Raw genomic sequence first — 667,987 nt, forward strand, 5'->3', positions numbered from 1 at the left:
GGGGAGGTTGCGGAGACGAGGGTGATGCGGTCGGTCCAGCCTGTCGCAGTGGTGGGGAGATCGGGGGAGCCATCGAAGGTGAGGAGGAGGGGGCGGGCGGGGCGGAGGAGTTCGGCGATTCGGGTTGGGCCGGTTTTGGTTTCGATGACGCTGTCCGGGAAGAAGTGGCCGGATAGGGGGTGGGTGTCGCCGACTTCGTAGCGGATGTCGGAGCCTGCCAGGAGGTGGGCGATGTGGGTGGTTACGGCCGGTAGGTGCATCAGTTCGCCGAAAAGGGTTCGGAGGGCGGTGATTTCCGGGCCGGGGGAGACCAGGGCGGCTTGGGAGAGGGTGTACATCATGACGCGGTCGGCGACCGGGTGGCGTTCGGATTCGTAGGTGTCGAGCAGGCCCTCGGGGGCCCAGCCGTGCACTTCGGCGGCCAGTTTCCAGCCGAGGTTGACGGTGTCCTGGAGGCCCAGGTTGAGGCCGGGGCCGCCCATGGCGGAGTGGACGTGGGCGGCGTCGCCGAGCAGGAAGATATTGCCACTGCGGTAGTGCTCGGCGACGCGGGTGTTCTGGCCGATGGTGCGGCGCAGGTTGTGGGGGCCGGGGCCGGTCGGCGGGGTGAGGGGGAGGGTGGTGCCGATGACGCGTTCGACGCTGTCCTGGAGTTCGGCCAAGGTCATGGGTGTCTCGTCGGAATACTGTTCGCCGCCTTCGAATTCGACGGTTCCGATGAGCGGCCGGTTCGGCTGGAGTTCGGCGTAGACGAAGATGCCGCGTTCGAGCCGATGGTGACCCAGGCCGAAGGTGCCCACGCCCGGGATCTCGATACGGCCGTCCCCGGTACGCATTCCGTCGGGGACGGTGACGTGGCCGGTGCGAGCGACGTGTCCGTCGGAGGTGACGCCGGGGAATTCGATGCCGGTTCGCTTGCGCACCAAGCTCTTTCCGCCATCGGCACCGACCAGGAAGCGGGCCGTCAGCCGGTAGACCCCGTCGGGCCCGGATACCGCGACCGTCACCCCGTCCGCGGTGGGCTCGATCTCGGTCAGCCCGTGTCCCCAGCGCAGCTCCACGCCGAGATCAACGGCGCGCTTGGTGAGGATCTCCACCATCTCCGGCTGCGGCTTGAGCACCAGGTGTACCGGATTCGGTTGCACCGCAGTGAGATCCAGCGGCATCCCGCCGAAGATATACCGCGGCACCGGAACCGGTGCGCCGGAGTTACCGCTGAACGACTCGTAGAGGCCGCGCATATCGAGTACCCGGGCGACCTGCCCGGCCAGTCCATTGGCTTTCGGCTCCAGGCTGGGCGCGGGTAGCCGGTCCAGCACGATCGGCCGGAGTCCGGCCAGGGCCAGTTCGCAGGCGAGCAGGAGTCCGTTCGGCCCGGCTCCGGCGATGACGATATCGGTGGTTGCGATGTTTTCGGGCATGGCAAATAAACCTCTTGTCAGCGAGGGTATTTCGGGATTACCGGCGCAGCGGCGTTGCTACGCCGGTGGTTCGGGCAGGCCCGCTTCGAGGGCCGCCAGCGCCTGCCGGAGCAGGTCGGTGACGGGGACGGGCGGGTCCGCGCGCACATAGGCTTCGAGTGCGGCGTGCTGTGCGGTGAGCATCATGCCCACCACCAGGCGCGGATACATGGAGCGTTCCGGATCGGTGCCGGTGCGGGCGGCGATGGCGGCGATCAGGTCGTCCTCCACGCCGCGCGACAGCATGGACCGCATCTCGGGCGCGGCGAGCAGTTTCTTCGACTCGTCGAGTTGCGCGCGGGTCGGGATACCCGCGTTCGGCGCGCCCACGTGTTCGAATTCGAGCGGCTCGACGAGTGCGGCCGTAATCGCTTGCCACAGTGGCGCATCCGCCGGGTAGGTAGCCAAGATCTCGACACCCCGCCGGACGCGGTCGAGCTGCCGGTAGGCGAGTGCGTCGTACTTACCGGTGAAGTAGTTGTTGAAGGTGCGGATGGAGACCCCGGCGCGCGCGGCGATGTCCTCGCGCGTCACGTTCTCCAACCCGAGTTCGAACATCAGCTGGAGGGCCGCGTCGCTCAAAGCCTTTCGGGTGTCGGCCTTCTTGCGTTCGCGGAGTCCGAGCTGCTGTTCTTCGGGCATGAACCCAGTATGCGCGAAACATGCCCAGCGGGCAATGTTTCCCGCTGGGCAATTTTCTGCCGAGGCGGCACCTATTCGGACAGCAGCTGCTCGACCACCCACTCCGCCGCATCGGGCTGCATCGGCAACGCGGCATGACTGGCCACTCCCGCACGGGGATACAGATCCTCGAACCAGTCGTTGACCACCCCCGGCTCCTCGATGAACGAAGCCACCCCCGGCGGCGTCAGCACCTGATCCCCGTGCGTGGCCAGCACCGAGTACGACACCCCTGGCACGGTGACCCCGTCCGCGAGCAGAGCAGTCGTCACCGTCGACCCCGCCAGGCAGTCGAGCGCACCCCGCACTCCGCGAAAGACGGTGTCACGCAACGGATTCGTAGCATCGTTCAACACGCCGGCCAGCCCCTCGGGCGACCCGGGCAGATCCAGCCCGCCGATCAGCGTGGCGGCCGTCGTCCCCTTGGTCACCGGCGCGAGATACACCGCGCGATCCACCGACGAGCCGCCGTGCAGGAACTTCAGGTAGTAGTTCGCGATCAGCGCCCCCGAGGAGTGCGCGACGATGTCGACCTTCTCGGCACCGGTCACCGCCCGCACCTTCGCCACGAAATCCCGCAGCTGTCCCGCGGACTCGACCACCGGCGCGGCCGCCTGCATCGGCCCGACGATCCCGTACCCGAAGATGAACGGGCAGCCCCCGATGCCCCGAATCCCACCCGTGATCCCCGCCATCTGCTTGTCCAGCGTCGCGCGAATATCCCCGACCGCCCCGAAACCCCCGAGAATCACCACGGGATTCGGCTGCTCCGGCTCGGGCGTGCAGTCCAGCGCGGGCTCGAGCGTCCCGGAACTGGGCTGATCGGCCCCCGGCGTGATCTCCGGCATCGCCGCCGCGGGTGCCGCACCCAGTAGGAGTAGCGCCGCCACCACCGCCGTCCCCGCCTGCACACGCCATCTTCGCCACTGTCTGCCCGCCGGTATCGCATTCGTCACCGAAATAGTTCGGACGCCGACGACGTTTGGACGACCGATTCAGCGTGTCGGCGGCGTGGCATACGCTCCGGTTGATTGGAAGGAGCGGGGTGTGAGCAAGCGTGGCTGGCTGTTGTTCCTGGGCATGGGTGTGATCTGGGGTGTCCCGTACGCCATGATCCGGGTCGCGGTCCGGGAATTCGATCCGGTGTTCGTGGCCTTCGGGCGCACCCTGCTCGGCGCACTGGTCTTGCTGCCGATCGCGCTGTACATGAAGGTGCTCGCTCCCGCGCTGCGGCAGTGGCGCTGGCTGCTGGTCTACACGCTGGTGGAGATCACCGGCCCGTGGCTGCTCATCGGCCACGCCGAAACCAAGCTGACCAGTTCGACGGTCGGCCTGCTCATCGCCGCGGTGCCGCTGATCGCGATCGTCCTCACCACTCGCATGGGCCACGAGCGCTTGGACATGCGCCGCATTCTCGGTCTGGTCATCGGCTTCGCCGGTGTCACCGCCCTGGTCGGCCTGGACATCGACGTCTCGAATCTGGGCGCGATGGCGGCCATCGGTGTCAGCGTCATCGGCTACGCGCTGGGCCCGATCATCATCGACCGCAAGCTGAAGGAACTGCCGCCGATCGGCGTGGTGACCGGTTCGCTGATCTTCGCCGCCGCCATCTACCTGCCGTTCGCGCTGTGGCGCATGCCTTCTCACTACACCGCCGCACCGACCTGGTCGGTGGTCGGCCTCGGCCTGATCTGCACCGCGCTGGCCTTCGTGGTCTTCTTCGCCCTCATCGGCGAGGTCGGCCCGTCGCGCGCCACCGTCATCACCTACATCAATCCGGCGGTGGCCCTGCTGATCGGCGTCTCGCTGCTGAACGAGCCGCTGACCGCGGGCATGGCGATCGGCTTCCCGCTGGTGATCATCGGCTCGATCGTGGGCACCGCGCGTACGAAGTCCGAGGCGAAGGAACCCGCCCCCGCCTAGTCCTGGTTGGCCTGGCTCTGATTCGCCTTGCGCTGCTTGCGGGTTCGCTCGCGCCGCTCGATGCGCGGATCGTCGGTGACGTCGTAGCGTTTGACGTACTCACCCAGGAACGCCTGCAGCGTGGCGGTGGCCGGAATGGCCAGCAGCGCCCCCACCGCCCCCAGCAGCGCGCCACCCACGATCACCGACAGCAGTGCGACAGCCGGATTCACGTCCACAGTCTTGGCCGTGATGCGCGGCTGCAGCACGTAGTCCTGGATCCACTGGTAGACCACCACGAAGATGACGATCCACACCGCGTCGATCGGCCGAATCGTCAAGGCCACCAGAATCGGCAGGGTCCCCGCGATATACGTCCCGATGGTCGGCACGAACGACGCCACCACGCCGAACCAGATCCCCAGCGCCAGTGCGTTCGGCAGCCCGAGCACCGCCAGGAAGGCCCAGTGCGCGACGGCCGAGATGACCGCCAGTAGCGCCCGCGAGTACAGGTACCCGCCGGTCTTGTCGATGGCCAGATCCCAAGCGTGCAGTACCGCACCCTGTTTCGTGGGCGGCAGCAGCGAACACAGCGCCCGCCGCAGCTTGGGCCCGTCGGCGGTCATATAGACGCTGAACAGTGCGATGGTCACGAACTTGGCCAGCCCGCCGAGCACCGTGCTCGACAGCCCCCACACATTGTTGGCGGCGCGTGCCGCGTACGAGCTGATGATGTCGGAGTCCTTGAACAGCCGATCCCGGAGCTGATCCAAGGTGAATTTCTGGTGGAAGGTGGAGTTGATCCAGGCGACCAGTTCGTCGATCAGCCGCGGCAGTTCGCTGACCACATTGGCGACCGTTTCGACCATGAGGACGCCGAGCGTGGCGAGGAAGCCTGCGGTGCAGGCGAAGACGACGATGAAAACGACCGCGGTGGCCAGTCCGCGATTGATGCCGCGCGCGGCCATCCCGTCCACCGCCGGTTCCATGGCCAGCGAGACGAAAAAGGCGACAGTCATCATGACAGCGATGCCGATGAGCTGGTGGGCAGCCCAATTGGCCAGTTCGAACAGTCCGACCAACGCCAGCGCGAGCACCATGGCACGGGGTAGCCAGGCCGGCATGTGAGCCCGGTCCGGTGCATCGCTGCTGCTGGGGTTGTCCGTCGCCTCGGTGTTCTGCTCGGCGGCAGGGTTGTCGGCGGCCACGGGGCCAGTCTCGTGCACGGTCGCGGGTTTCCCGGCGCGACGCACCGGCGTGTATGAAATGTACAAATCCGGTCGGTCTGTTCTTAATGAACGAAAAGAACCGAGAGTCATTCGCAGAGAAAGGTTTTGCCGCGATAGTGTGCAGGTATGTCGGTGGGCGGCCAAGATATGCGAGTGCGCACGAAATTCTCCAGCGAACTGATGGCGCTGACCGATGAGCTCGCGCATATGGCGAGACTGACGTACGAGGCATCCGAGCGGGCCGCGGCCGCGCTCATGGGCAGCGACCTGACGGCCGCCTACGAGGTGTTCGCGCTCGAGGAGAAGGTGGAGATCGAGCACGCCAAATGTGAGGACCGATCGGTCATCCTGCTGGCCCTGGAGGCCCCGGTCGCCCGCGACCTGCGCCATGTCGTGACCGCCATGCAGATCGCCGACGACCTGCTCGCGGTCAGCCGCGCGCTGAGCCGGGTGGCCGACGTGGTGGTGCGCCGGTACCCGAACCCGGCCGCCCCGCCGCACGTGATCGCTCTGCTGGCGGAATTCTCCGGCGCGGTCACCCATCTCATCGACAGTGCGGTGAGAGTCATTGCGGCACAGAACCCGCCGCGCGACCGGGTGCTGGTGCCGCGCGACGAGAACGTGGAGCGGCTCCGCGCGCAGTTGGTGGAGTTGGCCGCCGACGACAGCTGGGAACACGGCTCGGCGATGGCCATCGATATCGCGCTGCTGGCCTATCACTTCGAGCGCGGGGCCGACCACTGTGTCCGCATCGGGCGACTCATTCGGTTCTTCCACACGGGCATTCCGCTCTACGCACAAACGGAGGCGTAACCACCCCTTGTTGTGAGGGGCCCTATCCGCGGGAGTAAGCTGCCCGAATTGCTTCATGGCGAGGTCTTTTCGAGTAGCACCGCACATACGGACAGCCGAAATCCGACAAGGGCCCCAAACATGACCTATAGCTCTACCCAGACGAAGGTGGCAGCGCCGGTTCGGGTCGCGCCAGCCTCTGTCTCCGACAAGAATGCCGTCGTCACGGCCGAGAATTTCGCCGAAAGAACGCTCTCGCACCGCCAGATCATGACCATTTTGTCCGGCCTGCTGCTGGGCGTGTTCCTGGCGGCGCTGGACCAGAACATCGTCAGCGTCGCGATCGTGCGCATCGCCAACAGTCTGCACGGCTTCGACAAACAGGCGTGGGCCACCACGGCGTATCTCATCACAGCCACCATCAGCACGCCGCTCTACGGCAAGCTCGCCGACATCTACGGCCGAAAACCCCTCTATCTCATCGCCATCGGCGTCTTCGTGGTCGGCTCGGTGTGCTGCACCTTCGCCACCTCCATGTACCAGCTGGCGGGTTTCCGCGCGCTGCAGGGCGTGGGCGCGGGTGGGCTGATGTCGCTGGCCTTCACCATCATCGGCGATATCGTGCCGCCCCGCGAAAGAGTCCGGTACCAGGGCTATTTCATGATGGTCTTCGGCATCGCCACCGTGCTCGGGCCGGTGCTGGGCGGCTTCTTCTCCAATGCCGACCACATACTCCGACTCTCGGGCTGGCGCTGGGTGTTCCTGGTGAACGTGCCCATCGGCGTGCTGGCACTGCTGGTGGTCGGCAAGGTGCTCGACCTGCCGCAGCAGCGGCGCCGCCAGCGCACCGACTGGCTGGGCGCGATATCCCTTGCGGCGGCGACGATTCCGCTGCTGGTCATCGCCCAGCAGGGTCGCGAGTGGGGCTGGCATTCCCATCGCGCGTTGCTCTGCTACGGCATCGCCGCGGCCGGGCTGGTGGCGTTCCTGCTGGTGGAATTCCTGATGAAGGACGCCGCGCTGATTCCCCTGCGGCTGTTCCGAAATCCCACCTTCAGCATCACGATCCTCGGCGGCTTCATCGTAGGTGTCGCCATGTTCGGCGCGATCGTGCTGGTGCCGCTGTACTTCCAGGTGGTGCGCGGGTATTCGCCCACGCGCTCGGGGCTTTTCATGCTGCCGCTGGTGCTGGGCATCATGATCGGCTCCCAATTGTCCGGGCTCATCACCAAATTCACCGGCCGCTACAAAGCGCTGCCGGTGCTCGGGTCGCTGGTGATCGCCGCCGGGTCGGTGCTGTTCGCGCTCGTGCACTACGACAGTCCGCTGTGGCAGCCGCTGTTGTTCTGCGGCATCATCGGTTTCGGGCTCGGCGGCTGCATGCAGACGCTCATCATCGCGGCCCAGAACGCCGGTCCGCGCAGCGATATGGGCGTCTCCACCGCGGCGGCCACCTTCTTCCGGCAGATGGGCGGCACCCTCGGGGTCGCGGTCTTCCTGACCATCCTGTTCAACCTGTTGCCGCACAAGATCATCGCGGCCTTCGGCGGGCAGCTGCCGCCGGGCTTCGACGCCTCGCAACTGGGCAAGATCCAGAGCAATACCGGTGAGATCGCGGCGCTGCCGGACCAGCTGCGCGTCCCCATCCTGACCGGTTTCACCCATGCCATGGGCGGGGTCTTCTTCACCGCCGCCGCGGTGGCCGTGCTGGCGGCGCTGGTGCTGGCGTTCATGAAAGAGATTCCGCTGCAGGATGTTCCGACGCCGGTCGCCGAGGAGGCGATCGAGCCCGAACCCGAGCCGGAGCCGGAACCGGAGTTCCACATCGTCGAGCCGACCGGGCTGTCGGTGTCGGGCTGCGTGCACCGCGAGGACGGCCAATCGGTGCCCGACACCGTGCTCACCCTCATCGATCAACGCGGACGCCAGGTTTCGCGGGCGCTCGGCGAAAACGACGGCGGGTACCTGATCGGCGTGCCGCGTGCGGGCAGCTATGTACTGATCGTGTCGGCCTACGGCTACCAGCCCGCCGCGGTCACCCTCACCGTCGGCAGCCGCCCGCAGCAACTCGATGTGGCGCTGCTCGGCTCCGGCGAGGTGTCGGGGACCGTGCGGGCGGTGGGACGCGGTGCGCCGCTGCGCGATGCGACCGTCACCCTGACCGACACCTTCGGCGATGTGGTCGGCTCGGCCGTCACCACCGCGGACGGCGACTTCATCTGCCGCGGCGTGCTGGCGGGCACCTACACCCTGGTCGCGGTCGCCGACCACATGCGCCCGACCGCCGTCACGCTGACCGTGCCCGACAGCGGAATGCTGCGCCACGACCTCGAACTCGCCCCGCGCGCGGTGCTGGCCGGATCGGCGTGCAACGAGCGCGGCGACGTCATCCCCGACGCGCAGATCACCGTGCTGGACGAAGCGGGCGATCTGATCGCGGTCACCCGCACCGACGGCGACGGTCGCTATGTGGTGCCGGATCTGGCCGAGGGGCGCTACACCGTGATGGCGCGCGGGTATCCGGCGGCGTTCAGCCGGGTCACCGTGTCCGAAGGCGAGGTCGCCCACGACGTGCTGCTCGGCTACGAACGGGTGGAATCGGTCGACCGGGTATGAAGTGGTCCGCCGTCCAAGTCTGTTTTCGGTTTCGGGGAGCGGAGGCGGCGGGCAGCTGTTAGGTTTCCGCGTGAAAACAGTCCAGCATTCGGTATTGGGCTGGTTCAAGGGGAAGAACACAGATGAAGACCTCGCGCGTACTGCTGACCGCCGCCCTCGCCGCCGTCCTACCCGCCGCAGCCGCCCAGGCCGCCCCGGCGTCCTCGGATACCGGCGCCGTGAACGAATATGTGGCCCTCGGTGATTCGTGGGCGGCGGACGCCACCCTGAGCCAGCTGACCACCGCCTTCACGCCGCTGCCCTGCGTGCAGAGCGCCCACAACTACGCCAAACAGGTCGCCGCCGCGCTCAACGTGCCCACCTTCCGCGACGCCACCTGCGGCGGCGCCGTCACCGCGAACATGACCCAGCCGCAGCACACCGGACTGGGCGACAACGCACCCCAGTTCGACAGCCTGACCGAGAACACCGACCTGGTCACCCTCGAAATCGGCGGCAACGACGCCGGATTGGCCGCCGCGGTCACCGACTGCGTCACCCTCGATCCGGCCGCCACCCCCTGTCTCGACGAGATGGTCGTCGGCGGCGTGGACCGCATGTCGCAGCAGATCGCCGTGGCCGAGAACCGGGTCACCGCCACCATCGCCGGAATCCGCGAGCGCGCACCGCACGCCCGCATCCTGCTGCTGGACTACTTCGAGGGCATCGGCCTCGAAGGCGGCTGCTGGCCGGAGATCCCTATCTCCGACCCCGACGCGATCTGGTTGGGCCAGAAGCTGTTCGAACTGCACCAGATGGTCGCTCGGGTCGCCGATGGCACCGGCGTCGAGTTCGTCGACACCTACGACGGCAGCGCGGGCCACGACGCCTGCAAGCCCGTCGGCACCCGCTGGGTGGAGGGCCTGCTGCCGTTCTCGGGCAGTCCGGTGGGACTCGCGGTCCCGTTCCACCCCAACCAGCTCGGCGCGAACTACCAGGCCCGCAAGGTACTCGAAACCCTCGGCTCCTGAACGGCTAGCGCCGGGTGATCTCCACCCGGTTGTCGTGGAACACCGCGCCGCCGCCGAAGTCCGAATCCCGTTCGGCCACGGTCGCGTTCACCGTCGCGCCGCCGGTGTGCTTGGCCCACCGGCCCTTCGGCGTCGCCGCCACCCCGGGCCGCACCGCATCCGACACCTCCGCGATCGCCTCGAACGAGCCGCGCGCATTGCCGACCGTCACCGCGTCGCCGTCGGCGATGCCGCGCGCGGCCGCGTCGTCCGGGTGGAGGGTGACGCGGGGTTCGCCTGCCCGCCGCCGCAATTCGGGATTCGAACCGAAGGTGGTGTTGAGGAAGAAGTGCGAGGCGGCCGAGATGAGCACCAGGCCGTCACCGGAATCCGCGGGCGGGGTGTACCCGGCCAGCGGATCGTGCCCGGCCGCCGCCGCGCGCGGGGAGACGAACCGCAGCTTGTCCTTCGGCACCGGCTGCGGATCGATCTTGAGAAAGCCGTCGGCGCGCAACCGGTCGATGTCGTACTGCTTCAGCAGCTGATTCGCCAGCTCCTCATCGGAGTCGAACAGCGCCGGTTCGGTCATGCCCATGCGCTGCGCGAGGCGACGGAAAGTCTCGGTGGTGGGCAGGCATTCGCCCGGCGGTGCCACCGCCGGTTCGTTCCAGACCAGGTAGAGATTGCCGTACGCGGCGATCACGTCGAGATGCTCGGGCTGCATGGTCGCCGGCAGCACGATATCCGCGTAATCGACGGTGTCGGTCGGAAAGTGCTCCAGCACAACGGTGAACAGATCCTCGCGGGCCAGGCCCTCGATCACCTTGCGCTGATCCGGATTCGAGCCGACGGGATTGGCGGCGATCACGAACAACGCCTTGACCGGCGGCGCATCGGTGTCCAGCAGCGCTTCGCCCATCCGCGTCATCGACAGTGTCCGTACCGGATTCGGCAGCAGATCGAAGCGCACCAGCGCCGGGACGTCGAGCTGGAAGTGCCCGCTGGTCGAATAGTGCAGCCCGCCACCGGGAATCGCCCAGTCCCCGGTCACGCCCGGCAGGCACGCCAACGTACGCAACGCCATACCGCCGCCCGCATGCCGCTGAATGCCCTGTGAGGCACGGATGGCGGTCGGCCGAGTCCGGGCGATGCGCTCACCCAGCGCCACGATGTCGGCCACCGGCAACCCGGTGATCGCCGCGGTTCGTTCCGGCGTGTACTCCTCGATGCGGGAGCGGAATTCGTCCCAGCCCTCGGTATGCGCGGCCAAATAGTCACCGTCGTGCGCGCCCAGTGACACGATGACATGCATGAGTCCCAGCGCCAGCGCTGCATCGGTGCCCGGCAGCGGCGCGAGATGTTCGTCGCAGCGCTCGGCGGTGCGGGTGCGCACCGGATCGATGGCCACCGTGTACGCGCCGCTGTCCTGGATGAACTTCCAGACGTGATGCCCGGAGCTCATCGGATTGGTGCCCCACAGCAGGATCAGCTTCGAATGCGCCAGGTCCTCGGGATCCATGCCGCCCGCGGTGCCGAGGGTGTAGTTCAGCCCGGTGCTGCCCGCGATCGAGCAGATGGTCGGATCGTGCAGCGACGCACCCAGCGTGTTGAAGAAGCGCCGCCCGGAAAAGCCTTCCAGCCCTTGCAGGTACCCCAGGCTGCCGGTGCCGTGGAACGGCCAGATCGCCTCGCCGTCGAATTCGTCGACGATGCCGGTCAGCCGGGAAGCGATCTCGTCGAGCGCCTCGTCCCAGCTGATCCGCTCGAAACGGCCCTCGCCCTTGCGGCCGACGCGGCGCAGCGGATGGGTGATGCGCTCGGGGGAGTGCACCTGCTCGAGATACCGGTTCACCTTCACGCACAATGCGCCCCGGGTGACCGGATGGTCCTTGTTGCCGCGCAGGCCGACCGCCTTGCCGTCCTGCACGTCCACCACCCAGGAACAACCGTCCGGGCAATCGAGTGGGCATGCTCCCAAGACCTTCACCCATTCGATCGTAGGCAAGCGGCCGGTCGGGCGCGAAAGTCGAGCGTAGGGGCCCTTTTCTATCGCGACACGCCTACGTCGTCATGTGACGACACGCTGATGCACTGCGGTAGTCTCGGCCGGCGGACAATCAGCCGCAACAGGGTTGCGGGGGCGGAAGTGCGCGGTGGAATGGGAGCTTCATGATCACCCCCGGCCGAGGGCTCGTCGGTGTCGCCACGGGATGCGTGGCGCTGCTGACCGGCTGTGCGCACGGGAACGTCACCGATGCGGCCCACGCCAATCGATCCCATGCCGAGGCCGACGCCGAAACCGGTGAGATGCAGCGCAGCGCCTTCGTCACCGGGTGCGCGGGCACCGCGGCGGGCTGGGAGGCGACCGCGGTGGTGAGCAATCGGGATGTCGTCGAGCACCGGTATCTGGTGGTGATCAGTTTCATGACGCCGGAGTCCGCGGATCTGGAACGCACCCGCACCGAAGTGCTGGTCGCGCCGGGCGCCAACCAGGACTTCACCACCGAGACCCGGCTGGATCCGGTGACGCGTCCACAGACCGTCCGGTGTGTGCTGCGCGGGGTGGAGCAGCTCTGAGCGATGCTCCCGAATCGGGCATCGCGGGTTCGGCCGACGGCGAAAGTTGCGCGCGGACAGGGGCGGACGCTTAGGATCTCAGCGCCGGCCATGCTCGGTGGGCCGCACCAATCGGAATAGCTAAACGTTCACTGACCTGCGGGGCGGCGACGGTCAGCATTCGTCAGATGTGGATTTGTCGGTGCCATGGTGCATGCTCTTGGCACGCAGCTGTCCGCCCAGTCCGCCCGGAGTGCCCCATGTCGACCCGTACCAAGCCACAACCCTTGTCGGATACCGAGATTCGGCAGATCGCCGCGGAAATCGACGCGGGCAAGCCGCCGATGGTGTGGTTCACCGCGGCGGCGGTCGGCGTTCCGGAAGGTCGATCCGGCAAGGTGATGTCCCTCGGCGATCCGTCCGAAGGAGATTTCCTGCAGGTGAAGCCGACCGGCTCGAAGGACGTGCTGTCCTTCGGTCCCACCGAGGTGACCCTCACCAAACCCGGCCGCCAAGTGCAGCCCAAACCGGCCCCGCAGCCCAAACCGGCCAGTGCGTCATCGGCCGCGAAACCGATCAGGAAGGAATCCACCGTGACGATGCCCGCATCCGTGACGACGCCGGCCGCTCCGACCACCCCGGCCGCTACCGAGGCCCCCGCGGCCAAGCCCGAAACTTCGCAGCCCGCTGTGGAATCGGCGGCCGACGGCAAGGCGGCCAAGCCCGCCGCCTCGCGCCCGGCCCGCAACGCGGCCGCCGCCAGTGCCGCCAAGAAGCCCAAGCCCACCGAGGTGACGGTCACCCTCTCCGGCACCGCCGACGGCGAGTGGACCCTCGATGTGGTGAACGGCAAGAAGCGCACCATCAAGGGCCTGCCGGTCGCCAGTTCCGCTGTCGGCCAAGCCGCCAAGCTGCTGCACCCCGAATTCGCCGAGGTCGTGGAGTCCATCCACGAGGCCGTGCGCGTCGCGCAGGAGGCCAAGGTCCAGCAGCTGCAGGCCGAACTCGAGTCGGCCCGTCGGCTACTCGAAGACCTGGCCTGAGCGAGAGTAACCCACTCCGTTTCGAGCGCCCCCCGTCATTCCGGCGTGCTTTTGGCCGGAATCCACCACCGCTGCTGTGGATCCCGGCCAAGAACATGCCGGGATGACGGGGTTGGTCTCACACCGCGGATTCCCGCTGCCAGGTGAGCGGGCCCGATTCCGGCCGCCCCCGCCGCAGATCCTCGTGGAAGATGTAGCCGAGCGAGTATTCCTTGGCGTGATACATGGCCGAATCCGCCTCGCGCAGTAGCTCGTACACCGTGGTCTCGGTCTCCCGGGGCCGCGTGCAGGCGATGCCGATACTGGCCGCGATGCGCACCTCGGCCGCACTCAACTCGAACGGTTCCCCGAGCGTCGCCAAGAGTCGCTCGGCCAGCTGGCGGGCCTGCTGCTGCGCCAGCGGCGCCAGCACCACGAATTCGTCACCGCCGTACCGGGCCGCCGCGTCGTCGCGGCGAATGATCCGGCGGATGCGCGCCGCCGCATTGGCGATCAGCTCGTCGCCCACCGCGTGCCCGTAGTTGTCGTTGACCCGTTTGAACCCGTCCAGGTCGATGAACAGCAGCGCCAAAGGTTGTCCGGCCCAACGGTCCCGATTACGATGCAACGCCCGCAGCAGGGCGGCGCGGTTCAGCAGTCCGGTGAGCATGTCGTGGTCTGCCTGATACTGCGCGCGCCGCTCGCTGCGGGCGCTGCGTTCGATGGCGCGTTCGCTGCGTAGCAGCACGCCACCTAGTAGGAGCGCGAACAGCGAGGACACCACGACGCGGTCCAGGGTGTCGAGATTCGAGCCGACCACCGGCACCAGCGAGGCCACGATCATGACGATGGCGATCATCGACGCCCGCTGCCGGGACCGGTGCGGATGGATCTCCCGTGGCCCGCCGAGCACCACCATGCTCGGATGCAGCGCGGCCGCGCCGATCAGCGTGAAGCCCAGTTGCAGTGGCAGCAGCTGGATCTGGCGGCCGAATACCGCCGAACCGGCCGATTCCAGGTTGTAGGCCAAATCCCCGGCCAGGATGACCAGCATCGCCAGATGCACCAGCCGCAGCGAGGTCTCCGAGCGGGCCGAGGTGATCACCGAATGCACGATCACGGTGAGCAACATGGCGTCCACGATCGGATCCGCGACACAGGTGATGGTGCTCAGGTGGACATGGTGGGCCATGTGCAGCACCGGCGAGATCAGGAAGGTCCACGAAAGCAGCAGCGCGCCCAGGCCGATCAGCCCGGAGTCCAGCAGCAGATCGTGATCGGTGCTGTTCTGGCGCGGGCGCAACCACAGCACCGCGGCCACCCCGACACAGCAGTAGCCGCTGAGGGTGAACAGGTCGTCGAAGGGGTGCCGCTGGGATTCGGAGACGTGCCGCAGCGCGGTGCCGATGGCGAATTGCACAGCGGCCGCGGACAGTAGATACCAGGGCAGCGGATGCCGGGGGCGGTACTTGCGGACGCCCATGCCGATCATGGTGAGGCTCAGGGCAACCGAGGCGCACAGGGTGCCCAGGGCGACGGCTCGGGAATTGTCCACCAGGGGCAGACCGAGAATCAGGACGCCGCAGCCGAACAGGACGGTGCGCCAGCAGATTCTGTTGCGCCACCGGGGCGTGTCAATAGCAGACTGCTCGGCCGGTTGTGCGTCTGTTCCCACCAGCCCCCCTTATCCGAGCAGTACTCGAAAAGACACCGCCGATCATCGACCGAGTATGTTGCGGTACGAGCATAGGTCCCCGCGGAGCGGTGGCAGAGTGCCCGGTCGAGAAAGGCGCTGCCACTAATTGGGCAACCGAACCGATCATGACACGAAAGCCCCCGCTCCGGAGCGGAGTTCGGCGAACCCGCAGGACCGCTTTCCGCGTGACTCGCTATGCTCCCCGCGAATCGAACCGTTCGGCCCGAATGCCTTGCGTGAACTCGCGAATACCACCGTGAACAGGAGTCGACCGCTGGACGAGGATGGGCAGATGGCAACGAACGCCGGACGCTGGTGGGCTCCCGGCCGGGTGAATCTCATCGGCGAGCACACCGATTACAACGAGGGCTACGTGCTGCCCCTGGCCCTGCCGCTCGGCATGACCTGCACCGCGGTCGCGCGCCCGGATGGCCTGGTGCGCCTGCGATCCCGCCAGGTCCCGCGCGACGAGATCGACACCACGATCGCCGCGCTGGCCACCGGCGGCTGGTCCGAACTGCCGGGCTGGACACACTATCCGCTGGGCGTGATCCGGGAATTCGAACGTCGCGGCCACGGGGTCCCCGGGGTGGATCTCGCGCTCGACGCCACCGTGCCCGTCGGCGCGGGCCTGTCCTCCTCGGCGGCGCTGTCGTGCGCGGTCGCGATCGCGCTGCGGGATCTGTTCGCGCCCACCGTCACCGACGCCGAGATCATCGATATCGCGCGCACCGCCGAGAACGTCTACGTGGGCGTCCCCACCGGCATCCTCGACCAGTCCGCCGCCATGCTGTGCACCGCCGGGCACGTGCTGTTCCTCGACACCCGCACGGGCGCCGCCGAGCAGATCCCCTTCGATCTGGCATCGGGTGGTCTGTCACTGCTGGTGCTCGACACCGGGAGCCCGCACGACCTGCGCGACGGCGAGTACGCGCGACGCCGCGCCGAATGCGCCGCCGCGGCAGCCGAACTGGGCGTCGCGTCCCTGCGCGACCGCACCGATGCCGACGCCGCCGAGCGCCTCGCCGATCCGGTGCTGCGGCGACGCGCCCGCCACGTGATCACCGAAAACGCCCGGGTGCTGCAAATTGCCGAACAATTGCGCGCCGGTGTCGACCCGCGCGGCATCGGCCCGATCCTGACGGCCGGACACGCCTCGCTGCGTGACGATTTCGAGGTGTCGGCCCTGCCGTTGGATCTCGCCGTCGAGGCCGCGCTGGCGGCCGGTGCCTACGGCGCCCGCATGACCGGCGGCGGTTTCGGAGGCAGCGTCATCGCCCTGGTCGACCGTGATGGCGTGGATGGGGTGCGAACCGCGGTCCGGGAGGCGTTCGCGGCCAAGGGGTTCGACGCACCCCGCGACTTCACCGTCACGCCCGCCGCTGGCGCACATCGCCTCTGAGGCCGAAACAGCCTCGCCTCCAAGGCCGAAAGCGCCTGTCCTACACCGCCGCATCGATCAGCGCGACGGCCGCCCGGGTGCACAGCTCCCGTGCGGCCTCCGGCTCCAGCCCGCGCACATCGGTGAGCACGATGAACGCCTCCCAGCCGACGACCAGTGCAACCTGCGACACCAGAGCCTCGAAGGCACTGGGGGACAGCCGATCCCGTAGCGGTTCCAGCGCCCATTCGATCCAGCGAATGCGCCGGAAGCCACGCCGCGGCTGACCTTCCTCCGGCGGCGGCGCGTCGACGGTCAGCTTCACCAATCGCCTTCCCATCGGCAGGGATCGGCGAATGTCGGCGGTCAGCGCCGTCACCAGAATGCCGATACGCTCGCGCGGGTCGTCGCTGTCGGCCTGCTCGATCGCGGCATCGGCGTCCGCGCTGATCAGTCCCACCGTGGCGTCCAGCAGTAGCTGATCGAGGGTGGGGAAATGCAAATAGACGGTGCGGCGGGCGACCTCCGCGGCCTCCGCGATCTCGTTGATCGAGGGATGCGCGACGCCCTGCGCCAGCAATGTCATGGCGGCATCGACGATGGCCTTGCGGGTGCGCCGCCGCTGGGCGACCCGGCCCGGACCGCCGACCGACGGGGTTTCGTTCACGCGCTGCGACCCTTCCTCGATTCCGGTCTTGACACTGTTCTCACCGGGATTCACTATATCCACATGCACTAAATGCACAGCTGTGCATTTATCGAACGGGGGCCCTATTCATGAGTTGCGACACCCACGCCATGGTCGTGGTGCACCGCGCCTTCACCCGCGAATTCCGGCTGATCGGCGAAATCGCCGCGGTGACACCGGTATCCGATGCCGAACAGATCCGCCGGGTGGTGCGGCACGGCCGCGAGATGCTCACCGCGCTGCACCACCATCACCACTCCGAGGACGAATTGGTCTGGCCGCGGCTGCGTTCCGCGGGCGTGGACGCCGCCCTCATCGATGTCATGGAATCCCAGCACGGCGACATCTCCGCGGCCATGGACGCGCTGGATGCGGCGCTCACCGGCTGGGAGTCCGATCCGGGCTCGGGTGAAACGGTCAGCGTCGCCGCGGCCCGCCTGCACCTGGTGCTGAGTGAACACCTCCACGAGGAGGAGACCGCGGTGCTGCCGTTGGTGGCGAAAACCCTCACCGAACCCCAGTGGGCCGAGCTCGGTGAGCGCGGCATGGTCGCCCTCCCCAAGCGTCGGTCGCTGGTCTTCCTCTGCCACATTCTCGAGGAAGCCGATGCCACCGAGCGCGCCAACTTCTTCGCCGATATCCCGGGCCCGGTCCGGTTGCTCTACCGCTTCCTCGGCGCTCCGGCCCACGCCCGCGAAACCCGGGTCCTGCGCCGCGATCTCGACCCGTCATTGACGGAAAGGACAGCGTCATGACCTATCTCGTCGTGGACCAGCGGGTCGAGGACGTGACCCGCTGGCAGACCGCCTTCTCCGGTGGCGCGGAACGTCGCCGCGAGGCCGGTGGGGAACTGGTCATGGTCCTGACCGACCCGGCCGACCCCCAACGCCTGCTGGTCATCGTCGAATTCGACTCCCCGGACCGGGCCGCCGCCTGGCGCAGCCGCCCCGGCGTGGAACGCGAAATCGCCTCCGGCGGAGTCATTCCCGACTCGGTAACGGTCAGAATCCTCGACCGGCTACCGATTCCCACCGGAGCCATCCCGCCGAAATGACGGGGGGTGGGATGGCTCCGGCGGGCTGTTCGACTACTGCGCTGGATCTACCTCGCGGGGTTGATCGACGGCTGGCTGATCGTCGTGAAGTACTGGACCGCCGCGGCGATGGCGACCGGGGCGGTGACGAAGAGCTGGCCCGCGATCGTGCCGACGAAGCCGACCGCCGCCGCGCCGATCAGGCAGCCGGTCCCGGCCGCGCCCAGCAGCGGAACGAACAGGGCGGCAAGGATTCCGGCCGAACCCAGGGTGACCAGCCCCGCGGCGGAGATCCCGCCCAGCAGGCAGCCCAGCGCCGCGCCGCCGAGGCCACCGGCGAGCGTACCGATGGTCGCGCCCATGCTGATGGTGCTGCTCATCCGGTTCCAGGCCGCGACCTCACGGTCGTAGTCGCCCTTGAACGGCGCGCTGTTCTCGAACGGCAGCGCGACCGGCTGGTAGACCGCGTGCGCGGTGTCGATGCGCGGCGTGAGCGTGGCGACGCGATCGTGGATGTCGGCGGTGACGGGGAAGACGAAATCGTCGACCCGCACCGACAATTCGGTGCCCGCCAAGGTGGTCCCGTCCGCGGCCTTGATCTTGAACACGCCGTTGTCCACCACCAGTGCCCCGGCATCCGTGCGGATCACCAGGTCCCTCTCACCGGCGGTGGCGGTGTAGTGCACGCCCGGGTCGGACGGTGCGGGCGCGGCGTTCACGGTTCCGGCGGTGACCCCGAGCGCGGTGGTCACGAGGGCGGCGGACACGGCGAACTTGTTGAGCTTCATCAGGTTTGGCTTTCGTCGGTGCGGGTCAGGGTCCGCACGATGGACACGGTCAGTTACTCGACTGCCGACCGCGACAAGATGTGACAGCCCGGCGGCACGGCCCGGAGGCCGTGTCGCTCAGCTGTTTTCGAGAAGGGCGGTGTTCGCCCGGGAAGGGCTAGGCGCGAGCGCGCAGGCGGGCTCCCACACCCACCAGCACGTCGATCACCAGGAAGCCCAGCAGGGGAATGCCGATCATGGGCGCGAACCAGCCGATCACCAGCGCGGCGGCTGCCAACGGCACGAGCACGATCAGCGGAGTGTGCGCCAGTGCGCGGCGCGGCGCCCGGCCCGCGGCGAACGTGGCGTCCTTGGTCGGGCGGCGACGCCACCACATGAGGTAACCGCGCACGATCACCGTGCCGAGGCCCACCATGACGGCCAGCAGCAACAGCTGATTGACCAGCCCGAACATCAGGCCCATGTGGAACTGGATGCCCCAGTTGGTGAGCTTGGCCATCAGCGGCCACTGCGAGTACGGCAGCTTGTCGGTGACATTGCCGGTGGTGCCGTCCACCGCGATGGCATCGCGCGTGTACTGCCCGGGGCGGCGGACTTCCTGCGCCACGAAGGCGGTGCCGTCCTTGGCCGGAATGCTGATCTCCAGCGGCCCGGTCAGGCCGTTCGCCCGGGCGACGCCGTAGACGGTGTCGGTCAGCGCCGCCTTGTCGGCCGCTGGCATGGCCGCGGCCGCACCACCGCCGTGATGGTCGTGCTCACCACCGGCGGGCATGGCCGGACCGGTCGAGCCGGGCAGCGTGGTGCTCACCGCGGGCGTGGTCCAGCTCAGGGCCTGCCGCAGTTCGGTGACATTGTCACCCGCGTACTTCGACCAGGTCATGCCGGTGACCGACAGCAGCAGGAGCACCGGCAGGATCCAGACACCCACCACCGCATGCCAATTCAGCGTGCGGGCCCGGGGCCGGGAGCGATCCGGGCGCAGCAGCCAAGCGGCGGACCGCTTCTCGCGGCGCGCCCGCACCCGCCGATACCACAGCACCAGTCCGGCCAGCGCGATCAGCCACAGCCAGGAGGCCGCGATCTCGCTGTAGTAGCGGCCGACATCGCCGAGATGCAGGTTGATGTGCAGCTTGTCGATCCAGGTGCGCATCGGCAGCGCGCCCGAACTGCCGTAGACGACGCTGTCGCCCACCGGCCGCGCGGTCACCGGATCGACGAACACCGCGCGCCGCTCGGAATCACCCAGCGACGGATCGCTGAACAGCACCCGGGTGGTCTCACCGGCATTCTGGCCGGGGGCCACCGCGACCAGCGGCAGCTTCGACTCGACCGACACCGCCGCCGCGATCTGCTCCTTCAACGGCTTGGCCGGTCCGGTCGAATCGGTGCGCAGCAGTGCGCTGGAGGTGATGTTCTCCAGCGTCGGGGAGATCGCGTACAGCGCACCGGTGACGCAGGCGATCAGGATGAACGGGGCCACGAAGACGCCCGCGTAGAAGTGCAGTCGCAGCATGAGCGCCTGAAAGGCATTGCCCGCGCTGCGTTTCTGGTTGGCGGGGGACGTCGGCGTTTCCGTCGTCGGGGCAGGGGAGGGCGGCGGTGCCGAATCGACACCGCTGTCGGTCATTGTCACCAGCGGACTTTCGTGTTCGAGGAACACCCGGGGGACGCGGATACAGGGAATGGACGCATCGGGGCGGCGACTGTCACGACGAGCCATGACCCCCTCATGTGCGCACGGGCGACTGCCATCGCTCGTGCACCGCGGTCATGGATACGCCGGGACGCGCATGGCACCACCTCGACGGTCGGGTGCGTACGGCGAAGTCACACGGACGTCAGGTCCGTGTGCCCGGGTAAAGGAAAAGAGTTCAGCCTCGAACGAACGCGGGTGGCCCGCGGGTATGACAGGCGTCGGCCGCGAAGACCCGCAGCACGACCCGATCCCGATGCTCGATGGGCAGCCGCGGCGGCCCCACCTGCGCGGGCAGCGAAATGGGCACCGGCAGCGCCCAGGCCAGCACCGTGGTGCCGATCCGGTAGGCGGCCTCGGCGCCGAGAATGACTACGGCCGCGACGCAGGCGGCCGTGAGGTGCGCGGCCAGCATGGCCGGACTCCACATGGAGGCGTGGTGCATCCGCATGCTGTCGCCCGGCATGCTCATGCGGTGGCCCGGCGAGCCCCACATCATGCTGAAGTGGCCCAGCAGCTGCCCGGCGAGCAAGGCCGTCACCAGTCCGAGCGTGGTGGTGCGCAGCGACTTCACGCCCGCCACCGCCGCGCCCACCGCGGCCGAGGCGGCGATCAGCAGCATCAGCGGCCCGGACGCCAAGGGCTCGGCCCCCGAGATCCAGCCGTGCGCGGCGACCGCGAGCGCCCCCGACAGCGAACCGGCCGCCCCACCGCGCAATACCGCAGCATCGCTGCGTTTTTGCGCCGTAAAGCGGCCGACTCCGATGTTCACGCGCTGATAATAGCCACGCCTGTTTCGAAGAAGAATTCGTGCCCCGCGGTTAACCGGCGGGGCGCGAACACCTTTGGTGCGCGCACCCGATGCCGGTGGCTAGTTCTCCGTGACTTCCATCTCGATCAGCGGCTTGCGCAGCAGCTTGCCGGTGGCGTTGCGCGGCAGCTCGTCGAGGAAGATCACCTCGCGCGGCACCTTGTAGCGCGCCAGGTTCTCCTTCACGTAGTCCTTGATCTCCTGCACGTCGCGCTTGGATTCCGGGCCCGGAACCACGATGGCGCGCAGCCGCTTTCCGAAGTCGCGGTCCTCGACGCCGACGACCGCCGCCTCCAGGATGTCGTGGCGGTTGGACAGCAGGTTCTCGACCTCCTGCGGGAAGACGTTCTCGCCGCCGGAGATGATCATGTCGTCGTCGCGGCCGTCGATGAACAGCAGGCCGTCGGTGTCGAAGTGACCGACGTCTCCCGAGGACATCAAGCCCTCCACGTACTCCTTGGTGCGGCCGTCGGTGTACTGCTTGAACGAGTGCCCGTTCTCGATGAAGATCGTGCCGGTCACGTTCGGCGCGGTGATGCGCTTGCGGTTCTCGTCGAACAGCGCGATGCGGATGCCGACCGGCGGCTTGCCCGCGGTGGTCGGGGCCTTGCGCAGCTCCGGCGGGGTGGCCACGGTCATGACCGCGCACTCGGTGGAGCCGTACACGTTGTAGAGGGTCTCGCCGAAGTAGTCCAGGGTCCGGGTGACCACGTCCGGCGGGATCGCCGAACCGGCCGCGAAGATGACCCGCAGGGTCTCCTTCGGGCTGTACTTGGCGAGGGTCTCCTCCGGCAGATCCAGGATGCGCTGCAGCATGGTCGGCACCACGGTCAGGCCCTGCGCGCGGAAGTTCTGGATATTGGCCAGCGTGGTTTCGGGATCGAAACGGCGCTGCTGGAACACGACCCGGTTGCCCAGCGCCAGCGCCAGCGTGAACTGCGACAGGCCGGTGGCGTGGAAGATCGGGGCGGCCATCACCACGGTGCCGTTGCGCGGCAACGGAATCCGGTCCAGGAACTGCGCGGTGATGAAGGGGGAGACCTTGTCGCGCGGGGCGCCCTTGGGGGTGCCGGTGGTGCCGGAGGTCAGGATGACCATGCCGCCCGGCTTCTCCGGCGGGTTGACCGCGGCGGTCGACTGCCCGGCCGAGACCGACTCGATCGTCGGAATCGACGGATCCGCATTGTCTTTCGCGTCCACCCAGGTCAGGATGCGCGGGATGTCGGCCGGAATGGCCGACATCAGGTCGAAGAACTCGCTGTCGTGCAGCACCGCCTTGACCTTCTCGCGGGCGGCCACATCGGTGAACTGCGGCTTGGCGAAGCCGGTGTTCATCAGCACCGCGCGCACACCCAGCTTGCCCGCGGCGGCCAGGGCCAGCACCATGCCGCGGTGGTCGCGGCACAGCACGCCGATCACGTCGCCGGGGGCCAGGCCTTGCGCGGCCAGCCCGCGCGCGAAGGCGTTCGACATCTGGTCGAGCTGCTCGAAGGTCAGCTCCCCGCCCTCGTCCACAATGGCCGCGCTCTTGGCGTGCGTGTTCGCGCCGTGCACCACCGCACCCGCGAAGGGCCCGAACTTGAGCATGCTGATCGCCGATCGCGCCGCGATGTCCGGTCGCAGCGGATTGAACAGTCCCCCTCGAACCATGGCGTTGACGCTGAGCGCGGCATCGCCCGCCTTGCGTAGAACCGAGCCAGCCGATGGAAGGGCAAGTGACATGGGTACAACCTTCCGCGGTCGAGGGCCGGACGAGGCGGCCCGACGGACCGCAACATCGAGATCCAGTGCGGTGCTAACCCTAGCAAGCGCAGGCCGCAGCGGTGTGGCCGAGGTCTCCGTTACCAGCGGTAACGAATAGATGCCCCAGCTCGTGGCGGGGCTCGCAACGGGACGGCCGTGTCGTGAGCCGTCACGCGGACGGTTCGTACTCGACCAGGACTCGGCGCAGGAGTTTGCCCGTCGCGTTGCGGGGGAGGTCTTCGAGGAAGAAGACGTCGCGGGGAACCTTGTAGCGGGCGAGGTTGGCTTTGACGTAGGCCTTGATTTCGTCGGGGACGAGTTCGGCACCGGGTTCGGGGACGATGAAGGCGCGGAGGCGTTTGCCGAATTCGATGTCGTCGACGCCCACTACCGCGGCGTCGAAGATGTCGGGGCGTTCCAGGAGGAGGTTCTCGACCTCTTGTGGGAAGACGTTCTCGCCGCCGGAGACGATCATGTCGTCGTCGCGGCCGTCGACGAACAGCAGGCCGCGCTCGTCGAAGTGCCCGACGTCGCCGCTGGACATGTAGCCGTCGATGATCTGCTTGTTGCGGCCGTCGGTGTAGCCCTTGAACGGCGACCCGGAGCGAATGAAGATGCGGCCCTTCACGTTCTTGGCACGGATGCGCCGGCCGTCGTCATCGAAGAGGGCGACCTCGCAGGTGGTGGGGGCGCGGCCCGCGGTGCCGGGGGCGATGGCGAGATCCTCCGGGCGGGCCACCGTGGCGACCGCGCATTCGGTGGAGCCGTACAGGTTGTAGAGGACCGGCCCGAACACCTCGGCGGTGCGCACCGAGAGTTCCGGTGACAGCGCCGAGCCCGCGATCACGATCGCCTTCAGAGACGAGGTGTCGTACTTATCGCGAATCGTCTTGTCCAGCTCCACCATGCGATGCAGCATGGTCGGCACCGCCACCAGCATGTCGGCGCGGTGCTCGGCGATCAGGCGCAGCGTCCGCTCCGCGTCGAAGCGGCGCGCGGTCACCACCTTGTTGCCGAAAGCCACACCGGCGAGCCAGGTTCCGAACCCGGTGGAGTGGAAGATCGGCGAAACGATGACCATGGTCCCGCCCTGCGGGAAGTCGATGCGATCCACCATCTGCACGGTCGCCAGCGGACTGGTGTGATCGCGCGGCGCGCCCTTGGGCAGTCCGGTGGTACCGCTGGTCAGAATGATGAACCCGCCCGCCTTCTTGGGCGCGGGCAGTGGGGTTTTGGCGTTCGCGGCGATCAGTGCGTCCAGAGTCGTTACCCCCGAAGGGATCTCGGTGCCCTCGTCGACCCAGGTCAGCACCCGCGGCAACTCCGGCGGCAGCGCGTCGAGCAGTCCGATGAACTCGCTGTCGTGCAGCACCGCCCGCACGTTCTCCCGCTCACACACCTGCGCGAACTGTGGCTTCGCGAAACCCGTGTTCATCAGCGCCAATCGGGCGCCGAGCTTGCCGAGCGCGGCCATGGTGAGCAGCAGCCCGCGATGATCGCGTGACAGCACACCGACCACCGTGCCCGGCTTCACCCCGAGCCGCTGCAGCCCGCGCGCGAGCGCATCGGACTGCTCGTCGAGTTCCCGATAGGTGAGTTCCCCGTGCTCGTCGGCCACCGCGGGCCGGTCCGGCCACTTGCGCGCGGCCCGTCGCACCGCGGTCGCGGGTGGTCCGAAGACGCGGCCCTCCAAGGCGGTTCGCACCGTCTCCACCGGTTTGCGTGGATCGGTCAGCCCGAGCTCCCGCAGCCGCCGCAATCCCCGTACCGCCTCCGCGGTGTGCGCCACTCGCTGCTGCGCCATCTCCACGACCGAGGCCACGCCGACCACCTCCGAGTACCGAGCCGTCCGGCCCCACGGCCGGGTAGCGCCACCGTAACAGCGTGGTGTGACCCCTGTTACAGAAAATCGGTCACATAGGACATCGGTACTGATTCGAGAGATTCCCAGCCCCTGTTAACCTCACCGACGCCCGCAGGACATCCCGATCGCACAGGCTGCGGGTTCCAACCCCCAACCTGATGAGGTAACCCCATGGAACTGCTCGCCGTACTCGCCAACCTGGTCACCGCCATGAGCAGCGGAAGCGCCGCGCTCAACGCGCTGTAGGCAGTACTCGTAGGAACAGCCCGCCGAGGGGGTTCGGCGGGCTGTTCGCATTTCCGGGCGAGCTCAGTTCGCGTCGAACCCGGTGGTCAGGCCCAGGTGAGCAGTGGCATCCAGCTCGGCGGCGACGGTGGCCAGCTTGCCCCGGATGCCCCCGACGGCATCCGCGCCCAGCGCCAGGCGCAGCGGTGCGTTCGGCTGACCGACGACGGCCAGCACCGCCGCCGCAGCCTTGTCCGGATCACCCGTCTGCTGCTGGTCGGAGGCGGGCAGCCCCTCTCGGATGGCCCCGACCGTCTCCGCGTAATCCGGGATGGCCGAACCGACGGTGAGCGCGGCAGGGTTCGCGAAACCGGTACGGAACTCACCGGGTTCGACGATCAGCACCTGGATGCCCAGCGGATTCACCTCCGCCGCAAGCGCTTCGCTGGCCAACTCCAGCGCACCCTTGGCCGCGCTGTACGCGCCGACACCCGCGAACGACATGAACCCGCCCATACTGGTCAGCTGCACGATGGTGCCGCCGCGCCGTTCCCGCATCTGCGGCAGCACCAGCTGTGTCAGTCGCAGCGGCCCGAAGAACATGACCTCCATGGCGTCGCGCAGATCGGTCTCACTGATCTCCTCGATCGCGCCGAGGATCCCGTACCCGGCATTGTTGACCAGCACGTCGATCCGTCCGGCCTCCTTCACCGCCCGCTCGGCCGCCGCCGCGTCCCGCACATCCAGCGCCACCACGGTCACCCGATCCGGGTGCGCCGCAACCACATCCGCCATGCTCTCCGGCCGTCGCACCGCGGCCACCACCTCGTCGCCCGCGGCCAGCACGGCCTTGGTGAAGGCCGCCCCGAAACCGCTGTTGGCCCCGGTGATCAGCCAACGGCGGGTGTCCACTGCACTCATGCTCGATCCTTCTCGCTGTGCCCCGGCAGGTCCGAGGTCCCGTCATGAAGCTTGCCTCGTCGCGGCGTGACCCGGCATGGCCCAAAGGTGGAATATAGGAGGGTGACCGGAGCCCTCACCGACCCGAACCGACGGCCGCGGCCGCTGCCCGACGGCGAGCCGCTGAGCGTCGAAGACCATCGGCGCGTGATCGGCGTGCTCGAATCCGTGGACCGCGCAGCGGATCTCACCGAATTCCGGGAGCGCCTGCTGTTGGCGCTGCGCAGCTGGTTCGGATTCACCGGAGTCGCCGTGCTGCACGGGGATACGCTCGCCGCGGCCGTCCAGGACGGCTGCGGCATCCAGGGCGGCTACACCCCCGAATTCCTCGCCGACTACAGCGCCCACTGGATCGACGTGGATCCGCTGCGCGGTGAACCGGCCGGCGAATTGATGCGCAGCCGCGGCGTCATCCGGCTCAGCGAGGTCCCCGGCGGCACCCGCTTCCTCACGGATTTCCTGCGCCCCAACGGAATCAACGACAAGGCCGCGATGCTGGTGGACGGCGGACCCACCGGCGTCCTCTACGTCGGTATGGCCGTCGCCGACGCGCTGCGGGTCCCCGAGCGCGACTTGGCCGTCCTGCACGCCCTGCGCCGCCACCTGGCCCCGCTGGTGACCGACCAGCTCGCGCGAGACCGGGAACGCCGGGCCGCCACCGCCGATTGGCACCTGACACCACGCGAATGGGAGGTCGCCGACCTCGCCGCCCGCGGCCTCACCAACCGGCAGATCGCCGAGCGGCTGTTCATCGGCGTCGACACCGTGAAGAAGCACCTCAGCCGGGTACTGGCCGAAACCTCCTGCACCAGTCGCACCCAGCTCGCCGTCCGTTTCGCTGCCGCCTGAGCCGCGTCCGCCGCAAAATCAGAGGATGAGCGATCTCTTCGATTTCTCCGGCCGCTCCGTGTTCGTGGCCGGGGGTACCAGCGGCATCAATCTCGTTGTGGCTCAAGCGTTCGCGCGGGCGGGGGCATCGGTGGCGGTGCTCTCGCGAACGCCGGAGAAGGTGCGGGCGGCCGTCGACTCGCTGGGGGAGTGCGGGGTCACCGCCCTCGGCTTCGTCGCCGACGTCCGCGACTACGAGGCGGTCGCCGAGGGCATCGCCGCCACCTGCGCCGAACTCGGCGAACTCGATATCCTGATCTCCGGTGCGGCCGGGAACTTCCCCGCCGCAACGGAATCCATGTCACCGCGGGCCTTCGCCGCGGTCGTCGACATCGATCTCAAGGGCACGTTCAATGTGCTGCGTGCCGCCCGCGAGCATCTACGCACCCCGGGCGCGGCGGTCATCACTATCTCCGCGCCGCAGGCCAGCATCCCGATGACGTTGCAGGCCCACGCCTGCTCCGCCAAGGCCGGGGTGGACATGCTCACCAAGGTCGCGGCCCTGGAATGGGCGGCCGCCGGGATCCGCGTCAACGCCGTGGTGCCCGGCCCCATCGAGGACACCGAGGGCATGGCGCGGCTGGCGCCCACCCCCGAAATGGCCGAGCTGGTCGCGAAATCCGTTCCGCTGGGCCGCTACGGCACCGCGCAGGAGATCGCCGACTGCTGCCTGTGGCTGGCCTCGCCGCTGGCCTCCTACGTCAACGGCGCGATCATCCCCGTCGACGGCGGCTGGTCGCTCGGCGGCGCGTCGGAGGTGTTCACGGCCATGCGAAACCTGCTGTCGGACTGAGCCGTTCAGTGCCCGCCCGCGGCGATCTGCTTCGGATCGATGAAGGATTGCAGCGGTGACAGGTGCGTGTACGTATCGAGCAGCGCCCGCCCGAGCGTGGCATGCGCCTCGACGATGGGGTTGGTGGCCCCGTAATTGTCGGCGTCCGGCGATTGATCGGCGAAGAACGAGAACACCACCAGCGGCGCGCCGGCCGCGTCGAACATGATCCCGGTATCGTGCCGTTTGTCATCGGACGCACCGTGTTTGGTGGCGAAACGCGCCCGCTCGTCCGAGGACATGATGCGGCGCACCCCGTCGGTGTACCCGACCGAGGACCAGGTCATAATCCGCAGCACCGCCTGCGTCGACTCCTTCGACAGCAGCGTCCCCGACGCCAGCCGGTACAGCAGATCATTGTTCTCCCGGGGCGTGGTGTACCCCAAATAGAACCGGCTCTCACCCGGCACCGGCGTCACCCGGGTTTGCTTGAACCCCAGCCGATCCAGGGTGTCGTTGATCTGATCCCCGGACACGAACCGCGACATCAACCGCACCGCGGTGTTGTCGGACACCTGCAGCATGGTCGTCAGCAGATTCGCGACGGTCAGCTGATCCCCGAACGCCGCCTGATTCAAATACAGCCCACTGCCGTCGGCCACCATGTCCGCGTCCAGCGTGGTGGTGTCGGACATCTTCACCCGCCCGGCATCCACCTCGCTCATCAGCGCCGTCATCACCGCCAGCTTCTGCACACTGGCCCCCTCGATGACGAAGTCCGCATCCTCCTCCAGCACGGTCTCCGGCTTCCCCGAGCCCAAATCGCTGACCAGACAATGCCACCGCCCCCCGGCGAGTGCCGTGATCGCCCGATACTGCGCATCGAACGCCGGTCCGATCACCGGCACTCCCGCCCGCGCCCGCCCCGTCCCCATCAGCCCCCCGGCCGCAATAGCCCCGGCCCCCAATAGCATCCGCCTACTGAATCCACGCACCGCCGAAACCTAGCCGCGCAGATCACATTTCAGCAACCGCGGACCGGATAACCCCAGATCACCCTGCCGAGCCCGTCATGTTGCCGAGGATTGTCGCGCACGAGGCTCCGGCTGCGGGCGCGCAGACGAACGGACCCAGCAACAATGCCAGCAGTGACCCGAGTGCCGCGCCGCTGCCCGAGCTTGCAATGGGGGATATGAACACGTTCGCACTCCACTCGTCCGATTGCCGCCGTCGGCAATTCGTTGCACAGCCTAAATGGATTGCCGGCGTGCCGCGACGCGAGAGAATCCCGAGCTAGCGGGCCGGTTGAGGCTGGGGGATCTGCCAGGCTTCAGCCAGGCGGGAGTGGCGGAGTTGGGTTCCGCCGCCGAAGTATTCGCAGAACTTCATGATCAGCGGATCCCAGCCGCGGGGATCGACGTGAGCGGTGCCGGGCACGATCAAATCCTCGTCCACGTGGGCTCGCACGATCCGAACGGTGTGTGCGGTGACACTGCCGCCGTCATCGAAGGGCCGCGAGGACAACACTTTCCCTTCGAGCTGAATCGAGCACTCGGCAATCCGGGGTGGCCCGACGATCTCCGACGCCGCGGGCGTCAGTCCCGCCGCCCCGAACTTGTCGGGCTCATACCGATACCCCTTCTCCACCTTGTGCGGCGTCATCTCCGGTGAACCGCTCAACAACGCCAGTCGATCCACGGCCGACGCCAGCGCCGAGGACGGCAGATTCAGCACGCATTCCCGCTCCCGCAGCAGGTTCTGCGTGGTCTGCGATGCGGTATTCATCCCCAGCATGCATTGATCGCCCAGCCACCAGGCCGACGACATCGGCGCGATATTCGCGCTGCCGTCCGCATTCCGGCTGCTGATCAACACCACCGGAGTCCCGAAGTACAGAACCTTCAAATCAATCACTCGATGCATGGCATTCACCCTGCTGTGCCCGGTGATCTCGTGCTGGCAGGAATCGGACGCTGCGTCCCCGCGTTCAGCTCGGCCGCAGATTGTCCATGAGCAGGCCGAGGGCGAATTCGAAGCGCTGGTGCCCGGTGCCGGAAATCAGTTCGGCGGCATGGCGTTTGGTCTGCGGGTACTTGTCGGCGGGCAGGGAGCTGAAGCGGTCCAGCAGCTCCTCGTGGCTGAGCACCCATTCCTGATCGGAATTGCGGCGGCGCTGCTGGACCAGTGACTGTTCCAGCGCATAGGCGCTGACGTAGAGCGACAGCGCATCCCGCGCCCATCCGGCCGTCTTCGGTTCGATGCCGCCCGCGAGCAGGATCGCCAGGATTCCCTCACCCACCCGCAGCGTCTCCAGATTGGTGGACACCATGGCCAGTGCGGCGCGCGAGATGCCGGGGTATTTCAGGTACAGATCGCGGATCTGCGTGTACACCCCGAGCAGCTGGTCGCGCCAGGCGTCCGGATCCGGTTCCGGGAGTACGACTTCGGCGTACAGCCTGCCGATCAGCAGGTCATCGATGTCGTCCTTGTTGACGATGTGCGCGTACAGCGACGACGGGCCGGTGGCGAGCACGGCGGCGACCCGGCGAATGGTCAACGCGTCGTACCCCTCGGTGGCGACGACCTCCAGCGCTGCATCGGTGATCCGATCCACGGTGATCGGCTGCTTGCGCGGTGCGGCCGCGGCAGCCTCCGCCCCCGATTGGGCGTGACGAGCTGCGCGGCGTTGGCGTGGATCGGTCGGCATGACAGCCACCATACCTTGACACGAACTTAGTTCGTCCCGTAGAACTTAGATCGTCATAACGAACTAAGTTCGTGTCGATTTCTGGAGGTGCGTGATGCGAGTTTCCATCGTCGGAGCCGGTCTGGGCGGTCTGGCACTCGCCCAAGGTCTGCGCGATACCGGTGTCGAAGCCGAGGTATTCGAGCGTGACCCGGGCATCGTCGCCCGCTTCCAGGGCTACCGACTCGTCCTCAACCCGATCGGCTTCCAAGCGGTCCGCGACTGCCTGCCGACCCGCTGGCACCCGCTGCTCGACGAGATCGTCATGGACGCGACTGCCGAGCAACTGATCCTCGACCCGCAGCTCAACGAGATCGGCAAGCTCGGCGCGGGCCGCAGCGGCATCGTCGTCGACCGCCAGGTACTGCGGCACCTGCTGCTGACCGGCCTCACCATCCACACCGATGCCGCCCTCACCGACTACGACGTCCTGCCCGACGGCAAGGTCCAAGCCCACTTCACTCACCGCGCCCCGGTTGTCGGTGACCTGCTCGTCGGCGCGGATGGTGTCACCTCCGCGGTCCGCGGATTGCTCTCGCCCGAGACCACGCCTACCGACACCGGCGTCCGCTTCGTCATCGGCCGCACCCCCATCACCGACGAATTCGCTGTCCTCGCCAAGGCTTTCGGTTCGAAGATCGCCGGAGACGGCGTCAGCCTCCTGCTCGGCGCCATGCGCTTCCGCACCCCGCCCAAGCAGGCCGCCGAACAACTCGCCCCCGAAGTGACGCTCCCCGACATCGGCGACTACATCCGCTGGGCCATGATCCTGCCGCCGAACGGCTCGCTCGAGGACCTGACCGCCCAGGACGCCGTGCTGTCGCATATGCAAGGCTGGCACCCGGCCCTGCGTGCCCTGATCGAGCAGGCCGACCCCGACAACAGCACCCTGCTCTCCATTCGCGTCGTCAAGCCCGGGCAGCGCTGGACGTCAGGTCCGGTGACCCTGCTCGGCGACGCCATCCACGCCACCTCCCCGACCGGTGGCAACGGCGCCAACACCGCACTGCGTGACGCGGACCTGTTGCGCCGCAACCTGATCGACGCTCACGCGGGGCGCAAAACCCTGCTCACCGCAGTCTCCGACTACGAGCTGGAGATGTTCGAGTACGGTGCCGAGGCCGTGCGCAGCAGCCTCGAAAAGCTCCCCGCCTTCGCTCCCGAAGCCAAGCTTTCCTGACCCCTCCCGTTCGGCTAACGTCAGGTTGATATCTCAAATGGTCAATCTGGAATCTTAGTCATGAAGGGAGACCGCGTGACCACCGCTTTGATCATCGGCGACCTGCAACGGGGAATCACGGGCGGTTACCCGTTCGCCGCGGAAGTCGTGCCGCCGCTCACAGCGCTGCTCCCACGGGCTCGGGCTGCGGGCGTGCTGGTGGCGTTCGTGCACTTCGCTTTTCGCGGCAACGGGGCCGACCTGCCGCCGGGCAACGCGCTCTACCGAAGCTTCTACGACCTCGGGGACGACTTCCACGAGGGTTCGGCGGGCGTCGAGATCGATCTGCCGGTCGCCGCGGAGGATGTCGTCGTAATGAAGCGGCGGGCAAGCGCTTTCGCGGGCACAGATCTCGACCTGGTGTTGCGTGCCCGCGGTGTCGACAGGGTCGTGATCGCCGGGGTCGCGACCAGCGCCATGGTCGCCGCCACCTGCTACGACGCCTCGGATCGCGGCTATGCGGTGACGGTGCTGCGGGACGGCTGCGCCGACGGCGATCCGCAGATGCACGCGTTCTTCGTCGACACGGTATTCCCCAGCCGGGGTTTCGATGTCGTCTCCTGCGCGGAGTGGATTCAGTAGCGCGTCGGTAGTTCAGTGCGTCGGTAGTTCGATGGGCGCTCGGCTCACCGACGCGCTCCTCGACAGCACCTGCAGAATGTCGAGACGCACACGCTCGCAACGCTTGTGGGTGGCGTCGTAGGCGCCGTCGGCGTCACGCTCACGCAGCCGTTCCACGATCGCCTTCAATTCCCCGGGCGGGCTGGCGATATCGGGCGCGATCAAGGCGGCCATCCGCAGGATCCGTTCGAGCTCGTCGATCACATCGACCACCGCCTTCGCCAGGCGACCGTTACCACCGGCATTGGCGATGATGCCCTCGAACTCGATCCCCGCGCGCAGCGAATCCTCCAGTCCCGCTTCACCCGCCACGCGGGCGTAGGGCACCTCGGCCAACGCCGCCAGCCGGTCCAGCGCAGGCCCCGGGATCCCGTTCCGGGCCGCGGTGCGGGCGGCCTCGCTGGACAGCACCGACCGCAGCGCACACAGATCGTCGGTGTCCTGCAACGTCACCGGACTGACCACATAACCCGCCCGCGGCAGCGCGCTCACCAGACCGTCTCGTCGCAACCGTGCCAACGCCTCCCGGACCGGCGTCTTGCTGGTCTGCCCCTGCTGGGTGAGCGACGCTTCCGTGAAACTGCTGCCGGGCGGCAGCTTCAAATCGATGATCTGACGCCTGATCGCCCGGTAGGCCAGACCGGTGCGATCGAGCCCCGACTCGTCGCGGCCGACCATGAGCAGCGCTGGGATATGGGGCGTCCCCGCGATCACGCTGTGAATATCCGACACGCGGACAGTATGCCAGCGTGAACCATTGATATAGCAGCTGACCACAAGATGTTCGCCATAGAGATACCTAAGGTTGAAATTGATATCTCAGCATGCGAGGCTGGCCGCATGAGCCCACTCCCGACGGATCCACGCAATCACAGCGCCAACTCCCGTCTGCGGCACTCGATTCCAGTCGTCGTAGCCTTCGCCGCCGCAGGCGCCCTGCTGAACGCGCCAACCGCATCGGCCGAAATCGGCGCCCAGGTCCTGATCGCAGGCGGTGGCTTCAGCAACGGCTTCGGCACCGGCTGCACCTACCAGGTAATCGCCAACGGCACCGGCCCCTCCGGAATGACCTTCTACGACAACGGCACCCAATTCGCCACCACCGAAGGCAGCCCCACCCCGAAGACCCAAACCGCCAACTGGACCCCCACCACCCCCGGCCCCCACACCCTCCTCATCACCCAGGCCGACACCACCAAAACCATCGCCCTAACGGTCGGCACCGGCATCAACGCAGGCAGCTCCTGCCTGGTCATCTAAGGAGTTTTCGAATGTCCCCCCGCCGCGCGTCCTACGCCCTCACCTTGATCGCCGCAGCCACCCTCACCACCGCTGCCCCCGCGGTAGCCGCCCCCCTCCCGCTCGAACCACCCACCCCACCAACCGAGTCCGTCGCCGGCGGCCTGTGCAACATGGATCCACTGATCGGCCTGTGGTGCTTCGTCGCTGGCTTCTCGGCGTAGGCCGATGAAGATCTCGAAGTCGTAAGTCCATCCGCGGCGGTGGGGGCGACCGTCGACTACCAGTCGCGAGTGGCGATCAGTTCCTCCGCGTCGGCATCTGCGAACCCGTAGGCCGAGGCGATGAACCAGAAGTCTTCGCCGATCTCCTCCCGAGCAACCGTCTCGATCTCGCTCCCCGCCGCCTCGAACTCCGCCTCCAACAGGTTGAACTCCCCCGTCGCGGCCCACGTGAGCGCATACAGCCCCGCCAGATCCGAAGGCTTCTGGGCCTCGATCCGCTCGCACAGCCGCACCAGAATCGCAGCCCCCTTATCGAGCACACGATCAGGAAAGTACGCATCCGCATACAGAGGCTGCAGAAACCTACGTTCCGCCACGAGCCGGTTCGTGATCGTCATAACGCTCCATCCGTGGCAAGGCCCTGAACAACAAGAAACCGGTGCGGACCGTGGAGGTCCGCACCGGTTTCTCGTTGTATCAGAACCTACTTCAGCTTGTCGCTGGACAGGCCGAGGACTCGGCGGGCCACGATGAGCTGCTGGATCTGCTGGGTGCCTTCGAAGATGTCGAGGATCTTCGAGTCGCGGCCCCACTTTTCCAGGAGGGTGCGCTGGGAGTAGCCGGTGGCACCGGCCAACTCGACCGCCTTGAGGGTGACGTCCGTGCCCATGCGGCCGGCCTTGGCCTTGGACATGGAGGCCTCGAGGGAGTTGGGCTTCTTGTTGTCGGCCATCCAGGCGGCGCGGAGGGAGAGGAGGTAGGCCGACTCCCAGTCTGCTTCCAGGCGGAGGAATTCCGCGGCGGCGGCGTGCTGGTTGTTGGCGGGCTTGTCGTAGGAGATCTCGATGCCTGCGTCGGTCAGGACCGTACGCAGCTCCTCGAGGGCGGCGCGGCCTACGCCTACGGCCATGGCGGCGACGAGGGGGCGGGTGTTGTCGAACGTCTGCATGACGCCCGCGAAACCCTTCTCCACGTTGACTTCCGGGGAGCCGAGGATGTTGTCCTTCGGGATGCGGCAGTCCTCGAAGCGGATCTCCGCGGTGTCGGACGCCTTGATGCCGAGCTTGTGCTCGAGGCGGGACACGGTCAGGCCCTTGGCATCCCGCGGGACCACGAAGGACTTGATGGCGGCGCGACCCGCCGACTTGTCCACCGACGCCCACACCACGATGTGGGTGGCGCGCGAGCCCGCGGTCACGAAGATCTTGGTGCCGTTGAGGACCCACTCGTCACCGTCGAGGGTGGCGGTCGCGGTGACGGCCGCGGAGTCGGAGCCGAAGGACGGCTCGGTGATGGCCATGGCGGCCCACACCTTGCCGAAGCGCGACAGCTGCTCGTCGGTGGCGACCGCGGCGATGGCGGCGTTGCCGAGACCCTGGTAGGGGATCGACAGCATCAGGCCGACGTCGCCCCAGGAGGTCTCCAGCGCGTTCATCAGCGCGGACATGTTGCCGCCGTTGGTGTTACCCAGCAGCTCGGTGGCGTGCACGTCCTTCTTCTCGTCGTCGACCTGACGGCCGCCGGTGGCACCGGAAATCTGCTCGGTGCCGGAGTCGGACAGGCCCTCGACCATGGCGGCCATGGTGTCCAGCTCGACCGGGTACTCGTGCTCGGCCAGGTCGTACTTGCGCGAAGCCGGGCGGAAGATCTCCTGCGCGACCTGGTGCGCCTGGTTGGCACTGGCCCGCAGCTTCTTGGGGAGTTCGAGATTGATCATTGGTGTCTCCGTTAGGAAGTCGGGGCTAGATGAGGACGATGCCTTCGGCGACGCCGACGCCGCGCAGATCGCGGTACCAGCGCTCGACCGGGTGCTCCTTGGTGAAGCCGTGGCCGCCCAGCAGCTGCACGCCGTCGAGGCCGATCTGCATGCCCTTGTCGGTGGCCAGCTTCTTGGCCAGCGCCGCCTCGCGAGCGAACGACAGCCCCTGCTCCGCGCGTGACGCACCCCGCAGGGTCACGAGACGAAGACCATCCAGCTCGATCGCCATATTGGCGACCATGAACGCGACCGCCTGCCGGTGGGCGATCGGCTCACCGAACGCCTCGCGCTCCTTCACATACGGAATCACGTAGTCCAGCACGGCCTGACCGGTGCCGATAGCCAGCGAGGCCCAGCCCAGACGGGCCAGCCGCACGGCATCGGCGTACTCCTCGGCGCGCACCGCACCCTCGGAATCACCCAGCAGCGCGGTGGTCGGCACCGCGACATTGTTGAGCACCAGGCGACCCAGGCCCGCGGCCCGCATACCCATGCTCGGATCGGCCTCGACCGAGAGACCCGCGGTGTCGGACTCGACGATGAAGAAGGTGGGACGGCCATCCAGCTCGGCGGCGACCACGAACAGCTCGGCGTCACCGGCGGCCGGGACCAGGGTCTTCACACCGTTGAGGCGGAAACCGGAAGGCGAGCGAGTCGCCTTGGTCTGCAACGCGAACGGATCGAACAGCGCCTGCGGCTCGGAGATGACGACCGACGCCTGCGGCACGTTCTCACCCGCGAACGAACCCAGGTAGGTCTTCTGCTGCGCGTCGGAACCCCACTGCGACAGCGCGACCGCGACACCGCTCGGCGCCAGGATCGGCAGCGCCAGGCCCATGTCGCCGTGCGAAAGCGCCTCGGCCACCAGCGAATTGGTGACCGCGCCACGCTCGGACGCCGCACCCTCGAGCTCCTCGGGCACGTTGATGAGGGTCACACCCAGCTCGGCGGCGCGCTCGAGCAGATCGCGCGGAGCCTTGGCGGCATTGTCGGCCTCGTACGCGGCCGGGCGCAGGATCTCGGCGGCGAACTCGCGCACCGTCTCGACGATCATCTGCTGCTCGTCGGTCGGGGTGAGGTCGAAGTAGTCCTTCTTACGAGACTCGTTGGCGGGCAGCCGCTTCGGCGCGCCACCTCCGGCGACCTTCTCGAACGCGCGGGTCGCGGCACCGAGGGTGCGGAATCCGGTCTTGGTGCCCTCGTAGGTGAGGCGCTCGATCGGCTTGCGCAGCTTGTACTTCTCGGCGAGTTCGGACCCCGTGATGGTCGTCATGACCCGCATCGCCGCGCCCATCCAGTCGCGTTTGACCGGGTTCAGGCCAACGGCGGAGGTATCCCGCTTCGTTGCGGTGTCTCGAGTGCTCATAATCACCAGTTTTCTATCGAGGAGGTGGGTGATCCTGCCCAGCAATCTTACTCCTGAGTAAGACTATCTTACTTCAGAGTAAGAAGTGCCGTCCAGGCTTGTCGAATCGCCTGGTCAGCGCGGTGGTTCGAACTTACTCGCCGGTACCGTGCGGATCTAGTGAAACAAACTCGCTTCAGAAGGTCGCGAGCTGGGCTAGGGTGCAGGCGCATAACCCGCTCCTGATGAAGGTTGTACATATGAAGATTGCGCTCGGAACCGTCGGCTTCATTGCCGCCGGTCTGTTCCTCACTGCCCCGGCCGCCAACGCCGACGTGACGCTGCAGCCGATCGACGTCGGCATCACCGGCTCCGGCGCCGGCGTCACCGGGTCGGGCACCGGCTCCGGTGCCGGCGGCAGCAACTGCGGCAGCGGCCCGGCCGCCGAGCTCTCGCTCGGTTCCGCCGGTGTCGGCTCCTCCGTGGGTGGCCCGTACATCGACTTCGGCTCGGTGTGTGTCCCGCTGCTCGGCTGAGAAGTGAGGGCGTAGCCGACATCTGACGGCAAGCCAACGCCCCGGCGTCGGGACCGCAGCCCACGCCGGGTACACCCCGCACAACCGGTGGCCCGGCCGCCCCGGAAATGCGACCATTCGGGGGATGGAAAATCGGCCGGTTGCCCCCACGGGTGGTGAAACCTACTGGATAGCGGGGATTTTCGCGGCAGTCATGACCGCGCTCTCCGGCCGGTACGGGTACCACCGTGACGAACTCTATTTCTTGGCCGCGGGACGGCATCTGGATTGGGGATACGCCGATCAGCCGCCGCTGGTGCCATTGCTGGCCCGCGCGATGTCGGGCATCGACTCGAATTCCGTCATGTTGCTGCGAGTTCCGGCCACGCTGGCGGCGACCATCGTGGTGATCTGCGCGGGCTTCTACGCTCGCGAATTCGGTGGCGGGCGTAAGGCGCAGGCGATTTCGGCCGCGGCCGTGGCCTCCGCCGCACTCTTGGCCGGGGCCGGGCACACCCTCAGCACGGCGATAGTCGATCTGGCCGTCTGGTCGGTGCTGATGCTGCTCGTGCTGCGTTTGCTGCGCATGCCTTTCGAACCGCGTTGGTGGCTCGCGATCGGCGTGGTCGCCGGGATCGGCGTGCAGAACAAGGCCCTCATCGTGGTTCCGCTTGCCGCACTGGCGCTCTCGCTCCTGGTGACCGGGCCGCGTGAAGTGTTCGCCACCAGATACTTTCCGATGGCGCTGGGGATCGCGGCGGTGATCAGCGCGCCCTACATCGTGTGGCAGGCCCGCAACGGCTGGCCGCAGTGGGCGCTGAGCCGGGCCATCGCGGGCGGTTCCTCGGGCAGTTCGAATACCCGAATCCAGTTCGTGCTCCTGCAATTCGGGATGATCGGGCTGCTGGTGTTCCCGCTGTGGATCGCCGGCCTGTGGTGGCTGTGGCGATGCAAACGCGAGGGACGATCGCCGTACCGGGCCTTCACCCTGGCCTACGGGCTGCAGTACCTCGTCTACCTGATCATGGTCGGCAAGGCGTACTACCTCGGCGGAATGTATCCGCTACTGCTCGCGGCCGGGGCCGTCGCGGCCGAACCCTGGCTCGCCCGCGGTCGAATACGCACCGCCGCACTGGTTTCGGCCATCGTCGCCGACGCGGTGTTCTCGGTGCTGGTCTTCCTGCCAGCCCTGCCGATATCCGTGCTGCGCAACCCGTCGCCGGTGCTGGCCATCAACAAGGAGGCAGGGGAGACCGTCGGCTGGCCGCAGTTCACGGCCCGGATCGCCGATATCCGTGCGCATTCCGCGCCCGACGCCGACCTGCTCACCGCCAACTACGGCGAGGCGGGCGCGGTGGAGCAGTACGGCAGACCCCTAGGCCTGCCGACCCCGCACAGCGCGGACAACGCCTACTGGTGGTGGGGGCCGCCCGGCGGCACGCACCCCGTGATCGTCATCGGCATGACCGCCGACCAGGTCACCCGCTTCTGCCTCGACCCGGAACCCTTGGGCCGCATCGACAACGGCCGCGATATCCACAATATCGAGCAGGGCCGCGCGATCATCCTCTGCCGCACGCCCCGCCGTCCGTGGTCCGAGATGTGGCCCGCCATGCGGCATCTCGGCTGACTACTACGCCTGCAGCGCCGCCAGCACCTGATCCTGCAGATGCGAATTGGTCGCCACCGCGCTGCCGCCGTGCGGGCCCGGCTTACCGTCCAGCGCGGTGAAGGTGCCACCGGCCTCGCGGATCAGGATGTCCAGCGCCGCCATATCCCACAGGGAGAGTTCGGGTTCGGTGACGATGTCGACCGCGCCCTCGGCCAGCAGCGCGTAGCCGAAGAAGTCGCCGTAGCCACGGACGCGCCATACCTCGTCGGTGAGTGCGATGAGCTTGGCGCGGCGGCCGATCGCCCGCCAGCCCGACAGGCTGGAGATAGCCAGGCTGGCGGCACCCAGCTCGGCCACCGCGGACACCGAGATCGCGCGCGGCTCACCGCCTTCGAAGCTGCTCCACGCGCCCGCGCCGGAAGCGGCCCACCACCGCCGGGACAGGGCCGGAGCGCTCACCACGCCCACCACCGGAACGCCGTCCTCGAGCAGAGAGATGAGCGAGGCCCACACCGGCACCCCGCGCACGAAGTTCTTGGTCCCGTCGATGGGGTCGATCACCCACTGCCGACCCTGGAATTCGACATCCCCACCGAACTCCTCGCCGAGCACCAGATCCCCGGCCCGCTCGGTCGCGAGCAGCTCGCGCACGGTGCGCTCGACCGCGAGATCCGCATCCGAGACCGGCGTCAGATCCGGCTTGGAATCGATCTTCAAGTCGAGCGCGCCGAACCGCTCACGGGTAATAGCGTCGGCCGCGTCGGCCAGCCTCAGCGCAAGTTCCAGGTCAGCGGAGTAATCGGTCACGCGAGATCACGTTAGTCCTCCCCCGTTAACGCCCGGTGTCCCACCGACGCCTCAGGCGAGGACGGCTTGGTTGCGGGCGGTGGCCAGCGCGGTCGACCACCACTCGAGCTGATCCAGCAGGCGGGTGGCGAGCTGCTCGAATTCGGCAGGCTCCCGCAGCTCACCCGACTGGTCGAACAGCAGGAAGTAGCGCGGGAAGGAGACGTAGTCCTTCACCGTGTGGGCATTGAGTTCGTTGAAGATCGCGCGCAGGCCCTCGATGGCGAGCAGGCCGCCGGACTTGCCGCTGTAGCCGACGAAACCGATGCTCTTGCGATCCCACTGCGTGTAGTGCCAGTCGATGGCCGTCTTCAGCGACGCCGGGAAGCTGCGATTGATATCGGGCGTCACGACCACGAACGCGTCGGCGGCCGCCAGCCGCTGCGCCAATTCCTCGCCGTTGCCGGGGCGGATCGGGTTCGGCTCCATGAGCGGGGACACCGCGGGCAGCGCATGCGGCAGGTCGTAATCGGCCAGATCGACGACATCGATCTCGAACGCCCCGTGCCGCCGGGCCTGCTCGGCGATCCAGTTGGCCACCACCGGTCCGAAACGTCCTTCCCGGACGCTGCCGATGATCACCGCGAGGCGCAGGGGAGTGCTGGTCATGATGGGCTCCTTCGAGATTCGCCGCGGCCGGTCGGCCGCTCGAGATCAACTCTGCGAGCTGCCGCGATCGCTAGGGAGACCACGCTGAGAGTGGTAGTGGCAGGGACACCATAAGAACCGCGTCCGTTGCTAGCGTCGAATACGTGAGCGAGAACGAGCTGGGACTGTTCCTGCGGCTGCGCCGGGAGGCGGTCACCCCCGCCGAGGTGGGCCTTCCGACCGGGCCGCGTCGCCGCACACCCGGCCTGCGGCGTGCCGAATTGGCCACGCTCGCAGGGGTTTCGGTGGAATACCTGACCCGCCTCGAACAGGGCCGCGACCGGCATCCCTCCGCGCCCGTACTGATCGCGCTGGCTGATGCGCTGCGATTGACTCCCGCCCAGCGGGTACACCTGCTCAATTTCGCCAAGGCCGGGGATCCGAACTTCAACTGCCGCGGCGGTTCCGGACCCAACCGCCGCATCCGCCCGGCCGTGCAGGCCATGCTGGATCAGCTCGAGCCCGCGCCCGCGGCGGTCATGAACCGGCTCAGCGAGATCCTCGCGGTGACCGACGGCTACCGCGCGCTCTTCGGCCCGATCGGCCTGCTCGACGGTGGTCTGCCGGGCAGCTATGCCCGCTACGTGCTGTCTGACCCGCGCGCCCGCACCGCCTACCCGGACTGGGAACACAAGGCCGACAAGTGCGTTGCCCAGCTGAAGCAAGGCCCCGGCCGCGCCGACCCACATGTCAACGCACTCATCGAGGACCTGGCCGCCACCGTCGGCCCCGAATTCACCCACCGCCTCGACACCATCCCCGGCCTCCCCGACACCAACGGCGTCGGCCGCCTCGACCACCCGGAAGCCGGGTCGCTGCGCCTGGCCTACGAAACCCTGAACCTCTCGGCCGACGACGACCAGTTCCTCATGGTCTACCTCCCCGCCGACGACGCCACGGCCACCGCCCTCGACCGACTGGTCGGTCGCCGCCCCGGCGGTCTGCGCGCGGTCGCCGGGTGAACGATTGGAACGTGACAACTGATTTGTCGCCGACCGGGGTAACTCCTTGGGTACGTCCAAAATCGGTTCGTCTCCCGGCCGCCGGCACGGGTGCAGGAATTATTACGGCACTGAGCCGTCCGCTGAAGTCTCGGGGAGGCGGGGGAGTGTTTCAGCTAGTCGGGGCCTGCCGGTAGATTTGACGATCGTGCATCCTGACGTCTCCGCTGATCTGGCCGAACTCGACACGACTCTGAAGACCATCGAGTCCGTGCTCGACATCGAGGAGCTCGCTCGCCGCATCGATGAGCTGGAACAGCAGGCCGCGGACCCGGAGCTGTGGAACAACCAGGAGCACGCGCAAGCCGTGACCAGTGAGCTCTCGCACGCGCAGAGCGAACTGCGCCGGGTGCGCGATCTGCGGCAGCGGCTCGAGGATCTGCCGGTGCTCTACGAGCTCGCCGAGGCCGAGGAGGGCGCGGATCAAACCGCCGCCCTGGCCGACGCCGATGCCGAGCGCAAGAACCTGCACGCCGATGTCGAGGCCATGGAAGTCCGGACCCTGCTCTCGGGCGAGTACGACAAGCGTGAGGCGCTGGTCAATATTCGTTCCGGCGCGGGTGGCGTGGACGCCGCCGACTGGGCGCAGATGCTGATGCGCATGTACGTGCGCTGGGCGGAGAGCCACAAGTACTCGGTCGAGATCTACGACACCTCGTACGCGGAAGAGGCCGGCATCAAGTCGGCGACCTTCGCGGTGAAGTCGCCGTACGCGTACGGCACGCTATCCGTCGAAATGGGCACGCACCGACTGGTCCGTATCAGTCCGTTCGACAACCAGGGCCGCCGGCAGACCTCCTTCGCCGAGGTCGAGGTGCTGCCCGTGGTCGAGACCACCGACCACATCGAGATCCCCGAGGGCGAGATCCGCGTCGACGTCTACCGGTCCTCCGGTCCCGGCGGCCAGTCGGTCAACACCACCGACTCCGCGGTCCGCCTGACGCACATCCCGACCGGCATCGTCGTCACCTGTCAGAACGAGAAATCGCAGCTGCAGAACAAGATTTCGGCCATGCGCGTGCTGCAGGCCAAGCTGCTGGAACGCAAGCGGCAGGAAGAACGCGCCACCATGGACGCGCTCAAGACCAACGAGGGCGCGTCCTGGGGCAACCAGATGCGCTCCTACGTGCTGCACCCGTACCAGATGGTCAAGGATCTGCGCACGGGCTACGAGGTCAACAACCCCTCCGCCGTGCTCGACGGCGACATCGATGCTTTCATCGAATCCGGCATTCGCTGGCGCATGCGGGATCAAGCGACCAACTAGAGGTAGGGCATGAATCTTCTCGCCGCTGGCACGGGGGCCGATCTCGGGAACTGGCTCCGATCCAGCGGTCTCGAGATCGTGCTGTTGATCGTCGGCGCCATGCTGTTCAGCCGGGCCGCGACCTTTGTGCGCGACCGGATCACGCGTCGCATCGACGCCGAATTCCGCAGCAGTGATTCGCTGGTGCGCTCCGAGGCGGCCAAGCATCGGCATGCGCTGGCGCAGGTCATCACCTGGGTGGTGCTGTCGGTCGTCTACTTCCTGATCTCGCTGGAAGTATTGCGGCGCTTGGGATTCGAACTCGGCGGTCTGGTCGCTCCTGCGGCGGTGCTCGGCGCCGCGATCGGCTTCGGCGCGCAGCGGATAGTGCAGGATCTGCTCGCCGGATTCTTCCTGATCACCGAAAGGCAGTACGGCTTCGGCGATGTCGTGCGGATAGCCGTCACTGGAAACTCGACCGAGGCCGAGGGTACGGTCGAGGACGTCACGTTGCGCATCACGACTCTGCGTAGCGCCGACGGTGAAGTGATAACAGTCCCGAACGGTCAGATCGTGAAAGTGACCAACCTGTCGAAGGATTGGGCGCGCGCCGCCATCGACGTGCCCGTACCCGCCACCGCCGACATCAACAAGGTCAACGAGATCCTGCGGGACGTGGGGGCCAAGGCCTTCGCCGACCGCAAACTGAAAACCCTGCTGCTGGACGAGCCCAGCGTCATGGGTGTCGAAGATCTCACCGTGAATCAAATGAACATCAAGATGGTGGCCCGGACGCTCCCGGGCAAACAGTTCGAAGTCGGACGCGAGTTGCGGGTGCGGGTAGCCGCGGCGCTGCGCCGGGAGGGTTTGAGTGAGAACACGTAAGTCCACGGCGATCCTGATGGCCGTGTGGGTAGCAACGTTCGTGCTGTACATCTTCGTCAAGCCCGCAGAACACGAGTCCAAGACCGCTCCGGCGATCGTGAACACCATGCTCAGCAACTATCTGCCAAACACTCCGGAGCCACCGGCAAGGTGAGTTGACGTCCGCGCGGTGTGGTCGGCCACCGGCTCGCCGTGGCTACACTGGCTCCCCGTGATAACCCTGCGCAACGTCACCAAGTCTTATCAGACCTCGACGCGGCCAGCGCTGGACAACGTCTCCGTCGATATCGGAAAAGGCGAGTTCGTCTTCGTCATCGGGCCCTCGGGCTCGGGTAAGTCCACGTTCATGTCGCTGCTGCTCAAGGACGAAACACCGACCACCGGTGAAGTCTGGGTGGCCGACTTCCGCGTCGACAAGCTGCCCGGCCGCAAGGTCCCGCAGCTGCGTCAGCGCATGGGCTGCGTGTTCCAGGACTTCCGGCTGCTGCAGCAGAAGACCGTGGAACAGAATGTGGCGTTCGCGTTGGAAGTGATCGGCAAATCTCGAGCATTCATCAATCGCTCGGTGCCGGAAGCCCTCGACATGGTCGGGCTCGCTGGAAAGGCCGACCGGCTGCCCGGTGAACTCTCCGGCGGTGAACAGCAGCGCGTGGCCCTCGCCCGCGCCTTCGTGAACCGGCCGCTGGTGCTGCTGGCCGACGAACCGACCGGCAACCTCGACCCGGAGACGAGTGCGGACATCATGACTCTGCTCGAACGCATCAACCGCACCGGAACCACGGTGGTGATGGCCACCCACGACAACACCATCGTCGATGCCATGCGCCGGCGCGTGGTCGAACTCGATCGCGGGCGCATCGTGCGCGACGACGAGATGGGTGTTTACGGGGTGGGCCGGTAATGCGCGCGGGATTCCTTTTCAGCGAGGTCTTCACCGGCCTACGCCGCAATGTCACCATGACGCTGGCCATGATCCTCACCACCGCGGTCTCGCTGACCATGCTCGGCGGCGGGCTGTTGGCGGTGCGGATGGCCGACAAGATCCAGGACTACTACGTCCAGCGCGTCGAGATCCGGCTCTACCTCGACGATCAGACCTCGCGCACCGACCCGGACTGCACCGGGCAGCCGTGCGCGTCGCTGATGTCGGATCTCAAGAGCCACGCGGACGTGGCCAACGTGCAGTTCGTCAACAGCGCGGACGCGGTGAAGGAGGTCAAGGAGACCACCTTCAAGGATCAGCCCGGCCTCGCCGACGAGGTGAGCAAGGACGGCCTGCCCGCCTCGTTCCGAGTGAAGCTGACCGACGTCACCAAATACCGGTCCATCTATGACGATTTCTCCAAGCGGCCCGGTGTCACCACCGTGCTGAATGACATGGACATCGTCGACCGGCTCACCAGCTTCTTCGTCGGATTGCGCAATGCCGCCTTCGGTTTGGCGGCGCTGCAAGCACTGGCCGCCATCTTGCTGATCGCCAATATGGTGCAGGTGGCGGCGCTGGCCCGGAAGACCGAGGTCAGCATCATGCGACTGGTCGGCGCGACACGCTGGTACACCCAGTTGCCCTTCCTCCTGGAAGCGGTACTGGCGGCACTGGTGGGATCGGTTCTGGCCGTGGCGGGTTTGTTCGTCGCGCAACCACTGGTGATCAACCGCGCCCTCGGGTCACTCTTCAATGACCAGGTGCTGCCCCGCATCACGAGCGACGACATCGCTGCCGTTGCGATCATCGTCACACCCATCGGCATCGGATTCGCCGCTCTCGCCGCCTATGCCGCATTGCGGTACTACGTCCGCGAGTAAGGGTGCGAAGTTTCGCTGATACGTGCCAACGGGGTTCAAGCTGTCGGGCGTTATCCGTAGGATTGCGGCCGTGAGCGCGCCGGAGGTCGAGACCGTAATTGCCGGGAACCTGGATGACGCCGGAAATGATCCGGCGCACCAGGTTTTGCGAAAGACGTTCGGGTACGACAGTTTTCGCGGGCCGCAGCGGGAGATCGTCGAACAGGTGATCTCCGGCGGCGACGCGCTGGTGTTGATGCCGACCGGTGGCGGTAAGTCGCTGTGTTATCAGATTCCGGCGCTGGTGCGGCCGGGCGTGGGCGTGGTGGTCTCGCCGTTGATCGCGCTCATGCAGGATCAGGTGGATGCGCTGCAGGCCGTCGGTGTGCGGGCGGGCTTCCTGAACTCGACCCAGTTCCCCGACGAACGGCGCACGGTGGAAGCGCAATTCGTGGCGGGGGAGCTGGATGTGCTCTACCTCGCACCGGAACGGTTGCGGCTGGACTCCACCGCTCAGCTGCTGGATCGGGGCAAGATCTCGGTCTTCGCCATCGATGAGGCGCACTGTGTCTCGCAGTGGGGCCACGACTTCCGGCCCGACTATCTGAGCCTGTCCATGCTGCACGAGCGCTGGCCGGATGTGCCGCGCATCGCCTTGACCGCGACGGCCACCGAGGCCACCCGCAAGGAGATCGCCGAGCGGCTGGATCTCACCCGGGCCAAGCATTTCGTGGCCAGCTTCGACCGGCCCAATATCCAGTACCGGATCGAGGGTAAGAACCGGCCGGAACACCAACTGCTGTCGTTCATTCAGAACGAGCACGCCGGTGACGCGGGCATCGTGTACTGCCTGTCGCGCAATTCGGTGGAGAAGACCGCGGCGTTCCTGAGCGCCAATGGCGTCGAGGCGGTGCCGTATCACGCGGGGCTCGACAACCGGGTCCGTGCCACCAACCAGTCGCGGTTCTTGCGCGAGGACGGTCTGGTGGTGGTCGCGACCATCGCCTTCGGCATGGGCATCGACAAGCCGGATGTGCGCTTCGTCGCCCACCTGGACCTGCCCAAATCCGTTGAGGGCTACTACCAGGAGACCGGTCGCGCGGGCCGTGACGGGCAGCCGTCCACCGCCTGGATGGTCTACGGCCTCAGTGACGTTGTGCAGCAACGCAAGATGATCGACTCCTCCGACGGTGATGCCGCGCACCGCCGCCAGCTGCAACTGCACCTGGACGCCATGCTCGCGCTCTGCGAGACCGTCCAATGCCGCCGCGTCCAGCTGCTCGCCTACTTCGGCCAGCCGGGGGAGCGCTGCGGCAACTGCGATACCTGCCTGAACGCCCCCGAATCCTGGGACGGCACCGTGCCCGCCCAGAAGGTGCTCTCCACGATCCTGCGCCTGAAACGCGAACGCGGCCAGAGCTTCGGCGCGGGGCACATCGTCGACATCCTCATCGGCAAGCGCAACCCCAAGGTCGAACAGCACGCCCACCACGAGCTCAAGGTCTTCGGCATCGGCACCGAACTGCGCGATATCGAATGGCGCGGCGTCGTCCGTCAGTTGCTGGCCCAGGGCCTGCTGGCCGTGCACGGCGACTACGGCGTGCTCACCCTCACCGAAGCCAGCAATCAGGTCCTGTTCGAGAAGCGCGAAGTCATGCTCCGCCGCGAGCCCGAACGCGCCAAGGCCGCCCGAACCCCCAAGCCCGCCAAGGCTTCTCGCCTGGCCGCCGCGGACCTCAGCAAGTCCGACACGGACCTGTTCGAGAAGCTCCGCACCTGGCGCGGCGCCACCGCCAAGGAACAGGGCGTCCCCGCCTACGTCGTCTTCCACGACGCCACCCTGCGAGAGATCGCGACTCGCAAACCGGCGACCCTCGCCGACCTGGCCGGCATCTCCGGCATCGGCGAGAACAAGCGCGCCAAGTATGGCGAAGGCGTGCTGGAAGTAATCGCCGCCGCGGGCGGCTCGACCGGGACACCCGAAACCTCCACTCCCGCACCATCGGTCGCCCCGGCCAAGGCGGCGCGATCTGCGGCCAGTTCCCCGGCCTCGTCGAACTTCGCACCCGCGGACGACATCCCCTGGCCGGACGAGCTCCCCCCGGACTTCGACGACCTGCCGCCCGACTACCAGTAGGGCGGTCACCATCATGACTGCACGGATACCTCCGGGACACCGAAGCAACGCCGAAGGGATCACCTGTTGACCGTCGATATGTCGCAGGTTGCGGCCAAGATTCGCGTTCACCTGCGGGAGGCGGGGTTCCCTGACGAGGAGGCTGCGAATTCGTCGGTGCTTGCCGTCGCCGAGGAGGCGGGCGAGTTCGTGGGTGCCTATCGCCGCTGGTCCGGGAAGGCGCGCCGCACAGGGACATTCGACGAGATGAGCGCCGAGTTGGCGGATCTGGTCATTACCGCATGGATGGCTGCCGACGCGCTCGGCATCGATCTCGAAGCGGCGCTGTCCGACAAGCTGGCCGTGATCTTCGACCGTGGCTGGCGTGAGGCCGCACCCGAGAGCTGATCTCCGTGCCGGGCTTCGTGACCTCCCGCACGTCCATTAGCAGGCGATTTGGTTGCTGGCCGGCAGCACGATAAGCTTTCGGAGCTGCCGCGGTCCACGGATCGCAGCGAGCATCCTGGTCCCGTCGTCTAGCGGCCTAGGACGCCGCCCTCTCAAGGCGGTAGCGCGGGTTCAAATCCCGTCGGGACTACTTCGAAAGGCCCTTCAGTGAAAACTGAAGGGCCTTTTCGTATTTCGCCGCCGGTGTGCGTGCGGGGCGGAAAAACCATTGGCGCGCGCCCGGCCGGGTGGAACAAGGTGTGATCCGCCGCGGTTGAAGGTTGAGGTTCGGAGCATCCGTAAGCTGGTTGGGCACTCCGGGCAGCGACGGGACGATAAGAGGAGACATGAAGGAAAAGGGGCGCAAGGTCATCGCCAGCAACAAGAAGGCGAAGCACAACTACTCGATCATCGAGACCTACGAGGCCGGGGTGGCGCTGGTCGGCACCGAGGTGAAGAGCCTGCGTGAGGGTAAGGCCTCGCTGGTCGACGCCTACGCCTCCATCGATGACGGCGAGGTGTGGCTGCGCGGCCTGCACGTCCCCGAGTACGGGCACGGCACCTGGACCAACCATGCGCCCCGTCGCACCCGGAAGTTGCTGCTGCACCGCCGCGAGATCGACAAGCTGCTCGGCAAGACCAAGGAGTCGAGCCTCACCCTGGTCCCGCTGTCGATGTACTTCTCCGACGGCAAGGTCAAGGTCGAACTGGCCCTCGCCAGGGGTAAGCAGGACTACGACAAGCGCCAGGACCTGGCTCGACGCGATACCGAACGCGAGATCACCCGCGAACTCGGCCGTCGCATCAAGGGCATGCGGAGCTGATCGCGGGACGCCCCGGTCGCGGGCGCGTTAATGGAATGAACCAAGGATTGTTCGGTGTTAGGATGGGTAGCCCGGTGAGAGCCGGGAGTTCATCTGATTCAGTGAACACACTCGGGGCTGAACGGTTTCGACTGCGTACGTTGATTCAGGGGAAGCGTGTCGGTGCAGGCAGGAGACCACCGTATGAGCGTCGCTGCAACCTTATAAGCGCCGATTCCAATCAGCGCGACTACGCTCTCGCTGCCTAAGCAACGAAGCGTGTCTGTCAGCCCGGGTTCGCCCTCGACCCGGTCCCTGGCATCAGCTAGAGGGCTCTACTGTCCGGCGCGGTCGCGGCGTCGGGCGGGACATCAAACAGCGACTGGGATCGTCATCTCGGCTTGTTCGCGTGACCGAGAGATCCGAGCAGAGGCTTAGCGAACTGCACACGGAGAAGCCCTGAAGATGCGGCGGAGGACCCGGGTTCGATTCCCGGCAGCTCCACCGAAAGGCCCCCGACCTGATACCAGGTCGGGGGCCTTTTTTATGCCCGGATCAGCAGCTCGGTTGGAACGGGTAGCAAGCGTGGGGGCTTGGGATCGGAGATGGGGTGGTTGTCCCGCTGACGGCGGAAGTTGGTGCGTGGTGGGGGGTTTCGGAGGTTTCGGTGGTGTGGGAGCCGAGGAGGATGAGCAGGATGAGGATGCCGCCGCCGAAGAGGATGGGGAGGGTGAGGATTGCCAGGATCAGGTAGCGGACTCGGCGGCGGAAGCGGCGGCGGGGGCGGATGGGTGGGTGGGGTGGTGGGGTCATCGGGAGGCCTCGGTGAGTTGGGTGACCTCGGTGGGGGAGAGGGTTAGGGCGGCGGAGGTCAGGAGGGCGGGGAGTTGTTCGGGGGTGCGGGCGCTGGCGATGGGGGCGGCGATGGCGGGTTGGGATCGGAGCCAGGAGAGGGCTACCGAGGCGACTGGGACATCGTGGGTGGTGGCGATCTCGTCGAGGGCGGCCAGGACGCGGATGCCGCGGTCGTCGAGATAGCGGCGGGCACCGGCCGCGCGGGGGCTGGCGTCGGCAACGTCGGTTCTACCGGGGCGGTATTTGCCGGTTAGGAAGCCCATGGCGAGGCCGTAATACGGGAGTACTGCGAGGTTTTCGCGGACGCACAGGTCGGCTAGGTCGCCTTCGTAGATGGTGCGGTCCATCAGGTTGTACTGGGGCTGGACCACCTTGTAGCGGGCGAGGCCCTCGCGGTCGGAGATAGCCAGGGCCTCGGCTAGGCGCGGGGCGGTGTGTTGGGAGGCGCCCAGGTGGCGGACCTTGCCTGCGCGGACCAGTTCGTCGAAGGCGGTCAGGGTTTCGGCGAGGGGGACCTCTTGGTCGTCGTGGTGGGCGTAGTAGAGGTCGATGTGGTCGGTGCGTAGGCGGCGGAGGGAATCGTCTACGGCGGCGCGGATATTGGCGGCACTCAGGCCGGGGCGAGCGGGGGACTTGGCGACCTTGGTGGCGATGTGGATGGTGTCGCGGTTCCCGCGGGTGGACATCCAGTCGCCGAGGATGGTTTCGGATTCACCGCCGGAATGGCCGGGCACCCAGACGCTGTAGGCGTCGGCGGTGTCGATGAGGTTGCCGCCCGCGGCCGCGAAGGCGTCCAGCACGGCGAAGGATTGGTCCCGATCCGCGGTCCAGCCGAAAACGTTGCCGCCCAGGCAAAGCGGGTAGATGTCGAGATCGGTGGTGCCCAAGAGTGCCATCTCGTCAACCTAGCTCGCGGCGCGGCGGGAGTGCTCGTCGAGGCCGCGTGGCGAGCCGCACAAAATTGCGGATTATGAAAAATTGCAGAATCTGCTAAATTTTCGGCATGGCCTCGGAGCAGGGTGAGCCGGCGATCGGCTGGCGAGAACAGAAGAAGCTGCGGACGCTGCTGGAGCTGTGCACGGCCGCGCGGCGGCTGGCCGTCGAGCGCGGGCTCGATGCCATGAATGTCGATGATGTGGCGAAGGCGGCGGGGGTGTCGTCGCGGACGTTCTTCAACTACTACGAGACCAAGCTGGATGCGGTCATCGGGCCGGTGGGGGAGATCGGGACGCCCGCCTCGCGTGCGATTTTCATCGCGGGCGGGCCGACCGGCGTGCTCATCGACGACCTGACGGTGCTCTACGCCTCCGCCTACGAACCGGAAGACGAAGCGCGCGAGAATATTTCGCTCGTCACCCAGCTGATCAAGAGCGAGCCGCGGATTCTGGGTGGCTTCATCGCCGCCGGGGTGCGGCACGAGGCTGCGCTCACCGAACTGCTCGACGCCCGCAGCGGCGAGCCGACACCGCCCGAATTCGCCTCGCTCACCGCGGGACTCATGTCGGCCCTGACCACCCGGGCCGCCATGTCACTGGCCACCGACCCGAATCGTTCGCTGGCCGCCGCGCTGCGCGAGCAATCGGTCTTGGCCGCTCGGCTTTTCGATCGACCCGACGCAAGGAGAAGTGATGACCGCGACGACGACTGACCCGTCGCCCACCCCGATCGTCCTGACACAGAAGCGAATCTGGCTGATCTTCTCCGCGCTCATCGCGGGCATGTTCCTGGCCAGCCTCGACCAGACCATCGTGGGCACCGCCATGCCGACCATCGTGGGCGACCTAGGCGGCATCTCGAACATGGCCTGGACCGCGACCTCCTACCTGCTGGCCACCACCATCGTCATGCCGATCTACGGCAAGTTCGGCGACTTGTTCGGCCGCCGTTGGCTTTTCCTGTTCGCCATCGCGGTGTTCACGGCGGCCTCGGTGGGCGCGGCGCTGTCCACGAGTTTCTGGGAGTTCGTGGCCTTCCGCGGGCTGCAGGGTGTCGGCGGCGGTGGTCTGATGATCCTGGCGCAGGCCATCATCGCCGATGTGGTGCCCGCGAAGGACCGCGCCAAGTACATGGCCCCCATGGGCGCGATCTTCGGCATCACCTCGGTCGCGGGCCCGCTGCTCGGCGGCTTCTTCGCCGACTCGCTGAGCTGGCGCTGGTGCTTCTGGCTCAACGTGCCGTTCGGGTTGGCGGCCTTGGTGATCGCCTACAAGTCCCTGGCGATCCCGAGTCACCGGCCCAAGACCAAGCCGGATTACCTCGGCGTCGTGCTCATGTCGTCGGCGACGACGCTGCTGATCCTCATCACCGACTGGGGCGGCAAGCAGTACGCGTGGGGCTCGGCGGTGATCGTGTCCATGATCGCGGCGCTGGTCCTGGTGGTCGCGGCCTTCATCGCCGTCGAGGCTCGGGCCGACGAGCCGATGCTGCCGCTGTGGCTGTTCCGCAACCGCACCTTCGTGCTCACCTCGGCCATCGGCCTGGTGGTCGGTCTGGTCATGTTCGCGGCGCTCGGCTTCCTGCCGACCTACCTGCAGATGGCGACCGGCGCGACCGCCGCGGTGTCGGGACTGCTGTTGATTCCCATGATGATCGGCATGATGGCCACCCTCATCACCTCGATGAATGCCATCAACAAGACGGGCCGCTACCGCATCTATCCGCCGGTGGGCGCGCTCATCATGGTGGCCGCGATGCTGTGGCTGACCCGGCTCGACGCCCACACCTCGATGTGGGTGATCGGCGGCATGCTGTTCGCGGTCGGCGCGGGCCTGGGGTTGATCATGCAGATCATCGTGCTGGTCGTTCAGAACGCGGTGAGCCCCGACCAGATCGGCACGGCCACCAGCGCCAACAACTATTTCCGTGAAATGGGCGGCGCGATCGGTGTTTCGATCTTCGGCTCGATCTTCACCCACCGCCTGACCGACGGCCTCACCGACGCCTTCCGCGCGCATCCGCAGGAGGCGATGGCCGCCCACCTCGAACCCGGCAGCCTGGTGCCGACCGTGGTCAAGCACCTGCCCGAAGGTCTGCACGACGCCATCGTCGGGGCTTACGTGCACGCGCTGGTGCCGGGCTTCTGGTACCTGATCCCGGGTGCGTTGGTGGCTTTCGTGCTGGCACTGTTCATTCCGCAGCTGAAGCTGTCGGATCAGGCGGGCATGGTGGCCCGCGGCGAGGCCGTGCTCGAGGAAGAGCCCAGTCCCGCAGCATGACTCAACGACGAAGGCCCGGTCCAGCAGGACCGGGCCTTCGTCGATTTCAGTACCGGCTATCCGCCCGCGCGACGACGGAAGGTGCGCTTGCCGCCCGCCTGGGCGTGCGCGCCGCGGACCTTGCCGTCATTGTGGTAGCTGCCCGCGGAGGCGTGGCCATTCTTGCGTTCGAGGGCTTCCCGGAACTTGCGCTTGGTCGCCTCCTCCAGCGACTCGGTTGCTTCGCCCGCGAGTTGCTCGGCAGGGACTTCGTTTTCATCGGCCATGCACCCACCCTACGGTGTGCGGGAATGCTCGACTGCCGACTTTATTTTCGTGAGTGTCGCGTACATGCCGTCGGCCATCTCGACGTCGAAGTTGTCTTCACCGCCGAGAACGTGGTCGACGATGGTCCGGGAGATCCAGGTTGTTCCCTCCGGCGGGACCGTGCGGCGGTGGGTCAGCCGCGTGCCGGTGTCGGTCGGGGTGATCTCGAAGGACCAGACGCTGTTGTTGGTGAGGGTGCGGAAGGCGAGCTCGCGGTTGGGGGCGAACCGTTCGATGCGCGAGGCCGTCGGCCAGTATTTGCGGCCCTGGCGATTCATATTGACGGTGTGAGCGCCCTCCCGCAGGGTGCCCAATGGCCGCATCCATCGGCACTGTTCACTCCATTGAGGCATGCGCTGCAGGTCGGAGACGATGCTCCACACCTGTTCGGGCGCGGCGGCGATCTCGATGGTCGCGGACAGATTCTTCTTCGTCATGACGGTCTCCTCGGACCCGAAGTAATCGTTCGCTGATTCTAGTAATCAATTGCTGGCATGGTCAATGCATGTGATTGCACCCCTGGTGGGCCGGGTAATAATGTCCAGATGAGCGCACCTGCGACAGACAGAACCGGCGGTTCGACGCGGGAGCGGCTGATGCGATCGGCGCTGAAGCTGTTCGCGGACAAGGGGTTCGCGGGCACCACCGTCGGCGACATCGAGGGCGACGCCGGGCTGGCCGTGCGCGGCGGCGGCTTCTACCGGCACTTCCAGTCCAAGGAAGGCGTGCTCACCGCGGCCATCGACAATCAGATCCGTGAGATCGAGCAGGGGCAGGCGGCGGTCCTGGGCCTGCTTCCCCTGGGCGACCTGCGCTCGGAATTGACGCTGGTGTGCCGCTGGCTCCTGGGTGCGATCGAGAAGCAACGCGATCTGCTTCGCATCATCGAACGGGACGGTGACCGCTTCCCGGAACTGCGCGACCGCTGCCGCGTCCACCTCGTCGACGCCTCACACCTGGCCGCGGTGGCGTTCACGACCGGCTGGGCGACCGAGACCAGCCACCCGTCGAGTGACCCGGAAGCCTCCGCCGCCATCATGATCGGCGCGGTCTTCAACTACTGCCACACCCGCTGGACCTACGGGCAACCCCCGCTCGGCGTCGACGAGGACCGCTTCGTCACGTCGTGGGTGAACTACTGCTACGACCTCATGACCGGAACCAGCAGCGGCTAATTGGTGCGATTCGCGTAGTCGTGGGGGAGCTTGCCGGGCGGGCAGTCGATGACGGTGTCGTCGTCGGGGGAGCGGGTGGCGAGGTAGGTGATGCGGCCGGTGGAGGCGACCAGCGTTTGCGGGTAGGTCGGGCCTTTGTCGCGTTCGCTGACGATCTCCTGGAGGTTGTCCTCGTATCGGCCGAGAGTGCTTTCGGGGTAGTCGAGCATCCACTGCGGGTAGCAGATGGTGGTGTGGACGCGGCGTTCGCAGAGCCACGCGATGAGGACCGTGACCGTGCCGGTCGGCTCGACCCAGGCGATCTTGTACATATCGCCCTTGAGCTGGATCATCTTCGCCGCTTGGTCGGTGGACCAGCGGCCGAACATGGGGCCCATCAGGCAGCGGAACGCGACGGTCTGCGAATTGCGCACGTAGAGCTCGTATTTCCACCCGTTGTCGTAGGCGTAGATGAGGTGTTGCCCCACGATCCCCGACAGATCACCGGCCATCGCCGGTGCTGCAGCGGCATCCTCGGCGCTCATCGCAAACTCCTCTCGGCCGACCTGCGTCAAGACCCGGGTGTCGGAGCCAGCCTAGCCGCTGACCAGTTGTTTGCCGTGCAATGGCTGCCGACCGGTTCGAATGCTCAGGCGGGGATCTGAGGCTGACGGTCGGGGACCAGGAGGGCGGCCAGGGCCGAGCCGATGGTGATGGCGCCGTTCTTGTTCGGGTCCGCGGTGGGGCCGAGGGTGGCGTAGACCACGATCGTGGTGGCGGTCTTCGTGTCGTAGAGGGCGACGCCGTAGTAGCCGCCGTACGAGGGGTTCATGAACAGCCAATCACCGAGATGAGGCAGCCCGAAGGCGAAGTACTTCTGGTCGGTGAGCGGGCCGAGGCCCGCGGTGGAGGGGGCCATCATCTGCTGGAACTGCTTGGCGGAGAGCAGTTCTCCCTTGCCCAGCGCGCGCACCCAGCGGCCGACGTCAGTGACGGTGGAGTTCATATTGCCGCTGTGTATGAAAGCGGTGGGGTTCCAGTTGGTGGCGTCCTCGAAAACCTTGCGCTCGGTGGTGTAGCCGTGCAGGACCGGTTCGTCGATGCGCGCGGTCAGCACCACCTCGGAGTCGCGCATGCGCAGCGGATCCAGCACATATCGGCGGATCAGGTCACCGAGCGACGTGCCGGTGGCCTTCTGCAGCACCTCGCCGAGCACGACCAGATCACTGTGCGCGTACGCGAAGCTGGTGCCCGGGTCGAACAGCGGCGGGCGGGCATTGGCCAGGTCGAACAGTTCCTGGGCGGTCCAGGTGTGGAACGGGTTGTCGGTGAACCGTTTCAGGAAGTCCGGGTCGGTGACGTAGTCGGAAATCCCGGAGGTGCTGTCGGCCAGCATGCGCGGGGTGATGCGATCGGCGCGCGGGAAGTCCGGCAGCCACTTGTTGATGGTCTGATCCAGGCCCACCACGCCCTGCTCGTCCAGATGCCACAGCACGGTGGAGAGCATCGGTTCCATGGGCTGACCCACCCGTAGTCGCATGTCCGAGGTGGCGGGTACACCCAGCGGCGAGTCGCCGACCGCGCCGACCGCGAGCTGCTCGTCGCCGCGCCACACCCCGTACACCGCGGCGGTGAGATCGAGTTCGCTCAGCTTGGCGCGCACGATGTCGGTGATCTTGCCGGACTCGGGGGAGACCGGTGGCTTCGATTTCTGGTCTTTGTCCGATCCGCAGGCACCGAGGGTCACCATGAGCGCGATGGCCAGTGCCGCGCACACCCTTCGACGAGACGATTCGCGCATCACCGTGACTCCCTTGCCTAGGAAATCGGTTCTAACGGCGTCCGCCCAGCAATCTACTCGCCCATCATGCCGAGCGGTCTGATTCTCGGACTTCGCGCGGACCGGGCGTTTTGTATATTCGGCATGGGGCGGGTCGGATTTCGATGTGCCGGTAGAGCTTTGGGTGGAGGGGACATCGATGTCACCGGATAATCGTCGTCGACCGGATGTGTGGTCGCAGGACACGGATGTGTTCGAGCCGATCCGGGGCGATTACCGGCCGCCACGGCAGCGGTCGGGAGCCGGGCGGGCCGTGGCGCTCGGGGCGGTCACGGCGGTCGTCGCCGCGGCCGCGACGGTCGGCGGGCTGTACTTCGCGGGGATCATCGGCGGGAAGGACAAGCCCGGCGCGGTTGCGACGAGCGCGGCTCCGGCGCCGGTCGCTGGAGCGCCATCGACTAGTGCCGCGCCCGCGTCGGGGTACGTGCCGATCGTGGAGTTGAACTCGAAGGACAAGCAACCGGCGAAGCGGCAGCCGACTGCCGAGACCTGTTCCAAGACCGCGTATTCGACCGTGGATATGGAGGACTGCATGGATCGGCAGATCGAGGATGTCGACGCGCAGATCGACGTGGTGCAGAAGGCCAAGTTCGATCAGGCGAACGCCGCTGATCGGCAAGCGATACTCGACGACGACAGTGCGTGGCTGGCGGCCCGGCCCACCGTCTGCGGGGCCGAGCCACGCAGCGGCGGCACAATCGACGGGATCAATGCGGGTGCTTGCGCATTGGATATTTCGCAGGCTCGGCTGGACGCGGTCAAAGGGACCGATGTCGCTGCGGTGAAACTGCCCCTGCGCTCCCCGGGGCATGCAGTCGAGACGGGCACGTACACGACCCCGAAGGGCAGCCGTATCAGGGCGGTGGAGAGTTCCGAAGGGACGGTGGCTGCGATCGGATGCTGGACGGTCATCGGTGGCTACGCCGGATTCAGTATCAACACCGATCAGTTCACGTACAGCTCGACCTCGGGCTCCGTCACCGGCGTGTTCGCCGACCCGGACGATGCGAATGGGCACAAGGTCGGAACCGGTGAGTCGTACAGGTTCTGCCTGCGATATTCATCGGCTCACCCGGACAGCGACGGAGGGAGCCTGACTTATTCGCCTGGCTCCCCGGCCGCGTTGTGGTCGGTCAAGAATAAGTAGGTCGCCCGGTGCTGGCACGGACGCCGACGGCGAGAACGGCTGTACAGGTGAGGATTACAGCGCTGACCAGGTAGGCGGATTGGAAGCCCGCGGTCAGTGCTCGGGCGGGCGAATCGCCCGCCGCCGCGTGATGGTGCAGGGCGACCGTGCTCAGCACCCCGAGCCCCAGCGCGCCGCCGAGTTGCTGTGTGGTGGTGACGAATCCGGACGCGAGGCCGGTGATGTCGGCGTGGGTCTCACCGACCGCGGCCACGGTGATGGACACGAAGCCCAGGCCCATACCGAAACCGGCGGTGAGCATTCCGGGCAGCAGAGCAACGTAGCTGGATGTCTCCGAGACGCGGGCGAGCAGGTACATGCCCACCGCCCCGGATGCCATGGCCGCCACCAGGACCGGCCGCACCCCGAGCTTGGGGACCATTCCGGCGGCGGTCGCGAATCCGGCGATGACCAAGGCACAGAACGGAAGCCAGGCCACCCCGGTGCGCAGTGGGCTGAAGTGCAGGACCTGCTGCAGGAACAGGGTCAGGAAGAACAGCATCGACAGGATGGTCGAGCAGAACAGGACGTTGGCGAGATTGGCGACGGCTCGGTCGCGGTCGCGGAAGAAGGACAGCGGGATCATCGGCGACCGGGAACGCCCGGCGCGCACCAGGAATGCGGTCAGCAGGATCACGCCGAGCCCGGCGCGAGCCGCGGTGGCCGAGCCGCTGGAATGACCGCTGTCGATCAAAGCCAGGTCGAACGCCGCGATCGCCCCGGTGATCAGTGTCCCGCTCAGCCCGTCGAGACGACTGTCGGCCCGGTCCGGTCGGTGGTCGGGTAGCAGGCGCTGAACCAGCACCAGCGCCGCGATGGCCACCGGGACGTTGATCAGGAAACACCAACGCCATCCGGCGAATTCGGTGATCACACCGGACAGGACGACGCCGAGCGTCGCCGCCAGCCCGCCGAGCCCGGCTCAGATGCCCAGCGCGCGAGTGCGTTCGCGAGCTTCGGTGAACAGCCCCGCCACAATGCTGAGCGCCGCCGGGCTGGCCAACGCCCCGCCGATGCCCTGCGCCGCACGGCTCGCGATCAGCATGTCCGGGTTCTGTGCCAAGCCGGTCGCCAGCGACGCGACGCCGAAAACGCTGACGCCGATCAGGAACACGCGCTTGCCGCCGAACAGGTCCGCACTGCGTCCCCCGACCAACAGGAATCCGCCGAACAGCAGCAGATACGCATTGATGATCCAGGTCAGATCGCTTTCGGACATGTGCAGGTGCTGCTGAATGGTCGGCAGCGCGACATTCACGATGGTGTCGTCGAGGTTGAGCATCATCTGCACCGAGCAGAGCAGCCCCAGGGTGAGGTAGCGGATCGTGGTGGCGCGGCTCGCCACTGGTGGTGCGGTCGTCATGACTCTCCATTTATTGGTGGTGGACCACTAATAAATGAAGAGTGTGGGGCCGAAACTACTGGTGGTCAACCACTAATATCGAAGACGCAGGTAGAGTGACCGGGTGACCGATGCCCAGCGCCAGCCCACCACCGCCGAACTGGTCGATGTGCTGCAGCGCGCGGTCGCCCTGGTGCGAAATCACTTCGCGGCCAGCACGACCCGGCTCGGCGTGACGCCGGTGCAGGCCAAGGCGCTGGGTCAGCTCGCGGAACCGCTGACGCTCAAGGAACTCTCGGCGCGGCTGGGGGCGGACCTGTCGAACACCGCCACCTCCGTCGACCGGCTCGAATCACAGGGCCTGGTGCGCAAGCAGATTCACCCCACCGATCGCCGGGCTCGGGTGATCACCCTGACGGACTCCGGCGAGGCGCTGCGCGCACAGCTCGACGCGGAGGTCTTCGCCTCCGTTCCCGCGCTGGCCGTTCTGGATGACCGGCAACGCCGCGAGCTGTACGCGCTGCTGGAACTGGTTGTCACGCAATAGAACTGCGCACTCAGAGGGGTGGCAACTCCGCTGCCGGGGCGGGGCTGACGAACCCGTCGACCGCACCCACGGCCGCGCCGACCCCCGCACCGAGCGCCGCGAACGGGGCGGCGACCATGGCGTAGCCCAGCGCCGCACCGACGACCGGAACGACGACCAGCCCGATGGGGGCGAAGGGCAGTCCGGCGATCAGACCCGACACCACGCCGATGACCGCTCCGGTGCTCGCGATCGGGGCGGCGGCGGTGGCTCCGACGGCCCCGCCGACCGCGGCGTCACCGATCACCGTCTTGGCGATGTGGGTCGCGCGGGCGGGATCCAGCCCGGCCGCTTCGAGTGATTGCGTCAGCGCGGTTTCGGCCCCGGCGGCGGTCGCGTTGATCTGCTGGGTCTGCTCGGTCGTGAGCCAGAAGGGCTGGTCGAGTTGAACGGTGCCGATGTGGATCTGCGAATCCGGGATATCGGCGGCCGGTGGGGTGGCGGGGACCGGCGCCTCATCGGCCAGGGCGGGCGTGGTGCCGAGTAAGGCGAGTGTCACAGGCAGGGCCGCGGCGAGAGCGAACCTGGACACGCGGTGGGATACGGGACGAACCGGGCGGGTGGGCTGCTCTGTGCCCATAGGAAACCTCATTCCGAAACATCGATGCCTATCGCAGCTTGATTCGAAACGGGAGCCCGGCCGGATGTATGCAGAACCCGCCAATGTGGAAAGCGAATGTGGCCCAGGAACTTTCATTCCTGGGCCGCAACGGTTACTGGTGACCCATGCGCGGGCCGCGACCGCCGCCGCCACCCCAACCGCCACCGTGGTGGTGATGGCCGTGATGCATCATCACCAACATGCCCACGATGTAGAGCACCGCGAACACAACGAACAGCGCGCCGCCGATCCACAGCGAGAGGATCCCGAGATACCGGGCGCGATGGGAGGCGTGCCGCGCGCCGTCGCCGTCCCCTTCGCTCCACAGCGGGAAGACATTGAGGGCGTGGGTGAACGCCGAGAAGGACAGCGGCCAGAAGAACAGCAGGGAGGCCACGGCCCAACCGATATTGTTGGCCGGCCGCACCGGAGTCGGTGGCTGAGGGTTTGCGGGTGCTGCGGTGGCCGCGGGCAACTCGGTTGTTCGGGGCTCTTCGGGCGTAGCGGCGGGGTCCGGGGTCGTCATGGCGGATTCCTTTTCGAATTGCCTGGTCCGCGAGTTTTCGCGAGCTCTATGCGTCGATTACGCACCCGGTGTCTGGTAATCGACGGTGAACCGCCGGTGAGATAGCTGCGGGCTATCAGTGCAACCGCAGGGTTATCGGTGCTATTGCAGGTCGTCGGAAAGCGCCGCGGCCACCTCGGTGAGCAGCGGGGCGGCCCGCTCGACCAGCTCCTCGGTCATCCGGCCCACCGGACCGGACACCGAGATCGCCAGGCGGGCAGGGGCCTTGGGCACCGCGACGGCCACGCAGCGCACACCCATCTCCTGCTCGCCCTCGTCCATGGCGTACCCGGTCTGCGCGGCGACCGCCAGCTGCCGGGCGAACTCCTCCGGCTCGGTGATGGTGCTGTCGGTGTAGCGCGGCATTCCGGTGCGCGCCAGCAGCTCCCGGGTCAGATCCGGCGGCGATCCGGCCAGTATCGCCTTGCCCACGGCCGTGCAGTGGGGCAGCGCGCGGCGGCCCACCTCGGTGAACATGCGCATGGAGTGCCGCGACTGCACCTGCGCGACGTAGACGATCTGATCCCCGTCCAGCATCGCCATATTCGCGGACTCACCGAGCTCGTCGACCAGCCGCTGCAGATGCGGCCGTGCCAGCACCGACAGCATCTGCGAGGAGCTCTCGCCGAGCTTGATCAGCTTGGGCCCCAGCACATATTTGCGCGTCGGCTCCTGATGCAGATAGCCCAGGTCGACCAGGGTGCGCACCAGCCGATGAATGGTGGGCAGCGGTAGCCCCGACTGGTTGGCGAGCTGCGACAGCCCCATCATCCCGCCCTCGTCGGCCATGAGCTCGAGCAGACCGAAGGCGCGCTCGATCGATTGCACACCGCCGGTAGCGGCCTTGGGTCCCTTTGCTGCGGGCACTCCAAGTCCTCCTTCACTTTTCCGAATGCCGGAATAGTAGCCTGAGCCCCATGCGGCTACGCGCGGAGTTCACGACCGAACCGTTCCATGGCGAAGGGGAGGCGCCGCCGCATGCGCTGGCAGCCCTCGACCTCGCCGAATCGGCCGGTCTGGAATGCGATTTCGGTCCGCTCGGCACCTCGGTGGCCGGGACGGACGACAAACTACTGCCGGTGCTGGGCGAGATCATGGTCGCCGCCTTCGCCCACGGCGCGACGAGAGTGACGATGCAGGTCGAGACGGATGACTGAACGTTCGCCGGGCGAGGCGCACCCGGTGCTGGTGACCCTCGCCCCGATTCTGGAGAAGACCGGCGGCCGCCTGGTGGCCGCCGAAAAGGCCACGGCCGACGACATTCCCGTGGTCTGGGAGGGCGAGACCCTGGCCTGCGTGCGCTTCGGCGCGCCCGAACCCGACCCGCTCGGCGGCCTGGAGAAGATCCTGGAGGACGTGGCGGTGGAGCTGGGCGGTCCGCTGACCGGGCTACCGCGTGCCGACAAGCAGCGTGCCGTGCGATTGCTGGAAGAGCGAGGCGCGTTCACCTTTCGCAAGTCCGCGGAGACGGTCGCGGCGGCGCTGGGCGTCACCCGGTTCACGGTCTACAACTACCTGAACCGCGAACGGGCCTGAGCGGACCGGTACCGCCCCGGCCTCTCGCGCACTCGCGCGGACCAATCGGCCGACAGATATATATTCAACGGATTGTTGACCCTGCTTTGTGGCCCGTGCCACTGTTCTCGTCTAGCGGAATGACCCTTCCGCTGTCCGAGAGAGGTAGCGCCAATGGAGACGAGCCGTGAGGCTGAATCAGCACCCGGCCGACATCCCGTCGATGTCGTACCCCCGCCGTTCCAGCTTCTCGCAGGCGGTCTACAGCACATCGCGGCCATGGTCGCCGGCGTTGTCGCACCGCCGCTGATCGTCGGCGCGGCAGTCGGTTTGGGCACCCGCGACACGGTCATGCTGATCACCGCGAGCCTGTTCACCGCCGGTGTGGCCACGCTGCTGCAGTCGTTGGGCTGGTGGAAGTTCGGCGCGCGGCTGCCGCTGATCAACGGCGGCTCGTTCGCCGCGGTCGGCCCGATCCTGGCCATCGCCAAGGACGCTGCACCGGGCCGGGCGCTGCCGGTCATCTTCGGGGCCACGCTGGTGGCCGGGGCCATGGCGGTCTTCGCCGCACCGTATTTCTCACGGCTGCACCGGTTCTTCCCGCCGATCGTCGGCGGCACCGTCATCTCGCTCATCGGTCTGTCCCTGCTGCCGGTCGCGCTCGGCTGGATCAGCGGTGCGGGCGAAGGGGCCATGGGCGAGGCGCACGTGCCGTTGAAGAACCTGGCAGTCGCCGGGTTCTCGCTGGTGGTCGTGCTGCTGTGTCACCGCTTCCTGAAGGGCTTCGGCCGCCAGCTGGCCCTGCTGATCGGGCTCATCGCCGGTTCGCTGCTGGGTTGGCCACTGGGACTGCTGGATACGGGGCCGGTCCGCGGCGCCGCACTCGTCGGCTTCGTCCCGCCCTGGCACTTCGGTGCGCCCGAATTCCAGATCGGCGCGATCGTCTCGCTGTGCATCGTGATGCTCGTGGTGATGACCGAGAGCACCGCGACCATGATCGCGCTCGGCGAGATCGTGGACCGTCCCGCCGAACAACACCACATCGAGGGCGGCCTGCGCGCCGCCGGCATCGGCACCATGCTGGCCTCGGTCATGGGCGGATTCGCCTGCGGCGCTTTCGCGCAGAACGTCGGTCTGGTCGCGCTGACGAGGATGTACAGCCGCTTCGTCGTGGCCGTCAGCGGCGGGCTGCTGGTGCTGCTCGGTCTGTTCCCGGTGGCCAGCGCCGTGGTCGAGCTCGTCCCCAAGCCCGCGCTGGGCGGTACGGGACTGGTCCTGTTCGGCACGGTGGCGGCCAGCGGCATCCGCACACTCGCCAAGGCCGATCTGGGTGACCCCATCAACTCCCTCATCGTCGGCGTCTCGCTGTTCATCGGCATGACCCCGACCGTGGCCCCGTCCTTCTACGCCGGCCTGCCGGGCCCGTTCTCGATCATCCTGGCCTCGGGCATCAGTGCGGGCTGCGTGACAGCTCTTGTGCTCAACCAGCTGTTCAAGAACCGCAGCAACGTGCTGGCAACAGGAACGGCCACCCCTCAGAATCCGTGACCGGATCGGATGCGATGATCAGGGCGAACGGGTCGATCCAGGTCGCCCGTACGCCGCTGTCATCGTTCCAAAACTGTTGAAAAACCTGCTTGTGTAGCTCCCTGACCAGCAGTTTCCGTATATTTTCAACAAAATGTTGACGAACCTCTGTGGCCCGTGACACTCTTCTCAAGTAGCGGAATCACCCTTCCGTTATCCGAGAGAGGTAGCGCCAATGGTGACGTTGGTCGAATTCAATTCGACAGCGAGTGAAGAACTCTTGCCGGTCCTGCTGACCTGCTGTGAAGCCCCCAGCTGGGCGGACGGCGTGCTGGCGGCCCGGCCCTACGCCGATATCGACGGCGTGCTGGCCCGAGCGGACGAACTGGCCGGCAACCTGCCGGCCGACGAGGTCGACCGCGCACTGTCGGCACACCCCCGCATCGGCGATCGGGTCCAGGGCAGCGACACCCACTCCGCGTGGTCGCGTCAGGAACAGTCCGGCGTCAGCCAGGACGAATCCGTGGCCGCGCAGTTGCTGGAGGGCAACCTCGCTTACGAGAAGCGATTCGGCAGGGTCTTCCTGATCTGCGCCACCGGCCTCGCGGCCGAGCAGATTCTCGCCAGCCTGAACACGCGCCTCACCAACGATGACGCGACCGAGGCGGCCACCGTCGCCGAGGAACTCCGCAAGATCGCCGTTCTCCGACTGCGAAAGGTATTCGACGCGTGAGCACCATTACGACGCACATCCTCGACTCCGCGCTGGGCAAGCCCGCGGCCGGTGTCGAGGTGCGGCTCGAGCAGGTCACCCCGGTTGTCCGGGATGTGGCCGCGGGCAAGACCGATGACGACGGCCGGATCAAGGATCTCGGCCCCGAGGGTCTCGAGGCCGGTAGCTACCGCCTCACCTTCGACATCGAAAGCTATGCCGCCGCAACGAATCAGACGTATTTCTACCCGTCGGTCTCGATCACCTTCAAGGTCGCCGGGCAAGCGGGCGAGCACTACCACGTGCCCCTGCTGATGAGCCCCTTCGCCTATTCCACCTACCGAGGAAGCTGAACTCACATGGCAATCAAGCTGGGACAGAACCAGTACGGCAAGGCCGAGAACCGCGTCGTTCGGATCTACCGCGACACCCCGCGCCATCAGATCCGCGATCTGAACGTCTCGACCTCGCTGCGCGGTGAGTTCTCCGACGCCCACATCACCGGTGACCAGGCCGACGTGCTGCCCACCGACACCCAGAAGAACACCGCGTTCGCCTTCGCCAAGGAGAAGGGTGTGCACTCCATCGAGGAGTACGCCCTCACCCTCGCGGATCACTTCATCTCCCGGGCCCCCACCGCCACCGGTGCGCGCATCGAGGTCGAGGAGTACTCCTGGGATCGCCTCGAGGTCGACGGCCAGCCGCACGATCACTCGTTCGTGAAGTCCAACCAGGGCATCCGCACCACCGTGGCGAACGTCGACGGCGTCGGCCCGGATCGCGTGGCGCACATCGTATCCGGTGTGAAGGACCTGACCCTGCTCAAGACCACCGGGTCCGAGTTCCACGGCTTCTTCAAGGACAAGTACACCACCCTGCAGCCGACCAACGATCGCATCATGGCGACCTCGCTGGTGGCCCAGTGGCGCTACAACCACACCGATGTCGACTGGGACAAGTCCTACGACGCCATCCTCAAGGTGCTGCTGCGTCAGTTCGCCGTGGTGCACTCCTACGCGCTGCAGCAGACCCTCTACTCGATGGGTCGCGCTGTGCTGGAGCAGTTCACCGAGGTCGCGGAGATCAAGTTCTCGGCCCCGAACAAGCACCACTTCCTGGTGGACCTGAGCCCCTTCGCCCTGGAGAACCCGGGCGAGGTCTTCATTGCCGCCGACCGCCCGTACGGCCTCATCGAGGCCACCGTCGAGCGTGACGACGCGCGCGACGCCGGAAACGCCTGGACCGCCATCCCCGGTTTTTGCTGAGCGATTAGCTGAGTTAGTAGGAGGTGCGGCGATGGGCGATGACCATAGCCGCGTGCAAGTGACCGTCACTCGTCCAGAGGATCAGCGTTATTCGCTCTGGCAGTCACTGGTCTACGGAACTCAGCACATCCTGACGATGTACGGCGGTGTGATCGCACCGCCGCTCATCGTGGGAGGTGCGGCCGGACTCTCGGCGTCGGACATGGCACTGCTGGTGACAGCGGGCCTGTTCGTCTCCGGCTTGGCGACACTGCTCCAAACGCTCGGCATCGGGCCGGTCGGCTCCAGATTGCCGATCGTGCAGGGCATCTCGTTCATCAGCGTCTCGACGATGGTCACCATCGCCAGTGAGGGCGGTCTTCGGCCGGTCTTCGGCGCGATCATCGTCGCGGGCGTGATCGGCCTCGTCCTGTCCAGCTTCTTCGCGAAACTGGTCCGGTTCTTCCCCTCCGTGGTGACGGGAACGATCATCACGGTGATCGGACTCTCGTTGTTGCCCACCGCATTCCAGTGGGCGATGGGCAACAATGCCAAGGCCGCGGGCTACGGCTCGATGGGCAATATCGGCTTCGCGGGCCTGACCCTGGTCATCATCCTGGTGATCAGCCGCCTGTTCCAGGGCGCGATCTCACGGCTGTCGATCCTCATCGGCCTGGGGATCGGCACGGGCATCGCAGCGCTGTGCGGCCGTACCGACTTCTCCGGGGTCGGTCAGGCGAAAATCATTGCGCTGCCGCCGATCCTGCACTTCGGCAGTCCGACCTTCCAGGTCGGGGCGATCGTGTCGATGACCGTCGTGATCCTGGTGATCATGGTGGAAACCACCGCCGACGTGCTCGCGATCAGCGAGATCGTCGGTACCGAAGCCGATTCCAAGCGGGTGGCGGCCGGTCTGCGGGCCGACATGCTGTCCTCGACCGCGGCTCCGTTGTTCGGCAGCTTCCCGTGCAGCGCCTTCGCGCAGAACGTGGGGCTGGTCGCGCTCACCGGCATCAAGAGCCGATTCGTGGTCGCGACAGGCGGTGTCGTGCTGGCACTGCTGGGCCTGTTCCCCATCGTGGGGGCCGTGGTGGCCGGGATTCCGTATCCCGTCCTCGGCGGCGCGGGCATCGTGTTGTTCGGTTCGGTGGCGGCGAGCGGCATTCGCACGCTGGCGCGGGTCGACTTCACCGACAATCTGAATATGGTCCTGGTGGCCGTGTCCGTCGGGGTGGGTGTGATTCCCATTGCCGCACCGACATTTTGGGACAAGTTTCCGACCTCGGTCGGGGTGGTCATGCACTCCGGCATCTCGGCGACAGCCATCGCGGCGATCGTGTTGAACGTGGCGTTCAACGAGATCAAGCGTGGAAACAAGCCCGGCGCTTCGGTGTTCGCGGCGGCCGACGACGCGAAGGACGAACTGGGCGATCGTCTCGAGGACGACATCCGCCCCTCGTAGGTCCGCACAGTACTGGCTAGTAGCTCCCGGGACTCCTTGACGGGATTGTTCTGGGAGCATTAGCATTTTCATATCCCAGAAAAACATTTCCGCATTGCGGAAAATAGGGCAGAAGCTCGAAAGACGCTCTGCGGAAACGACTGGAGGGATTCCATGACTCACTCGCTCAACTACGCGGTCAACTGCTCGCTGCTGTTCACCGAGCTGCCGATCCTGGAGCGCGCCGCCGCTTCCAAGGCAGCGGGTTTCGACGCCATCGAGTTCTGGTGGCCGTTCGCCGAGGCCGTCCCGGCCGACAAGGACGTGGACGCGTTCGTGGCGTCCGTGCAGGACGCGGGCGTGCAGCTGATCGGGCTCAACTTCTTCGCCGGTGACATGCCGGGTGGCGACCGCGGCCTGGTGTCGTGGCCCGCGCGCGCCGCGGAGTTCAAGGACAACATCGACGTGACCGTCGGCATCGGTGAGCGCCTGGGCATCAAGGCTTTCAATGCCCTCTACGGCAACCGCGTGGACGACTCCACCCCGGAGGCCCAGGACGAGCTGGCCGTCGAGAACCTCTCCGCCGCCGCCGTGGCCGCCGCCCGCATCGGCGCGACCATCCTGGTGGAGCCGGTCTCCGGCGCTCCCCGCTACCCGCTGCTGACCGCCGCCGACTGCCTCGGCGTCATCGACAAGGTGCAGGCGCACTCCGGTGTATCGAACATCGGCCTGCTCGCTGACCTCTACCACCTCGCCGTGAACGGCGACGACGTGGACAAGGTCATCGCCGAGCACACCGCCCGCATCGCGCACGTGCAGATCGCCGACAACCCGGGCCGCAACGAGCCGGGCACCGGCTCGCTCCCGATCGACGAGCAGCTGACCGCCCTCGAGGCCAACGGCTACCGCGGTTTCGCCGCCCTCGAGTACAAGCCGTCCGGCGCCACCCTCGACAGCTTCGCGTGGCTGGCCAAGGATCGCCGGGCCGCGAAGTAGACCAAAAACTTAGACACACAACGACTTAGGAAAAAACAATGACCAATATCGCTTTCATCGGCCTCGGCATCATGGGCAGCCCGATGGCCGTGCACCTGCAGAACGCGGGCAACACGGTCAAGGGCTTCGACCTGAACCCGTCCAACGCGCAGAAGCTGGTCGACGCGGGCGGCCGCGCCGTCACCTCGATCGCCGACGCCGTGCGTGGCGCGGACGTCATCGCCGTGATGGTTCCGGACTCCCCGCACGTACAGGCCGTACTCGCCGGTGAGAAGGGCGTTTTCGAGACCGCCGAGCCCGGCGCGCTGATCATCGACTTCTCGTCCATCCGCCCGGATGTCACCCAGGATCTGGCCAAGCAGGCCGCCGAGCGTGGCTTCCGCCTGATCGACGCCCCGGTCTCCGGCGGCGAGCCGGGTGCGGTCAACGCCACCCTGTCGATCATGGTCGGTGGTTCGGCCGAGGACTTCGCCACCGCGAAGCCGTTCCTGGACACCGTCGGCAAGACCGTCGTGCACGTGGGCACCAATGGTGCGGGCCAGACCGTGAAGTCGGCCAACCAGCTCATCGTGGCCACCAACATCCAGGCGCTCGCGGAGGCCGTGGTCTTCCTCGAGGCCTACGGCGTCGACCTGGGCCCGGCCCTCGACGTGCTCGGTGGCGGCCTCGCCGGTTCGGCCGTGCTGAACCAGAAGCGCGACAAGATGGCCAACCGCGAGTTCGCCCCGGGCTTCCGGATCGACCTGCACCACAAGGACATGGGCATCTTCACCACCGCCGCCCGTGAGGCCGGACTGGTGACCCCCGCCGGCTCGCTGATCGCGCAGCTGGTTGCCTCGGCCCGCGCCAACGGCGACGGCCACCTGGACCACTCTGCACTGCTGCGCGGCGTCGAGCGCCTGAGCGGCAAGCTGGACAAGGAGAACTGACAACTATGGCACGCATGCGTACCGTCGACGCGGCGGTCCTGATCCTGGAAAAGGAAGGGGCCACACAGGCTTTCGGCCTGCCCGGCGCCGCGATCAACCCGTTCTACTCCGCCATGAAGAAGCACGGTGGCATCAAGCACGTGCTGGCCCGCCACGTCGAGGCCGCTTCGCACATGGCCGAGGGCTTCACCCGGGCCCAGCCCGGCAACATCGGCGTCTGCATCGGCACCTCGGGCCCCGCGGGCACCGACATGGTGACCGGTCTGTATGCCGCGGCTGCGGACTCGATTCCGATCCTGTGCATCACCGGCCAGGCTCCGGTGGCGAAGCTGCACAAGGAGGACTTCCAGGCCGTCGACATCGCGTCCATCGCGAAGCCGCTGGCCAAGTGGGCGCACACCGTGCTGGAGCCCGCGCAGGTCCCCGGCGCGTTCCAGAAGGCGTTCTGGCTGATGCGCGAAGGCCGTCCGGGCCCGGTGCTGCTGGACCTGCCGATCGACGTGCAGCTCGCCGAGATCGAGTTCGACATCGAGACCTACGAGCCGCTGCCGGTGCTGCGCCCCGCCGCCACCCCGGCGCAGGCCGCCAAGGTGCTGGCGATGCTGAACGAGGCCAAGCGTCCGCTGATCATCGCGGGCGGCGGCATCATCAACGCCGACGCCTCCGAACTGCTGGTGAAGTTCGCCGAGCTGACCGGTGTTCCGGTCGTCCCGACCCTGATGGGCTGGGGCACCATTGCCGACGATCACGAGCTGAACGCGGGCATGGTCGGTCTGCAGACCTCCCACATCTACGGCAACGAGTCGCTGCTGGCCGCGGACTTCGTGCTGGGCATCGGTAACCGGTGGGCCAACCGCCACACCGGCGCGCTGGATGTGTACACCAAGGACCGCAAGTTCGTGCACGTCGACATCGAGCCGACCCAGATCGGCCGCGTGTTCGCGCCCGACTACGGCGTCGTGTCCGATGCCGGTGCCGCGCTGGAGGCGTTCATCGCCGTCGCCGAGTCGCTGGACAAGGTCGGCTCGCTGAGCGACCACAGCCAGTGGGTCAAGGAGGTGCGTGCCAAGCGCGCCACCGGACAGCGCAAGACCCACTTCGACAACGTGCCGCTGAAGCCGGCGCGTGTGTACGAAGAGATGAACAAGGCGTTCGGCCCGGAAACCCGCTACGTGACCACCATCGGTCTGTCGCAGATCCAGGCGTCGCAGATGCTGCACGTGTACAAGCCGCGGCACTGGATCAACGCCGGTCAGGCCGGGCCGCTGGGCTGGACCCTGCCCGCCGCCCTGGGTGTGGCCACCGCCGTCAAGGACGAGCCCGTCGTGGCGCTGTCCGGTGACTACGACTTCCAGTTCCTGATCGAGGAATTGGCCGTCGGCGCGCAGTTCAACATCCCGTACATCCATGTGCTGGTGAACAACTCGTACCTGGGCCTGATCCGTCAGGCGCAGCGGGCGTTCGAGATGGACTACTACGTCCAGCTGGACTTCGAGAACATCAACTCGCCCGAGGTCAACGGCTACGGCGTGGACCACGTGAAGGTGGCAGAGGGCCTGGGCTGCAAGGCGATTCGCGTCTTCAACCCGGAGGACATCGGTCCGGCCTTCGAGAAGGCCAAGTCGCTGATGGCCGAGTACAAGGTGCCGGTCGTGGTCGAGTGCATTCTCGAGCGCGTCACCAACGTGTCCATGGGTGGCGCCGGGATCGACGCGATCACGGAGTTCGAGGAGCTGGCCTCCGTGTTCGCCGACGCCCCGACCGCAACCGTTCCGCTGGACTAAAAGGATTCCATTCATGGCTCGTGTGCTGATCGCCTCCGACAAATTCAAGGGCTCGCTGACCGCGGTGCAGGTCGGGGCTGCCGTGCGAGCCGGAATCCGGCGGGCACGTCCCGACGCCCAGGTGTCGGTCGTGCCCGTGGCGGATGGCGGTGACGGAACCGTCGCCGCCGCCCTCGCTGCCGGTTTCGACGCGGTTCCCTTGACCGCGTCGGGGCCGACGGGAGAACCGGTGCTGACCGCCTACGCCCGCCGAGAGGATCTCGCGGTCGTCGAGATGGCGGACGTGTCGGGCCTGGTGCGGCTGCCGGACGGCCTGCTGCGACCGATGACCGCCACCAGCCGGGGAACCGGCGAGGTGATCGCGTCGGCGGTCGCGGCGGGATGCCGCCGCATCGTGCTCGGCATCGGCGGCAGCGCCGGAACCGACGGTGGCGCAGGCATGTTGGAAGCGCTCGGCGCTCGCCTGCTGGACGCGGACGGGTATCCCGTCGGCGACGGCGGAGCGGCTCTCACCCGGGTGCACAGCATCGACCTGACCGCCCTGCGGGAGCGGATGGACGGCGTCGAGGTCATCGTGGCCTGCGATGTCGACAATCCGCTCACCGGTCCTTACGGGGCCGCTGCGGTTTACGGACCGCAGAAGGGCGCCGATCCGGCCCAGGTGGCCGAGCTGGATGCCGCTCTCGGGCAGTGGGCGCAGCGTCTGGCCGCGGAACTCGGGTCGGATCGGCGTGAGACGGCGGGCGCCGGCGCCGCGGGGGGTGTCGGATTCGCCGCGCTCGCGGTGCTGGGCGCCACCCTGCGGCCGGGCATCGAATTGATGCTGGAGCTGGTCGGTTTCGAGTCGCAGCTGGCCGGGGTGGATCTGGTGATCACCGGTGAGGGCAAGCTCGACGAGCAGACCCTGCACGGCAAGGCCCCGGCGGGCGTCGCTGCCGCGGCGGGTGCCGCGGGTGTGCCGGTGGTCGCGGTCTGCGGCCGCAACACCCTGTCCGAAGAGCGTTTGCACGGCGCGGGATTCGCGGCCGCGTATTCGCTCATCGAGATCGAGCCGGACGAGGCGCGCTGCCTGACCGCCGGAGCGATGTTGTTGCAGCAGCTCGGTTTTCGAGTTGCCGAAGACTATCTGCTGGTCGCCGAGCAGGCGGGAGGCGTTTCGTGAAACTGTTGCGAGTAGGCGCGAAGGGCTCCGAAAAGCCTGCCGCGCTAGATGATTCGGGTGTGCTGCGGGATCTGTCGGCGCTCGCCTCCGATATCGACGGTGCACTGCTGGGTGATCCCGCCGCGCTGGCGGCGATCACGCGGGCGCTGGCGTCCGGTGCGCTGCCGGAGCTGGAGCACACCGAGCGCATCGGCGCGCCGATTGCGCGGCCGGGCAAGGTGATCGGGGTCGGTCTCAACTACACCGATCACGCCGCTGCCATCGGCGCGGCCATCCCCGAACGACCGGTGGTGTTCCTCAAGCCGGGCACCACGGTGTCCGGGCCGTACGACGCCATCGAGATTCCGCGCGGCAGCCGCGCCACCGATCACGAGGTGGAGCTGGGTGTGGTGCTCGGGCAGCGACTGCGCGACTGCACCGATCCCGCCACCGCGCTGGGGGCGGTCGGCGGGTACGTCACCGCCAACGACGTCACCGAGCGCAATGGCATTGCAGGCGAACCGACCTGGGTGAAGGGCAAGTCCTACGACACTTTCACGCCGATCGGGCCGTGGCTGGTCACGCCGGACGAGGTCGACTCGCCGCAGTCGCTGTCGCTGCAACTGTGGGTGAACGGTGAACGGCGGCAGTCGGGTTCGACCGGGGACATGGTTTCCGGGGTCGGTGAACTGCTGGTGTACCTGAGCTCGCTGATGACGCTGGAACCCGGCGATCTGGTGCTGACCGGCACGCCTGCGGGCGTCGCCGTCAGCCGGCCGGAGCCGAAACCCTATCTGCGCGACGGCGATGTCATCGTCGTGGAGGTCGCGGGGCTGGGACGGCAACAGACATTGGCCACCGGCATGCGCGGGTGAGGATTCCCGAGACGGCGTGGTAGGCGCAGCTGGGGTGCCGGGTACGTCGCCGCGGGAGTATTCGAACGGCCCGGTCGCTGTGGAGACCGGGCCGTTCGTCCTGTGTCAGGACTTATTGCCGCCCAGGCTGAATCGCACGCCATTGGGATCGGCCACAGCGGCCATGCGGCCGTAGGGCGTGTCCTCCGCGGCGGCGATAATGCTGCCGCCCAGCTCGAGCACCTTGGCCACGCTGGCATCCACATCCTCGACACCGAAGTAGACGGTCCAGTAACCGGGCACACCCGGCGGCAGGAAGTTGGTCGAGTCCATCACGCCGCCCAGCATGGGGGTGGTGGAATGGATGGTGGTGTAGCGGAATTCGGGGGCATCGGAGATCGTGAACGGGTCCTGCCAGCCGTAGACCTCGCGGTAGAACTTCAACGCGTCGTCGTAGCTGCGGGTGTGCAGTTCGAACCAGGACGGGGCGCCGACGTGATCCTCCCAGTGCCCGCCGCCGACGGTGCCGCGCTGTTCGAAACCGGTCATGGTGCCGGACTCCCAGACACCGATGCCGACACCGCCGTTGTCGCCGAAGACCGCGAACTTGCCGAGATCGCCGACGGCCATCGGCGGGACCACGACCATGCCGCCGGACGCGGTCACCGCCTGCGCGGTCTTTTCAGCGTCGGTGCTGGCCAGGTAGATGGTCCACTGGTTGGGGCCGCCGTTGCCGTCGTTGACCATGCCGCCCGCCACGGCCTTGCCGTCCTTGCGGAAGGTGATGTAGTTGCCGAACTCCGGCGCGATATCGGCGGTCCAGCCGAACAACTCGCCGTAGAAGGCGATCGCGCCGTCGGTGTCGGTGGTGAACAGGTCGGTCCAGATCGGGTCGCCCGGCCGCACTGGGTAGGACATGTGTACTCCTCGGATCGGTGTCTTTCGGTCCCGGGAATGCAGACGGGGCGCGGCCCGGGAACTCATCGCACGAGCAGGGACCAGTTCAGGGCCCAGGCCAACCATACGAAGCCGGTACAGGCCAGGGCGGTAATGGCGAACCGGTGGGTTGCGGACAATTCGGCTCGGTGACGGATCGCGGTGACGGTGGTGACGGCCAGCAGGGCCACGGTCGCCGCGGCCAGTAGTTGCAGGGCGAGCCAGGGGAGGGGGCGGTGCAGGACGGTGGGGCCGAGCGAGTGCGCGCCGGTCGCGTAGATGGAAAGAAGATAGAGCACCGTGGCGAGAGTGGTGAGCAATCCGGTCGCGGCCAGCCAGCGGGGGGCTCGGCGGGCCCGCTGTGCGGTGCGTATTCCCTTGTTCGCGAACGAGATTCCCAGGTATCCGATGAAGGCTGCGACGATCAGTCCGAGAACGGCTGCCTGCAGGGCGGGGGAGGACCAGCGGTCTCGGCTCGGATCGTGGCTGTTCGTGGCCTGCGCCGGAGACGGGTCCGCCGAGGAGGCGGGTGGGGTTCCGGCGGCGACCTGACGCAGCCAGGAGCTCATGGTGTCGAGGTAGCCGGGGGCGAAATCGCCTGGCGGGATGGGGGATTCGTAGATTGGGCCGACGCGGTCGAAGCCGTTGGTGGTGGCGCGACCATTGTGCGAGCCGTCCAGGAATCTGATGGTCACGCTGGGATCCGCGGCCAGCGCCTCCCGCAGTACCGCCGCGCTCTCCGCCGGTGGTTCCTGCACATCCAGGCGTCCCCACAGTCCGAGGATGGGAATTCGCAGACGGTGCAGGGCGGGTAGTGGGTCGAAATCGGCGGCGGGGAACAGGCCGGCGGCATCGATGAGGCGAGCGGCCGGGCCGGATACGGTGGTGGCGAGGGGGCCGGAATCACCGTGATGGCGTAGTTGATTCGTCAGATTCCAGGTCTGGGTTCGTAGCGGGGTGAAGCCGGACGCGCCGAGGGTGATCAGGAATGCGACATCGGTCGAGCGTGCTGCGGCGAGGGGAGTCACCCAGCCGCCTTCGCTGAAACCCCACAGGCCGATCTGATTCGGTCGCACGCCGGGTGTTTCGCGGAGGACTCGGACGGCGGCGAGGGCATCGTCGGCCAGCAGGCCGAGGTCACGGTGGGTGAATGAGTAGCCGTCGGTGCGTTTGTCGTAGACGAGGGTGGTGATGCCCATCGCGGCGAAGGCTTCCGCCTCGCGTCGGTACTCCTGGCGGGGACCCGGGCCGGATCCGCCGACCAGGACGATGCCGGGAGTGTCGGAAGATGTTGTGGTGGCGTTGAATACGGTGCCGTGCAGGGTGAGGCCGTTGCCTCCGGTGAAGGTGACATCGTGTGAACCCGGGTCTGGTGTGGCCGACGCGGGGGACGCCGACATCGGTAGCAGAGCGAGAAGGATGACCAATAGGGAGAAGGGGAGTAGTGCCCGTCCGGCTCCGGCCTGGATCGACATCTCACATCTCCGGAAAGCTGAACATGCGTAGCAGGACGGCTTTTCGATCGTCGCCCGCCTCGTCCGCGCTCTTCTCATCCGTGCTCGCGCCGTAGCGTTTGACCAGCGCGATGTACTCCTCGAAGAACTCTTCGAACCGGGCCCGGTCGACGCGGATCGTGGACCGGGAGTAGGTGAAAGCATCTGCCCACGAGCCCATTTCGTCGGCATGTCGCTCGAAGTCCTCGTACATCTCCACGAGCTCGGCCAGATGCTGCCGTGCGATCTCCGCACTGGCCGTGCGCATTTCCTCGCTCTGGCCGCTGTACCTCGGAAACCTGCGATCCCGTGGCACCGCCCGCCACCACCGCTCCTTGCCGCTGGAGAGCTCGGGGACTTCCTCGACGAACCCGTACTTGGCCAACTGCCGCAGGTGATAGCTGGTCAGCCCGGTGTTCTCCCCGAGTTCCCGAGCCAGGCTGGTCGCATTGACCGGGCCGGCTCGCAGATGCTCCTCGATCCGCCGCCGCAAGGGATGTGCGAGCAGGCGTAGAACTGCCACGTCGGTGATGAACTCAGGTTCCGGCTGATCGGGCATATTTCAACGATAGCGATGCAAAGACTGTTTGCAAAGAGGCTTTGTATCTGAGATGCATTGTTAGCCAATGATTTACAGGCGTGTCCGTCTGATCATGCTGTCGTGTCGAGTTGTTCGAAACTATGATCGAATGTATGACTGATATCGCAGATGAGATGGCCATCGCGCGCGCGGTTGTCGCTCAGCTGCGTGACGTGCACTCGCAGATTGCTGCGCTGCAAGCCGAAGAGATCGCGCTGATGACAGCGCTCTACCACCTGCGCCGTGAACAGCAGCTCGACCTCGGGGTCAGCAACCTCAACGCCGGAGAAGACACCGCCACCGAAATCGGTATCGCGCTGAAGGTTTCGCAAGGCACCGCCGATGGGCTCATCGGGTTGGGCCTGGATCTGGAGAACCGCTGCACCGCCACCCGCGAAGCCTTCGCCGCGGGCCGCATCGACCTGGCTCAAACCCGTGCGATCACCAAGTCGCTGTCCAACGCCTCCGATGAGCTGCTCGCCGAGCTGGAGCCTTCCCTCGCTGCATACGCGGAAAAGGCCGAGCCGCAGCGTATCCGACGCACCGCCCGCCGCCGCCTGCTCGAAGCCGACCCCGCGGGTCAGGCGGCGCGCCGCAAGGCCGCCGAGGCCGACCGCTACGTCTCCATCACCGCCCACGACGACGGCACCGCCCTGCTCGACGGGGTCCTGCCCGCCGCCGGAGGCCAAACCCTCTACGAGCGCCTGCGCGAAATGGCGTCGACCCAGTGCTGCGGCAAGGACCCGCGCACCGTCGCCCAACGCCGCGCCGACGCCCTGGTCGCCCTCGCCGACGGCACCGGCCGTCTGATCTGCCAGTGCAACTCGGCCGAGTGCCCGCGCGCCGTCGTCGGTGAAGTCCCGGTCCCTCGCAAAGCCCTTGTCCAGGTAGGCGTCTCGGCCGAAACCCTGGCCGGTCTGCAAGACAACCCGGCCCTCCTGTCCGGCCTCGGCGCGATCGACCCCGCCCTGGCCCGCCAGATCGCCCGCCACGCCCGCTTCGAAATCATCACCGACACCCACCCCGCGACCACCAGCGGCCACCCCACCCCTAGCACTGCGACCGCCGTTGTTGCGGAAACCGGCTCCGCCGCCCCGACTGCTGCCACCACCCCAACCGTCGCCACCACCACTCCCTCGACCGCCACTCCCATTGCGGCAGCCCCTATCGCCATCAGCGCGACCACCAGCATTACGGCCGCCCCCAGCGTTGCGACCGCCGCTGGTGCGGAAACCGGCTTCGCCGCGGCAGGCACCACGCCCCGGCCCGCCCTCACCCGCCAGGCTGAAAACACCGACAGCACCAGTGAATTGCGCTACCGGCCCGGCGCTCGCACCGCACGGCAAGCTCGCGCTATCGACGGGATCTGCCGGGCGCCCGGCTGTCACATTCCGGCCGCTGCCAGCGATCTCGACCACCAAGACCGGTTCGACCACGCCAATCCGCAGGCCGGGGGTCACACCACCGAGGACAACCTCGGGGCACGCTGCCGTCGTCATCATCGGCTCAAGACACTTGCCGACAACCACACCAACGGGTGGGAGGTCCGCCACCACCCCGGCCGCGTGGTCGAATGGCGCACGCCCACCGGGGAATCGGTCACCACCGAGCCCGAAGGCAGCCAATACCTTTTCCCGACCACCGTCGTCCCGCCGGTCACCGCGGCCGGGGTGCCGGATGCGGAGCCGACGGGGTCGATCTTCGATCCGGGTGTCGCGGTCAACATCATGACCGAGTTGGTGCAGGTCTACACCACCCCGGCACAACGTCGCCAGCATGCACGCGCCCGCGCTTCGCGGCGGGCTGGGATCAACATGTGATTCGGCGGCTCGAGGTCAGGTAACTCGGGGGGAAGGCTACTTGCGTGACTGTGCTGCAACGGGATTGCGTCTCGGTGGGATGTACCGGAAGTGTGGTTGCGTCGCCTGCCCTACCGCACTTGAGCTGACGCGACCTCGGGAGCCGTGACCTCGCCTACCGGCGCACGGACTGCACGGATCACCTTTCAGAGACAAAACACGAAACGCGCTGTGGGTGGGGTTGGGTTTGGGGGTTGGCGGGTAGGTTTTTGGGGTTACTGAACTGTTGCTGAGTGGTTGTCCTAGTTTTGGAGGCTGCGTGAGTTCGGTTATTGATGATGCGGCGTTTACTTCGTTTCATAAGCGGTTGGCTGTGGCTTGTTCGGGTGGGCCGTTGTTGGATGGGTACATCCTGAGCATTGTGGGGACTGCGCTTATCGGGATGACCGCTGAGTTGGATTTGAGTACCGGGCAGATTCAGTTGATCGGGGCTTCGGCGCTGGTGGGGATGTTTGTGGGCGGGGCCTTGTTTGGGGTGTTGACGGACAAGGTGGGGCGGGAGGTTATGTATACGGCGGACTTGGTTGTTATGGGGGCCTGTTCGATTGCTTCGTTTTGGGCTGAATCGCTCTGGCTCATTGTGATTTTGCGGTTCGTTCTGGGGATGGCGGTGGCGGCGGACTATCCGATTGCTACGTCATTGCTTGGTGAGTGGTTGCCGGTGAAGCAGCGGGGGAAGTTGCTGGGGTTTCAGATTGTGGCTTGGTATGCGGGGTCGGTGTTGGCGTATGTGGTGGGGTATTTGCTGTTGACGTTCGGGGGGAACGGGAGTTGGCGATGGCAGTTGGCCAGTGGGGCGGTTCTCTGTGCGTTCTTCCTGGTGATTCGGCAGAGCACTGCACCGGAGTCGCCGCGGTGGTTGGCCCAGCATGGGAAGGCGGATCGGGCCGCCGAGATGATTCAGAAGTACTTGCATGTGCGGGTGGATCCGGCGTCGCTGGTGGAGTCGGATGAGCCGGTGCCGCATGGGTCGTTGCGGGAGTTGTTTCGGCCCGCCTATCGGAAGCGGACGTTGTTCTGTAGTGGGTTCTTTCTGTGCCAGGTGGCGGTGCTGTTCGCCATGCTGACGTTCGGGCCGCAGATTCTGGCGTCGTTCGGGATGCCTGCGGGGACGTGGATGGACACGCTCGGGACGGCGTTGATCAGCTTGGTGTTCCTGATCGGCTGTCTGCCTGCGATGCGGTTGATCGATACGGTCGGGCGTCGGCCGACGATCGTCTGGTGCTTCGGGCTGATGATCATTCCGGTGCTGTTCATCGGGGTCTGGCCTGCCATGCCGGCGGTGCTGGGCTTCGCCATGTTGTGCCTGTACGCGTTCTTCTGCGGTGGGCCGAACGTGCTGGACTGGACTTATCCGAATGAGTTGTTCCCCACCCACATTCGTGCCACGGCGGTCGGGTTCGCCACCTCGATCAGCCGGGTGGGGGCGGCGTTGGGGACGTATCTGCTGCCCTGGTCGCTTGATCATCTCGGGATGGGGCCGACTTTTCTCTTCGCGGCGGCGGTGACGGCCGTGGGCTTCCTGATCTGTGTGTGGGGTGCGCCGGAGACGAAGGGGCATCGGCTGGAATCGGCTGCGACGGTGACAACTGTCATGGCCGAGAGGTGATGGTTGGCAGATTTGGCGAGGTCCGCGCGTCCGTAGCGTCATTCCTGTAGCGATCAAACGATTACAGGAGTTCCGAAATGGCTGATCACACTCTCGCTGTGAACGCGCCGCAGGGGGCGGAGACTCGTCCGAATCTGTTGCGCATGTTGGCTCCGACCATCCGCGATATCGCGGTGCCGCTGGCCGCGTACTACGGGCTGCATGCGGCGGGGTATTCCGATTTTTCCGCGCTGCTGGCGGGTGCGGTGATCTCGGGGGTCATGGTGGTTGTCGAGGTGGTTCGGGCTCGGCGGGTGGATGCCATGTCGGCGCTCATCCTGGCGGGGTTCGTGTTCGGGATCGCCAGTTCAATGATCAGTGGTGACGCTCGCATGATGATCGTGCGAGATTCGCTGACCACGGGGGTTATCGGTATTGCGTTCGCGGTCAGCGCTCTGGTCGGCAAGCCGCTGACGTATGTGGCTGCGCGGAAGGCGTATTCGGGGTCGCCGCAGAAGCTGGCCGAGATGCAGTACAAGTTCGACAACATCCCCATGGTGCGGCGGACGCACAATCGGATCGCGGCCATGTGGGGTGTGGGGATGATCGGTGAGTCGGCGCTGCGGGTGGTGCTCGCCTACCAGTTGCCCATTCACACGATGGCCTGGCTGTCGAGTGTGTTGATGATCGGCGTGACCACGGTTTTGATGGTGATCACGGTGCGAACCATCAAGCGGGTCAGGCGATCTGAGGCTCAGTTGGAAGCGGGCTACGCTTCGGTGCATGAGTGAGGGTTCGGTTCCGCGCAGCACCTTGACCGGAACGGCTCGGGTCGAAGCGTTCAGCGACGGGGTGATGGCAATCGCCATCACCCTGTTGATTTTGAATATCCAAGTGCCGCCCCATCAACCGGGGCGGCTTTTGCCGGAGCTGTGGCATATCTGGCCGGTGTATCTGGCCTATCTGGCGTCGTTCATGACCATCGGTGTGGTGTGGATGAATCACCACACCTTCTTCGGGCGGTTGCGCAGCATCGATCATGTGTTGCGGTGGTGGAATCTCATGCTGCTGCTGGGGGTTTCGCTGGTGCCGTTTCCGACGATCGTGGTCGCGGACAATCTGGTGCACGGGACGCAGCGGGATGCGACGGTCGCGGTGGCGTTGTACGGGATCGTGGGGGTGATCATGACGATCCCGTGGGCTCCCATGTGGCGGCAGCTCGAGAAGCGGCCGGAGATGTTGAAGGCGGGGCTGGGGGCGGATTACGCACGGCGGGAGCGGTGGCGGGCTTGGCCGGGGATTCTCGTCTACGCGGTCACCATCGGGATCGGATTCTTGTCTCCGCTGGCGGCGTTGGTGCTGTATCTGCTGGTCTCGACCTTCTACGGGCTGAGCAACAAGGGGTGGACGTCGCCGACCGATCCGGATCCGGACGAAGAGTAGCCCTTGCGTATTTAAGCGATTGTGATTAACTCGGCCGGGTGGACACCATGAGCGCGGCCAACGGGCCCGTCACGCAGATCGCCTGGGTTGTCGAGGACATCGAGGCGGGGGAGAAGTTCCTCGGGCCGCTCCTCGGGGCTCGCAAGTGGATGCGGATGCCGGAGGTGCGGTTCGGGCCGGAGACCACCCGGTACCGGGGTGCGGCCGCGGACTTTACCGCGCATATCTCGCTGTCGTATGCCGGGGACATGCAGCTCGAGCTCATTCAGCCGGTGGCCGGGGAGTCCATCTACACCGAATTCCTCGAGCGTGGAGGCGCGGGGCTGCATCACATCTGCCTCGAACCCGCCGACTTCGATGCCGCGTTGAAAGATGCTGCGGCACAGGGGATCGACGTGGTGCAGCAGGGGGATATGGGCGGGCAGATGCGGTTCGCCTACCTGGACGGGGCCGCTTCGGGTGTGCCGTTCATCGAACTCGCGGAGATCGGGCCGAATATGCGGCTGTTCTTCGAGCAGATCAAGAAGGATGCGCAGTGAGCACAGAGATACCGGAAACCCTTGCCGCTGAATCGGTTACCGCCTGGTCCGATGAGGTCGACGTGGTTGTCGTCGGATTCGGGATCGCGGGTGGTTGTGCGGCGGTCGAGGCGGCCGCGCGTGGGGCGCGCGTGCTGGTGTTGGAACGGGCCGGGGTCGCGGGTGGGACCACGGCGCTGGCTGGCGGGCACTTCTATCTCGGTGGCGGGACCGCGGTGCAGGAGGCGACCGGACACCAGGATTCGGCCGAGGAGATGTACAAGTACCTGCTCTCGGTGTCGCGGGATCCCGAACCGGAGAAGATTCGCGCCTACTGCGACGGCAGTGTCGAGCACTTCGACTGGCTCGAGAGCCTCGGGTTCGAATTCGAGCGCAGCTACTACCCGGAGAAGGCCGTCATCCAGCCGGGCACCCAGGGGCTGATGTACACGGGGAACGAAAAGGTCTGGCCCTACCGGGATCAGGCGACACCCGCGCCGCGCGGGCACAAGGTGCCGGTGCCGGGGGATACCCAGGGCGCGGCCATGATCATCGAACTGCTGGTGAAGCGGGCCGCGGCGCTGGGGGTCGAGGTGCGGTACGAGACAGGGGTGACGCAGTTGATCACCGATGCCGACGGTGCGGTGGCCGGGGTGGGGTGGAAGAACCTCGGGAATACCGGTGCGGTGCGGGCGAAGTCGGTGGTGCTGGCCGCGGGCGGGTTCGTGATGAACTCGGGCATGGTGGCCGAGCATGTGCCGTGGCTGACCGAGAAGCCGTTCGTGCTCGGCACGCCGTTCGATGACGGGCTCGGGATTCGGCTCGGGGTTTCCGCGGGGGCGGCTACTCGCATGATGGATCAGGCGTTCGTGACCGCGCCGGTGTATCCGCCGTCGAAGCTGCTGACCGGAATCGTGGTGAACCGCAAGGGAGAACGGTTCGTCGCCGAGGACTCGTATCACGCGCGGACGTCCGCCTTCGTGCTCGATCAGCCGGGGGCGGTGGCGTATCTGATCGTGGATTCCGAGCATATGGAACGGCCGATGTTCCCGCTGGCGCCGTTCATCGACGGGTGGGAGACCGTCGAGGAGATGGCTGCCGCGCTCGGAATTCCTTATGACGCACTGCGATCCACGCTCGACGGGTACAACGAGAACGCGGCGCGCGGCGAGGATCCGGAATTCCACAAGGCGAGTGAGTGGCTCGAGCCGCAGGATCGCGGGCCGTGGGCGGCGTTCGATCTGACGCTGGGCAAGGCGCTCTACGCGGGGTTCACGCTGGGCGGTCTGCGCACCTCAGCCGACGGGGAAGTGCTGCGGGACAACGGATCACCGATTCCGGGGCTGTATGCGGCCGGTGCCACGGCATCGACGCTGGCCCAGGACGGCAAGGGCTACTCCAGCGGCACCCAGCTCGGGTCCGGGTCGTTCTTCGGCCGCCGGGCCGGGCGTCACGCGGCCAATCGCTCCAGCTGACGGATCAACTCCGAGGCGGTGACGGGGTCCAGGACTCCGAACGAGCCGCCTCGGAGTTCCACCGACACGATGGTCTGCAGCTCGGGCTCGTAGCGGTAGCCGCCTTCGATCCCGGGGGTGAGGCTGACCAGCAGCTCACGAGTCGGGCCGAATCGGCGCGATAGCTTGTCCTGCCCGATCTCCCATCCGAGTTCTTGCAGGGCGAAGACGCGATCCGTGCGGATCTGGCGATCGATGAAGCGGGACAGGCGATTCGACTCGGCCTCGTCCGGGGTCAGGGTGTAGACGCGGCGGTCGAGCTGCTCGAAAGGCTGGCGGAATCTGTTGTCGGCGAGGGTGTTCCGCCATGCCGGGAGCGAATCTCCGAGATGGATGGGGTGAGCCACGCCGAGTAGCGCGTCTGCCGGTAGTTCGACACGGGTGCCCGTCGCGTCCCGGAGGGTGTAGTCGGCGTCGATCCGGAAGGTGCCGGTCGCGGTGCCGTGGCGATCGAAGCTGGCCCAGACCAGCCATCTCGCCAACTGGCTCAGCGCCGGATCTTCGAGGACCAAGCGGCGATGTGCCGCTGCCCGCCAGCGCCGCCCGTCCACCATGGCGGCCTCGAAACGCCGGATCTGGTCGGTGGTCACGGATTTCGCGTCCGTTCGGGGTGGCTCGGCGTCGGTCGGCGTGGCCAGGCGGGTCTGTAACCGCCGGGTCAGGACATCGGCGTCCCTCGGGCTCTCTTCATTCGCTGCGACCAGGCGCAACCACGCCGTCATCCGGCCTGTCCGTGGGTCCGGACCTTCCACCTGGATCCCTCGGCGGGCTACTGCGACGGCGGTCGCGAACGCGTGCCCGTGCTCGACCATCCAGCTGTCGATGAACCGGTCGATGAACTCCCGCTCGCGCTGTGGACCGGTCCGATACGCGATAGCCGCGTGCTGAGCGATGGCGAAGGCGACCGCCGCGCCTTCCGGGGTACAGGGACCTTCGGGCGTGGCGACGTATTGCGCTGCGGCGTCGGCGAGTTCGTTCAAATCGTCCAGGCGTGCGGCCGCCAGCACGGTGGCCACGGTGTCGCGGTGGCGCCGCAGCAGCCTGCGCACCGCCGCGGTGGCGTGCGGGTCGGCCCAGCGCTCCTCGCTCATGGCTACGATCATGCCGTGCGCAAGATCGGGATGCGGGCCGCCGTGCTGGGATTCGCGGCGCTGCTGCTGGCCGCGTGCGGTGGGTCGACGGCCGCGAGCGATCCGTATCAGTGGCTCGAGGAGCTCAGCAGTCCGCGGGTGGATGCGTGGGTGGCGGCGGAGAACGCCAAGACGCTCGGGGTGTTGGAGCAGGATCCGTGGTATGCGGAGAATTTCGCGCAGGCCAAGGCGTTGGCGAATGCGGCGGATCGGCTGCCGGTGCCGGAGTTCCATCACGGGATGATCGGGAACTTTTGGCAGGACGCCGACCATCAGCGGGGGATCTGGCGGGAGACGACGGTCGCGGATTACGAATCGCCGCAGCCGAACTGGCGGACGGTGCTGGATCTGGACGCGCTGGCCCGGGACGAGGGCAAGAACTGGGTGTGGAAGGGGATGACCTGCGATCCGGTGACGCGCGAGCGGTGCCTGGTGCAGCTGTCGGAGGGCGGCGAGGACGCGGTCACCGTGCGGGAATTCGATATGGGGACCGGCAGGCTCGTGGACGGCGGGTTCAGGCTGGAGCGCGGCAAGCAGAACGTCACCTGGGTCGATACGGACACGCTGCTGGTGTCACGGGAGTGGCAGCCGGGGGAGAAGACGGCGTCCGGGTATCCGTACGTGTTGAAGCGGTTGCGGCGCGGGCAGAGTCTGGACCAGGCGGTCGAGGTCGCTCGCGGCCAGCAGAGCGATGGCCTGGCCACCGCCGCCGTGCTGCTCGACGGAGGCGACGGCAAGCGGCTGAATCTGGTTGTGCGGCGGCCGTCGTTCTACGAGGCGCAGGTGAGTCTGGTCGACGGGACGCGGGTCGCGCTGCCCGCCAAGTCCGAGTTGCAGGGGATGGTGGGGAATCGGGTTCTGGTCGCGCTGCAACAGGATTGGACGACCGGCGGGGCCACCTTCCGGTCGGGGTCGCTGGTTTCGCTGGATGCGGATCAGCTGACCGCGCACCCGGATGCGTTGCAGGCCACGCTCGTTTACGAACCCGGGCCGCAGGAGACCTTGCAGGGCGTCATGACGACGCGCGGTCATGTGCTGGTCACGTCGCTCTACGACGTGAAGGGGCGGGCCACCATCTACACCCCGCAGCCGACCGGTTGGACCTCCGCACCGATTACGTTGCCGGACAACGCCACCGTCTCCGGTATCGACGCCGATTCGCAGGGCGAGACGGCGTATCTCTCGGTCACCTCCATGCTGACCCCGACAACCTTCTGGCGTGTCGACGCCGCCACCGGGGCGCTGGCGCAGGTCAAAACCGCAGTGGCACGGTTCGATTCCTCGCACCTGACGATGGAGCAGTTGAAGGCCACCTCGGCTGACGGCACCCAGGTGCCCTACTTCATCGTGCATCCGGCGAACCTGGCCTACGACGGCAGCACACCGACGATCCTGTGGGGTTACGGCGGTTTCGCGACCTCGTCCACGCCCGGCTACAACGGGCAACTCGGCAAGACCTGGCTGGAACGCGGCGGGGCGTACGTCATCGCGAACATCCGGGGCGGCGGCGAGTACGGTCCGGCCTGGCACGATGCGGCGCTGAAGACGCACCGGCAGAAGGCCTATGACGATTTCGCGGCGGTCGCGAACGATCTCATCGCGCGCAAGATCACTTCGCCGCGGCGGCTGGGAATTCAGGGCGGCTCCAACGGCGGGTTGCTCATGGGTGTCGAGTTCACCCAGCATCCGGAGCTGTTCAGTGCCGTGGACATTCAGGTACCGCTGCTGGACATGCTGCGCTACGAGCAGATCGCGGCGGGCGCGTCGTGGGTGGGTGAATACGGCTCGGTGTCCAATCCGGACGAGCGGGCCTTCCTGGCATCAATTTCGCCCTATGCCCAACTGAAGCCGGGCGTGAAATATCCCGCGCCGCTGGTGTGGACCACGACCAAGGACGATCGCGTCGGGCCACAGCACGCCCGCAAGTTCGCCGCCCGGCTGGCCGAATTCGGCGATCCCTACCTGTTCTACGAGGCCACCCAGGGTGGCCACGGCGGCGGGGCGAACAACGACGAGAAGGCGCACACCAGCGCCCTCGAATACACCTACTTCATGCGACAGCTCATGTAACCGGCTAGGCGGGATCGCGACTGATGAGCGAGACAGCCATGGGGACCAGCACGTCCACCAGCTCGCCGACCGGTGGACGTGGGTCCGACAGCAGCCATTCGTGGGCGAGACCGTTGATCGCGCCGATCAGGGCACTGCCCGCGAGTTCCGCATTGCCGCGGATGGTGGCGTTGGATCCCGCCAACGGCCCGATGGCCAGGCGGATGGTGTCGACCCAGGCGTGGCGGCGGTCGCGGCGGTGTCGTTCCATCCCTTCGCTCACGCCGACCACCTCGACGAAGGCGACCTTCGCGCGAAACGGGTCCGCGCCGATGGAGTTCAGGAACGCGGTCAGCGCCTGGGTCACGGTGTCGGCGGGGTCCGGGTCGGGGCCCATGGTGCTCACCGCGGTCGCCAGGGCGAGCGCGGCCATGTCCTGGATCTGGTCGTACGCCGCGACCAGGACGTCCTCGCGGGTCTGGAACTCCTCGTAGAACTGGCGTTTGGAGAGTCCGGCGGCCGCGCAGACATCCGCCAGTGAACAGTTGGCGTAGCCGCGCTCACCGAAGATGTGGATGGCGGCGTCGAGGAAACGCTGCCGGCGTTCGGCTTTTCGTTCGGTCACGGCGCGTCCGCCGTACTGCCTGCCTTCGATCGTCACTGTCGTTTCTCGATTGCCACGCCCGAAAGGTTACGGGTGAATGCTTCACCTCGGCGTCGGGGACGCAATCGGGGCTCAGCGTCGCGGGCGCATCGGACTCAGCGTCGCGGGCGCAAACCGTCCATCATGTGGCCGACCATCTCGTCGAAGAGGCTGTCTGCCTCCTCGCCGGGAACCAGTCCGGAGCCGAGGATGGCGGCCAGCCCGTGCAGCGCGGCCACCGCGGACAGGCAGATGCGGCGCGGCTCGCCTGGCACCACCTCGCCACCGGCCTGCGCGTCGGCGACCATCTCGATCGGCACGGCGAAGGCGTGGGCCGCGGCCTCGCCGATGGCGACGCTGGGACTGTTCTTGCGCGCGAACATCAGGGCCAGCAGGGCCGGATTGTCGATGGCGAAACGCAGATAGGCGTGGGCCATGGCGCGCAGCCGCTCGGGGAAGGTGCCGGTGGCGGCGGCCTGCTCGAATCCGGCTGCCAGCCGGTCGAATCCGGCCACGGTCAGGGCGTCCAGCAGGGCCTGCTTGTCGCGGAAGTGGCGGCTCGGCGCGGCGTGGCTGACGCCGGTGTCGCGGGCGAGCTGGCGCAGCGACAGACCGTCCACGCCGACCGCGCCGAGGGTCTCCTCGGCGCGGCGCAGCAGTTCGGCGCGCAGGTCTCCGTGGTGGTAGGAACGCGCGCGCTCCGCCACGGTGCGGGCCTTGCGCTTGGCGATGGTCATGGTGAGAGCAGGATATCGGACACACTCGCCTATGTTGACGTTGACTACTTTGTTGTCGCTGCCTACATTCAGTCGCATGACGAAAGACGGTGCGCCCGTGACGGGCAAGGTCCCGCTGCGCGGCTGGTTCGCCCCCGCGCTGGTGCTGACCGTGCTCGCGGCCCTGATCGGCACCATGTACCTCGGCTACACCTCCGATCCGGAGAAGAACCTGCACGACTTCCCGATCGCCCTGGTCAATCAGGACGTGGGCGACGTGATGAACGGCAAGACCGTCAATGTCGGCGACCAGATCGCGGCCGCGCTGACCGAGAAGATCCCGGCCGACAAGATCGATCTGCGGGTGGTCGGCATCAACGAGGCCCGCCAGCAGTTGAGCAACGGCCAGATCTACGGCGCCATCATCATTCCCGGCGACTTCACCAAGCGTCTGTCCATTCTCGGCGCGGCCGCGGTGGTGCCCGGCGACATCGAGCGCCCGGTGATCACCGTGCAGACCAATCCGCGTGCGGGCACCTACGCCTCCTCGATCATGCAGCGGGTCAGCGACCGGGCCATGGCCACGGTCAATACGACCGTCGGTGCGCAGTTGACCGATCAGGTGAAGGCCGCGCTGGCACCGCACGACGGCGCGCCCGCCACCGAATTGAGCGGCGCCGCACGGTTGCAGCTGGCCCAGCCCATCGACGTGGTGGTCAGTCCGTATCGACCGCTGCCCGCCGGGACCGGGCAGGGGCTGTCGGCCTTCTTCTACACGCTGGTGCTGTTGTTCGCGGGCTTCAGCGGGGCCATGATCATCCACTCGATGATCGACAATGTGCTCGGTTACCTGCCCGCCGAATACGGTCCGTGGTTCCGTGCGCCCGAGCCGACCTCCATCAGCCGCTGGCGCACGTTGTTGATCAAGTGGACCATCGCCGCGCTCACCGCGCCGGTGCTCTCGGGCATGTTCATGGGCATCGCCCGGCTCTTCGGCATGCCGATCGATCAGCCGCTGCCGCTGTTCCTCTACGGCACGCTGGCCATCATCGCGGTCGCGATCACCGGGCTGTCGGTGCTGGCGGCGTTCGGGACCATGGGCCTGCTGATCAATATGATCGTGTTCGTGGTGCTGGGCCTGCCGTCCTCGTCGGGTTCGATTCCGGTCGAGGCGATTCCGCGCTGGATCGCGGCGCTGTCGAGCTTCGAGCCGATGCATCAGATCTATCTGTCGGTGCGGGCGATCCTGTTCTTCGACGGGCATCTGGAGGCGGGGTTGAGCACCGGGATCTGGATGACGTTGTTCGGGCTGGGATTCGGCCTGGCGCTGGGTGCTCTGGCCACCCATACCTACGACCTGCGGGGCCTGTATCGCCTGGGTATTCCGCACCGCGCGGAATCGGGCCACCCCCAGTGACTTTCGGCCCTGTTCGTTGTCGAGCTGTGACAGTGATACTGGCCCCGGGCACCGAATAACTCATCGCCGGGCGATGATTGTGGGGCGGTTCGATGGTGATGGCTTCGTCGCAGTTCGACCAGTTGACGGGACAGTTCCTGCGTGCCGTGCGGGATGCGGGCGGCGGACTGGTCGCCGTCTGTTCCGCCTGCGTGCGGGTGCTGCCGGTACGGCGGGCCGCCATCGTGCTGGAAGAGCGCGACGCGGGCATGCAACCCTGGTGCGCCAGTGACGAATTCGCCGAACGGGTGGAGCTCGCGCAGGCTACGGCGGGCGAGGGCCCCGCGGTCACGGCGGTGGCCGACGGGGTGCCGGTGGTGGTCTCGGAGTTGAGCGTGGACTGCGAGCACTGGCCGGGCTTCGCGGAGGCGCTGGCGGCGTCGCCGGGAGCGCTGCCGGGGTCGATGTTCGCGGTGCCGTTGCGGCTGGGGTCGATTCGGCTCGGGGCGGTGGATCTGTACCGGGACACCGTCGGCCGTCCGGGGCCGCGCCTGTTGTCGGCGGCGCTGCACATCGCCGATCTGGTGACCGCCAGCCTGGTGCTGGCCACCGGGGACGAGGCGCAGCAGTGGGCACAGCCCTTGTCCAGCAGATGGATTCACCAGGCGGCGGGCATGACCAGCGCGCAACTGGGCATCGATATCGCCGACGCCTATGCCCGCCTGCGTGGATACGCCTTCACGCACGGGCTTTCGCTGGTGGAGGTGGCGCGGCGGGTGGTGGAGCGCAGCATTCGGATCGAGGCGGAATGAGCGCAACTGTTCCGCGCCACCCCGCCGGGCCAATACCATGAGCTGAACGGCAAGAGCGGCACAGGAACTTACGTGGCGGGCGCGATGGCGCTCGCCGAGCGGGGTGATGGCGGTGTCCGACAGTGAGTTGCTGGTGGCGGTACTGGCGAGGTTCGCGCGGCTGCTACCGGCGGCACACGAACTGCCACGGATTCTGGACGAATTGATGCGCAGTGCCATCGATGTGCTGGAACCGGGTGGTGTGACGGTGGCGCTGTCCCCGCAATTACGAGGCGACCGGTCCGAATTCTTTGCCAGTATGCCCGAGGAACTGCTGGATCTCGAGGTCTGCCAGCGGGATTACGAACGCGGGCCGGGTGTGGTGGCGCACGCCTGCGGGGCCCCGGTGACCGTCACCGAGTTGGACAGCTACGGCGATCTCTGGCCGGAATACACGAGTCTGGCTGGGCAGCACCGGATTTCCTCGGTGGCCGCCATTCCCATGCGCCTCGACGAGACCGAAGCCGGTGTGCTGAGCTTGTATTCGCGCGCACCACGGACCTGGACCGGGAAGGATCTGTCGGTGGCCACCCTGCTGGCGGGCATGGCCACCGGGCATATCGTCACCGCGAATCTGGTGGCGCGCCACCGACGGGTGACCGAGCAGCTACAGCACGCGCTGTCCACCCGGATCGTGGTCGAGCAGGCCAAAGGCGTGATCGCGCACGCACATCACACCACGCCCGATGCGGCCTTCGAACTGATCCGCGCGCACGCTCGGCGCAACCGGGTGACCGTGCACGCGGTGGCCCAGGGGATAGTCGAACTGGGCCTGCATATTTGAGCCTCGGCGGGTTTCGCGGGATTGTATACGGTTAATTGGAACGCGTTTCGGTGCTGGCGAGCCGGGCGTAGCCTGGACTGTTGGCGGAATCGAAAGCCCCTGTCCCCGGCCGGTTTCCGTGCGCAGTATCGACCGTCCCAGTCCTCGACGGCTCGTATCGACATGTGTGCTCGATAACGTCGATCTGGGGGCGAACGTGAATTCCTCACGTCTATCGCAATCTGCCCATGCGGCCCGTAGCCGCAGAAGCAGCGAATTCGATCAACTCGTAGGCCGCATCGCGCAGGGTGACCGCGCTGCCTACGAAGAGCTCTACCGCCGGACCCGCGGGCTCATCTACACCCGCGTGCTGAACATCCTGTGCGACACCGGATATGCCGAAGAAACCTGTCACGAGGTCTATCTGCAGGTCTGGCGCAGCGCCGCCGGCTTCGACCCGACCCGCGGCAATGCGCTGACCTGGCTCACCACCCTGGCCCACCATCAGGCGGTGGATCGGGTGCGCCGCGAGTGCACCGCGGCCGGGCACGAACACCGTTGGGGGGTTTGCGATTACCGTCCTGCCACCGATGTGGTGGCCGAGGAGATCCTGCGGCGGCAGGAGGAGCGGGCCATCCGGCGCGGATTGGCCACGCTCACACCGTATCAGCGGGAATCGGTGGTGCTCGCCTTCTACGGCGGGCTCACCTACGCGCAGGTGGCCGCGCAGTTGGGGATCGGGCTGCCCGCGGTGAAGGCGCGTATCCGTTCCGGGTTGGCGCAGCTGAAACTGTCACTGGCGTAATGACTCTCAGTGCGCGGAGGTGGCCTTGAAGCCGCGCGGAACCAGAATCACCGTCAGCACCGCCACCGAGCCCACCATGGCGGTCGAGATCCAGGAGGTGGTGGTGAGCGCCGAATCGTAGGCGTGCTGGGCGATGCTGAGCACCTGCTGCCCGGTAGTGCCGCCGATCTTGTCGGCGACGTAGGCCGCACCGCCCACCGAGCCTTGCGCATCGGCCAGATCGTCGCCCTGCAGCGGTAATCCGGTCATGTGCGAGGTGAACAGGCGGCCGTGAATGCTGCCCAGCAGCGCCACGCCCAGACCGATGCCGAGCTCGTAATTGGTCTCCTCGACCGCGCCCGCCTGGCCCGCGCGTTCGGGCGGGACCGCGGACACCAGCACCGCGGCGGCCGTGGTGATCGCGATGCCGTCGCCGATGCCGAGGCAGACCAGGATGAACGCCACCAGCGGATAGGTGGTGTCGGGCACCGCGGCCAGCACCGCGAAACCCGTTGCCAGCGCGCCCAAGGCGAAACCCATGAGGGCGCGCACGCCCACGTGCTGCATGAGCCACGGGGTGGCCAGCGAGCCGAGCAGGGTCGCGATGGCGGCGGGCAGGGTGCGCACACCGGCCTGCGAGGGCGAGTAGCCGTGAATGTATTGCAGCCACAACGAGATCAGGAACAGGGCCGCGCCGATGGCGAGCATCGCCAGCAGGGTGGCCAGCGCCGCGGCAGTGAACGCGCGATTTTTGAACAGCCGCACGTCCAGCAGCGGGTCCGGCGAGCGCAACTGGCGATAGGCGAAGTACCCGAGCAGGACGAAAGCCGCGACCAGGATCACCAGGTCTATCAGCGCCGGATTGCCCTTGGCCACATGCTTGATGCCCCAGGCGAGGGCCACGACGCCGAGCACGGACGCCACCGCGCTGATCCAGTCCAGGCGGCCGTGGCCCGGCGCCCGGTACTCCGGGAGCAGCCACAGTCCGGCCGCGACCGTGATGATGACCACGGGCACGTTCAGCCAGAAGGCCGCCGACCAACCGAACGCCTCGACCAGATGGCCACCGACCAGCGGGCCGATGGCGGCACCCGCGCCCGCGACGGACGCCCAGATGCCGATGGCCAGGGTGCGTTCCTTGTCATCGGTGAAGATATTGCGGATCAGCGAGAGGGTGGACGGCATCACCATGGCGCCGCCGACGCCCAGCAGCGCGCGGCCCGCAATCAGCTGGGCGGGTGCGTGGGCGGTGGCGGCGACGATGGAGGCCAGGCCGAAAAGCACGAAGCCGGAGAGGAACAACCGCTTGCGACCGTAGCGGTCGCTGATCGCGCCGCAGGTGATGAGCAGGCCGCCGAGCACCAGGCCGTACAGGTCGACGATCCAAAGCTGTTCCATGGGACTGGGTTCCATGTGATCGATGAGCGACGGCAGCGCGACATTGAGGATCGTCGCGTCCATCGCCACCAGCAGCAGGCTCGCGCACAGCACGGCGAGCATGGCCCACCGGCTCGCCGGGGCGGATGCCATGAATGTCTCCTCTAGGCTTCGGTCGAGCTGCTGGCAACAACTCGGCTAAGCCTAGTGGAGACTCCCGGACCTACTTGTTCGCGTTCTGCTTGGCCAGCAGGTCGCGGATCTCGGTGAGCAGTTCCAGCTCGGTCGGATCGGCCTTCACCGCGGTGGGCTTGGCGAGCCGGTTCTGGAAGGTCTTCATCGGCAGGATGAGCACGAAGTAGAGGACCGCCGCCACGCAGACGAAGTTGATCGCGGCACTGATGATCGGGCCCAGCGCCACGAAGGTGGACGGCTTGTCGGCCAGCAACTGGAAGCCCAGACCGAATTCCTTGTTGCCGCCCAGGGTCGCGAGCAGCGGTTCGATCACACCCTTGGTCACCGAGGTGACGATGGCGGTGAAGGCGGTACCCATGACGACGGCCACCGCAAGATCGATGACATTGCCCCTCATCAGGAAGTCTTTGAAGCCTTTGAACATGACGCGGTGAATCCAATCCGAGACGTTTTCGTAATCTTCCGGATGGAAGTCTAAAGGGCCTCGAGGCGGAAAGTGCGCACCAACGCCACACACATCGCGAGCATGACGACACTGAACGGCAGGGCTATGAGAATCGCCACGGTCTGCAAGGTCGTCAAGGCTGTCGCGCCGGTGCCGCTGGCCACCAGCAACGCGACCGCTACCGCGCCTTGGGTGCATGTCCAGAAGGCCCGGCTCCAGGTCGGCGGCTCCGGATTGCCGCCCGAGGACAGCATGTTCACCACCAGCGCGCCGGAGTCGGCGGACGTGACGAAGAACAACACGATCACCAGCACGGCCAGGCCCGCGGTGACCGATCCACCCGGCAGCGTATTGAGCAGCGCGAACAGCGAACTGTCGCGATCGGGACCGTCCGGTCCGACCAGTCCACCGCCGCCGAGCATTTCGCGATGCAGGGCCGCGCCGCCGAAGACCTCGAACCAGACGAAGGTCAGCACCGTCGGCACCAGCAGCACGCCCGCCACGAACTCCCGCACGGTGCGGCCGCGCGAAATGCGCGCGATGAACACACCGACGAACGGGGCCCAGCTGATCCACCAGCCCCAGTAGAAGACCGTCCACTGCTGGGTCCACGCGGTGCCGGCCGGGCCCTCGGTCGCGCCGGTGTAGAGGCTGATCTTGGGCAGCGTCTGCAGGTACTGGCCGATGTTCTGCACCAGGTCGTTGACGATGAACAGGGTCGGACCGGCGATCAGCACGTAGAGCAGCAGCAGCCCGGCCACGCCCATGTTCGCCTGCGACAGCAGCTTGATGCCCTTGTCCACCCCGGTCGCCACCGACACCGTGGCCAGCGCGGTCACCACGACCACCAGCACCACCTGCAGGCCCTTGCCCGGTTCGTGCAGCCAGCCTTGGTAATTCAGCCCGGCCGAGATCTGCAGCACGCCCAGGCCCAGCGAGGTGGCCACGCCGAAGACCGTGCCGATCACCGCCACGATGTCGATGACATCGCCGCGCCAGCCGCGAATCCGGTCGCCGACAAGCGATTCCAGCGACCACCGGATCGACACCGGCCGGCCCTTGCGATGAATGGAGTACGCGATGGCCAGCCCGACCACCACGTAGATGGCCCACGGGTGGATGCCCCAGTGCAGAAACGTCTGCACCATGGCCGAATCCGCGCGCTGCGCGGGCGTCGAGCCGACGCCGGGCCGGGGATCCTCGTAGTGGAACAGCGGCTCGGCCACGCCCCAGAACACCAGGCCGATGCCCATGCCCGCCGCGAACAGCATGGAAAGCCAAGCGCCCAGCGAGTATTCGGCCTTCTCGCCGTCCTCACCGAGGGAGATATCGCCGAATCGGCCCAGCCCCAGCCAGATCGCGAACACCACGAACAGCGTGACGATCACGATGTAGTACCAGCCGAATCCGCCGATCACATTGTCCTGCAGGGCTTTCGCCTGCCGGGCGGCGGTGTCGCGGAAGATGATGGCGTAGAGGGTGAACGCGGTGACCACGATGGCGGCGGGCCAGAAGACCCGGGGCGCCACCGCCGCGCGGTGATGGACGGAAACCGATTCCGGGTCGGTCGACCCGGAATCGGTGCGTCCCACTACTTTCCCGTCCTGTTCTTCACGGCGGTGACGATCTCGTTCACTGCCGCCAGGACGTCCTGGGCGGCGTGGTCCAGATTGGCCCGCACCTGTTCCAGGGTGGATTGCAGATCTTCGGGAGTGATCTTGTCGGCGAATGCCTTCGCCATATCGGCGAGATCGGCGGCCGCGTTCTGGGCACGGTCGGCGAGTTCGGCGGCGGCGCCACTGGCCCGTTCGGCCAGTTGCCCGGCGGCGGCCTCGGCGCGGTCCCGCAGATCGGCGGCGGTGACCCCGAGATCGGTGGTCAGGTCGTCGGCGGTGGTGCGCAGGTCGTCGGCGAGACGTTCGGCGTTGGCGTCGAAGTCGTCATTCGTCGGCATCGTCGCTGGTCCCTTACTTCGATCCGCCGCCCAGTTTCTCCTTGATCTTGTCCATGAAGCCGCCGACCTTCTCCTTCATGTCCTCGCCCGCGTGCTGCATGTCGTCGCGCGCCTTGTCGGCTGCCTCGCGCGCTTTGTCGCTCATGTCCTGGGCAGCGGCCGTGGCCTGGTCACCGGCCTCGTTCATCTTGTCGCCGAAAGAAGACATCGGAACCTCCCTACGTTGGTCACGCTCGGGGCAGATGCAGCGATCTTTCAGCAACCGATACTAGTCCTGTTTCAGTTCTTCGGGTTCAGTTCACCGGGCCGAGTACGCGTTCGATGTAGGCGTTGGTGAACCGGCCCTTGGGGTCGAAACGGCGACGGACCTCGGCGAACTTCTCCCACTCCGGGTAGCGCTCACGCAGCGTGTCGGCGGTCTGGAAGTGTCGCTTGCCCCAGTGCGGGCGGCCGTTGTAGCGATCGAAAACCCGTTCGCAGGCACGGAAATACGGTTCGTAGTCCATGCCCTGGTACTGGTGCACCGCGATGTAGCAGGTCTCGCGGCCACCGGCGGGGGAGAGGAAGGCGTCGTCGGGGGCGACCCAGCGGACCTCGATCGGCATCGCCGTGTCGAAGTGCTTGGCCACCTCCTTGATCTCGCGGATCGCGTCGACCGAATGCTCGCGCGGCAGTGCGTATTCCATCTCGGTGAAGCGGAACAGCCGGGGGCTGGCGAAGACCCGGTAGGAGCGTTCGACCTGGCGGCGGTAGCTGCCCGCGTAGGCGGCGGCGCGCTGGATGGTGGGGATCAGGCTGGGGCGCCGGCGGGTCAGTCGGCACAGGGCGTCGAAGGTGTAGTTGGTCATCAGGATGTCGGAGAACCAGTCCACGGCTTTGCCGCGCGGTTGCTCCGGCAGGTCGACGGTGTTGTTGCGCTTGGTCATCGCGAGGGGGCTGTGCGCGAACATGTAGAACTCGAAGTGCTCGTTGCCGTCGACGTGGGTGTCCAGATCGGCGAGCACCTCCTCCACCGGCAGCGGCCGCTCCACGCCCTCGAGCACGAACGACGGCACCATCTGCAGGGTGACGGCGGTGACCACGCCGAGCGCGCCCACATTCACCCGCGCGGCGCGCCAGCCATCCGGATCGGTCTGCTCGTTGAGCTCGACGGTGCTGCCGTCGGCGAGCATGAGTTCCACCGATTGCAGTGCGGCGGAAAGGTTCTGGAGCTTGGAACCGGTCCCGTGGGTGCCGGTGGCCGTTGCGCCCGCGATCGACTGCACGTCGATGTCACCGAGGTTGGGGAAGGCCAGGCCCAGCGGGTGCAGCGCATTGCTGGCGGCGTTGAGCGTCAGACCGGCCTCGGCGCGGACCAGGCCGGTGGCGCGGTCCACGTGCAGGATGCGGTCGAGCTTGTTGAGGCGCATGAGCGTGCCGTCGGTGAGCACGGTCTCGGTGAAGGAATGCCCGGACCCCGCGACCCGGACGGTATGGCCTTTCGCCTCGGCTTGCGCCAGTACTGCCGCGACGTCCTCGGGCGAGCTGGGTTCGGCAATGGACGCCGGAGTACAGCTCTGATCTCCGGCCCAGTTCACCCAAGAGTTGGTCATGCGACCAACTCTAAACCGGGAGTGTGATGTCCGCTACCGTTTGCGCGGTGGGCACGCCGCGGCTTTCGCGCGTTCCACCTCGTCTTCGGTCAATGGGGGTTGAGTCAGCGGCATGCGCGGCACGCCGTCGCCGCGGACGCCATTGAGGATCAGCGCCATATAGCGCTCCCAGACGTCCGGATTGACCGGCCGGGCGAAGCCCGCGATGCCGTCGACCATGTTGACCATGGCGAAGAAATCGCCCGCCTCGACATCGGGCTGCAGCGCGCCGACGTCCTTGGCGCGCTGGATGACCGCCTGCATGCCGGGTCGAATGCGGTCCTTCATGACGCAGAAGCGGTCCATGCTGTCGTGTAGTTCGAGGATGACCTCGCCGAAACCGCGGTTGACCGCGATGTGCCGGCACGAGTACTCGAACAGATCGACCAGGCCCTGCCAGGGATCCGGGTGGTGCAGTGCCACATCCACGGCCCCGCCGAGTTCGGTGACCATCTGGTCGAAGACCTCGGAGATGAGCTCCTGCTTGTTGGCGAAGCGGCGGTAGACCGTGCCGACGCCGACGCCTGCCCGCTCGGCCACGTCGTCGAGGGTGACCTCGAGTCCGCGATCGGCGAACAGCTCGCGGGCGGCCGCGATGATGCGCTGTTGATTGCGGGCGGCGTCCGCGCGCAGACGCCGAGGTGGTGGCGCGGTGGTGACGGGATTCACAGGTTAATCCTAACAGTAATCGGGATTATCCGGAGGCAATGTCTCCGTTTGCCATGGTAGCTTGTATCGGTAAACGGAGATGGGTTCTCCGTTAATCCTAGGGGACGAGGAAAACACCATGACAACAGCTCTCGAGAAAGACGTGGCCGCCCCCACCGCGGCCGGGCGGCGTGGATCGCACGCCCTGCGCTGGTGGGTACTGGCCGTGCTGGGCGTCGCCCAGCTGATGGTCGTGCTGGACGCGACCGTCGTGAACATCGCACTTCCGCACGCCCAGGCCGACCTCGGATTCTCCAATGGGGACCGACAGTGGGTCATCACCGGGTACGCGCTCGCGTTCGGCAGCCTGCTGCTGCTGGGCGGCCGGCTCTCCGATCTCTTCGGTCGCCGGACCACCTTCATCGTCGGGCTGGTCGGCTTCGCGGCCGCCTCGGCCATCGGCGGTGCGGCCGGGAACTTCGAGATGCTGGTCGCGTCTCGTGTCGCGCAGGGTGTGTTCGCGGCGCTGCTCGCGCCCGCCGCGTTGTCGCTACTGACCGTGACCTTCACCGAACCTTCCGAGCGTGCAAAGGCTTTCGGTATCTTCGGCGCCATCGCGGGTGCCGGTGGCGCGCTGGGTCTGCTGCTGGGCGGCGCGCTCACCGAGTGGGCCTCGTGGCGCTGGGTGATGTACGTGAACCTGGTGTTCGCGGCCATCGCGCTGGTCGGCGCGGTCCTGTTGCTGGCCAAGCACACCGCCACCGAGCGGCCCAAGCTGGACCTGCCCGGCACGCTGGCCGTCACCGCCGCACTGTTCGGCATCGTGTACGGGTTCTCGCACGCCGAATCCGACGGCTGGACCAATGGCGTGACGCTGTTCTTCCTGATCGGCGGCGTGGTACTGCTGGGCGTGTTCGTGTGGCTGGAACAGCGGGTCGCGCATCCGCTGCTGCCGCTGCGTGTGGTGCTGGACAAGACCCGTGGCGCGTCCTACGTCACCGTGTTCACCATCGGCATCGGCATGTTCGCCATGTTCCTGTTCCTGACCTACTACATGCAGCAGCAGCTGGGGTACTCGCCGATCACCACCGGTGTGGCCTTCCTGCCGATGGTCGCGGGCATGATCGCCTCGTCCACCACGGTGCCCGCCTTGCTGATCCCGCGGGTGGGTCCGAAGGTGACCGTGGTGAGCGGATTCCTGCTCGCCACACTGGGAATGGCGCTGCTGACCCGCATCGGCGTGGACACCGGCTACGCCAGCCACATCCTGCCGAGCCTGATCCTGATGGGTCTGGGTCTGGGTATGGCGATGTCCACCGCGTTCTCCGGCGCGACCTCCGGCATCGACCACCAGGACGCCGGTGTCGCCTCGGCCATGGTGAACACCAGCCAGCAGGTGGGCGGCTCGATCGGTACCGCGCTGCTGAGCACGCTGGCCGCGACCGCGTTCAACAACTATGCGGCCGACCACGTTCCGCCGTCGCCGGCGGTGCTGGCGCAGGCCGCGGTGCACAGCTACACCACCACCTTCTGGTGGGCCGCCGCGATCTTCGTGGTCGGCGCGGTGGTCACCGGGGCGATCATGCCCAACAAGGTGCCGGTGCCCGCCGAAGGCGAACCCGTTCTGGTGCACTGAGTTTCAACTCCCCTCGGACAACGGAGTCCGAAATGAAAGCGGCCCCACTCCTTTCGGAGTGGGGCCGCTTCTGTTTCCGGCTTACCGCGATCAGCGGCAGTTGCTGGGCGGGGCCAGGCCCGCGAACCGGTCGGCGAGGTAGTTCATGGCGTTGATCGCGCCCGGGAAGATGGCGGTGCCGTGGTCGGCGCCCGGGATGACGTCGAACTGGACCGGGGTGCCCGCGGCGCAGTAGCGGCCCGCCGTGTACTGGGCCAGGTTCAGCGGTACCTGGTCGCTGCCGCCGTGCCATTCGTAGAGCGGCTGGCGGATGAGCTCGGGAATGATCTCGAGCGCGTTCTCGTGGAAGGTGCTGATCAGGGCCGGGTCGTTCTCGGCGCCGGCGTGGAAGACCTCGCTGATGTGGTGGTTCGCGCCGACCGAGATGATGTCGTCCACACAGGAATTGGCCATGCGGTCGCGCATCCAGAAACCGAACGGCGTGAGCGAATCGTCGAGCCGCATCTGGGCGGGGTATTCGCGTTCCATGCCCTCGGCCACGGCGAAGCCGAGACCGAACAGGGCCTGGGGTGAATCGCCCGCTTCGATCGCCAGTTTGCCCGGATTGACGGGAACGCCGCCCTCGGCGACGCCCACGATGGGTAGCTCGGGCGCGTAGTCCGGGGCGATCGCGGCCGCGAAGCCGGTGGCCATCGCGCCGCCGGAGTATCCGGCCAGGCCGACCGGCGAATCACCCAGTCCCGCCGGGGCGAAACGCTTGACCGCGCGGATGCCGTCCAGGGTGATCTGACCACCCATGCGGGCCGCGCCGTAGGCGCTGTCGGGGCCCAGGTGGTCGGGGACGGCGATGGCCCAGCCGCGGGCCAGCAGCGCCGGGAACGCGGCGGTTTCCTTCAGGCTGCCGTCGAACAGGGCGTGCGACGGAGCGCATTGCATGCCCAGGGAATTCACGAACGGCTGATACGACAGCAACGGTCGCGGCCCGGGGCCGGGGGTGATCAGGGTGGTGACGGCCGGGATGGCCGCACCCACGGAATTGGTGGAGCGGAAGAGGATCTGCCACACGGTCGCACCGGGCCACGGGCTCGGGACCTGTCGGACATTCAGGACATCGCCGTTCTGGGCGCCACCGAGATTCCCTGCGGCGTAGTAGAACCCGTCGGGATCGGCGAAGGGGTAGACGGCTCCGGCGTGTGCCGCGGGCGCGGCGGCCATGACGGCCACCAGTACCGTGGCGATACCGAAGCCTTGGACCAGCATCTTTCTGATCGACTGCCGCACCGCCAACTTGGGCTCCTCGAGGCCGATGGGACAACACCGGGCAAGCGGCACTATCCTCGCAGTTCCGGGCTGCTGTTCGGGCTCAGCAACACGCCGAACAGCAACTATTTAGCTAATTAGAAGAAGGAGGGGTGGTGGCAGCCAAGGCCGCGGGGATCGACGCGGACGTGCTCGGTGTCATCGCCCTGGGCGGGGCCCTCGGCGCCCTCGCGCGCTACGGCATGAGCCGACTGCTGCCGCAGCGCGGTTCGATTCCGTGGCAGACCTTGGCGGTCAACGTGATCGGGTGCTTCCTGATCGGGGTACTCATGGTGTGCATCACCGAGATCTGGGTGGCGCACCGGCTGCTGCGGCCCTTCCTGGGCGTCGGCATCCTCGGCGGATTCACCACCATGTCCACCTATGCCACCGAAGTTCGTGCACTGCTCGAATCGGGCCGAATCGGCTACGGAATCGGCTACCTCGGGGGGACCGTGGTGACAGGACTGCTGGCGGTCGTGCTCGGTGTTGGTGCGACGCGATCGATATCCGGAACGGCACGACGATTGGGGGCAGGCGATGAGTGAGACTTCTCGGCACTGGGTTCCGGCGTCACGACTGACGGTGCTGCTCGGCGAGGACGACCTGTATCGGCATCGACCCCGCTATCACGAGATCGTGCGGCGCGCCCGAGATGCCGGACTGGCCGGGGCGAGCGTCTGGCGCGGCATCGAGGGATACGGAGTGTCCTCCCATATTCACACCGCGCGCCTGCTCGATCTGGCCGAGCGGCTGCCGGTGCTGGTGATGATCATCGACGACACCGCGCGGCTGCGTGCCTTCGTGGAAAGCAATGCGGACCTGCTGGATTCGGTGACCGTGGCGCTCTCACCCGTCGAAGTCTTCGACGGAGTGCGGCGGTGACGGCGCTCCTGGTGAGCCTCGGCGCGATCCTCGGAGCACCGACCAGATATCTGGTGGATCGCGCTCTGGCCCATCGATTCGATAGTGTTCTCCCCCTGGGCACACTGGCGGTGAACGTGGGCGGTTCGGCGATCCTCGGCGCGTTGATCGGTGCGGGAGCAAATCATTGGCTCCTCGCCACCGTGGGAACGGGGTTCTGCGGTGCGCTGACCACGTTCAGTACGTTCGGATACGAAACGGTTCGATTGGCCGAGGAGGGCGCTTACAGCTATGCGGTGGCGAACGTCGTGATCGGCGTCGGCGCAAGCCTGTGCGCGGCCTACCTCGGTGCCTTCCTGGGGCAGTGGGTGTGGCCGTGATTCTCATGACCAGCCGGGCACAGGCGATACGGAAGGGAGGTGCGAGCATGGCCCACGATCGAGCCGGACGACCGGCGCGGGCCACGGACCTCGAAGATATCGCGCATTTGGTGACGTCCTACTACAGCCGGATTCCTGATCCGTCCGATCCGGCGCAGCTGGTGTCCTTCGGTACTTCCGGGCATCGTGGGTCCAGTCTGGACAATGCCTTCAACGAGGCGCACATTCTGGCCATCACCCAGGCGATCGTGGAATACCGTGCGTCGCGGGGGATTACCGGGCCGGTGTATCTGGCGCGGGATACGCACGCGCTGTCGGAGCCGGCCTGGACCACGGCGCTCGAGGTGCTGGCCGCCAATGACGTCACCGCCATCATCGATTCGCGTGACCGGTATACGCCCACACCGGCTTTGAGTCATGCGGTGCTGCGGCACAATCGGGGCGGGACCCGGCATCAGGCCGACGGCATCGTGGTGACGCCCTCGCACAATCCGCCGCGCGACGGCGGGTTCAAATACAATCCGCCACACGGTGGTCCGGCCGACACCATCGCCACCGACGCCATCGCCACCCGGGCGAACGAACTGTTGCGTACCGGGCTCGCCGATGTGCGGCGCACCTCGCTCGCGCACGCGCTGGCCACCAATGTGGAGCGCTACGACTATCTGGATCGCTACATCTCGGACCTACCCAATGTGCTGAATCTGGACGCCATTCGGGGCGCCGGGATTCGGCTGGGCGCGGACCCCATGGGCGGGGCTTCCGTGGATTACTGGGAGGAGATCGGGCAGCGCTACGACCTCGAGCTCGAGGTGGTGAACCCGTTCGTCGACCCGACCTGGCGGTTCATGACGCTGGACGCGGACGGGCGGATCCGGATGGATCCGTCCTCGCGGTACGCCATGGCCTCGCTGGTGGCGATTCGCGATGATTACGACATTTCGACCGGCAACGACGCCGACGCGGACCGGCACGGGATCGTGACTCCCGATGCGGGACTGATGAATCCGAACCACTACCTGGCGGTGGCGATCGAGTACATGATCGCCAATCGGATGGGATGGGACGCGCTGACCAAGATCGGCAAGACGGTGGTGACGTCCGGCATGATCGACCGCGTGGTCGGGGTGCTCGGGCGCGACGTGTACGAGGTACCGGTCGGTTTCAAGTGGTTCGTGCCCGGATTGTTCAGCGGCAGCCTGGCTTTCGGCGGTGAGGAATCCGCCGGTGCGTCCTTCCTTCGCATGGACGGCACCGTGTGGACCACCGACAAGGACGGCATCCTGCTCGCCCTGCTGGCCGCGGAGATCACCGCCGTCACCGGGCAGAGCCCGTCCACCCGCTACGCCGAACTCGAAAAACGCTACGGCTCACCCGCCTACACCCGCATCGATGCCGCCGCTACCGCGGAACAGAAGGCCCGCCTCGCGGCGTTGACGCCGGACATGATCACCGCCACCGAAATCGCCGGCGAACCCGTCACCGCCGTCCAGACCCGCGCCCGCGGCAACGGCGCGGCCCTCGGCGGCGTCAAGGTCACCACCGAAAACGCCTGGTTCGCCGCCCGGCCCTCGGGCACCGAGGACAAATACAAGATCTACGCGGAGTCCTTCCAGGGGCCGGAGCATCTGGCCCAGGTACAGGCGGCGGCCGAGGAAATCGTCGGACAAGCCCTGTCCGGTACCTCCGGTGAATGATCGCCCGGCCCTGGGCGCGCTGCTATCCAGGCCTAGTCTCACCTCGTCCTTCCGGCGTGCTTTTGGCCGGAATCCAACGCGGCCGGGTCGAGGCGGTGGATTCGGCCCTACGGCAAGGGGATCGGTGGGTCGTGGTGGGACGGGCGTTGTGTTGAGTGGTGTGACGTGGTGAATTGGGCGTGTTGTGGTGAGTGAGCAGGTGGATGGCGGGGCCGGGAAGCATCGGCTGCCGGTGGAGATTTGGGTGCTGGTGGGGTCGGCGTTCACGATCGCCATCGGGTTCGGGTTGGTCGCGCCTGCTTTGCCGCAGTTTGCGCGGAGTTTTCACGTGGGGGTGGCGGCGGCCTCGTTCATCGTGAGTGCGTTCGCATTGATGCGGTTGATCTTCGCGCCGATGGCGGGGCGGTTGTTGCAGAAGTTGGGGGAGCGGCCGGTTTATTTGACCGGGCTGCTGATCGTGGCGGTGTCGACGGGTGCTTGTGCGTTCGCGCAAAGCTATTGGCAGCTGCTGGTTTTGCGGTCGCTGGGTGGGATCGGGTCGACCATGTTCACGGTGTCCTCGCTGGGACTGGTCATCCGGATGTCGCCGCCTGCCGAGCGGGGGCGGGTGTCGGGGGTGTACTCGACCAGCTTCCTGATCGGGTCGATCAGCGGGCCGCTGGTGGGTGGTGCGCTGTCGTTCCTGGGGTTGCGGGCGCCGTTCGTCATCTACTGCGTGGCGCTGCTGATCGCCAGCTTGATCGTTTATGTGGCGCTGCGGAACTCGCCGCTGGCATTGCCGGAGACCAGCACGGGGACACCCGCGATGACCTTCCGTGAAGGCATCGCACAGCCTGCCTATCGCGCCGCCTTGTGGGCCAATTTCGGCAATGGCGCAGCCGTTTTCGGGGTTCGTATGGCGCTGGTGCCGTTGATCGTGGTCGAGGTGCTGAAGCAGGATGCGGCCTTGGCAGGCGTGGCCCTCACGGCTTTCGCACTGGGCAATGCCTCGGTGCTATTCCTCTCCGGCCGGTGGTCGGACACGCTGGGGCGCAAGCCGTTCCTGATCGCCGGAACCCTCGTCTGCGCGGTAGGCACGGCCGGAATCGGCCTCTCACCGACCCTGCCCTGGCTACTCGCCGCCTCGTGCGTAGCGGGCATCGGCTCCGGCATGTTCTCCCCGGCCCTGCAAGCATCCGTCGCCGACATAATCGGCCCCGGCCGCCGCGGCGGCCCCGTCCTCGCGGGCTATCAAATGTCCGCCGACCTGGGAACCTTCCTGGGCCCCTACGCGATCGGCATGCTCGCCGACCGCGTCTCCTACGGCGTCGCGCTGGGCGTCACCGCCATCCTGCTGGCCTCGGCCTCGGCAGTGTGGCTGCTGGCCCCGGAAACCCTCCGCCGCAAGGAACCCGCCACCACCGCTGCCTAGACGGTTTTGTGGGGCGGGGTGGGTGTCGCCGAGGCCGGGCGGTGGTGCAGAGTGTTGCGGGTGAGCAATCCGACTTCGAAGCACACGCCGCAGCCGGTTTCCAGCCGGACCACCTATGCGCTGGCCGGAGTGGCCCTGGTGGTGGTCGTGGCGATCGTGGGTGCCCTGTATCTGTGGAATCGTGGGAGCGCCGACACGGTGCGGAACGACGGGTACGGGCCGGTGCACGATCCGGGGGTGTCGGTGGCGCTGGATTCGGACGGGGCCATTGTGCTGGGGAAGCCGAATGTGGCGAAAACCGTTGAGATCTTCGAGGATCCGCTGTGCCCGGCGTGCGGGCACCTGGAGAAGATCTACGGGCAGGAGATCGCCCAGCAGGTGGATCTGGGGAAGATCGCGGTGCGATACCGGCTGGTCAACTTCCTGGATCGCGAATCCAAGAGCAAGGATTACTCGACGCGCGCGGTAGCCGCCAACGAGTGCGTCGCGCAAGCGGGCGACGGCCCGGTCTACGCCAAGTTCCACACGCTGCTGTTCACCACCGCGCAGCCGTCGGAGGGCGGATCCGACCACGACAACAAGGAACTGGCCGATATCGCCAAGCAGGCGGGCGCGGGCGACGACGTCGCCAAGTGCATCACCGCCGGCGACCGCGCCGACACCGGCCGCGCCCACGCCGACGCAGCCGTGAAGGCCCTCGACGCAGCCCTCGGCGGCCAGGCCGCCACCCCGTCGGTCTTCGTCAACGACAAGAAGATCGACTGGGGCAACAAGAACTGGGTGCAGGACGCCGCCAACTAGGCTGCGCGTCTCCTGAATTCAGGAGTCGAGGGCGGGGCGGCGTAGGCGGGCGGTGTAGTCGCCTGCGCGGCCCAGGGCGTCGTCGGCGGCGTCGAGTTCGATGAGGGCTTCCTCGAAAACCTCTGCGGCACCGGCGATGCAGTAGGCCGGGGAGGTCAGGGCGCCGATGCCGGGGGTGTCGAGGAGTAGACCGGAGTCGGGGAGGTCTCGGTAGGCGGCGTGGAGTTCGGCCAGGTCGGCTCGGAACTGTTGCAGCCGTTCTCGCAGCAGACGTCGCCGCTCGTCGAGTAGTGCTGGGTCGCGCAAGTCTGCCAGATGATCACTCATGCCTCCAGCATGCAGTGGCGCAGGGGAATTCGGGTGTTTCGGTGCGCCACTGCATGGTCGCTGGGTGGGGTGCGGCCCATCGGGGGAACGGAAGTTGAGCCGCACCCCGGGGAAGGAGCCGGGCTGGGTGCTCGGCTCCGTGGTCGGGGGAGGGGTCAGCGGGTGGCGGCTCGGGTGGGGGATTCGGGGATGTCGTTGTCGGGGGTGGTGCGCGACAGCTGGGGGTGGATGAGGACGTGGTTCTCCAGGGGGTAGGCCAGATCCGTGTTGAAAGCCCGTGTCGGCGTGGTGGTTTCGGTGAAGTCGGGGAGGATGCGCAGCGGGGCGGGGGAGAGGCGGGGCGGAGCGTCTATGTCCGTGTGGGGGAACAGATAGCGCGCGCCCTCGCGGACGGTTTCGTGGGGCTCACCGCTGGGGTCGATCCAGCGCATGCGGTCGGTGTCGGCGAGGTACACGCGCCAGGGGTGTTTTCCCTTGTCGGCCAGGGACTTCAGGCGATGGTGGTGGGTGCACAGGACCGCGCGGTAAGCGGTGCTCGGCTGCGGGATGGGCTGGCCGGGCATGGAATCGAACTGGACCAGTGAGGTTTCCGCGGCGGGCATGGTGCAGCCGGGGAAGCGACACAGCCCGTCCAGGGCGCGCACCTCGCGGGCAGGAGCGGCGGAGAAGGGGCGCACAGCAGTGATTTTCGTGGGCCTGGCCGGGATTTCGGGCGAGCCGGGAGCGGAGGTGAGGCGGCCGCGGTCGACGCCCGGCGTGGGTTCGCCCTCGTCGAGTGCGGTGGCGACGCGCTCGCGGGCCGCCAACGCACGTTCCCAGGGGGCCTTTGCCACGACGGGACGCGGAGTGCCGGTGAGTGTGCTCGATGCCTCGGGCGCGGGGGTTATCTCCGGTGGCTCCGGAGTCTCGGCGGGTGCCGGGGCAGGCTGTGTCGTTGCCGCCGTGGGCGTTTCGTGCGGGAAGTACTCCGGAATCACCTGGAACCGGGCATGTTCGGCCAGCGTCCGGGCGAGCGCGGCATCGACCGGACCGTAGCCGGACAGGAAAGCCGGGTCATCGCGCAGGCCGAGCAAGGTTTCGGCGGAGACCCCGACCTGGATGAGCGGGCGGCGCGGCGTGGCGGGGGTGTCGGCCTTCGGGCAGTCCAGGCCCTTGCCGCAATCGCAGTGCAGGCGACCCGAGCCGTCGGCGAGCGCGATGAGCGCGTCGGCTCGGCGCTGCGCCATGCTGCGCGGATCATCGTCGCAGACCTGCAGGCTCATTTCCCGCAGCCGCATGGCCAGGGCCTGCGCCCCGGCGGCGGGCAGCAGGCCGTCGAAAACCGCCATCCCGTCCTGTACCGCGCGAATGCGAATGTCGCGGTCCTGTTCGCGTTCGGTGCGGCGGCGAGTCTCCCCCTCGGGATCGAGCCGGGCCACCCAGCGCTGCGCGGTCTGACGTAATCGCGCCGGATCCGAACGCAGCGCGGCGTCGATCAGCTTGGGCTCCAACACTTCTCGCACCTCGCGCGCGAGCCCGCGCAGACTGTCCGCGATCACCTGCACGCGCGACAGATCGATCCGCCCGGCCGCGAATGCCAGCTTGGTCTGCGGTAGCGAATCCAGCGCGAGCCCGATATCGATCAGCGCCGCCGCCACCGCCTCGGACACGTGCACCGCCACCGCGACCTCCGCCGCGGCGAACTCCCCGGCACGCACCCCGCCCGCCCCCGGCGCGGCGTTCCCGGCCCGATGCCGGCGATACACCTCCCGCACCGCCGTGATCTCCGCCGCCTGTGCGAACGCCGCCGCCCCGTGTGCCCGCCGCAGCGCGTCGATCAGCTCCTCTTCGCCCATCGCCTCCACCTCTCGGCTATCGAACATGCGTTCGAGACTACCTCGAGAAGATCGCGGCCACCAGCCTCTACGCAGGCGATTTGGTTTGTTCGACGCGTGTCGTGTAACTTCGTTCAAGCAAGCGGGGCAACGCCCGGCTGGCACAGAAGTGAATACGGGGCTATGGCGCAGCTGGTAGCGCACCACACTGGCAGTGTGGGGGTCAGGGGTTCGAGTCCCCTTAGCTCCACCATCGTGTTATTGCACGAACCGACTCCTTTGGGGCTGGTACCGCGGAAGCGGTACCAGCCCCAAAGTCGTTTTCCGGGTTGGAGATCGGCGGGCGGCGGTTCCGTCAGTCGGTTGCCGTCGCGACCGGGGTCGGGCTTGTTTCCGTCGGCGCGGGGGACGGGTCCCGCAGGGTGCTCTGGGCAAGGTCGCGGTAGATGTCCGGGCGACGATTGCGCAGATAGAAGGCCGCGATCAGGCCCGCGGCCAGGGCGATCGGCAGCAGCCAGGGCGCGCTGGTGACGTAGCGGTTGCCGGTATTGGTGAACTCGCTGAAATGGGAGACGACCAGCACGAACGCGGCGGTGAGGCCGATCGCGCCGATCGACGAGGTCACGATGGCGAGCACCCCGGTGCGCATGCGGACGAAGAACGCCACGACCGCGGTGGCCGCCATGGCCTGCAGGATGATGATGCCCAGCGTGGCGAGGCTGGTCATGCTGGCGGTCAGCGTCAGATACGGGTCGAGGCCACCGACGGCGAACAATCCGACCACCACGGTGCAGACGGCGGTCACGGTCAGGCTGGCGACGTGCGGTGAGTTCCAGCGGGTGTGGATACGCCCGAGCGGAGCGGGCAGGACCTGTTCGCGGCCCAACACGAACAGGTAGCGGCTTGCCGAATTGTGCAGTGCGAGCATCGAAGCCAGGACGCTGGTGCACAGGAAGACGGCCATGAGGTCGCGCAGCGACGGCGATACGTACATCGCGGCCTGGTCGAACACGAGATTGCCGAGTCGTCGTGAGGCCTCGTCGTGGATACGGTCCGGTCCGGCCGCGCCGACGATGATCCACGCGGTGAGGACGTAGAAGACTCCGATGCTGATCACCGAGATCAGGGTCGCGCGTCCGACGGCCCGTTTCGGATCCTTGGTCTCCTCGCTGTAGAGCGCCGCGCCCTCGACCCCGATGAAATTGGTCAGCGCGAACATCAGGCCGACTCCGAAGGATCCGGCCAACGCCGCGTGCGGAGTGAAAGACGTTGCGGGCAGCGCAGCCGCGCCCTTGTGGGCGACCACTCCGAGATCGAATACCAGCAGCATGCTGAATTCCACCAGCATGAGCAGACCGAGTATGCGCGACGACAGTGTCAGCGATCGATAACCGAGAATGCCGACCGTGAGCAAGGCAATGGCACTCGGCCACTCCCAGGCGATGCGGACGCCTTCCGTATCGAGCACGATCTGCACGAAATAACCGAAGGCGCCCGCGAGACCGATCGCTGCGGCCACATACGACAGCACCGCGAGATACGCCGCGGCCATCGCCGGCGGCCGCCCGATGCCCCGGGCGATGTAGGTGAAGAACGCCCCGGTATTGACCACGTACTTGCTCATCGCGGCGTACCCGGTCGAGAAGCACAGCATCACGATGGTGCCGACCGCGAAAGCGGCCGGTAGGCCTGCCCCGTTGCCGTACAGCACCGCCAGTGGCGCGGTGCCGACGATCGCCGCCAAGGGCGCTGCCGCCGCTATCACCAGATAAACCACCCGGGCAACCGAGAGGGTTCCGCGTGGACTTTTCGAATCGGCCATTATTGCGTCAACCTTTTTCTGAAAGCAGGATCCGGGCGCGCCGAGACCCGCTCGGATCCAAAAACAAATGTGTCGAGAGAATCTAGAATGCATTCACGGTCATGGTGTTCACGACCGTTCTCGCAGTGAATTCGGCTACCCGGGAATGGATTTCGCGGCGTACCGGTTCGTGGAGCAGATCGTGGCCCGAGTTCTGGAATTCGTGGAACTCGATGCCGGGTGAGCGGGATGCCCAGGCGCGGACCGGGGCGAGGGGGGCGATTCGGTCGTCGGTGCCGTGCAGGAGCAGGGCCGGGACGGCGGGCGGCGGTAGTCGCATGATGATGTCGCGGGTCGGGGTGCCGGTGAGGGCCAGGCCCCGGACGTGGCGGACGGCGGGTTCGAAGGCGTGCATGGCCAGCAGTGCGACGCCGGCCCCGAGGGAATGGCCGGCCAACAGCAGTGGCGTGTTCGGGTGGGCGGCACGGGCCATGGTCAGGAAGATCTCGGCATTGGCGACGAGCTGCGGGAGCGGGGGCAGGATATCGGGTTCACCCTCGCTGAGCCCGTGTCCGGCGTGGTCGAGGCCCCAGACCTCGATGCCGCGGTGATTCATCGCCCGGCCGAAGCGGTGGTAGTCGGCGCTGCATTGGCCGAGGCCGTGCAGGAAGACCAGCACGGCGTCGACTTCGACTGTGGGACGCCATATTCGGTAGTTCATGAGGCCGCCGGCACCGTCGAAAAACACAGAAAATCCTTTCAGGAACCTCCTACTCCGGTGGTGGCGGTCTCGCCGAGGACGACACCGCACACGATCGCCATCAGCGCCCGGATCGCGCGGTCGCGGACCGGGATCGGATCGGGTGCGCTCGCGACGATCAGACCGGCTTCGGTGATCGCGCTGAGCAGGAGTTGAGCCAGAATCGGCACGTCGATATCGGGGAGTTGGCCGGTCTCGCGAGCGGCCTCCAGGAGCGGGACGATGAGGTCGAGACCGTGCCGGATCTCGAACTCGCGCCAGGCCTGGCGACCGAGCACCGCGGGCCCGTCGGAGAGTGCGACGCGCACCATCTCGGGCCGCTGGCAGATGTGCAGAAAGGCGGTGAGGGCGACCTCGATCGTGGCGACCGGGTCGTCCGGGTTGGGTGCGGCCGCGGTTGCCGCGCTGATTTCCGCGCTGTTCTCCTGTTCCATTTTCTCCAGTACCGCTATGAACAAGCCGCGCTTATCGCCGTACTGATATTGCAGCGCGCCTCGCGTCACCCCGGCGGCGGCGACGATCTGATCGGCGGAAACGGCGGCGAAGCCGTGTTCCGCGAAAAGATGTCGAGCCGCCGCCTCCAGGGCGAGTCTTGTGCTGAGCGAACGTTTTTCGTGGCTAGTGCGGCGGTCGGTCATGCGACCGAGTGAACTCCAGAATCATCCGGGTCAGCAACTCAGGCTGATCCTCGGGACTGGCCGTGTACGAGTCCTCGATCCATTGCAGCGTCGCGTCGGGCAGGTCCGCGACCAGTCGTTCGGGCAGTCGCGCCGGGAACAATTTGTCCTCGCGCGCCCAGGCGAGCAGGACCGGCACGTCGATCTTCGGGTACCGGGTGGCGGCCTCGAGGGTGTACCGGCGGTTGGCCGTCTTGAGGAATCGGCGCAGGTCGGCGCGGATGGCCGCCGAATTCCGGCTCGGCAGCAGGTAGGTGTCGACAATCTCGTAGGGCACCTTGTGTTTTGCCACCCAACCGAGCGCCACCGGCAGCGGATGCAGGGCGCGGATACGCAGCAGTTCGGTCAGCGGCCGGATCGAACCCGGGATCCGGGCCAGCGGCGGCAGCAGGCTGAACGGCGGCGGCAGGAATCGCTCGTAGCAGTCCACCGAGGCGAGCACGACCCGGCCGATCCGTTCGGTGCTGCGGCTGAGCATGATCTGGGCGATGGCGCCGCCGGTGTCGTTGGCCACCAACGTCACATCCTCGAGGTCGAGCTCCGCGAGGAACGCCGCCATCATGTCGGCCAGTCCGGTCGGCGTCAGGTCGGCGTCCGGCACCGGAATCGAATGCGCGCCCAGCGGCCAGTCCGGTGTCAGGCACCGGTATCCGGCCGCGGCGATGTCGGGGACCACCTTGCGCCACAGGTTGGCATTGACGAGCAGGCCGTGCACGAACACCACGGGTGCGCCGGATCCGTTCTCGTAGTAGCGAATTCGGCCGCCGGGCAGGTCGACTTCGTGCGCCTGACCTAGCGATGCGCTCAAGGGCATGGGTTCCTCCGAGGTCCTCTGTCTGTGAACGGTGCGATCGGTGAAGCTGCCATCAAGGGGGTGGAGCCGGGGTGCGCCGACCGGCGAACCGGCGCATCAACGGCTCGTCGAGCCGATGAAAGAGCAAGGCCGCGAAGGCCGTCGAGACCACCAGACTCAGTGTCGCGAAACCCAGCCAGCCCAGGGGGCCGAATTGCCGTCCGCCGATGAGGAATCGGGTGACGAGCACCATCACCGGGAACTGGATCAGATAGAAGGCGTACGAGATCTTTCCGAACCACACCATGGTGCCGGTGGAATTGAGTCCGCCGAGGCCCGCGCGATCCCGGGCGGCCAGGGTCGCCACCACCGCCACCATGGGACCGACCAGCAGCGCGGACATCTTGTAGTTCACCGGCACCACCCAGGTGGCCGCGTAGGCGAGCACCAGGGCGGTCAGTGGCCAGCGGATATTCGTCAGTCGCCAGCGGTCTTCCGCCACCAGCCGCCCGGCGAGCACCCCGAGGTAGAACTCCGGCAGCCGGGACAGCGGAAAGTAGTAGCTGAGCCAATACGATTGTGGCACCGGGATATCCGCCTGCCGGAACCACGCCTGGGAGGCGTGCAGTTCGTAGTACGGCGAATCGTCGCCGGGCACCAGGCGTGGCGCGAAGGCGTTCTCGATGCCCTTGGGCCCGGGCGTCCACAGGTAGTAGGCCGTATGCAGCAGCAGGATGAACACCAGCAGCCCGGCCAGCCACCACCACACCCGCGCACCGGTGATGCGCGCGATCAGTGGCAGTACCAGGGGAAAACTGAAGTAGAACAGGATCTCCGAGCACAGCGACCAGGCCGGCACGTTGAGCCCGCCGACCGTCGTCCACTGCGGCACCCAGGTGTGCACCAGCAGCAGATTCGGCACCCACACCACCGCGCGATGCAACGGCACCGACGCGGCGAGGATGAACACCGCGGCCGCCGCGAGATGCGTCGGGTAGATCTTCAGCACCCGCCGCCGATAGAACCGCCGCACCGAGCTGCCCGGGGTGAACGACCAGAAGATGATGAACCCGGACAGCACGAAGAAGAACGTGACGCCCGCCGCGCCGAGCTGCATCGGAATCAGTTGGTGCACCTGCCGGAACAGCTCGGACTTCTGGAACGGGTAGACCGGCAGGAACACCAGCGCGTGCAGGACGAACACCGCGAAGGCCGCCCACCAGCGCGCGCCGGTCAGTGACGGCAGCGCGGACCGCCGCTGCGCCGACGATTGTGGCGGCGCGGGAGTGCGCCGCTCGGTGATCTCGCCGGTCATCGTCAGCCCGCGATCATGTGCTGCAGCCCGGCGGCCACCACGGCGTCACCGCGGGGCGAGGGATGCACCGGCGTGCCCATGAGATCGCTGGCGGGGTCCAGGATTCCGGCCAGCCACGGTTCGGCCGTGCACATGCCGTGGCCCGCGGTGACGGCCCGGGAGTCGAAGAATTCGACGCCGAGCTGCTGCGCGCCCTCACGCTGCGCCGCGTCCACCCGATCCCACAGTTGGATGGCCGAGCCCGCCCGCGACTGCACGATCTGGCCGACGCCGAGCACATTGATGCACCACTGCTGTGCGCCGGGCGGATTCATCTCCGGGTAGCCGACGAAGATGATGCGCGCGTTCGGCGCGTAGTAGCGCACGTAGTCGACGACCGGCTTGACGCGCTGCACGTATTCGGCCGTGTTCACGCCCCGGTAGTCGGTGGCGCGACCCTCGGCGGCGGCCTCGGGCCCGCAGCCGCGGATCACGTCGAGCACGCAGTCGAGCAGGGTCTGGCGCAGCTTCACCTCGTTGTCGCCCCAGGAATCGTTCAGGCCGGTCTGAATCAGCACCGCCTTGGTGCGAGGGCCGAACGCGCCCGCGGCGTCGGCAGCGCGCGCCTCGTGTACGAGCGTGTACCCGGGTCCACTCACCAAAGACGCTCCGCGGCAGGACACATCGGCGAGATCGCCGCTGTCGCGCAGGCCCATGCCCTGGGCGAGCTGGGTGGGCCAGGAGGTGGGTCCGTGCGAACAGTCGGGCTGGGCGCCGGGCGCGGTGTTCTCCAGCGCGGCCGCGATATCGCCGTTGGCGGTGAAGGAATCACCCATCACCACCACGGATTTGCCGCCGTCGGCGGGGTCGGCCGCGGCGAGCGGCGCGGCCGCGGTGAGCAGGGCGGCGGTGAGAGCCGCCGCGCCCAGCACCGCGGGGTAGGTCGAGTTCATCATGTTCTTCCTTGTCGAAATGCCTGCCGGAGAGGGGATCCGGCCGATCAATAGCCCGCACGCGGTTCGAAGCCCGGATCGGGTAGGGAGGGCGGCGCGGGTTTGGTTTGTTGCGGAGCCGGATTCGGTTGCGGGGCGGGCTGTACCGGGGCGGCGGGTTGGGTGCGCGGCGCGGGCGCGGGGGTCTCCGGCACGGGCGCGGCGGCGGGGACCGTGGTCGGCGCGGGTGCCTCGGACGTCACGGGGGCCGGGGTGGTGGTCGGCGCGGGAGCGGTCGTAGTGGTCGGTGCGGCCGTGGTGGTGCTCGCCGTGGTCGTGGAGGTCGCCGGGCTGCTGGAATCCGCGCCGCCGCAGGCGGTGATGCCCGCCGCGATCGCGCAGCTCGCGGCCGCCGCCAGCGCGATGCGTACCGGGTGCGCGAGGATGGTGGACTTCGTCATGTCAACTCCTGCCGGGGGTTTCGAGCAGTTCGTCCAGACTCGGCATGCGGCTCGCGATCGGATCGCCGGTGAAGTCGCCGACCCAGCCGTCCTCGCGTTCGAAGAAGCGGATCGCACAGAATTCCGGGACCGTGCCCATGTCGAACCAGTGGGTGGTGCCGGCCGGCACCGAGATCAGGTCGCCCCGCTCGCAGACGACGGCGCAGACCCGGTCGCCCAGGTGCAGATAGAAGCAGCCGCGGCCCTCGATGAAGAAGCGCACCTCGTCCTCGGAGTGCCGGTGCTCGCGCAGGAACTTCTCGCGGGCCTCGACGGCCCGGGCGCGCCACTCGTCGTTGCCCGGGTCCGGGACCATGCGCACCACATCGACGAGCCGGTATCCGCCTGTCTCACACAGCTTGTCGATCTCGTCGCGGTAGGCGGTGAGGATCTGCCCGGTCTCGGCCGCGGCGGGCAGATCGCGGGTTTCCCACTGCGCGAGGGTGATTCCGAACGGCGCCAGGCGCTGCGCGATAACGATGGGGTCGGTGGTCCGCTCCACCATGGCGTCACGGTCGTCGTCCGCCATCACCTGAAGGATCGTCATGGCCGTACCTCCCGGGTCCGTAGGTGTAGTTCGCAGAGCATTTCCAGGCACTCCATCCGGTTGCGCGCCGTCTCCAGATCCGGGCCCCAGACCGTGGCGCCGTGGCGTCGGATGAGGATGGCGGGCACCGCATCCGGACGCAGCATCTCGCTCAGGTCGGCGGCGATCCGGGGCACGTCGTCGTGATTGGTGAGAATCGGAATCTCGAACGGGCCACCTCGATGCGGCCCGAAACCCTTGATGATCTCGAAGTCCTCGAAACGCACCGACCGCCCGTAGAACAGGCTCGCCACCGCCGTCGCGTGCGGTGGGTGCGCGTGCACCACCGCACCGCAGTCGGGCAGCGCGCGGTACAGCGCGGCGTGCAGGGAGGTCTCCGCCGAGGGACGAGGTCCCCGATCCGACACCGCCGCAGCGGTTTCGATATCGATGACCACGAGATCCCGGGCGGTCAGCGCACCCTTGCCCATGCCGCTGCCGGTGATCAGCGCGCGGCTCGGTGTTCCGGGCAGCCGGACCGAGAGATTGCCCGCCGTGCCGTCCATCCAGCCCCGCCGGTACAGGTCCCCGGCGACGCGTGGTAGACCGAAACCCAGTGCGGGCCACAGTGTTCTGCGTTCGGTGACTACGGCGGTGACCAGATCGCGCGGGGTGACGTCGAAGGCCGGATTGAAGGCGTCGGTGCCCTCCGGTGCGATCTGCCGCCCGGCGAGGGTGGTGACCTCGGCGGCGTCGCGCTCCTCGATCACGATTTCCCCACCGTCGCCGAGGGTTTCGTCGATGGTGGACTCCGGCGCGACGACCACGAACGGGATCCCGGCGCGCGCGGCGGCCAGCGCCAGCGGGTAGGTGCCGATCTTGTTGGCCACATCGCCGTGCGCGGTGATCCGGTCCGCCCCGACCAGTACGCCGTCGATCAGCCCGGCCGCGATGGCGGACGGTCCCGCGGAATCCACGCAGAGCCGATGCGGGATACCGGCTTCGGCGAGTTCCCAGGCGGTGAGCCGGGCGCCCTGCAACAGCGGACGGGTCTCACCGGCCAGCACGGATGCCAGCCGCCCGCGACCGGCGAGCTCGCGGATCGCGCCGAGCGCGGTGCCACCCGCAACGGTCGCCAGCCGCCCGGTATTGCAGTGCGTCAGGACCCGAAGCCGTTGCCCACCGGTCAGATTCAGCATCTCGTCGGCGGCCCGCTCGGCCATGGTCCGGTTGCTGTCCTCGTCCTCGGCCAGCAGTGCCAACGCCGCAGTGAGCACCGCCTCCGGTCCCTCGGCCAGGTGCGCCGACACCCGCCGCACGGCCCACGCCAGATTGACGGCGGTGGGCCGGGCGGCCGCGATGCGCCGGGCGTCGGCGCGGATCGCCTCGACATCGGTGCCGTGTACCCGGGCCGACAACGCCAGTGCCAGTGCGCCCGCCGCGCCGATCGCGGGTGCGCCGCGCACGGTCAGCGTGCGGATCGCCGCGATCACCTCGTCGACGGTGCGCAGCTCGACGATCCGGTACTCGCCGGGCAGGGCCCGCTGGTCGACGGCGTGGACGAGGCCGTCCACCCAGTCCAGTGAGCGCTCCATCAGCTGCCGACGGTGTAGATCTCGAACTGGTACACGAAGGCGTAGTCATCGTGATAGAGCTGGTCGCAGAGCTCGTCCTCGCGGTGCAGCAATCCCAGCAGCTCCGGTGCGGGGGTGTGGCGGGTCAGGAAGTTGCGGTAGCAGATTCGCGCGCCCGGCCGCGCGACCCGCACCACCTCCTTCACGAGGGTGGCGAACTGCTCGCGGTTGATGCAGCTGGTCACGTCCGAGAGCGAGAACTTGTCGATCGAGCCGTCCGGCAGCGCGCGCAAACGCTCCATCAGGTCGCCGTGCACGACGTTCACCTGGGTGGTGGCGGCCCGGATGGCCGCGACATTCTCGCGAAGCAGGTAGTGCGGCAGCACATCCCGGCGCGGGTAGCGGCCGTGGAACATGAACGACACCCAGTCGTTCTGCCCGGCGAGATGATGTTCGAAGGTGTGGTCGAGCCGTTCCAGTACGTAATCGCCGCAGGACTTCTCGTCGGTGACCACGTTGTAGGAGTCGTCGTTGAGCACGGCCTTGAGGGTGCGCTCGGTGAAGCCGTAGCGAATCATGCTGCGCCACAGCACGCCGTCGACCCGCTCACGGTAGATGCGGCGCTGGGTCTCGAGGTCGCCCGCGGCGAACAGGTCTCGCATGGCGCGGCCGTAGAGCAGGCGCATGGTCGGGGCGACCAGGCGCACGTAGAGCTGCTCGTGCCGACCGGCCTGGAGCACACCCTTCACGATCGCCTTGCGGTAGCGGGTGAAGTAGGCCACCGCGCCGGGCGAGAGGTGCTGACTCAGTTCCTCGAAAAGCCCCCAGCGATCGGTGGATTCGTCCACGCCGAGGAATGCGAGCAGGGTGTCGTAGTCGAAGTGCCGGATGGCCGCCAGCTTGAGCTCGAGCAGGTAGGTCTGCCCGGCCGAGCTGTCGATGGCGGTGACCGAGCGCGGGTTGTTCACGATCAGGCTCAGCGCTCGGCAACCGCTGCCGGTCACGGCGAGCACATCATCGTTCTCGGTAATGGTCAGCGCCCGCATCTCCGAGCGCGAGTCCTCGTCGCAGGTGCTGTAGAGCACCCAGCGGTCGGTGGTCTTTTCGATTGTTGTCACTGTCTTTTCACCCTTCGCGGACGGGCGCGGCTCAGGCCTGCGCGGCGTCCGTCAGATCGGTTTCGGTTTCGGGGGCGGTCGCGGGCGGCGGGGGCGGGGGCGGGGTGGACGGCAGCAGCGCGCCGGCGATGACCGCCGCGACCGCGCAGACTCCCGTCACCACCAGGCAGGAGATCTGGAAGCCGTGCAGGAACGCGTCCTGCACGGTGGAACGCAGGGTGTCGGCCTGCGCGGGATGGCCACCGGCGAACAGGACGGCAACCTGTTGCAGGGCCGCTCCGACCGAATCACGGGCGGCCGCAAGGATGTTCGCGGAGACTCCGGCGACGCTGCCGTCGGTCAGTTTGTCGGTGTAGAGCGAGTGGTGCACGCTGCCGACCACGGCGATGCCGAGCGCGCCGCCGAGCAGGCGGGTCGCGTCGTTCATGGCGGAACCGATTCCGGCCTTGGCGGCGGGCACCGCGCCCATGATCGACTCGGTGGCGGGGATGGCCACCGACCCGATGCCCAGGCCGATCACCAGCATTTGCAGGGCGATGATCGTGTAGTCGGATTCCACGTCGTCGAAGGAGAACCAGGCGTACGCGATTCCCATCAGGATCAGCCCGGTCGTGACCACCGCGCGGGTGCCCAGCTTGACCACCAGCTTGCCGCCGAGCACCGAGCCGATGATGATCGCCACCGCGACCGGGATCAGGCGCACACCGGCGCCCAGCGGGGTATAGGACTTCAGGAACTGGAAGTACTGCGTCACCAGGAAGGTGAAGCCGTTCAGCGTGAAGAACGTGATGGTGATGATGCCGCAGGCCGCGGAGAACCGCAGGTTGCCGAACAGCCGCACATCCAGCATCGGCTGGCGGGCGGTCAATTCGCGCCAGACCAGTCCGGCCAGCAGCAGGATCGCCGCGCCGAAGCCGAGCAGGGTGGCGGCCGAGGCCCAACCCCGTTCCGGCGCTTCGATAATGGTGTACACCAGTGCGCCGAGTCCGGCGGTGGACAGCACCAGGCCGGGCAGGTCGAGCCCGCGGCCCTCCTGATCCTTGGAGTCCGGCACCAGCAACGCGACCAGCACCAGGCACACCAGACCGACGGGCACCACGACGACGAACACACTGCCCCACCAGAAGTGGTCGAGCAGCAGGCCGCCGACGACGGGGCCGAGCACCACGCCGATACCGGAGACCGCGCCCCAGACGCCGATGGCGGCCGCGCGCTCCTTCCGTTCGACGAAGACGTTGGTCAGGATGGACAGTGTCGACGGGTAGATCATCGCCGCGCCCAGGCCCATCACCGTGCGGGCCGCGATCAACTGCCCGGTGCTGTCGCACAGTGCGCCGACCCCGGTCGCGATCGTGAACGTCGCCAGCCCGGCCAGCAGGATGCCGCGGCGGCCGAAGCGGTCCCCGAGGCTGCCCGCGACCAGCACCAGCGCCGCGAAGGTGAGGGCGTAGGCGTCGACGATCCACTGCAATCCGCTGGTGCTCGAACCCAATTCGCGCACCAGGCTGGGCAGCGCGAGATTGACGATCATCGCGTCCATGTAGATCGCGATGACGCAGAGGCAGAGGACCGCGAGGATCGGCCCCTTGGCGCGCGGTGAGGTGGTTGTCATATCGGTCGAACCCCTTCTTCGTCGGTGGCGCGCGGTGCGTTCTCGTTCGGCAGGGCAGGTGCGGTCAGCAGGGCGTTGGCCAGCAGTGCGGCCTGGAAGGACAGCGCGATGACGTCGTTGGTCACCAGTACCGCGCCGCGCGTCAGGTCGCCGAGGATGTGCAGGCCGGGCACGGGATGGCCTGCGGCATCGAGGGATTGGAAGCTCGACACGTCGATCCGCACCCCGCCGAGCGGGTGCGGGGTCAGCAGTTCCGCGTCGAGCAGGGCGGCCAGCATCGGCTGGGTCCGCAAGGCGGCGGCGTCGAGACCCGCACCGGTGGCATTGACCACCACGTCGGCGAATTCCGCGGTGCCGCCGAGGTTTACGGAGAAGCCGCTACCGGTGTGCTCGACGCCGCGCAGGCCGTCGCGCACCGTCAGCTGCCCGGAATCCATGGCGGACACCAGGCGTCGCGCGGTCTCGGGTGGAATGGGCGCGCCGTGCACCAGCAGCGGCGTGAGCCATTCGGCGAAGAACTCCGCCCGATCCGGTTCGATCAGCAGTTGCCAGGCGGGCAGCAGGGTGGGGGAGGCCCCGTTGACCACCTGCTGCCAGCCGCGTTCGGCACCGGCCTCGACCTCGGCCAGTTCCGCCGCCAACTGGTCGCGGGTGGTGGGCCCGTCGGGACGGGCCTGCGACCAGTCCGGCGGGGTGGCGGAGGCGGCCTCGATATCGGCCATCAGCGCCCGCCCGAAGTCGTGCAGTCGCAGGCTGCCCGCCGCGGCGGCCTGCCCCATGCACTGCTCGACATGCGGTGTGGGCGCGATCGTTTCCGGTCCGCGCAGCCGCGGCAGCCGACCGCTCCGCGAGGCCAGCAGCACCGGTCCGGTGTGGCCGCGCGCGGCCAGGGTGAGTGCGGTGTCGATGGCGGTGAGCCGGGTGCCGAGCACCGCGACCCGGGCATCGGCCGGTAGCGCCGGCAGTCGCCACGGATCGGTGAAATACCCGGGTGCATCGGCGATCTCGGGGAACAGGTCGCGCTGCGGCAGCATGCCGACGCAGACGACGACCCGATCCGTCTCGAACGCCTGTCCGCCGTCGCACTCCACCCGCCACCGCCGGTCGGTGCCCGCCCGGACCGCGGTCACCTCGTCGGTGACCACGTCGACCGTGACACCGGCCGCCGTGGCCTCCTTCACCGCCTGGTCGAACATGTCGCGCACGTAGCGTCCGAACCACAGCCGGGCGGGGAACTCCGCCACGGATTCGCCTGCCGCCGTGGCCTGTTCGGTGAGCCAGCGCTGGAACTCGTCCGGGTCGGCGAGGTTCAGGCTGGACTTCTCGGCGCGGGTGTTGATCAGATGCGTCCGCTCCGGAGTGCCGAACGGCAGCGTGGTCGCCGCCGGGTCACGGTCGATGACGACATAGCGCGATCCCGGTGGCAGGCTCGGCAGCAGCTGCCGGGCCAGCGCGGTGCCGGTGGGTCCGCGCCCGATCTGGACGATCGCGCTCCCGACGTCGATGGTCATGGCTGGTGAACCTCGAATCCTGTGCTACGGCGGTCGGTCAGGCGGTACGGGAGGCGCTCAGGCGACGATCAGCGGCTCGCCCGCCAGGAATCGATCCAGCGGTTCCGCGATGTTCGTGCGGGCGGGCGGGTGGAAGGCCAGCGCCCGGCACGCGGTGTACAGGTGCGCGCTACTGCCGGTCAGGAAGGCGATGCCGCCGAGCAGTTCGGTCGCCAGCGCGGAGGTGCGCTCGATGACCCGTTGGGTGGCGAAGCGCAGGTGCAGGGCGCGGGCCACGGTGTCGGGCTCGAAGGAGCCCTGGCCGATCTCGGTCGCCACGGCTTCGATGGCGGCCATGGCGGTTTCGAGGTCGCCGACCATGGTCATGCGCTCGGCGGCGGTGCCGCGACGGCCGTCGAGCACCCGCGCGACCAAGCCGCTGGCGATGCCGAGGTAACAGGCGGAGACCAGCACGCTGAAGGTCAGCCAGGCCGCGCCGAGTGCCTCGTTGAGGGAGTCGGTGGTGCCGAAGAAGGAGACCGAGTCATCGCCGACCTCGACATCGGTGAGGATCACCTCGTCGGTCTCCGAACCGGGGAAGACCGGGCTGTCGGTGAGCGTGCGCACCTCGATGCCGGGCGAGGCGGCCGGGATGACGACCAGGGCGAGCTGGTCCTCGTCTGCGCCGTCGGGGCGGAGCAGCACGCTGGCGGTGAGGATGTCCATGGACTTGGACAGGCTGCACGGCTTCTTGCTGCCGCTGATCTTCCAGCCGCCCTCGATGCGCTCACCGCGCAGCTTCGGGGTGATGACGCTCGCGCCCGGAATCCCCTCGGCGAAGGCCGAAGCCAGGTACAGCTTGCCGCCGGCGACCATGTCCAGCAGGGCCTCGGTGGCCGGGCCGGGCGGCATGGCGGCGACGGTGCACGAGTGCATGTTCACCGCGATGGCCAGCGACGGCGACCATGCGCCCAGCATGCGGTGCACCCGGGCCGCCTCCAGCAGGTCGGCGCCGCAGCCACCGCTCTGCTTGCCGATGAGCAGACCGGTGCCGCCCGCCTCACGGAACAGCGAAAGGCCGGGGCTGGCAGCCGATTCGAGCTGCTCCAGTGGCACATCGGCGATCGCGGCCGCGAGGCCGGGCAGGAAGCGCTCGGTGGTTTCGCGTTCGCGTTGCATGAATCGCATGCGGTAACTCCTGAACTGAATTCGTTTGGGGGACTTCGTCGAACAGATCAGACGACGAACAATTGATCGGCGAGCATCTCGTCGAGGCTCTTCTCGAAGGCGTGCGCCACCTGGTCCAGGTCCTCGCCGGTGTGCGCGGCGCTGATCAGGAAGCTGTGCAGCTCCGGCAGATACACCTGGTGCTTGCGCATGTAGTAGGCCAGCGCGATGGTGGCCTTGAAGTTGCTGCCCGCCATGCGTTCCCGGTACAGCCCCGCCTCGCGATGGCTGAAATTGAGCGAGAAGATGGAATTGCGGGCATTGATGCGGCAGGCGACATCGCGGGAGTCGGCGGCCTCGCGCAGCATGGTCGCGAGACGTTGCGTCTGCTGGTCGAGCGCGGTGTAGATCTCCTGGTTGTCGCGCAGATGCCGCAGCGCGCCGAGCCCGGCCGCGCAGGTCAGCGAATTGCCGCTGAGCGTGCCGCCCGCGAAAACCTTGTTCTCGTAGTCGAAGAACGGATCCTGCGAACTCTTGGCCATATCGACGAGCTCGGCCCGCCCGACCACCGCGCCGCAGGGCAGGCCACCACCGATCACCTTGCCCAGGGCGGTGAGGTCCGGATGGATATCGGCCATCACCTGGACACCGCCGTAGGCGACCCGGAAGCCGGAGACCACCTCGTCGAAGACCAGCGGGATGCCGAGTTCGGTGCACAGCCGCCGCAATTCGACCAGGAAGTCGTGGTGCAGGGCCACCACCGAGGTCGGCATGGGTTCCAGCACGACGCAGGCCAGCTCCGCGGCGTGCTCGCGCAGCCGGACCAGGCCCGGGATGTCGCCGTACTGCATGACCAGGGTGTTGGACACCGTGCCCGGGTCCACGCCCAGCGATCCGGCCACCGGCTCCGGCTGATCGCGATCACCGGAGAACCGGAACCACGAGCTGACCATGCCCTGATCGGAGAAGCCGTGATAGTGGCCCTCGAACTTGGCGACCATGTTCTTGCGGCGGTAGCCGCGGCACATCCGGATGGCGAACAGCACGGCCTCGGTGCCCGAATTGCACAGCAGCGCTTTGTCCGCGGCCGGGAAGGCATCCACCAGGAGTTCGGCGAGCTCGATCTCGGCGCGATTGCCGATGCCGTTGACCAGTCCACGGGCCGTGCCCTCGGCGATGGCGGCGTTGATCGCGGGATGGGCGTAGCCGAGCAGGTGCGGGCCGTAACCGCCGGACAGGTCGATGTACTCGTTGCCGTCGTAGTCGCGCACGCTGCCGCCGGACGCCTCGGCGACGAAGACCGGGAATCCGCTCGGGAAGAAGTAGCGGTCGATGTGCGTGGGTGCGACCAGACTGGAGCGGGCGCGGTCGCGCAGGGCGAGAGACGCGGGCATCTGGCGTTCGAAGTCGACGGCGAACCGCTTCTCGACCTCGGCGTTCATGTACGGCGAGTACCGGTCGGTGAACTTGCGCGCGTTGGCCCAGATATCGATGTCCTTGTCGATCTGGGTGGCGAAACCCTCGCAGGACAGGAAGACCAGCTCGACCTTCGTGAAGTTGGTCGTGTAGCGCGAATCATATTTGCGCAGTACGCCGTTCACGTCGTTGAAGTAGGAGATGGTGGACCACTGGCTGGAGCTGACGTCGAAGTGGTATCGCAGCACCTCGGCCATCTCCGCGTCGTAGGTGGCCCGTTCGCGCTCGAGCTTGTCACCGGCCACCACGAAGTAGCGGGTGAAGCGATCGATCGCGATATCCCATTCCTTGCGGGTGCAGGCGTAGTAGAACGACGACAGCCCCCACTTCTCGTCCTCGGTCAGCTCCACCGTGACGCCGTAGTCCAGCAGCACCAGTTTGCCGTCGGGGGTGAACAGCACATTGCCCGGATGTGGGTCGCCGTGGCAGACGCCGTGCATGTACAGCATGGTGTAGATGACGTCCTGGAGGCGCTGCGCGAGCCGGCTGTCCGGGAAATCGACCGTGTGCGCGAGCTTTCCGGGTATGCCGTCCATGAACTCCATGACCAGCATGCGGGAGGTGACCAGTTCCGGGATCACCGCGGGGACCAGCACATAGGGATGGGATTTGAAGTTCTTGTGGATCCGCTGCTGCTGACGGGCCTCGTAGGTCATATCGGCCTGCGGGCGCAGCAGCCGTGCCACCTCGGCGAAGCGGCCGGGCAGGCCCAGTTCCCGGACCTGCGGGGCGGCGCGATCGATCAGCTTCACCAAAGAGCCGATGGCCGTGAGGCTTTGGTCGATCTGCTCCGGCACGGTGTTCTTGACCAGCTTGACGGCGACCTTGCGCCCGTCGGGCAGCTCACCGATGTGCACCTGCGCGACCGAGGCGCTGGCAATGGGGGTGAGATCGATTGCCGCGAAGGTCTTTTCGAGCGGTCCGCCCAATTCGCGCTCCAGCGCGGCCCGGGACTGCTCCGGCGTCATGTGCGGAGTCTGATCCTGGAGCACGCGCAGGGTGTCCACCCAGGACGGCGGCAGCAGATCCGAACGGGTGGCGGCGATCTGGCCCATCTTGATGTAGATGGGCCCCATGCGCAGCAGGAATTGCAGGATGGAGTCGGCGCGCCGCTGTTCGGCGTCGATCTCCTTGTGCCGGATCGACGCCAGCGTGTATTCGGCCGCTCCCAGCGCGGTGTACGCGGTCGCCTTGGCCAGATGTCCGAACACTGAACCTCACCTGATCCGATCGATGTCAGAAGACGAAAGAGAAAGCGCCGAAAGACATTCCGGCACTGCCGACCCAGCCGACGGCCCGGTCGCCGGGCCGCACCAGGCCCTGTTCGAGCGCCGAGGCGATGGCCGCGGGCACCGACGCGGACACCACATTCCCGGTGCGGTCGAAGACGTGGTGGATGACCGAGCCCAGCCCGGCCTTGTCCGCCATGCCCTGCCAGTAGCGCTTGCTCGAGGCGTGGGTGAACAGGGCCTTCACCTCGTCGAGGGGCGGGTCGAGGCGTTCGAAGACCGCGTGCGCGTCGGCCGCGCCCTGCTCGTGCATCTCGAAGCCGAAGGAGGTGAAGAAGCCGACACCGTTCGCGGCCAGCTTGTCCGAGGGATCGCAGTAGCCCTCGTAGCCGTCGAGGGTCACATTGCACAGCGGCGCGAGATCGGGCCGGGACGCGAAACGAAACTCCCAGGGCTCGTTGTCCTCGGCCGTGAGCACGGTCGCGGTCGCGGCCTCGCCCAGGGTGTAGGCCGGGAAGGTCGACTCCAGCGCCTCGAGCCGGGGCATCGAGAACAGCTGCGGGAAGACCACACCGCCCAGCGCAGGTTGAATTCGGCGTTGACGATCAGCGCGTTGCGGAATTGCCCGGTGCGGAAAAGGGATTCGCTCACCTGCACGGCCCGCGTCCAGCTCATGCAGGCGTCCAGGATGTCGAAGCAGTGCGCGTTCGGCAGACCGATCGCGGCGGCGCTGTGGTACGCGCCGCCCGGTTCGATGAAGCCGCGGCCGATGCCGGTGTAGATCAGCAGATCGATGTCCTCGCGGCGCAATTCGGCCTGCTCCAGCGCCCGGTTCGCGGCCGTCCGCAGCAGGTCGATCGGGCGTTCACCGGCGTCGAGCCACTGCCGGGTGTCCGAGCCCGCGTACTTGAGGTAGTACTCCACCTTGCGCAGGGCGTCGTCCAGGTCGCCGTCGAAGCCGGCCACGCTGTGCTCGGCGATGAGGGTGGTGATATCGGCATTGCTGACCGTGCGCGAGGGCAGGCCCGCGACCGCGGATCGGATTCTCATCTCAGCGCGCTCCGACTGCCGGGTCGGCGGCCGGGGCGGGCTGCGCGGTCGCGGTGAGGTACCCGGCGATAGAGTCGGTCATCGCGGTGACAGATGCTGCGTCCCAGAGGTATTCGGGCGGGAAGCGCTTCCCCGACCAGGTCTCGAGGTGCTCGTGCAAGGTCATCTGGTCCAGCGACGCGAGACCGAGCTCGGCCAGCGACCGGGTGAGGTCGACCGGTCCGCCCTGCAGCTGCTTGGTGAGCCATTCCACCGTCGCCGCCAGTAGGCCCTGCTGCACCAGCGCGCGCATCGACGGCATGGCGGCGGCGGATTCACTGGTGGCGGTTGATGTTTCGAGGTCGGATGTTTCGAGCGACACGGTGGCCTCCCATCGGTAGACCTCGCGCAGCGCACCGGCGAGGAAGTCGGACTGGCAGCGCTGCCGGCGCAGCTTGCCGCTGGTCGTGCGGGGCACGGAGCCCGGCTCGATGAGCACGATCGCGCTCGGCGCGATGCCGTGCTGACGGACGATCGCGTCGTGAACGGTGGCGACCAGCTGCTCGGGGTCCCGGTCGGTGTCGCGGGGCTCGGCGGCCACCACCAGGCGCTCCTGCCCGTCGCGGTCGACCGAGAACGCGAGAACCGCTCCGGCACGCAGGGATTCGTCGCAGTTGACCACCGTCGCCTCGACGTCCTCGAGGTAGTAGTTGACGCCGTTGACGATCATCAGATTCTTGATGCGGCCGCAGATGTAGAGCTCGCCCTCGTGCACGAAACCGAGGTCGCCGGTGCGCAGATAGGTGCGATCGTCCGCGGCGCCGGTGATCCGGGCACGGAAGACGGGCTCGCTGTCCTCGGGGCGGTCCCAGTAGCCGGGCGCCACGATCGGGCCGCTCACCCAGATCTCACCGACCTCGCCCTCGGCCACCCGCTCACCGGATTCCGGTGTGACAATGGCGATTTCGGTGGGAAGCACCCCGGCTCCGCAACCGACCAGCTCGGTCGAGGCGGACATGCCGCCCGGCACCACCTTGCGCCGACTCAGCGATTCGTTGTCGAAGCGGGTCGAGACGAAGGGCGCGTGCGGGGTGCCGGAGGCGACCTTGAGCGTGGCCTCGGCCAGCCCGTAACCCGGCGTCAGCGCGGTGGTCCGCAGGCCGAACGGGACGAAGGTCTCCTGGAAGCGATCCAGGGTTGGCTTCCGGACCGGTTCCGCGCCATTGCTGATCAGCCGCCAGCTGCTCAGCTCGAGTTCGGCGCGCTGGGTCGGGGTCGTCTTCTCGACACACAGATCGAAGGCGAAATTCGGTGAGCCACTGTGGGTTCCGCGATAGGTGGAGACCGCGGACAGCCAGCGGAACGGCTCCTTGACGAAGGTGGACGGGGCCATCAGTACCGCGCTGATGCCGACGTACACCGGCATCAGCACACCGCTGACCTGTCCGAAGTCATGGAAGTGCGGCAGCCAGGAGACCACCGTGCTGTCGGTGTCCACGCCCCAGGTATCCACCAGTTCGGCGCACTGCTGCAGCATCATTCGATGCGTGATAATTACGCCCTTCGGGGTGGACGTGGACCCCGACGTGTATTGCAGGTAGGCGATATCGGAAGTGGATGGAGTGAATACCGAAAAAGTATCACGCAATTCCGAACTTGCATCGGAGGCGATTCGGGGCAGTGTCGCCGTATAGCTTTCGGCCGGGAACCCGCTCATTCCGGACAGGGCTTCCGCGGTGCTGACAACAATGCTCGATCGACTGTCGCGAGCGACCTCTTCGATATGCTCCAGCCGTGATCGCTGGGGTGGGAAGAGCGGTATTCCGATGACGCCGGCGTACAGGCAGGCATAGAACGAGATCACATAGTCGAGGCCCGGCGGATGCAGGAGCAGCGCACGGTCACCGGGAGAGACGGTGCAGCTCAGCTGGTGTGCGAGCACTCGAGCCCGGCGGTCGAGCTCCTGATAGGTGAGGGTGTCGGATTCCCGGCCCTCATCGTCGAGAAATACGAATGCGATCTCGTCGCCATTTTCTTTTACACGTGCATCGAGCAGTTCGATCCAATTATCGAACGGGGGCGTACACGGAATTGACGCTGATTTCTTCATTGACACAACTCGACCTCTGCATGTTCCACAATTAGCCGCGCTGAAAATTCTCCAGTGTGTCGGACTCTGGAAGATCTCCATCGGCCCCCCCGTTTTGGCCCTGGAGACTTCGCCACGGCTGCGTCTGCGACGACGGAGATGCAAAACCGGGGTTTGAAATCTGAAACCGACGTTAGACGAGGCGGATAGCGTCCGTCAACGAACGAATTTAAATTCGCTTGTATGACAATTGTGTTAACTGGGTCTCGGAAACCGACTCCGACCTGCAGCGATCAGGTAACTGAAACACCCTCGTATCAACCAGATTTGGCTATTGTTTACCTGGAAGACTGCCAGCCACAGGTGCTTCCGGCGTTACCGTCTGTGCCCATGTCCAACACTGATGTCACCGAGCTCGTCCTGATCCCCGCAGTCGAACTCGCACAACGGATTCGCAGTCGCAGGCTGTCGCCGGTCGAGCTCGTCGACGCGTACCTTGCCCGCATCGAGACCATGAATCCCCAGCTCAACGCCTATGTCGCCGTGCTCGCCGACCAGGCCCGCGCGGCCGCGAAGACCGCGGAACGGGAGGTGTGCGCCGGGCGGCTGCGCGGGCCGCTGCACGGCGTCCCGATCGCCGTCAAGGATCTGTTCGATGTGCTGGCGGGAGTGCCGAACACGTTCGGGGTCAAGGAGTTTGCCGCCTATGTGCCCGAGGAGACCGCACCGCACGTGGCGCGGCTCGAGGAGCTCGGCGCGATCATTCTCGGCAAGACCAACACCCCCGAGTTCGGGCACAAGGCCACCACCGATAACAGACTGTTCGGTCCTACCAGTACGCCCTGGGGCGCCGGGCACAATGCGGGCGGCTCCTCGGGCGGCAGCGCCGCCGCCGTCGCGGCCGGAATGTGTGCGCTGGCCCAGGGTTCCGATGGCGGCGGATCGGTCCGCATCCCCGCCGCGCTGTGCGGCGTGGTCGGACTCAAGCCCAGCTACGGCCTGCTCGCGGGGGTGGTGCGCCCCGACGCCTTCTTCACCTTCAATCCCTTCATGGGCAACGGCCCGCTGGCGCGTTCGGTGGAGGACTGCGTGCTCATGCTGGAGGCCATGGCCGGATTCGACCCGCGCGATCCGGGCAGCGTCCCCCTGCCGACCGCCTTCCGCGAGGCCGTCTTTCAGCCCGCCGAGGGTCTGCGCGTGGCCTACCTGCCCACCCTCGGCGGCTTCCCCGTCGCGCCGGACGTGCGCACCGTGATCGACGCCGCCGCCGATTCGCTGGCGTCGGCCGGGGTGCTGGTCGAACAGCCCGACTTCACCCTCCCCGCCGCACACGGCGAGATCACCGACCTCTGGCTGCGCTACACCGGTTCCGCCATGATCGGCCTCACCGAGACCTTCGGCGACGCGGGCCTGGATCTGCGCGCACTCTCCTGGGACAACCTGCCCCCGCAACTGCGCGACATGGCCGACCGCGCCCTCACCTTCGACATCGCCGCCACCCGCCGCGACCAGTTCCTGCGCACCGCCGTCTTCGACGCCCTCACCACGCTCTTCGATCGCTACGACGCCATCATCAGCCCCGTCACCGCCGTGGCGGGTGTCCCGAACGCCGCCGACGGCTGGACCGTCGGTCCCGCCTCCGTCGACGGCGAAACGGTCGACCCGGTCCTCGGCTGGTGCCTGACCCACCCCTTCAACTACACCGGCGGCCCGGCGATTTCGGTTCCCGCGGGCACCACGCCCGCCGGATTCCCGGTCGGCCTACAAATCGCGGCCCCCCGCTTCCGGGACAACACCGTCCTCACTCTCGCCGCAGCCTTCGAACGAATCAGCCCCTGGCACAACTCCTTCGACTTCTAGCACCGTCGACGATCGCTCGGCGGGCCGCGTTCGTCGCGACCCGCCGGGCCGCCATCAGGTTGGCTGGCCGTGGGCTTCCAGGTAGCGGGTGAGGGCCAGTTTGCCTTCGGTGATGATGGCGGGGTCGCCGGTTGGGTTGGCGCGGTAGGCCATTTCGAAGATTCGGTCGCCGAGTTCGACGGCGATCTGGAGGATGCGGCGGTCGGTGTCGGGTGGGAGTAGGCCGCTGCCGACCAGGCCCGCGTGGATGAGGTCGACCATGCGGTCGAGGTGGACCTGGGCGTCGGCGTTCAGGCCCGGGCTGCGGGTGCGGCCCTGGTAGTAGAGGACCACGAATTCGGGGTGTTCGAGGTAGTACGCGTTGTGGGTGTCGAGGAAGATGTCGACGGCCTTCGCGATGCTGTCCACCCGGACCGCGGCCAGTTCCTCGGCCATGCGGCGGTCGAGGAGTTCGATCTTGCCGCCGATCAGGGCTTCGAGAATGGCTTCGCGGTTGGCGAAGAACTGGTACAGGGTGGCGACGGAGACCTGCGCGCGTTCGGCGATCGCCGTGGTGGTGGCCGCCTCGACCCCGCCCTCTTCGACCAGCGCGAGCGCGGCCGCGTGGATCCTTTTCACCCGTTCGATGCTGCGGCTTTGCGTGGGTGTGCGCCGGGTTCGAGGGGCGTCGGTCATGGGAGCATCATGCCAGAACGTAAATGTGAATCAGTTTTACGTTATGGTGTCCGGACCGTCCGGGTATCGAAGGAGCATGTGCCATGGCCGACCGCGGTCGAACGCCTGCCATCACGGTCCACCACGCCGCCTGCAATCTCTGCGAGGCGATCTGCGGCATCACCGTGACCACGACCGATGGCGCGATCACCGACATCCGCGGGGATGCCGCGGATCCGCTCTCGCGAGGGCACGTGTGCCCGAAGTCGGTGTCGCTGGTCGATATTCAGCAGGATCCGGATCGGCTGCGGCACCCCATGCGCCGGATCGGGGAGCGCTGGGTGGAAATCGGCTGGGACGAAGCGATTTCCACCGTGGCCGAGAATCTGGTGCGGATCCGTCGCGAGCACGGGGGTGACGCCGTCGCGGTGTACTTCGGCAATCCGGCCGTGCACAGCCTGGGGGCGATGACACACGGCACCCTGTTCGGGTCGATGCTGCGCACCCGCAATCATTTCGCGGCGAGCTCGGTCGATCAGCTGCCGCATCACGTGGTGTCGTGGCTGCTGTACGGCCACCAGTTGCTGCTGCCCGAACCGGATCTGGACCGGACCAGCTTCCTGCTGATGTTCGGTGCGAATCCGGTCGCGTCCAACGGCAGCATGATGACGGCTCCGGGAATGTCGCGGCGGCTGGGGGAGATTCGGGAGCGGGGCGGCCGGGTGATCGTGGTGGATCCGCGCCGCACCGAGACCGCGGCGGTGGCCGACGAACACGTCTTCGTCGGGCCGGGCACCGATGCGGCGGTCCTGCTGGCCATGCTCAACGTGATCCTGAGCGACGGGATCGGCGAACTTCCCGACGGTGTGGCCGAAGCGGCCGAAATGCGTACGGCCGTAGCCGAATTCACCCCGGAGATCGCGAGTCGGGTCAGCGGTGTCCCGGCCGCGACGATCGTCCGGCTGGCCCGGGAGTTCGCCGCCGCCGACGGTGCCGCCTGCTACGGGCGGATCGGGGTGTCCACGCAGCGCTTCGGCACCCTGTGCCATTGGGCCATTCAGGTGCTGAACCTCGTGACCGGGAACCTCGGGCGTGCCGGTGGCACGCTGTTCACCGATCCGGCGGTGGACATGACGAAACTGGTCAGCCGTGGCGGTTTCGGCTCCCGCCGCAGTCGCGTGCGTGGATTGCGGCCCTTCGCCGGTGAGCTTCCGGTGGCCGTGCTGGCCGAGGAGATCACCACACCCGGCGAGGGGCAGGTGCGGGCGCTGGTCACCGTCAGCGGCAATCCGGTCTTGTCCACGCCGGGCGGGACCGGGCTGGAGGCGGGGCTGGCCGGGCTGGATTTCATGGTCGCGGTGGACTTCTACCTCAATGAGACCACCCGGCACGCCGACATCATCCTGCCGCCGACCCCGGCCCTCGAGCGCGATCACTACGACCTGATCTTCCGCGCGTTCGCGGTGCGGAACACGGCCAAGTACTCACCGGCGGTCCTGCCGAAACCGGAGGGGGCGCGCCATGATTGGGAGATCTTCCGGGATCTGGGCCTGGCCTATCAGCGACGGCTGGCCGGGTCGCGGCTGCGGTTCGTGCAATCGCTGACCTCCGCCAAGGGCATCGAAAACCAAGTCCGCCTGCGACTTTCGCCGCGGCGGCTGGTCGATCTGCTACTGCGGACCGGTCCGTACCGGCTGTCGGTCGGTAAGCTGCTGGCCGCGCCGTCCGGTCACGATATTGGCGCGCTGCGTACGGGATTCGCGCATCGCGTGCGCACGAAGGATCGCAAGATCCACCTGCTCCCGGAGCTGATCGCGACCGACCTCGAGCGTTTGGCCGCCGAACTGCGAGCAGACGAGACAGCGGATCCGGCGTTGCCGCTGCGGCTGATCGGCCGCAGGCACGTGCGCAGCAACAACTCCTGGGGCCACAACTCCGGGCGGCTGGTCGCCGGTAACCCGCGCCACCATCTGCTGATGCATCCGGAAGACGCTGCGCGGCTGGGCCTTCGCAACGGCCCCGCGCTGTTGCGTTCCGCCGTGGGTGCGATCCGGGTCGATATCGAGCAGACCCGCGACATCATCGAGGGCACCGTGAGCCTGCCGCACGGTTTCGGCCACGCCCGCACCGGCACCCGGCTCGGCATCGCCAACCGGCTGGCCGGGGCAAGCATCAACGACATCACCGACCCGACCGTGCTCGACAGTTCCGGCAATGCCGCGTTCTGCGGCCTCCCGGTCGCGGTCGAGTCGCTCCCGAAGGGGGAAATCTGATGCCCCACGTCATCACTCAGGCGTGCTGCAACGACGCCTCCTGCGTCGCGGTCTGCCCGGTCGGCTGCATTCGGCCCGGTCCCGACGAGCCCGGTTTCGCGACCACCGAGATGCTGTACATCGACCCGGCCACCTGCATCGACTGCGGTGTCTGCGTGCCCAGCTGCCCGGTCGGCGCCATCACCCGTGACTCCGCGCTGACCGGCGTCGACACCCGCTACCTCGAGATCAATGCCGCCCACTACGAACATGATCCGATCACCCAACAGCTGGGTGCGGTCGATCTCCCCACACCGGTGGTGGCCACCGGCACCGCGGGATTGCGGGTCGCCGTGGTCGGTTCCGGTCCGGCGGGCAGCTATGCCGCACAGGAGTTGCTGACCTATCCCGGCGTCGAGGTCACCATGTTCGATCGGCTGCCCACGCCGGGCGGTCTCATCCGCGCCGGGGTCGCGCCGGATCACCCATCCACCAAATCGGTTGCGGCAGTGTTCGAACCGATGCTGGCCGACCGGCGCTTCGCCCTGTACCTGGACGTGGAGATCGGTTCCCGGATCAGCCACGCCGAGCTGCTCGAGCACCACCACGCGGTCATCTACGCCTACGGCGCCGCCGGTGATCGCCATCTCGGGATTCCGGGCGAGGAACTGCCCGGGAGCGCGTCCGCGACCGAGTTCGTCAACTGGTACAACGGCCACCCCGATTACGCCGACCGCACCTTCGACCTGTCCGGAACGCGGGCGGTCGTCATCGGCAACGGCAATGTCGCACTCGATATCGCCCGCATCCTGGCCGCCGATCCGGACCGGCTGGCCCGCACCGATATGGCCGACCATGCGGTAGCGGCGTTGCGGGACAGCACTATCGAGGAAGTCGTGGTGCTGGGCAGGCGTGGTCCCGCCCAGGCCGCGTACACCACCCCCGAACTGCTCGCGCTGTCGGCGCTGCCCGGCATCGACGTGATCACCGATCCGGCCGAGGTCGCGCTCGATCCCGAGAGCCGCGCTCTGGTCGACGATCCGGCGAGCCCGGCGTCGCTGCGGCACAAGACTCGGCTCGCCGTCGAGTACGCCAGCCGCCCGGTCACTCCCGGCAACCGCCGGATCAGCCTGCGCTACTTGGCCGCGCCGGTCGAAATCCTCGGCGGCGACCGGGTGACCGGAATCCGGGTCGCCCGTAATCGGCTCGAGCGCAACGCATCCGGTGGGCTCGACGCCGTTCCGACCGGCACTCACGAGGACATTGCGGCCGGTCTGATTCTGCGGGCGGTCGGCTACCGGGGCGCCCCGATTCCGGGCCTGCCCTTTAACAGCGCGCGTGGGGTACTCCCCAATGACGCCGGGCGGGTCCATGATCCGAACACCTGCCGGCCGCTGACGGGGGTCTACGCGACCGGTTGGATCAAACGCGGACCGTCCGGTGTGATCGGCACCAACAAATCCTGTGCCCGGCAGACCGTGGCGGGGCTGCTCGCCGACCATGCCGCCGGGCTGCTGGCAGCACCCGGCGGTTCGGCCGAGCAGTTCACCGCTGTGCTGCGGGAGCGTGCACCCGGTTCGATCGATCTGACCGGTTGGCGCGCCATCGATTCCGCGGAAGTAGAACGCGGACTCGCGGTCGGCAAGCCCAGGGAGAAGATCACCAGCCTTGCCGACCTGCGCGCCACCGCTCGCCGCTGAGCCTCAGCCCGCGGCGTGGGTGGTGGCGGGGCGTAGGGAACCGACCGCGCGCTGGTAGTCGAGCGCCAACTCCTCCGAGACCGGGGTGAGGGTGGTCGGGTGCAGGAAGTCGCGGAGGTTGGTGCCGGTGCAGGCCGAATCCACATTGCGCGCGCCCCGGACCGCGGCCACGTCTCCGACGTGCACGGTGCGGAAGTCGATGGAGAAGCGGGTGACTCCGGAGGTGTTGGGCAGCGAGGAATGTAACTGGTTGCCGGAGAACATCATCAGGCCACCCGGTTCGGGGAGGACCGTGACGGCCGGTTCCAGATCGGCGGCGGGGTCGAGGATCTTGGGCTGAATGCGGGTGTCGGCGCCGACGTGGGTGGCGGCGTTGAAGCGGGAGGTGCGGTTCCACTCGTCGTAGTCGTAGCCGTCGGAGGAATTGCGGACCGGGGCGTCGAAGTAGCGGGGGTGGAAGCACATCGCGTTGTGCTCGGTCACCGGGAAGATCGGCAGCCACCAGTTGATCTGGTTGAACGGGGCCGAGTACCAGGTGTCGCGGTGGGCGTGGAAGACGTAGGAGATGCCGGTGGTCAGGTAGCCGTCGGAGGTCGAGGTACGCAGCCGGGGCACGTCGAAGTAGGTGTTCTCGTCGCAGCCCCGGGATTTCATCAGCTCGGCGACCAGTTGTTTGGAGCGCGGGTGGTGGATGAAGCGCGGCTTGAGTTCGGCGAGGATCTCCACCATCCGGGCCACCGGTAGTTCGTGTTGCGCCGTCTGGGGATCCAGGTCGCCGAACGCCTCGGTGATGAGGTCCCGGGCGAAGTCGGTGAGGGCGGTGGAGGTTTGGTCGGCGGGGTAGACACACACCGCTCCGCCGTAGAGAAGTTCACGCCGCCGATCGTCGGTCACCTGCGGCGCAGAGTACACAATTGTCATGACAAGTCCTGCAGCTCAATCGATTCGGGGAGCGGTGGCAGCGATGACAGGTCCCCCGGGTAGTCGCCATCGACCGTACCGGCACGAGGTATCGGCGTCGTGAATTTCGCCGAGCCACCCGAGCCACCACGCTGAATTCATCGTCCCGAAACGCCGGAGTGTGTCCAGGCGCAACAGGGGTTCTCGATGCTGTGCCCGAATTCCGTCGGATATGAGGTGCGTTTGTGAATCCGGGAGATACCGCATGGGTGCTGGCCAGCGCGGCGCTGGTCATGTTGATGACGCCGGGGCTGGCGTTCTTCTACGGCGGCATGGTGGGCGGCAAGAGCGTGCTGAACATGCTGATGATGAATTTCATCTGCCTAGGTGTCGTTTCGACGCTGTGGCTGCTGTACGGGTACAGCGAGGCGTTCGGTAATGACGCCTTCCAGGGGCTGGTGGGCGGGATGTCGCACACGCTGCTGCGGATGACGCAGGGGACGGTGTCCGGGCCGGCCGGGCATCAGATTCCGACCATGGCGTTCGTGATGTTCCAGTTGATGTTCGCGGTCATTACGACGGCGCTGATCAGCGGGGCGATCGCGGGGCGGACGCGATTCTGGGCGTGGCTGGCGTTCACGACATTGTGGGTGACGGTCGTGTATTTCCCGGTGGCGCATTGGGTTTTCAGTGCCACCGGATTCACCAATACCGACTCGTCGGGTAATTCCGCGGATGTGGGCGGCTGGATCGTCAACCGGCTCAAGGCTTTCGACTTCGCCGGTGGCACCGCGGTGCACATCAACGCGGGCGCGGCCGCGCTGGCGGTGGCGTTGGTGATCGGCAAGCGGCAGGGCTGGCCGCGTACCGTCTCGCGGCCGCACAATGTGCCGTTCACGCTGCTGGGAGCGTCACTGCTGTGGTTCGGGTGGTATGGGTTCAATGCCGGATCCGCTTTGACCGCAGGCGATCTCGCCGCGCTGGCGTTCACCAACACCACGATCGCGACGGGTGCGGCCTCGCTGGCGTGGATCATTGTCGAGCAGCTGCGCGACGGGAAGCCGACCACCCTCGGGGCGTCCTCGGGCGCGGTCGCCGGGCTGGTGGCCATCACGCCCGCCTGCGGTTTCGTGGGGACGGTGGGTGCGCTGGTGATCGGCATCGCCGCCGGGGTGTGCTGTGCGCTCGCGGTGAGCCTGAAATTCAGCTTCGGCTATGACGATTCGCTCGACGTGGTCGGCGTGCACCTGGTCGGCGGACTGGTGGGGACGCTGCTGATCGGGCTGTTCGCCGATGCCTCGGTGAATCCGGCGGGCGGCAACGGGCTGCTCTACGGCGGCGGCGTGACCCAATTGCTGCGGCAGGCCATCGCGGCGCTGGCGGTGATGGGGTATTCGTTCCTGGCCACACTGCTGCTGGCGTGGATCATTCACAAGCTGATCGGATTCCGCGTCGATCGTGAGGCGGAGGTGAACGGCATCGACGAGTCCGAGCACGCCGAATCCGCGTACGACGGCGCTTTCGCGGTCAGCGGTCCGGCTGCCACCCCGGTGCAGCCGCGCGTGCCCGCGATGCCGCAGCGGCGACAGCCGACCCCGCAGACCCGGCCCGCGCCGCGGCCCCGCGACCAGTATTGGTGATGCCGCGAACGCTCGATGATCAGCCGGCCTCGGAACCCTTGGGTTCCGGGGCCTTTTCGATGGCATCGCGGTCGTGCACCACGATGATCACCTCGGCCCGCTGCGGGGAGATCGAGCGCAGCCGATGCGGGGTATTGGCGTCGAAGTAGAGGCTGTCGCCCTCGTTCAGGGTCAGCACGGTGCCCGGGATGGAGACCTCGACCGCACCCTTGTGGACGAAGACGAATTCGTCGCCGTGATGTTCGGTGTGGTCGGCGACCGGTTCGGTGCTGGGCGTCACCACGAACGGCTGCATGGACTTGCCGACGATCTGGGTGGCCAGGGGCTGATAGTTCGCGGGCCCGGCCGAAGGCGGCGCGACGCGGTCGCTGCCGCGCTCGATCGCCATCAGCGCGCTGCGGTCGGGGTTGTCGGAGAACAGCTGGGCCACATCGGCTTCCAGCACGTGCGCGATGCGCAGTGCGACGGCGATGGACGGCGTGCTGAGGCCGCGTTCGATCTTGGAGAGGTAGCTCTTCGTCAGACCCGTGCGCTCGGCCAGGGCGTCCAGGGACAGGCCCGCCCGGCGGCGATGGGATCTCAGGAAGGCGGCCACGGTGTCTCCTCGCTTGCACGCGCGGGGTTGCGCGTGAGGAAACCTAGAGTATCTTGATGACACAAGGTGTCATATGGTGCACACGGTTTCTTGGAGGGAGTTCCGCTCTTGGCGACGACGATGAACCTGGGCAAGCCGGAATTGATGGCGGCCGCCGAACGCGCCATGCGCACGGAGATCCCGGCCGGGACCTGGACCGATCGGCAGAAGATCGCCCTGACCTGCCGCGCGCTGTCCGATGCCGGACACGATTCGGGACTGGCCGGGCAGATCTCGGCACGCGCGACCGCGCCCGGTACGTTCCTCACGCAGCGGCTGGGCCTGGGCTTCGACGAGATCACCGACGCGAACCTGCTGCTGGTCGACGAGGACCTGACCGTGCTCGAGGGCGGCGGTATGGCCAACCCGGCCAATCGCTTCCACAGCTGGATCTACCGTGCCCGGCCCGACGTCAACTGCATCGTGCACACCCATTCGCTGCATGTCGCGGCGCTGTCGATGCTCGAAGTGCCGCTGCAGGTCTCGCAGATGGATCTCGCGCCGCTCTACGACGACTGCGCCTTCCTGGCCGACTGGCCCGGCGTGCCGGTCGGCAACGAGGAGGGGGAGATCATCTCCGCGGCGCTGGGCGACAAGCGGGCCATTCTGCTCGCCCATCACGGGCAACTGGTCGTCGGTGCGACCATCGAGGAGGCGTGCTCGCTGGCGCATCTCATCGAGCGCGCCGCGCACCTGCAACTGCTCGCCATGGCGGCGGGCGAGATCAAGCCGCTGCCTCCACGTCTGGCGCAGGAAGCCCACGACTGGACGTTGCGGCCCAAACGTAGCGAGGCCAATTTCGCCTACTACGCGCGTCGGGTGCTCCGGCGTCATCCAGATGTGTTCGAGCTCGACAATTCGGAGTGAGCAATGCCTGCAACTGTTTCTGGAATCGTGGCCTACCCGGTGACGCCGTTCACGGCCGACGGGAACAAGATCGATACCGCCGCCCTGCACATCCTCATCGATCGGATGATCGACGCCGGGGTGGACGCCCTCGCCCCGCTCGGTAGCACAGGGGAGAGCGCCTACCTCGACGATGACGAATGGACCACCGTCGCAAGCGAATCCATCGAACGCGCCGCCGGGCGGGTGCCGACCGTGGTCGGGGTTTCCGAGGTCACCACGGCGGGCACCATCAAGCGGGCCCGGATTGCGGAGAGCCGTGGCGCGGACGCGATCATGGTGCTGCCCATCTCGTACTGGCGGCTCACGGAACGCGAACTGCGGCAGCACTTCACCGCCGTCGCCGAGTCGGTGGGCATCCCGGTGATGGCCTACAACAATCCGGGCACCACCGGCATCGACATGCCGCCGGAGTTCCTGGTCGAGTTGGTCACCGCGGTAGACAACATCACCATGATCAAGGAATCGACCGGCGATATCGGGCGCATGCACCGGATCGCCGAGTTGACCGGCGGGACGGTGCCGTTCTTCAACGGCAGTAATCCGCTGGCGCGCAAGGCCTTCCAGGCCGGGGCGGCCGGTTGGTGCACGGCGGCGCCGTGTCTGGTGCCCGAGCAGGTGGTGGCGTTCTGGAAGCTGCTGCTCGACAACGAGATCGAGCAGGCCGACCAGCTGTTCGCGCGGCTGGAACCGCTACTGCGGCTGCTGGTTTCGCGTCCGCTCCCTGCGACGGTGAAGGCGGGGCTGCGCTCGCTCGGTTTCGAGGCCGGTGATCCCCGGCCGCCGCTGTTGGCGCTGGAGGCCGCGGTCGTGGACGAACTGGAGATATTGATCGAGGCTGTGCGCGACTGATTTTTGATCAAGAATATCGAATATCCGCCGGTGTGAATTCCATTCACATGGGCGGATATTCGGCGTGTTCGTCGAGAATTGAATATTCTGTTTATCGGGTGAGATCCTATTAATCACTCCTTAACGGTGCGCAGCCCGCCGGAAATGCGATATCCCCACACTCATGGGTGTCAGAAATTCCGGGGGCGAATAAGGAAGCACCGCAATGAGTTACACAGAATTCGAACCGGCCGCCACCACCTCGACGACACCGCCCGCCACCGGACTGCGCAGCGGCGTACTCGGTTTCCCCGCGCTGCTGGCGCAGTCGGTGGCCCTGATCTCACCGACCATGACCGCCGCGCTCATCATCCCGCTGGCCTTCTCCTCGGCCGGTTCCGGCACCTGGATGGCCTACCTGTTCGGCACCGGGATGCTGCTGTTCGTGGCCTTCAACCTCAATCAGTTCGCCCGCCGCTCCACGTCTCCGGGCTCGATGTACGCCTATGTCGGGCGCGGCCTCGGACCGATCAGCGGGGTGCTGTCGGGCTGGGCGCTGCTGTGGTGTTATCTGTTCATCGGCATTGCCGGAATGACCGGGTTCACCATATTCAGCCGGGAAGTGCTGGGCCTGCTGGGAATTCACGCGAATATTCCGTCGGTCGTCTTCTTCGCGGTGCTCGGCGTCATCGCGTGGGCGCTGGCGGTGAAGGATGTCCGGCTGTCCTCGATGCTCACGCTGGTGCTCGAAGGCATTTCCGTGGTCTGCATTCTCGCGCTGGCCGTCGTGGTGGTGTTCGCGCACGGCATTCATATCGACACCGATCAGCTGTCGCTGCACGGGACTTCGGCGCGCGGCATGAGCCTGGCCGTGGTCGCCTGCATCTTCAGCCTGGTGGGTTTCGAGAGCGCGACCGCGATGGGCGGTGAGGCGCGAGATCCCTTGCGCAGCATCCCGCGAGCGGTGGTGTGGAGCCTGGTCATCGCCGGACTGTTCTTCGTGGTGATGAGCTACGTCGAGGTGTACGGCACCCGCGATTCCAGCGCCACCCTCGACACCCTGGCCATGCCGCTGAACACCCTCGCCGACCTCGACAATGTGGGCTTCTTCAAACTGCCCATCGACCTCGGCGCGATGATCAGCTTCTTCGCCCTGTCGCTGTCGTGCCTGAATGCCGGTGCGCGACTGCTCTATCCGATGGCTCGGCACTCGGTGTTCCCGGCGGCGCTGGGAAAGGTGCACGCTGCCAATGCGACTCCGTCGATCGCCCTCACCGCCTACATCCTGTTGATGATGGCGGTACCCGCGTTCTGGTCGGCGGGCACCGACACCCTCACCATCTTCAATGACGCGGGCACGCTGGCGGCCTTCGGCTTCCTGCTGGTCTACTTCATGGTCGTGGTGGCCGCGCCGGTGTACCTGCGCAAGCTCGGCGCACTCTCCCGCCGGGCCGTCGTGATCGCGGTGGCAGGCTTCGTGTTCCTCCTGGTCCCCGCCGTCGGCAGCTTCTACCCGCTGCCCCCGTGGCCGGTCGACCTGTTCCCCTACATCTTCCTGGCCTACCTGGTGATCGGCGGCGGTTGGCTCTGGCTGGCCGCCCGGCGGCGTCCCGGAATCCTGGCCGAGATCGAGTCCGACCTCGAATCTCCACGCTGACGCGGGTGGTTGACGACGGCACTGTCGGGGCGCATGGTGGGCCGATGGGCGATGACGTGCGGGCCGGACTGAAGTTCTCCAGTCTCGACAGTCCGTTGTTCGACGGGGCCGAGGCCACCAAGGGCGAGTTGATCGACTACCTCGAGGCGGTCGGGGAGCGGATGGTGCCGGTGCTGCGGGACCGGCCGCTGTCGGTGGTACGGGTGCGGCCGGGGCAAGAACCCTTCATGCAGAAGAACCTGCCCAAGTACACGCCGGAGTGGGTGCAGCGGGCCACGCTGTGGGCGGGCAGCTCGAAGCGGGAGATCTCCTACGCGGTGTGCGACGACGTGCGCACGCTGCTGTGGTTCGGCAATCAGCGGGCGGTCGAGTACCACGTGACCCTGCTGACGGCTGCGGGACTGGTCGACTATTCGGGCAGCCCAACGCATCTCGTGCTCGACATCGATCCCGCGCCCGAAGCCGGATTCGATCAGGTGGTCGGCGCGGCCGAGTTGATCCGCCGCGCGCTCGAGGCGGATGGGCTCGCCGGTGCGGTGAAAACCAGTGGCTCCAAAGGCGTTCACATCTTCGTGCCGGTCGTCGACGGCATCGACCTCGAGGACGCCGCGGCCGCCACCCGGGCCATTGCGGCCCGCGCCGAACGCCTGGATCCAGCCCTCGCCACCACGGCCTTCATTCGAGAAGACCGCGGCGGCAAGGTTTTCCTGGACTCCACCCGGGCCGGCGGCGCGACCGTGGTGGCCGCCTACAGTCCGCGCATCCGGCCGGGGGCGACGGTGTCGTTCCCGATCGCGTGGGCCGATCTTCCGCATATCGACCCGCGCGAGTTCACGATTCGCTCCGCCGTCAAGGAGCTCGGCGATCGAGACCCGTGGTCCGAGCTGATGCCCGCGCCCCAGGAATTGCCCGCCGACCTGATCGCCGAGGGGCACACCATTCCGGTCGCCCGCGTGCAGGCCATGCACGAGGGCAAACGCCGGGCGCGGGCCAAACGCGACGACTAGCCCTCACGTGTGCACCGGATGACGTAGGAAGAGTCGCTCATCCGCGTCGTACTCGTAGAGCTCGCCATAGCGCCCCCAGTCCACGGCGGTGCGCAGTTGCCGCCGCGCCGCATCCTGGGTGAAGTTGCGCCGCAACAGATCCAGGAAGAAGCCGTCGCGCATGCGCTGATTGTGCGCCCCGGCCAGCGCGTGATCGATGGCCGCGACCAGGGGTGCCTTGGCCCGCGCCACCCGCGCGAAAATGGCCTTGGCCGTGTCGATGTCGGCGTCGATGAACATCCGGCCGTCGACGGTGAGCTCCAGATCCCCGTCGGCGGCGGTGGCCAGGCCCAGCAGCCGCGCGGCGTCGACCAGCGGCATGATGTCGTCGAGTTCGAAGCGCAGCCCGCTGGCCAGATCGGGCAGATCCGCGCGCCCGCCGCTCATGGCGACCAGATCCAGCATGCCCGCGATGCCGTCCACGCTGGCATCGGGCAGCGGCCGATTGGTGGGGGTGGGTGTGACGGTCTCCCGATCGCCGTCGTAGGGGGAGTCGGTGAGCATCCGGTAGGCGTGGTCCACCAGGTTCTGGAACTGGGTGCTGCGCGGGTCGCGCGGCTGCTCCATGCCGATCTTGATCTCGCCCTTGATGCGTCCAGGATTGTTGTCCAGCACCAGGATTCGGTCGGCCAGCTGCACCGCCTCCTCGATATTGTGGGTGACCATCAGCATGGTCTTGGTGGGGAAGGCGGTCTCGTTCCACAGCCGCATGAGCTCGCCGCGCAGGTTCTCCGCGGTGAGTACGTCCAGCGCGGAGAACGGCTCGTCCATGAGCAGCACTTCCGGCCGCACCACCAGGGCGCGCGCGAACCCGACGCGTTGCCGCATGCCGCCGGAAAGCTCCTTGGGATAGGCGTTTTCGAAGCCGTCGAGCCCGATCATGTCGATGGCGTCGGTGACCCGCTCGTCGCGTTCGTAGGTCGGGATGCCCTGGGCACGCAGCCCGAGTTCGACGTTCTGCCGCACGGTCAGCCACGGCAGCAGCGCGAAGGTCTGAAACACCATGGCGGTGCCGGGATTCGGCTCGGTGATCTCGGTGTCGCGCAGCCGCGCCGTGCCCGCCGAGGGCTGCACCAGCCCGGCGATGATGCGCATGAGCGTGGACTTGCCGGAGCCGGATTTGCCCAGCAGCGCGACGATTTCGCCCTCGCGCAACTCCATGCGGACATCGGAGAGGACCGCCAGCTGCTCGCCGGAGGGGTTGGTGAAGTTCTTGGTGACGCGATCCACGGTGATGACGGGGGTGGACATGGCGTCCTCCTTTCTAGACGAGTGCGTAACGGGTTTCGGCGGTGCGCTGCAGGCGTCGCCAGACCACGCGGTTGATGGCCACCGTGACCACGCTCATGACGAGGGTGCCGAGCAGGACCTTGGCGAACTCGTCATTGCTGGTGGCATTGGTGATGTACGCGCCGAGCCCGAACGCCTCCAGGTGCGTGCCGCCGGAATCGACGACCTCGCCGACCAGGGTGGCGTTCCAGGCGCCGCCGAACGCGGTGATCGCGCCGACCACGTAGCCGGGGGCGATCGCGGGCAGGATCAACGACTTCCAGCGTTCCCGCCCGCGCACGCCCAGATCGTCCATGGCCTCGCGCAGATCGGTGGGAATCTGCCCGGCGGCCGCGATCACGTTGAACAGCACGTACCACTGCGCGCCCAGGGCCATCAGCACGGTGCCGCCGATATTGAGCGAGATGCCGGTGTAGGTCAGTCCCGCGACCACGAAGATGTAGAGGAACTGGGCCGGGAAGCTCGCCATGACCTGGACCACCGGCTGCGCGAACCGGCAGATGCGCGGATTCATCCCGATCCACACGCCGACCGGCACCCACACGATGGTGGAGAACACCAGCAGCACCGCCACCCGGCTGAGGCTGGCCAGACCCATCAGCGAGGCGGGCCCGAATTCGGCGAAACCGACTGTGCGCTCGAAGTATCGGGCCAGCGTCCACGCACCCCAGCCGAGGGCCGTGAACAGCACGGCGAAGAACACCACGTCCCCGGCCAGGCTGCCGCGCTTCGGCTCGAAGGGGGAGCGGGTGGCGCGCCCGAAGATCCGCATGCCGCGATCGACCGCCTCGCCGACCGGCCGCAGGCTCCCCGCGATCCGAGCGGGAATCGTGGTGCGGCGCAACAGATCCAGTACCAGGCTGCGCGGGGCCTGGGCGGCCTCGGTGTGCTCCACCCGGAACCGTTCCGACCAAGCCGTGAACGGTCGCCAGAACAGCACGTTCACCAGCACGATGGTCACGACCATGACGACCGCGCCGATCACGAGTTGACCGACCGCTGCCTGCGAGGTGGCGGCGGCGATGAACGAGCCCATGCCGGGCAGCGCCTGATCGTTGCCGGACACACTGATGATCTCCGAGGACGCCAGCATGAACCAGGCCCCGCCGAAGCTCATCATCCCGTTCCACACCATCGGGATCATGGCGGCCGGAATCTCGACCCGGGTCAGCCGCTGCCAGCGGGTCAGTCGCATCATGCGCGCCGATTCGTCCAGCTCGCGGGGCATATTGCGCAGGGCCTGGTAGTAGGCGAAGGTCATGTTCCAGGCCATCGCGGTGAAGATGGCGAAGACGCACGCCGCCTCCGCGCCGAGGTACGAGCCCGGGAACAGCGCGATGAACGCCGTCACCGTGATCGATACCAGCGCCAGCACCGGCACCGACTGCAGAATGTCGAGCAGCGGGATGAGCACCTTCTCCGCGCGCCGGGAGTGTGCGGCCCACTGGCCGACGACGAGCGTGAAGAGGATGGACGCGACCAGCCCGGCGAACATGCGCAGCGTGGTGCGGGCCGCGTAGTAGGGCAGGTTCGCGGGATCGGTGGAGACGGTGTCCGGGCTGTCACCGGGCAGCCACGGCACCGAGATGTCGCGAAAGAGCCTGACCACCAACACCGTCAGCACCACGCCCGCGGCCAGCAGCAGGTAGTCGGCGGGGCGCAGCCCGCGGCGGACCCGACGGGCCTCGGGAGTTGTCTTGGGGCTGTTGGGGATTGCGATTTCCAGAGTCATGACTGATTCCTCATTCAGCGGCGGGCGGCGCGTTCACGACATTGAAGAAGTGGATCGCCGACCCGATCAGCGCGGGCACGCCGATGAGCACGTTGAACACCACGACCCCCATGCCCGCGCGGATGACGGCCCCGGCCAGACAGCCGACGACCGCGCCCACCGGACCCGCCGCGACGGTGGTGAGCGCACCCGCGAACAGGCAGCCGAGCGGGCCACCGATGACCGCGCCCAGCAGCGTGGCCACCGCGACGGCCGCACCGATCTCGGTGTTGACGTGACCCATCGCATTGTTGAAGCGGTCCTCGGGGCTGTCGCCGTCGCTGATCGCGCGCAGGTCGAAATTTCGGACCGGCGCGGTGGCGGCCTGCTCGGTCTGGGCGCGCTCGTCGTCGGTGAGCGGCCGGGCGAGATCGGTGCGCGGCGCGAGAATGGCGGTGTTGCCGTTGATCCGGGCGTCGATCGGATACATGGAGCCCTGCTTGGCCAGCTGCAACGGGAGCGAAGTCACGACGATCCCGGCGGGGTCGAGGAGCTGCAGGCGGTCGTGCTCCACCCGCAGTGAGCCCGCGTCGGTGTGTAGTTGCACCGTGCGATCGACGATCGTGGCCCGGGCCTCGATGGCCGTGGGTTCGGCGTGCGCGGTGGCGTGCGTGGTCAGCAGGGCGACGCTGGTCAACGCGGCCAGCCCGGCGAACATACGAATTCTCATCAGGATGGTGTCCCCTCATCTGCCGCGGCCCGAGGGGTATTACGGGCAGCGGTGAATTCCGTCGCGCACGATCGTGCGGACGGCGTGATGCCAGTGGCGAAATTTCCGAATTCGATACGGAAAGAGGCATGCGAATATTGCGGAACCGCGCAGAATGCGGCACCGGAATATCGGTGGATTTACGTGCGTCGAGGCGACGCGACGTGGGTGTGCTTAGCGGCCCGCTCGCAGGCGGAGGGGCCGGTCCGGAGACTCCGGACTGTCAGAGGGCGTCATCTGGCTGCCCCGACCTCCTCAAACTGGTTGAACGCGATACGTCAGCGCACACGGGGAAGGTCGCCCGGCGAAACCGGAAAGGGACGAACACCCCTCTCGTCAGAGCTTCGGCACTGTGCGACGTATTCCGCTTTCGCGGGAAAGCCACTTTGGATAACCCCTTAATCCGGGGAAATCTGTCCTAACCTTGGGCGTCTCTCGACGTCGTCAGATCAGTGGCCTGTGTTCGTACAGGAGCCTCGCCTATCGAGGTGCGATTACGAACGTAGTTAATATCCTGTGAATTGTCAAAATTCATATTCTGCGGTGGCGCAGATCGCACGAGTCGTGGCGTTCGCCTACGCTGGTCGGCGTGATGAGAGCGGTGGGCGCGGCGGTGGGGATCGCCCTGATCGGGGTGGCCCTCGCGGGTTGCGGCGGCTCCTCGACCCAGCCGGCGGCGGCCACCACCACGAGTGCCGCGCCCAAAGCGGTAGCGCCGTCGCCGAATACGATCGGGCTCTGCGGTGGGGTGGAGGACGCCGAGGTCGGTCAGCGGACCGGGTTGAGCGATTTGCAGCGGGTATCGGTGAACCCCATGAGTTGCGTTTGGCAATCGCCGTCGAGCACCGGCCATACGGTGGTGTTTCACTGGTTCCGAGGCAGCTCATTGGAGGAGCGCCGCAGCCAGGTCACCTCGGGCAAGCCCAATACCCTTCAGGTCGGGGGCCGCTCGGGTATCTATTGGCAGGGCAGCCAGACGTGCGAGGTGGCGGTTGCCTTCGGTGACACCGATTTCATCGACTGGTCCGTGCAGGGCGGCATCCCCTGGGATGCCGCGAAGGAGCCCACCTGCCTGCCGTTGATCCTCCTGGCCGGTGACACGTTGAAGCAGGCGGGACAGGGCTGATGGCACGCTGGTATTCCCGAATCGCGGTGGCGGCGTTGCTGATCGCCACGGTGACCGGCTGCTCGCACGGCAGCAAGGAGGCCGAGGTGCGCCCGGCCACCGATCCGAATCTGCTGGCGGGCTGCGGTCCGCTGGAGGATCAGAAGCTGGCGAGCACGATCGGGGTCAGCGGTCTGAAGCGGTTGAGCGAGCCCACCATCTGCGATTGGACCGCGGTGAACGCGGGCGGTGGCGCCGTCGACCTGACCTATGCCTGGTTGCACGACGACACCCTGTCGCGCGAGGTGCAGATCGCGGGCCAATTCGGTTACCAGATCGAGCGTTTGGTCGTGCGGAACTTCGGCGGCATGTACTGGCGCGATCCGAAGGATCCGGGGAGTTGCGCGGTGACGGTGGCCGATACCGGGACCGTCACCTGGTGGGTGCACAACCGCGATCACACCGACCGGCCCGATCCCTGCTCGGCGGCGATGGCCCTCATGACCGCGGTGCTGTCCGTCGACGGCGTCTAGCGCTCCGCGTCTCGCTCGGCTCAGTGCTCCAGGAACGTGGCGACGATGTTCCAGAACATGCCCCGGTCCACGCTGTGGAAATCCCAGCTCTCGGTGAGGCTGTGGGTGGCGCTCACGATCGCCGGGATATCGAAGTCGTGCCGGGTGGCGGTGCCCTTGGCCTCCACGGCGGTGACGACGTAGGCGGTGGCGGTTTCTGCGGTGTGGGCCACGAGGAAGCTCCAATCGATTAAACCGGTCCGGGTGGGTGCTGCAACGCCGTGGCGAGCCTCGCGGCCGGCGCGTCATGGCGTTCCCGACCAGTCTTGTTTCCGGTTACGCCGCAGGGGAGTTCCGAAGACGCCAAACCGATCCGGGGCACGCCAACCTAGCTGTGTGGTTGCCGGAATACCGTACGGTAGGTGCGATTTCGGGTCTCGGGCGGGGTCGGATTCTCATGAATCATCGCGCTCCCGCCACCGGTTCACCGCCCGCCGCAGGCTCGCCGGATCCGCGTATCCGAGGAATTCCGCCTGCTGGGCGCGCGAAAGGTGTTCCGCCCGGCGCAATCTGCGGCGGCGGGCGCGATCGACCTCGCGCCGCCAGGTGGTGCCGGCGTCGGCCAGGCGCCGCTGCAATGATCTTGGTGATGTCAGCAGCCGCCGCGCTACCGACTCCAGCGTGGCCGGACCCTCCTCCAGCGCCGCATCGATCGCCTCGCCGAGTTGATCGAGCCAGCTCACCCCGAACTCGGGCGTGGTGGGCAGGGTGGCCGCGTAGGACAGCAGCACGGCCGTCAACTCCGGATCGGCCGACTTCATCGGCAGCGCCAGATCCGCCGCCCGCAGCGTCACGGTGTCGGCGGTGCAGCCGAAATCGATTGCGCGGGTGCCGAACAAGCTGACGAACCGGCTGTGATCCGCCGGTGCGGGCTGCCGAAAACTCACCTGCGACGGCACCACGGGGCAGCGGGTGGCCGCGCGACCCCGGCCCAGCACCAAGGCGAAACAGCACTGCACCAACAACTCTCGGCCGCGGCAGTCGTCCACCGCGGACCGTACCTCGTAGCGGACCTCGTGCTCGGTGCGCTCGGCGATCCGGAATTGGTAACTCGTTGTGAGACTGCCGGTATGGCGCGTGCATGCCTCCAGCGCCGAGCCCAAGGTGTCCGCCGACAGGAACAGGTACTCGAGCAGTCCGAACTCGCCGGGCGTGCTCTCTTCCGAGACCCGCAGCGCGATATCGGGATCGCCGGACTCCTGTTCGATCAGCTCCCACACCCGCAGGCAGTAGCGCGACGACACCCGGTCGCCCTCCCCGCCCTCACGCCAGGCGGGCACCCCCGCCAGCCGGGCGATGCGATCGGCGTCGAGCCCCGCTCGGGCGGCCCGCTCCAGCGCGAAGCGGGCCATGAGAATGCTGTCGTGACAATCGGATCGGCTGCTCACGACGACCCGTCACCACGCCGCATGCGGGCGCTCGCCAACTCCCGGTGCCAGCCGGTCCCCGCCGCCGCCAGCCGCCGCTGCAGCGTGCGCGCACTGGTGTTCAGGCGCCGGGCCATCTCGTTCAAGGTCACCGGGTTCGGCGCCAGCGCCTCGGGCCGCACCGAATCCAGCTCGGCGGCTACGAGATCGGCCCAGGCGCGGGCGGGCGGTTCGGGCAGGACGGTCGCCCGGGCGCCGCGGCGCAGCACCGCGGCCAATCCCGGATTCGCGCTGTGCTGCTGCCGGTCCAGGTCGGTGCGATGCAGCGTCAACGAATTGGCCTCGGCCCCGAATTCGATGGTGCCGGTGCCGAAGAACTCGAGGAACGGCGCATGGTGGCGTGGCGCGCGCTGGCGGAGAGTGATCGCCGCGGGCACGATGGCGGCCTGCGCGCCGAATCTGGCGCGGGCGGTGAGGAAGGCGAAGCTGGCCTGCGCCGCCAGTTCCGCACCGCGGCTGTCGGCGTCGGTCGCGGTGTCGGTGGTCAGGGTGAGGTGCCGGTCCGTCTCGGCCGCTACCTGCAGCCGCCGGGCACTGCTCATCCGCGAACCGAATTCCCCTGCGGCGCGTAATCCTTCGCCGACGGTCGTGGCGGTGGACAGCAGATAATCCGTCATCCCCAGTTCTCCCATTCCATATCGGCGGGCCGCCAGCAGTCCCACGTGGGACGAGCCCATGCGCCGCTCGAACAATTCCCACAGCCGCGGATAGCATTGGCCCGGAAGGCTTCCCGCCGGCCCGTCCAGCGCGCCGACCCCGACCCCGGCCGCCCGCGCCAACTCCAGCGGATCCACTCCCATCGCCCGCGCCCGCCGCAACACGAACCGGGCCAGCAGCGCACTGTCCGAGCCGGTCATAGTGCTTCTTTCCGCTGTGCGGCAGCAGGATCGGGGTGTTCCAGGTGGCGTTTGCGGGCGCGGTCGACCTCGAGACTCCAGGTGGTGCCGGATTCGGCGAGACGGCGTTGCAGGGTGCGGGGGCTGGTGTAGAGGCGGCGGGCGACCTCCTCGAGCAGCGGGTCGGAGGCGTCGAGCACCTCGGCCAGGGCGTCGGCCACCCGGTCGGGCCATTCGGTGGCGCGCGGGGGCGGCGGGGGGAGCGCGGCGGCGTGGCGGCGTAGCACGGCCGCCAGCATCGGGTCCGCGGTGATGTGGGGCAACTCGAGATCGGCGACGCGGTAGGTGACACTGTTGCGGGAGGCGCCGAATTCCAGATCGGCGGTGCCGAAGTAGTCGACGAAGGCGTCGTGGGAGCGCGGGGCCCGCTGCTGGAAGGTCATGCGCACGGGATCGATTCCGCGACCGGTCATCTGGCGGATGCGCGAGACCACCAGGCCCAGTCCGGACTGCACGCTCAGCTCCCGCCCCAGGCCCTCGGCATTGATCATGTGCAGATCGAAGGAGGACTCCCGCTCGGTCTGCACGCCCGGCTCGAAGCGGAAGTTGGTGCTCACCGCGCCGATGTAGGGGTTGATGGCCGAGAGCCCCTCGTGCAGCGTCTCGGCGGTCGAGATCAGATAGTCGAAGAGGCCGAACTCACCGAGCCGGTATTCCCCGAGCACCCGCAACGTCGCGTCCGGATCGCCGGTTTCGTGGGTGAGCAGCTCCCACAGCCGCGGATAGATGTTGCTGGCCACCCGCGCGGTGCCCGCGGCCGTCAGCCAGTCCGGCAGCCCGGCCTGGCGGGCCAGCCGCTGCGGATCGATACCTGCCCCGGCCGCGTGGCGCAGGACGAACCGGGGCAGCGAGACGGTATCGGAGGTGTGCATACGCCAATGGTGCGGGGAATTCCCGGCCGGAAACCGGGAATTCGCCGAACTGTGAGGCAGCCCGCTCGACCATGGTCATCGGGCGCGCAGGAAGGTTGCCGTCCGGTTGTCGGGCGCTCAGGCGCGGATGTACGAAGCCGCGATGCCCCAGAACCGTCGGGGATCCAGCGCCTGGAAATCCCATGTCTGCGTGAGGCTGTGCGTGGTGGTGACGATGCCGGGAATGTCGAAGTCCTCGCGGGTCGCCGTGCCCTTGGCCTCCAGGGCGGCGATGACGTAGGCGGTCGCGGTTTCCACGGTGTGGGACACGGGAGCTCCGATCTGTCGTAGTGGCATGGGGCGGTGCGGATTCAGCGGGTGGTGTCGCTCAGTACGTCCTCGTAGCGGTACTCGGTGGAGAGGGTTTCGCCGGCCGCGTGGGCCTGCTCCTCGCGGCGGCGCAGGTCGACGCGGCGGATCTTGCCGGAAATGGTCTTCGGTAGTTCCGTGAATTCCAGGCGACGGACCCGCAGGTACGGGGCCAGGTGATCGCGGGCGTATTCGAGGATGGCGCGGGCGGTTTCGCGGTTCGGTTCCCATCCTGCCGCCAGCGTGACGTACGCCTTGGGCACCGCGAGGCGCGTGTCGTCCGGCTGCGGCACCACGGCGGCTTCCACCACGGCCGGATGTTCGATGAGCACGCTCTCGAGTTCGAAGGGGGAGACCTTGTAGTCGGAGGATTTGAACACATCATCGGTGCGGCCGATGTAGGTGATGTAACCGTCCGAATCCCGCACGGCGACATCACCGGTGTGGTAATAGCCACCGTCCATCACCGCGGCATTGCGCTCCGGATCGCCGAGGTAGCCGGTCATCAGATTCACCGGCGCCGCAGCGAGATCCAGACAGATCTCACCCTCGTCGGCGAGCTGCCCGGTGATCGGATCCACCAGGACCACCGGCACCCCGGGCGCGGGGCGGCCCATGGAACCGGGCTTGAGCGGCTGGCCGGGCGTATTGCCCACCTGCAGCGTGGTTTCGGTCTGGCCGAAGCCGTCGCGGATGGTCAGGCCCCAGGCCTTCTCCACCTGGGCGATGACATCCGGGTTCAATGGCTCACCCGCGCCGAGGATTTCCCGCAGCCCGATCGGACGCTCGCCCAGATCGGCCTGAATCAGCATGCGCCACACCGTGGGTGGAGCGCAGAACGTGTTCACCTCGGCGCGGCGCAGTTGATCCAGGAGCGCGGCAGCGTCGAAACGCGCGTAGTTGTAGACGAATACGGTCGCCTCGGCCAGCCACGGCGCGAAGAAACAGCTCCAGGCGTGCTTGGCCCAGCCGGGCGCGCTGATGGCCAGGTGGACATCGCCGGGCCGGGAGCCGAGCCAGTACATGGTGCTCAAATGACCGACCGGGTAACTGATCTGGGAGTGCTGCACCATCTTCGGCTTGCTGGTGGTGCCGGAGGTGAAATAGACCAGCAGCGGATCGGTCACCTCGGTGCCGGGCCGGAACGGGCCCGTCGAGGCGACGGTCGCGGCGTCGGCGTAGTCGTGCCAGCCGGGGACGGACTCGCCCACCACGATGCGCGTGTAGTCGCCGGGCACCTCGTCGAACTTGGCCGTGTCGGCGTCGTTGGCGATCACGAAACGCGCTGTGGCACGCTCGATCCGGTCGCTCAGATCGGCCGGGCCCAGCGCCCCGGTGGTCGGCATGATGACCGCGCCCAGCTTGGCCACCGCCAGCATGGCCTCCCACAGCTGCACCTGATTGCCCAGCATGAGCATGACCCGATCGCCCTTGCCGACGCCCAGACCGGCCAGCCAGGTCGCCACCCGGTCCGAGCGCTGCGCCATCTCGGCGAAGCCGACCCGCTGCTCGGAGCCGTCCTGCTCGACGATCCACAGCGCGGGACGGTCGTTGTCGCGGGCGATGACGTCGAACCAGTCGGTGGCCCAGTTGAATTCGCCGGTCAGGTGCGGCCACTGGAAATCGCGCAGGGCGGCGTCGTAATCGGTGGCCGCGGATAGCAGCCCGTCGCGGGCGGCGCGGTAGGCGTCGGTGTTCGTCATGCGTCCTCCTCGATCAGCCGAGCGCCGATCTCGCGCATCTCGACCTTGCGGATCTTGCCGGTGACCGTCATCGGGAATTCCTCGACCAGGTGCACGTAGCGGGGGATCTTGTAGTGGGCCAGCTTGCCGGTGCAGTACTCGCGCAGGCTCTCCGCCGTCAAAGGTGTTGTACCCGGGCGCATCCGGATCCACGCCATCAATTCCTCGCCGTACTTGGCGTCGGGTACTCCGATCACCTGGGCGTCGAGGATGTCGGGGTGGGTGTAGAGGAATTCCTCGATCTCGCGCGGGTAGATGTTCTCCCCGCCGCGGATGACCATGTCCTTGATGCGGCCGGTGATGGCGACGTAGCCGTCGGCGTCCAGGGTGGCCAGGTCGCCGGTGTGCATCCAGCGCGCGGCATCGATGGCCTCGGCGGTCTTCTCCGGCTCGCCCCAGTAGCCGAGCATCACCGAATAGCCGCGTGTGCACAGCTCGCCGGCCTGTCCGCGCGGGACGGTCACCCCGGTCACCGGGTCCACGATCTTGATCTCCAGGTGCGGCCCGGCGCGGCCGACGGTGGCGGTGCGCTGGGTCAGCGAGTCGTCGGCGCGGGTCTGGGTGGAGACCGGGGAGGTCTCGGTCATGCCGTAGCAGATGCTCACCTCGCGCATGCCCATGCGATCGATGACCTGCTTCATCACCTCGACCGGGCACGGCGAACCGGCCATGATTCCGGTGCGCAGCGATGACAGGTCGTAGCTGTCGAATTCGGGATCGGCCAGCTCGGCGATGAACATGGTCGGCACCCCGTAGAGCGAGGTGCAGCGCTCGGCCGCGACGGTCTCCAGGGTGGCGCGCGGATCGAAGGCCGGTGCCGGAATCACCATGGCTGCACCGTGACTGGTGGCGGCCAGATTCCCCATCACCATGCCGAAGCAGTGGTAGAAGGGGACTGGAATGCAGATCTTGTCCTGCTCGGTGTAGCCGCACAGTTCCCCGACGAAGTAGCCGTTGTTGAGGATGTTGTGGTGGCTGAGCGTCGCGCCCTTGGGGAAACCGGTTGTGCCCGAGGTGTATTGGATATTGATCGGATCGTCGGTGGACAGCGCGGACTGCGCGGCGGTCAGCAGATCCGGGTCGGCGGCGCGACCGGTGGCGAACAGCTCGAGCCACTGCAGACTGTCCAGCAGCACGGCTTGTTCGAGTTCCGGGCACTCGGGCCGGACCTCGGTGATCATGGCCGCGTAATCGGAGGTCTTGAACGACGGGGCCGCCACCAGTAGGCGAATCCCGGCCTGGCGCAGCACATAGCGCAGCTCGTGCGAGCGATAGGCCGGATTGATATTGACCAGGATCGCGCCGATCTTGGCGGTCGCGTACTGGGTCAGCGTCCACTGCGGGCAGTTCGGGGCCCAGATGCCGACCCGGTCGCCCTTGCCGATCCCGGCCGCCAGCAGGCCCAGCGCCAGCGCGTCCACCTCGGCGGTGAACTCGCGGTAGGTCCAGCGGATGCCGGTGGTGTAGTCGACGAGCGCCTCCCGATCCGGATGCGCGGCCATCGTCCGATCCAGATTCGCGCCGATCGTGTCGCCCAGCAGGGGTGCGTCCCAGACCCCGAAGGCATAGCTCTCCGTGCTCTCACTCACACCAGTAGGATCTACGTCACACCCAGCCCCGACCACCCCCGAAAGGGGTTAGCCGATGACTCCGGACGGCGACGGCTTGCTCCGCCCGAGCGACGGGGACGCGCTGCGCGCTGAACTACGCTCGCTCGCCGCCCTGTCCAAGCTGCCGGTCGTCTTCGGCGGCGAGGTACACGCGGGCACGCTGGTGCTCAGCGAGTTCGTCGGCACCCGCACCAACGGCATGCGCGGACTTTCCGTCGCACCCAGTTCCGGACTGGGCGGCTCGGCGGTGGCCACCGGCAAGCCGCGCTCGGTAGCCGACTACCGCTCCGCCTCCACCATCACCCACCACTACGACGCGCCCGTCCTCGGGGAGGGACTGCGCGCGGTGGTGGCGGTACCGGTGGTCCTCAACGGCCAGGCCCGCGCGGTCCTCTACGTGGCCAACCGGGATTCCGGAGTGATCGGCGACCGCATCGCCGACGAAATGGTGCAGGCGGGCCGCCGCCTCGCCACCGAACTGGCCATCCGTGACGAGGTGGATCGGCGACTGCGGATGTCCTTCGCGCGGGAGGCCATGACGAGCGCCAACACTGTTGTCACCGAACAACTTCGGGATCTGCACGCGGAACTGCGGGGCATCACCCAGGTGGTATCGGACGCAGCGGCGCGCTCCCGCCTACGAGACGTGACAGAGAAACTCGCCCGCCTCGTATCGGGCGTCGCGGCTCCGGACGACGCGGTGACCCTCGCCCCTCGCGAACTGGACGTACTCGCCGTCATCGCCTTGGGATGCACGAATCTCGAAGCAGCGCAGCGTCTCTCGGTCCGCCCCGAAACGGTGAAGAGCTACCTGCGCAGCGCTATGACGAAACTCGGCGCCCACAACCGCCACGAGGCGGTCGTGCGAGCACGCCGCCTCGGACTATTGCCTTAGGAATTCGGGCCACCACGCCTCGGGGGCACGGCGGTCCGGCGGGGTTTGGGGCAGCCCCTGCGGCCCAATGCCTTTCGGGGCTGCCTCTTGGAATTTCGGGGTTTCAGGGGCTTGCCCCTGAGAGTTACGAGAGTTGTTTCAACTCTCAGTCCGCCACTAAGTGGCGGATTGTCTCTCCGCCCTTGGCGTGGTGGAGTCGACCGAATTTGCTGTCGAGCAGGTGAGCCATGCTGTCCGCGGCCCCGGTGTAGGCATCCTCGACGGTGGCGGCGCGGTGCGTGGTCGCTACCGGCGGCTGGCCTTTCGGCCGCGCTTCGAGGGTGCACTTCTTGTCTTCGGAACCGCCCTTGTGGCCGTTCACATCGGTGATGTGGGCTTCGACCCGGGTGAGGTGATCTGCGAATCGATCCAGTACCGAAGCGATGGTGTCCGTTGCTTCCTGGGCGATCGCGCCACCGCCGACATGCTTGTCGGCGAAGACCTGGATTTGCATGGCATCTCCAATCTCTCGGAATAGCCGAGAACTTGCTGACACCTCCGACATTACCTGTTCTTTACGGGTTTCGCCGGTCGGGAATGTCACCCTCGTTACCCATGTCATGAAAGGTAATGTGGCAAGCGAGCTTTGCGTGTGACGCGGTCCTACCTCGGGGTCGCCGTGAGTTCGCGGCCGGTGTCCTCGAGGTGATGCCCCGCGGCGCAACACAGGGTCGCGCGGACCGGTTCACCGCACTCGGTGTGAGTGATCGCCAACGGTGGTCCGTCGGGTCCGGCCAGATGTTTGTCACCCCACTGCATGAGCGCGGTCAGCACCGGCTGCAGTTCCCGTCCGGCCGAGGTGAGCCGATACTCCTGCCGGGTGCGCGCGCCCGGCTCCCGATAGTCGACGCGCTCGAGAATGCCGGTCTCGACCAGGGTGCGTAGTCGCCGCACCAGCACCGCGCGCGGCGCGCCGGTGGCGTCGGCGATGGCGTCGAAGCGCCGCACCCCGAGGAAAACCTCGCGCAGTGCCAGCAGCGACCATTGCTCGCCGATCAACTCCAGGGTGGCGGCCACCGAACAGTTCCGTGCCATGTGACACATTCTACCTAGGTTCGTAATCTGAACTCAGAGTGTTAGGGTGCTGGATATGACGACCATCGACGTGCCCGAGTCCTGGGGCGAAGCGCGCAGCAAAACCGTGCAGTGGTTCGACCCCAAGGTCGGACTGGAGGCCGCGGTCGGCAAGACCGGGCTGGAGTACCTCACCGCGATGATGAACGGGGAGATTCCGGGCGCGCCGATCGGCGGGCTGTTCAATATGCGGCCGGTCGAGGTTGCGCAGGGCGACGTCGTATTCACCTGCGCCCCTGACGAATCCATGTACAACCCGATCGGCATGGTGCACGGCGGCGTGGCCTGCACGCTGCTGGACTCGGTGGCGGGCTGCGCCGTGCACACCACGCTGCCCGCCGGGGTCGGCTACAGCTCGATCGAGATCAAGTTGAACTACCTGCGGCCCATCCACGCGCACACCGGTGAGATCCGCGCGCACGGCTGGGTCACCAAGCCGGGGCGACGTGTCGCTTTCGCCGAGGCCGATCTGCGCGATGCCGACGGGACGCTGCTGGCCACCGCCACCAGCGCCTGCCTGATCATGGGCGGCTAGTTTTTCTCAGCGGGTCGCGAGATCCAGCACGGTGAGGGCCAGGTGCTCGGCGGCCAGTGGGTGGCCCAGGGCCTTGGCGGCGGCGGAAACGGCTGCGCGGGAGTCGGATTCGGTGAGCAGCTCGGTCAGCGCGGTGCGCAGGTTGGCGACCGTGGCATCCGCGCCCACCAGCGCGCGGGCGGCATTGTTCTCGGCCAGGATGCGGGCATTGCGGATCTGCTCGCCGCCGACGGAATGCGGGTAGGGGATCAGCACCGAGGGCTTGCCGAGGGTGGTGAGCTCGGCGAGAGTGCCTGCGCCGGAACGGGATACCACCACATCGGTCAACGCCAGCACGTCGGGGAGTTCGGGTCCGATGAATTCGCGGACCAGGTAGCGGCCGCGCACCTCGTCGGGCAGGGTGGCTGCGCTGTCGCGGACCTGCTCGAAGGACAGTCGTCCGCACTGGTGAATCACGTTGGCCTGCAACAGCAGTTCGGGCAGCAGCTCCCGGATCAGATCGTTGATCTGCACCGCGCCCTGCGCTCCACCGGTGATGTAGACGGTCGGCAGGCCGGGGGTGTAGCCGTCCCACTCCAGCGCCTTGACCGCCGCGGCGGGATCACCCGTGGTCAGCGCGGGCCTGATCGGGTTGCCGGTGACCAGGGCCCGATCCCGAACCTTCGCGGGCAGCATGCCGATGGACGCCTCGGAACTGAGCGCGATCCGATCGGCCATGCGCGCGAGCAGCAGATTGGCCTTGCCGATGCCGGTGGTCTGCTCGTGAATGACCAGCGGCCGTCGGCGCAGTGCCGCGGCCATGCCGATGGGGGCACATACGTAGCCGCCGGTGCACAGCACGGCGTCGGGCCGGAACGCGCGCACAACCCCCTGAGCGGTGACGACGCTGATCGGAACCCGCAGCGCATCCCGCGCATTGTCCTTGTTGAGCATTTTGAGCGGATTGCGGTCGCGGCGAAGCTTTCCCGCCTTGATGCCGGTGAACTCGACGTCGTTCTCGGCCGCCACCCGCTGCTCGAGGCTGTCGGGCACGCCCACCCACAGCACCTCGGCGCTCGCCCCGGCCTCGGCCGCCAGATCCCGCAGCGCGCGCACGGCCGCCACCGCCGGATAGGTGTGCCCACCGGTGCCGCCACCGGCGACGATCACGCGGACCCGGCCACGGGCGGCCAGCCGCTGCAGGATCGGGTCGCGGTCGGCGGCGGGATTCGGCATGGACGATCCTCCTGGTGCGGATGGCGTGTGGACGGGCAGCGCCCAGGCTATCCCGGCGGGGGCCTCGAACGCCGGTCCGGGAGGTACCGGTCGGTCGGAGAAGATTGCGAGGTGTTGGCGAGACGGCACCGCGCCTCTACCATGGTTGTGACGCTGATCACGTTGTCGCAGTGAGAGTTCTGACGCGGCCCGTTCGACATATCGCCAGCAGCAGCGAATACCGTCACGTTCCCCCAGCGAGAGGGCCCCCGAGTTGAAGCCCTTCACCCTGCCCGATTTCTATACCCCACATCCCGCCCGGCTCAATCCGCACTACGAATACGCGCGCGTGCACTCCGCCGCCTGGGCGCAGCGGATGGGCATGCTCGGCGAGCGCGGGGTCGACGGCACACCCATCTGGGACGCCGAGAAATTGGACCGCATGGGCTACGCGCTGCTGTGCGCCTACACCCATCCGGACTGCGACGCCGAGACTTTGGCGCTGCTCACCGAGTGGTACATCTGGGTCTTCTACTTCGACGACTGGTTCCTCGCGCAATACAAGTCCACCGGCGATCGCGCCGCCGCCACCGGCTATCTGGGCAGGCTCGAACTGTTCATGGGCGAACCCGGTTGTCCCGCACCGGAACCCGAGACCCCCTCGGAGGCCGGGCTGGCCGACTGCTGGGCCCGCACTATTCCGGTCATGTCGGCGGGCTGGCGGGCGCGCATGCGCACCTCCACCCACAACCTCATGGTCGAATCCCTCTGGGAGCTGGACAATATCGCCCGCGACCGGGTGGCCAACCCCATCGAATACGTCGAGATGCGCCGCCGCGTGGGCGGTGCGCCCTGGTCGGCCAATCTGGTGGAGTTCGCCTGCGGCGCGGAGGTGCCCGACCGCCTCACCCGCGAGCGCCCGCTGCGGGTGCTGTGCGAAACCTTCTCCGACGCAGTGCATCTGCGCAACGACCTGTTCTCCTACGAGCGCGAGGTCCGCGTCGAGGGCGAGAACGCCAACCTGGTGCTGGTGCTGGAACGCTTCCTGGGCCTGCCCACCCAGGCCGCCGCCGAACTCACCAACGACATGCTTACCTCGCGCCTGGACCAGTTCGAGGACACCGCCGAGATCGAACTACCGCAACTGTTCGCCGAACGCGCGGCCACCCCGGCCGAGCAGCTCGCGGTGGTCCGCTACGCCACCGGCCTGCAGGACTGGCAGGCCGGGGGACACGAATGGCATCTGCGATCGAGTCGCTATATGAACAGCGGCGTCTCGCGCGGCCCGACCGGGCTCGGCACCGCCGCGGCCCGGCTCGCGCCCGGCCTGCGGGTGCGGCTCAATCAGCAGACGCCGCCGCCCCGCACGCCCGGACCGTTGCCGGTGCGGGGACTGCTGATGCCCTACGCGATCGCGGTCAATCCGCATGTCGCACTGGCTCGCGCGGACGTGCCGAACTGGGCGGCCCGGGTGGGACTGCTGGACCCGGTGGTGGGCTGGACGGCGGAATCGCTGGCCGCCGCCGACTTCGCCGCCCTCATGGCCATGGTCGATCCCGACGCCGAAGCCGCGGAACTGGTGTTGCGCACCCGCTGGTGCGCGTGGGGGACCTACGCCGATGATCTGGCCACCCGGGTGTTCCGCGCCGATCCGGCCGCCGCGCGAGTTCAGCTGCGGCGCTTGCCGCTTCAGCTGACCGATGCCGCACCGACGCCGGTCACCCCGCTCGAACTCGGGCTGTCGCAACTGTGGGCCGATGCCGCGGCCGGTCTCGACGACGACCGCCGGAATCGACTGCGCGCGGCCCTGATCGAGCTGTTCGAGGGCTGGGAATGCGTGCTGGACAACGAGCTTCGCGGACGGCTGCCGGATCCGGTCGACTATCTCGAACTGCGGCGGCTGACTTCGGGCGGCCCGCTGTTCCGCGCACTGGACACACCCGGCGCGCCCGATATCGAGTCCGGCCCCGATCTTTCCGGCCTCGACGACTCCAGTATCGTTCGGCAGCTGGAGAATTCGGCGCACGACTACGCGGCCTTGGTCAATGATCTCTACTCCTATCAAAGGGAGATCGAATTCGACGGCGAGTTGCACAATCTGGTGTATCTCACCCAGTCCTTCCTGGGATGCTCGCGCGAGCGGGCCGCCGATATCGTCGTCGATCTCGCCAATGAACGGCTGCGGCAATTCGAATTCATTGTGCGCGACCAGCTTCCCGGATTCTTCACCGATTACCGACTGCCCGAAACGGTGCGCGCCGCGACCGTCGACCATGTCGAACGGCTGCGTCACCATATGGCGGGAAATCTGCACTGGCACACGCTGACCGGTCGCTACACCGAGCCCGCCCTGCGGGCCGCGGTGCGCAAACCGGTGATCGGCGGCCCCCGGGGCGCCTTCGTCAGCGTGCTCGCCGATCGGGCGGGCCGGCGCTGAGAGCCGACCCGCCCACGAATCCGCAGCAGTTCACTGGAGGTTGCCATGAGTTCGTCGACAGCGGCCGATCCCGCGATCGGAACGCAGGACCGCGCGCGGCAACTGCTGAGCCGGGCCCGGCAACTGACCACACCGTTGATGCGGACCGCCGTCGACACGCTGCCCGCGGAACTGCGGCTGATGGCCGGATATCACCTGGGCTGGTGTGAGGCCGACGGCACCGTCGCCGCGGGCGCGACGGGAAAAGGCTTGCGGCCCGCGCTGGTGCTCGCCGCCGCGGCCGCCGTGGGCGGGCCACCGACGGCGGCCCTGCACGCGGCCGCCGCGGTCGAGATGGTGCACAACTTCACGGTGATCCACGACGAGGTCATGGACCGCGATGCCGTGCGCCGCGGTCGCCCGACGGTGTGGCGGCTGTGGGGCGCGGACGATGCGGTGCTGGTCGGGGACGCATTACACAGCCTGGCCATCTGGACGCTGGCCGAGGCGCCGGATGCCGCGCTGGCGGGCATCGCCCGGCTCGAGGACGCGGTCATCGAACTGTGCCTGGGGCAGCATCACGAATGCGCGCACGAGACCTGGGCCGTGGCCGGTCTGGACGCCTACTTGGAAACGCTGCGGCATCGGGCGGCCGTGCTGTTCGGCTGCGCGTGCGCGATGGGGGCGTTGTGCGCGGGCGCGCCGTCGGAGGTGGTTGCGGCGATGGATCGGTTCGGCCGCGAACTCGGCATCGCCGCGCAATTGAGCCTGGATCCACCGGCCGGGCGTGCCGCGGAACTGATCGCGCGGGCGGGTGGAAAGGCGTGGGCGCGAGCGGAATCCGCGCGCAGGCTGCGCGCCGCGGCAGGTTTGCTGGCAGGCCGGCCCGCGGAGGATCTGCTGACGCTGGCCGACGGCCTGGTGGGCGCTGCACACCGATAATCAAACTCGACCGGCCGGTTCATATTGCGCTGCAAACCTTTTCCCGGCCTCGAATGTCAAGCGAACTTAACCGGCGCCGGGCCGTGTAGCGGATCGCTTGCGCTGGTGATGCTCATTTCCGAGATCGGGCCCGCGGGCAGTGCCGTGCAATGCCATGGGACTTAAGTAATCGATTCACCGGAGACCATTGCTCCAAAACCGGTGGGCTGACACGATATCCCCCGCACGGCGAACCGGAACGAGGCGGTTCGACGTCGAAATATCAACCAGGCGTGCCACTTTCGCATTCGGATGTCTTCCGGCTGCGCAAACGCCTTTCTTCGCCATGCCTATTCCCAGGAGTTCACCATGACTACGGGAGCACTCGCCGGACCCGGCCGACCTGCAGCGGCCGAACCCTGGCGATTGCCGGCACTGGGCCACGAATCCGCCAGGGAATTGGTCCAGGAATTGGCACAGGCCGCGATCACCACGCGCACCGGGGTGCTGCGGGTGACCGGGGATCCGGGCGGGGACCTCCATGTCGTCCACGGGCTGGTGGTCACGGTGGATTCGCCCGGCGCGCCCGGGGTGCGCGCGTTGCTCGCGCGCCCCGGGCGCATCTGTACGGGGGTGGCCGACCTGCGCGTGGTCGCCACAATGGCCGCGGTGGACGGCTGTTTCGCCATCGCCTCGGGATGGATCGGCGACTGCTCGTGGCAGGACCTGCCGATCGATGCGACCGATCCCGAGGCGGTGAGCGGCCTCCCGGTGCCCGGCATCGAAGCCGGATGGCTGCTGCTGGAAACCGACCGGCGCCTGTGCGCGCTCGGCCACGGACGCGTTTCCCCGCACCGCAATCAACTACTGCTCACCGAACGCGGACGGGCACTGCTCAGCACGCCCGGCAACGGCCGCCGCCGCGAGATCCTGCTGTGGGCCAATGGCCGGCGCAGCTGCCGGGATATCGCGATGTTGTTGTGCCGCAGCCTGTATGCGGTCACCGTCGAGGTGGTTCGCATGCTCGACGACGACCTGCTCGCCATCGCACCGGTCATGGCCGAGGTACCGGCCGAGCAGATCGAGGCAACAGAACCGCCGCGCACCGGCCGCTCCCTGCTGCCCCGCCGCCGGCGCGGCGCCAGCGGCATCAACGACACGCTTCCGCCCCGCCTCCCCGTGCCCGTGCCGCGGGGCCAGCGTGCCCTCACGCCCAGAAGAACAGAGAGGACGCAATGAATACATCGAGCGGAGCCGGCTCACCCGGCAGCATGACCGACCGGGTGGCGACCCTGGTCAAGGTGCTGCGGTCGGAGGTGCCCGATTGCGTCGCCGCGGGCGCCATCGACATGTCCACCGGCATGCTGCTGGCGGTGGAGACCGTCGACAACCATCCGCAGGAGGTGCTCGACCTGCTGGCCGCGGCCACGCTGGAGCTGTTCCAGGGGCGGAATGTGGTGATGATCGAGAACATCTGGAAGGAGCGGCGCGGCATCCGGCTCGAGCGCCATTACTTCCAGGAGATCCTGGTCAACAGCGACAACCTCACTCACCTGTTCTGCCGCACCGAGAGCCGCGAGGACGTGGTGATCGTGGTGGTGTGCCGCAAGACGGTCAATGTCGGCATGCTCTTCGCACAGACCCGCCGTGTGCTCAAGGATGTCGGCAGGTTGTGACATCCGGCGGGGACGGGCCGTGGGCGCTGGAGGCCCACGGCCCGTTCGCCATTGATCGGGGGATCAGGGGATGCGGGCGACCCCGCCCCACATGCTGACCGCTTCGGGGCGCGGGTGCGGGCGATACTCCTCGGGCCGCCAGAGGGTGACCGCGGTGATACCGGGCGCTACCAATTCGAACCCGTCGAAGAACTTCGCGAACTCGGCCCCGGAGCGCAGCCGGAACGGAACGCCGCTGCGCTGATTGGCCTCTCGCGAGCGCGCCAGATCCTCTTCGTCGAGGTAGTCGCCGGTGGCATGCGACATGACCAGGAAACTGCCCGGTGCCAGCGGCTCGGTGAGCTGCCGGATCAGCTCGTAGGGGTGGTTGTCGTCGGTCATGAAGTGCATGACCGCCACCACCATCAGCGCGATCGGCTGGCTCAGATCCAGGGTGGCCAGCAGGTCGGGGTGGTTCAGGATGCGTTGCGGGTCGCGCAGATCCGCGTCCAGATAAGCGGTGCGGCCCTCGGGGGAGCTGTCGAGCAGGGTGCGGGCGTGCATCAGCACGATCGGATCGTTGTCCACGTAGACGATGCGCGATTGCGGCGCGATGCCCTGCGCGATCTCGTGCACATTGCCCGCGGTGGGCAGGCCGGTGCCGATATCGAGGAACTGGCGGATGCCCGCCTCGGCGGTCAGGTAGGCGGTGGCCCGCCGCAGGAAATTGCGGTTCTCCACCGCCGCCAGCTGGACCGTCGGGAAGGCTTCGGCCACCGCGTCGGCGGATTCGCGATCGGCGGCGAAGTTGTCCTTACCGCCCAGCCAGTAGTCGTACCGGCGGGCCGGGTGCGGCTTGCTGGTGTCGATGCGTGCGGCCGCGGGATCCGAGTTCACTACGCTCCCAATTCTTTTCGGCTACTGTCTCACAGTGTCAGCTCCAGTTGCGGACCGGTAGCGGCCAGGCCGCGCGACCGCTCCGCAGCCTTGCCGGAAGGTTCGTCATGCAGTTGCGCTACAGCCCATTCGATTTCGATGTCCATGCCGATCCGTACCCCCACTATGCCAGGTTGCGTAGCGAGGCCCCGGTATACCGCAATGCCGACGACGACTTCTGGGCCTTCTCGCGCCACGCCGACGTGCTCGCCGCCCTCCGCGACTCCGACCGTTTCTCCAGCCGCAACGGCCTGCGCATGGAACCCGCCTTCTGGGGACCGCAGGCCGAACGCTTCTTCTCCTTCGTCGCCATGGACCCGCCCAAGCACACCCGGCTGCGCGGCCTGGTGACGCGCGCGTTCACCGCGCACCGGGTGCAGTCGCTGCAGCCGCGGCTGCGCGAGATCGCGATCGGCCTGCTGGAACCGCTGCTGGAGCGCGGCAGCTTCGACCTGATGGCCGAATTCGCCGGGCCGTTCCCCACCGAGGTGATCTCGGAGCTGGTCGGGGTGCCCGAGGGTGATCGGGAAATGCTGCGCAAGCTCGGCATGGAGATCATGTACACCGACGAGGAGTCGACCGATCTGCGGCCCGAGGCCATGCAGGCGATCGGTGCGCTGGTTGGGTACTACACCGAACTGACCATCGAGCGGAGCAAGTCGCGGCAGGACGATCTGCTCTCCGGCCTGCTCGACGCCGCCGACGGCGATGACCGACTTACCCCCGAAGAGATCGTCGGGGTGTTGATCCTGCTCATCGGCGCGGGCATCGAAACCAGCATGCTCACCTTCGGCAATGCCTGGCACGCCGCGTGGCTGCACCCCGAACAGCGCCGCGCCGCGCTCGACGGACGCATCGACGACTGGATCGACGAGGCCATGCGCTGGGATCCGGCCACTCAGGCCCAGCTGCGCACCACGACCGAGGCGATCGAGCTGCACGGTGTCGCGATTCCCGCCGATGCCCGCATCCTGTTGCTCACCGGCGCGGCCAACCGCGATCCGGAGGTCTTCGCGAACCCGGACACCTTCGATCTGGATCGCGACACCTCCGCGTCGCTGGTCTTCGGCAGCGGCCGTCACCATTGCCTCGGCTCCAATCTGGCGCTGCTGGAACTGCGCACGGCATTGACCGAAATCGCTTCCCGGGTGGCCGATTTCGAGATCGATCCGGCGGGGCCGGTGCGCATTCACGCCTCCAACAACCGGGGTTTCGCCAGCCTGCCGACGACCGTCACCCGGCGCTGAGGTTCAGCGCAGCGAGGCGGGCAGGCGGTCGGTCACCAGGTGGGTTCGGGAGCGCAGGGTCAGGCAGATCGTGAGCCAGCAGGCTCCGATCAGCCAGCCCGCCAGAATGTCGGTCGGCCAGTGCACGCCCAGGTAGAGGCGGGACAGGCCGACCGCGACCACGAACACGGTGGCGAGGGCGATCAGCAGGACGCGGATGGCGCGACGCGTGATGCGCGCTAGCGCGACGGCCACCAGGATGCCGATCACCACGGTCGAGCCGAGCGCATGGCCGGACGGGTAGGAGTGATTGGTTTCCGTGACCAGATGGTCGATCACCGGCGGGCGGTCGCGTGCGATCAGCAGCTTGCCGAAATAGGTGAGCACTCCCGCGCCCGCGGCGGCCACCGCGACCAGCACCGCCTGATCCCAGTGCTTGCGCCAGGCCAGCAGCACGCACGCCACGATCGAGTAGACGGCGACCGTGACGGTGTCGCCCGCCGCGCTGATCGCCTTCGCGATCGGGGTCAGGGTGTCGGTGCGGTGATCGATGAACCATTGCAGCCAGGCCGAATCCGGCCCGGCCGGGCCGTTGTACCAGATCACCACGCAGGTCAGCACGAGAATCGCGGCCGTCAGCGCCAGCGCGACGAGCACGCCGGCGAGCATGCCCTCTTCGGGGTCTTCCGTTCCGGTGGTCGTGGGCGCTTCCTTCGATGCGGGTGGTGAGGACAGCATGCCATCGAGGTTGCCACGGTATCGCTGAGAGAACGTTGAGAGGCGGATTTACGAGGACGGCACGGCTGGGCACGCCGCCGGATCGGTGATCGGGCATGCTGGTGCCCGTGCGGGTGCTGGTGGTCGAGGACGAGGAGCGGCTGGCGCGGACGATTCAGCGCGGGCTCGAGCTCGAGGGGTTCGTGGTCCAACTGGCGCACACCGGGCCGGACGGATTGTGGGCGGCGAGCGAGGACGCCTTCGATGTGATCGTGCTCGACATCATGCTGCCGGGCCTCAGCGGCTACGAGGTGCTGCGCCGACTGCGCGCCCGCGACGTCACCACGCCGGTGCTCATGCTGACCGCCAAGGACGGCGACTACGAGCAGGCCGACGCGCTGGATCTCGGCGCGGACGACTATCTGACCAAACCCTTTTCGTTCGTGGTGCTCATCGCGCGCTTGCGGGCGCTGCTGCGCCGCCGCACCCCGCAGCAGCCCACCCTGCTCGCCGCCGGTGACCTGGTGCTCGATCCGGCCCGCCGCACGGTGCGCCGCGGTGACACTCTGCTCACGCTGACCCCGCGCGAGTTCGGACTGCTGGAATTCCTGCTGCGGCACCAGGGTTTGGCCCTCACCAAGTCCGAGATCCTGCGCAATGTGTGGGACGCCCACTACGACGGGCCGGAGAACGTGGTCGAGGTCTACGTCGGGTATCTGCGCAAGAAGATCGATGTGCCCTTCGGCCGCACCAGCATCGAGACGCTACGGGGTGTCGGCTACCGGATGATCGACGCCGGTGGGCAGGGCGATCACGAATCGGGCGCCACCCCACGGTGATTCGCCGATCGTGACCGAACCGCCGTGCGCGGCCACGATTTCCGCGACGATGGCCAGGCCCAGCCCGGAACCGCCGGTGGCGCGCGCCCGGTCCGCCTCGAGCCGCACGAAGCGGCCGAAGACCCGTTCGCGGTCGGCGGCCGGGATGCCGGGGCCGTCGTCGTCGACGATCAGCAGCGCGCCCGCTGTATCCCGCCGCACCGTGACCGCGACCGTGGAGCGGGTGTGCGCGGCGGCATTCTCGACGATATTGCGCAGCGCCCGTTCGAGTTTGGGCCGATCGCCCCGGATGCGCACCGCGTCGATCTCGGAGCGCACCGTAACTCCGCCGCGCATGCGCAGCGCCAGTACCTGTTCGGCGGCCACATCGTCGAGATCCACGTCGCCGCCGCGTACTTCGAGCCCGTTCTCGTCGGCGGCAGCCAACGTCAGCAGGTCGTCGATGAGCCGGCGCATGCGTTCGGTCTCGGGCAGCAGGGTGCCGTCGATGAGTTCGGCGTCCAGCGCTTCGGGCCGGTCGCGGGCCAATTCCAGGGCGGCGGTGACCACCGCGAGCGGGCTGCGCAATTCGTGCGAGGCGTCGCCGACGAAGCGCCGCTGGGCCTGATGCCCGGCCTCGACCCGGGCGAGCATGTCGTTCATGGTCTCGGCCAGCCGGGCGATCTCGTCGCGCGCCACCGGCACCGGCACCCGCTCCGACAGCCCGGCCGCGCCGATCCCGGCCACCCGGCGGCGGATCTCCTCCACCGACCGCAGCGATCGGCCCACCAGCAGATAGGTGGCCAGCGCGGCGGCCGCCACCACGATCGGGCCGCCCACGGTGACCAGCGCCGCAACCCGTTTCACCGCGCGTTCGGCGGGTTCGCTGTTACCGGCGACCAGGACGAGATAGTGGCCTGCGGGGGTGGTCACCGGCCGCGCGGCGACCCGCAGGTCCTCGTCGTAGGTCGCCACCGGACGGCGGCCGTTCTGCTGCTCGGTCACCTGCGCCGGATCCAGCAGCGGCGGCGCGTAGGTCGAATTCGATTCGCGGGCAATGCCGCCGCGGGCGTCGATCACCTGCACCACGGCGACCTGCCCGCTCACGTCGAACAGCGACCCGGGCAGCTCCGCGACGGAGTTGCGGGCCAGTTCGGCGGCGACGGCATCGGCGCGGGTGCCCGCGGCGGCGTCGATCTCGCGCAGCAGGGATCGGTTCAGCAGGCCGAGCATCGCCCCGGCCGCCAGCAGCAGCACCGCGCCCACGGTGAGCGCCGCGGCGATGGCCGAGCGAATCCGCAACCCCCAGTGCGAGGGACGCAACCAATCCGGGATCCGAGTCACGCCCCCATCATGGGCCACCGGGCTCACTCCTCGCGGCGCAGCAGGCCGCGATTGACCAGCCCGAGCACGTGGGAGACGGCGGCATCGATATCGGCCGGGGTGGTGGGCAGCGACCCGTCGAGCAGCAGGGCGGCCAGGCCGTGCACCGCCGACCAGGCGGCGGTGTCCGCGCCGGGGCGCAGGTCGGGATCCATGAGTCCGGCCGCGAGGGCCTCGTCGAGGACCTGCCCGAGGATGCGGTGCGGGTCGTCGGCCGGGTCGTCCGGCGCGTCCGGTGTGGTTGCCGATCGATTGCCGAACGCGGTGCGGAACAGGCCGGTTCGGGTGAGCGCGAAGTCGATGTAGGCGGTGCCGACTGCGTGCAACCGGCCGCGCGGATCGTCGATGCGGGCGAGCCGGTGCCGCATCCCGGCGGCGAGCTCGGCGCGGGCGTGGCGGGATACCTCGGCCAGCAACGCGTCGCGATCGGCGAAGTGCCGGTAGGCGGCCGAATGCGAGACCCCGGCGGTGCGGGCGACCTCGCGCAGGACCACGCAATCCGGTCCGCCCGCATCGGCCAGCGCCACGCCCGCCTCGATCAGCGCCGCGCGCAGGGCGCCGTGATGGTAGGGGCTCATGGCCTCAGCATCGCACGAAGATGTTGACGGCGGTCACATAGGTGCGCATACTCGAAGATGTAACCAGTGGTTACTTTCTGGTCGTGGCCCCGACCTCGAGCGAAAAGTGCTGACATGAACGACATCTCCCTCGATTCCCCCTACGCGTCGGGCACCTCGCGGCTCGATATCGAGAAGGCGCTGCGAGACGCCGGGCGCGACCCGGACCGGCTGCAACTCGCGGACCTCACCCTGGTGGAGGACTTCCACACCATGGGCCGGATCGCCACCGCCGCCCTGGCGGAGTTGACCGCGCTCACCCCGCAGACCCGGGTGCTCGACGCCGGGAGCGGTATCGGCGGCACCGCGCGCTTCCTCGCGGAGACCTACCGCTGTCCGGTGACCACAGTGGACCTGACCGCGGACTACTGCGAGACCGCGAGCTGGCTCAATGCCGCGGTCGGGTTGGACGGGCTGATCTCGGTGCGGCAGGGCAATGTCACCGAATTGCCGTTTGATGACCGGAGTTTCGACGTGGTCTTCAGCCAGCACGTGCAGATGAACATCGCCGACAAGGAGGCGCTCTACCGGGAGGCACACCGGGTGCTCGAAACCGGTGGGCGGCTTGCTCTCTGGGATATCACCGCGGGCGACGGCGTGCCCGACTTCCCGCTGCCCTGGGCGGACCGGCCGCAGCAGAGCCATCTGGTGGCGCCGGACGTGCTGCGCGGGGCCATTGAAGGTGCGGGATTCGCGATCGAGGTGTGGGAAGACCTCACCGAGCAGGCCGGCGCGATCATGCGGATGGTGCTGGCGGCACCGCCGAATCCTGTTGGGCTGCAAGCCTTCGTCGCCGATTTCCCGCGCAAGGTCGAGCACCTCGCGCAGGGGCTGGCCGACGGCAGGTTGCGGGCGGTGCGCTGCATCGCCCGGGCTTGATCGATACTGCCCGGGCTTGATCGACTACCGCGTTATCGCGCGCGGTGGGACCGGCGGCTGCGGCGGCGCGGTTCCGGGTGCAGCAGCGGGGCGATCGGCCCCGCATACCCGGACGCCACGAGTTCCACCATGGCGCTGAAGGTTTCGACGAAGCGGGTTGCGGTGGCGCGGTCGAAACGGGCGATCGGATACAGGAACGGCCCGGTGATGCCGGTCGGCGCGCCGGTGTGGTCGTAGTTCTCGGTGAGCCCGAATTCCAGATCGTGCTTGGCCCGGACGATGCCGGTCGGGAAGTCGGTGATGGCGATGCCGCCGGTGGCGGTCGTGGGCGGGGCGGCGTCGGCGCGCTGCAGGATGAGGGTGGCCTGGAACAGTGGGTGTGCCGGATCCTGCGGAAGACTGCGCAGCAGCCGGGGATTCGGGGTGTCCGGGTGTGCGAAGGCGGCCAGGGCGACCTTGCGGACCTGGTCGATGAGGTCGTTCATATCGGTCGCGCGGTCCAGCCGGATGCGCAGCAGGACATCGTCGGCGAGATTGCCGACCAGGTCCGCGAGCAGCGGGTCGTCGCGCCCGGAGACGGCGGTCGCGACGGTCACGTCCGGCGACTTGGCGAAGGCGGCGACACTCAGCGCGAAGGCGGTCTGCAACAGCATGAACAGGCTCGCGCCGCCGTGCCGGGCGCGCGCCAGCAGGGCCGCGTGCAGGGTCGGGTCGAAGCGGATCTGAATGAGATCGCCCGCGGCGTCCGGACGCTCGGAACCTGCTCTGTCGTAAGGCAGTTCGAGCGGGGTGGGGCGGCCGACGAGATTGTTGGCCCAGTAGCGCAGCTGGGTGCTGGCCCGGCTGCCGGGATCGTCGAACGCGCCCAGATACTCGTGCTTCCACAGCGTGTAGTCGATGTAGTCGACGGCCAGCGGGGTGAAGGCGGGGGCCCGGTGGGCGCTGCGGGCGAGGTAGGCGGTGACCAGGTCGCGCAGCAGCGGTTGCATGGATGCGCCGTCCAGCGAGATGTGGTGGATCACCAGGGCCAGCACCACATCCCGGCTGCCCAGCCGGAAGATGCGCGCCCGGATCGGCAGCTCGGAGGCGAGATCGAAAGCGCGGCCCGCGAATTCGGCGATGCGCTCGGTCACCTCGCCCGGGAAACTGTCGACGACCTCGACTTCCACCCGTGCCACATCGGCGTCCAGGACCATTTGGATGGGCCCGTCGGCGGTCGCGGGGTAGCAGGTGCGCAGCGGGGCGTGCCGTCGCACGACGTCGTCGATGGCGGCGCGCAGCGCGAGAGAATTCACCATGGAGCCGCGAATTCGAAACGCGCGAGCAACATTCCAGTCAGCGGACTGTCCGCAGGCCGCGGCGTGCCACATCCGTTCCTGCGCGGGCGCCAGCGGAACGCGTGGCGATCGAGGCATGCGCCGCAGTGGCGCGGGTTCCTCGACTATCCGCAGGAATTCTGTCGTATCAGCGGACTTCCGCCGTTGTAAAGGTCTTGTCCAGACAGCAATCGGCCCGACCATCGACGCCGCCCTCTCAGCATTCGAACGATGTTCACACCACCGCCCGAATAGCCCGGCAGCTCTGCGGAACGGCGATCCGGCCCACGGTAGCAACGGCATGGCAATTCCGCTTGCCGAGAAGTGAGACGCAGGTCACTCACATTATCTGCACGAGCGAAAGCCCAGGAAGTCAGGGGCATTCGATGGCTCGAGTAGGCCGCTGGCCCATAGTGGGCGAGTGTTCGGTCGAATATCCGAGTTGCCGAACAAGATCAGGGAGCTATCACTGCGGAGAAACGGGCAGAATTCCGCAGTAGCAGCTCCCTGATCATGAAATCTACCGTGCGACGGGGATTCCGGCGGACCAGATGCCGCGAATGGACTTCGTGGCGGTGATGTCGGCGAGCGGGTCGGCGTCCAGGAGCAGTAGATCGGCGCGCAGGCCGGGGGTGATCGCGCCGCGGTCGGTCAGGCCGAAGTGGCGGGCGGGCAGGGCGGTGGCGGCATTGAGGGCGTCCGCGGTCGAGAGCCCGGCGCTGACCAGGAGTTCCAGTTCGCGGTGCAGGCTCTCGCCGAAGGCGGGGTTGCAGGGGACGCCGGGGGAGGCGTTGGCGTCCGTGCCCGCCAGGATGGGGACGCCCGCGGCATGCAGCGCACCGACATTGGCGAGGGCGGCGGCGAAGGCCTCGGGGACGCCGTTCGCGGCGACCATGCCCTCCATCATGGTGAGGGTCGGGACGACGGCGCGGTCCTCGGCGGCGATCCGCTCGACATCGTGCGGTGGCAGCGGGAAGCCCGCGGGCACGTGCGTGATGATGTCCACGCCCGCGTCCAGTGCGGCCGCGTACGCGCCCGGCGAGGCGGCGTGCGCGACGACCAGCAGGTCGCGGGCATGGGCTTCCGCGACAACGGCTTTGGCGCTCGCCGCGTCGGGGCCGCCCTCACCGGGGGCCTCGAGGATGATCTTGATGTAGTCCGAGCCGCTCGAATGGCGTTGCGACACCATGGCTTCGGCCTGATCGGCGGACCGGATGATGACGGCGTCGCCGAGGAACTGGCCGTGCATGCCATCGGCCCCGGCGACGCACATGCCGGAGCTGCGAACATCGGTGCTGCCGACGGTATTGCGGAGTCCGGCCACGATGGCGGGATCACAGGTCATATCCAGCGCGGTGGTGACGCCGAAGGGCGCGAATCGGGACGGGGTCTCGGTGTCGGCGATGTGCACGTGGGCGTCGATGAAGCCCGGGACCAGGAACGCGCCGCCCGTGTCGAGGCGTTCGGCGCCGGTGTCGTCGGTGCCGAACACCGCGCCGTCGATGACGACCGTGGTCGGTTCGGTGAAGGTGCTGCCGTCGAAGACTCGGACATTGTCGAGAGCGGTCCGGCTGACCGCAGGGTTCGTAGAGGTCACCCGGACCAGCATCCTCCGATTCGTGACCGGCGACAGCACAACGGGATTCGTACGCCGCTTTCCGGCGGGTCAGCGCTTGCGCGGCAGCAGGCGACGCGAGACGTGCTCGGTCATGGCGTCGGCGAGCGGCGGCACCACCGGGACGGGCCGGGTCGGCGGCGGCGGAGCCGAGCGGGCGTCGGCGGAGATGCGGATGAGCAGCGCCAGGATGATGTAGTTGGCCAGCAGCGAGGAACCGCCGTAGGACATGAACGGGGTGGTGAGACCGGTCAGCGGAATCAGTTTGGTGACGCCGCCGACGACCACGAACAGCTGCCAGCCGATGGAGAATGCCAGTCCGCCACCGAGCAGTTTGCCGAACGCGTCGCGGGTGGTCAGCGCGGCGCTGAAGCCGCGGATGCACAGGATCAGGAACAGGGCCAGCACCGCGCCCAGGCCGATCAGGCCCAGCTCCTCGCCGATGGTGGAGATGATGAAGTCGGTCTTGGCGAACGGCACGTCCTGCGGCCGCCCGCTGCCCAGGCCGGTTCCGGCCAGCCCGCCGGTGCCCATGCCGAACAGGCCCTGCGAGATCTGGTATCCGGTCGTGTAATACGTGGCGAAGGGGTCCTTCCACACCTCGACGCGCACCCGCACGTGCCCGAACAGTTCGTAGGCGATGAACGCGCCGACCATGAAGAACAGCAGGCCGATGATGAGCCACGAGGCCCGCCCGGTGGCGATGTACATCATGGCCAGCACGGTCCCGAACACCAGCAGTGAGAAGCCCAGGTTCTTCTCGTACACGAGCACGATCACCGCGACGAAGGTGACCAGCAGCAGCGGGGCCAGGTCCCGCAGTCGCGGCATGGTCATGCCCAGGAATCGGGTGCCGGCATTGGTGAACAGTTCCCGGTTGGCGACCAGGAAGGCGGCCACGAAGATGATCAGCGCGACCTTGGCGAACTCACCGGGCTGAATCGAGAATCCGCTCAACAGGATCCAGCTCTTGCCGCCGTTGACCTCGCTGAAGCGCGACGGCAGCAGGGCGGGGATGAGCAGTGCGACCACCCCGGCCAGGCCCATGGTGTAGCCGTAGCGGGCGGGTTTGGTGTGGTCGGGGACGAACACCAGCACCAGCACGAACAGCAGCATGCCCAGGCCGGTCCAGATCAACTGGTGTGCCGAGTCCGAGGAGGGGATGGCCTTGCCCGCGTTCTTGGCGGTGACGGCCTCGGCGCGGTCGAGCCGGTCGATGAGGACCAGGCCGATGCCGTTGAGCAGCACCACGCACGGCAGCAGTACCGGGTCGGCGGTCGGCGCCCAGCGGCGCACGGCCAGATGGGAGGCCAGCACGAAGACCGTGAAAACGGCCAGCGCGCGCAGGCTCTCGCCGTCGAAGCCGTTGCCGGTGGCCGAGGTCATGGCCAGATACGCGAAGGCGGTCAGGGCCAGCGCGGCCACGCACAGGAGTAGTTCGGCATTGCGCGGAACACGCCCCTTCGACGTCGCCAGGGTGGGGCTGTGCCGAAATGCGCTCACACCGAACAGTATCGCGTGCGGTAGCGGATGAGGAGCCAAAGCAGGAGGGCTTCGGCTATGGCGGTGAACACGGTGAGGAACTGGCTGAAATAACTCGCCAGCACGTTCACCAAGGTCAACGAGATGATGCTGGACCAGATGCCCAGCCGGACGCCGATATCGGCGCGGCCGCGAATCCACGCCACCGCGGCTACCGCGCAACCGATGCCGACCAGGACTTCGGCGACCGCGGCGATCCCCAAGCCCACCAGGGCCTTCCAGCCGTGGTTCTGGGTGACGTCGAGGAAGTGGTTGACCGGGGTCCACGGCGAATGCCAGCCGGAGATCACGATGAGCGCCAGGGCCAGGCGCAGCAGGGTCCAGACGGCGTGGCCGATGAGGACGGTGATGAGCACGCCCGCCAGCACCCGGCGCGGCAGCAGCGCGTCCTCGGCGCGGACGTAGGCGTTGCGCAGCCGGGCGAAGCGGGACGGCACCGCGCGCTCGTGGGTGGTGCGCAGGTAGGTGCCGAGGGCGTCGGCCAGGGCAGCGGTGTCGGGGGTGAAGCCGCTGCGGTCGAGGTGATCGAGGCTGTCGAGCAGGGTGTTGCGCTGCTCGACGGTGATCGGAGCGCCCAGGTCCATGGCGACCTGTCCGGTGACATCGGCCAGGACCAGGGTGGGAGGGCGTTTTCGGTTGTGGGCGGCATAGCGGGCGACCAACACGATCAGCAGGAAGGCCAGATAGATGATGGGCGCGGCCAGCGGGAAGAAGTAGTCGTTGTCGGAAGTGATGAACTTGCCGACCTCGTCGATGAACAGGCCCAGCCCGACGCCCGACAGCGCCGCGGCCGTGTTGAGTGCCGCCCGGCCGGCGAACAGGAACATCACCAGACAGGCGATGACCAGCAGCAATCCGCCGAAGAGCGCGTGCGCGATGTGGTAGGTCTTGCCGCCGATCTTGGGATAGCCCGAGGCCATCAGATACAGCCGGGTGATCACCACCGTGAGGCCGAAGCAGACGGCCATCACCGTCACCAATCGGCCGGACCCGGGCCGCCACCTCATCGTTGCCATGCGCTCGCCGAACACGATCTCCACGGTGACACAGCGGCGGCGGTCGTGGGGATCGAACCGGATCAGGTGCCGGTTCGTTTCACCGGCATCGGCGTGCCGAGTAATCGGGGTCACGACGTGGCGAGCAATAGAGGTCACCATGGGTGTCGATCAGGTAGGACGCAGGGAGATCGTCGTCGCGGCGGGGGTGGTGATGGCGGCGGCCGCGTGCACGAGTCAACGCGCGGCCTCGCCACCAGCCGCCTCCACTTCCGCCGCGGTGGCCACCACGACCACGGCCGCACCGGCGACCACCACGACCGTGCCGCCCTCGACGTCGGATGCGCCGGTGGCGGAACCGGGTCCGGCTCCGCTGAGCGGCACCGTGCTGGCCGGTACCTCCCAGGTCCCCGTCGGTGGCGGGGTGATTCTCGGCGACACCGTGGTCACCCAGCCGAATGCCGGTAGCTTCCTGGCCTTTTCGACCGTCTGCCCGCATCAGGGCTGCGCGGTCAACGCCATCTCGGGCGGCGTGATCAGCTGTCCTTGCCACGGTAGCCAATTCGCGTTGGACGGCTCCCTGGTCCACGGTCCCGCCACCCGTGGCCTGGCCCAGCGTGAGGTGAATGTCCGTGACGGCCAACTGATCGCGGGCCCGGCGCCCGCCCCGCCGGTAGCCCCCGCCGCCGAACAACCGGCGGCCACCGAACCCGCACCGGCGACGGTCACCGAGGCAGGTGCCCCCGACAATGCCCTGGCCCGCACCGGCGACATCCCGGTCGGCGGCGGCGTCATCGTCGGCAATACCGTTGTGACGCAGCCGAACGCTGGCAACTACATCGGCCTGTCGGTGATCTGCACCCACCTGGGTTGCGCGGTGAACGACATCTCCGGCGGCACCATCAACTGCCCCTGCCACGGCAGCAAATTCAACCTCGACGGCTCGGTGGCCGCAGGCCCCGCCAGCCGCCCGCTGGACGGCCGCGACGTCAGTGTCCAAGGCGATTGGGTGGTTTCGGGCGCAGGCGACCCGAACGCCCCCATCCCGCCGCCGAAACCCTGGTGGTGCGAGATCATTCCGCCGGGCTGCCTGGGCTGCTGAGTCCCGAACTGCCTGCGCTGCCGAGTCTCAATACGGCTGAGCCGTGGATGACCAGCGGGGAGCGAGTTGGTCGGCGAGGGTGCGGGGGAAGGAGAGGCGGGTGGGGTCGCCGTCGGAGGTGTAGCGGGCGGTGGGGTTGGCGGCCAGCCAGTCGAGCCAATAGGTGGAATCGAAGGGAACCGCGGTGCGGCCGGAGCGGATTCGGGGGAGGGCGACCGGGTCCATCGCGGCGGCGAAGGGGGAGGGGGCCGGGTTCGCGCCGACCAGGAGGACCGCCTCGAAACCGTAGGCGGTGCCGTCCCAGGTGCCCGCGGTGGCGAGGGCATGGTCGGCGGGGTAGACGCCGAAGGGGAGGGCCATCGAGTGGAGGGGAGTACCGGGGACGGCGGCGGTGATGGCGCGGACGTTCTGGACCAGTTCGCGTTGCACGTCGGTGGCGTTGAGGCGGCCCAGGTTGGGGTGGGTGGCGGTGTGAGCGCCGATGTCGTAGCCGTGATGGACCAGCCAGGGTAGGGCGCGCGCGTCGTCGCCGAAGAGGTCGTTGTTGACGTAGAAGGTGGCGGTGGCGGCGAAATCCGGGTGGCGGGAATGGAATTGCTCGAGCAGGCCGACGGCGCAGTCGGGGGTGGGGTCGCCGGACGCGGTGAGGGTGAGCTGGGGGCGGGTGGAGTCGTCGAAGGTGAGGACCACCGGGTGGGTGCCCGCGGGGAGGTCGATCACGCCGGAGAGGTAGCGAGCGAGGGTGATCGGGCGGTAGCCCTCGGTATAGAGGCGATCGAGTTCGGCGCTGAATTTCGTTGGCGTCTGGTCGTATTCGCTGCCCGGTTCGGCCTCGATGCGGTGGTACATGAGGATGGGGATCTGGCCGAGTTCGTTCGCGGCGACCGTGGCCGGATCCGGTGGGCGCACGATCGGGGTCGGCGTGGTGGTCGGGGGTGGTGTGGTGGCGGTCGTCCCCCCGCACGCGGTGGCGGTCGCGCACAGCAGTGCCGCCGTGACCGTTCGCAGCGCCGCAGGGACCGTATGAAGCTGGGCCCACGCCTTCATTGCCGCAACGCTACGCGGGGACAACGGTTTTGAGTTGATCTCGGCGAAAGATGGTCGTCATCTCCGCGCTGGGGTAATAGTGATGCGCAACAGGCGTCTGTGGAAGTTGGTGTGTACGTTGCTCATGCGACTCCGGGCGATCCGTCGTCGGCGGCCCGCCCTGCTCGCGCTCGGTGCGGTGCTCGTCCTGATCCTCACCACGGTGATGTTCGTCTACGGTCGCAGCCGGCCGTCGGCCGCCACCGAGATTCGTCCGCCGCAGGTGGAACTGTCGCCGCTACCCGCCGCCACCTCCTACCGGGATCCGGTCACGGTGCGGGGCAAGGCGATCGGCGCGAAGACGGTCTCGGTGGGCGACCGGTCGGTACCGGTGGGCCCGGACGGAACCTTCGAGCTCACCCTCCCGCACGCTCCCCTCGACACCACCCTGGTGGCCGCCAACGCGGCGGGCGACAAGGCCACGGCCCCGGTGCAGGTGGGGGTCACCCTGCCGCGCATCCGGGCCGTCCACGTCACCGCCTACGCGTGGGCCTACGACCCCATGCGCGAGGCGGTGCTGGATCTCGCGCGCACCGGCCGCATCGATACCGTCCAACTCGATATCAAGGACGAGGACGGCGTCGTCGGCTACGACTCACAGGTGCCGCTGGCGCGCCAATCCGGTGCGGTCAACCCGATCTACGACGCGCCCGCCGCGCTGAAGCAGTTGCACGACATGGGTGTGAAGGTGGTGGGTCGCATCGTCGCCTTCCGCGACCCCACCCTCGCGAGCTGGGCCTGGCACAACGGGCACCCCGACTGGGTGATTCAGAATCCGGGCGGGCAGCCGTACTCCAGCGGCTACGGCGCGATCGCGTTCACCAACTTCGCGAGTCCCGAGATCCGTTCCTACAACCGGGATCTCGCGGTGGAGGCCGGGCACCTGGGCTTCGACGGCGTCATGTACGACTACATCCGCCGACCCGACGGCAACCTGGCGAGCATGCAGTTTCCCGGGCTGAGCGAGTCGCCGTCGGACTCGGTGGCGAACTTCCTGCGCGATATCGAGGCGCCGATCCACGAGGCCGGAGCCTCGCTGGGGGCGGCGGTCTTCGGGATCGCCGCCACCCGCCCGGACGAGATCGCCCAGGACATCCCGTCCATGGCCCACTATGTCGATTTCCTCGCGCCGATGCTGTACCCGTCGCATTGGCACGCGGGCGAATACGACGTGGCCAACCCGAACTCGCAGCCCTACGACATCATTTTCCGATCACTGCAGGACTTCCGGGCGCGCACCGAAGGCACTGCGGCGCAGATCATTCCATGGCTGCAGGACTTCAGCCTCGGCGTCTCCTACGGTGACGCGGAGGTGCGGGCGCAGATCGACGCCACCTATGCGGCGGGGTACAACGGGTTCTTCCTGTGGAATCCCGCGGTCAGCTATCACGGTGGGGCGCTCTCGCCCAGCTGAGTGGCGTCAGCGCCAGAACTGCCAGCCGCGGCGCGAATCCTGTTCTCCGGGAGCGAAATTCCCGGACGGAGTGGCGTCGATGATCAGCAGGGCGGCGATCGCCTGGGGGAGCTCCAGCCGGTTGCGTAGCCAGGGCCAGCCGCCGGTGAGGGCTTCGGCGAGTTCGGCCGGTGGCAGTTCGAGGGCCGCCAGCGCATCCAGGAGGGTCGGCGGGGACATGTCCCAGTGACGGGCGCAGGCGGTCACCAGGGCGGGCAGCTGATCGGGTGGCGTGACGGCCAGCAGGCGCCGCAGGATCGACCCGCCGTCGGAGGATCGGGCGCGCGACACCAGCCGGTCGAGCACGTACTCCGGATCGGAATTCAATGCGGCGGAAACGGTTTCGCGCGCGACATCGAAGTCGATCGGATCGTCGGGCGACCGCAGCAGCGCCGACAGGTCGGCCGGTGACCAGTCCTTCCCGTTCTTGCGCCCGAAGCCTTTGCGGGGCAGCCTGATTCCGCTACGCGGGGTCTCGTCGCGGGCCGGGGTGGCGTCCAGCACCACCAGGGTTTCGATCGATTCCGGCAGCTCCAGCGCCCGGCGCAGGTCGCGCCAGCCGGGACGCAGCGCCTCGGCCAGTTCGACAGGGTCGGAGCGGGTCAGGGTGAGCGCCCGCATCAGATCGGCGGCGTCCAGGGCCGGGTAGCGGGCGCATTCCGCGACCAGGGCGGGCAGGCGATCCGGCGGCGCGCAGGTCAGGATCTGTTCCAGCGCATACCGATCGCGTCCGTCGCAGGCGACATCCACCGCGACCTGGGCGACGATGCCGAGCTGGGAATACATGGCGGAGCGCAGCAGATGGCTGCTGGCCGTCGCGACACCCTGATCGTCGACTTCGGCTCGCAACGCCTTGTGCACCAGCGCGCGGTCCCGCGCGCCGAGGGCATGCTCGCGTAGCGCGCGGTGCCGGGTCAGGTATCCGGCAATGGCCCGGCGGCGCTTGGGGTTTCCGGTGACCCAGTCGGTGTGCAGGCGCGGCCACACCACGGCCGCGTCGGTAGCCGAGAGCTGCCCGTGCCCGCCTTCCAGTCGCCGCCGGGCGGCGTCGGCCACCACCTCGGTGAGATCGAAGCCGAGCTGGCGGGCCACCTCGACGGTGTGGGTGCGGTCGCGGGTGTCGTTCACAACGCGCTCGGTGAGGACCTTCTCGAAGGTCTTGCGCACGCCCGGGCGATGCTCCATGCGTGCGAGAGCCCTTGCCACACTCGGCCTTCCGATGGCGAGCTGGACGGCGCGGGTGGCGACCGTGCGGTCGTGGAACCAGTCCGGGTTCAGTTCGGGATCGGTGATCACCTCGGCCAGGTGGTCGTCGTCGAGTTCGTCGGGGCCGAGGGCGCGCAGGTGCAGGCGGTAGCACCACTGCCCGATTTCCTGTGGGGTGCTCAGAGTTTCGGGAAGGGCGACACCGGCGCGGCGGTGGCCGACTATCTGCTGGCCCAGCTGCACGAAGGGATCGGACTCGTCGCCGGGGTCGCCCGGGGTGACGATGCGGCGGCCGGCGGCTACCGGCGGGCGGCTGTCGCGGGTCACCGCGATGATCGCGCAGTCCGCGCTCGGTGTATCCGAGGTGCAGAAGGTCAAGTCGCGCAGGCTGTTTCGGGGAAGCATGCCGTAGAGGGCGCGCAGCATGGCCACCGCGTCCGTGCCGTGCTCGACCCGCAGTTCCACCGCGGGACCGCGACCGGACAGGTGCGCGAGGGTGTAGCCGAGCAGGGCGGGCAGCCACTCCAGCTCGGCGTAGGCGTCGGCGGCGGAGTCGAAACCGTTGTGCTCCGGCGGTTTCGGCAGCGGATCCCAGTGATCGGTGGGGTAGCCGGGCTCGTCGAGGGTGCTACGAAAGGCTCCGGAGTCGTACAGGCTCAAAGCCGTCGCACCGTCGAGCGTGCCGCGTTCCCCGGCGACCAGGTGCGCCACGCAGGTGCCGGGCCGGGCATTGGACGGCGTCTTCAGCGCCGCCACCGCCAGCCCCCGGACCAGGATGAATTCCAGCGCGAGCGCGTCCGGCGCGGCCGGTGACCCGTCCCAGCTGATCAGTGGCCCGAGCTCGCGGGTGGTGGAACCCAGTGCGGCGGGCCAGTTTCCGGAGCGCGCGACCACACCCACACCGGTGCCGGAGGATTCCAGCGTCACCACGGCCCAGCCGCACAGCAGCTGGGCGAAACCCGTCATCGGTCGGTCCGTAGGTGGTCGATGAGGTTGAGCATGTGGATGACCGGGTCGACGGCCGCGAACGGCTTGAACACCGGATAGGTGTTGTCGGCGCGCTTGCCGCAGCCGACGGCCGAGACCGGGAAGTAGCGGTTGTGCGGGAAGTGGATCGACAGGGTCGCGTCGACGGCCGGAAAGAGTTTCCGCACAAGTGATCTGGTGGCGTCGGAGCGATAGGCGATCTGGCCCGGCTGATACAGATTGCCCGCGCCGTTGAGGCTGTAGGGGCTGTCGGCCCAGTCCGGCGGCGGCGCGACGATACCGACCTCCGGCAGGCTGATCAGCGACAGCAGATCCGACTTCGCGACGATCGTCGAAACATGCAGGCGCGGTGGCTCGATCGGCAGTTCGAGCGGATAACTGTTGGCGGTGCGCCACAGCTTCGCGATCTGGTCGATCATCATCTTGGTGCGGCCCACGGTCTGCGAGTGCTCGACGTTGTTGCTGAGGCTCTCCTCGTTGGCCGGGCCCGCGTGCTCGCGCATCATCGCCAGGTACTGCTTGTTCAGGGTCGAGGGCACCACGAACCAGATGAAATCGGCGACGGCCAGGTGCGGGCTCACCTTGGCGGCGATCTCGGCGTCGGCGACATCCTCGCCCGCGACATCCACGAAGGCCAGGTTGACGGTGCGCCGGGTGGCCAGCGAGGTGAACTTGATGAGGATGGGCGTGCGCACCTGCCAGCCGCTCCAGGCGTGCGACTGGGTCTGGTTCTGCGTCTGCGGGGGGATCGGTGCGCGCGGTGGCTGCGGCGCGCCGAGCGGTCCGATGCCGTTCTCCTGCCGCTGCATCTGCGCGCCGACATACCCGCGCTTCTGGGTGTAGCCGATGGCCTGCCGGTTCATCAGCGTGTTCTCCAGCGCCGCCAGCAGTTTGGTGGATCGCCGGGACGGCACGATCGACCATTCCCGCGCCAGCATCGGATCGTTCATCACCGAATAGATCATGGACACGATGAGATGTGTCTTGGACGAGGCGGATTCGCCGACGAAGCCGATCACCGTGGTCGGGTGGTCGAGGATCTCCTCGTCGATCTCACACCCGTTGGGGCAGCGCCGATCCAGTCGCCGCGAATAGTCCGCGACACGGGTGGCGAAGGCGCCGTTGGGCTGGCGCAGCACCCAGATCCAGGAGCGGCGGGCGGAGTCGAATTTGAACTCCGCCAGGCAGTTCAGGCAGACGATTCGCACGGGGTTCCTCAGCGCAGCACGGTGTAGGTCAGCCACAGCAGCGTGACCAGGAGGCAGGCGCCGCCGACGCGGATCGCGATCCGCAACCAGTGCCAGGCGCGGGAGTTGGCGTAGACGTACCGCTCCCAGGCCAGACCGGCGCGCGGGTGTCTCACGGGATTGCTCATCGAATTCCTCACAGCTGATGGGCGATCGACACGATCAGCCAGGCGAGCAGGACGAAAACCAGCCAGCCCAGCACGATTCCGGTGGCGGCCGCGCCCAGCAGGACGCCGCCGATATAGCGGGGGTCGTCGCGGGTCAGGCCCTCGAGGACGCGCTGGCGGAAGACCAGGGCCGGGTGCACGAAGATGCCCCACAGGCCCGTCGCGGGCATCTCGACGCCGCCGTGTTCGGCGGGCGGACGCACGGGCGGGCCGGGCTGCAGGACGCTGGTGGGGTTGCGCACGGGCACGGTCGCGGGTTCCGCTGCGGGGCCGTGGATCTTGCGGGTGGTTTCCTCGGAGGGCTCGCGGGGTGGTTTGCTGCGGGTTTCCGTGTGCACGGCGTCGCGGAAGTAGTGCTGGAACTCCGCCGCGGAGCCGAAACGCAGTGCGGGATCCGGTGACAGCGCCTGATCCAGCACCGACCTGAGTTTCTGCGGCAGTTGCGCGGGCGCGTACACCGCCTCCAGCACCTCGGTGCACACCACCGCGAACGAGTACACGTCACTGAGATGCGTGAACCGGCCGTGCTCGAGATATTCGGGGGCCGAATAGTTCTGGGTGCCGACCACCTGGTGCGCGCGGGTCAGCCGCTGCATGTTCTCGCGCATCTCGATGGCGATCCCGAAATCGGCCAGCTTCGCGGTGCCGTCCCGGCAGATCATGATGTTCTCGGGCTTGATATCCCGATGCACCACCTGCTTGGAATGCGCGTACACTAGCCCGCTCAGCGCATCGGTGAGAATCCGCGCGACCCCCGGCAACCCCCAATTGTCCGGCGTCCGCATGAACTGCCGCAGATTCTCCCCGTGAATGAACTCCATCACCAGAAACGGTGACCGCAAACCATTCTCGGCAAAAACACCCGAATCATGCAGCATCACAATATTCGAGCAGTTCATCTGCGCCGCGATCCGCGCCTCCCGCTCGAACCGCTGCCAAGCCACCTGCTCGTCCTGCTCCCTGACCGCGAGACTCCCCGCGTCGAGCACCTTGACCGCAACCTGCCTGCGCAACTGCCGATCCCAAGCATCCCAAACCTCGGCCATCCCCCCTTTCCCGACCAGCCCCCTGAGCTCATACCGCCCATTGATCAGCGTCACCCGCGTGCGACCTTCCCCACGGAGCCGACCACCTCACCGGCAGCCCACCCCGGACGACAACGAATCACCCGCGAGTCTACGCGCGCCCCCGACCCCCCACCCCTCCATAATTCCCACCCCCACAACCCCTTCCACCCACCCCTCCCACCAGCCGATTTGCCCCCCACCCGGTCCCATGGTGTACCTTCTCCCAGTCGCCTTGGGAAACCAACGGCAACAATCCGGGGCTATGGCGCAGCTGGTAGCGCACCTCACTGGCAGTGAGGGGGTCAGGGGTTCGAATCCCCTTAGCTCCACTTGACTAGGCCCGGTCCACCAGGACCGGGCCTAACTCGTTCTCGTACCGCGCGGCCGCTCGATCCGTGGGTTGTGTGTCACCGCTTCGAACGTCGCTTCTTCTTACGTTCTCCTGACTTCGATCGGCGTTTCCCCTTCTTGTCACGCTCGAGATTGTGGAGCCAGCCGGAATGGCCCCCGCCGACCGTTGCAGTGAGCCCTGTACAAAGCCACACCATCGCGGGTGAGAAGTCGGGCCCGAGAAAATGGTGCAGGTCGTTGATCGTGAGGTCGGCGACCCGCTTGCCGAGATGATCCTCGAGGGTTTGGCAATCGTCGAGATTCCACAATGCGGTTGCTACGACGAGTGCGGGACCAGCGCGGTCGATACCGTCTAGGTGCTCGTGGATCCACTCGACTGCTTCTAGGATCTGTCTCTGGGAGATGCCGCCATCTCTGATGGACACAAGCCAGCCAAGCGGCACGGCAACCAAGAGGCTGACCAGCATCGAAATATCTACGTCCTCTTCCTCAGTTGAGACCAGCTGATCAATTAGGGATCGTGGTGTCTCAGGTCCGACCGATCCATCGATGAGCATCTGAATCAACTGTTGCAGCATTTCTGGCAAGAATTCTAGGATATTCCTTGAATCGAGATGTCGCTCTACAGCGTTGCTAAACGCCTCTTTCTCGCGCTTGGAGAAGTGGCCCTCATTCTCTTCTGTGACAATGTATCCGACCTCGCTCGCGGCCAGCGCGAATGCGCGGACGAGTGGGCTGTCCGTGCTTTCGGCGAGGCTTTGCCACATCTCGTCAACAATTATCGGATCCATGAATGAGGGCTCATCTGCGTCTGGATCGAAGAATATCGGTTCGTCCGGACTTGGGTCGCGGCCGAACTTCTGGCGGAATCTGTCGACCTGACTTTCCAGTAGATCTCTACTTTCATCGGTTAGCCCTACTCTATAGCCAGTTCGGGTACGTAGGCGTTGGTGTCCGAATTCAAGGGCTAAATGAATGAAGTCCGTACCTGGTTCGCCGTGCCATCGCAGGGATTGATAGTCGGGTATCTGGGTGAATTCTGGAATTGAGAAAAGGTGCCCCAATATGGTTAGTGTGTCCAATTCATGCATTGTCCCTGCAAGTACTGCGTCGACGATAGATGCTATTGGGGTGTTGTCCTCGAGGCCGAGTGCCCACGTGTACGCACGCTCGGAGAGCTCGTCGATCGGCTCCTCGTCAGACGCCGCCAAAGAAGCAAATAGGGCGATCAGTAGTAGCCGCCCGTCTTCGTGTACAGGCAGCCCGGAAGTCTCTAGTAGAAACAAGCCATCGCGAAGAAGCTCAGCGTAGGTGCCGTCCTGGTCGGTCGTACTATCCAGTCGGCTCAGAAAATCAATCGCTCGGGCCTGACCTTGTTCGGTAACTTCCCGTAGAGCGTTGTCTGTTTCCGGACCACCTCGCAGGAATCGGGATTGTGCGAGTAATACTCCGGGGCGGAGATGCTCTGGTATTTCAATGTCGTCGAGTCCACATGCCTGTAACTCCGCACACAATTCCAACAGGAGTGTTCCGTCGTCAACCGGACGTTCCAGCTCGATGCTGAGCGCGACCGCAGTCGCGATAAAGTGCTTGATGCCCGCCCATATGGGGGTTGTTTTTATCGCTCGCAACCAAGCGGTACGGGCATTTCCGAACTGGCCGGCACTCGTGAATTTCTTAGAGTATTCTGATCCTAGAACGATTAAATCCAGCGGATCGGTGTCTGAGTGCCAATCCGGTCCGTCGTCCTGGGATAGGGCGACGACGGCGAATCCCCAGGCATAAGCTCCGGCCAAACTCAACCTCGGTGGTGCATTGCTTTCCAAGAGCTGGGCAAGTGCGATTCCTCCTGGGGAGGTATTCAACCCGTTGGCTGGCAAGTTGCCTCCGCTCCTGGGTTTTCCGTCGCTAATGAGCTTCTTGGACTTGCCTTTTCGGGTACGGTTTGCTTTGCCCATGGCAATCCCTCATGTCGATACGGCTGTCGTCGGACGGTGCAGCACGTTATCGTATTGGCAACGGGGACAGGCGATGTCGAGCAAGTAAGAGTGCATGGAGGGCGTCGTGGCAGTGGGGGCCGACAAGAGCGATGGAGCGGGAAAGACTCACAACCAGATCCACGGTGGAGTTCACCACGCTCCGGTAATGCAGGTCGGTTACGTGAACGGCGATGTTGTCGTCAATGGGCCGGCGCTGGGTTCAGAGTACTTGATGGACCCCATGAATTGGCCCCTGATCAGGGAGTGGGATCCCCTGCATGCAGGTACGCTCCGTGCTCGACCAGGACCGGATGACAACGGTGTCCCACCGTATGTTCAGCGCGATGTCGATGAACGATTGCGGCTCAGGCTATCGAGCATGAGCGAGTCGGGTGGCATGATCTACCTGATCGGTAGCTCCGCCGCGGGCAAGACCAGGGCAGCGTACGAGGCGCTCAGAGCAGTACTGCCCGACCATCGCATCGCGACACCGGCAACCGGCGTTGATCTTCCCGTCATGCTGGACGCCATCGTGCGGTTCAGCGGAGGGTGTGTGTTGTGGCTCGATGACCTGGAGAAGTTTCTCGGACCCGGTGCTTTGGATCCCAACACACTGCGGGTGCTTCTCCAGCGCGGGGTATCGGTGGTTGGGACAATTCGGAAAGCACAGTTCGAACTCTTCGATCCCGGTCGTCGTCCCGGCTCAGGGTTGGGTGACGACAGATCGCTAGCCCAGCTCGCTCACGTCGGAGCACAAGTTCTCTCCATGTGTGAGTCGATCGAGCTGCCGCGGATTTGGAGTGACGACGAATTGGGACGAGCGGCGGCGCTGGATGACGAACGGATCTCGGAGGCAGTCGAGTGTCACGGGTACTACGGCGTGGCAGAGTATCTCGCAGCAGGTCCGGCAATCTGGTCGGAGTGGCGCCGTGCCGCAGACGTCGAGGGACAACCGCGAGGCGCCGCCCTGGTGTCAGCAGCTGTGGATCTTGCGAGAAGCGGTCTGCCAGGGCCGTATCCGCAGTCGCTAATTGTCGATCTGCATGCGAAATATTTGGAGCAACAAGGTGGGATGCTTCTCCGGCCGGAGTCGTTGAACGACGCGTTTGCGTGGGCTAGTAGGACCCGGTTTGGTGTTGCAAGTCCGCTATTGCCGTTTGAGGGCGAACGATGGCTCGCCTTCCCGTACCTTGCAGACAGGACTGATGAGCTTTCCACTGGGATGCCAATCAGGGATTTTGTGTGGGGGCGGGCGGCTGAGTGCGCTGAGACCGACATCGACTCGATGAGTGTGGCAGTCCGGGCGGCTGAGGCCGCAACTGCTGTGTCGCTTCGTGTGGCCGAGGAGATTTGGCAGACAAGAATTTCCAGTTCCTCTGCGCCGATTGCGACGATGGCCGCTTACAACCTCGGTGTGTTGCTGATGGAGACCGAACGCCCGGAAGCGGCGAGGAGCATGTTCCTACAGGCTGCAGAGAATGGCGAGCCCCGAGCAGCCTTCAATCTCAGCGTATTGCTGGTCCTGCCTGAAGAAGCGGCTGAGGCACGTGAGTGGTGTCGGATCGCCGCTGAAGCGGGGTATCCGGATGCATGTTTCGACCTGGGATTCAAGTTTGAAGCGGATGGCCAGCTGGCGGAAGCCGAGCATTGGTACCGCCGGGGAGCAGATTTGGGCGAGTACCGATCGGCGACCAATCTAGGCAATATCTTGACCAGCGCGGGGCGCACTGATGAAGCTCATAGTTGGTACGCCAAGGCGGATAGCCTTGGGGATAGTCGGGCAACATTCAATATTGGCTTGTTCCATCATGAGGCGGGTCGTTTCAGTGAGGCGGAGCATTGGTACCTGCTGGCGTTCGAACGCGGGTCCGCCGAGGCAGCCCTGAACTTGGGGGTGCTGTGGTCGGAGAATGGCGATCTTGTTGCGGCAGAGAAGTGGTTCCGCTTAGCTGCCGACAAAGGGCGGGCGGGAGCAATGTTCAACTTGGGGAATTTGTTGGCGAGCAGCGGGCGGCTCGAGGAAGCTCGCGCTTGCTACCTTCGTGGCGCGGATTCGAATCACCTGGAGTCGATCCGCGCGCTTGGACGCTCACTCTACGATGCCGAGCGGCCCGACGAGGCAGTGGTGTGGTTCGAACGTGCTGCGGCACTTGGCGATAGACTAGCCGCGGCCGTGCTCGGTGGACTCCTTACGGAACTCGGAAGGATTGACGATGCCATTGCTCCTTTGACGGTGGCGGCGGATGGAGGGCATATCGATTCCGCGTTCAATCTTGCCGTTATCTACCGCAACCGAGGAGACGTGGGCAACGCGCAACGTTGGTACCGCGAGGCCGCGGATGGCGGCGATGCCGAGGGCGCGGTCGGTCTCGCAGGAGTGCTGTTCGAGAATGGACGAGTCGCGTCGGCCATTTGGTGGATTGGACGTGCCAGGAAGCTCCGTGCCAATCACTCAGGGCCGCAACCGGTGTGATCGAGCATTCGGGCCGGCTATCGGAACGTGATGTTCCCGTGAACCTGACCGGCCTGGATGACGTTTCCACTGACTGTCCCCGATAACTCGTTGGTGACCGGGGACCGGTCATTGTCGGGGAGAGGTGTTTCACGCGGTGCCTCGATCTGAGCTGCTCGATCGACTCCGAGCCTGCGTTCCCACTCGCGGAAGCTCAGAGCAGTTTCGCCCGCCCATCGTGCCAAAACCGCGCCAACCGCGACCAGCCGATCCATGTCTCGAGGTAGCGAGGCGCCGGTCGACCACGAACTGATCGTCTGCGTGGGCACCCCGGACTGATCCGCAAGCTTTCGCTGAGAGATCTCCTGGCCGTGCGGGTTGTCCATCAGCGCGTAGTGAGTTGCCTGATCCCACAGCCGGGCTAGTTCGGACAATACGGTGGAGGTGACGTGAGGTCCCTGTGCAGGACGAAACGGACCGCTCATGTTCTTGCCCTTCGACGCCGAGTCGGATCCGACCAGGATCCTTGTGTATATCCCGCCAACCAGCAGGATAGCGGGGCGTATGAAGGTCGGATCCGATATCTGTTCTGTTGCAACGCACTTGGGCAGCACATTAGGGAGGTCGTTGCTGTGAACCGGGCCATTGTGCCGAAGATGCGAAGAGGTTTCCGTGATTCCCTGGGCCGGACTGTTTTTCCAGACTGCGGTGATTGGTGGTAGTGCTGGGGCGCTGTACGCCATAACCATTACCGTTGTCGCACTCATCGGCACATTGTCGGGTGATCGTCAGAGGCGAGGTGATGCACGTCGAGTCTTAGCGATCCTGCTAAGGCAGGTCGGCCGCTGAGACCGTGGACCTCGGCTCGGCCTCTCTGGCATGGTGACTAGCGTGCTGGCGGAGGGACGCTTAACAGGCGACATGTCGATGCTCGATGAGAAGAGCTATCGTGCGCTGCAGCCGATGAAGCTGGCTCATCAAATGTTTCGGCTATTTGCGCCAGGCTGGCTGAGCCGCTGCGACATCCTCGGCGTGATCGACATAGCCCCCGGCAGCTCCCACACCCGCTGATCGATGATGAACCCCAGACCCTACGCGGTAGTTGGTTGACTGGGCTCTGTCCTCGACCGTTCTTATTCGTTACTGCCGCATCCGACCACTCCCGATCGCACCCTCTACGGCTAGTTCGTTTGGGTCGGCGTCCAGGACGTGAGCGGTTTCTGACAGAGGGGCGGTCTCTGCCGTACGTCCCCAGGTGGCCAGCCCCCAGCTTGATGGTCCTGATGCCGCGCCTGCGCCATCATCGCGGTTTGGTCAACGCCTTCCGGACAAACGACTCCTCCGGCCAGAAGGTGTCCCCCAACGTCAGCTGATCGAACAGAACGCAGACGGTTCCGGGTTTGTCCTCGGAATCCCAGACAGCCGACACTGTCCGGCCCCGTTCGTTCCCATGGCGGCTCAGCCAGTAGATCCTGTCGCCCGGTCTGAGCTCGAATGCGCTGACCCTATGTCGGGCCGAGGTCATACGAGTACTCGGTTGTCCGACCCGCGCGTCGAAACCGTATTCCCAGGTCGGACGGGGGCAGCGCCAGATGATCCGGAACTGCTCGTCGATCGGCAGCGCGGGAAGGCCAACACGCACCTCTTTGACCAGGTAGAACGTGACGAGCCGGCGCGCCTTCTCCGACATCTCACGCCAGGATTTCGAGAGCGCCTCGGTATATGCGTCAGCATCCGACTCCAACTCCGTGGTAATGGCAGCCAGATCGTGGTCGGTCGCGGCTTCGGTACGGAGTACCTGGATCGACCGTGTCAATGAGTCGGGTTCGATCCGAAGATGGTGTTCAACTCGTCTGGCCACATAGATATGGCGTGCGTCAATGTTGGTGTGAAGAGGCGGATTATCGGCAGTTGGATTGCGAGCCCACTGAGCCGCGTCAAAACAGGCCGCCAGCCACTGCGCCTCGGCCTTACTCAGTATCTTGTCCGCCACTACGCACATGCCAGGAAGAAGGCCTGGTCGGCCATTGGGATGGAAGTGCTCGGGGCCGATGTGCTCCGGATACCAGTCGAGGTCACTGTGGAGCAGTGTCGCGAATCCCTCACCTCGGCGCTGCCAAAAGATCAAATCCTCGCCGAACACGTTCACGTGGTGCTGCACGATGTCCGAGGGGCCGAACTCAACGCCCGCCATCTCGCCCAACTGGGCCTGGATGATTCGGTTGCCCCGATAGCGGCTTAGATAGGCTCTGACTTCAGCGACGAAGTCCGCCATGGATTCGTCATCCAGCTTGCGCTCGGAGTCGACCGTGATCGTCTTGAGCACCTCAGCGTTGCGCCGCGCGAACAGCAGTTGCTTGGTGGCATTTGCCCAGTAGAGACCGTCGGTGTCCGGGTCATGCACAACGCAGAGTACTGGGATGTTGCCATCGGCCCAGGTGTTGCCGTGATCACCGATCGGTACGGTGTACCCGCCGACCTTGCGCCACGAACGGCCGCCCTTGACCTGGATCTTGACCAGGTCGCCGGTTACCTCACCGTCCGCAGTGAACGTGACGTGCTGGTCCTCGCCGAAGTCGTTCTGGCCATCGATCTCCTGAACGATGTGATTGTGTCGCTCCAGCAGTGTCCGCAGCGCGTTGACCGCAGCACGGCTGGGTCTACGAGCATCAGGCACCTTCGGCAAGAGACCCTCCGGAAATCGTGCGCGGTGGCCAGAGGATGGGTCCGCGACTGGCTGGGCGCGGTCAGAGAATAGCGGCTAGTGGTTCATTCCAGTACGCCAATCCTTCTGCTTGGCGGCGTAGCCCGCGGAAAGTCAGCAGGGACCGGCTGGGTCGTCTGTGGGTGTTTGCGGTCTCCTTGATCGCCATATCGCGCCGATCTCCCTGTCTACCTGGGGCTGTGGTCAGTGCGGAGGCCGAAAGCATTGTCAAATGTTATCAATGCCAGGGCTATCGAGATCGCGGACAGGATTGCCCCGGCGAGGTGGGGTGGACAGCCTGCGGGGGACGGGTGTGGTTGTGGCCGAGCGGAGTCGGAACGCCGCGTACAGCGCGCCGAGGCTGAGGGTCATGTAGATCGGGTGGGGTAGGAGGCCGGAGATACCGCCGATTGCTTCGGAAGCGGCGATTGGATGACTACAGCAGCCAGCGATGCATGGTTCTCCTCTCGAATCCGACTGCGCGACAGGACTAGTGCTGATCGATCAGGGTGGAAGGGGTGGCAGGCTCGGCGGAACGCCGGGCCTGATTTGTTTGTGCTGTAAGGGCTTTCGTCGACTCCGAGGGTGCCGTGTACGGCGGGATCTTGCCCGCGATCATGTTGCGGCCGGTGGTTATCGCTTGTCTCTCCCGTCGGAGAGGGCTTCTTGACACCCCCGATCGGTTCGATGCATGATTACTGCATCGCTACAGTGATACTGCACAAGTACACCGATACTGCATGAATAGAAGTCATTGCCCTGCCGCGCTCGGCGGGACCCATCACCTCACATCAGGACTGAACATGTTCTTCCAACCGAAACGCCTGCTGCGTGCCGGCCTGTTCGTGCTCGGCACGGCGGCCGTTTTCGGCGCCGCAGGGACCGTGACCGCGCCGGCGGTCCCGCCCAGTGCGGTGAACCTGAAGACGGACTGGGACGTATACCAGCGCCCATCCGGGACGACCGACAACCCACTCGGATTCCACGTCAAGGTCACCTGGCGTGAGACCAACGCGGCGAACACGATTGAATCGTTCAACGGAATGGCCAACACCCTGACCTACTACGGCGAAGTCACGGACGGCCTGATCGAGGGCCGCTCGATCAGGTTCACCATTCACTGGTCTGATGGGAAAACGGGCCTCTATCAGGGAAGTTGGTTCGACGACGGCTACCTGCGCGGCAATGCCCCGGAGGATGGGACCGATCGGAGCGCCGAGTGGTGGAGCCGATACGACAATTGGACCCTCACCCCGGCCCATTGACTCAGGGGTCGAGTCCCCTGCGCTCTGCTTACCAGATCCAGGCTCAGCGGAGACGCTGGGCCTGGATTGCTTTGCGCTGGAAGGGCTTTCGCTGATGTGCCGGAGTGTCGCGTGCGCCCGCTGTTACTGGCCGGGGCTGAGGGGTGGGGTGGGATCGGCTGGGGGACACCTTGATTCGCATCCTCGTCGAGGTAGTAGGCCCGCTCTGGAGCGGCATATCCGGCGCTGCTCCTCCGGCTGGGCGGCCAGGGCTTGCCGCACTACCTGTACGGCGTCTTCGACATTTGTCGCGACGATGGACAATTCGCGACCCGCCTCGCCCCGCGGGGTCACCTTGACCGAGACGTAGGTGCGTCGGGAGCGGATGACCTCGGGGAGCACTCTGATCGCGACCGCCGCCCAGGCCGCCAGCGTGATGATCGTGTCCACGGTGATCACCTCGCGGGAACCGCGGTCGCGGAGGCGAATTCGGTGGGGCACCGGCCGGTGACCGCGGCAGCCATGAGTGCAGCCGCCAGTGGGCTGTGCGCTGCGCGCAGGGTGCGATAGAGCGCGTCGGCGCGAGTCTGGGGACTGGTGTGGGGCGACGGCATCGTGCACCTCCGGTTGGTCTTGCTGCTGAAAGACCACGATGCCACCGGCTAACTATCGGTCGCCCTGGAAAAATCCGGATCTTGTCCACCCAAGTGGCGCTGTGACAGGAATTTTCAAGGTTGCACGACGTATTTTTGCCAACCCTTGTTATCGATCACCACAATGTGGCGATTGCGCAGGCAGACCAGACCCTGCTCCCGCAACTCCCGTACGGCGAGCCCGATGGCGTCGACCCTCGCTCCGACGAGGTTGCCCAATTCCTCGTAGTTGAGCCGAATGGTGATCTCCCACGCGGCGGACTCCGTCGTGCCGTCGTCACACCCATTCCCGTTCGGCCGCACCGTGGTTCGGCGGCCATGGGACTCCGCGAATTCGACGAGCAGACGGGCGAGCCGGGTGGTGACCGCGCAGTCTCCGAAATCCAGCCGCCGCTGATCCGCCCAGGTGAGCCGGTCTGCCATCGTGCGGCACAGCGTTTGCCACCCGTCCGGGTGCCGGTCGAGGAACCGCAGGAACTCTGTTCCCGGCATGCGATGCACGGTGGCGGCCGTGCAGATGGTGACCGTCGCGGAACGGCGGGAACTGGGTTCGAGCGCCGCGATCTCACCGATCACATCCCCGCTCACCCGAATCGCCAGCAGCTTCCCGTCCGCCCCGGTGATCTTCGCGCACGCCGACACCTCGGAGTTCCGCGACCGCAGCAGATACACGCTGCTGGCCGGATCTCCATACGGCGACAACACCTCTCCCGGCTGGAAGGGATGCTGCTTCCCGAGTGAGAGCAGATCCCGCCGCGACGCGGGACTCAACCGCTCCATGAAAGTGCGCTCCGGCCACGGCCAGTTATCCAGCCAGTCGCCCCGTGATTTAGTCATATTCCAACTCCGTGCCCTCGGAGAAGCCGCCCCCGAATCCTCCACGGTAGGCGTACACCTGCACGCGAGGATGAATTCCCGCATCACGATCTGAGACAGTTCGCCGCGAATCCCGTTGCCGCCCAGTGATCGAGCTCGCCTAGCCGTGCGGCCAACGGTGAGGATCGATCAGCCGGGGCTTGCGGCTATTGAGGGCCGGTGGTTTCGGTGGCTTTGCGGGCGGCGGATTGGAGCCAGGGGTCGATGGTGGGGTCTTGGGTCAGGTCGGTGCGGGCGGCCAGGGCGGTGGAGAGGTAGCGGTGGTGGACCGAGGCGGATTCGAAGCGGTGGGGGTCGCTCGTGCCCTGGGTGTTGACGTTGCTGCCTACGCCGGAGTTGGGGTGCCAGAAGACGAGGTTGCGTTGGAGGGTGCTGTCCAATGCGGTGGCGGCGGCCTGGGCGGTGGTCGCGTCGGGGAGGGGGAAGATTTCTACCGAGACCAGGACGGGTGGGGGACCGGCGGGGGTGGTTTCTTCCAGATAGACGCCGATCATCATGCCTTTGCAGCCGTGTTCGGCGAGCATTTCCACGACGGCGGAGCCGCCCGCGTGGCTGCAGTCGGGAGGTGTGTCGTTTTTCGGCGGGCCACCGCTCTGCAGGTCGAATCTGGCGCCCATGTCGTCGGTGAAGGTCGCGGGGAGCAGGGCGATGGAGGTGTACGGGGTGATGTCGGTGGTGTCGCTGTCGCGGAGGTCCTTCTTGGCGGTAGTGGTCGGAGCAGCGGTGGGGGTGGTGGGCCCGGATGAAGTGCCGCGCAGCTTGATTGCCGCGAAGCCACCGGCCAGCACGATTGCCGCAATCAAGACCGAGATGCCGATGGCGGCAGGTACTCGGCGATTCCGAGACGGCGTCGGTGGCAGCGGGCTGTTCACTGATTGTGTTGGTGCCATGGGGGATTGGGGATATCCAAGTGGTGCCCGATGATCGGGTCGGTCCGCCACGCGCTGGTGCAAAGCTTGTTCGGCCGCGTACGCGAGTTCGTTGCAGCTAGCGAATCGGTGCGCGGGATCCTTGGCCAGCGCGCGTGCGATGACATCGTCGAAAGCGCTTGGGAGATGCGGACTGTGGTGACTGGGCCGGGGGATAGCCCCGTTCAGATGCCCGTGCATCAACTGTGCCGCATTGCCTCCGCCGTAGGGCAGCACCCCCGTGAGCATGTGATACAGCGTGCAACCGAGCGAGTACACGTCGGCGCGGCGGTCGGTGACAACGTCGGGATCCAGTCGCTCCGGAGCCGAATACTGCAGGCTGGCAAGAACATCGCCGGTCTGGGTCAGGCCGAGATTGTCGTCGAAAGCCTTGGCGATCCCGAAATCGGTGAGGATCGCCCGCTCCCGGGTTCCGGTCGCGAGCAAGATATTGGCGGGTTTCACGTCACGATGCAGGATTCCGGCGTCGTTGGCGTGGTCGATGGCGTCCGCCGTCTCGGCGATGATCCGGACCGCACGCGCCGGGTCCATCGGCCGCCCGTGCGCCAGCTCCCGGGCGACATCGGTGCCGTCGATGAAGGCCATCGCGATCCATCGCTGATCGCCCTCCTCGCCGCGCGCGTAGATCGTGACGATATTCGGATGGTTCAGGCGCGCAACGGTATTCGCTTCCCGCTCGAACCGGCCGCGGAGCTCCTCGTTCCCGCTGGTGGATCGAGTCAGCAACTTCAACGCCACCAGCCGGGGCAGATCCCGATCGTGCGCGAGATATACCTCCCCCATGCCGCCCGCGCCCAACTGCCGGATAGTCCGGTAGCCCGCGAACACCTCCCCCGGCCGCAACATATCTCCCACCCCGGCGTCCTCTCAGCTCACGCTCCGCCGCCGACGATACGCGGGCCGGAGCAGAACCAACCAGCCGAAAAGGACCGATGGGCTTGCCTCACAACCGGTTTACCGCCACGGGTGAGGACGCGCGAGCCTAGGAGGGGTTGTAGTCGCAGTCGATGTAGATCTCGTCGGCGTCGGAGGAGACGAGGTCGTAGCCGGGGACGGTCGGGCAGGTCCAGTTGCCCGGGCCGCCGACCGCGTGCCCCGCGCAGGCCTCACCCGGAGTCTTGACGTGCTCGTCACCGGTGACCGGGTCGTACAGGCAAACCTGGTCGGGCACATCGGCGAGCGACTGACCGGCCGCCGGGACGGCGAAACCGGCGAGGCCGATGCCGGCAACCAATAACAGGGCAGCGCGGGTCCGAACGGTGAACGGCATAATCGTGCTCTTTTCGCTGATCAGGTCAGGGCGCAAGCACCCTAGCCCGACGGCGCTCCGGCAGCGACTGGACTCTCGACCAGGTTCGATCACGCCGCGCGCGATTCGAGGTCGGCTTCATGGCGAACCTCGACCTTACGGACTTCTCCATGGCCGGGCTGGTCGCGTGGTACTCGCTGATTCACATCCCCGACGACGAGATCGGTTGTGTCCTCGACCATTTCCACCGCGTGCTCCGACCGGGCGGACCGCTGTTGCTCGGATTCCATGTCGGAGCCGACTCGCAGTTGAAAACCCAAGGCTACGGCGGACATCCGATGCATCTGCAGGTTCATCGGCGTCAGCACAGCCGAATGCGTGAATGGCTCGACGATGCTGGATTCGCTGTCGAGGTGGATAGAACGCTGACTTCCGCCGAGAGTCCGCTCGGCGGAATCATTCTCGCGCGCCGTCAGCAGACCGGAATTTCGACGGATCCTTGCAGACTGGTGTGAAACAGGATGCAGACCAGATGATTCAAGGTCTGATAGGCGGATCCACTCGCCGACCCGCTGGTCCCTGCATCAACGGGCTGAACGCCGCCGACGGACTGCGCCTCACCGACCGGCGCCGCCTCGGCAGGTCCGGCCAGCACCGGCGCGCACAGCGCAGCTGACACGACTAAAGCTCCGATAATCTTCTTCGAATTCATCACAACCCCATAACTTCTCGAATCTGACGCAAGTCAGTATTCAATTCCCGCCCAACCGCCGACAGCCCTGACAGTCGGTGCCCCCGACCTTCGGGTTGGTCGGGATAGATGCTGCGGAAACGAAAAAGTCGGGCCCGGCTGGCAGCCGGGCCCGACTTCGAAGGGGATCGCTAGGCCGGTGTTCCAGGCAACAGTTGGTTGAGCAGTGCGGTCACGGGAGCCGTGAATTCGGCTGGGACAGCGTTGATCACCTCGGCTGGCACGGCAGCGGCCACTTCCGCTGGCACACCGACGGTGTCGAGCAATCCCTTCACCTCCGCCACCGCGGCCGTTTCGACCGGAGCCGGTGCAGCGATGATCTCCTCGACGATCGGCTTGCGCGCCACATCGCCCTGCAGGCGAAGAGTGTTGTAGGCGTTGACACCCGAGATGATGCCGACCGGCACGCCGATCGCGAGACTGCCGATCGTCCCACCCATCGCGCCGAGAATGGCCGCGCCGGTGAGGCATCCGCCCGCGAATCCGGTCGCCGTTCCGGCCAGTGCCGCCGAGAAGGTGCCCGCGGTGCCTGCGCCGATGCCACCGGCCAGGCAGCCGATGACCAGACCGGTCATGCCGCCGAGTAGACCGCCGACCGACACCGCCAGCCCGAACTGGGTACCCACCGCGCTGTAGGCGTCGTTGATGTCCTTCTGCCGCTGCACCGGGTCGGGTTGCGGCTTCGCCCCGGGCTGCCCGGGCTGCCCGGGCTGATCCGGTGCGGGCTGATCATCGACGAAACCGGTGATCGGCACGCTGGCCGGTGCCTTGCACACCGGGTCGGGCAGATCCGCCGCAGTCTTCGGCGCCTCGTCGCGCTGCGCGGCGGGCTGTGACCGGGTAGGCAGCGGCGAGATCGGCACCGTGCCCAGCGGGCAGGGAACGGCGGCGTTGGGCCACAACGCCATCGGCGAGCCGAGCGTCAGGGTATTGCCCATGACGTAGCGGCCCTGCGCGTCGAGCACCTGGAAGTTGTTGAGCAGCTGCAATTGCCGGTCACCGCCCGGCCCGGGCTGCAGTGGGTCGGGTCCGGTGCCGGGCGCCTGCACCAGCAGCGAACCGATCGGCGTGGTCAGGTAGCCGGACATGTCGGTCAGGTCGCCGGTGTAGACGACGCCCTGCATCACCCCGACCGTCACCCGCGAGAGGCCCTCGCGAACCGCCTGCTCGTGCGGCGTCAGATCCGCCAGGTTCCCCGGCTGCGGTGGCGGGATCTCGTTCCCGAACGGCACATGCCGCAGCGTGCTGCGATCCTCGCCGAGAATCAGGTTCCCGGCGTGATCACGCAGTTGATAGTGGTTGTTGCCGATCAGGCTGACTGCGACATCGGGACCGTAGATGGTCGAAAGCCGCCGGTATGCATTGCTGCGCAGGTAGACGTCACTGGTCAACGCCATATCGTTCTCACCGCACAGCGGGTCGCGGGGCGGGATGGGGGCCAGCGGATCGTCGGCGTCGGGCACCGGCGGACAGGTCAGCAGCAGCTGATCCGCGCCCGGGTCGTCGTCCGGGAACAAGCTCGTCTGCGGATCGGGCGCATCCACCGTGATCGGAGTCGCATGCGCGGAGACCGCGGTGACCACGACGGTCAGGGCGGCCAGGACCGTGCTCAGCGCGGCGGGGACGACTTTCATGGAACCTCGCAATCCGTGGGGCACGCGGAACGAACCGGGAAGAACTGCAGGTGAGAAAGATTTCGGCGTAAGGCTAACAAGCGGGGAGGGCGTTCCCCGGGAGCCGGACATCGACTGCGAGCCGACCCCGCGCAGCCCCCGCCAACCCCGCATTCGAGCCCGCGGCAGGTGCGGGTGCGCGCGTCGGCGCAAGCGCCGATAAAGTGTTCGCGGATGAGTTTTTCTACCGCTGTTGAAGTCCCGAAGTCGCTGGACCGCCGTTTTGGGCGGGTGATGTGGCTGGTTCCCGCATTCTGTGTGGCCGTGACCGCGCTGTGCCTGATGTTGCCGGTGTGGCCGTTCAAACAGATCACGGGTGGGTTCATTGACCTACAGGTGTACCGGCTCGGCGTGCAGACGCTGTGGCACGGCGGCGACATGTACGGCCAGCTGCCGCAGACCACCATCGGGATCGGGCTGCCGTTCATCTATCCACCGTTCGCCGCGCTGGTGTTGTCGCCGTTCGCGTTCCTGCCGTGGGATGCGGCCCGCTACGGGTTCTTCCTGACCTCGGTGGTCGCGCTCGCGTTCTCCTTCTATCTGGTGGCGCGCCGGGTGTGGCCGGGCGAGGACCGGCAGAAGCTGGCACTGTGGGTGACGGCCTGCGCCACACCGCTGGGTCTGCTGCTCGAGCCCGCGCATTCGACGCTGGATTTCGGGCAGGTCAATCTGCTGCTGATGGTGCTCGTGGTGGCCGACTGCCTCACCGAGAAGCCGAAGTGGCGGCGCGGCATGCTGCTCGGCATCGCGGCCGCGGTGAAGCTGACACCGGCCGCGTTCGTCCTCTACTTCCTCATTCGGCGCGACTACAAGGCCGCGGCGACCGCCGCGATCACCGGGGCCGTGGCGACCGCGATCGCCTTCGCGGTGATGCCGTTCGCATCGATGAAGTACTGGTTCGGCGGGATGGGCAATGTGTCCGGGCTCAGCGGCTCGGCCTTCCACACCAACCAGTCGATTCAGGCGGTGCTGGCCCGCTTCGACATCCACAAGCCGCTGCTCACCATCCTGTGGCTGATCCTCAGCGCCGCCCTGCTGGCCCTGGTGGTGCCCGCCATGCGCCGCGCCATCGACTTCCCGCCGCTGGCCCTGAGCATCAATGCCGTCTTCACCCTGCTGGTCTCGCCGATCTCCTGGTCGCACCACTGGATCTGGATCGCCCCCGCGGTCCTCGGCATGCTCGGCTACGCCACCCAACTACCCTGGCGTCGCGCCGCCGGCTGGTACCTGGTCACCGCGATCACCATCGCCATCTTCGTCTGGGGCCCCCAAAACTGGCTCCCCGACGGCGAACACCGCGAAACCCACTGGACCCCCTGGCAACACCTCATCGGCGACACCTACGTCTGGTTCAGCGTCCTCCTGGTAGCCCTCTTCCTCTACACCACCCGCCGCCCTCACCCCACCCGCAAACCCGAAGCCCTGACCTCCGCAGATCAGTAACCCGGAACCCCTCCCGCCGGATCAGCATGTGGTCCAAGCTGATTGGTGGGAGAACGATCGGGGGCGACGGTGCGAGTTGTCAATGCGAACCGTACGGGGATCGAGGACGCGGAAAAGCGAGTAATCGAGGCACTGCGGGCCTGGCGCGTACCGGGCATTGCCGTGTCCGGCATCCAGATCCCGGAAGCCGCCGCGCCGCCCTCGCAAGCGCATCTGCTTGTCGTACTCCCGTATTCAGCGGTGCTGATCGTCGCCTACCTTGTCCCGCGACGCGCGGGCGGCGCGTTTCGCTGTCCGGCACAGGGGGATTGGTCGCTGTCGAATCAGGAGGACGGTGGCCGGTACGTCATCGAGTTCGAGAATCCCTTGCCAGCGATTCGAACAGTTCTCGATGGATTGAGCGACGCGACCCAACGCACCACCGGTACCACGGCGCCGGTGAACGGCCGGGTGATCGTCGTGCCCTGGCCCAAGTTTCCGGTCTTTCTGGAGAAGGTTGGCTTCTCTACAGCCGGGCAACTGGACGTGCTGCTGTTCGATTCCGGCCTGTCCGAGCTGCGCGGCTGGGCCGACAGTCATGAACAGGATGAGCGGGTGTGGACCGTCGAGAAGGTGGCCTCTCTGCTCGGCGGGTACGGGTTCACCGCGGATAGCCGCGACCCGAATCGACGGGTCACGCCACAGGAACTGAGAAGGGTCGGATTCGATCCGGAGACTCAGATAATCGACCCCCCGAGGAAGAGGAATCGGCAGCTGAGGCTGGCGGCTGTGGTCGCTGCGGTGTGGCTCGGGGTGGCGGGAGTGGTGGGGCTGGCGCTTACGCCCGATCGGAGCACAGGGACCGGGCCGGTGACGGTCACGACGAGTGTGCCCGGGGTGACTACGTCGCCCGGGGCGCCGAAATAACGAATTCTCGTGATGTGGGGGTGGGGGGTTTATCGGGAGCATTAATGGCATGAGCAGCAAAGAGATTCGCCAGTCCAGCCTGACCGTTCTTGTTACCGGGGCTACCGGGGCCGTCGGTCGGCACCTTGTTACTACTCTTCTGGAGCGCGGCGTGGCCGTCCGCGCGTTGACCCGTAAGCCCGAGGACGCCGATCTGCCGGAGGCGGTCGAGGTCGTGGCGGGGGATATGGCCGATGCTTCGACGTTGGGGGCGCGGGTTTTCGAGGGCGTCGATCGGGCCTTCGTGTTTCCGGCTCGCGGGGTGGATGTGTTCATGGATGCGGCGGTTGCCGCTGGGGTGCAGCGGTTTACCGTGTTGTCGTCGCTGGCGGCGGCGATGGAGTTTCCGCGGGATCACGGGTCGGCGAGCCAGTTGCACCACAGTGCGATCGAGGCCGCTGTGACCGAGCGGACGCAGGGGTGGACGATTCTGCGGCCGGGGACCTTCGCCAATAATCTGCTGGAGTGGCGGTGGCAGATTCGGTCGGGGGCGCCGATTCGGGCGCCTTACCTGAAGTCGGCGCAGGCGCCGGTGCACGAGTTCGATGTGGCCGAGGCGGCGGCGGAGACGCTGTTGTCGGATGAGTTTGTCGGGCAGATCATTCCGATCACCGGGCCGCAGGCGGTGACCCGGGCCGAGCAGGTGGCCATCCTCGGTGCCGCGATCGAGCGGGAGATCGCGTTGAGCGAGATCACCGCCGACGAATTCCGTTCCGAGATGGGGCAATACATTCCGCAGCCGATCATGAAGATGCTGCTGGACTACTGGAGCGACACCGTGGTCACGCCCGATCGTGCCCGTCCCGTCACCCCGGTGACCGGTAAGCCCGGTCGCACGTTGGCCGAATGGGCGGCCGATCACCGCACCGACTTCATGATTGTCTGAGACAATCAGATCCAGCTAGTCGGCTAGGACGCTGATGTCGAGAGGACGCCCCATGACTGCTCCGATAACGCCCGCCACCGCATCGCTGCCGCCGGACGCGCGGTTCGATATCGGGCCGGAGCAGTACCCGGCGGTCCATCTCGACACCACCGTCGCCATTCCGATGTCGGACGGAGTGGTGTTGTGCGCGGACCTGACCCGGCCCGCGTACCGCCGGGCCGAGCCGGTGGCCGAGGCGTTTCCGGTGGTCGTGAACTTCACGCCCTACAACCGGCTGGGCAATCGGTACGCCGCGCGGGTCGCGGGCCTGGCCCGCCGTGCCGGGCGGGCGGTGAAAGGCTCGGATCGACGCCGCTTCACCGGCCGCGACATGCTGCACTCCCCGGCCGGTGGCGTCATGGACGTGTGGGCGACCAACCGGACCCTGGTGTCGCGCGGCTACGTGGATCTGGTGGTGGACGTGCGCGGCACCGGATCCTCCACCGGCACTTGGGATTTCTTCAGCCCGCGCGAGCATCTCGACTATGTCGAGGTGCTGCGTTGGGTGCGCGAACAGCCGTGGTGCGACGGTCATCTCGCGATCACCGGCATCTCCTACGGCGGCATCGCCGCCCTGATCGCGGCCGGTCAGCGACCGGAAGGCTTGGACGCTATCTTCGCGATCGTGGCCGGGGAGGACCCGGTCCGCGAACTCGGGCTCACCGGCGGCGTGCCGACCCCGGGCATGGCGTTGTGGCTGGCGGCGGTCGACGGCGCGAAATTTCTGCCGTCCCCGCGCGGCCTGATCCGCAACCGGCTCGTCGGGCAGTACCTGCGTGACCGCCGCGCCGATCCGTTCAGCGGGCTGGGTCTCGCCCGCGACATCGTCACCACCGACGGCCATCCCGACAGCTTCCTCAATGACCAATGGGCGCAACGACTCCCGGACTTCGAGCGGATCACCGCGGCCACCTGGATCCACGGCGGCTGGCACGACGTCTACAACCGTTCGAATTTCCGCATGTTCGACCGTCTGAGCCTCGACGGCGGCGCAAAGCAGGTGCTCGTCGACGACGGCTATCACCTGAGCATCGGCGCGGGCTTCGGTGAACCCGGCAATCCCGCCGGACTGGACGAGCTGCAATGCGCGTGGTTCGACAAGTGGTGCAAGGGAATCGACAACGGTGTCGACGGGTACGGCCCGGTCACCGTGCGCCGCCAGGGCGGTGGTGGCTGGATCTCGCGCCCGCGCTTCCCCGACCCGGCCGTGACCGTGCGGAAGCTCTACCTCAATCCCGAGCCGAGCGGTTCGGCCGCGCACGCGGGAACCGATGCGGCACTGAGTGATACGCCGCCGCAAGACCTGACCCGCCTGCCGTTGCCGACCGGCCGCGGCGCGTTCGCCTCCGGCAATACCGCGCTCATGACCATGGGCGTCACCACCGTGCTGGGTCGTCGTTTCGGCTCCGACGACCGGCGCGCCGAGGCCACCGCGGTCACCTTCACGACCCCGCCACTGGAACAGGATCTGGTGCTGTCGGGCCCGATGACGCTGCACCTGTGGGTGGAAACCGGTGGCACCGAGGCGTTCTGGTCGGTCACGGTCACCGATGTCGAACCCGACGGCCGTTCCGCGGCACTGACGCGTGGCGCGCTGCTGTCGTCGCTGCGCGCGATCGACGAGAAGAACAGCACCTACGTCGACGGTGAGCTGATCTTCCCGCTGCACACCCTGCGCGCCGACGCGGTGCTGCCGGTGACGCCGGGGGTGCCGTTCGAGATCGATATCGAGATCAATCCGACCGAGGCGGTGCTGCGCGCCGGTCACCGGTTGCGGGTGGCGGTCGCGCCCACCAGCTTCCCGCGGCACTTCCTGCCCCCGGCGCTGAAGCGAAAGATCAACGGCCAGACCATCATCGTGGATCCGGAGCATCCCGGTGAGCTGCGGTTCCTGTCGCCGACGCCGGTCGCGCCGCGCTGAAGCAGGCTCTTAAGAGAACGGGCCGGTCGGTACGTATTTGTCCGAATTGCGGGTACCGGTCCGGCCACCGAGGTGTACGGTCCGAGAGAACACATCTCCAGCCAACTGATCGTCGAACCTGCGGGTCGCGAATCGAGGGGAGCTAGGCGATGGCTGTTTCGAACACGCTCTTACGAGGCTTCACGGTGGCGATCTCGGCTGCCGCGGCCATGGTGGTGGGAGTCGGCCCGGCAACGGCCGAGCCCGGACCCGACGGCCACATGTACGGCTCGTACGCGGTGTCGGGCCGGTTGCCGGACGGGTCGTACTCGCTCGGTGTCGGGTGGAACTATCCGGATCAAGGCAGCGCCGACAGCCGCGCCCTGACCGAATGCGGCGACGGTAGCTGCGCCATCGCGCTGCAATTTCAAGATGGTTGCGGGGCAATAGCATTCAGGGGTAGCAGGTTCGCGGGCGGCACCGGGCCCACCGGTGACGACGCCACCCGCAACGCGGTGAACGCGGTCGGCCCGCCGTGGCCGTCCTCGATCAGCGCCGACGCCGTCAACCCGGCGCAGGTGTTCGGGCCGGACTGCAACGGGCAGTGAGCACCGGATTCCCCGGTCGCCGACTGTTCACCCGCCGACGCCGGGGATCTTGGTACGTTCGGAGATATGGCAACTCCATCCGCCGAGCAGGGCCGCCCCGCGTCCTTCCATGCCGAGCAGATCGATTCCGCCCAGGCCGCGCTGCTGGTCGGGATTCTGGATATGCAGGCCGAGCTGCCCGCCATTCGCCGCCTGCGCGCGTGGGCGCAGACGGCGCTGGCGCTGCGCCCGGGTGACCACGCCCTCGATATCGGCTCCGGAACCGGTTCGGAGGTCATCGAATTCGCCGATCGGGTGGGCTCCGAGGGGTCTGCCGTAGGCGTGGACCCGAATCCGGCCATGCTGACCATCGCCGGGGAGCGGGCCGCCGCGGCCGGTTCGGCCGCGCGATTCGTCGAGGGCAGCGCCTATCACCTGCCGTTCCCGGACGCCTCGATCGACGGCGTGCGCTGTGAGCGCGTCTACCAGCACCTCGACGATCCGGCCGCCGCCACCGCCGAGATCACCCGGGTGTTGCGTCCGGGCGGCCGCGTGGTTCTGATCGACTCGGACTGGTACACCGCCATCACCCATCCGGGCGATCCGGAGACCGTGCGCGCCATGCACGGCTGGCAGCTGTCGAACTCGCCGAACCCGGCGTCCGGCCGCACGCTGCGCGGCCTGCTCACCGCCGCGGGCTGCACCGTCGATGACATGGCCTCCGAAACCCTGCTGTGGAACCCCGAAACCGCTCGCCCCAGCTTCGAACACCTCGGTGGCGCAGCGGTAGCCGCAGGCGCGGTGACCCCCGAACAGTTCGACCGGCTGCTGCTCGACCTCGACGCGGGCATCGCCCGGGGCGACTACCACTTCTCGGTCACCATGTTCGCGGTCCTCGCGCACAAGAACTGAGCGTTGGCGGTTGCTCCGGCTCACCGGCCGTTCCAAGCTGGAATGGTGTTCGAGACAACCGACAATGTGCTGCTACCGCAGTCCGTGCTACGGCATGCCGTCGACGCGGGCCTGGACGCGCGGCGGCTCGCCCGCGAATCCGGGCTGCCCGGTTGGTCGTTGGGTGGCGGGGAGGAGTACCGCGTGCACAGCGCGGGGTATCTGCGCACCTGGGAGGTGGTGGAGCACGGGCTCGGCGATGCGGACGCCGCGCTGCGGATCGCCGAACGCTATGTGATCGGCCAGGTCGGATTGTACGACTATTTGTTCACCACCGCAGCCACTTTGGGCGAGGGCCTGGCACAGTGCGGGCCGTTCGTGGGGGCGATCAGCACCAACTTCTATTTCGAGCCCGGACCGGAGACCGAGGACGAGGTCAGCTTCGAGGTCACCATGATCAATGGTGACGGGCGGGGACGGGAGTTGGCCATGCAGTGGGCGCTGGCGGCGATCTTCATGCGGGCGCGGCTGGTCACGACGACGCCCGTGCGGCCCGCGCGGATCGCCTTCCGCCAGCGCGCGCCGCGCAACCTGGACCGGTTGATCGACGTATTCGGTACCACCGCCATCGATTTCGACGCACCGGTGGACGGCATCACGGTCCGCAAGGCGGATCTCGAGACCCCGCTGTCCACCGCCGACGCGCGGCTGGGCGCGATCCTGCGCGCGCACGCGGCCGCCACTCAGCCGGTGCCGCCGCAGCGCGCCACCACCTGGACCGATCATCTCGCCATCGCCATCTCCCTTGCGCTGGAAGATAATTCGGCTACGGTCGACCGGGTTGCGGCCCGGCTGTACATGAGTCGCCGCACCCTGCAGCGGCGGCTGTCCGAACACGGCACCACCTGGCGTGCCGAGCTCGAGCGGGCCCGGCGGCACCGGTTCGAGGTCGCCGCGGCCGCCGGTACCGCGAGCGGCGCGAACCAGGCGGCGCTGCTGGGCTACCGGGACCACCGCTCCGCCCGGCGGGCCGTGCGCCGCTGGACCGACTGACGCCCACTCGACGAAGTTGGCACGTTTTTGCCTTGCGGATGGCACATTTCGCCCTCCCTGCACGGCCGGGCAACCGTGAGACTTGCCGGACGGGGAATCGAATCGAATGGTGTGACGTCGAGCGAGGCACGTGTGGGACAGATAAGACTCCTTGGGACAGTGGGGATTTCGGCGGATTGTACGGTGCGGCGGGTGGGTGGACCGCGGGTGCGCACGCTGCTGGCGCTGCTCGCCCTGCAGCCGGGCCGGGTGATCGGATGCGACACCTTGATCTGCGGCATCTGGGGTGACACATGGCCCGCCGACCCGGCGAATGCCCTGCAGACCCTGGTGAAACGGGTGCGTGTGCTGCTCCCCGCGAATGCGGCAGTGGAGTCGGCCGCGGGCGGTTACCGGCTCCGGATCGAGTCCGACGACATCGACCTGCACCGCTTCACCCGCCTGATTGCGGTGGGCATCGAACAACTCGCGTCCGGCGCGCATGCCCGCGCCGCCGAAACCCTCGACGTCGCGCTGGCCCTCTGGCACGGCAGCCCGTTCACCGACCTGGCCGACAACGTCGACCTGTACTGGCACGCCGACCGCGTCAACCAGGTCCGCCTGGAGGCGATCGAGGCCCGCGCGGATGCCTACCTGGCCATCGGCCGCAGCCGCGATCTTCTCGACTCCCTGTCGTGGGAACTGCGCCACGACCCCCTGCGAGAATCCCTGGCGGCCAGACTGATCCATGCGCTCACCGCCTCCGGCCGACCCGCCCAGGCCCGAGAAGTCTTCGCCACCACCAGAAACCACCTGAACAACGAGCTGGGCGTCGGCCCGTCCTCCGAACTGCAAGCCGCGGCAGAGCAGATCGGCGCCATCGCACGGGTCGACCGAAAGGTGCAGCAGGCCGGTGACTTCGGTGCGGTGCGGCCCAGCGAGACATCCGCCCGTGCGGCTGGTGGTGCGGCGACGGGTGTCGACGGTGGTGTGGTGCCCGCGCGGTTGACCAGGCTGATCGGGCGAGAGCCCGAGTTGCGGCGGCTGGGGGCGATGTTGGATGGCAGCAGGCTGCTGACGCTCACCGGGGCGGGGGGGTGTCGGGAAGACGAGTCTTGCCTTCGAGGCGGCGAGCCGGCTGGCGGATCGGTGGGCGGGCGGGTGCCGCCTGATCGAGTTGGCGGCGGTCGCGGATGCGAAAACCGCTGTCGCGCATATTCGTGCGGAACTCGGGTTGGTGGGGGAGTACGCGCAGGTGTGTCCGGTGCATCGGCCGGCTGGGCTGGACAGTGGGCAGGTGCTGCTGCTTCTCGACAACTGTGAGCATGTGCTCGAGATCGCCGGGGCGGTGGCGGAATTGCTGCGCGGCTATTCGAATCTGACGGTGTTGGCGACCAGCCGGGAACCCCTGGGGATTCCCGGGGAGACGTTGTTCCCGGTCGCGCCGCTGGCCGCGCCCGCCGCCGATGCCGCGCCCGCGGAGGCGCTGGGATCGGCTGCGGTGCACCTGTTTCTGGATCGGGCGCGGGCCGTCCGGGCGGACTTCACCATGACCGGGGACAACTGCGCCACCATTGCCGCGATCTGCCGTCGGCTCGACGGGATTCCGCTGGCATTGGAGTTGGCGGCCGCCCGGGTTCATACCCTGACCCCGGCGCAGATCCTGGCCCGCCTCGACGACCGTTTCCGGCTGCTGTCGGGCAACCGGGCGGCGGCGGAGCGGCATCGCTCGCTGTATACGGCGATCGAGTGGAGCTGGGAGTCGCTCGGTGAGCCGGAACGCCGGATGGCGCAACGACTCTGGCTGTTTCCGGAGGGCGCGACCCTGGAGGCCGTGCAGGAACTGTGCCGTGGCGATGCGGCGGGCCCGCTGGGTGGACTCGTCAGCAAGTCCCTGGTCGAGTTCGACGGCCGCCGCTATCGCATGCTCGAGACGATCCACGCCTTCGTCGGCTCGACCCTGATGTCCCAGCGGTCCGTCGCCTGAGGCTTACCCGGGTTGCACCTGTGCCGTGTCACGGCGGTGAGCGTCTCCGGATTCGCTCTGACCGCCGCGGCGCGCCAGCGTGAACACCGCGGCGACGCAGGCGATCGCGACGGCGAAGCAGGCCAGGGTGTACCAGAGATTGCCGATCGGATCGCCGTGGCTGGTCACACCGTGCGTGGCGCCGAAGAAATCGGGCAGCGCGGTGGCCCACAGCACCGCCATCACGACGAGATAGAGCGCGCTGTAGCCGATCACGAAAACGTTGGTGTAGTGGGATTCGCCGTCTCCGCGCAGCCGCGACCACTGCCGGTACAGCACCGGAATCGCGACCACCGCCACCACGACCAATTCGAGCGCGTAGACGATGCCGCGCACCGTGGTCCCGGCCATGCCGAGCACGGTGGCGGGCAGCGGCAGGATGAAGGTGCCCAGCGAGGCCAGCAGCCCGATCACCACTGTGCGCCAGACCAATTCGAGCCCGGGCAATTGCTCGCCCGCGTCCGCGCGCCGCCCGACGAACCGATACACGCAGTACGCCAGCGACATCGGCCACAGCGCCGCGAACACCACCACGCTCGGCAGCGGCACCGAGTCGAACATGGGCTGGTTCAACGGGTTCGAGGTCGACCACTCCCACCAGCGCAGCTGCGGGCCGAGCTGATCGAAGATCTCGTAGAACGCGTGATGCACGAACCCGACGCAGGCCGCGCCCACGAGTGCCCCGTGGCTGCGGAAAACGCCCAGCATGCGCACGATCTCGTAGGCCAGCGTCGCCATGAACGGATAGATCGCCACGATGTAGAGCGGCAACCGACCCCACAGGAAGTCGACGGTGAACACGTTGTGCGCGAACATCGTGTCGACGTGACCCGAAATGCCGAAGGCCGCAGGGAAATACAGCGGCGGCTCGATGACGAACAGGTACGCGGTGGCGCCGAACCACAGCACCAGGTTGGTGGGATCACCCCGGCGCAGCCGCACGATGGCGAGGATCAGGGCGAGCACCGAGCCCAGGATCACCGTCGTCTCCAGCACCGGAAGCGTCCAGTTCTCCAGCGCGAAGGGGTTTCTCACCTCGACCAGCCCGCCCTCGGTCTCACAGGAGAAGCCGAGCGATTTCGCGAGTTGATCGAAGGTCGAGGCGCAATGGTCTGCCGCGGCGAGCAGGGTCTGGCTCATCAGTTCGCCTCCGCCCCGGTCGCGGTGTACCAGCGGGTGACGTCGTAGCCGTCGCGGTAGCGCTGGAACCACACGTCCGCCAGCGCGGGCGTCTGCTCGTGTGCGGGATTGTGTTTGGGCAGCTGGCTGCGAATGATGCCGCGCAATGCGACGAGCTGCTCGCCCAGCGGCAGATCGTCGAAGGCGCGCGGACCTGGGCCCGCGTCGGGAATCGCGAAGCGCGGCAGCACCTTACCCAGCAGCTGCTGGTAGCGGTAGGTGGCGAACATCGACATGGCATCGATCTTCCGCTCCTCCAGAGGCACATGCTTGTTGAACCCCGCGCAGGCAATCCGCATGATGCGCAGCACATGCCGGAAGATGGACGGCGCCACCCGCATCCGATACAGATCGCTGCCCACCAGCGAGTCGAAGATGATGAGCGCGGAACTGCGGTGCTCGACCTCCTCGACGAAATGCCAGATGAACAGCGACGCCACCCGATCGTCGCCGGGCCGGAACAGCGCCGCCTCGTTGTCGAGCATGAGCTTGAACACCGAGGTGAAGGTGGCCTCCAGATCCGCGGTGTAGGCGAGCCGGTACTTCAGCGGGGTCTCGGCGGTGAGCTTGTCGAATTCGGCGACCACCTCGTCGAGGGTTTCCTGCAATCCGGGGAAGGCGCGGATCAGGCCGCGCACGTGCTGGCGGTGGGCGGTCGAATGCTGCCCCTCCTGCCGCATGAACGCGTCGGCCTCCTCGGCCACCGCCGGATCGGTGAATTGCGGCTTGGCCTGCGTGATCATCTGCACGATCATCTTCTCGAATCCGATGGCCAGGAACGAGACCGCGTTGGCCATGCTCGAGAAGGCCGGGTTCTGGGGATTCCACAGGAACGGCACGTCGTGTTGTTCGAATGCGAAAGTCAGCTTCCGCACAATCAAATCGGTCATATCGGGCGATACCTCGTCTTCCGGCTCCGATGCCGCTGTGAACATACAAACATACAGTGACGTGTTCAAGTGTATGATTTGAAGATCCTGCTCAGCGGCCTGCCACGCCGGTCGACACGCGGGTGCGTGCTACGGTCGGGCCGTGGCACGAAGGCGCGGGTGGGGCGGCAGTCCGCCGGAGGACGATGCGGAGGCAACCCGTCGAATCGTCTCCGCCGCAGTCGAATTGATCGCGCGCACCGGCGCGGAGATCAGCATCGCCGATGTGGCGGAGTCGCTCGGGGTCATCCGGCAGACGGTCTACCGCTATTTCCCCAGCGCCGACGCGCTCATGCGGGCCTCGGCCATCGCCTCGGTGGACGGGTTCCTGGATCGGCTGGAAGCGCAGGTGCGCGGGCGCACCGATCCGGTCGAGGCCATGACCGAGGGCATCGTCTACACCCTGGCCGAGGTGCGCCGCACCCCGCATCTGGGGATTCTGCTGACCGCCACCTATTCCGCCGCCGATCCCACCGGGATCACCTCCGAGCAGGCGCAGGACTTCGGCATCACCATGATCAAGCGCTTCGACGTGGACTGGCGCGACTACGGCTACGACGACGAATCCCTGCGCGAGCTGGTCGAATTCCTGCTGCGGACCATGCAGTCGTTCTTCATCTCGCCGGGCAATCCGCCGCGCTCGGACGACGAGCTGCGGCGGTATCTGCGGCGCTGGATGGGCTCGGCCATCCTCGCCCAGTCGAACGCTGTGACGGGCACCTCCAAAGCAGGGGCATGAAGGTGTAGCCGCGTTTCACTAGGCTGACCAGTCGTGTCCGATTCCTCCCCAACGACGGTTTCGCGGTTCGGTGCAACGGTTTTCGTGCTCGCGCTCAGCGCCGCCACGGCGTTGACGCTGCTGTTCACCACCGTCGACCCCAGGCTCGAGAAGGCCGGAATCCTCGCGGGTGGGCTGGACGTGCACATCTACCGCGAGGGTGCTTGGCGGCTGCTGCACGGCCACTCGCTCTACGCCGAGGAGACCGTCGGCGGGCTGCTCTACACCTACACGCCGTTCTCCGCGATCGTCTTCATGCCGGGCCTGGCCGTGCCCGCCGCCTGGATCACGGATGCCTTCCTGCTGGTGAATGTCGTGGTGCTGTATGCCTGCGTGCTGCTGTGCTGGCGCATGCTCGGCTACCGGATCACCCCGCGCATCGCGGGTATCGCTGCGCTGCTGGCCATTACCTGTCTGTTCCTCGAGCCGGTGCGCACCACCCTGTTCTACGGGCAGATCAACCTGGTGCTGATGCTGTTGGTGCTCTGGGATTTCGCGCGGCCGGACGACTCGCGGGCACGGGGCATCGGCGTCGGGCTGGCCGCCGGAGTGAAACTCGTCCCGGCGTTCTTCATCGTGCAGTACCTGGCGCTGCGCCAGTGGCGGGCGGCCGCGACGGCGACCGCCGCATTAGCGGCCACGATCGCACTGGCGTGGATCGTCTCGCCCGGTGAATCCCGGCAGTACTGGTTCTCGACCTTCTTCCACGCCGACCGCATCGCACCCGAGACCGACCCGGCCAACCAATCGATCCGCGGTGTCCTCGCGCACCTGAGCGGGGGCTCGTCTCCGGTCTGGCTGTGGCTGATCCTCGCCGGAGCCGTCGCGATCGCGGGCCTGTGGCTCAGCGTCGCGCTGTACCGGCAGGACGAGCGTTTGCTGTCGGTGACGCTGGCCGGCATGACGGCGTGCGCGATATCACCGTTCTCCTGGGGGCATCACTGGGTGTGGTTCGTGCCACTGCTGGTTCACCTGGTACATCGAGCGCAGACCCGGCCGGGCTGGTGGATCGCGGCCGCGGCGCTGTTCGTCTCGGCCGGGGCGTGGACCTACCAGTGGACCCCGGACTTCGCGTCCGTGGGTGTCTTCGTCCTCCCCAAACCGTGGCACAGCGAGCCGATTCTCGAGAACGCCCACGTTCTGGTGTTCGCCTTCGCCGCGCTCTACGCCATGTGGACGATCCGGACTGTGGACCGGCGACCAGCTTACACCGCCCCGAGTATTAGGCTGCTGGACGGTAGCTGTACATAGGTGTCGGAGGGTTTGGTGAGATGCGGTGTCTTCGGACGAGCTGAAACTCCCCCTGCCGTCACTCGCGGATTACATCCACTTCCATCGCAAGCGGCTCGGCCTGACCCGGGAAGCCTTGGGACAGCGTGCCTTCCTCTCGGCGCGGACCATTCAGAAGCTCGAACGCGGTGAGCAGCACGGGCTCAGCGGACCCACCCAGGAAGCGCTCGGGCGCGCGCTCGGGCTCGCCACCGCGGCCGAGTTCCGGCATCTCGACGACCTGACCCGCGTCCATCTGCCGCGGCCGCCCATGCCCGAGGTGGTGCGGACCGAGGTGACCGCGGCCGAGCGGGCCATGCTCGACGACCTGATGCCGAGCCCGGCCGCCTACTGCAATTGGCGCTGGGATGTGATTGCCGCCAATGACGCCTACGAGCGGCTGTTTCCAGGTCGGGTCGGGTCGGGAAACGTGATGTTCTGGCTCTTCGGCCCGGTCGGGCGGCGGGTCATGGCGACCTGGCGCGACGAGGTCCCGAACGATGTCGCGCGCATGCGTGGCATCTGCGCACACCTGGGCAATCCGCCGGCCGCCACCGAGGTGCTGAGCGTCCTTCAGGACGATCCCGACTTCACCCGCCTGTGGCTCACCCGCAGCGTCGGTTTCGACCGCGGCGTCGAGGAGCCGCAGCACGTCCACACCGATGCGGGTCCGGTCAGTGTGACCATGCAGTTGCAGTCCTTCCCGCCGGGGCGCGATTTCCTGCATCTGTGCATCGGCGTCGTGCGCCCGTACTCGGGTCCACCCCTGGGAACAGACCCTATTTAGGGTCACCGGGTCGGCTTGTCCCGGTAGCAACTTGTCCGCTTTACTCATTTTCGGCCGGTGCGTGGCACGGGACAGTCCGCTCCGGCCCGCGGATGTGTAGGTATTCCTTCGTAATTCGGCGCACCCCAGGCCCCACAAGGGCCCTCTTCGGCGTGCGCTTTGCATGGACCACACAGCTCGGCCCGGCGATGCCGTGGAGGGGACAGCATCGCCGGGACATCCGTCCAGTCTTCGGCAACGAATAGAGGATCAACACAGGTGTCGGCTCAGCGAAGCGAACCGACTAGTGGGTCACCAATATTCATTGTCACGAAGGAGGAAGACGCATGATCCCGCACTTCATCGGTCACCTCATTTGCGCCGTGAACGACCTTCTCGCGAGGCTGCTCGTCCCGTAGCAGCCCGTCCCCGGAGCGGTCCGCCGCTCCGGGGACGGATCGATACCTCGGCTATCGAGTGCTACCGTCCCCCTGACAAGGAGGGCACATGGCACTGAAAGATGTTGTGGCACAGGTGGTGGGCAAGCTCAACGCCGGTATCGTCGCGCTGATCGAGGCTCCGGTGATCGGCCCGCTCATGGGCCGGGGGTTCGTCGTCATCACCTACACCGGGCGGCGCTCGGGCAAGACCTTCAGCACCCCCGTCAACTACACGCGCCGCGGCGACGAGATCGTGATCGGTGTCGCCATGCCGGACAAGAAGAGCTGGTGGCGCAACTTCCAAGGCGAAGGCGCCCCGATCTCCCTGCGCCTGAACGGCATCGACCGCGCCGGGCGTGCGGTCACGCACCGCGACGGCTCCACCGTCACCGTCCGGGTCGAGCTCGACGCCGCCTGAGGCAGAGCCCGCGCCGACCTCGGCCGGGCCTTCGTGTTGTATGGGATGGTGACCGCCGAAACCGATTCGCTGGGAGAAAGCCCGCCGCCGGTTGTGCGCCGTCGGAACCTGCTGTTGCGGTTGGCCCCGGGTGGCTGGCGCTGGGATGCCGGGTTGCGCACGGCCCTGGCGTTCGCGTTGCCCGCCGGATTGCTGGTCGCGTGCGATCGCTCGAGTTGGGCCCTGTTCGCCTGCTTCGGCGCTTTCGCGGTCATGTATGGCGAGGGGCGCGCGTATCGGGTTCGGTGGCAGGTGATCTCGATCGCGGGGGCAGCCCTGCTGGCGTGTGTGGCGCTGGGGATCGCGGCGGGCGCGGGTCTACGCGACTTCGCCCCGGTCTGGGTGATCGAGGTTGTATTGCTGCCGGTCATCGCGATGGTCGGCGCGTATGTGATCGATGCCGCGCCGGGCGTGATGTTCTTCTTGGTGGCCTGTTCGGGTGCGCTGGCGGCGGCGCACGCCGGGATCGCGGCGGACGGCATCCTGATCGCGACGGCCCTCGGTGTCGTGGGCTCGCTCGTGGTGTCGATGGCGGGGTGGCTGATTGCCCCGGAGCGGCCCACGCGGATGGCGGTTGCGCTGGCCGTGCGCAGCATCGACGACTATGCCGCGGCGCGGGAACAGGGGACGGCGACCGCGCCGCAACGGCATCGCGCGGCGGAAGCCCTGTGGAATGCGTGGGCGACGGTGTACGACGCCGGACTTTCCGATCGGGCCGAGACCGCACCGCTGGTGTCGGAGCTGCTCGTTGCGCATCGACGGCTGGCCGCGGCGGCCCCGAGTTCCGATGCCGACCCGCAGGGAATCCCTTTGGCGCGACCCACGATCCGGTATCGGTTGCGGCGTTCGCTGAACTCGGACTCGCATGCCACCGCCACCGCGCTGCGCGTCGCCACAGCCGGTGTGGTGGCGGGCGTCGTCGCCGGGGCGACCGGTTCCCAGCATCCGCACTGGGCGATTCTGACCGCGCTGATCATCCTGCAGGCCGGGCCGGATCGGGTGCACGGCGGTGTGCGGGCGTTGCAGCGGCTGTTCGGCACCGCGCTCGGTCTCGGTATGTTCGCGGCCCTGATCCAGTTGCAGCCCAGCGGATTCGCGCTGGTCGCCGTGCTCGCGGTGCTGCAGTTCGGGGTGGAGTTGTTCATCACCCGCAATTACGCGCTGGCGGCGATCTTCTTCACCCCGGTCGCCCTGATCGCGGGTGGGGCCGGGCTGGGCGGGCAGGCGATCGGCGCGGTTATGCGGGATCGGCTGGTGGAGACCGCGATCGGTGTCGTGGTGGCCCTGCTGACGCTGCGCTACGTGTTGCCGCACGCGCATCGGCGCACGCTGGGTTGGACCGATCAGCGGGTGCGCGGCGGTGCGCTCGCACTGCTGACGTGCCTGCGCACCGAGCCGGTGGACACGACCCCGGCCATGGTGCTGCGCCGGGACCTGCAGTTCGATCTGATCGGGGCCATGCGCAGCGGAATGGACTCCGCCCACAACGATCCCGAGTGGGCCGAGCGAGTCTGGCCCGCCCACATCGATCTGCTGCATTCGGGCTATGACCTGCTCGCGCACTGCCGGACGATCGCGCCGGGCGCACAGTTGCCCGGGATCGATCGGTGGGAGCGCGCCTTCGACCGACCTCTAGGGTGACGACATGGACATCTGCGTGTTTCTCTCGGCCGCCGACCTCCACGAGCGGTACACCGGGCCCGCCCGGGAATTCGCGGAACTGATCGGCAAGGGCGGGCACACGCTGGTGTGGGGCGGCTCCGACGTCGGCCTGATGAAGGCCGTCGCCGACGGGGTCGCGGACAGCGGCGGGCGGCTGATCGGCGTCTCGGTGGAATTCCTGCGCGGCAAGGCGCGGGTACAGGCCGACGAGATGATCATCGCCGCCGACCTCGCCGAGCGGAAGGCCAAGCTGCTCGAACGCGCCGACGCGGTGGTGGTCATGGTCGGCGGCACCGGCACCCTCGACGAGGCCACCGAGATCCTCGAGATGAAAAAGCATGGGATGCACCGCAAACCGGTGGTGCTGCTCAACACCGCCGGGTTCTACGACGGCCTGCTCGCCCAATTCGAGCGCATGGAAGCCGAAGGCTTCCTGCCCATCCCGCTGGCCGACCTGGTCCACTTCGCCAACCAGCCCGCCGAGGTTATGGCCTACCTCGAGGCCGCGGTCCGCAACAGTTGATCGCGCGACCATGCCGGGAACGGCTGTCTTCGGGAGCTGATTCGCATTGCCGCCCGGTGGTGTCCGTGCCAGCCTGGATGGCAGCGGGAAAGCCGCCGAGACGCGCCGCCAGTGCGTCCGGCCGGTGCGCGAGGAGGCAGTCGTGACGGCATTGCGGGTCACCGTCGATTTCACCGATCCGGGGCGGCGCTGTCTGGGAGTCGGCTGGTCGGTCGACAGCGCGCGGGATCGGGTATTCGAGTCCGCGCGAATCTTCTTGGTGGCCTTGGACGCCCGCCCGCACCGTACTTATCTGGGCCTGGTCGACTGGCGGGACCGTACCTCGATCCAGTTGCCCGAGGCGCTGCCCGCGGGTTCTTACGCCATCGATGTCGACGCCTACGGCAGCGCCAGTTGGGGTGACGGCCGTCTGGATGCCCGGGGCCGCAGCGTGGCGTTCACTGTCGAATCAGACACCGGTCAGCGTGGCGCGTGCGGGAGTTGACGGGGAGCGACGAAGTCGACCGGTCCGAGTAGGTCGGCAACGTGGGAGATCTGCCCGGCATGCCAGGGGATCAGCCGAGGATCCTGGATCTTTCCCGAAACCTTTGTGTACATGAGCAATTCGTTGCCGTACAGACTCCACTGCGGCACGGTTCCGGCGATGTGCGCGGCCACCAGCGACGGGCTGACCATGGCCTTGGCGTGGGCGGGATCCGCCGCGTCGATGCGGAAGCGAGCGTCGAAGAGGACATTGCCGGTCGCGGTGGGCTTGTCGCCGAACAGCGCGCGCCCGAACATCGACACCAGTCCCCGCCCTCGCACGGCCAGCGGCGGGTGCGGCCGATCCAACTGGGCCACCGCGACGATGTAGTGATGCGTATCGGTCTGCGTGGAATCCCCGCTGTGCGAGGTGGTCTGGTACGCGTACTCCGACACGCTCACCCAGCGCCCGCCCATGTGCCCGGTCACGGTCACCCCGATCCCGTGCCGGTTGTGTCCCGGCACCCGGCCGGTCCAGGCCGCGGACGCACGTTCCTGGAAGTGCCACCCGCAGGCCGCGGCCCACTCTCGGATCCGGGTCTTGCGGGCCCGCTCGGCACGGATCGTGATGGGTATCAACACGATCATCAAGACGATCGGGGTCCCCAGTATCAAGCCGATCATGAGCAGCATGCGGCCAGCTTTCGGGAGCAACCTTCCGGTTTGCTTAACGGAAAGTTGGGGGCGCGGTGTAACCCGGGTGCTTAGCTGTAGGAAGGGGGCGACGGACAGTCTCCACGGGCTCGAAAGGGGCTCTCCTCCATGAAGGTTCATCATCTGAACTGTGGCACCATGCGGCCTCCCTACGGCATGATGGTCGATCACGTGCTGCTCATCGAAACCGAGAACGGCCTGGTGCTCGTCGATACCGGTTTCGGTCTGCTCGATATCGCCGATCCGGCGGCGCGGGTCGGTCCGCAGCGCCGCGTCAGCCGTCCCGCGCTCGATCCCGCCGAGACCGCGGTGCACCAGATCCGTGCGCTCGGCCTGGATCCCGGCGATGTGCGCCATGTGATCGCCACCCACCTGGACTCCGATCACATGGGCGGGCTGGCCGACTTCCCGCACGCCACACTGCATCTGACCGCCGATGAGGCGCAGGGTGCGATGCACGCGCCCACTCGTCGGGAGCGTTCTCGCTTCCGTCCGGTGCAGTGGGCGCACGATCCCAAGATCGTCGAGTACCGGCCGGAGGGGGAGCGCTGGCGTGGTTTCGTCGCCCAGGAGCTGACCGATATCAGCCCCGGCATCGTGCTGATTCCGACGCCCGGTCACACCCGCGGCCATACCGCCGTCGCCGTCGATGCCGGGCACCGCTGGGTGTTGCACTGTGGTGACGCGTTCCTGCATCCGGGCCGGGTCGACGGCAAGTCCCAGGTCCCGAGGGTGCAGGCGCTGGTGGAGAACGTGCTCGCCCATGACCGCGATCTGATGCGGGACAACCATGCCCGGCTGGCGCATCTCTACCAGTCGAGCGGGCCGGATCTGCTGATCGTCTGTGCGCACGACCCGGGGATGTTCGAGCATGCGGTGGCTACCGCCGGGTAGCCCTTCCCTTGGAATTCAACATATTGTTGAATATGGGTCATGACCAGCTCGACCCGGATCCGCATCACCTGGCCCGCCAACCAGTTGACCGCCACCCTCAGCGACACTCCCACCACGAAGGCCCTCCTCGCCGCCCTGCCCATCTCCTCGAGTGCGAGCACCTGGGGCGAGGAGGTCTACTTCGAGACCGGCGTGAGCGTGCCGCGCGAATCCGACGCCCGTCAGGTGGTGGATCCGGGCACCGTCGCCTTCTGGACCGACGGTGATTCGCTGGCCCTGCCCTACGGCCCCACCCCGATCTCGCATGGCGACGAATGCCGCCTGGCCAGCCCCTGCAATATCCTCGGCAGCTTCGACGGCGACCCGCGTCTGCTCGCCACCGTCCGTCCCGGTGACCCCATTCGCGTCGAACTGGCCTGACCTTGTGTGCCGTTAGCTGTCTGGGCCGCAACCCCATTCGATGAGACCCGCTGACCCCCACCCGTTATGCTGCACGGCGTACCGCCGCGCCGGGAACAGGGGAGCGGGGGAGATTCGAGGGGAAGCGGCCGCTGTGGCCGCACAACGGAAGGTAAAACAGGATATGCGGGGAGGATGGGTCAAGCGGGGCCTCGTCGGCGTCGCGGTGGCCGCCATGCTGCCGTTCGGGGTGGTAGCCGGTCCGGCTGCGGCGGATACGAATCCGAATGCGTTCGACTTCTACGTCGATTCCAGCATGGGTTCGGTGAAGACGCGCATCGTGCGCGCCGCGGACGGCAACACCGACCGGGTGGTGTATCTGCTCGATGGTGAACGCGCACAGAACGATTACAACGGCTGGGAAATCCACACCAGCATTCCGGCCGCGCTGGCCAAGTTCAATATCAACGTGGTGATGCCGGTCGGCGGCGAGTCCAGTTTCTACCAGGACTGGGATGCCCCCAGCAGCTTCGGCGGCAGCAACCCCGACGCCTCGCTGTTCCCGAGCCGCGATTCCGGTTCGGCGATCGCCGGCTGGGACGAGACCTCCGGGAAGTCCTACACCTACCAGTGGGAAACCTTCCTGACCCAGAACCTGCGCAACGCGCTGCGGGATCGCTTGGGCTTCAGTGACTCTCGCAACGGCATCTTCGGGTTGTCCAGCGGCGGCAGCGCGGCACTCCTGTTCGCGGCCTACCATCCCGAGCAGTTCGACTACGCGGGTTCGCTCTCGGGCTACCTCTACATGTCCGCGCCCGGCATGCGCGACGCGCTGCGGCTGGCCCTGCTCGCCGCGGGCGGTTACAACATCGATTCCATGGCAGCCGCGGGCAGCGCGAAGTGGAATCGCATGGACCCCTACGGTTTCACCGACAAGTTGATCGCCAACAACACCCGCCTCTACATCGCCGCTGGTAGCGCCGTCCCGGCCCAACAGGACCTGTCCTCGTCGGACGCGGTGATCCAGGGCATGCCACTCGAGGGCATTGCGCTGGCCAACACCAAGGCCTTCCAGTCGAAGCTCCAAACCACCGGCTACGACAACGTCACCTACGACTTCCCGAGCATCGGCGTCCACAACTGGGGCAACTGGGAACAGGTCGCCAACCGCATGCTCCCGGACATCGCCCAGCACATCGGCAAGCCCCTGCCCCCCGGCGCGCAGCCCGCACCGCCCGCCGACGGCCCCGACGGCGCCCAGCCGCCCGGCGGCGGACCCGCTCCGCAGAACTGACGATATTCAACGAAAGATCCGCCGCGGCCCTACTTTCCGGGCAGCGGCGGATCCTTTTCTTCAGTGACCTCAGACCCGGTCGGGGAGACGTCTTCGTCGGGAATTTATTGCCGACCAGGCAGATTCATCCCATGTATGACGGTATTTGTTCTTGTTCCTGGTGCGTTCCACGGGAGTTGGTGGTTCGAGCCACTGGCCCGGCAGTTGCGGGAACGTGGTCATGAAGCGTATCCGGTGACATTGACCGGGCTCGGAGACCGAGCGCATCTGTCCGGTGCCGGGGTGAATCTCGACACGCACATCGCAGACGTGGTGAACGTGCTCGAGCGCAACGACCTCACCGATGTCGTCCTGGTCGGCCACAGTTCGGGCGGCATGTCGGTCACCGGCGCGGCCGACGCTGTCTCCCAACGGATTCGAGCCCTCGTATATCTGGATGCCTTCGTGCCCCGCGACGGAGATTCGGTCTGGAGCCTGAGCCCGCAGGAATGGCGCGATCGCTACCTGGCCGATGTCGCTGCCGACGGGTACTCGATGCAACCTCCGGCCTTCCTCACCGAAAACCGCGTCACCCCACAGCCATTGGCATCCATGCTGCAGCAAATCCGCCTCACAGGAGCCGTCGACAAGATCCCCCACAAGCACTACCTCTACATGACCGAATACCCCGACACCCCGTTCACCCAGTTCCACGACCGCCTGCGCGCCGACCCATCATGGACAGTCCACACCCGCCCCTTCGGTCACAACGCGATGGCCGAAATGCCCGACGAGGTACTCGAACTCGTACTACTTGCCGCCGAGTAACCCCAGCCCCCGCGGTATCCCGAGGACGCGTTCTTCGTCCACCACGAACACTGAATGTCCGAGCGGATCCGATTTACGACGTGAAAGTCGAAGGCGGACATGTTCATCGGCCGCGTGCCGCGGTGATGGGGAATGCTGGTGCTGTGAGCGACATATGGCGCGGCTGGGATCCGATGACTGCGGTTCCGCCCGAGTTCGACGACTTCGCCTACTACGGGGACAAGTGGGAGGACAGGCATTGGATGAATGTGCCTGGTCCCTTCTATACGGGACAGACTGACACCTGTTGGACCGGAAGGCGGCACGCGCCGCGGAACGTCCTTTACGGCGGCGAGTACTACAACGAGTTCGTCTATCGTCAGCCGAGGTCGCAGGCCGAGGCCGAAGGTCTGTTGGCGGCAGCCGGCGATGACCCCTTCGCCGGCTATGCCTGTGATGGGGATTCGCGCTGGACACCTGCGGCCGTTCGCGCCTGGTGGAGCTGTCGTGACAAGCTCGAAGAGCACCTGGCCGAGCTGCTCGCCGAGTACACCAAGGAAGGCGCTGACCTTCAGAATGCCGATGCGGCAGAAGGTGTTCGGGAATTCCTCGCCTATCTGGCCGCCGACCTCGAAGACGATCTTCGCGCGTATGTGTTCAGATTGGAGAACGGTCGATACCCGCTCGCTGACGATCCCCTGCCGAACTTGTAGCAGATGGTTTCGGATGCGGACAGCGTGCGTTGACTCTATGGCGGGATTCCGAGGTTCAGGCGGCGGCCATGGCGGCGCCGACTATGCCGGCGTCGTTGCGGAGGGTGGCGGGGACGATTTCGGCTCGGATGTTTTTGATCAGGGGGAGGAATTTGTCGGCTTTTTTGCTGACTCCGCCGCCGATGATGATCAGGTCGGGGGATAGGAGGGCTTCCATGTGTTCGAGGTAGTCCTGGACTCGGCCTGCCCATTTGCCCCAGCTGAGGTCGTGGAGTTCGCGAGCTTGTTCGGAGGCACGCTTTTCGGCGTCGTCGCCGTGGATCTGGATGTGGCCGAATTCGGTGTTGGCCACCAGTTTTCCGTCGGTGAACAGGGCGCTGCCGATGCCGGTGCCGAAGGTCAGCAGGAGTACGGTTCCCGGGACGCCCTTGCCGGCGCCGAAAGCCATCTCGGCGATTCCGGCGGCGTCGGCGTCGTTCAGTATCTCGACCGGCCCGCCGGCCGCCTTGCCCAGCAGCTCCCGCGCGTTCGTGCCGATCCAGGCGGAGTCGAGGTTCGCGGCCGTGCGGGTCACGCCGCCCGCGACCACGCCGGGGAAGGTGACGCCGATCGGGCCGGACCAGCTGAATGCGGCGACCAACTGGTGGATGACCTCTGCCACCGCATCAGGCGCCGCCGGATGTGGAGTATCGATCCTTTGACGCTCCGCTTGGAGTGTCCCGGTAGCCAAGTCGACGGGGGCGGCTTTGATGCCCGTGCCGCCGATATCGATTCCGAGGGCGTCCATAGCGTCAGCGTAACTGCCCGCGCACCCTCCCGTACTGATCCCCGCGGCACGGGTTCGCAGCCGAGGCCCTATCCGATCAGATGGTCCAGTTGATCGGGTAGCCGATGATGATCAGGCGTTCGCAATGGCCGCCGATCGATTCCATTTCGCCGCGGGCCATCACGGCCATCCCATACCGCCATCCCCACCATCTGCCCCCCAACAGGCCAACCCACTCTCCCAAATGCCGAGTGGCACATGGCGGAGGCTGAGTCAGACTAAGACCTCCAGGATGTACCACTCGGCGACTAGAACTGTTGTGGTGCGGAACCGGGCGCTCGAAAGCAGCCCGACGGTATGGCCGGGATCGATGGCCGCCTGCATGAGCGGAACCAGGGGCAGGATATGGCCGTAGGTCGGAGTCGCACTGAAGAGCAGTTTCGCGGATATCACTTTCGTACGGTCACGAGCCGATCCTCGCTGCTGCGCACGCTACCGTTGATCTGCCAATCTGGTTCCCGCCCTTCATCATTCCCGCCGAACCGCGGCTTCGTAGGCGGCGGTCAATTCGGCGAGTACTCCATCGGTGGGTGCCGGTGCTCGGTCCAGGTGAATGGTGCGCAGTTCAGCCATGAATCGGCCCCAGAGTGGAGGGCCGCCGTCGGCGAGCAGTTCTGCTCGCACGGTCAGTTCGGGGGTGGTGTCCAGCCATCGCGCCCCCCAGGCGCCGAGCTGGGCCAGGACGGGGACGAGCTGGATCGCGGCCTCCGTGAGGTGGTACTCGACCTTCTGCCGGTGGCTCGGGTCGTCGTCGCGGGTGAGCAAGCCCGCGCCGACGAGCTTGGTCAGGCGCGCGGCCAGGATATTGGAGGCGATGCCCTCCATGGATCCGGCGAGTAGCTCGCGAAAATGAGTGAAGCCGCCGAACATGATGTCGCGCAGCACGATCAGGCTCCACCGGTCGCCGAGCAGTTCGACGGTCATGTTGATCGGACAGCCGGACTTGCCGCGTGGAACCGGCAGCTTGCCATCGACAACTGGTTGCACCATGCGATCAGTCTAGGTACGTTCGTAACTGATTGCAGGTTGCAACCAGAAGGAGTGTCGATGACGCAGATGGTGCGGGTTCACAACTTCAATATCTCCAGCGACGGGTACGGATCCGGATCGGAGCCCAGCCTCGACCGACCCTTCGGCGATGCGGACCACACCGCGCTGTTCGCGTGGTCGGGCGCTACCGCGCACGCGCCCACCCGCACCGAACCCGGTGGCACCTACGGTCTCGACGACTACTGCACTCGCGAATGGCATCGCAATATCGGCGCGGAAATCATGGGGCGCGGCAAGTTCGGGCCCCAGCGCGGGCCCTGGGAGAATCTCGACTGGCAGGGCTGGTGGGGAGCCGAACCACCGTTCCGGACACCGGTTTTCGTTCTGACCCACCACACCCGACCCTCGATCACGCTGGGGGAGACCACCTTCCACTTCCTCGACGCGTCACCGAAGGAAGCCTTGGCCCAGGCGCTCGAGGCTGCCGACGGACAGGACGTGCGCATCGGCGGCGGTGTCGCCACGATCCGCGAATTCCTCGACGCCGACCTCATCGACACCCTGCACATCGCGGTCGCCCCGGTCGAACTCGGCCACGGCGAACGACTCTGGACCAGCCCCGACGAGTTGACCGACCGCTTCCACCTCGAGCAGATCCCGAGCCCGAGCGGAGTGACGCACCACTTCTTCTGGCGCCGGTGATCAGGCGGGGGTGCGGCGGCGAGCCAGCAGGGTGATGAGGGCGAGCATGGGGAGGGTGGCGGCGAGGGTTACCCAGCCGGTGCCGAGTTTGAGGCCGTCGCTGCGGTCGGAGGCGAGCCAGTCGGTGATGGAGGCGCCGAGGGGGCGGGTGACCACGTAGGCGGCCCAGAAGGCGATTACCGGGTTGAGGCCGGCGTAGCGCCAGGCCAGGGCAGGGACGGCGATCGCGACCGCGAACAGGACGCAGGAGAGCAGGTAGCCGAGGTGTAGGGCGGCGGCGGTGAAGTCGCCGAGGACGGTGCCGAGGGCGAAGGTGACCATCACGGTGGTCCAGTAGAAGGCTTCGCGGCGGCGGGTGTTGATGGTGTGGACGTCGAGGGTGCCCTCGGAGCGGTACCAGAGGGCGAAGACACCGGCGAGCAGTGCCGCGAACACCGCGCTCGAGACGGCGAGGGGGATGCCGATCACGAAGTCGACGATGTCGGCGACCATGGTGCCGAAGATCGCGACCATCACCACGGCGGTCCAGTAGGTCCAGACCTGGTAGCGGGGGCTACGGAATTGGATCACGAGGGCGATGACGAAGGCTGCCAGCGCGCCGCCTACGGCGAGGGCCGGGTTCAGGTTCTTGACGAGGAAGTCGGAGAAGGTTTCGCCCATGCCGGTGGAGAGCACCTTGATCACCCAGAACAGGGCCGTGATCTGGGGAACCTTGGCGGGCAGCGAGCGCAGTGGCGAGTTGGTAAGTGCCGTAGGGTTTGTCACGCGACCACATTGCCTGTCGAGCGCTGAGAAAGCGCTGTGAAAGGAACCGGCGAGGGCAGCGGGGTCCTGCCAGGCTGGTCGTGGGGTGGACCGGGTTCAATGTGAGCCGATCTGGAAACAGGCTCACCGAAACCCGAAGGAGGCCCTCGGCATGCGATCGCGGGCGCTGTCGTATGGGCTGGTCATCGCCTTCGCGGTGGTGATCGGCGGCGTGGGATGCACCTCCCGCGACGATCCAGCGCCGGGCGGGGTGAGTGGGATGACCGCCGCGCCGGTGGGGTGGAACTCGTGGAACTCCGGAATCGCACTGACGGAGAACAATATTCACGAGGTCGTGGATGCGATGGTCAGCTCCGGTATGCGGGATGCGGGGTATCGGTATGTCGACCTCGATGCCGGGTGGGCCGCGCCGCAGCGGGATGCCGACGGGAAGTTGCGGGCGGATTCGGTGCGATTCCCGCACGGGATGGCCGCGCTCGCCGACTATGTGCATCAGCACGGGCTGCTGCTCGGGCTGTATTCGAGCCCGTACAACCAGACCTGCGGGCAGCTGCCGAGCAACGCGTCGGGCGGGCACGAGGCCGCGGACGCGCAGACCTTCGCGGCCTGGGGCGTCGACCTGCTGAAATACGATTGGTGCCGCAGCGACGCCGACCTGGGGGAGCAGGTGCGGATGTTCACCGCCATGCGGGATGCTTTGCGGCACACCGGGCATCGGATCGTGTACAGCATCAACCCGAACAGCTCCGCGAATCCCGGCGCGGGCGCAGGGTACGACTGGTCGACGGTGGCCGATATGAGCCGCACCTCGGGTGATCTGATTCCGTTGTGGCACAACGATCTGCTCGATCATCAGGGCGAGAATTCCAATGCCGGAATGTTTCTCGGCGTCACCGACCAATTGGCGGCCGCCGAACCGCTGTCCGGCCGGGTCCGCCCCGGCTATTGGAACGACCCCGACATGCTGGTCGTGGGCGTGCAATTGACCGATTTCATCGGCACCCACCTGGACGGATTCCCGGTCGACGTGCTGACCGGCACCCTCACCACGAGGCAGATCGTGCAGCTGGAATCCTCGATGGAGATCTCGCCCACCGTGATCGGGCAACTGCGTGAGCCCGGCCGCAACCTCACCCTCGACGAGCAACGCGCGCACTTCTCGCTGTGGTCCATGCTGGCCGCCCCGCTGCTGGCCGGGAACGACATCCGCGCCATGACCGAGGACACCCGCAAGATCCTCGCCAATGCCGATGTCATTGCGGTGGACCAGGATCCCGCCGTCGTGCAGGCCACCCGGCTCCCGGCCGATCCCCGCATCCTGCGTAAACCGCTGGCCGACGGCTCGGTGGCGATCGCCATGTTCAACTTCACCGACACCCCCGCGACCATCGAAACCAGCGCTGCCGCAGCGGGATTGCGGCAGGCATCGTGCTACACCGTCCGGGATCTGTGGGCGCACACCACGACAACGACCACGGGCAGCGTGACGGGCGCCGACCTTCCGGCCCACGGCGTGGCCATGGTGAAGGTGGCGCCCGTCTGCTGAATTGCTAGCCGGTGTACCCGGTCAGCTTGTACACCGTGGTGTTGCCGACCTGCTGAGGCTTGAAGGTCGCGGTCACCCAGTTGGTGATGTCGGAGTGCTGGTTGCGGCCGAAGCCACCACCCTGATTGCCGCCACCCTGGTTGCCGGGATCGCCCTGGCGGTTCGGCTGGTCGGCCGGGTTCTGCCCGCCGCCCTGCCGGTTGCGCTCGCCGCCCGCCGGGGTGTTAGCGCCCGGCTGCCCGTTGCCGCCGTTGGCATTTCCGTTGCCATTCCCGCCCCGGCCGTTGCTCTGCACGATGTAGTAGCCGATCTTGCCCGCCTTCACATCGGCCTGGAACTCGGCCAGCGTCGGCGTGGGATCGCTACCGGAGAACCCACCGATCGCCATCACCGCCTTGTCGGTCTGCAACTCCAGCCCCGCCGCCGCGGAGGACCCGTTGACCGCTGCCGCCCAGGTCGCGTCGGACCCCTGCAGCAGCGCCGCCAGCTGCGGATTGGGCTGGGACTCACCGAAACCGCCGCCGCCGCGACGATCCGAGGCCGCCGGTCCGACGGTCGGACCGCCACCGCTGTGCGGCGTCGCGATGGTGGCGAAGGAGTACGCGGCGGTGCCGCCCATGCTCGCGATCAGGCCGATCGCCAGCGCGGCCGTGGCCAGCCGCCGATTGGCCTGCGCCTGCGGCAGCAGGATCAGCGCGCACGCCACCACCGTCAAAGCCAGGATCGCCCAGCGCAATTCGGGGAACCATCCGCTGTTGCGGTGCAGCAGAACGAAACTCCACACCCCGGCGGCCGCCACCAGCCCGGCCAGCCCGCCACGACCGAGCCAGCTGTCGCGCTTGGTCCACATCTCGTGGACGCCGAGCGCGAACATGCCCGCCACGGCAGGAGCGATCGAGAGGCAGTAGTACGGGTGCACGGTGCCGCTCATGTAGCTGAGCACGCCGCCGTCGATGATGATCCACAGCCCGAACAGAATCGCGCCCGCCCGCACCAGATCGGTGCGCGGCGCCCGGCCGCGGGAGACCAGCACCAGCACCAGCGCCAGCAATGCGGCCGGAAGCAGCCAGGCGATCTCGAAGCCGAATTCACCGGTGAACAGTCGTTCCACGCCGCGCACCTGGCCGCCGCCGAAGCCACCGAAGCCCCCGCGTCCACCCGGACCGTTCTGTGCGGCATCCGCCGCGGCGGTCGGATCGGGAACAGCGGTCGGGGTGGGCACCGCGCTCGGGTCGGGAGGCGTGCCGCCCCCGCCGCGGTGGTTGCGTCCGAGCACCCGCGCGAAGCCGTTGTAGCCCAACACCAGATTCATGAAGTTGTTGTCGGTCGACCCGGCCAGATACGGGTGGCTCGACGCGGGCCACAGCAACGTGACCAGCACATACCACCCGCTGGATGCCAGCAGCGCGACGAGCGCCCCGACCAGTTGCAGCAGCCGGGTGCGAATCGGATTCGGCGCGGCGACCAGGTAGACCACCCCGAGCGCGGGCAGCACCATCAGCCCCTCGAGCATCTTGGCCAGGAACGCGAACCCCAGCGCCACCCCGGCCAGCAGAATCCACTTGGTCGAGGCCCGCTCCAGCGCGCGGACGGTGGCGTAGGCGCCGGCCATCATGAGCAGCACCATGACCGCGTCCGGATTGTTGAACCGGAACATCAACGCCGCCACCGGCGTCAACGCCAGCGCGGCCCCGGCGAACAACCCGGTGTAGTGGCTGCCGGTCACCCGCCGCACCGCGCCGTAGAGCAGCCCGACCGCGGCCACCGCCATCAGCGCCTGCGGCACCAACATGCTGGCACTCGAGAAGCCGAAGATCTGCCCGGACAGCCCCATCACCCACTGCGACACCGGCGGCTTGTCGACGGTGATGAAGTTCGCCGGATCCAGCGACCCGAACAGCAGGGCTTCCCAGTTCTTCGACCCGGCCCAGGCGGCCCCGGCGTAGAACTGATTGCCCATGCCGTTGATGGTGATGTTCCACAGGTACATCACGGCCGTCGCGATTAGGAGCGCGGCCAGACCGGCCCGTTCGACGGTCTTGCCGTCGAAGCGTCCGGTCGTCGGTGCGGCCGCGGGAGGCGGCGGAACCACGGGCGGGTTGTCCTGGAGTGATGCGGTCACGCTGACCATTCAGCGCCCCGGAGTCCAGACAACCCTGTGAGCCCGCAGGGAGATTCCTGAGCCTCGCCGCCTCCGCAGGTCAGGGCTGTGTCAGCAGGTCAGGACGGTGTCAATGAGTCTGGGTGGGGTCCGGGGCGGCCATGATCGGGGAGTCGTTCACCCAGCCCCAGCGGTCCTCCACCCTTACGTCGACTGTGGCGGCGGGCGCGTCGACATAGGGAGTGAGGCGCTGCAGTTCGCCCCAATCACGGGTCCAATCGTGGTCGAGGTAGGCGGGGACGGGCTGCGATTTCAGCAGCAGATTGCTCCAGCCAACCGGACCGCCGCCCGCGTCACCCTCCCAGCTTTCGGAGACCTGGGAGTTGAGCTTGTCGGGCAGGATGCGCCAGACCGGGAGCTGGGCGACACCGTCGCGGTGGTCGAGCGGGTGCTGGCAGGGGAAGGCCAGGCCGACATGGAAATCGGTCAGGACCGGATCGTCGTGGCCGACCTTCGCATCGAGGGTGACCAGGTGCGGCAGGCGAGGCGGGGTGAGGGCCAGCCACTGTTTGCCGGTGGGGTCGTCGGTCTTGGCGACCAGGCGAATCGCATTGGTGCCGGAAGGAATTCGGTCCAGAGCGATCGGCAGATTGCGCCAACCGGGCGCGCCGCCGACATTCGGCGGGGCCAGGTCGCCGAGGGCCTTGACCGAACCGTCGTCGGCGCGGTGGGCGAATTCCACCCGCAGTTGTGCGCCTTCGATCGTGTGGCCCTGATCCTCGCCCGCGATGCGTCCAGCGACGGTCAAGATCAGCACGTGATAGCTGGAATCCTGCCGTGCCGCAGCCACATCCATGCGATACCACTGCGTGGTCAGGTGCGCGGGTTGCGGCTGCCCGGTGCTGTAGCTGCCCAGAATCGGCGTGCGCTTGGGATCCAGGCCGTAGGGGAGGGCGATGGTGCTCCCGTTGATCCCGGCCTCGGCCTTGGGTTTGTCGGCAGGGCCGCCACCGGGCGGGGGTGTGGACGGCTTGGGGCCGCCCCCACTACCACCGGGTCCTTCGGGCGCGAGATCGCCGACGCCATTGGCGGTGAAGCCGCTGTCGTCGGCGGCGAGCCCGTCGGCGGCGGCACCGGTGTAGGGCGAGAGGAGCGAGTCCTCGGGCTTGTCCTCCACCAGCACGTCATCCGCCAGCGCGCACGGATGTCCTTGCAGGGCACGCAGATTCGACAGCGCCACCGAGTACGCCGGGTACTGCGACCAGGCTGCCGACGCCATCGTGCCGATCTCGAACAGCACCAGTACCGCGGCGGCCACGGTGAGCGGCCGGATAGCGATCCGGTCGAAAGGCCCCGTGGTGGATGTCTTTTCCCGATAGGGCTCGCGGTAGTACTGCCAGGCTGCGACCAGCAGGCACAGCACACCCAACCCGAAGATCAGGGAGGCGACGCTGGTCCCGCCGATCAGCGGCGCGCGATCGGGCCAGCGCACCCCGTAGCCGGACACGTACCACCAGCCGTTGGAGCCGGTGAAGCAGAACGCCACCAGCAGCAGCACCGCCGCCGCGAACAGCGAACGCAGATACCGCACCCGAATGCCGTTGCCGCCCACCGCGACCGCGGTCACCGCCGCCAGCGCGGCGGCCAATCCGGCGTAGACACCGAAGTGATGGGTCCACTTGGTCGGCGTGAATGCCATCAGCAGCAACGACATCACCGCGATGCCGAGCACCCGGGCCACCGGTCCGCGCGCGGTATCCGGAATCCGGCCGCCCTTGCGCAGCACCACCGCGAAACACACGGCCAGGCAGAGCAGCATGGCGAGCACGCCGAAGCGCCGCGACAGCGAACCGTCCGGCGTCAGCGACAGCAGCGAGATCCACCGGGTGGGTTCGTCCGGCCAGGACAGGTTGGGGCCGACCAGCTTTCGCACCCGGGTGGCCTCGAGCACGGAAGCGAAGGTCTGATCCGCGAACACGACGGTCAGCACCAGCGTGCCCGCCGTGAGCACCGGCGCGATTCGTGCGAGCGTTCCGAGTACCCGATCGGATTCGGTCCGGACCTGGGTGACCAGAATCGCCAGTACCCGGCGGGAACCGGCGAAAAGCGCTGCCAGGCAGATCAATCCGGACGGACCGGCGGCCAGCGAGAATGCCGCGATCAGCACCGCGACGGCCGCGGGCAACAGGCGGCGGGTAGCGATCGCGCGCTCGATCGAGCACCAGGTCAGCAGCGCACCCAGCGCGATGAAGGGCTCCGGACGCAGACCGTTGTTGTAGGGCAGCCACATGGCCAGGAACACCAGCGCCGCCGTCCAGCGGGCACCGGCCCCGGACCGGACGCGGGAACCCAGGCGCGGCAACACTTCCCGGCTGATCACCCACCAGCACAGGATCGCGGCCAGCAGCGCGGGGGCACGCATCCACAGGCTGGCGTCCGAGAGTCGCGTCATCTGCGCGAGTACCTCGTACGGCCAGCCGAAGGGTGCCTCCGCGACCCCGTACCAGCGGTAGTAGTTGGCGGTGTACCCGGCGAACTTGGACACCCGCGCCATGGTGAGGATGTAGCCGTCGTCGGAGGTGTTGGCCCCGATCACATGCCACACACCGAGCGCGAGCAGCACCACCGCGTCGGTGAGCGTGAGCCGCCACCAGCGCGCGGGCAGGAACCGGCGGCGACGACGGCCGTCGGCGGCATCGATGAAGTACAGGCAGACCAGCGCGATGAGCGTGCACAGCGCCGCGCCCACCATGGCGGCCAGCTTCAGTGCGCTCGGACTTGATGAGAAGCGCGAATCGATGTCGGCATGCAGTTGGGAATCACTGAGCCGGGTCCGGTCGAGATCGGTGTACACGCCGACGATCTGCGGGCGCACATCCTTGTCGACGGTGGTCCGCATCGGGGTGCCGTCGGGGCGGTTGAGGCCGGTCAGCTCGGCGGTGGTGGCAGTGGCCGTTGAATGCACCACGAGCGCACTGCAACCCGCGTGCTGCGCGGTGTTCGGGGTCGGCACGGCCCCCGCGCCCGGTCCGCCCGGTGCCACGGCCCCGAGGTCGGTGCTACTCGCCGGAGGTGCGGGCGCGTCGGCGGGCGGCGTGCTGCCCGGCGGCGGCGTCGAACCCGGAGGAGGTGTCGAACCGGGCGGCGGAGTCGCGCCAGGAGGGGGTGTCGAACCGGGAGGAGGCGTAGCGCCCGGTGGAGGTGTCGAACCAGGCGGGGGCGTCGCGCCCGGTGGAGGTGTAGCTCCCGCAGCCGGATTCGCGCCCGGCGTCGGTGTCGGCGTCGCGCTCGGTGTCGGGGTGGTGGTGGCCGCCGGCGTGGTGACCGCCGGATCGGATGCCGTTCCCACCCCGGTCATTTCGAACACCGACGCAGTCAGCAGCGGAATCCCGCGCACCAGCACCGACAGCGTCCGCCCGCTCCCCGGCTTGTCCTCGATGCGCGCGATCAGCCCCTTGGTGTCCCCACCCTGCGCCTGCGCGGGAACCGTGGCCAGCACGGTCCCGCTCGGCACGTCCTGCAGCACCACGCACGGCACCCGCACATCCACCGACAGCGGCACATAGTCCACCAGCGGCGCGGTCACCTGCACCGCCTGCGACTGCGGCCAATCGATACTCGCCCGATCCTGCCGAACCGGCAGCACCGGCGTGAGCACCGCCAGCACGACACCGAGCACCCCCGCGATGAGGGCGATCAGTTTGATTTGGAAATTTCCCCCGGAAACTGAACGCACGAACGCCGATGCTAGCCATAGCCTCCCGGAAACACAGTGCCGAATATTCGGGCCGGTAGGTCCGATTCCGGGGGCGGCGGCTATCACAGCAGGTGAGCGCGGTGCTCTATCGTTTGTCCGGGCAGTCGATGGGTAAGGCAGAGGACACGGTACGACACGGGAATCGAACTCGGGAGTCGCTATGTCGCAGGTGCTCGGCGGGGAAACGGTGCGGACCCTGGTGCCCGCGCGGATCGATCGGCTGCCGTGGTCGAGATTTCACACCCGGCTGGTGGCCGCGCTGGGCGTGGCGTGGATTCTGGACGGTCTCGAGATCACGGTGGCCAGTGCGGTCGCCGACACCCTCACCAAAACCGAGACGCTGCATCTGTCCTCGGCCGCGGTCGGCCTGATCGCGACGGTGTACCTGGCCGGTGAGGTGGTCGGCGCGCTGGTGTTCGGCAATCTCTCCGACCGGCTGGGGCGACGCAAGCTGTTCCTCGTCACCCTCGGCATCTATCTGCTCGGAAGCGGGCTCACCGCCGCCACTCTGGGCAATGGCGCGGGCTGGGTGGCCTTCCTGTACCTGACCCGGTTCATCGCGGGCATGGGCATCGGCGGCGAGTACGCGGCCATCAATTCGGCCATCGACGAGCTGATTCCGGCACGCTACCGGGGCCGGGTGGATATCGCGGTGAACGGAACCTATTGGGCCGGAGCGATTATCGGCACGCTGGGCACCTACATTCTGCTCAACCACCTGAATCCGTCGCTGGGCTGGCGGCTGGGCTTCCTCATCGGCCCGGTGCTGGGCCTGGTGATCCTGCTGGTGCGCCGCCATCTTCCGGAGAGCCCGCGCTGGCAGATCATGCACGGGCGGTCCAGCGAGGCCGAGGAGTCGATCGAGGAGATCGAGCGCGAGGTCGCGGCGACCGGTGTGACCCTGCCGCCGGTGGACGAATCGAAAGCGCTGGAGATCAAACCCGCCGACCGCATCGGCTACCTGGCATTGACCCGAGTGTTGTTCCGCGAGTACCCCGATCGCGCGATCCTCGGCGCGAGCCTGATGATCAGCCAATCATTTCTGTACAACGCGATCTTCTTCACCTACACGCTGGTGCTCGGCAAATTCTACGGAGTGCCGTCGGAATCGACGCCGCTGTATCTGATCGCCTTCGCGGTCGGGAACCTGCTCGGACCGCTCACCATCGGGCACCTCTTCGACACCATCGGCCGCCGCCGCATGATCTCGGGCACCTACGTCCTTTCCGGTGTGCTGCTGGCGATTTCGGCGGTGCTGTTCTACGCGGGCGCGCTCAATGCCATCACCCAGACCGTGTGCTGGTGCATCATCTTCTTCTTCGCCTCGGCGGGCGCGAGTTCGGCGTACCTCACCGTCAGCGAGATCTTCCCGCTGGAGGTGCGGGCCAAGGCGATCGCCGTATTCTTCGCCATCGCACAGTGTTTCGGCGCACTGGGCCCGGTCGTCTACGGCGCACTCATCGGTGACGGCGAGCACCCGGTGCGCTTGTTCCTGGGCTACCTGCTCGGCGCGGCCGTCATGGTCGGCGGCGGACTGGTCGCCCACTACCTGGCGGTGGACGCGGAAGGTCGTGCGCTGGAAGACATCGCGCTGCCCCTCGCGGCCACCCGCCGCGACGATCTCAACCCACGACCGACTTCATCCAATCGATGACCGCGGCCTGATAATCGCGGGTATTGGGTGCCAGATTGACCGCGTGGCCGCTGCCGGGCAGCACGAAGGTTCGCAGCCGCGCGGACGGCGAGAAGTAGGTTTGTTCGGCCGCGTACAGGGTCGGGGTGTCGGCGCAGATGCCGAAATTCGTTCCGCAGGAAAGCCGGTCACGGCCGCCGTCCACGACCATGACCGGAACGTCGATCAGGCTGGACATGCCGGGCAGGGTGGACAGCAGGCCGTCGGGATATTCGGTGAGGGAGAAGGTCTCCTTGGTGGCCTCGTCGAGAGCGACCACCTGCGGATCGGGATCGATACCGTAGAAGTCGGCCGCGCGGCTGCCGGGGCGCGACACCAGATAGCTGGAATCGTAACCGCGCCCGGCGAATTCGGGATCATCGACGGCGGGGTAGTAGGTCGAGATCACACCGAGTACCTCCGGCGCGGCGAGGGTGTGCGAGTAGCCGGTGAGCAGGACACCATCGACATCGTGGTGGCCGGTGGCCTCCATGACGGACGTGCCGGAGGTCAGTGAGTGCCCGGCGGTGACAACCTTGGTGAACGGCGCATTGCCCGCGAGCCCGGCGCGCAGGGCCTGCACCATGCCGTGCAAGGCATCGGCGGTGGCGGTAGCCGTGAGAGAAAGACTGAACGGCCGGGTACTGGCGCCGTTGCCGAGTCGATCCGCGACCAGGGTCGCGTATCCCGCCCGGTTCATGGCCTGCCGGAAGTTGTACGTCTCCGGTTGATACGGGAAGTCCCAATAGACGTGGTTGTAGTTGGAACCCGGCATCAGGATCATCACCGCGTCGGTCGGTCGGTCGGGCAGGCACAGGGTCCCCGCGATGGTGCCTTGCGGCACCGGGAAACTCACGTCCTGGCAGCCGCCTGCCGCGGGCTGGTCGGCGTGGGCCGGATTCGGGGTCAGGGACAGTAGGGTCGCGGCCGCACCCGCGGCCAGCGCCCGTAATGAAGTGCGCATGTCAGGTATTCATCGCCTTCGGGCCACCTCGTCTTGGTTCCGAGTCGGGCCATCTTCTGGCGAATGACGATACCCCACACTGTGTTCCGCGACCTGCGCATTCGCGAACACGGTGGCAGATCTCGGATTAGCTCGGTGTGGCGGGCGGCCACCGATGGCGGCGGTCAGCGAGGCCGCGACGGCCCGCACGGGAGCGGCGAATTCCGGCCAGAGATATCCGCATTCAGCGGATTCGGCGGGGTTGTCCGAAAACTCGTCGGCGCAGTAATGCCGCACGGTCAGGCCGATGGCGGCGATCGGATGCCCGCCGTGATCGAACACCGCGGCCGCCACGGTGGCGAAACCGCTTGTGACATAGCCGTCTTCGACCGCCCAGCCGCGCTCGCGCTCGACCTTCAGCACGCTGCGCAGCCGCCGCAGATCGCGCGGACCGCGGGCCGTGCGCATGGGAAAGGCGGCCGCGGAGGGGAACAGGGCGCGCACATGGGCGGGCGTCAGCTGGGCGAGCATGGCGCGGCCGGTCGCGGTGAGGTGCGCGGGCAGTCGCACCCCGACATCGGTGACCAGGGTCTGCGGGCGGGCCGGGCGCTGTTCGATCAGGTACAGCGACTCGTTGCCGTGCAGCACGCCGAGATGCCCGGTCCCGCCGGCGGTGTCGACCAGACCCCGCAGCAGCGGCGCGGCCACCCGTTCGAGGGGGTCCTGACGCAGGTAGGCGGCACCCAGTTCGAAGGCCGCGAGCCCCAGCCCGTACTTGCGCTCGGCCGCCAGATATGTCACGTATCCCGCCGCGCGCAGCTCGTTGAGCAGCTGATACGTGGTGGAGCGGGGGAGTTCCAGGGTGCGGGCGATCAATGCGGCGGGCACCGGGTGCGGGCGCTGCGCGAGCAGATCCAGCACCCGCAGGCCGCGCCGCAGCGCGGGAATGTCACCGCCCATCGGGTATCTCACCACCGCCCATTGCGTATCCGACACCGCTCACCGCGTATCTCCCCGTCCATCCTGTCTGAAATACCAGACGAAACCCGGCCGTGGGTGCTCGATCTCGGGGACGGAAGAGGCTGGAATGGTGCCCATGACGCGAATCGGGATCGAACGGGTACCGGTGGGAGCGGGGCCCTTGAGCCGGGCGGCGGTGCTGGCGGTGGCGCGGCACGGCGCCGGGGTGGAGCTGGACGCCGACGCGCTCGACGGGCTGGCGCGGGTGCGGCGGCACATCGACGAACTCGCGCACAGCGACCGGCCCGTCTACGGGGTGTCCACCGGATTCGGCGCCCTTGCGCTGCGGCACATCCCGCCGGATCGGCGAACCGACCTGCAGCGCTCCCTGATTCGCTCACACGCCGCCGGAGCGGGCACGCCCGTGGAGCCCGAGGTGGTGCGCGCCATGATGCTGCTGCGGCTGCGCACCCTGCTGTCCGGGCACACCGGCGTGCGGCCCGAGACCGCGCGGGCGCTGGCCGGGCTGCTCGACAGCGGCCTGATTCCGGTGGTGCCGGAATACGGTTCGCTGGGCTGCTCGGGTGATCTGGCCCCGCTGGCCGCGGTGGCGCTGGCCCTCATGGGGGAGGGTTCGGTGTTGGGGCCAGACGGGCCGCGGCCCATCGCGGCGGCGCTCGCGGAATCCGGTCTGACGCCGATCATCCTGGCGGAGAAGGAAGGACTGGCGCTCACCAACGGCACCGACGGCATGCTGGGTATGTTGGTGCTGGCGATCGAGGATCTGCGCCGACTGTTCGACCTGGCCGATCTCACCGCCGCCATGAGCGTGGAGGCGCAACTGGGCACCGATCGGGTGTTCGCGGCGGATCTGCAGCAGTTGCGGCCGCATCCGGGGCAGGCGGTGGCGGCGGCGCGCATGCGGGCGGCGCTGGCCGGATCGCCGATCGTGGCCAGTCACCGCGGAGAGGACTGCCCGCGGGTGCAGGATGCGTATTCGCTGCGATGCGCACCGCAGGTGCACGGTGCGGCCCGGGACACGCTCACGCATGCCGAGACCGTCGCGGAGCGTGAATTGTCCTCCGCCATCGACAATCCCGTGGTGCTGGCGGATGGTCGGGTGGAGTCCAACGGCAACTTCCACGGCGCGCCCGTGGGCTATGTGCTCGACTTCCTGGCCATCGCCGTCGCGGATGTGGCGAGCATCGCCGAGCGGCGCACCGACCGCATGCTCGACGTCCACCGCTCGCACGGGCTGCCCGCGTTCCTGGCGGCCGATCCGGGCGTGGACTCGGGGTACATGATCGCGCAGTACACGCAGGCCGGGGTGGTGTCGGAGCTGAAGCGGTATGCCGTTCCGGCGTCGGTGGATTCGATTCCCTCCAGCGCCATGCAGGAGGACCACGTATCCATGGGGTGGGCCGCGGCGCGCAAGCTGCGGCGCTCGGTCGACGGTCTCACCACCGTGCTGGCGATCGAACTGCTCACCGCCGCCAGGGCATTGGACTTCCGGGCCCCGCTCGAGCCCGCCCCGGTCACCGGCGCACTCCGGGACCTGGTGCGGGAGCGGGTCCCCGGACCGGGACCGGATCGGCATCTCGCACCCGATATCGCCGCCGTCGTCGAGTTGGTGCGGTCGGGGGCTCTCGATCACCTGATCGACGGTTCCGCCATGGCACAGCAAGGGGTTTCCTCATGACCAGGACAGTCCGCGCGGCGCGCGGCGCCACGCTCACCGCGCGCAACTGGCAGACCGAGGCCGCGTGGCGGATGCTGCACAACAACCTCGATCCCGACGTCGCCGAGCGGCCCCAGGATCTCGTCGTCTACGGTGGCACCGGTCGGGCGGCACGGGACTGGCCCAGCTTCGACGCCATCTCCCGCACCCTGCTGGACCTGCGCGAGGATGAGACGCTGCTGGTGCAGTCGGGTCGGCCGGTGGGGGTGCTGCGCACCCACGAATGGGCCCCACGGGTCCTGCTCGCCAACTCGAATCTGGTTCCGGATTGGGCCAATTGGCCGGAGTTCCGGCGGTTGGAGGCGGCCGGGCTCACCATGTACGGGCAGATGACCGCCGGGTCCTGGATCTACATCGGCACCCAGGGCATTCTGCAGGGCACCTACGAGACCTTCGCGGCGGTGGCGGCCAAGCGATTCGGCGGCAGCCTCGCCGGAACCCTCACGCTCACCGCGGGTCTCGGCGGTATGGGCGGTGCGCAGCCGCTGGCGGTCACCATGAACGGTGGGGTGGCGCTGTGCGTGGAATGCGATGCGGGACATGCGCGCCGGCGGGTCGAGACCCGGTACCTGGACGAGATCGCCGACGATCTCGACGACGCACTGACCCGCGTGCTGGCCGCCAAGGCGGCGCGGCGGCCGCTGTCGGTGGGTGTGATCGGCAATGCCGCGGAGGTGCTGCCGGAGCTGCTGCGCCGCGAGGTCGAGGTGGACATCGTCACCGATCAGACCTCCGCCCACGACCCGCTCACCTATCTGCCGATCGGCATCGCGCTGGAGGACTGGGACGACTACGCGAGCCGCAAGCCGGACGAATTCACCCGGCGCGCACGGGATTCCATGGCGCTGCAGGTCGGCGCGATGGTCGGGTTCATGGACCGGGGCGCGGAGGTCTTCGACTACGGCAACTCGATCCGGGGTGAGGCGAAACTCGCGGGCTACGAGCGCGCCTTCGACTTCCCCGGATTCGTGCCCGCCTACATCCGGCCGCTGTTCTGCGAGGGCAAGGGGCCGTTCCGCTGGGTGGCGCTCTCGGGCGATCCCGCCGACATCGCGGCCACCGATCGCGCCATGCTGGAACTGTTCCCCGAACACGAATCCCTCGCCCGCTGGATCCGGCTGGCGGGGGAGCGGGTGGCCTTCCAGGGGCTGCCCGCCCGCATCTGCTGGCTCGGCTACGGCGAGCGCCGGGCCGCCGGTCTGCGATTCAACGAGATGGTGTCGCGCGGTGAGGTTTCCGCACCGATCGTGATCGGCCGCGACCACCTCGACTGCGGCTCGGTGGCCTCCCCGTACCGGGAGACCGAGGCCATGGCCGACGGGTCCGACGCCATCGCCGACTGGCCGCTGCTCAATGCCCTGGTCAATACCGCCTCGGGGGCCAGTTGGGTGTCCATCCATCACGGCGGCGGGGTCGGCATCGGGCGTTCCATTCACGCGGGCCAGGTGACCGTCGCCGACGGGACCCCGCTGGCCGGGCAGAAGATCGATCGGGTACTGACCAATGATCCGGCCATGGGCGTGCTGCGGCACGTGGATGCCGGGTATCCGGAGGCGGATGCCGTTGCCCGGGACCGGGATGTGCGAATCCCGTTGTGGGAGAGCTGAAGCGATGGCCGGATGAGCAGCTACTGGTTCCCGCGGGCATGGCTCCCCGACGGGGTGGCCGACGCGGTGCGGATCGATGTCGCCGAAGGGGTGATCACGGCCGTCTCGCCGGGGGAGAAGCCCACCGGGACAGTGTTTTCCGGCCTGGCCGTGCCCGGGCTCGCCAATGCGCACTCGCATGCCTTCCACCGGGCGCTGCGGGGGCGGACGCAGGCGGAAGGCGGCAGCTTCTGGACCTGGCGTGACCGAATGTATGCGCTGGCACGGAGATTGGAGCCGGACTCTTACTATCGGCTGGCGCGGGCGGTGTACGCGGAAATGGTGCTGGCCGGGTACACCAGCGTGGCGGAATTTCACTACCTGCATCATCCCGGGCACGGGCAGCGGTATACCGACCCCAACGAGTTCTCCCACGCGCTGGTGGCGGCGGCAGCGGACGCCGGGATTCGGCTGACCCTGCTGGATGTGTGTTATCTGGCAGGAGGTTTCGGTCAGCCCACCTCGGGAGTGCAGCAGCGCTTCGACGACGGTGACGCGGACGCCTGGGCGCGTCGGGTCGAATCCTTCCGTCCCGCAGGTGATCTGGTGATCACCGGGGCGGCGATCCACTCGGTGCGGGCCGTCCCGGCCGAACAGCTCCCGGCCGTGGTGCACGGCGCGGCCGGGCGTCCCCTGCACGTACACCTGTCGGAGCAACCGCGGGAGAACGCGGAGTGCCTGGCGCAGTACGGGTGCACGCCGACCGAACTGCTCGCGGCGGCAGGCGCTCTCACGCCTCGCACCGTGGCCGTCCACGCCACGCACCTCACGCCCGGAGACATCGCCGCGCTCGCGGACTCGTGGGTGTGCCTGTGCCCCAGCACCGAAGCCGATCTCGGCGACGGCATCGGACCCGCCCGTGCCTTGGCCGACGCCGGTGCCCGCCTGGCCCTCGGCAGCGACGGCCAATCGATCATCGACCCCTGGTTCGAGACCCGGGCCCTCGAGTTCCACGACCGTCTCGCCAGCGGGTCCCGTGGCCGCTTCGAGCCGGGTGAACTGCTCACCGCCGCCACCGCCCACGCCGCCTCCGGCTGGTCGAACCTGGGCGCGATCGCCCCCGGACGCGACGCGGACCTGGTCTGCGTGGACACGGCCTCGGTTCGCACCGCAGGAGTCGACGGCCCCGGAATCCTGTTCGCCGCCAACGCATCCGACGTCACCGACGTCATGATCGCGGGCCGCTGGATCGTGCGCGACCGCTCCCACCGCACATTCGGCAATGTGGCAGCAGCCCTCGATTCCGAGATCGGAGCACTGTGGCAGTGATCGGAGAGCTATGGCAGTGACCGCCACGCTGATCACCGGCATCGGCGAACTCACCACCAACACCGAGGAATTCGGTGTCCTGACCGATGCCGCCCTCGTCCTGGAGGGCGAACGCATCGCCTGGATCGGCCCCTCCGCGTCCACCCCCGACGCGGACCACCGCGTCGATGTCGGCGGCCGCGCCGTCCTCCCCGGCTGGGTCGACAGCCACACCCACCTGGTCTTCGCCGGTGACCGCACCGCGGAATTCGGTGCCCGCATGAATGGAATCCCCTACTCGGCAGGCGGTATCCGCACCACCGTCGAGGCCACCCGAGCCGCGAGCGACGAGCTTCTCGCCGCCAACCTGCGCCGCCTGCGCACCGAAGCCCTCCATCAGGGCACCACCTACCTGGAAACCAAAACCGGCTACGGACTCACCATCCCGGACGAAAAACGCTGCGCCGCACTGGCCGCCGAGGTCGCCGACGAGGTGACCTTCCTCGGCGCCCACATAGTCCCACCCGACCTCTCCGCCGACAGCTACACGGACCTGGTCTGCGGCGCCATGCTCGACGCCGTCACCCCCTACGTCCGCTGGATCGACGTCTTCTGCGAGACAGGCGCTTTCGACGCCACCCACTCCGCCCGAGTCCTCGAAGCCGGTCGCTCGCGAGGTCTAGGTCTGCGAGTCCACGGCAATCAACTAGCCCCCGGCCCCGGCGTCCAACTGGCCGTCTCCCACGGCGCGGCCAGCGTCGACCACTGCACCTATCTCACCGACACCGACATCGAGGCTCTCGCCGCCTCCACCACCGTCGCCACCCTCCTCCCGGCCTGCGACCTCTCCACCCGCCAACCCCTGGCCCCCGCGCGCCGCCTCCTCGACGCCGGAGCCCGAATAGCCTTGGCCACCAACGCCAACCCCGGCAGCTCCTACACCACGTCCATGGCCTTTTGCGTAACGACCGCGGTCCTCCAGATGGGCCTGACCGTCCCCGAAGCAATCTGGGCCGCCACCGCAGGCGGCGCTGTGTCCCTCGCTCACGACCTGGCCGCCCCCGGTGCCGTAGGCATCCTCCGCCCCACTGCCCGAGCCGACCTCCACATCCTCGATGCCCCCTCCGCCACCCACCTCGCCTACCGCCCCGGCGTCCCCCTCACCTGGTCGGTGTGGCACCGGGGCGAACAGGTGTCGTGATTGTGGGAGTCCAGTGCCCCAGGAATTGTGGGCAGACAATCCGAAAACGGCACACTTCAGAATTGCTAGCCTCGAGACCTCCTACACCTACCACCACGGGAGCCTCGAGTGTCCAAAGTCAATGCCAGAACCAGGTTCCGTGGAACACTAGCTGTCGCAGTGCTTCTCACCGGCTTGGCCACTGCCAAGGGTGTAGCCCACGCCGCGCCGGCCGCCCCGCAGCCCGTCGCCTCGACCGGCTCGTCCGACCAGATCACCGGGTCGGCGCAAAGCGGGGTCGGGTCCTTGCTCTCCTTCCTCAACGGCATCTTCAGCGTTCCCACGGGTCATGGGGGCGGCGTCCAATAGTCGAATTCCCAACCCTGTCAGATGAATTCGGACTAGGACTCACGGTGGATTTCAGTCGCATTCTCCTCTTCGCGGTACCCGTGAACTTGCTCGCCATGCTCGTCGAATGGGTGGCCTGGCGACGCAGCGCGGGCGGGGATCGGAAGCGTGGGTTCTATGCTCCGGATACCGCGAACAGCTTGGTAATCGGCCTGGTCAGCAAAATAACCGTGCCACTGGAGAACCTGTTCGTCCCGTTCTCCTTCCTCCTGGTCACCGCCGCGCTGACCCCGTTCCACCTCCCCGCCGACCGCTGGTGGACGTGGGTGATCGGTGTGCTGGCCACCGATTTCTGCTACTACTGGGGCCATCGCGCCGAACACCGCGTCCGCATCCTCTGGACCGCGCACAGCGTGCACCACTCCAGCGAGCAGTTCAATATGTCGACGGCCCTGCGAATGCCGGCGTTGATGCCGTTCGCGACCTTCCTCTACAACGCGGCCTACATCCCCGCCGCCCTGATCGGTGTCCCCCCGCTGATCATCATGTTCGTGCTGATGGCCACCTCGATGTTCCAGTGGCCCTTGCACACCCAACGCATCGGCTTCCTCCCCGAGCCCATCGAATACGTCTTCAACTCCCCCTCCCATCACCGGGTTCATCACGGCGCCGACAACCCCTACCTGGACAAGAACTACGGCGGGATCCTGATCATCTGGGATCGCCTGTTCGGCACCTACGCCCACGAATCCGCGCCCATCACCTACGGCCTTACGAAGAACATCAACACGTTCAACCCGATCAAAACGAACTTCCACGAATTGCTGGCCATGCTCACCGACATCGGTGAGGCCCGCGGCACCCGACCCGTCCTGCGTGCCGTCTTCGGCCCGCCCGGCGCCTAGCGGCTGGCAACCCCGATAGGCGCCGGGCCGAACATGGCGCGTTTGACCGGTGGGACTGCTTCGGCGATGCGGAGCATCGAGCGGAAGGCCAGGCGGGGGAGGCGGGCTTCGGAGGCGGCGTTGGTGGCGTTGCGGGTGGAGCGGGTCAAGGCCTCGTTGGCGTAGGTGCGCATCTGGTGCTCGTAGGCGCCGACCCGGGCGGTCAGGTCCGGATCGCCGGTCGCGGTGATTGCGCGGCGCAGGGTGTCGGCGTCGCGTAGTGCGGTATTGGCGCCGATCCCGGCCATCGGGGTCATGTTGTGGATGGCGTCGCCCAGGAGGGTGACGGTGTTCGGTGTCCAGGACGGCAGGACCGGCATGGTGCGCAAGGGGATCGCGGCCAGTGTCGCGGGGTCGGTCTCGGCGACCAGGAGGCCCAATTCCGGTGCCCAGCCCGCGATTCGGGTGCTGACGTGGTCGAGCCACCGCGTCGGCGACAGGTTCTCGACGGCGGTGGGGTAGCTGCCGCGCGCGGCTGCCCAGGCCCAAACCAGGTTGAAGTCCGGGGCGGTGCCCGCCGGTGTGGGCCAGGTGGACACGAACATCCAGCCCGGCCCCGAGGGGACGATGTTGTTGACCGAGCCGTCGATCAGGGTGTCGGGCAGTCGCGCGGCGAGATCGTCGGTCAGGGGTAGCCGCCCGGCGATATTGACGATGTCGAGGTCGATGCGGTCCAGGCCGGGAAGTCGTTGCCCGCGCACGCGGGAATTGCTGCCGTCGGCACCGATCAGGAGGTCCCCGACCGTGTGGCTGCCGTCGGTGAAGTGCGCGGCTACCCGCCCGTCGGGAGTGTGCTCGTAATGGCTGAATTCCTTGTCCCACTGCACGATATCGGCGTCGCTGTGCGTGACGGCGTTGAATCCGTCCAGTAACGCATCGCGCAAGGCGTCGCGGGAGATGGCTCGCCGACGCGTGATCGGGTCGGTCGTGTTTTCGGGAGTTTCGTTGTCGCGCACGGCCAAAGCGCGCAACCGCTGGTCGTGGAATCGAACCAGAGCGCGTGCGGGAACCGACGAATCGGTGAGCCTGGCCCAGTTCTCGGCGGGCAGGCAGGCGTGCAGGGCACGCAGCCCGTCGGCGTCGAGGTGGATGCCGTAGCTCGAGGGCTGGTCGGCCGGGGTGGGACGGCGCTCGAAGACCTGGGTATCGACGCCGGCCGCGCGCAGGCCGTGGGCCAGGGTCAATCCGCCCAGGCCCGCGCCGATGATGAGTACTCGCATGACTTACCTCCGTAGGGAATGGGCAGCAGATCTCCGGGCAGTTCAGGCTGGCGGATAGGTGAATCGGGTCAGCAGATCCACGAGCTGCTCGGCTTCGCCGGGGCCGAGATGGGCGACGAGTTCGGCCGCGGAGGTCCGGGCGGGAACATGTGCGGCGTCGAAGGTTTCGAGGCCCTTGTCGGTCATCTCGATCACGCGGACTCGCTTGTCGCCGGGCACCGGGCGGCGCACGACCAGCCCGGCGGTCTCGAGTTCGTCGATCGTGCGTCCGAGTGTGGTTTTGTCGCTGCCCATGAGAGCCCCCAGCTCACGCTGATTGAGCGGGCCGCGCCGGTTCAGGGTTGTCAGGGCGGCGAAGTGCCGCAGTTCCAGGCCCAGTGGCCGGATGGTGTCGGCCATCGCGCTCGCGGCACGCTCGTGCGCGCGGCGCAACAGCATGCCGAGCGCGAAGGGCGATTGATCTCCGCGCGCGTCGGTCGCACGTTCGTCGCCGGTGACGGGAAGGCTCGTGTCTTTGTCCACAATGAGAAAGTATCACACGAGAAATACTTGCGCGAGATGTTCTCGACTGAGAGTATCTGGCCATGCGTTCTTCGAACTTGCTGGTCGCCGCGGCGCCGACGGTCGTGTTCGTCGCCGTCAATGCGGCGACCTCGCTCACCATCGCGGTCATCACGGCCGCGGCGACCGCGATCGCCGGATTCGGCTATCAGCTCCTGCGCCGGAAGTCGTTGTGGCATGCCCTTTTCGGCCTGCTGATCGTGGCGGCCTGTGCCGCCGTCGCCATCGTCACCGGTCAGGCGAAAGGCTTCTTCGTCGTGCCCGCGCTCATCACCGGCGTCATCGTCGTGGTCTGCACCGCCACCATCGCGGCACGCAGGCCCTTGAGCGGCTTGCTGCTCAACCGGATCTCCGGCGGCCCGCCGGACTGGTACACCCGACCTCGCCTACGCCGTGTCCACGTGGTCGCCACTTGGCTCTGCGCCGCGGTCGACGTGCTGAGCCTGGCCCTGACCGCGGTGTTCTACCTGACCGACAACACCGTCGCCCTGGGCACGGTCCACCTCGCGAATGCCCCCGTCTTCGCCGCCATCGTCGCGGCCACCCTCGTCCGCGCCCGCCGGGTCATCGCCGACCCCGCTTAGAAAGAGCCACCCCAACTTCGCCGCCCACACCGCGGCGGTCGCCGCCATCGCCTCGGTCGAACCGGGCCGGTACACGATCGCGACGGTGATCAGCGGTCCGCCGGTCGAATGAGGTGGCCGGTTCAGCGAGCCAGTTGCAGGGCCAGGGTGGCGGCCGCGGGGGCCAGGTAGAGCAGGGGGAACGGGGTGGTCTTGTAGGAATGGGCGCGAATGGTCGTGATCGCGGCTCCGGCGAAGTAGAGGATCAAGCCGATGGCGGCCGCGACGCCGATTGCGGGAACGAAGAAACCGGCGATCAGGCCCAGTGCCCCAGCGGTTTTGGTCGACGCGAGCCAGTTCCACCAGCTGCGGGGGACGCCGTATTCGATCAGCGGGTCCACCACGAACTGCTGCTTGGCGAACAGTGAGTAGCCGGAGAAGCCGACCCACAGGGCCGCGACGATACCGACGATGTGATAGGCGAGGTTCATGATGATCGACCGTCCTTCCGTATGCGATTGCTCGATCGCTGGAATGACGACGGCCGGCCGTCAGGTGTGACATCCCTCGGTGGTCAGGGCAGATGGTTCTGCAGGAAGCCGAGAGCGTCGGGGAGGGAGGCGAGGAACGCGCCGCTGTGGTCCTTGCCCGGGTAGGCGGTGACGGTGATGGTCGCCCACGGGTTGTGGGATTGCAGGGCGGGGCCGTAGGCGGGGGTGTCGGCCGGCGGGACGTCGATATCGGCGGTGCCGTAGCCGATCATGAGGTCGGCGGGGACGACGTCCTCCTGGTATGAGACCAGCGCGTGGATGTCGGACTCGAAGGTGGGCGTCGGGTGGTTCGGATCGGCTACGAGGGCGGCCGGGCGCCGGCCCGCCGCGTCCGCTACCAGGTCCGAAAGGCATTCGGTGGTGGCCTTTTCCACGTATTCGCGGCCGAAATCGGACAGGTAGGGGAGGACGCTACCGGGGTTACGGTCCTCGAGCGCGGCGAGGTAGTAGCCCGCGTAGCCGACCTGATTGTCGGAGCCGGTGGAGTCGGCGCGGAACATCTCGCGCAGGCTCTTGGCCGGGTTGGTGCGCAGGCCGGTGGCGATAACGCCGGTGAGTCCCTGTGCGTACCTGGGGTTTCGGGCGTAGAGGGCGGCGGCGCTCATGACGGCGTGCGCACCCTCGGACTGGCCGATGAGAACCCAGTGGTGGGTCAGCGGGACCGGCAGATTGCGCACCGCGGTCACCGCGTCCAGCAGTGAGCGGCTCTCGACATCGGTGTTGTAGTAACTGAAATTGCCGCCGGTGCCCAGGCCCTGGTAGTCGGGGGCGAGTACCGCGTAACCGCGCGACAGGATCTCGTTGAAATAGCTGCGATTACGGTCGGACTGGGGTCGATGCGACGGCGCGCAGTCATTGCCGATCCCGATGGTGCCGTGCGCCCACACCACCAGCGGCCAGCCACCCTGCGGCGGCAGCCCCGGCGGCAGGTACAGCCCGGCCGTGGCGCGGGCCTGATTGTCGTGCTGGTCGACGGTCGTGTAGCTGATCCCCATCGATACCGCGGCCTTGTCGAAAGACCATGCCCCATTGAGCAATTCGACGCCGTCGAGCCGTCCCAGGTTGGCAGTGTCCGCCACCGCCGGGGTAGCGGTCGCGGTCAGCGCCGCGCACGCGCTCACCGCACCCGCGGCCAGCGCGGCCTGCCGGACGGCCCCCGCGAACCTGTGACGAACTGCCATGGCCACCACTCCCTCTCGACGGCACAACGGTCCGACAATACCGCTCGCTCGGTGCCGGGGCGCGGCGCTTGATCAGGATTGGCGAGCGGTGAGGGAAGCGAGCGCGCTCTGCAGGTCGAGATTGTCGACGGCGGCCAGTTGCGCGGGCACGGTCACGGTGGTGTCGAGGTCCCGCAGGGCCCACAGGATGGCGAGGTGCACCGACCAGTTCACCCCGGGCGGCTCGGCCAGCAGGTCGGTGAGCGTGGAGATCGCCTCGGCAGCAGCAGGTTTCGACAGTGCCACGATCGCCTCGTAGCGGACGGCCGCGCGTCGATCCGAGCGGGCCAGCTCTACAAGGCGGTCCACGCAGGCGGGACCCGCGTGCACGACGTACGTGCGCAGCGCCTCCTGAGCCGTGGTCCCGGTCGCCGTCGCCAGGTATCGCCAGGCCACCTCGGCGACCTCCGGATCGGCGGGGATCGTGGACAGGAAGTACATCGCGGACTTGCGCACCCCGAAACTCCGGTCATCCACCAGCCGCACCAGCTCCGCCGTGCATCCCCAGATCGCGAGTGCGGCACAGCCGATCTCACGCACCAGCGGGTTTGGATGAGCCGCGAACCGCGCGCTCGCCCGTGTGCGTGCGCCGGGCTCATAGCCCTGCCAGTCCGCGCTGCGCAATGTCCCGTCGAGCTCGGCCCGGGCGGCGTCCGGATCGTCGAGCAGTCGCATCAGCTCGGCTTCCTCGACCGCGCGCCCCGGACGGTGGGTGCTGAGCGGCAGCAGTTCGCGGCCCGTGATCTGCTCCGGCCACTGCACCAGATCCCGCACCGGCTGCATCCATTCCCGCAGCAGTGCAACAGTTTTCGCCTTGCCCTCGGTGGCGTTCTGCTCGAAGCTCCAGTGCACCTCCTCGAAGGAATCCTTGGCGACCTCGGCGATCCGCGCATCCGGGTGCGCTCGTAATTCCGAGATCTCCCGCAGTACCCGCCGACTCGGGTAGTACCGCAAGGTATTGATCGCCGCCGCGGCCGCCTCGAACGTCTCATCGTGCGCGGCAGCCAGCAATCCGGACTCCGCTGCCACCGGCTCTTCCCACAGCAGCGTCGCCGCGGCCGCCTCGCGCACCGCCGAGTCGCGATGTCCGAGCGCACGCACCAGCACGGGCACGAATTCGGCCTCGCCGAACCCGAAACTCATGGACTCCACCGCTGTTGCCTGCAGCGGATGTTCGTCATCGCCCGCCACCGCGATCACGATGTCGGCCTCGGTCCGGTCCATGAGGCCGAGCGCGTGCCGCATGACCACGAGATCCCCACTGGCCCACCAGGTCCGGCGCTGTTCACCGGTGGTGGTGTCGTCGAATCCGGTCAGCACCTCCGAAGCGCGCAACCGCACCGATTCGGGCAGCGTGGCATCCAGCACCATGGCCGTCAGCCGCGGAATCGACCGGTAGTCCTCCGCGCGCGCCAGCTCGTCGAAGTCCTCGGGCGTCACTCGAATTCCTGCGCCTGCGCCACCAGATCGAAGAACACCCAGACCCCGCCCTTCTGATACGACTCCGGCGCTTCGGATCCGCCCAGGAACGGGTACGGCGTGGCGATGTACACCTCGCCCTCACCGAGCGGCCCGAGCCGCCGCCGGATCTCGGCCACATGGCCCGGCTGCAACACATAGGTGATGACGTTCGGATCGAACAGCACCTCGGAGACGAACGCGGCCGCGTCGGTGAACACTCCGTAGTCCTTGACGCCGGGACTGTACGGATCGAGGATGCCGTACTCGCCGGTCCGGCTGCTCATCAGGAACGCGTAACCCAGATCCGAGTAGCCGATAACCATGTCGTAGCGCGGATAGTGCTCGGCCCAGGCCGGCATTACGCGGTCGAGCCGCTGGTCGCCGATCAATCGGAAGGAAACGCTGGTCACTGCGCCCATCCAACCAGACCGACCGGGACTGACCCTCGACAGGCTCTACCGCACACGGTAATGATCGAACCGATCCGTCGCTGTGGAGGTGCCCGTGACCGAAGAATGGCGTAAAGCCGCTGAGCGCGTGCGCAACTGGGGCCGCTGGGGCGCGGACGACCAGCTCGGGACGCTGAATCTGCTCACCCCCGAACGCATCGCCTTCGCGGCCACCCGCGCCCAGCAGGGCCGCAGCATCCCGCTCGGCATCCCCTTCGACGCCTACGGCCCGCAAGGGGCGAGCGGCCAGCGGCGCAATCCCATCCACCTGATGGCCATCGACGGCGGCGACGCCGAACTCGCCGCCCAGCTGGCCGGATGGGGTGGACCGACCGAGGCCCAGATAGCGGGCATGTACGCGCACGGCCCGATGCGCTTCAACGACGACTACATCATGATGCCGCTGCAGGCCGCGACCCAGTGGGATGCGCTCTCGCACGTGTACTACGACGGGCTGCTCTACAACGGCTACCCGGCTGCCACGGTCACCAGCATGGGTGCGACCGAACTCGGCATCGAACACGTCGCCGAGCACGGCGGCGTGGTGGGCCGCGGCGTACTGCTGGATGTGGCCCGGCACCGCAATCTCGAACGGCTCGAGCCCGGCACCGTCATCACACCGTCCGAGTTGGACGCGGTGATCGCAGCGCAGCAGGTCACCCTGCGACCCGGCGACATCCTGGTGATCCGCACCGGCTGGTGGACCCGCTTCCTCGAAACCCGCAGGCACTCCGAATGGTTCGGCGGCAGCCCCGGATTGAGCTGGCGCTGCGCGGAATGGCTGCACGAACACGACATCGCCGCGGTGGCCGTGGACAATCCGGCCGTCGAGGTGATGCGGCCCGAGGACGGCGTCATGCTGCCGCTGCACATGATCACGCTGCGCGATATGGGCCTGCCGCTCGGCGAGATCTGGGATCTGGAGGCGCTGGGGCGCGACTGTGCCGAGGACCGGGTGTACGACTTCCTGCTGTGCGCGCCCGCCTTACGGATCCCGGGTGCGGTGGGCACCCCGATCAGCCCGGTGGCGATCAAGTAGTCCGGGCCGCAGTCACTTCAGAACGCCGCCACCACGCAGGCCGTGAGGAACACCACCTGGACCAGACCCCGCAGCGGCAACGGCATGGTCTGAATGCCGCTGTGCTCATGGGCTGCGCGGATATTCGCCGGGAACAGGCACACCAGCATCACGGCCAGGCAGATCGCGGCCGCCGTCGCCGCCCACGGGACGAGAAGGCCGATGGCTCCGGCCACTTCGAGTACCCCGGTGAGGGTGATCAGCGCGGCCGGATTGGGCAGCCGCGGCGGGACCATCGCGATCAGGCCGTCGCGGCGCGGCTGCAGGAAATGCGCCGACGCGGTGAGAACGAACATGGCGGCCAAGCCGATTCGCACCGCGTGCGGCCAGGAATCCAGCCAGCCGCTGCCCTGGAACCACCCGGCGAGCCGGGCCAGTCCGGTGACGATGACGAGAACGATGAGTGGTGCCATCGCGGACTCCTGTCGGACACGGAAATCGGTACCGTCACAACATAGGCCGGGACCTGGCAACCGGGTGTCAGGTATCGAATTCAGCTGGTCCGCGCGGCAACCGATGCCGGGTCGGCGAGAACGGTACGCAGCTGCTCGGCCAGCGCCACCGGATTCTCCAGGGGCGAGAGGTGTCCCGTGTCAGGGATGATCCGCAGGGTCGCGGTGGGCAGGTGGGGCAGCAGGTGCTCGGCGAGCACCGAGGGGGGATCCACCCGGTCGTGCTCGCCCGCCAGCACCAGCACCGGGACCTCGATTCGCGCGGTTGTCGCGGAGATGTCGCGGGCGATGGAATCCAATGCCCACGCCTCGTGCGCGGCCGTCGAACCGGCCAGGCTGTCCTGGATCACCTGCTCGCGCAGGGCATCCGGCAGCGCCCGATGGGTGAGCACGTGGTCGATCGCCCCGGTCACGGCCTCGGCATTCGCATACGCGCCCGCGAGTTGTCGCTGGTCCTGCGGCGTCACGACCGGATGCGGGGGAGCCGGGGCAATGAGCACCACCTGCTCCAGCCCCGCGGGGCGGCGGGCCGCCAACAGCTGGGTGACCTTGCCACCCATCGAATGCCCGATCAGCACGAAGCGCTCCGGCGCGAGCGCGGTGAGCAGGCACTGCGCGTCCGCGGCCAGCTGACCGATGTCGTAAGGGCCGGGGAGAGCACGGTTTTCGCCCCACCCCCGATGGTCATAAGTGACCATCCTTCCCGGATATTCAAGATGGTGGATCAGTGGCGCGAAGGTGCGGTGGGATCCGCCCCAGTAGTGCAGAAAGACCAGCAGTGGCGCATCGGAGCCACCGTCGTACAGGTGAATGGGGAGTGTGCCGCCCGCCACGGCGATTTTCGTCATGCCTCCACGGTATGGTCACGAAACTCGCCCCAGCCAGGTAGATTCGGGACCGCTCATGGTCAAAAATGGACAACCCATACGCACCCTGCAGTATGCGCCGCAGGCCGGTTCCGCCACCGGTCTCGAAGTGCTGGACTTCGTGAAGCTGCGCCCCATGCCGGTCGCGGGTCGCGAGGTGATCCGCGGCGACTTCCACGTGCTCGCGCGCTGCACCGCCGGAACCGGCAGCATGACAGTCGATTTCGTCGCCCACCCGCTCACCGCCGGTACCCTTGCCTGGATCCGGCCCGGCTGGACCCACCGCTGGGACGACCTCGGCGATCTGCGTGGGGATGTGATCCTGTGCCGGGCGGAGCTGGTGCCCGCCGGGGCGCTCGGCCATCTGCCGTCGCCCGCCACGCCACCGGTGTTCACCGCGAATGCGTTGACCGACGCGGCATTCGAGCATCTGCTCGGCGAATACGCCGCGGAGCCACCCGATCCGGCGATCCTGCGACATCTGCTCAGCGCCCTCACCCTGCGCCTGGCCGCGGGTCTGCCCGCGCTGCCCGACCCGACCGACCTGTTCGATCGCTTCGGCCGTCTGGTCGAGCGCTATCACTCGGAGACCCGCGAAGTCTCCTGGTACGCGGCACAACTCGGCTACTCACCGCGCACGCTGTCGCGAGCGGTGCACGCCGCCACCGGATTCACCGCCAAGCAGTACCTCAATGCGCGGGTGGCGCTCGAGGCCAAGCGCATGCTGGCCCACGAGCCGGTCACGACCGCGGAATGCGCGCGCCGCCTGGGATTCGAGGATCCGGCCAACTTCACCAAGTTCTTTCGCGCCCAGACCGGCACCACGCCTACGGGGTTCCGGCTGGGGCTTGCCAATCATGATGTGTCAGAGGCTATTACCGCCGACCCGGAGCCGGAGGTCGTGGTGCGGGCGCAAACCGGTGTGCCATCGAGCAACGGTCGATAACGGCACACCCGGTCTGCCGCGCCTCACGACCGGGGCTGATCGGATCGGCCGTCAGGCCGGTGGCGGGTTCGGGTTCCAGCAGGCCAGCGGCGGGCCGGGTGGGGTGAGCTGGGACCAGCCGACGAGCGCGCCGATGGCCGCGCCGATCGCGGCGCCCGGGAAGGCGCTCAGGGTGCCACCGATGACGCCACCGACGAGTGCGCCGAGAATGGCGTTGCACTGGTGCATGACCACATCCGGGTCATCGACGGGTTGGTTGGTGTCGGGTGTGGTGACAGCGGGCGCGGGTGGCGCGGGCTGGAGGTCGAGCGGATCCGCGAATCCTGAGCCGGCCGTAATCACCGTGGCGGCGAACGCCATCACGGTGGTTGCCGTCAATCTTTTGACATTCATCGCTCCTTCTTCCCTGCTGGTAGAAGTGTTATTGCGAGATATGGCAACCGGATAGCTAACTCATGCGTACCAGAGTCGAGTAGAGGTTTAGACCGTTTCGGGAAATTTGTAACCACCGGGCTATTCGGCCGTGATCGCCGGTTCGCCGGTGTGTTCGACGACCTATACGGTGGTGGCATGCGGGTCGAGATCACCAGGGATGCGGGCGATTTCCAGCGGCGGGTGTCCGGGTTTCTGGATCGGGATCCACTGCGGCACACGCTGATCTGCACGATCGTCGACAATGAGATGACGGGACTCGTCGTCCCCGTGGAGCCTTCGGTCTTCGCTTCCGTGCACTCGGACGACGTGGTGGGCGTGGCCCTGCAGACGGCCGGGCGCGGCGTACTGCTGGGCGAGGTGCCGGACGCGGCGATTCCGGAACTGGTCAAGCGATTCGCGGAGGTGCTGCCCGAAGTCCCCGATGTCATCGGTGTCGAGACCGGCGCCGCCGAGTTCGCCCGGCGGTGGAGCGAGCTGCGGGGCGCGAGCTACCGTGCCGGGCGGCACGAGCGGCTCTACCGGCTCGGCATCCCGCGGGTGCCGGACGCACCGGGTAGGCCGCGGACGGCCACCGCCGACGATGTCGAGGTGTGCGGCAAGTGGATCACCGCCATGGACGGTGAGGTGGGAATCTATCTGTCGCTGTCCGAATCGGCCCTGCGCGCTCGGCTCGCGACCGGACGCTGGTGGCTGTGGGAGGACGGCGGTCGCCCGGTGAGCCTGACCGCGCATCAGGTGCCCATCCGCGGCTGGGCGCGCATCGGCCCGGTGTACACGCCGCCCGAAACCCGAGGCCACGGTTACGCTTCCGCGCTGGTCGCCCACGTCGCCGGAACCCTGCGCGCGGCCGGTCAGGAGGTCTGCCTGTTCACCGACCTCGCCAACCCCACCTCGAACAAGATCTACCGCGCCATCGGGTTCGAAGGCGTGCTCGACCAGGCGCAATACGTCATCGGGCGGAATGGAACAGCGAGACCGGAGGAGTGAAGGTGGCCGCTGAACTGGCCGAGGTGGAGTTGACCGTCGCAGGGGTGCGCCGCAGTTTTCACGTGCGCGCTGCCGGGCGTGAGGGTGCGCCGATAGTGCTTGTGCTGCACGGCAATCAGAGCGGGATGGGTCAGCTGCCCGCGGAGCCGCTGATGTACCAGTGGACCAGTTTCGCGCGGCACGCGGACGAATGGGGGATCACCGTGGTCTACCCGGCCGGGTGGGAAGGGTGCTGGGCCGACGGCCGCGGGGTCACCGAGGCCGACGCGGCGGGCATCGACGATGTCGCGTTCCTGAACGCCGTGATCGACTGGTGTGCAGTGCAATTCGGCGCCGACGGTGATCGCGCGGTGGTGACCGGAATCTCCAACGGCGCGTTCATGGCGCATCGGATGGCGGTGGAATCCGGGGATCGGGTGGCGGTGTTCGCGGCCGTCGCGGGCGGGCTGCCGGAGGCACTGGCGGATGTCCGGCCGGAATACGCGGTCTCGGGGGTGCTCATGAACGGCGACGTGGACCCGGTGGTGCCGATCACCGGGGGATTCTCCCGGCATCGCGGTCAGGACGGCGAAATGCGGGGTGCCACCAGGGGTTTGGCGGAGTCTGCGCGGCACTGGCGAGAGATCGACGGCTGTGGCGAGATCGGTGCAGCCGTTACGACGGAGGGCTCACGCCGCGTCCTCGCGGAAGGGGGTGTGGGCGGTACCGCTGTCCTGGAGTGGACGGTGTTCGGCGGCGGCCACACCTGGCCGGGCACGCCCGTGCCGGAACAGTTCGCGGGGACGCCCGCCTCGGCCGTATCACTGGAATTCGATGCCGCCGAGGAGATCTGGCGCTTCGCGGAGCCGCTTCTCATCGCGGCGGAGGCCCGCAAGCTCTGACCGAACCCGGACACGGCGAAAGAGCCGCCGACGAAACCGTCTGCGGCTCTGAGCATTTCCGAGATCACGTTCGAATACATCACTGTCAGTTGCTGGAGTTGACCGGGAGCGACAGCACCACCTCCTGCTCGTTCTCGGGCAGGTAGTGCACGCCGACGATGCGGCCGACCTGGACCAGCGAAACCATGGCCGGGGCAAGGAACTTCTCGGTGCGCGTCTCGAACGTGCTGCCGTCGGGGCGGGTGACCACCAGGACCAGATCCAGGCGGGTGTGGCCGTCGCGGATCTCGCCGGGGACGCTCAGCGAGCGCACCACCGCCTGGGCCGCGATGCCGCGCCGGGCGATATCGATCTTGGCGGGAGTGGTGAAACCCTTGCGGATATTGGCCGCGTTCATGGCCTCCTGCGCCGCCGTGGTGTCGCCGGACTGGTCGACCTCGACCTTCTCGGTCTTGCCCGGCAGGTAGCGGACCGGCAGCACCACGCCGGGACGCAGCAGCGCCAACTGGGTCAGCGGCACGATCATCTTGGCGTGCGAGGGAAAGACCTTGCCGTCGGAGCCCTCGACCCGGAAGTCGATGCGCACCTGCGGCTGCTCGTTGAGGTAGACGCCGGTCTGCCGGACACCCTCGACGGTGCCCAGGCCCACCAGGCCGTTGCGGAACTGCGAACTGTTGTTGCCGGTGAAGGCCGACATGATGCCGTCGCCGCTGAAGGCGAAGACGATCGGGACGATGGTCAGGGCGATGATCGGCAGGGCCATCTGCGGGCCGACCCAGCCGAAGACATCATTGGAGGTGAGGCCGTGCCAGAGGTAGTAGCCGACGGCCAGGACGCCGAAAACGAGTGCGGCGAGACGGATCTGGTTCTTCATGTGCTTTCCGGATTCAGACGTGGATGATGGGCCCGCTCATGCCGGCGGCACGAGCGGGGTGGACCGGGGGCCCCGGCCTCGGGGCCCGATGCGACAGGCGGGGTCAGCCGCCGACGACAGTGCTGCAGGCGAAGACGATCTCGAACTTCTCGGTCTTCGGGCCGGCCATCGGGTTGGACAGATCCACGCCCCCGACGCCCTCACCGGACACGGTGTAGGTGTTGCCGCTCTTGGTCACCTTCGCCGAACCGCCCGGCATGCCGTTGCCGAAGCCCAGCGCGTACGGCTGGCCGTTGGCGCCGCCCTTGGTGCCCGCGATCCCGACCGCCTGCACGGTGTCGGTGCCGGTGATGGTGGCGCTCGCGGTCAGCGTGCCGTAGGTGGAGTTGCCCTGATCGGTCAGCGCCAGTGCCAGGGTGCCGCCCTGCTTGGCGCAGGTGGTGTCGAACTTGGCGGTGATGGCCTTGCCGTCGACCGAGGCCGAGGAGCTGCCACCGGCGGGAGCGGCGGAACCGGGTGCGGCCGAGGTCGCGGCGGCGGAGGTGGCGGCGGGTGCAGCGGTGGTCGTCGACTTCGAGTTGTTGTCGTTGCTGCTGCTGCATCCGGTGACCAGCAGGGCGGTCGCGGCGGTGGCGGCGAGGACGGCGGTGGTCAGGCGGATCGGCTTGCTGTTCATGGTCTTCCCTCGTTCTGGTGATGCTGGCTCCGTGGTGGAACCGATGCCAGAACCGTAGGAATCGACACCCTGCCTACCGATCCCAACTTCCGGCGCGCTCCGGGGCGGGGAACTGGGATAACCTGGGCGAATGCGACGACCGAGGGCCATGGTGCTGGACGAGGTGTGGCGACGCCTCGACGGTGTCGAACCCTTGAGCGGGCCGCACGGCGGGCCGCTGCGGCGCACCGTCAAGGCCATCCTCGACCCGCTGGTGATCCGGCCCGTGCAGCATCCGCAATGCGCGGGCGCCATGCTCTCCGCCGACGGCGCGGTCCTGCTCGCCGCCCGCGTGCACGCCGCCGGAGACGTGCTGCGGGCCACCGCCGCCTGGTTCACTCTGCTCAAACAGACGCGGCGCGCGCTGCGCATCACCGAGGGCAATGCCCAGGACCTGTACTTCCAGCGTTGCTTCGAACTGGCTACCGTGTCGGGCATGCCGGATCCGGTGCGCGACCGGGCCGCTGCCGAAGCGGCGCTGCGCGAGATCCACGGGCTCACCGCGGGCCGCACCACCCAGGCACTGAAGGACTATCTCGCCGACCAGGCCCGCGCCGCCGACCTGACCGCGCTGATCCACACCGCCTGGCGGCGTCGGCCCCTGACCGACGTCCCCGACCACACCCGGGCGCTGATCGAACTTCTCGACGCTTGTGCCGCAACACGATTCGACGATTCCCGCGGCGCCGACCTGGATGCCGCCATCGCCGCCTCGCTCGGCACCCACACCGGAATCCGGCTGTGGCGCGACCGGACCGACGCCGCCGACGGCTCGCTCGGCGGCGAACCGGACGGCAGCGCTCGCGACCTCGGTCTGACCCTGCATCCGCTGCCGGAAGCGCCCCGGGTCGGCGGGTCCGCCTCCACCGCCACCCTCGGATTGCCCTTCGACCGCACCATCCACGAACGCATCTTCACCGTCCTGCAAGCCTCCAGCGAACGCGGCGACCTACCGCCGCTCCCCGAACTCGTCGATGCCGAGATCGCCCGCGCCTGCGCCCCCTGGGCCCTACTGGACGAGTCCCTGCGCATGGCCGCCGCCGTGGGAGCCGTGTTGGCGGTGAGCCTGCGCCCGCTCGGTGATCCGGCGATACCCACCGGCGAACCGGCTCGCGAACTCGCGGGCGCGGCCGCCGGTCTGGTCGGTGCGGCAGTCGGTTTGACCGGCACCGCGGCCGGTTTGCTCGGCACCTCGGCCGGGCTGTTGGGCGTCTCGGCAGTTGCGCTGAATGCCTCTGCCGGAGCGCTGGGTGCCTCCGCCGGGCGGGTGGGTGCTGCCGCTGGTCGGCACGACAGCCCCAACTCGGGCACGGGTGTCGAGGCCGAATCACTTTATCCCGCAATGGAATCGCAAGGCATGGCCGGCGCGACCGGCCCGGCGATCTCGAACGGTGGGCCGCGCCGCCCGGCGGCGGCGAGCGGCGGGGCGGGATCGAGTGTGGCGGCGCGGTTGGTGAATGCGCGGTGGCAGCGCGAAGCGTATGTGCTGCAGGCGCGGCGGATGGCGGTGCGGGTGGATGCCGTCGGCGGGCCGCTGGGGGCCGTCGCGGCGGATCTGCGCGTACCGTGGCGTCCATACCTGCGGAGATTGTGGGCGCGGCTGCACGGGCGAGATGTGCGTGAGTTTCCCGTGTACGCCGCGGACGAGCTCTGGGATCTGCTCGACGGCGTCGCGCGGTCGGTGATCCTGGACCACCGGATGCGAGTCAAGCGGGCCCTCGCCGCGACTGCCGAGGCGACGCCCGACGATCGGGAATCGAGGGCGGGATGACGAACTCGACGGTCATGATCCATCGCTACCCCGACGGGCTGTACGGCATCACCCCCGCCGCCACCCCGCACGCGCTGGCGGCCCCGCCAGGCCCCGACACCATGGTGCTGGAGGTCCTCGGTGGCCACCTGATCTGGAATGTGCTCGCCGGACAGGAGATTCCGGCCGCCCTGATCGACGACATCGACGCCGCCCAAGAGTGGGTCTGGGCGATCTACGGCGAACCCGTCGCCATCGCACTCGACGCGGCCGCCCCGCAGCGCGCATCGGCGGAGCCGACGGCACCCGAGACAGCCTCCGCAGCAACGACACCCACGACCGGAGCGTTCGACGCCCCGGCCATCGAGATCAGCGCCGACGACGTGGGCCGGGTATCGGCCGGCCGCAGGGCTACCCGTGTCGACGGGGGCCTCGGGCGAGAGATCGTGGCCTTCGCGGCCCGGCCCGCGCTGGCGGCCGCCGCCTACCGGCTCGCCTACGCGCACTGGGCTGCTCGCTGGTGGCCCGCCTCCGCGCTGGACGGTATCGCCGCGCTCGATCCGGCCCTGCTGGACCGTGATATCGCGCAGCTCACCGAGGAGTGCGAAGCGCTGGTGGATGGTGCGGACGCGCTCGCCCCGGCGCTGCCTGTGAACATCGAAAGCTCCCTGCGCGCTTCGGATTACGCGCTCGCGGCCGGAGACGAGCACCAGACCGGCACCATGGTGCTGGCCCGCGGCACCGGCGGCTGGGACTGGCGGCGCTGCCCGCCCGGCCTGGTGGATGCCTCCGAATCCGCCGTCTCCTGGGAGCTTGTGCGCGACGCGGGCGCGACCACGGTCGCCATCGCCGTAGCCGCCCATCCCGACGGATCCACCGGTACCCCCACCCACCTGCGCCCCTGGGCCCGCGTCGATACCGGGCGCGGCGAAGTCGACACCGAACTGCGCCCCGTTCACGACACCTGGATCGGCGAATCCTCGCTGTCCGCACCGGCTTCCGCCATTCACATCGCCATCCACGTGCCAGGCTTCGGCCCGCCCCCCGAAACCGTCGAACCACTGGACGGCCCGGCCCCCGAGTCCGCCGCCGACCTCCGAGCCCGCATCCGCGACTTCGCCTCCGCCCGACTGCACGCCGCCGCGATCCCCGAGGTCGACGGAGACCCCCTCGCCCCGCTGCTCGCCGAAATAGCGGCCGCCGCAGGTGATTCGGACTTCTGACATGCCGGAACCTGACGGCGTGGGGGAGGACGGGGCGGGGGCCGAGAGTCCGTTGTTGCGGGCCGGGGCGGAGGCCGTGGGGCGCGGCGAGCTGTGGGAGGCGCTGCGGATTTTCGAGCGGGCGGCGCAGGTGGAGGTCGGGGATCTGCGGTTGTGTGCGCTGGTGGATGTGGCGGTGGTGACCGATCGGCTGGGGGATCATGCGGGGGCGGTGGAGCGGTTCGGGGAAGCGTTGGCGGAGATGCGGATCGATGCGCCGCGGATGTATCCGGGGGCGTTGATCGGGTTGTCGCAGGCGTTGCAGAATCTCGGGGATCTGGACGGGGCGCAGGCGGCGTTGGAGCAGGCGCGGGCGGCGTTGGACGGGGTGGATGCGCCGGGGGAGCTGCGGTTGGCCTGCCTGGTGTCGTCGACGGCGGTCGCCATGCATCGGCAGCAGTGGTGGCGGGCGTTGGATCTTGCCGGTGAATCATTGGATGCGGCACGGCGATTCGGGCCGGAGCAGGCGGGTCATCCGCTGATGAATCTGGCGGCGGCGCATTTCGAGACCGGGCGCTGGGAGCTGGCCCAGGATTTCGCCGGGCAGGCGCTGGCCGCGTTCGAAGCCGTCGAAGACTGCACCGGAGTCGCGGAGACCCGGCAGAATCTCGCGCTGATGTACACGCGCACAGGATGTTTCGACGACGCGGAACCGCTGCTGGCCGCGGCTCAGGAACACTTCGATGCCGCCGGGGTGGCGCATCGGGCCGGAATCGGTTTGAAGGTGATGGGTTTCATCGCCGAGCAGCGCGGGCAGCACGAGGTCGCGGAGGCCCGCTATCGCGAGGCACTGCACCGTTTCGAGGAGTCGCGGGCCGTCATCGACGCCGCCGACGTGCGACTGCGCCTGGCCGCCACCGCCTTCGCCACCGGACGCTACGAGCAGGGCGAGGCCGAACTCGCCGCCGCCCGCGCCACCTACGCCGTCCGGGGTCTCGGCCTGCACTGTGCCCAGCTCGATTACTGGCATGCCGGTCTGCTCGAGCCACTGGTCACCCAGGTGCCCGGATTGCTCGCGCGCGCAGTGGATCTGGCGATTCCGGCCGCGCTGGCCCTGGATGCCGTCCGCTACGAACTTCCCGACGGTGCACAACGCGACACCTGGAACCGCCGCATTGTGAACCCGGCCCTGCGCCTGGCCTTCCGCTACTCGTATCTGGCGGGTGATGCTCGCCTGGTTGCCGATCTGATCGAAAGCCAGTGCGCCGGAACAATAGTGGATATCGACCGGCTGGCCACGGACCCGCCGGTCCCGCTGGACCTGTTCGAACCCTTCGACCCGCCCGCCGATTCCGCCGCGCCGCTCCAGGACGCCCTGCAACTCGGCACCGCTCTCGCGGCGGTCGCAGCCAGCGCCGGGCTGCCGGTGACTCCGCCCGCCCGACTCGCCGTACCCCCGGACGGCCATGTGGCCCTGGCCGATTGGCTGGCTGCCGCGGAGCAGCGTTACGGCCGCCGCCTGCGCACCGACCGGGTGATCACCGCGTGACACCGACCGTCCATGTTCGAATGGCCGATGCCGGCGATCTCTATCTCACCTGGCGATGGGCGGACGAGACGGCTCCCGGCGGCGTCGCGGTGATCCCCGAGGAACAGGTCGAGGCGGCCATGGCCCGCTTGGCGGCGGCACTGCCCGCGCCTGGAACACCCGGTGGCCTCGAATCAGCGCTCACCACCGGCGAATTCGCCTCCTATGCCGCAGAAAACGAACTGGCCCAACAGCTCTCGTCGACTTTCTTGCCCTACAACCTGGCCGTCCAGCTCCATGAGCTCTACACCAGTGGCGTCCGTCCGCGCCTGCGCGTCCAACCCTCGCCGCGCACAGCGCAATTGCCCTGGGAACTGATCGCCCCCGACCCTGACGTCCGGCTGGTGGAGATCGCCGATGTCAGCATCCTGGCTCCGGCCGGGATCCTGCAGGCCCCAGCCCGGGTGGCCCGCTCGTGGACGAGCACCCGTACTCACCCCGTCGTCGCCATCCTGGATCCGCGCGTCCCCGGCTTCCGGGCGGATTCGGCCCTCGGTTCCGTGCTGGGCCGGATGGACGCGGCGACTCCCTTGGCCGAGCTGGTCGCGGCGCACGCGGCCGCCGACAGAATCACTCCGGCCGTCGATGATCCGCTGGAAGCCTTCCGCCGCACCGATCTCGACCGGACCTGGCTCAGCACCGCACTGCACGCGGGCGCGGCGCGGCTGCTCTACGTCGGTCACGTCACCGCCGCGGCCCCCGAGTCCGGCCGCAGCGAATCGGCCACCCTGCACCTGTCCTGCACCGCCGCCAGTCCGGGCTTTGCCCCCGCCTACCGAGATCACCGCCCGCTCTCGGCCCGAGACCTGCTGCTGGGTACGTACGCCCTGCCAACCGAAACGACCGATGCCCTGCCCACCGGTAATGGCCACCGCGACAAGCCGATTCCCCGGACCGGACCCGAAATCTGGCCCATCCCCAGCCGGGTCGCCCTCATCGCCTGCGAGAGCGGCGGCGATCTGCGTTTCGCCGAACCGCTCGGACTGGTCGCCGCGATGCTCACCGGCGGTGCGGAACTGGTCACGGCGGGCCGCTGGCCGCTACCCACGGATCTCGCCTTCCACCGCCTCGCCGGTACCGCCCCGACCGCGCACCCGTTCCAGGAAGCCGTGTGTGCCATCGATGCCGCGCACGAGTCCGAGGATCCGGTGACCGCCCTCAATGCCTGGCAGCGCACCCACCTGGCCGCCTGGCGTGACACCGGCCGCATCGAGCATTCGCCGTTGATCTGGGCCGCCTTCGCCACCGTCGACACCCGCTGACGGGTTCGCCCCGAGCCCCCAGATCGTTCGCCCCCAGAACTACCGCCCCGGGAAGTCTGGGGTCACGAAAAGATAACGGCCACAAGGGTCCTCCGATGAGCTGATGGGAAGTTCAGCAGAGGAGAGGGTTCGATGGCGCGGTTCGTGACAGGCATCATCGCGATGACAATGGCGATTGCGGCCGCCCTGATCGCCGGGCCGATGGGCCGTGCCGCACCGGCCGGACCCGCGCCGGATGGCTTGCGGCACTGCGAGGTCAGCACCGGCCGCCAGCCCCAGACCGCGACACCCGAAGAGGTGGGCCTGGATTCGGCCGCGCTGGGTCAAGCGGTGAACTTCGCCTCCGACCCCACCCGATTCACCGTGCAGATCTTCCGCAACAACTGCCTGGTCGGCGCCGGGCCGAACAATCAGCGCGCGGGCGGCGTCGCCTGGAACCTGTGGAGCGGCACCAAATCCGTGGTGTCGATGGTGGCGGGCATCGCGGTCGACGAACACAAACTGCGCGTGGACGATCCGATCGGCAACTACCTGCCCGCCGGGCTCGGCGACGACGCGCACCGCGCCATCACCGTCCGCAGCCTGCTGACCGAGACCTCCGGCATGGAGGTCGCCATCGCCTCGGAAGGCGTGACCGGGCTGTTCCGGCTCGACCCGAATGTGGTCGCGCAAGCCCTGGCCATGCCCATCGTGCAGCCGCAGGGTGAAGCCTGGCAGTACAGCCAGCGGGCCGTGGACCTGCTCGTCTACGTGATCGGCCGGGCCGTCGGCGAGGACTTCCAGTCCTACGCGCAGCGAAAGCTGTTCGACCCGTTGGGCATCCACGCCACCGACTACCTGTGGGCCCGCGACCGCAGCGGCAATACCTACGGCCACGCCCACCTGGTGCTGCCGCCGGACGACTACGTCAAACTCGGTCTGCTGCTGGTCGACCGCGGCAATTGGCAGGGCCGCCAGGTGATCTCGACCGACTACCTGACCGAGGCCACCACCCCCACCGACGCCAACCCCTGCTACGGCTTCCTGATCACCGTCAACGGCCCCGGCTGCGAGGACGTCTTTCCCGGACTCCCCAAGGACGCCATCCAGATGGCGGGCATGATGCGGCAGGACAACTTCATCGTGCCCAGCCTCGGCCTCCTGGTGAGCTGGACCGGTGTCACGGTTCCCGGTGGCGCGGTGAGCTTTCCGCACGACGTGCTGCGTGGCGTCGCCGCCGCCTTCCGCACCCCGACGCTTGCGGACCCCGGCCCGTACGTCGAACACCCGGACGTCAGCCTGAACGACCCGATGTTCCTCAACCCGGACGCCACCCTCGCCGCCCTCGGCCTGGGCCCGATGTCCTACCCCGGCTGCGGTGTCCTGCAATGCCTGGGCAAACCGCTGTACGCGCCCTTCGACAACTGGCCGCCCGGATGCTTCATCCTCGGATGCCTGGGTCCCGATCCCGCGACCCCGGGCATCCGCTGACGAATTGTTATTGGTGCTGACCGCAGTTGGCGCAGAAGGCGGCGCCCACCGGGACCTGATGGCCGCAGCCCGTGCAGTGCGCTTGCAGGGCCAGCGCCGTGCCGCAGCTGCCGCAGAAGCGGCCGCCGGTGGTGTTGGCATTGCAGGTGGGGCAGGTGACGCGGGCCGGGGTGGCCACGTCGTGCTGGGCGACCCAATCCTGTTGGTAGGCGGCCTCGCGGATCTGCGAGCCGCGCGCCTCGGCTTGCGCCTGCGCGATCTGATGCTGCACCTGGGGTGAGCAGTTGGTGCACTGGCCCACCTGCTCGTTCCAGCAGACGTTGTGGCAGACCCAGCGGCCGCAGCCGCCGCAGGCGCGGAAGTCGTTGCGCACCTGCTCGACCGCGCGCGCGAAGGCCTTGTCCTTGGTGCTGGAGGAGGAGCCGCCCCAGTGGTTGGAGTAGCTCTCCGCGGCATTCGAGATCTTGTCGATGGCGCGGACCTGATCGCCGAACAGGTCGCGCAGCACCCGCAGGGCACCGCGGCCGCGCGAGAAGTAGTTCTGCTCGAACGGCGACTTGTAGGAGGTGGTGCAGCGATCGCAGCGGAACTCCCACTGGAACCCGTCGTCATTGGATTCGTCGGAGTAGTAGCTGGTGAAGACGACCGGACCGGTCATGGTGGAGTTATTCCTTTACGGCTGAGCGGAAGTCTGTGAACCGACGTGCCCGGAGCCCCCCGGACCGTGTTTCGTCAGGTTCTTATCGTATGACTCGGCTCGCCCGCAACACATCCCACGAATCTCGCCCGGCCGCCTTCGGGGCTAGTCGGTGAAGCCGACGTCCGACTCGACGGTGTCGCGCCGGACGTACAGGTCCCAATACCGGTCGCCCAGTTCGTTATTGGTCATGCGGGGAATGCTCACCCCTGCCGGGACCACCTCCGGATGCGCGTCGACAATCCGTTCGGCCTCGCTGCCGCCGATCAATACACCGATGTTCAGCAGGCCGAGATACACGCCGCTACCGCGCAGCTCCTCGGCCAGCTGTAACAGGTAGCCGCGCTGAGCCGCCAGGGCCACACCGATATTCGACAGGTGCGGATACGTCAGCCGCGGCGTCGCGCCGGAGGAGAACAGCAGTGTGCCGCTGCCGCGTTCGAGCATGCCGGGCAGCAGGGCGCGGGTCAGGAGGATGGCGGAGTGCACCTTCAGTGCCATGGGAACCCGCAGGTCCGCAACCTCCACGGCGCGGGTGGAGGCGACGCGGTCGGACATGTCGGCTGCCGCGCCGTGCAGCGCCACATCGATCTCGCCGAGTGTCGCGCGGATAGCGGCGACGGTGTCCGTGAGTTGTGCGGGGTCGGTGATGTCGGCGGGGAAGGCGGTCGCTTCGATGCCCTCGGCCTTCAGATCCGCGACGTGTCGTTCGGCCTTGTCGGGTTTGCGGCCGATGACCGCGACCCGGAAGCCCTCGCGGCCGAAGCGTCGCGCGACGCCCATGCCCAGTCCGGGACCGAATCCGAAGATGGCGATGGTCTTGCTCATGCTCGTACCTCATTAAGTTGAGCCATGGTTCAAGTTACGTCGCCGACGCTAACACGAAGTTGAACCTATGCTCAACTTAAATCCGGGGCCCGATTTGTAGGATCGGCGCATGCCCGCGCAGAAATCCCTCCGCCTCGACGCCCGCCGCAATCGCGACGCGCTCGTCACCGCGGCGCGCGAGGTTTTCGCCGAACGCGGACTCGACGCTCCGCTCAAGGAGATCGCCGCGCGAGCGGGGGTGGCCATCGGCACGCTCTACAACCGTTTTCCCACTCGCGACGAACTCATCGCCGCCGCGGTCGAGGACCGGATCGAGGCGGGCGGACGGATCGCGGAAGAGGCTCTGGCGCTTACGGATCCGTGGGAATCGTTCGCCTATCTGATCGAAAAGATCTGTGCGCTACAGGCTTCCGATCGAATGCTCAACGAACTCGCGATGCGGGCCGCGCCGAGCCCAGAGATCGCCGCGCAGCGCGACCGCGGGCATGGGATCATGCGTGAAATCATCACGCGGGCAAAGGATGCCGGAGTGCTGCGCGCGGACTGGGTGCTCGAGGACATCGCCTTCATCACGTGGTCGCACACCCGGGTGGTGGAGCAGACCGCGGGCATCGCCCCGGAGGCCTGGCGGCGCAATCTCGCCCTGATTCTGGACGGCCTGCGGGCGGAAGCCGCTCACCCGCTGCCGGTTCCGCCGATCACCGAGGAACAGCTGAATCGTTCGCTGCTGGCCGACCCGGGCGCAAGCGGCGGAACGGACTCCGGTTACCGTCGAGGGTGATAGTTCGCTCGCTCGTCTGTTGGAGGTAGTGAAGATGGCTTCGATTCCCGCGGTACCGACGTCGCTGCTCGCGGCCGGTGGTCTCACCGGTGGTTTCGCCCTCGCCCAGGCCACCAAGAAGCGCCAGCTCGGCGGCGCGGTGTTCGCGGCCGGCACGGCGGCGGCCTTCCCGCGCTGGCGCAAGACCGTCGGGACCGGTGGCGCGGCCGCGTTGACCGGGCTCGCCATCGGTGCGATGGGGGCCTCGCACCCGCTGGCCAAGAAGATCGGCGCGTGGCCGTCGGTGGCCGTGGTGTCCGGTGTGGTCGCGGTCGCCGCCTGGGCCGCCGTGGATCGCCGCGCCTGATCCGCAGCGGCGCGTCTGAATCGTCGGCGCGCCGTACAGGGCGTGTTGCCGACCGGTAGGTCTGATTTAGTGCCGGGGATCGAGATGCGCAATACCGTGGGGTATGCGCACTTTCGTTCATCTGCTGCTGTTCGTCGCCGCCATCGCGGTGGCGGTCGGGGTTTTCGGTCCGCTGGTCGGCACGGTCGACGCGCGGAATGTTCAATTCGGTGAGCTGCGAAGCGGTTTCGCGTCGGGGCGGACACTGGATCAGATCGGGGCGCACTCGGGGGCGTTCACGAGTTCACTGGCCATCGGGCTGCTCGGCGTGGCCGCGGTCGTGCTGGTGGCCGCGCTGTTCGGGTCCCGGCTCATCGGCTGGATCGGCGTCCTGGTCGGGCTGGCCGGACTCGGCGTGCTGACCTGGCGACTCGACCAGCACTTCGATCACGAGTTACGCACCGACTACCGGCATCTGCTCAGCGGGGCCTGGGGGCTCTACCTGGTCGGCGGTGGACTGCTGCTCTCGTTGCTGCTCCTGCTCGTCCCGCGTGAGCGTCGACTGCCGCCCCCGCCGCCCGGACCGCGTTTCTGATCTTCGAAATATACTGTCCGCCAGCATAGTTCGATCAACTTCCGAACCACCGCGTAACCCCATGACGTATCTAGGGCGAACGAGGAGGTTCAATGATTAACTACCCTGTCATCGCCCGGAAACTTGCGGCTGGTACCGCCATCGCAGGAACGATTCTCGCCGTCGGCGCCGGTATTGCCGCCGCGGAGCCGCCCGGGGGGACCATTCACACGCCTTCCACCCCCGGCGGTGAACATGCGCACGTGGTCGTCACCTACGACTACAACGGATATCCCGAGTACAACTACGTCTACACCCAGGACCCGGCCCCAGCGTCCGATCCGGCCACCGCCGCCGGCAACCGACTCGCCACCGGTGGGCAGGACCGCACCTGGGTGCCGGTGGCCCGGCCCGACGGCACCGGCTGGACGGTGTGCCAGCCCTACGCTGTGCAGTGCAAAAAATGATGCAGTGCAAGTGATTTCACATCACGCCGGATGATTCGTGTCACGCCTGAAATGACGTGTCCGAAATCCGCGTGAATTCCCACCCGCGGTGCTCTACCGTCGGTGAATGGCACAGCAGATCGAATCCGCGGACAAACGTGCGATGACGGCGGCCGCCGTCACGGTCGTCCTCTGGGCCTCGGCCTTCGTCTTCATTCGCAGTGCGGGACATGCCTTTTCGCCAGGATCCCTGGCATTGGGCCGACTGCTGTCCGGATCCGTCGCGCTGATCGCCATCATGGTGATCACCGGTGAGCGTTTCCCGGCCCGATCGGCCTGGCGCGCCATCCTGATCACCGGCGTGCTGTGGTTCGGCGTCTATATGGTCGCACTCAATTGGGGCGAACGCCATCTGGACGCGGGCACCGCCGCGATGGTGATCAACATCGGACCGGTCCTCATCGCCCTACTCGGCGGATTCCTTCTGTCGGAAGGCTTTCCGCCGAGACTGATGGCCGGGATCGCGGTGTCCTTCCTCGGTGCGGTGGTCGTCGGCCTGTCGAATTCCGGCGGCGGATCGGCCGCCGCATTCGGGGTGGCACTGTGCCTGCTGGCCGCCGCCTGCTGGGCGGTCTCGGTGGTAATCCAAAAACCGGCCCTGTCCCAGGCTTCCGCGCTGCAACTGACCACCGGCGGCTGTGTCGTGGGAACCATTGCCTGCCTACCCTTTTCCGGCCAACTGATCTCGGAGGCCGCAGCCGCCCCCGCCACCTCCACCCTGAGCCTGATCTACCTCGGCGTCTTCCCCACCGCCCTGGCCTTCACCACCTGGGCCTACGCCCTCGCCCGCACGACCGCCGGCAAAATGGGCGCCACCACTTACGCCGTCCCCGCGCTGGTAATCCTCATGTCCTGGCTCGCCCTCGGCGAAGTCCCCGCCCCCCTCGCCCTACTCGGCGGCCTACTCTGCCTCTCCGGCGTCGCCATCACCCGCTCCGGTTCCACCCGCCGCACGACCGCCTCGGCCACGGATGCGGCGGTCTCACCGGCCGAGTAGCTGGATCAGCGCCCGGAGTTGCGCCCCGTAGTACTCCTCGAATTCCGGTGTACCGGGCTGCTTTCCGGTGGCCTGCAGGGCCGTCTCGGGCAGCATGACCGGGGCCAGGATCATGCCCATCAGGGCCATGCGGACGAAGGCGGGGTCCAGCCCGGCGGGGATCTCGCCGCGGTCCTGGGCCCACGCCGGGGACTGCGGCCGGGCGTGGTCGAGGCCGCGCCGGTGTCGGGTTCGCTTGCCATTCGGCCATCGTACTGCGCGGATGACTGGGTCATCCCTTCTGGCGACTGTGTCATCCACACGTTTGTCATCCAATTGGTTGACACGATTATCCATCTGGATGACACTTCGAAGGTGACTCTCTCGAACTCTCCGGGCACGGTCGACGACCGGCCCGCACTCACCCCGCAGGCGCGCCGGGCCATCGTCGTCGTGCTGGTCGGGGCGATACTCGCCTTCCTGGACGCGACCGTTGTCAATGTGGCCCTCGAGTCGCTCGCCGCCCGAGCTGGGCGGGACGTTGGACTCGATCGGGTGGGTCGTCACCGTCTATCTGCTCGTCCAAGCCGCCGTGCTGCCGGTGACCGGTTGGGCGGCGCGGCGGGTCGGAGCCAAACGGCTGTATATCGCCGCGCTGCTGCTGTTCACCGTCGCCTCGGTGGCGTGCGCGGCGGCCGGCAGCGTCGGCGCGCTGATCGCGGCGCGGGTGGCGCAAGGGCTCGGGGCCGGGGTCATGATTCCGGTTGGGCAGATGATCGTGGTGACGGCGGCGGGGCGGCAGGGTATGGCCAGAGCCATGGTGGCGGCGGGCATTCCGATGGTGCTGACACCGGTGATCGGGCCGACCATCGGTGGGCTACTGCTCGAATACGCGGGCTGGCAGTGGATCTTCCTGATCAATGCGCCCATCGGCGCGGGCTGACCGATCCTCGCGTGCTCGTAACACTCTGTGGTGGAATGTGTTTGGTCGCGGTCTTCGTCCTTCACGCGCTGCGGTCTCGGAACCCGGTGCTGGACCTGAGTCTGTGGCGGGACCGCTATTTCGCGGCCGGAACCTTGTCGACCCTCGTCATCGGTGCGGTGACCTTCGGCGCAATGGTGTTGCTGCCCTTGTATTTCCAGCTTGTCCGCCACCAGGATGCCGCGCACACGGGGTTGCTGATGGCCCCCCAAGGCATCGGCGCAGCCGTCGCCATGGCATTGTCCGCCCGCCTCCATGAGCGGATCGGCGCCTGGACCTCACTGCTCGGCACCCTCATCGGCTGCGCCGCCACCATTCCGTTCATGCTGATCACCGCCGACACCCCGTACTGGCTCCTCGGCGGCGCCATGGTCCTGCGCGGGCTCGGCATCGGCCTGGCCGCCATGCCCGCCATGACCGCCGCCCTGCGGAACCTGACACCCTCCCAAATCACCGACGCCACACCGCAACTCACCATGATGCAGCGCGTAGGCGGCTCGATCGGCACCGCCGCCTTCCTCGTCGTCCTGCAAAACCACCTCCCCGTCGGCGAGGTCACCTCCGTAGCCCGGGCCTCAGCCTTCGCCGTGACTTTCACCTGGGTCCTCGCCGCCTCCGCACTGGCCGTCGCACCCACCGCCGTGCTGGCCGTCCTGGACCGCCGCGCCCGATGACCTCCGGTGGGAGGCTGGATCAGGAACCGAGTTCCTCCAGGCGGGTGGTCAGATAGTCGGCCTCGACGGTGTTTTCGGCGAGGAGTAGGGCCTCCTGGTAGGCGAGGCGGGCTTCGTCGAATCTGGTTAGGCGGGTGAGGAATTCGGCGCGGGCGGCGGGGAGGTAGTGGTAGGTGGTCAATTGGGGGTCGGTGGCGAGGGTGTCGAGTTCGTCCAGGCCGCGTTGGGGGCCGTGGGCGTGGCCTAGGGCGATGGCGCGGTTGAGGGCTACGACGGGGGAGGGCCAGATCGCGATGAGGTGGTCGTAGAGGCCCGCGATCTCGTGCCAGTCGGTGGCGTCGAAGGCGGGGGCCTCGGCGTGGACGGCGGCGATGGCCGCCATGAGGGGGAAGCGGCCGGGGGAGCGGGCGCGTAATGACTTGCGTACCAGGGTGATTCCCTCGCTGATCGCGCGGCGATCCCACTGGGCGCGATCCTGGTCGGCGAGGCGCACGAAGCGTCCGTCCGCTTCGGTGCGGGTGTCCCGGCGGGCGTCGGTGAGCAGCAGCAAGGCGTAGAGTCCGGCCACGTCCGCGTCGTTGGGCAGCAGCAGGCGCAGCATGCGGGCCAGGTCGAGCGCGCGTTCGACGAGTTCGGGGCGCACCAGGCGGTCGCCGACGGGGGCGGTGTGGCCGGTGGTGTAGAGCAGGTGCAGGACGGTGAGAACGGCGTCGACGCGGTCGGGGAGTTCCTCGTCGGAGGGGATGCGGTAGGGGATGTGCGCTTCGGCGATCTTCTTCTTGGCCCGCGTGATTCGCGCCGCCATCGTCGCCTCCGGGACCAGGAAGGCGCGGGCGATCTCCGGGGTGGACAGGCCGCACAGCAGTCGCAGCGTCAGCGCCACCCGCGCCTCCATCGACAGCGCGGGGTGGCAGCAGATGAAGATCAGACGCAGCCGGTCGTCGGCCACCGAATCCGCAGTGACCGGGTCGGTCGGTTCCTCCACCAGCAGTGGAATCGATCGCTCGAAGGCGATGTCGCGGCGCAACGTGTCCAGGGCGCGGCGCTTGGCGACCGTGGTCAGCCACGCCCCCGGCCGCTCGGGAATGCCCTCCGCCCAGGCCTGCAATGCCTGCGTGAACGCCTCCTGCACAGCCTCTTCGGCGAGATCGATATCGCGGGTCACGCGCACCGTCGCGGCCAGTACGAAACCCCATTCGTGTCGATGGGCGTCGGCGACCGCGGCGGCCACCTCCGCGGACATCATGGCGCGTCGTGCGGATGGATCGGCCGGACCTCGACGCCGCCGAACGGCGAGGGCACGGCCGCGGCGATCCGAATGGCCTCGTCCAGGTCGGCGGCCTCGATCAGGTAGTAGCCGCCCAGCACCTCCTTGGATTCGGTGAACACACCGTCGGTGATGACCGGATGGCCGTGCGCGTCGTGCCGGACCATGGTCGCGGTGGAGACCGGCCGCAGTTCGTTGCCGCCGCGCAACCGGTCGGCGTGGGCGGCCATGAACTCCCGGTGGTCGCGCCGCATGCGCTCCTGCACCTCGGGACCGGCGGCCAGATAGGTCTGTTCGTCGTGGTGGATCAGCAGCAGATATTCGGGCATGGGGACCGCTCTCCTTCACTGGGGATGGTTCGCCAATACGTCGATCGAGGGCGTCGCGAAATCGACACGACCGCGACAAAGATTCTCGCTCCGATTGTCGATTCCCGGCCGCACCCGCGCGACGGATTCACGAGTCGGCCGACGGGGCCGTCCATCCGACAAGGAGAACGACAATGTCCACCTTCATCCTCACCTTCCGCAACGATCCCACCACCGCGCCCACCGCCGCCCAGGAACAGCTGTGGGCCGACTGGTTCGCCGAGCTCGGCGAGCAGGTCACCGATTTCGGCAGTCGCGTCGGGAACGCCGTCATGCTCGGCGACGCCCCCGCGACGCCGGACCAGCTCTCCGGCTACATCGCCGTGAATGCCGACGACCTGGACTCCGCGGTCAAACTCGCCTCCGGCTGCCCCGGCCTCACCTACGGCGGCCGGGTGGAGGTCGGCGAACCCGTCGAGATGTGAGAGCTGCCCTCCGGGCCCGCATCGAGCGGGGCCCGGAGGCTGCTCGGCGTCGCGACGGCTCGCCCGCGCCGGGCTGTACCCATTACCCCTATGGGGTATATGGTGGGCTGATGGAGCAGCACACCGACATGGGTCATGCCGCGCACGCGGGGATGGATCCTGCCGCGACGGGGCATACGGGTCACGGCGGTCATGCCGGGATGTCCATGGAGGACATGGCGCGGGACATGCGGAATCGGTTCGTGGTGGCCGCGGTGTTCTCGGTGCTGGTCATGCTGTGGTCGCCGATGGCCACCGACATGTTCGGCTGGCATCTGCCGGTGCCATTCGGAATGCGTTCCGACATCTGGGAATTGATCCTCGGTCTGCCGGTGATCTTCTACTCCTCGACCATCTTCTTCACCGGCGCCTGGGCGGCACTGAAGGCGCGCACCCTGGACATGATGGTGCTGGTCGCGGTCGGCATCGGCGCGGGATGGCTGTACTCCCTTGCCATTACGCTCACCGGCGGCGGCGAGGTGTTCTACGAGGCGTCGACCATGCTGGCGACCTTCGTACTGCTCGGGCACTGGTTCGAGATGCGGGCGCGCGGCGGGGCCAATGACGCGATCCGCACGCTGCTGGACCTCGCGCCGCCGCGCGCGGTGGTGATCCGCGACGGCCAGGAAGTCGAAATCCCCACGGCCGACGTGCAAGTCGGCGAGCTGCTGCTGGTGCGCCCGGGTTCGAAGATCGCGGTGGACGGCCTGGTCGAGGAGGGTTCCGGCGAGGTCGACGAGTCCATGGTGACCGGTGAGAGCCTGCCGGTGCACAAGGAACCCGGCACCGCCGTCATCGGAGCGACGCTCAACAAGAACGGCACGCTGCGGGTCCGTGCCACCAAGGTCGGCGCGGACACCGCGCTGGCGCAGATCGTGAATCTGGTTCAGCAGGCCCAGAATTCGAAGGCCCCCGGCCAGAGACTGGCCGACCGCGCGGCCTTCTGGCTGGTGCTCGTCGCCCTGCTCGGCGGCGCACTGACCTTGGCGGTGTGGCTGCTGGCCGGCGCCTCCTTCGCCAAGGCCATGCTGTTTGCCATCACCGTCGTGGTCGTCACCTGCCCGGACGCCCTGGGCCTGGCCACCCCGACCGCCATCATGGTCGGCACCGGCCTGGGCGCGCAGCGCGGCGTGCTGTTCAAGAACGCCATGGCGCTGGAGAGCTCGGCCCGCATCGACACCGTCGTGCTGGACAAGACCGGCACCCTCACCAAGGGTGAGCCCGAGGTCACCGAAATCATCACCGGCACAGCCTTTTCCGATGCCGACCTACTACCCCTGCTGGCGGCCGTGGAGCGCGAGTCCGAACATCCGCTTGCCGAGGCCGTGGTGCGCTACGCGAAAGAGCACGGCTCGACCGACGCCCGCGCCGTGGACTTCGAGAACGTCCCGGGCCATGGTGCGGTCGCGAGCATCGACGGCCACCGGGTCGTCATCGGCAACCGTCGGCTGCTCGAACGCGACGGCATCGACCTCGGTGAACTGGCCGAGGCCCGCGACCGCGTGGCCGGTGCCGGGCAGACGGCCGTGCTGGCCGCCGTCGACGGCAAACCCGCCGCCGTCATCGGCATTGCCGACGCGCCCCGCGAGACGTCCGCGAAAGCCGTTGCGGACCTGCACGATATGGGCGTGCGCGTGGTCATGCTCACCGGCGACAACCACGCCACCGCCGAACGCATCGCCGCCGAGCTGGGCATCGACACCGTCATCGCCGAGGTGCTGCCCGGCGACAAGGCCGCCAAGATCGTCGAATTGCAGTCCGCCGGAAGGAAAGTCGCCATGGTCGGCGACGGCGTCAACGACGCACCCGCCCTCGCGCAGGCCGACCTGGGCATCGCCATCGGCGCGGGTACGGACGTGGCCATCGAAACCGCCGACGTGGTCCTCATGCGTTCCGACCCGCTGGACGTCCCCACCGCCCTGCGTATCGGCCGCGGCACTTTGCGCAAGATGCACCAGAACCTGGCCTGGGCGGTCGGCTACAACAGCCTGGCCCTGCCCATCGCGGCCGGTGTCTTCGTGCCCGCCCTCGGTTTCGCCCTGCGCCCGGAGATCGCCGCCATGTCCATGTCCGGATCGAGCATTATCGTGGCCCTGAACGCGTTGTCGCTGAAGCGATTGCGGCTGCCGGAACGGGGTTGAGCCGCCGCATTCGAGTGTGACCCCAATTACATAGGCGGCGGAGCCGTGAGTGGAAACATGATGCCAGGAGTTAGCTATCGCTAATACGGTGGAGCTGCAATATGTCCCCGGCCCGAAAGTCCTGAATCATGCCGATCATCAACCTTGGTTCCGCCGCCATCGACCTGGCCAGCACCGTCACCGGTATCGCCGCCAACATCACCTACCTGCTCAAGGCGTGGGGCCTGGCCTGATCCGCCCCCGTCACGCAGAAAAACCGTCTCCCCGGAGGCGGTTTTCGCGTATCAGGACCCATTCGCGGTCGAGGATCGACATGACCGTGGCGTCGATCCACTCGTCGCCGTAGCGCAGCGACTCCCGCAATACGCCCTCGGCCCGGAAGCCTGCCTTCTCGTAGGCGCGGCGGGCGCGCGGATTGAACGCGTAGACCTCCAGCGAGATCCGATGCAGGCCGAGCTTCTCGAAGCCGTAGCCGACCAGCAGCCGGGTCGCCTCGGTACCCAGACCCCGGCCCTGGCCTTCGGGCCCGATCAGGATGCGGAAATTGCAGCTGCGATTGCCCGGATCCCACTGATTGAGCACCGCCTCGCCGACGCAGCGGCCGCTCGCGAGCTCGGTGACGGCCAGATCCAGCCGATCCGGCTGATCGTTGCGGGTCGCGTACCACTCGCGCAGCCTCGCCGCCTCGGCCGGATTCTCGGGTACGACGGTCTCGTCGTGGGCGCTACCGGTGAGCCTGCGGACCTCGGGATCGACCAGCGCCGCGAGTATCGGTTCGAGGTCCTCCGGCGCGAACGGTCGTAGCAGCACCGTCGTGCCGGTCAATGTGGGCTTGATCGAGAAATCGGCGGATTCGGACACCGATGGATTATGGGGTGATCGGCCGTACCGAGGTCAATAGAGTCGGACGAATGGTCAGTGCATCATCCGGCGCGACGCTCGCCGATATCCTGCCGTCCGTCGCCGCCTCCTTCGGCCTCCACCAGCGCAACCCGCTGGGGCTCACACCGAATCGGGATGTGGTGGTGCTGCTGATCGACGGCCTCGGCGCGGAACTGCTTGCCCGCCACCGCGACAGCGCCCCCACCCTGGCCGCACATGTCACGACGACCCTCACCGCGGGCTTCCCCGCCACCACCGCGACCAGCCTCACCAGCCTTGCCCTCGGCGCGCCCTGCGCCACCCACGGCATCGTCGGATACACCTTCGGCGTGCCCGACGGTGACAGTCCCCGGCTACTGAATTCCCTACGCTGGACGCTGGATTCGGCCACCGGACCCGATGCTCGCGACACCTATCCGCCGGAATCCGTACAGACACAACCGAGTCGGCTGGAAGACCTCGCTGCCCACGGCATCGATGTGCACTACGTGATTCCCGGCTACCAGTACACCTCGGGCCTGACCCGTGCCGCCTTCCGCGCCCCGGGCACACTGCACGCTGCCACCACGTTGGATGAGTTGCGCGCCGGAATCCTCGCTGTCACACAGCATTCCGGCATAAAGTCCCGCTTCGCCTACGCCTACTACCCGAATCTCGACGCCAACGGCCACCTGTACGGCCCGGAATCACCGCAGTGGCTCGAAGCGCTGCGCGAGATCGACGCCGTCGTCGCCGACCTGTTCGCCGAACTGCCCGCCACCTGCACCCTGCTGATCACCGGCGATCACGGAATGATCCACGCCGACACCGTCATCGACCTCGACGCCGCCCCCGCCCTGCACCGCAATGTCGCGCTGATCGCCGGTGAAGCGCGCGTCCGCCACGTCTACCTCGACCACCCGGACGCCCTGGCCGACGTGCACGCCGCCTGGTCGGCCGAACTGTCCGGCCACGCCACCGTTGTCACCCGCGCTCAGGCCCTCGACGAACACTGGTTCGGCCCCACCCCGCCGAACCCCGTGATCACCCGCCGCATCGGCGACCTGATCGCCGTGGCCGAGGGCAACGCAGTCTTGGTTCGCCCGGCCCTCGAGCCCCTGGAATCCGCACTGATCGGCCATCACGGCGCTCGCACCCCCGCTGAGCAGCTCATTCCCCTCATCGTCAACCCCTGACCTGGTTTGCCGGTGGCCTGGGCCACACCTCGAGAAATCGGCGAGGTGGGCCATAGAGGCATTGCCCGAACCCTGATGACTTATTACAGTCAGACTGCAATAAGGCTCGATCAACCAAGGTCGACGTCAGGAAAGGCGGCCGGAACATGGCTACAGGAGTTCTCGTGGAGACGGGTAAGCACCGCAAGGCGACGGTCGATCACCAGCGCTCGGGTGCGGCCGAGATGTGGGGCAAGTTCATGGCACTGGGCGGGCCGAAGCACCTGCTCGACGGTGCGGCCCCGGCCATCGGATTCCTCGTCGGATACGGCGTGGCGGACGCGAAGACCGGTGTGCTGGTCGCGCTCACCCTCGCCGTCGGGCTCGGCCTGTATCGGATGCTGAAGGGTGAGTCGGTCAAGACTGTCGCCATCAGCGTCGCGGCCGTCGCCGTGTTCTCCCTGTTCGTCGGCATCACCGGCGAGGGCCGCGGCTTCTACCTGCCCGACCTGATCATCTGCGCCATCGGCGCGGTCGCCTTCGGGGTGCCGCTGCTGACCGGCCGCCCGCTCAGCCATTGGCTCTGCCGCCGCATCGGCCTGGAACCCGCCGATCACGCCGACCCGGAGCAGCGAATTCGCCTGCACCGCAAGGTGAGTGTGGCGTGGTTCGTCTTCTGGATGCTGCACCTGGTGATCATGGTGCCGCTGTATGCCGCGAACAAGGTGGTCATTCTCGGCACCGTCGCCCTGATTCTCGGCAAGCCGCTGCTGGTGGTGGCGATCGCGGCGACGTTCCTGTGGGTGCGCCGCTCGCTCAAGCCTCAAGCGCGAAGTAGCGCGGTTTGCACCTGACGCAGGCGTTCCACATCACCGCGAAAGCCCGCCACGGCATCGTTGTAGAGGAACGCCTCCCACAGTCGCACCAGGGCGTAGGCGAGGGTGTCGCGTTCGATCGGCGGGCAGTAGCCCTCGGCCTCCGCCCGCTCGATGAACCGCTCCACCAGCGCCACCGCCGACTGGTGCACGATCCCGTCACCGCGGGTGATCAAGCGCAGGGCCGCGGTGGACTCGTTGTCGAAATAGCTACGCAGCGCGTCGTTCACGACCAGCAGATCGATGGTGCGGTTGAGGACCGCGGTGAGCCGCTCGCCGCCCGTGCCGCGGCTGCGCCGGTCGGCGTGGGCCACCGTCTTCTCCAACTGCCGCGCGACGGCCGCGCCCAGCAGCCCGTCCCGGGAGCCGAACCAACGGTAGATGCTGGCCCGGCCGACTCCGAGTTGAGCGGCGATGGCGTTGACGTCCAAGCGGTTTCCGGAGAGGAAGACCGCGATGGCGGCCTCCAGTACATCGTCCGGGCTGGCCGAGGCGGGCCGCCCCGGAGCTCTGGCTCCCTCCGCGCGTGTCACGCGGACAGCTTAGGGGCCAGGTACGCCGACAGTATGCGAGCCGTGGCCGCGCGTCCCAGTGCGAGCGCCTGCTGCAGCACCTCGGGATCGCGGGCGATGCGCCCGATCTCCGGGGCCTCGCTCGGCGGCCGGATCTGCAGCACCGCCGGATCGGACTCGAAATCCTGCTCGTCACTGTGGTGGCGCTCGACCCGCGCCAGCCACGGCCCCACCGTCCCTGGCGCGTGCCGCGACAGGTATCGGGCCACCACCCGGGTCTCCAGAGACGAAGGTGCGCGCATGGTTTCGTCCGCGCGCCGGGTTCGCAACACCAGCACCCGGGTCGCGCCCTGGGTGAGCGCCGTGCGCACCGGAACGGATTCCGACAGGCCCGCGTCCACGAAGCGCCGCGCCCCGATGTGCACCGGCCGCCCGGCCAGGATCGGCAGGCAGGTCGAGGCGCGCAGCGCGGTCTGCACCGAATGCACATCGCTGAGTTCGGGATTCAGGTCCACGGCCGCGCCGGTCTCGGCGTCGGTGGCGATGGGGTGGAAGGTGACGGCATTGGCCAGGATCGCCGGGAAGTTCATCGGCACGATGCGCTCGTACACGGTGTGCACCAGGTATTCGGTGTCGACCACCTTGCCGCCGCGCAGCGCTCGGGTGGGGTTGATCACCCGATTGATCACCTCGGGATTCCAGGCCCGCCGCGCCTGGATCGCGCGACCGCACAGCAGCCAGGCCGCGTTGAGCGCGCCCGCCGACGCCCCGTACACCGCGTCGAAGCAGGGCAGCAGGCCCAATTCCTCGATGGCCATGGCCATTCCGTGCGAGTACGCGCCGCGCGAGGAACCGCCCTCGATGACCAGGGCCAGCCGGTGCGAGTCGGTGCGCTGCCCGGGGGTGCTGCCCTCGCGATGGCGGCGGGCGAGCAGTTCGCCGACGCCGAGCGTGCGGTCCTGGTCGGGCAGCGGGTGGTCCGGGTCGGGCACTGCGGCTCCCTTCGGGGTGGTGGTCGGTTCGAGTATACGAGGCTATTTGAGACACTCGACTCTCTGTGTATCATATTCGGCGATGGCGGGGGTAGCGATGAAACTGGAGGTCAACGCATGCAACTAGCGCTCACCGACGACGAGCTCGCCTTCCGCGACGAGCTGCGCGCGTTCTATCGGAGCGAAATCCCGGCCGAGATCCGCAACCGGCATCGGCACGGGCAGGAACTCAGCAAGGACGACATCGTCACCACCCAGCGCATCCTGAACGCGCACGGGCTGGCGACCCCCAACTGGCCGGTGGCATGGGGCGGCAAGGACTGGACCCCCATCCAGCGCCACCTCTGGCACGACGAGATGCAGCTTGCCTCGGTGCCGGAGCCGCTCACGTTCAACACCAATATGATCGGGCCGGTCATCGCGCACTTCGGCTCCGAGGAGTTGAAGCAGCGCTTCCTGCCCGCCACCGCCAATCTCGACATCTGGTGGTGCCAGGGCTTTTCCGAGCCCGAGGCCGGTTCCGACCTGGCGGGACTGCGCACCGTCGCGGTCCGCGACGGCGACGACTACATCATCAACGGCCAGAAGACCTGGACCACCGCCGCCCAGTCCGCCGACTGGATGTTCTGCCTGGCGCGCACCAACCCGGACGCGCCCAAGAAGCAGGCAGGCATCTCGATGCTGCTGTTCCCGCTCGACACCCCCGGTGTGACCGTGCGCCCCATCAAGCTGATCGACGGCGGCTACGAGGTCAACGAGGTCTTCCTGGAGAACGTCCGGGTCCCCGCGAATCAGCTTGTCGGCGAGGAGAACCAGGGCTGGACCTACGCCAAGTTCCTGCTCGGCAACGAGCGCACCGGCATCGCCGCGGTCGGCCAGACCAAGGTGAAGCTGTGGCTGGCCAAGGAATACGCCAAGCAGACCCGCCTGGGCGAGAAGACCCTGCTCGACGATCAGCTCTTCGCCACCCGCCTCGCCGAGCTCGAAAACGAGCTGCTGGCACTGGAACTGGTGCAGCTGCGGGTCGCCGCCGGTTCGGCCGACGGCAAGCCCAACCCGGTCTCCTCCATTCTCAAACTGCGCGGCACCGAGCTGCAGCAGGAGGTCACCGATCTGCTCGTGGACATCGCCGGACCGGATTCCGTTGCGCGCGAGGACGAGTCGAATCCCGACTGGGCGCGGCGCAGCACCGCCACCTACCTGAACTATCGCAAGACTTCGATCTACGGAGGATCCAACGAGGTGCAGCGCGGCATCATCGCCTCGACGATCCTCGGACTGTGAGGCAGCATCATGGATTTCGATCTCACCCCCGAACAGGAAATGCTCCGCGACACCGTACGTGACGTGCTCGCGCGTGGCTACACCCCGGAGCGCCGCAATGAAGTCGTCGGCACCGAACTTGGCTGGGACCCCAAGATCTGGGCCACCTTCGCCGAAATCGGTCTGCTCGGACTGACTTTCGCCGAGGAGGACGGCGGCATGGGCGCCGGTCCTATCGAGGCCATGCTCGTCATGACCGAACTGGGCCGCAGCCTCGCCCCCGAACCGGTGCTCGACTGCGCGCTCCTGCCGGGCTGGCTCATCTCGACCGTGGGCGACGACACCCAACGCAAGGACCTGCTCCCGCGCATCGCCGAGGGTGAGCTGAAACTCGCCTTCGCGCACGGTGAACCGGGGCTGCGCTGGCCGTCGGCCGACACCGCCACCCACGCGGTGCGCGGCGAGGACGGCTACCGGATCACCGGCCGCAAGACTCCGGTCTCCCACGGTGATTGCGCCGATCTACTCATCGTGAGCGCCGCCGTCGAAGGCGGCATCGACCTGTTCCTGGTCGATGCGGCCGACCCGGGCGTGCGGCGCAGCGCGTACGCCACCCACGACGGGCAGCGCGGCGCGGACATCGCATTCGACGGCGCGCGGGCGGTCCCGCTCGGCGAGCCGGGCGATGCCTCCGCCGCCATCCAGGCCGCCCTCGCCGGGGCGCAGGCCGCCCTGTGCGCCGAGGCCGTGGGCGCGATGGAGGAGTCGCTGCGGCTCACCGCCGAATATCTCAAGACCCGCAAGCAGTTCGGCGTTGCCCTGCGCAGCTTCCAGACGCTGACCCAGCGCGCCGCCGACATGTACGTCTCCCTCGAACTGGCGCGTGGCATGAGCATGTACGCGTCCATGTCGCTGGCCGACGGCATCGTCGACCCGGTCGTCGCCTCCCGGGCCAAACTGCGGATCGGCCGCTCCGCCAAGCACATCGGGCAGGAGGCCATCCAGTTGCACGGCGGCATCGGCATGACCGACGAATACCCGGTCGGCCACTACACCGCCCGGCTCACCGCCATCGAGCACACCCTCGGTGACTCCACCGACCACCTGCGCTACCTCGGCAGCTACGTCGCCGACTACCAGATGGTCGAAATCTGATGCACATTCGCGGCGCGGTACTGGAGGAGATCGGACGCGAGCGGCCCTACGCCGACTCGCGGCCGATCACCGTGTGCGAACTCGAACTCGGCGATCCCGGACCCACCGAAGTGCTGGTCGCCATCGAGGCGGCCGGGCTGTGCCACTCGGATCTCAGTGTGGTGGACGGCAATCGGCCGCGACCGCTGCCCATGCTGCTCGGCCACGAGGCCGCGGGCACCGTGGTGGCGGTCGGCGAGCGGGTCGCCGATCTGCTCATCGGGCAACGGGTGGTCATGAGCTTCCTGCCGCGCTGCGAACAGTGCGACGCCTGCGCGCGTGACGGGCAATTGCCCTGTGCCGCAGGCGCTCGCAGCAATACCGCGGGCGAACTGCTGCATCACGCCGGGCATCTGTCGCGCGGCGGATCCCGGGTTCGCCATCACCTCGGGGTGTCCGGATTCGCCACGCATGCCGTGGTGGATCGGGCTTCGGTGGTGCCGGTGGGCAATTCGGTGCCGCCGGAGGTCGCGGCCTTGTTCGGCTGCGCCGTGCTGACCGGCGGTGGAGCAGTGCTCAACGTGGCCAAGCCGCGACCCGAGGACACCCTCATGGTGGTCGGGCTCGGCGGGGTCGGCATGGCGGCGCTGCTCACCGCGAAAGCCGTTGGTGTGGAACGGATCATCGCCGTCGACCGGATGGCCGACAAACTGGCGATGGCGAAGGAGCTCGGGGCGACCGAAACCTACACGCCCGAAAAGATCGCGGAAGAGTCGGTGCGGGCGCGATACGTGGTGGAATGCGCCGGGCATCCGGCGGCATTCGAAACCGCGTACGCGGCAACGGAACCCGGTGGCATGACCGTCACTGTCGGACTGCCCGGCCCGAATTCGACCGTGACCCTGCCGCCATTGAGCATCACCGCCGAGGCCCGCACCATTGTCGGCAGCTATCTCGGTTCCGCGGTCCCGGCCCGGGATATTCCGCGCTACGAGCAGATGTGGCGGGACGGGCGGCTGCCGGTCGAGAAATTGATCTCCTCCCGCATTCGGCTCGAGGAAATCAATGCGGCCATGGATCTTCTCGCAGACGGAAAGGCTGTTCGTCAAATCATTTTGTTCGACCAACCCTGAATCCAGAATGGCTGTGCCACAGCGTTAATCGTCGCGAGCGCCGCACCGATAATCAATGGATTTCCCCGGTGCGGCGCTCGCATACTGCGATGGTGAACACCGCAGCAATTCTCGACCACTTCCGCACCCACGGCGCGCCCCTGACGCTGTCCCGGGCCGGTGCCGTGGCGTGGGACGACGCGGAATTCCACCGGGCCGCCCACGCCGCCGACCCCGAAAGCTACCTGCTGACCGCCCTGGTCCCCGGCGTGCACGAAACCCAGCGCGCCCGCGCCCTGCTGCAAACCCTCCTCAGCTCCCGCGCCGGCCTGCCCGAACCCACTCGCGCGATCCTCGACAAGGCCACGCGCGCACTGCTTTTCGGCCTGCCGCCAGCCCAGGTGATCACCGTCCTGTTGGCCGTGCGCCGCCACCGTGCCAACCACAAGCACGTCACCCGCGCCACCGTAGCCTTCGTCCTCGACCACCCCGACGCCGAACTCCTCATCGCCGCCCGCCGCCCCGCCCTCCGCGACTGCCTCGAGCACGCCCTCGGCAAGAACACCGCCCGAGCCTGCCTGCGCCACATCACCGACGGCACCACCGATTCGTTCGAACTGCACCGAAAGTTGTTGCGCTTCACCACGAATCCGGAGCGAGCTGTGGAGCGGCTCCGTCAGCTGTATGCCCCCGGCACCCACGGTGTCCCCGTGCTCACCGAGCCGGTCGCCCCGCTGGAGACGGTCCGCGTGCGCGAGCCCGTCGTCACCGTCACCAACCGCGGCGACATCGCTGCCACGCTGGTTCACCTCTACCGAGGCGGCTCGCCGAGCGAATTGGCTTCCGCCCTGGCTGGATACGTCGACCGCACCGTCGGTGAGCTGCCACGCGTACGCGGCCATCTCGCCCTGGTCCTGGACGCCACCGACTCCATGCGCGGCTACGGCGACCGTGAATGGGCGCTGCTCTCCCAGGCCGAGGCTCTGCGCCTGGTCCTGGCGAGGCTGTGCGAGCAGTTGACCGTGATCGAGGTCGGTGCCGGGCAGACCGGCCCCACCGACCTTGCCACCGGAGTCCTCGATGCTCTGGAAGCCCGCACTCCACAGGCGAACTCGACCCCGGACCTGGTGGTCGTGGTCACCGACGGCTACGAGAACCGGCTGCCGGGCGACCTGGCCCGCGTCGTCGCAACCCTGCCGACCATCGGCGTCCACACCCCGATCGTGCTGTGCCAGGCCCTGTTCACCGGCAGCGACGATCGCACCCTACGCGATCCCGCACCGGCCCTGCCCACCTCGGCCTTCTGGCACCAGGACGATTTCGCCGCCCTGCTGCCCTGGCTGTTCGCCCGCACCCCGGGCGGCGCGGACTGGATCCGCACCGCCACCCACCGTTTCCTCGACGCTCGACCGGAAGGAGCATCTCGATGACCGGACTCGTTTCCGCACTCGACAGGATCGTCCGACTCGGCGGGCCGATCTGGTTCGAGCGCCGCCTCATTACTCATTTCGACGCGCTCGCGCGGACCCCGGTCGGTTCGACCGGATAGGAGCTCATCATGACTCGTCTCGATACTCTCGTCGGCGCTCCGGTCGACCTGGCCGGATATCGGCTGGGGTTGCCGCAGGTGGCGGGAGCGCTGACCATGGTGCCGATTCACGGGCCGGAGCGGCCGGGGATCGTGCCGCCGCGGTCGGGGTTGAAGCTGAATCGCGTTGTGGGGTACGGGAGTGTGGAGTTGCACAATGGTGCGCCCGGCGGGGTGGCCATCGTGCCGTTGCACATCGGGTACATCCAGGAGGGGGCGCAGAATCATGCGCTGTGCTCGGCCGCGTTGATGGGGGCGGGGGAGACGCGGCTGTTCGAGGATGCGTGCTGTGTGCAGGCGGCGCAGGGCGGATATCTGGAGGGGCGCGATCAGTGGTTCTTCGTGCTGCCGGTGGAGTTGCGGGCCAGGGCGCTCGCGCTGCATGGGAAGCCCGGGTATTCGAAGCTGTGGCAGGACATTTCGGCGGTCAACAGTCGGTACGGGCTGCCGGCGCGCGGGCATCTGGAGCAGATCCTCACGCGCAAGCGTGCGGTGCTCACCCAGTTCCGTAGCCGCCTCGAACTGCTGCCCGGTCAGCTGGGTGCGCTGTTCTTCGTCGGCGAGCAGTTCGCGGGGCTGGAGATCGCGCCGGACGCACGGTACTTCGCCGAAATGTGGATGCCGCTGGTGTGTTTCGCCTACGGTGTCGCCGCCTGGCGGGCCGAGCCGCCGCAGCCCGCGCCCGAGCCGTTCGCGGTGCGGGACCTCGCCGAGTTGCGGGCCGAGCTGACCCGCAACCGGGAGCGTCACGTCGAGCGGCTCGGCTCGTGGATGCCCGCCGACACCGCGATGACCGGTGTCGAGCAGGAGCGCTACCTGGATCTGCGCCTGCACACCCTCACCGGTGCGCAGCTCGCGGGCCAGGTGGTCACCGAGCACGACCGCCCGGTGTACGCGTCCCTCTTCGCGGTGAATTAAATAGCTTGCGGCACAACCGAACAGGGGATTGAATAGGGAGTACGGGAACTGAGCCGGGCACGATGGGATCCATCTTGATTCCAGATCAAGCAGATCGCCTTGTCAGCGAATAACGCCCCACCACCGCGTCGGCCGCCTGTCCCGTCCTTACTCCGGAGAATGCCCGGCGAGACCCCTCGCGCCGGGCATTCGCCCTGTCACAGGCGATTTCGGCATCAGTACCTTTCGGCGATGTCAGTGCGCGGTGGACAGCACGCGATCTCGCTGACGAGCTTCTTCCTCTGGGCAGGTGGTCGCGAGCGCGCGCCGCCGATTGGTCCGCACCGCCGCACTGAACAGCTGATATTCGGCCGAGGGCACACAGACTTCGCGATAGGGCTGACGCGGGCCGACCCGCCGCTGCGGGCCGGGGATCACCACCCCCCGCCGCGTGCCGGGCCCGGACTCCTGGGCGCGCACCCACTTCCGCATGGTGTGCGAGTCGATGCTGGGCAGGTATTCCACCGCACGATCCCACTCCAGGCCCTCCACCTGCATCGGATCGGCGACCGCGGTCACGACGACGGCATATGCCGTGCCGACGGTGTTGTCCGCCATCGGATCTACCCCCTGTCCATGCTCGACATCTCCGGCGTTGCGCGGGGAATATTCAGGATACTTCGAAAGATCTTGCACTACTGCGCGTTTCGCTCTACCCGCAGAGAGTTTGCGGGTACTTCGCCGTACTCGGGAGCCTGAACGAGCAGGTGCCACCGGAATTCGGCCACCGCGCGGCGGGTCGCCCGGTGTGGCGGCCAGTGGCGCGAATCACGCCCCGGAATACCCGCGCGGGTACCCCGGTTCAACTGGTTGCCATATCCACCAAAATGGAAATGGTCAAAGATGCCAGAGGTGGCAGTGATCCGAGGAGGACTCGTGCAGTTCGGAATTTTCAGCGTCGGTGACGTGACGATGGACCCCACCACCGGCCGCACCCCGACCGAGGCCGAGCGCATCCAGGCCATGGTCGCCATCGCCCGCAAGGCCGAAGAGGTCGGACTCGACGTCTTCGCCACCGGCGAGCACCACAACCCGCCCTTCGTCCCGTCCTCGCCGACCACCATGCTCGGCTACATCGCCGCGCAGACCGACAACCTGATCCTGTCCACCGCGACCACGCTGATCACCACCAGCGACCCGGTGAAGATCGCCGAAGACTTCGCCATGCTGCAGCACCTCTCGGGCGGCCGCACCGACCTGATGATGGGCCGCGGCAACACCGGCCCCGTTTACCCGTGGTTCGGCAAGGACATTCGCGACGGCGTCCCGCTGGCCATCGAGAACTACCACCTGCTGCGGCGGCTGTGGCGCGAACGGAACATCAACTGGGAAGGCAAGTTCCGCACCCCGCTGCAGGGCTACACCTCCACCCCCGCGCCGCTGGACGGCACCCCGCCCTTCGTCTGGCACGGCTCCATCCGCACGCCCGAGATCGCCGAGCAGGCCGCCTACTACGGTGACGGCTTCTTCCACAACAACATCTTCTGGAACCCGGAGCACACCAAGCAGATGGTGACGCTCTACCGTCGCCGCTTCGAGCACTACGGGCACGGCGCGGCCGAACAGGCCATCGTCGGACTGGGCGGACAGGTCTTCATGGCCGAGACCGAGGCCGAGGCCAAGCGGATCTTCCGGCCCTACTTCGACAACGCGCCCGTCTACGGACACGGCCCGTCGCTGGAGGACTTCACCGAGATGACGCCACTCACGGTCGGCACGCCGGAGCAGGTCATCGAACGCACCCTCGGCTTCGCCGACAATGTGGGCGATTACCAACGGCAGCTGTTCCTGATGGATCACGCCGGGCTGCCCCTGGAGATGGTGCTCGAGCAGCTCGAGATCCTCGGCAAGGAGGTGGTCCCGGTGCTGCGCAAGGAGTTCGAGGCGCGCCGCCCCCTCGACGTGCCGAGCGATCCGCCCACCCACGCGTCGCTGGTCGCCGCCGGTCCCGACGCCCCGCACCACCTGGTCGAACCCGCCCGCGAGCGTGTGCTCGCCGAAGAGAAGTGAGGACGAGCATGAGTCGCAAGCTGGTCGTGCTGACCGCCGGACTGTCGCAGCCCTCCTCCACCCGGTTGCTCGCCGACCAGCTCGCCGCCGCGGTCACCGCGGCGGTGGGCGGGCGCGGGGAGAGCCTCGAGATCGACGTCATCGAACTGCGGGAACTGGCCGCCGATCTCGCCACCACCATGACCACCGGACTGCCCACCCCCGCGGTGTCGGCCGCGCGCGAACGGGTATCGGCCGCGGACGGCCTGATCGCCGTGACGCCGGTCTTCACCGCCAGCTACAGCGGGCTGTTCAAGATGTTCATCGACATCCTCGACACCGACGCGCTCAACGGCATGCCGGTTTTGATCGCCGCCACCGCGGGGACTGCCAGGCATTCGCTCGTACTCGATCACGCGCTCCGGCCGCTGTTCACCTACCTGCGCGCGGTGGTGGTGCCGACCGGCGTCTTCGCCGCCACCGAGGACTTCGGCTCGACCGGTCTCGGCGAGCGCGTCCACCGGGCCGCCGCCGAACTCGCGCAGCTCGTGGTCGCCGAACCGGTCGCCGTGCAGGGCTTTCTGCAGGACGAGCCGATTCGGCATCGCACCTCGGGCAATGGCGTCGGCGCGGTCCGGCCGTTCAGTGAACTGCTCGCCGGGCACACCGGCGACGACCGTTAACCAATCGATAGCTAGGTAGCATGACTCACATGGTCGAGGAAATTCTGCCCGCCATCCCGCTCGACTCCTGGCGGCCCACGAAGGAAACCCTGCACCGCTACGCCCAGATCGTCGGCAAGGTGGCGCTGGCCAAGGGCATTCGCCGCAACCACTGGTGGCACATGACCTATCGGCTGACCGCACGCGGCTGGACCACCGTCGCCCTCGGCACCGCCACCGAGGGACCCGTGTTCACCTGCGAATTCGACTTCTTCGACCACGTGCTGCGGATCTCGAACGATCGCGGCACCCGGGAGGAGATCCCGCTCGGTGGGCAGTCGGTGGCCAGCTTCTACATCGAGGTCATGAACGGGCTGCGCAATCTCGGAGTCGACGTCGAACTCGCCTACCCCACCCCCTTCGACCTGCCCGACCACGGGCGGCCCTTCGACGAGGACGAGGAACACCACCACTACGACCCGGTCGCCGCCCAGCGCGCCTTCCGGGTGCAGAGCCAGGTGGGTCGCATCCTCGAACAGTTCAGCGCCACCTACTCGGGCAAGATCTCGCCGGTCCAAGTGTTCTGGCACACCTTCGATCTCGCGGTGCAGCGGTTCTCCGACCGCAAGATCGACATGCCCGACAGCGTGGATCCGGTGACCCGGGAAGCCTATTCCCGCGAGGTGATCAGCGCCGGATTCTGGTTCGGCGACGACAAGGTGCCCGCGCCGACCTTCTACTCCTACACCGCACCCGAACCCACCGGGCTGTCCGAGCAACCGCTGCGCCCGCCCACCGCCGAATGGGTGGCGTCGGGCTCCGGGCACAGCGCCTATCTGCCCTACGACGATGTCCGCACGGCCGCCGATCCGGTCGGCACCGCGCTGGGCTTCTTCCAGTCCGCCTACGAATCCGGTTCGCGTCTCGCAGGGTGGGATGCTGTCGGTCTGGCCTGCCACAATGGCATTACCGATCCCGTATTGACCTCACCCAGGTTGGGCGGGCCGGAATAACCACGTGCTCCGAATCGTCTCTCCGGCATAGTGTGTCGAAGAGGAGTCATGGGATGATCACCATGGGGAGAGGGCCCAAACGGCTTTCGCGTGTGGAGAAGAGGGGTCCAGATGCGTGAGGAACGCATACCGAATCCGACAATGACCGCGTACCGGGAAACAACCTTCACGGCAGGCCCCACCACCCGCGTCGGTTTGATGGGCGCGCTCGTGCTCGGCAGCCTGATCCTGGTGTGGGCGGCCGAACGAGCCTCCAGCGAGGGCGACGATCACGGCTGGTTCGTGGCCGTGTCCTTCGCCGGACTGTTCGTGGCGCGCGGGCTGTACCTGCGTCGACCCATCACGCTGCCGCATCTCACCGGGGCCGCGGTCACCCTGGTCATCTCGAACTTCGCCTACCGGACCGAACATCCCGCCGTCGGCTTCGTCTTCCTCGCGGCCAGCGGCGCGATCCTGGTTCTCCCGCAGGGCAGCAAGCCGCAGCCCGAACAACTGCCGCGGGTGGCCGAGCTGGTGCGACGCAGTCAGGGAGATCCCTTGGCGCCCTTCGCACTGCACTCCTCCAAGAGCTACTTCTTCAATGCCGACGGCTCCGCGGCCATCGCCTACCGGGCGCGCTTCGGAATCGCCGTCGTCGCGGGCGATCCCATCGGCGACGCCGACCGGTTCCCCGAATTGCTCACCGAATTCTCGCTTTTCGCGGGCAGCCACGGCTGGAAGATCGCGGTGCTGGGCGCCAGTCCGATGGTCACCGAGATCTGGCAGCGGCGCGCGGTCGACCATCGTGGGCTGCGGGCCATCGCCATCGGGCGTGACGTCGTCGTCGAGGTCGGCGGGTTCGACATGGTCGGGCGCAAGTTCCGCAATCTGCGTCAGGCCGTGAGCCGCACCAAGAACTTCGGTGTGACCACCGAGATCCTGCCCGAGGTCGCGCTCACCGAACCCCTGCGCGAAACCCTGCTGTCCATCGTGGACGAATGGGGACACGGGCGGCAGACCCGCGGCTTCTCGATGATCCTCGATCACCTGCTCGACGGACGGCACCCCGGCATGCTGGTGGTGCTGGCGCGCGACGCCGACGGCCGGGTGGTGGGTTTCCAGCGCTACGGCATGTCCGGCAACGGGCAGGAACTCAGTCTGGACGTGCCGTGGCGGCGGCACGACGCACCCAACGGGCTCGACGAACGCATGATCGTCGACCTGACGGAGTACGCGCGCGAACACGGCATCAAGCGAATCTCGCTGGCGTTCGCGGCATTTCCGGAGATCTTCGCCGACAAGCAGCGGTCGCGGACCATGCAGACGGTGTATCTGGCGGTGCGAGCGGGGGATCCGCTGATCCGGCTGGAATCGCTGTACCGATTCCTGCGCAAGTTCAACGCTTTCAGCGATCAGCGCTACGTGCTGTTGCGCTGGCGCGAGGTGCTGATCGTGGCGGCGGCGCTGCTCACCCTCGAGTTCGTCCCGCACCGGAAGCAACACTGAACAACTCTCACGGGCAAAACTCCGAGAGTCCGTGAGTATCAGGCCAATTCTCACGCCAGGAAGTCGACAATCGCGTTAGAGAAGGCCGGGTCGGCGACGGCGGCGAGATGATCGCCCTTGACGACCACGCATCGGCCATCGGGCAGGGCGGCGGCGAGACGTTCGGGTTCGGCCGCGAACGGATCGGCGTCGCCCGCCAGCACCAGGGTGGGAATCGTGATGGCGGAGAGGTTTTCGATCGGCGCCTCGTTGATTCCGGCGGCGACATCGGCAATAGCCTCCCGGTCCGCGCCCAGCGCGTCGGCGAGCGTCCGGAACATCCGCGCCTGCGGCACAGCGTCGCCGATGTCGCCCGTCATGGCATTGACGATGTCGTCGGCCTGAATGACACGCCAATCGATGCCGCCGCAGTCCACCACACCGCTACCGATGCCGCCGATGACCAGCCGCTCCACCCGCTTGTCCGCGCTCGCGACCAGCAGCGAGATGATCCCGCCCATCGAATAACCCACCAGCGCAACCCGATCCAGCCCCAGCTCGTCGAACAGCGCCCGCACATCGTCGGCCATGAACCGCCACGAGTACCGCGCCGGATCATGCGGCTTCTCCGACCGCCCATGGCCCCGAGCATCCAGCGAGATGACGTGATGCCCGGCCTTCCGCAGTGCGGCCACGACACCGACGCTCATCCAGTTGGCATTGGTGTCAGCCACAATCCCGTGCTGAAGGACCACCGGCACACCCTCGCCCTCCCACACCGTGTAGTTGAGTTCGAGTCCGTCCCAGGTAGTGAACTTCGCCATGGCCGCGATGCTAGTCATGCCCGGAGGAGGCCGACGCCGCAACGACGGGAACGTGACCGGGACTGCGGCGAGAGGCTCGGCTCAGCCGATCCGTGCCACGACTGCGCGGGGCAGTAGTGGCATCACCAATGCCAGTACCCGCCACGGCCATTCGGGCACCGAGGCGCGCACGGCCTCGCGTTCGATGGCGGCGACCATCGCGTTGACGCCCTTGTCCAGCGGGGCGACGAGCTTGGCGTCTCCGGCCTTGGCGGCCATGTCGGTGGCGATGAAGCCAGGCTGGACGGTTGTCACCTTGATCGGGGTGCGGCGCAGTTCGATGGCGAGGCCCTCGCCCAGCGCGGTCATGCCCGCCTTGCTGGCGGCGTAGGCGGCCTTCTTGCCGGGGAGGCCGCGCACGGCGCTCATGGACGAGATGAGCACCAGGTGACCGGCGTTCTGTTGGCGGAAGATGCTCATGGCGGCCTCGGCCTGCGCGAGTGCGCTCACGAAATTGGTGGTGGCCGTGGCGAGATTGGCGTCCGCGCGGCCGGTGCCGATGCGGGCGCCCTTGCCGATGCCGGCATTGACCACGACCCGGTCCAGGCCGCCGAGTTCGGCGGCCAACTCTTCGAAGACCTTGGGGATGGCCGCGTGGTCGTCGACGTCGAGCCCGCGCACCGCGACGGTGATGCCTGGATGCGCGGCGAGCAGCTCGTCGCGCAGTTCCTCCAGGTTCGACACCCGGCGGGCGCACAGCGCGAGATCTCGTCCGCGCCGTGCGAATTCGCGGGCCATGCCCGCGCCCAAGCCGGAACTGGCGCCGGTGATGAGAATCTTCTGCCTGCTCATCCCGCCACCCTAACCGCGCCTACGGGTTTCCTTCGCCGGAGAAGGGTTATCCGGCGGAGCCCGTGTTCGGCTGGACCGGTTGCAGGTGCCAAGCCCCGCAGTTCACGGTCGAGAAGCCGACGTCCGTCGCCTTGATCTCCACCACGACCGGCTTCGACCGGACGAAATCGCTGGCGATGATGTAGTAGTTCGGGTCCGGATAATCCTGTGGCGTCTGGATCTTCCACAGCCGCCGCCAGAAGCAGCCACCTGTGCCCGGATCCGGCGTCCCGTCGCCGATATAAGTCCCCGGTTTGATATCCACATTGACCAGATAGGTCCCGTCCACCGTGATATCGGTGGCGGGTTCGGCCGCCGCGATTCCGGATCCGGCGATGGTCAGCGCGGATGCGAATGCTCCCGCGGTCAAGAGCGCGCCTGCACGCACGATTTTGCCTCCCTGAGCAGCTCACTGCACCGCACGGTTCCCGGCGTGCGGCGTGTGGGTGATCCCCGCGTTCTCCCGGGGAGGGGTCTATCAGAAAATTCGGTCTGTTTTCGGGAAATCGCCGGATTTCGGCAATTGAACAATCGCGGGCGATGCTCTTTCGGGCTCCGAAACGATATTCAAGGCATGGAGAGACTTCGCCCGGTCGCGACCGGATGTACCGGCGATTGTGCCCGGTTGTGTACCGAGGCGGGCCTGGCGGCGGTGCTCGCCGCCGATCGCGGCCTGTTGCACTGGCGGGCCATGAGTCGCCTCGGCGACCCGGGTCTGGCCGAGCACGCCGTGCAGGAGACCCTGCTGCGGGCGTGGCGGGCCTGCGCCAGCTACGACCCGAATCGGGGCAGCGTGCGCACCTGGCTGCTCACCATCGAACGCAACGTCCTCATCGACACCGCCCGCTTCCGGGCGTCCCGCCCCGGCGACACCAGCTGGGACGAGATCGGGGAACAGACCGAAAATCACTGTGCCCGCCCCGATTTCGTGGAAGATCTGACCGACGGTCTGTTGGTCGCCGATCTGCTGGAGCAGCTCCCGCCGCCCCAGCGCGACGCGGTCGTGCAGGTCATCCTGCGTGATCGCGCCTATCAGGACGTGGCCGCGGACCTGGGCATACCGGTCGGCACCGTCAAAACACGCGTGCACTACGCATTGCGTTCCTTGCGCCGACTGCCCGTCAGCGCGTGAACCCGTAGCGCTCCCCGCACGTCGAACTAGAGTGGCCGCCGGAAAACCGGTCCGGCCCCCGAGCGAGGAGTTACCGATGACCGAGAAAACCCTGAGCCCCGGCGGATTCGCCGTGGACCGCCGTACCGCCCTGGCCGCCACCGCGGTCGCCGCCACCGCCCTCACCGTGGCGGGTTGCAGCAGCACGTCGAACCAACCGGCCTCGGCCGCCCCCAATGCCACCGCTGCCAAGGCCGACGACCCCGCCGCCAAGAAGGACGGCGACGAACTGGCCTATACCAAGGACGTCCCCGTCGGAGGCGGCGTCATCGCGGGCGACACCGTTGTCACCCAGCCCACCGCGGGCCAATTCCAGGGCTTCTCGTCCACCTGTACCCACCTGGGCTGCAAGGTCAACGAGGTCACCGACGGCCTGATCAAATGCCCCTGCCACGGCAGCAGCTACCACCTCGACGGCACGGTCGCGGGCGGTCCCGCCCCCCGAGCCCTCGACTCCAAGCCCGTCCGCGTAGACGGCGACAAGGTCGTCCCGGCTTAATTTCGGCTCCATTCGTTCCAGACGGTGCGTCGCGACCGCGCTCGGAATTTTCCGGGCGCGTCGTCCCTGGCTGCCTTGCCGCTTGCGGGATAGTGGGCGGGGTGGTCGTTTGCCTGCTGTGTCCGTCAGCGCTCTGAGCAGCTGTTTCTGGACGCCTGACCACGTGTAACGGTTTCATCACGAAGCTTGCCAGAAGGTAACTGATGTTGCCAGAGTGACCAGAGTGAACTGCTGGGTCTGGTGTTACTAGTGGGAAGGGAGGGGCGCTCAGCCCCGAGCGCCGTCCGCTTATGAAGCCAAGCATCACTAAGGCCGGAATCTGCACCGCCGTTACCGCGGCGGCGATCACCGCCGCGGCCGGGCTCGTTCCGGTCGCTGCTCTGGCCGCACCCGCACTGCCCGAGCTGCCGCAGAAGCTCGCCGGGAAGACCATCTTCCTGGACCCGGGCCATCAGGGCCCGAATCACACTCAGGACGAGAACAAGCAGGTCAGTGATGGCCGCGGTGGCACCAAGGCGTGCCAGACCACCGGCATGACCAGCCTGCACGGCGTCGCCGAGCACACCATCAACTGGAATGTGGCGCAGCTGGTCCGCACCTCGCTCGAGGGACTCGGCGCGCACGTGGTCATGAGCCGGCCGGACGACACCGGCTGGGGTGGCTGCGTCGACGAACGCGCGCAGGCGGCCAATGCCTCCGCCGCGGACGTCGCCCTCAGCATCCACGCCGACAGCGGTCCCGCCTCCGGGCGCGGCTTCCACCTCATCGTGCCGCAGCTGCCGGTGCCCGACGCCAAGGTCAGCGAGGTGCAGTCCGGTAAGGGACTGGCCGCCTCCAAGGCCATGCGAGATGCCTACGTGCAGGCCGGATATCAGGAGGCCGGCTACAACGGGGCGGTCGACGGACTGCAGACCCGCGCCGATATCGCCGGTCCCGCGCTCACCACCGTGCCGGACGTGTTCCTCGAAATGGGCAACGGCGCCAATGCCGAGGACGCGGCACAGCTGGAAACCCCGGAGGGACAGCTCAAACACGCGGTCACCATCGTCACCGGCATCGCGTCGTATCTGCTCGGGGTGCCGGTGCCCGCCGACGCGGAGCAGGCGACCGGTCCGGGAACCCAACCGGGACAGCCGATTCCGGCGCAGCCCGCCCAGGCACAGGTGCCACAGGCTCAGGTTCCGGCACCCGTGGAGACGCCGCAGCCGGTGGCTCCGCAGGCTCAGGTCCCGCAGGCTCAGGCTCCGGCCCCGGCCGAAACGCCGCGGCCGGTGGCTCCCGCGCAGGTGCCGCCGGTGCAACCGCAGGCGCAGGTGCCGGGACAGGCGCCCGGGCAGTCGGCGCAGACTCCGGTGCTGCCGGGGCAGACTCCGGCCCAACCGGGACAGACTCCCGCGGCTCCCGCTCCGGCACAGGCGAATCCGGCGCAGCAGCCGGGTGATCCGGCGCTCTCGGGCGGGTTGGATGCCTTCCAGCAGCTGGCCGACACCTTCCTGGGCCTGGCCCAGGGGGCCGGGAACGCACCGCAGGCCCAGACCCCGCCGCAGGCTCAGACTCCGCCCGCCGCGCAGCCGGGTCAGGCGGCGCAGCCGCAACCGGCGGCCCCGCAGGTGGTTCCGGCCCAGCGTGGCGTGCCGGGCGCGGCCCCGGCGGTGAAGCCGGTCTCGGATCCGCGTGGGCCGCAACGGCAAGCACCCGGCACTCAGGGGCAGACGCCCGGCACCCAGGGTGGAGCGCAGGCTCCGGCCCCGGCCAGCCCTGGCGTGCAGGCGAATCCGCCGTCTCCGTCGCCGAAGTCGAAGTCCGACGGTGGCGGACTGGATGTGGACACCATGAGCACGTTGGTGCAGTCGGCCATCAAGTTCTTCGGCCCGCTGGCCAAGATGCTGCTGGGCAATACGGGTGTCAGTGCCGACCTGCTCAACCTCGCCTACAGCGTGGTGTCGGTGCTGAGCACGAACATGCTGGCCACGCCCGCCACGAAGTAGTCACCCGCTCCGCGCATTCTCGCCCCCGCTCTGGATCATCCAGGGCGGGGGCTTTTTTCGTTCGCGCCGGCACCTTCGGACCATTCGGCACCTTCTGTCCCATATCCGGCGAACAGACGAAGCCGGGCAAACTTTTCGCGACCGCGAAACGCGCGGGCCCGGACGACTGCCGACGGCCTGGACAGCCAGGTTGTCGCGGTAATGCGGCGCACGTGCGGACAACTTCGTGTCCGGTGGTTGGCAAGCATCCGGCGCAGGAGTTGCATGAATTCGGGTCGGGTCAGACGCGCTGGCAATTACGGCTCGACAGATCGAGGTGGATGATGGCGTTCGGCGTGGGTTTGTCTATCGGCACGGTGAATACGGTCTGCTCGACAGCGGCCGATCGATCCGGAAAACATCCGCCCGGCCGCCGCGGAGCCCAGCTTCCGCCCACGACGTGGCGCACCACCCTCACCTTCGACAGTTCCGGTACCGCACGCGTCGGCCGCATTCCCCGGCACGGCCGCGTCATCACCGAATTCGCCGATCTCACCCAGCGGGGGGCTCCCGTCGCCCGGGTCGGGCATCGTGCGCTCTCGGCCGCGGACCTGGTGGCGACGGTGGCGTTCAGCGTGGTCACGGAGGTGCTGGGCAAGCCCCCGGCCGAGTCGCTGGTCAACGGGGACGCCGGTATCGCGGTGACCCATCCGGCCGGTTACTCCGCCAATCTGGTCGCCGATCTGCGTTCCGCGCTGGACGGGGTCGGGTTGTCGCAGGCCACGCTGGTGGCCGAGCCGATCGCCGCCGCCACCTGGCTGGCCGCCGAACGTGGGCCGCTGACACCGGGTTTGGCGTTGGTCTACGACCTCGGCGGTTCGGGGCTGGACATCACGCTGCTGCGGGTGGGCATGGGCACCCCGACCAACCCGGTGGTCGGATTGCCGTTGCATTCGGTCGAATACGGCGGCCGGGCCTTCGGCGACATGGTGGCCCGCAAGTTGCGGCGCACCTCGGGTTCGCAGGTGGTGCCGCGCGGGCTCTCGGACGCGGATTCTGGTGAGCTGCGCAGCGAGCACATTCGCCGTTCGCTGGCGCTGGTCTACAAGTGCCTGCGCATCGCGGATGTGACCATGGCGGATGTGGATCGGATCCTGGTGGTCGGCGGCGCGGCCCGTCCGCCGGAGGTGGCGCAGGTGCTCGCCAAGGAATTGGCGCGGCCGGTGGTGGTGGCTTCGGATCCCGAGCGGACGATCGCCGACGGTGCGGCGCTGGCGGCCCGGCAGGCCTTGCTCGAGCAGGATTCCTCAGGCCATCGCCATCACTCGATCACCGGGTTGTTCCGGCGTGTCGTGCGGGTGGCGGCCCTCTGAACTGATCATTTGCCCTGCTACTCGCGGGTTTATGTATATATACATGCCAAGTCCCGCTAACTTCTGCAAGCATGGTGCGAACACGTTGTTGACGCCTCTCCTGTTTGGTGTAACTATGGGGAACAGATAACTGCTTCCCGAAACTGGAGAGGTGACGACGATGTCTCCGACCACGACGCCCATCGAAGACCCCGTGGTGGCCGAAGCACAGGAGTACGCCAACAAGCTGCTCCTGCTTTCGGAGGGGTCGGTGAACAAGCACTTCGACCCCTACGAGGACATCGACTGGGACAACCCGGATTTCGATGCCGATGCCCGTCCCGAGCGCTGGATCCTGCCGGAGTCCGCGGACCCGCTCGGTCGTCACGAGTGGTACCAGTCGCTGCCGGTCGAGCAGCAGATCGCGCTCGGCAAGTACCGCCAGGCCAATATCGCCAAGGTCGGCCTGCAGTTCGAGTCCATCCTGATCAGCGGCATGGTCAACCACACCTTCGGTCTCGCCAACGGTGACCCGGAATTCCGGTACTGCACCCACGAGATGTCCGAAGAGCTCAACCACACCCTGATGTTCCAGGAGATGGTGAACCGCATCGGCGCTGACGTGCCCGGCATGGGCCCGCTGGTCAAGCAGTTCCGTCTGCTCGGCGTCCCGATCGCGATCATGTTCCCGAACCTGTTCTTCATGGCCGTGCTCGCCGGCGAGGAGCCGATCGACCACATCCAGAAGCAGATCCTGCGCTCGGGTGAGGAGGTGCACCCGATCATGCGCGGCGTCATGTCGATCCACGTCGCCGAGGAGGCGCGCCACATCTCCTTCGCACACGAGTTCCTCAAGCAGCACGTGCCCGAGGGCAATGTCGGCAACCGCTTCGTGCTCTCGATCGCCATGCCGATCGTCATGTTCATCCTTGGCCGCTCCATCGCGACCCCGCCCAAGAAGTTCTTCCAGGAGTTCGACATTCCGGACTCGGTGCGCAAGGAGCTGTTCTACGGCTCCAAGGACGCCAAGAAGGTCTTCAGCGACTACTTCATCGACGTGCGCGCGCTGGCCAAGGACATCGGCCTGATGAACCCGATCTCCAAGCAGGTCTGGAAGCTGTTCGGCATCGACGGTCAGGCCTCGCGTTACCGCTCGGAGCCGATCCGCTCCGGCAAGGCCGCGTAGGAAAGGGGAGCGTCCAATGCCGTACGTTGTCACCCAATCCTGTTGCAGCGACGCCTCGTGCGTCTACGCCTGCCCGGTCAACTGCATCCATCCGACGCCGGATGAGCCCGACTTCCTGACCGCGGAGATGCTCTACGTCGACCCGCAGGCATGCGTGGACTGTGGCGCCTGCGCCACCGCGTGCCCGGTCGACGCCATCACCTCGACGAAAAAGCTGACGGACGAACAGCTTCCGTTCATCGAGATCAATGCCGACTTCTACCGGCAGGAGCGGCCGCGGCCGCTGCTGGCCCAGCCGATTCCGGCGGCGGAGGTCAAGCGCCGGGAACCGTTGCGGGTGGCCGTCATCGGCTCCGGACCCTCGGCCATGTACGCGGCCGACGAATTGCTCACGCAGCCCGGTGTTTCAGTGACCGTGTTCGACCGGGTGAGCACGCCGTACGGCCTGGCCCGCTTCGGTGTCGCGCCCGACCACACCAAGACCCGCAAGGTGAGCGAGCTCTTCGATGTGATCTCGGCGCAGCCGGGATTCGGCTCGTACCTGAATGTCAATGTGGGCGAGCATGTTTCGCACGAGGAGTTGCTGGCGCACCACCACGCGGTGATCTACGCCGTCGGCGCGTCCTCGGATCGCAAGCTCGGCATCGCGGGGGAGGGGCTGCCCGGCAGCGTCTCCGCGACCGACTTCGTGGCCTGGTACAACGGCCATCCCGCGCAGGCCGCCCGGCACTTCGACCTGACGCAGCGGCGCGCGGTGATCGTGGGCAACGGCAATGTGGCCCTCGACGTGGCGCGCATCCTGACCACCGATCCGGAACTGCTGGCCGGTACCGAGGTGTCGCAGCGGGCGCTGATCGCGCTGCGGCGCAGCAATATCGAAGAGGTCGTGATTCTCGGTCGGCGTGGTCCGGCCGAATCCGCCTTCACCGTGCCGGAATTCGTGGGACTGCTGGGCGCGGACGTCGACATCGTGGTCGAGGGCGAGATTCCCGACGTTGTCGAGGGCATGTCGCAGAAGGTCGAGCACAAGCTGAAGCTGTTGCGCGGCTTGGCCGATCGGCCGGTAGGCGGTCGCAAGCGGATCGTGTTCCGGTACCTGACCGCGCCCACGGCGATCGCCGGGGTGGATCGGGTGACCGGGGTCGAGGTGGTGCGCAATGAGCTCGTCACCGGCGATGACGGCCGGGTGCACGCGGTCGCCACCGAGGACGTCGAGACCCTCGATGCCGGGCTGGTGCTGGCTTCGGTCGGGTATCGCGGTGTGGCGTTGCCGGGGCTGCCGTTCGACGAGCGGTCCGGGATCATGCCGAACACCGACGGCCGGGTGACCGAGGAGTCGGGTGGCGCGGTGGTGCCCGGTACTTATGTCACCGGCTGGATCAAGCGTGGGCCGACCGGTTTCATCGGCACCAACAAGTCGTGTGCGCAGCAGACCGTGCGGCAGCTGGTGGACGATTTCAATGCCGGTCGGTTGACTCAACCGAGCCGGAACGCAGGCGATTTCGATCGACTGGTCCGTGAACGTCAGCCGCACGCCATTCGTGGCGGCGCGGTGAACCGGCCGCGCCGGAAGCTGCCGCTGCTCGTGCGGCGCTGAACCGGACCTGAGGTCGGATAAGGCCGCCGTACGCGAATCTCCCACGCGTACGGCGGCCTTCGTCATTCCGGCGGGTTCTGGTGCGAAATATGCACTTTCGGGACGAGTCGGGCGTACCGCCGTGCCGTCCCTGTGCCGAGCCCGCTGACATTCTGCGCCACGCAACATATCCGGCACGGCTTCGGCTGCGAATCCTCGTGGTCTCCGCGTACGCAACATACCGATGCCGTTGTGCGAGTTGTAATGCCGCGTTTGCTCGGAACGACATCAGCGGTAGTAGAGAAGATTTCATCGCGAATCACGGACGGTGAAGCGGCCCGCGTGGGGGATTCCCGGGTAGCTACCGACCAGTGATCGGTAATTCACACTCCCGAACTGACGTTGCGGTTTTGTTTTTCGGACACTACTTGCCTACCGGTTGGTATGAATTAAAAATTCGCTGCACCGTAGCCACCGAGAAAGACTGTTCGGTTGCTTTTGTCTCGCAGTCGGATTCGATCTTGCTGGAGATATTGCCTGACCAGTAGATTCGCCACCTTCGCTACTGGACGCGAAATCTTTTCCCCCGATTCGATATTCATCCCCCGCTAACGCCAGTTAACCTGAACCAGCTGTTTGGTAAACGACCGCGACCACATGGTTGGTACGCCCGTGGAGGCCGTGGTCTCGGTGCGTTGACGGGATAGCGATGACAGTTGGCTTTGGCATGAGCATCGGCACAGTGAACTCTGTATGGGCGACAACGGCCGGTGATCGGAACCGGCCCGCGGTGCGAGTTCGTCGGACGGCTGTCACCTTCGACAGCGCCGGCGGCCCACATATCGGGGGAATTCCCCGATTCGCCCCGGTGGTCACCGACTTCGCCGATCTCACGTCCGAGCCGGACCCGGTGGTCATCGGCGGGCGCATCTGGTCCCCGGCGGATCTGGTGGCCGCCGTGGTGAACGGGCTCATCGAGACGAACGCGCCCGAGGCTCCCGCCGTAACCACCTATCCCGCTTGCTATTCGGACAAACACGTCACGCGATTGCGGCGGGCGCTGGACTGGTCCGGCGCGGCGGACGTCACCCTCATGCCGGAGCCGGTGGCCGCCGTCGAATGGCTCGACGAGGAATACGGCATCTCCGAATCCGGGCTCACCCTGGTCTACGACCTCGGCGGCAACAGCCTCGACCTGGCCGTGGTGCGCACCGAGGCGGACGTCGACGAGCGCGGCATCCTCGGCCGGGCCGAACGCTCGCACGAGTACGGCGGCCGCCCGCTCGGCACGCTGCTGGCCCGCTACGCGCGCAGCATCGCGCCGCAGAACACCCAGCCGGTCTCGGCCGTGGTCCCGGCCTCGGACACGAATCGCCTGCGCAGCTGGCACATTCGCAATTCGCTACGGCTGGTGCGCTCGGTCGTACACCGGGCCGGACTGCATATGGACGAGATCGACCGGGTGCTGCTGATCGGCGGTGCGGCCCGGCCCGCCGAGGTGGCGCGGGTGCTGGCCGACCTCGGTCGGCCGGTCATCATGTCGCCCGACCCGGCGCACACCGCCGCGGTGGGTGCGGCCATCGCCGCGTTCCGCAGCATCGACACCGGCTCGGCCATCGGCCGCTACGCGCCGCGCGCCGCCGTGATCTCCGGTGCCGCAGTCGCTTCCGCGCTGGCCATGTCGGCGGCCACCGTCCTCGGCGGGCCGGTCGCCGGGCCACCCGGACTGCAAGCCGCCCCCGAACCGACCGAACCGCCTTCCGGCGCAGCCGTTCTCGGCACCGGTGACGTGATAGTCCTCGAGGACGCCGCCGCGCCACCCGGATCCCACCCCCACGCCGTGGCGACCGTGGCCGCCGTCCGCGCGTATGTCCCCGTCGCCCCGACGGTCACCTCGACCTGGGTCAACGGCCGCCCGGTCGACACCACCAACGGCGGCACCCACTGCGAAACCCGAGCCCTCGCACCGGATCCGGTCACCTACGCCAACCCGGCCCAGTTCACCAACCCGCTGCCGTTCCAGGACTACGCCTGGACCGTGGGCGCCCTCCCCAAACTCCCCGCCGTGAGCATCCCCGGCACCGTCCAACCGATCTCCGGCACCCTCCCGGTCGGAACCGCCCCGGGCGCCACGCAACCCGGCACCCCACCGGCCGCAACGCCACCCGGCACCGGCCAGCCCGCAACCGGCCAACCGGCCTCGGGGCAACCTGCCACCGGTCAACCCGCCGCGGGCCAACCGGCTGCCGGTGACCCCGCCTCGGGCCAACCCGCCGCAGGCCAGCCAGCCGCAGGCCAGCCAGCCGCCGGTCAGCCCGCCTCGGGTCAACCCGGCACCGCTCAACCCGGCGGCACCACACCGGGCAGTACCTCGGGTGGCACCCAACCGGGCAGCACCGGCGGAGCCCCAGCGGGCGACGGTAGCGGCGCGAGCGGCGGAACCAACACCGGCGGAACGCCTTCCGGTGGAGCCCCCGGCGGGTCGACGCCCGGCGGCGGTACTTCTACAGGCGGCGGCGCAACCGGCGACCCGGCCGGTGCCCACACCGGCGCACCGGGCAGCTCGACCCCCGGCGGTGCCGGGGCGGGCGGCACTGGCGCAGGCAGCGGCACGGGTGCTGGCGGTGGAACCGGAGCGGGCAGTGGAACCGGTGCCGGTTCGGGTGCCGGAACCGGTGGCGGCAGCGGAACCGGCGCGGGCGCAGGCAATCCCGGCGGTGCCCCTGGCGGCTCGAGTCCGGGCGGTAGCCAGGCCGGGGGAGGCGGATCCCCCACGGGCGGTGGAATCGGCGGCGGCGCAGGAACTTCCGGCGGCTCCGCACCCGGCGGCAGCCACGCCGGTGGCGGCGTGGGCGGCGGAACCGGCGGCGGCATGGGCGGCTCAGGCGGCGGTATGGGCGGAGGCGGCATGGGCGGTGGTGGCGGAATGGGCGGTGGCGGTGGCCACTCCGGTGGCGGCGGGGGAGGTGGCGGCGGTGGCCACAAGTAGTCCCGACGAATACTGCCGATCCCCCCAACCCACGCTGATCGGCCGCACCGATTCAAGCGGCCCACCGACGGCCACCGTCTGTGAGATATCCGAGTTCGGCGGTTGCCGGATCGCGGCGGCCGAACCTTGGTGGTCGCAGGCTGTTTCGCGGTCGTTCGGGGCCGGGAGCGCGGAGGTGCCGGTGCTGTCGGCATTGATACTCGGTGATCGGTTGTTTCGCGACGGGGTCGGTGCGACGCCTTGTGCGCGAAGACTTTTCGACTTTCCCCGGGCCGGGCGTGATGTCCCACACGCCGGCCCGGGTTGCGGGGGAGACGAGGCGGTGGCGTCCCACCATCTGCCCTCTCCCCACGGCGACGTAGGTGGTTGGCGGGCCTGACCACCCCGCCCCACCTCGTCCCCGGAATCGAGTGAGCCCGGTAGCGGTTCGCTCGCACGGACCGGCGACGGGCGGGCAGGGGACCTGCAAACCCCCGCCCGCCCGTCGTCGAAAGTGACCGGCCCACCCCGTGTTCCCAGTGCCCGGGCGCGGTGGTGGGCCTGTCGCGATGGTGGCGAGTTCAGCGCGCGGTGAAGCCGCCGTCGATGGCGAGTGCCGCGCCGGTGATGAAGCTCGCCTCGTCGCTGAGCAGGTAGGCGCAGAAGGCGGCGATCTCGTCGGGCCGGGAGATGCGGCCCAGCGGGTGCAGGGCGGCGATCGCGGCCTCGCCCTCCGGGGTCGCGCCCATCGAGTTCCGGAAGGCGGGCGTGTCGACCGCGCCGGAGACCAAGGCGTTCACCCGAATCGAGCGTTCGGCCCCTTCCAGCGCGACGGCCCGGGTCAGGCCCACCACCCCGTGCTTGGCGGCCACATACGGCGCGACCTGCGCCATGCCGACCACGCCCAGGTTGGAGGCATTGTTGAGGATCGCCCCGCCGCCGGTGGCCGCGAGCGCCGGAACCTGATGCCGCAGGCCGTAATAGACGGCCGTGAGGTTGAGTTCCAGGTCGGCCCGCCACCCGGCCGCGTCGATGTCCTGGACGGGTCCGAAGGCATTGACCGCGCCCGCATTGTTGAAAGCCGCGTCCAGTCGCCCGAATTCGCTGACCGCGGCGCTGGTCAGGCGTTCGACGTCGGCTTCGACGGTGACGTCGGTGGGCACGAACAGCGCCCGCCCGCCCGCGTCGCGGATCTCCTCGGCCATCCGGTCACCGGCCTGCTTGCCGCGTGCGCCGAGCACCACGGCCCCGCCCTCGGCCGCGATCCGCCGGGCCACGGCCGCGCCGACTCCGGAGGTCGCGCCGGTGATCAGGACGACCTTGTTCTCGAACCGAGCATCCATGACTGCATTCCCCTTGCGATAGAGCTGATTTCGTTGACGTGTCATAGTCAACGCCGCGGGGAGGTCGGTCGCTGGCGGAAAATCGCCGTCACACTTGATGCGTCATCTAAACCGGGATCAGGCGGGCGACAACAGATCCGGCAGCTCGTCGAGTCCGTTCACGACGGTCGCCCGGGCCGCGTCCGGCAGCTCGGAGGTCAGGTATCCCCACGGTCCGCGCCGGATCAGCACCGGCATCATGTCCGCCGCCAGCACCGGCAGCACATCATTGTCGACCCGATCGCCGATGTAGCAGATCTCCGCGGGCGCGACACCCGCCACCTCGGCGACTCGCGTGAAGAACTTCGGATCCGGCTTCTCCAAGCCCCATTCGGCCGAGGTATAGACCGCGTCCACCGGCAGCGACATCCGCTCCAGCGCCGACTTGGCCTGCGGGGGTTGATTACCCGCAATGATCACGGTGATGCCGCGCCGCCGCAGTTCCCCGAGGGCTCGGCGCACGTCCGGGTACAGGTCGTCGCCGTCGAAGTTGACGCGCAGGCTGTCGGGTTCCTCGGCCGCCCACGCGTGCTGCTCGGCCTCGACATCGATGCCCGGCGCCACCAGTTCGAAGGCATCGGTGAGCGGTCGCCCGGTCGCCGCCATGCCGCCGATCACGCCGAGAAACGCGAAGCGCGGCACGCCGAGCCGGTCGGCCCACCGGCACCAGATGCGTGTCTCGTCGATCAGCGTCTCGCCCACATCGAATACCGCAGCCTTGATCATTCGCCCAGCGTATCGGGCGGCCGCGGCGGATCAGCGTCGCACGTTGAGGAAGCCGATGGCGGTCGCGCCCCACCAGCAGACCTGCGACACCACACCGGTGGCCACACCCCAGGCCAGCAGCCGCGGCGTCAGCGGGAGTTCGCCGCGCGCCCGCAGTCGGCGCTGTAGTGCGTACGCTTGAATCCCGTTGAGCGTCAGCACCAGTACCAGCGTCAGCTTGGTGCGGGTCATAGTCGAGGCCAGATTCGGTTCCAGGACGCAGCCGCTGGCCACCAGTCCGGCCAGTCCGAGCCAAATCGGGATGTGGAGCCGGGCTACCGCACCCAGCGCCTCCGTCAGTCCGAGACGCCCTGCGGCCCAGCGCAAGACGAAAGAATCGGCGACCAGGACCCCGCCGAACCCCAGCACCAGCGAGGCCAGGTGCACGACCACCCCGCCGGTGCGCACCGCCGGACTCGCGGTGACATGCGCGGCGATCCACACGGCGGCGGTGAGCGCGCCGGTGGCCAGCAGGCCGTAGGCGGCCACGATTCGCCACGAATCGTGCGGGATTCCCGCCGTCCCGGCGTGGTACCGGGAGCCGCTGGTCTGGAGCATGTCGAGCCTTCTGTTAGGTAAGGAAAGCCTAAATTACTCACCGAACAGCTCTGATGGCAAGTCGGCATCGATCACGTCGCGCCCCGCTCCGAGGCACACTGGACTGGAGCTGTCGATGTGTGGGAGGGGAGAACCCGATGGACGCCAGAATCCGCGGAACCGTCATGCCGGTCCTCGAAGTCGCGCTCGACCCCGGGGACCGGCTCATCGCCGAAGCCGGGCAACTGTCCTGGATGACCGACTCGATCCGGCTCAGCACCTCCACGCGCGGCGCGGCGGGCGGCGTCTTCGGCGCGGTCCGGCGCGCCATGGCCGGGGCGGGGCTGTTCATGACCGAGTACACCGCCCACCGGCAACCCGGCCAGGTCAGCTTCGCCGCCAAACTGCCGGGTCAGATTCTGCCGCTGCAGATCGCCAAGGACCGCGAGTATCTGGTCCATCGGCACGGATTCCTTTGTTCCGCAGGCGATGTCCGCGTGGCCCTGAGCTTTCAGCGCCGCTTGGGTGCGGGCATCTTCGGCGGCGCCGGCTTCACTCTGCAGCGTCTCTCCGGTGACGGCTACGCCTGGGTCGAGCTCTCCGGCGAGGTCATCACCTACGATCTTGCCCGCGGCGAAACCCTGCGCGTCCACCCCGGACACGTCGGATTGTTCGACGCCTCGGTCGATTTCGACATCACCATGATCCGCGGCGTCCGCAATCTCCTCTTCGGCGGCGACGGCCTCTTCCTCGCCGCTCTCACCGGGCCCGGCCGCGTCTGGCTGCAATCCCTGACCATCACCAACCTCGCGCACTCCCTCATCCCGTACCTCCCGATCCCGGAACCCGGCCCGCAGCCCCGCTGAGCCCGCGCGCCGCGGCCGCCACACCGGGTGTGACGGAAATTGGTTTGTTGCACCGGGATCGCTGCTGAAAAACTCGAATGATCCATGGCGTCGCAGGGGAGGTTCACCATGTCTCGACCGATTCGTGTTCTGGTCTGCGGGGGCGGCATCGCGGGCAACGCGGTCGCGCTCCTGCTGTTGCGCGCGGGGATCGATACCACCGTCGTCGAACGCGCACCCGTCCCGCGTCCCGGCGGTCAGGCCGTCGATCTGCGGGGGCCCAGTCGTAAGGTGGCCGAGCGGATGGGTTTGATGCCCGGAATCCGCAAGCGGCAGCTCGACGAGCGCGGCATGGTGTTCATCGACGACCGGGGCCGCACCCGCGCCCGCCTGTCCGCCGAGATGTTCGGCGGTGAGGGATTGGTCGCCGACATCGAGATCACCCGGGGTGATCTCAATCAGGTGCTGCTCGACGAAATCGATGCTCTCCCGGCTGAATCCGGGACTCTCGACTACCGCTACGGCGAGTGGGTCGACGACATCGAGGAGACCACCGAGGCGATACAGGTCCGCTTCGCCTCCGGCGTCGTCGCCGACTTCGATCTGGTGATCGGTGCAGACGGCCTCAATTCCGCCTTGCGCGAGAAGGTCTTCGGACCCCGCTCGCAGTTCGCCGAGTACCTCGGCGCGTACATCGGCTTCTTCACCATCCCCACACCGCCGGGCACCACGCTCGAAACCGGTTGGGTAGGAGTCCATTCCCTCCCCGGCAGCATGGTCGCGCTGCGCCCCGATCCGAGCCCGGCCACCTCGATGGCTATCATCTCCACCCGCATCCCCGTCGACGACGCGCTGCGCGGGGACACCGCCGCCCAGCAAGCCCTGATCCGCGAGCGACTGAGCGGGCACAGCTGGGTGCTGGCGGACATCGTCGACGCCATGCCCGACGCACCCGACTTCTACTTCGACGAAGTGGCCCGCGTCCGAATGTCGCACTGGTCCAAGGGCCGTGTCGTCCTGCTCGGCGACGCCGCCTACTGCGGCTCACCCATGACCGGCATGGGCACCGCCCTGGCGATCATCGGGGCCTACCTCCTCGCCGGTGAGATCACCACCACCCCAACCGATCTCACCCGCGCCCTCGACCGCTACGAGGAACTCCTGCGCCCCCTGGTCACCGAAATCCAAAAGGGTACCGAGACGTCGGTACGACTGCGCCACCCCGAAACCCGCCGCGGCGTAGCCGTTCTGAACACGGCGTTTCAGGTGCTGGCTTCGCGACCCCTGTCTCCGCTGCGCGCTCTGCTGACCCGGCTGATCGGCAAGCAGAGCGAATATCCGCTGCCCGACTATCCGAATCTCACTGTGGATTGAGCGGCTCACCCCTCGGTGTGTCCTGGTCGGTGTCCTCGGGAACGGCGAAGAGCCGCACCGCCATCGGCCGGGCCTCCGGGGGTGCGTCGGCGACCATCGCGTAGCTGTGCCGGGCGACCAGTTCCCGGTACTCGTCCATGAACGCTCCGAGCTGTTCGGCGGTCATGTAGCAGCCGTGCCGCTGCACCTGCGCCCATCCCGTCGGGCCGGTCCACTCCTTGTTCGCGCGGATCAACCGGTCGACGTCCCGGCCGATCTTCAGCTGCGCCAGATGCTCCGCCGCCGCGTACTCGGCCGGTTCCATGGTGGCCGGGTCGGGTGTGGTGTGGCTGAACGGTAGTGCGCGCCACCATCGTTCGCGACCCCGGGACTTCTCGGGGATCTCCTCGATGAGCTGCAACTCGGCGAGTTTGCGCAGGTGATAGCTGGTGGTTCCGGTGCTCTCGCCCAGCAGTTCGGCGAGGGTCGTCGAGTTCACCTCGCTCTGGGCGCCGAGCTGCTGGAGGATGCGGCCCCGCAAAGGGTGGGCCAGCGTCCGGTAGAGAGCGGTGCGCTCGGCGCTCGTCATGTCGTCGGCAGGTTTCACCATGGGCCGACATTAGCAGAGATTTCTTTGCAGAGAAATGTTTGCAGAAATCCCTTTGCGATCGTACGGTGGCGGTATGCAAACGAATCCCCTCGTGCGGCGCTCGAATATCGGCGTGCGGCAATGGGTTACGTGGACCCTCGGCGGTTCTGCCGTCTTCCTCGTCCCCTGGACCGTGTTGCTGGCCGCCACCCTGCCCAGCGAGACCCGCGTACAGAACTGGGCGCTCGCCTGGATCGGTCTCGACTTCCTTTTGACCATCGGCTGCCTGCTCACCGCCGTCTCCGTCAGCCGCGGCCACGAACTGGCCCGCATCGCGGCCACCGCGACCGCGACCATCGCCCTGCTCGACGCCTGGTTCGACATCACCACCGCCCGGCCCGGCCCGGACTTCACCCAAGCCGTCGCGAGTGCCGTCGGGGAGTTGGCATTGGCGGGCGTCTGCGCGTTCCTGGCCGTGCGCCGCCGCGAATCATCGGAAGGACACAACTGAGATGACCACGACCACAACACGTTTGGCTCTTGCTGCGGGAGCTGTCGCGGCCACTGCGGCCTGGTGGTACACCGATCGCGCGCCCTATCCGTACGCGCAGCACCGAATTCTGGACATCCCGCTGCCCGGCCTCGGCGCCGATCGGCTCGATCGCGTACTCCGGCCGCGCGCCGGTGAGCGCATGCTGGAGATCGGTCCCGGCACCGGCATACAGGCCGTGCGCATCGCGCCGAAACTCGGTCCGTGCGGCCGCCTCGATGTCGTCGATGTGCAGCAGGACATGCTCGACCACGTGCACCGGCGCGCGGCGCATCTCGACATGCTGGTGCCGACCCTGGCCGACGCGTGCGAATTGCCCTTTGCCGAAGCGACTTTCGATGCCGTGTACATGGTCACCGCACTCGGCGAGATCGACGACCCCGCCACCGCGCTGCGCGAAGCGGCCCGCGTGCTCGCCCCGCACGGCCGCCTCGTGATCGGTGAATTCTTCGACCGGCACTGGATCCCGTTCGGCCGCCTGCGCGACTACGCCGAAGCCTGCCACCTGCACATCGATGCGCGAGTCGGCCCGACCGTGGCCTACGTGGCCCGGCTGCGCAAGTGCTCCGGGGGCGTACCCGGGTCCTGTGCCCCGACCGAGCCGGTCGCCGCCATCCGACGCGACCGCGCTGACCAGGCTCTCCGGTAGTCCGGGCGTAGCATCGGGCGGCATGGATGCTGAAACCGTGGACCGCGGCTGGGCCGCCCTGCAGCAGCAGGCGCAACAGACGGCACAGCTGATCGAAACCTTGGCGGGCAAGCTGCAGGCCGCGGCGGCGGCATGCTGCACCGCTTCCTCGGCAGCTCCTTCGGCGGCGCCATGGCCATGGGCGCCGGTTTCGGCCTCGGCGACGACCTGATCAACGACATCTTCCACTGACTCGACCGAGCCCCGATTGTCTCGGTGCGCCGGGTTGGGTGTCGGGTTCGGTCAGGCCGAGAGTTCGAGTGGGAGAGCCGCGGTGGCGTAGCGGTCGAGGGCGACCTCGGCCAGCAACGGGTGTGCGCCGATGGTGTCGGCGTGCGGGACGTGCGGGAGCGTGTTTCGCAGGCGGTCGGTGAGCAGGCCGGGGGCCAGGAACCAGGGCGCGACCAGGATTCGTTCCGCTCCTCGGGCGCGTAGGCGGGCGAACGCCTTGTCGAGCGTGGGATCGGTGGTGGCGAAACAGATTTCGGTGTCCCACCCCGTCAGCGCGGTGAGCAGGCGGGCCACGTCACCGGTGCGCGCATTGGCGGTCGCGGACGAAGAGCCCACCGCGGCCACGGCGATACCCAATCGCGGCTCGCACGGGAGGACATCTCCCGTCATCCCGGCGTGCTTTCGGCCGGGATCCACACTGCCCGGGTGGATTCCGGCCAAGAACATGCCGGAATGACGAGGGGTGTGGTCGCCGTGGAGTGCTTCGACGACGCGATCGCGCAGGGCGATGATCAGGTGCGGGTCCGGGCCCAGCACGTTGGCCTGGGTCAGGTGCAGGCGTGGATGCCTGGCGCTTGCCTCGGCGAGGAGCTCGGGTAGGTCGACCCGTGCGTGGAAGGCGCTGCCCAGCAGGAGCGGAACCACCACCGCGTGGGAATGCCCTTCGGCGGCAACGGCGTTCACGACCTGGTCCACCGAGGGGGTGCTCAGGTCCAGGAAGGCCAGTCGCACATCGAGATCCGGGCATTGCGCCGCGATGCGGTCGACTACGGCCCGCATGGTCGCGGCCGAGCGCGGGTCGCGGCTGCCGTGTGCCACCGCGATGAGCGCGGGTGCGCCCGCCCGCGACTGCGGTGCGACGAGCCCGGCCGGGTTCATCGTCATCGCGGAGGCGGGCAGGCGGTAGGCGCCGCCCGGCAGGACGGCCGGAACTGCGCCGTTGCCGGGCGGATTCATCTCAGACTCCGACTTCCGCGCCGACCTCGACCGCGGTCAGCGCGTCGCCGACCAGGCCGGCGGCGAGGGTGTTGCCGCCCGCCGGATCGATCAGCAGGAACGAGCCGGTGTGCCGGTTGACGCTGTAGTCGTCGGCCACGATCGCGTCGGCGACGCGGATCGAGATGCGGCCGATGTCGTTGAGCGCCAGCGACTCCGGGTTGGGGTCGGCGGCCAGATGCTGCTCGTCGAAGCGCTCGATGAGCGCGCCGACGATGGCCTGCGTGGTGCGGGTGCCGTGCTTGAGCAGCAGGCGTGCGCCCGGGCGCAGCGGCTTGTCGCCGAGCCAGCACACGGTGGCGTCGAACGCGTCGATCGGCTCGGGAGCGTCGGCCGCGGCGGCGATCACGTCACCGCGCGAGACGTCCACATCGTCGGCCAGGATCAGCGTGACGCTGCGGCCCGGCTGCGCCGAGGCGAGCTCACCGTTGGGCGTGTCGATGCGTTCGACCGTGGTGCGGGTGCCGGACGGCAGCACCACGACCTCGTCGCCCTTCGAAACCACGCCCGCCGCAACCTGTCCCGCGTACCCGCGGTAGTCCGGGTAGTCGGCGGTGCGCGGCCGGATCACGTACTGCACCGGGAAGCGCAGCCCGACCTGGTGGCGGTGCGCGTCCGCGTCCACCGGCACCGACTCCAGGTGCTCGATGAGCGAGGGCCCGTCGTAGTACGGGGTGTTCTCCGAGCGCGAGGCGACATTGTCACCGTGCAGCGCGGAGACCGGGATCTCCTGCACGTCCTCGGCGGCCCAGCCGAGTTTCGTTGTCAGCTCCGCGAATTCGGAGGTGATCCGCTCGTAGACGCTCGCCGGATCATCGACCAGGTCGATCTTGTTCACGGCCAGCACCAGCTTCGGCACACCCAGCAGCGCCATCACGGCGGCGTGGCGACGAGTCTGCTCGATAACACCCTTGCGGGCGTCGACCAGCAGGATCACCAGCTGCGCGGTGGACGCACCGGACACCGTGTTACGGGTGTACTGCACGTGCCCGGGGGTGTCGGCGAGCACGAAAGACCGCTGGGGCGTGGCGAAGTAGCGGTACGCCACATCGATGGTGATGCCCTGCTCGCGCTCGGCGCGCAGGCCGTCCACCAGCAGCGACAGGTCCGGCGTCGCCAGACCCTTGTCGACCGACGCGCGGGTGACGGCGTCGATCTGGTCCGCGAGAACGGATTTCGTGTCGTACAGCAGTCGTCCGACCAGGGTGGACTTGCCGTCGTCGACCGATCCGGCGGTGGCCAGTCTCAATAGGTCGGACATCAGAAGTAACCCTCTCGCTTGCGGTCTTCCATGGCGGCCTCGGAGACACGGTCGTCGCCGCGGGTCGCGCCACGTTCGGTGAGGCGGGACGCGGCAACCTCGGCGAGAATCGCCTCGTTGTCGGCGGCCTCGGAAAGAATTGCGCCGGTGGTGGATCCGTCGCCGACGGTGCGGTAGCGCACCGACTTGATCGACAGTTCCTCGTTGTCGGCCGGTCCGCCCCAGCTGCCGGGGGTCATCCACATGCCGTCGCGCAGATACACCGGGCGCTCGTGGGCGTAGTAGATGCTGGCCAGCTCCACATCCTCACGCGCGATGTAGCGCCAGATGTCGAGCTCGGTCCAGTTGGAGATCGGGAAGACGCGCACGTGCTCACCGGGAGCGTGCTTGCCGTTGTACAGGTTCCACAGCTCCGGACGCTGCCGCTTCGGGTCCCAGCGCCCGAACGCGTCACGCAGTGAGAAGATCCGCTCCTTGGCGCGCGAACGCTCCTCGTCGCGGCGGCCGCCACCGAAGACCGCGTCGAAGCGGTTCTCGTTGATGGCGTCCAACAGCGGCACGGTCTGCAGCGGGTTACGGATCCCGTCCGGGCGCTCGGTCAGACGGCCGTCGGCGAGGTAGTCCTCCACCGACGCGACATGCAGTCGCAGGCCGTACTTCTCGACCACCTTGTCGCGGAACTCGAGGACCTCGGGCAGGTTGTGCCCGGTGTCCACGTGCAGCAGCGCGAACGGCAGCGGCGCGGGCCAGAAGGCCTTGATCGCCAGGTGCAGCAGGACCGTGGAGTCCTTGCCGCCGGAGAAGAGGATCACCGGCCGCTCGAATTCGCCTGCCACCTCACGGAAGATGTGGATGGACTCGGATTCGAGCGCGGCCAGGGTGTCGAATTCAGTCTCGAGTGAGGTCATGAGGCGTGCAACCCGCATTCGGTCTTGGCGAGCCCGGCCCAGCGGCCGGATCGCGCGTCGGATCCCGGTTCCGGCTTCCGCGTGCACGGAGCGCAACCGATCGAGGGATAGCCCTCTTCCACAAGGGGATTGACGAGAATGCCATTGGCCTCGATGTAGGAGGCCATCTCGTCATCGGACCAGGCGGCGATCGGATTGATCTTCACCAGGCCGAAGCCCTCGTCATAGGAGAGGAGGGGCGCGTTGGCGCGAGTCGGCGCCTCCACTCGACGGATCCCGGTCACCCAGGCGTTGTATCCGGCGAGGGACTTCTTCAGGGGAACCACCTTGCGCAGGCGGCAGCATTCGGCGGCGTCGCGGGCGAACAGATCCTTGCCCAGCAGCTGATCCTGTTCGGCGACAGTGTTTTCCGGCTCGACGTTCACGATGTTCACGCCGTACACCAGTTCCACCGCGTCACGGGTGCCGATGGTCTCGGCGAAGTGGTAGCCGGTGTCGAGGAACAGCACGTCCACGCCGGGCCGCACCTGCGATGCCAGCTGCACCAGCACGGCGTCCTGCATGTTGGACGCCACGATGTAGTTGGACCCGAAGTTGTCCTCGGTCCACTGCAGCAGTTCCTGTGCGGTCGCGTTCGGGCCGAGCTCGGCATTGCCCTTCTCGACCAGGGCGCGCAGCTCGGATTCCGCGAGTTTCGTTGTAGTCATTGACGTTTCTCCCAACTACCGCAGGTCTGCTTCATCGGAGCGGACGGCCCACTGCGCGAAACGCTCACCCTCATCACGGTTCTTGACGAAGTTGCGCACCACGCGCTCGATGTAGTCGCCCAGCTCTTCGCTGGTCACCTTGTGCTGCCGCAGCTTTCGGCCGAAGCCGGAGTCGAGGCCAAGGGAGCCGCCCAGGTGAACCTGGAAACCCTCCACTTGATTCCCGTCGCCGTCGTCCACGAGCTGGCCCTTGAAGCCGATGTCGGCGATCTGGGATCGGCCGCAGGAGTTGGGGCAGCCGTTGATGTTCACCGTGATCGGCACATCCAGGTCGGCGTTGATGTCTGCGAGCCGCTGTTCCAGCTCGGGGGCCAGCACCTGGGAGCGCTTGCGGGTCTCGGTGAACGACAGCTTGCAGAATTCGATACCACTGCACGCCAGCAGATTCCGACGCCAGTGCGACGGGCGGCCGTGCAGGCCCAGCGGCTGCATCTGCTCGATCAGCCACTCGACCTTGTCGTCGGGCACGTCGAGCACGATCAGCTTCTGGTACGGCGTGAACCGGATGCGGTCGGAGCCAACGGCTTCCACCAGATCCGCGACCTGGGTCAGGATGGTGCCCGAGACGCGTCCGGCGATGGGGGAGAAGCCGATGGCGTTGAGCCCGTTCTTCAGCTTCTGCACGCCGATGTGGTCGATCGGGCGCTCCGGCTTGGCCGGGGCGGGGCCGTCGATCAGCTTGCGCTTCAGGTACTCGGTCTCGAGCACCTCGCGGAACTTCTCGATACCCCAGTCCTTGACCAGGAACTTGATGCGCGCCTTGGTCCGCAGGCGGCGGTAGCCGTAGTCGCGGTAGAGCGAGACGATGGCTTCCCACACGTCCGGCACCTCGTCGAGCGGCACGAACGCGCCGAGGCGCTGCGCCAGCATCGGGTTGGTGGACAGACCGCCGCCGACCCAAACATCAAGGCCCGGACCGTGTTCCGGGTGCTCGACGCCGATGAAGGCGACGTCGTTGATCTCGTGCACCACGTCCTGCTGACCGGAGATGGCGGTCTTGAACTTGCGCGGCAGGTTGGAGTATTCCTTCTTGCCGATGTAGCGCTTGACGATCTCGTCGATGGCCGGGGTCGGGTCCAGCACCTCACCGAACGACTCACCGGCGAGCGGGGAGCCGAGCACCACGCGCGGGCAGTCGCCGCACGCCTCGGTGGTGTGCAGGCCGACCGACTCGAGCCGCCGCCAGATCTCCGGCACGTTCTCGATCTCGATCCAGTGGTACTGAACGTTCTCGCGGTCGGAGAGATCCGCGGTGTCGCGGCCGAACTCGGTGGAGATGCCGCCGAGGGTGCGCAACTGGTTCACGTTCAACGCGCCGGCATCACACCGGACTCGCATCATGAAGTAGCGGGCCTCGAGGATGTCGATGTTCTCGTCACCGGTGAAGGTGCCGTCGTAGCCCTGCTCGCGCTGGGTGTAGAGACCCCACCAGCGCATGCGGCCGCGCAGATCGCTCTTGTCGATGGAGTCGAAACCCTGCTTCGAGTAGATGTTCTCGATGCGCGCGCGCACGTTGAGCGGGTTGTCGTCCTTCTTGCTCTGCTCATTGGCATTGAGCGGCTCGCGGTAGCCGAGCGCCCACTGCCCCTCCGACTTGCGCTTCACCGGTCGCGCGGTGCGCTGACGGGGTGCGACGGGCGCATCGGGACGCGCGCTATCGGAACTGGTGGCGTCGGTGCTCGACGTCATGGGGTCGCTCCTGGGGATCTTGCGGGCAGGCGGGAGGGGCTGAACTCACGCCTCCGATAACAGAGAACCGGCTCGTACAGCGTCAGATTTACGCTGGATTCCGGGGAAGGGGAGCCGATCTACCGGAGGCTTCCCGGCAGACAGCTCGCGCTGCAGACGCGCTTGAAGTCGACATGGCGGCGCGCCACGAGTCGTACTCCAAGTCCAGTCATGAGGCTTATTGTGCCACGTCAGACGGGTCGTTCCGACTGCCGGATCGAATTTTCCCCAGTTTTCCGGGAAATCGCCTGGATATATCGTTCCATTTGTGACAGGGGTCATAGATCAATCACGTTCTGATCATTGGTCGGTTGATCAGGTGTGTGACCCGGGTCGCTCGACGGCGGTTACCCCGTGAGGCGGGTGCGGGCGGAGTCGAGGAGGGACAGCTCGTTGGCCAGTTCGTGGGAGTTGAGCCAGTCGGGGCGGTCTATGAAGCCAGCCGGGAGGTAGGGGGATTGGACGGTGCTGCGGTAGCCGAGGTCTCGGGCCCAGCAGGTCAGGGCCAGGAGGGGCAGGGAGAACACGGCTTCCGGGTCATGGGCCCAGGTGTTGGTGTCGAAGAACATGCGATGCAGGCGGAGGGCCTGGGTGAGCTGCCAGTCGAAGCCCTCGGCGTCGCCTTCGGCCAGGCGAGTGAAGACGTCGATGGCGGGGCGATGCAGGAGGTCGGTGGTCTGCTGGGTGCCCACTCGCGTGGTGGTGTCGAGGGTGTAGGCGGAGGTGTGCGCGGTTTTGGGTCCGAAGCGCCAGGCTCGCTGCAGGAGACCGGCCCACTCGTAATGGAATTCGTCGAAGGCGTCGCCGCCGAATTCGCGTAGTCGCTCGATCGGGTACTCGGCCAGTTCGCCCACGGCGTCGAAGTCCCGGGCGATGAGCGCCCACCAGAACGCGGCCCGCCAGCCCGCCACCTTGTCGTGCCGGTCGAAGCCGTACTCGATGCCGCTCGCCCGGAAGCGGCGGGTGATCGTCTGCTCGGTGGCGCGGGCGAAATACCAGGTCCGCGAACGCAATGCGGCCGGATCGGACACCAGCATGCGGGCCAGCAGGATGCCGTCCATCGACCGCGAGAAGTTCGGCCCGTCCGGGCGCGTCTGCTGCCGGGAGCGGGCGACGACCGGCGACACCGACCCCGCATCCACCTCCCGAATCGACCTGGCGTCGATATCGTGCCGTGGCACCTCGATCATCGGATCCCCATCCGCATCCCGGAGCCTCCACCCGGCTCACCGAAATCCTCTGGAATGTACCCGGATTCGCGGCCCGACGCCCGCTCAGGACTTCCACGCCACCCCACGGCGCGGGCGGGTGCGGTGTGATGCGGGCAACCGGTCACACTGGTGGGGTGACCTCGACCGTTCCCGATCGCACCCCCGCCACCGACGACTCGCTCGTGCCGGTGCTGCGCGATTTCGGCGGCGGTCCGTTCGGGATCTACATTCACGTGCCGTTCTGCGCGACCCGCTGCGGGTACTGTGACTTCAACACCTACACCGCCGGGGAGCTGGGCAGCTCGTCTTCGCCGCAGTCGTGGTTCGAGGCGCTGCGTGGCGAACTCGCCACGGCGGCAAAAGAATTCGATGCGCTGCCGTCGGCGACGCCTGCGGTGGAGACCGTTTTCGTCGGTGGCGGGACGCCGTCGCTGCTCGGCGGTGATGGCCTGGCCGGGGTCCTGGACGCCATTCGTGAGAACTTCACGCTCGCTCCCGGTGCGGAGGTGACGACCGAATCGAATCCGGAGTCCACCTCGCCGGAGTTCTTCGACCGCCTGCGCGCGGCGGGGTACACCCGCATCTCCCTCGGCATGCAGTCCGCGGCGCAGCATGTGCTGAAGATCCTGGATCGCACGCATACTCCGGGGCGGGCCGTGGCCGCTGCTCGGGAGGCGCGCGCCGCCGGATTCGAGCACGTCAATCTCGATCTCATCTACGGCACCCCCGGCGAGACCGACGCCGATCTCGATGCCAGCATCGATGCCGTTCTCTCCGCCGATGTCGACCACGTCTCGGCCTACTCCCTCATCGTCGAGGACGGCACCGCCCTGGCCCGCCGGGTCCGCCGCGGCGAACTGCCCGCCCCCGACGACGATGTGCTCGCCGCCCGCTACGAACGTCTCGACACCCGACTCGGGGCGGCGGGCCTGCAATGGTACGAGGTCTCCAACTGGGCCGCCTCCGACGCGGGCCGCTGCCGCCACAACCTCGGCTACTGGGACGGCGGCGACTGGCTCGGCGCGGGTCCCGGCGCCCACAGTCATGTCGGCGGCACCCGCTGGTGGAACGTGAAACACCCGGCCCGCTACGCGGATCGAGTGATCGCGGGCGGCCTGCCCGCCGCTGGCTGGGAGTCCCTCACCGACGAGGAGCGCTACACCGAGCGCGTCATGCTCACCGTCCGCCTCCGCACCGGCCTCCCTCTGACCGACCTCGACGCCTCCGGCCGACGCGCCGCCGACCGCGTCATTGCCGACGGCCTCGCTGAACGCATCAACGACCACCTCATCCTCACCGACCGCGGCCGCCTCCTCGCCGACGCCGTCGTCCGTACCCTGCTGACCTGACCTCGGCGGTCGCGTGGCGGACCGGAATTGGCGGGACAAGTCTTGATCAAAGGCGTGGACCGACGCCTAGACTGACAAGCGACCTGCTCGAACAGCCGTTTCGTCCTACGCGGCCGGAGATCCAGAGGCCGCGGCCCGCGCACTTGCTGCGCAGTGAATATCCCTCGGCCCGAGGACATCTCATGTCGAAGCACTCCGCACCATCCACCACCACCCGGGATCGCGACCGTCGCCGTCGAACGAGTAAGCCGATGTCCCGTGCGACCTGGGCGGCGGGGCTGGCCTCGGTGCTGGCCGTCGCGCCGCTGATCGCCGCCGGACCGGCGTCCGCCGACCCACCGCCGACGATCGTGCTGGTGCACGGAGCCTTCGCCGACTACACGAGCTGGGATGGCGTCGCCTCGCGGCTGCGGGATGACGGGTACACCGTGGTGACGCCGGAGAATCCCTTGCGCGGACCCGCTTACGATGCGGCGGCCGTGCAGCGCACACTGGACGGAATCTCGGGACCCATTGTGCTGGTGGGCCATTCGTACGGCGGCACGGTGATCAGCAATGTGCACGACGCGAATGTCGAATCATTGGTCTACATAGCGGCTTTCGCGCCGACTCAGGGCGAGTTCGCGCTGGAGGAGATCAACCCCATCCAATATCCGGGCTCGCAGCTGACCTTGGCCCTGCGCCCGAAAGTGGTCGACGACCCGCAGGGCATCGCAGGCAAGAACCTGGACGCCTACGTAGACCCGGCGAGCTTCCGCGACGTCTTCGCCCAGGATGTCGACCCCGCCACCGCCACCGACATGGCTGCCCGGCAGCACTCCCTCGCCCTCACCGCCAACCTCGAACCCTCCGGCCCGCCCTCCTGGTCCGCCACCCCCAGCTGGTACCTGGTCTCCACCGCCGACCGCGTGATTCCCCCTGCCTCGCAATGGGATATGGCCCACCGCATGGGCGCCCACATCTCCTCCATCGATGCCTCGCACGCGGGCCTGGTCTCCCACCCGGCCGAGGTGGCAGCCATGGTGGAGGCCGCTGCGGGCCGGTGACAACCAGCCCGGATCGGCGACAATGAGTTATGGCGCTCGCTTCGTTCATGGTGCCGATCGGCACGCCCGCACCCGAATTCACGCTGCCCGCCGTGGACGGCACCGAGGTCTCGCTCGACAGTGTCGGCAAGGAGCCCGCGTTGCTGGTGGTGTTCCTGTCGAATCACTGTCCCTACGTCCGCCGGATGGAGCGCGGATTGGGCACGGTGACAGCGGAATTGGCCGACCGGGGCCTGGCGACGGTCGCGATCTGCAGCAACGACACCGTCGACTATCCCGACGACGACGCCGCACACCTGCGAGATCAGGTGCGGCGGGCCGGATTCCGTTTCCCCTACCTGATCGACACCTCGCAGGAGGTGGCGCGCAGTTATCAGGCGGCCTGCACGCCGGACCTTTTCCTCTACGACGCCGCCCGCCGCCTCGCGTATCGCGGCCGCTTCGACGCGGCGACGCCGGGCAACAGCAAACCCGTCGACGGCTCAGCGTTGCGACAGGCGGTCGAGTTCGTGCTCGCCGGGCAACCCGTGCCCGAACCACACACGCCCAGCGTCGGATGCGGCATCAAGTGGAAGCGCGGCGGCACTCCGGGCGGCTGGCTGACCGGCCCACGGTGAGGGCGGCCGCGCAGCAACTTGCGCGTGGGCAACTAAACTAGGGTGGATAATCCGGGAAATCCGCGTGACCGATGCCGAATGAGGAGGTGGGGCCATGTCGAGCACCGAGCAACGGCGGCTCGAGGTCCTGCGCGCCATCGTCGCGGACTACATTGCGACCAAGGAACCGATCGGTTCCAAAACCCTGGTGGAGCGGCACAATCTGGGCGTCTCCAGCGCGACGGTCCGCAACGATATGGCGGTCCTCGAGGCCGAAGGCTATATCGCGCAACCGCATACCTCTTCCGGCCGCATCCCCACCGACAAGGGTTACCGGCAGTTCGTCGACCACATCTCCGAGGTCAAGCCGCTGTCGAACGCCGAACGCCGGGCCATCATGGAATTCCTGGAGAGCGGCGTCGATCTCGACGACGTGCTGCGCCGCGGCGTCCGCCTGCTGGCCCAGCTGACCCGGCAGGTCGCCATGGTCCAGTACCCGACGGTCTCGGCCTCGACCGTGCGGCACATCGAGGTCGTGGCCCTCAACCCCGCTCGGCTGCTGCTGGTCGTGATCACCGATAGCGGCCGCGTCGATCAGCGCCTGGTCGATCTCGGCAATCTGATCAGCGACGACGATCTGGCCGCCCTGCGCGGCATGCTCGGCAAGGCCATGGAGGGTAAGCGCCTGGCCTCGGCCTCCGCCTCGGTCGCCGAACTCCCCGAACATTCCCCGCCCAAGCTGCGCGATGTGCTGATCCGGGTCTCGACCGTCATGGTCGAGACCCTCGTCGAGCATCCCGAAGAGCGCCTGGTCCTCGGCGGCACCGCCAACCTCACCCGCAGTGCCTCCGATTTCGCGGGCAACGGCTTCCCCGGTTCGCTACGCACCGTCCTCGAGGCGCTCGAGGAGCAGGTGATCGTGTTGAAGCTGCTGGCCGCCGCGCAGGTGCCGGGTACCGTGACGGTGCAGATCGGCGAGGAAACCAAGCTCGAGCAGATGCGTGGGACGGCCGTGGTGTCCACCGGTTACGGGATGCCCGGTACGGTGCTCGGAGGGATGGGGGTCTTGGGGCCGACCCGCATGGACTACCCGGGGACCATTGCCTCGGTGGCGGCAGTCGCCCGATACATCGGTGAAGTGCTCGCCGAACGGTGAGCCAGCGCAGAGACGAAACAGGACTAGAGAGCACAAGTGGCACGGGACTATTACGCACTGCTCGGCGTCGCACGCAACGCGACCGACCAGGAGATCAAGCGCGCCTACCGCAAGTTGGCGCGCGAACTGCATCCCGACGTCAACCCGGAGCCGGAGGCGCAGGAGAAGTTCCGCGAGGTCTCCTCGGCGTACGAGGTGCTCTCCGATCCGGAGAAGCGGCGCATCGTCGACCTCGGCGGTGACCCGCTGGAATCCGGCGGCGGCATGGGCGGTGGCTTCTCCGGCGCCGGCTTCGGTGGTCTGGGCGACGTGTTCGAGGCCTTCTTCGGCGGCATGAACGGCGCCGGCGGCGGCGCGCGCAAGCCGCGCGGTCGCGTGCAGGCGGGCGCGGATTCGCTGCTGCGTACGCGACTGTCGTTGCAGGAGTGCGCGGTCGGCGTCACCAAGCACCTGACCGTCGACACCGCCATCCTCTGCGACCTCTGCCAGGGCGCGGGCACCAACGGCAACTCCAAGCCGGTGCGCTGCGAAACCTGTGGCGGCGCGGGCGAAGTGCAGACCGTGCAGCGGTCCTTCCTGGGCCAGGTCATGACCTCCCGACCGTGCCCCACCTGCCGTGGCGCGGGCGAGACCATCCCCGATCCCTGCCGCAAGTGTGGCGGCGACGGTCGCGTGCGCTCGCGTCGCGAGATCGCCGCGCCGATCCCGGCCGGTGTCGCCAACGGCATGCGGGTGCGGCTGGCCGCGCAGGGCGAGGTCGGCCCGGGCGGTGGCCCGGCCGGTGATCTCTACGTCGAGATCGTCGAGCAGCCGCACGACACCTTCGTGCGCGACGGCGACGACCTGCACTGCACCATCCGGGTTCCGATGGTGGACGCGGCGCTGGGCACCACCGTCGTCGTCGACACCATCCTCGACGGCCCGGTCGAACTGAGCATCCCGGCGGGCACCCAGCCCGGCGAGGCGCAGGTGCTGCGCGGCCACGGCATGCCCAAGCTGCGCGCCAACTCCCGCGGTGATCTGATCGCGCACCTCGACATCGTGGTGCCGACCAAGCTCGACGCCAAGCAGTCCGACCTGCTGCGCAAGTACAAGGGCACGCGCCTCAACGAGCACACCGAGGTGATGACCGCCCAGTCCGAGCACAATTCGGGCCTGTTCGCGCGCCTGCGCGCGTCCTTCAGCGGACGCTGAGCCGTTGGCCGCCACCGTCTTCTACCTCGACGACATCCCCGAACCCGGGGCGACCGCGGTCCTCGACGGCCCCGAAGGCCGCCACGCCGCCACGGTCCGCCGCATCCGGGTCGGGGAACCCATCACCCTCTCCGACGGGCACGGGACCCTCGCCGACTCGGAAGTGGTTGCGGCCGCCAAGGATCGACTCGAACTGAAGGTGCTGTCCAAACGGGTAGCGCCGCCCTGGACCCCGCAGGTGACGGTGGTCCAGGCCCTCCCCAAGTCCGACCGCTCCGAACTCGCGGTCGAACTCATGACCGAGGCAGGCGCCGACGCCATCGTCCCCTGGCAGGCCCTGCGTTGTGTCTCCAACTGGGAAGCCAAGGCCCGCAAGGGCGTCGAAAAATGGCGCGCCGCCGCCAAATCCGCCGCCCGCCAATCCCGCCGCGCCTACATCCCGGATGTGGCAGAACTGCACACCACCCGAGACCTGCTGGACCTGGTCCGCACCGCAAAATCCAACGGCGCGATCGTCGCGGCCCTTCACGAGTCCGGCGAATCCCGTTTGACCGAAATGTCTTTCGACGGCGTCCCCGAGGTCATCCTCATCGTCGGCCCCGAAGGCGGCCTCGACGATTCCGAACTGAAATCCCTCACCGAAGCCGGAGCCGACGCAGTCCTCTTGGGCCCCACTGTCCTTCGTACCTCGACCGCCGCCGCCGTCGCCCTCGGCGCCCTGGGCGCGCTCACTCCGCGCTGGTAGCGCATCGACGGTCGCGGGATTCGGGCAGTGCGACCGCCCGCTCGAGTTCCGGCATCGCCCGGCTGCGCCACGGAATGGATTCGGGGGTGCGGCAGTTGCATGACGCTGGGTTGTTTCGCCTGCTGGTAGCCCCATATTCACTGGGCGTTGTCGGTGGGCGGCGGTAAACTTCTGTCAACGCACTCGGCATCGAGACCGGAAAGCAGGCCATAGCCACTTTTGAGAACACCAGGCGAAATCGGCGATCAGAGCACTCCCACCGCTGGCATCGGGGACGGCGGCAACGGTTCCGGACCGGCGGGGCGGACCGTTCGTTCGAACATCGAATTGGCACCGGAGTCGGTCTTCGGATTCCTGGGTTCGGCCGATGAGAACCTGCGTGAACTCGAGCGCCTTCTCATTGCCGACATCCATGTCCGGGGCAATTCCGTCACGCTGACCGGCAAACCCGCCGATGTGGCGCTGGCCGAGCGGGTGGTCGCCCAGTTGGTGGCGCTCACCGCGCGCAATCGGGTGGTCACACCCGAGGCGGTCCGGCACACGTACTCCATGCTCACCGAGGGTTCCTCGGATTCCCCGGCGGAGGTGCTGAGCCTCGACATCCTGTCCCGGCGCGGCAAGACCATCCGGCCCAAGACGCTCAACCAGAAGCGCTATGTCGACGCCATCGACAAGCACACCATCGTGTTCGGCGTCGGCCCGGCCGGTACCGGTAAGACGTACCTGGCCATGGCCAAGGCCGTGCAGGCGTTGCAGACCAAGCAGGTCACCCGCATCATCCTGACCCGGCCCGCGGTCGAGGCGGGGGAGCGGCTGGGCTTCCTGCCGGGCACGCTCAACGAGAAGATCGACCCCTACCTACGCCCGCTCTACGACGCCCTGCACGACATGATGGATCCGGAAGCGATCCCGAAGCTCATGCAGGCCGGTGTCATCGAGGTCGCACCGCTGGCCTACATGCGTGGCCGCACGCTCAACGACTCGTTCATCATTCTGGACGAGGCGCAGAACACGACGGCCGAGCAGATGAAGATGTTCCTCACCCGCTTGGGCTTCGGTTCCAAGATCGTGGTCACCGGTGACGTCACCCAGGTCGATCTACCCAGCAATTCCCGGTCGGGTCTGCGGGCCGCGACCGAGATCCTGCAGGGCATCGACGACATCCACATCGCGGAGCTCACCAGCGCCGATGTGGTCCGTCACCGCCTGGTCGGGGAGATCGTCGACGCGTACGAACGCTTCGAAGCGGATGCCCGGCCACCGGCCGCCGTCCACTACCCGGGAAACCGGGCGCAGCGACGTGCCGCGAGCCGGGGAGACCGCCACTGACCTCGCCCACTAGGCTGTTCGGGTGAGCATCGAGATCGCCAACGAATCGGGTATCGAAGTATCCGAAGAGGAACTGGTCAGCGTCGCGCGTTTCGCGATCGCCCAGATGGATGTCCATCCGGCGGCCGAGCTGTCGATGGTGCTGGTCGATCTCGACACCATGGCGGATCTGCACATGCGCTGGATGGACCTGCCCGGTCCGACCGATGTCATGAGCTTCCCCATGGACGAGCTGGAGCCGGGTGGGCGGCCCGACGCCGCCGAGCCCGGTCCTTCCATGCTCGGCGACATCGTGCTCTGCCCGGAATTCGCGGCCCAGCAGGCCGAGAAGGCCGGGCACTCCATGGATCACGAGCTGGCGCTGCTGACCGTGCACGGCGTCCTGCACCTCCTCGGCTACGACCATGCCGAGCCCGAGGAGGAGAAGGAGATGTTCGCGCTGCAGGCCTCGCTGCTGGAGGGCTGGTACGAGCATGTCCGCCAGGAGCTGCGCCGCGCCGAACTGGCCGAGCGCGATCAGACGCTGCTGGGCAAGACCGGATTCACCGACACCACCGGTGATCCACTGGGCCCGGCGTGAATTCATTCGTTCTACTCCTGCTGGCGATCGTCCTGGTCCCGGCGGGCGGGGTGTTCGCGGCACTGGATTCGTCGCTGAACACCATTTCTCCGGCGCGCGTGGAGGATCTGGTGCGCGCCGACCGCACCGGAGCCGCGCGGCTGGCACGCATCATCGCGGATCGGCCGCGCTATGTGAATCTCATGGTGCTGCTGCGTCTTACGTGCGAGATCACGGCGACGGTGCTGCTGGCGGCGGTGCTCATGGACTGGCTGGACGAGGCCGCGGCGCTGTTGATCACCGCGGCGGTCATGGTGCTGGTCGACTATCTGGTCATCGGTGTCGGCCCGCGCACCCTGGGCCGCCAGCACGCGTATTCGCTGGCGCTGGGCGCATCCCTGCCGCTGCAGGCGATCGGCTCGCTGCTGGGCCCGATCAGCCGGCTGCTGATTCTGATCGGTAATGCGATCACCCCCGGTAAGGGATTCCGCAACGGCCCCTTCGCCTCCGAGATCGAGCTGCGCGAGGTCGTGGATCTGGCCGGGGAGCGCGGCGTGGTGGACGCCGACGAGCGGCGGATGATCCAGTCGGTGTTCGAACTCGACACCACCCCCGCCCGCGAGGTCATGGTGCCGCGCACCGAGATGGTGTGGATCGAGGCGGAAAAGACCGCCGCGCAGGCGATGTCGCTGGCGGTGCGGTCCGGGCACTCGCGAATCCCGGTGGTGGGCGAGAACGTCGACGACATTCTCGGCGTCGTCTACCTCAAAGACCTTGTCCCGTACGCGGATCGGAGCCGGAAGGTGAAGGTGCGGCAGGTCATGCGGCCCGCCGTGTTCATGCCGGACTCCAAGCCTCTCGACGCGCTGCTCGACGAAATGCAGCGCCGCAGAAACCATATGGCGCTGCTGGTCGACGAGTACGGCGGTATCGCCGGACTGGTCAGCATCGAGGACATTCTCGAGGAGATCGTCGGCGAGATCGCCGACGAATACGACAAGGACGAGATCGCGCCGATCGAGAAGATCGGCAGCGGCCGCTACCGAGTGTCGGCGCGGCTGCCGGTGGACGACCTGGGCGAACTGTTCGACATCGAGATCGAGGAGGAGGACGTCGACACCGTCGGCGGCCTGCTCGCGCACGCCCTGGGCCGTGTCCCGCTGCCCGGCTCCAAGGCCGTCGTGCAGGGGCTGCAATTGAAGGGGGAGGGCGGGGCCGACGCGCGGGGGCGCATGCGCATCCACGCCGTGGTGGTGCGCAAAGCCCCCGAGAAGACGAGAAACGAACCCGCGGAACATGAGCCGATCAGCGGCGCACCCGAGGACGGAGAGGCCGATGACTGAACTGGACGCCGAGGACAACAAGCTGCTGGTCCTCGCCCGTGGCGCCATGGGCCGCACCGGTGGCAGCGGCGGCGCGGCCGTGCGCGACACCGACGGACGCACCTACGCGGCCGGGACGGTCGAGCTGACCGCGCTGCGGTTGACCGCGCTGCAGGCGGCGGTGGCGGCCGCGATCTCCAGTGGCGCAGAGGGTTTCGAGGCGGCCGTGGTGGTCGCGGGCAAGCTGTCCGACTACGGGGTTTCGGCGGTGCGGGAGGTATCGCCCTCCGCGCGAATCATTTTCACCGACGCCAAGGGCGCGGTGTTCGAGGTGGTGGAGGACGACGGCGACTACGGCGTCGAGAACCCCATCGCGGCGCTGCGGCCCCAGGCGGGTAATGCGGTAGGCGAGCGGGATGTCCCGTCCGCCTTGGATCTGGCAGCGTTGGATGTAGACACGGAATCGGAGGTGTTCGAATGAGCGACCAGGACAATCAGGGTGCGGAGGTCGAATTCCATTCCGGCTTCGTGTGTTTCGTGGGACGGCCGAACACCGGCAAGTCCACGCTGACCAATGCCATGGTGGGGCAGAAGATCGCCATCACCTCCTCGCGCCCGCAGACCACGCGGCACACCATTCGCGGCATCGTGCATCGCGAGCACGCGCAGCTGATCCTGGTGGACACCCCCGGTCTGCACCGCCCGCGCACGCTGCTCGGTCAGCGGCTCAACGACCTGGTGCGCGATACGTATTCGGAAGTTGACGTCATCGCCATCTGCATTCCGGCGGACGAGAAGATCGGCCCCGGCGACCGCTGGATCGTCGACCAGATCAAAACCATGGCCCCGAAGACGACCCTGCTCGGCGTGGTCACCAAGATCGACAAGGTGAGCCGCGACCAGGTCGCCCACCAGCTCATGGCCGTCTCCGCGCTGCTCGGTCCCGAGGCCGAGGTGGTTCCGGTCTCCGCGGTCAAGGGCGAACAGGTCGAGGTGCTCATCGACGTCATCGCCTCCCAGATGCCCGAGGGCCCCGCCTTCTACCCCGACGGCGAACTCACCGATGAGCCCGAGGAAGTCCTGATGGCCGAGCTCATCCGCGAGGCTGCCCTCGAAGGCGTCCGCGACGAGCTCCCGCACTCGTTGGCCGTGGTGATCGAGGACATCCTCGAACGCGAGGAGAACGAGGAACCCGAAACCGAGGGCAAGCGCACCCACGAGGGCATGCTCGACGTCCACGCCCTCCTCTACGTGGAACGCCCCAGCCAGAAGGCCATCATCATCGGCAAGGGCGGCGCCCGCCTGAAAGAGGTAGGCACCAACGCCCGCAAGCAGATCGAACACATCCTCGGCGTCCGCATCTACCTCCACCTCCACGTGAAGGTAGCCAAGGACTGGCAGCGCGACCCGAAGCAGCTCGGCAAGCTCGGCTTCTGAGCCGTCGAGCGGACCACCGAAGACGCCCTTCCGGATTCCGGAGGGGCGTCTCGTCATTTCGGTGTAGTGGTCAGGGCCACCACGGGGTCGGTCGGGTCTTGTGCCACTGCAATTCCGATTCCAGTTGGGATGCAACGGAAACTAGGAGGGGTTCGGAGTTGGCCGGGCCCATCAGTTGGGAGCCGACGGGGAGGCCGGTGGCGGTGAAGCCGGAGGGGACATTCACCGCGGGCCAGCCCAGGACGTTCCAGGGCCAGGTGTAGGGGCAGGCGGCGGTGATGAGTTCGTCGGTGGCCCAGTTGCCGATGCCGTCGATCTCGGTGACGCCCGGGGGCGGGGTGGCCGTGGTGGGGGCCAGGACCACGTCGAAGTCGTTGAAGATACGGCCGATTCGCGTGCGCAGCAACGGTTCTGCCTGGCGGGCGGCGAACAGCAGTGGGGAGAGCAGGCGGCCGACGGCAGCGTTGTGGGTGGTGCGGGGGTCGACCTGGGCGCCGGGCAGTCGGCGCAGGGCCTGGTTGACGCCGGTGAGGGAGCGGGGCAGGAAGCTCGCGCCCGCGAGGACGCCGTAGTGGACGTCGGCGATGACTACTTCGTGGCCGAGGCGGCGCAGCGTGTTCGCGGTGGCGTGGACGCGGGCCTCGACCTCGCGATCCAGTTCGGTCTTGGTGGCGGTGAACGGGATTCGCAGCGACAAGGCGATGCGCAGGCGGCCCGGGTCGCGGCCGACGGCGTCGGAGACGCGGACGGCGGGCGGGGTGTGCAGGTCGCCGGGATGCGGTCCGGCGGCGGTGTCCAGCAGGAGGGCGGCGTCGGCGACGGTGCGGGCGAGCGGGCCGTTCACGGTGAGGCCGTAGAAGGCTTCCGGCAGCGGCCAGGTGGAGATGCGGCCGCGCTGCGGTTTGATGCCGACCAGGTTGTTCCAGGCGGCGGGAATGCGCACCGAGCCCGCGCCGTCGGAACCCAGTGCGGCGGGCACCAATCCGGCCGCCACGGCCGCGCCGGAACCGCCGGACGAGCCGCCCGGGGTGTGCTCGGCGCTCCACGGATTGCGGGTGTGCCCGAAGCTGTCAGCGCTGGTGAACGGCAACTGCCCCAGCTCACAGGTATTGGTCTTGCCGACGATCACGGCCCCCGCCGCGCGCAGCCGCCGAACCGATTCGGCGTCTTCGGTTTTCACCGGGAACTCACCGCCACAGCCGAAGGCGGTAGGCGTCCCCGCCAGATCGGTGTCATCCTTGATGGCCAGCGGCACCCCCAGCAGCGGATCCCGTTGCCCGGCAGCGAGTTTGCGATCCGCCTCGGCAGCCTCGGCCAGCGCCTCCGCCCGCCGCACGATCCGAAACGCATTGAGCCCCGCCTGACTCGCCTCGATCCGATCCAGCACGGTCGCCGTAGCCTCCACCGAGCTGACCTTGCCCTCCGCCAATGCCGCTGCAAGCTCCGCCAACCCGAGTTCGCCGACCGACGCCATCGTCATGTGAATCCCGTCTCTTCCGTACCCGTGGGTAACCTAGCGCGATTCTGGTCACACGTCCAACGCCGGACGGCGTGATCGGCCGGGCAGTGGCCGATCACGCCTCATCGGCATCGCGGGCAGGACGCGGCCGATGTGTCGGACGATCCGGCCCACCCAGGGCCGGATCGCGGATGCACGACTGATCAACCGCGTCGGCAGCGGTATATCGGGAGGGTCGTGTCGTGGGCGTGAGCCGCCGGGGTCGCCGGGGTGGTCGGGTTGGCGGAGCTCGGGCGGGTGCGCCGCATCGAGCGTGGGGCGGACGGCATGGCTGCCCAGCGGGAATTGGGGGAAGGCGTGCGACGGGTCATGGGTTCCTCCGGTGCGCTGGTTGTCCGGAACTGCTGCCTCGGTGGCTAGATGAGCATCGGGGGCGTCGCCAATCGCGGGCCAATGAAGTTCTAATCGGCACACGCCCGGTGACTCGGCGTCGTGTGGTCGGTTGCGCGTGCAAGACTGTTGCGGTGCGGTTGTATCGGGATCATGCGGTGGTGTTGCGCCAGCACAAGCTGGGCGAGGCGGACCGCATTGTCACGTTGCTGACCCGGCAGCACGGGTTGGTGCGGGCGGTCGCCAAGGGGGTGCGGCGGACCCGGTCGAAGTTCGGGGCTCGGTTGGAGCCGTTCGCCTATGTGGATGTGCAGTTGCATCCGGGGCGCAATCTCGACACCGTCACCCAGGTGCATACGGTCGAGACGTTCGCCGCCGACATCGTCGCGGATTACGGCCGCTACACCACGGCCTGCGCGGTGCTCGAGACCGCCGAGCGGTTGGCGGGTGAGGAGGGTGCCCCGGCGCCCGGACTGCACACTCTTACCGCGGGCGCGCTGCGTGCCATTGCTCTCGCCCGGCAGCCGCACGAACTGATTCTCGACGCATTCCTGTTGCGCGCCATGGGTTTCGCGGGCTGGGCCCCGGCGCTCGCCGACTGTGCCCGCTGCGCCACCCCCGGCCCGCACCGCGCCTTCCATGTCGCCGCGGGTGGTGCGGTGTGTGTGCACTGTCGCCCGCCCGGCGCGGCCACCCCGATGCTCGGCGTGCTCGATCATCTGTGTGCGCTCGAGCGTGGCGACTGGTCCGGGGTCGCCGCGGTGCCCGACACGCATCGCCGTCAGGCCAGCGGTCTCATCGCGGCGCATCTGCAGTGGCATCTGGAACGTCAGCTGCGCACCCTGCCGCTGATCGAGCGCACCCGCCCGCACGAGGCGATCGAGCGGGAGCGCGAGGCGGCGGAGCGGGCCCACGAGCCGGTGGGACGTGCCACGGCCGCCATCGGCTGACCCTGTGAGTCTCGGTGAGCGGGCGCGCGAACGGCGTTCAGGATCAGTGAGATTCGATACAGCGACCTCGAACGTTAGCTGACCTAAAGTTCACGGCGTGTCCGTCCCCTCCGCTCGCCTGGCCGCCCCGCTGGCCGCCGCCCTCACCGCCTCCGCCCTCCTCGCCGCCACCGCGGTCGCCGACCCGATCCTGCCGAGTTCCCCCTTCGGCGGACTCACCTATTCGGTGCGGGTCGACAAGCCCGGTGTGGCCGACGGATACCTGTACTACACCACCGGTGTCAGCGCGGCGGCCCTCGTTCCGGGCCTCGGGACGGTGGCGCAGGTGCTGCCGGGCGGCCGCCCCGCGAATGTCATCGCCGACCGCTCCGGCAAGGAGATCAAGCGCTACGAACCGCCTGCGGGACAGGACGTTTCGAACTTCCGCACCCAGATCTACCAGGGCCGCAAGGTGCTGACCTGGTGGCAGGGCAGCACGGTGGCCGGGCACGGGTCCGGCGTCGGGATCATCGCGGACGAGAACTTCAACGTCCTCGCGACCGTCGATCCGGGCGGCGCGGGAGCCGATGTCCACGAATTCCGGCTCACCCCTGACGGACACGCCCTGCTGACCTCGTACCCGCAGGTCGACGCCGATCTCACCGCGATCGGCGGCCCGGCGGACGGCAAGATGTTCGACACCGTCGCCCTCGTCATCGACGTCGCCACCGGCAAGCAGCTGTTCCGCTGGAGCGCGGCCGAGCACGTGCCGCTGAGCGAGTCGGAGACGAACGGCAAGATCAACGGTGACGTCTACGACCCGTATCACATGAACTCGATCAGCCTGGATCCGTCCGGGAATCTGGTTGTCTCCCTGCGCAATACGGCGGCTGTCTACGATGTCGACCCGAGCACCGGGGACATCCGCTGGCAGCTCGGCGGCAAGCACCCGACCCTGGCCGCCGATCCGGATGTGCAGTTCGCCTTCCAGCACGACGCCGAATTCGCCGACGCCACCACCCTGCGCCTGTTCAACAACAACTCCAGCGGCGTGGAATCGCGCGGCAAGTCGAGCGTGGAATGGATCCACATCGATCCGGTCGCCAAGACCGCCACCCTGATCCGCAATCAGCAGCACCCCGACGGCCTGGTCACCCCCGCCATGGGCAATGCCGAATCCCTCGCCAACGGCGACACCCTCGTCAGTTGGGGCATGACTCCCCGAATCTCCGAATTCACCCCTTCCGGCGACCTCGTCTACGACGCCGCTCTCCCCTTCGGCACCTACCGCGTCTACCTCGACACCTTCCCGGGCTGAGCGCCCGAGTGGAGGAAATGTGGAGGTCCCGGGGGAATGGTGTGGGTGGCGTTCGACGCTGAGGCGCGTCGGGCAGGATGGTGGGCGTGATCGGTACTCGGAAGTCTTCTACTGAGCAGCGTGAGTCGTCGGCCGGGCCGCGCGTTGTGCGGCCGCCGTCGCCGCACCCCTCGGGGGCGAAGCCGCCCGCCATTCCGGCGGAGTTCGTGCCCAGGCACGTGGCGCTGGTGATGGACGGCAACGGGCGCTGGGCTCAGGACCGGGGACTGCCGCGCACCGCGGGCCACGAGCGCGGCGAGGCGGTGCTCATGGACACCGTCGAGGGCTGCATCGAGATCGGCGTGAGGTGGCTGTCGGCCTACGCCTTCTCCACCGAGAACTGGAAGCGCAGCCCGGACGAGGTCCGCTTCCTGATGGGCTTCAACCGCGACGTGATCCGCCGCCGTCGTGACGAGATGCACGAAATGGGCGTGCGGGTGCGCTGGGCGGGACGCCGACCGCGCCTGTGGCGCAGCGTGATCAAGGAATTGGGAGTCGCCGAGGAGTTGACGCAGGACAATACGGTGATGACCCTCACCATGTGCGTCAACTACGGTGGCCGCGCCGAGATCGCCGATGCCGCACGGGAAATCGCGCGTCTGGTGGCTGCCGGGGAGCTGGATCCGGAGAAGGTCACCGAGGCCACCGTCGCCCGCTATCTCGACGAACCCGATATGCCGGATGTGGACCTGTTCCTCCGTCCCTCCGGTGAGCTGCGCAGCTCCAACTTCCTGATCTGGCAGTCCGCGTACGCCGAATTCGTCTACCAGCAAACGCTTTTCCCCGATTTCGATCGCCGCAACCTCTGGGATGCCTGCCTGGAGTACGCCAAGCGTGACCGCCGTTTCGGAGGTGTCAAATGACCGACCAGCTCACTCCGGCCGAGGAACTGCAGGAGCGCACCCGCGCCGTGCTGCTGCGCTACGGCGTGGCGGCGGTGGCCGAGGAGAACGGCGGCCTCGGTTTCGAATACGAGGGCGCGCTGTGCTCGCTGCGCGGCGTGAATCTGTCGCCGGGACTCGACGTGCTGGCGCTCATGTGCATCCTGGCCTGGGATCGCCCGCTGAAGCCGCAGTTGCACAAGCGCGTTGCCGAACGCAATGCCGCACTGCAGTTCGGCACCCTCACCCTGGTGTCCCGGGACAAGCAGGCCGACATCATCCTGCGCTACACCTTCCCCGCCGCCGGTCTCGAGGACGAGCCGCTGGCCACCATCATCCTGCTGGCCCTTTCCGGCGCCGGCCGTGCCCGGCAGGGCCTGCTGCTGCCGTAGAAGTGCTCGCCCTCGCTGAATGATGTTCAGGCGGGGGCGGATTCGGCTGCCGCGGCGGCCCGGCGGTAGTCGGGCAGGATCTCGGCGATGCCGCGGGCGAAGGTCTCCGGGTCGGCGTCGCCGAGGATCAGGTGCTGCAGGATGAAGCCCGGCAGCAGGCCGAGGAAGATCTTGCCGACGGCGTCGGTGTCGGCGTCGGGCGGGAGCCAGCCGACGTCGCGCATGCGGTTGGCGTAGTCGAACCAGAGGCGGCGGATGCCGAGGATATTGGTGCGGACGTAGTCGGCGATATTCGCGTCGGTGAGGGCCAGTGCCCACGCCTGCGGGATGATGTGGACCGGTCCGCCGGGAGCGCTCAGCCGCATGATGGCCTCGCTCATGATCCGGACCAGATCCGGGGGAGTGGGCAGCGGATCGCTGTAGACGGCCTCGCTGAGGGCGTCGCGCAGATCCACGGTGGCCTCGGTGACCAGCGCCTCGATGATGTCGTTCTTGGACTTGAAGTAGCGGTACACCGCCCCCGCGGAGAGCCCGGATTCGGCGAAGACGTCCTGCATGGTGGTGGCGTGCAAACCCTTGCGGGCGAAGCAGGTCTGGGCGGCATCGAGGATCTGCTGCCGACGGCGTTCCAGGTGTTCCTCGCTGACTCTGGGCATGCGCCCAAAGTAAAACGAATATCCGTTCTTGACAAGCTGACAGCCCGATGTCAGCCTTGTCCCAACAAAAGAGAACGAACCTCCGATTTTCTTTGGAACGGTCATGAATGCCACGGTCATGAACACAATTGATGCCCCTCGGCGGCTCTCGAACGTCGCCCGCCGCGCGGTCGCGCTGGGTCTCGCGGCGGCCGCCATCCAAGCCCTCATGCTCATCGCCTTCGCCTGGCCCGCCGCCCGCATCGCGCCCCGTGATCTGCCCATCGCGGTCAGCGGGCCGCAGGCGAGTGCGGTTGCGCAGCAGCTGAATGCCCGTGAGCCGGGCGGATTAGATATTCGTACCGTCGCCGATGAATCCGCGGCGCGCGACGCCATCGCGAGCCGGGACGTGTACGGGGCCATCCTGACCGACGGTCAGCCGCGGGTGCTGATCGCTTCGGCGGCGAGTCCGATTGTGGCTCAGCAGCTCACGGGATTCGCGCAGCAGTTGGGCGGGGTGCAGGCCGCGCCGGTCCAGGATGTCGTTGCCGCCGATCCGCACGACCCGCGTGGAACCGGCTTCGGCGCAATGGTGCTGCCGCTGGTGATGTCCGGGCTGGCCGGGGGAGTGCTGTTGAGCCTGCTGGTCGAGTCGCTCGGCGCCCGCGCCCTCGGTCTGGCAACCTTCGCCATTGCCGGTGGCCTGCTGAGTATGTCGGTCGTGCAGGGGTGGCTGCATCTGCTGCCGGGCTCGTACCTGACGATGGCCTCGATCAGTGCCCTGGTGTCCTTCGCGGTCGCCGGAACCGTGGCGGGTCTCGCCGCCGCTGTCGGCCGGGCGGGGATCGCGGTTGCCGCGCTCGCCATGCTGTTGATCGGAAACCCGTTCTCCGGAGCCACTTCCGCGCCGGAACTGCTGCCGAAGCCGTGGGGCACGATCGGGCAGTTGCTGCCGCCCGGTGCCGCGGCCAGTCTGCTCCGATCGGTCGCCTTCTTCGGCGACGCCTCCATCGCCGGCCCGCTGGCGGTCCTGTTGTGCTGGGCCGCAGCCGCTCTCGCCCTGCTCGGTGTCGGCATGCTGCGCACCGCTCGACCGGCAGCGGCGGCAGTCGAACCGGTTCCCGCGACCTGATCTCACGAAAAGCAGCGCGCCCCTGCGTTTTACGCAGGGGCGCGCTGCTTCGTCGCTGTCAGCTCTTGGTGCTGCAGGCTTGGCAGGTGCCGAAGATCTCCATGGTGTGGCTGATATCGGTGAACCCGTGTTCGGCGGCAATGGAGTCGGCCCACGCCTCGACGGTCGGACCCTCGACCTCGACGGTCCGGCCGCAGTGCCGGCAGACGAGGTGATGGTGGTGCCCGCTCGAGCACTGCCGGTACACCGATTCGCCGGTGTCGGTGCGCAGCACGTCGACCATGCCCGCGTCGGCCAGCGATTGCAGGGTTCGGTAGACCGTGGTCAGCCCGATGCCCTCACCGCGCTTGCGGAGTTCGTCGTGCAGCTCCTGGGCGGAGCGGAATTCGTCGATGTCGGCCAGCAGTGCGGCGATGGCGCTGCGCTGGCGGGTGCTGCGGACCCCGACGGTCTTCTCGGTCGTTCCCACGGCTCACCCTTCCTCGGCGTGCGCGACGGCGTCGATGACGATGTGCGCGAGATGCTCGTCGACGAGCTCGTAGATGACTTCGCGTCCGGTGCGCTCACCGCGCACCACGCCCGCGGACTTGAGGATCCGTAGGTGCTGACTGATCAGCGGCTGGGTCACCCCGAGGGTGTCGACGAGTTCGTGCACGCAGCGCGGTGATTCGCGTAGCTGCAGCACGATCGCGATGCGCACCGGGGCGGCCAGCGCGCGTAGTAGTTCTCCGGCGGAGTCCAGAATGGTGCGGGTGGGCACGGCCGGCGGCTGTGGTGACCGGTACGGGTACGGGTCGTGGGGGATCGCGGCCGGAGCCTCGGTCGCGACGTGCGAGCGCCGCAGGGGTGCACCGCTGTCCGTGGTCATCGAACCAACTCCTTATTGGAAACCGATGCCATTCTTATATGCATGTGTACGCATGTCAAACACGGAGTCGGCGCGTCGCCGCATCGGTTGCCGGAGTTTCAGCAGTTGTTGCTCTGCGGTATCGGGACCGTGGGGTCGAAATAGTACTCGGGCCGGTGCGGATCGGGGCCCGTAGCGGCCAATGTCGGATTGCTGTAGTCGGGCGCGAGATAGCCCTGGTCGTAGATCTGGCAGTTGACCGAGTAGGCGAAGCCCTTGATCTCGCCGAACCACATGCCCTGGGAGGCGTCGTCGTAGCTCGAATCCTGGACCCAGTCGTATTCCACCTGTTCCCGGACCACGGCGACGATGTCCAGGGCCGTGTAGTTGCGGCCGGGCGGTGCGGCGAAGGCGTAGGCGATCAGGTAATCGGTGTGAATCGCCAACTCGCCCTTGTCGTTCTGGGCTGCCGTCATGCTGCCGTCCACCCGGGGCGAGACGGGCAGCAATGGATAGCCGTGCGCCAGTTTCGAACTCAGCCACCAGTTGTGCGCCTCGTTGCCGGGCGTGAGTGTCTTGTTGCGCAGCTCCGAAACCTGCCCCTGTGCCAGCAGCTGCAGAACCGGTTCGGCGTCATAGGTTTCCAGCACGTGCGGGTCGAGCCGGGCCGCCACGATCAACTGCTTGGCCCGATCCATGGTCGCGGCCACGGTGTCGGCGGAGAAGCATCCCACCGGGGTCGCGGCGGGCGGCTGGATCCCGGCCGCACCCTCCTGCCAGGTGGCCGAGGGTGTGTTGTCGAAGGGGTGTTTCGGGTCGACGTGTGCGATCTGGTTCACCGTCGGCGACACGTTCCCACCGGATCCGTCCGCCGAGGTGTCGAAGCGGGAGAGTAGATAGCCGCCGCCGAACAGCAGCCCGAGTACCCCGCCCACCCAGAGCGTCCCCGCGATCCAGGGTCTGAGTCGATGGGCGCGGCGGGCGCGGCGTTCGGCTCGGCGTGCCCAGTCGTCGTCGAACTGCCCTGGGAAATCCCTCATCGCACCGACCCCCGTCGTGCCGTGGTGTGGCTGCGGCACCGATCGGTCGGCGTACCGACCGGTGCCGCCGTTCCTACTATTCCGCAGGCATGCGCGCGACGGCATCCCCCAGCTTGTAGGGGCACTGGGTGCAAACTCGATTGCCCCGGACCGATAGGCTGATGGGAATCCTTTGCAATCTTCCGGACACGGATGGAGAACTGTTCAAGTGGCACCCAAGTCGAAGGTGGACACCGTCGCCAATCTCGCCAAGCGTCGGGGTCTCGTGTACCCGAGCGGTGAGATTTACGGCGGAACGAGGTCGGCCTGGGATTACGGTCCGCTGGGCGTCGAGCTCAAGGAGAACATCAAGCGGCAGTGGTGGCGGTCCATGGTGACCAGCCGCGACGACGTGGTCGGTCTCGACTCGTCGATCATCCTGCCGCGTCAGGTGTGGGTGGCCTCGGGCCACGTCGCGGTGTTCAACGACCCGCTGGTGGAATGCCTCAACTGCCACAAGCGGCACCGGCAGGACCACCTGCAGGAGGCGTACGCCGAGAAGAACAAGATCGACGATCCGGACTCGGTGCCGATGGACAAGATCGTCTGCCCGGACTGCGGCACGGTCGGCCAGTGGACCGAGCCCAAGGACTTCAACATGATGCTGAAGACCTACCTGGGCCCGGTCGAGTCCGAAGACGGCATGCACTACCTGCGCCCGGAGACCGCGCAGGGCATCTTCGTGAACTACGACAATGTCGCCACCACCGCGCGCAAGAAGCCGCCGTTCGGCATCGCGCAGATCGGCAAGTCGTTCCGCAACGAGATCACGCCGGGCAACTTCATCTTCCGTACTCGTGAGTTCGAGCAGATGGAGATGGAGTTCTTCGTCAAGCCGGGCGAGGACGAGCAGTGGCACCAGTACTGGATCGACACTCGCATGGCCTGGTACACCGACCTGGGTATCGATCCGGAGAACCTGCGGCTGTTCGAGCACCCGAAGGAGAAGCTCTCGCACTACTCCACCCGCACGGTGGATATCGAGTACCGCTTCCGCTTCGCGGGCAGCGAGTGGGGTGAGCTCGAGGGCGTCGCCAACCGCACCGACTTCGACCTGAAGACTCATTCCGAGCATTCGGGCAAGGACCTGATCTACTTCGATCAGCAGACCGGGGAGCGCTACACCCCGTTCGTGATCGAGCCCGCGGCCGGTCTGACCCGTTCGCTGATGGCGTTCCTGGTGGACGCCTACTACGAGGAGCAGGTGCCGACGGCCAAGGGCACGATGGAAACTCGTGTCTCGCTGCGCCTGGATCCGCGGCTCGCGCCCGTCAAGGCGGCTGTCCTGCCGCTGTCGCGCAATGCGGACCTTTCGCCGAAGGCCAAGGACCTGGCGGCGCAGCTGCGCCGCAACTGGAACGTGGACTTCGACGATGCCGGGGCTATCGGCCGCCGCTACCGTCGCCAGGACGAGATCGGCACCCCGTTCTGCATCACGGTCGACTTCGACACGCTGGAGGACCAGGCTGTCACGGTCCGTGAGCGGGACTCGATGGCTCAGGAGCGTGTCGCTCTTGATCAAGTAGAGGGCTACCTGGCTACCCGCCTCATCGGCGCCTGAACCCACGCTTCATAGGAAAGACCGGTCAATGCCTGACCGGTCTTTTCTTATTTCCGTGCCCCCGAAATTCGGGGCGCTGTAGCGAAATTGGGTATGCCACTACTCGTGTTAACGGCCCATGACCGGAGCACTATTTATATATATGGGCAGCGGTGCCTTCTTGCGCCGCAGCTCGAGCATCCGAGGTGAGTCATGAGCGAGCGTGTTATCGGCCCCCGCTCGGGGCTGCAATGGGTCTCATTGGGGGACACCGGATCATCTTGTCCAGCTGCCAGGTCGACGGTGGCGGCTTTTCGATCTTGGGCTGATTCCTTTCTGACCCGACCCAGTGACGAACTGGGCCGCGACGGGCCGGTTTGCCCGTATGTCAAGCCGTCGATGCGGCGGGATCTGCTCTGGTTGGCACAGGTCCCCGCCGTGGAGCCGCGACCGATGTGGGTGCGCGCCATCATCCGGGACGCATTGGAGGTTTATCCCGAACTGCCCACGGGGAACGGTAGTTCGACCTCCGTGTTGCGCGCACTGATCACTGTATTTCCTAATTTGAAGGATTATACGCTGATCGACGAAATCCATGACGAATTCAAGAGCAAGTTCGTCGAACGCGGAACCATGTTCGGGCAGTTTTATCCGGGCTGCGATCAGCCGGGCTTGTGGAACAAGGAGTTTCGGCCGTTGGACGCACCGATGCCGATGTTGGTGGTGCGCAGCATGATGACGACCGATTTCCCGTTCCTGCTCGACAAACCGGAATGGGCCGATGCGTATGTGCGCAAGTTCGCACCGATGCTCCCGGCTCATGTGCGTTCGGTCATGGTGGGGCGCTTGACATCTCGCCCCGCCTCCTGGGTGCCCGCCTACGAGGTGGCGCCGGCCGACGAATCCTGCTCGACCAGCAGTTAGGCAGTGCGTTATGACGCGCGAACTCGAGACGGCCCGTTCCGTCGCTCTGTCCGAGAACGCCTTCCCGCTCTCCCCGGCGCAGTCGGGGATGTGGCTTGCGCAGCAACTGGATCCGGCGGTGCCGCTGTCGGAAGCCCAGTACATCGAGATGCGCGGACCGCTGGACGTCGCGGTGTTGCGGCGGGTGGCGGCGCAAGCGGGGCGTGAATTCGGTTCCGGTGTACTGCATTTCGCCGAGGTCGACGGGCGGCCGTGGCAGTTCGTCCGGACGGGGACCGAACCGGTCATCGGATTCCTGGATTTCCGGGACCGGACCGACCCGGTTTCAGATGCGCTGGACTGGATGCGCGGAGATGTGGCGGCGCCGATCGACATGCTCGGCGAGCTCACAGGGATATCTACGGTGATCCGGGTCGGGGAGTCCCATCACCTGTGGTACACCAGAGCTCACCACATCCTCATCGATGGATTCGGTTCGGTGACCATGCTCTACCGGGTCGCCGAGCTGTACAACGCCGCGGTGCGCGGGCAAACGGCGCCTCCCGGCACCGCGGCCTCCCTGTGGGAGGTGCACGAGGCGGAGTTGGCGTACCGGGAATCCTCCCGGTACGCCACCGACGAGCACTACTGGCGCGAGGCCGCCGCGGGTCTGCCCGACCGCTGCAGCCTGGTCGCGGCCACCGCGCCCGCGAGCGCCCTGGGCCGTGAGGCGCGCGCCCAGCTGGGGGAGGCGATGGCCGCACGGCTCGATGCCGCGGCCCGCCGCTTCGACTCCAGCTCGGCGGGCGTGGTGATGGCCGCGGTCGCGCTCTACTACGCGCGGCTGACCGCCACCGAGGACGTGGTGCTGAGCCTGCCGGTGTCCGGGCGCACCACGGCGGTGCTGCGGCGTTCGGGCGGCATGATCGCCAATGTGGTGCCGCTGCGGGTGCCGGTGCCGCGCGGCGGCCGGGTCGGGGAAGTGCTCGATGCCGTGCGGGTGGCTGCCTCGGGAGCGTTGCGGCATCAGCGGTTCCGCTACGAGGACATGCGCGGTGATGGTGCGCGTGACGAGTTCGGGCGCGGCATGGTCGGGCCGGTCATCAACATCATGCTGTTCCCGGCCGGAATCGATTTCGCGGGTGTGGAATCCAGCCTGCACGTGCTGACGTCCGGGCCGATCGAGGACCTGTTCGTCAACTTCTACCAACATGGCGCGGACGCCCCGATCCACGTCGACTTCGCCGCGAATCCCCGCCTGTACGACGAGGATTCGCTGCGCAGGCATCACCGACGCTTCCTCGCGCTGCTGGATTCGCTGCTGGACGCCGATGCCGAAACACCGGTCGCGGCACTGGATTACGTGGTGGCGGACGAGAAGTCCGTGCTGGCGGGCACACACGGCAAGGCTGCGCCGGAACCCCGGCTGCTGCCGGACATCCTGGCCGCGGGCCTCCGCCGGGCTGGGCCCGATGCGGTCGCGGTCATCGGCCGGGAGCGGCAGTTGACCTACGGCGAGCTCGACGCGCTGTCGAATCGCCTGGCACGCAGGATCTTGCGCGCGGGCGGCACGGGATCCGCACGTGGAGCAGCGCTCGGCGGGCGGGACGAGTCAGCGGACGTCCCCGCGATAGGGCCGGAATCGACGGTGCTGCTCGCACTTCCCCGCTCGATCGAGGCGATGGTGGCGTTGTGGGCGGTGGCCAAGACCGGGGCCGCGTTCGTGCCGCTGGGTGCCGCGCTGCCCGCCGACCGGGTGGCGCGCATCGCCGCGGAGGCGGGTGCGACGCTCGGCCTGACCTTCGCGGAATCGACGGGGTCGCTACCGGATTCGGTGCGTTGGCTCACGCTCGACGAGCTGTTGCGCACGGATGCTCCGATGCGGGCGATCGAGCCGTCGGATCAGCCGCTGACCGCGGACGAACGGCGCGGTCGGGCACGGCTGTCGAATCCGGCGTATGTGGTGTTCACCTCCGGGTCGACGGGTGTGCCCAAGGGCGTGATGGTGTCCCACGCCGGACTCGCGGGACTGGCCGCCGCGATCGTGGAGGCATACCGCGTGCGGCCCGGAGCGCGGGTATTGCAGTGCCTGAACCCGAGTTTCGATGCCTCGGTGCTGGAGTGGCTGATGGCGTTCGCCTCGGGCACGACCCTGGTCGTGGCCGAATCCGATCCCGTGGTCGGGGCCGAATTGGCCGGTCTGGTCCGGGATTACGGCATCACGCAGGTGTGCTCGACGCCCGCGGTGCTGGCCACGCTGGAGCCGGACGCGCTCGACGGTGTGCGCGCCGTGTCCTCCGGTGGGGAGCCCACGCCGCCGGATATCGTGGCGCGCTTCGGGATCGGGCGTGACCTGCTCAATTCGTACGGGCCCAGCGAGACCACGGTCGCGGTCACCTACACCGGGGGGCTGGTGCCGGGTGAGAATGCCGGAATCGGCGACCCCATTCCCGGGGCGGGCATGCTGGTGCTGGACCGCTGGCTGCGGCCGGTGCCGATCGGGATGGCCGGGGAGCTGTATGTGACCGGTCCGGGGGTGGCCCGCGGTTATGTCGGGCGTCCGGGGCTGACCGCCGACCGATTCGTGCCTGCGACCACGGGTCCGGCCGGGTCGCGCATGTACCGCACCGGTGATCTGGTGCGCTGGACCGAGAATGGCGTGCTCGAGTATGTGGGCCGCGGTGATTTCCAGGTCAAGCTGCGCGGCATGCGCATCGAGCTGGGGGAGATCGACGCCGTCCTGAACACGCATCCGGGCGTGGAGATCGCGGTGACGGTGGCGCGTCCGGCGGCCAACGGCGGTACCGTGTTGGCCGCCTACGTGGTCCCGCACGCCGGTCACGATCTCGCCGAGCCCGAGCTGCTCGATCATGCCGGGCGTCGGCTGCCGCCGTACATGGTGCCGGGCACGGTGACCGTGCTGGGTGCGCTCCCGCTCACCGCGAACGGCAAGGTGGATCGCCGCGCGCTCCCGGAACCCACGGTGGCGCAACCGGTGCACGGCCGTGCCGCGGCAACGGAGACCGAACGGCTGCTGTGCACCTTGTTCGCCGAGATCCTCGGCACCGACGAGGTCGGTCCCGACACATCGTTCTTCGCCCTCGGCGGTGACTCGATCATGGCGATCACGCTGGTCTCGCGGGCCCGCGCCGCCGGACTGGTGTTCTCCGCTCGCGAGGTGTTCGAACACCGCACTCCCGCAGCACTTGCCGCGGTCGTGCACCGTGTGCAGGACCGACCGCAGCTGCTGTCCGAACTGCCGGGCGGGGGTGTCGGCCGGATGCCGCTCACCCCCATCGCGGCATGGCTGTTGCAGCGTCCGGGCTGGGAGCATTTCGCCCAATCCATGGTGGTGCAGGTCCCGATCGGCGCGGAACCGGCGGCACTGCTGCACACCATGACGGCACTGCTCGACCGGCACGAGATGCTCCGTGCCCGCGTGATCGAGACCGAGGAAGGCTTCCAACTGGAAGTTCCCCCAACGCATCTCACCGACCCCACGAGCCTGCTTACCCGGATTCCGTGCACCACGATCGATCTGCCGAGCCTGGCCGTGCCGTCGGATCGGCTGTCGCCGAACGTGATCTCCGAGACCGCGATCGACCGTGCCCTGGCCTCGGCCGTGGACCGGCTGGACCCGCGTGCGGGCGTCATGCTCGCGCTGACCTGGCTGGATGCCGGCCCGGAGCGCTCAGGTCGCCTGGCCATCGCGATCCATCACCTGGCCTGCGACGCCGTCTCCTGGCGAATCCTGCTGCCCGACTTGATGTCCGCGTGGGCGCAGGTCGCCTCGGGGGTGCACCCCACCCTCGAGCACACCGGCACCTCCGTGCGCACCTGGTCCTATGCCCTGGCTGCCCTGGCGACACCGGTGGTCACGGATCCGGCCGGCGCCGAGTGGCCGGTGAGCGAGCTCGGGTACTGGCGGGATGTGCTGGCCGCGGACGCGCTCGTCGGGCGGCGCAGGCTTGATCCGGCCGTGGATACCCGGCGGACGGCCGGGCGGCTGGATATCGAGGTGCCGGACCAGGTTTCGGCGGCGTTGCTCTCACGGGTGGCGGCCACCTACCGGTGCGGGGTCGAGGATGCGCTGCTGGCGGCATTGGCGCTGGCGTTGGCGCGCTGGCGCGGAGACGCGCACGCGACGGACGAAGCAACGGTGGTCGCGGTGGAGCGGCACGGCCGCGATGAGGTCGCGGTGCCGGGGGCCGATCTGTCGCACACGGTGGGGTGGTTCACCGCGCCGGTGCCGCTACGGCTGGGACCTGTCGCGGCCCGGACCGTCGAGACAGCCCTGAAAACGATCAAGGAGCACGTGCGGTCCGTGCCCCGAGGCGGGTTCGGATACGGGCTGCTGCGGCACCTGAATCCGGAGACCGAGCGGGTGCTGGCTGCACTACCGGAGCCGCAGATCGGGTTCAACTATCTCGGGCAGATTCCCGACGTAGCGGTGGTGGGTGACTGGCTGCCGGTGTCGGTAGGGGATCGGCTGGGTGGTCACGCGGATCCGGAAATGCCTCTGGCGGCGGTGATTTCGGTGGATGCGGTGACGCTGGAGTCCGAGGAGGGGCCGCGGATTCGCGCGGTGTGGCAGTTCGCGTCGAAGGCGGTCGCGGCCGCAGACGTGGAAGCGCTGGCGCGGGAATGGCTTGCGGCCATCGGGGAGATCGCCGAGTTGGTCGGGCGGCCGGACGCGGGTGGGCTCACGCCCGCGGATCTGCCGCTGCTGAGCGCGACGCAGCCGGAAATCGACTCGTGGGAAAGGAATTTCGGCCGATTGGCCGATGCGTGGCCATTGACGCCGTTGCAGCGCGGGCTACTGTTCCAGGCGCAGCTGGCCGAGGGCGGGCCGGACGGCTACTCGGTGCAAGCGGTGATCGATATCGAGGCCGACCTCGATCGTGACCGGCTGACGGCTGCCGTCGCGGCGCTGCTGCGTCGCCACGATGTGCTGCGCGCCGGGTTCGTCGCCTCGGATACCGGTGCGGTGCAGGTGATTCCGGCGCAGGTCACAGTGCCGTGCACCTACCGTGAGGTGTTCGGCGCCACGGACGCGGAACTCGACGTGCTGGCCGCCGCCGAATTCGCCGTCCCCTTCGCGGTCGACGCGCCGCCGCTGATTCGATTCCTGTGCCTCGCGGCGGGGGAGCGGCGGCTGCGGCTGGTTATCACCAACCATCATCTGATTCTCGATGGCTGGTCGATGCCGCTGCTGTTCGCCGAGCTTATCGGCCTCTACGAAACCCACGGCGACGACACTGGATTCGCGCCGCCGGTCCCGTTCCGTAGTCATCTGGAGTGGCTGGCGGGCCGCGACGCGCAGAGTGCCCGCGCCGCGTGGGCGGGGTCTCTAGCCGGGGTGGACGGCCCGACCTTGATCGCGCCGACAGCTCCCCGCGCGGACGCCCCCGCTGCCCCTGTCCCGCATGCGGTGTCGCTGCCCGACGACCTGCCCGCCGCTCTGCGCCGCACGGCCGCGTCCTGCCAGGTCACCGTCAACACCCTGGTGCAGGTGGCCTGGGCGCTGCTGCTGGCCGAGCAGACCGGTTCCACCGACATCGTGTTCGGTGCAACGGTTTCGGGTCGCCCCCCGGAACTGCTCGGTGCCGAACGTCTGGTCGGCATGCTGGTGAACACGGTGCCGGTGCGCATCGCGCTCGACCCCGCCGAGTCCGTCGCCGACCTGCTGACGCGGGTGCAACGCGAGCAAGCCGTGCTCGCCGAGCACCAGCACGTGGGTCTCGACGAGATCCAGTCGATCACCGGCCTCGGCCCCCTGTTCGACACCGCCACCGTCTTCGAGTCCTACCCCGTCGACGCCGCCACCCTCACCGCCGCCACCCGCCAGGCCGACCTCACGGTCACCGCCCTGCGCGCCCACGACGGCACCCATTACCCCCTCTCCCTGGCCGCCTACGCCAATAACGGCCTCCGCCTGGAACTCACCCGCTCCCCCCGCCACGTCGACGCGCAGCAGGCCGATGAGCTTGCGGCCGCTCTCTCCCGCCTGCTCGTCGCTCTCACCGGCGACCCGGCCCGTCGCATCACCCGGCTGCACGGCACCGACCCCGACAACCTCCTCGCGATCCGCACCGGCCCACCCGCTCGCCCGGTCCGCCTGCTCCCGGACCTGTTGACCGCCACCGGTTCACCGGAGGCCCCGGCTGTCCTCGGCGCTCATGATCCGGGCTCGGTGATGAGCTACGGCGAGCTTGACCTGGCCTCGAACTGCCTGGCGCGGAGGCTGATCACAGCCGGAGCGGGGCCGGAAGGCGCCGTGCTGGTGGCCTTGCCGCGATCGGTCGACGCCATGGTGGCGGTGTGGGCGATCGCGAAGAGCGGTGCGGCGTTCGTGCCGGTGGATGTGACGCAACCGGCCGCACGGACCGCCCTCATGGCAGCCGAATGCGGTGCGGTGCTGGGGATCACGACGGCTGAGGTCGCGGATCTGCCCGGCAGAGTGGAGTGGATACGTATCGATGATGCGGTGCTGGTCGCCGAATGTGCCACCCTGTCGGCCGATCCGGTGACCGACGCCGATCGAGCGGTGCCGCTGCGCCCCGAACATGCGGCGTATGTGGTGTTCACCTCGGGCTCCACCGGTACGCCGAAGGGCGTCGTGGTCTCGCACACCGGGCTGGCGAACATGGTGGCGGCCACGGCCGAGCGCGGGGGAGTCGCGCGTGACTCGCGCGTCATGCATTGCCTCAACCCGGCTTTCGACGCTGCCGTGCTGGTGTGGATGTCAGCCTTCGCGACCGGTGCGACCCTGGTCGTCGCGCCGCCCGAGGCGAGCGCCGGGGCGGAGTTGGCCGCCGCGCTGCGGGCGAGTGCGGCCACCCATATGACCTGCACACCCAGCGTCCTCGCCACCCTCGACGCGGCCGATCTGCAGAGTGTGCGAACCGTCGTGATGGGCGGTGAGCCCTGCCCGCCCGTACTGGTTACCCGGCTGGGAGTGGGCCGCGCACTGGTGAATTCGTACGGACCGGCGGAAGCCACCATCGCCGCAAGCTTCGGTGATTCGATGACTGCCGATACCTCCACGCTGCTCGGCACGCCGGTGCCCGGCACGATGTTGCTGGTGCTGGACGGCTGGCTGCGGCCGGTGCCGCCCGGCGCGGTCGGTGAGCTGTATGTGCGTGGCCCGGGGTTGGCGCGTGGATATGCAGGTCGTGCAGGGCTTTCCGCGAGCCGGTTCGTGGCCGACCCGTTCGCCGCCGGGCAGCGGATGTACCGCACCGGTGACCTCATGCGCTGCACCGCAGCAGGTTTCGAGTACGTCGGCCGCAGCGACTTCCAGGTGAAGATTCGCGGGATCCGGGTGGAGCCGGGCGAGGTCGATGCCGTGTTGTCGACCCATGAGCTGATCGACGCCGCGGTGACCGTCGCGCGTCGAAATCCTGCCGGGGCGATGACCCTGTGCTCGTATGTCTCACTCCGTTCCCCGGTTCCGGTCCTGGATTTGCTGGCGTGGGCTTCCAGTCGGCTGCCGCGCTACCTGATGCCCGCGAGCCTCCAGGTGCTTCCGGAACTGCCCCTGACCGCCAGCGGCAAGGTGGATCTGCGCGCACTGCCGGAACCGCAACTGGAACGGGCGGAATACATTGCCCCGACGGGTCCCGAGGAGGTGATCGCGCAGACCTTCGCCGAGGTCCTCGGGCTGAACCGGGTCGGTGCGCGCGACGACTTCTTCGCCCTCGGCGGCGATTCACTGATCGCCACGCGGGTATCCGCCCGCTTGGCAGCGCATCTCGGTCACGCGGTCCCGGTGCGGCTGATCTTCGAGGCCCCGGTGGTTGCCGATCTGGCCCTACGGCTCGCGGCCGCCGATGCCGATGCGTCCGGTCCGGCCCTGGTTCGTGCCGAGCGCCCCGACCTGATCCCACTGTCCCCGGCGCAGCAGCGCATGTGGTTCGTCAACCGCTACGATCCCGCCTCCCCGGCCTATAACGTGCCGGTGGCACTGCGGCTTTCGGGCCACCTGGATCACGCGGCCCTGCGCGCCGCGCTGCTTGACGTGATCGATCGGCACGAGACCCTTCGCACCGTCTACCCGGACATCGACGGCGTGGGCATGCAACGCGTGCTCGACGCCGCAGACGTCGAACTGGATCTGACTCCGGTTCCGGTCGCACCCGACCGGCTGGTCGAGATGGTCACGGACACGATCGGCCGTGGTTTCGACGTCACCGCCGCAGTTCCGTTGCGCGTGCGGGTATTCCGGGTCGAGCCGGGCGCGGAGCATGTGGTCGTCCTGGTCGCGCATCATATTGCGACGGACGGGTTCTCGATGGCTCCGCTGACGCGGGATGTGGCCGCCGCGTATGCGACACAGGCGACGGGGACGGTTCCCGTGTGGGAGCCGCTGCCGGTGCAGTACGCGGATTACACACTGTGGCAGCGGGATCGGCTCGGCTCGGAGGACGATGCGGAGTCGCTCGCGGCGCAACAGGTGCGGTACTGGACGCAGGCGCTGGCGGGCGTTCCCGATCACCTGGAATTGCCGACCGATCGACCCCGCCCGGCCCGGGCCTCGCATCGCGCCGCGGAACACGTTGCCCGCGTGGATCGTGAGCTGACGGCCGCGATCGAGCGCTGTGCGCGCACGCATCGGGCGACGCCGTTCATGGTGGTGCACGCGGCCCTGGCGGTAGTGCTGGCCCGGCTCGGCGGCAGCGGCGACGTGGTGATCGGGACGCCGGTCGCGGGCCGCGGCGTCCGCGAACTCGACGACCTGGTTGGCATGTTCGTCAATACGCTGGTGCTGCGCACCGGCATTCGCCCGGGTGAGGGTTTCGGCGAGCTGCTGGACCGGGTGCGGGACACCGATCTGGCCGCCTTCGAACGCGCCGACGTGCCGTTCGAGCGCCTCGTCGAGGTGCTGGCCCCGGCCCGCTCGCCGTCGCGACATCCGCTGGTTCAGGTCATGCTGGTGTTCCAGAACCTGGCCATGCCGGAACTGGAGTTGCCCGAACTGACCGTGTCACCGCTGGACCTGCCGCAGACCAGCAGCCGTTTCGACATGAGCCTCACCGTCATCGGTGACACCGCGGGTATGGAACTGCGCTGCTGCTACGCCACCGATCTGTTCGACGCGTCGACGATCGCGAATCTCACCGAACGTCTGGTGCGGGTGCTGGCCGAGGGCATTGCCGAATCCACCACGCCGGTAGGCGATCTCGACCTGCTGACCGCCGCCGAGCGTCAGCGGGTGCACGGCACCGTCGAAGCCGTCACCGCGCCACGCACACTCGCCGAGCTGATGGCCGACGCGGTCGCTGCCAACCCCGACGGCATCGCGGTGGTGTGCGGTGACCGGCGGCTGACCTATCGCGAACTCGACGCCCGGGCCGAACATCTGGCGCGCCGGTTGACAGCGGCCGGTGCCGGTCCGGAATCGCTGGTGGCCGTCGGTATTCCGCGATCGATCGAATCGGTGCTGGCGGTGTGGGCGGTGGCGCGCACCGGAGCCGCCTTCGTGCCCGTGGACCCCGCCTACCCGCCCGAGCGCATCGCCCGCATCATCGATGTCTCCGGGGTATGCCTGGGCTTGACCGTCACCGCACAGCGCGATCGGCTGCCCGGCACCGTGGACTGGTGGTGCGTGGACGACGTCCGGGACGAGTTCCCGATCGCGATTCGCGACATCGTCAGGGACACAGCTCATCCGGCGTACGTGATCTTCACCTCGGGATCCACGGGCGCACCCAAGGGTGTGGTGGTGTCGCACGCCGGTCTGGCCAATCTCGCCGCGGCCCAGCGGGAACGGGACCGCATCACCCGGGATTCCCGGGTCCTGCACGTCGCCTCACCGAGTTTCGACGCCTCGGTGGTCGAGCTGCTGATGGCGGTGGGTGCGGCCGCCACCCTGGTGATCGCGCCGCCCACCGTGTTCGCCGGACCCGACCTCGGGGAACTGCTGGCCCGCCAACGGGTTTCGCATATCGCCCTGACCCCCTCGGCGCTGTCCACGGTCGATCCGTCAGGACTCGACGACCTGCGCCTGATCGTGACCGGCGGCGAACCCTGCCCGCCCGAACTGGTCGCCGCCTGGGCGGCGGAGGGCCGCGAGCACTTCAACGACTATGGCCCGACCGAGGCCACGGTCTGGGCCGCCGGGGCGCCACTGCGCCCGGGGGCGCCGATCACCATCGGCCGCCCCGCCCCCGGCATGCGGGCCCTGGTGCTCGACGACCGGCTGCGCCCGGTCCCCGACGGCGTGATCGGCGAACTCTATCTGTCCGGAATCGGCTTGGCGCGAGGCTATTTCGGTCGTTTCGAGCTGACCGCGACCCGGTTCGTGGCCGACCCGCACGGCACCGGCGACCGCATGTACCGCACCGGTGATCTGGTGCGCAGCCGCGGCGGCGACCTGGAGTACCTGGGCCGCACCGACACCCAGGTCAAACTGCGCGGCCTGCGCATCGAACTCGGCGATGTCGAGGCCGCGCTGACCGCCGAACCGTCGGTCGCGCGGGCTGTCGCGGTGGTCCGCGAGGATGCGCGCGGCGGGCTGCTCGCCGCCTACGTGGTTGCCGCGCCGGGCGCCGATCCGCAGCCGTCGATGCTGAAGAAGGCAGCGTCGCAACGACTCCCGTCCTACATGGTGCCGTCGGCGATCATGGTGCTCGCCGAGCTGCCGCGCACCGCCAATGGCAAGCTGGACCTGGACGCGCTGCCCGCGCCCCAGCAGGCGGCCGGTGATCGGCAGCCGCCCGAAGGGCCGGTGGAGACCGCGGTGGCGGCGGCGTTCGCCGAAGTGCTCGGCATCGACGAGGTCTGGCGCGAGGACGATTTCTTCGCCCTGGGCGGCAATTCGCTCATCGCGACCCGCGTCGTCGCGCGATTGAGTTCCGCACTGGGCGTGGCCGTCGCGGTCCGTGCACTCTTCGACGCGCCAACGGTGGCCGAGCTGGCCGCTCTCGTCGCCTCGGGTGGCGCCTCGGATCGTCCCCGTCCGGGCCCGCGTCCGCGTCCGGCCCGGATTCCGCTCTCGGCGGCACAGCAACGCATGTGGTTCCTCAACCGCTATGACCCCGGCTCGCCGCTCTACAACATCCCCGGTGCATTCGAAATCACCGGCGCACTGGATGTTTCGGTGCTGCGGGCCGCGATCGACGAGGTGGTGGCGCGGCACGAGACGTTGCGGACGATCTATCCGGTCGGCCCGGACGGGTTGCCGTATCAGGAAATCCTCCCGGCGACCTCGGGTTCCACGCCGATCATCGAACTCGTCGTGACCCCGGACGAGGTCGGCGATGCCCTGATCGCCCAGCTGTCACAGGGTTTCGACATCCGCCGCGAGACCCCGCTGCGGGTGTGCGTGCTGCACGCGGGGCCCGACCGGACCATCCTTGCGCTCGCCGTGCATCACATCGCAGCCGATGGCTGGTCCATGGCTCCGCTGGCTCGAGATGTCATGTACGCCTTCGCTGCCCGGGCGGCCGGGGTGACACCGGAATGGATTCCGCTGCCGTTGCAGTACGCCGACTACGCCCTCTGGCAGCACGAATTGCTGGGCTCCGACGACGATCCGGACAGCCTCGCCAACCGGCAGCTGGACTTCTGGCGCACCACGCTGTCCGGCCTGCCCGAGGTGCACTCGCTGCCCACCGATCGCTCGCGTCCGACCCTGCCCAGCGGAACCGGCGACCGCATCGAATTCACCATTCCCGCAACGGTTCACGACCGCATCCAACTGCTGTCCCGCGGTCACGGCGCGAGCCCGTTCATGGTGGTCCACGCCGCCCTGGCGATCTTGCTGGCGCGCTGGTCCGGCCGCACCGACATCGCCCTCGGCTCGGTGGTGGCCGGACGCGGTGACGGCGAATTCGACGACCTCGTCGGCATGTTCGTCAACACCGTCGTGCTGCGCACACAGGTCGATCCCGCCGCCGACTTCGCCGCGACCGTCGACGCCGTCCGGCGGGCCGATCTGGCCGTCTACGGCAATCTGGACCTGCCGTTCGAACGCCTGGTGGAGGCGCTCGCCCCCACCCGCTCCACCGCCCATCACCCGCTGTTCCAGGTGCTGTTGGCCTTCCAGAACGTGCAGACCGAGCGAACCTCGCTGCCCGGCCTGGAGATTCGCCCGCTGGCCGCACCCGCTCCCGGTTCCAAGTTCGATCTCGAATGGATGCTGGCCGAACAGTTCGGCGACGCCGGTGAACCGGCGGGCCTGACCGCCTCCCTCACCTTCGCCACCGACCTGTTCGACCGTGCCACCGCAGCCGCCATGGTGGACGGCTTCCTCGTGCTCCTGGATGCGCTGAGTGCCGATCCCTCGGCGGCCGTCGGCACCGTCGAGGCGAGTGTGCCCGCGCTCACGGTGAATCCCCACGACGAGCCGACACCCGCGGTGAACCCCCGCCCGGCCCGCCGCGTCTACCGCCCGGCCCGCACCGAGGCGGAACACACCCTGGTGGCCGCGTTCGAAGCCGTCCTGGACACCCCGCGCATCGGCGTGGACGACAACTTCTTCGATATCGGCGGCAACTCCATGGGCGCGGTCCGTCTCGTCACCCAGGTGCGCGAGACCACCGGCCTGCCCATGCCGCTGCAATGGATGTTCCTCGACCCGACGCCCGCCGCGCTGGCGCGCCGCCTCACCGAGGCCGCCACCCAGGTCGATATCGATCCGGCCATGCGGGTGCTGCTGCCCATGCGGCCGCAAGGCGAGGCGCCGGCCCTGTTCTGCGTGCACCCGGCCATCGGATTGGCGTGGTGCTACGGCGGGTTGGTGCAGCACATCGATGGCGAGCACCCGATCTACGGGATCCAGTCGCCGGGCGTCACCGACGGCGGCACCGCCGACCGCACCGTGCGCGAGCTCGCGCTGCGGTATGTGGAGGAGATCCGCCGGGTGCAGCCCGACGGCCCCTACCACCTGCTCGGCTATTCGGCGGGCGGCCCGCTGGCGCACGCCATGGCCGTCGAATTGCGCCGCCGCGGTGCGGAGGTACCGGCGCTGATCATGATCGATTCGCGGGCCGACGTCGCCGTGCCGGATGACAGCGCGCTGCCGCCGCTGTCGATGCTGCTGTCGGAGTTCGGCGGTCTCGACATCCCGCCCGAACTCGAACACCTCACTCCCGCGCAGGCCGCCGAACTGCTGCAGGCGAGTGGAATCAGTTTCACCGCAACGGATCTGGAGAACTTCTACGGTGACCTGCGGCATCTGCTGCGGCAGATCGCCGCCCACCCGCACGAGGTGTTCGACGGGGAGCTGCTGTTCTTTGCCGCGGCCTACAACCCCGACCCCAATCCGAACGTCACCACCTGGCGGCCCTACATTGCCGGAGCGATCCACGACCGGCCGCTGCCCTACGGCCACAACGAGATGATCACCGCCGAGGCGCTGGCCCTGATCGGCCCCGCCGTCAACTCCTACCTCCACCGCTGAGTCCCCACCTCCACCGCCGAGCCCGCATTACCTGATGCCCGGTGCGCATCCCGGCACTGGGGAAGAATGGGCGCTGGCAAGCCGGTCGGCTACGGAAGGTTCGGACAGGTGTCGATGAACGGGCAGAGGTCGGTGTCGGAGAAGAAGCGGCTGCTGGGCGCGGCGGCGGTGGGGCTGGGTGCGCTCGGTGTGGGCGAACTCGTCGCCGCGGTCAGGGGCGGATCGCTGCTCGACGGCATCGGGCGGCTGGCCGCCGACTACGCCCCGGTACCGGTGGTCGAGACCATGGTGGCCCGCGCCGGCCGCTACGACAAGGAGATGACGCGCCTCGGCGTCGCCCTGGGCGGTGTCGCCGCCGCGGCCGGAATGGCTTTGCTGCCACCACGATTGCGCACTCCCGCCGCCGCGGCGTTCGGTGCGGGGACCGCGGCGGTGGCGTTGCGTAGCACGGATCGATCGGTGCCCGGGGCGCTCGGCGGTCTGGCCGCCGCGGCGATGCTGCGCATCGGACTGCGACACCGGCCGACCGGCATGGGCGGCGAATTGCTCTGGGCGGCAGCGGGAACGGGCCTGCTGGCGACCGCGGAGACGCTGGTGCGCCGCGCGGACGATCGGCATCGGGACCGGGCCCGCCGGGTCGGCCCGATGGGCGCGCACGTGCCGGTGCCCGAGGACGGTCTGGGCAGCGAGCCGGGACTGTCACCGCTGATCACCAAGGCGGGCAGATTCTATGTGGCGGACGTGAATTCGCGTCCGCCGCGCATCGATCCGGACCAGTGGCGCTTGTCCATCGGCGGGCAGGTCGCGCACCGGCTGCGGCTGTCGCTGGCCGATCTCGCCGAGCAGGCGGTGGAATTCGACGCCGTCATGGTGTGCGTGCACAACACGCCCGGCGCGGGCCGCTGCGGCAATGCCCGCTGGTTCGGCGTCCCGTTGACCGCGCTGCTCGACCACGCCGTCCCCGAATCCGGTGCGACCCGGCTGGTCACCCGCGCCGTCGACGGCTACACCATCTCGCTGCCGCTGGAGCCGCTGCGCACCGGTGAATGGCCCGGCTACCTGGTCATCGGGATGAACGGCGAACCCCTGCCGCCCGAACACGGTTTTCCCGCACGGGTTTTCGTGCCCGGCATCTACGGCCAGTACGCGGGCGCGAAGTGGCTCACCGAACTCGAGCTCACCGACGACAGCCATGTCGACTACTGGTGGAAGCGCGGCTGGCCCGCCGAACCGCTGTGGGTGCGCCCGGAGTCCCGCATCGACGTGGCCACCTGCGGCGCTTCGGGTTCCGGCAAGTTCACCGTGGCGGGTGTCGCGTGGGCTCCACCCCAGGGCGTCTCCGCGGTCGACATCCGCATCGACGACACCGAGTGGCTGCCGGTAGAACTCGGTGCCGAGACCGCCCCGGCCGCCTGGCGTCGCTGGCGCACCATCATCGACCTCCCGCCCGGCACCCACACCATCCAGGCCCGTGCGACCAGCCGCTCCGGCGAAGTCCAGGGCGCCGCCGAGCGGCCGCCCTTCCCGATCGGCCCGGGCGGCCTGCACACGGTCACCGTCACGGCGTGACCGGCGTCCCATGACATCTGTCATGGGACAGTGATGACGGACGGGAGAGGTGGCGCGAGCCCGGCCGCACGACAGTAGAGGTATGAACGCAACTGCCAATGGCATCGCGGTCGGGGGGACCATTCTGGCGTCTGCTCCGGCCATCGAAATACGGGGTCTGGTCAAGACATTCGGCGCGAACGTGCGGGCCGTGGACGGGCTGGAACTGGTGGTGCGCCCGGGGGAGATCGTCGCCTTCCTCGGGCCGAACGGCGCGGGCAAGACGACCACCATCGACATGCTGCTCGGCCTCACCTCGCCGGACTCCGGCGAGGTCCGGGTGTTCGGCGGCACGCCGTCGGAGGCCATTGCGGCGGGCCGGGTTTCGGCGGTGCTGCAAACCGGTGGGCTACTGCCGGACCTGACCGTCGGCGAGACCGTACGCCTGATCGCCACCCTGCACGCGCGCCCGCGCCCGGTCCGGGAGGTGCTGGTGCGAGCGGGCATCGACGACATCGCCGACCGACCCGTCGGCAAATGCTCGGGCGGGCAGCAACAGCGCCTGCGATTCGCGCTCGCGCTGCTGCCCGACCCGGACCTGGTGGTGCTGGACGAGCCCACCACCGGCATGGACGTCGAAGGGCGGCGCGACTTCTGGCACGCCATCCGCCAGGACAGCCGCCGCGGCCGCACCGTGCTGTTCGCCACCCACTACCTCGACGAGGCCGACGCCTACGCCGACCGCATCGTGCTGGTGCGGGGCGGGCGGGTGGTGGCCGACGGCAGTGCCGCGCAGATCAAGAACCTGGCCGCGGGCCGCACCGTCAGCGCCACCCTGCCCGGCGCCGACTCCGCCCGGTTGCTGGGGTTGCCCGGCGTCGAACAGGTCGAACAACGCGGCGCGCGAATCATCGTGCGCGCCAACGACTCCGATGTCGTCGCTCGCTACCTGCTGACCGCCACCCCGGCCGTCGACCTGGAGATCTCCGCCCACAACCTGGAGGACGCGTTCCTCGCCCTGACCACGACGGGAGACCACCGATGACCACCCTCGCCACCCGGCCCACCCGCACAGTGGGCGGATTCCGGCCCGCCTTCCTGGGTTTGGAGCTGCGCCGCACCCTGCGGGACAAGCGCACCATGCTCTTCGCGCTGGTGATGCCGCCCCTGTTCTTCATCATCTTCGGGACGAGTTCGACATTCCAGAACGACCACGCCGGTTCCGGCAACACCACCGGCTACGTCATGGTCTCCATGGCCGTCTACGGCGCACTGCTGGCCACCTCCACCGGCGCGGCCCGGGTGGCCGTCGAGCGCGCGGCAGGTTGGAGCAGGCAACTGCGCCTTACCCCGCTGCATCCCCTCGCCTATATCGCGACCAAGATCGCCGTGGCCATGCTGCTCGGATTGCTCTCCGTCACCATGGTTTTCGTGGCGGGCGCGATCTTCGGGGCCCATCTGCCCGCCACGGCATGGGCGAGCTGCTTCCTGATCGCCTGGCTGGGCTCGCTGGTCTTCGCGGCCTTCGGCCTGTTCATGGGCTATCTGCTCCCGGCGGAGAACGTCATGCAGCTGCTCGGCGTGTCGATGGCCCTGCTCGCCTTCGCGGGCGGCCTGTTCATGCCGCTGCACGGCTGGCTCGAGACCGCGTCGAAGCTGGTGCCCACCAATGGCATCGCGACCCTGGCCCGCGCGCCGTTCGCCGAGCCCAGCGCCGCCGGGATCGTCCTCGCCATCGTGAATGTGGTGGCCTGGGCGGCGATCTTCACCATTGGCTCCGCGCTACTCTTCCGCCGTGACACGGGACGCTGAGCACGAGCCGCCGCCGGCCGGGAACTCCACCCGGCCGGCGGCCAGTCCGCTGGGGGCGGCGCGCGCGTCGGCCGTCGCCGCTCTGGCCGGAGTAGCCTCCGGCCCGGTGGACGAGGAGGACAGGGGTGTCGAGCGGCGGCGGCGATTCGGTTCGCTGTTCGCCGCGGTGTGGGTGATCTACCTGATCGATCCCCTGCGCAAGGGATGGGACCTGGAGAACCCGGTCGCTCGGGTGTACACGCTCGTGGTGATCGTGACCTTCGGCGTCGTGTACGTCGGGTCGTACTGGGTCCAGGTGCGTGGTCCGGCGCGCCGCGCGTGGCCGCCCAGCCCGCAGCCGTGGACGGCGCTGGGGCCCTTGGCCCTCCAGATCGCCTTGATCGCCGCGGCCGCGGTGACCTTGCATTCCGAGGTGCTCGGGCTGGGCATCTATCTGGCCTCCTACATCGGCTTCACCTTCCCCGCAAAATGGGCGACACCGATGCTGCTCGTGTTGCTGTTCGCGGTCACCGTGGTGCCGCAGGTGGCCGCTGGACAGCGCCCGGACTACTCGCTCATGCAGTCGATGGCCTTGGCGGGTCTCGCGGTCGGTGGCATCCGGGTGGTCCTGGTGCGCAACCACCAGCTGTACCTGGCCCGCCGGCAGTTGACCGACCTGGCCGTGGCCGAGGAACGGCTGCGAGTGGGTCGCGATGTGCACGATATCCTCGGCCACTCGCTCACCGTCATCACGGTGAAAACCGAACTGGCGCAACGGCTCATGGAGGTCGATCCGGAGCGGGCCAAGGGCGAGATGGCCGATGTGGAGCGGTTGGCGCGGGAGGCGCTGGCCGGCGTGCGCACCACGGTCGGTGGGCTGCGCGAGGTTTCGCTCGCGGGAGAGTTGGTCAATGCCCGCACCGCGCTGACCGCCGCGGAGATCGACGCCGAACTTCCGGATTCCGACGATCTCCCGATCCGGCACAGCGTGGTCTTCGGCTGGGTGCTGCGCGAGGCCGTCACGAATGTGGTGCGGCACAGCGGCGCCGAGCACTGCTGGGTGCGGGTCACCCCCACCAGCCTCGAGGTGTCCGACGACGGCGTCGGGATGCGTGCTGCCGCCCGGGGCGGCTCCGGCCTGTCCGGGCTGCGCGAGCGGGTGCAGGCCACCGGCGGCACCCTCACCCTCGCCAATCGACCGGAGGGCGGATTACGGGTGCTGGCAAGCTTTCCGGCGACGACCAAGGAGGCGGAATGATCAAACTGCTGCTCGCCGACGACCAGGCCCTGGTCCGCGGTGCGCTCGCCGCCCTGCTGAGTCTGGAAGCCGACCTGGACGTGGTCGCCGAGGTGGGGCGCGGCGACGAAGTCCTCGCCGCCGTCGAGCGCACCACCCCGGACGTGGCGCTGCTGGATGTGGAAATGCCCGGTATGGACGGCATCTCGGCCGCCGCGCAGCTGCATGCGGCCCACCCGGAGGTGCGCATCCTGATGGTCACCACCTTCGGCCGCCCGGGTTACCTGCGTCGCGCCATCGACGCGGGCGCCTCCGGCTTCGTGGTCAAGGACACCCCCGCCCGCGAACTCGCCGACGCCGTCCGCCGCGTCCACATGGGCCTGCGCGTGGTCGACCCCGCCCTGGCCACCGAAACCCTCACCGCGGGAACCTCACCCCTGACGTCCAGGGAGCGGGAAGTCCTCGCCGCGGCGGCGGGCGGCGCGACCGCGGGCGCGATTGCCAAGCAGCTGCACCTGTCCGAAGGCACGGTCCGCAATCACCTCTCCGCCGCCATCGGCAAGACCGGCACCCGCACCCGCACCGAAGCGGTTCGCGCGGCGGAGCGCCTCGGCTGGCTCTGATCGCGGCCGACAGGTTTACGATCATCGGGATGAGAATCGTTGTGAGCGAGGCGGAATCGGCGTAAGGATGGTCTGACCGGAGGTCGTGAAGTCCGAGCCGCTCGCCCTGCCGAGGCGATCCATGACTGATAGCCTGAATCACCTAGTTTCAAACTACGGAATGAATGTTCCGCATTGCGAAAAATGCTAGGAGGGTCGCAGTGCGCGGATGGAACCTACGGCGCGGCGAGAGCACCGACCTGCTCGCCATTCTGAACACGGCCCGGCGGATCGCGGTGGATCTGGATGCGGGACTGGATGGTTCACGCGGGCGGACCGCGGCCAAGCGACTACGACGGCTGCTCTCCGCCCGCGCCGTCGGCTTGGTGAATCTGTCCGGCGGGGTCGAATGGGCGGGCGAGGCGGTGGCCGAGGAGACGGTGGCCGCCGCCGTCTCGGACGCCCTGCGCACCGGGAAGCCCACCGGCAGTGCGGAGTTGGCGGCGGTGCCGCTCACCGTCGAGGAGGAGCTTGCGGGAGTCCTGCTCGTCGTCGGTCAGGATTGTGCACAGGAGGCGCGTAGTGCGGCCTGGCTGCTCGAATACGTCCTGGAGCGGGCCCAGCTGCGGGCCGCGGCCGAGCGAGCCACCCAGTCCGAGCTGCGGGCGCTGCGAGCGGAGATGTCACCGCATTTCGTCTACAACGCGTTGACCGTGATCGCCGCGCTGGTCCGCTCGGACCCCGACCGCTCCCGGGAGCTGATCCTCGACTTCGCCGACTATGCCCGCTACAGCCTGGCCCGGCACGGTGAATTCACCACGGTGGCAGACGAATTCGAGGCCATCGAGACCTATCTCGTGCTGCAGCGGGCCGTCATGGGCGACCGGCTGCGCATCCAGATCCGGGTGGCCCCGGACGTATTGGCGGTGCCGATGCCTTTTCTGGTGCTGCAACCGTTGGTGGAGAACGCGGTTCGCCACGGTATCGAGCCGCGCGGCACCGGCGGCGTCGTGCAGGTGCGCGGCGAAGCGCGCGACGGCGACTGCGTGATCAGCGTGGAGGACGACGGGATCGGCATGACGCCCGCCCGCGCCCAGGCCTTGCTGGACGGAAAAGCCTCCGGCAGCGTGGGATTGGGCAATGTGGATCGGCGCCTGCGCACCGCATACGGGCAGTGGTACGGGCTGGTCGTCGAGACCGAGCGGGGCGCCGGAACCCGGGTGCTGGTACGGGTGCCGCTGTCACAGCCCGGGGTGGCGACGTCATGACGGAACCGAGACCGGGGATGCGCGTGCTGGCGGTGGACGACGCGCCCACCGCCCTCGAGGATCTGGCGCGCCTGCTGCGCGACGCGCACGGCGTGGCCGAGGTGGCCGTGGCGGCCGGTCCGCTACCGGCGCTGGAGCGGATCCGGGGCGAGGAGTTCGACGCGGTCTTCCTCGACATCTCCATGCCCGGACTCGACGGACTGGAGCTGGCCGGTCTGCTGGCCAAGCTCAGCCGCCCGCCGGTGGTCGTGTTCGTCACCGCGCACGACACGCACGCGGTGACGGCGTACGGCTTGGGTGCGGTCGACTACCTGCTCAAACCCGTTCGCCCGGAGCGTCTTTCCGCCGCGCTGGGCAAAGTCGCGAGGATGCTGCCCGACGCCCCGAGCGAGCAGGCCGGATCCGCCCTCGACGATGTGCTGGCCGCGCTGCCGGTGGAGAGCGGCGGCCGCACCCGCTATGTCCAGCGCAGCGCGGTGCATTTCGTGGAGGCCCGAGGCGATTACGTCCGGCTACACACGGCGACCGGGGCGCACCTGTACCGCATGCCCATCTCCCGGCTCGCCGAGTACTGGGAGGACAGCGGTTTCATGCGCGTGCACCGTGGCTACCTGATCGCCCTGAGCGCGATTCGCGAGCTGCGCAGCGAATCCACCGGCCTATTCGCCCACACCACACTCGGCGATGTCCCCGTCAGCCGCCGCCAGGCCCGGGAACTGCGGGACCGCTTGTTGCGGGCGGCCCGCGACCGCGAGTCGGGCGGCCGATAATGGCGCGCCGGGTCGCCGTCACCAGCGCGCAGACACGGCTGGCGCGTTCCCGTCGGCGGCCGCCCGCCCGACCGCCCGCACCCCGCCCGATCTCGGATATCGCTCGTGCACAACACAATTACCGCGCTCAGCGCCGCCGCGCCATCCCCACCCTGATCATCCTGTTCACCGTGCTCATCGGACCGCCCGTAATGATCAGCCTGTGGCCCGCCCTCGACGACATCCGGGTCTGGCACATCCCGGTGTCCTGGCTGACCCTCTGGCTGCTCCCGTACCCCGTGCTCGCGATCCTGGGCTGCTGGCACCTGTGGCGCGCCGAAGCCGTCGAATCGGGTGCCGCCGGAGACCGTCCATGATCGGATTGGGACCCGTCGTCGCCGTCATGCTGGCGACGCTGCTCATCGGGTTGCGCGGAGTCGCGGCCATGCGGACCACCTCCGACTTTCTGGTGGCCTCGCGCCGAGCCAGCCCGCTGCTGAATTCCGCTGCGCTCGCCGGTGAATACCTCTCCGCCGCATCGTTTCTGGGCGCGGCCGGGCTGGTGGTCAAGGATGGGGTCGGGTCGCTGTGGTATCTGGTGGGGTTCGCCGCCGGGTATATCGCGATGTTGGTGCTGGTGGCCGCGCCGATCCGGCGTTCGGGGGCACTGACCGTGCCGGATTTCGTGCAGGCGCGGTTGGCTTCGCCGGTGCTGCGCAAGCTTTCGGCGGTGGTGGTGCTCGTCATCAGCCTGCTGTATCTGGTGCCGCAGTTCCACACCTCGGGGCTCATGCTGAGCGAGGTCGGCGGGACGCCGTACTGGGTGGGCGTGGTGCTGGCGGCGGTCGCGGTGGGCGGCACTCTCGCGTTGGGTGGCATGCGGGCCGCGACCTATGTGCAGGCCTTCCAATTCGTACTCAAGACAGTGCTTTTCGCGGTGCCCGCCGTCTGGCTGGTGGTGAGCGTGGGGGCGGCGATCCGGACCGAGGCGGTGCATCCCGCCGAATTCACCCGGTTCGAACGGCAGACCACGGTGGTGTTCCGCGACGATGTGACCGTCGAGCTGCCCGAGTCCGTGCCCGCGGCCGGACTCTCCGCGGGGGCACACCATTTCGTGGCGGGGCAGCGCGTGACCTTTCCGGCGGGTGCGCCCGCGCCCCGGCTCGACGGGCAGACCACACCCGGCGACTCCGCTTGGCGGCGACCGCTTTTCGACCCGGGGCACCACGGGTATCCGCTGTTGAGCACGCTGGCCGTGCTGTTCGCGACGGCCCTGGGGACCATGGGCCTGCCGCATGTGATCATGCGCTTCCACACCAGCTCCGATGGGCGTTCGGCCCGGCGCGCCGCCGCGCTCACCGTGCCGCTGGTGGGGCTGTTCTATCTGTTTCCCGGCGTGTACGGGGTGCTGGGCGGAGTGCTGGTGCCGCATCTCTATTTCGCGGGCGGCACCGACACCGTGGTGGTCGCGCTGCCGCTGCGGGTCAATACCGGCTGGCAGGGCATCGCACTCACGGGACTGCTCACCGCCGGTGCCTTCGCGGCCATCCTGACCAGCTCGCTCGGCCTGCTACTGGCGGTATCCGGTGCGATCTCGCACGACCTCACGCCGGGCGGCCTCGACCGGCTGCGCCTGACCGCCCTGCTGTCGGCGGTTCCCGTGGGGCTGCTCGTCCTGCCCGTCGCCAGTCTGGACGCGGGCATCCTGGTCACCTGGGCCTTCACGGTGGCGGCCTCCACCTTCTCACCACTGCTGGTGCTGGGCATCTGGTGGCCGCGACTCACCGCGCGCGGCGCCATCGCGGGAGTGCTTGTCGGCCTGCTGATTTCGTCCGGCGCGATCGCGCTGACCGAGTGGTGCCCGGCGCTGTCGGGCTGGCCGGCCGTGCTGGCCGACCAGCCCGCGCCGCTGTCGGTGCCGCTGGCCTTCCTGACCATGATCGGGGTCTCGCTGCGCGGCCGTCCGCCGGTCTGGGCCGAGACCGCGGTGCTGCGCCTGCACCTCGACGATCCGGACCGTTCGTCGTAGCCGAGCGGCCGTTCGTCGGCCGTTCGCCGCACCGGGCGGCGGTTCGTCCGAGAGCTGTTCTGCCCGTTGGATTCCGGTCATAGCGTGATCCGCATCGCCGAATCAGCTCTCGTCAGGAGATCGAGTGACGACCACAGACCGGGCGCTCGCGGACCAGGAATCCTGGGCCGCCGCACACGACAGCCCCGAGTTCACGCGGCTGCGCACTAACCTGCGCCGCTTCGTCTTTCCGGTGACCGTGGCCTTTCTGGCCTGGTACCTCGCCTATGTGCTGCTCGCCGACTACGCGCACGGGTTCATGTCGGTGAAGCTGGCCGGGAATATCACCGTCGGGCTGGTTTTCGGGCTCCTGCAGTTCGTGTCGACCTTTGCCATCACCGGACTGTATGTGCGTTATGCCGCACGGCATCTCGACCCGATCGCGGACGAGCTCCGCGCCGGCCTCGAGGGAGGTGCGCGGTGAGTGGCGGTCTGCAGGGCGGCAATTCGCTGCTCAACCTCGCCATCTTCGCCGCGTTCGTGGCGATCACCCTCGTAGTGGTGGTCAAGGCCAGTCGTGGATCTCGCACCGCCGACGACTTCTACGCCGGTGGCCGCGCGTTCACCGGGCCGCAGAACGGGATCGCCATCGCGGGCGACTATCTCTCGGCCGCGACCTTCCTCGGCATCACCGGGTCCATCGCGGTCTACGGGTACGACGGGTTCCTGTACTCGATCGGATTCCTGGTCGCCTGGCTGGTCGCGCTGCTGCTGGTGGCCGAATTGCTCCGCAACACCGGCAAATTCACCATGGGCGACGTCCTCGCGTTCCGGATGCGGCAACGGCCCATCCGGGCCGCGGCGGCCGTCTCCACCATCACCGTGAGCCTGTTGTACCTGCTGGCCCAGATGGCGGGCGCGGGCATCCTGGTCTCGCTGCTGCTGGGCATCTCCGGGGATGCCGGGCAGGCCGTGGTGATCTCGGTCGTCGGGCTGGTGATGATCTTCTACGTCCTGGTCGGCGGCATGAAGGGCACCACCTGGGTGCAGATCATCAAGGCGATCCTGCTGATCGGAGCCGCGGCGGGCATGGCGATCTGGGTCCTCGCCAAGCACGGTTTCGACTTCTCCGCGCTGCTGCAGGGGGCGGTCGACCGGGCGGGCGCGCACGGCGGCAAGCTGCTGGAGCCCGGCGCGAAATACGGCGTCGACGGCACCTCCAAGCTCGACTTCCTCTCGCTCGGTGTGGCTCTGGTGCTCGGTACTGCGGGACTGCCGCACGTGCTGATGCGGTTCTACACCGTTCCTTCGGCGAAGGAGGCGCGGCGATCGGTGGTGTGGGCCATCGGATTGATCGGGCTGTGCTACCTGTTCATCCTCGTCATCGGTTACGGCGCAGGCGCATTGGTGGGACCGGCGGCCATCGCCGCTGCACCCGGCAAGGAGAACGCGGCCGCGCCGCTGCTCGCACAGTTGCTCGGCGGGCCGCTGCTACTCGGCTTCGTCTCCGCCGTCGCGTTCGCCACCATCCTGGCCGTGGTCGCCGGGCTCACCATCACCGCATCGGTGTCCTTCGCCCACGACATCTACACGAATGTGCTGCGCGGCAATCGATCCGAGAACGAGGACCACGCGAACAAGGACGCCGAGGTGCGGGTGGCGCGCATCGCCTCCATCGTGATCGGGGTGTTCGCCATCGTCGGCGGCATCGCGGCCAAGAACCAGAACGTGGCCTTCCTGGTGGCGCTGGCCTTCGCGGTCGCGGCCTCGGCCAACCTGCCGACCATCCTGTATTCGCTGTACTGGAAGCGATTCAACACCGCCGGAGCCCTGTGGAGCATCTACGGCGGACTGGGCATCGCCCTGACACTCATCGTGTTCTCGCCCGCGGTATCCGGCAATGCCAAGGCCGTGTTCCCGCACGTGGACTTCCACTGGTTCCCCCTGCAGAACCCCGGCCTGGTCTCGATTCCCGCGTCGTTCCTGCTGGGCTGGCTCGGCACCGTGCTCTCGCGCGAACGGACCGACGGCAAATACGTGGAGATGGAGGTCCGCGCCCTCACCGGGGCGGGCGCGGAAAAAGCCGTCTCGCACTGAAATAACCAAGATAAGGAGCTGGATACAAGTGCTAACCTTCCCGACCGGTCATCAGCCCCGGTATCAGAACTTCTCCATCAAGGCCATTTCCGACGAGACCATTCGCGAGGGCTGCGAGCGCGCGCCCTACGGTGCCAGCGATCAGGGCAAGGTGGCGCTGATCCGCGCGGTCACCAATGCCGGTGTGACCGATATCGACGTCGGTTCCGGCATTACCGAACCCGCCTTCGTGCGGTCGGTGCTCGACGACAAGTACCTCGTGGGCCGGATCCCCGAGGCGGCCACCTTCTCGTTCAATCTGACGCTCAAGACCTGGGAGCCGCTGATCGAGCAGCTCGCCCGGGAACTGCCGCGGGAGTACCTGAGCGAGATCTACGTCAGCATCGGCATGATCGAGATCGACTCGCAGCACCGGCTTTTCGAGCGGGTCGCCGAGCGGCTGCGCTCCATCGGCGTGGGCAAACTGCGCTCCAGCCTGCTCAACGCCTTCTCCATCACCGTCGACGAGGACAAGTACGACCACCTCAATCGGCAGATCGAACGGTGCCGCCAGCAGGGGATCTCGCTGATTCGGATCAATGATTCGGTCGGCACCCTGGTGCCGGACTCCACCGCCGTGCTGGCGGCGAACCTGGTGCACGACAATCCCGACACCACCTTCTACCTGCACGGCCACAACGACCGCGGCATCGGCACCGCGAACTCGCTGACCTCGGTCTTCCACGGCTTCCAGATGATCGAGGGCGGCGTGGCCGGCGTCGGCAACCGGGCCGGACTGGCCGAGATCGAAAGCATCGCGGCCATTTTCGAGGACAACAATATCGGCGTCGAGGCCGCCGACCTCGATATCGAGAAGCTGGGCGAGGCCGCCCGGCTCTCGGAATCGGTGTTCCTCACCGCGCCGAGCCCCTACCGCGCCATCAGCGGCTTCCTGGTCCAGAACGAGAACGCGGGCATCGTCAATGTACCCGACTATCTCGGTGTCGCCCGCCCGGTCGACTACTTCCTGAACCGAATCGGTTTGTTCCCCACCTATATTCGCCAGATCCTCGCCGAACGCGGCATGGACCCGCGGGTGCTCGCCGACGACGCCTTCGTCGAGGACGTCTACGAGCGCCTGGCCGCCCACATGGATCGGCTCTTCGAGCGCAAGAGGAGTGAATTCGATGTACTGGCAGCGAATATCGAGGATTTTTACCGAGATATCGTCCGGCTTGACGAAGTTCAGCACTTCGCTCTGGAAGCTCTACGCGACCGAGAATTTACACCGCGGCTGAGCGACGTCCACCAGGCCCTCGTCGACGAGGCGGCCGTGGCGTAACGACCACCGCACGGGCCGGGGGAAACCCCGGCCCGTGGGAGGAGAATGATCATGACCGATGTTCGGATGCCCGCGTCCACGGCCGAGAAGGCCGGGAGCGCAGCACAATTGGGGATCGCCGGAGTGGTGGCGGTCAGTATCGGGAATTTCCTCGTCGCCTTCGATGCCTCCGCGGTGAATGTGGCGCTCCCGGCCATCGGCGGTGAACTACATGCCGCGCCCGGCGCCGGGCAATGGTTTCTCGACGGCTACACGATTCCGCTGTGTGTCTTCCTCATGGTCTCGGGGGCGGCGGGCGACCGCTTCGGTGCGGCCAAGGTGTACCGCTTCGCGTTGCTGGCCTTCCTGGTCGCCTCCGGTCTCTGTGCCGTTGCCACCAGTGCGCCCGCGCTGATCGCCGCCCGCGTATTGCAGGGCGCGAGCGCGAGTTTCGCCCTGCCCATGACCCTGGCGATTCTCGGCAAGGGCATCGCCGACCCCAAGCGCCGGGCCCGCATGATCGGCGCCTGGGGCGTGGTGGGCGGGGTGGGCATCGCCTCGTCACCCCTGCTGAGCGGGCTGATCACCGGCTATGCGGGCTGGCGTTGGATGTTCGCGGTCAACGTCCCCGTCTGCCTGCTGGCCGTCTTCATGCTGCGCCGATTCACCGACCGACCCGAAACCGACCGCCGCACAGTCAATCCCGTGTCGCAGCTGCTGCTGTGCGCGGTCCTGACCGTGGTCGCGGCCGTACTCATCGAGGGCCGCCACGGTTGGCCGGTGGCCTGGCAGGCCACCGCCATCGGATTCGCGATCGTCGCCGCGGGCGCGCTCCTGCGCATCGAACTCGGATCGTCGAATCCCACGGTGCCGCGCACACTGTCGCGCAATCGACCGTATCTGCTGGTCGCACTGGCCGGTGGCTGCTACCAGTTCGCGTCGTACGGCTCCCTGCTCGTGCTGGCGCTCTACCTGCAGCAACGGCACCATCTCGACAGCGTCCACACCGGCTATGTCCTGCTGGTGTGCAGCATCGCGTGGTTCCTCGGCAATGTCAGCGCGCTGGCGATCACTCCCGAACGTCGCGACCGCGTCATCGTCGCCGCGGCCGCGCTCGGTGTCGTGGGGGCGACGGGTGCCGCCTTGTTGTCGACGACGGGTGAGCTGATCCTCGCCATGGCCCCTACCGCTCTGATCGGTTATCCGGCAGGCATTCTCGCGTCCTCGCTGAGCGCGGCCGCCATGCACCACGCTCCCGCTCCGGTGGCGGGGACGGCGGCCGGTCTGCTCAATACCAGCCGCCAATCCGGCATGGTCATCGCCGTGGCGCTGCTCGGCGGCCTGCCCTTCACCCACGAACTGCTCTGGCCGATGCTCGCCGTAGCGCTCGCCTTCGCCGCCGTCCTCGGGGCCGTGGCGAGCGCGATCGTGGCCGGGCGGCCGCGCGTCAGTGGCAGTCCGGTTGGTGGGGCTGGTCGTAGCGGTCGTGATGGATGGCCTCGCCGACGTGGCCTTGGCGGCCCAGGGGAGTGAGGTCGAGGTAGTTGTGGGTGGTGATGAGGATGTCGCCACCTCGGGCGTAGGACGAGTAGGTGTGGAAGACGCGGTTGTCGTCGTCGCGCCAGAAGACGCTGGTGCCGGGCTGCTCGCCCTCGGTGAACCAGGGCTCGCCCTTGGCGATGAGCTCGGCCTTGGTGCGGTAGTTGTATTCGACGGGGGCGACGGATTCGTCGGCGGTGACGTGGAAGTCGTAGTTGAAGTCGGTGCTGTGGGAGGAGTACAGGGGGAACGTCCACCCCATGCGATCCCGGTAGGTGCGCAGGTTCTCCCACGGTCCCCGGGAGACGACCACGAACGTGGTGTCCTTGTGCTCCAAATGCTCGATGTGATTGACGTTGTCGAGCATGAGCGCGCAGCTCGGGCAGCCCGCGTCCAGGTCCCAGCGCCACATCATGTGGTAGAGGATCAACTGCCTGCGGTCGGCGAAAAGCTCGGCGAGCGTGGTCTTTCCCTGCTCGCCCTCGAAGACGTACTCCTTGTCGATCGGCACCATGGGCAGCTCCCGGCGCTTGGCCGCCAGTGCGTCGAGTCGATGGGTGAGTTCTTTCTCCTCTGCCAGCAACTCTTTCCGGGCGGTCAGCCACTCCTCGTGCGATGCCACGGTGGGACGGGTCATGATTCGCTCCCTACTCGAAGGACGGATGTCTCCGAGTAGGGAGACCGGGTGCCCATGCAGAACTCGTCGCTCACCGCCAGTTTGGCCGAAATCAGGTGGTACGGACTAGAAGCGGCCGCCTCGGCTGATGCGGCGGGAGCCGTCCGAGCCGCCGAATGAGCCGGGGCCGTAGCTGCCGCCCCCGGAACTGCCTCCGCCGCCGCGGTATTGGTTGCCCATGCCGCGCAGCATGCCGTCGATGAGGATGCCGCCGAGGATGGCCCCGGACTGGGAGTTCGAGGAGGTGAGGCGTTGTTGCTGGGCCTGCCAGTCGCGGACCGCGGCCTGGGCGGTGTGCAAGGCGCGGGCGCCGAGTTCGGCGGCGCGCTGAGCCTGCGGCAGGGCCTGCGCGGGATCCGTGGTCGAGAGCTGTTCGGCTTGTTCGAGACTGCGCTGAGCCTCGGCCAGCCGGGTGCGGGGTTCGGCGTCCACACCGCCGCGGCGGGTGCTGATGAAATCGGCGGCGGCATTGATCTGGCTGCGCGCGGCGGTCAGCACCTGGTCGAGGCGGCGGCGCAGATCCTCGGCGGTGTGCTTGCGCTGAGTGGCGGCGGCGATCGCCTGTTCCAGGGCGGAGTCGGCGGCGACCGCCTGCCGGAAGACGCCCAGCGGATTGCCGGTTCCCTCGGCGGCGGCCTGATCCAGTGCGGCGCGGGCAAGGGCGGTGGCCGAAGGCAATTCGGTGCCGCCGTGCTCGACCAGGGTGGCCGCCAACTCCAGATCCTTGCGGAGTTCGGCGACGATGCCGGGCAGTCCGGCCCCGGCCTGCTCGATATCGGTGGTGGCGGAATCGATCGCGTCGAGCAGGGTGCGTGCGGCGTCGACCGCGGATTCGGCGGCGCGGATGTCGGCCACCGCCGCGCCCTGCTGTCCGACGGGTTTGGCCGCCGCCGCCCGGCCGTCCTCGATGGTCCGCTCCGCGAACCCGATTCGCTCCTGCGCCATGCTCACGTTGTCGCGGATGGGCGCGAGCACCGAGGCCGGGTGTGCGGCCAGCAGCCCGGCGAGCGTGGCCTGCGAGCCGGGCATCCGGGCGGTCAGTTCCACCATGTCGCGGGTCAGCGCGTCGAGCCGGTCCGCGGCATTGATGAGCAGATTGCGCATGGCGTCGAACTCGGTCACCTTGGCGTCCAGATCCCGGTCGGCCCCGCCACAGCTGCTGATCAAATCGATCAGCATGGACTGCTGCTGATCCGGGGTCTCGGGAATGTCGTCGTCGAGCTGCTGGCGGATCGAGAACGCCTTGGCCAGCGCCTTTTTCGCGGCCTGGAGCGCGGCGGTGAACGGCGCGGTGGCGGTGGCCCCGAATTCGTCGGTGGCCAGGCGCAGTTCCTCGGCGCTGGTGCGGATCGCATTGTCGGTGTCGACGAGCGTCTCCTTGGACAGGGCGTCCAGGATCACCAGGGGCAGGGCCGCCAGCGCGGCGGTGTCGGTCGGATCGGTGCGACGCGCGGCGGCCAGCGCCGACCGCTCGCGCCGGCGCTGCCGCCACCGCGACCACAGCCAGACCGCGAGCACCACCAGCACCACGCCGAGCGCGAAAAGCAATAACTTGCCGATTCCGATCCCGCCCGAACCGCTCATGGCATGCGACAACCCGGTCGCCGTCGCCAATCCGGCCCCCAGCCAGTCCCCGCTGCGCAGCTTCGGCTCGACCTGATCGGTCAGCATCCGGTCGAGGTCCTTGTCGCTGACCGCGCTGGGCAGGGTCCCGGTGAACGCGTAGGCGCGATCGTCCACCGCGACCGACAGCAGCACGTCCCGATCCCCGAATCCGGACAGCCGCGCGGTCTGCTCACCCCACGAATGCGAGTCCAGCCCTTGGAAATTCCGCACGTAGACGACCCACAGCCGCTCGTGGTCGCGCGAATACAGCGAGTCGATGGCCTGTTGCAGCTCCGCGGTCTGTCCGCGATCGAGGACACCGGCCTGATCGGTCACGTAACCGGGCAACCGCAGCGGCTCCTCCGCGGCCGCGGGTGCGGCGCGTCCGCCGACCAGGGCCAGGGCCAGGAGCAAGCCGGTCGCGAGGAGGGACAGCTGCTTCGATGGCCGCATCCTCTGAATCTAACTGTGGAACGCGGAGGGTCGGTTTCTTCTGCACACTGTGTCGGCCGCGATGACTACCATCGGGGGCGTGATCACGATCGATTCTCCCTACACGGGACACGTTTCCCCCGGCTCCAACCCGCAACAGCGTGAGGTGCCGGGCGCGCGCATCGTGAAAATGTCCGTCGGCGGCATGGACAACAACGTCTACCTGGTGCAGTGCACCGCCACCGGCGCGACATTGCTGATCGACGCGGCCAACGAGGCCGAGCGGATTCTGGAGCTGCTGGCCCAGGAGGCATCCGGCCGGGTCGAGCTCATCGTCACCACCCACCAGCACCGCGACCACTGGGTGGCGCTGCCGGACGTGGTGTCGGCGACCGGAATTCCCACCGCCGCGCACCTACTCGACGCCGACCCGCTGCCCGTGAAGCCGGACCGGCTGCTCGCCGACGGTGACACCGTGCAGCTGGGTGAGCTGGAGTTGAAGGCCATTCACCTGAGTGGGCACACGCCCGGCTCGGTCGCGCTCGCGTTGACCGACGGCGCGGGCCGCACCCACCTGTTCACGGGTGACTCGCTGTTCCCCGGCGGCGTGGGTCGCACGCTGTCGCCGGAGCAGTTCACCTCGCTGCTCGACGACGTCGAGACCAAACTGTTCGGCCACTACCCCGATGACACCGCCGTGTATCCGGGCCACGGTGACGACACCACCCTCGGTATCGAGCGCCCGCAATTGCCCGAGTGGCGGCGACGCGGTTGGTAAAACTCCGGAACCGACCCACTGAACCGGATTGGCTGGTTCACGACATGGCCGACGACCCCACCGCCGCGGGCGGATGCGTCGGCGGCACCCTGCGCTGGGCGCGGCGGCTGCTGCTCGGCGCGTTGGTGATGGGCCTGCTGGTGGTGGGCGGTACCGCCGTGCGGGTGTGGCAGGTGGCCCGCATCGACGACTACACACAGGCCGACGCCATCGTGGTGTTGGGCGCGGCCCAATACGACGGCACCCCGTCCTCGGTGTTCCAGGCGCGACTGGATCAGGCGGCCAGGCTGTACCGCAAGCAGATCGCGCCGATGATCGTCACCGTCGGCGGCAAGCAGGTCGGCGACAACTACACCGAGGCGGCGTCGGGGAAGATCTACCTCGAGGATCGGGGCGTGCCCGCGGATCGGATCCTGGCCGTCGAAACCGGTTCCGACACCCTGCAGAGCGTGGAGGCGGTCTCGAAAGCCCTCCTGGCGCGCGGCAAGACGTCGGTGGTGCTGGTCAGCGACCCCTGGCATTCACTGCGCACCCGTACCATGGCCCGCGACGCCGGGTTGAGGGCGTGGACCGCGCCCACCCGCACCGGGCCCGCGGTGTACACGCGAGAATCGCAGGCGCACGGCATTTTCCGGGAGACCTTCGCCCTGCTGTGGTATCAGCTGACCCACTTCTCGGCGGACTTCAAATACACAGCGGATCAGTGAGAGATGAACGCGCGCATCGACTATGACCGGGTGTACTCCGAGGCGGATCGGGAGCGCATGGTGCCCGAAACCGATCGGACCGCCGGATTGAGCTGGTCGCCGTGCCCGGCACGGCGCAGCGAATTCGCGCGGGATCGCGCGCGGGTGCTGCATTCCGCGGCGCTGCGGCGGCTCGCGGACAAGACGCAGGTCATGGGTCCGCGCGACGGTGACACCCCACGCACGCGGCTCTCGCATTCGCTGGAGGTCGCGCAGATCGGGCGCAGCATCGCCGACAGTCTGGGCTGCGATCCGGACCTGGTGGATCTGGCCGGGCTGGCACACGACATCGGGCATCCGCCCTACGGGCACAACGGCGAGAAGGCCCTCGATCAATTCGCCGACAAGCACGGCGGTTTCGAGGGCAATGCGCAGAATCTGCGCATCCTGACCCGGCTCGAGCCGAAGGTGATCGACGATCAGGGCAATAGTTTCGGGCTCAATCCGACCCGGGCCGCGCTCGACGCCGTCATCAAATACCCTTGGGGCAGAACGGGTCCCGGCTCCAAGTTCGGCGCGTACGACGTGGACATGGACCGGCTGGACTGGGTGCGCAAGGGCGCGCCCGATCGTCGCCAATGCCTGGAATCGCAGATCATGGACTGGTCCGACGATGTCGCGTACTCGGTGCACGATGTCGAGGACGGCGTGATCGCGGGCCGCATCGACCTGCGCGCGCTGGCCGATCCGGTGGAGCAGCGGGCGCTGGCGGAACTCGGTGCGCGTCAGCATCCTTCGCTGACCGTCGACGAGCTGGTGGCCGCCGCGCAGCGGCTCTCGGAGATGCCGGTGGTCACCGCCGCGACCGAGTTCGACGGCTCCCTGCGCGCCTCGGTCGCCCTGAAACGCCTGACCAGTGACCTGGTGGGCCGCTTCGCCACCGCCGCCGTGGAGGCCACCCGCGCCGCCTGGGGCGGTCGCCAATTGTCGCGCTACGCCGCCGATCTGGAGGTGCCGCGGATCGTGGCGGCCGAGGTGGCGGTGCTCAAGACCATGGCCTTGCGCTACGTGCTGTCCGATCCCATTCACCAGGTGCGCCAGGCCGGGCAGCGGGAACGCATTCTGCTGGTAGCCAATCGATTGCTGGAGGCGGCTCCCCGGGGCCTGGACCGGCTGTTGCTGCCCTGGTGGGACGAGGCCGCCGACGACTCCGCGCGGGTGCGGGTGATCGTCGACCAGATCGCCTCCTACACCGAGAGCCGCCTGGAACGCATCGCCGCCGCGATACCCTGAATCCGGCGAATTCTGCGGCAGGGGGCGCGATGGCAGGCGAGGTGGACGGCATTGTCGACCTGGACAGATATCCGCTCGACCGGCGTTCGGTCGCGGGCCTGCGCGAGGTGATCGAACGGGCCCAGGCGGATTTTCTGGTCAGCGGTGTCACCGTGCTGCCCGAATTCCTGCGGCCCGCCGTGGTTACCGAGATGGCCGCGGATGTGCTGTCCGACGGGCTCGGCGACGCCATGCGGTTCGAATACACCGTGGCCTGCGACCGGATTCCGGATTCCTCGCCGCTGAAGGCGCTGTATCGCTGGGAACCGTTGCGGGAGTTCGTGTCCCAATTGGTGGGGGAGCAGGCGCATCGCTCGGCCGACGAGCTGGGGGCGATGACGGTGCAGATCCACGAGAGCGGGGACGTGCAGGACTGGCACTACGACATGTCCGACTACACGGTCATGCTGCACATCGTCGCGCCCGAACGCGGCGGTGCGCTCGAATACATACCGCTGCCAGGGGCTTTCATCGAGCGCGGGGGCGGGCTGCCGATGCGGCATCGGCACATGGTCAAGATGCTGCCGACGGTGCCGGGGAGTCTGGTGCTGCATGCCGGGCGGCGGTCCCGGCATCGGGTGACGCCGGTGCAGGGGGAGATCCCGCGGGTGAGCGTGCACATGGCGTTCAATTCGCAGCCGGGGCAGCGGTTGAACGCGCATGTGCGGCGGCATCTGTTCGGGCGCGAGGAGTGAGTTCAGTTCTGGTGCAGGGCCACGTACTGCGCGATGCAGTCGGCCGGTGCGCCGTCCGCGATCAGGCGGCCCTCGTCGAAGACCAGCACCCGATCGAAGTCGGCGAGCAGGTCCAGATCGTGTGAGATCACGATCAGCTGCTGCGGAAGTTCCTGCAGCAGAAGGGAAATGCGGCGCTTGTTGCGCAGATCCAGCAGGGTGGTCGGCTCGTCGAAGACCACATACTTCGGGCCGACCGACAGCACCGCGGCGATGGCCAGCAACTGCTTCTGGCCGCCGCTGAGTAGATGCGCGGGGTGATCGCGGAATTCGGCCAGGCTGTATTCGGTGAGCGTGGCGGTGACTCGGTCCGGGATCTCGGATTTGGCGACGCCGTGATGCTTGAGCCCGAAAGCCAGATCCTCCGCAACCGTCGGCATGACGATCTGTACGTCCGGATCCTGGAAGACGAATCCGACCAGTTTGCGCACGGCCCGGCCCTGTTTGCGGGTATCGAGGCCGTCGACCGCGACCTTGCCGCTCGTCGGGATCTGCAAGCCGTTCAACAATCGCGCGAAAGTGGACTTGCCCGAACCGTTCGCGCCGATGACCGCGATCCGGCGCTCACTCAAGGTGAGGTCGAGATCGCGCAGCACCTCGCGGTCGCCGAAACGATGGGAGACGCCCTCGATGTCGATCACGCGTCGACCCGGATCATCGGATACGCCTTGCGGACCGCGACCGCGGCCATCGAGCCGATGATGGTCTTGACGATGTCGCCCGGAATGAACGCCACCGACGTGGTGAATGCCTTGGCCAGCGAGATGTGCGCCGCCGCGGCCATCCACGGAATTCCGATGGCGTACAGCACGATCGCGCCGCCGAGGAAGTTGATCGCCAGCGCGATGGGCAGGTTGTAGTGCCGCCACACGCGTTCGGTGAGCAATCCGATCACCAGCGCGCCGATCGGGTAGGCGATCACGAAGCCACCCGTCGGGCCCATGATCACCGAGAGTCCGCCGCGCCCGCCCGGCAGCACCGGCAGGCCCGCGAACACCAGCACGTCGAACAGCAGGATCGCCAGCGCACCGCGCTTGGCGCCCAGAATCGATCCGGCGAGGATGACGCCCAGAGTTTGCGAGGTGAACGGCGCGAAGGCTCCGGGCAATTGGATCAACGGGAAGAATCCGAGAACCACCATGATTGCCGCGAACAGCGCGATCTGCGCCAAATCCCTACTACGCACCGAGCGATCCTAATGGGCAGCTGTTCAGTGACCTGAATGGGTGCTGTTCGGAGGCTCAGTCCAGCCCGCGCGCATCCAGCGCCTCGCCGACGCCGTCGGCCATGCGGAGTGTGCGGATCAGTAGCGGGACCAGGAAGACCGTGCTGCGCTCGATGCCGCGAGCCTTTTGGGCGGCCCGCACGAGTTCGGCCTGCTCACGGATGACCGGAACGAACCGGATGGTCATGGCAACCAGCAGTCCCACCCGCTCGGGCCGGACGCCGAGCGGGGTGAGCGGCCGCAGCGCCGACTCGATGGTGTCGATCATCGCCGAGGTGCGTGTGGTGAGCGTCACCAGATTCGCCAGCAATACCAACGTGATCAGCCGTTCCCCGACCAGAACCGCGCTCTGCCAGCCGGTGAAGATCACCTGCGCGAGCATGATCAACACCAGGAACGGTGCGAGCCCGAGCAGCTGCCGCCCGGTCGTGCGCCACGGAATCCGGGCCAGCCCATACAAACCCAGCACGATCGCGAATGCCACGGCCAGCCACAAGATCGACGGCACGAAGAACAGCGTGGTCCCGGCGACCGCCAGTACCAGCAGTTTCGCCCCGGCGGGCACGGTATGCACCGGCGTCCGGGCGTCGTGGTACAGGCTGAGCACCCGTAGATCCTGGCATGCGGCGGAAAGGCCATTCGGTCCGGCGTCCAGGCGTGCGTCCCGGTCCAGAGTGTCGGTCCCACAGGGCTAGACTCGTCGCGTGGCAGGCCGTATTCCGGACCGCGATATCGCGGCGATTCGTGACCGTGTCCGGATCGAGGATGTCGTGGGTGAGTATGTGGCCCTCAAACGTGCCGGTGCGGACTCCATGAAGGGACTCTGTCCCTTTCACGACGAGCGATCCCCGTCCTTCCATGTGCGCCCGAATCATGGTGTGTTCCACTGCTTCGGCTGTGGTGAGGGCGGCGACGCCTTCGCGTTCCTGCAGAAGCTCGAGCACGTCGGGTTCGTCGAGGCCGTCGAGCAGCTGGCCGATCGCATCGGCTACAAGATCAACTATGAGGGCGGCGGCACCTCGGTCCAGCGTGACCGCGGCACCCGCGCCCGCCTGGTCGCCGCCAATGCCGCGGCGCACGAGTTCTACATGTCGCAACTCGGCGAGCCCGCGGCCGAGGCGGCCCGCAAGTATCTGACCGACCGCAATTTCGACCACAATGCCGCCCACCAGTTCGGTTGCGGCTACGCCCCCAGCGGTTGGGACACGCTCACAAAGCACCTGCTGCGCAAGGGTTTCGACTTCAAGGAGCTGGAGGCCGCGGGCCTGTCCAAGCAGGGCCAGCGCGGCCCCATGGACCGCTTCCACCGCCGCCTGCTGTGGCCCATCCGCAATCTCGGCGGCGAGGTCATCGGCTTCGGCGCGCGCCGGTTGTACGACGACGACACCATGACCGCCAAGTACATCAACACGTCGGAAACGTTGCTGTACAAGAAGTCTCAGGTGCTCTTCGGTCTCGACCTGGCCAAGCGCGAGATCGCCAAGGGCCATCAGGCGGTCGTCGTCGAGGGCTACACCGACGTCATGGCCATGCACCTGTCCGGCGTGAAGACCGCGGTCGCGTCCTGCGGCACCGCCTTCGGCGAGGAGCACATGGCGATCCTGCGCCGCCTGCTCATGGACGACAACTTCTGGCGCGGCGAGATCATCTACACCTTCGACGGCGACGCGGCAGGCCAGGCCGCCGCCCTGAAGGCCTTCTCCGGCGACCAGAAAGTGGCCGGGCAGACCTACATCGCCGTCGCCCCCGACGGCCTCGACCCGTGCGAACTGCGCCAGCGCAACGGCGACGGCGCGGTCCGCGACCTGGTCGCCCGCCGAGTCCCGTTGTACGAGTTCGTCATCCGCGGCCTGCTCGCCGAACACAACCTCGACACCCCCGAAGGCCAGGTCGAAGCGTTGCGCCGCGGCGTCCCCGTGGTGTCCCAGATCAAGGACTTCGCCCTCCGCAAGGCCTACGCCACCAAACTGGCCGGCTGGGTCGGCTGGGACGACATCCAACAGGTCGTCCGCCGCGTCGGCGACGAAGCCCGCAAGGGCGCCCGCGGCAACGGCGCCAAACCCGGCATCCCCGAACGCCAACCGCGCCAAGAGATCGCCGAAAGCCCCGCCGCCCGCCCCAACCCCCACGACCCCGCCCTACTCTCGCAGCGCCAAACCCTCGCCGCCGCACTGCAATACCCAGCCTTCGCGGGCCCGGTCTTCGACTCCCTGGAGTCCGAAACCTTCACCCACCCCGCCTACGTAGCCGTCCGCGCCGCCATCGTCGAAGCAGGCGGCACCGCCAGCGGCCTGACGGGCGCCGAATGGGTAGCAGGCGTCGCCGACAACACCGACGACCTCACCCTCCGCGCCCTGGTCTCGGAACTCTCCGCCGAACCGCTACCGGTCAAATCCGCCGAAGACATCCCCCGCTTCATCACCGGCGTCCTCGCCCGCACCCAAGAATCCTGGGTAGGCCGCCAGGTAGCCGAACTGAAATCTAAACTCCAGCGCATCTCATCCACCGAACAACCCGACGCCTACATGGCGTTGTTCGGCGACCTCGTCGCCTTGGAGCAATACCGAAAAAGCCTCCTGACCCAGGCCATGGGCAACTCAGGAGACTTCGCGTAAACAACCGACTGTTAATCGGCAGGTTTCAGTTTCGAACCCCGCCCGCCGTCGTTGGCGACCCACCCAGCCGGCAGGCGGCGAGGCTCGCCGCCCTATCGCAGGGGTGTGGGGGCGCAGCCCCCACAAGGGGGCAAGGGGCAACGCCCCAATCCCTCAGCGCCGCAGTTGATCCTGCGGCACCAGGATTGTGGTGCGCTCGTCGATTGGCACCATGGGTTCCAGCTTCGGCTGGGTGCTCAGCTTGTCCGCGAGCTTCTGCCGCCCGATCATCACGACCTTCCGCGTGACAGGGCTCTCGCTGATCGCACGGGTCGTCTTACTGATCTGTTCATAACGAGCCCGCCCGGCCTTAGCGCCCAGCACGTACCCAGCCGCCACACCGATGATCAACCGCAGCATCCCGAGAAGCTCCTCCCATAGGGTCAGACACGAATGGTAATCCGTTGTCCTTTCGTCGTCCTCCGGCGGTGTCCGGAGGATCGGCGGTGGGCGTGACTCGTGCCGCCCGGTGACGCTGTCGCTGAGCGATCTCGGCGAACGTCCGGCCCCAGCGGGACTGAAATCGTTCGTCGAGAGCGTCCAGGACTTGTCCACGATTCCGAGACGAGTCGGGGCCCACTGGATGAGAACGTCTCAGCAGTGTTCGGGCTCCGCCGATGTCGGCGTGGACGGTTCTCCCGCAGAACCGGCACTGGAAGCGTGCTTGGGTTCGGCGATTGTTTCTAGCGGTGTATCCGCAGCTGCCGCATTCCTGACTGGAGTAGGCGGCACAGACTTCGAGGGTCTCGATGCCGAGATCCTCACGCAGGGCAGCGAGTTTGGTGTCGACAGCGGCCCGGCCCGCGAGTGCGAGCAGTCGGCGCAAGCGTTTGGACAGTTTGCCGGCCTGGGCCAGACCACGGAAGTCCAGCTTCTCCACGATGACTCGGGCGACATCGGGTGCGCCGCCCTTGTCCGGGTTCAGGATTCGGTTCAAGCACCGGTTGACCTCATTGGTGACGAACCCGCGAATGTCTTGGACCAAAGCCCGGTAACGACGTGATTCCCGCAACTTGATGTGCTGGCGGTTCAACGCCGCGACCAGCGGTTGCAGACGGGCGTCATAGGCGCGCAACCGGTTCAGGAAGTCGCGCCCGTGTAAGGTGCCATCACTGGTCGCGAACAAAGTCGCCATGCCCCAGTCCACTCCCAGGTCGCGGGTCCGCTCGTCACTGGGTACTGCTTTCCTGGTTTTCACGACGAGCCGGAACTCGACCTGGCCCTCCCTGGTGATGATGACTTGGCAGTGGTTGGCCACTACCGCGCCCGGGCGCGCCAGGCGCGCCTCGAACGCCGCTTGGGTGCGCAGTGGGATCCACACGGGTTTGTTTTTGGTCAGGGTGGAGATCCGAACCCAATAGGCGGGTGTGCCTGCATGTTTCGGGGATTCTACGAGGGCGATCTTGCCGTCCATCACCATCGTGCGGACACGCCGCAGATCCGGAGCCCCGACACGCCTGCGGACCTGTCGCATGATCGTCCGAGCCAGGATGAAGACCTCGGCCGAGATGGCACGTGTCTTCGACATTTGAATCTGCGCTGTCTGGGCCCCGTCCTGCCCTAGGTCGGGGTGTCGGTACCAGCCGTGGATCTTGTTCACATACAGCAGATCTGCTTTGACCTTCTCGGGCAGAGTGGAGCCGGTGACGAGGTCGCGAAACACCCGCTCGCAATTGCCCAGCCATGACAGGTGTGCAGCCACCGCCTGCTGACCGACCGAGTCCCACTGCCGTTGCGATAAGCCGTCGTCCCATCCTTTGGTGTCCACCCACCGGGGCAGTACACCGGTGGTGAACAACTGCCGCCGCACCGCAGATTGGGCTCGCCCCAGCCCGGCCTGCCACACCGGCAGTACCGCGGCGACCCGCGCGAGTTTCGCCGCGTTCGCGCAGGACGGCAGCCGGTAGGACCGGCAACTCATCCTGGCGACCTCCGTGGCGCGCGTCATGACCCAGTTAATACAGGAGGCCACCGACAACTTCAGGCCCCGGGCGCGAACGGAGGACAGAACGGACACGTTGCCAGCGGACCCGCACCTCTTCGCACAGGCCCCAGCCTGCAGCCCTGCCCGCCCCTCACCCCACCTTGTCGATCCGGCACCCCGGTCTCGCTCCCACCCATGTTCCCACAGGTAGAGCCACGATTTGGGAACTGTACAACCGATACGCTAAAGTTTTCCCCGGCCGGTTCGGAAGAGCCAGCCAGGGAAACAATCCCCTATAGCTCAATTGGCAGAGCAGCCGACTGTTAATCGGCAGGTTTCTGGTTCGAGTCCAGATGGGGGAGCATTTTCGGCCCCTGACTAGCGGTTCACCCCGCAAGGTCAGGGGCCGAATTCGTACCAAGGTCGCTCCTTATGTAGATAAGTCGTAGCGAAGTCACCGTTCGTCCTAGTTCGCAGCGATCTTGTGGGATGAACCCGCGTCGGGTAGCTGGTCAGCGAGGTATCTAGATGCTCCCCACGCGCGGGATGAACCCAACACCGACCAAGAGCAGTGGACGAAATGGATATACTCCCCGTGCGCGGGGATGAGCCCATCGTCGAATAAGTGATGCTGTAGCCCGGATCGTGCTCCCTGCACACGGGATGAACCCGACGACACGACACGACCGCCGTCTGGCCACATGCGTTCCCCCATACGGGTTGCGTCTGTCCTGCTTCCTACGCGCACCGGGATGAACCATGCGGCAACTGCACTGGTATCGCGCACCCCGCACGCGGGGATGAACTCCTCAGGACCGGTATCGGTATGGTGCCGAACAAGCGATCCCGCGCGGGGGATGAACCTTTCATAGCGTCGCCGATAAGCCGAATGCCGGTGCGCTCCCGCGCGCGGGGATGAACCCAAGTGGGCGGCTACAGAATTCGGCCTGGTAGTGCGCTCGCGCGAGGATGAAACCCGTGATCACGAAAGGCGCGGCGGTAGCAACATGCTCCCCGCAAGCGCGGGGATGAACCCAACACGAGCATGCCCGGCTCTGGAACCATCACGTGCTCCCCGTACGCGCGGGGATGAACCTTCTGACGGGTCGCGCCGTGCAGGGCCGACCAGGCGCTCCCCACGCCGGGGATGAACCCTGTGCCATCAGGGTCGTAATGGAGTGCGAGTGGCGCTCCCCGCGCGTACGGGGATGAACCCGACGGAATTGTAAAGCTGTGGAACGGAATTGCGCGCTCGCTGCGTGCGGGGATGACCCCGGGCAGGTCAAGGGTTCCACCAAATCCCAGGAGTGCTCCCCGCGTGCGGGGGTGAACCCCATCCAATCGCCGGAAGGGAGCGCTTGAGTCGGCGCTCCCTGCGCGGCGGGGATAAACTCCTGTGTTGGAGGTTCGAGTCGTGCACGAGTCTGTGCTCCCCGCACACGCTGGGATGAACCCGTGTTCGCAATGATTACCTCTGAATATCGGCAGCGTTCCCGGCGGGCGCGGGATGAGCCCAGGGGGCTTCGCGGTTGCGCAGAGACAGGTTCCCCTGCACCGGGGATGAACCGGGGGAGTGTCTCGCGTATTGCACGCTGCCGGAGTGCTCCCCGCATGTGCGGGGATAAACCCGACCGGTACATCGCGCAGATGCCCACGATCACGCGCGTCTCGCGCTTTCGGCGATGAACCCCTCGATTCGCCGCGTAGCGCGCTACGGGCAGGCGTGCTCCTCGCGTGCGGGGATGAACCCCGCTTACGACCCTCGCCGTGCTCGATCCAGGTATGCTCCCCGAACGCGTGCGGGGATGAGCCTACGGGCGTGAACCTGTATCCCCTTCTGACAGGGTGCTCCCTGCGTGTGCGGGGATGGACTGGCCTGCGTAATGGGCTTCCTTTCCAACGAACAGCGCTCCCCGAATGTTTTGGGATGAGCCAAGAATTCGCCGAATTCGTTGTCCAGGCGAATGCGCTCCCCACGCGGGGATGAACCCGGCCACCGCACCAAGGTCAAGGTCTACGCCAAGCGCTCCCCTCGCGCGTGCGGGGGATGAACCCCAGACCAGAACCCGGGTATCCAGGGCGCCTTGGTGCTCCCCGCGTGTGCGGGATGAGCCCCACGCCTGGTACAACGTGGTCCGGCAATTCGAGTGCTCCCCGTATGAGCGGGGATGAGCCCATCTGCGACTGCGAGGGCGGCGGAACAACTTGCGCTCCCTTGCAGGGGGCAAAGCCAGCTGTGGGACAACGGGATTCACCTGAAGGATGTGCGGGACTGAGCCCCTGATACAGAGCTCGCAGCAGATCTTCACCGTATGCTCCCTGCGTGTGTCGGGATGAGCCCCGATTCACTGCACCGGAACCATCGTTATTGAGGTGCTCCCCGCACGCGCGGAGATGAACCCGACAGTGCGCCGGTGGCTACGTCGCAGATTTCGTGCTCCCCGCGCGCGGGGATGAACCCGTCGGCGACGGATCGACCTACCGGTGATGGCTATGCTCCCCACATGCGTGGGGATGAACCCAGGTCGCGCAGCAGGTCCAGGTTCTTCTTGTTGTGCTCTGCGCGTGTGTGGGGATGAATCCCAATCGAAGTGGTTCCAGGCGTAGATGACTGTGCGCTGCTCACGCGGGGATGAACCCGCCGAGACCTCGGCGTGGGGGCGGGCGATCGTGAGATCCCGGTGCGCGCGGGGGTGAACCCGCCGGATCGCACAGCACGACTTCGCGGACGCGGCGCTCCTCGCGCGCGGGGATGAACCCGCGATCGAGACCAGGGTCATGGAGGACGTGTCGCGCTCCCTGCGCAGGGATGAACCTTGCACGGTGCCGTGGTACGTGGTGCAGTCCGCGCGCTTCCGCGCGCGGGATGAACCCTGATCGCGCTGCTAAAACTGCCCGCCAAAACGGGCTCCCCGCGCGGGGATGAACCCATGCGTTGCAGCTCAGGCACATTGCGGAAGCCCCGCTCTCCGCGCGTGGAGGATGAACCCCGCTAAGGGCGTTGAGGGCGACGACACTGTTGGGTGCTCCCCGTACACGCGGGGATGCACCCACCGGCAAATGTGTCCAGGACGGTCTTGGCTGTGCTCCCCGCGCATACGGGGATGAGCCCCGCTAACGTAAGACCTGCTCATCGCGGTTCCTGTGCTCCCCGCGCGAGCGGGGATGAGCCCGCGGCGGACGGTCCTCACTCGGTTGGTTTTCTGTGCTCGTTACGCGTGCGGGAATGAGTCCCCGCGGTCGGCGGCTGCTGCGGCCGGGGCGCACCACGCGTTGATGCTCCGGGTCTTTGACCGCTCCCGCCAGCTGGCCGCGCTGCAGACTGTCGGCGCGGCCCTGGCCGTCTGCGGTCGCATCGAGGGCTTCACCTACGTCGGTCCGCTCCAAGGGGATCCGGTCGCAACTACGACGGCGGCACCTACGTTGCGGCCGAAGCGTAACCGCCCGATCGGTCCAGCAGCCCTGACTCGCTCCGATCCGAGGGCTGTTGCCATGTCATGCACTTGCCGTCAAATGTGAAGTGCACCACAACTTTCCCGGGTCGGTGGCGATCGGCAGGGAGCTCATGACGACGATCATGGTCGGTTGGTTCTTGACGAACTCTTGAGGCCATCCCTGGCGCGGCGGCCGCTCCGAGCATCTCGAAAACTGTGCTGCGGGGGCGAATTGGCCGCAATCCTGGTCCGGTGCCAGTCAGCTGTTTTTCCACGGGTGCCCGCCTGCGGAGTACGATCACCCCCAGAGCTGGTATCCGAAGCGGCACGACATTCTCCGCCGCAACGGCGACCGGCTCGTGGTGTGGTTCGGGCGGGTCCTGCAAGGGATCCGGCGAACCCGTGTGCGGGACTGCATGGCCTGCAGAGCCTCTCCGGCGATACCGCCGGGGAAGTTCCGCGGCCGCCGTGCAATCCCGCCGGCGGGTCGAATTACATCAACCCGGAAAGCAGGTGGGCACTCGTGCCTCCCTTTACAACTGAAGAACAGAACGAAGAAGAGCAACCGAAGCAGTCCCGGGAACGTCTCCGGGCTGTCGTGAACTCGCTCCGTCCCGTCGCACGGGGACTCGGGTGGGCTTGCCGGTTGGTCAACGCCTACGGCGTGCTTGAGCGACTCGTGTCTCCACATGAGAACAGCTTGGACACCATCGAGGCGGCCAAGCTGCTTCTTCATCAGCTGTGGACCTTGCTCTGAGCGTCCAACTCTAGGTCTACAGCAACTTTCAAGACTGGCACGGGGCTGGATCGGTGAGATCCCGTCCCGTGCTTGGTCTCACGTACTAGAGCATAGTCGCACAAACACTGAAATCTGTAGTTCTGTGTCGACGATTTGGTCACTATGGCACCGCTAATCCCCGACCTCGGGGACCTATCATTGCAGGTCAAGTGCTATTTATTGTTGGCTGATGGTCGCGGAATCTGCCGACGTTTTGCTCTTGAGAAACCCGCAAATCCAGCTGTCCCAACAGATAGATTCTGCTGCGTCGTGTCCTGGTCTCGAACGAGGGTCTGAGATGCTGTCGCAGATGAATCATGCTGTCTAGCAGTGTATTTCGATGGACTCGCCGACCGCTACCCTGGCTGACCCCCCGCACGCGCGGGGAGCGCTGGAAGAAGAACCAGTTCGGCGACACCGGAACGGGCTCACCCCCCCCCCCCGCGCACGGGGAGCACGTTCGCTGGCCTGTTTCTGGACTCGGCAATCAGGGCTCATCCCCCGCGCACGCGGGGAGCACCTGACTGTAAATCAGGTGCATTCGCACGGCAGGGGCTCATCCCCGCGCACGCGGGGAGCACACGATTGGGACCAATCGCGAGACCGAGGACCCGGGCTCACCCCCGCGCACGCGAGGAGCACTAGACCGCGACAATCACATCGGTGGTGCCCAGGGCTCGCCTCCGCGCAGGCGGAGAGCACGCCAAGATCTCCATTCACCCAAACTTCGACAATGGCTCGCCCCCCGCACACGCGGCGAGCGCACGTTGGCGATGTCGCAGGTCGGGCTCACCCCCGCGCACGCGGGGAGCACCCCCGACTACCCGAATGGGCCGGTCACCGAATGGGGCTCACCCCCGCGCACGCGGGGAGCACCGCAGCTGGGGCGGTGGGAGACGCCCGATGTCGGGCTCACCCCCGCGCACGCGGGGAGCACACTTCCTGACCATTGCGTTTGCACGTGAATTGGCCGGTTTTCATTCACTTTCCTTGCTGGAGAATCTGTTGCGGGCGTGGGATGCCTTTCGGTATCTGCTGGCTTTACTCCATCCAGCGCGGGGGCTGGCAAGCTTGGGGTTGCCGGGGTGTGGGCGGCGTATGAGGTGGATGCCGTCGATGTCGACGGGGTCCCACCCGTGGCGGTGGACATTGAATGCGAGGCGTTGTTCGGAGTGGGTGGAGTAAATCATGATGGCGCGGCCGTCTTTGGAGAGTTCGGCGACTCGTTGCCAGGCGAGGTCGCGGACGCGGGTGGTCAGGATTCCGACGAGGACGCGGGGGCTGATCTTGAGGAGCCAGCGGGTGAGTTGACCACGCAGGCCTGCCGGGCATGCGCTGAGGACTAGGGCTACCACGGGACTCCCTCGTCTTCGTAGGAGGTGCCTGAGGATCACCCCTTTCTGAGCGGTCAGTGGTTGTGGAAGATCTTCAGTGAACGCACAGTCCCTTCTTCGGAATGGTGTTGCTATCGGTTGGTTTTGGCGTAGCCTGCACAAGGCTATCGGTTACCACGGAGGGGGTGCGGTGGCAGAATCGGAAACATCATGCAGCCCAGTCTGTTTCGACCTGTCCCTTGAGCCGTGTATTCCTGTTCTGACCTCGGAAGACCGCTTGGAATGGCGTAGCCTGCGAGATGTCTTCGCGGCAGCCGACTCGGATGAGATTATCGTCAGTCATCCGTCTCCTGGCGCTGAGATCGCCTGTTACGAGCTTCTTCTCGCGATCTGCCACGCGGCCGGGTACACCCCACGCTCGCCGCGTGAGTGGGCTATGTGGGTCGATCAGTACCGGTCGTTCGATAGTGTCGTCGAGTGGCTGACGACGGGCGGTGGTCGAGGCTGTTTCGACTTGTTCGATGCTGAACGGCCTTTCGGTCAAAACGCCCTATTGGCCGAGCCGCTCGTGGGCTTCGGCTACAGCCCGGTCCAGCTGATGTTGGAGCGCGCGAAGAACTACAACCAGTTTGCCGACCATGTGCACCTGCATGATTCGGAGCCGGTCAGTGCGTGCGACGCGTTCCTCTCGATGATCACTCAGCATTGTTACGGGCTCGGCGGCCGGATGATGACCGAGGGTGTCGTGAAGCATGTGGAGCACACTCTCGGCTACAGAGATGCTTTTACCCGTGGTGCTGTGGGTCGTCTGGGAACCCGGGTGCGTGTCCTTGCTCTCGGCGAGACCCTCGGTGACACGTTGCGGCTGAATCTCAGCATCCATCGATCGAGTGGGACCTTCAATGCTTCATGGAGCGACCGTCCGCGCCGTCCGTTCATCACCATCCGGGAGAGTCGGACGATGGACGGTCCTGCCGACTGGCATAGCATTCTTGGTCGCTCAGTGTTGTTGCATGGCAGAGACTCTGGAGGTCCGACACCGACAGTAGATCGTGTGCTGATCGGTATGGGTGAGACCGTAGCAGTCGCTGAGAACGGTGACAGCTACGCCGACTTCGACACCGTCTATCTGGGTGCGAAACGGCTGCAAGCCAACGTGGGTCGAGCACTGTGGCGCGACGCCCATGCCATTTACTCGGCCAGCCTCACCCCGGGAAGCGGCGAGGGGCTCTTCGGTCTGCTGGGAAATGAACTCGAGCGTCCCGTACGGCTTCTTGCAGTCGGGCTGGCCGCTGACCAACGGGGCGTGGAGGGTTGGGTACGGGAGATCTTTCCCTTCGATCCTGATCCCGATCGGAGGATCGCGTTGAAACAGACCGCGGAGGGGGCCGTGGAACTGACCGAGGACGCAGTCGTGGCGTTGAATGCCGCAGCGTCCGAAGCGTTCCGTTATACCTACTCAGCCTGCCCTCCGGAGCAACGCAAGGACCTGATGAAGCGTTTCGATGCTTCGGATTACGTATGGGCAAGAGCAGGCTCGCCGTTCCATCGGTTGCTCGAACGCGTCGCGGCGGGGCATGAACCACAACATGAACTCCGTATGCATGCGGAGAACCTTCGCGAGATCACGATCGAAGCCCTCGATGAACGGCTGAGGTCGTTGGCACCGAATGCGCGCGGGTGGCAGGCAAAGGTCCGTGCCCGGGAGAGGCTTCTGAAGGGGCTACAGGCACGTCATTTCAAGCAGTATCAGGGAGCGCAATGATCGGCGACGCCGTGATGAATCCATTGCAGCGCAACGCAGACGAGCAAGCCGCCGCGAGCCTATCCAGCTGGTTGCACAGTCTGATCGCAGCAGGGAATGTCGGGTACCTGGCCGATCTACGACGCCCCCGTGCCGAAACAGTTGCGCGTCTTCTGGCCGGAAACTACGCGGCACCCAACGGTGTTGCTCTGAGCCAGAATTCGATCCAAGTGTTTGAATCTGTTGCCCATCTCTTCGCGCGCTTCCATGCCGGCGGGTCGGTCTTGCATAAGGGATCGGGGTCGCTCGGTTATGCGATGACCAAGCTCGGCCCGCCCGGACGCCGCGGCACCGATAACCCTGGCTGTGTACGCCTGATCAACCAGATTCTGGTCTCCCGAGAGCCACCGTACCGCCGCGTCCAGCACGGGATCGACTTGCTGCGAGCCGATTCCGGCGTGCCGCCGAACTGGTACCAGCTCGCAGTCGACCTACTGCGATGGACGGACACGGATCGCACGATCCAGCACCACTGGGCCCAGGACTTCTATCTGCCTTACACCAACTCGAGAAGGGTGCGCTGATCGTGGATGATCAGTATCTGTCCCTGCACGCGATCACGACATTCTCCGGTGTGCTGCTCAACCGTGACGAGAACAACCTGCCCAAGGAGCTTGTCTACGGCGGAGTCACTCGTACTCGGGTTTCAGCGCAAAGCTGGCGCAGGGCCGAACGGATGTACATGCGGAACCAGGCGAACGACGGCGCAGGGCCGCTCGCGGGTTACACCTTCGGCATCCGGACCCGAGAATGGGCAATCGAGACCGCGGATGCGCTTGTCGAGCATGGCTGGCAGAGGGAAAAGGCCAACACGATGGCGCGACTCGCGCTCGAGCACTGCAAACTGAACTTCGGCGATCCCGATAAGGATCCGATGAAGACCAAGGTTGCAGTGTTCGCGCCTGCCGACGCCGGCAAGCGAATGGCGGCAATCCTTGATGCCCCGCCTGTGCCGCTCGACGACTGGTTCGAGGCGGAGACGACTCGTCTGCGCATCGAGGCCGAGAAGCGCGAGGCGGACCAAGCGGCCAAGAAGAGCCGTAAGGCCAAGACCGCCGAGTCGGAAGACGCGGGGGAGCCAAAGCCTGAAGTCACGCCCATTCCGCAGAAGGTTCGTGCTGCCCTCGTAGCGGCTCTGGCTCCAGCCGACGCCATCGACATTGCGCTCTTCGGCAGGATGCTCGCCGAGATCGCCGAGGCTACCGACGTGGACGGTGCCATCCAGTCCATGCACGCGTTCACCGTGGATGCCGCGGAGGTCGACGACGACTTCTTCACCGCCGTGGATGACCGGAAGGAAAGCCGCAGAACTGCATTCGATGTGATCGATGGCTGGTCAGGCGACGACAGCGGTGCCGCGATGACCGGCTACCAAAGCCTGACATCGGGCACCTTCTATCGGAATGCCGTTCTCGACCGCGCACAGCTGCGCCGAAACCTCATCCGTGCTGGCGTTCCCCAGGAGGAGATCGCAGAGCGCGTTGATGCCGCTGAACGCGCCTACGTGGAATCCTTCTGTCACTCGGTGCCGAATGCGAAGAAGAACAATACTGGTGCGCTCGGAACCTTGCCGAAACTTGTTCTCGCAGTCAGTGGTTCGCGTCCAGTCAACTATGCCTCGGCCTTCGAGCAGGCTCTGGTCGCCAACGGCCAGCCGGTCAGTATCCAAGCTGCCGGGCGACTCCTGCGCCAACACGAGTTCGCGGCGACGAAACTTCCCGGAGTTTCTGCGGGCCGAGTGCTTACCTACGACATGGACATCGCCGATCAGATTCTCGGCCAACAGGATTCAACCAGCGCAGTAGCCGTCGAATCACCCGCGGATCTGGTACACGGAATCCTGCAGTGACCTCAACATTGTTGATTCGGCTTGCAGGTCCGCTGCAGGCATGGGGGACGCGATCCAAGTTCCGGCATCGCGACACCGACCCTGACCGCCCGACCAAGAGCGGCGTCATTGGGCTGCTCGCCGCCGCGGACGGCCACAACCGCGATGGAATCAATGCCGACTACCCGGACGCATTTCCGCTCGAAACGCTTGCCGCACTGCGCTTCGGAGTCCGAGCTGACCGTCCCGGTGTGCTTGTGCGTGACTACCACACAGTCGGTGGCGGGCGCTTCCCGATCCGGCCACGCGATCTGATTCTCGATGACCGGCGCATACCGGCGGCCGAGCTTCCATCTGAATCCAGCCAACCAGGCCCCTTCGGATCGTTTGACGCCCCTGGTTGGTACGGGGCTCCCAAGGGCATCGAACGCGACTCGTTCGGGGGCTTGCAGGCAAATCCCGTCTCGAAGCGATCCGGGCTCATCACCGAACGCTGGTACTTGTCCGACGCAGCGTTCGTGGCCGCCGTCGAATCCGATGACAGGGACCTGCTTACCAGGCTTGCGGATCGCCTCGACCGTCCGCGGCGCGTGATTTGGTTGGGACGCAAGAATTGTCCGCCCGCCGAGCGCCTCAACCACGGCGTCCACGAGGGAAATCTGCGATCAGTGCTCCTCGGCACCGCCCTGCTCCCCAACGCCACCGAAAATGAACCGTTCTCCTGGATCGAATCCGTCCCTAACGAACCGGATTCAGTACCCGTGCAGGATCAACCCTTTTCGTTCGCCTCACGGAACCGAATCCACATTCAGAGATGGGAACGCCGAGAACGAATGGCCATCACAGATCCGAAGATCGACTGGGAGGTGCGGTGAGAGCCACGTTGGTGACCTGTCACAGCATTCTCGAACTGAATGCACGGCACCCCGAAACTCAACGCGCCCTTCTCGATGCCCAAGCGATGCATCGGCTGGTTATGAAGGGCTTCCTCGGATGGCTCGACAACGGCTCGCCCGACGCGCGCGCCCAGATGGGCGTCCTCCACACCTCGAATGTCGATCTGAAGAACCAGTTGCTCACCATCGTCGTCCAATCGGCGATCCCGCCTGATTGGTCCCGCCTGGACAAACGCCAGCTCAACGCCGAGCCCCGGATTCTCAAGGTCGACCAGAACATCGCTGCTGGGCAACGGTTTCGGTTTCATACGGTCGTCAACCCCGCCCGAATGAGCAGCCGCCACCTTCCACCAAGTGCTAGAAACACCGACCGGCCCGAACGCAAGCGACTGGCCGACACAACAGCTGAGCACGCACGACAATGGTTCGCCGAACGTCTTCAGCCGCAAGGAGAGAGCGCCATCGGCGAACGCGGCGTTCGTCGAATCGGTGCCGACGCCGATCCCCTTCGACTCGGTGTGCGGATCCTCCCGAAGCTGAGCAATCTTCAAGGAAAACCTGGCATGAAGATCGGCAGGGCAGAGGTGCGTGGCGAGTTGGTGATTACCGATCCCGGTGTTTTCGTCGACACCCTGATCGGTGGGCTTGGTCACGCCAAAGCATATGGATGCGGGCTCATTCTCATCAAATCCCTGCATGTCAAGAGTGTCATCTGACGATCGTGGAAGGCATTGGGTGTATTGGTATTTCAATCATCATTGATTGAATCCTGCTGAGGTGGAACGAACATTCGACGAATGTGGGCTGGGAGTCTCGCGGGCTCGCGCCGGAGAAGTTCAAGGCTGCGGACGGGATTGGCGCACCGACAGGATGGCAACACGCCCTGACTCGTCTCCACATGCCACGATCGTGGGATCGGTCGGGTGAGTAGCGCAAGCCGTTACGGTCGTGGTATCAGTGACCCAGAGCGCCAGTTCAACTCCACTCTGTAAATCCCACAGCCGCAGTGTCCTATCGCTGCCACCGGAAATGAGGTGCTGACCGTCGGTGGTGACCGCTACCGCATTGATCGGACCAGTATGGCCTCGGAGTACATGCATCGGGCACGCCGCGGCCAGATCCCAGACCCGCACCGTTTCATCATGGCTGCCCGAGACTGCGAAGCGGCCGTCGGGAGTGGTTGTCACCGCGTTGATTCGGTCCTCGTGGCCCTGCAGGGTGTGTTCCAGGTCCCCGCTATCGAAATTCCAGACCCGTACGATCTTGTCGTAGCCGCCGGAGATGATGCGACGACCGTCGGACGTGACTGCCACGGCGTAAACCTCGCTATTGTGACCTTTCAGGACGTGCTTCGAGTTCCAATGGCCGTTATCCTCTTGAACCCAAACCCGTACCATCTTGTCGCTACTGCCGGTAATCATGTAGCGACCATCGGCGGTAGCGGCAACTGAGTTGACCGAACCCCCGTAGTGCTCCAACGTGTGCATGCATCGTCCAGTGGTCAGATCCCACACGCTCAAAGGCTGGTCATAGCCAGCGCAGACAAAACACCGACCGGCATCCGTCACGACTGCTGTGTCGATCGAGCCAGTGTGGTGTCGTAGCGGGTTCGTCACCACTCCGGTGGTCAGATCCCAGACGCTGACGGGCTGGCCGTAGCCGGCACGGAGGAGACGCTCACCATTCGCGGTGAAAGCCAAAGTGCTGATGTGACCCACCTGGCTCTGCGGACGGGAATTGACGTGGTCGGCCAAATCCCAAACCCGGATGGTCCGATCGTGGTCGCCGGAAACGATGCGTCGATCGTCGGCGGAGATAGCTACTGAATAGATCTGGCTCGTGTGACCTTGCAGTTCCCGTTCCATGGATCCTCTACCGGCATCCCATACCCGTATGATCCGATCTTGGCCAGCGGAGACAATCCGTTTGCCGTCGACGGTAACGGCTACCGCGTGGACCCTGCCGACATGCCCCTTCAGGACCCGCTCTGCTGCTGTGTCGGCCAGATCCCAGATGCGCACGGTTCCATCGAAGTTGCCAGAAACCACGAAGCTGCCATCTCCAGAAATTGCCACTGCCTCAACGCCTCTGGCCGGTCCTCGCAGCGAGTGGAGTACGTCCAGGGTGTCGAAATCCCAAACTCGTACGGTCCCATCGTTGCTGCCGGACACGATGTACCTGTCATCGGCCGAGACGGCCACCGCCTTGATATAAGAGCGGTGCTCTGGCAGCCGCGCCTCCAGACGTCCGTCAGCCCGATTCCATATCTGTACGCTTCGATCACTGCCGCCGACGACAATGTGCTCGCTGTCAGCGGTTACGGCTACGGCGTAGACATGGCCCGAATGGTTCGACAACGTCCTCTCTCGACGTCCGCTGGCCAAAATCCATACGCGCGTGGTGTCGTCGAAGCCGCCGGACACGATTCGTTGGCCGTCAGCGGAGACCGCTATTGCGCTGACCTCCCGATCGTGGGCTTCGATCGTGCGTTGCAGGTGGCCGTTCGCCAGTTCCCAGACCTTCACGGTTTTGTCGCTGCTTCCCGAAACGATGTGCTTCCCGTCGGCAGAAACCGCCACCGAGGTAATACGCCCATCGTGCCCTTGCAGGATTCGCTCGAGCGGCCCACCAGGTTCACCGAGACTTCCGGGAGTTCGAGGACACAACCAGGCGCGAGCTGTCGACGGGTAGGCGGTGTCCACCAGGCTGCGGACCACCGGCTCAGGGTTTCCCAGTAGACGGCCAATGAGCTGCCCAGCGAGCATATTCGGGTCATCAGCCAAGACGTGGGCAGAGAGTTGGAGGGCAGCGTGAACCACGTCGACCGGAACCGGGCGGGGTTCTTCTTGGGAATAGTCGGCCAGCAGATCGGTGATGCCGACGACGTCGAGTTTGCGTTCCATCCAGGCGAAACTTGTAAGCAGTTCGCTGAGTTCATCGCCACAGCCCGCATGCGCGAGGTGAAACGCGAGATTCTGCAACAGATATCCGTCGTCCGGGCCGCTCGGCCATGGCCTCCGTATGCGAGAGCGGTAGCCGTCGAGCAGTCGTTTGTGAGCGTCTGCGACGCCCCGCGGCCTAGCTGCCAGCTGATGAGCAGCAACATCAAACTCGAGATCGTGCAGGATAAACCGATCAGAGTGGTCGTCTTGCACCAGACAACGGTCGACGAACTGGAACAACAAATGAGCGGCATCATCGGCGGTGTAACCGGCGGGTTCCCACAAAGCATTCACGGCCGCGAGCGGGAAGCTGCCGCGGCCCGCGAACGCGGCGAGTTCTCGGTAGCGATCCTGACTTTCCGGGGCCAGATCGTCGAGACTGAGCACAATCGATGCCAGGACGCTGGGATGTTGGTAGCCATCGGGTGCGTATCTGGCCGCGATCGCTTTGATATCGGCTCGCTCGAGCCGATGCCACACGTCTTGCCATCTCTGGCGGTGGTCACCCCGAGCCTTGATCATGCCGCCGACGATCGCTACCCCCAGCGCGAGGTAGCCGACCCTCGTACAGAGCAAATCAGCTTGAGGCGGAAGCAGATCGAACGTGGTACCCGTCCAGTCCGCCAGTAGTGCCAGAGCCTGGTCTGATTCCAGTTGCGCAACTTCGTGTTGTGCGGCACCGATGGACTCGGCGATACCGCGATCGCGTGTCGTGAACAACAGTCCACCGCGCTCACGAATCACCTTGAGAGCCACCAGGATATCGGAGTCCCAGACGTCGTCGATAGCGAGAAGGACCGCCTTGTCCATGAGCCGCTTTGCAAGACGATGCTGGCCGTCTGCCATGGTCGAAACAGGCGTTATTTTTTCGGTCAGCTGCTCGAGAACGCGCTCCTGCACCGCGGTCGGCTTTGCGCCATGTCCAGCGTGGATCCATAGGATGCCGTCAGGAAAGGCGGCACGTGTATCGGAAGCGCGAGCGATCTCGGCCGCGAGGGTTGTCTTCCCCGCACCACCCATACCTACGAAAGCCACACTCTGATGGGCCAATACGCCCTTCTTTGCTGCAGCGAATACCTCGGTCCGATCGACATACCGCGACGGACGATCAGGGACGAAACCAACGCTCGAGCTGCCAGGCTCGACCGGCAATGGCGCTGTACCAAGATCCTGTGCGGGCACGGAGCCTGGCAGGGGCTGATAGATATGTATGTCCCGTCCTGCCGTCACGCCGGAGAGGATGTTGGAAATTGCCCCAGGCCCCGAACTGGGCAAGGCGGCCGGGTTGGGGACTACCGGCGCGCCGTCGGAGGGTTCTCACGGTCTCCGATTCCCGCACGCACCGAACCAATCTCGATGTCGCCGTCGAAGCGGCCATCAACGACCCGTACCCCAGTACCTGCCGAGTGCACCTCCCGGATCCGCAGCGCCGCCGCCTCCACCCGCTCCAAATCAACCCCGACCGCTGCTCCGGCGGCGGCTTCGTGAGCACGTACCGCCGCGAGCAGATCCTGTGCGGCCGCAAGCAACTCGGTATCACCGTCGGCGCCAGCAGCCGCGAGATCTTCAGCGAGTTCATCACGCCGATGTGGCGATTCCGGGCGTTCCTCCACCGGCGCTACATTGACCTGCCCGTAACGCCCGACTACCAAACCCTTCAGCCCCTGATACGCATCCACAACCGCTGCCTTGGCCGTGTCTTGAAGACCGGCAACCGCTCCAACAGCGAGCGCCTGGGCGACGACCTCCGGCACCGTCTCCAACATCGATATCCCTCCCTTTCGGCGGGTCGGACAGGATCACTGACCCGAGTCCAAACTGTACCGTCGTGTCGCATCGTTTGTATGAAACTCCTTGAGTGCGTGGAGCTGTAACAGCGTCGGACTCCGTTGCCCAGTGAGGTGCTGGTGGCGTCTGTGGTCAAGTCTGCGGTGTGGCTCTGGTGGGCTCACCGCACACGCCGAGAGCAGGCGAGAGCGCCGCCGCGGCCCAGTCGGAAGCGGGCTGAGGCCCACCCGCGCGGGGAGCACCAGCAGGAACCGAATCCCGTCGTTGTGATCGCAGATTCACATGAGGGGGCACCCCCCGCGCATGCGAGGAAGACTGCTGATCCGGCAGGTTCTGCAGTTTGCAGCAGGGCTCATCCCCGCGCACGCGGGGAAGACCCAGAGGCTGAGTATCGCCGGGTTGCACAGCAGGGCTCACCCCCGCGAGCGCGGGGAAGACGCGGTCAGCTGGGTGATGCTGCGGCTGTGGTTGGGCTCACCCCGCGTACGCGGGGAAGACTGGTCAAATCCGTTGCTACCAGCCATCTTTCAGGGCTCACCCCCGCGCACGCGGGGAAGACTAGCCCAGAGCACGAATCTCGGCGATCCAGCGGGGCTCACTCCCGCGCCCGCGTGGAAGACAACACGATCGCCTCGATTCCGCAGCCCGATCTGGGCTCACCCCCGCACACGCGGGGAAGACGATCGGTCGCAGCCCTCCAGCGGGTCGCCGTTGGGTTCTCCCCCGCGCGCGGGGGAGACAGAGCGAAGGGTTGTGCCGCCAGCGTTCGGTGGGCTCACCCCCGCGCGCAGGGAGGACCCAACTTACCCGTGGGGGTTCGCGCCGAAACAGGGCTCACCCCCGCGCGCGCGGGGAAGACGCTTGGTAGCCGAGTACGAGTGCGCCGACGATGGGTTCACCCCCGCGCATGCGGGGAGGACGAGCCGGGCGTTGAATTCGGCACGGCCGAGGTGGGCTCACCCCGCGAACGCGGGAAGACGCCACCATCACCAAGACCAACGTGGCCGCGAAAGGCTCATCCCTGCGCACGCGGGGAAGACTCCGGACGAGTCCGGTCTGAACGAACCGCCAGGGATCACCCCGCGCACGCGGGGACGACTTCGCGCCCTGCTGCACCGACCAAGCCTCAATGGGCTCATCCCGCACACGCGGGGAAGACTCCAGCGGTCCGTCGACGGCCCAGTGAACGGGGGGCTCACCCCCGCGCACGCGAGGAAGACGAGTTCACGCCGCTACTGCTGGTCATCGACGAGGGCTCACCCCCGCGCACGCGAGGAAGACGTTCGTACCCTGTCCGGCCGAGAGCGTGACGAGGGCTCACCCCCGCGCACAAGGGGAGGACAAGTTCGTGTGGAACGACGTCATCAAGCCGACGGGCTCACCCCCGCGCACGCAGGGAACACTGGGCCGCGGACGATCTGACGTTCTCCTGGACGGGCTCACCCCCGCACGCGCGAGGAAACCGGAATGCCTTCGACAGCGGCTCGTCGTCCTTGGGCTCACCCCCGCGCATACGGGGCAGAAAGAAGCTCGTCGACGTTCGCCACGTGGTAGTGGGGCTCACCCCCGCGCACGCAGGGAAGACTCAGGTCGTACCTCCCGGGCGCTCATTTCCCGGGGCCCACCCCCGCACACACGGGGAAGACCAGCGCCGTGACACCCGATGCACCGGTAACCAGGGGCTCACCCCGCGCACGCGGGGAAGACCCCTAAGTCGCGCATTCGGCCACGAGCTACGCGGGCTCACCCCCGCGCACGCGGGAAGACCTCACCCCAGATCGCCGAGATCGGTTGGCCGCGGGCTCATCCCCGCGCCCACGGGGAACACGAGCCACCATCGGACAGGTAGCGAACCATGCCGGGTTCATCCCCGCGCACGCGGGGAAGACTGCCCATACATCAGGTGGATGATGTCGGGTTGGGGCTCATCCCCACTAGGCGGGGAAGACGCTTCTTGACCTGCGCCTTTTCTTACCCCACCCACCAAAATACATTCATTTTTTGTTCCGCCTGCTGCGTTGTCGCCGACTTCAGCTCGCTGCTGCGCCGGAGCTGCACCCTCAAGTCGGCTGTCGATTGGCTGTGGAGGTGCAGATAGCGCCTCCACAGCCCCAAGGTTGCGGTATCCCCGCGCACGCGGGGAACACTGGGCCGCAGACGATCTGACGTTCTGCTGGACGGGCTCACCCCCGCGCACGCGGGGAGGACACCGCCGACAAACATCTGCGCACCGCCTGGGCTGGCTCACCCCCGCGCACGCAGGGAAGACCGGAACGCGCGAGTCCGCCTGGTTGTCAATGTGACACAGCGTCCTCGACGAGTTCAAGCCCTACCTGCATGAACGCTGGAACCAGGGCTGCACCAGCGCCTCTCAGCTGTTCCGGGAAATCCAGCCGCTCGGCTACTGCGGCAGCGTGAAGATCCTGCTCCACTACCTGCACCCATTCCGCATGACCGGGCACGCCAACCCACGACCGCCCAAACCGCCATCAGTTCGCAGGGCGGTCGGTTGGATCATGACCGACCCTGCACGACTCGACGAACAAGACCGACAGCAACGCGGAGCCATCCTCGTGGCGAGCCCCGAACTGGTCAGGCTGATCGGCCACGTCCGCGAGTTCGCCGCCATCATGTCCGAGCTGCGCGGCCGAGACCTGGAGAACTGGATGAAGGCCGTCGACGCCGACGACTTCCCGGCATTGCACTCGTTCGTCCGCGATCTGCGTCGCGATCAAGACGCCGTCACCGCCGGCCTCACTCTGCGCTGGAGCAGCGGACCGGTCGAAGGCCACGTCAACCGGATCAAGATGATCAAACGCCAGATGTTTGGACGAGCCAACCAGACCTTCTCCGAAAGCGAATTCTCCTGAGCGACTGAACAACCCGACCAGATGGATTCACGAAGTTCGTGCCAGAACCAGAATCCGACCGGGATTGACAGCTCTCCGCGAGTTCCAGCATCCCCAAGTTGGATACACCTGTGGATGCCACGCACGGGCGCCAGAGCATCTCCGTCAGTGAAGTTCAAACTAGCGACTATCTGCGTCGCTCGGACATGTTCGCGGCGAAGCTGCAAGTTGCGCAACCAACGCAGACAAGAATACGGACGGGTCGGTGACGGCTGCTTTGAGATGTTGTGTGCCTCGAGGGCCGAGTCGTGCAGCGACCGGCGATCAACGAGACGCTCGCACGACCACGCTGATCAGACCAATTAGTCTGCGGCGGAACGGTTTCGACACGCCCATAACCCAAACACGCTGAGCATGACCTGATGTTTTCGCGATCTATCGTGACAACCCAAGCACTGTTCACGATGATCTGAAGCAGCAGCTCATCCGCTTCGCAAACGCAGCAATGCGCCCCAACCTTGGAGAGTCCCAATGGATTCGACAGATCAGCACCCGGAAGTACCTGAAGGGCAGGGAGATCCCACTCCAGCCCCGGTCTCCCCGCCCAGTCTGGCTGTAATGCTGAGTATCCTTGTCGGACTTGGGTTTGGGTTTCTAACTGATTGGCAGACCGGTCTGCAGGCCTTCATCTCCACGCTGGCGCTATTGACCAGTCAGACCAGGAAGCCGCAATCATTATCGAACGGAGGTCCTCCGCCGCGGTAGCGCCAGATCGTCGTGAGATGCCCCGCATTGCGGGGATGAACCCAGTGCATGGGTTGTCCAATGTCAATATGACAGGTCGTCCCCGCGCTGATGCGGGGCAGTCGCTTTCGCGGTCCGTGTCCAATTCCCGTTCATGAACAAAGCACTGAACGGTACAAGGGCGTCACGACTTGGAAGAATGCTCCCCGACGGGCGGGGATGAACCCGCAGATGGCACACAGAGCCTGGCCGCCAACATGCGCTCCCCGCGCGTGGGGATGAGCTCCAGGTCATCGACATCGAGCTGGCCGGTCCGCAGCGCTCCCCGCACGGACGGGGATGAACCCAAGTGCTACCTCGTCAAGATCGGCAGTGCGCTGTGCTCCCGGCATGGCGGACTAACCCGACGACGGCATCGCCACCTATCCGACGACGTTGTCCTCCCCACCCGCGGGGGAACCCAACGGGTACCGGGCTGCGCGCTAGCTTCTGCTGTCCTGCCCGCGGGGATGAACCCTTCTGCGTGGCGGGGTTGTCGTCGCTAGCGTTGTGCTCCTCGCGCATGCGGGATGGGCCCGCGCCCGTAAATACGGCCTGTCCACGGGTGCTGGTGCTCCCCGCGCGAGGGGATGAACCCATATTCTTTACCGCAGCGACGTCCTTGAGGCGATGCTCCTCCGCGCGCAGAGGATGAGCCCACGCCCAGGATCACTCAAGGTCGGCACGATCATGTGCTCCCCGCGCGGAGAGGAACCTGCCAGCGGAAGTTTGCGCAGCAGAAGAAAACCGTGCTCGTCTCGCACGCGGGGGATGAACCCTGGGCGCCGATCACCGTCGATGAGTCCGCGATGTACTCCCGCGCGCGGGAGATGACCCGACACAATCCTGCAGCGCATTGTGATCACCTGGGTGTTCCCCGCGGACGGGGATAAACCCTCCAGAAACGCGAAAAGCCCTGCAAGAGAGAGTGCTCCCCGCGCGGGTGTGAACCCATGCCGCCGCGGATCCAAACGTTCTCGATATGGTGCTCCCCACACATGCGGGATGAACCCGACTCGGCGGCGTCGAGATGAAGCGCAGCGTGCGTTCCCCGCGCACACGGGGCTGAGTGTCGCTTCCAGTCCACATTGATGGACTCGGATGCGCACAAGATCGGCTTAGGTTCATCTACCTCGCGCGTGCGGGGATGAGGTCCACATGACGAGGAGTCGTAATGTCTTGGGATGGTGTGCTCCTCGCATGTGCGGGATGAGCCCGAGGGCAACGGCTACCCTAGGGCTCCAGGCAAATGCTCCCCGCCCGCGCGGGGATGAACCCGAGTCGAAGTGGTTCCAGCCGTAGACGACGCCGTGCTCCCTGCACGTGCGGGGATGAACCCTACGTCGACGCGACCGCGCGCCCGGCCGCCCTGTGCTCCCCGCATGCGCGGGATGAACCCAACCGCGGGCACGTCCGGGCCCGGCACTGGATGATGTATTCCCTGCACGCGCGGGTCTGAACCCGACTGGTGGCCGTTGACCATCTCTGTGGGCACCCGCTCCCGGTATACCCGGGGGATAAACCCGAGACCGGGGCATGCGCAGAACGGTCGCTGATGTGCGCTCCCCGCACGTGTGGGAAATGAACCCCGTTGTCGTTGTCTCGGAACACATCTCCAACCGTGCTCCCGGGCTCGCGGGGATGAGCCCATCGGCAGCGTCTCGATGTTGAAGGCGCACAGGTGCTCCCCGCACGCGCGTGGATGAACCCCGATTCGAAACCTCAGTTCGCTACCAACCCAAGTGTTCCCGCACACGCAGGGACGAACCCGGCAAGATCCGCATTGTCGCGCACCCCAGCGCACGGGGGAAGACTGGTAGACGACCCTGCTCCACGAGGCCCAGGCGGGCTCACCCCCGCACACGCGGGGAAGATTCGCGGTTGGCCGGGATGGCGACGATGCCAGCGGGCTCACCCCCGCGCACGCGGGTAAGACGTTGTTAGCGATCAAATCACCTACACAGCCGAAGGCTCCCCCCGCGTGCGCGGGGAAGACGGATCGTCGCTGTAGGCCTTCATGCTGCCGCCGGGCTCACCCCCGCGGACGCGGAGAAGACGCTCGTCACATGAACGAGCAGCGGAGGACGGTGGGCTCACCCCGCGCACGCGGGGAAGGCCGACCAGACCAACATCCCCGCCTGCATGTCGAGGGCTCATCCCTGCGCACGCGGGGAAGACGGAGTGAAGGCTGGCATGTCGGCGGTGCGCTCGGGCTCACCCCCGCGCACGCGGGGAAGACCAATACGACAACGGCCTGTACCTCAAAAAGCAGGGCTCACCCCCGCGCATACGGGGAAGACTGGTGGTCGGCCCAGTCCGTGGCGGGCTGGTAGGGCTCACCCCCTCGCACCCAGGGAAGACGTATCAGACCGATACGCCCCAGGGCGTTTCGCGGGCGCACCTCCGCGCACGCGGGGAATACTCGGTCATTTAGACCGGTCACGGCGGTGTCCAGGGCTCACCCCCGCACGCGCGAGGAAGACTCAAGGATGGCGTCGATCTGGTCCTGGACTGAGGGCTCATCCCCGCGCACGCGGGGAAGACACGTCTTGACCTGCGCCCATTCTTGCCCCACCCACCCAAAATACATTCACTTTTGTTCCTGCTTACTGCGTTGTCGCCGACTCAAGCTCGCTGCTGCACCGGAGCTGCACCCCTCAGTCGGCCTGCGGACAGCCGTGTGTGGGGTGCCGTCAAGCTACACAACCCCCTTCAGGATCTCTCCCATGCCTCGCCTGCCGGAAACTCTCCTCAAAGTCGCGCCGCGTCCTGGTTTCGTCCGGTTGCTCCTGGTTGTCAGCGATCGTGCCAATCTGGGCTATTCTATTGGTAAGCAACGCATTTCAAATAGTTCTTGACTATTCGCGAAAGGCTCCAGTAGTTGATTCCTCAACCACTCGGCAGGTTTCTGGTTCGAGTCCAGATGGGGGAGCCTTGAAAGGCCCTCTACCAGCGCAAGCAGGTAGAGGGCCTTTTTTGTATTCGGCTGTGCGGCTATTCCTTGATGAACTCGATCAGGTCGGTGCTGAGTTGATCGATGTGGGTCAGGTGTAGGCCGTGGGAGGCGTTCTCGTAGACCTTCAATTCGCTGTCGGGAATGAGTTCTGCGGTCAGTTGGCCGCACAGGTTCAAGGGGTTGAAGGGGTCGTCGGCGCCGTGCACGATCAGGGCGGGTACGTCGATGGTGCGTAGGTCGTCGCGGTGGTCGGTTTCGGTGACGGTGTGGCTCAGGTCCAGCATGGCGTTGGTCGCCACCGAATTGGCGTCGGCCACCGACCAATCGATCAGCTCTTGGGAGATGGTGTTCCCCGGGAGTCCGACACCGAAGAACGGTTCGGAGACCGCGCGGATCCAGCCCGGAACATCGTTGCGCCACATGGCGCGGAGCGTGTCGAAGCTCTCTGGCTCCATGCCGAGCGGATTGTCGTCGGTCCTCGTCATATACGGCAGTGCCGAAGCGACCAATGCGATGCGGGCGATCCGCTCGGAGCCGTGGCGCGCCAGATAGCGCACGATCTCGGCGGTGCCGGTGGAGTGCCCGACCAGCGTGACCTCGCGCAGATCCAACTGCTCCAGCACCGACTGCAGATCATCGGCGAGAGTGTCGAAATCGAACCCACCCCAAGGCTGTTCGGACCGCCCGTGCCCACGCCGGTCATACGCGACGGTCCGCATTCCCACCTCGGCAAGCCGAACCATCTCGTACTGCCACATAGCCGAACTCAACGACCAACTGTGCAGAAACACCACTGGATTGCCCGTGCCCCAGTCCTTGTAGAAGAGGTTCACATCGGCAGCGACGGTCAGGTACGGCATGGCAATAACTCCTCGCGAATCGATCGATCTCACTGATCTCGAACCGAGTCTGCAGGTCCGTTGTGCGAGAAGCGATTACGTCCGAGGTAATGCCGACGACTACGCCGTCCCGTGTCCGGCCTGTGTGGCCTGGAGCGCGGGAATCGGTAGGGTCCTGGCCCACTCGCGCGCCATGTCCTTTGCACGGATCGGGGTTGAGGCGTCGTGGCGGGCGTGGTCGCCCACCTGATCGGCGCCGCAGGCGATGAGGAGTTCGGCAGCGATTTCGCCGCCGCGGTTGAAGGAGTCGCCGTAGATGGTGTCGCCCAGGCCGAAGACGACGAAACGCAACCCGGTCAGGTCGGGTTGGGTTGACTCGAGGAGTTTGAAGAACGGTTCGGCTCCCGTGGGGAGTTCGCCGTCGCCGTAGGTGGAGCAGACGATGATGTGGAAGTCGGAGGGGTCGAGGTCGCCGGGGTCGAAGTCGAACATGTCGTAGACCGACACTTCGTGCGCTGGGAACTCGTCGGCCAGGCATTCGGCAACGCCCTCTGACGTGCCCATTTCCGATCCGAACAGGATGACGATCCGCACCACAACTCCTCTCGACGAGAAAGTAAGGCTACCCTAAATCGGGTGAGGATGGGATCCCCGGCTCAATTGCTCCGCACGATGGCCTGGCCATTTGGCGGTTGCTGCTCAGGTGGGATGAGTAGTTCTGCGGTACTCGCGGCCGCGTACGGTCGGCAGCATTCCGCACATGACCGACTCTTTGGCTGCTGTCACCTGGCCGGCTCCGCGACGGAGCGTTCGTACCTGGGATGTTGTGCTCGGATGGGTGCTGTATGCCTTCGCTGTTCCGCTCGGCATGTTCGCCGCCTACATCACCGTGTTCTTCGCTTTCGCCACCGATTCCTGTGGCTCGGGGCGGGACTGCGCCTACGCGTATGTCGACTGGGGGATCTGGTTGTCTTGGGGTGGAACGGCTTTCGCGCTCGGTGTGGGGCTGGTGATGCTGCTGGTGTCGACCGTCAAGGGCTGGCTGATGTGGTACTGGCCGGTGCTGTCCATGGCGATGATCATCGCGAGCCTCATCTGTGGCGGATACTTGGCCGCACAGGTGACCGGCTGAATGGGTTGAGGCCTCGTGCCGAAGCGGCTCGAGGACACGTGAGGGGAACTGGGTTAGCCTGGAGAGGTCGAAAGGACCAGGGTCGGCATCGGTAAGCCCGGCTCCCTCCGTGTGAGGCTCCGTATCGCCGCTTCGGTGGTGAACCCGCGACAGGTAATCGGCGTGAGCGCCGAGAGCTTGGCGCGCCCGGGGCACCGGTCGGTCCTACCCTCGGTTGTTCTCGCCTCGAATCGATTTCGAGGAGTCGCAATGCCCATCATCCGTCTCGACGGCACCGTCACCCAGATCAATGTGTTCACCGTCGAACCTGGGCGGCAGCAGCCGTTGCTTGATCATCTGGCTCGGGCCGCGCAGGTCGCTGCCGAGGTGCCGGGCTGGGTTTCCGCCAGCCTGCATCGCAGTCTCGACGGCACCCGGGTTGTCAACTACGCACAGAGCACCGACCTCGATGCCGCTCACCGCGTCATCGAGCACCTGCTGGCGAAGGGAATGATCCAGGCCAACAAGGCATTCGGTCAGGCTGAGCCGGGCCTGTACGAGGTCGCCTTCACGCTGGATAGGGACCTGCTCGGGTAACGGACCGCTGAGGAACGGTGGCGCGAGAGCGGTCTCTCGCGCCACTGCGAGTCGCGAGAAGTGAAGGCGTATAGGCAGACTCATGGAATGAATCATGGGTTTTATGCGGGGCGAGTCGTGGTGGTCACGGGGGCTGGGGCCGGGATCGGGCGGGAGTTGGCGGTCTTGCTGGGGCGGGCGGGGGCGGCTGTGGCGTTGGTCGACATCGATGGGGAGGGGGTTGCTGAGACCGGGGAGATGGTTCGGGGTGGGGGTGGGGAGGCGCTGGAGTTGGTGGCGGATGCGGCGGATGTTGTTCGGATGCGGGAGGTTTCGGATGATGTGGCGGGGCGGTTGGGGAATGCCGATGTGTTGATCAACAATGCGGGGAGGTTGTTCTACGGTGGGGTTGTCGAGTCCGAGGTGAGTGACTTCGATGCGGTGATGCGGGCGAATTTCGGTGCGACCGTGGCTAGTACGAAGGCGTTTCTGCCGCAGGTGGTGAAGTCGCCGACCGGGCGGATCGCGAATGTGTCGTCGGCGTACGGATTGATCGGGTTGGGTGGGGCCGCACCGTATACGGCGGCGAAGTTCGCCGTGCGGGGGTTCAGCGAGTCGTTGCGGTCGGAGTTGCGGGGGCAGTCGAATGTGGCTGTCAGCTGCGTGTATCCGGGTGGGGTGAAGACCGGGATCGCGTGGTCGGCGCTGGCGGCGGCGGGGGTGGATGCCGAGCGGGCGGCGCGGCGGTTCGACAGGGTGGTGGCGAAGACGGATCCGGAGGCGGCGGCGCGGGTGATTCTGAACGGTGTCGCGCGGGGGCGCAGTCGTGTATTGATTGGACCCGACGCGATTCTTGCCGATATTGCCGCGCGGGTGGCGGGCGGGCAGTACGAGAAGCTGATTCGGTTGGTGCTCAGGGGATGAGGAGGGGGCGACGCGATGCCCGGGACACGATGGTTGTTGATCGAGACCTTCGGCGGTGGTGAGCCGACCGTGATCGGGCTGGGCAGCGCGCCACGGAAATTCGTGCCGCTGACGCAGATCTTCAGGCAGCGTGAGACCTTGGCAGCCATTCGTGGGGCGGTGGCGGCAACGGCCGAAACACTTGCCCCGGTGGAGATCACCAGCGCAGGCCGCCGGACCTTGACGGTGCCGCAGCTGATCACGCCGGAGCGGATGCACTCGGTGCTGGTGTGGTCGGGACCCGACGACGAGGAGGTGCCGCCGCGAGATCCCGTGGGGGCCTGGTATTTCAACCTGTCGGCCTCGAAATCCACCCGCTCCGATGATCTGCTCGATCTCTACGGAGTAGCGCCGGAACACCGCGAGCGTGAGCACGCCATCGCCGGGGTATTCGCCCGAGTCATCACCAACAGCGACGAATCCGATGCGCTGGCCAAGGTGGTCCGGTCCGCGCCGGGCACCGAACATCAGGCGGTGTGGACCGTGCGCCGCGACGACGGCGCGCTGCGCGCCGCGCACTTCTCCTGCCGGATTCTCGAACAGCAATCCGCCGCAGGACAAGCCGAGGTCTTCATGCGTGGCGTCACCCACGACATCGGTGATGCCACGGATGTGAGCGCGGCCCCGCCACCGGTGATTCTCGAACACCGGGTGCTCGATGCCGCCGCGGCCGCAGGCGATTTCCGCGCCATTGTCGACCTGCGTACGCTGCGGTTGCTGCGCTGGATGGGCCCGCCCATGCCGGGCGTCGCCTGGCAGTCGCTGACCGGGGAGCCGGAGCCCGCGATCCATCCCGACGATCTGGCGACGGCGAAGACCATGAGCCGCAACCTCGCTCACTCCCACACCGCCGGACGGCTGCGGCTGCGGGCCCTGGACGGCGGCTGGAAAACGGTGCAGGCCAATGCCGTTCTCATGGCGCTGGACCAGTACACGACGGCCGCGCTGGTCACCGTCCGGGACGCGCTGCCGGACTAGATCGTCCGACCGCCAGCAAACAGACCACCGGCAATGTTTGTTGTGTATCTAACAGCCACGTGCCGCTCGCCGAGCATCCATCCCAGGTCAACGCGGTCAGCCCGTAAAGTTGCAGGCAGACAGCAGATTTGCTCGATTGAGCCGACAGTGTGCCGCTCATTACACTGCCGCCTACACGCACCCGCGCGAGCGGGAATCTTGCCGGTGCTCCCCGTGACGCCGCCTGGCGCGTCGTTGGTAGGCCCTGCCCGGAAGTCGCGGCATTCTCCGGGAGCCGGGGCTGCTCGGCGTTGGGAGGGAAACGTGCGTGCACCGAAGTCGGCGTGGATTCACCGGCGCGACGGTATCCGGCAGTGGATTCTCACCCGGGGAATCCTCACCCGGGTGCTACGAGCAGGGGAGATCGCCACCCGGCCGGATCTGGACGCGAATTACCCCCTCCTGGAGCCGAGTCCGACGAACATCGTGCGAATTCCCTTGTACCGCGTGCAGATCGGCGACTCGATCCGGCGATCCGGCGAGAACTCGCGCCACGTCACCGCACTGTCGGAGGTCGTCGCTACCCTGCCGCCGATCATCGTGCACCGATCCCGCATGACCGTCATCGACGGCGCGCACCGGGTCCGGGCGGCCCTGTTCAGCGGCGCGCAGTGGATCGACGCGGTCTATTTCGACGGCGACGACGGGCAGGCGTTCCTGCTGTCCATCCGCCTCAACAGCACCCACGGACTGCCCTTCTCCGCCGCCGACCGCAAGGCTGCCGCGGGACGAGCTCTGGCTTACTTCCCGGACTGGACGGACCGGCGACTGGCCGAGGAACTCGGTCTCCCCGAGCGCACGATCGCGCTCATCCGCAAGCGCACCGACCACACGCCGCCGTCCGCCGCGCAAGCGGCCACCTCCGAGGACGCCGCCGCGTGAGCCATGCCCGGGGTTGATAGGTTCCTGGCATACCCGCTCGCTGGTGTTCGTGCTGATCATGGCGGGTGTTGAGGATTCGGTCGCTCGGCTCGCGAGGTGCGCGAACCGTGGAAAAATTTGTTGTGCGTGTGGTGGATCGGTGAGTTCGGAGTGGTTGGGTTGTCGGGCGTTCGGCGGATCGAGGTCGGAGACGGGGCGGGGGAGACGCCGGGGCGGGTGTTCGAGCAGTGGGAGGCGCGGCTGAGTGAGGCGTATGTGCCGCTTGCGGTGTCGCCGAAGGGCTCCGGGGAGTTTCGGGGGTGGATCACGTTGGGGAAGTATCGCGATGTGGAGTTGTCCACGCTGGGGGCCGGGCGGCAGCGGGTGGATCGGACCAAGAGTCTGATCGCGCGGACCGATGACGAAATTCTGCACACCAGCATTCAGGTGAAGGGTCGCGGTCGGCTGCATCAGGATGGGCGGGTGGCCGAGGTGGGGCCCGGGGAGATGGTCTTCTACGACAGCACGCGGCCGTATCACTGGGAATTCGACGAGGATTGGGAAATGGCCGCGGTGCTCGTGCCGCTCGGTCGGCTGCGCGAGCGTGCGGGCATCACGCCGGCGGCGATCCCGACCGCCACCACCGTGCCGCGCGACAGCCCGGCAGCGGTGGTCTCGGCCTTCCTGCTGGACTTGGCGGAGCTGCAGAACACGAGGCCGGAACAGGCTGCGGCGCTGTCCCGTTCGGCGACGGACCTGCTGGCCTCGGCGATCTCTCTGACTGCGGGTCGTGCGGTGCCGGGTGCGGTGGCGGAGACGCTGACCGTGCGGCAGGTGGTCGAGTTCGTGCGCCGCCACCGCTCCGACCCCGGGCTCACCGTGGACGACATCGCCGCCGGTTGCGGGGTGTCGAGGCGGACGCTCTACCGGGTACTCGAGCAGTTCGGCGAAGGACCGGCCGTCATGCTGCGGCGGATGCGCATCGAGCACGCCCGTGAATTGCTCACCGCGCGACCGGATCTGCCGGTCGCGGCCGTTGCGCGCGCGTCCGGCTTCGCCACCGAACGGCAGTTCTACCGCGCTTTCCGGCTCGAGACCGGCCTGACCCCGGCGGGCTACCGGGTCGCCGGAGGTCTCGCGGGCTGACCGCCAGAAGGCGAGGGCGTCACGGTTCCGTCATCTTTCGGATCTGTTTCTTGAAGAACCATTCAAGTATGTTGGTCGCATGGCCCGCACCCGCGAATTCGAACCCGACGATGTCGTGGAGGCCGCCATGCGCCGGTTCTGGGAGCGCGGCTACCGCGCGACCTCGGTGGAGGACCTGGTCAAGGCCACCGGCGTGAAACCCGGCAGCCTCTACAGCGCCTTCCCCGGTGGCAAGCACGCCTTGTTCCTGGCGTCGCTGCAGCGGTATTCGGATCTCGTCGTGCCCATCAAGCTCGGCGAACTCGATGATCCGAATGCCTCGGTTGCGCAGGTGCGCGGCTATTTCGACGGTTTGGTGGCCGACCTGCTCTCGCCCGAGGGTCGGATGGGCTGCCTGCTGGTGAACACCGCCATCGAGAACGCTGCCACCGATGATGCGGCCGCGGCCGTGGTGCGCGGACACCTGCAGCGACTGGAGGATCGCATGCGCGATGCGCTGCGGAATGCTGTGCGTCGCAAAGAGATCCGGTCGAGTGTCGACCCCGAATCCGTGGCGAGGGGCCTGGTGGCCACCTCGCAGGGACTGATGGTGGTCGGCAAGGCGAATCCCGATGAAGCGGTGTTGCGCGCGATCGTCGACACCGCGTTCGCCGGGCTGACGCCCCCTTAGCGCAACGAAAACCGTTGCGAGGCCGTCCGATACGGACGGCCTCTCTTTCTCCCTGATATTTGAACACTCACTCAAGAATGAGAGTCCGTCATGAAGGCGATCACTATTTCCCGCTACGGTGCGCCCGAGGTGCTCACCATCGCCGAAATGCCCGACCCGGTACCCGCTGAGGGCGAAATCCTCATAGCAGTCAAGGCTTTCGGCCTCAACCATGCCGAGACCTACATGCGTTCCGGTCAATGGGGCGACGTGGCGCAGGTGACCGGCATCGAAGCCGCGGGCGTCGTGGCCGCGGACCCCTCGGGCGAACTGGCCCCGGGCACCCCGGTCGTGGCGATCATGGGCGGCCTGGGCCGCACCCGCAACGGCGCGTACGCCGAACTGGTCACAGTCCCCGCGAGCAACGTAGCTCCGGTCGAAACCGGTTTGGACTGGGCCGATCTCGCGGCCATCCCGGAGGTCTACGCCACCGCCTGGAGCACGCTGCACGACAATCTCGCCCTCACTCCCGGCGTGACGGTGCTGGTGCGCGGGGCCACCTCGGCGCTCGGCCAGGCCGCAGTGAACATCGCCGCCGACCTCGGCGCGACGGTCGTCGCCACCACCCGCTCCCAGGAGCATGCGGCACTGCTCGAAAAGATCGGGGCCACAGTGGTTCTCATCGATGACGGCAACCTCGCTGCCCAGGTGCGCGAGCGCGGTCTCACCGTGGACGCCCTGCTGGACCTGGTCGGCAACTCGGTCCTGCGCGATTCCGTCGCGACCGTTCGCCCACGCGGCCGCGTCTGTCAGGCCGGATTCCTCGGCGGCTTGGCGCCGGTCACCGATTTCAACCCGATCGCCGATCTCCCCAGCGGCATCCAGCTGTCGTTCTTCGGCAGTTTCGTCCTCGGCACCCCGGACTTCCCGCTCGCGAACATTCCGCTGGCCGAGATCGTCGCCAAGGTCGCGGCGGGCGTCTACCACGCGAAACCGGTGCGCACCTTCGCCTTCGACGAGATCGTGCGCGCGCACGAAGTAATGGAGGCGGGCACGGCAGGTGGCAAGATGACCGTCACCGTCGGCTGATCAGCGGTGCCGGACCAGCCTGATCAGAGTGCCGTCCAGGTAGGCCGCGCGACAGGCCCGGCGCGCGATCTTGCCGCTGGAGGTGCGCGGAATGGTCCCGGCCGGAACCAGCAGCAGATCCCGGATGGACACGCCGTGCCGCAGTGACAGCGCGGCCCGCACCCGGGCGGTCACCAGATCCGGGTCGAGGGTGCCGATGCCCGCCGCCCGCTCGGCCACCAGGATCAGCTGGTTCGAGCTGTCATCCGGTGCGGCGAGCGGGCGTTGGGCCAGGGCGTGCTCGGGCAGGCGGTTGGCGGGCACCGCGAAGGCGGCCACGAAACCGGGCCGCAGCGCGGTGCTGGCCTCCTGCGCGGAGCATTCGAGATCCTGCGGATAGTGATTGCGGCCGCCGACGATCACCAGATCCTTCACCCGGCCGGTGACATACAGCTGACCGCCGAGATACGCGCCGAAATCGCCGGTCCGCAGCCAGCGGGCCTCGGCGGGCGCACCGTCGGCATGACTCTGCTCGGATAGTTTGCGCCGCAGCCGATTCCGGAAGGTCTGCTCGGTCTCGTCCGGCCGATTCCAATACCCGCGGCCGAGATTATCGCCGTGCAGCCAGATCTCGCCGACCGCGCCGTCGGGCCGCTCCCGGCCGGTGTCCGGGTCGGCGATGACCGCCCACTGCGCGCGGGCCGGACGACCGCAACTGACCTGTGCCACCGCCTCTTCCCGATCGGCGGCGACGCGCGTCATGCGGCCCTCGCCCAGCCGGTCGCGATCGACGTGCACGACCCGCGCGGGCGCCTCGGCGGGCGTGGCCGAGACGAAGACCGTGGCCTCGGCCATGCCGTAGCAGGGTTTGACGGCGTGCTCCGGCAGCCCGTAGGGCGCGAACGCCTCGGTGAAGGCGCGCATGGCCGAAACCGTCACGGGCTCACTGCCATTGATCAGGCCGATCACCTTGGAGAGATCCAGCTCCGTGCCCGGCGCGGGGCGGCCGCGCGTGGCCGCGTACTCGTAGGCGAAATTGGGTGCGGCGGAGAAGACTCCGCCGCCGTCGGCGCCCAGCTCCTTGATCCACCGATACGGCCGCCGGATGAATGCGCTCGGCGACAATAGGGTCAGGTGCCGTCCGCACACCAGCGGCAGGATCACGCACAGCAGTCCCATGTCGTGGAACAGCGGCAGCCAGCTCACCCCGCGGCAGTCGGCGTCGAGCCCCAGCGCATCGCACAGCTGGAGCAGGTTGGTGGCGACCGCGCGATGGGTGATCTCCACGCCCGCCGGCGTTCGGGTGGAGCCGGACGTGTATTGCAGGTAGGCAATGGAATCCGCGGTGCTGTCCGGACGCCGCCAGCTCGCCTCCAGTGCATCGGGGACGGCGTCGACCGCGATGAGGCGCGGCCCCGCAGTGCCCGGCTTGCGGCCGAAGTACTCGCGCACCCCGGCCGCCGCGGCCACCGTGGTGAGAATGACCGCGGGATCGCTGTCGCCGATCACCGCGTGCAGCCGGTCGGTGTGCCCGGGTTCGTCGGGCGTAAACAGCGGGACCGCGATCGCGCCCGCCGCGATGGCCGCGAAAAACGCGACCACGTAATCCAATCCGTGTGGGCACAGCACCGCCACCCGGTCACCGGGCGCGCTGACCCGCTGGATGCGCGCGGCCACCGCGTACACCCGCAGCTGGAACTGCGACCAGGTGAGCTCGTGGTATTCGCCCTCGAGCGCACGGGAATAGTCGGCATAGCGATACACGATGGCGTCCCCGTGCGCCGCGGCCCGTTCGTCGAGGAGATCGGTGAGCGTGGTGCCCGGCGGAATCTCGATCTCGGACGGACCGGCGTACGGGGTTTCGACCATATTCCTGCTCCTGAATGAATTCGGGGGTGTAGTAGCAGCTTTCACGCCCGAATCCCGGCAGGCAAAGTGTTCTGTAATGCAGCCGAACAGTGTGTGATTCGAATAATCCCGACCAGGGGACGAATGTCCCTAGGGCAGCGCGATGTATTTGGTCTCCAGATATTCCTCGATACCTTCGATGCCGGCCTCCCGGCCCAGCCCGGATTGCTTCACCCCGCCGAAAGGCGCGGCCACGTCGGAGATGACGCCGCGGTTCACGCCCACCATTCCGGATTCGATCGCGTCGGCCACCCGCAGCGCACGATCCAGGTCGCGGGTGTAGATGTAGGCGGCCAAACCGAATTCGGTGTCATTGGCCGCCGCGATACCGGCGGCCTCACCGTCGAATCCGGTGATGGCGGCCACCGGACCGAACACCTCCTCCCGCAGGATGCGGGCGTCGGCGGGGACATCGGTGAGCACGGTCGGCTCGTAGAAGAAGCCGGGGCCATCGACGGCCGCACCGCCGGTGGCGATCGTCGCCCCCTTGTCGACCGCGTCCCGCACCAGCTCGTCGACCGAATCCCGTTGCCGCGCGGTGATCAACGGCCCGACCTGGGTGCCGTCGAGATGCCCCGGCCCGATCTTCAGCCCGCGCATGCGCTCGGTCAGCCGCGCGGTGAACTCCGCGCGCACCGCATTGTCGACGTGGAATCGATTGGCGGCCGTGCAGGCTTCACCGATATTGCGCATCTTGGCGGCCATCGCCCCGTCGACCGCGGCATCCAGATCGGCGTCGGCGAACACCACGAACGGCGCGTTGCCGCCGAGCTCCAGGGAGGTGCGCAGCACCCGCTGCGCCGACTGCGCCAGCAGCACCTTGCCGACCGGGGTCGAACCGGTGAAGGTCACCTTGCGCAGCCGATCGTCGGCGAACATCGGATCGGTCAGTCGCGCCGCCTTCGAGGTCGGCAGGATCGACAGCACGCCCGCGGGCAATCCGGCCGCGGCGAAGACCTCACCCAGCAGCAGCATGGTCAGCGGCGTCTCGGCGGCGGGCTTGACCACCATCGTGCAGCCCGCCGCGAAGGCGGGCGCGATCTTGCGAGTTCCCATGGCCAGCGGGAAGTTCCACGGGGTGATGGCCAGCGTCGGGCCGACCGGCTGCTTGGTGACCAGGATGCGGCCGTTACCCGACGGCGACGGCGTGTAGCGGCCGTTGATGCGCACCGCCTCCTCGCTGAACCAGCGCAGGAATTCCCCGCCGTAGACCACCTCGCCGTGCGCCTCGGCCAGCGGCTTGCCCATTTCGAGGGTCATCAGCAGGGCGAAGCCGTCGCGGCGCGCCATCACCAGTTCCCAAGCGCGGCGCAGGATCTCGGCCCGCTCGCGGGCGGGGGTGGCGGCCCAGGACGCCTGCGCGGCGACCGCGGCATCCAGCGCCCGCGCCCCGTCCGCGGCGGTGGCGTCGGCGACCTCGGTCAGGACCGCGCCGGTCGCCGGATCGTGCACGGCGAAGGTGCCGCCGTCGCTCGCGGCGACTTGCTCGCCGCCGATCCAGAGTCCGGTCGGGACGGCGGCCAGCAGCTCGGCCACATCACGCATGGGGATTCTCCTCTTGTTCAACCGAATTCAGCGGGTCGCCGCGCGTGCGGCCTCATCCCGCACCACCTCGGCCAGCACGCCGATGCCCTCGGCGAGCAGCTCGTCGCCGATCACCAACGGCGGCAGCAGCCGGATGACATTTCCGTAGGTGCCGCAGGTCAGCAGCACCACGCCGCGCGAGAGTGCCTCGGCGGCAATGGCTTTGGTGAGTGCGGGATCGGGAGTGCCGTCCGGTCGGACGAATTCGAGGGCCAGCATGGCTCCCCGCCCGCGGATATCGCCGATGACGCCGGTGGCGTCGGCCAGCTCCCGCAATCGCGGGAGCACGGCCGCCTCGATCGCCCGCGCCCGCGCCGGAAGGTCGAGCGCCCGCATCACCTCGAGGCTGCCCAGCGCTGCCGCGCAGGCCACCGGATTGCCGCCGTAGGTGCCGCCCAGCCCGCCCGCGTGCACCCGGTCGAGCAGCTCGGCCCGCCCGGTGACGGCCGAGAGCGGCATGCCGCCCGCGATGCCCTTGGCCATGGTGACCAGGTCGGGCACGATGCCCTCGTGTTCGCACGCGAACCAGGCTCCGGTGCGGGCGAATCCGGTCTGCACCTCGTCGGCGATGAACACCACCCCGTGCGCGCGAGCCCATTCCGCGAGGGTGGCGAGGAATCCCGGTGCGGGCACGATGAATCCGCCCTCGCCCTGGATCGGCTCGATGATGATCGCGGCCAGCGAGTCCGCCCCGATCTGCACCTCGAGCTGCGAAATCGCCCGCTGGGCAGCCTGTTCCCCGGTCAGGCCGTCACGGTAGGGGTAGGACATGGGCAGCCGGTAGATGTCCGGCGCGAACGGGCCGAAGTTCGCCTTGTACGGCATGGCTTTCGCGGTCAGCGCCATGGTCAGATTGGTGCGGCCGTGATAGGCGTGATCGAAGGCCGCCACCGCGCTGCGGCCGGTGGCCAGCCGCGCCACCTTCACCGCGTTCTCCACCGCCTCCGCGCCCGAGTTGAACAGCACGGTCCGCTTGTCGAAGTCCCCGGGGGTGAGCCCGGCCAGTTCCTCGGCCACCCGGATATAGCCCTCGTAGGGCGTGACCATGAAGCAGGTGTGGGTGAAGCGCGCGGCCTGCTCGGCGACCGCCTCGGCCACCGTCGGATCCGACGCGCCGACCGAGGTGACCGCGATCCCGGAGCCCAGATCGATGAGTGAATTGCCGTCCACATCCACGATGACCCCGCCGTCGGCGTCCGCGGCGTACACCGGCACCGCCGAACCCACCCCGGCCGCCACCGCCGCCTTGCGCCGCGCGGTCAGGGCCTGGGAGCGGGGGCCCGGCAGCTCGGTGACGAGGTTGCGCAGCTGTGGCAGGCGATGGTCGATCGAGGTCATGGCGGAATCTCCCGGTCGAGGGTCGGTGGCACCGGTCACCAGTCTGCGCCACGAATGTCGGGATCACCCGTGCCTGATTGGACAAAATGCCGGGCCGGAATCGACACTCTGTACACTTCGGCCGATGCCCGTATCCATTGGCTGGGTATTAGCCCAGCCCGAGCTCGGGGTCCGGCTGCGCGGCGGTGCCGCTGGGATCCGCCGCGAGATCGACCTCGTTGTCACCACCGAACTGGGCAGCCCGTTCCGCTGGCTGTCCGGGGGCGAACTGGTCCTCACCACCGGCATGCGGCTGCCGCCCGACGGGCCCGGTCGCGCCGAATACGTGCGCGGGCTGGACCGCTGCGGGGTCGCGGGCATCGGCTTCGGCATCGGCCTGACCCACGACGCGGTGCCGCCGGAACTGATCGTCGCCGCCGACGAGATCGGCATCCCGCTGTTCGAGGTCCCCCTCGACACCGCCTTCGCAGCCATCGTCAAACAGGTCTCGGCCCGCATCGCCGAACTGCAGTACGACGCCGTGGTGCGCGCCGGCCGCGCCCAGCCGCGCATGACGCGGGCGCTGATTCGCTCCGGCCGTCGGGGCGTGGTGCGGGAACTGGCGAGCTCGCTTGGCGCGACCGTGCTGGTACTCGATCCCGCCGGGCAGGTGATCGACTGTCATCCGAGCGAACCGGACTCCGCGCTGCTGGCCAGGATTCGCGCCGAGGTCGGTGCGGCCGAGGCTGGTGTCAGGACCGACCACTCCGGCGCGTCCCTGACCCACCAGCGCATCGGGGTGGGCCGTCGCCACGATGGCGATCTCGTGGTGCTCGGCGACACTCCGCTCGGCCACATCGACCAGATCCTGTTGGGCCACGCCAACTCCCTGCTGGCCCTGGATTTCGAGAAGCCGGACCGGCTCCACCGCGCGGAGCACCGGATCAACGGTCAGGCGCTGGCTCTGCTGCTGGGCGCACCGCTGGATCCCGCCCCTGCCCGCGCCCTGCTGGAACCGGCGGCCGACTCGACCGGACTGATCAAAGTTCTTGTTGCCGAATGTGATTCAGTAGAGACCGCCGACGCGGCGAACGCATCCCTCGCCGCCACGGTGCTCGCCGCCGGTCACCCCCTGTTCCTGCACCGTGATTCGACCCGGCTGCTGCTCGTCCTCCCTGCCGATTCCCCGATCGGCACCACCACCGTCGAAATCTTCGGCAGCGCACGCAAACACACCCGCTCCGGCCTCAGCGGCCCCCATCCCGTCGCCGACCTCGCCACCGCCGCCGGCGCCGCCCGCCAGGCAGCCGCCACCGCCGAAAGGGGCGGCCCCCCAATCGAGTTCACCACCCTGCCCCTGCTGTCCTTTGCCCCCGCCCGCGAAGTCCTCCACACTCTTGCCCGCACCGCCCTCGCGCCCCTCGCCGCCTACGATCCCGCCCTCCTGCCCTCCCTGCGTGCCTTCCTCGAGGCCAACGGCCAATGGGAATCCGCCGCTGCCACCCTCGGCATCCACCGCCATACCCTGCGCAAACGCATCACCACCGCCGCCGCCCTGCTGAACCGCGACCTCGACAACGCCCGGGTCCGAGCCGAACTCCTGCTGGCGCTGCTCGCCGACGTGGGGGAGGACACGGCGCGGCCCTGAGCGCGACCGCTTGTGTGATGACCCGGCGGTCCGCTATGTTCTACGTATCTACTTAGTAGATACGTAGAACTCGGGCCGTAGACCACCTACGGCTGAGGGCGCCGTGGGACCGGCGTCGTGGCGGCGGGATTGTGCGGACCCTCATCGCGCGCAAGAACGCCCTCACACCAAAGGGGCGGAGCCGCAGGTCAGCGGCCCCGCCCCGTTGTGGTGGTGAGGTAGTGGGAGTCGGCGGATCAGACCCGGGCGCGGATCCACTTGTAGAGGGCCAGTAGCACGATCGCGCCGATGATGGCGCCGATGAAGGCGTGTTTGACCGGGGGATGAACGTCGAAGTGGTGCGGGGAGAAGACCAGACTGCCCAGCGTGCCGCCGACGTAGCCGCCGACGATGCCGAGGACGGCGGTCCAGATGATGCCGAAATTCTCCTTGCCGGGGACCACGAGGCGGGCGATCGCGCCCGCGATCAGTCCGATGATGATCATCGTAATGATGCCCATGGCATGCTCCTTGCCTTTGCGGTTACCGCATTCTCGAAGGTAGCAGGGCTGAGCCCGCGGATGAGCGTGTCGCAATACATCAGCGTGCCCGGTCTGATTCCCCGGTACCGGTAGGGAGATTGACCCGTTCTCGGGCAGCGAAACATTCGGCGACGCCCGGATTCCGGGGCGATGATGGAAGCCGGACGACTTCGTGCTGATTGCGAAAGGCATACGCGCATGAGTGAAAATGCGCCCGAAATCCCTCCTCTCACCGGTCGGGGCGCATTGGCCCGGACCCTCGCCGCCCGCGGCGGACTCGCGGCGCCGGAAGCGCCGTTCGTCATCGAACACCGCGAGGCCCTCATCTACATGCTCTGCCAGGCCGCCGAACTCGAACACGGCATCATGTGCCAGTACCTGTTCGCGGCCTTCTCGCTCAAGACCTCCACGGCGGAGGGGCTGAGTGCCGACGAGGTCGACAAGGTCACGCGCTGGCGGAAACTGGTGTCGCACGTGGCAACCCAGGAGATGCTGCACCTGTCGCTGGTGCACAACCTGCTCTCGGCCATCGGGGCTGCACCGCACATGGCCCGGCCCAATCTGCCCCTGCCCGCCGCCCACTATCCGGCGGGTGTGCAGCTGGCGCTGCTGCCGTTCGGTGAACAGTCGTTGCGGCACTTCATGTTCCTGGAACGTCCCGAGGGCATGGACCTCGACGATGCCGACGGCATCGAGAGCATGGGTCGCGCCGCGGCGCACATGCAGCAGGGCGAAATCGTGCCCCGGCTCCAAGATTTCGCGACCGTCGGGCACCTGTACCGGTCCATCGAGAACGGTATCCAGCATCTGGCCGACAAATACGGTGAGCGCTGGCTGTTCGTGGGGCCGCGTCGCGCCCAGGCGACTCGGAAGCATTTCCAGTGGCCGGAATTGGTGGCCGTGACCGATGTGGCGTCGGCGAAGCGGGCCATCGACACCATTCTCGAACAGGGTGAGGGCGCCCGCGGCGACTGGCGTGACGCTCACTTCGGGCAGTTCGTCAAGATCCTCGACGAGTACGAGCAGTGCCTGCGCGACAACCCGGACTTCGACCCGGTGCGGCCGGTGCTGGCCGCCAATGTCCGTGCGCCCGAACGAGATTTCCCGGTCCCGCTGATCAGTGATCCGGATACCGCGCGCGTCACCGACCTGTTCAATGTCGGCTACGAGATCCTGCTGCAGATCTTCGAACGCTTCTTCGCGCACACCGAGGAATCCGACGCGCAGCTGCAGACGCTGGCCGATGCCACGGTCTCGCTCATGTTCGGGGTCATCCGCCCGCTGGGTGAGCTCATCACCACCCTCCCGGCCGGGCCGGATCATCCAGGTAAGACGGTGGGCCCGAGCTTCGAATTGTTCTACGAGACCGACTATTTGATGCCGCACCGGGAGGCCGCCTGGACGTTGCTGACCGAACGGCTCGGAGAGGCGGTGGCCCTGAGTGACGCCATCCGGGCCGATCTGCCCGCGGTGGGGGTGCAATTGGCCCCGGTGAGCAAGGCGTTCGGTGACATCCAAGCCACCCTGGCCGCGCACTTCCCGAGTTGGAACGCACACGCGCGACCCGAGATCCTGGGCATCGATCCCGCCGTGCAGGCCGCGGCCAGGCAGCGCGCCGACGAATTCGCCGGTCGGGTGGGCGGAATCGCGGGTGGCGGGGAACTGGCCGACCTGTTCGACGCGGTGTACACGCTGACGCGGCGGCCCGCCCCGGCGAGCGTCCTGCCCCGCCTGGCCGACAGCGTGCTGCGGCCGCTGTCGGAAGCGCTGGTGCGGCACGGGCTCGGCACATCGGCCGGATCCGAGGCCGGGCAATTGGTGAAACAGGCGGTGACCGAGCCTGATTCGGATGTCCCCGTGCAATTGCGGGAACTGGCGCTGGTGGCCACGCGGCTGCGCGGCGGCATCGACTCGGCCGAACTTGTGGAAGCCACCGCCGCGCTGCAGGATCTCGCCTGCGCGGTACAGCTGCCCGGTGAACGGCCCCGGCTGCGAGCCGAATTCGCGCAGTTGCAGGCGGGCCTGCTCCCGGCCGTGAGTATCGTCAAGAACGGCCCCTACCTGGCCACCAATGCCGCCGTGATCGATCATCTCGGCCTGCCCGTGGCGGTCGGACCGACGGTCGCGCTGTGCCGTTGCGGCGCCTCGGCGCTCAAACCGCTCTGCGACGGCAGTCACGCCCGCATCGGCTTCAATGACGCGAAAGACCCCGCGCGGGTGGATGATCGACGTGACACCCACGAAGGCGAACAGCTCACGGTGTTCGACAATCGCGGCATCTGCCAGCATTCCGGACTCTGCACCGACCGGCTGTCCACCGTATTCCGAACCGCCGCAGAGCCTTTCGTCGCACCCAACGGCGGCCGAATGGACGAGATCGTGCGCGCCGTCCGCGCCTGCCCCTCCGGTGCGCTCGGCATGGCCTTCGATGGCATCGAGGCGCGCGAGCTCGCCGACTGGGGCGGTACTCGCGCCCCGGAGATCGAGGTGACCAAGGACGGGCCGTACCGCGTTCGTGGCTCGGTCGCGTTGACCGGACCCGACGGTGGCGGTATCGAACGCGCCCAGGGTGCGTCCACCGAGCACTACGCGCTGTGCCGATGCGGGCAGTCGCGAAACAAGCCGTTCTGTAGTGGAATGCATTGGTACGTCGGCTTCCAGGACCCGGTCCTCGCACCGGGTCAGGAGCCGACGCTGTTCGAATGGGCGGGCGGATATCCGGCGCTGCGGCAGGTGACCGCGCTGCTCTACGAGAAGCTGATTCCCGACGATCCGATGCTGGCGGCCGCCTTCGGCGATGCCGACGCGGATCGTGCACGGCGCGAGTCCGATTGGATGGCTGCGGCGTTCGGCGCACCCGACGCCACGGCGGAAGCACCGTCTCGGCCCGCCCTCACCGAGGAGCAGCGGGAGCGCTGGGCGCAGCTGTATCTGCGGGCGGTTCGCGAGAGCGGTCTGCCGCAGGAGGCCGAATTCCGTTCCGCCTTCGCCGCTTTCGTGGAATGGGCCGCGACCGCCGAAGGGGAAGCGCCGGAATGGGATTGGGGTCCGCTCGGGCCGCCCGTCGCGACCGCGCGGCCAGCCGCCGCAGCGTCCGAACCGGTACTGCCCGGTCCGGACGATGCGGTGGGTTTCGCCGCGCACATCAAACCCCTGTTCCGGGAGAAGGATCAGCGGTCGATGAGCTTCGTGTTCGACCTGTGGTCACTCGACGATGTCACCAAGAACGCCGGTGCGATTCTCGACCGGCTGGCCGCGGGCACCATGCCCTGCGACGGTGCGTGGCCTGCCGAGCGGGTGGAGGTTTTCCGGCGCTGGACGGAGTCCGGCATGCGGCCCTGACGGCCGATCGGCGAGAGGCCCGGCAGCGACGGATTCGCTGCCGGGCCTCTTGTTGTGAGCGGTCGGAATGGTAACCGAAAACTCCCGGTCACATGGCGAAATGCCAGGGAAACAAACGGAATACGAATAATTCCATTCCGGTTGACAGCCGTGCGCACCGGGCGGAGCATAGTTGCGTATTACGGCACATGGTGCGCAATACGCAACACTCTGGAGGCTCGGTCATGCAGCCGCGAGTCGTCATCATCGGTGCGGGAATCGTGGGCACCGCCCTGGCGGAAGAGATCACCCGGCTCGGCTGGACCGAGGTCACCGTCCTGGACCGGGGTCCGCTGTTCCGGACCGGCGGATCTACTTCGCACGCACCGGGTCTGGTGTTCCAGACCAATGCGTCCAAGACCATGGCGGAACTGGCCCGCTACACCGTCGAGAAGTTCGGTGCGCTGGACGCTTTCGACAGCCTCGGCGGGCTGGAGGTGGCCACCACCCCGGAGCGCTGGACCGAACTGCACCGACGCCACGGCTGGGCGCGGGCCTGGGGCATCGAGTCGCGGCTGATCGACGCGGGTGAATGCGCCGCGCTACACCCGCTGCTCGACCCTGACCGAGTTCTCGGCGGATTCCACACGCCCACAGATGGTTTGGCGAACGCCGTGCGCGCCGCGGAACGGCAGGCCGACGCGGCCGCCGATCGCGGGGCCCGCTTCATCGGCTATTGCGAAGTGACCGAGGTGCTCTCGGCGCACGGCCGGGTCACCGGGGTGCGCACCCGCGACGGTCAGGAGATACCGGCCGACATCGTGGTGAGCGCAGCCGGATTCTGGGGCGCGGAACTGGGTAAGCGGGTCGGGCTCACCGTGCCGCTGGTACCCATGGCACACCAGTTCGCCAAGACCGGATCCGTGCCCGCGCTCGATCCGCAGGCGCTGCTGCCGATCCTGCGCCATCAGGACGCGGACCTGTACTACCGCACCTATGGCGACCGGATCGGCATCGGCTACTACGGGCACACGCCGCGACCGGTCGACATGGACACGTTGTTGCGTGATACCGGGGGCCAGGCGATGCCCTCCATGTTGCCGTTCACCCCGGAAGAGTTCCATCCGGCCTGGACGCACAGCGTCGAGTTGCTCCCCGCGCTGCGGGAAACCGCCGTGGATGAGGCGTTCGACGGCATCTTCTCCTTCACCCCAGACGGGTTCCCGATTCTCGGCGAGCATCGCGATTTGGCGGGATTCTGGGTCGCGGAGGCGGTTTGGGTGACGCATTCGGCGGGCGTGGCACGGGCGGTCGCGCGTTGGATCGTGGACGGCAGCACCGATATCGATCTGCACGAGGCCGACCTGTACCGGTTCGAGGCGGCGGCGCTGAGCCCGGAATTCATCCGGAGCACCAGCGTGCAGGCGTTCGTCGAGGTGTACGACATCCTGCATCCGCACCAATACCGCAGCGCACCAAGGGATGTACGGACCAGTCCGTTCCATGCCCGGCAGCGGGAGTTGGGTGCCTTCTTCTTCGAGGGTGCGCTGTGGGAGCGTCCCGCCTGGTTCGAGGCCAATGCCGCGCTGCTGGACGAGGTGGCCGCCGACGGGGTGGCGGTTCCGGTCCGAGACGAATGGTCGGCCCGCTTCTACTCACCCATCTCGATCGCCGAAGCGGTGTGGACGCGAACGCATGTCGCCCTCTACGACATGACGCCGCTGACCCGCTACGAGATCTCCGGGCCGGGCGCGACTGCGCTTCTGCAGGAATTGACGACCAACGACGTCGGCAAGAAGCCCGGCGCGGTCACCTACACGCTGTTGCTGGACGCGAACGGGGGAGTGCGCAGCGACCTGACCGTCGCTCGCCTGGACGAGAACGTCTTCCAGGTGGGAGCCAACGGCCCGCTCGACTTCGACTGGTTCGCGCGCCACCTGCCCGGCGACGGCAGCGTCACGCTGCGCGACATCACCGGCGGCACCTGCTGTGTCGGCGTCTGGGGGCCGAAGGCCAGGGATCTGGTGCAGCCGCTGTGTCTCGATGACCTGTCGCACAAGGGTTTCGGATACTTCAGGGCCAAACGGACCTTCCTGGGTTCCATCCCGGTCACCATGCTGCGCGTCTCCTACGTCGGTGAACTGGGCTGGGAGATCTACACCACCGCCGAATGCGGTGCGGCACTGTGGGATCTGCTCTGGGAGGCCGGTCGCGAGCATCGGGCCATCGCCGCCGGGCGGCTTGCGTTCAACAGCCTGCGCCTGGAAAAGGGCTACCGCTCCTGGGGCGCCGACATGACCACCGAACACACCCCCGATGCCGCCGGACTCGGCTTCGCGGTCCGCATGAGCAAGTCCGACTTCCTCGGCAAGAAGGCACTGGAAGCCGCGCCGCCACCGGACCGCTTGTTGCGCACCCTGGTCCTTGATGACCCGAGTGCGGTCGTGCTGGGCAAGGAACCCGTCTCCGTCGGCGGCACCGTCGCCGGATACATCACCAGCGCCGGTTACTCGGCCACCGTGGGCCGCACCCTCGCCTACGCCTGGCTCCCGGCAGCGATCGCGCCCGGCGACGAGGTCGAAATCGACTATCTGACCGAGAGATTCACCGCACGGGTGCACACCGATCCGGTGGTCGACCCCGAGCTCGCGCGGATTCGGAGGTAACCGCATGACCGAAACCTACGACGTCATCGTCATCGGCCTGGGCGGCATGGGCAGTGCCGCCGCCTATCACCTGGCGCGGCGTGGGCAGCGTGTACTGGGCCTGGAACGCTTCACCCCCGCGCACGATCGCGGGTCCAGCCACGGTGGATCGCGCATTATCCGACAGTCGTATTTCGAGGATCCCGCGTACGTGCCGCTGCTGTTGCGGGCTTACGAACTGTGGGAACAGTTGGCCCGCGACTCGGATGCGGAGGTGTACCGGCTCACCGGCGGCCTCTATGTCGGGCCGCCCGAGAGCTTGACCGTGGCCGGAAGTATTCGTGCCAGCCGTGAATGGTCGCTGCCGCACGATCTGCTGGACTCCAGCGAAATCCGTGCCCGCTTCCCCAATTTCGCACCCGAACCGCACTTCATCGGCCTCTACGAGGAGCTCGCCGGATTCGCCCGGCCCGAGCGCACGGTGGCCGCACACCTCGATCTGGCAGCCGCGCACGGTGCCACCCTGCGCTACGGCGAGGTGGTCGAATCCTGGCGTGACACCGGATCCGGTGTCACCGTCACCACCGGCTCGGGTGTGTACAGCGCTGGACAACTGGTGATCTGCCCCGGGGCCTGGGCGCCCGGCCTGCTCGCCGACCTCGGCATCGGCATCGAGGTCGAACGCCAGGTCATGTACTGGTTCGACCCGGTCGTCGGTGCGCGCAGGTTCGAGGGCGACCCCATCTACATCGCCGAGAACGACAACGGCGCACAGATATACGGGTTCCCTGCCATCGACGGTCCCGAAGGCGGGGTGAAGACGGCGTTCTTCCGCAAGGGCATCCCGTGCACCCCGGACACCATCGATCGCACGGTGCATCCGGAGGAGATCACCGAAATGCGCACGCGGGTGCGCGAACTGCTGCCCGCACTGGTCGGCCGGAACATCCATGCTGCCACCTGCATGTACTCCAATACCGCCGACCAGCATTTCGTGGTCGCCCGCCACCCCGCGCACACCGCCGTCACCGTGGCGTGCGGATTCTCCGGCCACGGCTTCAAATTCGTGCCCGTGGTGGGGGAGATCCTCGCCGACCTGGCCATGACTGGCGCGACCCGCCACCCCATCGACCTGTTCGCCCCGCAAAGGCTGGTATCCCTGTGAGTTCGGCACTGATTCCCACTCTTGGCGGCGAGTACTACTGCGACCCCGCGGTTTTCGCCAAGGAGCAGGAGCGCATCTTCGAGCGGATGTGGTTCTGCGCGGCCCGATCCGCCGACCTCACCGATCCGGGGGCGTTCCGCCGGGTCGAGATCGGTCGCGAGAGCGTGCTCATCGTGCGCGGGCACGACGGCGAACTGCGCGCCTTTCTCAACGTGTGTCGTCACCGGGGTGCGTTGATCTGCACCGAGAGTGAAGGGCAGGTGCGGCGGACACTGCGCTGCCCGTACCACGCCTGGTCCTACGCGTTGGATGGAAAACTCGTCGCGGCTCCGAATATGGCGACACTGCAAGATGATTCGGGCGCTCCGATCGACAAGGTCGCCTACGGTCTGATCCCCGTCGCGTTGCGCGAATGGCTCGGTTACGCCTGGGTGTGCCTGGCCGACGAGCCGCCGTCCTTCGAGACCGACGTCATCGGTGCGGTCACCGGCCGCCTCGGCGATCCCGCCGCCATCGACCACTACGGGATGGAGCGGCTCGCGCTCGGCAAGCGGGTGGTCTACGACGTGGCCGCCAACTGGAAGCTGATCGTCGAGAACTTCATGGAGTGCTACCACTGCGCGGCCATCCATCCGGAACTGGTGGAGGTGCTGCCGGAGTTCGCGAAAGGCTATGCGGCGCAGTACTACGTCGGGCACGGCGCCGAATTCGGCGAGCGCATCGACGGCTTCACCGTCGACGGCCGACCCGGATTCGAAGCGCTACCCGGCCTCGCACCCGAACAGGACCGCAAGTATTTCGCCATCACCATCCGGCCCACGGTCTTCGTCAACCTGGTGCCCGACCACGTCATCTTCCACCGCATGTACCCGCTGGCCCACGACCGCACCGTGGTCGAATGCGATTGGCTCTACGCACCCGATGTCCTGCAATCCGGCGGCGAACTCGATCATTCCGTGGAACTGTTCCATCGGGTGAACGAACAAGACTTCGCGGCCTGCGAACGCACCCAGCCCGCCATGTCGTCGCGGGCCTACCGCAATGGCGGCGTGCTGGTGCCGGCCGAACACCACATCGCCGAATTCCACGCCTGGGCGCGGGGGCGGATCGAGGATCCGCAATGCTGAAGGAACCGCTCCTGCTGGCCGACGACGAACTGTGTTGTCCGCCTTGCCTGTACATCGACGGTAAATGGACCAACGCCCTCGGCGGCGGCACTCGCGACATCGTGAATCCGGCCGACGGCACCGTGATCGCCACCGTGGACGAAGCTGATCGTGCGGACGCGGTGGCGGCCGTCGCGGCGGCCCGCGCGGCGTTCGACGCCGGCGGCTGGCCCGCGACGCCCGTATCGGAGCGCATCGGCTATCTGCTGCGGATCGCCGACCTGCTGGCCGCCGACCGTGAGCACCTGGCCCGCATCGAGACTCTCGACACCGGAAAGACGCTGCGCGAGAGCTACATCGACGTCGACGACGTGATCGCGGTGTTCCGCTACTACGCCGCGCTCGCCGCCACCGGCGCGGATCGGCTCGTCGACACCGGCGACCCGGCCGTCATCAGCCGCGTCGTCCGCGAGCCCGTCGGTGTCTGTGCGCTCATCGCGCCCTGGAACTATCCGCTGCTGCAGATGTCGTGGAAGATCGCGCCCGCACTGGCGGCCGGGTGCACCATGGTGGCCAAGCCCAGCGAGGTCACCCCGCTGAGCACCATCGCGCTGGTGCGGCTCATCGACCGGGCCGGGGTGCCGCCCGGCGTGGTGAATCTGATCCAGAGCAGCGGCGCGACAGTCGGTTCCGCGCTCACCGATACCCCGGACGTGGATCTCATCTCCTTCACGGGCGGGGCGGCTACGGGTGCCGCCATTGCCGGGAACGCCGCGCGACACATCACCCGCGTCGCGCTGGAACTCGGCGGGAAGAACCCGCACATTGTGTTCCCGGACGCCGACTTCGACAGTGCCGTCGATGCTGTGCTGACCGGAGTTTTCCTGCACTCCGGCCAAGTGTGCTCGGCCGGAACGCGATTGATCGTCCACGAGTCCATCGCCGACGAATTCGTGGCGGCGCTGACCGCCCGCGCGGAACGGATACGGATCGGGCCGGGCCTGGATCCCGCCAGCGAAACCGGGCCGCTGGTCTCCGAGGCGCATCGCGCGAAGGTGGAAGCCTATGTGGCACTCGGTATCTCGGGTGGCGCTCGGCTCGTCACCGGTGGCACGCGGCCGGATGACCCCGCACTGCACGCCGGAAGCTTCTATCTCCCGACGATTTTCGACCATTGCGATCGCGGCATGCGCATCGTGCAGGAGGAGACCTTCGGCCCCATCCTGACCGTCGAACGCTTCACCACCGACGAGCAGGCCCTCGCCCTCGGCAATGACACCGCCTACGGCCTGGCCGCGGGCATCCGCACCGCCGATCCCGCCCGCGGCGAACGCTTCACGCGCTCCCTGCGGCACGGCACGGTGTGGCTCAACGACTTCGGCTACTACACCCCGGCAGCCGAATGGGGTGGCTTCGGCCGCTCCGGGATCGGGCGCGAGCTCGGTCCCAGCGGCCTGGCGGAATACCAGGAGACGAAACACATCTGGCACAACACCGCGCCCGCGGTGGGCGGCTGGTTCACCGATAACTGAATATGGTTCTGCGCGTTTAATTTCGAAAGTTGGTCCGTCATGACGACCACCCGTCCCCCTTCAGAAACCAGCGCTCCCACCCCCGACCACGGGATGGCGGAATTCGGCTATCGGGAATCCCTGAGCCGGAGCATCGGGAAATTCTCGAGTTTCGCCGCCGGCGTCAGCTACATCTCCATCCTCACCGGTACCTTCCAGATGTTCTACTTCGGCTTCGGCACCGCCGGGCCCGGCTACCTGTGGTCGTGGCCGCTGGTGTTCGTCGGGCAGCTCGCCGTCGCACTGTGTTTCATGGAGCTGTCGGCGAAATATCCGGTGGCGGGCTCGGTCTACAACTGGGCCAAGAAACTCGGCAGTCGAGCGGTCGGTTGGTCGGCGGGGTGGCTCATGCTCACCGCGTCCATCGTCACGCTCTCGGCCGTGGTGCTGGCGTATCAGTTGAATCTGCCGCAGCTCTGGAGCGGATTCCAGCTGGTCGGGGATGGTTCCGGCGCCCATGATTTCGCCACCAACGCCGTCATTCTCGGCACCGTGCTGATCGTGTTCACCACGATCGTGAACGCCTTCGGCGTGCGGCTCATGGCCATGATCAACAGCACCGGCGTGTTCATCGAACTCATTGCCGCCGTGCTGATCGCGATCATTCTCGCCGTCCACACCACCCGCGGTCCGGGCGTGTTCTTCTCGAGTCACGGATACGGGGCCGGGCAGAGCGGCGGCTATCTGAGCGCGTTCCTGGTCGCCTCCCTGGCCTCCGGCTACGTCATGTACGGGTTCGACACCGCCAGCTCCCTCGGCGAGGAGACGGTGGAACCGCGCCGGACCGCACCCAAGGCGATCCTGCGCGCGCTGCTCGCCTCGTTCGTGATCGGCGGCGCGATCCTGGTGTTCGCGGTCATGTCCGCACCCCACCTCGACGAACCCAAGCTGGGCACCGCCGACGGCGGACTGCAATACATTGTCCAGCAGGTGATGTGGGGCTGGCTGGGCAAGGTGTTCCTGGTCTGCATTGTGATTGCGGTGACCGTGTGCGCGCTGGCCGTGCATACCGCCGCCATCCGGCTCACCTTCGCCATGGCCCGCGACAACGCACTGCCGTTCGGCGAGAAGCTGGCGCGGGTCAGCGAGAAGCACAAGACGCCGATCATCCCGGCCGTCGTGATCGGCGTGCTGTCGGCGCTCATCCTGGTCGTCAATATCGGTCAGCCGCAGGTGTTCACGGTGCTCACCTCGATCGCGGTCATCATGATCTACCTCGCGTACCTGCTGGTCACCGCGCCCATGCTGTGGCAGCGGATCAAGGGCGGCTGGCGGCCCGAGGAGCTGGCCGCCGAAGGATACTTCTCGATGGGGCGTTGGGGGCTGCCGGTGAACATCGTCGCGGTGGTGTGGGGGCTCGGGATGGCGATCAACCTGGCCTGGCCGCGCACCGCCGTCTACGGCGGGCCCTGGTACAACACCTGGGGTGCGTTCCTCTACATCGGGGCCATCGCCCTGGCGGGGCTGATCTGGTACTGGCTCAGGGGAGTTCGCGTCATCGGGGTGCTGGCCTCGCACGCGGCCGTGGAGGTGCCCGCGTCATGAGCGACACCTTCGACTATGTGATCGTCGGCGGCGGCTCGGCCGGATGCGTGGTGGCCGCGCGGCTCAGCGAGAACCCGGACGTCACTGTCTGCCTGCTCGAAGCCGGGCCGTCGGATGTCGGCGACGAACGCATCCTGCGGCTCGAAGACTGGATGCTGCTGCTCGAATCCGGTTACGACTGGGACTATCCGGTCGAGCCGCAGGCCAGCGGCAACAGCTTCCTGCGGCACGCCCGCGCCAAGGTGCTCGGCGGCTGTTCCTCGCACAACTCGTGCATCGCTTTCCATCCGCCGCGTGAGGGGCTCGCGGAATGGGAGGCGCTGGGCGCGACCGGATGGGGACCCGACGGGCTGCTGCCGTATCTGCCGAAACTGCAACGGACCGTGGAGATCCGGGATATCCCGGCCAAGGATCCGTGCGGTGACGCGGTGCTCATGGCCGCGGCGCTGGCTGGGCTGCCGACCGTGGAGTTCAATCGCGGGACGACGGTGACCAACGGGGCCGGATGGTTCCAGATCAATGCCGACGCCGAGAACGTGCGCATGTCCTCGTCGCACGCGTACCTGCATCCGATCATGGGGCAGCGGCGGAACCTGGAGGTTCGTACGGGGTGCTGGGTCAGCGAGATCCTTTTCGACGACACGGATTCCGCGACCGGTGCTCGGTATCGGCGTCCGGACCTCACCGGGTTCGACACGGTCCATGCCCGGCGGGAGGTGATCATCAGCACGGGTGCAATCGATACGCCGAAGCTGCTCATGCTCTCGGGCATTGGTCCGGCGGAACATTTGCGGGACATGGGAATTCCCGTGCGGGTGGACTCGCCGGGCGTCGGCTCCAACCTCGACGACCATGTCGAGGGTCTGGTGTTCTGGGAGTCCCCGTGCCCCATGGTGACCAGTTCGACGCAGTGGTGGGAGATCGGGCTGTTTGCCACCACGGAACCCGGTCTCAGCCAACCGGATCTGATGATGCACTACGGCAGCGTGCCGTTCGATATGAACACCGTGCGCTGGGGCTATCCCACCACGGAGAACGGGTTCTGCCTCACACCCAATGTGACGCAAGGACATTCACGTGGCACCGTGCGATTGCGCTCCCGGGACTTCCGCGACAAGCCGCGCGTGGATCCCCGCTACTTCAGCGATCCGGACGGGCACGACGAGCGGGTGATGCTGCACGGTATCCGGCTCGCCCGCCAGATCGCCGAGCAGCCGCCGTTACGGGAATGGGTGGCAAGGGAATTGGCTCCGGGGCCCGACGCGGTCACCGGTGACGAACTCATCGACTACATGCACAAGACGCACAACACCGTCTATCACCCGGCCGCCACCGCGCGGATGGGTGCTCTCGACGATCCGATGGCGGTGCTGGATCCCGAACTCCGGGTCAAGGGCGTGCGCGGGCTGCGGGTGGTCGATGCGTCGGCCATGCCGAAACTGCCCGCGGTGAATCCCAACATCACCATCATGGCCATGGGTGAGAAGTGCGCCGACCTGATCCGGGCGGCCGTACCCTGAGCCTCCGGCCTGCGGAAATCGCTGTGCCGCATAAACTGAGGGTGTTATGGCGAAACAACCGGAATCCGGTGCCCCGGTCCAGTCCGTGGACCGGGCGCTGACCGCCCTGGAAATCGTGGCCAAGCTGGGTTCGGCCGGGATCACCGAGATCGCGGCCGAACTCGGCGTGCACAAGTCCACGGTGTCGCGGCTGATGGCCGTGCTCGAGCAGCGCGGCTACGTCGAACAGCTCTCCGAGCGCGGCAAATACCGGCTCGGCTTCACCGTGGTGCGGCTCGCCGGATCCAGCAGCGCCCACCTGGATCTGCGGCGGCAGAGCCAGGACATCTGCGACGAACTGGCCGCCCGCGTCGGCGAGACCACCAATATCGCCATCCTCGACAGCGACCGCATCATCAATGTCGCCGAGGCCGTCGGCTCCGCCGGAATCGCCTTGCGCACCTGGGTCGGCCAGAGCTGCCCGGCCCACGCCACCTCCAGCGGCAAGGTGCTGCTGGCCGACCTGCCCGCGGCCGACCTGAAGTCGCGCCTGCGCAAGCGCCTGGAATCCTTCGCACCCAACACCGTCACCGACTTGGCCGTGCTGCAGGCGCAGTTGGCCGAGATCAGTGCACGGGGCTGGGCGTGCTGCGAAGAGGAACTCGAGATCGGCCTGAACGCCGTAGCCGCCCCGATCCTCGACAGCGACGGCCGCATCATCGCGGCCCTGAGCGTCTCCGGCCCGACGTATCGCTTTGCCGCACACCGCTTCCCGGAAATAGCCCAGGAAGCAGTGGACTCAGCCCTGGCAATCTCCCGCCGCCTCGGCTACCACGCCTGAGGCACTCAGTTCGGCAGCGGCAGTGAGCCCGGCGCGTAAACCCCGAGCAGGGTTCCGGCGACCACGCCAAACATCAGGGCGAGGATCAGGCTCACCGGCACTGCCAGGACGGTCAGCGTAGTGCGCAACGCAGGACTCGACATGGCACGCGAAAGGGGATTCGGCTCGGATCTCCTGTGTTGCCCAGTCATTGCTGCACTAAACCTTTCCCTCGCTACCTGAACCATTGCCGAATTCAAACGTATCATTTTCGGTTCAGGTGCCGGTTGCGAGGGGTACGGCATACGTGGAACTACTTGGCGTTCTGGACCTTCCGGACCGCGGCAGTGAAGAACTTGTCGAAGGCCGCCTGATCCGGATCCGAACCGGATCCCATGCCGACGACGCGGACGCTGACAGTCCGGTCGCGCAGGGTCACGAATCCCTCGAAGGTGACGCGGGGGATTCCGGGGCCGCCGTCCATGGTGGCGGTAGAGCGGTAGGCGACGGCGTTCGTGCCGGACAGGTCGGCGGGGGCGGCGAGCTTCTCGAGCTTGGTGGTGGTGTCGATCTGCTTGCCCTGCACGGTGGTCGAGACCTGGACGTCGGGGCACTTCGCGTAGTTGTCGACCAGTTTCGGCAGGTCCATGACCTGGTCGGACACGTAGTCCACGTACATGGCGGACATGTCCGGCGAGGACGCCACGGCGAAGGTGGACTTGTCGAGCACGGCCTTCGCCCCGGCGCTCAGGTCGATCTGCGGCCCCTTGCAATCGGCCGGGGTCACGGTCGAATTGGCCATCGTGTCACCCACGTCCGAGAGACTGGCCAGCATCTTGTCCCGCGGAATATCCATCTTCTTCGACCCCGCCGGAAACTCGGACTCACTCAACACCAACTGATCCCGCGGCGTGCTCGGCGCACCCGACGGCGTGCTCGACTCATCGCTGCCGCCGCACCCGGCGAGCAGCAGCGCCGCACACGCGGTCGCCGACACGAATACTCCCTTGGTCATCACGCGCGCGAGTTTGCCAGGAGTTGTCGACCGACCGCATGAGCGGCTCGCTGGAAGGTCACTTGTTTCCGGTACGGCACAGGGCGTGGTCGATGAGGGTCATGGCGGCCTTTTCCTGGCCGATCTGATGGTCTTCGGAGTCTTGCAGGAGGGTGGACATCGACACCACGACGCTGCGCGTGCCGTCGTCGGTGACGCCGTCCCTGGTCTTGTAGCCGGGGATGTCGCCGCCGTGCATCCAATACCTTCCACCGCAGGACAGTTCAACCGAGAACAGGCCCAGGCCGTAGCGGGCGCCGGGAAATATCGATCGGACCTCGGCGTCGGTGTCGACCGTCTTCTTCATTTCGGCGAGTTGTCCGGGCTGCAGGAGTTTGCCGCCGACCAGCGCTCGGAAGAAGGTGTTGAGATCGGCGGTGGTGGTGATCAGAGCGCCCGCGGCGGCGGCGAATCCGCTGATCCGGTTGTCGGTGGTATCGACCAATCCGCCTGTGGGCCAGCGCGTGTAACCGGTGGCGTGCGGGGTGGGAAGCGTGACTGCGTCACCGGGGTAGCTGGTGTGTTTCAAGCCGAGCGGGGTGATGATCCTGCTGCCGACCTCTTCGTACCACGGTGTGCCGGTGACCTTCTCGATGATCATGCCCGCCAGCAGGTAGCCGGTGTTGCTGTAGCGCCAGCCGGTTCCGGGGGCGAAGGTCGGCGGGCTCTCGACAGCGGTGGCCACCACCTTCTCGGGCGGGGGCGGGACCTCGAGGGCGTAGCGGTGGTAGTCCTCGGGGGAGGCCAGCTGGTACGGATTCGGGTACTCCAGTCCGCTGGTGTGGTTGAGCAGTTCGCGCACCGTGATCTTCGTGCCGTCGTTGCCATTGCCGCGCACCACGCCCGGCAACCACTTCTCGATCGTGTCATCCAGCGTTAGCTTGCCCTCACCGACCAACTGCAGCAGCACGGTAGCGGTGAATGTCTTGGTAGCGCTGGCGGTCCGGAAGTACCCATCCCCCGAGACCGGACTCCGGCTCGCGATATCGGCGACGCCACTGGTCACCACCGTGTTGCCGCCGTCGGCGGCGACCAGCCTGGCCTGCACACCCGTGATGCCGACATCGCGAATCGCGTCGGCATCGCGTTGCAGCGTGGTCGGCTCGGCAGGGGTGGCCGGTGGGGTCGTCGCGCTCGGCGCCGCGACCGTGGGCCGGTCGGGCTGACAGGCGGTCGTGAGGAGAGCGGCGGCGACCAGCATCGCCCCGGCGACACCAAACATCTTGGAGTTCAACGGATTCCCTTCGGGCAAACGGGCAGTGACAGCACCATCACGGTAAAATTCCGCGGCGCTGTACCCCATCCCGCCAGCCTCCGGAACGCTCCTCCGGCCATCGCCCGGTCCCCGGTGGTGCCAGCACTACCGCACAAGCAACAGCCCCGTCCGGCAACCGGACGGGGCTGGTGCTGTGTCGATCGATGGGGACTGTGATCAGGCCAGGTTGATCGGGAGGCCCACGATGTCGTTTTGGGTCATGACCAGGAGGTTGACGATCTGGTACGTCTGCTCATGACTGCGGCGTCGACTGGCTGATTGTCAGCCGGTGTTTCCCCATTGGCAGTCGGTGTAGAGGTCCGCGGACGATGCGGATTCGCTCACCAACACCGAACACGGATCTGTGGGCGAATCCGTTCTTGTGTAAAGAGTCATCGTGGTCGAGAGCGCGCAATCGAACCCGAAGGGCTGCCAATGCAAGGTGTCAGCGCACGTGGCGGCTCGCTGGCTGTAGTTGGCGGGCATGCCGACGGGATGCTCATCGAGCCACGACGCTGACGCGCTGAACCGGCCGACGTATTCGTATCGAGGGTCGCCCATCCACCCGGCGCCAGTACAGCGATCCTCTGCTCGCTTCAGCCGAAGCTGTTCCGGCACCATGAATCTGAAGTACCCCGTCAACTGCTTCCGCGCTTGCGTATCAGTCAGCGACCCGCACGTCGGATCCCCGACGCAGTCGGCACCAACGCGGTGACGATCGAGGTGCTGGGACATCTCGCGGCCTGCGCGGTGTCCACGCATGCCGATGACCGAGTGCGCGAGTGGTAGCTTCAAATGGCAAGCGTCGATAACGGGAACTCGGTCCGGCGCAGCACGACGAGGTCCCGCCCATGGCCGGCCTGCGTAGCCAGATCCACAATCAGGTCCGCCTGGTGAACGTTGACAGCCATTACTTCGTTCGAGTCACCCCGCGTGAAGCTGATCAGCGCCAGATCGATCTGCAGGCTGTGCCGGCCGCATTCTTTGAGCAGATCGTGGGCGATATCCCCTGAGTCCCAGCCTTTCTCCATCAGATCTGCAACGCGGGCGTCGAACCAGTCCCAGCTCAGACCGTAGTCGGTGAACCAGTGAATCAACCACTGCACTCCCTCTCGGATCGAGTCGGGGGATGCCTGCCAATCGAAGGTGACCAGGCAACTTTCGCTCGCGTCGCAGGGTTCCTGCATCTGGTCGATCAGAGCTTCCCAGCCGAAATCGTCGCGATCTGCGTGGCTCATCCATGGGCGGTTCTTCACGTAGGCATCCGGGTCGTCTATAGCGAGCTGAATGGCGTCGACCAGTTGCGTTCTGTGGGCGAAGATTTCGCGAGCCATCGCGATAATCGGCGACTCGGTCGACGATTTGAGGGTTGAGTCCGACACGAAGCCTCCGAAGCCTCACGAGTTCCACTGTGTCGCTATAGTTTATGAGTCTGGGCCGACAACCGAGAAAGCCATCTGGGGCTCTGGAATAGATAGCGAACCGCTGTGCGAGCCCTTTGTGGCACACACTCACACCGCACTGACAGAGCCTGGGTAGTCGTCGTGTGCCTATTCGATCGGGGGACCTATGCTCGGCGGGTGGGTGGAGTCGAGAGCCGTTCGGGGCAGTGCCCGGAGTCGGACGGGGTAACGGATTCGTCGAGTGCAGGCGCCGATGAGACCGCGCCATCGGTGGACGAGGGACAGCAAGGCAGCGCGACCACCTCGGCGCATGGTCCTGGTCTGCCTCCGCTGACCCGGCCGACTGCGACCTGTCGGCTGACGGCAGATCGTGCGGTGAGGATGGCCCGCGCACGGGTCAAGTGCGCGTACTCCAGCCCGGCCGTGTTGCTCCGGCTCGGTGCGGTGCTGATCGCGGCGTATGTCGTGGCCTGGTTCGCGATCGGCCTCGGGGCGATGCTGATAGCGATCGCCGTCACGGTGGTGACACTCCCGCTCGGAAGCTATTGGGAGTTCAGGCAACAGGCTGAACGAATCGCACGGTCCGCGGGTACCGGTACGGTCCTGACATCTCAGTTCGGACCGCAGGCTGTTGATTTTCAGTACCTCGGCCAGCGCGTCCGGATCAGCTACGCACGGATCCATCGGATACTCGTGGAACCCGATGTGATCATCCTGCACCACGGCAGGGCATTCACGGCCTTCCCGCGAGAGTTGTTCCCCGACCACACGATCTCCTACCTTCGGCGAACGCGCCCGCGGCGGTTCCTCAACCAGGCAGCTCGCGCAACGCTTGCGCAGGCGCCGACACCTCCGCTGGAACCGATTCCGGCGATGTCGGGTCCGTCCGTCGTCGTCATGGCCGGTCCAGAGACGGCAGGCGAGCTCGCACGCGCATATGTAGGACGGCCTACTCGCGAACTGGGCCGCGCCATGGCGATCCTGAGTCCACTTCTCATGACAGCACTATGGCTCTCGAGCGGGGTCGGGGCGGTCGTTGCGGGCGTACTGATACTCGCCGTGTCGGCACTTGCCTATATGGTCTGGATATCGATGCGGCTGCGACGGGTACGGACGGTCTTCGCCGGCTATGCCAGTGATGGGCAATCGCTGTCGGCGCGTTTCACCGAGACCGAGTTGGAGATCCAGGTCGCGATCTTCCGAACCACATGGCCACACACGGCTATTGAGCAATTGGAGTGCCGGGACGCCGCCGTCGTGATCCAGGTCAGGGGAACTACTTTCGTGTTTCCCCGAGAGTTGTTCCCGGATCCGGAAATCGAACGGATCCGGGCGGCTATCCCAGAACCGATCATCCGACACTAGACTCGCGCCCTGTGTGGTTGTCGCTGTTTGGAATGGTCAGCGCGGCACCCTGACCGAACTGGCCGGGATACCCATCTGGGAGGGCCGGTCCAGTGAATGGGTCCATTCGTGGTCGTGTTGTGGTGTGCCCCATCTATCTAGCAGTAGTCGATGGGGGCCAAGGCAATCGTGGCGGGGGTTGCTCGCTGGTCTGCCGCATATCGCCTGACCGACACACTCCGTACCGGTGCCCGGGTCAGGAGTGTGTCGATCGATCTGGGCTGCAATCAGGCCAGAAGGATCGGGAGGCCCACGATGTCGTTTTGGGTCATGACCGGGAGGTTGGCGATCTTGGCGGAGGGGGTGGCCAGGGTGAGGTTGGGGTAGCGGTCGAAGAGGGCGGGGAGGCCGATGGCGGCTTCGAGGCGGGCGAGGGCCGCGCCGGGGCAGATGTGGGGGCCGTAGCCGAAGGAGATGTTGCGGGAGGCCGTCGGGCGGGTGATGTCGAAATCGTTGGCGTCGTCGCCGAAGACGGCGGTGTCGCGGCCGATGGCTCGGTAGGACATGACTACGCCGTCGCCCTTTTCGATGACGGTGTCGCCGATGGTGATGTCCTCGGTGGCGAAGCGCATGAGGAGGTGGGTGACGGGGCCGTCGTAGCGCAGGGTCTCCTCGATGACCTGCTTCCACTCCACCTCTTCGGCGCGCACGGCGGCCAGTTGCTCGGGATGGGTCAGCAAGGCGCGCACGGCATTCAGGATCAGGCTGACCGTGGTCTCGTGACCGGCGGCCACCAGGGCCTTGAGGTTGCCGACCACCTCCTCCTCGGTGAGCGGCTCGCCGCCCTCGTCGGCCAGGATGAGCGCGCTGGTGAGGTCGTCACCGGGCTCGGCGGTCTTGCGGCGGACCATCTCGGTGAAGTAGACGTCCATGTCCTCGATGATCTGCAACCGCTCGTCCTGCGGGGTGACCATGGAGAAGAACTTCTTGTACCACTCGAGCAGCATCGGCTGATCCGCGCGCGGCACGCCCATCAGCTCGGAGATCACCCGCATCGGCAGCGGGTAGGCGAAGACCTGCTTGAGGTCCACGGCCGCGCCGTCGTGGCCCGCCTCGTCCAGATCGTCGAGCAGCTCCTTGGTGAGCCGTTCGATGCTGGGGCGCAACTCTTCCAGGCGACGCGGGGTCAGCGCCTGCGTGGTCTTGATGCGCAGGCGGCGGTGCTCCGGGCCGTCGACGGTGAACATGGAGCGGCCCGCGTCGATCATGCCGATCAGCGGCCACTGCCGGGTGACCACGCCGTCGGTCCACAGCTTCCAGGCGTTGATGTCCTTGATCAGCCGTGTGTCCGTGAGCAATTGGCGCGCGACGGTGTGATCGGTAATGGTCCAGGCGGGGACGCCCAGCAGCTCGATCCGGGTGATCGCCCCGGCGGCGCGCAGGGCGGCGGTCTCGCCCGCGAGATCACCCACCATCGGATCGATAGCGATGGCGTGCGGACATGCGGAACTCACTGGAAACCTCCGAGAGCGCGAACAGGTGTGAAAACAACAGGAAGAGAAGTCATTCCACAGAGGAACGGCGACGGCCGCCGGACCAGATTGCGGGCGGGCACCGCCAGATCGATATCGGGCAGCCGGTCCAGCAGCACCTCGATACCGGTGCGGGCAATGGTCTCGGCGATCTGCTGCGCCGGGAACGGGCAGCGGTATTCACCGTGACTGAAGGCGAAATGGGCGCTGTTGCCGGTGTGGGTCGCGGCATTGCCCACCTGCTGGCGCACGTGCGGATCGGTATTGGCTGCCGCCAGCCCCAGTAGCAACAGGTCTCCGGCGCGAATCGTCTTGTCCGCCAAGCGGGTATCGCGGGCGGCCCAGCGCCCGGCCAGGATCGCGCTGGGCGCGTCCTCCCACAGCACTTCGTTCATGGCCTGATCCACGCTGCGGCGACCGCCACCGAGCGCCGCCGCGAAGCGGTCGTCGGTGAGCATCAGGCGCATCGAATTGGCCAGCCAGTCGGCGGTGGGCAGATGCCCCGCGGCAGTGACGGCCATCAGGTCGTTGACGTACTCCTCGTCGGTGAACTGCCCGGGGTGCGTCAGCATGCGCGACACCAGATCATCGCCCGGCGCAGCGCGTTTCATCGCCAGCAGCCGCTGCATGTACCCCATGAACTGAAGGTGCGCGCCCTGGGCGTCCGCGCCGCCGTCGGCCATCACCTTCATGGCGCGGGCCAGCCCCTGACCCTCCGAGTCGGGGAAGCCCAGCAGCCACGCCAGCACCAGCACCGGTAGCGGTTCGGCGAACTCGGCCACCAGGTCGGCCTCGCCGCGACCGCAGAAGCGGTCGATCAGCCGATCCGCCAAAGTCTCACAGACCCTGCGCAATTCGAACGGATCGACCGACTCCAGCGCCGGTTCCACCATGCTCAGGTGCCGTCGATGCTCGGCGCCCGCGGTGAAATAGATCGACGGCATGGGCGAGCCGACCATCGGCAGCAGCGGCCAGTCCGGCGGAATATTCGGCCACTGGTTCCACAGGCTCACATCGCGCGGGAACAACTCGGGGGAGTTGGTGACCTGATGCAACTCCCGGTAGCCCATCACGAGCCACGCCGGAATGCCGCCTGGCAACTCGACCGCGGCCACCGGCCCATGGTCCCTGCGCATTTCGCGATACAGCGAATGCGGATCGGTGTGGAAGCGGGGGCCGCTGAGCGCCACCGCCCGGTGCGGGACGGGGCAGGCACTGCCCGGTGCGGTCGAGGTCATGCGGGACTCCTCCCGGGAGCGAGCTCCGGATGGTAGAGGTACTCGACCAGGCTGATCAGGACGTTCTTGCAGGAGTCGCGGTCGCGCGCGTCGCAGTCGACCAGCGGGATGTGCGGGTCCAGATCCAGTGCGTCGCGCACCTCCGACAGCGCCGGACCGGGTCCGAAACTGTTGCAGGCCACGATGAACGGCGTGCGCTGATGCTCGAGCCGGTCGATGGCGTACCAGGAGTCGGCGATGCGACGCTGATCCACCAGCACGATCGCGCCCAGCGCCCCGGTGAACAGCCGGTCCCACAGGAACCAGAACCGCTCCTGGCCCGGCGCACCGAACAGGTACAGCACGTGCTCGGTGTCGATGGTGATGCGGCCGAAGTCGAAAGCCACCGTGGTGGTGGTCTTTCCGGGCACCCCGGCCGGATCGTCGACGCCGAACCCGACCTGGGTCATGGTGGCCTCGGTGTCCAGCGGGCGGATCTCGCTGACCGACCGCACCATGGTGGTCTTGCCCACCCCGAAGCCGCCCACGATGACGATCTTCAGGCCCTGCCGGGCATCGGCGTGCAGGGGCGCGTCGGCGCGCGCCGGGCGAGTGTCAAAGCTTGCGGAGTCCAACGAGCACCTTTTCCAGGGTGGTGGTGTCGGGCAGCCAATTCCATTGCCGCGCCGCATGATCGGGATGTCGCACCGTGATCTTGCCCGCGTGCAGCAGATCCGACAGCAGAATGGTGGTGATGCCGACCGGCAGCCGCAGCTCGGCCGCGATCTCCACCACCGCGGTGGGCGCGCGGCACATGTCGAGGATGGCGGCGTGCTCGGATTGCATGCCCGGCACCGGGGCGGATTCGCTCACCACCAGGGTCACCAGATCGAAGGCATCCGAATCCGGTTGGCTGCGACCGCCGGTCAGCGTGTAGAGCCGATCCGGAGCCTCGTCCGGTCTGGTCACGACACGCTCGCTCCCGGGACCCGCGGGGCCGCGGCCAGATGCTCGCCGAGCTGTTCCACCAGCTCCCGCATGTTGTGCCCGACCAGCCCCGCGTCGGCGTCCTCCGCGGCCACCACCGCGATGTGCGCGCCCACCCCCGCCTCGACGATGAACAAGATGCCCCCGTAGAACTCGGTCATGGACTGCCGGACCCCGCCGCGGCCGTCGCCGAACTCCACCGACGCCCCGTGCGAAAGGCTTTGCAGCCCAGCGGCAATCGCCGCCAGCTGATCGGCGCTGTCGATCCCCAGACCCTGCGTATGACAGATCTTCAAACCGTCCCCCGACAGCAACAACGCATGCCGCGCCCGCGGCGTACGCGCCAGCAGCTGCTCCAGCAGCCAACCCAGATGTGTCGCGGACGCTGTCATCGATCGGTCTCCCGGGAGGTGGTAGGGGCGGAAGGTGCTGCGGCGGTGGGGTTCTCCGGTCGGAGCTCATCCCGTAGCGATGACGGGACCAGGGTCGAAGCGTCGCCCGCTGCTCGCGTCGGGTGGGCCGGGGGAGCGAGGGGTTGCTCACGGGGCAGATCGACGTGCGGCACCGCATCCCGCAGCGAAGGCGTCAGCCCGCCCTCACCGCCGCGGCGAATCGCGGCCAGGATCGAGGAGGTCAGCGGGCCGGGCTCGGAGCCGTCCGGCTCGGGTCGGTTGCTGGATCCGAGACTGTCGCCGGACCCGAGGTTGTTGCCGGGGCTGAGATTGGTGAGCGCAGCGGGAGTTCCGGCGTCGCGACCGGCGACCGCCCGCTGGAACGCGCCCATGGCGGACGGCGAGGAGGGCGGGCGCGGCGGGTCGGCGGGGCCACCCGGACGTGCCGGGCCCGGAGCCGCGGCGGCGAGGCCGTCCGGATGTACGGCGGCCAGGGTGGTGCCGCGGCGGCGCTTGGGCAGGCCGCCGGGAGTTACCGGGTGCGAGCCGGGGTCACCGGTCGTCGGCTCCCTCGGCGCATCCGCCGAGTCGACCTGGCGATCGGATTCGGCCCCGGCCCAAGGCATTCCACCGTCGGTCCGGCTCGCCCGGGCGGCGGCGGTCTCACCGGCTCGGGCCGTGCTCGTCCGGGCTTCCGCCGCCGTGGCGGCCCGCGCCTGGTCGGCTCCGCGCATCAGGGCGGCGACCTCGGTCATGCGGGCGTCGGATGCGGCGGCGGGCGCGCGGTCGGAATGCGCTGGGGCGGGGTCGATTCCGGCCGTATCGGGACGCGGGACCGGGTCGGTGTAGACGGGGTGGTCGCCGGTGGTCGTCACCGGGGTCAGGCGACTCTGGGTGCCGGATCGGCGATCCAGGCGGGTGATGAGTTCGCGGGGGACCACGACGACCACGGCGGTGCCGCCGATGGCGGAGGGGCGGTAGCTGACCGTGAGGTCGTGCTTGCGGGCCAGGTGGCCCACCACGGCCAGGCCGAGGCGGGTGCCGGACAGCGAGGAGAGGTCGGAGTCGCCGCGCGGGCGCGACACCGCGGATTCGGCTCGGCGCAGCGCGGATTCGCTCATCACGAGGCCGCTGTCCTCGATGGTGATCACCACGCCCGCGGGCACCTCGGCCGCGTACACGTGCACCTCGGTGGTGGGCGGCGAGAAATTGCAGGCATTGTCGAGCAGCTCGGCCAGCGCGTGCATGATGCCCTCGGCGGCGTGACCGGCGATCGCGATCTCGGTGACCGCGCGCAACCGAACCCGCTGATAGCCCGCCACCCGGCCCATCGCGCCGCGCAGGATCGACTCCATGGCAATGGGTTTGGCCCAGCGGCGACCCGAGCGCGCCCCGCTCAGCACCGCGATGCTGTCGGCCAGACGACCGGCCTGCGCGGTGCGGTGATCGAGTTCCAGCAGATCGGCCAGCACCTTCGGATCGGCGTGCCGATTTTCCATCTCGCGCAGTTCCGCCAGCATGCTGGTACTCATGGCCTGCATGCGGCCGGCCGCACCGGCGAAGGCGGCCAGCGCGGCCGCGCGGCGCTGCTCGATCTCCTTGGCCGTGCGCGCCTGCTCGGCGAGCTGCTCACGCAGGCCCGCGATCCTGTTCTCGGACTCGGCGATTCGCGCCTGCGCGGTGCTGACGGTGGTGTTCACCTGGGCCTCGGCCTGCATGCGGTGCGCGAGGACCTCCTGGCGCACCTGACCGAGCCGGGCCCGGTAGTGCGCGGTCAGGGTGAGCGCCGCGCTCAGCAGCAGCGCCGCCAGGCTCGCTCCGACGGCCAGCGGAATCCGGAAGTCACTGGGGGCCAGGAAGACCGCGGCCGCCACGACCGCGGCCGTGATCGCCAGCGAACTCGCCAGGACCGTGATCGGAAAGGGTGGGCGTTGAGTCCGGACGGCCTGTTGCTCCCCGCCCGGCGGGCTGACTGATTCCGACACGCTCCGCACTTCCGCACCGACCTTCACCAGGGCGAACGCCCCGATGCCCCCGACCGTCACCGTCGGCGGGCCGGGTCAAAAACCTCGGTCCGGCAAGCGGATTCGAATCTGCGGCACGAGCATAAGCGGACCGGTCGGGTCGCGCTACCCGAGCGCGAAGCTACCGACAAGTCGGGTCCCGCTGGCCGGGACCACGCTCACCGGCGACTCAGTACGCGGTCGCGAGAAGTGCTGATCCCGTAGGCCAGCACCGCCAACAGATACAGCACCAGTGCCAACGGCGGCAGCACCAGGCCGATCGCCGCGATCACGTCGAAGACCACGAAACCGACGATGGCTTGCAGGCTTTCACGCCGCGCGAACTCGGCGTCATAGCCGGGCTCGAACAGAGCCGGATTTCGGCGCACCGCCATCCACATCACCAGCCAGGCTGCCGCCTGCAACGATGCCACCACACCATAGAAGGCGGTCGCGATCTTGGCATTCTGACCGCCGTCCTCGAGATGGTGGGCCAGCACCGTGGTCGGGAACGGCAGGAACGCCACCGCCAGCAGCAACAGCAGGTTGCCGCAGTGCAGCAGCCCGTCCACGCGCCGGATGCGGCTGAAGAAACGGTGATGGCACAGCCAGACCACGCCGATGGTGAGAAACGAACCGGCATAGGCGAGATAGCTCGGCCACAGCCCGGTCAGCTGCCGCCACAGATCGCCGCCCTCGGTCTCGGGGAGCCGGATCTCGATGACCAGCAGGGTGATCGCGATCGCCATGACGCCGTCGCTGAAGGCCTCGACGCGGGTGGTGTCGGTCAGGCGGGTATCGCGCTCGGGCGCCGGGCGCGTGGTGCTCACAGAAGAATCCGGGTGTTGCATTCCAGCATTATCGAAGGCGCAGGCTCAGGCGTCGATATCTTCCAGCGCCTGCTTGCGCATGCGCAAGCTGGCGATCAGCGAGCCCAGGGCGAATCCGAAGACGGGGATGCAGACGATCGGTGACCACGCGTTGAGTTGCGGCCCGTCCGGGCGCAGCAGGGTCACCACCCGCATGGCCGCCAGCGTGAAACCGCTCAGGCCGCCGAACATGAACAGCGCCAACGGCAATCGGAAGCGCGCCGGTGCGGTGCGGTAGCTCAGCACCGAGGCGGTGACCACCGCGGCATTCACGGCCAGACCGGCGAGCGCCACGATCCAGTTGTGGCTCTGGATGGTCACGTACGACGGATGCAGCGGGTCATAGGTGAGCAGGAGCCCGGCCTCCACCGCGACCAGCCCGATGTAGAACGCACGCCGCAGCAGCGCCCGTCCCCACGCATCGGCCACCGTGACACCGATCAAGGCTCCGGCGCCGACCAGCGAGACGTCTGCGATCAGTCCGGGGAAGCCCTCGAAATGCCCGCTCGGCAGGGACATCTCATTGGCGGAGTCATTGATCGCCGGGGTGCGCAGTAGCGCCCACAGCGCCAGCAGCGCCAAACCGATGGTGAAGGGCCGCGATTCGGTGGACCGCCAGCGTGGCAGCCGGGCGGCCGCCGCGGCGAGCGCGCACACCGCGGCCAGGACGGTCACGACACTGTTCACCGGAACAGCCTCGCCCCGGCCTCCCCGCGCGAGGGTTTCCGCCGCGCCGTTTCCTCCGCCTCTTTATCCCGCCGCAACAACTCCGTGAGCAATTGCCGCGTGGTGGCCTGCCGGATGGCGCTGCCGGAACCGGCCCGCTGCGCCTCGGCCTCGGTGATGATCCCCGCCACCACCTGCACCTCCACCGGATTCGCGCTGTAGGCCCGAGCGATCTCGATCAGCGTCTCCACCGGCGGCGTCGGCATCGCCAGATGCCGCGCCAGCGTGGCCTGCGGAATCCCCGTCACCACCGCCATGGCCCGCGTGCTGTCCCCACCCGTCAGCTCCTCGAGCCACACCTTCAGCTGATCCTGCACCGCGTGATTCTCGCACGCCCCGCCCCAACTTCGAGGCACCGCGCACAAGTTCGGGCGCTGACCTTAGTCAGCTGCCGGAACGGGCGTGGGTCAGCGGGTTCCGGTGCGGACGCCGTCTCGGATCTGGTACACGCGGGAGGTGGTGATGTCGCCGGCGGCCTTGGCGATGAGGAAGACACGCTCGCCCGCTGCGGTGGCGTCCTTGATGCGGTCGCGCCAGATGGCGTCGGCGGCCTGGGCGGCCTGCTTGGCGGCTTCGCGCGCGCGGGTGGCGGCGCGGATGTCGTCTAGGAGCGGGGTGGGCATGAAGCATCCTTCCTGGTCCCCGGAGTTGAGCGGCGGATCTCGCCGCGCCATCCAAACTATGCGGTCTGGTGAGTCGAAGTCAAGGCTGCTTGTCTCGAAAATGACTCATACCGAGTTCGCTCTCGGAGGAATCTTCACCAGCGCGCTTGACCTGAACATAAGTCGAGGTTCGATGCTCGATACATCACCCGGGGTGCTCGCACTCGAGGACACGGGTCGAGATCGAAACGGAGGCAATGACATGCGAGTGGTGCAGGCGAAGGAATTCGGCGGGCCCGAGGTGCTGACCGTGACCGAGGTGCCGGATCCGATCCCCGGACCGGGCGAGGTCGCGGTGCGGGTCGCGGCAGCGGATGTGATGTTCCTCGACACCACCCTGCGCAGCGGCTGGGCCGCCGCCTTCTTCCCGGTGGAGCCGCCGTTCGTGCCCGGCGGCGCGGTCGCGGGCACGGTGGAGGCGGTCGGGACCGGTGTGAGCACCGCTTGGATCGGCAGGCGGGTCGCCACTCCGACCGCCGCCAGCGGTATCGGCGGCGGCCTGCCCATCGGCGGCTACGCGGAACTGGCCCTGGCCAAGGCGGCGACACTGGCCGTCGTACCCGACGAGCTGACCTTCGTGCAGGCGGCCGCCCTCGCCCACGACGGCCGCACCGCCCTCGCGGTGGCCGACCGCGCGAATACCCAACCCGGTCAGTGGGTGCTGATCACCGCCGCCGCGGGCGGACTGGGCACCCTGCTGATCCAGATCGCTCGCGCGGCCGGGGAACGGGTTATCGCCGTCGCCCGGGGTGAGGCGAAACTCGCTCTGGCGCAACGACTCGGCGCGCACGAGGTCGTCGACTACTCGCAACCGGACTGGGCTGAGCGGGTTCGGGCCATCACCGGCGGGGTGCAGACGGTGCTCGACGGCGCGGGCGGCGACATCGGCCGGGCGGCGCTCACCACGATCAACCCGGGCGGATCGCTCATCGCCTACGGCAATTCGGCGGGTGGATTCGCTGCCGTCGATGCGGAATCTGCTGCGGCCCAGGGTATTACCCTGGTCTCGCTGTTCGATGTCGCGTCGCCCGATACCGACTGGCTCGGCCTGCACGAGCGCGCGCACGCCGAGGTCGCGGCGGGTCGCCTGGAAGTCGTCGTCGGCCAGACCTTCCCGCTCGAAGAAGCCGCCGCCGCCCACGCCGCCATCGAATCCCGCACCGCGGTGGGCCGCACCATCCTGACCGTCTGATCGGCGTGTCGTGAACGACCGCCCAGTCCACCGGAGCAAGGTGGACTGGGCAGACGACGACGGGTATCGGGAGGCGGGCGATGGGCAGGCGGGCCGGAGTGATCGGGGCGCTGATCGCCGCGGCATGCCTGGGCTGGGCCGCGTCCGCCGGGGCGATCCAGCCCGCGCCCACGGACATCGAGCCGTTGCAGGTACCCGACCGCACCTCGATCTCGGTGCGCTCGCTGGTGCCCGGCGTGGGCTGGGGCACCGAGAACGAGACCGAAGAGCGTGCGGCCCTGTCCATTTCGAAGCTGTACATCGCCGACTACGCACTCCGCCACGGCGACGGCTCGGCCGCCGACAAGGACCTGTGTGAACGCATGATCCGCAAATCCGACGACGCCGCAGCGGATCGGCTCTCCCAGAAGTACCCCTCCGCCATCGATGCCATCGCCCGCGAATACGGCCTGACGGCCACCCACGGCGCAGGCGGCTGGGAACTCTCCACCACCAGCACCGCCGACGTCGCCGACTTCCTCGCCGCCAAGGTCCGCACCGAACCCGACAGCCCCATCCTCGCCTGGATGGAAGAGCCCGCCGACAAGGCCGCCGACGGCACCCGCCAAGACTGGGGCACCGCCCGCCTCCCGCAGATCCTCGGCAGCAAATGGGGCTGGTCCGACCTCGGCGACCCGGAAGTCGCCTCGGCCTCCTTCGGTCCGGGCTTCACGGTTTCCGCCCACACCTACGGCACCGCAGAGCAGCAAACCCAGGACGTACAGAACGTCCTGTGGGGCCTGATCGGAAAGCTCACGCCACCGCATCACTGAACGTGAGCTGTACCACTCGGGTAGACCCTTGCATTCGGAATGGTTGTGTCTTCACAATCATTGTGTGCTTACAACTGTCGAGGGGCTGAGCGCGCGGCGGAAGACGATCATTCTGGTCACCTGCTGTTTGAGCCTGCTGATCTCTTCCATGGACGCGACGATCGTGAACGTCGCCATTCCTACTATTCGCACCGATCTGGGTGCGCCGATGTCGCGGCTGCAGTGGATCGTCGACGTCTACACGCTGACGCTGGCCAGCCTGCTGATGCTGTCCGGCGCTGCCGCGGACCGGTTTGGGCGTAAGCGGGTGTTCCGCATCGGCCTGCTCACTTTCGCGGCGGGCTCGCTGCTGTGCAGCCTCGCGCCCAGCATCGATGTGCTGATCGGCGCGCGTTTCCTGCAGGCCATCGGCGGTTCCATGCTGAATCCCGTTGCCATGTCGATCATTACGACCACCTTCACCGGCCGGGTGGAGCGGGCGCGCGCGGTCGGCGTGTGGGGTGCCGTGGTCGGCATCTCGACGGCCATGGGCCCCTTGGTCGGCGGCGTGCTCATCGACAGCCTGGGCTGGCAGTCGGTGTTCTGGATCAACCTGCCGATCGTGGCGGTGGCGCTGGTGCTCACCACCATCTATGTGCCGGAATCGAAGTCGGCCAACCCGCGCGGCATCGACCCGATCGGCCAGGTGCTGGCCATCGCCGTGCTGTTCACGCTGGTGTTCGGCCTGATCGAGGGTAAGCCCGCGATCTTCGCGATCTCCGCGCTGGCCCTGGCCGGCTTCGTCTGGCACGAGTCGCGCCACCCGTCGCCGTTCATCGATCTGCGCTTCTTCCGCAGCTTCCCGTTCTCCTCGGCCACCGTGATCGCGGTCTGCTCCTTCGCCGCGCTGGGCGCGTTCCTGTTCGACATGTCGCTGTATCTGCAAGGGACACGGCACTTCTCGGCCGTGCACACCGGCCTGCTCTATCTGCCGATGGCGGTGGGCATGCTGATCTTCTCCCCGCTGTCGGGCCGCCTGGTGGGCCGCTACGGCACCCGCCCGTCGCTGCTCGCCGCCGGCGCCCTGATGGCCGTGGCCGCCGTCGGCCTGACCCTGCTGCACGCCGACACCCCGATCTGGCAGCTGGTCATCACCTTCGCGGTGTTCGGCATCGGCTTCGGCATGGTGAACGCCCCGATCACCACGACCGCGGTCAGCGGCATGCCGCTCGATCGCGCGGGCGCGGCCGCCGCGGTGGCCTCGACCAGTCGCCAGGTCGGCGTGAGTCTCGGTGTGGCACTGTGTGGTGCGCTCACCGGTGCGGGATTGTGGTGGACCATCGCCGGTTTCGCCACCGCGGTCATCGCGCTCGGCGTCGCGGCCAACACCGACTGGGCGTACCGTTCGCGAGATCGCGTCGCCCCCTTGCTCGAACAGAAGGTCCCCGCTCATGCCGGCTGACACGCCCACGACCGATGTGGTCTGGCGGCAACTCACCCACCTGGTCATGGACACCCGCGACGGCTGGAAGCGCGCCGTGGTGGAGCGAACCGGCATGCCGTTCAGCAGGATTCGCGTGCTGCGCCGCCTGCTGTCCGGTCCGCTGACCGCCAAGCAGTTGGCGCAGGCGGCCGCCATGGACGCCCCGGCCACCACCGTCGTGGTCAACGATCTCGAGAATCGTGGCCTGGTGATTCGCGAGATCGATCCGTCCAACCGGCGTTGCAAACTCATCTCGCTCACCCGGGCGGGCCAGGAAACGGTCGCCGAGGCGCTCGCCACACCCGACCCCGCCCCCGCGGAACTGGCCGGGCTCACCCCCGCCGACCTGCGCACTCTGCACGAGATCCTGCGCAAACTCGAACACTGACTTACGGCTTCGTGATTCAACCGTTATCGTTTGTCCCGTGCGACACCGACACTGGCAATCCCTGGCGGCACTCTGCGGCGCCCTGCTGATCGCGGGCTGCGGGCAGAGCCTCACCGCCACACCGGTTTCGGCGTCCGAGCCGCGGCCGAGCCTGGTTCCCGCCTCGACCCTGGCACCCGCCTCGCCGCTGCTGCCCATCGCGGGCCAGACCGTGGTCATCGATCCGGGCCACAACGGCGGCGGCGCAGCCCATCCCGACGAGATCAATGCCCAGGTGCCCGACGGCCGGGGCGGCATGAAGCCCTGCAACACCACCGGCACCAGCGCCAATGACGGCTACACCGAGCACGAGTTCAATTGGGCGGTGGGCCAGCAGGTCCGGGACCTGCTCACCGCCCGCGGCTACCACGTGGTCATGAGCCGCGACAGCGACGACGGCATCGGCCCGTGCGTGAACGATCGCGGCACCCTCGGCAATCGGGTCGGCGCGGCCGCGGTGGTCTCCATCCACGCCGACGGCGCGCCCGCGGGCGACCACGGCTTCCACGTCGCCTACTCCTCGCCCGCGCTCAACGACGCCCAGTCCGGGCCCTCGGTGGCGCTGGCCACCACGCTGCGCGACACCATGGTCGGGGCCGGATTCACCAACTCCAACTACGTCGGTTCCGACGGCCTGGACCCGCGCGCGGATCTGGCCGGACTCAACTTCTCCGAGCGCCCTACTGCCCTCATCGAATGCGGCAATATGCGCGATCCCGGCGATGCCGCGGTCCTCGAATCACCGGACGGCCGCGCACGATTCGCGCAGGTCATCGCCAACGCCATCGCCGCCTACGTCGGCTAGCACATCCCACTGAACGACTCACGGCGCGGGGTGCGTCCGCGCCCGGTTTGCCGTGAGTAGATTCGTCACGTCATTTACGGAATATTTCGGGCAACCGGACGGAACAGAGTTCCGGGGAGGACTCCTTGACCACCACCGACGTACGGCCGCGTTCGCGATTCGCGAACTGGCTACTCGAAGACACAGGGGAGGACTTCTCACAGCTCCCCGGGCCGATGGTCAAACGGACCCCGAAGGAGCATCAGCACTCCTGGTGGAAAGTCATGTGCCTGACCGGTGTCGACTATTTCTCGACACTCGGCTACCAGCCCGGCATCGCCGCGCTCGCCGCGGGCGTGCTCTCGCCGCTGGCGACCCTGGTGCTGGTCGCGCTGACCCTGCTCGGCGCGCTGCCGGTGTATCGCCGGGTCGCCAAGGAGAGCCACAACGGCGGCGGGTCGATCGCCATGTTCGCCAACTTCCTGCCGAACTGGTGGGGCAAGATCTTCATCCTGGTGCTGCTGGGCTTCGCAGCCACCGACTTCACCATCACCATGACGCTGTCCGCGGCGGACGGTGCGGCGCACATCGTCGAGAACCCGAATGTGCCCTCGTTCCTGCACGACCAGAACATGACCATCACGCTGGTGCTGCTGGCGTTGCTGGCGGCGGTGTTCCTCAAGGGCTTCAGCGAGGCCATCGGCATCGCGGTCGGACTGGTCGGCGCGTACCTGGCGCTCAATGTCGTGGTGGCCGTGGTCGGCATCGTGAAGGTGGCGCAGGCGCCGCACCTGGTCACCGACTGGGGTCATCTGCTGACGGCCAAGCACGGCAATGTCTTCGCCATGGTCGGGGTGGCCCTACTGGTATTCCCGAAACTGGCGCTGGGCCTGTCCGGGTTCGAGACCGGTGTCGCGGTCATGCCGCAGATCAAGGGCAATCCGGCCGACCCCGCCGACTACCCTCGCACCCGCATCATCGGCACCCGCAAGCTGCTGACCAGCGCCGCGATCATCATGAGCGTGTTCCTGATCATCACCAGCTTCATCACCACCATCCTGATTCCGGAGAAGGAATTCGAGGAGGGCGGGCAGGCCAACGGCCGCGCGCTGGCGTATCTCGCACATGAGTACCTGGGCAACGCCTTCGGCAGCGTCTACGACGTGAGCACCATCGCGATCCTGTGGTTCGCCGGTGCCTCGGCCATGGCGGGCCTGCTGAACCTGGTCCCGCGCTACCTGCCGCGCTTCGGCATGGCTCCGGAGTGGGCGCGCCAGATCCGGCCGCTGGTGCTGGTTTTCGCGCTGGTGTCCTTCGCGATCACTTGGTACTTCAATGCGAGCGTGGACGCGCAGGGCGCGGCGTACGCGACCGGTGTGTTGGTGCTCATCACCTCCGCCGCTGTCGCCGTGACCATTTCGGCGTGGCGTAAGAAGCAGTACACGCGGGTGGTGGGCTTCGGTGTGGTGTCGCTGATCTTCGTCTATACGACGATCGACAACATCATCGAGAAGCCCGCGGGTCTGCACCTGGCGATCCTGTTCGTGGTCGCGATCATCGTGGTGTCGTTCGCCTCGCGCATCCGCCGTGCCTTCGAGCTGCGCGCCGTCGAGGTGATCTTCGACGAGAAGGCGTGCGCGATGATCGACCAGCTGGCCGAGCGCGGCGAGATCCGCATCGTCACCCACGACATCACCGACGGCCGCTCGCCCGAGGAATATCGCGAGAAGGAAGCCGACCAGCGCCGCGAGAGTCACATCCCGGAGTCCGAGCCGATCCTCTTCCTCGAGGTGATCGTGAAGGACCCCTCGGAGTTCTCCACGACGCTGCACGTGACCGAGGTGGATGTGGAGGATTACCACATTCTCACCGTCGAGGCCGCGGCCGTGCCCAACTGCATCGCCTCGATCCTGATCGCGATTCGCGACCGTACGGGCGAGTGCCCGCACGTGTATTTCGAATGGACCGAGGGCAACCCGCTGACCAACCTGGTGCGCTTCATGTTCTTCGGCGAGGGCGAAGTTGCCCCCGTGACCCGCGAGATCCTGCGCCGCGCCATCCCGCGTCGCTCGCAGCGCCCGCACGTCCACGTCGACAGCTAGCTGTCGCTCGAAGGAGCTCTCACCGTGGGAAATCGGACGATTTTCCGCAGCGGGGGCTCCTTCGTCGTTTCCTCCAAGTCGTGTCGTGAGTTTTAGGTGTAACTCAGGGTTTCATGCAGACGTAGAATGTTGCTACGCTCACGCAGCAAACTCGATACGAGACCAGGAGTACCGATGAAGCTACTTCCGAAGCTGGGCCGCCAACCGGTGACCGAACCCGGTGAGGTAGCCCTGCACGCCCGGAATGTGCAGTTCGATTGGTCCCGGACCGAACCGGTCTGGATGCGCAAAGAACCGATCGCCTCGCACGTCCTCAACGCCCTGAGCATGCTGCTGCCCGAAGGTGAGCGCATGTTCCTGGTGACCTTCGGGGAAGCCCTCGAACTGGTCAAGGATGAGAAGCTGCGCGAAGCCATGATCGGCTTCATCGGGCAGGAATCCATGCACGCCGAGAGCCACAACGGGGCGCTGGAAGAGGTGCTGGCCACGCACGGCATCGATGTCGAACCCTATGTGCGGCAGGCCGAGTTCATCTTCCGCAAGACCCTCGGCCCGCGGGAGCTGTCGACCCCGGCGGCGCAGCAACAGCAATTGGTGGAGCGGCTGGGCGTCATCGCCGCGCTCGAGCACTTCTTCGCCTGGCTCGGGGACTGGGTCATCAATGCCGACCTGGAGAAGTTCGACGCCGACCCGCAGATGCTGGACCTGTTCCGCTGGCACGGGGCCGAAGAGGTCGAGCACCGCATGGTCGCGCACGACGTGGCCGAGTACTTCGAGGTCGGGTACATCCGCCGCTGCGCGCTGATGCTGATGGTCTTCCCGATCTTCATCGCACTCCTGCTGCGCGGCACCAAGTTCCTCGTGCACGCCGACCCGTCGCTGCCCAACCACCGCTACCCGATGCTGATCCTGCGGATCTTCGCGTCCATGTGGCGCGGTGCGGTTCCCGGCATTCCCTCGCTGCTGATCAGCGCGCTGTCCACCTTCACTCCGGGATACAGCCCGGCGGGTGTCGGGTCGACCGCACAGGCCGTCGCCTACCTCGCGCAGTCCCCGGCCGCGCGGATGATGGCTTCGTGAGCGCGACGCGGCCCGTACCGACCGCGCCGCCGCAGGACCTGTTCGGCAAGCAGCGCGCCGACCGGACCACCCGGGTGCTGGACTTCATCGCCGAAAGCCGTTTGCGCTGGACCACATTCGTCAACCGGCACGAACCGCCGGCGCCGGTGAACGACTGGCGGATTCCGCTGGTCGTGGTGGAGCGCCGGGTCGAGGCGCATGACACCGATGTGATCAGCCTGCTGATGACCGCGCCGGATGGGCACGCGCTGCCCGAGTGGCGGCCGGGCGCGCACCTGGATCTCGAATTGCCCTCGGGGAAGGTGCGGCAGTACTCGCTGTGCGGCGATCCGGCCGACCGGCACGCGTATCGCGTTGCGGTGCGGCGGATTCCGAACGGCAACGGCGGGTCCCTCGAAGTGCACGACGAGCTGAAGATCGGCACCGCGCTGACCGTGCGTGGACCGCGCAATGCCTTCCCGTTCGTGCTGCCCGGATACGGATCCTCAGCCGCGCGAGTGCATTTCGTGGCGGGCGGCATCGGCATCACGCCGATCCTGCCGATGATCCGGATGGCCGAGCGGCTCGGCGTGGAATGGAGCATGGTGTACGCGGGACGCTCGCGCGACACCATTCCCTTTCTGTCGGAAGTGGAGTCGTTCGGGTCGCGGGTGACCGTGCGCACCGACGACGAACATGGGATCCCCACCGGAGCCGACCTGCTGGCGGGCGTCGGATCCGACACCTCCGTCTACTGCTGCGGTCCGGTCGTGATGACCCAGCTCATCGCCGAGCGCATCCTCGAGATGCCCGGTGTGGAACTGTATTCCGAGCGCTTCTCCCCGCCACCGGTGGTGAACGGCACCGCCTTCCAGGTGGAGCTGGCCCGTGGCGGCGAGGTCATCGACGTGCCCGCCGACAAGTCGGTGCTCGAGGAAGTGCTGAAACTCCGCCCGGACGCCTCGTATTCGTGCCGTCAGGGCTTCTGCCGCACCTGCGTGGTGCGCGTCCGCGAAGGCGATGTCGACCATCGCGACACCGTGCTCACCGACGCCGAGCGTGCGGCCGGCGACATGCTCATCTGTGTATCCCGTTGCGGCGGGGAACGTTTGGTGCTGGACCTCTAGCACCGTCTCAACGAGGAGAAGATCGTGACCGATCACCCCACCGTCATCCCCGCCGCCGAGCGCATGGTGCGCTCCGGCGACTTCGATATCGCCGTCTACGAATACGGTGAGCCCTCGGCCGAGACCATCGTGCTGGTGCACGGCTGGCCCGACGACAACCACCTGTGGGATCGGGTGGTGCCGTTGCTGGCCGACCGCTTCCACGTGGTCACCTACGACACCCGCGGGCACGGTCGCTCCACCCGCACCGACCGCACCGAGGACTACCGGCTCGAGCACTTCGCGGCCGACTTCTTCGCCGTCGCCGACGCGGTGAGTCCCGATGCGCCCGTACACATCCTGGCCCACGACTGGGGTTCGGTGGAGATGTGGGAGGCCGTCTGCGAGCCGCAGGCCGCCGAGCGGGTCGCCTCCTTCACCTCGGTGTCCGGGCCCAACCTGGATCACCTGGGCGCGTGGGTGCGCTCGAGCCTGTCGCAGGGCAAGGTGTGGGGGCCGTTCACCCAACTGCTGTCGTCGATGTACACCGGGCTGTTCATGACGCCGGGCGTGCCGCGGGTCGTGCTCAAGCCGCTGGGCACCGAGAAGATGTGGTCGCGGTTCGTCGGGCTGATGAACGAGACCTCGCCGGAGAACATCAAATTCGGTCCGGAGTTCCGCCGGGACTTCTTCGACGGCATGCGCATCTACCGCGCGAATATCCTGCAGCGGCTGAGTGATCCGCGCGAGCGGCGCACCGAGGTGCCGGTGCAGCTGATCATCGCCCGCCGCGATGTGGCGGTGCGGCCCGCGGGCTACGCCGACACCAAGGAGTACGCGCCCACCCTGTACCGGCGTGAGGTCGGCGGCGGGCACTGGCTGCCGTTCTCGCATCCGGAACTGCTGGCCACCTCGACGGTGGAACTCATCGACGCGCTGCGCACGGGGGAGACCTCGCGCGGACTCAAGCGCGCCGAAGTCGGCCCGCAGCAGCGGGCTTTCGAGAATCAACTGCTGGTGATCACCGGCGGCGGCAGCGGCATCGGGCGCGAGACCGCGCTGGCCTTCGCGCGGAGTGGGGCCGAGGTGGTGCTCAGCGACATCAACCTCGACTCGGCCAAGGAGACCGTGGAACTCATTGCGGCCCAAGGTGGTAAGGCGCACGCCTACCAGCTGGACGTGTCCTCCGCGGACGCCGTGAACGAGCACGCGGCCACCGTCATCGCCGCCCACGGCGTTCCCGACATCCTCATCAACAATGCGGGTGTCGGTGCGGCCGGCGACTTCTTCGAGACCTCGGCGGCCGAATTCGACCGGGTGCTCAACATCAACCTGCACGGAGTCATCAACGGCTGCCGCGCCTTCGGCAAGGCGATGACCGAGCGCGGCCTCGGCGGCCACATCGTGAACCTCTCCTCGATGGCGGCCTACACCCCGCAGCAGGGCTTCGCCGCCTACTCCACCTCCAAGTCGGCGGTCTTCATGTTCTCCGACTGCCTGCGCGCCGAACTCGCCGCCAAGGGCATCGAAGTCCACACCATCTGCCCCGGCATCGTGCACACCAATATCGTTGCCACCACCCGCTTCTCGGGCATCTCCGCCGAAGAGGAAGCCGCCAAGCAGCAGCGCTACGACAAGCTCTACGCCGCTCGGCGCTACGGCCCGGAGAAGGTCGCGGCCCAGATCGTCAAGGCCGTCGAGAACGGCCGCGAGGTCGTTCCGGTCACCCCCGAAGCCTGGCTGCAGTACCGCTTCAACCGCTACGCGCCCGCGGTCGCCCGCTTCTTCGCGGCGCGGGTGAAGCTGACGTAAACGGGTCATGCATGAGCTGGGCCCCCGATGGGTAACCATCGGGGGCCCAGCCGATTCGGCGGGGTTCTTGCGGCCGGGGAGGGCCGCCGAGAGGGGGTACCGGCCATGATCAGCGGCATCGTGATGGCCTTGATCGCGCTGGCGATCATCGGATGGATGGTCTGGCTCGACCGCCGGGGCGCTCGTCGTCGCCGAGCATTGGGGCGGTGGCGGCCCACGCATTACGGATCGGCCTGGAATACGTACGACGGTGGCGGTGCGGGCCGTTGCACCGCGAGCGGCGGCTGCGGGGGCGGAGGTCACGGTGGCCATAGTGGTCACGGTGGCCATAGTGGTTGTGGTGGCGGGCACAGCGGCTGCGGTGGCGGCAGCAGCTGTGGCGGTGGCAGCTGCGGTGGTGGTGGTGGTGGTGGATGCGGCGGTGGCAGTAGCAATTAGCAGGTCCCGGCCGTCCCCGGAAATGCGGTTGTCGGACGGATTCGCCCCCGCGTAGCTTTCGCTGTAACTCGCGGTCGTGGGGGCCGTGAACAGGGGAGGAGGCCGACGATGGTCGGTGCAGTCATCTTGGTCCTCGTAGTGCTGGCGCTGGTCGGAATCCTGACCCAGGCCAACAGCGACGAGCCCGATCGCAGAAAGCGCGACAAGAGTTGGGGGTTCGGCTCCGACGGTGGCGACAGCGGCAGCAGTTCCGACGGTGGCGGCTGGGCCGACGGCGGCGGTGGCGGCGGCCATCATGGGTGCGGCGGCGGGCACAGCGGCTGCGGTGGCGGCAGCAGCTGTGGCGGTGGAGGTTGCGGGGGAGGCGGCTGCGGCGGCAGCAGCTGACCGGGCTGTGCCGGTCGGCTCACTCCGCTCGCAGTACCGCCTCGATGGAGTGGACCCGTTCCGCCGGGATACCCCACGGATGGTCCACTCCCACAACGGTATCCAGATCCCACAACACGCATTCCTCACCCGGCTGCGCTACGAACGACCACGCGACCACGGTCCGCCCCAGCTGATCGGCCATCGGATCACCGGACCCGCTACCTTCGCCGTCCGGGAAATGATGCAGGAACCGCCCGTACGCGCTGTCACAGAGCCGCGCATACCGCTTGGTGCACAGGATGAGACCGTGCCACGCCTCATCCACCGCATGCGACGGCATCCCGATCACCTGATCGTCACGCATCGCGGCCCCGCAGCACCGCAACCATTGCCGCAGTCCGGTTTCCACCAGCTCCCGCGGCTGCCACGGGCAGGTCTTGAACACGGCTTCGGGCAGCTCCAGCTCCGCCACGGCCCGATTGATCTGTTCGAGCCGTGGCGGCCGGGAACGGTTCAGCAGCATGGTTTTACGCTACGTCGGAAGAGAGACGTTCCGCGAGTGTTATCGGACCGGAAAGCCGCCGCCATCGCGTTCGGTCCGAAATTGTCCGGGTGTCAGGCCGGTTTCTTGCCGGAATTGTCGATAGAAATGCCGGTCGGTGGCGAATCCGGAAGCGGCGGCGATTGCGGACAATGATCGGGCCGGATCGGCTCGCATCAGTCGTCGGGCGTGTTCGACCCGCATCCTGCGCACGAGCAGGGCAGGGCCACCGATGTCTTCGCACACTCGGTAGAGCGTCCGCTTCGAAACAAGACATGCTTGGGCGACCTCGTCGATAGTCAGGTTGGGATCGGTGTAACTCTTGCGGAGGTACGTGAGTATCTGCGTTCGCAGGTTCAGGGTGTCTCTAGCTTCCATTCCCTCCGTGTGCAGCGGACCGATCGAGCTCAAGGGGAAGTTCGAGCGGTAGGCGTCCAGCAGGTCCGCGCCGTACGTCGGTGGCACATAGCAGGAAACGTGTCGCAAATGAATCGGTACGTCGCCGAGCGACAACGTTTGTGAAACCTCGATCGGGAGAGCCGCGAGTTCGGGAGGGGAGCTCGTCAGCCCGCTCTGCTCGAGTACGGCCATTGTTTCTGATTCTGTTGCACCGCAGCACCACTCGATGACAAGGTCGCGATCTCCGTGGGAAAAGGTATTGGCCAGGCCGTGTGTGGTTGCGATGAGGCCGGTGAGCCGCGGTCGTCGGAGGAGTCTGCTGAACAGAAAGTCGCGGGCGACCGGATCGAGATCTCTCGGGTTGGACCAGAGATCGATCTCCGTGGCTTCGGCCGCATGTTCCCGGGCCGACGCGTCACGCCAGAGTGTGTGGCCGCGGCGGAGTCCCGAATCGGCGAGCCGAACTCCTTCCGGAAGGCTGAACTCGACGGCTGCAGTGCCCGACATCGACTGCAGCAGCAGGTGCCCAGACTTCGATGGTGCTGGACGCATGCCGGGAATCCCGCGCACGCCGCCGTATTCCGGGTCGTACCAAGGCAGTAGGCCGTCGATGACGAACGCCGCCATCTCTGGGTGCAATTCGACGTGAGGTATGCCGCCGGGATTCGGATCGACCGACAGTGCGCCGAACAGCGCACCATCGAGTTGCCGATCCCGCAGCAGTTCCGCCAGCCGGAGCAGAATCATCGCCTCGAACTGGCGTTGGTCCGGGGTTGCGGCATCGGGAACCGGCTGGTGTCTCCCTATCCTGCCCTCCTCGGCCCATTGCAGACAGGTGTGCAGCGGAACGCCGGTAGCCCGTGAACATTCGCGTGCCATGCGTTTTCGGTTCGATGAGGACACTGCTGGTCACCTCGAGTCAGGGAGGGTCGGCTCGCTCGGACTCTCCAGGTTCGGAATCGGCTCTCGCCGGTGCGAGTTCAGCAGCACGCCGGCCAGCCGGTTGCACACCCGGACGCGTTGGTCAGGCGTGCAATCGATCAGGAGTTTCTTCATCACGAGAACGATGACGACGTCACGAATGGCTTTGGCCAGTACGACCAGAACCGAAGTGGCGCAGCCGATGATCGTGACCAACTCGAGGCTCATGGCCGACCCCAGTGCGGGGCGGCCCAGCCGATCGCGGACATACCTCTCCTCCAAGCCGTCCGGCGCGGCATCAGAGGCAGGTTTTGGGTCCTGCGAACGGTTTTCGAGGCACGAACAACGCGTGAGCATTCTGCAGCTCACCCTGGGCGGTGCCGGACGGTGCCCCTGGGCTCAGAGCCATGCCTTCGTGCAGGCATCGGCGAGAGTTTATGCGATAGCGCGTTGCTACCGCAACGAGGTGACCATCCGGCGGGCCGCGGAGGCTGAATCAGGCTGTGTGAGCGTCGCTCTCGGCCGGTGCTTCCTGGTTGCGGGTGGCGTGCAGGCTGGTGAGGGTGACGGTGGTCAGGACGACCACGATCACCAGGAGTGAAGCCAGCGTGGGGATTTGGGGGACGCCGTTCCAGATGCCGTGGGCCCAGTGCAGGACCAGCTTCACGCCGATGAAGGCGAGGATGGCGGCCAGGCCGTAGGCGAGGTGGACCAGGCGGGCGAGGGCGGCGTGCAGGACGAAGTAGAGGGCGCGCAGGCCGAGGAGGGCGAAGGCGTTGGTGGCGAAGACCAGGAACGGGTCGCCGGTGACGCCGTACACCGCCGGGACCGAGTCGACGGCGAAGACCACGTCGGTGGCCATGACCGCCGCCACCACCAGCGCGAGCGGGGTCAGGGCGCGGCGCATCTTGGACGGCTGGGCCGGATCTTGTTCCTGCACCACCATTTTGGTGCCCTGGTAGTCGTCGGTGACCGGCCAGAAGCGGCGTAGCAGGCGCACCGACTTCATGGTGGAGATGTCGACGTCCTGTTCGTGCCCGCTCAATGCGTCGGCCAGCAGTTTGACGGCGGTGACCAGCAGGATCAGGCCGAAAAGCAGGAACGCCCAGTCGAGGCTGGCCAGGGCGGCCGCGCCGAGCGCGATGAAGATGCCGCGCAACACCAGTGCACCGGCGATGCCGTACAGCAGCACCCGCTGGGCGAGCGCGGCCGGGACCGCGAAGGCCGACAGCAGCAGCATGAAGATGAACAGGTTGTCCACCGACAGCGACTTCTCCAGCAGGTAGCCGGTGAAGAACTCGGTGGCCGGGGTGGATCCGTTGTTGATCCACAGGAACACGCCGAACACGACCGGCAACGCGATGTAGAAGACGGTCCAGCCGATCGCCTCCCGCATCGACACCTCGTGCGGGCGGCGGGTGAGCGCGAAGTCGAAGATCAGCAGCGCCAGCACCACCACGATGGTGCCGCCCCACAGCCAGGGCGTACCGACGGTGTTGATGCCGGTGGAACTTGCGAGAACGGACAGGGTAGGACTCATTGGACCTCCTCGGGCAGGGAAAACCAGCCGAGGTCTCCTTCACCCATGTCCTGTGGGCGATCACCCGGGGGACGCGACGGCGCGGCCCGTACTGACCGGAATGATTCTTGGGAAGTACTCCCCTCGCCGCAGAGGATAGTCGACCCTTACCTGTCGCGTCCAGTCGACACCCGAATCAGCGCGGCGTGAGCACCACAACAGCAATCGGGCGCGTCGTCATCTTCTGATACTGCGCGTACCGGCCCTGATTCACCTTGTCGGCGAGCTCGAACCGCCGCGCGTAGTCCGGATCGTCCGGGTAGGTGGCCGTCGCGGTGACCGGGATCTTCCGGGTGCCGACCTGAATCTCACAGTCGCCCTTGGCCTTCACATTGGCCAGCCAGCCCGGAGGCTTGGGCGAGCCGCCGTTGGAGGCGGTCACCACGTAACTGTCGCCGTCCTTGGCGTAGGTCAGGGCATTGGTCCGCAGTTGTCCCGTCTTCCGCCCGACGGTCCGCAGCAACAGGGTGGGGTTACCGAACAGCAACTTGTGCCCGACCAGCCCGTTGCTGTTCTCGTAGAGCCATTGGTGTCCCCGCAACACATTCACGAACAGATTCGCCATCGTTCCTCCTGCGATCGTGGTCGGCACCCACATTAACGCTTCACGATCCGGTCACGATCTTGTGGATACGTTTCCCGGGCGCCCTTGCTCGGGGAGTCGAATTCCGCATCACAACAAAAGGATTCATCAGCATGACCACCGCCCTCGCCACGCCGATCAAGCCTCGCAACCCGGTGTTGGTGTGGCTCGTCTGGCCGCTCATCACCCTCGGCATCTACTTCCTGGTCTGGTACTACAAGATCCACAAGGAGATGGCCGAACTCCGCCGCGACCCCGAGGCCCCCGTCGCGGGCCCCCTGCTGGTCATGATCTTCCTGTCCTGGACCGGCATCGCCGCCATCATCAGCTTCTGGCGCACCGGCACCCGCATCCGCGAAACCCAGCAGGCCGCCGGCCTCGAACCCACCTGCCAGCCCGTCCTCGGCTTCCTCCTCAACTTCGTCTTCGGCCTCGGCGTCCTCTACTACCAGCTCGAACTCAACAAGATCGCCGACCGCACCGCCTACTGACCAGCCGTCCTGCCCCACTTCCCCGGGGCAGGACATTCCCCTTTTCCCCCGAGTCAAGTAGGCATTCCCAACCCCCTCGCGATATCATCGCGACGCCCGCGCGCAAGCGCGGTCCGGGGCGGTAGCTCAGTCGGTTAGAGCCGTGGACTCATAATCCATTGGTCGCGGGTTCGAGCCCCGCCCGCCCCACTTCCAGGCTCTGATCAGCTGGTATTCGCCAATCCAGAGTCGGATTGATCCCGCACAAGGCTCGAAGACCAATGGATTCCAGACGTAGATCCGGCGCACATGGGGGCGCTTGACCTGGACGATCTTCGCGAGTTGAAGGAAGACTTCGCCCGGCGTAGCCCTGTTCAATCCGCAGTCGCATCGACGGGTGAATATCGAAGGCATACAGGTCGTTTCCTCCACCCACTGAACTTTGCCAGCCAGAGCGAACCTGACGGTGAGTTGTCGGTGAGCGTTTGGTGAGCGCCCGCAGCAACGCTGTAGCCATGACAAGCAACGCCATAGGCATCGTGAAGGGCCCGGTCTTCCAGATGGGAATCGTAGTCGACGACATCGACACCGCGGAGCAGGCATTCAGTGCCCGCTATGGCGCTCAGATTTGGATGCGTATGCCGCGCATGCAGTTCGGACCCGAGACCACCACCTATCGGGGAGCCCCCGCCGATTACACGATCGACTCCTCCCTCGGCTACATCGGCGGCCAACAGATCGAATTGATCACGCCGGTGTCCGGGACGAATCTCTACACCGAGATGATCGACCGTTCAGGTCCAGGGCTTCAGCACATCGCTTGGGTGCCCGAGGATTTCGATGCCGCCATGGCCCGAGCGGAGGCCATGGGAATCGAGGTCCTACAGCACTGCAGGGTTCCCGACATGGGAATGGAGTTCGCCTATCTCGACGGCGGTCCACTGGGCACGTGCGTCGAACTGCTGCGACTGCCCGACAACGCCCGCGCCATGTTCGACTCGATGATCCCTGCCGGATTCACCAACCCGTGGCAGCGCTGAGGTGGCAAGTGCGCGGCGGCGATCTGCCGATAATCGCCGATCCGCGATCTGGTTGAGCGGCAGGGGGTTTCACGCAGTCAGTTCTGATCGAAGGTGGATTGACCACCGTCCCATCGACTGCACTTTGTCGTAGTCGAGGTGGGGGAGATAGGGGGCTGAGGTTCGATCGGGGCGCGCGCGGCATCATGGGGGGGCTCGAGAACGCGCGAGTGCAGTCATCGGATTGCCTGTGGTCGTCGGCGAGTGCGAAGGAGTGTCAGCTGTAGCTCGCGGATCGGCGCGAAACCCTTCGTCGGCAACCTTGATGTCTCGCGAGGTTGCGGTCGACTCACGCTCCGTCGTCACCGAATCTCGTTGGCATGAGCTGGTATTCGGAACCATCGAGAGCACGATAGGTCTCGTCCTCCGAGTCGAGTGTGCGGCTATCTGCAGCTCATCCGGTCGATTCGATTCGGCTGTGCCGCAGGGTTCGATATCTTATGCTGGGGATGTTCAGCGCTGGCTGGGGAGGTTGTATGGAGCCTGTTTCACTAGGCATAGCAGCCGCAGCGTTGTTGGCGTCGAAATTTGGCGAGGGCCTCGCGAAGGACGCCGGAAGTGGCGCCTGGACTGCCATCGGACACCTCCGCGATTTGATCGTCGCGAAGCTTCGTCGTGAGGTCGAAACCGACACGGCGTCAGCCGCGTTGATCGAGGGAGTGATGACGACGCAGAGTCAGGCTCTCGTAGCCGAACGGATCGCGTCGGAGGCTCGTACCGATCCGGGTTTCGCCCGGGAGCTGGACAGGTTGATTGCAGCTGCGCGGCTGGATACGGAAGTCGATTTGTTCGTGGCACACGCGTACGACAACGCGAGGCAAGTCAACATTCGCGGTGACAACACTGGCACCATCAACATGACCTGAATGCGCAAGATTCCGTTGCCCGACTACAGTTCACGTGATCGAGCCCAGCAGTTCAACCTGTCTGGCGACAACACCGGCAACATCACACTCTCGACCATGCACGCAGCTGCGCCGAGACCGGTGGTGACCAGTGCGCTACGTCGTGATCCAGCCGCCTTCATCGGCCGCGGTGGCGAATTGCGAAGTCTGTTGGAAGCGGTGGGGCACCGGCGCTTGGTGTCGATCCACACCGTCGATGGCATGGCTGGTGTAGGTAAGACTGCCTTGGTAACTCGTGCGGCTCATGTACTGGCAGATCAGTTTCCCGATGGCCAGTACTTTGTCGAGCTGCACGCGCACACTCCCGGACAGGTTCCAGCCGACCCGATCGATGTGTTGGCGGAGCTGCTCATCGGGCTCGGGACAGATCCTGGGGGGATCCCCGATAGCCTTTCCGGGCGCCGCGATTTGTGGCGTGACCGGCTCTCTGGCAAACGCGTGCTGCTGATACTCGATGACGCCCGTGACCATGCCCAGATCGAACCGCTACTGCCAACGGGGCGCCAGTGCCTCACACTGGTCACCAGCCGACGTCGGCTGATTGCCCTGGACGATGCGCTACCGCTGACTTTGGATATTCTGGCGCCGGATCCCGCCACCGAGCTGTTCACCACCTTGGCTCGTCGCACTGCCTCCGCAGGTGCCGACCGGGACGCGCTGACCGAGATCGTCCGGTTATGCGGGCGATTGCCGTTGGCGATCGTTCTATTGGCCGGCCGGCTCGCCCACCATCCTTCCTGGACCATTACCAGGCTCGCTGATGAGTTCACGGCCGCTACCGATCGGCTGGGCGAGCTCGACAACGGCGACCGCGCAGTGCGAGCGGCGTTCACAATGTCTTATCGGGACTTGCCGACTGCAAGGCAAAAGCTGTTCCGATACTTGGGTTTTCATCCTGGACTGGACATCGAGAGCGGCGCAGTCGCTGCGCTTGCCGACATTTCGGTGGTCCAGGCGCGGCGGGAGCTGGAGGAGTTGTACGTCGACCATCTAGTCGACGAGACAACACCTGGCAGGTACCGCCTGCATGACCTGTTGCGTGAGTACGCCCGCGCGCTCACCTCCGTTGACCCCGCAGGCGACACCGATCGGGCCTCCCAGCGGTTGCTGGACTACTACCTCACTACCGCCGCTGCAGCAGACCGACACCTCTCTTCTTATCCCCGCCCTGCTACCCACCTTGGTGCCACGTCTGTTACCTCATTGGCCGCTCCGGCAACGACATTCGGCGGCCACGCACAGGCCGTGAAGTGGATGCGTGCTGAGCGTGCCAACCTGCTTGCATGCCTTGAACATGCTGCCGCTTGTGAGCTGCCCCGCCTACCCGGATTGACCGAGGTGCTCGCTGGGCTGCTGGATCAAGACGGCCCCTGGCCGCTGGCCCTGCAACTTCATCAGCGTGCTGCGACGGTCGCAAACCAGCTCGGCGACACAAGCGGTGAAGCCACTGCCCTCGACAACCTGGGGTTCGTGCACATGCGCCTCGGAAACTATTCCGAGTCCACAAGCCTGCACGCCCAGGCTCTTGCCATTTATCGCCAGGTACATAACCGCCTCGGCGAGGCCAATGCGTTGAACAATCTTGGAACCATGCGTCTTGTAGTTGGAGACTCTCTCGAAGCCACCAAGCTGCATGCTCAAGCCTTGACCATTTATCGCCAGATAGGCGACCGCCTCGGCGAAGCCAATGCTTTCGAACATCTGGGCAGCGTGAATGGGCGGGTCGGTGATCATGCTGAGGCGATCGACCTGTTGGGGCAAGCTCTCGCTCTCTATCGCGAGACGGGAAATCGTCGCCGCGAGGCTGACACTCTCGACGATCTTGGGATCGTGCACTGGCGGATTGGGGACCATGCGAAATCCGCCGACCTCCACCGTCAGGCACAAGCCCTCTACCGAGAGACTGGTGATCACCGCGGCCAGGCGGACACTCTGTTCAACCTTGGAAACGTCCGCTCGCAGACCGGGGAGTACACCGAGGCCATTGACCTTTACCAGCAGGCTCTAGCCCTCTACCGCGAACTCGGCGACCGTGTTTCGGAATCCCGGGTTTACACCAACCTGGGCAGCGTGTTGAGCCGTACCGGGAGCCATCCCGAGGCGACCGACCTTCTCCGGCAGGCACTGACCATTTTTCGCGAGATCGGCGATCTACGTGGTGAAGCTGAGGTGCTCAATGAGACCGGGCACTTGATGATTCAGACCGATGAGTTGAAGAGCGCGATCAAGATGTTTACCGAGGCCCTTGCGTTGACGAACCGCATCGATAGCAAGTTCGAACAGGCCCGTGCTCTTGAAGGTCTTGCGCTGTGTCGGGCACGCCTGGGTGAAACAGATCGAGCCGTAGCGCGGTTACATGCGGCGATCGAGATATATCGTCATCTGGGAGTGCCTGAACTCCTGGCAGCAGAGTCTTATCTTGCTGCGCTGCGTCCCGAACACCCATGATGCCGATAGTCAGTGTCAACGCAGTTCGCACAAGGTTGCGGGTTCGAGCCCCGCCCGCCCCACTTCTTGTGCCAGACATGCCTATGGTTGCCGATCTGCGATCTGGTTGAGCAGCATGGGATTTCATCCAGCCGGTTCTGATCGAAGGTGGATCGATGACCGCTTCTTCAACTACACTGTGTAGTAGTCGAGGTGGTGGGAGATGGTCTCGGTGGATCAGGACGTGATCGCTCGATTCTGTGCGGCAGTCGAAGTGGGTGATGTCGACGCTGTGATCGGAACTTTGGCGGTAGACGCGGAAGTGGTGTCTCCGTTGGCCGGTCGCGCGGTATTTCGCGGTCACCATGATCTGCGGGTGCTGTTCGAGATGCTGTTGCCTGCTCTGTCTGGGTTTACCTGGACGCGCCTCGTCTGCGATGGCAGCTCCGTCGTTGCGGTGGCCGAAGCGCGGGTTTTGGGTGTTCGGATCGGGGACGCGATGCTGATCGACCGGGACGTGGACGGGCGCATACAACGCATCACGCCGCATGTCCGTCCCTGGTTGGGGTTGACGTTGCTGGCAATCGTGCTGGTTCCGAGGCTCGTTCGGCATCCCGGGGTTGTCCGCAGAGTTTTCGGGCGCAACAGCTGAGCCGGTGCTGACGAGACCGTTACTGTTCGGTGCCCCAGCGCTTTTCGGCTCGGCGGAGGGAGCGGCGGTCTTCGTAGCCGAGGAGTGTGGCTTGCTCCGAGCGGGTGAGGGGATTGGTTGTGGGGGTTTCGTGGCGGGTTCGGCGGGCGCGGTCGAGTTCGGTCCGCCAGGTGGTGTCGTGGTCGGTGAGGCGGCGTTGGAGGGTTCGGCGGCTCATGAACAGGCGGCGGGCGACGCCGTCGAGGGTGGCGGAATTGTCTTCCAGCGCAGCCGATATCACGGTGGATAGATGGTCGATCCAGGTGGTTGGCCGGGGTTGTGGGGTTGCGCTCGAGGCCGCTACGCGTTGCAGGAGTGTGGCCAGGTGGGGGTCTGCGGTGTGTAGGGGGAGATCGAGGTCTGATTTTCGGACGGTGAGGCTGTCGACCGGGGCGTCGAAGTCGATGGCTTGGGTGCCGAGGGACTCGACCATGCTGGCGTGGCGGCGGGGAGCGGGCTGGCGGAAGGCTACTCGGACCGGGCTTATCGGGACGCCGGTGGCGAGTTTGGCTCGGGCCAGCAATGCGGCTGTGCCCCATTGCATGGCGAGGTCTTTGCCCCGGCCTTCGCCGTTGATCATGGTGATTTCGAAGCTGATGGTGTCTTCGGTTTCGGGGCCCGGGTCGAAATGGAAGTTCGTGCTGATGGCGACGATGAAAGGGCCGACCGTTGCCAGTCCGGCCCCGAGCGTCGGTGCGGTGGAGAAGAGGTAGTCATGTAATCCGGCCTCGCCCATGACATATCGGTCGGCGATACGCATGGCGGTGTCCTCGACGCCGAGTTCGTGCTCCACTACCTCCCAGGTGCGCAGATAGAGGCCGCTCGGGGTGCGGACGCTGCCGTCGGTGGTCTGCCAGCCGGACAGTCCGCAGTCGCGGGCGAGGCGGTCGGGCTCGACCCCGGCCTCGAGTGCGTGACGGAACACCGTCCGCGGCAACAACACAGTGTCGGTAGTTTCCGCCGCCACCATCAACCACTCCCAAAACGCCACCGGGCCCTGCCGCGCTGCCCCTTTCGTGTGGGCCGCGACGGCAAGTATTTCCCAGGTTGGGCGAATGCGCCCGTTCGGTCACGCCTGGATTGCACGCCCGGCAGGAATCGAACCTGCGACGTCCGGTTTTGGAGACCGGCGCTCTGACCGCTGAGCTACGGGCGTAGGCCGCGCTGGGGTGCGCGGGTGTGTGGACCAACCGGGATTTGAACCCGGAACCTACTGTGTGCAAAACAGTTGCTCTGCCATTGGAGCTACTGGCCCAATGAAAAAGGCCGTTCCGTCGGCGGTGAATTCGCCGGGGATACGGCCCGTGTGCGGGGTTCGAAAGCCCTACGGACCGAGGCGATCACCGGCGGCGTGCCACCACGCGAGCGTGGTTTGCGCGATCCCGGTCATTGCCATTCCTTCCGTTGATGTTGTGCCACAACGCTAACAGCGGCCGCGGCCGAGCGGTATCGAATTAATTCGCCGCGATCCGGAGGGGCGAACACGGTAATCGTCATATGTGCTCTGCCGCAAGGGGGTTCAGGTCATAGCTCGGATGCTGGACTCGAGGCCGGTGGCGGTGTCATGATGCAAACATCAAGCGTAAGTTACTGGCGGGTAGCATCGATCTGGTTTGCGGGCGGTGCTTCTCGGGCTGGGGGAGGTCGGGATCGTGAGTGTCACGACGGTCGTATTGGGGATCATCGGCGCTGTCATCACCCTGCTCAGTTGGGGGACATTGGCGGTCGGGCTGGGGCGGATGGTGCGGGTCCTGCGGGCGGGGCAGGCGGATCGGTCACGGTTGCGGCCGGTGCTGCCACGGGCGAAAACCGTTGTGGTGGAGGTGATCGCGCATACGCGAATGAGCAAGTTCCGGTCTGTGGGCTGGGCGCACTGGCTGGTGATGACCGGGTTCCTGGTGGGGATGCTGTTCTACTTCGAGTCGTACGGGCAGACGTTCGACCCGGAATTCCACTGGCCGATCGTGGGGGAGACCCTCGGGTACCGGCTGCTGGAGGAGATCTTCAGCCTGGCCACGATCATCGGGATCGTGGCGCTGATCGCCATCCGGCAGTTGAATCATCCGCGCCGCCCCGAACGGCTCTCGCGGTTCGCCGGGTCGAACTTCGTTGCCGCCTACACCATCGAATTGATCGTGCTGACACACGGTTTCGGTGACGTGCTGGTCAAGGCCGGAAAGATCGCCACCTACGGCGGCAGGCACGTCTCGACCGATCCGCTCACCTTGCAGGTCGCTCGCGTACTTCCCGCCAGCCCCGTGCTGATCTCGGTATTCGCGTTCGTCAAGATGCTCGCGGGCGCGGCATTCCTCTACTTGATCGGTCGCAAACTCACCTGGGGCGTTGCGTGGCACCGGCTTTCGGCGTTCGTCAATATCTACTTCAAGCGTGAGGACGACGGGTCCGTCGCGTTGGGCGCGGCCAAACCCATGATGTCCGGCGGCAAGGTCCTGGACATGGATTCCGCCGACCCGGATCTGGACAGTTTCGGTGTCGGCAAGGTCGAGGACTTCTCTTGGAAGGCGCTGCTCGACTTCGCCACCTGCACCGAATGCGGGCGGTGCCAGTCGCAGTGCCCGGCCTGGAACACCGGAAAACCGTTGTCCCCCAAGCTGTTGATCATGTCGCTGCGCGACCACACGTATGCCAAGGCTCCCTACCTGCTCGCCCATGGTGACGAGGGCAAGCTGTCGGATTCCGAACGCGCAGAAGGTGAACGACCTTTGGTTGCGCCTGCGCAGGGCGGGGAATCCGGCGGCATCATCGATCCCGAGGTGTTGTGGTCGTGCACGACGTGTGGTGCGTGTGTGGAGCAGTGCCCGGTCGATATCGAGCACGTCGACCACATCATCGATATGCGCCGCTACCAGGTGCTCATCGAATCCGAGTTCCCCTCCGAGCTCGCCGGGTTGTTCAAGAACCTGGAGAACAAGGGCAACCCGTGGGGCCAGAACTCCAAGGACCGCCTGAACTGGATCGCCGAAGTCGATTTCGAGGTCCCCGTCTACGGCCGCGACGCTGATTCCTTCGACGGGTATGAGTACCTGTTCTGGGTGGGTTGCGCCGGTGCGTATGAGGACCGTGCGAAGAAGACCACCAAGGCCGTCGCCGAACTCCTCGCGACCGCGGGGGTGAAGTTCATGGTGTTGGGTCAGGAAGAGACCTGCACCGGTGACTCCGCGCGTCGTGCGGGCAACGAGTTCTTGTTCCAGCAGTTGGCGATGCAGAACATCGAGTTGCTCAACACTGTGTTCGAGGGTGTCGAGGCGGCGAAGAAGAAGATCGTCGTCACCTGTGCGCACTGCTTCAACGCCCTCAACAACGAGTACCCGCAGGTCGGTGGCACCTACGAGGTCGTGCACCACACCCAGCTGCTCAACCGTCTCGTGCGGGCCAAGTCGCTGGTGCCGGTGTCGCCGGTGGCGCAGAACGTCACGTATCACGACCCGTGCTATCTGGGTCGGCACAACAAGATCTACAACGCGCCGCGTGAGTTGATGGAAGCCTCCGGCTCGACCCTGGTCGAAATGCCGCGCCACGGCGAACGTTCGATGTGTTGTGGTGCCGGTGGTGCGCGCATGTGGATGGAGGAGAACCTCGGCAAGCGCATCAACGTCGACCGCGTCGACGAGGCCCTGGACACGCTCGAGGGTGGCAACGAGCCGTCGATGATCGCGACGGGTTGCCCGTTCTGCCGGGTGATGCTGACCGATGGTGTGACCGCGCGTAAGGATGGTGGCGAGGTCGGTCAGGGTGTCGAGGTCGTCGACGTCGCGCAGTTGATGCTGCAGTCGATCGCTCGTGTGGATGCGTCGGTCCTGACGGAGAACCTGAAGGTCATCCAGACCCCGAAGGTCGAAGAGCCCGAACCAATCTCAGAGCCGAAGACAAATCCTGAGCCGGTCAAGGCAGTAGTCGCTGAGACCACACCCAAGGCGACTGCCGCTCCGGCCCCGGCCAAGGGCCTGGGTATGAAGGGTGGCGCGAAGGCTCCGGGTGGCAAGGGTCTGGCTATGAAGGGCGGCCTGAAGCCCCCCGGTGCGAAGGCGTGATCTGTCTAGTCCGGGAGGGCCCCAAACCATATATGTTTCGTAGCGTTCCGCGTTTTCCGAAGGGCCGCTGGACTGTTCGCCGCACGATTGCTTTCGGTTCATGTGACGCCGATATACCTGTCGCGATCTATTTGTGGCACCCGCAGTCACGGAGTGTGGCTGCGGGTGTTGCGCGTGAACAGGAGTTTGTAGGTGTCAGTTTCAGTGCGGCGCAGCGGAATTGTTGTCATGATTTCCGCGGGCCTGCTCGCGTCTCCGTTGCTCGGTTCGGTGGTGGCCGAACATTCGGCCATGCTGGGGATGCCGGTCGCGTCGGCGAAGCCCCATCACGAGCAGCGCGTGGACGCGCCCCGGCTGTCGAGCGTGGTCAACTTCCGTGACCTCGCCGGCACCGGTGAGGGCTACCGGGGCCAGGGCAATCATCACCTGAACAAGGGTGTGTTCTACCGCTCGAATGCGTTGACCCCCAATGACGCCGATCTGGCCACCCTCAACGGCCTGCACCTGGGTTCGGTGTTCGATCTGCGCAGTGCCGACGAGATCGCGCAGAAGGCCGACCGGATGCCCGCGGGCGCGGCCTACGTCAATATCCCGATCTTCGCCGGGAATTTGTCCAGCAGTACCCCGAATTTCACTTCGCCGGACGACGCGAAGAAATTCATGCAGGACATCAACCGTTCTTTCGTCACCGATGCCGGTGAGCGCGGGAAGTTCGCTCAGCTGCTGACCCAGCTGGCCGACCAGGACGGTCCGGCCGTATTCCATTGCACCGCGGGCAAGGACCGCACCGGCTGGACGGCGTTCCTGCTGCAGAGCATCGCCCGCGTCGACGACTCGACCATCATGAGCGACTACCTGCTCAGCAACGACTACCTCGCGGCCACGAATTCGGCCACGCTGGCGCAGATCTCGAAGGCGAAGGGCGCTGCCGCCGCGGCGATCTACGCCCCGCTGCTCGGCGTCGACAGCAGCTACCTGCAGGCCGGTATCGACCAGCTGAACACCCAGTACGGCTCCGTCGAGAAGTACCTGAAGGACGGTCTCGGCCTGAAGGGCAAGACCATCGAACAGTTGCGGGACAAGCTGATCAAGTAGCGCGACTCGCGGCGGCGGAGGGCGCCGGCACCGACGCCCCTCGCCACCGCGGTCGGGACTGGACCTGTATTCACACGACCCGCAGCGGAATCGGTCTCCTAGGACACCGCGCCGATGAAGCCGCCGATGGCTGCACCGATGGCGCAGCCGACGATCGCGCCGACCAGGAAGAACCAGATCCCGATCACGATGCCGACCAGGCAGCCGATGACGGCACCGGCGACGATCGCGCCGCCGTCGGCATCCGCGTTGTGCATGAACGGCAGGTCTTGGGCACTGGTCGCGGCTGCCACGGGACCGCCCACGGGGGTGAGGGTGAGCGAGGTGTCGCTGTTCAATGTCGGTGAGACCTGCAGGTTCTGGCCGGTGTCGGCGGCGGTGAGCGTCAGCGGGATCGATCCGACGAGGGTACCGTCGTCACCGACGACCTGTACGGCGTCCGGTGCGAGCACGAAATGGCCGGAGGCCAACGTGATCAGCGCATTGGAGTGGTCGGCCGCCAGGGTGGTGGTGTAGCCGACCTGGCCGTCCATCGCGTTGAGGGTGACATCGGCGAGCCCCGCCTCGCCGTGTGCGGTCGCCATGGTGATGCCCGTGGCCGCGATGGCGAACACCGTTGTCGCCATCATTTTCTTGGTGAACATTTCCGTATCCCATCCGTCCGGGGGTGTTTCCTTTGTCGTCCCCCCGACGAACGGCACCGGATGTGAGATCAATAATGCGCCTGAAGCCGGTCGCTGTCCATGGGCATTTGTGCTGATGAGACGGGTTTTCCGAGGCTGCGCCGCTCGACCTCCCGCAGCAGCCCGTGCACCCGCGGATCGTGCGCCAGCCCGAAGTCGAGCACCGTGCTGATCACACCCCGCAGCAGCGCGTAGGGAACCCAGCCCTTCGGCGAGATCGACTGCGCCGCACGCGCTTCGATGGCATCGGCGAGGGTCTGCGCGGCCTGCGCGGCGCTGATGCGGGTATTCAGCGGCCATGGCAGCAGCGCCTCGATGCGGCGGCCGAGCTCGTCCCGGTCGAGCGTCGCCTGTGTCATCTCGGTGTCGACGATCCCGAAATACGCGACCCCGGCCGAGGCCCCGTGCGGCGCGAGCTCGACCCGCAGCGCCCGCCCCAACTGCTCCACCGCCGCCTTACTGATCATGTACGGCGCGCCACCCATGCCCGGCGCGAACGCGGCACACGAGGATACGACCGCGACATGCCCACGCGCCGCGATGATGTGGTCGAGCGCCGGGTGCACCGTATTGAACACCCCGGTGAGATTGATATCGAGCACGCGGTCGAACTCCGCGGGCGTGATGGTCCGCAGGGTCGCGGGCCGTGGCACCACACCCGCATTGGCGACCACGATGTCGAGATGCCCGAAATAGGCGACCACCTGCGGGATCGCCTCGGCCATGGCGGCCCGATCGGAGACATCGGCGATCACCGGCAATGCCCGCTCACCCAACTCGACGGCCACCGCGGTGGCGGCCTCGGCGTCGACATCGACGATGGCGACCGACGCACCCCGCCGGTACAGGATCGCCGCGAGCTCGCGGCCGATTCCCTGCCCGGCCCCGGTGATCAGGGCGACTCGCCCCGCGGGACGGAACGGTCCGGGACCGGGGAGACAGCGTGGCGTGGACATCAGCGGCTCACTTCCTTGACTGGCGCGGATTCGGTTGTCAGCAGGTAGGACTCGGCGTCGAAGCGCCGGGTGCGGCGGCGGTATTCGAAGCTCCAGTTGGGGTACAGCCCGGCATTGCGGCCGTCGGCCGTGGTGTAGTAACTCTGGCAGCCGCCGGTCAGCCAGACGCTGTCGGCGCTGCGGCGGTCCATCTCGTCGAGGAAGTCGTCCTGCACCTCGGGACGCAGCTCGATTCTGTCGATGCCGTTGTCGCGCAGGGTCTTCAGCGCATCCACGATGTACGCGATCTGTGATTCGATCATGTAGATGGCGGACTGGTTCCCGGCTGCCCCGAACGGGCCGAGGGTGCAGAAGAAGTTGGGGAACCCGGCGACGGTCGCACCCAGATAGCTCTGTGGCTCACGGTGATACAGCTCCGCGATGGACTGCCCGTGCCGTCCGACAAAGCGCTGGTAGGCCGAGGGGATGGAGGTGAATCCGGTGCCGAAGACAATGGTGTCGACCGGATGCTCGGTGCCGTCGCGCAGCACGATCGAACGCTCCCGCACCTCGGCGATGGCCTCGGTGACGACCTGCACATTCGGTCGATCCAGCGCGGGCAGATAGGCATCGGAGAAGATGGCCCGCTTGCAGCCGATCACATAATCGGGCGTCAGCGTCGCACGCAATGCGGGATCGCGTACCTGTCGCAGCAACTGCAATCGGCCCAGCGCCTCGTAGGGATGCCGGAACCGCTTGTCCACCAGGGATATCAACCCGAATCCCTCGATGGCCGCGTACCAGCCACCACGGATTGCCTTCTGGGCAAGCGGAATCCGCCGCAGCAGCGAGCGTTCCAGGCCGAGCGTGGGCCGATCCAGGCGTGGCACGATCCACGGCGCGGAGCGCTGGAACAGCAGCAGTTGCTCGACCACCGGCTGGATCTCCGGCACGAACTGCACGGCGGACGCGCCGGTGCCGATCACCGCCACTCGTTCACCGGTCAGGTCATGGTCGTGATCCCAGTGCAGGGAGTGGAATGCCTTGCCCTCGAACCGATCCAGTCCCGGCAGCTCGGGGTACTTGGCCTCTGCGAAGATGCCCGCCGCCGAGATCAGGATGTCGGCGGTGAGGTCACCCCGCGCGGTCTGCACCTGCCACATCGAGTGTTGTTCATCCCACCGTGCGTCCAATAGCTCCGCACCGAACCGGATGTACCGCAGCACATCATGATCCCGGGCGACCCGCCGTAGATACTCCAGGATCTCCGGTTGCCGCCCATAGGTTCGCGACCAATCCGGGTTCGGCGCGAACGAGTAGCTGTACAGCTGCGATGGCACATCGCACGCACAGCCGGGATAGGTGTTGGCCCGCCAAGTTCCACCCAACTCGGCGGCGCGCTCGAGAACCACCAGATCCTCGAATCCGGCCTCGCGCAGCTTCACCGCCAGCCCGATGCCCCCGAATCCGGCCCCGACGATTGCGATGCGAACATGCTCCACGGTGGACGAATCCGATTTCGGCACAGTTGTTTCCGTGTCAGTCGACATGAATCTTCCTGGTTCAGAGATCGAGCACGAGCGCGTCGCCCGCGGCACGGGAGACGCAGAGCAGCATCCGGTCGGTGCGCTCGGCGGGGGTGAGCAGCCGGTCGCGGTGATCCACCGCACCGGCCCGCACTCCGACCTTGCAGGTCCCGCAGAAGCCCTGCCGACACGAGTAATTCACCTCCGGCGCGACCCGCTGCACGGCGGCCAGTGCGGTTTCGGCCGCGCCGACGTGCACGGTCCGGCCACTGCGTGCGAGCGTGATGTCGAACGGCCGCCCGTCGACCACCGGCAGGGCCGAGAACCGTTCCGTATGCAGCGATCCCGTCGGATCAAGCGCGAACCGGCACCGCTGGGCCGCCGCCAGCATGGCGGGCGGACCGCACACGTAGACCGCCGCACCTGGCTCGGCCCCCGCGATCAGTGCCGCCACATCGGGCGGCCCGAATTCGTCATCGGGCCGAATCTCCGCCTGCGGCAACTCCTCCAGAAACGGCATCGACTCGCGCGAGCGCCCGGTGTAAATCAGCCGTCCGCGCGCCCCGGCCGCCCGCACCATGGGCATCATCGGTGTGATCCCGATCCCGCCCGCGAGAAACAGATACGAGGGCGCGTCCACCAGCGTGAAAGCATTGCGTGGCCCCCGAATCCGCACCCGATCTCCGACCCGCAGCGCCTCGTGCACCTCGCGCGACCCGCCCTCGCCCTCCGGAATCAACCGCACCGCAATCCGATACCGCCGCCGATCCGCCGGATCCCCGCACAGCGAATACTGCCGTTGCCGCCCCGAAGGCAGGAACACATCCACATGCGCCCCAGGCCGCCAGGTCGGCAACTCGCCACCCTCGGCCGCCCGCAACGTCACCGCCAGCACATCCGCCACCGGCCGCTCCAGCCTCTCGACCACGGCCGCGAGCTCGAACCCGCTGCGCCGCAACGGATGTGACGGTGACAGGACCGGCGCTACGGCCCCGGAAACGAACACCCTTTTGTAGACATCCATCGCCCCGCTCAGCACCCGCAACCCCATGGGTACTGTCGCCGCGCTCATTCGGCGGCTGCCCGGGCTGCGGGGGAGTGGGCGAGGTAGCGCAGGGCGGTGTCCATCGGGCCCAGTTGGGAGGGGTGGAAGCCGGGGCGTAGGTAGCGGGGGATTTCGGTGAAGAAGACGGTCCAGCTGGGGATGACGCCGCGGCGGGTGGCGCTGAGGAATTGGCGGGCCCAGAAGCGGCCCTTGTTCGGTGAGGGATCTTTTCGGTAAAGGTAGCCCGCCGACAGGATGAACAGGGGCAGCAGGGTTGCGCTGGCGAGTACGCCCGTGCGGGCCTTGCGCAGGTAGCCGCCGTCGAGATGCATGTACGCGTCGTAGACCACGCTGCGGTGTTCGACTTCTTCGGCACCGTGCCAGCGGACCAGGTCGAGCATCGCCGGATGCATGCCCTTGGCCTCCAGAATGTCGGCCTCGAGCAGCCATTCACCGAGTACCGCCGTGTAGTGCTCCATCCCGGCGAACAGCCCGAGCCGCTCCTTGAGCCACTGCTCCTTGGCCCGCCCGGTCAGTCCGTGGTCGCCGAGGATCCGATCGACCAGCCAGGCAACGCCTTTCACATACGAGTCCACATCGAGGCCGAGCGCCTGCAAATGCTGCCGCGCCGCCTCGTGGCTGGCCGCATGCATGGACTCCTGTCCGACGAACCCGGTCACTTCCTCCCGGAGCCGCTCATCGTCGATATAGGGCAGCGCCTCGGAAAGCGCCTGCGCCATGGCCCGTTCGCCCTCCGGCAACACCAGGTGCATGACGTCGACGATGTGGGTGGCCAGCACCTCGCCCGGAATGTAGTGCAGCGGAACGGTTTCGAAGTCGAAATGGACGTCGCGGGCGGCAATGGCGTGTGCCTCGTCGCCGTAGGGGCGCTTCGTTGCGCCAACCTTCTCAGCCATGCAGGAACCGTACAGCGCAACAAATCCTATTGCAATGTTGCAGCAACAAATCGCATGAGATTGTTGCATCGAGCCGCTCGCCTGCTAGCGTGGACCCGGTGACGACCGCCTCGGAAACCCCGCTGACCCGCACGGATGCCGCCGATGACATCGAGACGCGGATCCTCGACGCGGCGCTGGTGCAGTTCCAGAAGGTCGGCGTCAAGAAGACGACCATCGAGGATGTGGCCAAGCAGGCCGGGGTCGACCGGGTGACCGTCTACCGGCGGCTGGGTTCCCGCGACGGCCTGGTGCAGGCCGTGGTCGGCCGCGAGGTCGCCACCCTGCTCGCCGACCTCACCGGCATCCCGGACCGGCACACCGATCTCGAGGGGTTGGTCGCGGAGGTCTTCGTGACCGTCATCACGCGCTGGCGCGCGCATCCGCTGGTCGAGCGGCTGCTCGCCGTCGAACCGGAGCGAATTCTGGTGAAGCTCACCGTCGATGGCGCGGGCGTCTTCGCCATGTCCGTGGCCGCCACCGTCGGGATCCTTGGCCGCGCCGCCGACGCCGGGCTGTTCGAGGCTCCGGCCGACCTGGCCACGCGCGCCGAAATCGGCTGCCGTGTAGTGCATTCGATGATCCTTGTGCAAGGCGGGCTGGCCGGTCTCGAAACCCCGGAGGAGCTGGCCGAATTCGCGCGCTCGTACCTGGTGCCGATCATCGCCGGACGGGCCTGAGTCCTACCCCTACGTAACCGTAAGTTTGCTCTGAGTATGCTGACCTAGCGATTCGATCCAACGAGGGAGCGACCGAGGTCATGACTGCTGTACCCGCGACCATGTGCGCGGCCTTCCAGGCCACCATTGCCCGCAACCCGGAGGCGATCGCGGTGCGCACCGCGGGCGACGGGGTCACCATGACCTTCGGACAGTGGGGTGCGCGGGCACGGGAGCTGGCCGGTGGGTTCGCGGCACTCGGCGTCGGGCGCGGCTCGAAGGTCGCACTGATGATGACCAATCGACCCGAGTTCTACCCCGTCGACACCGCTGTGGTGCATCTGGGCGGGGTGCCGTTCTCGATGTACAACACCTCCTCGCCCGAGCAGATTCACCATTTGCTGAGCGATTCCGGGGCCACCGTGGTGGTGTGCGAGGCGCAGTTCCTGCCGGTCATCGAACAGGGCCGCCAGGGGACGGACGTGCGCTTCATCGTCTGCCTCGACGGTGACGGCGGCATGAGCCTCGACGAACTCGCCGCCGCGGCCGATCCCGGCTTCGACTTCGAATCCTGCTGGCGCGCTGTAGAACCCGAGGACGTGCTGACCCTCATCTACACCTCGGGCACCACCGGAGCGCCCAAGGGCGTACAGCTCACGCACGCCAATCTGGTGGCCATGGTGGACGCCAGCATCCGGCTCGCCGATGCCACCGCGCAGGAGCGGGTGCTGTCGTTCCTGCCCTCCGCGCACATCGCGGACCGCTGGTCGGCGCTGTATCTGTGCATGGCGCTGGGCAATACCATCACCACCGTGGCCGACCGGGCGGGATTCGCTCCGGGACTGGCGGATTGCCGCCCGACCCTGCTCGGGGCGGTGCCGCAGGTGTGGCAGAAGCTGCGCACCGGGATCGAGGAGAAGCTGGGGGAGGCCACCGGGGCCAAGGCCGCGCTCGCGAACTGGGCGGTTGCGGTCGGGCGTCGGCACTCGGATGCGCTGCTGGACGGCAACCACATCGGTGTTGTCTTGCGGACGCAGCACGCGATCGCGGATCGATTGGTGCTGTCCAAGATTCGCCGGACGCTGGGTCTCGACGACCTCGAGATCGCCATCTCCGGCGCGGCACCCGTCTCGCCCGAATTGCTGCGCTGGTTCAACGGTTTCGGCATCGAAGTCAGCGACGCTTGGGGCATGAGCGAGGTGTCCGGCATGGGGTCCATCTGCCCGCCGGGGCGGTTGAAGATGGGCACCGTCGGAAAGCCGTTGGATGGCTTGGAGGTTCGCATCGCCGACGACGGCGAAGTGCTGGTGCGCGGGCCGCTGGTCATGAAGGGCTACCTGGGTCGGCCCGAGCAGACCGCCGAGGTCATCGACGCCGACGGCTGGCTGCACACCGGCGATGTCGGCGACCTGGACTTCGACGGCTACCTGCGGATCGTCGACCGCAAGAAGGAACTCATCATCAATGCCGGCGGCAAGAACATGTCACCGGCCACCATCGAGAACTGGGTCAAGGCCTTCAGCCCCTTGGTGGCGCAGGCGATCGCGGTGGGGGACAACCGGAAATACAATGTCGCCCTCATCGCACTCGACCAGGATGCGGTCGCCGGGTTCGCCGAAAAGCACGGGTTGGCAACAGATCCCGTTGCCCTGGCCGTGCACCCCGAGATCGAGGTCATGATCGGTGCGGCCGTGACCGCCGCCAACGCCAAGCTCTCGCGGGTCGAACAGATCAAGAAGTTCCGCATCGTGCCCGAGTTCTGGCAGCCCGGCAGCGAGCTGCTCACCCCCACGATGAAGCCGCGCCGCAAGCCGATTCACGCCCGCTACGCGACCCTCATCGAGGAGCTGTACGCCTGAGCTACAGCACGGCCTGGGTCTGGGTCACCTTGGCGACGAGTTTGCCCGCGTCATCACGGATCTCGGTCTCCACCACGATGAAACTGCGTCCGGCATGCAGCGGCGTGGCCGTCGCGGTGGCGTGACCCGAGCGCAGGGCGCGCACGAAATTCGTCTTCGACTCCACCGTGGTCGTCCCCTGCGCACCCTCGGGCAGATTCAGAAAGGCGCACACCGCGGCCGTCCCATCGGCCAACGACATCAGCGCCCCGCCGTGCATGGAACCGCCCAGCGTGCAGAGATTCTCGCGCCACGCCAGTCGGCTGCGCACCAACTCCTGCCCACAATCGAGCACCTCGACCCCGAGCCCCTCGGTGAACGGCATGGTCGCGAACAACTGCGTGCCCACCGGGTCGGTGGTGATCTCCGTGTCGGTCATGAAACCGACTCTGCCCGACACCCGGTCGCAAGTCGATTACCTCGCGGGTAATGGACTCGGACATCGGTGACGCGTCCGCGTCGGCGCGGTCTGGAAGACTTCGCCTGTGCAGGTAGGTGTGCTGGGGCCGGTTCGGGTTCATGCGGAGGACGGGACGGCGGTAGAGATCCCCGGGTTCCGGGTGCGGATGCTGCTGGCGCGGTTGGCGTTGGAGTCGGGGCGGGATGTGCCGGTGACGGCGCTCATCGACGGGTTGTGGGGTGAGGAGCCGCCTGCCGATGCGGCGGGGGCGTTGCAGGCGCTGGTGTCGCGGTTGCGGAAGGCGCTGCGCGGGGTGGGGGCGATCGAATTCGGGACTGGCGGGTATCGGCTGCCGGGGATCACGGTGGACGCCGACCGGTTCGAGGAGTTGGTGCGGCAGGGACGCGGGGAGCTGGCCGCCGGGCAGGCAGAGGCGGCCACGCGGCTGCTGGGTGAGGCGCTTGGGTTGTGGCGTGGACCTGCGCTCGGCGATGTGCTCGACGCGCCGTTCGCGCAGGCGAGCGCGACCCGGTTGGACGAGCTGCGTTCCGCCGCGCTCGAGGACCGATTCGAGGCCGAGCTCCAACTGGGCCGGTATGCCGACGTGCTGGTCGATCTCGACATCGCGGGCGCGGAGAATCCGCTCAGCGAGCGGCTGGCCGCCCTGCGCATGCGGGCCCTCGCGGCCGCAGGACGGCAGTCCGACGCGCTCGCCGTCTACGAGGACATGCGGGCGCAGCTGGACGAGGAACTCGGCATCGATCCTTCCGCCGCGCTGCGTGACACCCACCTCGCGTTGCTCCGCGGCGAGCTCGAAATCCCGTCTCCACGTAGAGAACCCGTGACCAAGGTGCTCCCGGCGCGCCTGACCGGGTTCATCGGCCGCGATGCGGAATTGACCGAACTGGCAGGGCTGCTGGCGGATTCGCGACTCGTCACCATTGTCGGACCCGGCGGTGCGGGCAAGACCCGGCTCGCGCTCGAAGCCATGGACCGGCAGACCGGCGCGGTGTTCTTCGTACCCCTCGCGGAACTCGGCGCACCCGATCAGTTGGCCGATGCCGTGGCGGGCGCGCTCGAGAGCCATACCGCCGAGCGCCCCGACAAGACCGCGCGGCTCATCGAACTGCTGGATGTCGGCCCGGCCGTGCTGGTGCTGGACAACTGCGAACACGTCATCGGCGCCGCGGCCGAACTCGCCGAGCGACTGCTGGATCGGCTGCCGCAGTTGCGTGTGCTGGCCACCAGCCGCGAGCCGCTCGCCATTACCGGCGAGGTGCTGTGCCATCTCGACCCGCTGGAACCGCCGGTGGAGACCGTGGATCCGGATGTGGCCCAACGGTCCCCGGCGGTCCGGCTGTTCACCGAGCGGGCCGCGGCGGTGCGCCCGGGTTTCGTGCTGGACGAGGCCACCGTGGCACCGGTGGTCGCCATCTGCCGCCAACTCGATGGTCTCCCACTGGCTTTGGAGCTGGCCGCCGCCAAGCTGCGCGCCATGACCGTCGACCAGGTGGCTCGCCGCCTCAGCGACCGCTTCCGCCTGCTCACCTCCGGCAGCCGCACCGCCCTACCCCGCCAGCGCACCCTGCTCGCCCTGGTCGAGTGGAGCTGGGACCTACTCGAAGAACCCGAAAAACTGCTGGCCCGAAGGTTTTCCGCCTTCCCGGGCGGCGCGACCGCCGACGCCCTGGAAGCCGTCTGCGCCGACACTGATCTCCCCGCCGACGACATCCCCTACCTCCTCGACGCCCTCGTCGAGAAATCCCTCGTCACCGCGACCGCCGACAACCCGCCGCGCTACCGCATGCTGGAAACCATCCGCGCCTACGCCGCCGACCACCTCGCCCGCTCCACCGATGACCTGGGCCCCCGCTACACCGCCTACTACCTCGCCCTAGCCGAACATCACGAGCCGCGTCTACGCACCGCCGAACAACTCGACGCCATAGCCCTGTTCGACGCGGAACACGCCAATATGGCCGCAGCCCTTCGCGCCGCCTTCGGTGGGCACGCCGGATCCACGCCGGGCGCGGAGTTCGCGGTGTCGAACGGGCAGCCGAGGGGAACCAGCAGCACGGTTCGCCCCGCTGCGAAGGCCACCGATCCGACCATCAACATCACTGACTCCGGTACGGGCCACCCGGACACCCGCGACATAGCGGGCGGCATGGGCGATACAACCGATACCCCTGCCGATGCGGCAGGCGCGGCCCGGCTGGTGCGGGCGATGTTCTGGTACTGGGGGATTCGGGGGATGAGCGCCCAGTTCGAGAGTTCGTTGACCGCGGTACGAGCGCTCGGTGATGAGCTGCCGGAGCAGGCGCGGGCGGCGTTCGCCGTGATCGCGTTGATGGGGGTCGCCCCACCGGCCGGGAGTTCGCTGTCGGTGCTGATCGAGGACTGTGTGCGGGCGGGCGGGCTGGAATACCATCCGGCCATGCCGCTCTGGGCGGCGCTGATGGCGGCTCGCTCCGGCGATGACGAACTCGCCGAACGCCAGCTCGAACAGGCGTTGGCCTGGCCGGACCCCTGGGTGCGGGCCAGCGCGCACCTGGCCCGCGATATCGCGCTGACCGGTCAGGGGCGGCTGCCGGCCGGGGCCGAGTCCCGGCGGGAAGCCCTGCGCGGCTTCGAGATCGTGGGTGACCGTTGGGGTCTGACCATGACACTGCTCGCGATCGGCCGCGATCATGCGCTGCGCGGCGAGCACACACCGGCGCTCGCCGCCTATGGTCGCGCCGTCACGCTCGCCTCCGAACTCGATACCGAGGACGATATCTCCGCCGCCCGCGAGGCTCTCGTCCGGCAACGCCTGCGGGGCGGCGAATTCGCCATCGCCGCAAGCGATATCGAGGCCACCCGGCGACTTGCCGCCGAAGCCGGGTTCGCCCGCCTCGCCGCGGTGCTCCTGTTCTGCAGCGCCGAACTGCACCGCCGCTCCGGTGATATTTCCCGCGCGGACCACGATCTCGAGCAGCTCGAACAGCGCATCAGCCGCCTGCCCTACCCGGCCGCGTGGGCCGCCCAGCGCATCGCGACCGCTCGCCTCGACAACCGCCTCGCCGCGGGTGATTCCGAGGCCGCCCGAGCCCTGCTCCCAGCGGTGGTCGAAGGCTCCAGCGTCTACGGCGACTCCGCCGCCCTGGCCCAGGCCGCCGCCCACACCGCCGAACAACTGGCGAAACTCCTTCTGCTGGAAGGCGATCCCTCCGGCGCCGCCACCGCCCTCGGCCTCAGCGAAGCCCTACGCGGCCTCCTCGACCAGGGTGAACCCGAACTCGCCGCCCTCACAACGGAACTCACCACCCTCCTGGGCGAGGACGAGTACCGCGCCGCCTACCACCGCGGCAGCGATCTGTCCCACGCTGTCGCTCTCCAGCGGCTGGCAGCGGCAGCCACTCGCTGACGACGAGCGTCCGGCCGACGGTGGGTTGGCCGGATTCCACCTGGTGTCCGGGGCGGTTCGCCACCCACGACGAAGCCGGTGCCTCACGGAACCGGCTGCGGTGCGGCGGGTTTCGTGAGGCCCCGGCTGTCAGGACTGGTCAGGGGAGGCGGGTGAAGAGGCGGCCTGCCAGGTCGATACCGGTGATGTGGCCTTCGGGGTTGCGGCTGAAGAAGCCGCGTTGGCCGGTGAAAGAGCCTGCGGTGATGATGTATTCGTCGCCGGTGCCGGGGAGCAGGCCGAAGGGGAAGGGCGGGTGGTCCTGGGGGATTTCGGCTTCGGGGGCGGCGGCGCGGATCTCGGGCTTGACCTTGCATTCCAGGTAGAGCTGGTCGCCTTCGGTGTAGCAGGTCATGGTCATGGCGTCGATGTCGTAGACGCCGAACAGTTCCGGGGCGCGGTCGGCGTCGAAGGGGAGCGGCTCGGGGTCCCTGTCGACGACGCCGAGGTAGTGCTCCAGCGCCCAGCGGATGACGGCCTGGTTGGCGGGAATGCCGTCGGGGCTGGCATTGGAGAGCACGACCACCGCGAAATTGCGTTCGGGGACCAGTTGGAAGTTGGCGAACTGGCCGAAGCCGGAACCGTCGTGGCCGACCGTGCGGACACCGTCCACGTCCCGCAGCATCCAGCACAGGCCGAACGCGTCCGCCATGGTGCTGGCCCGCAACGCGACGGTCGGCTGCTGCATCCGGTGTAGGACCTCGCTCGGCAGCACGGTCACGCCCTGCTCGCCGCGGCCGTCGCCGAGGTGGAATCGGCCCCAGCGCAACAGATCCGAGACGGTGGAGCCGAGTCCGCCGCCGGGGTTTTTGGCGCGGGTGCCCTTCCAGGATCGCGCCACCTCGAGCGTGCCGTCTTCCTGGCGCTCGTGCCCGGCGGCGAAGCGGCGGGTCATGACGTCGTCGCGGGAGTAGAAGGTTTCGCGCAGCCCGACCGGCTCCAGAACCGTTTCGGCGATGACCTTTTCGAAGGGCTCGCCCGTCACGTTCTCGATCACGCGGCCCAGCAGGTTGAAGCCCGCCTGACTGTAGGACGGCCGCTCGCCGGGTGCCGCGATCAGCGGCAGTTCGGAGAGGGTCGCGACGAAGGCGGCCAGGCCGTCGTCACCCTCACCGGTGTTGTTGATGAGGTTCCAGTCGAATCCGGCCGTGTGGTTGAGCAGTTGCTTCACGGTGATGGTGGCCGCGTGCCGCTCGTCGGACAGCTTCAGCTCCGGCACATACGTGCGGACGGGAGCGTCCAGGTCGACCTTGCCGTCGGCGACCAGCCGCATCAGCGCGGTGGTGGTGAAGGTCTTGCTGGTCGAGCCGATGGCGAAGAGGGTGTGCTCGGTCACCGGAACCGGGTTCTCGGTGCTGGTCACCCCGACATTGGCGAAGATCTCGCGGCCGTCAGCCCAGATGCCGACGGCCATGCCGGGCATGTCGTACTTCGCGGCGGTGGCGGCGACGAAATCGTTCAACGCGGTGTCGTTCATGGGACTGCCTTTCGGTGGTGCATTCGGTGTGTCCATGACATTGCCGACCCCCGCTGACAGCTCACCGACAGCTCACCGACAGCCGATTTCAGGCCTCTGACCAGCGCTCGAGCCGCCCTCTCAGCACGAGCTCAGCTTCGGGCCAGCAAATGCTTAGAGCCGGATGACAGGCTGGTGAATCAAGTCTTACCAATTGGAAACAACCTGCAAGGAGCTCTCGCGTGCGTTCAAAGAGGATCTGGGGCAGCGCCGTGCTGGCCCTGACGGCAACCGTTCTGCTACCGGTCGCCGCAGGTACCGCCTCCGCTGAATCGGCCACCTCGCTGAACTACGCGGGCACCTCCGCCGACGGCTCCAAGATCGCCTCCAGCACCGCGTCCGACGCGCGCACCTTCAAACTCCAGGTCTATTCGGCCGCCATGGACAAGAACATCGAGGTCGATGTCCAGCGTGCCGCCGACACCTCCGGCCCGACGCCGGTGCTGTACCTGCTCAACGGTGCGGGCGGCGGCACCGACTCCGCGACCTGGCAGAAGCAGACCGACGTGCTGAATTTCCTGTCCGACAAGAACGTCAATGTGGTGCAGCCCGTCGGCGGCGGCTTCAGCTACTACACCGATTGGCGCGCACCGGATCCCAACCTGGGCGTGAACAAGTGGAAGACCTTCCTCACCGAGGAGCTGCCGCCGCTCATCGACAAGGCGCTGAACACCAACGGGCGCAACGCCATTGCCGGTCTGTCCATGGCGGGCACCTCGGTGCTGCAGCTGCCGATCGCCGCGCCCGGCCTGTATCAGTCGGTGGCCGCCTACAGCGGTTGCGCGCAGATCAGCGACCCGATCGGGTACAACTTCGTCAATACCGTGGTCGCCGCGGGCAATGGCGACAGCAAGAACATGTACGGCCCGCAGGGCGATCCCATGTGGGCCGCCAACGACCCGTACGTGCACGCTGACCAGCTGCGCGGCCTGAATCTGTTCATTTCCAGCGGATCCGGCCTGCCGGGCCAGTGGGACACCCTCAACGGCCCGCACACCCTGCCCGGAACCGGCGGCTGGGTCAACCAGAACACCCTCGGTGCGGGCCTCGAGGCCGCCACCAACTACTGCACCCACAACCTGAAGACCAAGCTCGACGGCCTCGGCATCCCGGCCACCTACGACTTCACGCCCACCGGCACCCACTCGTGGGGTTACTGGCAGGACGCGCTGAAGGCCTCGTGGCCGGTCCTGGCTACCGGTCTGGGCCTGCCCGCCTGACCGGGAACGACGAAACCGGCACGCCTTCTAGGGGAAGCGAGCCGGTTTCGTTGGGTTCTGGGGCTAAGCGGTCAGTTCGAAGTTCGGGTAGCCGTTGTCGCGCTCCTCGTCGCAGTAGCGGCGGTAATTGCCGAAACCGCCGATGTACGGCATGAATACACGCTTCTTACCCTCGACGTTCGCGCCCATGTACCAGGAGTTCGCCTTCACGAACAAGGTCCCCTCGGCCACCTCGAGCAGGTGATCGGTCCACTTCACCGCCGCGTCCTCACGAGCCTCGGCCGTGCGAATCCCGTTGGCGCGGCAGTGCTGTACCAGCGCCAGCACCCAGTCCAGCTGCTGCTCGGAGTGCAGCACCATGTTCGCCATAACCGACGGCGTGCCGACACTGTTGATGCTGAACATGTTCGGGAAACCCGGGATACCGAAGCCCAGGTAGGTGACCGGCCCGTCGGCCCACGATTCACCGAGGCGGGCGTCGCGCGCGCCGTGCGGATCGATGCGCAGCAGCGCACCGGTCATGGCATCGAAACCCGTTGCATACACCAGGGTGTCGAGCTCGATGAACTGCTCGCCGGTGCGGACTCCGGTCGGCGTGACCTCGACGACGGGCTCCCGCCGCAGGTTCACCAGCGACACGTTCTCGCGGTTGTACATCTCGTAGTAGCCGGAGTCCGTGCAGATGCGCTTGGTACCGATCGGGTGGTCGTAGGGGATGAGATCATCCGCCACCGCCTGATCGTCGATCTTGGCGCGAATCTTGGCGACCGCGAACTCACGCACCAGCTCATTGGCGGCCATATCGCTGTTCTGGTCGGGGAACACCTTGTTGAACAGCACGCCACCGCCGTTCCAACGGTCCTCCATGGCCTCCGCGCGCTCGGCGGCCGACAGGTCCAGGGCCTTGGTGGTGAGTGAGGCGTGCGGGGTGGCCGCACCGGCGTAGTAGGACTTCTCGCGCCGCTGCCGGTAGGTGGCGCGGATCTCGCCCTGCTCGGCCTCGGTCCACGGCCGGTTGGGCACCGGCACACTGAAATTGGCGGAACGCTGGAAGACGGTGAGCGCCTGCGCCTCGCGCGCGATGATCGGCGACACCTGGATACCCGACGAGCCGGTGCCGATGACGCCGACCCGCTTGCCCTCGAACGAGACGCCGTCCTCGGGCCACTGCGCGGTGAAATACTCCTCGCCCGCGAAGTTTTCGATGCCCGGCAGGTTCGGCTTGATCGGCGCGGACAGGCAGCCGGTGGCGAAGATGACGAACTGCGAACGGAATTCCGCGCCACTCTCGGTGCGCAGCGTCCAGATCGCGGCGGACTCGTCGAACTGCGCGGCGGTGACCCGCTGCCCGAATCGGTAGTGCCGCTTCAGCTCGAAGCGCTCGGCCACATGCTCGATGTAGGACAGGATCTCCGGCTGCGCCGCGAAACGCTCGGTCCAGGTCCAGCTCTGCTGCAGGTCCTCGTCGAAGGAGTAGGAGTAGTCGACGCTCTCCACATCGCAGCGCGCGCCCGGGTACTTGTTCCAGTACCAGGTGCCGCCGACGCCGTCGCCCGCCTCCAGGCCGAGCACGTTCAGTCCGGCCCGCGCCGCCTGGTGGACGCCGTAGAGTCCGGCGAATCCGGCACCGATGATGATCACATCGAATGGGCTGCCCTGCTCGGGGTGCATGCGCGACCTCTCACTATCCGTCTTGCGATATTTCGACTAGGCATATCGTCAAGGCGAATGCGGGCAGCGGGCGATAGCAGGTCCCACTGACCAGGAGCACAGGCCCGAGGGCCGGTCACTCGTGCGCGGGCTCCCCGGTCACGACGTGATCGGCGTGATTGAGACCCTCGCGGACCAGGCGCGAGAGGTGCCCGTCACGCAGCCGGTAGATGATGCGGCGACCGTCGCGGCGGGTCTCGACCATGCCGGTGAAGCGGAGTTTGGCCAGGTGCTGGCTGACCGCGGTACGGGACGCGCCGCACGCCTCGGTCAGTGCGGTGACATCGGCCTCGGCGTCGGCGAGCAGCCAGAGAATGTGCAGCCGGGTCGGATCCGACAGCATGCGAAAGGTGGCGGTGGCGGCCTCGAGGCGGGGCTGATCCGGCACGACGCGGTGGGTCAGGCTCGGCGCCGGACTCGACGGGTGGGCGGGATGCGACGGATGGGCGGGATCCGATGTGGCGGGCAGCGATTTCGCCTTGCTCACCTGCACCCACCGTCCTTTCACCGTGTCGCCGTCACCCTTTCGGCGCCCGCCGTGGCGGACACGGGCCACGCGCGGGCCGCCGTCGTAGCTGCCAGTGTAGCCAGCGCTGCCAGCACGATTGCCGTGGTCGGCAGGCCCGCCAGCGCGCCCAGCTTGCCCGCGATGGGATAGGTGAGCAGGAAGCAGGCGTGCGAGAGCGAGAACTGCGCGGTGAAAACGGCTGTGCGGGTGTCGGGTTCGGACTCGGCCCGCAACAGCCGCGCCGACGGGGTGTTGATCAGCGAGGTGCCCGCGCCCAGCAGCACCCAGGTCAGTGCCAGCACGACGGCGCCGGCGGGGCGGGGGAGCAGGGTCGGCAGGGCTGCCGCCAACAGGCCCACCGGCAGCACGACACAGCCGGTCAGCATGAATCGACGCTCCGAGACGACGGCGAGCAGCCGTGGCGTCGACAGCGCCACGACCATGGACCCGAATCCGAAGCAGCCCAGCGCCAACGCCACCTCGGTGTTCGAACCGCCCAGCCGATCCCGCACGTACACAACGGTATTCACGATCACCAGCGCGGTGGCGGCGGCCACCACCAGGTTCATGGCCAGCAGCCCGCGCAGCACCGGACGGTTCAGCATGATCCGCGCGCCCTCGGTGATGCGCTCGAGCAGCGGGGCGGATCGCTCGGGTGTGGCGAGCCGGGGCAGCCGGGTGGTCACCACCAGCAGCGCGGAGGCCACGAAACCGGCCGCGGTGCCGACGAACAGCGAGTGATAGCTGATCACCGTCAGCAGTGCGGCCGCCAAAACCGGGCTCAGCAGCGACTCCATGTCGTAGGCCAGCCGTGACAGGGAAAGCCCGCGGGTGTAGTCCTCCTCCTCGACCAGGATCGACGGGATGAGCGACTGGAACGCGGGCGTGAAGGTCGCCGAGGCCGATTGCAGCAGCGCGATCAGCACATAGATCTGCCAGGTGTGCGTGACGAACGGCAGCATGAGCGCGATCGCCGCGCGCACCGCGTCCGCCGAGACCAGCACCACCCGGCGCGGCAGCCGCTGGACGAGTGCCGAGATCACCGGTGCCACAGCCACATACGCCACCATCTTGATGGCCAGCGCGGTACCGAGCACCGCGCCCGCCTGGCCGCCCGCGATCTCGTAGGCGAGCAGGCCCAGCGCGACGGTCAGCAGCCCGGTGCCGACCAGGGCGACCACCTGGGCGGTGAACAGCTTGCGGAATGGGGGATGGCGGAGCACGGCGAGCACGCGACCACTATAAGCCAATATGTGCGCAGTTGTGCACATGATGTCCGATATATTCTCGCTTGTCCGAACCGACTGGGTTTGCCGGGTGATTCGTCGCTATCCTCGCGGGCATGGGGAGGAAATTCGCGGCCGGTGCGCTGGCCGCCGCGACGCTGGCCACCGCCGCCTGTGCCCGGCAGGCCGCGACCGCGCCCATGGCCGGCAATCTGCAGCCGCCCGCCGCCGAGCCGACGCCGGCCGCCACCACCCCGGCCGCGCCCATCTCCGACCTGCAGCCCTGCGGCGACATCGCTTCCGCCGCAACGCCTCCGGACTGCTACCTGCAGTCCCGCGATCCGGTCGGCCTGACCTTCGAGGTCCGCCACACCGGCACCGGGCAGCGGGCCACGGTCACCATCTCGGTGCTGGATCCCACCGGCGCGCATGTGCAGACCATTACCGAACAATCCGTGGGCACCACCACGCCCCGCCTGCGCGACCTCGACAACGACGGCCGCGACGAGCTCGTCATCCCGATCATGCTGGCCAGCTCCAACACCCGCTACATCGTCTACCACGCCACCGGCGACTCCGTGCACTTCCAGCGCGCGGGCGAACTCGCGGGCATCGGCCTCGACACCACCGCCGCGGGCTACACCGTGGTCACCGCTCGCGACAGCTACGAACTCTGGAAGATCGAATTCTTCTACTTCGACGCCGACATCCTGCACCCGCTCGTCACCGCCGAGGTGAAATTCCTCGACGACGGCACCGGGCACATCGGCGGCAGCCAATGCACGATCACCGACACCGGCGGCCTCGCCCGCACCACCCTCACCCCCGAGCAGGCCACCACGCAGTTCTGCGCCGAACCCACCGTGCTGCGCGTGCGGCGCTGAATCGACGGCGTTGAATCAGGGGAATCCTCAGGGGAGTTCCCGATACCGCCCGATCAACCGCGGCGCGACCATGAATACGGGTCAGCTCGCCGGCTTCGCATGGCGGCGGTGCAGCCACTCGGCATAGTCGAACGACACTGCCTCGCCGTCGGAGTCGAGGCACAGCGCAGCGTTGCGCACCCGTCGCACGGCCCGGCCGAGTGGCGGCACCGGCAGCGGCAGCAGCGACTGCCCGAGCACACGCCGGCGGATGTCGGCCAGCTCGGCCAGCGTCTGCACGGCCGGTCCGCCCAGATCGCGGACGCGGCCGGACGGGCCCGCGTCGACCGCGTCGGCCAGCCGGGCTGCCACCGCGCCGATGTCGATCGGCTGAAAGCGCATGGCGCTGCGCGGGGCGAGGCGGAAAGTCGCACTCGCGCCGAGGATTTCGTCGATCAGATCGTGGAACTGGGTGGCGCGCAGCAACGTCCACGGCACCGGACCCGAGGTCACCACCCGCTCCTGCGCGACCTTCGTGCGGTAGTAGCTGAACGGCACCTGTTCGCAGCCGACGATCGAGATCTCCACATGATGGCCGACCTGCGCCCGCTGCTCCGCGGCCAGCAGCGTCCGCACACCCTCGACCATGACCGGCGCACTGCGCAAACCCCGATGGCTGACCGCGTCGACGACGGCGTAGACCCCCTCCAGCGCCGCGTCCAGCCCCGCGCCGCTCACCAGATCCACGGCGTGATGCATGGTCCCCGGCACCGGATCGGCCGGAGCGGTCCGGCTCAACACCCGCACCGTATGCCCTCGCGCGACCAATTCCCGCACCACGGGCACCCCCAGCGCCCCGGTCCCACCCACAACCGCCACCTGCATGCCGAACCCCTTCCGCGACTGACTCTCCTCGGACGCTAGAACCACACCCACTGCCGCTCAACATGATTCATCGCATGCCGAGGAATTCCCCACATTTCCCCCGCAACCGCGCGTCGATGAGATTCAATGCCCGCCCGCCAGGGCGCCCCATCATCGTCATGGCGCTCGGCCGGACATCGTCATGGCGCTCGGCCGGATCTGCGGCGCCGGGGTATGCCGCAAATCACCCAGCCGTGTTGTTGATTCCGGACCTGACGGCGCTGGGGTGGGGTGGGTGGATCTCTTCCGTCAGATGTGGGTGGCCTTGGTGCGGTTGCAGCCGCGGCAGAGGATTTGCAGGTTGGCGGGGCTGGTGGCGCCGCCGCGGCTGATCGGGATGATGTGGTCGAATTCGAGGTAGTGGCTGTCGCCGCATTCGACGCAGCGGCCGCCGTCTCGCTGCCAGACGACCGCCTTCACATCCGGGGGGATGGTGCGGGTGTCGCGGCGGCCGGGGGCCAGTGCCAGGCGTTTGGCGATGCGGAGTGCGCCCTCCATGGCCGCGGCCACGTAGGCGGGGTCGGCGACTTCCAGCAGGGCGCCGCCGCGTGCCGAGGTGGCCGCCACCTGGACCAGGCCGTCGGCGGAGGTCACCGAAACCACCCGGGCCCAGGGGATTTCGGTGCCCGCATCGGAGCCGGTGAAGCGGATCTTGCGATTGCTGACGATGAGCCGGCCCTCGCTGCGCTTGGTGCCGCGGGTCAGCTGCCGGATGTGGGCGGCGGGCAGACTCAGATGCACTCGTTCGTCGGGATCCAGGTGCAGGCCGGTGGTCTGGGCCAACGGCAGCTCGCCGGAGCGCAGCCGGGTCAGCATGCGGCCGCGCCGCAGCCGGCGGCGCAGATCCTCGATGAGCGGCCCCGACAGCGACAGCTCGGCGACCGTGTCCTCGAAATCGTCCAGGTCCGGCTGTTCGACCACGCCGTCGGCGAAGGTGAAGGCCACCAGGCGTTCCAGATGATCGTGGGCCGTCGACCGCAGCATCTCCACGGCGGCGGCACGGTCGATGAGCTGATAGCGCAGCGCATCCCACAACGTTTCCCAGTCCTCGTACGGCTCGGCGCGGCGCAGCGCGCGCTCGGCGCGCGGCTGCCAGTCGGCCAGGTATTCGCCTGTTTCGGCGGCACATTCGCGGCACAGCGCGGCCGCGCTGAACAGCCGACGGCGGCGGGGTGCGCCGCAGCGCGGACAGCGGCGGGAATCCTGCGGCGGCACAGCGCGTGTCGCACCGGTCCAGGTGGCGCCGTCCCACCAGCGCAGGCGGGCCGGATCGCGCGGGTCCGGATGCCAGTCCGCCCGTTCGGAATCCGGCGGGGGCGGTGTCTGCCGCGGCTGCGGCGCACGCACCGGATCCACCCGCACCCCGAACTCCCGCACCAGCCCGGCCAGGCTCACCGCGCCCTCGCTCGCCGCCCGGAACTCCCACCCGGCCTCGACGGACTCGGTGTATTCGGGCCCGGTGCGCCGGAACTCACCCAGCACCATGGCGGGCACCGGCTCCGGGGCACCCACCGCGTAGCGGGCCACCGGCCGATCATGATCGAACACCGTCAGCCGCAGGTCCTCGATCGCGGTGAAATCGCCTGCCACCGAACCGATCACCACGATCCCGGCCACCTCGGCCCCGGTGCGCGGCAGCGACACCGACAACCGCGCGGTCCCCGGCTCCGGTTCCGGATCCAGCGTCACCGCCTGCGATACGTGTCTGGGCGCCTCCGACCACACGAAATCCCGCTCCGACCGGGCCCGCCCGTGCGCGCCCACCAGCACCGCCTGCGCCGCGACCGGCCCCGCCGACCGCCACGAAAGCACAACCGTGAGAAGCGATGTCGGAACCGCCGTATGCTCGCCCGTGGTCAGATTCATGGTCCCCGCATGATGTCACGACCCTCCGACAAGAGATTGCGATCAACCCTCCACCGGAATCTGAAAAACGTCCGGCACAGTAGAGGTATGACCACTCCCAAGGGTTCCGGCCGCCCGGACCCCACCCCACGTGCCAAACCCCCGACCTCGCGCGTACCCACGGCAGGCGACATCCTCGCTGCCGCGCAGGCCGCCGTCGAAGCCGCCCAGAACGCCGCCGGACTGGCCCTCGACTCGGCGCAAACCACCGCCTCCACCGCCTTCGACACCGCCGTGCGGCTCCCGCCCGCCTCCATCCAGCTGGCCGCCCAACTCCCCGACCTGATCGAGAACCTGACCAGCGCGGTGGAACGCCTCAACGCCACCATCGACCGCCTGGACCGCACCCTCGCACTGGCCGAACCCGCCTTCGTCGCCTACGACAAAATGCTCACCCGCCTCGAATCCCTCACCGCGCTGGGCGAAGAAGTGTTCAGCCGCGTCGACAAGCTCCCCGGCGTCTCCCTGCTGGGCCGCCTCACCACCCCGCGCCCGGAACCCGAACCCGAACCCGACAAGTCCCGCCGTAACCGCCGCAAATAGATCGGTTAGCTGTGCGCCTTCGATCGTTGGACGGGCGTGTGAGTGCAGCCGAGTGGGAATATGGGTGGAGCTACGCCTGAACCACCTGCGGCAGCGGGCCGGCCAGGCCGGGCAGCGCACGCAGAGCGGCCGCGGCCTTCCAGACCATTTCCCGATACTCCTCGGCCGGATCGGAGTCCAGCACCACCGCGCCGCCCGCACCCACCCGCCAGCCACCCTCGTGCCGGACCGCGGTGCGGATGACGATGTTCAAGTCGGCGGTGCCGCCCAGGCCCAGGAAGCCGATGGTGCCCGAATAGATGCCGCGCGCTTCGGTTTCCAGCGTGTCGATGATCTCGAGCGTGCGCAGCTTGGGCGCGCCGGTCATGGAACCGCCGGGGAAACAGGCACGCAGGCAATCGATCACGGTCAGCTCGGGGCGCAGCCTGCCGCGCACGGTGGACACCAGTTGATGCAGGGTGGTGTACGTCTCGACCGCCATCAGGTGCGGCACGTGCACCGAACCGATCTCGCAGACCCGGCCCAGGTCGTTGCGGAGCAGATCGACGATCATGAGATTTTCGGCGCGAGTCTTGGGGCTGCGGGCCAATTCCGCTGCCAGTTCGGCATCTTCGGCCGGTGTGTGCCCGCGCGGGGCAGTGCCCTTGATCGGTTTGCTCTCCACCGTGCGGGATCGATCCACCTTGAGAAAACGCTCGGGGGACGAGGAGGCCACCTCGAGGTCGGCGAAGCGCAGGAAGGCCGCGTACGGGGCCGGATTGCTGCGGCGCAGCGTGCGGTACACGGTGAGGCCGTCGGCATCGCCGGGCGGGCGGGCACTGTCGGTAATGCAGATTTCGTAGGACTCACCCGCGAGCAACTGCTCCCGGCAGGCGGCGACATCGGCCAGATAGCGTTCGCGGCCGCGGGTCAGGAACGGTGCGACCGTCGCCTCGTCCACGTGCAAGGCCAGCGGCGGCGGGTTCTCCCAGGTGGGCAGGGTTTCCACGATCGCGCGGGCGGCAGTGAGCCAATCCTGCGCGACGGCAGGCGATTCCGGTTCGGACAGGGCCAGCAGGTGGGTGCGGCCCGCCTCGTGATCGACCACGATCAGGCGGTCGGCGAAGATCCACTGCGCGTCCGGGGTAGGGGAGCGGTGCACGGCCTGCGCACCGCAGTCGGCTTTCATCTCATAACCGAGATAGCCGACGTAGCCGCCCGCGAAATCGAAAGGCACATCCGGGAAGTCGATCCGTCGGCGGCGTAGCTCACCGGATAGGTAGTCCAACACGCCGCCCGGCACGTCGCGCCGCCCGGTCGCGGACTCGACCTCCACCCGGCCGCTTCCGACCCGGTAGCGCACCACCTCGGCCAACGGACCAGAGGCGTCGCCGAGGAAGGAGAACCGATCCAGACCTGGCTCCACATGCTCGCTGTCGAGCCAGAAGGCATGCGGGGAAGCGGAATACAGGGCATCGAAGATCGCCTCGGTATCGACCGCCCGCTCCACCACCGTCTGCTCGACCCGATAACGGACCGAGCTTCCCTCTGTCATCCCGGCGTGCTCTTGGCCGGGATCCACAGTCGCAGGGTGGATTCCGGCCAAAACCGCGCCGGAATGACGGGAGTGCCGCTGATGCTCAACCGTCAGGTCGGCGAAGTTCCGCAGCAGCAGCTCACCGTGCTCACTGGAGATGGATTCGGGATGGAACTGCACGCCCCACTGCGGGCGGGTGCGGTGCCGCACACCCATGACCACCCCGTCCGGGGCGGTCGCGGTCACTTCCAGCTCCGCGGGCAGCGGCCGCCCCGCGCACAGCGAGTGATACCGCACCGCCGAGAAATCCTGGGGCACACCGGCGAACAGATCCTGTCCGTCATGGGTGATCCGATCGGGGTACCCGTGCCGGGCGCGCGGCGCGGCCACAACCTCACCGCCCGCCGCCAAGACAATGCCCTGATGCCCCAGGCACACACCCAGCAATGGCAGTCCGGCCCGCGCGATCACCTCGGCCGAGATGCCGAAATCACGCGGAACATCGGGCCGTCCGGGCCCCGGGGAGATGACGATGTTGTCGAACGCGTCGAGCCCCAACTCCTCGATCGAGCTCACCTCGTCATTGCGCACGACGACAGGCTCGACCCCGTTCACCTGGCTGATCAGCTGATACAGGTTGTAGGTGAACGAGTCGTAGTTATCGATCAACAAGGTCCGCATTTGTGCAAGCACAATACGCCTGTGCCGGTGACACTCCGCGTTCCGACCTGCGCGAACGAGTCGCTCGCCACTACTGCAGGCGGACGCCTTCAGTTTCGCCGGTGGCCTACGGCACAATGGGCGGCATGTCTGTCGCACAGCCGGTCGAAGTGGATCGTGACGTCGTCGATTTCGCGATCGTCGGGAAATGGATGGAAGCGCAGGGCTTGCCCGGCGGCGAGTTCGAGGAGGTGAAGCCGCTCGGCGGCGGCACCCAGAACATCATGCTGCGCTTCCGCCGGGGTGGCCGCGAGTATGTACTGCGCCGCGGGCCCAAGCATCTGCGCTCGGCCAGCAACACCGTCATCCAGCGCGAGTCCCGCATTCTGGGCGCGCTCGGCGACACCGAGATTCGCGCGCCGAAGGTGATCGCCGCCTGCCCGGACGAGTCGGTCATCGGCGCGTCCTTCTATCTCATGGAGCCGATCACCGGCTTCAACCCGCAGACCGAACTGCCCGCACTGCACGCCGGTGACGCCGAGATCCGGCGGCAGATGGGCCTGTCCGCGGTCGAGGCCATCGCCCGGCTCGGTTCGCTCGATCACGAGGCGCTGGGCCTGGCCGACTACGGCAAGCCCGAGGGCTTCCTGGAACGCCAGGTGCCGCGCTGGCTCAAGGAACTCGACTCCTACGGCGTCAACGAGGGCTACCCCGGACCGGAGATCCCGGGCGTGCAGCAGGTCGGCGACTGGCTCGACCGCAATCGGCCCGCGGACGCGAAACCCGGCATCCTGCACGGTGACTGCCATCTCGCCAACATGATGTTCTCCTTCGACGGCCCCGAAGTGGTGGCCATGGTCGATTGGGAGATGTCCACCATCGGCGATCCGCTGCTGGACCTGGGCTGGCAGATTGCCACCCGGCCGGTGCCCGGCACCACGGGCGCGGCGCTGGTCGGCTCGCTCGGCGGGGTCGGCGGGCTGCCGACCGTCGAGGAGATGATCGAGCACTACGGCCGGTTCTCCGACCGCGATCTCAGCCACGTCAATTGGTACTCCGTGCTGGCCTGCTTCAAGCTGGGCATCGTGCTGGAAGGCACGCATGCCCGGGCCTGTGCGGGTAAGGCGCCCAAGCAGGTCGGCGATTTTCTGCACGCCATCACCCTCGAACTGTTCGAGAAGGCGCAGCGCATCATGGAATGAGCGCGGCGAACTTGTCGCCATCTTGGTGACGGTTGGCAGGATATTAGTGGCCGATAATCTAGCGCCAGATTAGGTTATCGGTCATGCCGATCGTTCCCGATGCCAAAGACTGGACCTGGGTGCTCGAACGCACCTGCGCCGAATGCGGATTCGTCCCCGAGGACACCGTCTTCGAGGCCGTGCCGGGAGTGACCCGCGACAGCGCCGCCCGCCTGGCCGTCGCCCTGCAGCGCCCCGACGCCGCACAGCGCCCCGACGACTCGACCTGGTCCACGCTGGAATACGCGGCACATGTTCGCGACGTGTGCCGCATTTTCACCCACCGCCTCGACATCGCCCGCGCCGGTGGCGCCCGGCCGGGACCGGTCATCGCCGCCTACGACACCACGGTCACCGTGGGGGACAACGGGATTCCCATGTTCGCCAACTGGGACCAGGACGCCACCGCGCTTGCCGCCGACTACTCCGCCGCTGAAACCGCTGTCGTGGCAGTGGAACTCGCCGATGCTGCCGAAACCGCGGCGCGCGCCTTCGAGGCCGTGCCGGTCGCCGAGCGGGACAAGGCGGCGCTGCGCAGCAACGGTTCCGCCTTCACCATCGACTCGATGGCGCGCTACTTCCTGCACGACCTCGTGCACCACGTCCACGACGTGCGGGGCTGAACCTCACCCGCAGCGCAGTAGCGCCTCGCGCAGATTGCGGGAGCGGACATCGTCGAGCACCGCCATGCCCAGCCGGTTCATCACGTACCCGAACCCGAGACCCGTTGCCGGATCGGCGAATCCGAACGAACCGCCGTAACCGGTGGTGCCGTACGCACGCTTGTCGGTGCCGAACCGGAAGCTGCCCCGCGATTTCCGGAAGCCCAGGTGATAGCGGCTGGGCGTGAGCAGCACCAGGTCTCCGGCGGGCACGTCGTCGGCGGTGTCGGCGGCCGCCAGGAGATCCAGCAGCGCCTTGTCGATGGGTAGCTCGCCGGTCTGCTTGGCGGCCGCGCCGTACACCCGGGCCAGCGCCCGGGCGGTGCCGACACCACCGGCGGCCGGGCTCTCCACCGAGAGGAATTCCCGTCGCGCGGCGCGGGCGGGCGCGCCGACCTGCGGGCTGTTGAGGGCGCGGAAGGACAGTCCGCGCTTGCCGTAGAGCTGAATCCCGATGCGCACCGGAAGATCTCGCTCGTAGCGCAGAATGTCCAGGCCCTCGGTGGCCGACAGGGTAGCCACCCGATCCATCGAAACCTCGTCCGGCAGACCGATATAGAACTCCGCGCCCAACGGCCCGGCGATATCCTCGGCGAAGATCCGCCCCAGCGTGCGATGGTGCGGATCCACCCGCCGCAGCAGCTCACCCTGGTACAGCCCGGCCGTGATCGGGTGATAGCCCTGCCGAGTTCCCGGCCGCCACAACGGTTTCTGCTCGGCCAGCACCACCGCCATGCCGTCCAGATCGGCCATATCGGTGAGCCGGAACGGCCGATCCAGCGCCGCCAGCCCGGCCTGATGATCCAGCAACTGCCGCACGGTGATCGATTCCTTGCCGTGCGCGGCGAACTCCGGCCAGTGCAGCGCCACCGGATCCTCGTAGTCCAGCAGCCCCTGCGACACCGCGGCGGCCATCGTGAACGCGGCCATCCCCTTGGTCGAGGACCACACCGGGGCCATGGTGTCGCGCTCCCACGGCACCTGCCGCTTGCGATCGCGATGCCCGGCCCACAGCTCCACCACCGGCTTGTCCCCGTCGAATACGGCCACCGCCGCACCGATCTCGCCGTGCCGGGTGAAATTGCGGCGGAACGCGTCGGCGACCGGACCGAAGCCGGAGTCCACCTCGCCGTGGATAACCTGCTCACTCATGATGCGTCGATGGTAGCCGGGGGTATCGGTCCCGCGGCACCCCTGCGACGCAGGTGACCGCCCTGCGATGCACCGCGCGACCGCACTGCGACCCACCCCACAGCGGTGTCACGCCACCGCGTAACTATGACCCGTGGGAATCCCCTCGGACACGACACCCTGATGGCCGGAATGCGCCTCTGACCAGGTAGCGTCGCCGTACATGCCTGGACTACAGCGGATTACCGCGTCATTGCTGCGGACCAAGCCCGTCGAACAGCTCACCTCCGACGGCGAGCACACCGCACTGCGGCGCAGCATGGGCCTGATTCCATTGATCGCGCTGTCGGTCGGCGCGACGCTCGGCACCGGCATCTTCGTGGTCCTCGGCGAGGCCGCCCCGCTGGCTGGGCCCGCCGTCGTCGTCTCCTTCGTGATCGCCGCCCTGGCCGCGCTGTTCTCGGCGCTCTCCTACGCCGAACTGGCCAGTGCCGTCCCGGTATCCGGGTCGGCCTACTCGTATACCTATGCGACGCTGGGCGAGATCGTGGCTTGGATCTGCGGCTGGTGCTTGCTGCTGGAGTACGGCGTCTCGGTGGCGGCGGTGGCCGTCGGGTGGGGTGCGTACCTCAACGAGTTCCTCGGCTCGACCGTCGGCTGGCGGATTCCGGATGTGCTGGCGCAACCGCCCGGGGCGGGTGGCGTGTTCAATCTGCCCGCCGCCATCGTCGTGCTGCTCGCGACCGTGGTGCTGCTCGGTGGCGTCCGCGAGAGCGCGCGCGTCACCACCGTCACCACCACGATCAAGATCGCGGTGCTGATCTTCTTCGTCTGCGTGGCCGTCACCGCGTTCGATTCCTCGAACCTGCACCCCTTCTCGCCCTACGGCGTCTCCGGCGTCGGCGCGGCCGCCTCCATGGTGTTCTTCTCCTTCATCGGCTTCGACGCCGCCTCCACCGCCGGAGAAGAGGCCAAGAACCCGCAGCGAGATCTGCCGCGCGCCATCATCATTTCGCTGGGCATCGTGACCCTGATGTACGTGCTGGTGGCGCTGACCGCCGTCGGCGCGGTCGGCGTCGACAACGTCAGCAGCTCCGGCGCGTCCCTCGCGACCGTGCTCGAGACGGTCACCGGGCGCGGCTGGCCCGCCACGATCCTCGCGGGCGGCGCGGTCATCGCCATCGCCTCGGTGGTGCTGACCGTGCTGTACGGGCAGACCCGCATCCTGGTCGCCATGTCTCGCGACGGTCTGATGCCGCCGGTGCTCTCGCGCGTCGGCAAGCAGCGGGTGCCGACGGTCAACACGCTCATCGTGGGCGGCGTGGTGGCCGTGCTGTCGGCGCTGGTGCCGCTCGGAGAACTGGTGAACGCCACCAATATCGGCACCCTGGTGTCCTTCGGGCTGGTGAACATCGGCGTGCTGGTGCTGCGCCGCACCAAACCCGACCTGCCGCGCTCCTTCCGCACCCTGGTGCCGCTGGTGCCGGTGATCGGCGTCGCCATGTGCGTGTGGCTGCTCATCCACCTGCCCGGCGTCACCTGGCTGGCCTTCACCCTGTGGTCGGCCGTCGGCCTGGTCGTCTACTTCGGCTACGGCCGCCGCCGCTCCCTGCTGGACAAGGCCACGAAAGCCGAAGCGCCCGAAATATATTCGTAGCTGCACCGGAGCGAATCGGTTGGACCGATCGAGCACACGTAGGCTCAGTGTGTGCGAGCGCTGGAGCAGATTCAACGGTGGCCGGTCCGGAACGCGGCGGCGGGCGTCGTCGTGCGCGGCAAGGGTGTGGTGGACACCGAGGGCGATACCGCGAAGGTCTTTCCCCTCGCCTCGGTGACCAAACCGCTTGTGGCGTACGGGGTTCTAGTGGCCGTCGAGGAGGGTGCGATCGAACTCGATCAGCCCGCCGGGCCACCCGGATCGACGGTGCGGCATCTGCTGGCGCACACCTCCGGACTGGCCTTCGACTCCGGTGAGGTGCTGGCCCAGCCCGGTGCCAAGCGCATCTACTCCAGCGCCGGGTTCGAGGTGCTCGCGGATTTCGTTGCCGCGCAGACGGGTATCCCCTTCGGTTCCTACCTGCATGAAGCGGTATTCGAGCCGCTGGGCATGACCTCCTCGGTGTTGGCGGGCCCGGCCGGGCACGCGGGCCGATCCTCGGTCGCAGATCTGCTGCGGTTCGCTGAAGAATTGCTGAACCCGGCGGTTGTGAGTGCGGAATTGGTTTCCGAAGCAAGCACAGTGCAATTCCCGGACCGCAATGGGATCCTGCCGGGATACGGGTCGCAGCGCCCCAATGACTGGGGCCTCGGTTTCGAAATCCGTGATCACAAGGTGCCGCACTGGACCGGTACTGCGAACTCGCCGCGGACTTTCGGGCACTTCGGGCAGTCCGGGACATTTCTCTGGGTCGATCCGGAAGTCGGCATAGCGTGTCTCGCACTGGCGGACGAAAATTTCGGAGACTGGGCCCGCGTGGCGTGGCCACCCCTCAGTGACGCCGTGATCGTGGAGTTTGAGTAGTAGTCGACACGGGCAATAAGTAACACACGCAACATCGGGCACTCCAGTAAACTCGGGCAACGCCGAGCATCGAGACGGGCCGTTGGGGAAGACGTCCCTCGTCGAGCCGGAGGTGTCAGTGGTGCGTGTGTCCGATCAGTTCGCGGAGTCGACGTCTGGAGTCGTCTATATCCATTCGTCGCCGGCCGCGCTGTGCCCACATATCGAATGGGCGCTCACCTCCACCCTCAAGGCCCCCGCGAAACTCCGGTGGACCGCGCAACCCGCGGATCCCGGAAATTTGCGAGCCACCACCGACTGGTACGGCCCGGTCGGTACCGGTGGCAGATTAGCTAGAGCATTGCGGGATTGGCCGGTCCTGTATTTCGAGGTCACCGAGGAACCCAGTGAGGGTGTTGACGGCGAACGCTTTTCCTTCGTCCCCGGCCTCGGCCTGTGGAACTGTGTGACCAGCGCGAGCGGGGACCTCGTGGTCGGCGAGAACCGGCTGCGCGCCATCGTCGCCGAGGCCCGCGCTCACGGTCGGACCTCCGCCACCGAGATCGCCGCCGAGATCGACCGGGCGCTCGGCACCGCCTGGGACGACGTCCTCGAGCCCTACCGCCTCGGCGGTGACGGTGCGGAGGTCACCTGGCTGCGCCGCGACGTCGGCTGACCCGACCACCTATGCGTGGCATCCCTCGCGAACTCCGCGAACCGGGCAGAATGCCCAGAGAGCGACAGTCGACGAGGAGGATTTCGTGCGGACCACAGCGAAGATCGCAGGCGCGGCCCTGCCTTTGACAGCGGCCGTCGTGGCCCTGACAGCGGCCCTGACCCTCACCGCCTGCAACGACAGCACCTCCACCGCGGCCGTCGGCAGCAGCACCCCGAAGCCCGCCGCCCCCGCCGCCGCGGGACCCTTCCCCGCCGCCGGCCACCAGGCCGTCCACTGCGGCACCGGCCCGTGGGGCCTCGCCGTCGTAGCCTCCACCGCCCACGGCGACGACTTCTGCCCCACCGCCCTCTCGGTGGTGACCGCCTACGCCGACGAACGCAGCAAGAAATCCACCGGCGACATCGCCGTCACCGTCGACACCATCCGCTGGGTCTGCGGCGAACGCCAAGGCGACCCCAATCCGTTCCAGGAATGCGCCAGCCAGAACGAATCCGCCGACAAGGTCCGCCTACTCTCCTGAATCGACCTGTCGCCGTGAGCTTTTCACGAGCGCGGCCAGGTTCACGACCGCCAATGCGAGCATGATGCCGATGAACCATTCGGCTGGCGCCGCACTCTTTTGCGTGAACGGCGGCTTCGTCGTGTAGGCGCCCCATTGGTCGAGGCCGTGGGTTTGCGAGTAAAGAAACAATCCGATCGCCACACCGCCCAGGGCCAACCCGATTACGGCGGCGCTTGCCGAACCTCGGGGCCGGAGGAACGCCGCGACCACGGCCATCGCGGTGAGCACGGCCGCAGCGGCGGTGATCCACGAGTAATCGTCGCGCAGAAACGCCCACCCCTCCGGCTGCATACGCGTGAAAACCACTGCCACGCAGGCAGCTGACCCGAGTGCGAGGCTGGCGATCGACAGCAGGTCGCGTGGCAGCCGAACACCGACAGAGAAGCCGCCGCGCATCCACAGCGCCAGCACTCCGCAGACACCCGACAGGACGATCGCGTAATGCCCGAGAAGCGTGAAGGTATAGCCGGAGCCGGGCGCGAATCGATACAGGGAGAACGGATGCGGATTCTCGGCCATCCGAATCCCCAGCGTCTGAAGCACGGCCGTACCCCACAACCCGGTCAGCCCGAACCCGGCCAGCAATGCCTGACCCACCCCACTGCGTCGTCGCAGTGCAAGCGCCACCGCACCACCGATTCCCGCCCCGACCGCGAGCGCGACAATGTAGTGCTTTCCCTGGTAGACGATCGAATCGACATCGTGCGGCAAGGCTTCGTCGTACACGGCGAACGGCCACCGCAACCCATAGACCAGCAGCCCTGCGCCCAAGAGCGCGAATGGCCCCGGCAGCCAGGACAGGAATTCCGCGATCCGCCCCCGCACGCGTGGCGCAGAGGCAGTGCGCCCCGCCTCACTGTCGGTACCCGGCCGGTCAGCGACGCCGAACTCGGACGGGTGCGCGGTGCCGCCACCCGGCCCAGCTGTGCCGGATGCGCGGAGATGCTGGGCCGGTACGTCGGGAAGATCGGCTACAGCACTTGATGATTCGGCGATGTTCGTGGGCCGTGGACCTATGAACTGCGGGCCTCCCGCCGCGTCTGCGGCAGCAGGATAGAGCGCGGCAGCGACGTTCGCGGCGGGGGAGCCGGGTGCGGGCGGCGGCTCCCCCTCGGCAGAGACGTCGCGCCGCAGTGCCGGGCCCGGCAGCTTCGCCGGCCTCGTCGCGCCAGTTGCTCGGAGGTCGTCATGGGCTGCCGTATTCGGCAGATCCAGCTTGGGACCGGATGACTCGTCGTGGCCACGTCGGGCGGTGGGCAGGCGGGGGCTGTCCATGGTGGAGGCGCCGCCCAGGATCTCGCGGGCGGCGGAGGCGACGGCCGGGATGTCGCTGATTGCGATGTCCCGCAGGGCTTTCCGGGCCGTGTCGGCGCGGAACTCGTCGCTGGAGGACAGGAGGGTGCCCAGGGCTTGCACTGCGCCCTGTCGGATTTCGGGGTGTGGGCTATCGAGGGCGGTGCGGATCGAGTCCGGCAGGTCTGCGCGGGACGTGGTATCCGGTGAATCCGCCGGGGGGAGGGTGGCCACGGATTCGGGGCGGGGTGGTGCGGCGAGAGTTGGTGCGGTGCGGGGATTTCCGCGGGCGACCTGCGCGCTGGTCAGGACCCGGGTGGCGGCGTCGGCGAGTGCGATGCAGCTGGGGTAGCGGTCGTCCGGGTTCTTGGCCATGGCGATGGCGATCACGTCGTTCAGGCCCGGTGGCAGCCCGGGGCGGCTGTCGGTCGGGCGGGGTGGGGGAGCGGTGAGGTGGGCGGCGAGGATGGCCGCCTGGTCGGTGCGGGGGAAAGGCGTTGTGGCGGTGAGTAGTTCGTAGAGGGTGCAGCCGAGGGAGTAGATGTCGGCGCGGTGGTCGGCGGTGGTGCCGTGGAAGCGTTCGGGGGCGGCGTAGGCGAAGGTGGCTGCCGTGCCGGTGAGGGTAAGGGTGTCGTCCAGGGCGCGGGCGATGCCGAAGTCGGTGAGCAGGGCGCGGTCTCGGTGGGGTGCGCCGCGGTCGAGGAGGATGTTGCCCGGTTTCACGTCGCGGTGCAGGACACCGTGCTGGTGTGCGTAGTCGAGGCCGTGGGCCGCATCGGTGAGAATGCGCACCGCTTCGTCGGGGGAGAGTGGACCGCCGCGTTCGGCCAACCGCTGCGCCACATCGCCGCCGGACACGAATTTCATGGATATCCAAGGACTTTCGGCCTCGGAGTCCGCGCGGTCGTAGATGGCCACGATGTTCGGATGCTCGAGCCGCGCCGCCTCCCGCTCGAACCGGGCTCGGCCGCGCGGGTCGGCGGCGATCAAGTCCCCCAGCACCTTCAACGCGACCAGCCGATCCAATCGCGGATTGCGCGCCAGATAGACGACCCCCATGCCCCCACTGCCGAGCACCCGCTCGATGGTGAACCCCGCGAACCCCGCCCCCGGTTCGAGCCGCATACCACTGCCTCCGCCACATCCCCTATGCCAGCCAGGCAACCATACGCCCGGGTCTGATCGGTCGCCCGGCAATTCGGGTGACCGCACCCGCCACGCCCCGGCATGAACCTCGCGGCGCTCGGCTGCGTAACGACTGGAACGCGGCACGACACCGAGGGGCGGTCGACAGGGCGAACGACCGATGTGCCGGTGCCGCCGCGCCACCTGGATTCGCCCCCGAACATCAACCCTCGAGGAGCCGACCATGACCACAGCCCGCATCGACATCGAAGGATTACGCACCGCCGTCGACGGGGTGGTGATCACCGCCGAAGACCCGGAATACCAAGCGGCGCGCCAAGTGTGGAACGGCTGCTTCGACCGCCACCCGGCGGTGATCGTCCGCCCATCCAGCGCAGCCGGGGTAGCGGCGGCGGTGCGGGCCGCCCGAGCCCACGGCCTGGACCTGACCGTCCGCGGCGGCGGCCACAACTATGCCGGGCACGCGGTCGCCGACGACGCCATGATGATCGACCTGCGTGCGCTGAACGCCGTCACCGTCGACCCGGAAGCCAAGCTCGCCCACTGCGGCGGCGGGGCCCTGTGGGCCGATGTCGACGCCGCCACCACCGCGCACGGCCTCGCCTTCACCGGCGGCTTCATCAGCCACACCGGCATCGGCGGCCTCACCCTCGGCGGCGGGATGGGCTGGCTCACCATGCGCCACGGCCTGAGCTGCGACAACCTGGCCGCGGCCGAGGTCGTCACCGCCGACGGCCGCATCGTCACCGCGTCGTCGGGCGAGAACGCCGACCTGTACTGGGGATTGCGTGGCGGCGGAGGCAATTTCGGCATTGTCACCCGATTCAGCTTCACCCTGCACGAACTCTCACCGCTGGCCCAACTCGCTATGCTGTGGTGGACCCCCGACAACGGTGCCGAGGGTCTCGCGGTCGGTCGCGTGCTCATCGAATCCCTGCCCGAGGGCTACTGCGCCGCCGTATTCGCGGTCTGCGGCCCGCCAGCCCCGTTCGTCCCCGAGCGCTATCAGGGACAGCCCGGATTCGCCGTCGGCATAGCGGGTTTCGGGACGTCCGACGAACTCGAATCGGCGCTGAAGCTCCTGCGTGATGCCGCCCCGGCCCCCGCATGGGAACTGGTCACCCCCATCCCGTACACCGCCTTGCAGCAGATGTTCGACGAGGCGGCCCCACACGGGTTCTACGCCTACGAGAAGGCCCTCTACGTCGACGATCTGACCGACGACGTGCTCGCCCCGATCATCGCCCGCTACCCGCTGCGCAACTCCCCGCTGACCATCGTCCCGATCTTCCCGCTGCGCGGCCGATACAGCGAAATTGCGGACGAGGAAACAGCTTTCAGCGGTCCCCGGCGCCCGTGCTGGGTCATCAATATCAGCGCCATGACCCCCGACCCCACCGGCTTCTCCACCGAACGCCAGTGGGTCCGTGACCTCTGGGACGACCTCCGGCCCCACGCGAACTCCGCGGCCACCTACGTCAATTTCCTTGCCGACAACGATCCCGCTCGCCTGCGAGAGTCATACGGCGACAAGTACTCCCGTCTCGCGGCTCTCAAGGCCACCTGGGACCCCGACAACGTCTTCCACCACAACGCCAACATCCCCCCGGCCTGACCTCAGGCCCGCACCGGATCCGCCATCGGATCCGGATCCGCGAGCGGCTCGACCGGTTGCCTGTCCAGCACCCGCGCGAGCCGCTCGCCATCCAGCTGCCCCTCCCACCTCGCGACCACCAGGGTGGCGACACAGTTGCCGAGCAGGTTCACCGTCACCCGCATGGAGTCCATGAGGCGATCCGCACCGAGCAGAATCGCCACCGCCGCAACGGGAATCGATCCGTGTCCGATGGCGCTGACCGTGGCCGACAAGGCCAAAAAAGAGGAGCCCGGGACGCCCGCCATGCCCTTCGAGGTCAGCATGAGTGCGAGCAGGGCCGTGATCTGCTCGCCCACACTGAGATTCACGTCCAATGCTTGTGCCAGGAACAGGACACAGATGGCGAGATAGAGCGTCGCACCGTCCAGATTGAACGAATACCCGGTCGGCACAACCAAACCCGTGGTCGCCCGCGAGCAGCCCGCGTCCACCAGTTTGGTCATGATGCGCGGCAACACCACCTCGGTCGAAGCCGTGCCCAGCGCCACGAACAGCTCATCCTTGATGTAGCGCACGAACTTCCACAGACTCGCGCCCGCGAAGATGTGGGTGATCGCGGCCAACACGAGTATGAACAACACCGCCGCCCCGTAGCAGCAGGCGATCAGCTTCCCGTACGTGCCGAGGGCTTTCAGCCCGTACTGCCCGATGATGTACGCCATCGCCCCGAACGCGCCCAGCGGCGACAGCCGCATGATCCACCCGATGACGATGAACAGAATCCGGCTCACGTGATCGATGGCCTCCAGCACCACCGGCGGCCCGTTCTCCCCGAACTTCGCCAGCGCCAGCCCGAACAACACCGACACGAACAACACCTGCAACAGCTTGTTCTCCGCGAACGCCGAGACCAGCGACGTCGGAATGACATTCAGCAGAAAATCGACGGTGTGCGGCAACTCGGCCTTCTGCGTCGTCTTCGCGACCTGATCGGCCCCGGTCGCCAGCGTCTGCGCATCGATGCTGAACCCCGCGCCCGGCTTCACCAGATTCCCCACCAGCAACCCGAACAGCAGCGCGAAGGTGGTGACCACCTCGAAGTAGATCAGCGCCTTCACGCCGATCCGCCCCACCGACTTCAGATTCCCCACATGCGCGATCCCCAGCACCACCGTGCAGAACACGATCGGCGCGATCACCATCTTGATCAGCTTGATGAACCCGTCCCCCAACGGTTTCAGATCCGTCCCGAGCTGCGGCCAGACCTTGCCGACGATGATCCCCGCCACCACCGCCACCAGCAGCTGCGTGAACATCGAGCGATACCAGGGCGTACGCGGGACCGCCGCCGCGTCGAGCTTCTCCAACATGCCCGCACGCTAGAAACACCGGGTGTCACCCCCGTATCCCGCGCGTATCGCCGAAATTTCGTAAGTTTTGTACACGGCGGCCCGAGTCCCCGCCTACCTCGGCGTAAATCGGGTCCAATATCACGAAAGCGGGCGGTCTCCATAGGAGACCGCCCGCTATTGCGTTGCCGCGTAACCGATTACAGCGGGATGTTCTTGTTGTGCTGCGGGCGGGCCGGGGCCGCCGCGAGCGCCGCCGCGATGGTGGAGCGGGTCTTGGCCGGGTCGACGACCTGGTCCACGACGCCGATGGCGATGGCGCGCTCGACGCCGCCCGCGATGCGCTCGTGCTCCTCGGTGAGGCGCTCGATCAGGGCCTCGCGCTCGTCCTCCGGGGCGGCGGCGATGGCCTTCTTGTGCAGGATGCCGACCGCGGCCTTGGCGCCCATGACGGCGACTTCGGAACCGGGCCAGGCGTAGACGGCCGTCGCGCCCAGCGAGCGGGCGTTCATGGCGATGTAGGCGCCGCCGTAGATCTTGCGGGTCACCAGGGTGACGCGGGGGACGCGGGCCTCGGCGAAGGCGTGCAGCAGCTTCGCGCCGCGGCGCACCACGCCCTCGAGCTCCTGCGAGACACCGGGCAGGTAGCCGGGCACGTCGGTGACGACGATCAGCGGGATACCGAAGGCGTTGCACAGGCGCACGAAACGCGAAGCCTTCTCGGCACTTTCGGAGTTGAGGCAGCCACCCAGGCGGATCGGGTTGTTGGCCAGCACGCCGACGGTGCGGCCGCCCAGGCGGCCGATGCCGACCACCATGGAGCGGGCGTAACCGCCCTGCAGCTCCTCGAAAGAGCTTTCGCCGTCGACATTGTCGAGCAGCTCGTTGATGATCGGCTTGACGTCGTAGGCGCGCTTGGCCGACGGCGGCATCATGGCCTTGAGGTCCACATCGCCGTGTGCGGCGGCGGCCAGGTCGAATTCGCCCTGCTCGGCGAACATCGAGACCAGGCGGCGCGCACGGTGCATGGCGTCCTGCTCGTCGTCGGCCATGATGTGGCAGACGCCGGACTTCTTGCCGTGGGTGACCGGGCCGCCGAGGGTCTCCATGTCCACGTTCTCACCGGTGACACTGCGGACCACGTCCGGGCCGGTGACGAAGACACGGCCCTGCGGGGCCATGATCACGATGTCGGTCAACGCGGGACCGTAGGCGGCGCCACCGGCGGCGAAGCCGAGCACCACGGAAATCTGGGGGACCTGACCGGACGCGCGAACCATGGCCTCGAAGACCAGGCCGACCGCATGCAGGGCCTCGACGCCTTCGGCGAGACGCGCGCCACCCGAATGCCACAGGCCCACCACGGGAACCTTGGAATCGATGGCGGTGTCGATCGCGTCGACGATGTGCTTGCAACCCTCGACGCCCATGGCGCCGCCCATCACGGTCGCGTCGGAGCAGTAGGCGACGGTGCGAACGCCGTCGATCTCACCGATGGCGGCCAGCACGCCGGACTTGTCGCGGGGGTGGAGCGGAAGAACAGTTCCGGGATCGAAGAAGCGCTGCAACCGACCCAGCGGGTCACGGGGATCGGTCGTGGTATCCGCATGCGCGGGAGCCATGATGGTCATCGCAAACTCTCCTCATAAAGGGAAGCGCGGTCGCTGAGAGCGGCTGCTGATGTCGTTGCCCCGGTAGAGGATTCGGATGCGGGGTTGCCAAATCCGAATCCCCTACCGGGTGTTCGTCTTACTGACCGGTTCTAGAAGTGCGCGGTTCTTCTTAGTTGCGCGTCAGTACCGGCCGAAGGCGAGCGCGACATTGTGCCCACCGAAACCGAAAGAGTTGTTGATCGCGTACTGGATGTCCTGCTGACGCGCTGCGCCGTGCACGACATCCAGATCGATCGCCGGATCCAGGTTCTCGAGGTTCAGCGTCGGAGGGACGATGCCGTCCCGGATGCTGAGGACCGTGAGAATCGACTCGAGAGCGCCGACGGCGCCGATCGAGTGGCCCAGGGCCGACTTGGGTGCATAGATCGAGGCGTGGTTGACGCCCGCCTTGTGAATCGCGTTGGCCTCCGCGGTGTCACCCACGGGGGTGGCAGTCGCGTGAGCGTTGACGTGGGTGACGTCCTTGGCGGACAACCCGGCGGTCTGCATCGCGCGCTGCATGGCGCGAGCCGCACCACTGCCCTCCGGATCGGGAGCCACCAGGTGGAACCCGTCGGAAGTGATACCAGCACCCATGAGCCGGGCGTGAATCGTGGCACCACGAGCCTTGGCGTGCTCCTCGGTCTCGATGACCATGAGCGCGCCCGCTTCGCCGAAGACGAAGCCGTCGCGATCCTTGTCGAAGGGACGCGAGGCGCCCTTCGGGTTGTCGTTACGGGTCGACATGGCCCGCATCATGGAGAACGCGGCGATCGGCACCGAGTCGATGAAGCCCTCGACACCGCCGGTCACCATGATGTCGGCGTCGCCCATGACGATCATCCGCCACGCGTTGGCGATGGCCTCCGAACCCGACGAACACGCCGAGACCGGAGTGATCACGCCCGCACGGGCCTTGAGTTCGAGACCGACGACGGCGGACGGGCCGTTCGGCATGACCATCTGAACAGCCAGCGGCGAAATCTTGCGATAGCCACCGTTCTTCAGCTTGTCCACCGAATCGATGAGCGCGTCGCCGCCGCCGAGACCGGTGCCGATGGCCACACCCAGCCGCAGCGGGTCAACCTCGGGCGAGCCGGCGTTCTTCCACACCTCGCGACCGAGCACGGTCGCCAGACGCTCGACATACGCCATGCGTCGGATCTCGACCCGATCGAGCAGCGTGTCCGGCGACACCTTCAGGTGGCCGCCGATTCGAACCGGAAGGTCGTACTCCGCAATGAAGTCGTCCTCGAGAGTGTCGATGCCGCTCTCGCCATTGAGGAGGCCCTTCCACGTCGCATCGACGTCACCGGCGATCGACGTGGTCGCCGCCATGCTCGTTACGACGACGTTGGGAAAGTTCCCGTTCAAGGTGGAAGGAGTGGTCACGGTTCGGTCCTAGGCCTCTTCGCCGAACTTGGCCTTGAGCTCGGCGGCCGCGTCGGAGTTCTCGGCCTCGAGCTTCTGGATGTACGCCACCGCGTCGCCGACGGTCTTCAGGCTCGCCAGGTCCTCATCGGGGATCTTGACGCCGTACTTGTCCTCGGTCTGGACGGCGATCTCGACCATCGACAGCGAGTCGATGTCCAGGTCGTCGACGAAGGACTTCTCGATGGTCACCTCGGAGGGCTCGATACCGGTCACCTCTTCGATGATCTTGCCGAGCTCTTCGACGATCTGTTCCTGGGTCAGAGCGGCCACTGTGGTGGCTCCTTACTTCGTTGAGGGGTGGGGATTGATTTACGTTTGCGACCCGATTGCTTCCTCGCCGTTGAGGGAGCGGGCCGCGAGCCAAGCTAGCTGGTGGCAGTCAGCTCGGCGAGCGCGGGGAGGTCCGCGGGGGTCTTCAGCGCCAGATTCGGGGTGCCCTTGAGCTCCCGCTTGGCGATGCCGACCAGGGTGCCCGCCGGCGGCAACTCTGCCACCGCGGAAACCCCTGCCACACGGATCGTTTCGGTGCACAGATCCCACCGCACGGGGCGGGTGACCTGGGCAGCGAGCTTGTCGATCGCATCCTGACCGGAGCTGACCGGCTGCCCGTCGAAGTTCGACAGTAGGGTCCGGACCGGCTCATGGGGAGCGATCTTGGCGATGGCCTCCGCCACTGCGTCCTGGGCGGGTGCCATGAACACGGTGTGGAAGGCGCCGGCGACCGGCAGTGCACGGACGCGAGCCTTTTCGGGCGGGTTCGCGGCAAGGGCTTCGAGCGCCTCGAGCTTACCCGCCGCCACGATCTGACCCACCGCATTGCGGTTGGCCGGAACGAGCCCGAGCTCCTCGAGACGAGCGAGCACTACCGCTTCGTCACCACCGAGCACCGCGGACATTCCGGTCGGCTCGAGGGCGCACGCCTTGGCCATTTCCGCTCCGCGGATGGCGGCCAGTGCCACCGCGTCGTCGGCGGAGAGAACTCCGGCGACGGCAGCGGCGGCGAATTCGCCGACCGAGTGTCCGGCGACGACTGTATCCGCGGGAAGCGAGTCCTGCGGGATTTCAGCAAAAGCAAGCAGAGCGGCCGCGACGACGAGCGGCTGGGTGACAGCCGTGTCCACGATCTCTTCCGCGGTCGCAGTCGTGCCCAAACGCAGCAGGTCCAACCCGGAGGCCTTCGACCACAGCGCGATGCGATCCGCGGCGCCGGGAAGTTCGAGCCAAGGGGTGAGCATGCCGGGTGTCTGAGAGCCCTGTCCAGGGGCGAGCAATGCGATCACGACTCAAGAAAACACCGTGACGCCGCTCTCACGAGATGTCGGCGCGAATGAAGCTTGCTTGGCTCTTTTGTGAGGAGTCCACAAAAGACCTAGTGGGTTGTCCGGATCGCCCCATCCGCGAATCTCGTTACACCCCGTCCTTAGGGTCTGTGACGGGAGTCACATCCGTGGCAGGAGTGGGCGATTCGTTACGAGTTCGAGTCAGACGACCTACTGTGGCCGCGATACGTAACACATACGCATCGCGCGGATTCATGGGATCTCTACCCGTGATGTCCGCGATTCGCTTGAGCCGATAGCGCACCGTATTTGGATGAACGAACAGCTGGCGGGCACAGGTCTCGACGGCTCCACCGCAATCCAGGTACGCATCCAGCGTGTCCGACAAATCGGCGCTGGCGGCGGCCAACGGTAGCACGAGGTGCTCGTTCAGGGCGTCTACCGCGGCCCGGTCACCCAGCAGGGCACGTTCGGGCAGCAGTTCCGAGGCGTGCACCGGTCGCGGCGCGCCACGCCAGCCCACCACGGCCTCCATCCCGGCCATCGCCTCGACCGAACTGACGTGCGCTGCCGACAGTGTCCGCATGGTCGGGCCGATCACCACCGGGCCGTCGGAGAAGGCGTCCGCGAGCAGATCCGCGAGGAACTGCGACGGGTACAACGGGTCACCGAGATGTCCGCTGACTACCATGACGAGCCGCGAACCCTGCACAACCGCGAGGGCGTTTCGCCCATGTCGTCCGGCGACGCTATGTACGGAACTGACAACGGCCACCTGATCCTTGGGGGGCGTACCCACAAGCACCGTGGCCGGGGCTGTCGCATCCCAATTGAGAGTGGCCGCGCGCGAGAGCATCTCGGGGCCGTTGTCGCCGCGCACCACCGCGTCGACGACGAGCGCCTCCAGACGGGTGTCCCACGCGCCGCGCGACTCGGCGGCCGAGGCGTACACCGAGGCGGCCGCGAAACCGAGCTCGCGCCCGTATCGCAGCACCGCCTCGGTGAGCGCGACCAGCTGACGGTCGTTGCGCGCCAACGCCGGCAGCCACTGTTCGAAGAACTCCATGGCCACCCGGACCATGTCGACGGTCTGGCGCAGCGTCAGCCGCCGCGCCAGATCGTCCGGAATCACCTGGAAGGCATCGAGACTGAACCGGATATCCGATTCCGGGTCCTGCAGCCACTCCAGGAAGTTCACCACCGCCGTCTGCACCAGCATCTGGACGCCCGCCCGCTGGGCGGCGTCCAGATTGGCGAAGAACGGCAACCGATCCTGCATCGACGCCACGGCCTCGGTCGACAGGCGACCGGAGAACTGCTTGACCCGTTTCAGGAGAGTGTCCGGAAGCGGGTCGCGCGTCTGCCGATTCGGGGAGAGCGCGCCGGTCGGGAGATACACCTCGTGCGAGGAGGTGCCCTCTTCGTTGATCCGGCGCGGCCTCGGCGGTTTACGTTCCACGGTGTTTATGTTCGGCTATGCGTCGCCACCTTCGGTACCGGGTGCCGCCTTCGGCGCGGCGTTCACGTCGTCGATGGCGTAGCGGCGGGCCGCCTCGGCGGCGGTCGCCGGTGCGATCTTGCCCTGGGTGGCAAGGCCCTGCAGGGCCGCTACCACGATCGATGCGGCATCCACATTGAAGACGCGGCGGGCGGCCGGACGCGTATCGGAGAAACCGAAACCGTCCGTGCCGAGGGTGATGTACTCGCCCGGCACCCACTGGCGGATCTGATCCGGCACCGCGCGCATCCAATCGGAGGCGGCCACGAACGGGCCGGACGCCTTGGAGAGCACCTCGGTGACGTAGGGCAGGCCCGGATCCTGGTCGGGGTGACGGAGTTTCGCGATCTCCTTGGCGAGGGCCTCCTTGCGGAGCTCGCCCCACGAGGTCACCGAGTAGACATCCGCCTGCACGCCCCACTCCTGGGCGAGCATCTCCTGCGCGCGCAGACCGTCGGGCATGGTGACGCCCGCGACCATGATGTTGGCGCGCAGATCGCCTGCGGCACCGGGCTTGTAGAGATAGATGCCCTTCAGCAGACCCTGGATATCGAGGCCCTCCGGCTCGGCCGGCTGCACATAGGGCTCGTTGTAGAGGGTGATGTAGTAGAAGATGTCCTCGCCGCCGAACTCGTGATGCACCGAGTGCGATTCCGGGTCGGTGCCCGGCAGCGCCTCCTGGTAGCCCTGAGTCAGGCCGCCGCCGTACATGCGGCGCATGCCGTCGCGCACGATGTGGGCGATCTCGAAGGAGAACGCCGGGTCGTAGGCGACGCACGCCGGGTTGGTCGACGCGATCAGCATCGAGTGACCGTCGTTGTGCTGCAGGCCCTCACCGGTCAGCGTGGTGCGACCGGCGGTCGCTCCTAGGACGAAACCGCGGGCCATCTGATCCGCTGCCGCCCAGAGGCCGTCGCCGGTGCGCTGGAAGCCGAACATCGAATAGAAGATGTAGAGCGGGATCATCGGCTCGCCGTGGGTGGCGTAGGAGGTGCCGACCGCGGTGAAGCTGGCGGTGGAACCGGCCTCGTTGATGCCCTCGTGCAAGATCTGGCCGACGCTCGACTCCTTGTAGGCGAGCATCAGATCCGCGTCGACCGAGGTGTAGAGCTGGCCGTTGCGGTTGTAGATCTTCAGCGACGGGAACCACGAGTCCATGCCGAAGGTGCGGGCCTCGTCCGGGATGATCGGGACGATGCGCTTGCCGATCTCCTTGTCGCGCAACAGTTCCTTCATCAGGCGTACGAAGGCCATGGTGGTGGCCACGTGCTGCTTGCCGGAACCCTTGCGGACGCTGCGGTAGGCCTCGTCGCCCGGGAGCTGCAGCGGCTTGGCCATGGTGCGGCGCTCGGGCAGGTAACCGCCCAGCTGCTTGCGGCGGTCCAGCATGTACTGGATCTCCGGGGCATCCTTGCCGGGCGTGTAGTACGGCGGCAGATAGGGATTCGCCTCGAGTTCGGCGTCGGTGATCGGAATGCGCTGCAGATCGCGGAACGCCTTCAGATCGTCGAGGGTCATCTTCTTCATCTGGTGCGTGGCGTTGCGGGCCTCGAAGTGCTTGCCCAGGCCGTAGCCCTTGATGGTCTTGGCCAGGATGACCGTCGGCTGTCCCTTGTGCGCCATGGCGGCGGCGTAGGCGGCGTAGATCTTGCGGTAGTCGTGGCCGCCGCGCTTGAGGTTCCAGACCTCGGAGTCCGACAGGCCCTTGACGAGTTCCTTGGTGCGCGGGTCGCGGCCGAAGAAGTGCTCGCGGACGTACGCGCCGTCATTGGCCTTGTAGGTCTGGTAGTCACCGTCGGGCGTGGTGTTCATCAGGTTCACCAGGGCGCCGTCGCGGTCGGCCTGCAGCAGGGCGTCCCACTCGCGGCCCCACACCACCTTGATGACGTTCCAGCCGGCGCCGCGGAAGAACGACTCCAGCTCCTGAATGATCTTGCCGTTGCCGCGAACCGGGCCGTCGAGGCGCTGCAGGTTGCAGTTGATGACGAAGGTCAGGTTGTCGAGGCCCTCGTTGGCGGCGACCTGGATCAGGCCGCGCGATTCCGGCTCGTCCATCTCACCGTCGCCGAGAAACGCCCAAACATGCTGATCCGAGGTGTCTTTCAGGCCGCGATCGTGCAGGTAGTGGTTGAACCGCGCCTGGTAGATGGCGTTCATCGGGCCCAGACCCATGGAGACCGTGGGGAACTCCCAGAAGTCCGGCATCAGGCGCGGGTGCGGGTAGGACGACAGACCAGCGCCGGGACCGCCGTGGCTGTACTCCTGGCGGAAGCCGTCCATCTGGTCCGGAGTCAGGCGGCCCTCGAGGAAGGCGCGCGCGTAGACACCGGGGGAGGCGTGACCCTGGATGAAGATCTGGTCACCGCCGCCCGCGTGCTCCTTACCGCGGAAGAAGTGGTTGAAACCCACCTCGTACAGCGCGGAAGACGACGCGTAGGTCGAAATATGGCCGCCCACTCCGATTCCCGGACGCTGGGCGCGGTGCACCATGATGGCGGCGTTCCAGCGGATGTAGGCGCGGTAGCGGCGCTCCACCTCCTCGTCGCCGGGGAACCAGGGCTCGTTCTCGGTGGGGATGGTGTTGACGTAGTCGGTGGAAGTCAGCGCCGGGATGGCGACATGGCGTTCACCGGCGCGCTCGAGCAGGCGCAGCATCAGGTAGCGCGCGCGGCCGGGGCCCTCGCGGGTCAGCATCTCGTCGAACGAGTCGAGCCATTCGCTGGTCTCCTCCGGATCGATGTCCGGAAGGTAGGACGCCACCCCCTCGCGAATCACTCGAACCCGGCCCCCCGCCGGGGATTTGCGGGTCGATCCGTTGGTGGAGTTCGACGGAGTCGGGTGCATCAAGTCGGTCAAGACGATTGCTCCTCGTACACATGGGGTGGGACATCTGGTGTGGCGTCAATACCCCGGGTAACCGCTGGTCGGCGGCGTACCCGTCAGCAAAGGTTTGGGGCGCATCTCACATCCTTGTCGATGATGCGGCCCAGGTCATCATGTCAGCCGGAAATCCAGTACGGTGGCGCAGGGAACCGCCGGGCTGATCGGGGAGGAACCAAGTGAAGCTGCTGAACCCGCGGGGGTTCGGATTGGTGTGCGCATCCGCGGCCGTGGCGATGGGGCTGGTGCTGGCGGGATGCGCGAACACGGTCGAGGGTACCGCGACCGTCGATCAAGCCCAGGTCACCTCCTACAAGGCCGAGGCCGCGACCTCCGCGGCGGCGGCCAGTTCCTCCGCGGCCGCGGCCGCGATCGTGAAGGCGACCGCCGACAATTGCGACACCTTCCGCAAAACGGCCGGGACACAGGTCGACCGCTACAACGAATGGGTCGACGCGCACGACGGCAGTGCCGCCGATCAGATCGCCAAGCGGGATGCCGCGGCCGGCGCGCTCGAGGACGCGGCGAAGGCGGTCGAGGCTCAAGTCGGCGCGGCCGGACCGGCGCTGCCCGCCGACCTCTCGGGCAAGTTCACCGATTACGTGACCGCGGCGCGCGCATTGGGCGCGGAGATTCGCCGAACCGGATCCGGGTCCTCGGTCTCGCCCCTCAACGACGCGAGCAAGAAGGTCAACGACGCTCTGACCGCGGTCCGCAACGCCTGCCCGGCGAAGTAGATCACGTCTGTCCGATGGGTCCCTGGGGTCTCACATAAGACATTTAGGGTGCGATTTCGGCCGATCGGCTTGCGCTTGCGGCTTTTACCATGTTCGCTTGCAACTACCTATTGTCTGGAGTTGAGGAGGACACCACCGTGGTCGCCGCGGCGGACGCGCAGAACTACGCTCAGAAGCTTGGCATTTCACACGGCATGGTGGTTCAAGAGCTGGGCTGGGACGAAGATACCGACGACGACCTGCGTGCAGGTGTCGAGGAGACCGTCGGCTCCGAGTTGCTTGACGAGGACACCGACGAAGTAGTCGATGTCGTGCTGCTGTGGTGGCGGGATGGAGACGGCGATCTGGTCGACGAGCTGATGGACGTTGTCTCTCCGCTCGCCGATGACGGCATCGTCTGGGTCCTCACTCCCAAGACCGGACAGCCCGGCCATGTGGACCCCAGTGAAATCGCCGAGTCGGCAACACCTGCCGGCCTCACCTCGACCACCCCGGTCTCCTTGGGAACCTGGACGGGCACCAAGCTCACCCAGCCCAAGACGCCCTCCAAGCAGCGCTGAACCCTCCACTAAGGTTTCAGTCAACCGAGTGACACCGGTGGATCCCTCGCGGATCCACCGGTCGTCGCTGGGTGCTGGGCCTGTGCTTCGGGCCCGGTGACGCGCCAGGTTTGTCTCGGCAGCTGCCGGGACGCAGGATGGGAGGGGTTGCTATGCCGCTCGAGGTCGGTACGGTCGCACCGGACTTCACGCTGAAGGACCAGAACAATCAGGAAGTCACGCTGTCGAGCTTCCGCGGCGAGAAGAACGTCCTGATCGTCTTCTACCCCTTGGCCTTCACCGGCATCTGCCAAGGCGAACTCTGCAAGGTCCGCGACGAACTCCCCAAGTTCCAGAACGACAACGCGGAAATCCTCGCCATCTCCGTAGGCCCCCCACCGACCCACAAAATCTGGGCGGCCGAACAGGGCTACACCTTCCCGTTGTTGTCCGACTTCTGGCCCCACGGCGAAGTAGCCCAGTCCTACGGCGTCTTCAACGCCAAATCCGGCTACCCCAACCGAGGCACCTTCGTCGTAGACAAGGACGGCATCATCCGCTTCGCCGAAATGAACGGCCCCGGCGAGCCCCGTGACCAGCAAGCTTGGGAAAAAGCCCTCGCCACACTAGATTCATAACCCGTCGCCTCCGGACCACCCGGTCCAGAAGCAACACCCGACCCCGGCCATGCCGGTGGTCCGGGGCGTATAGCTCAGCGGTAGAGCACTGGTTTTACACACCAGCGGTCCGCGGTTCGATCCCGCGTGCGCCCACTCCCGAAAACCCAGGTCACGCCTGGGTTTTCGTGTATCAGCTGCGATCTTCGAAGCGATTCATGTTCGCATCCGCGTAGCAGCCATCGTTTGCTGGCGTGTTCTGTAGCGGGTTGTTAGTCCGCGGCGATGACGACGTTGTGAGGATCGGCGTCGGCGGGCGATTGCTTGGGGTCCGGGTTGGGGTTTCCAACCGTGGGTTCGGTGGTGGCGTCGGGCCATTCTCGATCGGTGTCTCGCGTCGTCGACGACGTAGGCGACGGCGGCCGCGGTCGGTTCGAACAGCGCCTACTCGTGCACCGAGACCAGGGCATGAGTATTCCCCGCTTTATTGGTTGTCACTGATCGTCCTCTGTGCACCGCTCGGCCTTGTGCTGTTCTGCATCTGGAATCCGAAGAAGGTCGCTAGGTTCGCTCGACATGTTCGTAACGTGATCGTCTGGTACCCGAAGACGACGGCTGTGACGGGCGTAGCGGTCGGGATGGGCGTCTGCGTCGGCAACGTAGTGAGTGGGAAGTACGCTCAAGCGGCACCGGGCGCGTTGCTGATCGTCGTCGCCATCGCGGTGCTGGTCTGGCTGACGGTTAGGGAACATAATCACGTCGCACGTCACCCCATTGGCTGTCTCCCAGCTTGGCGCATCGCTGAGTCGTCCGCAGTGACGCGTGGCCGAGAAGTACTTGCACCTGTTGCAGGGTTACCTTCGCTCGTACGAGTCGACCGGCATAGGTGTGGGTGTGTGCCAGCAGCAAGCCGCTGCGCACGGTTCGACCGTCTTCGACGTACCGAACGGGTGCAGGCGGCTACCTCGTCATCCTCGAGGTCGCGCTCGGGAGTTGGTCCGGGCTTGGGCAATTCGATGTCGTGGCACGGGTTCTCGGGGATGAGCTTGGCCGCGTGCGCTGACTTCAGCGATGAGCTCAGTAGGCGGTAGCACTTGCCAACGCTGGTTGGGGCCATCGTCTTTCGGAGGTCGGCGACCCAGCCTTGGATATCGGGCTGGGTGATGTCGGTCAGCATGACCGTGCCCCACTTCGGAGCCAGGCGCTTGTCCATCCGGTGGTCGTCGATCTTCTGGGTGCCTTCGTCGACCACCCGCCGAAGCGTCCACCGCGGGCGCCATTCGTTCCATGCGGAGCATCGGTTCGCGGCCGATTCAGCGAACCGTTGCGCCGATGAGAGTATTCACCCGATGCCCAGTCGGAAGGGAAGGTGCAGGAGCGGTGCCGACGCAGTTCGTCGTTTTTCCGCTACCTGGATGAGCGGACACACCGCCGATGACGCTCAGAACATCGATCGTCTACGTACGAACTATGTACCGAGATCGGGTCTCATAATTGGCAATGCTCCAAGATCTCTCAGTTTGGCGAATTTTTCTAGATAGGAAGACCCTGCTGTCTCGATACCGGCATCCCAGAGCAGGGAATCTATTTCGTCGGCAGAGCGAGGTTCTGGAAATTTAGACATCGGGATAGCCTCCTCTCGACCCAAAGTGCGATTCACGGCTGCAAGCGCGTGTGCAGCGAGCCATCGCGTTTCACCGTACAAATAAGGAGCGCTGAAGGTGCATGGAGTTCGATCGGTCAACAACGGGCTCAGGCCAGCCGCGACTCGCTCGTCGGCAATTGGGTAGCGCTGTAATATTTCTAGCATTCTCGTAACATCCTCAGGTTCGCTCGGATTCGACAGGCATTCCAATACGTAGCGGACCTCCTCCTCGGGATCGAGGTCTTCGGGATCGAACTCGGTCGGAATCATTCGGTTGCTCCAATGATAGATCGCCATTCCAGGCTATCCAATGAAATAGATTTCACCTTTGTTATCAGTTCAGCCTTGGTGATCCGGTCGCCTTCCTCGAGTCCTAATCGAGTCGCCATAGCGCGGTTCACGGCTATGGTATCTGCCGCTTGACCAGCCCACTCGGGAAAGCTCGGATGAGCTGCGAGATTAACGCCATCGACGAACCAGTATTGCAGGGCCTCTGCGCGTTTGGGGTCGATTGCCGCAACCACCTTTGCATCCGATGCCACGCTACCACCCGTGACGTGACTGATCATGTCCGCGAGGAACTGATTCTCTATGCCCAAGGCTTCCGAATGTGCCCAGCGATAGTGTTTGTCGAATTGTTTTTCCCAGGCGGCCAGCTTTGGAATTGTCATCTTCTCGGGGCCCCACACGTTGAATCCTTCGATTCCTTTCAGGAGATCCAGTTCCACTTGTTCATGAACGAGATACCTGACATCGTTTACTGTCACTGCTTTACGTTCGCCGTTAACGATACTCTCACCTCGCGCAAGTCGCGTCCATGAATTGTAATTCTCCGCAGTGAATCGAAGGCCGGGGCTGTTGAAATTGTACTGTTTGATCTCCTGGATGATTGACTTGTCCATCTTGACTCCCAGCGTCGACAACGTTCGTTGAACGGCGCTGACGTCATTTTCTGCGAGTAGAGCCTGCCGGACCAGCTCGACCTTCACGTTCAACTGCTGCGGAGTCAATCCCTCGAATCGGTTGGTCCACCTGACTTCTGCTTCACCACGTGTTCCGCCTCCGGGGCGAGGTCTTGCGTTGAAACGGGGATTTCGCCCGGGCCCGGCGAAGGCCGGAGCCGTCTCGTCCAGTCGTGTCGCCGTGCTTGCCACACCTGTGAAGGTGGTGGCGCCGCGTGTGATGAGTGTGCTGGTGGCGAGTTGGATTTCGGCTTCGGACATGCCTTTGGCGGCGAGTTCGCGGGCGATGAGGCGGGCGCCGATGGCGAGGCCGGCGCGGTAGCCGAGTTCGGGGAGGCCGCTGACGGTGAGGATGGCGTCCCAGTAGAGGCGGGAGTCGTCGGTGACGTTGCCGGCGTCGGCGTGGCCGGACCATGCGGGCACGGTGATGCCGTCGAAGGTTTTGAAGGTGGAGGAGTCGAAGCCGGTGTAGTCGCCGCTCTGCAGGGCGGTGAGGTTGTTGTTCTTGTCGAAAGTGGCGGTGGCGGTGCGTTGTTCGCCTTTGCGGTTTTTGTAGGTCCATTCCTGGGTGCTGGTGCCGTCGGGCGCGGTGAGGATGGGGCCGCGGGCGGTGATGGGGTCGCTGCGCCAGGTACCGGTCAACGGGTCGAACTGGTTGCCGTAGTTGGGGCCGCCGATTGTGTTGTTGTAGCGGTCGATCGGGATCGTGGTGCCGTCGGGTTGGAGCACGGCGCGGGTGAGGTCGGGGTTGGTGATGATGCTGTAGGGCGCGCCGTTGGTCTGCCCGGGCACTGTGACGACCTGCATCCTGTTGCCGTCCGGTCCCGTGATCTCGGTGACCGGTGCGTTCAGGATGCCGGGGCGGAAGTGGGCTTCGGTGGTGGTGCCGTCGAGGTTGTATTCGGTGACGTGTCCGCCGAGGCCGTCGGGGTCGAGTTGCACGATTTCGGCGGGGGTGTTGGAGCCGGGTGCGGGTTCTTTGACGACGGTGCCGTCGGCGTAGCGCACGGAGTGGGAGCCGTCGGGGTTGGCGGTCCAGGTGGTGAGGTGGCCGTAGCCGTCGTCGACGGAACGAACCTGGGTGACCGCGCCGCCGATGCTGGTGATTGTGGTGTCACGGCTCAGGCCGCCGGTGCCGAGCACGATGTCGGATTCGGCGGTGGCGATGAGCAGGCCATTGCGGTCGAGGACGTCGGTTTTGTTGTGCCCGGTGATCGGGTCGGTGGTGCCGATGATGGTGGTTTGGTCGGCACCGGTGGTGATGGTGGTGTTGCCGCTGGGTAGGGCGACGGTTTGGCCGGGGGCGGGTGGGCCGGCGGTCAGTACGGCGTTGAGGTCGTCTGCGCTGCCCACGGGTGGTGGCGCGTTTTGTACTCCACCACCGAGACCGAGGTCAGCCAACGTCGGAACGGAATCGGTTGTACCGACCGGGTTTTGAGCCGGAGGCTGGGGCTGAGGTTGTTGCTGGGGTTGAGGTGTGGGCTGTGGCTGCGGTGCTGGGGTTACTGGTAGCGGATTGGTCTTCTGATCGATCTTCTCCGGCAGTTTCGGATCCGGCATCTTCGGCATGATCGGTGCCGGGCCTGCGACATCGTGCAGGACGGGTGCGGAGAAAAGTGCAGGGGCAGAACGGTGTTCGGCGATTCCTGCATCGAGCAGGTCTTGCGCGGCTCTGATCCGGCCGAATTTGCTGGCCGCGTCGGCGGCCGATCGGACTGTGAAATCGAAGACCCGGGCTTCGCCAGGTGGTTTGATAGGTTCGGGCACAACGCACCTCGCGCATGAAAAAACCGCCACGCGAGAGGCAGTGGCGGTTTCAATGGATTGGGATCTAGCGCTCAGCGTGGACCGAACCGCAGCATGGATCGGCTACTCGGCTGGTCCACGTGTTAAGACAGCTGCGTCCCACATCCCCTGCTCATCGTCGATACAAACCAGCTGATCTCTGATGGGATGGACTTAGCTTGGAACGGGCAAAGGTTGCGAGATTCCACCGAAATGATGGCAGATATAGCGGGCAAAGACACAGCTATAGCGCTGCAAGTACTTTCACCTAGCGGGCCCTACTCTGTCAACCTCTCTGCCGTAATCAGAGGGCGCACGAACGCTACCAGCGCAATGCGGAGATGAACGGCTCTAGCGTATGCCGCGAGGGCGGGGTGGGGCGTGTGGGTGAGACGGGCAGGCTCGTCCTGCCCGTCACCATTGCTCGGTTCGGTGCCGCGGTTCCGGCGTGTCAAGTCTGGATTCCCGGTCCCCGGGCCGGCCGGTCATCGCCGGGTCGCCAGTCGGGGTTGATCGCCGGAATTTGTTGTTGATCAAGAAAATCGGGGCCGTCGAACCCTTGTCGAAGATGGGTGAAACTCGACTCGTGGCCCCCCGACACGCAAGCCGAACTGCGTTGATGGAGCAGATGAGTGAAGTAGGAGGTGTGTCGGGGGAAATCGGTAGATAGATAAAGGGTTTCAGGGGAGGAAGAATGTTGGTTGCGTTGGGTAGTGAGTCGACTCGAAAGCTGGTGCGCCACATTGCCTCTGGGGCGGCGCGGATTCGGTCTGCGACAGTGTCGCTGCGGTCGGGGCGATGGTTCGTCTCGTTCTCCGTGGAGATCGACCGTGCCGAGCGCCATGCGGTCCGCCCGGATTCGGTTATTGGAGTTGATGTCGGCGTGAAGTCGCTCGCCGTCCTCTCGGACGGCGAGATGGTCGACATGCTCAGGGCCCGTCTTCGGACGTATTCCGAACGGTTCGATCCCCTCTGCGCCTCACTGTACTCGCGGTTGGTTCGTGGATCAGGGATGTGTATCGGCGTCAGGATCGACTGAGCGTTGTCTGTGCCTTCGTGAGCCAGTTACAGTGGCGCAGTGCGATCGCCTTCTTCGCCAGCTATGCGAATGAACGGGCGAAGTGGGATCGAAGTCAGGCTGTTCGATGGGATGAACGCCGGTTGTCTGCGTACGGTCAATACTCGGACTGCATTCGTCGGATGCAGGTGCTCGCCGATCGGATCGCAGGATCGCACGACCTGCCCTCCGATGGTGAACCGCTGAGTGTGGAGGAGGGGCTTCCGCTTCTTGCTGAGGCGGAGGTGGTGCGCAGTGCTCAGTGGCAACAGGTTCTGCTGCTTGGCAATTCACGTGCGATCGCGGTTGGTTACGACTTGAACCGATGCACGTGGGCGATGGAGTGGTTTGCGCGCGGCAGGGTAACCGATCTCGACGACTGGCGGTTGGTCTCGGCCGAGGCTTATCGGCTGCGCCGGCTATTCATCGTGGAAGCTCGAAACGAAATGGGTGTGACTGGGGAGGTCTCGTCGGCGCCTGCGTGGGTGCCGGATTGGACTCCGGAGACTCTGCTCACCGCCTTGCGGGTGAAAGCTGCGCGTGAGAAGGGTGTTGAGGCGCAACCTCATTCGAGTGACGAGTTCGACTAGCGAGGTCGACGTCGGCGTGGGGTCGGGCGCTGGCGACGTGGACCTGACGGGAGCGGTGCCGGTCTCTGATAGCTCCTGGTGGGTTGGTGTGATGTGGGGCGCTTCTTGCGGGGGATAGTGAGAGACGTTACCGTACCCAGCTAGTGGGGAAACGTGGTGTTTTTCTCCTGTCCAATGAAGGGCTGGTTTGGGGTCGATGGGATTGTCTTCTCGGAGATGGGTGGGGATCGCGGCGGTTGGGGTGGTTGCGGCTACTTCGGCGGCGTTGATGGTGCCTGTGGCTCAGGCCGAACCAGAGGGGGGAGATCCGGCTGTTGCGTGGACTGCGGCGCAGGATGGGGTGGCGCGGTATCCGGGGGTGCATGTGGATTGGGATGTGCCTGTCACTATGAGTGATGGGACTGTGTTGAAGGCCAATGTGTATCGGCCTATGGATGCGGAGGGGCGGATCGTGGAGACGCCGATGCCTTCGATCGTGAATATGACTCCGTATACGAAACTTGTTTATATGCTGCTGGATTCGGCGTTGTCGGTGCCGGGGCTGTCGGATTCGGCGATTGATCTGATCAACAGGTTCGATCTGTTCAATCTGGGTGGGACGCCGTTTTCGGGACTCGGGGATCAGGTTAAGACGTTGTCGGGTGGGATTTTGCGGACCATTGCCGCCGATCGGAAGCTGGTGCAATCCGGGTACACCGAGATCGTGGCCGATGTTCGGGGGACCGGGTTTTCGGAGGGGGCTTGGCAGGTTTTCGGGGAGCGGGAGCAGAAGGATACGGCCGAGATTGCGGAATGGGCTGCGGGGCAGTCTTGGTCGGATGGGAAGGTCGGGTTGGCGGGGGTGTCGAACGGGGGGATCAGTGCGTTGCAGGGGGCTGAGCAGCGGCCGCCGTCGGTGCAGGCGGTGTTTGCGGCCGAGCCGGGTAGTGATCTGTTGCGGGACACGGTTTTTCCCGGGGGTGGGTTCGATATCGGTTTTGATCCGATCTGGCTTGCGGCCATCAATACCGGTAAGTGGGTGCCTGATCTGGCGTCGATCGTGACGGGGCAGTTCGATTGGAAGTGGCTTGCCGATCGGGTGGATAGTCCGATCACCTTTCTCGACACGTTGATTCGCGCGTTGTTCGTGCCCTCGATCGATGCGCTGCCGCAGGACATGCGGTCGATCATCGATCCGGACGGGCCGTTCCGGGCGGGGCTCACGGGGCATCCGGATCGGATCGAGGTGCCTACCTTTGTTGTCGGTGGTTGGCATGACATCTTCGCGAATTCGCAGCCGGAGATCATCAACTCGATTCCGCTGCCCAGCAGCAAGAAGAAGCTTGTCATGGGCGATTGGTTTCACGTCGACATGGGATCCGGTCTCGGTGTGGCGGGTGCTCCGCCGCGGATCGATGTGCTGCAGCGGGCCTGGTTCGACAAGTGGCTCAAGGGGATCGACAACGGGATCGACGAGTACAGCCCGGCGACGCTGTTCCAGCAGGGTGGGGGTTGGACGAGCAGTGATGAATTCCCGCGCGCTGGAATGACTTACGCCCGCAAATATCTGTCGGCCGCGGCCAGTGGCACCACCGGTGCTGTGGCACACGATGGTTCGCTGAGTGATGTTCCGCCTGCCGAGTCGGCGACGCTCACCGTGTCGCCCGGGCTGTCGACCGTGTGCTCGCGTGATGCCGTGCAGGGCACCGCCGGGCTGCTCGGGATCCAGCTCATCGACGCCTGCGGGAAGGATTCACGCGTGGCCGAAGTCGCCGCGCTCACCTTCACCGGGGATCCGGTGGCCGAGCCGACGGCGCTGTCGGGGCCGGTCGATGTGCACCTCAATACCGTGCTGGACACGACCGAGGGCTACTGGTCGGCCACGCTCAATGATGTTGCGCCGGACGGGCAGTCGACGATTCTGACCAGCGGGCAGCTCACCGCTTCGCTGCGCAAGATCGACGACGGCAAGAGCAAGAAGTCGCCGAACGGTGACTACACCGCACCGTTTCCCACGTTGACGCTGGCCGATCGTGAGCCGATCGTGCCGGGTCGTCCCACCACCCTGGACGTCGGTTTGACGGCGACCGACGCGGTGCTGCAACCGGGGCACCGGCTGCGGGTCGACATCTATGCCGCCAACATTCCCAAGGGCTTCATGGTGCCCGCGCTGATGCTGGAATCTCAGCTGGCACCCCAGCATCTGCTGCTCGATCCCGCGGAACCCAGCTGGGTGAATGTGCCGACGAGTCGGCCGATCTGACGGATCTCAGATGCGCGCGAGGATGAGATCGACTTGCGCCGAGAGCAATTCGGTCAGCTCGGTCGGCGTATAGAGCCCAGGGGCGCTCAGGGCGTGCATGGTGAGTCCGTCGACGGCCGCCAGGAGCAAGGCGGCGCGACGCTCCGGCTCGGGAATTCCCGTCTCCGCCAAGGGGATTGCGAGCCCGGCGCGCAGTTCCTCGAGCGTGTGGCGCTGCAGGCGAGCGAGGGTTTCGTTCGTCGCGGCTCTGGCGGTGAAGGCGAGCATCACCCGACCCTCCTGCTCCCGCTCGGCGTCGAGCGGGAGCAGGTGTGAGAGTGCCTCGATCAACCGGTCGGGGAGGGGTGGGCGCGGATCGACCCTTGTGATTCGCGCCCGGACCCGGGTGACGAGCTGCTCGAAGGCGAAAGCGTAGAGCTCGTCCTTGGTTCGGAAGTGATGCTGTACCGCTCCGATCGAGACGTCGGCAGCCGTGGCGACCTCGCGGACGCTGGCCGCATCCAGCCCGCGCAGCGCCGCGATGTGGAATACGGCTTCGGCGAGCAGTTCTGGAGTCGTAGATCGATACGCCACCTCGACAACCATACACTCGTATGGAACAATACAGTCGTATGGAAACGCGTCAATCCACTCGGATTCGCACCGCTCTCACCGGTACGGTCGCGACCGCTGCATTGGTATGGATCTGGTGGATTCTCGATCCGTCCGCGCCCAAATCCGCACTGTGGCCCGCGGCTATCACGGCCTTGCTGGCCATCAACATCCCTCTGACCATTGCCCGACCCGGCGTGAAGCGGGCGCTGGTCGCGGCGATCCAACGCCTCGCGCTCAACCCCATGATCCGGCTGATGTTCCGAATCGGCTTCGTGCCCTTCGGATATGCGCTGCTCGAGACGACGGGTCGCCGTACCGGGCGAACGCATGTCGTCCCCGTGGGCAATGGACTCGACGGTGACGTGTTCTGGATCATCGCCGAACACGGCTACCGCGCCGGCTACGTCAACAACCTGATGGCCCAACCCAAGGTCCGCCTGAAGTTCCGCCGCGGTCTCCGCTTCGAATGGCACGAGGGCCTGGCCGAGGTCCGCCCCGACGAAGACGCACTCCAAAGGCAACACACGCTCTCCCGCTGGCACCCACTCCGAATCCTGAACGCCATCGTGGTCCGCACCCTCGGCACCGACCTACTGGTAATCCGCATCGACCTCGCAACCCACGACGCCAACCGGGACCGTGTCTGATTTCGGCATTTGCTGAAGCTGGTTCCAATGCATGCCCATAGACGCCATCGTCCGAATTGGCCACCATGCGGGTTAGCTTGCTTGTTTCCACCGAGGGCTGAGGGGCGGGACATATATCCCTGGCGAAGTGGACGCTGGGTCGGGAGCGTTTATGTACGATCTGGGATCCATGTGGCTGGGTGGATTGGCGCCCGTTCGGTTGCTGCCTGGTCGCTGTACATTCGGTTCTGATGGAAATAGGTTTCGGTTTGCGGGTTTGCTGTTCGATCGCGGGGGATGAGCTGGTCGGCGGGTGTTTGGGGTGACCGCTGCTGCGCCTGCGAGACGGGAAGCTCGGGGGGTGCGGGGGCGGGGGGCTCGGACGCGGACATTGCCGCAGTTGCTGGTGGGGGCGGTCGAGGCGAATCCGGGCGGGGTGGCGGTGCGGTGTGCGGGGGAAGAGCTGAGTTATGCCGAGTTGGATCGGCGGTCTTCGCGGTTGGCGCGGGTGTTGATCGGGCGGGGGATCGGGCCGGAGGATCGGGTGGCGGTCGCGCTACCGCGGTCGATCGACTCGGTGGTGGCGCTGTGGGCGGTGGCGAAGTGCGGGGCCGTTTACGTGCCGGTGGATCCGCGGTATCCGGCCGAGCGGGTGCGGTACATGCTGGCGGATTCCGGTGCAGCGGTGGGGATTTCGTCGAGTGGTCTGCATTCCGAGTGGGGTGCGGGGGTGCGGTGGCTGGATCTTGATTCGCTGGCTTGCGGGGCCGCGCTCGCGTTGGCTTCCGATCGGCCGGTGGATTACGGCGAGCGGGTGCGCAGGTTGCACGGCGGCAATGCGGCCTATGTCATCTATACGTCGGGGTCGACCGGGCAGCCGAAGGGTGTCACGGTCACCCATGCGGGGCTGGCGGGGTTGTGTGCGGAGGTGACTCGCCGATTCGGTGTGACCTCGCAGGCGCGGACGCTGCATTTCGCGTCGCCGAGCTTCGATGCCGCGGTGCTGGAATTGCTGCTGGCTTGCGGATCCGGGGCGACGATGGTCATCGCGCCAGCGGATTGCTATGGCGGGGAACAGTTGGCCGAGCTGTTGCGTGCGGAGCGGGTGAGCCATGCGTTCCTCACGCCGGCGGTGTTGGCCGGACTCGATCGGCACGGGGTGCCGGAGCTGCGCACGTTGCTGGTGGGTGGTGAGGCGTGCCCGCCGGAACTGGTGACGCGCTGGTCGGATCGTGGGTTCTTCAACCTCTACGGCCCGACCGAGAGCACCGTCGCGGTCACCATCAGTGAATCGCTCGCCGCCGCCGAAACCGTCACGGTCGGATCGCCCATCCCGGGTGTGACCGCGCTGGTGCTGGATTCGCGGCTGCGGCTGGTTCCCGACGGTGCGGCCGGTGAGCTCTATGTGTCGGGGCCTGGGCTGGCGCGCGACTATCACGGCAGGCCCGCGCTGACGGCGCAGCGATTCGTCGCGCATCCGGGTGGGACCGGAGAGCGCATGTACCGCACGGGCGATGTGGTCCGGTGGGTCACCAGGCGGGGCAGCCGCGAGCTGGAATACCTGGGCCGCACGGATGCGCAGGTCAAGATCCGCGGCTTCCGGGTGGAGCTGGGCGAGATCGACGCCGTGCTGGCGGCCGATGACTCGGTGGCGCTGGCGATTACGGCCGTGCGAATCTTGCCGAGCGGTGAAAACGCTTTGGTGTCTTATGTTTTGCCGTTGGCGGACGCAGCGGTCGACGTGTCCGCCTTGCGCGAGCGGGCCCGGATCGCGCTACCCCGCCATGCGGTGCCCGCGGCGATCGTCGTCATCGACGCTGTTCCGGTCACCCCGGCGGGCAAGCTGGATCGTGCGCGCCTACCGGAGCCGGTGCTGTGCACCCGCGAGTATCGCGCACCGGCGGGTGAGGCCGAGTCGCTGATCGCGGAGGAGTTCGCCCGGCTGTTGGGCGTCGGGCAGGTGGGGGCCGGGGACGATTTCTTCGAGCTGGGCGGCAATTCGCTGCTGGCCATGCGGTTGGCCGGGCGGCTGGGCGCGGCGTTCGGTCGCAAGATTCCGGTCGAGATGGTGTTCGATCACCCGACCGTCGCCGACCTCGCGGTCGCGGTGCGCTGCGCGACCTCGGGCGCACTCGCGGCCCTGGCCCCGCAGGTGCGCGGTGAGCGGGCTCCGCTGTCGCTGGCGCAGCAGCGAATGTGGTTCCTAGCCAGGCTGGATCCGGATTCGGCCGCCCACCACATCACCATCGCGCTGCGGTTGTCCGGGACGTTGGATGTGGCGGCGCTGGCCGCGGCCGTCCGCGATGTGGTCGAACGGCACGAGGTGCTGCGGACGGTGTATCCGGAGGTCGACGGAGCCGGATGTCAGTTGGTGCTGTCGGCCGACCGGGTCCGGCTGGAGCTGACGCCCCGGCCGGTCACCGAAGCCGATTTGCTTGCCGCACTGGAGGCGTTGTCCGCGCGCGGATTCGACGTCACGCGGGAAGTGCCGTTGCGGGCCGGGGTGTTCCAGGCGGCCAAGGACGAGTTCGTGCTGTCGGTGGTCGTGCATCACATTGCGGCGGACGGGTTTTCGCTGGATCCGCTGATCCGCGATCTCACCGCCGCCTATCTGGCGCGGGCTCAGGGGCGCTCGCCCGCATGGACGTCCCTGCCGGTGCAGTACGCCGATTACGCGATCTGGCAGCGCACCATGCTCGGTCACCGCGACGATCCGGATTCGCTGCTGTCCCAGCAGCTTCGGTACTGGCGAGACACGCTCGACGGGCTGCCGCCGCTGCTCGAGCTGCCGACCGACCGGCCACGCCCCGCCGTGCTCGGAACCAGTGGCGCGGCTTACGAATTCGAGATCGACGCGGAGTTGCGCGGCGCGCTGACGCGGCTGGCGCGGGAGCGTGGTGTGTCGCTGTTCATGGTGATGCATGCGGCGCTCGCCGTCGTTCTTGCCAGGCTGGCGCGAACCGATGATGTCGCGGTCGGCACGGTGCTGGCCGGGCGCGGTGCGCGCGAGCTCGACGATCTGATCGGCATGTTCGTCAACACCCTGGTGTTGCGCACCGCAATCGACGAGGACGAGTCGTTCGCGCGGCTGCTGGATCGCGTCCGCGACACCGATCTGGCCGCCTTCGACCATGCCGATGTGCCGTTCGAATGCCTGGTGGAGGAGTTGGATCCGCCGCGCACCGAGGCATATCAACCGCTCGTGCAGGTGCTGCTGGTCTTCCAGAATCTCGGTGAGCAGGTGCTGCGACTACCCGAACTCACCATCGCGGGCGTCGAATCCGGCCGGGAGGTCGCGGAATTCGAGTTGGAATTGACCGTGGTCGAGCCGGTCGGCGAGGCGGGCGGGCTACCGTGCTCGTGGCGGTATGCGACCGATCTCTTCGATGAAGACCGGATGGCGGCGCTGGCGCGCTATCTGACCCAGGTGCTGACAGCGGCGGTGGCCGACCCGGAACGGCCGGTAGGGGATCTGCCGCTACTGACCGAAACCGAGCGCACCGCACTGACGGCCATGGGATCGGCGGCGCGGCAACCGGTTCCGTCGGGGACGGTACTCGATCCCTTCCATGCCGCGATCACCCCGGATGCCGTCGCCGTGGTGTTCGAGGATCGCAGCTACACCTATGCCGAGTTCGCCTCCTGGGTGAACAGACTTGCGCGAGAGCTGATTTCGTACGGGGTGGGCCCGGAGAGCCGCGTGGCGGTGGCTATTCCGCGGTCGCCGAAGATGCTCGCGGCGATCTACGCCGTGCTGACAGCCGGTGGCGCGTACGTCCCGATCGATCCGGACCATCCGGCCGAGCGGATCGGGCACATCCTCGATACAGTCCGGCCCATATGCGTTCTCACCGCGGACGGCCAGCTGGATACCGCCGTGCGGCAGGTGGCTCTCGACCGACTGGATCTGTCCAAGCAGGCGAGTGATGCGGTCACCGATGCGGATCGCCTTGCACCCCTGCGCTTGTCGAATGCCGCCTACGTGCTGTTCACCTCCGGATCCACCGGGCGCCCCAAGGGCGTGGTGGTCACCCACTCCGCCGTGGTGAATCAGCTGGGCTGGATGCGGGGGCACTACGATCTCGGGCCCGCCGACGCCTTCCTGCACAAGACACCGGTCACCTTCGACGCCTCGGTGTGGGAGTTGTTCCTGCCCTTGCAGATCGGTGCGCGACTGGTGCTGGCATGCCCGGGCGGCCACCTGGACCCCGACTATCTGCTGGCGACGATGCGCCGGCACGAAGTGGCGATCCTCGAGTCGGTGCCCTCGATGCTGGCGCTGCTGCTGGCCGACGACAACGCGGAACTCCCTGCGAGCCTGCGGTATCTATCCATCGGCGGCGAGGAACTACCGCCGTGGCTGGTCGCACGGGTGCGGGAATGTCACCCGGCGATCATCGACAACACCTACGGGCCTACCGAAGGAACCGTCACCTCGACCTTCCATCGCTGCACGGCCGACGGCCAGGTGCCGATCGGACGCCCGGTCCCCGATACCGGTGTGTACGTGCTGGATTCACGCCTGCGTCCGGTGCCGTCGGGCGTTGCAGGGGAGCTGTATCTGACCGGGGCGCAGCTGGCGCGCGGCTACGAGGGCGCGGGCGGGCAGACCGCGCACCGATTCACCGCCGATCCCTACGGTCCGGCAGGCTCGCGCATGTACCGCACCGGCGACCTGGTCCGGATGCAGGCCGATGGGGTGCTGGAGTTCCTGGGCCGCACAGACTTCCAGCTGTCACTGCACGGATTGCGGATCGAACCGGGGGAGGTCGAGGCCGCGCTGCGCGAGCACCCCTCGGTCGACCGGGCCGCCGCGCTGGTCCGTCGTGAACAGCTGATCGGGTATGTGACTCCGGCTGCCGGTGTCACGGTGGATGTTGAAGCCGTACTGGCAGCAGCCCGAGACAGGTTGCCCGGGTACATGATTCCGTCCCAGGTGCTGGTGATCGACGAACTGCCCCTGGGTGCGACGGGAAAGCTCGACCGTGCCGCGCTGCCGGATCCGCAGGCGGCCGAACGGGAGTTCCGGCCGCCCGTCACCGCCGACGAGCAGGCCGTCGCGGAGGTATTCGCCGAGCTGCTCGGCATCGAGCGGGTGGGGCGTGACGACGACTTCTTCGCCCTCGGAGGCACCTCGCTGACCGCCATCCGCGTGCGGGCCGCGCTGGCCCAAAGGCTTGAATTGCCGGTGCCATTGCGATCTCTGTTCACCCACCCGAGGGTCGGTGAGCTGGCGGTCGCGCTGCGTGACGAGTCGGTCGCGCTCCCGGCCGGTCCGGACCCGCGCGCCGATGCCGTCCTCGACCCGGACATCAGCGCTGTCGACCGTGCTCCGGCCCACGCGGGCAAACCGCGGACGATCCTGTTGACCGGGGCAACCGGATTCCTGGGCATCTTCCTGCTGCGCGAACTCCTCGAAAACACCTCGGCCACAGTCCATTGCCTGGTGCGTGCCGCATCCGACACCGCCGCAGGAGATCGGATCGCAGCCGCTGCCGAACGTTACCGTCTGGATTTCAATGCCTACGCCGACCGGATCGTGCCCGTCGCGGGTGATCTCGCGCAGCCGCAATTGGGTTTGGGCGCACAGTGTTTCGCCGACTTCGCGGACTCTGTCGACGTCATCTATCACAACGGCGCGGCGGTCAATCACCTGGAACCGTACGCTCGCCTGCGGGACGCGAATGTCGGTGGCACCGCCGAGGTGCTGCGCCTGGCCGCCACCACCCGGCTCAAGCCCGTCCACTACGTTTCGACCGCCTCGCTGCCCGCCTCCGACTCCGCCGAACCGCCGGCCGATGCCCCCGGCTACCTGCTGAGCAAGTGGGCCGCCGAACGGCTCGTGGTCACCGCGGCCGAGCGCGGGATCCCCACCGTCATCCACCGCCCGGCCCTCATCACCGGCGATACCCGCACCGGCGCGGGCAGCGTCGACGATGCGGTGTGGACCATGGTGCGCGCCATGGTAGTTCTCGGCATGGCCCCGGATCTCGGCGACGTCGCAATCGATGCCAGCCCTGTGGATCACGTGGCGGCGGCCATCGTCCGGCGAAATCCCGACGGCGAGACCACACCACAGCGGGTGTCGTTGCGGGAGGTGCTCGATCAACTCCGCACCCGTGGCCACCAGCTCCGACCGGTCGCCCCGGAGTGCTTCGGCACCGCACTCGCCGAATCCGCCGAACAACACCCGTCCACCGGCGACCACACCCTCGCCCGCGCGGCCGCCCTCAGCATCAACTACACCGGGCTCGGCGCGGCCAACGCCGAGCCCGGGCCCGAGTCGGCGGGTAGCGCGGTGGACGGTGTCGTCCTCGGCCGCTACATCGACTACTTCACCGACATCGGTTTCCTGCCTCCAGCTCGTTAGGAGCTGCCGGTGGTGATGCCGGAGCAGTCCACGGCGGATTCGCCGCTGATGCTGATGGCCAGACCCGCCGCGGTGCATTGGTGGGGCGAGCTATTCGTCGACCCCGCGGCCAGCCCCGAAGGTGAGATCGCCGAGCCCACATCGGTTCCGGCGACGAACGCTCGGGGACTATCGGTAAGGGTCGTCGCAGCGCCGACCGCGGCGAGACCGGCCATAACGGTGAGGGCTCGGACGATCAGCCCGCTCCTAGCACGGGGAATCGGCATGTCTCTGCCCCGATCACTGCGCGGGGCACTGCGGGGGCTGACCCTGCGGCGGCTGCCCCTGGGGCGGTTGGCCCTGCGGCGGCTGCCCCTGCCCGTCACCGGGAGGCGGCGGGCACTGCTGACCCGAGGTAGGCCCGCCCGGCTGATCGGGTGCGGGATCCGCGGCCGCGATGCCTGCCGTGGCGGCGAGCAGTCCGAGCACGGCCGCGGCAGTCGCGGTGTTTCTCGACAGCTTCGAGTAGGCCATAAGAGTTCTCCTGTCGTCGGTGCGATCCCGGAACGAGGCGTTCGCCTGTCCCGGCCGCGATGGGAATCCTGGCGGCGGGAGATGCGCGCGATATTGGCGCGAGTTATGAGCGAGCTGTGAGTCGCACCGGCGCACCGGGTCTCGCGGCGGTCCAGCCGCAGTGCTGGCCGTCATACCCACCGCACTCATCGCTGAGTCCGGTGCGGACGGCCACACCCTTCTCCGGTGCATCGCGGTCTTACGATCGAGCGGTCATGGGGTGCGTGTCCTGAGCCGCCGCAATTCGGCCTTGCCGTGACGCGCGTATGTCAGTGTGTTCGAGCTGGCGAGAGGGTGCTCGAATCGGTTTTCGCGGTGGCGATCTGGTCCACGGTGAGGCCGGAGCTTCTCCGGAGGTCGACGCCTCGTAGATCGGCGGCGGTCAAGTCGGCTCCGGCCAGGGCGGCGTCGTCGACGGTTGTTCCGGTGAGGTCGCAGGCGGTCAAGGTTGCTTCGACCAGCTTCGCGGAGGTGAGCTGCGCTCCGTGCAGGGACGCGCCGGTGAGGTTCGCGGAGGTGAGGTTCGCGTGGTCGAGGTTCGCGTTGGTGAGGATGGTGTGGTGCAGGTTCGCGGATCTGAGGTCTGCGTCGGCGAGTTGGGCTCCGGACAGGTCGATATCGTGCAGGGGCGCGCGGGGTAGGCGGACACCCGTGAGGTTCAACGGGGAATCCGCAGCGGTGGGGTGGCGTCGGCGTAAGGCCGTGAGGACGGCCAGGACGTCACTGGGGAGGGCTGTACGGGGACCGGTCGGTGGCGTTGCGCCGGCTCGTGTGCGCAGGAGATCGGCGTAGGACTCGAGGATGCGGGCACGGTAATCGGGAGAGTAGGTCATCATTCGCTCGAGGGCACGGACCGCGTCGGCGCGGGTATCGGCGTCGCTGCCGAGCAGTCTGTCCATAGCTGTCTGGAAGCTGTCGGCGCGCTGCTTGCTGCGGTCGAGCCGATACTTGGCGTAGCCGACGAGGCAGACCGCGATCGGCGTTGCGACGCCGAGAGCGGCCGTCAAATGATTACGTAAAGCCTCCTCCGGCTTGCCATCCCGGGTGAACCAGATCGGGACGAGATAGACGATGCCGACGAGCGCGATGGATGCCGCGAGGACCGAGAACAGTAGGATCCGGCGCTTTGCAGTCACCGGATCATTGCAGCAGAAACCTCATCTGCTCGCGGCACGAATGGTTGTGGCCGGGACTTCCTCGGGTATGGATGCCGAGGCGAAAATGCCAGTGCGTAAAGGCCTTTCGCTGCCGAACCACGCGGTAGGCTGCGGGGAGAGCAGGGGAGGTGGATGGTGTACGACGGCCGTGTGCCCCGGCAGTTGCCACAGCGGAATCGCAATCACGTCGATCGGGAGGAGATCCTCACCGATGCGGCCGTACGGGCGCGCAGTACAGCCGGAAATTCGACGGTGGTATTCACCGGCCTGCACGGGATCGGCAAGTCGCACACGGCGATCGAGTTCGCGCACCGGTTGGCCGGGGAGTACCCGGATGGGCAGTTGCTGTGCACTCTGCCCGATGGTCCTCAGGGGGACTCGCAATTCTCGGATGTGATCGCCCAACTGCTGCAAGGATTGGGGGACCGGCCCGAGGACATCCCAGATCGACGCGACGCGTTGCTCGGGCGATACCACACGCGCACGGCGGAGCTTCGGCTGTTGATCGTCATCGACAATGTGAAGACCAAGGCTCAGATCCGCTCGCTGTGTCCTGCCGACGGCGCCTCGCTACTGGTGGTGGCGGGTGCGGGTGCGGCCACGGACCTCAACGGCAAAGGCGTTGTCGTGTGCGAACTCGACCAGCTGACCGATGATGATGCCAACGAACTACTGGGCCGACTTGTCGGATTCGACCGAATCGCGGCCGAACCGGAAGCAGCCCATCGGATTCTGCGACTGTGCGGCAACGTGCCGCGCGCCGTGGAGATCGCTGCGGGAATGCTCGCCGCGCATCCGAACCGCGCGGTGGCGACCGTAGCGGAGTTGCTGTCCGATGAAGGCCGACGTTCCCAGCAGTTGTCCCTGCCGGAGATATTCGGCACCGCTTACGACGCGGTGTCGGAACTCGCTCAGCAGTGCTATCGGGTATTCGGCTTGCACGGGCACGACGGATGGCTCCACGTGGATGCGGTGGTGGCGGCGGTCGGGGTGGCACGCGGCGAGACCCTGTGTGCACTGGTGGAACTCGCGAATCTGCATCTTGTCACCGAGCGTGACGGCGGGTTCCAGGCCATCGACCTGATGCGGGTCCACGCTCGCACGGTGCCGGTCCTCGGCGGTGAACGCGAACGAGCCGAGCTGGCGTTGCTGACGTATTTCGGTCGTCGACTCCGGGCAGCGGATGTCGTGCTCGCCCCGGCCCGACCGTGGCGTCGGCTGCTTCTCGTCGAGAACGATTCCGGTGCTGGTGAATTCGCCGATGCGGGGGCCGCTCGGACTTGGGTGGCGCGGGAGCTGCCCAATCTGGTGGCCGCCGCGCTGCACGCGGAGACCGCCGGGGAGCCCGAATACCTGGTGCACTGGTGTGTGCTGCTGTGGTCCTTCCACGAGAAGGACAAGCACCTGGACACCATGCGCGCCCTGCACCTGCGCGCCATTCCGGCCGCGCACCGCGCAGGGGAGCATGCGCTGGCCAGTCTGTTGCTCGCTCAGATGGGCTTCCTGCACTACTGGCTGCGTGAATTGTCAGAGGCCACGGCACATTTCGAGCAGGCCGCCCAGCTCGCCGCCGCACTCGAACCTAGCGAGGCGGCACGGCAGCTCGAGGCGTCCGCCGTCGAAGGGCTGGGATTGGCCCTGTTGGCGCGCAACGATGTCGCGGCCGCACGTGACGCGATGCGCCGCAACTACCAACTGGCGCGGGCCCTCGGTGACCCGCGCCGGATCGCGCTGGCGGCCCTGCACGGCGGGAAGGCCGAGGACCCGGCGGCGGCGCTGCGGCTGTTCGACGAGGCTGCGGGGTTGTTCGGCGATCTCGACTCCGATGAGACCGAGAATCTCGCCAAGGTCGCCCTGTGGCGTGGCCGGAAGCTGGTCGCGCTGGGTGATCTCGACACGGCCCGAACCGAATTCGATGCGGCGGAGACCGTTATGCGGGAGCGTGGTCGCCCGTTCGACGAGGCGGAGATTCTCGTGTCCCGGGCTGAACTTGCCGCCAGGGCGGGTGGTCGCGAGGAGGCTGGGGAACTCTACCGGCAGGCTCGAAGCCGTTATGAAGCACTGTGTTTCGCCGAATCCGTCGCCGCGGTGGATGCCGCGCTCGCCGCATTGGGGTGATCCTGGTCAGTCCCTTCGTGTGACCAGTACGGCATGGCTCCGGTCGGCGCAGTCGATACACCATGTCCCCGTGGGGAGTTCGTCGTCACGATCGCTGAACCGAGTGAAGATCGACGCGAACAGGCGGCACGCCGCATCGGGGCCCTGCACGTCCACGAGCAGGCGGCGGTCGCCGACCAGCCAGTGGCCGGACGTCATCGGCGCGGCGGCGACCAGGCAGCCGGGGACCTCGGCCAGAGTGTCCTCGATCCATTCGCCGGCCTCGGAGCCCGGGGGTCCGATCAGCAGGTCGGCGAGATCCAGCAGCCCCAGGTCCGCACCTCGAACATGAACGGCCAGATGCGTTCCGGCGGCATTCGGCATCCCCGTATGCAGGCGTTCGGCGGGGTGGCGCACGATGGTCGCCTGCCGATCGGCGGTCATCGTGACGGTGACGATGTGCGCCTCGGCGGTCGTGCTCAAGGGTGCGGCGGCGGGGAGGACCGCAGCTGCTGCGGACTGAACGGGTTCCGGTAGCCGCAAGGTGTCGTACATGGCGGTGCGCAGCAATTGCGGGCTCTTGTCCGGGAATGATGTTGTCTGCTCGACGATTCCGGCGAAATGCTCGGCCGGATCGGCGGCGCACACCCGGCGAATCTGCTCCTCCATATCGGCATGTGGATCGAGTCGCGGTGCGGCGGAAAGCATCTGCGCGATCGGCGACGCGGGGTCGACGGTATGTGTGGGTGCGGTCGCCAACAGCAATGGTCGTCCCAGGGCAGCCCCGTAGAACGCCACCGAACTGTGGTCACCGACGACCAGATCGCAGGCGACCAATGCGGCACGCCAATCGTCCACGTCCTCGGGAATATGCACTCCCGCTCGCTCGGCGTCGGCCAGGTACTGGGCGAACTGCCAACGAGAATGGTGTGCACGGATATTCGGGTGCGGAGCCAGCATCACCCGGAATTCATCGGCGGGCAGCGCGCACGCCAGGCGGCGAGGTAGATCGGGTGCGATGGCCAGCAGGGAATCCGGCCCCCAGGTCGAGGTGACGACAATCAGGCGCTGGGCCCGGCGTAACCCCAGAATGCGCCGGTAGGTGGCCCGCAGTGGCAGGCTGGCCCGCATGCGATCGAAGCAGATATCGCCTGCGACCAGAGTGTTCGGGACGGCTTCCGGACAGGATCGGCGCAGCCTTTCGCGCTGCTCCTCGTGACTGAGCACAATGGTCGACGGGACCACATGGCCCTTGTGTACCAACCATTCTCGGGATAAACCGAATACCGCGCTACCGTGTTTCTTTGTTTCTTTGTTTCTTTGTTTCTTTGCTGAGGTATTTATTGTATCCCATTCCGTGTGGCACCACGAATAAAGGAGCTCGAATTCGATGTAACTTTCCCCCGTAACTCGCCGACACCGCAAGATCGAAACGACTGGAAAGTGCTTCCGCCCAAGGGATCTCGTGCGCTCCACGCGCGGCCAGGAACCCCGCGGTATCCGTATCGAACACCGATGATCCGGTGCGGCTGAACACAATTCGGATCCGCGGATCGGAAGCCAGCAGCCCCACCGTGTCGAACAGCCGCGTCGCCGCCGTCGTATTGTGCGTGACCGCCAAGACGGTTCGCTGATTCGGATACGTGGACCAGCGATCGGGTTGGGGCGGCGGCGCAGCGGGTGACACGCCGACCGATGGTAATCGCGCGGCGCGCGGTCAGTAGTCGAGGGCGTGTTCGGGCTGGCAGACATCCAGGGGTGACGGCAGGTAGCGGACGACAGCGTCGAGCAGTGGCGCGATGCCGTCGTCCGGCGGGGCCGCACCGCACAGGACGGGGACGATGTCGCCGATGCGGGTCAGCTGGCGGATGCGTTGCTGCCAGCGTCCGGGCGGGTGCGGTGCGAGCGTCTTCGCCAGGGTGCGATAGGCGTCCTCGGCGACAATCCAATGGCCACCGTAGGTTTCGGCCGCGAGCGGGATGAGTTCGGCCATCGCCACCAGATCGATGATGTGGGGGTCGCTGGACGGGCTCTGCAGCGGTAGCGGTGTCGCGCCGCGGGTTTCGGCGAGAGAGCGCAGGCAGCGGTCGAAATCGGCGGACGGCTGGTCGAGGCCGCGGATGAGGCATAGCCGGGCGACCTGGTGGTCGTCGGCGATGCGCAGCATGGTCTGCAGGCGCGGATTGCCAGGTGCGGCGGCGTCGGTGACCGCGATCAGGCCGTCGGCCACCCGGATCGAGCGTTCCAGGGCGGCCATGGGTGCGTGGGCGGCCAGTTCGGTGATGCGGATGGTGTGTTCGATGCGATCGGTCACCCAGCGGATCGTGGTGGGGGAGTCGGAAGTTCCGTGCGCGCGCAGCAGGCGGTGGGCCAGTCGGGCGGTGTCCTCGGGGTTTCCGATCAGGGTGACGTTGCGGATCGACCGCGGGTCGATGGCTTTGGTGCCCACGGTTCCGACCGTACTCGCGGGCGCGCATCGGCGGAGCGGATTCCCCTCCCAAAATAGAACGTGTTCCTATACCGTCGGGATTGTGCAGAAAGAACAACGCCCCGCCGTGGCCGACTGGTTCACGTCGGAGGACGGCGCGGTCCGGCTGAAGGGGAGTCGCTGCAAAGACTGCGGCACACCGTACTTCCCACGCAACAGCCTGGCCTGCCGCAATCCGCAGTGTGCCGGTTCGAAGGACGGATCCGAGCTGGAGGAGTACCTCTTCTCCACGCGCGGGACGATCTGGTCGTACGCGGACGCCCGCTACAAGCCACCCGCCCCGTACGTCTCGGGCGATCCGTTCGAGCCGTATGTCGTTGCGGCCGTGGAGCTCGAGGTCGAGAAGATGGTGATCCTCGGCCAGGTCGTGCGCGGCTTCACCGTCGACGATCTGGCCGTCGGCATGCCGGTCGAGCTGGCCGTCGGCACGCTCTACGAGGACGAGGAAGCCGAACACACGGTGTGGATGTGGAGGCCGGTCAATGACTGACGCGAATCGCGATATCGCCATCCTGGGTGCGGGCATGCACCCGTGGGGCAAGTGGGGACGCAACTTCGTCGAATACGGGTTGGTCGCGGCGCGTGCGGCGCTCGCCGACGCGGGCATCGACTACCGCGATGTCGGCTACATCGCCGGTGCGGACACCATCCGCAACGGCTACCCGGGCTTCGTCGCGGGCGCGACCTTCGCGCAGGCGCTGGGCTGGTCCGGTGCGCGGATCTCGAGCAGCTACGCCGCGTGCGCCTCCGGCGCGCAGGCCATCGCCAATGCCCGCGCCCAGATCCTGGCCGGGCTGACCGATGTGGCGCTGGTGGTCGGCGCGGACACCACCCCGAAGGGTTTCTTCCAGCCGGTCGGCGGCGAGCGCCGCGACGACCCGGACTGGCTGCGCTTCCATCTGCTCGGCGCGACCAACCCCATCTACTTCGCGCTCTATGCGCGCCGCCGGATGGCCTTGCACGGCGCGACCCTCGACGACTTCGCCGCGGTCAAGGTGAAGAACGCCCGCCACGGTCTGAACAACCCGAATGCGCGCTACCGCAAGGAGGTGTCGGTCGAGGAGATCGCCGCCTCGGCCATCGTGTCGGATCCGTTGCGGCTGCTCGACATCTGCGCCACCAGTGACGGCGGCGCGGCGCTGGTGCTGACGTCGATGGAGTACGCGCGACGCCACGGTGTTGCGGATCCCGTTCGCATCAAGGCACTCTCGACCGTCACGCCGACCTTCCCGAAGACCGTGGTGGATCTGCCGGACTTCTCGACCGACTCGGCCGTCGCGGTGGAGCCGCCGTCGCGCACCTTCCGTTCCGCCATCGCGCACGCCGCGTACGAGGAGGCCGGACTCGGACCCGACGAGCTGTCCTTCGCCGAGGTCTACGACCTCTCGACCGCGCTGGAACTGGACTGGTACGAGGACATCGGCCTGTGCGAGGAAGGCGGCGCCGAGCAGCTGTTGCGCAGTGGCGCAACGACTTTGGGCGGCCGCGTGCCGGTCAACCCGAGTGGCGGGCTGGCTTGCTTCGGCGAGGCGATTCCGGCGCAGGCGATCGCGCAGGTGTGTGAGATGACCTGGCAGTTGCGCGGGCAGGCCGACGGCCGTCAGGTGGAGGGCGCTCGCGCGGGTATCGCGGTGAACCAGGGCCTCTTCGGCCACGGTTCGGCGCTCATCGCCGCGCGCTGAGTTCGGCCGTCGCCGCGCCGAAACCGGCGCGGCCACGGTTCGGCTGCCTGTTTGCTGCGAACAACTTTGTTCACCGCCGGGTTCGAATGTGTGCCAGACTACAGACCGCAAGACGGTAGGCGGTTCGGCATGGTTGGAACTGAATCGGGGGTCGGTGTGGGACGGGTAATCCCATTTCCGGGTGTGATGCGCGCGAACGGGCAGTCGATGCCGACGAATCGGCTGGTCCGCGACGCCAAGCTGGCCGGATTGCCGGTGGCGTACGCGGGTCGGCGGATGGCCGGGCGTGGACGCCGGTTGCTGGGGCGGTCGGCGGCCGATATCGATCGGCAGGTGCAATTGCGCACCGCCGAGCACCTTTTCGAGGTGCTCGGGGAATTGAAGGGCTGCGCCGCCAAGGTCGGGCAGCTGGCCGCGGTGTATCGATCGATCCTGCCGTTCGACGCGGTCGGCCCCGAGTGGGCGGAGCTGGCCGAGGCGGCGGGCGAGGCGATGAGCCGGTTGCAGGATTCGGTGCCGCCGATGCTGCCGGGGCTGGTGCATCAGGTGCTGGCCGCGAGCTTCGGCGACGAATGGCGCGGCCTGTTCCGCAGTTTCGAGGATCGCCCGGCCGCGGCCGCTTCGCTGGGGCAGGTGCATCGGGCGATCTGGCACGACGGGCGCACTGTCGCCGTGAAGGTGATGTACCCCGGCGTGCGGGAGGCCGCCGAGGCGGATCTGCGGACCCTGCGCGGACTGACCGGGATCATCGGCGCGGTCATGCCCGGTGCGGATGTCGGAGCCATTGTCGAGATGGTCTGCCGGACGGTCAGCGACGAACTGGACTATCGGCTCGAGGCCGCGCATCAGCGGATCTTCGCCGCCGCCTTCGCCGGTGACTCACGGTTCCTCGTGCCCGACGTGATCGAGTGCGCCGACGACGTGCTGATCAGCGAGTGGGTTCCGGGGAAATCCTTCGGGACCTTGGTCGCCGATGCCAGCATGGGGGACCGCAGCCGTGCCGGTCTCGCCATTCTGGAATTCCTCGAATCCTCGAAGCTGCGATGCGAAATTCTCTACAGCGATGTGCATCCCGGAAATTTTCTGCTGCTGCCCGACGGGCGAATCGGTGTGGTCGATTTCGGGGCGTGCGCTCCGGTGCCCCCGCATCTGCGCCGCTTGGTCGCCGAACTCGGTGACGCCCTCTACAACGGCACCCCGGAGCAACTCGAAACCTCGCTGCGCACCTATGGATTCGTGCAACCGGGACAGGACTTCGATGTCGACGAGCTGGTCCGCATCGTGTCGCCGTTCCTGGATGTGTTGCTGCAGGACGATTTCCGGCTCACCACCGAGTGGATGCGGGAGCAGGTCGGCGTGATCACGCGGATCCAGCTGTCCAATGTCTTCCGGCAGATGACGCTGCCGCCGGAGCTCACCACGATGGCGCGGGCGGCGGTGTCGGCCATGGGCGTGCTGTGCCAACTGGGCACCGGTCCAATTCGGGATGTATTCCTGTGCGGCTGGCCGGAATTGGCCGAGGTGGTGCAACGCTATGAGATTGGTAGCAAACGGGCCGAAACGCTCATGTGAATTGGCGATGTTTCATATGCTCTGGCGCGCGGAGTGGGGGAAGTCAGCACTCGCTCCGGTGCACAGATAAGAGGACAGCTTCATGAAACGAACCATTATCGCCGGCTTCGCGGCCTGCGCACTGCTCGGTGCCGGGATGGGAACGGCTGCGGCGGACGGGATTCCGCTCACCACCGATGTCGACCTCATCTCGCCCGGATCGGCCATGGACCTGGGCCAGGCCGTCGGAGCCGGATCCGTGAACGCGGGCAGCGCGACCGCGGGGCTCGGCAGCGCATTCAGCGGTGGCTACCTCGACGGGGTGCTCAGCAGCCTCTCGGCGCACTAGCGCCCCGATCGGGCGGAGGCGGCCGTGTCGGGGCGGCCGCCCTCACAACGATCCGGATCGCGGATGCACAGAGCGATCTGGATCTCACATGCGGGGAGCCGCGGATTGTGATACTCCGCCGCTGGATAGCATCGGTTCTCGTACGGATCGGCCAGACCCCGAGGACTTGTGTTGACTACCGACCATCTTGACCGCTGGAATGCTCACGAGGCTGCGGCGGAGGCGATGATTCCGATCATCGGAAAGCTCTATCGCGATAAGGGCGTGACGATCCTGCTGCACAGCCGGTCGCTGGTGAACAAGTCGGTGATCAGCATTCTGCGGACCCACCGGTTCGCGCGGCAGATCGAGGGCGAGGAACTGTCGGTCGACGAGACCTTCCCGTTCCTCGAGGTGCTCAGCGGCATGGACCTGGGCCCGAGCAAGATCGACCTGGGCCGCCTGGTCATGGCCTACCGCGCCGACGAGCGCGGGCTGCCGGTCGCGGAGTTCGCCGCCGACGTACTGGCCGACATCACCGCCGGGAACAAGGCGCAGGCCCCGGGCCCGCGCGACGTCGTGCTCTACGGCTTCGGCCGGATCGGGCGACTGGTCGCCCGGCTGCTCATCGAGAAGGTCGGCTCGGGCAACGGCCTGCGCGTGCGGGCCGTCGTGGTGCGCAAGGGCGGCGAGGAGGACCTGGTCAAGCGGGCCTCGCTGCTGCGGCGGGACTCGGTGCACGGGCAGTTCAACGGGACCATCAAGGTCGACGCCGAGAACTCCTCGATCATCGCCAATGGCAACGAGATCAAGTTCATCTACAGCAACGACCCCTCGGAGATCGACTACACCGAGTACGGGATCAACGACGCCATCCTGATCGACAACACCGGCAAGTGGCGCGACCGCGAAGGGCTCGAGAAGCACCTGCGTCCCGGCATCGCGAAGGTTGTGCTGACCGCGCCCGGCAAGGGTGATGTGCCGAATATCGTGCACGGCGTCAACCACCGGGAACTGGATCTGTCGCAGACCATCTACTCCTGCGCGTCCTGCACCACCAACGCGATCGTGCCGCCGCTCAAGGCGATGGACGACGAGTTCGGCATCGTGCGCGGGCACGTCGAGACGGTGCACTCGTTCACCAATGACCAGAACCTGCTGGATAACTACCACAAGTCCGATCGCCGCGGCCGGTCCGCGCCGTTCAACCTGGTGCTCACCGAGACCGGCGCGCAGTCCGCGGTGAAGAAGGCCATGCCGGACTTCGCGGCCAAGATCACCGGCAGCTCGATTCGCGTTCCCACGCCGGATGTCTCGGTGGCGATCCTGAATCTGCAGCTGCGGCGCGAGACCACGCGCGAGGAGGTGCTCGAGTACCTGCGGCAGGTGTCGCTGTCGGGTCCGCTGAGCCGCAACCTCGATTTCACCGCGGCCACCGACGTGGTGTCGAGCGACTTCATCGGGTCGCGCGCGGCCTCGATCGTGGACGCCAATGCCACCATCGTCGACGGTGACACCGCGATCCTCTACCTGTGGTACGACAACGAATTCGGTTACTCGTGCCAGGTGGTGCGGACCGTGCAGTACATCTCGGGGATCGAGTACCCGACCTACCCGCAGCTGAGTGCGGACCAGCTCGTGCCGGTCGCGGCGGGCTAGACGCGGTAGCGGAATTCAGCGCCCGCACAGACGAATTCGGGCCCCGGCGGTTGCTCCGCCGGGGCCCGATCGTTGGTCCTAGCTGGGTGTGACCGGCTGCCAGCACACCACGCGGGCGGGCTGCGGGGTGACCGTCGCCCCGGCGGGCATGGCGCACTGACTGGTGTCGGTGCTGCCGTCGTAGCGCGCGCCGACCTGCGCGGTGACGCCCGCGCCGTTCTTGGCGGCACAGTCGACCGGGGTGATCTGGTTGACGTCGGCCTGCATGCTGAAGCAGTCACCGACCTTCACGTTCGGCGCGAAGCACAGCGAATGGTTGCCGTCGGTCAGGACGAAATAGGCCGCGTCCTTGAGCTTTCCGTCCGGGCAGGTGGCGCCGTTGGTGACCGCGGCGGCCAGTTCGTAGACGGCGGCGTGATCGGCGCAGGCGGTGGGATGGATCTTGCCGATCTGGGCGCTGCGGTACTCGTTCGCGGTCACGCAGTTGCCGACGGCCAGTTCGGGATCGTGGGTGGCCGTGGTGGTGTTGTGGGTGATGGCGGAGAGCAGGCCGAGCGCCAGCACCAGGACACCCGCGATGGCGACGAAGGTGCCGGTATTGCTGGGGAGCCTGGCCGGGGCGGAGGCACTTGCGGCCGGGGCAGTGGCGGGCGTCGCCTTCGAGCGTGAGCGCAGGACCAGTCCGGCGACCACCAGGACCACGCCGATCGCGGGGATGATGAACACAGTCTTTCGATTCCTTCCGGTCCGGTGACGGACACGGGCAGGAACGTACCCCGAGACGGGTGCCGGTGAGGCTGTTTTTAAATGAACGTGTTCCTGATTTTCCAGAGGCCCGCGACGAGGGCCTACTGATCGGCCAGCTTGCCCGCCGGATACCGCAGGTGATCGGCGGCGGTGGTCTTGATCCGCCACTTGAGCAGGTTCGCGACCGCCAGGATCGCCGCCGCGGCCAACGCGGTCAACAGAAACCGCGAGTCGCGCGGATCCAGCACGGCCAACAGGCCCAGCCCGATCAGGAAGGTGACGACATTGACCATCGCGAACGCCACCTGCTGGTTCGGGTTCAAGGCCTTCGTGGATGCGGACATTGCGACTCCTCGGATCACGTACATCGCCACGGACTGACTGACCGAACCGACGCTAGTCAGCCGTGGCGAGTGCGCGAAGGGACAAACGCCCCCAGCCGGATTACGCGTTGCAGTCGTGCTTGAAGGAGAGCTTGTCCGACCAGCGCTGCGAATTCGGGTCATAGGCCTGGATGTAGGCGTCGTTGCCGCCCTTGCAGGCTGCGTGGAAGCCGCTGGTCGGGTCCCACATGTTGGTCTCGTAGCCGAAGGACGCGCCGGGGTAGTTGCCGTGCTGGCCCGCCGTGACGGTGTAGGTGGCCAGACGAGTCCCGTTGTTGCTGTTGACGATCAGGGTGATGGTGCCGTTGTTGAAATGGTCGCCATTGATCTTGAACTTGCTGCCGGAGTCGGACACGTGTGTGCAGACATCGCCATTGCACTGGTCGCCGGAGGTGTAGGTGGTCAGCCAGATGTTCAGCGACGCCTTGCGGGCCGCGGCGGCGGCATTGTCGTCCTTGGCCTGCTGGCGCACCGCGGTGGTGACGCACACGACGTCCCCGGTGTAGGCCTCGCGCCAGACGAACCCGTTGACGCAGGTGTCGGGTCCGTACGCGCCGCCGCCTGCCTTGCGCGAGGCGGCGGCCGCATTGTCGGCCTTGGCCTGGGCGCGGTTGGCCGGGCTGACGCAAACATGGTCGGCCGCATTGGCTTCCCGCCACACGTAGCCCTCCTGACAGGTGTCGGGCCCGTAGTCCCCGCCTGCACTGGCGACGCCCATGCTCGACAGGAATCCGACACTGGCGGTACCGACGACGGCCGCTGCGAGCGCGGCGCGGGCGGCGGTACGAACGTGGTTGGCGATCATCGGTGGTGGTCCTTCATTTCGGTGCTGGTCGATGCGGTGCTGATCGAGTGCACTGAGAATGAGGCCGGCCACCAACGAACGACCAACGGAAAACTCACGGTCGGTGGCGACCGGTGGCTTGCAGCAGCAGCTCCGAGGCCGGGGCCTCCAGGGTGCGCCAATCGCCGTCCTTCCAGACGCGGTCGAGGGCGGTCCGGGCCGCGGCGTCGGGCATCTCGCGGGGCAGGCCGAGGGGGATGGCGATGTCCTGGCCATGGACCAGCAGGTCCATCAGGCGATCGGTGGGCGTGGTGCCCAGGGCGGTGACGCGCAGGCCGACGGTGGCACGCAACTGTGAGAGGAGCTGCGCGGGTGGCGTTTTCGCGGCATGCCGGAGGGCGGTATCCCGGATCATGGTGTGCAGGTCGCCGCGGGCGCGCAGCAGGCCGGTCAGGATCGTCAGTGTCGAAGGGTTGCTCGAGAGGATGACGTGCGCCACCACGTCCCGGACTCGCCAGCTCTCACACAGGGATTGGTGATTCCAGTCGGCGTCCGAGAGCGTGGACAGCATCTCGTGCAGGCTGGTGCGTTCGGTGTCGACGGCCTGCCAGATCTGTTGTGGTGTCATGGTTTCGACGGTAGGAATTCCAGTCGGGTGGAGGTTCAAGTGACTGTGAGCTATCGCACATCGCAGCGGCCGATCGGAATCGGGGAACTGGCGCGGCGGACCGGGGTCCCGGTTCGGACGATCCGGTTCTATTGCGACGAAGGCGTCTTGGCGGCGGGACGCAGTTCCGGCGGGCATCGGATGTTCGATCCGGACGAGGCGGTGGAGCGGCTGGTCCTGGTGCGGCGGATGCGCGGGCTCGGCCTGGGACTCGGGTCGATCGCGGCAGTGCTGGCGGGCGAGCGCACGATGGCCGAGGCGGTGGCCGCCGAGCGAGGGAGCGTCGACGCCGAACTGGGCGCCCTGGCGCGACGCCGGGACGCGTTGCTCGCGGTGGAGGATCCGCGCCGCGGATATCGGACGGTGCTGGACTTCTGGGCCCGGCTGCTCGCACCGCTGTCGCCGCAGGTGTTCGAGGCGTTCGCCGAGATGGATGTGCCGAATCCGGTGTGCGACTGGGATCCCGGCCGCGTGCTGGCCTTCGGCGAGCTGGCCGCAACGATCGCGGATCCCGAGGTCGGTGCGGTCATGGCCCGGCAGTTGTGGCGGGCGGACCCGGGCGCGATCCGCCATCCGCGGGCCTTGCTCAACGGGGTCGCCGAGGCGTGTCAGGAGATCGGCGGGCTGCTGCTGGCGAACGAGTCACCGCGGCCGGGGCCGGAACTGGATCGATTCGTGGCCGCGCACGCCTCGGGGCGAGGCGTGCGCGACACTCCGGGCTTCCGTCGCCGGCTGGTGGCCGACGCGGTTGATTCCGATCCCCGGGTGCGCCGGTATTGGAGCCTGACCGGCGAGATCACCGGGACCATCACCTCGGGTGGCGCCCAGCACTGGCTGGCCCGGGCGCTGGCCGAATCGTCCTGCTGATCAGTTGTTGTCGTTGGCGGTGTCGGAGAGCCAGTTGCGCAGCCACCCGGTGGCGGTGGTGCCGTTGCCGTCGACGACGTAGCGCGGATAGGACTGGTGCACGCCCGAGGCCAGGAACTGCTGGACCTGGCGCAGCCACTGCTCGCCCGCCGGATCGTCGGCCGGGGCGGACAGGATCGCCGACCAGCCCGGCATCAGCGCCTCGGCCAGGATGTTCTGGAAGGTCAGCACATAGCTGGGGATCTGCAGCGGATCCTGGGCGGTGAGCTGGGTGAGCAGGCCCGCCGAGCGGCCCGCCAGATCATCGTTGGGGACCGAGCAGTAGAGGTCGCCCGCCGCGCAGAAGGTGCGGACCTTCGGACTCAGCCAGCCGAAGCCGCCCGCCCGCGCGCCGCCCGCGCCGGTGCCGGGGACCTGCGGGCCGACAATGGCGTCGGTGGGGGAGCGGCGCGGGTCGGAGACCAGGCCGACGGCGGCGACCCGGTCGGGCGGGATGACGCCGATGCCGGTGCCGATCTCCGAGGCCAGGTCACCGGCGGCGTCCGCGCCCTGGCTGTAGCCGATCAGCGCGAACTTCGTTGCGCCGCAGCGGGCCGCCATGGCGGAGACCAGACCGCGGGCGGCATTGACGGCATCGTGCTTGGACTTGCCGTAGACCTCGCCGTCCCAGGGGAAGGCGGTCGCCGGGTAGCTCACATAGTCGGTGCGGACCTTGCCGGGCAGGCCGCGGGTGACCTGGGCGAGCATGCCCTGCTTCGGGTCGTCCTTGGAGGTCTCCCAGGTGCCGGGGACCGCGATGACATTGAGGCCGGGGCAGTCGGCGGGGGCGGCCGTGGCGGGTGCGCCGGTAGCCGTGAGGATTCCAGCCGTCAGAGCGGCCGCGGCGAGACCGCCGGAGAGTTTGTTGGATCGCACTGTTCGAAAGGACAAGGTCCACACCCCTTGTTCGGATCGTTCGGTCGATTTCGCTACACCGCCGCGAACATACCAAAGGAACTGGTTGGTTCGAGGGGTGGTCGACAGGAAACGCCGAGAGCCGGACAAACAGGATTATTGAACTGACTCAGCAGATTTCACGCGAAGCCCCCGCGCGCCGTTTCGGGCGTACGTGGAGCTGAAATTGTGAGACCGCGGGTATGTTTCTTAATTCCTTTGGAGTGCAAGTTCTTTCGACCGCGTAAACCCTACCATTGCTGTGGGGACGGCAACGGAAGGATCACACTATGTCGCTGATACCCGGCGCATCCGCTATCGGGCGCGGATTCAATATTCTGGGAACGTATAGCGCCAAGTCGCTCATGCCTCAGATAATCGCTCTTGGTCCCGAGGACAAGACCTGGGAATATCCGCCTACCGGGATCGTCTATCAGGTACCGGAGAACGCCCAGCCCACCGAGTCCACGCACACCACGGGTTCGTCCTATGTTTACAACACGGTCGAACAGTTCCAGTCGCATTTCTCGCAGAAGGCGGGCGTCAAGGCCTCCTACGGCGCGTTCAGCGGCCAGTTCGACATGGCCTATCAGAAAACTGTAAATACCGACCAGTCATACTATTACGGCATTTATGAAGCCGATTTCACCGCGTGGGATCTCCTACTCGGCGACCGATCGCCGGACAGTCAGACCCCGGCTTTCCGCAATGATCCGGATGTGAAGAACCTGCCCGATACCTTCACGCCGCAAAATCAAGAGCAATTCTTCTCGGTGTTCCGCAAGTGGGGAACCCATTTGGTCGACCGGGTCGTCGTGGGCGGCAGCCTCGACTACTACGAGGCCGTGCAGACCAGCTACTCCTCCAACCAGCAGTCGGTCAGCGCCAACATCACCCTCGAGTACAAGGCCGTATTCACCTCGGGCAAGGCCGAATCCAAGACGCAGTGGGACACCCTCGGCAAGAGCTGGTCCAACAGCCGGCTGGTCACCGTCAGCGCCACCGGCGGCGACAACTCCATCCTCGACGCCCTCAATCCCAGCTACGGCGACAACCACGTCGGCATCTTCACCCAGTGGTCGAACGCGGTCATGAAGAACCCGTCGGTCATCGAGTACACCCTGAAACCACTCAACCATCTGTTCTTCGGCCAGCAGGCCGCCGCGGTCTCGGATGCGTTGGAGGCGTACACGAACGGCGCGATCCTGGTCTTCGGCGCCACCGACTACACCCCGGGCACCGCACCCGGCGGCGGCAATGTTTCCACCGGCTGGGGCATCATCACCAATGGCAATGTGGCGGTGGCGTCGCCGCCGGTGGAACCGCCCCCGCCGCACGTCGTCGGGCCCGGCCAGGTGGCGCCGGTGGGCGGATATCAACTGGCGCTCTACGATCCGCACACCTACGAGCCGATCATGTGCCACCTGTACTACCAGACCTACCTGGGTCAGCAGTCGCTGAAACCGAATCCGGCGATCTATCACGCCATGATGACCGACCTCAACAAGGTCACCCAGCACGGATATGTGGCCGCGGTCAGCGGTTTCGGGATCGACCTGCAGAACTATCCGTCGCAGGAGTTCTCGAACTGGCTGTTGAGCATCGGCGCGACCATGAACCTCTGGAAGAAGTTCAAGGGCTACGACTACAAGGCCGGATCCTGCTGCTACGTGGTACTGGGCAGGCAGGGCTCGGTGCAGGGGCACGCGATCGAACTGCTGCAGGCGATGTACTCGCCCGCGAACTGGCTGGAACAGCCATATCTGTTCAATCTGAACCCGTCGGCGCTCGGGCTGACCTATGCCCGCACCGCCAATAAGGCCCTCGGGCAGCGTGGTTACGGCTCGCTCGTATTGCCGGAAGGGTCCGGGCACTAGCGTCCGGATTCTCCGGGGCGCGGATTCTTACACGCCTTTGTCATTCGTTTGAATCGGGTTTGACCTCGGCCGCGCACGATTCCTGTGAGCCGCCCGGAAGTGCCGGGCGGCGCACGGATGAGGGAGCCGACGGCATGCGCGCTGGAATACGGTCCGGAATGGGTTTGGCTGCGGTGGCGGCGATAGCTGCGGGTTTGATCACGGGATGCGATGCGGGCGAGCGGGATCGCGCGTTGGCGTGGTGTCCCACGGTCGAGGGGTACGCGGTGGACTGCGGGACGGTGACGCGGCCGCTGGTCGAGGGGCGGGCGGAGCTCGGCACGGTCGATGTGGCGTACGCGCGGATCAAGCATCCGGGCGGGGCGCGGGCGGCGGGCACCATCCTGCCCAACCCGGGCGGGCCCGGCGTGCCGATGATCTCGCACGCCGCCGAGGCCGCCCAGGGCACCGCCGGGCTGCTCACCGATCACGATGTGCTGCTGATCGATCCGCGCGGGACCGGGCTGTCGGGGCCGATCGACTGCGGCGTGGACGCGGACGAATACCAGCTGGGCACCCGGGAACAGCAGCGGGATCTGGTCGGCAGGTGCGCGGATCGGCTGGGGGACAAGGCGGCCGGATACACCTCGGCGGCCACCGTGGACGACTTCGATGCGGTGCGGGCGCACTTGGGCATCGACAAGGTGATCCCGTACGGCATCTCTTACGGGACGTATCTGATGCCGGTCTACGCTCAGCGTCATCCCGACCGGGTCGCGTCGATGGTGCTGACCGGTGCCTACCCGCAGGATCACGATCCGCTGCAGCGGCCCAATGCCGCGGCGGTCTCCCTTGCGCTGCAACGGATTTGCGAGCGCAGCCGGGCCTGTGACGGCAATACCGCCGTCGACGACCTGCGTTCGGTCGCCACCCGGCTGCGCGAGCATCCGCTGCCGGTGCAGGCCAAGTCGGAAGTGCTGCTGACCGAGGCCAAGCTGGCCAGCCTGGTGTTCGAGGCCGCCACCAGCAATGTCGGTGCGGCCCCGGAGCACATGACCCCGCTGGGTCTGCTGCCCGCCGCCCTGCACAACTCCGTGCGCGGCGACGACACCGGCTTGACCGAGTTCGTCCGGCTCACCACCGAGGAGCCCGCCTACGAGAACATCGGGCTCTACATCACGGTGGCCTGCAACGACTATCCGTCGCTGTGGGCGCGGGACGCGGCACTGCCGCAGCGTGAGCAGCAGTTCCGGCAGCGACTGGGCGAGGCCGCGGGCCAGTTCGGGGCATTCAGTGCCGAGGGCTTCACCGGCGGGCAGCGCGACGGCGGCGACGCCTGCCTGCGCTGGCCCGGCATCCCCGGCCACCAGCGGCCCGACCAGGTGACCACGCCGCTGCCGGACGTCCCGGTGCTGGTGCTCTCCGGTGATCTGGACGCCATCACCCCCGACGCCAACGGCAAGCTGGTGGCCGCGAAATTCGCGCGCTCGACCTTCATCTCGGTGCCCAACACCGGGCACGTGCCGGATCTGGAGCCGAGCGGCTGCGTGATCGGGGTCGTCGCGGGCTTCGTGCGCACCGGTGCGGTGTCGGGCGCGGAGTGCGTCGCATCGCTGCCGCCGATCGTCGTGGCCCCGGTCACGAACTGACGGGAGCCCTGCGATGACGGTGTCCGCCACCGACCAGACTGACCCGATGGCATCAGCGAAAGTGCTCGTGGTCGAGGACGATCCGAATGTGCGCAGCACGCTCGAACAGTTGCTGCGGTTCGAGGGGTATCGGGTCAGCGTGGCCTGCGACGGGCGGGAGGCGCTGGACCTGCTCGAGACCGACCGGCCGGATCTGGCGGTGGTGGATGTGGTCATGCCGCGCCTGGACGGGCTGTCGTTGTGCCGGACGTTGCGTCGGCGCGGGGATCGGCTGCCGATCCTCGTGCTCACCGCGCGGGGACAGGCCGGGGACCGGGTGGCCGGGCTCGACGCCGGGGCCGACGACTATCTCGGGAAGCCGTTCGACACCGAGGAACTGCTCGCCCGGCTGCGGGCGCTTCTGCGGCGCAGCGCACCCGCCGAGCCGTCGGCGCTGGCGGTCGGCGATCTGAGCCTGAACCCGGCGACCCGGGAGGTGCGGCGCGGCGATCGGGTACTCGAACTGACCCGTACCGAGTTCGACGTGCTCGAGTTGTTGCTGCGCAATGCGCCGGTGGTGCTCACCAGAGGTCAGATCTACGAACACATCTGGGGCTACGACTTCGACACCGAATCGCGGTCGCTGGATGTGTACATCGGGTATCTGCGGCGCAAGACCGAGGAGGGCGGTGCGGTGCGGCTCATCCAGACGGTTCGCAATGTCGGCTTCACCGTGAAGGCGGTCTGATGCGCGCCCGGCTCACCCTGGTGGTGTTCACCGCGACCGTCGTGGCCATCGTGGTCGCGCTGGTGACGGCGTATCGGAGCGTATCTCCGCTGGTGGCAGCGCAAGTCGATCGCAGCCTGGGGGACCGGGCCGACACCGTCCTCGCGGTGCTGCGCGCGGCGGATGCCCAGAGCGTGACCGGTGGAGCGGCGGTGATCATGCCGGGTGGCGCGGTACCGGTAGGAGCGATGCTGCCCGTGCGCTCCGACATGACCGAGCAGCTGCTGCTCGCGGACGGAACCGTACGACCGCTGACCGCGGGGCGAGATCCCTTGCCGGTCAGCGCATCCGACCTGGCCATCGCCCGCGCCGGAAGCGGCAGCGTCGAAACCGACGTCATGGTCGGCGACAAGTCCTACGGCATCCTGACCAAAGCCCGGCCCGGCGGCGGCGCGATCATGGTCGGCCAGGACTACGCCGAGGTGGAACGGGTCGACCGCGAATTCCTCTGGCGCACCGCCTCGATCACCGCCGTCGCGGTGCTGGTGGTCGCGCTGACCAGCTGGCTGGCCATCGGCCGCATCCTGCGCCCCATGCGCCGCCTCACCCAGGCCACCCAGCGCATCACCAGCACCCGCGACCTCTCCACCGTGCTCCCCGAGGCGGGCAACGACGAAATCGGCGACCTGACCCGCGATTTCAACGCCATGCTCGCCGCCCTCCGCCTGTCCCGCGCCCAACAGCATCGCCTCGTCCAAGACGCGGGCCACGAACTCCGCACCCCCCTCACCTCGGTCCGCGGTAGCGCCGAACTCCTCCAACGCGCCAAAGGCCGCCTCGACCCCACCGACGAATCCCAGGTCCTCACCACCCTGGTCCAGGAGGCCAAGGCCCTGGACGCCCTCGTCGGCGAACTAGTCGAACTCGCCACCGACCAGCACACCGACGAAAACCCCACGGAGCTGGACCTTTCCGAGCTCGCGGAGGGCTGTGCGCAACGCTTCCGCCGCCGAACCGGTCGTACCATCGTGCTGACGACCGAGCTCACCGGCGGGCCGACCACAGTCACTGCGCGCCCGCGAGCGCTGGCCCGCTGCATCGACAACCTGGTGGACAACGCCCTCAAATTCAGCCCGCCCGACACGGAGATCGAGATTCGTCTCCGCGGAACACAATTGGCGGTCCTGGACCGCGGGCCCGGCATCGACTCCGCCGACCAGGCCGCAGTGTTCGACCGCTTCTATCGCGCCGACCGCACCCGCTCCACTCCCGGCTCAGGTCTGGGCCTGGCCATCGTCCACGACATCGTCACCGCCCACGGCGGCACCGTCTTCGCGATCGATCGGCCGGGCGGCGGCGCAGAGGTCGGCTTCCGTCTGTCTCCCGAGCGCTGATCAGGCTGTGGGGCACGGGAATTAGGGAAGCCCCGGGGCGTAGCCTGCCCCGGGGCCTCGGTGGCCGCCCAATTGCAGCACGCCGACACGTTTAAGAACGAGATGAGTCTGAAGTTAACGTGACGCTCTACGTTTGAGCTACGGCCCATTGGTGGCTGAGCCGGCGGGAGTTGAACCCGCAACCTTCACGCTGACAACCCGTTCCTTCGATTCGGCGTTCGGCGGCGAATGCTGAAGCTGGAGCGATAATGTGAGTTTGAGTCAGCCGCGGTGCCTCTACCGTTGGGCTATCCCGCCAGGGATGGCGGGAGAGGGATTCGAACCCCCACTGGGCCGCTGAGCCGATCACATTGAACTTCGGTTTCAGCTTGCGCTCCTTGCGCATTGGAGACTCTAGACGGCGGCGCGGTGGTCGGCCAAGCCAATATCGGAGCGGTCCGTAGGCGGCTCCGGGTTGACGGAATATGTAGATCGGTCTACTTTCTTGGACATGGGACAGAAGGGTGCCGAGACCCGAGACCGGCTGCTGGACGCGACGCAGGAGTCGGTCGAGGCCGCAGGCTATTTCGGCACCGGGCTCAACCAGGTGATCGCGCGCAGCGGCGCGCCCCGGGGCTCGCTGTACTTCCACTTCCCCGGCGGGAAGGACCAGCTCGTCGGCGAGTCCGTACGCCGGGCCGGTGCGGCGATCGGCGAATCCCTGGGCGCGCTGGCGGATTCCGAGTTGCCGGTGGCGGAGGTTGTGGACCTGGTGCTGCGGCAGCTGGGGGATCGGCTCGAGGAGTCGGAGTGGCGCAAGGGTTGTCCGGTCGCGACCGTCGCGCTCGAGACGGCCGCCTCCAACGACTCGATCCAGGAGGTGTGTGCGGAGGTCTACTCCTCGTGGGAGGGCATTCTGTGCGCCCGGCTGGCCGGGCTGCCCGATGGCGATGACCTGGCGACCGCGATTCTCGCGCTCATCGAAGGTGCGCTGATCTTGGCTCGTGCGCACCGCAGCCGGGAGCCGCTGGATCGGGTCGGCAGGCAGATCGCGGTCTGGCTGCGCTGACTTCGACCTGGTTGCGCTGAACTCGGGCCGACGTGAAGTCGGCCCTTCCTTTTGACCAGAAAATATGTAGACCGATCTATTATTGGAGTGGGTATGGACGCAATCGTCTTCGGCGCAACGGGATTCATCGGCCGGTCGCTGGTCGCCGAGCTACTCGGTGAGGGGCAGCAGGTGGCAGCGGCGGTGCGCACCGATACCCTCACCCCGTGGCTGGCCGCCCGGGGGATCGACCTCGGCGGGCTGACCGTCGTCACCGCCGACATCACCGAACCGCTGTCCGGCCTGCCCGAGGTCCGCGACGTCTACAACACCGCTGCCCGCTACGCCTTCGGGCTCGAAGAACGAGAAGCGCGGGCTACCAATGTGATCGGGGCGATCAATGTCCTCGAATGGGCCGCGACCCTGCCGGGCCTGCGGCGACTGGTGCACGTGAGCGGATATCGGGTGAGCGCGCCGGACGGCGAGCCCGACTACGCCGGACTCGGGGCGTACGAGGCGTCGAAGTTCGAGGGCGATCTCGCGGTCCGCAAGCTTGCGCCCGAGCGCGGCGTGCCGTTGACCATCGCCAACCCGAGCACGGTGATCGGGCCCGGACAGCACATCGGCCTGGCCGGTCTGGTCCGGGATCTGTGGGATGGGCGACTGCCCGCCGTGCCAGGCGGTCCCGAGGTGTTCGTACCGATCGTCACCATCGACTACTTCGTAAAGTTCCTGGCACGCATCCCCGAATCACCTGCGGGCGAGCATTACTGGGTACTCGACGACAGCACTCCGCCGCTGCCGGAATTGATTCGCACGGTTGCCGAACATCTCGGCGTGCGAGCGCCGAGCCGCAGCGTTCCCGTCGGCCTGCTGCGCCGCCTGCCGCGCCAGCTCACCGGAGCCGATCCCGAGACGCTGTCGTTCCTCTCGACCGACCGCTACCCGACAGAGTCGGCCCGATCCTTCGCCGCCGCCGCGGGCCTGGAAATGCCCGCCGCGGACTCGGCCTTGCACACGTGGGCCGACGACTTGATCGCGGAACGTTTCGGCGCGGCCGCACCGTGGTTGCGCCCCTACGGTTTCCACACCGTGGCGGGCAGCCGAACCTGGATCACCGGCGACCGGCACACACCCGATCACGTACTGCTGCACGGTCTTCCGATGAACGCCGATCTGTGGGCTCCGCTCGCGGCGCGGCTGGAAGGCTCGATCCTGGCACCCGACCTGCCGGGTCTCGGCCGATCCGCGGCCTCCGACCGGCCGCTGGAGGCGTGGCTGGCCGACCTGCTCGGCGAGGTCCGCACCCGGCCGGTACTGGTCGCGCACTCGCTGGCCTGCGCTCCCGCGCTGCGCTACGCGGTCGAGCATCCGGACCGCATTGCCGGGCTGGTGCTGATCTCACCGGCGTTCCTGCAGGCTCCCGGTTCGGTGTGGACCCGCTCACCGCTGGCAGCCTGGATGCTGCGTCGCATGTCAGCCGAGCGGCTCGCCGAGACCCTGGGGCTCGCGCCGGGTCCTGAGATCGAGAGCGCCGCAGCGGATCTGCGCCGACCGGGGGCCGCGCGCCGAGTCGTCGAGGCGCTGCGGAGCGTGCACGCCGAGCGCGCACAATCCCGCGAACTACTCGATCGGGTGAGTGTCCCGCTCCAGATCGTCGTGGGCGCATCCGATCCGCTGATCGTGCCCGTCGCTCATCCCGTCACCGAAGTGCCGGGTGCCGGGCACTATCCGCAGCTCACCCACCCGGCCTGGCTGGCCGGACACCTCGAAACGGTGCCCGACCCGCGGTAACGGCGTCAGGCGAACAGGTACCCGAAGATCTCCGCACCCGTCTTGCGCTGCGTGATCTCGGCATTGTTCGCCTCTTCGCGCGCGAACTTCACTGCCTGCTGCAGCTTTTCGACGCGCTCGGTGAGCTCGTGGACGCGCTTGGCGGGCAGTGCGCCGGAGAACTTGATGGTCCGCCAGTACCCGACCACCACATCCTCGTGATACACCTCGACCTGCGCCGGATGCTTTTCCGTCGCTTCGGCTTTCACGTGGTTGCGCGGAATCTTCTTGGTGCGCACCGTCTGTACCGGCTCGGTGGCGTAGCAGTCGGCGGCCGCGTCGTAGTCCCAGGTCTCGGAGGCGTCCAGCACCGGCAGCTTGCGCACGAAGGTGTGCAGATCCGTCAGCTGCTTCTCGAGGAACAGCAGGTAGGTGATGGGCGCGTCCGCCACCAGGGTGCGGCCGTCCACCACGACATCCGCGGTGGCGGTGGTATTCGCCCAATCCTTGGTGGCGACCACGTCGAACAGTTTGGTCAGAATGTCCGCCGTGGTGGCCAGCACCTCATCGGCCTTCACCTGGACGCGCGTCGACTCGGGCGGCAACTGCTCGCCCTCCTCGTCCTTGGGACGGTAGGTGCGCGAGATTCCGCTCAGCAGCGGGTTCTTGGCCAGCTTGTGATGGGCCTCGGTGAGGTCGGAGAAAGTACGGGACTTGATCCCTTTCTCAACGGCGACAATCTGATTCAAACGCGTCATGTCCGGCACTGTATCGGTGATCACACCACGGCGACCAACGGTTTTCGGGCGGTCCCCGGGGTACCTACCCTGCGCCGGAGGCCGACCGGGTAGAAAAGGACATGGCGTCGTGGACGCGATCCGGGATGCCGCCGCCGAGGAGAATTCGTGCGGAAACACATCTGACGAACGGAGAGGCTGTTTCATGGCGACCTCGGAAGCGCGTGCCCAGATCGGCGTGACCGGCCTGGCGGTCATGGGTAGCAACATCGCCCGCAACTTCGCACGGCACGGGTACACCGTGGCCCTGCACAACCGCAGCATCGGCAAGACCGACGCGCTGCTCGAGGCGCACGGTGGCGATGGCGATTTCATTCGCACCGAGACGGTCGAGGAGTTCGTGGCCGCGCTGGAGAAGCCGCGCCGCGTGCTCATCATGGTCAAGGCCGGTGACCCCACCGACGCCGTGATCGAGGAGCTGGCCGCGGCGATGGAGCCCGGCGACATCATCATCGACGGCGGCAACGCCCTCTACACCGACACCATCCGCCGCGAGGCCGCCATGGCCGCGCGCGGGCTGAACTTCGTGGGCGCGGGCATCTCCGGCGGCGAGGAGGGCGCGTTGAACGGCCCCGCCATCATGCCGGGTGGGCCGAAGGAGTCCTACGAGTCGCTGGGTCCCATGCTGGAATCCATTGCGGCGCAGGTCGACGGCACCCCGTGCTGCACCCACATCGGCCCCGACGGATCCGGCCACTTCGTGAAGATGGTGCACAACGGCATCGAGTACGCCGACATGCAGCTCATCGGCGAGGCCTACAACCTGTTCCGCGACGCGCTGGGCTTCGACGCCAAGCAGATCGCGGACGTGTTCACCCAGTGGAACTCCGGTGAGCTGGAGAGCTACCTGGTCGAGATCACCGCCGAGGTGCTCAACCAGGTCGACGCCAAGACCGGCAAGCCGCTGGTCGACGTGATCGTGGACGCCGCCGAGCAGAAGGGCACCGGCCGCTGGACGGTCAAGTCCGCGCTCGATCTCGGCATCCCCGTCACCGGGATCGCCGAGGCCGTCTTCGCCCGCGCGCTGTCCGGCTCGCGCACCCAGCGTGCCGCTGCCAAGGGCCTCGCCTCCGGCGTGCTCGGCGAAAAGCCCACGGACGTCGCGGAATTCACCGAGGCCATCCGCCAGGCCCTCTACGCCTCCAAGATCGTCGCCTACGCCCAGGGCTTCGACCAGATCGCCGCCGGTTCCGCCGAATACAACTGGGACCTGCACCCCGGCGACCTGGCCACCATCTGGCGCGGCGGCTGCATCATCCGCGCCCGCTTCCTCAACCGCATCAAGGAAGCCTACGAAGCCGACCCGGCCCTGCCGTCGCTGATCCTCGCCCCCTACTTCCGCGAGGCCATCGAAACCGCCATCGACAGCTGGCGTCGCGTGGTCGTCGTCGCCACCCAGCTCGGCATCCCGGTCCCGGCCTTCGCCTCCTCCCTCTCCTACTACGACGGCCTCCGCGCCGACCGCCTCCCGGCCGCCCTCACCCAGGGCCAGCGCGACTTCTTCGGCGCCCACACCTACGAGCGCATCGACGCCGAGGGCAAGTACCACACCCTCTGGAGCGGTGACCGCAGCGAAGTCCCCGCGTAACTCGCGGTAGCAATTCCATCGAAAGGGTTGGGGCCCGTACCGAATCGGTACGGGCCCCAACCCTTTCTGCACCAGGCGGTGGTGATCAGGGTGCGATCGGGAGGGAGAGGTGGGCGTTGCCGTTGGTGTTGGAGAGGGTGACGGTGTCGCGGGGGCCGAATTCGGCGCCGGCGTAGAAATCGTCTCTGGTGTCGATGACCATCACCAGTTTGTGGAGGGGCGGGATCTGGTAGTCGGTGGCCTGCAAGGGGACTCGCAGGGTGGTGGGCTGGGCGGGTTGGTCGTTGGTGATGGTGGCCGCGGCGTGGGTGATGATTCGCAGCGATCCGGTGAAGGGCTCCAGGTCGAAGAGGTAGGTGATCAGGGTTGCTGATTTGCCGGATGGCGTGACGGTGATCTCGAGTTCTGGCTTGCCCGCGATGTGGTGGGGCTTGAGGAAGATGTGCGGGGTGGTCCAGACCGCGGCGTAGGTGCGGTCGATCTCGCCGAACTGCTGGCGGTTGGGCATCAGGAGACGCTCCAACATACCGTCGAAGACAAGGGTTCTCGCGACCTTGACCTGCTGGCTTTCGGCCTGGACGGTTTGGCTCTGGGCGGGCTGTGGCTCCTGGACCAGGGTGCCGTCGGTAGATCCGGTGGCCGGGGCCCGGAGGTGGTAGCGGCGCGGCGACTTCGACCAGGAGGCCAGGTCGGGGGACGCCGTCATGGTGAAGCTGTACATGGTTTCGGTGTGCACGGCGCCGTCACGGTCGATACCGTTGTCGATCTCGAGCAGGTAGCGGTCGAGCCAGTCGTAGGCGGCCTCGGTGGTTCGGGTGTAGACGCCGGTCAGCAACCCGGCGACCTCCACCGACGAGTGGTCGCCGATCGCCACATCCAGGCGCTTGGGGCCGGGGTAGTCGGCGAAGTATTCGAGCAGCTGATTCTGCGGGAAGATGGTCTCGTGCCAGAAGCTCGTGAAAAAGGTCGGCACATCCCGTCTTTCATCGGGATTCACCTTGGCGGGTGACCGGGGTTCCGCGTACTCGAGCACCTTGTCGATATTCGAGTTGGCCTCGAAGTACTCGAGCACCTTCACCAGGTCGGCGCTCGGTCGGTCGCTGATTCCGGCGAGTGCTCTGGCGGCCGCGATGTGCCGGGTGCCATTGTCATAGAGGGCCTCGCCCAAGTCCGCCCAGGTGCTCAGCGCGACAACGGCTTTCACCGCCGGGTGGACATTGGCGACCAGTTGGCTGATGCCCGAGCCGTAGGAGATGCCCGCCATGCCGACCCGGTCGGGATCGGCGCGCAGTTCGTCGTGTGCCAGCGCCCAGTCGATGACCGCGCGCCCGTCCTCGACATCCTCGGGACCGGCGACGGTCAGCTCGCCCTCGGACTCGGGGAGTCCGCGCTCGTTGTACGCCACCACGGCGTAGCCGCGCATCAACAGCCGGATGACGGCCCCGCCGTACATCTTCCAGCCGGACTTGTCGAGTCCGGCGGGCATGACGATCAGCGGATGTGGCTGGTCGGTTCGGGGCCAGGCGATGAGCGCGTCGAGCTGCACGTCCTCGTAGCCCGGAATCTTTACATTGCGGATTCCACAACGGCTGCGCACCGCATTGACATCCACCGTGAGATCGGTGGGTACGCCTTTGGCGTCGCCGGTGAGCAGATCGTTCACCAGCGCGAGAACAGCGGCTTCCTGCTCCGGGGTGATGAGACGCAACTGACCCGGATTTGCTTGCGACATGTCAGATTCCCTTCTTGCGTAAAGGGAATTCGCGAATTCACTAGTGTCGGAAGGCTTTTGCCAATCCTGTTGTATGGCTGATCGTACAACGCCGCCGGTCGATCGCGGGTGGGTTCGGAATTCACGAGTTCCTTTGCCTACCAGCGGATTTCGCAAAACGACTCGTCGGTATTTCAGAAATATCGAGATCAGACCGGATGTGTGGAGCTCGAGCTCGCCCGGAGAATCGGCGATACCACAGGCCCGCGGAATCGGGTACTGGGAAGGTGCTGGGTGTCGGCATACAGTCCGCCCAGAGTTCCCTCGCAGGGGTCGTCGGACGGTACTGGGCGGCAGTAATTTTCGAGGCGTCTTCGAAAGATTCACTGTGAAAGGTCGGGAACAGAATGTTGGCTCTTGTCATCGCCGCGGTCGGACTCATGACGGGTAGCGCGGCTGCCGCCGCTGCCGCGGGTATGGGTGGCGCGCTGGCCGGGAACATCTAGCCGAGCAACCGAAACCCCTCGACCTCCGGGACAGGGTCGGGGGGTTTCGTCGTTTCCGGAACTACTGCTGCGGGTCGGCCGCCATCGCGTCGCGCACCGAAGTCTCCTGCTTGCCACGGAATTTCGGGTCCGGGTGGAAGAGAATCGAATAGACGGCCTTGGTATCGGCCAGTTGATCGCGCAGCCAGATCTTGCGGTAGAGGTCATTGTGGACCTGGGTGTCGTCGCCGACCGCTGTGGCGTCGATGCCCGCGGCCCGGCACATGGCGACCGTGCGCGGCAGGCTGAAATCCTGGGTGACGGCGATGGCGGAGGTGACGCCGAAGATGTCGTGGGCGCGCACACAGGATTCGTAGGTGGTGAACCCGGCGTAGTCCAGCGCGATCTTGGCGGCGGGGACGCCGTGCTCGATCAGGTAGGCGCGCATGGCCGTCGGCTCGTCGTAGCTGGGGCGGTCGTTGTCGCCGGTGAGCAGTAGCGCCTTCACCTTGCCTGCCGCCAGCAGCTTGGCTCCGAGGTCGAGGCGGGCGGCCAAGTAGGCCGAGGGCTTGCCGTCGGGATGCACCTCCGCGCCGAAGATGATGGCCACATCGGCCTTCGGCACGGAATCGACGCTGTACTCGTACTGCCGGTTGGCTATGCGCATCCACAGATCCGAGCCGACGAGCACGACCGCGACCAGCACCACCGCCGCCAGGCCGAGCTTCACGACGCGGCGGAGCGGGAACCAGGTGGCCAGCCGTGTGCGGGTGGAGCGGAGAGTCGAGCGGAACTGCATGGGCGCCAGTCTGCCCGAACCCTCCGGATTGTCCGAACGAGTTTCCAGTCGAGGTCAGACCGGTTGCACGCCGATCATGGGCAGGATGGTGCGGCGGGCGAAGGCGCGGGCCGCGGTCTCGTCGGTGAGCGGGATCAGGCCGTCCGGGGTCAGCACCAGGGACTGGCCCAGCCGGGCGAGCACCTCCGCGACCAGGTCGGCGTCGAAGGCGGGGACATCGCCGGTGACCTGCAGGGCGCGCAGCTTGTCGGCCAGGTAGGTGCGGCCGACCGCGAGCATCGGCCCGGCCTCGATGGTCAGGCGCGGCAGCACGGTGTCCGGCTCGGTGCGCAGCAGGCGTTGCAGCAGTTTGTTGTTCGCCAGCTGGGTGATGAACGCGACGAAGATCTCGACCAGCTGATCGTCGACCGCCATGCCGTTGCCGGTAGCCGCGCGCACCCGCTCGTCGATCTCGGCGATGAACAACTGCGCCTCGCGCACGCCGACCGCGGCCACCAGATCGTTCTTGGATTCGAAGCGCCGATACAGCGTGGCCGGGCTGATGCCGGCGCGACGCGCTATCTCGCCCATGCTGGTTCGCTTGATCCCGAAGTCGAGGAAGGCCGACAGCGCGCTCTCCAGCAGCTGTTCGCCCTCGGCCCGCGGCTTCTCCAGGATGCGTTGCAGGATGGTGGGCACGGACGGCATCGAGTCTCCAGTCGATCGGTTGGGGACCGCGACATTGCGGTGAATGACCGCGTCGTCCTGGCGAATGACCAAGGCGGGCAGGCCAGCCCGCATTATTGCATCGACGGTGTGGAGCGCTCTGCGCAGCATCCGATCATCGGACGTTCAGGGCGGCCATTTCCCATTCGATCGCGTTCGCGGCGAAATCCCGGCCGTTGGAACGTAACTCGTGAACCCGGCGCTGTAGCGCCTCGATGCCCCCCGGTTGCGCGGCGATATCCGCCACGCTGATCCGCTGTCGGTGCATACTGTCGTGCTCGTACGACACCGTTGAAACCTCCTGCTAGCCCCGAGCGCGCACCCGGCAACCGGCGGCTGGCCCGGGCCGCCGGGAACGCATCGCACGATGCTAGCAGTGGCCGTTATGGACACTTGTTCAGTGTGGGGCTTCTCACACGCCCCCTTCAGTCACGCCTCTTGACCCTGCTGATGCTGCGACGACGCGTACAGGTACGCGGCGGCATTCAAGCGAATGTGATCACGCTCGGCCTCGCTCAGCTCCCGCCGCACCTTGCCCGGCACACCCGCCACCAGCGACCCCGGCGGAATCTGCGCACCCTCCGGAATCAGCGCATTCGCGGCGATCAAACTCCCCGCCCCGATCACCGCCCCGTTCAGCACGGTAGCCCCCATCCCGATCAGCACATCGTTCTCGACGGTGCACCCGTGCAGAATCGCATTGTGCCCCACCGAAACCCCGGTCCCGACCGTGCACGGAAACCCCGGATCGGCATGCAGCACACACCCGTCCTGAATATTGCTGCGCTCCCCGACGCTGATCGAGTCCATATCCCCCCGCAACACCGCCGAGTACCAAATACTCACCTCGGCCGCCAACGTCACCCGCCCGATCACCGTCGCATTAGGCGCAATCCAAGCACTCTCATCGACCTGTGGCGCATGCTCACCCAGCTTGATCCTCATGACCGCGAACATAGCCGCCCCCCTCCAGACGCAGAGATCGGGAGTACTCAGCGCGGTGAATCGGACGAATTTCCGCGCTGAGTACTCCCTGATCTTGGTCAGTTCCGGCGGAGAGGGGGTGCGGTGATCGTCAGTAGTGGTAGCGGGCTTGGACGATGGTGATCGTGTCGCCGGTTACGGAGTAGACGAGGCGGTGTTCGTCGTTGATTCGGCGCGACCAATAGCCGGACTTGTCGCCTTTGAGGGGTTCGGGCTTGCCGAGGCCGTTGAATGGGTCGCGTTGGATATCGCCGATCAGGCGCAGGATCCGCAACGCCGTCTTGCGATCGGTGCTGACCCAGTGTTCGAAATCCTCGAAGGCGACCTTGACGAAAGTGACTTTCATTCAAGTCCTTTCGCCAGCTGGTCCGGGTCGACCTCGATCGTCTGACCGGCCTCGGCCTGCGCGATGCCTTCGGCTAGGCGTGCCGCGTTGGCGGGTGAACGCAGTAGGTACAGGGTCTCGCGTAGGGAGTTGTACTCGTCCTCGGAGATCAGTACCGCGTTGCCGTTGCGGCTGGTGATGTGGATGGCGACGGCGTCGTCGTTGACCTGCTCGATGAGCGGGTACAGCTTGGCGCGGGCTTCACTGGCGGACATGGAGGTCATGGCGGGGTTCCTCTCGGCGACTAGCTGTAATGGTACCGGATTCTGGTACGACTCGGTGGCAATGGAATGGCACGACGGCTGTTCGGCTTGTTGTGGGCATGACGAACACGATCGACGATGCGGCTGCAACCTTCGAAGTCCTCCACATCGGTGGGCCCACTGTGCGATTCGAGTACGGGGGCCTGAGCTGGCTGACCGATCCCACGTTCGATGAGCCGGGGAACTATCCCGGGCCGGTGACGCTGTACAAGCTGACCGGGCCCGCGGTGGCGGTGGCCGAGATCGGGTCGATCGATGTGGTGTTGCTGTCGCACGATCAGCATGCGGACAATCTCGATGCTGCTGGGCGGGCGCTGCTGCCGGGCGTCGAGCATGTGCTCTCCACTCCTGATGCCGCTGGGCGGCTGGAAGGGGTTCAGGGACTAGCCAACTGGGAGTCCGTGCAGATCGGGGCGGTGACCGTTACCGGTGTGCCCGCGCTGCACGGGCCCGAGGGGTGCGAGCCGTTCACGGGCGTCGTCACGGGGTTCGTGTTGCAGGGCGACGGCCTGCCGACGGTCTATGTGTCCGGTGACAACGCCTCCGTCGACTATGTGCGGCAGATCGCGGATCGGATCGGGCGCATCGACATCGCCATCCTGAATGTCGGCGCGGCTAATACCGATCGGTTCGGCGACAGCGATCTGACCCTCAACGGCCGCACTGCGGTACACGCCTCCGCGGCGCTCGGCGACGCCGTGATCGTGCCGGTGCACGCCGAGGGCTGGGCGCACTTCTCCGAGCACCTCGACTATCTGAGCCATCGCTTCTTCCTTGCGGGCCGCGACCATCTGCTGCGTATCCCGACCGCGGGCAAGGTGCTGGCCGTGGTTGCCCCGGTGTAGCTGCAACGGAAAACGGTCGTGGCGGTCGTAGCGGGGCGGGCCGCGCCGGACGACGATGGCGGTATGAGAATCGGTGTGCCACGGGAGGTCAAGGAGCAGGAATACCGGATCGCGCTGACCCCGGCCGGTGCCGGGGAGCTGGTGCGGCACGGGCACGAGGTGCTGATCGAGGTGGGGGCGGGGATCGGGTCCGGGTTCGCCGACGCCGACTATGTCGCCGCCGGGGCCCGGATCGCGGCCACGCCGGAGGAGGTGTGGGGCACCGGCGAACTGGTGTTGAAGGTGAAAGAGCCCATCGCCGAGGAGTATTCGCGGATGCGGGCAGGGCAGGTGCTGTTCACCTTCCTGCACCTGGCCGCCTCCCGGGAATGCACGGACGCGATCCTGGGCTCCGGGATCACCGCGATCGCCTACGAGACGGTGCGCGCGGTCGACGGTTCGCTGCCGTTGCTCGCGCCCATGAGCGAGGTGGCCGGCAAGCTCGGCAGCCAGGTGGGCGCGTATCACCTGATGTCGCCACAGGGTGGTGCGGGATTGTTGCTCGGCGGCGTGCCGGGGGTGCGGCCCGCCGATGTCACGGTGCTCGGCGGGGGTGTCGCGGGCAGCAATGCGGCGGCGGTCGCGGCGGGTATGGGGGCGCGAGTCACCGTGCTGGACACCAATATCGCGCGCCTGCGCCAGCTCGACGAGCGGTTCGGTGGACGGGTCACGACGCTGGGCTCGAATGCCGCTGAGGTCGAGAAATCGGTGCTGGCAGCGGATCTGGTGATCGGGTCGGTGCTGGTGCCGGGGGCACGCGCACCGAAACTGGTGTCCGACGCGCTGGTCGCGCACATGCGGCCCGGGTCGGTGATGGTCGATATCGCCATCGACCAGGGTGGATGCTTCCAGGGGTCGCATCCCACCACGCACGCGAATCCGACGTTCCGGGTGGCGGATTCGCTGTTCTACTGCGTGGCGAATATGCCCGGGGCGGTGCCGCACACCTCCACGGTCGCGCTCACCAATGTCACGCTGCCGTACGCCCGCGCCATCGCGGATCTCGGCTGGGCCGGGGCCTGTGCGGCGGATCCGGGGCTGGCGCAAGGGCTCACGGCCGATGCCGGGCGGCTGTACTCGGCCGAGGTGGCCGCCGCGCACGGGCTGCGGCCGGTCACCCGCGTCGCTTCCTGACCGGTTCGACACCGCGGGCCCACAACCGAGAGTGGTTGCGGGCCCGCTTTGTTCGGTTGTCAGGCGTCGGTGTTTCGCTCTCCGGCCTGCGGCTCGCCGAGCGCCCAGTCCGGATCGGCGTCGTCGGGCAGGTGGATCTTGTCCGGATTGCGGACCACGTCGATCTTGGTGATGCGGCCCTCGTCGATGGTGAAGGAGAAGACACCCGTGTTCTTGCCGTCGAACACCACCAGCCCCGGCTGCCCGTTGACCAGCACCGAACGGCCCCAGCCGCCGCCGACCTTCGAGGAGTACTCGAGGAAGCCGAGCAGGGTCCGGGCCACCGTGTCCGCGCCGAACAGCGGGTGCCGGAAGGCATTCACCTTGCCGCCGCCGTCCGCGGTGAAGGTGACATTCGTATCGAGCAGGCCGAGCAGGGCGCTCAGATCACCGGACCGCCAGGCGACAGCGAAGGCGGAGACCACCTTCTCGTGCTCGTCGGCGCTGGCGGGGAAGCGGGGCGTGCCGTTCTCCACGTGTTTGCGAGCGCGCGAGGCCAACTGGCGCACGGCGGCCGGGGTACGGCCGACCACTTCGGCGACCTCCGGGCCGGTCATGCCGAAGACCTCCTGCAGCACGAAGGCGGTGCGCTCGGCCGGTGACAGCGATTCCAGCACCACCAGCAGGGCGGTGGTGACCCGCTCGTCCTGAGAAATGCGGTCGGCCGGATCGTCCCAGCTGGTGATCTCCGGCTCCGGAAGCCATTCGCCCACATACTGTTCGCGCCGCGCCCGCGCCGAACCGAGATAATCGAGCGCCAAACGTCCGGTGACCGTGGTCAGCCAAGCGCGCAGATTCTCGATATCCGCACCCTCCGGGCTGTTCTCGTAGTACCGAACCAGCCGCAGCCACGCCTCCTGGACCACATCATCGGCGTCACTGAGACTCCCGAGCGTGCTGTAGGCGACCCGCCGCAGATAACCCCGATGCTCCTCGAACTGCCGCGCCAGCTCGGCCTGATCGGCCCCGCTCCGCCCCTCGCCACCACTCATCGCACCCTCGCTCCTCGCTCACGCCCGCCCGGTGGGCGAACCGTCCACAGGGCCGACGAAACCGAGCGCCGGACTGTGACATTCCCAGGTCGAATCTATCGAAGACGACCGTCCGGTTGTTTGCATTGGCGACGCTGCGGGCGAACGTCAGCGGCGGCGCAGGTAGGCCGCGGTGGCGGCGGCGAGCACGGTGGCTGCCTGGACGGCCTCCGAGAGTCGCACCGCGCGGCGCAGATCCGCAACTCGAGGTACCGGGCCGTCGCCGAGCGTGGGACGCAACTCGACGCCGTGGCGGTACTCGGTCTTTCCACCGAGAGTTACGCCGAGCGCGCCTGCCATGGAGGCCTCCGCCACACCAGCATTCGGGCTCGGGTGCTTGCGGGCGTCGCGCCGCCACGCCCGCCACGCGTCGGCGGGGCGTCCGCCAATCACGGGAGCCAGTGCGGTGGTGATAATTCCGCTGACCCGGGCGGGTGCGAGATTCGCTACATCGTCGGTGCGCGCTGCGGCCCAGCCGAATCGGTTGTAGCGCTCGTTGCGATAGCCGATCATCGCGTCGAGCGTGTTCACCGCCCGATACGCCAGCAAGCCGGGCACACCGGCGACCGCACCCCAGAACAGCGGTGCGACAGTCGCATCGGAGGTGTTCTCGGCGATCGATTCCAGGGCGGCCCGGGCCAGCCCATCGGCATCCAGCACCTCCGGATCCCGCCCGCACAACGACGGCAACAACTGTCGCGCGCCGTCGATATCGCCCGACTCCAGCCGATCCGCCATCTCTCGCCCGGTCTTCGCCAAGGTCGTACCGCCCAGCACGGTCCAGGTAGCCGCCGCCGTCAGCGCTACTTCTCCGAGCCCCCGCACCACGCCGCGGCCAGCGACCACCCGATGCAGGCCGACCCCCAACCCCGCGGTCGCTCCCACCAGCACGATCTCGTGGATAACCCCGGCGGCCCGATCATTGCGATAGGTGAACTCCTCCAGCCGCATCGCGGCCGTCCCGAATCCGGCAACGGGGTGCCCACGCCGCGGATCGCCGAGCACCCGGTCCATACCGAATCCGATCAGCAGCCCGGCCGCGGTAGCAGTCCCCATTCGCACCCGCCGAGGCTATCCGAGCCACGCGCTGGCAAGGTTCTCGGCCAGCTGACGACCGCCGGGCATGCGCGCGCTCTCTGCCGAGGGCGCTTAGGTGGTGGTGTCGACAATCGGCGCGGAACTCCCGCTGCCGGGTGGCGACGCCGTCGCCATGCTGCTGGACGACTGGTCCCTGCTCGGTCGCGCCGATCTGCGCGCCGCCGAGGATCAGCGGCGGGTACCGCCGTAGCGGTCGGCCAGGCGGGCCTCGTTGGTGGTCTGCTTGGGCTGAGGGGCCGGGTCGTTGGGCTTTGTCGCGGGTGCGGGTGTCGGTGTGGGGGATTCGGGGGTGGGGGATTCAGGTTCGCCGGTGGCGGCCGCCGGTTGGGCTGTGGCTTCGGCTTTTTCGCGGCGGCGGGCTCGGATTTCGGCGTAGACGAAGTAGCCGAGGCCGAGGGGGGCCATGACGCCGAAGGCGAGCCATTGCAGGCCGTAGGAGAGGTAGGGGCCGGCGTCGAGTTGGGGGAGGGGGTCGGGGGTGAAGGCGCCGGGCTGGCCCGTGTCGAGTTGCAGGTAGCCGCCGCGGCCGTCGGTGGGGATGGGGGTGAGGGGGAGGCCGAGGACGGTGGCTTCCTGCTCGGTGTCGGTCGAATAGACCTGGCGGTAGCCCTCTTCCGTGGTGGGGGGCTTCTTCTCGATGATGCCCTCGGAGGCGCGGACGCGGGCCGCCAGCTGCTGGGTGCCCGCGGGCGGGGCGGCGATGGTGGCGGGCGGGCGGGTGCCGCCCTCGGCGGCGGCGAGCTGGCCGCGGTCGACGAGCAGGGTGCGGCCATCGTCGAGGCGGAAGGCCGCGAGCACGGTGTAGGCGGGTTGGCCGTCGAGGTGGCGCAGCCGCACCAGCACGGTCGAATCCGGCACGTACGTACCGGTCGCGGTGACGCGTCGCCATTCGGTGTTCTTGCCGTTGCCCGACAGCATGGAGGTGATGTCGACCGGGTCGGCGTGCACCGAATTCGCGATGCGGTCATTGCGTTCGGAGGTGCGGGTGTTCTTACCGAGCTGCCACGGGGCCAGCACCGAGAAGCACAGGTACGCGAAGCCGGCGACCACCACCGCGAGAATCAGCCAGCTGGGCCGCAACAGGAACGTGAGGCGCCGCAGCAGGGTCTTCGAGCTCATGCGTCGCGGCCTCCGGCCTGTTCGTCGCCCGGTTCACCGAGCTGTTCGCGCACCCAGTCCAGCATGCCGGGCACGGCCGCCTCGATCTGCGTACGCACCAGCGTGAAATCGGACTGGTCCCCGTAATACGGGTCCGGGACGGATCGTCCGTCGGCGTGCGGGTCGAAACTGCGCAGCAGCCGCCGCCGATCCGACGGCACCCCCAGCCGGGCCAGCTCCCGCTCGTGCCCGGTATCCAACGCCACCAGCAGATCCGCCGACCGATGCTCCGCCCCGATCACCGCCGCCGCATGCCCGGTCGGATACCCGTGCCTGCGCAACTCCAGATTCGTCCGATGGTCGGCCTCGTCCCCCACATGCCAGCTCCCCGTCCCGGCACTGCTCACCCGCACCCGATCCGCCAGCCCGGCGCGCTCCAGATGCGCGGCGAAAATCTTCTCGGCCATCGGGGACCGGCAGATATTGCCGGTGCAGATGAAGGTCACATGCAGCTCGCCCACGACAGCCATTCTGTCCGGTGGGTGCTGGCGGCGGGCACGTAGGGTGGACGGCTGTGCCGGACGACACCGAATTCCAGGATTTCGATCATGCCGGGCTGCGGCATCACGGGGACGTGGATGCGCTGCCGGGGATGGTCGATTTCGCGGTGAACGTTCAGGGGAGTGCGCCGCCGGAGTGGTTGCGGGAGCGGTTGGCGGCGCGGTTGGGGGAGCTCGGGCGGTATCCGAGCGAGAGCGATGAGCGGGCGGCGCGGGCGGCGGTGGCTGCCCGGCATGGGCGGTCGGTCGACGAGGTGCTGCTGCTCGCCGGTGTTGCCGAAGGGTTCGCGATGCTGCCGCGGCTGGGGTCCACGCTGGCCGCGGTGATCCACCCCTCTTTCACCGAACCGGAGCTGGCGCTGCGGGAGGGCGGGGTGCCGGTGTCACGTGTGGTGCTGGAACCGCCGTACACCCTGGCCGGGGTGGTCGTGCCGGACGCCGCGGATCTCGTCGTGGTGGGCAATCCCACGAACCCGACCTCGGTACTGCATGCGGCGGAAGACCTTCGAGCATTGCGACGGCCCGGACGGATCGTGGTCGTCGATGAAGCCTTCGCGGACGCGGTGCCGGGGGAGATGGAATCCCTTGCCGGAGAGAGTTATCCGGATGTACTGGTGTTCCGCAGTCTCACCAAGACATGGGCGCTGGCCGGGCTGCGCTGCGGATATGTGCTGGGTACGCCGGAGCTGCTGGCGCGTTTGAATCAAGGACGCGCACACTGGCCGCTGGGCACCTTGCAGTTGGAAGCCATTGCAGCGGTGAGTAATCCGGCCGCCGTCGCCGAATCGCGCCGCAAGGCCGAGCAGATCGCCGTCGATCGGGCCGCCATGATTCCCCGGTTGCGGGCCCTCGGCATCGAAGTGCACGAGCCCGCGCGCGGGCCGTTCCTGCTGATCCGGGTGCCGGATGCGGAATTGCTGCGAAAGCAGCTCGGGGACAAGGGGATCGCGGTGCGGCGGGGTGATACGTTCCCCGGATTGGATACGGGATTCCTGCGGGTGGCGGTGCGGCCGGCGGCCGAGGTGGATCTGTTGGTCGCGGCCATCCGCGACGTCGGTGTGTGAGCGCGGAACCGGGTCGGTACGAGAGGCCGGGACCGATGCGAGGACGTGAGTCGGTGAGCGAGAAGGAGGTTCGGTTGTGGTGACGACGGTGCGGTTGGCGGATCTCATCGCGGCGCTGGATGCGGCGTACCCGCCCCGGCTGGCCGAATCCTGGGATTCGGTCGGGCTGGTGGCCGGGGACCCGGACGAGCCGGTGTCGCGGGTGCTGTTCGCGGTGGACGCGACCGCGGCGGTCGTGGACGAGGCGATCGAATGGGGCGCGCAGGCGCTGGTCGTGCATCACCCGCTGCTGCTGCGTGGGGTGGACACCGTGGCGGCGAGTACCCCGAAGGGCGCACTGCTGCATCGCCTCATCCGCTCCGGTTGCGCCCTGTTCACCGCGCACACCAACGCCGACTCCGCCGATCCCGGCGTCTCGGATGCGCTGGCGCACGCCATCGGACTGACCGTCACCGGGCCGCTGGACGCGAAACCGCAGACCGCACTGGACAAATGGACGGTGGCGGTGCCGCTCACCCATTCCGGCGAGGTGCTCGACGCGTTGTTCGCCGCGGGGGCCGGGGCCGGGCCGAAGTACTCCGATGCCGCCTGGACGGTCGCGGGCACCTCGCAGTTCCGGCCGCTGGATGGGGCCAATCCGGCGGTCGGCGCGATCGGCGAACTGCACGAGGTCACCGAGGATCGGCTCGAGGTGGTGGCCCCGCCGTCGCGGCGCGCGGCCGTGCTGGCCGCCCTGCGCGCGACCCATCCGTACGAGGAACCCGCCTATCACGTGACCGAGCGGGCCACGGTGCCGTCGAGTCTGGGCATCGGCCGGGTCGGCGAGCTGGCGGCCCCGGAAACCTTGCGGGAGTTCACCGCCCGCGTCCGCGCCGGACTGCCTGCCACCACCTGGGGAGTGCGCGCCGCGGGTGACCCGGACCGGATCATCCGGACCGTCGCCGTTTGCGGCGGGGCGGGAGATTCCTTCCTGGGCAAGGTGTCTCGCCTCGGCGTCGACGCCTACGTCACCTCGGACCTGCGCCACCATCCCGCCGACGAGCACCTGCGCGCGGGCGGTCCGGCCTTGATCGACGCCGCCCACTGGGCCACCGAATTCCCGTGGTGCGCGCAGGCCGAGAGTGTGGTGCGCACCGCACTTCCCGGCCTGGACACCCGCGTCTCGGTGCTGCGCACCGACCCCTGGACGCTCGGCGCCGCCGACTGCTGAGCGCGCGCTCGTATTCGAATGCCCAGGTTGACGCCGGGTTGGCAGTTCGGGGCCTGCCGGGCGGGTACGGTGGAGGCTTTGAACCGTCAATAGCGTCCAGGAGACCTCCGCGTTGAATGCCGAACCATCGATCCAGGCCAAGCTGCTCGACCTCGCCGCCGTCGACGCCGAGCTGTCGCGGATCGGGCATCGCCGCAAGGTGCTGCCCGAGCAGCAGGAGGTGGAGCGGCTCGAGGGTGAGCGCACCACCCGCAAGGACGCGGCGGTGAAGGTCGAGATCCAGATGGACGACCTGGACCGCGACATCCGCAAACTCGAGGGCGAGATCGAGGCGGTCCGCAAGCGTGAGGAGCGCGACCGCGGCATGCTGACCGCCGGTTCGGTCGGCGCCAAGCAGCTCTCGGAACTGCAGCACGAGCTGGGCAGTCTGGAGCGCCGCCGCAAGGTGCTGGAAGACGACCTGCTCGAGGTGATGGAGCGGCGCGAAGCCGCCGCCGACAATCACTCCCACGCCGGCGCCAACCTGGATCAGGCCGAGGCCGACCTGGTCGACGCCGAACGCCGCCGCGACGAGGCGCTCGCCGACCTGGCCGTCGCCCAGCAGCGCTGCGAATCCGACCGCATCGCGCTGTCCAAGGGCTTCCCCGACGACCTGCTCGCCGCCTACGACAAGCAGCGCACCCAGTACGGCGTGGGCGCGGCCCTGCTGCAGGCCCGCCGCTGTGGCGCCTGCCGCATCGAACTCGACCGTGGCGAGATCTCCCGCATCTCCCAGACCGCCCCGAACGTGGTCGTCCGCTGCCCCGAATGCAGCGCGATCCTGGTGCGCACCAAGCACTCCGGGCTGTGACAACCCGCCGCGCGCCGCTCCTGGCCGCGCGCGGCAGCATCGGAAGCGGTCCGATGCGGATACGACACGTGCCGTTCGTGGGCCGTGGGCTTCCTACTATGAGCGCCATGGGCAGCGGCGGCGTCGCGGCTCTGCGGCCGCACCACGAATCGGAGCCCGGTGTGCGCGGCTGCGGCGAGATCTCGACCGCTGCGAGGTTGATCGGCTCGACCGATCGAGGCTCCGGTGACACGGCTCCGGCGCGACATGGAGGGTGAACGGCGTTGGTGGACATGGTGATCGTGGAGGCCGACGGTGGGTCGCGGGGGAATCCCGGGCCTGCCGGGTATGGCGCGGTGGTGTTCGACGCGGATCATGCGCGGGTGCTGGCCGAGCGCCGGGAGTTTCTGGGGGTTGTCACCAACAATGTCGCCGAATATCGAGGGCTGATCGCGGGTTTGGAGGCGGCGGCGGAGCTCGGGGCGCGCGAGGTGGCCGTGCGGATGGACTCCAAGCTGGTGGTGGAGCAGATGTCCGGACGGTGGCAGGTCAAGCACGAGAGCATGATTCCGCTCGCCGATCGGGCTCGGCGGCTGGTCGCGGGGTTCGATCGGGTCAGCTTCACCTGGATTCCGCGTAAGGAGAACAAGCACGCGGACAAGCTCGCCAACGAGGCCATGGACGACGCGGGCACGGTCGGGGAAGTCCGCACCGCGCTCGCCGACGAACGCGCCGCCGCGACCGAGCAGCGCTCGGTGACCGCCGCGGCGGAGTCCGGCGCGGTGGTCGGCACCGGCGCCGAAAGTCGCTCGGCCGTCGGGGAAATCGCGGCCGCGGTCGCCGGTGGAGTCGTGGACAGCGCCGCGGCCGGAGCAACGGGTTCGAGCGCCGCTCCGTCGCCGGGGTGGACCGGGGCCGTGGGGCGGCCGACCCGGCTGCTGTTGCTACGTCACGGGCAGACGGAACTCTCTGTGCAGCGGCGGTATTCGGGGCGCGGGAATCCGCCGTTGACGGAGCTGGGGCGGGAGCAGGCGGCCAAAGCCGCGGACATGCTTGCGGCCAAGGGCGGGATCGATGTCATCGTGTGTTCGCCGCTGGGGCGGGCCAAGGAGACGGCCGAGGCGGCGGGGCGGGCGCTCGGTCTGCCGGTGCGGGAGCTGCCTGGGCTGATCGAGACGGATTTCGGTGCCTGGGAAGGGATGTCGTTCCAGGAAGCCCGCGAATCCGATCCGGAGTTGCACGCACGCTGGCTGGGTGACCCGTCGGTGCCCGCGCCGGGTGGCGAGAGCTTCGATCAGGTGCGGGAGCGGGTCGAGGCCACCCGCCGCGATCTGGTGGCGCTGCACCCAGGCGCGAATGTGCTTGTGGTGAGCCATGTCACGCCGATCAAGACGCTGCTGCAGCTGGCGCTGGGCGTGGGCCCGTCGCTGCTGTACCGGCTGCACCTGGATTTGGCGTCGCTGTCCATCGCGGAGTTCTATCCGGACGGTGGCTCCTCAGTCCGGCTGGCGAACGACACCTCGTACCTGTGACCCCACCTCGTCATCCCGGCGTGCCTTTGGCCGGGATCCACTCGTACGGTGTGGATTCCGGCCAAGAGCACGCCGGAATGACGGAGTTGGCTAGGGGCGCAGGGTCGCCATCAAGAATTCGGTCTGGTCGTAGACGGCCTTCTCGAACCAGTCGTCGAAGTAGATGTCGAAGTGCCCGATCGGGTAGCGCTTCACGGTGGCGTGTTTGGTGCGCTCGGCGGCCTTCAAGGTCGGTCCGGCGGGCGCCACCGAGTCGTTGTCGCAGATCGCATACAGCACAGGCGCTTTGATGTCCTTCACGTGCCGGGTGGGATTGTCGAACAGGGTCGACAACCCGACGCGGGCGGCCACCTTGGGCCGGTACTGCGTGCTCTCCTCGGCCAGCCGCCCGAATCCGGCGGGCACGTCGGCGGCGCTCATGAGGGCCGCGGAGTGCTTCTTACCGGCCAGCCGGGCGGTGATGGGACGCCGAATGATCGGCCCCACAACCTGATCGGTGAGCGCGAGGGTGCCGGTGCGCAGCAGGCTGATCGGCCCCTTCGCCATGGCCGACGCCCGACCGCTGGTGAACGGGCACTGCGCCACCACGGCGGCGATGTAGTGATCCTCCGGTGCGACGGCCAGCACGTGCCCGCCGCCGAACGAACTGCCCCACAGTGCGATTCGGGTGGCGTCGATGCCGCGGATGGTGCGCGCGAACGCGATCGCCGCATGCCAGTCCTCACGCTGCTTGGCGATATCGATGCGCTGCCGCGGCTCACCGCCGCTCGCCCCGAAATATCGATAGTCGAAGGCCAGACCCGCGATTCCCGCCGACGCGAAGCGCCGCGCGTACCGGTCCAACCCCATTTCCCGGTCCGCCCCCAGCCCGTGACCCATGACCACCAGCGGGCGCGGTTTGGGCGGTCCATCGGGGAGATACAGCCATGCCGCGCACTGCTCGCCACCCGAAGGGAACCCCACCTCCACACGCTCCATAGGGGCCTACCGTACCCTGGTGGCCGCGGACGAGTCGGTCGGGCGGCCGCGGCGACGGGAACGGGCACGCTTGTGCCGCTGCCAGTCGCCGAGGAAAGTCCGGACTCCGGAGAGCAGGGCGGTTGCTAACGGCAACCCGGGGCAACCCGCGGGACAGTGCCACAGAGAAGAGACCGCCGGTGGGCCGCACTTCGCGAGAAGTGCACCGCCGGTAAGGGTGAAACGGTGCGGTAAGAGCGCACCAGCGCGCCGAGTGATCGGTGCGGCTAGGTAAACCCCGCCCGGAGCAAGGTCGAAGGTCGGACTCGCGAGAGTGCGACTGCGCAGGTGTCTGAGGGCTGCTCGCCCGAGCCTGCGGGTGGACCGCTCGAGGCACCCGGCAACGGTGTGTCCAGATGGATGGTCGCCACCCGGTGCTCGCACCGGGGACAGGATCCGGCTTACAGACCGACTCGTCCGCCTCGGGTCGTGTTGCGGGTTTGTTATGTCTTCGCAGGGGTGATCGTCCGGTGCCATGATGGAGGCACACCATCGGGTTTCCGGTGGCGCGGAAATACTTTCGCGGAGCGAACAATGGATGTTCTGTATCTGTTGATTGGGTGGTTGGCTGCCATCGTCGTCATTGCCGGGATCGCACTGGCCTCGGGGGTTCGGGTGATCGCGCAGTACGAGCGGGGCGTGCTGTTGCGGTTGGGGCGGGTGCGGGCGGTGAAGGAGCCGGGGATGCGGCTGCTGATACCGGGGGTGGACAAGCTGCAGAAGGTTTCCATGCGGGTGGTCACCATGCCGGTGCCGGCGCAGGAGGGGATCACTCGCGACAATGTGACGGTCCGGGTGGATGCGGTCGTGTACTTCCGGGTGGTCGATCCGTTGCGGGCGATCATCGAGGTGCAGGACTATCTGTTCGCGGTGGCGCAGGTGGCGCAGACCTCGCTGCGGTCCATCATCGGCAAGAGCGAGCTGGATGATCTGCTGTCCAATCGCGAGCAGCTCAACAAGGGCCTCGAGATGATGATCGACAATCCGGCGCTGAGCTGGGGCGTGCACATCGATCGGGTGGAGATCAAGGATGTGGCGCTGCCGGATGCGTTGAAGCGCTCCATGTCCCGCCAGGCCGAGGCCGAGCGTGAACGCCGCGCCCGCATCATCTCCGCCGAAGGCGAATTGCAGGCCTCCACCAAGCTGGCCGAGGCGGCCGCGAACATGGCCAAGGCCCCGGCCGCGCTGCAACTGCGCTTCCTCGAGACCGTGGTTCAGGTTGCGGCGGAGAAGAATTCAACCCTGGTGTTGCCGTTTCCCGTGGAGCTTCTCCGCTTTCTGGAACGTTCCACGCCGCCGCTCGCCGAGGTCGAGCAAGAACAGGAACAGGAGCAGCCTCAGCCGCAGCTACCGGCCCCGCCCGTCGCGGCCCCGGCCGCCCTCGGCCCCGCCGAGTTGATGGCGCTGCTCGGCCGCCCAGGTGTCCAGGAAGCCCTGGCCGCACTGGAACACCCGGTGGCACAAGCAAAGACGAACGCGTCGGGGGAGCTCGGCGCGGGCAAGGAGTCGGCGTAGCGCGGGCACCGGGTCCGGGCGCGGTCGGCGTTTGAAGATGAGGAAGTAAGTCATGGCGGGTGTGATTCAGCCGGCGGCCATCGTGGTCTTTTTCGGGATCGCGTACGGATTCAAGTACTTCACGGCGAAGTTCCCGGGTGGACTGCGCGGTGAATAACGCGGCGGTTCGCCAGTAGGAACCACTGCGGCGGGAGGGCGGCGTGAGCAACGCCGCTCTCCCGTTCGTGTGCACAGACCCCTCGGTTGGATGAGAATTGCGGTGCGCCATCCGGCGCGTGTCGGCGTGGCTCGGCGTGTCGAGCGGGTTATCTGCTCCGAACTAGCACCGAACGTGATCGACGTCATAAAGTGTTGCGCGTTGGAAAGTTCCGTTGCGGTCCGCAACGGGCGAAGGGCTCAACAAACGTCGGAAAGCAGGTCTCGTCTAAATGCGAATTGCTCGCAAACTGGCAGTCGGTGCGCTTCTTGCCGCTGCCGCTTCCGTTTCGGTTGTGCTGGGTTCCGGGTCCGCCTCCGCGGTCGCGGTGACCCCGCTGCCGGGTGGGGTGCAGGTCGATCTCACCCCGGCGGACACCCAGTGGGTTGCGCAGAACCATTTCGGGCAGGTTCTCGCGGGCCTGCCGCACCCCTCGGCCGCTTCCTTCGGGGAGGCGCTGGATTCCGCGGCGGCGTTGTCGTCGCAGTACCCGGATGGCCGAGTGGTCTTCACCGTGTACGGTCCGTTCAACGAGCTGAACGGCACGATGCTGGCCCTGCAGTAGGGTCAGCCTCCGTAGTGGAACTGCATCAGCGGATCGTCTCGGCGCCGGTCGATTTCGGCGCCGTTCGAACCGAATTCGGATTGGCCTCGGAGTATCCGCCCGGGGCCGTCTCGGAGGCCCGCGACGCGGCCGACGCGTTCGCGGGTGTCCGGGCCGATCGGCGGGAGATTCCGCTGGTCACCATCGATCCCCCCGGTGCCATGGATCTGGACCAGGCGCTGTACCTGGAACGCACCGCGACGGGATTCCTCCTCTATTACGCGATCGCCGATGTGGCCGCGCTGGTTGCTCCCGGCGGACCGCTCGCACGCGAATCCCTGGCCCGCGGCCAGACCTTCTACTTTCCCGACGGGACCGTCCCGCTGCACCCGACCGTGCTGTCGGAGGATCGCGCGAGTCTGCTGCCCGACGTGGACCGCCCGGCCGCGCTGTGGACCATCGAATGCGACGAGAATGCCGCGCCGCTGCGCGCTTCGGTGACCCGGGCCCTGGTGCGCTCGCGCGCCCGCCTCGATTACACGACCGTGCAGGCCGACGCCGACGCCGGTTGCCTGCATCCCTCGATCGCCGCGCTGCCGGAATTCGGCAAGCTGCGCATCGAGGCCGGAATTCGCCGCGGCGCGATCACCCTGCGCCTGCCGTCGCAGACCGTTATTCGCGACGGCGAGCAAACCGGCATCGACCATTGGCAATTGGCCGTCGAACCGCGCACCGCCGCCGACGACTGGAACGAACAGGTCTCGCTGCTGACCGGCATGTGCGCGGCGGCAATCATGCTCGATAGCAATAACTCCGAGGCCACCGGCAAACCCGATCACGTGGGTTTGCTGCGCACCATGCCACCGCCCGCACCCACCGCAGTCGACTCCATGCGCCGCACCGCCGCCGCGCTCGGGGTGAGCTGGCCCGCGAGGGAATCCGCCGCCCGGATGCTGGCCACCCTGGACTGCAACAGCCCCGCCGCCCTGGTGCTCATGTCCGAGGCGACCGGCTTGCTGCGCGGCGCGTCGTACACATTGCTCAACGGCCAGGCCCCGGACACCTTGCAGCACAGCGCGATCGGCGCGCCCTACGCCCACGTGACAGCGCCCCTGCGGCGTCTCGCCGACCGCTACGCCACCGAGATCTGCCTGTCGCACTGCGCGAAAACCTCTGTCCCGCAATGGGTCACGGAGGGCCTCATCGCGGTTGCCGACACCATGCGCCGCACGGACGCGCTCGCGAACAAGGTCGAACGCGCTTGCGTCGACCTCACCGAAGCCACCATCCTCGCCCCGCGCCTCGGCGCTGACTTCGACGCCGTGGTCCTGCGCGAATCCACCGGCACCCGCCCCGCGGAGATCTTCATCGCCGACCCACCCGTCCTCGCGAAGTGCACCGGCACCCCTCCCGAGGGCCGCCACCTCCAGGTCCGCCTGACCACCGCCGACCCCGCCACTCGCACAGTCACCTTCGCGTACGCACCCGAGCAGTAATTCAAGATCAGGGAGTACTCAGTGCGGAATTCTGTCCGAATTCCCGCGCTGAGTACTCCCTGATCTTGTTGTCTATCGGGTGATTACGGGTGCAGGTTCCGGAGGTCGTCGAGGAGGTTCGGGTGGCTGGGCTGCCAGTCGAGGGTCTCGCGGGTATGGGTGCTCGAGGCGGGCTGGTCGACGATGAAGATCTGTCCGAGGGGGCCGAAGGTCTCCGGGGGGACGGATTGGACCGGGAGGCCCAGTTGCTCGCCGATGACCGTGGCGATGTCGCGGACGGCGTCGCCCTCGTTGTCGACCGCGTGCCAGGCTGTTCCGCCCGGAGCCTTTTCGAGTGCCAGGCGGAAGAGGTTCGCCGCGTCCAGGGCGTGCACGGCGGGCCAGCGTTGGGCGCCGTCGCCGGGATAGGCGACGACGCCGCTGCGCCGCGCGGCCTGCGTCAGCACGCCCGCGAAACCGCCCTCGCCGTTGTTGTGCACGGTGCGCGGCAAGCGAATTGCCGCGCTGCGCACGCCATGGGAAGCGAGTGCCAGGATGGCATTGACCGACCGGCCACGACCGCCGACCGGGCCTTCGGTGGCGGTCGGGTCGGACTCGGTGGCCGCGCGACCCGGCGCGTACGGCGTGCCCGAGACCATGATGAGCGGTCGGTCGCTGCCGAGGAGTTCCTCGCCCAGTGCGGCCAGGGCCGCGCTCTCGTCCGCGATGCTCGCCGCCAGCGCCTCGGCGCTGCTGAAGTCGTTGCTGAAGGCCAGGTGGATGACGCCGTCCGCCTTGGCCGCGCCGGCGCGCAGGGTGGCCAGGTCGGTGAGGTCGCCGCGCAGCGGTTCGGCCCCGGCGGTGTCGAGGGCTGCCGCGGACCGCTCGGAACGGGCGAGGGCGACCACGCTGTGGCCGTTGGCCAGTAGTTCGGCGATCACCGCCGAGCCGATCAATCCGCTGCCGCCGGTAATGAATACGTGCATGACGCTCCCTCGATAGTGATGGGACTCTTGTCCCATCACCGTAGCAGTGATGGGACAAAGGTTCCATCACCTATTATTGCCCCATGGCACGGTGGGAACCTGGAGCTCGGGAGCGGCTGGTCTTGGCCGCGGTGGATCTGTTCACCGAGCAGGGCTACGACGCGACGACGGTCGCGCAGATCGCCGAGCGCGCGGGCGTCACGAAAAGCACGTTCTTCCGGCACTTCCCGGACAAGCGGGAACTGCTGGTCGCCGGGCAGCAGGCCCTGTGTCGACTGCTCACCGAGGGCATTGCCGAAGCGCCCGCGGACGCGACCCCGCTCGCGGCGGTCGCCGCCGGACTCGGGCGTGCGGCCGGTGCCATGGGCCCGACGAACCGGGAGATCGCCACCCGGCTCGAGACCGCCATTGCCGCCAATGTCGAACTGCAGGAACGTGATGCCCTCAAGAGTGTGGGTCTCGCCGCCGCCATGAGCACGGCCTTGCTGGCTCGCGGGGTGGCGGCGCCGACGGCTCAGTTGGCGGCCGAATTGGGTGTCCTGGCCTTCAAGCAGGGCTTCGCCGAGTGGGTTCGGTCCGACCCGGACGCGCCGCTGACCCCCTTCGCGCTGGCCGCCCTCGATGATCTGCGTGCGGCGACCCGTTCGCTGACCTGATCGAATCTCGCGGCGTCGTATCGCCGGTCATCACGTGCGGGCGGGGGATCGTCCGTCAGGACCGTGCGGGAATCCCGGTGTCGGAAGGGCGCGCGCCCGGGCCGGGGGTCGGGTGGGTGTCGCGGGCTGTCAGGGGTCCGTGGTCGTGCGTGCACCTGATTTCGACGTGGACGGGTGCGTCGCAGTCGTTGTGCGCCACCACGACCGCCAGTCCCGCCTCGTCGGCGAGATAGGTGTCGCCCCACTGCATGAGGGCGATCAGGGCGGGGAACAGATCGCGGCCCTTGGCGGTGAGCCGATACTCCTGCCGCGCACGGGAATTGGGGTCCTGGTAGGTCTGGCGGTCGAGGATGCCGTGCTCGACGAGGGTGGCCAGGCGGGCGGTGAGCAGGTTGCGGGCGATGCCCAGGTGGGCCTGGAATTCGGAGAATCTGCGGACGCCGTAGAAGGCTTCGCGCAGGACCAGCAGCGTCCATTTCTCGCCGACGATGGCCAGCGTGCGTGCGACCGAGCAGTTTTCGGCGCTGAATGCGGCACGGTCGGCTTCTGCGGTCATGGTCATCATCCTATTCATCTGGGTTGCGTTCCACTACTCAGCCCCGTAACGTCGGACATCTAAGTTTAATTTCGAAACTCAGCCATGAACTGGAGACAGCCATGCCGATGCTCGACGCCTACATCCCCGCCGGCGCGCTGGATGAAGCGGCCGAAAAGAAGCTGCTCGCCACCCTCACCGACCTCCTGCTCCTGCACGAGGGTGCGGATCCGACCAACCCTGCCGCGCGCTCGATCGCCTGGGTGTTCCTGCACCGCCCCGAGACCGTCTATGTCGCGGGCGAACCCGCCGATCTGCCCCGCTACCGCTTCGTCGCCTCGGTCCCGCAGGGGCAGTTCGACGCCGAGCGCCGTGCGGCCATCGTACGGGCCGTCACCGACGCCGTGCTCGACGCCGAACCCGCCGACCGTCCGCGCGATCCGGGCCGAATCTGGGTGTTCCCCACCGAGATTCCCGACGGCACCTGGGGTGGTGGCGGCCGCATTCACACCCTCGCGGATATCGCGACCCTCGTCACCGGAGACGCCGAAAAGGGCCGCGTCTACGCCGAAAAGCGCTTGGCCGCAACGAAGTCCGCCATGCTCTAGCTCGTGTCGTCGTCCGGCTACTGCCCGGCGAGTTTCGCGACGACCGGAGCGAACCTTTCGGCGAAGTCCGCACCGAACACGAAGTAGGAGAAGCCCATCTCCTCGCGCCGCCGCTGGATCTCCTCGGCGGCGGCCGCGGGATCATCGGGCAGGACGGTCATGGCATCCGCGGCGTGCATCGCCGCGGTGTCGATGTCGGGGCGGGCCATGTGGGCCCCGACCTTATCGCCGATGACGGGCACGGCGAGCGCCAGTTCGGCATCGCTGCGGGCGCGGAATTCGCTTGCCAGCCGGGCGACTTCGGCGCGGGGCTGGTCGCCCAGCACGAAGGTGACGGTGTCGGCGACCTCGGCCGCCAGTGCCTGCGCCTTCGGGCCGATGACGGCCATGGCCACGGGGGTATGCCGGTCCGGGCCGTCGTAGGCGCGCAGTCGGGCGACGGTGTCCCGAATGTCCTCGAGCCGCTGGCTCGGCCGCGGCACATCGGGCACGCCGTAGTCGCGCAACTCGTCCTCGATGCCGGGCCTGCCCGTTCCGATACCCATCTCGAAGCGACCCTCGGTGAGCCGCGACAACGAGTGCGCCTCCCATGCCGTCAGCCATGCCGGACGAAACGGTGAGGCGTACACCCAGGTGCCCACCCGCAGGTCGGTCAGGGCCGCCGCGGTGGCCAGCAGGGGAGCGGGCGCGGGCTGGGTCAACGGAAAGTCGGGCACCAGCAGGGTCGAGTAGCCGCCATCGGCGATGCGCCGCACCCGATCTCGCCACGTCGCCACATCGGTCATGAGCGGGGCCACGACCCCGAATCGGAACGGCCTGGTCATATCCGGTCTCCTGTCGTTCGGTTCATCCAGAGGAGTCGACGACGCACCCACCCGAAAATCATCGGGCGCTTTCGAAATTCCCCGTTGCGCAGGCCGCATCCGACCGGGTTCATCATGCGCGCGATCCCGTCGCGCCGAGGCCGCCCGTCCGGTGCGTGTCGCGGACGGGTCAGGCGGGGGTGGAGGTTTCGGGGCGGCGGGAGCGGCGGGCGGCGACCGAGGTGAAGGTTTCGCGGTCGGCGAGGAAGCCTTCCAGGGCGAAGGTTGCCGCGCCGAGGCTGGAGGGGTTGTGGGGGAGGGTGTCCAGTTCGAGGGTGACGGCGGCGAAGGGGGCGGACATGGCGTGGTGGGCGGCGGCGCGGCGGGTGGATTCCAGTAGGGGAGTGCCGAGTTGGCGGGCGACCAGGTCGCCGAAGACCATGCGGCGGGGGTTGAACAGATTCACCAGGTTGGCGATGGCGACGCCCAGATATTGGCCGGTCTTGTCGATGACGGCCAGGGCCACCGGGTCGTGGCGGGCCGCGGCCGCCGCCACCGCCGCGATGGTGGCCGCGTCATCCTCGGCGAGAAGCACACTGGCGGAGTCGATCTCGCGCAGCGTCGCGGTGATGCCGGGGGCGCTGACATACGCCTCGACGCAGCCGTTGCGGCCGCAGGTGCAGGCGCGGCCGTCGAGGACGAGATTCGTGTGCCCCCATTCGCCCGCGCTGTTGGTGACGCCGCGGTACAGCATGCCGTCGATCACCACGCCGATGCCGACGCCCGCGCGCAGGGTGACCACGATGAGGTCGTCGACATCGCGGCCCGCGCCGAACCACAGTTGTGCCGCCGTGCTCGCCTTGAGCGGGTTGTCCAGGTAGAGCGGATACGGAAGCCGCTGTTCCAGCAGGGTTTTGAGCGGCACGTCGCGCCAGTGCCAGTACGGTGAGAACACCGAGGTCCCGGTTTCCGGCTCGACCAGGCCGGGCACGCTCAGGCCGATACCGAGAACCTTGTCGGCAGCATCGGCGAGGACCTCGCCGATGCCGTGCACGATGAGCTCGACGATGTCGTCCGGGGTGGTGGCGGCCGGATCGACGGGAATCTCACTCGATCGCAGCACCGTCATGGCCAGATCGAAAACGTCCACGTGGATGCTGGTTTCGGCGATGTCGACGCCGATCAGCCGCCCGCGATCCGGGTTGATCGCCAGCTGTGCGCGCGGCCGCCCGATGCCCGGCGCCTCGTAGCCGAGTTCGGCGAGCACCCCCACCTCGAGCAGTTCGGCGATCATGTTGCCGACCGTCGCGAACGAGAGCCCGGTGGCCTGCGCGATCTCCTGCCGACTGGTGTGCCCGGCGGCGGCGTACACCGCCTGCAGCACGCAGAACCTGTTGCGGCGCCGGATATCCCGCGCGGTCAGCTGGTACACGGGCCCGCTCACTCCTTCTCGCCGTTGCCGCGAAGATACCGGGGCACTTCGCCAATTTACTTCTCTCAACAGTATTTACAATAGTTATCCGAAGTCCTACTGTAACCGGCATCACTAGCGACGCCAACTGTGTGGCAGATCACCTAGGAGTGCTCATGTCCTGGACCCACCGACGCCGATGGACCAGCACGATCGTCTGTGCGGCCGCCCTGACCCTGGCCGCGAGCGCCTGCTCGTCCGGCAAGGATTCCGGCTCGAATACCGCAGGCCCGCAGCACGATACGGGCTCCATCAGCCTGGTCTACGCGCAGAAGCAGGGCGATCAGGAGTACTTCATCGGCGAGGCCGACGGCGCCAAGGCCAAGGCCAAGGAGCTCGGCGTCGACCTGAAGGTGGTCAACCTCGGCAATGACGCCAACAAGGCCGTGACCGAGGTGCAGAACGCGGTGAACCAGAAGGCCAATGGCGTCATCGTGGTGGTGCCCGATCCCTCGGTCGGCCCGCAGGTCGCGCAGCTGGCCAAGTCGGGCGGCGTAGCCCTGCTCACCTCCGACGACCAGGTCTGCACCAATGGCCCGGATCCGTCGTCCTGCGCCAAGGACAATCTGGTGCCGCGCGTCGGATTCAGTGGCACGCAAATGGGAACCGAGGTCGGCACCCGCGCGGGCCAGGACTTCAAGAAGCTGGGCTGGAAGCCGGAGGAGACCGCGATCGTCGACGCCTGGAAGCAGGACGTCACCGTCTGCACCGACCGGGTGAAGGCGAACCAGGCGGCGTTCAAGGATGCTTCGGGCGCGGACGTGAAGGTGATCGAGGTCGGCACCGACAACACGCCGTCGGATGCGCAGAACAAGATCTCCGCGACGGTGGCGGGCAATCGGTCGGTGAAGAACTGGATCGTCATGGGATGCAATGACGAGAATGTCAGCGGCGGTGTCTCGGCCATCCAGAACGCTGGCTACTCCGCCGACAATGTGCTCGGGGTCGGCCTCGGTGCGTACCTGGCCTGCAAGGAATGGAAGGGCGGCAAGCCCACCGGTTTCAAGGCGGCGCTGTTCATCAATGGCAAGGATGTCGGCGCACTGGCCGTGCAGACCATGGTCGACTACCTGAAGAACGGAAAGGCCATGCCAGCCGAGGCATTCGCGCCGACCCAGATGGTGGACGCCAGCAACTGGCAGCAGGCGGGCGTCACGTGCAGCTGACGGGACTGCGGGTGGCCGGGCTCGCCAAGGGTTTCGCCGGGGTGCCGGCGCTGCGCGAGGTGAGCCTGGACTTCCCGGCCGGAGTGGTGACGGCGTTGATGGGGGAGAACGGGGCGGGCAAGTCCACGCTCATCAAGATCCTCGGCGGCGACCACCGGCCCGACGGCGGCAGCCTCGAACTCGACGGTGTGGCATTGGAATTGAGCAGTCCCGCCGATGCGCGGGCGGCGGGCATCCGGGTGATCGGGCAGGAACCGGAGATCGTGCCGCACGTCTCGGTCGCCGAGAACGTGTACCTGGGCTCGCTGCCGCGTCGGGCGGGGCGGCTGTTGGATCGGGCGGCGCTGCGGGCGCGCATGCGCGCCGATCTGGAGCGGCTCGGCTTCGACCGGGACCTCGACCCGGAGACGCTCGGCTCGAAACTGACTGCCGCGCAACGGCAGCTGGTGGAGATCATGCGGGCGCTGACCACTGACGCCAAGGTCATCGCCTTCGACGAACCCACCTCCTCGCTCTCCGATCACGAGACCGAATCACTGTTCGCGCTGATCGGGCGACTGCGTGATCGCGGCCTCGCGGTGATCTACGTGTCCCACCGGATGCGGGAGATCTTCCAGCTGGCCGACCGGGTCGCGGTATTGCGCGACGGCGCGCTGGTCGGGGTGCGCGAGATCGCCGATACCGACGAGCAGGAGATCGTCCGCATGATGGTCGGGCGAGATCTGTCGACGGTGTTCGCGCGCAAGCATTCCGAGCTCGGGCGGGTGCTGCTCGAGGTGGACCGGGTCACCACCGACGATGTGCAGGACGTGAGCCTGCGGGTGCGGGCCGGTGAGGTGGTGGCGCTGGCCGGGCTGGTCGGCGCGGGCCGCTCCGAACTGGCCGGGGCGCTCGCGGGCGACCTGCCGATCCGGTCCGGGGAAGTGCGCATCGACGGTAACCGGGTGCGGTTGCGGCAACCGCGCGATGCGGTGCGGGCCGGGATGGGCTACGCGCCGGAGGAACGCAAGGCGCAGGCGCTGCTGCTGCATCGCGGTGTGCGCGACAATATCTCGCTGGCCATGCTGGATCGGCTGCGGCGCTGGCGGTTCATCCGCCGGGGCGCGGAACGCCAGCTCGCGCTCGAATATGTCGAATCCCTGCGCGTGCGAACACCTTCCATCGAGCAGGAGGTGCGCAAGCTCTCCGGCGGCAATCAGCAGAAGGTGGTGCTGGCGCGCTGGCTGGCCCGCAAACCGACGGTGCTGATCCTCGACGAGCCCACGCGCGGTGTCGATGTCGGCGCGAAGGTCGAGATCTACCACGTCATCGAGGAATTGGCCGAGTCCGGCGTGGCGGTGCTGGTGATCTCGTCGGAACTCCCGGAGGTGCTCGGGCTGGCCGACCGCATCGTCGTCATGCAGCAGGGCCGGGTGACCGGCGAACTCGACCGTGCCGACGCCACCGAGGAGGCGATCCTCGCCCTCGCCATGGCCAATGACCTGACCGCGCAGCGAACGTAGGAAGACATGACCGACCAGAGAATCGAATCGATCACCGACACAGCGGTTCCCACGCCGCCGCCGGGATTCGCCCGCTACCTGGGCGGCCTGTCCGGCATCACCCCGCGCCGGGTGATCCGCGGCATCGGCACCGGCAATCTCAGCCTGATCGGCGCGCTGGTGGTGGTCGTGGCCATCTTCGCCTGGCTCAACGACGGCTACCTCGATCCCCGCAATATCGCCGGAATCGGTGACGCGGTCACGGTTTTCGGGCTGCTCGCCGTGGTGCAGACCGTGGTCATCATCTGCGGCGCGCTGGACATCTCGGTCGGCTCGCAGGCCGGGGTCGCCTCGGTGATCAGCGCCATGGCCTTCACCTCGGCCGGGAGCAATGCCTTCGTCGGCATGCTCGCCGCGGTCGGCGTCGGGTTGGTGCTGGGCCTGGCCAACGGCCTCATCATCGTCTACGGCCGAGTCAATCCGGTGATCGCGACGCTGGCCACGCTGGCCGCGTACAAGGGCCTCGCCCAATTGATCTCGGGCGGCAAGGCGCAGGGATTCGTCCTCGACAACGACGTCTTCATCTTCCTGGCCCGCGGCAAGATTCTCGGGCTGCCGGTGCCGGTGATCGTCCTCGCGCTGGTCGCGCTCGGCGTGCACGTGCTGCTCAAATACACCGACATCGGCCGCAATATCTACGCCATCGGCGGAAACGACACGGCCGCACGCCTTTCCGGCATCAACATCAACAAGTACCTGATCGCGGTCTACATGCTGGCAGGCGCGGTCGCCGCCATCGCGGGCATCATCCTCACCGCCCGCACCGGTTCCGGCCAGCCCGTCTCCGGCAGCGAGGGCCTCGAACTCAAGGCGATCACTGCCGCCGCCCTCGGCGGCTGCGCCCTCAAGGGTGGCAAGGGCACGGTCGGCGGCACCCTCCTCGCCGTCATCCTCCTCGGCGCCCTCGACAACGGCCTGAACGTGGTCGGCGTCAACACCTTCTGGCAGAACGTCGCCCAGGGCTCCCTCCTGGTCGCGGCCGTGGTGATCCAACAACGCCGCAGCGGCGAACGCGCAGTCGGCCTCCCGACCTAACCCCTGCTCGGAGCACCTGATGGACACGCTGAAAGCACACGTGTGTGCACCCCCGCCCGGCCGCCTCTGCGAAGGCCCGGTCTGGGACCCGCGCACCCAGGAACTCCTGTGGGTCGACATCCGCGCGGGCCACATCCACCGCGCCACCCTGACCGGCAGTACCCCGGACCTGTTCCTCCGCACCACCATCGAACTCGATCCACCGATCAGCGCGGTGCTGCCGTGCGCCTCCGGTGGCCTGCTGGCGACGGCGGGCGACGCCATTCTCCGAATCGACCCGTCACCCCGTCATTCCGGCGCGCTTTTGGCCGGAATCCACCCCGCAACTGTGGATCCCGGCCAAGAACACGCCGGGATGACGGAGGGTTCCGACGCCGGGACAGCGGGTGCGGACCAGAGCCGGGCCGCCGGACTTCTTGCGCGAGTGCCGCTGGTCGAGGACGGGGTGCGGAGTCGGCTCAATGACGCGAAGGTCGATCCGCGGGGCAGACTGCTGGCGGGGACGATGGCGGAGGAAGACGGCGTCGGTGGTTCGGCGCTCTACCGGGTCGATCCGGACGGGTCCCTCAGCACCCTGCGCACAGGTGTCACCATCTCGAATGGACTCGGTTGGAGCCCCGACGGATGCACCCTCTACTACGCCGACAGCCCCACCCACCGCGTGGATGCCTACGACTACGACCTCGACTCCGGAACCCTCGGTGCGGGACGGCCATTCGCGTACTTCGCCGACGGCGAGCCGGACGGACTGACCGTTGATGCGGCGGGCAATGTCTGGGTGGCCGTCTGGGGTGCGGGCCAGGTGCGCGCCTTCGATCCGGGCGGAACACACCGCGCGACAGTAGAAGTCGGCCCCTCCCAGGTGTCGAGTTGCGCCTTCGCGGGTCCCGATCTCGACGTCCTGGTCATCACCACGGCGGCCGAACGCGAGGCCGCCGGAGAACCCCATGCGGGCAGCCTGTTCACCTGCGTTCCCGGCGTGACCGGCCGCCCCGAGACTCCGTTCGACGACGAAAAGCTGGTTTCGACAGATGAGTGATGAGACATCGGCAGGGTCGAGCGCGGCCCGTTCGGACGTTCGCTCCGCGCTTCGGCTCGTGAGCTCCGGGGAGGCGGACCGCCATGATTCGGGAACCGTGACCGCTGCTCCGCCCTCGGATGCGCCCACGGTCGATCCGTTGCGGCTCGCGGTTCCGGTCATCGCGATTCTGCGTGCGCCGAAGGCGGATCGGTTCGCGGAGGTGGCCGCGGCGCTGCACGAATCCGGCATCACCGCTGTGGAATTCACGCTGAACTCCGCGGGGGCGTTGGACGCGGTGCGGGACTGTGCCGGGTTCGCGCACCGGATCGGGGTGGGGACGGTGCTGACCGCGAAGGATGCCGAGCTCGCCGTGGCGGCGGGTGCCGCGTATCTGATCACTCCGGCGGTGATCGAGGAAGTGATCGCGGCCGGGCGGCAGCTCGGGGTGCCGGTGATCTCGGGTGCCTTCACGCCCACCGAGATTCATCGGGCGTGGACGGCGGGAAGCAGCATGGTGAAGGTGTTTCCGGCGAATGTGGGCGGGCCCGGGTATATCCGGGCGGTGCGGGGGCCGCTGCCGGAGATTCCGCTGGTGCCGACCGGCGGGGTGGGGGTGGGTGAGGCTCGCGCGTATCTGGATGCGGGGGCCGCGGCGCTGGGGATCGGTTCGCCGCTCATCGGGGACGCCTGTGCGGGTGGCGATCTCGGGGCGCTGCGCGAGCGTGCTCGACTGCTGCGGGACCAGCTGTCATGAGGGGCGGACTGGTAACGCTCGGCGAGGCGCTCGGCGTGGTCGCGGCGGCCGACCCCGGTCCGCTCGCCCCCGGCGCGGGCATGCGGATGGATTTCGCGGGGGCCGAGGCGACCGTCGCGATCGGAGTCAGCCGGCTCGGCCACCCCAGCAGCTGGATCGGCAGTGTGGGCGCGGACGCGGTGGGGCGCATGATCTTCGATCGACTGCGCGCCGAGCAGGTGGACGTGTCGGGCTGTCGCCTGGATCCGGACCGGCCCACCGCGCTCATGCTGCGCGAGCGCCGCACCGCCGACCGGACCCGGGTCACCTATTACCGGCGCGGTCTGGCAGGCGCGCAGCTCTCGGTCGACCAGATCGACGCGGCCCGGATTACCGCGGCAGGGGTCTTGCACATCACGGGAATCACTCCCGCACTGAGTGATTCGGCCCGCGCGGCGGTCGAGCTGGCGGTCGGGATCGCGGCCGATGCCGGGGTGCCGGTGTCGCTGGACGTCAACTATCGCAGCGCGCTGTGGACGCCCCCCGAGGCCGCCGCCGAATTGGCGAAGCTGGTAGCGCAGGCCGATATTCTCTTCGCCGGACTGGACGAGGCGGCTCTGCTGCTGTGGTTCGCCAGCCCCGACATGGTCCCGGAGGATCTGGCTTCGATGGCCGAATCGCTTGCGGCCCAAGGACCGTCGGAGATCGTGCTCAAGCTCGGATCCGACGGCGCCGCCGCCTGGTCCGACGGGAAACTGCGGCGCGAGGGCGCGGTGCCGGTGACCGCCGTGGACCCGGTCGGCGCCGGGGACGCCTTCGTAGCCGGATACCTCGCCGGGCTGCTCGACGGTGGATCCGTCGCGGAGCGTTTGCGATTGGCCGCGCTGTGCGGCGCGTTCGCGGTCTCGGTGCCCGGCGACTGGGCGGGACTGCCCTATCGCGACGAGCTCGGACTGCTCGACGGAGCCGACATTCAGCGATGATCACGAAGGGGAAGAGCATGAGTCGGCTGACCGACAGGGTTGCCGTCGTCACCGGAGCGGCCTCGGGAATCGGGGCGGCCACCGCGTGGCGGCTGGCGGCGGAAGGTGCGACGGTGGTGATCGCCGATATCGACGAGACCTCGGGACGTGAAGTCGCGGACAAGATTCGGGCGACGGGCGCGCGAGCCGAGTACCGGTGGTGCGATGTCACGCTCGAGGAGTCGTGGGAGGCGTTGCGGGCGCGGGTCAACGACCGGTTCGGACCGGTGGATTTCCTGTGCAGCAATGCTTCCCGGCAGGCGATCATCCCGGCGCACGAGCTCAGCAGGCGGCAGTGGGACGACGGATTGGCGGTCAACCTGACCCCGCTGTTCCTGGGCCTGCGGACCTTCATCGACGATCTGCGCACCAGGCGTGGCAATGTGGTCGCCGTCTCCAGCGTGCACGCCCAGTTCGGGCTGCCCGGCTATCCGGTCTACGCGGCGGCCAAGGGTGGGCTGACCGCGCTGGTGCGACAGCTCGCGGTGGAGTACGGACAGGACCGCATCCGCGTCAACGCCGTCCTGCCCGGCCCGATCCTCACCCCGGTCTGGGACGACGTGGACGACGAGGGACGCGAATTGTCAGCCCGGGCAACGGTTCTGGACCGACTGGGCGCTCCCGAGGAGGTGGCGGCCGCCATCGCCTTCCTCGCCTCCGACGACGCCTCCTTCATCACCGGCGCGAACCTGGTGGTGGACGGCGGCTGGAGCGTGCGAAAGGAATCCCGGTGAAGATCACCGCACTCACCACCTACCTGGTCGCGCCGCGTTGGTGTTTCCTGCGCATCGACACCGACGCGGGCATCACCGGCTGGGGCGAACCCGTCATCGAGGGCCGCGCCCACACCGTGGCCGCCGCCGTCGCCGAACTCGCCGACTATCTCATCGGCGAGGATCCGATGCGGATCGAGGCGCACTGGCAGACCCTCACCAAGGGCGGCTTCTATCGCGGCGGGCCCATCCTGTCGAGCGCGGTCGCGGGCATCGATCAGGCGCTGTGGGACATCACCGGCAAGGCGCTCGGCGTGCCGGTGTGGCAACTGCTGGGCGGGGCGGTGCGCGACCGCATCCGTGTCTACAGCTGGATCGGCGGCGACCGGCCCGACGATGTGGCCGATGCCGCGCTGGAACGAAAAGCCCAGGGGTTCACCGCGATCAAGATGAACGCCTCCGCGGAACTGGAAGCGATCGACACCCCGCGCGCGACCCTCGGCATCGTCGAGCGGGTGGCCGCGGTGCGGGAGGCGGTCGGCGACGAGTTCGATATCGCCGTCGACTTCCACGGCCGGTTGTCGGTCGCCATGGCCCGGCGGGTACTGCCGCTGCTCGAGCCGTACCTGCCGATGTTCGTGGAGGAGCCGCTGGTGCCGGAGGTGAGCGATCGGATCGGTGAGATCACCAGCGCGACAAGCATTCCCATCGCCACCGGCGAAAGGCTTTATTCGCGTTGGGATTTCCTGCCGGTCCTCGAACGCGGTGTGGCCGTGGTGCAGCCGGATCTCTCCCATGCCGGGGGCATCTCCGAGGTTCGACGCATTGCCGCACTGGCCGAGGCCCGCGATATCGCGCTCGCCCCGCACTGCCCGCTCGGCCCGATCGCGTTGGCGGCCAGCCTGCAGGTCGGGTTCGCGACACCGAATCTGCTGATTCAGGAACAGAGCCTGGGCATCCACTACAACACCGGCTCCGACCTGCTCGACTATCTCGTCGACCCCACGGTTTTCGCCTACCGTGACGGCCACGTCGGCCTGCTCACCCGGCCCGGCCTGGGCATCGAGATCGACGCCGAGGCCGTCGCCCGCGCCGCCGAGATCGGGCACCGCTGGCGGAACCCGGTCTGGCAGCGCAGGGACGGCTCGTTCGCCGAATGGTGAATCAGCGCTGCGGAGTAAGCACGCGGAACTGATCCGTCGGGTGCTGCCTGGCCGCCGCCTCCGCCCGTTCCTTCGCCATTTCCACCCGATAGCCGACGATCACGGTGCCGACCAGCGCCGCGGCGATAATGCCCTCCGCGACGAAGAACGAGGTGAAGTCGATGATCGACCCGATCGGCGCGCCACCCGGTACCGCATTGCGCAGCGGCACCAGCGCGAACAGCAGCGCGCCCATCATGGACACGGCCGGGAACATGAGACCCCGCTGCCCTGCCAGCACGTAGTAGCAGGCGATGGCCGCGGCCAACGCCAGACCCAGCATCAGGATCATGATGAACACCGCGAACACCAGCGAGGGGACCGACCGGCTCGCGTGCAGGGTCAGGTCGACACCCGCGTTGTCGGCGTTGGCCTCCGGCGACTCGCTCACCGCGAACATGGTGTCGCCACTGGCCACCGTCGCCGCGGTGGGCAGCCGTTTGTCGCCGTTGAACACGTCGAAGGCCAGCACCGCGTCATAGTTGTCGAACGGATAATCCGTGAGGGTGCCCTCCACCACGACCTTCACCTCGGCGGCGGAAATTGGTTCGCCCGCCTTGATTTTGATCGGGTCGGCCTTGAGCGCCGAGGCGTACAGCAGGGCGTCGGAGGCGAAGCGGCCGTTCTTGTCGGCCAGCGCGCCATGCGGGATGGCCAGCACCTCGACGGTCGCGGTCTGGGTGGCCGGATCGATCTTGCCGACCCAGATATTGAGGTCCACGCGATCCTTGACCTCGCTATTGCCGAAGGGATGCGAAGCCTCCGAGCGGGTTCGGCCCACCTCGTAGGTGGACAGGGCGAGCACCAGACCCACGATGACGGCCGCCGCGATCGCGACGAGCCACAGCGGTCCGCGACGTTTCTGCTGAATTCCGTGTTGCACGCCGCGAACCTATCGGCGCGCCCATCAACGAATGATCAGGAAGACATCAATAGCAGACCGATAGGTCCGGCCTTGATCGATTACTGATCGGTGCTTGATTTCGTGCGTGCTTGATTGGGTCCCATGGCTTTTCCGTATCAGAACCATCAGACCGCGAAAGACCCCCAGGCGGCGCAGCAGCGCAGTCTCGGCTACTTCATCTTCCTGAGCCGCTGGCTGCAGCTACCGCTGTACCTCGGCCTGATCGTGGCGCAGGCCGCCTACGTCTGGCAGTTCCTGCGTGAACTGTGGGATCTGGTGCACGGGCTGTTCGACGACGGCAATGCCGAAACCAGCATCATGCTCGCGGTATTGGGGCTGATCGACGTCGTCATGATCTCCAACCTGCTGATCATGGTGATCGTCGGCGGGTACGAGACCTTCGTGTCGCGGCTGCGCATCGACGGGCACCCGGATCAGCCGGAATGGCTGGCGCAGGTGAACGCCAATGTGCTGAAGGTGAAGCTGGCCATGTCGATCGTCGGCATCTCCTCCATCCACCTGCTCAAGACCTTCATCAGCATCACCAACGACCCCAACCCGGGACAGCACACCGCGCGCTACCTGTGGCCGGTGATCATCCACCTGTCGTTCGTGGTGTCGGCGGTGCTGCTGGCCTGGATCGACCGCATCATGCCGCACGCCGCGCACCACCACGGCCACCACGAGAACGGCGAACACGCACACCAGAACGGCCACGAGACACCGACTCCCGCGCTGCAAGCCCCACACCCCGGCGCGTTCCAGAACCCGCAGTCCGGTGGCTGGGGTAACGGCGACCCGGCGGCCGCGCGCAGCAACTAGGCCCTTCGTCATTCCGGCGTGTAGTTGGCCGGAATCCACCACGGCCTGGTGGATTCCGGCCGAAACCATGCCGGAATGACGAGGTGCTGCGCTCAGCCCAGCGGGTGGTGGCGCAGGAATTCGATGGCGGCCGGGTATTGCTCGAGGGCCTTGGCCGCCGCCGCTTCCTCGGCGGCGCACAGCCTCTCGTAGCCGGACTCGTCGGCGTGGGCGGCGTGGGTGCGCAGCGTCTGCAGGGACTCCACGGCGTCACGATGATCGCCGAGGACACCCTGCAGGCGCTTGGCCTTCTTGCCGAGCTCGGTCGCGGGCTCCCCGAGCACGGCGGTCGCGGCCTCGGCCGAATAGCGCAATCGCTTGGCGGCCTTGCGGATATCGTGCAGATGCTCGACCCGCTCTTCCTCGGTGAGACTGGGCTCCATGCGCACCAGCCGGCGCAGCTCGCGGAAGTCGTGGCGCAGCACCTCGGCGAAGACGTGCTCGGCGGGCTTGCCCGCCTCGGCCGGGCGCAGCGGGGGGTTCGCGATCATCCGGTGTAGTCGATCCAGCAGGCTGCGGTAGCGGCGATGATCGAACGCGTCCACCACCGCCCGGTGCGCCCCGGCGTAGAAGCGGCGCTCGTCGGCCACCAGTTGCTCGCCGAAACCCTTTCTGGGCGCGGACTTCTCGCCCAGCGGCACTGTCTTCTCGTCGAACGGGGCCCCGGTGTCGCCGAGCAGGGCGGCGAAGCGTTCGGCCCGCACCTCGGCGTCCCGCGCCACCCCGAGCAATCCGGCCAGCCAGCGCAGTTCGTCGGTGATCTCACCGACGGGCTTGCGCCGCAGGATTCGGCGATAGGACTTCAGGACGCTGCGCAGTCGCCGGGTGGCGACCCGCATGGAATGCACCGAATCCGGAAGATCCTGGCGCACATCGGGTTCGGCCGTACACAGCCGGTCCACATCGGCGGCTACTGCGTCGACCAAGGCGGGACCGGCTGTGGTACTCATCTACGTCCTGTATTTGTCGGTGGCTTCCACCAGATGGTGGGTGATGCCGGGTTCGAGAGCGGCATGACCGGCGTCGGGCACGATGTGCAATTCCGAAGCGGGCCAGGCCTTGTGTAGATCCCAAGCGCTGGTCGCTGGGCACACCACGTCGTAGCGGCCCTGCACGATCACCCCGGGAATGTGGGCGATGCGGTCGATATCGCGCAGCAGTTGCCCCTCGTCGAGGAAACCGCCATGGACGAAATAGTGGTTCTCGATGCGGGCGAAGGCCAGCGCGAAACGCGGGTCGGCGGTTTCGGCGACCCGATCCGGGTGCGGCAGCAGGGAACTCGTGGAACCCTCCCAGGTCGACCACGCGACGGCCGCGTCGGTGGCGAGGGCATTGTCGGGGGAGTGCAGCAGGCGATGGTAGACCTCCACCAGGTCCTGCTCGCGCTCGGCTTCCGGCACCGGCGCCAGGAACTTCTCCCACTCATCGGGGTACACGTACCCCGCGGAGCCATTGTAATACCAATCGATTTCCTTGCGCCGCAACAGGAATATCCCGCGCAAGACCAACTCGGTGACGCAGTCCGGATGGGCCTGCGCATAGGTCAGCGCCAGCGTGGAACCCCAGGAGCCGCCGAACACCAGCCAGCGCTCGACGCCCAAATGCGTTCGCAGCCTTTCGATGTCGGCGACCAGGTGCCAGGTGGTGTTGTGCTCGAGGCTGGCCCCGTCGGCGATGTGCGGGGTGGACTGACCGCAACCCCGCTGATCGAACACGACGATCTTGTACGCCTGCGGATCGAAGAACTGCCGGTGATACGGCGAGGTGCCGCCGCCCGGTCCGCCGTGCAGGAAGACCGCGGGCTTGCCGTCGGGGTTGCCGCTCACCTCGTAGTAGAGCTGCTGGCCGTCACCGACATCCAGCATGCCCTTCTCGTGGGGCTCGATCGGCGGATACAAAGTGCGCATCAGCCGGCCACCAGCCCCGAGGCCAGATCCGGGATCTCGATCGCCTTGATCGCCTCGCTGCGCACGTCCGGGCAGCTCTTGGTGGTGACCCGATCCACCACGCCACGTTCGTTCGGCAGGAACAGGCCGTTCTGCGCCGCCCACTGGATGACGGTCGCGTTCAGCGACACCTTGTCCATGGTCGGGGTCTGCACCCGCCAATCCGAGAGCTGTGGACGCAGCAGGTCGCACAGCTGCTTGGCCTGATCATCGGTGACGTTCAAACCCGCGCCGTTCGCGCCGGACGTCGGTGCGCCCGTACTGCTCGGTGCGGCCGAGGAGGTGAGCGGTGAGCCCGAGCCTTTCGGCTGCGTCGATCCGGTCGAGGAGTTGTCCCCACAGGCCGCGACCAAGGCGAGAGCGGCCACACCGGCGATCACCAGCGGCGCGCGTCGAACCCAGCGTTTACTTCCACGATCCATGAACTTCCCTTTGGTCGATCCAGCTCGTTGGCTACCGAGTCTGCCACCAAAACCGGGTTGTGGACCGAGAAGGCAGGGGCCGAATACGTGTCGATAGCCGTCGGCTATCGTGATCGACGCCGAAAAACGCCCCCGCGAGAATTCGCGAGGGCGTTCCTGTTCACGCTGTGGCCGCAGCGATCAGTAGCTGTGCTCCGGACCCGGGAACACGCCGCGCCGCACCTCGTCCGCGTAAGTGGCTGCCGCGCTGCGCAACTGGCCACCGACATCGGCGAACTGCTTCACGAACTTGGCGGTCTTGCTGCCGGTGTACCCCACCATGTCCTGCCAGACCAGCACCTGCGCATCGCATTCCACCCCGGCGCCGATGCCGACGGTCGGAATGGTCAGCTTGCGGGTGACCTGCCCGGCCAGCTCGGCGGGCACCATCTCCATCACGACGGAGAAGGCGCCGGCCTCCTGGACCGCGATGGCGTCGGCGATGAGCTGCTCCGCGCCGTCGCCACGACCCTGCACCCGGAAGCCGCCCAGGGTGTTGACGCTCTGCGGGGTGAACCCGATGTGCGCCATCACCGGAATGCCCGCCGCGGTCAGCTTGTGAATGGTGTCGGCGACCCGCTCGCCACCCTCGAGCTTCACCGCGTGCGCGCCGCCCTCCTTCATGAACCGCACCGCCGTGGCGAGTGCCTGCTCGGGCGAGGACTCGTAGCTGCCGAACGGCAGATCCGCGACCACCAGTGCGTGCGGCGCACCCTTGACGACGCCTCGAACCAGCGGAATCAATTCGTCGATGGTGATCGCCACCGTGGTGTCGTAGCCGTACACCACATTCGCGGCGGAATCCCCGACCAGGAGCACCGGGATCCCGGCGTCTTCGAAAATCCGGGCAGTCGAGTAGTCGTACGCGGTCAGCATCGACCACCGCTCACCCGCCTGCTTCATCTGCTGCAAATGCTGCACTCGCATCTTCCGCTTGGCGGGAGTTGCCGGTGCCACAGCGCCATACACAGGCGTTTCCGCATCAGATACGGACATCATCGTCCCTACTTTCGTCGTTCCTCGAGGCCCGTCACCGGGTCCCCGGGTTGCTATGACGCTCCTCAGTCTGCCACCGGCCCCGCTCGCGCCGGAGATGGAATTCCTCACATCGGCGGGCTGAGGACGAGCTCGGCGGCGTGGGCCAGGACCTCGGCGCGGGTGCGGCCGGGATGGTCGGCGGTGAGGAAGGCACTGCCGATGGCCAGGCAGAAGGCGAGCAGGGCGCGGGCCTCGACCTCGTCGGGGTCCGGGCAGACGGCGCCGATCATCTCGCGCGCCAACTGCATTCGCTTGTTGTCCGCACGGCGCACCCGGTCCGCGACGGCCGGATCGCGGCGGGCCCAGTCGCGCAGCGCGAGGTCGACCGGGCGCACCCGCTCGGCGGAGCGAAAGAACTCCCCGACCAGCCAGTTCCGGTCCCGGGCATCCCCGTCCTGCTGCTCGATCCGATCGATCTCCGCATCGACGCTCTCGCGCTCCCAGGCGTCCAGCATCTCCGCCAGCAGCGCCTCCCGATCGGTGAAATACCCGTAGAAGCCGCCCCGCGTCACCCCGAGCCTCTTGGCCAGCACGTCGACCCGCACGGCATCCACCCCGCCCTCGCCCAGCATCCGCAGCCCCTCCTCGATCCACTTCTCCCGTGGCGTCCGCAAAGCGCCCATGCTGTGTCCCACCTCGCTTCCCGGTTCATTGTGCAGTGCTGTACAACAGGTCTACCCTAGTGGTTGTACACAACTGTATAACCAAAGAGTTCGGAGAGAACCGATGATCAAATGGTCAGGTTGGCTCATCACCCTCTGCGGAGCCGGGCACACCATCGGCGCCTTGCTGCAGACCGCTCCCCACTACGCAGGCAACTGGTTCAGCGGCAAACTGTGGCACAACACCGACCCGCTGGCCATGACCCACCCCACCGCCGCATTCTGGTACACCGCATACAGTTTCGGCCCCCCGCTCCTCGCGATCGGCCTGCTCGTGCTCTGGCTCGACCGCCGCGGCATCACCCCGCCGCCCTTCCTCGCCTGGGGTATCGCCGGGTGGACCGTCATCACCGCGATCCTCTCCGGCCCCTCACCCCTACCCCTCCTCCTCATCGCAGCTCTCCTACTCCTGATCGCTGCCCGCCGAACCGCCCAAGCCCAACCGAAGTCGCTATCGGACGCGTAGGTCTGCTGCCGGGGGTAGGTGGCGGTCGTCGGCGGGGGTGAGGAGGGGGAGGGCGAAGCGGCAGATTTCGTCTGCGGCGTCGATGTTGTGGGGGGATTTGCCGAGGAGTGGGGCCAGGAGGGTGGGGACGGGGGCGCCGGGCCAAGTGTGGCCCATGCCGTGGATGGCCCAGGTTTCCACGCGGGCGCCGCCGATGCCGTTGTCGATGGTGCGGCGGGTGACGGCGAGGTCGTTCGGGCCGGGGCCGGCGGGGTGGCGTTCGGCGGTCTCGATGCCGGTGCAGCGGTTCCAGGCGGTCCAGCGGCGGCCGGATTCGGTGAGAGACAGGGTGCGGCCGAGCAATTCGCCGTTGGGGCCGCGGCGTCGGGAGTGGCCGCCGCCGATCGGGACTACCCGGTCGGCGGTTCCGTTCATCAGCATCGCCGATACCGAGTGGCTCGGGCGGAATTCGGTCAAGTCGGCGGGTAGTCCGCCTGCCACCGCACCGAACGCGGCGACCAGATCGGCGGCTTGCAATGCCATGCGGTGAGCCATGAACGCGCCGTTGGAGATTCCGGCGACCAGCACGCCGTCTTCGCGGGTGCCGCATTGTTCGGCGCACCACCACGCGATCGCACGGAGGAAGGTGACGTCGTCGACACCGGCGCGATCACCCGCCGACACCCCGCGCCCGTCGGCCCAACCGCCGCCGAAGGCATCCGGATAGGCCACCGCGATGCCGTAGCGATCCGCGCACGCGTCGAAACCGGTGCCGCGCCGAGCTCTCGCCTCGGAGTACCGCTGCAGCGGCCCGAATAGCGACGAGCGATTGCCGTGCAGCACCACCGCCAGCGGCATGTCCGGGCCCCGCTGGGCGGGCAAACGCAGCGCGAACGATCTCCGTCGCCCGTCGACCTGCACTTCTATGTTCGTCATCGATCCCTGTTGAATACGTGCAGGATGCCTCCGCAATTCACCCACACATTACCGGCGCCCCTGAGTGAAAATTCAATCGATCCAACAAAATTGGCCCAAACATGATTCGGCGATCAGGGGAGAGACGATGGCAAGGCTTGCGGTGGTGACCGGTGGCGGGACCGGGATCGGGAAGGCGGTGGCGCACAGGCTGGCGGGTGATGGCGCGTCGGTGATCATCGTTGGGCGGCGGGCGGCGGTGCTGGAAAGCGCTGCCAAGGAGATCAATACGAGTGTTGGGGGTGAACGGGTTACCACCGCCACCGCTGATCTCACCGAGCCGCAGCAGGTTCGGGACGTGGTCGAGACGATCAGGGCGGTCGGGGTCGTCGATGTGCTGGTCAACAATGCGGGTACCAGTCTGGCGTTCGATCCGGCCGATCTGGACAACCTGGCGGCCGTGTATACCGAGACTTTCCGGCTGAATGTGCTTACGGCGGTTCTACTGACCGAAGCGCTTGCGCCGCATATGGCTACGCCCGGTGGGCGGATTGTCGCGGTGAGCTCGATCGCGGGATTGCGCGGTTCCGGTCCTTACGGGGCTGCGAAGGCCGCGCTGCACGGGTGGGCGCTGGGGCTGGCGCAACAGCTTGCCCCGCAAGGCATCACCGTCAATGTAGTGGCTCCCGGGTTCGTGCCCGCCACCGAATTCTGGACCGGTCGGTTGACTCCGGAGATCGAAGCCGAACGGGCGGCGCAGATTCCGCTGGGACGCGCCGGAACACCGGAGGATGTGGCCGCGGGGATCGCCCATCTCACCTCCGCGGAGGCGGGATGGACGACCGGTCAGATCCTGCAGATCAACGGCGGAGCTGTACTCGGCCGCGGCTGAATCGGCTAACCGACGGGGCCCTTGGCGAGTTGGACTTGGGCGGACTGGGTTTGGCCGGTCGCGTCGGTCCACTTCAGGGTGACGGTGTCGCCCGGGTGGTGCTGGTCCATTGTGTTGGTCAGGTCGGTGGCCGAGGTGACCGTGTGGCTGTCCACGGCGGTGATGGTGTCGCGGGCTTGCAGGCCGAGCTGGTCGGCCGGGCCGCCCTGGACGACGCCGCGGATCTGCGCGCCGCCCGCGGTGGAGGTCACCGAGACGCCGATGAAAGCGGTGTCGCCGATGTGGATCACGTCGCTGGACTGGCCCGCCTCGATCTTCTTGGCGACCGTCAGTGCCTTGTTGATCGGGATAGCGAAGCCCTGGCCGCCGCCGTTGTTGAAGCGGAAGCCCTTGGACGCGGCGGTATCCATGCCGACGACCTGACCGGCCGAATTGACCAGCGGGCCACCGGAATCGCCGGGCTCGATATTGGCGGCGATCTGGATCAGACCGGTGAGTTGCTCGGAGCTGCCGGTGGAGTCGTCGCTGGCGGTGATGGCCTGATCGAGCCCGGTCACCTTGCCCGCGGCCGCGGTCGGCGTGCCGCGCCCGCCCGCATTGCCGACCCCGACCACCGGATCGCCGACCCCGACCTTGTCGGAATCGCCGAGCGGCGCAGTCTGCAGACCGGACGCTCCGGTCAGTTTGATGACGGCCATGTCCTCGGTGCGATCGAAGCCGAGCACGACCGCGTCATAGGTCTGCCCGTTGCCCAGATCGGTGACCGTGATCTTGGTAGCGCCCTCCACCACATGGTTGTTGGTGAGCACGATGCCGTCCGAACTCAGCACGATGCCGGTGCCCGCGCCCTCCCCGCTCTGCAGGCCGAGTTCGGTGTTCACGTCCACGATGCCCGGCACCACGGTCTGCGCGGCCGCGTCGAGATCGGCTGCGGGCGTGGAGAAGTCGACCGGCTGGCTCTGCGTCACCTGCCCCGGCGACTGCGCGACCGGCGTGCCCGGAACCAGTGTGTTCGGCCCGCAGGCCACCAGGCCCAGGGTGGCGGCCAGTGCGATGGCCGCGGCGGCAGCGGCCCGAATGGTGCGTGAGCGCGTCGAACCCGCGGCGGAGCGGTCCGGCGACTGTGGTTGCACGTTCATGACGTCCCTCGTAAGTAGAGCCCCCAGTTGCTTCCCATTAAGCATGCGGTTTCTGAGAGCGGCCTGGGGACTAACCGTGTGAACACCCACGTACCGCGTGGAGTCGGCTCCGAACCTCTACCGTCGCAGTTCCGTGCCATCGGTCAGGTCGTGCGGTCCTCGGTGACGTTGCGCACAGGCGCGCGAGCCGCGATGTAAACGGAGAGGTATATGAGTAGCGCTGGAAGGGGTGCGAGGGTGGATTCGCTGGGATGGCACGATCGTGGCATGGCGTTGATGCGAAACGGCCGGGTCGTGCTCTTGGTGACGACGTTGGCGATGACCGTGGCCGCGTGCACCAGCGTGGTCGACGGCAAACCCACCTCGAGCACCCCGGTGGGCATGGATTCTTTCTATAACCAGCAGTTGACCTGGGGCAGCTGCACCGATTACGGGCAGACCGACGACGATGTCCCGAAGGGCACCGAGTGCGCGCGGGTGACCGTGCCGGTCGATTACGCCAACCCGAACGGGGCCACCGCCAAGATCGCGATCTCGCGAGTCAAGGCCACCGGCAAGAAGATCGGGTCGCTGCTGCTCAATCCGGGCGGCCCGGGCGTCACCGGTCTGAACATGGTCACCGTAGGTGACAACACCAAGCTGGCCGAACAGTTCGACCGCATCGGTTTCGACCCGCGCGGTGTCGGTGCGTCGCAGCCGTCTATTCAGTGCATGACCGCGGCCGAGGACGACGCGCAGCGCGCCGAACCCAACAAGGACAACTCGCCGGCCGGTATCGCGGCCTCCGAGGCCGAGGCCAAGGACTTCGCGAACAAGTGCGTCACGCGCACCGGCAAGGACTTCCTCGCCCACGTCGGCACCCGGGAAGTGGTGCAGGACATGGACGTCATCCGCGGCGTGCTGGGTGACGCGAAGCTGACCTACCTCGGCTACTCCTACGGCACCCGCCTCGGCTACTCCTACGCCGAGAAGTTCCCCGATCACGTGCGGGCGCTGGTGCTCGACGGCGCGCTGAAGCCGGATCAGGATCCGCTCAAGGAATCCCTGGGCCAGGCCGAAGCCTTCCAGAAGACGTTCGAGGACTATGCGGCCAACTGCGCGCAGACCGAGAAGACCAACTGCCCGCTCGGTGACGATCCGAAGCAGGCCACCGACAAGTTCCGCGCCCTGATCAATCCGCTGTGGGACAAGCCCGTTCCCACCCAGGACCCGCGTGGCCTGCCCTACGGCGACGCCATTACCGGTGTCCAGCAGGCGCTCTACTCGCAGCGGCTGTGGAAGGCGCTGACCAAGGGGCTGCGCGAGGTGCAGCAGGGTAGCGGTGACACGCTGCTGGCCCTGGCCGACATGTACAACGGCCGCCACGACGACGGCTCCTACGACAACAGCTCCGACGCGTTCAATGCGATTCGCTGCGTGGACGATCCGGCCATCACCGATCGGGCCGTCACCGCCAAGCAGGATGCCGACTTCCGCCGCGTCGCCCCCTTCCGTGACGACGGCCACGGCAGCAATGCCGCCCCGCTGGAGCTGTGTGCCTTCTGGCCGGTCCCGAATACCAGCACGCCACACGTGCTTTCGATCCAGGGCCTGCCCAAGACGGTCGTCATCTCCACCACCGACGACCCGGCCACCCCGTACCAGTCGGGTGTGGACCTGGCCCAGCAGCTCGGCGGGGACCTGATCACCTTCAAGGGCAGTCAACACACCGTGTCGCTGCAGGGAAACAAGTGCGTCGACGATCCGGTCACCTCCTACCTCATCGACCTGAAAGAGCCCGCCAAGGGCCTCACTTGCTGAGGCCCTCCGGGGGTGAGGTAGATGAAGTCCGGCGCGTCCTCGCGAGTTGGTCCATCCATGTAACACGGATTTAACTCCCGGCCCCTACAGTCGCGGACATGGACCGCCAGAAGGAATTCGTCCTCCGCACGCTCGAAGAGCGCGATATCCGCTTCGTGCGACTGTGGTTCACCGATGTCCTGGGCTATCTGAAGTCCGTAGCGATCGCGCCCGCCGAGCTGGAGGGCGCGTTCGAAGAGGGAATCGGCTTCGACGGTTCGGCCATCGAGGGGTTTGCCCGGGTCTCCGAGGCGGACATGGTGGCCAAGCCGGACCCCTCCACCTTCCAGGTGCTGCCGTGGTCCACGTCGAAGGGGCATCAGCATTCGGCGCGCATGTTCTGCGATATCGCCATGCCGGACGGTTCGCCGTCCTGGGCGGATCCGCGGCACGTGCTGCGTCGGCAGCTGAACAAGGCCGCCGACCTGGGTTTCAGCTGCTACGTGCACCCGGAGATCGAGTTCTTCCTGCTGAAGCCGGGCCCGCACGACGGCTCGCAGCCGATTCCGGCCGACAATGGCGGCTTCTTCGACCAGGCCGTGCACGACGAGGCCCCGAACTTCCGCCGCCACGCCATCGACTCGCTGGAATCCATGGGCATCTCGGTGGAATTCAGCCACCACGAGGGCGCGCCGGGTCAGCAGGAGATCGACCTGCGCTACGCGGACGCGCTGTCCATGGCCGACAACGTGATGACCTTCCGCTACCTGATCAAGGAAGTGGCGATCGACGAGGGCGTGCGGGCTTCCTTCATGCCCAAGCCGTTCGCCGATCACCCTGGTTCGGCCATGCACACCCACATGTCGCTGTTCGAGGGTGAGCAGAACGCCTTCGCCGACCCGGACGACCCGGACAACCTCTCGGAGACCGCCCGCGCGTTCATCGCCGGCATCCTCGAGCACGCGCACGAGATCTCCGCCATCACCAACCAGTGGGTCAACTCTTACAAGCGTCTGGTGCACGGCGGCGAGGCTCCGACGGCCGCCTCCTGGGGTCGCTCGAATCGCTCTGCGCTGGTGCGGGTTCCGATGTACACGCCGAACAAGGCGGCCTCGCGCCGCGTCGAGATCCGTAGCCCCGACAGCGCCTGCAACCCGTATCTGACCTTCGCGGTGCTGCTGGCCGCCGGTCTGCGGGGTATCGAGAAGGGCTACACGCTGCCGCCGGAGGCCGAGGACGACGTGTGGTCGCTGACGTCGGCCGAGCGACGCGCCATGGGCTTCCGTGAGCTGCCCGCGTCGCTGGACGAGGCGCTCAAGAACATGGAGAAGTCCGAACTGGTCGCCGAGACCCTGGGCGAGCACGTCTTCGACTTCTTCCTGCGCAACAAGCGCCGTGAGTGGTCCGGTTACCGCAACCAGGTCACCCCTTACGAGCTCAAAGAATACCTCGGGCTGTAATCGCTTCGACTCGAACGGGCCGCGGACACTTCGGTGTTCGCGGCCCGTTCGCGTTGCGGTCGGCTCATTCGAGCGGGCGGTAGCGCTCCAGCAGGTGAACATGGCGGGGTTCGAGCTCTTCGATCGAGCTCACCCCGAGTAGCCGCATCGTCCGCACCAGCTGGGTACGGAGGATCTCGATCGCTCTGTCCACCCCGGCCTCGCCGCCCGCCATCAGGCCGTAGAGGTAGGCGCGCCCGATGAGCGTGAAGCGCGCGCCGAGGGCCAGCGCGGCGACGATGTCCGCGCCGTGCAGGATGCCGGTGTCGAGGTGGACCTCCAGATCGGACCCGACCTCCCGGACCACCCGTGGCAGCAGGTGCAGCGGCACCGGGGCCCGATCGAGTTGGCGGCCACCGTGATTGGACAGCACGATGCCGTCCACGCCCAGCCCGGCCAGCCGTTGGGCGTCGGCCACCGTCTGCACGCCCTTCACCAGCACCCGGCCCGGCCACTGTGCCCGCACCCAGGCCAGATCGTCGAAATCGACGGTGGGGTCGAACATCGAGTCCAGCAGTTCGGCGACGGTGCCTGACCAGCGGTCCAGGGAGGCGAAGGCGAGCGGCTCGGTGGTCAGGAAGTCCCACCACCACCAGGGTTTCCGCAGCGCGTCGAGCGCGCCGGTGGCGGTGATGGAGGGCGGCACGGTCATGCCGTTGCGGACATCGCGCAGCCGATTGCCCGCCACCGGCACGTCGACTGTGACGACGAGAGTGTCGAATCCGGCCTTGGCGGCCCGCTCGACCAGAGCGATGGAGCGGTCGCGGTCCTTCCACATGTAGAGCTGGAACCAGTTGCGCGCGCCGGGATCCGTTGCCGCCGAAATGTCTTCGATGGCGGTGGTGCCCATGGTCGATAGGGTGAACGGAATACCCGCCCGCTGCGCGGCGCGCGCGCCCGCGACCTCGCCCGCGGTGTGCATCATGCGGGTGAAGCCGGTGGGCGCGATGCCGAACGGCAGGCGCACGGGAGCGCCGAGAACGGTGGTCGCGGTATCGGTGTCGGCCACGTTTCGCAGGATCTCCGGACGGAACTCGATGTCGCGGAACGCCTGCCGGGCCCGCTCGAGGCCGATCTCCGCATCCGCTGCGCCGTCGGTGTAGTCGAAGGCCACCTTGGGTGTGCGTTTGCGTGCGAGCTCGCGCAGGTCCCAGATGGTCTGCGCGCGTGCGAGTTTGCCTGCGCGCCCGCCGAACGGCCGCTCGAATTTCAGCAGCGGGGTCAGGTCGCGGGCCTTCGGAAGTCTGCGCTCGGTCACCGTTCGATACTTTCCACGGCCTCGATACTTTCCCTGGACGTGGGGGCGCGCAAGCGCAGCGAGTGCATGCCGCCGTCCACCTCCAACATCGTTCCGGCGGTGGAGGATGCGCGCGGGCTCGCCAGGTAGAGCACGGCGGCGGCGACCTCCTCGGCGGTGACCAGCCGCCCGTGCGGCTGGCGGGCGCGCAGGGCCGCCAGTTCGGCGGCCGGATCGTCGGCGGCGGCGAGCAGCCGCTGCACCCACGGGGTATCGACGGTCCCGGGGTTGACGCAGTTGACGCGGATGCCCTCGGCCAGGTGGTCGGCGGCCATGGCGCGGGTGAGCGCCAGGATCGCGCCCTTGCTGGCGCTGTAGGCGACGCGGCTGGGCAGGCCGGTGGTGGCGGCGATGGAGCAGGTGTGCACGATGGCCGCGGCGGGGGAGCGGCGCAGGTGCGGCAGGGCCGCGCGTGAAACCCGCACCGCGCCGAGCACATTAACCTCCAGGACTTGTCGCCATTCGGCGTCGGTGGTGTCCTCGACGGTGCCCTGGGCGCCGATGCCCGCATTGTTGATCACGATGTCGAGGCGGCCGAAGGCGGCTACGGCGGCGGTGATGGCGGCCCGTACCGAATCGTCGTCGGCCACATCGCAGTTCAGGGCGGGGCCGTCGGGTGTCGCGGGGCCGGGGTTCAGATCGAGGACCGCGACGCGTGCGCCCGCCGCGCGCAGGGCCGCGGTGACGGCCCGGCCGATGCCCGATCCCCCTCCGGTCACGACCGCGGCGAGTCCGTCCAGCTCCGGGGGTTCCATGGCCACCTCACGATATTGGTCCGATGTTTGGCCACCTGAACCTAGCATCGCGAGTCGGATGATCGCTTGAATATTGCTCGTATTAGCCAGGACTCGAGTTTCGGCAAAGCCATTGCCCTTCTAGACATCGGATGTATAGTCGTGATCCAGATCACTGGCAGATGGGAAACCGCATGGTACGAATCACCGCGTTGGACACCCACGATGTCCGGTTCCCCACGTCGGCGCACTTGGACGGCTCGGACGCGATGAATCCGGATCCGGACTATTCGGCGGCCTACGCGATCCTGCGCACCGACGACCCGGACGGTCCGGAAGGGCACGGTTTCGTGTTCACCATCGGCCGCGGCAACGAGGTGCAGCAGGTCGCCATCGAGGCGCTCGCGCACCTGGTGGTGGGCCGCCCGGCCGACGAGATCATCGGCGATCTGGGCGGATTCGCGCGCGAGCTCACGGGTGATTCCCAATTGCGCTGGCTGGGGCCGGAAAAGGGCGTCATGCACATGGCGATCGGCGCGGTCGTCAATGCCGCCTGGGACCTGGCCGCCAAGTACGCCCGGAAACCGCTGTGGCAGTTGATCTCTGAGCTGTCCCCCGAAGAGATCGTCGACCTGATCGACTTCCGCTACCTCACCGACGCGCTGTCCCGCGCCGAAGCGCTGGACATCCTGCGCCGCGCCGAACCCGGCCGCGTCGAGCGCACCGCGCACCTGCTGGCCGCCGGATACCCGGCCTACACCACCTCGGCGGGCTGGCTCGGCTACTCCGACGACAAGCTGGCCCGGCTGGCCCGCGAAGCCGTGGCCGACGGCTTCCGCACCATCAAGATCAAGGTGGGCCGCGACGTGGAGGAAGACCTGCGCCGGGTGAAGGTCGCCCGCGACGCGGTCGGCCCGGGCATCGGCCTGGCCGTGGACGCCAATCAACGCTGGGGCGTGGACGAAGCGGCGGAATGGATTTCGCGGCTCGCGCCGGCCGGGCTGGCCTGGGTGGAGGAGCCGACCAGCCCCGACGACATCCTCGGCCACGCGGAGATCCGCCGCCGCGTCGCCGGGACGCCCATCTCCACCGGCGAGCACGGGCAGAACCGGATCGTGTTCAAACAGCTGCTGCAGGCGGGTGCCGTGGACATCCTGCAGATCGACGCCACCCGGGTCGGCGGGGTCAACGAGAATCTGGCGATCCTGTTGCTGGCGGCCAAGTTCGGCATCCCGGTGGTCCCGCACGCGGGCGGGGTCGGGCTGTGCGAACTCGTGCAGCACCTCGCGATGATCGACTATGTCGCCATCTCCGGCACCATGTCCGGGCGCGCCATCGAATTCGTGGACCACCTGCACGAGCATTTCCGCGATCCGGTGCGGGTGGCCGACGGCCGCTATCTCGCACCGCGCGCACCGGGTTTCAGCGCCGAGATGCTGCCAGAGACCTTGCGCGACTACCGCTATCCCACCGGCGCGGCCTGGCGGTCCCCGGTCGAATTCGCATCCAGAGAACAGGTTTCGGCGAAGGAGCTCGAAAACTCATGAACACCAGGATCATCGGCGCGGCGCTGGCAGCCGTGCTCGTCGTGGCCGCGGCGGCGGCCTGTTCCCGCGAATCGACCGGCGGATCCGGCGCACCCGCCGCGGTGAACGTCGGCAACGGAGCCGCCGACGGCGTGCTGGTCGGGGCCGATCAGCCGCGCTCGGACACCGACTTCTGGAGCGCCTACGCCGGATACCTGGGGCCGAAGGCCGCGGCCGCGGGGGTGAAGCTGGAGAACACCAGCTCCGACAATGACGCTAATCGACTCAAATCGAATGTGGACACGCTGCTGGCCAAGAACGTGAAGTCCATCATCATGGCGCCGCAGGACACCGCCGCGGTGAAGCCGGCGCTGACCGCAGCGGCCGCCAAGAGTGTGCCGGTGGTGAGTGTGGACACCCGGCCCGACGCGGGCGGGGCCTTCATGGTGGTGCGCGCCGACAACCGCGCGTATGGCACCAACGCCTGCGTGTATCTCGGTGAAACCCTGCACGGCGCGGGCAAAGTCGTGGAATTCCAGGGCGATCTGAGCTCCATCAACGGGCGTGACCGCTCGCAAGCCTTCGCCGACTGTATGCACACGCGGTACCCGGGCATCAAGGTGATCGAGATCCCCACCGAGTGGAAGGCGGATCGGGCCGTCTCCGGTCTGCAGGACAAGCTGCTCACCGATTCCGATATCAACGGCATCTACATGCAGGCGGGCGGCGCGTTCCTGCAATCCACGCTGGCCTTGCTGCAGCGCACCGGCAAGTTGGTGAAAGCCGGTCAGCCGGGCCACATCACGATCGTCTCCAATGACGGCATCAAGGCCGAACTCGACGCCATCGACAACGGCGATATCGATGCCACCGTCTCCCAGCCCGCAGACCTGTACGCGCAGTACGCGGTCTACTACGCCAAGGCCGCCACCGAGGGCCGCAAGTTCGCGCCCGGTCCCACCGACCACGGCTCGGTCATCATCGACACCGGCGCCAACGGCCAGCTCGAGGATCAGTTGCCCGCGCCGGTGGTGACCAAGAACGGCGGCAAGGTCGGGGACATGGTCACGGTCGCCAGCAATGACCCCGGGCTCTGGGGCCGGGGCCACTGAGGCGGTCACGCCGGAAGCGATGGGATCAATGACGGAAACAGTGGCAGCCGAGGCGGATTCGGGCGAGACCGCGGTGGCCGAGGCGCTCGGCGTCTCCAAGCGATTCGGCCGCACCCTCGCCCTGGACCGGGTCGGCCTGCGGGTGACCGCCGGGCGCACGCACGCGCTGGTCGGCCGCAACGGCGCGGGGAAGTCGACGCTGGTGTCGATTCTGACCGGACTCGCACCTGCCGATGAGGGGCAGGTGCGCTTCCGCGGCGAGCCCGCGCCGCCGCCCGCCGACCGCGATGCCTGGCGGGCTCGCGTGGCGTGCGTCTACCAGCACTCGACGATCATCCCGGACCTAACGGTGGCGGAGAACCTGTTCATCAACCGACAGGGGTTCGGCGGCCGGATCATCAACTGGCGCAGCGTGCGTGCGCGGGCGCGCGAGCTGCTGGACACCTGGTCGGTGCCGATCGCGGCGGACACCCCCGCGCGGGAGCTGTCGGTGGAGCACCGGCAGCTGGTCGAGATCGCGCGGTCGCTGTCCTACGGCGCGCGGTTCATCATCCTGGACGAGCCGACCGCACAGCTGGACGGGCCCGCCATCCGCAGACTCTTCGACCGCATGCGGGATCTCCAGGCCCAGGGCGTGACCTTCCTGTTCATCTCGCACCACCTGGACGAGACCTACGAAATCTGCTCCGACGTCACGGTTTTCCGGGATGCCCGGCACATTCTCACCGCACCCGTGGCCGAGCTCGGCAAGCGCGAGCTGATCGCCGCCATGACCGGGGAATCGACGGAGCTGGATACGGCGGTCGAGCGGCCCGCCGCCGACACCGCCGCCGAGCCGTCGCTGCGGGTCGAGAAGCTGGCCCGTGCAGGGGAATTCGGCGACATCAGCTTCGAGGTGCGGCCCGGGGAGATCGTCGGGCTGGCGGGCGGCGGCTCCAGCGGGCGCGTCGAGGTGGCGGAGACCATTGTCGGATTGCGGACCGCGACAGGCGGATTCGTGCAGGCTGGAGGTCGGACGCTGCGCCGGGGCGGAGTGCCCGCCGCCCTCGCGGCGGGCATCGGGTTCGTACCCCGAGATCGGCACGACGAGGGACTGGTGCTGTCGATGAGCGTGGCCGACAACGCCACCCTCACCGTGCCGCGCCACCTGGGCCGCTTCGGCCTGCTGTCGCGTCGAGGCCGGGATGCGCTGGTGCGCACCGCGATCGCCGAACTGGATATCAAAGCCGACAACCCCGAACAGGGCGTGGCGGAACTGTCAGGCGGCAATCAACAAAAGGTGGTCTTCGCCCGCGCACTGGCCACCGCGCCGAAGGTGTTGGTCCTCATCACACCGACAGCCGGTGTGGATGTGCGCTCCAAACAGACACTGCGCGGCGTCGTCCGCACCGCCGCCGAACGCGGCACCGCGGTCCTGGTGGTCTCCGACGAGATCGACGACCTACGCGACTGCGACCGCGTCCTGGTCATGGTGCAGGGCACCCTGACCGGCGAATTCGGAAAGGGCTGGGACGACCGCGAACTCGTCGCCGCCATGGAAGGAATGACCGCCGTGGAAGGGGCGAAATGAGCGTGAGCGGAACTGAACCGGCGGCCGCCGGACGAGCAGGCACCACCCAATCCGCGGACACCACCGCGCGCGTGGCCGATGCCGGAACCGCCGCGCCGAACGACACCGGCGCGACCGGCGTATCCGCCGACCGCACTGCCGACATCGGGCGAGCGGACGCCAAGGAATCCGAAAAGGGTTGGGCAGATGGGGAAGTCGTCGCCGCCATGGAAGGGCTGCGGGAGCTTGCCGGCGCCGACCCGGGGGACACGCCTACCGAACGGGCCACCGCCATCACCGCGTCGCCGAGTCGTGCGCGAATTTCTGTGCGGTGGGGCGCATTTCGGGATCTGCTGCTGGTGCCGCCGATTTTGCTGGTGTTGCTGGTCGGGTACTTCATCAATAGCAGCTTTGTCTCGCACGACAATCTGGTGAACGTGCTGACCACCATGAGCGGTATCTCGCTGCTGGTGCTGGCCGAGGTGCTGGTGTTGGTGGTGGGGCGGATGGATCTGTCGCTGGAGTCCACCTTCGGACTTGCACCGGGAGTGGCCATCTGGGTGACCATGGGGACGGCCAAGGTTGGGGCTTTTACCTGGGCCTCGCCGTGGATGACGATTCCGATAGCGCTGCTCACCGGACTGGTGGTGGGGCTGGTCAATGGGCTGCTCATCGTGCGGTTCGGGCTCAACGGGTTCATTGTGACGCTGGCCATGCTGATCGCGCTGCGCGGGCTGTTGACGTTCCTCACCGGCGGGTTCACCCTCACCAAGATTCCGGATTCGGTGGAGTGGCTGGGCAATGCTCGGGTCGCCGGGGTTCCGGTGAACATCGTTGTCTGCCTGCTGCTTTTCGCGCTGGGCTACCTGCTGCTCAACTACACCACCGCGGGGCGGGCGCTGTATGCCGTGGGCGGCAACGAGGCCGCCGCCCGGGCCGCGGGCATCCGCACCGACCGCGTGGTCATCACGGTGCTCGTGATCGCCGGTGGGCTGGCCGCGGTGGGCGGGTTGATCTACACCGGGCAGTTCGCCAGCGTTCAGGTGAGCCAGGGCGACGGGATGATCTTCAATGTCTTCGCCGCCTGCGTGATCGGCGGGGTATCGCTCAATGGCGGGCGCGGGTCGGTGCTGGGCGCGTTCTTCGGCATCGCCATTCTCACCTTCATCCAGAAGCTGCTGTCCTACGGCGGGGTCAGCGCCGACTCACTGAAGTTCATCAATGGCGCATTGATTCTGGTGGCGCTCGTCATCACCCGGATCGCCGGCGGCCGCCGACAGGAGTGATATGCGAATTGCCTTGCACACCAGGCTGAAACCCGGCTGTGAAGCCGACTACGAGGCCGCCCACCGGGCCGTGCCCGCGGAGCTGGTCGCGGCCATTCGCGCGGCCGGTGCCACCGACTGGACGATCTGGCGCAGCGGGCTCGACCTGTTCCACGTCCTCGACTGCGAGAGCTACGACAAGCTGCTCGGTGAACTCGCCGGACTGCCGGTGAACATCGAATGGCAGCGGCATATGGGGACATTTCTCGCTGTGCTGCACGACTATTCGGACGGCGACGCCGAGCTGCCCGTGGTCTGGGATCTCGCCCGGGAGTCCGACGATGCGTAGCCGATCGACCGCCCGACCGCAGGCACTCACGATCCCCGGCCTGCCCGGCGTCGTCCTCGGCGGTGCGGGATACGCCGGGCTATTCCGGCCGGTAGGAGCGGCGGCCGCCCGTGAGGCGCTGAACAATGCCTGGCAGACAGGAATTCGCGCCTTCGATACCGCGCCGCACTACGGCGCGGGACTGGGGGAGGAGCGGCTGCGACCGTTCCTGCGGGGACGCGAGCGCGCGGACTTCTGGGTGTGCACCAAGGTCGGCAGGCTGCTGCACGACGATCCGCTGGCCGTCGACGGCACCGACGGGTTCTACGGAGCGCCGAAACGGTCACGGCGCAGAGACTATTCGGCGCTGGGCGTGCGGCGATCGCTCACGGATTCGCTGGCGCGGCTCGGCCTCGAGCAGGTGGACATGCTGCTCGTGCACGATCCCGAGGACCACCTCGAGCAGGCGCTGAGATCGGCTGTCCCGGAAATGGTCCGCATGCGCGAGCAGGGACTCACCGCGGGGATCGGCGTGGGGGTCAACACGGTCGAGACCGCCCTGCGCTTCGTGCGCGAGGCCCCGATCGACTGCGTGCTCATCGCCGGGCGCTACACCCTGCTGGACCGGCGCGCCGAGGCCGAACTGCTCCCCGAATGCGTGCGCCGAGGTATCGCCGTGTTGGTCGGCGGTGTGCTCAACAGCGGCATTCTCGCGGATCCGCTGTCCCGCACCACCTTCGACTATCACGCCGCCGACTCCCGGGTGCTCGCCCGAGCCCGGGACATGGCTCGAATGTGCGGTGAGTACGGCGTCCCGCTGCGCGCCGCCGCTCTGCAATTCCCCCGACGTCATCCCGCCGTCACCGCTACCGTGCTCGGCGCGGGCACTGCCGCGGAGATCGCCGACAGCCTCGACATGCTGAATATGCCTGTGCCGGAGGAACTCTGGCACGACCTCGGGTGCGCGTGAGCGGCCGCGCAGACTCGAGCGGCGATGCGGGCTCAACCGGCCGCGCGGGCCAGCCATTCCATGACGCCCGCGACGTGGGCGAGCGCGCGGGCGTGCGCCAGCTCCGGATCGTGGGCGGCGATGGCATCGCAGATGGCGCGGTGCTCGGCGACGGTGCGCTCGAACGCGCCCTCCTCGGTGACACCCCGCCAGATGCGGGCACGAGTGGTCGGCATCGACAGCGAATCCAGCAGGGAGGCAAGGACCTTGTTGCCGGAGGCGGCGGCGATGGCCGCGTGGAAGCTCAGGTCCAGGGCCAGCAGGTCGGTGACCGAGGAACTGGCCGGGGGCTCGGCCAGCGTGCGCAGATGCTCGATCTCGGCGTCGGTCATGCGCTGGGCGGCCAGGGCGGTCGCGGCGGGCTCCAGGATGCGGCGCACCCCGAGAATGTCGAGCACCGAATCGTCCTGGTGGAATTCCAGCAGGAAGCTCATGGCGTCCAGCAGCGAATTCGGTTCCAGGCTGGACACATACGTGCCGTCGCCCTGACGGACGTCCAGGATGCGCACCAGCGACAGCGCCCGCACCGCCTCGCGGAGCGAATTGCGCGAGACCCCGAGTTCGGCGGCGAGATCGGCCTCGCGGGGCAGCCGCGAACCCGGGCGCAGATCGCCGGAGACGATCTTGGCCTTGATCCGTGCGATCGCGTCGTCGGTGACCGACAAAACCGATTCCCCACTTTCCAGAATGGGACTGCATGCCTCCGATGACTGTAGACGCTCACGTCCATATTTGGGACATCGACGGTGGAAAGTTCGACGTCGAGTACGACTGGCTCGAGAAAACATCGGATGTCTTGTCCCGGACCTACACCCTCGGCGACCTCGAGCCGCAGCTGTCCGAATTCGGGGTCGGCGCACTGGTACTGGTGCAGGCCGCCGACTCGCTCGCCGAAACCCGCGCACTGATCGATGCCGCCGAGCACGCACCGCTCCCGGCCACCGTCGTCGGCTGGCTGCCGCTGCATGATCCCGCCCGCACCGCCGCGGAACTGGACCCGCCGCATCCGGCCCTGGTCGGCGTCCGGCACATGATCCACCGCGACCCGGACCCGGAATGGCTGCTGCGCCACGAGGTTTCGGAGAGCCTTGGCCTGCTCGCGGATTCCGGACTGGTCTTCGACGCGGTCGCCGAACGGCCCGACCTGGTCGCGCAGATCCCAGTGATCGCGGCGGCACACCCCGCGCTCACGATCGTCCTCGACCATCTGGGCAAGCCGCCGATTGCCGAGCGCGGCTGGCAGCCGTGGGCCGATCTGCTGGCGGAGGCGGCGGCGTGCCCGAATGTGGTCGCCAAGCTCTCCGGCCTGGCCACGGCGTCCGCGCCGGGGTTCACCGCCGCGGACTGGCAGCCGTATGTCGATCACGCGCTGTCGGTATTCGGGCCGGATCGGCTACTCGCGGGCGGGGATTGGCCGTTCACCCTCACCGCGGCGTCGTATCGCACGGTCTGGCGAACCACGCTCGACACCCTGGCCACACTGTCTCCCACCGACCGCGACGCGGTGCTGTCGGAGAACGCCCGCCGGATCTACCGGCTGCCCTGATCGACTCGACCGAATCCGGAGGACACGAATGAAACTGCAGCGCGTTGGCGAGCCCGGGCGGGAACGGCCGATCCTGCTCGACCCGGACGGGCAGGCCCACGACCTGACGTCGCTGACCCCCGATATCGACGGCGACTTCCTGGCGGGCGGCGGAATCGCGGCTGCCGCAAGCGCGCTCGACGCCGGTCGCCTGCCGCGCATCGACGTCACCGGTCGTCGTGTCGGCGCACCGGTCGCGCGGCCGGGGGCGGTGTGGTGCATCGGCATGAACTACGCCGCGCACGCCGCCGAATCCGGTGCCCTGCCACCCGAACAGCCCGTCGTCTTCTTCAAGACCCCCAATACCGTGGTGGGCCCGTACGACGATGTCGTCATTCCGCGCGGTTCGGACCGCACCGACTGGGAAGTGGAGCTCGCGGTGGTGATCGGCGCTCGCGCCCGCTACCTCGACTCGCCCGACGACGCGTGGCAATGCATCGCGGGCTACACCATCTCCAACGATGTCTCCGAACGCCGCTTCCAACTCGAGGAGTCCGGTGGTCAATGGTCCAAGGGCAAATGCTGCGAGACCTTCAACCCGCTGGGTCCGGCCCTCGTGCCCGCCGCCGAGCTCGATCCCAAGGATCTGCGGCTGCGCTCCTTCGTCAACGGCGAGCCGCGGCAGGACTCCAGCACCGCCGACCTGATCTTCGACGTCGCGTACCTGGTCTGGCACCTGTCCCAGTTCGCGGTGCTCGAACCCGGGGACATCCTCAACACCGGCACGCCCGAGGGTGTCGCCCTCTCCGGCCGCTTCCCGTACCTGAGCCCCGACGATGTCGTCGAGCTCGAGATCGAGGGCATCGGCCGCATGCGGCAGCGAGTCCGGGCCGTGAACCTGCCGTAGCGAACCGGAGGCAGATTGGACACAGTGTCGGTTTTGAGAGGGATGCGCGGCACGTCCGATCAGGGCGACCTGTAATTTGAAGGAATGGTTCGGCCACCGACGTCTCGTTCCGCTGTTCCCGGTGTCGGACGGCTCGGTTTGCTCGAGCCGTCGGCTGCCGACTCTCTGCGAGAGTTGGCCTGGGACAACGTCGACAGTGTTCCGCTGCTGTGGGCGTTGTCGCGTTCCCCCGACGCCGATCTGGCGCTGCTGACCCTGATCCGCCTGCGCGAGCAGCTCGGGAGTGATTGGGCCGCACTGGATTACGAACTGCGCCGCAACACCTCGCTGCGCGGGCGGCTGTTCGCGCTGATCGGGTCGTCGAGCGCGTTCGCCGATCACCTGGTCGCCGACCCGCCCGCCTGGCAGCTGTTGAAGCGGCCGAAACTGCCGCCGCGCGAGGAACTGCTCGCCGATCTGCTCGAAGTGGTCAAGGCCGAGGCCGAGACCGGGCCGCACGGCGGGCCCATGCTGTTCCGCGCCCAGGTGTCCGGGCCGGAGGCGATCGCGCTGCTGCGCAAGCGGTATCGCGATCAGCTCATGCTGTTGGCCGCCATCGACCTGGCCGCCACCGTCGAGAACGAACCGGTGCTGCCGTATCAGCAGGTGGGGCAGCACCTCACCGATCTGGCCGACGTGGCATTGACCGCCGCGTTGTCGGTGGCCGTGGCCCGGGTCTGCGTGGACCGCGACGTGCCCGCGCGGCTGGCCGTCATCGCCATGGGCAAATGCGGTGCGCGGGAACTCAATTACGTCTCCGACGTGGACGTCATTTTCGTCGCCGAACCCGCCGACACCACCGCCACCCGGCTGGCCGCCGAGATGATGAGCGTCGGCAGCGCCGCCTTCTTCGAGATCGACGCGGCGCTACGGCCGGAGGGCAAGGCCGGGGCGCTGGTCCGCACCCTCGACTCGCACATCGCCTACTACAAGCGCTGGGCGCGGACCTGGGAATTCCAGGCGCTGCTCAAGATGCGGCCCGCCACCGGCGATCTGGAGCTGGGCGAGCAGTACCGCGAAGCGCTGATGCCCATGGTGTGGGCGGCCTCCGAACGGCCCGACTTCGTGGCCGACGTGCAGGCCATGCGGCGGCGCGTCGAGGATCTGGTGCCCGCCGACCTGCGCGAACGCGAACTGAAGCTGGGGCACGGCAGCCTGCGCGACGTCGAATTCGCCGTGCAGCTGCTGCAATTGGTGCACGGCAAGGCCGATGAATCGCTGCACGTGCAGGGCACCGTCGAGGCGCTCACCGCGCTCGCCGACGGCGGCTATGTGGGCCGCGACGACGCCGCCAACCTCACCGCCTCCTACGAATTCCTGCGGCTGCTCGAACACCGGCTGCAGTTGCAGCGGCTCAAGCGCACCCACACCCTGCCCGCTCCCGAGGACGAGGAGGGCATGCGCTGGCTGGCGCGGGCCGCGCACATGCGGCCCGACGGTCGGCAGGACGCGGTCGGCGTGCTCACCAGCGAGATCAAGCGCAATGCGGTGCGGGTGCGGCGGTTGCACGCCAAGCTCTTCTACCGGCCGCTGCTGGAATCGGTGGCGCGGCTCGACGCCGACAATCTGCGGCTGAGCCCCGAGGCGGCAGTGCGGCAGTTGGCGGCGCTGGGTTACGTGGCCCCGGAGAACGCGCTCGGACATCTGAAGGCGCTGACCGGGGAAGTCGGGCGCAAGGGGCGGATTCAGGCGCTGCTGCTGCCGACCCTGCTCGAATGGCTCGGCGAGACACCGAATCCCGACGCGGGTCTGCTCGCCTACCGGCGGGTGTCGGAGGGGCTCGACAATGAGATCTGGTTCCTGCGCGAACTGCGCGACGAAGGGGCCATCGCGCAACGGCTGATGATCGTGCTCGGATCCTCGGCGTACCTGCCGGACCTGCTGATCAACGCGCCCGAAACCATTCGCATGTACGCAGACGGGCCGGACGGGCCGCTGCTGCTGGCCACCCAGCCGTCGGACGTGCAGCGCGGAATCCTTTCCGGCGCAGGACGATACGACGATCCCAAACGCGCGGTGGCGACCGCGCGCTCGCTGCGCCGCCACGAACTCGCGCGCGTCGCCTCCGCGGACGTGCTCGGCATGCTGGATGTGCCGCAGGTGTGCGAGGCGCTGTCCTCGGTGTGGATCGCGACGCTGGAAGCCTCGCTGCAAGCCGTGATTCGCGCCAGCGAAGCCGAACTCGGCAGGCCAGCACCCGCCGACTTCGCCGTCATCGGCATGGGACGGCTCGGCGGCATGGAACTCGGCTACGGCTCCGACGCGGACGTGCTGTTCGTCTGCGATCCGCGCCCCGGCGAAGACGAGACCGTCGCCGTGAAATGGGCCATCGGTGTGGCAGAACAGGTCCAGCGCCTACTGGGCGCGCCGAGCACCGACCCGCCGCTGCAGGTCGACGCGGGCCTCCGCCCCGAGGGCCGCAACGGCGCCCTGGTCCGCACCCTCGCCGCCTACGCCTCCTACTACGAGCACTGGGCCCAATCCTGGGAAGTCCAAGCCCTCCTGCGCGCCCACCAGGTCGCCGGCGACCGCGAACTCGGAATCCGCTTCCTACGCACCGTCGATCCCGTCCGCTACCCCGAGGGCGGCATGTCCCCCGAGGGCGTCCGCGAAATCCGCCGCATCAAGGCCCGCGTCGACTCCGAACGCCTCCCCCGCGGCGCCAACCCGGCAACCCACACCAAACTCGGCCGAGGCGGCCTGGCGGACATCGAATGGACCGTCCAACTCCTCCAACTCCAACACGCCCACGAGGTCCCCGAACTCCACAACACCTCCACCCTCGAATCCCTCGACGCCATCGAACGCGCCGAACTAATCGACACCGCCGACGCAGCTCTCCTCCGCGACGCCTGGCTAACCGCCACCAAGGCCCGCAACGCGTTGGTCCTGGTCCGAGGCAAACCCGCCGACCAACTCCCCGGCCCCGGCACCCTCCTCTCGGCGATAGCCCGAGTAGCAGGCTGGCCCACCGACGACGGCAGCGAATTCCTCGACCACTACATGCGCGTCACCCGCCGCGCCAAAACCGTCGTCGAGCGAGTCTTCGGCGGCGAATAGCGGAACTCTCCCGACCTCAGGCCGGATCGTCGTGCGGTCGGGCGAGATCGTTTCGGGCTGCGAGGATTTCGGCTCCTATCGTTGGGGGAACGTAGGGGAGTGGGGTGCCGAGGAGTTCGTCTTGGCGGTTGCGGATCAGCCAGTTGGGGGAGTGGTGGAGGGTGTCGGAGTCGGTGGCGGAGCGGTTCGTGGGGGCGAACATGCCGCCGGGCAGTCCGGATCCGGGGGAATCTGGGGCGGGCGTGCGGATAGAAGTTCTTGGGCCGGTGGGTGATTCGAGATTTGGTGGGGCGGGATAGCTTCGGCCAGGGTCGGGGACGATGCCGTCGGGGGTGGGGCTGACAAGGGTGGCGCGTGGCCATTCGGTGGCTGGTTTGGCGGTCGGCGTCGGTTGGCCGGTCGGGGAGGGCGGGGTGTCGCCGGGATCGAAGGTGGCGGGGCTGGTTTCGATGGCGTCCGGATGTGGAGTATATGTCTGCCCTCCGCCCCAGCCAGCGCGGTTCGGGGTCTGACCAGCCAAGTTCCCGGTATCGGCGACCGCGGCGGCGGATGTTGGAATGCCGTGGGCGGCAGCAGGATCAGTGGTCGCGGGTGTGATGGAGGGAAGCTGTCCCGGGCGCTCGGCCACGTCGGCGCTGGCGGGCACCTCAGGGGCCGGCGCCGCGTGCGCCCATCCAGTGTCCGGCGCCTCGATGTCGGGGACTGATTCGGCTGTGCCACCGGCATTTTCGATCGCGACTCCGCCGCCGGGGGTCATCACGGTGAAGAAGGCTGGGATGTGTGCGCCGGACGGGGGATAGATCGGGGTGTAGTTGGCGTCCAAGGCGGCCAGGGCCATTTGGCGGAGTTCCTCTCTGGCGTTGGGGGAGGCGTGGGGCGCTGGTGGGGGGACGGTTTTGCGGAGGGCTTCGGCGCCGTAGGCGGCGGCGAGGATGCGGTGGCCGGTGGATTGGGTGATTTCGGCGGTGGTGGTGGCTTCGGTGATGAAGCGGCGGGCGGAGTGGTCGGCGGCTTCGGCCATCTCGCCGGAGAGGGCCTCGGAGAGCGTGGTTTGGATGGTGGCGTGCAGGGTGGTGAGGGCGCCGAAGATGCTGTCGGCGATGGTGATCCAGGAGTCGGCGGCGCGGTGCATGGCGCCGGGGTTCATGGCTTCGACGGCGTCGTGGATCTGCTGGTGGGAGAGGGCGGGGAAGTGTTCCAGGGCGCGGATGTAGTCGGGGTCCAGGTCGTGTCCGGGGACTCTGGATTGCTCGTGTTCGGCGCCCGATTGGCTCATGCGTGCTCTGCGCCGCAACGCTTCCGGTTCCATCGGCGTCCTCCCTCACCCGGCCTTTCCTGCTTGGACGCCGGGTGCGGGGAACGGGTTCCCGTCAGCCGAAATACCAGTGGCGGCCGATGGTCCAACCGAGGAAGCGGCGGCCGGAGCCCTCGCGTACCCGGCCGGTGGGGGTGAAGCGGCCGCCGCCGAGGATGTGGGCCAAGCCGTCGGCGACCGGGGTCAGGCGTGGGGTGGAATGCGCTGTCAGCCAGTCGAGTTGATCGCGCTGGACTGTGGGGTCGCAGTAGCTGAGCAGAAAGATGGCCTGCCGCCAGGCGTAGGCGGCGTTCTTCACCGCGATGAGGGCGGCATGCCAGTCGGCAGGCTGGTTCAGGCGTTGGACCAGCCAGACGAGGTTGCGGTGCGCGAGTTCCGGTGCGGTTTCGCGCAATTGGGACTCCAGGTCCAGGCCAGCGACGAGGACGGCCAGGTTGTGGGTGGTCAGGATCTGGCTCTGCTCGAGCAGGGCGCCGTTGCGGGCCACGTAGTTGTCGCCGGTACCCGCCTCGTCGGCGCGGCGGGCGCAGAGTTCGGTGAAGTCGGCGGCGGTGGCCTTGCCCCAGCGGATCTCGGTGCGGGCGTTCGTGTTCCAGTCGGCGACCGTGGGTAGGTCGTAATAGCGCTGGTAGAGGGTGCCGTCCAGGGTGCGGCTCGCGATCACGGCCGCCGCGCGCCACTTCTCGGTGAAGGTGCCCTGGAAGATGTCGGCCGCCACCTCCTCGACCAGCGGCAGGTGCAGTTCGGCCTGCTGCGAGAGCGTGTTGAACTCGCTGACCAGCGGGTTCGGCACGACCGCCGCGGGGAAGGATTCGATCGCCAGCAGCGCCGTATCCCGCAGGAACACCCGCGCGGCCGCCTCCGACCCGCCGGGCTGTCCCACGCGGCCGCCGTCGCTCGGCGCAGCGGCGATCCGGTTCGCGCCATGGGACGGTTCGTCGGTCTGCTCGGCGGAATCGGTGCGCAGGACATGAAGGGCTGACACCCAAGGCAATTCGTCGATTCGCACCTGACCCCGGAGGCGGAGCAGGAGCAGACTGCGACGGCGGCGGAAGGCCGTGTACAGCTGCTCGTACAGGCTCGCGGCGACCGGGTCGGTGAAATCGGCGGCCAGCAGGCGGGAGGTGAGTTGCGGGAGGACCGCCGCCAGGACATCGCCGGAGCCGATGATGCCGCGCCGGATCAGTTCCTCGGGCGCAGCCTCTAGAGCGCGGATCGCTTTGTCCTGCAGGTGAGGCGGGAACTCGGTGCCGTCGGGGATCCGAGCCTTGCCGCCGCGCCCGGTGCCGACCATGTCGTCCGCGCCGATCGGCGTCGTCACCGGCTCCGGGGAGGGCAGCCCGCCGTCGGCGGGGAAGCGGTCCAGGCGGTTCGCGAGCACGGTGGCGAGATCGCGGTACAAGGGCGCGGAGATGGCGGCGAGCTGCTCGGCTCGGTCGGATTCCCGTGCGGCACCGCCGGGCTCGCCGTGCCGGGTCAGCGTATTGGCGAGAGCGAGGCGCACCCGCCCGGCCTGCTGTGCGGCCAGCAGCCGGTCGCCGATCCCGTCGTGCTTGTCCGGGACGGTGAGCAGCGCTTCGTACAGCCGGGTGAAGTTGCTCCGGCGATGGGCGTGGCGGCCCCGGAACCCGTGCTCGTCGCGGGCGTCCGCGAAATCCTTCAGCCAGCTGGCACGTTCGCGCAGCCAGCCTGCGGGCCGGACCGCACCGGGCTGGCCCCCGATCACCGCACCGGTCGCGTCCAGGCGCGGTAGATCACCGTCGACCGTGGCACACCACAGGGCGACCAGACGATCGTAGAGCGGCGTCCACACCTCGAGGGTGGTGCGCATGAGCGTCAACTGCTCCGGTGTGCGCACCGCGCGCAGGGCGTCGGTGGACTGGCCGACCGATGCCACCCGTACCAGCGCACCTCCGGTGCGCGCCACCGGATCGTAGCTGGGCGTGAAGCGCAGCCGCGAGAAGTACGGCCGCAGTTCCGCGATCAGGTCGAGAGCCTGCTCGGGAAAACCCCTGTCCAGCAACAGCGCAACGGCGAGGAGCGCGCCATGCTCGGGGATGTCGATCCGATAGTGGCCGGTGCGCAAGGCTTCCCGCAGTTCGGCCTGTCCGGCGTCGCCGAGATACCAGAGGTTGAGGCGCTCGCGCGGGTTGCTCCCCGGCACCTGCACGGGCAGCGCCCGGTATCGCCGCTCCTCGTCCTCGGTCAGCGCCGCTTCGGAGACCCCACGGCCCGTGGCGAATCCGCCGTGCGCGACTTCGAGCGTCACCCACACGGGCAGGTCGGCGACCGGCGTGCGGCTGCCGACCCGAACCCGTCCGGTGCTCAGCCCATCGAGCACCGCGCGCCAGCGTTGCGCCTTGGCTTCCGCCCGCTTCCGATCGGCTTTGTTCGCACCGGCCCGTGTGATCGCGGTCAGCGCGCGGGACAGCTGACTCGTCGCGTACCGCTGCGGGCCGTCGCTGAAAGCCTGATCGGACAAGGGAACTCCTGATCGCATCGAAAAGACCTGGCCGCGAGGTTCGAACTCGCGCCCTCCCGGTCCGAAGCCGGGTGCTCTGCCACTGAGCTAGGCCAGGATGGGCATGGAGGCGGGATTCGAACCCGCGCCTTCCCGGTTAAGAGCCGGGTGATCTACCGCTGATCTACTCCATGTCGGCGTCCGGATCGTAGCCGGAACTCCGCGAAATGCGCACGGGCATTTCGGTCTCAGCGTTTGCGGGCCTGCAGCGTGTAGGAGAGCGGGAGGCGCTCGCGGTGCTCGAGCAGCCGCCATTCGCCGTCGTCCCCGCATTCCATCCGGCCGGGCAGCGCCTCCCACGGCACGCTGTCGTGCTCGATGAGCTGGGTGAGGTTCAGGTCGGCCTGCAACAGCGCCTCCACGATCTCGCCGAGGCCGTGATTCCATTCCTGGGTGGTGGTGTGCTCGACGACGGAATCCGTTGCCACATAGGTGTTCTCATCCGAGAACTCGGTCGGGTTCGGGGTCTCGAAATAGGGATATCCGATCGTCAGCGCATCGGTCCGGTTCTCGTCGACCGCCCACAGCATCGGATGGCCCTCGCGAATGAACAGCAGTCCCCCCGGTCGCAGCAGCCCGGCCACCGTCTCGGCCCAGCGATGAATGTCCGGAAGCCAGCACAGCGCACCGATACCGGTGTACACCAGATCGAATTGTGCCGAGCCGAGCACGGATACGGCGTCGTAGACGTCGGCCTCGACGAAATCGATGGGTGTGGACGAGGTTTCGGCGATCTTATGGGCTTCGGCCAGCGACACGGGGGAGAAGTCGAGGCCGGTCATGGTCGCGCCGAGCCGAGCCAGCGAGAGGGTGTCGGTACCGATATGGCATTGCAGGTGCACGCCGCGCAGGCCGCGAATATCCCCCAGCCGCGGCACATCGAAGCGCACCACCTGGCTGAGGAAGGACGGGTCGTTGCGGAAGCTGTCCACGGCGTAGTCGCCGGATCCGGCGTGCAGGGGAGCTCGATCGTCCCAGTTCGCGCGGTTGACTCGCCGATAGTCGCTCATGATTGTCGACTGTGCCACGGAATGGGTGACGCTCCCAGCTGATTTTCCGGCTGCGTGTCGTGAACGGCACGCCGAGCGGGGGATGTTCGATGCGCATTCTCGTTGCGAGACCGGGGACTCGGGGCGATCTCTCGTTGGATACTCGGAGCAGGCGGTACGCGGGAGGCATGATGGGGATTTCGCGGATGCGGTCGGCGCTGGCCGTCGTGCTGGTCGTGACGGCGGTGGCGCTCACCGGCTGCGCGAGTGTGAAAGTTCCGGCCGCGCAGAGTGTTTCGGCTCCGGCCAGCACCAACCCGTGGGAGCTGGCCGGGCAGGCCACCGCCACCGGCCCCAGCGGCCCGCGCGCGGGCGTGCCCGACGCCGATCTCACCGCCGAGAACGGCGACGGCGGCAGCATCGACAAGCTCGCGCTCAATGCCATCTCCGATATCGCCGACTACTGGAAAGCCCAGTACGCCAAGACCTTTCCGGGCACCTTCACCCCGGTGACCCGCTTCATCTCCTGGGATTCCACCGCCCCACGCGCCCAGGCCGTGCAATTCTGCCGCAGCAGCACCTTCCAGGAGGTGAATGCCGCCTACTGCACGGTCGATAAGACCATCGGCTGGGATCGCGGCACCCTGCTGCCGGAACTGGTCAAGAAGTTCGGGCCGATGTCGGTGGTCATGGTGCTGGCCCACGAGTACGGGCATTCGGTGCAGGCGCAGGCCAAACTCAACGGCCTGCTCACCAGCGGGGTGGTGCGGGAACAGCAGGCCGACTGCTTCGCCGGGGTGTTCCTGCGGTCGGTCGCGGAAGGCAATTCCCGGCACTTCACCCTCAACACCACCGACGGGCTCAATGGCGTGCTGGCCGCGGTCATCTCCTTCCGCGACCGCGAACCCGGCACGGGCCAGGACGAACACGGGACCGCGTTCGAGCGGGTGACGGCCGTGCAGATCGGCTACACCGACGGCGCGACCGGCTGCGCAGGCATCACCCGGGCCGAGTTGCAGCAGCGGCGCGGCACCCTGCCCACCAGCTTCCAGCCGGGCGACAAGGAACGACAGCTCCCCGTCGACCAGCCCGACCTGACGCTGGTCGCGGCGTCGCTGGCCAAGAACTATCCGGTCCAGCCGCAGCCGGCCTACGACTACACCGGCGTCACCCATGGCTGCCCGAATGTGACCGTCACCCAACCGGTTTCGTACTGCCCCACCAGCAATGTGATCGGTACCGACGTGCCCACCCTGGCCAAACGAGCCGCCGCAGGAGACAACGGCGGCCTGCTCTCCGCCATGGTCGCCGGTGACTACAACGCCTTCATCGTCTTCGTCTCCCGCTACATGCTTGCGGTGCAACAGAATCGGAAGCTCTCGATCACCGGTGCGGACACCGCGGGCCTGCGTGCCGCCTGCTTCTCCGGCGCGTACAGCACCAGACTCAGCCAACCCGGCAGCGACCTGCAACTCACCGCCACCGACCTCGACGCCGCCATCTCCGGACTGCTGTCGGACGGCCTCGCGGCCGCCGACGTCGACGGCAACATCGTGCCCAGCGGCTTCGTCCGGCTCGAGGCCTTCCGCACCGGCGTCCTCGACGGCGAGAACGCCTGCCTGAGCGCCTACCGGTAGCGGTCAGTCCGGAATGTGCGCCTCGACCCAGTGGGTGAGGTCGGAGATGACCTTGTCCTGCTCGGGCTCGTTGTAGATCTCGTGGTAGAGGCCGTCGTAGCGGATGACGGTCTTGTCCTTGGACGCTGCGCCCTGATCCACCAGATCGGTGCCGGTGGGGGAGGCAAGACCGTCGGCGGTGCCGTGCTGCACCAGCAGCGGGGCGGTCAGGCGATCCAGGTGGGCCTTGACGTAGTCGCCCGCGCGCAGCATCTCCCCGGCGGTGCGGGCCGGGACGCCGCCGTGATGCACCAGCGGGTCCTCGTCGTACGCCTTCACCACCGCGGGATCCCGGCTCACCAACGTCGAATCCAGCTTGATCACCGGCAAATTCGGCAGGAACCGCGACACCAGCGGCGCGGCCAGCTTCTGAATGGCGTTCCCGGCCTCGATATCGATGGCCGGGCCCGACAGCACGACGCCGTTCACCTCCGGCTGATCGCGCACCGCGAAATACGCGGTGGTCAAGCCGCCCATGCTGTGCCCGATCACGAAGCTCGGCAGCCCCGGATGACGTCCGGTCGCGGTGGCGAGCATCGTGCGGACATTGTCGGCCGCGGTATCGAGCGAACCGATATTCGCCCGCGGACCCTCGGATTTGCCGTGCCCGGTGTGATCCAGCGCGTAGACGGCGACCCCGGAATCGGTGAGCCGTTGCGCCACATGCGCGTAGCGGCCCGAATGCTCGGCGTACCCGTGCACGATCACCGCGACGGCGCGCGGTTCGCCGTCGGGCAGCCACGCCTGCCAGAACACGCGGCCACCCGCGCCCTGGAATTCGCCGGTCTCGGAGCGGGTCATCGGTCCTCCATTCGGAACGGAATCTGCCCAGCCTCCCACGAATCAGGCGAAGCGTGCGAGACGGTCGATCAGCAGGCGATTGAAGCGGATCAGGCGCGCGTAGTCGGTGCGTGAGATGCGCTCGTCGGTGCCGTGAATGCGGTCCAGATCCGTCGCGGTGAAGGTCAGCGGCGAGAAATTGCAGCGGGTGGCGACCAGATCGTCGTAGTGACGGGAGTCCGTCGCGCCGGGCACCACGCCGACCGTGACGGCGACGCCCGGCACCACCTCCCGGGCCAGATCGGCGATCAGCTCGAAATCCGGGCCCGCGGTCGGCGCGACGGTCGGCTCGGACGCGATGCCTGCGAGCTCGATGCCGACCTGCTTGTCCCGCACCACCTTCCGGCAGTGCGCGAGCACGCTGGCCACCGAGTCCCCGGGCAGGATGCGGAAGTTCACGAGTGCTTCGGCGCGCTGCGGCAGCACGTTCGGCTTCACCCCGCCCCGGATGACGGTCGGTGCGGTGGTGGTGCGCACCAGCGCCTCGGTCTGCGGGCGCGCCGCCAGCACCCGCGCCGCCACCGGGCTCGCGATGTGGATCAGCCCCAGCAACGTGCGCCGCGGCTCGGACACGAAATGCCGCACCCGCAACAGCATGTCGACCGCGACCGGGGTCATGCGCAGCGGGAACGGATGATCCTGAACCCGGGCCACGGCCCGCGCCAGCCGCCCCACCGCGGTCTGCCGACCCGGCATGGACGAATGCCCGCCCACATCCGACACCGACAGCCGTACCGTCGCGAAACCCTTCTCGCCCACCATGATCGTGGCCACCGGGACATCGATGCCGTCGGCCACACCGGTGGTGATCACGCCGCCCTCATCGAGCAGCAGCCGCGCCCGTACCCCGGCCTCACGCAGCCGCTCCGCCATCAATGCCGCGCCTTCGGTCCCGAAGACCTCCTCGTCGTGCCCGAACGCGAGATACACCGTCTGCGTGGGCGATACGCCGTCGGCCAGCGCCTGTTCCGCCGCTTCCAAAATGGCGAGCACGCGGCACTTGTCGTCGACAGCGCCCCGGCCCCAGATGAATTCGTCATCGACGACGCCATCGAACGGCGGATGCGTCCACCCTGCGGGCTCGTCGACCGGCACCACATCCATGTGCGCCAGCAGGATCGCGGCGACTGTCTCCCGGGCATGCCCGGCCCCCGTTGAGGCGGGGAGTGTCGAATCGGCGGCCGGGCCGATGTCGTTCCGATCGGCCGGAACTGGGGACCCGGAGGCGGGAGCACCGTCCGGCGCGAGCTCGCCCGCGCCGCTGGCAGTGCTCTCCGCGCCGGTGGCTGTGCCCGTCCAGCAATACAACCGGCTGTGCCCGAACGTCTCCCAGGTGAGATGGCGGTGGACGAGGGGGAAGGAACGTTCCAGGTGGGCGGTGAGGCGATCGAACTCGGCGCGCTCGATCTGTTGCGGGTCCTCGTAGGACACCGTGCGGCAGCGCAACGCGGCTGCCAGACGCTCGGCGGTGAGGTCGTCGACGGCCGGGCCGTCGGTCGGCGCGGTCCTCGTCACGGGGTCAGTCACCGGTCCTGGCAGGGAAGTTCACGGTCACAGTGGCATTGTTCACCACATCCGCGGGCAGCATGACCGACTTGTCGTTTCGCCATTTGGGAATCGATTCGCCGGCTTCGCCCGGCAGGTCGGGGGTGCGAATCGTGCTCAGCAGCGGCAGGTGCAGTTGCGCGGCGGTGACGGTGACGGGGGCGAAGGCCGGGGAATGCGCCCAGACGTCGTCGACCACATCGGTGACGCGCACCCCGATGCGGTGGCCCGCGGGAATCGGCCAGTCCTGGGCGAGGAGGCGGACCTGCGCGGTGGGGGAGACCGGTGCGATGCCGCGGGTGATGACGGTCGCGCGATTGTCCGGGGCGATGTCGTACACCTCGACGGTGACCGCGGCCGTGGCCGGGCCGTCCAGGCTGAGCGTGGCCGTCGGCGTGCCCGAGACGTGCTGATCCTGTTCCAGCGGCTGGGAGACGGTCCAGATCTCACGATCCGAGCCCGGTAGCAGGCCGCGATCGTTGTAGCGGCCGGGGCGCAGATCCACTTCCAGAGCCCGGCTGTCGGCGGGCGGCCACGCGGTCTCCGAACGCCAGCGGCCGTCGAACTGGCCGACCGTGATGCGCGGGCCGGTGTTCACGTCCTTGCCCGCCACCTGCTTGTCGAAGAAGGCCAGCAGCTCCGAGGAGAACTGCGACGCACCGCATTTCTCGGTGCAGTCGCGGTGCCCCCACTGCCCGAACCACGCTTTGTGCTCGCCGGGGCCGAGCGCGTTCCACATCTGGAAGACGCGATCGGGCTTGGTGTTGTAGTCGACGAAACCCTGACCCAGGAACAGCGGAATGGTGTTGCCGCGCAGCTGCTCCACCAGGTCGCGGTCGCGCCACCACGCGGAATTCGCGTCGTGATTGGTGGTTTCGGCGAGATAGTGCGAGTAACAGGCCGGATCGATCCGGTCCGCGTTCGCCTTGTACTCGGCCGAATCCGACGGATGCGCGGGCGTCGAGGCGATCAGCAGATGTTCGAAGCCCGCGAAATCGCCCGGCCGGACCCCGTTCTCACTGATCGGCTTGAGCGAGAACTTCCACGCGATGCCCTGCATGTAGAGGTAGGCGTTGGGGTCCACCACCGGTTCGAAGGCCGCCACGGCCGCCAGGCCCTGCGGCTTCTCGGCCAACCCCATGAGCCCGGTCCACGCCTCGTACGAGACGCCGTTCAACCCGACCTTCCCGGTCGACCAGGGCTGCGCCGCCGCCCATTCCACCGCGGTCTTCACATCCGAGCGCTCACCCGGGCCGCCGAAATCCGGGCAGCCGTCGGAGCCGCCGAAGCCGCGCAGATCCGCGATCACGTAGGTGTATCCGGCTTGCAGGAACAGGTTGATCGGCAGATCGTCGGTGTCGGGTCCGCCCTGCAGGTGCGGCGCGGTCAGGTGGGCGAGATGCGCCCGGTAAGGGCTGACGGTCATGATCACCGGGGTGCGCACATCGTCGGCGACCCCGGGCGGCCGCAGCACATCCGCGTGCAGTGTCGTGCCGTCCGCGGAGGTGATGAACTCCTCGTGCCACTGGTACTGCGGCTCGGCCCCCGCCCGTCCCGGCACCGCCACGACCCCCACCACCAGTAGCGCGCCGACCAGGGCACGCCACAACACCATCCGCATAGACACCATTTGACCTTGGTGGTTCGCCCCGCTGCGAACCAGCCCCAGGAACCGGGGTGCCCGCCACGACCGCGGGTTCGAGATCGGGAGTCCGCATCCGGCATCCGGGTGGCTACGATCGGGGTGTCGGGGCCAACTCGTCCGGGAATGAGCGGGTCATGGTCGAACCAGACGAAGAGGGTACGCAGCCTGACCTGCGGATAGGGCTCGCCGCGGAGTTGGCCGCGGCGGGATTCGACGATGCGAGCGAAATCGGGCGCGGGGGCTTCGGAGTCGTCTACCGGTGCGTCGAGCATTCCTTGGATCGACTGGTCGCGGTGAAAGTGCTCGACACCCGGTCCAGCGAGGAGGAGCGGGCGCGGTTCCTGCGCGAACAACGCGCCCTGGGCCGCTTCGGCGGGCATCCGCACATCGTGCAGGTGCTCTCCGCCGATGTCACCGTCACCGGGCGGCCGTATCTGGTGATGCCGTACTACGCGCTCGGGTCGCTGCGGGAGCGGATCCGGGAACGCGGGCCGCTGCCCTGGCAGGAGGTGCTCTCGATCGGGGTGAAGATCGCCGGTGCACTGGCCGCCGCCCATGCGCGCGGGATCGTGCACCGCGATGTGAATCCGGCCAATATCCTGCTGTCCGACTACAGCGAGCCGTTGCTCAGCGATTTCGGAATCGCCAGCCCCGCCGGGGTTTTCGAGTCCTCGTCCGGGCTCATCGCGGGGACTCCCGCGTTCACCGCGCCGGAGGTGCTGCGCGGGGTCGAACCGGCCGCGGCGGCCGACATCTACGGGCTGGGCGCGACCCTGTTCTGTCTGCTCACCGGGCACGCCGCCTTCGAACGCCGGGAGGGGGAGTCGATGGTCGCGCAGTTCGTGCGGATCACCTCCGATCCGGTACCGGACCTGCGCGACAGCGATGTGCCCGCGCTGCTGTGCGCGGCGCTGGAAGCGGCCATGGCCCACGATCCCGCCGAACGGCCGCACAGTGCACGCGAATTCGGTGATCGGCTGCGCAATATCGAATTCGTCGCCGGGCTCGCGGTCGACTCCATGGCCCTACCCGCCGCCGACGCGGCAGCCACGGTCGCCCCGCCCGTGCCCGTCGCGGCGCCCGCACTCGCACCGGCGATGGCCGCCTCGACGTCCACCCGCTACCGGCCGCCGAGTTCCACGCGGCAGCCCGTGCAGCGGCGTCGACTGCTCGACCGGCTGGCGGCGGGACCGGTTCGGCGGCTGGTGCTGATCCATGGACCGGCCGGGTTCGGCAAGAGCACGCTCGCCGCCGAATGGGTGAACACGCTTGCCGCTCAAGGCGTCCGGGTCGCCTGGCTCAGCGTGGACGACGATGACGACAATGTGGTGTGGTTCCTGTCGCACGTGGTGGCGGCCATCCGCAATGCCCATCCCGGCATCTCGTCCGATCTGGAACGGCTGCTGGAAGAGCACGCCAGCGATGCCGCGCGCCGGGTCATGACCACCCTCATCGACGAAATCCACCGGGCCGGTGAGCCGGTCGCGCTGGTCATCGACGACTGGCATCGGGTGACGGGCCCGGCGACCATCGCGGCGGTGGAGTATCTGCTCGACCACGGCTGCCATCACCTGCGATTGATCGTCACCAGCCGCAATCGCACCGGACTTCCACTGGGGCGCATGCGGGTTCGCGACGACCTGGAAGAGATCGACGAGACCGCACTGCGCTTCGACGACGCCGAAACCGCCGAATTCCTCAGCGACACCAGCGGACTGAGCCTCGATGCGGCCGAGGTCGAACGGCTGCGCGCCTCGACCGAAGGCTGGGCGGCCGCACTGCAATTGGCGTCGATGTCGCTGCGCGACCGCGACGATCCGGGCGCGTACATCGACCAGATCTCCGGACGGCACTACGCCATCGGCGAATACCTGATGGAGAACGTGGTCGACACCCTCGAACCCGAACTCCTCGAATTCGTCATGCGGACCTCCGTCGCCGAACGCCTCAACGGCGACCTCGCCGAAGCCCTGACCGGGGTGAGCCACGGGCAGGACATGCTCGAACAGGTGCGGCAGCGAGACCTGTTCCTGCGCAGCATCGATGACGATCTGCGCTGGTTCCGCTACCACACGCTGTTCGCCGAGTTCCTGCGCGACCGGCTCATCCGGCTACACCCGGGCCTGCTGGAAGAACTGCACGTGACCGCGGCGAACTGGTTCGCCGAACACGACATGCTCACCGAGGCAGTCGATCACCTGCTCGCCGCGGGAGAACCCCAGCGCGCCTGTGACCTGGTGGTCGAGCACGGCGAACGATTGATGGAGCAATCCCGGATGGGGACGCTGCTCGGCTTGGACGCCAAACTGCCGGCCTCGCTTGCGCTTTCAAACCCCCGGTTGCAGTTGCAGCTGGCGTGGGCGAACGTCGCCCTGCAGCGCTCGGCCGCCGCCGCGACCGCCTTGGATCGCGCCGACGCCGCACTCCGTGACGGCGGGCGGGACGGCGACGGGGATGGCTTGGACGACCGGGGCCTCGCCCGGTCGCAGCAGGAGCGAGCCGGGCTGCTGCTCGAGGCGAAGCTGGTGCGTACCGCGCTCGGCTTCGCGACCGATCAGACGATGCGGCTCGCGCCCGAACTCGTTCAGGCCCGGGACTCGGTGCGCCCCTTCATGGCACACGGCCTGGCTGTCGGGGCGATGATCTCGGCGCTGTACCGCTTCGACTTCGAGGAGGTGCACAGCTGGCAGCGCTGGATCACCCCGTTCCGGGACCGGGTGCGCGGGCCGTTCGGCGCCATGTACTGCGACTGCGTCGACGGCAGCGCCGCCTACGAGCAACTCGACATCGGCCTGGCCGAGGCCCGATTCCGTACGGCACTGGGCGGGGCGCTGCAAACCGGTGGGACCTCGCAGGCCACCCGACTGGCCAGCGCGCTGCTGGGCGAACTGCTGTACGAGAAGGGGCAGTTCATCGAAGCCGAGGAGCTGCTGGCGGGCGGCATCGGCGTCGAGGGCGGGGCCGTCGAATTCCTCACCGCCAGTTACGGGATCGGTACGCGGCTGGCGGCGGTGCGCGGCGACCTCGACACCGTGCACGAGCGGCTCGGCGAGGGCGCGAAGATGGCGACGAACCTGCACCTGCCGCGCCTGGCCGCGCGAATCCTCAACGAGCGCATCCGATTGGACCTGCCGATCACCGACATCGACCGGCGCGACCTGACCTCGCTCGAGCTCTACACCCCGCATCCGGACGCACCGTCGGCACTGGCCGCCGAACTCGCCCAGGATTCCGCGATCCGGCTGCTGCTGCGCGAGGGCACCGATCCAGAGCAGGCCTGCGAACGCGCCTGGCGGCTCACCGAAGTCATTGCCGCCCAAGGCCGGCCACGCGCCCTGGTCAACGCCGAACTCCTCTACGGCTGCTGCCTCTCGGCCTCCGGCCGCGTCGCCGAAGCCAGCGCCTTCCTGGCACCGACCGTCACCCGATGCGCCGGCCAGGACCTGGTCCGGCTGGTCGTCGACGCAGGCCGCCAGCTGCACCCGGTCATCGAAACCCTCTACGGCGCAACCACCTCGGACCAGCACCTGGTCAGAGTCTTCCTCCGCCAGGTACTCACCGAGTTCGAAGGCGTACTCCCCGCTAGACGGGCCGCAGATTGATCATCTTGCGCAGCCGCGCGCGATCACGCTCCAGCTTGCGCGCCTCGTAGGCAATGGGGAAGTAGCGAACCCGCTCGGGCAGCAGCGGGACGGTGCGGCCGATGACGAACCCCAGAACCCGCAGGGCACGTTCATCATTCGCGGTCCATTCCAGGCCGAGCTTGTCGCGCAGGATCTCGGGGGTGGTGCCGACGGTGAAGAAGTACTGCAGGCGGCCGACAGGCTTGGCCGCAACCCGCCACACCGGGTGCAGAGGTGCGGGGATCTGCTTGGGCGGGGCGATGTTCCGGATGACCTTCAGATAGTCATACGCGACATTCGTAGGCACCAGATGGTTCTCGACCTGATTCTCGAACCACGGCACCCAATCGGAGTAGGTGGCCGGAATCTCCTTGGGCGCCACCGAGAAATTGCGCATGAGCTGCACGACTTCCTGGTAGTACGACTCCTTGTCCGCTTCGCTCAACTGGTCACTGGAGAAGTACTTGTTGCCCTCGGTGAAGGCGTAGATGGCGGTGTGCAGCACCCACGCCCAGGGTCCGGAGGACAGGGCGCGGTGCTTGACGCCCTGCGCGTCGGTCGAATTCAGCGTGGTGTGCATCTTGCGCAGCCGATCGGCCTCGCCGAGCGCTTCCTCGCCGCCGTAGATCCACATCATGACCGAGGCGATGCTGCGGGCCGCGCGGCCGAGCGCGTCGGTCCGGAAGGTTGAATGCTCGTCGACCACCGCTGCGATGGTGGGCTCCATGGTCTGCAACAGAAACGCCGAACCCGCGGTCAGCGAGAAAGTGACTAGTCCGGTGTCCTCCCACATCCGGCTGCCGGGTCCGAACGGGCGGCGCTCGGGACGGCTGGCCCGGGCTTCGTGATCGAGTTCGACGGCAGCGGTCATGGCGGATCTCCTTTGATCGACCTTCCCATCCGACAGGATGAGAGAGTTACTACCAAATCTTCTCATCATGTCGGCCGAGTGGCAACCATCACGCCGGTAGAAACACGAAAAGCCGGATGGCGTGGACCGACCGGGTAAACCGGTCCACGCCATCCGGCGATTCAACCCGCCGCCGGGTGAGTTCGGCTCCCGGGCGCGCGGCGTGGCATGGGAAATGCCGCGCGCGCCGGGTGGCGGGTTTGCGTCGTCCGATCCTGGATCAAAAAATCGAACGGCGGATTGGGGTCGTGACTAGGTCACGATGCTCAAGGGGTGCTCGATGAGGTTCTTGAGCTGTTGGAGGAACTTGGCCGCGACGGCACCGTCGATGGAACGGTGGTCGGCGGAGAGGGTGACGCGAAGGATCTTGCGGGACACCACCTTGTCGCCGTCCAGCTTCAGTTCGTCCTGGGCCGCGCCGACCGCGAGGATCGCGGACTCCGGCGGGTTGATGACGGCGGTGAACTGCTCGATGCCGAACATGCCCAGGTTGGAAATGGTGAAGGTGCCGCCGGACATGTCCTCGCCCTTGAGCTTCCGGTCGCGGGCGCGACCGGCCTTCTCGCGGCCCTCGGCGGCGATCGCGGAGACGGACTTGCGGTCGGCGTCGTGGATCACCGGGACGAACAGGCCCGCGTCGGTGGCCACGGCGATGCCGATGTTGATCGCCTTGTGGCGCAGCAGCTTGTCGCCCGCGAAGGAGACATTGACCGAGGAGTCCAGGCGCAGCGTGGTGGCGACCGCCTTGACCAGCAGGTCGTTGACGCTGACCTTGCCGGAGCCGGTCTCCTCCAGGGTCTTGTTGATCTGCGCGCGGAAGGCGAGCAGCTCGGTCACATCGATCGCACTGGTGAGATAGATGTGCGGGGCCTGCTGCTTGGACTCGGTCAGGCGCTGGGCGGAGACACGCTGGATGGTGGTCAGCGGGATCTCTTCGTAGTCGCCGGTCGCGGGGGCGACGGCGGCCGGGGCCTGGACGGGAGCCGGGGCGACGGCAGCGGTCGCGGCCGGAGCCGGTGCGCTGCTCGCGGTTTCGACATCCTGCTTGGTGACCCGGCCGTTGGGGCCGGTACCGGTGACGGCGTTGATATCGACGCCGAGCTCCTTGGCGACCTTGCGGGCCAGCGGGGAAGTCCGCTTGCGCTCACCGTCGGCGGCAACCGGTTCGGTGGAAACCGCAGGGGCGGCGCCGTTTCCGGCGGCCGGGGCCGAAACGGCCTGGGCGGCAGCGGGAGCCGGGGCAGCGGCCGGAGCCGCAGGAGCGGCGGCCGGAGCGGGAGCGGCTGCAGCCGGAGCCGCGGCAGCGCCACTGCCGTCACCGAGGAACGCGATCGGCTCGCCGATGGCGACGGTGGTGCCGGGCTCGGCGATGATCGACTCGAGGATGCCGTCCTCGTACGCCTCGAGCTCCATGAGCGCCTTGTCGGTCTCGATCTCGGCGATGATCTCGCCCGCCTTGACCTGGTCGCCGACCTGCTTGAGCCAGGCCGCGACGACGCCCTCCTCCATGGTGTCGGAGAGCCGGGGCATGGTTACTTCAGACATGGTTCCTTCCGGTTCTCAGCGGCGCTTGCCGACGGCGGCAAGGGTTTCGAGGGCGGCCTTGTACAGCGATTCCGGCGACGGGAGCGCCAGCTTTTCGAGCGGCTTGGCGTAGGGCAGCGGCACCTCGGCCATGGCCACGCGGCGCACGGGGGCGTCGAGGTAGTCGAACGCGCCGTCGGAGATCGACGCCGCGACCTCCGCGCCGATGCCGTAGGTCAGCCAGTCGTCCTCACCGATGACCACGGCACCGGTCTTCTTGGCCGAGGCCACGATGGTGTCGCGGTCCAGCGGACGCAGGCTGCGCAGGTCCACGACCTCCGCCGAAATGCCTTCGGCGGCCAGCTTTTCGGCGACCTGGAGGCACACGTTCGCCATGCGCGAGTAGCCGATCAGCGTGATGTCGGTGCCCTCGCGGGTGACCGCCGCCTTGCCGATCTCGGCGGCCGGAAGGTTCTCCGGCACTTCGCCCTTGGTGTTGTAGAGCGACAGGTTCTCGAGGAAGAGAACCGGGTCGTCGTCCTCGATGGCGGCCTTCAGCAGCGCCCGGGCATCGGCGGGGGTGCTGGGTGCGACGACCTTGAGGCCGGGCACGAACGCGTAGTACAGCTCGATGTTCTGCGAGTGCGTCGCACCGAGCTGCTGGCCACCGCCACCGGGGGTGCGGATGACCATCGGCACGGAGGTCTGACCGCCGAACATGCCGTAGATCTTGGCGGCATGGTTGACGATCTGGTCCAGCGCCAGCAGCGAGAAGTTGATCGTCATGATCTCGACGACCGGGCGCAGGCCCAGCATGGCGGCACCGATGGCCGCGCCGACGAAACCTTCTTCGGCGATCGGGGTGTCGCGCACCCGCTTCTCGCCGAACTCCTGCAGCAAGCCTGCGGTGATCTTGTAAGAGCCTTCGAAAACGCCGATCTCTTCTCCGATGAGGAAGACATCGTCGTCGCGCTGCATCTCCTCGCGGAGGGTCTCGCGCAGCGCTTCACGGTAGGTCATGACAGCCACGGTGATGTCCTTAGGTGAAGAGCGGATCGCCGGGCAGGCGATGGGAATCGCCCGCGACCGGGGTCGCGTAGTTGTAATCGAACAGGGTGGCCGGGTCCGGGTGCGGGGACTGGTCGGCGAAATCGACGGCCTCGACGACGCGAGCCTTCACGTCGGCCTCGATGGCGGCGGCCGAATCCTCGCTCAGCACACCGGCTTCCAGGAGACGGTCGTGCCACAGCACGATCGGGTCGTGCGCGACGGCGGTGGAGACGGCGTCCTCGGCGCGGTACTTGGCCGGGTCGACGACCGAGTGGCCCTTGAGCCGGTAGGAGACGGCCTCGAGCAGGGCGGGCTTGCCCTCGCGACGGGCGGTCTCGATCAGATCGGAGGCGACCTCGCGCACGGCCAGCACGTCGGTGCCGTCCACGCGCTCACCGCGCATGCGGTAGGAGGAGGCGCGCTTCCACAGATCCGGTTCGGCGGAAGACTTCTCGACGGTGGTGCCCATGCCGGTCTGGTTGTTGATCACCAGGAACACGACGGGCAGGTTCCACAGCGCCGCGATGTTCAGCGACTCGTGGAAGGCACCGATGTTCGTGGTGCCCTCACCCATCTGGCACACCACGACGTCATCGCCGCCGCGGTAGTCGATGGCCAGCGCGGCACCGATGGCCAGCGGAACCTGGCCGCCGACAATGGCGTAACCGCCGAGCAGGCGAGTCTGGGTGTCGTACATATGCATCGACCCGCCCCAGCCCTTGGAGGTGCCGGTGGAGCGGCCGTACAGCTCGGCCATGACGCGGCCGGGCTCGATGCCCTTGGCCAGCGCGTAGCCGTGCTCGCGGTAGTTGGTGAACAGGTAGTCGGTGGGACGCATGGCGCGGCCGACGCCGACGACGGTGGCTTCCTCACCCAGGTTCAGGTGGCAGTAGCCGCCGATCTTGGCCTGCTGGTAGCCCTGCGCGGTGCGCTCCTCGAAACGCCGGATGAACAGCATCTCGGTGTAGAGCGACAGCAGGTCGTTGGCGTCCGTGCCGCCGAAATCCGCTCCACCCAAAAGGGTTTCGGCGGTGTTCTCCAGCGACGCGGCTACGTCGGCGGCCTTGGGGGCCTTGCGCGCGGTCTTACGCGTCGCGGTGGTGGTGGTCACGATGGAACTCCTCAACGCTTCCGGGGCGGCGCGACGTGAACGGGCAGGCCCAGCCCGACCAGGGCGGCCTCCATCCCGATCTCGCCGAGGGTGGGGTGGGCGTGAATGGTCTCGGCCAGCTCGTCGAGGGTCGCCTCCAGCGAAATCGCCAGGGCCCCTTCGGTAATGAGATCCGAGGCCGACGGGCCGATGATGTGCACGCCGAGCACCTCGCCGTGCTTCTTACCGGCGACGATCTTGAGGAAGCCCTCCTGATCGCCGAACGACTTGGCCCGGCCCAGCGCGGCGAACGGGAACTTGGCGGCCACGATCTCGTGGCCCGCGGCCTTGGCGGCGTCCTCGGTCAGACCGACCGAGGCGATCTCCGGGTGGGTGAAGGTCGCGGCCGGGATGACGTTGTAGTCGATGTGGGCCGCGATGCCCGCGATGGTGTCGGAGGCGACCAGGCCCTGATGCGAGGCGACGTGCGCGAGCAGCGCCTTACCGGTCACATCGCCGATCGCGTAGACGTGCTCGACGCCGGTGCGCAGGTGCTCGTCGACCGGGATGAAACCCCGTGCGTCGGTGGCGATTCCGGCGACATCCAGGCCCAGCCCGGCCGTGTTGGGGCGGCGGCCGACGCCGACCAGCACCACATCGGCGGGCAGTTCCTGCGGCTTCGCGCCACCCACGGTGACCGACAGGCCGTTGTCGCCCTCGGCGATCGCGGTGACGGTCGCACCGGTCAGCACCTTGATGCCGCGCTTGGTGAACGAGCGCACCAGGGCGGTGCCGATCTCCTTGTCCTCCAACGGAACCAGGCGATCCTGCATCTCCACCACGGTGACGTCCGCACCGAACTCGTGGAACAGGTTGGCCCACTCCGCACCCACGGCACTGCCGCCGATGACGACCAGACGCTTCGGGACCTCGGTCAGACCGAACGCGCCGTCGGAGGTGATGACACCCGGCAGATCCGCGCCCGGGATCGGGAGCACGGCCGGCACCGAACCGGTCGCGACGATGACATCCTTCGCGCTCACGGTGCGGACGGCGTTCGCGGTCGGGGCGGCGGCGTAGCGCGGGCCGCCCTCGAAGATCGGCGACGGACCGGCCTCGACAACCTCGACGGTCGTGGGGCTCGTGAAGCGCGCGTGACCCTCGATGATGGTCACGCCATTGGCCTTCAACAGGCCCGCGACGCCATCGGTCAGTTCCTTGACGATGCCGTCCTTGCGGTTACGCACCGCGGCGTAGTCGAAACGCAGGTTATCGGCGTAGATGCCGAAGTCCGCGGCGTGCGCGACGGTGTGGAAGACCTCGGCGGAACGCAGCATCGCCTTGGTCGGGATACAGCCCCAGTTCAGGCAGACCCCGCCCGGGCGTTCCTTCTCCACCAGGCCCACGTTCAGGCCCCGCTGAGCGGCCCGGATGGCGGCCACATAACCGCCCGGGCCGCCGCCGATCACCAATAGATCGAATTCCGGCACTCGTGGTGCTCCTCATCTCGATGTACTCACAGACCCGGCCATCGGTTGTGATGCGGGTCATTGCGATCGAGTCTGTCGGTCACCAATTGCACAATCAATGCACTGGAAGCCCATATATGACAGAGTTCGACTGGGCTCAGCGCACAATTAGTACCCGCCGGTAGTGGGCGTTCGGGGGCTTGTCAGCGGGCCCCGAATAGGTCAATCGCGCGTGGCTCCAGGCAGTTCCAGTGCGGCCAGCGCGAGGGAAAGTTCCACGTAGGAGCGTTGCCCCTCCAGCGGACGGTCGAGCAGCAGGGAGATGCGCTGCAACCGGTTGATGACCGTGTTGCGATGGCAGTGCAGGATCGGCGCGGCATTCGCCGCCGAGCAGTTCTCGGCCAGCCAGACCGCCAGCGTCCGCAGCAGAATGTCGCGCTCCTTGGGCGGCAATTCCAGCACCGGACCGAGGGAACGGGTCACCAGCAGATCGGTGAGATCGGGGGAGCGCAGCAGCAGCGCCTCCGGGTAGCGCTCGTCCAGCGAGACCAGCAGACCCTGCGGATCGCCGGAGACCGTATCCAGCGCCAGCGCCGCCAGCGCGTGCCCGGTGTCCACGCCCGCCAGACCGGGCACCGGGGGAGAGACCCCGGCGCGGCCGCGGATCAACGGCCGAATCTGTTGCAGCACAGCCGAAGCCTCACGATGCTCCAGCGAGACCAGGCCGACGGTGGAATCCACCCGGTCGTGCCACACCGAACGAATACCCGACACACCCAGCGCCGTCTCCGCACCCATATGCAGCGGCGGCCCGCCCTCGCCGCGCGCGACGACCACCAGATACGCGCCGTTCGGCGGCAGATTCAACTCCCGCCCCGCCCGCGCCGCGAAGGTGGCGTCATGGGCGCGGCCCGCCAGCAGATCCTCGATCAGCGAATGCCTGCGGCGTTCATCGCTGCGCACCCGATCCAGTTCGGCGGTGCGGTAGGAGGCGACCAGGGCCGAGGACATGCCGTCAACCACCGCCCACATCACCGAACCCACCTCGCGGATCTCGCTCGGCCCGATGTCATCGGCCTTGTCCAGCAGCGCTTCCCACACGATCTGCCCGCCCAGCCGGAAGGTGCGCAGCATCGCCTCGAGCGGCACGCCCTGCTCGGCGCGCCGCCTGCCGATGGCCGCGGCCACATCGTCGCCGTCCGGATCCGGGGCCTGCCCGCGCAGCAATTCCAGAATCCGCGTCAGATACCGGCGGCAGCCGTCGCGCAGATCCGCGCGCGGCACCGCCGTGTAATCCGTCCACTCCGGATTGTCGGTGGCGATCGCCGCCATCAGCCGCTTGGTCAGCTCCGGCACCTCGGCCTGGCACACGGCAGCCAGCCGCTGCGTACCGAGCGTCGGTACCGGATGCCTGGGAGCCGCCATGCCCCTCAACCTACGCCGGGCCATCAGCCCTTCCTCCGCACGACCCGCCCCGCCCGGGGTGGGGCGGTCAGCGGGATTCGATGCCGCCGAGGACCGGTTTGATGTCGAGGATCGGGGTGCCGTCGATGGCTTCCAGACCGGCGACACCGAGTACTTCCGGGCTGACGGTGGTCAGGGTGACCTCGTGCAGGCCGATCGGGTTGGGGCGGTCGGGGGAGCGGGTGGCGAAGACCCCGGTGGGGGTGCGGGTGGCGTCGCCGCGCGGGTGGACCGCGAGGGTGTCGCGGCGGCCGGCATGCAGCCAGGTGAGCAGGATGACCTGCATGCCCGGTGCCAGGTCGGCCGCGGCGGCCGCGAATTCGGGGGCCAGCAACACTTCGGCGGCGGGGGCGTCCTCGTCGGGCTGGCGGGGTGCGCCGGTGCGGTCGGTGAGCGGGGAGCGCACCCAGCCGACCGGTCGTACCTCGAAATGGTCGGGGCCGCTGGAGAATTCCGAGGACAAGGCAGTCAATTCCTTCCACCGTGACGAGGTGGCGGCCGGGCCGTGCCCTCCGTGGGCGAGTCCCGTGCCACCGCCAAGGAATCGTAAATCCCCGGCGCGGAATCTTGTGCCCGGAGCCGGGGTGCGGTGTGCTGAATGGACGGTTGCTCGAAGAGTGCCATCCGCACCCGGTTGTGCGGTGATGTTCACGGAAGATTAACGGCCGCAACGGCGCTCGATTGGCAGAATGGGTTGCCGAGCGGACTTGGATTTCGAGGGGAGTGCCATGAACGCAATATCGCGTTTGCGGGAATTCATTGCCCGGCAGGCGTTCACGCCCGCCGACAATGAGCGGCGATTGCTGGCGAGCACCCCTCTCTGCGTGCTCGGTCCCGCCCCCACCCGCTGACGGCGGACGGCCGAATACCGGAAACCGCGGCGGTTACACCAGTCGACACCGCCGCGGTTTCCGCTGATCGGACTGGGCGGCAGGATATTTCACGCCGCTCGCCATTCGACGGCGTATGATCGGCCACGATGGGCACCCGGGGTCAAAGCGAGCGCGTAGTGACAACCGACTGGGACGTGTTTGTTCACGCACTGGCCGGCTGCCTCGCGAAACTGCCCTCACAAGCCACCCTCATCCTGGCCGCATCAGGAAATCGCTACGCCCAGATACAGCAGTTCGACATCAAACTCTCCGTCGAACTCACCGGCGATTACTATCTCGCCGAACCGATTTCCGACGCCGCCACTCGGCGATTACACGACCTCGGCTGGGTCGCGCCCGATGCCCGCCGAGATATCGAGAACTGGAAGCTCACGCTCTACTGCCCGATTCCCCGCAGCGGTTTCGAAGACCTCGCCCGCTCGGTCGCCATCGGCCTGCACGAAGCCCTCGGTGTCGTCGCCCCCGAGGATCTCCACGCCACCGGCTGGTCCGACCCCAACGGTCACCTCGACCTCTCCCCGCTGGCCGCACTTACTCGCTGATTCCACGCCCCGATCCGAAACCGGCGGAGCCTCAACCATGCTGCTGTCTCCGAAACGTTTGACATCTAATCGTTCGATATCTAACGTTAGGTTCAGTTGGTCAGACCGAACGGGAGAGACATGAACACCCAGGATCACGTGCGCGACCTCTGCCAGCGCTGGGCCGCAGCCGAACAGCTCGAAGACATTGCCGCACTGGATGACATGGCCGTTGCGGACTTCACCGTGGTCGGGCCCGCCGGGTTCGTGCTCGACAAGGCCGCCTGGCTGGATCGCTACCGCAACGGTGACCTGCGGACCCAATCGATGGTCTGGCAGGACGAGGTCACCGTCCGCGCCTACGGCGACGCCGCCATCGCGATCGGCCGATACGTCCAGCAAGCCGAATATCGGGGAAACACCGCCGACGGCAGGTTCCGGAGCACGCACTTCGCCGTCCAGCGGGACGGTCGATGGCTGCTGGCCGGACTGCATCTGAGTACGAGCGTCGGACCCTAGCGGCGCGAAACCGCCGAGGTAGTTTGAGGGAATGCCAAGACCCACCGGAACACCCGTCGGCCTAGCGCTGGCCCGCACCGCGAAGACGGTCGGCCGGGCCTTCGACAGCACGCTGGCCGCCGCGGGCGGTTCGATGCCGGTCTGGCTGATCCTGCTGACCTTGAAGACCCAGAACCTCGGCAATCAGCGGGAACTCGCGAAAGCGGTGGGCATCGAAGGTGCCACCCTCACCCACCACCTCAATGCGATGGAGAGCGACGGGCTGGTGATCCGCCGCCGGGATCCCGCCAACCGGCGAGTGCACCAGGTGGAACTCACCGACAGCGGCGATGCCCTGTTTCGCCGCTTGGCCCGGGCGGCCACCGCCCACGATCAGCGGCTGCGCGCCGGATTCAGCGACGACGAGATCGATGTGCTCACCGATCTCCTCGACCGCATGCAGCACAACATGAACCCACCGATCGCCCCCTGACCTGCGGCGCAAGGTCACTCGGGCATCGGTTCTCCCGAAGCGAAGTGGAGTGACCATGAATGTCGCGATGACCGAGAAGCTGGTTCGGTTCCAGCAGCCCGAGAAGGCGATGCCCTATCTGAACGGCCTCGACGAGGCGCGCGTCGCCGGGCTCTTCGGGCTCGAACCGAACGAATACCGGGACCTGCGTGCGGGATTCGCCCGGCAGGCCCGCAATGCCGCCGAGGAACTCCTGGCGGATGCCGAACTGGCCGCGCAGGTGGATCGGCTGCCGTTCGCGCCCGGCAGCAAGGTGCTCGCGCTGGGGGAGAGCTCCACGGCGGATCGCCTGTCCTGGTTCGAGATCCTGCGGGAACTACTCGCACAGCGGCGCCCCGATGACGCCATCACGCTGGTCAATGCGGCCGTAAGCGGTTGCACCACAACGCAGGCGCTGACCACGCTGCCCCGGCTGGGCTACGAGCGGCCCGACTGGGTGCTGTGCCAGCTCGGCGCCAACGACGCGCAGCGGCTGGGCGGGGCAAGACTGGTCAGTGCGACGGAAACGGCACGCAATCTGCTGTTGCTACGCGACCGCGCCCTCGAACTCACCTCCGCGCAGTGGGTCTGGCTGACCCCGACCGCCGTGGACGAAGGCCGCGCCGCCAGCTTCCCACACTTCGCGAATGCCGGAATCAGCTGGGCCACAGCGGATATGGCGGAGACCGCGGGCCTGCTGGCGGACCAGCCGGAACCCACGGTCGACGCACTCACCGTCACCAAGCCCCTCCCCGGCGCGGAACTGCATCTCGACGACGGGGTACACCTGACCATCGACGGCCAACTGGCCGTCGCGGTCGAGGTGGTGGCGAAACTGGCGCAGCTCAGCCGTTCGCTTCGAGGATTTGCTTGAGCTGCTTCAGGTCCTGGCGGTTGGCCTGCCGCATGGCCGGGGCCATGAGCGGGCCGACGAAGCGGGAGAAGCCCGCGGGCTCGCCCCGGTTGCGCAGTGTCACCAGGGTGGCGCCGCTCGCGGTGTCCTCGAAGGAGTAGGTGGTCTCCATCGGGAAGGGGCCGTCCGCGGTTCGCATGACCATCCGACGGCCGGGCACCAACTCGGTCACCACATAGGTATAGGCAAGCGACCGACCCAGAAACCGCGCCTCGAACGCCATCTCGGACCCGACCATCAATTCACCCGGCATCTGCATCACCACCGACCGAATGTTCTTGTACCAGGCCGTGGCATTCACCGGATCCATCGTGTACCCGGCCACCCGTTCCCGCGGCCGCGCGATCTCGATCGTCGTCACCACGTCCACCGTCATGCGCCGATCATAGGACCAGATTCGGCTCAGTCCCCGGACTGTGGACTCAGAGCGAGTGCCTCGCGCCCGCGGGCGCGAGGCACCGACTGCGCACGTGGGTCAGCCCACCAGATTTTCGTGCAGCTTCACGATGGTCCCGGGGTCGAGCCCGAGCCCCTTGGTCAAATACTTGCCGAAGTCACCGTACTGCTGCTTCATCTGAGCGACGGCGACGTCCAGGTACTCGTCGCTGACGATCTGCAAGGGAATGAGCAGGTCCGGATTCTGCATGATCCCGGCCGCTTTCAGCTGCGCCCGCAGCGCGGCGTCCGACGCGGCACGGTACTGATTCGACAACAGGTAATCCTGCCGCGCGACGCTCTCCGGCACCCCGACCGCCTGCAACAACACATACGTCATCCAGCCGGTGCGGTCCTTACCCGAGGTGCAGTGGTACAGAATCGTCCCCGGTGTGGCCGCGACATCCTTGATGGTCTGCGCGAACTTCGCCGTCGCATCCGCACTCAAGAAACTGGTGTAGGCGTTCTTCATGATCTGATCGGCCTTGCCGTCCCCGAGCAACGCCTGCTGCTGCACCGGATCCTTGGACCCGATCGCCTGCGCCGTCTTCAAATAGATCCCGCCGTCGTCGATCGGTCGCGACACCGAGCTCACCCCCGCGGGCAGCTTGTCCGCCCCCAAACCCTGTACCTCCGGGGCAGTCCGGAAGTCGACCACGGTCTGAATCCCCAAGGTTCCGAGCTTCTGCACATCCGCATCGGTCAGCTTCCCGAGCGCATCGGACCGAATCACCTTCCCGGACTTGGTCGAATCCCCGGTATAGGTGGCATACCCGCCGATATCCCGCACATTCACCGCCCCCTGCAACGTGATCTGGGTGGCGTCCTGCCGCATGGGAACCGGCGCGGCCATCGACGGCCCCGCGACCACCCCGAGCGTCGCCGCCGCGCTGGCGATCATCGCGAGAACTGAAATACGAAGTCGTGCAAAACGTTTGATCTTCACAGCCCCGGACGCTAGGCCCGCTTACGCCCCGCCGCAGACCTACTCACCGACCCTCCCGCCCACCGAACTCCCCACCCCACCCACCGGGACGTCCGCTCCCGCAATCGATGAATATCTGTATCCCGCAATGGAATTGACGCAATGCCTCCCCGACATATGCGCGCCCGTCATATGAGTATCAGAAACTCCCACGAAACGGGCGGAGCCCCGACCACGGTGTGGTCGGGGCTCCGAGAGCGCTTGCGCTACATCGACTTAGACGTCGAAGTACAGCTCGAACTCGTAGGGGTGCGGCCGCAGGTTCACGGGCGCGATTTCCTGGGTGCGCTTGATGTCGATCCAGGTCTCGATCAGGTCCTCGGTGAACACGCCACCCTCGGTGAGGTAGTCGTGGTCGTCCTCGAGGCGGTCGATGACCGACGCCAGCGAGGTGGGGGCCTGCGGGATGTTCTTGGCCTCCTCGGGCGGCAGCTCGTAGAGGTCCTTGTCGACCGGAGCCAACGGCTCGATCTTGCGCTTGATGCCGTCGATGCCGGCCATCAGCATGGCGGCGAAGGCCAGGTACGGGTTACCCGAGGAGTCCGGCGCGCGGAACTCGATGCGCTTGGCCTTCGGGTTGGAACCGGTCACCGGGATACGCACGGCAGCCGAGCGGTTGCGCTGCGAGTACACCAGGTTGATGGGGGCCTCGTAGCCCGGCACCAGACGGTGGTACGAGTTGACGGTCGGGTTGGTGAACGCCAGCAGCGACGGGGCGTGGTGCAGGATGCCGCCGATGTAGTGACGCGCCAGATCCGACAGGCCCGCGTAACCGGCCTCGTCGTGGAACAGCGGCTTGCCGTCCTTCCACAGCGACTGGTGGGCGTGCATGCCCGAGCCGTTGTCGCCGAAGAGCGGCTTCGGCATGAAGGTAACGGTCTTACCCTCCTGCCACGCGGTGTTCTTCACGATGTACTTGAACAGCTGCAGATCATCCGCGGCACCCAGCAGGGTGTTGAAGCGGTAGTTGATCTCGGCCTGACCGGCGGTGCCGACCTCGTGGTGGCCGCGCTCCAGCTCGAAGCCCGCGTTCTGCAGGTTGGTCGAGATCTTGTCGCGCAGGTCGACGTAGTGGTCGTACGGGGCAACCGGGAAGTAACCACCCTTGTTGCGGACCTTGTAACCACGGTTCGGGGTGCCGTCGGCGTTGTACTCGGCACCGGTGTTCCAGGAACCGGAGATCGAGTCGATCTCGTAGAACGCGCCGTTCATCGCCGAGTCGTAGCGAATCGAGTCGAAGATGTAGAACTCGGCCTCGGCACCGAAGTAGCAGGTGTCGGCGATGCCGGTCGAACGCAAGTACTCTTCGGCCTTGCGCGCGATGTTGCGCGGGTCGCGGGAGTACGCCTCGCGGGTGAACGGGTCGTGCACGAAGAAGTTCAGGTTCAGCGTCTTCGCGGCACGGAACGGGTCCAGCCGGGCGGTGCTGAAGTCGGGGAGCAGCAGCATGTCCGACTCGTCGATCGACTGGAAGCCACGAACGGACGAGCCGTCGAACGCCAGACCCTCTTCGGCGAGATCAGCGGTGAACGCCTTCGCCGGGATCGAGAAGTGCTGCTGCACACCGGGGAGGTCGGTGAAGCGAACATCAACGTATTCGACCTCCTCCTCCTTGATGTACTTGATGACCTCGTCGGCCGTGCTGAACGCCACTTAGTACTCCTTACGGATCGGTTCCCAGCCAGTGGTGACTGCATGGGTTCGTCGCGACCACACGGTATGGACGCGGTGTTTCCCTGCAATCAAGGCTGTGTTTCGCCAGTGTTACACGCACTGCTGGCCGGGGGTTCGGCGGTGCCCCCGGCCTCCCGAAGACGCCACAGCGGTCGCCGAGCAATGCTCGACCAGCACCGACATCCTGCCATTGAGCAGCCGGAACTGACTGTTAAGACTCTGAAAAGTTAGGGGCCTTGCCAACCATGACCGGGCAATGGTGAGAATCCTCACCGCCCCGCATCCACCTGGCAAATGGGTCTGCCGGGCGGTTGCGGACCGACCCGGAAACGGGTGAACAGGTAGGCCGAACCCATATATGAGACCGTTCGTGCGAACCGACCGGCAGGGGTGCTCGAGCGGCCGGTGGGGGCGGCTTAAGCTGGGGGTCATGGCACGTATCACCGGCTCATGGCTGTCCGGACCGAACGCTGAATCCGGCGACAACCCGGTTGGTGAGTATCAGGGCAAGGAGCTCGGGCTGCCGCAGTCCGGGGTGGGGGCGCTGGCGCCGTTCACTCGTCGCGTCGTGGCCGTGCTGGTCGACTGGTTCATCTCGATGGGGTTGGCCGCGATCATCGTGCGGCCGGATGCCGCCAAGATCATCTCGAAGATGACGATTCCCAAGGGGCAGCAGCCGCCCTCGCACTTCGAGGTGATCACGCAGGCGCTCTCGACGCCGACGCTGCTGGTCTGGTTCGTGCTCGGGATCGCGGCGGTCACCCTGTTCGGGTTCACGCCGGGGCAGTACTTCCTCAAGATCCGTGTCAGCCGGGTCGATGCCGAAGCGCCGGTTGGGTTCGTGCGTGCGCTGGTGCGTCAGCTCATCCTGCTGTTCGTGATTCCCGCGCTGTTCACCGACTCCGACGGCCGCGGCATGCACGATCGCGCCACCGGTACGGCCCTGGTCTACAGCCGCTGATCGTCGCTGAGGGTCGGCTCGCGGAGTTGTGCCTCACGAAAACCTCACGCCCGTTGTTATGGAATTTCCGCGCGGGCCGATTCGAATATATGAACTCAGGCCGAGTCGGCCCGGATTCCTGCCGTTACCTGCGATGCTGTTGGCTAAGCGTGTGGTGAGACGTTGCTGAATGTTCACCGTAGTTTGCTTTCGATCGGTATGGTGGCGGCGATTTGCCGTGATCTTCCGATAGGTCGGTTCCGCGGCAGGTAGCTGTTGTTGTGCTGATGGAGGATCCATGGTCGAGGACTACAGGGCGGCCGCGCGGAGATTCAGCCGGCGGTCCCTGTTCGCGACCACCGGATTGCTGGGTCTGGCCGCCGCGGGCGCCGCGGTGAGCGCGGGCGTCAACGCCGCGGTCGACACCGACGAGGTGAAGCGCACGCTGACCGGCAATGACGTCGGCAAGATGGTGCTCGGCGTCAACCCGATCATCCGCACCGAGCGCGTCTACTCCGCCGCACGCGGCCGCCAGGTCGACCTGGTGACCATCCTGCCGCCCGGCGTCCCCACCGAGAATCTGCCGATCTCCCTGCTGCTGCACGGTCTGCACGGCAACGCTCACACCGCGGCCGTCGGCAATATCGCCGACCTGCTCGCCGCGGGTGTGGCCTCGAAGCTGTCCCCGGCCTTCGGTTTTGTCGCCCTCGACGGCGGCGACAACTACTGGCACGACCACGGCACCGGCGACGATCCGATGTCGATGCTCGTCAACGAGGTTCCCGGCTGGCTGGCCCAGCGTCGCCTGGGCGGTCCCGACGGGCTGCCCGCCGCGGTCACCGGCACCTCGATGGGTGGGTTCGGGGCCATGGTCTACGCGCGCCGTCGCTTCGAGCAGGGCCGCCCGCTGAACGTGGTTGCCACCATGTCGCCGGGTCTGCTCACCTCCTGGACCGAAATGGCCAAGCGCAACGCGTTCATCAACGCCGACCAGTGGGCCGCCCTGGACCCGCTGCGCAACTTCGACAAACTGGGCCCGGCCCCGATCGGCCTGTGGTGCGGCGACCGTGACCGTTTCATCGACGGCTGCCGCCGCTTCATTGCGACCGCGCGTCCGGAGGTCGGTCTCATCACGCCGGGCGGCCACACCGACGAGTACTGGTCGACCGTCACCCCCGACGTGGTCCGCTTCCTCTCGCGTCACATCGCCTGACCGCTGCCCGAAAGGCCCGATTCCCGGAGACGCCCCGGCGTAGTCTGACCCGGAGCGCGTTCGCGGCTGTCGCAGCGGAGGAGTGGTCGGATGACTGGCTTTTCGCCCGGGTTCCAAGGACGCCCCCGTCCCCAGAGTGACCGATTACCGCCCGGCCAATACCTGGTCGAGGACTTCCCGGTGCTCTCGGCGGGCCCGACCCCGCGGGTGAACCTCGACCACTGGCAGTTCACCATCACCAACGAGACCGGCCGCCAATACGCCTGGAGCTGGCCGCAATTGATGTCGCTGCCGCAGGAACGCCCGCACGTCGACATCCACTGCGTCACCCGCTGGTCCAAACTCGATACCGACTGGCAGGGCATCTCCCTCGACGCCCTCCTCGAAACCGTCGAAACCCAGGCCGAATACGCGCTCATCTCCAGCCACGGCGGCTACACCACCAACCTCCCACTGGAAGATCTCATGGACGGCCGCGCCTGGATCGTCCACACTTTCGGCGGCCAGGACCTGCACCCCGAACACGGCGGCCCCGCCCGCTTGCTGGTCCCGCACCTCTACTTCTGGAAATCGGCCAAGTGGGTCAAGGGAATCCACCTCTTCGACCAGGACGAGCTCGGTTTCTGGGAGGCCGCGGGCTACCACAGTTACGGCGACCCCTGGCGTGAACAGCGCTACCAGGACGACTGATGCGCTGGCAGCCCGCCGAACTCGTCGCCACCCGCACCGAATCCGCCTCGGCCCGCACCCTGGTGCTGCGCGTCGACGGCTGGCCCGGCCACCGCCCCGGCCAGCATCTGGACGTCCGCCTCACCGCACCCGACGGCTACCACGCCGAACGCAGCTACTCGCTGGCCGCGCCCGCCGACGGCGACCACATCGAAATCACCGTCCAGCGCGTGCGAGACGGCGAAGTCTCCGGCTACCTGGTCGACACCTTCCCCGTCGGCGCGTTCATCGAAGTCCGCGGCCCCGTCGGCGGCTGGTTCGTCTGGACCCCCGAGACCAGCGGCGCGGCCGTCCTCATCGCGGGCGGCTCCGGCATCGTCCCGCTCGCCGCCATGCTGCGCGCCCGCCGAAAGTCCCTCAACACCAGCCCTTTCCGGCTGCTGTACTCGGTCCGCACGCCCGAGGACCTGCTCTACGCCGACGAACTCGCGGAACTCCGCCGCGCCACTCTCGCATCGACCGCCGACCCCGTCGGCCAGGTCTGCTACCTCGAAAATCCCGAATCCGACGAGGACATCGATGTCTTCGTCGCCTACACCCGCACCGCCCCCACCGCGGACCCCCGACCGCCCGGCCGCCTCACCCGCACCGAGATCGCCCGCCTGTCTCTACCCCCATCGCCCACGGTGACCTGCTACGTCTGCGGCCCCACCCCGTTCGTCGAATTCGCCGCCGACGCCCTGGTTTCCGCGGGTCACGCCCCCGCCATGATCCGCACCGAACGCTTCGGCCCGACCGGAGGCTGACCATGCCCACCCCCTACACCTATGCGGCAGCCACTCCCGGCGATCACTACCTGGATGGCAATGCCCTGGCGGGTCCACTCTCCGACTTCCTCCCCGGCGACCCCACCCTCCACGAATGCCGCTGCCCCACCTGCGGTTCCACCGAACCCCTGGCCCGAGCCCTCGTCTACCTGAACTGCCCCGGCACGGTAATCCGCTGCCCCCACTGCTCAGCAGTGATGCTCCAACTCACAACCACCCCAACCGCCACCTACTTGACGTTCACCGCCCAAACGACCCTCCGCCTCCCGACCTGACCGTCGCCAGCCCACCCACAAACTCGCGGAAATGGCGAAGCCCGCGTCCGGGGACGCGGGCTTCGAGGGATCGAGGGTGGGTCAGCGGCGGCGGATGCTGCGCTGGACGCCGCGCATCTTCGCGCCATTCGGCAGCGGGCCCTTCGGGAGGGCCGGGCCGCCGCGAGTGGCGAGCGCCGAGAGGCGACCGTCGATGAGTTCCATCCGCTTGGCGTCGATATTGCGGGGGAGCTTGGTCAGGTAGCGCTGCAGGTCCTTGATGGCGACCTGATCCTTCTCGTTGCCGATGACGACGTCGTAGATCGGGGTGTCGCCGACGATGCGGGAGACCTTCTTCTTCTCCTGCGCCAGCAGCGACTTCACGCGCTGCGGGGAACCCTCGGCCACCAGGATCACGCCGGGCAGGCCGACCACGCGGTGCACCGCGTCGAGCTGGGTGGTGGCGGCGACACCCGGGGTGACACGCCACTTGCCCTGGAGGTTGTCCAAAACCCAAGCGGCCGCACCGGCCTGGCCCTCGGCCTTGGCGTACACGTTCTTCTGGACGCGGCGGCCGAAGATGATGAAGGCGGCGAGCGCACCCAGCAGCAGGCCGATCGGCAGCAGGAACCACTGCATGCCGAAGATGAACCCGATCACCAGGAACAACACGGTGATGCCGACGAAGGCGCCGATCATCAGCGGCAGCAGGAGCTTGTCTTCCTTGCGCTGCATCTGGAACGCCTGCCAGAGCTGCTGGCGACGCTCCTTCGACGCCTGCTTGCGCGCCGCCTTCGCCGCGGCCTTCGCTTCCTTCGACGGATTACCGCCCTTGCCTGCTGCCATGACGTCCAGCTTAATGGCCGGGTACGCCCGGTTCGCGACGGGATCACCAGCGTGGTGAGCGGTTGCTCGTGTCGGGGGATCCCGGGTGTGTCACAGGGCGAGACAGGTGCGGGGTTCGTCTCACTCGGTGGGATCGGGCGACACCGGATCGGCCGGTCGGCGGGAGCGCAGACGACCCGGTGACAGCACTGTTCGGGCCGGGCGGGCTACCACCCGGACGCGACTCACCGGCAACTGTGCGCTTTGTGAAAGCCCGCTTGGATCTGCTGTGCTGGTTCGTCAGCAATCAGCGAGCGAAGGGATCGGAAGGACATGCGGTCGACGGACCACGGGCCCGCCTCCGCCGGTCTCCGCACCCGGGTGTCGGGCGCGGCCGCACTGCTGCTCAGCGTGCTCTGCCTGATGGCGTGCACCGCCCACGGCCTGGCCGCCGAACCCGACGCGCCGACCACGACTGTCGCGCAGCCGCTTCCGCGCTCCGCGGCGCTGCTGTTCACCGAGGCCGTCGTGTTGTCCCCGGCCGACGCCCGCGCTTTGCTGGACACGCTCCCGGTAAAGGGCCGCGCCCCCAAGACCGGTTACGCGCGAAATCAGTTCGGCGACACCTGGACCGACGATGTCGACGTCGCGGGCGGCCACAACGGCTGCGACACCCGCAACGACATCCTCGGCCGTGACCTCATCGACCCGGCATTCAAACCCGGCACCGGTGAATGCGTGGTCCTCTCCGGCACCCTCGCCGACCCGTACACCGGCAAGGCCATCGATTTCGTGCGCGGCAAGGACACCTCGAACGCGGTCCAGATCGACCACGTGGTCGCCCTCTCCGACGCCTGGCAGACGGGCGCGCAGCAACTGAGCCCGCGCGAACGCACCAATCTCGCGAACGATCCGCGCAATCTGCTCGCCGTGGACGGCGCCGCCAATCAGCAGAAGGGCGCGAGCAACGCCGCCTCCTGGCTGCCGTCCGACGAATCCTTCCGCTGCACCTATGTGGCGAAGCAGATCTCGGTGAAATCCGCCTATTCCCTGTGGGTTACGCAGCCCGAGAAGGACGCCATGATCCGCGTCCTCGACGCCTGCACTCCCTGATCCCCACCAAGCCTGTTGTTCACCAATGAATGGAGTGAAAGAGATGAAGAAGGTCCTGGCCACCATCGGCCTGACCACCGCCACCGCCGCCACCCTGATCGCGGTGACCGCCACCGAGGCACACGCGGACTTCCCCGCCGCCCCGGCCACTTTCCAGACCGCCCCGGCCGAAATCCCGCTCGCCCCGGCCGAGCCCGCCGACCCGGCCGTGATCCCCGCGGTCCCGGCGGCGACCACCGCACGCGACCTGCTCGCAGGCGCCGGCCTGGTCGTCCCCGCCGCCGACGTCTACTACAAGAACTGCACCGAAGCGCGTGACGCCGGTGCCGCCCCCATCCGCAAGGGCGAGCCCGGCTACCGCTCGGCCCTAGACCGCGACAACGACGGCGTCGCCTGCGAATAGCGGAACCCCGTGGCCCGCGAATAGCGCCACCGCCGCCCGATCCGCGAGCCCGGCGTGGGTGGCGGCGAGCCACAGCCGCTCTTCGCCGATCATCCTCGCCTGGCATTTGTGCCGGGCTGGTCATCGCGAGATCAGTTGGCGGTCTTGGTTTTCTCTCGCATCGAGTCGGCCAGTTGGGCGGGCATGGCTTCGTGGCGGGTGTAGGCGCGGGTGAAGGTGGCGCCGCCGTGGGCCAGGGAGCGTAGGTCGATGGCGTAGCGGCTGAGTTCGAGTTCGGGGACTTCGGCGCGGATCATGGTGCGGCCCAGGCCGACCGGTTCGGTGCCGAGGACGCGGCCACGGCGGCTGGACAGGTCGCCGAGGACGGGGCCCACGTATTCGTCCGAAACCACCACGCGGACTTCGGAGATGGGTTCGAGCAGGCTGATACGCGCGGTGCCCGCGGCCTCGCGGAGGGCGAGCGCACCGGCCATTTGGAAGGCGGCGTCGGAGGAGTCGACGGAGTGCGCCTTGCCGTCGAAGAGCGTCACCCGGACATCCACCAGCGGATAGCCCGCCGCCACACCCTTGATGGCCTGGGCGCGCACACCCTTCTCGACCGACGGAATGAACTGGCGCGGAACGACTCCGCCCACCACCTTGTCGACGAACTCGATCCCGGACCCCTCCGGTAGGGGAGCGACCTCGATCTCGCAGATCGCATACTGCCCGTGGCCGCCGGACTGCTTCACATGCCGCCCCTTGGCCGATGCCGAGGTGGCGAAGGTTTCCCGCAACGCCACCTTGTGGTCGATCACGTCGACTTGCACCCCGAAGCGGGACCGCAGCCGTTCCAGCGCCACTTCGCGATGCGCCTCGCCCAGGCACCACAGCACCAGTTGATGGGTGTCGGGATTCTGTTCCAGCCGCACCGTCGGATCCTCGGCGACCAGCCGCGCCAAGCCCTGCGAGAGCTTGTCCTCGTCGGCCTTGCTGTGCGCCTTGATCGCCACCGGCAGCAGCGGATCCGGCATCGACCAGGGTTCGATGATGAGCGGACAGTCCTTGGCGGACAAGGTATCCCCGGTCTCGGCCCGCGACAGCTTGCTCACGCACACGATGTCCCCGGCAATGGCCTGCGGCAGCGGCCGCTGCTGCTTGCCGAACGGTGCGGACACCCCGCCGACGCGTTCGTCGGCATCGTGATTGCCGGTCTCGGCGGGCCCGTGCCCGCACACGTGCACGGTGTCGTCGGCATGCAGGGTGCCGGAGAACAAGCGCACCAGCGACATTCGCCCCACGTACGGATCGGAGGCGGTGCGGATCACCTCCGCCGCCAAGGGTGCAGTGGGATCGCAGGCCAGGGCGGACGCCTTGCCGCCCGACCCGGTCGCCGACACGGGATGCTCTGCGGGTGTGGGGAATCCGCGCGTGATCAGATCCAGGATTTCCACCGTCCCCAGCCCCTGCCGCGCCCCTTCCGGTGGCGGTGCGGCGATCAGCACGGGATGGAAACTGCCGCGCGCCACCGCCTTCTCCAGATCGGTGACCACGGTGGCGAGGTCGATTTCCTCGCCACTGAGGTACCGGTCCATGAGCGATTCGTCCTCGCTCTCGGCAATGATGCCTTCGAGCAGGCGCCCGCGCGCCTCCTCCATCTGCTCGCGTTGTTCCGCCGACACAGGCGTTTCCGTGCGTTCGCCGGTCACATAGTCGTAGACGTGTTCGGTGAGCAGGTCGATCAGCCCGGTCACCGGCCGGTGCCCATCGGCAGCCTTCGGCCCGTACACCGGAAGATGCAGCGGCAGTATCGATTCCGATCGCCCGCCGCCGAGAATCTCCCGGCAGGTCTCGGTCATGTCCTCGAAATCGGCTCGCGCGGTGTCCAAATGGGTGAGCACGAGGGCGCGCGGCATGCCGACGTGCGCGCATTCCTCCCACAGCGCCAGCGTCGCCCCGCTGACACCCTCCACGCCCGCCGCGGACGAGAGTATGAAAAGGGCCGCGTCCGCTGCTCGCAGACCGGCCCTGAGTTCCCCGACGAAATCCGCGTATCCGGGGGTATCGAGGAGATTGACCTTGATGTGGTCCCATCCCATCGGCACCACCGACAGTTGGACCGACCGATGTTGTCGCTGCTCGATATCGTCGTAGTCCGAGACGCTGGTCCCGTCCTCCACCCGCCCCGCCCGGGGCACGGCCCCCGCAGCCACGGCCAGTGCTTCCACCAGCGTGGTCTTGCCCGACCCACTGTGTCCGACCAGCACCACATTCCGTATGTCGTCCGGCCTTTCGGCCACGACTACCCTGCCGTTGACACCTTGCGACAACGTCGTTCGCTCGACCATGGCTCGCTCCGGTGGGTCGATGAAAGCGGTCCTTCGAGCTTCCCACCAGCGGCGCGCACTCGTCCACGAATCGACCGAACCGATTTGTATGGCGCGCCGATACCGGGCGTTCACCTGGCAAGTACCGCTGCGCACTGATCAGCAGGGTGTACATCCGGCCACGCCGCCGCCGCACAACTTTCGGATGCCGCAGGCCGCGGAACCTTCGGATATGGCAAGGGCCCGGACATGTCGTCCGGACCCGGCCTTGTCTGTCTCTAACCTGCCGCGTTCGGCAGGCGAATCCGCTTACGCGCCCGCGGAACCGAAGCGCGCCAGCACGCTGGTGGCCTCCTGCGCCGCCGAGCCCTCCTGAGCCAGGTGCAGCATCTCCGGGGAGATCTCGCGCCCGTGGTGGCGCATGGCCTGAGCGTAGAGGCGACCGGCGCGGTAGGAGGAGCGGACCAGCGGTCCGGCCATGACACCGGCGAAGCCCATTTCCTCGGCGGCCTTGGAGTGCTCGACGAACTCCTCCGGCTTCACCCAGCGGTCGACCGGGTGGTGGCGGGGGGAGGGGCGCAGGTACTGGGTGATGGTGATGATGTCGCAGCCTGCCTCGTGCAGGTCGCGCAGCGCCTCGGTGATTTCTTCGGGGGTCTCGCCCATGCCGAGGATGAGGTTGGACTTGGTGACCAGTCCGGCCTCACGTGCGGCGGTGATGACGGCCAGCGAGCGCTCGTACCGGAACGCGGGCCGGATGCGCTTGAACACGCGCGGCACCGTCTCCAGGTTGTGCGCCAGCACCTCCGGCCGCGACGAGAACACCTCGGCCAACTGCTCGGGCACCGCGTTGAAGTCCGGGATCAGCAGCTCGACACCGGTGTTCGGGTTGAGCGCCTTGATGGCGCGGACGGTCTCGGCGTACAGCCACGCGCCACCGTCCTCGAGATCGTCGCGGGCGACGCCGGTGATGGTCGAGTAGCGCAGCCCCATGGCCTGCACGCTCTCGGCCACGCGCCGCGGCTCGTCACGATCCAGCGCGGCGGGCTTGCCGGTGTCGATCTGGCAGAAGTCGCAGCGCCGGGTGCACTGCTCGCCGCCGATCAGGAAGGTGGCCTCGCGGTCTTCCCAGCATTCGAAGATGTTGGGACACCCGGCTTCCTCGCAGACCGTGTGCAGCCCTTCGCGTTTCACGAGACCCTTGAGTTCGGTGTACTCGGGGCCCATGGTCGCGCGGGTGCGGATCCAGGAGGGTTTGCGCTCGATCGGGGTCTCGGCGTTGCGCGCCTCGATGCGGAGCAATTTGCGGCCATTGGGTGCGGACGCGCTTGTTGGTGTCGGGTTGTCGACAGAGGTCACTTTGTTCACCCTACGCTCGTGATCATGCGCGCTCGGCGGGCACTGCGGCGGGCACCACCGGGAGCTGATCGGTCATGGCCGCGGGCAGCGGCTCGGGGCATTCGGCGGCGCTCGTGGCGCAGCGCGAGATGGCGTGGTCGGTCACCTTCAGGTCGCCGTCGAGGGCGCGCGCGACGGCGTCGGCGACCAGCGGCCGCACCTCGTCCACCGTGACGTCGCGGCGGAGTTCGCGGCTGAGCGTGGTGACGCCCGCGTCGCGGATGCCGCACGGCACGATGGCATTGAATCCGTCCAAGCTGGAATCGCAATTGAGCGAGATCCCGTGCAGGGTGACGCCGCGCTGCACGCGCACGCCGATGGCCGCGACCTTGCGTTCGGGCAGGAACTCCGATTTCGGCACCCACACGCCCGAACGGCCTTCCACCCGACCGGTTTCCAGCCCGAGCTGCGCACAGACGGCGATCAGGGCTTCCTCGAGGCGGCGCACATACGCGACCACGTCGACCGGTTCGGCCAGCCGCACGATCGGGTAGCCGACCAGTTGCCCCGGCCCGTGCCAGGTGATCTTCCCGCCCCGATCCACCTCGATGACCGGGCTGCCGTCCATGGGCAGATCCTGCGGTTCGGTGCGGCGGCCGGCGGTGTAGACGAAGGGATGTTCGAGCAGCAGCAGCCGGTCTTGTCCGATTCCGTCGGCGCGCTCGGCGGCGATTCGCCGCTGCAACTCCCAGGCTTGCTGGTAATCGATGAGGCCCAGATTCTCCACGGCGAGGGGTGTGCCGTCGAAGCGGGCGGATACCGCACGGGGTAACGGTGCGGTGGCCGTACTCTCACTCACGATTGCGACGTTACCCCTCCGTCGAGGACGCGTTGCATGAGCGTCAGGTCCATCCAGCGCCCGAACTTGTGTCCGACTTCCGGCAGCTGCCCGACGATCGCGAAGCCGAATTTCTCGTGCAGTGCGATCGACGTGCGGTTACTCGACTCGATCGCCGCGATCATGGTGTGCACGTCCGAGCGCTGCGCCCGCTCGAGCAGCGCGGTCATCAGCGTGGTGGCGACTCCGCGACGCTGGAATATATCTGACACGTACACCGAATTCTCGACCGCGAAGCGGTAGCCGGACTTCGGCCGGAACTGCCCGTAGCTGGCGTACCCGGCCACCCGGCCGTCGATCTCGGCCACTAGCACCGGATGCCCGGCCCCGGTCCGCGCCGCGAACCACGCCTTGCGCTCGTCCAGATCGGCGGGCTCGGTATCCCAGATGGCGGTGGTCTCGGCGATGGCGTTGTTGTGGATCACCAGGATCTCCGGTAGATCGCTCTCCCGCGCATCCCGGACCAGCAGCTCGGACGGTTGATTGGTCACCTGGACACGGTATCGACGGGCATGGTGTGACGTGCACCGCGCCCGCTGTGAGATCCACCGCCCTGCCCGCCGTCGGTCCGGCGCTTTCGGCCGGAACCTACTCCGTGTGACCGAGAGTGGCGCTGAGAGCAGCACCGATGGTCGGATGCTGGAACTGGTACCCGGCGTCTTCGAGCGCGGTGGGAATTGCCCTGGGGCCGTGCAGGATTGCCTCTTCGGCGAACTCGCCGACGGCCATCCGCAAGGCGAATGCGGGAACCATCAAGGGTGTGGGCCGGTGCATGACACGACCGAGCGCCCGGGTGAACTCCGCATTGGTGACCGGCGCGGGACCGACCATATTCACTGGGCCGGAAAGGTTTTCGTGCGTGAGCGCATACGTGATCGCCCCCACCTCGTCGTCCAGCGAGATCCACGGCACGTACTGTCGCCCGCTGCCCAGTCGCCCGCCGAGCCCGAGATAGTAAAGCGGATACAGCATTCCGAGCATGCCGCCGTGCCGCGCCAGCACCACCGCCGAGCGCAGCAGCACCGTGCGCACCCCGGCATCGGAGGCCTGTTCGGTGGCGGCTTCCCAGTCGGCGCACAGCCGAGCCAGGAATCCTGTTCCGGCGGGGGAAGTTTCGGTTTTCACCCGGTCCCCGCCGTCGCCGCCGTAGTAGTGCACGCCACTGGCATTGATCAGCGTCGGCACCCCCGCGGCCGCGACCGCGGCGGCCAGCACGTCGGTGGGGACGATGCGGCTGTCGCGCAGCTCCTGCTTGTAGCTGCCGTTCCAGCGCCGCCGCCCGATGCTCGCACCGCAGAGATTCACCACGGCATCGGCATCGCGCAGCGCGCGCTCGTCCAGATGGGAACGGACCGGGTCCCAGGTGAATTCGTCGCGGGCGTGGACGGGACGGCGCACCAGGCGAACGACCTGGTGCTCGTCGCGGCGCAGGGCCGCGACGAGTGCCGTCCCGATCAGACCGGATGATCCGGCGACCACGACCTTCATGCGACTACAGGCCGAGGTCGCCCTCGAACGCCGCCTCTTCCAGTCGGTGCTTGATCGTGGTCACGAAGCGACCCGCGTCGGCACCGTCGATGAGGCGGTGATCGTAGGTGAGTGGCAGGTAGGCCATCGAGCGGATGCCGATGAACTCGTTGCCGTCGTCGGTGATCACCATGGGGCGACGCACGATCGCGCCGGTGCCCAGCTCGGCGGCCTGCGGCGGCACCAGGATCGGGGTGTCGAACAGCGCGCCGTTCGAGCCGATATTGGTGATGGTGAAGGTGCCGTTGGCCAGCTCGTCCGGCTTCAGACCACCGGTGCGCGCCCGGTTGGCGATATCAGCGATGGCGCGAGCCAGGCCCGCCAGCGACAGGTCGTTGGCGTTGTGGATGATCGGCGAGAGCAGACCCTGCTCGGTGTCGACCGCGATACCCAGGTTCACCACCGAGTGGTAGGTGATCTCCTTGGTGTCGGAGTTGTAGGACGCGTTGATGTTCGGGTGCACGGCCAGCGCCTCGATGACGGCCTTGGCGTAGAACGGCAGGTAGGTGAGGTTCACGCCCTCCCGCTGCTTGAACGCGGCCTTGGCGCGGTTGCGCAGGGACGCGATCTTGGTCATGTCGACCTCGTGCACCTGGGTCAGCTGCGCGGTGGTCTGCAGCGACTCGAGGGTCTTGGTCGCGGTGATCTGCCGGATGCGGGTGGCCTTCTGGACCGTGCCCGGCAGGTGCGACAGCGAACCACGCGGCGCGGCGGCAGCGGCCGGTGCGGCCGGAGCGGCGGCGGGCGCGGCAGCGGCGGGAGCCGGGGCGGCCGGAGCCTTATTGGCCTCCGCGGCGGCGAGCACATCCTGCTTGCGGATGCGGCCGCCGACCCCGGAACCACTCAGGGCTGCGAGGTCAACGTTGTTCTCCGCGGCCAGCTTTCGCACCAGCGGGGTCACGTACGGGCCGCCGTTGGTGGAGGGCTCGTCGGCCGGGGTGACCGCGGCCGGAACCACGGCGGGCTTGGGAGCCGGGGCCGGGGCGGGAGCCGGAGCAGGCGCGGGAGCCGCGGCGGCCGGAGCCGGAGCGGGGGCAGGCGCGGGGGCCGGAGCCGGAGCGGGCGCGGGAGCCGGGGCAGGCGCGGCCGCGGCGACACCGCTGCCGATCACACCCAACTGACCGCCGACGGCGATCACGTCGTCCTCCTGCGCGGAGATCTCGAGCAGCGTGCCCGCGACCGGCGAGGGGATCTCGGTGTCGACCTTGTCGGTGGACACCTCCAACAGCGGCTCGTCCACGGCCACCTGGTCGCCGACCTGCTTGAGCCAGCGGGTGACGGTGCCCTCGGTCACGGATTCGCCGAGTTCGGGCATCTTGACCGGGGTTCCGGAGGCGGCAGCGGCCGGAGCGGGCGCGGCGGGCGCCGGGGCCGGAGCGGCGGCAACCGGCTGCGGGGCCGGGGCGGAAACGGGGGCCGGCGCGGGCGCGGGGGCCGGGGCTGCGGCAGGTGCGGGGGCGGCGGCCGGGACGGGGGCCGAACCGGCCTCACCGATCACGCCGAGCTCGCCACCGACCTCGACCACATCGTCCTCACGGGCGACGATCTTCACCAGAACGCCTGCGGTGGGGGACGGGATCTCGGTGTCGACCTTGTCGGTGGAGACCTCGAGAAGCGGCTCGTCGACCTCGACCGTGTCTCCTTCCTGCTTCAGCCACCTGGTGACGGTGCCCTCGGTGACGCTCTCACCAAGAGCCGGCATCTGGACGGAGAAGGTCATGTCCGTCTACTCCTCTGACTGCTCGTCGGGTTAAACAGTTCGTCTCTCCGCGGGCGTGGCATCGCGGGTCGCGATGTCGGCCCGACGGCCACCGAACATTCTGTGGCACCGGAGATCCGTGTTGGTTCTTGTTCCAATCACCCATCCTTGCACTCGCCCGGGTGCGGCGTGTCACAGGGCGGCGGTTGCGCCGACCTCTTCGTGTCGCGATCCGGGGTGTGAGCGCCGGATGTCCCTGGCGTGAGCCTGGATTGACGGGATGGCATGACACGTATCACGTTTGCGCGCGACGCGAGCGCCCGGGGTGCCGGTGGGTGGGAGTCGTGTCGGGGGCGTGCGGGTTGCGGTCGGCTAGCTGAGAGACGACCGCGACGCCCGTCGGCCGGGTGGCCGGGGGCGTCGCGGGGGAGTGCTTTCGGCTTCGCGGGTACTGGTCGAGAGCCTTGGGATCGGTCGAGGGTCTTTCGGTCAGTCGAGCGCCTTCAGGATGTCGGCGGCTTCGGCGCGATTGCGGAAGTCGCCGTCGATGTGTGCGAAGCGGATTCGGCGGTCGGTGCCGATGACGTAGGTGGCCGGGACCGGGAGCCGCCAGCCGAGGTGCGTCAGATCATTACCGACCGCTTGGTAGTTGTCGCGGATGCCGGGATCGATGGTGAAGACGAGCCCGTACTCTTCGGCGATCCGCAGGCCCGGCTCCGACAGCACATCGAATTTCAGCGCGTGCTTCTCGGCGAGGCTGAGCGACGTGTCCGGCGTCTCCGGGGACAGCGCCACCAATCGTGCTCCGCGCGCGGTGATCTCGTCGAGCGCCGACTGCAAGGTGGCCAGTTGCAGATTGCAGTACGGGCACCACGCACCACGATAGAACGCGAGCACCACCGGCCCGTCCGCCAGCGCCGCGCTGAGCGAGAAGGTGCGCCCGGTGGCGTCTTCGGCCGTGAAGTCGGGCGCGATGTCACCTACCCGCAGGGCCTTTTGTCCGGCTTCGGTGAGACTCTCGGCCTCTCCGTCGAATCGCCGCAGGATTGCCTCGGGGGCCGCCGCGAAGAGCTGTTCACGCATGCCCGGGACCTGCTCGGAATAGCTTTTTGTCATGAATCCAGGCTAGGCAGAGTCGGTTTCGCGGCCCATGGCCCGAACTCGCGGATCTATTGCCGATCGTCTCATATGATGAGTGAGTGGATGTGCTCACCGATGTCCTCGCCGCGACCAAGGTGGGCGGTGCCGTCACCGCCCAGCTGACGGCTTTCGCCCCGTGGGGAGTGCGGCTCGACGACATGCCGAAGGCCGCGTTCCATGCCGTCGCGTACGGCACCTGCTGGCTGCGCGCCCCCGACGGCACGCCGATCCAGATGGGCGCGGGCGACTTCATTCTGCTGCCGAGCGGCGCGGGTCATCGTCTCTCCAGCGGCCCCGACACGGCGGTGATCCCTTTCGAGGAGGTCGAGGTGACCGTCGGCACCCGCCATCTCCAGATCCCCGGATCCGGCGCGGAAACCCGATTGATCTGCGGCGCATACCGATACGAGACGAAGCCCGCCCATCCCCTGATGCGGCTGCTGCCCCAGGTGGTCCACCTGCCCGCCGACCACACCGCCGCGGGCCGGGAACTGGCGGACACACTCCTGTTGCTCGCCACCGAGCTCGCCGTCGACCGCCCGGGCGGTCAAACCGTCACCGAGCGCCTCGTCGATGTCCTGCTCGTGCAGGCGCTGCGCCTCTGGACCGCCCGCAACCCCGAATCCGGCGCGTCCTGGCTCGCGGCCCTGCGCGACCCCGAAATCGCCAGCACCATCTCTCTGCTGCACGAATCTCCCTCCCACCCATGGACGATCGAGGAACTGGCCACCCGGGTCGGCGTCTCCCGCGCCACCCTCGCCCGCAGATTCACGGCCCTCGTCGGCGAACCCCCGCTGGCCTACCTCTCGCGCTGGCGCATGGACCTCGCCGCCCGCCGCCTCCGCCACACCTCCGAACCGCTGCCCGTCATCGCCCGAAGCGTCGGCTACACCTCCGAATTCGCCTTCTCCCGCGCGTTCAAGCGCACGCACGGCGAGCCACCCGCCACCTACCGCAGCACCCACCGGCCCTGACCGCCGCTGGTCGCGGCAGTTGTCCGTCAGATGGCCTGAGCTGGGCCTGAGAAGTCGCCGTGGGGCTGCTTAGGAGTTGATCGCGGGAGTTGCGGACGCTTGTCCGAGTGGCACTATCGAAGTATCCGGCGGTGCTTTCCGTGGGCCGGAGAGGAGGTTGCCGGTATGGGTTTCCTGGACCTGTTCGGGCGCAGCGGGACCGGTCGTCGCGGTGACGCCGACCCCGAGGACATGCAGCATCTGGTCACTTGGACCCGAAGCCACTACGGCGTGGAGGCTTTCGTCGAGCCCCGTACCACGGTCTCGGACGTCTCGGTCATCCTCGTCGCCCACGACGGCGCGTGGACCCGCCGCGTCGTCGGCGAACGCGGCGCGCAACGCCTGTCGTCGACCCTCGGCATCCCGGTCTACGACGCCCGCCGCGTCGGCTACCCGCAACGCCTGCGCGACTACGAATCCCGCCGCCGCATCCTGGAACGCCGCACGGCCCAGGACTTCTGACCAGATTGCGAACAGAGACGCCCGCCCCGCGATTTCGCGGGGCGGACGTCGTTTGTCAGGCGGTCCAACTCGCGGTGGAGTGCCGGGTGGTGTGGCTCGCCACCGCGACCACCGCCAACACAACGGTGGCCACCCCGAGCGCCGCGGTCGCCGCATGGTGAACGACCAGTGCAGCCCCGATGGCCGCGCCCCCGAACATGGCGGCGATCGGCACCAGCCGCCGCCCGACCCGACTACCGGACCCGCCCGCAGGCGCGCTGTCGGCGGCAATCCCGGTCAGCGTCAAGGTCAACACGGTCGTCGTCAGATCCGGCACCGCGAGGGCACGGGCGGTCGCGTTCTGCAGCCCCAGCCCGAACCCCAGCAAAACGATCAGCAGCGTGAGCGACCACCCGTGATACGGCCGCGAAACGATCAGCGTGGTCACGAAAGCCGCTGCCACAAAACACAATTCAACCCACGCCGCCGAGTTCAGATGCCGCCCCCGATGCGCACCCACCCGAGCCCGCAGCCGTCCTCCCGCCAGCGCCCCACCCAGGAACGCCACGATCGCCAGCACCAGCGCCCACCACACGAACCCGGCCGCCCCGCCCACCGCGAACCCCGAGAACACAATGTTCCCGGTCATATTCGCGACCAACACATGCCCGAGTTCGAGATAGCTGAAGGCATCCACCAACCCGGTGACGACCGTCAATGCCAGCAGCAACGGCGGCAACGGCCCATGAGGGTGGCCCGCGGGCGGCACGATCAGCCGGACCGCGTCCGCGACATGCTCTCTCATCGACCCACTGCCGGATTCCGTTCGCATTCGATGATTCTGACGCCTGGTGTCGACGTCGCCGACCACCAGGCGCATCGAGTCGGAACTCGGTCGGTCTGTTGCCCACGGGACGGGAAACGCAAGCCCCGTGGTGCCGGGCGGGCGTTTCCGGCAGTGACGCGCCGCATCGCAGATCGCGGGGTGCGGACCCTCCCAGTCGGCCGCCGTAATGCCTGTGCGGTGTGACCGCCGCCTTGAACGCGAATGCCCGCCGCCGCATTTCGCGGGGCGGGCATTCGAGGAGGTAGAGCTGAACCTATTCGGCGGCGATGTCCTCGAGGGTGGTGATCAGGGTGCGGACCGGGACGCCGGTGCCGCCCTTGCCGATGTAGCCGAAGGGGCCGCCGGTGTTGTAGGCCGGGCCCGCGACATCGAGGTGCGCCCACTGGACGTTCTCGGGGACGAATTCCTTGAGGAACAGTCCGGCCGAGAGCATGCCGCCCCAGCGGTGCGGTGCGACGTTCGCCAGGTCGGCGATCTTGGAGTTGATGTCGGCGCGCAGTTCGGCGGGAAGCGGCATGGCCCAGGCGTTCTCGCCGATCGACTGGGAGATGCGCGCGACGCGGTCACGGAAGGCGTCGGTGCCCATGACGCCCGGGGTGCGGGTGCCGAGGGCCACCATCTGCGCGCCGGTCAGGGTCGCGACGTCGATGATGTACTCGGGTGAATCCTCGCCCGCCCGCACGATGGCGTCGGCGAGGATGAGTCGTCCCTCGGCATCGGTGTTGATGACCTCGACGGTGGTGCCGCCGTACTGGGTGAGCACATCACCGGGCCGCTGCGCGGTCGCCGACGGCATGTTCTCGGCCATCGGCACGGTGGCGATCACGGTGATCGGCAGGCTCAGTCGCGCCGCGAGCAGCGTGGTGGCGATGACCGCCGCCGCGCCGCCCATATCGGAGGTCATGTTCTCCATGCCCGCCGCGGGCTTGATGGAGATGCCGCCGGTATCGAAGGTGATGCCCTTACCGATCAGCGCCACCTTGCGATCACCGCCCGCGTAGGTGATGCGGATCAGCCGCGGCGGCCGCGAGGACCCCTTGCCGACGCCGAGAATGCCGCCGTAGCCCTGGGTTTCGAGTTCCTTCTCGTCGAGGATCTCCACCTGGAGTCCGGCGGCCTTGGCCAATTCCGCTGCGCGGTTGGCGAATTCGCCCGGGTACAGGTCGCTGGGCGGGGTGTTCACGAAATCCCGTGCGGTGGCGACGGCTTCGGCAATGGCCTGCGCGCGGAAGAGCTCCTCCTCGCCGGATTCGGCTGAGGGAACCAGGAATTCGACCCGCTTGACCGGCTGATCATCGGCCTTCGGCGCGGACTTGGCCGACTTGAACGCGGTGAACTGGTAAGCGCCCAGGTAGAACCCCTCGGCCGCCGCACCCAGATCCAGCCCGGACAAGGTGGTGACCGCGGTCGTGACCCCGGTCAGCGCCCGCCCGGCCGCACCGGCCGACTTGCGCACTTGTTCGGCGTCCACCTTGTCGGCCGCACCGAGCCCGACCGCCAGCACGAAGTCCACGCCGAGTCCGGCGGGCGCGGGCACCCGGGTGATCTCCTCACCCTTGCCCTTGGCCCCGACCGCCCGCACCGCGCTCAGCAGTGCCGCCCGGGTGTCCGCGTCGAGTACGTCGGAGAAGGCGTCGGCGGGCGCGATAACCGGCCCGTCGTCCGACGAGGTGAGTCCGATGACGAGCACATCGGCGTCCCCGATGCCCTCGGTGCGTACCAGTTCCGGTCCGAGCGAACGATCTGCAACAGCTGTCATAGCAGCCCACGTTACTGGGCCGCCCCGACCGCAGCCGGTTGGGCCGCGTTCGCGTCAACAGTCACTGACGTCCGGTTCACCCGGTTCCCGGCCTTTCCCGGCCCGCGCGGAAATACCCTGGATTTCGACACCGCCGTCGGGCATGACTGCGCGGTGTTCCCACCCTCCGGTGCCCGCTTCTCCCATGGGTGCGCAGGAGGTCTCCAGTGGCGAAGGCGAAGTTTCAGCGGACGAAGCCGCACGTCAACGTTGGCACCATCGGCCATATCGACCACGGCAAAACGACTCTCACCGCGGCGATCACCAGGGTCCTGCACAACAAATATCCGGACCTGAATCCGTATACCCCGTTCGAGGCGATCGACAAGGCCCCCGAGGAGCGCCAGCGCGGCATCACCATCTCCATCGCCCACGTCGAATACCAAACGGAGAACCGGCATTACGCGCACGTCGACTGCCCCGGTCACGCCGACTACATCAAGAACATGATCACCGGCGCGGCCCAGATGGACGGCGCGATCCTGGTGGTCGCCGCCACCGACGGGCCGATGCCGCAGACCAAGGAGCACGTCATCCTGGCCCGGCAGGTCGGCGTGCCGAAAATGGTGGTGGCGCTGAACAAGTGCGACATGGTCGAGGACGAGGAGATCCTGGAGCTGGTCGAGCTCGAGGTGAGCGATCTGCTCAGCGAATACGAGTTCGACGGTGACAACACGCCGATCGTCCGCATTTCCGCGTATCAGGCGCTGGAGAATCCCACCGGCGAGTGGGGTGCGGGCATCACCGAACTGCTGGCGGCGGTGGACGACTGGATCGACACTCCCACCCGCGAGGTGGAGAAACCGTTCCTCATGCCCATCGAGGACGTCTTCACCATCACCGGCCGCGGTACCGTCGTCACCGGCCGCATCGAACGCGGCGTGCTCAAGGTGAATGCCGAGGTCGAGATCGTCGGCATCCGCCCGAAGACCACCAAGACCACGGTCACCGGCATCGAGATGTTCCGAAAGCTGTTGGACGAGGGCCAGGCCGGTGAGAATGTCGGCCTGCTGCTGCGCGGCATCAAACGCGAGGACGTGGAACGCGGCCAGTGCGTCATCAAACCGGGTTCGGTCACCCCGCACACCCAGTTCGAGGGTCAGGCGTACATCCTGTCGAAGGAGGAGGGCGGCCGCCACACCCCCTTCTTCAACAACTACCGCCCCCAGTTCTACTTCCGCACAACGGATGTCACCGGGGTGGTCACCCTCCCGACCGAGGTCGAGATGGTCCTCCCCGGCGACAACGTGTCGATGGAGGTGGTGCTGATCCAGCCCATCGCCATGGAGCTGGGCCTCAAGTTCGCCATCCGCGAGGGCGGGCGCACCGTCGGCGCGGGCCAGATCACCAAGATCCTCAAATAGCGAGGATCAGCCCATCTCCTCCAGCGCCTTGCCCTTGGTCTCGGGCACCCACTTGAGCACGAACGGGATCGAGAGCAAGGCGAAGGCGGTGTAGATGACGTAGGTCCCCGACAGGTTCCAGTCCGCGAGGCTGGGGAAGCTGGCGGTGATGACCCAGTTGGCGATCCACTGCGCCGACGCCGCGACACCGAGCGCGGCCGCGCGCAGCTTGTTGGGGAACATCTCGCCGAGCAGCACCCACACCACCACACCCCACGACAGCGCGAAGAACAGTACGAACACGTGCGCCGAGACGAGCGCGGTAATGCCTTGCGCGTGCGGCAGTGTCACATTGCTTCCGGAGCCGGTCTTGGCCGAGAACGCCCACGCCTCCAGCCCCAGCGCGATGGCCATGCCTGCGGATCCGATGAGCGCCAACGGTTTCCGGCCGATCCGGTCGACCAGCACCATGGCGATGACGGTGCCGACGATATTGATGATCGAGGTGGTGAACGAGTAGAAGAACGAGCTGGACGGGTCGATGCCGACCGACTGCCACAGTGTCGCCGAGTAGTAGAAGACGACGTTGATGCCGACCAGCTGCTGGAACACCGACAGCCCGATACCGATCCACACCACGGGTAGGAACCCGCGCTTGCCGAGCAGATCCTTGAAGGTCGAGCGGTGCTCGCTGTGCATCGCCTCCTGGATCTCGGCCACCCGGGCGTCGAGATTGCCGTGGTCGCCCTCGACCTCGGCGAGCACCTCCTTCGCCTTGTCGATCTTCCCGACGGAGATGAGGTAGCGCGGCGACTCCGGAATGGTGAAGGAGAACATCCCGTACAGCGCCGCGGGCACCACCATCACGCCGAGCATCCACTGCCAGGCCTCGAGTCCGCCGATATGCCCGCGCTGCTCACTCCCCGCCATCTTGAGGATCGCGAAGTTCACCAGCTGCGAGACGGCGATACCGGTGACGATGGCCGCCTGTTGGAAGGAGGCCAGTCGTCCGCGATAGCCGGGCGGCGAGACTTCCGCGATGTAGGCGGGCCCGATCACCGAGGCCATGCCGATGCCGATACCGCCGATAACTCGCCACATGGCCAGATCCCACAGCGCGAACGGCAGTGCCGACCCGATCGCGCTACAGGTGAACAGAGTGGCCGCGATCCGCATGACCCAGATCCGACCGATCCGGTCCGCGATGCGTCCTGCGATGGCCGCGCCGACCGCGCAGCCGATGAGGGCGATCGCGACCACCTGGGCGAGCGTCGCCGATCCGATGTCGTACCTGTCGCGGATCGCCTCGACCGCGCCGTTGATGACCGAGCTGTCGTATCCGAACAGGAACCCGCCCATGGCCGCGGCCGCGGTAATGAAGACGACGTAGACCAGACCGTCCGTCCCTGCTGTCCGGTCGCCGGGCGTTCGCGATCCCACCGATGAATTCACGCAGACTCCTTCGTCTCGCCCCGTATTCCCGTGTCGACCCGCATTTCGACCATTGTTGCCGTCCGGAAGCTTGTCAACGGGCAGGCAACGCCGGTCCTCCGTGGCCTCGTTGGCCTGCCTGGCGGCCGCGCGTCACCGCCTGTTCATCGATACCCCTGCAAAACCGCAGGTAGAGAGGCGATTTGACTTTGCATCAACGCAACCCGTAACTTATTCCAGGTCAGAGCGACACGGACACCGACCCGGAGCCCCAAGGGCCTGGGAAACGAGGTTGTACGAGGAGCGCCTGATGATCACCATTGCTTCACCTGATCAGCGGATTTGGTTCTGCTGCGAGGGCTGAGCTAAGCTTCACAAGCAACAAACAAGCAGCCTCACCGACAAGCCGGTTTATC

Annotated in this window: 598 protein-coding genes, 10 tRNA genes, 2 other RNA genes, 4 pseudogenes and 1 riboswitch (1 of these 615 only partly in view); of the genes and pseudogenes, 330 read left to right on the plus strand and 284 right to left on the minus strand. The window is 67.5% G+C overall.

Features of this window, described 5'->3' with window-relative positions; translation table 11 throughout:
* The 3 genes from ACYVN4_RS03500 to ACYVN4_RS03510 form a co-directional block, all read right to left on the minus strand.
* A protein-coding gene (locus ACYVN4_RS03500) for an FAD-dependent monooxygenase (RefSeq protein WP_460717744.1) crosses the window boundary here: on the minus strand, positions 1–1,421 show its 5' portion. The gene continues 136 nt to the left of window position 1, outside the view; 1,421 of the gene's 1,557 nt are visible here — the first part of the coding sequence; its start codon is at positions 1,419–1,421; its stop codon lies beyond the left edge, outside the window.
* Positions 1,422–1,478: 57 nt separating this feature from the next.
* Positions 1,479–2,102, minus strand: coding sequence for a TetR/AcrR family transcriptional regulator (locus ACYVN4_RS03505; RefSeq protein WP_460717745.1), 624 nt, complete (start codon positions 2,100–2,102; stop codon positions 1,479–1,481).
* 71 nt (positions 2,103–2,173) lie between these two features.
* Positions 2,174–3,052, minus strand: coding sequence for an esterase/lipase family protein (locus ACYVN4_RS03510; RefSeq protein ID WP_460717746.1), 879 nt, complete (start codon positions 3,050–3,052; stop codon positions 2,174–2,176).
* A gap of 136 nt (positions 3,053–3,188) precedes the next feature.
* Here ACYVN4_RS03510 and ACYVN4_RS03515 point away from each other — a divergent pair, with 136 nt between their 5' ends.
* Positions 3,189–4,064 carry a DMT family transporter gene (locus ACYVN4_RS03515; protein WP_460717747.1) on the plus strand — a complete coding sequence of 292 codons (876 nt, stop codon included), beginning with the start codon at positions 3,189–3,191 and terminating at the stop codon, positions 4,062–4,064.
* Here ACYVN4_RS03515 and ACYVN4_RS03520 read toward each other — a convergent pair.
* On the minus strand, positions 4,061–5,251 hold the full coding sequence (locus ACYVN4_RS03520) for an AI-2E family transporter (protein WP_460717748.1): 1,191 nt from the start codon (positions 5,249–5,251) through the stop codon (positions 4,061–4,063). The two genes, ACYVN4_RS03515 and ACYVN4_RS03520, sit on opposite strands and share 4 nt — an antisense overlap.
* Before the next feature lie 174 nt (positions 5,252–5,425).
* Between ACYVN4_RS03520 and ACYVN4_RS03525 the strand changes: the two genes are divergently transcribed.
* The 3 genes from ACYVN4_RS03525 (at position 5,426) to ACYVN4_RS03535 (ending at position 9,690) form a co-directional block, all read left to right on the plus strand.
* Positions 5,426–6,085, plus strand: a complete 660-nt coding sequence (locus ACYVN4_RS03525; RefSeq protein WP_460717749.1) for a phosphate signaling complex PhoU family protein — start codon at positions 5,426–5,428, stop codon at positions 6,083–6,085.
* A 120-nt stretch (positions 6,086–6,205) separates the two neighbouring features.
* Positions 6,206–8,680 carry an MFS transporter gene (locus ACYVN4_RS03530; RefSeq protein WP_460717750.1) on the plus strand — a complete coding sequence of 825 codons (2,475 nt, stop codon included), beginning with the start codon at positions 6,206–6,208 and terminating at the stop codon, positions 8,678–8,680.
* A 122-nt stretch (positions 8,681–8,802) separates the two neighbouring features.
* The gene (locus ACYVN4_RS03535; protein WP_460717751.1) at positions 8,803–9,690 is read left to right on the plus strand and encodes an SGNH/GDSL hydrolase family protein; all 888 of its coding nucleotides are present in this window, start codon (positions 8,803–8,805) and stop codon (positions 9,688–9,690) included.
* A 4-nt stretch (positions 9,691–9,694) separates the two neighbouring features.
* On the opposite strand, the gene ACYVN4_RS03540 is transcribed toward ACYVN4_RS03535, so the two are convergent.
* Complete coding sequence (locus ACYVN4_RS03540; protein WP_460717752.1) at positions 9,695–11,656, minus strand: molybdopterin-containing oxidoreductase family protein; 1,962 nt, start codon at positions 11,654–11,656, stop codon at positions 9,695–9,697.
* A gap of 182 nt (positions 11,657–11,838) precedes the next feature.
* Between ACYVN4_RS03540 and ACYVN4_RS03545 the strand changes: the two genes are divergently transcribed.
* Both ACYVN4_RS03545 and ACYVN4_RS03550 read left to right on the plus strand, forming a co-directional pair.
* Entirely contained in the window at positions 11,839–12,246 is a 408-nt protein-coding gene (locus ACYVN4_RS03545) for a hypothetical protein (protein WP_460717753.1), read from the plus strand.
* Between the two features lie 239 nt (positions 12,247–12,485).
* Entirely contained in the window at positions 12,486–13,268 is a 783-nt protein-coding gene (locus ACYVN4_RS03550; RefSeq protein ID WP_460717754.1) for a DUF6319 family protein, read from the plus strand.
* A 118-nt stretch (positions 13,269–13,386) separates the two neighbouring features.
* Here the strand turns inward: ACYVN4_RS03550 and ACYVN4_RS03555 are convergent, their stop codons facing one another.
* Positions 13,387–14,922 carry a diguanylate cyclase domain-containing protein gene (locus tag ACYVN4_RS03555; protein ID WP_460717755.1) on the minus strand — a complete coding sequence of 512 codons (1,536 nt, stop codon included), beginning with the start codon at positions 14,920–14,922 and terminating at the stop codon, positions 13,387–13,389.
* Positions 14,923–15,235: 313 nt separating this feature from the next.
* Here ACYVN4_RS03555 and galK point away from each other — a divergent pair, with 313 nt between their 5' ends.
* Entirely contained in the window at positions 15,236–16,345 is a 1,110-nt protein-coding gene (gene galK, locus ACYVN4_RS03560; protein WP_460717756.1) for a galactokinase, read from the plus strand.
* Between the two features lie 40 nt (positions 16,346–16,385).
* Here the strand turns inward: galK and ACYVN4_RS03565 are convergent, their stop codons facing one another.
* The gene (locus ACYVN4_RS03565; RefSeq protein WP_460717757.1) at positions 16,386–16,991 is read right to left on the minus strand and encodes a TetR/AcrR family transcriptional regulator; all 606 of its coding nucleotides are present in this window, start codon (positions 16,989–16,991) and stop codon (positions 16,386–16,388) included.
* 110 nt (positions 16,992–17,101) lie between these two features.
* On the opposite strand from ACYVN4_RS03565, the gene ACYVN4_RS03570 reads away from it, so the two are divergent.
* Entirely contained in the window at positions 17,102–17,767 is a 666-nt protein-coding gene (locus ACYVN4_RS03570) for a hemerythrin domain-containing protein (RefSeq protein WP_460717758.1), read from the plus strand.
* Complete coding sequence (locus ACYVN4_RS03575; RefSeq protein WP_460717759.1) at positions 17,764–18,066, plus strand: hypothetical protein; 303 nt, start codon at positions 17,764–17,766, stop codon at positions 18,064–18,066. The genes ACYVN4_RS03570 and ACYVN4_RS03575 overlap by 4 nt, the downstream gene beginning before the upstream one ends.
* A 47-nt stretch (positions 18,067–18,113) precedes the next feature.
* Here ACYVN4_RS03575 and ACYVN4_RS03580 read toward each other — a convergent pair whose 3' ends face one another.
* The 6 genes from ACYVN4_RS03580 to ACYVN4_RS03605 form a co-directional block, all read right to left on the minus strand.
* A complete protein-coding gene (locus ACYVN4_RS03580; protein ID WP_460717760.1) occupies positions 18,114–18,833 on the minus strand; it encodes a hypothetical protein in 720 nt (239 codons plus the stop codon).
* 157 nt (positions 18,834–18,990) lie between these two features.
* The gene (locus tag ACYVN4_RS03585; protein WP_460717761.1) at positions 18,991–20,460 is read right to left on the minus strand and encodes a PepSY-associated TM helix domain-containing protein; all 1,470 of its coding nucleotides are present in this window, start codon (positions 20,458–20,460) and stop codon (positions 18,991–18,993) included.
* Between the two features lie 244 nt (positions 20,461–20,704).
* A complete protein-coding gene (locus ACYVN4_RS03590) occupies positions 20,705–21,298 on the minus strand; it encodes a hypothetical protein (protein ID WP_460717762.1) in 594 nt (197 codons plus the stop codon).
* A 99-nt stretch (positions 21,299–21,397) separates the two neighbouring features.
* Complete coding sequence (locus tag ACYVN4_RS03595) at positions 21,398–23,059, minus strand: acyl-CoA synthetase (RefSeq protein WP_460717763.1); 1,662 nt, start codon at positions 23,057–23,059, stop codon at positions 21,398–21,400.
* A 190-nt stretch (positions 23,060–23,249) separates the two neighbouring features.
* Positions 23,250–24,884, minus strand: coding sequence for an acyl-CoA synthetase (locus ACYVN4_RS03600; protein ID WP_460718356.1), 1,635 nt, complete (start codon positions 24,882–24,884; stop codon positions 23,250–23,252).
* 369 nt (positions 24,885–25,253) lie between these two features.
* Positions 25,254–26,090: an SDR family NAD(P)-dependent oxidoreductase gene (locus ACYVN4_RS03605; RefSeq protein WP_460717764.1), complete on the minus strand. Its 837-nt coding sequence runs from the start codon at positions 26,088–26,090 to the stop codon at positions 25,254–25,256.
* A 102-nt stretch (positions 26,091–26,192) separates the two neighbouring features.
* On the opposite strand from ACYVN4_RS03605, the gene ACYVN4_RS03610 reads away from it, so the two are divergent.
* Together ACYVN4_RS03610 and ACYVN4_RS03615 are read left to right on the plus strand one after the other, a co-directional pair.
* Positions 26,193–26,978: a helix-turn-helix transcriptional regulator gene (locus ACYVN4_RS03610; protein ID WP_460717765.1), complete on the plus strand. Its 786-nt coding sequence runs from the start codon at positions 26,193–26,195 to the stop codon at positions 26,976–26,978.
* 25 nt (positions 26,979–27,003) lie between these two features.
* On the plus strand, positions 27,004–27,810 hold the full coding sequence (locus tag ACYVN4_RS03615; protein WP_460717766.1) for an SDR family oxidoreductase: 807 nt from the start codon (positions 27,004–27,006) through the stop codon (positions 27,808–27,810).
* Positions 27,811–27,815: 5 nt separating this feature from the next.
* Here the strand turns inward: ACYVN4_RS03615 and ACYVN4_RS03620 are convergent, their stop codons facing one another.
* From ACYVN4_RS03620 to ACYVN4_RS03630, 3 genes are all read right to left on the minus strand, one after another.
* The gene (locus tag ACYVN4_RS03620; RefSeq protein ID WP_460717767.1) at positions 27,816–28,691 is read right to left on the minus strand and encodes a serine hydrolase; all 876 of its coding nucleotides are present in this window, start codon (positions 28,689–28,691) and stop codon (positions 27,816–27,818) included.
* 391 nt (positions 28,692–29,082) lie between these two features.
* Positions 29,083–29,712 (minus strand): flavin reductase family protein, encoded by a 630-nt coding sequence (locus ACYVN4_RS03625; protein WP_460717768.1) that lies wholly within the window; start codon positions 29,710–29,712, stop codon positions 29,083–29,085.
* 64 nt (positions 29,713–29,776) lie between these two features.
* Complete coding sequence (locus ACYVN4_RS03630; protein ID WP_460717769.1) at positions 29,777–30,496, minus strand: TetR/AcrR family transcriptional regulator; 720 nt, start codon at positions 30,494–30,496, stop codon at positions 29,777–29,779.
* 94 nt (positions 30,497–30,590) lie between these two features.
* Between ACYVN4_RS03630 and ACYVN4_RS03635 the strand changes: the two genes are divergently transcribed.
* The gene (locus ACYVN4_RS03635) at positions 30,591–31,715 is read left to right on the plus strand and encodes an FAD-dependent oxidoreductase (protein WP_460717770.1); all 1,125 of its coding nucleotides are present in this window, start codon (positions 30,591–30,593) and stop codon (positions 31,713–31,715) included.
* A gap of 75 nt (positions 31,716–31,790) precedes the next feature.
* Positions 31,791–32,336, plus strand: a complete 546-nt coding sequence (locus tag ACYVN4_RS03640; RefSeq protein ID WP_460717771.1) for a cysteine hydrolase family protein — start codon at positions 31,791–31,793, stop codon at positions 32,334–32,336.
* 12 nt (positions 32,337–32,348) lie between these two features.
* Here the strand turns inward: ACYVN4_RS03640 and ACYVN4_RS03645 are convergent, their stop codons facing one another.
* Positions 32,349–33,107: a GntR family transcriptional regulator gene (locus ACYVN4_RS03645; RefSeq protein WP_460717772.1), complete on the minus strand. Its 759-nt coding sequence runs from the start codon at positions 33,105–33,107 to the stop codon at positions 32,349–32,351.
* A 108-nt stretch (positions 33,108–33,215) separates the two neighbouring features.
* Here ACYVN4_RS03645 and ACYVN4_RS03650 point away from each other — a divergent pair, with 108 nt between their 5' ends.
* Both ACYVN4_RS03650 and ACYVN4_RS03655 read left to right on the plus strand, forming a co-directional pair.
* Positions 33,216–33,635: a hypothetical protein gene (locus tag ACYVN4_RS03650; protein WP_460717773.1), complete on the plus strand. Its 420-nt coding sequence runs from the start codon at positions 33,216–33,218 to the stop codon at positions 33,633–33,635.
* Between the two features lie 11 nt (positions 33,636–33,646).
* On the plus strand, positions 33,647–33,838 hold the full coding sequence (locus ACYVN4_RS03655) for a hypothetical protein (RefSeq protein WP_460717774.1): 192 nt from the start codon (positions 33,647–33,649) through the stop codon (positions 33,836–33,838).
* 56 nt (positions 33,839–33,894) lie between these two features.
* Here the strand turns inward: ACYVN4_RS03655 and ACYVN4_RS03660 are convergent, their stop codons facing one another.
* The 3 genes from ACYVN4_RS03660 to ACYVN4_RS03670 all read right to left on the minus strand — a co-directional run bounded on the left by ACYVN4_RS03660 (position 33,895) and on the right by ACYVN4_RS03670 (position 36,969).
* On the minus strand, positions 33,895–34,236 hold the full coding sequence (locus ACYVN4_RS03660; protein ID WP_460717775.1) for a DUF5713 family protein: 342 nt from the start codon (positions 34,234–34,236) through the stop codon (positions 33,895–33,897).
* Positions 34,237–34,322: 86 nt separating this feature from the next.
* Entirely contained in the window at positions 34,323–35,555 is a 1,233-nt protein-coding gene (locus ACYVN4_RS03665; RefSeq protein ID WP_460717776.1) for an acyl-CoA dehydrogenase family protein, read from the minus strand.
* A 25-nt stretch (positions 35,556–35,580) separates the two neighbouring features.
* Positions 35,581–36,969 carry an acyl-CoA dehydrogenase family protein gene (locus tag ACYVN4_RS03670; protein WP_460717777.1) on the minus strand — a complete coding sequence of 463 codons (1,389 nt, stop codon included), beginning with the start codon at positions 36,967–36,969 and terminating at the stop codon, positions 35,581–35,583.
* Between the two features lie 233 nt (positions 36,970–37,202).
* On the opposite strand from ACYVN4_RS03670, the gene ACYVN4_RS03675 reads away from it, so the two are divergent.
* On the plus strand, positions 37,203–37,478 hold the full coding sequence (locus ACYVN4_RS03675; RefSeq protein WP_460717778.1) for a hypothetical protein: 276 nt from the start codon (positions 37,203–37,205) through the stop codon (positions 37,476–37,478).
* Positions 37,479–37,602: 124 nt separating this feature from the next.
* Positions 37,603–39,087 carry a glycosyltransferase family 39 protein gene (locus tag ACYVN4_RS03680; RefSeq protein ID WP_460717779.1) on the plus strand — a complete coding sequence of 495 codons (1,485 nt, stop codon included), beginning with the start codon at positions 37,603–37,605 and terminating at the stop codon, positions 39,085–39,087.
* 3 nt (positions 39,088–39,090) lie between these two features.
* Here the strand turns inward: ACYVN4_RS03680 and hisN are convergent, their stop codons facing one another.
* Together hisN and ACYVN4_RS03690 are read right to left on the minus strand one after the other, a co-directional pair.
* On the minus strand, positions 39,091–39,876 hold the full coding sequence (gene hisN / locus ACYVN4_RS03685) for a histidinol-phosphatase (protein WP_460717780.1): 786 nt from the start codon (positions 39,874–39,876) through the stop codon (positions 39,091–39,093).
* Between the two features lie 51 nt (positions 39,877–39,927).
* Positions 39,928–40,524 (minus strand): NADPH-dependent FMN reductase, encoded by a 597-nt coding sequence (locus tag ACYVN4_RS03690; protein WP_460717781.1) that lies wholly within the window; start codon positions 40,522–40,524, stop codon positions 39,928–39,930.
* A gap of 143 nt (positions 40,525–40,667) precedes the next feature.
* On the opposite strand from ACYVN4_RS03690, the gene ACYVN4_RS03695 reads away from it, so the two are divergent.
* From ACYVN4_RS03695 to ssrA, 11 genes are all read left to right on the plus strand, one after another.
* Positions 40,668–41,525: a helix-turn-helix transcriptional regulator gene (locus ACYVN4_RS03695; protein ID WP_460717782.1), complete on the plus strand. Its 858-nt coding sequence runs from the start codon at positions 40,668–40,670 to the stop codon at positions 41,523–41,525.
* Positions 41,526–41,712: 187 nt separating this feature from the next.
* Positions 41,713–42,831, plus strand: coding sequence for a peptide chain release factor 2 (prfB, locus tag ACYVN4_RS03700; RefSeq protein ID WP_460717783.1), 1,119 nt, complete (start codon positions 41,713–41,715; stop codon positions 42,829–42,831).
* A 9-nt stretch (positions 42,832–42,840) separates the two neighbouring features.
* The gene (locus tag ACYVN4_RS03705) at positions 42,841–43,695 is read left to right on the plus strand and encodes a mechanosensitive ion channel family protein (protein WP_460717784.1); all 855 of its coding nucleotides are present in this window, start codon (positions 42,841–42,843) and stop codon (positions 43,693–43,695) included.
* Positions 43,682–43,849 carry a hypothetical protein gene (locus ACYVN4_RS03710; RefSeq protein WP_460717785.1) on the plus strand — a complete coding sequence of 56 codons (168 nt, stop codon included), beginning with the start codon at positions 43,682–43,684 and terminating at the stop codon, positions 43,847–43,849. The genes ACYVN4_RS03705 and ACYVN4_RS03710 overlap by 14 nt, the downstream gene beginning before the upstream one ends.
* A gap of 57 nt (positions 43,850–43,906) precedes the next feature.
* Entirely contained in the window at positions 43,907–44,596 is a 690-nt protein-coding gene (gene ftsE, locus ACYVN4_RS03715) for a cell division ATP-binding protein FtsE (protein WP_379361040.1), read from the plus strand.
* Positions 44,596–45,501: a permease-like cell division protein FtsX gene (gene ftsX / locus ACYVN4_RS03720; RefSeq protein ID WP_460717786.1), complete on the plus strand. Its 906-nt coding sequence runs from the start codon at positions 44,596–44,598 to the stop codon at positions 45,499–45,501. Before ftsE ends, ftsX begins: the two co-directional genes overlap by 1 nt.
* A gap of 97 nt (positions 45,502–45,598) precedes the next feature.
* The gene (gene recQ / locus ACYVN4_RS03725) at positions 45,599–47,617 is read left to right on the plus strand and encodes a DNA helicase RecQ (RefSeq protein WP_460718357.1); all 2,019 of its coding nucleotides are present in this window, start codon (positions 45,599–45,601) and stop codon (positions 47,615–47,617) included.
* 66 nt (positions 47,618–47,683) lie between these two features.
* Complete coding sequence (locus ACYVN4_RS03730; RefSeq protein WP_460717787.1) at positions 47,684–48,004, plus strand: hypothetical protein; 321 nt, start codon at positions 47,684–47,686, stop codon at positions 48,002–48,004.
* 117 nt (positions 48,005–48,121) lie between these two features.
* Positions 48,122–48,194: transfer RNA gene (locus ACYVN4_RS03735), tRNA-Glu, on the plus strand.
* A 196-nt stretch (positions 48,195–48,390) separates the two neighbouring features.
* Positions 48,391–48,867 (plus strand): SsrA-binding protein SmpB, encoded by a 477-nt coding sequence (gene smpB / locus ACYVN4_RS03740; RefSeq protein WP_460717788.1) that lies wholly within the window; start codon positions 48,391–48,393, stop codon positions 48,865–48,867.
* Between the two features lie 113 nt (positions 48,868–48,980).
* Positions 48,981–49,353: a transfer-messenger RNA gene (gene ssrA / locus ACYVN4_RS03745) on the plus strand.
* 48 nt (positions 49,354–49,401) lie between these two features.
* Here ssrA and ACYVN4_RS03750 read toward each other — a convergent pair.
* Complete coding sequence (locus tag ACYVN4_RS03750; protein WP_460717789.1) at positions 49,402–49,659, minus strand: hypothetical protein; 258 nt, start codon at positions 49,657–49,659, stop codon at positions 49,402–49,404.
* On the minus strand, positions 49,656–50,597 hold the full coding sequence (locus ACYVN4_RS03755) for an aldo/keto reductase (protein ID WP_460717790.1): 942 nt from the start codon (positions 50,595–50,597) through the stop codon (positions 49,656–49,658). Before ACYVN4_RS03755 ends, ACYVN4_RS03750 begins: the two co-directional genes overlap by 4 nt.
* A gap of 107 nt (positions 50,598–50,704) precedes the next feature.
* Between ACYVN4_RS03755 and ACYVN4_RS03760 the strand changes: the two genes are divergently transcribed.
* Both ACYVN4_RS03760 and ACYVN4_RS03765 read left to right on the plus strand, forming a co-directional pair.
* The gene (locus ACYVN4_RS03760; RefSeq protein WP_460717791.1) at positions 50,705–51,349 is read left to right on the plus strand and encodes a TetR/AcrR family transcriptional regulator; all 645 of its coding nucleotides are present in this window, start codon (positions 50,705–50,707) and stop codon (positions 51,347–51,349) included.
* Entirely contained in the window at positions 51,330–52,916 is a 1,587-nt protein-coding gene (locus ACYVN4_RS03765) for an MDR family MFS transporter (RefSeq protein WP_460717792.1), read from the plus strand. The genes ACYVN4_RS03760 and ACYVN4_RS03765 overlap by 20 nt, the downstream gene beginning before the upstream one ends.
* Before the next feature lie 56 nt (positions 52,917–52,972).
* Here ACYVN4_RS03765 and ACYVN4_RS03770 read toward each other — a convergent pair whose 3' ends face one another.
* Both ACYVN4_RS03770 and ACYVN4_RS03775 read right to left on the minus strand, forming a co-directional pair.
* Positions 52,973–53,182, minus strand: coding sequence for a DUF5302 domain-containing protein (locus tag ACYVN4_RS03770; protein ID WP_460717793.1), 210 nt, complete (start codon positions 53,180–53,182; stop codon positions 52,973–52,975).
* Positions 53,183–53,191: 9 nt separating this feature from the next.
* On the minus strand, positions 53,192–53,659 hold the full coding sequence (locus tag ACYVN4_RS03775) for an SRPBCC family protein (protein WP_460717794.1): 468 nt from the start codon (positions 53,657–53,659) through the stop codon (positions 53,192–53,194).
* 159 nt (positions 53,660–53,818) lie between these two features.
* Here ACYVN4_RS03775 and ACYVN4_RS03780 point away from each other — a divergent pair, with 159 nt between their 5' ends.
* On the plus strand, positions 53,819–54,397 hold the full coding sequence (locus ACYVN4_RS03780; protein WP_460717795.1) for a TetR/AcrR family transcriptional regulator: 579 nt from the start codon (positions 53,819–53,821) through the stop codon (positions 54,395–54,397).
* Here ACYVN4_RS03780 and ACYVN4_RS03785 read toward each other — a convergent pair.
* Positions 54,394–54,921: a phenolic acid decarboxylase gene (locus ACYVN4_RS03785; protein WP_460717796.1), complete on the minus strand. Its 528-nt coding sequence runs from the start codon at positions 54,919–54,921 to the stop codon at positions 54,394–54,396. The two genes, ACYVN4_RS03780 and ACYVN4_RS03785, sit on opposite strands and share 4 nt — an antisense overlap.
* Before the next feature lie 104 nt (positions 54,922–55,025).
* The gene (locus tag ACYVN4_RS03790) at positions 55,026–56,177 is read right to left on the minus strand and encodes a serine hydrolase domain-containing protein (protein WP_460717797.1); all 1,152 of its coding nucleotides are present in this window, start codon (positions 56,175–56,177) and stop codon (positions 55,026–55,028) included.
* Between the two features lie 229 nt (positions 56,178–56,406).
* Here ACYVN4_RS03790 and ACYVN4_RS03795 point away from each other — a divergent pair, with 229 nt between their 5' ends.
* Positions 56,407–57,363 carry a lysozyme inhibitor LprI family protein gene (locus tag ACYVN4_RS03795; protein WP_460717798.1) on the plus strand — a complete coding sequence of 319 codons (957 nt, stop codon included), beginning with the start codon at positions 56,407–56,409 and terminating at the stop codon, positions 57,361–57,363.
* Here the strand turns inward: ACYVN4_RS03795 and ACYVN4_RS03800 are convergent.
* Positions 57,350–58,765 (minus strand): annotated as a pseudogene (locus tag ACYVN4_RS03800) (MFS transporter). The gene ACYVN4_RS03795 and the pseudogene ACYVN4_RS03800 sit on opposite strands and share 14 nt — an antisense overlap.
* A gap of 103 nt (positions 58,766–58,868) precedes the next feature.
* On the opposite strand from ACYVN4_RS03800, the gene ACYVN4_RS03805 reads away from it, so the two are divergent.
* Positions 58,869–59,291 carry a MarR family winged helix-turn-helix transcriptional regulator gene (locus ACYVN4_RS03805; RefSeq protein WP_460717799.1) on the plus strand — a complete coding sequence of 141 codons (423 nt, stop codon included), beginning with the start codon at positions 58,869–58,871 and terminating at the stop codon, positions 59,289–59,291.
* A gap of 10 nt (positions 59,292–59,301) precedes the next feature.
* Here the strand turns inward: ACYVN4_RS03805 and ACYVN4_RS03810 are convergent, their stop codons facing one another.
* The 3 genes from ACYVN4_RS03810 to ACYVN4_RS03820 form a co-directional block, all read right to left on the minus strand.
* A complete protein-coding gene (locus ACYVN4_RS03810) occupies positions 59,302–59,862 on the minus strand; it encodes a hypothetical protein (protein WP_460717800.1) in 561 nt (186 codons plus the stop codon).
* 181 nt (positions 59,863–60,043) lie between these two features.
* On the minus strand, positions 60,044–60,457 hold the full coding sequence (locus tag ACYVN4_RS03815) for a CD225/dispanin family protein (RefSeq protein ID WP_460717801.1): 414 nt from the start codon (positions 60,455–60,457) through the stop codon (positions 60,044–60,046).
* A 141-nt stretch (positions 60,458–60,598) separates the two neighbouring features.
* Positions 60,599–61,363 carry an IclR family transcriptional regulator gene (locus tag ACYVN4_RS03820; RefSeq protein WP_460717803.1) on the minus strand — a complete coding sequence of 255 codons (765 nt, stop codon included), beginning with the start codon at positions 61,361–61,363 and terminating at the stop codon, positions 60,599–60,601.
* A gap of 50 nt (positions 61,364–61,413) precedes the next feature.
* Between ACYVN4_RS03820 and ACYVN4_RS03825 the strand changes: the two genes are divergently transcribed.
* From ACYVN4_RS03825 to ACYVN4_RS03880, 12 genes are all read left to right on the plus strand, one after another.
* Positions 61,414–61,653, plus strand: coding sequence for a thiamine-binding protein (locus ACYVN4_RS03825; RefSeq protein WP_379361085.1), 240 nt, complete (start codon positions 61,414–61,416; stop codon positions 61,651–61,653).
* A complete protein-coding gene (locus tag ACYVN4_RS03830) occupies positions 61,646–62,032 on the plus strand; it encodes a helix-turn-helix domain-containing protein (protein WP_460717804.1) in 387 nt (128 codons plus the stop codon). Before ACYVN4_RS03825 ends, ACYVN4_RS03830 begins: the two co-directional genes overlap by 8 nt.
* A gap of 153 nt (positions 62,033–62,185) precedes the next feature.
* Positions 62,186–63,559 carry a nucleobase:cation symporter-2 family protein gene (locus tag ACYVN4_RS03835; protein WP_460717805.1) on the plus strand — a complete coding sequence of 458 codons (1,374 nt, stop codon included), beginning with the start codon at positions 62,186–62,188 and terminating at the stop codon, positions 63,557–63,559.
* Between the two features lie 214 nt (positions 63,560–63,773).
* Positions 63,774–64,271: a 2-oxo-4-hydroxy-4-carboxy-5-ureidoimidazoline decarboxylase gene (uraD, locus tag ACYVN4_RS03840; RefSeq protein ID WP_460717806.1), complete on the plus strand. Its 498-nt coding sequence runs from the start codon at positions 63,774–63,776 to the stop codon at positions 64,269–64,271.
* A complete protein-coding gene (gene uraH / locus ACYVN4_RS03845) occupies positions 64,259–64,603 on the plus strand; it encodes a hydroxyisourate hydrolase (protein WP_460718358.1) in 345 nt (114 codons plus the stop codon). Before uraD ends, uraH begins: the two co-directional genes overlap by 13 nt.
* A gap of 6 nt (positions 64,604–64,609) precedes the next feature.
* Complete coding sequence (gene pucL / locus ACYVN4_RS03850; RefSeq protein ID WP_379361092.1) at positions 64,610–65,515, plus strand: factor-independent urate hydroxylase; 906 nt, start codon at positions 64,610–64,612, stop codon at positions 65,513–65,515.
* Between the two features lie 31 nt (positions 65,516–65,546).
* Complete coding sequence (locus ACYVN4_RS03855; protein ID WP_460717807.1) at positions 65,547–66,956, plus strand: nucleobase:cation symporter-2 family protein; 1,410 nt, start codon at positions 65,547–65,549, stop codon at positions 66,954–66,956.
* Between the two features lie 153 nt (positions 66,957–67,109).
* Positions 67,110–67,931: a hydroxypyruvate isomerase family protein gene (locus ACYVN4_RS03860; protein WP_460717808.1), complete on the plus strand. Its 822-nt coding sequence runs from the start codon at positions 67,110–67,112 to the stop codon at positions 67,929–67,931.
* A 38-nt stretch (positions 67,932–67,969) separates the two neighbouring features.
* Positions 67,970–68,860, plus strand: a complete 891-nt coding sequence (locus ACYVN4_RS03865; RefSeq protein WP_460717809.1) for a 2-hydroxy-3-oxopropionate reductase — start codon at positions 67,970–67,972, stop codon at positions 68,858–68,860.
* Between the two features lie 5 nt (positions 68,861–68,865).
* Complete coding sequence (gene gcl / locus ACYVN4_RS03870; RefSeq protein ID WP_460717810.1) at positions 68,866–70,644, plus strand: glyoxylate carboligase; 1,779 nt, start codon at positions 68,866–68,868, stop codon at positions 70,642–70,644.
* 13 nt (positions 70,645–70,657) lie between these two features.
* Complete coding sequence (locus ACYVN4_RS03875; protein ID WP_460717811.1) at positions 70,658–71,806, plus strand: glycerate kinase; 1,149 nt, start codon at positions 70,658–70,660, stop codon at positions 71,804–71,806.
* Entirely contained in the window at positions 71,803–72,660 is an 858-nt protein-coding gene (locus ACYVN4_RS03880) for a fumarylacetoacetate hydrolase family protein (RefSeq protein ID WP_460717812.1), read from the plus strand. The genes ACYVN4_RS03875 and ACYVN4_RS03880 overlap by 4 nt, the downstream gene beginning before the upstream one ends.
* Before the next feature lie 105 nt (positions 72,661–72,765).
* Here the strand turns inward: ACYVN4_RS03880 and ACYVN4_RS03885 are convergent, their stop codons facing one another.
* From ACYVN4_RS03885 to ACYVN4_RS03895, 3 genes are all read right to left on the minus strand, one after another.
* The gene (locus ACYVN4_RS03885; protein WP_460717813.1) at positions 72,766–73,557 is read right to left on the minus strand and encodes a VOC family protein; all 792 of its coding nucleotides are present in this window, start codon (positions 73,555–73,557) and stop codon (positions 72,766–72,768) included.
* A 62-nt stretch (positions 73,558–73,619) separates the two neighbouring features.
* Positions 73,620–75,050 (minus strand): alpha/beta hydrolase family protein, encoded by a 1,431-nt coding sequence (locus tag ACYVN4_RS03890; protein ID WP_460717814.1) that lies wholly within the window; start codon positions 75,048–75,050, stop codon positions 73,620–73,622.
* Between the two features lies 1 nt (position 75,051).
* Entirely contained in the window at positions 75,052–75,627 is a 576-nt protein-coding gene (locus ACYVN4_RS03895; protein WP_460717815.1) for a helix-turn-helix domain-containing protein, read from the minus strand.
* A gap of 134 nt (positions 75,628–75,761) precedes the next feature.
* On the opposite strand from ACYVN4_RS03895, the gene ACYVN4_RS03900 reads away from it, so the two are divergent.
* The 6 genes from ACYVN4_RS03900 to ACYVN4_RS03925 all read left to right on the plus strand — a co-directional run bounded on the left by ACYVN4_RS03900 (position 75,762) and on the right by ACYVN4_RS03925 (position 82,531).
* Positions 75,762–77,468: an HNH endonuclease signature motif containing protein gene (locus ACYVN4_RS03900; RefSeq protein WP_460717816.1), complete on the plus strand. Its 1,707-nt coding sequence runs from the start codon at positions 75,762–75,764 to the stop codon at positions 77,466–77,468.
* A 298-nt stretch (positions 77,469–77,766) separates the two neighbouring features.
* Positions 77,767–79,116 (plus strand): MFS transporter, encoded by a 1,350-nt coding sequence (locus ACYVN4_RS03905; RefSeq protein WP_460717817.1) that lies wholly within the window; start codon positions 77,767–77,769, stop codon positions 79,114–79,116.
* 77 nt (positions 79,117–79,193) lie between these two features.
* Positions 79,194–79,886, plus strand: coding sequence for a VC0807 family protein (locus ACYVN4_RS03910; RefSeq protein ID WP_460717818.1), 693 nt, complete (start codon positions 79,194–79,196; stop codon positions 79,884–79,886).
* Positions 79,879–80,538, plus strand: coding sequence for a TMEM175 family protein (locus tag ACYVN4_RS03915; RefSeq protein WP_460717819.1), 660 nt, complete (start codon positions 79,879–79,881; stop codon positions 80,536–80,538). Before ACYVN4_RS03910 ends, ACYVN4_RS03915 begins: the two co-directional genes overlap by 8 nt.
* Before the next feature lie 47 nt (positions 80,539–80,585).
* Positions 80,586–81,077, plus strand: a complete 492-nt coding sequence (locus ACYVN4_RS03920; RefSeq protein WP_460717820.1) for a VOC family protein — start codon at positions 80,586–80,588, stop codon at positions 81,075–81,077.
* A complete protein-coding gene (locus ACYVN4_RS03925; RefSeq protein WP_460717821.1) occupies positions 81,074–82,531 on the plus strand; it encodes an FAD-binding protein in 1,458 nt (485 codons plus the stop codon). The genes ACYVN4_RS03920 and ACYVN4_RS03925 overlap by 4 nt, the downstream gene beginning before the upstream one ends.
* On the opposite strand, the gene ACYVN4_RS03930 is transcribed toward ACYVN4_RS03925, so the two are convergent.
* Positions 82,507–83,661, minus strand: a complete 1,155-nt coding sequence (locus ACYVN4_RS03930; protein WP_460717822.1) for a DUF4132 domain-containing protein — start codon at positions 83,659–83,661, stop codon at positions 82,507–82,509. The two genes, ACYVN4_RS03925 and ACYVN4_RS03930, sit on opposite strands and share 25 nt — an antisense overlap.
* Before the next feature lie 15 nt (positions 83,662–83,676).
* Here ACYVN4_RS03930 and ACYVN4_RS03935 point away from each other — a divergent pair, with 15 nt between their 5' ends.
* Entirely contained in the window at positions 83,677–85,770 is a 2,094-nt protein-coding gene (locus ACYVN4_RS03935; RefSeq protein ID WP_460717823.1) for a prolyl oligopeptidase family serine peptidase, read from the plus strand.
* Between the two features lie 4 nt (positions 85,771–85,774).
* On the opposite strand, the gene ACYVN4_RS03940 is transcribed toward ACYVN4_RS03935, so the two are convergent.
* Positions 85,775–86,374: a TetR/AcrR family transcriptional regulator gene (locus ACYVN4_RS03940; protein ID WP_460717824.1), complete on the minus strand. Its 600-nt coding sequence runs from the start codon at positions 86,372–86,374 to the stop codon at positions 85,775–85,777.
* Between the two features lie 134 nt (positions 86,375–86,508).
* The gene (locus ACYVN4_RS03945; RefSeq protein WP_460717825.1) at positions 86,509–87,129 is read right to left on the minus strand and encodes a TetR/AcrR family transcriptional regulator; all 621 of its coding nucleotides are present in this window, start codon (positions 87,127–87,129) and stop codon (positions 86,509–86,511) included.
* A 76-nt stretch (positions 87,130–87,205) separates the two neighbouring features.
* On the opposite strand from ACYVN4_RS03945, the gene ACYVN4_RS03950 reads away from it, so the two are divergent.
* The 4 genes from ACYVN4_RS03950 to ACYVN4_RS03965 all read left to right on the plus strand — a co-directional run bounded on the left by ACYVN4_RS03950 (position 87,206) and on the right by ACYVN4_RS03965 (position 90,923).
* Positions 87,206–88,525: a YhgE/Pip domain-containing protein gene (locus ACYVN4_RS03950; protein ID WP_460717826.1), complete on the plus strand. Its 1,320-nt coding sequence runs from the start codon at positions 87,206–87,208 to the stop codon at positions 88,523–88,525.
* A 98-nt stretch (positions 88,526–88,623) separates the two neighbouring features.
* Positions 88,624–89,316 carry a GAF and ANTAR domain-containing protein gene (locus ACYVN4_RS03955; RefSeq protein ID WP_460717827.1) on the plus strand — a complete coding sequence of 231 codons (693 nt, stop codon included), beginning with the start codon at positions 88,624–88,626 and terminating at the stop codon, positions 89,314–89,316.
* Positions 89,317–89,428: 112 nt separating this feature from the next.
* The gene (locus tag ACYVN4_RS03960) at positions 89,429–90,139 is read left to right on the plus strand and encodes an ANTAR domain-containing protein (RefSeq protein WP_460717828.1); all 711 of its coding nucleotides are present in this window, start codon (positions 89,429–89,431) and stop codon (positions 90,137–90,139) included.
* A gap of 166 nt (positions 90,140–90,305) precedes the next feature.
* Positions 90,306–90,923, plus strand: a complete 618-nt coding sequence (locus ACYVN4_RS03965) for a sigma-70 family RNA polymerase sigma factor (RefSeq protein ID WP_460717829.1) — start codon at positions 90,306–90,308, stop codon at positions 90,921–90,923.
* A 6-nt stretch (positions 90,924–90,929) separates the two neighbouring features.
* Here ACYVN4_RS03965 and ACYVN4_RS03970 read toward each other — a convergent pair whose 3' ends face one another.
* The 7 genes from ACYVN4_RS03970 to ACYVN4_RS04000 all read right to left on the minus strand — a co-directional run bounded on the left by ACYVN4_RS03970 (position 90,930) and on the right by ACYVN4_RS04000 (position 97,173).
* A complete protein-coding gene (locus tag ACYVN4_RS03970; RefSeq protein ID WP_460717830.1) occupies positions 90,930–92,432 on the minus strand; it encodes an MFS transporter in 1,503 nt (500 codons plus the stop codon).
* 70 nt (positions 92,433–92,502) lie between these two features.
* A complete protein-coding gene (mscL, locus tag ACYVN4_RS03975) occupies positions 92,503–92,898 on the minus strand; it encodes a large conductance mechanosensitive channel protein MscL (protein ID WP_460717831.1) in 396 nt (131 codons plus the stop codon).
* 50 nt (positions 92,899–92,948) lie between these two features.
* A complete protein-coding gene (locus ACYVN4_RS03980; protein WP_460717832.1) occupies positions 92,949–94,511 on the minus strand; it encodes a BCCT family transporter in 1,563 nt (520 codons plus the stop codon).
* Positions 94,511–94,873 (minus strand): hypothetical protein, encoded by a 363-nt coding sequence (locus ACYVN4_RS03985; protein WP_460717833.1) that lies wholly within the window; start codon positions 94,871–94,873, stop codon positions 94,511–94,513. The genes ACYVN4_RS03980 and ACYVN4_RS03985 overlap by 1 nt, the downstream gene beginning before the upstream one ends.
* 13 nt (positions 94,874–94,886) lie before the next feature.
* Positions 94,887–95,081 carry a hypothetical protein gene (locus ACYVN4_RS03990; protein ID WP_460717834.1) on the minus strand — a complete coding sequence of 65 codons (195 nt, stop codon included), beginning with the start codon at positions 95,079–95,081 and terminating at the stop codon, positions 94,887–94,889.
* A gap of 85 nt (positions 95,082–95,166) precedes the next feature.
* Positions 95,167–96,465: a D-arabinono-1,4-lactone oxidase gene (locus ACYVN4_RS03995; protein ID WP_460717836.1), complete on the minus strand. Its 1,299-nt coding sequence runs from the start codon at positions 96,463–96,465 to the stop codon at positions 95,167–95,169.
* Positions 96,466–96,498: 33 nt separating this feature from the next.
* A complete protein-coding gene (locus ACYVN4_RS04000; protein WP_460717837.1) occupies positions 96,499–97,173 on the minus strand; it encodes a TetR/AcrR family transcriptional regulator in 675 nt (224 codons plus the stop codon).
* A 118-nt stretch (positions 97,174–97,291) separates the two neighbouring features.
* Here ACYVN4_RS04000 and ACYVN4_RS04005 point away from each other — a divergent pair, with 118 nt between their 5' ends.
* On the plus strand, positions 97,292–98,788 hold the full coding sequence (locus ACYVN4_RS04005) for an MFS transporter (RefSeq protein WP_460717838.1): 1,497 nt from the start codon (positions 97,292–97,294) through the stop codon (positions 98,786–98,788).
* A gap of 90 nt (positions 98,789–98,878) precedes the next feature.
* Here ACYVN4_RS04005 and ACYVN4_RS04010 read toward each other — a convergent pair whose 3' ends face one another.
* Complete coding sequence (locus tag ACYVN4_RS04010; protein ID WP_460718359.1) at positions 98,879–100,069, minus strand: lipase family protein; 1,191 nt, start codon at positions 100,067–100,069, stop codon at positions 98,879–98,881.
* A 134-nt stretch (positions 100,070–100,203) separates the two neighbouring features.
* On the opposite strand from ACYVN4_RS04010, the gene crcB (ACYVN4_RS04015) reads away from it, so the two are divergent.
* The 6 genes from crcB (ACYVN4_RS04015) (at position 100,204) to ACYVN4_RS04040 (ending at position 105,240) form a co-directional block, all read left to right on the plus strand.
* Positions 100,204–100,635, plus strand: coding sequence for a fluoride efflux transporter CrcB (crcB, locus tag ACYVN4_RS04015; RefSeq protein ID WP_460717839.1), 432 nt, complete (start codon positions 100,204–100,206; stop codon positions 100,633–100,635).
* Positions 100,628–100,972: a DUF190 domain-containing protein gene (locus tag ACYVN4_RS04020; RefSeq protein ID WP_379361160.1), complete on the plus strand. Its 345-nt coding sequence runs from the start codon at positions 100,628–100,630 to the stop codon at positions 100,970–100,972. Before crcB (ACYVN4_RS04015) ends, ACYVN4_RS04020 begins: the two co-directional genes overlap by 8 nt.
* Before the next feature lie 11 nt (positions 100,973–100,983).
* A complete protein-coding gene (gene crcB / locus ACYVN4_RS04025; RefSeq protein WP_460717840.1) occupies positions 100,984–101,331 on the plus strand; it encodes a fluoride efflux transporter CrcB in 348 nt (115 codons plus the stop codon).
* Positions 101,332–101,378: 47 nt separating this feature from the next.
* A complete protein-coding gene (gene pgm, locus ACYVN4_RS04030; RefSeq protein ID WP_460717841.1) occupies positions 101,379–103,028 on the plus strand; it encodes a phosphoglucomutase (alpha-D-glucose-1,6-bisphosphate-dependent) in 1,650 nt (549 codons plus the stop codon).
* Positions 103,029–103,215: 187 nt separating this feature from the next.
* Positions 103,216–104,439 (plus strand): MFS transporter, encoded by a 1,224-nt coding sequence (locus ACYVN4_RS04035; RefSeq protein WP_460717842.1) that lies wholly within the window; start codon positions 103,216–103,218, stop codon positions 104,437–104,439.
* Between the two features lie 60 nt (positions 104,440–104,499).
* Positions 104,500–105,240 (plus strand): DsbA family protein, encoded by a 741-nt coding sequence (locus ACYVN4_RS04040; RefSeq protein ID WP_460717843.1) that lies wholly within the window; start codon positions 104,500–104,502, stop codon positions 105,238–105,240.
* A gap of 18 nt (positions 105,241–105,258) precedes the next feature.
* On the opposite strand, the gene ACYVN4_RS04045 is transcribed toward ACYVN4_RS04040, so the two are convergent.
* The gene (locus ACYVN4_RS04045) at positions 105,259–105,567 is read right to left on the minus strand and encodes a hypothetical protein (protein WP_460717844.1); all 309 of its coding nucleotides are present in this window, start codon (positions 105,565–105,567) and stop codon (positions 105,259–105,261) included.
* Between the two features lie 155 nt (positions 105,568–105,722).
* Positions 105,723–107,429 (minus strand): DUF222 domain-containing protein, encoded by a 1,707-nt coding sequence (locus tag ACYVN4_RS04050; RefSeq protein ID WP_460717845.1) that lies wholly within the window; start codon positions 107,427–107,429, stop codon positions 105,723–105,725.
* Positions 107,430–107,558: 129 nt separating this feature from the next.
* On the opposite strand from ACYVN4_RS04050, the gene ACYVN4_RS04055 reads away from it, so the two are divergent.
* Positions 107,559–107,634, plus strand: a tRNA-Ala gene (locus tag ACYVN4_RS04055).
* A 102-nt stretch (positions 107,635–107,736) separates the two neighbouring features.
* On the opposite strand, the gene ACYVN4_RS04060 is transcribed toward ACYVN4_RS04055, so the two are convergent.
* From ACYVN4_RS04060 to ACYVN4_RS04140, 17 genes are all read right to left on the minus strand, one after another.
* Positions 107,737–109,203 (minus strand): APC family permease, encoded by a 1,467-nt coding sequence (locus ACYVN4_RS04060; protein WP_460717846.1) that lies wholly within the window; start codon positions 109,201–109,203, stop codon positions 107,737–107,739.
* Positions 109,204–109,285: 82 nt separating this feature from the next.
* Complete coding sequence (locus ACYVN4_RS04065; protein WP_460717847.1) at positions 109,286–109,930, minus strand: alpha/beta hydrolase; 645 nt, start codon at positions 109,928–109,930, stop codon at positions 109,286–109,288.
* Between the two features lie 11 nt (positions 109,931–109,941).
* Positions 109,942–110,580, minus strand: a complete 639-nt coding sequence (locus ACYVN4_RS04070; RefSeq protein ID WP_460717848.1) for a TetR/AcrR family transcriptional regulator — start codon at positions 110,578–110,580, stop codon at positions 109,942–109,944.
* Complete coding sequence (locus ACYVN4_RS04075) at positions 110,561–111,433, minus strand: alpha/beta fold hydrolase (protein WP_460717849.1); 873 nt, start codon at positions 111,431–111,433, stop codon at positions 110,561–110,563. The genes ACYVN4_RS04070 and ACYVN4_RS04075 overlap by 20 nt, the downstream gene beginning before the upstream one ends.
* A gap of 52 nt (positions 111,434–111,485) precedes the next feature.
* On the minus strand, positions 111,486–112,727 hold the full coding sequence (locus ACYVN4_RS04080) for an acyltransferase family protein (protein ID WP_460717850.1): 1,242 nt from the start codon (positions 112,725–112,727) through the stop codon (positions 111,486–111,488).
* Positions 112,728–112,729: 2 nt separating this feature from the next.
* Positions 112,730–113,659, minus strand: a complete 930-nt coding sequence (locus tag ACYVN4_RS04085) for an SGNH/GDSL hydrolase family protein (protein ID WP_460717851.1) — start codon at positions 113,657–113,659, stop codon at positions 112,730–112,732.
* A 47-nt stretch (positions 113,660–113,706) separates the two neighbouring features.
* Positions 113,707–114,099 (minus strand): hypothetical protein, encoded by a 393-nt coding sequence (locus ACYVN4_RS04090; RefSeq protein ID WP_460717852.1) that lies wholly within the window; start codon positions 114,097–114,099, stop codon positions 113,707–113,709.
* A 1-nt stretch (position 114,100) separates the two neighbouring features.
* A complete protein-coding gene (locus ACYVN4_RS04095; protein ID WP_460717853.1) occupies positions 114,101–114,685 on the minus strand; it encodes a 1,2-dihydroxy-3-keto-5-methylthiopentene dioxygenase in 585 nt (194 codons plus the stop codon).
* The gene (mtnA, locus tag ACYVN4_RS04100) at positions 114,682–116,259 is read right to left on the minus strand and encodes an S-methyl-5-thioribose-1-phosphate isomerase (RefSeq protein WP_460717854.1); all 1,578 of its coding nucleotides are present in this window, start codon (positions 116,257–116,259) and stop codon (positions 114,682–114,684) included. The genes ACYVN4_RS04095 and mtnA overlap by 4 nt, the downstream gene beginning before the upstream one ends.
* The gene (locus ACYVN4_RS04105) at positions 116,259–117,356 is read right to left on the minus strand and encodes a DUF3419 family protein (RefSeq protein ID WP_460717855.1); all 1,098 of its coding nucleotides are present in this window, start codon (positions 117,354–117,356) and stop codon (positions 116,259–116,261) included. Before ACYVN4_RS04105 ends, mtnA begins: the two co-directional genes overlap by 1 nt.
* 31 nt (positions 117,357–117,387) lie before the next feature.
* Positions 117,388–118,968: an MFS transporter gene (locus tag ACYVN4_RS04110; protein WP_460717856.1), complete on the minus strand. Its 1,581-nt coding sequence runs from the start codon at positions 118,966–118,968 to the stop codon at positions 117,388–117,390.
* The gene (locus ACYVN4_RS04115) at positions 118,965–120,479 is read right to left on the minus strand and encodes an FAD/NAD(P)-binding protein (RefSeq protein ID WP_460717857.1); all 1,515 of its coding nucleotides are present in this window, start codon (positions 120,477–120,479) and stop codon (positions 118,965–118,967) included. Before ACYVN4_RS04115 ends, ACYVN4_RS04110 begins: the two co-directional genes overlap by 4 nt.
* 57 nt (positions 120,480–120,536) lie before the next feature.
* Positions 120,537–121,646, minus strand: coding sequence for an acyl-CoA dehydrogenase family protein (locus ACYVN4_RS04120; protein WP_460717858.1), 1,110 nt, complete (start codon positions 121,644–121,646; stop codon positions 120,537–120,539).
* A gap of 47 nt (positions 121,647–121,693) precedes the next feature.
* A complete protein-coding gene (locus tag ACYVN4_RS04125; protein ID WP_460717859.1) occupies positions 121,694–124,312 on the minus strand; it encodes an aminotransferase class III-fold pyridoxal phosphate-dependent enzyme in 2,619 nt (872 codons plus the stop codon).
* A gap of 25 nt (positions 124,313–124,337) precedes the next feature.
* Positions 124,338–124,733, minus strand: coding sequence for a 3-oxoacyl-[acyl-carrier-protein] synthase III C-terminal domain-containing protein (locus tag ACYVN4_RS04130; RefSeq protein WP_460717860.1), 396 nt, complete (start codon positions 124,731–124,733; stop codon positions 124,338–124,340).
* Positions 124,730–125,380, minus strand: a complete 651-nt coding sequence (locus ACYVN4_RS04135; RefSeq protein ID WP_460717861.1) for a beta-ketoacyl-[acyl-carrier-protein] synthase family protein — start codon at positions 125,378–125,380, stop codon at positions 124,730–124,732. The genes ACYVN4_RS04130 and ACYVN4_RS04135 overlap by 4 nt, the downstream gene beginning before the upstream one ends.
* Position 125,381: 1 nt before the next feature.
* Entirely contained in the window at positions 125,382–127,469 is a 2,088-nt protein-coding gene (locus ACYVN4_RS04140) for an AMP-binding protein (protein ID WP_460717862.1), read from the minus strand.
* 369 nt (positions 127,470–127,838) lie between these two features.
* Here ACYVN4_RS04140 and ACYVN4_RS04145 point away from each other — a divergent pair, with 369 nt between their 5' ends.
* Positions 127,839–129,308: an amidase gene (locus ACYVN4_RS04145; protein ID WP_460717863.1), complete on the plus strand. Its 1,470-nt coding sequence runs from the start codon at positions 127,839–127,841 to the stop codon at positions 129,306–129,308.
* Positions 129,309–129,362: 54 nt separating this feature from the next.
* Here ACYVN4_RS04145 and ACYVN4_RS04150 read toward each other — a convergent pair whose 3' ends face one another.
* Positions 129,363–129,983 (minus strand): TetR/AcrR family transcriptional regulator, encoded by a 621-nt coding sequence (locus ACYVN4_RS04150; protein ID WP_460717864.1) that lies wholly within the window; start codon positions 129,981–129,983, stop codon positions 129,363–129,365.
* Between the two features lie 83 nt (positions 129,984–130,066).
* Between ACYVN4_RS04150 and ACYVN4_RS04155 the strand changes: the two genes are divergently transcribed.
* Together ACYVN4_RS04155 and ACYVN4_RS04160 are read left to right on the plus strand one after the other, a co-directional pair.
* On the plus strand, positions 130,067–132,235 hold the full coding sequence (locus ACYVN4_RS04155; protein WP_460717865.1) for a molybdopterin-dependent oxidoreductase: 2,169 nt from the start codon (positions 130,067–130,069) through the stop codon (positions 132,233–132,235).
* Positions 132,235–133,914 (plus strand): FAD-dependent oxidoreductase, encoded by a 1,680-nt coding sequence (locus ACYVN4_RS04160; RefSeq protein WP_460717866.1) that lies wholly within the window; start codon positions 132,235–132,237, stop codon positions 133,912–133,914. Before ACYVN4_RS04155 ends, ACYVN4_RS04160 begins: the two co-directional genes overlap by 1 nt.
* Before the next feature lie 3 nt (positions 133,915–133,917).
* Here ACYVN4_RS04160 and ACYVN4_RS04165 read toward each other — a convergent pair whose 3' ends face one another.
* Positions 133,918–134,835: a phytanoyl-CoA dioxygenase family protein gene (locus ACYVN4_RS04165; protein ID WP_460717867.1), complete on the minus strand. Its 918-nt coding sequence runs from the start codon at positions 134,833–134,835 to the stop codon at positions 133,918–133,920.
* 224 nt (positions 134,836–135,059) lie between these two features.
* Here ACYVN4_RS04165 and ACYVN4_RS04170 point away from each other — a divergent pair, with 224 nt between their 5' ends.
* Complete coding sequence (locus ACYVN4_RS04170; RefSeq protein ID WP_460717868.1) at positions 135,060–136,454, plus strand: ammonium transporter; 1,395 nt, start codon at positions 135,060–135,062, stop codon at positions 136,452–136,454.
* Between the two features lie 19 nt (positions 136,455–136,473).
* On the opposite strand, the gene ACYVN4_RS04175 is transcribed toward ACYVN4_RS04170, so the two are convergent.
* Positions 136,474–137,049 (minus strand): helix-turn-helix domain-containing protein, encoded by a 576-nt coding sequence (locus ACYVN4_RS04175; protein ID WP_460717869.1) that lies wholly within the window; start codon positions 137,047–137,049, stop codon positions 136,474–136,476.
* Between the two features lie 120 nt (positions 137,050–137,169).
* Between ACYVN4_RS04175 and ACYVN4_RS04180 the strand changes: the two genes are divergently transcribed.
* From ACYVN4_RS04180 to ACYVN4_RS04195, 4 genes are all read left to right on the plus strand, one after another.
* Complete coding sequence (locus ACYVN4_RS04180) at positions 137,170–137,955, plus strand: aldolase (RefSeq protein ID WP_460718360.1); 786 nt, start codon at positions 137,170–137,172, stop codon at positions 137,953–137,955.
* 3 nt (positions 137,956–137,958) lie between these two features.
* Positions 137,959–138,846 carry a dihydrodipicolinate synthase family protein gene (locus ACYVN4_RS04185; RefSeq protein ID WP_460717870.1) on the plus strand — a complete coding sequence of 296 codons (888 nt, stop codon included), beginning with the start codon at positions 137,959–137,961 and terminating at the stop codon, positions 138,844–138,846.
* 205 nt (positions 138,847–139,051) lie between these two features.
* Complete coding sequence (locus ACYVN4_RS04190) at positions 139,052–140,482, plus strand: APC family permease (protein ID WP_460717871.1); 1,431 nt, start codon at positions 139,052–139,054, stop codon at positions 140,480–140,482.
* A gap of 44 nt (positions 140,483–140,526) precedes the next feature.
* A complete protein-coding gene (locus tag ACYVN4_RS04195) occupies positions 140,527–141,489 on the plus strand; it encodes a DNA polymerase domain-containing protein (RefSeq protein ID WP_460717872.1) in 963 nt (320 codons plus the stop codon).
* A gap of 3 nt (positions 141,490–141,492) precedes the next feature.
* Here the strand turns inward: ACYVN4_RS04195 and ACYVN4_RS04200 are convergent, their stop codons facing one another.
* The 3 genes from ACYVN4_RS04200 to ACYVN4_RS04210 are packed head-to-tail and all read right to left on the minus strand — an operon-like array spanning position 141,493 to position 145,259.
* Positions 141,493–142,779 (minus strand): ABC transporter ATP-binding protein, encoded by a 1,287-nt coding sequence (locus tag ACYVN4_RS04200; protein ID WP_460717873.1) that lies wholly within the window; start codon positions 142,777–142,779, stop codon positions 141,493–141,495.
* 13 nt (positions 142,780–142,792) lie between these two features.
* A complete protein-coding gene (locus tag ACYVN4_RS04205; RefSeq protein ID WP_460717874.1) occupies positions 142,793–144,550 on the minus strand; it encodes an ABC transporter permease in 1,758 nt (585 codons plus the stop codon).
* A gap of 10 nt (positions 144,551–144,560) precedes the next feature.
* Positions 144,561–145,259: a hypothetical protein gene (locus ACYVN4_RS04210; protein WP_460717875.1), complete on the minus strand. Its 699-nt coding sequence runs from the start codon at positions 145,257–145,259 to the stop codon at positions 144,561–144,563.
* A 360-nt stretch (positions 145,260–145,619) separates the two neighbouring features.
* Positions 145,620–145,793: riboswitch (M-box (ykoK) riboswitch) on the minus strand.
* A 97-nt stretch (positions 145,794–145,890) separates the two neighbouring features.
* On the opposite strand from ACYVN4_RS04210, the gene ACYVN4_RS04215 reads away from it, so the two are divergent.
* Together ACYVN4_RS04215 and ACYVN4_RS04220 are read left to right on the plus strand one after the other, a co-directional pair.
* Entirely contained in the window at positions 145,891–146,424 is a 534-nt protein-coding gene (locus tag ACYVN4_RS04215; RefSeq protein WP_460718361.1) for a DUF3558 family protein, read from the plus strand.
* On the plus strand, positions 146,424–146,936 hold the full coding sequence (locus ACYVN4_RS04220) for a DUF3558 family protein (protein WP_460717876.1): 513 nt from the start codon (positions 146,424–146,426) through the stop codon (positions 146,934–146,936). Before ACYVN4_RS04215 ends, ACYVN4_RS04220 begins: the two co-directional genes overlap by 1 nt.
* Before the next feature lie 20 nt (positions 146,937–146,956).
* Here the strand turns inward: ACYVN4_RS04220 and ACYVN4_RS04225 are convergent, their stop codons facing one another.
* The 7 genes from ACYVN4_RS04225 to ACYVN4_RS04255 all read right to left on the minus strand — a co-directional run bounded on the left by ACYVN4_RS04225 (position 146,957) and on the right by ACYVN4_RS04255 (position 153,849).
* Positions 146,957–147,148, minus strand: coding sequence for a hypothetical protein (locus ACYVN4_RS04225; RefSeq protein WP_379361225.1), 192 nt, complete (start codon positions 147,146–147,148; stop codon positions 146,957–146,959).
* Positions 147,149–147,370: 222 nt separating this feature from the next.
* The gene (locus ACYVN4_RS04230; protein ID WP_460717877.1) at positions 147,371–148,363 is read right to left on the minus strand and encodes an AraC family transcriptional regulator; all 993 of its coding nucleotides are present in this window, start codon (positions 148,361–148,363) and stop codon (positions 147,371–147,373) included.
* Positions 148,360–149,259, minus strand: coding sequence for an AraC family transcriptional regulator ligand-binding domain-containing protein (locus ACYVN4_RS04235; protein WP_460717878.1), 900 nt, complete (start codon positions 149,257–149,259; stop codon positions 148,360–148,362). Before ACYVN4_RS04235 ends, ACYVN4_RS04230 begins: the two co-directional genes overlap by 4 nt.
* Positions 149,256–150,170 (minus strand): AraC family transcriptional regulator ligand-binding domain-containing protein, encoded by a 915-nt coding sequence (locus ACYVN4_RS04240; RefSeq protein WP_460717879.1) that lies wholly within the window; start codon positions 150,168–150,170, stop codon positions 149,256–149,258. The genes ACYVN4_RS04235 and ACYVN4_RS04240 overlap by 4 nt, the downstream gene beginning before the upstream one ends.
* Before the next feature lie 117 nt (positions 150,171–150,287).
* The gene (locus ACYVN4_RS04245; protein ID WP_460717881.1) at positions 150,288–150,479 is read right to left on the minus strand and encodes a hypothetical protein; all 192 of its coding nucleotides are present in this window, start codon (positions 150,477–150,479) and stop codon (positions 150,288–150,290) included.
* 41 nt (positions 150,480–150,520) lie between these two features.
* Positions 150,521–152,221, minus strand: a complete 1,701-nt coding sequence (locus ACYVN4_RS04250) for an AMP-binding protein (RefSeq protein ID WP_460717882.1) — start codon at positions 152,219–152,221, stop codon at positions 150,521–150,523.
* Entirely contained in the window at positions 152,218–153,849 is a 1,632-nt protein-coding gene (locus ACYVN4_RS04255; protein WP_460717883.1) for an AMP-binding protein, read from the minus strand. Before ACYVN4_RS04255 ends, ACYVN4_RS04250 begins: the two co-directional genes overlap by 4 nt.
* A 55-nt stretch (positions 153,850–153,904) precedes the next feature.
* On the opposite strand from ACYVN4_RS04255, the gene ACYVN4_RS04260 reads away from it, so the two are divergent.
* Complete coding sequence (locus ACYVN4_RS04260) at positions 153,905–154,765, plus strand: helix-turn-helix transcriptional regulator (RefSeq protein WP_460717884.1); 861 nt, start codon at positions 153,905–153,907, stop codon at positions 154,763–154,765.
* Between the two features lie 145 nt (positions 154,766–154,910).
* Here ACYVN4_RS04260 and ACYVN4_RS04265 read toward each other — a convergent pair whose 3' ends face one another.
* Together ACYVN4_RS04265 and ACYVN4_RS04270 are read right to left on the minus strand one after the other, a co-directional pair.
* Complete coding sequence (locus tag ACYVN4_RS04265; protein ID WP_460717885.1) at positions 154,911–155,366, minus strand: ribosomal subunit interface protein; 456 nt, start codon at positions 155,364–155,366, stop codon at positions 154,911–154,913.
* A gap of 41 nt (positions 155,367–155,407) precedes the next feature.
* Positions 155,408–155,839: a winged helix-turn-helix transcriptional regulator gene (locus tag ACYVN4_RS04270; protein WP_460717886.1), complete on the minus strand. Its 432-nt coding sequence runs from the start codon at positions 155,837–155,839 to the stop codon at positions 155,408–155,410.
* Positions 155,840–155,894: 55 nt separating this feature from the next.
* Between ACYVN4_RS04270 and ACYVN4_RS04275 the strand changes: the two genes are divergently transcribed.
* Positions 155,895–156,413: a PaaI family thioesterase gene (locus ACYVN4_RS04275; RefSeq protein WP_460717887.1), complete on the plus strand. Its 519-nt coding sequence runs from the start codon at positions 155,895–155,897 to the stop codon at positions 156,411–156,413.
* A 6-nt stretch (positions 156,414–156,419) separates the two neighbouring features.
* On the opposite strand, the gene ACYVN4_RS04280 is transcribed toward ACYVN4_RS04275, so the two are convergent.
* Positions 156,420–157,628: a UDP-N-acetylglucosamine--N-acetylmuramyl-(pentapeptide) pyrophosphoryl-undecaprenol N-acetylglucosamine transferase gene (locus ACYVN4_RS04280; RefSeq protein ID WP_460717888.1), complete on the minus strand. Its 1,209-nt coding sequence runs from the start codon at positions 157,626–157,628 to the stop codon at positions 156,420–156,422.
* A 253-nt stretch (positions 157,629–157,881) separates the two neighbouring features.
* On the opposite strand from ACYVN4_RS04280, the gene ACYVN4_RS04285 reads away from it, so the two are divergent.
* From ACYVN4_RS04285 to ACYVN4_RS04300, 4 genes are all read left to right on the plus strand, one after another.
* On the plus strand, positions 157,882–160,044 hold the full coding sequence (locus ACYVN4_RS04285) for a terpene synthase family protein (protein ID WP_460717889.1): 2,163 nt from the start codon (positions 157,882–157,884) through the stop codon (positions 160,042–160,044).
* Positions 160,045–160,089: 45 nt separating this feature from the next.
* Positions 160,090–160,965 (plus strand): polyprenyl synthetase family protein, encoded by an 876-nt coding sequence (locus ACYVN4_RS04290; protein WP_460717890.1) that lies wholly within the window; start codon positions 160,090–160,092, stop codon positions 160,963–160,965.
* Positions 160,966–161,313: 348 nt separating this feature from the next.
* A complete protein-coding gene (locus ACYVN4_RS04295) occupies positions 161,314–162,183 on the plus strand; it encodes a hypothetical protein (RefSeq protein ID WP_460717891.1) in 870 nt (289 codons plus the stop codon).
* On the plus strand, positions 162,180–162,620 hold the full coding sequence (locus ACYVN4_RS04300; protein WP_460717892.1) for a hypothetical protein: 441 nt from the start codon (positions 162,180–162,182) through the stop codon (positions 162,618–162,620). Before ACYVN4_RS04295 ends, ACYVN4_RS04300 begins: the two co-directional genes overlap by 4 nt.
* Before the next feature lie 63 nt (positions 162,621–162,683).
* Here ACYVN4_RS04300 and ACYVN4_RS04305 read toward each other — a convergent pair whose 3' ends face one another.
* On the minus strand, positions 162,684–163,496 hold the full coding sequence (locus ACYVN4_RS04305) for an SAM-dependent methyltransferase (RefSeq protein ID WP_460717893.1): 813 nt from the start codon (positions 163,494–163,496) through the stop codon (positions 162,684–162,686).
* Positions 163,497–163,669: 173 nt separating this feature from the next.
* On the opposite strand from ACYVN4_RS04305, the gene ACYVN4_RS04310 reads away from it, so the two are divergent.
* Positions 163,670–164,782, plus strand: a complete 1,113-nt coding sequence (locus ACYVN4_RS04310; protein WP_460717894.1) for a cytochrome P450 — start codon at positions 163,670–163,672, stop codon at positions 164,780–164,782.
* A 3-nt stretch (positions 164,783–164,785) separates the two neighbouring features.
* Here the strand turns inward: ACYVN4_RS04310 and ACYVN4_RS04315 are convergent, their stop codons facing one another.
* Positions 164,786–165,499 carry a phosphatase PAP2 family protein gene (locus ACYVN4_RS04315; protein WP_460717895.1) on the minus strand — a complete coding sequence of 238 codons (714 nt, stop codon included), beginning with the start codon at positions 165,497–165,499 and terminating at the stop codon, positions 164,786–164,788.
* Between the two features lie 107 nt (positions 165,500–165,606).
* Between ACYVN4_RS04315 and ACYVN4_RS04320 the strand changes: the two genes are divergently transcribed.
* On the plus strand, positions 165,607–166,317 hold the full coding sequence (locus ACYVN4_RS04320) for a response regulator transcription factor (protein ID WP_460718362.1): 711 nt from the start codon (positions 165,607–165,609) through the stop codon (positions 166,315–166,317).
* Here the strand turns inward: ACYVN4_RS04320 and ACYVN4_RS04325 are convergent.
* Together ACYVN4_RS04325 and ACYVN4_RS04330 are read right to left on the minus strand one after the other, a co-directional pair.
* On the minus strand, positions 166,243–167,640 hold the full coding sequence (locus ACYVN4_RS04325) for a sensor histidine kinase (RefSeq protein WP_460717896.1): 1,398 nt from the start codon (positions 167,638–167,640) through the stop codon (positions 166,243–166,245). The two genes, ACYVN4_RS04320 and ACYVN4_RS04325, sit on opposite strands and share 75 nt — an antisense overlap.
* A 23-nt stretch (positions 167,641–167,663) precedes the next feature.
* Entirely contained in the window at positions 167,664–168,257 is a 594-nt protein-coding gene (locus tag ACYVN4_RS04330; RefSeq protein ID WP_460717897.1) for a TetR/AcrR family transcriptional regulator, read from the minus strand.
* A 114-nt stretch (positions 168,258–168,371) separates the two neighbouring features.
* Between ACYVN4_RS04330 and ACYVN4_RS04335 the strand changes: the two genes are divergently transcribed.
* A complete protein-coding gene (locus ACYVN4_RS04335) occupies positions 168,372–169,175 on the plus strand; it encodes a class I SAM-dependent methyltransferase (RefSeq protein ID WP_460717898.1) in 804 nt (267 codons plus the stop codon).
* 32 nt (positions 169,176–169,207) lie between these two features.
* Here ACYVN4_RS04335 and ACYVN4_RS04340 read toward each other — a convergent pair whose 3' ends face one another.
* From ACYVN4_RS04340 to ACYVN4_RS04355, 4 genes are all read right to left on the minus strand, one after another.
* Positions 169,208–170,695: a condensation domain-containing protein gene (locus tag ACYVN4_RS04340; protein WP_460717899.1), complete on the minus strand. Its 1,488-nt coding sequence runs from the start codon at positions 170,693–170,695 to the stop codon at positions 169,208–169,210.
* A 316-nt stretch (positions 170,696–171,011) separates the two neighbouring features.
* Entirely contained in the window at positions 171,012–172,088 is a 1,077-nt protein-coding gene (locus ACYVN4_RS04345; protein ID WP_460717900.1) for an amidohydrolase family protein, read from the minus strand.
* Between the two features lie 69 nt (positions 172,089–172,157).
* Complete coding sequence (locus tag ACYVN4_RS04350) at positions 172,158–173,609, minus strand: FtsW/RodA/SpoVE family cell cycle protein (protein ID WP_460717902.1); 1,452 nt, start codon at positions 173,607–173,609, stop codon at positions 172,158–172,160.
* Positions 173,606–174,805 carry a hypothetical protein gene (locus tag ACYVN4_RS04355; protein ID WP_460717903.1) on the minus strand — a complete coding sequence of 400 codons (1,200 nt, stop codon included), beginning with the start codon at positions 174,803–174,805 and terminating at the stop codon, positions 173,606–173,608. The genes ACYVN4_RS04350 and ACYVN4_RS04355 overlap by 4 nt, the downstream gene beginning before the upstream one ends.
* Between ACYVN4_RS04355 and ACYVN4_RS04360 the strand changes: the two genes are divergently transcribed.
* Complete coding sequence (locus ACYVN4_RS04360; RefSeq protein ID WP_460717904.1) at positions 174,804–175,745, plus strand: Rieske 2Fe-2S domain-containing protein; 942 nt, start codon at positions 174,804–174,806, stop codon at positions 175,743–175,745. The genes ACYVN4_RS04355 and ACYVN4_RS04360 overlap by 2 nt on opposite strands.
* Positions 175,746–175,772: 27 nt before the next feature.
* Here the strand turns inward: ACYVN4_RS04360 and ACYVN4_RS04365 are convergent, their stop codons facing one another.
* Positions 175,773–176,792 (minus strand): polysaccharide deacetylase family protein, encoded by a 1,020-nt coding sequence (locus ACYVN4_RS04365; RefSeq protein ID WP_460717905.1) that lies wholly within the window; start codon positions 176,790–176,792, stop codon positions 175,773–175,775.
* 82 nt (positions 176,793–176,874) lie between these two features.
* Here ACYVN4_RS04365 and ACYVN4_RS04370 point away from each other — a divergent pair, with 82 nt between their 5' ends.
* Positions 176,875–178,245, plus strand: coding sequence for a putative glycoside hydrolase (locus ACYVN4_RS04370; RefSeq protein ID WP_460717906.1), 1,371 nt, complete (start codon positions 176,875–176,877; stop codon positions 178,243–178,245).
* 6 nt (positions 178,246–178,251) lie between these two features.
* Here the strand turns inward: ACYVN4_RS04370 and ACYVN4_RS04375 are convergent, their stop codons facing one another.
* The 4 genes from ACYVN4_RS04375 to ACYVN4_RS04390 are packed head-to-tail and all read right to left on the minus strand — an operon-like array spanning position 178,252 to position 182,991.
* Positions 178,252–180,456 (minus strand): hypothetical protein, encoded by a 2,205-nt coding sequence (locus ACYVN4_RS04375; protein WP_460717907.1) that lies wholly within the window; start codon positions 180,454–180,456, stop codon positions 178,252–178,254.
* The gene (locus tag ACYVN4_RS04380) at positions 180,453–181,685 is read right to left on the minus strand and encodes a hypothetical protein (RefSeq protein WP_460717908.1); all 1,233 of its coding nucleotides are present in this window, start codon (positions 181,683–181,685) and stop codon (positions 180,453–180,455) included. The genes ACYVN4_RS04375 and ACYVN4_RS04380 overlap by 4 nt, the downstream gene beginning before the upstream one ends.
* Before the next feature lie 8 nt (positions 181,686–181,693).
* Positions 181,694–181,852, minus strand: coding sequence for a hypothetical protein (locus ACYVN4_RS04385; RefSeq protein WP_460717909.1), 159 nt, complete (start codon positions 181,850–181,852; stop codon positions 181,694–181,696).
* Positions 181,853–181,860: 8 nt separating this feature from the next.
* Complete coding sequence (locus ACYVN4_RS04390; protein ID WP_460717910.1) at positions 181,861–182,991, minus strand: serine/threonine-protein kinase; 1,131 nt, start codon at positions 182,989–182,991, stop codon at positions 181,861–181,863.
* Between the two features lie 223 nt (positions 182,992–183,214).
* Between ACYVN4_RS04390 and ACYVN4_RS04395 the strand changes: the two genes are divergently transcribed.
* Positions 183,215–183,287 (plus strand) — tRNA-Ala (locus ACYVN4_RS04395).
* Between the two features lie 78 nt (positions 183,288–183,365).
* Here ACYVN4_RS04395 and ACYVN4_RS04400 read toward each other — a convergent pair.
* Positions 183,366–185,267 (minus strand): hypothetical protein, encoded by a 1,902-nt coding sequence (locus tag ACYVN4_RS04400; protein ID WP_460717911.1) that lies wholly within the window; start codon positions 185,265–185,267, stop codon positions 183,366–183,368.
* 400 nt (positions 185,268–185,667) lie between these two features.
* On the opposite strand from ACYVN4_RS04400, the gene ACYVN4_RS04405 reads away from it, so the two are divergent.
* A complete protein-coding gene (locus tag ACYVN4_RS04405) occupies positions 185,668–187,761 on the plus strand; it encodes an SEL1-like repeat protein (protein ID WP_460717912.1) in 2,094 nt (697 codons plus the stop codon).
* A gap of 17 nt (positions 187,762–187,778) precedes the next feature.
* On the opposite strand, the gene ACYVN4_RS04410 is transcribed toward ACYVN4_RS04405, so the two are convergent.
* Complete coding sequence (locus ACYVN4_RS04410; RefSeq protein WP_460717913.1) at positions 187,779–188,507, minus strand: helix-turn-helix domain-containing protein; 729 nt, start codon at positions 188,505–188,507, stop codon at positions 187,779–187,781.
* 124 nt (positions 188,508–188,631) lie between these two features.
* On the opposite strand from ACYVN4_RS04410, the gene ACYVN4_RS04415 reads away from it, so the two are divergent.
* Positions 188,632–188,811: a hypothetical protein gene (locus ACYVN4_RS04415; RefSeq protein ID WP_460717914.1), complete on the plus strand. Its 180-nt coding sequence runs from the start codon at positions 188,632–188,634 to the stop codon at positions 188,809–188,811.
* 229 nt (positions 188,812–189,040) lie between these two features.
* Here the strand turns inward: ACYVN4_RS04415 and ACYVN4_RS04420 are convergent, their stop codons facing one another.
* Positions 189,041–190,417 (minus strand): DUF4365 domain-containing protein, encoded by a 1,377-nt coding sequence (locus ACYVN4_RS04420; protein WP_460718363.1) that lies wholly within the window; start codon positions 190,415–190,417, stop codon positions 189,041–189,043.
* Positions 190,418–191,247: 830 nt separating this feature from the next.
* Between ACYVN4_RS04420 and ACYVN4_RS04425 the strand changes: the two genes are divergently transcribed.
* The gene (locus tag ACYVN4_RS04425; protein ID WP_460717915.1) at positions 191,248–191,709 is read left to right on the plus strand and encodes a hypothetical protein; all 462 of its coding nucleotides are present in this window, start codon (positions 191,248–191,250) and stop codon (positions 191,707–191,709) included.
* Between the two features lie 123 nt (positions 191,710–191,832).
* On the opposite strand, the gene ACYVN4_RS04430 is transcribed toward ACYVN4_RS04425, so the two are convergent.
* The 7 genes from ACYVN4_RS04430 to ACYVN4_RS04460 form a co-directional block, all read right to left on the minus strand.
* Positions 191,833–192,138: a hypothetical protein gene (locus tag ACYVN4_RS04430; protein ID WP_460717916.1), complete on the minus strand. Its 306-nt coding sequence runs from the start codon at positions 192,136–192,138 to the stop codon at positions 191,833–191,835.
* Positions 192,139–192,416: 278 nt separating this feature from the next.
* A complete protein-coding gene (locus ACYVN4_RS04435) occupies positions 192,417–193,178 on the minus strand; it encodes a Crp/Fnr family transcriptional regulator (RefSeq protein ID WP_460717917.1) in 762 nt (253 codons plus the stop codon).
* 185 nt (positions 193,179–193,363) lie between these two features.
* Positions 193,364–194,992 (minus strand): serine/threonine-protein kinase, encoded by a 1,629-nt coding sequence (locus ACYVN4_RS04440; protein ID WP_460718364.1) that lies wholly within the window; start codon positions 194,990–194,992, stop codon positions 193,364–193,366.
* A 136-nt stretch (positions 194,993–195,128) separates the two neighbouring features.
* Complete coding sequence (locus tag ACYVN4_RS04445) at positions 195,129–195,416, minus strand: hypothetical protein (protein WP_460717918.1); 288 nt, start codon at positions 195,414–195,416, stop codon at positions 195,129–195,131.
* Between the two features lie 89 nt (positions 195,417–195,505).
* Positions 195,506–195,763 (minus strand): hypothetical protein, encoded by a 258-nt coding sequence (locus tag ACYVN4_RS04450; protein ID WP_460717919.1) that lies wholly within the window; start codon positions 195,761–195,763, stop codon positions 195,506–195,508.
* Between the two features lie 104 nt (positions 195,764–195,867).
* Entirely contained in the window at positions 195,868–196,107 is a 240-nt protein-coding gene (locus tag ACYVN4_RS04455) for a hypothetical protein (protein WP_460717920.1), read from the minus strand.
* Positions 196,108–196,277: 170 nt separating this feature from the next.
* Entirely contained in the window at positions 196,278–197,780 is a 1,503-nt protein-coding gene (locus ACYVN4_RS04460; RefSeq protein ID WP_460717921.1) for a hypothetical protein, read from the minus strand.
* A 213-nt stretch (positions 197,781–197,993) separates the two neighbouring features.
* On the opposite strand from ACYVN4_RS04460, the gene ACYVN4_RS04465 reads away from it, so the two are divergent.
* The 9 genes from ACYVN4_RS04465 to ACYVN4_RS04505 all read left to right on the plus strand — a co-directional run bounded on the left by ACYVN4_RS04465 (position 197,994) and on the right by ACYVN4_RS04505 (position 207,529).
* Complete coding sequence (locus ACYVN4_RS04465) at positions 197,994–199,262, plus strand: glycosyltransferase 87 family protein (RefSeq protein ID WP_460717922.1); 1,269 nt, start codon at positions 197,994–197,996, stop codon at positions 199,260–199,262.
* Between the two features lie 69 nt (positions 199,263–199,331).
* Positions 199,332–200,168, plus strand: coding sequence for a hypothetical protein (locus tag ACYVN4_RS04470; RefSeq protein ID WP_460717923.1), 837 nt, complete (start codon positions 199,332–199,334; stop codon positions 200,166–200,168).
* A gap of 49 nt (positions 200,169–200,217) precedes the next feature.
* Positions 200,218–201,093, plus strand: a complete 876-nt coding sequence (locus ACYVN4_RS04475; protein WP_460717924.1) for an SDR family oxidoreductase — start codon at positions 200,218–200,220, stop codon at positions 201,091–201,093.
* Positions 201,094–201,145: 52 nt separating this feature from the next.
* Complete coding sequence (locus ACYVN4_RS04480; RefSeq protein WP_460717925.1) at positions 201,146–203,053, plus strand: CocE/NonD family hydrolase; 1,908 nt, start codon at positions 201,146–201,148, stop codon at positions 203,051–203,053.
* A gap of 149 nt (positions 203,054–203,202) precedes the next feature.
* Positions 203,203–203,640, plus strand: coding sequence for a DUF4189 domain-containing protein (locus ACYVN4_RS04485; RefSeq protein ID WP_460717926.1), 438 nt, complete (start codon positions 203,203–203,205; stop codon positions 203,638–203,640).
* Positions 203,641–203,706: 66 nt separating this feature from the next.
* Positions 203,707–204,531 (plus strand): methyltransferase domain-containing protein, encoded by an 825-nt coding sequence (locus tag ACYVN4_RS04490; protein WP_460717928.1) that lies wholly within the window; start codon positions 203,707–203,709, stop codon positions 204,529–204,531.
* 45 nt (positions 204,532–204,576) lie between these two features.
* Positions 204,577–205,563, plus strand: coding sequence for an AraC family transcriptional regulator ligand-binding domain-containing protein (locus ACYVN4_RS04495; protein WP_460717929.1), 987 nt, complete (start codon positions 204,577–204,579; stop codon positions 205,561–205,563).
* A gap of 192 nt (positions 205,564–205,755) precedes the next feature.
* Positions 205,756–206,865, plus strand: a complete 1,110-nt coding sequence (locus ACYVN4_RS04500; protein ID WP_460717930.1) for an AfsR/SARP family transcriptional regulator — start codon at positions 205,756–205,758, stop codon at positions 206,863–206,865.
* Positions 206,840–207,529: an ATP-binding protein gene (locus ACYVN4_RS04505; protein WP_460717931.1), complete on the plus strand. Its 690-nt coding sequence runs from the start codon at positions 206,840–206,842 to the stop codon at positions 207,527–207,529. The genes ACYVN4_RS04500 and ACYVN4_RS04505 overlap by 26 nt, the downstream gene beginning before the upstream one ends.
* 3 nt (positions 207,530–207,532) lie before the next feature.
* Here ACYVN4_RS04505 and ACYVN4_RS04510 read toward each other — a convergent pair whose 3' ends face one another.
* Together ACYVN4_RS04510 and ACYVN4_RS04515 are read right to left on the minus strand one after the other, a co-directional pair.
* Positions 207,533–208,708: a hypothetical protein gene (locus ACYVN4_RS04510; protein WP_460717932.1), complete on the minus strand. Its 1,176-nt coding sequence runs from the start codon at positions 208,706–208,708 to the stop codon at positions 207,533–207,535.
* On the minus strand, positions 208,708–209,637 hold the full coding sequence (locus tag ACYVN4_RS04515; RefSeq protein WP_460717933.1) for a metal-dependent hydrolase: 930 nt from the start codon (positions 209,635–209,637) through the stop codon (positions 208,708–208,710). Before ACYVN4_RS04515 ends, ACYVN4_RS04510 begins: the two co-directional genes overlap by 1 nt.
* A 142-nt stretch (positions 209,638–209,779) precedes the next feature.
* Here ACYVN4_RS04515 and ACYVN4_RS04520 point away from each other — a divergent pair, with 142 nt between their 5' ends.
* The 7 genes from ACYVN4_RS04520 (at position 209,780) to ACYVN4_RS04550 (ending at position 216,055) form a co-directional block, all read left to right on the plus strand.
* Positions 209,780–210,415, plus strand: a complete 636-nt coding sequence (locus tag ACYVN4_RS04520) for a TetR/AcrR family transcriptional regulator (RefSeq protein ID WP_460717934.1) — start codon at positions 209,780–209,782, stop codon at positions 210,413–210,415.
* Between the two features lie 33 nt (positions 210,416–210,448).
* Positions 210,449–211,705, plus strand: a complete 1,257-nt coding sequence (locus ACYVN4_RS04525) for a glycosyltransferase 87 family protein (RefSeq protein WP_460717935.1) — start codon at positions 210,449–210,451, stop codon at positions 211,703–211,705.
* A 25-nt stretch (positions 211,706–211,730) separates the two neighbouring features.
* Positions 211,731–212,510, plus strand: coding sequence for a helix-turn-helix domain-containing protein (locus ACYVN4_RS04530; protein ID WP_460717936.1), 780 nt, complete (start codon positions 211,731–211,733; stop codon positions 212,508–212,510).
* Positions 212,511–212,996: 486 nt separating this feature from the next.
* A complete protein-coding gene (locus ACYVN4_RS04535) occupies positions 212,997–213,347 on the plus strand; it encodes a nitroreductase/quinone reductase family protein (protein ID WP_460717937.1) in 351 nt (116 codons plus the stop codon).
* 48 nt (positions 213,348–213,395) lie between these two features.
* Positions 213,396–215,027, plus strand: a complete 1,632-nt coding sequence (locus ACYVN4_RS04540; RefSeq protein ID WP_460717938.1) for an FUSC family protein — start codon at positions 213,396–213,398, stop codon at positions 215,025–215,027.
* Between the two features lie 4 nt (positions 215,028–215,031).
* Positions 215,032–215,571 (plus strand): LOG family protein, encoded by a 540-nt coding sequence (locus tag ACYVN4_RS04545; protein ID WP_460717939.1) that lies wholly within the window; start codon positions 215,032–215,034, stop codon positions 215,569–215,571.
* A gap of 142 nt (positions 215,572–215,713) precedes the next feature.
* The gene (locus ACYVN4_RS04550; RefSeq protein ID WP_460717940.1) at positions 215,714–216,055 is read left to right on the plus strand and encodes a hypothetical protein; all 342 of its coding nucleotides are present in this window, start codon (positions 215,714–215,716) and stop codon (positions 216,053–216,055) included.
* Here the strand turns inward: ACYVN4_RS04550 and ACYVN4_RS04555 are convergent.
* Complete coding sequence (locus tag ACYVN4_RS04555) at positions 216,031–216,726, minus strand: hypothetical protein (RefSeq protein WP_460717941.1); 696 nt, start codon at positions 216,724–216,726, stop codon at positions 216,031–216,033. The genes ACYVN4_RS04550 and ACYVN4_RS04555 overlap by 25 nt on opposite strands.
* A gap of 129 nt (positions 216,727–216,855) precedes the next feature.
* Between ACYVN4_RS04555 and ACYVN4_RS04560 the strand changes: the two genes are divergently transcribed.
* The 5 genes from ACYVN4_RS04560 (at position 216,856) to ACYVN4_RS04580 (ending at position 220,833) form a co-directional block, all read left to right on the plus strand.
* Positions 216,856–217,641, plus strand: coding sequence for an MBL fold metallo-hydrolase (locus ACYVN4_RS04560; protein WP_460717942.1), 786 nt, complete (start codon positions 216,856–216,858; stop codon positions 217,639–217,641).
* A 39-nt stretch (positions 217,642–217,680) separates the two neighbouring features.
* Positions 217,681–218,061 (plus strand): cyclophilin-like fold protein, encoded by a 381-nt coding sequence (locus ACYVN4_RS04565; protein ID WP_460717943.1) that lies wholly within the window; start codon positions 217,681–217,683, stop codon positions 218,059–218,061.
* 163 nt (positions 218,062–218,224) lie between these two features.
* A complete protein-coding gene (locus ACYVN4_RS04570) occupies positions 218,225–219,334 on the plus strand; it encodes an alpha/beta hydrolase (protein ID WP_460717944.1) in 1,110 nt (369 codons plus the stop codon).
* 135 nt (positions 219,335–219,469) lie between these two features.
* Positions 219,470–220,141 (plus strand): alpha/beta fold hydrolase, encoded by a 672-nt coding sequence (locus tag ACYVN4_RS04575; protein WP_460717945.1) that lies wholly within the window; start codon positions 219,470–219,472, stop codon positions 220,139–220,141.
* Positions 220,142–220,221: 80 nt separating this feature from the next.
* Positions 220,222–220,833 (plus strand): ferredoxin, encoded by a 612-nt coding sequence (locus ACYVN4_RS04580; protein WP_460717946.1) that lies wholly within the window; start codon positions 220,222–220,224, stop codon positions 220,831–220,833.
* Positions 220,834–220,888: 55 nt separating this feature from the next.
* Here ACYVN4_RS04580 and ppgK read toward each other — a convergent pair whose 3' ends face one another.
* Together ppgK and ACYVN4_RS04590 are read right to left on the minus strand one after the other, a co-directional pair.
* Positions 220,889–221,620, minus strand: a complete 732-nt coding sequence (gene ppgK / locus ACYVN4_RS04585; protein WP_460717947.1) for a polyphosphate--glucose phosphotransferase — start codon at positions 221,618–221,620, stop codon at positions 220,889–220,891.
* A 507-nt stretch (positions 221,621–222,127) separates the two neighbouring features.
* Positions 222,128–222,649 carry a winged helix-turn-helix transcriptional regulator gene (locus tag ACYVN4_RS04590; RefSeq protein ID WP_460717949.1) on the minus strand — a complete coding sequence of 174 codons (522 nt, stop codon included), beginning with the start codon at positions 222,647–222,649 and terminating at the stop codon, positions 222,128–222,130.
* A 57-nt stretch (positions 222,650–222,706) separates the two neighbouring features.
* Here ACYVN4_RS04590 and ACYVN4_RS04595 point away from each other — a divergent pair, with 57 nt between their 5' ends.
* A complete protein-coding gene (locus tag ACYVN4_RS04595) occupies positions 222,707–223,351 on the plus strand; it encodes a dihydrofolate reductase family protein (RefSeq protein ID WP_460717950.1) in 645 nt (214 codons plus the stop codon).
* Here the strand turns inward: ACYVN4_RS04595 and ACYVN4_RS04600 are convergent, their stop codons facing one another.
* Entirely contained in the window at positions 223,352–224,116 is a 765-nt protein-coding gene (locus ACYVN4_RS04600; RefSeq protein ID WP_460717951.1) for a COG4705 family protein, read from the minus strand.
* A gap of 151 nt (positions 224,117–224,267) precedes the next feature.
* Here ACYVN4_RS04600 and ACYVN4_RS04605 point away from each other — a divergent pair, with 151 nt between their 5' ends.
* The gene (locus tag ACYVN4_RS04605; protein ID WP_460717952.1) at positions 224,268–225,662 is read left to right on the plus strand and encodes a glycoside hydrolase family 27 protein; all 1,395 of its coding nucleotides are present in this window, start codon (positions 224,268–224,270) and stop codon (positions 225,660–225,662) included.
* Between the two features lie 4 nt (positions 225,663–225,666).
* Here ACYVN4_RS04605 and ACYVN4_RS04610 read toward each other — a convergent pair whose 3' ends face one another.
* Together ACYVN4_RS04610 and ACYVN4_RS04615 are read right to left on the minus strand one after the other, a co-directional pair.
* On the minus strand, positions 225,667–227,793 hold the full coding sequence (locus ACYVN4_RS04610; protein WP_460717953.1) for an ArnT family glycosyltransferase: 2,127 nt from the start codon (positions 227,791–227,793) through the stop codon (positions 225,667–225,669).
* A 100-nt stretch (positions 227,794–227,893) separates the two neighbouring features.
* A complete protein-coding gene (locus ACYVN4_RS04615) occupies positions 227,894–231,499 on the minus strand; it encodes an arabinosyltransferase domain-containing protein (RefSeq protein ID WP_460717954.1) in 3,606 nt (1,201 codons plus the stop codon).
* 181 nt (positions 231,500–231,680) lie between these two features.
* Between ACYVN4_RS04615 and ACYVN4_RS04620 the strand changes: the two genes are divergently transcribed.
* The gene (locus tag ACYVN4_RS04620; RefSeq protein WP_460717955.1) at positions 231,681–233,174 is read left to right on the plus strand and encodes an MFS transporter; all 1,494 of its coding nucleotides are present in this window, start codon (positions 231,681–231,683) and stop codon (positions 233,172–233,174) included.
* On the opposite strand, the gene ACYVN4_RS04625 is transcribed toward ACYVN4_RS04620, so the two are convergent.
* Together ACYVN4_RS04625 and ACYVN4_RS04630 are read right to left on the minus strand one after the other, a co-directional pair.
* Positions 233,143–234,156: an alpha/beta hydrolase gene (locus tag ACYVN4_RS04625; protein WP_460717956.1), complete on the minus strand. Its 1,014-nt coding sequence runs from the start codon at positions 234,154–234,156 to the stop codon at positions 233,143–233,145. The genes ACYVN4_RS04620 and ACYVN4_RS04625 overlap by 32 nt on opposite strands.
* A 9-nt stretch (positions 234,157–234,165) precedes the next feature.
* The gene (locus ACYVN4_RS04630; RefSeq protein ID WP_460717957.1) at positions 234,166–235,110 is read right to left on the minus strand and encodes an IclR family transcriptional regulator; all 945 of its coding nucleotides are present in this window, start codon (positions 235,108–235,110) and stop codon (positions 234,166–234,168) included.
* Between the two features lie 121 nt (positions 235,111–235,231).
* On the opposite strand from ACYVN4_RS04630, the gene hutH reads away from it, so the two are divergent.
* From hutH to ACYVN4_RS04655, 5 genes are all read left to right on the plus strand, one after another.
* Positions 235,232–236,794, plus strand: coding sequence for a histidine ammonia-lyase (hutH, locus tag ACYVN4_RS04635; RefSeq protein WP_460717958.1), 1,563 nt, complete (start codon positions 235,232–235,234; stop codon positions 236,792–236,794).
* Positions 236,791–238,440, plus strand: coding sequence for a urocanate hydratase (gene hutU, locus ACYVN4_RS04640; RefSeq protein WP_460717959.1), 1,650 nt, complete (start codon positions 236,791–236,793; stop codon positions 238,438–238,440). The genes hutH and hutU overlap by 4 nt, the downstream gene beginning before the upstream one ends.
* Positions 238,441–238,452: 12 nt before the next feature.
* Complete coding sequence (locus ACYVN4_RS04645; protein WP_460717960.1) at positions 238,453–239,748, plus strand: formimidoylglutamate deiminase; 1,296 nt, start codon at positions 238,453–238,455, stop codon at positions 239,746–239,748.
* 10 nt (positions 239,749–239,758) lie between these two features.
* Positions 239,759–240,928, plus strand: coding sequence for an imidazolonepropionase (hutI, locus tag ACYVN4_RS04650; RefSeq protein WP_460717961.1), 1,170 nt, complete (start codon positions 239,759–239,761; stop codon positions 240,926–240,928).
* Positions 240,929–241,320: 392 nt separating this feature from the next.
* Positions 241,321–242,160: a sterol desaturase family protein gene (locus ACYVN4_RS04655; RefSeq protein ID WP_460717962.1), complete on the plus strand. Its 840-nt coding sequence runs from the start codon at positions 241,321–241,323 to the stop codon at positions 242,158–242,160.
* Here the strand turns inward: ACYVN4_RS04655 and ACYVN4_RS04660 are convergent.
* Complete coding sequence (locus ACYVN4_RS04660; protein ID WP_460717963.1) at positions 242,157–243,419, minus strand: FAD-dependent oxidoreductase; 1,263 nt, start codon at positions 243,417–243,419, stop codon at positions 242,157–242,159. The genes ACYVN4_RS04655 and ACYVN4_RS04660 overlap by 4 nt on opposite strands.
* A gap of 42 nt (positions 243,420–243,461) precedes the next feature.
* Positions 243,462–243,941 carry a MarR family winged helix-turn-helix transcriptional regulator gene (locus ACYVN4_RS04665; RefSeq protein WP_460717964.1) on the minus strand — a complete coding sequence of 160 codons (480 nt, stop codon included), beginning with the start codon at positions 243,939–243,941 and terminating at the stop codon, positions 243,462–243,464.
* 62 nt (positions 243,942–244,003) lie between these two features.
* Between ACYVN4_RS04665 and ACYVN4_RS04670 the strand changes: the two genes are divergently transcribed.
* Positions 244,004–244,564, plus strand: coding sequence for a DUF3159 domain-containing protein (locus ACYVN4_RS04670; RefSeq protein WP_460717965.1), 561 nt, complete (start codon positions 244,004–244,006; stop codon positions 244,562–244,564).
* 122 nt (positions 244,565–244,686) lie between these two features.
* Here the strand turns inward: ACYVN4_RS04670 and ACYVN4_RS04675 are convergent, their stop codons facing one another.
* From ACYVN4_RS04675 to ACYVN4_RS04690, 4 genes are all read right to left on the minus strand, one after another.
* Positions 244,687–245,034, minus strand: coding sequence for a DoxX family protein (locus ACYVN4_RS04675; RefSeq protein ID WP_460717966.1), 348 nt, complete (start codon positions 245,032–245,034; stop codon positions 244,687–244,689).
* 83 nt (positions 245,035–245,117) lie between these two features.
* The gene (locus ACYVN4_RS04680) at positions 245,118–246,275 is read right to left on the minus strand and encodes an alpha/beta hydrolase (protein ID WP_460717967.1); all 1,158 of its coding nucleotides are present in this window, start codon (positions 246,273–246,275) and stop codon (positions 245,118–245,120) included.
* A 72-nt stretch (positions 246,276–246,347) separates the two neighbouring features.
* On the minus strand, positions 246,348–247,754 hold the full coding sequence (locus ACYVN4_RS04685; RefSeq protein WP_460717968.1) for a HEAT repeat domain-containing protein: 1,407 nt from the start codon (positions 247,752–247,754) through the stop codon (positions 246,348–246,350).
* A complete protein-coding gene (locus ACYVN4_RS04690; protein WP_460717969.1) occupies positions 247,751–248,185 on the minus strand; it encodes a T6SS immunity protein Tdi1 domain-containing protein in 435 nt (144 codons plus the stop codon). The genes ACYVN4_RS04685 and ACYVN4_RS04690 overlap by 4 nt, the downstream gene beginning before the upstream one ends.
* 88 nt (positions 248,186–248,273) lie before the next feature.
* Between ACYVN4_RS04690 and ACYVN4_RS04695 the strand changes: the two genes are divergently transcribed.
* Positions 248,274–249,263 carry a cyclase family protein gene (locus ACYVN4_RS04695; RefSeq protein WP_460717970.1) on the plus strand — a complete coding sequence of 330 codons (990 nt, stop codon included), beginning with the start codon at positions 248,274–248,276 and terminating at the stop codon, positions 249,261–249,263.
* Between the two features lie 17 nt (positions 249,264–249,280).
* On the opposite strand, the gene ACYVN4_RS04700 is transcribed toward ACYVN4_RS04695, so the two are convergent.
* Together ACYVN4_RS04700 and ACYVN4_RS04705 are read right to left on the minus strand one after the other, a co-directional pair.
* Complete coding sequence (locus tag ACYVN4_RS04700; protein ID WP_460717971.1) at positions 249,281–249,715, minus strand: DoxX family protein; 435 nt, start codon at positions 249,713–249,715, stop codon at positions 249,281–249,283.
* 80 nt (positions 249,716–249,795) lie between these two features.
* Positions 249,796–250,602, minus strand: coding sequence for an alpha/beta fold hydrolase (locus ACYVN4_RS04705; RefSeq protein WP_460717972.1), 807 nt, complete (start codon positions 250,600–250,602; stop codon positions 249,796–249,798).
* A gap of 55 nt (positions 250,603–250,657) precedes the next feature.
* Here ACYVN4_RS04705 and ACYVN4_RS04710 point away from each other — a divergent pair, with 55 nt between their 5' ends.
* Positions 250,658–251,566: a helix-turn-helix domain-containing protein gene (locus ACYVN4_RS04710; RefSeq protein WP_460717973.1), complete on the plus strand. Its 909-nt coding sequence runs from the start codon at positions 250,658–250,660 to the stop codon at positions 251,564–251,566.
* Between the two features lie 51 nt (positions 251,567–251,617).
* Here the strand turns inward: ACYVN4_RS04710 and ACYVN4_RS04715 are convergent, their stop codons facing one another.
* Positions 251,618–251,959: a hypothetical protein gene (locus ACYVN4_RS04715; protein ID WP_460717974.1), complete on the minus strand. Its 342-nt coding sequence runs from the start codon at positions 251,957–251,959 to the stop codon at positions 251,618–251,620.
* 177 nt (positions 251,960–252,136) lie between these two features.
* Between ACYVN4_RS04715 and ACYVN4_RS04720 the strand changes: the two genes are divergently transcribed.
* Positions 252,137–252,988, plus strand: a complete 852-nt coding sequence (locus ACYVN4_RS04720) for a GNAT family N-acetyltransferase (protein ID WP_460717975.1) — start codon at positions 252,137–252,139, stop codon at positions 252,986–252,988.
* A 2-nt stretch (positions 252,989–252,990) separates the two neighbouring features.
* Positions 252,991–253,869 carry a CE1 family esterase gene (locus ACYVN4_RS04725; RefSeq protein ID WP_460717976.1) on the plus strand — a complete coding sequence of 293 codons (879 nt, stop codon included), beginning with the start codon at positions 252,991–252,993 and terminating at the stop codon, positions 253,867–253,869.
* Between the two features lie 85 nt (positions 253,870–253,954).
* On the opposite strand, the gene ACYVN4_RS04730 is transcribed toward ACYVN4_RS04725, so the two are convergent.
* On the minus strand, positions 253,955–254,743 hold the full coding sequence (locus tag ACYVN4_RS04730; RefSeq protein WP_460717977.1) for a hypothetical protein: 789 nt from the start codon (positions 254,741–254,743) through the stop codon (positions 253,955–253,957).
* Positions 254,744–254,846: 103 nt separating this feature from the next.
* Positions 254,847–255,419, minus strand: coding sequence for a lipoprotein LpqH (locus tag ACYVN4_RS04735; protein ID WP_460717978.1), 573 nt, complete (start codon positions 255,417–255,419; stop codon positions 254,847–254,849).
* A 130-nt stretch (positions 255,420–255,549) separates the two neighbouring features.
* Between ACYVN4_RS04735 and ACYVN4_RS04740 the strand changes: the two genes are divergently transcribed.
* The 5 genes from ACYVN4_RS04740 (at position 255,550) to ACYVN4_RS04760 (ending at position 262,730) form a co-directional block, all read left to right on the plus strand.
* Positions 255,550–257,229 (plus strand): hypothetical protein, encoded by a 1,680-nt coding sequence (locus tag ACYVN4_RS04740; protein WP_460717979.1) that lies wholly within the window; start codon positions 255,550–255,552, stop codon positions 257,227–257,229.
* Positions 257,226–258,431, plus strand: a complete 1,206-nt coding sequence (locus ACYVN4_RS04745) for a hypothetical protein (RefSeq protein WP_460717980.1) — start codon at positions 257,226–257,228, stop codon at positions 258,429–258,431. Before ACYVN4_RS04740 ends, ACYVN4_RS04745 begins: the two co-directional genes overlap by 4 nt.
* A 1-nt stretch (position 258,432) precedes the next feature.
* Positions 258,433–259,959, plus strand: a complete 1,527-nt coding sequence (locus tag ACYVN4_RS04750; protein ID WP_460717981.1) for a tetratricopeptide repeat protein — start codon at positions 258,433–258,435, stop codon at positions 259,957–259,959.
* A 20-nt stretch (positions 259,960–259,979) separates the two neighbouring features.
* Complete coding sequence (locus tag ACYVN4_RS04755) at positions 259,980–261,260, plus strand: CHAT domain-containing protein (RefSeq protein ID WP_460717982.1); 1,281 nt, start codon at positions 259,980–259,982, stop codon at positions 261,258–261,260.
* Between the two features lie 132 nt (positions 261,261–261,392).
* The gene (locus ACYVN4_RS04760) at positions 261,393–262,730 is read left to right on the plus strand and encodes a serine hydrolase domain-containing protein (RefSeq protein ID WP_460717983.1); all 1,338 of its coding nucleotides are present in this window, start codon (positions 261,393–261,395) and stop codon (positions 262,728–262,730) included.
* Between the two features lie 7 nt (positions 262,731–262,737).
* Here ACYVN4_RS04760 and ACYVN4_RS04765 read toward each other — a convergent pair whose 3' ends face one another.
* A complete protein-coding gene (locus ACYVN4_RS04765; RefSeq protein WP_460717984.1) occupies positions 262,738–263,388 on the minus strand; it encodes a double zinc ribbon domain-containing protein in 651 nt (216 codons plus the stop codon).
* A gap of 144 nt (positions 263,389–263,532) precedes the next feature.
* Complete coding sequence (locus ACYVN4_RS04770) at positions 263,533–264,255, minus strand: SDR family NAD(P)-dependent oxidoreductase (protein WP_460717985.1); 723 nt, start codon at positions 264,253–264,255, stop codon at positions 263,533–263,535.
* A 109-nt stretch (positions 264,256–264,364) separates the two neighbouring features.
* Here ACYVN4_RS04770 and ACYVN4_RS04775 point away from each other — a divergent pair, with 109 nt between their 5' ends.
* The 5 genes from ACYVN4_RS04775 to ACYVN4_RS04795 all read left to right on the plus strand — a co-directional run bounded on the left by ACYVN4_RS04775 (position 264,365) and on the right by ACYVN4_RS04795 (position 267,438).
* Positions 264,365–265,036: a TetR/AcrR family transcriptional regulator gene (locus ACYVN4_RS04775; RefSeq protein ID WP_460717986.1), complete on the plus strand. Its 672-nt coding sequence runs from the start codon at positions 264,365–264,367 to the stop codon at positions 265,034–265,036.
* A 34-nt stretch (positions 265,037–265,070) separates the two neighbouring features.
* Complete coding sequence (locus ACYVN4_RS04780) at positions 265,071–265,382, plus strand: hypothetical protein (RefSeq protein WP_460717987.1); 312 nt, start codon at positions 265,071–265,073, stop codon at positions 265,380–265,382.
* 103 nt (positions 265,383–265,485) lie between these two features.
* Positions 265,486–265,956 (plus strand): hypothetical protein, encoded by a 471-nt coding sequence (locus ACYVN4_RS04785; protein ID WP_460717988.1) that lies wholly within the window; start codon positions 265,486–265,488, stop codon positions 265,954–265,956.
* Between the two features lie 92 nt (positions 265,957–266,048).
* The gene (locus tag ACYVN4_RS04790; protein WP_460717989.1) at positions 266,049–266,402 is read left to right on the plus strand and encodes a hypothetical protein; all 354 of its coding nucleotides are present in this window, start codon (positions 266,049–266,051) and stop codon (positions 266,400–266,402) included.
* Positions 266,403–266,508: 106 nt separating this feature from the next.
* On the plus strand, positions 266,509–267,438 hold the full coding sequence (locus ACYVN4_RS04795; RefSeq protein WP_460717990.1) for a DMT family transporter: 930 nt from the start codon (positions 266,509–266,511) through the stop codon (positions 267,436–267,438).
* Here ACYVN4_RS04795 and ACYVN4_RS04800 read toward each other — a convergent pair.
* Entirely contained in the window at positions 267,424–267,738 is a 315-nt protein-coding gene (locus ACYVN4_RS04800) for a hypothetical protein (protein WP_460717991.1), read from the minus strand. The genes ACYVN4_RS04795 and ACYVN4_RS04800 overlap by 15 nt on opposite strands.
* Before the next feature lie 178 nt (positions 267,739–267,916).
* Here ACYVN4_RS04800 and ACYVN4_RS04805 point away from each other — a divergent pair, with 178 nt between their 5' ends.
* Together ACYVN4_RS04805 and ACYVN4_RS04810 are read left to right on the plus strand one after the other, a co-directional pair.
* On the plus strand, positions 267,917–268,360 hold the full coding sequence (locus ACYVN4_RS04805) for an MFS transporter (RefSeq protein ID WP_460717992.1): 444 nt from the start codon (positions 267,917–267,919) through the stop codon (positions 268,358–268,360).
* A gap of 35 nt (positions 268,361–268,395) precedes the next feature.
* Positions 268,396–269,073 (plus strand): MFS transporter, encoded by a 678-nt coding sequence (locus tag ACYVN4_RS04810; RefSeq protein WP_460717993.1) that lies wholly within the window; start codon positions 268,396–268,398, stop codon positions 269,071–269,073.
* A gap of 19 nt (positions 269,074–269,092) precedes the next feature.
* On the opposite strand, the gene ACYVN4_RS04815 is transcribed toward ACYVN4_RS04810, so the two are convergent.
* Together ACYVN4_RS04815 and ACYVN4_RS04820 are read right to left on the minus strand one after the other, a co-directional pair.
* Entirely contained in the window at positions 269,093–270,316 is a 1,224-nt protein-coding gene (locus tag ACYVN4_RS04815; protein ID WP_460718365.1) for an RNA polymerase sigma factor, read from the minus strand.
* Positions 270,316–270,669, minus strand: a complete 354-nt coding sequence (locus ACYVN4_RS04820) for a YciI family protein (RefSeq protein WP_460717994.1) — start codon at positions 270,667–270,669, stop codon at positions 270,316–270,318. Before ACYVN4_RS04820 ends, ACYVN4_RS04815 begins: the two co-directional genes overlap by 1 nt.
* 173 nt (positions 270,670–270,842) lie before the next feature.
* Between ACYVN4_RS04820 and ACYVN4_RS04825 the strand changes: the two genes are divergently transcribed.
* Complete coding sequence (locus tag ACYVN4_RS04825; protein ID WP_460717995.1) at positions 270,843–271,133, plus strand: YciI family protein; 291 nt, start codon at positions 270,843–270,845, stop codon at positions 271,131–271,133.
* Positions 271,134–271,243: 110 nt separating this feature from the next.
* Positions 271,244–273,313 (plus strand): heavy metal translocating P-type ATPase, encoded by a 2,070-nt coding sequence (locus ACYVN4_RS04830; RefSeq protein ID WP_460717996.1) that lies wholly within the window; start codon positions 271,244–271,246, stop codon positions 273,311–273,313.
* A gap of 243 nt (positions 273,314–273,556) precedes the next feature.
* On the opposite strand, the gene ACYVN4_RS04835 is transcribed toward ACYVN4_RS04830, so the two are convergent.
* Entirely contained in the window at positions 273,557–274,174 is a 618-nt protein-coding gene (locus ACYVN4_RS04835; RefSeq protein WP_460717997.1) for a GNAT family N-acetyltransferase, read from the minus strand.
* Between the two features lie 50 nt (positions 274,175–274,224).
* Between ACYVN4_RS04835 and ACYVN4_RS04840 the strand changes: the two genes are divergently transcribed.
* Both ACYVN4_RS04840 and ACYVN4_RS04845 read left to right on the plus strand, forming a co-directional pair.
* Positions 274,225–275,370 carry an alkaline phosphatase family protein gene (locus ACYVN4_RS04840; RefSeq protein ID WP_460717998.1) on the plus strand — a complete coding sequence of 382 codons (1,146 nt, stop codon included), beginning with the start codon at positions 274,225–274,227 and terminating at the stop codon, positions 275,368–275,370.
* 146 nt (positions 275,371–275,516) lie between these two features.
* Positions 275,517–276,203 (plus strand): DUF3159 domain-containing protein, encoded by a 687-nt coding sequence (locus ACYVN4_RS04845; protein WP_460717999.1) that lies wholly within the window; start codon positions 275,517–275,519, stop codon positions 276,201–276,203.
* Here ACYVN4_RS04845 and ACYVN4_RS04850 read toward each other — a convergent pair.
* Together ACYVN4_RS04850 and ACYVN4_RS04855 are read right to left on the minus strand one after the other, a co-directional pair.
* Positions 276,173–276,757 (minus strand): QsdR family transcriptional regulator, encoded by a 585-nt coding sequence (locus ACYVN4_RS04850; RefSeq protein WP_460718000.1) that lies wholly within the window; start codon positions 276,755–276,757, stop codon positions 276,173–276,175. The genes ACYVN4_RS04845 and ACYVN4_RS04850 overlap by 31 nt on opposite strands.
* The gene (locus ACYVN4_RS04855) at positions 276,754–277,728 is read right to left on the minus strand and encodes a patatin-like phospholipase family protein (RefSeq protein ID WP_460718001.1); all 975 of its coding nucleotides are present in this window, start codon (positions 277,726–277,728) and stop codon (positions 276,754–276,756) included. The genes ACYVN4_RS04850 and ACYVN4_RS04855 overlap by 4 nt, the downstream gene beginning before the upstream one ends.
* A gap of 117 nt (positions 277,729–277,845) precedes the next feature.
* On the opposite strand from ACYVN4_RS04855, the gene ACYVN4_RS04860 reads away from it, so the two are divergent.
* From ACYVN4_RS04860 to ACYVN4_RS04885, 6 genes are all read left to right on the plus strand, one after another.
* A complete protein-coding gene (locus ACYVN4_RS04860) occupies positions 277,846–279,012 on the plus strand; it encodes an acyl-CoA dehydrogenase family protein (protein ID WP_460718002.1) in 1,167 nt (388 codons plus the stop codon).
* Positions 279,013–279,021: 9 nt separating this feature from the next.
* A complete protein-coding gene (locus ACYVN4_RS04865) occupies positions 279,022–280,146 on the plus strand; it encodes an acyl-CoA dehydrogenase family protein (RefSeq protein WP_460718003.1) in 1,125 nt (374 codons plus the stop codon).
* Entirely contained in the window at positions 280,146–281,258 is a 1,113-nt protein-coding gene (locus ACYVN4_RS04870) for a zinc-binding dehydrogenase (RefSeq protein ID WP_460718005.1), read from the plus strand. Before ACYVN4_RS04865 ends, ACYVN4_RS04870 begins: the two co-directional genes overlap by 1 nt.
* Before the next feature lie 92 nt (positions 281,259–281,350).
* Complete coding sequence (locus tag ACYVN4_RS04875; RefSeq protein WP_460718006.1) at positions 281,351–282,667, plus strand: vWA domain-containing protein; 1,317 nt, start codon at positions 281,351–281,353, stop codon at positions 282,665–282,667.
* Positions 282,664–282,786, plus strand: coding sequence for a hypothetical protein (locus ACYVN4_RS04880; RefSeq protein ID WP_460718008.1), 123 nt, complete (start codon positions 282,664–282,666; stop codon positions 282,784–282,786). Before ACYVN4_RS04875 ends, ACYVN4_RS04880 begins: the two co-directional genes overlap by 4 nt.
* Positions 282,787–282,795: 9 nt before the next feature.
* The gene (locus tag ACYVN4_RS04885; protein ID WP_460718009.1) at positions 282,796–283,743 is read left to right on the plus strand and encodes an ARPP-1 family domain-containing protein; all 948 of its coding nucleotides are present in this window, start codon (positions 282,796–282,798) and stop codon (positions 283,741–283,743) included.
* Between the two features lie 234 nt (positions 283,744–283,977).
* Here ACYVN4_RS04885 and ACYVN4_RS04890 read toward each other — a convergent pair whose 3' ends face one another.
* Entirely contained in the window at positions 283,978–284,340 is a 363-nt protein-coding gene (locus tag ACYVN4_RS04890) for a hypothetical protein (protein WP_460718010.1), read from the minus strand.
* Between the two features lie 318 nt (positions 284,341–284,658).
* Here ACYVN4_RS04890 and ACYVN4_RS04895 point away from each other — a divergent pair, with 318 nt between their 5' ends.
* The 4 genes from ACYVN4_RS04895 (at position 284,659) to ACYVN4_RS04910 (ending at position 288,931) form a co-directional block, all read left to right on the plus strand.
* Entirely contained in the window at positions 284,659–285,792 is a 1,134-nt protein-coding gene (locus ACYVN4_RS04895; protein ID WP_460718011.1) for an LLM class flavin-dependent oxidoreductase, read from the plus strand.
* 8 nt (positions 285,793–285,800) lie between these two features.
* A complete protein-coding gene (locus ACYVN4_RS04900) occupies positions 285,801–286,454 on the plus strand; it encodes an FMN reductase (protein WP_460718012.1) in 654 nt (217 codons plus the stop codon).
* 29 nt (positions 286,455–286,483) lie between these two features.
* Positions 286,484–287,446, plus strand: a complete 963-nt coding sequence (locus ACYVN4_RS04905) for a DUF5996 family protein (protein WP_460718013.1) — start codon at positions 286,484–286,486, stop codon at positions 287,444–287,446.
* A gap of 141 nt (positions 287,447–287,587) precedes the next feature.
* Complete coding sequence (locus ACYVN4_RS04910) at positions 287,588–288,931, plus strand: bifunctional lysylphosphatidylglycerol flippase/synthetase MprF (RefSeq protein WP_460718014.1); 1,344 nt, start codon at positions 287,588–287,590, stop codon at positions 288,929–288,931.
* 50 nt (positions 288,932–288,981) lie between these two features.
* Here ACYVN4_RS04910 and ACYVN4_RS04915 read toward each other — a convergent pair whose 3' ends face one another.
* The 3 genes from ACYVN4_RS04915 to ACYVN4_RS04925 all read right to left on the minus strand — a co-directional run bounded on the left by ACYVN4_RS04915 (position 288,982) and on the right by ACYVN4_RS04925 (position 290,992).
* Complete coding sequence (locus ACYVN4_RS04915) at positions 288,982–289,734, minus strand: alpha/beta fold hydrolase (protein ID WP_460718015.1); 753 nt, start codon at positions 289,732–289,734, stop codon at positions 288,982–288,984.
* Between the two features lie 81 nt (positions 289,735–289,815).
* The gene (locus ACYVN4_RS04920) at positions 289,816–290,565 is read right to left on the minus strand and encodes an SDR family oxidoreductase (RefSeq protein ID WP_460718016.1); all 750 of its coding nucleotides are present in this window, start codon (positions 290,563–290,565) and stop codon (positions 289,816–289,818) included.
* 46 nt (positions 290,566–290,611) lie between these two features.
* Positions 290,612–290,992 (minus strand): hypothetical protein, encoded by a 381-nt coding sequence (locus tag ACYVN4_RS04925; protein ID WP_460718017.1) that lies wholly within the window; start codon positions 290,990–290,992, stop codon positions 290,612–290,614.
* Between the two features lie 186 nt (positions 290,993–291,178).
* Here ACYVN4_RS04925 and ACYVN4_RS04930 point away from each other — a divergent pair, with 186 nt between their 5' ends.
* The 7 genes from ACYVN4_RS04930 to ACYVN4_RS04960 all read left to right on the plus strand — a co-directional run bounded on the left by ACYVN4_RS04930 (position 291,179) and on the right by ACYVN4_RS04960 (position 301,344).
* A complete protein-coding gene (locus tag ACYVN4_RS04930; RefSeq protein WP_460718018.1) occupies positions 291,179–291,736 on the plus strand; it encodes a sigma-70 family RNA polymerase sigma factor in 558 nt (185 codons plus the stop codon).
* A 76-nt stretch (positions 291,737–291,812) separates the two neighbouring features.
* Positions 291,813–292,274, plus strand: a complete 462-nt coding sequence (locus ACYVN4_RS04935) for a QcrA and Rieske domain-containing protein (protein WP_460718019.1) — start codon at positions 291,813–291,815, stop codon at positions 292,272–292,274.
* 290 nt (positions 292,275–292,564) lie between these two features.
* Positions 292,565–294,262: an N-acetylmuramoyl-L-alanine amidase gene (locus ACYVN4_RS04940; protein WP_460718020.1), complete on the plus strand. Its 1,698-nt coding sequence runs from the start codon at positions 292,565–292,567 to the stop codon at positions 294,260–294,262.
* A 335-nt stretch (positions 294,263–294,597) separates the two neighbouring features.
* Positions 294,598–295,614, plus strand: a complete 1,017-nt coding sequence (locus ACYVN4_RS04945; protein ID WP_460718021.1) for an Hsp70 family protein — start codon at positions 294,598–294,600, stop codon at positions 295,612–295,614.
* A 160-nt stretch (positions 295,615–295,774) separates the two neighbouring features.
* Complete coding sequence (locus ACYVN4_RS04950) at positions 295,775–296,779, plus strand: AurF N-oxygenase family protein (RefSeq protein ID WP_460718022.1); 1,005 nt, start codon at positions 295,775–295,777, stop codon at positions 296,777–296,779.
* A 16-nt stretch (positions 296,780–296,795) separates the two neighbouring features.
* Entirely contained in the window at positions 296,796–298,376 is a 1,581-nt protein-coding gene (locus tag ACYVN4_RS04955; protein WP_460718023.1) for an FAD-dependent oxidoreductase, read from the plus strand.
* An 847-nt stretch (positions 298,377–299,223) separates the two neighbouring features.
* The gene (locus ACYVN4_RS04960) at positions 299,224–301,344 is read left to right on the plus strand and encodes a hypothetical protein (protein ID WP_460718024.1); all 2,121 of its coding nucleotides are present in this window, start codon (positions 299,224–299,226) and stop codon (positions 301,342–301,344) included.
* A 560-nt stretch (positions 301,345–301,904) separates the two neighbouring features.
* Here ACYVN4_RS04960 and ACYVN4_RS04965 read toward each other — a convergent pair.
* The 3 genes from ACYVN4_RS04965 to ACYVN4_RS04975 all read right to left on the minus strand — a co-directional run bounded on the left by ACYVN4_RS04965 (position 301,905) and on the right by ACYVN4_RS04975 (position 304,028).
* On the minus strand, positions 301,905–302,666 hold the full coding sequence (locus ACYVN4_RS04965; RefSeq protein ID WP_460718025.1) for an SDR family NAD(P)-dependent oxidoreductase: 762 nt from the start codon (positions 302,664–302,666) through the stop codon (positions 301,905–301,907).
* 117 nt (positions 302,667–302,783) lie between these two features.
* Complete coding sequence (locus tag ACYVN4_RS04970; protein WP_460718026.1) at positions 302,784–303,431, minus strand: HAD family hydrolase; 648 nt, start codon at positions 303,429–303,431, stop codon at positions 302,784–302,786.
* 30 nt (positions 303,432–303,461) lie between these two features.
* Entirely contained in the window at positions 303,462–304,028 is a 567-nt protein-coding gene (locus ACYVN4_RS04975) for a hypothetical protein (protein WP_460718027.1), read from the minus strand.
* Between the two features lie 137 nt (positions 304,029–304,165).
* Between ACYVN4_RS04975 and ACYVN4_RS04980 the strand changes: the two genes are divergently transcribed.
* Positions 304,166–304,873 (plus strand): TIGR00266 family protein, encoded by a 708-nt coding sequence (locus tag ACYVN4_RS04980; protein ID WP_460718028.1) that lies wholly within the window; start codon positions 304,166–304,168, stop codon positions 304,871–304,873.
* 108 nt (positions 304,874–304,981) lie between these two features.
* Positions 304,982–306,226, plus strand: coding sequence for an FAD-dependent monooxygenase (locus ACYVN4_RS04985; protein ID WP_460718029.1), 1,245 nt, complete (start codon positions 304,982–304,984; stop codon positions 306,224–306,226).
* Here the strand turns inward: ACYVN4_RS04985 and ACYVN4_RS04990 are convergent.
* Complete coding sequence (locus ACYVN4_RS04990) at positions 306,213–306,815, minus strand: ArsR/SmtB family transcription factor (protein WP_460718030.1); 603 nt, start codon at positions 306,813–306,815, stop codon at positions 306,213–306,215. The genes ACYVN4_RS04985 and ACYVN4_RS04990 overlap by 14 nt on opposite strands.
* 73 nt (positions 306,816–306,888) lie before the next feature.
* On the opposite strand from ACYVN4_RS04990, the gene ACYVN4_RS04995 reads away from it, so the two are divergent.
* Positions 306,889–307,305, plus strand: coding sequence for a hypothetical protein (locus ACYVN4_RS04995; protein WP_460718031.1), 417 nt, complete (start codon positions 306,889–306,891; stop codon positions 307,303–307,305).
* A gap of 1 nt (position 307,306) precedes the next feature.
* The gene (locus ACYVN4_RS05000; protein ID WP_460718032.1) at positions 307,307–307,993 is read left to right on the plus strand and encodes a class I SAM-dependent methyltransferase; all 687 of its coding nucleotides are present in this window, start codon (positions 307,307–307,309) and stop codon (positions 307,991–307,993) included.
* Between the two features lie 282 nt (positions 307,994–308,275).
* On the opposite strand, the gene ACYVN4_RS05005 is transcribed toward ACYVN4_RS05000, so the two are convergent.
* From ACYVN4_RS05005 to ACYVN4_RS05035, 7 genes are all read right to left on the minus strand, one after another.
* Entirely contained in the window at positions 308,276–309,142 is an 867-nt protein-coding gene (locus ACYVN4_RS05005; protein WP_460718366.1) for a sirohydrochlorin chelatase, read from the minus strand.
* Between the two features lie 79 nt (positions 309,143–309,221).
* Complete coding sequence (locus ACYVN4_RS05010; RefSeq protein WP_460718033.1) at positions 309,222–310,520, minus strand: sulfate adenylyltransferase subunit 1; 1,299 nt, start codon at positions 310,518–310,520, stop codon at positions 309,222–309,224.
* Positions 310,520–311,446, minus strand: a complete 927-nt coding sequence (gene cysD, locus ACYVN4_RS05015; protein WP_460718034.1) for a sulfate adenylyltransferase subunit CysD — start codon at positions 311,444–311,446, stop codon at positions 310,520–310,522. Before cysD ends, ACYVN4_RS05010 begins: the two co-directional genes overlap by 1 nt.
* The gene (locus tag ACYVN4_RS05020) at positions 311,425–312,135 is read right to left on the minus strand and encodes a phosphoadenylyl-sulfate reductase (protein ID WP_460718035.1); all 711 of its coding nucleotides are present in this window, start codon (positions 312,133–312,135) and stop codon (positions 311,425–311,427) included. The genes cysD and ACYVN4_RS05020 overlap by 22 nt, the downstream gene beginning before the upstream one ends.
* A 15-nt stretch (positions 312,136–312,150) precedes the next feature.
* Positions 312,151–313,884: a nitrite/sulfite reductase gene (locus ACYVN4_RS05025; protein WP_460718036.1), complete on the minus strand. Its 1,734-nt coding sequence runs from the start codon at positions 313,882–313,884 to the stop codon at positions 312,151–312,153.
* Between the two features lie 119 nt (positions 313,885–314,003).
* Complete coding sequence (locus ACYVN4_RS05030; RefSeq protein WP_354835468.1) at positions 314,004–314,096, minus strand: Ms4527A family Cys-rich leader peptide; 93 nt, start codon at positions 314,094–314,096, stop codon at positions 314,004–314,006.
* Between the two features lie 174 nt (positions 314,097–314,270).
* Entirely contained in the window at positions 314,271–315,113 is an 843-nt protein-coding gene (locus ACYVN4_RS05035) for an immunity 49 family protein (RefSeq protein WP_460718037.1), read from the minus strand.
* A gap of 128 nt (positions 315,114–315,241) precedes the next feature.
* On the opposite strand from ACYVN4_RS05035, the gene hemW reads away from it, so the two are divergent.
* From hemW to era, 11 genes and pseudogenes are all read left to right on the plus strand, one after another.
* Positions 315,242–316,483 carry a radical SAM family heme chaperone HemW gene (gene hemW / locus ACYVN4_RS05040; RefSeq protein WP_460718038.1) on the plus strand — a complete coding sequence of 414 codons (1,242 nt, stop codon included), beginning with the start codon at positions 315,242–315,244 and terminating at the stop codon, positions 316,481–316,483.
* A gap of 251 nt (positions 316,484–316,734) precedes the next feature.
* On the plus strand, positions 316,735–317,529 hold the full coding sequence (locus ACYVN4_RS05045; RefSeq protein ID WP_460718039.1) for an alpha/beta fold hydrolase: 795 nt from the start codon (positions 316,735–316,737) through the stop codon (positions 317,527–317,529).
* A gap of 29 nt (positions 317,530–317,558) precedes the next feature.
* The gene (locus ACYVN4_RS05050) at positions 317,559–318,146 is read left to right on the plus strand and encodes a thioredoxin family protein (protein WP_460718040.1); all 588 of its coding nucleotides are present in this window, start codon (positions 317,559–317,561) and stop codon (positions 318,144–318,146) included.
* 94 nt (positions 318,147–318,240) lie between these two features.
* Positions 318,241–319,281 (plus strand): heat-inducible transcriptional repressor HrcA, encoded by a 1,041-nt coding sequence (gene hrcA / locus ACYVN4_RS05055; protein ID WP_460718041.1) that lies wholly within the window; start codon positions 318,241–318,243, stop codon positions 319,279–319,281.
* A gap of 36 nt (positions 319,282–319,317) precedes the next feature.
* Positions 319,318–320,475 carry a molecular chaperone DnaJ gene (gene dnaJ, locus ACYVN4_RS05060; protein ID WP_379361563.1) on the plus strand — a complete coding sequence of 386 codons (1,158 nt, stop codon included), beginning with the start codon at positions 319,318–319,320 and terminating at the stop codon, positions 320,473–320,475.
* 4 nt (positions 320,476–320,479) lie between these two features.
* The gene (locus ACYVN4_RS05065; RefSeq protein ID WP_460718042.1) at positions 320,480–321,220 is read left to right on the plus strand and encodes a 16S rRNA (uracil(1498)-N(3))-methyltransferase; all 741 of its coding nucleotides are present in this window, start codon (positions 320,480–320,482) and stop codon (positions 321,218–321,220) included.
* 267 nt (positions 321,221–321,487) lie between these two features.
* Positions 321,488–322,549: a PhoH family protein gene (locus ACYVN4_RS05070; RefSeq protein ID WP_460718367.1), complete on the plus strand. Its 1,062-nt coding sequence runs from the start codon at positions 321,488–321,490 to the stop codon at positions 322,547–322,549.
* A 22-nt stretch (positions 322,550–322,571) separates the two neighbouring features.
* Positions 322,572–323,129 (plus strand): rRNA maturation RNase YbeY, encoded by a 558-nt coding sequence (ybeY, locus tag ACYVN4_RS05075; RefSeq protein WP_379361569.1) that lies wholly within the window; start codon positions 322,572–322,574, stop codon positions 323,127–323,129.
* Positions 323,126–324,451 carry a hemolysin family protein gene (locus tag ACYVN4_RS05080; RefSeq protein ID WP_460718043.1) on the plus strand — a complete coding sequence of 442 codons (1,326 nt, stop codon included), beginning with the start codon at positions 323,126–323,128 and terminating at the stop codon, positions 324,449–324,451. The genes ybeY and ACYVN4_RS05080 overlap by 4 nt, the downstream gene beginning before the upstream one ends.
* Positions 324,444–324,761 (plus strand): annotated as a pseudogene (locus tag ACYVN4_RS05085) (cytidine/deoxycytidylate deaminase family protein); the annotation flags it as partial. The gene ACYVN4_RS05080 and the pseudogene ACYVN4_RS05085, both read left to right, overlap by 8 nt.
* A 146-nt stretch (positions 324,762–324,907) precedes the next feature.
* Positions 324,908–325,867, plus strand: coding sequence for a GTPase Era (gene era, locus ACYVN4_RS05090; RefSeq protein ID WP_460718044.1), 960 nt, complete (start codon positions 324,908–324,910; stop codon positions 325,865–325,867).
* A 70-nt stretch (positions 325,868–325,937) separates the two neighbouring features.
* On the opposite strand, the gene ACYVN4_RS05095 is transcribed toward era, so the two are convergent.
* A complete protein-coding gene (locus ACYVN4_RS05095; RefSeq protein ID WP_460718045.1) occupies positions 325,938–327,347 on the minus strand; it encodes an amidase in 1,410 nt (469 codons plus the stop codon).
* Positions 327,348–327,605: 258 nt separating this feature from the next.
* Between ACYVN4_RS05095 and ACYVN4_RS05100 the strand changes: the two genes are divergently transcribed.
* The 5 genes from ACYVN4_RS05100 (at position 327,606) to ACYVN4_RS05120 (ending at position 331,275) form a co-directional block, all read left to right on the plus strand.
* Positions 327,606–327,746, plus strand: a complete 141-nt coding sequence (locus tag ACYVN4_RS05100) for a hypothetical protein (RefSeq protein ID WP_460718046.1) — start codon at positions 327,606–327,608, stop codon at positions 327,744–327,746.
* A gap of 104 nt (positions 327,747–327,850) precedes the next feature.
* A complete protein-coding gene (gene recO / locus ACYVN4_RS05105) occupies positions 327,851–328,666 on the plus strand; it encodes a DNA repair protein RecO (protein ID WP_460718047.1) in 816 nt (271 codons plus the stop codon).
* A gap of 97 nt (positions 328,667–328,763) precedes the next feature.
* Positions 328,764–329,963: an arylsulfotransferase family protein gene (locus ACYVN4_RS05110; protein WP_460718048.1), complete on the plus strand. Its 1,200-nt coding sequence runs from the start codon at positions 328,764–328,766 to the stop codon at positions 329,961–329,963.
* Positions 329,964–330,040: 77 nt separating this feature from the next.
* Complete coding sequence (locus ACYVN4_RS05115) at positions 330,041–330,865, plus strand: isoprenyl transferase (RefSeq protein ID WP_460718049.1); 825 nt, start codon at positions 330,041–330,043, stop codon at positions 330,863–330,865.
* The gene (locus ACYVN4_RS05120) at positions 330,862–331,275 is read left to right on the plus strand and encodes a hypothetical protein (RefSeq protein ID WP_460718050.1); all 414 of its coding nucleotides are present in this window, start codon (positions 330,862–330,864) and stop codon (positions 331,273–331,275) included. The genes ACYVN4_RS05115 and ACYVN4_RS05120 overlap by 4 nt, the downstream gene beginning before the upstream one ends.
* A 26-nt stretch (positions 331,276–331,301) precedes the next feature.
* Here ACYVN4_RS05120 and ACYVN4_RS05125 read toward each other — a convergent pair whose 3' ends face one another.
* Complete coding sequence (locus ACYVN4_RS05125) at positions 331,302–331,931, minus strand: TetR/AcrR family transcriptional regulator (RefSeq protein WP_460718051.1); 630 nt, start codon at positions 331,929–331,931, stop codon at positions 331,302–331,304.
* A gap of 118 nt (positions 331,932–332,049) precedes the next feature.
* On the opposite strand from ACYVN4_RS05125, the gene ACYVN4_RS05130 reads away from it, so the two are divergent.
* Positions 332,050–333,042, plus strand: coding sequence for a hypothetical protein (locus ACYVN4_RS05130; RefSeq protein ID WP_460718052.1), 993 nt, complete (start codon positions 332,050–332,052; stop codon positions 333,040–333,042).
* A 58-nt stretch (positions 333,043–333,100) separates the two neighbouring features.
* On the opposite strand, the gene ACYVN4_RS05135 is transcribed toward ACYVN4_RS05130, so the two are convergent.
* The 3 genes from ACYVN4_RS05135 to ACYVN4_RS05145 all read right to left on the minus strand — a co-directional run bounded on the left by ACYVN4_RS05135 (position 333,101) and on the right by ACYVN4_RS05145 (position 334,929).
* A complete protein-coding gene (locus ACYVN4_RS05135; protein ID WP_452400909.1) occupies positions 333,101–333,511 on the minus strand; it encodes a Fur family transcriptional regulator in 411 nt (136 codons plus the stop codon).
* 3 nt (positions 333,512–333,514) lie between these two features.
* Positions 333,515–333,910 carry an ArsR/SmtB family transcription factor gene (locus tag ACYVN4_RS05140; RefSeq protein ID WP_379365650.1) on the minus strand — a complete coding sequence of 132 codons (396 nt, stop codon included), beginning with the start codon at positions 333,908–333,910 and terminating at the stop codon, positions 333,515–333,517.
* 98 nt (positions 333,911–334,008) lie between these two features.
* Complete coding sequence (locus ACYVN4_RS05145) at positions 334,009–334,929, minus strand: hypothetical protein (RefSeq protein ID WP_460718053.1); 921 nt, start codon at positions 334,927–334,929, stop codon at positions 334,009–334,011.
* 208 nt (positions 334,930–335,137) lie between these two features.
* Here ACYVN4_RS05145 and ACYVN4_RS05150 point away from each other — a divergent pair, with 208 nt between their 5' ends.
* The 16 genes from ACYVN4_RS05150 (at position 335,138) to ACYVN4_RS05225 (ending at position 364,949) form a co-directional block, all read left to right on the plus strand.
* Positions 335,138–336,529 (plus strand): glycine--tRNA ligase, encoded by a 1,392-nt coding sequence (locus tag ACYVN4_RS05150; RefSeq protein ID WP_460718054.1) that lies wholly within the window; start codon positions 335,138–335,140, stop codon positions 336,527–336,529.
* A 192-nt stretch (positions 336,530–336,721) separates the two neighbouring features.
* The gene (locus ACYVN4_RS05155) at positions 336,722–337,432 is read left to right on the plus strand and encodes a DUF6875 domain-containing protein (RefSeq protein WP_460718055.1); all 711 of its coding nucleotides are present in this window, start codon (positions 336,722–336,724) and stop codon (positions 337,430–337,432) included.
* Positions 337,433–337,442: 10 nt separating this feature from the next.
* Positions 337,443–350,816 carry an amino acid adenylation domain-containing protein gene (locus ACYVN4_RS05160; RefSeq protein ID WP_460718056.1) on the plus strand — a complete coding sequence of 4,458 codons (13,374 nt, stop codon included), beginning with the start codon at positions 337,443–337,445 and terminating at the stop codon, positions 350,814–350,816.
* A 114-nt stretch (positions 350,817–350,930) separates the two neighbouring features.
* A complete protein-coding gene (locus ACYVN4_RS05165) occupies positions 350,931–352,385 on the plus strand; it encodes a molybdopterin-dependent oxidoreductase (RefSeq protein ID WP_460718057.1) in 1,455 nt (484 codons plus the stop codon).
* An 82-nt stretch (positions 352,386–352,467) separates the two neighbouring features.
* The gene (locus ACYVN4_RS05170; protein ID WP_460718058.1) at positions 352,468–353,409 is read left to right on the plus strand and encodes an ABC transporter ATP-binding protein; all 942 of its coding nucleotides are present in this window, start codon (positions 352,468–352,470) and stop codon (positions 353,407–353,409) included.
* Entirely contained in the window at positions 353,406–354,176 is a 771-nt protein-coding gene (locus ACYVN4_RS05175) for an ABC transporter permease (protein WP_460718059.1), read from the plus strand. The genes ACYVN4_RS05170 and ACYVN4_RS05175 overlap by 4 nt, the downstream gene beginning before the upstream one ends.
* Positions 354,160–355,413, plus strand: a complete 1,254-nt coding sequence (locus ACYVN4_RS05180) for a sensor histidine kinase (protein WP_460718060.1) — start codon at positions 354,160–354,162, stop codon at positions 355,411–355,413. The genes ACYVN4_RS05175 and ACYVN4_RS05180 overlap by 17 nt, the downstream gene beginning before the upstream one ends.
* Positions 355,410–356,015: a response regulator gene (locus tag ACYVN4_RS05185; protein WP_460718061.1), complete on the plus strand. Its 606-nt coding sequence runs from the start codon at positions 355,410–355,412 to the stop codon at positions 356,013–356,015. The genes ACYVN4_RS05180 and ACYVN4_RS05185 overlap by 4 nt, the downstream gene beginning before the upstream one ends.
* A 200-nt stretch (positions 356,016–356,215) precedes the next feature.
* Positions 356,216–357,262, plus strand: a complete 1,047-nt coding sequence (locus tag ACYVN4_RS05190; RefSeq protein WP_460718062.1) for a sensor histidine kinase — start codon at positions 356,216–356,218, stop codon at positions 357,260–357,262.
* Complete coding sequence (locus ACYVN4_RS05195) at positions 357,259–358,032, plus strand: LytR/AlgR family response regulator transcription factor (RefSeq protein WP_460718063.1); 774 nt, start codon at positions 357,259–357,261, stop codon at positions 358,030–358,032. The genes ACYVN4_RS05190 and ACYVN4_RS05195 overlap by 4 nt, the downstream gene beginning before the upstream one ends.
* Positions 358,032–358,388: a hypothetical protein gene (locus ACYVN4_RS05200; RefSeq protein ID WP_460718064.1), complete on the plus strand. Its 357-nt coding sequence runs from the start codon at positions 358,032–358,034 to the stop codon at positions 358,386–358,388. The genes ACYVN4_RS05195 and ACYVN4_RS05200 overlap by 1 nt, the downstream gene beginning before the upstream one ends.
* The gene (locus ACYVN4_RS05205; protein WP_460718065.1) at positions 358,385–360,040 is read left to right on the plus strand and encodes a sodium/solute symporter; all 1,656 of its coding nucleotides are present in this window, start codon (positions 358,385–358,387) and stop codon (positions 360,038–360,040) included. The genes ACYVN4_RS05200 and ACYVN4_RS05205 overlap by 4 nt, the downstream gene beginning before the upstream one ends.
* A 124-nt stretch (positions 360,041–360,164) precedes the next feature.
* On the plus strand, positions 360,165–360,503 hold the full coding sequence (locus ACYVN4_RS05210) for a DUF485 domain-containing protein (RefSeq protein WP_460718066.1): 339 nt from the start codon (positions 360,165–360,167) through the stop codon (positions 360,501–360,503).
* Positions 360,500–362,116, plus strand: a complete 1,617-nt coding sequence (locus ACYVN4_RS05215) for a solute symporter family protein (RefSeq protein WP_460718067.1) — start codon at positions 360,500–360,502, stop codon at positions 362,114–362,116. Before ACYVN4_RS05210 ends, ACYVN4_RS05215 begins: the two co-directional genes overlap by 4 nt.
* Positions 362,117–362,144: 28 nt before the next feature.
* A complete protein-coding gene (locus ACYVN4_RS05220) occupies positions 362,145–363,437 on the plus strand; it encodes a 2-isopropylmalate synthase (RefSeq protein WP_460718068.1) in 1,293 nt (430 codons plus the stop codon).
* 51 nt (positions 363,438–363,488) lie between these two features.
* Complete coding sequence (locus tag ACYVN4_RS05225; RefSeq protein ID WP_460718069.1) at positions 363,489–364,949, plus strand: MFS transporter; 1,461 nt, start codon at positions 363,489–363,491, stop codon at positions 364,947–364,949.
* Here the strand turns inward: ACYVN4_RS05225 and ACYVN4_RS05230 are convergent.
* Together ACYVN4_RS05230 and ACYVN4_RS05235 are read right to left on the minus strand one after the other, a co-directional pair.
* Entirely contained in the window at positions 364,864–365,592 is a 729-nt protein-coding gene (locus ACYVN4_RS05230) for a DUF899 domain-containing protein (RefSeq protein WP_460718070.1), read from the minus strand. The genes ACYVN4_RS05225 and ACYVN4_RS05230 overlap by 86 nt on opposite strands.
* A 105-nt stretch (positions 365,593–365,697) precedes the next feature.
* Positions 365,698–367,689, minus strand: coding sequence for a TPM domain-containing protein (locus tag ACYVN4_RS05235; protein WP_460718071.1), 1,992 nt, complete (start codon positions 367,687–367,689; stop codon positions 365,698–365,700).
* Positions 367,690–367,750: 61 nt separating this feature from the next.
* On the opposite strand from ACYVN4_RS05235, the gene ACYVN4_RS05240 reads away from it, so the two are divergent.
* Genes ACYVN4_RS05240 through ACYVN4_RS05255 form a run of 4 tightly spaced genes read left to right on the plus strand, consistent with a single transcriptional unit; the run spans position 367,751 to position 371,159 of the window.
* Positions 367,751–368,446: an MBL fold metallo-hydrolase gene (locus tag ACYVN4_RS05240; protein WP_460718072.1), complete on the plus strand. Its 696-nt coding sequence runs from the start codon at positions 367,751–367,753 to the stop codon at positions 368,444–368,446.
* Positions 368,447–368,490: 44 nt separating this feature from the next.
* Positions 368,491–369,153 (plus strand): YdcF family protein, encoded by a 663-nt coding sequence (locus ACYVN4_RS05245; RefSeq protein WP_460718073.1) that lies wholly within the window; start codon positions 368,491–368,493, stop codon positions 369,151–369,153.
* 3 nt (positions 369,154–369,156) lie between these two features.
* Positions 369,157–370,425 (plus strand): deoxyguanosinetriphosphate triphosphohydrolase, encoded by a 1,269-nt coding sequence (locus tag ACYVN4_RS05250; RefSeq protein WP_460718074.1) that lies wholly within the window; start codon positions 369,157–369,159, stop codon positions 370,423–370,425.
* A gap of 29 nt (positions 370,426–370,454) precedes the next feature.
* Entirely contained in the window at positions 370,455–371,159 is a 705-nt protein-coding gene (locus ACYVN4_RS05255; RefSeq protein ID WP_460718075.1) for a HalD/BesD family halogenase, read from the plus strand.
* A gap of 2 nt (positions 371,160–371,161) precedes the next feature.
* Here ACYVN4_RS05255 and ACYVN4_RS05260 read toward each other — a convergent pair whose 3' ends face one another.
* From ACYVN4_RS05260 to ACYVN4_RS05270, 3 genes are read right to left on the minus strand one after another with little or no spacing between them, the layout of a single operon-like run.
* Positions 371,162–371,839 (minus strand): energy-coupling factor ABC transporter ATP-binding protein, encoded by a 678-nt coding sequence (locus tag ACYVN4_RS05260; RefSeq protein WP_460718076.1) that lies wholly within the window; start codon positions 371,837–371,839, stop codon positions 371,162–371,164.
* A complete protein-coding gene (locus ACYVN4_RS05265) occupies positions 371,836–372,384 on the minus strand; it encodes a biotin transporter BioY (protein ID WP_460718077.1) in 549 nt (182 codons plus the stop codon). Before ACYVN4_RS05265 ends, ACYVN4_RS05260 begins: the two co-directional genes overlap by 4 nt.
* Before the next feature lie 55 nt (positions 372,385–372,439).
* Positions 372,440–373,030, minus strand: a complete 591-nt coding sequence (locus ACYVN4_RS05270; protein ID WP_460718078.1) for an energy-coupling factor transporter transmembrane component T family protein — start codon at positions 373,028–373,030, stop codon at positions 372,440–372,442.
* Positions 373,031–373,127: 97 nt separating this feature from the next.
* Here ACYVN4_RS05270 and dnaG point away from each other — a divergent pair, with 97 nt between their 5' ends.
* The gene (gene dnaG / locus ACYVN4_RS05275; RefSeq protein WP_460718079.1) at positions 373,128–375,038 is read left to right on the plus strand and encodes a DNA primase; all 1,911 of its coding nucleotides are present in this window, start codon (positions 373,128–373,130) and stop codon (positions 375,036–375,038) included.
* Positions 375,039–375,191: 153 nt separating this feature from the next.
* Here dnaG and ACYVN4_RS05280 read toward each other — a convergent pair whose 3' ends face one another.
* Entirely contained in the window at positions 375,192–375,437 is a 246-nt protein-coding gene (locus ACYVN4_RS05280; protein ID WP_460718080.1) for a hypothetical protein, read from the minus strand.
* Positions 375,388–377,025 (minus strand): zinc ribbon domain-containing protein, encoded by a 1,638-nt coding sequence (locus tag ACYVN4_RS05285; RefSeq protein WP_460718081.1) that lies wholly within the window; start codon positions 377,023–377,025, stop codon positions 375,388–375,390. The genes ACYVN4_RS05280 and ACYVN4_RS05285 overlap by 50 nt, the downstream gene beginning before the upstream one ends.
* 265 nt (positions 377,026–377,290) lie before the next feature.
* On the opposite strand from ACYVN4_RS05285, the gene ACYVN4_RS05290 reads away from it, so the two are divergent.
* Positions 377,291–377,363: transfer RNA gene (locus ACYVN4_RS05290), tRNA-Asn, on the plus strand.
* 4,827 nt (positions 377,364–382,190) lie between these two features.
* Here the strand turns inward: ACYVN4_RS05290 and cas2e are convergent.
* Positions 382,191–382,568, minus strand: a complete 378-nt coding sequence (gene cas2e / locus ACYVN4_RS05295; RefSeq protein WP_460718082.1) for a type I-E CRISPR-associated endoribonuclease Cas2e — start codon at positions 382,566–382,568, stop codon at positions 382,191–382,193.
* Between the two features lie 169 nt (positions 382,569–382,737).
* Between cas2e and ACYVN4_RS05300 the strand changes: the two genes are divergently transcribed.
* Genes ACYVN4_RS05300 through cas6e form a run of 5 tightly spaced genes read left to right on the plus strand, consistent with a single transcriptional unit; the run spans position 382,738 to position 387,791 of the window.
* On the plus strand, positions 382,738–384,312 hold the full coding sequence (locus ACYVN4_RS05300; protein ID WP_460718083.1) for a type I-E CRISPR-associated protein Cse1/CasA: 1,575 nt from the start codon (positions 382,738–382,740) through the stop codon (positions 384,310–384,312).
* Entirely contained in the window at positions 384,309–384,875 is a 567-nt protein-coding gene (gene casB, locus ACYVN4_RS05305) for a type I-E CRISPR-associated protein Cse2/CasB (RefSeq protein ID WP_460718084.1), read from the plus strand. The genes ACYVN4_RS05300 and casB overlap by 4 nt, the downstream gene beginning before the upstream one ends.
* Before the next feature lie 2 nt (positions 384,876–384,877).
* A complete protein-coding gene (cas7e, locus tag ACYVN4_RS05310) occupies positions 384,878–386,200 on the plus strand; it encodes a type I-E CRISPR-associated protein Cas7/Cse4/CasC (RefSeq protein WP_460718085.1) in 1,323 nt (440 codons plus the stop codon).
* Positions 386,197–387,054 (plus strand): type I-E CRISPR-associated protein Cas5/CasD, encoded by an 858-nt coding sequence (gene cas5e / locus ACYVN4_RS05315; RefSeq protein ID WP_460718086.1) that lies wholly within the window; start codon positions 386,197–386,199, stop codon positions 387,052–387,054. The genes cas7e and cas5e overlap by 4 nt, the downstream gene beginning before the upstream one ends.
* The gene (cas6e, locus tag ACYVN4_RS05320) at positions 387,051–387,791 is read left to right on the plus strand and encodes a type I-E CRISPR-associated protein Cas6/Cse3/CasE (protein WP_460718087.1); all 741 of its coding nucleotides are present in this window, start codon (positions 387,051–387,053) and stop codon (positions 387,789–387,791) included. The genes cas5e and cas6e overlap by 4 nt, the downstream gene beginning before the upstream one ends.
* Positions 387,792–387,911: 120 nt before the next feature.
* Here cas6e and ACYVN4_RS05325 read toward each other — a convergent pair whose 3' ends face one another.
* Both ACYVN4_RS05325 and ACYVN4_RS05330 read right to left on the minus strand, forming a co-directional pair.
* Positions 387,912–391,247 carry an NB-ARC domain-containing protein gene (locus ACYVN4_RS05325; RefSeq protein ID WP_460718088.1) on the minus strand — a complete coding sequence of 1,112 codons (3,336 nt, stop codon included), beginning with the start codon at positions 391,245–391,247 and terminating at the stop codon, positions 387,912–387,914.
* A gap of 62 nt (positions 391,248–391,309) precedes the next feature.
* A complete protein-coding gene (locus ACYVN4_RS05330) occupies positions 391,310–391,783 on the minus strand; it encodes a hypothetical protein (RefSeq protein WP_460718089.1) in 474 nt (157 codons plus the stop codon).
* Positions 391,784–394,321: 2,538 nt separating this feature from the next.
* Here ACYVN4_RS05330 and ACYVN4_RS05335 point away from each other — a divergent pair.
* Positions 394,322–394,683, plus strand: a pseudogene (locus ACYVN4_RS05335) (ISL3 family transposase).
* A gap of 3,748 nt (positions 394,684–398,431) precedes the next feature.
* Here the strand turns inward: ACYVN4_RS05335 and ACYVN4_RS05340 are convergent.
* Entirely contained in the window at positions 398,432–399,253 is an 822-nt protein-coding gene (locus ACYVN4_RS05340; protein ID WP_460718090.1) for an alpha/beta fold hydrolase, read from the minus strand.
* A gap of 99 nt (positions 399,254–399,352) precedes the next feature.
* A complete protein-coding gene (locus ACYVN4_RS05345; RefSeq protein WP_460718091.1) occupies positions 399,353–399,826 on the minus strand; it encodes a flavodoxin domain-containing protein in 474 nt (157 codons plus the stop codon).
* Between the two features lie 166 nt (positions 399,827–399,992).
* Here ACYVN4_RS05345 and ACYVN4_RS05350 point away from each other — a divergent pair, with 166 nt between their 5' ends.
* The 8 genes from ACYVN4_RS05350 to ACYVN4_RS05385 all read left to right on the plus strand — a co-directional run bounded on the left by ACYVN4_RS05350 (position 399,993) and on the right by ACYVN4_RS05385 (position 406,644).
* The gene (locus ACYVN4_RS05350) at positions 399,993–400,364 is read left to right on the plus strand and encodes a hypothetical protein (RefSeq protein WP_460718092.1); all 372 of its coding nucleotides are present in this window, start codon (positions 399,993–399,995) and stop codon (positions 400,362–400,364) included.
* 249 nt (positions 400,365–400,613) lie between these two features.
* Positions 400,614–400,940 (plus strand): antibiotic biosynthesis monooxygenase family protein, encoded by a 327-nt coding sequence (locus ACYVN4_RS05355; protein ID WP_460718093.1) that lies wholly within the window; start codon positions 400,614–400,616, stop codon positions 400,938–400,940.
* Between the two features lie 87 nt (positions 400,941–401,027).
* On the plus strand, positions 401,028–401,843 hold the full coding sequence (locus ACYVN4_RS05360; RefSeq protein ID WP_460718094.1) for an SDR family NAD(P)-dependent oxidoreductase: 816 nt from the start codon (positions 401,028–401,030) through the stop codon (positions 401,841–401,843).
* Positions 401,844–401,858: 15 nt separating this feature from the next.
* Positions 401,859–402,860: a GAF domain-containing protein gene (locus tag ACYVN4_RS05365; RefSeq protein WP_460718095.1), complete on the plus strand. Its 1,002-nt coding sequence runs from the start codon at positions 401,859–401,861 to the stop codon at positions 402,858–402,860.
* A gap of 303 nt (positions 402,861–403,163) precedes the next feature.
* The gene (locus ACYVN4_RS05370; RefSeq protein WP_460718096.1) at positions 403,164–403,781 is read left to right on the plus strand and encodes a hypothetical protein; all 618 of its coding nucleotides are present in this window, start codon (positions 403,164–403,166) and stop codon (positions 403,779–403,781) included.
* Between the two features lie 159 nt (positions 403,782–403,940).
* The gene (locus ACYVN4_RS05375; protein ID WP_460718097.1) at positions 403,941–404,906 is read left to right on the plus strand and encodes an AraC-like ligand-binding domain-containing protein; all 966 of its coding nucleotides are present in this window, start codon (positions 403,941–403,943) and stop codon (positions 404,904–404,906) included.
* Positions 404,907–404,985: 79 nt separating this feature from the next.
* Complete coding sequence (locus ACYVN4_RS05380; protein ID WP_460718098.1) at positions 404,986–405,576, plus strand: TetR/AcrR family transcriptional regulator; 591 nt, start codon at positions 404,986–404,988, stop codon at positions 405,574–405,576.
* Positions 405,577–405,666: 90 nt separating this feature from the next.
* Positions 405,667–406,644, plus strand: coding sequence for a zinc-binding dehydrogenase (locus ACYVN4_RS05385; RefSeq protein WP_460718099.1), 978 nt, complete (start codon positions 405,667–405,669; stop codon positions 406,642–406,644).
* Here the strand turns inward: ACYVN4_RS05385 and ACYVN4_RS05390 are convergent, their stop codons facing one another.
* The 3 genes from ACYVN4_RS05390 to gabT all read right to left on the minus strand — a co-directional run bounded on the left by ACYVN4_RS05390 (position 406,645) and on the right by gabT (position 411,453).
* Entirely contained in the window at positions 406,645–408,492 is a 1,848-nt protein-coding gene (locus ACYVN4_RS05390) for an AMP-binding protein (RefSeq protein WP_460718100.1), read from the minus strand.
* 129 nt (positions 408,493–408,621) lie between these two features.
* The gene (locus ACYVN4_RS05395; RefSeq protein ID WP_460718101.1) at positions 408,622–410,076 is read right to left on the minus strand and encodes an NAD-dependent succinate-semialdehyde dehydrogenase; all 1,455 of its coding nucleotides are present in this window, start codon (positions 410,074–410,076) and stop codon (positions 408,622–408,624) included.
* Between the two features lie 27 nt (positions 410,077–410,103).
* The gene (gabT, locus tag ACYVN4_RS05400; protein WP_460718102.1) at positions 410,104–411,453 is read right to left on the minus strand and encodes a 4-aminobutyrate--2-oxoglutarate transaminase; all 1,350 of its coding nucleotides are present in this window, start codon (positions 411,451–411,453) and stop codon (positions 410,104–410,106) included.
* A 124-nt stretch (positions 411,454–411,577) separates the two neighbouring features.
* Between gabT and ACYVN4_RS05405 the strand changes: the two genes are divergently transcribed.
* Positions 411,578–413,080 carry a PucR family transcriptional regulator gene (locus tag ACYVN4_RS05405; RefSeq protein WP_460718103.1) on the plus strand — a complete coding sequence of 501 codons (1,503 nt, stop codon included), beginning with the start codon at positions 411,578–411,580 and terminating at the stop codon, positions 413,078–413,080.
* Positions 413,081–413,316: 236 nt separating this feature from the next.
* On the opposite strand, the gene ACYVN4_RS05410 is transcribed toward ACYVN4_RS05405, so the two are convergent.
* Entirely contained in the window at positions 413,317–413,580 is a 264-nt protein-coding gene (locus ACYVN4_RS05410; protein ID WP_379365557.1) for a GlsB/YeaQ/YmgE family stress response membrane protein, read from the minus strand.
* A gap of 219 nt (positions 413,581–413,799) precedes the next feature.
* On the opposite strand from ACYVN4_RS05410, the gene ACYVN4_RS05415 reads away from it, so the two are divergent.
* The 8 genes from ACYVN4_RS05415 (at position 413,800) to ACYVN4_RS05450 (ending at position 427,294) form a co-directional block, all read left to right on the plus strand.
* On the plus strand, positions 413,800–416,943 hold the full coding sequence (locus ACYVN4_RS05415; protein ID WP_460718104.1) for a ferritin-like domain-containing protein: 3,144 nt from the start codon (positions 413,800–413,802) through the stop codon (positions 416,941–416,943).
* Between the two features lie 224 nt (positions 416,944–417,167).
* Positions 417,168–419,588 (plus strand): GcvT family protein, encoded by a 2,421-nt coding sequence (locus ACYVN4_RS05420; protein WP_460718105.1) that lies wholly within the window; start codon positions 417,168–417,170, stop codon positions 419,586–419,588.
* 4 nt (positions 419,589–419,592) lie between these two features.
* Positions 419,593–420,732: an N-methyl-L-tryptophan oxidase gene (solA, locus tag ACYVN4_RS05425; protein WP_460718106.1), complete on the plus strand. Its 1,140-nt coding sequence runs from the start codon at positions 419,593–419,595 to the stop codon at positions 420,730–420,732.
* Positions 420,723–421,859, plus strand: coding sequence for an aromatic ring-hydroxylating oxygenase subunit alpha (locus ACYVN4_RS05430; protein ID WP_460718368.1), 1,137 nt, complete (start codon positions 420,723–420,725; stop codon positions 421,857–421,859). Before solA ends, ACYVN4_RS05430 begins: the two co-directional genes overlap by 10 nt.
* Positions 421,853–423,370, plus strand: a complete 1,518-nt coding sequence (locus ACYVN4_RS05435) for an aldehyde dehydrogenase family protein (RefSeq protein WP_460718107.1) — start codon at positions 421,853–421,855, stop codon at positions 423,368–423,370. Before ACYVN4_RS05430 ends, ACYVN4_RS05435 begins: the two co-directional genes overlap by 7 nt.
* Positions 423,371–423,409: 39 nt before the next feature.
* The gene (locus ACYVN4_RS05440; RefSeq protein WP_460718108.1) at positions 423,410–424,954 is read left to right on the plus strand and encodes an APC family permease; all 1,545 of its coding nucleotides are present in this window, start codon (positions 423,410–423,412) and stop codon (positions 424,952–424,954) included.
* Positions 424,951–426,474: a GMC family oxidoreductase gene (locus ACYVN4_RS05445; RefSeq protein ID WP_460718109.1), complete on the plus strand. Its 1,524-nt coding sequence runs from the start codon at positions 424,951–424,953 to the stop codon at positions 426,472–426,474. The genes ACYVN4_RS05440 and ACYVN4_RS05445 overlap by 4 nt, the downstream gene beginning before the upstream one ends.
* 46 nt (positions 426,475–426,520) lie before the next feature.
* Complete coding sequence (locus tag ACYVN4_RS05450; protein WP_460718110.1) at positions 426,521–427,294, plus strand: IclR family transcriptional regulator; 774 nt, start codon at positions 426,521–426,523, stop codon at positions 427,292–427,294.
* A 5-nt stretch (positions 427,295–427,299) separates the two neighbouring features.
* Here the strand turns inward: ACYVN4_RS05450 and ACYVN4_RS05455 are convergent, their stop codons facing one another.
* The 4 genes from ACYVN4_RS05455 to ACYVN4_RS05470 all read right to left on the minus strand — a co-directional run bounded on the left by ACYVN4_RS05455 (position 427,300) and on the right by ACYVN4_RS05470 (position 430,964).
* Entirely contained in the window at positions 427,300–427,437 is a 138-nt protein-coding gene (locus tag ACYVN4_RS05455; protein ID WP_460718111.1) for a hypothetical protein, read from the minus strand.
* Positions 427,438–427,586: 149 nt separating this feature from the next.
* A complete protein-coding gene (locus tag ACYVN4_RS05460) occupies positions 427,587–428,291 on the minus strand; it encodes a hypothetical protein (protein ID WP_460718112.1) in 705 nt (234 codons plus the stop codon).
* Positions 428,292–428,346: 55 nt separating this feature from the next.
* Entirely contained in the window at positions 428,347–429,561 is a 1,215-nt protein-coding gene (locus ACYVN4_RS05465; protein ID WP_460718113.1) for a serine hydrolase domain-containing protein, read from the minus strand.
* An 812-nt stretch (positions 429,562–430,373) separates the two neighbouring features.
* Complete coding sequence (locus ACYVN4_RS05470; protein ID WP_460718114.1) at positions 430,374–430,964, minus strand: DUF6630 family protein; 591 nt, start codon at positions 430,962–430,964, stop codon at positions 430,374–430,376.
* A gap of 198 nt (positions 430,965–431,162) precedes the next feature.
* On the opposite strand from ACYVN4_RS05470, the gene ACYVN4_RS05475 reads away from it, so the two are divergent.
* A complete protein-coding gene (locus tag ACYVN4_RS05475) occupies positions 431,163–432,350 on the plus strand; it encodes a hypothetical protein (RefSeq protein WP_460718115.1) in 1,188 nt (395 codons plus the stop codon).
* Positions 432,351–432,616: 266 nt separating this feature from the next.
* On the opposite strand, the gene ACYVN4_RS05480 is transcribed toward ACYVN4_RS05475, so the two are convergent.
* The 10 genes from ACYVN4_RS05480 to ACYVN4_RS05525 form a co-directional block, all read right to left on the minus strand.
* Entirely contained in the window at positions 432,617–433,843 is a 1,227-nt protein-coding gene (locus ACYVN4_RS05480) for a cytochrome P450 family protein (RefSeq protein ID WP_460718116.1), read from the minus strand.
* Entirely contained in the window at positions 433,840–435,099 is a 1,260-nt protein-coding gene (locus tag ACYVN4_RS05485) for a cytochrome P450 (protein ID WP_460718117.1), read from the minus strand. The genes ACYVN4_RS05480 and ACYVN4_RS05485 overlap by 4 nt, the downstream gene beginning before the upstream one ends.
* Complete coding sequence (locus ACYVN4_RS05490) at positions 435,096–435,713, minus strand: GTP-binding protein (protein WP_460718118.1); 618 nt, start codon at positions 435,711–435,713, stop codon at positions 435,096–435,098. The genes ACYVN4_RS05485 and ACYVN4_RS05490 overlap by 4 nt, the downstream gene beginning before the upstream one ends.
* Positions 435,694–436,047, minus strand: a complete 354-nt coding sequence (locus ACYVN4_RS05495; protein ID WP_460718119.1) for a DUF742 domain-containing protein — start codon at positions 436,045–436,047, stop codon at positions 435,694–435,696. Before ACYVN4_RS05495 ends, ACYVN4_RS05490 begins: the two co-directional genes overlap by 20 nt.
* A complete protein-coding gene (locus tag ACYVN4_RS05500; RefSeq protein ID WP_379365518.1) occupies positions 436,044–436,457 on the minus strand; it encodes a roadblock/LC7 domain-containing protein in 414 nt (137 codons plus the stop codon). Before ACYVN4_RS05500 ends, ACYVN4_RS05495 begins: the two co-directional genes overlap by 4 nt.
* Positions 436,454–438,442 carry a sensor histidine kinase gene (locus ACYVN4_RS05505; protein ID WP_460718120.1) on the minus strand — a complete coding sequence of 663 codons (1,989 nt, stop codon included), beginning with the start codon at positions 438,440–438,442 and terminating at the stop codon, positions 436,454–436,456. The genes ACYVN4_RS05500 and ACYVN4_RS05505 overlap by 4 nt, the downstream gene beginning before the upstream one ends.
* Before the next feature lie 197 nt (positions 438,443–438,639).
* Positions 438,640–439,290: a TMEM175 family protein gene (locus tag ACYVN4_RS05510; RefSeq protein WP_460718121.1), complete on the minus strand. Its 651-nt coding sequence runs from the start codon at positions 439,288–439,290 to the stop codon at positions 438,640–438,642.
* Between the two features lie 45 nt (positions 439,291–439,335).
* Positions 439,336–440,016: a hypothetical protein gene (locus ACYVN4_RS05515; RefSeq protein ID WP_460718122.1), complete on the minus strand. Its 681-nt coding sequence runs from the start codon at positions 440,014–440,016 to the stop codon at positions 439,336–439,338.
* Positions 440,013–440,372 carry a hypothetical protein gene (locus ACYVN4_RS05520; protein WP_460718123.1) on the minus strand — a complete coding sequence of 120 codons (360 nt, stop codon included), beginning with the start codon at positions 440,370–440,372 and terminating at the stop codon, positions 440,013–440,015. The genes ACYVN4_RS05515 and ACYVN4_RS05520 overlap by 4 nt, the downstream gene beginning before the upstream one ends.
* Positions 440,373–440,462: 90 nt before the next feature.
* Complete coding sequence (locus ACYVN4_RS05525) at positions 440,463–440,678, minus strand: hypothetical protein (protein WP_460718124.1); 216 nt, start codon at positions 440,676–440,678, stop codon at positions 440,463–440,465.
* Between the two features lie 241 nt (positions 440,679–440,919).
* On the opposite strand from ACYVN4_RS05525, the gene ACYVN4_RS05530 reads away from it, so the two are divergent.
* From ACYVN4_RS05530 to ACYVN4_RS05580, 11 genes are all read left to right on the plus strand, one after another.
* On the plus strand, positions 440,920–441,909 hold the full coding sequence (locus ACYVN4_RS05530; protein ID WP_460718125.1) for a zinc-binding dehydrogenase: 990 nt from the start codon (positions 440,920–440,922) through the stop codon (positions 441,907–441,909).
* A gap of 80 nt (positions 441,910–441,989) precedes the next feature.
* Positions 441,990–442,721, plus strand: coding sequence for a serine hydrolase (locus ACYVN4_RS05535; protein WP_460718126.1), 732 nt, complete (start codon positions 441,990–441,992; stop codon positions 442,719–442,721).
* Positions 442,722–442,785: 64 nt separating this feature from the next.
* On the plus strand, positions 442,786–444,162 hold the full coding sequence (locus ACYVN4_RS05540) for an MFS transporter (RefSeq protein WP_460718127.1): 1,377 nt from the start codon (positions 442,786–442,788) through the stop codon (positions 444,160–444,162).
* Positions 444,152–444,571: a MarR family winged helix-turn-helix transcriptional regulator gene (locus ACYVN4_RS05545; protein ID WP_460718128.1), complete on the plus strand. Its 420-nt coding sequence runs from the start codon at positions 444,152–444,154 to the stop codon at positions 444,569–444,571. Before ACYVN4_RS05540 ends, ACYVN4_RS05545 begins: the two co-directional genes overlap by 11 nt.
* Before the next feature lie 37 nt (positions 444,572–444,608).
* On the plus strand, positions 444,609–445,415 hold the full coding sequence (locus ACYVN4_RS05550) for an N-acetylmuramoyl-L-alanine amidase (RefSeq protein WP_460718129.1): 807 nt from the start codon (positions 444,609–444,611) through the stop codon (positions 445,413–445,415).
* 125 nt (positions 445,416–445,540) lie between these two features.
* Positions 445,541–447,496, plus strand: coding sequence for an APC family permease (locus tag ACYVN4_RS05555; RefSeq protein ID WP_460718130.1), 1,956 nt, complete (start codon positions 445,541–445,543; stop codon positions 447,494–447,496).
* 174 nt (positions 447,497–447,670) lie between these two features.
* The gene (locus ACYVN4_RS05560) at positions 447,671–448,576 is read left to right on the plus strand and encodes a metal-dependent hydrolase (protein ID WP_460718131.1); all 906 of its coding nucleotides are present in this window, start codon (positions 447,671–447,673) and stop codon (positions 448,574–448,576) included.
* Positions 448,573–449,682, plus strand: coding sequence for a PDR/VanB family oxidoreductase (locus ACYVN4_RS05565; protein WP_460718132.1), 1,110 nt, complete (start codon positions 448,573–448,575; stop codon positions 449,680–449,682). The genes ACYVN4_RS05560 and ACYVN4_RS05565 overlap by 4 nt, the downstream gene beginning before the upstream one ends.
* Positions 449,683–449,745: 63 nt before the next feature.
* Positions 449,746–451,473 (plus strand): SDR family oxidoreductase, encoded by a 1,728-nt coding sequence (locus ACYVN4_RS05570; protein ID WP_460718369.1) that lies wholly within the window; start codon positions 449,746–449,748, stop codon positions 451,471–451,473.
* Positions 451,474–451,795: 322 nt separating this feature from the next.
* Positions 451,796–451,966, plus strand: a complete 171-nt coding sequence (locus ACYVN4_RS05575) for a hypothetical protein (protein ID WP_460718133.1) — start codon at positions 451,796–451,798, stop codon at positions 451,964–451,966.
* A 53-nt stretch (positions 451,967–452,019) separates the two neighbouring features.
* Entirely contained in the window at positions 452,020–452,298 is a 279-nt protein-coding gene (locus ACYVN4_RS05580; protein WP_460718134.1) for a hypothetical protein, read from the plus strand.
* A gap of 19 nt (positions 452,299–452,317) precedes the next feature.
* On the opposite strand, the gene ACYVN4_RS05585 is transcribed toward ACYVN4_RS05580, so the two are convergent.
* The 5 genes from ACYVN4_RS05585 to ACYVN4_RS05605 form a co-directional block, all read right to left on the minus strand.
* Entirely contained in the window at positions 452,318–452,803 is a 486-nt protein-coding gene (locus ACYVN4_RS05585) for a glycine-rich domain-containing protein (RefSeq protein ID WP_460718135.1), read from the minus strand.
* 39 nt (positions 452,804–452,842) lie between these two features.
* On the minus strand, positions 452,843–454,123 hold the full coding sequence (locus tag ACYVN4_RS05590) for a helix-turn-helix transcriptional regulator (RefSeq protein WP_460718136.1): 1,281 nt from the start codon (positions 454,121–454,123) through the stop codon (positions 452,843–452,845).
* Between the two features lie 6 nt (positions 454,124–454,129).
* Positions 454,130–454,369, minus strand: a complete 240-nt coding sequence (locus ACYVN4_RS05595) for a hypothetical protein (protein WP_460718137.1) — start codon at positions 454,367–454,369, stop codon at positions 454,130–454,132.
* A gap of 268 nt (positions 454,370–454,637) precedes the next feature.
* Entirely contained in the window at positions 454,638–455,681 is a 1,044-nt protein-coding gene (locus ACYVN4_RS05600; RefSeq protein ID WP_460718138.1) for a TerC/Alx family metal homeostasis membrane protein, read from the minus strand.
* Positions 455,682–455,856: 175 nt separating this feature from the next.
* A complete protein-coding gene (locus ACYVN4_RS05605; protein WP_460718139.1) occupies positions 455,857–456,285 on the minus strand; it encodes a nitroreductase family deazaflavin-dependent oxidoreductase in 429 nt (142 codons plus the stop codon).
* A 131-nt stretch (positions 456,286–456,416) separates the two neighbouring features.
* Here ACYVN4_RS05605 and ACYVN4_RS05610 point away from each other — a divergent pair, with 131 nt between their 5' ends.
* The 6 genes from ACYVN4_RS05610 to ACYVN4_RS05635 all read left to right on the plus strand — a co-directional run bounded on the left by ACYVN4_RS05610 (position 456,417) and on the right by ACYVN4_RS05635 (position 461,836).
* Entirely contained in the window at positions 456,417–456,794 is a 378-nt protein-coding gene (locus ACYVN4_RS05610; RefSeq protein ID WP_460718140.1) for a DUF4234 domain-containing protein, read from the plus strand.
* Positions 456,795–456,909: 115 nt separating this feature from the next.
* A tRNA-Ile gene (locus ACYVN4_RS05615) sits at positions 456,910–456,983 on the plus strand.
* A 305-nt stretch (positions 456,984–457,288) separates the two neighbouring features.
* Positions 457,289–457,813, plus strand: a complete 525-nt coding sequence (locus ACYVN4_RS05620) for a VOC family protein (protein ID WP_460718141.1) — start codon at positions 457,289–457,291, stop codon at positions 457,811–457,813.
* A 515-nt stretch (positions 457,814–458,328) separates the two neighbouring features.
* Positions 458,329–458,718 (plus strand): hypothetical protein, encoded by a 390-nt coding sequence (locus ACYVN4_RS05625; RefSeq protein ID WP_460718142.1) that lies wholly within the window; start codon positions 458,329–458,331, stop codon positions 458,716–458,718.
* Positions 458,719–461,205 (plus strand): ATP-binding protein, encoded by a 2,487-nt coding sequence (locus tag ACYVN4_RS05630; protein ID WP_460718143.1) that lies wholly within the window; start codon positions 458,719–458,721, stop codon positions 461,203–461,205.
* 202 nt (positions 461,206–461,407) lie between these two features.
* Positions 461,408–461,836: a nuclear transport factor 2 family protein gene (locus ACYVN4_RS05635; protein WP_460718144.1), complete on the plus strand. Its 429-nt coding sequence runs from the start codon at positions 461,408–461,410 to the stop codon at positions 461,834–461,836.
* A gap of 19 nt (positions 461,837–461,855) precedes the next feature.
* On the opposite strand, the gene ACYVN4_RS05640 is transcribed toward ACYVN4_RS05635, so the two are convergent.
* The 3 genes from ACYVN4_RS05640 to ACYVN4_RS05650 form a co-directional block, all read right to left on the minus strand.
* Positions 461,856–462,845 (minus strand): AraC family transcriptional regulator ligand-binding domain-containing protein, encoded by a 990-nt coding sequence (locus ACYVN4_RS05640; protein WP_460718145.1) that lies wholly within the window; start codon positions 462,843–462,845, stop codon positions 461,856–461,858.
* Between the two features lie 113 nt (positions 462,846–462,958).
* A tRNA-Trp gene (locus ACYVN4_RS05645) sits at positions 462,959–463,031 on the minus strand.
* Between the two features lie 26 nt (positions 463,032–463,057).
* Positions 463,058–463,130 (minus strand) — tRNA-Ala (locus ACYVN4_RS05650).
* Between the two features lie 397 nt (positions 463,131–463,527).
* Between ACYVN4_RS05650 and ACYVN4_RS05655 the strand changes: the two are divergent.
* Together ACYVN4_RS05655 and ACYVN4_RS05660 are read left to right on the plus strand one after the other, a co-directional pair.
* Positions 463,528–465,921: pseudogene (locus tag ACYVN4_RS05655) on the plus strand ((Fe-S)-binding protein); the annotation flags it as partial.
* Between the two features lie 198 nt (positions 465,922–466,119).
* Positions 466,120–467,022: a tyrosine-protein phosphatase gene (locus ACYVN4_RS05660; RefSeq protein ID WP_460718146.1), complete on the plus strand. Its 903-nt coding sequence runs from the start codon at positions 466,120–466,122 to the stop codon at positions 467,020–467,022.
* A gap of 98 nt (positions 467,023–467,120) precedes the next feature.
* On the opposite strand, the gene ACYVN4_RS05665 is transcribed toward ACYVN4_RS05660, so the two are convergent.
* The 5 genes from ACYVN4_RS05665 to ACYVN4_RS05685 all read right to left on the minus strand — a co-directional run bounded on the left by ACYVN4_RS05665 (position 467,121) and on the right by ACYVN4_RS05685 (position 472,128).
* Positions 467,121–467,666 carry a hypothetical protein gene (locus ACYVN4_RS05665; RefSeq protein ID WP_460718147.1) on the minus strand — a complete coding sequence of 182 codons (546 nt, stop codon included), beginning with the start codon at positions 467,664–467,666 and terminating at the stop codon, positions 467,121–467,123.
* Between the two features lie 68 nt (positions 467,667–467,734).
* Positions 467,735–468,661: a short-chain dehydrogenase/reductase gene (locus ACYVN4_RS05670; protein WP_460718148.1), complete on the minus strand. Its 927-nt coding sequence runs from the start codon at positions 468,659–468,661 to the stop codon at positions 467,735–467,737.
* A complete protein-coding gene (locus ACYVN4_RS05675; RefSeq protein WP_460718149.1) occupies positions 468,661–470,190 on the minus strand; it encodes a flavin-containing monooxygenase in 1,530 nt (509 codons plus the stop codon). Before ACYVN4_RS05675 ends, ACYVN4_RS05670 begins: the two co-directional genes overlap by 1 nt.
* A gap of 13 nt (positions 470,191–470,203) precedes the next feature.
* The gene (locus ACYVN4_RS05680; RefSeq protein ID WP_460718150.1) at positions 470,204–471,238 is read right to left on the minus strand and encodes a PDR/VanB family oxidoreductase; all 1,035 of its coding nucleotides are present in this window, start codon (positions 471,236–471,238) and stop codon (positions 470,204–470,206) included.
* Positions 471,235–472,128 carry a metal-dependent hydrolase gene (locus ACYVN4_RS05685; protein WP_460718151.1) on the minus strand — a complete coding sequence of 298 codons (894 nt, stop codon included), beginning with the start codon at positions 472,126–472,128 and terminating at the stop codon, positions 471,235–471,237. The genes ACYVN4_RS05680 and ACYVN4_RS05685 overlap by 4 nt, the downstream gene beginning before the upstream one ends.
* 98 nt (positions 472,129–472,226) lie before the next feature.
* On the opposite strand from ACYVN4_RS05685, the gene ACYVN4_RS05690 reads away from it, so the two are divergent.
* Both ACYVN4_RS05690 and ACYVN4_RS05695 read left to right on the plus strand, forming a co-directional pair.
* Positions 472,227–472,847, plus strand: a complete 621-nt coding sequence (locus tag ACYVN4_RS05690; RefSeq protein WP_460718152.1) for a TetR/AcrR family transcriptional regulator — start codon at positions 472,227–472,229, stop codon at positions 472,845–472,847.
* Positions 472,848–472,927: 80 nt separating this feature from the next.
* A complete protein-coding gene (locus tag ACYVN4_RS05695) occupies positions 472,928–474,685 on the plus strand; it encodes an AMP-dependent synthetase/ligase (RefSeq protein WP_460718153.1) in 1,758 nt (585 codons plus the stop codon).
* A gap of 1 nt (position 474,686) precedes the next feature.
* Here the strand turns inward: ACYVN4_RS05695 and ACYVN4_RS05700 are convergent, their stop codons facing one another.
* Positions 474,687–475,103: a PaaI family thioesterase gene (locus tag ACYVN4_RS05700; protein WP_460718154.1), complete on the minus strand. Its 417-nt coding sequence runs from the start codon at positions 475,101–475,103 to the stop codon at positions 474,687–474,689.
* 106 nt (positions 475,104–475,209) lie between these two features.
* On the opposite strand from ACYVN4_RS05700, the gene ACYVN4_RS05705 reads away from it, so the two are divergent.
* Positions 475,210–478,530, plus strand: a complete 3,321-nt coding sequence (locus ACYVN4_RS05705) for a BTAD domain-containing putative transcriptional regulator (protein WP_460718155.1) — start codon at positions 475,210–475,212, stop codon at positions 478,528–478,530.
* A 139-nt stretch (positions 478,531–478,669) separates the two neighbouring features.
* Here the strand turns inward: ACYVN4_RS05705 and ACYVN4_RS05710 are convergent, their stop codons facing one another.
* Positions 478,670–480,046, minus strand: a complete 1,377-nt coding sequence (locus ACYVN4_RS05710) for a serine hydrolase domain-containing protein (protein ID WP_460718156.1) — start codon at positions 480,044–480,046, stop codon at positions 478,670–478,672.
* Between the two features lie 221 nt (positions 480,047–480,267).
* Here ACYVN4_RS05710 and ACYVN4_RS05715 point away from each other — a divergent pair, with 221 nt between their 5' ends.
* Positions 480,268–481,305 carry an alpha/beta hydrolase gene (locus ACYVN4_RS05715; protein ID WP_460718157.1) on the plus strand — a complete coding sequence of 346 codons (1,038 nt, stop codon included), beginning with the start codon at positions 480,268–480,270 and terminating at the stop codon, positions 481,303–481,305.
* A 63-nt stretch (positions 481,306–481,368) separates the two neighbouring features.
* Here ACYVN4_RS05715 and ACYVN4_RS05720 read toward each other — a convergent pair whose 3' ends face one another.
* From ACYVN4_RS05720 to ACYVN4_RS05730, 3 genes are all read right to left on the minus strand, one after another.
* On the minus strand, positions 481,369–482,976 hold the full coding sequence (locus tag ACYVN4_RS05720) for a flavin-containing monooxygenase (protein WP_460718158.1): 1,608 nt from the start codon (positions 482,974–482,976) through the stop codon (positions 481,369–481,371).
* A 115-nt stretch (positions 482,977–483,091) separates the two neighbouring features.
* A complete protein-coding gene (locus ACYVN4_RS05725; RefSeq protein ID WP_460718370.1) occupies positions 483,092–483,418 on the minus strand; it encodes an ArsR/SmtB family transcription factor in 327 nt (108 codons plus the stop codon).
* A 101-nt stretch (positions 483,419–483,519) separates the two neighbouring features.
* Positions 483,520–484,755 carry an MFS transporter gene (locus ACYVN4_RS05730; protein ID WP_460718159.1) on the minus strand — a complete coding sequence of 412 codons (1,236 nt, stop codon included), beginning with the start codon at positions 484,753–484,755 and terminating at the stop codon, positions 483,520–483,522.
* A 110-nt stretch (positions 484,756–484,865) separates the two neighbouring features.
* On the opposite strand from ACYVN4_RS05730, the gene ACYVN4_RS05735 reads away from it, so the two are divergent.
* On the plus strand, positions 484,866–485,633 hold the full coding sequence (locus ACYVN4_RS05735) for a hypothetical protein (protein WP_460718160.1): 768 nt from the start codon (positions 484,866–484,868) through the stop codon (positions 485,631–485,633).
* A gap of 81 nt (positions 485,634–485,714) precedes the next feature.
* Here the strand turns inward: ACYVN4_RS05735 and ACYVN4_RS05740 are convergent, their stop codons facing one another.
* Together ACYVN4_RS05740 and ACYVN4_RS05745 are read right to left on the minus strand one after the other, a co-directional pair.
* Positions 485,715–486,497: an SDR family oxidoreductase gene (locus tag ACYVN4_RS05740; RefSeq protein ID WP_460718161.1), complete on the minus strand. Its 783-nt coding sequence runs from the start codon at positions 486,495–486,497 to the stop codon at positions 485,715–485,717.
* Positions 486,498–486,785: 288 nt separating this feature from the next.
* On the minus strand, positions 486,786–488,402 hold the full coding sequence (locus ACYVN4_RS05745; protein WP_460718162.1) for an HNH endonuclease: 1,617 nt from the start codon (positions 488,400–488,402) through the stop codon (positions 486,786–486,788).
* Between the two features lie 87 nt (positions 488,403–488,489).
* Between ACYVN4_RS05745 and ACYVN4_RS05750 the strand changes: the two genes are divergently transcribed.
* A complete protein-coding gene (locus tag ACYVN4_RS05750) occupies positions 488,490–488,984 on the plus strand; it encodes a hypothetical protein (RefSeq protein WP_460718163.1) in 495 nt (164 codons plus the stop codon).
* 70 nt (positions 488,985–489,054) lie between these two features.
* Here the strand turns inward: ACYVN4_RS05750 and pabB are convergent, their stop codons facing one another.
* Entirely contained in the window at positions 489,055–491,181 is a 2,127-nt protein-coding gene (pabB, locus tag ACYVN4_RS05755) for an aminodeoxychorismate synthase (RefSeq protein ID WP_460718164.1), read from the minus strand.
* A 116-nt stretch (positions 491,182–491,297) separates the two neighbouring features.
* Here pabB and ACYVN4_RS05760 point away from each other — a divergent pair, with 116 nt between their 5' ends.
* Positions 491,298–492,362, plus strand: a complete 1,065-nt coding sequence (locus ACYVN4_RS05760; protein ID WP_460718371.1) for a phosphotransferase family protein — start codon at positions 491,298–491,300, stop codon at positions 492,360–492,362.
* Between the two features lie 83 nt (positions 492,363–492,445).
* Positions 492,446–493,024, plus strand: a complete 579-nt coding sequence (locus ACYVN4_RS05765; RefSeq protein ID WP_460718165.1) for a DinB family protein — start codon at positions 492,446–492,448, stop codon at positions 493,022–493,024.
* A gap of 3 nt (positions 493,025–493,027) precedes the next feature.
* Here ACYVN4_RS05765 and ACYVN4_RS05770 read toward each other — a convergent pair whose 3' ends face one another.
* On the minus strand, positions 493,028–494,215 hold the full coding sequence (locus ACYVN4_RS05770) for a serine hydrolase domain-containing protein (RefSeq protein WP_460718166.1): 1,188 nt from the start codon (positions 494,213–494,215) through the stop codon (positions 493,028–493,030).
* A 202-nt stretch (positions 494,216–494,417) separates the two neighbouring features.
* Here ACYVN4_RS05770 and ACYVN4_RS05775 point away from each other — a divergent pair, with 202 nt between their 5' ends.
* The 4 genes from ACYVN4_RS05775 to ACYVN4_RS05790 all read left to right on the plus strand — a co-directional run bounded on the left by ACYVN4_RS05775 (position 494,418) and on the right by ACYVN4_RS05790 (position 497,893).
* A complete protein-coding gene (locus ACYVN4_RS05775; RefSeq protein WP_460718167.1) occupies positions 494,418–495,851 on the plus strand; it encodes an amino acid permease in 1,434 nt (477 codons plus the stop codon).
* Between the two features lie 51 nt (positions 495,852–495,902).
* Positions 495,903–496,715, plus strand: a complete 813-nt coding sequence (locus ACYVN4_RS05780; protein WP_460718168.1) for a serine hydrolase domain-containing protein — start codon at positions 495,903–495,905, stop codon at positions 496,713–496,715.
* A 121-nt stretch (positions 496,716–496,836) separates the two neighbouring features.
* Entirely contained in the window at positions 496,837–497,370 is a 534-nt protein-coding gene (locus ACYVN4_RS05785) for a DUF3145 domain-containing protein (protein WP_460718169.1), read from the plus strand.
* A gap of 85 nt (positions 497,371–497,455) precedes the next feature.
* Complete coding sequence (locus ACYVN4_RS05790; RefSeq protein WP_460718170.1) at positions 497,456–497,893, plus strand: hypothetical protein; 438 nt, start codon at positions 497,456–497,458, stop codon at positions 497,891–497,893.
* On the opposite strand, the gene ACYVN4_RS05795 is transcribed toward ACYVN4_RS05790, so the two are convergent.
* Positions 497,882–500,353, minus strand: coding sequence for a serine/threonine-protein kinase (locus ACYVN4_RS05795; RefSeq protein WP_460718171.1), 2,472 nt, complete (start codon positions 500,351–500,353; stop codon positions 497,882–497,884). The genes ACYVN4_RS05790 and ACYVN4_RS05795 overlap by 12 nt on opposite strands.
* 244 nt (positions 500,354–500,597) lie before the next feature.
* On the opposite strand from ACYVN4_RS05795, the gene ACYVN4_RS05800 reads away from it, so the two are divergent.
* Complete coding sequence (locus ACYVN4_RS05800; RefSeq protein ID WP_460718172.1) at positions 500,598–501,989, plus strand: FAD-binding oxidoreductase; 1,392 nt, start codon at positions 500,598–500,600, stop codon at positions 501,987–501,989.
* Between the two features lie 2 nt (positions 501,990–501,991).
* Here ACYVN4_RS05800 and dctA read toward each other — a convergent pair whose 3' ends face one another.
* From dctA to aceE, 7 genes are all read right to left on the minus strand, one after another.
* Positions 501,992–503,341, minus strand: coding sequence for a C4-dicarboxylate transporter DctA (gene dctA / locus ACYVN4_RS05805; RefSeq protein WP_460718173.1), 1,350 nt, complete (start codon positions 503,339–503,341; stop codon positions 501,992–501,994).
* Between the two features lie 179 nt (positions 503,342–503,520).
* Positions 503,521–504,951 (minus strand): acyl-CoA carboxylase subunit beta, encoded by a 1,431-nt coding sequence (locus ACYVN4_RS05810; RefSeq protein ID WP_460718174.1) that lies wholly within the window; start codon positions 504,949–504,951, stop codon positions 503,521–503,523.
* Between the two features lie 162 nt (positions 504,952–505,113).
* The gene (locus ACYVN4_RS05815) at positions 505,114–506,364 is read right to left on the minus strand and encodes a KasA/KasB family beta-ketoacyl-ACP synthase (protein WP_379365416.1); all 1,251 of its coding nucleotides are present in this window, start codon (positions 506,362–506,364) and stop codon (positions 505,114–505,116) included.
* Positions 506,365–506,373: 9 nt separating this feature from the next.
* Positions 506,374–506,676 (minus strand): meromycolate extension acyl carrier protein AcpM, encoded by a 303-nt coding sequence (acpM, locus tag ACYVN4_RS05820; protein WP_379365415.1) that lies wholly within the window; start codon positions 506,674–506,676, stop codon positions 506,374–506,376.
* Positions 506,677–506,771: 95 nt separating this feature from the next.
* On the minus strand, positions 506,772–507,686 hold the full coding sequence (locus ACYVN4_RS05825) for an ACP S-malonyltransferase (protein WP_460718175.1): 915 nt from the start codon (positions 507,684–507,686) through the stop codon (positions 506,772–506,774).
* Between the two features lie 127 nt (positions 507,687–507,813).
* Positions 507,814–509,115, minus strand: a complete 1,302-nt coding sequence (locus ACYVN4_RS05830) for a PucR family transcriptional regulator (RefSeq protein ID WP_460718372.1) — start codon at positions 509,113–509,115, stop codon at positions 507,814–507,816.
* 45 nt (positions 509,116–509,160) lie between these two features.
* Complete coding sequence (aceE, locus tag ACYVN4_RS05835) at positions 509,161–512,028, minus strand: pyruvate dehydrogenase (acetyl-transferring), homodimeric type (RefSeq protein ID WP_460718373.1); 2,868 nt, start codon at positions 512,026–512,028, stop codon at positions 509,161–509,163.
* Between the two features lie 215 nt (positions 512,029–512,243).
* Between aceE and ACYVN4_RS05840 the strand changes: the two genes are divergently transcribed.
* From ACYVN4_RS05840 to ACYVN4_RS05855, 4 genes are all read left to right on the plus strand, one after another.
* Positions 512,244–512,801 (plus strand): hypothetical protein, encoded by a 558-nt coding sequence (locus ACYVN4_RS05840; protein WP_460718176.1) that lies wholly within the window; start codon positions 512,244–512,246, stop codon positions 512,799–512,801.
* Positions 512,802–512,938: 137 nt separating this feature from the next.
* The gene (locus ACYVN4_RS05845) at positions 512,939–513,361 is read left to right on the plus strand and encodes a DUF3052 domain-containing protein (RefSeq protein ID WP_452398316.1); all 423 of its coding nucleotides are present in this window, start codon (positions 512,939–512,941) and stop codon (positions 513,359–513,361) included.
* Positions 513,362–513,513: 152 nt separating this feature from the next.
* A complete protein-coding gene (locus ACYVN4_RS05850; protein WP_379365405.1) occupies positions 513,514–513,978 on the plus strand; it encodes a peroxiredoxin in 465 nt (154 codons plus the stop codon).
* Between the two features lie 63 nt (positions 513,979–514,041).
* Positions 514,042–514,113 (plus strand) — tRNA-Val (locus ACYVN4_RS05855).
* A gap of 1,312 nt (positions 514,114–515,425) precedes the next feature.
* On the opposite strand, the gene ACYVN4_RS05860 is transcribed toward ACYVN4_RS05855, so the two are convergent.
* Positions 515,426–515,872, minus strand: coding sequence for a hypothetical protein (locus ACYVN4_RS05860; RefSeq protein WP_460718177.1), 447 nt, complete (start codon positions 515,870–515,872; stop codon positions 515,426–515,428).
* On the minus strand, positions 515,869–518,331 hold the full coding sequence (locus ACYVN4_RS05865) for a hypothetical protein (protein WP_460718178.1): 2,463 nt from the start codon (positions 518,329–518,331) through the stop codon (positions 515,869–515,871). The genes ACYVN4_RS05860 and ACYVN4_RS05865 overlap by 4 nt, the downstream gene beginning before the upstream one ends.
* An 835-nt stretch (positions 518,332–519,166) precedes the next feature.
* Here ACYVN4_RS05865 and ACYVN4_RS05870 point away from each other — a divergent pair.
* The 3 genes from ACYVN4_RS05870 (at position 519,167) to ACYVN4_RS05880 (ending at position 522,238) form a co-directional block, all read left to right on the plus strand.
* Positions 519,167–519,388, plus strand: a complete 222-nt coding sequence (locus ACYVN4_RS05870; RefSeq protein WP_460718179.1) for a hypothetical protein — start codon at positions 519,167–519,169, stop codon at positions 519,386–519,388.
* Between the two features lie 17 nt (positions 519,389–519,405).
* Entirely contained in the window at positions 519,406–519,996 is a 591-nt protein-coding gene (locus tag ACYVN4_RS05875) for a hypothetical protein (protein ID WP_460718180.1), read from the plus strand.
* A gap of 268 nt (positions 519,997–520,264) precedes the next feature.
* A complete protein-coding gene (locus ACYVN4_RS05880) occupies positions 520,265–522,238 on the plus strand; it encodes a CocE/NonD family hydrolase (protein WP_460718181.1) in 1,974 nt (657 codons plus the stop codon).
* Positions 522,239–522,244: 6 nt separating this feature from the next.
* Here the strand turns inward: ACYVN4_RS05880 and ACYVN4_RS05885 are convergent, their stop codons facing one another.
* On the minus strand, positions 522,245–522,811 hold the full coding sequence (locus ACYVN4_RS05885) for a TetR/AcrR family transcriptional regulator (protein WP_460718182.1): 567 nt from the start codon (positions 522,809–522,811) through the stop codon (positions 522,245–522,247).
* A 38-nt stretch (positions 522,812–522,849) separates the two neighbouring features.
* Here ACYVN4_RS05885 and ACYVN4_RS05890 point away from each other — a divergent pair, with 38 nt between their 5' ends.
* Together ACYVN4_RS05890 and ACYVN4_RS05895 are read left to right on the plus strand one after the other, a co-directional pair.
* Entirely contained in the window at positions 522,850–523,479 is a 630-nt protein-coding gene (locus tag ACYVN4_RS05890; RefSeq protein ID WP_460718183.1) for a nitroreductase/quinone reductase family protein, read from the plus strand.
* A gap of 370 nt (positions 523,480–523,849) precedes the next feature.
* Entirely contained in the window at positions 523,850–529,828 is a 5,979-nt protein-coding gene (locus tag ACYVN4_RS05895) for a non-ribosomal peptide synthetase (RefSeq protein ID WP_460718184.1), read from the plus strand.
* On the opposite strand, the gene ACYVN4_RS05900 is transcribed toward ACYVN4_RS05895, so the two are convergent.
* From ACYVN4_RS05900 to ACYVN4_RS05910, 3 genes are all read right to left on the minus strand, one after another.
* Positions 529,825–530,094 (minus strand): hypothetical protein, encoded by a 270-nt coding sequence (locus tag ACYVN4_RS05900; RefSeq protein ID WP_460718185.1) that lies wholly within the window; start codon positions 530,092–530,094, stop codon positions 529,825–529,827. The genes ACYVN4_RS05895 and ACYVN4_RS05900 overlap by 4 nt on opposite strands.
* Positions 530,095–530,107: 13 nt before the next feature.
* Positions 530,108–530,341 carry a hypothetical protein gene (locus tag ACYVN4_RS05905; RefSeq protein WP_460718186.1) on the minus strand — a complete coding sequence of 78 codons (234 nt, stop codon included), beginning with the start codon at positions 530,339–530,341 and terminating at the stop codon, positions 530,108–530,110.
* Between the two features lie 308 nt (positions 530,342–530,649).
* Positions 530,650–531,516 carry a pentapeptide repeat-containing protein gene (locus ACYVN4_RS05910; protein ID WP_460718187.1) on the minus strand — a complete coding sequence of 289 codons (867 nt, stop codon included), beginning with the start codon at positions 531,514–531,516 and terminating at the stop codon, positions 530,650–530,652.
* Between the two features lie 153 nt (positions 531,517–531,669).
* On the opposite strand from ACYVN4_RS05910, the gene ACYVN4_RS05915 reads away from it, so the two are divergent.
* Positions 531,670–533,655, plus strand: a complete 1,986-nt coding sequence (locus ACYVN4_RS05915) for a hypothetical protein (protein ID WP_460718188.1) — start codon at positions 531,670–531,672, stop codon at positions 533,653–533,655.
* A gap of 6 nt (positions 533,656–533,661) precedes the next feature.
* Here ACYVN4_RS05915 and ACYVN4_RS05920 read toward each other — a convergent pair whose 3' ends face one another.
* The 3 genes from ACYVN4_RS05920 to ACYVN4_RS05930 all read right to left on the minus strand — a co-directional run bounded on the left by ACYVN4_RS05920 (position 533,662) and on the right by ACYVN4_RS05930 (position 536,083).
* Positions 533,662–534,861 (minus strand): hypothetical protein, encoded by a 1,200-nt coding sequence (locus ACYVN4_RS05920; RefSeq protein WP_460718189.1) that lies wholly within the window; start codon positions 534,859–534,861, stop codon positions 533,662–533,664.
* Between the two features lie 64 nt (positions 534,862–534,925).
* A complete protein-coding gene (locus ACYVN4_RS05925) occupies positions 534,926–535,321 on the minus strand; it encodes a hypothetical protein (RefSeq protein WP_460718190.1) in 396 nt (131 codons plus the stop codon).
* A gap of 30 nt (positions 535,322–535,351) precedes the next feature.
* A complete protein-coding gene (locus ACYVN4_RS05930; RefSeq protein WP_460718191.1) occupies positions 535,352–536,083 on the minus strand; it encodes a GTP-binding protein in 732 nt (243 codons plus the stop codon).
* An 82-nt stretch (positions 536,084–536,165) separates the two neighbouring features.
* Between ACYVN4_RS05930 and ACYVN4_RS05935 the strand changes: the two genes are divergently transcribed.
* The 5 genes from ACYVN4_RS05935 to ACYVN4_RS05955 all read left to right on the plus strand — a co-directional run bounded on the left by ACYVN4_RS05935 (position 536,166) and on the right by ACYVN4_RS05955 (position 541,342).
* Positions 536,166–536,612 (plus strand): Zn-ribbon domain-containing OB-fold protein, encoded by a 447-nt coding sequence (locus ACYVN4_RS05935; RefSeq protein ID WP_460718192.1) that lies wholly within the window; start codon positions 536,166–536,168, stop codon positions 536,610–536,612.
* Complete coding sequence (locus ACYVN4_RS05940; protein WP_460718193.1) at positions 536,605–537,804, plus strand: lipid-transfer protein; 1,200 nt, start codon at positions 536,605–536,607, stop codon at positions 537,802–537,804. Before ACYVN4_RS05935 ends, ACYVN4_RS05940 begins: the two co-directional genes overlap by 8 nt.
* Before the next feature lie 207 nt (positions 537,805–538,011).
* Positions 538,012–539,376, plus strand: a complete 1,365-nt coding sequence (locus ACYVN4_RS05945; protein WP_460718194.1) for an ABC1 kinase family protein — start codon at positions 538,012–538,014, stop codon at positions 539,374–539,376.
* A gap of 82 nt (positions 539,377–539,458) precedes the next feature.
* Positions 539,459–539,704, plus strand: coding sequence for a hypothetical protein (locus tag ACYVN4_RS05950; RefSeq protein WP_460718195.1), 246 nt, complete (start codon positions 539,459–539,461; stop codon positions 539,702–539,704).
* A 171-nt stretch (positions 539,705–539,875) separates the two neighbouring features.
* Positions 539,876–541,342, plus strand: a complete 1,467-nt coding sequence (locus ACYVN4_RS05955; protein ID WP_460718196.1) for a glyceraldehyde-3-phosphate dehydrogenase — start codon at positions 539,876–539,878, stop codon at positions 541,340–541,342.
* Positions 541,343–541,420: 78 nt separating this feature from the next.
* Here ACYVN4_RS05955 and ACYVN4_RS05960 read toward each other — a convergent pair whose 3' ends face one another.
* From ACYVN4_RS05960 to ACYVN4_RS05975, 4 genes are all read right to left on the minus strand, one after another.
* The gene (locus ACYVN4_RS05960; RefSeq protein ID WP_460718197.1) at positions 541,421–542,068 is read right to left on the minus strand and encodes a hypothetical protein; all 648 of its coding nucleotides are present in this window, start codon (positions 542,066–542,068) and stop codon (positions 541,421–541,423) included.
* Positions 542,069–542,190: 122 nt separating this feature from the next.
* A complete protein-coding gene (locus tag ACYVN4_RS05965; protein WP_460718198.1) occupies positions 542,191–542,433 on the minus strand; it encodes a hypothetical protein in 243 nt (80 codons plus the stop codon).
* 100 nt (positions 542,434–542,533) lie between these two features.
* The gene (locus tag ACYVN4_RS05970; RefSeq protein WP_460718199.1) at positions 542,534–543,277 is read right to left on the minus strand and encodes a hypothetical protein; all 744 of its coding nucleotides are present in this window, start codon (positions 543,275–543,277) and stop codon (positions 542,534–542,536) included.
* Positions 543,278–543,371: 94 nt separating this feature from the next.
* The gene (locus tag ACYVN4_RS05975; protein ID WP_460718200.1) at positions 543,372–543,884 is read right to left on the minus strand and encodes a maleylpyruvate isomerase family mycothiol-dependent enzyme; all 513 of its coding nucleotides are present in this window, start codon (positions 543,882–543,884) and stop codon (positions 543,372–543,374) included.
* A gap of 45 nt (positions 543,885–543,929) precedes the next feature.
* On the opposite strand from ACYVN4_RS05975, the gene ACYVN4_RS05980 reads away from it, so the two are divergent.
* Positions 543,930–544,790, plus strand: coding sequence for a helix-turn-helix domain-containing protein (locus ACYVN4_RS05980; protein WP_460718201.1), 861 nt, complete (start codon positions 543,930–543,932; stop codon positions 544,788–544,790).
* Here the strand turns inward: ACYVN4_RS05980 and ACYVN4_RS05985 are convergent, their stop codons facing one another.
* Positions 544,791–545,705, minus strand: coding sequence for a cutinase family protein (locus tag ACYVN4_RS05985; protein WP_460718202.1), 915 nt, complete (start codon positions 545,703–545,705; stop codon positions 544,791–544,793).
* 308 nt (positions 545,706–546,013) lie between these two features.
* Here ACYVN4_RS05985 and ACYVN4_RS05990 point away from each other — a divergent pair, with 308 nt between their 5' ends.
* The 6 genes from ACYVN4_RS05990 (at position 546,014) to ACYVN4_RS06015 (ending at position 554,149) form a co-directional block, all read left to right on the plus strand.
* Complete coding sequence (locus ACYVN4_RS05990) at positions 546,014–547,600, plus strand: MAC/perforin domain-containing protein (protein WP_460718203.1); 1,587 nt, start codon at positions 546,014–546,016, stop codon at positions 547,598–547,600.
* A gap of 134 nt (positions 547,601–547,734) precedes the next feature.
* Positions 547,735–549,228 (plus strand): alpha/beta fold hydrolase, encoded by a 1,494-nt coding sequence (locus ACYVN4_RS05995; RefSeq protein WP_460718204.1) that lies wholly within the window; start codon positions 547,735–547,737, stop codon positions 549,226–549,228.
* A 46-nt stretch (positions 549,229–549,274) separates the two neighbouring features.
* Complete coding sequence (locus ACYVN4_RS06000) at positions 549,275–549,955, plus strand: response regulator transcription factor (protein ID WP_460718205.1); 681 nt, start codon at positions 549,275–549,277, stop codon at positions 549,953–549,955.
* Positions 549,955–551,328 carry an ATP-binding protein gene (locus ACYVN4_RS06005; RefSeq protein WP_460718206.1) on the plus strand — a complete coding sequence of 458 codons (1,374 nt, stop codon included), beginning with the start codon at positions 549,955–549,957 and terminating at the stop codon, positions 551,326–551,328. Before ACYVN4_RS06000 ends, ACYVN4_RS06005 begins: the two co-directional genes overlap by 1 nt.
* A gap of 490 nt (positions 551,329–551,818) precedes the next feature.
* Positions 551,819–552,376, plus strand: coding sequence for a TetR/AcrR family transcriptional regulator (locus ACYVN4_RS06010; RefSeq protein WP_460718207.1), 558 nt, complete (start codon positions 551,819–551,821; stop codon positions 552,374–552,376).
* A gap of 93 nt (positions 552,377–552,469) precedes the next feature.
* Positions 552,470–554,149 carry an alpha/beta fold hydrolase gene (locus tag ACYVN4_RS06015; RefSeq protein ID WP_460718208.1) on the plus strand — a complete coding sequence of 560 codons (1,680 nt, stop codon included), beginning with the start codon at positions 552,470–552,472 and terminating at the stop codon, positions 554,147–554,149.
* Positions 554,150–554,154: 5 nt separating this feature from the next.
* Here ACYVN4_RS06015 and ACYVN4_RS06020 read toward each other — a convergent pair whose 3' ends face one another.
* Entirely contained in the window at positions 554,155–554,886 is a 732-nt protein-coding gene (locus ACYVN4_RS06020; protein WP_460718209.1) for a DUF7873 family protein, read from the minus strand.
* 184 nt (positions 554,887–555,070) lie between these two features.
* Here ACYVN4_RS06020 and gndA point away from each other — a divergent pair, with 184 nt between their 5' ends.
* Positions 555,071–556,513, plus strand: coding sequence for an NADP-dependent phosphogluconate dehydrogenase (gndA, locus tag ACYVN4_RS06025; RefSeq protein ID WP_460718210.1), 1,443 nt, complete (start codon positions 555,071–555,073; stop codon positions 556,511–556,513).
* Between the two features lie 85 nt (positions 556,514–556,598).
* Here the strand turns inward: gndA and ACYVN4_RS06030 are convergent, their stop codons facing one another.
* The 7 genes from ACYVN4_RS06030 to ACYVN4_RS06060 all read right to left on the minus strand — a co-directional run bounded on the left by ACYVN4_RS06030 (position 556,599) and on the right by ACYVN4_RS06060 (position 561,806).
* Positions 556,599–558,245 carry an alpha/beta fold hydrolase gene (locus ACYVN4_RS06030; protein ID WP_460718211.1) on the minus strand — a complete coding sequence of 549 codons (1,647 nt, stop codon included), beginning with the start codon at positions 558,243–558,245 and terminating at the stop codon, positions 556,599–556,601.
* Between the two features lie 546 nt (positions 558,246–558,791).
* Positions 558,792–559,508 carry a SanA/YdcF family protein gene (locus tag ACYVN4_RS06035; protein WP_460718212.1) on the minus strand — a complete coding sequence of 239 codons (717 nt, stop codon included), beginning with the start codon at positions 559,506–559,508 and terminating at the stop codon, positions 558,792–558,794.
* A 54-nt stretch (positions 559,509–559,562) separates the two neighbouring features.
* Positions 559,563–560,324 (minus strand): TetR/AcrR family transcriptional regulator, encoded by a 762-nt coding sequence (locus ACYVN4_RS06040; protein ID WP_460718213.1) that lies wholly within the window; start codon positions 560,322–560,324, stop codon positions 559,563–559,565.
* A 4-nt stretch (positions 560,325–560,328) separates the two neighbouring features.
* Positions 560,329–560,460 carry a hypothetical protein gene (locus tag ACYVN4_RS06045; protein ID WP_460718214.1) on the minus strand — a complete coding sequence of 44 codons (132 nt, stop codon included), beginning with the start codon at positions 560,458–560,460 and terminating at the stop codon, positions 560,329–560,331.
* A gap of 182 nt (positions 560,461–560,642) precedes the next feature.
* The gene (locus ACYVN4_RS06050) at positions 560,643–561,158 is read right to left on the minus strand and encodes a gamma carbonic anhydrase family protein (protein ID WP_460718215.1); all 516 of its coding nucleotides are present in this window, start codon (positions 561,156–561,158) and stop codon (positions 560,643–560,645) included.
* A gap of 130 nt (positions 561,159–561,288) precedes the next feature.
* Positions 561,289–561,543, minus strand: coding sequence for a Txe/YoeB family addiction module toxin (locus tag ACYVN4_RS06055; protein WP_460718216.1), 255 nt, complete (start codon positions 561,541–561,543; stop codon positions 561,289–561,291).
* A complete protein-coding gene (locus tag ACYVN4_RS06060) occupies positions 561,540–561,806 on the minus strand; it encodes a type II toxin-antitoxin system Phd/YefM family antitoxin (protein WP_460718217.1) in 267 nt (88 codons plus the stop codon). The genes ACYVN4_RS06055 and ACYVN4_RS06060 overlap by 4 nt, the downstream gene beginning before the upstream one ends.
* Positions 561,807–561,904: 98 nt before the next feature.
* Between ACYVN4_RS06060 and ACYVN4_RS06065 the strand changes: the two genes are divergently transcribed.
* Positions 561,905–562,690 (plus strand): MBL fold metallo-hydrolase, encoded by a 786-nt coding sequence (locus ACYVN4_RS06065; RefSeq protein ID WP_460718218.1) that lies wholly within the window; start codon positions 561,905–561,907, stop codon positions 562,688–562,690.
* A 63-nt stretch (positions 562,691–562,753) separates the two neighbouring features.
* Positions 562,754–563,863, plus strand: coding sequence for an alanine dehydrogenase (gene ald, locus ACYVN4_RS06070; RefSeq protein ID WP_460718219.1), 1,110 nt, complete (start codon positions 562,754–562,756; stop codon positions 563,861–563,863).
* Positions 563,864–563,922: 59 nt separating this feature from the next.
* Here the strand turns inward: ald and sigJ are convergent, their stop codons facing one another.
* Together sigJ and ACYVN4_RS06080 are read right to left on the minus strand one after the other, a co-directional pair.
* Positions 563,923–564,894 carry an RNA polymerase sigma factor SigJ gene (gene sigJ / locus ACYVN4_RS06075; protein WP_460718220.1) on the minus strand — a complete coding sequence of 324 codons (972 nt, stop codon included), beginning with the start codon at positions 564,892–564,894 and terminating at the stop codon, positions 563,923–563,925.
* Between the two features lie 147 nt (positions 564,895–565,041).
* Positions 565,042–565,989, minus strand: coding sequence for a cobalamin biosynthesis protein (locus ACYVN4_RS06080; protein WP_460718374.1), 948 nt, complete (start codon positions 565,987–565,989; stop codon positions 565,042–565,044).
* 97 nt (positions 565,990–566,086) lie between these two features.
* On the opposite strand from ACYVN4_RS06080, the gene ACYVN4_RS06085 reads away from it, so the two are divergent.
* Entirely contained in the window at positions 566,087–566,221 is a 135-nt protein-coding gene (locus ACYVN4_RS06085) for a hypothetical protein (RefSeq protein WP_460718221.1), read from the plus strand.
* Here ACYVN4_RS06085 and ACYVN4_RS06090 read toward each other — a convergent pair.
* Both ACYVN4_RS06090 and ACYVN4_RS06095 read right to left on the minus strand, forming a co-directional pair.
* The gene (locus tag ACYVN4_RS06090; RefSeq protein WP_460718375.1) at positions 566,200–567,132 is read right to left on the minus strand and encodes an SURF1 family cytochrome oxidase biogenesis protein; all 933 of its coding nucleotides are present in this window, start codon (positions 567,130–567,132) and stop codon (positions 566,200–566,202) included. The two genes, ACYVN4_RS06085 and ACYVN4_RS06090, sit on opposite strands and share 22 nt — an antisense overlap.
* Before the next feature lie 14 nt (positions 567,133–567,146).
* Positions 567,147–567,659, minus strand: a complete 513-nt coding sequence (locus ACYVN4_RS06095) for a low molecular weight protein-tyrosine-phosphatase (RefSeq protein WP_460718222.1) — start codon at positions 567,657–567,659, stop codon at positions 567,147–567,149.
* 44 nt (positions 567,660–567,703) lie between these two features.
* Between ACYVN4_RS06095 and cobC the strand changes: the two genes are divergently transcribed.
* The 4 genes from cobC to ACYVN4_RS06115 all read left to right on the plus strand — a co-directional run bounded on the left by cobC (position 567,704) and on the right by ACYVN4_RS06115 (position 572,324).
* A complete protein-coding gene (gene cobC, locus ACYVN4_RS06100; protein WP_460718223.1) occupies positions 567,704–568,753 on the plus strand; it encodes an Rv2231c family pyridoxal phosphate-dependent protein CobC in 1,050 nt (349 codons plus the stop codon).
* Between the two features lie 79 nt (positions 568,754–568,832).
* Positions 568,833–569,963: a Nif3-like dinuclear metal center hexameric protein gene (locus ACYVN4_RS06105; RefSeq protein WP_460718224.1), complete on the plus strand. Its 1,131-nt coding sequence runs from the start codon at positions 568,833–568,835 to the stop codon at positions 569,961–569,963.
* A gap of 112 nt (positions 569,964–570,075) precedes the next feature.
* Entirely contained in the window at positions 570,076–570,813 is a 738-nt protein-coding gene (locus ACYVN4_RS06110; protein ID WP_460718225.1) for a zinc ribbon domain-containing protein, read from the plus strand.
* A gap of 272 nt (positions 570,814–571,085) precedes the next feature.
* Positions 571,086–572,324, plus strand: coding sequence for a bifunctional RNase H/acid phosphatase (locus tag ACYVN4_RS06115; protein ID WP_460718376.1), 1,239 nt, complete (start codon positions 571,086–571,088; stop codon positions 572,322–572,324).
* 90 nt (positions 572,325–572,414) lie between these two features.
* Here the strand turns inward: ACYVN4_RS06115 and ACYVN4_RS06120 are convergent, their stop codons facing one another.
* On the minus strand, positions 572,415–573,302 hold the full coding sequence (locus ACYVN4_RS06120) for an alpha/beta hydrolase (RefSeq protein ID WP_379366763.1): 888 nt from the start codon (positions 573,300–573,302) through the stop codon (positions 572,415–572,417).
* Between the two features lie 30 nt (positions 573,303–573,332).
* On the opposite strand from ACYVN4_RS06120, the gene rnpB reads away from it, so the two are divergent.
* The 4 genes from rnpB (at position 573,333) to ACYVN4_RS06140 (ending at position 577,092) form a co-directional block, all read left to right on the plus strand.
* Positions 573,333–573,761, plus strand: an RNA gene (gene rnpB / locus ACYVN4_RS06125) — RNase P RNA component class A.
* 114 nt (positions 573,762–573,875) lie between these two features.
* The gene (locus ACYVN4_RS06130; RefSeq protein WP_460718226.1) at positions 573,876–574,856 is read left to right on the plus strand and encodes an SPFH domain-containing protein; all 981 of its coding nucleotides are present in this window, start codon (positions 573,876–573,878) and stop codon (positions 574,854–574,856) included.
* Between the two features lie 428 nt (positions 574,857–575,284).
* A complete protein-coding gene (locus tag ACYVN4_RS06135) occupies positions 575,285–575,617 on the plus strand; it encodes a hypothetical protein (RefSeq protein WP_379366759.1) in 333 nt (110 codons plus the stop codon).
* Positions 575,618–575,631: 14 nt separating this feature from the next.
* Complete coding sequence (locus ACYVN4_RS06140) at positions 575,632–577,092, plus strand: RNB domain-containing ribonuclease (RefSeq protein WP_460718227.1); 1,461 nt, start codon at positions 575,632–575,634, stop codon at positions 577,090–577,092.
* Positions 577,093–577,175: 83 nt separating this feature from the next.
* Here the strand turns inward: ACYVN4_RS06140 and ACYVN4_RS06145 are convergent, their stop codons facing one another.
* Complete coding sequence (locus tag ACYVN4_RS06145; protein ID WP_460718228.1) at positions 577,176–578,057, minus strand: SDR family oxidoreductase; 882 nt, start codon at positions 578,055–578,057, stop codon at positions 577,176–577,178.
* Positions 578,058–578,140: 83 nt separating this feature from the next.
* Between ACYVN4_RS06145 and ACYVN4_RS06150 the strand changes: the two genes are divergently transcribed.
* Entirely contained in the window at positions 578,141–578,713 is a 573-nt protein-coding gene (locus ACYVN4_RS06150; RefSeq protein WP_460718229.1) for a TetR/AcrR family transcriptional regulator, read from the plus strand.
* Between the two features lie 55 nt (positions 578,714–578,768).
* On the opposite strand, the gene ACYVN4_RS06155 is transcribed toward ACYVN4_RS06150, so the two are convergent.
* On the minus strand, positions 578,769–579,269 hold the full coding sequence (locus ACYVN4_RS06155; RefSeq protein WP_460718230.1) for a winged helix-turn-helix transcriptional regulator: 501 nt from the start codon (positions 579,267–579,269) through the stop codon (positions 578,769–578,771).
* Between the two features lie 101 nt (positions 579,270–579,370).
* On the opposite strand from ACYVN4_RS06155, the gene ACYVN4_RS06160 reads away from it, so the two are divergent.
* Positions 579,371–579,856, plus strand: a complete 486-nt coding sequence (locus ACYVN4_RS06160) for a tautomerase family protein (protein WP_460718231.1) — start codon at positions 579,371–579,373, stop codon at positions 579,854–579,856.
* Between the two features lie 17 nt (positions 579,857–579,873).
* Here the strand turns inward: ACYVN4_RS06160 and ACYVN4_RS06165 are convergent, their stop codons facing one another.
* Complete coding sequence (locus tag ACYVN4_RS06165) at positions 579,874–580,680, minus strand: LLM class flavin-dependent oxidoreductase (protein ID WP_460718232.1); 807 nt, start codon at positions 580,678–580,680, stop codon at positions 579,874–579,876.
* A 169-nt stretch (positions 580,681–580,849) separates the two neighbouring features.
* A complete protein-coding gene (locus ACYVN4_RS06170) occupies positions 580,850–582,091 on the minus strand; it encodes an ROK family protein (protein WP_460718233.1) in 1,242 nt (413 codons plus the stop codon).
* A 155-nt stretch (positions 582,092–582,246) separates the two neighbouring features.
* Here ACYVN4_RS06170 and ACYVN4_RS06175 point away from each other — a divergent pair, with 155 nt between their 5' ends.
* From ACYVN4_RS06175 to dgoD, 8 genes are all read left to right on the plus strand, one after another.
* Positions 582,247–583,296 carry a substrate-binding domain-containing protein gene (locus ACYVN4_RS06175; protein WP_460718234.1) on the plus strand — a complete coding sequence of 350 codons (1,050 nt, stop codon included), beginning with the start codon at positions 582,247–582,249 and terminating at the stop codon, positions 583,294–583,296.
* Complete coding sequence (locus ACYVN4_RS06180) at positions 583,287–584,798, plus strand: sugar ABC transporter ATP-binding protein (protein ID WP_460718235.1); 1,512 nt, start codon at positions 583,287–583,289, stop codon at positions 584,796–584,798. The genes ACYVN4_RS06175 and ACYVN4_RS06180 overlap by 10 nt, the downstream gene beginning before the upstream one ends.
* A 6-nt stretch (positions 584,799–584,804) precedes the next feature.
* Positions 584,805–585,872, plus strand: a complete 1,068-nt coding sequence (locus ACYVN4_RS06185) for an ABC transporter permease (RefSeq protein ID WP_460718236.1) — start codon at positions 584,805–584,807, stop codon at positions 585,870–585,872.
* A 19-nt stretch (positions 585,873–585,891) separates the two neighbouring features.
* Positions 585,892–586,911 (plus strand): SMP-30/gluconolactonase/LRE family protein, encoded by a 1,020-nt coding sequence (locus ACYVN4_RS06190; protein WP_460718237.1) that lies wholly within the window; start codon positions 585,892–585,894, stop codon positions 586,909–586,911.
* A gap of 97 nt (positions 586,912–587,008) precedes the next feature.
* Complete coding sequence (locus tag ACYVN4_RS06195; RefSeq protein ID WP_460718238.1) at positions 587,009–587,647, plus strand: bifunctional 4-hydroxy-2-oxoglutarate aldolase/2-dehydro-3-deoxy-phosphogluconate aldolase; 639 nt, start codon at positions 587,009–587,011, stop codon at positions 587,645–587,647.
* Positions 587,644–588,609, plus strand: coding sequence for a sugar kinase (locus ACYVN4_RS06200; RefSeq protein ID WP_460718239.1), 966 nt, complete (start codon positions 587,644–587,646; stop codon positions 588,607–588,609). The genes ACYVN4_RS06195 and ACYVN4_RS06200 overlap by 4 nt, the downstream gene beginning before the upstream one ends.
* A 17-nt stretch (positions 588,610–588,626) precedes the next feature.
* Positions 588,627–589,382, plus strand: a complete 756-nt coding sequence (locus tag ACYVN4_RS06205; RefSeq protein WP_460718240.1) for an SDR family NAD(P)-dependent oxidoreductase — start codon at positions 588,627–588,629, stop codon at positions 589,380–589,382.
* Positions 589,379–590,524: a galactonate dehydratase gene (dgoD, locus tag ACYVN4_RS06210; protein WP_460718241.1), complete on the plus strand. Its 1,146-nt coding sequence runs from the start codon at positions 589,379–589,381 to the stop codon at positions 590,522–590,524. Before ACYVN4_RS06205 ends, dgoD begins: the two co-directional genes overlap by 4 nt.
* Position 590,525: 1 nt before the next feature.
* Here the strand turns inward: dgoD and ACYVN4_RS06215 are convergent, their stop codons facing one another.
* The gene (locus ACYVN4_RS06215) at positions 590,526–591,446 is read right to left on the minus strand and encodes a DUF4436 family protein (protein ID WP_460718242.1); all 921 of its coding nucleotides are present in this window, start codon (positions 591,444–591,446) and stop codon (positions 590,526–590,528) included.
* A gap of 123 nt (positions 591,447–591,569) precedes the next feature.
* Between ACYVN4_RS06215 and ACYVN4_RS06220 the strand changes: the two genes are divergently transcribed.
* Positions 591,570–592,289, plus strand: a complete 720-nt coding sequence (locus ACYVN4_RS06220) for a TIGR00645 family protein (protein WP_460718243.1) — start codon at positions 591,570–591,572, stop codon at positions 592,287–592,289.
* 92 nt (positions 592,290–592,381) lie between these two features.
* Here ACYVN4_RS06220 and ACYVN4_RS06225 read toward each other — a convergent pair whose 3' ends face one another.
* The 5 genes from ACYVN4_RS06225 to ACYVN4_RS06245 all read right to left on the minus strand — a co-directional run bounded on the left by ACYVN4_RS06225 (position 592,382) and on the right by ACYVN4_RS06245 (position 596,396).
* Entirely contained in the window at positions 592,382–593,278 is an 897-nt protein-coding gene (locus ACYVN4_RS06225) for a CHAD domain-containing protein (RefSeq protein ID WP_460718244.1), read from the minus strand.
* Complete coding sequence (pip, locus tag ACYVN4_RS06230) at positions 593,279–594,235, minus strand: prolyl aminopeptidase (RefSeq protein WP_460718245.1); 957 nt, start codon at positions 594,233–594,235, stop codon at positions 593,279–593,281. It abuts the gene before it with no gap.
* Entirely contained in the window at positions 594,235–594,696 is a 462-nt protein-coding gene (locus ACYVN4_RS06235; protein ID WP_460718246.1) for a hypothetical protein, read from the minus strand. Before ACYVN4_RS06235 ends, pip begins: the two co-directional genes overlap by 1 nt.
* Before the next feature lie 180 nt (positions 594,697–594,876).
* Entirely contained in the window at positions 594,877–595,731 is an 855-nt protein-coding gene (gene panB / locus ACYVN4_RS06240) for a 3-methyl-2-oxobutanoate hydroxymethyltransferase (protein ID WP_460718247.1), read from the minus strand.
* Between the two features lie 107 nt (positions 595,732–595,838).
* On the minus strand, positions 595,839–596,396 hold the full coding sequence (locus ACYVN4_RS06245; protein WP_460718248.1) for a TetR/AcrR family transcriptional regulator: 558 nt from the start codon (positions 596,394–596,396) through the stop codon (positions 595,839–595,841).
* A 103-nt stretch (positions 596,397–596,499) separates the two neighbouring features.
* Here ACYVN4_RS06245 and ACYVN4_RS06250 point away from each other — a divergent pair, with 103 nt between their 5' ends.
* On the plus strand, positions 596,500–596,901 hold the full coding sequence (locus ACYVN4_RS06250) for a DUF6463 family protein (RefSeq protein ID WP_460718249.1): 402 nt from the start codon (positions 596,500–596,502) through the stop codon (positions 596,899–596,901).
* Here ACYVN4_RS06250 and ACYVN4_RS06255 read toward each other — a convergent pair.
* Positions 596,887–597,816, minus strand: a complete 930-nt coding sequence (locus ACYVN4_RS06255) for a CE1 family esterase (protein ID WP_460718250.1) — start codon at positions 597,814–597,816, stop codon at positions 596,887–596,889. The genes ACYVN4_RS06250 and ACYVN4_RS06255 overlap by 15 nt on opposite strands.
* Before the next feature lie 127 nt (positions 597,817–597,943).
* Here ACYVN4_RS06255 and ACYVN4_RS06260 point away from each other — a divergent pair, with 127 nt between their 5' ends.
* Positions 597,944–598,687 carry an SDR family NAD(P)-dependent oxidoreductase gene (locus ACYVN4_RS06260; RefSeq protein WP_460718251.1) on the plus strand — a complete coding sequence of 248 codons (744 nt, stop codon included), beginning with the start codon at positions 597,944–597,946 and terminating at the stop codon, positions 598,685–598,687.
* A 5-nt stretch (positions 598,688–598,692) separates the two neighbouring features.
* On the opposite strand, the gene ACYVN4_RS06265 is transcribed toward ACYVN4_RS06260, so the two are convergent.
* Entirely contained in the window at positions 598,693–599,826 is a 1,134-nt protein-coding gene (locus tag ACYVN4_RS06265; protein ID WP_460718252.1) for a S1C family serine protease, read from the minus strand.
* A 267-nt stretch (positions 599,827–600,093) separates the two neighbouring features.
* Between ACYVN4_RS06265 and ACYVN4_RS06270 the strand changes: the two genes are divergently transcribed.
* Together ACYVN4_RS06270 and glnA (ACYVN4_RS06275) are read left to right on the plus strand one after the other, a co-directional pair.
* On the plus strand, positions 600,094–601,626 hold the full coding sequence (locus ACYVN4_RS06270; RefSeq protein ID WP_460718253.1) for an alpha/beta hydrolase: 1,533 nt from the start codon (positions 600,094–600,096) through the stop codon (positions 601,624–601,626).
* A gap of 98 nt (positions 601,627–601,724) precedes the next feature.
* A complete protein-coding gene (gene glnA, locus ACYVN4_RS06275; protein WP_460718254.1) occupies positions 601,725–603,065 on the plus strand; it encodes a type I glutamate--ammonia ligase in 1,341 nt (446 codons plus the stop codon).
* A gap of 64 nt (positions 603,066–603,129) precedes the next feature.
* On the opposite strand, the gene ACYVN4_RS06280 is transcribed toward glnA (ACYVN4_RS06275), so the two are convergent.
* A complete protein-coding gene (locus ACYVN4_RS06280) occupies positions 603,130–604,362 on the minus strand; it encodes an alpha-hydroxy acid oxidase (protein WP_460718255.1) in 1,233 nt (410 codons plus the stop codon).
* Complete coding sequence (locus ACYVN4_RS06285; protein WP_460718256.1) at positions 604,359–605,156, minus strand: SDR family NAD(P)-dependent oxidoreductase; 798 nt, start codon at positions 605,154–605,156, stop codon at positions 604,359–604,361. The genes ACYVN4_RS06280 and ACYVN4_RS06285 overlap by 4 nt, the downstream gene beginning before the upstream one ends.
* Before the next feature lie 173 nt (positions 605,157–605,329).
* On the opposite strand from ACYVN4_RS06285, the gene ACYVN4_RS06290 reads away from it, so the two are divergent.
* The 6 genes from ACYVN4_RS06290 to ACYVN4_RS06315 are packed head-to-tail and all read left to right on the plus strand — an operon-like array spanning position 605,330 to position 611,885.
* Positions 605,330–606,682 carry an enolase C-terminal domain-like protein gene (locus ACYVN4_RS06290; RefSeq protein ID WP_460718257.1) on the plus strand — a complete coding sequence of 451 codons (1,353 nt, stop codon included), beginning with the start codon at positions 605,330–605,332 and terminating at the stop codon, positions 606,680–606,682.
* Entirely contained in the window at positions 606,679–607,773 is a 1,095-nt protein-coding gene (locus tag ACYVN4_RS06295) for a sugar ABC transporter substrate-binding protein (RefSeq protein ID WP_460718258.1), read from the plus strand. The genes ACYVN4_RS06290 and ACYVN4_RS06295 overlap by 4 nt, the downstream gene beginning before the upstream one ends.
* 28 nt (positions 607,774–607,801) lie before the next feature.
* A complete protein-coding gene (locus ACYVN4_RS06300; protein ID WP_460718259.1) occupies positions 607,802–609,343 on the plus strand; it encodes a sugar ABC transporter ATP-binding protein in 1,542 nt (513 codons plus the stop codon).
* A gap of 2 nt (positions 609,344–609,345) precedes the next feature.
* The gene (locus ACYVN4_RS06305) at positions 609,346–610,608 is read left to right on the plus strand and encodes an ABC transporter permease (RefSeq protein WP_460718260.1); all 1,263 of its coding nucleotides are present in this window, start codon (positions 609,346–609,348) and stop codon (positions 610,606–610,608) included.
* A 1-nt stretch (position 610,609) separates the two neighbouring features.
* Positions 610,610–610,936: an L-rhamnose mutarotase gene (locus ACYVN4_RS06310; protein ID WP_460718261.1), complete on the plus strand. Its 327-nt coding sequence runs from the start codon at positions 610,610–610,612 to the stop codon at positions 610,934–610,936.
* Positions 610,929–611,885, plus strand: a complete 957-nt coding sequence (locus ACYVN4_RS06315) for an aldo/keto reductase (RefSeq protein WP_460718262.1) — start codon at positions 610,929–610,931, stop codon at positions 611,883–611,885. Before ACYVN4_RS06310 ends, ACYVN4_RS06315 begins: the two co-directional genes overlap by 8 nt.
* A gap of 32 nt (positions 611,886–611,917) precedes the next feature.
* On the opposite strand, the gene ACYVN4_RS06320 is transcribed toward ACYVN4_RS06315, so the two are convergent.
* On the minus strand, positions 611,918–612,589 hold the full coding sequence (locus ACYVN4_RS06320; protein ID WP_460718263.1) for a FadR/GntR family transcriptional regulator: 672 nt from the start codon (positions 612,587–612,589) through the stop codon (positions 611,918–611,920).
* A 41-nt stretch (positions 612,590–612,630) separates the two neighbouring features.
* Here ACYVN4_RS06320 and ACYVN4_RS06325 point away from each other — a divergent pair, with 41 nt between their 5' ends.
* The 3 genes from ACYVN4_RS06325 (at position 612,631) to ACYVN4_RS06335 (ending at position 617,455) form a co-directional block, all read left to right on the plus strand.
* Entirely contained in the window at positions 612,631–613,470 is an 840-nt protein-coding gene (locus tag ACYVN4_RS06325) for an amidohydrolase family protein (RefSeq protein WP_460718264.1), read from the plus strand.
* 28 nt (positions 613,471–613,498) lie between these two features.
* Positions 613,499–614,356 carry a fumarylacetoacetate hydrolase family protein gene (locus tag ACYVN4_RS06330; protein WP_460718265.1) on the plus strand — a complete coding sequence of 286 codons (858 nt, stop codon included), beginning with the start codon at positions 613,499–613,501 and terminating at the stop codon, positions 614,354–614,356.
* An 84-nt stretch (positions 614,357–614,440) separates the two neighbouring features.
* Entirely contained in the window at positions 614,441–617,455 is a 3,015-nt protein-coding gene (locus tag ACYVN4_RS06335; protein ID WP_460718266.1) for a bifunctional [glutamine synthetase] adenylyltransferase/[glutamine synthetase]-adenylyl-L-tyrosine phosphorylase, read from the plus strand.
* Positions 617,456–617,471: 16 nt separating this feature from the next.
* Here the strand turns inward: ACYVN4_RS06335 and ACYVN4_RS06340 are convergent, their stop codons facing one another.
* The 5 genes from ACYVN4_RS06340 to ACYVN4_RS06360 all read right to left on the minus strand — a co-directional run bounded on the left by ACYVN4_RS06340 (position 617,472) and on the right by ACYVN4_RS06360 (position 622,304).
* Entirely contained in the window at positions 617,472–618,764 is a 1,293-nt protein-coding gene (locus ACYVN4_RS06340) for a hypothetical protein (RefSeq protein WP_460718267.1), read from the minus strand.
* Between the two features lie 61 nt (positions 618,765–618,825).
* Positions 618,826–621,252 (minus strand): hypothetical protein, encoded by a 2,427-nt coding sequence (locus ACYVN4_RS06345; protein WP_460718268.1) that lies wholly within the window; start codon positions 621,250–621,252, stop codon positions 618,826–618,828.
* 25 nt (positions 621,253–621,277) lie between these two features.
* A tRNA-Arg gene (locus tag ACYVN4_RS06350) sits at positions 621,278–621,349 on the minus strand.
* 1 nt (position 621,350) lies between these two features.
* Positions 621,351–621,425, minus strand: a tRNA-Lys gene (locus tag ACYVN4_RS06355).
* Between the two features lie 54 nt (positions 621,426–621,479).
* A complete protein-coding gene (locus tag ACYVN4_RS06360) occupies positions 621,480–622,304 on the minus strand; it encodes a class I SAM-dependent methyltransferase (protein WP_460718377.1) in 825 nt (274 codons plus the stop codon).
* Between the two features lie 167 nt (positions 622,305–622,471).
* Between ACYVN4_RS06360 and ACYVN4_RS06365 the strand changes: the two genes are divergently transcribed.
* Complete coding sequence (locus tag ACYVN4_RS06365) at positions 622,472–623,917, plus strand: neutral zinc metallopeptidase (RefSeq protein ID WP_460718269.1); 1,446 nt, start codon at positions 622,472–622,474, stop codon at positions 623,915–623,917.
* A 3-nt stretch (positions 623,918–623,920) separates the two neighbouring features.
* On the opposite strand, the gene ACYVN4_RS06370 is transcribed toward ACYVN4_RS06365, so the two are convergent.
* From ACYVN4_RS06370 to ACYVN4_RS06380, 3 genes are read right to left on the minus strand one after another with little or no spacing between them, the layout of a single operon-like run.
* Positions 623,921–624,757 (minus strand): lysophospholipase, encoded by an 837-nt coding sequence (locus ACYVN4_RS06370; protein WP_460718270.1) that lies wholly within the window; start codon positions 624,755–624,757, stop codon positions 623,921–623,923.
* 42 nt (positions 624,758–624,799) lie between these two features.
* Complete coding sequence (locus ACYVN4_RS06375; RefSeq protein ID WP_460718271.1) at positions 624,800–626,311, minus strand: M20/M25/M40 family metallo-hydrolase; 1,512 nt, start codon at positions 626,309–626,311, stop codon at positions 624,800–624,802.
* A 4-nt stretch (positions 626,312–626,315) separates the two neighbouring features.
* Complete coding sequence (locus ACYVN4_RS06380; protein WP_460718272.1) at positions 626,316–627,962, minus strand: CocE/NonD family hydrolase; 1,647 nt, start codon at positions 627,960–627,962, stop codon at positions 626,316–626,318.
* 158 nt (positions 627,963–628,120) lie between these two features.
* On the opposite strand from ACYVN4_RS06380, the gene ACYVN4_RS06385 reads away from it, so the two are divergent.
* Positions 628,121–631,588 (plus strand): protein kinase domain-containing protein, encoded by a 3,468-nt coding sequence (locus ACYVN4_RS06385; protein WP_460718273.1) that lies wholly within the window; start codon positions 628,121–628,123, stop codon positions 631,586–631,588.
* On the opposite strand, the gene ACYVN4_RS06390 is transcribed toward ACYVN4_RS06385, so the two are convergent.
* The 7 genes from ACYVN4_RS06390 to tsaA all read right to left on the minus strand — a co-directional run bounded on the left by ACYVN4_RS06390 (position 631,569) and on the right by tsaA (position 639,579).
* On the minus strand, positions 631,569–632,480 hold the full coding sequence (locus tag ACYVN4_RS06390) for an oxygenase MpaB family protein (protein WP_460718274.1): 912 nt from the start codon (positions 632,478–632,480) through the stop codon (positions 631,569–631,571). The two genes, ACYVN4_RS06385 and ACYVN4_RS06390, sit on opposite strands and share 20 nt — an antisense overlap.
* Positions 632,481–632,771: 291 nt before the next feature.
* Positions 632,772–634,064, minus strand: a complete 1,293-nt coding sequence (locus ACYVN4_RS06395) for a dihydrolipoamide acetyltransferase family protein (RefSeq protein ID WP_460718275.1) — start codon at positions 634,062–634,064, stop codon at positions 632,772–632,774.
* Positions 634,065–634,079: 15 nt separating this feature from the next.
* The gene (locus ACYVN4_RS06400; RefSeq protein WP_460718276.1) at positions 634,080–635,063 is read right to left on the minus strand and encodes an alpha-ketoacid dehydrogenase subunit beta; all 984 of its coding nucleotides are present in this window, start codon (positions 635,061–635,063) and stop codon (positions 634,080–634,082) included.
* Between the two features lie 19 nt (positions 635,064–635,082).
* Positions 635,083–636,204 carry a pyruvate dehydrogenase (acetyl-transferring) E1 component subunit alpha gene (gene pdhA / locus ACYVN4_RS06405; protein ID WP_460718277.1) on the minus strand — a complete coding sequence of 374 codons (1,122 nt, stop codon included), beginning with the start codon at positions 636,202–636,204 and terminating at the stop codon, positions 635,083–635,085.
* A gap of 11 nt (positions 636,205–636,215) precedes the next feature.
* Positions 636,216–637,673, minus strand: coding sequence for a dihydrolipoyl dehydrogenase (gene lpdA / locus ACYVN4_RS06410; protein WP_460718278.1), 1,458 nt, complete (start codon positions 637,671–637,673; stop codon positions 636,216–636,218).
* Between the two features lie 201 nt (positions 637,674–637,874).
* Positions 637,875–639,077, minus strand: a complete 1,203-nt coding sequence (locus ACYVN4_RS06415) for a PucR family transcriptional regulator (protein ID WP_460718279.1) — start codon at positions 639,075–639,077, stop codon at positions 637,875–637,877.
* Positions 639,078–639,144: 67 nt separating this feature from the next.
* Positions 639,145–639,579, minus strand: a complete 435-nt coding sequence (gene tsaA / locus ACYVN4_RS06420) for a tRNA (N6-threonylcarbamoyladenosine(37)-N6)-methyltransferase TrmO (protein ID WP_460718280.1) — start codon at positions 639,577–639,579, stop codon at positions 639,145–639,147.
* A gap of 265 nt (positions 639,580–639,844) precedes the next feature.
* On the opposite strand from tsaA, the gene ACYVN4_RS06425 reads away from it, so the two are divergent.
* From ACYVN4_RS06425 to ACYVN4_RS06445, 5 genes are all read left to right on the plus strand, one after another.
* A complete protein-coding gene (locus ACYVN4_RS06425) occupies positions 639,845–639,967 on the plus strand; it encodes a hypothetical protein (RefSeq protein WP_460718281.1) in 123 nt (40 codons plus the stop codon).
* 158 nt (positions 639,968–640,125) lie between these two features.
* Positions 640,126–640,551, plus strand: a complete 426-nt coding sequence (locus ACYVN4_RS06430) for a TY-Chap domain-containing protein (RefSeq protein WP_460718282.1) — start codon at positions 640,126–640,128, stop codon at positions 640,549–640,551.
* A 120-nt stretch (positions 640,552–640,671) separates the two neighbouring features.
* Positions 640,672–641,049: a nuclear transport factor 2 family protein gene (locus tag ACYVN4_RS06435; protein WP_460718283.1), complete on the plus strand. Its 378-nt coding sequence runs from the start codon at positions 640,672–640,674 to the stop codon at positions 641,047–641,049.
* A gap of 31 nt (positions 641,050–641,080) precedes the next feature.
* On the plus strand, positions 641,081–641,521 hold the full coding sequence (locus ACYVN4_RS06440; protein WP_460718284.1) for a MarR family winged helix-turn-helix transcriptional regulator: 441 nt from the start codon (positions 641,081–641,083) through the stop codon (positions 641,519–641,521).
* Positions 641,522–641,576: 55 nt separating this feature from the next.
* A complete protein-coding gene (locus tag ACYVN4_RS06445) occupies positions 641,577–642,413 on the plus strand; it encodes an SGNH/GDSL hydrolase family protein (RefSeq protein WP_460718285.1) in 837 nt (278 codons plus the stop codon).
* Here the strand turns inward: ACYVN4_RS06445 and ACYVN4_RS06450 are convergent.
* The 3 genes from ACYVN4_RS06450 to glnA (ACYVN4_RS06460) all read right to left on the minus strand — a co-directional run bounded on the left by ACYVN4_RS06450 (position 642,385) and on the right by glnA (ACYVN4_RS06460) (position 645,525).
* Positions 642,385–642,828: an SRPBCC family protein gene (locus tag ACYVN4_RS06450; protein ID WP_460718286.1), complete on the minus strand. Its 444-nt coding sequence runs from the start codon at positions 642,826–642,828 to the stop codon at positions 642,385–642,387. The two genes, ACYVN4_RS06445 and ACYVN4_RS06450, sit on opposite strands and share 29 nt — an antisense overlap.
* 99 nt (positions 642,829–642,927) lie before the next feature.
* Positions 642,928–643,788 (minus strand): tyrosine-protein phosphatase, encoded by an 861-nt coding sequence (locus ACYVN4_RS06455; RefSeq protein ID WP_460718287.1) that lies wholly within the window; start codon positions 643,786–643,788, stop codon positions 642,928–642,930.
* A 300-nt stretch (positions 643,789–644,088) separates the two neighbouring features.
* Positions 644,089–645,525 carry a type I glutamate--ammonia ligase gene (gene glnA, locus ACYVN4_RS06460; protein WP_460718288.1) on the minus strand — a complete coding sequence of 479 codons (1,437 nt, stop codon included), beginning with the start codon at positions 645,523–645,525 and terminating at the stop codon, positions 644,089–644,091.
* 451 nt (positions 645,526–645,976) lie between these two features.
* Between glnA (ACYVN4_RS06460) and ACYVN4_RS06465 the strand changes: the two genes are divergently transcribed.
* The 5 genes from ACYVN4_RS06465 (at position 645,977) to ACYVN4_RS06485 (ending at position 649,470) form a co-directional block, all read left to right on the plus strand.
* The gene (locus tag ACYVN4_RS06465) at positions 645,977–646,507 is read left to right on the plus strand and encodes an RDD family protein (protein WP_460718289.1); all 531 of its coding nucleotides are present in this window, start codon (positions 645,977–645,979) and stop codon (positions 646,505–646,507) included.
* 277 nt (positions 646,508–646,784) lie between these two features.
* Positions 646,785–647,699, plus strand: a complete 915-nt coding sequence (locus tag ACYVN4_RS06470) for an alpha/beta hydrolase (protein ID WP_460718290.1) — start codon at positions 646,785–646,787, stop codon at positions 647,697–647,699.
* A 90-nt stretch (positions 647,700–647,789) separates the two neighbouring features.
* Complete coding sequence (locus ACYVN4_RS06475; protein ID WP_460718291.1) at positions 647,790–648,389, plus strand: molybdopterin-dependent oxidoreductase; 600 nt, start codon at positions 647,790–647,792, stop codon at positions 648,387–648,389.
* Entirely contained in the window at positions 648,389–649,174 is a 786-nt protein-coding gene (locus ACYVN4_RS06480; RefSeq protein WP_460718292.1) for a ferredoxin reductase, read from the plus strand. Before ACYVN4_RS06475 ends, ACYVN4_RS06480 begins: the two co-directional genes overlap by 1 nt.
* Before the next feature lie 2 nt (positions 649,175–649,176).
* Positions 649,177–649,470: a DUF6510 family protein gene (locus ACYVN4_RS06485; protein ID WP_460718293.1), complete on the plus strand. Its 294-nt coding sequence runs from the start codon at positions 649,177–649,179 to the stop codon at positions 649,468–649,470.
* Between the two features lie 81 nt (positions 649,471–649,551).
* On the opposite strand, the gene ACYVN4_RS06490 is transcribed toward ACYVN4_RS06485, so the two are convergent.
* On the minus strand, positions 649,552–650,295 hold the full coding sequence (locus ACYVN4_RS06490) for a DUF4191 domain-containing protein (RefSeq protein ID WP_460718294.1): 744 nt from the start codon (positions 650,293–650,295) through the stop codon (positions 649,552–649,554).
* Positions 650,296–650,607: 312 nt separating this feature from the next.
* Here ACYVN4_RS06490 and ACYVN4_RS06495 point away from each other — a divergent pair, with 312 nt between their 5' ends.
* Both ACYVN4_RS06495 and ACYVN4_RS06500 read left to right on the plus strand, forming a co-directional pair.
* Positions 650,608–651,387 carry an HNH endonuclease family protein gene (locus tag ACYVN4_RS06495; protein ID WP_460718295.1) on the plus strand — a complete coding sequence of 260 codons (780 nt, stop codon included), beginning with the start codon at positions 650,608–650,610 and terminating at the stop codon, positions 651,385–651,387.
* Positions 651,388–651,430: 43 nt separating this feature from the next.
* Positions 651,431–651,790 carry an excalibur calcium-binding domain-containing protein gene (locus ACYVN4_RS06500; protein WP_460718296.1) on the plus strand — a complete coding sequence of 120 codons (360 nt, stop codon included), beginning with the start codon at positions 651,431–651,433 and terminating at the stop codon, positions 651,788–651,790.
* Positions 651,791–651,921: 131 nt separating this feature from the next.
* Here ACYVN4_RS06500 and ACYVN4_RS06505 read toward each other — a convergent pair whose 3' ends face one another.
* The 7 genes from ACYVN4_RS06505 to ACYVN4_RS06535 all read right to left on the minus strand — a co-directional run bounded on the left by ACYVN4_RS06505 (position 651,922) and on the right by ACYVN4_RS06535 (position 660,674).
* Positions 651,922–654,117, minus strand: a complete 2,196-nt coding sequence (locus ACYVN4_RS06505) for an elongation factor G-like protein EF-G2 (RefSeq protein ID WP_460718297.1) — start codon at positions 654,115–654,117, stop codon at positions 651,922–651,924.
* Between the two features lie 288 nt (positions 654,118–654,405).
* Positions 654,406–655,455, minus strand: coding sequence for a lipoyl synthase (gene lipA / locus ACYVN4_RS06510; protein ID WP_460718298.1), 1,050 nt, complete (start codon positions 655,453–655,455; stop codon positions 654,406–654,408).
* Between the two features lie 22 nt (positions 655,456–655,477).
* On the minus strand, positions 655,478–656,293 hold the full coding sequence (gene lipB / locus ACYVN4_RS06515; protein WP_460718299.1) for a lipoyl(octanoyl) transferase LipB: 816 nt from the start codon (positions 656,291–656,293) through the stop codon (positions 655,478–655,480).
* Complete coding sequence (locus tag ACYVN4_RS06520) at positions 656,290–656,802, minus strand: GNAT family N-acetyltransferase (RefSeq protein ID WP_460718378.1); 513 nt, start codon at positions 656,800–656,802, stop codon at positions 656,290–656,292. The genes lipB and ACYVN4_RS06520 overlap by 4 nt, the downstream gene beginning before the upstream one ends.
* 118 nt (positions 656,803–656,920) lie before the next feature.
* Positions 656,921–657,820, minus strand: a complete 900-nt coding sequence (locus ACYVN4_RS06525; protein ID WP_460718300.1) for a TIGR01777 family oxidoreductase — start codon at positions 657,818–657,820, stop codon at positions 656,921–656,923.
* 4 nt (positions 657,821–657,824) lie between these two features.
* On the minus strand, positions 657,825–659,579 hold the full coding sequence (gene sucB, locus ACYVN4_RS06530; protein WP_460718301.1) for a 2-oxoglutarate dehydrogenase, E2 component, dihydrolipoamide succinyltransferase: 1,755 nt from the start codon (positions 659,577–659,579) through the stop codon (positions 657,825–657,827).
* Between the two features lie 468 nt (positions 659,580–660,047).
* A complete protein-coding gene (locus ACYVN4_RS06535; protein ID WP_460718302.1) occupies positions 660,048–660,674 on the minus strand; it encodes a peroxiredoxin-like family protein in 627 nt (208 codons plus the stop codon).
* 83 nt (positions 660,675–660,757) lie between these two features.
* On the opposite strand from ACYVN4_RS06535, the gene ACYVN4_RS06540 reads away from it, so the two are divergent.
* Both ACYVN4_RS06540 and ACYVN4_RS06545 read left to right on the plus strand, forming a co-directional pair.
* Positions 660,758–661,672: an AraC family transcriptional regulator gene (locus ACYVN4_RS06540; protein WP_460718303.1), complete on the plus strand. Its 915-nt coding sequence runs from the start codon at positions 660,758–660,760 to the stop codon at positions 661,670–661,672.
* A 165-nt stretch (positions 661,673–661,837) separates the two neighbouring features.
* Positions 661,838–662,173 (plus strand): oxidoreductase, encoded by a 336-nt coding sequence (locus ACYVN4_RS06545; protein WP_460718304.1) that lies wholly within the window; start codon positions 661,838–661,840, stop codon positions 662,171–662,173.
* A gap of 55 nt (positions 662,174–662,228) precedes the next feature.
* Here ACYVN4_RS06545 and ACYVN4_RS06550 read toward each other — a convergent pair whose 3' ends face one another.
* Both ACYVN4_RS06550 and ACYVN4_RS06555 read right to left on the minus strand, forming a co-directional pair.
* Positions 662,229–662,984, minus strand: coding sequence for a YoaK family protein (locus tag ACYVN4_RS06550; RefSeq protein ID WP_460718305.1), 756 nt, complete (start codon positions 662,982–662,984; stop codon positions 662,229–662,231).
* Positions 662,985–663,252: 268 nt separating this feature from the next.
* Entirely contained in the window at positions 663,253–664,758 is a 1,506-nt protein-coding gene (locus tag ACYVN4_RS06555; RefSeq protein ID WP_460718306.1) for a leucyl aminopeptidase, read from the minus strand.
* Positions 664,759–664,964: 206 nt separating this feature from the next.
* On the opposite strand from ACYVN4_RS06555, the gene tuf reads away from it, so the two are divergent.
* The gene (gene tuf, locus ACYVN4_RS06560) at positions 664,965–666,161 is read left to right on the plus strand and encodes an elongation factor Tu (RefSeq protein WP_460718307.1); all 1,197 of its coding nucleotides are present in this window, start codon (positions 664,965–664,967) and stop codon (positions 666,159–666,161) included.
* A 6-nt stretch (positions 666,162–666,167) separates the two neighbouring features.
* Here tuf and ACYVN4_RS06565 read toward each other — a convergent pair whose 3' ends face one another.
* A complete protein-coding gene (locus ACYVN4_RS06565) occupies positions 666,168–667,592 on the minus strand; it encodes a sugar porter family MFS transporter (RefSeq protein WP_460718308.1) in 1,425 nt (474 codons plus the stop codon).
* Positions 667,593–667,987 lie beyond the last annotated feature (395 nt).

This window comes from Nocardia heshunensis (assembly GCF_054782115.1).

Excerpts from the sequence above, each read along its gene's own strand:
- ACYVN4_RS03995 (WP_460717836.1), bottom strand. The coding sequence starts at position 96,465 with ATGACCAACTCTTGGGTGAACTGGGCCGGAGATCAGAGCTGTACTCCG.
- ACYVN4_RS06095 (WP_460718222.1), bottom strand. The coding sequence starts at position 567,659 with ATGGCTGTCGTGGGCGAGCTGCATGTGACCTTCATCTGCACCGGCAAT.
- ACYVN4_RS04965 (WP_460718025.1), bottom strand. The coding sequence starts at position 302,666 with ATGGATGCTCGGTTCGAGAACAAGGTCGTCCTGATCACCGGCGCGACC.
- ACYVN4_RS05395 (WP_460718101.1), bottom strand. The coding sequence starts at position 410,076 with ATGCGTGATGTGGCCGAGCTGCTGGCCGCCGTCCCGACCGGACTCTGG.
- ACYVN4_RS05525 (WP_460718124.1), bottom strand. The coding sequence starts at position 440,678 with ATGCCCACCCCGCTCCTAGACGACATCCGCGCCGCCACCCGCGCGCGC.
- ACYVN4_RS03760 (WP_460717791.1), top strand. The coding sequence starts at position 50,705 with ATGGCCTCGGAGCAGGGTGAGCCGGCGATCGGCTGGCGAGAACAGAAG.
- gndA (WP_460718210.1), top strand. The coding sequence starts at position 555,071 with ATGGCGACCTCGGAAGCGCGTGCCCAGATCGGCGTGACCGGCCTGGCG.
- sigJ (WP_460718220.1), bottom strand. The coding sequence starts at position 564,894 with ATGAGTGGTGGCGAGGGGCGGAGCGGGGCCGATCAGGCCGAGCTGGCG.
- ACYVN4_RS06155 (WP_460718230.1), bottom strand. The coding sequence starts at position 579,269 with ATGACCGCAGAAGCCGACCGTGCCGCATTCAGCGCCGAAAACTGCTCG.
- ACYVN4_RS06285 (WP_460718256.1), bottom strand. The coding sequence starts at position 605,156 with ATGGAACCCCCGGAGCTGGACGGACTCGCCGCGGTCGTGACCGGAGGG.
- ACYVN4_RS04140 (WP_460717862.1), bottom strand. The coding sequence starts at position 127,469 with ATGAAGAAATCAGCGTCAATTCCGTGTACGCCCCCGTTCGATAATTGG.
- ACYVN4_RS03545 (WP_460717753.1), top strand. The coding sequence starts at position 11,839 with ATGATCACCCCCGGCCGAGGGCTCGTCGGTGTCGCCACGGGATGCGTG.
- ACYVN4_RS05005 (WP_460718366.1), bottom strand. The coding sequence starts at position 309,142 with ATGAACCCGGCCGGGCTCGTCGCACCGCAGTCGCGGGCGGGCGCACCC.
- ACYVN4_RS03630 (WP_460717769.1), bottom strand. The coding sequence starts at position 30,496 with ATGCCGACCGATCCACGCCAACGCCGCGCAGCTCGTCACGCCCAATCG.
- ACYVN4_RS06385 (WP_460718273.1), top strand. The coding sequence starts at position 628,121 with ATGGTCGAACCAGACGAAGAGGGTACGCAGCCTGACCTGCGGATAGGG.
- ACYVN4_RS04215 (WP_460718361.1), top strand. The coding sequence starts at position 145,891 with ATGAGAGCGGTGGGCGCGGCGGTGGGGATCGCCCTGATCGGGGTGGCC.
- ACYVN4_RS05285 (WP_460718081.1), bottom strand. The coding sequence starts at position 377,025 with ATGACGCGCGCCACGGAGGTCGCCAGGATGAGTTGCCGGTCCTACCGG.
- ACYVN4_RS06335 (WP_460718266.1), top strand. The coding sequence starts at position 614,441 with ATGGTTCGGCCACCGACGTCTCGTTCCGCTGTTCCCGGTGTCGGACGG.
- ACYVN4_RS03890 (WP_460717814.1), bottom strand. The coding sequence starts at position 75,050 with ATGTCGATCCAGGCCGGAGCCGGACGGGCACTACTCCCCTTCTCCCTA.
- ACYVN4_RS04490 (WP_460717928.1), top strand. The coding sequence starts at position 203,707 with ATGGCAACTCCATCCGCCGAGCAGGGCCGCCCCGCGTCCTTCCATGCC.
- casB (WP_460718084.1), top strand. The coding sequence starts at position 384,309 with ATGATCGGCGACGCCGTGATGAATCCATTGCAGCGCAACGCAGACGAG.
- ACYVN4_RS04560 (WP_460717942.1), top strand. The coding sequence starts at position 216,856 with ATGAAGGTTCATCATCTGAACTGTGGCACCATGCGGCCTCCCTACGGC.
- ACYVN4_RS04735 (WP_460717978.1), bottom strand. The coding sequence starts at position 255,419 with ATGAACAGCAAGCCGATCCGCCTGACCACCGCCGTCCTCGCCGCCACC.
- ACYVN4_RS05435 (WP_460718107.1), top strand. The coding sequence starts at position 421,853 with ATGCTGAAGGAACCGCTCCTGCTGGCCGACGACGAACTGTGTTGTCCG.
- ACYVN4_RS05685 (WP_460718151.1), bottom strand. The coding sequence starts at position 472,128 with ATGGCTGAGAAGGTTGGCGCAACGAAGCGCCCCTACGGCGACGAGGCA.
- ACYVN4_RS05760 (WP_460718371.1), top strand. The coding sequence starts at position 491,298 with ATGGGCGGCATGTCTGTCGCACAGCCGGTCGAAGTGGATCGTGACGTC.
- ACYVN4_RS04830 (WP_460717996.1), top strand. The coding sequence starts at position 271,244 with ATGGAGCAGCACACCGACATGGGTCATGCCGCGCACGCGGGGATGGAT.
- ACYVN4_RS04300 (WP_460717892.1), top strand. The coding sequence starts at position 162,180 with ATGAATACATCGAGCGGAGCCGGCTCACCCGGCAGCATGACCGACCGG.
- ACYVN4_RS05330 (WP_460718089.1), bottom strand. The coding sequence starts at position 391,783 with ATGTTGGAGACGGTGCCGGAGGTCGTCGCCCAGGCGCTCGCTGTTGGA.
- ACYVN4_RS04455 (WP_460717920.1), bottom strand. The coding sequence starts at position 196,107 with ATGAATTCGAAGAAGATTATCGGAGCTTTAGTCGTGTCAGCTGCGCTG.
- ACYVN4_RS03535 (WP_460717751.1), top strand. The coding sequence starts at position 8,803 with ATGAAGACCTCGCGCGTACTGCTGACCGCCGCCCTCGCCGCCGTCCTA.
- ACYVN4_RS04385 (WP_460717909.1), bottom strand. The coding sequence starts at position 181,852 with ATGAGCAATCCCGTGAGACACCCGCGCGCCGGTCTGGCCTGGGAGCGG.
- ACYVN4_RS03865 (WP_460717809.1), top strand. The coding sequence starts at position 67,970 with ATGACCAATATCGCTTTCATCGGCCTCGGCATCATGGGCAGCCCGATG.
- ACYVN4_RS06440 (WP_460718284.1), top strand. The coding sequence starts at position 641,081 with ATGCCAAGACCCACCGGAACACCCGTCGGCCTAGCGCTGGCCCGCACC.
- ACYVN4_RS05570 (WP_460718369.1), top strand. The coding sequence starts at position 449,746 with ATGGTGCGCTCCGGCGACTTCGATATCGCCGTCTACGAATACGGTGAG.
- ACYVN4_RS05900 (WP_460718185.1), bottom strand. The coding sequence starts at position 530,094 with ATGCCGATTCCCCGTGCTAGGAGCGGGCTGATCGTCCGAGCCCTCACC.
- ACYVN4_RS05890 (WP_460718183.1), top strand. The coding sequence starts at position 522,850 with ATGGAAACGCGTCAATCCACTCGGATTCGCACCGCTCTCACCGGTACG.
- ACYVN4_RS06505 (WP_460718297.1), bottom strand. The coding sequence starts at position 654,117 with ATGGTCGAGCGAACGACGTTGTCGCAAGGTGTCAACGGCAGGGTAGTC.
- ACYVN4_RS06065 (WP_460718218.1), top strand. The coding sequence starts at position 561,905 with ATGACGAACACGATCGACGATGCGGCTGCAACCTTCGAAGTCCTCCAC.
- ACYVN4_RS03785 (WP_460717796.1), bottom strand. The coding sequence starts at position 54,921 with ATGAGCGCCGAGGATGCCGCTGCAGCACCGGCGATGGCCGGTGATCTG.
- ACYVN4_RS06465 (WP_460718289.1), top strand. The coding sequence starts at position 645,977 with ATGGCACGTATCACCGGCTCATGGCTGTCCGGACCGAACGCTGAATCC.
- ACYVN4_RS04915 (WP_460718015.1), bottom strand. The coding sequence starts at position 289,734 with ATGGCGAAGTTCACTACCTGGGACGGACTCGAACTCAACTACACGGTG.
- ACYVN4_RS04045 (WP_460717844.1), bottom strand. The coding sequence starts at position 105,567 with ATGAGTGATCATCTGGCAGACTTGCGCGACCCAGCACTACTCGACGAG.
- ACYVN4_RS05945 (WP_460718194.1), top strand. The coding sequence starts at position 538,012 with ATGCCGACGAATCGGCTGGTCCGCGACGCCAAGCTGGCCGGATTGCCG.
- ACYVN4_RS05020 (WP_460718035.1), bottom strand. The coding sequence starts at position 312,135 with ATGACTACAACGAAACTCGCGGAATCCGAGCTGCGCGCCCTGGTCGAG.
- ACYVN4_RS04625 (WP_460717956.1), bottom strand. The coding sequence starts at position 234,156 with ATGCGCACTTCATTACGGGCGCTGGCCGCGGGTGCGGCCGCGACCCTA.
- ACYVN4_RS04135 (WP_460717861.1), bottom strand. The coding sequence starts at position 125,380 with ATGAGAATCCGATCCGCGGTCGCGGGCCTGCCCTCGCGCACGGTCAGC.
- ACYVN4_RS05125 (WP_460718051.1), bottom strand. The coding sequence starts at position 331,931 with ATGCCCAGAGTCAGCGAGGAACACCTGGAACGCCGTCGGCAGCAGATC.
- ACYVN4_RS05605 (WP_460718139.1), bottom strand. The coding sequence starts at position 456,285 with ATGGCGAATCTGTTCGTGAATGTGTTGCGGGGACACCAATGGCTCTAC.
- ACYVN4_RS03835 (WP_460717805.1), top strand. The coding sequence starts at position 62,186 with ATGGAGACGAGCCGTGAGGCTGAATCAGCACCCGGCCGACATCCCGTC.
- ACYVN4_RS03910 (WP_460717818.1), top strand. The coding sequence starts at position 79,194 with ATGGCTGATCACACTCTCGCTGTGAACGCGCCGCAGGGGGCGGAGACT.
- ACYVN4_RS03825 (WP_379361085.1), top strand. The coding sequence starts at position 61,414 with ATGCGGCTACGCGCGGAGTTCACGACCGAACCGTTCCATGGCGAAGGG.
- ftsX (WP_460717786.1), top strand. The coding sequence starts at position 44,596 with ATGCGCGCGGGATTCCTTTTCAGCGAGGTCTTCACCGGCCTACGCCGC.
- ACYVN4_RS05420 (WP_460718105.1), top strand. The coding sequence starts at position 417,168 with ATGCAGCCGCGAGTCGTCATCATCGGTGCGGGAATCGTGGGCACCGCC.
- ACYVN4_RS04880 (WP_460718008.1), top strand. The coding sequence starts at position 282,664 with ATGACCGGACTCGTTTCCGCACTCGACAGGATCGTCCGACTCGGCGGG.
- mscL (WP_460717831.1), bottom strand. The coding sequence starts at position 92,898 with ATGTTCAAAGGCTTCAAAGACTTCCTGATGAGGGGCAATGTCATCGAT.
- ACYVN4_RS05880 (WP_460718181.1), top strand. The coding sequence starts at position 520,265 with ATGGTGCCTGTGGCTCAGGCCGAACCAGAGGGGGGAGATCCGGCTGTT.
- ACYVN4_RS04050 (WP_460717845.1), bottom strand. The coding sequence starts at position 107,429 with ATGTTCGATAGCCGAGAGGTGGAGGCGATGGGCGAAGAGGAGCTGATC.
- ACYVN4_RS05940 (WP_460718193.1), top strand. The coding sequence starts at position 536,605 with ATGACTGACGCGAATCGCGATATCGCCATCCTGGGTGCGGGCATGCAC.
- ACYVN4_RS06015 (WP_460718208.1), top strand. The coding sequence starts at position 552,470 with ATGGACGCAATCGTCTTCGGCGCAACGGGATTCATCGGCCGGTCGCTG.
- ACYVN4_RS05140 (WP_379365650.1), bottom strand. The coding sequence starts at position 333,910 with ATGACCACGGACAGCGGTGCACCCCTGCGGCGCTCGCACGTCGCGACC.
- ACYVN4_RS06315 (WP_460718262.1), top strand. The coding sequence starts at position 610,929 with ATGCGTAGCCGATCGACCGCCCGACCGCAGGCACTCACGATCCCCGGC.
- ACYVN4_RS06050 (WP_460718215.1), bottom strand. The coding sequence starts at position 561,158 with ATGAGGATCAAGCTGGGTGAGCATGCGCCACAGGTCGATGAGAGTGCT.
- ACYVN4_RS03675 (WP_460717778.1), top strand. The coding sequence starts at position 37,203 with ATGAAGATTGCGCTCGGAACCGTCGGCTTCATTGCCGCCGGTCTGTTC.
- ACYVN4_RS04085 (WP_460717851.1), bottom strand. The coding sequence starts at position 113,659 with ATGAACTCGACCTACCCCGCGGTGCTGGGCGCGGCGGCTCTCACCGCC.
- ACYVN4_RS06135 (WP_379366759.1), top strand. The coding sequence starts at position 575,285 with ATGCGAATTGCTCGCAAACTGGCAGTCGGTGCGCTTCTTGCCGCTGCC.
- panB (WP_460718247.1), bottom strand. The coding sequence starts at position 595,731 with ATGTCCGTATCTGATGCGGAAACGCCTGTGTATGGCGCTGTGGCACCG.
- ACYVN4_RS05095 (WP_460718045.1), bottom strand. The coding sequence starts at position 327,347 with ATGACGATGGCGTCGGTCGGCGAACTCGGGTTGGCGGAGCTTGCAGCG.
- hutU (WP_460717959.1), top strand. The coding sequence starts at position 236,791 with ATGACCAGGACAGTCCGCGCGGCGCGCGGCGCCACGCTCACCGCGCGC.
- ACYVN4_RS04165 (WP_460717867.1), bottom strand. The coding sequence starts at position 134,835 with ATGACAATTGTGTACTCTGCGCCGCAGGTGACCGACGATCGGCGGCGT.
- ACYVN4_RS04985 (WP_460718029.1), top strand. The coding sequence starts at position 304,982 with ATGTCTCGACCGATTCGTGTTCTGGTCTGCGGGGGCGGCATCGCGGGC.
- ACYVN4_RS05245 (WP_460718073.1), top strand. The coding sequence starts at position 368,491 with ATGGCCGACGACCCCACCGCCGCGGGCGGATGCGTCGGCGGCACCCTG.
- ACYVN4_RS05850 (WP_379365405.1), top strand. The coding sequence starts at position 513,514 with ATGCCGCTCGAGGTCGGTACGGTCGCACCGGACTTCACGCTGAAGGAC.
- ACYVN4_RS06165 (WP_460718232.1), bottom strand. The coding sequence starts at position 580,680 with ATGACCAGGCCGTTCCGATTCGGGGTCGTGGCCCCGCTCATGACCGAT.
- aceE (WP_460718373.1), bottom strand. The coding sequence starts at position 512,028 with ATGCACCCGACTCCGTCGAACTCCACCAACGGATCGACCCGCAAATCC.
- ACYVN4_RS05355 (WP_460718093.1), top strand. The coding sequence starts at position 400,614 with ATGCCCATCATCCGTCTCGACGGCACCGTCACCCAGATCAATGTGTTC.
- ACYVN4_RS04935 (WP_460718019.1), top strand. The coding sequence starts at position 291,813 with ATGACCGAGAAAACCCTGAGCCCCGGCGGATTCGCCGTGGACCGCCGT.
- ACYVN4_RS04545 (WP_460717939.1), top strand. The coding sequence starts at position 215,032 with ATGGACATCTGCGTGTTTCTCTCGGCCGCCGACCTCCACGAGCGGTAC.
- ACYVN4_RS04360 (WP_460717904.1), top strand. The coding sequence starts at position 174,804 with ATGGGTGTCGATCAGGTAGGACGCAGGGAGATCGTCGTCGCGGCGGGG.
- ACYVN4_RS06115 (WP_460718376.1), top strand. The coding sequence starts at position 571,086 with ATGGTGATCGTGGAGGCCGACGGTGGGTCGCGGGGGAATCCCGGGCCT.
- ACYVN4_RS04005 (WP_460717838.1), top strand. The coding sequence starts at position 97,292 with ATGACAACAGCTCTCGAGAAAGACGTGGCCGCCCCCACCGCGGCCGGG.
- ACYVN4_RS04700 (WP_460717971.1), bottom strand. The coding sequence starts at position 249,715 with ATGGCACCACTCATCGTTCTCGTCATCGTCACCGGACTGGCCCGGCTC.
- ACYVN4_RS05665 (WP_460718147.1), bottom strand. The coding sequence starts at position 467,666 with ATGTTCACCAAGAAAATGATGGCGACAACGGTGTTCGCCATCGCGGCC.
- ACYVN4_RS06060 (WP_460718217.1), bottom strand. The coding sequence starts at position 561,806 with ATGACCTCCATGTCCGCCAGTGAAGCCCGCGCCAAGCTGTACCCGCTC.
- ACYVN4_RS05975 (WP_460718200.1), bottom strand. The coding sequence starts at position 543,884 with ATGACACCACAACAGATCTGGCAGGCCGTCGACACCGAACGCACCAGC.
- ACYVN4_RS04480 (WP_460717925.1), top strand. The coding sequence starts at position 201,146 with ATGACTGCTCCGATAACGCCCGCCACCGCATCGCTGCCGCCGGACGCG.
- ACYVN4_RS06190 (WP_460718237.1), top strand. The coding sequence starts at position 585,892 with ATGGACACGCTGAAAGCACACGTGTGTGCACCCCCGCCCGGCCGCCTC.
- ACYVN4_RS05915 (WP_460718188.1), top strand. The coding sequence starts at position 531,670 with ATGGTGTACGACGGCCGTGTGCCCCGGCAGTTGCCACAGCGGAATCGC.
- ACYVN4_RS04570 (WP_460717944.1), top strand. The coding sequence starts at position 218,225 with ATGCGGGGAGGATGGGTCAAGCGGGGCCTCGTCGGCGTCGCGGTGGCC.
- ACYVN4_RS04860 (WP_460718002.1), top strand. The coding sequence starts at position 277,846 with ATGCAACTAGCGCTCACCGACGACGAGCTCGCCTTCCGCGACGAGCTG.
- ACYVN4_RS04575 (WP_460717945.1), top strand. The coding sequence starts at position 219,470 with ATGACGGTATTTGTTCTTGTTCCTGGTGCGTTCCACGGGAGTTGGTGG.
- ACYVN4_RS04210 (WP_460717875.1), bottom strand. The coding sequence starts at position 145,259 with ATGAGAATTCGTATGTTCGCCGGGCTGGCCGCGTTGACCAGCGTCGCC.
- ACYVN4_RS05120 (WP_460718050.1), top strand. The coding sequence starts at position 330,862 with ATGACCGACCAGCTCACTCCGGCCGAGGAACTGCAGGAGCGCACCCGC.
- ACYVN4_RS03970 (WP_460717830.1), bottom strand. The coding sequence starts at position 92,432 with ATGGCATCCGCCCCGGCGAGCCGGTGGGCCATGCTCGCCGTGCTGTGC.
- ACYVN4_RS03930 (WP_460717822.1), bottom strand. The coding sequence starts at position 83,661 with ATGAGCGAGGAGCGCTGGGCCGACCCGCACGCCACCGCGGCGGTGCGC.
- ACYVN4_RS05050 (WP_460718040.1), top strand. The coding sequence starts at position 317,559 with ATGGCGCTCGCTTCGTTCATGGTGCCGATCGGCACGCCCGCACCCGAA.
- ACYVN4_RS05745 (WP_460718162.1), bottom strand. The coding sequence starts at position 488,402 with ATGAATCTGACCACGGGCGAGCATACGGCGGTTCCGACATCGCTTCTC.
- ACYVN4_RS04185 (WP_460717870.1), top strand. The coding sequence starts at position 137,959 with ATGCCTGCAACTGTTTCTGGAATCGTGGCCTACCCGGTGACGCCGTTC.
- ACYVN4_RS04330 (WP_460717897.1), bottom strand. The coding sequence starts at position 168,257 with ATGAGCCCCTACCATCACGGCGCCCTGCGCGCGGCGCTGATCGAGGCG.
- ACYVN4_RS06425 (WP_460718281.1), top strand. The coding sequence starts at position 639,845 with ATGAACGCAATATCGCGTTTGCGGGAATTCATTGCCCGGCAGGCGTTC.
- ACYVN4_RS04240 (WP_460717879.1), bottom strand. The coding sequence starts at position 150,170 with ATGCACACCTCCGATACCGTCTCGCTGCCCCGGTTCGTCCTGCGCCAC.
- ACYVN4_RS05130 (WP_460718052.1), top strand. The coding sequence starts at position 332,050 with ATGAACACAATTGATGCCCCTCGGCGGCTCTCGAACGTCGCCCGCCGC.
- ACYVN4_RS04440 (WP_460718364.1), bottom strand. The coding sequence starts at position 194,992 with ATGTTGCGGCCGGGGGAGGTGTTCGCGGGCTACCGGACTATCCGGCAG.
- ACYVN4_RS05765 (WP_460718165.1), top strand. The coding sequence starts at position 492,446 with ATGCCGATCGTTCCCGATGCCAAAGACTGGACCTGGGTGCTCGAACGC.
- ACYVN4_RS03885 (WP_460717813.1), bottom strand. The coding sequence starts at position 73,557 with ATGTCCTACCCAGTGCGGCCGGGCGACCCGATCTGGACCGACCTGTTC.
- ACYVN4_RS03990 (WP_460717834.1), bottom strand. The coding sequence starts at position 95,081 with ATGTCTTCTTTCGGCGACAAGATGAACGAGGCCGGTGACCAGGCCACG.
- ACYVN4_RS04865 (WP_460718003.1), top strand. The coding sequence starts at position 279,022 with ATGGATTTCGATCTCACCCCCGAACAGGAAATGCTCCGCGACACCGTA.
- ACYVN4_RS05710 (WP_460718156.1), bottom strand. The coding sequence starts at position 480,046 with ATGAACGACACCGCGTTGAACGATTTCGTCGCCGCCACCGCCGCGAAG.
- ACYVN4_RS05770 (WP_460718166.1), bottom strand. The coding sequence starts at position 494,215 with ATGAGTGAGCAGGTTATCCACGGCGAGGTGGACTCCGGCTTCGGTCCG.
- ACYVN4_RS04705 (WP_460717972.1), bottom strand. The coding sequence starts at position 250,602 with ATGACGAAAATCGCCGTGGCGGGCGGCACACTCCCCATTCACCTGTAC.
- ACYVN4_RS04295 (WP_460717891.1), top strand. The coding sequence starts at position 161,314 with ATGACTACGGGAGCACTCGCCGGACCCGGCCGACCTGCAGCGGCCGAA.
- ACYVN4_RS06020 (WP_460718209.1), bottom strand. The coding sequence starts at position 554,886 with ATGACGCGTTTGAATCAGATTGTCGCCGTTGAGAAAGGGATCAAGTCC.
- ACYVN4_RS05600 (WP_460718138.1), bottom strand. The coding sequence starts at position 455,681 with ATGAGTCCTACCCTGTCCGTTCTCGCAAGTTCCACCGGCATCAACACC.
- ACYVN4_RS06010 (WP_460718207.1), top strand. The coding sequence starts at position 551,819 with ATGGGACAGAAGGGTGCCGAGACCCGAGACCGGCTGCTGGACGCGACG.
- gabT (WP_460718102.1), bottom strand. The coding sequence starts at position 411,453 with ATGACCTCGATCGACCATCGCCTGCCACAGCTGCGCAACCTCGTCACC.
- ACYVN4_RS06555 (WP_460718306.1), bottom strand. The coding sequence starts at position 664,758 with ATGACAGCTGTTGCAGATCGTTCGCTCGGACCGGAACTGGTACGCACC.
- ACYVN4_RS03650 (WP_460717773.1), top strand. The coding sequence starts at position 33,216 with ATGAGCCCACTCCCGACGGATCCACGCAATCACAGCGCCAACTCCCGT.
- ACYVN4_RS04335 (WP_460717898.1), top strand. The coding sequence starts at position 168,372 with ATGAACGACATCTCCCTCGATTCCCCCTACGCGTCGGGCACCTCGCGG.
- ACYVN4_RS04840 (WP_460717998.1), top strand. The coding sequence starts at position 274,225 with ATGGTCAGTGCATCATCCGGCGCGACGCTCGCCGATATCCTGCCGTCC.
- ACYVN4_RS03615 (WP_460717766.1), top strand. The coding sequence starts at position 27,004 with ATGAGCGATCTCTTCGATTTCTCCGGCCGCTCCGTGTTCGTGGCCGGG.
- ACYVN4_RS04750 (WP_460717981.1), top strand. The coding sequence starts at position 258,433 with ATGCCGGAACCTGACGGCGTGGGGGAGGACGGGGCGGGGGCCGAGAGT.
- ACYVN4_RS04755 (WP_460717982.1), top strand. The coding sequence starts at position 259,980 with ATGGCCGATGCCGGCGATCTCTATCTCACCTGGCGATGGGCGGACGAG.
- ACYVN4_RS05250 (WP_460718074.1), top strand. The coding sequence starts at position 369,157 with ATGAACGCGCGCATCGACTATGACCGGGTGTACTCCGAGGCGGATCGG.
- ACYVN4_RS06395 (WP_460718275.1), bottom strand. The coding sequence starts at position 634,064 with ATGTCTGAAGTAACCATGCCCCGGCTCTCCGACACCATGGAGGAGGGC.
- ACYVN4_RS04260 (WP_460717884.1), top strand. The coding sequence starts at position 153,905 with ATGACTCCGGACGGCGACGGCTTGCTCCGCCCGAGCGACGGGGACGCG.
- ACYVN4_RS04405 (WP_460717912.1), top strand. The coding sequence starts at position 185,668 with ATGAGCGAGTCGGGTGGCATGATCTACCTGATCGGTAGCTCCGCCGCG.
- ACYVN4_RS04780 (WP_460717987.1), top strand. The coding sequence starts at position 265,071 with ATGGCTTCGATTCCCGCGGTACCGACGTCGCTGCTCGCGGCCGGTGGT.
- ACYVN4_RS06005 (WP_460718206.1), top strand. The coding sequence starts at position 549,955 with ATGCGCGCCCGGCTCACCCTGGTGGTGTTCACCGCGACCGTCGTGGCC.
- ACYVN4_RS04565 (WP_460717943.1), top strand. The coding sequence starts at position 217,681 with ATGACCAGCTCGACCCGGATCCGCATCACCTGGCCCGCCAACCAGTTG.
- ACYVN4_RS04790 (WP_460717989.1), top strand. The coding sequence starts at position 266,049 with ATGATTAACTACCCTGTCATCGCCCGGAAACTTGCGGCTGGTACCGCC.
- ACYVN4_RS05410 (WP_379365557.1), bottom strand. The coding sequence starts at position 413,580 with ATGGGCATCATTACGATGATCATCATCGGACTGATCGCGGGCGCGATC.
- ACYVN4_RS06485 (WP_460718293.1), top strand. The coding sequence starts at position 649,177 with ATGCCCACCCCCTACACCTATGCGGCAGCCACTCCCGGCGATCACTAC.
- ACYVN4_RS04120 (WP_460717858.1), bottom strand. The coding sequence starts at position 121,646 with ATGCGATTCATGCAACGCGAACGCGAAACCACCGAGCGCTTCCTGCCC.
- ACYVN4_RS05165 (WP_460718057.1), top strand. The coding sequence starts at position 350,931 with ATGAACGGGCAGAGGTCGGTGTCGGAGAAGAAGCGGCTGCTGGGCGCG.
- ACYVN4_RS05530 (WP_460718125.1), top strand. The coding sequence starts at position 440,920 with ATGCGAGTGGTGCAGGCGAAGGAATTCGGCGGGCCCGAGGTGCTGACC.
- ACYVN4_RS03765 (WP_460717792.1), top strand. The coding sequence starts at position 51,330 with ATGACCGCGACGACGACTGACCCGTCGCCCACCCCGATCGTCCTGACA.
- ACYVN4_RS05030 (WP_354835468.1), bottom strand. The coding sequence starts at position 314,096 with ATGACTGGACTTGGAGTACGACTCGTGGCGCGCCGCCATGTCGACTTC.
- ACYVN4_RS04365 (WP_460717905.1), bottom strand. The coding sequence starts at position 176,792 with ATGAAGGCGTGGGCCCAGCTTCATACGGTCCCTGCGGCGCTGCGAACG.
- ACYVN4_RS04095 (WP_460717853.1), bottom strand. The coding sequence starts at position 114,685 with ATGACGATCCTTCAGGTGATGGCGGACGACGACCGTGACGCCATGGTG.
- ACYVN4_RS05630 (WP_460718143.1), top strand. The coding sequence starts at position 458,719 with ATGCGCAAGATTCCGTTGCCCGACTACAGTTCACGTGATCGAGCCCAG.
- ACYVN4_RS06550 (WP_460718305.1), bottom strand. The coding sequence starts at position 662,984 with ATGCGAACGGAATCCGGCAGTGGGTCGATGAGAGAGCATGTCGCGGAC.
- ACYVN4_RS06295 (WP_460718258.1), top strand. The coding sequence starts at position 606,679 with ATGAACACCAGGATCATCGGCGCGGCGCTGGCAGCCGTGCTCGTCGTG.
- ACYVN4_RS03680 (WP_460717779.1), top strand. The coding sequence starts at position 37,603 with ATGGAAAATCGGCCGGTTGCCCCCACGGGTGGTGAAACCTACTGGATA.
- ACYVN4_RS03875 (WP_460717811.1), top strand. The coding sequence starts at position 70,658 with ATGGCTCGTGTGCTGATCGCCTCCGACAAATTCAAGGGCTCGCTGACC.
- ACYVN4_RS03780 (WP_460717795.1), top strand. The coding sequence starts at position 53,819 with ATGCGATCGGCGCTGAAGCTGTTCGCGGACAAGGGGTTCGCGGGCACC.
- ACYVN4_RS05610 (WP_460718140.1), top strand. The coding sequence starts at position 456,417 with ATGACCACCGCCCTCGCCACGCCGATCAAGCCTCGCAACCCGGTGTTG.
- ACYVN4_RS03600 (WP_460718356.1), bottom strand. The coding sequence starts at position 24,884 with ATGGCGCAGCAGCGAGTGGCGCACACCGCGGAGGCGGTACGGGGATTG.
- ACYVN4_RS04080 (WP_460717850.1), bottom strand. The coding sequence starts at position 112,727 with ATGACCGGCGAGATCACCGAGCGGCGCACTCCCGCGCCGCCACAATCG.
- ACYVN4_RS06455 (WP_460718287.1), bottom strand. The coding sequence starts at position 643,788 with ATGATCGCCAGCGCGGCGGCGACGCTCGGGGTGGTCGCGGGGCCGTCG.
- ACYVN4_RS06130 (WP_460718226.1), top strand. The coding sequence starts at position 573,876 with ATGGATGTTCTGTATCTGTTGATTGGGTGGTTGGCTGCCATCGTCGTC.
- ACYVN4_RS06340 (WP_460718267.1), bottom strand. The coding sequence starts at position 618,764 with ATGGAACCGGAAGCGTTGCGGCGCAGAGCACGCATGAGCCAATCGGGC.
- ACYVN4_RS04980 (WP_460718028.1), top strand. The coding sequence starts at position 304,166 with ATGGACGCCAGAATCCGCGGAACCGTCATGCCGGTCCTCGAAGTCGCG.
- ACYVN4_RS03655 (WP_460717774.1), top strand. The coding sequence starts at position 33,647 with ATGTCCCCCCGCCGCGCGTCCTACGCCCTCACCTTGATCGCCGCAGCC.
- ACYVN4_RS04720 (WP_460717975.1), top strand. The coding sequence starts at position 252,137 with ATGCGGGTCGAGATCACCAGGGATGCGGGCGATTTCCAGCGGCGGGTG.
- ACYVN4_RS04670 (WP_460717965.1), top strand. The coding sequence starts at position 244,004 with ATGCGTTCTTCGAACTTGCTGGTCGCCGCGGCGCCGACGGTCGTGTTC.
- ACYVN4_RS05485 (WP_460718117.1), bottom strand. The coding sequence starts at position 435,099 with ATGACCTCGACCGCACCGGGCAGTGCCTGCCCCGTCCCGCACCGGGCG.
- ACYVN4_RS04075 (WP_460717849.1), bottom strand. The coding sequence starts at position 111,433 with ATGCCCTTGAGCGCATCGCTAGGTCAGGCGCACGAAGTCGACCTGCCC.
- ACYVN4_RS04810 (WP_460717993.1), top strand. The coding sequence starts at position 268,396 with ATGTGTTTGGTCGCGGTCTTCGTCCTTCACGCGCTGCGGTCTCGGAAC.
- ACYVN4_RS04115 (WP_460717857.1), bottom strand. The coding sequence starts at position 120,479 with ATGACCATCGACGTCGGGAGCGCGATCGTCCAGATCGGGCGCGGACCC.
- ACYVN4_RS05700 (WP_460718154.1), bottom strand. The coding sequence starts at position 475,103 with ATGACCGACACGGAGATCACCACCGACCCGGTGGGCACGCAGTTGTTC.
- ACYVN4_RS05045 (WP_460718039.1), top strand. The coding sequence starts at position 316,735 with ATGTCCCGTGCGACCTGGGCGGCGGGGCTGGCCTCGGTGCTGGCCGTC.
- ACYVN4_RS06250 (WP_460718249.1), top strand. The coding sequence starts at position 596,500 with ATGATCAAATGGTCAGGTTGGCTCATCACCCTCTGCGGAGCCGGGCAC.
- ACYVN4_RS04180 (WP_460718360.1), top strand. The coding sequence starts at position 137,170 with ATGAACCTGGGCAAGCCGGAATTGATGGCGGCCGCCGAACGCGCCATG.
- ACYVN4_RS04920 (WP_460718016.1), bottom strand. The coding sequence starts at position 290,565 with ATGAGCAGGCAGAAGATTCTCATCACCGGCGCCAGTTCCGGCTTGGGC.
- ACYVN4_RS04710 (WP_460717973.1), top strand. The coding sequence starts at position 250,658 with ATGGTCAAAAATGGACAACCCATACGCACCCTGCAGTATGCGCCGCAG.
- ACYVN4_RS05535 (WP_460718126.1), top strand. The coding sequence starts at position 441,990 with ATGGGCAGGCGGGCCGGAGTGATCGGGGCGCTGATCGCCGCGGCATGC.
- ACYVN4_RS05350 (WP_460718092.1), top strand. The coding sequence starts at position 399,993 with ATGACCGACTCTTTGGCTGCTGTCACCTGGCCGGCTCCGCGACGGAGC.
- ACYVN4_RS04485 (WP_460717926.1), top strand. The coding sequence starts at position 203,203 with ATGGCTGTTTCGAACACGCTCTTACGAGGCTTCACGGTGGCGATCTCG.
- ACYVN4_RS04270 (WP_460717886.1), bottom strand. The coding sequence starts at position 155,839 with ATGGCACGGAACTGTTCGGTGGCCGCCACCCTGGAGTTGATCGGCGAG.
- ACYVN4_RS06145 (WP_460718228.1), bottom strand. The coding sequence starts at position 578,057 with ATGCACGTATTCATTACCGGCGGCAGCGGATTGATCGGCTCGGCGGTG.
- ACYVN4_RS05340 (WP_460718090.1), bottom strand. The coding sequence starts at position 399,253 with ATGCCGTACCTGACCGTCGCTGCCGATGTGAACCTCTTCTACAAGGAC.
- ACYVN4_RS04745 (WP_460717980.1), top strand. The coding sequence starts at position 257,226 with ATGACGAACTCGACGGTCATGATCCATCGCTACCCCGACGGGCTGTAC.
- ACYVN4_RS05670 (WP_460718148.1), bottom strand. The coding sequence starts at position 468,661 with ATGTCCACGCCACGCTGTCTCCCCGGTCCCGGACCGTTCCGTCCCGCG.
- ACYVN4_RS05995 (WP_460718204.1), top strand. The coding sequence starts at position 547,735 with ATGCGCGCTGGAATACGGTCCGGAATGGGTTTGGCTGCGGTGGCGGCG.
- ACYVN4_RS04620 (WP_460717955.1), top strand. The coding sequence starts at position 231,681 with ATGTCGCAGGTGCTCGGCGGGGAAACGGTGCGGACCCTGGTGCCCGCG.
- ACYVN4_RS03530 (WP_460717750.1), top strand. The coding sequence starts at position 6,206 with ATGACCTATAGCTCTACCCAGACGAAGGTGGCAGCGCCGGTTCGGGTC.
- pabB (WP_460718164.1), bottom strand. The coding sequence starts at position 491,181 with ATGCGGACCTTGTTGATCGATAACTACGACTCGTTCACCTACAACCTG.
- ACYVN4_RS05455 (WP_460718111.1), bottom strand. The coding sequence starts at position 427,437 with ATGTCGAGTCCTGCGTTGCGCACTACGCTGACCGTCCTGGCAGTGCCG.
- ACYVN4_RS04675 (WP_460717966.1), bottom strand. The coding sequence starts at position 245,034 with ATGAACCTCGCCTATCACATCGTCGGTATCGTCGCGGCCCTGTGGGTC.
- ACYVN4_RS05695 (WP_460718153.1), top strand. The coding sequence starts at position 472,928 with ATGACTGCTGTACCCGCGACCATGTGCGCGGCCTTCCAGGCCACCATT.
- solA (WP_460718106.1), top strand. The coding sequence starts at position 419,593 with ATGACCGAAACCTACGACGTCATCGTCATCGGCCTGGGCGGCATGGGC.
- ACYVN4_RS03775 (WP_460717794.1), bottom strand. The coding sequence starts at position 53,659 with ATGACGAAGAAGAATCTGTCCGCGACCATCGAGATCGCCGCCGCGCCC.
- ACYVN4_RS05445 (WP_460718109.1), top strand. The coding sequence starts at position 424,951 with ATGAGCGACACCTTCGACTATGTGATCGTCGGCGGCGGCTCGGCCGGA.
- ACYVN4_RS06030 (WP_460718211.1), bottom strand. The coding sequence starts at position 558,245 with ATGTCGCAAGCAAATCCGGGTCAGTTGCGTCTCATCACCCCGGAGCAG.
- ACYVN4_RS05545 (WP_460718128.1), top strand. The coding sequence starts at position 444,152 with ATGCCGGCTGACACGCCCACGACCGATGTGGTCTGGCGGCAACTCACC.
- ACYVN4_RS04460 (WP_460717921.1), bottom strand. The coding sequence starts at position 197,780 with ATGAAAGTCGTCCCCGCCGCGCTGAGCACGGTCCTGGCCGCCCTGACC.
- ACYVN4_RS03920 (WP_460717820.1), top strand. The coding sequence starts at position 80,586 with ATGAGCGCGGCCAACGGGCCCGTCACGCAGATCGCCTGGGTTGTCGAG.
- ACYVN4_RS04235 (WP_460717878.1), bottom strand. The coding sequence starts at position 149,259 with ATGACCGGCTCGGACAGTGCGCTGCTGGCCCGGTTCGTGTTGCGGCGG.
- ACYVN4_RS05440 (WP_460718108.1), top strand. The coding sequence starts at position 423,410 with ATGACGACCACCCGTCCCCCTTCAGAAACCAGCGCTCCCACCCCCGAC.
- ACYVN4_RS03790 (WP_460717797.1), bottom strand. The coding sequence starts at position 56,177 with ATGCGCGAATCGTCTCGTCGAAGGGTGTGCGCGGCACTGGCCATCGCG.
- ACYVN4_RS05560 (WP_460718131.1), top strand. The coding sequence starts at position 447,671 with ATGAAGCTACTTCCGAAGCTGGGCCGCCAACCGGTGACCGAACCCGGT.
- ACYVN4_RS05620 (WP_460718141.1), top strand. The coding sequence starts at position 457,289 with ATGACAAGCAACGCCATAGGCATCGTGAAGGGCCCGGTCTTCCAGATG.
- ACYVN4_RS04535 (WP_460717937.1), top strand. The coding sequence starts at position 212,997 with ATGGCACTGAAAGATGTTGTGGCACAGGTGGTGGGCAAGCTCAACGCC.
- ACYVN4_RS04770 (WP_460717985.1), bottom strand. The coding sequence starts at position 264,255 with ATGAGCAAGACCATCGCCATCTTCGGATTCGGTCCCGGACTGGGCATG.
- ACYVN4_RS04785 (WP_460717988.1), top strand. The coding sequence starts at position 265,486 with ATGCGCACTTTCGTTCATCTGCTGCTGTTCGTCGCCGCCATCGCGGTG.
- ACYVN4_RS06200 (WP_460718239.1), top strand. The coding sequence starts at position 587,644 with ATGAGGGGCGGACTGGTAACGCTCGGCGAGGCGCTCGGCGTGGTCGCG.
- ACYVN4_RS04375 (WP_460717907.1), bottom strand. The coding sequence starts at position 180,456 with ATGACGGGTTTCGCCCAGCTGCTGTGCGGCTGGGCCGTGGTGACGCTG.
- ACYVN4_RS05405 (WP_460718103.1), top strand. The coding sequence starts at position 411,578 with ATGCCCGTATCCATTGGCTGGGTATTAGCCCAGCCCGAGCTCGGGGTC.
- ACYVN4_RS05965 (WP_460718198.1), bottom strand. The coding sequence starts at position 542,433 with ATGTCCGCATCCACGAAGGCCTTGAACCCGAACCAGCAGGTGGCGTTC.
- ACYVN4_RS04110 (WP_460717856.1), bottom strand. The coding sequence starts at position 118,968 with ATGACAACCACCTCACCGCGCGCCAAGGGGCCGATCCTCGCGGTCCTC.
- gcl (WP_460717810.1), top strand. The coding sequence starts at position 68,866 with ATGGCACGCATGCGTACCGTCGACGCGGCGGTCCTGATCCTGGAAAAG.
- ACYVN4_RS04190 (WP_460717871.1), top strand. The coding sequence starts at position 139,052 with ATGAGTTACACAGAATTCGAACCGGCCGCCACCACCTCGACGACACCG.
- ACYVN4_RS03900 (WP_460717816.1), top strand. The coding sequence starts at position 75,762 with ATGACTGATATCGCAGATGAGATGGCCATCGCGCGCGCGGTTGTCGCT.
- ACYVN4_RS03505 (WP_460717745.1), bottom strand. The coding sequence starts at position 2,102 with ATGCCCGAAGAACAGCAGCTCGGACTCCGCGAACGCAAGAAGGCCGAC.
- ACYVN4_RS04910 (WP_460718014.1), top strand. The coding sequence starts at position 287,588 with ATGACCGCGTACCGGGAAACAACCTTCACGGCAGGCCCCACCACCCGC.
- ACYVN4_RS05000 (WP_460718032.1), top strand. The coding sequence starts at position 307,307 with ATGACCACGACCACAACACGTTTGGCTCTTGCTGCGGGAGCTGTCGCG.
- ACYVN4_RS06390 (WP_460718274.1), bottom strand. The coding sequence starts at position 632,480 with ATGACCGCTGCCGTCGAACTCGATCACGAAGCCCGGGCCAGCCGTCCC.
- ACYVN4_RS06535 (WP_460718302.1), bottom strand. The coding sequence starts at position 660,674 with ATGACAAAAAGCTATTCCGAGCAGGTCCCGGGCATGCGTGAACAGCTC.
- ACYVN4_RS04145 (WP_460717863.1), top strand. The coding sequence starts at position 127,839 with ATGTCCAACACTGATGTCACCGAGCTCGTCCTGATCCCCGCAGTCGAA.
- pucL (WP_379361092.1), top strand. The coding sequence starts at position 64,610 with ATGGCAATCAAGCTGGGACAGAACCAGTACGGCAAGGCCGAGAACCGC.
- ACYVN4_RS05255 (WP_460718075.1), top strand. The coding sequence starts at position 370,455 with ATGGCAGGCGAGGTGGACGGCATTGTCGACCTGGACAGATATCCGCTC.
- ACYVN4_RS04410 (WP_460717913.1), bottom strand. The coding sequence starts at position 188,507 with ATGAGTGCGACAACGGTAATGGTTATGGCGTACAGCGCCCCAGCACTA.
- ACYVN4_RS06300 (WP_460718259.1), top strand. The coding sequence starts at position 607,802 with ATGACGGAAACAGTGGCAGCCGAGGCGGATTCGGGCGAGACCGCGGTG.
- ACYVN4_RS04660 (WP_460717963.1), bottom strand. The coding sequence starts at position 243,419 with ATGCGAGTACTCATCATCGGCGCGGGCCTGGGCGGATTGACCCTGGCC.
- cysD (WP_460718034.1), bottom strand. The coding sequence starts at position 311,446 with ATGCGGGTTGCACGCCTCATGACCTCACTCGAGACTGAATTCGACACC.
- ACYVN4_RS03855 (WP_460717807.1), top strand. The coding sequence starts at position 65,547 with ATGGGCGATGACCATAGCCGCGTGCAAGTGACCGTCACTCGTCCAGAG.
- ACYVN4_RS04435 (WP_460717917.1), bottom strand. The coding sequence starts at position 193,178 with ATGACTAAATCACGGGGCGACTGGCTGGATAACTGGCCGTGGCCGGAG.
- ACYVN4_RS06545 (WP_460718304.1), top strand. The coding sequence starts at position 661,838 with ATGGGTTTCCTGGACCTGTTCGGGCGCAGCGGGACCGGTCGTCGCGGT.
- ACYVN4_RS06185 (WP_460718236.1), top strand. The coding sequence starts at position 584,805 with ATGACCGACCAGAGAATCGAATCGATCACCGACACAGCGGTTCCCACG.
- ACYVN4_RS03770 (WP_460717793.1), bottom strand. The coding sequence starts at position 53,182 with ATGGCCGATGAAAACGAAGTCCCTGCCGAGCAACTCGCGGGCGAAGCA.
- ACYVN4_RS06525 (WP_460718300.1), bottom strand. The coding sequence starts at position 657,820 with ATGAAGGTCGTGGTCGCCGGATCATCCGGTCTGATCGGGACGGCACTC.
- ACYVN4_RS04940 (WP_460718020.1), top strand. The coding sequence starts at position 292,565 with ATGAAGCCAAGCATCACTAAGGCCGGAATCTGCACCGCCGTTACCGCG.
- ACYVN4_RS05795 (WP_460718171.1), bottom strand. The coding sequence starts at position 500,353 with ATGCGGCTCGAACCGGGGGCGGGGTTCGCGGGGTTCACCATCGAGCGG.
- ACYVN4_RS06470 (WP_460718290.1), top strand. The coding sequence starts at position 646,785 with ATGGTCGAGGACTACAGGGCGGCCGCGCGGAGATTCAGCCGGCGGTCC.
- ACYVN4_RS05175 (WP_460718059.1), top strand. The coding sequence starts at position 353,406 with ATGACCACCCTCGCCACCCGGCCCACCCGCACAGTGGGCGGATTCCGG.
- ACYVN4_RS04475 (WP_460717924.1), top strand. The coding sequence starts at position 200,218 with ATGAGCAGCAAAGAGATTCGCCAGTCCAGCCTGACCGTTCTTGTTACC.
- ppgK (WP_460717947.1), bottom strand. The coding sequence starts at position 221,620 with ATGGACGCCCTCGGAATCGATATCGGCGGCACGGGCATCAAAGCCGCC.
- ACYVN4_RS03665 (WP_460717776.1), bottom strand. The coding sequence starts at position 35,555 with ATGATCAATCTCGAACTCCCCAAGAAGCTGCGGGCCAGTGCCAACCAG.
- ACYVN4_RS05595 (WP_460718137.1), bottom strand. The coding sequence starts at position 454,369 with ATGAGCCTCGAGTTGGTCACGATCATCGGCTGCGCCACTTCGGTTCTG.
- ACYVN4_RS05750 (WP_460718163.1), top strand. The coding sequence starts at position 488,490 with ATGACCACTCCCAAGGGTTCCGGCCGCCCGGACCCCACCCCACGTGCC.
- ACYVN4_RS06265 (WP_460718252.1), bottom strand. The coding sequence starts at position 599,826 with ATGAACGTGCAACCACAGTCGCCGGACCGCTCCGCCGCGGGTTCGACG.
- ACYVN4_RS04680 (WP_460717967.1), bottom strand. The coding sequence starts at position 246,275 with ATGGCAGTTCGTCACAGGTTCGCGGGGGCCGTCCGGCAGGCCGCGCTG.
- ACYVN4_RS03950 (WP_460717826.1), top strand. The coding sequence starts at position 87,206 with ATGACGAAAGACGGTGCGCCCGTGACGGGCAAGGTCCCGCTGCGCGGC.
- ACYVN4_RS04900 (WP_460718012.1), top strand. The coding sequence starts at position 285,801 with ATGAGTCGCAAGCTGGTCGTGCTGACCGCCGGACTGTCGCAGCCCTCC.
- ACYVN4_RS03945 (WP_460717825.1), bottom strand. The coding sequence starts at position 87,129 with ATGACCATCGCCAAGCGCAAGGCCCGCACCGTGGCGGAGCGCGCGCGT.
- ACYVN4_RS05800 (WP_460718172.1), top strand. The coding sequence starts at position 500,598 with ATGACCACAGCCCGCATCGACATCGAAGGATTACGCACCGCCGTCGAC.
- ACYVN4_RS05640 (WP_460718145.1), bottom strand. The coding sequence starts at position 462,845 with ATGGTGGCGGCGGAAACTACCGACACTGTGTTGTTGCCGCGGACGGTG.
- ACYVN4_RS04370 (WP_460717906.1), top strand. The coding sequence starts at position 176,875 with ATGCGCAACAGGCGTCTGTGGAAGTTGGTGTGTACGTTGCTCATGCGA.
- ACYVN4_RS04425 (WP_460717915.1), top strand. The coding sequence starts at position 191,248 with ATGTTCTTCCAACCGAAACGCCTGCTGCGTGCCGGCCTGTTCGTGCTC.
- ACYVN4_RS04280 (WP_460717888.1), bottom strand. The coding sequence starts at position 157,628 with ATGCCGAATCCCGCCGCCGACCGCGACCCGATCCTGCAGCGGCTGGCC.
- ACYVN4_RS03750 (WP_460717789.1), bottom strand. The coding sequence starts at position 49,659 with ATGACCCCACCACCCCACCCACCCATCCGCCCCCGCCGCCGCTTCCGC.
- ACYVN4_RS05905 (WP_460718186.1), bottom strand. The coding sequence starts at position 530,341 with ATGGCCTACTCGAAGCTGTCGAGAAACACCGCGACTGCCGCGGCCGTG.
- ACYVN4_RS04510 (WP_460717932.1), bottom strand. The coding sequence starts at position 208,708 with ATGAGCCAGACCCTGCTCGCCGCGGCAGACCATTGCGCCTCGACCTTC.
- ACYVN4_RS06120 (WP_379366763.1), bottom strand. The coding sequence starts at position 573,302 with ATGGAGCGTGTGGAGGTGGGGTTCCCTTCGGGTGGCGAGCAGTGCGCG.
- ACYVN4_RS03570 (WP_460717758.1), top strand. The coding sequence starts at position 17,102 with ATGAGTTGCGACACCCACGCCATGGTCGTGGTGCACCGCGCCTTCACC.
- ACYVN4_RS06400 (WP_460718276.1), bottom strand. The coding sequence starts at position 635,063 with ATGACCTACCGTGAAGCGCTGCGCGAGACCCTCCGCGAGGAGATGCAG.
- ACYVN4_RS06480 (WP_460718292.1), top strand. The coding sequence starts at position 648,389 with ATGCGCTGGCAGCCCGCCGAACTCGTCGCCACCCGCACCGAATCCGCC.
- ACYVN4_RS03985 (WP_460717833.1), bottom strand. The coding sequence starts at position 94,873 with ATGCCGACGAATGACGACTTCGACGCCAACGCCGAACGTCTCGCCGAC.
- ACYVN4_RS06035 (WP_460718212.1), bottom strand. The coding sequence starts at position 559,508 with ATGCAGTTCCGCTCGACTCTCCGCTCCACCCGCACACGGCTGGCCACC.
- ACYVN4_RS06160 (WP_460718231.1), top strand. The coding sequence starts at position 579,371 with ATGCCGATGCTCGACGCCTACATCCCCGCCGGCGCGCTGGATGAAGCG.
- ACYVN4_RS06235 (WP_460718246.1), bottom strand. The coding sequence starts at position 594,696 with ATGGATCGTGGAAGTAAACGCTGGGTTCGACGCGCGCCGCTGGTGATC.
- ACYVN4_RS04160 (WP_460717866.1), top strand. The coding sequence starts at position 132,235 with ATGCCCCACGTCATCACTCAGGCGTGCTGCAACGACGCCTCCTGCGTC.
- ACYVN4_RS05145 (WP_460718053.1), bottom strand. The coding sequence starts at position 334,929 with ATGAGGGATTTCCCAGGGCAGTTCGACGACGACTGGGCACGCCGAGCC.
- ACYVN4_RS04805 (WP_460717992.1), top strand. The coding sequence starts at position 267,917 with ATGTGGCCCTCGAGTCGCTCGCCGCCCGAGCTGGGCGGGACGTTGGAC.
- ACYVN4_RS04275 (WP_460717887.1), top strand. The coding sequence starts at position 155,895 with ATGACGACCATCGACGTGCCCGAGTCCTGGGGCGAAGCGCGCAGCAAA.
- hutI (WP_460717961.1), top strand. The coding sequence starts at position 239,759 with ATGGCAGTGACCGCCACGCTGATCACCGGCATCGGCGAACTCACCACC.
- ACYVN4_RS05160 (WP_460718056.1), top strand. The coding sequence starts at position 337,443 with ATGACGCGCGAACTCGAGACGGCCCGTTCCGTCGCTCTGTCCGAGAAC.
- ACYVN4_RS04715 (WP_460717974.1), bottom strand. The coding sequence starts at position 251,959 with ATGAATGTCAAAAGATTGACGGCAACCACCGTGATGGCGTTCGCCGCC.
- sucB (WP_460718301.1), bottom strand. The coding sequence starts at position 659,579 with ATGACCTTCTCCGTCCAGATGCCGGCTCTTGGTGAGAGCGTCACCGAG.
- pgm (WP_460717841.1), top strand. The coding sequence starts at position 101,379 with ATGGCCCACGATCGAGCCGGACGACCGGCGCGGGCCACGGACCTCGAA.
- ACYVN4_RS06245 (WP_460718248.1), bottom strand. The coding sequence starts at position 596,396 with ATGGGCGCTTTGCGGACGCCACGGGAGAAGTGGATCGAGGAGGGGCTG.
- ACYVN4_RS05240 (WP_460718072.1), top strand. The coding sequence starts at position 367,751 with ATGACTACCATCGGGGGCGTGATCACGATCGATTCTCCCTACACGGGA.
- hemW (WP_460718038.1), top strand. The coding sequence starts at position 315,242 with ATGCGGGCAACCGGTCACACTGGTGGGGTGACCTCGACCGTTCCCGAT.
- ACYVN4_RS05580 (WP_460718134.1), top strand. The coding sequence starts at position 452,020 with ATGGTCGGTGCAGTCATCTTGGTCCTCGTAGTGCTGGCGCTGGTCGGA.
- pip (WP_460718245.1), bottom strand. The coding sequence starts at position 594,235 with ATGCGCACTTTGTATCCGCCGATCGAGCCCCACGAGAAGGGCATGCTG.
- ACYVN4_RS04905 (WP_460718013.1), top strand. The coding sequence starts at position 286,484 with ATGGTCGAGGAAATTCTGCCCGCCATCCCGCTCGACTCCTGGCGGCCC.
- ACYVN4_RS04340 (WP_460717899.1), bottom strand. The coding sequence starts at position 170,695 with ATGGTCGGGCCGATTGCTGTCTGGACAAGACCTTTACAACGGCGGAAG.
- ACYVN4_RS03605 (WP_460717764.1), bottom strand. The coding sequence starts at position 26,090 with ATGAGTGCAGTGGACACCCGCCGTTGGCTGATCACCGGGGCCAACAGC.
- ACYVN4_RS04955 (WP_460718023.1), top strand. The coding sequence starts at position 296,796 with ATGCCGTACGTTGTCACCCAATCCTGTTGCAGCGACGCCTCGTGCGTC.
- ACYVN4_RS06310 (WP_460718261.1), top strand. The coding sequence starts at position 610,610 with ATGCGAATTGCCTTGCACACCAGGCTGAAACCCGGCTGTGAAGCCGAC.
- ACYVN4_RS04070 (WP_460717848.1), bottom strand. The coding sequence starts at position 110,580 with ATGACCGACCGCCGCACTAGCCACGAAAAACGTTCGCTCAGCACAAGA.
- ACYVN4_RS04975 (WP_460718027.1), bottom strand. The coding sequence starts at position 304,028 with ATGCTCCAGACCAGCGGCTCCCGGTACCACGCCGGGACGGCGGGAATC.
- ACYVN4_RS03915 (WP_460717819.1), top strand. The coding sequence starts at position 79,879 with ATGAGTGAGGGTTCGGTTCCGCGCAGCACCTTGACCGGAACGGCTCGG.
- era (WP_460718044.1), top strand. The coding sequence starts at position 324,908 with ATGAGCGACCAGGACAATCAGGGTGCGGAGGTCGAATTCCATTCCGGC.
- ACYVN4_RS03755 (WP_460717790.1), bottom strand. The coding sequence starts at position 50,597 with ATGGCACTCTTGGGCACCACCGATCTCGACATCTACCCGCTTTGCCTG.
- ACYVN4_RS06325 (WP_460718264.1), top strand. The coding sequence starts at position 612,631 with ATGACTGTAGACGCTCACGTCCATATTTGGGACATCGACGGTGGAAAG.
- ACYVN4_RS05680 (WP_460718150.1), bottom strand. The coding sequence starts at position 471,238 with ATGAGCGCGGCGACAGTACCCATGGGGTTGCGGGTGCTGAGCGGGGCG.
- ACYVN4_RS06255 (WP_460718250.1), bottom strand. The coding sequence starts at position 597,816 with ATGACGAACATAGAAGTGCAGGTCGACGGGCGACGGAGATCGTTCGCG.
- ACYVN4_RS04555 (WP_460717941.1), bottom strand. The coding sequence starts at position 216,726 with ATGCTGCTCATGATCGGCTTGATACTGGGGACCCCGATCGTCTTGATG.
- ACYVN4_RS05115 (WP_460718049.1), top strand. The coding sequence starts at position 330,041 with ATGGTGGGCGTGATCGGTACTCGGAAGTCTTCTACTGAGCAGCGTGAG.
- ACYVN4_RS05200 (WP_460718064.1), top strand. The coding sequence starts at position 358,032 with ATGGCGCGCCGGGTCGCCGTCACCAGCGCGCAGACACGGCTGGCGCGT.
- ACYVN4_RS04195 (WP_460717872.1), top strand. The coding sequence starts at position 140,527 with ATGGGCGATGACGTGCGGGCCGGACTGAAGTTCTCCAGTCTCGACAGT.
- ACYVN4_RS04610 (WP_460717953.1), bottom strand. The coding sequence starts at position 227,793 with ATGGTCAGCGTGACCGCATCACTCCAGGACAACCCGCCCGTGGTTCCG.
- ACYVN4_RS04445 (WP_460717918.1), bottom strand. The coding sequence starts at position 195,416 with ATGCCGTTCACCGTTCGGACCCGCGCTGCCCTGTTATTGGTTGCCGGC.
- ACYVN4_RS04220 (WP_460717876.1), top strand. The coding sequence starts at position 146,424 with ATGGCACGCTGGTATTCCCGAATCGCGGTGGCGGCGTTGCTGATCGCC.
- ACYVN4_RS06080 (WP_460718374.1), bottom strand. The coding sequence starts at position 565,989 with ATGGGGACTGCTACCGCGGCCGGGCTGCTGATCGGATTCGGTATGGAC.
- ACYVN4_RS05225 (WP_460718069.1), top strand. The coding sequence starts at position 363,489 with ATGACCGATGTTCGGATGCCCGCGTCCACGGCCGAGAAGGCCGGGAGC.
- ACYVN4_RS04760 (WP_460717983.1), top strand. The coding sequence starts at position 261,393 with ATGGCGCGGTTCGTGACAGGCATCATCGCGATGACAATGGCGATTGCG.
- ACYVN4_RS05205 (WP_460718065.1), top strand. The coding sequence starts at position 358,385 with ATGATCGGATTGGGACCCGTCGTCGCCGTCATGCTGGCGACGCTGCTC.
- ACYVN4_RS04740 (WP_460717979.1), top strand. The coding sequence starts at position 255,550 with ATGCGACGACCGAGGGCCATGGTGCTGGACGAGGTGTGGCGACGCCTC.
- ACYVN4_RS03705 (WP_460717784.1), top strand. The coding sequence starts at position 42,841 with ATGAATCTTCTCGCCGCTGGCACGGGGGCCGATCTCGGGAACTGGCTC.
- ACYVN4_RS05380 (WP_460718098.1), top strand. The coding sequence starts at position 404,986 with ATGGCCCGCACCCGCGAATTCGAACCCGACGATGTCGTGGAGGCCGCC.
- ACYVN4_RS03595 (WP_460717763.1), bottom strand. The coding sequence starts at position 23,059 with ATGTCACTTGCCCTTCCATCGGCTGGCTCGGTTCTACGCAAGGCGGGC.
- ACYVN4_RS05035 (WP_460718037.1), bottom strand. The coding sequence starts at position 315,113 with ATGATCGAGGTGCCACGGCACGATATCGACGCCAGGTCGATTCGGGAG.
- ACYVN4_RS03635 (WP_460717770.1), top strand. The coding sequence starts at position 30,591 with ATGCGAGTTTCCATCGTCGGAGCCGGTCTGGGCGGTCTGGCACTCGCC.
- ACYVN4_RS04775 (WP_460717986.1), top strand. The coding sequence starts at position 264,365 with ATGCCCGCGCAGAAATCCCTCCGCCTCGACGCCCGCCGCAATCGCGAC.
- ACYVN4_RS06380 (WP_460718272.1), bottom strand. The coding sequence starts at position 627,962 with ATGCGGATGGTGTTGTGGCGTGCCCTGGTCGGCGCGCTACTGGTGGTG.
- ACYVN4_RS05860 (WP_460718177.1), bottom strand. The coding sequence starts at position 515,872 with ATGATTCCGACCGAGTTCGATCCCGAAGACCTCGATCCCGAGGAGGAG.
- ACYVN4_RS04995 (WP_460718031.1), top strand. The coding sequence starts at position 306,889 with ATGCAAACGAATCCCCTCGTGCGGCGCTCGAATATCGGCGTGCGGCAA.
- ACYVN4_RS04605 (WP_460717952.1), top strand. The coding sequence starts at position 224,268 with ATGCGATCGCGGGCGCTGTCGTATGGGCTGGTCATCGCCTTCGCGGTG.
- ACYVN4_RS04815 (WP_460718365.1), bottom strand. The coding sequence starts at position 270,316 with ATGTCCGCGGAGGTGGCCGCCGCGGTCGCCGACGCCCATCGACACGAA.
- ACYVN4_RS04090 (WP_460717852.1), bottom strand. The coding sequence starts at position 114,099 with ATGACGAAGTCCACCATCCTCGCGCACCCGGTACGCATCGCGCTGGCG.
- ACYVN4_RS03625 (WP_460717768.1), bottom strand. The coding sequence starts at position 29,712 with ATGCATCGAGTGATTGATTTGAAGGTTCTGTACTTCGGGACTCCGGTG.
- ACYVN4_RS04290 (WP_460717890.1), top strand. The coding sequence starts at position 160,090 with ATGAGTTCGTCGACAGCGGCCGATCCCGCGATCGGAACGCAGGACCGC.
- ACYVN4_RS05635 (WP_460718144.1), top strand. The coding sequence starts at position 461,408 with ATGGTCTCGGTGGATCAGGACGTGATCGCTCGATTCTGTGCGGCAGTC.
- ACYVN4_RS04930 (WP_460718018.1), top strand. The coding sequence starts at position 291,179 with ATGGAGAGACTTCGCCCGGTCGCGACCGGATGTACCGGCGATTGTGCC.
- ACYVN4_RS06175 (WP_460718234.1), top strand. The coding sequence starts at position 582,247 with ATGTCCTGGACCCACCGACGCCGATGGACCAGCACGATCGTCTGTGCG.
- ACYVN4_RS04820 (WP_460717994.1), bottom strand. The coding sequence starts at position 270,669 with ATGCCCGAATATCTGCTGCTGATCCACCACGACGAACAGACCTATCTG.
- ACYVN4_RS06270 (WP_460718253.1), top strand. The coding sequence starts at position 600,094 with ATGGCGTTGATGCGAAACGGCCGGGTCGTGCTCTTGGTGACGACGTTG.
- ACYVN4_RS05235 (WP_460718071.1), bottom strand. The coding sequence starts at position 367,689 with ATGCGGCCATCGAAGCAGCTGTCCCTCCTCGCGACCGGCTTGCTCCTG.
- ACYVN4_RS04950 (WP_460718022.1), top strand. The coding sequence starts at position 295,775 with ATGTCTCCGACCACGACGCCCATCGAAGACCCCGTGGTGGCCGAAGCA.
- ACYVN4_RS04465 (WP_460717922.1), top strand. The coding sequence starts at position 197,994 with ATGAGTTTTTCTACCGCTGTTGAAGTCCCGAAGTCGCTGGACCGCCGT.
- ACYVN4_RS03550 (WP_460717754.1), top strand. The coding sequence starts at position 12,486 with ATGTCGACCCGTACCAAGCCACAACCCTTGTCGGATACCGAGATTCGG.
- ACYVN4_RS04020 (WP_379361160.1), top strand. The coding sequence starts at position 100,628 with ATGAGTGAGACTTCTCGGCACTGGGTTCCGGCGTCACGACTGACGGTG.
- ACYVN4_RS06365 (WP_460718269.1), top strand. The coding sequence starts at position 622,472 with ATGGGGATTTCGCGGATGCGGTCGGCGCTGGCCGTCGTGCTGGTCGTG.
- ACYVN4_RS06435 (WP_460718283.1), top strand. The coding sequence starts at position 640,672 with ATGAACACCCAGGATCACGTGCGCGACCTCTGCCAGCGCTGGGCCGCA.
- ACYVN4_RS05775 (WP_460718167.1), top strand. The coding sequence starts at position 494,418 with ATGCCTGGACTACAGCGGATTACCGCGTCATTGCTGCGGACCAAGCCC.
- ACYVN4_RS04060 (WP_460717846.1), bottom strand. The coding sequence starts at position 109,203 with ATGGCCGATTCGAAAAGTCCACGCGGAACCCTCTCGGTTGCCCGGGTG.
- ACYVN4_RS05230 (WP_460718070.1), bottom strand. The coding sequence starts at position 365,592 with ATGACCCGTCCCACCGTGGCATCGCACGAGGAGTGGCTGACCGCCCGG.
- ACYVN4_RS05170 (WP_460718058.1), top strand. The coding sequence starts at position 352,468 with ATGAACGCAACTGCCAATGGCATCGCGGTCGGGGGGACCATTCTGGCG.
- ACYVN4_RS03690 (WP_460717781.1), bottom strand. The coding sequence starts at position 40,524 with ATGACCAGCACTCCCCTGCGCCTCGCGGTGATCATCGGCAGCGTCCGG.
- ACYVN4_RS04845 (WP_460717999.1), top strand. The coding sequence starts at position 275,517 with ATGGCTACAGGAGTTCTCGTGGAGACGGGTAAGCACCGCAAGGCGACG.
- ACYVN4_RS03830 (WP_460717804.1), top strand. The coding sequence starts at position 61,646 with ATGACTGAACGTTCGCCGGGCGAGGCGCACCCGGTGCTGGTGACCCTC.
- ACYVN4_RS05675 (WP_460718149.1), bottom strand. The coding sequence starts at position 470,190 with ATGTCGACTGACACGGAAACAACTGTGCCGAAATCGGATTCGTCCACC.
- ACYVN4_RS05450 (WP_460718110.1), top strand. The coding sequence starts at position 426,521 with ATGGCGAAACAACCGGAATCCGGTGCCCCGGTCCAGTCCGTGGACCGG.
- ACYVN4_RS04885 (WP_460718009.1), top strand. The coding sequence starts at position 282,796 with ATGACTCGTCTCGATACTCTCGTCGGCGCTCCGGTCGACCTGGCCGGA.
- ACYVN4_RS05810 (WP_460718174.1), bottom strand. The coding sequence starts at position 504,951 with ATGACCATCATGGCTCCCGCGCATGCGGATACCACGACCGATCCCCGT.
- ACYVN4_RS04970 (WP_460718026.1), bottom strand. The coding sequence starts at position 303,431 with ATGATCAAGGCTGCGGTATTCGATGTGGGCGAGACGCTGATCGACGAG.
- ACYVN4_RS03585 (WP_460717761.1), bottom strand. The coding sequence starts at position 20,460 with ATGACCGACAGCGGTGTCGATTCGGCACCGCCGCCCTCCCCTGCCCCG.
- ACYVN4_RS03895 (WP_460717815.1), bottom strand. The coding sequence starts at position 75,627 with ATGCCCGATCAGCCGGAACCTGAGTTCATCACCGACGTGGCAGTTCTA.
- ACYVN4_RS04730 (WP_460717977.1), bottom strand. The coding sequence starts at position 254,743 with ATGAAGAACCAGATCCGTCTCGCCGCACTCGTTTTCGGCGTCCTGGCC.
- ACYVN4_RS03815 (WP_460717801.1), bottom strand. The coding sequence starts at position 60,457 with ATGACGACCCCGGACCCCGCCGCTACGCCCGAAGAGCCCCGAACAACC.
- ACYVN4_RS06260 (WP_460718251.1), top strand. The coding sequence starts at position 597,944 with ATGGCAAGGCTTGCGGTGGTGACCGGTGGCGGGACCGGGATCGGGAAG.
- ald (WP_460718219.1), top strand. The coding sequence starts at position 562,754 with ATGAGAATCGGTGTGCCACGGGAGGTCAAGGAGCAGGAATACCGGATC.
- glnA (WP_460718254.1), top strand. The coding sequence starts at position 601,725 with ATGGACCGCCAGAAGGAATTCGTCCTCCGCACGCTCGAAGAGCGCGAT.
- ACYVN4_RS05950 (WP_460718195.1), top strand. The coding sequence starts at position 539,459 with ATGAAACGAACCATTATCGCCGGCTTCGCGGCCTGCGCACTGCTCGGT.
- ACYVN4_RS04515 (WP_460717933.1), bottom strand. The coding sequence starts at position 209,637 with ATGACCGATTTGATTGTGCGGAAGCTGACTTTCGCATTCGAACAACAC.
- ACYVN4_RS04265 (WP_460717885.1), bottom strand. The coding sequence starts at position 155,366 with ATGACATGGGTAACGAGGGTGACATTCCCGACCGGCGAAACCCGTAAA.
- ACYVN4_RS05390 (WP_460718100.1), bottom strand. The coding sequence starts at position 408,492 with ATGGTCGAAACCCCGTACGCCGGTCCGTCCGAGATCGAGATTCCGCCG.
- ACYVN4_RS06370 (WP_460718270.1), bottom strand. The coding sequence starts at position 624,757 with ATGACCCGCTCCGAGACCGGCGAATTCCAGGGCGCGGGTGGCCGCGTG.
- ACYVN4_RS06475 (WP_460718291.1), top strand. The coding sequence starts at position 647,790 with ATGACTGGCTTTTCGCCCGGGTTCCAAGGACGCCCCCGTCCCCAGAGT.
- ACYVN4_RS04870 (WP_460718005.1), top strand. The coding sequence starts at position 280,146 with ATGCACATTCGCGGCGCGGTACTGGAGGAGATCGGACGCGAGCGGCCC.
- ACYVN4_RS04825 (WP_460717995.1), top strand. The coding sequence starts at position 270,843 with ATGTCCACCTTCATCCTCACCTTCCGCAACGATCCCACCACCGCGCCC.
- ACYVN4_RS03580 (WP_460717760.1), bottom strand. The coding sequence starts at position 18,833 with ATGAAGCTCAACAAGTTCGCCGTGTCCGCCGCCCTCGTGACCACCGCG.
- ACYVN4_RS04645 (WP_460717960.1), top strand. The coding sequence starts at position 238,453 with ATGAGCAGCTACTGGTTCCCGCGGGCATGGCTCCCCGACGGGGTGGCC.
- ACYVN4_RS05625 (WP_460718142.1), top strand. The coding sequence starts at position 458,329 with ATGGAGCCTGTTTCACTAGGCATAGCAGCCGCAGCGTTGTTGGCGTCG.
- ACYVN4_RS04200 (WP_460717873.1), bottom strand. The coding sequence starts at position 142,779 with ATGTCCACCCCCGTCATCACCGTGGATCGCGTCACCAAGAACTTCACC.
- ACYVN4_RS05735 (WP_460718160.1), top strand. The coding sequence starts at position 484,866 with ATGGGGAGGAAATTCGCGGCCGGTGCGCTGGCCGCCGCGACGCTGGCC.
- galK (WP_460717756.1), top strand. The coding sequence starts at position 15,236 with ATGGCAACGAACGCCGGACGCTGGTGGGCTCCCGGCCGGGTGAATCTC.
- ACYVN4_RS06000 (WP_460718205.1), top strand. The coding sequence starts at position 549,275 with ATGGCATCAGCGAAAGTGCTCGTGGTCGAGGACGATCCGAATGTGCGC.
- ACYVN4_RS05500 (WP_379365518.1), bottom strand. The coding sequence starts at position 436,457 with ATGACAGCGTCCGCGACACATCTGGGTTGGCTGCTGGAGCAGCTGCTG.
- ACYVN4_RS03575 (WP_460717759.1), top strand. The coding sequence starts at position 17,764 with ATGACCTATCTCGTCGTGGACCAGCGGGTCGAGGACGTGACCCGCTGG.
- ACYVN4_RS04595 (WP_460717950.1), top strand. The coding sequence starts at position 222,707 with ATGACGCAGATGGTGCGGGTTCACAACTTCAATATCTCCAGCGACGGG.
- ACYVN4_RS03860 (WP_460717808.1), top strand. The coding sequence starts at position 67,110 with ATGACTCACTCGCTCAACTACGCGGTCAACTGCTCGCTGCTGTTCACC.
- ACYVN4_RS05360 (WP_460718094.1), top strand. The coding sequence starts at position 401,028 with ATGAATCATGGGTTTTATGCGGGGCGAGTCGTGGTGGTCACGGGGGCT.
- ACYVN4_RS06205 (WP_460718240.1), top strand. The coding sequence starts at position 588,627 with ATGAGTCGGCTGACCGACAGGGTTGCCGTCGTCACCGGAGCGGCCTCG.
- ACYVN4_RS06150 (WP_460718229.1), top strand. The coding sequence starts at position 578,141 with ATGGCACGGTGGGAACCTGGAGCTCGGGAGCGGCTGGTCTTGGCCGCG.
- ACYVN4_RS03955 (WP_460717827.1), top strand. The coding sequence starts at position 88,624 with ATGGCTTCGTCGCAGTTCGACCAGTTGACGGGACAGTTCCTGCGTGCC.
- ACYVN4_RS04990 (WP_460718030.1), bottom strand. The coding sequence starts at position 306,815 with ATGGTGAAACCTGCCGACGACATGACGAGCGCCGAGCGCACCGCTCTC.
- ACYVN4_RS05280 (WP_460718080.1), bottom strand. The coding sequence starts at position 375,437 with ATGCTGCGGTTGATCATCGGTGTGGCGGCTGGGTACGTGCTGGGCGCT.
- ACYVN4_RS05740 (WP_460718161.1), bottom strand. The coding sequence starts at position 486,497 with ATGCAGGTGGCGGTTGTGGGTGGGACCGGGGCGCTGGGGGTGCCCGTG.
- ACYVN4_RS05990 (WP_460718203.1), top strand. The coding sequence starts at position 546,014 with ATGTCGCTGATACCCGGCGCATCCGCTATCGGGCGCGGATTCAATATT.
- ACYVN4_RS06330 (WP_460718265.1), top strand. The coding sequence starts at position 613,499 with ATGAAACTGCAGCGCGTTGGCGAGCCCGGGCGGGAACGGCCGATCCTG.
- ACYVN4_RS04205 (WP_460717874.1), bottom strand. The coding sequence starts at position 144,550 with ATGACTCTGGAAATCGCAATCCCCAACAGCCCCAAGACAACTCCCGAG.
- dctA (WP_460718173.1), bottom strand. The coding sequence starts at position 503,341 with ATGTTGGAGAAGCTCGACGCGGCGGCGGTCCCGCGTACGCCCTGGTAT.
- smpB (WP_460717788.1), top strand. The coding sequence starts at position 48,391 with ATGAAGGAAAAGGGGCGCAAGGTCATCGCCAGCAACAAGAAGGCGAAG.
- ACYVN4_RS06495 (WP_460718295.1), top strand. The coding sequence starts at position 650,608 with ATGCGGTCGACGGACCACGGGCCCGCCTCCGCCGGTCTCCGCACCCGG.
- ACYVN4_RS05970 (WP_460718199.1), bottom strand. The coding sequence starts at position 543,277 with ATGATCGCCAACCACGTTCGTACCGCCGCCCGCGCCGCGCTCGCAGCG.
- ACYVN4_RS06220 (WP_460718243.1), top strand. The coding sequence starts at position 591,570 with ATGGCTTTTCCGTATCAGAACCATCAGACCGCGAAAGACCCCCAGGCG.
- hrcA (WP_460718041.1), top strand. The coding sequence starts at position 318,241 with ATGTCGAGCACCGAGCAACGGCGGCTCGAGGTCCTGCGCGCCATCGTC.
- ACYVN4_RS06415 (WP_460718279.1), bottom strand. The coding sequence starts at position 639,077 with ATGGCGGCTCCCAGGCATCCGGTACCGACGCTCGGTACGCAGCGGCTG.
- ACYVN4_RS04155 (WP_460717865.1), top strand. The coding sequence starts at position 130,067 with ATGGCCGACCGCGGTCGAACGCCTGCCATCACGGTCCACCACGCCGCC.
- ACYVN4_RS04765 (WP_460717984.1), bottom strand. The coding sequence starts at position 263,388 with ATGACCGGTCCGGTCGTCTTCACCAGCTACTACTCCGACGAATCCAAT.
- mtnA (WP_460717854.1), bottom strand. The coding sequence starts at position 116,259 with ATGGAGCGCTCACTGGACTGGGTGGACGGCCTCGTCCACGCCGTCGAC.
- ACYVN4_RS04890 (WP_460718010.1), bottom strand. The coding sequence starts at position 284,340 with ATGGCGGACAACACCGTCGGCACGGCATATGCCGTCGTCGTGACCGCG.
- ACYVN4_RS05720 (WP_460718158.1), bottom strand. The coding sequence starts at position 482,976 with ATGCACCCCGAGCAGGGCAGCCCATTCGATGTGATCATCATCGGTGCC.
- ACYVN4_RS05365 (WP_460718095.1), top strand. The coding sequence starts at position 401,859 with ATGCCCGGGACACGATGGTTGTTGATCGAGACCTTCGGCGGTGGTGAG.
- ACYVN4_RS06490 (WP_460718294.1), bottom strand. The coding sequence starts at position 650,295 with ATGGCAGCAGGCAAGGGCGGTAATCCGTCGAAGGAAGCGAAGGCCGCG.
- ACYVN4_RS06500 (WP_460718296.1), top strand. The coding sequence starts at position 651,431 with ATGAAGAAGGTCCTGGCCACCATCGGCCTGACCACCGCCACCGCCGCC.
- ACYVN4_RS05385 (WP_460718099.1), top strand. The coding sequence starts at position 405,667 with ATGAAGGCGATCACTATTTCCCGCTACGGTGCGCCCGAGGTGCTCACC.
- uraD (WP_460717806.1), top strand. The coding sequence starts at position 63,774 with ATGGTGACGTTGGTCGAATTCAATTCGACAGCGAGTGAAGAACTCTTG.
- ACYVN4_RS06040 (WP_460718213.1), bottom strand. The coding sequence starts at position 560,324 with ATGCTGCGCAGAGCGCTCCACACCGTCGATGCAATAATGCGGGCTGGC.
- ACYVN4_RS05185 (WP_460718061.1), top strand. The coding sequence starts at position 355,410 with ATGATCAAACTGCTGCTCGCCGACGACCAGGCCCTGGTCCGCGGTGCG.
- ACYVN4_RS05155 (WP_460718055.1), top strand. The coding sequence starts at position 336,722 with ATGAGCGAGCGTGTTATCGGCCCCCGCTCGGGGCTGCAATGGGTCTCA.
- ACYVN4_RS04590 (WP_460717949.1), bottom strand. The coding sequence starts at position 222,649 with ATGGTGCAACCAGTTGTCGATGGCAAGCTGCCGGTTCCACGCGGCAAG.
- ACYVN4_RS06445 (WP_460718285.1), top strand. The coding sequence starts at position 641,577 with ATGAATGTCGCGATGACCGAGAAGCTGGTTCGGTTCCAGCAGCCCGAG.
- ACYVN4_RS04250 (WP_460717882.1), bottom strand. The coding sequence starts at position 152,221 with ATGACGAACACCGACGCCTACCGCGCCGCCCGCGACGGGCTGCTATCC.
- ACYVN4_RS05025 (WP_460718036.1), bottom strand. The coding sequence starts at position 313,884 with ATGACGTCGAGCACCGACGCCACCAGTTCCGATAGCGCGCGTCCCGAT.
- ACYVN4_RS04400 (WP_460717911.1), bottom strand. The coding sequence starts at position 185,267 with ATGGGCAAAGCAAACCGTACCCGAAAAGGCAAGTCCAAGAAGCTCATT.
- ACYVN4_RS05010 (WP_460718033.1), bottom strand. The coding sequence starts at position 310,520 with ATGTCCGACCTATTGAGACTGGCCACCGCCGGATCGGTCGACGACGGC.
- ACYVN4_RS04795 (WP_460717990.1), top strand. The coding sequence starts at position 266,509 with ATGGCACAGCAGATCGAATCCGCGGACAAACGTGCGATGACGGCGGCC.
- ACYVN4_RS05585 (WP_460718135.1), bottom strand. The coding sequence starts at position 452,803 with ATGCTGCTGAACCGTTCCCGGCCGCCACGGCTCGAACAGATCAATCGG.
- hutH (WP_460717958.1), top strand. The coding sequence starts at position 235,232 with ATGACGCGAATCGGGATCGAACGGGTACCGGTGGGAGCGGGGCCCTTG.
- ACYVN4_RS04355 (WP_460717903.1), bottom strand. The coding sequence starts at position 174,805 with ATGGTGACCTCTATTGCTCGCCACGTCGTGACCCCGATTACTCGGCAC.
- ACYVN4_RS06055 (WP_460718216.1), bottom strand. The coding sequence starts at position 561,543 with ATGAAAGTCACTTTCGTCAAGGTCGCCTTCGAGGATTTCGAACACTGG.
- ACYVN4_RS03660 (WP_460717775.1), bottom strand. The coding sequence starts at position 34,236 with ATGACGATCACGAACCGGCTCGTGGCGGAACGTAGGTTTCTGCAGCCT.
- ACYVN4_RS05415 (WP_460718104.1), top strand. The coding sequence starts at position 413,800 with ATGAGTGAAAATGCGCCCGAAATCCCTCCTCTCACCGGTCGGGGCGCA.
- ACYVN4_RS04150 (WP_460717864.1), bottom strand. The coding sequence starts at position 129,983 with ATGACCGACGCCCCTCGAACCCGGCGCACACCCACGCAAAGCCGCAGC.
- ACYVN4_RS06290 (WP_460718257.1), top strand. The coding sequence starts at position 605,330 with ATGGTACGAATCACCGCGTTGGACACCCACGATGTCCGGTTCCCCACG.
- ACYVN4_RS05195 (WP_460718063.1), top strand. The coding sequence starts at position 357,259 with ATGACGGAACCGAGACCGGGGATGCGCGTGCTGGCGGTGGACGACGCG.
- ACYVN4_RS04315 (WP_460717895.1), bottom strand. The coding sequence starts at position 165,499 with ATGCTGTCCTCACCACCCGCATCGAAGGAAGCGCCCACGACCACCGGA.
- ACYVN4_RS06225 (WP_460718244.1), bottom strand. The coding sequence starts at position 593,278 with ATGAGTACCACAGCCGGTCCCGCCTTGGTCGACGCAGTAGCCGCCGAT.
- ACYVN4_RS06450 (WP_460718286.1), bottom strand. The coding sequence starts at position 642,828 with ATGACGGTGGACGTGGTGACGACGATCGAGATCGCGCGGCCGCGGGAA.